Origin of the sequence: Streptomyces sp. 147326 (assembly GCF_045000215.1) — a bacterium.
GTDB lineage: Bacteria > Actinomycetota > Actinomycetes > Streptomycetales > Streptomycetaceae > Streptomyces.
This window is the reverse complement of sequence record NZ_CP134201.1, coordinates 3,911,777-4,792,500: the sequence shown is the minus strand read 5'-3', so window position 1 is coordinate 4,792,500 and position 880,724 is coordinate 3,911,777. Positions and strand designations below refer to the sequence as shown.

The 880,724-nt window shown below is 71.2% G+C and carries 855 protein-coding genes, 22 tRNA genes, 3 rRNA genes, 1 other RNA gene, 15 pseudogenes and 1 riboswitch (2 of these 897 running past the window's edge); of the genes and pseudogenes, 501 read left to right on the top strand and 395 right to left on the bottom strand.

Going from position 1 to position 880,724, the window contains the following annotated elements; translation table 11 throughout:
• Positions 1 to 1,011, top strand: the 3' portion of a protein-coding gene (locus RIU97_RS21905) for an MFS transporter (protein WP_404959268.1). It extends 297 nt beyond the left edge of the window; only the last 1,011 of its 1,308 coding nucleotides appear in the window; its start codon lies off the left edge, out of view; its stop codon occupies positions 1,009 to 1,011.
• Positions 1,012 to 1,109: 98 nt separating this feature from the next.
• Here RIU97_RS21905 and RIU97_RS21900 read toward each other — a convergent pair whose 3' ends face one another.
• Both RIU97_RS21900 and RIU97_RS21895 read right to left on the bottom strand, forming a co-directional pair.
• The gene (locus RIU97_RS21900) at positions 1,110 to 2,963 is read right to left on the bottom strand and encodes a SpoIIE family protein phosphatase (protein WP_404962897.1); all 1,854 of its coding nucleotides are present in this window, start codon (positions 2,961 to 2,963) and stop codon (positions 1,110 to 1,112) included.
• A gap of 135 nt (positions 2,964 to 3,098) precedes the next feature.
• Positions 3,099 to 4,517, bottom strand: a complete 1,419-nt coding sequence (locus tag RIU97_RS21895) for an NAD(P)/FAD-dependent oxidoreductase (RefSeq protein ID WP_404959266.1) — start codon at positions 4,515 to 4,517, stop codon at positions 3,099 to 3,101.
• 341 nt (positions 4,518 to 4,858) lie between these two features.
• Here RIU97_RS21895 and RIU97_RS21890 point away from each other — a divergent pair, with 341 nt between their 5' ends.
• Together RIU97_RS21890 and RIU97_RS21885 are read left to right on the top strand one after the other, a co-directional pair.
• The gene (locus tag RIU97_RS21890) at positions 4,859 to 5,632 is read left to right on the top strand and encodes a TetR/AcrR family transcriptional regulator (protein ID WP_404959264.1); all 774 of its coding nucleotides are present in this window, start codon (positions 4,859 to 4,861) and stop codon (positions 5,630 to 5,632) included.
• Positions 5,633 to 6,009: 377 nt separating this feature from the next.
• On the top strand, positions 6,010 to 8,034 hold the full coding sequence (locus RIU97_RS21885) for a sigma-70 family RNA polymerase sigma factor (RefSeq protein WP_404959262.1): 2,025 nt from the start codon (positions 6,010 to 6,012) through the stop codon (positions 8,032 to 8,034).
• Here RIU97_RS21885 and RIU97_RS21880 read toward each other — a convergent pair.
• The 3 genes from RIU97_RS21880 to RIU97_RS21870 form a co-directional block, all read right to left on the bottom strand.
• A complete protein-coding gene (locus tag RIU97_RS21880; RefSeq protein ID WP_404962896.1) occupies positions 8,021 to 8,911 on the bottom strand; it encodes a tetratricopeptide repeat protein in 891 nt (296 codons plus the stop codon). The genes RIU97_RS21885 and RIU97_RS21880 overlap by 14 nt on opposite strands.
• 799 nt (positions 8,912 to 9,710) lie before the next feature.
• Positions 9,711 to 11,639 (bottom strand): BTAD domain-containing putative transcriptional regulator, encoded by a 1,929-nt coding sequence (locus RIU97_RS21875; protein WP_404959260.1) that lies wholly within the window; start codon positions 11,637 to 11,639, stop codon positions 9,711 to 9,713.
• A gap of 26 nt (positions 11,640 to 11,665) precedes the next feature.
• Positions 11,666 to 12,172, bottom strand: coding sequence for a MarR family winged helix-turn-helix transcriptional regulator (locus tag RIU97_RS21870; protein WP_404959258.1), 507 nt, complete (start codon positions 12,170 to 12,172; stop codon positions 11,666 to 11,668).
• A gap of 153 nt (positions 12,173 to 12,325) precedes the next feature.
• Here RIU97_RS21870 and RIU97_RS21865 point away from each other — a divergent pair, with 153 nt between their 5' ends.
• Positions 12,326 to 13,594, top strand: coding sequence for an MFS transporter (locus RIU97_RS21865; RefSeq protein WP_404959256.1), 1,269 nt, complete (start codon positions 12,326 to 12,328; stop codon positions 13,592 to 13,594).
• A 37-nt stretch (positions 13,595 to 13,631) separates the two neighbouring features.
• On the opposite strand, the gene RIU97_RS21860 is transcribed toward RIU97_RS21865, so the two are convergent.
• A complete protein-coding gene (locus tag RIU97_RS21860; protein ID WP_404959254.1) occupies positions 13,632 to 15,893 on the bottom strand; it encodes an asparagine synthase-related protein in 2,262 nt (753 codons plus the stop codon).
• A 629-nt stretch (positions 15,894 to 16,522) separates the two neighbouring features.
• Here RIU97_RS21860 and RIU97_RS21855 point away from each other — a divergent pair.
• The 4 genes from RIU97_RS21855 (at position 16,523) to RIU97_RS21840 (ending at position 21,861) form a co-directional block, all read left to right on the top strand.
• On the top strand, positions 16,523 to 18,196 hold the full coding sequence (locus RIU97_RS21855; RefSeq protein ID WP_404959252.1) for a sporulation protein: 1,674 nt from the start codon (positions 16,523 to 16,525) through the stop codon (positions 18,194 to 18,196).
• Positions 18,197 to 18,249: 53 nt separating this feature from the next.
• Positions 18,250 to 19,488, top strand: coding sequence for an L-2-hydroxyglutarate oxidase (gene lhgO, locus RIU97_RS21850; RefSeq protein WP_404959250.1), 1,239 nt, complete (start codon positions 18,250 to 18,252; stop codon positions 19,486 to 19,488).
• A gap of 149 nt (positions 19,489 to 19,637) precedes the next feature.
• The gene (gene trmB, locus RIU97_RS21845) at positions 19,638 to 20,450 is read left to right on the top strand and encodes a tRNA (guanosine(46)-N7)-methyltransferase TrmB (RefSeq protein WP_404959248.1); all 813 of its coding nucleotides are present in this window, start codon (positions 19,638 to 19,640) and stop codon (positions 20,448 to 20,450) included.
• Positions 20,451 to 20,493: 43 nt separating this feature from the next.
• Entirely contained in the window at positions 20,494 to 21,861 is a 1,368-nt protein-coding gene (locus RIU97_RS21840) for a PrsW family glutamic-type intramembrane protease (RefSeq protein ID WP_404959246.1), read from the top strand.
• Here the strand turns inward: RIU97_RS21840 and RIU97_RS21835 are convergent.
• The 3 genes from RIU97_RS21835 to RIU97_RS21825 all read right to left on the bottom strand — a co-directional run bounded on the left by RIU97_RS21835 (position 21,770) and on the right by RIU97_RS21825 (position 24,551).
• Positions 21,770 to 22,807 carry a M23 family metallopeptidase gene (locus RIU97_RS21835; protein WP_404959244.1) on the bottom strand — a complete coding sequence of 346 codons (1,038 nt, stop codon included), beginning with the start codon at positions 22,805 to 22,807 and terminating at the stop codon, positions 21,770 to 21,772. The genes RIU97_RS21840 and RIU97_RS21835 overlap by 92 nt on opposite strands.
• Before the next feature lie 292 nt (positions 22,808 to 23,099).
• Positions 23,100 to 24,287 (bottom strand): PP2C family protein-serine/threonine phosphatase, encoded by a 1,188-nt coding sequence (locus RIU97_RS21830; RefSeq protein WP_404959242.1) that lies wholly within the window; start codon positions 24,285 to 24,287, stop codon positions 23,100 to 23,102.
• A gap of 190 nt (positions 24,288 to 24,477) precedes the next feature.
• Positions 24,478 to 24,551 (bottom strand) — tRNA-Met (locus tag RIU97_RS21825).
• 335 nt (positions 24,552 to 24,886) lie between these two features.
• Between RIU97_RS21825 and RIU97_RS21820 the strand changes: the two genes are divergently transcribed.
• Positions 24,887 to 26,155 (top strand): hypothetical protein, encoded by a 1,269-nt coding sequence (locus RIU97_RS21820; RefSeq protein WP_404959240.1) that lies wholly within the window; start codon positions 24,887 to 24,889, stop codon positions 26,153 to 26,155.
• A 94-nt stretch (positions 26,156 to 26,249) separates the two neighbouring features.
• On the opposite strand, the gene RIU97_RS21815 is transcribed toward RIU97_RS21820, so the two are convergent.
• From RIU97_RS21815 to RIU97_RS21780, 8 genes and pseudogenes are all read right to left on the bottom strand, one after another.
• On the bottom strand, positions 26,250 to 26,765 hold the full coding sequence (locus RIU97_RS21815; RefSeq protein ID WP_404959238.1) for a GNAT family N-acetyltransferase: 516 nt from the start codon (positions 26,763 to 26,765) through the stop codon (positions 26,250 to 26,252).
• Positions 26,766 to 26,940: 175 nt separating this feature from the next.
• Positions 26,941 to 27,013: transfer RNA gene (locus tag RIU97_RS21810), tRNA-Lys, on the bottom strand.
• 218 nt (positions 27,014 to 27,231) lie between these two features.
• Entirely contained in the window at positions 27,232 to 29,622 is a 2,391-nt protein-coding gene (locus RIU97_RS21805) for a DEAD/DEAH box helicase (RefSeq protein ID WP_404959236.1), read from the bottom strand.
• Positions 29,623 to 29,918: 296 nt separating this feature from the next.
• Complete coding sequence (locus tag RIU97_RS21800) at positions 29,919 to 30,485, bottom strand: hypothetical protein (RefSeq protein ID WP_404959234.1); 567 nt, start codon at positions 30,483 to 30,485, stop codon at positions 29,919 to 29,921.
• Positions 30,486 to 30,570: 85 nt separating this feature from the next.
• Positions 30,571 to 30,945: a fluoride efflux transporter FluC gene (locus RIU97_RS21795; protein ID WP_404959232.1), complete on the bottom strand. Its 375-nt coding sequence runs from the start codon at positions 30,943 to 30,945 to the stop codon at positions 30,571 to 30,573.
• Positions 30,942 to 31,448 carry a FluC/FEX family fluoride channel gene (locus RIU97_RS21790; RefSeq protein WP_404959230.1) on the bottom strand — a complete coding sequence of 169 codons (507 nt, stop codon included), beginning with the start codon at positions 31,446 to 31,448 and terminating at the stop codon, positions 30,942 to 30,944. The genes RIU97_RS21795 and RIU97_RS21790 overlap by 4 nt, the downstream gene beginning before the upstream one ends.
• Positions 31,445 to 31,549 (bottom strand): annotated as a pseudogene (locus RIU97_RS21785) (metallopeptidase family protein); the annotation flags it as partial. The gene RIU97_RS21790 and the pseudogene RIU97_RS21785, both read right to left, overlap by 4 nt.
• A gap of 653 nt (positions 31,550 to 32,202) precedes the next feature.
• Complete coding sequence (locus RIU97_RS21780) at positions 32,203 to 32,910, bottom strand: hypothetical protein (protein WP_404959228.1); 708 nt, start codon at positions 32,908 to 32,910, stop codon at positions 32,203 to 32,205.
• An 833-nt stretch (positions 32,911 to 33,743) separates the two neighbouring features.
• Between RIU97_RS21780 and RIU97_RS21775 the strand changes: the two are divergent.
• The 3 genes and pseudogenes from RIU97_RS21775 to RIU97_RS21765 all read left to right on the top strand — a co-directional run.
• Positions 33,744 to 34,166, top strand: a pseudogene (locus tag RIU97_RS21775) (major capsid protein); the annotation flags it as partial.
• 70 nt (positions 34,167 to 34,236) lie between these two features.
• Positions 34,237 to 34,482: pseudogene (locus tag RIU97_RS21770) on the top strand (Scr1 family TA system antitoxin-like transcriptional regulator); the annotation flags it as partial.
• A gap of 71 nt (positions 34,483 to 34,553) precedes the next feature.
• Entirely contained in the window at positions 34,554 to 34,904 is a 351-nt protein-coding gene (locus tag RIU97_RS21765) for a metallopeptidase family protein (protein ID WP_266352419.1), read from the top strand.
• A 16-nt stretch (positions 34,905 to 34,920) separates the two neighbouring features.
• On the opposite strand, the pseudogene RIU97_RS21760 reads toward RIU97_RS21765, so the two are convergent.
• A pseudogene (locus RIU97_RS21760) lies at positions 34,921 to 35,192 on the bottom strand (metallopeptidase family protein); the annotation flags it as partial.
• Between the two features lie 104 nt (positions 35,193 to 35,296).
• Between RIU97_RS21760 and RIU97_RS21755 the strand changes: the two are divergent.
• The 3 genes from RIU97_RS21755 (at position 35,297) to RIU97_RS21745 (ending at position 35,581) form a co-directional block, all read left to right on the top strand.
• Positions 35,297 to 35,369: transfer RNA gene (locus RIU97_RS21755), tRNA-Glu, on the top strand.
• Positions 35,370 to 35,408: 39 nt separating this feature from the next.
• Positions 35,409 to 35,482, top strand: a tRNA-Asp gene (locus RIU97_RS21750).
• Positions 35,483 to 35,504: 22 nt separating this feature from the next.
• Positions 35,505 to 35,581 (top strand) — tRNA-Phe (locus RIU97_RS21745).
• 38 nt (positions 35,582 to 35,619) lie between these two features.
• Here the strand turns inward: RIU97_RS21745 and RIU97_RS21740 are convergent.
• Genes RIU97_RS21740 through RIU97_RS21730 form a run of 3 tightly spaced genes read right to left on the bottom strand, consistent with a single transcriptional unit; the run spans position 35,620 to position 37,690 of the window.
• The gene (locus tag RIU97_RS21740; protein WP_404959226.1) at positions 35,620 to 36,462 is read right to left on the bottom strand and encodes a cytochrome c biogenesis CcdA family protein; all 843 of its coding nucleotides are present in this window, start codon (positions 36,460 to 36,462) and stop codon (positions 35,620 to 35,622) included.
• Positions 36,459 to 37,187 carry a DsbA family protein gene (locus RIU97_RS21735; protein WP_404959224.1) on the bottom strand — a complete coding sequence of 243 codons (729 nt, stop codon included), beginning with the start codon at positions 37,185 to 37,187 and terminating at the stop codon, positions 36,459 to 36,461. The genes RIU97_RS21740 and RIU97_RS21735 overlap by 4 nt, the downstream gene beginning before the upstream one ends.
• A 53-nt stretch (positions 37,188 to 37,240) precedes the next feature.
• Positions 37,241 to 37,690 (bottom strand): hypothetical protein, encoded by a 450-nt coding sequence (locus RIU97_RS21730; RefSeq protein WP_404959222.1) that lies wholly within the window; start codon positions 37,688 to 37,690, stop codon positions 37,241 to 37,243.
• Positions 37,691 to 37,801: 111 nt separating this feature from the next.
• Between RIU97_RS21730 and hrpA the strand changes: the two genes are divergently transcribed.
• Together hrpA and RIU97_RS21720 are read left to right on the top strand one after the other, a co-directional pair.
• Entirely contained in the window at positions 37,802 to 41,725 is a 3,924-nt protein-coding gene (hrpA, locus tag RIU97_RS21725) for an ATP-dependent RNA helicase HrpA (protein ID WP_404959220.1), read from the top strand.
• Between the two features lie 81 nt (positions 41,726 to 41,806).
• Positions 41,807 to 41,880 (top strand) — tRNA-Asp (locus RIU97_RS21720).
• Positions 41,881 to 42,579: 699 nt separating this feature from the next.
• Here the strand turns inward: RIU97_RS21720 and bldC are convergent.
• Together bldC and RIU97_RS21710 are read right to left on the bottom strand one after the other, a co-directional pair.
• Positions 42,580 to 42,786: a developmental transcriptional regulator BldC gene (gene bldC / locus RIU97_RS21715; protein ID WP_003949541.1), complete on the bottom strand. Its 207-nt coding sequence runs from the start codon at positions 42,784 to 42,786 to the stop codon at positions 42,580 to 42,582.
• A 567-nt stretch (positions 42,787 to 43,353) separates the two neighbouring features.
• A complete protein-coding gene (locus tag RIU97_RS21710) occupies positions 43,354 to 44,208 on the bottom strand; it encodes a hypothetical protein (RefSeq protein ID WP_404959218.1) in 855 nt (284 codons plus the stop codon).
• A gap of 207 nt (positions 44,209 to 44,415) precedes the next feature.
• On the opposite strand from RIU97_RS21710, the gene RIU97_RS21705 reads away from it, so the two are divergent.
• Both RIU97_RS21705 and RIU97_RS21700 read left to right on the top strand, forming a co-directional pair.
• Positions 44,416 to 45,510 carry a Leu/Phe/Val dehydrogenase gene (locus RIU97_RS21705; RefSeq protein ID WP_404959217.1) on the top strand — a complete coding sequence of 365 codons (1,095 nt, stop codon included), beginning with the start codon at positions 44,416 to 44,418 and terminating at the stop codon, positions 45,508 to 45,510.
• A gap of 291 nt (positions 45,511 to 45,801) precedes the next feature.
• The gene (locus RIU97_RS21700; protein WP_319723731.1) at positions 45,802 to 46,065 is read left to right on the top strand and encodes a DUF3073 domain-containing protein; all 264 of its coding nucleotides are present in this window, start codon (positions 45,802 to 45,804) and stop codon (positions 46,063 to 46,065) included.
• Between the two features lie 94 nt (positions 46,066 to 46,159).
• Here the strand turns inward: RIU97_RS21700 and purM are convergent, their stop codons facing one another.
• A complete protein-coding gene (gene purM / locus RIU97_RS21695; RefSeq protein ID WP_404959215.1) occupies positions 46,160 to 47,230 on the bottom strand; it encodes a phosphoribosylformylglycinamidine cyclo-ligase in 1,071 nt (356 codons plus the stop codon).
• A gap of 105 nt (positions 47,231 to 47,335) precedes the next feature.
• Positions 47,336 to 48,853 carry an amidophosphoribosyltransferase gene (purF, locus tag RIU97_RS21690; RefSeq protein ID WP_404959213.1) on the bottom strand — a complete coding sequence of 506 codons (1,518 nt, stop codon included), beginning with the start codon at positions 48,851 to 48,853 and terminating at the stop codon, positions 47,336 to 47,338.
• 115 nt (positions 48,854 to 48,968) lie between these two features.
• Between purF and RIU97_RS21685 the strand changes: the two genes are divergently transcribed.
• Together RIU97_RS21685 and RIU97_RS21680 are read left to right on the top strand one after the other, a co-directional pair.
• Positions 48,969 to 49,097 (top strand): putative leader peptide, encoded by a 129-nt coding sequence (locus tag RIU97_RS21685; RefSeq protein ID WP_404959211.1) that lies wholly within the window; start codon positions 48,969 to 48,971, stop codon positions 49,095 to 49,097.
• 115 nt (positions 49,098 to 49,212) lie between these two features.
• Positions 49,213 to 50,646: a sulfatase gene (locus RIU97_RS21680; protein WP_404959209.1), complete on the top strand. Its 1,434-nt coding sequence runs from the start codon at positions 49,213 to 49,215 to the stop codon at positions 50,644 to 50,646.
• Positions 50,647 to 50,728: 82 nt separating this feature from the next.
• Here RIU97_RS21680 and RIU97_RS21675 read toward each other — a convergent pair whose 3' ends face one another.
• From RIU97_RS21675 to purS, 6 genes are all read right to left on the bottom strand, one after another.
• A complete protein-coding gene (locus RIU97_RS21675) occupies positions 50,729 to 51,574 on the bottom strand; it encodes an META domain-containing protein (RefSeq protein ID WP_404959207.1) in 846 nt (281 codons plus the stop codon).
• An 8-nt stretch (positions 51,575 to 51,582) separates the two neighbouring features.
• Complete coding sequence (locus tag RIU97_RS21670; RefSeq protein ID WP_404959205.1) at positions 51,583 to 52,374, bottom strand: sterol carrier family protein; 792 nt, start codon at positions 52,372 to 52,374, stop codon at positions 51,583 to 51,585.
• A gap of 54 nt (positions 52,375 to 52,428) precedes the next feature.
• Positions 52,429 to 52,995 carry a hypothetical protein gene (locus RIU97_RS21665; protein WP_404959203.1) on the bottom strand — a complete coding sequence of 189 codons (567 nt, stop codon included), beginning with the start codon at positions 52,993 to 52,995 and terminating at the stop codon, positions 52,429 to 52,431.
• 87 nt (positions 52,996 to 53,082) lie between these two features.
• Positions 53,083 to 55,332 carry a phosphoribosylformylglycinamidine synthase subunit PurL gene (purL, locus tag RIU97_RS21660; protein WP_404959201.1) on the bottom strand — a complete coding sequence of 750 codons (2,250 nt, stop codon included), beginning with the start codon at positions 55,330 to 55,332 and terminating at the stop codon, positions 53,083 to 53,085.
• Positions 55,329 to 56,009, bottom strand: a complete 681-nt coding sequence (purQ, locus tag RIU97_RS21655) for a phosphoribosylformylglycinamidine synthase subunit PurQ (RefSeq protein WP_404959199.1) — start codon at positions 56,007 to 56,009, stop codon at positions 55,329 to 55,331. The genes purL and purQ overlap by 4 nt, the downstream gene beginning before the upstream one ends.
• A 2-nt stretch (positions 56,010 to 56,011) precedes the next feature.
• Entirely contained in the window at positions 56,012 to 56,257 is a 246-nt protein-coding gene (purS, locus tag RIU97_RS21650; RefSeq protein WP_030009438.1) for a phosphoribosylformylglycinamidine synthase subunit PurS, read from the bottom strand.
• Positions 56,258 to 56,608: 351 nt separating this feature from the next.
• Between purS and RIU97_RS21645 the strand changes: the two genes are divergently transcribed.
• The 8 genes from RIU97_RS21645 to RIU97_RS21610 all read left to right on the top strand — a co-directional run bounded on the left by RIU97_RS21645 (position 56,609) and on the right by RIU97_RS21610 (position 61,063).
• Positions 56,609 to 56,926: an Lsr2 family protein gene (locus RIU97_RS21645; RefSeq protein WP_404959196.1), complete on the top strand. Its 318-nt coding sequence runs from the start codon at positions 56,609 to 56,611 to the stop codon at positions 56,924 to 56,926.
• Between the two features lie 88 nt (positions 56,927 to 57,014).
• Positions 57,015 to 57,086 (top strand) — tRNA-Gly (locus RIU97_RS21640).
• A 72-nt stretch (positions 57,087 to 57,158) separates the two neighbouring features.
• A tRNA-Gly gene (locus RIU97_RS21635) sits at positions 57,159 to 57,231 on the top strand.
• 165 nt (positions 57,232 to 57,396) lie between these two features.
• Entirely contained in the window at positions 57,397 to 58,341 is a 945-nt protein-coding gene (locus RIU97_RS21630; RefSeq protein ID WP_404959194.1) for an ABC transporter ATP-binding protein, read from the top strand.
• Positions 58,338 to 59,102 (top strand): ABC transporter permease, encoded by a 765-nt coding sequence (locus RIU97_RS21625; protein ID WP_404959192.1) that lies wholly within the window; start codon positions 58,338 to 58,340, stop codon positions 59,100 to 59,102. Before RIU97_RS21630 ends, RIU97_RS21625 begins: the two co-directional genes overlap by 4 nt.
• A 20-nt stretch (positions 59,103 to 59,122) precedes the next feature.
• Positions 59,123 to 60,358: a sensor histidine kinase gene (locus RIU97_RS21620; RefSeq protein ID WP_404959190.1), complete on the top strand. Its 1,236-nt coding sequence runs from the start codon at positions 59,123 to 59,125 to the stop codon at positions 60,356 to 60,358.
• Complete coding sequence (locus tag RIU97_RS21615; protein ID WP_404959188.1) at positions 60,355 to 60,966, top strand: response regulator; 612 nt, start codon at positions 60,355 to 60,357, stop codon at positions 60,964 to 60,966. The genes RIU97_RS21620 and RIU97_RS21615 overlap by 4 nt, the downstream gene beginning before the upstream one ends.
• A 24-nt stretch (positions 60,967 to 60,990) precedes the next feature.
• A tRNA-Gly gene (locus RIU97_RS21610) sits at positions 60,991 to 61,063 on the top strand.
• Between the two features lie 48 nt (positions 61,064 to 61,111).
• Here the strand turns inward: RIU97_RS21610 and RIU97_RS21605 are convergent.
• From RIU97_RS21605 to ffs, 6 genes are all read right to left on the bottom strand, one after another.
• The gene (locus RIU97_RS21605) at positions 61,112 to 62,017 is read right to left on the bottom strand and encodes a phosphoribosylaminoimidazolesuccinocarboxamide synthase (RefSeq protein WP_404959186.1); all 906 of its coding nucleotides are present in this window, start codon (positions 62,015 to 62,017) and stop codon (positions 61,112 to 61,114) included.
• Between the two features lie 174 nt (positions 62,018 to 62,191).
• Positions 62,192 to 63,679, bottom strand: coding sequence for a N,N-dimethylformamidase beta subunit family domain-containing protein (locus RIU97_RS21600; RefSeq protein ID WP_404959184.1), 1,488 nt, complete (start codon positions 63,677 to 63,679; stop codon positions 62,192 to 62,194).
• A 252-nt stretch (positions 63,680 to 63,931) separates the two neighbouring features.
• Positions 63,932 to 65,749: a hypothetical protein gene (locus tag RIU97_RS21595; RefSeq protein ID WP_404962895.1), complete on the bottom strand. Its 1,818-nt coding sequence runs from the start codon at positions 65,747 to 65,749 to the stop codon at positions 63,932 to 63,934.
• 308 nt (positions 65,750 to 66,057) lie between these two features.
• The gene (purD, locus tag RIU97_RS21590) at positions 66,058 to 67,311 is read right to left on the bottom strand and encodes a phosphoribosylamine--glycine ligase (protein WP_404959182.1); all 1,254 of its coding nucleotides are present in this window, start codon (positions 67,309 to 67,311) and stop codon (positions 66,058 to 66,060) included.
• Between the two features lie 60 nt (positions 67,312 to 67,371).
• Positions 67,372 to 69,558 carry a DNA polymerase III subunit gamma and tau gene (locus tag RIU97_RS21585; protein WP_404959180.1) on the bottom strand — a complete coding sequence of 729 codons (2,187 nt, stop codon included), beginning with the start codon at positions 69,556 to 69,558 and terminating at the stop codon, positions 67,372 to 67,374.
• A gap of 64 nt (positions 69,559 to 69,622) precedes the next feature.
• Positions 69,623 to 69,721, bottom strand: an RNA gene (gene ffs / locus RIU97_RS21580) — signal recognition particle sRNA small type.
• Positions 69,722 to 69,828: 107 nt separating this feature from the next.
• Here ffs and RIU97_RS21575 point away from each other — a divergent pair.
• Positions 69,829 to 69,916: transfer RNA gene (locus tag RIU97_RS21575), tRNA-Ser, on the top strand.
• Positions 69,917 to 69,994: 78 nt separating this feature from the next.
• Here the strand turns inward: RIU97_RS21575 and RIU97_RS21570 are convergent.
• The 13 genes and pseudogenes from RIU97_RS21570 to RIU97_RS21510 all read right to left on the bottom strand — a co-directional run bounded on the left by RIU97_RS21570 (position 69,995) and on the right by RIU97_RS21510 (position 81,018).
• On the bottom strand, positions 69,995 to 71,245 hold the full coding sequence (locus RIU97_RS21570) for a tyrosine-type recombinase/integrase (protein ID WP_404959178.1): 1,251 nt from the start codon (positions 71,243 to 71,245) through the stop codon (positions 69,995 to 69,997).
• A 10-nt stretch (positions 71,246 to 71,255) separates the two neighbouring features.
• Entirely contained in the window at positions 71,256 to 71,486 is a 231-nt protein-coding gene (locus RIU97_RS21565; RefSeq protein ID WP_404959176.1) for an excisionase family DNA-binding protein, read from the bottom strand.
• 232 nt (positions 71,487 to 71,718) lie between these two features.
• Positions 71,719 to 72,897: a DUF3631 domain-containing protein gene (locus RIU97_RS21560; protein WP_404959174.1), complete on the bottom strand. Its 1,179-nt coding sequence runs from the start codon at positions 72,895 to 72,897 to the stop codon at positions 71,719 to 71,721.
• Complete coding sequence (locus tag RIU97_RS21555; protein WP_404959172.1) at positions 72,897 to 73,250, bottom strand: hypothetical protein; 354 nt, start codon at positions 73,248 to 73,250, stop codon at positions 72,897 to 72,899. The genes RIU97_RS21560 and RIU97_RS21555 overlap by 1 nt, the downstream gene beginning before the upstream one ends.
• Positions 73,247 to 74,176 (bottom strand): bifunctional DNA primase/polymerase, encoded by a 930-nt coding sequence (locus RIU97_RS21550; protein WP_404959170.1) that lies wholly within the window; start codon positions 74,174 to 74,176, stop codon positions 73,247 to 73,249. Before RIU97_RS21550 ends, RIU97_RS21555 begins: the two co-directional genes overlap by 4 nt.
• 97 nt (positions 74,177 to 74,273) lie before the next feature.
• Positions 74,274 to 74,426 carry a hypothetical protein gene (locus RIU97_RS21545; RefSeq protein ID WP_404959168.1) on the bottom strand — a complete coding sequence of 51 codons (153 nt, stop codon included), beginning with the start codon at positions 74,424 to 74,426 and terminating at the stop codon, positions 74,274 to 74,276.
• A 14-nt stretch (positions 74,427 to 74,440) separates the two neighbouring features.
• Positions 74,441 to 74,932 (bottom strand): hypothetical protein, encoded by a 492-nt coding sequence (locus tag RIU97_RS21540; RefSeq protein ID WP_404959166.1) that lies wholly within the window; start codon positions 74,930 to 74,932, stop codon positions 74,441 to 74,443.
• 221 nt (positions 74,933 to 75,153) lie between these two features.
• On the bottom strand, positions 75,154 to 77,265 hold the full coding sequence (locus RIU97_RS21535; RefSeq protein WP_404959164.1) for a hypothetical protein: 2,112 nt from the start codon (positions 77,263 to 77,265) through the stop codon (positions 75,154 to 75,156).
• Positions 77,265 to 78,926, bottom strand: coding sequence for a hypothetical protein (locus RIU97_RS21530; RefSeq protein ID WP_404959162.1), 1,662 nt, complete (start codon positions 78,924 to 78,926; stop codon positions 77,265 to 77,267). Before RIU97_RS21530 ends, RIU97_RS21535 begins: the two co-directional genes overlap by 1 nt.
• Before the next feature lie 83 nt (positions 78,927 to 79,009).
• A pseudogene (locus tag RIU97_RS21525) lies at positions 79,010 to 79,407 on the bottom strand (RRQRL motif-containing zinc-binding protein).
• Positions 79,404 to 80,405: a DUF2637 domain-containing protein gene (locus RIU97_RS21520; RefSeq protein WP_404959160.1), complete on the bottom strand. Its 1,002-nt coding sequence runs from the start codon at positions 80,403 to 80,405 to the stop codon at positions 79,404 to 79,406. Before RIU97_RS21520 ends, RIU97_RS21525 begins: the two are co-directional and overlap by 4 nt.
• Complete coding sequence (locus RIU97_RS21515; RefSeq protein ID WP_404959158.1) at positions 80,402 to 80,743, bottom strand: hypothetical protein; 342 nt, start codon at positions 80,741 to 80,743, stop codon at positions 80,402 to 80,404. Before RIU97_RS21515 ends, RIU97_RS21520 begins: the two co-directional genes overlap by 4 nt.
• A complete protein-coding gene (locus tag RIU97_RS21510) occupies positions 80,740 to 81,018 on the bottom strand; it encodes a DUF6284 family protein (protein ID WP_404959156.1) in 279 nt (92 codons plus the stop codon). The genes RIU97_RS21515 and RIU97_RS21510 overlap by 4 nt, the downstream gene beginning before the upstream one ends.
• Positions 81,019 to 81,456: 438 nt before the next feature.
• Here RIU97_RS21510 and RIU97_RS21505 point away from each other — a divergent pair, with 438 nt between their 5' ends.
• From RIU97_RS21505 to RIU97_RS21480, 6 genes and pseudogenes are all read left to right on the top strand, one after another.
• Complete coding sequence (locus RIU97_RS21505) at positions 81,457 to 82,323, top strand: GntR family transcriptional regulator (RefSeq protein ID WP_404959154.1); 867 nt, start codon at positions 81,457 to 81,459, stop codon at positions 82,321 to 82,323.
• On the top strand, positions 82,307 to 83,008 hold the full coding sequence (locus RIU97_RS21500) for an HAD family hydrolase (protein WP_404959152.1): 702 nt from the start codon (positions 82,307 to 82,309) through the stop codon (positions 83,006 to 83,008). The genes RIU97_RS21505 and RIU97_RS21500 overlap by 17 nt, the downstream gene beginning before the upstream one ends.
• A gap of 222 nt (positions 83,009 to 83,230) precedes the next feature.
• Positions 83,231 to 83,410 (top strand): annotated as a pseudogene (locus tag RIU97_RS21495) (NUDIX hydrolase); the annotation flags it as partial.
• A gap of 808 nt (positions 83,411 to 84,218) precedes the next feature.
• On the top strand, positions 84,219 to 84,536 hold the full coding sequence (locus RIU97_RS21490; RefSeq protein ID WP_404959150.1) for a hypothetical protein: 318 nt from the start codon (positions 84,219 to 84,221) through the stop codon (positions 84,534 to 84,536).
• 717 nt (positions 84,537 to 85,253) lie between these two features.
• On the top strand, positions 85,254 to 85,469 hold the full coding sequence (locus RIU97_RS21485) for a type II toxin-antitoxin system VapB family antitoxin (RefSeq protein WP_374778334.1): 216 nt from the start codon (positions 85,254 to 85,256) through the stop codon (positions 85,467 to 85,469).
• Complete coding sequence (locus RIU97_RS21480; protein ID WP_404959148.1) at positions 85,466 to 85,888, top strand: PIN domain nuclease; 423 nt, start codon at positions 85,466 to 85,468, stop codon at positions 85,886 to 85,888. Before RIU97_RS21485 ends, RIU97_RS21480 begins: the two co-directional genes overlap by 4 nt.
• Positions 85,889 to 86,439: 551 nt before the next feature.
• Here the strand turns inward: RIU97_RS21480 and RIU97_RS21475 are convergent.
• On the bottom strand, positions 86,440 to 87,189 hold the full coding sequence (locus tag RIU97_RS21475; protein WP_404959146.1) for a hypothetical protein: 750 nt from the start codon (positions 87,187 to 87,189) through the stop codon (positions 86,440 to 86,442).
• Positions 87,190 to 87,315: 126 nt separating this feature from the next.
• On the bottom strand, positions 87,316 to 88,128 hold the full coding sequence (locus tag RIU97_RS21470) for a VOC family protein (RefSeq protein WP_404959144.1): 813 nt from the start codon (positions 88,126 to 88,128) through the stop codon (positions 87,316 to 87,318).
• Between the two features lie 151 nt (positions 88,129 to 88,279).
• Between RIU97_RS21470 and RIU97_RS21465 the strand changes: the two genes are divergently transcribed.
• On the top strand, positions 88,280 to 88,879 hold the full coding sequence (locus RIU97_RS21465; protein WP_404959142.1) for an HhH-GPD-type base excision DNA repair protein: 600 nt from the start codon (positions 88,280 to 88,282) through the stop codon (positions 88,877 to 88,879).
• A gap of 114 nt (positions 88,880 to 88,993) precedes the next feature.
• On the top strand, positions 88,994 to 89,467 hold the full coding sequence (locus tag RIU97_RS21460; protein ID WP_404959140.1) for a cupin domain-containing protein: 474 nt from the start codon (positions 88,994 to 88,996) through the stop codon (positions 89,465 to 89,467).
• Here the strand turns inward: RIU97_RS21460 and opcA are convergent.
• Together opcA and RIU97_RS21450 are read right to left on the bottom strand one after the other, a co-directional pair.
• Positions 89,416 to 90,348, bottom strand: coding sequence for a glucose-6-phosphate dehydrogenase assembly protein OpcA (gene opcA / locus RIU97_RS21455; protein ID WP_404959138.1), 933 nt, complete (start codon positions 90,346 to 90,348; stop codon positions 89,416 to 89,418). The two genes, RIU97_RS21460 and opcA, sit on opposite strands and share 52 nt — an antisense overlap.
• A gap of 21 nt (positions 90,349 to 90,369) precedes the next feature.
• Positions 90,370 to 91,980: a helicase HerA-like domain-containing protein gene (locus RIU97_RS21450; RefSeq protein WP_404959136.1), complete on the bottom strand. Its 1,611-nt coding sequence runs from the start codon at positions 91,978 to 91,980 to the stop codon at positions 90,370 to 90,372.
• An 88-nt stretch (positions 91,981 to 92,068) separates the two neighbouring features.
• Here RIU97_RS21450 and RIU97_RS21445 point away from each other — a divergent pair, with 88 nt between their 5' ends.
• Together RIU97_RS21445 and RIU97_RS21440 are read left to right on the top strand one after the other, a co-directional pair.
• Positions 92,069 to 92,365, top strand: a complete 297-nt coding sequence (locus RIU97_RS21445; RefSeq protein WP_030010424.1) for a type II toxin-antitoxin system VapB family antitoxin — start codon at positions 92,069 to 92,071, stop codon at positions 92,363 to 92,365.
• 93 nt (positions 92,366 to 92,458) lie between these two features.
• Positions 92,459 to 93,130 carry a LytR C-terminal domain-containing protein gene (locus tag RIU97_RS21440; RefSeq protein ID WP_404959133.1) on the top strand — a complete coding sequence of 224 codons (672 nt, stop codon included), beginning with the start codon at positions 92,459 to 92,461 and terminating at the stop codon, positions 93,128 to 93,130.
• A 76-nt stretch (positions 93,131 to 93,206) separates the two neighbouring features.
• Here the strand turns inward: RIU97_RS21440 and upp are convergent, their stop codons facing one another.
• A complete protein-coding gene (upp, locus tag RIU97_RS21435; protein WP_030010426.1) occupies positions 93,207 to 93,842 on the bottom strand; it encodes a uracil phosphoribosyltransferase in 636 nt (211 codons plus the stop codon).
• A gap of 163 nt (positions 93,843 to 94,005) precedes the next feature.
• On the opposite strand from upp, the gene RIU97_RS21430 reads away from it, so the two are divergent.
• The 10 genes from RIU97_RS21430 (at position 94,006) to RIU97_RS21385 (ending at position 100,863) form a co-directional block, all read left to right on the top strand.
• Positions 94,006 to 94,950 (top strand): universal stress protein, encoded by a 945-nt coding sequence (locus RIU97_RS21430; protein WP_404959131.1) that lies wholly within the window; start codon positions 94,006 to 94,008, stop codon positions 94,948 to 94,950.
• An 83-nt stretch (positions 94,951 to 95,033) separates the two neighbouring features.
• A complete protein-coding gene (locus RIU97_RS21425) occupies positions 95,034 to 95,213 on the top strand; it encodes a hypothetical protein (RefSeq protein WP_030027564.1) in 180 nt (59 codons plus the stop codon).
• Between the two features lie 383 nt (positions 95,214 to 95,596).
• Complete coding sequence (locus RIU97_RS21420; protein WP_383576935.1) at positions 95,597 to 96,145, top strand: hypothetical protein; 549 nt, start codon at positions 95,597 to 95,599, stop codon at positions 96,143 to 96,145.
• 8 nt (positions 96,146 to 96,153) lie between these two features.
• On the top strand, positions 96,154 to 96,633 hold the full coding sequence (gene tadA, locus RIU97_RS21415; protein WP_404959128.1) for a tRNA adenosine(34) deaminase TadA: 480 nt from the start codon (positions 96,154 to 96,156) through the stop codon (positions 96,631 to 96,633).
• Between the two features lie 59 nt (positions 96,634 to 96,692).
• Positions 96,693 to 96,779, top strand: a tRNA-Ser gene (locus tag RIU97_RS21410).
• A gap of 108 nt (positions 96,780 to 96,887) precedes the next feature.
• Positions 96,888 to 97,178, top strand: coding sequence for a hypothetical protein (locus RIU97_RS21405; protein ID WP_404959127.1), 291 nt, complete (start codon positions 96,888 to 96,890; stop codon positions 97,176 to 97,178).
• Between the two features lie 410 nt (positions 97,179 to 97,588).
• Positions 97,589 to 97,750, top strand: coding sequence for a hypothetical protein (locus RIU97_RS21400; protein ID WP_199808029.1), 162 nt, complete (start codon positions 97,589 to 97,591; stop codon positions 97,748 to 97,750).
• 253 nt (positions 97,751 to 98,003) lie between these two features.
• Positions 98,004 to 98,966 (top strand): RNA polymerase sigma factor SigF, encoded by a 963-nt coding sequence (locus RIU97_RS21395; protein WP_404959124.1) that lies wholly within the window; start codon positions 98,004 to 98,006, stop codon positions 98,964 to 98,966.
• Positions 98,967 to 99,196: 230 nt separating this feature from the next.
• Positions 99,197 to 100,039 (top strand): RNA polymerase sigma factor SigF, encoded by an 843-nt coding sequence (locus RIU97_RS21390; protein WP_404959122.1) that lies wholly within the window; start codon positions 99,197 to 99,199, stop codon positions 100,037 to 100,039.
• Between the two features lie 50 nt (positions 100,040 to 100,089).
• Positions 100,090 to 100,863, top strand: a complete 774-nt coding sequence (locus RIU97_RS21385; RefSeq protein WP_404959120.1) for a hypothetical protein — start codon at positions 100,090 to 100,092, stop codon at positions 100,861 to 100,863.
• Between the two features lie 77 nt (positions 100,864 to 100,940).
• Here RIU97_RS21385 and RIU97_RS21380 read toward each other — a convergent pair whose 3' ends face one another.
• Positions 100,941 to 101,183 (bottom strand): hypothetical protein, encoded by a 243-nt coding sequence (locus RIU97_RS21380; protein WP_401252594.1) that lies wholly within the window; start codon positions 101,181 to 101,183, stop codon positions 100,941 to 100,943.
• Positions 101,184 to 101,305: 122 nt separating this feature from the next.
• On the opposite strand from RIU97_RS21380, the gene RIU97_RS21375 reads away from it, so the two are divergent.
• Together RIU97_RS21375 and RIU97_RS21370 are read left to right on the top strand one after the other, a co-directional pair.
• The gene (locus RIU97_RS21375) at positions 101,306 to 101,773 is read left to right on the top strand and encodes a MarR family winged helix-turn-helix transcriptional regulator (RefSeq protein WP_404962894.1); all 468 of its coding nucleotides are present in this window, start codon (positions 101,306 to 101,308) and stop codon (positions 101,771 to 101,773) included.
• Positions 101,774 to 101,864: 91 nt separating this feature from the next.
• Entirely contained in the window at positions 101,865 to 103,430 is a 1,566-nt protein-coding gene (locus RIU97_RS21370; protein ID WP_404962893.1) for an MDR family MFS transporter, read from the top strand.
• A 167-nt stretch (positions 103,431 to 103,597) separates the two neighbouring features.
• Here the strand turns inward: RIU97_RS21370 and RIU97_RS21365 are convergent, their stop codons facing one another.
• The 9 genes from RIU97_RS21365 to RIU97_RS21325 form a co-directional block, all read right to left on the bottom strand.
• Positions 103,598 to 104,230 carry a TetR/AcrR family transcriptional regulator gene (locus RIU97_RS21365; protein WP_404959118.1) on the bottom strand — a complete coding sequence of 211 codons (633 nt, stop codon included), beginning with the start codon at positions 104,228 to 104,230 and terminating at the stop codon, positions 103,598 to 103,600.
• A gap of 119 nt (positions 104,231 to 104,349) precedes the next feature.
• Positions 104,350 to 106,596 carry an ArnT family glycosyltransferase gene (locus RIU97_RS21360; RefSeq protein WP_404959116.1) on the bottom strand — a complete coding sequence of 749 codons (2,247 nt, stop codon included), beginning with the start codon at positions 106,594 to 106,596 and terminating at the stop codon, positions 104,350 to 104,352.
• Complete coding sequence (locus RIU97_RS21355; protein ID WP_404959114.1) at positions 106,593 to 107,861, bottom strand: glycosyltransferase; 1,269 nt, start codon at positions 107,859 to 107,861, stop codon at positions 106,593 to 106,595. The genes RIU97_RS21360 and RIU97_RS21355 overlap by 4 nt, the downstream gene beginning before the upstream one ends.
• Before the next feature lie 25 nt (positions 107,862 to 107,886).
• Positions 107,887 to 109,470 (bottom strand): sensor histidine kinase, encoded by a 1,584-nt coding sequence (locus RIU97_RS21350; RefSeq protein WP_404959112.1) that lies wholly within the window; start codon positions 109,468 to 109,470, stop codon positions 107,887 to 107,889.
• Between the two features lie 23 nt (positions 109,471 to 109,493).
• Positions 109,494 to 110,261: a response regulator transcription factor gene (locus RIU97_RS21345; RefSeq protein WP_404959110.1), complete on the bottom strand. Its 768-nt coding sequence runs from the start codon at positions 110,259 to 110,261 to the stop codon at positions 109,494 to 109,496.
• 77 nt (positions 110,262 to 110,338) lie between these two features.
• Complete coding sequence (locus RIU97_RS21340) at positions 110,339 to 111,220, bottom strand: amidohydrolase family protein (RefSeq protein WP_404959108.1); 882 nt, start codon at positions 111,218 to 111,220, stop codon at positions 110,339 to 110,341.
• Complete coding sequence (locus tag RIU97_RS21335) at positions 111,204 to 111,542, bottom strand: antibiotic biosynthesis monooxygenase family protein (protein WP_404959106.1); 339 nt, start codon at positions 111,540 to 111,542, stop codon at positions 111,204 to 111,206. The genes RIU97_RS21340 and RIU97_RS21335 overlap by 17 nt, the downstream gene beginning before the upstream one ends.
• Positions 111,543 to 111,679: 137 nt before the next feature.
• Positions 111,680 to 112,564 (bottom strand): DUF2797 domain-containing protein, encoded by an 885-nt coding sequence (locus tag RIU97_RS21330; RefSeq protein ID WP_404959104.1) that lies wholly within the window; start codon positions 112,562 to 112,564, stop codon positions 111,680 to 111,682.
• On the bottom strand, positions 112,561 to 112,995 hold the full coding sequence (locus tag RIU97_RS21325; RefSeq protein WP_361753385.1) for an Lrp/AsnC family transcriptional regulator: 435 nt from the start codon (positions 112,993 to 112,995) through the stop codon (positions 112,561 to 112,563). Before RIU97_RS21325 ends, RIU97_RS21330 begins: the two co-directional genes overlap by 4 nt.
• Positions 112,996 to 113,102: 107 nt before the next feature.
• Between RIU97_RS21325 and RIU97_RS21320 the strand changes: the two genes are divergently transcribed.
• Positions 113,103 to 114,014 (top strand): SMP-30/gluconolactonase/LRE family protein, encoded by a 912-nt coding sequence (locus tag RIU97_RS21320; protein WP_404959102.1) that lies wholly within the window; start codon positions 113,103 to 113,105, stop codon positions 114,012 to 114,014.
• A gap of 3 nt (positions 114,015 to 114,017) precedes the next feature.
• Here RIU97_RS21320 and RIU97_RS21315 read toward each other — a convergent pair whose 3' ends face one another.
• Entirely contained in the window at positions 114,018 to 114,383 is a 366-nt protein-coding gene (locus RIU97_RS21315) for a PH domain-containing protein (RefSeq protein WP_319723656.1), read from the bottom strand.
• A 660-nt stretch (positions 114,384 to 115,043) separates the two neighbouring features.
• Between RIU97_RS21315 and RIU97_RS21310 the strand changes: the two genes are divergently transcribed.
• The gene (locus tag RIU97_RS21310) at positions 115,044 to 115,640 is read left to right on the top strand and encodes a hypothetical protein (protein ID WP_404959099.1); all 597 of its coding nucleotides are present in this window, start codon (positions 115,044 to 115,046) and stop codon (positions 115,638 to 115,640) included.
• A gap of 128 nt (positions 115,641 to 115,768) precedes the next feature.
• Here the strand turns inward: RIU97_RS21310 and RIU97_RS21305 are convergent, their stop codons facing one another.
• On the bottom strand, positions 115,769 to 116,338 hold the full coding sequence (locus RIU97_RS21305) for a GNAT family N-acetyltransferase (protein ID WP_404959097.1): 570 nt from the start codon (positions 116,336 to 116,338) through the stop codon (positions 115,769 to 115,771).
• Complete coding sequence (locus RIU97_RS21300) at positions 116,335 to 117,108, bottom strand: GntR family transcriptional regulator (RefSeq protein WP_404959095.1); 774 nt, start codon at positions 117,106 to 117,108, stop codon at positions 116,335 to 116,337. The genes RIU97_RS21305 and RIU97_RS21300 overlap by 4 nt, the downstream gene beginning before the upstream one ends.
• 464 nt (positions 117,109 to 117,572) lie before the next feature.
• Between RIU97_RS21300 and RIU97_RS21295 the strand changes: the two genes are divergently transcribed.
• From RIU97_RS21295 to RIU97_RS21240, 12 genes and pseudogenes are all read left to right on the top strand, one after another.
• Positions 117,573 to 117,842, top strand: coding sequence for a DUF6284 family protein (locus RIU97_RS21295; protein WP_404959093.1), 270 nt, complete (start codon positions 117,573 to 117,575; stop codon positions 117,840 to 117,842).
• Entirely contained in the window at positions 117,839 to 118,681 is an 843-nt protein-coding gene (locus RIU97_RS21290) for a DUF2637 domain-containing protein (protein ID WP_404959091.1), read from the top strand. Before RIU97_RS21295 ends, RIU97_RS21290 begins: the two co-directional genes overlap by 4 nt.
• Positions 118,678 to 119,049 carry an RRQRL motif-containing zinc-binding protein gene (locus tag RIU97_RS21285; RefSeq protein ID WP_404959089.1) on the top strand — a complete coding sequence of 124 codons (372 nt, stop codon included), beginning with the start codon at positions 118,678 to 118,680 and terminating at the stop codon, positions 119,047 to 119,049. Before RIU97_RS21290 ends, RIU97_RS21285 begins: the two co-directional genes overlap by 4 nt.
• Before the next feature lie 12 nt (positions 119,050 to 119,061).
• Entirely contained in the window at positions 119,062 to 119,442 is a 381-nt protein-coding gene (locus RIU97_RS21280) for a DUF6251 family protein (RefSeq protein WP_404959087.1), read from the top strand.
• A gap of 71 nt (positions 119,443 to 119,513) precedes the next feature.
• The gene (locus tag RIU97_RS21275) at positions 119,514 to 119,708 is read left to right on the top strand and encodes a DUF6257 family protein (protein ID WP_404959085.1); all 195 of its coding nucleotides are present in this window, start codon (positions 119,514 to 119,516) and stop codon (positions 119,706 to 119,708) included.
• 89 nt (positions 119,709 to 119,797) lie between these two features.
• A pseudogene (locus RIU97_RS21270) lies at positions 119,798 to 121,911 on the top strand (FtsK/SpoIIIE domain-containing protein).
• 293 nt (positions 121,912 to 122,204) lie between these two features.
• Positions 122,205 to 123,140: a bifunctional DNA primase/polymerase gene (locus RIU97_RS21265; RefSeq protein ID WP_404959083.1), complete on the top strand. Its 936-nt coding sequence runs from the start codon at positions 122,205 to 122,207 to the stop codon at positions 123,138 to 123,140.
• Positions 123,137 to 123,454 carry a hypothetical protein gene (locus RIU97_RS21260; protein ID WP_404959081.1) on the top strand — a complete coding sequence of 106 codons (318 nt, stop codon included), beginning with the start codon at positions 123,137 to 123,139 and terminating at the stop codon, positions 123,452 to 123,454. Before RIU97_RS21265 ends, RIU97_RS21260 begins: the two co-directional genes overlap by 4 nt.
• The gene (locus tag RIU97_RS21255; RefSeq protein ID WP_404959079.1) at positions 123,451 to 124,575 is read left to right on the top strand and encodes a DUF5906 domain-containing protein; all 1,125 of its coding nucleotides are present in this window, start codon (positions 123,451 to 123,453) and stop codon (positions 124,573 to 124,575) included. Before RIU97_RS21260 ends, RIU97_RS21255 begins: the two co-directional genes overlap by 4 nt.
• Positions 124,572 to 124,838, top strand: coding sequence for a primase-like DNA-binding domain-containing protein (locus tag RIU97_RS21250; protein WP_404959077.1), 267 nt, complete (start codon positions 124,572 to 124,574; stop codon positions 124,836 to 124,838). Before RIU97_RS21255 ends, RIU97_RS21250 begins: the two co-directional genes overlap by 4 nt.
• Before the next feature lie 251 nt (positions 124,839 to 125,089).
• Positions 125,090 to 125,287 carry a helix-turn-helix domain-containing protein gene (locus tag RIU97_RS21245; protein WP_388835205.1) on the top strand — a complete coding sequence of 66 codons (198 nt, stop codon included), beginning with the start codon at positions 125,090 to 125,092 and terminating at the stop codon, positions 125,285 to 125,287.
• On the top strand, positions 125,287 to 126,570 hold the full coding sequence (locus tag RIU97_RS21240; protein WP_404959075.1) for a tyrosine-type recombinase/integrase: 1,284 nt from the start codon (positions 125,287 to 125,289) through the stop codon (positions 126,568 to 126,570). Before RIU97_RS21245 ends, RIU97_RS21240 begins: the two co-directional genes overlap by 1 nt.
• 80 nt (positions 126,571 to 126,650) lie before the next feature.
• Here RIU97_RS21240 and RIU97_RS21235 read toward each other — a convergent pair.
• Both RIU97_RS21235 and RIU97_RS21230 read right to left on the bottom strand, forming a co-directional pair.
• Positions 126,651 to 126,723 (bottom strand) — tRNA-Arg (locus tag RIU97_RS21235).
• 218 nt (positions 126,724 to 126,941) lie between these two features.
• Positions 126,942 to 127,032: transfer RNA gene (locus tag RIU97_RS21230), tRNA-Ser, on the bottom strand.
• A gap of 186 nt (positions 127,033 to 127,218) precedes the next feature.
• Here RIU97_RS21230 and RIU97_RS21225 point away from each other — a divergent pair.
• From RIU97_RS21225 to RIU97_RS21215, 3 genes are all read left to right on the top strand, one after another.
• Positions 127,219 to 127,650 (top strand): SSI family serine proteinase inhibitor, encoded by a 432-nt coding sequence (locus RIU97_RS21225; RefSeq protein ID WP_404959073.1) that lies wholly within the window; start codon positions 127,219 to 127,221, stop codon positions 127,648 to 127,650.
• 119 nt (positions 127,651 to 127,769) lie between these two features.
• Positions 127,770 to 131,147, top strand: coding sequence for a PAS domain-containing protein (locus RIU97_RS21220; protein WP_404959071.1), 3,378 nt, complete (start codon positions 127,770 to 127,772; stop codon positions 131,145 to 131,147).
• Between the two features lie 13 nt (positions 131,148 to 131,160).
• Complete coding sequence (locus RIU97_RS21215; RefSeq protein WP_404959069.1) at positions 131,161 to 131,736, top strand: antibiotic biosynthesis monooxygenase; 576 nt, start codon at positions 131,161 to 131,163, stop codon at positions 131,734 to 131,736.
• 14 nt (positions 131,737 to 131,750) lie between these two features.
• On the opposite strand, the gene RIU97_RS21210 is transcribed toward RIU97_RS21215, so the two are convergent.
• The 4 genes from RIU97_RS21210 to RIU97_RS21195 all read right to left on the bottom strand — a co-directional run bounded on the left by RIU97_RS21210 (position 131,751) and on the right by RIU97_RS21195 (position 135,952).
• Positions 131,751 to 133,403, bottom strand: coding sequence for a long-chain fatty acid--CoA ligase (locus tag RIU97_RS21210; protein WP_404959068.1), 1,653 nt, complete (start codon positions 133,401 to 133,403; stop codon positions 131,751 to 131,753).
• Between the two features lie 76 nt (positions 133,404 to 133,479).
• Positions 133,480 to 135,105, bottom strand: coding sequence for a recombinase family protein (locus RIU97_RS21205; protein ID WP_404959067.1), 1,626 nt, complete (start codon positions 135,103 to 135,105; stop codon positions 133,480 to 133,482).
• Positions 135,102 to 135,479, bottom strand: coding sequence for a hypothetical protein (locus RIU97_RS21200; RefSeq protein WP_404959065.1), 378 nt, complete (start codon positions 135,477 to 135,479; stop codon positions 135,102 to 135,104). Before RIU97_RS21200 ends, RIU97_RS21205 begins: the two co-directional genes overlap by 4 nt.
• A 32-nt stretch (positions 135,480 to 135,511) precedes the next feature.
• A complete protein-coding gene (locus RIU97_RS21195; protein ID WP_404959063.1) occupies positions 135,512 to 135,952 on the bottom strand; it encodes a helix-turn-helix domain-containing protein in 441 nt (146 codons plus the stop codon).
• Between the two features lie 342 nt (positions 135,953 to 136,294).
• Here RIU97_RS21195 and RIU97_RS21190 point away from each other — a divergent pair, with 342 nt between their 5' ends.
• From RIU97_RS21190 to RIU97_RS21010, 37 genes are all read left to right on the top strand, one after another.
• Positions 136,295 to 136,504, top strand: coding sequence for a helix-turn-helix domain-containing protein (locus RIU97_RS21190; protein WP_404959061.1), 210 nt, complete (start codon positions 136,295 to 136,297; stop codon positions 136,502 to 136,504).
• The gene (locus tag RIU97_RS21185) at positions 136,501 to 136,701 is read left to right on the top strand and encodes a hypothetical protein (RefSeq protein WP_404959060.1); all 201 of its coding nucleotides are present in this window, start codon (positions 136,501 to 136,503) and stop codon (positions 136,699 to 136,701) included. Before RIU97_RS21190 ends, RIU97_RS21185 begins: the two co-directional genes overlap by 4 nt.
• Positions 136,702 to 136,720: 19 nt before the next feature.
• Positions 136,721 to 137,095 carry a hypothetical protein gene (locus tag RIU97_RS21180; protein WP_404959058.1) on the top strand — a complete coding sequence of 125 codons (375 nt, stop codon included), beginning with the start codon at positions 136,721 to 136,723 and terminating at the stop codon, positions 137,093 to 137,095.
• Positions 137,092 to 138,321 (top strand): ERF family protein, encoded by a 1,230-nt coding sequence (locus RIU97_RS21175; RefSeq protein ID WP_404959057.1) that lies wholly within the window; start codon positions 137,092 to 137,094, stop codon positions 138,319 to 138,321. Before RIU97_RS21180 ends, RIU97_RS21175 begins: the two co-directional genes overlap by 4 nt.
• Entirely contained in the window at positions 138,318 to 138,929 is a 612-nt protein-coding gene (locus RIU97_RS21170) for a hypothetical protein (RefSeq protein WP_404959055.1), read from the top strand. Before RIU97_RS21175 ends, RIU97_RS21170 begins: the two co-directional genes overlap by 4 nt.
• Before the next feature lie 215 nt (positions 138,930 to 139,144).
• On the top strand, positions 139,145 to 140,032 hold the full coding sequence (locus tag RIU97_RS21165; protein ID WP_404959053.1) for a hypothetical protein: 888 nt from the start codon (positions 139,145 to 139,147) through the stop codon (positions 140,030 to 140,032).
• A complete protein-coding gene (locus RIU97_RS21160; protein ID WP_404959051.1) occupies positions 140,029 to 140,730 on the top strand; it encodes a cell surface glycoprotein in 702 nt (233 codons plus the stop codon). Before RIU97_RS21165 ends, RIU97_RS21160 begins: the two co-directional genes overlap by 4 nt.
• Before the next feature lie 257 nt (positions 140,731 to 140,987).
• Positions 140,988 to 141,461, top strand: coding sequence for a single-stranded DNA-binding protein (locus RIU97_RS21155; RefSeq protein WP_404959049.1), 474 nt, complete (start codon positions 140,988 to 140,990; stop codon positions 141,459 to 141,461).
• A gap of 88 nt (positions 141,462 to 141,549) precedes the next feature.
• Positions 141,550 to 142,014, top strand: a complete 465-nt coding sequence (locus RIU97_RS21150) for a hypothetical protein (RefSeq protein ID WP_404959047.1) — start codon at positions 141,550 to 141,552, stop codon at positions 142,012 to 142,014.
• A complete protein-coding gene (locus tag RIU97_RS21145; RefSeq protein WP_404959045.1) occupies positions 142,011 to 142,244 on the top strand; it encodes a hypothetical protein in 234 nt (77 codons plus the stop codon). Before RIU97_RS21150 ends, RIU97_RS21145 begins: the two co-directional genes overlap by 4 nt.
• Entirely contained in the window at positions 142,241 to 142,972 is a 732-nt protein-coding gene (locus RIU97_RS21140) for a hypothetical protein (protein ID WP_404959043.1), read from the top strand. The genes RIU97_RS21145 and RIU97_RS21140 overlap by 4 nt, the downstream gene beginning before the upstream one ends.
• Positions 142,969 to 143,205, top strand: coding sequence for a hypothetical protein (locus RIU97_RS21135; RefSeq protein ID WP_404959042.1), 237 nt, complete (start codon positions 142,969 to 142,971; stop codon positions 143,203 to 143,205). Before RIU97_RS21140 ends, RIU97_RS21135 begins: the two co-directional genes overlap by 4 nt.
• A gap of 12 nt (positions 143,206 to 143,217) precedes the next feature.
• A complete protein-coding gene (locus RIU97_RS21130) occupies positions 143,218 to 144,066 on the top strand; it encodes a hypothetical protein (protein ID WP_404959040.1) in 849 nt (282 codons plus the stop codon).
• Between the two features lie 191 nt (positions 144,067 to 144,257).
• Complete coding sequence (locus RIU97_RS21125) at positions 144,258 to 145,094, top strand: hypothetical protein (protein ID WP_404959038.1); 837 nt, start codon at positions 144,258 to 144,260, stop codon at positions 145,092 to 145,094.
• Between the two features lie 58 nt (positions 145,095 to 145,152).
• Positions 145,153 to 146,055, top strand: coding sequence for a hypothetical protein (locus RIU97_RS21120; protein ID WP_404959036.1), 903 nt, complete (start codon positions 145,153 to 145,155; stop codon positions 146,053 to 146,055).
• A gap of 81 nt (positions 146,056 to 146,136) precedes the next feature.
• Positions 146,137 to 146,508, top strand: a complete 372-nt coding sequence (locus RIU97_RS21115) for a hypothetical protein (RefSeq protein ID WP_404959034.1) — start codon at positions 146,137 to 146,139, stop codon at positions 146,506 to 146,508.
• 312 nt (positions 146,509 to 146,820) lie between these two features.
• Positions 146,821 to 147,327, top strand: coding sequence for a helix-turn-helix domain-containing protein (locus RIU97_RS21110; protein ID WP_404959031.1), 507 nt, complete (start codon positions 146,821 to 146,823; stop codon positions 147,325 to 147,327).
• Between the two features lie 4 nt (positions 147,328 to 147,331).
• Positions 147,332 to 148,612 (top strand): PBSX family phage terminase large subunit, encoded by a 1,281-nt coding sequence (locus RIU97_RS21105; protein ID WP_404959029.1) that lies wholly within the window; start codon positions 147,332 to 147,334, stop codon positions 148,610 to 148,612.
• Entirely contained in the window at positions 148,609 to 148,851 is a 243-nt protein-coding gene (locus RIU97_RS21100; protein ID WP_351150699.1) for a hypothetical protein, read from the top strand. Before RIU97_RS21105 ends, RIU97_RS21100 begins: the two co-directional genes overlap by 4 nt.
• Positions 148,838 to 150,316: a phage portal protein gene (locus RIU97_RS21095; protein ID WP_404959027.1), complete on the top strand. Its 1,479-nt coding sequence runs from the start codon at positions 148,838 to 148,840 to the stop codon at positions 150,314 to 150,316. Before RIU97_RS21100 ends, RIU97_RS21095 begins: the two co-directional genes overlap by 14 nt.
• A 20-nt stretch (positions 150,317 to 150,336) precedes the next feature.
• The gene (locus RIU97_RS21090) at positions 150,337 to 152,559 is read left to right on the top strand and encodes a phage minor capsid protein (RefSeq protein WP_404959026.1); all 2,223 of its coding nucleotides are present in this window, start codon (positions 150,337 to 150,339) and stop codon (positions 152,557 to 152,559) included.
• 3 nt (positions 152,560 to 152,562) lie between these two features.
• A complete protein-coding gene (locus RIU97_RS21085; RefSeq protein ID WP_404959024.1) occupies positions 152,563 to 152,733 on the top strand; it encodes an Rmf/CrpP fold protein in 171 nt (56 codons plus the stop codon).
• A 107-nt stretch (positions 152,734 to 152,840) separates the two neighbouring features.
• Positions 152,841 to 153,503 carry a hypothetical protein gene (locus RIU97_RS21080; protein ID WP_404959022.1) on the top strand — a complete coding sequence of 221 codons (663 nt, stop codon included), beginning with the start codon at positions 152,841 to 152,843 and terminating at the stop codon, positions 153,501 to 153,503.
• 65 nt (positions 153,504 to 153,568) lie between these two features.
• On the top strand, positions 153,569 to 154,426 hold the full coding sequence (locus tag RIU97_RS21075) for a phage head protein (RefSeq protein WP_404959020.1): 858 nt from the start codon (positions 153,569 to 153,571) through the stop codon (positions 154,424 to 154,426).
• A 176-nt stretch (positions 154,427 to 154,602) separates the two neighbouring features.
• Positions 154,603 to 154,998, top strand: coding sequence for a hypothetical protein (locus RIU97_RS21070; RefSeq protein WP_404959019.1), 396 nt, complete (start codon positions 154,603 to 154,605; stop codon positions 154,996 to 154,998).
• A complete protein-coding gene (locus RIU97_RS21065) occupies positions 154,995 to 155,288 on the top strand; it encodes a hypothetical protein (RefSeq protein WP_404959017.1) in 294 nt (97 codons plus the stop codon). The genes RIU97_RS21070 and RIU97_RS21065 overlap by 4 nt, the downstream gene beginning before the upstream one ends.
• Before the next feature lie 13 nt (positions 155,289 to 155,301).
• Positions 155,302 to 155,613 (top strand): hypothetical protein, encoded by a 312-nt coding sequence (locus RIU97_RS21060; RefSeq protein ID WP_404959015.1) that lies wholly within the window; start codon positions 155,302 to 155,304, stop codon positions 155,611 to 155,613.
• Positions 155,606 to 156,019: a minor capsid protein gene (locus RIU97_RS21055; RefSeq protein WP_404959013.1), complete on the top strand. Its 414-nt coding sequence runs from the start codon at positions 155,606 to 155,608 to the stop codon at positions 156,017 to 156,019. The genes RIU97_RS21060 and RIU97_RS21055 overlap by 8 nt, the downstream gene beginning before the upstream one ends.
• Positions 156,020 to 156,030: 11 nt before the next feature.
• A complete protein-coding gene (locus tag RIU97_RS21050) occupies positions 156,031 to 156,498 on the top strand; it encodes a phage tail tube protein (protein ID WP_404959011.1) in 468 nt (155 codons plus the stop codon).
• Positions 156,495 to 156,950 (top strand): hypothetical protein, encoded by a 456-nt coding sequence (locus RIU97_RS21045; RefSeq protein WP_404959009.1) that lies wholly within the window; start codon positions 156,495 to 156,497, stop codon positions 156,948 to 156,950. The genes RIU97_RS21050 and RIU97_RS21045 overlap by 4 nt, the downstream gene beginning before the upstream one ends.
• 74 nt (positions 156,951 to 157,024) lie before the next feature.
• Entirely contained in the window at positions 157,025 to 157,153 is a 129-nt protein-coding gene (locus tag RIU97_RS21040) for a hypothetical protein (RefSeq protein ID WP_404959007.1), read from the top strand.
• Between the two features lie 47 nt (positions 157,154 to 157,200).
• On the top strand, positions 157,201 to 159,435 hold the full coding sequence (locus tag RIU97_RS21035) for a hypothetical protein (RefSeq protein WP_404959005.1): 2,235 nt from the start codon (positions 157,201 to 157,203) through the stop codon (positions 159,433 to 159,435).
• A gap of 4 nt (positions 159,436 to 159,439) precedes the next feature.
• Positions 159,440 to 160,342, top strand: a complete 903-nt coding sequence (locus RIU97_RS21030; protein ID WP_404959003.1) for a phage distal tail protein — start codon at positions 159,440 to 159,442, stop codon at positions 160,340 to 160,342.
• Positions 160,343 to 160,354: 12 nt separating this feature from the next.
• The gene (locus tag RIU97_RS21025) at positions 160,355 to 161,323 is read left to right on the top strand and encodes a hypothetical protein (RefSeq protein ID WP_404959001.1); all 969 of its coding nucleotides are present in this window, start codon (positions 160,355 to 160,357) and stop codon (positions 161,321 to 161,323) included.
• Positions 161,311 to 162,426 (top strand): hypothetical protein, encoded by a 1,116-nt coding sequence (locus RIU97_RS21020; RefSeq protein WP_404958999.1) that lies wholly within the window; start codon positions 161,311 to 161,313, stop codon positions 162,424 to 162,426. Before RIU97_RS21025 ends, RIU97_RS21020 begins: the two co-directional genes overlap by 13 nt.
• Complete coding sequence (locus RIU97_RS21015; RefSeq protein ID WP_404958997.1) at positions 162,426 to 163,193, top strand: hypothetical protein; 768 nt, start codon at positions 162,426 to 162,428, stop codon at positions 163,191 to 163,193. Before RIU97_RS21020 ends, RIU97_RS21015 begins: the two co-directional genes overlap by 1 nt.
• Positions 163,194 to 163,308: 115 nt before the next feature.
• Positions 163,309 to 164,808: an SGNH/GDSL hydrolase family protein gene (locus tag RIU97_RS21010; RefSeq protein WP_404958995.1), complete on the top strand. Its 1,500-nt coding sequence runs from the start codon at positions 163,309 to 163,311 to the stop codon at positions 164,806 to 164,808.
• A gap of 7 nt (positions 164,809 to 164,815) precedes the next feature.
• Here RIU97_RS21010 and RIU97_RS21005 read toward each other — a convergent pair whose 3' ends face one another.
• Positions 164,816 to 164,995: a hypothetical protein gene (locus RIU97_RS21005; protein WP_404958993.1), complete on the bottom strand. Its 180-nt coding sequence runs from the start codon at positions 164,993 to 164,995 to the stop codon at positions 164,816 to 164,818.
• Positions 164,996 to 165,116: 121 nt separating this feature from the next.
• Between RIU97_RS21005 and RIU97_RS21000 the strand changes: the two genes are divergently transcribed.
• From RIU97_RS21000 to RIU97_RS20990, 3 genes are read left to right on the top strand one after another with little or no spacing between them, the layout of a single operon-like run.
• The gene (locus RIU97_RS21000) at positions 165,117 to 165,911 is read left to right on the top strand and encodes a peptidoglycan-binding protein (protein ID WP_404958991.1); all 795 of its coding nucleotides are present in this window, start codon (positions 165,117 to 165,119) and stop codon (positions 165,909 to 165,911) included.
• 28 nt (positions 165,912 to 165,939) lie between these two features.
• Positions 165,940 to 166,167: a hypothetical protein gene (locus tag RIU97_RS20995; RefSeq protein WP_404958989.1), complete on the top strand. Its 228-nt coding sequence runs from the start codon at positions 165,940 to 165,942 to the stop codon at positions 166,165 to 166,167.
• The gene (locus RIU97_RS20990; protein ID WP_404958987.1) at positions 166,164 to 166,433 is read left to right on the top strand and encodes a hypothetical protein; all 270 of its coding nucleotides are present in this window, start codon (positions 166,164 to 166,166) and stop codon (positions 166,431 to 166,433) included. Before RIU97_RS20995 ends, RIU97_RS20990 begins: the two co-directional genes overlap by 4 nt.
• 62 nt (positions 166,434 to 166,495) lie before the next feature.
• On the opposite strand, the gene RIU97_RS20985 is transcribed toward RIU97_RS20990, so the two are convergent.
• From RIU97_RS20985 to RIU97_RS20955, 7 genes are all read right to left on the bottom strand, one after another.
• A complete protein-coding gene (locus RIU97_RS20985) occupies positions 166,496 to 167,299 on the bottom strand; it encodes an STM4013/SEN3800 family hydrolase (protein ID WP_404958985.1) in 804 nt (267 codons plus the stop codon).
• 44 nt (positions 167,300 to 167,343) lie between these two features.
• Complete coding sequence (locus tag RIU97_RS20980) at positions 167,344 to 168,093, bottom strand: NDP-sugar synthase (protein ID WP_404958983.1); 750 nt, start codon at positions 168,091 to 168,093, stop codon at positions 167,344 to 167,346.
• Between the two features lie 462 nt (positions 168,094 to 168,555).
• Positions 168,556 to 168,819, bottom strand: coding sequence for a hypothetical protein (locus RIU97_RS20975; protein WP_404958982.1), 264 nt, complete (start codon positions 168,817 to 168,819; stop codon positions 168,556 to 168,558).
• Positions 168,816 to 169,085 (bottom strand): hypothetical protein, encoded by a 270-nt coding sequence (locus RIU97_RS20970; RefSeq protein WP_404958980.1) that lies wholly within the window; start codon positions 169,083 to 169,085, stop codon positions 168,816 to 168,818. Before RIU97_RS20970 ends, RIU97_RS20975 begins: the two co-directional genes overlap by 4 nt.
• Positions 169,086 to 169,096: 11 nt before the next feature.
• Positions 169,097 to 169,342, bottom strand: coding sequence for a hypothetical protein (locus RIU97_RS20965; RefSeq protein WP_404958978.1), 246 nt, complete (start codon positions 169,340 to 169,342; stop codon positions 169,097 to 169,099).
• A complete protein-coding gene (locus RIU97_RS20960) occupies positions 169,339 to 169,560 on the bottom strand; it encodes a hypothetical protein (RefSeq protein WP_404958976.1) in 222 nt (73 codons plus the stop codon). The genes RIU97_RS20965 and RIU97_RS20960 overlap by 4 nt, the downstream gene beginning before the upstream one ends.
• The gene (locus RIU97_RS20955) at positions 169,544 to 169,732 is read right to left on the bottom strand and encodes a hypothetical protein (RefSeq protein WP_404958974.1); all 189 of its coding nucleotides are present in this window, start codon (positions 169,730 to 169,732) and stop codon (positions 169,544 to 169,546) included. Before RIU97_RS20955 ends, RIU97_RS20960 begins: the two co-directional genes overlap by 17 nt.
• A gap of 167 nt (positions 169,733 to 169,899) precedes the next feature.
• Here RIU97_RS20955 and RIU97_RS20950 point away from each other — a divergent pair, with 167 nt between their 5' ends.
• Together RIU97_RS20950 and RIU97_RS20945 are read left to right on the top strand one after the other, a co-directional pair.
• Positions 169,900 to 170,727: a Scr1 family TA system antitoxin-like transcriptional regulator gene (locus RIU97_RS20950; protein WP_404958972.1), complete on the top strand. Its 828-nt coding sequence runs from the start codon at positions 169,900 to 169,902 to the stop codon at positions 170,725 to 170,727.
• Positions 170,724 to 170,927: a DUF397 domain-containing protein gene (locus tag RIU97_RS20945; protein ID WP_404958970.1), complete on the top strand. Its 204-nt coding sequence runs from the start codon at positions 170,724 to 170,726 to the stop codon at positions 170,925 to 170,927. Before RIU97_RS20950 ends, RIU97_RS20945 begins: the two co-directional genes overlap by 4 nt.
• A gap of 104 nt (positions 170,928 to 171,031) precedes the next feature.
• Here the strand turns inward: RIU97_RS20945 and RIU97_RS20940 are convergent.
• The 15 genes and pseudogenes from RIU97_RS20940 to RIU97_RS20870 all read right to left on the bottom strand — a co-directional run.
• Positions 171,032 to 171,259: pseudogene (locus RIU97_RS20940) on the bottom strand (fatty acid--CoA ligase); the annotation flags it as partial.
• 152 nt (positions 171,260 to 171,411) lie between these two features.
• Positions 171,412 to 171,945, bottom strand: a complete 534-nt coding sequence (locus RIU97_RS20935) for a SigE family RNA polymerase sigma factor (protein WP_404958968.1) — start codon at positions 171,943 to 171,945, stop codon at positions 171,412 to 171,414.
• 134 nt (positions 171,946 to 172,079) lie between these two features.
• Entirely contained in the window at positions 172,080 to 173,246 is a 1,167-nt protein-coding gene (locus RIU97_RS20930) for a lipid-transfer protein (protein ID WP_404958966.1), read from the bottom strand.
• Complete coding sequence (locus RIU97_RS20925; RefSeq protein ID WP_404958964.1) at positions 173,243 to 173,626, bottom strand: MaoC family dehydratase; 384 nt, start codon at positions 173,624 to 173,626, stop codon at positions 173,243 to 173,245. The genes RIU97_RS20930 and RIU97_RS20925 overlap by 4 nt, the downstream gene beginning before the upstream one ends.
• Positions 173,623 to 174,666 (bottom strand): acyl-CoA dehydrogenase family protein, encoded by a 1,044-nt coding sequence (locus tag RIU97_RS20920; protein ID WP_404958962.1) that lies wholly within the window; start codon positions 174,664 to 174,666, stop codon positions 173,623 to 173,625. The genes RIU97_RS20925 and RIU97_RS20920 overlap by 4 nt, the downstream gene beginning before the upstream one ends.
• Entirely contained in the window at positions 174,666 to 175,655 is a 990-nt protein-coding gene (locus tag RIU97_RS20915) for a bifunctional MaoC family dehydratase N-terminal/OB-fold nucleic acid binding domain-containing protein (RefSeq protein ID WP_404958960.1), read from the bottom strand. The genes RIU97_RS20920 and RIU97_RS20915 overlap by 1 nt, the downstream gene beginning before the upstream one ends.
• Positions 175,652 to 176,815 (bottom strand): acyl-CoA dehydrogenase family protein, encoded by a 1,164-nt coding sequence (locus RIU97_RS20910; protein WP_404958958.1) that lies wholly within the window; start codon positions 176,813 to 176,815, stop codon positions 175,652 to 175,654. The genes RIU97_RS20915 and RIU97_RS20910 overlap by 4 nt, the downstream gene beginning before the upstream one ends.
• 208 nt (positions 176,816 to 177,023) lie before the next feature.
• Positions 177,024 to 177,335 carry a hypothetical protein gene (locus RIU97_RS20905; RefSeq protein ID WP_404958956.1) on the bottom strand — a complete coding sequence of 104 codons (312 nt, stop codon included), beginning with the start codon at positions 177,333 to 177,335 and terminating at the stop codon, positions 177,024 to 177,026.
• A gap of 538 nt (positions 177,336 to 177,873) precedes the next feature.
• Positions 177,874 to 178,308 (bottom strand): DUF6344 domain-containing protein, encoded by a 435-nt coding sequence (locus RIU97_RS20900; protein WP_404958954.1) that lies wholly within the window; start codon positions 178,306 to 178,308, stop codon positions 177,874 to 177,876.
• A gap of 221 nt (positions 178,309 to 178,529) precedes the next feature.
• Positions 178,530 to 178,655 (bottom strand): hypothetical protein, encoded by a 126-nt coding sequence (locus tag RIU97_RS20895; RefSeq protein WP_401610300.1) that lies wholly within the window; start codon positions 178,653 to 178,655, stop codon positions 178,530 to 178,532.
• Positions 178,652 to 179,320, bottom strand: a complete 669-nt coding sequence (locus tag RIU97_RS20890; RefSeq protein ID WP_404958952.1) for an ABC transporter ATP-binding protein — start codon at positions 179,318 to 179,320, stop codon at positions 178,652 to 178,654. Before RIU97_RS20890 ends, RIU97_RS20895 begins: the two co-directional genes overlap by 4 nt.
• Before the next feature lie 28 nt (positions 179,321 to 179,348).
• The gene (locus RIU97_RS20885) at positions 179,349 to 181,106 is read right to left on the bottom strand and encodes a bacteriocin-associated integral membrane family protein (protein ID WP_404958950.1); all 1,758 of its coding nucleotides are present in this window, start codon (positions 181,104 to 181,106) and stop codon (positions 179,349 to 179,351) included.
• 448 nt (positions 181,107 to 181,554) lie between these two features.
• Entirely contained in the window at positions 181,555 to 181,842 is a 288-nt protein-coding gene (locus RIU97_RS20880; protein WP_404958948.1) for a lactococcin 972 family bacteriocin, read from the bottom strand.
• Between the two features lie 327 nt (positions 181,843 to 182,169).
• Positions 182,170 to 182,244: transfer RNA gene (locus RIU97_RS20875), tRNA-Ser, on the bottom strand.
• Between the two features lie 79 nt (positions 182,245 to 182,323).
• Positions 182,324 to 182,494 (bottom strand): hypothetical protein, encoded by a 171-nt coding sequence (locus tag RIU97_RS20870; RefSeq protein ID WP_404958946.1) that lies wholly within the window; start codon positions 182,492 to 182,494, stop codon positions 182,324 to 182,326.
• Between the two features lie 614 nt (positions 182,495 to 183,108).
• Here RIU97_RS20870 and RIU97_RS20865 point away from each other — a divergent pair.
• Positions 183,109 to 183,885, top strand: coding sequence for an NUDIX domain-containing protein (locus tag RIU97_RS20865; RefSeq protein WP_404962892.1), 777 nt, complete (start codon positions 183,109 to 183,111; stop codon positions 183,883 to 183,885).
• Here the strand turns inward: RIU97_RS20865 and RIU97_RS20860 are convergent.
• Positions 183,869 to 184,999, bottom strand: coding sequence for a helix-turn-helix domain-containing protein (locus RIU97_RS20860; protein ID WP_404958944.1), 1,131 nt, complete (start codon positions 184,997 to 184,999; stop codon positions 183,869 to 183,871). The two genes, RIU97_RS20865 and RIU97_RS20860, sit on opposite strands and share 17 nt — an antisense overlap.
• 890 nt (positions 185,000 to 185,889) lie before the next feature.
• Between RIU97_RS20860 and RIU97_RS20855 the strand changes: the two genes are divergently transcribed.
• The 16 genes from RIU97_RS20855 to RIU97_RS20780 all read left to right on the top strand — a co-directional run bounded on the left by RIU97_RS20855 (position 185,890) and on the right by RIU97_RS20780 (position 196,337).
• On the top strand, positions 185,890 to 186,159 hold the full coding sequence (locus tag RIU97_RS20855) for a DUF6284 family protein (protein WP_404958942.1): 270 nt from the start codon (positions 185,890 to 185,892) through the stop codon (positions 186,157 to 186,159).
• Positions 186,156 to 186,482, top strand: a complete 327-nt coding sequence (locus tag RIU97_RS20850) for a DUF6303 family protein (RefSeq protein WP_404958940.1) — start codon at positions 186,156 to 186,158, stop codon at positions 186,480 to 186,482. The genes RIU97_RS20855 and RIU97_RS20850 overlap by 4 nt, the downstream gene beginning before the upstream one ends.
• Entirely contained in the window at positions 186,479 to 186,751 is a 273-nt protein-coding gene (locus RIU97_RS20845) for a DUF6303 family protein (protein WP_404958938.1), read from the top strand. Before RIU97_RS20850 ends, RIU97_RS20845 begins: the two co-directional genes overlap by 4 nt.
• Complete coding sequence (locus RIU97_RS20840) at positions 186,748 to 187,587, top strand: DUF2637 domain-containing protein (RefSeq protein WP_404958936.1); 840 nt, start codon at positions 186,748 to 186,750, stop codon at positions 187,585 to 187,587. Before RIU97_RS20845 ends, RIU97_RS20840 begins: the two co-directional genes overlap by 4 nt.
• Positions 187,584 to 187,976, top strand: coding sequence for an RRQRL motif-containing zinc-binding protein (locus RIU97_RS20835; protein WP_404958934.1), 393 nt, complete (start codon positions 187,584 to 187,586; stop codon positions 187,974 to 187,976). The genes RIU97_RS20840 and RIU97_RS20835 overlap by 4 nt, the downstream gene beginning before the upstream one ends.
• The gene (locus RIU97_RS20830; RefSeq protein WP_404958932.1) at positions 187,960 to 188,340 is read left to right on the top strand and encodes a DUF6251 family protein; all 381 of its coding nucleotides are present in this window, start codon (positions 187,960 to 187,962) and stop codon (positions 188,338 to 188,340) included. The genes RIU97_RS20835 and RIU97_RS20830 overlap by 17 nt, the downstream gene beginning before the upstream one ends.
• A gap of 75 nt (positions 188,341 to 188,415) precedes the next feature.
• Positions 188,416 to 188,649, top strand: coding sequence for a DUF6257 family protein (locus RIU97_RS20825; protein ID WP_404958929.1), 234 nt, complete (start codon positions 188,416 to 188,418; stop codon positions 188,647 to 188,649).
• Positions 188,650 to 188,741: 92 nt separating this feature from the next.
• Positions 188,742 to 190,808, top strand: a complete 2,067-nt coding sequence (locus RIU97_RS20820; protein ID WP_404958928.1) for a cell division protein FtsK — start codon at positions 188,742 to 188,744, stop codon at positions 190,806 to 190,808.
• Positions 190,809 to 190,957: 149 nt separating this feature from the next.
• Positions 190,958 to 191,203: a hypothetical protein gene (locus tag RIU97_RS20815; protein ID WP_404958926.1), complete on the top strand. Its 246-nt coding sequence runs from the start codon at positions 190,958 to 190,960 to the stop codon at positions 191,201 to 191,203.
• Between the two features lie 159 nt (positions 191,204 to 191,362).
• Positions 191,363 to 191,551, top strand: a complete 189-nt coding sequence (locus tag RIU97_RS20810) for a hypothetical protein (RefSeq protein ID WP_030742441.1) — start codon at positions 191,363 to 191,365, stop codon at positions 191,549 to 191,551.
• A gap of 11 nt (positions 191,552 to 191,562) precedes the next feature.
• Positions 191,563 to 191,838, top strand: a complete 276-nt coding sequence (locus tag RIU97_RS20805) for a hypothetical protein (RefSeq protein ID WP_404958924.1) — start codon at positions 191,563 to 191,565, stop codon at positions 191,836 to 191,838.
• 78 nt (positions 191,839 to 191,916) lie between these two features.
• On the top strand, positions 191,917 to 192,852 hold the full coding sequence (locus tag RIU97_RS20800) for a bifunctional DNA primase/polymerase (protein ID WP_404958922.1): 936 nt from the start codon (positions 191,917 to 191,919) through the stop codon (positions 192,850 to 192,852).
• Positions 192,849 to 193,166, top strand: a complete 318-nt coding sequence (locus RIU97_RS20795; protein ID WP_404958920.1) for a hypothetical protein — start codon at positions 192,849 to 192,851, stop codon at positions 193,164 to 193,166. Before RIU97_RS20800 ends, RIU97_RS20795 begins: the two co-directional genes overlap by 4 nt.
• The gene (locus tag RIU97_RS20790; protein ID WP_404958918.1) at positions 193,163 to 194,605 is read left to right on the top strand and encodes a phage/plasmid primase, P4 family; all 1,443 of its coding nucleotides are present in this window, start codon (positions 193,163 to 193,165) and stop codon (positions 194,603 to 194,605) included. The genes RIU97_RS20795 and RIU97_RS20790 overlap by 4 nt, the downstream gene beginning before the upstream one ends.
• Positions 194,606 to 194,678: 73 nt before the next feature.
• Positions 194,679 to 194,867: an AlpA family transcriptional regulator gene (locus RIU97_RS20785; RefSeq protein WP_254381996.1), complete on the top strand. Its 189-nt coding sequence runs from the start codon at positions 194,679 to 194,681 to the stop codon at positions 194,865 to 194,867.
• Between the two features lie 66 nt (positions 194,868 to 194,933).
• Positions 194,934 to 196,337, top strand: coding sequence for a site-specific integrase (locus tag RIU97_RS20780; protein WP_404958915.1), 1,404 nt, complete (start codon positions 194,934 to 194,936; stop codon positions 196,335 to 196,337).
• A 134-nt stretch (positions 196,338 to 196,471) separates the two neighbouring features.
• Here RIU97_RS20780 and RIU97_RS20775 read toward each other — a convergent pair.
• Positions 196,472 to 196,559, bottom strand: a tRNA-Ser gene (locus RIU97_RS20775).
• A 164-nt stretch (positions 196,560 to 196,723) separates the two neighbouring features.
• Here RIU97_RS20775 and RIU97_RS20770 point away from each other — a divergent pair.
• Entirely contained in the window at positions 196,724 to 197,737 is a 1,014-nt protein-coding gene (locus tag RIU97_RS20770; protein WP_404958913.1) for a hypothetical protein, read from the top strand.
• A 29-nt stretch (positions 197,738 to 197,766) separates the two neighbouring features.
• Here RIU97_RS20770 and RIU97_RS20765 read toward each other — a convergent pair whose 3' ends face one another.
• The 5 genes from RIU97_RS20765 to RIU97_RS20745 all read right to left on the bottom strand — a co-directional run bounded on the left by RIU97_RS20765 (position 197,767) and on the right by RIU97_RS20745 (position 203,163).
• On the bottom strand, positions 197,767 to 198,714 hold the full coding sequence (locus tag RIU97_RS20765; protein WP_404958911.1) for a trypsin-like serine peptidase: 948 nt from the start codon (positions 198,712 to 198,714) through the stop codon (positions 197,767 to 197,769).
• A 265-nt stretch (positions 198,715 to 198,979) separates the two neighbouring features.
• The gene (locus tag RIU97_RS20760) at positions 198,980 to 200,026 is read right to left on the bottom strand and encodes a YeiH family protein (RefSeq protein ID WP_404958909.1); all 1,047 of its coding nucleotides are present in this window, start codon (positions 200,024 to 200,026) and stop codon (positions 198,980 to 198,982) included.
• Complete coding sequence (locus RIU97_RS20755; RefSeq protein ID WP_404958907.1) at positions 200,026 to 200,574, bottom strand: cysteine dioxygenase; 549 nt, start codon at positions 200,572 to 200,574, stop codon at positions 200,026 to 200,028. The genes RIU97_RS20760 and RIU97_RS20755 overlap by 1 nt, the downstream gene beginning before the upstream one ends.
• 79 nt (positions 200,575 to 200,653) lie before the next feature.
• Positions 200,654 to 201,559, bottom strand: coding sequence for a LysR family transcriptional regulator (locus RIU97_RS20750; RefSeq protein ID WP_404958905.1), 906 nt, complete (start codon positions 201,557 to 201,559; stop codon positions 200,654 to 200,656).
• 89 nt (positions 201,560 to 201,648) lie between these two features.
• The gene (locus RIU97_RS20745) at positions 201,649 to 203,163 is read right to left on the bottom strand and encodes a S1C family serine protease (RefSeq protein WP_404958903.1); all 1,515 of its coding nucleotides are present in this window, start codon (positions 203,161 to 203,163) and stop codon (positions 201,649 to 201,651) included.
• A 237-nt stretch (positions 203,164 to 203,400) separates the two neighbouring features.
• On the opposite strand from RIU97_RS20745, the gene RIU97_RS20740 reads away from it, so the two are divergent.
• From RIU97_RS20740 to RIU97_RS20730, 3 genes are all read left to right on the top strand, one after another.
• Positions 203,401 to 204,189 (top strand): glycerophosphodiester phosphodiesterase, encoded by a 789-nt coding sequence (locus RIU97_RS20740; protein ID WP_404962891.1) that lies wholly within the window; start codon positions 203,401 to 203,403, stop codon positions 204,187 to 204,189.
• Between the two features lie 171 nt (positions 204,190 to 204,360).
• Positions 204,361 to 204,876, top strand: coding sequence for an ATP-binding protein (locus RIU97_RS20735; protein WP_376611851.1), 516 nt, complete (start codon positions 204,361 to 204,363; stop codon positions 204,874 to 204,876).
• Positions 204,877 to 205,091: 215 nt separating this feature from the next.
• Complete coding sequence (locus RIU97_RS20730) at positions 205,092 to 206,066, top strand: DUF5926 family protein (RefSeq protein ID WP_319725701.1); 975 nt, start codon at positions 205,092 to 205,094, stop codon at positions 206,064 to 206,066.
• Between the two features lie 180 nt (positions 206,067 to 206,246).
• Here the strand turns inward: RIU97_RS20730 and RIU97_RS20725 are convergent, their stop codons facing one another.
• Together RIU97_RS20725 and RIU97_RS20720 are read right to left on the bottom strand one after the other, a co-directional pair.
• Positions 206,247 to 206,822 carry a hypothetical protein gene (locus RIU97_RS20725; RefSeq protein ID WP_404958900.1) on the bottom strand — a complete coding sequence of 192 codons (576 nt, stop codon included), beginning with the start codon at positions 206,820 to 206,822 and terminating at the stop codon, positions 206,247 to 206,249.
• A 109-nt stretch (positions 206,823 to 206,931) separates the two neighbouring features.
• Positions 206,932 to 207,711, bottom strand: coding sequence for a bifunctional DNA primase/polymerase (locus tag RIU97_RS20720; protein WP_404958898.1), 780 nt, complete (start codon positions 207,709 to 207,711; stop codon positions 206,932 to 206,934).
• A gap of 402 nt (positions 207,712 to 208,113) precedes the next feature.
• Between RIU97_RS20720 and RIU97_RS20715 the strand changes: the two genes are divergently transcribed.
• On the top strand, positions 208,114 to 209,667 hold the full coding sequence (locus RIU97_RS20715) for a PP2C family protein-serine/threonine phosphatase (RefSeq protein WP_404958896.1): 1,554 nt from the start codon (positions 208,114 to 208,116) through the stop codon (positions 209,665 to 209,667).
• 153 nt (positions 209,668 to 209,820) lie between these two features.
• Positions 209,821 to 211,287, top strand: a complete 1,467-nt coding sequence (locus tag RIU97_RS20710; RefSeq protein ID WP_404958894.1) for an aminopeptidase P family protein — start codon at positions 209,821 to 209,823, stop codon at positions 211,285 to 211,287.
• 61 nt (positions 211,288 to 211,348) lie between these two features.
• Here RIU97_RS20710 and RIU97_RS20705 read toward each other — a convergent pair whose 3' ends face one another.
• The gene (locus RIU97_RS20705; RefSeq protein WP_404958892.1) at positions 211,349 to 211,792 is read right to left on the bottom strand and encodes an ATP-binding protein; all 444 of its coding nucleotides are present in this window, start codon (positions 211,790 to 211,792) and stop codon (positions 211,349 to 211,351) included.
• Positions 211,793 to 212,012: 220 nt separating this feature from the next.
• Here RIU97_RS20705 and RIU97_RS20700 point away from each other — a divergent pair, with 220 nt between their 5' ends.
• From RIU97_RS20700 to RIU97_RS20660, 9 genes are all read left to right on the top strand, one after another.
• The gene (locus tag RIU97_RS20700) at positions 212,013 to 212,855 is read left to right on the top strand and encodes a hypothetical protein (RefSeq protein WP_404958890.1); all 843 of its coding nucleotides are present in this window, start codon (positions 212,013 to 212,015) and stop codon (positions 212,853 to 212,855) included.
• 110 nt (positions 212,856 to 212,965) lie between these two features.
• The gene (locus RIU97_RS20695; protein ID WP_404958888.1) at positions 212,966 to 213,688 is read left to right on the top strand and encodes a YcnI family protein; all 723 of its coding nucleotides are present in this window, start codon (positions 212,966 to 212,968) and stop codon (positions 213,686 to 213,688) included.
• A 66-nt stretch (positions 213,689 to 213,754) separates the two neighbouring features.
• A complete protein-coding gene (locus tag RIU97_RS20690) occupies positions 213,755 to 214,408 on the top strand; it encodes an SCO family protein (RefSeq protein WP_404958886.1) in 654 nt (217 codons plus the stop codon).
• On the top strand, positions 214,405 to 214,884 hold the full coding sequence (locus RIU97_RS20685; protein WP_404958884.1) for a copper chaperone PCu(A)C: 480 nt from the start codon (positions 214,405 to 214,407) through the stop codon (positions 214,882 to 214,884). The genes RIU97_RS20690 and RIU97_RS20685 overlap by 4 nt, the downstream gene beginning before the upstream one ends.
• Positions 214,885 to 214,906: 22 nt before the next feature.
• A complete protein-coding gene (locus RIU97_RS20680; RefSeq protein ID WP_404958882.1) occupies positions 214,907 to 216,931 on the top strand; it encodes a copper resistance CopC/CopD family protein in 2,025 nt (674 codons plus the stop codon).
• 5 nt (positions 216,932 to 216,936) lie between these two features.
• Positions 216,937 to 218,214 carry an iron uptake transporter deferrochelatase/peroxidase subunit gene (efeB, locus tag RIU97_RS20675; RefSeq protein WP_404958880.1) on the top strand — a complete coding sequence of 426 codons (1,278 nt, stop codon included), beginning with the start codon at positions 216,937 to 216,939 and terminating at the stop codon, positions 218,212 to 218,214.
• 42 nt (positions 218,215 to 218,256) lie between these two features.
• A complete protein-coding gene (gene pheA / locus RIU97_RS20670; RefSeq protein WP_327414957.1) occupies positions 218,257 to 219,192 on the top strand; it encodes a prephenate dehydratase in 936 nt (311 codons plus the stop codon).
• Positions 219,193 to 219,730: 538 nt separating this feature from the next.
• A complete protein-coding gene (gene serS / locus RIU97_RS20665) occupies positions 219,731 to 221,008 on the top strand; it encodes a serine--tRNA ligase (protein ID WP_404958877.1) in 1,278 nt (425 codons plus the stop codon).
• Entirely contained in the window at positions 221,005 to 221,817 is an 813-nt protein-coding gene (locus tag RIU97_RS20660; protein ID WP_404958875.1) for an HAD family hydrolase, read from the top strand. The genes serS and RIU97_RS20660 overlap by 4 nt, the downstream gene beginning before the upstream one ends.
• A gap of 138 nt (positions 221,818 to 221,955) precedes the next feature.
• Here RIU97_RS20660 and RIU97_RS20655 read toward each other — a convergent pair whose 3' ends face one another.
• Positions 221,956 to 222,498, bottom strand: a complete 543-nt coding sequence (locus RIU97_RS20655; RefSeq protein WP_404958873.1) for a hypothetical protein — start codon at positions 222,496 to 222,498, stop codon at positions 221,956 to 221,958.
• Between the two features lie 163 nt (positions 222,499 to 222,661).
• Between RIU97_RS20655 and RIU97_RS20650 the strand changes: the two genes are divergently transcribed.
• Together RIU97_RS20650 and RIU97_RS20645 are read left to right on the top strand one after the other, a co-directional pair.
• Positions 222,662 to 223,651, top strand: coding sequence for a sensor histidine kinase (locus RIU97_RS20650; RefSeq protein WP_404958871.1), 990 nt, complete (start codon positions 222,662 to 222,664; stop codon positions 223,649 to 223,651).
• Positions 223,652 to 223,661: 10 nt separating this feature from the next.
• Positions 223,662 to 224,306, top strand: coding sequence for a response regulator (locus RIU97_RS20645; protein WP_404958869.1), 645 nt, complete (start codon positions 223,662 to 223,664; stop codon positions 224,304 to 224,306).
• 29 nt (positions 224,307 to 224,335) lie between these two features.
• Here RIU97_RS20645 and RIU97_RS20640 read toward each other — a convergent pair whose 3' ends face one another.
• From RIU97_RS20640 to RIU97_RS20620, 5 genes are all read right to left on the bottom strand, one after another.
• A complete protein-coding gene (locus RIU97_RS20640) occupies positions 224,336 to 224,986 on the bottom strand; it encodes a rhomboid-like protein (protein WP_404958867.1) in 651 nt (216 codons plus the stop codon).
• An 83-nt stretch (positions 224,987 to 225,069) separates the two neighbouring features.
• A complete protein-coding gene (locus RIU97_RS20635; RefSeq protein ID WP_404958865.1) occupies positions 225,070 to 225,789 on the bottom strand; it encodes an ABC transporter permease in 720 nt (239 codons plus the stop codon).
• A gap of 15 nt (positions 225,790 to 225,804) precedes the next feature.
• Positions 225,805 to 226,716, bottom strand: a complete 912-nt coding sequence (locus RIU97_RS20630; RefSeq protein ID WP_404958863.1) for an ABC transporter ATP-binding protein — start codon at positions 226,714 to 226,716, stop codon at positions 225,805 to 225,807.
• Complete coding sequence (locus RIU97_RS20625) at positions 226,713 to 227,600, bottom strand: ABC transporter permease (protein ID WP_404958861.1); 888 nt, start codon at positions 227,598 to 227,600, stop codon at positions 226,713 to 226,715. The genes RIU97_RS20630 and RIU97_RS20625 overlap by 4 nt, the downstream gene beginning before the upstream one ends.
• The gene (locus tag RIU97_RS20620) at positions 227,590 to 228,579 is read right to left on the bottom strand and encodes an ABC transporter ATP-binding protein (protein WP_404958859.1); all 990 of its coding nucleotides are present in this window, start codon (positions 228,577 to 228,579) and stop codon (positions 227,590 to 227,592) included. Before RIU97_RS20620 ends, RIU97_RS20625 begins: the two co-directional genes overlap by 11 nt.
• Positions 228,580 to 228,796: 217 nt before the next feature.
• On the opposite strand from RIU97_RS20620, the gene RIU97_RS20615 reads away from it, so the two are divergent.
• The 3 genes from RIU97_RS20615 (at position 228,797) to RIU97_RS20605 (ending at position 232,584) form a co-directional block, all read left to right on the top strand.
• Positions 228,797 to 229,666, top strand: a complete 870-nt coding sequence (locus RIU97_RS20615; RefSeq protein ID WP_404958857.1) for a M24 family metallopeptidase — start codon at positions 228,797 to 228,799, stop codon at positions 229,664 to 229,666.
• Positions 229,663 to 231,453 (top strand): SDR family oxidoreductase, encoded by a 1,791-nt coding sequence (locus RIU97_RS20610; RefSeq protein ID WP_404958855.1) that lies wholly within the window; start codon positions 229,663 to 229,665, stop codon positions 231,451 to 231,453. The genes RIU97_RS20615 and RIU97_RS20610 overlap by 4 nt, the downstream gene beginning before the upstream one ends.
• Positions 231,454 to 231,663: 210 nt before the next feature.
• The gene (locus tag RIU97_RS20605; RefSeq protein WP_401610250.1) at positions 231,664 to 232,584 is read left to right on the top strand and encodes a MerR family transcriptional regulator; all 921 of its coding nucleotides are present in this window, start codon (positions 231,664 to 231,666) and stop codon (positions 232,582 to 232,584) included.
• A gap of 90 nt (positions 232,585 to 232,674) precedes the next feature.
• On the opposite strand, the gene RIU97_RS20600 is transcribed toward RIU97_RS20605, so the two are convergent.
• Positions 232,675 to 233,538 carry an aquaporin gene (locus tag RIU97_RS20600; protein ID WP_404958852.1) on the bottom strand — a complete coding sequence of 288 codons (864 nt, stop codon included), beginning with the start codon at positions 233,536 to 233,538 and terminating at the stop codon, positions 232,675 to 232,677.
• 132 nt (positions 233,539 to 233,670) lie between these two features.
• On the opposite strand from RIU97_RS20600, the gene RIU97_RS20595 reads away from it, so the two are divergent.
• The 3 genes from RIU97_RS20595 to RIU97_RS20585 all read left to right on the top strand — a co-directional run bounded on the left by RIU97_RS20595 (position 233,671) and on the right by RIU97_RS20585 (position 239,239).
• Positions 233,671 to 234,210, top strand: coding sequence for an RNA 2'-phosphotransferase (locus RIU97_RS20595; RefSeq protein WP_383564954.1), 540 nt, complete (start codon positions 233,671 to 233,673; stop codon positions 234,208 to 234,210).
• A 131-nt stretch (positions 234,211 to 234,341) separates the two neighbouring features.
• The gene (locus RIU97_RS20590) at positions 234,342 to 236,198 is read left to right on the top strand and encodes an HSP90 family protein (protein ID WP_404958850.1); all 1,857 of its coding nucleotides are present in this window, start codon (positions 234,342 to 234,344) and stop codon (positions 236,196 to 236,198) included.
• Positions 236,195 to 239,239 carry a tetratricopeptide repeat protein gene (locus RIU97_RS20585; protein ID WP_404958848.1) on the top strand — a complete coding sequence of 1,015 codons (3,045 nt, stop codon included), beginning with the start codon at positions 236,195 to 236,197 and terminating at the stop codon, positions 239,237 to 239,239. Before RIU97_RS20590 ends, RIU97_RS20585 begins: the two co-directional genes overlap by 4 nt.
• A gap of 47 nt (positions 239,240 to 239,286) precedes the next feature.
• Here the strand turns inward: RIU97_RS20585 and RIU97_RS20580 are convergent, their stop codons facing one another.
• Positions 239,287 to 240,192, bottom strand: coding sequence for an LLM class flavin-dependent oxidoreductase (locus tag RIU97_RS20580; protein WP_404958846.1), 906 nt, complete (start codon positions 240,190 to 240,192; stop codon positions 239,287 to 239,289).
• 88 nt (positions 240,193 to 240,280) lie between these two features.
• Here RIU97_RS20580 and RIU97_RS20575 point away from each other — a divergent pair, with 88 nt between their 5' ends.
• Positions 240,281 to 241,162: an HAD family hydrolase gene (locus RIU97_RS20575; protein WP_404962890.1), complete on the top strand. Its 882-nt coding sequence runs from the start codon at positions 240,281 to 240,283 to the stop codon at positions 241,160 to 241,162.
• A 58-nt stretch (positions 241,163 to 241,220) separates the two neighbouring features.
• On the opposite strand, the gene RIU97_RS20570 is transcribed toward RIU97_RS20575, so the two are convergent.
• The 4 genes from RIU97_RS20570 to RIU97_RS20555 are packed head-to-tail and all read right to left on the bottom strand — an operon-like array spanning position 241,221 to position 249,266.
• The gene (locus RIU97_RS20570) at positions 241,221 to 242,996 is read right to left on the bottom strand and encodes a GAF domain-containing sensor histidine kinase (RefSeq protein ID WP_404958844.1); all 1,776 of its coding nucleotides are present in this window, start codon (positions 242,994 to 242,996) and stop codon (positions 241,221 to 241,223) included.
• Between the two features lie 24 nt (positions 242,997 to 243,020).
• Positions 243,021 to 246,683, bottom strand: coding sequence for a thiol reductant ABC exporter subunit CydD (gene cydD, locus RIU97_RS20565; protein ID WP_404958842.1), 3,663 nt, complete (start codon positions 246,681 to 246,683; stop codon positions 243,021 to 243,023).
• Between the two features lie 57 nt (positions 246,684 to 246,740).
• The gene (cydB, locus tag RIU97_RS20560; RefSeq protein WP_404958840.1) at positions 246,741 to 247,742 is read right to left on the bottom strand and encodes a cytochrome d ubiquinol oxidase subunit II; all 1,002 of its coding nucleotides are present in this window, start codon (positions 247,740 to 247,742) and stop codon (positions 246,741 to 246,743) included.
• A gap of 18 nt (positions 247,743 to 247,760) precedes the next feature.
• Positions 247,761 to 249,266, bottom strand: coding sequence for a cytochrome ubiquinol oxidase subunit I (locus RIU97_RS20555; protein WP_404958838.1), 1,506 nt, complete (start codon positions 249,264 to 249,266; stop codon positions 247,761 to 247,763).
• 194 nt (positions 249,267 to 249,460) lie between these two features.
• Between RIU97_RS20555 and RIU97_RS20550 the strand changes: the two genes are divergently transcribed.
• Complete coding sequence (locus RIU97_RS20550; RefSeq protein WP_404958836.1) at positions 249,461 to 249,829, top strand: cyclophilin-like fold protein; 369 nt, start codon at positions 249,461 to 249,463, stop codon at positions 249,827 to 249,829.
• A 42-nt stretch (positions 249,830 to 249,871) separates the two neighbouring features.
• Here the strand turns inward: RIU97_RS20550 and hisC are convergent, their stop codons facing one another.
• Positions 249,872 to 250,951, bottom strand: a complete 1,080-nt coding sequence (gene hisC / locus RIU97_RS20545; RefSeq protein WP_404958834.1) for a histidinol-phosphate transaminase — start codon at positions 250,949 to 250,951, stop codon at positions 249,872 to 249,874.
• 361 nt (positions 250,952 to 251,312) lie between these two features.
• On the opposite strand from hisC, the gene RIU97_RS20540 reads away from it, so the two are divergent.
• From RIU97_RS20540 to RIU97_RS20530, 3 genes are all read left to right on the top strand, one after another.
• Positions 251,313 to 252,428 (top strand): LacI family DNA-binding transcriptional regulator, encoded by a 1,116-nt coding sequence (locus RIU97_RS20540; protein WP_327414982.1) that lies wholly within the window; start codon positions 251,313 to 251,315, stop codon positions 252,426 to 252,428.
• Positions 252,429 to 252,643: 215 nt separating this feature from the next.
• Positions 252,644 to 253,870 (top strand): metallophosphoesterase, encoded by a 1,227-nt coding sequence (locus tag RIU97_RS20535; RefSeq protein WP_404962889.1) that lies wholly within the window; start codon positions 252,644 to 252,646, stop codon positions 253,868 to 253,870.
• A gap of 149 nt (positions 253,871 to 254,019) precedes the next feature.
• Entirely contained in the window at positions 254,020 to 254,838 is an 819-nt protein-coding gene (locus tag RIU97_RS20530) for a hypothetical protein (RefSeq protein ID WP_404958832.1), read from the top strand.
• A gap of 24 nt (positions 254,839 to 254,862) precedes the next feature.
• Here the strand turns inward: RIU97_RS20530 and RIU97_RS20525 are convergent, their stop codons facing one another.
• On the bottom strand, positions 254,863 to 255,597 hold the full coding sequence (locus RIU97_RS20525) for a hypothetical protein (protein ID WP_404958830.1): 735 nt from the start codon (positions 255,595 to 255,597) through the stop codon (positions 254,863 to 254,865).
• A gap of 352 nt (positions 255,598 to 255,949) precedes the next feature.
• On the opposite strand from RIU97_RS20525, the gene RIU97_RS20520 reads away from it, so the two are divergent.
• Positions 255,950 to 257,035, top strand: a complete 1,086-nt coding sequence (locus RIU97_RS20520; RefSeq protein WP_404958828.1) for a glycosyltransferase — start codon at positions 255,950 to 255,952, stop codon at positions 257,033 to 257,035.
• A gap of 66 nt (positions 257,036 to 257,101) precedes the next feature.
• Here the strand turns inward: RIU97_RS20520 and thiC are convergent, their stop codons facing one another.
• The gene (gene thiC / locus RIU97_RS20515; RefSeq protein ID WP_404958826.1) at positions 257,102 to 258,889 is read right to left on the bottom strand and encodes a phosphomethylpyrimidine synthase ThiC; all 1,788 of its coding nucleotides are present in this window, start codon (positions 258,887 to 258,889) and stop codon (positions 257,102 to 257,104) included.
• A riboswitch (TPP riboswitch) is annotated at positions 258,884 to 259,029 on the bottom strand. It overlaps the preceding gene by 6 nt.
• 72 nt (positions 259,030 to 259,101) lie before the next feature.
• Here thiC and RIU97_RS20510 point away from each other — a divergent pair.
• On the top strand, positions 259,102 to 260,529 hold the full coding sequence (locus RIU97_RS20510; RefSeq protein ID WP_404958824.1) for a YibE/F family protein: 1,428 nt from the start codon (positions 259,102 to 259,104) through the stop codon (positions 260,527 to 260,529).
• A 67-nt stretch (positions 260,530 to 260,596) separates the two neighbouring features.
• Here the strand turns inward: RIU97_RS20510 and RIU97_RS20505 are convergent, their stop codons facing one another.
• The 4 genes from RIU97_RS20505 to RIU97_RS20490 all read right to left on the bottom strand — a co-directional run bounded on the left by RIU97_RS20505 (position 260,597) and on the right by RIU97_RS20490 (position 262,903).
• Positions 260,597 to 261,046, bottom strand: a complete 450-nt coding sequence (locus RIU97_RS20505) for an SsgA family sporulation/cell division regulator (RefSeq protein ID WP_404958822.1) — start codon at positions 261,044 to 261,046, stop codon at positions 260,597 to 260,599.
• 97 nt (positions 261,047 to 261,143) lie between these two features.
• Positions 261,144 to 261,881, bottom strand: a complete 738-nt coding sequence (locus tag RIU97_RS20500; RefSeq protein ID WP_404962888.1) for an IclR family transcriptional regulator — start codon at positions 261,879 to 261,881, stop codon at positions 261,144 to 261,146.
• A 297-nt stretch (positions 261,882 to 262,178) separates the two neighbouring features.
• The gene (locus RIU97_RS20495) at positions 262,179 to 262,397 is read right to left on the bottom strand and encodes a DUF5326 family protein (protein ID WP_327419328.1); all 219 of its coding nucleotides are present in this window, start codon (positions 262,395 to 262,397) and stop codon (positions 262,179 to 262,181) included.
• A 188-nt stretch (positions 262,398 to 262,585) separates the two neighbouring features.
• A complete protein-coding gene (locus tag RIU97_RS20490) occupies positions 262,586 to 262,903 on the bottom strand; it encodes a cupin domain-containing protein (RefSeq protein ID WP_404958820.1) in 318 nt (105 codons plus the stop codon).
• 89 nt (positions 262,904 to 262,992) lie between these two features.
• On the opposite strand from RIU97_RS20490, the gene RIU97_RS20485 reads away from it, so the two are divergent.
• The 5 genes from RIU97_RS20485 to RIU97_RS20465 all read left to right on the top strand — a co-directional run bounded on the left by RIU97_RS20485 (position 262,993) and on the right by RIU97_RS20465 (position 266,658).
• Positions 262,993 to 263,373 carry a phage holin family protein gene (locus RIU97_RS20485; protein ID WP_404958818.1) on the top strand — a complete coding sequence of 127 codons (381 nt, stop codon included), beginning with the start codon at positions 262,993 to 262,995 and terminating at the stop codon, positions 263,371 to 263,373.
• 11 nt (positions 263,374 to 263,384) lie between these two features.
• Positions 263,385 to 263,882 carry a low molecular weight protein-tyrosine-phosphatase gene (locus tag RIU97_RS20480; RefSeq protein WP_404958816.1) on the top strand — a complete coding sequence of 166 codons (498 nt, stop codon included), beginning with the start codon at positions 263,385 to 263,387 and terminating at the stop codon, positions 263,880 to 263,882.
• On the top strand, positions 263,879 to 265,036 hold the full coding sequence (locus RIU97_RS20475; RefSeq protein WP_404958814.1) for a cystathionine gamma-lyase: 1,158 nt from the start codon (positions 263,879 to 263,881) through the stop codon (positions 265,034 to 265,036). Before RIU97_RS20480 ends, RIU97_RS20475 begins: the two co-directional genes overlap by 4 nt.
• Before the next feature lie 176 nt (positions 265,037 to 265,212).
• On the top strand, positions 265,213 to 266,118 hold the full coding sequence (locus RIU97_RS20470) for a LysR family transcriptional regulator (RefSeq protein ID WP_404958812.1): 906 nt from the start codon (positions 265,213 to 265,215) through the stop codon (positions 266,116 to 266,118).
• Between the two features lie 60 nt (positions 266,119 to 266,178).
• Entirely contained in the window at positions 266,179 to 266,658 is a 480-nt protein-coding gene (locus tag RIU97_RS20465; RefSeq protein ID WP_404958810.1) for an NUDIX domain-containing protein, read from the top strand.
• Positions 266,659 to 266,692: 34 nt separating this feature from the next.
• Here RIU97_RS20465 and RIU97_RS20460 read toward each other — a convergent pair whose 3' ends face one another.
• Together RIU97_RS20460 and RIU97_RS20455 are read right to left on the bottom strand one after the other, a co-directional pair.
• Positions 266,693 to 267,907, bottom strand: coding sequence for a globin domain-containing protein (locus RIU97_RS20460; protein WP_404958808.1), 1,215 nt, complete (start codon positions 267,905 to 267,907; stop codon positions 266,693 to 266,695).
• 121 nt (positions 267,908 to 268,028) lie between these two features.
• Positions 268,029 to 268,679, bottom strand: coding sequence for an HAD family hydrolase (locus RIU97_RS20455; protein ID WP_404962887.1), 651 nt, complete (start codon positions 268,677 to 268,679; stop codon positions 268,029 to 268,031).
• A gap of 142 nt (positions 268,680 to 268,821) precedes the next feature.
• Here RIU97_RS20455 and RIU97_RS20450 point away from each other — a divergent pair, with 142 nt between their 5' ends.
• Genes RIU97_RS20450 through RIU97_RS20440 form a run of 3 tightly spaced genes read left to right on the top strand, consistent with a single transcriptional unit; the run spans position 268,822 to position 271,427 of the window.
• Positions 268,822 to 269,715, top strand: coding sequence for a GNAT family N-acetyltransferase (locus tag RIU97_RS20450; protein ID WP_404958806.1), 894 nt, complete (start codon positions 268,822 to 268,824; stop codon positions 269,713 to 269,715).
• Positions 269,716 to 269,732: 17 nt separating this feature from the next.
• Positions 269,733 to 270,194, top strand: coding sequence for a GNAT family N-acetyltransferase (locus RIU97_RS20445; RefSeq protein WP_404958804.1), 462 nt, complete (start codon positions 269,733 to 269,735; stop codon positions 270,192 to 270,194).
• A 57-nt stretch (positions 270,195 to 270,251) separates the two neighbouring features.
• Positions 270,252 to 271,427 (top strand): winged helix DNA-binding domain-containing protein, encoded by a 1,176-nt coding sequence (locus RIU97_RS20440; protein ID WP_404958802.1) that lies wholly within the window; start codon positions 270,252 to 270,254, stop codon positions 271,425 to 271,427.
• Between the two features lie 28 nt (positions 271,428 to 271,455).
• Here RIU97_RS20440 and RIU97_RS20435 read toward each other — a convergent pair whose 3' ends face one another.
• Positions 271,456 to 272,841, bottom strand: a complete 1,386-nt coding sequence (locus RIU97_RS20435; RefSeq protein ID WP_404958800.1) for a serine hydrolase domain-containing protein — start codon at positions 272,839 to 272,841, stop codon at positions 271,456 to 271,458.
• A gap of 9 nt (positions 272,842 to 272,850) precedes the next feature.
• Positions 272,851 to 274,314 (bottom strand): replicative DNA helicase, encoded by a 1,464-nt coding sequence (gene dnaB / locus RIU97_RS20430; protein ID WP_404962886.1) that lies wholly within the window; start codon positions 274,312 to 274,314, stop codon positions 272,851 to 272,853.
• Positions 274,315 to 274,766: 452 nt separating this feature from the next.
• On the opposite strand from dnaB, the gene RIU97_RS20425 reads away from it, so the two are divergent.
• Positions 274,767 to 276,104, top strand: coding sequence for an MATE family efflux transporter (locus RIU97_RS20425; RefSeq protein ID WP_404958798.1), 1,338 nt, complete (start codon positions 274,767 to 274,769; stop codon positions 276,102 to 276,104).
• A 98-nt stretch (positions 276,105 to 276,202) separates the two neighbouring features.
• Here RIU97_RS20425 and rplI read toward each other — a convergent pair whose 3' ends face one another.
• From rplI to rpsF, 4 genes are all read right to left on the bottom strand, one after another.
• Positions 276,203 to 276,649 (bottom strand): 50S ribosomal protein L9, encoded by a 447-nt coding sequence (rplI, locus tag RIU97_RS20420; RefSeq protein WP_351290121.1) that lies wholly within the window; start codon positions 276,647 to 276,649, stop codon positions 276,203 to 276,205.
• An 18-nt stretch (positions 276,650 to 276,667) separates the two neighbouring features.
• Complete coding sequence (rpsR, locus tag RIU97_RS20415) at positions 276,668 to 276,904, bottom strand: 30S ribosomal protein S18 (RefSeq protein WP_005315025.1); 237 nt, start codon at positions 276,902 to 276,904, stop codon at positions 276,668 to 276,670.
• A gap of 43 nt (positions 276,905 to 276,947) precedes the next feature.
• Positions 276,948 to 277,544 (bottom strand): single-stranded DNA-binding protein, encoded by a 597-nt coding sequence (locus tag RIU97_RS20410; protein WP_319721203.1) that lies wholly within the window; start codon positions 277,542 to 277,544, stop codon positions 276,948 to 276,950.
• A 72-nt stretch (positions 277,545 to 277,616) separates the two neighbouring features.
• Positions 277,617 to 277,907, bottom strand: a complete 291-nt coding sequence (gene rpsF, locus RIU97_RS20405) for a 30S ribosomal protein S6 (protein WP_004950685.1) — start codon at positions 277,905 to 277,907, stop codon at positions 277,617 to 277,619.
• Positions 277,908 to 278,155: 248 nt separating this feature from the next.
• On the opposite strand from rpsF, the gene RIU97_RS20400 reads away from it, so the two are divergent.
• The 3 genes from RIU97_RS20400 (at position 278,156) to RIU97_RS20390 (ending at position 280,797) form a co-directional block, all read left to right on the top strand.
• Positions 278,156 to 278,461 carry a hypothetical protein gene (locus RIU97_RS20400; RefSeq protein WP_404958793.1) on the top strand — a complete coding sequence of 102 codons (306 nt, stop codon included), beginning with the start codon at positions 278,156 to 278,158 and terminating at the stop codon, positions 278,459 to 278,461.
• A 142-nt stretch (positions 278,462 to 278,603) separates the two neighbouring features.
• Positions 278,604 to 279,722, top strand: a complete 1,119-nt coding sequence (locus tag RIU97_RS20395; RefSeq protein ID WP_404958791.1) for a lipid II:glycine glycyltransferase FemX — start codon at positions 278,604 to 278,606, stop codon at positions 279,720 to 279,722.
• Between the two features lie 43 nt (positions 279,723 to 279,765).
• On the top strand, positions 279,766 to 280,797 hold the full coding sequence (locus RIU97_RS20390) for an alanine racemase (protein WP_351290129.1): 1,032 nt from the start codon (positions 279,766 to 279,768) through the stop codon (positions 280,795 to 280,797).
• Between the two features lie 9 nt (positions 280,798 to 280,806).
• Here RIU97_RS20390 and RIU97_RS20385 read toward each other — a convergent pair whose 3' ends face one another.
• Positions 280,807 to 282,267: a glycosyltransferase family 87 protein gene (locus RIU97_RS20385; RefSeq protein ID WP_404958789.1), complete on the bottom strand. Its 1,461-nt coding sequence runs from the start codon at positions 282,265 to 282,267 to the stop codon at positions 280,807 to 280,809.
• Positions 282,268 to 282,361: 94 nt separating this feature from the next.
• Entirely contained in the window at positions 282,362 to 284,968 is a 2,607-nt protein-coding gene (locus RIU97_RS20380) for a transglycosylase domain-containing protein (protein WP_404958787.1), read from the bottom strand.
• 274 nt (positions 284,969 to 285,242) lie between these two features.
• Between RIU97_RS20380 and RIU97_RS20375 the strand changes: the two genes are divergently transcribed.
• The 3 genes from RIU97_RS20375 (at position 285,243) to RIU97_RS20365 (ending at position 288,352) form a co-directional block, all read left to right on the top strand.
• Positions 285,243 to 285,845: a PadR family transcriptional regulator gene (locus RIU97_RS20375; protein WP_030707740.1), complete on the top strand. Its 603-nt coding sequence runs from the start codon at positions 285,243 to 285,245 to the stop codon at positions 285,843 to 285,845.
• A gap of 49 nt (positions 285,846 to 285,894) precedes the next feature.
• A complete protein-coding gene (locus RIU97_RS20370; protein ID WP_404958785.1) occupies positions 285,895 to 286,977 on the top strand; it encodes an inositol-3-phosphate synthase in 1,083 nt (360 codons plus the stop codon).
• 106 nt (positions 286,978 to 287,083) lie between these two features.
• Positions 287,084 to 288,352 (top strand): MFS transporter, encoded by a 1,269-nt coding sequence (locus tag RIU97_RS20365; protein ID WP_404958782.1) that lies wholly within the window; start codon positions 287,084 to 287,086, stop codon positions 288,350 to 288,352.
• 64 nt (positions 288,353 to 288,416) lie between these two features.
• Here RIU97_RS20365 and RIU97_RS20360 read toward each other — a convergent pair whose 3' ends face one another.
• Positions 288,417 to 289,883: a CCA tRNA nucleotidyltransferase gene (locus tag RIU97_RS20360; protein ID WP_404958780.1), complete on the bottom strand. Its 1,467-nt coding sequence runs from the start codon at positions 289,881 to 289,883 to the stop codon at positions 288,417 to 288,419.
• Positions 289,884 to 290,068: 185 nt separating this feature from the next.
• Between RIU97_RS20360 and RIU97_RS20355 the strand changes: the two genes are divergently transcribed.
• From RIU97_RS20355 to trxA, 7 genes are all read left to right on the top strand, one after another.
• Positions 290,069 to 292,333, top strand: coding sequence for a DUF6049 family protein (locus RIU97_RS20355; protein WP_404958778.1), 2,265 nt, complete (start codon positions 290,069 to 290,071; stop codon positions 292,331 to 292,333).
• 46 nt (positions 292,334 to 292,379) lie between these two features.
• The gene (gene murJ / locus RIU97_RS20350) at positions 292,380 to 294,554 is read left to right on the top strand and encodes a murein biosynthesis integral membrane protein MurJ (protein WP_404958776.1); all 2,175 of its coding nucleotides are present in this window, start codon (positions 292,380 to 292,382) and stop codon (positions 294,552 to 294,554) included.
• A gap of 117 nt (positions 294,555 to 294,671) precedes the next feature.
• Positions 294,672 to 296,399, top strand: coding sequence for a protein kinase family protein (locus RIU97_RS20345; protein ID WP_404958774.1), 1,728 nt, complete (start codon positions 294,672 to 294,674; stop codon positions 296,397 to 296,399).
• Between the two features lie 97 nt (positions 296,400 to 296,496).
• A complete protein-coding gene (gene sigM, locus RIU97_RS20340) occupies positions 296,497 to 297,192 on the top strand; it encodes an RNA polymerase sigma factor SigM (RefSeq protein ID WP_404958772.1) in 696 nt (231 codons plus the stop codon).
• The gene (locus RIU97_RS20335) at positions 297,189 to 298,115 is read left to right on the top strand and encodes a hypothetical protein (protein ID WP_404958770.1); all 927 of its coding nucleotides are present in this window, start codon (positions 297,189 to 297,191) and stop codon (positions 298,113 to 298,115) included. Before sigM ends, RIU97_RS20335 begins: the two co-directional genes overlap by 4 nt.
• Positions 298,116 to 298,239: 124 nt before the next feature.
• Positions 298,240 to 299,199 carry a thioredoxin-disulfide reductase gene (trxB, locus tag RIU97_RS20330; RefSeq protein WP_404958768.1) on the top strand — a complete coding sequence of 320 codons (960 nt, stop codon included), beginning with the start codon at positions 298,240 to 298,242 and terminating at the stop codon, positions 299,197 to 299,199.
• Between the two features lie 50 nt (positions 299,200 to 299,249).
• On the top strand, positions 299,250 to 299,591 hold the full coding sequence (gene trxA / locus RIU97_RS20325) for a thioredoxin (RefSeq protein ID WP_404958766.1): 342 nt from the start codon (positions 299,250 to 299,252) through the stop codon (positions 299,589 to 299,591).
• A 64-nt stretch (positions 299,592 to 299,655) separates the two neighbouring features.
• Here trxA and RIU97_RS20320 read toward each other — a convergent pair whose 3' ends face one another.
• The 9 genes from RIU97_RS20320 to rpmH all read right to left on the bottom strand — a co-directional run bounded on the left by RIU97_RS20320 (position 299,656) and on the right by rpmH (position 306,117).
• On the bottom strand, positions 299,656 to 300,273 hold the full coding sequence (locus tag RIU97_RS20320) for a GNAT family N-acetyltransferase (RefSeq protein ID WP_404958764.1): 618 nt from the start codon (positions 300,271 to 300,273) through the stop codon (positions 299,656 to 299,658).
• 104 nt (positions 300,274 to 300,377) lie between these two features.
• Positions 300,378 to 301,469, bottom strand: coding sequence for a ParB/RepB/Spo0J family partition protein (locus RIU97_RS20315; protein WP_404958762.1), 1,092 nt, complete (start codon positions 301,467 to 301,469; stop codon positions 300,378 to 300,380).
• Positions 301,466 to 302,554: a ParA family protein gene (locus RIU97_RS20310; RefSeq protein ID WP_404962885.1), complete on the bottom strand. Its 1,089-nt coding sequence runs from the start codon at positions 302,552 to 302,554 to the stop codon at positions 301,466 to 301,468. Before RIU97_RS20310 ends, RIU97_RS20315 begins: the two co-directional genes overlap by 4 nt.
• Before the next feature lie 264 nt (positions 302,555 to 302,818).
• On the bottom strand, positions 302,819 to 303,535 hold the full coding sequence (gene rsmG / locus RIU97_RS20305; protein WP_404958760.1) for a 16S rRNA (guanine(527)-N(7))-methyltransferase RsmG: 717 nt from the start codon (positions 303,533 to 303,535) through the stop codon (positions 302,819 to 302,821).
• A 135-nt stretch (positions 303,536 to 303,670) separates the two neighbouring features.
• A complete protein-coding gene (locus RIU97_RS20300) occupies positions 303,671 to 304,183 on the bottom strand; it encodes a R3H domain-containing nucleic acid-binding protein (RefSeq protein WP_030755362.1) in 513 nt (170 codons plus the stop codon).
• A 15-nt stretch (positions 304,184 to 304,198) separates the two neighbouring features.
• A complete protein-coding gene (gene yidC / locus RIU97_RS20295; RefSeq protein WP_404958757.1) occupies positions 304,199 to 305,302 on the bottom strand; it encodes a membrane protein insertase YidC in 1,104 nt (367 codons plus the stop codon).
• 3 nt (positions 305,303 to 305,305) lie between these two features.
• Positions 305,306 to 305,587 (bottom strand): membrane protein insertion efficiency factor YidD, encoded by a 282-nt coding sequence (yidD, locus tag RIU97_RS20290; RefSeq protein ID WP_076043740.1) that lies wholly within the window; start codon positions 305,585 to 305,587, stop codon positions 305,306 to 305,308.
• Positions 305,584 to 305,958, bottom strand: a complete 375-nt coding sequence (gene rnpA / locus RIU97_RS20285) for a ribonuclease P protein component (protein WP_404958755.1) — start codon at positions 305,956 to 305,958, stop codon at positions 305,584 to 305,586. Before rnpA ends, yidD begins: the two co-directional genes overlap by 4 nt.
• Before the next feature lie 21 nt (positions 305,959 to 305,979).
• Positions 305,980 to 306,117, bottom strand: a complete 138-nt coding sequence (rpmH, locus tag RIU97_RS20280) for a 50S ribosomal protein L34 (RefSeq protein ID WP_008741645.1) — start codon at positions 306,115 to 306,117, stop codon at positions 305,980 to 305,982.
• Positions 306,118 to 306,217: 100 nt separating this feature from the next.
• Here rpmH and dnaA point away from each other — a divergent pair, with 100 nt between their 5' ends.
• From dnaA to RIU97_RS20225, 11 genes are all read left to right on the top strand, one after another.
• Entirely contained in the window at positions 306,218 to 308,278 is a 2,061-nt protein-coding gene (gene dnaA / locus RIU97_RS20275; RefSeq protein ID WP_404958752.1) for a chromosomal replication initiator protein DnaA, read from the top strand.
• An 875-nt stretch (positions 308,279 to 309,153) separates the two neighbouring features.
• Complete coding sequence (gene dnaN / locus RIU97_RS20270; protein WP_030707714.1) at positions 309,154 to 310,284, top strand: DNA polymerase III subunit beta; 1,131 nt, start codon at positions 309,154 to 309,156, stop codon at positions 310,282 to 310,284.
• Positions 310,285 to 310,531: 247 nt separating this feature from the next.
• The gene (gene gnd, locus RIU97_RS20265) at positions 310,532 to 311,407 is read left to right on the top strand and encodes a phosphogluconate dehydrogenase (NAD(+)-dependent, decarboxylating) (protein ID WP_404958749.1); all 876 of its coding nucleotides are present in this window, start codon (positions 310,532 to 310,534) and stop codon (positions 311,405 to 311,407) included.
• Between the two features lie 80 nt (positions 311,408 to 311,487).
• Positions 311,488 to 312,624 (top strand): DNA replication/repair protein RecF, encoded by a 1,137-nt coding sequence (recF, locus tag RIU97_RS20260; RefSeq protein WP_404958747.1) that lies wholly within the window; start codon positions 311,488 to 311,490, stop codon positions 312,622 to 312,624.
• Positions 312,621 to 313,157 (top strand): DUF721 domain-containing protein, encoded by a 537-nt coding sequence (locus tag RIU97_RS20255; RefSeq protein WP_404958745.1) that lies wholly within the window; start codon positions 312,621 to 312,623, stop codon positions 313,155 to 313,157. Before recF ends, RIU97_RS20255 begins: the two co-directional genes overlap by 4 nt.
• 457 nt (positions 313,158 to 313,614) lie before the next feature.
• Positions 313,615 to 315,684 carry a DNA topoisomerase (ATP-hydrolyzing) subunit B gene (gene gyrB / locus RIU97_RS20250; RefSeq protein WP_404958743.1) on the top strand — a complete coding sequence of 690 codons (2,070 nt, stop codon included), beginning with the start codon at positions 313,615 to 313,617 and terminating at the stop codon, positions 315,682 to 315,684.
• 43 nt (positions 315,685 to 315,727) lie between these two features.
• On the top strand, positions 315,728 to 318,334 hold the full coding sequence (gene gyrA / locus RIU97_RS20245) for a DNA gyrase subunit A (RefSeq protein WP_404958741.1): 2,607 nt from the start codon (positions 315,728 to 315,730) through the stop codon (positions 318,332 to 318,334).
• 3 nt (positions 318,335 to 318,337) lie between these two features.
• Positions 318,338 to 319,000, top strand: a complete 663-nt coding sequence (locus RIU97_RS20240) for a DUF3566 domain-containing protein (protein ID WP_404958739.1) — start codon at positions 318,338 to 318,340, stop codon at positions 318,998 to 319,000.
• 117 nt (positions 319,001 to 319,117) lie between these two features.
• A tRNA-Ile gene (locus tag RIU97_RS20235) sits at positions 319,118 to 319,191 on the top strand.
• Positions 319,192 to 319,335: 144 nt separating this feature from the next.
• The gene (locus RIU97_RS20230; protein WP_208809277.1) at positions 319,336 to 319,470 is read left to right on the top strand and encodes a DLW-39 family protein; all 135 of its coding nucleotides are present in this window, start codon (positions 319,336 to 319,338) and stop codon (positions 319,468 to 319,470) included.
• 122 nt (positions 319,471 to 319,592) lie between these two features.
• A complete protein-coding gene (locus RIU97_RS20225; RefSeq protein WP_404958736.1) occupies positions 319,593 to 320,918 on the top strand; it encodes a hypothetical protein in 1,326 nt (441 codons plus the stop codon).
• Here the strand turns inward: RIU97_RS20225 and RIU97_RS20220 are convergent.
• Together RIU97_RS20220 and RIU97_RS20215 are read right to left on the bottom strand one after the other, a co-directional pair.
• A complete protein-coding gene (locus tag RIU97_RS20220) occupies positions 320,905 to 322,200 on the bottom strand; it encodes a protein kinase domain-containing protein (RefSeq protein ID WP_404958734.1) in 1,296 nt (431 codons plus the stop codon). The two genes, RIU97_RS20225 and RIU97_RS20220, sit on opposite strands and share 14 nt — an antisense overlap.
• Before the next feature lie 43 nt (positions 322,201 to 322,243).
• Positions 322,244 to 322,792: a helix-turn-helix domain-containing protein gene (locus tag RIU97_RS20215; protein WP_404958732.1), complete on the bottom strand. Its 549-nt coding sequence runs from the start codon at positions 322,790 to 322,792 to the stop codon at positions 322,244 to 322,246.
• A 162-nt stretch (positions 322,793 to 322,954) separates the two neighbouring features.
• Here RIU97_RS20215 and RIU97_RS20210 point away from each other — a divergent pair.
• Positions 322,955 to 323,027: transfer RNA gene (locus RIU97_RS20210), tRNA-Ala, on the top strand.
• 143 nt (positions 323,028 to 323,170) lie between these two features.
• On the opposite strand, the gene aroB is transcribed toward RIU97_RS20210, so the two are convergent.
• The gene (gene aroB, locus RIU97_RS20205; RefSeq protein WP_404958730.1) at positions 323,171 to 324,271 is read right to left on the bottom strand and encodes a 3-dehydroquinate synthase; all 1,101 of its coding nucleotides are present in this window, start codon (positions 324,269 to 324,271) and stop codon (positions 323,171 to 323,173) included.
• Positions 324,272 to 324,331: 60 nt separating this feature from the next.
• Entirely contained in the window at positions 324,332 to 325,801 is a 1,470-nt protein-coding gene (locus RIU97_RS20200) for an MFS transporter (protein WP_404958728.1), read from the bottom strand.
• Positions 325,802 to 325,907: 106 nt separating this feature from the next.
• Here RIU97_RS20200 and RIU97_RS20195 point away from each other — a divergent pair, with 106 nt between their 5' ends.
• On the top strand, positions 325,908 to 326,858 hold the full coding sequence (locus RIU97_RS20195; protein WP_404962884.1) for a helix-turn-helix transcriptional regulator: 951 nt from the start codon (positions 325,908 to 325,910) through the stop codon (positions 326,856 to 326,858).
• A gap of 57 nt (positions 326,859 to 326,915) precedes the next feature.
• Here RIU97_RS20195 and pabB read toward each other — a convergent pair whose 3' ends face one another.
• On the bottom strand, positions 326,916 to 329,069 hold the full coding sequence (gene pabB, locus RIU97_RS20190; protein WP_404958726.1) for an aminodeoxychorismate synthase component I: 2,154 nt from the start codon (positions 329,067 to 329,069) through the stop codon (positions 326,916 to 326,918).
• Between the two features lie 33 nt (positions 329,070 to 329,102).
• A complete protein-coding gene (locus RIU97_RS20185; protein ID WP_404958724.1) occupies positions 329,103 to 329,738 on the bottom strand; it encodes a 50S ribosomal protein L11 methyltransferase in 636 nt (211 codons plus the stop codon).
• A 320-nt stretch (positions 329,739 to 330,058) separates the two neighbouring features.
• Here RIU97_RS20185 and RIU97_RS20180 point away from each other — a divergent pair, with 320 nt between their 5' ends.
• A complete protein-coding gene (locus RIU97_RS20180) occupies positions 330,059 to 332,029 on the top strand; it encodes a helix-turn-helix domain-containing protein (RefSeq protein ID WP_404958722.1) in 1,971 nt (656 codons plus the stop codon).
• Here the strand turns inward: RIU97_RS20180 and RIU97_RS20175 are convergent.
• The 7 genes from RIU97_RS20175 to RIU97_RS20145 all read right to left on the bottom strand — a co-directional run bounded on the left by RIU97_RS20175 (position 332,005) and on the right by RIU97_RS20145 (position 337,345).
• Positions 332,005 to 333,150, bottom strand: a complete 1,146-nt coding sequence (locus RIU97_RS20175) for an IS701 family transposase (protein WP_404958720.1) — start codon at positions 333,148 to 333,150, stop codon at positions 332,005 to 332,007. The two genes, RIU97_RS20180 and RIU97_RS20175, sit on opposite strands and share 25 nt — an antisense overlap.
• 191 nt (positions 333,151 to 333,341) lie before the next feature.
• Positions 333,342 to 333,692, bottom strand: coding sequence for a nuclear transport factor 2 family protein (locus RIU97_RS20170; protein WP_404958718.1), 351 nt, complete (start codon positions 333,690 to 333,692; stop codon positions 333,342 to 333,344).
• The gene (locus tag RIU97_RS20165; RefSeq protein ID WP_404958716.1) at positions 333,689 to 334,954 is read right to left on the bottom strand and encodes a flavin-dependent oxidoreductase; all 1,266 of its coding nucleotides are present in this window, start codon (positions 334,952 to 334,954) and stop codon (positions 333,689 to 333,691) included. The genes RIU97_RS20170 and RIU97_RS20165 overlap by 4 nt, the downstream gene beginning before the upstream one ends.
• Positions 334,955 to 334,968: 14 nt before the next feature.
• Positions 334,969 to 335,631 carry a phenazine biosynthesis FMN-dependent oxidase PhzG gene (gene phzG, locus RIU97_RS20160; RefSeq protein ID WP_404958714.1) on the bottom strand — a complete coding sequence of 221 codons (663 nt, stop codon included), beginning with the start codon at positions 335,629 to 335,631 and terminating at the stop codon, positions 334,969 to 334,971.
• 10 nt (positions 335,632 to 335,641) lie between these two features.
• On the bottom strand, positions 335,642 to 336,475 hold the full coding sequence (locus RIU97_RS20155) for a PhzF family phenazine biosynthesis protein (protein ID WP_404958712.1): 834 nt from the start codon (positions 336,473 to 336,475) through the stop codon (positions 335,642 to 335,644).
• Positions 336,476 to 336,519: 44 nt separating this feature from the next.
• Positions 336,520 to 336,855, bottom strand: coding sequence for a hypothetical protein (locus tag RIU97_RS20150; protein ID WP_404958710.1), 336 nt, complete (start codon positions 336,853 to 336,855; stop codon positions 336,520 to 336,522).
• 1 nt (position 336,856) lies between these two features.
• The gene (locus RIU97_RS20145) at positions 336,857 to 337,345 is read right to left on the bottom strand and encodes a PhzA/PhzB family protein (RefSeq protein ID WP_404958708.1); all 489 of its coding nucleotides are present in this window, start codon (positions 337,343 to 337,345) and stop codon (positions 336,857 to 336,859) included.
• A gap of 244 nt (positions 337,346 to 337,589) precedes the next feature.
• Between RIU97_RS20145 and RIU97_RS20140 the strand changes: the two genes are divergently transcribed.
• From RIU97_RS20140 to RIU97_RS20060, 17 genes are all read left to right on the top strand, one after another.
• Positions 337,590 to 338,762: a 3-deoxy-7-phosphoheptulonate synthase gene (locus tag RIU97_RS20140; RefSeq protein ID WP_404958706.1), complete on the top strand. Its 1,173-nt coding sequence runs from the start codon at positions 337,590 to 337,592 to the stop codon at positions 338,760 to 338,762.
• A gap of 80 nt (positions 338,763 to 338,842) precedes the next feature.
• Positions 338,843 to 339,511 (top strand): isochorismatase family protein, encoded by a 669-nt coding sequence (locus tag RIU97_RS20135; RefSeq protein ID WP_404958704.1) that lies wholly within the window; start codon positions 338,843 to 338,845, stop codon positions 339,509 to 339,511.
• Complete coding sequence (locus RIU97_RS20130; protein ID WP_404958702.1) at positions 339,508 to 341,403, top strand: anthranilate synthase family protein; 1,896 nt, start codon at positions 339,508 to 339,510, stop codon at positions 341,401 to 341,403. Before RIU97_RS20135 ends, RIU97_RS20130 begins: the two co-directional genes overlap by 4 nt.
• Before the next feature lie 94 nt (positions 341,404 to 341,497).
• On the top strand, positions 341,498 to 343,633 hold the full coding sequence (gene tkt, locus RIU97_RS20125) for a transketolase (RefSeq protein WP_404958700.1): 2,136 nt from the start codon (positions 341,498 to 341,500) through the stop codon (positions 343,631 to 343,633).
• A complete protein-coding gene (aroA, locus tag RIU97_RS20120; RefSeq protein WP_404958697.1) occupies positions 343,630 to 344,919 on the top strand; it encodes a 3-phosphoshikimate 1-carboxyvinyltransferase in 1,290 nt (429 codons plus the stop codon). Before tkt ends, aroA begins: the two co-directional genes overlap by 4 nt.
• A complete protein-coding gene (locus tag RIU97_RS20115) occupies positions 344,916 to 346,208 on the top strand; it encodes an FAD-dependent oxidoreductase (protein ID WP_404958695.1) in 1,293 nt (430 codons plus the stop codon). Before aroA ends, RIU97_RS20115 begins: the two co-directional genes overlap by 4 nt.
• The gene (aroC, locus tag RIU97_RS20110) at positions 346,205 to 347,407 is read left to right on the top strand and encodes a chorismate synthase (protein WP_404958693.1); all 1,203 of its coding nucleotides are present in this window, start codon (positions 346,205 to 346,207) and stop codon (positions 347,405 to 347,407) included. Before RIU97_RS20115 ends, aroC begins: the two co-directional genes overlap by 4 nt.
• A gap of 189 nt (positions 347,408 to 347,596) precedes the next feature.
• Positions 347,597 to 348,151: a methylated-DNA--[protein]-cysteine S-methyltransferase gene (locus tag RIU97_RS20105; protein WP_404958691.1), complete on the top strand. Its 555-nt coding sequence runs from the start codon at positions 347,597 to 347,599 to the stop codon at positions 348,149 to 348,151.
• A 28-nt stretch (positions 348,152 to 348,179) separates the two neighbouring features.
• Positions 348,180 to 348,959 carry a 2OG-Fe(II) oxygenase gene (locus tag RIU97_RS20100; protein ID WP_404958689.1) on the top strand — a complete coding sequence of 260 codons (780 nt, stop codon included), beginning with the start codon at positions 348,180 to 348,182 and terminating at the stop codon, positions 348,957 to 348,959.
• Between the two features lie 251 nt (positions 348,960 to 349,210).
• Positions 349,211 to 350,296 (top strand): 50S ribosomal protein L11 methyltransferase, encoded by a 1,086-nt coding sequence (locus RIU97_RS20095; RefSeq protein ID WP_404958687.1) that lies wholly within the window; start codon positions 349,211 to 349,213, stop codon positions 350,294 to 350,296.
• A gap of 64 nt (positions 350,297 to 350,360) precedes the next feature.
• Positions 350,361 to 351,776: an iron-containing redox enzyme family protein gene (locus tag RIU97_RS20090; protein ID WP_404958685.1), complete on the top strand. Its 1,416-nt coding sequence runs from the start codon at positions 350,361 to 350,363 to the stop codon at positions 351,774 to 351,776.
• The gene (locus RIU97_RS20085) at positions 351,767 to 352,144 is read left to right on the top strand and encodes a Rieske 2Fe-2S domain-containing protein (RefSeq protein ID WP_404958683.1); all 378 of its coding nucleotides are present in this window, start codon (positions 351,767 to 351,769) and stop codon (positions 352,142 to 352,144) included. Before RIU97_RS20090 ends, RIU97_RS20085 begins: the two co-directional genes overlap by 10 nt.
• 141 nt (positions 352,145 to 352,285) lie before the next feature.
• On the top strand, positions 352,286 to 353,536 hold the full coding sequence (locus RIU97_RS20080; RefSeq protein WP_404958681.1) for an acetyl-CoA carboxylase biotin carboxylase subunit family protein: 1,251 nt from the start codon (positions 352,286 to 352,288) through the stop codon (positions 353,534 to 353,536).
• Positions 353,533 to 354,903, top strand: coding sequence for an MFS transporter (locus RIU97_RS20075; RefSeq protein WP_404958679.1), 1,371 nt, complete (start codon positions 353,533 to 353,535; stop codon positions 354,901 to 354,903). Before RIU97_RS20080 ends, RIU97_RS20075 begins: the two co-directional genes overlap by 4 nt.
• A gap of 41 nt (positions 354,904 to 354,944) precedes the next feature.
• On the top strand, positions 354,945 to 355,901 hold the full coding sequence (locus RIU97_RS20070; RefSeq protein ID WP_404958677.1) for an alpha/beta hydrolase: 957 nt from the start codon (positions 354,945 to 354,947) through the stop codon (positions 355,899 to 355,901).
• Positions 355,888 to 357,165, top strand: a complete 1,278-nt coding sequence (locus RIU97_RS20065) for an ATP-grasp domain-containing protein (RefSeq protein ID WP_404958675.1) — start codon at positions 355,888 to 355,890, stop codon at positions 357,163 to 357,165. The genes RIU97_RS20070 and RIU97_RS20065 overlap by 14 nt, the downstream gene beginning before the upstream one ends.
• Positions 357,166 to 357,188: 23 nt before the next feature.
• On the top strand, positions 357,189 to 357,878 hold the full coding sequence (locus RIU97_RS20060) for a LysE family translocator (RefSeq protein WP_404958673.1): 690 nt from the start codon (positions 357,189 to 357,191) through the stop codon (positions 357,876 to 357,878).
• A 17-nt stretch (positions 357,879 to 357,895) separates the two neighbouring features.
• Here RIU97_RS20060 and RIU97_RS20055 read toward each other — a convergent pair whose 3' ends face one another.
• On the bottom strand, positions 357,896 to 360,082 hold the full coding sequence (locus RIU97_RS20055) for a BTAD domain-containing putative transcriptional regulator (RefSeq protein ID WP_404958671.1): 2,187 nt from the start codon (positions 360,080 to 360,082) through the stop codon (positions 357,896 to 357,898).
• Positions 360,083 to 360,515: 433 nt separating this feature from the next.
• Between RIU97_RS20055 and RIU97_RS20050 the strand changes: the two genes are divergently transcribed.
• Positions 360,516 to 361,121: an RNA polymerase sigma factor gene (locus RIU97_RS20050; protein WP_404958669.1), complete on the top strand. Its 606-nt coding sequence runs from the start codon at positions 360,516 to 360,518 to the stop codon at positions 361,119 to 361,121.
• Positions 361,118 to 361,894: an MGMT family protein gene (locus tag RIU97_RS20045; protein ID WP_404958667.1), complete on the top strand. Its 777-nt coding sequence runs from the start codon at positions 361,118 to 361,120 to the stop codon at positions 361,892 to 361,894. The genes RIU97_RS20050 and RIU97_RS20045 overlap by 4 nt, the downstream gene beginning before the upstream one ends.
• An 85-nt stretch (positions 361,895 to 361,979) precedes the next feature.
• On the opposite strand, the gene ddaH (RIU97_RS20040) is transcribed toward RIU97_RS20045, so the two are convergent.
• On the bottom strand, positions 361,980 to 362,846 hold the full coding sequence (gene ddaH, locus RIU97_RS20040) for a dimethylargininase (protein ID WP_404958665.1): 867 nt from the start codon (positions 362,844 to 362,846) through the stop codon (positions 361,980 to 361,982).
• A 334-nt stretch (positions 362,847 to 363,180) separates the two neighbouring features.
• Between ddaH (RIU97_RS20040) and RIU97_RS20035 the strand changes: the two genes are divergently transcribed.
• The 12 genes from RIU97_RS20035 to RIU97_RS19980 are packed head-to-tail and all read left to right on the top strand — an operon-like array spanning position 363,181 to position 376,060.
• Positions 363,181 to 364,494, top strand: coding sequence for a SidA/IucD/PvdA family monooxygenase (locus tag RIU97_RS20035; RefSeq protein WP_404958663.1), 1,314 nt, complete (start codon positions 363,181 to 363,183; stop codon positions 364,492 to 364,494).
• 54 nt (positions 364,495 to 364,548) lie between these two features.
• On the top strand, positions 364,549 to 364,917 hold the full coding sequence (locus tag RIU97_RS20030; RefSeq protein ID WP_404958661.1) for a cupin domain-containing protein: 369 nt from the start codon (positions 364,549 to 364,551) through the stop codon (positions 364,915 to 364,917).
• Positions 364,914 to 366,533, top strand: a complete 1,620-nt coding sequence (locus tag RIU97_RS20025) for a class I tRNA ligase family protein (RefSeq protein ID WP_404958659.1) — start codon at positions 364,914 to 364,916, stop codon at positions 366,531 to 366,533. Before RIU97_RS20030 ends, RIU97_RS20025 begins: the two co-directional genes overlap by 4 nt.
• Positions 366,534 to 366,548: 15 nt before the next feature.
• Entirely contained in the window at positions 366,549 to 367,877 is a 1,329-nt protein-coding gene (locus tag RIU97_RS20020; protein ID WP_404958657.1) for an MFS transporter, read from the top strand.
• Positions 367,878 to 367,891: 14 nt separating this feature from the next.
• Positions 367,892 to 369,139: an ATP-grasp domain-containing protein gene (locus tag RIU97_RS20015; RefSeq protein WP_404958655.1), complete on the top strand. Its 1,248-nt coding sequence runs from the start codon at positions 367,892 to 367,894 to the stop codon at positions 369,137 to 369,139.
• Positions 369,132 to 369,956 carry a dimethylargininase gene (gene ddaH, locus RIU97_RS20010; RefSeq protein WP_404958653.1) on the top strand — a complete coding sequence of 275 codons (825 nt, stop codon included), beginning with the start codon at positions 369,132 to 369,134 and terminating at the stop codon, positions 369,954 to 369,956. Before RIU97_RS20015 ends, ddaH (RIU97_RS20010) begins: the two co-directional genes overlap by 8 nt.
• Positions 369,953 to 370,288, top strand: a complete 336-nt coding sequence (locus tag RIU97_RS20005) for a hypothetical protein (RefSeq protein ID WP_327415049.1) — start codon at positions 369,953 to 369,955, stop codon at positions 370,286 to 370,288. The genes ddaH (RIU97_RS20010) and RIU97_RS20005 overlap by 4 nt, the downstream gene beginning before the upstream one ends.
• Positions 370,285 to 372,063 (top strand): ABC transporter substrate-binding protein, encoded by a 1,779-nt coding sequence (locus RIU97_RS20000; protein ID WP_404958650.1) that lies wholly within the window; start codon positions 370,285 to 370,287, stop codon positions 372,061 to 372,063. The genes RIU97_RS20005 and RIU97_RS20000 overlap by 4 nt, the downstream gene beginning before the upstream one ends.
• Entirely contained in the window at positions 372,063 to 372,566 is a 504-nt protein-coding gene (locus RIU97_RS19995; RefSeq protein ID WP_404958648.1) for a YbaK/EbsC family protein, read from the top strand. Before RIU97_RS20000 ends, RIU97_RS19995 begins: the two co-directional genes overlap by 1 nt.
• Before the next feature lie 5 nt (positions 372,567 to 372,571).
• On the top strand, positions 372,572 to 373,846 hold the full coding sequence (locus tag RIU97_RS19990) for an ATP-grasp domain-containing protein (RefSeq protein ID WP_404958646.1): 1,275 nt from the start codon (positions 372,572 to 372,574) through the stop codon (positions 373,844 to 373,846).
• 35 nt (positions 373,847 to 373,881) lie between these two features.
• The gene (locus tag RIU97_RS19985; protein ID WP_404958644.1) at positions 373,882 to 375,027 is read left to right on the top strand and encodes an NAD(P)/FAD-dependent oxidoreductase; all 1,146 of its coding nucleotides are present in this window, start codon (positions 373,882 to 373,884) and stop codon (positions 375,025 to 375,027) included.
• Positions 375,028 to 375,055: 28 nt separating this feature from the next.
• Positions 375,056 to 376,060: an MmcQ/YjbR family DNA-binding protein gene (locus tag RIU97_RS19980; RefSeq protein WP_404958642.1), complete on the top strand. Its 1,005-nt coding sequence runs from the start codon at positions 375,056 to 375,058 to the stop codon at positions 376,058 to 376,060.
• A 67-nt stretch (positions 376,061 to 376,127) separates the two neighbouring features.
• Here the strand turns inward: RIU97_RS19980 and RIU97_RS19975 are convergent, their stop codons facing one another.
• Positions 376,128 to 377,570 (bottom strand): NB-ARC domain-containing protein, encoded by a 1,443-nt coding sequence (locus tag RIU97_RS19975; RefSeq protein ID WP_404958640.1) that lies wholly within the window; start codon positions 377,568 to 377,570, stop codon positions 376,128 to 376,130.
• Positions 377,571 to 377,746: 176 nt separating this feature from the next.
• Between RIU97_RS19975 and RIU97_RS19970 the strand changes: the two genes are divergently transcribed.
• Positions 377,747 to 380,992: a BTAD domain-containing putative transcriptional regulator gene (locus tag RIU97_RS19970; RefSeq protein ID WP_404958638.1), complete on the top strand. Its 3,246-nt coding sequence runs from the start codon at positions 377,747 to 377,749 to the stop codon at positions 380,990 to 380,992.
• A gap of 87 nt (positions 380,993 to 381,079) precedes the next feature.
• Here the strand turns inward: RIU97_RS19970 and RIU97_RS19965 are convergent, their stop codons facing one another.
• Both RIU97_RS19965 and RIU97_RS19960 read right to left on the bottom strand, forming a co-directional pair.
• Entirely contained in the window at positions 381,080 to 381,244 is a 165-nt protein-coding gene (locus RIU97_RS19965) for a hypothetical protein (RefSeq protein WP_404958636.1), read from the bottom strand.
• 88 nt (positions 381,245 to 381,332) lie between these two features.
• Positions 381,333 to 382,238, bottom strand: a complete 906-nt coding sequence (locus RIU97_RS19960; protein WP_404958634.1) for a hypothetical protein — start codon at positions 382,236 to 382,238, stop codon at positions 381,333 to 381,335.
• A gap of 207 nt (positions 382,239 to 382,445) precedes the next feature.
• Here RIU97_RS19960 and RIU97_RS19955 point away from each other — a divergent pair, with 207 nt between their 5' ends.
• The gene (locus RIU97_RS19955) at positions 382,446 to 382,997 is read left to right on the top strand and encodes a LysM peptidoglycan-binding domain-containing protein (RefSeq protein WP_404958632.1); all 552 of its coding nucleotides are present in this window, start codon (positions 382,446 to 382,448) and stop codon (positions 382,995 to 382,997) included.
• Positions 382,998 to 383,075: 78 nt separating this feature from the next.
• Here the strand turns inward: RIU97_RS19955 and RIU97_RS19950 are convergent, their stop codons facing one another.
• Positions 383,076 to 383,768 (bottom strand): DUF5324 family protein, encoded by a 693-nt coding sequence (locus tag RIU97_RS19950; protein ID WP_404958630.1) that lies wholly within the window; start codon positions 383,766 to 383,768, stop codon positions 383,076 to 383,078.
• Between the two features lie 174 nt (positions 383,769 to 383,942).
• Here RIU97_RS19950 and RIU97_RS19945 point away from each other — a divergent pair, with 174 nt between their 5' ends.
• Together RIU97_RS19945 and RIU97_RS19940 are read left to right on the top strand one after the other, a co-directional pair.
• A complete protein-coding gene (locus RIU97_RS19945) occupies positions 383,943 to 384,470 on the top strand; it encodes a peptidylprolyl isomerase (protein ID WP_361752947.1) in 528 nt (175 codons plus the stop codon).
• Between the two features lie 151 nt (positions 384,471 to 384,621).
• Positions 384,622 to 385,500: a rhomboid family intramembrane serine protease gene (locus RIU97_RS19940; RefSeq protein WP_404958628.1), complete on the top strand. Its 879-nt coding sequence runs from the start codon at positions 384,622 to 384,624 to the stop codon at positions 385,498 to 385,500.
• A 115-nt stretch (positions 385,501 to 385,615) separates the two neighbouring features.
• Here RIU97_RS19940 and crgA read toward each other — a convergent pair whose 3' ends face one another.
• On the bottom strand, positions 385,616 to 385,870 hold the full coding sequence (gene crgA / locus RIU97_RS19935; RefSeq protein ID WP_030383881.1) for a cell division protein CrgA: 255 nt from the start codon (positions 385,868 to 385,870) through the stop codon (positions 385,616 to 385,618).
• A gap of 91 nt (positions 385,871 to 385,961) precedes the next feature.
• On the opposite strand from crgA, the gene RIU97_RS19930 reads away from it, so the two are divergent.
• The 6 genes and pseudogenes from RIU97_RS19930 (at position 385,962) to RIU97_RS19905 (ending at position 389,942) form a co-directional block, all read left to right on the top strand.
• Positions 385,962 to 386,735, top strand: coding sequence for a DUF881 domain-containing protein (locus tag RIU97_RS19930; RefSeq protein ID WP_404958625.1), 774 nt, complete (start codon positions 385,962 to 385,964; stop codon positions 386,733 to 386,735).
• On the top strand, positions 386,707 to 387,483 hold the full coding sequence (locus tag RIU97_RS19925; protein ID WP_404958623.1) for a class E sortase: 777 nt from the start codon (positions 386,707 to 386,709) through the stop codon (positions 387,481 to 387,483). Before RIU97_RS19930 ends, RIU97_RS19925 begins: the two co-directional genes overlap by 29 nt.
• Before the next feature lie 89 nt (positions 387,484 to 387,572).
• Complete coding sequence (locus tag RIU97_RS19920; protein WP_030707621.1) at positions 387,573 to 387,749, top strand: hypothetical protein; 177 nt, start codon at positions 387,573 to 387,575, stop codon at positions 387,747 to 387,749.
• A complete protein-coding gene (locus RIU97_RS19915) occupies positions 387,746 to 388,384 on the top strand; it encodes an aminodeoxychorismate/anthranilate synthase component II (protein ID WP_030707619.1) in 639 nt (212 codons plus the stop codon). The genes RIU97_RS19920 and RIU97_RS19915 overlap by 4 nt, the downstream gene beginning before the upstream one ends.
• 149 nt (positions 388,385 to 388,533) lie before the next feature.
• Positions 388,534 to 389,205: pseudogene (locus tag RIU97_RS19910) on the top strand (class E sortase); the annotation flags it as partial.
• Between the two features lie 14 nt (positions 389,206 to 389,219).
• The gene (locus tag RIU97_RS19905; protein WP_404958620.1) at positions 389,220 to 389,942 is read left to right on the top strand and encodes a class E sortase; all 723 of its coding nucleotides are present in this window, start codon (positions 389,220 to 389,222) and stop codon (positions 389,940 to 389,942) included.
• Between the two features lie 185 nt (positions 389,943 to 390,127).
• Here the strand turns inward: RIU97_RS19905 and pknB are convergent, their stop codons facing one another.
• The 6 genes from pknB to RIU97_RS19875 form a co-directional block, all read right to left on the bottom strand.
• The gene (gene pknB, locus RIU97_RS19900) at positions 390,128 to 392,140 is read right to left on the bottom strand and encodes a Stk1 family PASTA domain-containing Ser/Thr kinase (protein WP_404958618.1); all 2,013 of its coding nucleotides are present in this window, start codon (positions 392,138 to 392,140) and stop codon (positions 390,128 to 390,130) included.
• A 195-nt stretch (positions 392,141 to 392,335) separates the two neighbouring features.
• Positions 392,336 to 393,802 (bottom strand): peptidoglycan D,D-transpeptidase FtsI family protein, encoded by a 1,467-nt coding sequence (locus RIU97_RS19895; RefSeq protein WP_404958616.1) that lies wholly within the window; start codon positions 393,800 to 393,802, stop codon positions 392,336 to 392,338.
• Positions 393,799 to 395,223 carry an FtsW/RodA/SpoVE family cell cycle protein gene (locus RIU97_RS19890; RefSeq protein WP_404958614.1) on the bottom strand — a complete coding sequence of 475 codons (1,425 nt, stop codon included), beginning with the start codon at positions 395,221 to 395,223 and terminating at the stop codon, positions 393,799 to 393,801. Before RIU97_RS19890 ends, RIU97_RS19895 begins: the two co-directional genes overlap by 4 nt.
• Before the next feature lie 34 nt (positions 395,224 to 395,257).
• A complete protein-coding gene (locus tag RIU97_RS19885) occupies positions 395,258 to 396,715 on the bottom strand; it encodes a PP2C family protein-serine/threonine phosphatase (RefSeq protein ID WP_404958612.1) in 1,458 nt (485 codons plus the stop codon).
• Positions 396,716 to 396,853: 138 nt separating this feature from the next.
• The gene (locus RIU97_RS19880; protein ID WP_215014477.1) at positions 396,854 to 397,351 is read right to left on the bottom strand and encodes an FHA domain-containing protein; all 498 of its coding nucleotides are present in this window, start codon (positions 397,349 to 397,351) and stop codon (positions 396,854 to 396,856) included.
• Between the two features lie 10 nt (positions 397,352 to 397,361).
• On the bottom strand, positions 397,362 to 398,216 hold the full coding sequence (locus RIU97_RS19875; RefSeq protein WP_404958609.1) for an FhaA domain-containing protein: 855 nt from the start codon (positions 398,214 to 398,216) through the stop codon (positions 397,362 to 397,364).
• Between the two features lie 294 nt (positions 398,217 to 398,510).
• On the opposite strand from RIU97_RS19875, the gene RIU97_RS19870 reads away from it, so the two are divergent.
• The 6 genes from RIU97_RS19870 (at position 398,511) to RIU97_RS19845 (ending at position 404,066) form a co-directional block, all read left to right on the top strand.
• Positions 398,511 to 398,593: transfer RNA gene (locus tag RIU97_RS19870), tRNA-Leu, on the top strand.
• 262 nt (positions 398,594 to 398,855) lie between these two features.
• On the top strand, positions 398,856 to 400,562 hold the full coding sequence (locus RIU97_RS19865; RefSeq protein ID WP_404958607.1) for a sensor histidine kinase: 1,707 nt from the start codon (positions 398,856 to 398,858) through the stop codon (positions 400,560 to 400,562).
• A gap of 8 nt (positions 400,563 to 400,570) precedes the next feature.
• On the top strand, positions 400,571 to 401,230 hold the full coding sequence (locus RIU97_RS19860) for a response regulator (protein WP_404958605.1): 660 nt from the start codon (positions 400,571 to 400,573) through the stop codon (positions 401,228 to 401,230).
• Positions 401,231 to 401,282: 52 nt separating this feature from the next.
• A complete protein-coding gene (locus RIU97_RS19855) occupies positions 401,283 to 402,683 on the top strand; it encodes a DUF2252 domain-containing protein (RefSeq protein ID WP_404958603.1) in 1,401 nt (466 codons plus the stop codon).
• Between the two features lie 195 nt (positions 402,684 to 402,878).
• Positions 402,879 to 403,640: a hypothetical protein gene (locus RIU97_RS19850; RefSeq protein ID WP_404962883.1), complete on the top strand. Its 762-nt coding sequence runs from the start codon at positions 402,879 to 402,881 to the stop codon at positions 403,638 to 403,640.
• 81 nt (positions 403,641 to 403,721) lie between these two features.
• Complete coding sequence (locus RIU97_RS19845; protein WP_404958601.1) at positions 403,722 to 404,066, top strand: rhodanese-like domain-containing protein; 345 nt, start codon at positions 403,722 to 403,724, stop codon at positions 404,064 to 404,066.
• Positions 404,067 to 404,073: 7 nt separating this feature from the next.
• Here RIU97_RS19845 and RIU97_RS19840 read toward each other — a convergent pair whose 3' ends face one another.
• The 6 genes from RIU97_RS19840 to paaA form a co-directional block, all read right to left on the bottom strand.
• Positions 404,074 to 405,216, bottom strand: a complete 1,143-nt coding sequence (locus RIU97_RS19840; RefSeq protein WP_404958599.1) for an acyl-CoA dehydrogenase family protein — start codon at positions 405,214 to 405,216, stop codon at positions 404,074 to 404,076.
• 93 nt (positions 405,217 to 405,309) lie between these two features.
• Positions 405,310 to 406,413 (bottom strand): 2Fe-2S iron-sulfur cluster-binding protein, encoded by a 1,104-nt coding sequence (locus RIU97_RS19835; protein WP_404958597.1) that lies wholly within the window; start codon positions 406,411 to 406,413, stop codon positions 405,310 to 405,312.
• Positions 406,414 to 406,920 carry a 1,2-phenylacetyl-CoA epoxidase subunit PaaD gene (gene paaD / locus RIU97_RS19830; protein ID WP_327415076.1) on the bottom strand — a complete coding sequence of 169 codons (507 nt, stop codon included), beginning with the start codon at positions 406,918 to 406,920 and terminating at the stop codon, positions 406,414 to 406,416.
• On the bottom strand, positions 406,914 to 407,651 hold the full coding sequence (paaC, locus tag RIU97_RS19825) for a 1,2-phenylacetyl-CoA epoxidase subunit PaaC (protein ID WP_404958595.1): 738 nt from the start codon (positions 407,649 to 407,651) through the stop codon (positions 406,914 to 406,916). The genes paaD and paaC overlap by 7 nt, the downstream gene beginning before the upstream one ends.
• Complete coding sequence (paaB, locus tag RIU97_RS19820; RefSeq protein ID WP_030009045.1) at positions 407,648 to 407,932, bottom strand: 1,2-phenylacetyl-CoA epoxidase subunit PaaB; 285 nt, start codon at positions 407,930 to 407,932, stop codon at positions 407,648 to 407,650. Before paaB ends, paaC begins: the two co-directional genes overlap by 4 nt.
• Complete coding sequence (paaA, locus tag RIU97_RS19815) at positions 407,929 to 408,978, bottom strand: 1,2-phenylacetyl-CoA epoxidase subunit PaaA (RefSeq protein WP_404958592.1); 1,050 nt, start codon at positions 408,976 to 408,978, stop codon at positions 407,929 to 407,931. The genes paaB and paaA overlap by 4 nt, the downstream gene beginning before the upstream one ends.
• 135 nt (positions 408,979 to 409,113) lie before the next feature.
• On the opposite strand from paaA, the gene RIU97_RS19810 reads away from it, so the two are divergent.
• From RIU97_RS19810 to RIU97_RS19800, 3 genes are all read left to right on the top strand, one after another.
• Positions 409,114 to 409,776: a DUF5819 family protein gene (locus tag RIU97_RS19810; protein WP_404958590.1), complete on the top strand. Its 663-nt coding sequence runs from the start codon at positions 409,114 to 409,116 to the stop codon at positions 409,774 to 409,776.
• Positions 409,764 to 410,942 (top strand): HTTM domain-containing protein, encoded by a 1,179-nt coding sequence (locus tag RIU97_RS19805; protein WP_404958588.1) that lies wholly within the window; start codon positions 409,764 to 409,766, stop codon positions 410,940 to 410,942. The genes RIU97_RS19810 and RIU97_RS19805 overlap by 13 nt, the downstream gene beginning before the upstream one ends.
• 231 nt (positions 410,943 to 411,173) lie before the next feature.
• A complete protein-coding gene (locus RIU97_RS19800) occupies positions 411,174 to 411,953 on the top strand; it encodes a TrmH family RNA methyltransferase (protein ID WP_404958586.1) in 780 nt (259 codons plus the stop codon).
• Here RIU97_RS19800 and RIU97_RS19795 read toward each other — a convergent pair.
• Positions 411,909 to 412,853 (bottom strand): annotated as a pseudogene (locus RIU97_RS19795) (hypothetical protein); the annotation flags it as partial. The gene RIU97_RS19800 and the pseudogene RIU97_RS19795 overlap by 45 nt on opposite strands.
• A gap of 108 nt (positions 412,854 to 412,961) precedes the next feature.
• On the opposite strand from RIU97_RS19795, the gene RIU97_RS19790 reads away from it, so the two are divergent.
• Complete coding sequence (locus RIU97_RS19790) at positions 412,962 to 413,621, top strand: MerR family transcriptional regulator (RefSeq protein WP_404958584.1); 660 nt, start codon at positions 412,962 to 412,964, stop codon at positions 413,619 to 413,621.
• Between the two features lie 12 nt (positions 413,622 to 413,633).
• Here RIU97_RS19790 and paaN read toward each other — a convergent pair whose 3' ends face one another.
• Complete coding sequence (gene paaN, locus RIU97_RS19785; RefSeq protein WP_404958582.1) at positions 413,634 to 415,316, bottom strand: phenylacetic acid degradation protein PaaN; 1,683 nt, start codon at positions 415,314 to 415,316, stop codon at positions 413,634 to 413,636.
• Between the two features lie 124 nt (positions 415,317 to 415,440).
• Between paaN and RIU97_RS19780 the strand changes: the two genes are divergently transcribed.
• The 3 genes from RIU97_RS19780 (at position 415,441) to RIU97_RS19770 (ending at position 419,348) form a co-directional block, all read left to right on the top strand.
• Entirely contained in the window at positions 415,441 to 416,952 is a 1,512-nt protein-coding gene (locus RIU97_RS19780) for a 3-hydroxyacyl-CoA dehydrogenase (RefSeq protein ID WP_404958580.1), read from the top strand.
• Positions 416,949 to 417,536 carry a TetR/AcrR family transcriptional regulator gene (locus tag RIU97_RS19775; RefSeq protein ID WP_404958578.1) on the top strand — a complete coding sequence of 196 codons (588 nt, stop codon included), beginning with the start codon at positions 416,949 to 416,951 and terminating at the stop codon, positions 417,534 to 417,536. The genes RIU97_RS19780 and RIU97_RS19775 overlap by 4 nt, the downstream gene beginning before the upstream one ends.
• Before the next feature lie 123 nt (positions 417,537 to 417,659).
• Positions 417,660 to 419,348, top strand: coding sequence for a hypothetical protein (locus tag RIU97_RS19770; protein WP_404958576.1), 1,689 nt, complete (start codon positions 417,660 to 417,662; stop codon positions 419,346 to 419,348).
• Positions 419,349 to 419,442: 94 nt separating this feature from the next.
• Here RIU97_RS19770 and RIU97_RS19765 read toward each other — a convergent pair whose 3' ends face one another.
• A complete protein-coding gene (locus RIU97_RS19765; protein WP_404958574.1) occupies positions 419,443 to 420,024 on the bottom strand; it encodes an Lrp/AsnC family transcriptional regulator in 582 nt (193 codons plus the stop codon).
• A gap of 178 nt (positions 420,025 to 420,202) precedes the next feature.
• Between RIU97_RS19765 and pdhA (RIU97_RS19760) the strand changes: the two genes are divergently transcribed.
• Genes pdhA (RIU97_RS19760) through RIU97_RS19750 form a run of 3 tightly spaced genes read left to right on the top strand, consistent with a single transcriptional unit; the run spans position 420,203 to position 423,641 of the window.
• Positions 420,203 to 421,339, top strand: coding sequence for a pyruvate dehydrogenase (acetyl-transferring) E1 component subunit alpha (gene pdhA / locus RIU97_RS19760; RefSeq protein WP_404958572.1), 1,137 nt, complete (start codon positions 420,203 to 420,205; stop codon positions 421,337 to 421,339).
• A gap of 50 nt (positions 421,340 to 421,389) precedes the next feature.
• A complete protein-coding gene (locus RIU97_RS19755) occupies positions 421,390 to 422,358 on the top strand; it encodes an alpha-ketoacid dehydrogenase subunit beta (RefSeq protein WP_327419339.1) in 969 nt (322 codons plus the stop codon).
• Entirely contained in the window at positions 422,358 to 423,641 is a 1,284-nt protein-coding gene (locus tag RIU97_RS19750; protein ID WP_404958570.1) for a dihydrolipoamide acetyltransferase family protein, read from the top strand. The genes RIU97_RS19755 and RIU97_RS19750 overlap by 1 nt, the downstream gene beginning before the upstream one ends.
• Positions 423,642 to 423,752: 111 nt before the next feature.
• Here the strand turns inward: RIU97_RS19750 and RIU97_RS19745 are convergent, their stop codons facing one another.
• From RIU97_RS19745 to RIU97_RS19700, 10 genes are all read right to left on the bottom strand, one after another.
• Entirely contained in the window at positions 423,753 to 424,730 is a 978-nt protein-coding gene (locus tag RIU97_RS19745; RefSeq protein ID WP_404958568.1) for an NAD(P)H-quinone oxidoreductase, read from the bottom strand.
• A gap of 26 nt (positions 424,731 to 424,756) precedes the next feature.
• A complete protein-coding gene (locus RIU97_RS19740) occupies positions 424,757 to 425,857 on the bottom strand; it encodes a potassium channel family protein (protein WP_404958566.1) in 1,101 nt (366 codons plus the stop codon).
• Positions 425,845 to 427,140 carry a molybdopterin molybdotransferase MoeA gene (locus RIU97_RS19735; protein ID WP_404958564.1) on the bottom strand — a complete coding sequence of 432 codons (1,296 nt, stop codon included), beginning with the start codon at positions 427,138 to 427,140 and terminating at the stop codon, positions 425,845 to 425,847. Before RIU97_RS19735 ends, RIU97_RS19740 begins: the two co-directional genes overlap by 13 nt.
• Positions 427,137 to 428,021, bottom strand: coding sequence for an NTP transferase domain-containing protein (locus RIU97_RS19730; protein ID WP_404958562.1), 885 nt, complete (start codon positions 428,019 to 428,021; stop codon positions 427,137 to 427,139). The genes RIU97_RS19735 and RIU97_RS19730 overlap by 4 nt, the downstream gene beginning before the upstream one ends.
• Before the next feature lie 142 nt (positions 428,022 to 428,163).
• Positions 428,164 to 428,703: a bacterial proteasome activator family protein gene (locus tag RIU97_RS19725; RefSeq protein ID WP_319731183.1), complete on the bottom strand. Its 540-nt coding sequence runs from the start codon at positions 428,701 to 428,703 to the stop codon at positions 428,164 to 428,166.
• A gap of 82 nt (positions 428,704 to 428,785) precedes the next feature.
• The gene (locus RIU97_RS19720; RefSeq protein ID WP_404962882.1) at positions 428,786 to 431,638 is read right to left on the bottom strand and encodes an FtsX-like permease family protein; all 2,853 of its coding nucleotides are present in this window, start codon (positions 431,636 to 431,638) and stop codon (positions 428,786 to 428,788) included.
• Between the two features lie 8 nt (positions 431,639 to 431,646).
• Positions 431,647 to 432,399, bottom strand: coding sequence for an ABC transporter ATP-binding protein (locus RIU97_RS19715; RefSeq protein ID WP_404958559.1), 753 nt, complete (start codon positions 432,397 to 432,399; stop codon positions 431,647 to 431,649).
• A gap of 25 nt (positions 432,400 to 432,424) precedes the next feature.
• Positions 432,425 to 433,081 (bottom strand): PadR family transcriptional regulator, encoded by a 657-nt coding sequence (locus tag RIU97_RS19710; RefSeq protein ID WP_404958557.1) that lies wholly within the window; start codon positions 433,079 to 433,081, stop codon positions 432,425 to 432,427.
• A gap of 84 nt (positions 433,082 to 433,165) precedes the next feature.
• Positions 433,166 to 433,654, bottom strand: coding sequence for a hypothetical protein (locus tag RIU97_RS19705; protein WP_404958555.1), 489 nt, complete (start codon positions 433,652 to 433,654; stop codon positions 433,166 to 433,168).
• A gap of 150 nt (positions 433,655 to 433,804) precedes the next feature.
• Positions 433,805 to 435,472, bottom strand: a complete 1,668-nt coding sequence (locus tag RIU97_RS19700; RefSeq protein WP_404958553.1) for a protein kinase domain-containing protein — start codon at positions 435,470 to 435,472, stop codon at positions 433,805 to 433,807.
• Positions 435,473 to 435,702: 230 nt separating this feature from the next.
• Here RIU97_RS19700 and RIU97_RS19695 point away from each other — a divergent pair, with 230 nt between their 5' ends.
• A complete protein-coding gene (locus tag RIU97_RS19695) occupies positions 435,703 to 437,292 on the top strand; it encodes a protein kinase domain-containing protein (protein WP_404958551.1) in 1,590 nt (529 codons plus the stop codon).
• Positions 437,293 to 437,381: 89 nt separating this feature from the next.
• On the opposite strand, the gene RIU97_RS19690 is transcribed toward RIU97_RS19695, so the two are convergent.
• Both RIU97_RS19690 and RIU97_RS19685 read right to left on the bottom strand, forming a co-directional pair.
• Positions 437,382 to 437,798: a pyridoxamine 5'-phosphate oxidase family protein gene (locus tag RIU97_RS19690; protein WP_404958549.1), complete on the bottom strand. Its 417-nt coding sequence runs from the start codon at positions 437,796 to 437,798 to the stop codon at positions 437,382 to 437,384.
• A gap of 185 nt (positions 437,799 to 437,983) precedes the next feature.
• Positions 437,984 to 438,643 (bottom strand): response regulator, encoded by a 660-nt coding sequence (locus RIU97_RS19685; RefSeq protein WP_404958547.1) that lies wholly within the window; start codon positions 438,641 to 438,643, stop codon positions 437,984 to 437,986.
• Positions 438,644 to 438,969: 326 nt separating this feature from the next.
• On the opposite strand from RIU97_RS19685, the gene pdhA (RIU97_RS19680) reads away from it, so the two are divergent.
• The 7 genes from pdhA (RIU97_RS19680) to RIU97_RS19650 all read left to right on the top strand — a co-directional run bounded on the left by pdhA (RIU97_RS19680) (position 438,970) and on the right by RIU97_RS19650 (position 445,862).
• Positions 438,970 to 440,181 (top strand): pyruvate dehydrogenase (acetyl-transferring) E1 component subunit alpha, encoded by a 1,212-nt coding sequence (pdhA, locus tag RIU97_RS19680; RefSeq protein ID WP_404958545.1) that lies wholly within the window; start codon positions 438,970 to 438,972, stop codon positions 440,179 to 440,181.
• Complete coding sequence (locus tag RIU97_RS19675) at positions 440,181 to 441,161, top strand: alpha-ketoacid dehydrogenase subunit beta (protein WP_404958543.1); 981 nt, start codon at positions 440,181 to 440,183, stop codon at positions 441,159 to 441,161. The genes pdhA (RIU97_RS19680) and RIU97_RS19675 overlap by 1 nt, the downstream gene beginning before the upstream one ends.
• Positions 441,162 to 441,173: 12 nt before the next feature.
• Positions 441,174 to 442,586: a dihydrolipoamide acetyltransferase family protein gene (locus RIU97_RS19670; RefSeq protein WP_404958541.1), complete on the top strand. Its 1,413-nt coding sequence runs from the start codon at positions 441,174 to 441,176 to the stop codon at positions 442,584 to 442,586.
• A 157-nt stretch (positions 442,587 to 442,743) separates the two neighbouring features.
• Complete coding sequence (locus RIU97_RS19665) at positions 442,744 to 443,376, top strand: hypothetical protein (RefSeq protein ID WP_404958539.1); 633 nt, start codon at positions 442,744 to 442,746, stop codon at positions 443,374 to 443,376.
• 56 nt (positions 443,377 to 443,432) lie between these two features.
• Positions 443,433 to 444,371, top strand: a complete 939-nt coding sequence (locus RIU97_RS19660) for a GNAT family N-acetyltransferase (RefSeq protein ID WP_404958537.1) — start codon at positions 443,433 to 443,435, stop codon at positions 444,369 to 444,371.
• 464 nt (positions 444,372 to 444,835) lie between these two features.
• Positions 444,836 to 445,036: a hypothetical protein gene (locus RIU97_RS19655; protein ID WP_404958535.1), complete on the top strand. Its 201-nt coding sequence runs from the start codon at positions 444,836 to 444,838 to the stop codon at positions 445,034 to 445,036.
• A 61-nt stretch (positions 445,037 to 445,097) separates the two neighbouring features.
• On the top strand, positions 445,098 to 445,862 hold the full coding sequence (locus RIU97_RS19650; protein ID WP_404958533.1) for a hypothetical protein: 765 nt from the start codon (positions 445,098 to 445,100) through the stop codon (positions 445,860 to 445,862).
• A 24-nt stretch (positions 445,863 to 445,886) separates the two neighbouring features.
• Here the strand turns inward: RIU97_RS19650 and RIU97_RS19645 are convergent, their stop codons facing one another.
• Both RIU97_RS19645 and RIU97_RS19640 read right to left on the bottom strand, forming a co-directional pair.
• A complete protein-coding gene (locus RIU97_RS19645; RefSeq protein ID WP_404958531.1) occupies positions 445,887 to 446,306 on the bottom strand; it encodes a PPOX class F420-dependent oxidoreductase in 420 nt (139 codons plus the stop codon).
• Positions 446,307 to 446,381: 75 nt separating this feature from the next.
• Complete coding sequence (locus RIU97_RS19640; protein WP_404958529.1) at positions 446,382 to 447,587, bottom strand: DUF1266 domain-containing protein; 1,206 nt, start codon at positions 447,585 to 447,587, stop codon at positions 446,382 to 446,384.
• 102 nt (positions 447,588 to 447,689) lie between these two features.
• Between RIU97_RS19640 and RIU97_RS19635 the strand changes: the two genes are divergently transcribed.
• Complete coding sequence (locus tag RIU97_RS19635; protein WP_404958527.1) at positions 447,690 to 447,959, top strand: glutaredoxin domain-containing protein; 270 nt, start codon at positions 447,690 to 447,692, stop codon at positions 447,957 to 447,959.
• A gap of 33 nt (positions 447,960 to 447,992) precedes the next feature.
• Here RIU97_RS19635 and RIU97_RS19630 read toward each other — a convergent pair whose 3' ends face one another.
• Both RIU97_RS19630 and RIU97_RS19625 read right to left on the bottom strand, forming a co-directional pair.
• The gene (locus tag RIU97_RS19630) at positions 447,993 to 448,244 is read right to left on the bottom strand and encodes a hypothetical protein (protein WP_404958525.1); all 252 of its coding nucleotides are present in this window, start codon (positions 448,242 to 448,244) and stop codon (positions 447,993 to 447,995) included.
• 279 nt (positions 448,245 to 448,523) lie between these two features.
• Positions 448,524 to 450,656, bottom strand: coding sequence for a protein kinase domain-containing protein (locus tag RIU97_RS19625; RefSeq protein ID WP_404958523.1), 2,133 nt, complete (start codon positions 450,654 to 450,656; stop codon positions 448,524 to 448,526).
• Between the two features lie 223 nt (positions 450,657 to 450,879).
• Between RIU97_RS19625 and RIU97_RS19620 the strand changes: the two genes are divergently transcribed.
• Positions 450,880 to 452,802, top strand: a complete 1,923-nt coding sequence (locus RIU97_RS19620; RefSeq protein ID WP_404958521.1) for a C1 family peptidase — start codon at positions 450,880 to 450,882, stop codon at positions 452,800 to 452,802.
• Between the two features lie 29 nt (positions 452,803 to 452,831).
• Positions 452,832 to 453,155: a protease inhibitor I42 family protein gene (locus tag RIU97_RS19615; RefSeq protein WP_404958519.1), complete on the top strand. Its 324-nt coding sequence runs from the start codon at positions 452,832 to 452,834 to the stop codon at positions 453,153 to 453,155.
• Here RIU97_RS19615 and RIU97_RS19610 read toward each other — a convergent pair.
• Complete coding sequence (locus RIU97_RS19610) at positions 453,127 to 454,317, bottom strand: DUF418 domain-containing protein (protein ID WP_404958517.1); 1,191 nt, start codon at positions 454,315 to 454,317, stop codon at positions 453,127 to 453,129. The two genes, RIU97_RS19615 and RIU97_RS19610, sit on opposite strands and share 29 nt — an antisense overlap.
• A 161-nt stretch (positions 454,318 to 454,478) precedes the next feature.
• On the opposite strand from RIU97_RS19610, the gene RIU97_RS19605 reads away from it, so the two are divergent.
• From RIU97_RS19605 to RIU97_RS19595, 3 genes are read left to right on the top strand one after another with little or no spacing between them, the layout of a single operon-like run.
• A complete protein-coding gene (locus tag RIU97_RS19605; protein WP_404958515.1) occupies positions 454,479 to 455,141 on the top strand; it encodes a GntR family transcriptional regulator in 663 nt (220 codons plus the stop codon).
• Positions 455,138 to 456,589, top strand: coding sequence for a nitrate/nitrite transporter (locus RIU97_RS19600; RefSeq protein WP_404958513.1), 1,452 nt, complete (start codon positions 455,138 to 455,140; stop codon positions 456,587 to 456,589). Before RIU97_RS19605 ends, RIU97_RS19600 begins: the two co-directional genes overlap by 4 nt.
• Positions 456,590 to 456,639: 50 nt before the next feature.
• Complete coding sequence (locus RIU97_RS19595) at positions 456,640 to 457,377, top strand: hypothetical protein (RefSeq protein ID WP_404958511.1); 738 nt, start codon at positions 456,640 to 456,642, stop codon at positions 457,375 to 457,377.
• On the opposite strand, the gene RIU97_RS19590 is transcribed toward RIU97_RS19595, so the two are convergent.
• Positions 457,352 to 458,176 (bottom strand): maleylpyruvate isomerase family mycothiol-dependent enzyme, encoded by an 825-nt coding sequence (locus RIU97_RS19590; RefSeq protein WP_404958509.1) that lies wholly within the window; start codon positions 458,174 to 458,176, stop codon positions 457,352 to 457,354. The two genes, RIU97_RS19595 and RIU97_RS19590, sit on opposite strands and share 26 nt — an antisense overlap.
• A gap of 150 nt (positions 458,177 to 458,326) precedes the next feature.
• Between RIU97_RS19590 and RIU97_RS19585 the strand changes: the two genes are divergently transcribed.
• On the top strand, positions 458,327 to 459,106 hold the full coding sequence (locus RIU97_RS19585; protein WP_404958507.1) for a carbon-nitrogen family hydrolase: 780 nt from the start codon (positions 458,327 to 458,329) through the stop codon (positions 459,104 to 459,106).
• Between the two features lie 155 nt (positions 459,107 to 459,261).
• Here RIU97_RS19585 and RIU97_RS19580 read toward each other — a convergent pair whose 3' ends face one another.
• A complete protein-coding gene (locus RIU97_RS19580) occupies positions 459,262 to 459,759 on the bottom strand; it encodes an LURP-one-related/scramblase family protein (protein ID WP_404958505.1) in 498 nt (165 codons plus the stop codon).
• A 32-nt stretch (positions 459,760 to 459,791) separates the two neighbouring features.
• Here RIU97_RS19580 and RIU97_RS19575 point away from each other — a divergent pair, with 32 nt between their 5' ends.
• Both RIU97_RS19575 and RIU97_RS19570 read left to right on the top strand, forming a co-directional pair.
• Positions 459,792 to 460,595 (top strand): hypothetical protein, encoded by an 804-nt coding sequence (locus RIU97_RS19575; RefSeq protein ID WP_404958503.1) that lies wholly within the window; start codon positions 459,792 to 459,794, stop codon positions 460,593 to 460,595.
• A gap of 28 nt (positions 460,596 to 460,623) precedes the next feature.
• Positions 460,624 to 461,151, top strand: a complete 528-nt coding sequence (locus RIU97_RS19570) for a DUF4240 domain-containing protein (RefSeq protein WP_404958501.1) — start codon at positions 460,624 to 460,626, stop codon at positions 461,149 to 461,151.
• Here the strand turns inward: RIU97_RS19570 and RIU97_RS19565 are convergent.
• Both RIU97_RS19565 and RIU97_RS19560 read right to left on the bottom strand, forming a co-directional pair.
• On the bottom strand, positions 461,142 to 461,783 hold the full coding sequence (locus RIU97_RS19565) for an MSMEG_1061 family FMN-dependent PPOX-type flavoprotein (RefSeq protein ID WP_404958499.1): 642 nt from the start codon (positions 461,781 to 461,783) through the stop codon (positions 461,142 to 461,144). The genes RIU97_RS19570 and RIU97_RS19565 overlap by 10 nt on opposite strands.
• Positions 461,784 to 461,812: 29 nt before the next feature.
• Positions 461,813 to 462,367: a Uma2 family endonuclease gene (locus RIU97_RS19560; RefSeq protein WP_404958497.1), complete on the bottom strand. Its 555-nt coding sequence runs from the start codon at positions 462,365 to 462,367 to the stop codon at positions 461,813 to 461,815.
• A gap of 123 nt (positions 462,368 to 462,490) precedes the next feature.
• On the opposite strand from RIU97_RS19560, the gene RIU97_RS19555 reads away from it, so the two are divergent.
• Positions 462,491 to 464,335: an NHL domain-containing thioredoxin family protein gene (locus tag RIU97_RS19555; protein WP_404958495.1), complete on the top strand. Its 1,845-nt coding sequence runs from the start codon at positions 462,491 to 462,493 to the stop codon at positions 464,333 to 464,335.
• Positions 464,336 to 464,364: 29 nt separating this feature from the next.
• Here RIU97_RS19555 and RIU97_RS19550 read toward each other — a convergent pair whose 3' ends face one another.
• The 3 genes from RIU97_RS19550 to RIU97_RS19540 form a co-directional block, all read right to left on the bottom strand.
• Complete coding sequence (locus RIU97_RS19550; RefSeq protein WP_404958493.1) at positions 464,365 to 465,657, bottom strand: M18 family aminopeptidase; 1,293 nt, start codon at positions 465,655 to 465,657, stop codon at positions 464,365 to 464,367.
• Positions 465,658 to 465,757: 100 nt separating this feature from the next.
• A complete protein-coding gene (locus RIU97_RS19545) occupies positions 465,758 to 466,486 on the bottom strand; it encodes a hypothetical protein (protein WP_404958491.1) in 729 nt (242 codons plus the stop codon).
• 170 nt (positions 466,487 to 466,656) lie between these two features.
• A complete protein-coding gene (locus RIU97_RS19540; protein WP_404958489.1) occupies positions 466,657 to 468,483 on the bottom strand; it encodes an acyl-CoA dehydrogenase in 1,827 nt (608 codons plus the stop codon).
• Positions 468,484 to 468,655: 172 nt separating this feature from the next.
• Here RIU97_RS19540 and RIU97_RS19535 point away from each other — a divergent pair, with 172 nt between their 5' ends.
• Positions 468,656 to 469,114, top strand: a complete 459-nt coding sequence (locus RIU97_RS19535; protein ID WP_030302361.1) for an SseB family protein — start codon at positions 468,656 to 468,658, stop codon at positions 469,112 to 469,114.
• On the opposite strand, the gene RIU97_RS19530 is transcribed toward RIU97_RS19535, so the two are convergent.
• Positions 469,111 to 469,296: a hypothetical protein gene (locus tag RIU97_RS19530; protein WP_404958487.1), complete on the bottom strand. Its 186-nt coding sequence runs from the start codon at positions 469,294 to 469,296 to the stop codon at positions 469,111 to 469,113. The two genes, RIU97_RS19535 and RIU97_RS19530, sit on opposite strands and share 4 nt — an antisense overlap.
• Positions 469,297 to 469,409: 113 nt before the next feature.
• Here RIU97_RS19530 and RIU97_RS19525 point away from each other — a divergent pair, with 113 nt between their 5' ends.
• Together RIU97_RS19525 and RIU97_RS19520 are read left to right on the top strand one after the other, a co-directional pair.
• Positions 469,410 to 470,210: a DUF5937 family protein gene (locus RIU97_RS19525; RefSeq protein ID WP_404958485.1), complete on the top strand. Its 801-nt coding sequence runs from the start codon at positions 469,410 to 469,412 to the stop codon at positions 470,208 to 470,210.
• 343 nt (positions 470,211 to 470,553) lie between these two features.
• Positions 470,554 to 471,546, top strand: coding sequence for a pirin family protein (locus RIU97_RS19520; RefSeq protein ID WP_404958483.1), 993 nt, complete (start codon positions 470,554 to 470,556; stop codon positions 471,544 to 471,546).
• Positions 471,547 to 471,789: 243 nt separating this feature from the next.
• Here the strand turns inward: RIU97_RS19520 and RIU97_RS19515 are convergent, their stop codons facing one another.
• Positions 471,790 to 474,036: a SpoIIE family protein phosphatase gene (locus RIU97_RS19515; RefSeq protein ID WP_404958481.1), complete on the bottom strand. Its 2,247-nt coding sequence runs from the start codon at positions 474,034 to 474,036 to the stop codon at positions 471,790 to 471,792.
• A 158-nt stretch (positions 474,037 to 474,194) separates the two neighbouring features.
• Between RIU97_RS19515 and aspS the strand changes: the two genes are divergently transcribed.
• Entirely contained in the window at positions 474,195 to 476,018 is a 1,824-nt protein-coding gene (aspS, locus tag RIU97_RS19510) for an aspartate--tRNA ligase (protein ID WP_404958479.1), read from the top strand.
• Positions 476,019 to 476,098: 80 nt separating this feature from the next.
• Here aspS and RIU97_RS19505 read toward each other — a convergent pair whose 3' ends face one another.
• On the bottom strand, positions 476,099 to 477,931 hold the full coding sequence (locus RIU97_RS19505) for a VWA domain-containing protein (RefSeq protein ID WP_404958477.1): 1,833 nt from the start codon (positions 477,929 to 477,931) through the stop codon (positions 476,099 to 476,101).
• 411 nt (positions 477,932 to 478,342) lie between these two features.
• Here RIU97_RS19505 and RIU97_RS19500 point away from each other — a divergent pair, with 411 nt between their 5' ends.
• Entirely contained in the window at positions 478,343 to 480,430 is a 2,088-nt protein-coding gene (locus RIU97_RS19500) for a PhoX family protein (protein ID WP_404958475.1), read from the top strand.
• Positions 480,431 to 480,499: 69 nt separating this feature from the next.
• On the opposite strand, the gene RIU97_RS19495 is transcribed toward RIU97_RS19500, so the two are convergent.
• From RIU97_RS19495 to RIU97_RS19480, 4 genes are all read right to left on the bottom strand, one after another.
• The gene (locus tag RIU97_RS19495) at positions 480,500 to 481,768 is read right to left on the bottom strand and encodes a sensor histidine kinase (RefSeq protein ID WP_404958473.1); all 1,269 of its coding nucleotides are present in this window, start codon (positions 481,766 to 481,768) and stop codon (positions 480,500 to 480,502) included.
• On the bottom strand, positions 481,756 to 482,457 hold the full coding sequence (locus RIU97_RS19490) for a hypothetical protein (protein ID WP_404958472.1): 702 nt from the start codon (positions 482,455 to 482,457) through the stop codon (positions 481,756 to 481,758). Before RIU97_RS19490 ends, RIU97_RS19495 begins: the two co-directional genes overlap by 13 nt.
• Positions 482,458 to 482,551: 94 nt before the next feature.
• Complete coding sequence (locus RIU97_RS19485; RefSeq protein WP_404958471.1) at positions 482,552 to 484,546, bottom strand: FUSC family protein; 1,995 nt, start codon at positions 484,544 to 484,546, stop codon at positions 482,552 to 482,554.
• Positions 484,547 to 484,627: 81 nt separating this feature from the next.
• The gene (locus RIU97_RS19480) at positions 484,628 to 485,455 is read right to left on the bottom strand and encodes a hypothetical protein (RefSeq protein ID WP_404958470.1); all 828 of its coding nucleotides are present in this window, start codon (positions 485,453 to 485,455) and stop codon (positions 484,628 to 484,630) included.
• A 125-nt stretch (positions 485,456 to 485,580) separates the two neighbouring features.
• On the opposite strand from RIU97_RS19480, the gene RIU97_RS19475 reads away from it, so the two are divergent.
• The 3 genes from RIU97_RS19475 (at position 485,581) to RIU97_RS19465 (ending at position 487,002) form a co-directional block, all read left to right on the top strand.
• Positions 485,581 to 486,054, top strand: a complete 474-nt coding sequence (locus RIU97_RS19475; RefSeq protein ID WP_404962881.1) for an RrF2 family transcriptional regulator — start codon at positions 485,581 to 485,583, stop codon at positions 486,052 to 486,054.
• A gap of 75 nt (positions 486,055 to 486,129) precedes the next feature.
• On the top strand, positions 486,130 to 486,528 hold the full coding sequence (locus tag RIU97_RS19470; protein WP_404958468.1) for a RidA family protein: 399 nt from the start codon (positions 486,130 to 486,132) through the stop codon (positions 486,526 to 486,528).
• 66 nt (positions 486,529 to 486,594) lie between these two features.
• Entirely contained in the window at positions 486,595 to 487,002 is a 408-nt protein-coding gene (locus tag RIU97_RS19465; protein ID WP_404958466.1) for a hypothetical protein, read from the top strand.
• Between the two features lie 100 nt (positions 487,003 to 487,102).
• On the opposite strand, the gene RIU97_RS19460 is transcribed toward RIU97_RS19465, so the two are convergent.
• The 6 genes from RIU97_RS19460 to RIU97_RS19435 form a co-directional block, all read right to left on the bottom strand.
• On the bottom strand, positions 487,103 to 487,282 hold the full coding sequence (locus RIU97_RS19460) for a hypothetical protein (RefSeq protein ID WP_404958464.1): 180 nt from the start codon (positions 487,280 to 487,282) through the stop codon (positions 487,103 to 487,105).
• A gap of 99 nt (positions 487,283 to 487,381) precedes the next feature.
• Positions 487,382 to 487,741: a hypothetical protein gene (locus tag RIU97_RS19455; RefSeq protein WP_404958462.1), complete on the bottom strand. Its 360-nt coding sequence runs from the start codon at positions 487,739 to 487,741 to the stop codon at positions 487,382 to 487,384.
• A gap of 156 nt (positions 487,742 to 487,897) precedes the next feature.
• Entirely contained in the window at positions 487,898 to 488,497 is a 600-nt protein-coding gene (locus tag RIU97_RS19450) for a hypothetical protein (RefSeq protein ID WP_404958460.1), read from the bottom strand.
• 242 nt (positions 488,498 to 488,739) lie between these two features.
• A complete protein-coding gene (locus RIU97_RS19445; RefSeq protein ID WP_319721555.1) occupies positions 488,740 to 488,982 on the bottom strand; it encodes a hypothetical protein in 243 nt (80 codons plus the stop codon).
• A 21-nt stretch (positions 488,983 to 489,003) separates the two neighbouring features.
• The gene (locus RIU97_RS19440) at positions 489,004 to 489,753 is read right to left on the bottom strand and encodes a CbtA family protein (RefSeq protein ID WP_404958458.1); all 750 of its coding nucleotides are present in this window, start codon (positions 489,751 to 489,753) and stop codon (positions 489,004 to 489,006) included.
• 42 nt (positions 489,754 to 489,795) lie between these two features.
• On the bottom strand, positions 489,796 to 490,011 hold the full coding sequence (locus RIU97_RS19435; protein WP_319721557.1) for a CbtB-domain containing protein: 216 nt from the start codon (positions 490,009 to 490,011) through the stop codon (positions 489,796 to 489,798).
• Between the two features lie 188 nt (positions 490,012 to 490,199).
• Between RIU97_RS19435 and RIU97_RS19430 the strand changes: the two genes are divergently transcribed.
• The gene (locus RIU97_RS19430) at positions 490,200 to 490,718 is read left to right on the top strand and encodes a histidine phosphatase family protein (protein ID WP_404958456.1); all 519 of its coding nucleotides are present in this window, start codon (positions 490,200 to 490,202) and stop codon (positions 490,716 to 490,718) included.
• Between the two features lie 6 nt (positions 490,719 to 490,724).
• On the opposite strand, the gene pucL is transcribed toward RIU97_RS19430, so the two are convergent.
• From pucL to RIU97_RS19410, 4 genes are all read right to left on the bottom strand, one after another.
• On the bottom strand, positions 490,725 to 491,642 hold the full coding sequence (gene pucL / locus RIU97_RS19425) for a factor-independent urate hydroxylase (RefSeq protein ID WP_404958454.1): 918 nt from the start codon (positions 491,640 to 491,642) through the stop codon (positions 490,725 to 490,727).
• A gap of 239 nt (positions 491,643 to 491,881) precedes the next feature.
• The gene (locus tag RIU97_RS19420) at positions 491,882 to 493,231 is read right to left on the bottom strand and encodes an aspartate aminotransferase family protein (protein ID WP_404958452.1); all 1,350 of its coding nucleotides are present in this window, start codon (positions 493,229 to 493,231) and stop codon (positions 491,882 to 491,884) included.
• Positions 493,232 to 493,375: 144 nt separating this feature from the next.
• On the bottom strand, positions 493,376 to 494,203 hold the full coding sequence (locus tag RIU97_RS19415) for a PaaX family transcriptional regulator C-terminal domain-containing protein (RefSeq protein ID WP_404962880.1): 828 nt from the start codon (positions 494,201 to 494,203) through the stop codon (positions 493,376 to 493,378).
• A 110-nt stretch (positions 494,204 to 494,313) separates the two neighbouring features.
• The gene (locus tag RIU97_RS19410) at positions 494,314 to 494,904 is read right to left on the bottom strand and encodes a GNAT family N-acetyltransferase (RefSeq protein ID WP_404958450.1); all 591 of its coding nucleotides are present in this window, start codon (positions 494,902 to 494,904) and stop codon (positions 494,314 to 494,316) included.
• Positions 494,905 to 494,972: 68 nt separating this feature from the next.
• Between RIU97_RS19410 and RIU97_RS19405 the strand changes: the two genes are divergently transcribed.
• Positions 494,973 to 496,010, top strand: a complete 1,038-nt coding sequence (locus tag RIU97_RS19405; protein WP_404958448.1) for an alpha/beta hydrolase family protein — start codon at positions 494,973 to 494,975, stop codon at positions 496,008 to 496,010.
• A gap of 116 nt (positions 496,011 to 496,126) precedes the next feature.
• Here the strand turns inward: RIU97_RS19405 and RIU97_RS19400 are convergent, their stop codons facing one another.
• The 4 genes from RIU97_RS19400 to RIU97_RS19385 form a co-directional block, all read right to left on the bottom strand.
• Positions 496,127 to 496,498 (bottom strand): hypothetical protein, encoded by a 372-nt coding sequence (locus RIU97_RS19400; RefSeq protein ID WP_404958446.1) that lies wholly within the window; start codon positions 496,496 to 496,498, stop codon positions 496,127 to 496,129.
• Positions 496,499 to 496,522: 24 nt separating this feature from the next.
• Positions 496,523 to 496,831, bottom strand: a complete 309-nt coding sequence (locus RIU97_RS19395) for an SCO5918 family protein (RefSeq protein ID WP_404958444.1) — start codon at positions 496,829 to 496,831, stop codon at positions 496,523 to 496,525.
• A gap of 74 nt (positions 496,832 to 496,905) precedes the next feature.
• Positions 496,906 to 498,432 carry a DEAD/DEAH box helicase gene (locus tag RIU97_RS19390; RefSeq protein WP_404958442.1) on the bottom strand — a complete coding sequence of 509 codons (1,527 nt, stop codon included), beginning with the start codon at positions 498,430 to 498,432 and terminating at the stop codon, positions 496,906 to 496,908.
• Positions 498,433 to 498,798: 366 nt separating this feature from the next.
• Positions 498,799 to 499,002 carry a cold-shock protein gene (locus RIU97_RS19385; protein ID WP_030011983.1) on the bottom strand — a complete coding sequence of 68 codons (204 nt, stop codon included), beginning with the start codon at positions 499,000 to 499,002 and terminating at the stop codon, positions 498,799 to 498,801.
• 407 nt (positions 499,003 to 499,409) lie between these two features.
• On the opposite strand from RIU97_RS19385, the gene RIU97_RS19380 reads away from it, so the two are divergent.
• Positions 499,410 to 499,931 carry an RNA polymerase sigma factor gene (locus RIU97_RS19380; protein ID WP_404958439.1) on the top strand — a complete coding sequence of 174 codons (522 nt, stop codon included), beginning with the start codon at positions 499,410 to 499,412 and terminating at the stop codon, positions 499,929 to 499,931.
• On the top strand, positions 499,919 to 500,407 hold the full coding sequence (locus RIU97_RS19375) for a hypothetical protein (RefSeq protein ID WP_404958437.1): 489 nt from the start codon (positions 499,919 to 499,921) through the stop codon (positions 500,405 to 500,407). Before RIU97_RS19380 ends, RIU97_RS19375 begins: the two co-directional genes overlap by 13 nt.
• A 37-nt stretch (positions 500,408 to 500,444) precedes the next feature.
• Here the strand turns inward: RIU97_RS19375 and RIU97_RS19370 are convergent, their stop codons facing one another.
• The gene (locus RIU97_RS19370) at positions 500,445 to 501,185 is read right to left on the bottom strand and encodes a PP2C family protein-serine/threonine phosphatase (RefSeq protein ID WP_404958435.1); all 741 of its coding nucleotides are present in this window, start codon (positions 501,183 to 501,185) and stop codon (positions 500,445 to 500,447) included.
• Between the two features lie 207 nt (positions 501,186 to 501,392).
• Here RIU97_RS19370 and RIU97_RS19365 point away from each other — a divergent pair, with 207 nt between their 5' ends.
• The 3 genes from RIU97_RS19365 (at position 501,393) to RIU97_RS19355 (ending at position 503,624) form a co-directional block, all read left to right on the top strand.
• A complete protein-coding gene (locus tag RIU97_RS19365; RefSeq protein ID WP_404958433.1) occupies positions 501,393 to 501,638 on the top strand; it encodes a hypothetical protein in 246 nt (81 codons plus the stop codon).
• Between the two features lie 65 nt (positions 501,639 to 501,703).
• The gene (locus RIU97_RS19360) at positions 501,704 to 503,074 is read left to right on the top strand and encodes an FAD-binding oxidoreductase (protein ID WP_404958431.1); all 1,371 of its coding nucleotides are present in this window, start codon (positions 501,704 to 501,706) and stop codon (positions 503,072 to 503,074) included.
• 124 nt (positions 503,075 to 503,198) lie between these two features.
• A complete protein-coding gene (locus RIU97_RS19355; RefSeq protein ID WP_404958429.1) occupies positions 503,199 to 503,624 on the top strand; it encodes a hypothetical protein in 426 nt (141 codons plus the stop codon).
• Between the two features lie 57 nt (positions 503,625 to 503,681).
• Here RIU97_RS19355 and RIU97_RS19350 read toward each other — a convergent pair whose 3' ends face one another.
• Both RIU97_RS19350 and RIU97_RS19345 read right to left on the bottom strand, forming a co-directional pair.
• Complete coding sequence (locus RIU97_RS19350; RefSeq protein WP_404958427.1) at positions 503,682 to 504,281, bottom strand: potassium channel family protein; 600 nt, start codon at positions 504,279 to 504,281, stop codon at positions 503,682 to 503,684.
• Positions 504,278 to 505,489 carry a DUF2254 family protein gene (locus RIU97_RS19345; protein ID WP_404958425.1) on the bottom strand — a complete coding sequence of 404 codons (1,212 nt, stop codon included), beginning with the start codon at positions 505,487 to 505,489 and terminating at the stop codon, positions 504,278 to 504,280. The genes RIU97_RS19350 and RIU97_RS19345 overlap by 4 nt, the downstream gene beginning before the upstream one ends.
• Positions 505,490 to 505,654: 165 nt before the next feature.
• Between RIU97_RS19345 and RIU97_RS19340 the strand changes: the two genes are divergently transcribed.
• Positions 505,655 to 506,542 (top strand): YhjD/YihY/BrkB family envelope integrity protein, encoded by an 888-nt coding sequence (locus RIU97_RS19340; protein WP_404958423.1) that lies wholly within the window; start codon positions 505,655 to 505,657, stop codon positions 506,540 to 506,542.
• Here RIU97_RS19340 and RIU97_RS19335 read toward each other — a convergent pair.
• On the bottom strand, positions 506,526 to 507,356 hold the full coding sequence (locus tag RIU97_RS19335; RefSeq protein WP_404958421.1) for an alpha/beta fold hydrolase: 831 nt from the start codon (positions 507,354 to 507,356) through the stop codon (positions 506,526 to 506,528). The genes RIU97_RS19340 and RIU97_RS19335 overlap by 17 nt on opposite strands.
• Before the next feature lie 173 nt (positions 507,357 to 507,529).
• Between RIU97_RS19335 and RIU97_RS19330 the strand changes: the two genes are divergently transcribed.
• The gene (locus RIU97_RS19330; protein WP_404958419.1) at positions 507,530 to 508,390 is read left to right on the top strand and encodes a helix-turn-helix transcriptional regulator; all 861 of its coding nucleotides are present in this window, start codon (positions 507,530 to 507,532) and stop codon (positions 508,388 to 508,390) included.
• A 9-nt stretch (positions 508,391 to 508,399) separates the two neighbouring features.
• Here the strand turns inward: RIU97_RS19330 and RIU97_RS19325 are convergent, their stop codons facing one another.
• The 3 genes from RIU97_RS19325 to RIU97_RS19315 all read right to left on the bottom strand — a co-directional run bounded on the left by RIU97_RS19325 (position 508,400) and on the right by RIU97_RS19315 (position 511,907).
• Positions 508,400 to 509,158: a VOC family protein gene (locus tag RIU97_RS19325; RefSeq protein WP_404958417.1), complete on the bottom strand. Its 759-nt coding sequence runs from the start codon at positions 509,156 to 509,158 to the stop codon at positions 508,400 to 508,402.
• 251 nt (positions 509,159 to 509,409) lie between these two features.
• Positions 509,410 to 510,735: a serine hydrolase domain-containing protein gene (locus RIU97_RS19320; RefSeq protein WP_404958415.1), complete on the bottom strand. Its 1,326-nt coding sequence runs from the start codon at positions 510,733 to 510,735 to the stop codon at positions 509,410 to 509,412.
• Positions 510,736 to 510,968: 233 nt separating this feature from the next.
• Positions 510,969 to 511,907 (bottom strand): alpha/beta fold hydrolase, encoded by a 939-nt coding sequence (locus RIU97_RS19315; protein WP_404958412.1) that lies wholly within the window; start codon positions 511,905 to 511,907, stop codon positions 510,969 to 510,971.
• A 126-nt stretch (positions 511,908 to 512,033) separates the two neighbouring features.
• On the opposite strand from RIU97_RS19315, the gene RIU97_RS19310 reads away from it, so the two are divergent.
• Positions 512,034 to 512,657, top strand: coding sequence for a TetR/AcrR family transcriptional regulator (locus tag RIU97_RS19310; protein WP_404958410.1), 624 nt, complete (start codon positions 512,034 to 512,036; stop codon positions 512,655 to 512,657).
• Between the two features lie 429 nt (positions 512,658 to 513,086).
• Positions 513,087 to 514,292: an NAD(P)/FAD-dependent oxidoreductase gene (locus RIU97_RS19305; RefSeq protein ID WP_404958408.1), complete on the top strand. Its 1,206-nt coding sequence runs from the start codon at positions 513,087 to 513,089 to the stop codon at positions 514,290 to 514,292.
• On the opposite strand, the gene RIU97_RS19300 is transcribed toward RIU97_RS19305, so the two are convergent.
• From RIU97_RS19300 to RIU97_RS19290, 3 genes are all read right to left on the bottom strand, one after another.
• Positions 514,289 to 514,621, bottom strand: coding sequence for a hypothetical protein (locus RIU97_RS19300; protein WP_404958406.1), 333 nt, complete (start codon positions 514,619 to 514,621; stop codon positions 514,289 to 514,291). The two genes, RIU97_RS19305 and RIU97_RS19300, sit on opposite strands and share 4 nt — an antisense overlap.
• Before the next feature lie 90 nt (positions 514,622 to 514,711).
• Positions 514,712 to 515,302 (bottom strand): DUF5994 family protein, encoded by a 591-nt coding sequence (locus RIU97_RS19295; RefSeq protein WP_404958404.1) that lies wholly within the window; start codon positions 515,300 to 515,302, stop codon positions 514,712 to 514,714.
• 234 nt (positions 515,303 to 515,536) lie between these two features.
• Complete coding sequence (locus tag RIU97_RS19290; protein ID WP_404958402.1) at positions 515,537 to 515,737, bottom strand: hypothetical protein; 201 nt, start codon at positions 515,735 to 515,737, stop codon at positions 515,537 to 515,539.
• Between the two features lie 261 nt (positions 515,738 to 515,998).
• On the opposite strand from RIU97_RS19290, the gene RIU97_RS19285 reads away from it, so the two are divergent.
• Complete coding sequence (locus RIU97_RS19285; RefSeq protein ID WP_404958400.1) at positions 515,999 to 516,154, top strand: hypothetical protein; 156 nt, start codon at positions 515,999 to 516,001, stop codon at positions 516,152 to 516,154.
• Between the two features lie 16 nt (positions 516,155 to 516,170).
• On the opposite strand, the gene RIU97_RS19280 is transcribed toward RIU97_RS19285, so the two are convergent.
• Both RIU97_RS19280 and RIU97_RS19275 read right to left on the bottom strand, forming a co-directional pair.
• Complete coding sequence (locus RIU97_RS19280) at positions 516,171 to 516,695, bottom strand: anthrone oxygenase family protein (protein ID WP_404958398.1); 525 nt, start codon at positions 516,693 to 516,695, stop codon at positions 516,171 to 516,173.
• Positions 516,692 to 517,345, bottom strand: coding sequence for a maleylpyruvate isomerase family mycothiol-dependent enzyme (locus tag RIU97_RS19275; protein ID WP_404958396.1), 654 nt, complete (start codon positions 517,343 to 517,345; stop codon positions 516,692 to 516,694). Before RIU97_RS19275 ends, RIU97_RS19280 begins: the two co-directional genes overlap by 4 nt.
• Before the next feature lie 71 nt (positions 517,346 to 517,416).
• On the opposite strand from RIU97_RS19275, the gene RIU97_RS19270 reads away from it, so the two are divergent.
• Positions 517,417 to 518,340: a LysR family transcriptional regulator gene (locus RIU97_RS19270; protein ID WP_404958394.1), complete on the top strand. Its 924-nt coding sequence runs from the start codon at positions 517,417 to 517,419 to the stop codon at positions 518,338 to 518,340.
• Between the two features lie 307 nt (positions 518,341 to 518,647).
• On the opposite strand, the gene RIU97_RS19265 is transcribed toward RIU97_RS19270, so the two are convergent.
• The 4 genes from RIU97_RS19265 to RIU97_RS19250 are packed head-to-tail and all read right to left on the bottom strand — an operon-like array spanning position 518,648 to position 519,783.
• The gene (locus RIU97_RS19265; protein WP_404958392.1) at positions 518,648 to 519,043 is read right to left on the bottom strand and encodes an Imm50 family immunity protein; all 396 of its coding nucleotides are present in this window, start codon (positions 519,041 to 519,043) and stop codon (positions 518,648 to 518,650) included.
• A 1-nt stretch (position 519,044) separates the two neighbouring features.
• Positions 519,045 to 519,530, bottom strand: coding sequence for an Imm50 family immunity protein (locus RIU97_RS19260; RefSeq protein WP_404958390.1), 486 nt, complete (start codon positions 519,528 to 519,530; stop codon positions 519,045 to 519,047).
• Positions 519,517 to 519,597 (bottom strand): hypothetical protein, encoded by an 81-nt coding sequence (locus RIU97_RS19255; RefSeq protein WP_404962879.1) that lies wholly within the window; start codon positions 519,595 to 519,597, stop codon positions 519,517 to 519,519. The genes RIU97_RS19260 and RIU97_RS19255 overlap by 14 nt, the downstream gene beginning before the upstream one ends.
• A 33-nt stretch (positions 519,598 to 519,630) precedes the next feature.
• Positions 519,631 to 519,783 carry a hypothetical protein gene (locus RIU97_RS19250; RefSeq protein WP_404963120.1) on the bottom strand — a complete coding sequence of 51 codons (153 nt, stop codon included), beginning with the start codon at positions 519,781 to 519,783 and terminating at the stop codon, positions 519,631 to 519,633.
• A gap of 25 nt (positions 519,784 to 519,808) precedes the next feature.
• On the opposite strand from RIU97_RS19250, the pseudogene RIU97_RS19245 reads away from it, so the two are divergent.
• Positions 519,809 to 520,239, top strand: a pseudogene (locus RIU97_RS19245) (site-specific integrase); the annotation flags it as partial.
• Positions 520,240 to 520,343: 104 nt separating this feature from the next.
• Here the strand turns inward: RIU97_RS19245 and RIU97_RS19240 are convergent.
• A complete protein-coding gene (locus tag RIU97_RS19240) occupies positions 520,344 to 520,904 on the bottom strand; it encodes a hypothetical protein (RefSeq protein ID WP_030755654.1) in 561 nt (186 codons plus the stop codon).
• 279 nt (positions 520,905 to 521,183) lie between these two features.
• On the opposite strand from RIU97_RS19240, the gene RIU97_RS19235 reads away from it, so the two are divergent.
• Positions 521,184 to 521,906 carry a hemolysin III family protein gene (locus tag RIU97_RS19235; RefSeq protein WP_404958387.1) on the top strand — a complete coding sequence of 241 codons (723 nt, stop codon included), beginning with the start codon at positions 521,184 to 521,186 and terminating at the stop codon, positions 521,904 to 521,906.
• Positions 521,907 to 521,973: 67 nt separating this feature from the next.
• On the opposite strand, the gene RIU97_RS19230 is transcribed toward RIU97_RS19235, so the two are convergent.
• On the bottom strand, positions 521,974 to 522,333 hold the full coding sequence (locus RIU97_RS19230; protein ID WP_371639725.1) for a PRC-barrel domain containing protein: 360 nt from the start codon (positions 522,331 to 522,333) through the stop codon (positions 521,974 to 521,976).
• Between the two features lie 193 nt (positions 522,334 to 522,526).
• Between RIU97_RS19230 and RIU97_RS19225 the strand changes: the two genes are divergently transcribed.
• Both RIU97_RS19225 and RIU97_RS19220 read left to right on the top strand, forming a co-directional pair.
• Positions 522,527 to 522,652, top strand: a complete 126-nt coding sequence (locus RIU97_RS19225) for a hypothetical protein (protein ID WP_404958385.1) — start codon at positions 522,527 to 522,529, stop codon at positions 522,650 to 522,652.
• A gap of 56 nt (positions 522,653 to 522,708) precedes the next feature.
• The gene (locus tag RIU97_RS19220) at positions 522,709 to 523,392 is read left to right on the top strand and encodes a PP2C family protein-serine/threonine phosphatase (protein ID WP_404958383.1); all 684 of its coding nucleotides are present in this window, start codon (positions 522,709 to 522,711) and stop codon (positions 523,390 to 523,392) included.
• On the opposite strand, the gene RIU97_RS19215 is transcribed toward RIU97_RS19220, so the two are convergent.
• Entirely contained in the window at positions 523,337 to 523,675 is a 339-nt protein-coding gene (locus tag RIU97_RS19215) for a helix-turn-helix domain-containing protein (RefSeq protein ID WP_404958381.1), read from the bottom strand. The genes RIU97_RS19220 and RIU97_RS19215 overlap by 56 nt on opposite strands.
• 1,304 nt (positions 523,676 to 524,979) lie before the next feature.
• Between RIU97_RS19215 and RIU97_RS19210 the strand changes: the two genes are divergently transcribed.
• Both RIU97_RS19210 and RIU97_RS19205 read left to right on the top strand, forming a co-directional pair.
• Positions 524,980 to 525,195 (top strand): hypothetical protein, encoded by a 216-nt coding sequence (locus RIU97_RS19210; protein WP_404958379.1) that lies wholly within the window; start codon positions 524,980 to 524,982, stop codon positions 525,193 to 525,195.
• Positions 525,196 to 525,283: 88 nt separating this feature from the next.
• A complete protein-coding gene (locus tag RIU97_RS19205) occupies positions 525,284 to 525,457 on the top strand; it encodes a CsbD family protein (RefSeq protein WP_266594583.1) in 174 nt (57 codons plus the stop codon).
• Positions 525,458 to 525,531: 74 nt separating this feature from the next.
• On the opposite strand, the gene RIU97_RS19200 is transcribed toward RIU97_RS19205, so the two are convergent.
• The 3 genes from RIU97_RS19200 to RIU97_RS19190 form a co-directional block, all read right to left on the bottom strand.
• Positions 525,532 to 525,978 (bottom strand): DUF2267 domain-containing protein, encoded by a 447-nt coding sequence (locus tag RIU97_RS19200; RefSeq protein ID WP_404958376.1) that lies wholly within the window; start codon positions 525,976 to 525,978, stop codon positions 525,532 to 525,534.
• A 53-nt stretch (positions 525,979 to 526,031) separates the two neighbouring features.
• Complete coding sequence (locus tag RIU97_RS19195; RefSeq protein ID WP_404958374.1) at positions 526,032 to 526,427, bottom strand: DUF2267 domain-containing protein; 396 nt, start codon at positions 526,425 to 526,427, stop codon at positions 526,032 to 526,034.
• A 99-nt stretch (positions 526,428 to 526,526) separates the two neighbouring features.
• Complete coding sequence (locus RIU97_RS19190) at positions 526,527 to 526,961, bottom strand: Hsp20/alpha crystallin family protein (protein ID WP_404958372.1); 435 nt, start codon at positions 526,959 to 526,961, stop codon at positions 526,527 to 526,529.
• Between the two features lie 128 nt (positions 526,962 to 527,089).
• On the opposite strand from RIU97_RS19190, the gene RIU97_RS19185 reads away from it, so the two are divergent.
• Positions 527,090 to 527,749, top strand: coding sequence for an HSP18 transcriptional regulator (locus RIU97_RS19185; RefSeq protein WP_404958370.1), 660 nt, complete (start codon positions 527,090 to 527,092; stop codon positions 527,747 to 527,749).
• A 232-nt stretch (positions 527,750 to 527,981) separates the two neighbouring features.
• On the opposite strand, the gene RIU97_RS19180 is transcribed toward RIU97_RS19185, so the two are convergent.
• Together RIU97_RS19180 and RIU97_RS19175 are read right to left on the bottom strand one after the other, a co-directional pair.
• Complete coding sequence (locus RIU97_RS19180) at positions 527,982 to 528,185, bottom strand: cold-shock protein (protein ID WP_008735947.1); 204 nt, start codon at positions 528,183 to 528,185, stop codon at positions 527,982 to 527,984.
• 248 nt (positions 528,186 to 528,433) lie between these two features.
• Positions 528,434 to 528,772 (bottom strand): MerR family transcriptional regulator, encoded by a 339-nt coding sequence (locus tag RIU97_RS19175; protein WP_109779106.1) that lies wholly within the window; start codon positions 528,770 to 528,772, stop codon positions 528,434 to 528,436.
• A 780-nt stretch (positions 528,773 to 529,552) separates the two neighbouring features.
• Between RIU97_RS19175 and RIU97_RS19170 the strand changes: the two are divergent.
• Positions 529,553 to 529,896 (top strand): annotated as a pseudogene (locus RIU97_RS19170) (ATP-binding protein).
• Positions 529,897 to 529,944: 48 nt separating this feature from the next.
• Entirely contained in the window at positions 529,945 to 530,304 is a 360-nt protein-coding gene (locus tag RIU97_RS19165) for a hypothetical protein (RefSeq protein WP_031143209.1), read from the top strand.
• Here RIU97_RS19165 and RIU97_RS19160 read toward each other — a convergent pair.
• The 3 genes from RIU97_RS19160 to RIU97_RS19150 all read right to left on the bottom strand — a co-directional run bounded on the left by RIU97_RS19160 (position 530,289) and on the right by RIU97_RS19150 (position 534,000).
• Positions 530,289 to 530,612 carry an SCO5918 family protein gene (locus tag RIU97_RS19160; protein WP_404962878.1) on the bottom strand — a complete coding sequence of 108 codons (324 nt, stop codon included), beginning with the start codon at positions 530,610 to 530,612 and terminating at the stop codon, positions 530,289 to 530,291. The genes RIU97_RS19165 and RIU97_RS19160 overlap by 16 nt on opposite strands.
• Before the next feature lie 38 nt (positions 530,613 to 530,650).
• The gene (locus tag RIU97_RS19155) at positions 530,651 to 530,947 is read right to left on the bottom strand and encodes a hypothetical protein (protein WP_404958366.1); all 297 of its coding nucleotides are present in this window, start codon (positions 530,945 to 530,947) and stop codon (positions 530,651 to 530,653) included.
• A gap of 434 nt (positions 530,948 to 531,381) precedes the next feature.
• Positions 531,382 to 534,000: an RICIN domain-containing protein gene (locus RIU97_RS19150; RefSeq protein ID WP_404958364.1), complete on the bottom strand. Its 2,619-nt coding sequence runs from the start codon at positions 533,998 to 534,000 to the stop codon at positions 531,382 to 531,384.
• A 452-nt stretch (positions 534,001 to 534,452) separates the two neighbouring features.
• On the opposite strand from RIU97_RS19150, the gene RIU97_RS19145 reads away from it, so the two are divergent.
• The 9 genes from RIU97_RS19145 to RIU97_RS19105 all read left to right on the top strand — a co-directional run bounded on the left by RIU97_RS19145 (position 534,453) and on the right by RIU97_RS19105 (position 544,222).
• Positions 534,453 to 536,012 carry a sigma-70 family RNA polymerase sigma factor gene (locus RIU97_RS19145; protein ID WP_404958362.1) on the top strand — a complete coding sequence of 520 codons (1,560 nt, stop codon included), beginning with the start codon at positions 534,453 to 534,455 and terminating at the stop codon, positions 536,010 to 536,012.
• 595 nt (positions 536,013 to 536,607) lie between these two features.
• Positions 536,608 to 538,980 carry a non-reducing end alpha-L-arabinofuranosidase family hydrolase gene (locus RIU97_RS19140; RefSeq protein WP_404958360.1) on the top strand — a complete coding sequence of 791 codons (2,373 nt, stop codon included), beginning with the start codon at positions 536,608 to 536,610 and terminating at the stop codon, positions 538,978 to 538,980.
• A gap of 492 nt (positions 538,981 to 539,472) precedes the next feature.
• The gene (locus tag RIU97_RS19135; protein WP_404958358.1) at positions 539,473 to 540,372 is read left to right on the top strand and encodes an expansin EXLX1 family cellulose-binding protein; all 900 of its coding nucleotides are present in this window, start codon (positions 539,473 to 539,475) and stop codon (positions 540,370 to 540,372) included.
• A 125-nt stretch (positions 540,373 to 540,497) separates the two neighbouring features.
• Entirely contained in the window at positions 540,498 to 541,031 is a 534-nt protein-coding gene (locus RIU97_RS19130) for a SigE family RNA polymerase sigma factor (RefSeq protein WP_404958356.1), read from the top strand.
• Positions 541,028 to 541,852: a hypothetical protein gene (locus RIU97_RS19125; RefSeq protein WP_404958354.1), complete on the top strand. Its 825-nt coding sequence runs from the start codon at positions 541,028 to 541,030 to the stop codon at positions 541,850 to 541,852. Before RIU97_RS19130 ends, RIU97_RS19125 begins: the two co-directional genes overlap by 4 nt.
• A 113-nt stretch (positions 541,853 to 541,965) precedes the next feature.
• Positions 541,966 to 542,097, top strand: a complete 132-nt coding sequence (locus RIU97_RS19120; RefSeq protein ID WP_404958352.1) for a hypothetical protein — start codon at positions 541,966 to 541,968, stop codon at positions 542,095 to 542,097.
• Between the two features lie 267 nt (positions 542,098 to 542,364).
• Positions 542,365 to 543,072: a sensor histidine kinase gene (locus RIU97_RS19115; RefSeq protein WP_404958350.1), complete on the top strand. Its 708-nt coding sequence runs from the start codon at positions 542,365 to 542,367 to the stop codon at positions 543,070 to 543,072.
• Entirely contained in the window at positions 543,069 to 543,719 is a 651-nt protein-coding gene (locus RIU97_RS19110) for a response regulator (protein ID WP_404958348.1), read from the top strand. The genes RIU97_RS19115 and RIU97_RS19110 overlap by 4 nt, the downstream gene beginning before the upstream one ends.
• A gap of 149 nt (positions 543,720 to 543,868) precedes the next feature.
• Positions 543,869 to 544,222: a hypothetical protein gene (locus tag RIU97_RS19105; RefSeq protein ID WP_404958346.1), complete on the top strand. Its 354-nt coding sequence runs from the start codon at positions 543,869 to 543,871 to the stop codon at positions 544,220 to 544,222.
• A gap of 65 nt (positions 544,223 to 544,287) precedes the next feature.
• Here the strand turns inward: RIU97_RS19105 and RIU97_RS19100 are convergent, their stop codons facing one another.
• Positions 544,288 to 544,761, bottom strand: a complete 474-nt coding sequence (locus RIU97_RS19100; protein ID WP_404958344.1) for a hypothetical protein — start codon at positions 544,759 to 544,761, stop codon at positions 544,288 to 544,290.
• A gap of 176 nt (positions 544,762 to 544,937) precedes the next feature.
• On the opposite strand from RIU97_RS19100, the gene cutA reads away from it, so the two are divergent.
• On the top strand, positions 544,938 to 545,255 hold the full coding sequence (cutA, locus tag RIU97_RS19095; protein WP_390796354.1) for a divalent-cation tolerance protein CutA: 318 nt from the start codon (positions 544,938 to 544,940) through the stop codon (positions 545,253 to 545,255).
• Here cutA and RIU97_RS19090 read toward each other — a convergent pair.
• The gene (locus RIU97_RS19090) at positions 545,252 to 546,112 is read right to left on the bottom strand and encodes an XRE family transcriptional regulator (protein WP_404958341.1); all 861 of its coding nucleotides are present in this window, start codon (positions 546,110 to 546,112) and stop codon (positions 545,252 to 545,254) included. The genes cutA and RIU97_RS19090 overlap by 4 nt on opposite strands.
• Positions 546,113 to 546,330: 218 nt before the next feature.
• Here RIU97_RS19090 and RIU97_RS19085 point away from each other — a divergent pair, with 218 nt between their 5' ends.
• From RIU97_RS19085 to RIU97_RS19075, 3 genes are read left to right on the top strand one after another with little or no spacing between them, the layout of a single operon-like run.
• The gene (locus RIU97_RS19085) at positions 546,331 to 547,221 is read left to right on the top strand and encodes an aldo/keto reductase (RefSeq protein ID WP_404958339.1); all 891 of its coding nucleotides are present in this window, start codon (positions 546,331 to 546,333) and stop codon (positions 547,219 to 547,221) included.
• Positions 547,205 to 548,014 (top strand): hypothetical protein, encoded by an 810-nt coding sequence (locus tag RIU97_RS19080; protein WP_404958337.1) that lies wholly within the window; start codon positions 547,205 to 547,207, stop codon positions 548,012 to 548,014. The genes RIU97_RS19085 and RIU97_RS19080 overlap by 17 nt, the downstream gene beginning before the upstream one ends.
• Before the next feature lie 48 nt (positions 548,015 to 548,062).
• The gene (locus RIU97_RS19075) at positions 548,063 to 548,500 is read left to right on the top strand and encodes an NUDIX domain-containing protein (RefSeq protein ID WP_404958335.1); all 438 of its coding nucleotides are present in this window, start codon (positions 548,063 to 548,065) and stop codon (positions 548,498 to 548,500) included.
• A gap of 390 nt (positions 548,501 to 548,890) precedes the next feature.
• Here RIU97_RS19075 and RIU97_RS19070 read toward each other — a convergent pair.
• A tRNA-OTHER gene (locus tag RIU97_RS19070) sits at positions 548,891 to 548,951 on the bottom strand.
• A 311-nt stretch (positions 548,952 to 549,262) separates the two neighbouring features.
• On the opposite strand from RIU97_RS19070, the gene RIU97_RS19065 reads away from it, so the two are divergent.
• Together RIU97_RS19065 and RIU97_RS19060 are read left to right on the top strand one after the other, a co-directional pair.
• Positions 549,263 to 550,801: a restriction endonuclease fold toxin-2 domain-containing protein gene (locus tag RIU97_RS19065; protein WP_404958334.1), complete on the top strand. Its 1,539-nt coding sequence runs from the start codon at positions 549,263 to 549,265 to the stop codon at positions 550,799 to 550,801.
• Positions 550,802 to 550,831: 30 nt separating this feature from the next.
• Entirely contained in the window at positions 550,832 to 551,275 is a 444-nt protein-coding gene (locus RIU97_RS19060) for a hypothetical protein (protein WP_404958332.1), read from the top strand.
• Positions 551,276 to 551,821: 546 nt separating this feature from the next.
• Here the strand turns inward: RIU97_RS19060 and RIU97_RS19055 are convergent.
• Entirely contained in the window at positions 551,822 to 551,947 is a 126-nt protein-coding gene (locus RIU97_RS19055; protein ID WP_404958330.1) for a hypothetical protein, read from the bottom strand.
• Between the two features lie 833 nt (positions 551,948 to 552,780).
• On the opposite strand from RIU97_RS19055, the gene RIU97_RS19050 reads away from it, so the two are divergent.
• Positions 552,781 to 553,173, top strand: a complete 393-nt coding sequence (locus tag RIU97_RS19050; RefSeq protein WP_404958328.1) for a type II toxin-antitoxin system HicB family antitoxin — start codon at positions 552,781 to 552,783, stop codon at positions 553,171 to 553,173.
• Between the two features lie 773 nt (positions 553,174 to 553,946).
• Entirely contained in the window at positions 553,947 to 554,279 is a 333-nt protein-coding gene (locus tag RIU97_RS19045; RefSeq protein WP_404958326.1) for a hypothetical protein, read from the top strand.
• 818 nt (positions 554,280 to 555,097) lie between these two features.
• On the opposite strand, the gene RIU97_RS19040 is transcribed toward RIU97_RS19045, so the two are convergent.
• Both RIU97_RS19040 and RIU97_RS19035 read right to left on the bottom strand, forming a co-directional pair.
• The gene (locus tag RIU97_RS19040) at positions 555,098 to 555,364 is read right to left on the bottom strand and encodes a hypothetical protein (RefSeq protein ID WP_404958324.1); all 267 of its coding nucleotides are present in this window, start codon (positions 555,362 to 555,364) and stop codon (positions 555,098 to 555,100) included.
• 92 nt (positions 555,365 to 555,456) lie between these two features.
• Positions 555,457 to 555,924, bottom strand: coding sequence for an NUDIX hydrolase (locus RIU97_RS19035; protein WP_404958322.1), 468 nt, complete (start codon positions 555,922 to 555,924; stop codon positions 555,457 to 555,459).
• A gap of 18 nt (positions 555,925 to 555,942) precedes the next feature.
• Here RIU97_RS19035 and RIU97_RS19030 point away from each other — a divergent pair, with 18 nt between their 5' ends.
• From RIU97_RS19030 to RIU97_RS18975, 12 genes are all read left to right on the top strand, one after another.
• Positions 555,943 to 556,722, top strand: coding sequence for a GntR family transcriptional regulator (locus RIU97_RS19030; RefSeq protein WP_404958320.1), 780 nt, complete (start codon positions 555,943 to 555,945; stop codon positions 556,720 to 556,722).
• 139 nt (positions 556,723 to 556,861) lie between these two features.
• Entirely contained in the window at positions 556,862 to 557,200 is a 339-nt protein-coding gene (locus tag RIU97_RS19025) for a hypothetical protein (protein WP_383199674.1), read from the top strand.
• Between the two features lie 2 nt (positions 557,201 to 557,202).
• A complete protein-coding gene (locus RIU97_RS19020; RefSeq protein WP_404958318.1) occupies positions 557,203 to 558,567 on the top strand; it encodes an FtsK/SpoIIIE domain-containing protein in 1,365 nt (454 codons plus the stop codon).
• Positions 558,568 to 558,645: 78 nt separating this feature from the next.
• A complete protein-coding gene (locus RIU97_RS19015) occupies positions 558,646 to 559,335 on the top strand; it encodes a DUF2637 domain-containing protein (RefSeq protein ID WP_404958315.1) in 690 nt (229 codons plus the stop codon).
• A 9-nt stretch (positions 559,336 to 559,344) separates the two neighbouring features.
• A complete protein-coding gene (locus RIU97_RS19010) occupies positions 559,345 to 559,536 on the top strand; it encodes a mobile element transfer protein (RefSeq protein ID WP_404958313.1) in 192 nt (63 codons plus the stop codon).
• Between the two features lie 17 nt (positions 559,537 to 559,553).
• On the top strand, positions 559,554 to 559,712 hold the full coding sequence (locus tag RIU97_RS19005) for a hypothetical protein (RefSeq protein WP_404958311.1): 159 nt from the start codon (positions 559,554 to 559,556) through the stop codon (positions 559,710 to 559,712).
• A gap of 23 nt (positions 559,713 to 559,735) precedes the next feature.
• Complete coding sequence (locus RIU97_RS19000; RefSeq protein ID WP_404958309.1) at positions 559,736 to 560,056, top strand: SpdD protein; 321 nt, start codon at positions 559,736 to 559,738, stop codon at positions 560,054 to 560,056.
• A 91-nt stretch (positions 560,057 to 560,147) separates the two neighbouring features.
• Positions 560,148 to 560,696, top strand: coding sequence for a diguanylate cyclase domain-containing protein (locus RIU97_RS18995; protein ID WP_404958307.1), 549 nt, complete (start codon positions 560,148 to 560,150; stop codon positions 560,694 to 560,696).
• 89 nt (positions 560,697 to 560,785) lie between these two features.
• Positions 560,786 to 560,971 carry a hypothetical protein gene (locus tag RIU97_RS18990; protein WP_404958305.1) on the top strand — a complete coding sequence of 62 codons (186 nt, stop codon included), beginning with the start codon at positions 560,786 to 560,788 and terminating at the stop codon, positions 560,969 to 560,971.
• A complete protein-coding gene (gene repSA / locus RIU97_RS18985; RefSeq protein ID WP_404958303.1) occupies positions 560,968 to 562,344 on the top strand; it encodes a replication initiator protein RepSA in 1,377 nt (458 codons plus the stop codon). Before RIU97_RS18990 ends, repSA begins: the two co-directional genes overlap by 4 nt.
• Positions 562,337 to 562,549, top strand: a complete 213-nt coding sequence (locus RIU97_RS18980; protein ID WP_404958301.1) for an excisionase family DNA-binding protein — start codon at positions 562,337 to 562,339, stop codon at positions 562,547 to 562,549. The genes repSA and RIU97_RS18980 overlap by 8 nt, the downstream gene beginning before the upstream one ends.
• Positions 562,549 to 563,694 carry a tyrosine-type recombinase/integrase gene (locus RIU97_RS18975; protein WP_404958299.1) on the top strand — a complete coding sequence of 382 codons (1,146 nt, stop codon included), beginning with the start codon at positions 562,549 to 562,551 and terminating at the stop codon, positions 563,692 to 563,694. The genes RIU97_RS18980 and RIU97_RS18975 overlap by 1 nt, the downstream gene beginning before the upstream one ends.
• A 51-nt stretch (positions 563,695 to 563,745) precedes the next feature.
• On the opposite strand, the gene RIU97_RS18970 is transcribed toward RIU97_RS18975, so the two are convergent.
• Positions 563,746 to 563,819 (bottom strand) — tRNA-Gly (locus RIU97_RS18970).
• 454 nt (positions 563,820 to 564,273) lie between these two features.
• Here RIU97_RS18970 and dcd point away from each other — a divergent pair.
• Both dcd and RIU97_RS18960 read left to right on the top strand, forming a co-directional pair.
• Positions 564,274 to 564,861, top strand: coding sequence for a dCTP deaminase (dcd, locus tag RIU97_RS18965; RefSeq protein WP_030009868.1), 588 nt, complete (start codon positions 564,274 to 564,276; stop codon positions 564,859 to 564,861).
• Entirely contained in the window at positions 564,858 to 565,358 is a 501-nt protein-coding gene (locus RIU97_RS18960) for a phosphoribosyltransferase (protein ID WP_404958297.1), read from the top strand. Before dcd ends, RIU97_RS18960 begins: the two co-directional genes overlap by 4 nt.
• A gap of 84 nt (positions 565,359 to 565,442) precedes the next feature.
• On the opposite strand, the gene RIU97_RS18955 is transcribed toward RIU97_RS18960, so the two are convergent.
• On the bottom strand, positions 565,443 to 566,378 hold the full coding sequence (locus RIU97_RS18955; protein WP_404958295.1) for a Yip1 family protein: 936 nt from the start codon (positions 566,376 to 566,378) through the stop codon (positions 565,443 to 565,445).
• Positions 566,379 to 566,642: 264 nt separating this feature from the next.
• On the opposite strand from RIU97_RS18955, the gene RIU97_RS18950 reads away from it, so the two are divergent.
• Positions 566,643 to 567,668: a hypothetical protein gene (locus tag RIU97_RS18950; protein WP_404958293.1), complete on the top strand. Its 1,026-nt coding sequence runs from the start codon at positions 566,643 to 566,645 to the stop codon at positions 567,666 to 567,668.
• Positions 567,669 to 567,766: 98 nt separating this feature from the next.
• Here the strand turns inward: RIU97_RS18950 and RIU97_RS18945 are convergent, their stop codons facing one another.
• The gene (locus RIU97_RS18945; protein ID WP_404958291.1) at positions 567,767 to 570,337 is read right to left on the bottom strand and encodes a (Fe-S)-binding protein; all 2,571 of its coding nucleotides are present in this window, start codon (positions 570,335 to 570,337) and stop codon (positions 567,767 to 567,769) included.
• 110 nt (positions 570,338 to 570,447) lie between these two features.
• Entirely contained in the window at positions 570,448 to 570,984 is a 537-nt protein-coding gene (locus RIU97_RS18940; RefSeq protein WP_404958289.1) for a sugar transferase, read from the bottom strand.
• A 216-nt stretch (positions 570,985 to 571,200) separates the two neighbouring features.
• Between RIU97_RS18940 and dnaK the strand changes: the two genes are divergently transcribed.
• The 4 genes from dnaK to RIU97_RS18920 are packed head-to-tail and all read left to right on the top strand — an operon-like array spanning position 571,201 to position 575,407.
• Positions 571,201 to 573,045 carry a molecular chaperone DnaK gene (gene dnaK, locus RIU97_RS18935; RefSeq protein WP_362811249.1) on the top strand — a complete coding sequence of 615 codons (1,845 nt, stop codon included), beginning with the start codon at positions 571,201 to 571,203 and terminating at the stop codon, positions 573,043 to 573,045.
• Entirely contained in the window at positions 573,045 to 573,710 is a 666-nt protein-coding gene (grpE, locus tag RIU97_RS18930) for a nucleotide exchange factor GrpE (protein ID WP_404958287.1), read from the top strand. Before dnaK ends, grpE begins: the two co-directional genes overlap by 1 nt.
• A gap of 39 nt (positions 573,711 to 573,749) precedes the next feature.
• Positions 573,750 to 574,934 (top strand): molecular chaperone DnaJ, encoded by a 1,185-nt coding sequence (gene dnaJ / locus RIU97_RS18925; protein WP_404958284.1) that lies wholly within the window; start codon positions 573,750 to 573,752, stop codon positions 574,932 to 574,934.
• 2 nt (positions 574,935 to 574,936) lie between these two features.
• Positions 574,937 to 575,407, top strand: coding sequence for a heat shock protein transcriptional repressor HspR (locus RIU97_RS18920; RefSeq protein ID WP_404958282.1), 471 nt, complete (start codon positions 574,937 to 574,939; stop codon positions 575,405 to 575,407).
• Positions 575,408 to 575,467: 60 nt separating this feature from the next.
• Here the strand turns inward: RIU97_RS18920 and RIU97_RS18915 are convergent, their stop codons facing one another.
• Positions 575,468 to 576,541, bottom strand: a complete 1,074-nt coding sequence (locus tag RIU97_RS18915; protein ID WP_404958280.1) for a helix-turn-helix transcriptional regulator — start codon at positions 576,539 to 576,541, stop codon at positions 575,468 to 575,470.
• A 102-nt stretch (positions 576,542 to 576,643) separates the two neighbouring features.
• Here RIU97_RS18915 and RIU97_RS18910 point away from each other — a divergent pair, with 102 nt between their 5' ends.
• Positions 576,644 to 576,904: a hypothetical protein gene (locus tag RIU97_RS18910; protein ID WP_383567096.1), complete on the top strand. Its 261-nt coding sequence runs from the start codon at positions 576,644 to 576,646 to the stop codon at positions 576,902 to 576,904.
• A 29-nt stretch (positions 576,905 to 576,933) separates the two neighbouring features.
• Entirely contained in the window at positions 576,934 to 577,215 is a 282-nt protein-coding gene (locus RIU97_RS18905; protein ID WP_051858941.1) for a (2Fe-2S)-binding protein, read from the top strand.
• 134 nt (positions 577,216 to 577,349) lie between these two features.
• Here RIU97_RS18905 and RIU97_RS18900 read toward each other — a convergent pair whose 3' ends face one another.
• Positions 577,350 to 577,814 (bottom strand): pyridoxamine 5'-phosphate oxidase family protein, encoded by a 465-nt coding sequence (locus RIU97_RS18900; protein WP_404958278.1) that lies wholly within the window; start codon positions 577,812 to 577,814, stop codon positions 577,350 to 577,352.
• A 121-nt stretch (positions 577,815 to 577,935) separates the two neighbouring features.
• On the opposite strand from RIU97_RS18900, the gene clpB reads away from it, so the two are divergent.
• Positions 577,936 to 580,521, top strand: coding sequence for an ATP-dependent chaperone ClpB (clpB, locus tag RIU97_RS18895; RefSeq protein WP_404958276.1), 2,586 nt, complete (start codon positions 577,936 to 577,938; stop codon positions 580,519 to 580,521).
• A gap of 110 nt (positions 580,522 to 580,631) precedes the next feature.
• Positions 580,632 to 581,189 carry a YbjN domain-containing protein gene (locus tag RIU97_RS18890; RefSeq protein WP_404958274.1) on the top strand — a complete coding sequence of 186 codons (558 nt, stop codon included), beginning with the start codon at positions 580,632 to 580,634 and terminating at the stop codon, positions 581,187 to 581,189.
• Here the strand turns inward: RIU97_RS18890 and RIU97_RS18885 are convergent, their stop codons facing one another.
• Positions 581,190 to 582,380, bottom strand: coding sequence for a hypothetical protein (locus tag RIU97_RS18885; protein WP_404958272.1), 1,191 nt, complete (start codon positions 582,378 to 582,380; stop codon positions 581,190 to 581,192).
• 116 nt (positions 582,381 to 582,496) lie between these two features.
• Entirely contained in the window at positions 582,497 to 583,687 is a 1,191-nt protein-coding gene (locus tag RIU97_RS18880) for a pyridoxal phosphate-dependent aminotransferase (RefSeq protein WP_404958270.1), read from the bottom strand.
• A gap of 690 nt (positions 583,688 to 584,377) precedes the next feature.
• On the opposite strand from RIU97_RS18880, the gene RIU97_RS18875 reads away from it, so the two are divergent.
• From RIU97_RS18875 to RIU97_RS18820, 12 genes are all read left to right on the top strand, one after another.
• The gene (locus RIU97_RS18875; protein WP_404958268.1) at positions 584,378 to 584,926 is read left to right on the top strand and encodes a DUF2617 family protein; all 549 of its coding nucleotides are present in this window, start codon (positions 584,378 to 584,380) and stop codon (positions 584,924 to 584,926) included.
• 124 nt (positions 584,927 to 585,050) lie between these two features.
• Positions 585,051 to 586,694 carry a polyamine aminopropyltransferase gene (locus tag RIU97_RS18870; RefSeq protein WP_404958266.1) on the top strand — a complete coding sequence of 548 codons (1,644 nt, stop codon included), beginning with the start codon at positions 585,051 to 585,053 and terminating at the stop codon, positions 586,692 to 586,694.
• 32 nt (positions 586,695 to 586,726) lie between these two features.
• A complete protein-coding gene (locus RIU97_RS18865) occupies positions 586,727 to 587,551 on the top strand; it encodes an SRPBCC family protein (protein ID WP_404958264.1) in 825 nt (274 codons plus the stop codon).
• Between the two features lie 33 nt (positions 587,552 to 587,584).
• Positions 587,585 to 588,373 carry an aldose 1-epimerase gene (locus RIU97_RS18860; protein ID WP_404958262.1) on the top strand — a complete coding sequence of 263 codons (789 nt, stop codon included), beginning with the start codon at positions 587,585 to 587,587 and terminating at the stop codon, positions 588,371 to 588,373.
• A gap of 21 nt (positions 588,374 to 588,394) precedes the next feature.
• Complete coding sequence (gene pyrE, locus RIU97_RS18855; protein WP_404958260.1) at positions 588,395 to 588,934, top strand: orotate phosphoribosyltransferase; 540 nt, start codon at positions 588,395 to 588,397, stop codon at positions 588,932 to 588,934.
• 257 nt (positions 588,935 to 589,191) lie between these two features.
• Positions 589,192 to 590,214 (top strand): class II fructose-bisphosphate aldolase, encoded by a 1,023-nt coding sequence (fbaA, locus tag RIU97_RS18850; protein WP_030755743.1) that lies wholly within the window; start codon positions 589,192 to 589,194, stop codon positions 590,212 to 590,214.
• A 217-nt stretch (positions 590,215 to 590,431) separates the two neighbouring features.
• Complete coding sequence (locus tag RIU97_RS18845) at positions 590,432 to 590,845, top strand: DUF3151 domain-containing protein (protein ID WP_404958257.1); 414 nt, start codon at positions 590,432 to 590,434, stop codon at positions 590,843 to 590,845.
• A gap of 166 nt (positions 590,846 to 591,011) precedes the next feature.
• The gene (locus RIU97_RS18840; protein ID WP_383567060.1) at positions 591,012 to 591,860 is read left to right on the top strand and encodes a tryptophan 2,3-dioxygenase family protein; all 849 of its coding nucleotides are present in this window, start codon (positions 591,012 to 591,014) and stop codon (positions 591,858 to 591,860) included.
• On the top strand, positions 591,853 to 593,058 hold the full coding sequence (gene kynU, locus RIU97_RS18835; RefSeq protein WP_404958254.1) for a kynureninase: 1,206 nt from the start codon (positions 591,853 to 591,855) through the stop codon (positions 593,056 to 593,058). The genes RIU97_RS18840 and kynU overlap by 8 nt, the downstream gene beginning before the upstream one ends.
• Before the next feature lie 171 nt (positions 593,059 to 593,229).
• A complete protein-coding gene (locus tag RIU97_RS18830) occupies positions 593,230 to 594,111 on the top strand; it encodes an alpha/beta hydrolase (RefSeq protein ID WP_404958252.1) in 882 nt (293 codons plus the stop codon).
• Positions 594,112 to 594,285: 174 nt separating this feature from the next.
• Positions 594,286 to 594,564, top strand: coding sequence for a hypothetical protein (locus RIU97_RS18825; protein ID WP_404958250.1), 279 nt, complete (start codon positions 594,286 to 594,288; stop codon positions 594,562 to 594,564).
• A 120-nt stretch (positions 594,565 to 594,684) separates the two neighbouring features.
• Positions 594,685 to 596,361, top strand: coding sequence for a PKD domain-containing protein (locus tag RIU97_RS18820; RefSeq protein WP_404958248.1), 1,677 nt, complete (start codon positions 594,685 to 594,687; stop codon positions 596,359 to 596,361).
• Between the two features lie 45 nt (positions 596,362 to 596,406).
• On the opposite strand, the gene RIU97_RS18815 is transcribed toward RIU97_RS18820, so the two are convergent.
• From RIU97_RS18815 to RIU97_RS18795, 5 genes and pseudogenes are all read right to left on the bottom strand, one after another.
• On the bottom strand, positions 596,407 to 597,363 hold the full coding sequence (locus tag RIU97_RS18815) for an MASE1 domain-containing protein (RefSeq protein WP_404962877.1): 957 nt from the start codon (positions 597,361 to 597,363) through the stop codon (positions 596,407 to 596,409).
• Between the two features lie 22 nt (positions 597,364 to 597,385).
• Positions 597,386 to 598,216, bottom strand: a complete 831-nt coding sequence (locus RIU97_RS18810) for a PP2C family protein-serine/threonine phosphatase (protein ID WP_404958246.1) — start codon at positions 598,214 to 598,216, stop codon at positions 597,386 to 597,388.
• Between the two features lie 92 nt (positions 598,217 to 598,308).
• Positions 598,309 to 598,431 (bottom strand): annotated as a pseudogene (locus RIU97_RS18805) (carboxymuconolactone decarboxylase family protein); the annotation flags it as partial.
• A gap of 87 nt (positions 598,432 to 598,518) precedes the next feature.
• On the bottom strand, positions 598,519 to 602,484 hold the full coding sequence (locus RIU97_RS18800; protein ID WP_404958244.1) for a hypothetical protein: 3,966 nt from the start codon (positions 602,482 to 602,484) through the stop codon (positions 598,519 to 598,521).
• Positions 602,485 to 602,624: 140 nt separating this feature from the next.
• Complete coding sequence (locus RIU97_RS18795) at positions 602,625 to 603,908, bottom strand: adenylosuccinate synthase (RefSeq protein ID WP_404958242.1); 1,284 nt, start codon at positions 603,906 to 603,908, stop codon at positions 602,625 to 602,627.
• A gap of 182 nt (positions 603,909 to 604,090) precedes the next feature.
• On the opposite strand from RIU97_RS18795, the gene RIU97_RS18790 reads away from it, so the two are divergent.
• A complete protein-coding gene (locus RIU97_RS18790) occupies positions 604,091 to 604,942 on the top strand; it encodes a diacylglycerol kinase (RefSeq protein ID WP_404962876.1) in 852 nt (283 codons plus the stop codon).
• Complete coding sequence (locus tag RIU97_RS18785; protein ID WP_404958240.1) at positions 604,939 to 605,457, top strand: hypothetical protein; 519 nt, start codon at positions 604,939 to 604,941, stop codon at positions 605,455 to 605,457. Before RIU97_RS18790 ends, RIU97_RS18785 begins: the two co-directional genes overlap by 4 nt.
• A gap of 54 nt (positions 605,458 to 605,511) precedes the next feature.
• Here the strand turns inward: RIU97_RS18785 and RIU97_RS18780 are convergent, their stop codons facing one another.
• From RIU97_RS18780 to RIU97_RS18750, 7 genes are all read right to left on the bottom strand, one after another.
• Entirely contained in the window at positions 605,512 to 606,720 is a 1,209-nt protein-coding gene (locus RIU97_RS18780) for a cytochrome P450 (RefSeq protein WP_404958238.1), read from the bottom strand.
• A gap of 53 nt (positions 606,721 to 606,773) precedes the next feature.
• Complete coding sequence (locus tag RIU97_RS18775) at positions 606,774 to 607,433, bottom strand: response regulator (RefSeq protein WP_404958236.1); 660 nt, start codon at positions 607,431 to 607,433, stop codon at positions 606,774 to 606,776.
• Positions 607,430 to 608,761, bottom strand: a complete 1,332-nt coding sequence (locus tag RIU97_RS18770) for a sensor histidine kinase (RefSeq protein ID WP_404958234.1) — start codon at positions 608,759 to 608,761, stop codon at positions 607,430 to 607,432. The genes RIU97_RS18775 and RIU97_RS18770 overlap by 4 nt, the downstream gene beginning before the upstream one ends.
• A gap of 107 nt (positions 608,762 to 608,868) precedes the next feature.
• The gene (locus RIU97_RS18765) at positions 608,869 to 609,540 is read right to left on the bottom strand and encodes a response regulator (RefSeq protein WP_404958232.1); all 672 of its coding nucleotides are present in this window, start codon (positions 609,538 to 609,540) and stop codon (positions 608,869 to 608,871) included.
• On the bottom strand, positions 609,537 to 610,871 hold the full coding sequence (locus RIU97_RS18760; protein ID WP_404958230.1) for a sensor histidine kinase: 1,335 nt from the start codon (positions 610,869 to 610,871) through the stop codon (positions 609,537 to 609,539). Before RIU97_RS18760 ends, RIU97_RS18765 begins: the two co-directional genes overlap by 4 nt.
• 10 nt (positions 610,872 to 610,881) lie before the next feature.
• The gene (locus tag RIU97_RS18755; protein WP_404958228.1) at positions 610,882 to 612,081 is read right to left on the bottom strand and encodes an acyltransferase; all 1,200 of its coding nucleotides are present in this window, start codon (positions 612,079 to 612,081) and stop codon (positions 610,882 to 610,884) included.
• Positions 612,074 to 613,138: an alpha/beta hydrolase gene (locus RIU97_RS18750; RefSeq protein ID WP_404958226.1), complete on the bottom strand. Its 1,065-nt coding sequence runs from the start codon at positions 613,136 to 613,138 to the stop codon at positions 612,074 to 612,076. Before RIU97_RS18750 ends, RIU97_RS18755 begins: the two co-directional genes overlap by 8 nt.
• A gap of 195 nt (positions 613,139 to 613,333) precedes the next feature.
• Between RIU97_RS18750 and RIU97_RS18745 the strand changes: the two genes are divergently transcribed.
• Positions 613,334 to 613,810: an HIT family protein gene (locus tag RIU97_RS18745; RefSeq protein ID WP_404962875.1), complete on the top strand. Its 477-nt coding sequence runs from the start codon at positions 613,334 to 613,336 to the stop codon at positions 613,808 to 613,810.
• A gap of 43 nt (positions 613,811 to 613,853) precedes the next feature.
• Here the strand turns inward: RIU97_RS18745 and RIU97_RS18740 are convergent, their stop codons facing one another.
• From RIU97_RS18740 to RIU97_RS18725, 4 genes are all read right to left on the bottom strand, one after another.
• Positions 613,854 to 614,243, bottom strand: a complete 390-nt coding sequence (locus tag RIU97_RS18740) for a nuclear transport factor 2 family protein (protein WP_404958224.1) — start codon at positions 614,241 to 614,243, stop codon at positions 613,854 to 613,856.
• Positions 614,244 to 614,325: 82 nt separating this feature from the next.
• Entirely contained in the window at positions 614,326 to 615,924 is a 1,599-nt protein-coding gene (locus RIU97_RS18735) for a serine/threonine-protein kinase (protein ID WP_404958222.1), read from the bottom strand.
• Between the two features lie 427 nt (positions 615,925 to 616,351).
• Positions 616,352 to 616,837, bottom strand: a complete 486-nt coding sequence (locus RIU97_RS18730; RefSeq protein WP_404958220.1) for a MarR family winged helix-turn-helix transcriptional regulator — start codon at positions 616,835 to 616,837, stop codon at positions 616,352 to 616,354.
• Entirely contained in the window at positions 616,830 to 617,459 is a 630-nt protein-coding gene (locus tag RIU97_RS18725; RefSeq protein ID WP_404958218.1) for a DJ-1/PfpI family protein, read from the bottom strand. The genes RIU97_RS18730 and RIU97_RS18725 overlap by 8 nt, the downstream gene beginning before the upstream one ends.
• 244 nt (positions 617,460 to 617,703) lie before the next feature.
• Between RIU97_RS18725 and RIU97_RS18720 the strand changes: the two genes are divergently transcribed.
• The 3 genes from RIU97_RS18720 to RIU97_RS18710 all read left to right on the top strand — a co-directional run bounded on the left by RIU97_RS18720 (position 617,704) and on the right by RIU97_RS18710 (position 620,581).
• A complete protein-coding gene (locus tag RIU97_RS18720) occupies positions 617,704 to 619,059 on the top strand; it encodes an aspartate aminotransferase family protein (protein WP_404958216.1) in 1,356 nt (451 codons plus the stop codon).
• A 97-nt stretch (positions 619,060 to 619,156) separates the two neighbouring features.
• On the top strand, positions 619,157 to 619,822 hold the full coding sequence (locus RIU97_RS18715) for a GntR family transcriptional regulator (protein WP_327415349.1): 666 nt from the start codon (positions 619,157 to 619,159) through the stop codon (positions 619,820 to 619,822).
• A gap of 108 nt (positions 619,823 to 619,930) precedes the next feature.
• Positions 619,931 to 620,581 (top strand): hypothetical protein, encoded by a 651-nt coding sequence (locus tag RIU97_RS18710; protein WP_319733147.1) that lies wholly within the window; start codon positions 619,931 to 619,933, stop codon positions 620,579 to 620,581.
• A gap of 82 nt (positions 620,582 to 620,663) precedes the next feature.
• On the opposite strand, the gene RIU97_RS18705 is transcribed toward RIU97_RS18710, so the two are convergent.
• Positions 620,664 to 621,410 carry an SLATT domain-containing protein gene (locus RIU97_RS18705; RefSeq protein ID WP_327415351.1) on the bottom strand — a complete coding sequence of 249 codons (747 nt, stop codon included), beginning with the start codon at positions 621,408 to 621,410 and terminating at the stop codon, positions 620,664 to 620,666.
• A gap of 279 nt (positions 621,411 to 621,689) precedes the next feature.
• On the opposite strand from RIU97_RS18705, the gene RIU97_RS18700 reads away from it, so the two are divergent.
• From RIU97_RS18700 to RIU97_RS18670, 7 genes are all read left to right on the top strand, one after another.
• Positions 621,690 to 622,034: a YbaB/EbfC family nucleoid-associated protein gene (locus tag RIU97_RS18700; RefSeq protein ID WP_404958212.1), complete on the top strand. Its 345-nt coding sequence runs from the start codon at positions 621,690 to 621,692 to the stop codon at positions 622,032 to 622,034.
• A gap of 45 nt (positions 622,035 to 622,079) precedes the next feature.
• A complete protein-coding gene (gene recR / locus RIU97_RS18695; RefSeq protein WP_301368550.1) occupies positions 622,080 to 622,679 on the top strand; it encodes a recombination mediator RecR in 600 nt (199 codons plus the stop codon).
• On the top strand, positions 622,672 to 623,319 hold the full coding sequence (locus RIU97_RS18690) for a DUF5063 domain-containing protein (protein ID WP_404958209.1): 648 nt from the start codon (positions 622,672 to 622,674) through the stop codon (positions 623,317 to 623,319). Before recR ends, RIU97_RS18690 begins: the two co-directional genes overlap by 8 nt.
• A gap of 120 nt (positions 623,320 to 623,439) precedes the next feature.
• Positions 623,440 to 624,714: an aspartate kinase gene (locus RIU97_RS18685; protein WP_319722162.1), complete on the top strand. Its 1,275-nt coding sequence runs from the start codon at positions 623,440 to 623,442 to the stop codon at positions 624,712 to 624,714.
• Positions 624,711 to 625,784 (top strand): aspartate-semialdehyde dehydrogenase, encoded by a 1,074-nt coding sequence (locus RIU97_RS18680; RefSeq protein WP_404958207.1) that lies wholly within the window; start codon positions 624,711 to 624,713, stop codon positions 625,782 to 625,784. Before RIU97_RS18685 ends, RIU97_RS18680 begins: the two co-directional genes overlap by 4 nt.
• 414 nt (positions 625,785 to 626,198) lie before the next feature.
• Positions 626,199 to 626,750 (top strand): SigE family RNA polymerase sigma factor, encoded by a 552-nt coding sequence (locus RIU97_RS18675; protein ID WP_404962874.1) that lies wholly within the window; start codon positions 626,199 to 626,201, stop codon positions 626,748 to 626,750.
• A complete protein-coding gene (locus RIU97_RS18670) occupies positions 626,747 to 627,835 on the top strand; it encodes a hypothetical protein (RefSeq protein WP_404958205.1) in 1,089 nt (362 codons plus the stop codon). The genes RIU97_RS18675 and RIU97_RS18670 overlap by 4 nt, the downstream gene beginning before the upstream one ends.
• A 78-nt stretch (positions 627,836 to 627,913) precedes the next feature.
• Here RIU97_RS18670 and RIU97_RS18665 read toward each other — a convergent pair whose 3' ends face one another.
• Together RIU97_RS18665 and RIU97_RS18660 are read right to left on the bottom strand one after the other, a co-directional pair.
• Complete coding sequence (locus RIU97_RS18665) at positions 627,914 to 628,675, bottom strand: SURF1 family protein (protein WP_404958203.1); 762 nt, start codon at positions 628,673 to 628,675, stop codon at positions 627,914 to 627,916.
• Between the two features lie 34 nt (positions 628,676 to 628,709).
• Positions 628,710 to 630,515 (bottom strand): prolyl oligopeptidase family serine peptidase, encoded by a 1,806-nt coding sequence (locus RIU97_RS18660; protein WP_404958201.1) that lies wholly within the window; start codon positions 630,513 to 630,515, stop codon positions 628,710 to 628,712.
• A gap of 87 nt (positions 630,516 to 630,602) precedes the next feature.
• Between RIU97_RS18660 and RIU97_RS18655 the strand changes: the two genes are divergently transcribed.
• From RIU97_RS18655 to RIU97_RS18635, 5 genes are all read left to right on the top strand, one after another.
• A complete protein-coding gene (locus RIU97_RS18655) occupies positions 630,603 to 630,770 on the top strand; it encodes a hypothetical protein (protein ID WP_404958199.1) in 168 nt (55 codons plus the stop codon).
• A 35-nt stretch (positions 630,771 to 630,805) separates the two neighbouring features.
• Positions 630,806 to 632,107, top strand: a complete 1,302-nt coding sequence (gene codA / locus RIU97_RS18650; protein WP_404958197.1) for a cytosine deaminase — start codon at positions 630,806 to 630,808, stop codon at positions 632,105 to 632,107.
• Positions 632,108 to 632,113: 6 nt separating this feature from the next.
• On the top strand, positions 632,114 to 632,698 hold the full coding sequence (locus RIU97_RS18645; RefSeq protein ID WP_404958195.1) for an HD domain-containing protein: 585 nt from the start codon (positions 632,114 to 632,116) through the stop codon (positions 632,696 to 632,698).
• A gap of 143 nt (positions 632,699 to 632,841) precedes the next feature.
• The gene (locus RIU97_RS18640) at positions 632,842 to 633,366 is read left to right on the top strand and encodes a DUF5956 family protein (RefSeq protein WP_404958193.1); all 525 of its coding nucleotides are present in this window, start codon (positions 632,842 to 632,844) and stop codon (positions 633,364 to 633,366) included.
• Between the two features lie 85 nt (positions 633,367 to 633,451).
• On the top strand, positions 633,452 to 633,727 hold the full coding sequence (locus RIU97_RS18635) for a hypothetical protein (RefSeq protein ID WP_404958191.1): 276 nt from the start codon (positions 633,452 to 633,454) through the stop codon (positions 633,725 to 633,727).
• Between the two features lie 354 nt (positions 633,728 to 634,081).
• Here the strand turns inward: RIU97_RS18635 and RIU97_RS18630 are convergent, their stop codons facing one another.
• Positions 634,082 to 634,552, bottom strand: coding sequence for a MarR family winged helix-turn-helix transcriptional regulator (locus RIU97_RS18630; protein WP_404958189.1), 471 nt, complete (start codon positions 634,550 to 634,552; stop codon positions 634,082 to 634,084).
• 133 nt (positions 634,553 to 634,685) lie between these two features.
• On the opposite strand from RIU97_RS18630, the gene RIU97_RS18625 reads away from it, so the two are divergent.
• Together RIU97_RS18625 and RIU97_RS18620 are read left to right on the top strand one after the other, a co-directional pair.
• The gene (locus RIU97_RS18625) at positions 634,686 to 635,285 is read left to right on the top strand and encodes an SgcJ/EcaC family oxidoreductase (protein ID WP_404958188.1); all 600 of its coding nucleotides are present in this window, start codon (positions 634,686 to 634,688) and stop codon (positions 635,283 to 635,285) included.
• Complete coding sequence (locus RIU97_RS18620; protein ID WP_404958186.1) at positions 635,282 to 636,052, top strand: SDR family NAD(P)-dependent oxidoreductase; 771 nt, start codon at positions 635,282 to 635,284, stop codon at positions 636,050 to 636,052. Before RIU97_RS18625 ends, RIU97_RS18620 begins: the two co-directional genes overlap by 4 nt.
• Here the strand turns inward: RIU97_RS18620 and RIU97_RS18615 are convergent.
• Both RIU97_RS18615 and RIU97_RS18610 read right to left on the bottom strand, forming a co-directional pair.
• Positions 636,024 to 637,538: a SulP family inorganic anion transporter gene (locus tag RIU97_RS18615; RefSeq protein WP_404958184.1), complete on the bottom strand. Its 1,515-nt coding sequence runs from the start codon at positions 637,536 to 637,538 to the stop codon at positions 636,024 to 636,026. The genes RIU97_RS18620 and RIU97_RS18615 overlap by 29 nt on opposite strands.
• A gap of 697 nt (positions 637,539 to 638,235) precedes the next feature.
• On the bottom strand, positions 638,236 to 639,168 hold the full coding sequence (locus RIU97_RS18610) for a restriction endonuclease (protein ID WP_404958182.1): 933 nt from the start codon (positions 639,166 to 639,168) through the stop codon (positions 638,236 to 638,238).
• Positions 639,169 to 639,424: 256 nt separating this feature from the next.
• On the opposite strand from RIU97_RS18610, the gene RIU97_RS18605 reads away from it, so the two are divergent.
• Both RIU97_RS18605 and RIU97_RS18600 read left to right on the top strand, forming a co-directional pair.
• Positions 639,425 to 640,171: a hypothetical protein gene (locus RIU97_RS18605; RefSeq protein WP_404958180.1), complete on the top strand. Its 747-nt coding sequence runs from the start codon at positions 639,425 to 639,427 to the stop codon at positions 640,169 to 640,171.
• 6 nt (positions 640,172 to 640,177) lie between these two features.
• Positions 640,178 to 641,773 (top strand): hypothetical protein, encoded by a 1,596-nt coding sequence (locus RIU97_RS18600; protein ID WP_404958178.1) that lies wholly within the window; start codon positions 640,178 to 640,180, stop codon positions 641,771 to 641,773.
• Between the two features lie 569 nt (positions 641,774 to 642,342).
• On the opposite strand, the gene RIU97_RS18595 is transcribed toward RIU97_RS18600, so the two are convergent.
• Both RIU97_RS18595 and RIU97_RS18590 read right to left on the bottom strand, forming a co-directional pair.
• Entirely contained in the window at positions 642,343 to 642,912 is a 570-nt protein-coding gene (locus tag RIU97_RS18595) for an AAA family ATPase (RefSeq protein ID WP_404958176.1), read from the bottom strand.
• Positions 642,909 to 643,667, bottom strand: a complete 759-nt coding sequence (locus tag RIU97_RS18590; protein WP_404958174.1) for a GntR family transcriptional regulator — start codon at positions 643,665 to 643,667, stop codon at positions 642,909 to 642,911. The genes RIU97_RS18595 and RIU97_RS18590 overlap by 4 nt, the downstream gene beginning before the upstream one ends.
• A 620-nt stretch (positions 643,668 to 644,287) precedes the next feature.
• Between RIU97_RS18590 and RIU97_RS18585 the strand changes: the two genes are divergently transcribed.
• From RIU97_RS18585 to RIU97_RS18570, 4 genes are read left to right on the top strand one after another with little or no spacing between them, the layout of a single operon-like run.
• Positions 644,288 to 644,557, top strand: a complete 270-nt coding sequence (locus RIU97_RS18585) for a DUF6284 family protein (RefSeq protein WP_404958172.1) — start codon at positions 644,288 to 644,290, stop codon at positions 644,555 to 644,557.
• Complete coding sequence (locus RIU97_RS18580) at positions 644,554 to 644,898, top strand: hypothetical protein (RefSeq protein ID WP_404958170.1); 345 nt, start codon at positions 644,554 to 644,556, stop codon at positions 644,896 to 644,898. Before RIU97_RS18585 ends, RIU97_RS18580 begins: the two co-directional genes overlap by 4 nt.
• Positions 644,895 to 645,893 (top strand): DUF2637 domain-containing protein, encoded by a 999-nt coding sequence (locus RIU97_RS18575; protein WP_404958168.1) that lies wholly within the window; start codon positions 644,895 to 644,897, stop codon positions 645,891 to 645,893. The genes RIU97_RS18580 and RIU97_RS18575 overlap by 4 nt, the downstream gene beginning before the upstream one ends.
• On the top strand, positions 645,890 to 646,210 hold the full coding sequence (locus RIU97_RS18570; RefSeq protein WP_404958167.1) for an RRQRL motif-containing zinc-binding protein: 321 nt from the start codon (positions 645,890 to 645,892) through the stop codon (positions 646,208 to 646,210). Before RIU97_RS18575 ends, RIU97_RS18570 begins: the two co-directional genes overlap by 4 nt.
• Here the strand turns inward: RIU97_RS18570 and RIU97_RS18565 are convergent.
• Positions 646,207 to 646,368, bottom strand: a complete 162-nt coding sequence (locus RIU97_RS18565; RefSeq protein ID WP_404958165.1) for a hypothetical protein — start codon at positions 646,366 to 646,368, stop codon at positions 646,207 to 646,209. The genes RIU97_RS18570 and RIU97_RS18565 overlap by 4 nt on opposite strands.
• A 106-nt stretch (positions 646,369 to 646,474) precedes the next feature.
• Here RIU97_RS18565 and RIU97_RS18560 point away from each other — a divergent pair, with 106 nt between their 5' ends.
• The 8 genes from RIU97_RS18560 (at position 646,475) to xerC (ending at position 655,390) form a co-directional block, all read left to right on the top strand.
• Positions 646,475 to 648,076: a hypothetical protein gene (locus RIU97_RS18560; RefSeq protein WP_404958163.1), complete on the top strand. Its 1,602-nt coding sequence runs from the start codon at positions 646,475 to 646,477 to the stop codon at positions 648,074 to 648,076.
• A 1-nt stretch (position 648,077) separates the two neighbouring features.
• A complete protein-coding gene (locus RIU97_RS18555; protein ID WP_404958161.1) occupies positions 648,078 to 650,198 on the top strand; it encodes a hypothetical protein in 2,121 nt (706 codons plus the stop codon).
• 223 nt (positions 650,199 to 650,421) lie between these two features.
• Entirely contained in the window at positions 650,422 to 650,910 is a 489-nt protein-coding gene (locus tag RIU97_RS18550) for a hypothetical protein (protein ID WP_404958159.1), read from the top strand.
• Positions 650,911 to 650,922: 12 nt separating this feature from the next.
• Positions 650,923 to 651,075, top strand: a complete 153-nt coding sequence (locus tag RIU97_RS18545; RefSeq protein WP_404958157.1) for a hypothetical protein — start codon at positions 650,923 to 650,925, stop codon at positions 651,073 to 651,075.
• A gap of 93 nt (positions 651,076 to 651,168) precedes the next feature.
• A complete protein-coding gene (locus RIU97_RS18540; RefSeq protein ID WP_404958155.1) occupies positions 651,169 to 652,023 on the top strand; it encodes a bifunctional DNA primase/polymerase in 855 nt (284 codons plus the stop codon).
• A gap of 1 nt (position 652,024) precedes the next feature.
• Positions 652,025 to 653,497: an ATP-binding protein gene (locus RIU97_RS18535; protein ID WP_404958153.1), complete on the top strand. Its 1,473-nt coding sequence runs from the start codon at positions 652,025 to 652,027 to the stop codon at positions 653,495 to 653,497.
• A 505-nt stretch (positions 653,498 to 654,002) separates the two neighbouring features.
• Positions 654,003 to 654,215 carry a helix-turn-helix domain-containing protein gene (locus RIU97_RS18530; RefSeq protein ID WP_360895150.1) on the top strand — a complete coding sequence of 71 codons (213 nt, stop codon included), beginning with the start codon at positions 654,003 to 654,005 and terminating at the stop codon, positions 654,213 to 654,215.
• The gene (gene xerC / locus RIU97_RS18525; RefSeq protein ID WP_404958150.1) at positions 654,212 to 655,390 is read left to right on the top strand and encodes a tyrosine recombinase XerC; all 1,179 of its coding nucleotides are present in this window, start codon (positions 654,212 to 654,214) and stop codon (positions 655,388 to 655,390) included. Before RIU97_RS18530 ends, xerC begins: the two co-directional genes overlap by 4 nt.
• Positions 655,391 to 655,455: 65 nt before the next feature.
• Here the strand turns inward: xerC and RIU97_RS18520 are convergent.
• Positions 655,456 to 655,529, bottom strand: a tRNA-Pro gene (locus RIU97_RS18520).
• A 100-nt stretch (positions 655,530 to 655,629) separates the two neighbouring features.
• Complete coding sequence (locus RIU97_RS18515) at positions 655,630 to 656,568, bottom strand: metallophosphoesterase (protein WP_361752409.1); 939 nt, start codon at positions 656,566 to 656,568, stop codon at positions 655,630 to 655,632.
• Positions 656,569 to 656,636: 68 nt separating this feature from the next.
• On the opposite strand from RIU97_RS18515, the gene RIU97_RS18510 reads away from it, so the two are divergent.
• The gene (locus RIU97_RS18510; protein WP_319722136.1) at positions 656,637 to 657,098 is read left to right on the top strand and encodes a GatB/YqeY domain-containing protein; all 462 of its coding nucleotides are present in this window, start codon (positions 656,637 to 656,639) and stop codon (positions 657,096 to 657,098) included.
• A 70-nt stretch (positions 657,099 to 657,168) separates the two neighbouring features.
• On the opposite strand, the gene RIU97_RS18505 is transcribed toward RIU97_RS18510, so the two are convergent.
• Positions 657,169 to 659,457, bottom strand: coding sequence for a transglycosylase domain-containing protein (locus RIU97_RS18505; protein ID WP_404958147.1), 2,289 nt, complete (start codon positions 659,455 to 659,457; stop codon positions 657,169 to 657,171).
• A 385-nt stretch (positions 659,458 to 659,842) separates the two neighbouring features.
• Here RIU97_RS18505 and RIU97_RS18500 point away from each other — a divergent pair, with 385 nt between their 5' ends.
• Positions 659,843 to 660,193, top strand: coding sequence for a WhiB family transcriptional regulator (locus tag RIU97_RS18500; protein ID WP_404958145.1), 351 nt, complete (start codon positions 659,843 to 659,845; stop codon positions 660,191 to 660,193).
• 29 nt (positions 660,194 to 660,222) lie between these two features.
• Here the strand turns inward: RIU97_RS18500 and RIU97_RS18495 are convergent, their stop codons facing one another.
• Both RIU97_RS18495 and RIU97_RS18490 read right to left on the bottom strand, forming a co-directional pair.
• A complete protein-coding gene (locus RIU97_RS18495) occupies positions 660,223 to 661,569 on the bottom strand; it encodes an ArsA family ATPase (protein WP_404958143.1) in 1,347 nt (448 codons plus the stop codon).
• On the bottom strand, positions 661,566 to 662,549 hold the full coding sequence (locus tag RIU97_RS18490; RefSeq protein ID WP_404958141.1) for an ArsA family ATPase: 984 nt from the start codon (positions 662,547 to 662,549) through the stop codon (positions 661,566 to 661,568). The genes RIU97_RS18495 and RIU97_RS18490 overlap by 4 nt, the downstream gene beginning before the upstream one ends.
• A 97-nt stretch (positions 662,550 to 662,646) precedes the next feature.
• On the opposite strand from RIU97_RS18490, the gene RIU97_RS18485 reads away from it, so the two are divergent.
• The 5 genes from RIU97_RS18485 to RIU97_RS18465 all read left to right on the top strand — a co-directional run bounded on the left by RIU97_RS18485 (position 662,647) and on the right by RIU97_RS18465 (position 665,487).
• On the top strand, positions 662,647 to 662,808 hold the full coding sequence (locus tag RIU97_RS18485) for a DUF4177 domain-containing protein (RefSeq protein WP_007264966.1): 162 nt from the start codon (positions 662,647 to 662,649) through the stop codon (positions 662,806 to 662,808).
• A complete protein-coding gene (locus RIU97_RS18480; RefSeq protein WP_404958138.1) occupies positions 662,805 to 663,278 on the top strand; it encodes a RidA family protein in 474 nt (157 codons plus the stop codon). Before RIU97_RS18485 ends, RIU97_RS18480 begins: the two co-directional genes overlap by 4 nt.
• A gap of 162 nt (positions 663,279 to 663,440) precedes the next feature.
• Positions 663,441 to 664,349, top strand: coding sequence for an NUDIX hydrolase (locus RIU97_RS18475; RefSeq protein ID WP_404958136.1), 909 nt, complete (start codon positions 663,441 to 663,443; stop codon positions 664,347 to 664,349).
• Complete coding sequence (locus RIU97_RS18470) at positions 664,346 to 665,191, top strand: MBL fold metallo-hydrolase (protein ID WP_404958133.1); 846 nt, start codon at positions 664,346 to 664,348, stop codon at positions 665,189 to 665,191. The genes RIU97_RS18475 and RIU97_RS18470 overlap by 4 nt, the downstream gene beginning before the upstream one ends.
• Positions 665,188 to 665,487 (top strand): hypothetical protein, encoded by a 300-nt coding sequence (locus RIU97_RS18465; RefSeq protein ID WP_404958131.1) that lies wholly within the window; start codon positions 665,188 to 665,190, stop codon positions 665,485 to 665,487. The genes RIU97_RS18470 and RIU97_RS18465 overlap by 4 nt, the downstream gene beginning before the upstream one ends.
• 49 nt (positions 665,488 to 665,536) lie before the next feature.
• Here RIU97_RS18465 and RIU97_RS18460 read toward each other — a convergent pair whose 3' ends face one another.
• Together RIU97_RS18460 and RIU97_RS18455 are read right to left on the bottom strand one after the other, a co-directional pair.
• Entirely contained in the window at positions 665,537 to 666,346 is an 810-nt protein-coding gene (locus RIU97_RS18460; protein ID WP_404958130.1) for a nucleotidyltransferase domain-containing protein, read from the bottom strand.
• Between the two features lie 117 nt (positions 666,347 to 666,463).
• Positions 666,464 to 667,138: a Crp/Fnr family transcriptional regulator gene (locus RIU97_RS18455; protein WP_003981529.1), complete on the bottom strand. Its 675-nt coding sequence runs from the start codon at positions 667,136 to 667,138 to the stop codon at positions 666,464 to 666,466.
• A 251-nt stretch (positions 667,139 to 667,389) separates the two neighbouring features.
• Here RIU97_RS18455 and nth point away from each other — a divergent pair, with 251 nt between their 5' ends.
• From nth to RIU97_RS18440, 3 genes are all read left to right on the top strand, one after another.
• Entirely contained in the window at positions 667,390 to 668,256 is an 867-nt protein-coding gene (nth, locus tag RIU97_RS18450; protein ID WP_404958127.1) for an endonuclease III, read from the top strand.
• 92 nt (positions 668,257 to 668,348) lie between these two features.
• Positions 668,349 to 669,077, top strand: a complete 729-nt coding sequence (locus RIU97_RS18445) for an NUDIX hydrolase (protein WP_404958125.1) — start codon at positions 668,349 to 668,351, stop codon at positions 669,075 to 669,077.
• Positions 669,078 to 669,090: 13 nt separating this feature from the next.
• Positions 669,091 to 670,293: a MarP family serine protease gene (locus tag RIU97_RS18440; protein WP_404958123.1), complete on the top strand. Its 1,203-nt coding sequence runs from the start codon at positions 669,091 to 669,093 to the stop codon at positions 670,291 to 670,293.
• A 21-nt stretch (positions 670,294 to 670,314) separates the two neighbouring features.
• Here the strand turns inward: RIU97_RS18440 and RIU97_RS18435 are convergent, their stop codons facing one another.
• From RIU97_RS18435 to RIU97_RS18410, 6 genes are all read right to left on the bottom strand, one after another.
• A complete protein-coding gene (locus tag RIU97_RS18435; protein ID WP_319722124.1) occupies positions 670,315 to 670,488 on the bottom strand; it encodes a hypothetical protein in 174 nt (57 codons plus the stop codon).
• Between the two features lie 174 nt (positions 670,489 to 670,662).
• On the bottom strand, positions 670,663 to 671,622 hold the full coding sequence (locus tag RIU97_RS18430) for an alpha/beta hydrolase (protein WP_319722123.1): 960 nt from the start codon (positions 671,620 to 671,622) through the stop codon (positions 670,663 to 670,665).
• Positions 671,619 to 672,077: a phage holin family protein gene (locus RIU97_RS18425; RefSeq protein ID WP_404958119.1), complete on the bottom strand. Its 459-nt coding sequence runs from the start codon at positions 672,075 to 672,077 to the stop codon at positions 671,619 to 671,621. Before RIU97_RS18425 ends, RIU97_RS18430 begins: the two co-directional genes overlap by 4 nt.
• A 55-nt stretch (positions 672,078 to 672,132) precedes the next feature.
• On the bottom strand, positions 672,133 to 673,611 hold the full coding sequence (gene nhaA, locus RIU97_RS18420; RefSeq protein WP_404958117.1) for a Na+/H+ antiporter NhaA: 1,479 nt from the start codon (positions 673,609 to 673,611) through the stop codon (positions 672,133 to 672,135).
• Positions 673,612 to 673,781: 170 nt separating this feature from the next.
• Positions 673,782 to 675,782, bottom strand: a complete 2,001-nt coding sequence (gene acs, locus RIU97_RS18415; protein WP_404958116.1) for an acetate--CoA ligase — start codon at positions 675,780 to 675,782, stop codon at positions 673,782 to 673,784.
• A gap of 255 nt (positions 675,783 to 676,037) precedes the next feature.
• A complete protein-coding gene (locus RIU97_RS18410; protein ID WP_404958114.1) occupies positions 676,038 to 678,485 on the bottom strand; it encodes a SulP family inorganic anion transporter in 2,448 nt (815 codons plus the stop codon).
• A gap of 236 nt (positions 678,486 to 678,721) precedes the next feature.
• Between RIU97_RS18410 and RIU97_RS18405 the strand changes: the two genes are divergently transcribed.
• Entirely contained in the window at positions 678,722 to 680,026 is a 1,305-nt protein-coding gene (locus RIU97_RS18405) for a hypothetical protein (protein WP_404958112.1), read from the top strand.
• Here the strand turns inward: RIU97_RS18405 and RIU97_RS18400 are convergent.
• Positions 679,980 to 681,020 carry an ATP-binding protein gene (locus RIU97_RS18400; protein WP_404958110.1) on the bottom strand — a complete coding sequence of 347 codons (1,041 nt, stop codon included), beginning with the start codon at positions 681,018 to 681,020 and terminating at the stop codon, positions 679,980 to 679,982. The genes RIU97_RS18405 and RIU97_RS18400 overlap by 47 nt on opposite strands.
• A gap of 109 nt (positions 681,021 to 681,129) precedes the next feature.
• Between RIU97_RS18400 and RIU97_RS18395 the strand changes: the two genes are divergently transcribed.
• On the top strand, positions 681,130 to 681,951 hold the full coding sequence (locus RIU97_RS18395; RefSeq protein ID WP_404958108.1) for an oxidoreductase: 822 nt from the start codon (positions 681,130 to 681,132) through the stop codon (positions 681,949 to 681,951).
• Between the two features lie 409 nt (positions 681,952 to 682,360).
• On the opposite strand, the gene RIU97_RS18390 is transcribed toward RIU97_RS18395, so the two are convergent.
• Positions 682,361 to 683,236: an HAD family hydrolase gene (locus tag RIU97_RS18390; protein ID WP_404958106.1), complete on the bottom strand. Its 876-nt coding sequence runs from the start codon at positions 683,234 to 683,236 to the stop codon at positions 682,361 to 682,363.
• 490 nt (positions 683,237 to 683,726) lie between these two features.
• On the opposite strand from RIU97_RS18390, the gene ssd reads away from it, so the two are divergent.
• Genes ssd through RIU97_RS18355 form a run of 7 tightly spaced genes read left to right on the top strand, consistent with a single transcriptional unit; the run spans position 683,727 to position 688,645 of the window.
• The gene (gene ssd / locus RIU97_RS18385; RefSeq protein WP_404962873.1) at positions 683,727 to 684,884 is read left to right on the top strand and encodes a septum site-determining protein Ssd; all 1,158 of its coding nucleotides are present in this window, start codon (positions 683,727 to 683,729) and stop codon (positions 684,882 to 684,884) included.
• On the top strand, positions 684,881 to 686,029 hold the full coding sequence (locus RIU97_RS18380) for a TadA family conjugal transfer-associated ATPase (protein WP_404958103.1): 1,149 nt from the start codon (positions 684,881 to 684,883) through the stop codon (positions 686,027 to 686,029). The genes ssd and RIU97_RS18380 overlap by 4 nt, the downstream gene beginning before the upstream one ends.
• A complete protein-coding gene (locus RIU97_RS18375; protein WP_404958101.1) occupies positions 686,026 to 686,910 on the top strand; it encodes a type II secretion system F family protein in 885 nt (294 codons plus the stop codon). The genes RIU97_RS18380 and RIU97_RS18375 overlap by 4 nt, the downstream gene beginning before the upstream one ends.
• A complete protein-coding gene (locus tag RIU97_RS18370; protein ID WP_404958099.1) occupies positions 686,910 to 687,686 on the top strand; it encodes a type II secretion system F family protein in 777 nt (258 codons plus the stop codon). Before RIU97_RS18375 ends, RIU97_RS18370 begins: the two co-directional genes overlap by 1 nt.
• Before the next feature lie 50 nt (positions 687,687 to 687,736).
• A complete protein-coding gene (locus RIU97_RS18365) occupies positions 687,737 to 687,934 on the top strand; it encodes a DUF4244 domain-containing protein (RefSeq protein ID WP_404958097.1) in 198 nt (65 codons plus the stop codon).
• Positions 687,921 to 688,307, top strand: coding sequence for a TadE family type IV pilus minor pilin (locus RIU97_RS18360; RefSeq protein WP_404958095.1), 387 nt, complete (start codon positions 687,921 to 687,923; stop codon positions 688,305 to 688,307). Before RIU97_RS18365 ends, RIU97_RS18360 begins: the two co-directional genes overlap by 14 nt.
• Positions 688,304 to 688,645 carry an Rv3654c family TadE-like protein gene (locus RIU97_RS18355; RefSeq protein ID WP_404958093.1) on the top strand — a complete coding sequence of 114 codons (342 nt, stop codon included), beginning with the start codon at positions 688,304 to 688,306 and terminating at the stop codon, positions 688,643 to 688,645. The genes RIU97_RS18360 and RIU97_RS18355 overlap by 4 nt, the downstream gene beginning before the upstream one ends.
• A 27-nt stretch (positions 688,646 to 688,672) precedes the next feature.
• On the opposite strand, the gene RIU97_RS18350 is transcribed toward RIU97_RS18355, so the two are convergent.
• Positions 688,673 to 691,165: a DEAD/DEAH box helicase gene (locus RIU97_RS18350; RefSeq protein ID WP_404958091.1), complete on the bottom strand. Its 2,493-nt coding sequence runs from the start codon at positions 691,163 to 691,165 to the stop codon at positions 688,673 to 688,675.
• Between the two features lie 81 nt (positions 691,166 to 691,246).
• On the opposite strand from RIU97_RS18350, the gene bldG reads away from it, so the two are divergent.
• The 12 genes from bldG (at position 691,247) to RIU97_RS18290 (ending at position 708,102) form a co-directional block, all read left to right on the top strand.
• Positions 691,247 to 691,588 carry an anti-sigma factor antagonist BldG gene (bldG, locus tag RIU97_RS18345; protein WP_008743037.1) on the top strand — a complete coding sequence of 114 codons (342 nt, stop codon included), beginning with the start codon at positions 691,247 to 691,249 and terminating at the stop codon, positions 691,586 to 691,588.
• Between the two features lie 122 nt (positions 691,589 to 691,710).
• Positions 691,711 to 692,148: an ATP-binding protein gene (locus RIU97_RS18340; protein ID WP_404958088.1), complete on the top strand. Its 438-nt coding sequence runs from the start codon at positions 691,711 to 691,713 to the stop codon at positions 692,146 to 692,148.
• Positions 692,149 to 692,406: 258 nt separating this feature from the next.
• Positions 692,407 to 694,809, top strand: a complete 2,403-nt coding sequence (locus RIU97_RS18335) for a sodium-translocating pyrophosphatase (protein WP_404958086.1) — start codon at positions 692,407 to 692,409, stop codon at positions 694,807 to 694,809.
• A 163-nt stretch (positions 694,810 to 694,972) separates the two neighbouring features.
• Positions 694,973 to 695,536 carry a small secreted protein gene (locus RIU97_RS18330; protein WP_404958084.1) on the top strand — a complete coding sequence of 188 codons (564 nt, stop codon included), beginning with the start codon at positions 694,973 to 694,975 and terminating at the stop codon, positions 695,534 to 695,536.
• Between the two features lie 134 nt (positions 695,537 to 695,670).
• Positions 695,671 to 697,185, top strand: a complete 1,515-nt coding sequence (locus RIU97_RS18325) for a methyltransferase (protein WP_404958082.1) — start codon at positions 695,671 to 695,673, stop codon at positions 697,183 to 697,185.
• Between the two features lie 113 nt (positions 697,186 to 697,298).
• Positions 697,299 to 697,496: a hypothetical protein gene (locus tag RIU97_RS18320; protein ID WP_404958080.1), complete on the top strand. Its 198-nt coding sequence runs from the start codon at positions 697,299 to 697,301 to the stop codon at positions 697,494 to 697,496.
• 288 nt (positions 697,497 to 697,784) lie between these two features.
• Positions 697,785 to 700,598 (top strand): type I DNA topoisomerase, encoded by a 2,814-nt coding sequence (gene topA / locus RIU97_RS18315; protein ID WP_404958078.1) that lies wholly within the window; start codon positions 697,785 to 697,787, stop codon positions 700,596 to 700,598.
• Positions 700,599 to 700,891: 293 nt separating this feature from the next.
• Entirely contained in the window at positions 700,892 to 704,119 is a 3,228-nt protein-coding gene (gene tmk, locus RIU97_RS18310; protein WP_404958076.1) for a dTMP kinase, read from the top strand.
• Positions 704,120 to 704,191: 72 nt separating this feature from the next.
• Complete coding sequence (locus tag RIU97_RS18305; protein WP_404958074.1) at positions 704,192 to 705,403, top strand: DNA polymerase III subunit delta'; 1,212 nt, start codon at positions 704,192 to 704,194, stop codon at positions 705,401 to 705,403.
• Positions 705,404 to 705,606: 203 nt separating this feature from the next.
• Positions 705,607 to 707,205, top strand: a complete 1,599-nt coding sequence (locus RIU97_RS18300) for an alpha/beta hydrolase (protein WP_404958072.1) — start codon at positions 705,607 to 705,609, stop codon at positions 707,203 to 707,205.
• Between the two features lie 73 nt (positions 707,206 to 707,278).
• Positions 707,279 to 707,719 (top strand): hypothetical protein, encoded by a 441-nt coding sequence (locus RIU97_RS18295; protein WP_404958070.1) that lies wholly within the window; start codon positions 707,279 to 707,281, stop codon positions 707,717 to 707,719.
• 128 nt (positions 707,720 to 707,847) lie between these two features.
• Positions 707,848 to 708,102, top strand: a complete 255-nt coding sequence (locus RIU97_RS18290; RefSeq protein WP_404958068.1) for a hypothetical protein — start codon at positions 707,848 to 707,850, stop codon at positions 708,100 to 708,102.
• 74 nt (positions 708,103 to 708,176) lie between these two features.
• Here the strand turns inward: RIU97_RS18290 and RIU97_RS18285 are convergent, their stop codons facing one another.
• A complete protein-coding gene (locus RIU97_RS18285) occupies positions 708,177 to 709,685 on the bottom strand; it encodes an MFS transporter (protein WP_404958066.1) in 1,509 nt (502 codons plus the stop codon).
• 185 nt (positions 709,686 to 709,870) lie between these two features.
• Between RIU97_RS18285 and RIU97_RS18280 the strand changes: the two genes are divergently transcribed.
• A tRNA-Thr gene (locus RIU97_RS18280) sits at positions 709,871 to 709,944 on the top strand.
• A 48-nt stretch (positions 709,945 to 709,992) separates the two neighbouring features.
• On the opposite strand, the gene RIU97_RS18275 is transcribed toward RIU97_RS18280, so the two are convergent.
• From RIU97_RS18275 to RIU97_RS18205, 15 genes are all read right to left on the bottom strand, one after another.
• A complete protein-coding gene (locus RIU97_RS18275) occupies positions 709,993 to 711,378 on the bottom strand; it encodes a tyrosine-type recombinase/integrase (RefSeq protein ID WP_404958064.1) in 1,386 nt (461 codons plus the stop codon).
• A gap of 63 nt (positions 711,379 to 711,441) precedes the next feature.
• Entirely contained in the window at positions 711,442 to 711,642 is a 201-nt protein-coding gene (locus RIU97_RS18270; RefSeq protein ID WP_266996227.1) for a helix-turn-helix domain-containing protein, read from the bottom strand.
• A 503-nt stretch (positions 711,643 to 712,145) separates the two neighbouring features.
• Positions 712,146 to 713,621, bottom strand: coding sequence for an ATP-binding protein (locus RIU97_RS18265; RefSeq protein WP_404958061.1), 1,476 nt, complete (start codon positions 713,619 to 713,621; stop codon positions 712,146 to 712,148).
• A gap of 2 nt (positions 713,622 to 713,623) precedes the next feature.
• Entirely contained in the window at positions 713,624 to 714,508 is an 885-nt protein-coding gene (locus tag RIU97_RS18260) for a DNA primase (protein ID WP_404958059.1), read from the bottom strand.
• Between the two features lie 106 nt (positions 714,509 to 714,614).
• Positions 714,615 to 714,803 (bottom strand): hypothetical protein, encoded by a 189-nt coding sequence (locus RIU97_RS18255; protein ID WP_030742441.1) that lies wholly within the window; start codon positions 714,801 to 714,803, stop codon positions 714,615 to 714,617.
• 159 nt (positions 714,804 to 714,962) lie between these two features.
• Complete coding sequence (locus tag RIU97_RS18250) at positions 714,963 to 715,205, bottom strand: hypothetical protein (RefSeq protein WP_404958057.1); 243 nt, start codon at positions 715,203 to 715,205, stop codon at positions 714,963 to 714,965.
• A 150-nt stretch (positions 715,206 to 715,355) separates the two neighbouring features.
• Positions 715,356 to 717,422: an FtsK/SpoIIIE domain-containing protein gene (locus RIU97_RS18245; protein ID WP_404958055.1), complete on the bottom strand. Its 2,067-nt coding sequence runs from the start codon at positions 717,420 to 717,422 to the stop codon at positions 715,356 to 715,358.
• Between the two features lie 93 nt (positions 717,423 to 717,515).
• Entirely contained in the window at positions 717,516 to 717,749 is a 234-nt protein-coding gene (locus RIU97_RS18240) for a DUF6257 family protein (RefSeq protein WP_404958053.1), read from the bottom strand.
• Between the two features lie 76 nt (positions 717,750 to 717,825).
• Positions 717,826 to 717,996, bottom strand: a complete 171-nt coding sequence (locus tag RIU97_RS18235; RefSeq protein ID WP_404958051.1) for a hypothetical protein — start codon at positions 717,994 to 717,996, stop codon at positions 717,826 to 717,828.
• A 32-nt stretch (positions 717,997 to 718,028) separates the two neighbouring features.
• Positions 718,029 to 718,406, bottom strand: a complete 378-nt coding sequence (locus RIU97_RS18230; RefSeq protein ID WP_404958049.1) for a DUF6251 family protein — start codon at positions 718,404 to 718,406, stop codon at positions 718,029 to 718,031.
• 12 nt (positions 718,407 to 718,418) lie between these two features.
• On the bottom strand, positions 718,419 to 718,778 hold the full coding sequence (locus tag RIU97_RS18225; RefSeq protein ID WP_404958046.1) for an RRQRL motif-containing zinc-binding protein: 360 nt from the start codon (positions 718,776 to 718,778) through the stop codon (positions 718,419 to 718,421).
• Positions 718,775 to 719,623, bottom strand: a complete 849-nt coding sequence (locus RIU97_RS18220) for a DUF2637 domain-containing protein (RefSeq protein ID WP_404958044.1) — start codon at positions 719,621 to 719,623, stop codon at positions 718,775 to 718,777. Before RIU97_RS18220 ends, RIU97_RS18225 begins: the two co-directional genes overlap by 4 nt.
• Positions 719,620 to 719,760, bottom strand: coding sequence for a hypothetical protein (locus RIU97_RS18215; protein WP_404958042.1), 141 nt, complete (start codon positions 719,758 to 719,760; stop codon positions 719,620 to 719,622). Before RIU97_RS18215 ends, RIU97_RS18220 begins: the two co-directional genes overlap by 4 nt.
• Entirely contained in the window at positions 719,757 to 720,083 is a 327-nt protein-coding gene (locus RIU97_RS18210) for a DUF6303 family protein (protein ID WP_404958040.1), read from the bottom strand. The genes RIU97_RS18215 and RIU97_RS18210 overlap by 4 nt, the downstream gene beginning before the upstream one ends.
• Positions 720,080 to 720,349, bottom strand: a complete 270-nt coding sequence (locus RIU97_RS18205) for a DUF6284 family protein (RefSeq protein ID WP_404958038.1) — start codon at positions 720,347 to 720,349, stop codon at positions 720,080 to 720,082. The genes RIU97_RS18210 and RIU97_RS18205 overlap by 4 nt, the downstream gene beginning before the upstream one ends.
• 394 nt (positions 720,350 to 720,743) lie before the next feature.
• Between RIU97_RS18205 and RIU97_RS18200 the strand changes: the two genes are divergently transcribed.
• Both RIU97_RS18200 and RIU97_RS18195 read left to right on the top strand, forming a co-directional pair.
• Entirely contained in the window at positions 720,744 to 721,532 is a 789-nt protein-coding gene (locus RIU97_RS18200) for a GntR family transcriptional regulator (protein ID WP_404958036.1), read from the top strand.
• Positions 721,529 to 722,182 carry a YdcF family protein gene (locus tag RIU97_RS18195; protein WP_404958034.1) on the top strand — a complete coding sequence of 218 codons (654 nt, stop codon included), beginning with the start codon at positions 721,529 to 721,531 and terminating at the stop codon, positions 722,180 to 722,182. The genes RIU97_RS18200 and RIU97_RS18195 overlap by 4 nt, the downstream gene beginning before the upstream one ends.
• Positions 722,183 to 723,934: 1,752 nt before the next feature.
• Here the strand turns inward: RIU97_RS18195 and RIU97_RS18190 are convergent.
• From RIU97_RS18190 to RIU97_RS18175, 4 genes are all read right to left on the bottom strand, one after another.
• Complete coding sequence (locus RIU97_RS18190) at positions 723,935 to 724,165, bottom strand: hypothetical protein (RefSeq protein WP_404958032.1); 231 nt, start codon at positions 724,163 to 724,165, stop codon at positions 723,935 to 723,937.
• Positions 724,166 to 724,172: 7 nt separating this feature from the next.
• The gene (locus RIU97_RS18185; RefSeq protein WP_404958030.1) at positions 724,173 to 724,637 is read right to left on the bottom strand and encodes a hypothetical protein; all 465 of its coding nucleotides are present in this window, start codon (positions 724,635 to 724,637) and stop codon (positions 724,173 to 724,175) included.
• Between the two features lie 239 nt (positions 724,638 to 724,876).
• Positions 724,877 to 725,689, bottom strand: a complete 813-nt coding sequence (locus tag RIU97_RS18180; protein ID WP_404958028.1) for a hypothetical protein — start codon at positions 725,687 to 725,689, stop codon at positions 724,877 to 724,879.
• 31 nt (positions 725,690 to 725,720) lie between these two features.
• Positions 725,721 to 727,358: a PQQ-binding-like beta-propeller repeat protein gene (locus RIU97_RS18175; protein WP_404958026.1), complete on the bottom strand. Its 1,638-nt coding sequence runs from the start codon at positions 727,356 to 727,358 to the stop codon at positions 725,721 to 725,723.
• Positions 727,359 to 727,500: 142 nt separating this feature from the next.
• Here RIU97_RS18175 and RIU97_RS18170 point away from each other — a divergent pair, with 142 nt between their 5' ends.
• The 4 genes from RIU97_RS18170 to RIU97_RS18155 all read left to right on the top strand — a co-directional run bounded on the left by RIU97_RS18170 (position 727,501) and on the right by RIU97_RS18155 (position 731,269).
• Positions 727,501 to 728,742, top strand: a complete 1,242-nt coding sequence (locus RIU97_RS18170) for a serine hydrolase domain-containing protein (protein ID WP_404958024.1) — start codon at positions 727,501 to 727,503, stop codon at positions 728,740 to 728,742.
• Between the two features lie 94 nt (positions 728,743 to 728,836).
• On the top strand, positions 728,837 to 729,340 hold the full coding sequence (locus RIU97_RS18165; protein ID WP_404958023.1) for a GNAT family N-acetyltransferase: 504 nt from the start codon (positions 728,837 to 728,839) through the stop codon (positions 729,338 to 729,340).
• Between the two features lie 77 nt (positions 729,341 to 729,417).
• Positions 729,418 to 729,936, top strand: coding sequence for a SigE family RNA polymerase sigma factor (locus RIU97_RS18160; RefSeq protein ID WP_404958021.1), 519 nt, complete (start codon positions 729,418 to 729,420; stop codon positions 729,934 to 729,936).
• A 73-nt stretch (positions 729,937 to 730,009) separates the two neighbouring features.
• Positions 730,010 to 731,269, top strand: coding sequence for a hypothetical protein (locus tag RIU97_RS18155; RefSeq protein WP_404958019.1), 1,260 nt, complete (start codon positions 730,010 to 730,012; stop codon positions 731,267 to 731,269).
• A gap of 35 nt (positions 731,270 to 731,304) precedes the next feature.
• On the opposite strand, the gene RIU97_RS18150 is transcribed toward RIU97_RS18155, so the two are convergent.
• The gene (locus RIU97_RS18150; RefSeq protein WP_404958017.1) at positions 731,305 to 732,999 is read right to left on the bottom strand and encodes a bifunctional 3'-5' exonuclease/DNA polymerase; all 1,695 of its coding nucleotides are present in this window, start codon (positions 732,997 to 732,999) and stop codon (positions 731,305 to 731,307) included.
• Positions 733,000 to 733,280: 281 nt separating this feature from the next.
• Between RIU97_RS18150 and RIU97_RS18145 the strand changes: the two genes are divergently transcribed.
• Positions 733,281 to 734,459 carry a DUF2786 domain-containing protein gene (locus tag RIU97_RS18145; protein ID WP_404958015.1) on the top strand — a complete coding sequence of 393 codons (1,179 nt, stop codon included), beginning with the start codon at positions 733,281 to 733,283 and terminating at the stop codon, positions 734,457 to 734,459.
• 288 nt (positions 734,460 to 734,747) lie between these two features.
• A complete protein-coding gene (locus RIU97_RS18140; protein WP_030656519.1) occupies positions 734,748 to 734,993 on the top strand; it encodes a DUF397 domain-containing protein in 246 nt (81 codons plus the stop codon).
• Positions 734,994 to 735,095: 102 nt separating this feature from the next.
• Here the strand turns inward: RIU97_RS18140 and RIU97_RS18135 are convergent, their stop codons facing one another.
• Positions 735,096 to 735,605 (bottom strand): ATP-binding protein, encoded by a 510-nt coding sequence (locus RIU97_RS18135; RefSeq protein ID WP_404958012.1) that lies wholly within the window; start codon positions 735,603 to 735,605, stop codon positions 735,096 to 735,098.
• A gap of 340 nt (positions 735,606 to 735,945) precedes the next feature.
• Here RIU97_RS18135 and RIU97_RS18130 point away from each other — a divergent pair, with 340 nt between their 5' ends.
• The 9 genes from RIU97_RS18130 (at position 735,946) to RIU97_RS18090 (ending at position 745,281) form a co-directional block, all read left to right on the top strand.
• Positions 735,946 to 736,824: a helix-turn-helix transcriptional regulator gene (locus RIU97_RS18130; protein WP_361752510.1), complete on the top strand. Its 879-nt coding sequence runs from the start codon at positions 735,946 to 735,948 to the stop codon at positions 736,822 to 736,824.
• Between the two features lie 89 nt (positions 736,825 to 736,913).
• On the top strand, positions 736,914 to 738,371 hold the full coding sequence (locus RIU97_RS18125) for an aldehyde dehydrogenase family protein (protein ID WP_404958009.1): 1,458 nt from the start codon (positions 736,914 to 736,916) through the stop codon (positions 738,369 to 738,371).
• Between the two features lie 41 nt (positions 738,372 to 738,412).
• Positions 738,413 to 740,500 (top strand): penicillin-binding protein 2, encoded by a 2,088-nt coding sequence (mrdA, locus tag RIU97_RS18120; protein ID WP_404958007.1) that lies wholly within the window; start codon positions 738,413 to 738,415, stop codon positions 740,498 to 740,500.
• Positions 740,501 to 740,597: 97 nt separating this feature from the next.
• Positions 740,598 to 741,110, top strand: a complete 513-nt coding sequence (locus tag RIU97_RS18115; RefSeq protein WP_404958005.1) for a DinB family protein — start codon at positions 740,598 to 740,600, stop codon at positions 741,108 to 741,110.
• 24 nt (positions 741,111 to 741,134) lie between these two features.
• The gene (locus RIU97_RS18110; protein WP_404958003.1) at positions 741,135 to 741,749 is read left to right on the top strand and encodes a PadR family transcriptional regulator; all 615 of its coding nucleotides are present in this window, start codon (positions 741,135 to 741,137) and stop codon (positions 741,747 to 741,749) included.
• 92 nt (positions 741,750 to 741,841) lie between these two features.
• Positions 741,842 to 742,792, top strand: coding sequence for an ATP-binding cassette domain-containing protein (locus tag RIU97_RS18105; RefSeq protein ID WP_404958001.1), 951 nt, complete (start codon positions 741,842 to 741,844; stop codon positions 742,790 to 742,792).
• Positions 742,789 to 743,589 carry an ABC transporter permease gene (locus tag RIU97_RS18100; RefSeq protein ID WP_404957999.1) on the top strand — a complete coding sequence of 267 codons (801 nt, stop codon included), beginning with the start codon at positions 742,789 to 742,791 and terminating at the stop codon, positions 743,587 to 743,589. The genes RIU97_RS18105 and RIU97_RS18100 overlap by 4 nt, the downstream gene beginning before the upstream one ends.
• A gap of 81 nt (positions 743,590 to 743,670) precedes the next feature.
• On the top strand, positions 743,671 to 744,429 hold the full coding sequence (locus tag RIU97_RS18095) for a MerR family transcriptional regulator (protein ID WP_404957997.1): 759 nt from the start codon (positions 743,671 to 743,673) through the stop codon (positions 744,427 to 744,429).
• Between the two features lie 141 nt (positions 744,430 to 744,570).
• Positions 744,571 to 745,281 (top strand): DedA family protein, encoded by a 711-nt coding sequence (locus RIU97_RS18090; protein ID WP_404957995.1) that lies wholly within the window; start codon positions 744,571 to 744,573, stop codon positions 745,279 to 745,281.
• Between the two features lie 125 nt (positions 745,282 to 745,406).
• Here the strand turns inward: RIU97_RS18090 and RIU97_RS18085 are convergent, their stop codons facing one another.
• Positions 745,407 to 747,047 (bottom strand): threonine/serine exporter ThrE family protein, encoded by a 1,641-nt coding sequence (locus RIU97_RS18085; protein WP_404957993.1) that lies wholly within the window; start codon positions 747,045 to 747,047, stop codon positions 745,407 to 745,409.
• Between the two features lie 279 nt (positions 747,048 to 747,326).
• On the bottom strand, positions 747,327 to 747,821 hold the full coding sequence (locus tag RIU97_RS18080; protein ID WP_008742522.1) for an inorganic diphosphatase: 495 nt from the start codon (positions 747,819 to 747,821) through the stop codon (positions 747,327 to 747,329).
• Positions 747,822 to 747,992: 171 nt separating this feature from the next.
• Between RIU97_RS18080 and dacB the strand changes: the two genes are divergently transcribed.
• From dacB to folE, 6 genes are all read left to right on the top strand, one after another.
• A complete protein-coding gene (gene dacB, locus RIU97_RS18075; RefSeq protein ID WP_404957991.1) occupies positions 747,993 to 749,477 on the top strand; it encodes a D-alanyl-D-alanine carboxypeptidase/D-alanyl-D-alanine-endopeptidase in 1,485 nt (494 codons plus the stop codon).
• Positions 749,478 to 749,515: 38 nt separating this feature from the next.
• Positions 749,516 to 750,652, top strand: a complete 1,137-nt coding sequence (locus RIU97_RS18070) for a zinc-dependent metalloprotease (protein ID WP_404957989.1) — start codon at positions 749,516 to 749,518, stop codon at positions 750,650 to 750,652.
• A gap of 241 nt (positions 750,653 to 750,893) precedes the next feature.
• Positions 750,894 to 751,928 (top strand): tRNA lysidine(34) synthetase TilS, encoded by a 1,035-nt coding sequence (gene tilS / locus RIU97_RS18065; RefSeq protein ID WP_404957987.1) that lies wholly within the window; start codon positions 750,894 to 750,896, stop codon positions 751,926 to 751,928.
• A gap of 65 nt (positions 751,929 to 751,993) precedes the next feature.
• Positions 751,994 to 752,554, top strand: a complete 561-nt coding sequence (hpt, locus tag RIU97_RS18060; protein WP_030010907.1) for a hypoxanthine phosphoribosyltransferase — start codon at positions 751,994 to 751,996, stop codon at positions 752,552 to 752,554.
• A 216-nt stretch (positions 752,555 to 752,770) separates the two neighbouring features.
• Positions 752,771 to 754,807, top strand: coding sequence for an ATP-dependent zinc metalloprotease FtsH (gene ftsH, locus RIU97_RS18055; RefSeq protein WP_404957984.1), 2,037 nt, complete (start codon positions 752,771 to 752,773; stop codon positions 754,805 to 754,807).
• 78 nt (positions 754,808 to 754,885) lie between these two features.
• Positions 754,886 to 755,494 carry a GTP cyclohydrolase I FolE gene (gene folE, locus RIU97_RS18050; RefSeq protein ID WP_404957982.1) on the top strand — a complete coding sequence of 203 codons (609 nt, stop codon included), beginning with the start codon at positions 754,886 to 754,888 and terminating at the stop codon, positions 755,492 to 755,494.
• A gap of 111 nt (positions 755,495 to 755,605) precedes the next feature.
• Here folE and RIU97_RS18045 read toward each other — a convergent pair whose 3' ends face one another.
• From RIU97_RS18045 to RIU97_RS18020, 6 genes are all read right to left on the bottom strand, one after another.
• Entirely contained in the window at positions 755,606 to 756,091 is a 486-nt protein-coding gene (locus RIU97_RS18045) for a DUF3180 domain-containing protein (RefSeq protein WP_404957980.1), read from the bottom strand.
• A 54-nt stretch (positions 756,092 to 756,145) separates the two neighbouring features.
• Positions 756,146 to 756,754 carry a 2-amino-4-hydroxy-6-hydroxymethyldihydropteridine diphosphokinase gene (folK, locus tag RIU97_RS18040; protein WP_404957978.1) on the bottom strand — a complete coding sequence of 203 codons (609 nt, stop codon included), beginning with the start codon at positions 756,752 to 756,754 and terminating at the stop codon, positions 756,146 to 756,148.
• Positions 756,751 to 757,110: a dihydroneopterin aldolase gene (folB, locus tag RIU97_RS18035; protein ID WP_030010912.1), complete on the bottom strand. Its 360-nt coding sequence runs from the start codon at positions 757,108 to 757,110 to the stop codon at positions 756,751 to 756,753. The genes folK and folB overlap by 4 nt, the downstream gene beginning before the upstream one ends.
• Before the next feature lie 127 nt (positions 757,111 to 757,237).
• Entirely contained in the window at positions 757,238 to 757,624 is a 387-nt protein-coding gene (locus RIU97_RS18030) for a nuclear transport factor 2 family protein (RefSeq protein WP_401257444.1), read from the bottom strand.
• Between the two features lie 82 nt (positions 757,625 to 757,706).
• The gene (folP, locus tag RIU97_RS18025; protein WP_404957976.1) at positions 757,707 to 758,579 is read right to left on the bottom strand and encodes a dihydropteroate synthase; all 873 of its coding nucleotides are present in this window, start codon (positions 758,577 to 758,579) and stop codon (positions 757,707 to 757,709) included.
• An 83-nt stretch (positions 758,580 to 758,662) separates the two neighbouring features.
• Positions 758,663 to 760,513 carry a phosphatidylglycerol lysyltransferase domain-containing protein gene (locus RIU97_RS18020; RefSeq protein WP_404957974.1) on the bottom strand — a complete coding sequence of 617 codons (1,851 nt, stop codon included), beginning with the start codon at positions 760,511 to 760,513 and terminating at the stop codon, positions 758,663 to 758,665.
• A gap of 152 nt (positions 760,514 to 760,665) precedes the next feature.
• Here RIU97_RS18020 and RIU97_RS18015 point away from each other — a divergent pair, with 152 nt between their 5' ends.
• Positions 760,666 to 761,775 (top strand): alpha/beta hydrolase-fold protein, encoded by a 1,110-nt coding sequence (locus tag RIU97_RS18015; protein WP_319726043.1) that lies wholly within the window; start codon positions 760,666 to 760,668, stop codon positions 761,773 to 761,775.
• A gap of 60 nt (positions 761,776 to 761,835) precedes the next feature.
• Here the strand turns inward: RIU97_RS18015 and RIU97_RS18010 are convergent, their stop codons facing one another.
• On the bottom strand, positions 761,836 to 762,798 hold the full coding sequence (locus RIU97_RS18010) for an ATP-binding cassette domain-containing protein (protein WP_319726042.1): 963 nt from the start codon (positions 762,796 to 762,798) through the stop codon (positions 761,836 to 761,838).
• 149 nt (positions 762,799 to 762,947) lie between these two features.
• Here RIU97_RS18010 and RIU97_RS18005 point away from each other — a divergent pair, with 149 nt between their 5' ends.
• From RIU97_RS18005 to RIU97_RS17990, 4 genes are all read left to right on the top strand, one after another.
• The gene (locus RIU97_RS18005; protein WP_404957970.1) at positions 762,948 to 763,646 is read left to right on the top strand and encodes an ABC transporter permease; all 699 of its coding nucleotides are present in this window, start codon (positions 762,948 to 762,950) and stop codon (positions 763,644 to 763,646) included.
• 4 nt (positions 763,647 to 763,650) lie between these two features.
• Complete coding sequence (locus RIU97_RS18000; protein ID WP_383566678.1) at positions 763,651 to 764,319, top strand: ABC transporter permease; 669 nt, start codon at positions 763,651 to 763,653, stop codon at positions 764,317 to 764,319.
• A 32-nt stretch (positions 764,320 to 764,351) separates the two neighbouring features.
• Positions 764,352 to 765,329: an ABC transporter substrate-binding protein gene (locus RIU97_RS17995; RefSeq protein WP_404957967.1), complete on the top strand. Its 978-nt coding sequence runs from the start codon at positions 764,352 to 764,354 to the stop codon at positions 765,327 to 765,329.
• Positions 765,330 to 765,438: 109 nt separating this feature from the next.
• Entirely contained in the window at positions 765,439 to 766,428 is a 990-nt protein-coding gene (locus tag RIU97_RS17990; protein ID WP_404957965.1) for a hypothetical protein, read from the top strand.
• A 24-nt stretch (positions 766,429 to 766,452) separates the two neighbouring features.
• Here the strand turns inward: RIU97_RS17990 and RIU97_RS17985 are convergent, their stop codons facing one another.
• A complete protein-coding gene (locus RIU97_RS17985; protein ID WP_404957963.1) occupies positions 766,453 to 767,046 on the bottom strand; it encodes a TetR/AcrR family transcriptional regulator in 594 nt (197 codons plus the stop codon).
• Between the two features lie 117 nt (positions 767,047 to 767,163).
• On the opposite strand from RIU97_RS17985, the gene RIU97_RS17980 reads away from it, so the two are divergent.
• Positions 767,164 to 768,054 carry an NAD(P)-dependent oxidoreductase gene (locus RIU97_RS17980; protein ID WP_404957961.1) on the top strand — a complete coding sequence of 297 codons (891 nt, stop codon included), beginning with the start codon at positions 767,164 to 767,166 and terminating at the stop codon, positions 768,052 to 768,054.
• A 33-nt stretch (positions 768,055 to 768,087) separates the two neighbouring features.
• Here the strand turns inward: RIU97_RS17980 and RIU97_RS17975 are convergent, their stop codons facing one another.
• The 6 genes and pseudogenes from RIU97_RS17975 to RIU97_RS17950 form a co-directional block, all read right to left on the bottom strand.
• A complete protein-coding gene (locus RIU97_RS17975; protein WP_404957959.1) occupies positions 768,088 to 769,338 on the bottom strand; it encodes an alpha/beta hydrolase family protein in 1,251 nt (416 codons plus the stop codon).
• A 103-nt stretch (positions 769,339 to 769,441) separates the two neighbouring features.
• Positions 769,442 to 769,657, bottom strand: coding sequence for a hypothetical protein (locus RIU97_RS17970; RefSeq protein ID WP_319726030.1), 216 nt, complete (start codon positions 769,655 to 769,657; stop codon positions 769,442 to 769,444).
• 29 nt (positions 769,658 to 769,686) lie between these two features.
• Positions 769,687 to 769,890: a hypothetical protein gene (locus RIU97_RS17965; protein WP_404963119.1), complete on the bottom strand. Its 204-nt coding sequence runs from the start codon at positions 769,888 to 769,890 to the stop codon at positions 769,687 to 769,689.
• A gap of 55 nt (positions 769,891 to 769,945) precedes the next feature.
• Positions 769,946 to 770,032 (bottom strand): annotated as a pseudogene (locus tag RIU97_RS17960) (hypothetical protein); the annotation flags it as partial.
• A gap of 193 nt (positions 770,033 to 770,225) precedes the next feature.
• Positions 770,226 to 771,170, bottom strand: a complete 945-nt coding sequence (locus tag RIU97_RS17955) for a nucleoside hydrolase (protein WP_404957957.1) — start codon at positions 771,168 to 771,170, stop codon at positions 770,226 to 770,228.
• Between the two features lie 65 nt (positions 771,171 to 771,235).
• Positions 771,236 to 772,378 carry an NADH-quinone oxidoreductase subunit D gene (locus RIU97_RS17950; RefSeq protein ID WP_361752564.1) on the bottom strand — a complete coding sequence of 381 codons (1,143 nt, stop codon included), beginning with the start codon at positions 772,376 to 772,378 and terminating at the stop codon, positions 771,236 to 771,238.
• A 93-nt stretch (positions 772,379 to 772,471) separates the two neighbouring features.
• Between RIU97_RS17950 and RIU97_RS17945 the strand changes: the two genes are divergently transcribed.
• The 3 genes from RIU97_RS17945 (at position 772,472) to RIU97_RS17935 (ending at position 775,141) form a co-directional block, all read left to right on the top strand.
• Positions 772,472 to 772,963: a PH domain-containing protein gene (locus tag RIU97_RS17945; RefSeq protein WP_404957955.1), complete on the top strand. Its 492-nt coding sequence runs from the start codon at positions 772,472 to 772,474 to the stop codon at positions 772,961 to 772,963.
• Positions 772,960 to 774,345, top strand: a complete 1,386-nt coding sequence (locus RIU97_RS17940; RefSeq protein WP_404957953.1) for a PH domain-containing protein — start codon at positions 772,960 to 772,962, stop codon at positions 774,343 to 774,345. The genes RIU97_RS17945 and RIU97_RS17940 overlap by 4 nt, the downstream gene beginning before the upstream one ends.
• 175 nt (positions 774,346 to 774,520) lie before the next feature.
• Positions 774,521 to 775,141 (top strand): hypothetical protein, encoded by a 621-nt coding sequence (locus RIU97_RS17935; RefSeq protein ID WP_404957951.1) that lies wholly within the window; start codon positions 774,521 to 774,523, stop codon positions 775,139 to 775,141.
• Positions 775,142 to 775,216: 75 nt separating this feature from the next.
• Here the strand turns inward: RIU97_RS17935 and RIU97_RS17930 are convergent, their stop codons facing one another.
• The gene (locus tag RIU97_RS17930) at positions 775,217 to 775,891 is read right to left on the bottom strand and encodes a response regulator (RefSeq protein ID WP_404957949.1); all 675 of its coding nucleotides are present in this window, start codon (positions 775,889 to 775,891) and stop codon (positions 775,217 to 775,219) included.
• A 17-nt stretch (positions 775,892 to 775,908) separates the two neighbouring features.
• On the bottom strand, positions 775,909 to 777,111 hold the full coding sequence (locus tag RIU97_RS17925) for a sensor histidine kinase (protein WP_404957946.1): 1,203 nt from the start codon (positions 777,109 to 777,111) through the stop codon (positions 775,909 to 775,911).
• A gap of 155 nt (positions 777,112 to 777,266) precedes the next feature.
• Between RIU97_RS17925 and RIU97_RS17920 the strand changes: the two genes are divergently transcribed.
• The gene (locus RIU97_RS17920; protein WP_404962872.1) at positions 777,267 to 778,283 is read left to right on the top strand and encodes an SAM-dependent methyltransferase; all 1,017 of its coding nucleotides are present in this window, start codon (positions 777,267 to 777,269) and stop codon (positions 778,281 to 778,283) included.
• A gap of 176 nt (positions 778,284 to 778,459) precedes the next feature.
• Here the strand turns inward: RIU97_RS17920 and RIU97_RS17915 are convergent, their stop codons facing one another.
• Both RIU97_RS17915 and RIU97_RS17910 read right to left on the bottom strand, forming a co-directional pair.
• Positions 778,460 to 780,010, bottom strand: coding sequence for a M28 family metallopeptidase (locus RIU97_RS17915; protein WP_404957944.1), 1,551 nt, complete (start codon positions 780,008 to 780,010; stop codon positions 778,460 to 778,462).
• A gap of 251 nt (positions 780,011 to 780,261) precedes the next feature.
• Entirely contained in the window at positions 780,262 to 781,386 is a 1,125-nt protein-coding gene (locus tag RIU97_RS17910; RefSeq protein ID WP_404957942.1) for a DUF5937 family protein, read from the bottom strand.
• Between the two features lie 197 nt (positions 781,387 to 781,583).
• On the opposite strand from RIU97_RS17910, the gene RIU97_RS17905 reads away from it, so the two are divergent.
• A complete protein-coding gene (locus RIU97_RS17905) occupies positions 781,584 to 781,793 on the top strand; it encodes a hypothetical protein (RefSeq protein WP_404957940.1) in 210 nt (69 codons plus the stop codon).
• Between the two features lie 336 nt (positions 781,794 to 782,129).
• Here the strand turns inward: RIU97_RS17905 and RIU97_RS17900 are convergent, their stop codons facing one another.
• The 5 genes from RIU97_RS17900 to RIU97_RS17880 are packed head-to-tail and all read right to left on the bottom strand — an operon-like array spanning position 782,130 to position 787,571.
• Complete coding sequence (locus RIU97_RS17900) at positions 782,130 to 782,939, bottom strand: type III pantothenate kinase (RefSeq protein ID WP_404957938.1); 810 nt, start codon at positions 782,937 to 782,939, stop codon at positions 782,130 to 782,132.
• A 3-nt stretch (positions 782,940 to 782,942) separates the two neighbouring features.
• A complete protein-coding gene (nadC, locus tag RIU97_RS17895; protein WP_404957936.1) occupies positions 782,943 to 783,911 on the bottom strand; it encodes a carboxylating nicotinate-nucleotide diphosphorylase in 969 nt (322 codons plus the stop codon).
• A gap of 2 nt (positions 783,912 to 783,913) precedes the next feature.
• Entirely contained in the window at positions 783,914 to 785,674 is a 1,761-nt protein-coding gene (locus tag RIU97_RS17890; protein ID WP_404957934.1) for an L-aspartate oxidase, read from the bottom strand.
• Entirely contained in the window at positions 785,671 to 786,663 is a 993-nt protein-coding gene (gene panC, locus RIU97_RS17885) for a pantoate--beta-alanine ligase (protein ID WP_404957932.1), read from the bottom strand. The genes RIU97_RS17890 and panC overlap by 4 nt, the downstream gene beginning before the upstream one ends.
• Positions 786,660 to 787,571 carry a Rossmann-like and DUF2520 domain-containing protein gene (locus RIU97_RS17880; RefSeq protein WP_404957930.1) on the bottom strand — a complete coding sequence of 304 codons (912 nt, stop codon included), beginning with the start codon at positions 787,569 to 787,571 and terminating at the stop codon, positions 786,660 to 786,662. The genes panC and RIU97_RS17880 overlap by 4 nt, the downstream gene beginning before the upstream one ends.
• A gap of 111 nt (positions 787,572 to 787,682) precedes the next feature.
• On the opposite strand from RIU97_RS17880, the gene RIU97_RS17875 reads away from it, so the two are divergent.
• The 7 genes from RIU97_RS17875 to RIU97_RS17845 all read left to right on the top strand — a co-directional run bounded on the left by RIU97_RS17875 (position 787,683) and on the right by RIU97_RS17845 (position 791,570).
• Positions 787,683 to 788,813: a threonine aldolase family protein gene (locus RIU97_RS17875; RefSeq protein ID WP_404957928.1), complete on the top strand. Its 1,131-nt coding sequence runs from the start codon at positions 787,683 to 787,685 to the stop codon at positions 788,811 to 788,813.
• A 135-nt stretch (positions 788,814 to 788,948) separates the two neighbouring features.
• Positions 788,949 to 789,140, top strand: coding sequence for a DUF397 domain-containing protein (locus RIU97_RS17870; RefSeq protein ID WP_404957926.1), 192 nt, complete (start codon positions 788,949 to 788,951; stop codon positions 789,138 to 789,140).
• Positions 789,141 to 789,188: 48 nt separating this feature from the next.
• Complete coding sequence (locus tag RIU97_RS17865; RefSeq protein WP_404957924.1) at positions 789,189 to 789,773, top strand: hypothetical protein; 585 nt, start codon at positions 789,189 to 789,191, stop codon at positions 789,771 to 789,773.
• 13 nt (positions 789,774 to 789,786) lie between these two features.
• Positions 789,787 to 789,951: a hypothetical protein gene (locus tag RIU97_RS17860; RefSeq protein WP_319727111.1), complete on the top strand. Its 165-nt coding sequence runs from the start codon at positions 789,787 to 789,789 to the stop codon at positions 789,949 to 789,951.
• Between the two features lie 108 nt (positions 789,952 to 790,059).
• On the top strand, positions 790,060 to 790,524 hold the full coding sequence (locus RIU97_RS17855) for a BlaI/MecI/CopY family transcriptional regulator (RefSeq protein WP_404957922.1): 465 nt from the start codon (positions 790,060 to 790,062) through the stop codon (positions 790,522 to 790,524).
• A gap of 11 nt (positions 790,525 to 790,535) precedes the next feature.
• Positions 790,536 to 791,066: an amino-acid N-acetyltransferase gene (locus RIU97_RS17850; RefSeq protein WP_383566603.1), complete on the top strand. Its 531-nt coding sequence runs from the start codon at positions 790,536 to 790,538 to the stop codon at positions 791,064 to 791,066.
• Between the two features lie 165 nt (positions 791,067 to 791,231).
• Positions 791,232 to 791,570 (top strand): Lsr2 family protein, encoded by a 339-nt coding sequence (locus RIU97_RS17845; protein ID WP_383566600.1) that lies wholly within the window; start codon positions 791,232 to 791,234, stop codon positions 791,568 to 791,570.
• On the opposite strand, the gene RIU97_RS17840 is transcribed toward RIU97_RS17845, so the two are convergent.
• Positions 791,549 to 792,148 carry an SCO3374 family protein gene (locus RIU97_RS17840; RefSeq protein WP_404957919.1) on the bottom strand — a complete coding sequence of 200 codons (600 nt, stop codon included), beginning with the start codon at positions 792,146 to 792,148 and terminating at the stop codon, positions 791,549 to 791,551. The genes RIU97_RS17845 and RIU97_RS17840 overlap by 22 nt on opposite strands.
• 462 nt (positions 792,149 to 792,610) lie before the next feature.
• Here RIU97_RS17840 and RIU97_RS17835 point away from each other — a divergent pair, with 462 nt between their 5' ends.
• Entirely contained in the window at positions 792,611 to 795,136 is a 2,526-nt protein-coding gene (locus RIU97_RS17835) for an ATP-dependent Clp protease ATP-binding subunit (protein ID WP_404957917.1), read from the top strand.
• Positions 795,137 to 795,210: 74 nt separating this feature from the next.
• Here RIU97_RS17835 and RIU97_RS17830 read toward each other — a convergent pair whose 3' ends face one another.
• Positions 795,211 to 798,258, bottom strand: a complete 3,048-nt coding sequence (locus tag RIU97_RS17830) for an NACHT domain-containing protein (protein WP_404957914.1) — start codon at positions 798,256 to 798,258, stop codon at positions 795,211 to 795,213.
• Between the two features lie 340 nt (positions 798,259 to 798,598).
• Between RIU97_RS17830 and RIU97_RS17825 the strand changes: the two genes are divergently transcribed.
• Entirely contained in the window at positions 798,599 to 799,264 is a 666-nt protein-coding gene (locus RIU97_RS17825) for a M23 family metallopeptidase (RefSeq protein WP_404957912.1), read from the top strand.
• A gap of 48 nt (positions 799,265 to 799,312) precedes the next feature.
• Here RIU97_RS17825 and RIU97_RS17820 read toward each other — a convergent pair whose 3' ends face one another.
• Both RIU97_RS17820 and cseC read right to left on the bottom strand, forming a co-directional pair.
• Positions 799,313 to 800,497 carry a LamG-like jellyroll fold domain-containing protein gene (locus RIU97_RS17820; protein WP_404957910.1) on the bottom strand — a complete coding sequence of 395 codons (1,185 nt, stop codon included), beginning with the start codon at positions 800,495 to 800,497 and terminating at the stop codon, positions 799,313 to 799,315.
• A gap of 492 nt (positions 800,498 to 800,989) precedes the next feature.
• Entirely contained in the window at positions 800,990 to 802,306 is a 1,317-nt protein-coding gene (gene cseC, locus RIU97_RS17815; RefSeq protein WP_404957908.1) for a two-component system sensor histidine kinase CseC, read from the bottom strand.
• An 89-nt stretch (positions 802,307 to 802,395) separates the two neighbouring features.
• Between cseC and RIU97_RS17810 the strand changes: the two are divergent.
• Positions 802,396 to 802,670, top strand: a pseudogene (locus RIU97_RS17810) (zinc ribbon domain-containing protein); the annotation flags it as partial.
• Between the two features lie 20 nt (positions 802,671 to 802,690).
• On the opposite strand, the gene cseB reads toward RIU97_RS17810, so the two are convergent.
• From cseB to RIU97_RS17780, 6 genes are all read right to left on the bottom strand, one after another.
• Positions 802,691 to 803,404, bottom strand: coding sequence for a two-component system response regulator CseB (cseB, locus tag RIU97_RS17805; RefSeq protein WP_327415609.1), 714 nt, complete (start codon positions 803,402 to 803,404; stop codon positions 802,691 to 802,693).
• A gap of 29 nt (positions 803,405 to 803,433) precedes the next feature.
• Entirely contained in the window at positions 803,434 to 804,129 is a 696-nt protein-coding gene (locus tag RIU97_RS17800; protein WP_404957905.1) for a hypothetical protein, read from the bottom strand.
• Positions 804,117 to 804,677 carry a SigE family RNA polymerase sigma factor gene (locus RIU97_RS17795; RefSeq protein ID WP_319727094.1) on the bottom strand — a complete coding sequence of 187 codons (561 nt, stop codon included), beginning with the start codon at positions 804,675 to 804,677 and terminating at the stop codon, positions 804,117 to 804,119. The genes RIU97_RS17800 and RIU97_RS17795 overlap by 13 nt, the downstream gene beginning before the upstream one ends.
• 330 nt (positions 804,678 to 805,007) lie before the next feature.
• Positions 805,008 to 805,925, bottom strand: a complete 918-nt coding sequence (locus tag RIU97_RS17790; RefSeq protein WP_404957902.1) for an A/G-specific adenine glycosylase — start codon at positions 805,923 to 805,925, stop codon at positions 805,008 to 805,010.
• 23 nt (positions 805,926 to 805,948) lie between these two features.
• Entirely contained in the window at positions 805,949 to 806,164 is a 216-nt protein-coding gene (locus tag RIU97_RS17785; RefSeq protein ID WP_404957900.1) for a phosphatase PAP2 family protein, read from the bottom strand.
• Between the two features lie 2 nt (positions 806,165 to 806,166).
• Positions 806,167 to 806,394, bottom strand: coding sequence for a hypothetical protein (locus RIU97_RS17780; protein WP_404957897.1), 228 nt, complete (start codon positions 806,392 to 806,394; stop codon positions 806,167 to 806,169).
• Between the two features lie 160 nt (positions 806,395 to 806,554).
• Between RIU97_RS17780 and RIU97_RS17775 the strand changes: the two genes are divergently transcribed.
• Positions 806,555 to 807,358: a hypothetical protein gene (locus RIU97_RS17775; RefSeq protein WP_404957895.1), complete on the top strand. Its 804-nt coding sequence runs from the start codon at positions 806,555 to 806,557 to the stop codon at positions 807,356 to 807,358.
• Between the two features lie 94 nt (positions 807,359 to 807,452).
• Here the strand turns inward: RIU97_RS17775 and disA are convergent, their stop codons facing one another.
• Together disA and radA are read right to left on the bottom strand one after the other, a co-directional pair.
• On the bottom strand, positions 807,453 to 808,577 hold the full coding sequence (disA, locus tag RIU97_RS17770) for a DNA integrity scanning diadenylate cyclase DisA (RefSeq protein WP_030720549.1): 1,125 nt from the start codon (positions 808,575 to 808,577) through the stop codon (positions 807,453 to 807,455).
• 173 nt (positions 808,578 to 808,750) lie between these two features.
• The gene (gene radA / locus RIU97_RS17765; protein WP_383566573.1) at positions 808,751 to 810,163 is read right to left on the bottom strand and encodes a DNA repair protein RadA; all 1,413 of its coding nucleotides are present in this window, start codon (positions 810,161 to 810,163) and stop codon (positions 808,751 to 808,753) included.
• Between the two features lie 181 nt (positions 810,164 to 810,344).
• Here radA and RIU97_RS17760 point away from each other — a divergent pair, with 181 nt between their 5' ends.
• Positions 810,345 to 812,135, top strand: a complete 1,791-nt coding sequence (locus RIU97_RS17760; RefSeq protein WP_404957892.1) for a BACON domain-containing protein — start codon at positions 810,345 to 810,347, stop codon at positions 812,133 to 812,135.
• Positions 812,136 to 812,208: 73 nt separating this feature from the next.
• On the opposite strand, the gene RIU97_RS17755 is transcribed toward RIU97_RS17760, so the two are convergent.
• Positions 812,209 to 813,075, bottom strand: a complete 867-nt coding sequence (locus RIU97_RS17755; protein ID WP_404957890.1) for a hypothetical protein — start codon at positions 813,073 to 813,075, stop codon at positions 812,209 to 812,211.
• A 63-nt stretch (positions 813,076 to 813,138) separates the two neighbouring features.
• On the opposite strand from RIU97_RS17755, the gene RIU97_RS17750 reads away from it, so the two are divergent.
• Positions 813,139 to 814,074: a Ppx/GppA family phosphatase gene (locus RIU97_RS17750; RefSeq protein ID WP_404957888.1), complete on the top strand. Its 936-nt coding sequence runs from the start codon at positions 813,139 to 813,141 to the stop codon at positions 814,072 to 814,074.
• A 55-nt stretch (positions 814,075 to 814,129) separates the two neighbouring features.
• Here the strand turns inward: RIU97_RS17750 and RIU97_RS17745 are convergent, their stop codons facing one another.
• On the bottom strand, positions 814,130 to 815,248 hold the full coding sequence (locus RIU97_RS17745; protein WP_404957886.1) for an endonuclease/exonuclease/phosphatase family protein: 1,119 nt from the start codon (positions 815,246 to 815,248) through the stop codon (positions 814,130 to 814,132).
• Between the two features lie 1,131 nt (positions 815,249 to 816,379).
• Here RIU97_RS17745 and RIU97_RS17740 point away from each other — a divergent pair.
• The 3 genes from RIU97_RS17740 to ilvD all read left to right on the top strand — a co-directional run bounded on the left by RIU97_RS17740 (position 816,380) and on the right by ilvD (position 819,832).
• Entirely contained in the window at positions 816,380 to 817,243 is an 864-nt protein-coding gene (locus RIU97_RS17740; protein ID WP_404957884.1) for a sugar phosphate isomerase/epimerase family protein, read from the top strand.
• Complete coding sequence (locus tag RIU97_RS17735; RefSeq protein ID WP_404957882.1) at positions 817,240 to 817,860, top strand: TetR family transcriptional regulator; 621 nt, start codon at positions 817,240 to 817,242, stop codon at positions 817,858 to 817,860. Before RIU97_RS17740 ends, RIU97_RS17735 begins: the two co-directional genes overlap by 4 nt.
• 121 nt (positions 817,861 to 817,981) lie before the next feature.
• Positions 817,982 to 819,832 carry a dihydroxy-acid dehydratase gene (ilvD, locus tag RIU97_RS17730; protein ID WP_404957880.1) on the top strand — a complete coding sequence of 617 codons (1,851 nt, stop codon included), beginning with the start codon at positions 817,982 to 817,984 and terminating at the stop codon, positions 819,830 to 819,832.
• 53 nt (positions 819,833 to 819,885) lie between these two features.
• Here ilvD and RIU97_RS17725 read toward each other — a convergent pair whose 3' ends face one another.
• Positions 819,886 to 822,009 carry a serine/threonine-protein kinase gene (locus RIU97_RS17725; protein WP_404957878.1) on the bottom strand — a complete coding sequence of 708 codons (2,124 nt, stop codon included), beginning with the start codon at positions 822,007 to 822,009 and terminating at the stop codon, positions 819,886 to 819,888.
• 106 nt (positions 822,010 to 822,115) lie between these two features.
• Between RIU97_RS17725 and RIU97_RS17720 the strand changes: the two genes are divergently transcribed.
• The 5 genes from RIU97_RS17720 (at position 822,116) to proC (ending at position 825,593) form a co-directional block, all read left to right on the top strand.
• Positions 822,116 to 822,418 carry a peptidase gene (locus RIU97_RS17720; RefSeq protein WP_404957876.1) on the top strand — a complete coding sequence of 101 codons (303 nt, stop codon included), beginning with the start codon at positions 822,116 to 822,118 and terminating at the stop codon, positions 822,416 to 822,418.
• Between the two features lie 111 nt (positions 822,419 to 822,529).
• A complete protein-coding gene (locus RIU97_RS17715; RefSeq protein ID WP_404957874.1) occupies positions 822,530 to 823,060 on the top strand; it encodes a hypothetical protein in 531 nt (176 codons plus the stop codon).
• Positions 823,061 to 823,147: 87 nt separating this feature from the next.
• Entirely contained in the window at positions 823,148 to 823,945 is a 798-nt protein-coding gene (locus RIU97_RS17710; protein WP_404957872.1) for an ABC transporter ATP-binding protein, read from the top strand.
• On the top strand, positions 823,942 to 824,679 hold the full coding sequence (locus RIU97_RS17705) for an ABC transporter permease (RefSeq protein WP_404957870.1): 738 nt from the start codon (positions 823,942 to 823,944) through the stop codon (positions 824,677 to 824,679). The genes RIU97_RS17710 and RIU97_RS17705 overlap by 4 nt, the downstream gene beginning before the upstream one ends.
• A gap of 104 nt (positions 824,680 to 824,783) precedes the next feature.
• Positions 824,784 to 825,593: a pyrroline-5-carboxylate reductase gene (gene proC / locus RIU97_RS17700; protein WP_319733841.1), complete on the top strand. Its 810-nt coding sequence runs from the start codon at positions 824,784 to 824,786 to the stop codon at positions 825,591 to 825,593.
• A gap of 46 nt (positions 825,594 to 825,639) precedes the next feature.
• Here the strand turns inward: proC and trpS are convergent, their stop codons facing one another.
• Complete coding sequence (gene trpS, locus RIU97_RS17695) at positions 825,640 to 826,638, bottom strand: tryptophan--tRNA ligase (protein WP_404957866.1); 999 nt, start codon at positions 826,636 to 826,638, stop codon at positions 825,640 to 825,642.
• A gap of 910 nt (positions 826,639 to 827,548) precedes the next feature.
• Between trpS and RIU97_RS17690 the strand changes: the two genes are divergently transcribed.
• The 11 genes from RIU97_RS17690 (at position 827,549) to RIU97_RS17640 (ending at position 839,469) form a co-directional block, all read left to right on the top strand.
• Positions 827,549 to 829,073 (top strand): 16S ribosomal RNA (locus RIU97_RS17690).
• A gap of 285 nt (positions 829,074 to 829,358) precedes the next feature.
• Positions 829,359 to 832,481 (top strand): 23S ribosomal RNA (locus tag RIU97_RS17685).
• A 76-nt stretch (positions 832,482 to 832,557) separates the two neighbouring features.
• Positions 832,558 to 832,674, top strand: a 5S ribosomal RNA gene (gene rrf, locus RIU97_RS17680).
• Together the 16S, 23S and 5S rRNA genes form the textbook arrangement of a ribosomal RNA operon.
• A 131-nt stretch (positions 832,675 to 832,805) precedes the next feature.
• Entirely contained in the window at positions 832,806 to 833,459 is a 654-nt protein-coding gene (locus RIU97_RS17675) for an HAD family hydrolase (RefSeq protein WP_404957864.1), read from the top strand.
• A gap of 43 nt (positions 833,460 to 833,502) precedes the next feature.
• A complete protein-coding gene (locus RIU97_RS17670; RefSeq protein ID WP_404957862.1) occupies positions 833,503 to 834,717 on the top strand; it encodes an MFS transporter in 1,215 nt (404 codons plus the stop codon).
• Positions 834,668 to 835,837, top strand: coding sequence for an acetoin utilization protein AcuC (locus RIU97_RS17665; protein ID WP_404957860.1), 1,170 nt, complete (start codon positions 834,668 to 834,670; stop codon positions 835,835 to 835,837). Before RIU97_RS17670 ends, RIU97_RS17665 begins: the two co-directional genes overlap by 50 nt.
• Before the next feature lie 96 nt (positions 835,838 to 835,933).
• Entirely contained in the window at positions 835,934 to 836,764 is an 831-nt protein-coding gene (locus RIU97_RS17660; protein WP_404957858.1) for a phosphatase, read from the top strand.
• A 114-nt stretch (positions 836,765 to 836,878) separates the two neighbouring features.
• Entirely contained in the window at positions 836,879 to 837,088 is a 210-nt protein-coding gene (locus RIU97_RS17655) for a helix-turn-helix domain-containing protein (protein ID WP_008738568.1), read from the top strand.
• A 121-nt stretch (positions 837,089 to 837,209) separates the two neighbouring features.
• Positions 837,210 to 837,308, top strand: a complete 99-nt coding sequence (locus RIU97_RS17650; RefSeq protein ID WP_003948845.1) for a 30S ribosomal protein bS22 — start codon at positions 837,210 to 837,212, stop codon at positions 837,306 to 837,308.
• Positions 837,309 to 837,403: 95 nt separating this feature from the next.
• Complete coding sequence (locus RIU97_RS17645) at positions 837,404 to 838,480, top strand: NAD-dependent epimerase/dehydratase family protein (protein ID WP_404957854.1); 1,077 nt, start codon at positions 837,404 to 837,406, stop codon at positions 838,478 to 838,480.
• Entirely contained in the window at positions 838,480 to 839,469 is a 990-nt protein-coding gene (locus RIU97_RS17640; protein WP_404957852.1) for a lysophospholipid acyltransferase family protein, read from the top strand. The genes RIU97_RS17645 and RIU97_RS17640 overlap by 1 nt, the downstream gene beginning before the upstream one ends.
• A 51-nt stretch (positions 839,470 to 839,520) precedes the next feature.
• Here the strand turns inward: RIU97_RS17640 and RIU97_RS17635 are convergent, their stop codons facing one another.
• From RIU97_RS17635 to RIU97_RS17625, 3 genes are all read right to left on the bottom strand, one after another.
• Entirely contained in the window at positions 839,521 to 840,729 is a 1,209-nt protein-coding gene (locus tag RIU97_RS17635) for a DUF5667 domain-containing protein (RefSeq protein WP_404957850.1), read from the bottom strand.
• Between the two features lie 235 nt (positions 840,730 to 840,964).
• Positions 840,965 to 841,780 (bottom strand): ECF subfamily RNA polymerase sigma factor, BldN family, encoded by an 816-nt coding sequence (locus tag RIU97_RS17630; protein ID WP_388841127.1) that lies wholly within the window; start codon positions 841,778 to 841,780, stop codon positions 840,965 to 840,967.
• 363 nt (positions 841,781 to 842,143) lie between these two features.
• Positions 842,144 to 843,109 (bottom strand): HAD family hydrolase, encoded by a 966-nt coding sequence (locus RIU97_RS17625; RefSeq protein ID WP_404957848.1) that lies wholly within the window; start codon positions 843,107 to 843,109, stop codon positions 842,144 to 842,146.
• Between the two features lie 80 nt (positions 843,110 to 843,189).
• Between RIU97_RS17625 and RIU97_RS17620 the strand changes: the two genes are divergently transcribed.
• From RIU97_RS17620 to RIU97_RS17580, 9 genes are all read left to right on the top strand, one after another.
• Entirely contained in the window at positions 843,190 to 843,468 is a 279-nt protein-coding gene (locus RIU97_RS17620; RefSeq protein WP_361768707.1) for a glutaredoxin family protein, read from the top strand.
• A 273-nt stretch (positions 843,469 to 843,741) separates the two neighbouring features.
• Positions 843,742 to 844,548, top strand: coding sequence for a redox-sensing transcriptional repressor Rex (locus RIU97_RS17615; protein ID WP_404957845.1), 807 nt, complete (start codon positions 843,742 to 843,744; stop codon positions 844,546 to 844,548).
• Positions 844,545 to 846,293 (top strand): glutamyl-tRNA reductase, encoded by a 1,749-nt coding sequence (locus RIU97_RS17610; protein ID WP_404957843.1) that lies wholly within the window; start codon positions 844,545 to 844,547, stop codon positions 846,291 to 846,293. Before RIU97_RS17615 ends, RIU97_RS17610 begins: the two co-directional genes overlap by 4 nt.
• On the top strand, positions 846,290 to 847,258 hold the full coding sequence (gene hemC / locus RIU97_RS17605; RefSeq protein ID WP_404957841.1) for a hydroxymethylbilane synthase: 969 nt from the start codon (positions 846,290 to 846,292) through the stop codon (positions 847,256 to 847,258). Before RIU97_RS17610 ends, hemC begins: the two co-directional genes overlap by 4 nt.
• Positions 847,255 to 848,922, top strand: a complete 1,668-nt coding sequence (locus RIU97_RS17600) for a uroporphyrinogen-III synthase (RefSeq protein ID WP_404957839.1) — start codon at positions 847,255 to 847,257, stop codon at positions 848,920 to 848,922. Before hemC ends, RIU97_RS17600 begins: the two co-directional genes overlap by 4 nt.
• A 581-nt stretch (positions 848,923 to 849,503) precedes the next feature.
• Positions 849,504 to 850,505, top strand: coding sequence for a porphobilinogen synthase (gene hemB, locus RIU97_RS17595; RefSeq protein ID WP_404957837.1), 1,002 nt, complete (start codon positions 849,504 to 849,506; stop codon positions 850,503 to 850,505).
• 455 nt (positions 850,506 to 850,960) lie between these two features.
• Positions 850,961 to 852,295, top strand: a complete 1,335-nt coding sequence (locus RIU97_RS17590) for a S8 family peptidase (RefSeq protein WP_404957835.1) — start codon at positions 850,961 to 850,963, stop codon at positions 852,293 to 852,295.
• The gene (locus RIU97_RS17585; RefSeq protein WP_404957833.1) at positions 852,292 to 852,519 is read left to right on the top strand and encodes a hypothetical protein; all 228 of its coding nucleotides are present in this window, start codon (positions 852,292 to 852,294) and stop codon (positions 852,517 to 852,519) included. Before RIU97_RS17590 ends, RIU97_RS17585 begins: the two co-directional genes overlap by 4 nt.
• A gap of 70 nt (positions 852,520 to 852,589) precedes the next feature.
• Complete coding sequence (locus RIU97_RS17580; RefSeq protein ID WP_030722627.1) at positions 852,590 to 852,862, top strand: DUF1876 domain-containing protein; 273 nt, start codon at positions 852,590 to 852,592, stop codon at positions 852,860 to 852,862.
• Positions 852,863 to 852,913: 51 nt separating this feature from the next.
• On the opposite strand, the gene RIU97_RS17575 is transcribed toward RIU97_RS17580, so the two are convergent.
• Both RIU97_RS17575 and RIU97_RS17570 read right to left on the bottom strand, forming a co-directional pair.
• A complete protein-coding gene (locus RIU97_RS17575; protein ID WP_404957830.1) occupies positions 852,914 to 853,669 on the bottom strand; it encodes an ABC transporter permease in 756 nt (251 codons plus the stop codon).
• Positions 853,666 to 854,601: an ATP-binding cassette domain-containing protein gene (locus tag RIU97_RS17570; protein WP_404957828.1), complete on the bottom strand. Its 936-nt coding sequence runs from the start codon at positions 854,599 to 854,601 to the stop codon at positions 853,666 to 853,668. Before RIU97_RS17570 ends, RIU97_RS17575 begins: the two co-directional genes overlap by 4 nt.
• Positions 854,602 to 854,709: 108 nt before the next feature.
• On the opposite strand from RIU97_RS17570, the gene RIU97_RS17565 reads away from it, so the two are divergent.
• Positions 854,710 to 855,486, top strand: a complete 777-nt coding sequence (locus RIU97_RS17565) for a TetR/AcrR family transcriptional regulator (protein ID WP_404957825.1) — start codon at positions 854,710 to 854,712, stop codon at positions 855,484 to 855,486.
• On the opposite strand, the gene RIU97_RS17560 is transcribed toward RIU97_RS17565, so the two are convergent.
• The 4 genes from RIU97_RS17560 to RIU97_RS17545 are packed head-to-tail and all read right to left on the bottom strand — an operon-like array spanning position 855,469 to position 858,395.
• The gene (locus tag RIU97_RS17560) at positions 855,469 to 856,239 is read right to left on the bottom strand and encodes an alpha-ketoglutarate-dependent dioxygenase AlkB (RefSeq protein ID WP_404962871.1); all 771 of its coding nucleotides are present in this window, start codon (positions 856,237 to 856,239) and stop codon (positions 855,469 to 855,471) included. The two genes, RIU97_RS17565 and RIU97_RS17560, sit on opposite strands and share 18 nt — an antisense overlap.
• Positions 856,223 to 857,437, bottom strand: a complete 1,215-nt coding sequence (locus RIU97_RS17555) for a hypothetical protein (RefSeq protein WP_404957823.1) — start codon at positions 857,435 to 857,437, stop codon at positions 856,223 to 856,225. The genes RIU97_RS17560 and RIU97_RS17555 overlap by 17 nt, the downstream gene beginning before the upstream one ends.
• Positions 857,434 to 857,613, bottom strand: coding sequence for a DUF397 domain-containing protein (locus tag RIU97_RS17550; protein WP_404957821.1), 180 nt, complete (start codon positions 857,611 to 857,613; stop codon positions 857,434 to 857,436). The genes RIU97_RS17555 and RIU97_RS17550 overlap by 4 nt, the downstream gene beginning before the upstream one ends.
• Complete coding sequence (locus RIU97_RS17545) at positions 857,610 to 858,395, bottom strand: Scr1 family TA system antitoxin-like transcriptional regulator (protein ID WP_404957819.1); 786 nt, start codon at positions 858,393 to 858,395, stop codon at positions 857,610 to 857,612. The genes RIU97_RS17550 and RIU97_RS17545 overlap by 4 nt, the downstream gene beginning before the upstream one ends.
• A 179-nt stretch (positions 858,396 to 858,574) precedes the next feature.
• Between RIU97_RS17545 and RIU97_RS17540 the strand changes: the two genes are divergently transcribed.
• Genes RIU97_RS17540 through RIU97_RS17530 form a run of 3 tightly spaced genes read left to right on the top strand, consistent with a single transcriptional unit; the run spans position 858,575 to position 861,734 of the window.
• Positions 858,575 to 858,946 (top strand): ATP-binding protein, encoded by a 372-nt coding sequence (locus RIU97_RS17540; protein WP_404962870.1) that lies wholly within the window; start codon positions 858,575 to 858,577, stop codon positions 858,944 to 858,946.
• 35 nt (positions 858,947 to 858,981) lie between these two features.
• The gene (locus tag RIU97_RS17535) at positions 858,982 to 859,359 is read left to right on the top strand and encodes a hypothetical protein (RefSeq protein ID WP_404957817.1); all 378 of its coding nucleotides are present in this window, start codon (positions 858,982 to 858,984) and stop codon (positions 859,357 to 859,359) included.
• The gene (locus RIU97_RS17530) at positions 859,359 to 861,734 is read left to right on the top strand and encodes a tetratricopeptide repeat protein (RefSeq protein ID WP_404957815.1); all 2,376 of its coding nucleotides are present in this window, start codon (positions 859,359 to 859,361) and stop codon (positions 861,732 to 861,734) included. The genes RIU97_RS17535 and RIU97_RS17530 overlap by 1 nt, the downstream gene beginning before the upstream one ends.
• Before the next feature lie 49 nt (positions 861,735 to 861,783).
• Here the strand turns inward: RIU97_RS17530 and RIU97_RS17525 are convergent, their stop codons facing one another.
• From RIU97_RS17525 to argS, 4 genes are all read right to left on the bottom strand, one after another.
• Positions 861,784 to 862,581: a VOC family protein gene (locus RIU97_RS17525; RefSeq protein WP_404962869.1), complete on the bottom strand. Its 798-nt coding sequence runs from the start codon at positions 862,579 to 862,581 to the stop codon at positions 861,784 to 861,786.
• A 51-nt stretch (positions 862,582 to 862,632) separates the two neighbouring features.
• On the bottom strand, positions 862,633 to 863,112 hold the full coding sequence (locus RIU97_RS17520) for a DUF3995 domain-containing protein (protein ID WP_404957813.1): 480 nt from the start codon (positions 863,110 to 863,112) through the stop codon (positions 862,633 to 862,635).
• A gap of 86 nt (positions 863,113 to 863,198) precedes the next feature.
• Positions 863,199 to 864,686: a hypothetical protein gene (locus RIU97_RS17515; RefSeq protein ID WP_404957811.1), complete on the bottom strand. Its 1,488-nt coding sequence runs from the start codon at positions 864,684 to 864,686 to the stop codon at positions 863,199 to 863,201.
• A 150-nt stretch (positions 864,687 to 864,836) separates the two neighbouring features.
• On the bottom strand, positions 864,837 to 866,615 hold the full coding sequence (argS, locus tag RIU97_RS17510) for an arginine--tRNA ligase (protein ID WP_404957809.1): 1,779 nt from the start codon (positions 866,613 to 866,615) through the stop codon (positions 864,837 to 864,839).
• A gap of 169 nt (positions 866,616 to 866,784) precedes the next feature.
• On the opposite strand from argS, the gene lysS reads away from it, so the two are divergent.
• Complete coding sequence (lysS, locus tag RIU97_RS17505; RefSeq protein ID WP_404957807.1) at positions 866,785 to 868,512, top strand: lysine--tRNA ligase; 1,728 nt, start codon at positions 866,785 to 866,787, stop codon at positions 868,510 to 868,512.
• 79 nt (positions 868,513 to 868,591) lie between these two features.
• Here the strand turns inward: lysS and RIU97_RS17500 are convergent, their stop codons facing one another.
• The 3 genes from RIU97_RS17500 to RIU97_RS17490 form a co-directional block, all read right to left on the bottom strand.
• Entirely contained in the window at positions 868,592 to 869,950 is a 1,359-nt protein-coding gene (locus RIU97_RS17500; protein WP_404957805.1) for a DUF2637 domain-containing protein, read from the bottom strand.
• 150 nt (positions 869,951 to 870,100) lie between these two features.
• A complete protein-coding gene (locus tag RIU97_RS17495) occupies positions 870,101 to 870,871 on the bottom strand; it encodes a DUF3558 family protein (protein WP_404957803.1) in 771 nt (256 codons plus the stop codon).
• Positions 870,872 to 870,985: 114 nt separating this feature from the next.
• Positions 870,986 to 871,858: a DUF3558 domain-containing protein gene (locus tag RIU97_RS17490; protein ID WP_404957801.1), complete on the bottom strand. Its 873-nt coding sequence runs from the start codon at positions 871,856 to 871,858 to the stop codon at positions 870,986 to 870,988.
• 191 nt (positions 871,859 to 872,049) lie between these two features.
• Here RIU97_RS17490 and RIU97_RS17485 point away from each other — a divergent pair, with 191 nt between their 5' ends.
• Positions 872,050 to 873,243 carry an RtcB family protein gene (locus tag RIU97_RS17485; RefSeq protein WP_404957799.1) on the top strand — a complete coding sequence of 398 codons (1,194 nt, stop codon included), beginning with the start codon at positions 872,050 to 872,052 and terminating at the stop codon, positions 873,241 to 873,243.
• Positions 873,244 to 873,320: 77 nt separating this feature from the next.
• On the opposite strand, the gene RIU97_RS17480 is transcribed toward RIU97_RS17485, so the two are convergent.
• Both RIU97_RS17480 and RIU97_RS17475 read right to left on the bottom strand, forming a co-directional pair.
• Complete coding sequence (locus RIU97_RS17480; RefSeq protein ID WP_404957797.1) at positions 873,321 to 873,854, bottom strand: hypothetical protein; 534 nt, start codon at positions 873,852 to 873,854, stop codon at positions 873,321 to 873,323.
• A gap of 125 nt (positions 873,855 to 873,979) precedes the next feature.
• Positions 873,980 to 874,564 carry a Uma2 family endonuclease gene (locus RIU97_RS17475; RefSeq protein WP_404957795.1) on the bottom strand — a complete coding sequence of 195 codons (585 nt, stop codon included), beginning with the start codon at positions 874,562 to 874,564 and terminating at the stop codon, positions 873,980 to 873,982.
• Between the two features lie 158 nt (positions 874,565 to 874,722).
• Between RIU97_RS17475 and RIU97_RS17470 the strand changes: the two genes are divergently transcribed.
• On the top strand, positions 874,723 to 875,394 hold the full coding sequence (locus tag RIU97_RS17470) for a polysaccharide deacetylase family protein (protein WP_404957793.1): 672 nt from the start codon (positions 874,723 to 874,725) through the stop codon (positions 875,392 to 875,394).
• Here RIU97_RS17470 and RIU97_RS17465 read toward each other — a convergent pair.
• Positions 875,391 to 876,158 carry an SDR family oxidoreductase gene (locus tag RIU97_RS17465; RefSeq protein WP_319725493.1) on the bottom strand — a complete coding sequence of 256 codons (768 nt, stop codon included), beginning with the start codon at positions 876,156 to 876,158 and terminating at the stop codon, positions 875,391 to 875,393. The two genes, RIU97_RS17470 and RIU97_RS17465, sit on opposite strands and share 4 nt — an antisense overlap.
• 90 nt (positions 876,159 to 876,248) lie before the next feature.
• Complete coding sequence (locus RIU97_RS17460) at positions 876,249 to 876,584, bottom strand: YnfA family protein (protein ID WP_404957791.1); 336 nt, start codon at positions 876,582 to 876,584, stop codon at positions 876,249 to 876,251.
• 118 nt (positions 876,585 to 876,702) lie between these two features.
• Between RIU97_RS17460 and RIU97_RS17455 the strand changes: the two genes are divergently transcribed.
• On the top strand, positions 876,703 to 877,197 hold the full coding sequence (locus RIU97_RS17455) for a hypothetical protein (protein ID WP_404957789.1): 495 nt from the start codon (positions 876,703 to 876,705) through the stop codon (positions 877,195 to 877,197).
• Positions 877,198 to 877,250: 53 nt separating this feature from the next.
• Here the strand turns inward: RIU97_RS17455 and RIU97_RS17450 are convergent, their stop codons facing one another.
• Positions 877,251 to 877,979 carry a Mut7-C RNAse domain-containing protein gene (locus tag RIU97_RS17450; RefSeq protein ID WP_404957787.1) on the bottom strand — a complete coding sequence of 243 codons (729 nt, stop codon included), beginning with the start codon at positions 877,977 to 877,979 and terminating at the stop codon, positions 877,251 to 877,253.
• 50 nt (positions 877,980 to 878,029) lie between these two features.
• The gene (locus RIU97_RS17445; protein WP_404957785.1) at positions 878,030 to 878,449 is read right to left on the bottom strand and encodes a winged helix-turn-helix transcriptional regulator; all 420 of its coding nucleotides are present in this window, start codon (positions 878,447 to 878,449) and stop codon (positions 878,030 to 878,032) included.
• 147 nt (positions 878,450 to 878,596) lie between these two features.
• On the opposite strand from RIU97_RS17445, the gene RIU97_RS17440 reads away from it, so the two are divergent.
• A complete protein-coding gene (locus RIU97_RS17440) occupies positions 878,597 to 879,493 on the top strand; it encodes an NADP-dependent oxidoreductase (protein ID WP_404962868.1) in 897 nt (298 codons plus the stop codon).
• Here RIU97_RS17440 and RIU97_RS17435 read toward each other — a convergent pair.
• Positions 879,483 to 879,995, bottom strand: coding sequence for a GNAT family N-acetyltransferase (locus RIU97_RS17435; protein ID WP_404957783.1), 513 nt, complete (start codon positions 879,993 to 879,995; stop codon positions 879,483 to 879,485). The two genes, RIU97_RS17440 and RIU97_RS17435, sit on opposite strands and share 11 nt — an antisense overlap.
• Before the next feature lie 83 nt (positions 879,996 to 880,078).
• On the bottom strand, positions 880,079 to 880,724 hold the 3' portion of the coding sequence (locus RIU97_RS17430; RefSeq protein WP_404957780.1) for an NADase-type glycan-binding domain-containing protein. Its footprint extends 68 nt past the window's final position; 646 of the gene's 714 nt are visible here — the last part of the coding sequence; its start codon lies off the right edge, out of view; it ends in the stop codon at positions 880,079 to 880,081.

The window sequence follows — 880,724 nt, the reverse complement described above, 5'->3', positions numbered from 1 at the left end:
CTGCTGTCCGCCCTGGCGCTCGGCGCCGGGCAGGCCGTGATGCAGCCGGCGCTGGCCACGATGATCGTGTGGTGCTCCACGCCGTCCACCCGGACCCGTGCCTTCGCCCTGCAGTTCTTCATGCAGAACCTGGGCCTGGGCATCGGCGGGCTCATCGGCGGCCAGATCGTCGACGAGAGCCGGCCCGGCAGCTTCACGCTGCTGTTCGGCATCGAGGCCGTGATGTTCCTGGTGCTGGCCGGCGTGATCGCCACCGTGCGTCTTCCGCAGGTGCAGGGGTTCAAGGACGCCCGGCCCAAGGACACGGTGCAGGCGGGCGGCGGCTGGAAGCGGCTGCTCCGGCACAAGGCCATGGTGCAGCTGTGCGTGCTGGGCTTCGTGGTGTTCTTCGCCTGCTACGGACAGTTCGAGTCGGGTCTGGCCGCCTTCGGTACCGAGGCCGCCGGGATCTCCCCGTCCACGCTCGGTTTCGCGCTCGCGGCCAACACCGGTGCGATCGTCGTCGCGCAGTTCGTGGTGCTCCGTCTGGTCGAGAAGCGCCGCCGGTCCCGTGTGATCGCGCTCGTCGGTCTGATCTGGACCGTTGCATGGGTCATCGCCGGGTTCTCCGGTCTGGGGCACGGCAGCGCCATGATGGCCGCGGCTGCGTTCATCACCACCTACGCGCTCTTCGGCATCGGCGAGGCCATGCTGTCGCCGACCCTGGCGCCGCTGGTGGCCGACCTGGCTCCCGAGGGCTCGGTGGGCCAGTACAACTCGGCCTTCGCGCTGGTCAAGCAGATGGCGCTGGCGCTGGGTCCGCTCGGGGTGCCGCTCGGCGCGGGCGTGCCGATGCTCTACATCGGCGTCTTCGTGCTCGTGTCGCTGGGGATCGCCGCTCTGGCGCTGCGGCTCGGCAGGCGGCTGAGCCCGGCGCAGGACAACCCGTGGCTGACGAGTCGGGTCGTGGCGCAGGGCGGTCCGGTCGTGGCGGCCAAGGCCGTCGCCGGCGCGGAGCCCGTGAGCGCGTAGGGCGCGTAGGCGTGGGCACTCATATACGTACGTGTGAGTGAATCGATGTGCGGAAGGCCCCGGTCCTAGTGGACCGGGGCCTTCCGCACGTTCGGCCGCTACTTGTCCGGCAGGGCGAACTCGCACCAGACGGCCTTGCCGCCGCCCGGGGTGCGGCGGGATCCCCACGAGGAGGCGATGGTGGCGATGATCGAGATGCCGCGGCCGGTCTCGTCGCCCGGCTCGGCGCGCCGGCGGCGCGGGAGGTGGTCGTCCCCGTCGGTGACCTCGATGATCAGGCGGCGGTCGGTGCGCCGCAGGCGCAGGCGCATCGGCGGGGTGCCGTGCTGGAGGGAGTTCGCGACGAGCTCGCTGGCGGCCAGGACGCCGAGGTCGCACAGCTCGACCGGGAAGCGCCAGGAGGCGAGGACTCCCTGGGCGAAGGCGCGGGCGCGCGGGGCCGCCTCGATGCCGCCGAGGAGTTCCAGGGCGGCGTTGTGGAAGAGCTCGGCGTCCGCGCCGGTGCGGGCGGGCTGCTGGAGGACCATCACGGCGACGTCGTCGTCGTGGTCGGCGTCCACGCCGAGGGCGCGCATCAGGCGGTCGCAGATGACGGCCGGGGTGCCCTGGGCGCCGGAGAGGGCACGTTCCAGGGCGGCGACGCCCTCGTCGATGTCCTCGCCGCGGCGCTCGACCAGGCCGTCGGTGTAGAGGACGGCGGTGGAGCCGGGGCCGAGGGCGATGGTTCCCGAGGTGTGCAGCCAGCCGCCGGTGCCGAGCGGTGGGCCGGTGGGGTCGGCGGCTCTGCGTACGGTGCCGTCCTCGTCGCGGACCAGGATCGGGAGGTGGCCGGCGGAGGCGTACGCGAGGAGGCCCTCGTTGGGATCGTGGACGGCGTACACGCAGGTGGCGATCTGGCTGGCGTCGATCTCGGCGGCGAGGCCGTCGAGGAGCTGGAGCACCTCGTGCGGGGGCAGGTCGAGGCGCGCGTAGGCGCGTACGGCGGTGCGCAGCTGGCCCATGACGGCGGCGGCGCGGACTCCGCGGCCCATGACGTCGCCGATGACGAGGGCGGTGCGGCCGGCTCCGAGGGTGATGACGTCGTACCAGTCGCCGCCGACGGCGGCCTCGGTGCCGCCGGGCTGGTAGGTGGCGGCGATGCGGAGGTCGTCGGGCTGTTCCAGTTCCTGCGGGAGCAGGGAGCGCTGGAGGGTGACGGCGGCCTCGCGCTGGCGCCGTTCGCTGGCGCGGAGCCGCTCGACGGCCTCGGCGTGGTCGGTGACGTCGGCGAGGTGGATGAGGACGCCGGCGTGGTGGACCTCCGCCACGGTGCCGGCTTCGGCCTCCGTGTCGGTGCTGGTCTTGGCCTTGGGGAACTCGACCGGGGTGCAGGTGACGGTGTACGAGTGGGCGCCGCCGGGTGCGGTGCGGTTCTTGGCGGTACGGGACTTGCCGCTGCGCTGGACCTGGTCGAGGAGCGGCAGGAGGCCGAGCTCGCCGAGTTCGGGGAGGGCTTCGTGGGCGGGGGCGCCGGGGGTGCGGACGCCGAAGCCGGCGGTGTAGGCGTCGTTGACGTACGCGACGCGGTGCTCGGGGCCGTGGACGAGGGCGACCAGGGCGGGGAGCCGGCCGAGGACCTCGCGTACGGAGAGCTCGTCGAGGGACGGGACGGCGGTGAGGACGCCGGTCCGACGGCCTGTGGTCGTGCCGCCGGCGGGACCGGTGCCGCTGCCGGTGCCCGTGCCGCTGCCCGATCCGCCGCCCGTGGCCGTGCCGGTTCCGGAGACCGTGGGGTCGGCGGGCTGGCCGTCGGCGGCGGGCGTGGGCCGCTCGGTTCCGGGGTCGGCGCGGCCGCCGCGGGCTGCCGGGACCGCGCCTTCACCCCGCTTGGCCTGGGCGGCGGCGTGTTCGGTCCGGGCGGCGGCGCGGCGCTGCGTTCCGGGAAACCGGGCGCTCCAGCGCGTGAAGTTCACTGCGTTCAAGCCTCGTGGTGTCGCGAGTGGTCGCTGTGTCGCTCGTGGGCGGTCGCTGACTGGACGATGTCACTCTGTGCAGGGGTGAGCCCACCTATGGTCACACGTCCAGTGTGGCCGACCGCACTGACAACGTCAGCCCTGGCCGTTCTTCGGGGGGTTGGGGGCGGGGGGCGGGGGAGGGGTCTTGGGGCCGCCACCTGCGGCCAGTTCGAATTCTGCCCTGGGATGTTCGAGGGACCCCAGGGAGACGATCTCACGCTTGAAGAGGCCGGAGAGGGTCCATTCGGAGAGCACGCGCATTTTGCGGTTGAAGCTGGGGACGCGGCTGAGGTGGTAGGCGCGGTGCATGAACCAGGCCGGGTAGGCCTTGAGCTTGCGGCCGTAGATGTGGGCGACGCCCTTGTGGAGGCCGAGGGAGGCGACCGAACCGGCGTACTTGTGTGCGTACTCGGTCAGGACCTCGCCGCGCAGGGCGGCGAGGAGGTTGTCGGCGAGGACCTTGGCCTGGCGGACGGCGTGCTGCGCGTTGGGGGCGCATTCGCGGCCCTTCTCGGCCGCCGTGATGTCGGGGACGGCGGCGGCGTCGCCCGCGGACCAGGCGTGCTCGACTCCTTCGACGGTGAGGAAGGAGGTGCAGGCCAGGCGGCCGCGCTCGTTCTTGGGGAGGTCGGAGGCGGCCAGGATGGGGTGCGGTTTGACTCCGGCGGTCCACACGACGGTGCGGGTGGGGAAGCGGGCGCCGTCGCTGAGGACGGCGACGCGGTTCTCGCAGGATTCGAGCCGGGTCTCCAGCCGGACGTCGATGTTGCGGCGGCGCAGTTCGCGGACCGTGTAGACGCCCATCTCGGGGCCGACCTCGGGGAGGATCCGGTCGCTCGCCTCGACGAGGACCCATTTCATGTCTTCGGGCTTGATGTTGTGGTAGTACCGCGCCGCGTAGCGGGCCATGTCCTCCAGCTCGCCGAGGGCTTCGACGCCCGCGAAGCCGCCGCCGACGAAGACGAAGGTGAGCGCGGCGTCGCGGAGGGCGGGATCGCGGGTGGAGGAGGCGATGTCCATCTGCTCGATGACGTGGTTGCGCAGGCCGATGGCCTCTTCCACGGTCTTGAACCCGATGCCGTAGTCGGCGAGTCCCGGGACGGGGAGGGTGCGGGAGATGGAGCCGGGGGCGAGGACGAGTTCGTCGTACTCCATCTCGACGGGACCGGTGCCCTCGTCGGCGGTGGCGAGGGTGGCGACGGTCACGGTCCGTTTGGAGTGGTCGATGCGCTGAGCCTCGCCGATGACGATCCGGCACTTGCCGAGGACGCGGCGCAGGGGGACCACGACGTGGCGGGGGGAGATGGCGCCGGCGGCGGCTTCGGGGAGGAAGGGCTGGTACGTCATGTAGGGCTCGGCGGTGACCACCGTGACCTCAGCTTCGCCGGCTCTCAGCTTTCGCTGGAGCCGGAGCGCCGTATACATGCCGACGTAGCCGCCGCCGACGATCAGGATGCGCGTACGGGGCGGGGTACCGGGGGCCGTGCCCCGGGAGTTAGCAGCCTTCACCATCCCATGACGCAACGTGGCCGGGAGTTTGTCCACAGGCCCGACAAATTGTGTGACCGGAGGTGGCGGTGGGGCGGGGTGGAAGAGGACGTTCGGTGTGGGCGTAAATGTGCAGGTCAGGGTGCGGGGAACGGCAGATTCCGGGGGTATGGAACGGAAAAGTGGGGGTGAATGCTCCGATCGGGCGGTGGTCCGTCCGGGGCTGCCCCTTCTGAATTGACTCTGGCTCAACTATGTTCGTATCTCGTCGAGGAGTAGTACGACCGGGCCCGAGACCGTGGCCCCCTCGACGTGAAGGCGGGGAGTGTCTCCGGGGGGAGACAAATGATTACCGGGGGAAACATATGAACATTTCCGATTTCCATGGTTCTGCGTCCGCTCTCTCGGTCGAGAGCAACGGTCGCGCGCTCGCGGGCGGCACCACGCACGGCGTAGGCCGGTCCACGCCGCTGCGCGTGGACGCCCAGCGCAACCTGGAGCACGTGCTGCGGGCGGCCCGCGAGGTCTTCGGCGAGCTGGGCTACGGGGCTCCGATGGAGGACGTGGCGCGGCGCGCCCGGGTCGGGGTCGGCACCGTGTACCGGCGCTTCCCGAGCAAGGACGTCCTCGTCCGGCGGATAGCCGAAGAGGAGACCGCCCGGCTGACCGAGCAGGCCAGGACCGCGCTGGGCCAGGAGGAGGAGCCGTGGCAGGCGCTGTCGCGCTTCCTGCGCACCTCCGTGGCCTCGGGCGCCGGGCGGCTGCTGCCGCCGCAGGTGCTGCGGGTCGGCGCGGCGAGCGAGGACGGGGCCGAGGAAGCGGAGGCGGCGCGGGTTCCGCAGCAGCGCCAGGCCGTCGCGGCAACCGGTTCCCCCGAGCTGCGGGTCGTGGGCGCGCGCAGTGCGGCCGAGGACGAGCCCTCGGACGACGCGGGTGCGGGTGCGCTGCTGGAGGTCGTCGGCCGGCTGGTGCACCGCGCACGGGAGGCCGGTGAGCTGCGTACCGACGTCACGGTGGCCGATGTACTGCTGGTGATAGCGACGGCGGCGCCCGCGCTGCCCGACCCGGCGCAGCAGGCGGCGGCTTCGACCCGGCTGCTCGACATCCTGCTCGAGGGGCTGCGGTCCCGCACGGTGTGACCTCTGCGGGTCGGCATCGGCTCGGCGCCCCGTCGGCGCCGGGCGGATGCCGGGCGGATGCCGGGCGGCTGGTGCGGGCGTTGGCTGGGCTTGTCCAAGGGCGCGCTTCTCAAAGGGCCTGCCTATCGAAGGGTGCACTTCTCGAAGGGCGCGCTCTCGGACGTCGGGCCCTCTCATCGCCGCGCCTCTCATCGCCGGGCTCTTGAGTCGTGGGGCTCTTGAGTCGTCGGGGCGTTCGCACGTCGGGGCGACAGTAGGGCGATTCGCCGAATTGTGCCCGGACGAGTGGATGGCGCGCAGAGGGGTTCGACGCGCGTCCGCCGTGTGACACGCTTGATCGGTGTACCGGTTGAGTGTGTCGTGCGGGGGCTTCCGCAATGAGCGTTGACGGGCGGGAAGAACCACACGGTGGCGCCGGCAGCGAGGTCGAGGCGGGCGGCCTGCCCGCACGGCAGGTGCCGGCCCAGCGCGAACGGAGCGGGCGCCACGCACGCCACTCGGGCTCTTCCGGACCCGGCGGCATCGGGAGTGAAGTCCCTCCGGCCGACGCCGACTTGATCGCCCGCATGCGGGGCGGGGACGACGGTGCGTACGAGGAGCTGTTCCGTCGCCACGCCGATGCCGTACGGCGCTACGCGCGGACCTGCTGTCGCGACGGGCACACCGCCGACGACCTGACCGCCGAGGTGTTCGCGCGGACCCTGCAGGCGGTACGGGGCGGGGCCGGGCCGGACCAGTCGGTGCGGGCCTACCTGCTGACGACCGTACGCAGGGTTGCCGCGGCCTGGGCCAAGACGGCCAAGCGGGAGCACCTCGTCGAGGACTTCGCCGTCTTCGCGGAGCAGGCGGCCACGGGCTCGGAGGGCGGAGCCGGGATCTCTGGCCTGTCGGGGGACGACACGCTCGAACTGGGCGCGGACGTACGGGCGATGCACGAGGCCGAGCAGTCGCTGGCCATGCAGGCCTTCCGCAGCCTGCCCGAGCGGTGGCAGGCCGTGCTGTGGCACACCACCGTCGAGGAGGCGTCGCCAAGCTCGATCGCCCCGCTGTTCGGGCTCAGCGCCAACGCGACCGCGGTGCTGGCCAGTCGTGCCCGGGAGGGGCTCAAGCAGGCCTATCTCCAGGCCCACGTGAGTGCGGCGCTGAGCGCGGGCGGCGACTGCGCGCGGTATTCGGACCGGCTGGGCGCCTATGCGCGGGGTGGGCTGCGGATGCGGGCGGAGCGGGGGCTGCGCCAGCACCTTGAGGAGTGCGTGAAGTGCCGGCTGGCGGCCGGGGAGCTCAAGGACGTCAATGCGGGGATCCCCGCGCTGCTTCCGGTCGCGGTCATCGGGTGGTTCGCCGCCGGGTACGCGGCCAAGGCCGCCGGGGTGGTGGCGGGTGGAGCCGTTGCCGCGGGCGGGGCCGGGGCCGCGGCCGCCGCCTCCGGTGGGTCGACCGCGGGAGCCGGGGCGGCCGGGGCCGGGGCCTCGGGTGGTGCCGCGGGCGCGGCCGGTGCCGGTGCCGGTGCCGGTGGCGGAGCCGCCGGGACGGGTGCCGGGGGCGGGGCCGGGGGCGCCCTGGCTTCCGAGGGGCTCGGGCTGCCGGCCAAGGCCGCCATCGCGGCCGGGATCGCGGTGGCCGCGGCCGCCGGGGTGGTGTTCGCCCTCGCCGGGGACGATGCCGAACCGCAGGCCCGGGCGAAGCCCGCGCCCGCTGTGGCGGCGCCGGCCGTGCCGGAGGCTCCCGCCTCCCCTACGGCGGAGCCGAGCCCGCCCGGGGAGGAGCCGCCGCGCCCGCGGGGCTCCGTACGGCCGACGCAGGGACCGACGCCGACGCCTTCGGCTCCGGCCTCCGCTGCTCCCGCGGTCCCTTCGCCGTCCTCGTCCCCGTCACCGTCGCCCTCGCCGAGCCGGGAGAAGCCTTCGCCCGCGCCGTCGCCGAGCAGGACCTCGGCGAAGCCGACCCCGCCGCCGTCGAAGCCGCCGCAGGGGTTCCAGCTGGCCCGGCTCGCGCACTCGGCCTACGGGGACCACCGCGGTCCCGAGGTGCAGACCTGGCGCAGCAGCTGGGTGTGGCAGCGCTGGGGGCTGGAGGTGGGCGGCCGCCGGTTCTCGCAGGGCATCACCGTGAACTCGCGGTCCTCGGTGGAGATCGCCCTCAACCGGCAGTGCACGAGCTTCTCGGCGCAAGCCGGGGTGGACGGCCTGCCGATCTTCACCGACGGTTCGGTGCGGTTCTCCGTGTACGGCGACGGGCAGCGGCTGTGGCAGTCCGCCGACCTCGGCCACGAGGACCCGCCGGTGGGCGTGCAGGTGTCCCTCGCCGGGCGCAAGACGCTGCGGCTGGTGGTGGAGAAGGCCGGGCCGGGCAGCCTGCCGACGCTGGCGAGCTGGGCCGACGCCGTGATCAGTTGCCGGTGATCAGTTTGGCGGTGATCAGTTTGGTGGTGAGCGTCGCGGTGAGTGCCGTGGCGAGTTCGGCCGGGGTGAGCGCGGCCCCGGTGGACTCCTCCCTGGCGTAGCGGGCCGGGCCGAGCAGGGCGCGGGTCCGTTCCGGGAGCCTTTCCACGGCGCCGCTCTCGGGGACCGAGCGCGGATGGCCCGCACGCCAGGCGGTGGCCGCCGCGAGGGCCCGTACGGCCTCGGCGGGCCGGCCGTCGTCGGCCAGCATCACGGCGGCGGCCTCGGCCATCCCGGCCAGGAAGCGCTCGGCGCAGCGGGCGGTGACGGCGGCGGCGAGACCGGGCCCGATCTTTGCCAGGCCGGCTGCCGGGCCCTGTTCGTGGGAGGTGAGGACGGCGTCGATGCTGTCCAGCTCGGCGGTGAACTGTGCGGGCACGGTGATCCGTACGGATTCGGCGCGGGCCCGCTCGCACTCGCTCCGGGCCGATGCGAGGTCGCCGCGCTCGAGGGCGAGCAGGGCGGAGAGGAGCCGGGCGAAACTGCTGACGTCGTGCACCCCGCCGTGGCGGCCGGACTCCTGGTCGGCGTCGGCCAGGAGGCGTTCGGCTTCGTCGAAGTCACCGGCGCAGTAGGCGGCTCCGGCGATCCGGGCGAGGGCGAAGGGCGCCTCGGTGTGGGCCCCGACCTCGCGGGCGAGGCGCAGGCACTCCTCGTACTCGGTGCGGGCCTCGGCGTACCGGCCGCGCAAGAGGGCGACCTCCCCGGCGGCGCCCGCCACCTGGGCGCGGGTCCAGCGGTCGCCGACGCGGTGGGCGATCTCGTGGAGTTCGGCGAGGTCGGCGTCGACGGTGGGCAGGCCGCCGATGACGTCGATGGCGACGTGGGTGCGGAGCATGAGGACCACACCGAGTTCCCAGTCACCCTCGTGGCGGCGGCAGTTGGCGACGGACTCGTCGAGGCGGAGGTGGAAGTCGAGGGGACTGCCGACGAGGAAGGCGGTGGTGGGCCAGAGCATCCCGGGGAAGAGGGTGGTCTCGGGGGATCCGTGGCGGAAGGTCTCGCGGATGCGGGTGGCGAGGGCGCGGTACTCGGGGGTGCGGAACTTCTCCGCGGAGTTGCTCTCCGCGAGCAGGAACATGCAGAGGACCTGGAGGCGCATGTAGCGCCAGTACGCGGGCGAGCCCTCGGGCGGTTCGGCGGGGGTGAGGGCGAGGATGCGGGTGGTCCACTCGGCGCCCTCGGCGCGGTAGTTGCGCAGCCACCAGAACCAGCCGAGGGCGAAGGCGAGGCGCTGGGCGATCTGCGCGCCGGCATCGGTCTCGGCTTCGGTGTCGGTTTCGGTGTCGGTGTCGGTCCTTTCGGCGACTGCGGTGTCGAGGGCGGTGCGGAGGTTGTCGAGCTCGGTCTCGACGCGCCGGATCCAGGGGAGCTGGGCGGCGGAGCGGATCAGGGGATCGGCCTCTTCGGCGAAGGCGAGGTAGTGGGAGGTGTGGCGGCGGGCGGTGGTCCGGGCGTCGGCCGGGTGGGCGGCGGCGCGCTCGGCGGCGTACTCGTGGATGGTTTCGAGCATGCGGTAGCGCATGCCGTGGCCGGCGTCCGGTTCGGCCAGGACGAGGGATTTGTCGACGAGGGAGCCGAGGACGTCGGCGGTGTCGTAGGACGGGTCGGCGCAGACGGCCTCGGCGGCGGCGAGGTCACAGCCGCCGGCGAAGACGGACAGACGGCGCAGGACGGTGCGTTCGGGCTCGTCCAGAAGGTCCCACGACCAGTCGACGACGGCCCGCAGGGTCTGCTGCCGGGGCAGGACCGTACGCGCACCGCTGGTCAGCAGCCGGAAACGGTCGTCGAGCCGGTCGGCGATCTGGCGCGGGGTGAGCAGCCGCAGGCGGGCGGCGGCCAGCTCGATGGCGAGCGGCAGACCGTCCAGACGCCGGCAGATCTCGGCCGCCGCGGCCGGATCGTCGTCCACCGTGAAGTCGGGGCGGGGCTGCCGCCCCACGATCACCGAGCAACCGCAGCGCCACGGGATCCGGCAGCGGCTCCACCGGGCGCAGCGACTCCCCCGGCACGCCCAGGGGCTCACGGCTGGTGGCCAGGATCTGCACGCCCGGGCAGCGCGCCAGGAGCTCCTCCGCCAGCTCGGCGGCCGCACCGATCACGTGCTCGCAGTTGTCGAGGACGAGGAGCAGGCTGCGGTGGGCGCAGTGTTCGACGAGCTGGGTGGTGGGGTCGGCAGCGGCGGTGTTCTCGCGGGCGACGAGGGAGTTCTCGCGCAGGCCGAGCGCGCTGAGGACGGCGCCGGGCACGGCCGCGGGATGGTCGAGGCGGGCGAGTTCGACGATCCAGCCGGCTTCGGGGTGCGCGGCGGCCGCGTGTTCGGCGAGACGGGTCTTCCCGGAACCGCCGGGGCCGGTGAGGGTGACGAGGCGCAGCCGGGCCAGGTCCTCGCGCAGGGCGGCGAGTTCGGGCTCGCGACCGACGAAGGAGGTCAGCCGGGGCCGGAGATTCCCACGGGGCGCCTCTGGCGGAGGCTGCGGGTACGGAGCCTGCGGCTGCGCGGGCGCGGACTGCGGGAACTGCACGGGCCCGGACTGCGGGTGCGTGGGCGAGGGCGGCCCGGGCTGCGCAGGCGTGGGCTGGATGCGATCCGTGTGCGGCTGCGGGTGCGAGTGCGCAGGATCGGGCCCCGGCTCTGGCCGCGCGGAATGCGAGGGCGCGGGCTGCGGGAACTGCACGGGCCCGGACTGCGGGAACTGCACGGGCCCGGACTGCGGGTGCGCGGGCCAGGGCCCCAGCTCTAGCTGCCCGGGCGCAAGTGCCGACTCCTCGTACACGGGCCCGGACTGCGGGAACTGCGCGGGCGCGGACTGTGGGGGCTGTGGACTGGGGGTGGGGTTGAGGAGTTGGGTGTGGAGGGTGGTGAGTTCGGGGCCGGGGGTGGTGCCCAGGGCGTTGGCCAGGGTGCGGCGCGTGCGTTCGTAGGCGGCCAGGGCGTCGGCGGGGCGGCCGGCGGCGCGCAGGGCGCGGAGTTGCTGGGCGCGCAGTGGTTCGTCGTACGGGGACGCGCGGATCAGCGCCTCGATCTCCGGCAGGAGTGCGGCCGGGGCGGTGGCGCCGCTGCGCAGGTCCGCCTCGATGCGGTCGCGGAGGGCGGCGGAGCGGCGGGCCTCGGGGCCGGCGGCGTGCCCCGTGCGGGCCGGTTCGGGGAGGTCGGCGAGGGCGGGCCCGCGCCAGAGGGAGAGGGCGGTGCGGAGGGTGCGGGCGGCGGCGGCCTGGTCGGTGGCCAGCTCCCGGCCGCCCTGGGCCGCCAGCCGGGTGAACCGGTGCAGGTCTACGTCGTCCGGGGCGGCGGCCAGCCGGTAGCCGCCGGCGGGGTCGGCGGTGACGGTGTCCCGGCCGCCGAGCGCGCGGCGCAGCCGGGCGACGAGGGCTTGGAGGGCGGCGGGCGCGTCCTGGGGCGGGTCGTCGCCCCAGACGTCGTCGACGAGTTCGGCGACGGAGGTCCGGCGGCCCGCGCGCAGGGCGAGGGCGGCGAGGAGCGCGCGCAGGCGGACGCCGGCCGTCGGGAGGGGGGCGCCGGTCTCGTCGCGCGCCTCGGTCACACCAAGGATGAGATACCGCACCCGCCAATTCTGCCCCGCATCCGGGCTCAGGTGATCGAAGTGTCTCCGTTCGCCTCGAGCAGGGTGCGCAGGGCCTCGGCGACCGTGGCGCAGGTGGCGGGGTCGAGCGGGGCGAGCAGCTCGGCGTAGTGGCTGAGGTGATCGGTGATCAGCGACTCGGTGAGCGCGAGGCTCTGTTCCGTGAGGCGGATGCGGACCGAGCGGCGGTCCTGCCCGTCCCGGACCCGTTCGACCAGGCCCTTGGCCTCCATGCGGTCGATGCGGTTGGTGATCGCGCCCGAGGTCACCATGGCGGCCGGGATGAGGGCGCCGGCGGTGAGCGCGTACGGGGGTCCGGACCGGCGGAGGGTGAAGAGGATGTCGAGCTCGCCCACCTCCAGGTCCCGTTCGGCCGCGAAGGCCTTGAGGTGCCGGTCGATGATCCGGTTCATCCGCTGGACGCGGGCCAGCACCTCGACGGGCCACAGGCCGGCCACCAGCTCGGGGCGCTCGGCCGCCCACTGGCCGACGATCGCGTCCACTGCGTCACTCATGTCGCGTCCTCATCCTCGTGCGTTTTCTGGTTCCGCTCACGCCCCCCGAGAAGGATATCTCAATGTTGAGACACTTGACGTTAAGAGGACTGCCCTGCTTTTATCTCAACGTTGAGATTCTGAGCCTTGAGATGGATCGGAGTGGGCGCCACCATGACCACGACCACGAGCACCTCCCCGAGCACGAGCACAAGCACAAGCACAAACACGAGCACGACCACGACCACTCCCACCGCCAACCGGCCCGGTCTGGTCCCCGTCCTCTGGCTGGCACTGCTGGCCACGCCCGTCGCCGCCGCAGCCAACGCACCCGTCCTGATCCTTCCGGACATGGCCGGCTCCCTCGGGGTGGGCACCTCGACCGCCGCCTGGCTCGTCGCCGCCTTCGCCTGGGCCATGGCCGTCTCCGTCCCCTTGCTGGCCGGCCTGCTGCGCCGCCGCGGCCTGGCGCCGGTGCTCCGGCTGTCCAGCGCCCTCCTGCTCGGCGGAACGCTCCTCGTCGCCGCGTCCCCCTGGCTCCCCGTGACCCTCCTCGGGCGGGCCGCGCAGGCCGCCGGCGGCGCCGGCCTGGTGGCGGCCGCCATGAGCCTGGCCGGCTCGGCCCGCCGGATGGGCGTCATCAGCGCGGGCTTCGGCATGCTCGGCGCGACCGGCCCGCTCCTCGGCGCCCAGCTCTCGCACGCCGTGTCGTGGCGGCTCTCGCTCTCGGTGTCCCTGGTCTCCCTGCTGGCGGTGCCCGCGGTGAGCAAGTACGCGACGGCGACGGCCCCGACGGCCGCCCCGCAGGGCAGGTTCGACGCTCGCGGCGCCGCGCTGCTGACGGTGCTGGCCACGGCCCTGGTCCTGCTGCCCCACGCCCCGGCCGTCGCCCTCGGCTCCGCGGCCCTCACCGCCGCGCTGCTCGCGCTCCACATACGGCGGCGCCCCGAGGGCTTCGTCCCGGCCGCGCTGATCCGCAGGCCCCTCTTCCTCGGCTCCGCGCTGCTGGCGCTCGCGCTGTCGACCTCGTACTTCACCCTGCTGTTCGCCGTACCCCGGCTGCTCTCGGACCGCGCGGGCTGGGACACCGGCGCGGCCGGGGCCGGTCAGCTCGTGGCGCTGCTCACCGGCTCCGCGCTCTCCTGGCTGCTGGCGGCGGGCTCGGCGCGCATGGGGCGGGTGGCCGTACGCACGGTGCTGGTCGGGATCGGCACCCTGGCGGCGCTGGTCGCGGTCTTCGCGAGCCACGGACCGCTGCTGCTGCTCGCCACCCTGGGCGGTGTGTTCGGCGCCACCGGCGCCAACGCCGTGCTGTCGACGCACGCGGCGTCGAGCGTCCCCGACGCCCAGCGCCCCACGGCCATCGGCCTGTTCACCCTCTGCTACCAGCTCGGCGGCGCCTTCGGCCCGGCCATCGCGACCGCCCTGGTCCTCGGCTCCTGAACCACGGCAGCCGGGCCAGGGCCTCGGGCCGGCAGCGTCACGACAGCGCCGGGCGGTGCACCGGGACCCCCTCCGGCACCGCCCGCCGGCGCGCCGCCGAGGTCCCCGTCCAGCAGGTGCCGCGGCGGGCCAGCAGCCGGCGCAGCCACAATTCCATCGAGACGAGCTCCGCCAGCCCGTCCAGCGGGACCGGCCGGCCGTCCGCCGCGTCGAGCAGGGCCTGGCGCACCACCCGGGCCTCGATCAGGCCGGCGTCCGCGAGCAGCGGGGAGGCGAAGAGCGACAGCAGCTCGTCCAGGGCGGCGCGCAGCCCCAGCCGGGTCGCCGTCTCGTTCGGGGTGTGGGCCGTGGCGCCCCAGCCCGGCGGGAGCTCGCGCACTCCGGCCGAGGCCAGGACGCTGCGCAGGATCTCCGCCCGGGCCCCGGGCTGGACGCGCAGGGACTCGGGCAGGGCGCGGGCGGCCCGTACGACCTGGTTGTCCAGGAAGGGGGCGTGCAGGCGCTGGCTGCGGACCTCCACGGCCTGTTCGAACACCCGGTGGTCGGCGGCGTGCCGGGCCAGCAGCGAACGGGCCCGGGCCTCCCCGGGCCGCAGCGACAGCGGCGGCCGGCCGGCCGCGACCGTCAGCCGGATCGATACTTCCGCCAGGGCCTCGCCCGTGAGCCAGCCGGCCGCAGGTCCCGGCCGGGCCCAGGTCAGGGCGGCGAGGGAAGCGTCCACCGGACCGGAGGCGCGCTCGGTGACCCCGCCCTCGCGGAGCCGGGCCGCGGCGGCTTCCATGCCCGCACGGTACGTCGTACGGGCGAGTCTGCGGGCCGCCGCGTACACGGTGAGCGGCACCAGCAGCGACTCCCCGGAGGCTCCGGAGGCGGAGGCCGAGCGGGCCAGCGCCGCCACCGGGCGCAACAGATGGCGCCGGCGGCGGTCCATCAGGAGGTCGGCCATGCGGGCCGGGTGGGCGTCGAGGACCTGGCGGGCGCCGTGGCCGGTGAAGTGGTCGGCCGAGCCGGCGGCCAGTCTTCGCCGCTCGCGGGCGGCGAAGACGAGGGAGGGGCCGGGTTCGTCGGTGAGCGGGCCGTCGAGTTCGGCGTACGGGAGGGCTTCCCCGGCGGCGGCCACCACGACGTGGTGCAGGCGCGGGTCGGCGGCGATGGCCCGGGCCCGTTCCAGTTCGGCCTCGCGCCCCTGCGGGGTGGCCAGGTCGTTGAAGGTGACCGCCAGCAGCCGCGCCCCGGCGGGGCTCAGCAGGGTGCCCGGGGCCCCCGGCAGGCCGGCCGCCAGCAGGGCGAGGGTCGCGGAGGCGCTGCCGCCGGAGAGGTCGGCGCCCACCCCGGGAGCCGGGGCGCCGCGGGCCGCGCGCCGGTCGGCGGGGCCCATTCCGGGCACGGGGCCGGGATCGTACGGCGGCAGCGTGTCGGGAGCATGGCGGGGAGCCGTGAGCCGGGCGCGCACCGCGTCCACCAACGCTTCCCGTACGCCCTCCACCGCGCGCTCGGCATCGGCCTCCGGGGCGGCCACCGCGAGCGAGGCGACCTGTTCGTAGCCGGTGCTCTCGCGGGAGCCCTCGCGCAGGATGAGCGCGTGCCCGGGCGGGATGCGCCGCACCCCGGCGTACGGTGTGCCGTCGCCCAGTGCCTCCGGGCTGTCGGGGCAGGCCAGCAGGGCGGCGAGATGGCCGATGTCGAGCTGCGCCTCGATGAGGTCGGCGAGCGGGAGGGCGGCGGTGGCGTACGCCGTGCCGCTCGCCCAGGGGGTGTAGAAGACGGGGCGCGCGCCGGCGAGGTCGCCGACGACGGTGATGCGGCGGCCGGCCTGCACGACGGCGGTGTAGCTGCCGGACCACTGGGTGAGGTGGCGCAGGGCTCCGCCGCGGGCGGCGTAGAGGGCCCTCCTCAGCTCGGCGTCGGTCGCGCCGCAGCAGCCGAGGACGGCGAGCCGGGTGAAGGGGTCGGCGGGGTCCGCGGTGACCGTGCGGATCTCGTCGGGGCGCCAGTCGCCGACGGCCCAGAGGGGGTCGGGGTCGCCCCAGAGGAGCTGTGCGCCCACGGGGTGGACGGTGCGTTCGGCGTCCGCGCCGGGGTCGTCCGCGTGGGCCGCGTCCGCGAGGCCGCCGCGCAGCGGGGCGCCCGCGTCGCCGTAGCCGCCCTGGCCGTAGCCGCCCTGGCCGTAGCCGCCCTGGCCGTAGCCGCCCTGGCCGGAGGCACCCTGGCCGGAGGCGTGCCCCGAGCCGTGGCCGGCGACCCGGCCGGCCGTGCCGAAGCTCGCGGCGATACTGCTCCAACCCACCAACCAGCGCACCGCCGCCTCCCCAGCCTGTGGGCACATGACCGGGGCACGGGCAGCACGGTCAGCGCTGAGGGCGCGGCCGGCGGGACCCCGGATGGCTCGGGTCCATGCTGCCACGGGACAGGCGTGCGAGAGTGGTTAAAGGGGGCGCACATGCAAACGAACACGCCCCGGCCACGCGGTATTTGGCGTTCCGTTCCCACCGCCCCATAGGTCGCTTTCAGCCATTCTTCGGCTGCTGGGAGAGCCGTCCCGGGCCGCCGGAGCGCGGTGCGCGGGCGCGGTCCGGGAGGCGGAATCCGCCCCCCGGACCGTTCCGCCACCCGCGGGGATTGAGGTAGCGGCATCCCCCGGCCCGACCGATCCGCGCAGCGGGCCGACCCACGCACCGCAATCGAATCGCCGGGCCCCCGGCCCGGCCAGAGCGCACGGGCGGGCGCACGGCCACACGGACGGAGCACGCGATGACACGTGCGCCCCGGCACCGGGCCCGGACCGGACTGTGCAAACGGACAACAATCCCGCCATACGGAAGTAAGGGCCTTAACGCTTGGGAGGCGGGGAACTACGCTGGGTTTACGAAATGCCGGGCGCCTATGCCCCGGCGGCGTATGCGTTCCGCGTGTGACGAGGGGTGGCGCATGTCCAGGGAGCTCCGCGAGCCCAATGAGAAGCTCGGCGCCGTCCTCGCCCTCGCGGGCATCAGCAACGCCGGGCTGGCCCGGCGGGTCAACGACCTCGGCGCACAGCGCGGCCTGACGCTTCGGTACGACAAGACGTCGGTGGCCCGGTGGGTGTCGAAGGGGATGGTGCCGCAGGGCGCCGCCCCGCATCTGATCGCCGCCGCCATCGGCGCGAAACTGGGGCGGCCGGTGCCGCTGCACGAGATCGGCCTGGCGGACGCGGACCCCGCGCCCGAGGTCGGCCTGGCCTTCCCGCGCGACGTGGGCGCGGCGGTGCGCTCGGCCACCGACCTCTACCGGCTCGACCTCGCCGGGCGGCGCGGCGGTGGCGGGATCTGGCAGTCGCTCGCGGGCTCCTTCTCGGTGGCGGCGTACGCGACGCCCGCCTCGCGTTGGCTGATATCTCCCGCCGACGGCTCGGTGGCGCGGGAACCGGCGGGTACGGGCCCCGGCCCGGCGGCCCACGGCCCCGGCACGCACGGCCCGGCGGCGCAGAGCCCCGTCACTGCTGCCACCCCCTCGGCTCACGACGTGGCGACGCCCGAGACGCCGGCCTCGGCGCCGGCGCACGAGGCGACGGCACCCGCTCCCAGGCCCTCCCCGGAGGGCCGCACGACCGGACCGGCAACGGGCCCGATGGCAGGCCCGGCGCCGGGCCCGCCGTCCACCGTTGTGCCCGCGCAGCCCGGCGCCGAAACGCAGCGCGACCACGGGCAGCGCGTGGGCCACAGCGATGTGACGAAGCTGCGCGAGGCCGCCGAGGACGCGCGCCGCTGGGACTCCAAGTACGGCGGCGGGGACTGGCGTTCGTCGATGGTGCCCGAGTGCCTGCGGGTGGACGCGGCGCCGCTGCTGCTCGGCTCGTACACCGACGAGGTGGGCCGCGCCCTGTTCGGCGCGACCGCCGAACTGACCCGGCTGGCCGGGTGGATGGCCTTCGACACCGGCCAGCAGGAGGCCGCCCAGCGCTACTACATCCAGGCGCTGCGGCTCGCCCGCGCGGCCGCGGACGTACCGCTCGGCGGCTACGTGCTGGCCTCGATGTCCCTGCAGGCGACCTACCGGGACTTCCCTGACGAGGGCGTGGACCTCGCGCAGGCGGCCGTCGAGCGCAACCGCGGCCTGGCCACCGCCCGCACCATGAGCTTCTTCCGGCTGGTCGAGGCGCGGGCGCACGCGAAGGCGGGCGATTCGGCGGCCGCCGGAGCGGCGCTGCGGGCGGCGGAGGGGTGGCTGGAGCGGTCCCGGGAAGGCGATCCGGATCCGACCTGGCTGGGTTTCTACTCGTACGACCGTTTCGCGGCGGATGCGGCAGAATGCTACCGCGACCTCAAACTCCCCGGGCAAGTACGGCGCTTCACCGAGCAGGCGCTGTCCCGGCCCACCGAGGAGTACGTACGCTCGCACGGGCTGCGGCTGGTGGTCAGCGCGGTCGCCGAACTGGAGTCGGGCAATCTCGACGCGGCCTGCGCGGCGGGCACCCGGGCGGTGGAGGTGGCGGGCAGGATCTCCTCGGCGCGGACGACCGAATACGTACGGGACCTGCTGCACCGGCTGGAACCGTACGGGGACGAGCCGCGCGTCGCGGAGCTGCGCGAGCGGGCCCGGCCGCTGCTGGTGACGCCGGCGTAGGACCAGAGGGAAGGCGGGCCCGGGACCCGCGTGGCCTCGTTGTCGGTGCCGGGGTGCAGTATGCAGGGGTGGGAGGTGTCAGCGTGGGCGGCGGCGTGGGCGTGGACTGCGATGTGCTGGTGATCGGCGGCGGGATCGTCGGTCTGTCGACGGCGCACGCCTTGTCGAGCCTGGCTCCGGGGACCAAGGTGGTCGTCCTGGAGAAGGAACCGGGCCCGGCCCGGCACCAGACCGGCCGCAACAGCGGCGTGATCCACAGCGGGATCTACTACCGCCCGGGATCGCTGAAGGCGCGCTTCGCGGTGAGCGGCGCCGCCGAGATGGTCAAGTTCTGCGCGGAGCACGGGATTCCGCACGAGGTGACGGGCAAGCTGATCGTCGCCACGGAGCGGGAGGAGCTGCCGCGCCTGCACGCCCTGGTCCAGCGCGGCCGGGAGAACGGCATCCCGGTGCGCGAGCTGGGCCCGGCGCAGATCACCGAGTACGAGCCGGAGGTCCGGGGCCTGGCCGCGATCCACGTCGGCAGCACCGGGATCGTCGACTACGGCCGGGTGAGCGCCCAGCTGGCGGAGTCCTCGGGCGCGGAGATCGTCTACGGCGGCGCGGTCGACCTGATCTCCCGCCGCGCGTCGGCCGTCGCGGTCCGCACCACGTCGGGCCTGGTGGTCCGGGCGCGGGTGCTGGTGAACTGCGCGGGCCTGCAGTGCGACCGGATCGCCCGCCTGGCCGGGGACGACCCGGGCATGCGGATCATCCCCTTCCGGGGCGAGTACTACGACCTGGCCCGTCCGGACCTGGTCCGCGGGCTGGTCTACCCGGTGCCCGACCCGGCGTTCCCCTTCCTCGGGGTCCACCTCACCCGGGGCATCGGCGGCGGGGTCCACGTCGGGCCCAACGCCGTGCCCGCGCTGGCCCGCGAGGGCTACGGCTGGTCGACGGTGCGGCCCCGCGACATCGCGGACGAGCTCGCCTGGCCGGGATCCTGGCGGATGGCCGCACGGCACTGGCGGTACGGCACGGGCGAGATCCACCGCTCGCTGTCCAAGCGGGCCTTCACCCGGGCGGTACGGCGCCTGCTGCCGGCCGTCACCGCGGCGGACCTCCGGCCGGCGGCGGCCGGGGTCCGGGCGCAGGCCGTCCTGCGGGACGGGACGCTGGTCGACGACTTCCTGATCCGCGACGCCCCGCGGACGGTCCACGTGCTGAACGCGCCCTCGCCCGCGGCTACCGCGTCGCTCCCGATCGGCCGGGAGATCGCCTCCCGAGCCCTTCGAACCCTCGGCTCGACCTGAGCGGTGCCGGGCCCGGGCCACCGGACCCCGTACGTGCGCCGCGCGCCCGTGCCCTCAAACGCCGGGCGCGCTGAAGAACAGCGCGCGGGTCCGGGGCGGAGCCCCAGCAGCGTCGGCGCACCGGCCCCCCGTCGTAGAATCACGGCATTGTGTCTGAGTCCCTGAATCCCCAGCCGCCCAGCCTCCCGGACGCCGCGCCGGAGGCGAGTTCGTACGTGCCGCCCAAGTGGCGGACCGAGCCCCGCTTCCCCGACGGGCCCTCGCCGGATCCGGCCGGTTCGCACCACGAGCGGCGGATCCGGAGCTTCCAGCCCCGGCGCAGCCGGGTCACCACCGGTCAGGGCGAGGCCCTGAAGCGCCTCTGGGGCACCTGGGGCCTGGACATCGACGGCCACGAGGTCATCGACCTGAAGGCGATGTTCGACGGCCTCCCCGTCGTCCTGGAGATCGGCTTCGGCATGGGCGAGGCCACCGCGCAGATGGCTGCCGAAGACCCCGGCACCGGGATCCTCGCCGCCGACGTGCACACCCCCGGGCAGGGCAACCTCCTCGCCCTCGCCGAGCGGGGCGGGCTCAGCAACGTCCGCGTGGCCAACGGCGACGCGATCATCCTGCTCCGCGAGATGCTGCCGCCCGACTCCCTCGACGGGATCCGCGTGTACTTCCCGGACCCCTGGCCCAAGGCCCGCCACCACAAGCGCCGGCTGATCCAGCCCGAGTTCCTCACGCTGGCCGCCACCCGCCTCGCTCCCGGGGCGGTGCTGCACTGCGCGACCGACTGGGAGCCGTACGCCGAGCAGATGCTCGAAGTCCTGACCGCGCACCCGGACTTCGAGAACACGCAGGCCGACGGCGGCTACTCCCCGCGCCCCGCGTTCCGGCCGCTCACCCGCTTCGAGGGCCAGGGTCTCGACAAGGGCCACGTCGTACACGACTTGCTCTTCCGTCGCACGGAGAACTGACAACGTCACCGCGCGTGTCAGACCGGCTCGCTAGGGTCATGGTGTGTTCCGAGCGCTCCGTCCTGTGCTCGCACGTCCGTCGGGCACGGTCCGCACGTGCGTGCTCCTCGCCCTGCTCGCCGTCACCGGCATCGCAATCCTCGAACTCGTGCGGGAGCAGACCGGCACCCCCGGCTTCCTGGTCGGTCTCGGCCTGGCCCTGTTACCGGTGCCGCCGCTCATGGCGGCCTTCCGGTGGCTCGGCCGGGCCGCGCCCGCGCCCTGGCCGCAGCTGCTGTTCTGTTTCGGCTGGGGTGCCTGCGCCGCGGCGCTGATCGCGATACTGGCCAACAACTTCGCCACCGAGTGGATAGCCGCGGCCACCGCCGACCCCTCCGGCGCCGATCACCTGGGCTCGGTGGCCGTCGCCCCGGTGGTGGAGGAGAGCGCCAAGGCCGCTGCCCTGCTCCTGGTGTTCGTGTTCCGCAGACGCCATTTCACCGGTCCCGCCGACGGATTCGTCGTGGCCGGATTCACCGCCACCGGCTTCGCCTTCACCGAGAACATCCTCTACCTCGGCAACGCCTACGGTGAGGACCTCGCCGAGGGCTCCGGCGTGCTGGAGTCGGTGACGGCGGCGACCTTCTTCGTCCGGATAGTGCTGTCGCCGTTCGCGCACCCGCTGTTCACGGTGCTCACCGGGCTCGGTTTCGGCGCGGCCGCGCTCAGCGTGCGCCGTTCCCGCAGGATCTGTCTGCCGCTGCTCGGCCTGGCGCCGGCCATGGGCATGCACGCGCTGTGGAACGGCTCCTCGCGGTTCGGGGACCACGGCTTCTACACGGTCTACGCCTTCGTGATGGTGCCGGCGTTCGGGCTGCTCGTGTGGCTGGCGGTGTGGATACGGCGCGGCCGGCTGCGGGTCGTGTCCGGGGAGCTTGCGGTGTACGCGGCCGCCGGCTGGATCGGCCCCGCCGAGGTGCCGGCGCTGGCTTCGATGCCGGCCCGGTCACTGGCCCGCGCCCTGGCCCGGCGCAGCGGGGGCCGTGCCGCCGGACGCGCGGTCGCCCGGTACGAGGCGGACGCGGCCGCCCTGGCCCTGCTGCGGAACCGGGCGCGCCGGGGCGGCCCGGTGTGGGAGCCGGACTTCGCGGGCCGGGAACGGGAGTTGCTGCACCGGCTCTGGCTGCGCCGTGCGGTGGCGGGCCCGGCGCTGGCCCGGGCGGCGGTCATGGAGGAGCTGCTTCCGCCGCGGTTCGACCCCTTGCGGGCCCCCTTGGCCGTCCCCGCCCCCGAGGCCGCGCTGCCCGCCGTACCCGTGCCGCGGCGGGCGGCGCCGGACCTCAGACGTTCAGGCCCTTGGACTCCAGCCACGCCAGCGGGTCCATCGTCGAGCCGCCCTTGCGTACTTCCAGGTGGAGATGAGGTCCGGTGACGTTACCGGTGGCGCCGACGCGGCCGATGGTCTCGCCGGCGCCGACCGTGCCCGAGGTGACGGACATCGAGGAGAGGTGGCAGTACCAGATCTCCGTGCCGTCCTCGAGCTGCAGCACGATCCGGTAGCCGTACGCGCCGGACCAGCCGGCCGAGGTGATCTTTCCGGCGGCCACCGCCTTGGCCGGGGTGCCGGTCGGGGCGGCGAAGTCGAGGCCGGTGTGGTGGCCGGATGACCACATGGAGCCCGAGGCCCCGTAGTGCGAGGTGAGGGTGTAGGCGGAGGTCGGCAGGGAGTAGCCGCCGGCCGATCTGGCGCGTTCCTGCTCGGCCTTGGCCTCGGCGGCCTTCTTCGCGGCCTCGGCCTCTTCCGCGGCCTTCGCCTCGGCCTGGGCCTTCGCCTCCTCGGCCGCCCGGCGGGCCTCCTCCAGCCTGTCCTTGGCCTCCTGGGCAGCGGCCTCCTGCGCGGCGCGCTCGGCGTCCGCCCGGACCTTCGCCTCGGCGGCGTCCTTCTGGGACTCGGCCTGCTGGAGGATGCGGTTGCGCAGCACCTCGCCGGCGTCGGCCGCGCCGCGGTCGCTCTGCTGCGCGATGATCCCCGTCCGCGCGGCCGCCTGGGCCGCAGACACGGAACCGCCGTCCGACTGCCGGGAGTCGCCGCCGGACATCAGGTCGGGCAGGTCGGGCAGATCGGGCATCGACGGCATGGATATCGCGACCTGGGGCCGGTCCTGCGCGTGGGCGATGCCGCCGGCGCCGACCGCCGCGATGACACCGACGCCGAGCACGGTGGAGCTGCGCGCAAGTCCCCCGCGCTGCTTGGCGACCCGATGCTTGCCGCGGACCGGACGGACCGAGTCCTCGGTGGGGTTCCACTCGCCCCAGGCGCCCGCGGTGGGCGGCTCCTGGATCTCGGTGCCTTCAGGGGCAGGCAAGTTGGAGGCCACCGGGGCACGCTCCTCATTGACGCGCACGCGCAGGGCGCCGTCTCTGTCGACGGCTGGGACGACCGCGCTGCGTTATCGAAAGGTAATAGACGCAGGGGAGTGATTCCAAGCTGTTGCGCTTGATCGTTCGCACCAATCAGACACGCAATGGCTGGCTCTGGCCAGGCCTTTTCGCCACAGAACCTGATCAATTGGGGCAAAAATCAAGCGACTACCCCATCTCTTCGGCCACACACGAAACATGACGCTCCGTCAATAACCTTGCAGAGAGCACCACTTCGAACACGCAGTGTCACATGCCGTCGCCCCGGCGTACCACCGGCACGGTCCGCCGCCGCTCCGGCTGCCGCGGCTCCGGCCGGCCCACCGCGAGCAGCGCCATGTCGTCCGTGGAGCCGCCGCCCGTGTGCCGGCGCACATCGGTGCTGAGCGCGCTGAGCAGGGCGTACGGCCCGGGGAAGATCCGCCCGCGCAGCCGGGCCGCCGGATCGTAGAAGTCGCCCGCCCGGTCCCGGGCCTCGGTCAGCCCGTCCGTGTAGAGCAGCAGGGTGGTGCCCGCGGGAAAGGGCCACTCCTCCGCCCGGTCCGGCCAGCCGCCCAGCTCCCCCATGCCGAGCGGCAGGGCGGGCTCCGCCGGCGCGAGGACCGCCAGCTCCCCGTTGCCGTGCAGCAGCAAGGGCTCCGGATGCCCCCGGTTGAGCAGCCGCAGCACCCCCGCCCCCGCCGGGATCTCCCCGAGCACGCACGTCGTGAACCCCTCCACCGCGTCCAGGCCGTCCCGCCGGGTGCCCTCCCGGGCCAGCGCCCGCTCCAGCCGCTCGGCGAGCGCCTCCAGCGTGGGTTCGGTCTCCGCCGCCTCCCGGAACGCCCCGAGGACCACCGCCACGGCCTCCACCGCCCCCAGCCCCTTGCCCCGTACGTCGCCCACGGCCAGCCGCACTCCGTACGGGGTGTCCTGGACGGCGTACAGGTCCCCGCCGATGAAGGCGTCGGCCTGCGCGGCCTCGTACCAGGCGGAGACGTGCAGCCCGCCGATGCGTTCGGCGGGCTTCGGCAGCACCGCCCGTTGCGCGGCCTCGGCGATCCCGCGCGCGGAGGCGAGCTGCTCGCCGCTGCGCCGCACGACCCGGTTGATCAGGAGCGCCAGCCCGGAGACGGTCACGACGGTGGCCAGCTCGGTCAGCGCCTCGGCCTTCCAGCCGGTGCCGTTGTAGAGCTGCAGCAGGAACACCGCGAGCGAGGCCAGGAGGCCGGTCAGCACCGTGGCACGGAACGTGTAGAGGGGGGCTGCGATCAGCGGGGCCGCGGAGAAGAAGGGGGATCCGGTGAAGCTGGGCGGGGTCAGGAAGTTGAAGACCATTCCGAGGACGATCAGCACACCCGGCAGCACCCGGACCACCTGCCGGGCCGGACCACTCCCGCCACGGCTCCCGCCACCGCTCGCGCGCCCACCGTTGCCCTGCCGGCCCAGCCCCGCCACGCTGCTCTCCTGCCGCCCGGATCCCTCGTACGGATGCGGGCCCGCCGCCTCGCCCCTCAAGGCTGGCGGCAAGGGCGGCCGGTCGGCGACCTGGCGGCGGCCGTACGGGTGACGACGCGTGAGACGCGGGACGGGACGGGAACACGACGAAGGCCCGGCTCCCCAAGGGGAACCGGGCCTTCGTACTGAGTAGCGGGGGCAGGATTTGAACCTACGACCTCTGGGTTATGAGCCCAGCGAGCTACCGAGCTGCTCCACCCCGCGTCGGTAAACACAACTCTACGCCATCCGGGGGGAGCCCTCCGCCAATTAACGGCCGACCCGCCCTCAGATCGACATCATCGCAGGTCAAAGCCCCAAAACCGGTCCAAGACCCACCCAGGACCGGTCCGCGGGCGGTCGGGAACGAGCACCCCGCGAACGAAGATCATCCCTGTTGCACGCCGGTGACACTTCGGGGATCGTTCCGGGATCGGGCGCGGGCGATGATTCACCTGTCGCCAAGGCCAGGGGGAACACGAACCGGCCGGGCGACGACCACCACACCAACCGGCTCGGCCCTCTGCCGATGCCCCTGTGATTCCCGGGGGGAGTCCACCATGTCCGTTCGCACCGCAGCCGCCATCGCAGTCGTCGCCGGCGTTGTCACCACTCTGCTGCCGTTCTCGGCCACCGCCGCGTCCGCCGCACCCGCCACCGACGACCACGCCGTGCTGCGTACGGAGATGGGTGCTCCCGTCCCGAGCGGCCCGCTGACCCGCGGCGGCGCCACCGAGTCCTTCGACCTGACGGTGAAGAACCCGACCGGCAAGGCCGTCACGTACAACCCGTGGATGCTCGTGGACCCGAACGGCCCGAGCCGGCTGCAGAAGGACGACGTCGTCTTCAAGGTCGAGGCGGTGGACGCCCCGGCGACCAAGTCCTCGATCGGTCAGCAGGACGGCGGGTGGCAGGGCACCTTCTTCCCCGCCGCCGGTGAGCCGGGCGGCGACAAGGGCGGCTTCGACATCCCCGCCAACGGCAAGATGACCTGGAAGGTCACCATCGGCCTCGGCGCGAACTACCCGACCAACGACGGGGACTTCAGCCTCAGCGCCTCCAGCTACAACAACTCCGTGGCCCCCGGCGGCGCGGACTCGCACACCTTCAAGGTCGACCCGCAGATCAAGACGGGCGAGCTGAAGACCTGGTTCAAGCAGATCAGCTCCGGCAAGGACGGCCAGGAGCAGCGCGCGTACCTGGACCTGAACTACCAGGCCACCGGCGACGGCACCTTCGGCACCGCCCTCGCGACCAGCCTGAGCCTGTCCCACCCGGGCGAGCAGGAGGCCGACTTCCGCGTGCAGGCCCTCTTCGACGGCCGCTGGCAGGACCTGAAGGCCGAGGACAGCCGCTACGAGCTGCCGCAGATCCCCAAGGGCTTCGGCGCCACCGCCGGCGTCCACACCCTGCCGCTGCGGGTCAGCCTGGGCAACCACACCAAGCTGACGAAGAAGACCACGATCACGATGGAGGCCGAGGTCCGGCACGCCGTGGGCAACTCCTACGCGCTCAAGACGAGCTCCGTGAAGTTCCCGCTCGTCCCGTTCGCGGAGACGGTGCCCACCGACACCCCGTCGACCACGCCGTCCACCGCCCCGTCCACCGTCCCCTCGGTGCAGCCGGCCGTCGCCACCTCCACCGGCAACACCAACGTGACGACCACGGGCACCGCTACGACCACGACCACGGCCACGGCCACCGGCTCCCTCGCCACCACCGGCGCCGGCTCCTCCACCGGCCTGTACGCCGGCCTCGCCGCCGCCCTGATCGTGGTCGGCGCGGCCGCCGCCTGGCTCGGCCGCCGCCACCGCGGTCTCTCCGCCTGATCCACACCCCGTACGCAGCAGCGCTCCGCCCGGTCCGACCGGGCGGGGCGCTTCACGTTGTGGCGGGGCGGAGGCCGGTTGCGGGTCCGGGCGGTCAGCCGTCGGCGGGCGTGCGCCGGCGGGTCAGCACGTGGGTTGTGGAGCCGTCGTCCTCCCGGACGTCCCGGACGTGCGTGAAGCCGATGCGGTCCAGCAGGCTCAGGGAGGCCGTGTTGGCGGCGGCCACGGTGGCGTGCACCTCGGTCAGGCCGAGGGCGGCGAAGGCGTACGCGACGATCGCGTCCGCGATCTCGGTGCCGAGGCCCGCTCCCCAGGCCCCCGGGGCCAGGGCGTAGATGATCTCGTGGCCGCCGGCCTCGTCGGTCCGCTTGATCTCGGCGTGCCCGATCAGCTCGCCATCGCGCCGCACGGCCCAGACGTCGAAGAGGTCCTCGGCGTAGACCTTCGTGAAGACCCGCCCGAACAGGGCCCGGTCCTCGGCCTCCGTGGCGGGGCCGTCCCCCATCCACCGGGACACCCGGGTGTCCTGGAAGAGGGCCACGAAGCTTTCCTCGTCCTCGGGGACGTACGGGTCGAGGAGCAGGCGTCCGGTGCGCAGAACTGGAGTCACGCGCGGCGACGCTACCCGCTGCGACCGGAAGGCTCACCGGGTTTCCGGCCCGCCCCCGGCAATGACGGGCCGTCCGTTCGCGCGGGGGACCGGAAACGACCGAGCGCCCCCTCCCGTCGGAACGGGAAGGGGCGCTCGGCGCCGGACAGGAGGCTTCGCCCCCGCCCGTGAGCGGTAGGCCATGTCGGACTCGAACCGACAACCAACGGATTAAAAGTCCGCTGCTCTGCCAATTGAGCTAATGGCCCTCCGGGTGCTCACCCCAGAGCATAGCCGGACCGCGCCGGTCAGCCGATCGGGTATCGACCGACCGGCCTGTCGCCGTCAGTTCACCGGCTTCGGCCGGGGCCCCCCGACGGCTCGTGACGGCTCGTCAGTTTCCAGCAGTTCCCCTCCGGAACGAGAAGGGGCCCGTACGACACCGGGTGTCGTACGGGCCCTTCTCAGGGGTTCAGCTCAGCTGCGGTCAGCCGTTGCGCTTCCAGCGCGGCTTGTCGTCGCGGCGGCCGCCGAAGCCGCCGGTGGAACCGGAGCCGGAGCCGGAGCCGGACGGACGGTGGTCGTCGCGGCGGCCGTAGGGACGGTCGCCGGCGCCGCCGGAGCGGAAGCCACCGGCGGGACGGTCGTCACGACGGTCGCGGTTGAACGGACGGTCGCCACCACCGGAGCGGAAGCCACCGGAGGTGCGGTCGTCACGGTTGTACGTGCCGTTGCCCGTGGCCGGACGGTCGCCACCGGAGCGGAAGCCACCGGAGGGACGGTCGTCACGACGGAAGCCGCCACGGTCGCCGCCGCGGTCGCCACCACGGTCGTCGCGGTTGAAGCCACCGGAGGGACGGTCGTCACGACGGAAGCCACCACCGGCCGGACGGTCGCCACCGGAGCGGAAGCCACCGGAGGGACGGTCGTCACGACGGAAGCCGCCACGGTCGCCACCACGGTCGTCACGGTTGAAGCCACCGGACGGACGGTCGTCACGACGGAAGCCACCACCGGCCGGACGGTCGCCACCGGAGCGGAAGCCACCCGACGGACGGTCGTCACGGCGGAAGCCGCCACGGTCGCCACCGCGGTCACCACCACGGTCGTCACGGTTGAAGCCACCGGACGGACGGCCGCCGCGGTCGCCGCGGTCGTCACGGCGGAAGCCGCCACGGTCGCCACCGCGGTCACCACCACGGTCACCGCGGTTGTCGCGACGCTCGAAGTTGCCGCGGTCGTCGCGCTGGGCGCGCTGCTCCTCGCGGCGCTCCTGCGCGGCCAGCTCGGCGGCAGCGGCGGCGGCAGCTGCCGCGACCTCGGCCTCGGCGGCCTCGGCCACCTCGGCGACAGCGGCCTCCGGGTCCTCGCCGCGCTCACGGGCGGAGCGGGCGACCAGGCGGTCGGCCTCCTCGCGGAGCTCGACGGCACGGCGCGACAGGCGCTCCAGCTGCTTGGTGAGCTCGGCGACCTCGCGCTCGGCCTGCTTGGCGGCGTTGTTCGCGGAGTCGGCCTGGACCTCGGTCAGCGAACGGGCACCGGTGATCTCGGCGACCTCCGGCTCGAAGGCGCCGGCGCCCTGGACGATGTGACGCGAGGCGTCGACGCCCGCGTCCTCCATCAGGCGGAAGATCTGGCGGCGCTGGTGCGGCAGGGCGAGGGAGACCACGACACCCGACTTGCCGGCACGGGCGGTACGGCCCGAGCGGTGCAGGTAGTCCTTGTGGTCGCCGGCCGGGTCCACGTTCAGCACCAGGTCGATGCCGTCGACGTGGATGCCGCGGGCGGCGACGTCGGTGGCGACGAGCGCGTTGACGTAGCCGTCCTTGAAGTCGGCGAGGACGCGGGTACGGGCACCCTGCGTCATGCCGCCGTGCAGCGCGTCGGCCTTCACGCCGGCCTCGACGAGCTGCTCGGCGATGCGGTCGGCGCCCAGCTGGGTGCGGACGAAGATGATGGTGCGGCCCTTGCGGGCGGCGATGGCGGCCGTGACCGGCGCCTTGTCCTTCGGCTTCACGACGAGGACGTGGTGCGTCATGGTCGTGACGTTGCCCTGGGCGCTGTCGACCTCGTGCGTGACGGGGTTGGACAGGTAGCGCTTGACCAGGGTGCCGATCTCGTTCTCCATGGTGGCGGAGAAGAGCATGCGCTGGCCGCCGCCGGGGATCTGGTCGAGCAGCTCGGTGACCTCGGGCAGGAAGCCCAGGTCGGCCATCTGGTCGGCCTCGTCGAGGACGGCGATCTTGACGTTCTCGAGGGAGCAGGCGCCGCGGTTGATGATGTCGCGCAGACGGCCCGGGGTGGCGACGAGGACGTCGACACCGCGCTCCAGGGCGTAGATCTGGTTGCTCATGGAGGTACCGCCGCAAACGACCTTCATCTTCAGGCCGAGCACGTCGCCGTAGGGCTGGAGGGCGTCCGCGACCTGCATCGCGAGCTCACGGGTCGGCGTGAGGATGATCGCGCGGGGCTTCTTCTTCTCGGTGTGACCGCCGGCCAGGGAGGCCAGGGTCGGCAGACCGAAGGAGAGGGTCTTGCCGGAGCCGGTGCGGCCACGGCCGAGGATGTCCTTGCCGGCCAGGGCGTCCGGGATGGTCGCGGCCTGGATCGGGAAGGGGGCGGTGACGCCGTTCTGGGCGAGCTTGCGCACGATGCCCTCGGGCAGACCGAGGTCTCCGAAGGTGATCGAGGGCTCGGCGGCGGCGCCGTCGTCACCGTCGAAGTCGGTGTCGGAGTCGATGGAGTCCTCGACGGACTCACCGTTCGTCACGTCGGCCTCAAGGGCCTCGATGATCTCGTCGGCCTCTGCGGCCTCGATGGCCTCGGTGACCACAAGGGCCTCGGCGTCGACGATCTCGTTGGAGTCGTTCTCGGGCATGACGGAACGGTCAGAACTGGAAATGGACATGCGAAATGCGAAACCTTCCGGAGTCTCGGCACGCGCCCAAACTCCGTGAATCGCAAATCGACCGCCTCAATGCGGTCAGCCACGGCTAGGGAGAGTACGCGCCACACGGCGCTCTTCGGATTCGGCGCCGGGCAATGGGATCAAACGATCTATAACCATACGCACCCTCCCCGGGGTCTGGCAAGTCAATGCGACCGAAACGCCCCTGACCTGCGAAGACGCCCCGTCCGGCGCAGCCCTCCAGACCTCGGAACCCGCGACGAGCCCTACGGCTGCGGCGCCGGCTGGGTCGTGGGCTCGGGCTGCGGACTCGGCGGCTCCGGAGTGGGTTCCGTCACAGGCGGAGTCGTGGCCGGCGGCTCCGGGGTCGGGCTGGCCGGCTGCTGCCCGCCCCCGGAGCCGCCCGATCCGCCAGAGCCGCCGGAGGCCCCGGAGCCACCCGATCCGGCGGAGCCGCCCGGACCGCCCGCCGGGGGTTCCTGCGGGCCCTGTCCGCCCGCTCCGCCGCCCGGCCCCGCCGACGGCGCGGGAACGCCCGGCCGGCCGCTCGGCGCGCCCGGGCTGGGCGAGGCCCCGGTCGCGCCGGAGGCCTTGCCGTCCTCCTTGGGCTTGCCGTCCTGGCTGCCCGTGCCGTCCTTCGTGCCGTGCCCGTTGCCGTGCACCCCGGAGCCCCGCCCGGAGACGGACCCACCCGCCTCGGCGCCGCCCCGGCGGTCCGCCGAGGAGGAGGGACCGGGCTTCGCCGCGTCCTCGCCGACACTCATGCAGCCGGCCGTCGCCGCGACCGCGAGCGCGGTGACGGCCAGTCGGAGGGAAGCGGACAACTGGCGCACGGGGGCACCTCCGGAGCCTGAGGGTGAGAGTCCGCATGAGCGGGTCAATGTGCCCAACTCCCTTTGACCCGCAAGGGACACGCCCTCAGCCGAACAGCTGCTCCGCCGCCTGCGACCCGAGGCGCACCGCGCCCAGCCCGACCAGCACCGACATCACCACGTTCGCCGCCGCCAGGAACCTCCAACCGCGCTCGGCCAGCCGCAGCGTCTCGTACGAGAACGTCGAGTACGTGCTCAGCGCCCCGCACAGCCCGGTCCCCAGCAGCAGCTGCAGCCGCGAGGAGGAGGCCCCCGCCAGCAGCGCGCCGGTCAGGAAGCCGAGCAGCAGGCAGGCGGCCGCGTTGACCACGAAGGTGCCCCACGGGAAAACGGAATCGTGGCGCGCCTGGACCGCACGGTCCGTCAGATAGCGCAACGGCGCCCCGACGACCGCGCCCGCCACCACGAGCAGCCAGTTCACCGGGCGGCCCGGCGCGGCCGCCGGCCACCGCCGTCCCCGCCCCCGACCGCGAGCCGGGTCACCGAGGCCGCCGCCCACACCGCGCCCAGCGCCGCCACCACCGTGAGCCCGGCGTAGGCCAGCGCGGTGCCCGCCGCCCCCTCGTCGAGGAGCTGCGAGACGTCCACCGCGTAGGTGGAGAAGGTGGTGAAGCCGCCCAGCACGCCGACCCCGGCGAAGGGGCGCAGCAGCGGATGGGGCGCGGTCCGGCCGCCCTCGCTGATCAGCACCATGAGTACGCCGATCAGCGCGCACCCGGACGTGTTGATCCAGAAGGTCGCCCACGGGAAGGCCCCGGTCCCCGCCGGCCACAGCAGCGCGATCCCGTACCGGGCGGTGGCCCCGACGGCCCCGCCCGCCGCCACCGCCACGAGCACCCGGCCCTGCGGTTCGCCGCGCTGCGCGGGGACGTGCAGGTCGACGTCCGGGTCGATCGCCTCGGGCCCGGGGACCGGCCGGGTCACCCGTACCCCGGCGCGTGCAGCCGGTCGTCGTCGATCCCGAAGTGGTGGGCGATCTCGTGCACGCAGGAACACCCGTAAGACACCTTGTCCGACCTCGGATCTAGGCCGGTCAGCGGGGTGAGGAGAGGTTTGTGTGTCACCACGAGAGCCATTCTCGCGCGCCGTGGCCATCCTGCGCGCGATCTTGTACCTACGGATCTCGGATCCCACGGACACGTCCACGTCCATCCCCCGCCAGGAGAAGGCGGGCCGGGACCGGGCCGAGGACCTGGGCGCGGAAGTGATCAAGGTCTTCAAGACGAGGACAAGTCCGGGTTCCACACCGACGTGAACCGACCCGACTGGGAAGCCGCCCTCACGATGCTCCGCGAGCGCCTGGCGGACGTGCTGATCGCAAGACCGGCGTCCGCCCGTCCTTCGACCGCTTCCGCTTCTGGTGGGTCGGGGAGGAACGCCCCGAGGGCCTGACCTTCCCCACAACGCTCGCTGAGGCCGACGCCAAGCCGACGCCCGCGTAAGCCCTCAGACGCCCCCAGTCGGGCGCACAGCCCCGGATGGTCCCCGTGATCGTCCGGGGCTTTCTTGTGCCCGCAGGCAGGCGTACGGGCGTTGGGTGGCCGTCCGCCCGCGAGCCCTCGGGGTCCGGCTGCCAACGGGGGATCCGGCGGACAGAGTGCCCGCCCCCGGAGAGAGCGTTGCCCGTGAGGCAGCGAGCGGGGACCGCACCGCCCGAGCCGACGACGAGCTTCGCCGATCAGCTCACCTCACGAGCTTTTTGGCGATCGCGCTCTTCAGATCTCGAATAACGACTGCGCCGAGCGCGCCAAAAACTCCAGGTTGTGTGACCCGCCAGAGCAAGCGCAGCCACAACCGCAATGACCCGAATCACTGTCCAGAGATTGACGATGATCGAATCCAGCCCTCGCGCCTCGTTAGCCAAGCGCATAGACATCTCATAATAGGCCACGAGTGGAATGAGCAGCCGAAAGAAGAGGCCGCCAACACCTGGCACTCGTGCCATGTTCCCCAAGAACCCTAGAGGTGCCCCAAATGCAAACGCGAAGAACGCCCACGCTTCGATCTTAGACGACGTTCCTCCACTTGAGAGGCCGGCCGCCGTTCCGTCCGGGCTGATAGAACCCCAATCCTTCGAAACATAGTAAGCGACTACACCGATAGCCAACCCGACAGAAGCCAGCATGGTTGATTCGATTTTTGATTGCCGAAAATAGCCCACCAGAAATGCGAAACAGGCCCATGACCATCCACTGGAGAAAATAACACCCACAACCACACCAACGGGGCTATCCCACTTTTCAGCAAGAGGACCTACCAGCCCAAGCAGCAGGCCGGCTCCTAGCGGCAACGCCAGGGATGCAGCGCGAGCGCGCGAAAGATCTTTAATATCCCTCTCTCCTATCCATTCGAAAAATAAGCAGGGACGGCACAACTCTGGGCCCACACGATTCCTCGTGCAGGCCCCGAGTCGCATCCGTAGCACGAGATACCGTGAGTGACGTTCTGGCAGCTGTTTGCCAGCGGCTGAAAAGAACTCGTCGACGCACTGACTTCGATCTTTACCACACCCAATTCAGAGGGTTTCCCAGCTCTGCGGGCGGCTTCACCCCGTCACCGCGCTTGTGGATGACGGGCTGCCCGACCTTGAGACCGGCGGTGGCGTCAAGGCCGGTGTCGCCGGTAGCGGTGCCAACCTGAGGACCGTCTGCGGCTGCTGGGGTGGAAACGCCCAAAACCGCGAGCACCACGCCCACAAAGCCGAAAGCTATCGATCTTCCGAAATTCCTCATGCCGTAACCCCCTAGGCTGCCCCTGCGGGAGCTCCGGGAGCATCCTCAATCAAGTAATAACGGCGGTCAATCACATTAAGCGTCGCTGAAAAACACCTTTGGCTGGTTCGTCGATTTGACCTAGTGCAAGCTGTCTCATTTCCCCCGATTTGCAGCTAACTGATTTCCCAGCTCTCCGGTAGGCACTGCGGCAGATGGCTTGATCTGTGCGCACCTACTTCAATGAGCCGCTGGTAGGTCGACCTCGTGGTCTTCGGACCCGAGCCGACGGACGCTGCACCGAGCATGAGCGCGAGGCGAATGCGGACCGTGCGTCCCGTGGTGGCGCTGTCTATGACACGCGTTGGCAGCACATGCGCAGGGCCTACCTCTACAAGCATCCGTGGTGCGCGCTGTGTGGCCGTCTGGCCAACGTGGCAGACCATCACCCGTTGTCCCGACGCGAGTTGATCGCACGGGGTGTCGCGAACCCTGACGCTGCGGGCTGATGAAGTCGCTGGCAACGCCTATCGATACAACGAGGGTCCACCCCCTCCCGGGTGGCTCCTTCAGCGCGGTCAACGAGGCGTGCCCGGAGAGCACCGGGACCCTCAACCAGAAGATCGAGACGCTCGCCATCCTGGGTGGTGACGCGGACGTGGACAAGTTCATCGCGCAGACCCGCGGCAACCTGAACGATCAGCGGGCAGTTCAGATCATGATGAAGGTCGAGGCGGCATCCGTTCATTTCTCGGATCAGTTCTTCAACGGTGACGTGATGGTGCACCCGAAAGGGTTCGACGGTCTGCGTAAGCGGCTCTTCGGCACTCAGGTCGCTGATGCCAGGGGGCTCGGACCGGTGGCCAACGGCTACGAGTTCTTCGATGCGTTGGACACGCTGGCCGCACGCGTCCGCGGCATCAACGGTGCCCACGGCGCGCTCTACATGAACGCCGGCATCCGGGCCAAGATCGCGTCAGGGTTCCGCCGGCTCGGTGACCGGCGGGGCGGAGGTTCAGGAGGAACGGCTCTGCCATCTCCTCACGGTCGGCGCGCTGCCCCGCGTGAGCCTGGGCGTGGTGCCCACACGGACCGATCGGTCCCGGATGCCGGCGGAAGGATTTTGGATCTTCGATGCGGCACAGGCCAACGTCGAGTTGGTCTCCGGCTATCTCACCCTCACCCAGCCCAGCGAGGTTGCCGCCTACGCCGAGACCTTCACTGAGCTGGCCCATCTGGCGGTCTGAGCAGGACAGCCGGACGGGGCTCTCCGGGTCCGACCCCCTCGGGAGTGATGGTCGTCACGGAGAATGGCCGTGTGCTGGAGATGACGCGAGACGCCTTCGAAGAGCTGGTGGCCGAAGCCCTGGACTCGATCCCGCCTGAGCTGACGCGGGTGATGGACAACGTGGCGGTCTTCGTGGAGGACGAGCCGCCCGCCGACGATCCGGAGCTTCTGGGGCTCTACGAGGGGACTCCGCTCACGGAGCGGGGCGAGTGGTACGCGGGGGTTCTCCCGGACCGCATCTCGATCTACATGGGGCCGACGCTCCGGATGTGCGAGAGCCCGGAAGACGTGGTTCACGAGGTTGCCGTGACCGTGGTCCATGAGATCGCCCACCACTTCGGCATCGACGACGAGCGGCTCCACGAACTGGGCTGGGGCTGATCCCGAGGCGGCCCGATCAAGCCGTCAGACTCACCTGAACAGGGGAAACCTCACCCGAAGAGGTGTACGACGGGACATCGTGCACCACGGTGACCTCCGTCTCCGCGACCCGACCACGCTCTCCCGGTCCTCACACATCCGCAGCGTGGGGTTCCGGTAGAGGGTGATCCGGTCCGGCAGCACCCCGGCGTACCACTCGCCGCGGTCCGTCAGCGGAGTCCCCTCGTACAGCCCCCGCAGCTCGGGGTCGTCGGCGGGCGGTTCGTCCTCGACGAACACCGCCACGTTGGCCCTCCCGCTTGCGGGGGAGAAACCGTTTTGGCGATAGCTCCCCGGATCCCATATGCTTCTCACGTCCCCGACGCGCTGGAAAGCGCCCAGGCGGGCCTTTAGCCCTCATCGTCTAGTGGCCCAGGACGCCGCCCTTTCAAGGCGGTAGCACGGGTTCGAATCCCGTTGGGGGTACGCATTACCGTGTGCAAGACTTGGTCTCGCACACTGCAAGGTCCTGTGGAGCAGTTGGTTAGCTCGCCACCCTGTCAAGGTGGAGGTCGCGGGTTCAAGTCCCGTCAGGATCGCTGAAGCCGGAAACGGTTTCGTGGCTGGGTAGCTCAGTTGGTACGAGCGATCGCCTGAAAAGCGATAGGTCGCCGGTTCGACCCCGGCCCCAGCCACCATCAAGAAGGCCCCGTCCATCGGACGGGGCCTTCTGTGGTTACTCCCCCTCGGGCTCCGCCGCCGTCCGCGCCCTGCGGCGCCACTGCACCAGGCCGACGGCCGACGCGCCCGCCGCGACCAGCCCGAGCAGCGCCCGGTCCGGGACCGCGTCCGCCACCGAGCCGACCCACTGCTCCACGGCGAACGAGTCGTCCACGTCCAGCAGGCCCGGCAGCGCGCCCGCCCCGTCGTAGACGAGGAACAGCGCGCCCAGGGTGATGAAGAACAGCCCGGACAGGAGCGAGGTGGTGTGCAGCTGGAAGCGGCCCACCGAGAAGGCCCGCCCGCGCAGCCAGCGCCGCTTGCCCAGCTCGAACCGCTCCCAGAGCAGGGCCAGCAGGAAGAGGGGCACGGCCATCCCCAGCGCGTAGACCGCCAGCAGCAGGCCGCCGTAGACGGGGCTGCCGCTGACCGCCGCGACCGTCAGGACGCTGCCCAGGATCGGGCCGGCGCAGAAGCCGGCCAGCCCGTAGACCGCACCGAGCGCGTACACCGACAGGGCGGTGGTCGGCCGGATCCGGCCCGACAGCTCCGAGATCCGCTTCGAGGCGAAGCCCAGGCCCAGGATCTGCGCGAGCCCGAGCGCGATGATCAGCCAGCCGCCGGCGAGGACGAGCTGGTCGCGGTTGCTGTGGAAGAACCGCCCGGCGTACGAGCCGGCCGCCCCCAGCGGTACGAGCGTGCTCGCGAGGCCCGCGTAGAAGATCCCGGTGCGCGCCAGCAGCCGGGAGGCGGAGTCGATCGAGTACGCGAAGAAGGCCGGCAGGAGCAGCGCGCTGCACGGGCTGAGCAGCGCGAGCAGGCCGCCCAGCAGGGCGGCCAGGTATCCGATGTCGGTCACTGCTTCGCCGCCGCGGCCTTGGCCGAGGCGATGGCGGCCGTGAAGGCGCCGAGGGGCTGGGCGCCCGCGATCGGCCTGCCGTTGACCAGGAAGGACGGGGTGGAGGTGACGCCGATGCGGTAGCCCTCCTCCTGGTCCTTCCTCAGGGCCGCCGTGGCCTGCCCTCCGGCCATGTCCGCCTTGAAGCGCTCCAGGTCGGGGACCCCGGCCTCGCGAGCCAGCTCCACGAGCCGCGGCCCGGCGAAGCCCTTCTCCTTCGCGCCGTCGGCGTACGCGGCCGAGTGGAAGGCGGTGAACCGGTCCTGCTGCCCGGCCGCCCAGGCGGCCTTGGCGGCGGCCTCGGAGTCGGCGCCGAAGATCGGGAAGTTGCGCCACTCGATGCGCAGGGTGCCGTCCTCGACGTACTTCTTCACCAGTTCGGGTTCGGTGTCCCGCGCGAACTTGCCGCAGTAGCCGCACTTGAAGTCGGAGTACTCGATGAGCACGACGGGCGCGTCGGCGCGGCCGACGGCGAGCTTGTCGCCGGCCTCGCGGCGGGCCAGCGCCTTGAGTTCGGCGGCGGGGTCGGTCCGGGGCGCGGCCGCGGCGGAGGAGCCGGCGGAGCTCTTCTCGGCGGGGGCGGTGGCCTGCCAGGAGACGAGGCCGAGGGTGATCGCGGCGACGGCGACCCCGGCGGCGTACAGGAGGGGCTTGCGGGAGGAGGAACGGGAGGAAGAAGAGGACATGCGGGTGCTCCAGTGCTGCGGGTGGTGAGGCGGACCGGTGGGGAGCGGCCCTCCTAGACCCGCATCACGGACAGCTCCACCGGGCCGGGCGCCGGCCGGTCGGGACCGCGTACGAGGACCCGTACGGGCATCGCCACGTGCGGCCGCGCCCCCTCGGGCACCGGCCGCGCCGGCGGTACGTGCGCGTGCTCGCCCCCGGCCCTGGCCGGGACGGCGGGGAGCCCACCGTGATCGGCGGCCCCGGGCGCACAGGCGGGGCCACCGCCGCCGGAGAAGGCGGCCGGGGCCGGGCTCGGGTCCCCGGGCCGGGCGGGCCCGGGGTCGGACGCCGGAGCCGGGGCAGAAGCCGGGGCGGAAGCGGAAGCCGGGGCGGAGGCGGAAGCCGAAGCCGGGCCGGCCGGGGCCGGAGCGGCCGCAGCCGGGAGCACCACCGCGAGAACCGCCACCACCAGACCGGCCCACACCGTCAGAGCGGCGCATGCCAATCGGTGCGGGCGGGACAAGGTGGGCTGCCTCTCATACGTACGGCTGACTGAGTCGTCCCGAAATCGTACGGGTCCGCCCGACAAATGCGTTCGCCACCCGGCGGGCCCAGGTGAGATCCTCGATCAGGTATGTCTACTTCCTTCGCCGCCCTGCAGACGCTTCTCGGTGAGATCTCCCTCCGTGACGCGCACCGCCTCGGCCGCCGCCTCGAAGGCGCCCGCCGTATCCGCAAGCCCGAGGCCAAGCAGGCCGTGCTCGACGAGATCGCCGCGGAGGCCGCGAAGGCCGCCGAGCGACTGGCCGGCCGTGCCTCGCGGATGCCGGAGGTCACGTATCCCGAGAACCTGCCCGTCAGCCAGAAGAAGGACGAGATCGCCGAGGCGATACGCGACCACCAGGTCGTGATCGTCGCCGGTGAGACCGGTTCCGGCAAGACCACGCAGATCCCCAAGATCTGCATGGAGCTGGGCCGGGGCGTCCGCGGCATGATCGGGCACACCCAGCCCCGCCGGATCGCGGCGCGCACCGTCGCGGAGCGCATCGCCGAGGAGCTGAAGTCCGAGATCGGCCAGACCGTCGGCTGGAAGGTCCGGTTCACCGACCAGGTGGACCAGGACGCGACCTTCGTGAAGCTGATGACGGACGGCATCCTGCTCGCCGAGATCCAGACGGACCGCGAGCTGCGCGCCTACGACACGATCATCATCGACGAGGCCCACGAGCGCTCGCTCAACATCGACTTCCTGCTCGGCTACCTGGCCACGCTGCTGCCGAAGCGCCCCGACCTGAAGGTCGTCATCACCTCGGCGACCATCGACCCCGAGCGCTTCTCCCGGCACTTCGGCGACGCGCCCATCGTCGAGGTCAGCGGGCGGACGTATCCGGTGGAGGTCCGCTACCGGCCGCTCCTGGAAGAGGACTCCGAGGAGAGCGACCGGGACCAGATCACCGCGATCTGCGAGGCCGTGGACGAGCTCCAGTCCGAGGGCGCGGGCGACATCCTGGTCTTCCTCTCCGGAGAGCGCGAGATCCGCGACACCGCCGACGCGCTGAACAAGCGGAATCTCCGCTTCACCGAGGTCCTCCCCCTGTACGCGCGCCTCTCGCACGCCGAGCAGCACCGCGTCTTCCAGCAGCACACGGGCCGCCGGATCGTCCTCGCCACGAACGTCGCCGAGACCTCCCTGACCGTCCCGGGCATCAAGTACGTGATCGACCCGGGCACCGCCCGGATCTCCCGCTACAGCCACCGCACCAAGGTCCAGCGCCTGCCGATCGAGCGGATCTCGCAGGCCAGCGCCAACCAGCGCAAGGGCCGCTGCGGCCGTACCAGCGACGGCATCTGCATCCGGCTGTACTCCGAGGACGACTTCGACGCCCGGCCGGAGTTCACGGACGCGGAGATCCTGCGCACGAACCTGGCCTCCGTCATCCTCCAGATGACCGCCGCCGGCCTCGGCGAGATCGAGAAGTTCCCCTTCATCGACCCGCCGGACCACCGCAACATCCGCGACGGCGTGCAGCTCCTCCAGGAGCTCGGGGCGCTCGACCCGGCGGAGAAGGATCCGTCGAGGCGGCTCACGCAGATGGGCCGCCAGCTCTCCCAGCTGCCGGTGGACCCGCGCCTCGCCCGCATGGTCATCGAGGCCGACAAGAACAACTGCGTCCGCGAGGTCATGGTCATCGCGGCGGCCCTGTCCATCCAGGACCCGCGCGAGCGGCCCTCGGACAAGCAGACCCAGGCCGACCAGAACCACGCCCGCTTCAAGGACGAGACCAGCGACTTCCTCTCGTACCTGAACATGTGGCGCTACGTCCGCGAGCAGCAGAAGGAGCGCGGTTCCTCCTCGTTCCGCCGGATGTGCAAGCAGGAGTACCTGAACTTCCTGCGGATCCGCGAGTGGCAGGACATCTACTCGCAACTGCGTACGGTCGCCAAGACCATGGGCATCCACGTCAACGAGGCCGATGCCCCCGAGCAGGTCATCCACGTCTCGCTGCTGGCCGGCCTGCTCTCGCACATCGGGCTCAAGGACACCGACAAGAACGAGTACCTCGGTGCCCGCAGCGCCAAGTTCGCGGTCTTCCCGGGCTCCTCGCTCTTCAAGAAGCAGCCGAAGTTCGTGATGTCGGCCGAGCTGGTGGAGACCTCGCGGCTGTGGGCGCGGGTGAACGCCAAGGTGGAGCCCGAGTGGGTGGAGCCGCTGGCCCAGCACCTGATCAAGCGCACGTACAGCGAGCCGCACTGGGAGAAGGACCAAGCGGCCGTGATGGCGTACGAGAAGGTCACGCTGTACGGCGTCCCGATCGTCGCCCAGCGGAAGATCAACTACGGCCGGATCGACCCCGAGGTCTCGCGCGAGCTGTTCATCCGCAACGCGCTGGTCGAGGGCGACTGGCGCACGCACCACAAGTTCTACGCCGACAACCGCAAGCTCCTCACCGAGGTGGAGGAGCTGGAGAACCGGGCCCGGCGCCGCGACATCGTGGTGGACGACGAGACCCTCTTCGACTTCTACGACCAGAAGATCCCGCCGCACGTGGTCTCCGGGGCGCACTTCGACTCCTGGTGGAAGCACAAGAAGCGCGAGGAGCCCGAACTCCTCGACTTCGAGCGGGAGATGCTGCTCACCGAGAAGGCGGCCGGGGTCACCAAGGCCGACTATCCGGACTCCTGGCGGCAGGGGCAGCTGAAGTTCCGGGTGACCTACCAGTTCGAGCCGGGCGCGGACGCGGACGGCGTGACCGTCCACATCCCGCTCCAGGTGCTCAACCAGGTCACCGACGAGGGCTTCGACTGGCAGATCCCGGGCCTGCGCGAGGAGGTCGTCACCGAGCTGATCCGCTCGCTGCCGAAGCCGATCCGCCGGCACTACGTGCCCGCGCCGAACTTCGCGACCCGCTTCCTGGACACGGCGGTGCCCCTGCAGGAGCCGCTGCCCGTCACGCTGGCGCGCGAGCTCCAGCGGATGGTCGGGGTCCCGGTCTCGGCCGAGGACTTCGACCTCGGGCGGATCCCGGACCACCTGAAGATCACCTTCCGGATCATCGACGAGCGGCGCAAGAACCTCGCCGAGGACAAGGACCTGGAGGCGCTGCGGCTGAAGCTGAAGCCGAAGGCCCGCCAGGCCCTCTCCAAGGCCGCCGCGGCCACCGCCGAGCGGGCGGGCGGGGAGTCGGTGGAGCGGACCGGGCTGACCGACTGGACGATCGGCACGCTGACCAAGGTCTTCGAGACCCGGCGGGCCGGCCAGCCGGTGAAGGCCTACCCGGCGCTGGTGGACGAGGGCGCGACCGTGTCCGTACGGCTCTTCGACACCGAGGCCGAGCAGCAGCAGGCGATGTGGCTGGGCACCCGGCGCCTCATCCTGCTGAACATCCCGGTGAACCCGGCGAAGTTCGCCTCGGACCACCTGAGCAACCAGCAGAAGCTGGCCCTGTCCAGGAACCCGCACGGCTCCATCCAGGCGCTGTTCGACGACTGCGCGACCGCGGCGACGGACAAGCTGATCGCGGACCACGGCGGTCCCGCGTGGGACGAGGCGGGCTTCCGCAGGCTCTACGAGGCGGTCCGCGCCGACCTCGTGGACACGACCGTGCGGACGGTGAGCCAGGTCCAGCAGGTGCTGGCCGCCTGGCAGGCCTGTGAGCGCCGCCTGAAGGCCACCAACAGCCTCGCCCTGGTCGCCAACATCCAGGACGTCAAGGCGCAGCTGGCGGCCCTCATGCCGGCCGGCTTCGTCACGCTCACCGGGCTGCGCAGGCTGCCGGACCTGATGCGCTACCTGGTGGCGGCGGACCGGCGGCTCCAGCAGATGCCCACGGGCGTCCAGCGCGACACCACGCGCATGGAGAAGGTCCACGAGATGCAGGACGAGTACGCGTGGCTGCTGGAGCAGCTGCCGAAGGGACGGCCGGTGCCGGCGACGGTCACGGACATTCGCTGGATGATCGAGGAGCTGCGGGTCAGCTACTTCGCGCACGCCCTCGGGACGGCGTACCCGGTCTCCGACAAGCGGATCGTGAAGGCGGTGGACGCGGCGGCTCCGTGACCGGCCAGGTGGTCCGGTTCGACTGCACCCCCTGAGCTGCGGTACAGTCTGATTCGCAGCCGCCGAGCGGCCGCAAATCAAGGACCTGTGGAGCAGTTGGTTAGCTCGCCACCCTGTCAAGGTGGAGGTCGCGGGTTCAAGTCCCGTCAGGTTCGCAGAAACGTCAGGGCCCGCATCCCCCAGGGGATGCGGGCCCTGACGCGTTGGCGGGCCCAACACCCGGCCGCCCGGGGGCGTTGGGATCCGCTGAGGGCGCCCGAGGGCGGCACGAGGCCCCCGAGGGCGGTACGAGGCCCGTCCGAGGGCGGTACGAGGCCCCGGGCCGCCCGCGCCACGCGGTGGGCCCGGCCCGGCTCACCGCGGCCCGTCCGCGCCGCCCGCCCATGACACCCGCCCGCGACGCCTCCGGACCTCCGTCAGAGCTCCGTCAGCCCTCCGTCGGGCGTCCCGTGGAATGCGCCCGGCCGCCGCCGGCACGGCGGTCGCGCAGAATCCCCCGTTCGCATGATGCGCCCTGCACGGCACATCCCCTTTACGGGGTGCATTACCGGATATACAAGAGTGATCATCTGTGACGGGAGTCACCGCATGAGTTTTTGAGACTCCTACTTTTATCGCATCCCTACGCCCGCTCGATTTAATATGTGCAATGGCACCCACCACGCAGGGGCTCGCGCGACCGTCCGGCACCGCCCTGACCTGGGCATAAAAAAGATCGCGCTGGACCCGGCGGAGTCCAGCGCGATCGGACGACCGGAACCTGTTGGGGCAGGTTCCGTCGCATGAAGCTATGTGGGTTTCATCGGATTGGGGGACCCGATACAGACCCGTTAAAGCGGGGTGTTTGCGCGACCTCAGGCCTCGCTGCGCTGCTGCGGAATTCCCGCGAGCAGTGCGCGAACCTCGGCCTCGCGGTATCGGCGGTGTCCACCCAGGGTGCGGATGGACGTGAGCTTGCCAGCCTTGGCCCAGCGGGTGACCGTCTTCGGGTCCACGCGGAACATCGTGGCAACCTCAGCCGGGGTCAGCAGCGGCTCGGCATCAGGGGTGCGAGCGGTCATGAGCGGCCTCCTCGGGAGAACCGAACCATCTCGGTTCTTTCCTCTAAATTCTGCACCTTGGCCCGCGTTGCCCGAAATGGACATACGCGGGCCGAGTCGGTTATAGGACGAACGGCTTGTCCTCGGCACTACAACTACACCATCCGTCCAGCCTCGACGGCCAAACCGACGGAATTGCCCTCCGAGGTGTTCATCAGCGGCGGAAGCCGATGGACCGTCCCATAACGGACAGTCACCCCACTGTGACGATCAGTCACAGAGCGATCAGGAGCCGTCAGACCCCCCGTAGAGCGCAATGCCGAGCATTCCGCCCTTAGTTGGGCGGAAGGAACCCTCCCCGGACTCCTTGTCCTATTTTGGCACGAGGGTAGGGGAAGGGCGCAAGGGTGTAGTTAGTGCGGTCCGTCACGCTTGGGCCAATGGCCCGTATCGGGACGTAGGTCCTGGTACTACGTCCCAAATCTTACGATCAAGGCTCTGATCAGCCATTATTGGCCGATCGACCGATACGCCACGTTACGTACGCGGCCATCGGGGGCGAAAAAAGCCACACAGGCCACTTTCGGCCTAATTCGCGAAGAGTCGCTCCCGGACCGCCCGCCACCGCTCCGCCAGCTCCCCGTACGCCTCGGAAGCCCCCTCCATGTCTCCGGCCCGCAGGGCCGCGATCCCCGCCGCCAGATCCCGGGCCGACCGGTCGGCCGCCAGCCGGTCGGCCGGCAGCGCGTGCAGCAGCCCCCCGTAGTCCAGCTCGACCATCGACCTCGGATGGAACTCCTCCAGCCAGCTCCCCACCTCCGCCAGCCCCTCGGCGAGCATCCCGTACCCCTCCGCCTCGCGCAGGGTCCGCAGGGCCCGGGCGAGCCGCCGCCGGGCCTGCACCATCGGCGTCCGGTAGCGCAGCCGCTCGCCCGGGACGTACTCCCGCTCCTCGTCGGCCACCAGTACGAACCAGCGCAGCGGGATCTGCCACACGCCCGTCCGGATCCAGGGGCGCGCCTCCGGGTTCCGCTCGCGCCAGCGCTCGTACTCCTCGGCCGCCCGCCGGCGCGTGCCCGGCGGGAGCGCCGCGTCCAGCACGGGAAGCGGGAACGACGCGACCAGTTCCTCGAGCGCCATCCAGCCGCGGAGCCGGGTGCGCCACGGGCAGACCAGCAGCACCCCCTCCACCTCCGCCGTGAAGGCGTCCGCGCTCTCGCGCGCCGGCACCCCCACCACGGGGACCCGTACCAAGTCGGCGAGCGACTTGCGCAGTTCGTCCTGGGCGGTCGGGGTCACCCCGCGCCGGGCGTAGGCGGCCCAGTGCGTGCGCTCCGGCTCCGCGAAGGCGGCCAAGGGCTCGTAGACGCGCAGGTAGGAGGCGTACGGCACGGTCGGCGCCGAGCGCGCGGACGGCAGCAGGGGATCGGGGGATTCGCTCACGCTCTCGTACTCCCCGCTTTGAGGGTCCGGTTCACCTCCGCGGCGCTCCCGGCCCCGGCGCGGGGGGCCTCGTACTCCGAGTGTGTTCCGATCCCCGGACAGGACGCCTACGCGGGGCCCGCAGGTCTTACTCTGCTCCCAGCACGCCCTCCCCCACCCGCAGGGCGGGCGTCTTTCCGCCGCATCTCTTCCATGGGAGTCACCACCGTGACCGAAATGACCGACGGCGTCCTGCACACCCTGTTCCGCACGGAACAGGGCGCCCACGAGCAAGTCGTGCTGTGCCAGGACCGAGCCTCCGGCCTGAAGGCCGTCATCGCGATCCACTCCACCGCCCTGGGCCCGGCCCTAGGCGGTACGCGCTTCCACGCGTACGCCTCGGACGAGGAGGCCGTCCTCGACGCGCTGAACCTCTCGCGCGGCATGTCGTACAAGAACGCCCTCGCCGGTCTCGACCTCGGCGGCGGCAAGGCCGTCATCATCGGCGACCCGGACGTCATCAAGAGCGAGGAACTGCTCCAGGCCTACGGCCGGTTCGTGGAGTCCCTCGGCGGCCGCTACGTGACCGCCTGCGACGTCGGCACCTACGTGGCCGACATGGACGTCGTGGCCCGCGAGACCCGCTGGGCGACCGGCCGCTCCCCCGAGAACGGCGGCGCGGGCGATTCCTCGGTCCTCACCGCCTTCGGCGTCTTCCAGGGCATGCGCGCCAGCGCACAGCACCAGTGGGGCGACCCGACCCTGCGCGACCGCAAGGTCGCCGTGGCCGGCGTCGGGAAGGTCGGCCACTACCTGGTCGAGCACCTGCTGGAGGACGGTGCCGAGGTCGTGATCACGGACGTGCGCGAGGAGTCGGTGCGCCGGATCCTCGACAAGCACCCCGGCAAGGTCACCGCGGTCGCCGACACGGACGCGCTCATCCGCGTGGAGGGCCTGGACATCTACGCCCCCTGCGCGCTCGGCGGCGCCCTGAACGACGAGACGGTCCCCGCCCTCACGGCCAAGGTCGTCTGCGGTGCGGCGAACAACCAGCTCGCACACCCGGGCATCGAGAAGGACCTCGCGGACCGCGGCATCCTCTACGCGCCCGACTACGTGGTCAACGCCGGCGGCGTCATCCAGGTCGCCGACGAGCTGCACGGCTTCGACTTCGACCGCTGCAAGGCCAAGGCCACGAAGATCTTCGACACCACGCTCGAGATCTTTGCTCGCGCGAAGGCGGACGGCATTCCGCCGGCCGCCGCGGCCGACCGGATCGCCGAGCAGCGGATGGCGGACGCGCGCGCCTCCCGCGCGCTCTAGGCCCCTGGCGGGACCCGATGAATGCACCCGCCGGGGTGCGGCGAGACGGAACTCACTGCACTTCGGCGGGTCGCCCGCCAGGAAAAGGTTAAAATCGCAGCTGACCAGCGAGGACGGGGCGCCTTGTTGGTTCTGCACCGGGGCGCGTCATGCGGGCGGCGTACCGTATGGCCGCGGAAGCAGGTACCGTTAAACCCCTACGGACGGTCTCTCCACGGAGAGCCCGCTCCGAACCATGAACGCGTGTCAGACTCTGGGGCCGTCGCGCCCCGTCACCGAGGGGGTCGAGCCATGGGGCGCGGCCGGGCAAAGGCCAAGCAGACGAAGGTCGCCCGCCAGCTGAAGTACAGCAGCGGCGGGACTGACTTGTCGCGTCTGGCCAACGAGCTGGGCGCATCGACCGCGGAACCGCTGCCTGTCAGCGAGCCGGTCGAGGTAGACGACGACGAGCTGGACGAGGACGACCCGTACGCTCGGTACGCGGAGCTCTACAACCGCGATGACGACGACGAGGACGAAGAGTCCGGTCCGTCGGCGCACCGTCGCGGGGCTTGACGCGCGGATCCTTCTGCAGAGCAGCGTCTTCGTCAGCTGACGAAACATCGAAACCCGGTCCAGGGCCTCGCCCCGGACCGGGTTTCCGTGCTGCTCAGCCCGCGTAGGACCCGGTCAGGGTCGCGCCCTCGGTGAGGTCGCCCCGGTCCAGGATCTCGCCGGCGACCCAGGCGTCGACGCCCCGGTCGGCCAGCGCGGTCAGGGCCACGTCCACCGACTCCTGCGGGACCACGGCCATCATGCCGACGCCCATGTTCAGGGTCTTCTCCAGCTCCAGCTGCTCCACCTGCCCGGCCTTGCCGACCAGGTCGAAGATCGCGCCGGGGGTCCAGGTCGAACGGTCGACCGTGGCGTGCAGGTGGTCCGGGATGACCCGGGCCAGGTTCGCCGCGAGGCCGCCGCCGGTGATGTGCGAGTAGGCGTGCACCTCGGCCGTACGGGTGAGCGCCATGCAGTCCAGCGAGTAGATCTTGGTGGGCTCCAGGAGCTCCTCGCCGAGGGTGCGGCCGAGCTCCTCGACGTGCTGGTCCAGGGACATCCCGGCCCGGTCGAAGAGGACGTGCCGGACGAGCGAGTACCCGTTCGAGTGAAGGCCGGACGATGCCATCGCGATGACGGCGTCACCCGTACGGATGCGATCCGCGCCGAGCAGGCGGTCGTACTCGACGACACCGGTGCCGGCGCCGGCCACGTCGAAGTCGTCCGGGCCCAGCAGGCCGGGGTGCTCGGCGGTCTCGCCGCCCACCAGGGCGCAGCCGGCGAGGACGCAGCCCTCGGCGATGCCCTTGACGATGGCCGCGACGCGCTCGGGGTGGACCTTGCCCACGCAGATGTAGTCGGTCATGAAGAGCGGCTCGGCGCCGCAGACGACGATGTCGTCCATGACCATCGCGACCAGGTCGTGGCCGATGGTGTCGTACACGCCGAGCTGACGGGCGATGTCCACCTTGGTGCCGACGCCGTCGGTGGCCGAGGCGAGCAGCGGGCGCTCGTAGCGCTTGAGGGCGGAGGCGTCGAAGAGGCCGGCGAAGCCGCCGAGGCCGCCGAGGACCTCGGGGCGCTGCGTCTTCTTCACCCACTCCTTCATCAGCTCGACTGCGCGGTCGCCCGCTTCGATGTCCACGCCTGCGGCTGCGTAGCTGGCACCGGTGGTCTTCTCTGTCATGACAGGAGAGAGCTTTCGTGTCGTTACTGCGTGTGGTGCTGGGCCCCCGGAGAAGCCTCAAAGAGAGGGCCCAGCGCAGGTTGAGCAGGCCAAACCGAGAAACGCTTACGGCCGCCGGAGCGCGTCGGCGGCGTCGGTGCCGCCCGCGAGCTCGGTCTCCAGGAGCTGCTTGCCCAGGAGCTGCGGGTCGGGCAGATCCATCGGGTACTCGCCGTCGAAGCAGGCACGGCAGAGGTTGGGCTTCTGGATGGTGGTCGCCTCGATCATCGCGTCGAGCGAGATGTACGAGAGCGAGTCCGCGCCGAGCGACGTGGCGATCTCGTCGACCGACATGCCGTTGGCGATCAGCTCGGCCCGGGTGGCGAAGTCGATGCCGAAGAAGCACGGCCACTTCACCGGCGGCGAGGAGATCCGGATGTGGACCTCCGCCGCGCCGGCCTCGCGGAGCATCTTGACCAGGGCGCGCTGGGTGTTGCCGCGGACGATCGAGTCGTCGACGACCACCAGGCGCTTGCCCCGGATGACTTCCTTGAGGGGGTTGAGCTTCAGACGGATGCCGAGCTGGCGGATCGTCTGCGAGGGCTGGATGAAGGTCCGGCCCACGTAGGCGTTCTTGACCAGGCCGGAGCCGTACGGGATCCCGCTGGCCTCGGCGTATCCGACGGCGGCGGGCGTGCCGGATTCCGGCGTCGCTATCACCAGATCGGCGTCGACCGGGGCTTCCTTGGCCAGGCGCCGGCCCATCTCGACACGCGAGAGGTAGACGTTCCGGCCGGCGATGTCGGTGTCCGGGCGCGCCAGGTAGACGTACTCGAAGACACAGCCCTTGGGCTTCGCTTCCGCGAATCGAGAGGTCCGCAGACCGTTCTCGTCGATCGCGATGAGCTCGCCCGGCTCGACCTCGCGGACGAAGCTGGCGCCGCAGATGTCGAGGGCGGCGGTCTCGCTCGCGACCACCCAGCCGCGCTCCAGGCGGCCGAGGACCAGCGGGCGGATGCCCTGCGGGTCACGGGCGGTGTAGAGGGTTCCCTCGTCCATGAAGACGAGGGAGAAGGCGCCCTTGACCTTCGGGAGGACCTTGGTGGCCGACTCCTCGATCGTCAGGGGTTTGCCGTCCTCGTCGGTCTGCCCCGCGAGCAGGGCGGTGACCAGGTCGGTGTCATTGGTGGCGGCCACCTGGGTGGCACGGCCGTCCTGACGGGGGAGGTCGGCGACCATCTCGGCGAGCTCGGCGGTGTTCACCAGGTTGCCGTTGTGACCCAGGGCGATCGAGCCGTGGGCGGTCGCGCGGAAAGTGGGCTGCGCGTTCTCCCAGACGGAGGCCCCGGTGGTCGAATAGCGGGCGTGACCGACCGCGATATGACCTTGGAGCGAGCCGAGAGAGGTTTCGTCGAAGACTTGGGAAACGAGGCCCATGTCCTTGAAGACGAGGATCTGGGAACCGTTGCTCACAGCGATTCCCGCGGACTCTTGTCCGCGGTGCTGCAGTGCATACAGTCCGAAGTAGGTGAGCTTGGCGACCTCTTCACCCGGAGCCCAGACACCGAAGACGCCGCAAGCGTCCTGGGGGCCCTTTTCGCCGGGGAGCAGGTCGTGGTTGAGTCGTCCATCACCACGAGGCACGCTTCCGAGTGTAGGCGAGATCGACCACTGGTCCGAATTGGGGACGGCCGGGAAATGTCACAGCACAGAGGGTGACGGCACGCCTCCGTCTCGGTATTCGGATCACCTTGTTGACATGTACGAACGCATTCGTACAGGCTCTCGGTCCATGCAGCCTCCCGGTGACCGAACCGTCACCCTCGTCGAGCGCCGGCACGTGGACCTGGTCCGTGTCGCGAGCGCCATCTGTCGCTGTTCCGCGTAGCCACAACTCTTCCTCGCCTTTTCCCCTTTCCGCTCCGCCCCGCCCTGCTCCGCCGTGCCGCGCGCCGTCCCGCGCCCGCCCGGAGCCGGCCCGCGGACCGTGCTCTGGAGTACCTGTGTCTTCGTACGAGAACAAGCTGTCCCGCCGTGCCTTCGGAGGCGCCGTCGGCGTGACCGCGGCCGCCGCCGCGGTGGGGCTGGGCGCCGCCCCCTCCCACGCCGCCGAGGGGGCCGGCGCCCAGGCCGCGGGCCCCCGGGAGCGAGAGTTCCAGGCCGCTCGCGGCCGACGGGCCCGCAGGCCCAACATCCTGTTCATCCTGGGTGACGACCTGGGCTGGGCCGACCTCTCCGCGTACGGCTCCCCGCACATCAAGACCCCGAACCTCGACCGGCTGGCCCGTCAGGGCGTCCGGTTCACCGACGCCTACTCCGGCTCCGCGACCTGCTCGCCGACCCGGTTCAGCCTCTACACGGGGCGCTACCCGGGCCGTACCGAGGGCGGGCTGGCCGAGCCGATCGCCGACAAGTCCGCGGGCCTCGACCCCACGCACCCGACGCTGGCCTCGCTGCTGAAGGGGGCCGGCTACGCCACCGCGCTGATCGGCAAGTGGCACGCGGGCTACCTGCCCGACTACAGCCCGACCAGGTCCGGCTGGGACGAGTTCTTCGGCAACTTCGGCGGGGCCCTGGAGTACTACTCCAAGCTGGGCCTGGGCGGCGAGTACGACCTCTACGAGGGCGACGCCGAGTACAAGGACCTGCGCTACTACACGCGGATCATCACCGAGCGGGCGAGCGAGTACGTCTCCCGCGACCACCACGGCAAGCCGTGGCTGCTGAACCTCAACTTCACGACCCCGCACTGGCCGTGGATCGCCGACGGGGACACCGAGGAGAGCGCCGAGATCGTCCGGCGGATCAAGACCGGCGACGGCCGGGCCCTGTGGCACCAGGACGGCGGCTCGGTCGAGAAGTACAAGCAGATGGTCGAGGACCTCGACCGCTCGGTCGGCGAGGTGCTGAAGGCGCTGAAGCGGTCCGGCCAGGAGGACGACACCCTGGTCGTCTTCTCCAGCGACAACGGCGGCGAGCGCTTCTCGTACAACTGGCCGCTGTCCGGCAACAAGGCCTCCCTGCAGGAGGGCGGGATCCGGGTGCCGAACATCGCGCGCTGGCCCGCCCGGCTGGACGGCGGTCAGGTCAGCCACGTGCCGGTGTTCAGCCCGGACTGGACGGCGACGCTGCTGGAGTTCGCCGGGGCCCGCCCGCACCCGGCCTACCCGCTGGACGGGGTGAGCCTGGCCGGGTACCTGCTGCGCGGCGAGAGGGTCGCCGCGCGGGACCTGTTCTGGCGGGTCCGGGGCGAGCGGGCGCTGCGCCGCGGGGACTGGAAGTACTACCGCGGCAAGGCGGGCAAGGACCAGCTCTTCAACCTGGCCGGGGACATCCGCGAACAGGCCGACAAGGCCGCCGTGGAGCCGGCCCGGCTGGCGGAGCTGCGGGCGGCCTGGGAGAAGGCGGACGCCGGGCTGCTGCCCTACCCGGGCTGACCCGGCGACGCCCGGAGCGCGGTCAGGGCGATGGCCCCGGTGCCGGCCCCGGCGATGGCCCCGGTGCCGGCCCCGGCGGCGGTCATTCCACGGCCGAGGCCGCCCGGGCGGTCAGGCCCTTGCCGTCCTGTGCGGTGAGGGTCAGCGTCTGGCCCTCGATCTTCGTGGTGAGCGGGCCGCTGCCGAACAGCAGGGTGAGGTTCCGCTCGAGCTCGCCCGCCGGGCCCTCGCAGGCCATCCGGGTCGTGGTGAGCGGCCCGAAGGTGACCGTGGGTCCTTCGACGGTGGCCTTGGCGCTGAACCGGTTGCAGCCGAGGCTGCCGCCCGCGGTGGAGTCGGGGGCGATCGCGAAGTGCGCCTTGCCGGCCGCCTCGGCGGGCACCGAGGACACGCTCCCGCCGCTGATCAGGGACTCGACGGTCCACTCGGTCGTGGTGAGCGGGGCGGCCGCCGCCGGGGGCTTCGAGGTCATCGCGATGGTGCTCCCGTCCGCGGTCTTCAGGGTGAGCCGCTCGGGCCCCCGGTCGATCGTCAGCCGGCCCTTGAACAGGCGGGCGAAAGCCGTCTCGAATTCCATGTCCTCGCAGGCCATGGTGGTCGTCATGCCGGGGGTGACGGTCAGGGCGGAGGTGCCGTCGAGGGCGACCGCCGCCTTGAAGCCGTTGCAGCCGTAGCTGCCGGTGGCCTCGTCCTGCGCGATGTCGACCCGGGCGGCCTCGGGGGCGTGCAGGGTGCGGCCGCCGGTGGTCAGCGACTCGACGGCCCAGGAGCCCACGACACCGGGCAGCCGGGCGCCCCCGCCCTCCTCGGCCTTGCCGCAGCCGGCCAGGGCGAGGGCGAGTACGAGGGCCAGCCCCGCGGGGGTGTGGACGTGCCGGAAGGTACGCATGCCCCTGGGACGGGCGGGGCGCCGGGACGGTTCCGTCATGGCCGCGCTCAGCTCATCAGCGGGAGCAGCGCGGACAGGTCGGCCCGCTCGCCACTGGCGCTGACCCGCGCCGCGTCGAGTTCCTCGGCCCATCCCGTACGGCCGGTCGCGAGCCGGATCCAGGTCAGCGGGTCGGTCTCCACCACGTTCGGCGGGGTGCCGCGGGTGTGGCGCGGCCCCTCGACGCACTGGACCACCGCGAAGGGCGGGACCCGTACCTCCACCGCACCGCCCGGGGCCTTGAGCGCGAGGGCGTCGGCGAGCAGCCGGGTGCAGGCGGCCAGCGCCTGCCGTTCGAACGGGATGGCCAGTCCGGCGGCCCGGTTCAGGTCGTCGGTGTGGACCACCAGCTCCACGGTCCGGGTGACGAGGAAGTCGGCCAGGGTCATGTCGCCGATCCACAGGTTCAGCACGCGGGCGCCCGGATTCGCCGCGAGCGCCTCGGCCATGCGGGCCGCCGCCCGCTCGTACAGCTCGGGCAGCGGGGCCCCGGTGAGGGTCTCCCGGGCCGCTTCGGAGATCTTCCCGGCGAGGGAGGCGGTCGCGAAGGGCCATTCGACGGCGGACAGTTCGGCGACGGCGGCGGGCGGCCGGGCGAGGCCGCCGGCCAGCGAGTCCGCGATCCAGGCGATGTGCCCGGCGAGCTCGGCGACGCTCCAGTCCCCGAGCCCGCTGGGGCGTGCCAGCTGTTCGGGCCCCAACTCCCCTACCGCCGCGGTGACATGCGCGAACTGCGCGGTGACGGCCGTACGGATCCTGGCGGGGTCGTAGGTGCGCGGCTTCTTCCTGGCGGGTGGCATGGGGCCGACCCTACGCCGCCGGGCCCGGCGGGGCCGAACACCGACGGCCCGGCGTCAGCGGCCCGCCGTCTTCAGGTCCCGCGGCACTTCGGGCAGGTCGGTCTCGCAGCCCTGCCGAGCGGCCGCGCGCAGGGCGGCCTCCCGGGCCAGCTCGGCCAGTTCCCCGGGGTCGGCGAAGTCCACTCGCTCGAGTTCGGAGGTGGCGGTGGCCCGGACGGAGGTCACCCCGGTGCTCTCGACCGGCTCGGCGCACTTCGCCGTGATCGCCACGGTGCGACCGCCGTCGTAGTCGAACCGGCCGTCACCGGAGACGGCGCCGGAGGTGGCGGCCACGGTGAGCGAGAAGTACTCCTGCATGTCCTCCTGGCCCTCGAACGTGCTGGCCCGGCGCAGCACGCACAGGTGGCTCCCCGCCTCGCCGGCGTCCACCGTGTCCGCGGAGCCGGCGAGCCGCATCACCCGGTCCGGGTCCACCAGGCCCTGACAGGCCTCGATGATCCGGGTCCGGCTGTCCGCGCGGGTCCGGTTCCCCTCGTACAGGAACCAGCCGCCCAGGCCCACGGCGGCCACGACCGCCAACACCCCGACCGTACCGCGCCTTCGGCCCCTGTTCCCGGACATGCGTCCCCCCGTCCTCAGTACGGGGCAGCCGGAACGGACGAACCCCCGCCCGGAAAGATCCGAACGGGGGCCCCGGAAAACGGCCGCTCAGGCGAGGAGCGCCGGGATCGTCGCCTCGTGGGCGGCGCGGAGCTCGGCCAGCGGGAGGGTGAACTCGCCCTGGATCTCGATCTCCTCGCCGTCCACCACGCCGATGCGGGCGACCGGCAGGCCCCGCGCACCGCACATGTCGGTGAAGCGGAGCTCCTCGCTGCGCGGGACGGCCACGACGGCCCGGCCCGCGGACTCGGAGAACAGGAAGGTGAAGGCGTCCAGGCCCTCGGGCACCACGATCCGCGCGCCGTTGCCCCCCTTGAGGCAGGACTCGGTGAGCGCCTGGATCACGCCGCCGTCGGACAGGTCGTGCGCGGCGTCGATCATGCCGTCGCGCGAGGCGGAGATCAGGATCTCGCCGAGCAGCTTCTCGCGGCCCAGGTCCACCTTGGGCGGCATGCCGCCGAGGTGGTCGTGGACGACCTGGGACCAGGCCGAGCCGCCGAACTCCTCGGCGGTGTCGCCCAGCAGGTACAGCAGCTGGCCGGCCTCCGAGAACGCCATCGGCGTACGGCGGTTGACGTCGTCGATCACACCGAGGACCGCCACGACCGGGGTCGGGTGGATGGCGAGGTCGCCCGTCTGGTTGTAGAGCGAGACGTTGCCGCCGGTCACCGGGGTGCCCAGCTCCAGGCAGCCGTCCGCCAGACCGCGGCAGGCCTCGGCGAACTGCCACATGACGTCCGGGTCCTCGGGGGAGCCGAAGTTCAGGCAGTCGGAGATCGCGAGCGGCTTGGCGCCGGTCGCGGCCACGTTGCGGTACGACTCGGCCAGCGCCAGCTGCGCGCCCGTGTACGGGTCGAGCTTGGCGAAGCGGCCGTTGCCGTCGGTGGCCATGGCCACGCCGAGGTTCGACTCCTCGTCGATGCGGACCATGCCCGCGTCCTCGGGCTGGGACAGCACGGTGTTGCCCTGCACGAAGCGGTCGTACTGGTCGGTGACCCAGGACTTGGAGGCCTGGTTCGGGGAAGCGACCAGGGCCAGGACCTGCGCGCGCAGCTCCTCGGAGGTCTGCGGCCGCGGCAGCTTGCCCGCGTCGTCCGCCTGCAGCGCGTCCTGCCAGGAGGGGCGCGCGTACGGGCGGTGGTAGACCGGGCCCTCGTGGGCGACGGTGCCCGGGGGCACGTCCACGATCTGCTCGCCGTGCCAGAAGATCTCCAGGCGCTCGCCGTCCGTCACCTCACCGATGACGGTGGCGATGACGTCCCACTTCTCGCAGATCTCCATGAACCGGTCGACGTACTGCGGCTCGACGATCGCGCACATGCGCTCCTGCGACTCGCTCATGAGGATTTCCTCGGGCGAGAGCGTCGCGTCGCGCAGCGGAACGGTGTCCAGCTCGACGCGCATGCCGCCGGAACCGGCGGAGGCGAGCTCGGAGGTCGCGCAGGAGAGCCCGGCGCCGCCGAGGTCCTGGATGCCCGCGACCAGCTTCTCCTTGAAGATCTCCAGGGTGCACTCGATGAGGAGCTTCTCCTGGAAGGGGTCGCCGACCTGGACGGCGGGGCGCTTGGTGGGCTTGGAGTCGTCGAACGTCTCCGAGGCCAGCACGGACACGCCGCCGATGCCGTCGCCGCCCGTGCGGGCGCCGTAGAGGATGACCTTGTTGCCGGGGCCGGAGGCCTTGGCGAGGTGGATGTCCTCGTGCTTCATCACGCCGATGCAGCCGGCGTTGACGAGCGGGTTGCCCTGGTAGCAGGCGTCGAAGACGACCTCGCCGCCGATGTTCGGCAGTCCGAGGCAGTTGCCGTAGCCGCCGATGCCCGCGACGACGCCCGGCAGGACGCGCTTGGTGTCGGGGTGGTCGGCCGCGCCGAAGCGCAGCGGGTCCACGACGGCGACCGGGCGGGCGCCCATGGCGAGGATGTCGCGGACGATCCCGCCCACGCCGGTGGCCGCGCCCTGGTAGGGCTCGATGTAGCTCGGGTGGTTGTGCGACTCGACCTTGAAGGTGACCGCGTAGCCCTGGCCCACGTCGACGACGCCGGCGTTCTCGCCGATGCCGACGAGCATGGCGTCGCTCTGCGGCTTCTTCTCGCTGAACTGGGCGAGGTGGACCTTGCTGCTCTTGTACGAGCAGTGCTCGGACCACATGACCGAGTACATGGCGAGCTCGGCGCCGGTGGGGCGGCGGCCGAGGATCTCCCGGATCCGGGCGTACTCGTCCTCCTTGAGGCCGAGCTCCTTCCACGGCTGGGAGGCGTCGGGGGTTTCAGTGGCGTTCTTGACGGTGTCGAGGCTCATGCGCTGACCAGCTTCTTCAGGACCGAGGTGAAGAACGGGAGGCCGTCGGTGCGGCCGGTCCCGACCAGCGGCTCGACCGCGTGCTCGGGGTGCGGCATGAGGCCGACGACGTTGCCCGCGGCGTTGGTGATGCCGGCGATGTCGCGCAGCGAACCGTTCGGGTTGACGTCGAGGTAGCGGAAGGCCACGCGGCCCTCGGCTTCCAGTTCGTCGAGCACGCGCTCGTCGGCGACGTACCGGCCGTCCATGTTCTTCAGCGGTACGGAGATGTCCTGGCCGGCGGTGTAGTCGCCGGTCCACGCGGTCTCCGCGTTCTCCACCCGCAGCTTCTGGTCGCGGCAGATGAAGTGCAGGTGGTTGTTCCGGAGCATCGCCCCCGGCAGCAGGTGGGCCTCGGTGAGGACCTGGAAGCCGTTGCAGATGCCCAGGACGGGCATGCCGCCCTTGGCCTGCTCGATGATGGTCTCCATCACCGGCGAGAAGCGGGAGATGGCCCCGGCGCGCAGGTAGTCCCCGTAGGAGAAGCCGCCCGCGAGGACGACCGCGTCGACCTGGTGCAGGTCCTTGTCGCGGTGCCACAGCGAGACCGGCTCGGCCCCCGCGAGGCGGACGGCGCGCAGCGAGTCACGGTCGTCGAGCGTTCCGGGGAACGTGACGACTCCGATGCGAGTGGTCACCGTCAGGCCTCGACCTTCACGGTGAAGTCTTCGATGACGGTGTTGGCGAGGAACGTTTCGGCCATCTTGTGGATGCGGTCGAGGGCGGCCTGGTCGACCGGTCCCTCCACCTCCAGTTCGAAGCGCTTCCCCTGGCGGACGTCGGCGATCCCCTCGAAGCCCAGGCGCGGCAGTGCACGCTGCACCGCCTGGCCCTGGGGGTCGAGGATCTCCGGCTTGAGCATGACGTCGACTACGACGCGTGCCATCGGGCACTCCCGTGTGGTGGTTGGTGCGAAGGCGGTTCCATCAGCGTACCCGGCCAAAATTTCTACGCGGGTAGATATCCGGAGGGCGTGATCACCGGGTCGTTTCGGCTTCACCAACGCTTCGCAAAATCCGCCGGAAAACCACGTACCCGGCATTGCGGCGGGACACGCGGAGAGAATTAACTGGGCTTCGCAATGCAATGGGAATCGGGGTACAAAGGAATCACTCCGGGCGGGTGTCATTTTTTGCTTCGCAACGGGGGATGAAAGATGCATTGCCCCGAAACATCCACACAGGCGACATCACCGCACGTCAGCAGGTGGCGGCGTCGCACGAAGGGACCGATATCCGTGGCGCAGCGCGTAGTAGTCACGCTCTCCGACGACATCGATGGGGGAGAAGCATCGGAAACGGTCGTGTTCGCTCTGGACGGTAAGTCGTACGAGATCGACCTCAATGTGGCCAACGCAAAGAAACTGCGGAAGGGCCTGGCTCCCTTCGTGGCCGCCGGCCGCCGCCGGTCGCGCTCGGGGAAGGCCTTCAAGCACACCGCCGTCGCCCCCGACCCCGCGGTCGTCCGGGCCTGGGCCCGGTCCAACCAGTACGACGTGCCCCCGCGCGGCCGCATCCCGAAGAAGATCTACGAGGCCTACAACGCGGCCCACTGAGGGCCGATTTGCCATCCACCCCCCACCGTCGGCTAGTGTGTGGATCACGCCAAGGGGCCAGGCCGCAGGTCAGAGCCTCCGAGGTCGTGCGGGTGTAGTTCAGTAGCAGAACATCCCTCTTCCAGAGGGAAGGCGCAGTGTGCGATTCCTGTCACCCGCTCTGCATCGCTTTCCGACCACTACGGTGGATCGGGTAGAGTGATGCACGCACCACCCCGGTGGTGCACTGCATGCGGACGTAGCTCAGTTGGTAGAGCACCACCTTGCCAAGGTGGATGTCGCGCGTTCGAGTCGCGTCGTCCGCTCTGTATGCAGAAGGCCCCGATCATTGCGATCGGGGCCTTCTTCGTATTCCCTCCCTTTCCCCTCTCCGTCCCCCACCGGGAGTGGCGGACCCCCCTGACAAATGTCATCGCGGGTCATGACAGCGCGCACTGCCGGCCCGGTCCGGCCGCCCCGAGGCTTGAGTCATGACTGACACCGTGATCGAAGCCCAGGGCCTGCGCCGCGGCTACGCCGGCGGATTCGAGGCCGTCCGGGGCGTCTCCTTGTCCGTGGCGCGGGGCGAGATCTTCGCCCTGCTCGGGACCAACGGCGCGGGCAAGACCTCCACCGTCGAGCTGCTGGAGGGGCTGGCCCCGCCGAGCGACGGCCGGGTGCGCGTCTTCGGCCTCGATCCGTACGCGCGCCGGGCCCAGGTCCGCCCGCGCACCGGGGTCATGCTCCAGGAGGGCGGCTTCCCCTCCGACCTGTCGGTCGCCGAGACGGTCCGGATGTGGGCCGGGGTCACCACCGGCGCCCGCCCGACCGCGGAGGTCCTGGAACTGGTCGGCCTGGGCGCGCGGTCCTCCGTACGGGTCAAACAGCTCTCCGGCGGTGAGCGGCGGCGCCTGGACCTGGCGCTGGCCCTGCTCGGCCGCCCCGAGGTGCTGTTCCTGGACGAGCCGACCACGGGGATGGATCCCGAGGGCCGACGGGACACCTGGGCGTTGGTACGGGAGCTGCGGGCGCAGGGCACCACGGTGCTGCTGACCACGCACTACCTGGAGGAGGCCGAGGAACTCGCGGACCGCCTCGCGATCCTCCACGAGGGGGAGCTCGTCCTGTCGGGCACCCCGGCGGAGGTGACCGCCACCCGGCCGGCCCGGATCCGCTTCACCCTGCCGGCCGGGGTGCCCGCGGCCCGGCTCCCGCTGGCGCTGCACGCGGCGGCGGACGGGCGACGCGTGGAGATCCGTACCGAACGGCTCCAGGCGGACCTGACCGAACTGCTCGGCTGGGCCCGGGAGAACGGCGTGGAACTGGGCGGGCTCGACGCCCGGTCCGCCTCCCTGGAGGAGGCCTTCCTGGAGATCGCGGAGAACCGCCGCAGCGCCGGCGGCCGCACCGAGGACACGATGGCGGGTACCCGGTGAACACCTTGACCCTGAACCCCGGCCGGCTCACCGCGCTCGGCCGCTCCGAGCTCACCTTGCTGGTGCGCAACCGGGCCGCGCTCGGCGTGGCCGTCCTGATGCCCCTGCTGATGGTGTTCGTCCTGCGCTCCTCCCTCAGCGGGGTCGAGGGCGCGGAGGCCGTCGGCGAGGCCACCCTGACCGGCGGGATCGGCATGGTGCTGATCCTCGTCGTCTACATGAACCTGGTCTCCGCCTACGTCGCCCGGCGCGAGGAACTCGTCCTCAAGCGGCTGCGCACCGGCGAGGCGAACGACCTGGAGATCCTCGCCGGGACGGCGCTGCCCGCCGCCGTCCTCGCGCTCGGCCAGATCGCGGTGCTCGCCGTGGCCGGCGCGGCCGTGCTCGACGTGGGCATGCCCCGCAACCCGCTGCTGCTCGTGGCGGCCGTCCTCGCCGGCATCGTGCTGCTGGCCGGTATGTCCGCGGTGACCAGCTCCTTCACCCGCACCGTGGAGACCGCCGGCCTCACCACGCTGCCGCTTTTCCTGGTGACCGTCCTCGGTTCGGGGCTGTTCATGCCGGCGGACTCGCTGCCCGACCTCGCGGCCTCCCTGTGCGAACTGCTGCCGCTGAGCGGGGTGATGACCCTGGTGCGGGCCGGCTGGAGCGGGGGCGCCGAGGCCCATGACCTGCTGGGGGCCGCACTCAACACGCTGGCCTGGGTCATGATCACCGTGTTTGCTGTGCAGAAGTGGTTCCGCTGGGAACCGCGCCGCTAGAGGAGCCGGGGGACGGGACCGTGTCGAAGCTGACGGGGTGGTGGAAGAACCGCAGCAGTGCGGGGAAGCTCGAGCTCTACACCCGGTGGTCGTTCCACCTCTTCGTGCTCCTCGAGATCGTGTCCTTCGGGCTGGCTCCGGTGATGGGCGCGGCCGGCACGTCCTCGGTGCTGGCCGGCACGCTCTTCGTGGTGCTGTTCACCCACGCGGTGCTGTGCGGGGTGCTCAACTCCAGGGCGCTGGACTGGGTGGTGGGGCTGCACGAACGCCCGGTCCGGCTCGCGGTGTTCATGGTCGTCGCGACGGCCGCCGCCACCCTGGCCGTCCTCGCCCTGCAGGCCGCGGGAAGGCTCGGGGAGCCCTCGATGGCGCCGGCGCTGGTGTCGGGGCTGACCTGCTTCGGCTCCGGCTCGCTGGTGATGTGCCTGCGGTCGGTGCGCAGGATGCGGTACGTGCCCCCGGCCACGGCGGCCGGGACGAGCCTGGCCGCACTCGCCCTGGGGCTGCCCGCCGGAGAGGCCGTGGGGTATCTCGTCGGGATCCTGCTGGGCAGCCTGTTCTTCAGCTTCACCAGCGGTTTCTCCGCCTGGCTGCTGAACACGGTCTACGAGCTGGACCGCTCGCGGGAGGTCCAGGCGCGCCTCGCGGTGGCGGAGGAGCGCTTGCGGTTCGGCCGCGACCTGCACGACGTGATGGGCCGCAACCTGGCCGTGATCGCGCTCAAGAGCGAGCTGGCCGTACAGCTGGCGCGGCGCGAACGGCCGGAGGCGGTGGAGCAGATGATCGAGGTGCAGCGGATAGCCCAGGAGTCCCAGCGGGAGGTGCGGGACGTGGTGCGGGGCTACCGGGAGGCGGATCTCGCGGTGGAGCTGGAGGGCGCGCGCGGGGTGCTGAGCGCGGCCGGAATGGACTGCCGGGTCGACTTCCGGCCCGGGCGCGAGCTGCCCTCCGAGGTCCAGTCGGCCCTCGGCTGGGTGGTCCGCGAGGCGACGACGAACGTGCTGCGGCACGGGGACGCGCACCGCTGCCTGATCCGGCTGACCGCCCCGGAGACCGGCTCCGTGACGCTGGTGGTGGAGAACGACGGGGCGCCCGACGCCCCTGCCGGGCCGCCCGGCTCGGGGCTGGCCGGGCTGCGGGAGCGGCTCGCCGCATTGGACGGGACCCTGCAGGCAGGGCTGGTGGGCGACGGCCGGTTCCGGCTGCTCGCGGAGATCCCGGACCGGGAATCGCAACGACTGGAGGTGCGGGCGTGAGCCCCGTACGCGTACTGCTCGCCGACGACGAGCACCTGATCCGCGGGGCACTGGCGGCCCTGCTCGCCCTGGAGGACGACCTGCTCGTCGTCGCGGAGGCGGCCTCGGGCCCCGAGGCGCTGGCGATGGCGCGGGCGCACCGGCCGGACGTGGCGGTGCTGGACCTGCAGATGCCCGGGGCCGACGGTGTGAGCGTCGCCACATCGCTGCGGGCCGAGCTCCCCGACTGCAGGATCATGATCGTGACCAGTCACGGCCGCCCGGGGCACCTGAAGCGGGCGCTGGCCGCCGGGGTGCGGGCCTTCGCGCCGAAGACGGTCTCGGCGCAGCGGCTGGCCGAACTGATCCGGACCGTGCACGCGGGCGGCCGTTACGTGGACCCGGAGTTGGCGGCGGACGCCATCAGCGCGGGGGACTCGCCGCTGACCGCGCGGGAGGCCGAGGTGCTCGAACTGGCGGCGGACGGGGCACCGGTCGCGGAGATCGCCGAGCGGGCCGCGCTGTCGCAGGGGACCGTACGGAACTACCTGTCCTCGGCGGCGACGAAGCTGGGCGCCGAGAACCGGCACACGGCAGTGCGTCTCGCACGCGAGCGAGGTTGGGTATAGTAGTTCTCGCGTTACGGCGCACCTGCGGACATAGCTCAGTTGGTAGAGCACCACCTTGCCAAGGTGGATGTCGCGCGTTCGAGTCGCGTTGTCCGCTCTGCAGTGAAGAAGCCCCCGGTCCTCGGACCGGGGGCTTCTTCGTGTCTCAGGACCAGGTCAGGCCGGTGAGCCGCTCGTACGCCTCGATGTACTTGGCGCGGGTCTGCGCGACGACCTGCGTGGGGAGGGCCGGCGGCGGGAGCTCGCCCTTGGGGTCCCAGCCGGAGGCCGGGGAGGCCAGCCAGTCTCGGACGTACTGCTTGTCGAAGGAGGGCTGAGTGCGGCCCGGCTCCCACTCCTCGGCCGGCCAGAAGCGGGAGGAGTCCGGGGTGAGCACCTCGTCGGCGGCGACCAGGGTGCCGTCCTTCGGGTCGAAACCGAACTCGAACTTGGTGTCGGCCAGGATGATGCCGCGCTCGCGCGCGATGTCCCGGGCGCGGCCGTACACGGCCAGGGTGGTCTGGCGCAGCAGCGCCGCCGTCTCGGCGCCGGCGGTGCGCGCGACCTCCTCGTAGGAGACGTTCTCGTCGTGCTCGCCGACCTCGGCCTTGGCGGCCGGGGTGAAGATCGGGCCGGGCAGCTCGGAGCCCTCCACGAGCCCCTCGGGGAGCCCGAGCCCGCACACCGTACGGGTCTGCTTGTACTCGGCGAGGCCGGAGCCGGCGAGGTAGCCGCGGGCCACGCACTCGACCGGGACCATGTCCAGGTTGCGGCAGATCAGCGTGCGGCCGGCCCAGTCGGCGGGGGCGCCCGCGGGCAGGTCGGTGGAGATGACGTGGTTCGGGACGAGGTCGGCGAGCTGGTCGAACCACCAGAGGGAGAGCTGGGTCAGGACGCGGCCCTTGTCCGGGATCTCGGTGGGCAGGACCCAGTCGAAGGCGGACATGCGGTCGCTGGCGACCATGACGAGGCGGTCGTCCTCGTCGCGGTAGAGCTCGCGCACCTTGCCGGTGTGGAGGTGGACGAGGCCCGGAACCTGAACCGGCTCGGGCTTTTCGACGAATCCGGACACGGTGTCTCCCTGTGGTTCTGTATGAGCGCACCCCGATTCTCGCGCACCTTCGTCCCCTCCTGTGGACAGGGTGGGTCGGCCGTGGGCCGGTCGGGGGTCGGCCGCGGGCCGGTCGCGGGCCGGTCGGGGGTCGGCCGCGGGTCAGTCGCGGGCCGGTCGGGGGTCGGCCGCGGGTCAGTCGCGCTTGCAGATCCGGTCGAGGAGGTTGGCGGTGGCCCGCTGTACCCGCTCGTCGAGGTGGCCCGGGCGGTCGAGGGCCGGGGACCAGGCGAAGGTGCCGGAGGCGAAGACCAGTGCCCCGCTGGGCGCCCGGTAGAGGGAGGTCTCCTGGTGGCGCCGGTGGCCCTCGCTGTCGAGGTACGGGGAGTGCGCCAGCAGGATCCGGTCCTGGTGCTCGGGGAGCTGGGTGCGCGGGAAGTAGCGGTCGGCCTCGCCCGCGACGAGGCCGGGCAGCTCGTCGTTCTCGCCGGCGCCGGTGGAGTCCCAGAGCCAGTGCGTGGCGTTGCGCACGATCAGCGGCGCGGGCTCGGGGACCCGGCCGGCGTACTGGATGCCGAGCAGCTGCTGCTCCGGGCGGTCGACCTCGCGCCACAGGCTGGGGCGGCCCGGACCGCGCCGTTTTCGGCAGGTGAGGAGCCGGTCCGCGACCCCGGAGGGGGAGGGGGAGAGCTCGACCTGCCAGTACATGGTGTTGGCGGAGAGGAAGACGAGCGAGGTGCCGTGCAGGCGGGCGCGCTCGACCGTGCGGCGCATGGGGGCCGACCAGTACTCGTCGTGGCCGGGGAAGACCAGGCCGCGGTAGCGGGTGGGGTCGACGCGGCCGGCGTGCAGGTCGCGGGTGTCGGCGTAGGCGATGTCGTAGCCGTAGCGCTCGGCCCAGCGGATGAAGTCGTAGGCGTGGCCCACGTGCAGGGGCAGGCCGGCGCCCGCGTAGGGGCGGTCGAAGGAGACGGTGTGGGCCGCGTCCTGCTCGCCGAGCAGCCGGCCGCCCTCGTCCCAGGCGTGGTAGAGGCTGGCGCCGGTGCGGCCGTCCTCCGGGTAGAGGTTGTAGGCCTGCCACGTGATGTCGGGGAGCAGGAGGAGGAGGTCGGCGGGGTGGTCGTCGCGGACCGTGAAGGGGATGTGGGAGCGGTAGCCGTCGGCGGTGGTGAGGACGGCGACGTACGCGCCGACGCTCCAGTAGGACGGGACCTGCAGGCGCCATGACAGCCACCAGTGGTGGCAGGAGACGGTGCGGTCGGCCGCCAGGGGGGCCGGCTGCACGATGCCGGAGAGACGGGGGCTGGTGGTGATCTTGGAGGCCCCGTCGCCGCCGTAGTGGCCGATCCGGTAGACGTCGACGGAGAACTGCTGGGGCGGGTCGACGGTGATGTGGAAGTCGATGGCCTCGCCGGGGGTGACCGCGCCGGTGGAGGCGAAGCCCTTGATCTGGCGGTGCACGTCGTCGGCGGTGCGGGGGCCGCCGTTGCCGCGGGCGCGGGGGATCCGGCCGGTGCCGGCGGCCGCGGCGGCCGGGTCCACGTACCAGGGGACGACGTGACCGGTGTCGTCGAAGTAGAGCTCGCTCCCCCGGAACCAGGGCAGGGGGCCCTGTCCGAAGGGATCGGTCACCGCGTGCGCGAGCGCACCTGACTCCCAACGCCGGATCTGGTCCGCACCCATGACCACTCCCCTCCCTCGCTCCCCCGAACAGGCGTGCATCGTGTCGGTGCGCGGCAGACGCTCTGCTGAGACGGCTGTTCTCGGACACCCCGGTTCAGGACATCCAGCCGCGACCGGTCCCAGCACATCACATAACGCACTCAGTCCGTCACCGTTCGTCGCGAATTGACGGGATCGGAACATTCGCATCCGCTTGTGCGTACGAGCCGTAGCCCTTCCGGGGGCGCGATCGGGGCGCCGTCCGGGCCCGGCTCAGACCAGGCGGACCGGCTTCTCCGGGCGGACGCCGAGGTCCGCGAGCCAGTCCCGCAGGGGCTCCGGGTTCCCGTCCTCGACCAGGCACAGCACGCGTGGGGCCAGGTCGGAACGTCGGTCGCCGGCGACCAGCAGGACGGGCCCGTCGAGCCAGTCCAGGCCCGGGGCGGCCCCGGCCGAGTCCACGGCCGCGCAGCACACCATCGCCGTCACGTGGTCGGCCAGCAGGTCCCGGCCGCTGCGCGGCGGCTGGAGGGGGAACAGCGGCACGGCGTCCGCGCCGCGCGCCTTGCCCGCCGAGGGCTGCGCAGCACCGGCTGCCCGCTCCTCGCGGGCCAGGTCCCCGCTGAGCCGGCCGGCCAGGGCCTCGCCGGCCGTGCCCTCGCCGACGGGGTCCGTGAGGTAGCCCAGCACCCGCTCCAGGGTGGGCCCGGCGAAGCCGTCCACGGTGGGCGGGGCGGAGCCGGTGGCCTCGATCGTGGCCGGTCCCGCCGCCGCGGCGGCTCCGGCCGGTCCGGTCGCCCCGGAGGAGCCCGACGAGCCCGACGAGGCCGACGAGGCCGCGGCCGATGACGAACCGGGCAGAACCGAACCGGGCAGGGCTCCGGGTCCTGCGGGCCCGGCAGGCCCGGTGGAAGCGTTCGGTCCGGCGGGGCCGGCGGGCCGTCCCGCCGGCACGGCCAGGGCGTCCAGCGCCGCGTGCAGCCGGGCCGCCTCCGCACGCCACTTGCGGTCCACGACCTCCTCCGGATACGCCGTCCAGTCCACCGGGGACCAGTCCGGCCCGGGCTCGGCCGGACCGCCGTGGAAGAGGCGCGCGGCCAGCAGCGAGGTCGCCTCGTCGACCACCCCGGGCTGCTCCAGCAGGTCACAGGCGGGGCGCTCGCCGAGCCGCGAGGTGAAGCCCTCGGCCAGCCGGTCCCGCCGGGAGAGCTCGGTCAGCGCGGAGACCACTCCGGCGTCGAGGTGGGCGGGCCAGCGGCCCATCCGCCAGGCGGGCAGCGCGACCCGGGTCAGCAGCCGGTCCCAGCCCGCGTAGGCGAGGCCGACCTGCTCCTGGGCGACGATGCGCAGCCCGTAGTCCACACCCTGTGCACGCTCCGAGGCGGCCGCGGCCACCCCGCGCTCCATCTCGGTGGCGTCGGTCCGGCACAGCCGCAGCAGCAGCCGGGCCGGGGCGGCGATCCAGCCGAGCCCGCGCCGGCTGCCCACGTCCACGGCCGCGTCCAGGCCGCGTACGAAGCCGCGCGCGTCGGCTATGTCCGGGTGCGCGGAAGGGCCCGTACCGGCGACGACCGGCGCGAGGACCGCCCGTAGCTCCGCGACCCGCATCCACCACAGGAACGGCGAACCGATCACCAGCACGGGGGCCGCACCCTGCTCGGACTCCGGACCGGCGGATATGGCGCTCCGGCGGTGGGCCGCGTGGGTGCGGTCCTCCAGCCAGCTGTCGCAGTCCGGGGTGAGGGCTATCGCGGAGGGCGGCGGCACGTCCATCCGGTCGGCCAGGTCCCGCACCAGCCGGTAGAGATCGGGGGCGGCCGCCTCCGACAGCGGCACCGTCGGCGTCACGGCGGGGCTCGCCCGCAGCACCACGGCGGCGAAGATCCCGCCGACGAGCAGCACCACGGCCGCGACCAGGCATACGACGAGGGTCACCGCGGGCCAGGGCTCACCGGCCAGCCGGCCCGTCATCCGGGCGGCGACCAGCACCACCGCGAGGGCGGCGGGCAGCAGCCCGACGGCCAGCGCCCTGCTGCGAACGCGCAGCACGGCGAGAGCGCGGGAACGTGCGGACGGCACGCCCGCTTCCATGATCGAACCGGTTCCGGACACGGCCGGACCTCACCCCCTCTGCCCTGCGGCGACGTTGCTCACTCCCCCACTGTGACACCCGCCACTGACATCGCAATGCCGGTGGGCCAAGTGCCGGAATGCTTGCGCCGCACCCTAGTTGGGGCACGCCCGGTCGTCAGGCAGACGGGGTGACGATCACCCGATGGAATGGCTTTGGGTAAAGGTGGATGCGTTCGAACGCGGCCGGATGCACTCGCACGCGAACACGCCCGCGGGCCCGGGCGCAGGATCTGCGCACCGGGCCCGCGGGTCTGCGGAGCCGCTGGTCAGCTGTGCCCGGCGGCCTTCGCCGCGATGTCCGTGCGGTGCTGCGATCCGTCCAGCCGGATGCGCGCCACCGCCTTATACGCCTTCTCGCGGGCCTGTGCCAGATCGGAACCGGTCGCCGTCACCGACAGCACGCGGCCGCCCGCGCTGACGATCGCGTCGCCCTCGCGCCGGGTCCCGGCGTGCAGCACGTACGCGTCGGGCGCGTCCTCGGCGGCCACCTCGGCCAGGCCCTCGATCGGGTCCCCGGTGCGGGGGGTCTCGGGGTAGTTGTGGGAGGCGATGACCACCGTGACGGCCGCGTCCTCGCGCCAGACGAGCGGGGCCCCGGTGTCCAGGGTGCCGTTGGCGGCGTTCAGCAGCACGCTCGCGAGCGGGGTGCGCAGCCGGGCCAGGACCACCTGGGTCTCGGGGTCGCCGAAGCGGGCGTTGAACTCGATGACCCGGGTACCGCGGCTGGTGATCGCGAGGCCGGCGTAGAGCAGCCCCGAGAAGGGGGTGCCGCGGCGGCGGAGCTCGTCGACGGTGGGCTGCAGGACCAGCTCCATGACCTCGTCGACCAGCTTCGGGTCGGCCCAGGGCAGCGGGGAGTAGGCCCCCATGCCGCCGGTGTTCGGACCCTGGTCGCCGTCCAGGGCGCGCTTGAAGTCCTGCGCCGGCTGGAGCGGGACCACGGTGACGCCGTCGGTGATGGCGAAGAGGGAGACCTCGGGACCGTCGAGGTACTCCTCGATGACCACGCGGTCGCAGCCGAGCGCGTGGGCGCGGGCCGCGGCCAGGTCCTCGGTGACCACGACGCCCTTGCCGGCCGCGAGACCGTCGTCCTTGACGACGTACGGGGCGCCGAAGGCGTCGAGGGCCGCGTCCACCTCTTCCGGGGTGGTGCAGACGTAGCTGCGCGCGGTCGGGACCCCGGCCGCGGCCATCACGTCCTTGGCGAAGGCCTTGGAGCCTTCGAGCTGCGCCGCCTCGGCGGACGGGCCGAAGACGGGGATGCCGGCGGCGCGCACGGCGTCGGCGACCCCGGCGACCAGCGGGGCCTCCGGACCGACGACGACCAGGCCGGCGCCGAGTTCGGTGGCGAGGGCGGCGACGGCATCGCCGTCGAGGGCGTCGACCGGGCGGAGCTCGGCCACCTCGGCGATGCCGGCGTTGCCGGGAGCGCAGTACAGCGCGGAGACGTCGGGGTCGAGGGACAGAGAGCGGCACAGGGCATGTTCGCGGGCGCCGCCGCCGATGACGAGGACCTTCACGCCGCCCAGGGTAGCCCGGCCGGAGTGGCGCGTTTCGTGCGGCCACCCAATCGGGAGCCGCTACTCGTTCGTGTATTCCTCCACAACGGTGGCTCCCAGCTCGCGCACGATCAGGTCGTGTCCGGTCAGGGCGCTCTCCACGAGGTCGGGATCGTCCTCCTCGGCGAAGTCGTCCTCGGGGGCGACCGGCGGGGGCGCCTGCTGTACGGGGGGCTGCGGGGCGGGAGCCGACTGCTGGGGCGGCTGCTGGGGCGGGTACTGGGGCGCGGGGGCCGCCGGGCCGGGCTGCTGCGCCGGGGGCGGCGGGTTGTAGGCGGGCGGCGGCGGGGCGGCGTAGGAGGAGGTCTGGGCCACGGGGGCCGGCCCTCCGCCGCCCACCACGGCGTCGATCTTCCAGTTGACCTGGAACTGCTCGGCCAGGACCGCCTTGAGCACGTCCTCGCTGCCGCTGCTGGCGAAGTTGTCGCGGGCTCCGGCATTGGGGAAGCCGAGCTGGAGGGTGGTGCCGTCGAAGCCGGTGACCTGGGCGTTCTGGCTGAGCAGGATCCAGGTGAAGCGGCGGCGGTTCTTCACGGCCTCCAGGACGCCGGGCCACATCGCCTGGATCTGCCCCGCGCCGGCGGCCATGCCGGGGGAGGGGGCGGGGGCCGCGGCGGCGGCCGGAGCCGGAGCCGATGCCTGGGCCGGGGCGACGGGCGCGGGCGCGCCCTGGCCGGGGGCGGCCGCGCTGGGCCAGGCACCGGCGGCCGGGGCCACGGGAGCAGCCGGTGCCGCGGGGGTCGCCGGTGCCGCGGCTCCGGGCCAGGCGCCGGGGGCGCCGCTGCCGGGCTGCGCGGCTCCGGGCCAGGCCCCGGGGGCGGGGGCGGGGGCAGCAGCGGGTGCCGGGGCGGCGGGCGCGGCCGGCGCCGGAGCCTCCGGCTGCGCGGGAGCCCGTACCGGCGCGGGAGCCGGAACCTGCGCGGGCGGCTGTACGGCGCCAGCGGCGGCGCGCGCCGCGGCCACACCTCCGCCGGGGCCGGCGGGCGCCATGGCGTGCGCCTCGGGCCCGGGTACGTAACCCATGGGAGGCGCGGCCGCGAAGGCGGCGGCCCCGCTCCGCTCCAGCCGGTCGAGCCGGGCCTGGAAGGAGCGCTCGTCGTCGAAGGCGGCGGGCAGCAGCACGCGGGCGCAGATCAGCTCCAGCTGCAGCCGGGGCGAGGTCGCGCCGCGCATCTCCGTGAGCCCGCTGTTGACCAGATCGGCGGCGCGCGACAGCTCGGCGGCCCCGAACACGGATGCCTGGGCCTGCATCCGCTCCACGACATCGGCGGGGGCGTCGATCAGCCCCTTCTCCCCGGCGTCGGGCACGGCGGCCAGGATCACGAGGTCGCGCAGCCGCTCCAGCAGGTCGGCGACGAACCGGCGCGGGTCGTTCCCGCCCTCGACCACCCGGTCGACGACCTCGAAGGCGGCGGCCCCGTCCCGGGCGGCGAAGGCGTCGATGACGGAGTCGAGCAGGGATCCCTCGGTGTAGCCGAGCAGCGAGGTCGCCATGGCATACGTCACACCGTCATCACCCGCACCGGCGAGCAGCTGGTCCATGACGGACATCGAGTCACGCACGGACCCGGCGCCGGCGCGCACGACGAGCGGCAGCACGCCGTCCTCGACCGTGGCGCCCTCCCGCCCGCAGACCTCGCCCAGGTAGTCCCGCAGGGTGCCGGGCGGCACCAGCCGGAAGGGGTAGTGGTGCGTCCTGGACCGGATGGTCCCGATCACCTTCTCCGGCTCGGTGGTGGCGAAGATGAACTTGAGGTGCTCCGGAGGCTCCTCGACCACCTTCAGCAGGGCGTTGAAGCCCGCCGAGGTGACCATGTGGGCCTCGTCGATGATGTAGATCTTGTAGCGGCTGGACGCCGGCCCGAAGAACGCCTTCTCGCGCAGGTCACGGGCGTCGTCCACACCACCGTGCGAGGCCGCGTCGATCTCGATGACGTCGAGGGACCCCGGCCCGTTCCTGGCGAGGTCCCGGCAGGACTGGCACTCCCCGCAGGGGGTCGGAGTGGGACCCTGCTCACAGTTCAGGCACCGGGCGAGGATGCGCGCGCTGGTGGTCTTTCCACACCCGCGCGGCCCGCTGAACAGGTACGCGTGATTGACCCGGTTGTTCCGCAGGGCCTGCATCAGCGGTGCAGTGACATGCTCCTGCCCGATGACCTCGGCGAACGACTCGGGGCGATAGCGGCGGTACAGCGCAAGGGACGACACGTCTACGAGGTTATCCGGGCCCACCGACAACAGCGGCCCGCCGACGCCACTAAGGCCCCCGGGAACGCAAAGCGCCCCCCACGCACCCGCCAGAGCCCACTTACCCTTGCTGCCTTCCGGCCCTGGGGGAGTTGGGTGAGATAGCGCCACGTGAGGGGCTGGCCCCACCCTAGCGGATGGAGGCCCCCGGAATCGAGCCGGACCCCGACCCGCCCTCCCGCCGACGATCACGTTCGCGAGCACCCCTCAACGTCTTGTATTGTTTGCGGCGGAGGATTCGCCTAGTGGCCTAGGGCGCACGCTTGGAAAGCGTGTTGGGGGCAACCCCTCACGAGTTCGAATCTCGTATCCTCCGCCAGTGCCTCACCGGGCACGATGTCGAAAAGCCCCGCTGCTCGCAGCGGGGCTTTTCGCTTGCCCCGTCTCAGTTTCCGTCTCAGTTCGGGTCCGGGGCCTCCTCGGCGGCCCCCCAGAGCGCGTCACCGATCTGCTTGGCGACGTTCTTCAGCATGGGCCCGGTCACGTGCATGTAGCGGGCGCGCATCCTCGCCGACCCACCCGGCTCCCAGCCCATGATCGCGTCGACCAGCACATCGGGGACCCCCAGCAGCAGAAGGACCGTCCCGGCCGTGTGGCGTGCGTCATGCAGCCGCCCGTCCCGAACGCCGGCGTCCCCCAGGAGCTTCTTCCAGTGGTGGTAGTCCGTGTTCGGGATGAGGGGCCCACCAGTGGGCTGAGCAAAGACGTACCCCTTGTCCTCCCACTCGTCCCCGGCGTGCTTCCGCTCCCGGCCCTGCTCTTCCCGGTGCTTGCGCAGGAGCTTGATGATCGGCTCGGGCAGTCCGATGGTGCGGCGGCCGGCGCGGGACTTGGTGTTCTTGACCTCGCGCCGCGTCTCCTTGCGGGCAGGGCAGTACCCCGGCTTCCGGCCGCAGTCCTCCCGGCACCCGTGCTCGTACTTCGGGCGCAGGCGGTTCTTCCGGACGCGGATGTACCCGGCGTCCAGGTAGACGTCCTCCCACTTGAGCCCGAGCGCCTCTCCCTGCCGCAGCCCGAGGGCCAGGGCGATGACCCACCGGGCGCTGTTCCGGAGCTTCGAGGCTTCCAGGAGGAGGCTGTGAATCTCTTCGATCGTGTACGGCTCGATCTCCTCCTCTTCGAGCCGGGGAGCCTTGGCGATCTCGGCGACGTTCTTCGGGACGTGTCCCCGCCGGACCGCCTCGGTGAGGGCCACCCGGATCGTGCGGTGAACGTGGTGCGCCGTCCCGGCCGCGCTGCCGTTCTTCTGCATGCGGGCGTAGAACTCTTCCAGGTGCTCCGGCTCCAGCCGCAACAGCTTGTGGGCACCCAGGCCCGGTACGAGGTGGACCCGAACGTCCACCTCGTACCCGTCGTAGCTGTTCTCGCTCACGTACTTCTTGGCGATGTTCTCGACCCAGTGCTCCAGCCAGGTCTTCACGGTCCACTGCTGGCCGATCTTCCGTACGCTCCCCGCCTTGCGCTGCTCCTCCAGAGCCCGGACGGCCTTCGTGACCTCGGCTCGTGTCTTCCGCTCGACGTGCCGGCGGTCGGGCTTGCCGTCCGGCCGCACTCCGACGGTCACGCGACCGTGCCACTTGCCGTCGGTGCCGAGATAGATCGATGACGCGCCGTTGGGCTGGCGGGTGCGCTTCTTCTGCTCTGCCACGTAGTCCTCTCTAAGCCGCTGCTGCGGCGGGTCGGTTGGCTTCACGCAGTCGGGCCACGTAGGCATCCACGGCATCGGGCGGGATCCGGCGCAGGCGTCCGATGGGCACGGACTCCAGCTCGCCCGTTCCGACCAGCCGGAAGCAAAGGGTTCGGCCGATCCGCAATCGGCGGGCCGCCTCCTCGACGGTCAGCAGGACGAGCGTCGGATCAGCGGTCGCGTCGAGTTGAATCGATTCCATGCACTGCCTCCTCGGCGAAGCGTGTCGGGGACTTGGGCCCCCTGAGAGGTCCGCTACATCCGCTACGCCGCTACATCGCAGGTCAGCGGGTGTGCTGGTGTAGCGGAGGGGTCCGATGTAGCGGCTACATCCCGCTTCACGACGTCCTGGGGCGGGGTCCGGGGACGCTTCGGGCTGCTCTGTGGGAGCCCTGTGACGGTTGGGGATGTAGCCGCTACATCTGGGGTTGCCGCTACGCGAGCACCGGCTGTGAGCTGGGCTGTAGCGGCGTAGCGGATGTAGCGCTGTTCTGCGGCGGCGGGCAGTAACGGGTCCACGCGTCTTCGAGGTCCACGGCGTAGTAGCCCTTGAGGATGCCGCCGGCGGTGCGGATGTTGCGGGAGACGATCGGCTCGTCCGTGCCGGTCCGGTACTCCTTGAGCATCTTCGACAGGCGCCGGGAGTCGAAGGGCTTGCCGTCCATGTCGGCCCAGGGCGCGTCTTCCAGGGCGTTGAGCCTGTCGAGGACGGCGATGGTGGGCAGCTTGTCGAGTCCGATCAGGACGTGGTCGCGCAGGTCGGTGAGCAGCCGGATCCCGAGGGATGCCTTGTCGTTGGTCTGGGAGGACTTGATCAGTTCGACGCAGGCGGCGCGGGCCCGCTCGGGCCAGTCGCCACCGGCCGCGTCGGCGACGGCGAGGAGGGGTTCCCAGACGTCGGCGGGGCGGTCGGCGACGCCTTCGGGCATCGTGGGCCACGCGCCCTTGACCTGGTCGCGGACCTGGTCGGCCCAGGCGGCGAGTCGGTCGCGGATGGCGTTGCCCTGCGTTTCGTGGGTGCCGAGCCGGTAGGGCTCGACGCTCTCGTTGGGGGCGCGCCGCCGCATGCGGATGATGACGGAGCGGTCCAGGATCGTGTCGGGCAGTCCGCCGAGTCCGGCCATGGCCACTGCGCAGTAGGACGGGAATCCCTGCACGGTCTGGTTGGCGCCGTCGCCCACGCACCGGTACATCAGCCGCCCGCGCCGGTGTCCGGCGTTGAGGAAGCCTCGGAGCTGCTCGTTGTCCCCGGCCTTGGGGCCGAAGACGGTGTCGATCTCGTCGTAGAGGATCGTGGGCCGTTCCCCCTCGACACCGGCCACGGACCGGAAGAGTGCGGAGGGCGAGGCGTCCACGGCAGCCATCTTGTTGGGCACCAGCGTCTCCATGATCTCCAGCGCCCGCGACTTGCCGGAGCCGGGCTCCGGGGAGAGGAACGCGATGCGGGGGGTGGAGTCGAACGCGTCGAGCAGGTGCGCGTGCGCGTCCCACAGCGCGACGGCAACGTAGGCGCCCTCGCGGGGGAAAATGTTGAACCGGCGGTGGAAGGCCTCCACCTCATCCAGCAGCACGGCGCCGTCGATGGGCGCGGCCTGCGTGTTGTGGTCGCTCATCAGGCGGCCATCCCTTCCTGGGATACGAGCAGCGGGCAGAGGGTGCGGTGCTGGACGTGGTCGTTGATCAGGGCGAGCGCGCGGGCTTGGCCGGCGGCGAAGAGGTCGCGTCCGCACTGGCACCAGGACCGGACGGACGGGGTGACACCGCGTCCGGGGGCGACGATGTGGAGCCAGGCGACCGGCCTGCGCCCGTCGTCACCGCGCGGGTCAGGGCGAACAAATGAAGGGACGCCTTCGGCGACGACCTTCAGCGCGCTACCGCCCTCCCGGGCCGGGGCCGGTTCGGCGGGGCTAAGCCCGGTTGGGGCGGGGGTGGGGCCTTCCAAGGGGGGAGGCGGGTGGCTGGTCATGCCGTCTCCCGGGCGCGGACCGTGCGGGCGGAACTGTCGAGGGCGCTGCGGATCGTGGCGCGGCACTCGGCCACGGTGAGCCCCCGGTCCTCCCCCGCCGCTTGGAAGGCCTCCTCAACCTCCTCGCGAGGGAGGTCGCCCCACGCGACGAAGCGCCCCACCTTGAAGGCGCTTCGGTTGAGCGTGTTGTTCGCCTGCTTCGCGGGCGCCCGCCGGACGACGTCGCACTCGGCGTCCAGCGCTGCGCGGGCCGCGGTGCCGGTGCGGACCGCTCCCGGCATCCGGATGCAGAGCGGGCGCGGTGCCGGGGGCTGGAGGAGGGCCAGGAGCCAGGCGGGGAGTTCGGCCGGCGGGGAGTCGTCCGTGATCTCGTAGGTACCGGCCGCTGTGGTGCTGCCGGGGGCGACGACGTATCCGCCATGGGCACGGGTATCGATGAGCGGGGCCAGTTTGCCCGCCGTGTTCCCGAACCGGACGCCGTCGGGGGTGGTGAAGTACAGGTGGGTCCCGCCGGAGGGAGTCCGCACGGTGAGGGTGGCCGGGACGGGCTGCCCGGCGCGCTCGCAGAGTGCCAACAGGTTGTCCGCGCCGTCAGGCGCGTCCTGACTCCTGTTCGCCTTGGGCATGTCGAGGTCGATCACGATCAGCCCGGCGGGGCCGGTGGCCAGGCCGATGTTGTACGGCTTGTGGCTCCAGCACCGGACGATGACGGCCGGGTCGGTGGTGGCGCGCTGCTCCCACTTCACGTGCCCGTCGCCGCAGATACCGGTGTGGGGGCAGCGGTCCTGGCGGTGCAGGGCGGGGGTCTTCGTTCCGGGGCGGAGCGGGAAGATCGGCCAGCCTCGGCTGGCAGTGGCCAGGGCGGCGTCCAGGAGTAATGGCCGGTCGTCGTTGTGGTCTCGCCGAATGTCGGTGGGTTGGGTCATGCTGGTGACCTCCACAGGTCTGTTGATGGGTTGTGGATGAGGGCGGCCCCGGTTCATTGGCGTGAGAGGGGGCCGCCTTCGTTGTGTCTGGGCGGGGCTACTGGCTGGCGGTGGTCTCGGCCATGTCGTCGAGCTGCAGGAGGAGCTGGCCGAGCTGTCGGCGGGTGATGTTGCGCCGGTAGGGCTCGTCGAGGTCGGCCCAGTCGAGTTCGACGGTGACCAGCTCGGAGGCGTAGTCGTCCTCGGGCATGCGGTGCTCCTTGGTCAGCGGTTGTTGAGGGTTCCGGTGGCGCGGCCGAACATCCCGGACGCGGTGATGTGCTGGGTGACGTGCTGCACCGGCGCCGCACTTCGGCCGCCCGTCCCTCGGGTGGTGCGGAGGAGGAGGGGTGCGAGGGTGCCGGCGGCGATTAGGGCGATGGCGGCCCAGAGGGCGTCTGTCATGGCGATCAGTCCCGGGGCGGCGTAGGAGATTCCGAACCCGGCCGCGGCGATCCCGCCGCCGACGGTCGGGGCGAGCAGGGCGGTCGTCTTGGCCCACGCGGGTACCGGCTGCGCGGCGGCCGGTGCGGGCGCCGGGGCGGCGGTCGGCTGGGTGTAGGCGAGGGTCCGGTAGCCGTTCGGCAGGGTCACCATCGCGACCCCGGGCGGCAGTTCGGCGGGCAGCAGGACGGGCTGCTGGACGGCGGTGGGGTGGTAGATCGGGTCGCCGTAGCGGGCCGGCGCGGTGGTGCTCGTGCGGTGGGGTTCATGCACGACGGGGCTCCCTCGTGAGCGCGGGGACCACCCCTCAACGTCAAGGTGTGGTCCCCGCGGGGCTTGTCGTCTGGCTTGTCGCGTTGCTTGTCGCCTGCTTGTCGTCTGGCTTGTCGCTTGTCTTGTCTTGTCGCTTGTCGCCTCCCAGGTCAGAAGCCGTTTCCAAGCCCCTGGAGGCCCCGGAGTGGGCTTCTGCCGGGGATGGGTGACAAGCGACAAGGTCAGTCCTCGGCGGGGGCTTCGGGGGCGTGGCGGCGGTGGACGTAGCGGGTCTTGGTGCCGGTCCCGATCCGTACGGCTTCGCCTTCCTCGGCCCAGGTCTTGAGCCATCCGGCAACGGTCTGGCGGGTGGTCCCGTACCGGTCGAGGTCCCGGGCGATCGCGGAGGCGCCGGTACCGGCGGGGCCCGCGGCGATCAGGAGGGTGAGGGCGGCGTGCTGAGCGTCGTTGTCCTCGGCGCGGTGCGCGGACAGGTTCAGCCCCGGCCGCACCGGCGCCTCCGCCTCCGGGTCTGCGGGTTCGGGGGTGGTGGCGAACTGGGCGTCGATCTCCCGCCGGAACTGCGCGGCGAGCGCGTCCTCATCCGTGGCGGCCGGCGTCGGGGCGGTGCGGTGGGCGGAGAGGTTCAGTCCCCCGCCTGCCGGCGCGGTCCCGGCCGGAACCGTGTCGGCCTCATCGGGGTCGGGGTCGGTGTGCTGGTGTTCGGTGATCCAGGCGGTGCGGGTGGAGTCCCAGCGGCGGGCGTAGTCGGGGCCGGCGGCCTTGGCGGAGACGGCGTCGAGGTACGGGTGCCGGTCCGAGGTCGCGTGGACGATGTCGCGGATCTGGTTCGGCAGGATCCGCCACGTCCCGAACAGTGCGGCCGGGGACTCGGGCGTGCCCATGAACCCGGTGCCCTTGTGGGGGGCCTGCTCGATCCGCAGCCCGTTCCCGCCGGGGAACAGCTTGGCCAGGTCCATGCCCTCGGTCGCACCGCCGGTGAGAGCGACGCGGGTCTTGGCCTCGCGGCGGATCATCATGTCCCCCAGAACCGCCCCCGTCGCGCCGAGGGCGGTCAGGACGGTCCGGATCCCCGCGGCGCGGAGCATCCGGATCACTTCGAGGATCTTGCTGGCGAGCTTGCGGATTTCCGGGTCCCGGCTGATCAGGATCTCCGCGCCCTCGTCGATCAGGAGCATGATCTGCGGGATTTCGTGGCTGATCGGCAGAAGGTCGGTGTTGGCCTTGGCCATGAGGTCCTGGTAGGCACGCTTGCGGTAGTTGCCGACCCGCAGGGCGGCATCCAGCATCAGGTGGGCTTCCTCGTGGCTGGCGGCGAGCCAGTCGATCCCCGGCCGCACCGCCTTCCCGTTGTCGCCCGTCGGTTCCATCGCGGGGCGGATCCACGGCAGGCCCGCGCTGCCGGCGTTGAGGTCGATGACCCAGGTCAGGATGTCCTCAGCGCGGGCGAACCCGGCCAGGATCACGTGGACCATGTTCGTCTTGCCCGATCCCGTCGGCCCGACCACCAGGGCGCACTGCTCGCGCAGGTAGGCGCAGATTTCCTCGGCGTTGGTGCGGTAGCCCCACGGGATGCCGGTGTGGATCGACAGGGCGCTGTACTCGGAGGGGTACGGGACTTCGGCGGCCAGCACGTTGACCGTGGTCACGTCGATCAGGACGCGGCCCTGGTCGATGCCAGGGGAAGCGGCGGCGGTGCAGCCGTGCGGCAGCCGCGCATCCGCCGACAGGCGGGCGTTCTCCCGGGCAATTCGGTCGTAGGTGGTGCCTCCCTGGGGGAGTTCGGCGTCGATCGTGAAGCCGGTGCCGGTGGGCCACATCTCTACCGCCAGCACCCGCACGGTGATGCCGCAGACGCGCTGGATCCGGTCCACCCACTCCGCGGCGATCGCCCTCCGCCCCGCGGACAACTCCCGCGCCACCTGCCGCTCGGCCGCCGCGAGGGCCTCCAGCTCGCGGGCCTCCTCGTACAGCCCGACGGAGCGGGCCGCGGCGCCCATGCCGACGCCGATGACCGCGAGGGATCCGAGGGCAGTCCAGGTGAGGGGGTTCGTGGCGAGGGCCCAGGTGGTCCAGCCGGAGCCGAGGAGCCAGGATGCGGCCCTGGCGCCGATGGTGCGGGCGGCGAGCCTCTGCCGTAGACCGCTCGCGGTGTGGCTGAGGGCGCCAACGGCGCCGACGGCCAGGGCCCAGGTGGGCGGCATGTGGGCGAGGGTGCCGACGGTGGCGATCGCGTAGGCGCCGGTGGTGGCGGACAGGGCGCCGGTGATGGGGCCGTGTCCGGCGGCCCAGTCCAGGGCCAGGCCCTCGTGCTTGATGGTGGAGGCGGTCATCAGACGTTCCAGCCCTTCTCGGCGTCGAGGCCGTTGCGGGGGTCCTCGTGGCGGGCGATGTCCGCCTCGTGGGCCTGGCGGAAGGTGGGTCCCAGCTCCTCGGAGAAGCCAACCGAGTTCGTGAACACGGAGTAGAGGTCGGAGAGCATGTCGGCGACGACCTTCTCCAGCGGGAACTCGCTGTCGGAGCGCTCGGCGAGGATTTTCAGGATGTTCGCGATGGCCTGCAGGGCCTCGGGGAGGTTCTCCAGCATGGCGAGGATCTCCATGCAGTTCTCCGGCTCGTAGGACTGGGCGGCCTGCTCCATCTCGGCGGCCAGCTCCTCGAACCGGAACCCGGAAACGTTGCTCACGGCTACTCCTTGACGGGTGGGAGGTGCGGGAACGTGCGTGGTGGGACGGGCGGCCTGGTCCCCGATGGCGTCGCTGTCGGTGTCCTGGTCGCGTTCGGCGTCCGCCTGCTCTGCTGCGGCCCACTCGTCGTCTTCGAGCTGGTTGCGGATGTCCGCGTCCAGGTCCTCGCGCTCGGCGCGTGCCCGCCCGAGGAGGAACCGGTAGAGGCGCCGGCCGGGGTTCTGGAGCCAGGCCCAGCCGAGCTTCCGCCCGAGCCGACTGGTGACCATCCCGAGAGCGCCCAGCAGTCCGCCGAGGACGGCGGCGACCGCGCGGCGGGCCTGGAATCGTGCGGCGGAGCGGCGCAGGGCCTGCCGCGCGGCTTTCTGGGCGGGGGCTTTGAGCTGCGCGGTCCGCTTGCGGTGCGCCGCCTCCCGAACTCCCTGCTGTCCTGCGGCGACCTGCCGGCCCGCGCTGCGGTCCCGAGCCGTACGCCCGGCGGCGACAGCCCTGTCGCGGACCGCGGCCGCCTTGCCCATGGCCTTGGCCAGCGTGCGAGCCGCCGGGCCGCGGGCCTTCCCGCCTCGGGTGCCACCCCCCGCGCCGCGGCCCGCACCGGTGCGGGGCTTGGCCGGGGCGCTGTTGCGGGTGGCGGCCTTGGCGGCCCGCCGTGTGTCTGCGACCTGCCGGCGGGCCTGAACTGCCGCCGTACGGGCCGCGGCGCGGGTCGGCGTCTGGGCCTTGGCCTGCTGACGCAGTGCCTGCACCTGCCCCGCCCGCCCACCGGCCAGACCGCCCGCGGCGTGTGCCGCGCGCTGCCGGGCCGACGGCTTGCCGGCTTTCCCGGCCGACCCGGAGCGGCGTCCTGCAGGACCTGCCGTGCGGTGCCGGGCCAGCCCACCGGACGTCGTGCGGGATCCGGCCCCGCCCCGGCCGCCCGAGCGGGATCCGCTCTGCGGCTGGGAGGGAACACGGCCCAAGACGCCACGCCCCCCGCTCCCGCTCGCCGTCCGGCCGGCGGCCGGGGCGGGCTTGCCGTTCGCGGTCTTCTTCTTGGCTTTCGCGGTGCGTTGGCGGGCGGCGGCGACGCCGAGGACGGCGGCCCCGGTCATCGCCACGACCGCGGCGACCGGGCCACCGGCCAGAGCGGCCGTGGCCAGCAGGCCGGCGGCGGTGTTCGTGCCGGACAGGGAGAGCGGCACCACGGGGAAGCCCCCCGCGGTGTGCTCCACCTGCTTCGCCTCCGCCGTCGTACCGGCCTCGGGCGGGGCAGGGGTGGGGGTGGATTCTTGGGGTGGCGCCTGCGGTTCGGTGACGGTCTCGGTCATGCTGAACGTGCTCCTTCACGGGAGAGGAAGAGGGGACCGGCCGGTAGCTTTAGGAGGCGGTGGCCGGGCCCCTCTGCGGGCGTTCAGAGCTGGTCGGACTCCAGCGGGAACCACGTGGTCATGAACCCGTGGGACAGGTCGTACTGCTCGGCGAGGCTGTCGCGGATCGCCAGGGACGCCGGCAAACGGGAGCCGCCCTCCGGGGTCGCGATCACGTACGGGAGGTGGTCGCGGCAGACCGGGCACCGGCGGCGGGCGGCGTCCGCCTTGGCGAGAGCCGCCCACCGGTTCTGGGTCATCGGACGGACCGGCTTGGCGAGGTCGATCCGGTAGAGGTAGGCGGGCCGCGCCGGCGGCGGGGCCGCTCCACCTGCGCGGCCACGTCCTGGCCGCCGGGTCGGAGCCCCAGGGCGCGGAGCTGACGGCGGGTGGCCAGTCCCTCAGGTGCGAGGCGCCACCGGTAGACCGGCGGGGTGCTCATCGGCCGGGGGCTGGAGCGGTCGTGGCGATGGCGTCGCGGAGTTCCTGGTAGCGGGCGGAGGCCCAGCCGACCGACCAGCCGGACAACTCTGCGGCGACCCGGACAGGTACCCCGGCAGCGAACGCGGCCTGCACCGTGGCGCGTGCCTGCTCCTCTGGCAGCTTCTCCGGCGGCGGGCCGGCGGCGAGGAGGGCGGCGCGTTCACGCTCCATCCGCTCCTGTTCACGGACCCGTTCACGGCGCTCACGCTCGACCTGCTCCTGGGCTTCCAGCTCGCGCTGCTGCGCGGCGTGGCGCTCAAGGCGTTCACGCTCGGCCTCGGCCTGTTCACGCTCGCGTTCACGGCGTTCACGGGCCTCCTGCTCCGCCCGCTCCACGGCCTTGGCCCGCTCCCGCTCCTCGCGCCGGATCCGGTCCTGCCGGTCGGCATCCTCGCGAGCCAAACGCTCCTCGTGTTCACGCTGTTCACGGGCGATCGCCGCCTCGTGCTCGCGCTGTTCACGAGCGGCCCGGAGCCGGTTCTCCTCCCGCTCCGCGGCCGCCCGTTCCCGGGCGTCCTGCTCGGCCCGCTTGCGGGCTTCCACAGCCAGGACAGCGGCCGTCAGGGCCCGCCGGTAGGCGAGCCCCGCCTCCGCCGTGACGATGAGCAGGAGCGGTGCGACGGAGTGCACGGCGACCCCGACCAGGTCTCCGGCCAGGGCCGATACTCCGATGTTCAGGGCCAGCGTCATAGTGCCGGTCATCCACCGCAACGCCACCGGCCAGGCGCCCCCGTGTCCGCCGAGACGGGCGAGGACCGAGTCGAGGCGGACCACAATCACCACCGCCGCGTCCACGACGAGCGGCAGGATCGGGGCCGTCCACCGCCACTCGGCGGGGGTGTGGGCGGCCATCAATGGGGTGACGGTGAGGACGGAGTAGAGCATCGCCCCGCCGACGATCAGCCACGTCCCGACAGACAGGGCACGCTCGGATGAACGGATCTGAACACGGTTCACGACGCGACCCCCGTCCGTGAACGCTCCTCGTCGACGGTGGGGATCTTGGCGTAGCCGACCAGCTTCACGAGCCCGCCGGAGTAGTTGGTCTCGGCCTTCAGGACGCGAGTGCGGCCACCGCCCTGAACACCGTGCGACACGTTCCGGGACGGGATCCCCAGAGCCACACACCACGTTTCGAACCCGTCGAGGTCGTCGTGGAAGGCGAGCTCCAGCAGGTTGGGGTAGACCGTGGACACCGACACGGACGGCGCCGGCAGATGCCGGTACGCGTCGGCGAAGATGCGCAGCGCCATCAGCGGAGCACCCAGGGCCGAGAGGGGGATCGGAGCGGTCATGCGGCACCGCCCGGCATGCTCGCCGCGGCCGCCGCGGCGGCCTGGTTCAGGAGCACCCGGCGGACGGCCAGCTTCTTGCGCCGGGCCCGGCGCATCCGCCGCTCGTCCAGCTCCGACGGCGCCCGGTCCAGGACAGCGATCTCGGCGTCGAGTAGGTCGACGTCCGCCAGGATCAGCGGCATCTCCCACTCGATCGCGTCCAGCTCCGCAGCCGACGGCTCCAAGCCGTCGGACCACGGGGTAACAACGTCGTGAAGTGCAGCGATGGACTTCATGGGTCTTGCTCCTTCTACGGAGGAACGGACTCAGCAGCCCCCGGCGTTCGAGCGCCGGGGGCTGCACTGCGTTGGGGTGAAGCAGGAAGAACTCCGGCTCCCCTCAACCCCGCCCGTACAAGACGGACAGGGGAGGCAACCGGCTGCCGCCCAATCAGGCAGCAGTGAGGTTGATCAAGTGCATTGGTCGTCTCATTCCAGGAGCGTGCTCCTGGGGGTAGGCAGAGCTATGCCGTCCGGTTGACAAGGGGAGCCGGCGCCCTCGGCCACTAGGCCTCAGCACCCTGACCTGTGCCTATAGACGCAGGTCACCCGTTCAAGCCTGACCAACTTGGCTAGCCCGGTGGGTACGAGAACAACGTAGCCAGCTTGGCTAGTCACGTCAATAGATGGCTAGCCAAGCTGCCCAAATAGTCAGGTTGGCCGTAGCATCGAGCCATGACCTTTGCGCTTGAGCCCCTGGACCCGGACGACGATCGGCCGCCGTACGAACAGGTCGCGCGCAGCCTCGGCGCGGCGATCCGCACAAGGAAGCTGGCCCCTGGTGAGCGGCTCCCGTCGCACAAGATGCTGACCGACCACTACGGCTTCGCACGCGCCACGATTCAGCGAGCCCTCCGCGACCTGGAAGACGAAGGCTTGGTCGTGTCCCGCAAGGGCAGCGGCGTGTTCGTCAGGAACCGCACTGAGCGGCCGGCGGGTCTACGGCCATACGTAGAGCAGGCCTTCGCCGCCAAGAACGTGACGATCGATTTCGCGGGCTTCTCCAGCGAGACACTGCACGGGGCACTACAGGAGCCGCTCGACAAGATCCGCGTGGGTCGCCTGACCCCGTCGAGCATCCGGATCCGCATCCTGGTCCCCGACATGGCGGTACCGCAGGCAGCTCCCGTACGCCGTGAGGACTGTGGTGACGATCCGCGGCTTCGCGCCCGCATGCACGACATTATGGTCGGCTACACGCGGAGCATCTCCGACGCCATAAGCGAGCTCAGCCACCTGGGACTCGTCCAAGAGAGCACCGTCGACGTGCGCGTACACAGCGGGACGCAGTTCTTCAAGCTGTACGTGATCAACAACGAGGATGCCTTCTTCGGCTACTACCCGATCCGCCCGAACAAGGTGGTGGCTCAGGGCGAGGCCATCGAGATCTATGACCTCGTCGGCAAGGACACGATCCTCTTCCACTACTCGCTCAACGATGGCGACTCGTCCAGCGGAGCGCAGCAGGTGGAGCAGGCTCGCATGTGGTTCGACAGCGTGTGGGAAACGATCGGAAGGGACGCCAATGCCGACGCAATCTGACGCACTCGCCGCCGTACTCGGCGCGTCGGAGGCCATCCTCTTCGACTTCGACGGACCCGTGTGCGACGTGTTCCGTGGCCTTCCGGCCTCCGGCGTAGCTAATGAACTGGCCGATCTGCTTTCCACACTGGCGCCAGCCCTGGAGATCCCCGCGCGGGCCACTGACGATCCGATGGAGGTTCACCGTCTCTCGCAGAATGGCGGCAGCATGGCTCTTGCTGCCGTGGAGGCCGCATTGACGGCAGCGGAGATTCGGGCGGTGAAGGTGGCTGGCGAACCCACCGAGGGAGCCATTCAGGCACTCCAGGCAGCGCACAACACGGGACGGCATGTCGCCATCGTGAGCAACAACTCATCCGAGTGCGTTCGCGAGTACCTCGCTCACCACGGGGTCGTGGGAGTCGTAGATGAGATCGTCGGGCGCCCCCCACTGCGTCCAGACCTGATGAAGCCGTCACCCCATCCCTTGCTCACCGCCGCCTCAGCCTTCGGGGTGGCACCTGGCCTCACCGTTCTCGTGGGCGATTCCGTAACGGACGTCGAAGCGGCGCATGCAGCCGGCGCGCGGAGCATCGGGTATGCGAACAAGCCGCCCAAGCAGACGGCACTCGCCGGCGCAGATGCGGTAGTGCTTCGGATGCAGCAGCTCGCTGACTCCCTCAACCTCCCCAGCGGCATCAGTTAGCCGGGGGACCGTACAGCCACTACTCAGGGCGACCACGCCAACCGCCGGGCCCTGGCGCAGGAGAAGCCCGGCTTCCTGCCCGGCTAGCATGCGGTGGCGAGCCCCAAAACCCCGGTTTCCGGTCTGATGCCGGGGTTTCGCGCATCCTTTGCTAGTCGCTAGCCCCCAGGTCAGCGGCCCTTGAAGTTGCTAGGACTGGTGCTAGACCTAGCACCAGCCTTCAGGCCTTCCAGTGGCATCGAGCGCACGTCCGACGAAACCGCGGCAGTCCAGTGGCTCACGCCCGCAGAGGTGTCCGAGCGGATGTCCCATGTCTACGGGATCCGACTGCTGGACGCCCTGGACGCGGACGGGCCGCGTGTGCGGAGCCATGACGGGCGCCAGCCGCTCACGGTGCGGTGAGAGTCTCCCCTAATTCATCCAGACGCTGTACGTCCTGCACACACGGCACTGGAAAGCTCCAGCTTCAAATGCGCGACGGGTTGAGATTCAGCCAGCATGCGACTGAAATTCATTCCCCGAGAAATTCGGCCAACCCTGCCGGAATTAACCCTTTCAGTTATTCCGACGAAAGGTGGCTGCGCCACACTTTGCCCGTTTATTTCACTTTTAGGGGGCGCGATGCTCAAGTGAACCTCAGAAGAAAGCCACGCCACTTGCTCAACACTTTTAGATATGGAACCGTCACATCTACACGGAGGGCGAAAACACATATCCGTGCACAAGATAAGGAGCGTGGCGTTGAAGCTAATGCCACACCCGCCACTACCAGATAAAACCTAAGGCGTTTCACAAACGAGAGCAGGTGATTGAAGTTGCTGAAGAGCACCTCCATTCGGCGGGCCGCAGTCACTCCGGCACTTGGAGTGCTGCTGGGAGGTTTAATTTCGATCGGTGTTGGGGCTAACGCATCAGCTTCCGAAGCCGGCGCAACGGGGAGGCCCGGCGGCTGCCGCTACACGGTTTCTAACACCTGGGGAACGGAAGCCACCTGCAGCAGCCACAACGGCGGCTCCTACCGAGCCGTCGCCGTGTGCACGGAATCCGAGTCCGGGAAAGTTCAGCACTTCTTCGGCAACTGGAAGCAGTGGGGGCCGTCCTTCGCGTACTGCAACGGAGCCTACCGGACCACTTCCGCAGGCATCGAGACTTCCGTCACCAACCACGCCCCCTGAGAACGACCAGAATCCACTTAGGAAGGACAGCGGAAATGAAGAAACTGTACACTGCACTGCTGGCTGGAACGGCGATGGCGTTTATTGGGCTCCAGGGCGTGGCCACTGCCGCCCCCACGGGATGGCCTGACGGGTGCAGCAACTTCAGGGCTCCGGTCGGTGGCGGCTGGGTTGCCACGTGCAGTAACAGCAACGGCGGTCATTTCAAGGCGACCGTTATCTGCCAGGCTTGGGACGGCGGCGGTCTCATCAATGTTGATGCGGTGGGCTGGAGCAGTGGCAATCCCTCCTTCGTGTCCTGCCCGCCGCACACTTCCGTCAAGAGCGGCGGCATCCTCACACGGTCCTATTAGCAGACCGCACCGCAGTCTCCCGGATCCATAGAACCCGCGGCGACCGCCGGTGAGCTGGGACGGCGCATGTGGCGCCCCATCGGGTTTCTCGGATGGGGCGCCACATGCGTTCCACTGCGGCGGATATCGCGTTCCGTGGCCTACGCCTACCCGACGCCCAGATCCGAGGCAGGTCAGAACTCCTCTTGCGGCGGGAGAATGGCACACCCGAGAAGCTGCACATCGTCTGACCCGCCTGTCCAGGCGCATCAGGGCCGTCTCAGTTGCCGTCTCATTCAGCTCAGTGCGGCAGCGTTCATGGGCGTCCACGTTGCGAGTCGCCCCTGGACCGCGAACATCCGCGAACGCAGGTGAACGTCCGCGAATCGGGCCCTGACCTGCACCAACAGACTTGGAAAGCGTGTTGGGGGCAACCCCTCACGAGTTCGAATCTCGTATCCTCCGCCAGTGCCTCACCGGGCACTTGAAGGCCCCGACCGGGAAACCGGCCGGGGCCTTCTGCGTTCTCGCCATGGCGCCCCCGCCTCAGCAACTGCCGGACCTGGCGACACACCCGAATCACCTCGGCGAGCTCCGCAAGAAACTTCCGGACTTGCACCAGCAGGCACCTCGCAGCCCTACGGCCACGAGGACCCCTGCCGCGATGGCGATCCACCGCACGTAGACACCATGCCGGATATATTCTATGGGTCAGCTGATATCACAGGAGGTGTCAGGATGAGTCGAACAGTGATCGACCTTGACGACGAGCTGCTGGCCGACGTGGCTCAGGCGCTCGGGACGAGCACCAAGAAGGAAACGGTCAACACCGCCCTGCGTGAAGTGTTGGAGAACCGCCGGCGCGCGCTCGCGCTCACTCGGCTGCGGGCTACCGCCGGAGAGGGCGCGTTCGATCTGGGCCTCTTCGAGGACAAGAGGAACTACCGAAGGTGAGCGCGGCGCAGTTCCTGATCGACACCAGCGCACTCGCGCGGTTCCTTCACGGCGACGCCGAACAGTACGGCTGGGATCAGGCGGCTGCGGCTGGTCTCATCGCAACCTGCCCGATCACCGAGCTGGAGTTCTTCTACAGTGCCCGATCCGCCGCGGACCGCGCGCGCGGCATCGATGACATGCGGTTGCTGTTCGGCTGGGTGCCCGTCGACGACCGGGCGTACGACCGCGCCTGGCAGGTCCAGGAGCTACTGACCCAGCGCGGGCAGCACCGCAGTGCGGGCGCGGTGGACCTCGTCGTTGCCGCCACCGCGGAACTGCAGGGGCTGACTCTCCTGCACCGCGACCACGATTTCGCGTGCATCGCGGCTGTCACCGGCCAAGCCATGCAGTGGTACGGCCCGGAGGCCGGCAAGTAAGCCCGTGCTCGGTCTCAGTTGGGGGCAACCCCTCACGAGTTCGAATCTCGTATCCTCCGCCAGTGCCTCACCGGGCACTTGAAGGCCCCGACCGGGAAACCGGCAGGCCAGGTCGATCCCGACGACCGCACCGCCCGCGTCGCGGGTGAAGAAGCCGCGCTGGCCCTTCAGACCGCCCCTGGTGACGATGTGCTCGTCGCCGTCGCCCGCCGGGCAGCAGGCCCATGGACTCCGCCGGATGGTCCGCGGGCATCTCGCTGTCCGTGGCCGCGCGGATCTCCGGCTTGATCCCGACCTCCAGCGCCAGCCCCTCCCCGTCTGCGGCGATCACGAGCGTCGTGGCGTCGTTGTCGTACCTCCCGGCCAGCTCCGGGGCCCGCGCCGGGTCGTACGGCATCGGCTGCGGATCCCGGTCGACCACGCCGAGGCCTCTCCTCGGTGTCGCCGGTCTCGGTGGAGAGGACGATGCCCGCGCGGGCTGACACCGGGCCGACAGCCCGCTGACAGCGGTGGCGGAGGAGGAGAAGGCGGGCGCCGGCGGGCGCCTTCGGCTAGCCGACGTAAGCGTCGAGCGCCGGGAAGCAGACGGCGTTGTCCGAGCTGCAGATGTCGGGGCCGCCGCGCGGCGGGAGATCCGCGCTGGGGCGCTCGTACGTCAGCAGGCTCAGCGTCCGGCCCGAGGCGAAGACGGCCGTGGCGTCGCGGACCCGCCCGGCGCCGGGGCCCGGCGTCGCGGATCCCGCGTAGTGGTACGGGCCGTGGCCGCCGTCCACGACGGCGAAGAAGACCGTACGGGTGCCGGTCTCGCCGGGGTACGGCCCGCCCTTGGTCACCAGCCGGATCCCGACCCGCGCCCAGAACGTGGGCAGCGGCTTGCAGGTGAGGTCTGCACGCCCCCCGCGGACCACGGCCAGGCAGTAGTTGCGGTCGTCCGGCATCCAGGCGACCTCGCCCGCGCCGGCCTCGGGCTCCCGGTGGATCACGATGATCGAGTCGTCGCCCTGGACCCCGGCCCCCGGGTACCGGCGGACCGCTTCCAGCAGCGGCGCGTCGGCGGGCGTGACCTTCCCCTCCCCGACCGCCGCGGCAGGCCCGGACGCCGAGGGTGCCTCAGGCGTCGACGGCACGGGTGAGGGCGGCAGCGGTGAGGGCGGCACCGGCGCGGGGGACGGCTTCGGCGAATACGCAGGTGAGGGCAGTGCCTTCGGCGACAACGGCGGCGCCGGGGGCGGCATGCACGAGACCGCCGCCAGCATCGCCAGCCCGCATCCCGCCGCCGCCACGACCGTTCCACGTCCCATGAGTTCCGCCCCCGTAGCGCTCGAACGTACGTATAGGGAGCGAAGTCTGCCGGGTCGCGCGGCGGCGCGGTCCGGTGGGCCGCGCCATCCGCGACGCGCCTCCGTCCCCGCCCGCACACGGCCGGCTCAGCCGAAGGAGGGCATCTCCCCGACCGTCGTCGACATGTCGATCACCGCGAAGGCGGCGCCCTGCGGGTCGGTGACCGCAGCGAAGCGGCCGAACGGGCTGTCCATCGGGCCGAAGTGCAGCTTTCCGCCGTGCTTCTTCGTCTTCTCGACCGCCTCGTCGCAGTTCGGGACCCCGAAGTAGATCTGGATGTACGGCGGAAGGTCCGCCGGGAAGTCGTCGTCCATCTTCATCCGGCCGAGCACCGGGTTTCCGCCGCCGCCGACACTGAAGACCTTGAAGTCCATGTTCGCCGTCTCGGGGTCGTCGCCCGCGTCCATCTGCTGGGCGCCGTACGGGAAGACCTGCGGGAGGAACGCGTCCGGCTTCTCCGGCTCCCGGGTGAAGACCTCCGCCCAGGCGTACGAGCCGGCCTCGCCCATCTTCTCGAAGCCCTTGTGGTCGCCCGGCTGCCAGACGCCGAAGACGGCGCCGCTCGGCTCCTTCGCGATCAGCATCGTGCCGAAGGTGCCCACCTGCATCGGGCCCATCAGCACCTCGCCGCCGGCCGAGGTGATCTTCCCTGCCGTCGCCGCCGCGTCCGGCGACGCGAAGTACAGACACCACTGCGAGGGGGCGTCGACCCCCGGCATCGGCGGCACGACGGCCGCCACGGCCTTGCCGTCCGAATAGGCCTGCGTGTAGTTGCCGTACTCGCTGCTGGCTTCACCGAAGGTCCAGCCCAGCACGTCGCCGTAGAAGGTCTTGGCACCTTCCACATCGGTGAACATCGCGTCCACCCAGCACGGCGCGCCCTCGGAGAACTCAAGCATGATCGATCGACTCCTCGCTCGTACCTGTCGTCTCGTACCTGTCGTCTCGTACCTGTCGTTCGTACCTGTCGTCGTACCTGTCGTCGTACTCACGCTAGGCGCGCGGTGTGCCGACCGCGCGGGGAACGCGGCCACGCGGGACGCTGGTGCCATGGACAAGGACATCACCATCCGGCTGGCGCAGCAGCCGGAGGCCGACGCGCTGCTCGGCCGGAGCCCGCTCGCCGCGCTCGTCGGGATGCTGCTGGACCAGCAGGTACCGATGGAGTGGGCGTTCTCGGGGCCCTGGACGATCGCCCAGCGGATGGGCGCCGACGATCTGGACGCGCACGCCATCGCCGCGTACGACCCGGAGGCCTTCGCCGCCCTGCTCTCCGAGAAGCCCGCCGTGCACCGGTATCCGGGGTCGATGGCGACGCGGATCCAGCAGCTGTGCGCGTACCTGGTGGAGCACTACGGCGGGAGCGCCGAGGCGGTCTGGGCCGATGCCGCGACGGGCCGGGAGCTGCTGAAGCGGCTCAGGGCGCTGCCGGGCTTCGGGGAGCAGAAGGCGCAGATCTTCCTCGCCCTGCTGGGCAAGCGGTTCGGCGTGCGGCCGGCGGGGTGGCGGGAGGCCGCGGGCGGGTACGGCCAGGCAAACGTCTACCGTTCGGCGGCCGACATCACGGGCCCGGAGTCGCTGGCCAAGGTGCGGGCGCACAAGCAGGAGATGAAGGCCGCCGCCAAGGCCGCGAAGGCCGCCGGGTCCTGATCCGGCTGCCGGCCGGTCCCCTCGTCAGGGGCCTGGCCGGGCCGCACGCGCACCAGCGGACCGGCAGACAAAAGGAAGATCCAATTCGCCCCTCGGGACCGTAGATTGGGGGACATGACAGAGATCGCGACCCGCGCCGCCACCGCCGAAGCCATCTACGACGCCCCGGGCAGCCTCATCACCCTGCTCACCGATACCGCCGAACTCACCTGCAACACCGCCACCTTCGAGGAGGGCGCGGCGGGAGCCCCGGTGCACTTCCACACCAAGGCGACCGAGTTCTTCCACGTCACCGCCGGACAGCTCGACATCCTCGTCGGCGACGAGATCCACACCCTCGGCGCCGGCGACTTCATCGCGGTCCCGCCGGGCGTCAAGCACGCCTTCGCCCCCGCCGCCGGCCACACCGCCAGCGTCTTCGTCGGCTTCACCCCCGGCATGGCCCGCTTCGACTACTACCGGCTCCTCGGCCGGGTCAACGCGGGCGAGGCCACCGTGCAGGACATCAAGGACAGCTCGGCGACCTACGACAACCACTACGCGGAGAGCCCCGTCTGGAGCGGCCGCCGCCGCAGCGCGGAGCCGTAGACCACGTCCGCGTCGAGGCGGCGCAGTTCCTCCGCGATCAGTTCGGCGCCGCTGCGGATCTTCAGGGCCACCTTGCGGTCCGGGCTCCCCGGCAGGGTCAAGGTGGCCAGCACTCCCGCGGGCCGGTCCACCCGGATCTCCCCGCCCGTCGTCTGCAGACTGACCCTGGTGATCACCGGGCCCTCGCTCGCCACCCGGGACACCGGCACCCCCAGCCGGTCCTCCAGCCAGCGCGCCAGCAGCTCCGCGCTCACGTTGTCGGGCTCGCTCTCCACCGCCGCGGCGGTCACCGGCAGCGGCTTCTGGTCCAGGGCGGCGGCCAGCAGGGACCGCCACGGGGTGAGGCGGGTCCAGGCCAGGTCGGTGTCGCCGGGCTGGTAGCCGGCGGCCCGCTCGTCGAGCACCCCGGCCGTGTCGAAGGCGGCCGCCGCGTCCGTGATCCGGCGCTGCGCGAGCCCGCCCAGCGGGTCACCCGCCAGGTCGACGGGGGCGTCGGCCGGCCACCAGGCCACCACGGGCGCGTCCGGCAGGAGCAGCGGCAGGACGACCGAGCCGGCGTGCTCGGTCAGCGCCCCGTGCAGGCGCAGCAGCACGATCTCGCCGGTCCCGGCGTCCGAGCCGACCCGAAGCTCGGCGTCGACCCGGTTCGCCCGCAGCTTGAGCGGGCCGCGTGAGGTCCGCCTGATCACCGCGATGATGCGGCAGGGGTGTTCGCGCGAGGCCTCGGAGGCCGCGCGCACGGCGTCGTAGGCGTTCTCCTCGTCGGTGACGATGACAAGGGTCAGCACCAGCCCCATGGTGGGGCTGCCTATCGCCCGGCGGGCATCGAGCAGGGCCCGGTTGACCTTGCTGGACGTGGTGTCGGTGAGTTCGGTCCGCATGGACCCGAGTCTGTCACCGCGTCACCTGCGCTTGCGCGCCGTACCGAAAATGGAGCGCGAGATCTCCCGGCCCAGTTGGGTCCCGATCGACCGGGCCAGCGAGCGGAACAGCCCGCTCCCCACCACCTGCTCGGCCAGGGAGGGATCCGGCTTCGGGGCGCTGCGCGCGGTCCTCGCCGCCTCCTTCTCCGCCTCCTTGGCCTGCTTCTCGGCCTCGGCGGCGGCCGCCGCGGCCTCCGCCTGCGCCTCCGCGGCGGCCTGCTCGGCGCTGATCTTCTCGTACGCCGACTCGCGGTCGACCGGCTCCGCGTAGCGCGACCAGAGCAGCGAGGACTTCACCGCCCGGTCCAGGGCGGCCGGCTCGACCGGCCCCATCAGCGACTGCGGGGCGCGCAGCCGGGTCGCCGCGACCGGGGTCGGTGCGCCCTTCTCGCTGAGCACGGTGATGACCGCCTCGCCGGTCCCCAGCTGGGTGAGCAGCTCCTCCAGGTCGTACGGGGAGTTGGGGAAGGTCTTCACGGCCGCCTTCAGCGCCTTGGCGTCGTCGGGGGTGAAGGCGCGCAGTGCGTGCTGCACCCGGTTGCCGAGCTGGGCGAGCACGTCCGCCGGTACGTCCTTGGGGGTCTGCGTCACGAAGAAGACGCCGACGCCCTTGGAGCGGATGAGGCGCACGGTCTGGGTGACGGAGGTGAGGAAGGCCTTCGAGGCCCCGCTGAAGAGCAGGTGCGCCTCGTCGAAGAAGAAGACGAGCTTGGGCTGCTCCAGGTCGCCGACCTCCGGCAGGTCGTTGTAGAGGTCGGCCAGCAGCCACATCAGGAAGGTGGAGAAGAGCTGGGGCTTGTCCTGGACCGCCGGGAGTTCCAGTACGGAGACCAGTCCGCGGCCGTCCGGGGCCGTGCGCAGGAACTCACTGGTGTCGAATTCCGGTTCGCCGAAGAATTCGGCGGCGCCCTGCTGCTCGAAGGCGGTCAGGGACCGCAGGATCACCCCGGCCGTCACCGTGGACAGTCCGCCGATGCCCTTGAGTTCGGCTTTCCCCTGGTCGGAGACGAGGAAGGCGACGACCGCGCGCAGGTCCTTGAGGTCGATCAGCTCCAGGCCCTTGGTGTCGGCGTAGTGGAAGATCAGGCCGAGGGACTGCTCCTGCGTCGGGTTGAGCTGGAGCACCTTCGACATCAAGGCCGGGCCGAAGCTGGTGACGGTGGAGCGGACCGGGATCCCGGGGCCGATCCCGCCGAGGGAGTAGAACTCGCCGGGGTATCCGGTCGGCTCCCACTTCTGGGCCACCTCCCGGGCCCGTTCGTCGATCCTCGGGCCGGCCGTGCCGGGCGCCGAGATCCCCGAGACGTCCCCTTTGACGTCCGCGAGGAAGACGGGCACGCCGTGGGCCGACAGCTGCTCGGCGATGAGCTGGAGCGTCTTGGTCTTGCCGGTGCCGGTGGCCCCGGCGACCAGTCCGTGGCGGTTGAGCATCGACAGCGGGATGCGGATCTGGCGGTCGGGCAGGCAGCCGCCGTCCCAGAGCAGGGCCCCGAGATCGAGCGCCGGTCCGGTGAACGCGTACCCGGCGGCGATCTTCTCAGCCGGGCCCGTCTGGTCCGCCGGGACGGCGGGGTCGGTGCTCTCGCTCACGGATCACTCCCCAAATAGCACTGTTGGCTACTTTTGCACCACCGCTTCGAGGCTGCGCCCGCAGGCACGGGCCCGGTAGGCTTTCCGTGTGATCTTCAAGCGCATCGGAAGCGGGCGGCCGTACCCCGACCACGGCAGGGAAACCACCCGGCAGTGGGCGGACGTCGCGCCGCGCCCGGTCCGGCTCGACCAGCTCGTGACGACCAAGGGACAGCTGGACCTCGAAACGCTGCTCGCCGAGGACTCCACCTTCTACGGCGACCTGTTCGCCCACGTCGTGAAGTGGCGGGGCGACCTCTACCTGGAGGACGGGCTGCACCGCGCCGTGCGCGCCGCCCTGCAGCAGCGTCAGGTGCTGCACGCGCGCGTCCTCGAGATGGATTGACGTGTTCGCGTAGATTGCGCCTTTCGGGTCACCATTGACCTATCAGCAGATCATTTAGTAGGCATCGCCACCGGGCCGCACTACGCTGCGCCCATGAGCATGCTCACTCCCCCCGGCATGGGCGGAAAGTACCGCGTCACGGGAGCCGCCTACCCCCGTATGAGCCGAAAGCGGAGCCGTCCTCGGATCGTCCTCGCCATCCTCGGCTCGGTCCTCGCGCTTGCCCTGGTCGGCTACGGGGCACTGCAGCTCATCGACGTGTTCCGCGGCGACAGCCCCAAGCGGAACACGGCTGCGGGTGCCAAGGACTGCCCGACGACGCCTCCCAAGGGCGCAGCCAAGGGCGGCCCCGCCGCCGCCTCCACCGCCTCGGCCGCCGCGAAGCCCGCGGTCGTGCTCCCGCCGCCCGGCGAGATCACGGTCAACGTCTACAACGCGACCCCGCGCGCGGGCCTGGCCAAGGCCGTCGGCGACGAACTGGCCAAACGCGGCTTCGTCATCGGCAACGTCGGCAACGCCCCGGCCGACTTCGACAAGAAGGTCCCCGGCACCGGGATACTGCTGGGCTCCCCCACGACGGACAAGGCCGCCTTCTCCGTCCTGGGCACTCAGCTCGCCGGCACCACCCAGCAGACCGACACGCGCGAGGGCGCGGACATCGACCTGATCCTGGGCGACGCCTTCAAGGAGCTCAGTACGAAGGAGGACGCGGACAAGGCGCTGGCCGTCCTGGCCAACCCCGTGCCCGCGCCCGCCACATGCTGACCGCCTGACCGGCGTACCGGCGTACCGGCCGGCCGCTCTACCGCCGAAGCGCGGTGACGGTCGGCCGCCCGGACGGCTATTCGGCCGAGCCGTACATCCGGTCGCCCGCGTCGCCCAGGCCCGGCACGATGTAGCCGTGCTCGTTGAGCCGCTCGTCCACGGCGGCGGTCACCACGGTCACCGGCGTGCCCGCCAGCTCGCGCTCCATGATCTCGACGCCCTCGGGCGCCGCGAGCAGCACCACGGCCGTGACGTCGTCGGCGCCGCGCTTGATCAGCTCCTGGATCGCCGCGACGAGCGTGCCGCCGGTGGCGAGCATCGGGTCGACGACGTAGACCTGCCGTCCGGAGAGGTCCTCCGGCATGCGCGTCGCGTACGTGGAGGCCTCCAGGGTCTCCTCGTTGCGGACCATGCCCAGGAAGCCCACCTCGGCGGTCGGCAGCAGCCGCACCATGCCGTCGAGCATGCCGAGGCCGGCGCGCAGGATCGGCACGACCAGCGGGCGCGGGTGGGAGAGCTTCACGCCGGTGGTCGGGGCGACCGGCGTCTCGATGTCGGCCTGCTCGGTGCGCACGTCGCGGGTGGCCTCGTACGCGAGCAGGGTCACCAGCTCGTCGGCGAGCCGCCGGAAGGTGGCGGAGTCGGTGCGCTTGTCGCGCAGGGTGGTGAGTTTGTGCGCCACCAAGGGGTGATCGACGACCTGCAAACGCACAACATCCTCCAAAACTCAGCCTGCGACCAGCAAAAACGGCCGCACGACGCGACCTGCACCCAAAAGGCTACGCGGTGACGCGGCCCGTTCGCGTACGGAGCGGCGGCCACGCCCGCAGCGGCCTGCGGATGCGACCCGCCCGGACGCCCAGCACGCTGGACGGATGAGCAGCACACCGGTGATCGCAGCCGTCGACGGATCCGAACACAGCCTCAAGGCCCTGGAGTGGGCGAGGGCCGCAGCCGTCCGGCACGGTACCGGGCTGATGATCGCCCATGTTCTGCCCGACCACGCCCAGTTGTATGCGGGCCGCCGCTCGGCGCTGCACGACGCCTCGCAGCCGGAGGAGTTCGCCGACCCCGTGAAGGACTGGGTACGGGCCCTGCTCGGCGGCGGCTCCGAGCTGCCCGAGGGGGTCCGGTACGAGGCGCTGGAGGGCTCCGTCCCCGAGGCGCTGCGGGTGATCGGGGCGGAGGCCCTGGTGCTGGTGATGGGCTCCCGGGGCCGCGGCGGCTTCGCCACCCTGCTGCTCGGCTCCAACAGCCGGGCCGTGGCGGCCACGGCGCCCTGCCCGGTGGTGGTGGTCCCGCACGCGGAGCGGACCGCCGGGGCCTCGGAGGCCGCGGAGGAGTCCGCCGGGCGGGTGGTGCTCGGGCTGCACGCCGCCGAGACGCCCGACGACGTGGTGACCTTCGCCTTCGCGGAAGCCGCCGCGCGGGGGACCACCGTCCAGGTGGTCTCCGCGTACGCCGTCCCGCCCGCGCCGAACCTGATCATCGACGCCCCCTTCGAGGTGATCCCGCCGGAGGGGCTGGCGGACGGCGGGGACGGCGTACCGGCCGAGCGGGAGATGCTGCGGTCCCAGACGGCCCGGCTGGCGCCGTTCCGCACCCGCTACCCGGACGTCCCGGTCGAGCAGGCCGCGGTCCCCGGCGACCCGGCGGGCCGGCTGGTCACCGCCTCCGCGTCGGCGGCGCTCGTCGTGGTCGGCCGCCACCACCCGAGGCGCCGCCCCAGGTCGCTGTTCATGGGCTCGGTGGCACATGCCGTGCTGCAGCACGCGCAGGGCCCGGTGGCGGTGGTCCCGACCCTCAAGGACGACGCCTGACCTGCAGTGGGGTGGCATCAAACGGCCCGCCCGGGGCAAGGTGGGTGCAGGGGGGACGACCGACCAGCCCAGGGTGGTGGCCGATGCCCGACACGCAGCCGAGCGACGACGCGCCGGAAACCGCGGCGCAGCGCCGCGCACGCCGCGCGCAGTTCCTGCGCGACCTCATGGAGGCCCGCGCCCTGCGCGACCGCGTGCAGCCCCGCCGCGCCCGCGCAGCCCGCATGCGCCAGCAAATGCGCATGCGCACCTTCCGCTGGTAACCACATCAGCTCCGCCGACCCGGTCCGGCGCCGCCAGGCCCCATCCCGCCCCGCCGACGTGTGAGGCGCGGGGTCCGGGGCGGAGCCCCGGGAAGCCGGCCGCAGGCCCGGCACGCCGCGACACGGCCAAGCCGTACCGCCCGCCGCGCACCCCCCGCCACGGCCCCGCCAACCCCCGCCCGGCCCGGCCCCACAACCCCGCAAGCCCCCCGCAGGGGCACGGCACGGCACGACGCAAGCGCCGAAGACCTCTCGCAAAGCCGCTGTTTCTGCCACGATGCCGATTGGGCGGGGCACGGGCGGCGAGCACACGGCCGTTCCGCCCCAACCTCCGGCCGGGGGGACCTCCAACCGGCACGCCTAAGACCAGTGGGAGAGTCACGGTGTATTTCGCCGCACTGCTCGCGCGCACCGAAGACGGGTGGGAAGCGAGCGACATGGAACTCGACGACGTCGAGTCCCTCAGTGATCTGATCGATCTCGCCCGTTCCGCCGCTGTCGACGACGACACGGTGGTCGCCCTCATCGAGCAGGAGGACGCCTGGTTCGGCGTCGTCCGCGTGGACGGCGAGGAGGACCCGCGGTACTTCGTATCGAACGCCGCCGCGGCCGCCCGCAGCTCCTACGGCTCGATGCTGACCAAAGAGCTGCTGGGCAGCGACGAGGAGGACGACGAACTCGACGAGCTGGACCTGGACGGCACCGAGGACGGCGAGGAGGATGCCATCGCCGCCTACACGGACGAGGACACCGACGAGGACGGGGCGGGCGGGACCGGCGCGGAGCCGGTACCTGCCGGTCCGCTCGGTGACCCCCGGCTGCTGGACGACCTCGGGGTGACCAACAAACAACTGATGACCCTGGACGGGGACGCCCTCTCGGAGATCGCCGAGTCCCTCGGCGCCACCGAGGTCCTGGAGGCCGTCCGCTAGTGATCCGCATGCACGACACGAGCACCACCGATCCCGTACGGGACCCGTGGCGGGACTCCATGCGCCTGGCGCTCCAGGAGGCCGCCCGGGCGGTGCCGGCCGGCGATGTGCCGGTCGGCGCCGTCGTGCTGGGCCCGGACGGGAAGATCCTCGCCACCGGGTACAACGAACGCGAGGCGACCGGCGACCCCACGGCGCACGCCGAGGTGGTGGCGCTGCGCCGGGCCGCCGCCGCGCTCGGGGAATGGCGGCTTCCGGGGTGCACCCTCGTGGTGACCCTGGAGCCGTGCGTCATGTGCGCGGGCGCGCTCGTGCAGTCGCGCGTCGCCCGGGTCGTCTACGGCGCGGACGACGAGAAGGCGGGCGCGGCCGGGTCCCTGTGGGACCTCGTACGGGACCGCCGGCTCAACCACCGCCCCGACGTGGTCCGCGGCGTCCTCGCCGAGGAGTGCGCCCGGCAGCTGACGGACTTCTTCCGTGAGCTGTGACGGCGGGCTCCCGGATACGGATTTCGGCGCACGGGCCACCTTGGGCTAAGCTCTCTCTCGGTAGCGTGTCCGAGCGGCCGAAGGAGCACGCCTCGAAAGCGTGTGATGGTGCAAGCTATCCGTGGGTTCAAATCCCACCGCTACCGCTCTGACCGAGAGCCCCGCCCCGCAAGGGTCGGGGCTCTCGGCGTTCGTGGCGCTCCCGTCCGGCGGACAGCCGCGTGACCGCCCGCCCCTTCGGCCGTTGTCACGGCATGACCAAGACCCAGCGCATGCTCGCCGCCATCGCCCTCGCGGGGGCCGCCGCGGGCCTCGCCGCACCCGCCGCCTCGGCCGCCCCGACCGCCCCCCTCACCCTCCCGGACCTGCCGTCGGCCGCCCCCGGGATGCCGGCGGGGGCCCAGCCCGCTTCCGTCCAGGAGATCGGGTCGAAGCTCAGCGAGGGCGCCAACCAGCTCAACGCCCTCATGGAGCTGCCGGACAAGCTGTCACCCGTGATCGCCCCCGCGGAGCCCGTGCTGGGCTTGGCCGGCGGCCTCGAGTAGCCGAGCACAGCCCCCGTACAACTCCCGTACGGCCCCCGTACGCACCGGAACGGCGCGGGGCGACGCGAAGAAGGCCCCGACCGGGGTCGGGGCCTTCGACGTGTGGGACGGGGGAAGTGGCATCGGGGGGACAAAGCCACTTCCCCCGACGAGGACGGACCTGCCAGTCCGAGCCGCAGTCAGGGGGAAGCTCGCGACTCGGACCCCGCAGCGAGGCCCTGTCCCTCGCCCACCGATTTCCTGCCAGAACCGGTGGGCTCACATCAATCCTGCGCCCGCCGCAACCCCGTACCCAGCGGCAAAGGACCCGGAGTGCCGGGTCATTGGTCCTTAAAGGACACGTCAGTGTCCAATCTTGACCGGTTAGACTCACCCGACTCGCAAGGATCGGTTGGGGAGGCCGCCCGCTCGTGGACACCAGGAAACTCATCACGGGTGCCCTCACCGTGTTCGTCCTCTTCGTGATCATCACCCAGCCGAAGAGGGCGGCCGAGATGGTGGAAATAGGCTTCCAGGGGATATCGGATGCCGCATCCGGCATCGGCGAGTTCATGACCGAACTGGTGCGCTGACCCCGTACGCTGAAGCGGTTCCCGGAATTCCGGCCCCCCACTCCGACGGGTGGGGGGCTTTTTGCATACCCACGTTGGGCATATTGCCCTGATATGCCCAACTTGCCCTCAACACGGCGTTATACGGTGCTTGCACACAGTGCACATCTCTTGTGATGCTATGACCGCTTTAAACGGATGAGTTGACTGAAGGGGTGGCGTGACCGTGCCGGCCAGTACTGCGCCTCAGGTGCCACCCCGACAGGACCCCCAGGTGCCGACCCAGCAAGAGCCCCGCCAGGAGTCCCGTCCGGACGCCCGCCAGGAACCCCTTCCGGAATCCCGCCCCGAATCCCGCCCGGAGCCCCGCCCGGAGCCCCCTCAGGAGCCCCCTCAGGAGCCGCTTCAGGAGCCGCTTCAGGAGGCCCGCCCGGAGCCGTCCGAGGAGCCTCCGCCCGCGCCGAGACCCCCGAGCCGGGGCGCGGACACCCGGGCCCTCACCCAGGTCCTCTTCGGGCAGCTGAAGGGTCTGGAGCCCGGCACCACCGAACACACCCGGGTGCGCGGGGCCCTCATCGAGGCCAACCTTCCGCTCGTCCGGTACGCGGCCGCCCGCTTCCGCAGCCGCAACGAGCCGATGGAGGACGTGGTCCAGGTCGGCACCATCGGCCTGATCAACGCCATCGACCGGTTCGACCCGGACCGCGGCGTGCAGTTCCCGACCTTCGCGATGCCGACCGTCGTGGGCGAGATCAAACGGTACTTCCGCGACAACGTCCGCACCGTCCACGTGCCGCGCCGCCTCCACGAGCTGTGGGTCCAGGTCAACGCCGCCACCGAGGACCTCACCACGCTCCACGGGCGCACCCCGACCACCCCGGAGATCGCCGAACGGCTGCGCATCACCGAGGACGAGGTGCTGTCCTGCATCGAGGCCGGGCGCAGCTACCACGCGACCTCGCTGGAAGCCGCCCAGGAGGGCGACGGCATGCCCGGGCTGCTGGACCGCCTCGGCTACGAGGACCCGGAGCTGGCCGGGGTCGAGCACCGCGACCTCGTCCGCCACCTCCTCGTACAACTGCCCGAGCGCGAACAGCGGATCCTGCTCCTGCGGTACTACAACAACCTGACGCAGTCGCAGATCAGTGCCGAGCTCGGCGTCTCCCAGATGCACGTCTCGCGGCTGCTCGCCCGGAGCTTCGCCCGACTGAGATCCGCAAACAGGATCGAGGCGTAACCGTAACGAGTGGAGATCATCCGCACGTTTCCCGACAGATCGGGCTGATCGTCCTCCGGCCGCTCCTGTCGCTGGAGATATATGTCGACTTGGCGCTACAGCGTGTTGCCGACATGTGACATTCTGCTTGAACCGCGTTTGCCGCAGCCCCGCCTCCGGTATTCAGGTGGAGGCTGCGTTCCTCCGACGGACGCGCCGTACGCGACCGTCCGCGACCTCAAGGGGGTGGCATGTCCGTAGACCAGGGCAGCTCCAAGGTGCTCACGCTCGTCAAGAGCGTGACGCCGCTGGCAGTGTCCGACCGCTCGGAAGCCATCGACACTCGCACCCTCTCCCGCTCCCTCTTCCAGCGACTTGCCGCCCTGGACGCGGACAGCCCCGAACGGGCGTACGTACGCGACACCCTGATCGAGCTGAACCTGCCCCTCGTGCGGTACGCCGCGGCCCGGTTCCGCAGCCGCAACGAGCCGATGGAGGACATCGTCCAGGTCGGCACCATCGGCCTGATCAAGGCGATCGACCGCTTCGACTGCGAACGCGGCGTGGAGTTCCCGACGTTCGCGATGCCGACCGTCGTGGGCGAGATCAAACGATTCTTTAGGGACACCTCCTGGTCCGTCCGCGTCCCGCGCCGGCTCCAGGAGCTGCGCCTGGCGCTGACCAAGGCCAGCGACGAGCTCGCCCAGAAGCTGGACCGCTCGCCGACCGTGCCGGAGCTCGCCGCGGTGCTCGGGGTCTCGGAGGAGGACGTGGTCGACGGTCTCGCCGTCGGCAACGCCTACACCGCCTCCTCGCTCGACTCGCCCTCCCCGGAGGACGAGGGCGGCGAGGGCTCGCTCGCGGACCGCCTCGGCTACGAGGACACCGCGCTCGAAGGCGTCGAGTACCGCGAGTCCCTGAAGCCGCTGCTCGCCAAACTCCCGCCCAGGGAACGGCAGATCATCATGCTGCGCTTCTTCGCGAACATGACGCAGTCGCAGATCGGCGAGGAGGTCGGCATCTCCCAGATGCACGTCTCCCGGCTGCTGACCCGCACCCTCGCGCAGCTGCGCGCGGGCCTCATCGGAGAGTGACCGGGCGCCGCCCGCTTCCCAATTGACGATCCGTCAGGAAAACTGGCGCGATGCGAAAGGGATCGCGGGCGGCCACCACCCTCCTCGCCCTGTGCTGCACGGCGGCCGCCGGCCTCACCGGCTGCGGCGGCCCGGCACGGGACGGCTACGTCGCCGTGGGCGCTGCGGCCCCGGGCCCCGAACGGGGTGCGGGGGAGAACGTGGCACCCCAGGGTCCGGTGGAGTTCCAGCAGCTCGGCGGCCCGTCCGCGGCGGGCGGCGCCTCCGCGTCGTCCAGTACGTCGGCCGATGCGCCGGGATCCCGGCCCCCGGGCGGCTCCGCTGCGGGCGGAGCCGCGGCCACCGCCCCCGGCGGCTCCGCGGGCACCTCCGGCATCCCGGCCGGCCCCGGGCGGACCACGCCGGCAGCGGGCACTCCGAACGCGCCGAGCACTCCCGGCACGCCGTCGGGCTCACCCACGAGCCCGGGCGCCCCGTCCGCCAAGCCCGGCACCACGCCCCCGGCCCCGCCCACGACCCCGGCGAAGCTGACGCTGTCCGCGCCGGCGCGGTCGGCCGCGGACGACCGCTGGTGCGAGCGGGTCACGGTGACCTTCACGAACACCGGCACGACGGCGGCCCGCGCGGGCACGGTCAGCTTCGCGACGCACATCATCGGCGCCCTCGGCATCGACTGGGCCACGATCACCACGACCCAGCCGCTGCCGGCGCCCCTCGCGGGCGGAGCCTCGAAGACGCAGACCTACACCGTGTGCGTGGAGGCCTGGCGGGTACCGCTGGGCATGCACGTGGACACCAGGAACGTCACCGCCACCTGGAGCTGAGGCGACGCCGCCATCCGGAGCCGCGGCGACACCGCGCTCCGGAGCCGAGGCCGGCGTCCGGCCCCCCGCCCCCTCCGTCAGTGCAGGACCACCCAGGCGGCCGCGCCGATCATGAGCACGAGCGCGATGATCAGCGCCACCTTGGCGGTCGAGCCCGAGGATCCGGACCGCTCCTGCTCCGCGGCGCGGCGCTGCTGGCGGGAGCCCGGCGCCGCCTGGCGGGCCGGTGCGGCCTCCTCGACGAAGGCCCGGAACATCTGCGTGCTGCCCGCGGGGTCGTAGTTGCCCTCGGGGACCTGTGAGTTGTGGTTCTCAGCCATGGAGCAGGACCCTAGCCGGTTTTCCGATTCTTTTACCGCCCCACCCCCCAGATTCATTTGCCTGTAGCAACCATTCGCTTCTATGGTTGCCTAAAGCAACAAGATGGAGGGACCCGGTGACGATGACCGCTCCGCCGACTGCGACCGCTCCGGTCACTGCGGCCGCTCCGGCCGCTCCGCCCACCCCGCACGAGGAGCTGGCCCGCCAGCTCACCGGAATCGGCGCGGTCAAGCGCGAGCTCGCCCGCAGCCTGCCCCCGGACTGCCCGCCCGGCGCAGCCGCCGTCCTCACCGTGCTCGACCGGCACGGGGAGATGCGGCTGAGCCGGCTGGCCGAGTTCATGGCGGTGGACATCTCGGTGACCAGCCGGCACGTCACACACGTCGCCGACCGCGGCTGGATCGAGCGCGAGACCGACCCGGGCGACGGGCGCTGCCGGATCCTGCGGCTCACCCCGGCCGGCCGGGCGCTGCTCGCCCAGCTCGGCGCCCGCTACACGGCCGCGCTGGAGAGAGCCCTCCACGGCTGGTCCGCCCAGGACATCGACGTGCTCAACACCCTGCTGGCCCGACTCCGATCGAGCTTCTAGACGAAGGAAAGACATGGCCCCGTCGGAGACGACAACCGACAACGCACCCACCTCCGCGGCCGCGGGAGCATCCACTTCCGCGGCCGTGACCATGACCCACCCGCAGATCATGAAGGCGCTGTCCGGGCTGATGCTCGGCATGTTCGTGGCGATCCTGTCCTCCACGATCGTCTCCAACGCCCTGCCCCAGATCATCAGCGACCTCGGCGGCACCCAGTCCTCGTACACCTGGGTGGTCACCGCCGCCCTGCTGTCGATGACGGCGGCCACCCCGCTGTGGGGCAAGCTGTCCGACCTCTTCAGCAAGAAGCTGCTGGTCCAGATATCCCTCGTGATCTACGTTCTCGGCTCCGTGGTCGCGGGCCTGTCCCAGAACACCGGCACGCTGATCGCCTGCCGCGTGGTCCAGGGCATAGGCGTCGGCGGTCTGTCGGCCCTCGCCCAGATCGTCATGGCCGCGATGATCTCCCCGCGCGAGCGCGGCCGGTACAGCGGCTACCTCGGCGCGGTCTTCGCCGTCGCCACCGTCGGCGGCCCGCTGCTGGGCGGTGTCATCACCGACACCGAGTGGCTGGGCTGGCGCTGGTGCTTCTACGTCGGCGTGCCGTTCGCGATCATCGCCCTGATCGTGCTCCAGCGGACCCTGCACCTCCCGGTCGTCCGCCGCGACGTCAAGGTCGACTGGCTGGGCGCCTTCCTGATCAGCGGTGCCGTCTCGCTGCTGCTGATCTGGGTCACGCAGGCCGGCGACTCCTACGAGTGGATCTCCTGGCAGACCTGGGCCATGACGGGCGGCGCGGTCCTGCTCGGCCTGCTCTTCGTCCTCGTCGAGTCCCGCGCGAGCGACCCGATCATCCCGCTGCGGCTCTTCCGCAACAAGACGATCAGCCTGGCTTCCGCGGCCTCGCTGTTCGTGGGCATCGCGATGTTCTCGGGGACCGTGTTTTTCAGCCAGTTCTTCCAGTTGGCCCGCGGCGAGTCCCCCACGATGTCCGGAATCCTCACGATTCCGATGATCGCCGGGCTCTTCGTCTCCTCCACCGTTTCCGGTCAGGTGATCACCAAGACCGGTAAGTGGAAGGCCTGGCTCGTCTCCGGCGGCGTGCTGCTGACCGCCGGCCTGGGTCTGCTGGGCACCCTGCGGTACGACACCCCGTACTGGCACATCGCGATCTACATGGCGCTGACCGGTCTCGGTCTCGGCATGATGATGCAGAACCTGGTCCTCGCCACCCAGAACCAGGTGGCCCCCGAGGACCTGGGCGCGGCCAGCTCGGTCGTCACCTTCTTCCGCTCCCTCGGCGGCGCCATGGGCGTCTCCGCGCTCGGCGCGGTCATGGCCAACCGGGTCACTCACTACGTCCAGGACGGGCTGGCCGCACTCGGGCCGAAGGCCGCGGCCCTGGGCAGCGGCACCGCCGGGGGCGGGATCCCCGACCTCGACAAGCTGCCCGCGCCGGTCCGCGAGGTCATCGAGTCCGCGTACGGGCACGGCGTCGGCGACGTCTTCCTCTACGCCGCCCCGTTCGCGCTCCTCGGCCTGGTGCTGGTGGTGTTCATCAGGGAGGTCGCGCTGAAGTCGAAGCCGTCGGCACACGCCCCGGCGGCGGCCTCGCCCGAGCCGGCGGCCTCCGCCGAGGCCGTCGTCAAGGCCTGAGCGGAGGCGGGAGTCCGGGCCCTGGCGTTGCCGTGGCCCTGGCGTTGCCGTGGCCCGGGGCGCGGCCCGGGGACTGGGGCTTGGACCTCGGGCCTGGGGCTTGGACCTCGGGCCTGAGGTTTGGCCCTCGGGCCTGAGGATCGGACCTCGGGCCCTGCGTCTTGGGCTCAGGCCTTGGCCGTGGCTTTGGCCTTGGCCTCGATGCCCGCGATCAGGACGTCGAGCGCGAGGCAGAAATCGCTCTCGGGCGCCCGCCGGACCGCGCCCCCGCAGCCCTGCAGGAACTGCGACACGGCCAGGTGGGCGCCGGTCCGGGCGGCGTCCGCCAGGCCGGTGGCGTCCAGCAGCCGCTGCAGGGCGGCGTCGAAGGCCCGCGCGTGCGGGCCGATGTTCGGGTAGGCGGCGGTGAGCGGAGCCACCCACGGATGGTCCGCCAGCACCCGCCGGTAGCCGCGGGCCAGCGCCTGTAGCCGGCCCGGCCAGCCCGCCTCGCCGGTCCCCGGCGGCCCGGCCGGCAGCCCGAGCTCGCCCAGGGCGCTGTCCAGGGCGAGCTCGAGCAGATCGTGCTTGGTGTCCACGTACCAGTACAGGGACATCGCGGTGACCCCGAGACCGGCGGCGAGCCGCCGCATCGAGAACCGGGCCAGCCCCTCGGCGTCGAGCAGACGTACGGTCGCGGCGGTGATGCGCTCCCGGTCGAGCCCGGAGGGTGCCTCGGTGCGGCGTCTGGCGGGGGCGGCGGGCCTGGCGGTCAGCCACACACTGGTCCGGGCCTCGCCCGAATCGGCCGTGGTCACCATGCAGGCACCCTCCTCACGACAGGTGGATCAGCCCGGAATGCCCGGTCCGCCCTCTTGATGCTAGGGGGTGTCCTGTCGATCGGGCCGGATGAGACCCGATCGGACCGGATCCGACCCGATCACGACGTCGGAGCGGTCAGGTCGTAGAAGGTGGCTCCGCCGACCGTGGACGCCTTGAAGCCGGCCTTGACCCAGCTCTCGATCTCGCTGCTGGTGCCGCCGCCCGGACCACCGCCGCCCCGCGCGCCGCCCTCGGTGGTGCCGGGGCCGCCGGTGGTGCCCGCGGCGCCCGCGGCGCCTCCCTGGCCGATGAACCAGTGGATCTTCCCTTCCCGCACGTACGTCTTGAACTGCTCCAGGGTCGGAGAGGGGTCGCTGCCGTTGAAGCCTCCGATCGCCATCACGGGGGCGCCCGAGGCCAGCTGGTAACTGGCCGCGTTCTGCGAGCCGACGGCGGCCGCCGCCCAGGTGTACGCGTCGGCGCCGGTGGTGAGGGCCGCCTTGGCCTCGGCGCCGACCTGGGCCCCGTTCAGCAGGCCGCCCGCTCCGCCCGGCCCGCCGCCCGCGCGCATGCCGCCGCGTCCGCCAGCAGCGCCCTGTCCCGGCGGCATGCCTCCTTGCGGCAGTGCGCCACCCGGCTGACCGCCGCCCTGCTGACCGCCGTTCGGCCCGGCACCGCCCGGCTGCCCACCGCCCGGCTGACCGCCTTGGGCGCCCTGGCCTCCCTGGCCGCCCGGCCCGCCCTGCGGCATCTCGCCGGCGCCGCCCCGGAAGCCGCCCATCATGCCGCCGGGGCCGCCCCGGCCCCCCGCCACCGCCGGTCCGGCGGTCACGATGGAACCGGTGTGCCCGGTGCTCACGGTGGTCAGGCAGTACGCGAACGGCCCGGCCAGGGCCGCGGCCACTCCCAGCGCCGCCACGCCCGGCAGCATCCGGCGGCCCGCCCGCGCGGCGAACGGCAGCGCGGCCGCGGCGAGCAGCCCGCCCACCAGCACCGCCCAGCGCAGCCACGGCAGATAGCCGGTGGCGCGGCCCAGCAGCACGTACGACCAGACGGCCGTCAGGGCCAGCGTGCCGGAGAGGGCGATCGCGGCGGCCGCGGTGCCCCGCTCCTCCCACAGGACGGCGACGCCCATGCCGATCAGCGCGGCCACGAACGGAGCCAGGGCCACGGTGTAGTACTCGTGGAAGATGCCCTGCATGTAGCTGAAGACGATCGCGGTGATCAGCAGTGCGCCGCCCCAGGCCAGGAAGGCCGCCCGGGCCATGCCGTCCAGCGAGTCGGTGGCCCGGCGGGCCCGCCAGGTCACCACCAGCCCGGCCACCAGCAGTACCAGGGCCGCGGGCAGCAGCCAGGAGATCTGCCCGCCGATGTTCCCCGAGAACAGCCGGTCGAAGCCGGTCTCCCCCCAGCCGCCTCCCCCGGCCCTGCCGCCCGGGCCGCCCTCGGGCAGGCCGTAGGCCGCGGCTCCGCCGGTCCGGGCACCGCCGCCGACACTGCCGGTCTCGTTGCCGTTGATCCGGCCCAGGCCGTTGTAGCCGAGGGTCAGTTCCAGGAACGAGTTGTTCTGCGAACCGCCGATGTACGGGCGGGAGGACGCGGGCCACAGCTCCACGATCGCCACCCACCAGCCGCCGGCCGCCACCATCGCGAGCCCGGCCAGCAGCAGCTGGCCCAGGCGCCTGCGCAGCCGGGTCGGCGCGCACACCGCGTACAGCAGCGCGAGCGGCGGCAGTATGACGAAGGCCTGCAGGGTCTTGGTGAGGAAGGCGAAGCCGACGGCGACACCGGCCCAGACCAGCCACGTGGTGCGGGCGCCGTCGAGGGCGCGCAGCACGCAGTACACGGTGACGGTCAGCAGCAGCGTCAGCAGCGCGTCGGGGTTGTTGAAGCGGAACATCAGCGCGGCGACGGGCGTGAGCGCGAAGGCCGCACCGCTCAGCAGCGCCGCCCCGGGCCCGAACTGGCGGCGTACGGCGGCGTAGAGCACGGCCGTCGTGCCGACGCCCATCAGGGCCTGCGGGACGAGGATCTGCCAGGAGCCGAGCCCGAACAGGCGGACCGACAGCATCATCGGCCACAGGGCGGCCGGGGGCTTGTCGACGGTGATGGAGTTCCCGGCGTCGGAAGAACCGAAGAAGAAGGCCTTCCAGCTCTCGCTGCCCGCCTGCACGGCGGCGGAGTAGAAGGAGTTGGCGTAACCGGAGGAGCCCAGGTCCCACAGCAGCAGGACGGCGGTGGCGATCAGCAGCCCGGCGAGGGCGGGCCGTTCCCAGCGGGGCCGGTCGGCTGCACGCCGGCCGGTGCCGGCCGGGGCCTCGGGGGCCTCGGGGGCCGGGAAGAGCGGAGTTGCCGCGGTGGTCATCGGATGTCGTCCTTCGCAGGAGTGCCGCGCCGGTCGGGGAAGACCCAGGCACGGAAGAGCAGGAACCGCAGCACGGTGGCGGCGAGGTTGGCGGTGATCAGGACGGCCAGTTCAGTGCCGTGCGCGGGATCGGCGGTGGCCGCTCCGAGCGCCGCGAGCGAACCGCTCGTCAGGGCCAGCCCGATGCCGAAGACCACCAGCCCCTGGGCCTGGTGGCGCACGGCCCGGTCCCGGCCGCGGACGCCGAAGGTGAGCCGCCGGTTGGCCGCGGTGTTCGCGACGGCGGAGAGCAGCAGGGCGGCGCCGTTGGCCGTCTGCGGGCCGGTACCGCCGCGGAAGGCGGAGTACAGCAGCAGGTAGAGCAGGGTGGACAGGGCTCCGACGGCGCAGAAGCCGAGGAGCTGACGGGCCAGTCCGCCTTCCACGCCGGGCAGCGCGGTGCGGTCGCGCGGATCGTCGCCGAAGGGGCGGGCGAGCCGGTCCAGCGGGAGCGCTCCGACGGCCAGCGCCCGGCCCACGCGCCAGACCCCCTTCAGGTCCTCGGTGGCGGTCCTGACGATGTGGACGGTGGAGTCCGGGTCGTCGACCCAGTCCACCGGCACCTCGTGGATCCGCAGCCCGGCCCGCTCGGCGAGCACCAGCAGTTCGGTGTCGAAGAACCAGCCCGTGTCCTCCACCAGCGGCAGCAGCCGCTCGGCGACCTCGCGCCGGATGGCCTTGAAACCGCACTGGGCGTCACTGAACCGGGCGGCGAGCGAGGACCGCAGCAGGAGGTTGTAGGCCCGGGAGACGAACTCCCGCTTGGCTCCCCGCACCACCCGTGAGGAACGCGCCAGCCGGGTGCCGATCGCCAGGTCGGAGTGACCGGAGATCAGCGGTGCGACCAGCGGCAGCAGGGCGTTGAGGTCGGTGGAGAGGTCCACGTCCATGTAGGCGAGGACGGGGGCTTCGGAGTCGGACCAGACGGTGCGCAGCGCCCTGCCCCGGCCCTTCTCCTCGAGCCGGGTGCTGCGCACGCCGTCCAGTGCGGCGGCGAGCCCGGCCGCGACCTCGGGGGTACGGTCGGTGCTCGCGTTGTCGGCGACCGTGATCCGGAAGGGATAGGGGAAGGTCCGGGTCAGGTGCTCGTGCAGCCGGCGTACGCACGGGCCGAGGTCCTTCTCCTCGTTGAAGACCGGGATCACCACGTCGAGGACGGGCCCTTCCTGCACGGGCGCGAGGGGCGCCCGTGCAGGAAGGGCCCCGGGAGAGGTGTCGGTTGGCATGTTCCGACCCTCGTGGAGCGGCCTGTCACCGCTGTGTGGTGAGCCTGTGCCCTGTCTGTGATTCCGGCTCCGTGGCCGCCGGCCGGGCGAGCGGCAGCACGACCTCGAACCGGGTCCGCCCGGGCTCGCTCCGTACGCCGACCCGCCCGCCGTGCGCGGCGACCACGGCCTGGACGATGGCGAGCCCGAGCCCGGTGGAGCCGGCCGTGCGGGAGCGGGAGGCGTCACCGCGGGCGAAGCGCTCGAAGACACGGGGGAGCAGCTCGGGCGGAATGCCGGGCCCGTCGTCCTCGACGCACAGCCGGACGGCCGATGTTTCACGTGAAACATGCGCGGTGACAGTGGTGCCCGGCGGGGTGTGCGTACGGGCGTTGGCGAGCAGGTTCACCAAGACCTGCTGGATCCGGGCCGGGTCCGCGCGGACGGGCGCGGGCTCTTCGGGCAGGCTCAGGCGCCAGTGGTGCCCGGGCCCTGCGGCCCTGGCGTCGCTGACGGCGTCGACGACGAGCGGGGCCAGGTCGGTGTCGGCGTCGGCGCTGGAGAGCGGGCGGCCCGCGTCGAGCCGGGCGAGCAGCAGCAGGTCCTCGACGAGGCCGGTCATCCGGGTGGCCTCGGACTCGATCCGGCCGAGGGCGTGCCGGGTGTCGGGGCCGGGCTCCTCCCGTCCCCGGCGGGTCAGTTCGGCGTAACCGCGGATGGAGGCCAGTGGGGTGCGCAGTTCGTGGCTGGCGTCGGCGACGAACTGCCGGACGCGCGTCTCGCTCTGCTGGCGGGCCGTGAGGGCGGAGGAGACGTGGCCCAGCATCCGGTTGATGGCCGCGCCGACCTGGCCCACTTCGGTGCGGGGGTCGGCCTCGGCGTCGGGGACCCGCTCGTGGAGGGCGGGCTCGCCCTTGTGCAGGGGGAGTTCGGAGACCCGGGTGGCGGTGGCGGCCACCCGGCGCAGCGGGCGCAGGGCGACCCCGACCAGGGCCTGCCCGGCGAGGGAGGCCGCGATCAGCCCGGCGAGGGTGACGCAGACCTCGACCCCGACCAGGGTGCGCACGATGGAGTCGACCTCGCCCAGGGGGAAGGCGAGGGCCAGGCTGCCGTCGGGCGCGGCCAGCATCCGGTAGGCACCGAGGCCCGGGAGGTCGGCGTCCACCGGCCGGGGCTCGGCCCGCGTGCCCGGCGCGCCGTATCCGCCCTGCCCGCCCGACGCGGCCTGTGCTGCCTGCGCCGCCTTCCGTGCGGCCGCGGCGAGGATCCGGCTCTGGGGCTCGGTGAGGGGCGGCGCATCCTCGGGAACCCCCTCGACGCGGACGTTGCGGGCGGTCCCGAGCACCGTGCCGGCGTGATCCAGGCGCACCCCGGTGGCGTCCAGCGGACTGCCGGGGGCCGTGACGAAGCCGGTGCTGTTCTGCCGGGCCGGCTTCCCGGCGGGTATCCGGACGGCCATCCCGACGGAGGTGGTCAGCTGTTCGTCGAGCTGACTGACCAGGTACGAGCGCAGGGCGAGGGTGGTGACGGTTCCGATGGCCGCGCCCACCACGGCGATCAGTGCCACCGCCGAGACGACGAGCCGGGTCCGCAGCGACCAGGGCCGGCGGCCGCGCGGTCGCGGCCCCACGCGGGCGGGGTAGCGGAAGCGCACTACTCGGCCGGCTTGATCAGGTATCCGGCGCCGCGCCGGGTGTGGATCATCGGTGCCAGGCCGGGGCCGCTCTCCAGCTTCCTGCGCAGGTAGGAGATGTAGAGCTCGACCACGTTGGCCTGGCCGCCGAAGTCGTACGACCACACCCGGTCCAGGATCTGCGCCTTGCTCAGCACGCGCCGCGGGTTGCGCATGAGGTAGCGCAGCAGCTCGAACTCGGTGGCGGTCAGGTGGATCTCCCGGTCGCCCCGCACCACCTCGTGGCTGTCCTCGTCGAGCCGCAGATCGCCGACGGCCAGCACTGAACCGCCGCGTGCGGCCTGCGCCGCGCCCGAGCGCCGGACCAGACCGCGCAGCCGGGCCACGACCTCCTCCAGGCTGAAGGGCTTGGTGACGTAGTCGTCGCCGCCCGCGGTGAGGCCGGCGATCCGGTCCTCCACGGAGTCCCGGGCGGTCAGGAACAGCACGGGGACCTGGGGGATCTCCCGGCGCAGCCGCCCGAGGACGGCGAGGCCGTCCATGTCGGGAAGCATGATGTCGAGGATCACCACGTCCGGCCGGAACTCCCGCGCCGAGCGCACCGCACTCGCCCCGTCGCCGGCGCTGCGGACCTCGCAGCCCTCGTACCGCAGGGCCATGGACAGCAGCTCGGAGAGCGCGGCCTCGTCGTCGACGACGAGCACCCGGCAGGGCCCGCCGTCGGACCGCACGAGGGCCGTGTGGTTGCTGGTGGACGTGGACGCGTGGGAGGTGGTCGTCGCAGTCATACCGAACACGCTCTCCGGGGCCTCTGAGAGCGTTCTTGTGCCTGCCTGTGAATTTCCTGAGAAACGGGAAGGGGCGGTCAGCCGTGGAGCCGGAAGAGCCGGGCCCCGTTGTCGTGGCAGACCGCGCGGAGCCAGTCGTCGCCGAGGCCGAGCCGTTCGAGGGCGACGAGCTGGTGCTCGTAGGGGTAGGGGATGTTCGGGAAGTCGGTGCCGAACAGGATCCGGTCGCCGAGGTCCGCGAGCCGTCCGAGCTCACCGGGCGGGAAGCCGCTGAGCCGCTCGGAGAAGTCGGTGAAGACCATGGTGGTGTCCAGGCGCACCGCGTCGTACCGGTCGGCGAGGTCGAGGAAGTCGGCGTACTCGGGCATGCCCATGTGGGCGATGACCAGCGGCAGCCGCGGGTGACGGGCCAGCAGCCGGCCGACCGGCTCGGGTCCGGTGTACTTGGCCGGGACGGGACCCGACCCGCAGTGGATCACGATCGGGATGCCGGCCTCGGCCAGCAGCCCCCACACCGGATCGAGCCGGTCGTCATTGGGGTCGTAGCCGCCGACCTGGAGATGGGCCTTGAAGATCCGGGCCCCGGAGTCGACGGCCCGGCGGACGTACGTGGCGGCGCCCTCCTCCGGGAAGAAGGTCGCAGTGTGCAGGCAGTCGGGGGTGCGGGCGGCGAAATCGGCGGACCAGGAGTTGAGCCAGGCGGCCATCTCCGGTTTGTGCGGGTAGAGCATGGCGGTGAAGGCCCGGACCCCGAACTCCCGCAGCAACGCGACCCGCTGCTCCTCCTCGTGCCGGTAGGTGATCGGCCACTCGACGCCGGTCAGCGGGCCGACCGCGTCGAAGTACTCCCAGACCTTGTCCAGGACCCGCTCGGGCATGAAGTGCGTGTGGACGTCGACCAGTCCCGGCAGCCCGAGCCGCTCCCGGAAGGCGCGGACCGCCTCAGCCGTTGCGGACAAAGCCGTGGCTCCGCTCGACGGTCGCGACGTGCAGGGTGTAGCTCTCGTACCAGTCGGTGCGGCCCTGCTTGATGGCCGCCTGGTGCTCCAGGTCCTCGCGCCACGCGGTGAGGGACTCATGGTCGCGGAAGTAGGCGACGGTGATGCCGAGACCGCCGGGGGTGCGGGCGGACTCGTATCCGAGGTATCCGGGGTTGCCCTGGACGATCTCCTCCATCCGGGCGAGGGTCTCGGGATATCCGCTGTCGTCGGCGGTCCGGACATCGCTGAAAACGGCCATGACATAAGGCGGTTCGAAGGCCGGTACCGGCTGAATGCTCATGCCCTCCACCCTCCGCGGACCGCCCCGGCGTGTCCACCGGAAACGGCTCGCGAAGGCCAAAGGGATCCAAGTTTTGACCTTGGCCGACCGGCGCGGAACGGGCCGGAACGGGGCCGGCCGGAGGCCGAGAGCACTCCTCAGAACAGCCCGTCCTGCTCGGCCGGCGGGGGTGCGGCCGACGGAACCTCCGCCACCGGGACCGACGTCACCGCCTCGTCCCCCGGAGCGGTGAGCTCCCAGCCGGCCAGCAGCCGGGTGTCCACGACGAGCCCGTCCTCGAAGTGCAGATCGGGACCGGCCGCGCCCACCAGCCTCCCCACGACGGCGCCGCCGGGGACCATCCCGGTGAGCACCCGCGCGGGCTCCGGCAACCCGTCCAGCCCGAACGCCCCGGCGTGGTCGGCGACTTCGCACCCCACCCGCTCCAGCGACTCCGGCCAGCCGGGCAGCGCCGCGGCCCGCGCGTGCAGCTCGGCGACCTCCCGGGCCCGGTCCGGACCCGGCGGCAGCTGGGCCCGTACGGCGCGCTTGCGGGCGTACGCGATCCGGTCGGGCACCCCGAGCGCGGCCCGCAGCAGCTCCTCGGTGCGCCGGGTGGCCATCAGCGGACCGCGGCCCAGCCAGGCCCAGGCCACCGCGCCCTGCTCCAGCAGCCGGGCGGAGCCGCGCTCCTCGGCGGTGATCCCGACCTTGACCATGCCGGGCCCGAACCAGGCCAGGTAGACCCGATAGGTGCGCGGATCGGCGGCGTTGGTGTCGGCTGCCACGGAGAACGACCGGTCGAGGCGGGCACAGTCGGGGCACTGCGCGTTCCCGGCGCGAGCGGGCACGAGGGCGGCGGTCGGACAGGGCGTCCGCCTCCCGGCCCGCCACACGCCGAGGCAGTGCCGCTCGCCGCTCGCGGCGAAGGCCAGCCGCTGCCCGTACGCCAGGACGCTCGTCCGCTCGCCGCGCCCCTCCCCGTACCACCCGATGGCCGGTCGGCCGTCCTTCCACCGGATCCCGGTGCACCACCAGGTCACAGCGGGAGCGGCCGTTCGAAGAAGGTGTCCAGCACGACCGTGGCATGCGTACCGCTGACGCCCTCGATGGCGTAGAGGCGGCGCAGGACGTCCTGCAGCTGCTCGGTCGACGGCGTGCGCACCTTGACCAGCACGGAGGCGCTGCCCGCGATGATGTGCGCCTCCTGGATCTCGGGGATCGCGGCGAAGTCGGCGCCGGACTCGCCCATCCAGGCATTGGAGTCGACCATCACGTAGGCGAGGACCCCACTGCCGACGGCGGCCGGGTCAACGTCGATGGTGGTCCGCCGGATCACGCCGCGCTCGCGCAGTTTGCGTACGCGCTCGTGGGTGGCCCCGGCCGAGAGCCCGACGGCCGTGCCGAGAGCGGCGTACGACTGGCCGGCGTCCTGCTGCAGGCGCAGGACGAGCGCACGGTCGATGTCGTCCACGCAATCTTCCTCTCTTGGGCCGGTCGACCCTTGCGAAGACGGTACCTGATCCTGCAATCTCACCATCAGACCGAACAGAATTCGGCGAAACTCTCTCAGGGGGAATCGTGTCTGCCATAGCCGACCTCACCTTGTACGAGATCCTGGACGAGCGCTTCCGGACCGGCCGCTGCGCCAACGGCGACGCCCGGCTGGAGCGCCTCTACGACGACTGCCGCTGGGCGGAGGGCCCGCTGTACCTTCCTGCCTGGCGGCAGCTGGTGTGGAGCGACATCCCCAACGACCGGATGCTCCGCTGGGACGAGGCGACCGGCGCGGTCTCGGTCTTCCGCTCCCGGGCCGGCCACTCCAACGGCAACACCCTGGACCGGGAAGGCCGCCTGATCACCTGTGAGCAGGGCAACCGGCGCGTCACCCGCACCGAGCCGGACGGCGGCCTCACCGTCATCGCCGACCGCTACGACGGCAAGCGGCTCAACAGCCCGAACGACGCGGTGGTGCGCTCCGACGGCTCCATCTGGTTCTCCGACCCGGACTTCGGCATCACCAGCGACTACGAGGGCCACCGCGCTTCCGGCGAGATCGGCGCCTGCAACCTCTACCGGGCCGACCCCGCGACCGGCGAGGTCCGCATGGCCGCCGACGGCTTCCTCGGCCCCAACGGCCTCGTCTTCTCCCCCGACGAGAGCGAGCTGTACGCCGCGGACACCCGCGCGGGCCACATCCGCGCCTTCAAGGTCACCGACGACGGCACCCTCACCGACGACCGGGTCTTCACCGCCTGCCCCGGAGTCGACAACATCCGCTTCGACGACGAGGGCCGGCTGTGGGCGGCCGCGATGGAGAACGGCGTCCACTGCTACGCCCCGGACGGCACCCTGATCGGCCGCGTCCGCGTCCCCGAGCCGGTCTCGAACATCACCTTCGGCGGCGCCAAGAACAACCGCCTCTTCATCACCGCCACCACTTCCCTCTACTCCCTGGTGATGTCGGTGACCGGCCTGCCCCGCGTCCTCTGAGGGCTACCGGGCGACGAACTGCGTCAGGATCGCCTGCACCTCGTAGATGTCGACACCCTTGGTGAAGGTCTTCTCGATCGGCGCCGGGCTCCCGGATATCCAGATCTTGAGCTCGGCGTCGAGATCGAAGTGGCCGGCGGTCTCCACCGAGAAGTGCGTGATGCTCCGGTACGGGACGGAGTGGTACTCCACCTTCTTCCCCGTGAGCCCCTGCTTGTCGACGAGCACCAGCCGCCGGTCGGTGAACAGGATCGTGTCCCTGATCAACAGGAAGGCGGCGTGCACCTGCTCCCCCTGCCCCAGCAGCCGCGCGTAGTCCCGCTGCGCCGACACGGGGTCGACGGTGTGCGCATTCCCGAACAGTCCCATGAGTGCCCCCGTTTTCCGGCTTCGGACGATCTTCAAAAACCGTACCGAGGCCGGCGGGTAGTCGGCGTCACCCGCCAGAGCCATCCCACCCCTGACAACCTCCGGGGGACCCCCTCCCCATCAAGGAGGAGACGCCCCCGCGCGGACATGCGACGAAGGCCCCCAGGATTTCTCCTGGGGGCCTTCGTCCTGCTGTGCACTCGGCAGGATTCGAACCTGCAACCTTCTGATCCGTAGGCGCGTGCAACCCGGATGAGCCACCCTCCCGGCCTGGGTGCGCACCCTACGGGACAGGCCGCCAGAGCTAGGACACATCCACGGACGTCGGCTGGTGTACGCCCGCGTTGATGTCACCGACTGATGTCAGGGATGCTCACGTCGTGGGGTTGACCCTCTTGGGGCTTCCCGCTGGCTGCGTAGCCAGGTTGATCGTTCACTTCAGTCGGGATGCGTGCAGCAGGTAACAGGAACAGGCTGGACGTAGAGGACTCAGCCCCGCCTGCTGGCGCCGAAAATCGGGCGTTCGGATAGCAGGCGCAGTGGCTCTTTTCAACTAACCGATCGCACCAGATGGCGCCCTGAAACAGACCAGCCGTTGGCACATATCGGCCGATGCTTTCAACCTCTGCGAATGCAGATATGCGTCGAAGGAGGAAGCCTATGGCGGCGAAGAATTGGTTGACCGGCCTTGCGATCGCAGCGCTGGCGGCGATCATGCCCTCAACTATCGCTTGCGACGATCCGGAGCCGCCCCCCGTACACCTCCAAGAAGCCTGGGGAAATGACGGCTGCTTGTACTTCGCGGCATATAAGAAATGGTGGCCGGAGTCCTTGTGTCGCACATATCCCTTTGAAGGAACCACACAGGTCGTGAACTACCATATCCGCGGATCACCGAATTCCCCGCTCAAGCAATACGACACGCGAACCCCCGGCCAGGTCATAATTTATGACTTCAACAGCAAGCTAAAGACCATGTATTACACCAGCGACCCTGGCCTGCTCTACGTGGAATCCAACGGCCAATGGGTCTCACTGGTCACCTACCTTGCGCAACTCCGGCAAGCGCAATTGGAGGAGCTCCAGAAGCAAACCTATGAGCAGCAGAAGAAACTCCAGCCGGAGAACCCTCCGGCGCCTCCCGGTAGTGTCAGCGGCGCAGAAGCAATGGCCATGCTGGAGGCATCTCAAAACAGAATGACTGAAATAGTGCTGGCCCCACCATGCACTTACAGTCATAACGGCTGCGGCCCCTAATAGCGCTACGTCGAACGCGCGACTTGCAGCCTCTCCGCGCAGGGCTCAAGGGAATTCGAGGTGTGCGGAACTCATATTTCGCCAAGCGGCTGGGCGTCGACCGTGAGAGGAACCGTCAGCGACTGATGTCAGACCGCCTGGATCAATGTCGGCGCGGGAACGCTGTCCGTCAGGCCATGGCCCGTGTCGAGTTGTGCCGGACGCTGTGCGAGCCAGCCCGAGACGCGCGGTCCGCCGTTCACCGCCCCGCCCTCCGTGACAGTACGGACGTGCTCAAACCCGTGGCGCAGGTAGTAGCGCTGTAGCTCCGTGTTGGTCGTCCACGCGTCGAGGCGGAGCCATGAGGCGCCGGAACGGTACGCCCGATCACCAGCCCAATCGAGCAGCCGGCCGCCAAGGTCGAGTCCCGCATGGGTCCTTGCGACTGTCAGCTTGTTCACGAACATGGACGGCTCGGCCAGTTCCTCGCTCGACCACAGACCGTCCTCAGCATCAGGCGTCAGCGTTATCGTCGCGGCAGTGACATCTCCGTCGCGGACCATGAAGACCGTCCCAGCCTCGATGGTGGCCAGGAGCCGGTCCGCCGGGTACGGGCGACGCCACTGGTCGGAGCCGAGCTCACTCAGCCAGGCCGCCGCCTCCTCGCGGAAGGCGAGCAGCTTGACCACGTCTGCAGTCGTCGCGCTTTCGATGATCACTTCGGCTCGCTCCCGGGTCGAGCGGACAGGTCACCGATCTCGTAGTTCATCCGGTTGAGGTCACCCCGGAAGGTGGTGACCGTGCACCGGATGGGCCTCTCGTCCGAGTAGCCCGTGCGGGTCCAGAGCAGCACGGGAATACCGGCTCCTATGTCCAGGAGGCGGGCTTCTTCGGGCGTCGGCATCCGGGTGGCAATCTCGTCGAAGTACCCGATTTGCTCGGTGCCGGCGGCAGCGAGATACCGCGTCGTCCCCTCTGCGATATCGCCCGGCTCGGCGAGCCGCGGGGCCTCCTTGACGAGCCAGTCCGGGTAGTAGGTCGCCTGCGTCGACCACGGCACGTCATCCACGAAGCGATGACAGAACCGGAGAACCGTGGTCGAGCTGGCATCCACGGCCAGTCGCTCGGCGACGTACTGAGTGGCTGGCGCCATCTCCACCCGGAACGTCTGGCTCGGCCGTCGTCCGGCGTTGGTGACGTCCGTGTTGTAGGCATCGCCGTTCTGCTCGAAGGTCAGGTTCTCAAAGCGCGATGCGTTCAACTCGAACACCTCGTGCTTGCGAACCTCGTACCCAAGTCCTTGACTGGACGAGATCAACCCTTCACTGACCAGCTGGTTCAGCCCCGACCGCACGGTGTTCCGCGACGCGTCGAAGCGGACGGAGAGTTCGCTCTCAGACGGCAGGCGAGACCCCGGCGGGTAGACGCCGTTGTCGATCTCCCGACGGAGCGCGTCGGCAACCTGCCGGTACTTCGGCTGCTTGTTCATCTGCCCATCATGACGCACTCGCTCAACTTGTTGGTACATGTGGGGCCCCAATCCCTTGACGACTCACTGTCCGTGGGTGCAACATCACTGCAACAGCTTGTACCAACAAGTTGAGCAAGAGGTGCAGCAGGGTCAAGCATGCCCCTGACCTGGACCGAGTACGCCCGGAGGGCTCCGTGAAACGGGCTTGAAGGAAGCGGCCGTTACTTGAGAACTCAACAGCGTGAGGTAGTCGCCTCCTACTCAAAAGGCGGCCAGCGCGGCCAAGGTCCGCGCGCTCGACCTCCGCAGCGCCTCGTGCTGCGGCCGGTTGCCTCCTCCGCCCGTCCGCCGCTTCGGCGTCGTCTGGGCGGGGTCGAGGGGAGCCGGAGTTCTTCCTGCTTCACCCCCAACGCAGTGCAGCCCCCGGCGCGGGAACGCCGGGGGCTGCTGAGTCCCGTTCCTCTCTCGAAGGAGCAAGACCCATGAAGTCCATCGCTGCACTTCAGAACGTCGTTACCCCGTGGTCCGACGGCCTTGAGCCGACGGACGTGGAGCTGGAAGCGATCGAGATCGAGCTGCCGCTGATCCTGGCGGAACGAGACCTCCTCGACGCGCAGATCATGACGCTGGACCGCACGCCCACCGAGGTGGACGAGCAGCGCCTCAGGCGGGCATGCCGGCAGGTGCTCGCCACCCGGACCGCGCTGGAGAACCGGGCCGCCCACCTCCCGTCCTCCGGTGGCGCGGCATGAACCGCAAGGCGAAGACCGCGCTCGTGCTCGCCCTGGTCGCCGTTGTCGCCATGGCCTTCCGCGTCTCGTGGAACGCGCTGCGGGACGTGGCCAAGGCGATCGGGGCGGACGGGACGGCGGCGACGCTGTACCCGTTCGTGGTCGACGGGCTGATGGCCCTGGCCCTGGTCGCCGCGCTCACGCTGACCGGCGATGCGCGCAGGTTCGCCCTGCGGGTGCTGGCCGCGTACACGCTCGCCTCACTGGTCCTGAACTACGTACACGGACTCGTGCCGGACCTGCACTCGGAGTCGATCGGTTGGAGTCGACTGGCCGATGGCGACTGGACGAACTGGGCGCTCGTGCTGCTGGCGACGTCGCTGCCTGTCGGGTCGATCTACTTTGGCTCCGACCTCGTCGCCAAGGTTCTCCACCACCGGCCGACGATCGAGCCGGACGAGGAGAAATCGGCTCAGATCGATGGAAATCGGTCGATATCTGACCAGGGCGAACCGGCTGCCGAAGAGACGGCCCCGGGGGTGGAGGTGGACTCTTCCCCAGTCCCCGTGGTCGAACCGATCGAAGCCCGGCCACAGCTCGCGGTGGCGGCCGAGTCGACGCGCCCCCGTCGGGCGACTGGTCGGGTCCCGCAGGCAGCTCGATCGAGTCGACCGACTCGCACGGAAGTCGAGTTGCTGGCGGAGGCGCGGAGCCTGACGGAGTCGTGGCCGATCGAGAAGCTGACCGGTGAGGGCATCCGTAAGGCCCTGCGCACGTCTCCAGCGAAGGCCCGGGTCGTCCGTGAGGCGTTGAAGGCGGAGCGCGAGCGGGACACGACCGCCGTGGTGGTGGCCGGATGAGGCTGAGGTTCGCCGAGTGCTTCGACCCGGCCGGAAGAGTCCACGGCCTGCCCACCTTTCCGTGGCGCCTCGCCCCGGATGGCCTCGCCACTCGCCGGCAGTTACGGGCCCTGGGGTTGCGCCCTGGTGGGCAGGCCATCGCCGGGCAGGTGCTCCGCCCGCGCCGTCGGCGGGACCCGTTGACCGCCTACCTCTACCGCGTGGACCGCGCCAAGCCGGTCCGGCCGATGACCCCGGCCAAGACCGCCGCGCTCGCCAAGGCCAACACGGCCCGCCGTACCTGCCCCGAATGCCGCCGCGACGCCGGATACGTCATCCCGGCCTCGCTCGGTATGTGCGTCCCCTGCGCCCACCCCGAAGCCTCCTGACGGGAGATGACCGTGAACCACCTGCCCGAACCCGCCCGACCGTCCGGCGTCGTGCAACTCCCGGACGGTACCCACGTCTACGCCGAGAACCTGCCCGCCACCTACACCGGTCCGCAGGTCGTGCACCAGCACATCCACCAGGCTCCCCCGGACAAGACCGTCCAGCGCATCGCGCTCGGCTCCGGGGTCGGCGCCGGCGCGGTCGCCGCCGGCGTGTACTTCGGCCCCCTCCTCGTCGGTGCGCTGACCGCGATCGCCGCGAACATCGCGATGCTCGCTGTCCTCGCCCTGGTCCTCGGCTGGTGTGTCCACACGGTCGTGAAGTCCGTCGGCAGCCCCGATGCCGCATCAGCCGTGAAGAACGTGCGCAAAGCCCGCCGCCGGCGTGGCTGACGGCTGCCCGATCCACCCGCCCCATGCGGGTGGTGAGGGGAGCCGGACAGACCGGCCCCGGAGGGAGCGTCATGGCGAACGACCCGAAGTTCACCGCCAAGGAAACCGCTCAGATCGGCTGGTACATGGCCCGGATGGCCAAGCGCGGCATCGCCGGAGAGACCGTCCACCTGGGCGACCTGGAGCGCAAGGTCGAGCGAATCATCGACGGCGCCCGCGAACGCGAAGAGCGCCAGGCCGCCGAGGACCGCAAGAACCGTAAGTAGCTGTGCCCCGGGGCGGCCGTCCCGGCCAAGGAATCAGGCCGCCCCGGGCCCTACCCACCCGCTTGTCAGCGAGAGCAGGAGTTCTCAGCATGACCGACAACGTCGTCCCCCTGTTCAAAGACCCCCTGAACAGCACCGACACGATCCCCGCGGCTGCCCCCGCACCGACCGCACACGACGCTGTGCGCCCGGTGCGGGTGTGGCGCCGGACCGGGCGGGGCCTGCGTGCGGCCGTCACCAGCGAGCAGTCCCGTGCGGCGGCGCGGCTGGTGGCCCGGCACGGCATGTACGTCATCGGCGGGACCCGGATCACGGCCAAGCGGACGTGGGACGGCCGGACCGCTTCCCGGTACGAGCGGATGATCCGCGCCGCCGAGGCGGGCGGGAACTTCGAGGAAGCCAAGCAGTGGGAAGACCGGCTGCAGCGCTTCCGCGCCGGCCGACACCACCGGCGTATGGACCTGCTCCGCTCCGCCCCCGACCTCGCCAAGAGCGCCTCTACGGGACCGGCCTCACGGTCGGTGGGCTGCTCCTGCTCGGGATCGTGCTGGCCATAGCCAACAAGGACATCACCTGGGTCGTCGGCCCGATCGGCGCGGTGATCGAGGCGATCCGCTGGGCCGTCATGGTGGCCACCGTGGTGTGGGGGCCCGCGCTCACGGTCGGGCCGTGGCTGGCCTTACTGGCCCTGTGGGGAGTCGGCCGCCGCCAGCAGACCGCACCCCAGTGGACACTGCCCGCGCAGCAGCGCGACAGCGTGGGAGCGCCGATCACGCCGTCCATCGTGGTCACCGCGCTGCGGGACCTGGGTATTGCACCGCTCCGGGGCGCCATCAAGGAGATGGGCGACGCCGGCGCCGCGATGCTCAGCCCGATCCGGATCGCCGGATGCGGCGTGGAAGTCGACGTCACGCTCCCCTCCGGCGTCTCGACGGAGGAGGTACAGAAGCGGCGCCGCAAGCTCGCCGAGAACCTCGCCCGCCACGAACACGAAGTCTTCATCACCATCCCGACCGCCGCCCGCACGGTCCGGCTGTGGATCGCCGACTCCGGCGCCCTGGACGAGCCGATCGGCCCGTCCCCGCTGGTCACCGACGAGACCGCGACCGCGAACTACAAGACCGGCAAGGCCCCGTGGGGCCAGGACCTGCGCGGCGACGCGGCGACGCTGAGCCTGTATCAGCGCATGGTCCTGATCACTGGTCTCTCCAACCAGGGCAAGACCGCTGCCCTGCGCGCGCTGGCCCTGTGGCTGGCCCTGGACAAGACGGTGGAGTTCCGGATCGCCGACCTCAAGGGCGTGGGCGACTGGGGCATGTTCGACGGCCTCGCTACCACCCTGATCCAGGGCCCGACGGACGAGCACGTGATCGAGGCGACCGAGATGGTCGAAGGGCTGGTGGCGGAGATGGAACGCCGGATCCAGGCGCCGCCCGGCACCGTGTTCCCGCCGCTGGTTGGGATCGTGGATGAGGCGCAGGTCGCGTTCATGTGCCCGGCCGTCGGCGACGACAAGCGGCCCTATGGCGGCTCGAAGGCCACCTCCCGGTACTTCATGGCCGTCCGCAAGATTCACAACCAGGGCCGGGCCGTGGACGTCGTCCTGTGGGAGGGCACGCAGGACCCCACCGACCAGAACCTGCCCAAGCTCGTCCGTGAAGGCGCCCACACCCGCGTCTCCCTCGTCCTCGGCACCGAGTCTCAGGCCCGCATGGCCCTGGGCGACAAGGCCGTCGACGGCGGCGCCGCCCCGCACCTCCTGCGGCAGGGCCTCGACAAGGGAACCGTCGTCGTCGCCTCCGACGGCATCGCCATCCCAGCCGGGCAGGCATCCATCACGGTGCGCACGCACTACATCGACACCGAGCAGGCCACCGAGGTCGCCGAGCGGGCGAAGGCCCTGCGCGACGGAGTCATCACCGCGCACGCCATCGACCACGCCCCGGCCGCCGACCCGCTCGCGGACATCCTGTCGGTGCTGGGCGACGCGCCGCGCGTGCTCACCCAGGACGTCCTCAAGCGGCTCGCCGTCCTGAACGAGAAGGCCTACGGCGGCTGGTCGTTCATCGACCTCAAGCGCGTCCTCGACGGCACCGGCGCCGAGCCGTACAAGTCCGACGGCCGCATGGTCATCGGCCGCGACCGCATCGCCCGCGTCCTCGCCAACCGGCCGGACGAAGGTTCCGCTTCCGCCGCCGAGTAGAGGGAGCCGCACCGGATCAGGTCAGGGAGGCAGGGAGAACTCCCTGCCCACCTCCCTGACCCACCTCCCTGGGCTTGACCTGCGGAAATGATCTGCCAGGGAGGCAGGGAGGCGCCGCAGGTCAGACCCCTGAAGCCCCCTCCACACCCACCCCGACAGGGGGTGCCCCGGCCTCCCTGTCTACCGAAAGGAGGGGATTCCGCTTCACCTGCCCGGACATGCCAAGAGCGGCCCTACATCCGCCAAGACCAGGGCCGCTCTCGTCCAGAACGCCAAGAACTGGAGAGACCAGCATGACCCACACGACCGACTTCCCGCGAGACCCCAGCCGGACTGCCTTACCCGCCCAGCTCCGCACCGCGCTCTGGCTCGCCGAACTGGGCCTGCCTGTGCTGCCGCTGCGGGAGGGCAAGCTTCCCGTCGGGAACTGCCCCGCCTGCGCCAGCAGCAAGGGCGCCGGGCCCTGCCGGTGCGGTGACCGCCCGAATATGAAGTTCGCCGGGCCCTGCCAGTGCCCGGCCCCCTGCCACGCCTGGGCCGCCGCCACAACCGACCCCGCTGTCCTCACCTCACCGGCATGGGTTCGGGCCTGGCAGCAGGCCGGAGCAGTCGCCTACCACCCCGGCGGAGGCGGGTTCACGGTCGTCGACCTCGACAACGCCGACGCCGTCACGTGGGCCCGCCAGACGCTCCCCGCGACCAAGATCGTGCCGACGACGCGCGGGGAGCACTGGGTCTACCGGGGTGCCATGCAGTCTGCCAACCACGTTCGGCCCGGCGTCGACATCAAGTCCCTGATGGCCTACGCCGTATGGCGAGGCCCGGGTGCCAGCCCCATCACCGTTCTGCCAGACGTTGTCCGTGCGCTGGTCGTGAAGAAAGAGACCACCCGGCCCCTTCGCGGGGAGGTGGACTCTTCGTCTCCGGCCCGCGCCCGGTGGGACCGATCGGTTGCCACCGGCTGCCGCCACACCGACACCTTCGTCCAGGCCGCCCTGGATCGCGGTCTCACCAAGGTCGCCGCCTGCCTCGACGAGGGCGCCGGCAGCGCCGCCTACGGAGTTGCCCGCTTCCTGGCCAACCAGCACACCGCCTGCCCCGGCCCGTGCGGGCTGGAGATGCTTGGGCGCCAGGTTATCGACGCGGCCGTCGCTGTCGGCGTGCCCGAGGCGTACGCCGAGCGTGCGGTCACGCGCGGCCTTGCCGCTGTGGCGGTGAGGGCATCGTGACCACCGGCCCCCGCCCCGCCGAACCGACCCCCACCCCGGACGGCAGTGGCGCGCCGAAGGTCGTCGCCGAAGGCGTCCCTTCTGCCCTTCGCTCTGACCCTCGCTGGGACGACGGGCGCCGCCCCGTCGCCTGGCTCCACATCACCGCCCCCGGACGCGGCGTGACCCCGTCCGTCCGGTCCTGGTGCGCCTGCGGGCGGAACCTATTCGCCGCCGGACAGCGGCGCGCACTCGCTCTCATCGCCGACCACGCCACCCATCGAGACGCCTGCCCGCACATCACCCCTGCCGAGGAAGGGAGGAAGGTCGCATGAGCCTCACTGAGGAGCTGCCTGCTCCGTCCAACCCGATGGCCGTCGCCCGCCGGATCCTGCCCGGCTGGGAGGACGAGCAGGGCCGTCTGCTGTGCAGGCGGTGGCGGGGATCGTGGATGCACTGGACCGGAACCTGCTGGCGGGAGTGCGAGGACCTGCTGATGCGGAAGCGGCTGTACGAGCAGTTGGAGCACGCCACCTACGTGGCCGGGCTCGACAAGGACGGTCTGCCGGAGATCCGGGACTGGGCGCCGACCCGTACCAAGCTGGGCAACCTCCTGGACGCCCTGTTCGCCGTCACCCTCCTGCCCACAGAGGTGGACGCTCCCTCCTGGATTGACCGGAAGAATGCCGCGGCTGACCGCAGTCCGATCGTCGCGTGCCAGAACGGGCTCCTGCGGATCCGGGACCGGGCGCTACTGCCTCACACCCCGGGGTTCTTCAACATCGTCTCTGTCCCCTTCGAGTACGACAGGCAGGCCGTCGCCCCGAACTGGGACAGCTTCCTGCGCGAGCTGTGGCCCGACGACCCCGCGTCCATCGCGGCCTTGCAGGAGTGGTTCGGCTACGTCCTGTCCGGCAGGACCGACCAGCAGAAGATCCTGCTCCTGAAGGGTCCGACCCGTTCCGGGAAGGGCACCATCGCCCGGGTCATGAAGGAGATGGTCGGCGAGGAGAACATCGCGGGTCCGCCCCTCTCGGCCCTGGGCACGAACTTCGGGCTCGCCTCCCTGATCGGTAAGCCGCTCGCCGTCATCGCCGACGCCCGCCTGTCCGGGAACGACAGCGGTGTGGTGGAACGGCTGCTGACCATCTCCGGTGAAGACACCATCGACATCGACCGCAAGTTCCGCGATATCTGGACCGGCAAGCTCCCCACCCGGCTGATGGTCCTCACCAACGAATTGCCCTCCTTCGGGGACTCCTCCGGTGTCATCGCCCGACGGTTCATCGTGCTGAACCTGACAGAGTGTCCTGGCTCGGCCGCGAGGACACCGGCCTGGACGCCAAGCTCGCCGCCGAGATGCCCGGCATCCTCAACTGGGCCCTCGAAGGACTGGCCCGCCTGGAGCGCACCGGCCGCATCACCCAGCCCGAGTCCTCCCAGGACGCGGTCATGATCATGCAGGACGCCGCTTCACCCACCAGCGCGTTCGTTCGCGAACGCTGCACCACCGGACCGACCTGCGAAGTGCAGGTGGACGCCCTGTGGAACGTCTGGCGCGAGTGGGCCGAGGACAACGGCGTACGCGCCGGCACGAAACAGATCTTCGGCCGCAACCTCCAGTCCGTCGTCCCTCAACTCACCACCACCCGACCCCGCGACGGCGGCATCCGCGTCCGTACCTACACCGGAATCACCCTGCGCCCCTCCCCGGAGTAGTGCTCGGCCTACATTCCGCCGGGTCGCGGACCATTGCGGACCACCCCGTCTGACCTGCACATTCATCAACCTGCGAAACGCGCCCATCGCGGACCACACCCTTCACAGGCGGTCCGCGATGGTCCGCACACAACTCCCCGGAAAACCGCAGGTCAAACAGGGTGGTCCGCAATGGTCCGCGACCCGCGACATTGCGCCGCCAACTTTCCCCAGGGGTCGGACGCCCCGCCTCACACCCCATGGAGCCCGTTTTGAGCTTCACGCTGCCTGCGACCCATGAGGCCATCACCGTGCCCGAGGCCATGCAGGCCCTTCGACTCAGCCGCAGCAAGCTCTACGACCTGCTGCGCTCCGGCGCCTTGCCCAGCTACACCGAGGGCCGCGCACGGCGCATCCCTCTCGTCTCGCTCCAGACCTACATCCACAACAAGCTTGAGGAGGCTGCCTGATGGCCAAACGGCGCGCCAACGGGGAAGGCACCATCACGAAGCGCAAGGACGGCCGCTACCAGGCAGCCGCCTACGTCTACCGGCCGGACGGCACTCGGGTCCGGAAGTTCGTCTACGGCAAGACTCGCGAGGAGGTGAGCGACAAGCTCATCGAGCTGCAAGACAAGACGCGCCAGGGCATCCCGGCCGCCACGTCGTCGATGGCCTTCGGGGAGTACCTGACGTACTGGCTCGCGGCCATCGCTCCCAACCGGCTCAAGCCCGCGACGCTCAGCAGCTACGAGGGGCTGTCTCGCCTCTACATCCGTCCCGCGCTCGGCACGAAGCGGCTCAACCGGCTGTCGCCCACCGACGTCCGCAGGTTCCTCGCCGACTTCAAGGCGGGGTGTCTCTGCTGCATGCGTGGGGCCGATGCCGCGCGCGCCAAGGAGGAGCGAACCTGCTGCGCGGTGGGTCGATGCTGTGCACGCCGGCCGTCGGCTCGCACCGTCCAGTACGTACACGCCGTGCTCCGCTCGGCGCTCCAGCAGGCAGTCCGTGAAGAACTCGTGGCGCGCAACGTCGCCCGGATCGTGGAGACACCCACCGTGAAGCGCGAAGAAGTGCACCCCCTGGACGCGGCAGAAGTGCGGATGCTCCTGAAGACCGCCCGGCCTCACCGCCTGTACGCGCTGTGGCTCCTGCTGATTTCGACAGGGCTCCGGCGCGGAGAAGTCCTGGGACTCACCTGGTCGGACGTCGACCTGGTGGGCGGACAGCTCAGGGTCCGGCGCAACCTCCAGCGAATCCGGCGAGAGCTGATCTTCGGCACTCCGAAGACTGCGCGCTCCATCCGTACCGTGTCCCTCCCCAAGCGGTGCGTGGACGCGCTGCGCGCCCACCAGGAGCAGCAGGAGACGGCCCGGAAGGTGGCTGGCGAGAAGTGGCAGCCGCTCGCCCACCAGCCGAGCGGGCTGATCTTCACGACGGCGACAGGCCGCGCCACCGATCCGCGCAGCCTAAACCGAATGCTCACGATCTTGTGCGGCAACGCCAAGGTCCGCCGGGTCCGCGTGCACGACCTGCGCCACACCTGCGCCTCACTGCTGCTCGCACAGGGTGTGGACGCTCGCACGATCATGGAGACGCTCGGGCACAGCACGATCACCATGACCCTGGACACCTACGCGCACGTCATGCAGACGACGCTGCGGGCTGCCGCTGACCGGATGGATGACGCGCTCGGCATTGACGAATCCGGTGAAGAGGATGGCGACGCTCGGGAGGAGTCACCGGCTGCCTGATCGGTCTGGCTTCACACGTTGATGTCACCCGCTGATGTCAGAAGCCCCCTGGACAATCTCCAGGGGGCTTCTGATCAGCGTGCACTCGGCAGGATTCGAACCTGCAACCTTCTGATCCGTAGTCAGATGCTCTATCCGTTAAGCTACGAGTGCTTGGGCTTCCCGGGGTTTTGCGCCCCGTTGGCCTTGCGAGAACAACAATACATGGACCTCGCCGGGACGCGAAATCCATTACCCAAACCCTTACTGACCTGCGAAAACACCCCGGACGAAGATCGTCCGGATGGGTTCGCACAGAGGTCGGAGCGGACCGGATTGCCCCGGAAAACATCGAAGCCCCGGTCCGTCAGGACCGGGGCTTCGATGAGGTGCGGAGGCGGAGGGATTTGAACCCTCGATGGGGGGTAAGCCCCAAACCGCATTAGCAGTGCGGCGCCATAGACCGGACTAGGCGACGCCTCCAGCACACCCCCGCGTAGGAGGGTGCGTGCAGATGATGACACAGGCGCAGGGCCCCTCACCAATCCGCTCCCACGGTACTAGGAGGGACGGGCGGAGGGCAAAGCCTTAAAGCAGCCGCAGCACGCAACGTCGGCGGGTCCCCGTCGTTGGTCAGGCGTACGACGTACGGACGACCTGGAGTGCCCCATGCTGCGTCTCGCCGCCTTCGCCGTCACCTCCGCCCTGGCCGCCGCTGCCGCCGGGCCCCTCCCCCCGCTGCCCGCGCCCCTGAGCGGGCTGCTGGCGCCGCCCGACCGCCTCACCATCGCCATGGCCGACACCGGGAACCGCCAGTTGGACCGGGAGTACCGGCTCGAATGCGACCCCGTCGGCGGCGACCACCCCCAGGCCGCGGGCGCCTGCGCCCGGCTGGACCGGCTCGCCAAAGAGGGCAAGGACCCCTTCGCTCCCGTCTCCAAGCGGCAGATCTGCACCATGCAGCACGGCGGCCCCGCGACCGCCCGGATCACCGGAACCTGGAACGGCCACAAGGTGGACGCCACGTTTCGACGGACGAACGGATGTGAAATCAGCCGCTGGGACGAGTTGGAACCTCTGCTTCCGAGTGGGCGTTCCTGACCTGGGAGGATGCGCGGGATGGGCGGTATCCACCACACTTCGGCCACCCCGCCGCGGGGCTGTGGCCTTAGACTCCTCCCGTGACTTGCCGGTAGTTGTGGTCAGGGAGGAAGCTCGTCGTGAGCAGCAGGCCATCCCGAGGCGCTGCTCGCCTCGCAGCAATACTCGACGCTCTTCCGGACGCGCTGTTGCTCGTCAACGCCAACGGCACGGTCGTCAACGCCAATTCGATCGCCCTCGAGGTCATGGAGAGCCCCGGCACGGGGCTCGTCGGCCGCGGCGTGCTCGACCTCCTGCCCGAGTTCGATTCCAAACTGATCCCCGGCTCCATGCGCCGGCCCGGTGAGGACGACGGCGGCCGCACCAAGCCGAAGCGGATGATCGCGCGCCGCACCGACGGCTCCGAGTTCCCCGTCGAGATCACCAGCGCCCATCTCGACGGCCGCGACGCCTACCGCGAGCCGCAACCCTCGTACACCGGTGACGAGCTGCTCATGCTGGTGGTCCGGGACCTCTCGCAGACCGTGGACACCGAGGCCGAGCTGGCCCGCTCCCAGCGGCAGACCGAGATGATCCTGCGCGCCGCCGCCGAGGGCGTCGTGGGCACCGACACCGACGGACGGGTGGTGCTGGTCAATCCGGCCGCCGCCCAGATCCTCGGCTACCGCGCCACCGACCTCGGCAACCGCGAACTGCACGGCCTGGTCCAGCACTCCCGCGCCGACGGCTCGCCGTTCCCCTTCGAGGAGTCCCCGCTCGCCGACACCCTGCGCAGCGGACGCAAGCACCGCGTACGCAGCCAGGTGCTGTGGAACAAGGCCGGACAGCCCGTCGCCGTCGACCTGACGACCTCGCCCGTACGGGACGGGGAGCAGCTCGTCGGCGCCGTCATGACCTTCACCGACCGGCGGCCCTACGACGCCCTGGCCGCGCGGCACGCGCAGCTGCTGGCCGTCCTCGGCGACTCGCTGCGCGGACCGCTGGACGAGCTGCGCGGTGAGCTCGCGACCCTGGCCGCCGACGACGCCGGACAGCTGTGGCCCGAGGCCAACCAGCTGCTGCACCACCTGGCCGCCGGGTACTCGCGGATGACCACGCTGGTGGACAACGTGCTCGGCTTCCAGCGCCTGGACTCCGGCAGCGACCGGCTCGCGAAGAAGAAGGTCCTGATCAACACCGTCGTCTCGGCGGGCGTCGACGGCGCGGTGGAGCTGATCGGTCCGGGCCGCGCGCAGTTCGCCGTCCACGCGCCGACGATCGAGGCCGAGGTGGACGCGGCCCGGATCGCGACCGCGCTCGCCCACCTCGTCGCGGACGTCGCCGGGGTGGACGCCACCGGCAAGACCGCCCAGGGCAGCGGGTACGGCGACTCGACGATCGTGGTGGCGGCCGCCCAGCGCGGTGATGTCGTACGGATCGAGGTACGTGGTCCCTACGAGGGCGGGAACCCGGTCCACGAGCCGATCGTGCGGGGGATCGTGGCCGCGCACGGAGGTGTGCTGCAGACGGTCGAGGTTCCGGGCGCGCCGGGTGGGGCGTACGTGCTGGAGCTCCCGCTCGGCGCGGGCGCCGGGACGGTCACCCTGCCGGAGCCGGCGGAGGAGCCCCCGGCCGGTCCGACCACGGACGGCGCCGGGACAGTCGGCGGCGCCGCCGGCAAGGTCTCCGGCGGCCGGCGGGGCCGGCGCGGAGTGGACGCCTTCCTTGACGACGAGGCCACGGGTCCGGCCGCCGCGCCGGCCGGCCAGGGCGGGGGCGCGCTGGCGCTGCCGTCCGGACGGCGGCGGGCGGGAGAGGCAGGCGTTCCCGACGCGGGCCCGGAGCTCGCCCAGTCCCCGGTGAACCCGGCCGGACTCGGTACCGGGCGCAGGCGCGGCCGGGCCGGTGACGGCAGCGGCGAGGCCGACGGCGCCGGTGGCCCGGGCGGCATCGGCGGCCCGGGCGGTCCCGAAGGCCCCGGCGGTCCGGGTGGCCAGGGCGGACCCGGACGGCCCGTGCCCCCGCAGGGCACCGCCATGCCCGCGCTCCCGCCCGTGCCCGCGGTGCCCCCGGTTCCACTGACCGAGCATCCCGCCGGGCGACGGCGCGCGCTGGGTCCGGCCGGTCCGGCGCAGCCCGGCGGCCCGGTTCCGGCGACCGGGCTCGGGCCGACGCCCGCTCCCGCCCGGCCCATCGCTCCAGAGGGCGGCTTCGCACTGCCCGCCGGGCCGACCCCGGCTCCCTCCGCTCCGCAGGCCCCCGCGATGGCCGGCCCGGCCTCCGCTCCCGCCGAAGGGGACGCCGACGCCCCCGCCGGGCGGCGCGGGCGCCGGGTGCTGGGCGCTCCCGCCGCCGAGCCCGAAGTTCCCGCCGCACAGCCCGCCGAGCCCGCCGAGAATCCGACCGGGCGGCGCCGGGCGCTTCCCGGCACCCCGGCCTGGCCGGTGCCGGCGGCCCGTACCGCTTCCGAGGACGACGAGGCCCCCGGCCCGGCCGCCGTGCCCGGAGCCCGCCGGCCGCAGGACACCCCGGCGGAGGCTCAGGCCGCGCAGCCGATCAGCGTGCGCGCCCTCGGCACCCTCGGCCAGGGCATCTCGGTGGACCCGTCCGCTACCGGCGCCGCCTCCGGATCCGGCCGCCGTCGCCGGCTCGCCGAGCCCGCCGCGCAGGGACGGGCCTTCGCCATAGGGGCCCCCGAGGCTGGCTCCGACGAGGGCCCCGAGCCGCTCGACGGCCCGGGCGGCGCCGTCGAGGTGGTCAACCGGCCCGTGCCCCGGCCCGTGGACGATGAGCTTCCGCCGGAGCCCCTGGACAACCCGCGCCGGCTCCTGGTGTGGCCCGCGCCCGATGTGCAGACGCAGCAGGCCCTCAGCGACCGCGGCTACCGCCCGGTGATCGTGCACTCCCGCGAGGAGGTGGACGCACAGATCGCCGCGTTCCCCGCCGCGCTGTTCGTCGACCCGCTGACCGGGCCGATCACCCGGACCGCCCTGCAGTCGCTGCGCCAGGCCGCGGTGGCCGCCGAGGTGCCCGTACTGGTCACGGCCGGGCTGGGGCAGGCCACGCGCGAAGCGGCGTACGGCGCCGATCCGGCCGTCCTGCTCAAGGCGCTGGCGCCCCGCGACAGCGAACAGCACCCCTCCCGGGTCCTGCTGATCGAGGAGCACGACGAGATCGCGACCGCGCTGACCGCAGCCCTGGAACGGCGCGGCCTGCAGGTCGCCCGGGCGGGCGCCGACACCGACGCCGTGGAGCTGGCGACGCGGATGCGCCCCAACCTGGTGGTGATGGACCTGATGCAGGTACGCCGCCGCCGGGCGGGGATCGTGGACTGGCTGCGTGCCAACGGGCAGCTGAACCGCACCCCGCTGGTCGTCTACACGACGACGGGCATCGACCCGGCGGACCTGCCGCGGCTGGCGTCCGGCGAGAGCGTGCTCTTCCTCGCCGAGCGGGCCACCACGGCGGACGTACAGGGCCGCATCGTGGACCTGCTGGCCAAGATCGGCACCAACTAGTAATCCTGGCCCGATGGCCATCACCAACACGACCGAGCACACCGTCCCCGCCGACAACGGGGAGGTGAACCTGCTCATCGCGCGCCAGGTGGACGCGGGGCACGAGGAGACCTTCGAGGCCTGGGCCCACGGGATCCTGGAGACGGCGGCCGGTTTCCCGGACCACCTCGGGTACGGGCTCTTCCGCCCGGCGACGGAGGGCGGGCCGTGGTTCCTGGTCCACCGGTTCCGCAACCAGGCGGCGTTCCAGCGCTGGCAGGACTCCCCGGAGCGGGCCCAGTGGTTCTCCAACTGCCTCGGCCACCACCACACGGAGATAGCCCGCCGGGAACTGCACGGCATGGAGACCTGGTTCGCCAAGCCGGGCACGACCCGGCCCGCGCCGCCGCGGTGGAAGATGGCGATCAGCTCGGGGCTGGCCATCTTCCCGATCTCGCTCGTCGGCAACGCGGTGCTCGGGCCGTACCTGGTGGATCTGCACTTCGTGCTGCGGACGGCCGCCTTCGCCGTCGTCTTCAGCACCCTGATGACCTACGTGGCCATGCCCGCCGTCAGCAAGCTGCTGCGGCCGTGGCTCACCCGGGGATAGCCCCCGTCATCACGTCAGTCGAGCTTGGTGACGTCCAGCGCGCCTTCCGCGTACCGCTGGCGGATCACCTTCTTGTCGAACTTGCCGACACTGGTCTTCGGCACGGCGTCGATGACCGTCCAGCGCTCCGGCAGCTGCCACTTGGCGATGGACTGCGCGAGGAACTCCCGCAGTCCCGTGTAGTTCACGGTCGCGCCCTCCCTGAGGACGACGGTGGCCAGCGGACGCTCGCCCCACTTCTCGTCCGGGACGGCGACCACGGCGGCCTCGGCGACCTCGGGGTGCGCCATCAGCGCGTTCTCCAGCTCCACGCTGGAGATCCACTCACCGCCGGACTTGATGACGTCCTTGGCGCGGTCGGTGAGGGTGAGGAAGCCGTCGGGGCTTATGACGCCGACGTCCCCGGTCTTGAGCCAGCCGTCGGCGCTGAACTTGTCCTCGGGCCGGAAGGGTTCGCCGGACGCGCCGCCGTAGTAGGAGCTCGCGATCCAGTTGCCGCGCACCTCCAGCTCGCCCGCCGACTCGCCGTCCCAGGGCAGGAACTCGCCGCCGCCGGGGCCGACCAGCCGGGCCTCGACGCCCGCGGGGAAGCGGCCCTGGGTGATCCGGTAGGGCCACTCCTCCTCGGCGGTCAGTCCGGCCGGCGGGTGGGCCATCGTGCCCAGCGGGGAGGTCTCGGTCATGCCCCAGGCGTGGCAGAGGCGGACGCCGAGCTTGTCGTAGGCCTCCATCAGGGAGGGCGGACAGGCCGAGCCGCCGATGGTGACGTTCTTCATCGAGGTCAGGTCGCGCGGGTTGGCGGTGACCTCGGCCAGCAGACCCTGCCAGATGGTGGGGACGGCCGCGGCGTGCGTGGGCTTCTCCCGCTCGATCATCTCGGCGAGGGGGGCGGGCTGCAGGAACCGGTCCGGCATCAGCATGTTGACGCCGGTCATGAAGGTGGCGTGCGGCAGCCCCCACGCGTTCACGTGGAACTGCGGGACCACGACGAGGGTGGTGTCCCGGCCGGTCAGCCCCATCGACTCGGTCATGTTGACCTGCATGGAGTGCAGGTAGATCGAACGGTGGGAGAAGACGACGCCCTTGGGGTCCCCGGTGGTGCCGGAGGTGTAGCACATCGCGGCGGCCTGGCGCTCGTCCAGCTCGGGCCAGTCGTAGCTGTCGGGGCGGCCTTCCAGGAGCTCCTCGTACTCGTGCACGCGGACGTTCAGGCCGTCGAGCGCCGAGCGGTCGCCGATGCCGGAGACGACCACGTGCTCGATGGTCGGCAGGTGCGGCAGCAGGGGCGCGAGCAGCGGCAGCAGGGTGCCGTTGACCAGCACGACCCGGTCGGCGGCGTGGTTGACGATGAAGACCAGCTGCTCGGGAGGGAGCCGCAGGTTGAGCGTGTGCAGGACCGCGCCCATGGAAGGGATCGCGAAGTACGCCTCGACGTGCTCGGCGTTGTTCCACATCAGTGTTGCCAAAACACTTCCGGGCTCGACGCCCAGTTCATCGCGTAGGGCGTTCGCCAGACGTGCAGCGCGGTCGCCGATCTCGGCGAAGGTCCGGCGGTGGGGCTCTGCCTCACCGGTCCACGTCGTCACGGTCGACTTGCCGTGGACTCTCCGGCCATGCTCCAGAATCCGGCTGATGGTGAGCGGTACCTCTTGCATGGTGCTGAGCACGGGCGTCCTCCCGGTGGGCGCTGTCGCTCCGTCGCGACGGTGGGAAGATTCTGCGCACGTACCATGCGGTATGTCACTACCTCTCGGTAGCGGACTTACCGTCGGCCCAGGGGTCCGGCTCCCATATCGGGTGGACCTCGACCCTGTGGTTTTCGACCCCCGGCCCGAGCCGTGTCAGAGCGACTCGGCGTATGAGCTTCCGCAGGATCATGTTGCGTTCCCGGACGCTGAGGCTCTCCCACTCCTCGACGGTGCTGTCGATGAGCGGTTTGAACTCGGCTCGGTCCGGGAGGGGTTCTGTCTCCTCCGGAATGCTGTCGAGTTGCTGCTGTGCTTCGGCGCGCTTCCGGCGGATGACGTCGGCGGCCTCGTCATATTCTCCGGGGCCGAAGTCCTCGGGGTTGGCCGCGTGCTCTGCCCGCAGTCTCGCGAGGGCCTGGCGCTGCTTCTCGACCTCGGCCTGTGCCTTCGCGCGCGCCGTGGTTCGCTTCGCGGCTTCCTCGCTCGCGTCTCGCGCTGCGGTCGAGGTGTGGGACTGCGGGGCGGCGTCTATGCCTCCGGCGGCCTTATCCCGTAGCCACTTCCTGACCTCCTCCTCTACGTAGGTCCGCTCGACCAGTACGCCGTCGCAGGCGAGGGGGCCGGCCTTGGCCCGCTTGCTGCACCGCATGGCGAAACCGGGGACGTTGGCCCCGTTGCGGCGGCCCGTGTTCATGCTGGTGCCGCCCCTGCACCCGGAGCACTTGGGCAGGCTGGTCAGCTCGTAGATGCCTACGCGGGCGCGCGGCGCGGTGGCCGCTACCTCCTTTCGTCGTTGCCGGTATGCCTCCCAGAGGTCGAACTCGATCAGCTCCTCTTGGGCGCCCTGGATGAAGATGTGGTTTTTGCACGTGCCGTCGGTCTTGCGGCACCGGCACTCGGGGTTGTGGACGGTCAGGAGTCCTGCGGCGAATCCGCTGTCCATGTAGCGGGTGAGGGTTTCTGTGTGCCACAGAGCGCCCTGTGTGGTGCGGTGGCCGTCCGCATTGAGCTGGCCGCACAGCTTCCCGAAACCGAATCCGGCGACGTAGGCGCGGTATAGCTCGGCGACTACCGGCCCGGTGTCCGGGTCCGGGTCGTACCTCTCCTCTTGCAGAGTTCCCGTGGCGGGGTCGAAGCGGCGGTGCCACACGTAGCCGAACCGTCGCCGCCCCTGGGCGGGCAGGCGGAGTTTGTACCGGCGGTGATCGTGGGTCTCGCGCCACTGCTCTCCGGCGCGGTCCGACTCGTAGGCGGAGAATTCGAGGATCATGCCCCGCTGGAACCGGCCGATCGCCGTTGATGCGTCGACGGGTTCGGTCGCGGATTCGAGTTCCCCGCCGGCCTGTTGGAGGCGGGCGAGGTTGATGGCGTTGCCGGTGCGGTCGCGGCCGAAACGGCTGTACCGCCAGACGGCGACGCCCTGGGCCTCCCCGGCCTCGACGCGCTCGATGCACTTCATGATCTTGCGCTTGAAGTGCCGGCCGGAGACGTCTAGGTCTTCAATCCAGCCGATGATGCGTCGGCCGGTGCGCCGAGCCCACTGGGTGATTGCTTCCCTCTGGAGCTCCGGGCTGATCTTCTCCTCTTTCCACGTCGAAACGCGGATGTACGCGAGCCAGGGCTCACCGTCTTCATCGTCGGTGGAGCCTCGGAACGTGGCGGGTATGTGTTGCTGCGTCACGGTGCCTTCCGGTGAGTGGATCCCTTCGCACTCGTCAGCGAGGGGATGGCGGACAGGGTGGCTGTGGCGTCCTGTGCGGTGGCGCCCGAGCCGTGGCTGTCCGGAGGCGGGGTAAGCAGCCCGCGGCCTGCGTGGTTGAGCCCAAGCCAGTACCCCTCTCGGTGCTGCGTGGCGGCGATCCTGTCGGCCTGCTGCCGTGCGCGGACGTTGCGGGTGATGTGCACAAGCGCCAGAACGCCGAAGGCCCCGCGAATCGCCATGCACCTTCGCCCGGCGCGAGGGTCGCTGCGGACTCCCTTAACTACCAGGGCGACACTGCCCAGGAGTGTCGCGCCGGCTGCTGCGGCGGCGAGGTTGTCGCGGGTGATCATCATGGCGGTGATGTGCCTTTCTGTGGTGCTACGCGCTACTGCGGGGGGCGCGTGGTGGTGCTGTCTGGTTGGTTTGGCTCGGTTGCCCGCAGACCCCTGACGGTGCGGTCGAATGCCGCAACGCCATCCGGGCTGGTGATGCCCAGCTCGGCGGCTGCCTGCTCGGTTGTGAGCGGCTCGGGCGCTACGCGACGTAGGGCGTCGAGGTCCTGTTGTCGGATCACGCCGGCTCTTACGAGCAGTTCCGGCAGGGGAACGCGCAGCGCTTGCGACAGCGTTTCGAGGGTCTGAACGTTGGGTGTTCCGCTCCTTTGCAGCGCCCTGGAAAGCGTCGCCTGGCTCAACCCGGAGTCCTTGGCGAAACGGCGTTGCGACCCTATTCCGGCGTATCCGCGTCGCTCCAACATCGCCTTGAGCCAGGCGACGAAGGTTTCTTGGTTGTGCACAGGGGGGTGCGCGTCGGGCTCTTGTGTCATGCGTGAAATGTATCGCGCGTGAAACGTGGACATGGCAAAAACAGACAACGAGCATAGCCCGATTCCCCCTCTCGACCTCCCGAACGACGGATTCCGGGCCCCCGGTGAGTCGAACGCGCTTTCGAACAGAGCATACGACCCACCGCCGAAGCTGTCACCTGCGTAACTGTGCGTGCACGGTACGGAGCCGAAAGCGCCCCTACTGACCAGTTACGTCCTATTTTCGATCTTCATTTCGAGACCAAACAGTTGCATGCTCTACGGATTTCGTGCGTGAAACAAACGTGCTACGTTTCATCCATGGAACGGAACACGCCAGTTCGATCCACGAAAGGAATTTCCATGTCTCATGTCGCTGACGCCCTGCTCTCCGCCGCGCATGCTCGGGGCGACCGCACTACGGCCGACATGGCCCGGCGCATGGGGGTGTCGTACCTGGCCGCCTACAGGTGGACCACCGGCCGCAACGCCCCTGGGCCCGCTGGCCTGGCCGCTATCGAGCGGGCCTACGGACTGACCTCCGCCACCCTGGTCCGGCAGGTCGCCGCATGAGCGACGTGATCAGCCGCGAACAGGCGTTCATCAACGCCCGCCGCGTTCTCGACCTGGCCCGCGAACGCCGCGACCGCGACCGCGCCGCTGGCCGCCTCGACCCCGCCGCCGAACTGATCCTTCGCCGGATCGAACGCCGCCAAGCCGCCGAGCGAGCCACTCAGACCGCCTCCGCTCCGCTGCGTTCGGCCGCCTGAACAGCAGAAAGGCCCGAAATTGATCCCCTCGTACCTCTCCGGCGACGGAATCCGCATCCGGTTCGCCATTGCCGAACGTTTCACGCCTCTTGTCGACGAGCTCGCCCTCGCCTACGCCGAGGACCCCGACGGGGTCGGCCGGCTGCTCGCCGACCACGCCGCCCACGTGATGCGCCTCGACTTTGCCGAGTGCTCCGAGGACATGCCGGAGTACGAGCGCTGCATCCGCGCCGCCCAGGCCGACGGCACCCGCGAGGCCCTGCTCGACGAGCTGCCGAGCGCCCCGCAGATCGACGCCCTGCTCACGCCGGATGAGGCGATCACGTACGCCACCCGCCTCACCAAGCTCGCCGTCTTCTCCCGCCTCACCCGGAACAGGAACCCGCGCCCGTGACCGTGACCACTCTGCCCACGCCGCTTACCGACCCCCGCGTGACGCCCGAGCTGGCCGCACGCCTGATCGAGGCGGTCACCGGGCCGGGCACGCTCCCGGCGCCCGCCCCCACCACGTACGAGCCTGCCCCCGACGGCACCCCGGCCGACGCCCCGCGGATCTTCGCCGCGATCAACGCCGTCATGCGCGACACGATGCCCGTGGGGAAGAACCAGAAGAACATTCAGCAGAACTACTCCTTCCGAGGCATCGACGACGTCATGTCCGCCATGGCCGGACCGATGCGCTCGCACGGCGTCTTCATCCTGCCGACCATCGCCGGGCAGCGGCAGGACCGCGACGGAAAGATGACCCGGACCAACATCACCATGCGCTATCGCGTCTACGGTCCGGCGGGTGACTGCCTGATAGCCGAGGTCCCGGGCGAGGCGTCCGACTTCGCTGACAAGTCCACGAATAAGGCCCAGTCGGCCGCCCTCAAATACCTCTTGTTCACCCTGTTCATGCTCCCTGTCGACGGCCGTTCCATCGATGACGGGGACCGCGACCACCCCATACAGCCGACGCCCGAGCACCGCGCCGAGCACGCTCAGAGGCAGCAGCGCCAGCAGCGCGGGCAGGCTCGCCAGCAGCAGCCGCGCCGGACCGAGCGCGCCGAACCCGGACCGTGGGAGCAGCCGCCCGCCCCGGCACCGGCCCAGCAGGCCGCGCCGCACCGTGACTACCTCGCCGAGGCCGTCGCCACCACCGACGAGGCCGCCCTCGCCGCGATCGTCGCCGCCGCCCGACAGCAGGGCGCGCCCGGCCCGTACCTGTCGAAGCTTGACGACATCCGTGAGGCGCAGGGGGCGCCGGACGTCGGCGCCGTACGCAAGCTGTACGACGCGGCGCAGACCGCCGGGGCCGACCGCGAGCACCTCGCCCGCCTCGCCGCCATCGGGGGGACCAAGCCGGGCGCCAAGCAGCAGGGCACCCCGGCCGGGCCCGCCCCGCACTCCGTTTCCGACGCGGTCGCCGCCGAGGGCGCCATACCCGCCCCCGCCGCCACCTCAGAGCAGGCCGCCGCCGATGCCGAGCAGCGGCTCAGGCTCGCCGCGAGCCGGGCGGACCTCGTCACCCTCGACGCCGATTTCGAGCGCGTCTACGGCCTGCCCATCGAGCAGGCCACCGCGGCCCAGCTCGACCAGTTCCGAGCCAAGATCGAGGCCGCCGGGGGTGCCCGATGACCGAAGCCGAGAAAGTCGAGGCACCCGACCCGGCACACCTCGCCGCCGTTCTTCGTCGCCGCCAGGCGATGCGGGCCCAGCTCGACCAGGCCGAGGTTCTGTACGAGGACGTCAACCGCGAGGCCGGGAAGTTGCTCGACCAGCAGTACCGGGCCACCCGCAGCACCAAGGCGGACATCACGCTCGACGATGACACGAAGTTCGCCAACGTGACCCGCGTCGGGGGCGAGGCGGAGGCACAGGTGACCGACCGCGAGGCGTTCGCCGCGTGGGTGCGCGACAACTACCCCGACCACTGGGATTTCCGGATCGTCCCGGCCCGGACCGAGACCGTCGTCGACCAGACGTTTGCCGCCGCTGTCCTCGCCGCCGTTGACGCGGCCGGCGCCCCTCAGTACGCCGATCCAGCGTCCGGGCTGGTACACGACGTGCCGGGCGTGATGATCAAGCCGACCCGGAGTCGCTACTACCGGTGGACGTTCACCCGCCCATCGAAGCGTCAGCCGCTCGACGGGCGCGAGCTGGTCGCCACCGCCGTCACGGCTGGGCTGCTGGACCTCGACGCGCCCCTCGCCATCGAGGCCGCGCCCGCCGAGGCCACGCAGTGAGCATGCGTCGGGGCCGAAACGATCGTCCGCCGTCATGCGAGCACGGCAACCCCGCCTGTGGCGCCGTGCCCGCCCGGCCCTACCCCTGCGGCTTCCGGTGCGATGAGCACCAGCCCTCCCGTACCCGCCCGTACTGACTCCCGCGCCCTCCCGGGGCGAGGCCGGCCCCCGTGCCCCTCGCCCCGGGCGCACCACCCCCGAAGGAGACACACTCCGTGACCCTCGACGCTCAGGCTTGGGTGTGGGACCACAGCCGCTCACGTGGCAACGTGCGAGTCGTCATGCTCGCCCTGGCCGACGCCACGACCGACGACACGGCCACCGTGCGCATGGGCACGAAGGAGCTGATCCGGCGGGTCAACGTGCACAAGACGACCGTGCTGGCCGCCGTCGACGCCGCCCTCGAATCGGGCGAGCTGCAAGTCGAGACGCCCGCCGCTGGCAGCCGCGCCACCACCTACCGGATCCCCGGGGCCGTCGGGTACAGCCGCGCTACTGGTCGTGAATCTCGACCGCAACCGGTCCCGGGCCAGCGGTCGGAAACTGCGACCACTAACGACTACTGGTCGAAGAACGCGACCACTACGGCCCCCGGTACTGGTCGTGAATCCCGACCGGTAGCCGAGGACCCCGAAGAGGGCTTGTGGTCGGAGAACCCGACCACTAGTGGTCGGGAATCGCTACCCCATCACTCACCCATAGAAAGAGTGAATGAAGGAGTGAGGGAGGGAGCGCCCACGGCGACCCCGCCCCCGTTCGCCCGCGAACTGGTCGACAAGATCACCGCCGCCAAGGTCTACCCCGCGTGGAACCTCACCCCGGGCGAGTGGTTCCAGGTCGACGCCCTGCTCAAGCGGTCCGGGGTCGACATGCTCGCCGCCGTCGCAGTCAAGGCCGCCGCCAAGCGCGATGTCTCCCACGCCCGCTACTTCCTGCGGGCCTGGCTGAACCTCCCGCCCGCCCCGGCAGCCGGCACCGTCCCGCCGCCCCGGAACGGAGCGGACGTGATCCCCCTCGCCGGAGCCCGCAAGGGCAAGGCCGCCCACGCCGCCGCCATGTTCGCCACCGCCGCCGGAATCACCCCCCAGGAGCACCACCGATGAACAGGACCGAAGCCGCCGCGCTGCTCGCCTACGCCGTCCGCCTTGACCCCCGCCTCGCCCCCGAGGACCAGGCCGCCGCCGATGAACGGCTCGACCAGTGGGCCGAACTGCTCGCCGACGTCCCGCCGACCGCCCCGCACCCCGACGGTCGCCACTGGCACGCCGGACACGTCGTCAAGCAGTACATAGCCACGAACCCCTACCGCATCCAGCCCAGCGACATCGGGAGCAAGTGGGTCGCGTTCCGCCGCGACACCCTCGGACGGCACACCGACCCCGTCCCGGCGGTCGACCCCGACGACGCTCCCGCCTACCTGGCCGCCCTGGCCGGCACCCGCCAAGCGGTCGCCAGCGGGCAGGCCGCGCCCGCCATCTACCGCGAGTTGACCGGGGGCAGCACCCGCGAGGAGCGCAACGAGTTCGCCGCCGCCCGCCTCGCCGCACTCGGCGACTACATGCCCCGCACGGTCAAAGCCCAGCTTGCCCCGCTCCGCCGTCGCCGCGCCGAGCGCGAACGCCTCGCCACGGACGGACTGCCCGACCCGCTCGGCGTGCCGTGTCCGTACGAGACGTGCCGGGCGCGCGCCGGGCAGCCGTGCCGAGGGGGCGGGAAGAAGCGGCACGAGCGGGAAACCCCCCACCCGTCCCGTGTCGACGTCGCGACCGCGCAGCAGAACGCCCAGCAGGCCGCAGCGTGAACCGGGCCCCGCGCGATCAGCCGGCGCCCGCCGAGGACCCCGACGAGGACGAGCCCAGCCCGTACGCACGGCTCATGACCCAGGGTCCGACCGCATCCGACCACCGCGGCCGACTGCGAGGTCGCCACGTCGTCAACGGACGCGGCATCCGCTAACCCCCCGGGTCAACTCGATGGCCCGCGCACCCCCACGTCCGCGATGATCCACGTACGATACGAAAATCGCGTTTCTGATCCACGCACGAAAGAAGGCACACCGTGTCAGGCGAAACCCTCGTGACCGTCGTCGGCAACCTCGTCGACGAGCCCGAGTTGAAGTTCACCGCACAAGGCGCCGCCGTCGCCCGCTTCCGCATCGCGTCCACCCCGCGCACGTTCGACCGCCAGACCAACGAATGGAAGGACGGCGAGAGCCTGTTCCTGACCTGCTCGGTATGGCGCCAGGCCGCCGAGCACGTCGCCGAGTCCCTCCAGCGCGGAACCCGCGTCATCGTGTACGGCCGCCTGCGCCAGCGCACCTACGACGACCGCGAGGGTGCCAAGCGGACCGTGTTCGAGCTGGACGTCGAGGAGGTCGGCCCCAGCCTCCGGAACGCCACCGCCACCGTCACCAAGGCAGGCGGCACCAACAGCGCCCCACAGGCCCGCCAGCAGCCTTCCAACGGCGGATACGGCCAGCCCAGCGGCGCCAACCCATGGGCCACCCAGAACAGCACACAGCCCCCGTTCTGACCCCACGCCGCGTCCGGTCCACGCGACCGGACGCGGCCCGCCCCGCGCGCGTGAGCTGACCCTCGACCCCGGACAGGAGCACCACCCCGTGACCCGCACACCCGACGCCGTCACCACCGCATCGCTCGACACCCACCGCCTGATCATCACCATGCCGAACGACGGCCCGCCCACTGTCCGCTCGAACCTCCCCCGCGCCACCGTCGCCGCGCTCCTCCGGCACCTCGCCGACGAGGCCGACACCGAGCAGCCCCTCGCCGCGCTCCCCGGCGAGGCGTACGCGATGCTCACCGCCCGGCTCGCCCAGCCCCACCGCCCCGCCGAGGCCGCCCGCGTCGCCGCCGACACCCTCGCCCACCACACCCGCGAACTCGCCAACATGCTCGCCGCCGCACTCGGCCGAGGCATACCGGCCGAGACCCCGTCGGTCGGCCGGCACCTGGTCTCGATGCTCCGCAGCCACGCCGTCCGGCTCGACAGCCCGCCCCGGACCGCCGTCGACGACGTCCTCGACCTGGCCGCCGCCCGCCTCGCCCGTCGGGCGCAGCGATGACCGATACCACCGCCCTCGCCCTGGCCGCCGCCGTCGCCGCGACCCCCCTGGCCGTGTGGGCCGCCCGCCTCGCCCCCCGACGCCGCGACCGCCTCGCCCGCCGAGACCGCGCCGCACGCGCCCGCGCCGACCGCGAACTGTGGCGACTCATCCGCACCCGCTGCCCCAACCCCGCCCAGTGCCCCACCTGCACCGCCCACGCCCACCGCGCCGAAGGGACCGACCAGTGACCCGCCGCACCATGGCCGAGCGCCGCCGCCGCGCCGCCGAGCGCGCCACCCGCCGCGACTCCCTGCTCGTCCTGCTCAGCCGGGCGCAGCGAGGCGTACCCATCACCCCTACCGAGGCCGCCCTACTGCGCGCCCACGTCGAGGCGGAGCTCGCCGAGGCCGACGAGCTGCGCCGCACCGTGGCAGGCCAGCAGACGGCCATGCAGCGCGCTTGCGACCGCACCCGGGCCGCCGAGGCCGCCATCGTCGAGGCCGAGGAGGACACCGCCCGCGCCCTCGCCCAGGCCGCCCGCGATCGGCAGTTCGCCCAGGACCGCGCCAAGACCCTGCACGCCGAGCGGGAACGGGCCCGCCACGCCGAGCGCACCCTCGCCCGCGTCCGTACCGCCGACACCCTCGCCGAGGCCATGACCGCCGTCGCCGTGCACGACGGACTCAGCCCGGCCGCTATCAGCGTGCACGCCGCCTTCACCGCGCTGGCCGACCGTCCCGACGTGGTCCGCGCCGAACACGACCGCGAACACGCCATCGCCCTCGCCACCGCCGAGCGCCGCGCCCAGGCCGCCGAGCAGCAACTCGCCCAGGAGGAAGCCACCTCACTCCGTTACGCGAACTGGCTCGCCGCCACGCAGCGCGAATGCGGCGCCCCGAACTGGCGGGCCCTCCCGGCCACCGTCAAGGCCCTGGCCGAGGCCGCCCGCCGCGCCGCCCTCTCGGCGACGCCGTGACCGGCCAGCCGACCCCGCCGCGCGTCGACCCCGAGCAGCTGCTCGCCGCCGCCGTACAGCTGCGCGCAGCCCTTGACGCGTGGGCCGCCGCTGTCGCCCCCGTCGCCCTGGCCGCCATGCAGCAGTTAACCGCCGCCCTCGCCAACGTCCGCCAGGCCCCGCCCGCCGCGTCCGGCCGCCCCAGCCGGCCCGCATGGCGATCCCCGTACGGCCCCGCCCACCGCCGCCGCTAGGAGCACCGCACCGTGACCACGCCCGACATAGCCCCGTCCCGCGTCGCGCACCGCGCCGCCGCCGACCTGGCCGCCATCCGCGAACAGTGGGGCGACCTGCTCGCCGCCATCGCCCGCCGCCCGGCCGCCGAGTGGCCGCCCCGCGACTCCCGCGCGTACATCGACGGCCACCTCGCCGACCAGGCCGACGAGGACGAGCACCAGGACGACGAGCCCACCATCGGGCGCACCCCCCTCACGCTGCGCCAGCACCCCGCCCCGCTCAACCTCGACGCCCTCGACGCCGCCCTCGAAGTCGAGCGCGCCCTGTTCGACCTCGCCGACCAACTTGCCGCCCTGGCGCAGCGCCCCGTGCGCACCGGCCGCGACCGGCACGGCCGTTTCGTCCGCGACGAGGCCGACGCCGCCGACCCCGCCCGCTGGACGTGCGCCTACCACCGCGACGCAGGCCCGGCCGACGCCGCCGGGCAGGGGAGCAGGGCGTACGGGCTGCACTGGGCGGCCGTGTGGGTCGAAGGCCGGCTACTCGGCGAGGACGTCGACGAGGGTCTGTTCACGGCCGTACCGCCGCGCGTCGTCGACGAGGCCGCGGCCGTCGTCTCCCGGGCGCTGCGCACCGTCGAGCGGGCACTCGGCAGGGACGGGCGCACCACCGAGCTGCCCGAGCCGTGCCCGTGGTGCGGGGGAGACCTCGCCGCCCGTACGCGGTCCGGGGGTGAGCCGCTGGTGACCTGCTCGACCGTCGAGGAGGAGTGCCCCGCGCCCGCGCCGCTCGACCGAGGTCACCGGGTATGGCGGGGGCCCGATCTCGTGCCGCTCTGGGTGGCGCTGCACGAGGCCCGCCAGGCCGCCGCCGCGTAACTGCGGTACGTACGCCCCCGGTTCAGCTGACCGGGGGCGTTTTCGTGCCCGCATCACAGTTCAGTAACGCCTACCGCAATCATTACTGCAAGCGTTGCTGCAATGACTACTGTGGGAACTCCTGACGGGCCCTCACCCCGACAGGAACGCCGGCCCTCACCCGGCACCACAGCAACCAGGGAGCGACCCCCATGGACACCATCGCCGAAATCTGGGCGAGCACACAGAGCCTCGCCATGTGGCACGCGTTCGCCGAGGACAGCGACCGCGCACTGTGCCGCAGCAACATCCGCGCGCACTCCGCCGCCCGCTTCACCTACGCCGAAACGCGGCGCCCCTTCCAGGTCCCGCGCCCGCACTGCGAGGGATGCCGAAAGAAGCTCGCCGCCCCGGCCGCCACCGCCAAGGCCGCGCCGGCCCCCGTCGACCGCCGCCCCGAAGTCGCCATCCCGGGCCCCCTCGCCGACATCCTCAGCGACTCCAACCTGGCCACCGGAGCCGACGACCACGACCCCGCCAGCAAGGCCACCCGCGAGGCCCTCGACGCCGGACGCTGTGGCCGTGGCCGCACGCTCATGATCCGACCGGGCAGCACCGACGTGCTCGACGTCATCAGCGAGTACGCAGACACCGTTCTGCACTTCGCCGACGACTACACCAGCGCGGAGGTCAAGGCCGCACAAACGTGGGTCGACCGCGCTGGACACGCCCGCTCGTACTACGCCAAGCCCGCCCAGGAGCAGCAGGCCCCCGAGGCCGTCGACCGCGAGGAGGCCGCCGCGTTCGCCGCCGCCGTCCGCGCCGCCGATGCCGTCGAGCACGCCGAGGAGACCGGCGCCGCCGTCGCCACCGTCGAGGAGGCAGAGGCCCTGTACGCCGCCGCCCTGGTCACCGAGGCCGAGGCAGACGAGGGCACATGGCGCGGCGCATGGATCGGCGAGCAGCAGCCGGCCGACGTCCTGTTCGCCATCGAGGGCGGCCCCATCGAACAGGGCGCCCTGTTCACCGCGCCACCACACGCCAGCTAGCCCCAGACCGCCCGCCCCGCGCCCGTGGGGCGGGCCCCGACCACCACCAGGAGCAGCGATGAGCGAGCAGCAGCCGGCCGACGAGCCGGAGACCACCGCCCACTACGTCCGGGCCGACATGTCGAAGGCCCCCACCAGCGAGGCCGGGCAGCGAGCCTCTGTCGAGGGCATGGCCGCCGCCAAGGGATGGACCGGGCCGGAGCTGTCCAGGGCTCTGCGGGAAGACAGCCAGCGCGCCCGTGCCGTGTCTGCCGAGCCGACCCTCGCCGAGTTCCGTGAGTACCTGCTGCACACGGCTCAGGAGGCACGCGAAGTGAAGGGCAAGTTCTGGGCGGGCACCGCCTACGTAGGCATGGTGAATCACGTCCTCAGTTGGGTCGACGAGTACACCGCCGACCGCGCCGGGGCCCGTACAGCCGGTGGCGGCCCCGACGAGGTTGCCCCGCTCAGTCGCGACTATCTCGTGTACCTCGCGCGGGCGCACCGCAACGCCACCCGGCAGGGCGGGCCCGCTCTCGATGGCCTGCTCGACCAGGTTGCCCGCGATCTCGACCTGTACGACGTGCGGGCCATGCGCGGGGCGTGGGCCGCCATCACGGACGCCATGCCCCGGATTGCGTACGCCGCCCGCCAGGCAGGCAAGAGCCCCGACGAGATCGCCCAGGCGACCGGGTACACCACCAGCCGGATCGCTCAGTTCGTCCGGCAGGAGAAGCAGCGCCGCGCCGCCATCCCGCTCGCCCGGTATTCGTGGCGCGTCGACACGCTCGCCAGCGATGGGACGTGGATCGACCGCGAGCACGGCGAGAGCGACCTCGACCCCGACGACCTGCCCGGCGAGGCGAGCCGCCTGCTCGACGAGAGCGGCGCCCGCACGGGCCGCGCCCGGATCTTCCTGTGGGAGGGCGACGCAGGCGACGACGACAATGCCGCGCACACCCTCGACCGCACCCAGCACTAGCCAGCACATGAAGCGGGCCCGCCCGGTTCCTCACAAACCGTTGGGCGGGCCCTGACCACCGAGAAGGAGCGACCCCTAACGATGGCTACCGCACAGCGTAACCAGCGCCGCGCCACCCCCCGGGCCGGCACCCGTCAGTCCGTCCGGATCGACAACCAACTCGCCGACGACCTCGCCGTCATGATGACGACCGGGTGCGACCTGTCCGCAGCCGTCCGTACGGCCGTCAGCATCGTGGCGACGATGTACCGCACCGCATGGCACCACCAGACCGTTCCCGTCGGCACCGCGCCGACCCTCGCCGCGTTCCGGTTCGTCGAAGGCCCCCCGGCCGCTGGCCCGGCGGCACTGCCTTGGGTGACTGGCAGCAGCCTGACCAGCACTGATGACGGCCGCCGACAGCTCCCGCCGACACCGCCCCAAGTCCCCGCACACGCGACCGCCACCCGGTAGCCAGGCGGCAGCACTCACACCGCGCCCCGTCAGCCGCAGCCGTCGGCAGGCGGGGCGCAGCCGCGTTCGTCCGTCAGCGTCGCCCCCACGTCGTCAGCAGCCGGGCTCGTCGCGCCGACCGGACGCGGCCCTGCGTAGGCGCGCGGGACTGACCACTTGCGCCGTTATCAGTTTGTGACCTAGAGTTCGAGGCGACCCCGGCATGCCCGGAAACGGTCGCTCCACACCAGCGCCCCGCCACCCACCGGCGGGGCGCTTTTGTATGCCCGCCCCGTCCCCGGCGGGCCCCTGGCCGTGCAGGAGGTGAGCCCCATGGCGCGCCCCATCACCAATACCGACCGCACCGCGGTTCGCCGCCTGCACGGCCAGGGCATGAGCCGCAACGACATCGCCCGCAAGATCGGCCGCTCACCCTCGACCGTGTCGAAGATCGCAGCCGCCCTCGACCTCTCGTTCGACCGCGCCGCCGAGGTAGCCGCCGCCACCGAGGTACGCCGCGCCGACCTCGCCTCTCGCCGGACCGCCCTCGCCGCCGCCCTCCAGGACGACGCCGAGAAGCTGCGCGCCCAGCTTTGGGAGCCGTGCACCGTCGGTGCGTTCGGCGGCAAAGACAACGTCTGGTCTCAGACCCAACTCGACCGGCCGACGTTCGCCGACCAGCGCGCCATCCTCGCCGCGACCGGAACCGCCATCGACCGATCCCTCAAGCTGTCGCCCGCCGAGGGCGGAGAGGGCGCCGAGCAGGTCCGTTCGATGCTGGGCGCCCTGGGCGAGGCCCTGACCCGCGCAGCCGACGACGGGGGCGCCGACGGGGGGTGAGCCGGTGCTCGACCTCGACCGTCTGCCCCTCTCCCGCAAGCAGCTGCGTTCGATCGGCCAGGCCACGGCCCGTATCAACATCTGGCACGGGTCGGTGCGCAGCGGCAAGACCATCGCGAGTCTGCTGGCGTTCGTCATCGCCGTCGCGACCGCCGGCCCTTCCGGCCTGATCATCATCTGTGGCCGATCGCTCCAGACGATCGAACGCAACTGCCTTGAGCCGCTCATGGACGCGTCCTTGTTCGGTCCCCTCAGCCGGCACATCCAGCACACCCGGGGCGCCACCACCGCGACGATCCTGGGGCGCACCGTTCACCTGATCGGCGCGGCCGACACCCGCGCGGAGGGCCGCCTCCGTGGTCTCACCGCGCAGCTCGCGTACGTCGATGAGGCGACGCTCCTTCCTGAGGGTTTCTGGACGCAGCTCCTTGCCCGTCTCAGCGTGCCCGGGGCGCGGCTCATGGCCACGACCAATCCCGACAGCCCCCGTCACTGGTTGAAGGCCGGCTACCTCGACCGCGCCCATGAACTCAACCTCAGGGCCTGGCATTTCAAGCTCGCCGACAACCCGTCGTTGTCGCCCGCGTACGTCGCCGACCTCACCGCGGAATACGTGGGGCTGTGGCGCCGCCGGATGATCGACGGGGCGTGGGTTGTCGCCGAGGGCGCGATCTACGACCAGTGGGACGAAGACACGCACGTTGTCTCGACCCTGCCGCCCATGCGCCGCTACTGGGTGGGGCTGGACTACGGCACCACGAATCCATTCGCCGCGCTGCTGCTCGGCGAGGGAGCCGACGACCGCATGTACGTGTGCGCCGAGTGGCGGCACGACAGCAGGGCCGCCCACCGGCAGATGACCGACGCGCAGTACAGCGCCGCCGTCCGCGCGTGGCTGGCCGAGTGGAGACACCCCAGCGACCCGACGGCCGGCGCGGGCGTCATGCCCGAGTGGACGTTCATCGACCCGTCGGCCGCGTCCTTCATTCAGCAGCTGTGGCAGGACGGGCACCCCGGCATCACCCGCGCGGACAACTCCGTATCGGACGGCATCCGATCGGTGTCCAGCCTGCTCGCCGCCGGGCGCCTGCTCGTGCACTGCTCGTGCGAGGGACTCCTCAGTGAGCTACCCGGCTACAGCTGGGACCCGGCCGCCACCGCCAAGGGCGAAGACCGACCGATCAAAGTCTCCGACCACTCCGCCGATGCGCTGCGCTACGTCGTGCACTCCACCGGCCACGAGTGGCGGCACCTCCTCACCGCACACCAGGAACCCCCCACATGAGCGCCCCCACCGCCATCCCCACCGCGATCACCACCGACCAGCGCCGCGCCGTCTGCCGCGCCCTGGGCCTGCCCCCGGCCCTGGTCGCCGACGTCCACGTACACGCCCGCGACGGCGTGCGTGCGGCCCTGTACGTCCTCGACCGCGAGGGCCGCCGGATCCACCACGGCGAGCAGCCGCTCACCGCCACCGTGCACATACCGCTGTCCGAGGAGGTGACCACCCGTGGCACTCCCTGAGACAGGCTCCCCCTGGCCGCCCCCGCAGTGGGCCCCGATCTATGACCGGATCCGCGTGGACGACGCGTGGTACTCCGGCGACGCCCGCCGCCTGGCCCGCCTCCGAGGCGACGGCCAGGAGCAGCCCGGACGCCGCCGGTGGGGACGCCGCTCCCAGCCAGCGGCGGGCCGTGACACCCGCCTGCACGTCCCCCTTGCAGGCGACATCGCGACCACATCGGCCGATCTCCTGTTCGCGGACATGCCCGCCATCCGCACCCCGGACAAGGCGACGCAAGCCCGTATCGAGCAGCTCCTCGACGAAGGCCGCGTGCAGCACACCGTGCTTGGCGGGGCCGAGCAGGCCGCCGCTCTCTCCGGCGTGTTCCTGCGGGTGACGTGGGACAAGTCCCTTGCCCTCCGGCCCCTTTTCACCGTCGTGCAGCCCGACGCCGCGCTCCCAGAGTTCAGGTTCGGGATGCTGCGCGCGTGCACGTTCTGGGCCGAGCTGCCCAGCAACGACCCGGGCACCGTGTGGCGGCACTTCGAGCGGCACGAGCCCGGCCGCGTGGTCCACGCCCTGTACCGGGGGACCGCCGACAATGTCGGCCGTCAGGTGCCACTGACCGAGCACGCCGAGACGGCCGACCTGGCCGCGTCCCTCGACCCGGACGGGGACGGCCAGAGCATCCGCACCGGTATCCCGCTGCTCACCTGCGCCTACGTCCCCAACATCGGCCCCAACCGGCTGCACCGCGGGTCCCCGATCGGGCGCAGCGACTACGCCGCACCCCTCTATGACCTCTTCGAGAACCTCGACGAGGTGTGGACGTCGTGGATGCGCGACATCCGCCTCGCCCGCGCCCGCCTGATCGTCCCCTCCGGCTACCTCCGCAGCAACGGGGCCGGCCAGGGAGCCAGCTTCGAGGACCGCGAGGTATACGAGCAGCTCAACATGCCACCGAACGAGCAGGGTTCAGGTATCACCCTGAACCAGTTCGCGATCCGGGTGGAGGAGCACCAGGCCACGGCGGAAGCGATCATGCGCCAGGCCGCCCAGAGCGCCGGGTACTCCGCCCAGTCGTTCGGTCTGCACGGCCAGGGCGAGGCGATCACCGCCACCGAGTCCGACAGCCGCGACCAACGGTCGATGGTGACCCGGAAGAAGAAGGCCGGCTACTGGCGACACGCACTGATAGACATGCTGCACGTCATGCTGCTGCTCGACGCCGCGCAGTTCGGCACGAAGATCACCCCCGACCGGCCGAGCGTGGAGTTTGGCGACGGGGTCGCGGAGTCGGAGCAGCAGACTGCCACCACGCTGGATCTACTCGCCCGCGCCGGAGCCGTTTCCACCGGCACCAAGGTACGGATCCTGCACCCCGAGTGGGACGACACCGCCGTACAGGCCGAGGTCGCCGCGATCCTCGCCGAGACCGGCGCAGCCGCCCCGGACCCCGTGGGCACCTTCCCGCTCGCAGCGTGACCGGCAGGGGGGGTGAGAGCGTGCCGATTCACCCGGGCATGGTCGAGCCCCTCGCCGAGCGCACCCGCGACCTGTACGCCGCCGCCGAGAACCGCCTACTCGGCATCATCGCCCGGCAGCTCGCCGCAGGTCTGGACGCTCCCAGCTGGGCCGAGCAGAAACTCTCCGCCGTCCAGGCCATGCGCCGCGCCTCACAGGCCGTCGTCGACGAGCTGCACCAGGCCGTCACCCTCGACGTACACGACGCGGTCGCCCAGTCCTACAACGAAGGCCACCGCGCCGCCGTCGCCGAACTGGGCGCCATGCCCGACGACGCGCGCCGGCTGGTCGACGACCGTCTACCGCAGGCGCAGGCCGTCGACCGCCTCGCGCAGGAAACCGTGGACGTCGTCACCTCGACCCACCGCGGAATCCTGCGCGCCATCGTCGACGGTTTCCGGGCCGTCGTCTCCGAGGTCACGGCCACCGTGGCACTCGGCACCGGCACCCGCCGCCAGGCCACCCAAGACGCGATGCGCCGCTGGGCGGACGAGGGGGTGACCTCCTTCCGCGACAAGTCCGGCCGCCGCTGGCAGCTCACGAGCTACGCGGAGATGGCCGTACGGACCGCCACCGGGCGCGCCGCCACCGAAGCCCACATGCGCACGCTCGCCGAGCACGGCGTCGACCTGGTCGTCGTCTCCGACTCCCCGCGCGAGTGCCACCTCTGCCGTCCCTGGGAAGGGAAGGTGCTGACCATCGGCGGCCCGGCCGGCGCCCGCACGGTCGAGGTCGAGCACGCCACCCAAGACGGGGTCATGGTGCCCGTGCGCGTGGCCGGATCCCTCGACGAGGCCCGCCTCGCAGGTCTCCAGCACCCGAACTGCCGCCACTCCGTATCGGCGTACACCCCAGGTCTGACCGTGGTCGAGAAGGCCCGCAGCGACCCGGACGGGTACAAGGCTGGGCAGCGGCAGCGGGAGATCGAGCGGCAGATCCGCCAGTACAAGCGCCGCCAGGCCGCCGCCGTCACCCCCGAGGCCAAGCGCGCCGCCGGGGTCAAGCTGAGGCAGTGGCAGGGAGCCATGCGCACCCACCTGGCCGCCCACCCTGAGCTGCGCCGGCTGCGCCACCGTGAGCAGCCCGGAGCCTCGAACCTCCCCGAACCGCGCCGCGAGGCAACGGCCGAGCAGGTCGAGGCCGCCCGCGTGTGGTCGGGCGACGAGAGCACCGCGCGCGAGATGAGCGATGACCAGCTGGCCGCCGCGATGCGCTCGAACCTCCTCGACGACCGCGCCCGTGCACGGATCGAGGCCGAGGCCGACCGCCGCGACCTCGCCGAAAAACTCGAGCTTTTCCGACCAGGGGGCCGGCTGGTCGAGGACCTGCTCGCCCTGTCCGACGACGACCTCGCCCGGGTCCTGCCGCACCTCGACGACGCCGACACCGTGCGCGTCATGGCCGAGGTCCACCGCCGCAACCGCGCCGGGCAGCTCCCGGGCGTGCGCGCGGACCTGGTCCACCTCTCCGACGATCAGCTCGCCGCCCGCTACCGCGACGCCCCCGACGACCAGGAGGCCACCGCCGCCGAGGCCGCCCGCCGCGACCTCCTCGCCCAGACGTTCCCCGCCGGGACGCTGCGGGCCGACCTCGACCAGGTCGACGAGGAGACCCTCGCATGGGCCATGTCCTACGCCGACCCCGCCGAACTGGCCCGGATCGCCGAGGAGATGGACCGCCGCGACGGGGTCGGCATGCCGCAGCCGGCCGACACCGGCAACGCCGTCGACGACCTGCTCGCCGACCGCCAGGCCCTCGCCCAGGCCCTCGCGCCCGCGCCCGACCCGGACGGGTGGGGAGCGCTCGCCGACGACGCCGTATGGGCAGCCGTCGCAGCCGGGGACGGGGAAGCCCCGCCGACCGCGCCGCAGGAAGGGGAGCACGAGGAGGGCCCACGGATCACCCGCCGCCAGGCCCGCGAGATGTACGACGAGTACGTCTACCGGCAGTACCTCGCCGCCGAGGACGCGTGCAACGGGTACTTGCTCAACAAGCGTGCGCAGGCCGCCGGACACAGCCCCGCGTCCCTGTTCTCAGGGCCCGCCCGGATCGCGTACTCGCGCGCGTCCGACGAGCTGAAAGAGTGGTGGGCCGAACACGGTCGGCTCACGCAGGCCGAGTTCATCGAGCAGGCCACAGGCCAGCGCCAGCGCTGGGCCGACGGAGCCCGCAAGAACGAGTCCGACCAGCAGAACAGAAGGTGACCCGTGGGGACACGCGAGCAGATCGTCGAGGCCCTCCAGAAGGGCACCGAGGCCGGGCAGAGCGGCGCACCGCCGACCGTCTGCCCGTACGGCCGTGACGACATCCTGCGCACCGCATGGATCAAGGGCTACGCCGCCGCCCGCCGGAAGGCCGGGCACGCGTCGCCTGAGTAGCCGCACAACCGAAGAACACCCAAAGGGGGCCCGCCAGGTGCGGGCCCCCTTTCGCATGCCCGTACGCCCGCCAGGAGCGGGCCGACCAGCCCCAGGAGGGCGACACCATGAGCACCCCCACTCCCGGCCCGACCGGCGACCAGGGCGACCCGAACACCGGCACCGGGCAGGCCCCGGCCACCCCGCCGAACCCTGCCGCGCCGGCCCCCGGCGAGCAGGACCAGGCCGCCACGATCGCCCGGCTTGAGGCCGACCTCGCCGCCGCGCGCGCCGAGGCCGGTAAGGGCCGCGTCAACGCGAAGCAGGCAGCAGCCGACACCGCGCGCCAGGAGCTGACCGCGCAGCTGCTCGGCATCCTCGACCCGTCCAGGGCCGGGCAGCAGGCCACGCCGGAGGAACTCGCCGAGCAGCTCACCAGCGCGCAGGCCGAGGCCCGGCAGACCGCCGTGCAGCTCGCCGTCTACCGGACCGCCGCAGCGGCCGGAGCCGACCCCGACGCGCTGCTCGACTCCCGCGCGTTCGCCGACTCCCTCGCCGACGTCAACCCGGCCGACACCGCCGCCGTCACCGCCGCGATCACGGCCGCCATCACGGCAAACCCCCGTCTGGCCGCAGGCGCCCCGCAGGCCGGGCCGCAGGCCGGGGGACGCGAGTTCACCGCGCCGCACGAGCAGGGCGTCACCGCCGCCCAGTTCGAGGCCATGACCTACGCCGAGCGCGTCGACCTGTTCCAGACCGACCCCACCACGTACCGGCGCCTCGCCGGCTGATTCCTCCCGGCACCGCGCCGGGCCCAACGCCCGGCGCCATCGGGCGCCGGAGAGAGTGAGCAGCAATGCCGCAGACCACCGCCGGAGCCATGATCAACCCCGAGGTGTGGGGCGACATGGCGCAGGCCGCGTTCATCGGTAAGGTCCGCGTGGCCGGTAGCGCCGCCGTGATCGAGGACAACACCCTTGTGGGCGCCCCGGGCGACAAGATCAAGTTTCCCAAGTGGGGCGCGATCGGCGAGCTGGACGACCTGACCGAGACCACCGCCCTGACCACGACCCCGATGACGACCAGCGCCGCCGAGGCCGTGATCCGGGAGGCCGGTAAGGCCGTCGAGATCACGGACAAGGCGCGTTTGATCTCGCTGGGCGACCCGGAGGCGGAGGCTCGCCGCCAGTTCGGCGTCCTGGCCGCCCGGAAGGTCGATGCCGCGCTGATCGCGCAGGCGCAGGCCGACGAGACCGCGCAGGGCGGGGGCAACCCGTTCAAGTTCACCACCGCCGCCGGGAAGACCCGGTTCACGTGGCTGGACGCCATGGTGCCCGCGATCGGCCAGTTCGGCGACGAGTGGGAGCCGTCCGACTTCGCCGGCCTCTACATCAACTCCGTGCAGCTGGGCGAGGCCATGGCCGACCCCCAGTTCATCGACGCGGCCAAGCTGGGCAGCGGGGAATCCGCGGCGGCCTCCGGCAGCATCGGCCGTATCGGCGGCGTGTCCGTGTTCGTCACCAACCGCGTCGCGGCCGGAAAGTTCCTGCTCCTCAAGACCGGTGCGCTGGGCCTGCTCTACAAGAGGCGCCCCCTGGTGGAGAGCGACCGCGACATTCTCGCCCGCTCCACCGTCGTCACCACGACCATGCACTACGCCGTTAAGCGCCTCGCGGACCGTGGCGTGTGCGTCGGCACCCTCGCCGCGTCCTGACCCGGAAGAAACGATCCTGCATGCTGCTGCGCCGCCACCATCGCCCCGCCCCGACCGAACCGCCGGACGACACCGTGCCGGATGACCCCGCACCGGACGACGCTCCCCCGGACGCCCCGCAGGCCAAGAAGGCTGCGGGGCGTTCTGCGTCCCGGGCCACGAAGGAGGGGTGAGCCGTGGGCCGCGTCTACGCCACCCCCGAAGCCCTCGCGATGTGGATGGGCAGGCCCGCGCCGGACGACGACGCGGCCCGCCTCCTCGCCCGCGCGAGCGAGGACGTCGACGCGGCCCTACTGACCGCCGTCTACGACGTCGACGACGACGGAGACCCCACCGATCCGCAGATCGCCACCGCCCTCGCGGCGGCCGCGTGCGCGCAGGCCGAGTTCTGGATTGCGTCCGGCGACGACGGCACCGGGGCCGCCGCCCAGTGGGATTCGGCGAGCATCGGGCCGGTTGCCCTCAGCGGGCGCCGGCCCGGCGGCCCGTCGCCGACGGCCGGGGTCGACCTCGCCCCGCGCGCGTACCGCGCCCTGCACACGGCCGGACTGCTGCCGGGGGTGATCTGGTGATCGTCCCCGCCACGTTCCTGCCGCACCGCATCACCGTCGAGCCGTACCTCGGAGACACCGCGTACGGGCCCGCGTACGGGCCGCCCGTCCCCGGCATCCGCGCCATGGTCTCCGCCCCGCAGGTCATCACCGCGCCGGCCGTCGACTGCCCGCTCGGCTCCCGCATCACCCTGCCGGACGGGCGGATCACCACGGCCGTCAAGGTCCACGTGCACACCGCCCCAGGGCTGCCCGTTCCGGCCTGTCTGGAGGTGACGTGCGGTGAGCCAGCGCAGCCGTCTTCGCCTTAACGGGGGCGCCGCCATGCGCGGCACCCGGGCGGGCGCGATACGGGGCCTGCGCCTGGCCGCCGAGCACATCCTCGCCGAGTCCCGCAAGCGGGTCCCGATCGAGGAGGCCACCCTCGAACGCTCCGGCACGGCCACCGTCGACGAGGCCGACCTCAAAGCCGCCATCTCGTACGACACCCCGTACGCCGTCCGTCAGCACGAGGAGCTGACCTACCGGCACGACGCCGGGCGCACGGCCAAGTACCTCGAAGGGCCGATGACGACCGAGGCCGCCCAGGCCGCCGAGATCATCGCCGCGCAGCTGCGCAGGTCCCTGCGTGGCTAGCCTCCTCGACTCGCTCGCCCGCTACCTCGCCGGGCGCTCCCTGCTCACCTACGACCCGACGGGCGTCACGGGGGACTGCTTCATAGAAGCGCTCCCGCCGGCCCCGGACCGGGCCGTTTCCCTCGCCCTGTACGACGCCGGACCACAGACGTCCCGCGACGACGACGAGGACCGCCGCCTACAGATCCGCGTGCGCGGCACGGCCGATCCGCGGGTTTCCCGCGACCGCTGCGAGGCCCTGCACACCGCTCTGCAGGGCCTCGCAGACGTCGAGCTGCCCGGCGGTTTCTTCCTCACCCTGGCCGCCTCGCGCGGCACCCCCGCCCCCATGGGCACCGACGCCACCGGCCGACACGAGCACGTCACGAATTTCGACCTCGCCGTGTCCGCCCCCCTCACCCCGTAAGGAGTACCCCCATGGCGGACACCCGCCCCATCGATGCCCGAGGCTGGCGTTTCGAGGTCCAGGACAGCACCGCTGACCCTGACGTGTGGCTGCCGATCGCCGGTATCGACACGTGGAGTTACAACCCCTCGGAGAACGAGGAGACCGTCGAGACGACCGCGTTCGACTCCGGCGGCCAGTTCGAGCAGGACGTCATGCAGCGCGGCGCGTCCCTGTCCGTCGAGGGCAAGTACCGCGTGCACAAGACGACCAAGGCCAGGGACCCCGGTCAGGCGTACATCGATGACGACTGGGTCGAGCGAGTCGGGTTCGAATCCCGCAATCAGATCCGCTACCGGCACGAGACACAGACCGCATGGCGGGTGTGGGAAGCGACCGTCAGCCCCGGCGAGCAGGGCGGCGGCAACAACGACAAGACCTCTTGGAGCGCCACGTTCACCAGGTGCGGCGCCGCGACCACGATGGCGGTGACCCCGTGACCGAACTCGACCACCAGGACGACGCGCACCCCGAGGTAGCGGACTTCGATGCGTTCTTCGCCGAGCAGACCCGGCCGGCCCCGCAGGGTCTGCCGCTGCGCCTGTTCGGCCGCTCGTACACACTGCCGCCGCGCATGACCACCCTGTTCGCGCTCCAGCTCCAGCGCGTACATACCAGCGCCCGGCCGGACGACATCCGCCGGCTGCTCGGCGCCCTGTTCGGTCCGGACGCGATCGGCGACTGGGTCGAGCACGGCATGGACGACCGCCAGTTCGGCATCGTCCTGCTGTGGTCCACCTCGAACATGGGCGCCCCCGGGTCCTTGACGATGGAGCAGGCCGCCGCCGAGTACGACGCCCGCGAGGCCGCCCAGGCCACGGCGGGAAAAGCCAGGCCGCGCCCGCGCCCGAAGGGCAAGGGGAAGCGGAAGAGTTCTGGCAAGCGGTCCTGACCAACTGGGCGGCCGTCGAGGCCGACCTCGCCCGCGAGTACCACCTCACCGAGGACCACGTCGCCCAGCTGCCGGTGCGCCGCTTCCTGGTCCTGCTCGGCGGCCTGCCGCCCGAATCCACGTTCGCGCAGCGCTGGAAGCGCACACCGCGCGCCGTGACCGACCCGGCCGAGATCGCAGCTCTCACCGGCATGCCCATGTAAATAGCGAGTTAGCCGCCTAGTCAGCGCGGCCAAGGGGGTGACTCCCTTTGGCCCTCACCATCGGTGAGCTGACCGGCTACATCGATCTCGACGACTCCGGCGCACAGGCCGGTGTCCAGCGCGCCGAGGCCGCCCTCGAAGGTCTCCAGCGCGACGCTGACGGCCGTCTGCGCGACATGCGCGGGCGTTTCATCGCCGCCGGTTCGGAGATGGGCGGCGGCCTCGCCGGGGCGTTCGAGGCCGCGTCCGAGCGGGCCGGGCGCAGCCTGGGCGGTATCGGGGGCCTGCTCGGCGCCGCCGCGACGTCGACCAAGCTTCTCGCCGGTAGCGCCCTGGTGGCGGGCGGCGCGATCGCGGCCGTCCCCCTGGCCGTCATCGGCCTGGGCGCGGCCGTCCTCAAGGAGAACGAACAGGTCAAGTCCGCTTTCTCGGACATGGCCGAGACGGCCAAGGGCGTCGTCCAGAAGGCCGCACAGCCGCTCGTCAAACCCTTCGTCGAGGCCGCAGGCCAGATCGAAGGCACGGTCAAGGCCATCGGACCGAGGCTCGGCGAACTGTTCGCCGGGGTCGCTCCGATGGTGCAGCCCCTGGTAGGCGGCATCGGGTCGCTGGTTCAGAACCTGCTGCCCGGCCTGGTCAACGTCGTCCAGGCGGCACAGCCCGTCGTCGAGGCCCTGTCGGGCGGCTTCGGTCTGCTCGGCGACGGCCTCGCCGGCCTCTTCGACGGGATCAGCGCGGGCGCGGCCGGAGCAGCGACAGGGCTCACGGGTTTTTTCGAGGGCCTTTCGATCATCCTGCCCGCACTGGGCGGGTTCATCGGCACGCTCGCCGAGGCCGGCGGGCCGGTGCTGGCCTCCCTCATGGGGGCGCTCGCGCCGCTCGTCGAGACCCTCCTCGACTCGCTCGCCCCCGCGCTCGCGTCCCTGGGCCCGCCGCTCTCGCGGTTGATCGGCGCGCTCGGCGACGGCCTCGCGCCGATCGTTGGCGCGCTTGGTCCCGTCCTCGACGCCGCCGCGTACGCGTTCGGCGCGCTGATCGACGCAGCGGCGCCGCTGCTGCCGGTCATCGGGACGCTGGTCGCCTCCGTTCTGCCCGCCGTAACGCCGCTGCTCAACGCGCTCGGCGACATCCTCGTACAGCTCGGCCCCACGGTCGGGATCCTGGTCGAGGCCCTGGCGGGCGCCCTGTCCCCGATCCTCGCCCAACTGCCGGGCCTGGTCACTCCGTTCGCGGCCGTCGTCGGCGAGCTAGCAGAAACGATCCTGCCGATCCTCGCGGATCTGATCCTTGCCCTGGCCCCGTCGCTCGCGACGGTCGGCGCCGCCTTCGGACAGATCCTCGTCGCCCTGGCCCCGCTGCTGCCCGCCATCGGTCAGCTGCTGATCGGCGCACTCAACGCGCTGATGCCGATCATCACTCCACTGATCGCGCTGGTCGGACAGCTCGCCGGGATCTTCGCCAACGGCCTGGCCGCCGTCATCTCGCAAGTCGTGATCCCGATCATCGGCGCGGTCGTCGCGCTGCTGAGTGGGGACTTTGGCAAGGCGTGGGAGCTGGCCAAGCAAGCCGTGACCAACGCCGGTCAGCTGATCCAGCAGATCAGCCAGAAGATCGGCCAGTGGATCAGCCAGGGCATCGACACCGCCGTCGAGTGGCTGCGCGGCCTGCCCGGCCGAGCAGCGTCCGCCGTGGCTCCCATGGCCGGACAGCTCCGTGACCGTGCGACTCAGGCGATGGGCGAGTTCAAGGCCGGAGTGGTCAACAAGGCGTCCGAGGCGGTCGCGTGGATGCGCGGCCTGCCCGGCATGCTGTCCGGCGCCCTGGGCGACCTGGGCGGCCTCCTCGTCGACAAGGGCCGCGACGTCGTGCGCGGCCTGTGGAGCGGCATCCAGTCCATGGGGGGTTGGCTGCGCTCGACCCTGATGGGCTGGGCAAAGAACTTGATCCCCGGCCCCATCGCCGAGGCGTTGGGCATCCACTCGCCGTCGCGCGTCATGGCGCGCGAGGTCGGCCGGTGGATCCCCGCTGGTCTGGTCAAGGGCATCCAGTCCGGCCAGGCCGCCGTCGACCGCACCATGCGACAGCTCGTCACCCCGCCCGCCGTCCCCTCCCTCGCGTACGCGGGGGCGGGCGCAAGCCCGTACGGGCAGGGCGGCGCGGTGTTCGACACCGGCACCAGCCGGGGCCCGCTCGTGCACGTGGAGCACTGGCACGCCGCAGAGAACGGCTCCCCGGACGACAACGCGCGCGCCCTCGACTGGCACGCCAAGGGACGGGGGTGAGCTGATGGCCCCGGGTGATCTGCTCACCTCCCCCGGTCAGGTCCAGTACGGGGATCTCCTGCTCGGCGCCGGTACCTACTACCGGTGGAAGGAACTCGCCGGGTGGGAGACCCTCCCCGCCCTCGACTCCGGAACCGTCCTGCGGGCCGGCGGGCACGGCGCCTACCCCGGCACCCTGTACGCCCAGGCCCGCACCATCACCGCCGCCCCGATGTTCATCCGGGCGCCGTCCGCGCAGATCGGCGAGGCCGTCCGGGTACTGGGCGCGGGCACGGGCGTGGTCCAGGACGAGCAGCCGCTCGCCGTGTGGCTTGACGAGCGCGGGCCCCTGCTCACGCACGCGCGCATCGTGCGCCGCAGCGTGCCCGTGGGCGTCGGCTACCGGCAAGGGGTGATCTCCGGGGTCGCGCTTCAGTGGGAGGCCACCGACGCCCGCCGGTACGGCATCCAGGAGCAGGAGGCGAGAGCCGGCCTGCCGCAGGCCGAGGACGGGCTCAGCTGGAACCTCGACCCCGGCCCCGAGCACCTCGCCTACCCGCTCGCCTTCGGGCTGCCGGGGTCGACGGGAACGCTGGTCACTTTCAACGGCGGTGACGCCGACACACACCCGGTGATCGAGTTCCGGGGCCCGGTGTCCCGGCCGTCCCTGACCAACATCACCACCGGCCTGATCCTCGAATACGACATCACGCTCGCCGCCGAGGACCGCCTCACCGTCGACACCGCAAACGGGACGGTCCTTCTCAACAACACCGCGTCGCGCCTCTACACCGTGACGCCGCAGAGCTGCCCCGAAGAGGCGTTCACCCTCGCCCCGGGCTCCACCCCCCTCACGTTCCGGGCCGCACCCGGTACCGGCGGCCCCGCCGCCAACGTCTCTGTGCGCTACCGCGCCGCCTATTGGTAGGAGGACCCCCTTATGACCGTGCGCGCCGGATGGCTGCTGCCGGAAGGACAGACCCGCGAGGACACCCGGCTCGCACCCATCGGAACGATGGCGCCCGAGGGCACCCTCACCACCCGCGACGGCGTACTCGCCGGGGGCGCCGGCCTGGCCGCTACCGGCACCAGCGCCATGCAGGTCCAGATCAGCACCGGCCGCGCCATCGTGCAGGGCACCAGCGTGCAAGGCAGCTACCCCGTGGCCGTCACCGCCCCGGTCACGCTGACCGTGCCCGACGGCCACGCCCAACACCCGCGCATTGATGCCGTGGTGCTGCGGGTGATCGACACGCTGTACGAGACCGCGCAGCAGGACGCCGTGCAGCTGGAGATCATCACCGGCACCCCGGCCGCGTCCCCCGTTGCGCCGAGCACGCCGAGTGCCGGAATCAAGCTGTGGGAGATCGCCGTACCGGCCGGCACCAGCGCCGGAACGGGCGGGATCACCTGGGCGTCCGCACTGACCGACCGGCGCCGGTACACCTCCTCGTACGGCGGGATCATCCCCCGCGGATATTCGTTGTCCTTCTCCGGCAGCTACGCCGGGCAGTACCGCGACAACGGGACCGAGCTGGAGCGCTGGAGCGGCACCGCGTGGGCACCGGTGGTCAAGCCGATCGTCTGGCAGCCGCTTCCCCTGCCCGCCGGGCTCACCTCGCCCGGCCACAGCCCCACGCAGTACGCCATACACAACGGCCGCGTGTGGCTGCGCGGAGAGATCACCGCCTCCAACGGCGGCAGCATCGCGGCCGGTACCACCATCGTGAATCTGCCCATCGCCGTCCCCGTCCCGATATGGCTGCACCTGCCCGTGGGGATCGCCGTGGTCGGCAGCGGGCCGCCGCTCGGCGCCCTGGTCGGCAGCCGATCCCTGACCCTGAATCTGTTCCCGAGCACCACGCCGCCCTGGGCCATCTACCTGAACGGCCTCTCGTGGGCGCCGTAACCCTGCCCGGTGCCTACCGCGCTCTGCTGTGCGACCTGCGCACCGATCGGCTCCTCGACGTCCTGCCGCTGCACAGCGTCAGCCTCGACGCCTACATCGGCAAGACCGGCACCTGTTCCGGATCCATCCCCATCCCCAACCGGGCCATGGCCGCCCGGGTCCGTGACGCCGTCGCGCCCGGCCGCACGGCTCTGTGGCTGGAGCGCGGCGGCGACATCTGGTGGGGCGGGATGCTGTGGACCTCGCAGATCCAGAGCGACGAGCGGGGCCGGCTGTCCATGGCCATCCAGGCCGGGAGCTTCGAGAGCTACCTCGATCACCGACTCGTCATGACCAGCAGCGTCTTTACGGGCCTGGACCAGTTCGAGTTGGCCCGGACCCTGGTCGAGGACGCGCAGGCCGCCGAGGGCGGGCACATCGGCATCGAGAGCGACGCCCGCATGTCCGGGGTCCTGCGCGACCGCGCGTACTCCCGCTACGACCTGCGCACCGTCCGCGAACTCCTCGACGACCTCGCCGCCGTCGAGGGCGGGTTCGAGTGGCGGATCAGCGCCCACCGCAACCCCGTCACCGGACACCGGATCAAGAGCCTGGTACTCGGCCATCCGGTGATCCGGACAGGGACGAGCGACATCGTCCTCAGCCGGCCCGGCCCGGTCCTGTCCTACTCCTGGCCCGTGGACGCCACCACGCTCGCCACGGTGTGGCAGTCGCGCGGCGCCTCCACCAACTCCGATGCGGGCGCCGAGAGCGTCCCGCTGATGTCCGAGGTCCTCGTCGACGAGGCCGCGCACGCGGCCGGCTGGCCGCGTCTGGACGGCACCAGCGACCACACCACCGTGGAGCAACAGGCCACCCTCGACGCGCACGCGCGCGGCGACTGGGACGCCGCACGGGCCCCGCGCACGATCCCCGAGGTCACCGTCGCGCTCGCCCGTACCCCCCTCACGCCCGCGCTGCTCGGGGCCACCGTCCGCCTGCGGATCACCGACCTGATGTGGCCCGACGGCCTCGACGCCCGGTACCGCATCGTCGGCATGGCCATCACCGCGCCCGAGCGCGGGCGCGCGGAGACCGCCCGTTTGTATCTGGAGGTTCCCTGATGGCCGCTGTCCCTCAAGACCTCCTTGACCGCGTCCGCGAACTGGAGCGGCGCGTCAGGGTGCTGGCCGGACGCGGGCAGATGCGGCCCGCCCTGACCGAGATCACGACCGGTGATATCGCGATCGGCGAGAGCGGCCGGATCCGGGTAAAGGCGCCCGGCGGAACCACCGTGTTCGAGGCCGGGCAGACCCCGGGCGGCGACTGGGGGGTGTTGCTCGCCCGCCAGGACGGCAGCGAGGCCCTCACCGTCGGACACGACCCGTCCGCCACGCAGCAGATCGTGCAGCTGTGGTCACGGGACACCGCCGCCCCGGACCGCGCATTGGCCATGGACGACGCCCGCTCGGACCGGTTCTTGGGCCGCCCGTGGATCCCGCTCCAGCTGCACCCGACCGCCCGCCAGAGCACCACACAGACCACGCTCGACGTCGCGTGGTCGGGCGCCGGCCCGGCCATCAACGCCGTCGCCGAGATCGTCCTCACCACCCGGGCCGGGACCGGCGGAGGACAGGTCAAGGTCACCATGCGCCCCCAGGGCGCCGCTCCCGTGGTCCTGGCCGACTACGACGTCCCCGCCGACGTGTGGACCGAGCACACCATCACCGCGCCCATGCACGGCATCGAGTACATGCAGCGCGTCGAGTGGACCGTCGAGCACCGCGCCAAGAGCGCCGGGCCCTCCGTCGAGACCCGCCTCATCCGCGCCACCGGCCGCAACACCGCCACGGCCGACGAGACCCCCACCGACCCGGTGCGCACCCCTTAGAACGGAGGCCGCCATCACCCTGCCCGTCACCATCCCCGTCGTCACCGTCCACGCCCGCTACCTACTCCCCAGCGGCGAACCCCTCACCGGATCAGTCAGCTTCCGAGCCCCGGCCATGCTGACGTTCGGCGCGGCCGACGTGATACTCGGCGGCCCCGTAACCGCCACGCTCGACCCCCAGGGCCGCATATCCGTCACCCTCCCCGCCACCGATGCCAACGGCATGGACCCCGCCGGCTGGTCCTACGTCGTCACCGAGCAGCTCGCCGGGGTCGGTACCAACCGCTCGTACAACATCCTGTTGCCCAAGGCCACCGCCGACGTCGACCTCGCCGACATCGCGCCCACGGACCCGACGAAGCCGAACTATCTCGCCGTCGAGGGCCCCGCCGGCCCCCAGGGACCGCCCGGCCCACAGGGCATCCAGGGACCGGCCGGACCGTCCAACACGAAATGGCGCCGCCGCGACCTGCCGGACCCGATCACCGCCGACGCCCTGTACGCGGGCACCGCGCCGGTCATTTCCACCGCCGTGGGCACCACCCCGACGGCCGGGTACATCCGGCACGTGCCCGCCCCGATCGCCCTCACCGGCAGCGAGGTACGGGGCGCGTTCACATTCGCCGGAGCGGGCGGGTTCCTGGCCGGCACCGGCACCCCCGACAACCAGTACGTACTACCGACGTCGAGGTATCCCAACCTCTACACCTCCGGTCAGTCCGTGTGGTCCGTCGAGTTCGGGACCGACAGCCGGTACCTACAGGTCCGGTACAAGCACATCAGCGCCGCGTCGATGTTCCGTCTGTCCATCGACGGGCGGAAGGTCAGCGACGTCGCGCAGCCCGCCGGAGGCACGTCCGCCGGATCTGGGCACCTGATCACGATCGACCTGGGCACCGCCGCGCCGCGCGTGATCCGTCTCGACTTCACCACGATGCCGTTCGGCGGGGTCTACCTTCCGGCGTCCGCGACCATGTGGCGCGTCCCCCTGCAAGGCGGACGCCTCGCCGTCCTGGGCGACTCCATCAGCGACGGCAGCGCCCACAACACCGGCGGCGGCACCGGCACATGGGTGCAGCGCGCCGCCCGCCTGCTCGGCACCACGGACGTGTGGGAGCAGGGCCGCGGCGCCACCGGCTACGTCGCCGTGGGCACCACCGCGAATTTCGGCACCAGGACCCCGGCCGACATCATCGGATGGAACCCTGACCGGCTGATCGTGTGGGGCGGGTACAACGACGTCTCCGGAAACGACCAGCTCGTCATCCGGGCCGCCGCCGACGCCCTGTACGCGCAGATCAAGCAGGGCTTGCCCGCGTGCGAGACGTACGTACTCGGGTGCTGGGCGCCCACCGGCACCCCGGCCCCGAGCATCGTCGCCACTGACGAGACCCTCCGGGCCGCCGCCGCAGCCGCGCAGCTCCCGTTCATCTCCCCGGTGACCGGCACGATCTACAACGCGGCCGGGCAGGCCGTCGTCACCCACGGCCCGTGGATCACCACCGGCAACGCCCCGACCTACGTGGGCAGCGACCTGGTCCACCCCACGGACGCCGGGCACGTCTACCTCTCCCGCCGCATCGTCGCCGCCCTGCGCGAACTGCTGCCCGCGTAGGGCGCTGTTACGCGGGGCGGAACGCCTGTACCTCGACGTACGCCTCCTTCACCCACTCGTCCATGCGTGCGAGAACTTCCGCCCCCGTCAGGGCCGGTTCCTCCGCGAGTAGGGCCCGCACCAGGTGTGTGGTGTCGGAAAGGGCCGCGTACTTCAAAGCCTTCTGCGTCAAGTCCTCTTTATCCATGGCCGCAGGATAGGCGGCCCTCCACCGGCGGACCACATGGATCCGCCCACTCCAACCCCCCAGCCCAGCACCCCCGGACGCACCGCGCCGGGGGTGTTCGGCATGCCCAGAAAGGCCCCGCATGCAGTTCGTATCCCGCGCCCAGTGGGGCGCCCGGCCCTCCCGCTACAAGCTCACCACCATCCCCGACACCCGGGGCGTGAAGGTCCACTACGAAGGCTCGTACGTCCCCCCGGCCCTCGCCAACCCGGACGCGCACGCCCAGTGCGCCGGCCGCGTCCGCGCTATCCAGGCGCAGCACCTCGCCGACGACGAGGAGGACTACAGCGACATCGCGTACAGCGCGATGGTGTGCCCGCACGGCTACGTCTACGAAGGCCGCGGGGCGCACCGCCAGACCGGCGCCAACGGCACGTCCGCGCTGAACAGGGCGCACTACGCCGTGTGCGCCATGGTCGGCAGCTCCGGCCTCACCGAGCCGACCGCCGCCCAGCTCGACGGCATCCTCGGCGCCATCGAATGGCTGCGCGACGAGGGCAACGCCGGAGACGAGATCAAGGGTCACCGCGACGGCCACCCGACCGCCTGCCCTGGCGGCCCGCTGTACGCGTGGATCCAGCGCGGCGCACCGCGCCCGGGCGGCACCCCCGGGCCGGCCCCGAGCGAGCGGTACGAGCCGTACCCCGGGGCCGCATGGTTCAAGGCCGCGCCCCGCAGCCCGATCGTCACCGCCATGGGCCGCCGCCTGGTCGCCGAAGGCTGCGGCCGGTACCGCTCCGGCCCCGGCCCGCAGTGGACCGACGCCGACCGCCAGTCCTACGCCGCGTGGCAGCGCAAGCAGGGCCACAGCGGCACCGCCGCCGACGGCTGGCCTGGCCCGAGCACCTGGGCCGCCCTGCGCGTCCCCAAGGTCTGACCACCCCCACCCCCAGAAGGAGCCCCGCATGAACGCCGCCAACAAGCGCACCGTCCGCACCCTCGTACAGACCACGGTCGCCCTGGCCGTCGCCCTGCCCGCCATCGTCGGCGCAGCCGGCATCCCCGAACACCTGCCGTGGGTTGCCGGAGCCCTCGCCGCCGCCGGTGGCCTCGCCCGCGTCATGGCCCTGCCCGCCGTCGAGGCCCTCCTCGACCGCGTCGGCCTGGGCCTGGTCGACGAGGTCGCCGAGTGACCCCGCCGGCCCCCGACGAAACGGGCGCGGGCGTCGCCCTCGAACTGGAGAGACTGCGCGCCGTCGTCGAGGTCGGCATGACCCGCATCGACGGATCCCTCGCCCTGCTCGTGCAGCGCTCCGACCAGACCGACAAGCAGATCGCCGACCACGAGAGCAGGCTCGACGCCCTCGAACGGGGCCGCTGGCCGCTCCCATCGCTCGCCGCCCTGGTCGCCGTCGTGGGCGTCCTGCTCGCCCTCTGGCAGGCCGGTACCGCCCGCTGACAACTACGCCCCCCGTACGGCCCTCAGAGGCCGTACGGGGGGCGTTCTTTTGCGTCAGGGTCTCATGCCGCAGCCATCAGGGATTCGGCGTAAGGAACGCTCCACACAGACGGGTGCGCGATGCCGTGGCCGTGGTAGCCGTCCTCCCCGAAAGCCTCGCCGTGGTCCGCGCACAGCAACACAAGCCAAGGCCCCACAGCGGGCATAGCGTCGAGAAGACGACCGAGCTGGGAATCGGCATAGGCGAGCGCCGCGCACTGGCTTTCCCACGAGTCGGCCGTTTCGCCCGGCACGTACATGTAGTGCGGGGTATGCGTAGCGGAGACGTTGAGAAACAGGAACAGCCGTTTGTCGACTTCCTGCTCCCGGAGCACGTTCAACGCGATGTCCACCTGATGGCGGGTGGAGTCCGGGCAGTCCGTCCCCGTCTGCGGACTCCAGTAGCTCTCTTGGAAAAGGCCCGGCAGGACCCGGCCTAACTTGGTCTGGTTGGAGAAGAAACCCACGCCGCCGATACACACGGTGCGGTACCCCAGGCCGGCCAGCCCGCTCACGACGTTGGGCGCGTCGAACACGAACGTGCGCTTCTTGATCGTGGTCCCGCGCATCGCGTAGCAGGCGAGCAGCCTTCCCGGGCGCTCCGGGCCGGAGGGGACAGGCAGGAATCCCGAGAAGAACGCGGTATGCGCAGGCAGGGTGAAGGACCCTTGCGTCCGGCGTTCTTCCCACAGCCCGTCAGGGAGCACGTTTTCGAGATTCGGGGTGCGGCCACCGTGCGTCGCTGCCCGCGCTACGTCATAGCGCAGCGAGTCGAACGTGATGAACAGAACGTTGTGCGTGCCGATGACTTCGTTCGCGTTGATCACGCGTTCCCGTCCTTTCGACCCTTGGGCCAACGTGGCCCCCGGGGTCAGGCGTTGGGGCTTGTGGTGCGGAGTTCCGGGGGCAGCACACCGCCGGAGGAAATGACTTCCTTGGACGCCTCCACGACATCCTTGACGGTGTCGATGCCGCGCCAGTAGCCGGACAGTCGGTAGCCGACGAGCCGCCCATCCTTGGCGAGCTGGGGAAAGGTGCTGTCTTCGTGGTCGCCCACGTCAGGCAGCATGCTGACCACGTCGGGATTGAAGACGTAGATGCCCGCGTTGATCCAGTACGGAAGCTCCGGCGACTGGACGAACCCCCGGATGCGGTTGTCGTCGTCCAGATCGGCTACGCCCCAGTTCGAGCGGTACGGCGAAAGAGCGACGGTAACGGCTCCGCCACGTTGCGCGTGGCAGGCCGCCAGGTTGGCCAGTGAGAAGTTCGTGATCACGTCACCGTTGAGGACGAAGAACGGCGCGTCGGGGAAAGCCAGGCGGCGCGCTGCGAACTTCAGGCCGCCGCCGCGCCCCAACGGCTCGTTTTCGATGGCATACCGAACATCCACACCGAAACGTGAGCCGTCCCCAACGTAACTGGTGATCATTTCGTGCTTGTAGCCGCCGCTGATGGTCACCGACTTAACCCCGTGATCCGCCAGCCACGCGAGCTGGTAGCCGACGATCGGCGACCCCGCGACGGGCACCATAGCCTTGGGCGCATCGTCGGTGTACGGGCGCATACGGGTGGCCTGGCCACCCGCCAGGATCAGAGCTTGCGTCACCAGGTTCGAGGTCATATCGCCGTCTTCCTTCAGCGTCCAGGGCGCCGCTTCGGCGCCCGTCCGCATCCTCTCAACGCGAGAGCGGCGACGGGGAGGAAACGCGAACGGTGGCCTTGCGCTTGCGTGCTTCCATGAGCGTCACTGCTGTGCCTCCTCAAGAACCCCGGCACGGGGTCTGTCCCCGCACCGTCGTGCACCTGCTGACCCACCCCGCCCGGCTCCCATTGCCGTACATGCCGGACGGGGTGGGGGTTGGCGCCGCCCCTGCCGGGATCCCGATGCGAGAGGGGGGAGCCTCGATCTCGGATACGTCCGGCAGGGACGGAGTCTTGGGGGCCCCGCCCGATGGAGTGGGACGGGCGGGGCCAAGCGGGGGACCGACCGAACGACGGCACGGGTCGAACCCCCACCCCAACGCTCCGGCGCCGACTCCGGAGCGGTTCATGGGGCCGGCGCGGTACGCGCGCCGGTCCGAGGTCACGTCATGAGCACTGCTTGTACGCGGTGGCCCTGCCAGCGGATGCCGACCGCCGTCCCGCCGTACCGCCAGTCGAGGGGGCGGAGCGCACATTCGTGCCACTCCGACCCGTCGCCCACCCGGTGCTCCCCGCGTTCGCAGACAGCCACAGCAGCGACGGGGCCGGTGAAGGGGGGCGCCTTGCTGGGCAGCTTGCGAACCGCCGCGATGTGCTCGGGCTTGAGGACGGCCACGGCGCCGCACGGGCGAACGGGCGGCCTCACCGTTCCATCACTACGGCCGCGCTCAGGAACAGGCCAACGCTGGCAGCCACCATGAACGCGGTGAGCGGGCCCGCGAACCGCGCGGCGAAGTCGTACGCCCGCCGCAGCCGGCCCCGCCGTCGCCGCGCCTCCTGCACAGCACGCTGCACCAGCACGGGCGCGGCCTCCCGTATGGCGGCCGACACCTCCGCGGCCTCCTGGTCGGCGAGCATGTCGACCCAACCCGCTTCCAACTCGGCGCGCTGCTCGGCCGTGAACGCGAACACCTCTTCCGCCCTCACAGGTGCCCCCAGCTCCGCGCGTTGGCGTGCCGGACGCTGGCGCTGAGTCGCTCCTCGTCGGTCGGCTTCACCAGGTCGTCCAGGGCGACGTCCACCTCGACCCCGCCCTCAACGGGCCGGACCTGGCACATGCCCCAGTCGAGGCCCATGAGCGTGCCCACCTTGCCCGTGGACTCGACCTTTACCAGGTCGCCTCTCTGTGGCGCCCAGGCGGCGCCGTTGCCTTTCTCAGCGGTACTCACGCCGCCGCTCCCTCTCCGTCGGTCATCCGGTGGGGGTGCTGCCGGATGATGTTGTTGCACGCCTGACTGCTCACCCCGTTACCGAGCGGGCGGAGCGCCTCGCGGCGCCGTCCGGCGGCCCCGCAGATCAGGCACCCCGGCACCGGTACGGGCTCCAGCTCCAGCACGTGCGGCACGTGCAGCACCGGGGCCACCCCGGTCTCACTGCTGCTGCTCATCGGTCCACCGCCTCTCCAGCCCAGCCGTGAGGGCCCGCAGGATCTCGGGGGTCGCTCGTACGGTGGACCGAATCGGTGCGGCGTCAGCCGGCACCCAGTCGGGCATGGGGGTGTCCTCGCGGCCGAGCCGGAAGAACTCCCGTCGAGATATGGCGGCGTCGAGGTCCCTCACGCGACGTACACGTCGTGGCAGGTCACTCGCCATGTCGCACGCCCCTTTCGGCCGCCTGGAAGCTGGATCACTTTCTGTGCTACAAGCGTCGCGCTCCGCGCGTACTCTCAACAGGGGGGAAGGTTGGACAGGGCCAACTGTCCAAGGGAGTTCGGGGAGTTGTTCGAATGAGCGTGGAGACAGAAGAGGCAGACACTGCCGACCCGACCGCGTCCCCGCTGGTGCACTTCGGCCGCGAGGTCCGGTTAGAGCGCGAGCGCCTGGGCATGCCCCGGCAGGAACTCGCAAAGGCGGCGACATGCGGTTACTCGCTCGTGGCCAAGATCGAAAGCGGGGACCGAATCCCGCCCAGAGAGTTCGCGGAAGCCTGCGACCGCGTATTTCCGCACTCCAACGGCCGTTTCATCCGGCTGTGGCCGCTCGTCCTGCGGTACGCCTTCCCGCCCTGGTTCCGCCGGTATGTCGAGCTGGAGGAGAAGGCGGCCGTCGTGCGGATGTTCAATCCGCAGCTTCTCCCCGGCCTGGTCCAGACGACGGATTACGCCCGCGCGGTACTGCGCACCGGTCGTCCCGCCAATCTCGAAGACCTGGTCACCGCTCGGATAGAGCGGCAGAGGATCTTGCAACGCGAGCAGCCGGCGCGGTTGTGGCTCGTCCTGAATCAGGCCGTGCTGACCCACACGGTCGGCGGGCCGGACGTGATGCGCGCGCAGCTCGGGCACCTGCGCGACCTTGCCGAGGACCCGACGCATCGCGTGCAGATCATCGCGGACAAGGGGAGGCACCACGGGTACCACAGCCCCTTCGGCGTGCTCTCGTTCCCCGAGGGGTCCGACGTCGTGCACGTGGACGGGTTCCCCCGGGGTTATCTCCTAGCTGAGCCAGACGACTTGGAAAAGGCGCGAGGCGCCTATGATCTGCTCACGGCCATGGCGTGCCCGCCGGATGAGTCGGCCGACCTGATCGACTCCACATTGAAGGATCACTACTCATGAACGATGCCGACATTCCCGAGCAGGCTTGGCGTGCGTCGACGTACAGCGGCAACAACGGCGGCGAGTGCGTCGAGTGGGCCCCCCAGTACGTTGCGACTCACGGTGTCGTCCCCGTGCGGGACAGCAAGGTGAAGGGCGGCGCGGTGCTGACGGTGTCCCCGTCCGCCTGGGCCGGCCTGGTCGTCTTGGCCGCGCAGTAGAAACCTCCGCACAGGCGACGGCCCCGGCACCTTCCCAGGTGTCGGGGCCGCTTGCTGCCGCCAGCGTTTCGCGTTTCCGCAGGTCAGACCGCGAGTGCTTTAGAACTGGTGTTGCACATGAGAGTGGCGACCCGGTCGTCCTGCTGCACTCCGAGCTCGTCGCGCAGGGCGCTTGCGAGGCGGGTGGCGCGGGTGCCGATCTCGGCGAAGCTGCGGCGGTGCGGCTCGGCTTCCCCGGTCCAGGTGGTGACCTGGGACTTCCCGTGGATGGTCATCCCGTGACGGAGTATGCGGGTGACGAGGAGCGGTACGTCCTGCATGGTGCTGAGCAAAGCGTCCTCCCGATGAGCGCTGCGGCGCTGCGGCGGCTACGGATGCTGCCGATTCTGCGCACATACCGCTCGGCATGTCACTACCCGGGGGTAGAAACCGGTTCGTGTTTCACGTGAAACATCCTCTGGTTCCACGTGAAACATCCCCCGCCTCACCGGACCGGCGTGAGCTCCGGGTCTTCGCGGAGCTTGCCCAGCGCGCGGGAGACGGCGCTCTTGACCGTGCCCACCGAGACGCCCAGCAGCTCCGCGGTCTGCGCCTCGCTCAGGTCCTCGTAGTAGCGCAGGACGACCATGGCCCGCTGCCGGTCCGGCAGCCGGGTCACGGCGCGCCACATCGCGTCGCGCAGGGCCTGTGCCTCGGCGGGGTCGGAGGTCGGCGCCTCCTCGGTCTCCGGCAGCTCGTCGCATGCGAACTCGTCGACCTTGCGCTTGCGCCACTGGGAGGTGCGGGTGTTGACGAGGGTCCGCCGGACGTAGCCGTCCAGGGCGCGGTGGTCCTCGATGCGGTCCCAGGCCACGTACGTCTTGGCGAGGGCCGTCTGGAGCAGGTCCTCCGCGTCGCACGGGTTGGCGGTGAGGGAGCGCGCGGTGCGCATCAGGACCGTGCCGCGGGTCCGGACGTACGCCGAGAACGACGGGTACGGCGTCGGATTCGAGGCGAGCGTGCACACAGGCGTGGTCATGTCTCCACGCTAGGAGCGCCCGCCCGCCCTGGGATCGGCCGCAGGTGCCGATGGTGGATCCATCTCAGGTTGTAGGAGTAGGGCAGCCCCCACCCCCTGAAGGTGGAGGGGAAGGGGGCCCGGAGGACCGGGTCTCAGCCGTCGGCGCCGAGGATCAGCCCGGAGGTCGGCACCCCGGTCCCCGCCGTGACGAGGGCGTGCGCCGCGCCCTCCACCTGGTTGACGGAGGTGCCGCGCAGCTGGCGGACGGCCTCGGCGATGCCGTTCATGCCGTGCAGGTACGCCTCCCCGAGCTGGCCCCCGTGGGTGTTGATCGGCAGTGCGTCCGCGGCCACGAAATCGGCGGCCTCGCCGGGCTTGCAGAAGCCGAACTCCTCCAGCTGCATCAGCACGAAGGGGGTGAAGTGGTCGTAGAGGATGCCCACGTCGATGTCCGAGGGCCGCAGCCCGCTGGTCCGCCAGAGCTGGCGCGCGACCACGTCCATCTCGGGCAGCCCGGTGAGATCGTCGCGGTAGAAGGAGGTCATGCCCTCCTGGCGGCGGCCGGCGCCCTGCGCGGCCGCGGTGATCACGGCGGGCGCGTGCCTCAGGTCCCGGGCCCGCTCGGCCGTGGTGACGACGAGGGCCTGGCCGCCGTCGGTCTCCTGGCAGCAGTCCAGCAGCCGCAGCGGCTCCACGATCCAGCGCGAGGCGGCGTGGTCGGCGAGGGTGATGGGCTTGCCGTGGAAGTAGGCGGCCGGATTGTTCGCGGCGTGCCGGCGGTCGGTGACCGCGACGTGCCCGAAGGCCTCGGGAGTGAGGTGGTAGGTGTGCAGGTAGCGCTGGGCGGTCATGGCCACCCAGGAGGCGGGGGTCAGCAGTCCCCAGGGCAGCGACCAGCCGAGCGCCGCCCCCTCCGCCGAGGGCTCCCGCTGCTGGACGCCGGAGCCGAAGCGGCGTCCGGAGCGCTCGTTGAAGGCGCGGTAGCAGACCACGACCTCCGCGACACCGGTGGCGACGGCGAGGGCGGCCTGCTGGACGGTGGCACAGGCCGCGCCGCCGCCGTAGTGGATCCGGGAGAAGAAGGACAGGTCCCCGATGCCGGCCGCCTGGGCGACGGTGATCTCGGGGTTGGCGTCCATCGTGAAGGTGACCATGCCGTCGACGTCGGCGGGGGTGAGCCCGGCGTCGTCGAGGGCGGCGTGCACGGCCTCGACGGCCAGCTTGAGCTCGCTGCGGCCGGAGTTCTTGGAGAACTCGGTCGCCCCGATGCCGGCGATGGCGGCCCGGCCTCCGAGCTCGTCCCGGGTGCGGACGCTCATGCCGGCACCTCCGCGGTGACCGTCCCCGACACGTGGTGGCCGATGCCGTTGGCACCGACGACCCGGATCTCGACGGTGTTCCCGGCGACGGCGGTGACCGTCCCGGTGAGGGTCATGGTGTCGCCCGGGTAGTTGGGGGCGCCGAGGCGGATGGCCACCTTGCGCAGGACGGCCTGCGGCCCCAGGTGGTCGGTGACGTACCGGCCGACCAAGCCGTTCGTGGTCAGGATGTTCATGAAGATGTCCGGGGAGCCCTTCTCCTGCGCGAGCGCCGCGTCGTGGTGCACGTCCTGGTAGTCGCGGGAGGCGAGCGCGCCCGCGACGATCAGCGTGCGGGTGACCGGTATCTCCAGCGGCGGCAGCGTGTCGCCGATGTTCATGCGTGTTCTCCCTCGGCTGTCGAAGCGATCGAAGCTCCCAGTTCGGCCAGCAGCTCGCTGCCGCAGCCCAGGTACGCGTCCAGCTGGCGCCCCCACAGGAAGTGCCGGTGGACGGGATGGTCCAGGTCGGCGCCCGTGCCGCCGTGCAGGTGCTGGCCCGCGTGCACGACCCGCTTGCCCGCCTCGGAGGCCCACCAGGCCGCCGTCAGCGCGTGCTCCCGGGCCGGCAGGCCCTGGTCGATGCGCCAGGCCGCCTCGTACGCGGTGACCCGGATCGCCTCGGTGTCCATGTAGGCGTCGGCCGCGCGGAGCATGACGCCCTGGTTGGTGGAGAGCGGCCGTCCGAACTGTTCACGGGTGGAGGTGTGTTCCACGGCCCGGGCCAGCGAGCCCGCGCAGACGCCCGCCTGGAGCCCGGCGAAGGCGGTCCGGGCGGCGGCGAGGGTGTTCTCGTAGGCGCCGTCGCCCCCGATGCGCTCGGCCTCGGCACCGGTCAGGGTCAGCCGGCCCGCCGACCAGGGCGCGGTGGTCTCCACCTCCGCCGTCTCCACTCCGGGTGCGTCGGTCCGTACGAGCCACAGCGCCCGGTCCGCGTCCGGGACCAGTACGTGTGTGGCGTCGCGCAGCCAGGGCACGGCGGGGGCGGTGCCGGTGAGGCGGCCTTCGGACGAGGCGGTGATCCGGCCGCGCGCCGGGAAGGCCCCGGTGGCGACGGCCTCGCCCGTGCCGAGGGCCGGCAGCAGCCGGGCGCGCTGCTCGGGGCTGCCGTGCGCGGCCACGGGGAGGATCCCGTACGCGCAGGTGGCGGCGTAGGGGACCTGCGCGGTGGTGCGGCCCTGTTCCTCCAGCAGCAGGACCAGCCCGAGCAGGCCGATCTCCTCGACGGCGGTGGTCAGTCCGGCCGTGGTGAGCGCCTTCCACAGCTCGGCGTCGCTGCCGGTGCCGGCGGCGGCGAGGCGTTCGTGGGTGGCGAGATCGGCGAAGATCCGGGCGGCGAGACCGGCCGCGGCGGCCTGTTCCTCGGTGGGGTGGAAGTCCATCAGCCCTCGCTCCCGCGGAAGACGGGGAGTTCGAGGTCGTCGTCGACGCGCAGGAACTCCAGCTGGACGGGCAGGCCGATGCGCACCTTGTCGTACGGCACTCCGGTGATGTTGCTGATCATCCTGACCCCCTCGGCGAGTTCGACGAGTGCGACGGCGTAGGGCGGGTCGAACGCCGGGAAGGGCGGGTGGTGCATGACGACGTAGCTGAACACCGTGCCTGCTCCGGAGGCCTCGACGGTGTCCCAGTCGGGGCTCGCGCAGGCGTTGCAGCCGGGCAGCCAGGGGAAGCGCAGGGTGGCGCAGGAGGTGCAGCGCTGGATCAGAAGCTTGTGGTCCCGCGCCCCGTCCCAGAAGCCCTGGTTGTCGCGGTTCACCACCGGGCGGGGGCGGCGGGCCTCGGGCTTCTTCTCCCGGTTGGCCGCGGGGGCGTACTTGAGGATCCGGAAGCGGTGGGTGCCGGCGAGCTCCCCGTCCGCCTGGACGTCCATGCGGGTGGTCACGAAGTGGCCGGTGCCCAGCTTGGTCGTCTTGCGCGGTGACACGGATTCGATGACGGCGTCGAAGGTGATCGCGTCGCCGGGTCGCAGCGGGCGGAGGTACTCCTGCTCGCAGTCGGTGGCGACCACGGACGTGAAGCCGGCTCCGTCGAGGAGCGCGAACAGCTCGTCGTAGGCGGCGGAGCGGTCGGAGTGGCCGGAGAGTCCGCCCATCGTCCAGGCCTGGAGCATGGTGGGCGGAGCGATGGCGTCCGGCCCGGTGTACGCGGGGTTGGCATCGCCCATCGCCTCGCACCAGTGGCGGATCATCGGCTCGTTGACCGCGTCCTTGCCCCGGCCCCCGGTGGCGGCCGGCCGGCCTTCGAAGGCCGCCAGCAGCGCGTGGAACCGGGCCGCCTCCTCGACCGTGCCGGTACCCCTGCCGGAGCCGGAGCCCGTGTCCGTGTCCGTGCCGGTGCCCGTACGGGTGCCGGTGGCGTCCGCCGTCATCGCTTCCTCCCCTTCATGCCGAGCCGCATCATGGCGACGATCTCCCGCTGTACCTCGCTGACCCCGCCCCCGAAGGTGTTGATCTGCGCGGCCCGGTTCATCCGCTCCAGCTCGCCGCCCGCGAAGACGCCCGGCCCCGGCCCCGGCCCCCGGATCAGGGCCTCCTCGCCGACCACCTCCTGGCACATCCGGTACACCTCGACGGTGGACTCGGTGCCGAGGAACTTCACGCCGCTGGCATCCCCCGGGGCCAGGCTGCCGCCGCCCACGTCCTGGACGAGGCGCCAGTTGAGGAGGCGTACGGCGGCCAGGCGCGCGTGCGCCTCGGCGAGGCGGGACTGCACCCAGGGGAGGTCTGCGGGCCGGTCGCCGGTGACCGGGTCGGGGGTACGGGCGTGGCTGAGCGCGTACCCGTAGAAGTCCTCGGCCTGCATGCCGATGGCGGCGAGCGCCACGCGCTCGTGGTTGAGCTGGTTGGTGATCAGGCCCCAGCCGCCGTGCTCGGGGCCCACGAGGTTGCCGGCGGGCACGCGGACGGAGTCGTAGTACGTCGCCGTGGTCGTGAGGCCGCCGACCGTCTCGATCGGGGTCCACGCGAAGCCGGGGTCGTCGGTGGGCACCAGGATGATCGATATGCCCTTGTGCTTGGGGGCCTCGGGGTCGGTGCGGCAGGCGAGCCAGATCCAGTCCGCGTTCTGGGCGTTGGAGGTGAAGATCTTCTGCCCGTCGATCAGCCAGTCGGCGCCGTCCCGGACCGCGCGGGTGCGCAGGGAGGCCAGGTCGGTGCCGGCCTCGGGTTCGGAGTAGCCGATGGCGAAGACGATGTCGCCCGCGAGGATCCGGGGCAGGAAGTAGTCCTTCTGCTCCTGGGTCCCGTACTTCATCAGGGTCGGGCCGACGGTGTTGAGCGTGACCATGGAGACGGGGGCGCCGGCCCGGTAGGCCTCGTCGAAGAAGACGAACTGCTCTTCGGCGCCGCGGCCCTGGCCGCCGTACTCGACGGGCCAGCCGAGGCCGAGCAGTCCGTCGGCGCCGATGCGGCGCAGCAGTTCGCGCTGGTGGGCCGGGTCCTCGGGGGATCCGTCCGGCAGCAGATCCTGAAAGTACTCCCGCAGTTCGGCGCGGAGCCGCAACTGGCCTTCGGTCGGGGCAAGGTGCACGGCGCTGGCCTCCCGGCATCACATCATCGAGGAAACCTGACTGTCCGTCAGATTCCCCCGCGGTGTCAAGGTCGGGAAGGGAGGCGAGGGCGCAGGACGCCCCCGGAGAGTGCGGGCACGCGCGAGGGCGCCTGCCCTACCGGACCCCAGCCGGTCCGGTCGCACAGGCGCCCTCAGGATTCGGAGCGGCTCAGGCCGCGGCTACCGGCTACCACCAGGGGAAGAAATCGACCTCTACGTTCGAGTTGGCCTGGTGGATCGCCGTGAAGGCCGAGCCGTTGACCTGCGCGGTGTTGTTCTGGTTGGAGGCACCGGAACCGGTGGCCACCTGCTGCGAGGTGGACGAGTTGCCGCTGTTGGAACCGCCTACGCCGCTGCCGATGATGCTGGCGACGCTCGCATTCGATCCGCCGTTCGCGAAGGAGCCGTTGTCGGCCGATGCCACCCCGCCGAAGAGCGCGACGGCGAGGGGGAGAGCGGCGACGGCGGCGATGACGCGGGCGGTACGGATGCTTGCCATGTCTTTATCCTCCAGAAAACCGAAGTGGGACTTGCTCCAAGGCAGTTGGCCGACCGCCTCGGTCGTTCCGTGTGGTGACGACGTCGCGACACCAGAGTTGCCCACCGAATCCCCGGCGAATCACCCTGGACTCCCCGATTCCCCCGCAAGTATGACCAAAATCGGATAGACCTCATTCGCGCCCTCGAAGGACCAGGTCAGCCCCCTGGCACCGGCCGCCGTCCGCGACGCACAGGAGGAAAAACGTTCCGCCAGACCGCCCGGTCCCGGACATGCCGAAAAGGGCCGCGCCGTCCGGGAACCCCACCGTCTCCCGGGCCTGCGGCCCTGCAATGCCAAGCTTCACGCCCCCTGCACACCTCCCGGCGCACGCCGGGGTGATCCATCCGCGCCCCGCTCCGGGGGCGCCACGCGGCGCGATCCACGGTCACGACCGACCGGGCTCCAGCGCCGTACGACTACGACTGCGGCTACGACTGCGGCTACATCTACAACTGCGACTGCGACTGCGACTGCGACTGCGACTGCGAGTACGGGGTCACGCGGCGAGCGCGAGCGCTCCTCGGGCGGGGACCGTGGGAGCTCCGACTCCCACTCCGACGCCGACAGGGGATGCGATCGAGGTCAGGAGCCGATCGGCGGTTACCACTCCGGCACCCATGGCCGCGGCGGTGGTCGAACGGCGGACGGAGGGGGTCTTGCCGTGGGCCTCGGCGCGGATCCGCTGCTTGATGGTCGGCGGCAGCGAACCGCCCCGCATCATCGCCCGCCAGGTCCGCCGGGCCGCGACGGCCGGTCGGGCGACGCGGACCGCGGAGGCGGAGGCCGCAACGCCGGCGGCCGAAGCGTCGTCGGCCGGGGCGGTGGCGCCGGCCAGAACCGCCTTCCCGCCGAGGCCGAGGGAGGAGAGGAGGGCCACGAGGGCGGTGAGGAGGGAGGTCCAGATCGATGAGAGGACGCTGCGGTGGGCCATGACGGGGTGCCTCGATTCGCGATGTTCCGACGGGCGGATCTGCATACATTCGTCATGATGTGTTCGCAACCGCACCGCCCCCACCCTCCGCGCCGATCTTCCGACAAACACCACCCGGAAGGACGCATGAACGCCGCAGCAGGCCCGGGTCTGGGACCTGGACCTGCTGCGGACGAGCGGAGAAAGAGGAGCGGAGAAAGAGGAGCGGGGAAAGGCGGCCGTCAGAAGATCCGAAGGCCGATCCGGCCGAGGATGGTGCCGGCGTGCGTGCCGTAGACGGCCAGGACCGCGATGCCGGCGAGGAGCACCGCACCGAGAAGGGTGCGGCGGACGATGCGGGCGTTCATGCGTACTGCCTTTCGTTCACAGGTACGGGGTGGGTGGCGTCGCCGACGGTCAGGACCGTGTCGCAGCGGTCGCGGACGGCATCGTCATGGGTGGCGATCACGACCGCGCAGCCCTCCTCGCACATCGTGCGGAGGATGTCGACGACCATGGTGGTGTTGTCGTGGTCGAGGGCGCCCGTCGGTTCGTCGGCGAGGACGAGGGCGGGCTGCTTGACGATCAGGCGGGCCAGCGCGACGCGCTGCTGCTCACCGCCGCTGAGCCGGTGGACCTGTTCCTTCTCCCGTCCGGCCAGCCCGACCCGTTCCAGGGCCTCGGCGACCGTCGGGGCGTCCTTCCTCGCCCGTCGCGGTTTCATGGCGACCTCGAGGTTGGCCGCGACGCTCGCGTTCTCGATCAGCGCGTAGTTCTGGAACAGGTAGCCGAGAACGTCACGCCGGTAGTGCCGTGTGGCGCGCGGGCCGAAGCCGGTGATGTCGCGGCCCTCGTGCCGGATCGCCCCGGAGCTCGGTGCGTCGAGGAGGCCGAGGCAGTTGAGCAGCGTCGACTTCCCGGAGCCGCTCCGGCCGGTCAGGGCCAGCATCTCGCGGCGCGCCACGGTGAAGGAGAGATCGGACCAGAGGGTTCGCGGGTCAAAGGACTTGGACAGACTCTCGATCTCGATCATGTGGAATCTCCTGCAGAAAGGTGGGGGATCACGACTCGGTCGCCCCTTCCTTGACGATCCGGCGGTGGAAGACGACGAGGGCCACGAGCACCGCCGCGACCTCCACGGCGACGAGTACGCCGGTGACACCGAAGTCGAGCCCGGTGAATTCGGCGGGCGGGGTGGGGGCGGGGATGCCGAGGCTTTCGTAGCGGGCGGCGTCCTGGTTCTGCTGCCACACCTGGAAGGGCACCCATCCGGCGAGCAGCGCGGCCAGCAGGCCTTCGAGCAGCAGGACGGGACGGTGGGTGGCCGAGAAGGTCCAGCCGCTGATGTGGCGGGCGAAGATCGCCTGGGCGTTCTTGCGGGAATGGACGATGCAGACGCCGACCCCGGTGATGAGCAGCACCGCCACGGCCACCACCAGGTTGAACAGCTGGAGCCGGAAGTCCCCGACCACCTTGCGCAGCTCGAGCGCGGCGTCCTGCCCCACGGGGGTCACGGCGGTGACGTACGACTCCAGGTGCCGCTGCTGGACACCGGCCGCGACGTCGTCCGGGTTGTGGAAGACGATGCTGCGCTGGGAGGCGTAGCTCGTGTAGCCCTTGTCGCTCAGGTAGGGCGCGCCGTTGGGGAAGACGATGACGACAGGGTCCGTCACCAGGGAGTCGTCCGCGCCGGGGTTGTCCGAGGCGCGCGATTTGCCGCGCGGGTTGTAGGTGAAGACGCGCTGCCCGTCCTTCGTCGGCATGGCCGTCACCTGCGTCGGCGCGATCTTGCTCGGGTCGCTCGGGCTCAGCCACGTCGGGGTGAGCTCCTTGAGCCGGGCGGTGTGCTGCGCGAGGTCCTCGGGGACCAGGAGCCGGACCTGGCCGGGGGTGGCGGCGGTCGGTTCGATCCGTCGCCCGGCCGGGTCGAGAAGGGGCTGCTTCGCAAGGAAGGACTCGTTGACGACGAGCAGGTCGCCCTTGGTCAGGCCCGGTATGCCGGCCGACAGCCGCAGGTCCCGGTGCCCGGCGACGATGATCTGGCCGTCGCGGTCGGCCTGGCGGAGCCAGGGGCCGACGTTCTCGTCCAGGCTGCGCAGTGCGGTGTCGCTCGCCAGGCTGCCGTTGAACCGGATCGAGGTGGCGTCGCCGATCTTGGCGTACGCCTCCCGGCTCTCCTGCCGGGCCAGGACGTCCTGGGCGCCGAGCACGACGGCCGTGGCGATGCTGAGGGCGAGGAGCAGCGCGGGTATCCGCACGACATAGGCGCTGATCGACGCGGCGCGCGCGGGCAGTTCGCCCTTGAGCGCGCGCAGGACGTCGGTCTGGAACGTCAGCCAGAGCATGGCCGAGTGGGTGACGAGGGCGATGAGGCTGAGGGCGAGGGTGACGCCCAGGGCGATCGCGGCGAACTGGCCGAACCACGCCAGCCCGTTGTAGAGACCGAGGACCAGCAGGGTCAGGGCGGAGACCGCGGCGCAGGCGACCGACCAGAACGCCGCCAGCTGCCGCATGTCCCGCAGGAGGATCCGGCCGAACGATCTGCCCTGGAGCCGCTGCACTCCGTAGGCCTTGGCGTTGAGCAGGACGCTCGCACCGGTCATCGTGACGACGGCGAGCGCCACCACGAAGAACGAGCGGTACAGCGCGCTGTCGCCGTAGACGGTGGTCAACTGCGCCAGCGAGAAGGGCTGGTTGACGGAGGCGACCAGCCCGAGGTCGTCGAAGGTCCGGGTCAGCGACGCGGCGGCGGCGTCCGGGCCGATGACGTAGTAGAAGCCGCGCGGGTCGCGCTGGCCCAGCTCGGAGACGGGGTGCACTTCGGTCCGGTATCCGCGGCTGAACGCTGGATAGCCCTCGCGCAGCCAGTCGGAGTGGGGGCCACCGGGTGCGAGGTAGAGATGACGGCGGTGGGACGGGTCCTTGAGGTCGGGGACCTCGCGTGCGACCGTCGCGTGGTTCTTCGCGGCGAATCGGCGACCACGGAGGCGACTTGCGAGCCGCTGGCCGCGCCGTCGGCGTCCGTCACCCAGACGACGGCGGAGTGCCCGAGGGCCCAGTCCTCGTCGAGACTCCGGAGGAACAGGAAGGAGAGGGTCGCGGAGAACGCCAGTACGACGGCGTGGGCGAACTTGATACCTCGATGCAGCATCTATTGCCTAGCTAGGGGCACTTCTGGAGCGCAGCGCGTGGGGGGAGCGAGCCGCCCGGCCCCGGAGGGCCGGACGGCTCAGCACTGAAAGGCCGGGGCGTGGAACCCGGCTCAGATCAGCAGGAGGTGTTGTAGTACGACTTGTTGCCGCTCAGCTTCACCTTGGCCTGGGTGATGGACCAGGAGTCCTTGGCGGCCTCGTCGCTGTCGATGTAGGCACCGACGGAGGTCGAACCGTGGCACTTGGAGCCGTGGTAGTAGTCCGACCACACCGTGGCGGTACCGGCGCCGTAGCTCCACTCGCCGCCACCGACGTAGGCGGTGGTCGCCAGGGCCGGAGCGGCACCCGCGATGATGAGTGCGCCGGTGGCGACTGCGACCTTCATGCTGCGCTTGATCTGCACTGCTGACTTCCTTCGTTCACATGCTGATGATCATCTGCAAATAATCTTTGCGGAGAGTGTCAAAACCATCCAGGGCAGGTAAACCGGCCATATGACTCAAAGTCGTTGGTATGCCCAGACCTCCGCGATTGCGTGGCGTGCGTCACATGTGGAGAAGCCGGGAGGCCGGGCCGCGCGAGGAGAAGCCGGTGGGCGGCACGCGCCCCCGGCGGCTGCCGCAGGCGCTGAATTCGCAGAGGGGAACCACGGACGCCGGCGCCGCCGGACCGGCCGCACGACAAAACGGCCCCCGACCAGATCTCCCGGTCGGGGGCCGTTCACGTGCGGTGGGTGTGGGATTTGAACCCACGGTGACTCGCGCCACGACGGTTTTCAAGACCGATCGTGTGGCTTAACTCGCCCGTGCCTTCACCTGGGCCTTTAGCTCCGACGTACTATCTTCGGCCGTCGTGCTGGCCAGAGGTTGGCCGAACGCAGGAGATCAGGGTTCATCCGATTCGCGTCGCCGCTCCTTGGAGGCACCGAATTTCGCCTGCACGATCGGCGCCAGCGCCAGGACGGTCGCTCCGGTGCTGATGGGGCCGGCGGACGACGGGAAGAAGCAGGCGAGGACCGTGGCGAGGACCGCGACGACCGTCAGGCCGACAAGCAACCTACGCCCGTGACTAACGCCAGGCCGACCGGTGGAACGGCCCCCACTCTGCGAATGCCTGGACTCACTGGGTACTGTCATTGGTGACCTTTCACGAAGGGTCACGGCGGCTCCCGTGCCAGCGGGGGCCGCCTTTTTGCGACCTCACCACCGTGTGAAAGAAATGGTGGCAGCAATGCGCCTAACCGCAAACCTCTTCATCCACAGCCCCTGTGGATAACTCGATTTCAGATGTGGGTGAGTCGCCTCACCCTGTGGGCGAAGCGGTGGACATAATCTGTGCAAAAAATGCCTCACACCGCCCCTGAGCTGCGAAGTTGAACAACGGCTGCTGTGGATAAGAAAAAGATCCAAACTTTATCCGGAGTCACGCATTCCACTTTAAAGGCCTAGGGTGCAATATGCCGCAAACTGCGCCATAAAGTGCCTCGCAGGCCTCAAAGCGCAGGTGAAATATCAGCGCCCGAGCGTCGAGCAATACCGCCCTGGGCAACCTCCGGACACTGACGCTCCTCCTCCCCCAACAGAGAGAGACAGGCATGACCGAGTCCCTTGACCTGAGCGCCGACTACCCTGACGTATACCGGCCGACCAGCGGGGAGAGTGCTCTGAGGATGGGACCGAAGTCGACGAGGGTCTACCAGACGATCCGATCTTGGATCGAGTCGGGCAAGTACGGCCCCGGCGAAAAGCTTCCCTCCGAGCGGACCATGAGCGCTGAGCTGGAGATCGGCCGTACCGCCCTCCGCCAGGTGCTCGCACGACTGGCGAGCGAGCACCTCATCAAGGCGTACGACCGCAGCTCGTACCGAGTCGTGGGTAGCGAGACCGTGCCCACGCCGACAGAGCTGGAGCCCTGGACGATCCACGGCAGCAGGACGGTCTACGAGAACCGGTGGGTGAACCTCGACCTCGTCGACGTTGAGCCGCCCGGGGTCGAGCGGTTCGAGCACCACGTGGTGCGCCTGCACCACGTGGCGATCACGGCTGTGATCGATGAGCAGCAGCGCGTCCTGATGATGTGGCGCTACCGCTTCGTCCCGCAGCAGTGGGGATGGGAACTCCCCGGCGGGATCGTGGACGAAGGCGAGGATGCGGCAACCACGGCGGCGCGGGAGACCGAGGAAGAAACCGGTTGGCGTCCGACGAACGTCGAACACGTCGTGACGTATCAGCCCATGATCGGCATGGTCGATTCGCCTCACGAGATCTTCGTGGCACGGGGCGCGGTGAAGGTGGGCGAACCCACGGACATCGAGGAAGCTGGACAGATCGCCTGGGTGCCCCTGGCGGACATCCCCCGACTCATGGCCGAAGGGAAGCTCATGGGGTCAGGAACCCTGGTCGCCCTGCTGCACGTCCTCGCGTCGCGGGCTACAGCCGCCCCGTAAGTAGCTCCACACGCCGGCGGTGCCGCACGGACCCCGTGCGGTTCGCCAGCAGGCGCGCCTGCTGGAGGTTCGAGCGGGCCTCATCGAACTCGCCGCGGGCAAGGTGGGCCTGCGTCAGGTCGCTGTGCAGCCCTGCCTTGGCGCGGACGAACGTGGGGTCCGTCGTCTGGAGAGACGCGTAGAGGTCACCCATGGCCGAGCTGTCACCCAAGAGCGCCAGTACGTTTCCCCGCCAGCGCGCCAGGTGGTCCGCGTTCAGGAAGATGCTCAGCATGTCGGAGTCACGAGCGTGCACACCTTCCGGCAGCGCGGCCGCCGCCCGGTCCAGCGCATACCGGGCGTCGTCGTGCATGCCAGCAGCGGCGCACAGCTCAGCTTCGGCCGCGCTCAGCCAAGCCCGAAGGCGAGGCGACTGCCGCTCCGCGTGCGTGCGCTGCGCGTCCCGGATGAGCTCAACCGCCATGCCGGGTCGCCCGGCATCACCCAGGACGTACGCCTGCTCCCCCATGGCGTGAGCCAAGTACTGGGGCGCGTCGGCGTCCTGCGCGGCTCGCTTCGCCAGCTCGTAGTGCCGCCAGGCACGGTCCACAGAACCTGCGTCCAACGCTTGCCAGGCTGCCAGAGTCGCCGCCCCTGCCAGTGCCGTCGCGATCGGACGGCGCGTCCCTGGCAGGACTGCGAAGGTGAGCGCCTCCTCCATTCGCGTCAGGTGACCGCTCATCTGGTCCACCAGGCCCGATGCACCCATCTGCCGGTCCATGGTCCGCAGCAGCTCGGTCTGGTCCAAAAAGGTGCCCACCATGGAATCGCTGAGGCTTCGCGCTGCGTCGATTCGACTCAACAGGTCCTCGTAGCCATCTGCTTGCTGGGGGATCGAGCGTGCAGGCTCCCCGCCCAGCTCGGCGTCCGTCACCCCGAGGAGCGGCCGGAGGATCACGGCGTACCGCTCCGTGATGGCCCGCCGGCCGTTCTCCCACTCCGACACATAGGTCTTCAGGCTCGCGCTCGATGCGACGTTCAGCATGTGCTGCCGCGCGTAGCGCTCAATCTCGAAGATCAGTCGGTCCTGCGACCATCCCCGCGCAGTACGAACAGCTCGTAATCCCTTGCCCACGTGCATCGCCTCCGATGGCCGTGCCACCTGCGGGGGCTTAACCGAATCGCCGCAGGTGGGAGCGGGTTAACACCCTTGAGGTTAACCCCTGTTGGCTACCGAGACCCCCTGTCTGGGTCGTTTCCTGAAGTCACACCGGAAGAACACCGGCAAGCCCCGAACGAACCAAGGGCTTGCATCTGGTGCGCACCAGATGCCATGCTTCTGGTGCGCACCAGATGGCCCGCAAGGGCTCAACTTCGGTGTGCACGTACGACCGAGAGCCCGCTTTACAGCCCGGAGGAAAGCCCGAGGGGGCGAGTACGAAGGCAGCGCCCGTTCCTTAAGAACTCAACAGCGTGTCAAGCGAAACGAGACGGGGCGTGACCCCCGTCCCCATGGCGACGGGGTGTCGCTGGCGGCAACACCTTCTCTTGCGTGCTGGCTCTGGAGACCACCTTCGGGTGCCACCCGGTACGCGCCGCCCTGCTGGCGTCAGAGCAGCGACGATGACGCACCCGACTCCCAGGCTCGGGACCGGAACGCCGTGGCAACGGTGCTCCGGCGAAGCCTCGCCCCTCCGGTTAGGAGGCTGCTGTGTTCCACCGACATCTGCGGGCGCTCGCCGTACTGGACCGGTACGGCCGGCCGTGCCCTCCGCGTCATCGCTCAACGGCCGTGTGAGGCAGCTTCGGGCTCATGGCCCGCCGTCGCTCGCACTGCAACACCGTCCGAGTCGCCTGGCCGTCTCGGTCGGCTGCCTCCTCCACCCGTCCGGCCCCCGGACCGTACGGGTGGGGTTGTAGGGAGCCGAGTACCTCAGCTCCACCCCCAACGCAGTGCAGCCCCCAGCGCTCGAACGCCGGGGGCTGCTGTTCGGGCCCCGTTCCTCTCTCGAAGGAGCAAGACCCATGAAGTCCATCGCTGCACTTCAGAACCTCGTTACCCCGTGGTCCGACGGCCTGGAGCCGACGGACGCGGAACTGGACGCGATCGAGCAGGAGATGCCGCTGATCCAGGCGCGCGTCGACCTGCTGGACGCCCAGATCATGACGATCGATCGCACGCCGTCCGAGGTGGACGAGCGTCGGATCCGCCGTGCCCGGAACCGGGTCCTGGTCGCCCGGCGGAACCTGGCCAACCGCATCGTCGGATCGATGGTCTCGGGTGATGCGGCATGAGCAAGCAGATCTTCGGAGCGCAGCTCTCTCTGCGCTGCTGCGGTACGACCTTCCCGGAGCGGACGGCCGGCCCGTGCTGGCAGTTGTACGTGGCCACGATGGGGCTGGTCGGCGAGTGGCCCACCTTCACCTGGCCGATGTCCACCGACATCCCGAGCGTCGAGGCGCGCAAGGCGGCTCTGGCGTACCTCGGTTTCGTGCTCACCGAGGACGCCGAATGGGAGTGGACGGAGCACACCGGCCCGGACTACCACCCCCACCCGGTGCGGGTGCTCCTGCTGGGCGCGGTGAAGGTCCGACCCCTGGAAGGCGGTGTGGCATGACGCAGAGCGCCCGCCTTGCGAACTCCTACTTCGGTGAGTGGGAGATCTACATCGTCACCGCTGACCCCGCCGACGACTGGCCCACCCACTGCTTCGGCCGCACCTCGCCGATCCCCACGCTCGCCGAGCGCACCGCCGCCCTGACCGGCCTCGGCTACGAGGCGGCGGACGGCGCTGCCTGGGAGTGGATGGAGTTGCCCAACGGCGACATGGACACCGTCGAGCTCCTCGCCTCGTTCGACGTCCGTCTGGTCGGTGAGGCCCCGTGAACCGGGCGGGCAAAACGCTCCTGGTGCTGGCCCTGGTGGCCGTGGTCGGCATGGCGTTCCGGGTCTCCTGGAACGCCCTGCGCGACATCGCCAAGGCCATCGGTGCTGACGACACCGCTGCGACACTTTACCCATTCGTCGTCGACGGCCTGATGGCCCTCGCCCTCGTCGCAGCCCTCGTGCTGACCGACGTTGCCCGCAAATTCGCCCTGCGAGTACTCGCCGGATACACGCTCGCCTCACTCGTCCTGAACTACGTCCACGGACTCCTGCCCGACCTGCACGCCGAGTCGATCGGCTGGAGTCGACTGGCGGACGGGGACTACACGAACTGGGCGCTCGTGCTATTGGCGACGTCGCTTCCGGTCGGGTCGATCTACTTCGGATCCGACCTCGTCGCCAAAGTCCTACACCACCGACCCACAGTCGACCCGAACACGCCGAAATCAACTCAGACTGATGTAAATCGGTCGATGCCTGACCAGGGCGAACCGCTGGTCGAGGAGACGGCCCCGGGGGTGGCGGTGGACTCTTCCCCCATCCCGGTGGGCGAGTCGATCGCGGCCCTGCCGCAGCTCGCCGTGGCGGCCGAGTCGACGCGTCCTCGTCGGGCGACCGGTCGGGTACCGGCCGCTGCTCGATCGAGTCGACCGGTCCGCACGGACATCGAGTTGCTGGCCGAAGCGCGGAGCCTGACGGAGTCGTGGCCGGTCGAAAAGCTGACCGGCGAGGGGATCCGCAAGGCCCTGCGTACGTCCCCGGCCAAGGCTCGGGTCGTGCGTGAGGCGTTGAAGGCGGAGCGGGAGCGGGACACCGCTGCGGCGGTGTCCGGATGAGCCGGATCAAGTGGGCCGACTGCTTCGATCCGATGGGAAGAGTCCACGGCCTGCCCACCTTCCCGTGGCGCCTCGCCCCGGACGGACTCGCCACCCGGCGTCAGCTCCGCGCCCTGGGCCTGCGTCCCGGCGGTCAGGACATCGCCGGTCAGATACTCCGGCCTCGCTTCCGTCGCGACCCACTGACCGCATTCCTCTACCGCGTGGACCGCGCCCTGCCGGTCCGACCGATGACCCCGGCCAAAGCCGCCGCGCTCGCCAAGGCCAATACGGCCCGTCGTACCTGCCCTGAATGCCGAAGGGATGCCGGATACGTGATCCCGGCCTCGCTCGGCAAGTGCGTCCCCTGCGCCTACCCCGAAGGGAACCTCGATGGAGCATCTGCCTGACCTCCCGCGCGTCGTTCAGCTCCCCGACGGCCGCCACGTCTACGCCGATCCCGGATCTCTGCCCGCCGCGTTCCAGGGACCGCAGGTCGTCCACCAGCACATCCACCAGGCCGCCCCCGACAAGACCGTGCAGCGCATCGCCCTCGGGTCCGGGGTCGGCGCCGGAGCGGTCGCAGCCGGCGTCTACTTCGGGCCCCTGCTCATCGGGGTGCTCACCGCGATCGCCGCGAACATCGCGATGCTCGCCTTCCTCGCCCTGATCCTCGCGTGGGGCGTCCACACGGTCGTGAAGTCGACCGGCAGCTCCCAGGGCGCCGCCGCCGTAAGGAACGCACGCAGGCTCGCTCGTCGCCGCCGTCGCTGACGGCTGCCCGATCCACCCGCCCTCGGGCGGGTGGTGAGGGGAGCCGGACAGACCGGCCCGCGGAAGGAGTCCGTGATGGCGAAGGACCCGAAGTTCACCGCCAAGGAGATGGCTCAGCTCGGCTGGTACACGGCCCGGATGGCCAAGCGCGGTATCGCCAGTCAGACCGTCTACCAGGGCGACCTGGAGAAGAAGATCGACCGGATCATCGACGGCGCCTGGCAGCGCGAAGTGCAAGCGGCCAAGGACGCTGCTGCGGCCGAGAAGGCTGCCCGCAAGGCCGCGGCGAAGGCCAAGAACCGTAAGTAGCTGTGCCCCCGGAGCGGCCGTCCCGGCCAAGGAAACCGCGCCGCTCCGGGGCCCTACCCACCCGCCCATAGGCGAGAGCAGGAGTTCACAGCATGACCGATTCCCCGACCACGCACCTGCGGGCCGTCCCCGACGAGGACGTCGAGCCGGTGATCCCGAAGATGGTCGACAACCCGAACCTGCCCGACCCCAAGGTCCGCGAGGAGAAGCGCAAGCCGGTCCTGGCCGGGTGGCTGACCAACCGGCGTGACTTCGCCGCCACCGCCCGCCACGCCGCCGCGAACCTCGGCTACGCCACCCTCTTCCACGGCGTCCGGATGCCCGTCTACGCCGCCCGACTCGGTATCCGCTGCCCTCGGGGAGCCTGCCGGTTCATCGCCTCCACCAACCGGTGGGTGTGGGACCGCGAAGCAGCACCGTTGCGGGACTTCGCCGTCCGCACCGAGGACGTCGACGAGTACATGCGCCTGGCCAAGCTCCGCCAAGGCCGCATCCGCCTCCGCGGCTTGGTCACCCTCGTCGCCGCCGTGTTCGGCCTCTCCTTCGCCCTCTGGCTCTACGTCCTGGCGCCCGTCTACCTGTACGCCTTCGCCGCCGGCGGGGTCCTCCTCCTGGGCCTGGCCGGGCAGCAGCCCGACGCCCCGGTCATCGGCCCGGCCGTGTTGAAGACCGAGCTGCAGAAGATGACCGGCTCGATCGTGCTGCGCGGGTTGGACAGCATCGGCAACGCGAAGATTTCCGCCGCCATCAAGAAGGGCGGTGACATGAACGGCCTCCGTTTCACCTCGGAGATCGTGAGGGACGGGCCCGGCTACCGCGCCGACCTCGACCTCCCGTACGGCGTGACGCCCGAGGACATCATGGAGGCCCGCAAACCGCTGGCCTCCGGCCTGCGCCGCAAGGTCGGCTGCGTCTGGCCCGCCCCGGACCCGACGGAGCACGAGGGACGGCTGATCCTGTGGGTCGGGGACAAGCCGATGAACGAGACCACCAAACCCGCCTGGCCGCTCCTGAAGTCCGGGCAGGTGGACCTGTTCAAGCCCGTCGTGTTCGGCAACGACCAGCGCATGCGGGACGTGTCCGTCACCCTCATGTTCGCCGCGGTCGTCGTCGGCTCCATCCCCCGCATGGGCAAGACGTTCCTCATGCGGCTGCTCCTGCTCATCGCCGCCCTCGACCCGCGCGCCGAGATCCACGCGTTCGACTTCAAGGGCACCGGCGACTTCTCCGCTCTGGAGCCGGTCTGCCACCGCTACCGGGCCGGCGAAGAAGACGACGACATCGAGTACGTCGTCCAGGCCCTGCGCGAACTCAAGGACGAGCTCCGCCGCCGCGCCAAGGTCATCAAGTCCCTGCCCCGCTCACGCTGCCCGGAGTCGAAGGTCACCCCCGAACTCGCGTCGGACAAGACCCTCGGGCTGCACCCGATCGTCGTCGGCCTGGACGAGTGCCAGGTCCCCTTCGAGCACGAGAAGTACGGCCAGGAGATCGAGGACATCTGCACCGACATCACCAAGCGCGGCCCCGCCCTCGGCATGGTCGGCATGTTCGGCACCCAGCGCCCCGACGCCAAGTCCCTGCCCACCGGCATCTCCGCGAACGCGGTCCTCAGGTTCGCGCTCAAGGTCATGGGGCAGCCCGCCAACGACATGATTCTCGGCACCTCGATGTATAAGGCCGGGTACCGGGCCACGATGTTCTCCCGCTCCGACCGCGGCATCTGCTGGATGGCCGGCGAGGGAGACGACCCGCGCATCGTCGCTTCCGCGTTCGTGGACGCGGTCGCCGCCGAGCAGGTCGTGGCCCGCGCCCGGAAGATGCGCGACGAGTACGGCAACGTCACTGGCCACGCCATCGGCAAGGGCCCCGAGGCCACGGCCGGCGTCGACATCCTCGCCGACGTCCTCGCGGTCATTCCGGCCGACGAGGACGCGGTGTGGTGCGAGCGGATCGCTGCCCGCCTCACCGGCCTTCGCCCCGACGTGTACGCGGGGTGGAAGGGCGAGAACGTCACCGCCGCCCTGAGGCCCTGGGGCATCAAGCCCGGCCAGGTCTGGGGCCAGACCGACGAGGGCGAGGGCAAGAACCGGCGGGGCATCAAGCGCGCCGACATCACCACCGCCATCACTCGCCGTGACGCCGATCGGGCCGCGGCCTGACCCTCGAACCGGTGCTAGACCTAGCGGGCGCCGCTGCTAGGTCTAGCACCCCCGCTAGCAGCCCATCACGCCTCTGAACAGGGGACTAGCATCTAGCGGCTCACCTGCGAAAAGCCCCGGAACCGCCCCAGCCATGGGAAGAGACCCGCATGCTCATCGCTAGCACCGCCCTCATCCTCGCCACCCTCGCCGGTTACACCCTGTTGTGCATGGCCAGCCCCTTCGGGAACTGCCGCAAGTGCGACGGTGCCGGCGCCAAGCTCACCGTCAACCGCGCCGGGAAGCTCAAGCGGGTCAAGCCCTGTCGCCGATGCAAGGGCCAGGGCAAGCGCCTGCGCGTCGGCCGTCGCCTGCACAACCACAGCCGGGAGATCCACCGCGCCGGCAACCGCTGACCCCGGACAGCAGGCCGGTGGCCGCACGCCATAAGGCGGACCCCGCTCCGATGGTGGAGCTAGGCGGACACGGCCACCGGTAAGACCCCGAGCTTGTCAGCACCCGGGATGCGAGCAGCGTCCCAGCCACCCCGAACTGCCGTCAAAGGAGATTCCGGCATGGCCATCACCGTCTCGCTCGTCGCGCTCTTCGGACTCGTCCTGTACTTCCTCCTGCGCTCCCACAGCCTCAGCGCGGGCAGCGCCTTCGTCGCCGCCGGCTTCGGATTCTTCCTCGCCTCGACCGGTGCCGCGGGCCCCATCAACGAGATGGCCAACGCCATCGTCCACGCCATCCCCAACCTCTAGGGAGACAGCACATGCCCCGGCTCCGTATCCGCCGGACCACCTGGCCCCGCCCGGCCCTGATCCTGACCGACACCCCCCGGCCCACCTGCCCCCGTTGCCAGGGCGAGGGCGGCCGTAGCTACGACTACGGCGACTACGAGACCGGTGAGTACGCCGGCACCGAATGGGACCCCTGCACCTGCTGGAACGAGGAACAGCGCTGGACCCTGCTCCCGCTCCCGCACCTGCCCCACCGCCGCCGGACCACGGCCGACCCCTGGGCCACCAGCGACGAACCCCCGTTCTAAGAACACCGAAGGCGGCCCCCTCACGCCAATGACTGGGGCCGCCCTCATCCAGAACCCTCAAGAACTGGAGAGACCAGCATGACCCACCCGACCGACTTCCCGCGAGACCCCGCCCGCCCGGCCTTACCCACCCAGCTACGAACCGCGCTCTGGCTCGCCGGGCTGGGGCTGCCCGTTCTGCCGCTGCGGGAGGGCAAGCTGCCCTTCGGGAACTGCCCCGCCTGCACCAGCAGCAAAGGCGTCGGGCCCTGCCAATGCGGCGACCGCCCGAACATGAAGTTCGCCGGGCCCTGCCACTGCCCCGCCCCCTGCCACGGCTGGGCCGCCGCCGCCACCGACCCCGACATCCTCACCGGCCCGGCCTGGGCGACCGCCTGGCGCCAGGCGGTCGCCCTCGCCTACCACCCCGGCGGGGCCCACCTCACCGTCGTAGACCTCGACAACCCAGACGCCATGGCCTGGGCCCGCGAGCACCTCCCCGCCACCAAGGCCGTAGCGACGACCCGCGGGGAGCACTGGATCTACCGGGGCGCCATGCAGTCCGCCAACAAGGTCCGGCCCGGCGTGGACGTCAAGTCCCTCATGTCCTACGCCCGCTGGTACGGCCCCGGCACCGGCCCCATCACGGTCCTACCGGACGTCGTCCGGGCGCTGGTCGTGAGGGAAGAGTCCACCCGGGCCCTTCGCGGGGAGGTGGACTCTTCCTCCCCGACCCGCGCCACCTGGGACCGTTCGGTTGCCACCGGATGCCGCCACAACGACACCTTCGTCCAGACCGGCCTCACCCGGGGCCTCGCCAGGATCGCCGCATGCCCCGAGCAGGGCGCCGGCAGCACCGCATACGGGGTCGCCCGCTTCCTCGCCAACCAGCACACCCGATGCCCCGGGCCCTGCGGACTGGAGATCCTCGGAGACCAGATCATCGACGCGGCCGTCGCCGTCGGCGTGCCCGAGGCGTACGCCGAACGCGCGGTCACGCGTGGCTTCGACGCCGCGGCGGTGAGGGCATCGTGACCACCGGCCCCCGCTCCGCCAAACCAACCCGCGCCACCACCGGGAGTGGTGCGCCGAAGGTCGTCGCCGAAGGCGTCCTTCCTGCCCTTCGTTCTCACCCGCGCTGGGACGACGGGCGCCGCCCCGTCGCCTGGCTCCACATCACCGCCCCCGGACGCGGCGTGACCCCGTCCGTCCGGTCCTGGTGCATGTGCGGGCGGGACCTGTTCGCCGCCGGACAGCGGCGCGCGATCGCCCTGATCGCCGACCACGAGCAGCACCGCACCGACTGCGCCCACATCACGCCCGCTCAGGAAGGAGGGAAGGCCGCATGAGCCTCGCCGAGGAGCTGCCCGCTCCGTCCAACCCGATGGCCGTCGCGCGCCGGATCCTGCCCGGCTGGCAGGACGAGCAGGAGCGTCTGCTGTGCCGGCGGTGGCGGGGAGCGTGGATGCGCTGGACGGGCACCTGCTGGCGCGAGTTCGAGGAGCAGCAGATGCGCGCCACCCTCTACAAGGAACTGGAGCACGCGACCTACGTAGCGGGCCTCGACAAGGACGGCCTGCCCGAGGTCAAGGACTGGGCGCCCACTCGCACCAAGCTCAGCAACCTCCTGGACGCCCTGTCCGCCATCACGCTGCTGCCCTCGGAGGTGGACGCCCCCTCCTGGACCGACCGGGAGGAAGCTGCGACCGACCGAAGCCCGATCGTCGCCTGCGAAAACGGACTCCTGCGGATCCGGGACCGGGCACTGCTGCCCCACACACCGGGGTTCTTCAATCTCGTGTCCGTGCCGTTCGCCTACGACGAGGACGCCACGGCCCCGACCTGGCAGAAGTTCCTGAACCAGCTCTGGCCCGATGACCCCAGCGCCATCCAGGCCTTGCAGGAATGGTTCGGCTACGTCCTGTCCGGCCGCACCGACCAGCAGAAGATCCTGCTGATCAAGGGGCCCACCCGGTCCGGGAAGGGCACCATCACCCGGGTCCTGACCGAGTTCGTCGGCAAGAAGAACATCGCAGGTCCCACCCTGGCCAGTCTCGGCACCAACTTCGGGCTGTCCTCCCTCGTGGACAAGCCTCTGGCGGTCATCTCCGATGCCCGTCTGACCGGCAACGAGGGCGGTCAGGTGGTGGAACGGCTCCTCACGATCTCCGGTGAGGACACCATCGACATCGACCGGAAGTACCGCGACCTGTGGACCGGGAAACTGCCCACCCGGCTGATGATCCTCACCAACGAACTCCCCAGCTTCGGAGACTCCTCCGGCGTGATCGCGCGACGGTTCATCGTCCTCAACATGACCGTCTCCTGGCTCGGCAAGGAAGACACCACCCTCGACGAATCCCTCAAGCGCGAGATGCCCGGCATCCTCAACTGGGCCCTCGACGGACTCGCCCGCCTCCAGCAGACCGGCCGCATCACCCAACCCGCCTCCTCCCAGGACGCGGTCATGATCATGCAGGACACCGCATCCCCCACCAGCGCATTCGTCCGCGAACGCTGCAACACCGGACCAGCCTGCGAAGTACCCGTGGATGCCCTGTGGGCCGCCTGGCGCGAGTGGGCCGAGGACAACGGCGTACGGGCCGGAACCAAGCAGGTCTTCGGCCGCAACCTCCAGTCGGTCGTCCCCCAGCTCCGCCGCACCCGCCCACGCGACCAGTACGGCCGGCAGGTGCCCGCGTACAGCGGGATCACGCTCAAGCAGTCCGATCCACATTCCCCTGAGTCGCGACTCACCGCGACTCAACCGGCCATAGACCACGTCTGAGACGCGTTGAGTCGCGACTCAACGCAATGTGAATCCAACTCGCGCACGACCGCCAGACGGCAAGGAGTGAACGATGGCCCGCCCTCAGATGCTCAAGCTCGCTGAGGTACTCGCTGAGATCGACATGAGCCGTGCCGCCTTCTACCGCATGCGCTCTCGTGGCAACGCGCCCCGACTCCACAAGCTCCCGAACGGTCAACTCCGTGTCCGGCGGTCCGACCTGGACGCCTGGTTGAGCGGGTGCGAGGTATCGGCCGCGTAGACCCGACCCGTACATCACAGGGCCCCAGCCGGACGGCTGGGGCCCTCCCCTTTGAGCGGAGTCACCTTGTACAGCTATGACGTGCGGATCTGGGGTATCCGTTCCAGGCAGAGCAAAAGCGCCCCCTACCAGCTGCGATGGGTCGTCGGGGGTAAGGAGCACCAGGCTCCGTTCCTGACCAAGACGCTGGCCGACGGTCGACGCGCTCAGCTCATGGGCGCCGTCCGCGACGGCGAGCAGTTCGACGTCACATCTGGGCTCCCCGTCTCGGAGCTTCGTCAGCTCAAGTCGCCCACCTGGTTCGAGCACGCCCGCGCCTACACCTGCATGAAGTGGCCGGACGCAGCCGCCAAACACCGCGTCGGCATCGCTGAGGCGATGACCAACGTGACCATGGCCCTGGTGACCGGCGGCAAGGCTGCTCCCAACCCGCAGGTTCTCCGACTGGCCCTACGATCGTGGGCCTTCCAGATGACGGTAGCCAGCAACGGGAACGTGGTCGCCCGAATGGAGGCCGAGCAGCCGCCGGCCGCCGTTGCTCAGGCGTTGGACTGGATCGCAAAAAACTCTCTCCGCGTGACCGATGTGGCGGAGTCGGAGAATCTTCGCCGTGCCCTGTCCGCTGTTTCGCGGCTCCTCAACGGCAAGCGCGCGGCCGACAACACCGTCCGGCGCAAGCGTGCTGTCCTCAGCAACGCCCTGCGGTACGCCGTCGAGTGCGACGTCCTACCCGCCAACCCTCTCCCCAAGGTCGACTGGGACCCTCCGCAGACCGATGACGAAGTCGACTTCCAGTACGTTCCCGGTCCCGAGCTTGCGAGTCGGCTCCTGGATGCCGTCGGCGCGCAGGGCACCCGGGGCGAGCACCTCCATGCCTTCTTCGGCTGCATCTACTACGCCGCCATGCGTCCGTCCGAAGTGGCCGCACTCACCAAGGCTGACTGCAAGCTTCCCCTGAAGGGATGGGGGGAGCTCGTCCTTCGCCGGAGTCGGCCGGAAGTCGGGGCGGGGTGGACAGATGGAGGGACGTCCTACGACGAGCGGGGTCTCAAGCGGAGGGCTCGGAAGGCCAGCCGGTCTGTACCCATCCCGCCCGTACTTGTACGGCTGCTCCGGAGCCACCTGGATCGCGATGGCGCTGCCGCCGATGGGCGGCTCTTCCGCGCGGTTGAGGGCGGCCGGGTCGGCTCGAACGAGTACACCCGCGTGTGGAGCGAAGCACGCCGGAGGGCACTGCCTGCTCAGGATGTCGGGACGCCGCTCGCGGAGGTCCCGTACTCCCTGAGGCACGCCGGCGTATCGCTGTGGATCAAGGCCGGAGTGGACCCCGTCGAGGTGGCTCGCCGCGCCGGGCACAGCGTGGCGGTGCTCTGGAAGTTCTACGCCAAGATCCTTCGCGGCCAGCAGCAGGTGTCAAACCAGCTCATTGACCAGGCCCTGGCGGACGAGAGCACCACGGGGGGGTCCTGATGGCCTGGCCACAAGTTGGCCACACACGCTGGTCACCATGGCGACAGGGGCGATCCAGGGTGAGACAGGGTGAACGACGAAGGGGTGCCCCTCGTGGAGGGGCACCCCTTCTGATCAGCGTGTTCTCTGACCTGTGGCGGTGGGTGTGGGATTTGAACCCACGGTGACTCGCGCCACGACGGTTTTCAAGACCGTTCCCTTAGGCCGCTCGGGCAACCCACCCTCGCCCCTGCCGACCAGCGGCGGAGCGGGGTCCAGAGTACCGGCTGGCGCCACCGCTCGGGGCGCCCTCTAATCGCCGTTGCGATTTCCGCTGGCGGGTGTGCATACTCCGCTGCGCTCAGCGCTCGAACAACCGAACGACTTTCAAGGCATCAGGGACATCCATGGCCGCAATCATCCTCATAGGTTCTCTCGTGGCCGCGTACTGGCTGCGGTACGGACTGCTCCCCCTCCGGCCCCAGAACGGCCGGCTGCCCGGGCCCGACCCGCAGCTCGAGCCCGTCCTCACGTCCGTCCGTACGGGGGAGTGGGAGCCGGCGGCCCTCCTCGTGGGCTCTGCCGGAAGCGACTGGAACCTGCGCGCGCACTACGTGCAACACCTCGCGTACACGGCCGTCTACGACGACGGCGCCTGGCTCGGAAAGTGGCACGCCGCCCGCCCCGAGGACCCGGACGCCATGCTGGTCAGCGCGTGCGCGCGCGTCGAGTACGCCTGGAAGCTGCGCGGAGCCGCCTACGCGAGCGCGACCTCCGCCGAGCAGGCCCAGGGCTTCCACCGTGAGCTGGCCGGGGCGCAGCAGGATCTCGCGCAGATCGCCGCTCTGAACCCGGAGGACCCCACCCCGCTCGCCAAGGAGATCTGGGTCGCCCTCGGGCTGGGCTACTCCAAGGAGCAGATGCGATCGCTGTGGACCGAGGTCACCAAGCGGGCGCCCGACCACTACCAGGCCCACTCCGCCGCCCTGCAGTACAAGTGCCGCAAGTGGCGCGGTTCCGCGCAGGAGGCCGAGCAGTTCGCGGCCGAGGCCGCGCGACGGGCGCCGAGGGGCAGCCTGCTGACCGTGCTGCCGCTGGTCTCCTGGTACGAGCACCACGTCCTCAGTGCCGAGGGGCGCGTGCCCGCCGATTTCTTCCGGACCCCGATGCTCACCGCGCTCGTCGACGCCGCGCTCGACGACGTGGCCGCGGCCGAAGGCCACCCGAACCTGCCCTCGGCGCGGCACGCCCTCGCGTACTTCCTGCTCCGCCAGGGCCGCTACCGGGCCGCCGTGGAGCAGTTCCGCCACGTCGACGGCTACGCGGAAGCGTTCCCCTGGCGGTACCGGCCGTGGAAGAAGCTGTCCTACCGCGCCCACCGCACGCGGGCCATGTGGGGAGCCCTGCTCACCCGCCGGTGAACGAGGCCTGCCGGGCTCCCCACACCTGGTCAGGACACCTGGGCCTTGTCGTAGGCCGCCTTCGCCTCGTTGCCGAAGTAGGGCCCGTACATCCGGTTCGGCAGGAAGGTGTAGCCGAAGCTGTTCACCGAGACCTGGGTGCCCAGGCCCGTGGCCTCGTTGAAGTCCTGGAACCAGGGGCCGCCGCTGGAACCGCCGGTCATGTTGCAGGCCAGGCTGTGGTCGCGGGTCAGCAGGAAGTCCTTGCCGCTGTTTCCGCTGCAGTAGACCAGCTTCGTGCCGTCGTACGGGGCCGCGGCCGGGAAGCCGAAGGAGTACATCTTCTTGTTGTAGCCGCCGTTGAAGAGGATGCCCTGGGCGCCGACGGCCTGGCTGAGGGTCTGGCCGTTCAGCGGGGCGACGACGGCCAGGCCGACGTCCATGTTCATGTCCTCGCTCGCCGCCCACTGGTCGGTGGCGAAGGTCTTGGTGGCCGACCACTGGCCGTAGGGCGCGGACCCGTTGTTGTAGGCCGGGACGAAGACCCAGTTCGTGTGCCAGGCGCCCTGGTACTTCACGCAGTGGCCTGCCGTGATGACCGTGCCGCCGTTGGCGCTGGTCACCGAGTCGCCCGAGCAGGAAGCGGTCCGGCCACCCATCGTGAAGAAGACCCGGCCCGAGGTCTTCACGACCGCGCCGCCGCCCGTCCACGCACCGCCCGCCTGCGGGAAGGCGGTGGGGGACGCGGCAGCCGTCGGAGCGATCCTGGTGGGCGCCGGCGAGGCGGCGACCGGGGTGCGGGAGGCGCCGGGGACCGCCGTCACGTCGAGCGGGGTGGCGCTCCGCATGCGCTCGGCGGTCCAGAAGCCGGAGGTGTGCTGCTGCCGGAAGGACGCGGGGGCGTCCGCCGCGACCGAGGGGCCGGCGGCCGTCAGGACGCCCGTGACCAGGGCGCCCGCCGAGAGCAGGACGGATAAGGCCGTGCGATGACGATTCACGCATGACTCCTTCTGCCGTGCCCGGTCCGGATGAAGCCGGGCAGGGTGGGGGTGAAGAACGGTCGGTGCGGATCGGCTGTGCTCGGTGCGTGTGTGCGTGGTGCGTGTGCGTGGTGCGTGTGCGCGGTGGCTGTGTGCGTGGTGGCTTGTGCCGGGTGCGGCCTTGCCGGGGCAGAGTGGCACGGCCGTGCGTCAATGTCAGCGGGCAGTCAGAACGTTCGGTCGGTTCCGGCCAGGAAATGGCCAACTCCCCGCTGTTGCGCCGTCATACGGTGAGCAGCACGCCCGCGTACGAAACGCCGGCCACCACCACCCACGCCCCGAGCCCCAGCGCCGCCGCCCGCCCCCCGGTCCGGGCCAGCGTCGGCAGGTGCACCGCGCTCCCCAGGCCGAACAGGGCCGCCGCCAGCAGCGCCTCCTGCGCGGTGTGCGCCCACTCCAGCGCTACGTCGGGCAGTACGCCGGTGGCGCGCAGCGCGGCCGCGGCCAGGAATCCGGCCACGAACAGCGGGACCGGGGCCGGCCGGCGCCCCGAGGCCGTGCGCACTCCGCGCCGCCGGGCCCGTACGGAGAAGGCCACGGCCGCCACCAGCGGGGCGAGCAGCGCCACCCGCATGAGCTTGACCAGCACCGCCTCGCCCAGGGCGTCCGGGCCGGCGGTCTGCGCGGTCGCCACCACCTGGCCGACGTCGTGGACGCCGGCGCCCACCCACCGACCGAAGGCCGGGTCGGAGAGTCCCAACGGGCCTTGGAGGAGCGGGAGAACCGCGATGGCGAGGGTTCCGCAGAGGGTGACCAGTGCCACGGAGGCGGCCACGTCCTCCTCGTCGCTGCCCGACACCTCGCTCACCGCGCCGATCGCCGAGGCCCCGCAGATCGAGTAGCCGGTGGCGATCAGCAACGGCTGGTCGCCGGGGAGGCCGAGGCGCCGTCCTAGCCAGACGGTTCCGAGGAAGGTGGCCGCGACCACTCCCACCACCATCGCCACCGTGGCCCAGCCGAGCCGGAGCACCTCGTCCAGCCCCAGGCCGAGGCCCAGCAGGACGATGCCGATCCGCATGAGCCGCCGGCCGGCCAGGGAGAGGCCCGGGCGCGCGGTTCCCCGTACGAAGGTCCGCAGACCGGGGAGGTGCGCCACCGCGATGCCCAGCACCACCGAGGCGGTCAGCATGGGCACGGCGGGCACGAGACGGTGGATGCACCAGGCGGTCAGCGCCCCGCCCGCGGCCATCGCCAATCCGGGCCAGGGAGTGGATGTTTCACGTGAAACAGGCCGGACCGCCACGCCGTGCGGGCGGTGGAGGAGGGCCATCAGTCGACGGGGAGCGTATAGACGCGGCGGATGCTGGTGCCCAGCCGGGACACGTCGGCCCCGTACACGTGCACGGATATCGCCTTGCTGCCACAGGAGTTGCGCACCTTGTGGATGTCGCCGGGCGGAGCGAAGCCGCAGACCTCACCCTGGGCGTTGACCACGTCCTCGGTGGCCACCAGGCGGGCCGGGCCGACGCCCGGCGCGAGGCGGAAGCGGCGCTCGCTCTCCTCGCCCTGGTGCACTCCGGCCACGCACCACGACACGTGGTCGTGGATGCAGGTCTCCTGCCCCGGCAGCCACACCAGGGCCACCACCGAGAAGCTGCCGTCCGACTCGGCGTGCAGGACGTGCTGGCGGTACCGCTCGGGGTCGCCCTCCTGCTGCGCCGGCGTCAGAAGGTCGGGCGCGCCCAGGTGCGGGGCGAGCCGTTCCCCCACCAGATACGCGGTGAGGTCGGGAGCCAGCCCCCGCTCCACGACGGTGCGGATCTCACTGACGAGGGCGGCCATCCTCGTGGTGGTGCGGGCCGGCGTGGTGGTGGTCATATTGGCAGCGTGCTGCCGTCGTTCCATCACGTCCAACGACAGTTATGACCTGAAAACCCAAGCACCGCTTATGGTTTGATCAGCAGCCGACCCGGTTCGCCGCCGCCTGCTTCAGTGCGTCGAGGACCACGGCCGTCGCCGGAATCCGCAGGTGGTCCCGGTAGACGTAGGCGGCGATGTGCCGGCGCGCGGCGGGCTGGAGCGCCCGCCCGCAGACCCGGCTCAGCGAGAGGGAGGGCAGCACCAGGGCGGGCATCATCGCCACCCCCAGCCCCTGTGCGACCAGGCTCTGCACCACCAGGTTGTCGTCGGTGGCGAAGCGGATGTCGGGCACGAAGCCCAGCTCCGCACACTCGTGCAGCAGGTTCGCCCGGCAGCGCGGACAGCCGGCGATCCACCGTTCCTCGGCGAGGTCGGCCAGGTGCACGGCGCGGCGCCGGGCCAGCGGATGCCCGGTCGGGAGGAGCACCGTCAGCTGGTCCTCCAGCAGCCTGACCTCGGCGACTTCCTCCGGGATCTCCTCGTGCAGGCCGGGGTAGGTGAAGGCCAGGGTGATGTCGCACTCGCCGCGTTCCAGCCGGCGCAGCGATTCCGGCGGCTCGCCCTCCAGCAGCTCCACCTGTACGCCGGGATGGTCTTTGGCCAGGCCGCTCAGGGCCTCCGGTACGAGGGTGACGTTGGCGCTGGGGAACCCGCACAGCCTGACCCGCCCGGTGCGCAGGCGGGCGTACGCCCTCAGCTGTGCCTCGGCGGCGGAGAGGTTGCCGAGGATGGTCTCGGCGTGCCGGGAGAGCGACTCACCGGCCTCGGTGAGCTGCATCTTGCGGCCCACGCGGGTGAACAGCGGGGTGCCGACGGCGCGTTCGAGCGCCTTCATCTGCTGGGTGATGGCGGGCTGGGTGTAACCCAGCACACGGGCGGCCGCCGAGTACGACCCGGAGGCGACCACCGTGTGGAAGGTCCGTATGTGCCGAGAATCGAACACCAACGAAGCATAAGCGGACGTTGGAGGGGCCGTAGGCAGAATCCCGCCTACGGCCCCTCCTCATCGGGCCACCGCCGTGGCCGGTACTGCTACTTGTCGCCGACCCGCGAGCCGAGCGTGATGTCGACCGTGGTCGGCTTGCCGCTGCGCAGGTAGGTCAGCTTCACGGTGTCGCCGGGCTTGTACGTCCAGATCATGCTGATCAGGGTCGGGCCGCTGTCGACCGGCTTGCCGCCGAACTCGGTGATGACGTCGCCGGGCTTCAGGCCCGCCTTGCCGGCCGGGCCGTTCGGGTCGACCAGCTCGTTGGCCGCCGCACCCTGCTCGGAGATCTTCGCGCCCTCCGCCTTGGCCTGGAGGTCCACGGACACCGAGATCACCGGGTAGACCGGCTTGCCCGTCTTGATCAGCGATTCGGCGACGTTCTTCGCCTGGTTGACCGGGATGGCGAAGCCGAGGCCGATGGAACCGGCCTGGCCGCCGCCGAAGCCGCCGTTGCCGGCCGACTGGATCGCGGAGTTGATGCCGATGACCGCGCCTCGGCCGTCGAGCAGCGGGCCACCGGAGTTGCCCGGGTTGATCGAGGCGTCCGTCTGGAGCGCGCTCATGTACGAGTTCTTGCTGCCGCTGCCGTCTCCGGAGGCGACCGGCCGGTTCTTGGCGCTGACGATGCCGGTGGTGACCGTGTTGGACAGGCCGAAGGGGGCGCCGATCGCGATGGTCGAGTCGCCGACCGCGACCTTGTCGGAGTCACCGAGCGGCAGCGGCTTGAGGCCCGCCGGCGGGTTCTTCAGCTTCAGGACGGCGACGTCGTAGCCCTGGGCGCGGCCCACCACCTCGGCGTCGTACTTCTTGCCGTCGGAGAAGATCGCGAAGAGCTTGCCGCCGTTCGCGGCGGAGGCCACCACGTGGTTGTTGGTGAGGATGTGGCCCTGCTGGTCGTAGACGAACCCGGTGCCGGTGCCGCCCTCGCCGTCGCCCGCCGAGGCCTCGATGGTGACCACGCTGGGCAGTGCGCCCGCGGCCAGGCCGGCGATGGAGCCGGCTTCGCGCTTGAGGTCCTTGGGGGTGTTGGCCGCGCTGATCGTGGTCGAGCCGGTGCCGTTGTCGCTGCGCTCGGCGGCCCAGTAGCCGACGCCGCCGCCGATGCCGCCCGCGAGGAGGGCCGCCACGAGCACGGCCGCGATCAGGCCTCCCTTGCCCTTCGGCTTGGGCGCGGGGGCGCCGTCGGTGGTCAGGGGAGCACCCCAGGCGCCGCCGCCGTGGCCGCCGTACGCCGGCACGGTGGGCGGCGGGGGCGGCCAGCCCCCGGCTCCGTGCGCGGCCGGAGCGGCAGCCTGACCGTAGGCCGGGGCGGGCGGGATCTGCTGGGTGGGCTCGGTACCGGGCGCGGGCGTCGGCGGCAGCTGCTGGGTCACCGGCTCGGCGGCCACGGGCCCGGTCGCCGGAGCGTCCGGGATGTGCGCCGCGGCCTGCGGTGCGGCATGGGCCGTCTGCGGAGCGGGCGCGTGTCCCGCCGCCTGCGTCTCGGAGGCCGGAGCAGGGGGTACGGACGGGGCCGCGGGGGGTGTGGGGGCCGCGGTGCCCTCGTTCTCGATGCTCACAGCGCTCTCTCCTCGTCACACACGGCTTCGAAAAATCTCTGGCGATCGGTCCGACTGAACGTTCGACGTGCCGCACAAGTTCCTGGGCAAAGCCTTTCCCATGACCCGTCAGAGCACTGTAAGCCGGACCTGTGCATCTCTCCCCATTCTTTATATCCGACATTTCGGACGGATCCACAGGATGGACCTCGACGCCGGGGGCCCTCTCGGTGGCACGATGACCCGGTGACCCACGCAATGCCGCGCACCATCCAGGTCGTCGCCCACCGCGGCGCCTCGGAGGACGCCCCCGAGCACACCCTGGCCGCCTACCGCAAGGCGATCGAGGACGGCGCCGACGGCCTCGAATGCGATGTCCGGCTCACCGCCGACGGCCACCTGGTGCTGGTCCACGACCGCCGGGTGAACCGCACCTCGAACGGCCGCGGCGCCGTGTCGGCCCTGGAGCTGGCCGATCTCGCCGCCCTCGACTTCGGCTCCTGGAAGGACCGCGAGGAGTCCCCCGACTGGGACGCGGACCCCGAACGGACCTCCGTCCTCACCCTGGAGCGCCTGCTGGAGCTCGTCTCCGACGCCGGACGGCCGGTGCAGCTCGCGATCGAGACGAAGCACCCGACCCGCTGGGCCGGACAGGTGGAGGAACGCCTCCTCTTCCTCCTCAAGCGCTTCGGCCTGGACACCCCGCCCGCCGCGGGACCGCACCCGGTCCGGGTCATGAGCTTCTCCGCGCGTTCCCTGCACCGGGTGCGCGCGGCCGCCCCGACGATCCCGACCGTGTACCTGATGCAGTTCATCTCGCCCCGGATGCGGGACGGGCGGCTGCCGGCCGGGGCGACGATCGCCGGTCCCGGGATGCGGATCGTGCGCAACCACCCCGGCTACATCCGCAGGCTCCAGGGCGCGGGCCACTCCGTACACGTATGGACAGTGAACGAGCCCGAAGACGTTCAGCTCTGCGCTGATCTGGGTGTGGAAGCGATCATCACGAACAGACCCCGCCAAGTTCTGTCCCAACTGGGGCGCTGACGTTCCGATTTGCGCACCCGTCACCCCTGACCCTCGCGTAACAGGGTGTGCTCCGGCGCATCCGCTCCGCATTCGTGCGGCATGAATGCGTCAGAGGGGCCCGCTTCGGCGGTTTCCGGTCCAGGCCATTGGGGCATCCAGACCATGCGTGGGGCTAAGGAGGTTCCGGGGGTGGCGTTGGTGGTGGCACAAGAAGTGCCCACGTCGTCGTGCATGGACGTACGCCATGGTCCTGCGGGCGTGGGCGAGGCGAGGCACCGGATGCGCGAACAACTGCGTATCAGCGGTGTGCCCGAATCGGTCGTGGACGATGCCGTACTGATCCTTTCCGAACTGCTCAGCAACGCCTGCCGACACGGCAGGCCCCTGGGCACGCGGGAAGTCGGAGACGGGGAGATACGCGCCGCATGGCGCGTCGACAGGGCGGGGCGGCTGACGGTCGAGGTCACGGACGGGGGCGGTCCCACCCGCCCTGTTCCTGCCACGCCCTCGGTCACCGCGCGCGGCGGCCGGGGGCTGAACATCATCAGCGCCCTTGCCCAGGACTGGGGTGTCCGGGACGGAGCGGCAGGTGAGGTCACCGTGTGGGTGGTCGTTGCCTGTGGGCCCCGGCACGAGGATTTCGCTACGCGCGTTGCGCCCCCGGCGATCGACTTCAGCACGGCGTTCGACGACCTGGATCCCTGACAGCGGGATCCCTGACAGCACAGCCCTGCAGCACACGTGAAGCACAGCGAACCGCACGACCAACAGAACAGCAGTACCGGTCATCCGCACAGGCGGCCGTCCGGGAGCGCACGCCGACCGTGCTCCCGGCCGCACCCCACCGGTTCCGGCGGTACGAACGGCTAGGCTCGCGCCCAGACACGACGCCGTACCGCCGCAACCGGGAGACACGCACGATGGCCAAGAAGCGCCCCGCAGCCAAGACTGCAAAGCCGCAGCTCAACAACGGTGAGATCCCCGTTGTGGGCGCGCGCGAGCCCTGCCCCTGCGGATCCGGGCGCCGCTACAAGGCCTGCCACGGCGCAGCCGCCGCGCATGCCGTCACCGAGCACGTGCAGCGCCCGTTCGAGGGCCTGCCGGGCGAGTGCGACTGGGTCGCGCTGCGCGAGCTCGTGCCCGCCGCCACCGTCCCGCTGACCCTCAAGGGCGGTCTGCCCGAGGGCGTTCCCTCCGTCACGCTGGTGACCGTACTGCCCATGGCCTGGCCGGCGCTGCGCCGCGAGGACGGGTCCGTCCTCCTCGGCCTGCAGAACGACTCGTCCAGCGGGGACCTCGGCCGCGACATGGCCGACACGCTGGAGCGCGCGCTCGTAGCGGAGCCCGGTACTCCGGTCGCTGCCCGCCGGGTTCCCGCCGAGGGTCCCCGACTTCAGGATCTCCTGGACGCGGACGGCGGTTTCGAGCCGGTTGTGCACAGCGGCTTCGAATTCTGGATTCCGGAATCCGAGAGCGCCCAGAACGCCTCCCCGGAGATCGCCGCCTCGCTGGAGCGCGCCAACGCGGCCGCCATTCCCACCGTCAAGCTGACCGGCGTGGACGCCGCCTACTGGTGCGAGACCCCGGAGAAGAACCACCTGCGCTGGGTCATGCCGCACCCCGAGGAGAAGCTGCTCGACGCCCTCGCGCGGCTGCACGCGGCCGGCACGACCTCCCTCGGCGAGGGCACGAAGCTCGTCGGTTCCTTCCGTGCGCACGGCCTCATGGTCCCCGTCTGGGACCTGCCCACCGGGGTGACGGCCGACGACGTCGAGAAGCCCGCGGCGGAGTTCGCGGAGCGGCTGGCCGGGGCCCTGGCCACGGACGCCCCGCTGACCACGGAGGAGCGCCGGGCACGCGGCGGACTCACCAACCGCCAGGTGACCCTCAGCTGACCGCGCGCACGCGTGGAGCCGGTGACCGGAGTCACAACTCCCGCTAATCGTCTGCAAATCGGTGTCTGAATATCAGAGATCGAATTTGCGAACAGGCGATCTCTTGTTACCGTTCTTGTAGCCCGGTCGCTGGTGCATCCCCCGTCGCCAGCGACCGGGCCCTTCCATTTACGGTGATGCTCAACGGTCACCCGGTCCCGATGAGTTGCTTCCGGACCGCAGGAGCAGCTCCCCTTCATCATCCGGAACTGCAAACTCCGCTACGGCCGAGTAACTGTCCGGACCCCCGGCCGACTCTTCCTTCGGCGTCTCGCACAGGCCCGGCTCGTCGCCCGCGCCCACCGCGCACCGGATCTGCACCGTGCGCCCGGCCGGACCCATCATCGTCAGCACGGCATCCAGCGCGCGACCACTCGTGTTCCTGTAGTAACTCCGGCCCCACGTATGGCCCTCGCCCACCAGCACGCAGGTCTGCGCCTCCACGCCGTGCGGCGAGGACAGTTCGGGACCGCAGCGGGAATCGGTCCGGGGCTGCTCGGCCGGACCGGGCTTCCCCGGCTCCACCGCCCCCGCCGCCGGCCGCGCCGGGGTCTCGGTGTGCGTGCGGGGGGAGTCCGAAAGCCCGAGCGCCGAGAACAGGCCGCCGCCTTTTCCGTCGCCCTGACCGGCGAAATCCGGCCCGGCGATCGCTCCGGTGAGCGGAAGCGACAAGATGATCAGCACACCGGCGCCGATACCGATCAGGCGGAGATTCATTCGCCGAAGATAGCGACGCGGGAATGGGGCGCGGAGATCCCCGCGCCCAATTCCCCTCGAAACTGGCCCCGCTGGCACCCGTACGAGTGATCCGCCGACGCCCGGCAGGTCAGTACGCGAGCCTGCTGCCGCCGCCGGGTGCGCCGCTGCTCGCCTCGACCAGCGCGTCCACGACCGCCTCGACCTCGGGCAGCCAGAGGTTCACCGCACCCCGCGGTTCCGGCCCCGTCGTCGACTGCGGCTGCGCCTGCCGCTGTTGCTGCTTCCGCTGCTGGGGCTGGGTCTGCGGCCCCGGCTCCCGTTCCCAGCGCACCTGGCCACCGCTGGACGCGGCGGACGGCGGCAGCAGCAGGTAGCCGCCCTCGCCGTGGAAACGCAGCGAGGAGGGCACGTGGTCCTTCGCGTAGAGGAGTTCGCCGAGCCGCTCCAGCGAATACGGCGCCACCAGCAGCGACCAGCGGGTGGGCGTGGCCACGACCGGTCCGAGCCGCATGCCCTGCGCGTCCAGTCGTACGAGGGCGCGTGCGGCCGCGCCCGCCGGGAGGCTCACCGCGCACGGGGCGGTCCCGCCGGTGGCCATCAGAACGGGGGCGGTGGGCCGGTTGGTCCACCACCAGGCCACCATCCGGGGGTCGGTGGTGGCCCCGAGCAGCCCGGGGTCGAAGGGGTGGGCGCCGGGGACGACGCAGTCGGGATCGGGGCAGGCGCACCGCGAGCCGTCGGTGGCGGACCGGCCGACACCGGGCAGCACGGGCCACTGCCATGTGGTGGCGCAGACGAGCGCCGCGTCGAGGAGAGCGGACGGGGTGCCGCTCCGTCCCGGGTCGGGGCGCAGGGATTGAAAGCGATCGCGGAGCCGCTGGAGACGCCTTCCGAGGATCTCGCGCATGAGCGCTCGTTCCTTTCCGTTGAACGCCGAGGGCCACATCACACCATGTAACCGGTGTCTCACCACACGTACAGGTTTCGCGTCACTGTCCGCCAGAGGTCCACACGGTTCGTGCAGGTTCTTACGGGTCCATCAAACGTCCGGCGGGGGCGGAGCGCGACCCGCGCCGACGGCCGAGACCGGCTGCCGCCGCTAAGGACGACGGCCCGTGCCGGGTGGTTCCAAGCGGTTCCCGGCGGCACCAACTGACCCCGGGCGCCACCGAATACGTACCCGACCCCCCTGCGACGCCCGCCCAGTCGACCTCAAAAACCGACCGCTTCCAGCTTTTTCCGGCCAAGTTCTAGCCTTGGCTCGACAGTGAGTTGCCGTCCCACGGACACCAGGATTCCCACCTGGGCAATGCTGGACATGTATCCACGTGTGCGTGTAGATGTGGATTCCTTGATGGCGGCGCAGCACGATCTGGGGGTTTGCGATGCTATATGGCGAATCGCACCAGGTGGAAAGGCGGACGCCATGAGCGCCCCGCATCTGCCGAAAGTGGCTGGAATCGATCCGGCAGTTACCGCGTCACCGCACACTGCGGCGCCCGCTCCCGCCCGAACGGCCCCCGCACCGGTCCCACCGCCCGGCCCGGGCAGCGTCATCCAGGACCGGCTGGCGGGCATGGTCTCGGACCTCACCACCCTGCACGAGCTCACCGAGCGGCTGGCCCGCACCAGTGACCTCGACGCCTCCCTCCACGAGTTCCTGCGCGCCGGAGCCTCGCTCGTCGGCGCCCGCCGCGGCCTGGTCGTCCTGGAGCCCTCCGACGGGCTCGGCCCCACCAGCACGATCGGCCTCGGTCTCGGTCACGCCGAGCTCGGCCACATCGAGACCGTGCCGCGCAGCGCGACCTCGTACGGCCGGATCCTCGACGGACTGCCCGATGCCCACGGCGGCTCCGAGGTCCTCCCCGAACCGGGCGAGCCCCCCGGCACCGGGGGTTTCGCCGCCCCCGTCGACCCCCGTCACCGCGAGGTCGCGGCCCGTCTCGGCTATGCCGCCAGCTACGCGCTCCCGCTGACCGCCGAAGCCACCGGCAGGCTCGGCGCGGCCGTCTGGCTGTACGACGAACAGGCCGAGCCGAACGACCGCCAGCGCGACCTCGCCGGGCTGTACGTCCGGCACGCCGCCGAGCACCTGGCCCGGATGCTGGAGGTGGAGCGCTCCCGCTCCCGCCTGGCGACCGTCGCCGAGGAACTGCTGCCCAGCCGGCTCCCCCGGATCACCGGGGTGCAGCTCGCCGCCCGCCACCACACCGGACCACGCGGCGGCGGCGACTGGTACGACGCCCTGCCCCTGCCCGAGGGCGCCCTGGGCCTGGCCGTCGGCTCCGTCACCGGATCGGGGCCGAGCGCCGTCGCCGCCATGGGGAGGCTGCGCGCATCGCTGCGCGCCTATGCCGTCATGGAGGGCGAGGACCCGGTAGCCGTCCTGTCCGACCTGGAACTGCTGCTGCGCCTCACGGAGCCGGCGCGTTCGGCCACCGCGCTCTTCGCCTACTGCGAGCCGGCCGGTGGCCCGCACTCCGACGGCCAGAGCCACAAGATCATCCTGGCCGGCGCCGGACACACCCCGCCGCTCCTCATCGGCGAGCACCGCACCGAGTACGTGGAGACGTCGCTCTCCGCGCCGCTGGGCATGCTGTCCTGCTGGGAGGCGCCGAGCGTGGAGATCGAACCCGCACCCGGAGAAACGGTGCTGCTCTATACCGACGGGCTGCTGCGCCACACCGGAGACCCGATGGACCGGGCCTACGCGCGGCTGCACGCGGCGGCCGCGGGCGCGCCCCGCAGCGTCCGGGAGGACCCGGCGGCCCTGTGCGAGCACATCCTGCGGACCGTGCTGCCCGAGGGGGAGCCGGCCGACGCCCCCGAGGACATCGTGCTGCTCGCCGCCCGTTTCGAGTGAGCCGCCCCGGGTAGGCCGCTCCGAGTTCGGCCGGGCCGCGGTCCATGGTCCGTATCGTGACGGACGGCACGATTCGGACCAGCTCTCTCCGCACACGCATACGATGGATGCGGTCCACACCCAGGTCCGTACGGTCGTAGCTGAGGAGAAGACGTGGCTGACGAGCTCACCCCGGAGACCCCGGAAGAAGAGCAGCCCAAGAAGACGCACAAGCAGCGCAAGAACGGTCTGTACCCGGGCGTCAGCGACGAACTCGCCGAGAGCATGCGCACCGGCTGGGCCGACACCGAGCTGCACGGCCTGGAGCCCATCGCCCAGGCCGGGCACACCGCCGACCGGCGCGCCGCGCTGTCCGCGCGCTTCCCCGGCGAGCGCCTCGTCGTGCCCGCCGGCCGTCTGAAGACCCGCTCGAACGACACCGAGTACCCCTTCCGCGCCTCGACCGAGTACGCGTACCTGACCGGCGACCAGACCGAGAACGGCGTCCTGGTCCTGGAGCCCACCGGGGCGGCCGGGCACACCGCCACCGTCTACCTGCTGCCGCGCTCCGACCGGGAGAACGGCGAGTTCTGGCTGTCCGGCCAGGGCGAGCTGTGGGTCGGCCGCCGGCACTCCCTCACCGAGGCCGAGCAGCTCCTGGGCATTCCCGCCAGTGACGTGCGCGAGCTCGCCGGGGCCCTCACCGAGGCCGAGGGTCCGGTCCGGTGCGTCCGCGGCCACGACTCCGTGATCGAGTCCGCCCTCACCGACAAGGTGACCAAGGAGCGCGACGAGGAGCTGCGCGTCTACCTCTCCGAGGCCCGCGCCGTGAAGGACGCCTTCGAGATCGGCGAACTGCAGAAGGCCGTCGACTCCACCGTCCGCGGCTTCGAGGACGTCGTGAAGGTCCTGGACAAGGCCGAGGCCACCTCCGAGCGCTACATCGAGGGCACCTTCTTCCTGCGCGCCCGCGTCGAGGGCAACGACGTCGGCTACGGCTCGATCTGCGCCGCCGGCCCGCACGCCTGCACCCTGCACTGGGTCCGCAACGACGGCGACGTCCGCTCCGGCGACCTGCTGCTGCTCGACGCCGGCGTGGAGACGCACTCCCTCTACACCGCCGACGTCACGCGCACGCTGCCGATCAACGGCACGTACACCGACATCCAGCGCAAGATCTACGACGCGGTCCACGCGTCCCAGGAAGCCGGCATCGCCGCGGTGAAGCCGGGTGCGAAGTTCCGCGACTTCCACGACGCCTCGCAGCACGTGCTGGCCGAGAAGCTCGTCGAGTGGGGTCTGCTGGAGGGCCCGGTCGAGCGCGTCCTGGAGCTGGGCCTGCAGCGCCGCTGGACCCTGCACGGCACCGGCCACATGCTCGGCATGGACGTCCACGACTGCGCCGCCGCGCGCACCGAGGCGTACGTCGACGGCACCCTGGAGCCGGGCATGTGCCTCACCGTCGAGCCGGGTCTCTACTTCCAGGCCGACGACCTGACCGTGCCCGAGGAGTACCGCGGCATCGGCGTCCGGATCGAGGACGACATCCTCGTCACGGAGGACGGCAACCGGAACATGTCGGCCGGGCTGCCCCGCTCCTCGACCGAGGTCGAGGCCTGGATGGCGCGCCTCAAGGGCTGACGCCCGCGCCGGTTCGCTTCGGTGGGCGGGATTCCCTGCGGGGTCCCGCCCATCACCGTGTCTAGGACACCTTCAGCAGCGCGTCGTCGCGCCACTTGAGCATCTTGTCGAAGCTCACCACCGCCCCGCGGCCGGGCCGGTTGAGGAAGCGGACGTGGTCGGCGAGTTCGGCGATCAGGTCGAGGCCCCGGCCGTGTTCGGCCAGGGCGGGTCTGCGGCGGGCCTCCGTCGCGGGCGGGAACCCCGGGCCGGAATCGGTCACTTCGATGCGGCAGCAGTCCCCGTCCAGGTAGGCCGTGACGTGGTAGGCCGCGGTCTCGTCCGGAAGGTCACCGCCTCCGCCGTGCTCCACGGCGTTCGCACACGCCTCGCTCAGGGCCACCGAGAGGTCGAAGGAGATGTCCGGGTCCACCCCCGCGGTCTCCATGGTCCCCAGCAGCAGTCGCCTGGCGAGCGGCACGCTCGCGGCTTCGCGCCTCAAGTGGAGAGACCACCAGATGCTCATACGGTTACCTATTGCCGCCCGCGGGGGGCCGTAAGCGCCCTGCGGCCGTCCGGGACCGCATTGCCCTCGTTCGGCCGATGCGGCTCTCCCGGGGAGCGGTGTATGTCTCCCGGAGGCGCGCACCCGCCCGGGCCGGGCCGGTGTGCGCAGAGAGGACTCATACGGACCTTCCGGACCTGCCGTATGGACGCCCCAAGCGCAGTGCGATGATGGCCCGGCCATGTCTGACCCCCACGCGACGCACGCCGGAGCCGGCCTCCGGCTCATCCGGGCCGCGGTGTTCACCGCGGTCTGCGTCGTGCTGTCCGCGGCCGGGCACGCGCTGGCGTCCTGCGCCGCCGTGCCCTGGTGGTCCCTGTGCGCCGGCTTCCTCGCCGTCTTCGCCGTCGCGGCCGCGCTCGCGGGCCGCCGGCGCACGCTGCCCGGCATCGCCGCCGGACTCGCCACCGGTCAACTGGCCCTGCACGCTCTCTTCGGCCTCGGCCAGCACAGCACCGTGGCTGCGCCGGCACCGGCCGGCACCTCCGACGCTTCGCTCGCGGCGCTCGCCGCCCGGCTGGTCTGCGGGGGCAACTCCGTACCGCTCAGCCAGGCCGACGCCCGGCAGATCGTGGAGGCCGCGGGCCTGGACCCGGCCGCCCTGGCCCAGCAGGCCGGGCAGGTCGCACAGGCCGGGCAGGTCGCCGCGCAGGGACACAGCGCCCACGCGCACGTGGCCCAGGCCGCCACGTCGGCGCCTGCGGCCGGCCTGTTCAGCCCGGCCATGCTGATCGGCCACCTGCTGGCCGCGCTCGCCGCCGGCTGGCTGCTCGGCCGCGGCGACGCCGCACTCTTCCGGCTCGTGGAACTGTCCCGGCTCTCCGCCGAAGCCGCCCCGGTACGCCCGCTGCGCGCCGCACTGGCCTTCGTACGGGCCCTCGGCGCCGGTCTTCCGGGCGCCCCCGCCCGGCTCCCGCGGACCCTGCGCACCGGGGCCGACCCGGCCGCCTGCACCGGCCGGGAAGCACTCCAGCACACGGTGATCAGGCGCGGGCCGCCCACGGCCCTCGCCCTCGCAGCCTGACGCGGCACCCTCCTCCCCGGGACACACGGTGGGAGCACCGGTGCCGCGAACTCCGTGCGCGCCCGTGCGCGGATCCACCGTCACCACTGCTTCCGTGGAGTGTTTCTGCCATGAAGACCTCTCGCGTCTCCTTCGCCGCCGCCCTCGCCGCCGGCACCGTCCTCGTCCTGTCCGGTACCGCCTTCGCGCACGTCGGCGTGCAGCCCGTCGGAGAGGCCGCCAAGGGTGGCTACGCGACGCTCAACTTCAAGGTCCCCAACGAGCGCGACAACGCTTCGACGACCCAGCTCGAGGTCAACTTCCCGGTCGACCAGCCGCTCACGTCCGTCATGCCGCAGGACATCCCCGGCTGGACGTCCACCGTCGAGAAGACCAAGCTCGACAAGCCGCTGACCGTGCACGGCAAGCAGGTGAACGAGGTCGTCACCAAGGTGACCTGGACCGGCGGCAAGATCGAGCCCGGGAAGTTCCAGCAGTTCCCGGTCTCCGTGGGCAAGCTGCCCGAGAGCGCCGACCAGATGGTCTTCAAGTCCATCCAGACCTATGACAACGGCGAGGTCGTCCGCTGGATCGAGGAGGCCAAGGAAGGCGCCGCGGAACCGCAGACGCCGGCGCCCGTCCTGAAGCTGACCGCCGCGAAGGGCGACGACCACCACGGCGCCGCCAAGACCGACGAGGCGAAGAACGCCGAGAAGGACGCCGGGCACGGCCACGACGAGGCCGCCGCCGAGCACGGCTCCGACACCACCGCGCGCGTCCTCGGCATCGCCGGCATCGTCATCGGACTCGGCGGGGTCGCCTTCGGCGTCGCCTCGCGTCGCCGCTCCGCCTGACCTGCGGCGCCCGTCGGCGCCACCGCTCCGCATCCGAACCATCCCCGATCCCAGGGACTCCTCTCCATGCGCACCACACGTGTGACGGCCGCCGCTCTCCTCGCAGCGGCCGCCCTCACCCTCACCGCCTGCGGCGGTGAGTCCGCCAAGACCGGCTCGGTCACCCAGATCGCGGGCGGCCAGAGCAACGCCAAGGCCGCGACCGTCCTGGACCGCCCCTTCAACAAGCCGGAGCTCGTCCTCACGGACACCACCGGCAAGCCGTGGAACCTGCGTGAGCAGACCAAGGGCAAGCCGACGCTGATCTACTTCGGCTACACGAGCTGCCCCGACGTGTGCCCGCTGACGATGAGCAACATCGCCGTCGCCAAGAAGGCACTCCCCCAAGCCGACCAGGACAACCTGCAGGTCGTCTTCGTCACCACCGACCCCGAACGGGACACTCCCGAGGCCCTCGGCTCATGGCTCAAGGGGCAGGACCCGTCCTTCATCGGACTCACCGGGGATTTCGCCGCCATCCAAGCCGCCGCACGCACGCTCGGCATCGGTATAGAGGCAGCCAAGAAGGACGACAACGGCAACGTCGTCTCCATGCACGGCGCCCAGGTCATCGCGTTCTCGCCCAAGACCGACGAGGGCTACGTGCTCTACGGCGAGGGCACCACCGTCGACGACTACGCCAAGGACCTGCCGAAGCTCATCAAGGGGGAGAACCCGTGAACGCCCGCACCACCCGCACCCTCGCCGCCGCCCTCTCCCTGACGGCGGCCCTGGCCCTGTCCGGCTGCTCCGGCGACAGCGAGCCGAAGATGGCGGTCAGCGGCGCGTTCATGCCCCAGCCCGTGAACGACAAGATGGCCGGCGCCTTCATGGTCATCAAGAACAACACCGGGACCGCCGACAAGCTCACCGGCGCCACCTCCCCTCTCTCCGGCGATCTCCAGGTCCACGAGACCAGGGACCAGAAGATGCAGCAGGTCCAGTCGATGGACGTGCCGGCGAACGGTGAACTCCGGCTGGAGCGCGGCGGCAGCCACATCATGCTGATGGGGCTCAAGAGCACTCCGAAGGTCGGCGACAAGGTCACCGTCGAGCTCCGCTTCGAGAAGGCCGGCCCCGTCAAGGTCGAGCTGGATGTCAAGGAACGGACGTACGACGCACAGAATCCGAAATCCACGGCTGGCCAAGCCCACTGACGGACCGAGGAACTGACACGCCATGACGGCCACCGCCCCCTCCGCGGCCCGCGCCCCTGCCACGGCATTCCTGCCACGGCTCGCGCTGGTCCTCGCAGCCCTGCTGGCAACCCTGTTCACCGCGGCCTCACCGGCCGCGGCGCACGCCGCACTCACCGCGAGCGACCCCAAGGACGGGGCGGTGGTCGCCACGGCCCCCGCCCAGGTCACGCTCTCCTTCTCGGAGCAGGTCGCGATGGGCGACGACTCCATCCGCGTACTCGACCCCCAGGGCAGGCGGGTGGACACCGGCGAGCTGCGCGACATGTGCAGCGGGAACACCGTGCGCTACGGCACCGCCCTGCACACCGGCCTGCCCGACGGCACCTACACCGTCGCCTGGCAGGCCGTCTCGGCCGACAGCCATCCGATCTCCGGGGCCTTCACCTTCTCCATCGGCGCGCCCTCGGCCACCGATGTCACGCTGCCCACCGCGCAGGCGGGCGGCGGACCCGTGGGCATCGCGTACGGGATCGCGCGCTACGCCGCCTACGCCGGCTTCACCGTCCTCGTGGGCGGCGCCGCCTTCATCCTGCTGTGCTGGCGCCGGGGCGCCGCCGAACGGCCGCTCCAGAAGCTCGTCGTGCGCGCCTGGGTCACGCTGACCGTCGCCACCCTCGTGATGCTGGTGCTCCGGACCCCGTACACGGGATCCGGGAAGTTCGCCGACGCCTTCGACCTCGACGGGCTCAGGGCCGTGCTGGAGACCAAGACCGGCGCCTCGCTCGTCTCCCGGCTGCTCCTGCTGGGCGCCGCCGCTCTCTTCGTCGCGGTCCTCTTCGGTGTCTACGCGCGCCGCCTGCAGGGTGCCGGCCCCGAGGAGGAGGCCAACACGGAGGCGTCCGAGGAAGCCGGGGACACCAGCGACCTCACCTTCGGTCTGGCCATCGGCGGCGCCGTCGTCGCCGGCGGCATCGCGGCCACGTGGGCCCTCTCGGAGCACGCCTCCACCGGTATCCAGCCCGGGATCGCCATGCCGGCCGACATCCTGCACCTGCTGGCCGTCGCCACCTGGCTCGGCGGTCTCACGGCGCTGCTCGTCGCCCTCCACAAGGTCCCGGGGATCGAACGCGCGGCTGTCCGGCGCTTCTCCACGGTCGCCTTCGTCAGCGTCCTGGTGCTCGCCGTCACGGGCGCGTACCAGTCCTGGCGCCAGCTCGGCAGCTGGTCGGCCCTCACCGGCACCGACTACGGGCGGCTGCTGCTCGTGAAGGTCGGCCTGGTCGCCGTCCTCCTCGGCGCCGCCTACCTGTCCCGGAAGTGGACCGCGCGGCTCGCCGACACCCCCGAGGCAGCCTTGGACGCCGCCGCACCGGCCACGGAGGCAGGCAAGCCGGGCGATGTTTCACGTGAAACAAGCTCCGAGACCTCCGACGACCTCGACGGCTCCGATGTTTCACGTGAAACAGAGCCCGTCACCGTCCCGGCGGATCCGGAGCGCGCCGCGCAGCTCGCCCGGCAGCGCGCCGCCCGTGAGAACGCGCGCGAGAAAAGGGTCCGTGACGCCGATCCCCACCGGGCCGGCCTGCGCCGCTCCGTCCTCGCCGAAGCGGGCATCGCCGTGATCCTGCTCGCCGTCACCACGGTTCTCACCAGCACGGAGCCCGGGCGCACCGTGGAGCAGGGGGCCGGCCGCGGCGGTTCCAGCGCCACCGCCGTCCCCGACCGCGCCGTCAAGATCACCCTGCCGTTCGACACCGGCGGCCAGAACGGCAAGGGGTCCGTCCGGCTCGAGCTCGACCCGGGCCGGGTCGGTGCGAACACCCTTCACCTCTGGGCCGACTCCGGCGACGGCAAGCCCTTCGACCTCCCCGAGATCAAGGTCGCCTTCACCCTGCCGGCCAAGGACATCGGCCCCCTGCCGCTCGTCCCCGACCAGGCCGCCCCCGGGCACTGGACCGCATCCGGCGTCCAGCTCCCGCTCGCAGGCGAATGGCGCATCGACGTGACCGTCCGCACCTCCGACATCGACCAGACCACCGTGCAGAAGACTGTGAAGATCGGCTGACCAGCGTGACCGACAGCAACCCCGACATCGAGATCTCCCGGCGCAGGCTGCTGGGCACCGTCGGCGCCGCGGGCGCCGCCGGACTCGCGCTCGGCGCCGCCGGTGGCGCCCTCGCGCACTCCGCGCTCGCCGACTCCGGGAGCGGCTCCGCCACGGGCGCCGCCGGAAGCCTGTCCTCCCTCGGCGCCACCCAGGTGGCCTTCCACGGGGACCACCAGGCCGGCATCACCACGCCCCTGCAGGCCAAGGGGCACCTCGTCGCTTTCGATCTCACCCCCGGGGCGGGCCGTACCGAGGCCTCCGCACTCCTGCGACGGTGGTCGGACACCGCACGGCGGCTCATGGCGGGCGAGCCTTCGGCTACCTCCGACAGCGGCATCGCCCTGGATGCCGGCCCGTCCTCCCTCACCGTCACCTTCGGCTTCGGCCACTCCTTCTTCGAGCGCACCGGCCTCACCGCCCGCCGCCCCGCCGCCCTCGACCCGCTGCCGGACTTCTCCTCCGACCGGCTCGACGCCCAGCGGAGCAACGGCGACCTGTGGGTCCAGATCGGCTCGAACGACGGACTCGTCGCCTTCCACGCCCTGCGCGCCCTGCAGAAGGACGCCGGGGACGCCGCCCGCGTCCGCTGGCAGATGAACGGCTTCAACCGCTCCCCGGGAGCCACCGGCACCCCGATGACCGCCCGCAACCTCATGGGCCAGATCGACGGCACCGGCAACCCGAAGCCCTCGCAGCCCGACTTCGACAAGCGGATCTTCGTCCCCGCAGCGGGCCCCGGACCGGCCGAGCACGCCTGGATGGCCGGGGGCTCGTACGCCGTCGTACGGCGCATCCGCATGCTGCTCGACGACTGGGACAAGCAGTCGCTCGCCCAGCAGGAGCAGGTCATAGGCCGTACCAAGGCCACCGGTGCGCCCCTGACCGGCGGCACGGAGACCACCGAGATGGCGCTCGACAAGTTCGGCGCCGACGGCAAGCCGGTCATCCCGTCCAACGCGCACGCCCGGATCTCCGCCCCCGAGCAGAACGGCGGGGCGGCCATGCTGCGCCGTCCCTTCTCCTTCCACGACGGGATCGGCTCCGACGGCGCCCCGGACGCCGGGCTCCTCTTCGTCTGCTGGCAGGCCGATCCGCTGCGCGGGTTCGTACCCGTACAGCGCAAGCTCGACCGCGGGGACGCTCTGTCGGAGTTCATCCGGCACGAGTCCAGTGGTCTGTACGCGGTTCCGCCCGGCCCCCGCAGCGGCGAATACGTGGGACAGCGGCTGCTCGAAGGATGAACAGGACTCCGGTGGGCGGGACCCCGGCATTACGCTGATCACATGTCAGCCACCCGCTTCACGTATCTCGGTCCCGAGGGCACTTTCACCGAGGCCGCCCTGCGCACCCTGCCGGAAGCCGCGACCCGGGAGCTCATCCCGATGGTGTCGGTTCCGGCCGCCCTGGACGCCGTGCGCAACGGCGAGGCGGCCGCCGCACTCGTCCCGATCGAGAACTCGGTCGAGGGCGGGGTCACCGCCACCCTCGACGAGCTGGCCTCGGGCGAGCCGCTGATGATCTACCGCGAGGTGCTGCTGCCCATCGCCTTCGCGCTGCTCGTGCGGCCCGGGACGTCGTTGTCGGACGTCAAGACCGTGACGGGTCACCCGGTCGCCCAGCCCCAGGTGCGCAACTGGTTGCGGGCGAACCTGCCCGACGCGGTGTGGGAGTCGGCCGCCTCGAACGCCGACGGCGCCCGGCTGGTCCAGGAGGGCCGCTTCGACGCCGCCTTCGCGGGCGAATTCGCCGCGGCCACGTACGGGCTCGTCCCGCTGGTCACCGAGATCCACGACGCGGAGAACGCCGAGACCCGGTTCGTGCTCGTGGGACGCCCCGCGCGGCCCGCCGCGCCGACCGGCGCCGACAAGACCTCCGTCGTGCTGTGGCTCGGCGACGACCACCCGGGTGCGCTGCTGGAGCTCCTCCAGGAATTCGCGGTCCGCGGGGTCAACCTGATGCTGATCCAGTCCCGTCCAACGGGACAGGGCATCGGCAACTACTGCTTCGCCGTCGACGCCGAGGGCCACATCTCGGACCGGCGGGTCAGCGAGGCGCTCATGGGCCTCAAGCGGACCTGTCCCCAGGTCCGCTTCCTCGGGTCCTACCCGCGCGCGGGCGTCGCTCAGAGTGATGTCAGGGCGCCTCGGGCCGGAACCTCCGACGGTGACTTCACGGACGCCTCCGACTGGCTGACTCGTTGCCTCGACGGCCGGGCGTAGGGCTCGTCCACTGCCCCGTCCCACTGTCCACAGAGTTATCCACAGGATGGGATGGGGACCTGGGGACAAGTCGACAGAGTGGCACGACAAGGTCGACAAATCGGTCGGGTGGCCCAGGTTTCGCGCTGGGGGGCGGAAGGTGAACGGTGTCACCCCCGTATCACCGATCAACTCTTTGGGGCGAGCCATTCCCACCCGAATGAGTGTGTGAGGGCGGTTTGAACCCTGATTCGCCTCGGCCATCGACCGATCAGGAATGATCTATTCCTGTGTCCACAGATGCAGCACACAGCCTGTGGATAAGATGCCGGCCGCGGTAATTCCTGTGGACAAGAACCGCCTCCGGCCCTGCTCAGGGCCCGCCCGGCTGTCGGCATTGTGCCCCTTTTCGGGGAATGGGGCCGGTTTTATTGACGGCCCGAGAAGGGGCACTTCCGGTCACCGATCAAGACTTATCCATTCGTTGCAATTAGGACATAGCGACACGCAGCGTGATATCGGTGTGATCCCAGGAAGCCCAGCCCGGTAGCCTGGAGGGGTGATTGACCTCCGGCTGCTCCGTGAAGACCCTGACCGTGTCCGCGCCTCGCAGCGCGCCCGTGGAGAGGACGTCGACCTCGTCGACGCACTGCTCTCCGCCGACGAGCGCCGCAGGTCCTCAGGCATGCGCTTCGACGAACTGCGCAATGAGCAGAGGTCCCTCGGCAAGCTCATTCCGAAGGCCTCCCCGGAGGAGCGGGCCGAGCTGCTGAAGACGGCCGAGCAGCTCAAGCAGGACGTCAAGGCCGCCGAGGCCGAGCAGAACGAGGCCGACGCCGCCGCCAAGCAGCTCCTCCTGCAGCTCGGCAACATCGTCCACGAGGACGTGCCGGTCGGCGGCGAGGAGGACTTCACCGTCCTGGAGACGCACGGCACGATCCGCGACTTCGCCGCCGAGGGCTTCGAGCCCAAGGACCACCTGGAGCTCGGCGAATCGCTGGGTGCCATCGACGTCGAGCGCGGCGCCAAGGTCTCGGGCTCGCGCTTCTACTACCTGACCGGTGTGGGCGCCCTGCTGGAGCTGGCGCTGGTCAACGCGGCCATCGCTCAGGCCACCGAGGCCGGCTTCATCCCGATGCTGACCCCCGCGCTGGTACGCCCGCGCGCCATGGAGGGCACCGGCTTCCTCGGCCAGGCCGCGGAGAACGTCTACCACCTGGAGAAGGACGACTACTACCTGGTCGGCACCTCCGAGGTCCCGCTCGCCGCGTACCACATGGACGAGATCATCGACGCCGACAAGCTGCCGCTGCGGTACGCCGGCTTCTCGCCGTGCTTCCGCCGCGAGGCCGGTACATACGGCAAGGACACCCGCGGCATCTTCCGCGTCCACCAGTTCGACAAGGTCGAGATGTTCTCGTACGTCGCGCCGGAGGAGGCCGAGGCCGAGCACCAGCGCCTCCTGGAGTGGGAGAAGCAGTGGCTGACCAGCCTGGAGCTGCCGTTCCAGGTGATCGACGTCGCCACCGGTGACCTGGGTGCCTCCGCCTCGCGCAAGTTCGACTGCGAGGCGTGGATCCCGACCCAGGGCAAGTACCGCGAGCTGACCTCCGCCTCGAACTGCAACAGCTTCCAGGCCCGCCGCCTGTCGATCCGCTACCGCGACGGCAAGAAGACCCAGCCGCTGTCCACGCTCAACGGCACCCTGTGCGCCGTTCCGCGCACGATCGTCGCGATCCTCGAGAACCACCAGCAGGCCGACGGTTCGGTACGGGTGCCCCTGGCGCTCCGCCCCTACCTCGGCGGCCGCGAGGTCCTGGAGCCGATCAACAAGTGAGCCCGGCCCCGTTCCCGTACAAGCTCGTCGCCACCGATCTCGACGGCACGCTGCTGCGTGGTGACGACACCGTCTCGGAACGTACCCGTGAGGCGCTCGCCGCGGCCACCGCGGCGGGCGCGGCGCACATCATCGTCACCGGCCGTGCCGTGCCCTGGACCCGGCACGTGCTGGACGATCTCGGCTACAAGGGGATCGCCGTCTGCGGGCAGGGCGCGCAGGTCTACGACGCGGGTGCGCACCGGCTGCTGACCTCGGTGACGCTGGACCGGCAGCTGGCCGGTCTGGCGCTGGCGAAGCTGGAGGCCGAGATCGGTCCGCTGGCGCTGGCGGCCAGCCGGGACGGGGTGGACGGCGAGGTCCTGTTCGGGCCCGGGTACCAGGTGCAGGAGGGCCTCCCGGCCCTCTACCTGGAGGACACCGCCGCGGTGTGGACGGCTCCGCTGAACAAGCTCTACATCCAGCACCGGGAGCTCGACGACGACGCGCTCGTCAAGGCGGCCCGGGAGACCGTCGGCAGCCTGGTCGACATCGTCATGGCGGGTCCCGGGATCGTCGAGATACTGCCGCTCGGCCTGACCAAGGCGACCGGCCTGTCGCTGGCCGCGCGCCGGCTGAAGGTGAAGGCGGCAGAGACGATCGCCTTCGGCGACATGCCCAACGACATCCCGATGTTCGGGTGGGCCGCGCACGGGGTGGCGATGGCCAATGCCCATGCGGAGCTCAAGGCGGTGGCCGACGAGGTGACGACCTCCAACGAGGAGGACGGCATCGCGGTGGTGCTGGAGCGTCTGCTGGGCGCCGCGTAACCGGTACGGACGTACGAGAGGTCCGGGACAGCCCGCGCCGCGAGGCGCGCTCGAAGTGGCTGTCCCGGACCTTTTGTTGCTCCCCGCACGACTCACTCTGCCCCGGGCGGAAGTCCCGTACCAGCGAATTTCTGCGCATCAGCCGTGAATCCGGCGGCGCCGCCAGTAGGCGACGGTGAGGACGGCCAGCAGCGGACCCCAGAGCAGCAGGGGCACGTAGGACAGGTTGAAGATCCACAGGGCCGGCCCGGTGGGCGCATCGGGATTCGCGGCGTTGACCTCGTTCCAGGTCGAGGCGCCGAGGAGCGTGATGCCGGTGAGCGCGATCGCGCCCAGCGCCGCGGGCACCACCGCCATCAGGGGATGGAACCGGCGTCCGCCCGCCCAGGGGATCCAGCGGGGCAGCTCCTCGCCCCAGCGCTGGACCAGCCCGAGGCTCAGCAGGCCCAGGCACTCCTGCAAGACGCTGACGAAGATCAGGACCAGGGATGCCCGGCCCGGGTAGTACGCGTGGTGCAGATCGCTGCCCGGGCCCCAGCCCATGGGCACGCCCGCCGCGACCACGAGCCGCCAGACACAGCTGGGGAGCACCGTCAGCGAGGCGAGTCCGGCGAGCCGGCGAAGCCGGGGGGAGACTCCGGGCACGGTGCCCGAAGCGTGTGCGACAGCGTGGGCGGTCATGGTCCAAGTCCTGTCCGGGAGAGGCTGGTTGATGACTCAAGCCTCGTCGGCCGAGGCGTTCGCGACCATCCGCCGATCAGCAGGTCGGCGGCCCGGCCCGGTCGGCGCGTCTGTGCCGACCGGCAGATGGCCGGACGGCGTCGTGCGCTCGTAAGGTCGGCTCATGACCGTCAACCTTCGTGCCGTGTATGCCCCGTTGCTGACTGCGGCGGCGCTGGTCGGCATGGCCGCCGCCGTCCTGCGGGTGTCCCCGTCGTGGCTGCTGCTCTGGGAGGCTCCTCTGCTTCTCCTGCTGGCCCTGGTGGCCCGCTGGTCGCCGGTGCGCTCCGCGACCGTCGCGGGCGCCCTCGGCGTAGCGGCCGTGGCGCTGTGGCCCGTCCCGCTGGTGTGGGAGAGGGGATCGTGGCTGGAAGCCTGCGGGGCGGCGGCGTTCTGGGCGCTGCCCGCCTTGGGGGCGGTGCTGGCCGGCGGCTATCTGCGCCGCCAGGCGGGCCGGATGCGGCAGGCCGTACGGGATGCGCGGCGCGACCAGCAGCTGGAACTGGCCCGGGACCTGCACGACTTCGTGGCGCACGACGTGAGCGCCATCGTGGTTCAGGCCCAGGCGGCCCGCTTCGTGGCGGCGCAGGACCCCGGCCACGCGGTCCGCGCGCTGGAGCGGATCGAGACGGCGGGGCTGAGTGCACTGGCCTCGATGGACCGGACGGTGCACGCGCTGCAGGAGGCCGCGGGCGGGCCGACGACCCCGGTTCCGGGCCTGGCCCAACTGCCGGAGCTGGTAGAGCGGTTCGAGGGCGGCGCACTGGACGCCGACCCGGAAGCCCTGCGGGAGCTGTCGCGCGAGGCGGACACCACGGCGTACCGGGTGGCCGTCGAGGCGCTGACGAACGTACGCCGGCACGCGCCCGGAGCCGCCGTGGTGCAGGTCGCCGTACGCCGGGCCGGGGCGGGCATTGAGCTCAGCGTGGCCAATTCCGCGGCGCCCCGGGGCGCGGGAGGGCTGCTGGCACGGCGGAGGCGGGGCGGCACCGGGCTGGCCGGCCTGCGCGGGCGGGTGGAAGCGGCGGGCGGGCACCTGCGGGCCGGGGCGGACGCGGACGGCGGGTGGCGGGTTCACGCCGTCTTCCCGGCGGAGGAGCCCCTTCCCGGGTGATCATGGCCGAGTGACCACACGCATCCTGATAGCCGATGACCAAGAGGACATACGCAGCGGTTTCCGGCTGATCCTCGATTCCCAGCCGGACATGACCGTCGTGGGGGAGGCGGCGGACGGGGAGCGCGCGGTGGCGCTGGCCCGGGAACTGCGGCCCGACGTGGTGCTGGCGGACATCCGGATGCCACGGCTGGACGGGCTGGAGGTGACCCGTCTGCTGGCCCCCGAGACCCGGGTGGTGGTGGTGACCACCTTCGACCTGGACGAGTACGTGCACACCGCCCTGCGCAACGGGGCCTGCGGGTTCCTGCTCAAACGGTCCGGGCCGGCCCTGCTGATCGAGGGGGTCCGGGCGGCGATGGCCGGGGACACGCTGATCAGTCCACAGATCACGGTGCGGCTGCTGAGCCGGCTGACGGAGGCGGGGCCCGTCGCCCGTCGCGCGCCGCATCCGCTGACGGAGCGGGAGCTGGACATCGTGCGCCTGGTGGCACGGGGGCTGACCAACGCCGAGATCGGGGCGGAGCTCTTCATCAGCGCGGGGACGGCCAAGACCCACATCGCGAACGTCCAGGCCAAGATCGGGGCCAGGAACCGGGTGGGGATCGCCGCGTGGGCATGGGAGCACGGCGTGGCGAAAGCAGAGACCGACTAGGCATGTTTCACGTGAAACACGACGCCGTTTCACGTGAAACGGGGTCGTGTTTCACGTGAAACATCGTGGCGGGTGAGCGGCCAGGCGAGCAGGCCGACCGAGAGCGCGATGGCGTGGCCGAGGTCGGTGAAGGTACCGCCGGTGGCGAGGGGGAGCCCGAAGAAGGTGACCGCTCCGGCCAGGTAGAACCATCGCCAGGGGCTGGGGAGCCGGTAGGTGAGGACACCGACGGCGGCCGCGAGCCCGTAGCTGACGCCGATGTCGACGACATGGGTCATGCTGCGCGGGGCCCGGTGGTCCTCGATGGCCATCAGCAGGATCCTCTGGCTGACCAGGGTGGCGATGACATGGGCGCTCGCCACGATCAGGAGCCAGCGCTGCGTGCCGAGCCAGCGTTCGACGGGCGCGTAGAACAGCTCGAAGAGAAGGGCGTAGAGGACGAGCGAGGCCGGGTTCTCGATCCAGAACGCGCTGCTGAGGAGCGCCCGTACGGGGTGCTGGACGAGCTGGTGGATGTTGCTGCTGTTGCGGTGGAGCAGAACGTGCTCGACCCGGTCGGGTGCGATCACGACGACGATGCTGGTGACGGCGATGATCAGCAGCCAGATGTGCGTCCCGGGCGAGGAGCGTATCCAGGACCGCAGGGGCCTGGACGGCTCCGGCTCGGTGTGCTCGATCATGCACCGATGATGACCCGCAAAGCTGTGCCCCGCCTGGCCGGTGGGCCGGGCGGGGCACTGTTTCGCAGGCGCTGCGGCGGGACTTACTCCTCGCCGGCCAGGGTGAGGCGGCGCAGCTTCTGGCCCGCGTAGACGGTGGCGCCGACGGTGACCACGGTCAGCAGGATCGCGGCGGTGGGAAGGCCCACGGTGGCGTCGACGTACCCGTCTCCGGCGACCTTCTCGGCAAGGGCCAGGGCCCACTGCTGGACGCTGAGGGTCTTGGCTCCGGAGACCAGGCTGCCGAAGAGCGACTCCCAGATCAGGGCGTAGACCAGACCGAAGACGACCGCGTGCCGGCTGACGGTGCCGAGCAGCAGGAACAGTGCGCTGTAGGCGATCGAGGCCACGAGGGCGGCGATCGTGTAGGCGACCGCGATCTGCTGGCCGTTGCCGTTGAGGATGAACCCGGCGATCAGGGTGGGGATCGCGGAGAAGGCCATGGTGACGGCGATCGCCACGATCAGCTTGGTCATGATGATCGTCGGGCGCTTCAGCGGCTTGGAGAGCAGGTAGACGATCGAGCCGTCGTCGATCTCCGGGCCGATGGCGCCGGTGCCGGCGATGACGCCGATCAGCGGAACCATGGTGGCGAGGGCGAAGCCCCCGAGGAGGTCCGCAGCGACCTTGTCGTCCACACCCGCGAAGGCGCGGACGGCGAGGGCGATGACGATCAGCAGGGCGGGCAGCGCGAAGAGGATCAGCGCGCGCCGACGGCCGAGCAGGGCCCGGTAGGTAAGCCGGGCAACGGTGGGGTCGTACATGGGTGCCAGCTCCTTTCAGGCCGAGACGAGGTAGGAGAAGACCGACTCGAGGGACTCGTCGGAGGGCGAGACCGTCAGCAGCCGGATGTCGTGCGCGCGGGCCACACGGGGCAGCAGTTCCGTGAAGCGGCCGAAGTCGACGGCCTGGACGCGCAGCGCACCCTCCTTCAGGTCGACCTCGATACCGGCCGTGGAGGGGTCGGCGATCAGGGCCGCGGCGAGGGCCCGGTCGTCGGAGGACCGGACGAGGTAGCGGTGCGGGCGGTCCGTCATCAGGCGCCGGATCTTGCGGAAGTCACCGGAAGCGGCGTGCCGGCCGGCGACGACCACCTCGATGTGCGAGGCGAGCTGCTCGACCTCCTCCAGGATGTGGGAGGAGAACAGGACGGTGCGTCCCTCGTCGCCCATGCGTCGCAGCAGGTCCATCAGCTGCATGCGCTGGCGCGGGTCCATCCCGTTGAACGGCTCGTCCAGGAGCAGTACGGACGGGTCGTGGACGAGGGCTGACGCCATCTTCACGCGCTGGCGCATGCCCTTGGAGTAGGTGGAGATCTTGCGGTCCTGGGCGTACTCCATCTCGACGGTGGCGAGCGCCCGCTGGGCGTCCGCATCGTCGAGGCCGTGCAGCTCGGCGTTGGCGACGACGAACTCCCGGCCGGTGAGGAAGTCGTACATCGCCTCGCGCTCGGGCACGACACCGATCTGCTTGTAGACCTGCTCGTTCTGCCAGATCGGCGCGCCGTCGAGGGTGACGGTGCCCGTGGAGGGGGCGAGGAAGCCGCCCATCATGTTGATGAGGGTGGACTTCCCTGCGCCGTTGGGACCCAGGAGCCCGGTGACACCGGGTCCGATGCTCATGGTCACGTCGTTGACGGCGACGACGTTCCCGAACCAGCGGGAGGTGTGGTCGATGTCGATGGTGGTCACAGCCCGGCCTTCCGGTAGCGGGCCATCAGGGCGGCGTAGGAGCCGGCGATGAGGCCGAGGGCGACTAGCAGGTAGACGACACCGGCGCCGGCCGAGGGACCCTCGCCGCCGGGGAAGGCGGAGGTCGCGTTGAGGAACGCGGTCTGTACGCCGTCGATGAGGGTGATCGGGGAGAACAGGCCCATCCACTCGACGGCTCCGGCGTTCCCGGTGCTGTAGGCGATCCCCTGGACCGCGGTCACCGCGCCGAACGGGATCAGGAGTACCGCGATGATCGCGGCGACGCCGAACCCGCGGCGCGGGGTGAGCGCGGCCATGACCAGGCCGAGACCGGAGAAGAGCAGCGACAGCAGCAGAACCGACACGAGTCCCTGCCCGAATCCCTTGGTCTGGTGGGCGAAGTCGAACTTCGCCAGGAGCGACCCGATCCACATGATCAGCAGCGGAGTCGCGGTGAGGATGAACAGGGCCGAGGCCATGGCCGCGTACTTGGCCACGACGTAGTCGACGCGTTCGATGGGCCGCGAGAAGTAGAGCGGCACCGTCTTGAAGCGCAGGTCCCGGGAGACGGACTGCGGCGCCTGTGAGGCGAGGAAGAGGCCGATGATCACCTGGGTGGTCAGGGCGTACGTCGTGTACTTGATCGGCAGGTCGGTGGAGCCGGGCACCGCGATGGCGACCGCGACGATGATCAGCGCGGGGACGCACATCACCGCGAAGAGGATCATCGGCAGGACCTTGGACTTGGCCGAGCGGCCGAGTCCGTAGGCGCCGCGCAGGGACTGCGAGAACAGCGACTTGCGGGCGTAGGCACGGCCGAGCCGGGGCCCGTCGTAGGACCGGTAGCCGATGTTGTGGATCTGGGTCGACGTCTCAGGCGCCATCGGAACCGGCTCCCTTCTGCTGGACGGAGTACGCGGGCTGGTCGCTGTCGCGGAAGACCTCCGCGATGTGGTGGCGGCGCTGCTCCATGCGGACCAGGCCGATACCCAGGTCGGCGACCGTGTCGCGGACGGTGTCGTAGGTGTGCTCGCCGGAGGCCTCGACGAGGAGGATGTGGCCGGCGCCGGGCAGGCCCTGCTCGCTGCCCTCGTGCAGGATGACGCCTGCCTCGGTGAGCGCCTTGCGCAGGGCGGCGGTGCCGTCCGGGTGGGTGTCGGAGTCGGTGACCTCGACCGCGAGGGTCGTGGTGATCTGGGTGAAGTCGCTGGTGGAGCTGGAGCGCAGCAGCTTGCCGCCGTCGACGACCACCACGTGGTCGCAGGTCCGCTCCAGCTCGCCGAGGAGGTGGGAGGTGACCAGGACGGAGATGCCGAAGTCCGTGTAGACGCGGCGGATCAGGCCGAGCATCTCGTCACGCCCGACCGGGTCCAGGCCGTTGGTCGGCTCGTCGAGGAGCACCAGCTGGGGGTCGTGGACGAGGGCCTGGGCGAGCTTGACGCGCTGCTTCATGCCGGTGGAGTAGCCGCCGATGGGGCGGTAGCGCTCCTCGTACAGCCCGACGTGGCGCAGGGTGTCGGCGGTGCGCTCGCGGGCCGCGGTGGGCGGCAGCCCGGACATGCGCGCCATGTGGACGACGAACTCGGTGGCCGAGACGTCGGGTGGCAGGCAGTCGTGCTCGGGCATGTAGCCGACGCGTTCACGGATGGCACTGCCATGCGTTTTGACGTCGAGGCCGAGCACGGCGGCGCTGCCCTCGGTGGCGGGGGACAGTCCCAGCAGGATTTTGATCAGCGTGGACTTGCCGGCTCCGTTGGCACCCACGAGGCCGGTCACACCAGGCCCGATGTCCAGGGAGAGCCGGTCGAGGGCGGTCACTCGGGGGTACCGCTTGCTCAGGCTTTCGGTCGCGATGACAGTCACGGGTTCGACGTTAGTGGCGGAGCTCTCGCGAAGCGTCAGACCTTGAGTGGGATCCCGTCTCCGCCTTGAGGCGTACGTACCCGTACTGGAGGCTGATGTGGACCGGACAACTTTATCCACAGGTCTGTGCACGACCCTTGACGTGATCTCCAGTCATTGTCACATTCATCAGTGTCAAGTTACGGGCGCGTACGGCTAGACGGATGGACGGGCTGACATGGCTGGGGACACCAAGCAACGCACCGCGCGACTCTCCGGACGACTCTCCGCCGATCTGGGCGGGTTCAGAGAGGTGCAGCGCCTCTCGTACGAGTGCGCCGAGGCCGTCGCGGCCCAGCTGCGGCCCGGCGTGACCGAGCGCGAGGCGGCCCGCATGCAGCGCCAGTGGCTGCGCGACCGTGGCGTGCGGGACTGGTTCCACCTGCCCTTCGCCTGGTTCGGGGACCGCACCGCCTTCGCGAACTTCACGATCCCGCTGCAGTTCTTCCCGACGAACCGGAAGCTGGAGCCGGGGATGCCGTTCATCCTCGACATGGCACCGGTCTTCAAGGGCTACGCGGCCGACATCGGATATTCGGGCAGCCTCGGGCTGAATCCGGTGCAGGACCGCCTCATGTCCGACCTCCAGGCCCACCGCGTACTGATCCTGGAGCAGGTGCGGGAGCGCCGCTCCCTGCGCGAGATCTACGAGAACGTCGAGCGGCTGATGACCCGGCAGGGGTACGCCAACCGGCACCGGGCCTATCCGTTCGGCGTGATCGCGCACAAGATCGACCGGGTCAAGGAGCGGCGCTGGTCGCCGACCGCCTTCGGGTTCGGCACCCAGTCCCTCAAGGGGCTGGCCGGTGACGCCCTGCACGGGCACCGTGAGGGCTGGTCCCCGCTGTGGAGCCCGTACCACTTCTCCGACCACCCGCCGCAGCCCGGCCTGTGGGCGGTGGAGCCGCACCTGGGGTTCCGGGGCACCGGCGCGAAGTTCGAGGAGATCCTGGTCGTCACCGACTCCCGGGATCCCGAGGAGAGCGCGTTCTGGCTGGACGACGACCTGCCGCACGTGCGGCGCTGGGCCGAGGAGAAGGCAGCATGAGCGACATGAGCGGAGCAGGAGTGGCAGGACTCGCGGGGGCGCGCGAGCGCCGGGTGAGCACCGGCGGGGTCGAGCTGTCGGTCGTCGAGCTCGGTGAGGCGGACCGCCCGACCGTGCTGCTGGTGCACGGCTACCCGGACAGCAAGGAGGTCTGGTCGGAGGTCGCCGAGCGGCTCGCGGCCCGCTTCCACGTGGTGCTCTACGACGTACGCGGCCACGGGCGCTCCACCGCGCCGCAGCCGCTGCGCGGCGGCTTCACCCTGGAGAAGCTGACCGACGACTTCCTGGCGGTGGCGGACGCGGTCAGCCCGGACCGGCCCGTGCACCTGGTCGGCCACGACTGGGGCTCCGTACAGGGCTGGGAGTTCGCAACGGTCGCCCGTACCGAGGGCCGGATCGCCTCCTTCACCTCGATGTCGGGGCCTTCCCTCGACCACTTCGGCCACTGGATCAAGAAGCGGATGGCGCGGCCCACCCCGCGCGCGGCCGCGCAGCTCCTCGGCCAGGGCGCCAAGTCCTGGTACGTCTACATGCTGCACACCCCCGTCCTCCCGGAGCTCGCCTGGCGCGGGCCGCTCGGCAGGCGGTGGCCGTCGATCCTCCAGCGCGTCGAAAACCTTCCGGCCGGCTCGTACCCGACGGACTCGCTGCCCTCGGACGCGGCGCATGGCGCCTGGCTCTACCGCGACAACGTGCGGTCCCGGCTGCGCCGGCCGCGCCCCGACGCGTACGCCCACGTACCCGTGCAGCTGATCACCCCGACCGGGGACTCCTTCCTGTCCGAGCGGCTCTACGACGGCCTGGAGCACTGGGCCCCGGACCTGCTGCGGCGCACCCTGCCCGCCAAGCACTGGGTGCCCCGCACCCGGCCGGACCAGCTGGCCGCCTGGATCACCGAGTTCGTCACCTCCCGGGAGGAACCGGCCACGCGGGCACCGGAGCGCAGGGCCCCGGGCCGGTACGCCGACCGCTTCGGCGGCCAGCTGGTCCTGGTCACCGGAGCGGCCAGCGGCATCGGGCGGGCCACCGCCTTCGCGTTCGCCGAGGCCGGGGCCCGGGTGGTGGCCGTCGACCGCGACGCCGAGGGCGCGGCGCGCACGGCCGACATGTCCCGCCTCGTGGGGGCCGCCGAGGCCTGGGCCGAGTGCGTGGACGTCAGCGACGAGCAGGCGATGGAGAAGCTCGCGGTGAAGGTCGCCGCCGAGTACGGGATCGTGGACGTCCTGGTCAACAACGCCGGGATCGGCCTGTCCGGAGCCTTCCTCGACACGACGGCCGAGGACTGGAAGAAGGTCCTGGACGTCAATCTGTGGGGGGTCATCCACGGCTGCAGGATCTTCGGCAAGCAGATGGCCGAGCGCGGCCAGGGCGGGCACATCGTCAACACCGCCTCCGCCGCGGCCTACCTGCCCTCCAGGACCCTGCCCGCCTACAGCACCTCGAAGGCCGCGGTGCTCATGCTCTCGGAGTGCCTGCGCGCGGAACTGGCGTCGAAGTCGATCGGCGTCTCCGCGATCTGCCCCGGCATCGTCAACACCAACATCACCGCCACCTCGCGCTTCGCAGGGGTGGACGAGGCCGAGGAGAAGCGCCGCCAGGAACGCTCCTCACGGCTGTACGGGCTGCGCAACTTCCCGCCGGAGAAGGTCGCCGACGCCATCCTGCGCGCCGTGGTCCGCAACGAGGCCGTCGTGCCGGTCACTCCCGAGTCCAAGGGCGCCCTGTGGATGTCCCGCTACGCCCCGCGCGCCCTGCGGCGCATCGCACGGCTGGAGCCCAGGCTGTGAGCGCGGGCTCGTGCCCGAGCGCCCCGCGCCGGGTCCTGCCGCCCATGTGGAGAGAGCCTGGCACGGCCATACCCCCCTACTTCCGGCGGTCGTACCATCCCACGCAGGAGGGCTCGCTGCGCAGGGCGGTCGAGTACGTTGCGGCTTCACCTGCCGTCCGGGCCCCGGCGGGCGCGGTCGGCCGAGCCGCGATGTCGTAGGGAGCCGGGATTGTCCGATCAGGCGGTAGCCGAGTACCGGATCGAGGATCTGGCGCACCACAGCGGAGCGACGGTGCGCACGATCCGGGCGTACCAGGACCGCGGGCTGCTGCCCAAGCCGGAGCGGCGCGGCCGTTCCAACGTCTACCGGGACACGCATCTGGCGCGGCTGCGCCAGATCGCTGACCTGCTGGACCGCGGCTACACCCTGGCCTCCATCAAGGAGTTGCTGGAGGCCTGGGACGCGGGACGCGGACTGGGAGGCGTACTCGGGCTGGTCGCCGAGGTGCACGGGCCGTGGACCGACGAGGAGGCCGCGCGGATCAGCCGCGAGGAGCTGAACGAACGGTTCGGCGGCCGGCCGGACGACGAAGCGGTGGGCGAGGCGTGCGAGCTGGGGGTCCTGGAGCGGATCCCCGGGCGCCCGGACCAGTTCCTGGTGCCCTCCCCGCAGGAGCTGGCGGTGGCCGCCGAGCTGTACGCGGCCGGGGTGCCACTGCCGGCGATCACCGGCCACCTGCGGGAACTGCGCGGGCAGGTGGAGCACATCGCCTCGCGGTTCCTGGAGTTCACCACCGAGCACGTCTTCGCGCGCTACCTCGGGCAGGTGCCGCCCACGGACGCGGACGCGGCGGAGGCGGCGACGATGGTGCGGCGGCTGCGCCCGCTGGCCCAGCAGACCGTGGACGCGGAGCTGGCGCGGGCGATGCGGCTCTTCGCGACCCGCCACCTGCAGCGGCACCTGGGGGCGGCGGGCACGCCCCAGCCGTCGGGTGCCTCGCCGGTGGCGCTGCCGGCCGGGACGGTACGGGCGGTGCAGGACCTGGTGGGCCCCGACCACGTGGCGGAGTTCGTCCGGGCCGCGACGGAGCGGGAGCTCCAGGCCAGGACCATGAACGATCTGGCACGCCGGGCGGAGCCCGGCCGGTAGTCCACAGGGCGGATCGCGCGTTTGGCGTCAAAACCCGCCCAAACGGCTGTGGACAAGTGCCCTTTCCCTGTGGGCAACTGAGGCGGCGTCTCAGCCGACGGACTCGTACGCCGCTTTCTCGGGGCTCGCGCCGTCCCCCGGCCCGGTCTCGGCAAGGGACGCCGGCACGGCCGTCTCGACCGGCACCGCCACCGGCACGGGCACCGACACCGCCACGGCCACCGGCTTCGCGGTCCGCGAGGTGCCGGCCCCCGCTCCGGTCCCGTTCCCCGTCCCCCTCCCGTACAGCAGGGCGGCCAGGGCCAGCCCGAGGATCCCGCCGGCCAGCTGGGCGGCGACGAATCCGGGCAGCGACTCGGGGGCGATGCCGGTGAAGGAATCGCTGAAGCTGCGCCCGATGGTGCCGGCCGGGTTGGCGAAGGAACCGGAGGAGGTGAACCAGATCGCGGCGGCGATGTACGCCGCGACGGCGGCCGGGATGAGCCGGGGGCGCCCGATCCGCCCGAGGCCCTGGATCACGAGGACGAGACCGGCGGTGGCGACCACCTCGCCGATGAGCAGGTGCCCGCCGTCGCGCACCTGGGTGGAGAAGGTGCCAGGGGTCCGCCCGAACATGGCCTCCGCGAGCAGGGCTCCGCCGATCGCTCCTGCGGTCTGGGCCACGGTGTAGACGAACGCCTCCCTGCCGCCGAGTCCCTCGCCGCCGGTGCGCCGGGCCCACCAGGAGGTGAGGGTGACCACCGGGTTGAGGTGGGCGCCGGACAGCGGACCGAAGAGGGTGATGATCAGCCCGAGGCCGATGGCCGAGGCGAGGGAGTTGGCGATGAGGGCGACACCGGTGTCGCGGCTGAGCTCGGCGGCCTGGAGGCCGGAGCCGATCACGACCACGAGCAGGCCCGCGGTACCGATCAGCTCGGCAGCCGCACGGCGTGACAGAGAGGCATGGGCTGTCATGGTTTCTCCCCTGGACAGAAGTGACAGCGGAAAATATATTCCGCATCTCGGAAGCGCGATAGGGGGTGTCCGCCACCGGGCTCCACCCGAAAATCCCTGCCGGAAGACCGCACGAGCGGGCACGCTGGGGCCATGGATGAAAGACGCACCGTGAAGGTGTCGAAGTACGTCTCGAAACACCTGCGACACCAGCCGGAACGGATCGGACTGGTGCTCGACCCCCAGGGCTGGGTGGAGATCGACGACCTCCTGCGGGCGGCCGCCGCCCACGGATTCCACTTCAGCCGGGCCGAGCTCGACCACGTCGTCGCCGCCAACGACAAGCAGCGGTTCGCCGTCGACGGCACCCGGATCCGGGCGAACCAGGGGCACACCGTCGCCGTGGACCTGGACCTTCCGGAGGCCGAACCGCCCGCGTACCTGTACCACGGCACCGTGGCCGCCGCCCTGGACTCGATCCGCGCCGAGGGCCTTCGCCCGATGGCCCGCCACCACGTGCACCTGTCCCCGGACCGGGAGACCGCGACCCGGGTCGGCGCGCGGCGCGGCCGGCCCGTCGTGCTCGCCGTGGACGCCGGTGCGATGCGTGCGGCCGGGCACGTCTTCCGGATCAGCGCCAACGGGGTGTGGCTGGCGGACGCCGTGCCGCCCCAGTTCCTGCGCTTCCAGTAGCGCTTTCAGGGGCGGGAATTCACGCTGAGATTGTCGGACCATCCCCCTAATGTGTGTCCCACTCCGGGATCCGTGAGGGGGGCACCTCGCGATCACCGAACCATCCCTGCACGTACGCGAGGTGACGCCCTATGACGTCCACACCCCACAATTTCCAGGTCGATCTGCGCGGTCTGGTGGATCTCCTCTCCCACCACCTGTACTCCAGCCCGCGCGTCTACGTCCGCGAGCTCCTGCAGAACGCGGTGGACGCCGTCACCGCCCGCCACGCCCTCGACCCCGACGCCGAGGTCCGCATCCGGCTGTCGGCGTCCGGCGGCCGCGTGACCATCGAGGACAGCGGAATCGGCCTGACCGCCGACGAGGCCCACTCCCTGCTCGCCACCATCGGACGCAGCTCCAAGCGCGGCGGAGACGGCTCCATCGCCGCGCACGGCTTGGAGGCCACCCGCCGGGAATTCCTCGGCCAGTTCGGCATCGGACTGCTCGCCTGCTTCGTCGTGGCCCGCCAGATCCGCGTCGTCACCCGCTCCGCCCGCGACCCCGATGCCGCGCCCGTCGAATGGCTCGCCACGGACGACGGTTCGTACACCGTCCGCGAACTGCCCCACGAGGCGCGCCCGGAGCCCGGCACCACCGTCGTCCTCGAGGCCCGCCCGGGCGCCGCGGAATGGACCGTCCCGGCCACGGTCGAACAACTGGCCCGCGACTACGGCTCCCTGCTGCCGTACGCCATCACCTTCGACGACGGCGAGGGCGGCGAACCGCGCCCCGTCACCGACCGGCCCGCCGTCTGGGACCGGCCCTTCCCCACCCCGGCCGCCCGCCGCGTCGCGCTCGCCGGTCACTGCGCGGAGCTCTTCGGATTCACCCCGCTCGACAGCATCGACCTCGACCTGCCGGTCGCCGGCGTACGCGGGGTGGCGTACGTCCTTCCCGAGCCGACCAGCCCCGCCCACCGGGCCGGACACCGCGTCCACCTCAAGGGCATGCTGCTGACCGACCGGGCCGACAACCTGCTGCCGGACTGGGCCTTCTTCGTCCGCGCCGTCCTCGACACGGACACCCTGCGGCCCACCGCCTCCCGGGAGAACCTCTACGACGACGAGACCCTGGCCGCCGTACGGGAGGCCCTCGGCGCCCGCGTCCGCGGCTGGCTCGCCGAGCTCGCGGCGAGCGACCCGGAGCGCCTGGCCGCCTTCCTGCGCGTCCACCACCTCGGTGTGAAGTCCATGGCCCGGCACGACTCCGAACTGCTCGGGCTGATGCTGCCGTGGCTGCCGTTCGAGACCAGCGACGGTTCGATGAGCCTGCAGGAGTTCGCGGCCGCCCATACGGACATCCACTTCACGCGCACCGTCGAGGAGTTCCGCCAGATCGCACCGATCGCCGCGGCCCACGGGCTCGGCGTCATCAACGCCGGCTACACCTACGACGCGGACCTGCTGGCCCTGCTGCCCGCCGTACGGCCCGAGCTCAAGGTCACCGAGCTGGACGCCGGAGCCGTCACCGAGCGGCTGGACCCGGTGGCGACCTCCGCCGAGCTGGAGCTCGCCGGCTTCCTGGCCACCGCGCGCACCCGCCTGGAACCCCAGGGCTGCGACGTGGTGCTGCGCGCCTTCCAGCCCGTCGCCGTCCCCGCGCTCTACCTCGACGACCGCCAGGCCCGCCAGGAGCGCGACCGCACCGCCGCGCTGGAGAGCGCCGACTCCCTGTGGAGCGGCATCCTCGGCGCGCTGCGGGGCTCCGCGCCGCGCGCCCGGCTGGTCCTCAACCACAACAATCCGCTGATCCGGCGGATCGCCGCCCTCCCCGACGAGGCGCTCACCGGCACCGCCGTCGAATCGCTGTACGGGCAGGCCCTGCTGATGTCGCAGCGGCCGCTGCGCCCCGCCGACTCCACCCTGCTCAACCGGGCCTTCCTCGGACTCCTGGAATGGGCGACGCACCCCACCGATGCCCGCGACGCCCAGGAGGACCAGAAGTGACGACGCTGACGCGCGAGGAGATCGTGCGGGGTCTGGCGGAGAACCGCGAAGCGCCGAACGGCGCCGCGCGCAACGCGCACGCCGAGGCCCTCGCCGGTGCTGCGGAGACGAACGGCGACCGCGCGCTGTTCCGCGAAGCCCTCGACAACCTGATCAACGCGTATCTCTACAGCTCCGAGTCGTCGAAGATGCTGGTGCCCTTCGCGCGGCTCCTCCAGGAGTACGACAAGGACCCGGGCGCCTTCTCCGAATGGGACGCCCACTCGCTGTTCTGGCAGTTCAAATGGGTGGCCTCGGCCATTTCCGACTCCCCCGGAATCCCGCTGGAGTCGGCGGCCGGCTGGCTGGACGAGATGGAGCGCCGCTACCGGATCGCGGGCTACAGCGAGCGGCCCGTGCGCGAGGCCGAGCTGTGGCTCGCCCATGTGACCGGCGAGGACGAGCGCGCCGAGCGGGCCTTCCGGCGCTGGCTGGCCGCGGAGCGCGACGACATGAGCGACTGCCAGGCCTGCGAGCTCAACGGCCAGGGCCAGTACGCCGTCGTGCGGGGCGACGACGCGGAGGCACTGGAGCTGTGGAAGCCGGTGCTCACGGGTGAGCTGGTCTGCGCCGAGGAGCCGCACCGGGTCCTGGCCACCTCGCTGCTGCCGCTGCTGCAGCTCGGCCGGACCGACGAGGCGCGCTCGAACCACCTGCGCGGCTACCGCATGGCCCGCGGCAACGAGAGCCTGCTGCCGTCGGTGGGCAGGCACATCGAGTTCTGCGCGCTCACCGGCAACGAGTCGCGCGGCCTGGAGATCCTGCACGAGCACGCCGCCCATGTGGCGCCGCTCGCCAACCTCGACGACCGGCTGTCCTTCCACGGCGGCATCCTCGTGCTGCTCCGCCGTCTGCAGGAGCTGGGACACGGCCGGAGCCCGGCCGTCCCCTACGAGGGAACCCCGCGTACGGTCTCCGAGCTGTACGAGGTGCTCCACGCGGGCTGCCTCGACATCGCCCGGCAGTTCGACGCGCGCAACCGCACGACCCGGGTCTCGGACCGCTTCCTCGCGCGGGTGGGCCGGGAGCCGCTGGTGGGCACCCTGCCGCTGGGGGTGCGCAGTGCGGAACTGCCCCGGACCGACACGGCCCGTGCCGCTGCCACCGCCACCACCGCCTCCGTCTCCGCCGTCCCCACGCCGGTCGTGGCGCCCACCGGGTTCACCGAGCTCGTGGAGCGGGCCCGCGGCGCCCGCGACGTGGGTCATCCGGGTGCGGACGCGCTGTGGGCCGAGGTGGCCGTACGGGTGGACGCGCAGCCGGATCCCGATCCGCTGGTCCGCGCCGACCTCGCGGACCAGCAGGCCCTGGCCGCCGCGCGGCGCGGGGCCGAGGAGGCCCCGCAGCTCCTGGCCGCGGTCCGCGACGGCTACCGGGCGCTGGGCCGGGCGGAGCGCGCGGCGCTCGCCGAGCTGCGGCTGGCCAGTGTGGCCGCGCAGTCGGGGGCGGCGCCCGCGCAGATCCGGGACCTGCTGCGGGTCGCCCTGCGGTCCGCCGAGGCACTGGACGCCGCCGAACCGCTGCGGGTCCGGCGGATCGCGCTCGCGGAACTCTCGGCGATCCGCGTGGAGTCGTACCTGCGCTCGGTCGAGGCGGCCGGCCCGGACGACCCCCACCAGGGCCACCACCACGGCGAGGACCAGGAGCACGCCCACGGTGAGCTCGCCGCCGAGCTGACCTCCTTCATCTCCGCCTACGAGGACGGTGCGGCGGACCTGGCCGCGGAGGCCGAGGAGATGCTGGGCCGGGTGGCCCTCGCACAGGGCGACCCGGAGCGGGCCGTGCCGCTGCTCGCGACGTCCGCCGCGCGGGCGGTCGCCGCCGGCCGGCCGTGGCAAGCCGTGGACCCGCTGGTGCTGCGGGCCGGGGTGCTGAAGTCGCTGGACCGGCCCGAGGAGGCGGAGGAGGCCGCGCGAGCCGGGCTGGAGCACGCAGCCGAGCTGACCGACGCCGAGGCCCAGGGCGTCGTACGGCTGACCCTCGCGGACATCCTGCTGCGGCGGAGCGACACGGCGCAGGAGGCCGCCGCACTCGCACTGGCGGGAGCCCACTGGTTCGACCAGGCCGGTCTCACCGCGGACGGCGGGGCGCAGGCCCGGCTGCTCCTGGCCAGGGCCTACGCGCGGGAGGAGAGGGCCGCCGAGGCCGCGGAGGTCCTGCAGTCGGCACTGCCGGATCTGCTGGAGCACGGTGATCAGCAGGCGGTGTTCGTACGCGAGTTCCTGGGCGACCTGCTGCGCCGGCTGAACGAGCCGCGGCCGGCCGCGGAGCAGTACCTGCTGGCGGCGGAGGTGACCAAGGGCTGGGAGGATCCGCGCCCGCAGGCGAGCCTCGCACAGTCGGCCGCCGACACCCTGTCCGACGCGGGGCTGGCCGCCGAGGCGGCCGCCGCCTACGAACGGGCCCTGGAGCTGCACCGGCTGACGGGCCAGGCCCCGGTCGCCGAGGTGCGGGTGCTGCGCTCCCTCGCCTGGCTGGGCCTGCGCGAGGAGGTCACGGCCACGGCGGTGGAGCAGGCCCGGGGCCGGATGACAGAGGCCGCCGAGGTGCTGGAGGCCGCCCTGGCCGCGGATCCCGGAGCTCCTGAGCTGCGCTCCGAACTCGCCCAGACCTGGCACCAGCTGGCGCAGGTGCTCGACCGGCACGTCAGCACGAACGAGGAGGCCGACGAGGACGAGGCTCCCGCCGGGGCCGGGGAGGCCGAGGCACCGGCGGCCCGGCTGAGCCACGCGGAGGCCGATGCGCTGCGCCTGGAGGAGATCGAGCTGTGGGACCGGGCCGCCCGGGCCTACGCCGCGCTCGGCCCCGACCATCTCCGGGACCGGTTCCAGTGCCTGAACAACGCGGCCTGGACGGAGCACGAGCGGGGCGACGCGAAAGCGGGCGCCGCGCGTGTCTCCACGCTGATCGACGAGGCCCGGGCGCTGCCGGAGGACGAGCTGCCCGACTGGCTCCTGCCCTCGGCGGAGCGCCTCCTCGCGCAGCTGAACGACGGCGCGTAGAGCGTCGGTCGTCGCCGCTCCGGTGCGGAGCGGCGACGACCGGCGGGTCAGCTGCCGAGCTGGGACAGGGCCTCGGTGGCGATCTTCTCGAAGACGGCCTCGTCGGCGGCGAAGTCGGAGTCCGGGATCGGCGCGTGGATCACCAGCTCGGTGAAGCCGAGCTCGCGGTGGCGGCCGGCGAAGTCGACGAATGCGTCCACGGACTCCAGCACGGTGTTGGCCTCGGGCGTGAAGCCGGTCAGCAGGATCTTCTCCATGGGCCCGGGATCCCTCCCGATCTCCACGAAGGCCTTGTCGAGCCGTTCGAGCTGCCCTCGCAGGGCTTCCAGCGACTGCTCGGGCGTGCCCTCCTCGAAGAGCTTCGGGTCGCCCGTGGTCACCCAGGCCTGGCCGTGGCGGGCGGCGAGCCGCAGACCGCGCGGTCCGGTCGCGGCGACCGCGAACGGCAGCCGCGGCTCCTGCACGCAGCCGGGGAGGTTGCGGGCCTCCTCGGCGGAGTAGAAGGTGCCCTCGTGGCTCACCGCGCCCTCGGTCAGCAACCGGTCCAGGAGCGGCACGAACTCGGCGAAGCGGTCGGCGCGCTCGCGCGGGGACCAAGCCTCCTGACCCAGCACGGTCGCGTCGAAGCCGTTGCCGCCGGCTCCGATACCGAGGGTGATGCGCCCACCGGAGATGTCGTCCAGGGAGATGAGCTCCTTGGCGAGGGTCACCGGGTGGCGGAAGTTCGGCGAGGTGACGAGCGTGCCCAGACGCAGCCGCTCGGTGGCGGTGGCCGCAGCGGTCAGGGTGGGCAGCGCACCGAACCACGGGCCGTCGCGGAAGGTCCGCCAGGACAGGTGGTCGTAGGTGTAGGCCGTGTGGAATCCGAGCTGCTCAGCCCGGAGCCACTGATCGCGGCCTCCCTCGTGCCATCGACGTACTGGAAGGATCACCGTGCTCAGACGCAGACTCATGCGTCGAGCCTACGGCGAGGCGATGTTTCACGTGAAACATCGCCTCGCGCGAGAGCCGAACCCGATCATGGTCCGGCCGTCCCCGGCCATGGGCGAAGATGGAGCCGTGACCTCGGCTCCCCAGCGCCCGGACGGGCCAACCCCCATGCCCCGGCTCATCGCCACCGACCTCGACGGCACCCTGCTGCGCGACGACAAGTCCGTCTCGCCGCGTACCGTCGCCGCGCTCGCCGCCGCCGAGGAGGCCGGGATCGAGGTCTTCTTCGTCACCGGACGCCCGGCCCGCTGGATGGACGTGGTCAGCGACCATGTCCACGGGCACGGCCTCGCGATCTGCGCCAATGGCGCGGCGGTCGTCGACCTGCATGCCGGACGGGAGTTCGTGCAGGTCAGGTCCCTTCCGCGGGCCGCCGCACTCGCCGTCGTCGATGCCCTGCGAACTGCCGCACCCGGCACGTCCTTCGCGGTCGAGCTGACCACCGGCATCAACTACGAGCCGGCGTACCCGCCCTTCTTCAAGGACCCGGCCGCCAGGATCGCCACGGCCGAGGAGCTGCTGCAGGAGAACGGGGGCGCGCCGCCCGTGCTCAAGCTGCTGGCGCACCACTCCGAGATCGCCCCGGACGAGTTCCTGACGCTGGCCCGCTCCGCCGCCGGCGAGTACGCGTCGATCACCCGCTCCAGTCCGACCGCCCTGCTGGAGATCAGCGGGCACGGCGTCTCCAAGGCCAGCACGCTGGCGCTGTGCTGCGCAGAGCGGGGCATCTCGCCCGCCGAGGTCGTCGCCTTCGGGGACATGCCGAACGACGTGGAGATGCTCAGCTGGGCCGGCACCTCGTACGCGATGGGCAACGCCCACCCGGATGTGATCGCGGCCGCGTCCGGCCGTACGGTCGCCAACAACGAGGACGGGGTCGCCCTCGTCATCGAGCGGATCCTGGCCGAACGCATCGCCCGGCAGCAGGCCTGATCGGCGGGCCCCGGCAACGGGGCCCGAACGTCCCGCCGCGGCAGCGGGCACCCGCACCTCAGAGCGGGGCCTCCCACACCAGGGTGGTCCCGCCGCCGTCCTCGCCGATGCCCGGGCCGTACGAGCTCGCGCCGCCCAGCGACTCGGCCCGCCGGCGCAGATTGCGCAGCCCGCTGCGCCGGCCCCCTTCGGAGATTCCCACCCCGTCGTCGGCGACCTCCAGCCGGACCCCGGGACGGCCGTCGGCGAGCGTGACGGTGGAGTCGAGCACCACCTCGATCCGGGAGGCGTCGGAGTGGCGGAAGGCATTGGACAGGGCCTCGCGCAATGCGGCGATCAGGTTCTTGCCGACCAGCTCGTCGACCACGGTGTCGATCGGGCCGAGGAAACGGTGCGCGGGCTTGAAGCCCAGGGGTACGGCAGCCATGTTGATCTCCCGCAGCACCCTGGTGCGCAGTCCGGACGGGGCCTCCGCCGGGCCCTGCTGAAGGGCGAAGATGGCGGTGCGGATCTCCTGGATCGTCACGTCCAGTTCGTCCACGGCCTTGCCGACGCCGTCGCGGACCTCGGGAACGATGGACCGGCGCTGGGCGCCCTCCAGCATCATCCCGGTGGCGAACTGCCGCTGGATGACGAGGTCGTGCAGGTCGCGTGCGATCCGGTCGCGGTCCTCGAAGACGGCCAGCCGCTCACGGTCGCGCTGTGCCTCGGCCATCATCAGGGCGAGCGCCGCCTGCGAGGCGAACTGCGTGGCCAGGGTCCGCTCGGCCTCGCTGAAGGGCCGCTTGCCGCGCGCCCTGGGGGTGACCAGCGCGCCCAGCACCCGCCCGCCGCTGTGCAGGGGAAGCATCATGCAGGGCCCGTACTGGCTGGTCAGCTTGCTGATCATGCGGGGGTCGGACGCGGCGTCGTCCACGAACACCGGCTCTCCGTGCAGCAGCCTGTCCACCACCGGGCTCTCGGCCGGGATCACCAGACCGAGCGAGGTGGCCGGGTTCTCGGCCGAGACGGCGACGATCTCCATCCCACCCTCCTCGGCCGGCAGCATGACGATCCCCGCGGAGGAGTCGGCGAGCCGGCGGGCCTGCTCCGCCACCACCACGAGGGCGTCGTCCGCGTCCCCGCCGGACAGGAGGGCGGTGGTGACGGCCACCGAGCCGTCGATCCAGCGCTCGCGCTGGGTGGCGGCCTCGTACAGCCGGGCGTTGCCGATGGCGATGCCCGCCTCGGTGGCCAGCACCCGGACCATGTGGACGTCGTAGTCGTTGAACTCGCCGCCGCCGCTCTTCTCGGCGAGGTACAGATTGCCGAAGATCTCCCCCTGCACCCGGATCGGGACGCCGAGGAAGGTCTTCATCGGCGGGTGGTGCGCCGGGAACCCCGCGGAGCGCGGATCCTTCGTCAGATCGGCGAGCCGCACGGTGTCGGAGTGCGAGATCAATGCTCCGAGCAGGCCCCGCTTCCCGTCCGGCCGGTGTCCGATCTTCCTGGCCAGCTCGGAGCTGACCCCGTGGGTGACGAAGTCCGAGAGCCCGCGGCCCTCCGTGTCGACGACGCCGATCGCCGCGTAGCGGGCGCCCGCGAGCTCGGCCGCGGTCTCGCAGATGCGGTCCAGCGTGGAGTGCAGTTCGAGGCCGGTCCCGACCGACCGCATCGCCTCCAGCAGTTGCGGTACCCGGGCCGTGAGCTCGGTGGACAGGCCCTGCAGGCTCCTGGTGGCCTCGGTGGCGGCCGCCAGCGGGTCCGGCGTCACGGGCACGACCGGTGTGGCCGGCGAGGGATCCGGCAGGGGATCCGGCGATTCCGGCGACTGGTGCGACTGCTGCGCTGACATGTTCTTGAGACTAGTTAGTCCCCATTAGAGGGGAAAGCTGGCCAAAGTCCCGTCCGTGGCCCTTTCCCGCTCCAGCAGGCGCCGCAGCGGTCCCTCGGCCGAGGCCAGCTCCGTGTACGCGCCGCGCTGCACGACCTCGCCGCGGTCCAGCACGAGCACCTCGTCGACCGCCTCCAGTCCGGCCAGCCGGTGCGTGATCAGCACGGTGGTCCGGCCCTCGGTCGCGGCCAGCAGGTCCGCCGTCAGGGCGTCGGCCGTGGCCAGGTCCAGGTGCTCGGCCGGCTCGTCCAGGACCAGTACGGGGAAGTCCGCGAGCAGCGCGCGGGCCAGGGCGAGGCGCTGGCGCTGACCGCCCGAGATCCGCTCGCCGTGCTCACCGACCAGGGTGTCCAGCCCGTCCGGAAGGCCGTCGGCCCACTCCAGCAGCCGGGCCGCGGCCAGCGCGTCCCGCAGCTGCTCCTCGCTCGCCCCGGTCCGGGCGAGGCGCAGGTTCTCCCGCACCGAGCTGTCGAAGATGTGCGCGTCCTGGGCGCACAGGCCCACGAGCGCGCGTACGTCGTCTCCGTCGAGGGTGCGCACGTCGGTCCCGCCCAGGGTGTACGCGCCCTCGCCCGGGTCCAGGAACCGGAGGATGACCTGGGCCAGTGTCGTCTTGCCGGAGCCCGAGGGGCCGACGACGGCGATGCGGCGGCCGGCCTCCAGGGTCAGGTCCAGCCCGCGCAGGGCGTCACGGTCCTGGCCGGGGTGGCGGGCGGCGAGCCCGGTCAGGCGCAGCGGGAAGGGCGAGGCGGGGGCCGCGGCGGGCCCCTCCGGCTCGGCGACCGGGACCGGCGCGTCGATGACCTCGTAGACCCGCTCGGCGCTACGGCGCACCCGCTGGCGGTACTGGACGGCCAGCGGCAGTCCGTTCACCGCCTCGAAGGCGGCGAGCGGTGTCAGGACCGCGACGGCCATGGCCACCCCGGACAGCCGTCCGTCGTGGACGGCGTTCGCGGCGACGGCCGCGGCGGCCACCACGGTGAGCCCGCACACGAGGGCGGACAGCCCGCCGCCCAGTCCGCTCGCGGCGGCGCCCCGCGCGGCGATGCGGGTCAGCAGGCCGTCGCTCTGCCGCGCCCGGCCCTTGCGGTCCTCCAGCGCCCCGGCCACGGTCAGCTCCGCGGTACCGGTCAGCAGATCGGCCACCCTGGTGGCGAGCTCGCCCCGGGCGGGTGCGAGCCTGCGCTCCGCCCGGCGGGCGCAGGCCCCGCTGACCAGCGGCACCCCGATGCCGGCGGCGAGCAGCCCGGCGGCGAGTACGGCTCCGGCCTCGGGGAGCAGCCAGGCGGTGAAGGCGACCGAACCGGTGCCGACGAGCACCGCGGTGCCGACCGGCAGCAGCCAGCGGAGCCAGTAGTCCTGCAGGGCATCCGCGTCGGCCACCAGCCGGGCCAGCAGGTCCCCGCGCCGGTGCTCGCGCAGCCCGGCGGGCGCGATGCGCTCCAGCCGCCGGTACACCGATACCCGCAGGTCGGCGAGCATCCGCAGGACGGCGTCGTGGGAGACGAGCCGCTCCGCGTAGCGGAAGACGGCGCGGCCCATCCCGAAGGCCCGGGTGGCGGTGACGGCCACCATCAGATAGAGCACGGGGGGCTGTTCGGAGGCCCGCGAGATCAGCCAGCCGGACACGGCCATCAGGCCGACGCTGCACCCGACGGCCAGCGCGCCGAGCAACAGCCCGAGCCTGAACCGTCCCTGCCAGGCCTTGGCGACCGCCCGCACGCGGCGCAGCGGATCGGCCCCGCCCGTGTCCGTCCCGCCGCCGGCCCGCGCCCGCTCGGGTGCGGCACCGAGGATCCACTCCCCGGCATCCGGGGCGCGGTCACCGGGGGACCGGCCGTCGGCCCCGTCCCGGATGACGCCGCGGCGGGGGAGCAGCTCCTCAAGGCCCGGCCCTTCAAGGTCCGGCCCCTCAAGGTCCGGCCCCTCAAGGTCCGGCCCCTCGGGAAGCAGCCCCTCGGGAAGCAGCAGGCGGTGTCCGTCGGCGAGGAGCTCCGCGGGCCCGGCCCCCGCCGTCATCGGGACCACCCGGCCCGCGACCGCCAGCAGTGCCGGCCGGTGCACGACCAGCAGTACGGTCCGGCCCGCGGAAAGCCGCCGGACGGCGTCCACGATCCCCGCCTCGGTCTCTCCGTCCAGGGCTGCCGTCGGCTCGTCGAGCAGCAGCACGGGCCGGTCGGCCAGGAAGGCCCGGGCCAGGGCCAGCCGCTGCCGCTGCCCGGCGGACAGTCCCACACCGCCCTCGCCGAGCAGGGTCTGCACCCCGCGCGGCAGCGCGGTCACGAACTCCCAGGCCCCGGCGTCCTTCAGAGCCGCGGCCACGTCGCTGTCTGAGGCACCCGCGCGGGCCAGCCGTACGTTCTCGGCGATCGTCCCGGCGAACAGGTGCGGCCGCTGCGGCACCCACGCGATCCGCTCCCGCCAGTGCTCCGGCGACAGCTCGGCCAGGTCCACCCCCGCGATCCGCACCCGTCCCGCGGTCGGCGCCACGAACCCCAGCAGCACCTGCAGCAGCGTGGACTTGCCCGCGCCGCTCGGACCGGTGAGGGCCACGCACTCCCCCGGCGCGACCGTCAGCGAGACCGGCCCGGGCGAGTCCTCGCCCCGGCCCTCGTAGCGGACGGCGACCCCGTCGATCTCGATCCGCAGGGGGGCGCCGCCGGGCAGCTCGGCCGTGCCGGCCGGACCCGTGGCGGGGGTCTCCAGGATCTCGAAGATCTCCTCCGCGGCCGCCAGTCCTTCCGCGGCCGCGTGGTACTGCGCCCCCACCTGCCTGAGCGGCAGGTACGCCTCGGGCGCCAGGATCAGGATGACCAGGCCGGTGTAGAGGTCCAGTTCACCGTGGACCAGTCGCATGCCGATGGTCACGGCGACCAGGGCGACCGACAGGGTGGCCAGCAGCTCCAGCGCGAAGGAGGAGAGGAACGCGATGCGCAGGGTCCGCATCGTCGCGCGCCGGTAGTCGTCGGTGATCTTGCGGATGGATTCGGCCTGCGCCTTGGCCCGGCCGAAGACCTTCAGCGTCGGAAGGCCGGCCACCACGTCGAGGAAGTGACCCGACAGCCGCGACAGCAGCCGCCACTGGCGGTCCATCCGGGACTGGGTGGCCATGCCGATGAGCACCATGAACACGGGGATCAGGGGGAGCGTGACCACGATGATGGCCGCCGACACCCAGTCCTCGGTGACGATGCGGGCGAGCACCGCGCCCGGCACGACCACCGCGAGCCCGAGCTGGGGCAGGTAACGGGAGAAGTAGTCGTCGAGCGCGTCCACACCCCGGGTGGCCAGGGACACCAGGGATCCGGTCTTCTGCCCGGTGAGCCGGCCGGGGCCGAGTTCCGCGGCCCGGTCCAGCAGCCTGCCCCGCAGTTCCGACTTGACGGCCGCACTGGCGCGGTGCGCGGCCAGCTCGGTCAGCCAGGCGACCAGGCCGCGTCCGAGCGCCACCGCCGCGAGCAGCAGCAGCGGCGTCCGGAGCGCTTCGCCGCCCCGCCCCTTCTCGAAGGCACCGACCACGATCTCGGCGATCAGCATCGCCTGACCGACGACCAGCCCCGCCCCGACGAGCCCCAGGGCCACCACCGCACCCAGGAAGAGGCGGGTGGAGCGGGCGTACCGGAGCAGGCGCGGGTCGATCGGTTTCACGTGAAACATCCCCCAGGGGAGGGTCGGTCGGACGAACGGGCCGGGTCTCGCGGGAACTCAGTGCACGTCGACGATGTGCTGCGTACCGATCCGCTTGCGGAACACCCAGTACGTCCAGCCCTGGTAGAGGAGGACGAGCGGGGTGGCCACGGCCGCGCACCAGGTCATGATCTTCAAGGTGTACGGGCTGGACGAGGCGTTGGTGACCGTGAGGTTCCAGGCATCGTTCAGCGAGGACGGCATGACGTTCGGGAAGAGCGTCAGGAAGAGCATCGCGACGGCCGCCGCGATGGTGACCCCGGAGAGTGCGAACGACCAGCCCTCGCGGCCCTTCAGGTTGGTACCGAGCGCCCCGAGCAGTGCGAGCACGGCGACGGCCATCGCGATCAGGCTCTTGCCGTCGCCGCGGGAGACCTGGGTCCAGATCAGGAAGACCAGGGCCAGCACGGCGGTGACGACGCCCAGGCCGGTCGCCAGCTTCCGCGAGCGGTCCCGGATGTCACCGACCGTCTTGAGCGAGGTGAAGACCGCGCCGTGGAAGGTGAAGAGGGTGAGGGTGACCAGTCCGCCCAGGATCGAGTAGACGTTGAGCAGGTCGAAGAGGGTGCCGACGTACTCCATGTTCTCGTCGATCTTCACGCCCCGCACGATGTTGGCGAACGCCACGCCCCACAGGAACGCCGGGATCAGCGAGGTCCAGAAGATCGCGTGTTCCCAGTTGCTCTGCCACCGGTCCTCGGGGCGCTTGTGCCGGTACTCGAAGGCGACGCCGCGGATGATGAGGCAGACCAGGATGAGCAGCAGCGGCAGGTAGAAGCCGGAGAAGAGGGTGGCGTACCACTCGGGGAAGGCGGCGAAGGTCGCACCGCCCGCCGTGAGCAGCCAGACCTCGTTGCCGTCCCACACGGGCCCGATGGTGTTGATCAGGACCCGCTTCTCCGTACGGTCGCGGGCGAGCAGCTTGGTCAGTACGCCGACTCCGAAGTCGAAGCCCTCCAGGAAGAAGTAGCCGGTCCACAGGACGGCGATGAGTACGAACCAGACGTCGTGGAGTTGCATGGTGCGCTCTCCTCAGCCTCAGTACGAGAAGGCCATCGGCCGGTCGGGGTTCTTGTCGTCCCCGCCGATCTTGGTGGGCGGGTTGAGATCGGCCTCGGTGAGCTCGGGCGGTCCGGCCTTGACGTACTTGACGAGGAGCCTGACCTCGATGACGGCGAGCACCGCGTAGAGGAGGGTGAAGCCGATCATCGAGGTGAGCACCTCGGCCTGGGAGACGTTCGGCGAGACCGCGTCCCGGGTGCGCAGGACTCCGTAGACCACCCAGGGCTGGCGGCCCATCTCGGTGAAGATCCAGCCCCAGGAGTTGGCGATGAGCGGGAAGCCCATCGTCCAGAGCGCGACGATCCAGTACAGGTTCGCGAACTTCGGGCTCAGCGCCTTCTTGAAGAGGACCAGGTTCGGGACCTCGTCCTCCCCGGTCCGCAGGCCCGGCGGCAGCATGAACTTCTTGCGGGTCAGCCACAGGCCCAGCACGCCGATGCCGAGGGAGGCCATGCCGAAGCCGATCATCCAGCGGAAGCCCCAGTAGGCGACCGGGATGTTGGGCCGGTAGTCGCCGGGGCCGAACTTCTCCTGCTCCGCCTTGTTGACGTCGTTCATGCCCGGGACGAAGGAGGTGAAGTCGTCGTTGGCCAGGAAGGACAGCAGGCCGGGGATCTCTATCGCGACCTTGTTGTGGCCCTTGTCGACGTCCCCGTAGGCGAAGACGGAGAAGGGCGCCGGCGCCTCGCCGTCCCACAGCGCCTCGGCGGCCGCCATCTTCATGGGCTGCTGCTTGTACATGACCTTGCCGAGCAGGTCACCGCTGATCGCCGTGCCCATTCCGGCGATGATCATGACGATCAGGCCGAGGCGCAGCGAGCTCCGCATCACGGGGACGTGCTTCTTGCGCGCCAGGTGGAAGGCGGAGATGCCGGCCATGAAGGCGCCGCCGACGAGGAAGGCGGCCGTGATGGTGTGGAAGAACTGGGTGAGCGCGGTGTTCTGGGTGAGCACGAGCCAGAAGTCGGTGAGCTCGGCCCGGCCCCGCTCCTCGTTGATGCGGTACCCGACCGGGTGCTGCATCCAGGAATTGGCCGCCAGGATGAAGTAGGCGGAGAGGACGGTGCCCATGGACACCATCCAGATGCAGGCCAGGTGGATCTTCTTCGGCAGTTTGTCCCAGCCGAAGATCCACAGACCGATGAAGGTCGACTCGAAGAAGAATGCGATCAGCGCCTCGAAGGCCAGGGGAGCCCCGAAGACGTCGCCGACGAACCGCGAGTAGTCGGACCAGTTCATGCCGAACTGGAACTCCTGGACGATGCCGGTGACGACGCCCATCGCGATATTGATCAAGAAGAGCTTGCCCCAGAACTTCGTGGCCCTGAGGTACTTCTCCTTCTCGGTGCGCACCCATGCGGTCTGCAGGCCGGCCGTGAGCGCGGCGAGCGAGATCGTCAGGGGTACGAAGAGGAAGTGATAGACGGTGGTGATGCCGAACTGCCAACGCGCCAGAGTCTCCGGCGCCAAAGCCAGGTCCACGTCCTCGTCTCCTTCGCGTCGCCGTGGTCACCGCGGCAGCGGTCTGCCTGGTGTGCCCCACTCAATCCGGGAGAAAGCAGGACACGCTTGTGAACGCGTTCACATTCACAAGCATTATGTCGTACCGCTCTCGACAGCCTTCAGGCGGGGTACCCCTCTAGCCAATCCATTCAACAGATTGTTGAATGCGGCTCATGCAGATACGGATTTCCTGGCCCGCGGGCCAGCTCACCGCAACCCTTGACGAGACCCCGACCAGCAAGGCGCTGGCCGAGGCCCTTCCGATCTCCGCCTCCGCGAACACCTGGGGCGAGGAGGTCTACTTCGACACCGGCGTCTCGGTGGCCCTGGAACACGACGCCCAGCAGGTCGTCGAGCCGGGCACGGTCGCGTTCTGGACCGAGGGCGACGCGCTCGCGCTGCCCTACGGCCCCACGCCCATCTCGCGCGGAGGCGAGAGCCGCCTGGCGAGCCCGTGCAACGTGCTCGGCTCGTTCGACGGCGACCCCCGCCTGCTCTCCACCGTCCGCGAGGGCGATCCCATCCGCGTGGAACTGGCCTGACCGGCCGCGAAGGGGTCCGGCCGCCAGGACAACCACGGCCGCCTACAGCTCCTTGAAGAAGGCCTCCGCCGTGTGCAGGAAGAGGTCGTTCGCCTCGGTCTCACCGATCGTGACCCGCAGGCCCTCGCCCACGAAGGGCCGGACCACCACACCAGCCTTCTCGCAGGCCGCCGCGAACTCGGCGGTCCGCTCCCCCAGCCGCATCCACACGAAGTTCGCCTGGGTGTCCGGCACGGACCAGCCCTGGGCGAGCAGCGTCTCGTGCACCCGCGCACGCTCGCCCACCAGCGCCCCGACGCGGCCCATCAGCTCGTCCTCGGCGCGCAGCGAGGCCACCGCCGCGTCCTGCGCGAGCTGGCTGACGCCGAACGGCATCGCCGTCTTGCGCAGCGCCGCGGCCACCGGCTCGTGCGCGATGGCGAAGCCGACCCGCAGGCCGGCCAGGCCGTACGCCTTGGAGAACGTACGCAGCACGGCCACGTTCGGCCGGTCGCGGTAGAGCTCGACGCCGTCCGGGACGTCCGTGTCGCGCACGAACTCGCGGTACGCCTCGTCCAGGACCACCAGGACGTCCGAGGGCACCCGGTCCAGGAACCGCTCCAGCTCGGCGCGGCGCACGGCGGTACCGGTGGGGTTGTTCGGGTTGCAGACGAAGATCAGCCGGGTCCGGTCGGTGATCGCCGCCACCATGGCCTCCAGGTCGTGCACGTCCCCGTCGGTCAGCGGGACCTGCACCGAGGTCGCGCCCGAGATCTGCGTGAGGATCGGGTACGCCTCGAAGGAGCGCCAGGCGTAGATCACCTCGTCGCCCGGACCGGCCGCCGCCTGGATCAGGGACTGGGCCACGCCCACCGAGCCGGTGCCCGTGGCGATGTGCTCGACGGGCACGCCGAAGCGCTCGGCGAGCTCGTTCACGAGGCCGGTGCAGGCCATGTCGGGGTACCGGTTGAAGCTGCCGGCCGCCGAGACCGCGGTCTCCAGCACCCCCGGCAGCGGCGGGTACGGGTTCTCGTTCGACGACAGCTTGTACGCGACGGGCCCTCCCGCGGCAGCCGGCTTCCCGGGCTTGTACGTCGGAATGCCGTCCAGCTCGGCGCGCAGCTTCGGGCTCTTCTCGCTCACCGCAGGTCCTCCTCGACCGTCCCGTCCGACGTCGCCGTCGACTCAATACTGCTCACCTTATGAGGATTCCGCCGTTCCGAGAATGGGGGCGCCTGGAATGCGGGGGAGCGCGCGCATATATGCGCGCGCCGGTGGCCTGCGCCGTGGCGCGCATCCCTCGTGCAGGTGAGTTGAGTCCGTCCCGAGACCACACCGTTTTGGCATGCCCGGACCCGCCGACAAGCTCCACCCCTACTCTCAGCGATCAAATGCCTTCATTTCCAAGGTCATTGGGGGTGGCGAACCATGCAGAATCGTGCCTGTCAACGCGTGCATATGCACCCGGACCACCCACCCCACCGAGCCCTACTATCGGCTCGCCATGACAGCAGCAGGGAAGCATCAGGTGAGCCGGACCGAGACCACCCGGCGGGCCGCCGGCCGACAGGGCCGGGCCGGCATCAGGGACGTGGCCGCCGCGGCCGGCGTCTCCATCACAACCGTCTCCGACGCGCTCAATGGCAAGGGACGGCTGCCCGACGCCACCCGCCGCCACGTTCGCGAGGTGGCCGACCGGCTGGGCTACCGCCCGTCGGCCGCCGCCCGCACCCTCCGTACCGGCAAGTCGGGCCTCATCGGCCTGACCGTGACGACGTACGGGGATGAACCTTTCACCTTCACCGAATTCGCCTACTTCGCCGAGATGGCCAGGGCCGCCACCTCCGCCGCGCTCGCCCGCGGCTACGCCCTCGTCATCCTCCCCGCCACCTCCCGCCACGACGTGTGGTCCAACGTCGCCCTCGACGGCACCGTCGTCATCGACCCCTCCGACCACGATCCCGTCGTCACCGAACTGGTCCGCCAAGGTCTGCCCGTGGTCTCCGACGGCCGCCCCGCAGGCTCCCTCCCCGTCACCGCCTGGGTCGACAACGACCACGAGGCCGCCGTACTCGGCCTGCTCGACCACCTCGCCGCCGCCGGCGCCCGCCGGATCGGGCTGCTGACCGGCACCACCACCGACACGTACACCCGGCTCTCCACCACCGCCTACCTCAACTGGTGCGAGCGCGTCGGCCAGGACCCCGTCTACGAGTCCTACCCCGCCCACGACCCGTGCGCGGGCGCCGTCGCCGCCGACCGGCTCCTCGCCCGACCCGACCGGCCCGACGCCGTCTACGGGCTCTTCGACCCCAACGGCACCGACCTGCTCGCCGCCGCCCGGCGCTACGGCCTGCGCGTCCCCGAGGACCTGCTGCTCGTGTGCTGCAGCGAGTCCACCGTCTACGCCAACACCGAACCGCCCATCACCACGCTCTCCCTCAAACCGCGCCGCATCGGCACCGCCGTCGTACAGCTGCTCATCGACGCGATCGAGGGAGTGGACACCGGACGCCCCGTCGAACAGGTCGTCCCGACCGAGCTCATCATCCGTACGTCGTCGCAGCGCAGGCAGCCGCGCACGACCGTCAGCCCACCCCGTTCCCCGGCCAAGGACTGACCGCCAGACCGTCCGGTCGGGCTGCCGACGACCCGGCTGAGTATTTCAGCAACACCTATATCGGTAGAAAGCGGTAGGAACGATCGGCTCCGCAAAGGATTCACCACCCCTGGTGCGTCACAGAGCGCGAGCCGCATTCCTATGATGGGCGCACGACATCACGGACCCTCCTCCCCGGAGGTCAGGAGGGTCCGCAGGTGTACGGCAGCGCGACGGTGGTGGAGGGGTCGATGACTCAGGGGGCCGGTCAGGGACCCGCGATGCGGACGGACACGCTGCGGGACTTCCGGGTTCCAGTCACCGAACCCGCCGCGTACGCCGTATCCGCCGGGCATCCCGGCGAGGCTCCCGTCTACGGCGAGTACCCGGCGTACTACGGCGACGGCACGCCGGCGGTGCCCCCGCAGCCCGGCTACGCACCGGCGCCGGCCGCACCGCCCGCCGCGCCGCCGGCCTCGCATCCCGTGCACGCGACGAGCCACACCCCCGAGGACGACGACTTCGAGGGCTACACCCCGACCCACCGCGACCTGCCGATCATCGGCCGCGGTGCCCTCGGCGGCCCCGGCGACACCGTGCAGGTCCAGTACGTCCCGCAGGAGGCCGCGGCCGACGGTCCCGGCCCGCTCTACGTCGTCGGCGACGTCCACGGCTACCTCGACGAGCTCGTCACCGAACTCCACGCCCAGGGCCTCATCGACGCGGAGCGCCGCTGGTCCGCCGGCAACGCCCGGCTCTGGTTCCTCGGCGACTTCACCGACCGCGGCCCCGACGGCATCGGCGTCATCGACCTCGTCATGCGGCTGTCCGCCGAGGCCGCGGCCGCCGGCGGCTACTGCAAGGCCCTGATGGGCAACCACGAGCTGCTGCTCATCGGTGCCAAGCGGTTCGGCGACACGCCCGTCGTCTCCGGCGCCGGCACCGCCACCTTCCAGGCCGCGTGGCTCCTCAACGGCGGCCAGCGCTCCGACATGGAGCGCCTGCAGGACGTGCACCTGCAGTGGATGTCGCGGCTGGACGCGGCCGTCCTGGAGGAGGGCCACCTGCTCCTGCACTCCGACACCACGGCCTACCTCGACTACGGCGACTCCATCGAGGACGTCAACGACACCATCCACGAGCTCCTCAACCGGGGCGACGCCGACATCACCTGGGACCTCTTCCGCAAGTTCACCAAGCGGTTCGCCTTCCGCGACGAGGGGACCGGCCCGCAGGCCGTACGCGAACTGCTGGACACCTACGGCGGCAGCCGCGTCGTGCACGGGCACAGCCCCATCCCGTACCTGCTCGGCGAGGTGGGCACCGAGGACGGGGACGAGACGCGCGGCCCGGAGGCCGTGGACGGCCCGCACGTGTACGCGGAAGGGCTCGCCATCGCGATGGACGGCGGGGTGACGATGGCGGGCAAGCTGCTTGTCGTACAGCTCCCCTTGAACGACTGAGGTTTGTCACCACGGGGGTATTTCCGCAAAGCCCCTGTCAACCTGTGGCGTGGGCGCTCTACCATCGCTCTATCCGTAGCAGGCTCTCCTCCGTTTGTGCCGGCGCCCCGTTCTACGCGGGGATACCGGCTTCTACGGAGCATCGGGGGATGCACATGACCAGCGCTCCGCACCTGCTGACCGAAGACCGGCCGGAGTTCGACCGTCTCCTCGACGAGGCGCTGCGCACCGCGAACGAACGGCCCGAGCTCGCCACCCTCGGCGAACGGCTGAACGCCGAACAGCTGCGCACCATGGCCCAGGGGGCCAGCGCGCTGCTGGCTGCCGCGGCCGCCGCCGAGTACGGCCACTACGTGAAGGTCCGCGAGGAACGACGCGACGAGGCGCTGTCCATACCCGGCACCACGGGGGACGAGGACGGCGGGGAGGGCACGGGCGGCGGCGCGGGAGCCAGCGCCGTGGTCGCGGTCCTCGCGCCCGTCCTGGCGGGCACCGCCATGCTGATCTTCCTGCTCGTCGGCTACAGCCTCAAGCTGATCGAGCCCGAACCCGCCTTCGCCGAGACCATGCTGACGGCGGGCTGGCTGTTCGGCGCGCTCACCGTGGCGGCGCTGCTCTTCGCCGTGATCGGGCTGCTGGTGACCGCCGTCCGCAACAGCGCGACCGAAGTGGTGGCGAACGAGACCGAGACCGTACCCGACGAGGTGGCGCGGGCGCGTGAGGCCTGGCGGCACGCGCTGCTGGAGCGGGGCATCATGCCGTTCCTGCGGGACGCGCTGGCCGATCCGAGTGCGGGGCCGGGCTTCCCGACCCCCAGAACGCCGGCGGCCGGGCGCATCCCCAACCTGGGATACACCCGGCCCGACTTCACCAGCCCGGGATCCCCCTCGGAGGGACCCCGGCCCGGCTACTCACCTCCGGACTTCACGAGCCCGGACTTCGGCGGCCCGGAGAACCGGCCGGAGTAACCTCCGACCGACCGGCCTCGCGCCCTACTTCATCTGCTTCGGCAGGTGGTGGGGGTCGACGGGACGGACCGGCGAGGTGATGGCCCCTCGGCGGACGTCCGGGTCGTTCGCGTCGGGCTGGTCGAGCACCGGCGTCCAGGCACCGTTGCACACGAGTTGGGTCGGATCCTGCCCGTTGCCCGGATCCACGTCGCAGAAGGTCTGGTAGATGACACCACCCTCGTCGGTGCCCTGTGTCACCACCTGGACCACGACGTCGTTGCCCTGCTGCGCGACGGAGACGGCGCAGGCATCCTCCGGATAGCTGCCGTCGGCGTTCAGGGTGAGGTCGTACCAGGTGTACTCACCGACCGTGTTGCCCGTGAGATCGCGGACCCCGACGTAGGTGTTGGTGTCCCCCGGGATCACCGCCGTGAACTCGCGGCTGCCCTGGTCCCGGACGGAGTCGATGGACCGGCAGAGGGCCGGACCCGTGGCACCCGTCGCGCCGGGAGCACCATCGTTCCCCGGGGCACCCGTCGCACCGGTCGCACCTGTGGCGCCCGTGGCACCTGTGGCGCCCGTGGCGCCCTGCTGGCAGTCGTCGTGATCGCCGCCGCGGGGGCCGGCTTCGCCGCGCTCCTCCTCCGGCTCACGGTTGGGCTTCCTGTGCGGCCTGCAGTCGTCCCCGCCGCCTGTGGGGCTCGCGGCCTTGACCGTCGCGGCCACCTCCATGCTCTGGGCCGTGGCGAACGCCGGGCTGGAGATTCCCACCATCACCAGGGCAAGTGAGGCAAGGGTTCCACCCTTCAGCCAGCTGCTCCGTCTGGGCAACGGACCAAGGACTGACCTGGTTCTGTTCTCGGGACTCATTTACGCCGCTCCTTTGCGAAACCGGATCGAACGATGCGCGACGGGCCCGGTCGGGCCGCCTCAGTCATCGTGGGTATCGCGGTCGCAAGCGGCCGGTCGCCGGGCGGGAAAGTCATCTTGTCGGACTAACAGTCCACCCCCAATGGCCGTTCGAGCTTCCTTGCAGGGCACTACCCGGGTCCCTACCGTCGCCTCACAGCCATCTTCAACTTCGTCACCACAGTGGACGGGGCCCTTGAAAACAAAAGTCTGCCTGAACATGATCGTCAAGAACGAGGCTTCCGTGATCCGGCGCTGTCTCGAGTCGGTGCGCCCTTTGATCGATACATGGGTGATCGTGGACACGGGCTCGACCGACGGCACCCAGGACATCATCCGGGAATTCTTCAGCGATCTGCCCGGCGTCCTGCACGAGCGGCCCTGGAAGGGATTCGACGGCAGCCGCAGCGAGGCCATCGACCTCGCCCGCTCCAGCGCGGACTACCTGCTCTTCATCGACGCCGACGACGTGATGGAGGTGCAGCCCGGCTTTCGCATGCCGGACCTCACCCTCGATTCGTACCGCCTCGCCGTGCATCACGAGCCCGTCATCCACTGGCGGCCCGCTCTCGTCTCCACCCGATTGCCCTGGAAGTACGTAGGCGTACTCCACGAGTACCTCGATTGCGAGGTCCGTTACACCCACGGGGTGCTCGAAGGCGTCAATATCCTCATCGTCGGCGGCGGGTCACGCCTCGGGGAGGGGGGCGAGCGGGAGAAGTACCTGCGCGACGCGGGGATTCTCGAACAAGGGCTGGCCAAGGAACCGGACAATACCCGCTACGCCTTTTACCTGGCCCAGAGCTGGCGCGACGCGGGAGAAGCGGAGAAGTCCCTCGCCGCCTACGACCACCGGGCGGGCATGGGCGGTTTCGCCGAGGAATCCTTCTGCGCCCGGCTCTACGCGGCACGGATCGCGGCGCGTCTCAAGAGGCCGTCGGCCGAGGTCATGGACCGCTTCCTCCGGGCGCACGAGAGCCGTCCCTCACGCGTGGAGGCGCTCGGCAGTCTCGCCCGTCTCTGCCGCAACGAAAACCGCTGGCCGCTGGCGTACATGTTCGCCCGGCAGGCGGTCCGGATCCCCCGCCCGGACGACACGCTGTTCGTCGAGTTCGACTGGCACGAGTGGCGCGCCCTCGACGAGCTCGCCGTGGCCGCCTACTGGGTCGGCGAGTACCAGGAGTCGCTGGAATGCTGCGAACTGCTCCTCGCGGGGGACGCCCTTCCCGACGATCAGCGCGACCGGGTCCGGGCCAACCTCGACTTCGCCCGGCGCAAGGTGGACCCGTACCTCGTGGTCGCCTGACGAGTGCGAGCCGAGCGGCGGAGGCCCGGACGGGAGCCTGCGCCGCTCACACGGACCGTTGAGGGGTCAGTCGGCCAGCGGCAGGTAGACGCGGTTGCCCGAGGCCGCGAACTCGGCGGACTTCTCCGCCATGCCCGCCTGGATCTCATCGGCCTTCAGGTCGCCGCCGTGCTCGCGGCGGATGTCCTGCGAGATCTTCATCGAGCAGAACTTCGGGCCGCACATGGAGCAGAAGTGCGCGGTCTTGGCCGGCTCGGCGGGAAGGGTCTCGTCGTGGAACTCGCGGGCCGTGTCCGGGTCGAGGGCCAGGTTGAACTGGTCCTCCCAGCGGAACTCGAACCGCGCGTCCGACAGGGCGTCGTCCCACTCCTGGGCGCCGGGGTGTCCCTTGGCCAGGTCGGCGGCGTGCGCCGCGATCTTGTACGTGATGACGCCGGTCTTCACGTCGTCGCGGTTGGGCAGGCCCAGGTGCTCCTTGGGCGTGACGTAGCAGAGCATCGCGGTGCCCCACCAGGCGATCATCGCGGCGCCGATGCCCGAGGTGATGTGGTCGTACGCGGGCGCGACGTCCGTGGTCAGCGGGCCGAGCGTGTAGAACGGCGCCTCCTCGCAGATCTCCTGCTGGAGGTCGATGTTCTCCTTGATCTTGTGCATCGGGACGTGGCCCGGGCCCTCGATCATGGTCTGGACGTTGTGGCGCTTGGCGATCGTGTTCAGCTCGCCCAGCGTCTTCAGCTCCGCGAACTGCGCGGCGTCGTTGGCGTCCGCGATGGAGCCGGGGCGCAGGCCGTCGCCCAGCGAGTACGTGACGTCGTACGTCGCGAGGATGTCGCAGAGCTCCTCGAAGTTCGTGTAGAGGAAGTTCTCCTTGTGGTGCGCGAGGCACCACGCGGCCATGATCGAGCCACCGCGCGAGACGATGCCGGTCTTGCGGCGGGCGGTCAGAGGCACGTAGGGCAGCAGCACGCCGGCGTGGACCGTCATGTAGTCGACGCCCTGCTCGGCCTGCTCGATGACCGTGTCCTTGTAGATCTCCCAGGTCAGGTCCTCGGCGCGGCCGTCGACCTTCTCCAGCGCCTGGTAGAGCGGCACGGTGCCGATCGGGACGGGGGAGTTGCGCAGCACCCACTCGCGGGTGGTGTGGATGTTGCGGCCCGTCGAGAGGTCCATGACCGTGTCGGCGCCCCACTTGGTCGCCCAGGTCATCTTGTCGACCTCCTCCTCGATGGAGGAGGTGACCGCGGAGTTGCCGATGTTGGCGTTGACCTTCACCAGGAACCGCTTGCCGATGATCATCGGCTCGATCTCGGGGTGGTTCACGTTCGCCGGAAGCACTGCGCGACCTGCGGCGATCTCCTCGCGGACGACCTCGGGAGAGACGTTCTCGCGGATCGCGACGTACTCCATCTCCGGGGTGATCTCGCCCCGGCGGGCGTACGCGAGCTGCGTGACGGCCTGGCCGCCGCGGCCGCGGCGGGGCTGGCGCGGGCGGCCCGGGAAGACCGCGTCGAGGTTCTTGAGGCCACCGCGCGGCGAGGTGTGCTTGATGCCGTCGTCCTCGGGGCGCACGGGACGGCCCGCGTACTCCTCGGTGTCGCCGCGGCCGATGATCCAGTTCTCGCGCAGCGGGGCGAGGCCCCGGCGTACGTCGGTCTCGATCTGCGGGTCGGTGTACGGACCGGACGTGTCGTAGAGCGTCACGTCCTTGCCGTTGGTGAGGTGGACCTGGCGGACCGGCACCCGGATGTCGGGGCGGGAGCCCGCCACGTAGCCCTTGTGCCAGCCGGGCTGGCGCTCGGTCCGGCCGTCGGCGTCCTGGCTGACGGCAGGCGTGCGTGCGTCCTGAATGGTCATGAGACCTGATCTCCCTACGCCGGCATTACCCGGTAACAGGTTCGGCGGTCGACGCAGCCTCTTCCCGTACGCATCCGTGATGCGCGTACGGTGATCAGCGTCCTCTCAGCCCGGTGCTCCGAGCTCCCGCGTTGTGCAAAGTAGCCCCCACGCTAGCGTCATCCATGGCGTGCTGAACAGTGGGCCCCCTCATCTCTTGCGATGATCTGCTGGTGACGTTCTCGCCGCAGCCCCCCACCGAGCCCACAGAGCCCCATGGCCACAACGGCCACGAGCACCACGGCCCGGGACACTCCGCCGGGCACTCGTCCGATCCCTCCGCCGGCCCCTCCGGCGGTCATTCCCATGGCCACGGTCACAGCCACGGGCACGGCCCGGCGGCCCCCGTATCGAAGCACCTGCGCAAGGTCATCGCGGCCGTACTGATCCCCTTCGCCACCGCCGTCTTCATCGGCATGGTGGTGCTCTGGCCGGGCGGAGCCCCCGCCCACGAGCGCACGGGGGTGGGCTTCGACCGGCAGACCCAGCAGGGCAAGGTCGTCTCCCTCGAACACGTCGACTGCAAATCGGTGAACGCGGCACAGGTACCGCCGACCGCGGACCCCTCCACCCCCGAGGGCCGTGAGGCCCAGGCCGCGCAGACCGGCGAGTGCAAGAAGGCCACCGTCGAGATCGGCACCGGCCCGGACAAGGGCCGCACCTTCGTGGAGATCGTCCAGCCGGGTGCGCCACGGCAGTTGACGGACGGCCAGGAGGTGGTCGTGGCCTACGCGCCCGACGCCCCCCGCGACCTCCAGTACTCGGTGATCGACGTGAACCGCAAGATCCCGCTGGCGGTGCTGGCCGGCATCTTCGCGGTCGCGGTCGTCCTCGTCGGGCGGATGCGCGGGCTGTTCGCACTGATCGCGCTGATCGTCAGCTTCGGCGTGCTGACGCTCTTCATCCTCCCGGCCATCCTGCAGGGTTCGAACCCCCTCGTCGTCGCGGTGATCGGGGCGAGCGCCATCATGCTGATCGCGCTCTACATGTGCCACGGCCTGACCGCCCGCACCTCGGTCGCCGTCCTCGGCACCCTCGTCTCGCTGGTGCTGATCGGTCTGCTGGGCTCGGTGTTCATCGGCTGGGCGTCCCTCACCGGCAACACGGACGACAACACCGGGCTGATCCACGGGCTGTACCCGGACATCGACATGAGCGGTCTGCTGCTCGCAAGCGTGATCATCGGATCGCTGGGCGTGCTCGACGACGTGACGGTCACCCAGACCTCGGCGGTCTGGGAACTGCACCAGGCGGACCCCTCGATGGGGTCGCGCGCCCTCTACCGGGCGGCCATCAGGATCGGCCGCGACCACATCGCGTCGGTGGTCAACACGCTGGTGCTGGCCTACGCGGGTGCCGCACTGCCCCTGCTCCTGCTGTTCTCGATCGCGAACAGCAGCATGGGCTCGGTGGCCAACAGCGAGCTGGTCGCGGTGGAGATCGTACGGACCCTCGTGGGCTCGATCGGACTGGTGGCCTCGGTCCCCGTGACGACGGCGCTGGCCTCGCTGGTGGTTTCCGCGGACCGGCCGGGATCCCCGGACGTCGCGCCGGCCGCGGGGCCGGTCCGCGGCGGCCGGGGCCGGCGGCGCAAGCGCTGAAGGGGTCTTCCCCAGGGGGTTCCCGAGGGGATGGGCGGGCGGGCGCGGGTGAGCGTGAGCTCGTGCGTCAGCCGGCGTTCTGCTCGTTCTGCTTCGACTCCGACAGGATCTTGCCGAGCGCCTCGTCGAGGTTCTCCTCGAAGTCGCCCAGGTTCCGCTCCTGTCCGAGCGGAACGATCCGGTCGGTGCGGTCGAGGAACGCGACGAGCGGAGCCGCGCTGGCGCGGAACAGGGCCCGGTCGCCGCCGACCTGCAGCCGGATGTGGACGTCGGACAGCTCCTCCGGATCGGTGGGGGCGATGTGCACGTCGCCGTCACCGCACGGCTTGTTGATGCCGTCGAGGAGGAGCTCCCGGCCGAACGCCCAGGTCACGGGCGCGTCTCCGGGAAGGTGGAAGGTCAGGCGGACTGCGTAGGGATCACGGGCGTCGTACCGGAGTTCCACCGGAATCCTGAACGAGAGCTCCTCGGAAACGAGGAAACTCATCATGACCTCTGCCTGTACCGACTCGCGCATTGCCTACCCCGCTGTAGTGGAAGTGGCCAGGAATGATCCCCCAGGCTCCTCTTGACAAGAGTGGTGGAAGCGCTAGCAGATCACAAGGAGTGAGTTTTCAGATACTGATAGAGAACGAGAGGGTGCTCAACAGCGCGCCTACTTCACTCCGTAGTCGATTGACTACATAGCGCAATCGATCTTCCTGGTGCAGGGGGAGAGAAATCGCCATGGTTGCGGCGGTATCGCCCGCCGTGATGGGGATGGCCGCACAGACCGTGCCGAGGGCATATTCCTGGCGTTCGGTTACTGGCTGCATTCGCCCGAGGGCCCCGATCCGGTGCTCGAGCGACCGGAGATCCCGCACGGTATAAGCGGTGATCGGCTCGACCGGATATCGGTCGTAATGGTCCTTGCGCGTTTTCTCGTCGAGTTGTCCGAGCAGGCACTGCCCGATGGCGTGCGCATGTCCGGTCTCACGGAAGTCGGCCCACTCCTCGCAGGCCGGGCTGGTCTGGGTGTCCGAAACTCCCACGACCTCGATCTCACCCTCGCGGTAGACCGCGAAGTAGACGGGGGCCCCGACCGCGTCGCGGAAGTGCGCGAGGGAGTCGAGGATCATGCTGCGACGTTTCTGCTGGAGTCCCCCACCGGCGAGCCGACCCGCGGCGTCGCCGAGGACGAAGACACCGCCCTCCCTGCGCAGATAGCCCTCGTGGGTGAGGGTGCGCAGCAGGTGGTACGCGGTGGGAAGCGGGAGCCCGGCCTCGCGCGCGAGCTGTTTCGCCGGGGCTCCCTGACTATGGGCCCCCACTGCTTCGAGCAGTCTCAGCGCCCTCTGGACCGAGCCGATCAGCGTCGGCACACCGGCGTTGTGAAGCGGAGACAAAGCTCACCCCCAGGCGTGGCGGCGGGCCTTCGGGGAGGCCCGCCCTGCGGGGGCCGCCCCCGCGCATGCCGTGTCTCCTGGGGGTCGTACTCGGCGGCTCGTTAGCATCACCGCAGGTCAGAGCGGCAGTACCGGCTTTCGATGCCCCGGGACCGGCGCAGAATGCCACTCTATCCGCCGATTCCGGGGGTGTGAGCGGTTTAGTGCCTCACGTTCCCTCACCTGGCTCAATCCCGGACCCGCCGGGCTCGTCCCCGCCGCGTTCTACCAGTCGCCGGAGGACGACTTCGTACGGCCGCCACCGACCTTCTTCACGACGAACACCAAGCCGGCGACGAGGCCGACGAAGAGGAGCACCTTGAAGACGACCCCGATCAGCACGGTCAGGATGCTGGTGATCACACCGCCGAACACGAACAGCGCCAGCAGCGGAACGGCGACCCACTTAACCCACCAGGGCATGCCTGCGAATGTCTCTCGGATGCCGTCCATGTCCTCGACCTCTTCCTCGTCCTTGACTTCCTGCTCTCGATGCTAGGAGTCCACGGCCCCGAATCGGGGCCCGCGAGCCCCCGGACTCCCCTGACCCGCCCCTTAGGGGAATCCGGACTCCGACCCTCAGCCGCCCGGTGCGCCCGGCTTCCCGCCCGGCTCCCCGCTCAGCTCGCCGCTCAGCTCTCCGGCGGGGAGAAGACCACCATCACCTTCAAGTCCTCCGTGATGTGGTGGAACTTGTGCGGGACGCCCGCCGGCACGTAGACGACACTGCCGCGCGCCACGTTGGTCGTCTCCTCCCCGACGGTGATCGAGGCGCGCCCGCTCACGACGAAGTACACCTCGTCCTGGCGGTGGGGCTGCTGCGGATCGACCTGCCCGGCGTCGAGCGCGTACAGCCCGACGGACATGTTCCGCTCGCGCAGGAACTGCAGATAGGCGCCGTCGTTGGCGGCCCGCTCCGCTTCGAGCTCGTCAAGCCGGAAGGCTTTCATCGTGGTTGTGCCCCTTGTGCTCGGTAGCGCCGTCGCATCCGCTGATCTGCGGATGTCCCACCGGGATCTTCTCTGCCACGATCAGACACATGATGAATTTCGTAGTCAAGACGCTCGCCAACGCGGCGGCCCTGGCCGTCGCCATCTGGCTGCTCGCCGGCATCACCCTCGACGACGGCAGCAGTCTGGGCCGCCGGACGCTCACCCTGATCCTGGTCGCCCTGGTCTTCGGCCTGGTGAACCTGATCGTCAAGCCGTTGGTGAAGCTGCTCTCGCTGCCGCTGTTCGTCCTCACCCTGGGCCTGTTCACCCTCGTCGTGAACGCCCTGATGCTGCTCCTGACCTCGTGGCTGGCCTCGCAGCTCGACCTCAGCTTCCACGTCGACGGCTTCTGGACCGCGGTCCTCGGCGGCCTGATCATCTCCATCGTCTCCTGGGCCGTGAACATGGTCCTGCCCGACAAGAACTGAACGGGACGCCCATGACGCCCATCTACCGCGTCTGCTTCGTCTGCACGGGCAACATATGCCGCTCCCCCATGGCCGAGTCCGTCTTCCGTGCCCACGTGGCGCGGGCCGGCCTCGAAGACCTGGTCGAGGTGGACAGCGCCGGCACCGGCGGCTGGCACGAGGGCGACGGCGCCGACGCGCGCACCGTCTCCGTCCTGGAAGCCGCGGGCTACGAGCAGGACCACCGGGCCCGGCAGTTCCGCTCCTCCTGGTTCGCCCGCCTGGACCTCGTCATCGCGCTCGACGCGGGACACCTGCGGGACCTGCGGGCACTCGCACCCACCCCGCAGGACGCCGCCAAGATCCGGCTGCTGCGGTCCTACGACCCGGCCGCGGCCGCTGAGACCGACGTACCGGATCCCTACTACGGGTCCCTCGACGGGTTCGAGGAGTGCCTGGAGCTGGTCGAGGCGGCCAGCCCGGGTCTGCTGGACGCCGTACGCGAGGCCGTGAAGGAGCACACCGCGTGAACGAGTACGCCCCCGAAAGAACCGCCGAGGCGATCGGCGACGGCACCCGAGCCGTCCGCGCCGGACTGCCGGAGCCCGTGAAGAACGAGCCGACCCTGCCCGGACCGGTCTTCGCCGCCCACTTCCACCTCCCGGGCGACGTCGAAGGCCCGTACGCCTACGGCCGCGACACCAACCCCACCTGGACCCTGCTGGAGCGGGCGATCGGGGAACTGGAGGCCCCCGGCGAGGAGGTGCACACCATCGTCTTCGCCTCCGGCATGGCGGCGGTCTCCGCCGTCCTCCTCTCCCAGGCGCGCACCGGCGACACCGTGGTCCTGCCCGACGACGGCTACCAGGCGCTGCCCCTGCTGCGGGAGCAGCTGGAGGCGTACGGGATCCACGTGCGCACCGCCCCGACCGGGGACGACGCCCAGCTCGCGGTCCTCGACGGAGCCCGGCTGCTGTGGATCGAGACCCCGTCCAACCCCGGGCTCGACGTGTGCGACGTACGGCGCCTCGCGGACGCGGCGCACGCCGGCGGGACCCTGGTCGCCGTCGACAACACCCTCGCCACCCCGCTCGGGCAGCGGCCCCTGGAGCTCGGGGCGGACTTCTCCGTCGCGAGCGGCACCAAGGGCCTCACCGGCCACGGCGACCTGCTGCTCGGGTACGTGGTCTGCCGCGACCCGGAGCTCGCCGCCGGCGTCCGGCGCTGGCGCAAGATCGTCGGCGCGATCCCGGGCCCGATGGAGGCCTGGCTCGCCCACCGCTCCCTGGCCACGATCCAGCTGCGCGCGCACCGGCAGTGGGCCAACGCGCTGGCCGTCGCCGAGGCGCTGACCGGCCGCCCGCACGTGACCGGGCTGCGCTACCCGGGCCTGGCCGCGGACCCCTCGCACAAGACGGCCGCCCGCCAGATGCGGGGCTTCGGCTCGGTGGTCTCCTTCACCCTGCCCGACCGTGCCCACGCGGAACGCTTCATGGCCGCTCTGCACCTGGTCGAGGACGCCACGAGTTTCGGTGGAGTGCGGTCCACCGCCGAGCGGCGCGGACGGTGGGGCGGCGACGCCGTGCCGGAGGGCTTCATCCGCTTCTCCGCCGGGGCCGAGGACACCGAGGACCTGGTCGCGGACGTCCTGCGCGCCCTCGACCTCGCAGGCCGCGCCGGCTGAGCAGCGCCCTGGGACGACGGTCCGAGCCTCCCCCCTCGTGGCTCGGACCGCCCGGGTTCCGCGCGCGAGGAACCACGCGACAAGGCTAATTGACCCTGCGTCAGAGTCCAATCACGGTAACGACAGGGGCCTATCGGCATATTTATAGTTGAAGGCCCCCACCGAGAGGTGCCGCGATGGACCTGGCCCTGCTGCGCACCTTCGTCGCCGTTCACCGGGCCGGCTCGTTCACCCGCGCCGCCGCCCTCCTGGGCCTGTCCCAGCCCGCCGTGACCTCGCAGATCCGCACCCTGGAACGCCAGTTGGGGCGGCCCCTCTTCCACCGCCGGGCCCGCGGTGTCACCCCCACCGCCGTCGGCGACGAACTCGCCCACCAGGCCGCCCCGCACCTCGACGCGCTGCTGCGGATCACCGAGACCGGGCGGGAGGCCGCCGGTGCGTTGCGCACCCTCCACGTCGCCGGGCCACCCGAGTTCCTGTGCCTGCGCGTGCTGCCCGCCCTGGCACCCCTCGTCGGTCAGGGCCACACCCTGCGCGCCGCCCTGGAGACCGGCGCCGAAGCGGCCCTCGACGGGCTGGCCGCCGGTCACCACGACCTCGTCGTCACCACCGCACAGCCGCGCGGCGGGCTCTTCACCGCCACCGCCCTGTGCGACGAGGAGCAGGTGCTGGTGGCCGCGCCCTACTGGGCCGCGCTCGTCGCCACGGAGCGCCTGTGCGAAGAGGGTCCGGCCGCTCTCGACGGCATCCCGGTCGTGGAGGTCCACGAGACGCTGCCGCTCGTCACCCGGTACTGGGCCGCCGTCTTCGACACCCTTCCCGATGCCCGGTCCCTGGCCGCCACCGTGGTGGCGCCCGACCTGCGGGCCGTACTGGAATGCGTCGGGGCCGGCGCCGGGCTCGCCGTCCTGCCCCGCTACCTGTGCCAGGAGGCCCTCGACAGCGGCCGGATCGTGGCCCTGGCCGAGCCCTCCGTACCGCCCTTGCGCACCTGGTTCCTGGTCGTGCGGACCGGGAGCCTCGCCCTCGCCCACCTCGCGCGGGCGCACGACCGGCTGGTGGACGCCGCCGTGCACTGGTGAGCCCTTCTTTTGCGGCCCGTGGCGCGTTTCAGAAGGGGAGCGGTGGGCCACTCTTCTCCCATGACCGAACGTCCCGTGGTCAAACGCACCGCCCGCGCGATCCTGCTCGACGGTGACGACCTGATCCTCATCAAACGCACCAAGCCCGGCGTCGATCCGTACTGGCTCACCCCCGGCGGGGGCGTGGAGTCCTCGGACGCCACCGTCGTCGACGCCCTCCACCGAGAGGTCCACGAAGAACTCGGCGCGAAGATCACCGATGTGGTGCCCTGCTTCGTCGACACCGTCGAGCACATCGCCGACAGGGGGGTGACCGGCGTGAAGGTGCAGCACTTCTTCGTCTGCCACCTCGAGTCGATGGACCCGAGCCTGCGGCACGGCCCCGAAATCGACGAACCCGAGGGCGAGTACGAGATCGTCCGCGTGCCCTTCAGCCGCGTGGGGATCGCCGCCGTCCATCTCGTACCGCTGTCCCTGCGGCACTACCTCGACGGCAACATCGAGGGCGTACGGGCCATGCACGCTCCCGACCTGGGCTGAGCCCGGACTGGGACCGGCGGGCTGCCCGCCGGTCTCAGCCGGGGATGCCCACCAGTTCCTCCACCGCGTCGTGGCGGATCCGCTCGCCGGGGATGCCGATCCGAAGGAGCTCGTCCACCCCGCTCCGGATCATCGCGGGCGGCCCCGAGATGAAGGCGTCGTACGAACTCCACGGCCCGTGTTCACCGACGGCCTGCGGGAGTTGACCGGCCAGCCCGTCGCCCACCACCGGGCGCACCGACAGCCACGGATGTGAGCGCTGCAGCCCGAGCAGCGTGTCCTTGTCGTACAGATCGTTGTCGCTGCGCGCCCCGAAGAACACCTCCACCGGCCGCCGCTCGCCGTGCTCGGCCACGTCCTCGATCAGCGCCTTGATCGGGGCGATGCCGGTGCCGCCGCCCAGACACAGCATCCCGTTGTCCGTGGTGTGGTCCACCACCATCGACCCGGCCGGCGGTCCGAGGCGCAGCACGTCCCCCGGGCGGGCGTGGCGCACCAGCGCGTTGGAGACCCAGCCCGCGGGGACGGCTTTGACGTGGAACGACAGCAGCCCGTCGGCGCGCGGCGCCGAGGCGAAGGAGTAGTGCCGCCACACCCGGGGCCACCACGGCGTCTCCAGGCTCGCGTACTGGCCGGCCAGGAAGGCGTACGGCTGGTCGGGGCGGACCGTCAGCACCGCGATGTCGGGAGTGCGCAGATCGTGGGAGACCACCTCCGCGTGCCACCACGCCGGTGCCTTCACCTCGTCCTCGGCCGCCGCGTCGATCATGATCTGGGAGATCGCGGTGTACGCCCGCACCCACGCGGCCTCGGTCTCCGGCCCCCAGCTCACCACCGCGTACCGGGCCAGCGCCCCGACGAGGGCCTCGCCGACCACCGGATAGTGGCCGGCCATCGTGCCGTACTTGCGGTGCCCCGTGCCCAGTCGGCGCAGGTAGGGCACGAGTACCTCGGGATTGTCGATGTGCTCGGCGGCGGTCAGCAGTGCTTTCAGCAGCCGGTCGCGCTGCGCGTCCATGGCGGCGGGGAACATCCCCCGCACTTCCGGGTGGCCGGTGAACACCAGAGCGTAGAAGTAGGAGGTCACCTTGTCGGCTATGGGGGCGACCTCCGCGAGGCTCCGTCGGATGAGGACGGCATCCGGTGAGGGCTCTGCCGTACCACCACCGCCCTCGGCCGGTATCCGGGCCGTATCGCGTCTGGCCGATCTGGTGGGCGGAGCGTCCATGCGGTGCCTCGCTTCGAGCATCTCGGTCGGTCTGCACGCGCCACGGTCTGTGAATCCGTGGTTCCGGGTTTCACAGCGTGCCAGCCGACTCAGAGGCCGGTGGGGAAATGCGGAAAATCCGCGTTTCGAACCCACTTTCCTCCTAAGATGCCTGAACTCCCGGGCGTGCCACCCCTACGAGCTGATATGCGTCCCGCAGGTCCCGGCCCTCGTAGACATGGGTCGCGCGCTCCGCCAGATAGGGCCGCGCGTTGACCGCCACCGACACCGGCACCACCTCGAAGAGCACCGAGTCGGTCACCGAATCCCCGTACGCGACGCAGTCGCCCCGGCTCACACCGAACTGCTCGCACAGCCGGTCCGCCACGGTGACCTTGCCCTCAGGCGTGAGGATCCCGGCGGCTTCCACCGGCCGGGTGAACGGCACCTCCGGGAAGACCGAACCGTGCGCGGCGTGCGCGCCCCACTCCAGCAGCAGCTCCACGAAGAAGGACGGCGACAGGGAGATCACCGCGCAGTAGTCCCCGCGCTCCCGGATCTCCTGCCAGACGTCCCGGATTCCCGCGAGCCAGGGGGACCCGTCGAACGCCGCCCGGACATGCGCGGGCGTGAGCTCGGCCCAGAGTGCGTGGGCAGCCATCGAGAACTGGTGCGGCCCGATCTCACGCGCGCCGAAGGCCCGTTCCAGCTCGGCGATCTCGGCGCTCAGGCCGAGTTGGCGGGAGATCTCGACCGGCGCGGCCGAGCCGTACATCAGCGTGCCGTCGAGGTCGAAGAGGTGCAGGCGGGTCATAGCCATCGAGATTAGTGGGTTCGTTTCACGTGAAACAGCGTTTTCACCGGGGGCACCTCCCAGCGAGGCGGCCGTGTTTCACGTGAAACATCTCCCCCCAAATCCTCTGGACGGCTCCCGGTCCATGATCCAGTCTGAGGCGGTGACACCACCACACATCACCGATCTGCCGATCCGGACGCTGGCCGTGGACGATCTCCACCGCTGCGCCGACCTGTCCGAAGATCGCGGCTGGCTCCGCGAGGACCACAAGTGGGGACTGCTCCTCGCTGCCGGAACGGGGTACGGCGTCGACGCCCCGGACGGCCGGGGACTCGCGGCGGCGTGCATCGTCACCAACTACGGCCACACCGGTGCCGGCCCGGAGCTCGCCGCCATCGGCATGGTCCTCGTGGCCGCGCGCTACGCCCGACAGGGCCTCGGCCGGCGCCTGATGACCCACGTCTGCGACGACGTGCTCAAGGGTGTCCCCCTCACCCTGCACGCCACTCCGTACGGCCGCCCCCTCTATGAAGAGCTCGGTTTCAAGACCACGGGCCGAGCCGAGATGCTGAAGGGCACCTTCCGGCCCGAAGGCACCTCCGGCGCCCACGGCACCACCCGGGTCCGGCCGGCCACCGCCGCGGACCTCCCTCACATCCTGCGTCTGGACGCCGAGGTCTTCGGCACCGACCGCACGCACATGATCACCAGGCTGCCCGCCTTCGCCGACCGGCTGCTCGTCGCCGAGGACAGCGGCGGAGACTGCACCCTCACCGGCTACGCGGCCGCCTGGCCCAATATGGACACCCATGTCATCGGCCCGCTGATCGCCAAGGACACCGGCACCGCCCAGTCGCTGGTCACCGCACTCGCCACGGGTACGGACCGGGCGCTGCGCACCGATGTCGACGTACGGCACGAGGAGCTCCTCGCCTGGCTCAAGGACCGCGGTCTCGAATCGGTGGCCTTCAACGCCGTCATGACCCGAGACCTCCCCGGCCTGCCCGGCGACTGGACCCGCCGCTGGGCTCCGCTCACCGTGGCCGCGGGCTGAGAGAGGAAGCACGTCTCATGACCGACACCCCCGAGTTGGCCATCCGGCCCGCGACCGAAGCCGATCTGCCGGCCATCGTCGCCATGCTGGCCGACGACCCGCTGGGCGCCACCCGTGAGTCCCCGGAGGACCTCGCCCCGTACCGTGCGGCGCTCGCGCGACTCGCCGACGACCCGAACCAGCACCTGGTCGTCGCCGTCCGCGGGGACCGTGTCGTGGGCACCCTCCAGCTGACCATCGTCCCGGGGCTCTCCCGCAAGGGAGCCACCCGCTCCCTCATCGAGGGCGTCCGTGTCCACGCGGACGAGCGCGGGGGCGGGCTGGGCACCCGGTTCATCGAATGGGCCGTGGAGAAGTCCCGTGCCGAGAACTGCAGCCTCGTGCAGCTGACCTCGGACGTGACCCGGACCGACGCCCACCGCTTCTACGAGCGGCTCGGATTCACCGCGTCCCACGTCGGGTTCAAGCTGCAGCTCTGAGCGCCCCGACCGGCAGGCCGGGCCACCGTATCGGCGGCCCGGCCTACGATCGGAAGGATGAGCCCCAGCCTCCCCCTCGTCACCACCGCCGAGCGCCGCCACCGGCTCGGCCGACGGCACCGCCTCGCGCCCTCGGCCCGCGCCGCCACGGTGGCGGAGGTGGCGGACTCCGTCGTCGCCCTGCACGCCACCGACGCCGCGACGGTCTTCCTCTCCGCCCGGGCCCGGCTCGCCGAAGGCGGCCCCGGTGTGGTCGAGCGGGCGCTCTACGAGGACGTCGGCCTCGTGCGGCTGCTCAGCATGCGCAACACGCTCTTCGCGGTCTCCAGGGAACTCGCCCCCTACGTCGACGCCTCGACCGCCCGGGCCATCGCCGTGAAGGAGCGCCGCACGCTCCTCAAGCACCTCGACGAGGACGGCCAAGGGCTCGACGCGGAGTGGCTGGCCCGGGCGGAGGCCGCCGCGCTCGAGGCCCTCGACGTCCACGGACCGGCCACCGGAAGCCAGTTGTCGGCCGCCGTGCCCGCCCTGCGCCAGAAGATCACCATCGGCCGGGGCAAGAAGTACGAGACGGAGACCGGTGTCGCGACCCGCGTCATCCGGCTGCTGGCCGCCGACGGCAGGATCCGGCGCGACCGGCCGCGCGGGTCGTGGACCTCCAGCCAGTACCGCTGGGTCCACACCGAGCCGTGGCCCGCGGTACCCGCCCTCGAGGCCCGCGCGGAGATCGCCCGCCGCTGGCTCCGTGCCTACGGCCCCGCCACCGAGGCCGACCTCAAGTGGTGGACCGGCTGGACCCTCACGGACGTCCGCAAGGCACTCGCCGCCGTGGGTCCGGACCAGGTCCGCCTCGAGGACGGCAGCACCGCCCTCGTCGGCCCCGGGGACACTGTGCCCGAACCGGCCCCGGAGCCCTGGGCCGCGCTGCTGCCCGGCCTCGACCCCACCGCCATGGGCTGGGCCGACCGCGGTTTCCACCTCGATCCCGCCCACAAGCCCGCGCTCTTCGACTACGCCGGCAACATCGGGCCCACCGTGTGGTGGAACGGCGAGATCGTCGGCGGCTGGGCCCAGCGCGCGGACGGCGAGATCGTCTGGAGGCTGCTGAGCGGCCCCGGGCGCGCCGCCGAGGAGGCGATCACCGCCGAGGCCGACCGCCTCGCCGCATGGGTCGGCGACGCCCGCATCACCCCGCGCTTCCGCACCCCGCTGGACCGCGAACTCGTCGCCTGAGCCCCGGCGCCGGTTCGGACCCGGCCCGTCAGCCGATGCCCCGCCAGCCCTGCGGGTCCACCCCGCCGGGCACCGGAGCCTGGGGGTCGTACGGCTCGCGCGTGAACACGAAGGACGCCAGATCGAGGTGGCTCACCGAGCCGTCCTCGCGGCGCACCGCCCGCAGCGTCTCACCGGCGTAGTAGCCGGACAGTCCGGTCCAGGTGCCGTCCGGCCCGGGACGGAATCGGGCCGTGCGCCCGGCCGCGCCCACCGGGCCCAGCTCCAGCAGCCCGTCCGCCGTCAGCCGCACCGCCTGCGCCGAAGTCCCCCAGTACCAGGGGCCGCACAGCTCCAGCGGCACCCGGTCCGACTCCAGGAAGGGCCGCCACGGCCGCGGGAACCGGGGCTCGGCGTCCGCCACGATCCCGACCAGTTCCGCGGCCACAGTCGCGGCCGGAAGGCCCGACGTGCAGTTCGCCAGCACCACCGCCGCCACGTCGTCGGCCTCGCTCAGCCACAGTCCCGCGACGAAACCGGGCAGCGATCCGCTGTGGCCCGCGAGCCTCCGCTCGCCGACGGCCGTCAGCTGCACCCCCAGCCCGTAGCCGAGGTCGGCGAAACCGGGCTCCGGAGGCGCCGCCGGCGTGCGCATCTCCCGTACGGAATCCGCGCTCAGGACCCGCTCGTCACCGCGCAACAGGAAGTCGGCGAACCGGGCCAGGTCCTTGGTCGTGGACCACAGTTGTCCCGCCGGGGCCATCAGACCCAGGTCCTCCAGCGGCTCGGGCATCATCACGTCCGCCCACGGGTGCACCGCCCAGCCGCCCGCGTGCGGGGCCTGCGGCTGCCCGCTCGTGCGGTCCAGCCCCAGGGGCTCCAGCACCTCGGCCCGCAGCACCTCTTCCCAGGGCTGCCCGCGCAGCGCCTCCACCAGCGAACCCAGCAGGGTGTAGCCCGGGTTGGAGTAGTGGTGACGGCTTCCCGGCGTGTGGGCGAACGGCTCGTCACCCAGGACGTCGGCGAGCTCGGGCCGCAGTTCGCCGGGGGTGCGCTCCCACCACTCGCCGGGGGTCTCCGCCGCCAGTCCGCCGGTGTGCGCCAGCAGCTGAGCGATGGTCACCTCACCGGCGCCCGTCCCCGGCAGGTGCTTCTCCAGCGGATCCGAGAGCCGCACAAGCCCCTCGTCCCGCAGGCGCATCACCAGAACAGCCGTGAAGGTCTTGGTGATCGAGCCGATCCGGTACTGGACGTTGCCGTCCGGACCGTGTCCTTCGACCGAGGTCCGAGAGCCCTCCCACACCACCTCCCCGCCGCGCACGACGGCGGCGACGACGGACGGCGCCCGCCCCGCGCTCTGCGCGACGGCGATCCGGTGCCTGAGAGCACGCCGGGTGGCGGGAAGCAGTTCCAGGTCCTCAGAAAGATCATCCATGCTCGGATGCTACGTGTTGGCCATGTCCACGAAGCGCGAATAATGGCCCTGGAAAGCCACGGTGATCGTGGCCGTGGGGCCGTTGCGGTGCTTGGCCACGATCAGGTCCGCCTCACCAGCGCGGGGGGACTCCTTCTCGTACGCGTCCTCGCGGTGCAGCAGGATCACCATGTCCGCGTCCTGCTCGATTGAGCCCGATTCACGCAGGTCGGAGACCATCGGCTTCTTGTCGGTGCGCTGTTCCGGACCACGGTTCAGCTGGGAGAGCGCGATCACGGGAACCTCGAGCTCCTTCGCCAGCAGCTTGAGGTTTCGGGACATGTCCGAGACCTCCTGCTGACGGCTCTCGGGACGGCGCGAGCCGCCCGACTGCATCAGCTGGAGGTAGTCGATGACGACGAGCGAGAGGTCGTTGCGCTGCTTGAGCCGGCGGCACTTGGCCCGGATCTCCATCATCGACAGGTTGGGGGAGTCGTCGATGTAGAGCGGGGCGGCGGAGACGTCCGGCATCCGGCGGGCGAGCCGGGTCCAGTCGTCGTCCGTCATCGTGCCCGAGCGCATGTGGTGCAGCGCCACCCGGGCCTCCGCCGAGAGCAGGCGCATGGCGATCTCGTTGCGCCCCATTTCGAGGGAGAAGATCACGCTCGGCAGGTTGCTCTTGATGGAGCAGGCCCGGGCGAAGTCCAGGGCGAGCGTGGACTTGCCCATCGCGGGACGGGCCGCGATGACGATCATCTGCCCCGGGTGCAGGCCGTTGGTCAGCGAGTCCAGGTCCGTGAAACCGGTGGGGACGCCCGACATCTGGCCGCTGCGCGAACCGATGGCCTCGATCTCGTCGAGGGCGCCCTCCATGATGTCGCCGAGCGGCAGGTAGTCCTCGGAGGTCCGCTGCTCGGTGACGGCGTAGATCTCGGCCTGGGCGCTGTTGACGATCTCGTCGACGTCGCCGTCGGCCGCATAGCCCATCTGCGTGATCTTCGTGCCGGCGGCGACCAGGCGGCGCAGGACGGCCCGCTCGTGGACGATCTCCGCGTAGTACTCGGCGTTGGCCGCCGTCGGCACGGACTGGACCAGGGTGTGCAGGTACGAGGCCCCGCCGACCTTGCTGATCTCGCCGCGCCGGGTCAGCTCCGCGCCGACGGTGATCGGGTCGGCCGGCTCGCCCTTGGCGTACAGGTCGAGGATGGCCTGGAAGATCGTCTCGTGCGAGGGCCGGTAGAAGTCGTGGCCCTTGATGACCTCGACCACGTCGGCGATGGCGTCCTTCGAGAGCAGCATGCCGCCGAGCACCGACTGCTCGGCGTCCAGGTCCTGCGGGGGCACGCGCTCGAAGCCGCCCCCGCCGCCCTCCCAGGAGCCGCCCTCGCGGCCCCGGTCGTGCTGTTCGTCCCCGCGGCCACGGCCTTCGCTGTTGCGGCGCGGACGGGCGGGCAGACGGTCACCTGGACCGCTGTCGGCCCAGGGGTCGTCCATGGGCTCGGGCATGCTCACCGGGCCGCCTCCTCCCGTCCGCTACGCGGACCTCGCCGTGCCACTCTTTCTATGACACGGCTCTGACATTTGGGGCACCCGAATCGGCTGTCGGCGAGTCGGGCAACGCACCACGGTAGGGCCGGGAGCGGCGTCAGCCAATCTTGTTATCCACAGGCTGTGTGGATGAGATGTGGATGACGGCGCCAATGCTGTGGGTAACTCACCGGAAGCTGTGTACGGACCGGGGGACGACGCTGTGGACAAAATCACCCGCGCCACCCCGTTACCCCACTTGACCTGGGATTTCCCTCTCCAGAGGCGGTGGGGAAGAAAAATTTTGGCCACTGTCTCGAGATCGCCTCCAACGAGTCGCGGAGATGGCTCACATCGGCGCCACAGTAAGGACCACAGATGGATTGCATCCATTACCTGTGGAAGATTAGATTGAGCGCATGACACAGGCCCTCACAGCACCCGAGGCTGGGCCGAGACGGCACGACCGAGAGATCTTCGCGCTCGCTGTCCCGGCCTTCGGCGCACTCGTCGCCGAGCCCCTCTTCGTGATGGCCGACAGCGCCATCGTGGGACACCTCGGCACTCCCCAGCTCGCCGGCCTCGGCATCGCCGCCGCACTGCTCACCACCGCCGTGAGCGTCTTCGTCTTCCTCGCCTACGCCACCACCGCGGCCGTCTCCCGCCGGGTCGGCGCGGGCGACCTGCAAGCGGCCATCCGGCAGGGCATGGACGGCATCTGGCTCGCCCTCCTGCTCGGCGCGGCCGTCGTCGCCGTGGTGCTGCCCGCGGCGCCGTGGCTGATCTCCCTCTTCGGAGCCTCCGACACCGTCGCCCCGTACGCCGTCACGTATCTGCGGATCTCCGCCTTCGGCATCCCGCCGATGCTCATGGTCCTGGCCGCCACCGGGGTCATCCGCGGCCTCCAGGACACCCGCACCCCGCTCTGCGTGGCCATCGGCGGCTTCACCCTCAACGTGGGCCTGAACGCCGCCCTCGTCTACGGTGCGGGCCTCGGCATCGCCGGCTCCGCCTGGGGCACGGTCATCGCCCAGTGCGCGATGGCAGCCGCCTATCTCGTCGTGGTCGTCCGCGGAGCCCGGCGGAACGGCGCCTCCCTGCGCCCGGACCCTGCCGGTATACGGGCCTGCGCCCAGGCCGGAGCGCCCCTGCTGGTCCGCACCCTGTCCCTGCGCGCCATCCTGATGATCGCGACCGCCGTCGCCGCCCGGCTCGGCGACGCCGACATCGCCGCCCACCAGATCCTCCTCGCCCTGTGGAGCCTGCTCGCCTTCGCGCTCGACGCCATAGCGATCGCCGGGCAGGCCATCATCGGCCGCTACCTGGGCGCGGGGGACACGGAAGGCGCCAAGGCCGTATGCCGGCGCATGGTGCAGTGGGGCATCGCCTCGGGCGTCGTGCTGGGCCTGCTCGTGGTCCTGGCCCGCCCCGTGTTCATTCCGCTGTTCACCAGCGATCCGGCGGTCGAGGCGGCCCTGCTGCCCGCCCTGCTGGTCGTGGCCCTCTCCCAGCCGGTCTCGGGCATCGTCTTCGTGCTCGACGGCGTCCTCATGGGCGCGGGCGACGGCCGCTACCTGGCCCGGGCCATGCTCCTGACCCTTGCCGCGTTCGTCCCGGCCGCGCTCCTCGTCCCGGTCGTGGGCGGCGGCATCACGACGCTCTGGTGGGCCATGACCCTGATGATGCTCGTCCGGATGGTCACCCTCCGGGTGCGCGCCCGCTCGGGCCGCTGGCTGATCGCAGGAGCCACCCGTTAGCCGAGCCGGTGTTTCACGATGTTTCACGTGAAACACGGAGGCACCGGGAAACGACGAAGGGCCGCACCCCGAGGGGTGCGGCCCTTCACGTGCAGCCCTTAGGCGGCGATGACCTCGATGCCCACGTTCGCGGCGACCTCGGCGTGCAGACGCACGGAGACCTGGTACGAACCGAGGGTCTTGATCGGGGCGCCCAGCTCAACGCGGCGCTTGTCGACCTTCGGACCACCGGAAGCCTCGATCGCCGTGGCGATGTCGGACGGGGTCACGGAGCCGAAGAGACGGCCGGCGTCACCCGCACGGGTGGCCAGACGCACCTTCACGCCCTCGAGCTTGGCCTTGACCTCGTTGGCCTGCTCGATGGTCGCGATCTCGTGGATCTTGCGGGCGCGGCGGATCTGCGCCACGTCCTTCTCGCCACCCTTGGTCCAGCGGATCGCGAAACCACGCGGGACCAGGTAGTTGCGAGCGTAACCGTCCTTGACGTCGACGACATCGCCGGCGGTGCCGAGGCCAGAGACCTCGTGGGTCAGGATGATCTTCATTAGTCGGTCACCCTTTCCTTATCGCGCGGTGGACGTGTAGGGCAGCAGCGCCATCTCACGGCTGTTCTTAACGGCCGTGGCGACGTCACGCTGGTGCTGCGTGCAGTTGCCGGTAACGCGGCGGGCACGGATCTTGCCGCGGTCGGAAATGAACTTCCGCAGCATGTTCGTGTCCTTGTAGTCCACGTACGCGGTCTTGTCCTTGCAGAATGCGCAGACCTTCTTCTTAGGCTTGCGCACAGGCGGCTTCGCCATTGTGTCTCTCCTGTGTGATCAAGAAGTGGGGATGCGAGCTGCCCTAGAAGGGCGGCTCGTCCGAGTAGCCACCGCCGGAGCCGCCGGAGCTTCCGCCCCAGCCGCCCCCGCCGCCGCCCTGCTGCTGGCCACCGGCCGGCGCGCTGGACGCCCACGGGTCGTCGGAGGGACCTCCGCCGCCCTGCGGGGCGCCGCCGCTGGGGGCTCCGCCCCAGCCACCGCCGCCACCCTGCTGCTGGCCGCCACCGCCGCCGTACCCACCCTGGCCACCGCGACCGCTGGTCTTGGCGACCTTGGCCGTGGCGCTCTTCAGGCTGGGGCCGACTTCCTCGACGTCCAGCTCGTAGACCGTGCGCTTGACACCCTCACGGTCCTCGTACGACCGCTGCTTCAGCCGGCCCTGCACGATGACGCGCATGCCCCGCTGAAGGGACTCGGCGACGTTCTCCGCCGCCTGACGCCAGACCGAGCAGGTCAGGAACAGGCCTTCGCCGTCCTTCCACTCATTGGTCTGCTTGTCGAAGATGCGGGGAGTGGACGCGACACGGAACTTCGCGACCGCCGCACCCGAGGGGGTGAAGCGCAGCTCGGGGTCGTCGACGAGATTGCCGACGACCGTGATGACGGTCTCGCCTGCCATGGGTGAACCTCTCGGCGGGGATTGCTGCTGGGCTGCTGTGCTACTCGGTCCCGATTACCGCTGAACCGAAGTTCAGTGGGTCTCGGGGCGAAGGACCTTGGTCCGGAGAACCGACTCGTTCAGGTTCATCTGTCGGTCAAGCTCCTTGACGACCGCAGGCTCGGCCTGAAGGTCGATGACCGAGTAGATGCCCTCGGGCTTCTTCTTGATCTCGTAAGCGAGACGACGACGGCCCCAGGTGTCGACCTTCTCGACCTTTCCGTTGCCCTCACGGACGACGGAGAGGAAGTTCTCGATCAGCGGGGAGACAGCGCGCTCCTCGAGATCGGGGTCGAGGATGACCATCACTTCGTAGTGACGCATGTGGAACCCACCTCCTTTGGACTCAGCGGCCACGGTCGTTCCGTGGCAGGAGGGTCGTGATGCGTGCGCACGGTGTCCGAGAGCAGACACCGCGCAGCTGTACAGACTACCTCCTCGACTCCTTCCGGTTGAAATCCGACGGGAGGGGGCCCCAATCTGTATCCATCGGGTGTGCTCGGTGCTATGCCCCGGCCCTTGCCGGAGGCGGCTCCCAGCACCGCTCTGCTTCAGCCAGGAGGTGCCTTCCGATGGCACAGGCCATGCGACCGCAGTCCCAGATCTCGCTCCTCGCGACCGACGGCAAGCCCCATCCGCTGCAGGACACCCTGATGGCGGCCACCCTGATCCTCGGAGCCGTGGCGTTCGTCACGGCTTTCTTCCACGGTCTGCACCTGCTCACCACGTGGGCCGGCCTGATCGGGATCCTGACCGGCGCGTACGGACAGTTCATCTCCGTCACGACACGCGAGCGCTTCGCCCTGATCATCGGCCTTGGCGCGTCTGCCATCGGCTTCTTCATCGGCATGTTCCACGGCGGCCTCTTCGGCGGCTGACCGGCCCGGCCCGGGCACCTCCGCGGCAGGGCGCCGGCTCCGCACCGGCCCGGGCCTCCGGCCCGTCCCCCAGATGGGTGGCGCCCTTGTCGCAGTAGGCTTCGCGCCATAGCCAGCGAAGCCGCCGGAGGAGACGCCCCGCATGAGCCTGTCCCTGAGGACCATCAGCCGAGAGCAGCATCTGGGTTACCTCCAGAGCCTGCCCTCGGCTAGCCACTGCCAGGTCCCGGCGTGGGCCGACGTGAAGAACGAGTGGCGTTCCGAGAACCTCGGATGGTTCAACGAGTCCGATGAACTCGTCGGTGCCGCCCTCGTGCTGTACCGCCAGCTGCCCAAGGTGAAGCGGTACCTCGCCTACCTCCCCGAGGGCCCGGTCATCAACTGGTACGCCCCGAATCTGGAGGAGTGGCTCCAGCCGATGCTGGCCCACCTCAAGCAGCAGGGCGCCTTCACCGTGAAGATGGGCCCGCCCGTCGTCATCCGCCGCTGGAACTCGACCGCCATCAAGGCCGGCATCCAGGACCCGGGCGTGAAGCGCCTGCGCGACGTGGAGGCCTCGGTCATCGAGCCCCGCGCCTTCGAGGTGTCCGACAAGCTGCGCCGCATGGGCTGGCAGCAGGCCGAGGACGGCGGCGCCGGTTTCGGCGACGTACAGCCCCGCTACGTCTTCCAGGTGCCGCTGGCCAACCGCTCGCTGGACGACGTCCTCAAGGGCTTCAACCAGCTGTGGCGCCGCAACATCAAGAAGGCCGAGAAGGCCGGCGTCGAGGTGGTCCAGGGCGGCTACGACGACCTGCCGACCTGGCAGCACCTGTACGAGATCACGGCCGAGCGCGACAAGTTCCGCCCGCGCCCGCTCAGCTACTTCCAGCGCCAGTGGACGGCCCTCAACGCCGAGGACCCGAACCGGATGCGCCTGTACATCGCCACGCACGAGGGGGAGCCGCTGGCCGCCGCCACGATGCTCACCGTCGGCCAGCACGTCTGGTACTCCTACGGCGCCTCCGCCAACCACAAGCGCGAGGTCCGGCCCTCCAACGCGATGCAGTGGCGCATGCTGCGCGACTCGTACGCACTCGGCGCCAGCGTCTACGACCTGCGCGGCATTTCTGACACGCTGGACGAGAACGACCACCTGTTCGGGCTGATCCAGTTCAAGGTCGGCACGGGCGGCGAGGCCGTCGAGTACGTCGGCGAGTGGGACTTCCCGCTCAACAAGGTGCTGCACAAGGCGCTCGACATCTACATGTCGCGCCGCTGATCCCCTGACCCCCGCTGTTATCGAGAAAGGTGCCGGACGGGCCATGGCGCTCACGCTCTACGTCGACACCGCGCGCTGGCGTGCGCACCAGAAGCAGATCCAGGACCAGTTCCCCGGGATGATCCCGGTCTGCAAGGGCAACGGTTACGGCTTCGGCCACGAGCGGCTGTGCGAGGAGGCGACCCGGATGGGCGCCGACGTACTCGCCGTCGGCACGACGTACGAGGCCGCGAGCATCAAGGACTGGTTCGGCGGCGACCTGCTCGTCCTCACCCCGTTCCGGCGGGGCGAGGAGCCGGTGCCGCTGCCGGACCGGGTCATCCGCTCGGTGTCCTCGCTGGACGGGGTCCGCGGTCTGGTCGGCGCCCGCGTGGTCATCGAGTGCATGAGCTCGATGCGCCGCCACGGCATCTCCGAGCAGGATCTGGGCCAGCTGCACGGGGCCATCGAGGACGTCCGGCTGGAGGGCTTCGCCCTGCACCTGCCGCTGGACCGTCCGGACGGCTCGGACGCCGTCGAGGAGGTCATCGGGTGGATGGACCGGCTGCGCGCGGCCCGGCTGCCGCTGCACACCATGTTCGTCAGCCACCTGCGGGCCGCGGAACTGGCACGGCTCCAGCAGCAGTTCCCGCAGACCCGTTTCCGGGCCCGCATCGGCACCCGGCTGTGGCTGGGCGACCACGAGGCGACCGAGTACCGCGGTGCGGTCCTCGACGTCACGCGCGTGGCCAAGGGCGACCGGTTCGGCTACCGGCAGCAGAAGGCCGCCTCCGACGGCTGGCTGGTCGTGGTCGCCGGCGGTACCTCGCACGGAGTCGGCCTGGAGGCCCCCAAGGCGCTCCACGGAGTGATGCCGCGCGCCAAGGGCGTCGCCCGGGCCGGCCTGGCCACCGTCAACCGGAACCTGTCGCCCTTCGTGTGGGCGGGCAAGCAGCGCTGGTTCGCGGAGCCGCCGCACATGCAGGTGTCGATCCTGTTCGTGCCCTCGGACGCGACCGAGCCCAAGGTCGGCGACGAGCTCGTGGCGCACCTGCGCCACACCACCACGCAGTTCGACCGGGTGCTCGACGCCTGAGCAGGCCCGTCAGTCCTTGGGGCCCGTGCCCCAGGCGACCCGCTGTCCCTCCGAGGGCGCCGCGTACCGCGGCGCCCTCGCCGCGTCCGACAGCACGAACACGTCCTCGGCCCCGTCCAGGACGCCGCCCGAGGGGTCGTCCGAGCCGTCGCGGCGTACGACGTCCCGCTCGGGCAGCAGGATGTCCCGGACGATGACCGCGCACAGGTACAGGGTGGCCAGCAGGTGGGCGGCGATCGCCAGCTGGTAGCCCTCCACGGGCAGGCCCTGGTGCTTGTCCCCGCTGGTCGTGTAGGCGAGGTAGAACCAGATCCCGAGGAAGTAGGCGACCTCGCCGGCCTGCCAGATCAGGAAGTCCCGCCAGCGCGGCCGGGCCAGTGCGGCGAGCGGGATGAGCCACAGCACGTACTGCGGCGAGTAGACCTTGTTGCACAGGATGAAGGCGGCGACGACCAGGAAGGCCAGCTGCGCGAACCGGGGGCGGCGGGGGGCGGTCAGGGTGAGCAGCGCGATGGCCCCGCACAGCAGGAGGGTCAGCCCGGTCGCGTACGTGTTGGCGTCTTCCATGGGGTTGCCCGAGCGCTGCGAGATCAGCAGCCACACGGAGCCGAAGTCGATGGGGCGTTCCTGGCTGAACGTGTAGAACTTCGTCCAGCCGTCCCAGGCGAAGAGCATGACGGGCAGGTTCACGGTGAGCCAGGCCTGCGCCGCGCCGAAGGCGGCCAAGCCGAATTCGCGCCACTTCCCGGCCCGCCAGCAGAGCACGAACAGCACCCCGAGCAGCAGGACGGGATAGAGCTTGGCCGCGGTGGCCAGGCCGATCAGGACGCCGAAGAGGACCGTCCGCCCGCGGGACCACATGAGCATCCCGGCGGCGGTCAGGGCGATGGCCAGCAGGTCCCAGTTGATCGTGGCCGTCAGTGCGAAGGCGGGCGCGAGGGCGAAGAGCAGGGCGTCCCAGGGCCGGCGGCGGTGGGTGCGCGCGACGCATACGGCGATGACCGCCGCGCAGGCCATCAGCATGCCCGCGTTGACCATCCAGTACATCTGCTCGCGGTGCTGCATGGAGCCGCTGTCGGGGGTCAGCCAGGAGGCGATCTCCATGAAGAGCCCGGTGAGCACCGGGTACTCCAGGTACTCCATGTCGCCGGGCAGCCGGTCGAAGTAGGGCGTCAGGTTGTCGGCGAAGCCGCGTACCGCGTACAGGTGCGGGATGTCGGAGTAGCAGGCGTGGGTGTACTGCGAGCCCGCTCCCCGGAACCACGCCCAGTCGTAGCAGGGCAGCTTCTGCACCATGCCGAGCGCGAACATGCCGATGGCGAGGAGGGCCACGACGCGGACCGGTCCCAGCCAGTGGCCGCCGAGCCGGGCGTAGCGGCCCAGCGGGCCTCCGATGAGCTCACTGCCGGCTGCGGCGACCTCGTCCTGCTGTGTGGGCAGTACGGGACGGTCCTCGTGCACCTGGGTCATGGGGGTCATCCTGCCGTACGGGGCCGGACACGGGGGAAGGCCGCCGCACGGCGTGTGCGACGGCCTTCCTCTGTTCACGGGGCGGTGGGGCGGGTCAGTCCGGCACGGTGCCGGTGGTCCCTCCGGTGGTGCCGCAAGGGCGGCCCGGTCTGCAGCTGTTCGACGGGGACGGCGATCCGCTGGCCCCGCCCTGGGTGCCGGCGATGACCCCCGAATTGGTGCCGGTGTTCGTGCCTCCGTTGGTCGTCCCGCGCGTGGGGTCGTCCGGCTCGCAGTACAGCTTCCACGGCGGGCAGGACGGCTTCCCGCCCTTGGACGGGGTCGGGGACGGCGTCGGGGAGGTCGACGGGGTCGCCGACGGGGACGGGGACGGCGAGGCGGGAGCCGGCGGCGTGGGGGAGGGGGCACCCGCGGAGTCGGCGGTGACGCCGACGGCGTCGGGTTCCGGGAAGTCCGATTCCGGAGTGTCCTTGAGCGCTTCGCTCATGTACTCGGTCCAGATCTCGGCCGGGATGTCACCACCGTGGATGGACGGGATGGCGCCCACGCCGTTCATGGACTGAAGCTTCCGGTCCTGCGAATTGGGATCGGTGCGGAAGAGGACGACGGAGGTGGACAGCTCCGGGGTGTAGCCGACGAACCACGCCGACTTGTTCTCGTCCGTGGTACCGGTCTTGCCCGCGGCGGGCCGGCCCAGCTTCTTGGCCGCCTTGCCGGTGCCGTTCTTGACGACGTTCTGCAGGACCTTGGTGATGTTGTCCGCGACGGCGTTGTCCATGGCCCGCTGGGGCTTGGGGGGCTCGAAGCCGGACAGCTCCTCGCCGTCCTTCATGACCTGGGTCACCGAGTAGGGCTCGTGGTGCATGCCGGAGGCGGCGAACGTGGCGTACGAGTCGGCCATCCGGATGGCGCTGGGGGTCGAGGTGCCGAGGGCGGAGGAGGCGTCCGGGTTCGGGTTGATCGACTCCTCGAGGATGCCCGTGGACTTGGCCAGGTCCCGCACCTTGGTGTGGCCGACATCGAAGATCAGCTGGGCGAACGGGACGTTGATGGACTTCTCCATCGCCTCGTTGAGGGTGACGTACCCGTAGGCGGTCGGGCTCTCGTTCTTCTGCTTGAACGGGTTGCCCTTGGCGTCGCGCAGCGGCCTGCCCTCACGGTTGTTGATCACCGTGAGGTCGTTGGCCTGGTACTTGCTGTCGGCCGAGATGCCCCGGCCGTTGGAGTTCTGGGTGCCGTACTGCATGGCCGCCGCGAGCACGTACGGCTTCCAGGTCGAGCCGACCGGGACACCACTGGTGTTGGCGTTGTTGCTGAAGTACTTCTGGTCCCAGCCCGGGCCGCCGTACAGGGCCACGAGCGCCCCGGTCTTGACGTCCACGGAGGCCCCGCCGAACTGGACGAAGGTGTCGGTGTCGGGCCGCTTCTTCTCGTCGATGAAGCCGTCGCGGGCGTCCGCCACGGCCTTGGCCAGGGCGTCCACCCTCGGCTTCTCGAAGGTGGTCTTGATCCGGTAGCCGCCCAGGGCCATCTGCTCGACGGTGATGCCCTTGGTCTTCATCACGTACGCCTTGGCCGTGTCGACCAGGTAGCCGATCTGGCCGGTCATACCGCGGGCCTGCTCCGACTCGACGCGGGCGGGGAAGTCCGAGTCCTTGTACTTCGCCCGCTCGGTCTTGTCCATCCGGCCGACCTCGACCTCGCGGTCCAGCACCCAGGCCCAGCGCTTGCGGGCCCGGTCCTCATTGAGTTCGGGGGTGGCCTGGGCGCCGATGCCGCCGTCCGGGTTGTAGAGGTTCGGGCCCTTGAGCACGGAGGCCAGGAAGGCGCACTCGGAGGGGTTCAGGTCCTGGCTGTCCTTGCCGAAGTAGGCGCGGGCCGCGGCCTGGATTCCGTAGGCGTCCCGCCCGTAGTAGGCGGTGTTGAGGTACCCCGCGAGGACCTTGTCCTTCGGCTCGGAGACACCCAGCCTTATCGCGATGAAGAGCTCCGTGACCTTCCGCTTGAGCGTCTGGTCGGAGTCCAGGTAGGTGTTCTTCACGTACTGCTGGGTGATGGTCGAGCCGCCCTGGGTGGAACCGCCCGTGGCCATGTTCCAGACGGCGCGGCCGACACCCATCGGGTCGACGCCCTTGTCCGTCTCGAAGGACTCGTTCTCCGCCGCGATCACGGCGTCCCTCATCGACCGGGGGATGTTCGAGATGGGAACGATCTGCCGGTTCATCGAACCGCCCGTCGCCACCATCTGGCTGCCGTCGGCCCAGTAGAAGACGTTGTTCTGCGCCTTGGCCGCCTTGTTCGGGTCCGGCGTGCTCACCATGGCGATGCCGATGCCGGCTCCGGCGATGAGGACCGCGAAGAAGCCGAGGGCGGTGCCCGAGACGAACTTCCAGGAGGGCACGAAGCGCTTCCAGCCGTCCCGGTCGGACCGCGGGTAGTTGATCAGCCGCTTGTCCGGGCGGCCCGTGCCGCGAGCGGCGTTCGCGGCGCCTCTGCCGCGGCCCCCGGCCCCTCTCTGGGTGGCACGGCGGGCCCCGGCACGGCTGCCCGGCACGGGCTGCTCGTACGGGCCGCTGTGCGACGCGGTGGGGACGTCACGTCCGGCCGGGGCGCCCCTGCCGGGGCGCTGCGGCGCGGCGCGGCGGGCTGAGGCCCGCCCGCCACCCTGGGGCTGCGGCGGTTTACGGCGGTGCTCGCTCATCGAACGACTACTCCTCGGGCAGGCGAGTGGCCTGGAAGCGGCAGATGAATTCCGGTTCCCCCGGTGTCATGGCGCACAGACTACGCACGCTCAAAACCCGACCAGTGCCGAAGTTCACCCGAAATCGGGCAACTCTCCTGGTGCGAATTGGTGATGTGACACCGGTCACCAGATCACCCCTTGTCGATCAGGGCGCCCCGTTCTATCGTCTGGATGTATCGAGTCGATACATCAGCTCGGTATAAAGACTCAGGGGCGGAGGAGAGGCAGGCGGATGAGCAGACGCTCAGGCATCCTCGAGTTCGCCGTCCTCGGCCTGCTGCGCGAGTCCCCCATGCACGGCTACGAGCTGCGCAAGCGGCTCAACACCTCGCTGGGGGTGTTCCGAGCCTTCAGCTACGGGACGCTCTACCCCTGCCTCAAGACGCTGGTCGCCAACGGCTGGTTGATCGAAGAACCGGGCAACGCCCCGGAGGACGCTCTCGCCGCTTCACTCGCAGGGCGCCGCGCCAAGATCGTCTACCGGTTGACGGCCGCGGGTAAGGAGCACTTCGAGGAGCTCCTCTCCCACACGGGCCCCGACACCTGGGAGGACGAGTCCTTCGCCGCCCGCTTCGCCTTCTTCGGCCAGACCGAACGAGACGTGCGCATGCGGGTACTGGAGGGCCGCCGCAGCCGGCTGGAGGAGCGTCTGGAGAAGATGCGCGCCTCCCTCGTCCGAACGCGGGAGCGCCTCGACGACTACACGCTCGAGCTGCAACGGCACGGCATGGAGTCCGTCGAGCGCGAAGTGCGCTGGCTGAACGAGCTCATCGAGAGTGAGCGGGCGGGACGGGATCGGAGACGGTCCGGTCCGTCCGACGAAACTGAAAAATGAGGCCTGCACCTCGCAGACCTCGTCCGAGAACAAACAGGGAGCAACCGGAATGGGTTCGGTTCGCGTAGCCATCGTCGGCGTAGGCAACTGCGCCGCCTCGCTGGTGCAGGGCGTCGAGTACTACAAGGACGCCGACCCGGCGGCCAAGGTCCCCGGTCTGATGCACGTCCAGTTCGGCGACTACCACGTGCGTGACATCGAGTTCGTCGCCGCGTTCGACGTCGACGCGAAGAAGGTCGGCCTCGACCTTTCGGACGCCATCGGCGCCAGCGAGAACAACACCATCAAGATCTGCGACGTCCCGAACGCCGGTGTGACCGTTCAGCGCGGCCACACCCTGGACGGCCTGGGCAAGTACTACCGCCAGACGATCGAGGAGTCCGCCGAGGCTCCGGTCGACGTGGTCCAGGTCCTCAAGGACCGCGAGGTCGACGTCCTGATCTGCTACCTCCCGGTCGGTTCCGAGGCCGCGGCGAAGTTCTACGCCCAGTGCGCCATCGACGCCAAGGTCGCCTTCGTCAACGCCCTCCCGGTCTTCATCGCCGGCACCAAGGAGTGGGCCGACAAGTTCACCGAGGCCGGTGTCCCGATCGTCGGCGACGACATCAAGTCCCAGGTCGGCGCCACCATCACGCACCGCGTGATGGCGAAGCTGTTCGAAGACCGCGGTGTCCGTCTCGAGCGCACCATGCAGCTCAACGTCGGCGGCAACATGGACTTCAAGAACATGCTCGAGCGCGACCGCCTCGAGTCGAAGAAGATCTCCAAGACGCAGGCCGTCACCTCGCAGATCCCCGACCGTGATCTCGGCGAGAAGAACGTCCACATCGGCCCGTCCGACTACGTCGCGTGGCTCGACGACCGCAAGTGGGCCTACGTCCGCCTCGAAGGCCGTGCCTTCGGCGACGTCCCGCTGAACCTCGAGTACAAGCTCGAGGTGTGGGACTCCCCGAACTCCGCCGGCGTCATCATCGACGCCCTGCGCGCCGCGAAGATCGCCAAGGACCGCGGTATCGGCGGCCCGATCCTGTCGGCGTCCAGCTACTTCATGAAGTCCCCGCCGGTGCAGTACTTCGACGACGAGGCCTACGCCAACGTCGAGAAGTTCATCAAGGGCGAGGTCGAGCGCTAGTCGAACCCCAAGGGTCCGCGAGGACACCTGGACTTCGACTGTTCTTCCGCGGAGGGTCCCCGGGCAATATGCCCGGGGACCCTCCGCGTATGTGACCCTTGCCCTCATGCCTGTCGTACGTGATCTGCGCGTACTCCTGCGCCTGAGGGACTTCCGCAACCTGCTCGCCGTACGGCTGCTCTCCCAGGCGGCGGACGGCGTCTACCAGGTCGCCCTCGCCACCTATGTGGTCTTCTCCCCGGAGAAACAGACCTCGCCGGCGGCCATCGCATCGGCCATGGCGGTACTGCTGCTGCCCTACTCGGTGATCGGCCCCTTCGCCGGAGTGCTGCTCGACCGCTGGCGCCGCCGTCAGGTCTTCCTCTACGGCAATCTGCTGCGGGCCTTCCTCGCCTGCATCACCGGGATGCTGATCGTCGCGGAAGTACCCGACTGGCTGTTCTACGCCTCGGCGCTGTCCGTGACCGCCGTCAACCGGTTCGTCCTGGCGGGGCTCGCCGCCTCGCTGCCCCGCGTCGTCGGCTCCGACCAGCTGGTCACCGCGAACGCGCTCTCCCCCACCGCCGGAACCCTGGCGGCGGTCGCCGGCGGAGGGCTGGCCTTCCTCGTCCGGCTGCTGGCCTCCGACTCCAACGCCCTCGTCGTCCTGCTCGGGGCGGGGCTCTACCTGTGTGCGGCCCTCGTCTCCCTGCACCTGGCCATCGGCCTCCTGGGGCCCGACCATCCCCCTGGCCGCGTCCACCCCTCCGTCGTCGAAGGGGCCGCCCTCACCGTGCGGGGCATGGCCGAAGGCCTCAGGCACCTGGCCGGCCGGCGCGAGGCGGCCCGGGCGCTCGCCGCGATGACCATGATGCGGTTCTGCTACGGGGCCCTGTTCGTCATGCTGCTGATGCTCTGCCGGTACTCCTGGTCGGACAACGAGGCCGACGGGCTGGCCCTGCTCGGCGTCGCGGTCGGAGCCTCCGGAGCGGGATTCTTCGCGGCCGCCGTCGTGACCCCCTGGCTGGCGGGCCGGCTGGGCACCCTCGGCTGGATCACGGCCTGCTCGGCGGGAGCCGCGGTCCTGGTGCCGGCCCTCGGCCTGTTCTTCGCCCCGGGACCGATGCTGGTCGCCGCCTTCGTGCTCGGCCTCGCCACCCAGGGCGCGAAGATCGCGACCGACACGGAGGTGCAGTCGCGGGTGGACGACGACTACCGCGGCCGCGTCTTCTCCGTCTACGACGTGCTCTTCAACGTCGCCTTCGTGGGAGCGGCGGCGGTGGCCTCCCTCATGCTCCCCCCCGACGGACGGTCCGTGACCCTGATCCTCTGTGTGTCCGCCCTCTACGCCCTGACCGCGGTGCTGCTGGGCCGGCAGGAGCGACGTCTCGTGTGAGGTGCCCCCGAACGACCGCCGGCGTCGATGTTTCACGTGAAACATCGACGCCGGCGGTCGTCCCTCAGGCCTGCGCGGCCCACCACTCCTTGAGCGCGACGACGGCGGCGGCGCGCCCCATCGGGCCGTTCTCCAGACGCAGCTCCAGCAGGAAGGCGTAGGCCTTGCCGATCACCGGGCCCGGGCCGACGTCCAGCACCTGCATGATCTCGTTGCCGTCCAGGTCGGGCCGGATGGCGTCCAGCTCCTCCTGCTCCTGCAGCTGTGCGATGCGCTCCTCCAGCCCGTCGTAGGTCCGGGAGAGGGCGTTGGCCTTGCGCTTGTTGCGCGTGGTGCAGTCGGAGCGGGTCAGCTTGTGGAGGCGCTCCAGCAGCGGACCGGCGTCACGGACGTAGCGCCGCACCGCAGAGTCGGTCCATTCGCCGTCGCCGTAGCCGTGGAAGCGCAGGTGCAGCTCCACCAGCCGGGACACGTCCTTGATCATGTCGTTGGAGTACTTCAGCGCGGTCAGCCGCTTCTTGGTCATCTTCGCGCCCACCACCTCGTGGTGGTGGAAGGAGACGCGGCCGTCGCTCTCGAAGCGGCGGGTGCGGGGCTTGCCGATGTCGTGCAGCAGGGCCGCGAGCCGCAGCACCAGGTCCGGGCCGTCCTCCTCGAGGGCGATCGCCTGCTCCAGCACGATCAGCGAGTGGTCGTAGACGTCCTTGTGCCGGTGGTGTTCGTCACTCTCCAGCCGGAGCGCCGGCAGCTCTGGAAGGACCCGGTCCGCCAGACCCGTGTCCACCAGCAGCCCCAGGCCGCGGCGCGGGTTGGCCGACAGGATCAGCTTGTTCAGCTCGCCCTGGACCCGCTCCGCCGAGACGATCTCGATGCGGTCGGACATCGCCTTCATGGCCGCCACGACCTCCGCGGCGACCTCGAAGTCCAGCTGCGCCGAGAACCGCGCCGCCCGCAGCATCCGCAGCGGATCGTCGGAGAAGGAGCCCTCCGGGGTCCCGGGGGTGCGCAGCACACCGGCGGCCAGGTCCTCCAGGCCCCCGTGCGGATCGATGAACTCCTGCTCGGGCAGGGCCAGGGCCATGGCGTTGACCGTGAAGTCGCGCCGGACCAGGTCCTCGTCGATCGAGTCGCCGTAGGAGACCTCCGGCTTGCGCGACGTCCGGTCGTAGGCCTCCGAGCGGTACGTCGTCACCTCGATCTGGAAGTTGCGCACGACGTCCCCGACGCGGGCGCTCTTCTGCGCCCCGACGGTGCCGAAGGCGATGCCCACGTCCCACACCGAGTCGGCCCACGGCCGGACGATCTTCAGCACGTCCTCGGGGCGGGCATCGGTGGTGAAGTCGAGATCGTTGCCGAGACGCCCGAGCAGCGCGTCGCGGACGGACCCACCGACCAGGGCGAGGCGGAAGCCCGCCTCCTGGAATCGGCGGCCGAGCTCGTCGGCGACAGGGGCGACCCGCAGCAGTTCACTGACCGCGCGGCGCTGCACCTGACTCAGGGCACTGGGGGTGTCTTCGTTGGCGTTCGGCACAACAGAAAAGGGTACGTGCCCGGCCCACCAGGGGCCGCCTCGTTTTACGCGACCCCGGTACCCGGCCGCCCCGGGGCCGATCCGATCATGTGGAGCAAGGCGCGGCACTCGCACACAGCGGGCCTCGTTACCATGCGTGGACGCACAAAAGACGACCACTGACACTTCGAGGAACGGGCTAGCGCGTGGCCGAGGCGGCAGACATCCAGGGGGCGTCCCCCGCTCCTGTCCGGCGCCGCTGGCTGCGGCGCGCGATCGTCCTGCTCGCCGGGACGCCCGTGATGGCCGCCCTGGTCTACTCTCCGGCCCCCAAGGCCCAGGCCGTCCAGGCGACCGGAGTGGACGTCCAGCTGACCTCCATGGCCCCCGCCGCCCCGGTCAAGGGCGACACCCTGACCATCACGGGGACCGTGGTGAACACCGGCTCCGAGACGATCAACGACGCGCACGTCGGCCTGCGGGTCGGGCCCGCGCTCGCGGACCGGGCCTCCATCGACGAGGCGGCGGAACGCAACGGCTTCCGGGCCGGCGCCGACCCGGGCGAGATCGATCCGGCCTACGCCGTGAAGATCGCCTCGCTGCCGTCGAAGGTCCGCCACGAGTTCACCCTGAGCGTCCCGGTGAACAAGCTCGAACTGGACAAGGACGGGGTCTACCAGCTCGGCGTCTCCCTGTCCGGGGCGACCGAGAGCCGCCCGTCCGAACAGGTCCTCGGGATCAAGCGGACCTTCCTGCCCTGGCAGCCCGAAGCAGCCTCCAAGCGCTCCCAGATCACCTACGCGTGGCCGCTGATCTCCACCACCCGCGTGACCGCGGAGACCGGCTCCGACGAGCTGCAGACCCCCGTCTTCCTCGACGATTCGCTCGCCGACGAGCTCAAGTCGGGGGGCCGCCTGGAGCAGATGGTCAGCCTCGGCAAGGACCTGCCGATCACCTGGGTCATCGACCCCGACCTGCTCTACACGGTCGACGCGATGACCAAGGGCTACCGGGTCCGCAGCCCGGGCGGCAAGCCCGTCCAGGGGAAGAACAAGGCCGTCGCCGAGCAGTGGCTGAGCTCCCTGGAAGCGGCCGTCCAGGGCAAGAAGGTCGTCGCCCTGCCCTTCGCCGACCCCGACCTCGCCTCCCTCGCCCACCACGGCAAGGACGTCTCGGGCACCCTGGGCCAGCTGCGCCCCGCCACCGACAAGGCGAAGCAGGCCGTCGAGACCGTGCTGCACGTCACGGCGTCCACCGACTTCTCCTGGCCCGTGGACGGCGCCATCGACCCCTCGATCGTCAACGTCGCCACCTCGGCCGGCGCCCACAACGTCCTCACCCGCAGCGACAGCCTCGTGGAGAGCGGAGCCCTCGGCTACACGCCCTCGGCCGCCCGCCCCATCGGCGCCGGCACCACCGCCGTCGTCGCGGACGCCGATCTGTCCACCGCCTTCGAGGGCGACATGCTGAACGCCGGGTCCGCCACCCTGGCGGTGCAGCGGTTCCTCGCCCACAGCCTCGCCCTCAACCTGCAGAAGACCGACGAGCAGCGCAGCTTCGTCGTCGCCCCGCAGCGGATGCCCACCGTCAGCCAGGTGCAGACGATGGCCGCGGCCGTACGCGGGCTGCAGGCGGGCCGCTGGACGCAGCCCGGGGACCTCGAGGCCGCGGCCGCCGCCAAGCCCGATCCCGGTGCCACCACCCAGGTGCCGGGCGCCGGCCAGTACCCCGAGGCCCTGCGCAAGCAGGAGCTGCCGGTGTCGGCCTTCGAGAAGATCCGCACCACGCAGACCACCCTCGACCACTTCAAGGTGATCCTGGCCGCGCCCGACCGCGTGGAGATCCCCTTCGGCAACACCACCAACCGGGAGATGTCCACCTCCTGGCGCGGGCGCCCCGAGGAGGCCCGCCTCTACCGGGACCAGGTGCAGGAGTACCTGATCGGTCTGACCGAGAAGGTCAAGGTCATCCCCAAGTCCGACGCCACCCTGTCCGGACACAGCGCCACCATCCCGGTCAGCGTCCAGAACAGCCTCGTCCAGGACGTCCACAACCTGGTCCTGCGGGTGAAGTCCGGCAACCCGACCCGTCTGATGTTCGGCGACAGCGGCCAGGCCGAGCAGCAGGTGACCGTCCAGGGCGACCACACCCAGACGTTGAAGTTCCCCGCCAACGCCAACGCGAGCGGTCCGGTCGAGGTCACGGCGCAGCTCTTCACCAAGGACGGCGTCCCCTACGGCAAGGCACGGCGGTTCACCGTCGAGGCCACCGAGATCACCCCCACCGTCATGCTCGTCATCGCCGGCGGTGTGCTCCTCCTGGTCCTGGCGGGCATCAAGATGTACGCCAGCCGCAAGCGCGTCGCGGCCCGCGCCGCCGCCGAGGAGAGCACGCAGCCGAGTGACGAGTCCCCGGACACCGGACCGCAAAGCACCGAGGGGTCCGGCACGGGTGAGACAGTGGACCGTTGAGCGATGCCGTGGCCGGTCGGCCTGGGGACGATGAGGTGGGGTTTCGATGAACGCGCCGTACGACGGTGACCGCGCGCAGGGCACTGGTGGGCCTGCGCCCTCCCAGGGCACTGCCCCGGGCACCCCGGTGCCCGGGCAGGTTCCCGCGCCTGCGCCCGCACCGGACCGCGACCCGTATGTCCAGGATGCCTACGACTACGACCCGTACCGGTCCCAGGACCTGTCCGCCCAGGACCCCGTGGCCGAGGTCCTCTACGACCGCGCCTCGCACCCGCCGCCGCCGCCCGGCACCTACCAGGAGCCCGGCCCGCTCTACGCGGCGCCGACCGCCCCCTCGTACTCTCCCGACCCGCGCGTCTGGGCCCAGACCCCGCCGCCCGAGCCGGACGGTCCCTCCCGCCACCTGCCGTACGGCGACCACGCCAGCACGACCCAGTTCGTCGGCGTCGACTCCCTCGTCACGCAGGCCTCGGAGGACCAGCCGGAACCCGATGCCTTCGCGCACCTCTACCGGGACCAGGAGGCGGCCCCCCGCACCCCCGCCGAGGAGGCCCCCGTCGCGGCACCGGCACCGAGCAAGCCCGCCGGCCGCGCCGCCAGCCTCCTGAAGTCCAGCGCGCTCATGGCCGCGGGCACGATCGTCTCCCGCATCACCGGCTTCCTGCGGACCCTGGTCATCGCCGGCGCCATCGGCGTGGGCACCTTCAACGACACGTACCAGATCGCCAACACCCTGCCCACGATGATCTACGTGCTGGTCGGCGGCGGCGCCCTCAACGCCGTCTTCATCCCGCAGCTGGTCCGGGCCATGAAGAACGACAGCGACGGAGGAGAGGCGTACGCCAACCGGCTGCTGACCCTCGTCGTGGTCCTGCTGGCCGGCATCACCACCATCTGTGTCCTGGCGGCACCGGTGTTCATCACGATGATGTCGCCGAAGATCGCCTCCGACCCGCAGCAGATGGAAGTCGCGGTCGCCTTCGCCCGCTACTGCCTGCCCACCATGTTCTTCATGGGCATCCACGTGGTCCTGGGTCAGATCCTCAACGCGCGCGGCCGGTTCGGCGCGATGATGTGGACCCCGGTCCTCAACAACATCGTGGTCATCGCCACCTTCGGCGCCTTCATCTGGGCCTTCGGCGGCTTCACCACCTCCGGCGTCAACGCCACCACCGTCACCGCCGACGGTGTGCGCCTGCTGGGCGTGGGCACGCTGCTCGGCCTCACCGTCCAGGCCCTCGCGATGCTGCCCTACCTGCGCGACGCGGGCTTCCGGCCGCGCCTTCGCTTCGACTGGAAGGGCCACGGCCTCGGCAAGGCCGCCCGCCTGGCCAAGTGGACGTTCTTCTTCGTCCTCGCCAACCAGATCGGCCTCGTCGTCGTCACCCAGTTCGCCACCTGGGCCGGATCCGTCGCCGAGAAGCAGGGCCACCCCGGTACCGGCATCACCGCCTACAACTACGCGCTGCTGCTGTGGCAGATGCCGCAGGCGATCATCACCGTCTCCGTCATGACGGCCGTGCTGCCCCGCATCTCCCGCTCCGCCCACGACGGGGACGCCGCCGCGGTCCGTGACGACATCTCCTACGGGCTGCGCACCTCGGCCGTCGCGATCGTGCCGTGCGCCTTCGCGTTCCTCGCGCTCGGCGTGCCGATGGCCACCCTGCTCTACGCCGGCTCGGGCTCCGGCGCCCAGAACATCGGCTACATCCTGATGGCCTTCGGCCTCGGCCTGATCCCCTACTCCGTCCAGTACGTCGTCCTGCGCGGCTTCTACGCCTACGAGGACACCCGGACGCCGTTCTACAACACCGTCATCGTCGCCGCCGTCAACGCGGCGGTCTCCGCGGCCTCGTTCTTCGTGCTCCCCGCCCGCTGGGCGGTCGTCGGCATGGCCGCCGCCTACGGCCTCGGCTACACCGTCGGCGTGGGCGTCGCCTGGCGCCGTCTCAAGACCCGCCTCGGCGGCGACCTCGACGGCGCCCACGTGATGCGCACCTACGCGCGCCTCACCGGCGCCTGCGTCCCCGCCGCCGCGGTGGCCGGCGCCGCCGCCTACGGAGTCACCCAGTGGCTGGGCAGTGGAGTCGCCGGTTCCGCCGCCGCCCTCGTGGCCGGAGGCATCGCCCTGGCGGCCGTGTTCCTCATCGCCGCCAAGCGGATGCGGATCGAAGAGCTCAACGCGATGGTCGGAATGGTCCGCGGACGTTTGGGGCGCTGATGCGCACAACCGTCGCCCCCGTTCGTGTGTCGTGCATAGCGTCAGACTGTGGGCACAATTGGCATGGCTTCGCAGACTGGCCTACAGCGCGCAACGGATGGGGAGGCAGGAACGACGGTGGCGGAACGTAGCACGGCTGCCGTCGACGTGGCCGATAACGGCGGCGATGAGCCGCTGGCCGCTCAGGCGGCAAAGGCCACGTCCGACGGGGTGGACACCCAGAACGGACGAGCCGCGGACGGACCCATGCCCGACAAGGACGGCGAACGCACCAAGGCGGCCCCCGCGGCCGCACCCGAACTCCACAGCGGCCACAAGCTCGCCAGACGCTACCGGCTGGAAGAGTGCGTCACCCGTGTGGACGGATTCAGCAGCTGGCGCGCGATGGACGAGAAACTGCGGCGTGCCGTGGGCGTCCACCTGATGCCCGCCGACCACGCGCGGGCACGCTCCGTCCTCGCTGCCGCGCGCTCCTCCGCCCTGCTCGGCGACCCCCGGTTCGTCCAGGTCCTCGACGCCGTGGAGGAGAACGACCTCGTCTACGTCGTCCACGAATGGCTGCCCGACGCCACCGAGCTCACCGCACTCCTCGCCGCAGGCCCCCTGGAGCCCCACGAGGCCTATCAGCTCGTCAGCCAGGTCTCCCAGGCCATGGCCGCCGCGCACCGCGAAGGTCTGGCCCATCTGCGGCTGACGCCCAGCGCCATACTGCGCACCTCCTCGGGCCAGTACCGCATCCGCGGCCTCGCCGTGAACGCCGCCCTGCGCGGCATCACCTGCGAGACCCCGCAGCGCGCCGACACCGAGGCCATCGGCGCCCTCCTGTACGCCGCCCTCACCCAGCGCTGGCCTTACGAGAGCGACGCCTACGGCCTCACCGGCCTGCCCAAGGGCGTGGGCCTGATCGCCCCCGACCAGGTGCGCGCCGGCGTTCACCGGGGCCTGGGCGAACTCGCCATGCGGGCACTCGCCAATGACGGGGCCACCGCTTCCCGCCAGGAGCCGGCCTGCACCAGCCCCGAGGAGCTGGCGAAGGCCGTAGCCGCGATGCCCCGCATCCGGCCGCCGGAACCCGCCTTCACGGCCCCGCCGGAGTACCAGCACACCACCTACCAGCAGGGCAACTACGGCCGTCCCACGCCTCCCGGGTCGCCCACCACCCAGGTCCGGCCCGTCCCGCCGCCGCCCCCGCTGCAGAGCCGTACGGGGCGGGTTCTCAAGTGGGGTGTCGCCGCCCTGCTCATCGCCGCCCTCGGCCTGGGCAGCTGGCAGCTGGCCGACGCCCTCCTGGGCCGCAACAACGGCGGCAGCACCAACGGCCCGAACCAGACACAGACCGATTCCGAGGACGACCCGAAGCCGCTCACTCCCGGCAAGCCGCTCAGCATCGCCGATGCCTCCGTGTTCGCGCCCGACCCGGATCCGCTGAACACCAAGGACAGTCACAAGGCCATCGACGGCAAGCCGGAGACCGGCTGGGCCACCCCTCGGTACGACGGCTTCCCCAACTTCGGCAACCTGCCCTCCCGCAAGGGCGGCAGCGGCATCATCGTCGACCTCGGCAGCGTGCAGGACGTGGCCGGCATCGATCTGAACCTTTTCGCGAGCGGGCAGAAGCTCCAGGTCCGGGCCGCCGCGCCCGATGCCTCCTCGCCGTCGGAGCTCTCCCAGTTCTCTCAGCCCATCACCGAGCTGAAGGACGTGGAGAAGAACCTCAAGGTCACCCTCGACAAGCCGATCCGTACTCGCTACGTGCTGATCCACCTCACTTCCCTGCCCTCCGAGGGGGCGGACAGCTACCGCGGCGGCATCAACGAGATCAAGATCCTCGGTACGACCTCTTAGGCCCTGTCCGCCATCGCGGGCCCGCTACGCACCGGCACGGCGGGCCCTCGTCATTCCCCCGCCCAAGCCGTAATCTCCCTTCGGGAGGCGAGGTGTGATGCACGACGCGACGACCGGCGACGCCAGTGACGCGGACCTGCTGGCCCGGCACGTGGCCGGCGACCCCGATGCGTTCGGGGAGCTCGTGCGGCGGCACCGGGACCGGTTGTGGGCGGTGGCCCTGCGGACCCTCGGCGACCGCGAGGAGGCCGCGGACGCCGTACAGGACGCACTGGTCTCCGCCTACCGGGCCGCCCACACCTTCCGCGGGGAATCCGCCGTCACCACCTGGCTGCACCGGATCACCGTCAACGCCTGCCTCGACCGTGCCCGCAAGGCGGCCACCCGCAGGACCTCTCCGATCGACGACACGGACCGCCTGGAGCGGCTCCTGGAGCCCCACGAGTCGGCCGAGGCCCCCGCGGAGCGTCAGGACCTCCACCGCCAGCTCCTGGCCGCCCTGGGCACCCTCCCGGCCGACCAGCGGGCCGCGCTCGTCCTCGTCGACATGCAGGGGTACCCCGTCGCCGAAGCAGCCCGCATCCTGGAGGTCCCCACCGGCACCGTGAAAAGCCGGTGCGCCCGCGGCCGGGCGAAACTCGTCCCCCTCCTCACTCATCTGCGCACGAATGCTGGGGATAACACCGCCATCGAGCGGGGAAGGAACCGGACGCCGGGCCCGCCCGTCCCACCAGCGGCAGGACCCAGGCATCCAGACCCAGACGCTGTGAAGGGCGGAGGTGGACGACCGTGAGCCCCACAACCGGCACGACCGGCACGATCCGGCACCCGGACGTCTCGGAGATCTCCGACCTGACCGAAGGTCTCCTCTCCCCGTCCCGCACCACCGAAGTCCGCCGTCATCTCGGGGACTGCGCCCTGTGCGCCGACGTCCGCGCCTCCCTGGAGGAGATCCGCGGGCTTCTCGGCACCCTCCCGGGGCCGGCCCGGATGCCCGCCGACATCGCCGGCCGCATCGACGCGGCCCTCGCCGCCGAGGCCCTCCTCGACGCGACCCAGCCCCGGGCCCAGGCCGCACCGGCCGCCCGGCCGCGCACGCCGAACCGCGATGTTTCACGTGAAACATCGCCCGCCGGTCACCCGACCGGCCCAACCGGCCCGGGCAGACGCCGTGCCCGCCGCCGGATCGCCGTGCTCTCGGGCCTGGCCGGAGCCGCCGCCTGCGCCCTCGGCCTCTTCCTGTTCGGCGACTTCACCGGCAACCCCACCAGCGACACCGCCGCCCGCAGCGAGGCCTCGGACTCCGCCGCCCAGCCGCCCGCGGCCGCCTCGGCCCATGGCGCGTACACCGCACAGGGGCTCCAGGACAGCGTGCGACAACTCATCACCCCCGCACCGGGCGCCAAGACCACCCCAGGGGAGCAGAACAACACCTATGGCATGGAGAACACCGCTCCCGCCCCGGGAGTCGCCCCCGGAGACAAGCGGGCGGCACCTCCCGTCCCCGCCTGCGTCCAGAACGCCACCGGCCGCGCCGACTCCCTGCTCGCCGCTGAACGCGGCACCTATCAGGGCACCGCGGTGTACCTCCTCGTCCTGCCGCACCCGGCCGACTCCTCGCGCGTGGACGCCTACCTCGTCGACACGGGCTGCGAGAACACCGGCTCGGCCACCCCGGGAAAGGTCCTCCTGACGCACACCTATCCCCGGGGCTGACACGTTCCGGTCCGCGGTGGGACGGGTGGGGAATGCATGCGCCGTAGGATCCGTTGGGTGGGGTGAGAGTCCGCACCGGCCCCCGGTAGGCAGCACGCAGTCCGCAGAGACGAGGAAGAAACCCGTGAGCGACGTACGAAACGTGATCATCATCGGCTCCGGGCCGGCCGGTTACACCGCCGCCCTGTACACCGCACGCGCTTCGCTCAAGCCCCTGGTCTTCGAAGGTGCCGTCACCGCCGGTGGCGCCCTGATGAACACCACCGAGGTGGAGAACTTCCCGGGCTTCCAGGACGGGATCATGGGCCCGGACCTCATGGACAACATGCGGGGTCAGGCCGAGCGGTTCGGCGCCGAGCTCGTCCCGGACGACATCGTGGCCGTGGACCTCACGGGTGAGATCAAGACCGTCACCGACACCGCCGGCACCGTGCACCGCGCCAAGGCCGTCATCGTCACCACCGGCTCCCAGCACCGCAAGCTCGGCCTGCCCAACGAGGACGCGCTCTCAGGCCGCGGCGTCTCCTGGTGCGCCACGTGCGACGGGTTCTTCTTCAAGGATCATGACATCGCCGTCGTCGGCGGCGGCGACACCGCGATCGAGGAGGCCACCTTCCTCTCGCGCTTCGCCAAGTCCGTCACGATCGTCCACCGCCGCGACAGCCTGCGCGCCTCGAAGGCCATGCAGGACCGCGCCTTCGCCGACCCGAAGATCAAGTTCGCCTGGGACAGCGAGGTCGCCGAGATCCACGGCGAGCAGAAGCTCTCCAGCCTCACCCTGCGCAACACCAAGACCGGTGAGACCTCCGCGCTGCCCGTGACCGGCCTGTTCATCGCCGTCGGCCACGACCCGCGCACCGAGCTGTTCAAGGACCAACTGGACCTCGACGACGAGGGCTACCTCAAGGTCGACGCCCCCTCCACCCGGACCAGCATCACCGGCGTGTTCGGCGCCGGCGACGTCGTGGACCACACCTACCGTCAGGCCATCACCGCTGCGGGCACCGGTTGCTCCGCCGCCCTCGACGCCGAGCGCTTCCTCGCCGCCCTCGCGGACGCCGAGAAGGCCCACGCGGCGGTCTGACCCCCAAGCCCCCACCCCACACACCCCGCAGGAAGAAGAAGGAGGCCGCTGTGGCCGGCACCCTCAAGAACGTGACCGACGCTGACTTCGACGCCGAGGTCCTCAGGAGCGACAAGCCCGTACTCGTCGACTTCTGGGCCGAATGGTGCGGACCGTGCCGCCAGATCGCGCCGTCCCTCGAGGCCATCGCCGCCGAGTACGGCGACCAGATCGAGATCGTCAAGCTCAACATCGACCAGAACCCGGCCACGGCTGCCAAGTACGGCGTCATGTCCATCCCGACGCTGAACGTCTACCAGGACGGCGAGGTCGCCAAGACCATCGTCGGTGCCAAGCCGAAGGCCGCCATCCTGCGTGACCTCTCGGACTTCGTCCAGGTCAAGACCGCCTGAAGTTCCACGTGAAACGGGGCCGCCCCTTCTTGGGGCGGCCCCGTTTCGCACACCCCGTTCCCGCTCACAGGGGACGCAACACCGGCTCCTTGCGCGCCCCGCCCAGCAGCCGGTCCAGCGCCAGCTCCACGTCTTCCTTCCAGGACAGCGTCGACCTCAGTTCGAGGCGCAGCCGCGGATGGACCGGGTGCGGTCGTACGGTCTTGAAGCCCACGGCCAGCAGATGGTCCGCGGGGAGCAGACAGGCCGGACCCTCCCACCGCGCATCCCCGAAGGCCTCGATCGCCCGGAACCCGCGCCGCAGCAGATCCTTCGCCACCGTCTGCACCATGACCCGCCCCAGGCCCTGTCCCTGGTACCCCGGCATGATCCACGCGGTGATCAGCTGTACCGCATCCGGTGAGACGGGACTGGTCGGAAACGCGGTGGCCCGCGGTACGTACGCCGGCGGCGCGTACAGCACGAACCCCACCGGAACCTCGTCCACGTAGACCACACGGCCGCAGGATCCCCACTCCAGAAGGACGGCGGAGATCCACGCCTCCTTCTCCAGTGCCGGAGTTCCCGCCTTCACGGCGGCTTCACCGCTGACCGGATCCAGTTCCCAGAACACGCAGGACCGGCAACGACGCGGCAGGTCCTGGAGGTTGTCCAGCGTGAGCGGTACCAGCCGACGACCCATGACCGCATCGTATCCACTGGCCTCTCGTTCTTCGACAGCAAAGCGAAGGGGCGGACCGCGCCGGTTCGCACACCGGCACGACCCGCCCCTCGGCGGCCCTGGGATCACTCCCCGGAAAGACCCTGCTCCAACACCCGGCCCTCGCCCGGTGCCAGCGTTCCCAGAATCCGCTCCAGATCCTCCATCGATGCGAACTCGACGGTGATCTTGCCCTTCTTCTGGCCCAGGTCCACCTTCACCCGCGTCTCGAAGCGGTCCGACAGTCGCGTCGCCAGCTCGCTGAGCGCCGGAGCCACCCGGGTACCCGCGCGCGGGCCCTTCGGCTTCACCGCACTCGAAGGCTCCGAAGCCATCAGCGTCACGATCTCCTCGACCGCACGCACCGACAGCCCCTCGGCCACGATCCGGTGCGCCAGCTTGTCCTGCTCCTCGGAGTCGTCCACCGAAAGCAGTGCCCGTGCGTGCCCGGCCGACAGCACGCCCGCGGCCACCCGGCGCTGCACTGACGGCGACAGCTTCAGCAGCCGCAGCGTGTTCGACACCTGGGGACGCGAGCGCCCGATCCGGTCGGCCAGCTGGTCGTGGGTGCAGTTGAAGTCCTTGAGCAGCTGGTCGTAGGCCGCGGCCTCTTCCAGCGGGTTCAGCTGGGCCCGGTGCAGGTTCTCCAGCAGGGCGTCCAGCAGCAGCTTCTCGTCGTCCGTCGCCCGGATGATCGCCGGGATGGCCTCCAGTCCTGCCTCCCGGCAGGCACGCCAGCGCCGCTCACCCATGATCAGCTCGTAGCGGCCCGGGGCCGACTGCCGCACGACCACCGGCTGGAGCAGGCCCACCTCCTGGATCGAGGTCACCAGCTCGGCGAGCGCGTCCTCGTCGAACACGTCACGCGGCTGGCGCGGGTTCGGCGTGATCGCGTCCATCGGGAGCTCCGCGAACGTCGCCCCCGCCACCACATTGGTCTCTTCCGCCGCCGGTTCCGGCTCTTGCGCCGGGACGACCGCGAGCGATGTTTCACGTGAAACATCGGCCTGCGCCAGGGAGGCGAGTTTCGCCGCCGCCACCCCGCGCTCCGAAGTCATGACCGGCACCGCCGACGGAGACGTCGAACCGGAACTGATCACCGGCGGCGTCTTCTCCTGCGGGGCCGCGGGGATCAGCGCACCGAGCCCCCGCCCCAGACCTCTACGTCGCTCACTCACTGGATCCCCTCCGCCACACTCTGCGTGCTGTTCATGCCCGGGCCCAGATGGGCCTGCTGGGCGTCGTACTGCATTCCGACCCCTCGATACGCGATCTCTCGCGCCGCCTCCAGATAGGAGAGGGAACCGCTGGAACCCGGGTCGTAGGTGAGCACCGTCTGCCCATAGCTCGGCGCCTCGGAAATGCGCACCGACCGGGGGATGCTCGTCCGCAGCACCTCCTTGCCGAAGTGGCTGCGCACCTCCTCCGCCACCTGCGAGGCCAGCCGGGTCCTGCCGTCGTACATCGTCAGCAGGATGGTCGACACGTGCAGCGTCGGGTTGAGGTGGGCCCGCACCAGATCGACATTGCGCAGCAGCTGGCCCAGGCCCTCCAGCGCGTAGTACTCGCACTGGATCGGGATCAGCACCTCCGCGCCGGCCACGAGCGCGTTCACCGTGAGCAGCCCGAGCGAGGGAGGACAGTCGATCAGGATGTAGTCGAGAGGTTGGTCGTACGCCTGGATCGCCCGCTGCAGCCGGCTCTCCCGCGCCACGAGCGACACCAGCTCGATCTCCGCGCCCGCCAGATCGATCGTGGCCGGAGCGCAGAAGAGCCCCTCCACATCCACGACCGGCTGCACGACCTCGAGGAGAGGCCGGCTGTCCACGAGCACGTCGTAGATCGACGGCACATCCGCGTGGTGGTCGATGCCCAGGGCCGTGGATGCATTGCCCTGCGGGTCGAGGTCGACCACCAGGACCCGCGCGCCGTGCAGGGCCAGCGAGGCCGCCAGGTTCACGGTCGTCGTGGTCTTACCCACGCCGCCCTTCTGGTTGGCGACCACGATGACCCGGGTCTGATTCGGCCGGGGCAGCCTCTCACCGGCGCGCCCCAGCGCCTCGACCGCCTGCTGGGCAGCTCGGCCGATGGGGGTGTCGTTGTCTACAAGAGGCGGAGGCAATGTTTCACGTGAAACATCCTCACCCGCCGGTTCAGAGCGGGGACCGGGGACCGGATCGGCCATCGGCCCCGCGAGGTTGGCGTCGGACCGCACGGTGTCACTCTCCTCGACATCAGGCTCGCGATGAACAGAGCCTCCCATGTCACCCGGGTCGCGAACCAGCGGGGCCCGTACTCCTGTGGATGAATCCACCGTTGTGGACAACTCTGTCCCCCTTGCGTCCTTGCGCTGGCGGGGGGACGCAGCCGCACGACCGCGGCTGATGATTCCGTGCAGCAGAGAGCGACGTTTCACGTGAAACACGATGCCCGGAGGGAGTCTCCCGGCCGCTACGACACTCCGAAATCCATACCTATAGGGCCCAACGCAGACGAAATCTCCGCCGGGCCCCCACACCTCAGAAGATCACCGGCGCCGGCGGGTGCGCCCCACCCGGGCCGCCTTAGCCCGCTTGGCCGCGAACCTCACCCCACCGGGGCTCTCTCCGACCTCGACCCGGACCACCGTCGACAACGGGTCCACCAGACCCTCGCCCACATGCAGCACCGAGGTCTTCACCACACCGAGCTTCGCCAGTGCGGTCTTCGCCGACACCAGCTCCTCTTCGGCGGTGTCGCCCTTGAGCGCCAGCATCTCGCCGTACGGGCGCAGCAGGGGCACGCCCCAGCCGGCCAGCCGGTCCAGCGGAGCAACCGCCCGTGCCGTCACCACGTGCACTGGCTGGAGCTTGCCCAGGACCTCCTCGGCCCGCCCGCGCATGACCGTGACGTGGTCCAGGCCCAGCAGCTCCACGGCTTCCTGGAGGAAGGTCGTCCGCCGCAGCAGCGGTTCGAGCAGCGTGATCTTGAGATCCCGGCGCACCAGAGCGAGCGGGATGCCGGGCAGCCCCGCACCGGAGCCCACGTCACACACGGTGACGTTCTGCGGAACCACCTCCGACAGCACAGCGCAGTTCAGCAGGTGCCGCTCCCACAGGCGCGGCACCTCACGCGGCCCGATCAGGCCCCGCTTGACTCCCGCGTCCGCCAGCAGCTCCGCGTACCGCACAGCTTCCGGGAAAAACTCACCGAACACCGCGCGCGCCTCTTCAGGCGCCGGGGGAAGCTCAGCTGCCTCCGTCACGGGGACCGTCCTTCCGTACGCATGGTTCTGAAGAACCACGTCTTCAAGGTGGAGCGTCGTTCACTCGTCAGGCCAGGCTGACAAACATCGGCCCCGCCTGCGACACAGACGGGGCCGAACAACTCGCGCCGGCGATCAGGCCGGAAGCACAACGACGAAGCGCTGCGGCTCCTCGCCCTCGGACTCGCTGCGCAGACCGGCGGCCGCCACGGCGTCGTGGACGACCTTCCGCTCGAACGGGGTCATCGGAGCCAGCTTCAGCGGCTCGCCGGACGCCTTGACGTCCGCCGCGGCCTGGGCGCCCAGCGCCGCCAGCTCCTCGCGCTTCTTCGCCCGGAACCCGGCGATGTCCAGCATCAGCCGGCTGCGGTCCCCGGTCTCCCGGTGCACCGCGAGGCGGGTCAGCTCCTGCAGAGCCTCCAGGACCTCACCGTCGCGGCCCACGAGCTTCTGCAGATCACGGCCGGCCGAGTCACTGACGATCGACACCGCGGCCCGGTCGGCCTCGACGTCCATGTCGATGTCGCCGTCCAGGTCGGCGATGTCCAGCAGACCCTCGAGGTAGTCGGCCGCGATCTCACCCTCCTGCTCGAGGCGGGTCAGGGTGTCGCCACTCTCAGCGGCGGCGGTGGTGGTGCCTTCCGTCACGGGAGGGACTCCTTCTTACTTCTTGGGAGCGGGCTTGCTGGGGGTCTGACGCTGCGACTTCGACTGGCGCTTCGGCTGCTGCCGCTTCGCGGCACCGCCGCTCGCCGCATCCGAGTCTGCCGTGGCCTCGACACTCTTGATCACGGAGCCGTCGGGCTGCGCGGCCATGCCCTGCTTGGTGAGGGCGGCGATGAACTTGCGCTCGTTGTCGTTGCGGTCCGGGCCCTTGGCGACGATCGCCGCGACGACCCGCTTCCTGCCCCGGCCCTTGAGCTCGCCGTGCGAGCTGATCTGCTTCAGCAGGCGGGTCAGGTACTGGTCCTGCGCCTTGCTGCCCGGCGTCGGGTTCTGGTTGATCACGTACATCTGCTGACCCATGGTCCACACGTTCGTGGTCAGCCAGTAGACGAGAACACCGACGGGGAAGTTGATGCCCATGACCGCGAAGATCACCGGGAAGATGTACATCAGCATCTTCTGCTGCTGCATGAACGGCGTCTTGACCGAGAGGTCGACGTTCTTCTGCATCAGCTGACGCTGGGTGTAGAACTGCGACAGCGACATCATGACGATCATGACGGCGGTCACGATCCGGACGTCCGTCAGCGTCGCGCCGAGGGCGGCGACCTTCTCCGGGCTGTCCATGAACTTCGCGGCGATCGGCGCACCGAAGATCTTGGCCGCACGGGCGCTGTCGACCAGCTGCTGGTCCATCGCGCCGACCGGCTTGCCATCAGCGATGTTCGACAGCACGTGGTACAGCGCGAAGAAGAACGGGGACTGCGCCAGGATGGGCAGGCACGAGGAGAGCGGGTTGGTGCCCGTCTCCTTGTACAGCTTCATCATCTCTTCGGACTGACGCTGCTTGTCGTTCTTGTAGCGCTCCTGGATCGCCTTCATCTTCGGCTGGAGCGCCTGCATACCCCGCGTCGCCTTGATCTGCTTCACGAAGAGCGGGATCAGGCAGATACGGATCAAGATCACCAGGGACACGATGGACAGGCCCCAGGCCAACCCACTCGACTCACCGAAGAGTCCCCCGTACAACGAGTGGAACTGGACGATGACCCAGGAAACGGGTGTGGTGATAAAGCTGAACAGACCGGCGATCGTGTCCACTAATCAGGCTCCTTGAGCATTGCGAGATCTACGCAACGCACTGCGCAGCTGCTCGTGCCAACGCGGGCGTTTACGGGGTGGGACATGGTCCACACCACCCGGGGACCACGGATTGCACCGCAGGATCCGCCAGGCGGTCAGGGCCGTCCCCTTCACCGCACCATGCCGGTCGATGGCGGTGTACCCGTAGTGCGAACACGACGGGTAGTACCGGCACACCGGGCCGAGCAGGGGACTGATCGTCCACTGGTACAGCTTGATCAAAGCGAGCAGCGGGTACTTCATCGAGCCACGCCTCCCAGGAGCCGCACCAGAGCGGCATCCAGGTCCCGGGCCAGTTCCTCGGGGCCGGCATCGCCCGCTCCGGGCAACGCACGTACCACCACCAGGCTACCGGCGGGCAGCTGAGACAGCCGCTCCCGGACCAGATGGCGAAGACGGCGCTTCACCTGGTTACGTATGACGGCGTTGCCGACAGCCTTGCTGACGACGAAACCCGCACGCGTCGAGGGATCGATCTCCCCCGGCTCGTGCGGGTCCGTTGCACCGCTTGTACGTAGGTGGACGACGAGGAGCGGGCGACCAGCCCGACGACCTCGGCGTACCGCGCTCGCGAAGTCCTCGCGCCGCCTCAGCCGATTTTCGGGAGACAGCACGACGTCACGACCTGCGTGTTGTTACGCGGAAAGGGCGGCGCGGCCCTTGCCACGACGGTTCGCGAGGATCGCGCGACCGGCACGGGTACGCATCCGGAGACGGAAGCCGTGGGTCTTGGCACGACGGCGGTTGTTCGGCTGGAAGGTGCGCTTGCTCACTCGGGGGCTCCAGAGAATGAATCGTTGTGGCGGGACATCGCCTGGCTGTCACCGTGCGCCCACGAGGAAACTCGCGTGTTCGCCCGAGTGGCACCGCTAAATGATCACTATCAGTGACCTTCGCCCATCGGTAGGCAGGCGGCAGCAGCCATCGACAACTCGACCTCGTTACGGTACGCGCGGCTACGCCATCCGGTCAAACCGAGTCGACGTGGCCCCACACTGTGCACAGGCTGTGGACAACGACTTGAACCGTACCCGCTGGCCTGACTACCGTTGTCTGATCCCGGATTTTTTGTCCCGACCGTCCCAAAGAACCACACATTCGTGGGACCCCTGTGAGAGAGCGTGCTCTGTGGCTGACGTACCTGCCGATCTTGCCGCAGTGTGGCCAAGGGTGCTCGAAAAGCTCCTCGGGGAGGGACAGCCGGGGATCGAGCCGAAGGACAAGCAGTGGGTCGAGAGGTGCCAGCCCCTGGCGCTCGTCGCCGACACCGCACTGCTGGCCGTCCCCAACGAATGGGGCAAGCGCGTCCTCGAGGGCCGGCTCGCCCCGCTGATCAGTGACGCGCTGAGCCGCGAATGCGGCCGCCCCATCCGGATCGCCATCACCGTGGACGACTCCGCGGGCGAGCCCGCGCCCCCCGCCCCGTCCGCGCAGCAGCCCGGCGGGTACGAGCCGTACGGCGGCCAGCGCCCCGGCGGCGGCCCCGGCAACGGCGACGACCAGCTCCCCAGCGCCCGCCCCGCCTATCCGGACTACCAGCAGCCGCGCCCCGAGCCCGGCGCCTGGCCCCGCGGCGGCCAGCAGGACGACTACGGCTGGCAGCAGCCCCGCCTCGGCGGTTTCCCCGAGCGCGACCCGTACGCCTCCCCGCAGCCGGGCTACCTCCAGCAGTCCGAGCCCTCCGGCTACGACCAGGGCTCCTACGAGCAGCAGCAGTACGAGCAGTCCCCGTACGAATCCCAGCAGCCCCATCAGTCGCACCAGCCGCACCAGTCACATCAGTACGAGCAGCAGAAGTACGAACAGCAGCAGTACGAGCAGCCCGCGCCGCGCCAGGCCCCCGGCCGGCCCGCCGCACCCCCGGCCCCGTCCGGCGGCTCCACCTCGGGCCCGCTGGAGCCGACCGCCCGGCTGAACCCCAAGTACCTGTTCGACACCTTCGTCATCGGTGCCTCCAACCGCTTCGCGCACGCCGCCGCGGTGGCCGTCGCCGAGGCGCCGGCGAAGGCCTACAACCCCCTCTTCATCTATGGGGAGTCGGGCCTCGGCAAGACGCACCTGCTGCACGCCATCGGGCACTACGCGCGGAGCCTCTACCCCGGCACCCGCGTGCGGTACGTGAGCTCCGAGGAGTTCACCAACGAGTTCATCAACTCCATCCGCGACGGCAAGGGCGACGCGTTCCGCAAGCGCTACCGCGAGATGGACATCCTGCTCGTCGACGACATCCAGTTCCTCGCGAGCAAGGAGTCGACGCAGGAGGAGTTCTTCCACACCTTCAACACCCTCCACAACGCCAACAAGCAGATCGTGCTCTCCTCCGACCGGCCGCCCAAGCAGCTCGTCACCCTGGAGGACAGGCTCCGCAACCGCTTCGAGTGGGGCCTGATCACCGACGTCCAGCCGCCCGAGCTGGAGACCCGTATCGCGATCCTGCGCAAGAAGGCCGTCCAGGAGCAGCTCAACGCCCCGCCGGAGGTACTGGAGTTCATCGCCTCCCGCATCTCGCGCAACATCCGCGAGCTGGAGGGGGCGCTGATCCGGGTCACGGCCTTCGCGAGCCTGAACCGGCAGCCGGTCGACCTGGGCCTCACCGAGGACGTCCTGAAGAACCTGATCCCGGGCGGGGAGGACAGCGCCCCCGAGATCACCGCCTCCGACATCATGGCGGCCACCGCCGACTACTTCGGCCTGACCGTGGACGACCTGTGCGGCTCCTCGCGCAGCCGGGTCCTGGTGACCGCCCGGCAGATCGCCATGTACCTGTGCCGGGAGCTCACCGACCTGTCGCTGCCCAAGATCGGGGCGCAGTTCGGCGGCCGCGACCACACCACCGTGATGCACGCGGACCGCAAGATCCGCGCTCTGATGGCCGAACGGCGGTCCATCTACAACCAGGTCACCGAGCTCACCAACCGCATCAAGAACGGCTGAGAGCGGCCCCGTACCGCTCGCCCGGGGCCTCGCAAGGGCCCCTTCACACGCTTACAGAGGGCGCTCCCGGACGACAACGGGGGCGCCCTTCTTCGTCCGCGCGCCCCTGACCTGTTCGAATACGCCCCCTGGGGAGCAACTCATCCACAGATTCTGCGACTTTCTTCCGTCCACACCCTGGGGACGGGCGGCGTCGCCCACAATCTGTCCACAGGCATGCGAGGTGAGGTCTCATCAGGCCAGGTCAGTACCCTGTGGATTTGTGCGCAAGCGTCATCCACAGACTGTGGACAAATATTTCGTCCACAGCCCTGTCCACGACGTTGTCCACCGTCCCCCCACAGGTTCGCGCACTCTGTGCACAGGATCCGGTCTCTTCTCCACACCCTTGTCCACTGTTCGGCAACACACCACCCCCTCTCACCGCCCGGAGTGAAAGCGGTCACACGGAAGTAGACGTTTGGGTTGTGGAGTACCGGGGGAAAGCTGGGGACACACCTGTGGAGTAGTCGGGGTCCCCTGGGGACGGCCTGTGCAGAACTTTTCGTTCTCCACAGAGACACGGGGTTGTCCACCGGTGTCGCCCACAGGGTCGGTGGATAAAAAACGCGGTGTGACCTGCGAGAACGGGCTTATCCACCGTTTCCACAGGCCCTACTACTACCCCCATAGAGAGTTAGGCCGGTTTCGGTTTTCAAGCAGGTCCTGTGCACAACTCGTCGGGATCCCGCTCCGCCGCCCCGCTCCCGACTTGACCGCCAGCCGCACCGAGTGTCGGCGCCGTACGTCAGACTGGTCCCCGGCATCGGTCGAGGCATCGACGAGCCGACGACGAAGGCCGGCAGACGAGCGAGCAACAGCAGGAGGCGGTTCCGGTGAAGATCCGGGTGGAGCGCGACGTACTCGCGGAGGCGGTGGCCTGGGCTGCCCGTAGCCTCCCGGCCCGGCCGCCGGTGCCCGTTCTCGCGGGCCTGCTGCTCAAGGCCGAGGACGGCACGCTGAGCCTCTCCGGCTTCGACTACGAGGTCTCGGCCCGCGTCTCCGTCGAGGCGGACGTCGAGGAGGACGGCACCGTCCTGGTTTCCGGCCGGCTGCTCGCCGACATCTGCCGCGCCCTCCCCAACCGCCCGGTGGAGATTTCCACAGACGGTGTACGGGCGACCGTGGTCTGCGGCTCCTCGCGATTCACACTCCACACCCTGCCTGTGGAGGAGTACCCGGCCCTGCCGCAGATGCCCACCGCTACCGGCACCGTGCCCGGCGAGGTCTTCGCCTCCGCCGCCAAGCAGGTGGCCACCGCCGCCGGCCGTGACGACACGCTGCCCGTGCTGACCGGTGTCCGCATCGAGATCGAGGGCGACCGCGTCACCCTGGCCTCCACCGACCGCTACCGCTTCGCGGTCCGCGAGTTCCTGTGGAAGCCGGAGAACCCGGACGCGTCGGCCGTGGCCCTGGTGCCCGCCAAGACGCTCCAGGAGATCGCCAACTCTCTGACCAGCGGTGACACCGTGACCCTGGCGCTGTCCGGCTCCGGCGCGGGCGAAGGCCTGATCGGTTTCGAGGGCGCCGGCCGCCGCACCACCACCCGGCTGCTCGAGGGCGACCTGCCCAAGTACCGGACGCTCTTCCCGACCGAGTTCAACTCCGTCGCCGTGATCGAGACCGCGCCCTTCGTCGAGGCCGTCAAGCGCGTGGCCCTGGTGGCCGAGCGCAACACCCCGGTCCGCCTCAGCTTCGAGCAGGGGGTGCTGATCCTGGAGGCCGGCTCCTCCGACGACGCACAGGCTGTGGAGAGGGTCGACGCCCAGCTCGACGGCGACGACATCTCGATCGCCTTCAACCCGACCTTCCTGCTGGACGGCCTCAGCGCGATCGCCTCCCCGGTGGCCCAGCTGAGCTTCACCACGTCCACGAAGCCCGCGCTGCTCAGCGGCCGCCCGGCGGTCGACGCGGAGGCCGACGAGACCTACAAGTACCTGATCATGCCGGTGCGCCTGTCCGGCTGACGCTTTCACCTGTCGACGTCGGGCCCGGTCTCGCGCCCTGCGGGACCGGGCCCGACGCCGTCCACAGGCTGGGGAGGGCGCCGGGGAAAACCCCGGAAGCCGGACCGGCCGCCGTGGAGCGCCCGCAGGGCCCGCCGCCACGGCCCGGCGTAGGCTCGGATCCGGTGGGCGACCCCCTGCGGGTCCGGCGAGGACACGGCCGGGGAAGCCCCGGCAAAGACGGCCACAACGCTTAAGGAACCACCTGATGGAGCTTGGTCTCGTCGGTCTCGGCAAGATGGGCGGCAACATGCGCGAGCGCATCCGCCGCGCAGGCCACACCGTCATCGGATACGACCGCAACCCGGAGCTCGCGGATGTCCACAGCCTGCGGGAACTTGTGGACAGCCTGCAGGCCCCCCGCGTCGTGTGGGTGATGGTCCCCGCCGGCGCGGCGACGCAGTCCACCGTCGACGAGCTCGCCGAGCTGCTCTCGATCGGCGACATCGTCGTCGACGGCGGCAACTCCCGCTGGACCGACGACGAGAAGCACGCCGGGGAACTGGCGGCCAAGGGCATCGGCTTCGTCGACTGCGGCGTCTCCGGCGGCGTGTGGGGCCTGGAGAACGGCTACGCGCTGATGTTCGGCGGCGCCAAGGACCACGTCGCCCGGGTCCAGCCGATCTTCGACGCCCTCAAGCCCGAGGGCGAGTTCGGCGCCGTGCACGCCGGCAAGGTCGGCGCGGGCCACTTCGCGAAGATGGTCCACAACGGCATCGAGTACGCCATGATGCAGGCCTACGCCGAGGGCTGGGAGCTCCTGGAGAAGGTGGACTCGGTCACCGACGTCCGCGAGGTCTTCCGCTCCTGGCAGGAAGGCACCGTCATCCGCTCCTGGCTGCTGGACCTGGCCGTGAACGCCCTCGACGAGGACGAGCACCTGGAGCAGCTGCGCGGCTTCGCGCAGGACTCGGGCGAGGGACGCTGGACGGTGGAGGCGGCGATCGACAACGCCGTACCGCTGCCCGCGATCACCGCGTCGCTGTTCGCGCGGTTCGCCTCGCGGCAGGACGACTCCCCGCAGATGAAGATGATCGCCGCGCTGCGCAACCAGTTCGGCGGGCACGCGGTCGAGAAGAAGTAGCAGCTCACAGGGCTGCAAAGGATCACCAGCAGCACAGCACCACAGCGAGTAGTGGGAAAGCCGGGGGAGGTCGGCGCCGTATGCACGTTTCGCATCTCTCATTGGCCGACTTCCGCTCGTACGCCCGGGCCGAGGTTCCCCTCGACCCGGGCGTCACCGCTTTCGTGGGGCCCAACGGCCAGGGGAAGACCAACCTCGTCGAGGCGATCGGCTACCTCGCGACGCTGGGCAGCCACCGGGTCTCCGCGGACGCCCCGCTCGTACGGATGGGCGCGGACCGGGCGATCATCCGCGCGGCCGTCACCCAGGGCGAGCGCCAGCAGCTGGTGGAGCTGGAGCTGAATCCGGGGCGGGCGAACCGGGCCCGGATCAACCGGTCCTCGCAGGTCCGGCCGCGTGACGTGCTGGGAATAGTACGGACGGTGCTGTTCGCGCCGGAGGACCTGGCCCTGGTCAAGGGCGACCCCGGGGAGCGGCGGAAGTTCCTGGACGAGCTCGTCACCGCGCGCTCGCCGCGGATGGCGGCGGTCCGCTCCGACTACGAGCGGGTGCTCAAGCAGCGCAACACCCTGCTGAAGTCGGCGGCGATGGCCCGGAGGCACGGCGGCCGCTCGATGGACCTCTCCACCCTCGACGTGTGGGACCAGCACCTCGCGCGCGTGGGCGCGGAGCTCCTGGCCCAGCGGCTGGATCTGATCGCGACGCTGCTGCCGCTGGCGGACAAGGCGTACGAGCAGCTCGCGCCCGGCGGCGGCCCGCTCGGGCTGGCGTACAAGTCCTCGGCCGGCGAACCGGTGGACAGCGGCGCGGCGCGCAGCCGTGAGGCGCTCTACGAGGTGCTGCTGGCCGCGCTGGTGGAAGTGCGCAAGCAGGAGATCGAGCGCGGTGTGACCCTGGTGGGCCCGCACCGCGACGACGTCGTGCTGCGGCTCGGGGAGCTGCCCGCGAAGGGGTACGCGAGCCACGGCGAGTCCTGGTCGTACGCGCTGGCGCTGCGGCTGGCCTCGTACGAGCTGCTGCGCTCGGAGGGCAGCGAGCCGGTGCTGATCCTGGACGACGTGTTCGCGGAGCTGGACGCCCGGCGCCGGGAACGGCTGGCGGAGCTGGTGGCGCCGGGTGAGCAGGTGCTGGTGACGGCGGCGGTGGACGACGACGTCCCGGGGGTGCTGGAGGGAACGCGGTTCGGAGTGTCCGGCGGTGAGGTGACCCGGCTGTGAGCGAGAACGGCAAGGACCCGCAGGAGGGCCGCAAGCCCCCGGAGGTCTCCGGGGTGGACCTCGCCCGCCAGGCCCTCGCGGCGGCGCGGGAGCAGGCGCGGGCCCGGGGGAACGCGGCCGGCGCCAAGAAGGGCCGGCAGCCGGGGCTCCGCTCGGGCGCCCGCGCGGACGGCCGGGACCCGATGCCGCTGATGGCGGCGCTGGACCGGCTGCGCACCGAACGCGGCTGGGAGATGCCGATGGCGGTGGCGGGCGTGATGGAGCGCTGGCCGGAGATCGTCGGCCCGGAGATCGCGGCGCACTGTGAACCGGAGCGGTACGAGGACCGTGAGCTTGTCGTGCGGTGCGATTCCTCGGCGTGGGCGGCGCAGCTGAAGCTGCTCGCGCCGCAGCTGGTGGCGCGGCTGAACGCCGATCTGGGGCAGGGGACGGTGCGGATGATCAAGGTGCGGGGGCCTGGGGGCGGCCGGCCGAAGGGGTACGGGCCGTGGCGGGCGCCGGGCAGTACGGGGCCGGGGGACACCTACGGCTGACGGGTCCGCTGCGGGGCTGCCCGTGCGGATACGCACAGCCCGCTCCGCGGGACCCGGGGCGCCGCCCCGGACCCCGCGCCTCAAACGCCGACGGGGCGGGATTGGCCCCCGGCGGCGCTGAAAGACCGGGGCTGGGGGCCCCGCTCTTCGAGTGCCGGCGGGGCCGGATCGGGGCTGCACTTCGTGGCGTCCCTCACGGTAGCCGGAGGTTGACAGGCCGAAGCGCTGGATGCCCGTGTGAGCCTCTTCGAGCCCCGTCCCGGATGTGGGGAGTCGGAGAGAGGAGGTTCAGGGCGGCACATGCGGACTCAGGTACCGGCAAACCCCCATTCATGTCGGTGGTACCGGTAGACTGAAGCAAATCCCGCCCGCTTGCGGGATCCCGCTGATAAACGCTGACAACGCAGATCGACGCAGCCGCTCCTGCTTGCATGCCTGCTGGCCCGGAGTTCGGCCTGTGCTGTGCCAGAAAGGGCGCTTCGTGGCCGATTCCGGCAACCCCAACGACAAGAACGAGTCCACCGCCGACGGCGAGGCCGCCGAGGCAGGTGGGTCTTCGTATACCGGCAGCAACATCCAGGTCCTGGAGGGCCTGGACGCGGTCCGCAAGCGGCCCGGCATGTACATCGGCTCCACCGGCGAGCGTGGTCTGCACCACCTCGTCTACGAGGTCGTCGACAACTCCGTCGACGAGGCCCTGGCCGGCCACGCGGACACCATCGACGTGACGATCCTGGCCGACGGGGGGGTCAAGGTCGTCGACAACGGCCGCGGCATCCCGGTCGACATCGTCCCGTCCGAGGGCAAGCCGGCCGTCGAGGTCGTCCTGACCGTCCTGCACGCGGGCGGCAAGTTCGGCGGCGGCGGCTACGCCGTCTCCGGCGGTCTGCACGGCGTCGGCGTCTCCGTCGTGAACGCCCTGTCGACCCGCGTCGCGGTCGAGGTCCGGCGTGACGGCTACCGCTGGACGCAGGACTACAAGCTCGGTGCCCCGACCGCCGCCCTGGCGAAGAACGAGGAGACCGACCAAACCGGTACCTCGGTCACCTTCTGGGCCGACGGCGACATCTTCGAGACGACCGAGTACTCCTTCGAGACGCTGTCGCGGCGCTTCCAGGAGATGGCCTTCCTCAACAAGGGCCTCACCCTGTCGCTGACCGACGAGCGCGAGTCGGCGAAGGCGACCGCCGGCGCCGACGACCCGGACGCGGACGCGGCCGAGCCCCAGGCGCGCACGGTGAAGTACTACTACGAGGGCGGCATCGTCGACTTCGTGAAGTACCTCAACTCGCGCAAGGGCGAGCTGATCCACCCGACCGTCATCGACGTCGAGGCCGAGGACAAGGAGCGCATGCTCTCGGTCGAGATCGCGATGCAGTGGAACTCGCAGTACACCGAGGGTGTCTACTCCTTCGCGAACACGATCCACACGCACGAGGGCGGTACGCACGAGGAGGGCTTCCGCGCGGCGCTGACCGGCCTGGTCAACCGCTACGCGCGCGAGAAGAAGTTCCTGCGCGAGAAGGACGACAACCTCGCCGGCGAGGACGTCCGCGAGGGTCTGACGGCGATCATCTCGGTCAAGCTGGGCGAGCCGCAGTTCGAGGGCCAGACGAAGACGAAGCTGGGCAACACGGAGGCCAAGACCTTCGTGCAGAAGGTCGTCCACGAGCACCTGAACGACTGGTTCGACCGCAACCCGGTCGAGGCCGCGGACATCATCCGAAAGTCGATCCAGGCGGCCACGGCGCGCGTCGCGGCCCGCAAGGCCCGTGACCTCACCCGACGCAAGGGTCTGCTGGAGAGCGCCTCGCTGCCGGGCAAGCTGTCCGACTGCCAGTCGAACGACCCGACCAAGTGCGAGATCTTCATCGTCGAGGGCGACTCGGCCGGTGGCTCCGCGAAGTCCGGCCGCAATCCGATGTACCAGGCCATCCTGCCGATCCGCGGCAAGATCCTGAACGTCGAGAAGGCCCGTATCGACAAGATCCTCCAGAACACCGAGGTCCAGGCGCTGATCAGCGCCTTCGGTACCGGTGTGCACGAGGACTTCGACATCGAGAAGCTCCGCTATCACAAGATCATCCTGATGGCGGACGCCGACGTCGACGGCCAGCACATCAACACCCTGCTGCTGACCTTCCTCTTCCGCTTCATGCGGCCGCTGGTCGAGGCCGGTCACGTGTACCTGTCGCGTCCGCCGCTCTACAAGATCAAGTGGGGCCGGGACGACTTCGAGTACGCGTACTCGGACCGCGAGCGCGACGCGCTGGTGGAGCTCGGCAAGCAGAACGGCAAGCGGATCAAGGAAGACTCGATCCAGCGCTTCAAGGGTCTGGGCGAGATGAACGCCGAGGAGCTGCGCGTCACCACGATGGACGTGGACCACCGCGTCCTCGGCCAGGTCACGCTGGACGACGCGGCGCAGGCCGACGACCTGTTCTCGGTGCTGATGGGCGAGGACGTCGAGGCGCGTCGCTCCTTCATCCAGCGCAACGCCAAGGACGTCCGCTTCCTCGACATCTGAGTCGGCTCCGCTGACCGCCGCCTGAAAGGACTTCTGACCAGCAATGGCCGACGAAACCACCCCTACCGCAGAGAACTCCGCGGAGGAGCAGCCCGTGATGCGCATCGAGCCCGTCGGGCTCGAGACGGAGATGCAGCGCTCCTACCTCGACTACGCGATGTCCGTCATCGTCTCGCGCGCCCTGCCGGACGTGCGGGACGGCCTCAAGCCGGTGCACCGCCGCGTGCTGTACGCGATGTACGACGGCGGCTACCGGCCCGAGAAGGGCTTCTACAAGTGCGCCCGCGTCGTCGGCGACGTCATGGGCACGTACCACCCGCACGGTGACAGCTCGATCTACGACGCCCTGGTCCGCCTGGCCCAGCCGTGGTCGATGCGCATGCCGCTGGTGGACTCGAACGGCAACTTCGGCTCTCCGGGCAACGACCCGGCGGCCGCGATGCGCTACACCGAGTGCAAGCTGATGCCGCAGGCCATGGAGATGCTCCGGGACATCGACGAGGAGACCGTCGACTTCCAGGACAACTACGACGGCCGCAACCAGGAGCCGACGGTCCTGCCCGCGCGCTTCCCGAACCTGCTGGTCAACGGCAGCGCCGGCATCGCGGTCGGCATGGCGACCAACATCCCGCCGCACAACCTGCGCGAGGTCGCGGCCGGTGCGCAGTGGGCGCTGGAGCACCCGGAGGCCTCGCACGAGGAGCTCCAGGACGCGCTGATCGAGCGGATCAAGGGTCCTGACTTCCCGTCGGGCGCCCTGGTCGTGGGCCGCAAGGGCATCGAGGAGGCGTACCGGACCGGTCGCGGCTCCATCACGATGCGCGCGGTGGTGGAGGTCGAGGAGATCCAGAACCGCCAGTGCCTGGTGGTCACGGAGCTGCCGTACCAGACCAACCCCGACAACCTCGCGCAGAAGATCGCGGACCTGGTGAAGGACGGCAAGGTCGGCGGCATCGCCGACGTCCGTGATGAGACCTCGTCGCGGACCGGCCAGCGCCTGGTGATCGTCCTGAAGCGCGACGCCGTCGCCAAGGTCGTGCTGAACAACCTCTACAAGCACACCGAGCTGCAGACGAACTTCGGCGCGAACATGCTGGCGCTGGTGGACGGCGTGCCGCGCACGCTGTCGATCGACGCCTTCATCCGCCACTGGGTGACGCACCAGATCGAGGTCATCGTCCGGCGCACGAAGTTCCGCCTGCGCAAGGCGGAGGAGCGCGCCCACATCCTGCGCGGTCTGCTCAAGGCCCTGGACGCGATCGACGAGGTCATCGCCCTCATCCGGCGCAGCAACACGGTCGAGATCGCGCGCGAGGGCCTGATGGGCCTCCTGGAGATCGACGAGATCCAGGCGAACGCGATCCTGGAGATGCAGCTCCGCCGCCTCGCGGCCCTGGAGCGCCAGAAGATCGTCGCCGAGCACGACGAGCTCCAGGCCAAGATCAACGAGTACAACGCGATCCTGGCCTCGGAGGAGCGCCAGCGCTCCATCGTGAGCGAGGAACTGGCGGCGATCGTCGACAAGTTCGGCGACGACCGGCGTTCCAAGCTGGTGCCCTTCGACGGTGACATGTCCATCGAGGACCTGATCGCCGAAGAGGACATCGTCGTCACGATCACGCACGGCGGCTACGTCAAGCGCACCAAGACCGAGGACTACCGCTCGCAGAAGCGCGGCGGCAAGGGCGTGCGCGGCACGAAGCTGAAGCAGGACGACCTGGTCGACCACTTCTTCGTCTCCACCACGCACCACTGGCTGCTGTTCTTCACGAACAAGGGCCGCGTCTACCGGTCCAAGGCGTACGAGCTCCCGGACGCCGGCCGCGACGCCCGCGGGCAGCACGTGGCGAACCTGCTGGCCTTCCAGCCGGACGAGAAGATCGCGCAGATCCTCGCCATCCGCGACTACGATGCCGCGCCCTACCTGATCCTGGCCACCAAGGGCGGCCTGGTGAAGAAGACGGCGCTCAAGGACTACGACTCGCCCCGTTCGGGTGGTGTGATCGCGATCAACCTCCGGGAGACGGAGGACGGCCGCGATGACGAGCTGATCGGCGCGGAGCTGGTGTCCGCCGAGGACGACCTGCTGCTGATCAGCAAGAAGGCGCAGTCGATCCGTTTCACGGCGACCGACGACGCGCTGCGCCCGATGGGCCGCGCCACCTCGGGCGTGAAGGGCATGAGTTTCCGCGGAGGTGACGAACTGCTCTCCATGAGCGTGGTGAGGCCGGGTACGTTCGTCTTCACCGCGACCGACGGCGGCTACGCCAAGCGGACGCCGGTCAACGAGTACCGCGTCCAGGGCCGTGGCGGTCTGGGCATCAAGGCCGCCAAGATCGTGGAGGACCGCGGGTCGCTCGTAGGGGCGCTCGTGGTGGACGAAACGGACGAGATTCTCGCCATCACGCTCGGCGGTGGTGTGATTCGTACGCGCGTCAACGAAGTCAGGGAGACCGGCCGTGACACCATGGGCGTCCAGCTGATCAACCTGGGCAAGCGCGATGCCGTGGTCGGCATCGCCCGTAATGCCGAGGCCGGTCAGGAAGCTGACGAGGTCGAGGCCGACGAGAACGAGACCGAGGTGGCCGACGGACAGGCCGCCGAGGCCGCCGAGGGCACGCAGCCTTCGGCCGGGGAGCACGAGGAGTAAGTCGTGAGTGGAGCCACGGGCGCCGGACCGGCCAAGACTGGGGCGAACGGTGCCCGTGGCCCCGCCGCGGACTCCCAAGGTGGCGACGCCACCTCCGAGGGCAGGGGGATCGCCGTGACGGACACCCGGGAGCCGCAGCCGACGGCCGGCGCGGAAGCCGGCCAGGACCGGCCCGCGCAGCCGCCGTACCAGCCGCCGCAGGCCTACACGGCGCCCTCGGGCGCCGGCACGCCGCGGGCGAACGGCGGGGCCGCCGCGCAGCGCAAGCCGCGTACGGGGATCCGTACGGCCCCCAGGACGCGCAAGGCGCGGCTGCGGGTGGCCAAGGCCGACCCGTGGTCGGTGATGAAGGTCAGCTTCCTGCTGTCGATCGCGCTGGGCATCTGCACGATCGTGGCGGCGGCGGTGCTGTGGATGGTCATGGACGCGATGGGCGTCTTCTCGACCGTCGGCGGCACGATCAGCGAGGCGACCGGCTCGAACGAGAGCAACGGCTTCGACCTCCAGTCGTTCCTGTCGCTGCCGCGCGTGCTGACCTTCACGTCGGTGATCGCGGTGATCGACGTGGTGCTGGCGACGGCACTGGCCACGCTGGGCGCGTTCATCTACAACCTGTCGGCGGGCTTCGTCGGCGGTGTGGAGCTGACGCTCGCCGAGGACGAGTAGGCCTTCGCGGAAGGGCCTGCAAGGGGTCGGATGACCTGCGCAGACGCCCGGTCGGAACGGATTTTGGCCTGACCGGGTCTGTGCGCTAATCTTCAGGAGTCAGCGCGCAGCGCGGATGGGGCTATAGCTCAGTTGGTTAGAGCGCATCCCTGATAAGGATGAGGCCACAGGTTCAAATCCTGTTAGCCCCACAGTGTCGAAGACCCCCAGGCCAAGGCCTGGGGGTCTTTGTCGTAGGGCCAGTTGGTGGGTCGGCAGGTCACCGATCGGTATCGGTCGGTGTGTATTGTTGGCTGCCAGAAGTCCCCTACGTCAACGAAAGACGAGGTCGCGCGGTGAAGAAGCTGCTCCTGGTCGCACTGGCCGCCATCGGCGGGCTCCTCGTGTACCGCCAGATCCAGGCGGACCGCGCCGAGCAGGACCTGTGGACGGAGGCAACCGACTCCGTGCCTTCTGGTTCCGGTGTGTGAGACCCAAGGCTGATCCCATGAAGCCCCGGCTGCCGCTGCCGCCGGGGCTTTGTGCTGTTCTGTGACGAAAACTTAGGTTATGCAAAGATTTGCCTTGCGCTAGCAAATTCGGGGTGGGCGTGATGGGTCGGGTACGGACGACGGTGCGGCTGGGAGCCGTGGTGGGGGCGGCGGCCCTGGGCCTGACGGCCGGTCTGCCGGCGGCCGCCCGCGCCGAGGGGGCGCAGCCGCAGCCGGTCCCGACGTACCGGGCCGCGGACGGCGCCAAGGCGATCGAGGGCGGGCTGTCCACCGCGGACGCCCCGCAGATCGATCCCGGGGGCGTCTACAAGGACACCCTCGGCCCCGGGGAGCGCGTGTACCGGCTCGTCCTGGACAAGGACGACTCGAACGTCTACGTCTCCGCCGTGGTCCGGCCCGCGGCGGGCGCGAAGGTGTCCGGCGGCGACGGCATCGAGGTGGAGATCATGACCACCGCCGGGAGCTCCTGCCGGGACAGCGCCGGCCGGGCGAACTTCGGCTACGACCCCTACCCCATCAGCGCGGCCGGCGTCCGGTGGGGCGCGGAGGACGAGGACTGCGCGCCCGCCGGGGTGTACTACGCCAAGATCACCCGCACGTCGGCCAAGGGCTACGACCAGAGCCCCTGGCCGCTGGAGATCAAGGTCCAGCGGGAACCGGGGCGCGGCGCGGGCGCTCCCACCACCGCGCCGGGCAGCTGGCCCTCCGGGGCCCCCGCCCTGCCCGGCACCGAGGCGGTGAACCGCACCGGGGGCACCGGCTTCAACGACGCGCGCGCCCTGCGCGCCGGGGTGTGGCGCGACGAGATGAGGCCCGGCCAGACCCGGTACTACCGGGTCCCGCTGGACTGGGGGCAGCAGCTGGGGGTCGGCGCCGAACTCGCCGCCGCCAGGATGACCAAGACGTACGGCTCCGCCTCGGGCGGGCTCACGGTCGCGCTCTACACCCCGTACCGGGGCCTGATCTCCGACAAGGACGTCTCGTACGACGGCAAGCAGGCCGGGATCACCCTGGGGAAGACCCCTCCGGTCGCCTACGAGAACCGCTTCGCCAGTGACCGGGCCGTGCAGCCCGTGGCCGTAGCGGGCTGGTACTACGTCGCGGTGACGATGGGCTCGAAGGTCGCCGACTTCACCGAGGACGCGGTGCCCGTGCCGCTGACCCTGCGGCTGGAGGTCGGCGGGACCCCGGCCAAGGCGCCCGGGTACAAGGAGAGTCCGGCCGCGGGCGGCTTCGGGGTGGGCGAGGAGGACCGGACCGCCGCCGAGGAGGGGCTGACCGCACCGGAGGCCGCGGAGGCCGCCGGCAAGCACTCCGTGATGCGGGTCGTGGCCGGGGCCGGCTTCGGCACCGGGACGGTACTGCTGCTCGTGCTGGGCGGCTGGACCCTGCTCGGGCGACGGGGGCGCGGTCCTACAGCTGTGTGAGGGCCCAGACGCCGACGGCGAAGCAGAGCAGCGCCGCGGCGAGGATCGAGGCCACCGCCTTCGCCGGAGGCGGGGCGATGGCGCCGGCCGCCCGGACCGGCGGGGCGGCGGAGGCCGTCGGCGTCGGCACGGTCGCCGGTGACGGCGGGCCCGCCGGGGAGGGCGGCGGCAGGTGGAAGCTGCCCGTCTCCGAGGGCCCGTACGCGGGTACCTGGGCCGGGACCGCCTGATACGGGGCCGGCGGCGGGGCCGGGGCGGTCGCGGCCGTCGACGGGGCTCCCGCCGTCGCCGCCGTACCGCGCGGATCGGCAGGGGTGGGCTCCGCGGCCTGCGTCACGGAGGCGGACGCGCCGGGCGGCACCACGCCGGCGGTGGGCGTCTGCGGGGTCACCGCCGCCGTGGCGAGGGGGCCCTGCGGGCCGAAACCGGGCGGGAGCGGGCCGAGTTGGTCGAACACCTCCACCGGGTCCTCGTCCGGCGCGGGCGGCGGCAGCAGTTCCACGGCCTCGGCAAGGGCCTTGCGCGCCCCTGTGGCCGTACGGAACCGGCTCTGGGGGTCAGGCTGCAGGAGACCGGCGAGGACGTCCCAGAGCGGGGCGGGAACGCCCTGCGGGGCGCCCGGGGTGCCATGGGCCAGGAAGTGCTCCACGAGGCCCTGGGAATCGGGCTTGGCGCCCTGGAGGAGGTACAGGGCGACCAGCCCGACGGCGAAGAGGTCCGCGGGGAAGTCCGGCTCGGCGCCCAGCAGTTGTTCGGGGGCGAAATAGCCCGGGGTGCCGACCACGTAGTTGGTCTCGGTCAGCCGGGGCTCCCCCTTGCGCATGGAGATGCCGAAGTCGGACAGCCGCAGGTGCGGCCGCCCGGTTCCGGTGGCCTCCATCAGGATGTTGGCCGGTTTGATGTCGCGGTGGACCACGCCTTCCGCGTGCACCGCGGCCAGCCCCGACAGGAGCTGGTCGAGCAGCAGGCACACGAAGCGGGGCGGCAGGGGGCCGTAGTCCCCGATCACGTGGCCGAGGGAGCCGCCGCCGACCAGGTCCATGGTGAACAGGACCTTGTCGTCGTCGGCCGCCCAGCTGGCGGGAGCGAGCACGTGCGGGTGGTCGATCCGCAGGGCCTGTTCCCGCACGAAGCGCAGCAGGGTGTGGGCGTCGCTCTGCAGGAGGACCTTCGCGGCGACGTAGCGGCGACGGCGGTGGTCCCAGGCCCGCCACACGGCACCCGCGCCACCGCGCCCGATCGGATCGATCAGCTCGTACCGACCGGCGAAGACCTCACCCATCGCTGCGCCCGTCCCCCGTCACCCGTCGTCCGCCCTCGTGCCGTCAGTTCTGGTGGGCCTCGTAGTGGGCGACCGCGTCCGCGGTGCGGCCCGCGCCGTACACCCGGAGGAACTCTGCCAGTTCCGGGTGGGTGGGGGCGAGGGTGTTCGCCGCGTCGATGATGTCGCCGGCCGCGGAGACCGAGCGCAGCAGCGACTGGATCTCGCGCACGACCCGCTTGACCGTGGGCGCGCCGGAGCTGATGGTGGTCTGGCCGCTGTTGCTCAGGACGGATCCTCCCTGGGTCTTCTTGATCTCGTCCATCCGGTCGGTGGCCTCCCCGGCGCTGACGCTTCCGTCGGCCACCTGGCCGGCGAGATCCTGGAGGGCCTGGACGCGCTGCACCACGGCCGGGTTCCCGATCTTGGCGCGCTGGCCGCTCATCAGCTGGGACAGCATGGGCGCCGACAGACCGAGGACGGCAGCGAGGCGGGCCTGGTTCAGGCCGAGGTCATCTATGAGCCGGCGAAAGAGCGCTCCCAGCGGTTCCCCGTACCAACTGCGCTGAAGCTCTCTGGCTCTGGCCGTGGCCTCTTGCTGTACTGCGTCCACTCTGACTACTCCCCTTCGCTGGTGCGAACCTCGCGAGCATCTTACGGAGAGTGGTCGCACGACGGGAGTCCCTATCATTTTGCGAGATGAGGGGGTACACCCGGTACTCTGTTCTGCGGAACGACCCCCTGTCGCGCGTGGGACGGGTGCGTCCAGTTCCATGGGGCCTTAGCTCAGTTGGTAGAGCGCTGCCTTTGCAAGGCAGATGTCAGGAGTTCGAATCTCCTAGGCTCCACTCCCTTAACCCCTCTGACCTGCGGTGACGTGGTTCAGAGGGGCTTTTTTTGCGTGCCGGCCGCCGGCACGGTGGTGCTGACGAAAAAGAAGCAGCTCCGCCGGGGGAGTGCGGAGCTGCTGGCCTTTGGGGGGCGTACGGCGTCAGGCCGTCACCCTTGCGTACGCGGCGGACAGCACCGGCAGGGCGGGGCCCTCCAGCACGGCCGGCCGGCCCGGTCCGTCGAGGACGATGAAGCGCAGCAGCTTGCCGCGCGACTTCTTGTCGACCCTCATGGACCGCAGGAGCGCCGGCCACTGGTCCCCGCGGTAGGTCAGTGGCAGTCCGACCGATTCCAGGACCGAGCGGTGGCGGTCGGCGGTGGCCTGGTCCAGCCGCCCGCTCAGGCGGCTGAGTTCGGCGGCGAAGACCATGCCCACCGACACCGCGGCTCCGTGCCGCCACGCGTAGCGTTCGTTCTTCTCGATGGCGTGGGCGAGGGTGTGGCCGTAGTTGAGGATCTCGCGCGGTCCGGACTCCCTCAGGTCGTCGGACACGAGCTGTGCCTTGACCCGGATCGAGCGCTCGATCAGCTCCGCGGTGTGCGGACCGGCCGGCGAGCGCGCACCGGCCGGACAGTCCTCCACGCGATCAAGGATCGCCGGGTCGGAGATGAAACCGGCCTTGATGATCTCCGCCAGGCCGCTCACGTAGTCGTCGGCCGGCAGTGAGTCCAGCGCGCTGAGGTCGCACAGCACCCCGGCGGGCGGGTGGAAGGCCCCGACGAGGTTCTTGCCCCCGGCGGTGTTGATGCCCGTTTTGCCGCCCACTGCCGCGTCGACCATCGCCAGCAGGGTCGTCGGCACCGCGATCCACCGCACTCCGCGCAGCCAGGTCGCCGCGACGAACCCGGCGACATCGGTCGTGGCGCCGCCGCCGACGCCGACGATGACATCGGTACGGGTGAAGCCGCTCTGCCCCAGCCGCTTCCAGCAGTACGCCGCGACCTCGGCGCTCTTGGCCGCCTCGGCGTCGGGCACCTGGATGGTGATGGCTTCGAGGCCCAGCGCGGCCAGATCCGCCCGGATCCGCTCGGCGGTGCCGGCGAGCGGCCCCGGATGGATCACCGCTACCCGGCCGGCTGCCGGGCCGAGCAGCCCGGGGACCTCGCTCAGCAGCTGGCGTCCGATCAGTACCTCGTACGGATCGGTGCCGGGTGAACCGCCGACCCGGAGGCGTGCGGTCACAAGACCGGCGACTGCCATGGGGGCCTCGTTCCGGGGGAGTCGGTCGGTGGTCGGTGGTCGGTGTCGCGGGCAACGGGCTCAGGCCGTTTCCTGCTTGCGCGGCAGCCTCAAGGCCGCCAGTGCGCTGAGCAGGGCCCCGGCCGTGACGAGCAGCGCGGTCACGAAGATGGCGTGCGCCGAGGAGTCGGCCGCCCGGCCGTCGGCCGCGCCGAGGTACACGCTGCCGTACGCCGCGACGCCGAGGACCTGCGCGATCTGCGCCGCGGTCGTCATCACGCCACTCGCGTCCGCCGCGTCGGCCGGCTTGACCTGGGCCAGCGCCACGGTGAGCAGCGGGCTGGTGATGTAGCCCATCCCGATGCCGACGACCAGCTGCAGGGCCGGGAGCGCGATGCCGCCGTGGCCGCCAGAGCGCATGTCGAAGCCGATGGCCACGTAGCCGACGGCGGCGACCACGCACGCGGTGGCGATCATCCGCCGGTGCAGCCGCTCGGGCACCTTCTGCCAGGTGAGACTGCCGGTCGCGACGCCGATGGCGAGCGGCGCGAACGTCAGACCGGTACGGGTCGCGGACTCGCCGAGCCCCGACTGCATGTGCTGCGAGAACGCGAAGAGGAAACCCGCGTACCCGGCCATCGCGAAGAAGTTCGCGGACGCTCCGGGCACCAGACCGGGCGTCTTCAGCACCCGGCCCGGCACCAGCGGCGCTCCGCCACGGCGCGCGACCGCACGCTCGACGAGGACGAACACCGCGAGCGCGGGGACCGAGGCGACCAGGGAGATCTTCATCCACAGCGGCCAGTTCTGCTCGTGGCCCATGACGAGCGGCACCACCAGGAGCAGCAGCGCCGCGGTCAGCGTGATCAGACCGGGGATGTCCAGGCCCTTGGGCTTCGGGGGCTTGCCCTGCGGCAGCAGCCGCAGCCCGGCGATCACCAGCACCACGCCCACCGGAACGTTGATCAGGAATACCGGACGCCAGCCGGTGCCGAAGAGGTCCGCGCTGACCAGGAGGCCACCGGCGACCTGGCCGATCACGACGCCGAGCCCGATGACCGCCGCGTACAGGCTCAGTGCCCGGGCCCGCGCGGCCCCTTCGAAGTTCAGCTGAATCAGGCTGTAGATCTGCGGCATCATCGTCGCCGCGCCGACGCCCTGCACCACGCGGGCGCCGATCAGAGTCGCCGAGCCGGGTGCCAGACCACAGGCGAGGGAGGCCACGGTGAAGGTGACGAGTCCGAACAGGAACATGGTCCGGAAGCCGTTGCGGGCGCCGAGACGGGCGCCGGTCACCAGCAGTGTGGCGTACGCGATGGTGTAGCCGGAGACGATGAGCTGCAGCGCCGAGCCGGTGGTGCCGAGGTCGGTGCGGATGGTCGGTGTCGCCACGTTGACGATGGTCGAGTCGAGCAGGGCCATGAAGACCGCGCCCAGCATGACCACCAGCATGCGGTTGTTCTGACGCTTCTTCACGGCGGGGTCGGGGGCCGGTGTCGCGCTCCCCCGGGAGGGGGGTGCGACAGCCCGGTTCTGTGTCGTCTCACTCATGACGGTGATGATCCTGGTGGTCGCATGCGGGTACCAGATATCCAGTCATCCCGGTACCGGGGGTATCTGGCTGCGCCGTGCCGCAGTCCCGCACACTGGGGTGGTGATGCCCGACGACATGGACGCCGCGAACGGTCCCACCAGCGCTTCCGCAGGCAGCGAGGCCCAGCGGCGCTCCGAACTGGGCGCCTTCCTCAGGCTGCGCCGGGAGCGCACCACCCCGGAGGACGCGGGCATTTCGCGCGGCACCAGGCGGCGTACGCCCGGGCTGCGCCGCGAGGAGGTCGCCCAGCTCTCCGGCATCGGAGTCGCCTGGTACACGTGGCTGGAGCAGGGGCGCCGCATCAACCCCAGCGTCCAGGTGCTCGACGCGATCGCCCGGACGCTGCGGCTCGACCGGACCGAGCGGGACCATCTCTACCGGCTCGCGGACATCCCCAGCGTGCCCCTCGACGTGTCGGCGAGGCAGCCCCAGCCGCCGGAGCACCAGACCATCCTCGATGCCCTGATCCCGCTTCCGGCGAGCATCGTGACCGCCCGCTACGACGTGCTCGCCTTCAACGACGCGTACGCGGCGCTCGATCCGGGTCTCGCGCTGCTGCCGGCGGCGGACCGCAACGTGCTGTGGCATCTGTTCACCGCCGAGGAGCACCTGCAGCCGCTCGTCGAGTGGGAGCGCGAAGTCTCCTTCATGGTCGCCCAGTTGCGGGCCGAGTCCGGCCGCCGCCTGGGCGACCCGCACTGGACCGGGTTCATCCGGCAGTTCTCCGAGGCGAACGGGCGTTTCGCCGAGATCTGGGCCAGGCACGAGGTCGCCTCGTCCGTCACCCGGCGCAAGTCGTTCTGGACCGTCGACGGGGACGAGATCAGCGTGATCGCGACCGGCTTCGCGATGGCCTCCGCCCCTGACACCAAAATGTGGATCTACACGCCCGACGACGCGCGGTCGCAGCGGCTGCTCGGTGAGCTCGTCGGCCGCTACCAGGAGCTGGGCCCCGCCGAGCTGCTGCGGCAGGGCGCCCGCACCGGCCGGGGCGGCCGACGCTCCGCTCACTGACCGGCGCCGCCCGAGGGCCCGCTCAAGGGCCCGCTCGCCGGCCGCGGGCGGCGCCGGTCACTGGCCGCGCGCCGCCCCGCCGCTCCGGCTGCGCTCCGACGTCTCGCGGCGGCCGGGGAATCCGGCTCCGGTGAGCATCAGCAGCGGAGCCGACTTGACCGCCGTCTCCTCGAATTCCGCCTCCGCGTCCGACAGCGAGACGATCGCCCCGCCGACTCCGTAGCGGACCCGGCCCGGGGTGATCACCGTCGTACGGATCGCGACGCTCAGGTCCGCGGAGCCGGACAGCGAGAAGTAGCCGATGGCACCGGAGTACACCCCGCGCGGTCCGGCCTCCAGGCGGTCGATGATCTGCATGGTGCGGAGCTTCGGGGCGCCCGTCATCGAACCCGCGGGGAACGCGGACCGCACGCAGTCCACGGCGCTGCGGTCCGGGCGCAGCCTGGCCCGCACCGTGCTCACCAACTGGTGCACGGTGGCGTACGTCTCGACGTCGAACAGGCCGGTGACCTCGACCGACCCCAGCTCGGCATGGCGGCCGAGGTCGTTGCGCACCAGGTCGACGATCATCAGGTTCTCCGCCCGGTCCTTCTCGTCCGAGCGCAGGCCCGCGACGATCGCCGCGTCCTGCTGTGGCGTCATGCCGCGCGGCCGGGTGCCCTTGATCGGCTTGGACGAGGCGATGCCGTCAGCGGTGACGCGCAGGAAGCGTTCGGGTGAGGTGCTGAGCACGGACAGCTGCCCGAAGCGCAGCAGAGCGGCATATGGAGCCGGGCTGAAGCGGCGCAGCACGCGGTACGCGTCCCAGGGGTCCAGGTCCAGTTCGGCCTCGACGAGGTTGGTGAGGCAGATCTCGTACGTCTCGCCCGCGGAGATCTCCTCCTGGCAGGCGTCGATCAGCCGCAGGTACGCGTCGCGGTCGTGCCGCAGCCGGATGGCGGCGGCCGGAGCGCGTGGAGCGGGTGCGGCCGGCGGTTCCGCGGCGGGCTCGCCCGCGATCGACTTCAGCGTCCGTGCGGCGCTGCGGAGCCAGGCGCGGGCCGGCGCCTCGTCGCCGTCTTCGGCCAGCGCCAGCAGGTAGGTGGTGCCCGTGGCGTGGTCCAGGACCACCGCGCGGTCGGCGAACACCATGGTGGCGTCGGCGTCCTGCGCCTGATGGGCCGCGCCGGCGCCGCACTGCGCCTTCAGTTCGTAGCCGAGGTAGCCGACCCAGCCCAGGGTGAAGTCGAAGGGAACGACGGGCAGTTCGGTGCGCATGGCCTTCAGGTCGCGGTCGAGCCAGTCGAGGAAGCCGCCCGTGATGATCTGGGAGCCGGTGGCCGAGCGCACGGTCACGGTGTGGCTCCACACATCGGCCTTGGCCACCCGCGCGAGCGGGCCCGCCGCGTCACCCATGAGGGAGAACCGGCCCGCGTCGGCATCGGTCTTGCTGCTGTCCAGCCAGAACGCGTTCTCACTCGCCCCGAACAGCCGGTGGAAGGCGGCCTCGTCCGCCCAGCCGGTCGGCGTCTTCTCCACCAGGACGCGCAGCTGCCGCACCTCGTCGTCCGCGGGCGACGGGGCGCGGACGACGGGCGGCTTCGTCGCGACGGCGGGCCTCGGCGTCCGAGACGTTCCCGAGCCCCGTTCCGCGTGCCACCGACGGCTCAGCTCGGTGAAATTGGCGAGGAGTTCATGTCCGTACTGCGTGAGGACCGACTCGGGGTGGAACTGGAGTCCCCAGACGGGTTTGTGCCGGTGCCGCAGGCCCATCAGCACGCCGTCCGGTGTCCACGCGGTGGCTTCCAGCTCGTCGGGCAGGTCCGTCACCGCCAGGGAGTGGTAGCGCACCACCTCGAAGGGAGAAGGGATGTCATGGAACAGACCGGTGCCCTGGTGCAGTACGGGCGAGATGCGGCCGTGCCGTGGCTCCGGGGCCCGGGCGACCGTCCCGCCGTGCAGAAGCGCAACTCCCTGATGTCCGAGACAGACGCCGAGCAGGGGTATGTCCGTGCTGTCGATGATTTCCCGGCAGATTCCGAAGTCGGCGGCGCGGGCCGGGTTGCCGGGTCCGGGGGACAGCACCACATTGTCGAATTCCGCGAGCCGGGACGCGTCCCACGTGGGATCGTCGTTGCGCATCACCACCGGCTCGGACCCACTCACCTCGGCGAGGTAGTGGAAGAGGTTGAAAGTGAAAGAGTCGTAGTTGTCTATCAGAAGAGTTCGCACGGGTTCTTTCGCCATCACGGGTTCTCGAGTGATTCAGCGGACGGTGATTTCGAAGAGAATGTGCTCGACGGTCTCCTCGTCCTCACGGACGAGGCGGGTCCGCAGCACCCGCAGCTCCCGTCCGCACTCCTCGGCGATCGTGTGCAGCGCCGCGATGTCTCCGCGGTCGCTGAAGTGCAGCAGGACCGCGCCTCCGTCGGCCACGTACGAAGGGGCTTCGGCGAGGAAGCGGCGGTGAGCCCGGTACCCGGGGTCCACATAGGCGCGCTCGTGGACCGTCTCGTAGCGGTAGGTGGGCGGAGCCAGTACGAAATTGGAGTGCCAGTAGACGGTGTCGAACCGCTCACCCGCGGCCTGACCTGCCCCGAGTCCGTCGAACAGGTCGCTGTGCACCGTCTTCAGGCGGTCCGCCACCCCGTGCCGCGCCGCGTTCAGCGCGGTGTTCCGTACGGCCGCTTCACTGATGTCGGCGGCGGTCGCGCGATCGCAGCCGGCCAGCGCGGCGGACACGGCGATGATGCCGGTGCCGCATCCGATCTCCAGGAACGAGCCGCGCCAGGGCCTCTCGGCCGGCCCGATGAGGCCGAGCAGCTCCATGGCCGCCCCTGTCGATGCCGAGAACGTCGGTGCGAACACGCCGTCCAGCAGGTCCCACTCGCGGCCCGCCATGGGAAAGGTCCGTGGTCGGTCCTTGTGCGAAAGCGCCGCTCGGCTCCGCTCCAGTGACCGCACGTAGCTTTTGATGTTCTTGATCTCGGTCATCGTGCCCCCGTTGCACACTGATGGGCGCCGCTCACCGCCGACGCCCTCCTCGAATCGTTACCCGAGCCGGTCGGGGCACGGAAGGTGGCGGGACAACACGCGCCACTGTGAAAGTGATGCCGAGGCCACACTCGCCGCGGCAAATCCGCAGGTCAGCAACTTGACCCGCCTTAGGGAGAAACGTACGTTCGACGATGGTGGCGAGCCGAGAGCACGGGGGAAGCATCATGGCTAAGGACGAGGCGGTGGCCGACGCCCCGGCGCTGGCAGTGCTGGAACTGCTCGCACAGGAGTCACCACCGGGTCACTTCCAGGACTTGCTGCAGCGCGGCCGACGGCAGAACCTGCCACCGGAGCAGCTCGCCGAGCTGGAGCGGGCGACCCAGTTGGCGATGGGCATCCACGCCTCCGCCAACCAGCGCCGGCAGCGGGAGGTGGTCATGGCCGCCCTGGTGGACACGGTCCACGACATGACCACGCGGTACGACCCCGACACCCTGCTGAAGGTCATCACCAGCAGGGCCCGCAGACTGCTCGGCTTCGACATGGCCTACATCAGTCTGCGCAGGTCCGTGGGCGGCTCGTACATCCACAGCTCGGACGGTGACACGACCGCGCTCAACGTCGGGCTCGTGGTGGAGGAGCGCCACGGTCTCGGCGAGATGGCGCAGGACAAGGGTGCGCCCTTCTGGACTGCGGACTACCTCAACGACGACCGGATACCGCACGGGGAGGGGGTCGACGAGGTCGTACGCGCCGAGGGTCTGCACGCCATCATGGCGGTACCGATCTTCCAGGGGGACGTACCCATCGGTGCGTTGTACGGCGCGGACCGGGTCGTACGCCATTTCACCCCCGACGAGATCAGCGTGATGCGCTCCCTGGCCGACTTCGCGTCGGTCGCGCTGGAGAAGGCCAGGCTCCTCGACCGTACGCGGACCGAGATCGCCGAACTGGAGTCGGCGGGCTTCGAGGCACGGGGCACCATCGCGCGGATGGCGTACCTCGACGAGGTCCAGTCCCGGCTGATCGCTCAGGTGCTCGACGGCGGCGATCTGTACGACCTCGCGAAAACGGCGGCCGACGCGCTGGGCGGGACGCTCGCGGTGGGCGACCCGCAAGGGCAGGTCCTGGCGTCCACCGGATCGGACGCCGAGGCTCCCGGTGAGACCGAGGGCCTCTTCAAGGAGGCGCTGACCGGCCGGGCAGGGCTGGAGGCGCGTGCCTTCCGCGGCCCCGGCGAGCTCGCCGAGAACCTGTGGGCGACCCCTGTCACCGCCGGGGCCGAGTACCTCGGAGTCGTACTGCTCAAGGTCACGCAGCCGCCGGGCCCCGAGGCCGAGCGGTTCTTCGGCTTCGTCGGGCAGGCCGTCGGGCTGCTGCTGGTGGTCCAGCGCAGTGCCGCTGTGGCCGCGGGTCCGGTCCGTGACGAGCTCTTCGACGACCTGCTCGTCTCCCCTCTGCGGGCCCAGCGCCAACTGATGCGCCGTGCATCGCAGTTGGGCATCGATGCGGAGGGCTCCTACGTCGTCGTACTGGCCCGCCCCGAGGGCGGCGAGCACGGCAGGGCGGTCGTCTGGGCCTCTTCCTACGCCTATCGCCACTCCGGGCTCAAGACGGTCCAAGGGGGCTGCATCGTGCTGCTGCTGCCGGGCTCGGACGCCTCGGCCGCCGCCAGGGCCGTTTCCGAGGAACTGTCGCCGCTGCTGGGGCGGCCCGTCACGGTCGGCGCCTCCGGCCCCGCCGGCGGGCTCGCCTCGGTCGCCAAGGTGTACCAGGAGTCACTGCGCTGCCTCGACGCCCTGATCGCCCTGGACGGTGCGGGCAGCGCCGCGTCGATGAGCGATCTCGGATTCCTCGGGCTGCTGCTCTCCAACGACCACGATGTCGACGGATTCGTCGCCTCGGCCATCGGCCCCGTGCTCGACCACGACGCCGGGGGCGCGACCGGCCTCGTCCGGACCGTCGAGGCCTACTTCGCCTCAGGCAACAGCCCGACCGGCGCGGCCAAGGAGCTGCACGTCCACCCCAACACGGTCGCGCGCCGGCTGAAGCGCATCACCGAACTCCTCGGCCCCGGCTGGCAGAAGCCCGGCCGCGCGGTCGAGGTGCAGCTCGCGCTGCGGCTTCTGCGGGCCCGGGACATCCTGCGGCGCCAGCGCGAGTCGCACGCTCAGGCCGGGATCCCGGGGAAGTAGCGCGCGCTGCCGCGGCGGCTCGCCGTCAGTACCTCCACGGCGTGCGCGGCGGAGGCCAGCGTGATGTGGCAGTGCCAGCCCCGCAGGGACCTCCCCTCGAAGTCGCGCAGCCCGGCCCGGTCCCCGAAGCCCGACAGGTCCTGCCCCACCCGGTCGGTGAGCTTCGTCAGACGCAGCAGCGCCGACGCGGGCACCTCGGCCATGTTGGTGACCCACAGCCGGGTGGCGGGACGCCGGGGGTCGTCCCACTCCCCGAGCAGTGCGAGCCCGCGCGCCGGGCCCTCCTCCCTGCCGGGCAGCCCCACGCGCACCTTCACGGCCGGTGCGTGCCGTACGCCGGAGGGCGCCGTCGCGTCGAGCCATCGGGCGGGCCTGCGCAGTCGCTTGACCGATTCGACGATCCGCTGGGCCGGGTGCGCACCCTGGCCGTATCCGGGCAGGGCCGTTTCCCGGACCGTGAGCCGTGCGGTGCCCTGGGTGCGCACGAGCACCGGCACTCCGGCTTCGCTGAAGCGCCGGAGCGTGGCCTCCGGGTCGCCGGTGGGCGTGTCGAGCACAACGGGCCGACGGGACGCGTCGTGGAGGCGGGCGAAGTTCAGGGCCGCGGCGGCGGCGCACTCCTCCTGCGTCTCCCCCTGTGCCTCCTCCAGCAACAGCCGCCAGTTCACCGGTGAACTGGCCTGCTCGGATGCGGCCCACACGCCGAACGCCTGCTGCCCGTGGAAGGGCTGGTCGCGGTGGAGGTCGAGGCCGTGGCCCACGCCCACCGAGTGCCGCCCGGACTTCGGTATCGACATCTGCCGCACCACCCAGGCCAGTGGCCCGATCGCCTGGCCGAGCCAGTCGGCGAGCGCCTCGCGCACCTGCATCCAGTCCCAGGTGGAGTTGCAGATGAAGTGGTGCAGGCTCTGCTCCAGCGTCGGGTCGCCGAGGCAGACCGCGACGTTCCTGATGGACCTGCGGCCCTGCGCGGCCAGCAAGCCGCGCAGATACTGCTCGCCCTTGCGCCGCTGGTCCCTGCGGGGGAGCGAGGCGAACAGGGCCGTGCTCAGGTCCTGGAGCACCTGTTCCCGTTCGGATCCGAAAGCCAACGCTCCGCGCCGCAGTTCCCGTACAGACATGATTCCGTCAGCGTGAACGCTCACAGAACCCCCCCTCCGTGCACTGTCCCGTCAACTCTCTTGAGCTGTCCTCAAAAGCCTGACCGCACAGGGGTGTCAGGGACGAGGTGCAGGGGCCACTACCTTGCACGGCCCGGTGATTGTCCCGTCACACGGGACCGCCGGCTGGAGGAAGCCGTCCGGCCGGAGTGCTAGCCGGTGATCGGGCGCGGGTCGAAGGCCACCCGCTGGCGGGCGATCTTGCCGTCCACCACATGGCTCCAGGTGGCCACCTGGACCGGCTCGGCGACGCTGGTGTGCATCTCGAACCACGTGAGCACGTCGGGTCCGTTGCTGAAGACCTTCTTGACCACGATGTCGGTGTTGATCTCCGAGGCCACCTCGATCTTCGCCCGGAATTCGTCGGCGCTGGTCGCACTGCCGTACGGGCCGACGAAATCCACGGTCTCGGCGAGCACGGAGCGCAGGGTGTCGAAGTCCTTGATCTTCCATGCGGCGTAGTACGTGGAGGTCACGTCCGTGGGCTTGGGCTCGGATGTCATGCCGGTGTTCCCTTCCGGATCGGCGGGTGCAGCGAGGCACGCGCGTTGAGTTCGGCCACGTCGTCCCCGGTGGAGTTCCGGTACGTGTTGGCGATCTTGGTGTAGATCCCCTGGGCCGGCACGCCACTCGAGCCGTCCGCGGACCTGGGGCTCTTGGGCTTCGACCGGTCCATCTGCCGGTTCGCGAGCACGATGGCGCTGGTGGCGGCCCGGCGCTTGTCCTCGTACGCACGCAGCGCGACGACCGGATCCTCGCGCGTCGCGAGTTCGTACGCGAGGACGCGCGCGTCGACGACGGCCTGCGAGGCACCGTTCGCACCGACCGGATACATCGGGTGGGCGGCGTCACCGAGGAGCGTCACCCGGCCTTCACCCCAGCTCGGCAGCGGGTCACGGTCGACCATCGGGTACTCGAGGAGCTCCCCGCCGCCGGCCAGCATCCCGGGCACATCGAGCCAGTCGAGGTCCCAGTCGCTGAAGTGGGGCAGTACGTCCTCGATCCGGCCGGCCCGGTTCCAGCCCGCGGCCCCGTCGAGGGGCTGGGGCTCGGCGACCGAGACCATGCAGACCCAGTTGGTCAGCGAGCGTCCCCGCTCCACCGCACCGGGGCGGATCGGGTAGGCGATCAGCCGGGCGCCCCGGCCGGCGTCGGCGTGGATCATGGTGCGGCCGGTCAGGAACGCGTCGGTCTCGGTGACCCCGCGCCACATCATGGTCCCCGACCAGCGCAGGGGTCCTTCGTCCGGGTGGAGCCGGGCGCGTACCGCCGAGTGCAGCCCGTCCGCACCGACGAGCAGGTCCCCGGTGACGTCCACCACCTCGCCGGTCTCCCGGCCGAGGGCGCGGACCCGTACCCCGCCCGGGTGCCGGCGTACGTCCTCGAAGACCGTTCCGGTACGGACCGCATCCCGGCCGAGCCGCTCGCGCACGGCGGCGAGGAGCATCATCTGCAGCTCACCGCGGTGCACCGCGTACTGCGGCCAGCGGTACCCGCGGGCGGTGCCGCGCTCCTCGTGGTGCAGGCGGTTGCCGGACCGGTCGACCCAGACCATGTCCGCGGTGGGCACGCCGATGGCGGCGAGCTCGTCGGCGAATCCCAGTTCCGTCAGCTCGCGGACCGCGTGCGGCTGGAGGTTGATCCCCACACCGAGCGGCCGGATCTCGCGGGTCCGCTCCAGTACCGTCGCGCGGATGCCCGCTTCGTGGAGGGCCAGAGCGGTGGTGAGACCACCTATCCCGCCCCCGATGACGACCACATGCATCTGCCCTGCCTCCCTCACGGCTGCAGCCGGCTCGTGCTCCAGCTCTGAGCGTCGAGACGGTCGTAGCGGAGCCTGCGGTGCAGCCGGTCGGAGCTCGCCGCCCAGAACTCGATGGCCGAGGGAACCAGCAGGTAGCCGACGAAGCGCTCCGGCCGCGGCAGCGGCGTACCGGCCGCCTCGAGACGGGTGGCCGTGGCCCGCAGCGCCGCCACGTCGTCCAGCGGCTCACTCTGGTGGGCGGCCGTCGACATCGCGTGCATGGGAACCGGGCGCCCGTACCAGAGCGCGTCGGACTCGGCGTCGCCGAGCTGCTCGACCGCGCCGGAGACGCTGATCTGCTGGGCGGTCTCGCGCCAGTAGAGCAGGCCCGAGGCCCAGCCGGTCTCGGATATCTCGCGGCCCTTCTGGCTGCTGGTATGGCTCATGAAGACCAGGCCGCGGTCGGTCACGGCGGTGATCGCGATGATGCGGGTGGAGGCGCGGCCGCGGGCGTCGGAGGTGGCCAGCGCGAGGGCCCGCGGCTCGCGGACGCCGCGCTGGACGGCCTGGGCGAGCCAGGTCCGCAGCAGCTCGATCGGGTCGGCCGCCGGGTTGTCGTACTCGGGGAAGTCGAGGTCGGTCTCGCCACTGAGGGACTCGAACCTGCTGCTGCCGGGGGTGCTGGTGGTCGTGCTCACTGGAGCCTCTCTAGACGTAGATGGTGCCGCGGGCGACGACTGCGCCATGGCCGCCGACGTGCGCCGAGGTGACGGTGTCGCCCTCGCCCTCCGCGACGGCGCGCATCAGTGAGGGGCGGCCCATCTCGACCCCCTGGAGAATCTCCAGTTCCCGGCCGTACGCGGCGAGCCCGTGCCGGGCCAGGTGGATCGCGAGCGGGCCCGCGGCCGAACCGGTCGCCGCGTCCTCGACCACGCCGTACGCCGGCGAGAACATCCGGGTGCGCCACTGCGTACCCGCCCCGGCGAAGCAGTTGGCGGCCATGTCCGGGAATGCGGACAGAGCGCGGTGGTCCGGGTGCAGTGCGGAGAGCGCCTCGACACTCTCCAGGCCGACGAAGACGTGGCGGGGGCCGTTGCGGTAGGCGACGACCGGGGTGACGGTCTCGTCGACGCCGAGCGCCGCCAGCAGCTCCGCGCCGTGCTCGTACGGCTCCCAGGTGGGCACGGGCTGTCGCATCCGTACGGCGGTGGCTTCTTCCTCGTGGGTCAGCTCGAAGGGAATGACGCCCATGGCGGTCTCGAGGCGCAGCCGGTCCCGCTTCATGGTCAGGCCCAGCGCGACCGCCGTGCCGAGCATGGGATGACCGGCGAACGGCAGCTCGTTGACCGGCGTGAAGATCCGGATGCGCGCGTCGCCGCCCTGCTCCGCCGGGAGGACGAAGGTGCATTCGGAGAGGTTCATCTCGCGGGCCATCTGCTGCATCCGCTCGCCCGTGAGGTCGGCGGTGTCGAAGAAGACGGCCACCGGATTGCCTTCGAGCGGCCTGTGGGCGAAGGCGTCCACAACCATGTAGTCGTGCATGGGTTCTCCTGAAGAGGTCGTGCGACGGGTCTGCCGAGCCGGCGTCACTGTGTGAGGGCCGGACCGAGGCGGTGCAGCACCGGAAGGGAGTGGATGCCCTCGACGGTGGCCTCGATGTCGAACCGCGTCCGGTGCGTGGGCGGGAAGCCGATCAGCTCGGCCGCGCGATTGGGCGGCAGCGGCCGGTCTGCGGGCGGTCCGGTCTCCCACACCATGACGGCTCCCCAGCGGTTGTTGTCCGCGTCGGCCATCCAGAACTTCAGGCGCAGCCCGGGCACGTCCGACCAGGGGTCCACGCCACCGTCCCGCAGATGCTCACGCAGGGACTCGATCGTCTCCGGGGATTCCCCCAGATCCCACCAGGCGATGTCGGCCTTCATATCAGGTCGGAATTCCCTCGCGCTTCACCGACGGCACGGGAATGCCGAGTGCGCGCAGCTGCTGATTGGGGTTCATGAACTCCCGCTCCTGCTTGATCTTCCCGTTCTCGAACTCGAAGGCGTGGATGAAGTGGTTCTTGTAGTAGCCCTCGGGGTAGCCGGGGAAGAGAATCTTTCCTTCGCCGTCGCACTCCACCCAGAAACGGTTCGGGTCCTGGGTCTCGTAGATCTCGATGTTCGTCCAGACCCAGTCGGGGAAGCACTTCAGCGACCACACCGCGTGCTCCGCGAGCGTGTCGCGGCCGCGGATGACGATCGGTTCGCCGGTGTCGGTGGTCCACAGCCCACCGCTGCCGTCCTCGGTGAACAGCAGGTGGCGCTCGAGGCGGTCCTGACCACGGGTGTTCATGTACTGCTCGACGATCGCCCGGTTGTTGCGCCGGAGTTCCGCATCGTCGGCGAACGCCTGCGGTCGCGCGGTCTCGGACATGACTGACCTCCACATATCTGGACACATCTGGGGACTGATCCACGGCACGTCCCGGGGGCCGCCGCACCGCTGGACTCTCTTCGGGACGCCCGCGTTCCGCAACGCCGAAAGCAGCACTCCGTCAAGTCGGGACGAGAATGCGGCGGCATTTGACGGAGTCCGCCGGTGAGGCTTCTGGTCCGTCCCACGAGTCCGTAAGAGTCGGTGGGCGTTCATGGCATCAATCCACCCCGGGAGGTATCAGGTGAACAATGTCCACGCATTCCTCCGCTCGTTGCCCGCGGTTCAGCAGCCGGACTGGGAAGGTCACGCGGAACTCGTACGGGTAAGGGAAGAACTCGCTTCCGCACCTCCGCTCGTCGACGCCGCCGACACCGACGCGCTCCGCGCGCGTCTCGCCGAGGCCGCCGCCGGCCAGGTCCAGATCATCCAGTCCGGCGACTGCGCCGAGGACTGGGCCGAGAGCAACCAGAGCGATGTCGCCCGCAAGGCGGGCCTGCTGGAGGTGCTGGCCGGGGTCATGAAGATGACCTCGCACAAGCCGGTCCTGCGGGTCGGCCGGATGGGCGGGCAGTACGGCAAGCCGAGGTCCAACCCCACCGAGACCGTCGGCGGTGTGGAACTCCCCGTCTACCGCGGCCACATGGTCAACGCCCCCGAGCCCGACCCCGAGCTGCGCAGGCCGGACCCGACCCGGATGCTGACGGGATACGACTCGTCCCGCAGCGTCCTCGAATTCCTCGGCTGGGGCCGCGAGGACCGGCGCACCCGGCCCGAGACCCCGGTGTGGACCAGCCACGAGGCACTGCTGCTGGACTACGAACTGCCGATGACCCGCATGCAGTCCGACGGCCGGCTGCTGCTCACCTCCACCCACTGGCCGTGGATCGGCGAGCGCACCCGCCAGGTGGACGGCGCGCACGTCGCGCTGCTCGCCGCCGTCGCCAACCCGGTGGCCTGCAAGGTCGGCCCGACGATGACGCCGGGCGAGCTGCTGGCGCTGTGCGAGAAGCTCGACCCGGAGCGTACGCCCGGCCGTCTCACCCTGATCGCCCGCATGGGCGCCGACCTGGTGGGCGAGCGCCTGCCCCCCTTGGTCGAGGCGGTCCGCGCGGCCGGCCACCCCGTCGTCTGGCTGACCGACCCCATGCACGGCAACACCGTCAGCGGGCCCGAAGGACTCAAGACGCGGCTGGTGAAGACCGTCGTACGGGAGGTCGTCGAGTTCCAGCGCGCGGTCAGCGCGGCGGGCGGCGTCGCCGGCGGCATCCACCTGGAGACCACGCCCGACGAGGTGACCGAGTGCGTCACCGACGTGGAGCGGATGCATCGGCTCGGCGACAAGTACACGAGCTTCTGCGACCCGCGTCTGAACCCGGGCCAGGCGATGGCGGTGGCCTCGGCCTGGCTCGGCTGACCGGGGCCGGCGCCTCGTACCCCGGACAGCCGTTCCGTACGTCCGCAGCCATCCAGCACACACCGAGCGAAAGGACAGCCATGGGGGGAATTCCGCCCATCGACCCCTACCCGATGCCCTCCGAGGGCGACCTTCCGGCCAACACCGCACAGTGGACCGTCGACCCGGACCGGGCGGTGCTGCTCGTCCACGACATGCAGCGCTATTTCCTGCGGCCGTTCCCGCAGGACCAGTCCCCCGGCAGCGAGCTGGTGCGCAACGCCGCGCTGCTGCGCGAGCAGTGCTCCGCGCTCGGTGTTCCGGTTGCCTACACCGCCCAGCCCGGCGGCATGACCGACCAGGAGCGCGGTCTGCTCAAGGACTTCTGGGGCCCGGGCATGAAGGTGTCCGCCGAGGACCGCAAGGTGGTCGACGAGCTCGAACCCGCTCCGGACGACTGGGTGTTCACCAAATGGCGCTACAGCGCCTTCTTCAAGTCGGACCTGCTGGAGCGGATGCGCACGCACGGCCGTGACCAGCTGATCCTCTGCGGCGTGTACGCCCACGTGGGCGTCCTGATGTCGGCGGTCGAGGCCTTCACCAACGACATCCAGCCGTTCCTGGTCGCGGACGCGGTCGCCGACTTCTCGCAGGAGTACCACCACCTGGCGCTCGACTACGCGGCGCAGCGCTGCGCGGTGGTCACCACCGCCAAGTCGGTGCTCACCGGCCTCACATCGGCCGACTCGACCAAGGACGGCGGCCGATGACCGAGGACTTGCTGGACCGGGTGCTCGCATCGCCGCCCGCGGCGTACGCCCTGCTCCACCGGCCCGAGACCACCGGCCGGGACGTGCTCGAAGTCCTGGTGGGCGAGGTCTGCGCGGTGGAGACGCTCGCCGACATCCCCCTTGCCGACGCGCCGCCCGCCGAAGGCGCCGCCGGGCGTCACGAAGTGCTCGCCGTGATCCCGTACCGTCAGATCTCCGAACGGGGCTTCGCCAGTACCGACGACGGCGAACCGCTGATCACCATGACCGTCGCCGAGCAGAGCACCTCGCCGCTCGCCGATGCCCTGCGGCGGCTGCCCGACGAGCCGATCACCCTGTCCGGCGGCCGTTTCGACGTGGACGACGACCGCTACGCCGCCATCGTGCGGGACGTCATCGAGCGTGAGATCGGCACCGGCGAGGGCGCGAACTTCGTCATCAAGCGTTCGTTCGTCGCGGACATCGGTGACTACACACCGCGCAGCGCCCTGTCGTTCTTCCGCCGCCTGCTGGAGCGCGAGTCGGGCGCGTACTGGACCTTCCTCGTCCGCGTGGGAGGCCGCACCTTCGTCGGTGCCAGCCCGGAGCGGCACGTCAGCCTGCACGGCGGCACGGCCGTGATGAACCCCATCAGCGGTACGTACCGCTACCCCGCCGCCGGACCCGACCTGCCGGGCGTGATGGCCTTCCTGGCGGACCGCAAGGAGGCCGACGAGCTCTACATGGTCGTGGACGAAGAGCTCAAGATGATGGCCCGGATCTGCGAGAAGGGCGGGCGGGTCGTCGGCCCCTACCTCAAGGAGATGGCCCGTCTCGCGCACACGGAGTACTTCATCGAGGGCAGGACCTCCCGCGACGTACGGGACATCCTGCGCGAGACGATGTTCGCTCCCACCGTCACCGGCAGCCCGCTGGAGAGCGCCTGCAAGGTGATCAACCGGTACGAGCCGGAGGGCCGCGGCTACTACAGCGGCGTCATGGCGCTGATCGGCCGGGACGAGGGCGGCAGCCGCACCATGGACTCCGCCATCCTCATCCGCACCACCGACATCAGCGACGCCGGCCGGCTGAGCATCGGCGTGGGCGCGACCCTGGTACGCCACTCCGACCCGGTGAGCGAGGTCGCCGAGACCCGGGCGAAGGCGGCGGGGCTGCTGTCCGCGCTGGAGGCGGGCGGCCCGGGCCGGTTCGCCGGGCACGCCCAGGTCCGCGAGGCGCTGGAGCGGCGCAACGACGCCATCGCCGGCTTCTGGATGCGGGAGTCCGGGGAGCGGTCCGACACGGTGGCCGAACTCGCCGGACGCAGCGTGCTGATCGTCGACGCCGAGGACACCTTCACCTCGATGATCGGCCACCAGCTGACCGCCATGGGACTGCGCGTCACCGTCAGCCGTTTCGACGAGCCGTACGACTTCGACCGCCACGACCTGGTCGTCATGGGACCGGGGCCCGGCGATCCGCGTGACAGCGGGAACCCCAAGATCGCCCATCTCCGGGCTGCGCTCTCGCAGCTCCTCGACGAGCGGCGGCCCTTCCTGGCCGTCTGCCTCAGCCATCAGGTCCTGTCCACGCTGCTCGGCCTCGATCCGGCCCCCCGGGACGTGCCCAACCAGGGCGTGGCGAAGGAGATCGACCTGTTCGGCACGCGCGAACGGGTCGGCTTCTACAACACGTTCGCCGTCCGGTGCGACGAGGACAAGTTCAGCCACCCGGACCTGGGCGTCGTCGAGGTCAGCCGGGACGCGGACACCGGCGAGGTGCACGCGCTGCGCGGCCGTGGCTTCGCGTCGATGCAGTTCCACGCCGAGTCGGTGCTCACCGAGGACGGCGTACGGATCGTCGGCGACCTGCTGACAGGGGTGGTGCGCTCGTGCGACCGGCAGCCTTCCTGATCGCGGTCCCCGGCTCCGGCCCCGGGCCGGCACGCCCTGCGCGCCTGCCGGTCCGACCCCTGCCCCTCACCTACGAAGGAGCCCTGACCGGCCGGTGAACCCCACCCAGTCGCACACCAGCACCCCTCCCTTCGAGTGGACCGATCTCGACCGGCGCTCCGTGGACATCGCGCGCGCCCTCGCGGTCGATGCGGTCGAGCGTGCGGGCCACGGCCACCCCGGCACCGCCATGAGCCTGGCCCCCGCGGCGTACCTGCTCTTCCAGCGCCTGCTGCGGCACGATCCCGCCGACCCCCGCTGGGCAGGGCGTGACCGCTTCGTGCTGTCCTGCGGTCACTCCAGCCTGACCCTCTACACCCAGCTCTACCTCTCCGGCTACGGCCTGGAGCTCGACGACCTCAAGGCGCTGCGCACCGAGGGCAGTCTCACCCCGGCCCACCCCGAGTACGGGCACACCCCGGGTGTCGAGACCACCACGGGCCCGCTCGGCCAGGGGCTCGGCAATGCCGTCGGCATGGCGATGGCCGCCCGCCGCGAGCGCGGGCTCTTCGATCCCGATGCCGCGCCGGGCACCTCCGTCTTCGACCACACCGTCTGGGTGTTCGCGTCCGACGGCGACCTGGAGGAGGGCATCAGCCACGAGGTCAGCTCGCTCGCGGGCCACCAGCGGCTGGGCAACCTCGTCGTGCTGTACGACGACAACCGGATCTCGATCGAGGACGACACGTCCATCGCGGTCTCCGAGGACGTCCTCGCGCGGTACGCGGCGTACGGCTGGCACGTCCAGCGCGTGGACTGGACCGGGCGCGGCGCGTACGAGGAGCACGGGGCGTACGAGGAGGACGTGCCGGCCCTGCACGCCGCCCTGAGCGCCGCCCGCGAGGAGACCGGTCGCCCGTCGATCGTGGCGCTGCGCACCGTCATCGGATGGCCCGCCCCCACCAAGCAGAACACCGGAAAGATCCACGGCTCCGCGCTGGGCCCGCAGGAGGCGGCGGCCGCCAAGGCGGCGATGGGAATCGACCCGGACGCCTCCTTCCAGGTGCCCGCCGACGTGCTCGCGCACACCCGCCTGGTCGCCGAGCGCGGCCGGGCGGCCCGCCGGGCGTGGGACAAGCGGTACGAGGACTGGCGCGGCGAACTGCCCGAGCACGCCGCGCTCTTCGACCGTATCGGTACCCGCCGGCTGCCCGAGGGGTGGGCGGACGCGGTGCCCGGCTTCCCGCCGGGCGGCGAAATGGCGACCCGCAAGGCGTCCGGCGAGGTGCTGTCCGCACTGGCGGGTGTACTCCCCGAACTGTGGGGCGGCTCGGCCGACCTCGCGGAGTCCAACAACACCACGATGAGGGGCGAACCGTCCTTCGTGCCCGAGGAGTTCGCGACCGACGCGTTCCCCGGCCACCGCTACGGCCGCACGCTCCACTTCGGCATCCGCGAGCACGGCATGGGCGCCGTTCTCAACGGCATCGCGCTGCACGGCGGCACCCGCCCCTACGGCGGCACCTTCCTGGTCTTCTCCGACTACATGCGGCCCGCCGTGCGGCTGGCCGCGATGATGGAACTGCCCGTCACCTTCGTCTGGACCCACGACTCCATCGGCCTCGGCGAGGACGGGCCGACCCACCAGCCCATCGAGCACCTGTGGTCGTTGCGCGGCATCCCCGGCCTCGACGTGGTCCGTCCCGCCGACGCCAACGAGACCGCCGCGGCCTGGCAGGCGATCCTGGCCCGCGGCGACCGGCCCGCAGGGCTCTGTCTGACGCGGCAGAACGTCCCGGTACTCCCCGACCCGGGCCCCGGCGCGGTCGCCCGCGGCGGCTACGTGCTCGCCGAGGCGGCGGGCGGCGAGCCCGCGGCGATCGTGCTGGCCACCGGCAGCGAGGTGCACATCGCGCTGGAGGCCCGCCGCATCCTGGAACAGGACGGGACGCCGACCCGGGTCGTTTCGCTGCCCTGCCTGGAGTGGTTCGCCGAGCAGAGCCAGGAGTACCGCGATGCCGTACTTCCGCCGCAGGTGCGCGCCAGGGTCTCGGTGGAGGCGGGCTCCACCCTCGGCTGGCACGCCCTGACCGGCGACGCCGGAGAGGCCGTCGGCATCGACCGGTTCGGGGCGTCCGCGCCCTTCCGCACCCTGTACGAGCAGCACGGCCTGACCGGGCAGCGAGTGGCGGCGGCGGTCCGGGCGAGCGTGGCCAGGGCGGCCGGGGCGGCGCGGGGAGAGGCCCGATGAGCGCCATCCCGCTCACGGCCCGGATCCCGGGATCCAAGAGCATCACGAACCGTGCCCTGCTGCTGGCCGCGGCGGCGCCCGGCACCAGCACGCTCCGGGCCCCGCTGGTCAGCGACGACACGGTGGCCTTCCGGGACGCGCTGACGGCCCTGGGCGTGCGGGTGTCGGAGTACGGAACGTCCTGGGAGATCACCGGAGCGGGGCGTGGCCCGACGGCCGGAGCCCGCGTCTGGTGCGCCGACGCCGGGACGGCGGCCCGTTTCCTGCCCCCGTTCGCCGCCACGGGCCGGGGCGCCTACGTCTTCGACGGATCCGAACAGCTGCGGGCCCGCCCCCTGCGTCCGCTGGCCGACGCGCTGAGCGCCCTCGGGGCGAAGGTGAGTACCGAGGGGGCCGGCGGGCTGCCGCTGCGGGTGGACGCCGATGGCCTGCGCGGCGGCGCACTGGACGTGGACGGCCGGCTGAGCAGCCAGTTCCTGAGCGGCCTGCTGATGGCGGCGCCCCTCCTGTCCGACCCGCTGACCGTGACCGTACGGGACCTGGTCAGCCGGCCGTACATCGACATGACCATCGCGCTGATGCGCCGCTTCGGCGCGCGTGTCGACGAAGACGCGCCCGGCGTCATCGCGACCGCGGGCGGGGGCTACACGGCCACCGACCTGGTGATCGAGCCGGACGCCTCCACGGCCTCGTACTTCTTCGCGGCCGCGGCCGTCACCGGACGTACGGTCACCGTGCCGGGTCTCGGCCGCGACAGCCTTCAGGGGGACCTCGGCTTCGTCGAGACGCTGCGCAGGGCCGGCGCCCGGGTGGAGATCCGCGCGGACTCGACGACGGTCACCGGAACGGGCCCCCTGCGCGGCGGCTTCGAGGTCGACATGGGCACGATCTCGGACACGTTCATGACGCTGGCCGCGATCGCCCCGCTCGCCGACTCGCCCATCACCATCCGCGGTATCGGGCACGCCCGGCTGAAGGAGTCGGACCGTATCGCCGCCGTCGCCGGGAACCTGGCCGCGTGCGGGGTGATGACGCAGACGGGCCGCGACTGGCTGACGGTGTACCCGGGAGCGGGAGCGGGAGCGGGAACCGGAGCGGGGACGGGGGCGGTCCGGCCGGCGAGGATCGCCTGCCACCGGGACCACCGGATCGCGATGGCGTTCTCGGTACTGGGGCTGCGCGCTCCGGGCCGCCTCACCCTCGACGATCCGGCGTGTGTGGGCAAGACGTTCCCCGGATTCCACGCCGAGCTGACCCGGCTCTTCCCCGAGGAGGTTCTGACGTGAGGGACGCCGATCGCATAGTGGTCGTCGGCGCGGGCATCGGGGGCCTGGCGACGGCGCTGAGCGTTGCCGCCAGGGGGCATCGCGTGACCGTACTGGAGCGACGGGCCGAGATCGCCGAGCCCGGCGCGGGCACGCAGCTGTCACCGAACGCGTTCCACGCACTCGACCGGATCGGGGTGGAGCGGGTCGTCCGAGCGGTGCGCCGGCAAGCCGTCTTCACCGAAGAGTTGCGCCTCATGGACGCCACGACCGGTGAACGGATCGCCGGCATGCCCCTGACCGGCCGCTACCAGCAGCGTTTCGGCAACCCGTACGCGGTACTGCACCGCGGCGAGCTCCACTCGGCACTGCTGGACGCGTGCCGCGCGGCCACCGGCATCGAGCTGCTCACCGCCGAGCCGGTCGCCTGGTACGAGCAGACCCCGGACCGGGTCACCGCGGTCACCACCACGGGCGGCCGCTTCACCGGCTCCGCACTGATCGCCGCCGACGGCATCCGCTCCGCCGTCCGCCGCCGGCTCGTGGGCGACGGTGACCCCAAGGTCTCCGGCCACACCATCTACCACTCGGTCGTCCCCCTCGCCGGCATCGCGCAGGGGCGCCTCCCGGCCGAGCTGTCACCCGCCGGCGTGACGGCCTGGGCGGGCCCGGGCTGGCACGTCGTCCACTTCGTCCACCGCACGGCCGACGGCGCGGCGTACCTGAACCTGGCCGCCACCCACGACCACGGCGCGCCGGAGGCCGCCGTCGGACTGCCGCTCGAGAAGTCGCAGGTGCTGGGCGAGTTCCCGGAGCTGGCCGGCTCGGTCCGCGAGCTGCTGGAGCTGGGCGAGCAGTGGCGGACCTGGGTGCTCTGCGACCGCGACCCCGTCGCCCGCTGGACCGATGGCCGGGTCGCGCTGCTCGGCAACGCCGCGCACCCGATGCTGCCGTACGCGATCCAAGGCGTGTCCATGACCCTGGAGGACGCCGCGGTGCTCGGTGAACTGCTCGACTGCGACGGGCGGGAAGTCCCCCAGCGCCTGGCGGAGTACAACGCGGTGCGGCGGGGTCGTACGGCGAGGACCCAGCTGGTGGCACGCGAGCTGGGCGCGCGGCTCTTCCACCCGGCGGGCGAGGCGGCTGCGGCACGCGACGCGATGCTGGCGGCGCTGACGGTGGACGAGCTGTACGACAGGCTCGCCTGGCTGCACGGAACACGCGACTTCACCGCCCCTACCCCCGCCGGCCCCGCCGACCCCGCCGACCCCACCGACCCCACCGATCTCACCGAGGGAGAAGGACATTGAGCAGGTTGCGCTGGCTGACGGCGGGGGAATCGCACGGCCCTGCACTGGTGGCGACCCTGGAGGGTCTGCCCGCCGGCGTGCCGATCACAACGGCGATGGTGGCGGACCAGCTGGCCCGGCGGCGGCTGGGCCACGGACGCGGCGCGCGGATGAAGTTCGAGCGGGACGAGGTCACGTTCCTCGGGGGCGTACGACACGGCCTCACGATGGGCTCACCGGTCGCCGTACTGGTGGGCAACACCGAGTGGCCGAAGTGGGAGCAGGTCATGGCCGCCGATCCGGTCGACCCCGCCGAACTGGCGAAGCTGGCGCGCAACGCCCCGTTGACCCGTCCCCGTCCCGGACACGCCGACCTGGCAGGCATGCAGAAGTACGCGCTCGACGAGGCGCGCCCCGTCCTGGAGCGGGCGAGCGCCCGCGAGACGGCGGCCCGCGTGGCGCTGGGAGCGGTGGCGCGGTCGTACCTCAAGGAGACGACGGGCATCGAGATCGTCTCTCATGTCGTCGAGCTCGCCGGCGTCAGGGCTCCGTACGGGGTCCTTCCGGTCCCCGCCGACGAGGCGAGGCTGGACGCGGACCCGGTGCGCTGCCTGGACGCGGACGCGTCGAAGGCGATGGTGGCGGAGATCGACCGGGCCCACCGGGACGGCGACACCCTGGGCGGCGTGGTGGAGGTTCTCGCCTACGGAGTGCCGGTCGGCCTCGGTTCCCACGTCCACTGGGACCGCCGTCTCGACGCCCGGCTCGCTGGGGCACTGATGGGCATCCAGGCCATCAAGGGCGTCGAGGTCGGCGACGGCTTCGAGCTCGCCCGCACGCCCGGCTCGAGGGCGCACGACGAGATCGTGCCGACCGAGAACGGCATCCGCCGTTCGTCCGGCCGCTCCGGCGGCACCGAGGGCGGGATGACCACGGGCGAGTTGCTGCGCGTACGAGCCGCGATGAAGCCGATCGCGACCGTGCCGCGCGCCCTGGCGACGGTCGATGTCACCACGGGCGAGGCGGCCCAGGCCCACCACCAGCGCTCCGACGTGTGCGCGGTCCCGGCGGCCGGCATCGTCGCCGAGACGATGGTCGCCCTCGTGCTGGCGGACGCCGTGGCGGAGAAGTTCGGCGGCGACAGCGTCACCGAGACCCGCCGCAACGCGCAGTCCTACCAGGCCGACCTCCGCCCCGCGGTGCACGCGTTGCGGCAGTAATGGCTCCATATCGTCAAAGGCCCTCTGACCTGCGAAAACGCGGGGCAGGGGGCCTTTTTGCGTGGTGGTGGGCATCGTTTCGCAACTGTTCGCACGGAGACGGTGTTTCTACCGTCGGCCGCCTTGTGGGTTTCCCGAGCGGGACGCGAGCGTGCTGAACGAGGATCTGACGAACGAAGGAGTCGTGCCATGCGGACCACCAGCCCTGCCACCGGCGTCGCCACAGTGGCGTTCCATGCCACGCGTGTGGGGTCGCTCGTGCTGGCAGCGACGGACGACGCGCTCGTGCTGTGCTGCTACGGCACGGCGGAGACGGCGGCGGAGCGGCTGAGCCGGGCGGGACTGAGCCCGGTGGAGCCGGGAGATGCGGGAGCGCCGGGGCTCAAGGTGCTGGACGAGGCCCGGGAGCAGATCGACGCCTACCTGAGCGGCGGGCGCCGCGAATTCACCGTACCAGTGGACCTGCGGCTGGCCACCCCGTTCAGCCGGCGCACCAATCTGATGCTCGCCGAGTTCGTCCCGTACGGGCGGACCGCGACCTACGGGCAGCTGGCCCAGGCGCTCGACCGGCCCCGTGCCGCGCGGGCCGTCGGCACGGCGCTGGGCACGAATCCGCTGTGCGTGGTGCTGCCCTGCCACCGGATCATCGGCTCCACGGGCAGTCTCAGCGGGTACGCGGGAGGGCCGGAGGCCAAGCGCGATCTGCTCGCCCTTGAAGCGGCCGGCGCACGGCCCGCGCACTGACCCTCCCCCGCCACAGAAAGCAGAGCACGTGAGCGTCTACGAGCCACCGCAGCTTCCGGGCTTCGACCTGCCCGGTCCGGCCTCCACCACGTCCTTCACCGCGAAGGGTGGCGCGCCGGCCCTGGAGAACGTCGACTGGCGGGCGCTGGCCGCCGAACTGGACCAGGAGGGAGTGGCGTTGACCCCGCCGCTGCTGACGGCCGGGCAGTGCGCGGACCTGCGGGAGCTCTTCGACGATCCCAGCGCGTTCCGCAGCACGGTGACGATGGCGCGGCACCGCTTCGGCGAGGGCCTCTACCGCTACTTCTCCCACCCGCTGCCCGAGCTCGTCCAGAACCTGCGGGAGCAGCTGTACCCGCCGCTCGCCCGGATCGCCAACGACTGGGCGCGGCGCCTGGGGCAGCCGGCGTTCGCCCCCGAGTTCGACGGACTGATCGCGGCGTGCGCGGCTGCCGGGCAGCACCGCCCGACGCCGCTCCTGCTCCGGTACGAGCGGGGCGGCTACAACTGCCTGCACCAGGACGTCTACGGCGACCTGACCTTCCCGCTCCAGGTGGCGATCATGCTCGACCGGCCGGACGAGGACTTCACCGGCGGAGAGAGCGTCTTCGTCGAGCAGCGCCCGCGCGCCCAGTCCCGCCCGCTCGTCAAGAGGCCCGTACAGGGCCAGGGAATGATCTTCACGGTCAGCCACCGTCCGGTGCGCTCGGTGCGCGGCTGGAGCCGGGTGACCCTGAGGCACGGGGTGAGCTCCGTGACGAGCGGTCAGCGCCACGTGCTGGGCGTCATCTTCCACGACGCCCGGTAGCGCCGGAATCAACCGGCGCGGGGACCCGGTTTCTGCCGCCTGCTTCCAGTGAACCGGCAGCACTGACACGTTCGCAGGTCAACCCCTACCCGTTCAGGGGTCAATGCCTGGCAGAACCGCCGGTACGGCTGGAGGATCGCTGGAGTTTCGCACCACCCGCCTTCCGTACGGTCGACTCTGCGACGGCGCGGGGATCTTGCCCGCCGCTCGTGCACCACGGTTGATCCGGCGGTTCAACGGGAGGAGCGAACATGCAGCAGGTCCAGGGCGCAGGGGGCGCGACAACGGGGCACGATCCGGGACCGGGCGGTCCGGGTCCGTCGCCCGCCAGCTCGCAGCACCGCCTGATCACGGCCTCGCTGCAGACGCTGGCGCAGCAGATGAACGAGATCGCCGACCAGGCGTCCGCGCTGCTCACGACGCCGGCCGGAGGCGCGGCCACCGACTCCGAGGTCTTCGGGCGGATCGCCCGCAGAACCGTGCCCCGCTGGCACTTCGCGATGCTGAACGACACCGAGCGCAACGAGGCCCTCGTCGGCGCCCTGGAGCGGGGCATACCGGCCGGGGCGACCGTCCTGGACATCGGCTCGGGGAGCGGGCTGCTGGCCATGGCCGCGGCGCGGGCCGGAGCGGCCCGCGTGATCACCTGCGAGATGAACCCGATGCTCGCGGAGGTCGCCCGTCAGGTGGTCGACGCCCACGGGTTCAGCGATGTCATCACGGTGATCGGGAAGCCTTCCAACCTGCTGGAGATCGGCCGTGACCTCGACGGCCCGGTGGACGTGCTGATCTCGGAGATCGTCGACTGCGCTCTCATCGGCGAGGGCCTCCTGCCGTCGATCCGGCACGCGCGCCGGCACCTGCTGAAACCCGACGGGATCATGCTCCCCTCCGCGGGACGGCTCTACGGCCGCCTCGTCAGCAGCGAGGACATCCTGCGGCTCAACCAGGTCACGACGGCCGAGGGTTTCGACGTCTCCCTCATGAACGTACTGGCCACCCGCGGGCACCTGCCGGTGCGGCTCAACACCTGGCCCCACCGGTTCCTGTCCGACACCGCGGAGGTGCTGGCGTTCGACCTGGCCGAGGACGACCTGGAGCCGGGCGAACGCCCGGCCGACCTCGTCCCGATCGCCGACGGGGAGGCGCACGCCCTGGTCGTCTGGTTCGAACTGGACATGGGGAACGGCACCACGCTGTGCAACTCCCCAGAGAACACCCGCTCGCACTGGATGCAGGGGTGGGTCCCCCTGGAGAAGCCGGTGCAGGTGAAGGCGGGTGAGACGGTCCCCCTCCGCCTCCGCTGGAGCGACTTCTCCCTCAGCGCGCACATCTGACCCACCCGGCCCGCCCACCAGGCACGCGGCCGCACGTCTTGCGATCCGGACCAAGGAGCACGCAATGAGTCACGTACCCGAGCACATCCCGTTCGAGCTCAGCGGCACCGCCCTGCGCGACGCCATCGTGCAGTACGCCACGAATCCGATCTTCCTCGACAACACGGACTGGCAGAACCACGACAACCCGTACCGGCGCCAGCTGCGGCCGCAGGTGCTCCCGTACCTCGACTTCGACAAGGTGCCGGGCCGGGAGAACATCCTCGACTACACCAGCCTGGCCGTGCAGCGCCTGCTCACCTCCATATACGAGGCCGACCTGGTGTTCTTCCCCAAGTCCGGGCTGGGGGGCAAGGAGGAGGACTTCCGCGCGTTCTACAGCCCGGCCAACCGGGCGCTCGGCGAGCGGGTCCGCCCCGCCCTGGAGCGGTACGCCTTCGGCTTCCTCGACGACGAGGTCGAGACCTCGGGGAAGTGGACCAAGGCCAGCCTCGACAGCTACCTGGACTCCCTCGACATGGGCGGCGGCGAGGAGCGGACGCCGGTGGAGCAGGCCATCACCGGCTCCAGCGACCCCGAGCGCGCGGCGCGCATGTGGCTGGTGCAGTTCGCCGCCGACTTCCTCTCCGAGGCCTCGCCGATGATCCGCAACGTGCTCGGCTATTACGGACCCGTGCAGTCCGAGTGGTTCAAGGTCGTCATCGACGAGTACGGCTACGGCGTGCACGACACCAAGCACAGCACCCTGTTCGAGCGGACGCTGGAGTCCGTCGGCCTCCAGGCCGACCTCCACCGGTACTGGCAGTACTACCTCAACAGCAGCCTGCTGCTGAACAATTACTTCCACTACCTCGGCAAGAACCACGAGCTGTTCTTCCGCTACGTGGGCGCTCTGTTCTACACGGAGAGCTCGCTGGTCGACTTCTGCCAGCGCGCCGACCGGCTGCTGCACGGAGTCTTCGGCGACTCCGTCGACACCACGTACTTCACCGAGCACGTCCACATCGACCAGCACCACGGCCGCATGGCGCGCGAGAAGATCATCGCGCCGCTGATCGAGGCCCACGGCGAGGGGATCATCCCCGAGATCGTCCGCGGCATCGAGGAGTACCGGGTGCTCCTGGAGGTCGCCGACCAGGACTTCTGCGCGCAGATCGCCTGGATGGACGACCAGCCGGAGCTCAAGAAGCTGCACGGTCCCGTCTACGAGGCGATCCGGGAGGGACGGGTGGAGGCGCCGGTGGCGCACCTGGTCGAGCCCTTCAACGAGCTGTCGAACACCCACTGCCACGAGGGCGACGAGCTCTGCCACATCGTCTCGGGCACCATGCGCTTCGAGAGCGGGCTGGGCTCCTCGCTGACCCTGGAGGCCGGCGAGGGCGTCGTCATCCGGCGCAACCGGCTGCACGGCGCCGACATCCTGTCCGAGGAGTGCGTCTACGAGATCCACTCGGTGGGGGACTACCGCACATGCCTGTAGTGAGCTTCCCCGTCGCCGGACGGGAGAACTGTGTGGTCGTCGCGGGCACCTCGTACGTGTACGCGACGGTCGACGGCCGGGGCTTCGTGATGAACGCCGAGTGCCCCCACCGGGGCGGCCCGCTGCACCTGGCCGGCGTGACGCCGGACGCCTCCCGGCTCGTCTGCCCCTGGCACGACCGCAAGACGTCCGCGGCGCGGCTGCGCGCCGAGATCCCGGCGGTACGGGCCGGCAGCCGGGTCACCGCGGTCTTCCCCGACGTCCGGCCGGCCGGACGGCCGGCGGAATCCGGCCGTCCGTGCGGCGTCGCGAGCCGCGAATACCGGCCCCTGTCGCCCGGACTCGCCCGCCCGGGCGCGGCGGTCTGACCCCTTCCGGCCAAGTCCCGGGGCGGTGCAACGCCCCGGACCCGGCCGGTGTTCTACAGGTGATGGCGGGTGCGGTGCGGGGCCGTGAGGGGCTCGCACCGCACCCGCCGGACGCATGACGACGAACGAGGAGAGTGGACCATGGCGTGGGACGGGGAGAAGCCCCTTCTGCTGTTGATCGGGAGCAGTGGCCGGCGCAGCAGGGAGTTCATCCTGCGGACGGTGAGCCGGCGCTACGCGTTATGGCTCCTCCAGCCCGCACCGGTGAGCTGGGAGGACCCGTACGTGGTGGGGAGCACGGTCGTCGACAACACCGACCCGCACGCCCTGGTCGAGGCCGCCCGTCAGGTGGCCGCCACGCACGAGGTGGCCGGGGTGTTCTGCTACGACGAGGGACTGGTCACGCCCGCCGCCCATGTGGCGCAGGCGCTCGGGCTGCCGGGCAACTCCCCCGAGGCGGTCACCGCCTGCCGGGACAAGAACGCCACCCGGATCGCGCTGGACGCGGCCCGGGTCGCGCAGCCGGTCTCGATCGGCGTCCGCTCCCTGGGCGAGGCCCGGGCCGCGGCGGAGAAGATCGGCTTCCCCGTCGTGGTGAAGCCGCGCGGCCTGGCCGGCGGGATGGGCGTGCGCAAGGCCGACGGCCCCGAGGACATGGAGAACGCCTACCGGGCCGCCTCCGGCGCCTCCTACCCCGGCGTGCCCGTCTTCGACGTGTCGGTCCTCGTGGAGGAGTACGCCGACGGCCCGGAGATCAGCGTCGACGCTGCCTTCTTCGACGGCGAGTGCGTGCCGCTCGTCGTGGCCCGCAAGCAGGTCGGCCTGGCGCCCTTCTTCGAGGAGACGGGCCACGAGGTCGACGGGGCCGACCCGCTGCTGACCGACCCCGAACTGCTGGAGGCACTGCGCGCCGCGCACGCCGCGCTCGGCTTCCACACGGGCGTCAGCCACACCGAGTTCCGCATCACCGCCGGCGGTCTGCGCCTGATGGAGGTCAACGCCCGTCTCGGCGGCGACATGATCCCCTACCTCGGGCACCTGGCCACCGGTGTCGACGTCGCGATGGCGGCGGCCGACACCGCCGCGGGCCGCACGCCGGACACCACGGCGCGGCACCGCAAGGCCGCCGCGATTGCCTTCCTCTACCCCGACGAGGACGTCGAGATCGAGGCCGTGACCGTCCACGAGGACCGCTTCGGTCCCGACGTGCACAGCGCCGAGGCCATGGTCGACCCGGGTGCGGTGCTGCGCCTGCCGCCCCGCGGCTACATCTCCCGCTACGCCCGCGTGATCGCCCTGTCCGACTCCGTCGAGCAGGCGCGCGCCGCGCTGCTGCGCACCCCGGAGATCGTGGAAGTCGTCTCCCGGCCGGTGGAGGTGCCGGCTCCGTGAGCACCACCGGACAAGGCTCCCCGGAGGGGCAGAAGGCCGTCCGGCCTTCCGTCACCGAGACACTGAGGGGGATCCCCGGCCCGATCTGGCTGGTCCTGGTCGGCATGCTGATCAACCGGCTGGGCACCTTCCTCCAGATCTACCTGGTGCTCTACCTCACCGACAAGGGCTTCAGCACCTCCGCGGCCGCCTTCGCGCTCGGCGCGTACGGAGTGGGCTCGGTCGTCGGGGTCCTGGTCGGCGGTTCGGTCTCGGACCGGATCGGCTACGCGCGGACCATCGTCGGTTCCATGGCGTTCGCCAGTCTGCTCACGCTCAGCCTGGTCTACCTCGACACCCTGCCCCTGGTGATCGCGGTGGCCGCGGTGATCGGCGTGGTGGCCCAGGCCTACCGGCCCGCCTCCTCGGCGCTGCTGGTGGAGGCCACCCCCGAGGAACACCACGTGATGGTGTTCGCCGTCTACCGGATGGCGTTCAACCTCGGCACCACCGCGGGCCCGCTGATCGGCGCCCTGCTCATCACCTACTCGTACAACCTGATGTTCTACGCCGAGGCGGGCGCACAGGCGGGCTTCGCCCTGCTCGCGCTGGTCCTGGTCCGCACCGGCACGACCGCATCTTCCGCCGGGCCGAAGCCGGAGGAGGGCAGCCGGTCGTACCTGGCCGTGCTGCAGGACAAGCGCTACCTGCTGTTCCTGCTGGCGCTGTTCCTCAACGCCGTCGTCTACATCCAGCACACCTCCGCCCTGCCGCTCCAGCTCAAGGCCGACGGTCACGGCCCGACCTTCTACTCGGTCCTGCTGTCGCTGAACGCGGCCATGGTCATCTGCCTGGAGCTGCTGTTCACCAAGTACGTGCAGCACCTCCCCGCCCGGTTCGCGGTCGCCCTGGGCATCGGCCTGGTGGGTGTCGGCATGAACCTGTACGTGGCCGGCCCCGGCATGGCCATGTTCGTCGTCGCGACGGTGGTGTGGACGATCGGCGAGATCGTCGGCACCCCGACTGCCTCCGCCTGGCCCGGCCGGGTCGCCCCCGCACACCTGCGGGGCCGGTACATCGCCGCCTGCGCGTTCCCCATGCAGATCGGCTACGCGGTCGGCCCGGTGATCGGCATCGCCGCCTGGCAGGCGTCGGCGGCCTCCGTGTGGTGGCTGTGCGGCGGCCTGACCGCGGTGGCGGTCGTCGCCATCCTCTTCGGCATGGCCGAACCGCCCGCCGCCGGGAAGGAGCCGGCCGTAGGGAAGGAGCCGGCCGCCGGGTCCGATCACGCCCGTCCCGCCGAGTCCGGTCCGGCCGACGCCCGTGCCGCCGAGCCGACCGGGGCGGCCCCCGGCCCGGCCGCACCGGCACCCGCAGAAACCCCCTGAGCCCCTCCCCGCCCCGTATCCGGAAGTGAGCGAAGCTGCCCATGGCCTACGCAGACGGCATCGAGAAGTTCGTGGAGACCGTCGACGGCGCCCTGCCACCCGACTTCTACACCTATCCCGTCGAACGACAGCGCGCCCTGTACGACGCGCTGACCGAGGTGCTGCCGATCCCGGTGCCCGAGGGGGTCAGCCACCGGGACGCGACCGTCACCCACGGGGGCCGCACCGCCCGGATCCGCATCTACGAACCGGCCCGACGCGGGGGTGACGCCGTGCTGTTCTACATACGCGGCGGGGGCTTCGTCATCGGCTCGCTCCACAGCCACCACAGCCTGGTCGCCGAACTCGCCGACCGCACCGGTCTGGTGGCGATCGCCCTCGACTTCGGCATGGCCCCGGAGAACCCGCACCCCGGGCCGCTGGAGGACTGCTACGCCGGACTCTGCGGAACCCTGGCCGACCTGCCCGCGCTCGGGCTCGACGGCATCGACCCCGAGGCCGCGGTGCTCTGCGGGGAGAGCTCGGGGGCCAACATGGCCGTGGTCCTCTCGATGATGGCGCGCGACCGGGGCGGCCCCCGGCTGCGGGGCCAGGCGGTGATCAGCCCCGTGCTGGACTTCACCCGCTGGCGGCACGGCGGCGAGGACGCCCCGCTGCTGTCCGGTGGCGAGATGGAGTTCTACACCGCCTGCTACTGCCCCGAGCCCGAACAGGCCGAGAACCCGTACGTCTCGCCGCTGCTGACCGGCGAGTTCCACGACCTGCCGCCCGCCTACGTGGTGGGCTGCGAGATGGACTCGCTGCGCGTCGACGCCGAGAAGTACACCGCCCGGCTGGAGCAGAACGGGACGCCGGTGACGTACGTGATGGAGGAGGGCATGGTGCACGCTCCGGTGCGCGCCCGCCGCATCAGCGAACCCGCCGGGGAGTTCTTCGCGCGCTACTGCGACGCCGTGGCCGCTCTGGCCGGAAGGGCGGCCGGCCGTGACGGACGCTGAACGGGGGCCGGGCGCACCGCAGGGCAGCGGGCCCTGCGTGATCGTCGACCCCTACTCCTCGGGAGCCCTCTTCGCTGAGCCGCTGACCGGGCACGGCGTCCCGGTGGTGGCGGTGGTGACGGGCCCCCGCCCGCCGGAGGCCTACGCCTCCTCCTGGCGGCCGCAGGACTTCGCCGAGACCATCGTGTACGAGGGGGACCTGGAGCCGGTCGTGGAGCGGCTGCGGGAGCTGGACCCGCGAGCCGTCCTGGCCGGCTGCGAGTCCGGGGTGGAACTGGCCGAGCGCCTCGCCCCCCGCGTGGTGCCCCACCGCAGCAACGTGCCCGAACTCGCCGCGGCCCGGCGGGACAAGAGCAGCATGGCGGCCGCCGTCGCGGCGGCCGGCCTGCCGGTCATCCCGCAGATCTGCACCGACGACGCCGAGGAGGTCGCGGCCTGGCTGGAGCGCGAGGGCCTGGCCGGGGCGGACCTGGTGGTCAAGCCGCCCAAGAGCGCCAGCACCGACGGCGTGATCAAACTGGCGGGCGGGAAGGACTGGCGGGCGGTCTTCGGCCGCCAGCTCGGCCGGACCAACCAGTTCGGCGAGACCGACGACCGGCTCATCGTGCAGAAGTTCGTCACCGGCACCGAGTACGTGATCGACACCTTCAGCCACGACGGGAAGCACGCCGTGGTCGACGTGTGCGCCTACCGCAAGGTCGACAACGGTCCGCACATGGCCGTCTACGACACCATGCGGTGGCTCCCCCCGGACGACCCGGCCATCCCGGGCCTCACGGAGTACGTCTTCGGCGTCCTGGACGCGGTGGGCCTGCGCTTCGGTTCGGCCCACGTCGAGGTGATGGGCACCGCGGACGGGCCGCTGCTCATCGAGCTCGGTGCCCGCCCCCACGGCGGCGGCCAGCCGCGTTTCAACCGGAACGCCACCGCCGACAGCCAGATCGACCGGACGGTGCGCTGGCTGACCGGGGGCGAACTTCCCCAGGGCTACGAGCTGCTGCTGCACCAGATGTGCGTCTTCCACATCGCGCCCCGCACCGGCACCGTCTCCGGCACGGCGGCCCTGGAGGCCCTCCGCGACCTCCCGAGCCACCACTTCTCGGTCCAGAGCCTGAAGGACGGCGACCACGTCCGCGCCACCCGGGACCTGGTCGACAGCCTCAACTTCGGGTTCGTGATCCTCGCCCACCCCGACGAGGAGCAGATCCGGCGCGACTACGAGGCGGTCCGCGCCGCGGAACGCCTCCTGTCCATCGAGGAGTAGAGATCAACACCGCCGCGTTCCTGGTGAGTTCCCTGATCGTGATCATGATGCCCGGGCCCGACCTCGTCCTGATCACCGGTCTGGTGCTGAACGGGTCCCTGAGGGTGGCCACCGCGGCCGCCCTCGGCATGATCACGGCCGGGGCCGCCCAGGCCGGGCTCGGTGCGGCCGGGCTGGCCGCTTTGCTCGCCGCCAGCCCGGAGCTGTTCGCGGCCTTCCGGTGGGCCGGCGCGCTCGTCCTGCTCGGATGGGCCGCGCTCGCCCTGCGGCGGTTCTCCCGGCCGGCAGGCGCCGAGGCCCCGGCGGCTCAGGTCCCGGTGGCTCAGGTCCCGGCGGCTCAGTCCCCGGCGGCTCAGTCCCCGGCGGCCGGGGTGGCCGCAGTCCGGGCCACCCCGGCCGCCGCCCCGGCCGGGCCCTCCGACCGGCAGGCCTTCGTACAGGGCCTGCTGTGCACCGGGTCCAACCCCAAGGTGGGCATCTTCCTGATGGCCTTCCTGCCCCAGTTCGTGCCCACGGGCATGGCTCCCGAGGCGGGCGTCCCGCTGCTGGCCGCCTGCTACCTGGCCCTGGGGCTGATCTGGCTCCTCACCTGGATGAGGCTGGTCCACCGGCTCGCCCGGCACATGCGGTCCCCGCGGACGCTGCGGATCGCCGACGGGCTCACCGCCGTCGTGTTCGGCGTGTTCGCCGTCCGGCTGGCGCTCGGCGGCTGACGTGCCTGCCACCCGTGTCACACGGCGTGCAACCGCTCCGTGTCGCCCTGCAGCGCCAGCCTGCGCGCGTAGCGCAGGAGCGGAGCGGGCAGCGAGAACCGGCCGGGCACGCACTCGCGGAGCAGGCTCGCACCGACCAGGCGCCGCAGCAGGTGCGTCGCCTCCATCGGGGTCGTGCCCGCCAGTTCCGCCATCGTGTACGCGTTGACGAGCCGCCCCTCGGTCCGCGCGAGCAGCCGGAAGCAGCGCCGCACGGGTTCCAGCAGGGACACGTAGGAGAGTTCGAACGCCGCATGGGCCGCGGCGAACAGGTCGTCGCTCGGGACCGGCAGGTCCGAGAACGCCCCGGCCTCCTGCAACTCGACGCAGAGCTGGGCGATGCCGCTCCCCGGATACTCCGCGAGCCGGGCCGCGAGGAGCCGGACCGCCAGCGGCAGACCGCCGCAGTGCCGGACCAGTGCCATCGCGGCCAGCGGCTCGGCCTCCACGCGGCCGCTCCGCAACAGCCGGCCCAGCAGCGCCAGCGCCTCGTCCCGGTCGAGCACGTTGAGGTCGAGCCGGGGCACACCGTCCCGGGCCACCAGCCCCGGCAGGGTGTTGCGGCTCGTGACCAGGACCGCGCACCTCGCCGTCCCCGGGACGAGCGGCCGGATCTGGCTCTCCTCGCGCGCGTTGTCCAGGACGATCAGCATCCTCCGGTCCGACAGCAGGGTGCGGTACAGGTTCGCGGCTTCGTCGAGGGTGTCGGGGATCTCCCCGTCCGGAACGCCCAACGCCCGCAGAAAGGAGGCGAGCACCTCCTCCGGGCGCAGGGGGCGCCGGTCGCCGTAGCCGTGCAGGTCGCCGTACAGCTGCCCGTCCGGGAAGCGCTCTCGGACCAGGTGCGCCCAGCGCACGGCGAGCGCCGTCTTGCCCACTCCGGGGAACCCCGTGATCAGCGCCGCCGGGACCTGCCCGCCGCGTTCGCAGGTGGGCAGGAGCAGCCGGTCCAGCTGGTCCAGCTCGGTGTCGCGGCCGACGAAGCCCGTGCTCGAGGCCGGCATCTGGGACGGCCGTGGCCTCGGCGGCGGCGCGGTGGCGGGCCGCCGTACGAGCGGTGCTCCCGCGCCCGGCGCCCCCCGTTCGGCCACCGGTCCCGTCCTCGGCCACGGAAGCTCCTGGTGCAGGATCCGCAGGTGGGCGCGCCGCAGTTCGTCGCCCGGCTGGACGCCCAGCTCCTGGTCGAGTCTGCGCGTCACCACGGAGAAGACCCTCAGGGCCTCCTGCTGTTCCCCGCAGCTCGCCAGCGCCAGCATCAGCGAGGCCTGGAGGCCCTCGTGCAGCGGCTCCTCCTCGCTGGCGCTGCGCAACGCCTGCACCACCTGCCCGGGCCGGTGCAGCTGCAGCGCGAGGTCCGCGTACAGCAGCAGGCTCTCCACCCGCTGCCGGGCCGCCGCCGTGGCGGCGGGATGGTGCGGCAGCAGCGGTTCGCCCGCCAGGAGGGGGCCGCGCCAGCACTTGTAGGCGCGTCCGGCCAGCTCGTGGGCGGCCGCCGCGTCTCCGGCCCCGTGTGCCTGCCGCGCCCGCAGCGACAGGTCCTGGAAGCGGGTCAGGTCGACCTGATCGCGGTCCAGGGCCAGTGCGTAGCCCGTGTGCGTGCGCGTCAGGAACGAGTCGGCCGGCACCCCCGTGGCGGAGTCGGAGGGGAGCAGCAGCCGGCGCGCCTGGCTGACGTACGTGTGGACCAGGCTCTGGTACGAGCGCGGGGGGTCGTTCGGCCACAGGGCGTGGGTGATCTCCCCCAGGCTGGCCGGCTCCGGGTGCTGGAGCGCCAGCAGGGCGAGCAACCGCCGCACCTTGGTCGCCTGCACGGGCGTCTCGACGCCCCGGTACCGCACGGACAGCGGCCCGAGAATCCCGATCTGCAGGCGCCCGTCGGCAGGGCGCGCGTCACCGGGGCGCACGGCATCGCGCGCGGGCGCCGAAAGCTGCCGCGCCGCGTCCGCGTCGAGGCCCAGCGCGTCGGCCAGCAGCTGCAGCGTCCGTGTCTGCGGCCGGCGCACCCGGCCCTGCTCGATGTCGCGCAGCGTCCGCACGCTCACTCCGGCGCGTTCCGCGAGCTCGTGCTGGGGCAGGCCGGCCCGCCCCCGGAACGAGCGGATCCGCTCACCGAACGACCAGCTGCAGTCCTCCGTGGACCTCGTCCCGAATACGCGGTTCTCCAACGTTCCCCCTGGTGGCTGAGGTGCAGCTCGGCGGTGCCTTTCCAGCGGCTGCGAGCGGAAGGTGCGCGGCGACGGAACGCGCGAGGCGCAGTCCGTTGGGATCTTTGGAAATCGGGTCACTGTGCGGTGCCGGACGGCGCGGCACGACAGGAAAGAGGGCGAGAGGACAACGCCTGGAAAAAGGTTTCCCTAATTCTCCATGCACAAGGGTCGACATCGTGCCCCCCCGAAATCCCGCAGGACCATGACCAATTCGAACCGTGGGGCGACTCGGCGCCCACGATCCGACCGTAACTCCAAAACCTTGATCATCAGGTGTCGCTTCTGGCCAAGAACACCGTTGTTTTGGCCAGAAGCAAAAAACCGAGTGTGCGGGCCCGCGTCCGGTGCAACGGTCTCGCGCGCTCCGGTGTTTACCAGGACGATGGACGAGATGGCTCTGCCGCTGACGGAACTGCTCGCGACCGACCTGGACGACGGGTTCACCGAACTCGTACGCACCCAGGCCGGTGCCGTGCGGTCCGTTCTGCTGCGCCTCTCGGGCTCCGCGCGAGAAGCCGACGACCTGGGCCAGGAAACCTTCCTGCGCGCCTATTCCGCCTTGCGCGACTACTCCGCCGAGCGCCGCAGGCAGCTCCAGCCCCGTGCCTGGCTGCTCACCATCGCGGCGAACGTGTGGCGCAACCACCTCCGTACCCTGAGCCGCCGGCCCGGCGTGGCCGACGGCGTCGAAGTCACGTGTGCCGAGACCCTGGACGACGCTCCGGGGCCGGAACAACGCGCGCTCGACGGGGCGCGGCGGGCCCGGCTGGTGGCCGCGCTGTCGGGTCTGCCGGACCACCACCGGCTGCCCGTGGTCCTGAGGTACATCGGCGAGCTGACCTACCAGGAAATGGCCGCGGTCCTGGACTGCCCGGTCGGAACGGTGAAGGCGCAGGTGTCGCGGGGTCTGGCCACTCTGCGCGCCGAGCCCGTCTTAGCCGCCGACCGTACGCGGCACGGGCCGGCCCGAGAGGAACGGAAGGAGGCGGCGGGATGAGACTGCCGGACGAGTTGAGCACCCTGCGCCAGGTGGCACCCGCAGGGTTCGCGGTACGTGTGCTGGAGCGCGCCGGTGTTCCGGCGCACCGCTACGACTGCTACGTACGCACCGACTCACCGGTCGGCCCCCTCTACGTGGCTCACGGGCGGGGAGCGGTGACCGGTGCCGCCGCCACCGACTGGTACGCCGACGACACGGCGTTCGAGGAGGCCTACCGGGCCCGGACCCGGCGGTCGGTGCTCTCCGCGGCCAAGCCCCCGCCGGGTCTGGCGCGGGCCCTGCGCGGCCGGGACCGGACCCTGCGCTACGACTTCGGGCCGCTGCCCGACGAGCAGAGTGCGGTCCTGCAGGCCACCCGGCTCATCCCGTTCGGGCAGTTGCGTCCGACGGGCTGGCTGGCCCGCGAAGCCGGTCTGCCCGGTCTCGCCCCCGCGGAGGTGATGGCGGCCGTCCGGGCCAATCCCGTGCCCGTACTCGTGCCGGCGCACCGGGTGTGCCGGGACGACGGGCTGCCGGCGGACTGCGGGCTGCCGGCCGCGTTCGAGGGGAGGCTGCGGGAATGGGAGGGCGTGGACGCCGAGCGGGTGGAGCGGTTCGTACGCCTGGGGGCCCGCTTCCTGGGCAGCGGGACCACACGGATCTTCTGCTACCCGACGTGCGCGCACGCGCGCCGCATCACCGCCCGGCACGAGGTGCCGTTCACCTCGGCCGACGAGGCCGCCGCCGCCGGGTTCCGGGGCTGCCGCAGCTGCCGGCCGGCCACCGTGTGACGGGAGCGCCCGTGCCACCTTCCGTGCCGCCGCGTCAGCACGGAAGGTGCGGGGCGTCCGCCGGCCGCGCCCCGTCCGGTCCCGCTCAGCGGTCGCGGAGTTCGAGCGTGCAGCACTTGACGCTGCCGCCGGCCTTGAGCAGCTCGGAGAGCTCCACCCCGATCGGCTCGAAGCCCCGCGCGCGCAGCTTGGCGTGCAGGCCGGTGGCCGCGGCAGGAAGCAGCACGTGGCGGCCGTCGGAGAAGGCGTTGAGCCCGAACACGGCGGCGTCCTCGGCGTCGGCCAGGACCGCGCTGGGGAACATGGCCCGCAGCACCGCCTGGCTGCCCTGGGAGAAGGCGGCCGGGTAGTACATGACCTCGTCGTCCGACAGGACGGAGAGCGCCGTGTCCAGGTGGTAGAACTCCGGGTTCACCAGCGTCAGCGAGGTGACCGGGAGACCGAAGAACTCCTGCGCCTCCGCGTGTGAGCGCGGGTCGGTGCGGAAGCCGGTGCCGGCCAGCAGGCGCCGTCCGACGGTGAGGATGTCGCCCTCGCCCTCGTTGACGAACTCGGGCCACAGCGTGTCCGTGTAGCCGCGGCCTTCCAGCCATCTCAGGTACGCGGGCCCCTCCGCGGTGCGCTCCGCGTGCCGGAAGCGGGCCCCGTAGACCTTGCCGTCGACCACGGTGGCGCCGTTGGCCGCGAACACCATGTCGGGCAGGCCCTCGATGGGGTCTATCTCCTCGACCACGTGGCCGAGTTCGAGGTACAGCTCGCGCAGGCCCTCCCACTGCTCGACCGCGAGCGCGTTGTCCGTGGCGTGCTGCGGGTTCATCCACGGGTTGATCGAATACGTGACGTCGTAGTGCCGGGGCCGGCACATCAGCAGATGGCGGCGAGTGGCGACCCGGGTGGGGCTTTCCGAACGGTAGAGAGCGCCGGCGGGGGTGATGTGCTCGGTGAGCGGCACGAGGGCTCCTTCATGGGGTGGAGATGGAAGCCCGGCCGCCCGAGGGATGTTTCGGGCCGGCCGGATGCGCGAACGCGACTGATCACTGGGGCCAATGGAAAAGGCGCTCCGCATTGACCGGAAGCAGTCCGGAACACCGGCCAATCAACCCTCTGACCAGGCACTCGGCCGAGTTGATTGTCCGTGTCCGACTTCGCTTCCGGGCAATCGGGGGCTCCCGTGGAATGTGGACATCACCCGGTTTCGGGAGGCGACGCAAGGACGGGAAAGAGATCCCGAACCGTCCTGCCCGACCGTACGAACCTGTCCACCTGTTCCATCTGGAGGTACTTCCATGGCGCATCGCAACGTCGAACTGCTCGCAGTCGGTGCAGGACCGGCGAACCTCGCGCTGGCGGTCGCCGTCGAGGAGCTCGCTCCCGAGCTGGCCGGCGACACCCTGCTCATCGAGCGGGAGCACGACATCGTGTGGCAGCGCGGCATGCTGCTGCCCGACGCGCTCAGCCAGGTCTCCTTCCTCAAGGACCTGGTCACCATGCGCAATCCGTGCAGCCGCTTTTCCTTCGTCAACTTCCTTCACTCGCAGGAGCGGCTCGACGCCTTCGTCAACCTGGCCAGCTTCGTTCCGTACCGCAGCGAGATATCCGAGTACCTGCAGTGGGTGGCCGACGAACTCGCCACGGTGAAGGTCGAATACGGCCGCGAGTGCACCTCCGTCGAAGCGGTCAACGGCGACGACGGCGAACTCTCGGGCTGGCTGGTCACCCTCGCGGGCGGCGACACCATCGGCTGCCGTTACCTCGTGATCGGCGCCGGCCGCGACGCCCACGTCCCCGCGGTGTTCGACGGCCTGCCGGCCGAGCGCGTCATCCACAGCACGCAGTACACGCAGCGCATCGCCGGGGTGCGCGCGGACCTGCCGCACCGGGTCGCGGTCATCGGCGGTGCGCAGAGCGCGGCCGAGCTGTTCGGGGCGGCCCTGCGGGACCTGCCCGAGTGCAAGCCGACCATGATCATGCGGTCCATCGGCCTGAACGGCTACGAGAGCAGCAAGTTCACCAACGAGCTGTACTACACGTCCTTCATCGACGAGTTCTACGAGTCCTCGCCCGAGGCCCGCCAGCAGCTGCTCGCCGAGATGTACCGCTCCAACTACGGCGGTCTGTCCCCTGCCACCCTCGACGGTCTGTACCGGCAGTTCTACCAGGACCGCCGCAGCGGCCAGGAGCGCCTGGCGCTCCACCCCATGACCGACGTGAGCGCCGCGCGGATGGACGGCGAGGAGATCGTCCTGACCCTCGTCGACCGCAAGTCGGGTGCCGAGCGGGAGATGCGCACGGACCTCGTGCTCCTGGGCACCGGTTTCGTCCGCGAGATGCCGTGGGCGGTCAAGGCCCTCGCGCAGTCGATCGGACTCGACGAGATCAACGTGAGCCGGAACTACCGGCTCGACCTGGGCCGCCCGGCGACCGCCGCCTGCTACCTGCAGGGCGTCAACGAGGCCACCCACGGCATCGCCGACTCGCTGCTCAGCGTGCTCGCCGGCCGCTCCGCCGAGATCACCCAGGACATCGTGGCGCACCGCCGGACGAGATCGCTGGAGATCCCGGCCCAGGAGCGCGAGCTCGCGCTCGCCGGCGCGGTCTGAGCTCCGCGCGCCCCTCACGAGCCGTACCCGCCTGACGAGGAGAGAACGACCCACATGCTCACCAAGCAACTCGACCGCGACGGACTGACGCACGAGAACGGGCTGGACGCCCAGCGCCTGCTGCCCTGGCCCGAGCTCAACGCCCCCTTCGAGGGGTCCTGGTGCGTGATCCGGCCCGGCACCGCGTCGACGGCGCACGCCCACCACGAGTACGAGATCTTCATCGCCGTCTCCGGCACCGCGGTCCTGGAGTCGCAGGGCGTCCGCAAGCCCCTCGTGACCGGGGACATCGTCTACTTCGCCCCCGGCTCGGACCACCGGGTGATCAACGAGTCCGCCGAGGACTTCGAGATGTATTCGGTCTGGTGGGACCTCGACATGACGCAGCGGTTCGCAGCACGCCACGAAGGAGCCCGGGCATGACACGCCGTACGGTCATCATCGCGCCGCCGCCGACCCCCAACGGGGACCTGCACACCGGGCACCTGGCGGGCCCGTACCTGGCCGGTGACGTGCACGCACGCTACCTGCGGGCGTCCGGCCGTCCGGTGATCTTCACCAGCGGCACCGACGACAGCCAGACCTACGTGGTGTCCAGCGCGGCGAAGGCCGGCCTGACGCCGGAGGAGCTGGCCCTGCGCTCCGCGACGCAGATCCGCGCCACCCTGGAGGCGGCCGGAATCTCCGTGGACGGCTTCGCCCCCTTCGACAAGGGGTACCGGCAGACCGTCATCGACTTCGTCACCGACCTCCACAACGACGGCGCGTTCCGGCTGCAGACCGTGCGCCTGCCGTACGTCGAGGCCACCGGCGAGTACCTCATGGAGGGCCTGGTCGCCGGCGACTGCCCGGTGTGCCTGGTGGAGAGCCGCGGCGGACTCTGCGAGTCCTGCGGACACCCCAACAACTTCGACGAGCTGCTGCGTCCCCGCTCCACCGTCGACCCGGACGCCGTGGTCACGCACCGCGAGGCGCAGATCCTCGTGCTGCCGATGGAGGAGTACCGGGACCGCCTCGCCGACTACTACGTCCGGCACCGGGACGTGCTGCGGCCGCACACCGCGCAGCTGGTCCGCGAGGCGCTGGAGCGTCCGCTGCCGGACTTCCCGATCACCTACCCGACCGGCTGGGGCATCCCGGCGCCGTTCGTCGAGACGCCGGGCCAGGTCCTCAACGCCTGGGCCGAGGGCATGGCCGCCTCGATGTACTGCACCTGGTACGCCGCCGAGCAGCTCGGTGAGCACACCGACCGCTACGACGAGCACTGGCTGTCCGAGCACGGCATCGACCTCGTGTACTTCCTCGGATTCGACAACGTCTACTTCTGGGGAATGACGCACCTGGCGCTGCTGATGGCGCACGGCGACCGGTACGTCGAGCCCCACGCCATCGTGTCGAACGAGTTCTACGAACTGGAGAACCAGAAGTTCTCAACGAGTAAAGGCCACGTGGTCTGGGCCGCCGATCTGGTCGCCGAGGTGCCGCGCGACCTGGTGCGCTTCTACCTGGCGCTCACCGCGCCGGAGCACTCCCGGACGAACTTCAGCCGCGAGGCGCTCGACACCCTGGCGAGCTCCCGGCTGGTCGAGCCCTGGAACCGGCTCGCCGGCCGCCTGGAGGAGCTGCTCGCCGCCGTCCCGGCGGACGCACTGCTCCCGGTGTCGCGGACCGGCGCCGATCACGCGGGCATCGTCGTCGAGCGCTTCCGCTCCCACTACGAGCTGGAGAGCTTCAGCCTCCACCGGGCCGCCGACCTGGTCGTCGTCCACCTCGACCGGCTGCTGAAGCAGGCGGACCGGGTGACGGCCGACGTGCCGGCCGACCTCGGGGACCTGGTCCTCGCCGTCCGGACGCTGACGGCCTGCGCCGCTCCGCTGCTCGTCGACCTCGCCGCCCGTGCCGAGCGCGCCGGGGCCGATCTGACCCTTCCGGCCGGCCCCTTCGAGGCCGCCCACGTCGCTCCCCTGCGACTCCCCCTCCTGTCCACCGCGGTCGGGGCCTTCGCGCCCGTGGCCGAGCCGGCCGACATCCGAGCCTGACCTCCGAGGAGCACTGTGTCCACGATCGCCCCGCCCCGGCCCAATCGGGCAGAACGACTGCTCATCCCCGCGACCTTCATCACCAACCTCGGCAACGGCATCCAGCTCACCGCCGCCTCGTACCTGGTCTTCACCGAGGCCAACACCATGCTCGCGGTCAGCTGGCTGATGATCGCCGTCACCATCCCGCAGGTGGCGCTCTCCCTGTTCTTCGGCAAGCTCGCCGACCGCTTCGACCGCCGGACCCTGGCGATGGTCTCCGACCTGGCCAGCGCGGCCGCCGCGATCGGTCTGCCGGTCTGGCTGGTCCTCGGCGGCAACCCCTCGACCGTCAGCTACGTCGCCAGCTTCGTCCTGTCGATCTCCGCGGCCCTCTTCTTCCCGGCCAGCAACGCCCTGATCAAGGAGCGCATCCCCGAGTCCCGGCTGGCCCAGTTCAACGGCAACGCCGAGATCGCCATCCAGGGCGGCACGCTCGCCTCGGCGGCCCTCGGTGGCTGGGTGATCGTCTGGGTCGGCACCACGTCGCTCTTCTACTTCAACGCGATCACGTTCCTGCTCTCCGCCGTCCTGCTGTTCTTCATCGGCCGTCGTCCGGCCGGCGAGGGCACCAGCGCCCCGGAGGCCGCGGCCAAGGCCGCTGCCGCTGCCGCCGCCCGGCTGACCGCTTCCCGCCCGCCGCTGGCCCGTCTCGCGGTGCTCTACATCATCGGCAACATCGTCATCATCGTCGGCAACAGCATCATGCTGGTCCTGGTCATCGAGGGCTTCAAGTCCAACGCCGGCTACCTCGGCATCGTCGACGCCCTGTTCGGCATCGGTGCGCTGTTCGCGGCCTGGGCCTTCAAGAAGATCAGTTCCAAGGCCACCGTGCTGAAGACGGCCCTGATCGGCTACCTCGCCTTCGCGGTGCTCCTGTCCCTGGAGTCCATCCACCTCTACGCGATGATGGCCGTCATCCCCTTCGCCGCCATCGCCTTCTGCGTGGCCCGCATCTCGGCCCGTACCGCCCTGATGAGCGCGGCGCCCGAGGAGAAGACGGGCTTCGTCTTCGGTGCCACCAACGCCTTCGGCCTCGCCGCCGGCACCACCGCCGTCGTCCTGATCTCGCTCCTGGTCGACTCCACCAACGTGAAGAACGGCTTCTACGCCCTCTCCGCCCTGGTCGTCGTCATCGCCACCATCACCGTCATCTCGCTCAGCAAGCACGACCGTGAGGTCGCCGCCGCCGCTGCCGCCGAGGAGGCCGGGGCCGTCGCCGGAGCCGCCGAGGTCACCGAGCGCGCCGCCGAGGTCACCGAGCGCGCCGCCGAGGCCCGCGAGTCCGTCCCGGCCAAGGTCTGAGGGGGGAAGCAGAGATGAAGCTGCTCGCCATCGAGGCCAGCCAGAACGCCACCTACTACGTCTCCCGCTACCAGCAGGTCCAGGACCTCGGAGCAGAGGTCTACGTCCTCAACGGACTGGGCACCGAGGACTTCTGGGACGCGGAGCGGTACCGGATCGCCGGATCCAAGCACATCGAGGACATCGTCACGGCCGCCAAGGTCTGGCACGCGGAGGAGGAGTTCGAGGGGGTCCTGACCTTCTCGGAGTCCGGGGTCGTCACGGTGGCGGTCGTCGCCGAGGCGCTCGGACTGCCGAGCATCGGCCTCGAAGCGGCCCGGACCAGCCGCAACAAGCTCCTGATGCGCCAGGCGCACGAGCGCGGCAGCGCGGCGCACCCCGGCTTCCGCCACGCCCCCGACATCGAGGCCGCGCTGGCCGCCGGCGAAGAACTGGGCTACCCGCTGATCCTCAAGCCGACCCTGGGCGCGGCCAGCAACTTCGTCTTCAAGGTCGACGACGCCGAGGAGATGAGGGCCCGCTTCGCGGACGCCACCCTGGGCATCGAGACCATGACCTGGGCGCTGATGGAGGCGGACGGCCTGGACCTCGGCCCGAACGGGATCATCGTCGAGGGCTACCTCGACGGCCACGAGCACCTCATCGAGGCGCTGGCCTGGGACGACGAGGTGTACCTCGGCTCCATCGTGGACCGGATCACCGTCGAGAGCGGGACCTTCGACGACGACGTCCACCACGCGCCGAGCTCCCTGACCCCCGAGCAGGTGGCCGCGGTCCACGAGGTGGTCCGGGACGCGGCCCACGCCCAGGGACTGCGCCGGTCCGTGCTGCACGCGGAGGTGAGGTTCCACCAGGGCAGGCCCTTCATCCTGGAGATCGCGATCCGCCCCGGCGGCGGCGGGCTCGACCACATGGCGCGGATCAGCGCGGGCCACGACCCCATCCGGTGCGTGGTGGACGTGGCCCGGGGCACCCGGCCCGACGTCTCGCACTACTCGCCGACCTCGGTGCACACCGCCGCGATGTGCCTGATCAGCGGGGCGGGCACGGTCGAGTCGATCGAGGTGCCGCAGGACGTCCCGTCCTCCGTCTTCTTCCTCAAGATCACGGCCACTCCCGGGACCGTCATCAAGCGTCCGCCGGCGGGCAACAACATCCTCGGCTTCCTGGGCGCCACGGGCGAATCGCTGGAAGAGGCGCTGAGCACCGCCCACATCGTGGCCAGCCGCATCCGTACGGAGATGAGGCCGGAGCATGGCTGAGTCCACGCGGCGCACGGCCACGAAGCGCCACTACCTGATGTGCCGGCCCACCCACTTCCAGGTGAGCTACGCGATCAACCCGTGGATGAACCCGGACAAGCCGATGGACGCCGAGCTGGCGCTGGTCCAGTGGGAGCGGATCCGGGACCTCTACCTCGGCCTCGGCCACGAGGTCTCCGCCATCGACCCCGTCCCGGGCCTGCCGGACATGGTGTTCTCCGCGAACGGGGCCACCGTGGTCGACGGCAAGGTGCTCATCGCGAAGTTCCGCCACCAGGAGCGGGCGGCCGAGGCCGACGCCTACCGGGCCTGGTTCGAGGACCACGGCTACACCGACGTCAAGGTCCCGGAGTACATCAACGAGGGCGAGGGCGACTTCGCCCCGGCCGGCCGGCGGATCCTGGCCGGCGCGGGATTCCGCAGCGACCCCGGCGCGCACCAGGAGCTCCGTGAGTTCTTCGGCCTGCCGGTGGTCGGCCTGGACCTGATCGACCCCCGCTTCTACCACCTGGACACCGCACTGTGCGTCCTCGACGACGACCTGGTGGCGTACTACCCCGCCGCGTTCTCCGAAGAGAGCCGGGGCGTGCTGCGGGAGCTGTACCCGGACGCGATCCTCGCCACCCGGGAGGATGCCGACGCCTTCGGTCTGAACGCGGTGAGCGACGGACTGAACGTGGTCCTGACGGAGACCGCCACCCACCTGATCGGTGAGCTGCGCGAGCGCGGGTTCGAGGTGCACGGCGTGGACATGTCCGAACTGCTGAAGGCCGGTGGCGCGGTCAAATGCATCACTCAGGAGATACGACGCCCGTGATCGATTACGACGGCAGAAGTTTCCGCAACACCGGTTACCCGGCGGGCGAGGACGCCCCCGTCGGCCACTACCACCAGGAAGGCGACCTGCTCTGGGCCGACTTCGACGGAGGGCCCGTCCGCAGGGGTTCGCTGAACGGGCGCGTGGAGTCCGACGGCAACCTCGAATTCGCTTACACGATGGTCCTCGCGGACGGCGAGGTGGTCGCCGGCAGGTGCTGGAGCACCCCGGAATTCCTGGACGACGGACGGATCCGGCTCAACGAGCGCTGGGAGCGCTACGGAGCCCACTCGGACAGCGGCGAATCCGCACTGGAGGAGGTAAGGACATGACCCCGCCCACCACCCCGCTCCGCGGGGGCAGCGTGACCTGGGCCTGCACCAGCGGCTTCAGCCCGGTCTTCATCTTCCCGTTCACCCCCGGCGAGTACTACGGGGTGGCCAACCTGCACGAGTTCCAGACCCTCATGTACCGCCCGCTGTACTGGTACGGCACCGGCGGGCAGCCGACGGTGGACTACGAGCGCAGCCTCGCCGAGCCCCCCGAGTGGAGCGAGGACGGCCGCACGGCGACGATCACCGTCAAGCCGTACAAGTGGTCGAACGGCGAGACGGTCGACGCCGACAACGTGATGCTGTGGATGCACCTCCTGGAGGCCGAGAAGGACAGCTTCGGCGGTTACACGCCGGGCTTCTTCCCGGACAACCTGACCGGCTACGAGAAGGTCGCCGAGGACAAGGTCAGCTTCACCTTCGACCGCGCCTACTCGCACAACTGGGTGCTGATGAACCAGTTCAGCACCATCACCCCGCTGCCCAGGGCCTGGGACCGCACCGGCGACGACCGGCCGGCCGACGCCACGCACGACCCGGCCCAGGCCTCCGCGGTCTACGCCTACCTGCGGGCCTGCAACGACGAGCGCAAGGGCTGGGACACCAGCCCCGTCTGGAGCGTGGTCAACGGACCCTGGAGGCTGAGCAGTTACACGATCGACGGCACCTCGGGCGAATGCGTCCTGGTGCCCAACGCGAGCTACTCCGGCCCCAACAAGCCCTACCTGGACGAGTTCCGGCTGGTGCCCACCGACTCGGACACCGACCAGTACGAGATGCTCCGCCGGGGCCCCGAGGCCGTCGACGGCGTGCAGATCGGCTTCCTGCCCTTCGACGAGGTCACCGAGCCGGCCGAGGACCCGCAGCTCGGCGGGCCCAACCCGCTCGGCGAGCACTACGACCTCGTGCCCCAGCTCACTTACAAGATCCATTACTTCCCGATCAACTTCAACAACCCGACGGTCGCCGGAAAGATCTTCAAGCAGCTCTACTTCCGCCAGGCCCTGCAGTCCAGCCTCGACTCCCGGGGCGCCATCCGCGACGTCTACAAGGGCTACGGCTACCCGACCACCGGGCCCATCCCGGCCCTGCCCGACAGCCCGCTGCTCTCGCCCGCCGCGCACGAGGACCCGTACCCCTTCGACATCGACGCGGCCCGGCGCTTCCTGACCGAGAACGGCTGGGACACCAGCACCACCCCGGGTACCTGCGTCCGCGAGGGCACCGGACCCGGCGAGGCGGGAGAGGGCATCCCGGCCGGCACCCCGCTGCGCTTCTCGATGCGGTACGCCAAGGGGCACGAGACGCTGACCGCGGTCATGCGCAAGTTCGCCGCCGACGCCGCACGGGCCGGCATCGAGATCGAGCTGACCGAGGTCGAGGCGAGCGTCCTGGTCCTGGAGGACACCACCTGCACCCCGGGCCCCGACAGCCCGTGCCTGTGGGAGTTCAGCGACTGGAACGGCGGCTGGGGTTACGGCCCCGGCTTCTACCCGACCGGAGAGGCCCTGTACTCGACCGGTTCCTCGGTCAACTTCGGCAGCTACAGCGACCCGAAGGCCGACGAGCTCATCGCGCGCACCGTGGTCAGCGACGACCCGGAGGACCTCTACGCCTACCAGGACTACATCGCGCAGCAGGTCCCGGTCATCTGGATGCCCAACTTCCCCTTCCGTCTGCTGGAGGTCGCCAAGGACCTCCGGGGCGTGGCCCCGATCAACCCCTTCGGGCTGATCAACCCCGAGGACTGGCACTACGTCGGCGAGGCGCTGTGATGTACCAGAGGCTGATCGACCACCTCGACGGGCACCAGGCCCGCTACCGGCTGATCGACCACCCCGCCGAGGGCCGCACGGACCTGGCGAGCGTGCTGCGCGGCCACCCGCTGGAGCACGCCGCGAAGTGCATCGTCGTCCGCGTGAGCATCACCAAGCGGGTCGGCAAGTACGTGCTCGCGGTGGTGCCCGGTGACCGGCAGGTCGACCTGGAGGCGGTCGGCTCGCTGTTCGGCGGCGGCCGCACTGCCTTCGCCACGCCGGAGATCGCCGAGCGGCTGGCCGGCAGCGTCTGCGGCACGGTGATGCCGCTGAGCTTCCACCCCGATCTGCACCTCGTCGTCGACGAGGGCCTGATCCTCACCGAAGAGATCTACTTCAACGCGGCCCGCCTGGACCGCTCCGTTGCCCTGTCCACCCCCGACTACCTGGCCATCGCGCAGCCCCAGCTGGCGGCGATCGCGACGGCCGGCGACCGGGTCCTGACCCACTCCGCGAGGTGACCGACATGCCTGATGACGCCACTGATGACGCCCCCACGACCGATGACGGCGTGGTGATCCTGGTCGGCAGCGGACAGCGCGCCTACCGCGAGTACCTGCTCGCGGGAGCCGCCCGCCGGCGCCCGATCTGGATCCTGGACGCGGTGGATCCGACCTGGCAGAAGGAGTACGTCATCGGCTCGACCACCGTCGAGCTGCTCGACCGGGAACGCCTCGTGCCCGACCAGGAAGGGCTCCTCAGCGCCGCCGAGGCGGTGGCCGCCGAGCACCGGGTGGTGGGGGTGTTCAGCTACGACGAGACGCTCGTGGTGACCACCGCCCTCATAGCCGAGCGGCTGGGCCTGCCCGGACTCACCGCGCGGGGCGCCGACAACTGCCGCAACAAGCACAACACCCGGCGGCTGCTGACCGCTGCCGGACTGCCCCAGCCGCACTTCGCCTACGTGACCGACGCCGATCAGGCGCTCGCGGCGGCCGACTCCTTCGGCTACCCGGTCGTGCTCAAGCCCCGCGGCATGGGGGCCAGCATCGGCGTCATCCGCGTCGACGGCCCCGAGGGGGTCCGCCCGGCCTTCGAGGTCGCCGACGCAGCCGGCCACGGCGGGAACAGCGACTACGAGGGCGGGGCGCTGGTCGAGGAGTGCGTGATCGGGCCCGAGATCAGCATCGACGGCGTGGTCTTCGACGGCGGCTACACCCCGCTCTTCCTCGCGCACAAGGAAGTGGGCCTGGAGCCCTACTTCGAGGAGACCGGGCACGTGGTCAGCGCCACCGACCCGCTGCTGGCCGACGAGGAACTGCTGGGCATCCTCCGCGACGCACACCGGGAACTGGGAGTCGGCTACGGGATCACCCACACCGAGGTGAAGCTGACCTCCCGCGGGCCGGTGATAATCGAGGTGAACGCCCGGCTGGGCGGCGACCTCATCCCGTACCTCGGCAGTCTCGCCACCGGGATCGAGCCGGGCGAGGTGGCCGCGGAAGTGGCGACCGGCACCCGCCCCGAGTGGACGCCGGCCAAGGCCCGCACCGTGGGCATCCGCTTCCTCTACCCGCACCAGAACGGCACCGTCCGCTCGGTCGACGTGCCCGCCGCACCCGACACCCCGGGGCTGCTGGAGGCCAACGTCATGGTCCGGCCGGGGACGACGCTGCTGCTCCCGCCGGACGGCTACCTCAGCAGGTACGCCAACGTGATCTGCGCCGGCGAAGACCGGCCGGGCTGCGAGGAGAACCTCGCCAAGGCCGCCGCACTGACCACGATCGTCCTCGACAGCTGACACGTCGGCACCGGAACACTGAAAGGAGGTGTGTGATGTCGGCGAGGGTGACGGTAGTGGGCGGCGGTGTGATCGCCCTGCTCACGGCAGTCGAATGCGTGCTCGACGGACACAAGGTCACGGTCGTGGACCAAGGCCCCATCCCGCACAGCAGAGCCACCTCTTTCGACCAGCACAGGATCCTGCGGGCCCTGCACCCTTCGGATCCGCAGGCCACGGCGGCCGCGCTGCGCGCGCACCACCGCTGGGTCGAACTGGAAGAGCTCTTCCTGACCCGCTTCTACGAGCAGGTCGGCGCCCTCACCGTGCTGCCGCCCGCGGCGGCGTCGGAAGCGGCGGCGATGCTCGGCGACGCCGGGGGCAGCGTCAGGGAACTGACCGCGGCCGGCCTGTCCGACCGCTATCCGCACCTGCACGTGGACGGCGGTCTCGGCGCGGTACTCGAGGACGAGGCGGGAGTCCTGCTCGCCGAACGGGTCCTCGCCGCGTGCGTCGGCTGGCTGAAGTGGCAGCCCGGCATCGAGCTCATCGAGCACCGGGCCGTGACCGCCGTAGACGGCGAGGGCGGCAACGTACGTCTGGTGGACGGGCGGGTGCTGCACGGCGACGCGGTACTGCTCGCGGTGGGCCCCTGGTCCCGCGGACTGATGCCGGACGGCATCGCCGAGCGGCTGACGCTGTTCCGCCAGTCCCTCCTCTACTGCAGGGTGCCCCGGCACCAGGCGCGGGCCTGGGCGTCCACCCCGGCCATCCCCGCGCTCGGCTCCAAGGGGGGAGCCTGGCTGATCCCGCCGGTGGCGGGCACGGCCCTCAAGCTGACCTCGGCCACCGCCTGCCGGGTGGTGGACGAAATCACCGACCACGCCACCGATCCGTACTGGCAGCGTCGGCTGGAGAAGGAGTTCGGGGACCTGCTGCCCGGCTTCGGCCCTGCCTGGGTCACCGCCGCCAAGGACGCCTACTACTCCTCCTTCTCCGAGACCGGCGGGCCGCTGGTGGTCGCCCTCGGCGGCGACGCGTACGCGTACGCGGCCTGCGGTGGCACATCCTTCAAGTTCGCGCCGCTCATCGCGCGGTCGCTGGCCGACCGGCTGACCGGCCGGGTCCCGTCACCGATCGGGCTCGGCGCGCTCGACGGGCCGCCGCTGGACGCCCTCGCCCCGCAGCTCGCGGGCCGGTAGCCGGCGGCCGAGGGTGAAGGAGGAAACGGTGGTCACGACGGACGACGTACGGAGGCTCGCGCTCAGCCTGCCGAGAACCGAGGAGCACCTGATCCGGGACCGGGTGAAGTTCCGGATCGGGCAGATCGTCTACCTCGCCCTCTCGCGGGACGAGACCGAGCTGGGCTTCGCCTTTCCCAAGGAGGAGCGGGCGGCGCTCGTCGCCGCCGAACCGGCGAAGTTCTTCATGCCCCGTGCGTCCGATCTGCGCTTCAACTGGGTGGAGGCCAGGATGGCGGCCCTCGGCCTGGAGGAGCTGACGGAACTGGTCACCGAGGCCTGGCGGATGGTGGTGCCGGCCAAGGTGGCGCGCGACCACCTGGCCCCGGCCGCGCCCCCGCCGCCGCCCGCTCCGTCCCTGGCCGAACTGCGGGCCTCGGCCGAGGTGTTCAACGGCTTCGCCGGCGTGGACCGGAGCTGGCTGGCGCTGCGCGAGGAGACCGCCCCCGGCCTCGACCTCTCCGTCGCCGCGCACCGCACCGCCCTGCACCGCTGGCTGAACTCCTGGGGCTGCCGGATCCGCTACCCGCGGGAGGGGGAGCCCGACCTGTTCGGCGCGGGGCTCGCCGCCTGGTCGGGGCGCCACTCCCTGCCGGACGCGCCGCTGTCCCGGCTCACCCCCCGTGAGATCGCCCGCTTCGCGCGGGCCTACGAGGAACTGGCCGCGCTGCCGATCGGCCGCCGCGGCCTCGGCCCGACCGCCGCGTCCAAGGCGCTGTACGCCCTGCGCCCCGACTCGGTCATGCCGTGGGACGCGGCCATCGCCGACCGGCTCTACGGCGTACGGGACGGGGCCGCCTTCGCCCGCCACCTGGAGACCGGCCGGACCTGGGCGCGGGCGGCGCTCGCCGAGGGCGGCGGCCTGGACGAGCGGACCCTGTGCGCCGGCATCGGCCGGGCCGGCGTGTCCCTCGCCAAGATCCTCGACGAACACCTCTACGTCACGATCACCTACGCGGCGGGCAGGCAGGGCCCCGGACGGTCCGACGCCTGAGGAGACGACGCGCGAAGGCGCCCCGCAGCGGGAGCTGCGGGGCGCCTCCCCGGTGGACGGCCGCGGACTAGCGGGCGACCCGCGCGAGCGCCTCGGAGCGCGCCGCGGGTACCTGCTCCTCCTCCGTCGGGTCGGGCTGGGCCAGTGCGAACGCCCTGGCCATCGGCGTCAGCCCGTACTGCCCCGGCAGGTCGGAGTGTTCGAGCAGGCCCGCGTCGAGGAGCCGTTCGAGGAGGTCCTCCACCGGCTGGGCGGACCGCTCGACCAGGACGGCCAGCGCGTCCGTGGACTCGTACACCACGTTGTCCACGGAGGGCGGGTTCTCGGAGCCGGCGAACTGGCGCAGCATCAGGCGGGCCCACGGGGTCAGCAGCCGGTAGGCGCTGTCGAGGCGGCTGCCCAGGCCCTCGTCCCCGATCTGCAGCCGGCTCAGGAAGCGGCCGGGTTCCCGCCGCCCCTCGCCGAGCAGTTCGGACACGGAGTCCTGGAGCATCCATTCGGGCCGGGCCGCGATCCGCCGGCCGGCCAGGTTCAGCGCGAGCGGCAGGTCCCCGCACGCGTCGGCGAGGCGCAGGCAGGCGCGCGGCTCGGTGCCGACCCGGTCCCCGCCGATCAGCTGGGCGAGCAGCTCCATGGACTCGTCGCGGTCCAGTGAGGGCAGCCTTATTCGGCCAATTCCGTCGAGGCCCAGGAGCCGCGACCGGCTGGTGATGAGGATGCGGCTCTCGGGCGCCGCGGTGAGCAGCTCCCGTACCTGGCGCTCGTGCGTCACACCGTCCAGCACCACGAGCAGCCGACGCCTGTGGAGCAGCGACCGGTACAGGCCGATCCGCTGTCCGGGGTCGTTCGGGATGCGGTCGGCGGGGATGCCGAGCGCCTCCAGGAAACCGCCCGCGATACCCGCCGCGTCCTTGCGTCCGTCGGCGGCCGGGTCCAGGTTCGCGTAGAGCTGTCCGTCCGGCAGGCCCGTCGCCAGTTCGTGGGCGAGCCGCAGGGCGAAGAGCGACTTGCCGGCACCGACCTGACCGCTGATCAGCAGGGGTCCCGGCGGGCGCTGTTCGCCGTAGCAGGGAGCCGTCATGGCCCGGGCCCGCTGGAGCAGTTCGGCCCGTCCCACCAGGGGATGGGGCTCCATCGGCAGCTGGGCGGGCGGCGGCAGAACGGCGCGCACGTCGGCGGCGCGCAGCTCGTTCTCCTGGTGCTGCTGCACGGCTTTGGCGGCCGGGCGGGCCGCGCCCTCGTCACCCTCGGCGCGCGCCGCCTCGTGCCAGCGGCGCTCCCAGGTGGCGCGGTCCCCGCCGCACGCTTCCGCGAAGGCGAGGGCCACCTGAAGGGTCGGGAGGCGGTAGCCGGCGGCCGCGTCGGAGAGCACCGAGGCGGAGAACATGGCCCGCGTGGCCATGTCGCGGTAACCGGGACTGCCGGCCGCCGTCCTCAGCCTGCGCAACTCCCGGGCGAACGCGGTGACTGGTCCGGCATCGGGGGCCAGTGGTCGCTCCAGTCTTCCCACACCTTGCTCCTTTGGCACTCGTTCTGTGTGCTGCCAGCTCGTCCGGCCTGCCCATGAACTGTCTGTGTCGCCCTTCCTGATCTGCTACCGGATGCTTACCGCGTGCTAGGGGGAACCCCTATGATCCGGGTGACATGGCCTGGCCAGGGGTTGTGTTCATTGGGGGTGGATAGCCGATGCCGGGGGCGGATGCGGAATCCGGGGAGAGACGGAGCGTGGATCCCGTGGGGGGAAGACCACGCTTCAACGTGCTCGGATCGCTCGAAGGATGGATAGGGGAAGTACGGCTGAGACTGGGGGGAGCGATCCAGGAACGGGTCCTGTGCATGCTCCTTCTCGAAGCCGGCCGGGTGGTGCCCGTTGCGCGGCTGGTCGAGGCGACCTGGGAGAAGGACCCGCCGGTGACCGCGGCGCACCAGGTCCGCAAGGCCGTCGCCGATCTGCGGCGGCGCATACCCGCCGGCAACGAGGTGATCGCGACCGACGGGCCCGGATACCGCGTGGTGGTGGCGGACCACCAGGTTGACCTCCTGGAGTTCGACGCACTGACCAAGGCGGCCGGCCAGGCCCTGCGGGAAGGCCGGCAGTCCGCGGCCGCCGAATCACTGCGGGCGGCTCTCGCGCTCTGGCGGGGCTCGGTGCTGTCCGGCGCGGGCGGCCCGGTGATCGAGGCCGCGGCGACCGCGCTGGAAGAGCGCCGGCTGGCCGCCGCCGAGCAGCGCTTCGACCTGTGCCTCGCCCTGGGCGAGAGCGGCGAGCTCATCTCCGGGCTACGCGCGCTGATCACCCAGCACCCGCTGCGGGAGACGCTGCGCGGCCAGTTGATGCTCGCCCTGTACCGCTCGGGGCGGCAGGCCGAGGCGCTCAAGGAGTACGGGGAGGTCCGCGAGCTCCTCGTCGACGAGCTCGGGATCGATCCGGGACCGCGGCTGGCCCGGCTGTACGAGGCGATCCTGCGGGACAGCCCCGAGCTGGCCGCGCCCGAGCGCCCGGCGCCCGTACCCGTGGCCCCCGTGGCCGTCGCGCCCGTACCGGCCGCGCCCGTACGCCGGGAACCGGCCGAGCAGGCGGCCCCCGTACGGCCGGTGCCCGAGCCGGCCGGTCCCGTACGCACGGTGCCCGGGGCCGCGGCCTCCGGGCCGCCGGTCCTCGCGGAACCGGTCGCCGAGGAGCCGCGGACGCAGGCCGGGGCGCCCGCACCGGCCGACGCGCCCTGCACCCTGCCCTATGACCTGCCCGACTTCACCGGCCGAGCCAAGGAACTGGCCGAACTCTTCGACTACGTACAGGACGAGGGCCGGGGCGCCGAGCGGTACTCCCGGATCGTGGCCATCGACGGCATGGGCGGCATGGGCAAGACCACGCTGGCCGTACGCGCCGCCCACCGCCTGGCCGGGGGATATCCCGACGGGCAGCTCCACATCGACCTGCACGGATTCACGCCGGGCGGGAAGCCCGTGTCGCCCGCCAGCGCGCTCGACAGCCTGCTGCGGACCGTCGGCACGCCCGGCGACCGCATCCCCGAGGACCTGGAGGGCCGCACGGCCCTGTGGCGCTCGAAGCTGGACGGCCGGCGGATGCTGCTGCTGTTCGACAACGCGGTCGACGCCGCGCAGATCCGGCCCCTGCTGCCGGCCTCGCCGGGCTGTCTGGTGCTGATCACGAGCCGGGGGCGGCTGCTGGACCTCGACGGCGTCGAGTGGGTGTCCATCGGGGTGATGGAGCCCGAGGACAGCACCAGCCTGATGACCGAGACGCTCGGCACGACCCGGGTGGCGGCCGAGCCGGAGGCCTCCGCCGAACTGGCCGAGCTGTGCGGCCACCTGCCGCTGGCGCTGCGGATCGCGACCGCCCGGCTGCGCAACAGACCGCGCTGGACGGTGCGCTACCTGGTCGAGCGGCTGCGCGACGAGAAGCGCCGGATGGACGAGCTGAGTTCGGGCGAGCGCAGCGTCGCGGCGACCCTGCGCCTGTCGTACCTGGCGATGGACGAGGAGTACCGCACGGCGTTCCGCATCCTGAGCCTGTACCCGTGTGCCGGAACCGACGTCCACTCGGCGGCGGCCCTGCTCGGCACGGCGGTCCGGGACGCCGAGGACGCCCTGGAGTTCCTGCTCGACGTCCACCTGGTGCAGCAGCCCGACATCGGCCTCTACACCTTCCACGACCTGGTGCGCAGCTTCGCGCAGAGCCTGCGGGGACCGGCGACGGCGGAGGACGACGCGGCGGCGGTCGAGCGGCTGCTCGGCTACTACCTGACGACCTCCGACGCGGCCTGCGAGGTGCTGTTCCCCGGCCGCGAGCGCCGGCCCACCGGTCTCCCGGCCTACCAGGGCGAACGGCCGGCCTTCACGCTGGCCGACCAGGCCGTGCGGTGGTTCGACCGGGAGCAGGTGGGACTGCTGGCGGCCGTCTCCCTCGCCGAGCGGTCCGGCCACGACCGGTACGCGGCCTGCCTGAGCCGCAACGTCGGCTTCCACCTGCACGCGCGCGGACAGCTCGACGAGTTCTGGAGCGTCGGGCACCTCGCGGTCGCCGCCGCCCGCCGGCTCGACGACCCGGCGCTCCTCGGCATCAGCCTGGCCAACCTGGGCGCGGCCTGCTGGAAGCTCGGCCGTTTCGAGGAAGGGCTGGAGGTGGCCAGGGAGGCGCGCGACACTGCGATGCGCGCCGGGGACCGGCACACCGAGGCGCACAGCGAATCGACCATCGGGCTGCTGCTGTCGATGCTCGGGAGGTACGGGGAGGCCCTGCCCCTGCTGGAGCGCTCGCTCGCCATGTCCAGGGAACTGGACAACCCGCGCGCGGAGGCCGAGAGCCTGACCACCCTCAGCACGCTGTACGAGCGGTGGGGCCGCCATCCGGAAGCGGCCGCCTGCGCCCGGCGGGCGATCGAGATCGGCCGCGACCTCGGCTACCGCAGCAACGAGATCGTGGCCCTGGCCGATCTGGCCTTCGCCCAGGTGGGCCTCGGCGAGTACACGGACGCGCACGAGACCTTGAAGCGCGCCCGCGACCTGTGCGACGAGACCAGGTCGCCGGGTGACGTCGCCCTGGTGCTCGCGGTGTCGGCGCAGGTGGCGCACGAGCGGGGGGACGGTGTACAGGCCCGCGCCTTCTCCGAGCGGGCCCTGCTCCTCGGCCGTACGAGCGGCGCACCGATCCGGCTCGCCAAGGTCGAGAACGTCCTCGGCCGGCTCCACATGACGTGGGGGGAGCACGAGGAGGCGCTTGCCCTGCACGCCCACGCCCTCAAGATCGCGGCGCCGATGAGCTTCCGTGCCGAGGAGGCGTCCGCGCTGGTCGGCCTCGCCCGTGCGGCCGAGGCCCTCGGGGACTCCCCGGCGGCGGCCGGGCACCGTGCGGCCGCGGAGGACTTATTCGAGTTCATGGGCCTGCCGGCGCACCGCCGGACGTACTGACCCCGTACGCGGATGTGCCCCGCACCGGAATCCGGTGCGGGGCACATCCATGTCGTGCGCGGCAGGCGGCCGCGGCCGGCGGCCGGCTCAGCGGGTGGTGGGGCCCGGGGAGGGGGCGCCCGGGCCCTTGTCGTCCGCGAGGACCTCGTACCCGGAGGGCTGGCCGGCGTCCGCCGAGTGGACCGTCACACCGACGCCGATCATCAGAGCCGCCGCGAAGATCCCGACCAGTCCAGCCAGCTTGCTGCGCATGTGTTGATCCCCCTGGTTGCGTACCCGGTGTGCGGTTCCCGTGTGGTGCGGTGGCCGCTCTCGACAAGACACAGACTGGCCGAGGCCCTTACCGGTCCGTTCCCCTCTCGATACCGCTCGCGGGAACGGGCCGGGACCGGCCGTTCCCGGCTCGTTCCCGCCCCGGCTCCATGGCCGCCGCGATCCGCGATCCCCGCGCGCTGACCAGCACGTCCGTCCGCGTGGTGCCCGATTCGTACCCGGCCAGATCCAGCAGGGCCCGCACCGTCGCGCGGATCCCGGCCTGCTGCGTCTCGTGCAGCGGTACGGCCTTCCCCTCGGGGGTGATGTCGGCGACGAGGTGCATGCCGTCGACGGTCAGCGTCTCCACATGGAACTTGGCTCCGGTCAAGAGCTCTTCGACGAGATAGGGGGCCGAATGCCGGGCGGTGACGGCCTGTTCGGCCCACCGGTCGAGTGCGGGCCGGTCGTGCACCAAAACGGTCCACCAACAGCCCGCCTTGTCGGCCGACTTGATGACCACCGGCAGCGGGAAGTGCTCCGCCAGCGAACGCGCCTCGGCGACGGACCCCGCCTCCTCGGCGCGTACGGCCGAGGTCCGGCTCTCGTTGAGGATGCGCCGGATCGTCACCGCGTCCGGCAGCGGACCCGACGGGGTCTCCCGCCCCGCGGACAGTTCCCGCAGGACTTCACCGGCGGCGGCCGCCGCCCTGCTGCCGAGACCCCGTTCGAGATCACTCGCGAGGTACAGGACGTGCCCGATCCCGTGCGCCAGGACCGTGTCCGTCAACAGGGCGCGCAGCGCGGCCGTGTCGTCGAAGTCCACCCGGAGGAGGCGTTGCGGGGGAAGTCCGGGGGGAAGCCGTGCGTCCGGTGGCCACGGGCCCGGATCCGACACCACCCAGACGTCCAGGCCCGCCACGACCGCGGCGTGTACGAGCCCTGGTCCGGGCCTGACCAGGACGACCCGCTCCGCGGACTGTCTGATGATCACAGAATTCTCCTCCATCGTGTCCCACGATGCTGCCGCCGCGCGTTCCCGGTCCCTTCCCGCCGCGTTCCCGGCCGCCGGGGGGCGGCGTTCCACGGTCGTGCGGGTCCCCCGGATGGCCCCGTCACGGGGCCACCCGGCGCCCCGTGTCCGACAGTGGGGGAAGGCACCGAGCCCAGGGGGGCACCATCACGCCGGAGGCGTACGCACATGGGACTCTTCGACTTCCTGAAGTCCGACAAGAAGAAGGCACACGAGGCCGCCGAGAAGGCGAAGGAGCAGGTGGAGCAGCAGTCGGCCGCGCGGGCGACACCTCACGCGAGCTCGGCGGCCGACGCCGCAGCGGTCACCAGGGCGGCCGCCGAGCGCATGGCGGCCTCCGCACCGCCCAAGCCCAAGCCAGGGCCCGCCCCCGCGACCCCGAGTCCGACGTCCGCCGCGCACAAGGCCGTGCCCGCCCCTCCCAAGCCGACCGCGATGCCGAAGCCCGGGCCCGCGGCCGCCGCGCGGGGCGCCGCGCACACCCCCTCCCCCGCGTCGGCCGCGCACAAGGCCGTGCCCGCGGCCCCGATGCCCAAGCCGGGGGCCACCGCGAAGAAGCGCACGTACACCGTCAGGACCGGCGACTCGCTCTCCGCGATCGCCCGCCGCGAGCTGGGCAACGAGGCCCGCTGGCGTGAGCTCTACGCCGTGAACCGGGGCGTCGTCGGCCCCAACCCCGACCTGATCCGCCCGGGCATGGTCCTCACCCTCCCCGGCTGAGACCCTCCCCGGCCGAGACCCGCACGCACACGCGGAGGGGGCCCGGATCCAGCAGGATCCGGGCCCCCTCCGCGTGTCTCAGCGCTGCGTGTCGTCCGAAGCCGGGCCGGCCTCGCGCTCCTTGTCCGCGAGCTCGTCGTCGAAGCTCGCCGGAGCGGCGTCCTGCGACGACAGCTCCGTGGCGGCCGGCGGCTCGACGAGCCAGTCCGGGTTCGACTGCTGGTCCCACCACTTCCACGCCGCGAAGGCGACGCCGGCCAGCACGCCGACGACCACCGCACCCTTGACCAGCCCCTTGCAGCGCTCCCGCCGCTCGTGGCGCCGCACCAGCTTCTGCACTTCCTTGGCCGACACCTGGCCGCGCAGCGCCGCGAAGGCCGCCACCGACCGCGAAGCGGCCTCCTCGGCCACCGGGCTGGCGGCCGCGATCGCGCTCTCGATCCGCGGCTGGGTGTAGTCGGCGGCCTGCCGCGCCGCGACGCGGGTCTGATGCACCGCCTTCGTCGCCGCCCGGTCCACGTTCGGCGGCACGTGTGCGCGCGCCGCCTTGAGCCGGGGATGCAGATGGCTGTCGTAGGTCGTTCGCGCCTGCCGGGCGGCCGCGTCGGCCGCGTACGACATCTTGGGCGCGAGTAGTTCGTTGGCCTCTTGGGCGTAGTGCACCGCGGCGTCCCTGGCGGATTCCGCGTACGGTGCCACCACTTCCGCCGCGTGCAGGAAACTCTCCCTGGCGCTCTCGGCTGCCAGGCGCACGCTGTCCTTGCGGGTCACGGGATCCTCCTCCTCGGTGGCGGACACAGTTCACCTTTCCACCCTTTGTCGGATCATGCCTGTCCTATCGACGACAGGCATGCGTGACAGGGCATACGGGTGGACGATTTCAGTGCTGCGGAGCGCTCCGTGCGACCATCTGGACCGACAGTGATGACTATGGAAGGCAGATCCGTGGCCGAGAAGCTCTACGCCACCCTGAAGACCACCCACGGCGACATCGAGATCGAGCTGCTGGAGAACTTCGCTCCGAAGACCGTCCGGAACTTCGTGGAGCTCGCCACGGGTGCCCGCGAATGGACCCGCCCCACCGACGGCCAGAAGACCACGGACCCGCTGTACGACGGCACCGTCTTCCACCGCGTCATCAAAGGCTTCATGATCCAGGGCGGCGACCCGCTCGGCAACGGCACCGGCGGCCCCGGCTACCAGTTCGCCGACGAGTTCCACCCCGACCTGGCCTTCACCAAGCCGTACCTGCTCGCCATGGCGAACGCGGGCCCGGGCACCAACGGCTCGCAGTTCTTCATCACCGTGGCGCCCACCGCCTGGCTGACGCGCAAGCACACCATCTTCGGCGAGGTCACCGACCCGGCCGGCCAGAAGGTCGTGGACGCCATCGCCGGCAGCGCCACCAACCCGCGCACCGAGCGCCCCCTCGACGACGTGATCATCCAGTCCGTGGTCGTCGAGAGGCGCTGACCGTCCCGCGCGCCGGCCGGCGCCGTCCCGGCCCCCGGCCCGGCCCCGGGAACCTTTCCGCCCCGCCCGTCCGTCCTGCATGCGTATGAAGTGATGGGGCATACCGGACCGGCGGGGCACACCCCTGCCTCGCCGCTGATCGAGGGAACCGATGGACACCGACCGTCTGCCGGGCTGCTACCGCCACCCGGACCGCGACACGGGGATCAGCTGCACCCGCTGCGAGCGCCCCATCTGCCCCGAGTGCATGATCAGCGCCTCGGTCGGCTTCCAGTGCCCCGAATGCGTCCGCGAGGGCTCCGGCACCGGGCACCGGCCGACCGCGAACGCGCCGCGCACCATCGCGGGCGGGGTGGTCGCCGCCGACCCCCACCTCGTCACCAAGATCCTCATCGGGATCAACGTCCTGGTGTTCCTGGTGGGCGCGATCAACCCGGCCCGGGTGGTCCAGCTGGAGCTGATCGGCCGGTACCGGGAGTTCGCGTACGTCGTCGGCCCCATCGAGGGCGTGTCCACCGGTGAGTACTACCGACTGCTGACCTCGGTGTTCCTGCACACCGAGCTGTGGCACATCGCCGGCAACATGATCGCCCTGTGGGTCATCGGAGGCCCGCTGGAGGCGGCGCTGGGCCGGGCCCGCTATCTGGCGGTCTACCTGCTGTCGGGCCTGGGCGGCAGCGCCCTCGTCTATCTGCTGACCGCGCCGAACACCCCGACCCTCGGCGCGTCCGGTGCCGTCTACGGCCTGCTGGGCGCCACGGTCGTCCTGGTCCGCCGGCTGCGGTACGAGATGCGGCCGGTCATCGTCATGGTCGTGCTGATGCTGGTGCTGACCTTCGTCCCGCTCGGAGGCGTCAGCGTGTCGTGGCCGGCCCACGTGGGCGGGCTGGTGACCGGCGCCCTGGTGGGGCTGGGCATGCTCACGCCCACCGCGGGCAGGACGCGCACACTCGTCCAGTGGGGGAGCTGTGCGGCGGTGTTCCTGCTGGCCACGGCCCTGGTCCTGATCCGTACGGCGGAACTCACCTGATCACACCGGCGTCAACTCTCCACAGAGTTATCCACAGATCTTCTGTCTTTTCCTCAGGTGTGGATGACGCTGTGGATAACTCATGGGGAGAGCTTCCGTCAGAGGCCGGGAGGTGCTACTTCCACTGAGTGGACACGCCGAATCCCGCGGCGATGAAGCCGAAACCGACCACGATGTTCCAATTGCCCAGCGCCTCGATCGGCAGCTGGGTCTCGGTCACGTAGAAGACGACGATCCACGCGAGTCCGATCAGGAAGAACGCCAGCATGACCGGGGCGACCCAGCTGCGATTCGTCAGCCGGATGCTCTGCGGCTGCCGCGTCGGCGGCGGCGTGTAGTCGTCCTTCTTGCGGATACGTGACTTCGGCACGAGGGGCTCTCCTGTCGATGCGCTGGGGACCTTGCCTGCCCCGGGCGTCCGTTAGCGTAGTGGACCTGTGGCGTTGAAGGAGAAGGGTACGTTGAGCAATTCCGACGACTCCTCCGCGGGTCCCCGTCGCCGGGCCAGACCGGTCCGGCTGCTGACGGCCGCCGTCTTCGCCCTGGCCGGGCTGCTCTTCGTCACCAGTTTCAACACCTCCAAGGGTACGAACATCCGGACCGACGCCTCGCTCCTCAAGCTGTCCGACCTCATCAAGGAGCGCAGCCAGGACAACGCCGAGCTGGAGCAGAGCACCGCGGTGGCCCGCCACCGGGTGGACGCCCTCGCCGACCGCGACGACGGCAGCACCAAGGCCGAAGACGCGAAGCTGGCCGCCCTGCGCGCGGCCTCGGGCACCGCGGAGCTGTCCGGCAAGGGGCTGACGGTCACCCTCAACGACGCCCCGCCGAACGCCACCGCCCGCATTCCGAACGTGCCCGAGCCGCAGCCCAACGACCTGGTGATCCACCAGCAGGACCTGCAGGCCGTGGTGAACGCCCTCTGGCAGGGCGGCGCCGAGGGCATCCAGGTCATGGACCAGCGGCTCATCTCCACCAGCGCGGTGCGCTGCGTGGGCAACACGCTGATCCTCCAGGGCCGCGTCTACTCGCCCCCGTACAAGATCTCGGCGGTCGGCGACCCGGGCGCGCTGAAGAAGGCCCTCGCCGCCTCGCCCGCCCTGCAGAACTACCAGCTGTACGTGAACGCGTACGGGCTGGGCTGGAAAGTGGACGAGCACAGGGCGCTGACACTTCCCGGCTACTCCGGCACAGTGGACCTCCACTATGCGAAGCCGGTGGCTCCCACCCCGTGAGCGGGTCCGTCCCGACGTCGTACTGCGCCTGGTGGTACGCACGTTCAGCGAGGTGTGCCTGACGGCCGGCACGCTGATCGTGCTCTTCGTGGCGTACGTCCTGCTGTGGACCGGGGTCAAGGCCGACCGGGCCATGGACGGCGAGATGGCCGGGCTGCGCGACCGCTGGGCGGCGGCCGCCCCCGCGGCGGGTCCGGAAGCCGCGCCGCAGACCGCACGGCCCACGCCGTCCGGGCAGCCGGCGCCCCCCGCCGGACCGGCCGAACCGCCGCGCCCTCCCGCCGGCCGGGCCTTCGCCGAGATGTACGTTCCGCGCTTCGGCCCGGACTGGGTCAAGCCCGTCCTGGAGGGCACGGACCCCGAACTGCTGAAGAAGGGGCTGGGCCACTACGCCGCCACCGCCCGCCTCGGCGCCACCGGGAACTTCTCGGTGGCAGGACACCGGCGCACCTACGGCGATCCCTTCAAGGACTTCCCCGAGCTGCGCAAGGGGGACGAGGTGATCCTCAAGGACGAGAGCACCTGGTACACGTACACCGTGCGGGGCGGGCCCCTGCGCACGCTGCCGACCCAGGTCGGGGTGGTCGCCCCGGTCCCGGAGAAGTCGCCGTTCACCACGCCCGGCCGGTACCTGACCCTCACGACCTGCGATCCGGAGTGGGGCCACAGCCACCGGCTGGTCGTCTGGGCGGAGCTGACCGCCACCCGCCCCGTGGGGCAGGGCCGGCCGGAGGGTTTGTCCGGGTGACCCGCCCCGTCGGGCCGCTGCCTTTAGTCTGTTCGCGTACCGCCCCCGCGGTGCGTTGAACGAATGTGGACGAAAAGGAAACAGGCGGCATGTACGGCTGGATCTGGCGGCACCTGCCGGGCAACGCGTTGGTCCGCGCGCTGATCTCACTCGTACTGGTCCTCGCGGTGGTCTTCGTGCTGTTCCAGTACGTCTTCCCGTGGGCGGAGCCGCTCCTGCCGTTCAACGATGTGACGGTGGACGAGGGATCGGGAGCCACTCCGTGAGCGCGCGCATTCTGGTTGTCGACAACTACGACAGCTTTGTCTTCAACCTGGTCCAGTACCTCTACCAGCTCGGCGCCGAATGCGAGGTGCTGCGCAACGACGAGGTCGAGCTCGCGCACGCGCAGGACGGCTTCGACGGCGTCCTGCTGTCCCCCGGGCCGGGCACGCCCGAGGAAGCGGGCGTCTGCATCGACATGGTCCGGCACTGCGCGCGGACGGCCGTTCCCGTCTTCGGCGTGTGCCTCGGCATGCAGTCGATGGCGGTCGCCTACGGAGGGGTCGTGGGCCGGGCGCCCGAGCTGCTCCACGGCAAGACCTCGCCCGTGATCCACGAGGGCCTGGGGGTCTTCGAGGGACTGCCGTCGCCGTTCACCGCGACCCGCTACCACTCCCTCGCCGCCGAGCCCGGCACCCTGCCCGACGCGCTGGAGGTCACGGCGCGCACCGAGGACGGGATCATCATGGGCCTGCGCCACCGGGAGCACGACGTCGAGGGCGTGCAGTTCCACCCCGAGTCGGTGCTGACCGAGTGGGGCCACCGGATGCTCGCGAACTGGCTGGTGCGGTGCGGTGACGCGGGCGCCGTGGAGCGCTCGGTGGGGCTGGCCCCGGTGGTGGGCAAGGCCGTCGCGTGACGACGGTCGCGCCGTCCGCGCCCACGGAGGGCCGGGCCGCGCGACGCAGGGCAGCTCAGGAGGCCGCCAAACGGGCCGCCAGACACACCCGGAGGCGGGGCGGACGGCGGCGCAGGCGGCCGGCGTCGGGCGGCCCGGTGGTCATCGCGAGCCGGCTGGGCGGAGAGCTGTTCATCACGATGGGGCTGGTGATGCTGCTGTTCGTCGCCTACCAGCTCTGGTACACGAACGTCGTGGCGGAGCGGGCGGCGAACGGGGCCGCCGGCTCGCTGCGCCAGACCTGGGAGCACCCGCCGGACGGCGACGGGGCCGCGGCGCCGCCGGTCACGGCCTTCGAGCCCGGCCAGGGCTTCGCCATCCTCCACATCCCGAAGCTCGACGTGAAGGTCCCGGTGGCGGAGGGCGTCAGCAAGCCCAAGGTGCTGGACCGGGGCATGGTCGGGCACTACGGCGAGGGCGCGCTGAAGACGGCGATGCCCTCGGACGAGCAGGGCAACTTCGCGGTGGCCGGCCACCGCAACACCCACGGTGAGCCCTTCCGCTACATCAACCGGCTGGTGCCCGGGGATCCCGTCGTGGTCGAGACCCGGGACGCGTACTACACGTACGAGATGACCTCGGCGCTGGCGCAGACACCGCCGACGAACGTGGCGGTGCTGGGGCCCGTGCCGGAGGGGTCCGGGTTCACCGCCGAAGGCCGGTACATCACGCTGACCACCTGCACCCCGGAGTTCACCAGCACCTACCGGATGATCGTATGGGGCAGGATGACCGACGAACGGCCCCGCAGCCAGGGCCCGCCGCCCGCGCTGACCAGTTAAGGACGGATCAAGCAGTGTCTCGAGCCCGCCGCCGCGCCGCGGCCCCGCCCGCCGGCAACCGCAGTGTGCTCGCCGGATTCCTGAGCCTGCTGGGCGAGGTCCTGATCACGGTGGGCCTGGTGCTGGGCCTGTTCGTGGCCTACTCGCTGTGGTGGACGAACGTGCTCGCGGACCGGCAGGCCTCCGCGAAGGGCGACGAGGTCCGCCAGCAGTGGCAGACGCCCTCGCAGCCCGCGGAACCCGGGGCGCTGGACACCGGGGACGGCGTCGGCTTCCTGCACGTACCGGCGATGAAGAACGGCGAGGTGCTCGTCAAGCCGGGCACGGCGCCGGACATCCTCGACGACGGCGTGGCCGGGTACTACACGGAGCCGGTGAAGTCGGCGCTGCCGTGGGACGAGAAGGGGAACTTCTCGCTCGCCGCGCACCGCGACGGACACGGGGCGAAGTTCCACAACATCGACAAGGTGAGGAACGGCGACGCGATCGTCTTCGAGACCCGGGACACCTGGTACGTCTACAAGGTCTTCGCGGAGCTGCGCCAGACGTCGAAGTACAACACCGACGTGATCAACCCGGTCCCGAAGGAGTCGGGCAGGACCGCCCCGGGCCGCTACATCACGCTCACGACCTGCACGCCGGTCTACACCTCGAAGTACCGGTACATCGTGTGGGGCGAGCTCGTCCGCACGGAGAAGGTGGACGCGAAGCGGACGCTGCCGACGGAGCTGCGCTGAGGAAGGCCCCTGAGGGCTGCTGCGGCGCCTCCTGAGGCTCACGGGGCCCCCCGGGGTCGACCGGGGTCCCGGGCGGTCCAGGGCGGGCCGCAGGCGGCCGCGCGGCGGCGGACACGGAAAAGGGTCCGGCCCCTCCCCCGGTCGACGGGGGAAGGGCCGGACCCTTTTCGCGTCAGGCCGGTGCGCTAGCGGCGGCCGTTGCCTCCGGTCAGGCCGGAGATGATGCCACCGCCGTCCTGCTGGCCCTGCGTGGTGGCGATGTTGACGGCCTGGCCCGAGTTGACCGGGGTACCGGGCGGCGGGCTGGTCTGCACCACGATCGCGGTGTCGTCCGTCGGGCCGGCGACGACGCCCACCCTCAGGTTGGCGCGCTGCAGATCGTCCTTGTACTGGCCCAGCGTCCGGTTGGCGAAGTTCGGCACCACGGTCGCCGTCGAGGCCTTGGCGATGGTGATGTTCACCGTCTTGCCCACATCGAGCTGCTGCCCCGCCGCGAACTGCTGGAGGATCACCGTCCCCGGAGCGGCTCCGGGCTGGTCGGCCTCCGTCACGCTGCCGAGCTTGAGCTTGGCCTCCTTGAGCGCCTTCTCCGCGTCGCCCTGGTTCTTGCCCTTGAGCTCCGGGACCACGGCCTTGGTCAGCTCCTTGGAGACCGTCAGCTTGATGACGGAGTTCTTCTCCGCCTCGCCGCCCTTCGGGTCCTGCTCCAGCACGATCCCGGGGGTCTGGTCGGACTCCTCGGTCTTGCGATCGACCTGGAAGCCCCTCTCCTTCAGGGTCTTCTCGGCCTCTTCGAACGTGAGCCGCAGCACGTTGGGGACCTGCACCTTGGGCGCGCCCGAGGAGACCGTCACCGTGATCGTGGAACCCTCCGCGACCTTGAGGTCGGCCGCCGGGTCCTGCTTGCAGACGTTGCCCTTGGGCTGGTTGTCGCAGGGCGCGTCGCCGCCCTTGACCACCTTGAGGCCGACGTTGTCGCCGCTCTTCTGCGCCTGTTCCAGGGTCTGGCCGACGAGCTTGGGCACGGCGGGCCGGTTGTCGGCCTCGCTGAAGAGCGAGCGGCCGATGAGGATCGCGCCGACGAGGACGAGGATGCCGGCCGTGACGAGCAGGACCGTGGAGGCCTTGCTCTTCTTCTGCTGGCGGCGGCCCTGGCCCTGGTCGTAGCCGCCGTGGCCCTGGTCGCCGTAGCCGTAGCCGCCGTCGCCCGGGGGCATCGGCTGCATCATCGCGGTCTGGCCGCCTTCGGTGGCGCGCAGGGCGGTGGTGGGCTGGTCGTAGCCCGGCTGCCCGTATCCGTGGCCCTGGTCGGGGTAGCCGTAGCCGGCCGCGCCCATGGAGGCGGTGGCGGCGACGGGCTGGCCGTCGAGGCACGCCTCGATGTCGGCGCGCATCTCGTCGGCCGACTGGTAGCGGTAATCGGGGTCCTTGACCAGGGCCTTGAGGACGATGGCGTCCATCTCGGGCGTGATCTCGGGGTCGAAGTTCGACGGCGGCTGCGGCTCTTCCCGTACGTGCTGGTAGGCGACGGCCACGGGGGAGTCGCCGACGAACGGGGGCCGCACGCTGAGCAGCTCGTAGAGCAGGCAGCCCGCGGAGTAGAGGTCGGAGCGCGCGTCGACCTGCTCGCCCTTGGCCTGCTCCGGGGAGAGGTACTGGGCGGTGCCGATGACGGCGGCCGTCTGCGTCATGGTCATGCCGGAGTCGCCCATGGCGCGGGCGATGCCGAAGTCCATGACCTTGACCTGGCCGGTGCGCGTCAGCATCACGTTCGCGGGCTTGATGTCGCGGTGCACGATGCCGGCCCGGTGCGAGTACTCCAGGGCCTGGAGGATGCCGATGCACATCTCCAGGGTGCGCTCGGGCAGCAGCTTGCGGCCGGAGTGCAGCAGTTCGCGCAGGGTGGAGCCGTCGACGTACTCCATCACGATGTACGGGATGGAGATGTTGTCGACGTAGTCCTCGCCGGTGTCGTAGACGGCGACGATCGCGGGATGGTTCAGCGACGCGGCCGACTGGGCCTCGCGCCGGAACCGGGCCTGGAAGGACGGGTCGCGGGCGAGGTCGGCACGCAGGGTCTTGACGGCGACGGTACGGCCGAGCCGGGTGTCGTGGGCGAGGTAGACCTCGGCCATGCCACCACGGCCGAGCACGTGGCTCAGCTCGTACCGGCCGCCGAGGCGACGCGGCTCTTCCATAACGTTGCAGCCCTCTCCGTCAGTCCCGACCGCACCTGTGTGTGGTCCGGCGGTGTGCTGTTCGCGCAAAGGCTACCGGCCGATCGTCCGTGATCGGTTCGTGGCCACAGGCTGATACTGGACCGGTACCGTACGCTCGGTTCCGGGCGGAATTCAGTGATGTGGGTCACTCCGCTCCGGCCCGTCACTGCTTGGTCACCCCTGGCTCTTGAGCACGGCCTTCATGACGGCCTGGGCGACGGGGGCCGCGAGACCGCCACCGCTGATGTCGTCGCGGGCGGTGCCCTCGCTGTCCTCGATGACGACGGCGACGGCGACGGGCGAGGTGCCGTCCGGGCCCTCGGCGTAGGAGATGAACCAGGCGTAGGGGCGCTTCTTGTTGCCCTCGCCGTGCTGCGCCGTACCGGTCTTGCCGCCGACCTTCACGTCCTTGATCTTGGCGTTGGCGCCCGTGCCCTTCTCGACGACGTTGACCATCATCTCCTGGACCTTCTGCGCGTTGGCGGCGGAGAGGGGCCGGCTCATCTCCTGCGGCTCGTGCTTCTCGATGATGTCCAGGTTGGGGGCCGTGAGGTGGTCGACCATGTACGGCTTCATCAGCTTGCCGTCGTTGGCGATCGCGGCGGTGACCATGGCCATCTGCAGCGGGGTGGCCGCCGTGTTGAACTGGCCGATGGCGCTCTGGGCGTTGCCGTCCCTGCCCATCTTCTTGTCGTAGATGCTGGCGAACGCGCGGACCGGAATGTCGATCTTGTCGTTGTTGAAGCCGAACTTCTCCGCGGTCTCCACCATGTTGTCGCGGGTGACCTTGTCGCCCATGTTGGCGAAGACCGAGTTGCAGGAGATGCGCAGGGCCTCGTTGAGGCTGGCCTTCTCGCAACCGGTGTGGGAGTTGGGCAGCTTGGTCTGGGTGCCGGGCAGGATGTACGGCTCGGGGGTGTCCGTCGGGTCGTCGATGCCCTTGACGACGCCGTGCTCCAGGGCCGCGGCCGCGGTGACCACCTTGAAGGTGGAGCCCGGCGGGTAGGTCTCGCGCAGGGCGCGGTTGACCAGCTTCTTGTCCTCGCTGTCCTTCAGCTCGACCCAGGCCTTCTCGTCGGCCTTGGAGTTGCCCGCGAAGCTGGAGGGGTCGTACGAGGGGGTGGAGACCAGGGCGAGGATGGCGCCGGTGCGCGGGTCGATGGCGGCGACCGCGCCCTTCTTCTCGCCGAGCTCCTTGAAGGCGGCCCGCTGCGCGTCGGGGTTGAGCGTGGTGACGACGTTGCCGCCCTGCTTCTTCTCCCCGGTGAACATGCCGATGGTGCGGTCGAAGAACAGCCGGTCGTCGTTGCCGGTGAGGATGCCGTCCTCGAGCGATTCGAGCTGGGTGGAGCCGAAGGCCTGCGAGGCGTACCCGGTGACGGGCGACCAGAGCGCGCCCTCCTTGTAGGTCCGCTTGAACTTGTAGTCGCTGCCGTCGGTGACCGCGGAGCCCGTGATCGGCTCGCCCGCGACGATGATGTTGCCGCGCTCGGTCGCGTACTGGGCGATCTGGACCCGGCGGTTCTCCTTGCGCGTGCTGAGTTCCTCGGCCTGGACGTACTGCAGCCAGTTCGTACGGATCAGCAGGGCGAGGACGAGCAGCCCGCAGAACAGCGAGATGCGGCGCAGGGGCTTGTTCATGACGGGCGGACCACCTGGGTCATCTCGGAGTCGGGGGACGGGGCGGGGGCCGGGGCGGGGCGGCGTGCGGTGTCGCTGATCCGGATGAGCACGGCGATGAGGATCCAGTTGGCCAGGACGGAGGAACCGCCGGACGCGAGGAAGGGCATCGTCATGCCGGTGAGGGGGATGAGGCCCATGACCCCGCCGGCGACCACGAAGATCTGGAGCGCGAAGGCGCCGGAGAGGCCGATGGCGAACAGCTTGCCGAAGGGGTCGCGGGCCGCGAGGGCGGTGCGGACGCCCCGCTCGATGATGAGGCCGTAGATCAGGAGGAAGGCCATCACACCGGCGAGCCCGAGCTCTTCGCCGACGGTGGAGAAGATGAAGTCGGAGTTGGCGGCGAAGCCGATGAGGTCGGAGTTGCCCTGGCCCCAGCCGGCGCCGAGGACGCCGCCGGAACCGAAGCTCATGATCGACTGGCCGACCTGCTCGCAGGCGCCGGAGGTGCCGTAGCAGGCGAAGGGGTCGAGCCAGGCGGTGACGCGGGCCTTCACGTGGCTGGCGGTGGCCCCCACGACGGTGGCACCGCCGACCGACATCAGCAGGCCGATGACGATCCAGCTGGTGCGCTCGGTGGCCACGTACAGCATGATCACGAACATGCCGAAGAAGAGCAGCGAGGTGCCGAGGTCGTTCTCGAAGACGAGGACGAGCAGGCTCATCGCCCAGATCATCAGGATCGGGCCGAGGTCGCGGCCGCGCGGCAGGTAGAGGCCCATGAAGCGGCGGCTGGCCAGCGCGAGCGCGTCGCGCTTCACCATGAGGTAGCCGGCGAAGAAGATCGCGATGACGATCTTCGCGAACTCACCGGGCTGGATGGAGAAGCCGCCGACGCTGATCCAGATCTTGGCGCCGAAGACGTCGGCGCCGAGGCCCGGGACGACCGGCAGGATCAGCAGGATCAGGGCGCCGGCCATGGAGATGTACGTGAACCGCTGCAGGACGCGGTGGTCCTTGAGGATCAGCAGCACGGCGGCGAACAGGGCGATGGCCACCGCCGTGTACATCATCTGGCGGGGCGCGGACGGGGAGAAGGCGCCGAAGGACCGCTTCGCCAGGTTCTGCAGCCGCTCGGACTGGTCCAGGCGCCAGATCAGCACGAGGCCCAGCCCGTTGAGGAGCGTGGCCAGCGGCAGCAGCAGCGGGTCGGCGTACTTGGCGTACCGGCGCACGACGAGGTGCGCGATCCCGGCGAGGCAGCCGAGGCCGAGGCCGTAGAGCAGCATGCCGGGCGGCAGGGTGCCGTTGATCGCGAGGCCCACGTTGGCGTAGGCGAACATCGGGATGACCACGGCGAAGACGAGCAGCAGGAGCTCGGTGTTCCGCCGGCTCGGCAGCTCGATGGCGCCGATGGTGGTCGTGTTGGTGACAACGCTCATGGTGTGGCAGGCCCCCTGCGCCCGCGTGTGACTGCTACTTCCCGCACAGCCCGACCAGCTGCTGCTCCTCGGGAGTCAGGCTGGGACCGGGTGTCGGAGTGTTCTGCGCCTCGGCGTTGCGGCGCTCTTCGTCCTTCTTGCACGCGGCGGTCTGGACGCCGAGGTCGTCGAGCTTCCTCTTGGCGGCGTCGAGGCTGCCTTCGCTGATGGTGGCCTCGACCAGCTTGCGCTTGAAGGGCGGCAGGTACTTCAGTTCGATGTCGGGGCGGTCCGTCTCCACCTTGGAGAGCTTCAGCGGGCCGAGCTTCGGGCTGATGCCGCGGAAGAGCGCGACGTGCTCGCCGTTCTTGCCGACGTAGAACTGGGTCTGGGTCCAGCGCCAGCCGGCGTACAGGCCGCCGCCGATGACACCGGCGACGATGAGCAGGGTCAGCGTACGGGTGGTCCACTTGCGCCCTTTGCTGCGGCGCCTGCGGGGGTGGTCGTACGTGTCCTCGTAGCCGGAGTCGGCGTCGTAGCGGTCGGCCTCGCCGAAGCTGCCGTAACCGCCGCCGCCCTGGCCCTGCTCGGAGTACCCGTAGCCGGGGGCGTCGCCGCTGCCGGGGGGGCCGAAGGCACCGGGCGGCGGGGACTGGCGGCCGAGGCCCGAGGCCCGGCCGGCCGGGGTCTGCATGGCGTTGCCGCCGTCGAAGAGCTGGTGCTGGTTCTCGGCGACCGCGCCGACGACCACCGGGGTGTCGCTGACCTGGGCGGCGAGGGTGTCGCCGCTGTCGGTGTCGAGGACGTCGGCGACGATGCAGGTGATGTTGTCGGGTCCGCCGCCGCGCAGCGCGAGCTGGATCAGGGACTGCACGGTCTCGCGGGGGCCGTGGTAGTCGGCGAGGGTCTCTTCCAGGGTCTGGTGCGAGACGACGCCGGAGAGCCCGTCGGAGCAGATCAGGTAGCGGTCGCCGGCGCGGACCTCACGGATGGAGAGGTCGGGTTCGACGATGTCGCCGCTGCCGAGCGCACGCATCAGCAGCGAGCGCTGCGGGTGGGTGGTGGCTTCCTCTTCCGTGATGCGGCCCTCGTCGACGAGGCGCTGCACCCAGGTGTGGTCCTGGGTGATCTGGGTGAGGACGCCGTCGCGCAGCAGGTAGGCACGGGAGTCGCCGACGTGGACGAGGCCGAGGCGCTGGCCGGTCCACAGCAGGGCGGTCAGGGTGGTGCCCATGCCCTCGAGCTGGGGATCCTCCTCGACCATGACGCGCAGCTGGTCGTTGGCGCGCTGCACGGCGGTGGCGAGGGAGGTGAGGATGTCGGAGCCCGGGACGTCGTCGTCGAGCTGCACGAGGGTGGAGATCACCTCGGAGCTCGCGACCTCGCCGGCGGCCTGGCCTCCCATGCCGTCGGCGATCGCGAGGAGACGGGGGCCGGCGTAGCCGGAGTCCTCGTTCCCCTCGCGGATCATGCCCTTGTGTGATCCGGCGGCGAACCGCAGGGACAGACTCATGCGCACCTCGCCGGTCGGCTCCGGGTACAACCGGTCTCGAGCCACACTGCCCACCCTCCGGTCGGGAGCGCGCACGTGTCCGTGTCCTCGGTGGGACGGATCACCGCCGCGCGCTCGCTCCGCTCGCTCATTCTCGTACTACTTCCGCAGCTCGATGACGGTCTTGCCGATGCGGATCGGTGCGCCCGGCGGAATGGGCGTCGGGGTGGTCAGCCGGGTCCGGTCGAGATACGTGCCGTTGGTGGACCCGAGATCCTCGACGATCCACTGGCCGTCACGGTCGGGATAGATCCTGGCATGGCGGCTGGACGCGTAGTCGTCGTCCAGCACGATCGTGGAGTCGTGGGCGCGGCCCAAGGTGATCGTCTGGCCGGCGAGGGCCACCGTGGTTCCCGTGAGGGTGCCCTCGGACACGACGAGCTTGGTGGGCGCACCGCGGCGCTGGCGCTGCTGCGGAGGCGCGGCCTGGCGGCCCGCCTGCTGCGGGGCGCTGGTGGCGCCGCCGCGGCGGGAGCCGCGCTGCGTCACTCTCGTTCCGAAGAGGTCGCTGCGGATGACCTGAACGGCCACGATGACGAACAGCCACAGAACGGCTAGGAAACCCAACCGCATGACCGTCAGGGTCAGCTCTGACATTGCCCCCGCTTCACCCTTCGGCTTGCCGGTAAATGATGGTGGTGCTGCCCACGACGATCCGCGAGCCGTCGCGGAGCGTAGCGCGGGTGGTGTGCTGCCCGTCCACCACGATGCCGTTGGTGGACCCGAGATCCTGGATCGTCGAGGGCGTTCCGGTCCGGATCTCACAGTGCCGGCGGGATACGCCGGGGTCGTCGATCCGCACGTCGGCTTCCGTGCTTCGGCCGAGTACGAGCGTGGGGCGCGAGATCTGGTGGCGGGTGCCGTTGATCTCGATCCAGTGCCGCCGGGCACCGGCCGGGCCGGCCGCGGGGGCCGTTCCGGCGGGTCCGGGGGCGGGACGCCGCGCGCCCGCGCCGCCGGGGGGCGGCGCACTGGGCATGGGCGGGGCGGCGACCGGCGGATAGCCGTAGCCGCCCTGCGGCTGGTTCTCCGGAGGGTAGCCGTAGCCGCCCTGCGGTGACGGTGGCCCTGCCTGCGGCTGGGAAGTGCTGGAGGCGAGGGTGCGGCTGCGGACCCGGTAGAGCCCGGTGTCGAGGTCTTCCGCCTTCTCCAGCTGGACCTTGATGGGGCCCATGAAGCTGTAGCGCTGCTGCTTGGCGTAGTCGCGGACGAGGCCCGCGAGCTCGTCGCCGAGCTGCCCGGAGTAGGGGCTCAGACGGTCGTAGTCACCGGCGCTGAGCTCGACGATGAAGTCGTTGGGGACGACGGTCCGCTCGCGGTTCCAGATGGTGGCGTTGTTGTCGCACTCCCGCTGGAGGGCTCCGGCGATCTCCACCGGCTGGACCTCGGACTTGAACACCTTGGCGAAGGTGCCGTTCACCAGACCTTCGAGTCGCTGCTCGAACCGCTTCAGAACTCCCATGGGGCACCTCCTCCGTCGTTGTCGCCCTGTACTGCTTACTGATCGTATCCACGCGTGGCGGATTCGGGTGGTTCCCCATCGCTCCTGTGAGGACGAGTGTTGGTCCTCACAAGGGATCGTAGGGGCGCCGCAGGAACAGTGTCCCGCACCGGGACCGGAGTGCGGGAGGGGCCCGTCCTACGAGGGGGGCGGGGGTGCCTGGAAAGCGATGTGAAACCACCCCGTCCACCGTGCTAATGTTTCGACGTCGCCAGGGGAACGGCCCGAAAGGGAAGAACCACTGGGGCGCTGCTCGGGCGAGTGGCGGAACGGCAGACGCGCTGGCTTCAGGTGCCAGTGTCCTTCGGGACGTGGGGGTTCAAATCCCCCCTCGCCCACATCGACGAGACGGTCGTCACTGCGAAAGCGGTGGCGGCCGTTTCGTGTTTCCCCACCCCGTCCGCGTGTGTGACGTACGTCCCTCCCGACCACCCCTGACGTGCGGCCTTGCCGGCGGACCCGGTTGGATGGGATCAACTGTCCGCATGGCGAGACCAGTTGCGGCCGACGGGGCCGCGCGGGCGGCGGACGACTTTCGTTGGGGCGGGTGCGACGAAAGAGGGCGGTCGGGTGGGGCGGCGGGTGTCTAGGGTCGGTCGGGTGGATGTGACGGCGAAGACGCGTGCGGGCTGGGACTGGCTGAGGGGGCCGCAGCCGTGGACCCGGCGGATGCTGGCGGCGGACCTGGCGGTCGGCGGTGTGCTGGCCATCCTCGGGCTGGGCGTCGACGAGCTCAGCGACGGGTCCGGTCTGCGGATGCTCGTCGGCTCCGTGGTCGTGGTGGTGCTGACCCTGATGCGCCGGCGGCTGCCGGGGACCGCGCTCGTGGTCGCCTCGGCGGTGGGCGCCCTCCTCCCGGGGACGTTCTTCGTCACGCCCCTGCTGGCCTGGTCGGCCGGGCGGCGGATCGTCGGGGTGGGCCGGGCGGTGGCCGCCTTCGCGCTGGCCTTCGTCGCGGCGGTCGGCGCCAGCGTGGCGGACCAGTCGGCGCAGATGCAGCCGCTGCTGGTGATCGTGTTCTCCACGCTGATGTTCCTGGCCATGATCGTGATGCCGGGTCTGGCCAGCCGGTACTGGTCGCAGCGGCGCACCCTGCTGCGGGCGCTCCACGAGCGCAACGGGCAGCTGCTGCGCGAGCGGGCCATGGTCGCCGGGCAGGCGAGGCTGCGCGAGCGGCAGCGCATCGCCCAGGACATGCACGACAGCCTGGGGCACCAGCTGGCCCTGATCTCCGTGCACACCGGGGCGCTGGAGGTGGATCCGGAACTCACCGGCCGTCAGCGCGAGGCGGTGGGCGTGCTGCGGCAGGCCTCGGTGGCCGCGATGCACGAACTGCGCGAGGTCGTCGGCATCCTGCGCGACGGCGTGGAGGCGCCCGCGCCGGTGGAGGAGGCCCAGCCCGCGGCACGCGGCGTGGCCGGGATCCCGGGGGTCGTGGAGGCGGCGCGCGGCTCGGGCACCGACGTACGGCTGACCACGTCGGGGCGGCCGAGGCCGCTGGTCGCGGCGTGCGACCACGCCGCGTACCGGATCGTCCAGGAGGCCCTGACGAACGCGTACAAGCACGCTCCGGGGGCGCCGATCGCCGTCGAGCTGCGGTACGAGGACGACTCGCTGGTGGTGGAGATCGCCAACGGGCCGGCGGCCGGTGCGGCGGACGTCGAGGCGGTCTCGGGCGGGCAGGGCCTGACGGGGCTGCGCGAGCGGGCGCGGCTGGTCGGCGGAATGGTGCACGCGGGCGCCACCGAGGGCGGCGGGTTCCGGGTGGCCGGCGTGCTCCCGTACGGGACCGAGCCGGCCGGCGTGGAGGACGTGGCCGACGACTTCGGGCAGCGGGCCCATGCGCAGACGCACGCGCCGGCCGGGGCGCGGGGGCCGGCCGGGGAGCAGCCGATGGACTGGGCGGCGGTCGACCGGGAGCTGGCCGTACGGGTGCGCAGCCGGACCGGCGGCGTCGCGGTCGGCTGCGGGATCGCCTTCGCGGCGGTGGTGCTGCTGGTGATCGTGCTCGGCGCCGGGGCGGTGCTGCTGGCGGACTCGGCGGGCGACGCGATGATCGGCCGGGACGAGTTCGACGCCGTGCACGTGGGCGACTCGGAGGCGTCCGTCCGCGAACGGCTGCCGAGCGGCGAGAGCTTCATGACGGCGGGGGCGGTGCGCAAGGGACCGGCCAGGCCGCCGGGCTCGGAGTGCCTGGCGCTGCTGGCCGAGGAACCGTCGGGAAGCTGGGGCACGGACCCGGTTTTCCGGTTCTGCTTCAAGGACGGCAAGCTCGTCGACAAGCAGGTCTACGAGGTCAAGCAGTAGGAGCACGGGTGACAGCCGAAGTGATCCGCGTGGTGATCGCCGACGACGAGCCGCTGATCCGGGCCGGGATCAGGATGATCCTGACCTCGGCTCCGGACATCGAGGTCGTCGCGGAGGTGGCGAACGGCCGGGAGGCGGTGGAGCTGGCCCGCTCGCACGCGCCCGACGTGATGCTCCTCGACATCCAGATGCCGGTGATGGACGGGCTGACCGCACTGGGGGAGCTGCGGCGTGCCGTGCCGCAGGTGCGCGCGCTGATCCTGACGACCTTCGGGGAGAAGGAGAACGTGCTGCGGGCGCTGGGCCAGGGCGGCGCGGGATTCCTGCTGAAGGACTCGGCGCCGGGCGAGCTGATCGGGGCCGTCCGGGCCGCCGCGTCCGGGGACGCGTACCTCTCGCCGGGGGCCACCCGGCACGTGGTGGACCAGCTGGCGTCGGGGAAGGCCGCCGTGCGCGGCGAGGAGGCCCGGCGTCAGGTGGCGGCGCTGAGCGAGCGGGAGCGCGGTGTGCTGGCGCTGCTCGGCGAGGGGCTGTCCAACGCGGACGCGGGCCGGCGGCTGCACATGAGCGAGGCGACGGTGAAGACGTACGTGAGCCGGATCCTGGCGAAGCTGGGCTGTGAGAACCGCGTCCAGGCCGCCCTGCTGGCCAGGGACGCCGGGCTGTAGATACGGTCAGCCCGTTCGAGAAGCGATCGATGAACGGGTGGGGGCGGCGCCGATGGCGGCGGTAGCGGGGCAGCGGATTCCGGACGTGGCGGGCTTCGCGCCGCGGGTGGCTGCGGGTTCGACCAAGGGGGAGGGCAAGGCGCTGCGCGGGCGCGTGCCGCGGTCGGCGCACGCCGCCTTCGTGGCACCGGCCGGGCGGCCGGACGCGGTCCGGGCGGTGGAGGAGTCCAACGCGGGACGGGTCGCCGAGCTGACTCCCATAAGGGTGGGCCGGATGGCCGCGAACCCCTTCGCGTTCCTGCGCGGGGCGGCCGGGCTGATGGCCCACGACCTGTCGGGCGGCCCCGTGACCGGGGTCGGCGCGCAGATCTGCGGTGACGCCCACGCGGCGAACTTCGGCCTGTACGGGGACGCCCAGGGGCGGCTCGTGATCGACCTGAACGACTTCGACGAGACCGTGTTCGGCCCGTGGGAATGGGACGTCAAGCGGCTGGCGACCTCGCTGGTGCTGGCCGGCCGGGTGGCCGGCGCGGACGAGGACACCTGCCGGGCGGCCGCCCTGGACGCGGTGGGCGCCTACCGGCGGACCATGCGGCTGCTGGCCAGGCTGCCCGCCCTCGACGCGTGGAACGCCATCGCGGACGAGGAGCTCGTCTCGCACACGGACGCCCGCGATCTGCTGGGCACGCTGGAGCGGGTCTCGGTGAAGGCCCGCAACAACACCTCCGCCCGGTTCGCCGCCAAGTCGACCGTGACAGGGCCGGACGGCGGTCTGCGCTTCGTCGACGCGCTGCCCGTGCTGCGCCGCGTCGGTGACGCGGAGGCCGCGGCCGTGGCGGCCTCGCTCGGCTCCTACCTCCAGACGCTGCAGGGCGACCGGCTGCCGCTGCTGGCCCGGTACGCGATCCAGGACGTGGCCTTCCGCGTGGTGGGGACCGGCAGCGTCGGCACCCGCTCGTACGTGGTGCTGCTGCTGGACCACCGGGGCGAGGCGCTCGTGCTGCAGGTGAAGGAGGCACGGCCCTCGGTGCTGCTGCCGCACCTGCCCGCGCTGGGCTTCACCTCGCCGCCCGAGGAGCACGAGGGCCGCCGGGTGGTCGCCGGGCAGAAGCGGATGCAGGTGGTCTCCGACATCATGCTGGGCTGGACCACGGTGGAGGGCCGGCCGTTCCAGGTGCGGCAGTTCCGCAACCGCAAGGGCAGCGTGGACCCGGCGGCGCTGACCGCCGACCAGCTCGACGACTACGGGCGGATGACCGGGGCCCTGCTGGCCCGGGCGCACGCGCACAGCGTCGACCCGCGGCTGCTGGCCGGCTACTGCGGCAAGAACGAGGAGCTGGACGAGGCGATGGCGGCCTTCGCGGTGGCCTACGCCGACCGGACCGAGGCCGACCACGCCGACCTGGTGGCGGCCGTGCGGGGCGGGCGGATCGCCGCGGAAGCCGGGGTCTAGGGCCGTGCCGGGCCGCGCTGCGGGCGGGCGGTGTCCCTTTCCCGGCCGCCGCCGGGAGGTGCCCCCGGTGAAGACGTCGCCCGCGCGGGCGGGCCGTAGGCTGGCCGGGTGAGCGAGCAGACCGAGCAGCCTGAGCAGACAGTCCCCGGTGGTTCCGGCGACTCCTCCACCGGTGAGGAGCGCCCCGAGGCGCGCCTGGAGCGGGCCGTACGGGCCGCCGAGCAGGCGCTGATCGAGTTCGAGATCGCGGTGGAGACCTTCCGCGTGGAGGTGGAGAACTTCTCCCGCCTGCACCACCAGAAGCTCGGCCCCATGTACTCCAGGCTCGACGAGCTGGACGCGCTGATCGCCGAGGCGAAGGCGGCCCGCAGCGGGGACAAGGACGATCTGCGCCGGGCCAAGGAGGCCCGCGCGCTGGTCATGCCGATGCCGGGGGTGGACGAGCTGTTCCACGACTGGCTGAGCTCGGACGGGATCTCCGACGACGCCTCCGCGATGCTCACCGACCGGCCCGTGCGGCCGCCGGAGCGGGTGCGCCCCTCGGAGGAGGTACGCCGCCTGTACCGCGAGCTGGTCCGCCAGGCGCACCCCGACCTCGCCCAGGAGGAGGCGGAGCGGGAACGGCGCGACGCGTTCATCGCGCGGGTCAACGCCGCGTACGGGCGGGGTGACGAGGGGCTGCTGCGCGAGCTGGCCGAGGAGTGGGCGGCCGGACCGGCCACGGAGGCGGCCGCCCCGAGCGAGAGCGAGGAGCTGTACGCCCGGCTGGAGTGGCTGGCGCAGCGCAAGGAGCTGCTGGCGCTGGTGGCCCGGGAGCTGGAGGACAGTGCGATCGGGTCGATGCTGAGGATGGCGCCCGATGATCCGGACCGGCTGCTGGAGGAGATCGCGGAGCAGCTGCTGGCGCAGGTTTCCGAGCGCGAGGCGGAACTGGCGGCCGCGCTCGCCGCGGAGTGACCGGGCCGGCCGGCGCCGACCGGGCCGCATGCGCCCGTCGGATAGGTTGGAAGGACCATCTGCGATGAGAGAAGGCGACGTATGAACTTCGGACCGCTTCCCTCGGTGGACGCCGCCGCGGTGCCCTCCGAAGGCTTTGTCCTCGACGTCCGTGAGGACGACGAATGGGCGGCCGGTCACGTCGAGGGCGCGCTGCACATCCCGATGAGCGACTTCGTCGCCCGTTTCGGTGAGCTGACGGAGGCCGTCGGGGACGGCCGCCGGGTGTACGTGATGTGCCGGGTCGGCGGGCGGTCCGCGCAGGTCACCCAGTACCTGGTGCGCCAGGAGATCGACGCCGTGAACGTCGACGGCGGGATGCAGGCCTGGGACGGTGCCGGACGCCCGATGGTGACGGACCACGGGAGCCCGGCCTTCGTGCTGTAGCCCCTGCTCAGCCGAGGGGGTGGGCGGCCAGCAGGTCGCCCAGGGCCTCCTCGTGCGCGGCGGCCGGGCCGAGCTGGAGCTCCAGCTGCTTGGCCCAGGCGTGGTAGCGGTGCAGCGGGTAGTCGGTGTCGGCGCCGAAGCCGCCGTGCAGGTGCTGGGCGGTCTGCACGACCCGGCGCACCCCCTCCGAGGCCCAGATCTTGGCGACCGCGACGTCACCGGAGCTCGGCAGCGGACCGCCGGCGCCGCCGGTCGCGGCGTCGAGCCGCCAGGCGGCCTGCCACAGGGTGACCTCCATGGCGCGCAGGTCGATGTAGCGGTCGGCGGCCTGAACGGCGACGGCCTGGAAGGTGGCCACCGGGAATCCGAACTGTTCGCGCTTGCCGGTGTACTGGCTGGTCATGGTGAGGACGCCCTCGCCGAGCCCGAGGGCCAGCGCGCAGGTGCCGGTGGCGAGGAGCTGGCGGAGCCGCTCCCAGGCTTCCGGGGCGTCGATGAGGTGGACGGCGTCCACCCGTACGCCGTCCAGGGCGAGTTCGGCGAGCCGCTCGCCGCTCGTGGAGACCTGCTCGGCGAGGGCGAGGCCCTCGGCGGTGCGCGGGACGAGCGCGAGGACGGCGTCGCCCTCGCCGGTGTGGGCCGGTACGGCGATCCAGTCGGCGTTCTGCGCCCAGGGGACGGCGGTCTGCGTGCCGTCCAGGATCCAGTCCGCGCCTTCGCGGCGGGCGGTGACGGCCAGTTCGGCCGGGTCGTGGCCGGAGCGGCCGTGCGCGGCGGCGGTGAGCACGAGCGTGCCGCGTCCGGCGGCGGGCAGCAGGGCGGCGGCCAGTTCGGGGCTGCCGTGGGCCTGGACGGCCATGGCGGCGGCGCAGTGCTCCAGCAGCGGAACCCGTGCCAGCACCCGGCCCGCCTCGCGCAGCACCAGGCACAGGGCGATGGCGTCCAGGCCGGCCCCGCCGTGCTCCTCGGCGAGGACCAGGCTCAGCAGGTCGGACCCGCCGAGCCTGGACCACAGCGGGCGGTCGAAGTCGTCGGCGACGGCGCCCGGGGTGAGCGCGGGGCTGGGCACGCCGTCGGGTGCGACGTCCGCGAACACGGCCCTGGCCGCCTCTACGGCGGCCTGCTGCTCCTCGGTGAAGGTGAAGTCCACTGCCTGTCCTCCCGCGCGCGTTCAGATCTGACGGTGCGTCAAGATAGAACACGTTCTGGAAATTGGACAGAGGAACTCCCCGGGAGGAACTGCCTAGCGGTCGAAGTCGATCTCCACTTCCTCCGTCAGCGGGTGCGACTGGCAGGCCAGCACGAACCCGGCCTCCGTCTCCTCGGCTTCCAGCGCGAAGTTCCGGTCCATCCGGACCTCGCCCGACACCAGGAACGCCCGGCAGGTGCCGCAGACCCCGCCCTTGCAGGCGTACGGGGCGTCCGCGCGGTTGCGGAGCACCGCGTCCAGCAGGGATTCCCCCTCCTGGACCGGCCAGGTGCCGGAGCGCCCGTCGAGCCGCGCGGTGACCTGCCCCTGCGGGGCGGCCGCCGAGGCCGCGGTACGGGCCGGCGCCGTGGGCTCCTCGACGTGGAAGATCTCCTCGTGCACCCGGGTCCGGACGACGCCGAGCAGGCTCAGGGCCCGCTCCGCGCCCTGCACCAGACCGTAGGGGCCGCACAGGAACCAGCCCGTCACCTCCGCCACCGGAAGCAGCGCGGGCAGCAGGGCCGCCAGCCGCTCCTCGTCCAGCCGCCCGGAGGGCAGCCCGGACTCCTGCTCCTCCCGGGAGAGGACCGTCACCAGCTGGAACCGCGCCGGGTACCGGTCCTTGAGGTCGGCGACCTCCTCCAGGAACATCGTCGAGGCCGCCGTACGGTCGCTGCGCACGAGGCAGAAGCGTGCGTCGGGCCGGGTGGCCAGCAGGCTCGCGGCGATGGACAGCACGGGCGTGATGCCGCTGCCGCCGACGATCGCCGCATAGTGCCCCGAGGCCGGGGCGGCGGCGGGCTCCAGCACGAACCGGCCGGCCGGGACCATGACGTCGAGGACGTCCCCGGCCGCGATCTCCTTGTGGGCGAAGGTGGAGAACTCCCCGCCCTCCACCAGCCGCACCCCGACCCGCAGCTCCGCCGGGCCCGGGCCGTCCGGCGCCGGGGCGGGGGAGCAGATCGAGTAGGTGCGGCGGACCTCGGTGCCGCCCTCGGGGGCGGCGCGGCGCAGGGTCAGGTGCTGGCCGGGGGCGTGCCGGTACTCCTCGCGCAGTTCAGCCGGAACCCGGAGGGTCAGCGCCACCGAGTCGTCGGTGAGCCGGTCGACAGCCGCCACCGTCAGCGGGTGGAACGCGCCGTGGCGGGGGGCGGCCATCTACAGCTCCTTGAAGTGGTCGAACGGTTCGCGGCAGGCGGTGCAGCGGCGCAGCGCCTTGCATGCGGTGGAGGAGAACCGGCTGAGCAGTTCGGTGTCGGTCGATCCGCAGTTCGGGCAGCGGACCGACAGGGTGAGCGGGACCGGTCCGCCGGCCGCGTGCGGGCGGGGCGGGGCGATGCCGAACTCGGCGAGCTTGCGGCGGCCTTCGGCGCTGATGTCGTCGGTCGACCAGGCGGGGGCCAGCACGGTGGTCACGCGCACCTCGGGGATGCCGTGGCCGGTCAGGACCCGCTCGATGTCCGCCGACATGGCCTCGATGGCCGGGCAGCCGGTGTAGGTGGGCGTGAGGGTGACCTCGGCATGGCCGTCCTCGTGCATCCGCACGCCGCGCACCACGCCGAGCTCGCCGAGGGTGAGCACGGGCAGCTCGGGGTCCGGGACGGAACCGGCCAGCTCGGCCAGCTCCGCCTCCAGGCGGGTCACTCCGGCGTCGGTGGTCACCATGACGCCCCCGGGTGGCTGCGGTGCAGGTGCTGCATTTCGGCGAGCATCCGCCCGAACGGCTCGGTGTGCAGGCCCTGCCGGCCGGCTCCGGCCGCCCAGGCGCCGGTGCGCGGCCCCTCGGGCAGAGCGAGGCCGGCCCGCTCCAGTACGCCGGTCAGCGCGGTCAGCCAGCGCTCTTCGAGGGCGGCCCAGTCGATGCCGTCGATCCCCTCGACCGGCTGGAACATCTCCCCCGTGTACTTCCACAGGGCGTCCAGGGCGGTCCGCATGCGGAGCCGGCTCTCCTCGGTGCCGTCGCCGAGCCGCAGGGTCCACTGCTCGGCGTGGTCGCGGTGGTACGCGGTCTCCTTGACGGCCTTGGCCGCGAGCGGGGCGAACGGGCCGTCCCCGCGGGCCAGCTCCGCGTAGAGCTCGTGCTGGTGGAAGGAGAAGTAGAGCTGGCGGGCGATGGTGTGGGCGAAGTCGCCGTTCGGCTGCTCGACCAGCTGGAGGTTGCGGAAGAACCGCTCCTCGCGCAGGTAGGCCAGCTCGTCCTCGTCGCCGGCCATGGACAGCAGGATGCGGGCCTGGCCGAGCAGGTCGAGGGCGATGTTCGCCAGGGCGACCTCCTCCTCCAGGACGGGGGCGTGCCCCGCCCACTCGGCGAGGCGGTGGGAGAGGATCAGCGCGTCGTCGCCGAGCGCGACAGCCGCCGTGCCGGTCGTGCCGGTGCTGGTGTCCGTGCTGGTCACAGGTGGCTCACCCCCTCCGGGATGTCGTAGAAGGTCGGGTGCCGGTACGGCTTGTCGGCGGACGGGGCGAAGAACGGGTCCCGCTCGTCCGGCGAGGAGGCGGTGATCTCGGTGGAGGGCACCACCCAGATCGAGATGCCCTCGCCGCGCCGCGTGTAGAGGTCGCGGGCGTTGCGCAGGGCCATCTCCGCGTCGGGGGCGTGCAGGCTTCCCGCGTGCGTGTGCGAGAGGCCGCGGCGCGAGCGCACGAAGACCTCCCACAGGGGCCAGTTCTGCGTCATACCCGTGCCTCCTCGTTCTGTTCGGCGTTCGCCGCCGCTTGCCTTGCCACCTGCTTGTCCGCATACGCCGCGGCCGCGTCGCGCACCCAGGCGCCTTCCTCGTGAGCCGTGCGCCGCTGGCCGATCCGCTGCTCGTTGCAGGGGCCGTTGCCCTTGAGCACGTCCCAGAACTCGGCCCAGTCGATGGCGCCGAAGTCGTGGTGCCCGCGCTCCTCGTTCCACTTCAGGTCCGGGTCGGGCAGGGTCAGGCCGAGGGACTCGGCCTGCGGGACGGCGATGTCCACGAACCGCTGCCGCAGCTCGTCGTTCGAGTGGCGCTTGATCCGCCAGGCCATCGACTGCGCCGAGTGCGCCGACTCGTCGTCCGGTGGACCGAACATCATCAGCGAGGGCCACCACCAGCGGTTGACCGCGTCCTGCGCCATCGCGTGCTGGGCCTCGGTGCCCTGCGAGAGGGCGAGGAGCAGCTCGTACCCCTGGCGCTGGTGGAAGGACTCCTCCTTGCAGATCCGGACCATGGCGCGTGCGTAGGGCCCGTAGGAGCAGCGGCAGATCGGCACCTGGTTGGTGATCGCCGCGCCGTCCACGAGCCAGCCGATCGCGCCGACGTCCGCCCAGGTCAGGGTGGGGTAGTTGAAGATCGAGGAGTACTTCTGCTTCCCCGAGTGCAGCTTGTCGAGCAGCTCGTCGCGGCTGGTGCCGAGCGTCTCGGCCGCGCTGTAGAGGTACAGCCCGTGGCCGGCCTCGTCCTGGACCTTGGCCATCAGGATCGCCTTGCGGCGCAGCGAGGGCGCGCGGGTGATCCAGTTGGCCTCGGGCTGCATGCCGATGATCTCGGAGTGGGCGTGCTGTGCCATCTGACGGACCAGGGAGGCGCGGTACTCGTCGGGCATCCAGTCGCGCGGCTCCACGCGCTCGTCCGCCGCCACGGCGGCGTCGAACGCCGCCGCGAGCTGTGTGCCCAGGTCAGCAGTCATGCCCGTCCCGTCCTTCCTGTCTGCCCCGAGGGCCGTGTCCGGTCCCGTCTCGGGGGTCACTGCCACCATTCCGGCCCCTTGTCAGTGTCTTCCGTCCGCCCGACCGACCGATCGTTCGGTTCATTCGCTTCAATGGTGAGACGGCGGCCCGTAGGGTGTCAACCTCTGTGGTCAACCCTGTGGACGCCGGACGATCGGGGCGGGATGGATTCGAACGGGCACGAGCTCGCCGAAGAGGCCGCTCCGCGACCGCCCCGGGCGCCCGGAATAGCCGGTCTGTCCACCCCGTACCGCGTCGTGACGGCCCTGGCCCTGGGGGCGGTCGCCGTGGCGGCCTGCACGCACCTCGCGTTCGTCTTCCTCCACGTGGCGCCGTCCAACACGGTCAGCAAGCAGCACGCGCGGACGATCGACAGCTGGATCTATCCCGAGTTCGAACAGAACTGGAAGCTCTTCGCCCCCAATCCGCTCCAGCAGAACATCGCCGTGGAGGTGCGCGCGGAGGTGCGGACCGCCGCCGGCGAGCTGATCACCACCGACTGGCGCGACCTGAGCGCCGAGGACGCCGCCGCCATCCGGCACAGCCTGCTCCCGAGCCACACCCGGCAGAACGAGCTCCGCCGGGCCTGGGACTTCTTCACCGGCTCCCACGACGAGGACAACAAACCGACCGGGGAGCGCGGCGAGCTCTCCGAGGAGTACCTGCGGCGGATCGCGGTGAACCGGCTCTCCCCGCACCACCCGGGCGGGCCCATCCTGCGGATCCAGCTGCGCTCGGCGACGACGGCGGTGCCCGCGCCGGAGTGGAGCACCGAGACCACCGACACCCAGACCTACTACCGGGAGCTGCCGTGGTGGACGGTGTGAGGCGGGCCCGGGCGGCCCTCGGGCGTGCGGCCGCGAAGGTCACCGGGCAGGCGCTGGGCCCGTACCAGAGCGCCGTGGTGCGCATCGGCTTCGCCGGGACCTGGCTCTTCTTCCTGCTGTGCGAGTTCCCCGTCCGCGCGGAGCTGTACGGGCCGGACGGGCCGTGGAGCTGGCGCCTCGCGGAGCGGCTGACCGACTCCAACGGTGCCTTCACGGTCCTGATGTGGTCCGGCTCGACGCTGTGGTTCGAGATCGTCTACGCGGTCTCGGTGCTGGCGAGCGTGGGGCTGATGCTGGGCTGGCGCACGCGGGCGACGTCCGTGGTGTTCATGGTCGGGGTGCTGTCGCTGCAGAACCGCAGCGTGTTCATGGGCGACGGCGGGGACAACGTCATCCACCTGATGGCGATCTACCTGGTGCTGACCCGGTGCGCGCAGGTGTGGTCGCTGGACGCGCGGCGGGCCCGGCTGCGGGGGTCCGCCTCCGCGGGAGCCGCCGGGCCGGTGCTGTGGGGCGTGCTGGGGGTCGTGTTCGCGTACGGGACGGCGACCGGCGGGTTCGGCTACGGCTGGCTGGCGGCCTTCGCGGCGGTGTGGGTGGTCTGCGGGCTGTGGTGGCTGGTGGACCGCCACGAGCCGGAGGGGGAGGGGCGGGCGGTCCTGGACGTCCTGGCCAACCTGCTGCACAACGCGGGCCTGCTGGTGATCATGGCGGAGGTCTGTCTGATCTACGCGACGGCGGGCTGGTACAAGATCCAGGGATCGCGGTGGCAGGACGGGACGGCCCTGTACTACCCCCTGGGGCTGGACTACTTCACCCCGTGGCCGGGGCTGTCGGCGCTGGTGGCGGGGAGCGGGACGCTGGTGATGCTGCTGTCGTACGGGACGGTGGCGGTGCAGGTGGCGTTTCCGTTCACGCTGTTCAACCGGCGGATCAAGAACGTGCTGCTGGCCGTGATGATGCTGGAGCACGTGGGGATCGCGGTGCTGCTGGGTCTGCCGTTCTTCTCTTCGGCGATGATCGCCGCCGACGCGGTCTTCTTGCCGACGGTGTTCCTCGTATGGCTCGGCGCCCGCGCCACCGCCCTGCGACCGAGCCGCCGCGCGGCCGCGGCCCCTGCCCCGGACGCGGAGCCGTCCACCCCCGTCCCGGCCGCACTCCCCTGACCTGCGGTGCCGCTGCCGGGGCGCCGCCCCCAGACCCTCCCCCAGACTCCGTCCGGGGGGACCCCCAGCGCCTCGGGTCCGGGCAGAGCCCGGGGAACGGTGGAAGGGCGGGGCGGGGAGAGCTCCGCGCAGCGGCACAAGGCCCGGCGGCGTCGGCCCGCGCAGCGGTGAAACGGGGCCGAGACGCGCCCCGCGCCGCAGGGCGTGACCCGGTGGACCTAGGGTCGGGGGATGAGTCAAGGTCAGAGCGCTGAAGAGGTCGTGCGGGAGTGGCGGGAGGCCGCCGGGCGGGCGGATCTCGTGCTGCTCGACGGGTTCCACGCGCTGAAGCACGCCCTGCGCTTCGGCGCCCACGTCCGGATGGTCCTCGCAGACGACCCCGCCGAAGTCCGCGCGCTCGCCGCCGACCTGGCCCCCGACGTGGAGGCCGACGTGGCCCGGCTGGTGCGCCGGGCCGCGCTCAAGGAGCTGCTCCCCCGCGTGCACCCCACCGGCGTCGCGGCCCTCGCCGTGCGCCCCGACCGGGCGGCCGGCCTCATCGCGCTCGGGCGGATGCCCAGGCCCGCGCCCGTCGTCGTGCTCGACAACCCCCGCAACCTCGGCAACGTCGGCGCCGTCGTCCGCCTCGCCGCCGGTTTCGGCGCCACCGGCGTGGTGACCCGCGGCGACCTCGACCCCTGGCATCCGAACGTGGTCCGGGCCGGGGCCGGTCTGCACTACGCCACCACCGTCGAGCGCCTCGCACTGGACGAGCTGCCGCCCGGGCCGCTCTACGCGCTGGACCCGGAGGGCGTGGACATCCGTACCCTCACCCTCCCGGACGACGCCCTGCTCGCCTTCGGCTCGGAGCGCCACGGGATCTCACCGGAGCTCCGGGACCGGGCCGACCACCTCGTCTCCCTTCCCATGCGCCCGCAGGTCTCCAGCTACAACCTCGCCACCAGCGTGGCCATGACCCTCTTCCACTGGGGCGGCCCGCCGGCCGGCGAAGAGGGCGCCGAGGACGCCTAGCGCGCCCCCGGCCACGATCAGCGCGGCCGCGCCGAGCGTCGCCCCGTCCGGGTGGACCAGCGACTGGCCGCGCAGCGCCTGCCAGGTCAGCAGGGCGAGCACGGCCGCGTACACCGCACCGGCCACGAAGACCAGCCGCACCCGTACCCGTTCGTCGCGCAGCCGGGCGAAGCGCGGGGCGAGCGCGGCCAGGACGAGCACGAGGAGCGGGAGCAGCTGCAGGGCGTGCATGCCGAAGAAGTGCGGGATGCGCAGGTCTCCGCCGGTGGTGGACCAACCGGTGAGGAACATTCCGGGGCCGCCGTCGGGCACGCCCACGCTGTGCCCGCCGTTCTCCAGGACCTCGAGGCCGGCCGCGTCGAGGCGCTGCTGCTCGGCGGTGGGCAGGGTCATCAGGACGGCGAGTGCGGCACCGGTCAGCGCGAGGACCGTGGAGATCCGGATCGACCAGGTCGTGGCCCGGTCGGCGGTCCCGGCGCGCCAGAGCAGGGCGGCGATGACGAGCGTGCCGAGCCACAGCACGACCACGGTGTTGCCCATGAGCGAGTAGACCTGGGTGTCGAAGGGCGTCGCGCCGTTGAAGTGGCTGCGCACCCCGCGCAGGACCTGCAGGGTGATCAGCACCATTTCCCCGGCGCTCGCGGCGACCACGACCGTGCCGGCCCACCAGGCGGCCCGCCGCAGCCGCCGCCGGTCCTCGCCCAGCAGCGAGATCATCCAGGCCAGGCTGAGGCAGTAGGCGACGAACGAGACGGAGAACTTGAAGGGCTTGGCCCAGATCGGCGCCCCGGTCAGCACGCGGTCGTCGACCAGGAGTCCGACGGCGGAGCCGACCGCCCATACGGCCATCACCAGGGCGAACAGCACCAGCGGACGGTGCCAGGTACGCCAGGAGGACATCAGCATTCATACCCCCGTAATGAATGGATAGCGGCACTATCCGCTATCTGATAGTGCCACTATCTATGATGGGGGTGAACAGGGCAAGCGAGAACAGGGTGAACACACGTGCGCATCGGTGAACTGAGCCGGCGGACCGGGGTGCCGGTACCGACGATCAAGTACTACCTGCGGGAGGGTCTGCTCCCGGCGGGGGAGCTGACGAGCCCCAACCAGGCCAGCTACGGGGACGTGCACGAGCGCCGGCTCCGGCTGGTCCGTGCGCTGCTCGAGGTCGGCGGACTCTCGGTGGCAGCCATCGGCGAGGTGCTCGTGGCCGTCGACGACAAGGAGCGGCCGGTGCACAAGCTGCTGGGAGCTGCGGCCCAGTGCCTGGTGCCCGGACACGGCGAAGGCGGCGGCAGCGACGGTGCGCAGGACGCGGAGACCGTGCTGGCCCGGGAGCGGGTGGCGCGGCTGATCGCGTCGCGCGGCTGGCGCGTCGATCCCGGCAACAAGGCCGTCGAGGCGCTGGTGGCCGCGCTCGCCTCGCTCGACCGGGTGGGGCACGGCGGCTTCGTGGACGTGCTCGACGACTACGCGGAGGCGGCCGAGCGGGTGGGCCGCGCGGACCTGGACTACACCGCCCGCCGGGTGGCCCGCGAGGACCTGGTGGAGGCGGTGGTCGTCGGTACGGTGCTGGGCGACGCGGTCTTCGCCGCCCTGCGCAGGATGGCCCAGGTGGACGCCTCCGTCCGAATCTTCGGGGAGGAGGCGTCCAAGGCCTGACCGAGAGGGGGACTACGCCTGGCGGCGGACCTCCACCACCCGGAAGCGGTTCGCGACGAAGGCGCCGTCGCACAGCGCGGCATTGGCCGCCGGGTTGCCGCCCGAGCCGTGGAAGTCCGAGAACGCGGCGGTCTGGTTGACGTACACCCCGCCGGTCAGGTTCAGCGAGAGCTGCGCGGACTCCTCCAGGCAGACCTCCTCGATCGCCCGCTCGGTGTCCGCGGACGTCGTGTACGCGCCCACCGTCATGGCGCCCTTCTCCCGCACCGTGCGGCGCAGCAGGTCCAGCGCGTCGGCCGTGGAGTCCACGGCCACCGCGAAGGAGACCGGGCCGAAGCACTCCGAGAGGTACGGCGCGTCCGGGTCGGGCTTGGCGGCGTCCAGCTTGACCATCACCGGGGTGCGGACCACGGCGTCCGGGAACTCCGGGTTCGTGACCTCACGGGAGGGCAGCGCGACCTCGCCGAGGGAGGCCGCGGCCTCCAGCCGGGTCTTGACGTCCGGGTTGACCAGCGCGCCGAGCAGCGCGTTGGCCCGGGCGTCGTCGCCCAGCAGCCCGCCTACGGAAGCAGCGAGGTCGCCGACGACCTCGTCGTACGTCTTGTGGCCGGCGTCCGTGGCGATGCCGTCGCGCGGGATCAGCAGGTTCTGCGGGGTGGTGCACATCTGGCCGCTGTAGAGGGACAGGGAGAACGCGAGGTTCGCCAGCATGCCCTTGTAGTTGTCCGTGGAGTCGAGGACGACGGTGTTGACGCCGGCCTTCTCCGTGTAGACCTGCGCCTGGCGGGCGTTGGCCTCGAGCCAGTCGCCGAACTCCGTGGACCCGGTGTAGTCGATCAGCTTGATCTCGGGGCGGACCGCGAGGGTCTTGGCGATGCCCTCGCCCGGGCGCTCGACCGCGAGCGCGACCAGGTTCGGGTCGAAGCCCGCCTCCGCGAGGACCTCGCGCGCCACCTGGACGGTGAGCGCGAGCGGCAGCACGGCCCGCGGGTGCGGCTTGACCAGCACCGCGTTGCCGGTGGCGAGGGAGGCGAACAGGCCGGGGTAGCCGTTCCAGGTCGGGAAGGTGTTGCAGCCGATCATGAGGGCGATGCCGCGCGGGACCGCGGTGAAGCTCTTGCCGAGGTTCAGCGGGTCCTTCTTGCCCTGGGGCTTCGACCAGTCGGCCTGCCCCGGGACCCGGGTCTGCTCCTCGTACGCGTACGCCACCGCCTCCAGGCCGCGGTCCTGCGCGTGCGGGCCGCCCGCCTGGAACGCCATCATGAACGCCTGGCCGCTGGTGTGCATGACCGCGTGGGCGAACTCGTGGGTGCGGGCGGAGATGCGGGCCAGGATCTCGATGCAGACCAGGGCGCGCGCCTCGGGTCCCGCGTCGCGCCAGGCCGCCATGCCGGCCTTCATGGCGGGCAGCAGCACGTCCGGGTCGGCGTGCGGGTACTCGACGCCGAGCTCCGGGCCGTACGGGGACACCTCGGCGCCCGTCCAGCCGTCGGTGCCGGGCTGACCGAGGTCCAGCCGCGTGCCGCGCAGGGCCTCGAAGGCGGCGAGCCCGTCGGCCGGCGCGGTCTCGCCGTAGGCCTTGGGGTGCTCGGGATGCGGGGACCAGTAGGCGCGGCTGCGGATCACCGACAGGGCCTGGTCCAGGGTGGGCCGGTGCTTGGCGGACAACTGGGGGACGGTGAGCTCGGCGGCCATCAGGGACCAACTCCTCGTTGAGCCGGGCGAAGAAGAGCAGACTGGAGTTAGAGTAACCGAACGATCGGTCGGGACAAGAGGGCCCGGCGGACCTGTGGATAAGTCGGTGCGGGAGGATCAGGACATGACAGCAATCGAGCGGTCCCGCACTGTGGCGGTCGTCGGCGCGGGCACCATGGGCCAGGGCATCGCCCAGGTCGCCCTTCTCGCAGGTCACCGCGTGCTGATCTACGACATCGACGCGACCCTCGCCGCCGACGGCGTCGGCTTCGTGCAGGACCGCGTCGAGCGGATGGCCGCCAAGGGCCGTCTCGACCGGGCCGAGGCCGAGGACGCGATCGGCCGAATCGGTTCGGCGGCCGCGCTCGGGGACCTTGCCGGGGCCGCCCTCGTCATCGAGGCGGTGGTCGAGAAGGTCACCGTCAAGCAGGCGCTCTTCGCCGCACTCGAAGAGGTGGTTTCGCCGGACGCGCTGCTGGCCACGAACACCTCCTCACTCTCGGTCACCGAGCTCGCCGCCGGGCTCGCGCACCCCGGCCGCTTCCTCGGCCTGCACTTCTTCAACCCGGCCCCGCTGCTCCCGCTCGTCGAGGTGGTCAGCGGTTTCGCGACCGACCCGGCAGCCGCCGAGCGCGCGTACCGCACCGTCCTCGGCTGGGGGAAGACGCCGGTCCGCTGCGCCGACACCCCCGGCTTCATCGTCAACCGGATCGCCCGCCCCTTCTACGCCGAGGCCTTCGCGGTGTACGAGGAGCAGGGCGCCGACCCGGCCACCATCGACGCCGTGCTCCGCGAGAGCGGCGGCTTCAAGATGGGCCCGTTCCAGCTGACCGACCTGATCGGCCAGGACGTCAACGAGGCCGTGACCCGATCCGTGTGGGAGTCCTTCTTCCGCAGCCCCAAGTTCACCCCCTCCCTCGCGCAGCGCCGGCTGGTCCAGTCGGGCCGCCTCGGCCGCAAGTCGGGCCACGGCTGGTTCCCGTACGGCCCGGAGGCCGTCGCCGCGCAGCCGCACACCGCCGGACCCGAGGAGGCCCCGGACAAGGTCACGGTGGTGGGCGACCTCGGGCCCGCGGCGGAGCTGGCCGACCTGCTGGAGGAGGCCGGCATCGCGGTGACGGCCACTGAGCACGGGGGGCCGTACATCCAGCTGCCCGGCGAGGGCCAGCTGGTCCTGGCGGACGGGAAGACCTCGGTCGAGTTCGCGGACGTCGTGTACTTCGACCTCGCGTTCGACTACCGCGGCGCCACCAGGATCGCGCTCTCCGCCAGCGAGGACACCAGCGAGCGGACCCTCGCCGAGGCGATCGGCCTCTTCCAGAAGCTGGGCAAGCGGGTCTCCGTCATCGGCGACGTCCCCGGCATGATCGTCGCCCGGACCGTCGCGATGCTGATCGACCTCACGGCGGACGCCGTGGCCCGCGGCGTGGCCTCCGCCGAGGACATCGACACGGCGATGCGGCTCGGCGTCAACTACCCCGTGGGCCCCGCCGAATGGCACGACCGGCTCGGCCGGGACTGGGCCTACGACCTGCTCCACCACCTCGACGAGCGCTGTCCCGGCGGCCGGTACGCGCCCTCGCTGGCGCTGTTCAAGCTGGGCTACGCGGCGGGCGACGAGGAGGAGACGGAATGACCACGGTCAAGCGGGACACGTACACCCCCGAGACCCTGCTGTCCGTCGCCGTCCAGGTCTTCAACGAGCGCGGCTACGACGGCACCTCGATGGAGCACCTCTCCAAGGCCGCGGGCATCTCGAAGTCCTCGATCTACCACCACGTCACGGGCAAGGAGGAGCTGCTGCGGCGCGCCGTCAGCCGCGCCCTCGACGGGCTCTTCGCGGTGCTGGAAGAGCCGGGGGCGGTCCGCGGCCGGGCGGTCGAGCGCGTCGAGTTCGTCACGCGCCGCACGGTCGAGGTGCTCGTCTCCGAGCTGCCGTACGTGACGCTGCTGCTGCGGGTGCGCGGCAACACCCGGACCGAGCGGTGGGCGCTGGAACGCCGCCGCGAGTTCGACCACCAGGTGGCCGATCTGCTCAAGGCCGCCGCGGCGGACGGCGACCTGCGGGCGGACGTGGACATCCGGCTGGCCACCCGCCTGCTCTTCGGCATGGTGAACTCCCTCGTCGAGTGGTACCGCCCGCACCCGGGAACCAGTCAGGACCAGCTCGCGGACGCGGTGGTCAGCATGGCCCTGGACGGCCTGCGCACCGCCCGCTGACCAGCGGGGCCACCCCCTTCGGCGCACCGCCGGGTGCTTCTGTAACCTGAGCGGGATTTCAGTCTTGAGCGCGTTCAAAACTCGCTTTCAGGACAATCGCACCGAACGAATATGGGGGGACCGGTGCGCAGTCGCCGTCTCGTAGTTTCAGCCGCCGCGATCGTCGCGGCCGTCGTCGGTTTCGTGCCGGGCACGGCCCAGGCCGCGGATCCGTCCGCGCCGGCCGTCCGGCAGGTCACCAAGCCCGCCGACCCGAAGAAGGTCGGCGCGTCCAACTTCAGGACCTTCACCAGCGGCGCCGACAAGTCCGTCCGGAAGGGTGCCTCCGGCGTCGCCCGGGCGGCGGGCGTCGCCGCCACCGGCAATCCGGACCTGCAGGTGGCCCTGAGCGCCACCAACACCGGCGCGCACTCCCTCCAGCTGGAGGCGAACGTCACGAGTGCCGATGCCGCCGCACTCGAGGTCAGCATCTCCTGGGGCGACGGGGGCCCGGTGCAGAAGCTCGCCGCCTCCGGCTCCGCCCTGCTGATGCCGGAGCACACCTACGCCGAGGTCGGCGAGTACAAGATCAAGGTCGGCGTGAACGACGTCGCCAACAAGGTGTACATCGAGAACGAGGTCACGGTCGTGACCTCGGGTTCCGAGTTCACGCCGTACGAGCCCACGCGTCTGCTGGACACCCGTGAGGGGTTCCGGGCGCCGAAGGCCAAGGTCGCCCCGTACAGCTCCGCCCGGGTGAAGGTCGGCGGCTACGGCACGATCCCGGCCGGTGTGGAGGCCGTGGTCCTCAACGTCACCGTCACCAACACCACCAGCGGCGGACACATCACGGCCTACGACACGGGCAACCAGCGGCCGAACGCCTCGAACATCAACTTCGAGCCCGGCCAGACCGTTCCGAACCTGGTCGTCGTACCGGTCGGCAACGACGGCTCCGTGGACCTGTACAACGGCGGCTGGGAGTCGGTCGACCTGATCGCCGACGTCACCGGCTACTTCATGCCGAAGGCAGCCAACGGCTACACCCCGATGGACCCGACCCGCTTCGTCGACACCCGCGAGGGCCTCGGCACGAACAAGGGCCAGGTCCCCGGTCAGACGAGCTTCGGCACGCAGATCGCCGGCCTGCGCGGGGTGCCCCAGGGCGTCAAGGCCGTGGCGCTCAACGTGACGGTGACCGGCCCGAAGGAGGCGGGCCACCTGATCGTCTACCCGGGCGGAGGCAAGATCCCGCTCGCGTCGAACGTGAACTTCACCGCCGGGCAGACCGTCGCCAACTCGGTGATCGTGCCGGTCGGCGCCGACGGGTCCATCAACATCCGCAACAACGCCTGGGCCGGCGCCGACGTCATCGTGGACGTCGTCGGCTACTACAGCCCGGCCGGCAAGGGTGCCTTCATGCCGCTCTCGCCGATGCGCTGGCTCGACACGCGCGACCCCGAGGGCGCGATCAGCGGGGCCTACGGACCGATCGCCGGCCGCGGCTACCTGGCCGTGCCGTTCTTCCCCGAGGACGGCACCGTCACCGCGTACGTGCTGAACACCACCGTCACCAATACGGCGGGCGGGGGCTTCCTCTCGGTCGCTCCGGACCCGAACTCGGTGGAGCAGTACGAGAAGGGCACCGCGGTCACGCCGGCGCGGCCCGGCGCCTCGACGCTGAACTGGACGAAGGGCAAGACCGTCCCGAACCTGGTCCAGGCGAGCGGGGGCCAGAACGGCATCGTCGACTTCTGGAACCAGGGCTGGGAGAAGACCGACCTCGTGGTCGACATCTCCGGCTACTACGAGAACCCGGTGATCAACCCGTAGCACCTGTGGCACCCGCAGGTGCCGGCCACAGCGCCCCGGGGACGGCCCTCCAGGCCCTTCCCGGGGCGCTGTCGCGCGTACGGCCTACTCCTCGCTACTCCTCGGCGATCGCCGGGGCGCCGGCGCCCGGGCCCGGACCCGTGTCCAGGAGATCCGTTTCCTCGAAGACCAGCAGGGTGCGCGTGGAGAGGACCTCGGGGATGGCCTGGAGGCGGGTCAGGACCAGCTCGCGCAGCGTCCGGTTGTCCGGCGTGTGCACCAGCAGCAGGACGTCGAAGTCCCCGCTGACCAGGGCGATGTGCGCGGCCCCAGGAAGCTCGCGCAGCTGCTCGCGGACCGTCCGCCAGGAGTTCTGGACGATCTTCAGGGTGATGTAGGCGGATGCGCCCTGGCCCGCGCGTTCGTGGTTGACGCGGGCCGTGAAGCCACGGATCACCCCGTCGTCGATGAGCCGGTTGATGCGGGCGTAGGCGTTCGCGCGCGAGACGTGCACCTGCTCCGCCACCGACCGTATCGACGCGCGGCCGTCCGCCTGCAGCAGCCGCATGATCGACCGGTCGATCGGGTCCAGGGGACGGGGTGCGACCGGTGGGACTCCCGGGGCACCGGGTGTGCCCGGGGCGCCCCCCGGTGGAGCCGGTGCGGAACCGGCTCCGGCCATTTGTTCATCCGGCATTGCCCGATGCCTCCCTCTCCTGGACGTCCTGCATCCATCCCAGGGCCCCATCGCCCGTTTGTCCACAGCCTGGAGCCGCCTGTAGCCAAATTGCGCGGACAACCGAACAATCGGTAGGTGAGGGGCCTCACACCCGGGGCACCCCCTGCCCGCTTCCCACGAGGAGGTGTACGCCCCCATGACGGTCCAAGAGCTGCCCGGTGCCGGTGCGTCCCACCGTCCCACCCCGCCGCCCGCCTGGAGGCCCCGTACGGACGCCGCCCCGCTGCTCCCGGACCCCGAGCCCTACCGGGTCCTGGGCACCGAGGCGGCCGACCGGCTGGACCCCGCGCTGATGCGGCGCTGCTATGCCGAGCTGGTGCGCGGCCGCCGCTACAACGCCCAGGCCACGGCGCTCACCAAGCAGGGCCGGCTCGCCGTCTACCCCTCCACCGTCGGCCAGGAGGCCTGCGAGATCGCGGCCGCGATGGTCCTGGAGGACCAGGACTGGCTGTTCCCGAGCTACCGCGACACCCTGGCCGCCGTGGCGCGCGGACTGGACCCCGTACAGGCGCTGACCCTGCTGCGCGGCGACTGGCACACCGGCTACGACCCGCGCGAGCACCGCATAGCCCCGCTGTGCACCCCGCTCGCCACCCAGCTGCCGCACGCGGTGGGCCTGGCGCACGCGGCCCGGCTGCGCGGGGACGACGTCGTCGCCCTCGCCCTGGTCGGCGACGGCGGCACCAGCGAGGGCGATTTCCACGAGGCGCTGAACTTCGCGGCCGTCTGGCAGGCCCCGGTGGTCTTCCTGGTGCAGAACAACGGCTTCGCGATCTCCGTCCCGCTCGCCAAGCAGACCGCGGCCCCGACGCTGGCCCACAAGGCCGTCGGGTACGGGATGCCCGGCCGGCTGGTCGACGGCAACGACATCGCGGCGGTGCACGAGGTGCTGTCCGAGGCGGTCCGCAGGGCCCGGGCCGGCGGCGGTCCGACGCTGATCGAGGCGGTGACGTACCGGATGGAGGCCCACACGAACGCCGACGACGCGACCCGCTACCGCGGTGACGCCGAGGTCGAGGCCTGGAAGGCGCACGACCCGATCGAGCTGCTCGAGCGCGAGCTGACCGCGCGCGGGATCATCGACGAGGCGGGCATCCAGGCGGCGCGCGACGAGGCCGAGGTGATGGCGGCGGCGCTCCGCGAGGGGATGAACGCGGACCCGGTGCTGGACCCGATGGACCTGTTCGCGCACGTGTACGCGGAGCAGACGGACCGGCTGCGTGAGCAGGCGGCCGTGCTCCGTGCAGAGCTGGAAGCCGAGGACCAGGCGTGACGACGGTGGCGGCGGCGAAGTCCGCGAAGCCGGGGGCCAAGCCCTCGACGATGGCGCAGGCCCTGACCCGGGCCATGCGCGACGCGATGGCCGAGGACCCGACGGTCCACGTCATGGGCGAGGACGTCGGGACGCTCGGCGGGGTCTTCCGGATCACGGACGGGCTCGCCAAGGAGTTCGGCGAGGACCGGTGCACGGACACCCCGCTCGCGGAGGCCGGGATCCTGGGCGCGGCGGTCGGCATGGCCATGTACGGGCTGCGGCCGGTGGTGGAGATGCAGTTCGACGCCTTCGCGTACCCGGCGTTCGAGCAGCTGATCTCGCACGTGGCGAAGATGCGCAACCGGACGCGCGGCGCGATGCCGCTGCCGATCACCATCCGCGTGCCGTACGGCGGCGGGATCGGCGGCGTGGAGCACCACTGCGACTCCTCCGAGGCGTACTACGTGGCCACGCCCGGCCTGCACGTGGTGACCCCGGCGACGGTCGAGGACGCGTACGGGCTGCTGCGCGCCTCCATCGCGAGCGACGACCCGGTGGTGTTCCTGGAGCCGAAGCGGCTCTACTGGTCGAAGGCCGACTGGTCCCCCGAGGCGCCGGCGGCCGTGCCGGGCATCGGCAAGGCCCTGGTCCGCCGGACGGGCACGAGCGCGACGCTGATCACCTACGGGCCCTCGCTGCCGCTGTGCCTGGAGGCCGCCGAGGCGGCCCGCGAGGAGGGCTGGGACCTGGAGGTCGTGGACCTGCGCTCGCTGGTCCCCTTCGACGAGGAGACGGTCGTGCAGTCCGTACGCCGCACCGGGCGCGCGGTGGTCGTCCACGAGGCGAACGGCTTCGGCGGACCGGGCGCGGAGATCGCCGCCCGCGTCACGGAGCGCTGCTTCCACCACCTGGAGGCGCCGGTGCTGCGGGTGACGGGCTTCGACATCCCGTATCCGCCGCCGATGCTGGAGAAGCACCACCTGCCGGGAGTGGACCGGATCCTGGACACCGTGGCACGCCTGCAGTGGGAGAACTGATGCCGCAGGTCATGGAATTCAAGCTGCCGGACCTCGGTGAGGGGCTCACCGAGGCCGAGATCGTGCGCTGGCTGGTGGCGGTGGGCGACGTCGTCGCCATCGACCAGCCGGTCGTCGAGGTCGAGACGGCCAAGGCGATGGTGGAGGTGCCCTGCCCGTACGGCGGAGTGGTCACCGCCCGCTTCGGCGAGGAGGGGCAGGAACTGCCGGTCGGGGCTCCGCTGATCACCGTTGCGGTGGGTGCGCAGACGCTCCCGGAGGCCCCCGAGGCCGAAGCCGAAGGCTCCGGCAGCGCCCCCCGGCCCCTGATCGGTTACGGCTCGGACCACTCGCGCCCGGCGCGTCGGCGACGGGTGCGACCCGTCACCGCCGAGGTCACGGCGCCGGTCGTCCCTGCCGTTGCCGCCGTGGCCGCCGGGCCCGTCGCGGTGATCTCGCCGCTGGTGCGGAAGCTGGCCAAGGACAACGGCGTCGACCTGCGCGCACTGCGCGGCTCGGGCCCGGAGGGGCTGATCCTGCGGGCGGACGTCGAGGCGGCGCTGGCCGCGCTGCGGGCTCCGGCGCCGGCGTCGGCGCCGGCCGGCCCGGCTCCGCAGGGCGAGCGGATCCCGCTCAAGGGCGTGCGGGGCGCGGTCGCCGAGAAGCTGTCGCGCAGCCGCCGGGAGATCCCGGACGCCACCTGCTGGGTCGACGCGGATGCCACCGAGCTGATGGCGGCCCGCGCCGCGATGAACGCGGTGGGCGGCCCCAAGATCTCGGTGCTGGCGCTGCTGGCCCGGATCTGCACGGCGGCGCTGGCCCGGTACCCGGAGCTCAACTCCACGGTGGACCTCGAGGCGAAGGAGATCGTCCGCCTCCCGGCCGTGCACCTGGGCTTCGCCGCACAGACCGAGCGGGGCCTGATGGTCCCGGTGGTCCGGGACGCGCAGAACCGGAACCCGGAGTCCCTGTCGGCGGAGTTCGCCCGTCTGACGGAGCTGGCGCGGGCCGGGAAGCTGGCCCCGGCCGACCTGACGGGCGGGACCTTCACCCTGAACAACTACGGGGTGTTCGGGGTCGACGGCTCCACGCCGATCATCAACCACCCGGAGGCGGCGATGCTCGGGGTGGGCCGGATCATGCCGAAGCCGTGGGTGCACGGGGGTGAGCTGGCGGTCCGCCAGGTCGTCCAGCTGTCGCTGACGTTCGACCACCGGGTCTGCGACGGCGGCACGGCGGGCGGCTTCCTCCGCTACGTCGCCGACTGCGTGGAATCCCCGGCGGTCCTGCTGCGCACCCTGTAGCTCGGCGCGGACCGGGTCCTCAAACGCCGGAGGGGCTGAAGGATTCAGCCTCGCCGGCGTTTGAGGCGCGGGCGCGGGCGCGGAGCGCGTGTCGCGTGTCGTGATCGGCGCTCAGACCGTGAGCAGGAGTTTGCCCACGTGGGTGCTCGACTCCATGACCCGGTGGGCCTCGGCGGCGGCCGTCATCGGGAACGACGCGTGGACCACCGGGCGGATCCGGCCCGCGGAGACCAGGGGCCACACGTGCTCCCGTACGGCCGCGACGATGGCCGCCTTCTCCTCCAGCGGGCGGGCCCGCAGCGTGGTGGCGGTGATCGCCGCCCGCTTGGAGAGCAGCGCGCCGAGGTTCAGTTCGGCCTTCACGCCGCCCTGGAGCCCGATCACCGCGAGCCGGCCGTTCACGGCCAGGGCGTCCACGTTCCGGGAGAGGTACTTCGCGCCCATGATGTCCAGGATCACGTCCGCGCCGGCCCCGCCCGTCGCCGCCTTGAGCTCCGCCACGAAGTCCTGCTCGCGGTAGTCGATCAGGATGTCCGCGCCCAGCTCCTTGCAGCGCGCCAGTTTCTCCGGGCCGCCCGCCGTCACGGCGACCGTCGCGCCCACCGCCTTCGCCAGCTGGATCGCCATCGTCCCGATCCCGCTGGACCCGCCGTGCACGAGCAGGGTCTCGCCGGGGCGCAGTCCGGCCACCATGAACACGTTGGACCACACCGTCGTGACGGCCTCGGGCAGCGCGGCCGCCGTCACCAGGTCCACGCCCGCCGGGACCGGCAGCAGCTGGCCCGCCGGAACGGCCACCCGCTGCGCGTACCCGCCGCCCGCCAGCAGGGCGCACACCTCGTCGCCCACCGACCAGCCGGACACCCCCGGCCCGATGGAGGCGATCCGCCCGGAGCACTCCAGCCCCGGATAGGGCGAGGTGCCGGGCGGCGGGTCGTAGTACCCCTGCCGCTGGAGGAGGTCGGCGCGGTTCACGGCGCTCGCCGCGACCTCGACGAGGACCTCGCCGTCGCCCGCCACCGGATCGGGTACGTCGGTCCAGACGAGGGCCTCGGGGCCGCCGGGCTGCTCGATGGTGATCGCATGCATGGCCCGGAGGCTACGCCAACTCGCCCTTACTCGGCAGAGCTCCGTGTCATGGGGTGAGAGGACGGCGGCGTCGCCCGGACGATGGTGATGAGACGGTCCGTCAGCTGGATCGGGCTCGCGTGCGGATCGTCGTACGCGAGCAGCCGGTGCCCGCGCAGCACGTTCACCACCAGGTCGTCGGTGTCCCGTACCGACTTGCCGACCTCGGACTTGCGGACGGGCCGTTCGATGAGGTCGAGGCCGCTGCCCTGCTGGATCAGGTCCTCCATCACGGCACCCGCGCTCGGGCTGAGGACCGAGAGGCCCAGCAGCCGGCCGGCCGCGCTCGCGCTGGTGATGACGGCGTCGGCGCCGGACTGGCGCAGCAGCGGGGCGTTCTCCTCCTCGCGCACCGCCGCGACGATCTTCGCCCCGCGGTTGAGCTGCCGGGCCGTCAGCGTGACCAGGACCGCCGTGTCGTCGCGCTGGGTGGCGATGACGATCTGACGGGCCTTCTGCAGCTCCGCACGCAGCAGCACTTCGGAGCGGGTGGCATCGCCGACCACACCGGTGAACCCCTCCGCGTTGGCCGTGTCGATCACCTTGGCGCTCGGATCGACGATGACGACCTGCTCCTTGGAGAGGCCGGTGGCCAGCAGCGTCTGCAGGGCCGAGCGGCCCTTGGTGCCGAAGCCGACGACGACCGTGTGCTCACGCAAGTTCTTCCTCCAGCGCTTCAGCCGCCACTCTTCCCGCGTCCGTTCCGTCAGGACTTCCAGGGTGGTACCGACCAGGATGATCAGGAACAGCACGCGCAGCGGCGTGATCAGCAGGATGTTGATCAGCCGCGCGCTGTCGCTGTACGGGACGATGTCGCCGTAGCCGGTCGTCGACAGCGTCACGGTGGCGTAGTAGAAGCAGTCGAGGAGGTCGACCTGCTCGTTGGCGTTGTCGTGGTAGCCGTCGCGGTCCAGCCACACGATGAAGACCGTCAGGAAGAGCACGAAGAGCGCCATCATCAAGCGCTTGGTGACCTGCCTGAGCGGCTGTTCGACGATCCGCTTGGGCAGTTTGATGCGCCGCGAGACGAGCTTCTCGTCGGCTTCGCGGGCCATCGCGTCCTGACCGTGAAGTTTCACGTGAAACATCCCCCGGAAGCCCACGGCAGATCGAGGATCTCCAGGTCCTGCCCGGAGCGCGCGCCCTTCGGCGGTACGACGGCCAGCGCGTCGGCGGCCGCCACCCCGCGCAGCATCGCGGGTCCGTGGTAGCGCAGCGGCACCGCGTGCTCGTCGCTCAGCAGGACCGGGACCAGCCGCGTGTCGTACGGGTGGCCCGGTACGTCGCCCTGGACCGGCGCCGTGTAGCGGGGGCGGTTGCGGCGGCCGGCGAGGGCGCGCAGCAGGGGCTCGGCGAGGGTCAGCAGCCCGGAGACGGCGGCCAGGGGGTTCCCGGGCAGCCCGACCAGGTGCCGCCCGTCGGCCCGGCCGCCGATGCGGGCCAGCAGCATCGGGTGGCCGGGGCGGACCGCCACCCCGTCGACCAGCAGCTCGGCGCCCGCCTTCCGCAGGACGGGGTGGACGTGGTCGACGGGTCCGGAAGCGGTGCCGCCGGTGGTCACCAGCACGTCGGCGGTGGAGGTGGTGACGGCCTCCAGCAGCGCCTCGGCCCCCGCGGGATCGTCGCCGAGCCTTCGCGTGCCGATGACCTCGGCGCCCAGCCGGGCGAGCCAGGGGCCGAGCATCGGGCTGAGGGCGTCGCGGATCAGTCCGTCGTGCGGGCGGCCCTCGGTGAGCAGCTCGTCGCCGAGGACCAGGACCTCCACGCGGGGCCGGGGACGGGTGGTCAGCCCGTCGTACCCGGCGGCCGCGGCGAGCCCGAGCACGGCCGGGGTGACCAGGGAACCGGCGGGCAGCAGCAGGTCGCCGGAGCGGCACTCCTGGCCGCGCGGGCGGATGTCCTGACCGGTGAGGACGGGCCGGTCGGCGAAGAGCTGGGTGCCGGCCTCGCGACAGTGCTCGCTGCGGATGACGGCGGTGGTGTCGGCGGGGATCCGGGCGCCCGTGGCGATCCGTACGGCCTCGCCGTCCGCGAGGGGCTCGGGCCGCTCGGAACCGGCCAGGACCCCGGCGCCGGTACGGACGCTCCAGGGGCCGGGACCGGCGACGGCCCAGCCGTCCATGGCGGAGGTGTCGAAGGACGGCAGGTCGGTCAGCGCGTCCAGGGGCGTGGCCAGGACCTCGCCGAGGGCGTCGGCGAGCGGAACCCGGTGCGTACGGGCCCGCACCCCGGCCCCGGCATGGACGGCGGCCTCCCGGGCGCGCGGCCAGGAGAGCGCCCGGTGGCCGCCCGCCCCGCCGCCCCCGGGGGCGCGGCTGACCAGGGCCAGGGCCTCGTCGAGGGCCTCCTCGGCGGAGTTCGCGGGGGTCATCCGGAGCCGTTCTGGTCGGCGGCGGCGTCGCCCCCTGCGCCGGTACCCGCGTCGGCCTCGGCCGCCCAGCGCAGCGCCAGGTCGGCGGCCTTGCGGGAGGCCTCGGCGACGGCCTGGGCGGGGTCGGCGCCGGTGGCGGCGGCTTGGGCGGCCGCGTAACCGACCAGGAAGGTGGTCAGCGGGGCGGCGGGCCGGGCGACGCCGTGGGCGGCGTCCCGGGCGAGATCGAGAAGGGTCTTGACGTCGACGTCGACGTCGAGGCCCAGCTCGTTCTTGGCGGCGGTGATCCATTGGTCCAGCACGGTTCCATGCTCCCTGATCCGGGCGCGGGCGGCGGCGAGATCGTCCCAGGTGTCGCAGTCGAAGGACGCGAGTGGCTGCGCCGTGACGCGGGCGAGGTCCAGTTCGGAGGTGAGCGCGCGCAGCGGGAGCCCGGCCAGATTGCCGTGCTCGGTGGCCAGCAGAGCGATTTCGCGGCGCAGGGGCTCGGCGCGGTAGGCGGCGACCAGCGGCTGGTCCCGGCCGTCGGGGTCGCGCAGCATCGCGCCGTCCGGGCCGGGCGCGTCGAGCAGGGCCCGTACGGTCTCCCGGTCCAGGAACGGCAGGTCCGCGGAGAGTACGAGGACCAGCTCGGCGGTGGTCCCGCGCAGCCCGGCGTCCAGCGCGGCCACCGGGCCGCCGCCGGGCGGGTCCTCCCGGGTCCAGCGGACCGGGCGCGCGGTGGGCCGGCGGCCGCCGACCACGACGGTGGTCAGGGCGTCGGGGCAGGCATCGAGGACGCGGTCGAGGAGAGCGCGGCCGCCGACGCTCAGCGCGGGCTTGTCCGCCCCGCCGAGTCGCTGCGCGGCGCCGCCGGCCAGCACGATCGCGTCGTAGCTCATGCCCATGAGTATGCGCGGACCATGTCCCTGCGGGGAGCCGCACTTACCTCGGGCTTATCCGGCGGCCTGGCGCGGGGCGGGAGGGTGCGGTGGGGTCAAAGAGAAAAGGGTCCGGATGCGTGGTGCATCCGGACCCTGCGAGCTACAGATACGGGCCCGATCGGATCGCGCCGTGGCCGCCGTCATCGTCGTCGTCGTGGGGCCCGCCCGGCGGGAGGGCGCGCCGCATCTGTTCCAACTGGGCCCGCGCCGCCATCTGCTGCGCGAACAGGGCCGTCTGGATGCCGTGGAAGAGGCCCTCCAGCCAGCCCACCAACTGTGCCTGCGCGATGCGCAGTTCGGCCTCGGAGGGGATGGCCTCCTCGGTGAACGGGAGGGACAGGCGCTCCAGTTCCTCCACGAGCTCCGGGGCCAGACCGTCCTCCAGCTCCTTCACCGAGGCGGCATGGATGTCCTTGAGCCGGACCCGGCTCGCCTCGTCGAGAGGCGCGGCACGTACCTCTTCCAGGAGTTGCTTGATCATGCTGCCGATCCGCATGACCTTGGCGGGCTGTTCGACCATCTCCGTCACCGGGACCTCGCGCGACTCGTCATCGGCGTCGCCGACCGCCGTCCCGTCCTGTCCCACGATCAGGACGTGCGGGGGGCTGTCCTGCGACCGTTCACTCCTCGGCATCTCCATGCCGTCATTCTCTCGCACACCTTCGTTCTCACACGGTGTGCCCCCGTACAGTCGTGATCCACCCTGTACGGGGGCACCAGGATCAGCCCGCGGTCCGGCGGGCCAGGGCGCCGGTGGAGCGGGTGACCAGCGCCGCCAGCAGGGCCGCGCCGAGCGGGACCACGACGATCAGCTGGGCGAGGGTCTCCCACGGCACGGAGATCGGCACGTAGGGCACGGCCTCCTGCGCCGACACGTAGCCCTTGTTCAGGCCGTGCTGGTAGAGCGCGTCCAGTTCCCGTCTCTGCACCATGCGCAGCCCGACCGCGGGCAGGATCCCGGCCGCCGAGCCCAGGACGACGCCCATCAGGGCGACCACCCCGCACTGGAAGCCGCTCAGCGTCCGCCGCACGCGCGGCGCCGCTCCCACGGCCGCCAGCGTCTTCAGGTCGGCCTCGGCGTCGGCTTGGGCGAGCCCGGTGGCGATGCCGGCCGCGCCGATGGTGACCAGGCCCGCGAAGACGGTCAGGGCGAGCAGCCCCAGGCTGTCGTTGCCCTGGTAGCCCTCTTCGATGGCCATGTTGGCCTCGATGCCCATGCGGTCGATCTCGCCGGCGATCTTCTGCCGCTGCTCGCTGCTCGCCGTCCCGTCGAGGGTGAAGTACGAACCGGTCGCCGCGGTGGCCAGTCCGGCGGCCTTGGCCGCGGCGGGCGGCAGGACCAGCTGGATGCCCCAGCCGTCGGCGCTTTCGGGGGCCAGGTGGACGGGAAGGATCTTGTCCTCACCGGCCGGATCCTCGCCGAGCGGGGGGGATGTGCTGACGCCCTCCTTGGCGATGACCACCCGCAGGTTGATCTTGCCGTCCTTGACCTGGCGCTTGTCGAAGGAGAGGGCGCGGCCCTCCTTGAGGGCGGCCACGGAGCCCGGGTCGGTGACTGCCAGCACGCTCAGCAGTTTCTCGTCGGCGACGACCACCGCGTTCCGGGTGACGCGCCGGCTGTCCGCGCAGCGCCAGTCCTGGCGCAGGACCCGGGCCTGTTCCTCGGTGAAGGCGTCAGGTCCCCCGCGGGTGTCGTAGAGCGGGCAGCGCTGCTCCTTGGGCTTGATGATCTCGACGCGGCCGCAGCCCGGCTCCTTGGAGAACGACTCGCAGCTCGGCATGCCGACGACCAGCCGGTCGAAGTCCGCACGGACCGCCACCGGGAGCTCCTTGGAGAGGGCCACGCGCAGGGCCGGCACCTCCTTGAACGCGCTGTTCTCCCTGGCATCCAGCACCCCGGCGCCGTGCGGCAGGTCGGCGACGTACTCGTGCCGCATCTGCAGGTCCCGGCTGTGCTCGTACGTGGCCACCGCGACGGTGCCGGCGACGGCGGCCAGGACCGCGGCCACGGCGGGCGCCGTACGCCCCCTGTTGCGCACGGCGTCGCGCAGCGCGAGCCGCGGCGACAGCGGCAGCCAGCGTCCGAGCCGGCCGAACAGGCCGACCAGGACCGGGGTGAGGGCGACGATGCCCAGCTCGGCGAGGGCGCTGCCGCCCGCGACGACGGTGGCGCCCATCTTCGACGCGGTGCCGTACAGGGCGATCATGGCGCCGCCGGCGACGGCGAGCAGTCCGAGGACCGGCAGCACCCGGTTGGCGCGGCGCACCCCGCGGCGGCCGGTCAGCGAGGCCAGCACGGTCTGCCGGGACGCGGTGACGGCGGGGACGATCGCGGACAGCAGGCCGGTCACCACGGCGAGCAGGGCGATGGCGGCCAGTTCCAGCGGGCGGAAGTCGAAGCCGCCGAAACGGACGCCGAGCTGGTCCTCCAGCACGGGGCGGAGCGCGATGGTGAGCACCACTCCGGCGACGGTCCCGATGACGGCGGACACGGCGCCGATGACCAGGCCGCCGGAGAGCACGATGGAGCGGATGTGGCGCCGGTCGCCGCCGTTGGCGCCGACCAGGCCGAGCTGGCGGCGCGAGCGCCGGGCGCCGACCGCGAAGGCCGGTCCGGCGAGCAGGCAGATCTCCAGCATGGCGAGGCCCACGACGGTGGCCAGGACGGCCATGTCGGAGGCGCTGCCCGCCTCCTGCTGGTACTGCTCCTTGGGTTCCTGCTGGTAGAGCGGTACGTCGGCATCGGCGGGCGGGTTCAGGCGGACGGCGCGGGAGACGACCACCAGTGACTTGGTGTTGGCCGCCTTGACCATGTTCCACGTGAAACCATCGCCGCCGACCTTGACCAGGTAGCTGACGTTGGGCCGGAGCCCGAAGGCTCCGGAAGCCTCCAGCGCCCGGTCGAGCGGGGCGATCAGGGTTCCCGGCGGGGCGAGGATCTCGTCCTTGCCGAGCTTGCTGGGAAGCTCGTACGCCCCGACGATCTTGTACGCGGTCGTCGCGCCGCGCGGGGTGACCGTGGAGCCGACGAAGAGGCCGGAGTGCTTCAGGAAGGCGGTGGTGGCGACGACCTCGCCGGCGCGCTCGGGCAGCCGGCCGCGGTCGAGCGTGAACATGCCGTCCACCAGCGGGCTCTGCGTGTCGAGTTCGTGCAGATCGGTGTCGAGCAGGCCGTGCTGGGTGCGGACCTTGCCGAAGCCCACGGAGTCCTTGATGACCTGGGTCCCGGCCGGGAGCGCGGACGTGTCCAGCTCCTGCGGGCTCTCCGGCGGTATCGACGAGCCGTCGAAGTTTTCGAAACCGCCGACGGGCGCGGAGCTGGAGCCGTCCGGCAGCTGGTAGATGGGCACGCCCATGCGCGAGTGGTTCACCCGGGCGTCGGCGGCCCCGATCTGGCGCGAGAGGGTCTGCTCGGGGGAGAGCTCGGCGCTGCGCAGGGTGAGGTCGGCGGCGCTCACGCCGATGATCGGCAGGGCGATCATCGCGAGGACCAGGGCGCTGCGGCCCTTGGCGCGCCAGGCGTCGCGGCGGGCGATGCGCAGGGCCGCGACCCAGGAGTGGTACCGGCCTTGGATCGAGAAGGTCACTGGCCGGCCGCCTGCCCGGAGAGGAGCGAGTCGGGCCGGCTGCGCAGGGTCTCGTCGACCACGGTGCCGTCGCGCAGGAAGACCACGCGGTCGGCCCAGGCGGCGAACCGCGGCTCGTGCGTGACCAGGATCCCGGCCGCGCCCGCGTCGCAGCGGGAGCGCAGCAGGGAGAGGACGGACTCGCCGGTCTCGGAGTCGAGGGCGCCGGTGGGCTCGTCGGCGAGGACCAGGCGGCGGTCGCCCACGAGGGCGCGGGCGATGGCCACGCGCTGCTGCTGGCCGCCGGACATCTCGTCGGGGAAGCGGTCGGCGAGCGCGGCGAGGCCTATCTCCTCCAGGGCGGCGAGCGCGGACACCCGCGCCTTGCGGGCGGAGGTCCCGTCGAGTTCCCGGGGGAGGGCCACGTTCTCGGCGGCGGTGAGCGCCGGGATCAGGTTGTAGTCCTGGAAGACGTAGCCGATGCTGCGGCGGCGCAGGGCGGCCAGCTGCTTGCGGGACGCCGTGGTGATGTCGGTGCCCTCGACCACGACCCGGCCGCTGCTCGGGATGTCGAGGCCGCCCGCGAGGGTCAGCAGCGTGGACTTGCCGGAGCCGGACGGGCCCATGACGGCGACGAGTTCGCCCGGGTACACCGAGAGGTTGATTCCGCGCAGGGCGTGCACCTCGGTGGCGCCGCTGCCGTGGGTGCGCACGAGCTGGTCCAACTGCAGTACGGGCTGCTGGGGCTGGCGCTGGGGCTGATCAGGCATGAAGGGTCCCCCCTGGGACGGTGGTTCAGCCGCGCCGCGTTCGGGCGGGACGGGGCCGGGCGGTGGTGGTCGGGGCCGGGGTCTCGGCGGCGGTGGCGGCCTGGGGTGGTTCGGGTTCGCCGGCTCTCCGGTCGGCCGGCAGGGAGAGCCGTACGAGCCGGGCTTCGCAGTGGTCGAGCCAGCGGGCTTCGGCCTCGGTCTGGAAGATCAGCTGCTCCAGGACGAGCAGCCAGGCCACGTCGTCGCGTTCGCGGGACTGCCCGCTCTCGACCGCGGCGAGCGCCGTGGCCTTGAGCCGGGTGTAGTCCTGCATCGCCTTGATCGTGGCGTGGCGCTGGGACTGGATGACGGCGCGGATGTCCACTCCGGGCGCGCCCACGGCCATCGCGAGCTTGATGGAGAGCTCGTCGCGGGGCGGGTTGGCCCGGTCGACGGGACGCTCGTACCACTGGCGCAGCTCGGTGCGCCCGGTGTCGGTGATGGCGTAGAGGGTGTGCCCGGCGGCGTCCTCGCCGTCGGGGGCGACGAGACCGTCGCGTTCGAGGCGGGCGAGGGTGGTGTAGACCTGCCCGACGTTGAGCGGCCAGGTGGAGCCGGTGCGGGATTCGAACTCGGTGCGCAGCTGGGAGCCGTACCGAGGACCCCGTTCCAGCAGGGCGAGAAGCCCGTGACGGATCGACATACTGAGTATGTATACCGAGTATGTTCACTCACGGCAACCATCCTCAGGCGTACGCCGGAAGGGGGACCGCCGCTGCGCCGCCGGTCAGATGCTCCGGCGCAGGCGCACGCCGAGGTAGCCCAGACCCAGTCCCATCAGGGCGAATCCGGTGCCGAGGGGCAGTATGTGCGCGGCCAGGTCGGCGGCCCGGTCGTTCGGTTCGGTGCCGAGGGCGTTGACCTTCCCCCCGGGCGGGCTCGGCGTCACCACCGGCGGTGGCGGGGTCGGCGGCGGAACCGGGGGTGTGGGCTTGGCCTGCGGGCGGACCGGCAGCGGCCGGGCGGCCACGGCCAGCTCCGGGTTGGCGGGCTCGCCGGCCGGCCGGCCGGGCCGCTCCCGCCCGACCCCGGCGGCGCTGCCGGCGAGCTCCCGGAAGTCGTCGTCCGACGGGGTGGGCGAGGCGGGTGAGGTGCGCGAGGCGGTGCCGGAGGCCAGGGCGAAGGGGCCCGCGTACGCGGAAGCGGCGGGGACGAGCGCGGCGGCGACCAGTGCGGCACAGGCCAGCCAGCGGGGCGGGCGGAATCCTTGGATCACGGGGAGCCCCTCCCGTCCCGAGCGGCCGAGACGCTCGCTCAGCGTCAGAGATATGCGCTCAGATTTACATGGTGGGGCAAAACCGGCATCCCGGGCGCCCCATCGGGGTGCCCGGGATGCCGGTGTGTCGTGAGGCGTCGCCCCTGCGGACTACTCCGGATTGCCGGTCGACACGGTCAGCGTGTACTCCGTGCCTTCCTTGTCGATCTTGTCCCCGGCGGCCGGCGACTGGATCAGCACCGTGTCCTTGCCGTAGACGGCCTCGTCCTTGAATTCGATCTTGTACTTGCCGCGCGAGGCCTGGATGCACTCCTTCACGGAGAGCAGGTTCTTGTACTTGAGGTCCGGCGCCGAGTACTTGCCGGCCTCGCTGTAGTGCTTCACCGGCTCCGAGCACTTCTTCGGGTCGATCGTGCGCGTGATGTCGGGCCCCTTGAACCCGGCCTTGGCCGAGGCGGAGGCGGAGGCGTCCGTGGAGCTCCCCGGGTTCGCCGTGGGGCCCCCCTTGTCCTCGTCCCCGTTCATCGCGATCGCCGCGATCAGACCGCCGATGGCCAGCAGCGCCACCGCGATCGCTCCCGCGACCACCGGCACGTTCTGCTTGCCGCCGCCGGCCGCCCGGGACTCGCTCACCGTGCTCGCCGGGGAGATCGTGTACGGCGGCGGGGTCTGCGGCGCGTACTGCTGCGGCGGGGGCGTGTGCGGGTAGGCGTAGCCGCCCTGGGCGTGCGCCTGCGGGGCCGGCGTCGGCGCGTAGGGGGCGGGCGCGGGGGTGTGCGGAGCCTGGTACGGCTGCTGCACCGACTGCGGCGGCGCCTGGAACCCGGAGTCCACCGGCGGGAACACGGCCGAGCCCACGCCCGCACCGCTGCTCAGGGGCCCGTGGCCCTGCACGATGACCGGGGCCCCGGTCTGCCCGGAGCCCAGCACGCGCGCCACCTCGTCGCCCATGGCCGCGGCCGTGGGGAAGCGCTCGTTCGGGTTCTTCTTGAGGGCCCGCGCCACCAGCGCGTCCATCGCCGGCGTGATCGAACGGTTGATGGAGGACGGGGCGACCGGCTCCTCCTGCACGTGGGCGTACGCGATGGCCAGCGGCGAGTCCGCGTCGAAGGGGATCCGGCCGGTCAGCAGCTGGAACAGCATGATGCCGACCGAGTACAGGTCGGAGCGGGCATCGACCCCGCGTCCCAGCGCCTGCTCGGGCGAGAGGTACTGAGGGGTGCCGACGACCATGCCGGTCTGCGTCATCGAGGTGACCCCCGACTGCATGGCGCGGGCGATGCCGAAGTCCATCACCTTGACCACGCCGCGCTTGTTGACCATGACGTTGCCGGGCTTGATGTCGCGGTGGACGAGCCCCATCTCGTGGCTGGTCTCCAGCGCGGCCAGCACATCGGCCGTCACCTTCAGGGCCTTGTCCGCCGGCATGGCCCCGTACTGGCGGATGTCCGCCTCCAGGACCGAGCCGAGGGGCTGACCTTCCACGTATTCCATGACGATGTAGGGCATCACGGCGCCGTCGCCCGCGCCCGAGCCGCTGAACGTCACTTCGCCTTCACCGGTGTCGAATACCGAGACGATGTTCGTGTGCGACAGTTTCGCTACAGCCTGGGCCTCGCGGCGGAACCGCTCGCGGAACGACTGCTCGCGGCCGAGGTCGCTGTGGAGGGTCTTGATGGCGACCTGCCGGTCGAGGGCCGAGTCGTACGCCAGGTACACGGAGGCCATGCCTCCCGCGCCCAGCAAGTCCCTTAGCTGGTAACGGCCACCGGCCAGAGAGCCGCCCGCGTACTGGCCCTGAGTGCCGTCCTGGCTCATGACTGTTGCTTCCCCTCGGGATGTGTCCCTACGCCGTTGGCCGGGCGCATATGGCGCCCAGTCTGCCCGAGGGCAAGCACACGTCAAGCCAGGTGCCCGTTCCGTGACCACATGGGCACAGGGCGGCCTTGTCCGAACGGTGACCGGTTCCGAGGCTGTAGCGTTCGTCGGAGCACCATGGAAGAGGACTACCGCTGAGCGGCGGCCGAGAGAGACGACGGCGAGGACTGATGGCACCCGAACCCGAGGGAAACGGCGCCGGGATGACCGATGGTCCTGAGCACTGGGGCGCAGGCGGCCTGGTGGGAGACGGCCGTTACCGGCTGACGCACCGGCTGGGCCGGGGCGGCATGGCCGAGGTCTTCGCGGCCGAGGACGTACGGCTGGGCCGCACCGTCGCAGTGAAGCTGCTGCGCGCCGACCTGGCCGAGGACCCGGTGTCCAAGGCCCGCTTCACCCGCGAGGCGCAGTCCGTCGCCGGACTCAACCACCACGCCGTCGTCGCCGTGTACGACTCGGGCGAGGACCGGGTCGGCCCCACCACCGTCCCGTACATCGTGATGGAGCTGGTCGAGGGCCGCACCATCCGCGACCTGCTGGTCAGCGCCGAGGCGCCGGGCCCCGAGCAGGCGCTCATCATCACCTCGGGTGTGCTCGAAGCCCTCGCGTACTCGCACCAGCACGGCATCGTCCACCGTGACATCAAGCCGGCGAACGTCATCATCACCGAGGCCGGCGCGGTGAAGGTGATGGACTTCGGCATCGCCCGCGCCCTGCACGGCGTCCAGTCGACGATGACCCAGACCGGCATGGTCATGGGCACCCCGCAGTACCTGTCGCCCGAGCAGGCCCTCGGCAAGGCCGTGGACCACCGCTCCGACCTGTACGCGACCGGCTGTCTCCTCTACGAACTCCTCGCGCTGAGACCCCCGTTCACCGGCGAGACCCCGCTGTCGGTGGTCTACCAGCACGTCCAGGACGTGCCCGTGCCGCCCTCGCAGCTGCCGGAGGGCCACCACATCCCGCAGGAGCTCGACGGGCTCGTCATGCGCTCCCTCGCCAAGGATCCGGACGACCGGTTCCAGAGCGCCGAGGAGATGCGCGGGATGGTCCAGTACGCGTTGCAGATGCTGCACGACCAGGGGCCGAACACCGGCACCTGGAACACCGGTCCGGTCAGCATGGCCCTGCCGCACGGCCGGGGCGGGGCCGGCGCCACCACGGTCATGCCGGTGGCCGGGACCGGCGGGCAGCAGCAGTACCCCTCGCACTCCTCCACCTCGCAGTTCCGGCAGCCGATGGTGCCGGCGCTGAACCCGGACGACGGCTCGGCGTTCCCCGGCGGCCGCGGTCCCGGCGGCAACGGCGGCGGTTACGACGGCTACGACGACCGCGGCGGCAACGGCAGCCGCTGGAAGATGTGGCTGTTCGCGGTGCTCGCGATCGTCGCGATCGCGGGCGGCGTCGCCTTCGCCGTCAAGAGCGTGAGCGACAAGGGCGACGGGAAGCAGACGCCGAACACCAAGCAGAGCTCCAGCGTCGCGCCGTCCGAGTCCAAGTCCCCGGACGCCCAGCCTTCGCACCCGACCGCGGAGAACACGCCCTCGAACAACGACAACCAGCCCCTGCCGAGCCGCAGCCGGACGCAGAGCTTCAGCCCTACGAACTCGCCGACCGCCTCGCACTCACCGACCGGTTCGACCTCGCCGTCCACCACACCGGCGACGAAGCCCGCGACGACCCCGGCGACGAAGCCCGCGACGACGCCGGCGACGAAGCCCCCGGAGACGGGCGGCCCCGGCGGCCTGTCCGAGGAGTGACGGACGATACGCGTGTACGGGAACGGGCCCGGCGGAATCAATTCCGCCGGGCCCGTTCCCGTATCCGCGTCATACCTGGTCAGAGGTGCTCAGAGCGCGTGCTCGTACTGGCGTTCCGGATTCCCGGCGAGCGAGTGCACGGTGATGAACTGGGGTTCGATGCGCATGTAGACGGGGTCGAAGACCGCGCCGTCCACGAAATGCGGACCGGGACCGAATAGTTCCAGTTCGGCGGTCGTCGGCTCGACGAGCTGCGCCGTTCCGGTGAACTGCACCGACCAGAGCCGGGGGTCCCCGGAATGGAAGTTGTCCGCCCCGTAGGCCACCACGCTGCCGTTGCACGCCTGGTGGTAGCCGAAACCGGAGTGCATTCTCAGGACGACCCTGCCGTCCACCACGATGTGGCGGGCGAGGGCGAGGAAGGGCAGCGCGCGCATGCTGGTGGCCACTCGGCCGTACGGCACCCGCCGCAGCAGTGCGATGGCGTGGAGTTCCTCGGGGGACATGCCGTCCACTGTCCGCCACCGGCGTCCCGCCCGGAAAGAGGAGCCCGCCCCGATGACCGGGGACGTTGGTCCCGAATGACACGGCGCGCACCGGGGAACCACGCGGCCACGGTGCGTCACGGCGCGTGACGGACGGCTGGTGGCCGGAGGCGGCCCGAACTTGGGCCCTGCGGGCTCCGGGCCGTCTAGCGCCTCTCGGCCTGCAGGCGGGCCACGTAGGCGGCGGCCTGGGAGCGGCGCTCCATGCCCAGCTTGGACAGCAGGCTGGAGACGTAGTTCTTGATGGTCTTCTCGGCCAGGTGCAGCCGCTCGCCGATGACGCGGTTGGTCAGGCCCTCGCCGATCAGGTCGAGGATCTTCCGCTCCTGCTCGGTGAGGTTGGACAGCCGGTCGTCGCGCTTGCCGTTCTTGCCGTCGCGCAGCCGCTCCAGCACGCGGGCGGTGGCGACCGGGTCCAGCAGGGACTTGCCGGCGGCGACGTCGCGCACCGCGCTGAGCAGCTCATTGCCGCGGATCGCCTTGAGCACGTAGCCCGAGGCGCCGGCCATGATCGCGTCGAACAGCGCCTCGTCGTCGGCGAAGGAGGTCAGCATCAGGCACTTGACGTCCTCGTTCTGGGAGCGCACCTCGCGGCACACCTCCACACCGCTGCCGTCGGGCAGCCGGACGTCGAGGACCGCCACGTCGGGGCGGGTGGCGGGGATGCGGACCAGAGCGTCCGCGGCGGTACCGGCCTCGCCGACGATCTCGATGTCCTCTTCGACCGACAAGAGCTCGTGGACGCCCCGACGTACCACTTCGTGGTCGTCCAGGAGGAATACCTTGATTTTTCCGTCTTCGCGCACGAAGTCAGTTTCACACACTCACCCCTTCCCTGCCGGAGTTACCCGGGATAACGTGCCGTTGTTCCCGGCCCCTGCAAGGCTGTGACCAGTGCTTGTTCCCGCTGCTGCGGATTTACTTGGAAATCCAAGCAAAAATGCAGGTCAAACGGGGTTTCGCAGTTATGCGGCGCACTGGGTAACGTGCATTGCGCAGGGCACTCGCCGGGGCACCTGTCACGCCTGAATCCCGAACGCGACGCGCACACACCCCGTGCGCTCGTTACGGATGCAGGTGAGCCGCACTGGACCCCGGAGAACCCGGGTGCCGGACCGACGGAGGAGCACACGTGACCGTGGAGAGCACTGCCGCGCGCAAGCCGCGACGCAGCAGCGGCACCAAGCGGGCGGCAGGCGCGGCGAGCGCCGCCAAGCCCGCCGCCGCTGCCACCGCGCAGACGCAGGACGCCGTACCTCAGCTCGTACAGCTGCTGACGCCCGAAGGGGACCGGGTCGACAACGCGGAGAACGCGGAGTTCGCCCCCTTCGTCGCCGACATCACCACCGAGGACCTGCGCGGGCTGTACCGCGACATGGTCATGACCCGTCGCTTCGACGGCGAGGCGACCGCCCTGCAGCGCCAGGGAGAGCTGGGCCTGTGGGCCTCGCTCCTCGGCCAGGAGGCCGCGCAGATCGGCTCCGGCCGGGCCCTGAACGACGAGGACTACGTCTTCCCGACCTACCGCGAGCACGGCGTCGCCTGGTGCCGCGGCGTCGACCCGACCAACCTGCTCGGGATGTTCCGCGGTGTGAACCACGGTGGCTGGGACCCGAACACCAACAACTTCCACCTCTACACGATCGTCATCGGCTCGCAGACGCTGCACGCGACCGGTTACGCGATGGGCGTGGCCAAGGACGGCGCGGACGCGGCCGTCATCGCCTACTTCGGCGACGGCGCGTCCAGCCAGGGCGACGTGATGGAGGCCTTCAACTTCTCCGCCGTCTACAACTCCCCCGTGGTGTTCTTCTGCCAGAACAACCAGTGGGCGATCTCCGAGCCGACCGAGCGCCAGATGCGCGTGCCGCTCTACCAGCGCGCGCAGGGCTTCGGCTTCCCGGGCGTCCGCGTCGACGGCAACGACGTGCTGGCCTGCCTGGCCGTGACCCGCTGGGCCCTGGACCGGGCGCGCCGCGGCGAGGGCCCGACGCTGGTCGAGGCGTTCACGTACCGCATGGGTGCGCACACCACCTCCGACGACCCGACGAAGTACCGGCGGGACGAGGAGACGGCGGCCTGGGAGTCCAAGGACCCGATCCTGCGCCTGAAGGCCCACCTGCTGGCCACGGGCGGCGCCGACGAGGCGTTCTTCGCCGAGCTGGAGGCCGAGAGCGAGGCCATGGGCAAGCGCGTGCGCGAGGCCGTGCGCTCCATGCCCGACCCGGACACCATGGCGATCTTCGAGAACGTCTACGCGGACGGGCACGCGCTCGTCGACGAGGAGCGCGCGCAGTTCGCCGCCTACCTCGCGTCCTTCGAGTCGGCCGAGGAGGGTCACTGATGGCTGTCGAGAAGATGTCGATCGCGAAGGCGCTCAACGAGTCGCTGCGCAAGGCTCTGGAGCAGGACCCGAAGGTCCTGATCATGGGTGAGGACGTCGGCAAGCTGGGCGGTGTCTTCCGGATCACCGACGGCCTGCAGAAGGACTTCGGCGAGGAGCGGGTCATCGACACCCCGCTCGCCGAGTCGGGCATCGTCGGCACCGCCATCGGCCTGGCCCTGCGCGGGTACCGGCCGGTCGTGGAGATCCAGTTCGACGGTTTCGTCTTCCCCGCGTACGACCAGATCGTCACGCAGCTCGCGAAGATGCACGCGCGGGCCCTGGGCAAGATCAAGATGCCGGTCGTCATCCGCATCCCGTACGCGGGCGGCATCGGCGCGGTCGAGCACCACAGCGAGTCCCCCGAGACGCTCTTCGCGCACGTCCCGGGCCTCAAGGTGGTCTCCCCGTCGAACGCGAGCGACGCCTACTGGATGCTCCAGCAGGCGATCCTCAGCGACGACCCGGTGATCTTCTTCGAGCCGAAGCGCCGCTACTGGGACAAGGGCGAGGTCGATGTCGACGCCATCCCCTACCCGCTGCACAAGGCGCGCGTGGCCCGCGAGGGCTCGGACATCACCCTGGCCGCCTACGGCCCGATGGTGAAGGTCTGCCTGGAGGCGGCGGCCGCGGCCGCCGAGGAGGGCAAGTCGGTGGAGGTCGTCGACCTGCGCTCGATGTCCCCGGTCGACTTCGACGGTCTGCAGACCTCGGTCGAGAAGACCCGCCGGCTGGTCGTCGTGCACGAGGCCCCGGTCTTCCTGGGCGTCGGCTCGGAGATCGCCGCTCGCATCACGGAGCGGTGCTTCTACCACCTGGAGGCGCCGGTGCTGCGCGTGGGCGGATTCCACGCCCCGTACCCGCCGGCCCGCCTGGAGGACGAGTACCTGCCGGGCCTGGACCGGGTGCTCGACGCCGTCGACCGCTCGCTGGCGTACTGAGGAGCCACGTTCATGACGATCCGCGAATTCAAGATGCCCGACGTGGGCGAGGGCCTCACCGAGGCCGAGATCCTCAAGTGGTACGTCCAGCCGGGTGACACGGTCACCGACGGTCAGGTCGTCTGCGAGGTCGAGACGGCCAAGGCCGCCGTGGAACTGCCGATCCCGTTCGACGGTGTCGTGCACGCGCTCCTCTTCGAGGAGGGCACCACGGTCGACGTCGGCCAGGTCATCATCTCGGTGCAGACGGAGGCCGGCGCCGCTGCCGAGGCCCCGGTACAAGAAGCGGCGCCTGCCGCCGCAGCGCCCGTCGCCACCGAGGCGGAGGAGCCGGCCGCCGCGGCCCGCCAGCCCGTCCTGGTCGGCTACGGGGTCTCCACCGCCTCCACGAAGCGCCGCCCGCGCAAGGCCGCCGTCGGTGCGCCCGCGCAGAACGGCACCGCCCCGGCGGCCCCGGCGGCTCCGGCCGCGCCGGTGCTCCCCGCGGTCCCGGCGCAGCCGACCGGCGAGCGGCCGCTGGCCAAGCCGCCGGTGCGCAAGCTCGCCAAGGACCTCGGCATCGACCTGGCCTCGGTGGTCCCCACCGGTGACGGCGGGGTCGTGACCCGGGAGGACGTCCACGCGGCGGCCGCCGCGGCGATCGCCCCGCAGACGGTGCCCGCCGAGGTTCCGGTGGCTCCGGTGACGGCTCCGTCCGTCCAGGCGGCCGAAGTACCGGCCTCCGCGCGGGAGACCCGCATTCCGGTCAAGGGCGTCCGCAAGGTCACCGCCCAGGCCATGGTCGGCTCGGCCTTCACCGCACCGCACGTCACCGAGTTCATCACGCTCGACGTGACCCGCACGATGAAGCTGGTCCAGGAGCTCAAGGACGACCCGGACCTCGCGGGGCTGCGCATCAACCCGCTGCTCCTCATCGCGAAGGCCGTCCTGGTGGCCATCCGCCGCAACCCGGACGTCAACGCGTCCTGGGACGAGGCGGCCCAGGAGATCGTGCTCAAGCACTACGTGAACCTGGGCATCGCGGCGGCCACCCCCCGCGGGCTGATCGTCCCGAACATCAAGGACGCGCACACCAAGACGCTCGGCGAGCTGTCGACCGCCCTGTCCGAGCTGGTCGCCACGGCCCGCGACGGCAAGACGTCCCCGGCCGACATGCAGAACGGCACCATCACCATCACCAACGTCGGCGTCTTCGGCGTCGACACCGGTACGCCCATCCTGAACCCGGGCGAGTCCGCGATCCTGGCGGTCGGCGCGATCAAGCTCCAGCCGTGGGTCCACAAGGGCAAGGTGAAGCCGCGCCAGGTCACCACGCTGGCGCTGTCGTTCGACCACCGTCTCATCGACGGCGAACTCGGCTCCCGCTTCCTGGCCGACATCGCGGCGGTCCTGGAACACCCCCGCCGCCTGATCACCTGGTCGTAGCGGCCACGCACCACGCCCCACCCGATGGCCGGCCTCCCCTCGCGGAGACCGGCCATCGGCATGGAGCTGTTCGGTGTACGAGGGCTTGGGCGGGGCTGCGGCGCGGACCGCCGTACGGGCCGGCTCCGCGACCTCGTTGCGCTGAAGGAGCAGTGTGATGGCGGACCAAGGGTCTGCGGTACCGGTGGCATCGGAGACGACCCTCGTACGCGAGGTCTTCGGCCCGCTCGGCGGCCTCGTCGAGTGCGGCGCGTCGCTGGAATCGGTGTCGGTGGGCGAGTTCGTCGCGCGTCACCGCGGCGAGCTGGACCGGGTGCTGGACGTGGTGCGGCGGCTGGGCGCCTTTCATGCCGAGTCGATGGACATCATGGACGGGCTCGGCTACCTGCGGGAGCACGACGTCCCGCCGGTCACCCTGCTGATGTGGTCGGGATGCATCGAGGAGTACACCCCGGACCTCGGCGCGCCGGTAACGGTTCGCCGCATGGCCCGGATGGGCGCCGACCTCCAGATGTCGCATCTCCTCCAGGCGCTGGTGGGGGTGGCGTCCCTGCGCGGCGGCCGCGACGACGTGGAGTCCCGGGCCCGGGAGATCGCGGAGGTGATCGGCGCGGTGTGCACGTGGGGCGGGCCCAGCCGTGGGCGGTCGCTCCACGAGGTGTTCCTGACCTGGCGGGTCGCGTTCCTTCCGGGGCTCCTGATGCCCTCGTCGGGCTCGCCGGAGCCCTTCACGCGGCGCCTGCGGGAGTACGCGCACGCCCTGGAACGGATCGTGGAACAGGGGGAGTGACCAGGCCGCGGGGAAATACCTGGTCGGGGTGGTGGACCCCGTGTGATCATCGCCGGATGTTCTTCCGCGCTGCCACCGCAGACCCCGCAGATCTGGACCGCGCCGTCGCCTACCCGGCCGACGGTCCCGTCCCCGCCCTGACCGCCGAGAAGATCCGGGAGGAGCTGGAGGGGAACCAGTTCCGCCCCGAGTGGATCTGGCTCGCCGAGGACGAGGACGGGGAGGTCCTGGCCCGCGCCCTGTGGTGGGGCCGCGGCGACAGCGAGCGGCCCATCGCGCTCGACTGCCTGCAGGTACGGGCCTGCGTGGCCGACCCGGCCGCGGTCGCCGCCGGGCTGCTGGAGGCCGGCCACGCCGCCTTCGGCAAGCTGCCCGTCTACAACATCTCCCTGCCCCGCGGCTGGCGCGAGGACCCGGAGACGGTCGCGGCGGTCGCCTGGCGTCAGGAGGCCGCGTACAAGGCCGGCCTGACGCGCGAGATCGAGCGCCTGCGCTACGAGTGGACCGCGGCCGCCGGGACGCCGGAGGCGACCGGCCGGCTCGTCTTCCGCGACGGCACCGACGAGGAGTTCCTGGACGCCTTCACCCGGCTGTCCGCCGGCAGCCTCGACCTGCACACGCAGACCGAGCTGCGGTCGATGGACGCGGAACAACTGGCGCGCGAGGACATCGAGTTCTACCTCGACTGCCCCGGCGAGCGCTCCTGGTGGCGCCTCGCCCACCTCCCGGACGGCACCCTCGCGGGCATGGCCATCCCGTCGGCGACCCCGTACCACCGCAACGTCGGCTACCTGGGCGTCGTACCGGAACAGCGCGGCCGGGGCCTGATCGACGAGATCCTGGGCGAGATCACCCGCTTCCACGCGGCCGAGGGTGCCGAGCGGATCACCGCGACCGCCGACACCGTCAACGTCCCGATGGCCGCCGCCTTCGACCGGGCCGGCTACGAGGTCACCGAGATCCGGCTGGTGCTGGAGGAACCGCCCAGGGCCTGAGAGGCGTTCTCTCCTCGGAGCCCCGACCGCAGGGCTCCTGACTACGCGACGTGGCGGACCCGGACCCGGACCCGGCCCCGAAGGACGACGAAGTGAATGAGTAGCCCCAGCCCCAGCCCCAGCCCCGCACCCCGGAGCCCCGCCCCCCGTTGGCCGGGCTACCGCGCCGAGCCGTCGTGGGACGACCCCGGCCCGAGCCGGGTCTTCCCGGCCCCGGTGCCGGCGCGGCTGCGGGCGCTCGGGTCAACCCCTTCTACGATCGGGCCTGAGATGAACGGCGTCCTGTGGCCGGAACTGGCGGCGCTCTACGAGACCCCGCCGGACCTCTCCTCCTGTCCGTTGTACTACGTCCACGTGGACGAGCGGGACACCGCGGTCACTCTCGGCTTCGAGACCCCGCAGCCACCGGACCACCCAGGCCGGAGTGGGAGGAGAAGCAGTACAACACCCTGCGCTTCTTCGTCGTGTTCACGGGCGTGGACGACCTGCGCATGACGGGCATCGCCGCCGAACACCCGGACCGCCACGACCGCACGGTACGCGTCAGGGTGAGCGACACCGGGCGCCAGCAGGTCTCGGTGACCGGCGACCACCGCACCCTCGCCTTCTCGGCCGCCGCCTCCGCCGTCACCCTGACCCGCGTGTACCTGCAGGGATCGATCTGACCTGGACCGGTATGACCGCACCCGCGGCGGCGGTAATCTCCCGCCCGGGGAAGGGGGTCGGGTGTCCATCGCCGAATTGCAGGTGTACTCCGTCGAGGTGGCCGACGTCACGGGCGGGGTGTGCGTGGTCCGCTGCGTCGGCGGGGTGGCCCGGGCCGGGCAGGTCTACGCCGTCGGGGAGTCGAGGATGGGCCTGCGCCACATCGAGCGGTACGGGCGGCCCGTCGCGTCCTTCGACGCCGGACACGTCGCCAAGGTCCACTTCACGGGCGCCATGGTCGCCCTGCTCACCCGCGGGCAGGTGCTGACCTCGGTGCCGCCCGACGGGCACTCGCTGGAGGACCTGGAGGCCTGGCTGGCCACCGGGCCGCCGCTGCGGGACGAACCCCACCCGCGGACCCTGCGCGTCCTCGCCGGAGTGCGGATGCGCGACGAACGCCTCCCCGACGAGATCCGGCTGCGCTGGGGCCGGGTCGCGCTGGCCGCCACCCACCGGTGCGCGCAGGCCGAGAACGCGCCCGCACTGGCCGCCGCACCCGAACTGGCCTACGTACAGTGCTACTTGATCCAGCAGTTCGGCCCGGCCCGCGGCGGCGACCCGGCGGCCCTGTGCCGGGAGCTGCTGGCGCTGGTCGACCTGACCCCGGCGCAGGCCGCGGCGCAGGGCCGCGGCTGGCGCGACCTCCCGCACCACCGCATCCGGCACCTGCGCCGCATCAAGAGCCTGATCCCCTGGCTGACCGCCGTACGCCCGCACCTGCCGGACGCCGGCCCGCTGGCGGAGGCGGTCGACGCCTGGTCGGCGGTCCGGCCGGAACTACCGTGACCGGGCCCAGCCCGCTGACCGGGCCTAGCCCGCGGCGCGGGCGGCGTTGCCGAGGACCTTGGTCGGGGTGATGCGGACGACCACGCGGACGTCCTCCGCCGGGGCGTCTCGGTACTCCTTGCCGGCGCCCGGGCCGAGGTACTCCTCGGCGATGCGGACCGCCACCGCGCGGCCGACGTCCTCGGTGACGGTGGCCGTGCCGCGGATCTCGGCGTAGAGGAAGGGGTTGGCCAGGTCGAAGACGGTGACGCCGACCCGCCCGTCCCGGACGATGTTGCGCTCCTTGCGGCGGCCCTGCTCGGTGGAGATCAGCAGGTCGCCCCCGTCGCGGGTCACCCAGATCACCGAACTCTGCGGACTGCCATCGGGGTTGATGGTCGACAGGACGGCGGGGTGCGGGGAGTCGAGCAGCCCGCGCACGGTCTCATTCAGCTCAACAGTCATGACGGCGAGGCTAGTCGGGGCGCGGCCGGGCCGCCGCCGGTTTCCGGCCCGCCTGCGATGACTAAGCGAAGTCGGTCAGTTCCAGGGGATGTTGAGCCACGGACTGGCCGGGTCGGTGGTCAGCGCGACGTGGGCGGCGAGGGCCGACGTGTACCAGGTGCCGAACTCCTCCTCGTCGAAATGCAGGCACCGGCCGAGGACGTACCCGGCGGAGAACTCCTCCCACGAGCGGTACGTCTGGCGGGCGGCGTCCCCGGCGCGCAGTACGGCCTTCTCGGCCTCGTGGAGGGTGCCGTAGCGGCAGCCGATGCCCCAGCGGGCCATCTGCGAGGCCCGGCCGAGGTCCCAGGCCTCCACCGAGCGGACCCAGCCGTCCTCGGGCAGCAGTCCGTCGGCGCGGAAGCGCTGCTCGTAGCGGGCGATCCGGCCGATGAGGCGCTTGATGCCGGTGATCTCGCCCTCCACCTCGGCGGTGGGGCGCGGCTGGGCGACGGTGACCCCCTCGGGGGTGAGCTGCGGCTCGGCGGAACGCTCGGCGCTGCGGCGCAGACTGGCCTCGGCGGCGTGCCGCCAGTGCTCGATGTCGACCGGCCCCGCGAAGTCGGAGGCGAGGACGCGGCGGACGCGGAGCGCGTACTCCCAGACGGGGCTGACCATGTCCACGGTCAGGAGCTGCTCCAGGGTGGAGAGCCATTCGGCGCGGTCGGTGATGCCCCACCACTTCGCGAGGCGCCGGCGCTCGGCCGCGTAGCCGCTGCCGTGGTGGGCGAGGGCGTTCCAGAAATCGCCGTTCGTCACGGCGAGATGGCTGCCGACGGCGAGGCCGTGGGCGATGGGCCCGTGCAGCGGCCCGCCGGTGAAGAGGGCGTGGACCTTCCCCTCGGGCAGGCCGTACGCGGGCGCGGCGTCCGCGTGCGCGCGCCAGCGGGCCAGGTCGGCGGGGGTGGTGGTGAGGTAGGCCTCGGTGGGGGAGCCCGGGTTCACGGCGAGGAAGGCGGGGTCGGTGGGGGCCCAGACCTTGGCGTACCACCCCAGGCTGTGGGACTCGTAGACCCACTCGGGGGTGGGCGCGGGCAGCATGCCGGCGGTGTGGACGACGAGCATGCGGTCCGGGGTGGCGTGGAAGAACACCGACTCGGGGTGCGCGTCCGCCTGGACGCGGGGCTGCGCGAGATAGAGCTGCGCGCGGGCGAGTACGTCGAAGTACGCGGCCCAGTCGCCGCTGGCCTTGGCCTCGTACAGCTCTCTCTCGATGACGCTCGGCGCGATCCAGATCCCCATACGGGGACCTTATACGGGCCCCTCCACGGACTGCCCGGCCCGTACGGTCCTCTCCCTGACCGGCGGCTTCCGGCATAGGCTTCGGGGCATGACCCGGTTCCCGTGCGTGAAGTCCGCCCACTCGGCGGCGCGATGAACGACGTCACGGTGTACTGGCGGCCGGGGTGCGCGTTCTGCATCAAGCTCCGTACGCAGCTGCGCCTGGCCCGGATCCGGTACCGGAAGGTCAACATCTGGCGGGACCCCGAGGCGGCGGCCTTCGTCCGCAGCGTGGCCGACGGCAACGAGACCGTCCCGACGGTGGTCGTCGGCGACCGCCCGGCCATGGTGAACCCGTCCGTACGCCGGATCCGCGAGGCCCTGCACGGCTGAACCCGTCCCGGCCCGACAGCCGGTGGCCGGGCCTTACCGGCCCGAGGCCGCCTTCATCGCCGCGAAGACGGTGATCAAGACCGTGGCCAGGACGACGACCTGGTTCCGCTTCCCTTGCAGGCGCTTGCGCTCGGCGGGCGCGATGCCGCTCTTGTCCGCGAGGTTGCGCCAGGGCTTGGTGAGGCGCCAGAGGAACGTGACGGCGAGGGCGGCCACGGCGAAGGTTCCGACGACCTGCCCGGCGGCGTAGCTCTGCGAGGTGGGGTCCACGGACAGGGGGATCATGAACCGCATCGTATGCGCGCTCGAATTGCTCGTGGATCACGAACGGGCATCATCCGCGCCGCCTGCGCGCGTGCGGATCCGGCCGCTGCGCCCGGAGCCAGTCTGACGGAGCATCACCTGAGCGTGATGAGGTACCCGCTGGTCAGGGGCGTACGTACGCCGGTTGCGCGGCGTGTCACCGGCGGGCCGGGCGGGCTCCCGGTTGCGGGGGCCCACGGGGTGTCCCTACGTGTCCCTGCTGGCCGCGTCCCCCGGCCTCGCGAGCGCCGCCGGTGCCGCCTATCGGGGTGGGGAGAGGGCGAAGACCGAGGCCCGGGAGGAGGCACCGTAGGCGACGCCGTCCCGGACGATCAGCGTGAACACGCCACCTCCGCCGCGCGTCACCGGCTGCTCGGGGTCCCTGCGAGGGGCGCTGCGCCACAGTTCGCGTCCCGTGCCGGCGTCCCTGGAGACGATCTCGCCGTTCGTGGTCTGGACGTACACCCGTCCGTCCTGGAGCACCGGCCCCTGCAGGGGATCGGCGCCGGTGGCCTCCGCCCACAGCTCCTTTCCGCTGATGAGATCGACGGCGCGCAGACGTCCGTCCTCGCGGAGGTCGATGACGACCGAGTCGGAGGCGACGGCGCGCGCCGACACCTGCACCGCGGTTCGATCTGGAAGGTCCTTCCCGTCCGCCGCGGAGACCTGGACCAATCCCCCTGTACTGCTGCCCTTCGGCGGGCCCGTCAGGTCGTCCATGGCGATCAGGGTGTCCTGGCTGCCGCCGATGCCGAAGAACCGGCCGTGGGTCGCGCGCTGCCACTGCGTCTTCCCGTCAGAGGGCGAGAGCCGCAGCAGTACGGCTTCCGCACCGCCTTCGTTGCCCTTCGGCATCCCCTCGACCAGCAGTCCGGCCTGATGGCGGAGCAGCCGGAGGTGTCCGTGTTCTGCGAACTTCCGGGTCCACAGTGGCTCTCCGGAGGCCGCGCTCCAGGCGCGGATCACGTTTCCGTTGGGATCCCCCGTGACCAGGACGTCCCCCACCAGAGCCGCATCCGTGCCGGCGGTGACCGTGACGGTCCGCTGCCAGCGGAACTTCCCGGTCCTGGTGTCCAGGGCGGCCAGTGTCTCCGTCCGCGAGTCCTCGCCCACCTCGGGCGTGCTCCCCAGGGTGAGGTAGACGAGGCCGGTCGCCGGCACGGCGGCCACGAGCGTGACGGCGCCCGCGGCGTCGTCGGCCGCCGTGGGCAGGATCGTGCCGGTGGCGCCGTCGAACTGTGCGATGCCGCTTTCCCCTTCACAGAGGACGTCCTTGCCGGTCCACAGGCAGCGGTGCAGGGCCGGACGGGGATCCGAGTGCGAGATCCTCGACGGGATGGGGGTCTCCCACCGGGCCCAGCCCGCCGGTGCGATCGCCGCCGAGTCCTCACGGGCGGGAGCCACGGGGGCCGAGGGTCCGGGGGCCGCTGCCGCATGCGGGGCCTTGGGCGGCGGGTCCGGGTACAGGGCCCAGGCGGTGGCGGAGCCGGCCGCGACCGTGAGGGCGATGCCCGCCGCCACGCTCGCCTTGACGCGCCGGCGCGTGCCTGCCGTACGTACGGGCGGCGCGGCCCGGCCCGACCGTCTGCGGTGGGCGCGCGAACCGAGCAGCGCGAGCAGTTCGTCGGCCGTCGGGCGGGCAGCCGGCTCCTTGGCCAGGCACGGTCCGACGATGGGTAACAGGGACTGCGGCAGACCGTCCAGAGCGGGTGGTTCGTGTACGACGTTCCAGGCGATCGCGTAGGGAGATTCAGCCTCGAAGGGACTGCGGCCCGTCGCCGCGTGCACGAGCACGGAACCGAGCGCGAAGACGTCTGCGGCCGGGCCGGTTTCCTTCGGGGTGCGGAACTGCTCGGGGGCCATGAAGGGCGGGGTCCCGATGACCACACCGGTCTGAGTGAGGGCGTCGGAGTCGATGGCACGGGAGATGCCGAAGTCGATGACCCGGGGACCGTCATCGGCCAGCAGGATGTTGCCGGGCTTGAGGTCCCGGTGGACGAGCCCCGCGCGGTGGATGTCGCGTAGTGCCTCGACCAGGCCGGAGGCCAGCTGCCACGCCTCGTCGGCGTCCATCGGCCCGTGTGCGGCGACCTGCTCGGCGAGGGTCGGGCCGGGCACGTACAGGGTCGCCATCCACGGCATGTCGCCGCTGGTGTCGGCATCGATGACGGGGGCGGTGAAAGCCCCGCTCACCGCTCTGGCGGCTTCGACCTCGCGCGCGAAGCGGACCCGGAACAGCGGATCCGCCGCGAAGCGTTCCCGGATCACCTTCACCGCGGCCTGTCGCCCGGACGGCGAGACAGCGAGGTAGACGACTCCCATCCCGCCCGCGCCGAGGATCCGTTCCACCTCGTAGTGCCCGACGTGGGTCACTGCCTTTTCACTGAGGTCCACTGTCTGAGGTTCCCCCTGTTCCACCGGAACGGCTGGCGCACTCTATCGAAGGCCAGTGCCTGACGGACCGTGTAGTCCCTTGGTTCCACGGCGCGTTGGACGACAGCAGGGCGGCACGCCCCCCGTGCCACCGCGCGACCGTGCGGACCCCCTTGACGCCCCCCGGTGGGGGAGGGACGCTCGCGGGTCTCGCATCCGAGCGGTTGCACACTGGGGGGCCGGTATGCCGGAGGAGTCTGTCCAGACGGTGGGGGAGCTGCGGGCGCGGCTCGCGGCGCGGGGGGCGCGCTGGTCCGTCCTGGAACACCTGGCCGACGAGGAGCCGGTGCCGCGGCCCTCGCTCGGTCTGGAGCCCGGGGCGAACCTGACGCCCGCCGAGGACGTGGGGCTCGTCGATCTGCGGGCGATCATCGGGCACGAGAGCGGGAATCCCCACCTGACCCGGCGCCGGGCCGCCCACGGGTTCCTGCCGGGACCGGCGACGACCGGCGCGGCCCGGCCCGCCGCCGTGGACTGGCGCAGCCGCTGGGGCCTGCCGTGGATCACCAAGGTGAAGGACCAGAACCCGTGCGGTTCCTGCTGGGCCTTCGGCGCCGCCGGCCTGGTGGAGTCCATGGCCCGCATCGAGCACTGCGTATGGGCGGAGCGGTCCGAGGGGGACGTGCACGACGGTCTGCGCTTCACCTGCGGGCAGGGTTCCAATCCGGAGACCGCGCTCGACTGGATCAAGGGCAACGGCGGGCTGGCCGATCCGGACTGCTGGCCGTACAGCACCCCGCCCGCCGGTCTGCCCGCCGCCCGCCGCGACGCCTGGCGCGCCGAGTACACGCCCAGCTGGGACCGGTCCGGGCGCACCGTCCGGATCGCCGACTACGTGCGGCTCGGCGACGTCGAGCAGCAGAAGGTCTGGCTGGACACGGTCGGCCCGCTGACCGCCTGCTTCGACGTGTACGACGACTTCTTCGGCCTCGGCTCGGGCGTCTACCACCGCACCAGCGACCAGCTCGCGGGCGGCCACTGCGTGCTGATCGTCGGCTACGACGACGCGGCCGGCTGCTGGCTGTTCAAGAACTCCTGGGGGACCGGCTACCACGTCGGCGGCTACGGCCGGATCGCCTACGGCGAGGTCGACATCGATCACTGGGCCAAGTGCGGCCTGCGCGGCACCAACATCGACCCGTGGACCAAGCGCCGCCTGCACACCGGCAACGTCTACGAGAGCGGCAACGGCCGCGCCCACCGCAACTTCGAGCTCCTCGCCACCACCACCGGCGGCCGCCTCCAGCACTGGTGGCGCGAGGGCGACGCCCCCTTCGCGTGGGCCCGCGCGGACGCCTTCGCGCACGACGCCTCCGGCCAGCCCGCCTTCACCGGGACCACCTACAACCGCAACATGGAGTCCCTGCACGTGACCACCGGCGGCCGGCTGCGCCACTGGTACTTCGAGCAGTCCGTGCGCGTCTGGCGCGACGGCGGCGCCTTCGGCCCGGGTGACGCGGCCGTCGGCTCGACCCCGGCCTTCATCCAGAGCGACTACGGAAAGCCCGGCAACTTCGAGGTGGTCGTGCGGACCGCCGACGGCCGCCTCAACCACTGGTGGCGCATCAACGGCGCCCCCTGGACCTGGAACGACGGCGGCCGCTTCGCCTCCGGCATCGCCCACTACGGCCCCGCCCTCGTCCAGACCCGCAGCCGCCACCTCGACCTCGTCGCCGCCCGCACGGACGGCCGCATGCAGCTGTGGTGGCGCGAGGACCCGAACGGCTTCACGTGGCACGCCGGCGAGGTGTTCGGCAGCGGTACGCCGGCCGTCTCCGCGCCCTGCCTGATCGAGGGGCAGTACGGGGCCGCCGACGAGGACACCGCCGGGAACTACGAGCTGTGCGTGGCCGTCGCCGGCGGGCGCGTGGAGCACTGGTCGCGCGGCAACGCGGGCGGCTCGGCCTGGAGCCGCAGCGCGGTCTTCGGGCACGACGTCGCCGCGGTCACCGGGATGCTCCAGGGCAGTTTCGGGTTCAACCTGGAAGTCGTCGTCCTGCGCACCGACCGCCGTCTGCAGCACTACTGGCGTGGGGGCACCTCCCGGACGGAGTCCGGGGGAGGCGCGGGCTGGCACGAGGGGGCGGTCATCGGCCCCGTCGGCTGAGATCCGACAGCGGAGAGGACCTGGCGGGCGTGGAGGTACGGAGCGTCGTGCTGAGCCCCGGTGAACCGTACGAGCTGCGGCTCACCGGGCGCGGCGCGCGCGGGTACGTGTGGACCTGGCAGGTCACGGGGGACGCGGACGTGGTGGCGGTGACGGAGGGGCCGACGGCCTCCGGCGACAGCCTCCCCGGGGCCCCGGTCGAGCGGACGTACGTCGTACGGGGCCTTCCCCCGGGCGGTGGCCGGGCCCGGATCCGCTTCGCGCAGGTCCGGCCGCCCTACCCGCAGGAGGCTCCGTACGACGAGTTCGTGCTCGACGTGGAGGTCACCCCGCGGACGGGCGGCGCGGCCTGAGGACCGCGTGCTGCACGGCCTCCAGCGGGCCCCGCTCGAAGCGGCGCAGCCACAGCCGCGACCCGGCCATCAGGGTCAGGCTCACCCCGGCCCACAGGCCCATCACCCACCAGGGACCGCTGCCGCCCAGCCGGTCGGCGAGGCCCAGCCCGATGCCGTAGCAGAGCAGCATGCACAGCAGGTTCTGGCCGACGTAGCAGGACAGGGCGGTGCGGCCGACGGAGCCGAGGGCGGTGGTCACGGAGCGGGGGACCCACAGCCGGTCGAGGGCGATGCCGATCAGGCCGATGTAGCCGAGGGCGAGCAGCGGTGCGGCGCCGTAGCGGCCCAGGGCGAAGAAGTCGTCGCCGCCGAGGGCGGTCGCGGCGTTCAGGGGCAGTCCGAGACCCAGCCCCCAGGCGGCCAGCCGGGCCCGGATGCGGCGGCCCTCGTCGGTGGCGGAGAAGGCGCCGGCGCGGTGCAGCCGCACGCCGAGGAGGAAGAGGAAGACCAGCAGCCCGAAGGAGAAGACGGGCTCGATGCGCAGGGCGAGGAAGTTGTCCAGGCGGAAGGCGATCTGGGCGCCGTGGCCGCCGTGCGCGTACAGCTCGGCGGCGGCCGGATCCGGTCCGTCCGGCGCGCTGTCCGTCCGGCTCAGCGCGTCGAGGGTCACCAGGGCGACCAGGGCCAGGTGCACCCCGCCCGCCGTCCACATGACCACCCGCCGGACCTTCTCGGAGCGGACCAGCAGCCGGGCCACCAGCAGCGCGGTGACGGCGTAGCCCATCAGCACGTCCCAGGCGAAGACGAGGACGAAGTGGACCGTGCCCTCCAGGAAGAGGAACGCGGCCCGCCGCGGGTAGCGGCCGGGCCAGGGCTCGCCGCGGCGCGCGGCGGAGTCGTACTGGATGGCCAGGCCCACCCCGAACAGGATCGTCAGCAGTGCCAGGAACTTGCCGTCGGCGAGGAACCGGAAGACGGCCTCGGCGAGGTTCGCCGCGGAGGGGTCCGCGATCGGGTCGGGCGTTCCCAGACCGCCCTGGAGCACGCTCCACTCGGAGCCCGGGGAGGCGAAGATCCAGACGTTGGTCATGAGGGTGCCGAGGATGGCGGCGCCGCGCAGGACGTCCAGCAGGGGGAGCCGGGTGGTCGTACGGACCACCGGGGCGAGGGTGTCGGCCATGTCTCCAGGCTCCCGGCGCGCGGGGCCGCGTACGTCCTGCGGCCGGACGAAGGCGCGGTACATCCTTCGATGCAGGGGGAGCGCGAACGGGTAGGAGAGCCGGCGGTCCGCATCCTGGACCGGGCCCCGGCTTGCACCTCTGTTGTATCTATGCTGTGCGCATGCCCGCCGCCACCCCCGCCCCCACCAGCACCGCGACCGCCGCCGAACGCGTCTACCAGCACGTCAAGCACGGTGTGCTCGACCGCCGCTACGAAGGCGGCACCCTCCTCACCGAGGGCGAACTCGCCGGGGCCGTCGGAGTGTCCCGCACCCCGGTCCGCGAGGCGCTGCTGCGCCTGGAGACCGAGGGGCTGCTGAAGCTGTACCCGAAGAAGGGCGCGCTGGTGCTGCCGGTCTCCGCGCAGGAGATCACGGACGTGCTCGAAACCCGGCTGCTGGTCGAGGAGTTCACCGTACGCAGAGCCGTACCGGCGCCACCCGGCCTGCTGGACCGGCTCGCCGCCCTGCTGGAGGAACAGCGCGGGCACGCCGCCGGGGGAGACCTCGCCGCCATGATGGCCGCCGACCGGGGCTTCCACGCCGAGATCGTCCGCAGCGCCGGCAACCAGATCCTGTGCCGCCTCTACGACCAACTCCGCGACCGGCAGCTGCGGATGGGCGTGGCCCTGCTGCACGCCCACCCCGACCGGCTGGAGCGCACCCTGGCCGAGCACGCCGAGATCCTGGACGCGCTGCGGGCCGGGGACGCGGACACGGCCGCCGCGGTGGTCCGCGGCCACATCGGGCGGGTCGGGGAACTGGTCCGGGGGCCGGGCCGGTGACCGCCCAGGGGAGCGCGCCGCAGCCGGTCGGGGACCCGCCCGGCGGCGGACGGGCCGTCGCCGTCTGGTCCATCGGCGTAGCCGTCTACTTCGTGGCGGTGATCTTCCGTACCAGTCTGGGCGTGGCCGGTCTAGACGCCGCCGACCGCTTCCACGTCAACGCCTCGGCGCTCGCCGCCTTCTCCCTCCTCCAGCTGCTCGTCTACGCGGGCATGCAGATACCCGTGGGCCTGATGGTCGACCGGCTCGGCACCAAGAAGGTGCTCACGCTGGGCGCGGTGCTCTTCACCGTCGGCCAGCTCGGCTTCGCGCTCTCGCCCTCCTACGGGATGGCGCTCGCCGCGCGGGCGCTGCTCGGCTGCGGTGACGCGATGACCTTCATCTCGGTGCTGCGGCTCGGCACCCGGTGGTTCCCGGCCCGGCGCGGGCCGCTGATGGCGCAGCTCGCCGGGCTCGTCGGCATGGCGGGCAACCTCGTCTCCACGCTCGTCCTCGCCCCCGTCCTGCACGGGGTCGGCTGGACCGCGGCCTTCGCGGGGAGCGCGGTGGCCGGGCTGGTGGTGCTGGTGCCGCTGGTGCTGTTCCTGCGGGACCACCCGGAGGGGCACGGACCGGCGCGGGCCGCCCCGAAGGGCCCGGGGGCCTCCGGGGGCTTCGTGCGCCGCCAGATCAGGGAGTCCTGGAGCGAACCGGGCACCCGCCTCGGCCTGTGGGTGCACTTCACGACGCAGTTCCCGGCGATGGTGTTCCTGCTGCTGTGGGGGATGCCGTTCCTGGTGGAGGCGCAGGGGCTGTCGCGGACCACCGCGGGCGGACTGCTCACGCTGGTGGTCGCCTCCAACATGGCGCTCGGGCTGGTCTACGGCCAGATCGTCGGCCGCCGCCAGTCCGCGCGGATCCCCCTCGCGCTGGGCACGGTCGGCCTCACGGCCCTCCTCTGGGCGGCCGTCCTCGCCTACCCGGGGGACAGGGCGCCGATGGGGCTGCTGATCGCCCTGTGCCTGGTCCTCGGCGGCTGCGGTCCGGCGTCGATGATCGGTTTCGACTTCGCCCGCCCGGCCAACCCGGCGGAGCGCCAGGGCACCGCCTCCGGGATCACGAACATGGGCGGCTTCATCGCGTCGATGACCACGCTGCTGACCGTGGGCGTCCTGCTCGACGCCACCGGCGACGACTACCGCATCGCCTTCTCGACGGTGTTCGTCCTCGAAGCGCTCGGCGTCTCCCAGATCCTCCGGCTGCGCCGCCCCGCACTGGCCAGGGAGGCGGCCCGGGAGGTGGCCCGCCACCGCATCACGAACCCCGCGCCCGCGCCCGTACCCGCAGGTGGGGCGGTACGCGGCGGCGCGGAACCGGGTGCGGACCGGGGTGCGGGGCCGGGCCCGGAACCGGACCGGGTCCCCCGCGCGCGTCCCCTGCCGGACATCGCAGGGCGCGAGGGACCGTAGGGCCGCCCTCCCGGGAGGGAGCGGCAGCATCAGGAGGGGGAACCGCCGGAATGTGGACGAGGCTGTCCGCCGACACCGTGCCGGAGGCGGAGCGGTTCGAGTGGTTCAACGACGTCGTCTCCAGCTCGCTGATGCCGACCGCCCTCGCCTCTGACCGGTCCGCCGATTTCCACGCCGCGGCGGCGGTGCTGGACCTCGGAGCCGTGCAGGTGTCGTCCTTCGAGTACGCGCACGTACGGTCGCGGCGCACGCCCGCACTCATCCGGCGCGGGGACCCCGAGCAGTACCAGCTGTCGCTGCTGACCCGCGGCCGGATGTGGATGTCCCAGTGCGGCGGCGAAGCGGAACTCGCCCCCGGCGACATGATCCTCTGGGACACCTCGCACCCCTTCGAGGCCGACTGCCGCCCCGGGAAGGGCACGCTCGGGGCGCTGGTCGTCCAGCTCCCGAGGACCGCGCTGCCCCTGCGCGCCGGCCGGATCGACCCGCTGCTCGGCCGCCGCATCGGCGCGGAGAGCGGGATGGCCGCGATCCTGGCGCAGTTCCTCACCTCACTCGGAACGCACGGTTCCGAATGCTCGCCGCAGGAGCTCCAGCGGCTCGGCACGGTGGCCGTGCCGCCGCGCGGCAGCGCGCGCCGCAGCCCGTGCCGCCGCCCGATTCAGCCCCTCCGGCGTTTGAGGAGTGGGGTCCGGGGCGAAGCCCCGGGTCCCGGCGGAGCCGGACTCGTGGGGAGCCGGGCTCGTGGGGAGCTGGCCAGCCCTACGGCGTCACGGAGAACTGCGTGAGGATGGCCTCCGCCAGCTCCGCGTCGCCCTCCACCTTCACCCGGTCGGCGACGGCGTGCGCCCGCACCCGCCCCGCCGCCAGGCGGACGTACGTCTCCCAGTCCAGCGTCAGCGTCACGGCCGGGCCCAGCGACGGCGACTTGTCCACCGTGCCGCGGCCGTCGGCGTCCACCCGTACCGTCCGCATGAACTCCAGCGCACCGTGCACGTCGACGACCACCGCCGAGTTCGCCGGCGCCCCCGCCCGCTTCGCCACCACCTTCGGCAGCCCGGCCAGCAGGAGGTCCCGCGTCACGTACGCACCCGGCGAGTCCCAGTTCCCCGGCACGCCCAGCGCCGCCCGCAGGTCCTGCTCGTGGATCCACACGTCGAACGCGCGCAGCCGCAGCGCGTGCTCCAGCGTCACCTGGTCACCCAGCGGGCCCCGCACCATCGTGTCCGGATCCCGCTTCTCGTTGCGCAGCTGCCGTGAGCGCCGGATGACGGTGTACTCCAGCTCCGAGGTCATCTCCGGCGCGGTGTGGTGACGCCGCACGTCGACCTGCACCTCCATGTACCGGCTGAACTCGTCCACCACGTGCCGCAGGTCCCGCGCCACGGTGTGGATCGGACGCGGGTCCCCGAGCTGCTCGCATTCGATGCCGATGATGTGTGACACGACGTCACGGACCGACCAGCCGGGACACGGCGTCGCCCGGTTCCACTCGCCCTCCGTCAGGGGGAGGACCAGCTCGGATATCGCCTCGATGGAGTGCGTCCACGCGTCGGCATAGGGCTGAAGGCTGGGATGGACGGTCAACGGGACCCCTCGCGGTGCTGTTCAGTGGCGCGTTTTCGGAAGCAGTGGACTCAGTTTCCAAAACTACGCTGCCGGTGAGCACCCCGGCAGTGCTTTCGTGTGACGATCGTAGGCCCGAGTTGACGGCTTGAACGCCAGGACGGTGGTAGTGTGCGCGCCTCGCTGATCCAAATCGCAGTGAACGAGGGCGAGTCGGTGACTTCCCGACGTGCCCGCGTGGCCGAGCTCGTACGCGAGCAGGCCCACTCCGACCTCGTCGTGCTGCCGGAACTGTGGCCCGTCGGCGCCTTCGCCTACGAGCAGTTCGAGACCGAGGCCGAACCCCTGGACGGCCCGACCTACGAGGCCATGTCCAAGGCCGCCCGCGACGCCGGGGTCTGGCTGCACGCCGGCTCGGTCGTGGAGCGCGCGGGCGACGGCTCCCTCTACAACACCGCACTCGTCCTCTCCCCGGCGGGCGAGCTGGCCGCCACCTACCGGAAGATCCACCGCTTCGGCTTCGACCAGGGCGAGGCGGTGCTCATGTCGCCCGGCGACTCCCTGACCACCGTGGAGCTGCCGGAGCAGACCCTCGGCATCGCCACCTGCTACGACCTGCGCTTCCCGGAGCTGTTCCGCGGCCTGGTCGACGCCGGGGCCACCACGATGGTCGTCGCGGCGGGCTGGCCCGCGCGCCGCCGGTCGCACTGGACCCTGCTCAACCGGGCGCGCGCCGTCGAGGACCAGTCGTACGTCCTGGCGTGCGGGCTGGCCGGCACCCACGCGGGCGTCGAGCAGGCCGGGCACAGCCTGGTGGTGGACCCGTGGGGCGAGGTCCTGGCGGAGGCCGGCCCCGGCGAGGCGGTCCTCACCGTGGACCTGGACCCGGCCAAGGTCCGCGACACCCGCGCCCAGTTCCCGGCCCTGAAGGACCGCCGCCTGGGCCGCTGACCCGGTCAGCCGGTGTGGAGCCGCAGCCGGACCGTGAGAACGGCGGCGGCCGGGCACGCCAGGGCGGCCAGGAGGAGCAGACGGGCCGGGACGGGGCGAGACGGGCCGGGACGGGGCGGGACGGGGCGAGACGGGCCGGGACGGGCCGAGACGGGCTAGAGCCCGTCCTCCCGCTCCTTCTCCGCCATCCGGATCACGCAGACCGCGACCGCGACCAGCAGCGCCGCGTCCGCGTCCTCGCGGACCGCGTCCACCGCGTACGTCTCGCGGACCCGGGACCACTGCCGTGAGATCAGCGCGAGCAGCTCCCCGTCGTACTCGACCTTGAACTCCCGGTCCAGGATCCGTCCGCTGACGTCGAGCTCGGTGCCCTCGGCCATGGTCACGCGGAAGTGGTTGCGCAGCAGCGAGAACCGCTTCCTGCGGATCACCGCGAGCCGCCGTTCGTCCCGCTCCAGCGTCATCGCGTCCCGCAGGGCGAACAGCTTCTCCCGCAGAGTGATCAGGATCCGCCCGTCCGGATCCTTCAGCTCCAGCGTGTCCCGGAAGCGCAGCGCCTTCCCGTCGACGAGGAAGGCGTGGCGCCCGTCCTCGTCCTCGACCCAGTAGTCGTCCCCGATGGCCAGCACTTTGTCCCGTACGAGGTATTTCATGCGCTGATCAGTGCCCGCGATAGGTTTCCGCCATGCCACTCCTCTACGTGACCGACCTGGCCTACCCGGCGCGCGGCCGCCGCTACTGCGACGAGGACATATTCCTCACCTCCCGGCTGCGGGCCGACTTCGAGCTGGCCCTGTGCCACCCCGCGGACGCGGAGGCGCTCCTCCCGCTGGGCTTCGACGCGGTGATCGTCCGCAACAGCGGCCCGGTCCTGCACTACCAGGAGGCCTACGACTCCTTCCGCGCCGTCGCCCTCGCCGCCGGCACGCCGGTCTACAACCCGCTCACCGGCCGCGCCGACATGGCGGGCAAGCAGTACCTCCTCGACCTGACGGCCGCCGGCTACCCGGTCATTCCGACGATCGACGACCCGGCCCGGCTGGCGGAGCTGCCGCCGGTGCCGCAGTACGCGGTCAAGCCGAAGCAGGGCGCCGACTCCATCGGCCTCACCTTCACCGCGACACCGGACGGCCCGGCCGGGGCCGTGCTGATCCAGCCGCGCATCGACTTCACGTACGAGGTGTCCTTCTACTTCGTCGACGACGCCTTCCAGTACGCGCTGTACGCCCCGGACCCGGCCCGCCGCTGGGAGCTGAAGCCCTACGCCCCCACCGAGGCGGACCTGGCCTTCGCCCGCGCCTTCATCGCGTGGAACACCCTCGACCACGGCATCCAGCGCGTCGACGCCTGCCGGGCCCCCTCGGGCGAACTGCTCCTCGTCGAGCTGGAGGACCTCAACCCGTACCTCTCCCTGGACCTCCTCCCGGCGGAGGTCCAGAACACCTTCATCACATCGCTCACAAGATCTCTCCACTCCTTCCTCGGCTGATGTCAGTGCCGGGTGCCAGGCTTTTCCCATGGACAAGCAGACGTTCTGGCGGTTGATCGAGACGGCCCGCGCGGGCAGCGCGGCGGACGAGGTGGCGGGGCGGGCGGCGGAGCTGCTGGCAGCCCGTCCGGCGGCGGAGATAGCCGCGACGCAGCAGGTGCTGTGGGACCTGCTGGCGGAGTCCTACCGCAGCCCGCTCTGGGCCGCGGCCTACGTGATCAACGGCGGCTGCTCGGACGACGGCTTCGACTACTTCCGCGGCTGGCTCCTCACCCAGGGCCGGGACGCCTTCGAAGCGGCCCTGGCCGACCCGGACTCCCTGGCGGCCCACCCGGCGGTCCGCGAGGCCGCGGCCGACGGTCACGAACTGTGGGACGAGGAGGCGCTCTCGATCGCCTGGACCGCGTACGAGTCCGCCACCGGCCGCGAACTCCCGGCGGACTCCTTCACGATCAGCTACCCGCCCCTGGACCCGTCCTGGGACTTCGACTTCGACGACACGGCCGAACTCGCGCCCCGCCTGCCGCTCCTGAGCGCCCTCTTCGACTATTCGTAGCGATACAGCAGCGACTCGCGCTCCTGCCGGCGGATGTCCTCGACCGTCAGACCGGGCAGGTCCAGGTGGGAGAGGGTGACCTCGGCGGAGCTCGGCGCGGCGTCCTCGGCGAGCCACTGCCCGGGCTTCCACGCGTTGCCGCGCAGGAACGCCTTCGGGCAGTGCTGGTAGGCCTCCTCGACCGCCACGACGATCGCGCTGCGCGGGGGCTTGCCGACGGCCGTCAGCTGCTCCAGCAGCCGCGGATCGGCGGAGACGCAGGCGCGTCCGTTCACGCGCAGCGTGGTGGCCCGGCCGGGGATGACGAAGATCAGCCCGGCCCGGCCCGTCTCCACGATGTTGTGGGCCGTGTCGAGCCGCTTGTTGCCGGTGGCGTCGGGGACGGCGAGGGTGAACTCGTCGAGGACGGCCACGAATCCGGGCGGACCGCCGCGGGGCGTCACGTCGCAGCTCCCGTCCGCGCCGGCGCTGGCGACGAACACCAGCGACGACCGCCCGATGACCGCGCGGGCGGCCTCGTGGATCCGGTCCACGGCCTTGCGCCGGGCCATCTCACCCGGCTCGTCGTACAGCTCGCGCAACTGTTCCGTGCTCCGGACGGCGGTGGCGTTCACGGCATCGAATATCGTCACGCTCCCGGACGCTACCGGGTGATCACCGACTAGAGCCCACTGGTGTCGAGCTCGATCCCGAACGGCTCGGGCAGCCGCACCGGCGTCCCGAACGGATGCGGCCCGTCCACCTTGGTGTACCCGAGCCGCCCGGGCTCGGCGAACACGGTGACGCTCTCCTCCAGCCGGTCGACCAGCAGATACAGCGGCGCGCCGTACTCGGCGTACCGCTTGCGCTTCACGACCCGGTCGGTCTCGGCGTTCGACTTGGAGGTCACCTCGACGATCAGCAGCGTCTGATCGGGTACCAGCGCTTCATCGTTGTATGTGAGTTCCTCGGGGACGACCGCGATGTCGGGGACGTACCAGTTGGACGATCCCGGCAGGTCGAGGTTTCCCGAGCCTTCCACGCAGCCGAGCTCATCTACCCGGGCTTCGATCTGGCGCCGTACGCGTTTGGCAGCTCGCTCGTGAGCCCAGTTCGGCGTCACGTTGGTGATGACCCCTTCGACGATCTCGGTGCGGTCCCCGCTGTGGTGCTGGATGGCGTACTTGAGGGCGTGCTCGGGATCGATGCCCTCGCCGTAGTTGTGCGCGGTGGTCATGTGCGGACGACTCCTTCGCTGCCTGTGCCCAGACTCGCACGGACGGCCGCCGCCCGTCGTCACCCCCGCGGGTGCACCTGGACCTGTGACCCGGTGTTCACACCCGGATGGCAAGCTTGAAGGATGAACGATGCTGCCCCGGCGCCCACCCCCGCGCCCGCGCCCCGCCGACGTGCCCGTGTCCGTGCCCCCGAGCTGATCGGCAAGGGCGGCTGGCTCAACACCGGCGGCAAAGAGCTCACCCTCGCCGACCTGCGAGGTAAGTGCGTTGTTGTAGATTTCTGGACCTTCTGCTGCATCAACTGCCTGCACGTCCTCGACGAGCTGCGCGAGCTGGAGGAGAAGCACCGCGACACCGTCGTGATCATCGGCGTGCACTCGCCGAAGTTCGTGCACGAGGCCGAGCACGCCGCCGTCGTCGATGCCGTCGAGCGGTACGAGGTGCACCACCCCGTGCTGGACGATCCCGAGCTCGCGACCTGGAAGCAGTACGCGGTGCGCGCCTGGCCCACGCTCGTCGTGATCGACCCCGAGGGGTACATCGTCGCCCAGCACGCCGGCGAGGGCCACGCGCACGCCATCGCGAAGCTGGTCGAGGAGCTGGAGGCCGAGCACGAGGCCAAGGGGACGCTGCGGCGCGGGGACGGGCCGTACGTGGCGCCCGAGCCGGTCGCGAGCGACCTGCGGTTCCCCGGCAAGGCGCTGCTGCTGCCGAGCGGGAACCTGCTGGTGTCGGACACCACGCGGCACCAGCTCGTCGAGCTGGACGCGGACGGGGAGAGCGTCGTCCGCCGCATCGGCAGCGGCGAGCGCGGCTTCGGCGGGGACGCCTTCAGCGAGCCGCAGGGGCTGGCGCTGCTGCCCGACGGGAGGGTCGTGGTCGCCGATACCGTCAACCACGCCCTGCGGACCTACGACCCGGCCACCGGGCAGGTGGAGACCGTCGCCGGGACCGGACGCCAGTGGTGGCAGGGCTCGCCCACCTCGGGGCCCGCGCTGGAGGTGGACCTGTCCTCGCCGTGGGACGTGGCCTGGTGGCAGGGCAAGGTGTGGATCGCCATGGCCGGTGTGCACCAGCTGTGGACCTGGGACCCGGAGAGCGGCACCGTCGCCGTCGCCGCCGGTACCACCAACGAGGGGCTGCTCGACGGGCCGGCCGCCGAGGCCTGGTTCGCCCAGCCGTCGGGGCTCGCGGCCGCCGGGGACCGGCTGTGGATCGCGGACTCCGAGACCAGCGCCCTCCGGTACGTCCACCCCACCGACACCGGCTACGCCGTCACGTCCGCCGTCGGGACCGGCCTGTTCGACTTCGGGCACCGGGACGGGGACGCGGGCCAGGCCCTGCTCCAGCACCCGCTCGGGGTGACCGCCCTGCCCGACGGCTCGGTCGCGGTGTCCGACACGTACAACCACGCGCTGCGGCGCTACGACCCCGTCACCGGGCAGGTGTCCACGCTCGCCACCGATCTGCGCGAGCCCAGCGACGCGGTGCTGGTCGGCGACGACATCGTGGTCGTCGAGTCCGCCCGGCACCGGCTGACGCGGCTGCGGCTCCCGGAGGAGGCCGTACGGGTCGAGTCCGTGGCCCACCGTACGCAGCGGGCCGCCACCGAGGTGGCGCCCGGCACGCTCCGGCTCGACGTGGTGTTCCAGGCGCCGGCCGGGCAGAAGCTCGACACCCGCTACGGGCCGTCCACCCGGCTGCTCGTCTCCTCGACCCCGCCCGAGCTCCTCGCCGGGGGCGAGGGCGCCGGGTCCGACCTGTTCCGGGAGCTGGCGCTGAACCCGGAGGTCACCGAGGGCGTGCTGCACGTCTCGGCGATGGCGGCGTCGTGCGACGACGACCCCGCCAACGAGTACCCGGCCTGCCACGTCCACCAGCAGGACTGGGGGGTGCCCGTCCGCGTCACCGCCGACGGCGTCTCCCGGCTGCCCCTCGTCCTCGCCGGGATGGACGACGAGGGGTGACCTGGGGCCCGGCGGGCCTTCCTGGGGGGTCAGCCCTCCAGGAAGGCCACCAGGGCGTTGGCGAGGAGGTACGGGTCGTCCGCGCCGCACAGTTCGCGCGCGCTGTGCATCGACAGGATCGCGACGCCGATGTCCACGGTCTGGATGCCGTGGCGGGCGGCCGTGATCGGGCCGATCGTCGTGCCGCACGGCATGGAGTTGTTGGAGACGAAGGTCTGCCACGGCACGCCGGCCCGCTCGCACGCGCTCGCGAACACCGCGCGCCCGCTGCCATCCGTCGCGTACCGCTGGTTGACGTTGACCTTCAGGATCGGGCCGCCGTTGGCGCGCGGGTGGTGCGTCGGGTCGTGCCGTTCCCCGTAGTTGGGGTGGACGGCGTGTCCGGTGTCCGAGGACAGGCAGATGGTGCCCGCGAAGGCCCGCGCGCGGTCCTCGTACGAGCCTCCGCGGGCGAAGACTGAACGTTCCAGCACGTTCCCCAGCAGCGGGCCGTCCGCGCCGGTGTCCGACTGCGAGCCGTTCTCCTCGTGGTCGAAGGCGGCCAGCACCGGGATGTGGTCGAGCTTCTCGGCGCCCGAGACGGCCGCCAGCGCCGCGACGCCCGCGTGCACCGACAGCAGGTTGTCCATGCGCGGGCCGGCCACCAGCTCGCGGTCGCGGCCCAGGTAGGCGGGCGGCTCGATGGAGTGGACCATCAGGTCCCATCCGGCCACCGAGCCCTGTTCCAGGTCCTCTTCCTCCTCGAGGAAGGCGATCAGGTCGCCCTCGTGCACGTCGCCCAGACCCCAGATCGGCTGCATGTGCCGCTGCTTGTCGAGCTTGAGGCCGTCGGTGTTCACCGACCGGTCCAGGTGCACGGCGAGTTGGGGCACGCGCAGCAGTGCGCGGTCCACGTTGACCAGGCGCTCGCTGCCGTCGCGCAGCGTCAGCCGCCCGGCGAGGCCCAGGTCCCGGTCCAGCCAGGTGTTGAGCAGGGTGCCGCCGTAGATCTCGACGGCGATCTGCCGCCAGCCCTGGGAGCCCGTGTCCGGCTGCGGCTTGACCCGCAGGTTCGGGGAGTCGGTGTGCGCGCCGACGATCCTGAACGGGGTGTGCGCGGCCGCGCCTTCGGGGACGTACCAGGCGATGAGCGCACCGCCGCGGAGCACGAACTTGCCCCCGGTGCCCGCATCCCAGGCGTCCGTTTCCGACAACTGCCTGAAGCCTGCCTTCTCCAGCCGCTCCGCCGCGTTGGCCACGGCGTGGTACGGCGACGGACTGGCCGTCAGGAAGGTCATCAGATCGTCGGTGTGGCCGCGGTCGAAGCGGGCGGGAGAGCTCATGTGGTTCACCTTAACGACGGTCGTGTTCGCCATGGCCGGACTGCGACGGATAGCCGAGGTCGGGGTCCGCAGGGTGGGTGATCTGCGGTCCCGTCGGTTCTCAGCCCGGCGGTCGCTCGAATCGGCGCTGCAGTTGTCTGCGCTCGCCCCGGCGGATGCGCGGGAGCATCTCCGGGGTCTGCGGGGAGCGCTGCGCGCGTCTCTTGCGTCCGGCGCAGAAGATACAGGCCTCACCGGGGGGTGCATCGGGGTCGATGGGCGCACCGGGGTGCTCGGAGCAGCCGGAGGCGTTGCGCGGCCGGGACAGTTCGCGGGCGACGATGAAGGCGCGGTGGAGGTCGTCGGCGATGCGGACGAAGTCCTCGGCGGGGGAGGACAGGCCCAGGTGGAACCGCTGGTCCTCGACGGTGCGCACGCACGCGCGCAGTGCCTGGAGCGTGTACGGGCCCTCCGGTACGGGGTACCCGAGGCGGCGCTGCTCCCCGGCGGGGGCGGCGGCGGGGCCGCCGTGCCGGCGCTGTCCGAGGCGTCGCCGGTCGTTGCAGATGAGGCAGCGGCCCCAGCCGTCGGGTGCCTCGGGATCGAGGGCGCCGTTGGGGTGCTCGGAGCAGCCGGTGTAGCTCTTGGCGGGGGCGAGTCCGGCGGCGGTCTGGAAGGCCACGTACAGCGCGTCGGCGATGGTGTCGTACTCGGCGGGGTGGGCGCCTTCGTACAGCTCGCGCAGGTGGTCGCCGAGACTGCCCAGGCTCGCCTGCAGCTCCTTGAGGGCGTACGGGCGCCCGGTGGGGACGGAGTACCCCCTGCTGCCGTGCTGATCCTGTGGACTCATGCGTACGAGCGTCCCATGAACGACTGACATCGGGGGAAAGCCGCAGGACAGGGGCCCCGGGGCGGACCAGGCGGCGCATGCGCCAGCGGCCGGGACCTCCTTGGGGAGGTCCCGGCCGCTGTGCGTACACGGCGTACTGGTGTGGCGGGCCGGCGCGGCCCGCGAGCAGCCTAGAAGGCGGCTTCGTCGAGCTCCATGAGGGAGTTGTCGACGGCCTCGGCCAGCGCGCGCTGGACGGAGACGCCCGGGAGGACCTCGGCCGCGAAGAACTTCGCGGCGGCGATCTTGCCGGTGTAGAAGGGGACGTCCTTCGCGGAGGCGCCTGCCAGCTTCTCGGCGGCCACGGCGGCGCCCCTGAGCAGCAGGTATCCGACGACCACGTCGCCGGAGGCCATCAGCAGGCGGGTGGTGTTCTGGCCGACCTTGTAGATGTTCTTGACGTCCTCGCCGGTGGCGGTGAGGTCGACGATCATCTGGCCGACGATGGCCTCCAGGTCCACGGCGGCCTTGGCGAGCGCGTCGCGGGCGCCGGCCAGCTCCTCGCCGCCGACGGCCTCGGCCAGGAACTTCTTGATCGTCTCGGAGAGGAGGTTCAGCGAGGCGCCCTGGTCGCGGACGATCTTCCGGAAGAAGAAGTCCTGGCCCTGGATGGCCGTGGTGCCCTCGTAGAGGGTGTCGATCTTGGCGTCGCGGATGTACTGCTCGATCGGGTACTCCTGCAGGTACCCGGAGCCGCCGAAGGTCTGCAGGGACTGCGCGAGCTGCTCGTACGACTTCTCCGAGCCGTAGCCCTTGACGATCGGCAGGAGCAGGTCGTTCAGGCCGATGAGGGCGGAGGCGTCCTCGCCCGCGGCCTGCTTGACCTGGATCTCGTCCTGGACGGTCGCCGTGTGCAGGACGAGGGCGCGCATGCCCTCGGCGTAGGCCTTCTGCGTCATGAGCGAGCGGCGCACGTCGGGGTGGTGCGTGATGGTGACCTTGGGCGCGGTCTTGTCCATGAAGTTCGCCAGGTCCGGGCCCTGCACGCGCTCCTTGGCGTACTCCAGCGCGTTCAGGTAGCCCGTCGACAGGGTCGCGATGGCCTTCGTGCCGACCATCATGCGGGCGAACTCGATGATCATGAACATCTGGCGGATGCCGTCGTGCTTGTCACCGATCAGCCAGCCCTTGGCGGGGTGCTGGTCGCCGAAGGTCATCTCGCACGTGTTGGAGGCCTTGAGGCCCATCTTGTGCTCGACGTTCGTGGCGTAGACGCCGTTGCGCTCGCCCAGCTCGCCGGTCTCCCAGTCGAAGTGGAACTTCGGGACGAGGAAGAGCGACAGGCCCTTGGTGCCGGGGCCGTGGCCCTCGGGGCGCGCGAGGACGTAGTGGAGGATGTTCTCCTCCATGTCGTGCTCACCGGAGGTGATGAAGCGCTTCACGCCCTCGATGTGCCAGGAGCCGTCGTCCTGCTGGACGGCCTTGGTGCGGCCGGCGCCGACGTCCGAGCCGGCGTCCGGCTCGGTGAGGACCATGGTGGAGCCCCAGCGCTTCTCGACGGCTATCTGGGCGACCTTCTTCTGCGCCTCGTTGCCCTCTTCGAAGAGGATGCCGGCGAACGCCGGGCCGGAGGAGTACATCCAGATGGCCGGGTTCGAGCCGAGCAGCAGCTCCGCGTAGGCCCAGATCAGGGAGCGGGGCGAGGTGGTGCCGCCGATCTCCTCGGGCAGGCCCAGGCGCCAGTACTCCGAGTCCATGAAGGCTTCGTAGCTCTTCTTGAAGGAGGCCGGGACCGGCGCGGTGTTGGTGGCCGGGTCGAAGACCGGCGGGTTGCGGTCGGCGTCCGTGAAGGACTCGGCCAGCTCGTTCTCCGCGAGGCGGGCGAGCTCGGACAGGACGCTCTTGGCGGTCTCGGTGTCCATCTCCTCGAACGGACCGGTGCCGTACTGCTTGTCGCGGCCGAGCACCTCGAAGAGGTTGAACTCGATGTCGCGGAGATTCGACTTGTAGTGCCCCATGGCGACGGCTCCGTTAAGGCTCGGGGAGAGAGGTTCCTCGTACATACCAATCGGTAACGTAATGATGCTACCCGTCGGTAATAAGGCGCAACCCCTGACGACTGTGACCAGCGTCAAGCCTGGCGGGAAATGCGTGTCCGAGCGCGACGGGCCGGTCGGTAGTCTTCCCCCCATGTACGGCTACGACCAGAACGTGAGCGCAGGGCAGCAGTACGCCGCCCCGCAGCAGATGGCCGGCGGGTACGGCGAGCAGCCGCTCTACCCCGAGCCATCGCCGCCGTCGCTCGCCGACGCGGTGCGGGCCTTCACCACCGGCTCCCTCTCCGCGGAGGACTTCCAGCAGATCTTCGCCACCTCGAAGGTCTACTGCCCGCGCGGCGAGACCCCCGGATTCCTGGCGCTGCACAACACGCAGCAGCCGGTCATCCCCATGTTCACCACGCTCAAGGAGCTCCGCCGGTACGCCGGCAAGGAGTCCAAGTACTTCGTGATCACCGGCGCCGAGGTCATCGACCTGCTGCCGACCGGGTACGGCTTCGTCCTCGACATGGAGGGCGACCACCGGATGGTCTTCGACGCCAAGGCGGTCGAGCAGATGGTCGACTTCGCCATGCGCCGCATGTACGGCTAGACGCCATTGCCGCGCAGGTGGCCGACGCCACTGCTGCGCAGACGGCTGGACGCCATTGCCGCGCAGACGGCCGGACGCCGGGCCTGACGGGGGGCGGCATTGCTGAGGGTGCACTTCACGGCCGAGGACCTGTTCAACGTCACCTTCGCGAGCGAACCGCTGCCGATGGTGGAGCTGGCCATGGCGCTGGTCGCTCCCCCAGCTACCGCTGGGAGGTACCCCCAGGCAGCGCACCGACGAACCGGCGGTTTTCGGCCGCTGGCGGGCCAGGGTCGGCCGGGAGCTGCCGGGCCGGGTGCGCCCGCTGCTGGACCTGCTGCGCCCGGACGGTGACAACCCCCAGTTCGTCGAGCCGTACACGCCCACGCTGGCGCAGGGGCTCGCCGCCGTACGGGAGGCCGCGCCGCTGCTGACCGGCGAGCAGCTCGTCCGCGCGGCCGCCCGGGCGCCCGGGCCGGATTCCTGGCTGCGGGCGCTGTGGGGCCGGGACCGCGAGGCGTGGGACCAGCTGGGCGGGGCGCTCGGGGCGGCCCACGAGGTCGTGGTGGCTCCGCACTGGTCCCGGATCCGGCAGTCCTTCCAGGCGGACGTGGCCTGGCGCACGCGGCTGCTGGCCACCCACGGCATCAAGGCGTGCCTGGCCAGTACGCACCCGCGGGCCGACTGGTCGGGCACCGTCCTGGAGGTCGACCGGCCGCCGCACTACGAGGTCCGGCTGGGCGGGCGCGGGCTGCTGCTGATGCCCTCGCCGTTCTGGACGGGGCGCCCGCTGGTCGCGGAGGGCCCGGGCGGGCTGCAGGGGCCGCCCGTGCTGATGTACCCGGCGATGACCCCGCTGCCCCTGGTCGGCTCCGGTCCCGCGGAGCGCGCGCTGGACGCGCTGCTGGGCCGGACCCGGGCGGCGGTGCTCCAGCAGCTGGTGCGGCGGCGCACGACGAGCGAACTGGCCCGGGACCTCGACATCAGCCTCCCGTCGGTCTCGGAGCACACCCGCACCCTGCGCGCGGCCGGCCTGATCACCACGGAGCGGGACGGCAAGGCGGTCCTGCACTCGGTGACGGGCCTGGGCGCGGACCTGCTGCGCAGCGGCGGCTGACCTTTCGGGCACCCCCGAAAGGATCGCGGCCGCCCGCGGGCACGGCGGACCATCGGTGCCGCGGGGGAGTCCCGCTCGGACCGGCAGGGAGGGTGCGATGTCACGTACGTCGTTGCGTACCGAGCTCGCGGCTGTGGCGGCCACGGGGGTGATGGCGCTGGGTACGGGGGTCCTGGCGGCGTCGCCGGCCCGGATCCGCCTCGACGCGCCGTAGTCGCGGGGAAGCGGCCGGTCAGGTAGGGGTGCGGCCCCCGGGGAATGTCCCCGGGGGCCGCCCTGTTCTGTGGGGTGTGGCAGAAAGTTCGAGTTTCAACTAAACTCGAAGTAGAAGGAGGTCCTGACCATGCCCGCAGTGACTGTTGAGAACCCGTTGACGCTTCCGCGAGTGGCCGAGCCGCAGGCCGCCGTCCCGCGCAAGGTGCTGGCCGTCGTCTCCGCTCCCGGTGGGTTCGAGGGTGAGGGATTCCCGGTGCGCCGCGCGTTCGCCGGGATCAACTACCAGTACCTCGACCCGTTCATCATGATGGATCAGATGGGCGAGGTGGAGTACGCGCCGGGCGAGCCCAAGGGCACGCCCTGGCACCCGCACCGCGGCTTCGAGACCGTCACGTACCTGATCGACGGAACCTTCGTCCACCAGGACAGCAACGGCGGCGGCGGAGTCATCAACGGTGGTGACACGCAGTGGATGACCGCCGGGTCCGGACTGCTGCACATCGAGGCTCCGCCGGAGTCCCTCGTCGTCAGCGGCGGGCTCTTCCACGGCCTCCAGCTGTGGGTGAACCTCCCGGCCTCCGACAAGATGATGCCCCCGCGCTACCAGGACATCGGCGGCGGCCAGGTCCAGCTGCTGACCACCCCGGACGGCGGCGCCCTGCTCCGCGTGATCGCCGGCGAGCTCGACGGCCACCAGGGCCCGGGCATCACCCACACCCCGATCACGATGATCCACGCGACCGTCACGCCGGGCGCGCAGATCACCCTGCCGTGGCGCGAGGACTTCAACGCGCTGGCGTACGTCATGGCCGGACGCGGGTCCGTCGGCGAGGACCGCCGGCCCGTCCAGACCGGGCAGACGGCCGTCTTCGGCGAGGGCGGCTCGCTCACGGTGCGGGCGGACGAGTCCCAGGACTCCAACGCCCCGGACCTGGAGGTCGTGCTCCTCGGCGGCCGCCCGATCCGGGAGCCGATGGCGCACTACGGTCCGTTCGTCATGAACAGCAAGCACGAACTCCAGCAGGCCTTCGACGACTTCCAGGCCGGCCGGCTGGGCCGCATCCCCACCACCGCGCGCACCGGGCTCGGCCACCGCGGCGCCGGCGACGCGGAGGACTGACCCGCCCCGACGGGCTCCCGGCCGGGAGCCCGTCCCGCTCTACGCGGCGTCCGCCGGATCCACGGGTCCGGGGGCGCCGTGTCGGCGTAGCGGGCCCGAAGCTCCGAGACCACCCCGAAGAGGGCCGCGGTCACCGCTACCGCGAGGAGCATGCCGGGGCTCTTCTTGCGGACAGGCGCCGGCGCGCATCGGCCCGAGCAGGGCCGTACCGGGCACGGCCGGCAGGACGGGGCCGCCCGGGGCTCACGGCACGGGGTCGGCGTCCGTCTTCGACTGCTCGTGCAGCTCGAACCAGATCGACTTGCCCTCGCCCTGCGGGTCCACGCCCCACGTGTCGGCGAGCATCTCCATCAGCATCACCCCGCGGCCGCTGGAGGACATCTCGCCGGGGTGCCGCTTGTGCGGGAGCTCGTCACTCCCGTCCGCGACCTCCACGCGCAGCCGCCGCGCGCCCAGTTCGCCGACCGCCTCCGCCACCAGCAGCGCGTCGCCGTCGGTGTGCATCAGTACGTTCGTCACCATCTCGGAGACCATCAGCACGGCCGAGTCCACCTGGTCGGCGTCGGCCCAGTCGTGCAGCAGCTCGCGGACCTGCCGGCGGGCGCCGGCGATCCGTTCCGGTTCGGCCTGGGCCACCGTCAGCACCGTACGGCGCGCCGGGCGGGCCGGGTGCGTCAGCGGCGTGGCGCAGCCGCAGTCATCGCCCTCGCGGCACAGCAGCACCACGGCTATGTCGTCCTCGCGCCGGTCGGCCAGCGGACCCGTGGTGTGGTGCGAGGACGGCCCGTGCACGGCCTGGACCAGCAGGTCGGCCAGCCTCTCGAGGTGCGGGGGCTGGAAGTGGCCGGCCCCCGCGCCCTCCGGCTCGTGCGCGCCCCCGGACCCGTGCGTGTCGGACTCCAGGACCGCGCGCAGCCGCGCCCAGCCCGTGTCCAGGTCGTGCCCGCCGGTCTCGATGAGCCCGTCGGTGCACAGCATCATCGTCTCGCCGGGCTCCAGGGTGAACCGGGTGGTGGGGTAGTCGGTGTCGGGGACGATCCCGAGGGGGAGCCCACCCGCGGTGGGGCGCATCAGGACGGTGCCGTCGGTCATCCGGATCGCGGGGTCGGGGTGTCCGGCGCGGGCCACCTCCAGCATTCCGGTCTTCGGGTCGCACTCCACGTACAGGCAGGTCGCGAACCGCGGGCTCTGGAAGTCCGCGTCCAGGTCGGCGACCGAACCCTGGCCCACGCCGGTGCCCCCGTCCTCGTAAGGGCCGGACTCCTGCGTGGCGCACAGCCCGGCCAGGAAGCGGGAGGCGCGCGAGAGCACCGCGTCGGGCCGGTGGCCCTCGGACGCGTACGCCCGTACGGCGATCCGCAGCTGGCCCATCAGCCCGGCCGCCCGGACGTCGTGGCCCTGCACATCGCCGATGACCAGCGCGAACCTGCCCGACGGCAGCGGGATCATGTCGTACCAGTCGCCGCCCACCTGGAGCCCGCCACCGGTCGGGACGTACCGCGCCGCGATCTGCATGCCCGGGATCTCCGGGCCGAGCTGCGGCATCATCGACCGCTGCAGGCCGGTGGTGAGTTCCCGCTCGGATTCGGCCACCCCGGCGCGCTGGAGCGCCTGGGCCAGCATCCGGGCCACGGTCGTCAGGACGGACCGCTCGTCGGGGGAGAAGGACGCCGGGTGCCTGAAGGCGGCCATCCAGGCGCCCATGGTCCGCCCGGCCACGGTCAGCGGCAGGAAGGCCCAGGACACCCGGTCGAAGCGCTGGGCGAGCGGCCAGGCGGCCGGGAACCGCCGTTTGTAGTCCTCCGGGGTGGCCAGGTAGATCGCCCGGCCGGTACGGACGACCTCGGCGGCCGGGTAGTCCGTCTCCAGCAGCATGTCCGTGAAGGGCTCCTCGTCCCCCGGGTCGTGCCCGTGGTGCCCGACGATCGACAGCCGCTCCCCGGCCACGCCGAAGACGGCCAGCCCGTCCGGGCTGAAGCCCGGCATGGACAGCGAGGCCGCGACCCGCAGCACCTCGGCCGTGGACCGGGCCTCCGCCAGCGCGCGGCCCGCGTCCAGCAGGAAGGCCTCGCGGGAGCGCCGCCAGTCGCCGGTGATGGGGGTGTGCGCGGCGGTGGTGCCGGGCTGCGGCTCGGCGATCTCCTGGATGGTGCCGATCAGCTCGTAGTCGACGCGGCCGTCGGCGGACCGGCTCTCCAGCGGTTTGGAGCGGCTGCGCACGGTCCGCAGGACCCGCCCGTCCACGTCCATGATCCGCAGCCGGGCCTCGGCGAGGGTGCCCTCGGCGACGGCCAGGTTCACGATCCCGTTGATCTCGTTCCAGTCCACCGGGTGGAACCGGGACCGTACGGAGACCTCCGGCAGCACCACGGGCTCCGCGGGCAGCCCGAGGAGCCGGGCGGCCTCACCGTCGAGGGTGACCGTCCCGGAGGCGTTGTCCCACCGCCACAGGCCCGTCGCGATGGCGGCCAGGACGTCCTCGGTGCGCACCCGGCCATCTTTACAGGTCATATCCGTCAGGTGCCTGTTAGGAGGGACCGCCGGACGCATTTGCGCAGGCTGGAGGGAGTGCCCGACCCGTCACCCTCCCGGACGGTAACCTTGGGACGGTTGAATCCACCCTGGTATCGCGTAGAACTGGATGACTGATGCATCGGTACAGGTCCCACACCTGCGGCGAGCTCCGCGCTTCTGACGTCGCCGCCGACGTCCGGCTGAGCGGCTGGCTGCACAACCGTCGAGACCTGGGCGGCATCCTCTTCATCGATCTGCGGGACCACTACGGCATCACGCAGCTCGTCGCCCGGCCCGGCACCGCCGCGAACGAGGCGCTCAGCAGCGTCACCAAGGAGACCGTCGTCCGCATCGACGGCAAGGTCGTCTCCCGCGGCGCGGACAACGTCAACCCCGAGCTGCCGACCGGCGAGATCGAGATCGAGGTCGCCGAGGTCGAGGTGCTCGGCGCGGCCGCCCCGCTGCCCTTCACGATCAACACCGACGACGGTGTGAACGAGGAGCGGCGCCTGGAGTACCGCTTCCTCGACCTGCGCCGCGAGCGCATGCACCGCAACATCATGCTGCGCTCGGCGGTCATCGCCTCCATCCGCTCCAAGATGGTGGCCCTCGGCTTCAACGAGATGGCGACCCCGATCCTCACCGCGACCTCCCCCGAGGGCGCCCGTGACTTCGTGGTGCCGTCCCGCCTGAACCCGGGCAAGTTCTACGCCCTGCCGCAGGCCCCGCAGCAGTTCAAGCAGCTGCTGATGATCTCCGGCTTCGACCGGTACTTCCAGATCGCGCCCTGCTTCCGCGACGAGGACGCCCGCGCCGACCGCTCGCCGGGCGAGTTCTACCAGCTCGACGTGGAGATGTCCTTCGTCGAGCAGGAGGACGTCTTCCAGCCGATCGAGCGCCTGATGACCGAGCTCTTCACCGAGTTCGGCAACGGCCGCGAGGTCACCTCGCCGTTCCCGCGGATCCCGTTCCGCGAGTCGATGCTGAAGTACGGCAACGACAAGCCCGACCTGCGCGCCAAGCTGGAGCTCGTCGACATCACCGACGTGTTCGAGGGCTCGGAGTTCAAGGCGTTCGCCGGCAAGCACGTGCGCGCGCTGGCCGTCCCGGACACCGCCGCGCAGCCGCGCAAGTTCTTCGACGGCCTCGGCGAGTACGCGATCTCGCTGGGCGCCAAGGGCCTCGCCTGGGTCCGTGTCGGCGAGGACGGCGCCCTGACCGGCCCGATCGCCAAGTTCCTCACCGAGGAGAACGTCAAGGTCCTCACCGAGCGCCTGGGCCTGGCCCCCGGCCACGCGGTGTTCTTCGGCGCGGGCGAGTTCGACGAGGTCTCCAAGATCATGTCCGGCGTTCGCGTCGAGGCGGCCAAGCGTGCCGGCCACTTCGAGGAGAACGTCTTCCGCTTCTGCTGGATCGTCGACTTCCCGATGTACGAGAAGGACGAGGAGACCGGCAAGATCGACTTCTCGCACAACCCCTTCTCCATGCCCCAGGGCGGCATGAAGGACCTGGAGGAGAAGGACCCGCTCGACATCCTGGCGTGGCAGTACGACATCGTCTGCAACGGCATCGAGCTGTCCTCCGGCGCCATCCGCAACCACGAGCCCGAGGTCATGCTGAAGGCCTTCGAGATCGCCGGTTACGAGGCCGAGACCGTCGAGCGCGAGTTCGCGGGCATGCTGCGCGCGTTCCGCCTCGGCGCCCCGCCGCACGGTGGCATCGCCCCGGGCGTGGACCGCATCGTGATGCTGCTGGCCGACGAGCCGAACATCCGCGAGACGATCGCCTTCCCGCTGAACGGCAACGCGCAGGACCTGATGATGGGCGCGCCGACGGTGCTGGAGGAGGCCCGTCTGCGCGAGCTGAACATCGCGCTGCGCAAGCCGGTCGAGACGAAGGCGGCGGAGCGGCCCGTCTCCGACGCGGTCGTCCCGGACGCCGGGTCCCCGCGGGGCTGAACCCGCCGATACGCCGAAGGCGGCGCCCCCTCTCCTTGCGGGAGGGGGCGCCGCCTTTTGCGTACCACGGGAGCGGGGGCTCAGAACCGGTCGAGGACGCCCTTGAGCAGGGCGGCGGAGGCCAGCTCCGTGGGGGCCGGGCCGGCGTGGAAGAAGCCGGCGTTGTCGGCGTCCAGCTTGCGCAGGAAGTCGAAGGCCTTGTTCTCGTGGTCGCCGAACGCGACGAACTGCCAGTGGATGCCGGGCGCGGTGGCGGCGGCGTCGGTGATCGCCTGACGGGCGGGCTGACGGTTGTCGGGGGCGCCGTCGGTCTGGAAGACGACCAGGGCCGGGCCCTCGCCGCCGTCCTTCTGGTAGCGCTCGACGACGGCCTCCACGGCCACGTGGTAGCTGGTGCGGCCCATCCGGCCGAGCTCGGCGTGGCGGGCCTCGACCCAGGCCGCGTCGTGGCTGTCGAGGGCCAGGTCGGCGGTGCCGTCCACCTCCGTGGAGAAGAACACGGTGTGCACGGTCGCCTCGTCGTCGAGGTGCGCGGCGAGGGCGAGGGCGTGGTCGGCGAGGTACTGCGCGCTGCCGTCCTTGTAGAAGCCGCGCATCGACCCGGACCGGTCCAGGACGAGGTACACCTTGGCCCGCGCCCCGGCCTTGCCCTTGCTACGGAGCACCTGGCCGGCGGCCTTGTACGCACCGACGACCTCGGGCGCGCGACGCCGTACGGCGGCCAGCGCATGCGCGGCCCCCTCCGGCTCCGCAGCGGTGTCCGCCTCCGGCGCCGGTACGTCGGCCTCGGCGGCCGGCGGCTCCGCCTGTGGCGTGGCCTCGGCCTTGGCCTCGGGGAGCTCCTCCGCCTCCGGCGCGGCGGCTTCGGCGGCCAGGGGCTCGTCCTGGGCCTCCGGCGCGGTGTCGGGCTCCGCCTGCTCCGCAGCCGCGGTGGTGTCCGCCTCGGCCTCCGGCGCGGTGGCTTCGGCGGCCAAGGGCTCGTCCTGCGCCTGCGGCGCGGCTTCGGGCTCCTCCGCGACCTCGGCCAGCGGCTCGCCCTCCGGCGCGGCTACGTCGGCCTCTGCCGCCGCGACCTCGGCCTCGGGCTGCTCCGCGGCGGCGGGAGCGTCCGCCTCCGCCTCCGCCTCCGCCTCCGCCTCCGGCGCGTCGGCCTCGGCGGCCAGCGCCTCGGCCTCGGGCTGCTCCGCGGCGGCGGGGGTGCCCGCCTCCGGGGCCGTGGCTTCGGCTGCCGCCGGTTCGGCGTCGGCCTCGGCCTCGGGCTGCTCCGCAGCGGCGGCGGTGTCCGCCTCCGGCGCAGCGGCTTCGGCAGTCTGCGGCTCCGGCTCAGTCGCCGGTGCTGCCTCCGCCTCAGGGGCGGCGGTCTCGGCGGCCAGCGGCTCGTCCTGCGCCTCGGGCGCGGGTGCGTCGGCCTCGGCGGCAGCCGGCTCAGCCTCGGCGGCCAGCGCCTCGGCCTCGGGCTGCTCCGCGGCGGCGGGAGCGTCCGCCTCCGGGGCCGTGGCTTCGGCTGCCGCCGGTTCGGCGTCGGCCTCGGCCTCGGGCTGCTCCGCGGCGGCGGGGGTGTCCGCCTCCGGGGCCGTGGCTTCGGCTGCCGCCGGTTCGGCCTCGGCCTCGGCCTCGGGCTGCTCTGCAGCAGCGGCTTCGGCAATCTGCGCCTCAGGCTCGGCAGCGGCAGCGGCCTCCGCGGCCGGCGGCTCGGCCTCGGCGGCGGGGGCCTCGGGCTGCTCCGCTGCGGGCGGGGGGTTTTCCGGGCCGGGCTTCGCCGCAGGCGAGGGCGCGCGGCGGGCTTCGGGGACCGTGGGGTCCGCGGCCGGGGCGGGGGCCGTGAGGACCGTCCCGGGCTCGCGGTCCCGCGGGGCGGACTGCGGGGGAACAGTGGGGTTGTCGAAGGACGCCGCCACCAGATCGGCGGCCACGTCCAGGGGGGTACGTTCCGCCTGGTTGGGGACAGCGGCCGAGGGGGCGTCCGTAGTCTCCGGAACGGGTTCTTCAGACCGTCCGAACACCTTGCGCAACAAGCTCCGAATACCCATGGGCCAGGCCTTTCGCATGAGTGCGTGCGTCATTTGTCCGTGCTGCGCGGATGATCCCTGCCCAGAGTGGACACGTAAGGTTATCGGCCGCCCGGCTGGATCTTCGGCAGGGTCGCCTTTCGTGGCGTCCGGCTTCCAAACACCCTCAGACCGTCCTCGAACTGCCGCTCCGACGTGCCGGGTTCACCGAGCGTTCATCCCCGCGCCGCCGCTTCGGCGCAACCCGGGCCTAGCGTCACGGCTGGATCGTTCCGACACGTTGTCGGCGCCCACGCAGCTACTCGGAGGACATTCGTGCGCAAGCTTCTGCCGCTCATCGGCAACCCGCATGGGAGCGGCCGGTCCGCTCTCACCTGTCGTTACCGCTGTGGCGACGCCTGCTTCCACGAGGTGCCGAACACCAGCGACAACGAGTACGCCGGCGATGTCATAGCCCGCGCGTACTCACGCCGCTCGATGCTGCGTTCCGCCGCCGTCGTGACGGTCGCCACCGCCGCCGGTACCGCCGTGGCCCTCAGCGGCCCGGGGCAGACCGCGAACGCCAGCCCGTCCGGTGAGGCCGCGGCCGCCGGCGCCGGCAAGGGCGGCGAGGCCGCCCGCGGCCTCCGCTTCAAGGCCGTCGCGCCCAACACCGACGACAAGGTCACCATCCCCGAGGGCCACGAGCAGAACGTGGTCATCCGCTGGGGCGAGCCGATCATCAAGGGCGCTCCGGGCTTCAACCCCGACAAGCAGACCGCCGCCGCGCAGGCCGGTCAGTTCGGCTACAACAACGACTTCCTGAGCCTCCTCCCGCTCGGCGGCGACTACGAGCGCCAGCAGCTGCTCGTGGCCAACCACGAGTACACGGACGAGATCCTCATGTTCAAGGGCTACGACCCGGCCAAGCCGACCCGCGAGCAGGTCGAGATCGCCTGGGCCGCGCACGGCCTGTCCGTGGTCGTCGTCCAGGAGGACCACCGCAGCGGCAAGCTGACCGCGGTCACCCGCCACCAGCTCAACCGCCGCCTGACCGCCACCAGCGAGTTCAAGCTGACCGGCCCGGCCGCGGGCAGCGCCCTGCTGAAGACCTCCGTCGACGCCACCGGCACCAAGGTGCTCGGCACCCTCAACAACTGCGCCGGCGGCACCACCCCGTGGGGCACCACCCTCCACGGCGAGGAGAACTTCAACCAGTACTTCGGCAACGCCGGCCAGGTCACCGACCCGACCGCGGCCGCCCGCCTGAAGCGCTACGGCGTGACCGCCGGCGCCACCGAGCGCAAGTGGGAGCTCTTCGACAAGCGCTTCGACGTGGCGCAGGAGCCCAACGAGTCGCACCGCTTCGGCTGGGTCGTCGAGCTGGACCCGTACGACCCGAACTCCGTCCCGCGCAAGCGCACCGCGCTGGGCCGCTTCAAGCACGAGGCCGCGCAGCCCCGCCTGACCGAGGACGGCCGTCCGGTCGTCTACATGGGCGACGACGAGCGCTTCGACTACTTCTACAAGTTCGTCTCGTCGAAGCAGATGAAGAAGGGCAACTCGCGCGCGGCGAAGGAGCACAACCTCACGCTCCTCGACGAGGGCACCCTCTACGTCGCCAAGCTCACCGGCGACTCCCCGGCCGCCGAGCTCGACGGCACCGGCAAGCTCCCCTCCGACGGCGAGTTCGACGGCTCCGGCGTCTGGATCAAGCTGGCCACCGGCAACGTCTCGCACGTCGAGGGCATGACCGCCGACGAGGTGTACGTCTTCACGCGCCAGGCCGCCGACAAGGTGGGCGCCACCAAGATGGACCGCCCCGAGGACGTCGAGCCCTCCCCGCGCACCGGCCGCGTCTACATCGCGCTGACCAACAACACCGACCGGGGCAAGCCGGGCAAGGAGGGCGCGACCGAGGCCAACCCGCGCAATCTGAACAAGCACGGCCAGATCCTGGAGCTCGCCGAGAACTTCGACGACCCGGCCGGCGACGGGTTCGCCTGGCGGCTCTTCCTGGTCGCCGGTGACCCGAACGACCCGGCGACGTACTTCGCGGGCTTCCCGAAGGACAAGGTCAGTCCGATCTCCTGCCCGGACAACGTGGCCTTCGACCCGCACGGCAACCTGTGGATCTCCACGGACGGCAACCAGCTCGGCTCCCACGACGGCCTGTTCGGCGTCGCGACGGCCGGTGAGCGCCGCGGTGAGCTGAAGCAGTTCCTGACCGTCCCGCGCGGCGCCGAGACCTGCGGCCCGCTCATCCAGGACAAGCGCGTCCTGGTGTCCGTCCAGCACCCGGGCGAGATCGACGGCGCGTCCGTCGAGAAGCCGCAGTCGGTGTGGCCCGATGGTCCCGGCAAGATCGTCCGCCCGGCCGTCGTCTCGGTCTGGCGCAAGGACGGCAAGAACATCGGCGTCTGATCCGGCTGTTGGGCCGATGTTTCACGTGAAACAGGATCACAGTTCACGTGAAACGCCGGCCCGTCGCGGTCAACTTCCCCCCGGCAGCCGTCCGACCGGGAGTCCGAGTGTCGTCAGCGCGCCCCCGTCGGGCGCGTTGGCGAAGCTCAGCGCGATCTCCAGCACCGCCGCCTGCCCCGCCACGATCGTGAGCCCCAGCCCGTGGCCGCGTCCGCGGCCGGGGTCTCCGGTGCGGAACCGCTGGGGGCCCTGCTCGATCAGCTCGGGTGGATAGCCGGGTCCGTGGTCGCGGACCGTCACCACCGGGCCCTCCACGCTCACCTCGATCGGCGGCCGGCCGTGTTTGTGGGCGTTGACCAGCAGGTTCGCCAGGATCCGGTCGAGGCGCCGCCGGTCGGTGAGGACCACCGCGTCCCGGACCACCCGCACCGAGGCGGCCGGCCCGGCCCCGGCGACGGCCCGCTCCACGGCCCGGCCGAGTTCCACCCGGGCCAGATCGGCCCGTTCCACGCCCGAGTCCAGCCGGGAGATCTCCAGCAGGTCCTCGGTCAGCAGGTGCAGGGCCTTCAGCCGGTCGTTGATCATCTCTTTGGGACGGCCCTCGGGCAGCAGCGCCGCCGCGGCGAGTGATCCGGTGAGCGGGGTCCGCAGCTCGTGTGCGACGTCTGCCGTGAAGCGTTTCTCCGCCTCCAGCCGGTCCTGGAGGGACCCGGCCATCGAGTCCAGTGCGTGCGCCACGTCCCGTACCTCGTCCCGGTCCCGGGAGCGGCGTCCCGGCCGCTGGTCGTCCGCACGGGAGGGAAAGCCCACCCGGGCGTCCAGGTCCCCGGCGCTGATCCTGCGGGCCACGGCGGCGGTGGTCGCGAGCCGCCGGCTGATCCGGTCCGCGAGGAAGAGGCCGGCCAGCGCCACCACACCGGCGGCGAGCGCCGCGGAGGCGAGGATCGCGGTGTCGACGTCCCGCAGCCGGCTGCGGGTGCCCTGGAACGGGATCCAGACGGCGAGTGCCTGTTTGTCGGCGGGGGCGGCGGCCCACATGACGGGCTTGCCGTCGTACGAGCCGACCATGCTGCCGGTGTCGCCGCGGGCGACGAGTTCGCGGAGCAGGCGGGGAAGCTGGGGCGGGTCGAGGACGATGTTCACGTCGCCGTGCGTGGTGCCGTACTCGTAGTGGCTGAGTGCGTGCTCCAGTGCCGTGTCCGCGTCCTTGCGGACCTCGCCGACGATCTGCTCGGCGACCACGTTGTGCACCAGGATCCCGAGCACGGCGGCGACCATGCAGCACACCGCCGTGGTGGTCAGGGCGATCTTCCAGCGGAGGCTGCTCAGCGCGTGCATCGTTGTGCGTCCGGACTGAGCGGGACACCGGTGAGGGACGGGCAGTCGTCCAGCGTGAGCTGGGTGAGGTTCATGGTTCGGGCCTTCGGGTCCCACACGTAGTCGGAGACGGCGACGTAGGCGGGGTTCGACGTTGGTTCGCGGACCGCCAGGTGTTCGGCGGCCACTTCCACCCCCTCCAGCACCGCCCGCCGGGACAGGATCCGGGCGACCCGCCCGTCGTCCTGGACGGTGTAGACGCGCAGTTCGCTGAGCCGGCCGTCGAGGTCCAGCGCGGTGATCAGCTCCTCCCGGCCGTTGCCCGTCAGGTCGTGCAGGACCGCGGGGCGCACCGGGCAGTCGGGCCCGCCGTCCACAGCCTGTGTGCAGAGTGCGAGCCGCTGCACGGCCCGCGGGTCGACGAGCCGGCCCGTCCCGCCGTCCTGTTCCGTCGCCGAGGTGATGTCGGCCCGTACGACGGACAGCGCGTTCACCCCGCGCATGCTCAGGCCCGCCACCTTGGGCAGCCCGGGCACCACGGAGGCCGTGCCCGGCTTCTGGTCCGGTTCGGGCGGGTCGGGGCGGATGTCCTTCCACAGGCTCTGCGGGGCGTGCACCGTGCCGAGGTTGCCCTCGTTCTTCAGCCCCTCCACGTCGGCGCAGCCCGCCAGGAGGGCGGCGAGGACGATCACGGCCGGGGCGCGGTGCATGTTCCGATGCTCTCCCGCCGGGCGGCTCCCGGCCCGGACTCAGGCCCATCCGGGCGACTTCGGGCGCCTCCCGGGGACTCGGCGGGATCCGGCGTCAGGATTCCGGCTGGGCGATGGCGCGGGCCGCCGCGACCTCCTGGTGGACGGGGGCCAGGACGCTCGACGTGTCGCCCGGGGGCTCCGCCTCGACGCGCACCGGGACGGTGCTGCTGCGGACCCGCCCGGCCAGTTCGCGCAGCTGGCGTGCGATCCGCTGCACCTCGTCGGCGTCGGGCGGCGCCGCGCCGTGGTTGACCCGGACCCGCGCGGCGGTGGTCGCGTCCACGATCCGCTCGACGGCGACCACCAGCGGCCACCAGGCGGCGGCCCGCGCCCCCGTCGGCGGCGGCTCGGTCAGTGCCCGCTGGAACTCGCTGCGTACGCCCGACAGGTCGCGGTAGATGCGCCGCCGGGCCTGGAGGCGGGCGGTGCGCGCCGCCGCGTGGGCGGCCTCGTCGGCGGCCGGCGCGAAGGCCCGTTCCACGTAGCGGGCGGCGTCGTACACGGCGTCGGCGAGCCGGTCCCCGATCCGGGTGTGCCAGCTCTCGGGCCACAGCAGGTATCCCGCGACGAGGGTGATGGCGCAGCCGATCAGGCTGTCCAGCAGCCGGGGGCGGATCAGGTCGAAGCCCTGGTGGTTGAGCATGTCCGAGAGCAGCAGGATCACCGGGGTGATCGCGGCGGTCTGGAAGGCGTACCCCTTGACCGAGAAGGCCGGGATCAGCCCGGCGAGCACCATCATCACCGGCACGACCGCCCAGCCGCGCGGTACCTCGGCGAGTACGGCGGCCGCGATGACCAGCCCTCCGGCGGTGCCGAGCGCGCGCAGTACGGCCCGGGAGAACACCGAGCCGAAGTCGGGCTTGAGGACGAAGGTGACGGTCAGCGCGACCCAGTAGGACCGCTCGAACTCGATCACCGACACGAGCACCTGCGCGAGCCCGATGCACAGCGCGAGCCGCAGCCCGTACCGCCAGGAGGCCCTGGACAGCATCATGTCGCGCACGGCCCGCCGGGCCCGCACGCGCAGCGCGGCGGGCCGGCCGAGACGGTCGTCCACGTTGTACGGGTCCGGTTCGGCGAGGTGCACGATCCGGGCCGCATGGCGCAGGGCCCCGTCGACGGCCCGCTCGGCCGGGGTGTGCGCGGCGGGCAGCTCCAGTACGGGGGTTCCGGTGCGGCCCTCCTCGACGGCGGTGGCGAGGGACCGTACGGCTGCCGGGATCTCGGGCGGCAGCGGCCGGCCGCGCAGGTGTGCGGCGGGCGCGGCCTCCACGAGCGGGATCACCACGTTGAGCTGGGCCAGCATCCGCACCAGTGAGGGGCTGCGCCCGTGCAACCGGGCCCGGCGGCCGAGCACCAGGTCGTAGGCCTGGTTCAGGGTCTGGGTGACCTCCAGGCGGCGCTCGTCGTAGGCGGAGCCGGGGTGCCCGGCGGCCTCCAGGGCGTCGGCCAGGGCCCGGTAGGTGGCGGCGACCGCGGCCCGCTCGGGCTGTCTGCCGCGCAGCGGCCAGCCCAGCAGGCTAAGCGCCAGCACGAACAGTCCGCCCGCGCTCAGCAGCAGCGGGGCCGTCCACCAGGGCTCCGGCATCGGGATGCCGGCGCCGATCACGGCGTTGAGCAGGAGCAGCAGCCCCGACACGGAGGCGACCGTGCCGATGGAGGAAATCATCCCGGAGACCAGGGCGATGAGGGTGAGCACAGCGACGGCCAGCCAGCCGTGGCCGTAGACGAGGGTGCCCAGGGCCACGCCGACGGCGCCGAAGCACTGCGGTACGGCGATGTTGAGGACCCGCATCCGGTAGGCGTCGGCGGTGTCGCCGATGACCCCGGAGAGGGCGCCCATGGAGACGAGCGCGCCGTACTCGGGCTCGTCCAGGGCGAAGCCCACGGCGAGCGGGGCGGACAGGGCGACCGCCGCCCGGGCCACGGCGGCCCACGGGATCGGTGCGGTACTCGGCTTCAGTCCCTGGAGGAGCCAGGCGGGGGGAGCCAGCGGATGGTGCCGGGCTCGCCGCGAGGATATGTGTTCGGTGCGTTCGGTGCTCATCCCGCTTCCGTGCCGCCGCTCGCGAATCGGTTCTTCTGGGCTCTTCTATGTCGTTCTGTGTGTGATGGGTACCTTCCGAGCTTATGGGGTGCGGCGCAGTCGGCCCATCACCCATGCGGCCAGTGCGGCGGTGAGCCCGATCACGAGCACCACCCAGGCGGTGGTGCGCAGGAATGCGGTGAGGGCGTCGTACACGGCGCCGGCGGCGGGCCGGTCGATGTCGGCGGGCAGGTCGTCCAGGGTGAGCCGGCGGCACACCTCCACCGTGAGCCACAGCAGCCCGGCTCCGACCGCGAGCCCGAGCCCGGTGGCCATCACGGCGCGCCGCCGGTGGACGGCGACCGCGATGGCCGCCGCGGCCAGGACCAGGGTCAGTACGGGGAGCCAGACGCCGGCGATCTGGAGCATGTGGAAACCCTCCCGGAGAGCGCCGAGGTTGTCGTACTCCATGACCTTCACGGACAGGTGCGTCACCGGGATGCGGTCGGCGAAGGGCACGCCGCCCTCGACCAGTTCGCCCTTGACCTGGGCTATGACGGGCGCGAGGTCGATGGTGAGGGCGTCGCCGTGGCCGGTGGTGAGCGCCTCGAGGAAGGCGGCGTGGGCGGCGCGGTTGGCCGCGTCCCAGGCCGTCTGGTAGGCGGGCGTGCCGGCGAAGGAGTGCAGGGCCTCGCCCAGCAGCGCGTCCACACCCATCTGGAAGGGGCCCGCGTCGATCTGCCCGGCGAGGGCGCGGATGACCTGGGTGATGACGACTTCCTGGACGTCGGGATTCGCGGCGAGGGGGGACATCGCGGCGGTGTACCGGTCGGCGTTGCCGAGCTCGTGGTCCGCCCAGTACGCGACGGCGCTCGCGGGCACCAGCAGGGCCACGAGCGCGATGAGTACCGCCGACAGGATGGTGCGCACGTCACCAGGGAATGCGGGCGCGGAGCCGGGCGCGAGCGGTGTTGCTGCGGTTGGGGGGTGGACCGTCCGGCGGCGGGGCACCCTTGCCTTCCTTATTCTGGACATCTAATATCCAGGATATGAAGATGAGCGAGGGCGTCGAGTGGGCGCTGCACAGCTGCGTCAACCTGGCCTGGAGCGGCCCGGAGCGGGCGGTGTCGGCGGCGCGGCTGGCCGCGTGGCACGACCTTCCCGCCGCCTACCTCAACAAGCAGCTGCAGGCGCTGGCCCGGGCGGGCATCCTCACCTCCGCCCCCGGCCCCCGGGGCGGCTTCAAGCTGGCCCGCCCGCTCGCCGCCATCTCGCTCATGGACGTGGTCGCCGCCGTCGAGGGGCCCGAGGAGGCCTTCCGGTGCGCGGAGATCCGCCGGCAGGGCCCCGGCGCCGGCGAACCGGCGGCCGATGCCGCCGACTGCGCCATCGCGCACGCCATGACCCGGGCCGAACTGGCCTGGCGCAGGGCCCTCGCCGCCCAGAACCTCGACGAGATCCGGCAGCAGGCCGAACGGCAGGCCCCCGAGGCCCCGGCGCGGCTCCGCGCCTGGCTCGCCACGCGGTAGCACCGGCGGCGGCACCACGGCACGTACGGAAACGGCAACGTGAACGGCAACGTGAACGGAAACAGGGAGCTCGGCATGACGCGCAGCATCATCAACCCGGCAGGACTCCACACCCCGACCGACTACGGCTACAGCCACATCGTCTCCGCCCCCGGCGAGCAGGTCTTCATAGCCGGCCAGTACGGCTCCGACGAGAGCGGCCACGTCGTCTCCGAGGACTTCGCCGACCAGGTGGAGCGGGCCTTCGCGAACCTCCGGACCGCCCTCTCTGCCGTCGGCCTCGGTCCCGCCGACGTCGTGCGCATCGGCACCTACATCGTCGGCCACGACCAGCGGAAGCTGGAGGTCCTCCTCAAGCAGCTGCACGCCACCTGGGGCACCGAACTGCCCGCCCAGACCCTGATCGGCGTGGCCGCGCTCGCTCTGCCCGGCATGCTCTTCGAGATCGACGCGGTGGCGGTGCGCACGTCCTGACCGTTGATCCACTTGCCGGTCTGAGGTGGCGGGTGTGCTCTGGATGATGGAAGAGAGGAGCCCGTCATGGCACATGCGGCACCCACCGCCCCCAGGCGGCAGCCCTGGCAGTCGGCGGACATGGCCCACCTGAGCAAGAGCGCCTACGTGCGACCCCTGCTGGCCGGACTCGTGTACGGCGTATGGGCCGCCTTCATCCAGCGCCAGATGGGCCCGGTCGACGCGGGCAACGTCTTCTACGGGATCCTGTGCGGCGTGCTCTTCGCCGGGATCATGTTCGCCCTGGCCCGGATCGGCCCCCGCCTCAGGCGGGAGGTGCACGCCGCCTCGTACGGCGTCTTCACCGGCGTCGCCGCCGGCTACCTGCACAGCCTCACCAACGAGTCCGTGCTCCGCTCCACCGTCATCGGCCTCTCCGTCGGCCTGGGCGTGGGCCTGGTGGCCTTCTACCGGTACTACACGCGCGAGGACTGACGCGCGGGACGAGAGGGACGAGAAAGACGAGAGGGACGAGAGGGACGGTGCCCGAGGCGCCCGCAGGGCCACACGGCCCTGCGGGCGCCTCGGGGCGCTCCTACGCGGCCGGGTCGGCGGCCTTCTGCTGCGGTTCACTCTCGGACTCGACGGCGACGGCGACGGCCACGGCCTGGGCCTTCGGTGGCTCGGCCGGCTCGGTCTGACGGACCGGCGGGGTGAACCGTGTGACCTCGGCGCGGAGCATGGCGTTCAGTGCGGCGTACGGGTCGATGGGCATGGCGGGACCTCACGTGCTCAGGGGGTGTGGGGGCTGCGCTGTCACTGGGGGTGTCGCGGGGATGTCCTGCCGGTGGGGCCGGACAGCTCCTCGGTCCTCTCAGCAGCGCAGGACCACGCTCCGCACCGTCCGCAGGGACAGGGCCGGTTCGGCCGTCTCCGCGATCGGCCCGCACGGCGGCGCATCCGGCTGATTCACGTGAAACACCGCGAGCGGTGTCCGCCGTACGCCGGGCAGCCCGCGCGTGATGGTCCGTACGGCCGCCCGCGCTTCGGGGTCGGCGGCCGGATCGGACTGGCCCTCACCGGGTTCGCCGGGCTCGGAGGGCGCGGTGGAGGCGGGACGGGACTCCGCGGCCGCGGCGCCGGCCGGTCCGGCGCCGAACACGCACAGCAGCACGACACAGGCCGCGGTCAGGGCCCGGGTCAGTGCCGAACGTGCGCGTCGCCTCCCACTCATGCGAGGGGTGTGCCCCGACACGCCGGGCGACTCCCGGACCGGCCCCAAGAAGCCCCCGACCGGAGGACGAAGACACCCCCCACGGCTGACAGACGGCCGTAGGGGGCGGGTTGGGGAGGCGAACCGGGCGCGGGGCAGCGGGCTTGCGGGGCCGGGTCAGCGGGTGCGGCGCTGCCCGGTCAGCCGGGCCAGCACGGCGGTCTCGCCGCCGAGCAGCCGCAGTTGGGGCCGGCCGGCCGGATCCTCGCGGGCGGCGGTCCCGCCGGGGGAGACCCGTACGACGGTGAACACGGCCGTACGGCTGTCCGCGCGGGGGATCTCGATGGTCCGGCCCCGCCGCAGCTCGCCGAGGCGCAGCCCCTCTCCGGTGACCACGGCGGTTCCGGCCGCCCCGGGCGCGGGACCGTCGGCGTCCCAGGAGACCTCGTCGCGGTCGCCGGTCAACGGCACGTCGACGCCCAGGCTCGGGATCCGCAACCGCAGCGGCCGCGCCGCCCGCAGGGGTCCGGTGACCGTTCGCAGCGGCCCGGCGGCGGTTCTCGGCGACCGCTCCCCCCGGCCGGGGGCGTGCTGGCCGGACTGCTCCAGCTCCCGCACGAGCCTGCGGTGTCCGGACAGCCCCAGCGCCCGCGAGGGCAGCGCGTCGTCGGTGGTCACGGCTGCGGGCTTGGCGCCCTCGGTCCGCTGCAACACCACGATGCCGGTGGACAACAGAGCCACCGTCAGCGAGGCGACGACCCACTGGGCGCGGGGCATGGGAATCCCTCCTGTCCGGCACGGGCGGCCGGGTCATGTGAGCAGTGGACACCTCCTCTGCCCGTCGGCACCCGGTGAAACACGGGGGACTGACGAGGCGTCACGGGCGTGTCGGCCCGGGATCGGCGCGTTTCCCCAGCTCGCGACGGATGCGCCGGCCCTGCGCCGGGAGCGGGAGGGATGCCCCCGAACGGGTGAGACGGCACGCACGCGTCCTCCCCCGGCGCCGCCGGGCCGCGGCCTCACATGACGACGGCGGCCGTGCCCGCGCCCATCAGGACGGCGGCGAGGTGCACGGCCGGGTGGCCGTAGTCGCCGTACCAGAGGTGGCGGGCCAGGCCGCCGAGGGCGGCCAGCGCGGCGATGATGCCGATCTGGCCGAACAGCGTGACCGCGCAGCAGGGGGCCAGGAGCAGCAGGAACGAGTTCAGCCAGAACGGGGCGGCGCCCGTCCAGCCTCGCCATTCCCTGATCGCCGTCGGCATGTACTACCGGCCCCCTCGTGGTCAACTCGTCGGCTGCACAGCCTCCTTGGGCGGGGAGGCGGGCGCAAGGGCCCGTTCGGCTAGATAGCCGAAGGCCAGGCCGAAAGTCGTCCACAGTGCGGTCTGGATGGCCAGGGACGCGAGGCGGAAGTCCCAGATCAGCGCGGCCGGGAAGCCCGCCGGGACCTCGTTGATCCCGGGCAGGACGGCGTACGAGACGCCGATGACCAGGACGAAGGCGGCGCCGGCGACGATCGACGCGTTCCAGTTGCCGAGCTTCGGCGCGAGCTGCCGGCCGAGGATCAGCGCGCCCGCCGCCAGCAGCGCACTCAGGGCGATCATCAGGAGGTAGAGGGCGGTCCGCCGCCCGGCGGTCTCCGGGTCGCCGACGGCGGGGGGATTGGCGGGGTACTTGAAGAACGGCACCAGGGTCACGGTGACGAACAGGGCCGCGCTGACCAGCGCGGCCGTGGCCCGCGGGCTGAAGCGGCCGATGCGGCCCAGCGCGTAGCAGTAGACGAGCGCGGCGATGCCGCCGAGCGCGACTCCGTACAGCAGGACGCCGGTGCCGAGGCCGGCCGTGGCCTGGAGGGCCCGGCTGACCGGAGCCTCCTCGCCGTGGTCGTGTCCGGCCGCGGCGGCCTCTTCGATCGCGATCGCCGCGTCCACCTTGGATTCACCGAGGAGGTACGCGACGAGGAAGGCGGCCGCACCGGCCAGCAGACCGGCGAGCATGCCCCTGACGAGCAGCGTGCGGGGGGAAACGTTCATGGTTCGGTTCCCTTGCGGAGACGGAGGTCAGTGGCAGGGGAATCAGTGGCAGGGGAAACCGAGGAGGTGGCGGCCGTCGTGCAGCCACTCGTGGATCGTCTCGCCTTCGAAGAGCGCGGTGGCGCCCTGCTCGGCGCCGACGAAGTAGAGCAGGACCAGCATCAGGATCCCGACGAACACGGCCCAGGGGGCCAGCGCGGAGAGCGAGATCGGGGCAATGGCGGGGGCGTTCGTCGTAGGCGCGGCGGAGTGGGCCATGGCAGAACCTCCAGAGGGAACACGCGTCCCGGTCAGTGGTGCTCGCGACGACGGTGACGGGTCTGACTTGCCTCCCCCTCCGGGAGGTTTCACAGTGGCGCGACCGTGCCGGATTCTCACCGGTGCTTCCGTCGTTCCGTCGTCATGCAGTTGTCTCGTCCGGACCGTACCGCGCTTACGCTCCCCTTATGAAGACCCCGTTGATACGTGTCCGTCTTTCCAGGCTCCCACTGGACACGGCCGCCCGTCAGGGCCGCTTCGGTCACGCGAGGCCATGCCCCGGGTACGAGGGCCTGCGCGGCCTGGACACGGGGGAGTGGGCGGGGCGCACCCTGGACGAGGTGGCCGCCGAGGCCCCGGCGGCCCTGCGGGCCTGGATGACGGAGCCCGGGTACGCGCCACCGGGCGGCGAGTCCGTGGACGCGCTGATCGCCCGCGTCGGGGCGGAGCTGGCCGGGCTGACCGCGGGTACCCACCGCATGACGGTCGAGCAGGCCGTCGTACGGGCGGCCGTGGTGTACGCCCTGGAGCTGCCCGCGGCGGCCTTCTGGCGGCTGGACGTGCGGCCGGAATCGGTGACCACCCTCACGGGGCGGGCGGGGCGCTGGAACCTGCTCGTGGGCCAGCCGGAGGAGCCCGGTCAGGGGCTGCCGCAGCGCTTCGCCCCGGACCCCGCGACGCGGTCCGGGCCCAGCACGCCCTCGTGACGGGCGTTAGGCGACGATCCAGTCGGAGGTGGCGATCACCGGCTGCACGCCGTCGCGGTGCACGGTGCCCTCGATCAGGCCGTACATCCGGTCCGCCGCGAAGTAGACCTCGTTGTCGTTCTTGAGGCCGAAGGGCTCCAGGTCGACCAGGAAGTGGTGCTTGTTGGGGAGGTTGAGGCGCACCTCGTTGACCTTGGGGCAGTTGTCGAGCACGCGCTCGGCCATCTGGTTCAGGGTCTGCTGCAGCGAGTACGAGTACGTCTCCGCGAAGGCTTCCAGCATGTTCTTGCGGACCTTCTTGTACGCCTGGTCCCAGTCGTACGAGGAGTCGTCGGCGGCCAGCGCCGAGTGCGCCCAGCGCGCGGTGACCTTGGTCGCCAGGATGCGGTCGTACGCCTCCTGGAGGGTCGTGTACTTGTCCTTGATGTAGCCGTGGAACTCGGAGTTGGTCGAGTTCATCACCGTCAGGTCCTTCAGACCCGAGATGACCTGCAGGCCCGTCGTCTCGCTGTAGGTGATCTGCGCGGTGCGCACCTCCTGGCCCTTGCGGACGAAGGAGTGCTGCTCCTTGCGCGTCGGGACCGGGATGCGGTCCCACCCGTACTCCTCGATGCGGATCTGCGCCTCGCGGATCGGCTGCTGCGAGGAGACGAAGTGCTTGGCGAGCAGGACGCCGAAGGCCTCGGGGGAGTCGATGCCGTGCTCCTTGCCGAAGGCGTACACCGTGTTCTTGGTGGTGTCGGTCGGCAGGCAGTTGGCGTTGTTGCCGGTGAGGTGGACGTCGCGGAACTCTCCGCGGAGCGCGACCGAGACGTTGAGGTCGCGGATCTCGTGCCATGAACCGTCGCCGCCCTTGCGGGTGACCTTGACGATGCGGTTCTCGGCCTTGCCGTACTGGTTCTGTGCCAGGACGTGCTTGCTCATGGCTGTCTTCCTTCGGGTACACGGAGTCCGGCTGACGTGCTGACTGGATCCCGTACGCCCGGCGTCCAGCGGAAGGCCCGCTCCCCGCCGTTCGGTCACGGAGGACCGCCCCGGGACTGACGTGCATCCCGGTCCGTAGGTGCTCTGTTCGGATTTCAGCACGTTCACGTGGTGTTCGTAAGGGCGCGGAACATCCAAGACAGGCACCCACGGATTGGGCGACCGCCTGTTTCGGCAGCTCAGACCGTGTGTGCGTCGGCCACCGAGAGGGCCTGGTCGAGGATCTCCAGCCCCTTGGCCACGTCCTGCGGCGCGATGTTGCAGGCCGGCGCGACGTGGATGCGGTTGCCGGCGACCAGCGGCCAGAGCCCGCCCTTCTTGCAGGCGGCGGCGAACTCGGCCATCGGCGCGTTGTCCGCCCCGGCGGCGTTGTACGGGACCAGCGGCTCGCGCGTCTCCCGGTTCCGTACGAGCTCCAGGGCCCAGAAGGTGCCGAGGCCGCGGACCTCGCCGACCGACGGGTGCCGCTCGGCCAGCGCGCGCAGGCCGGGGCCGAGCAGGTCCGTACCGGTGCGGGCGGACTGCTCGACGGTGCCCTCCTCCTCCATGACGTTGATCGTCGCCACGGCGGCGGCGCAGGCCAGCACGTGCCCGGAGTAGGTCAGCCCGCCCGGATAGGGCCTGCGGGCGAAGGTCTCGGCGATGGCGGCCGAGATGGCGACGCCGCCGAGCGGTACGTAGCCGCTGGTCACGCCCTTGGCGAAGCAGATCAGGTCGGGGGTGACGTCCCAGTGCTCGGAGGCGAACCACCGGCCGGTGCGCCCGAAGCCGACCATGATCTCGTCGAGGATGAAGACGATGCCGAAGCGGTCGCAGAGCGCGCGCACGCCGGCCAGGTAGCCGTCGGGGTGCACCAGGACGCCCGGGGCGCCGCCGACGGTCTCCAGGATGATCGCGGCGATGGACTGCGGGCCCTCGAAGACGATGGTGTCCTCCAGGTGCCGCAGGGCCCGCTCGCACTCCTCGGCGTCCGTGGCCGCGTAGAACGGCGAGCGGTAGGCGAAGGGCCCCCAGAAGTGCACGACGCCGGCGGTCGCCGAGTCGTTGCCGAAGCGGCGGGCGTCGCCGGTCAGGTTGATCGCGGTGGAGGTGGCGCCGTGGTACGAGCGGTACGCGGACAGCACCTTGGGCCGGCCGGTGTGCAGCCGGGCCATGCGGACGGCGTTCTCCACGGCCTCGGCCCCGGCGTTGGTGAAGAAGATCTTGTCGAGGTCGCCCGGGGTGCGCTCGGCGATCAGCCGGGCCGCCTCGGAACGCACGTCTACGGCGAAGCCGGGCGCGACGGTGCACATCCTGGCCGCCTGCTCCTGGATGGCCGCGGTGACCTTGGGGTGCTGGTAGCCGATGTTGGTGTAGACGAGGGCGCTGGAGAAGTCGAGGTAGCGGTTGCCCTGGTAGTCCCAGAAGTAAGACCCCTCGGCACCGGCGACGGCGAGCGGATCGATGAGCTCCTGCGCAGACCAGGAGTGGAAGACGTGCTTCCGGTCAGCGTCTTTCACGGTGGCGAGGGCGTCGGCTTCTGCGTTCATGAAGCGAGCGTAGTTGTCCAGGATGTGGACACGGCGGGGGTCGCCCACCGTGTCCACCGCGTGACGCCCGGCGAAGGCCGGGCCAGGGTCCGGCCGGAGGCGGGCCCGTCTCGGGCCGGGATCCGGCCGGAGACGGGCCCGGCGTCAGGCCAGGGCCTCGCCGTACAGGCGGAACAGGCGCGGGCCGTCGGCCGGAGCGGCGCCGGCGAGCCGGTCCCAGGCCGCGGCCGCCGCCGCCCGGGCCGTCGCCCCCGCCCACGGCTGCGGCAGCAGCTCCGGCGGGAGCAGCGGATCCGGGACCATCGCCGCGGAAAAGGCCGCCGCCAGCGCGACGGCCCGCGCCAGGCCCGCCACCGGCCCTTCGGCCGCCCCCGCCTCCCTGCTCGCCAGGGCGTGCAGGGCCTCGTAGCGGGCGGCGATCTCCGGAAGGGGCCACAGGCGGGCCGCCAGCGCCCGCGGGTCCGTGGTGCCGCCCACCGCCAGATCGCGCGTGCTGAGGCAGCTCAGCGATTCCGGGAGGCCCAGTTCCGCCGCCCGGGCCCGCACGTACGGGCCGATGGCGTTGGGCGTGACATACAGGCCGCCCTGCACCGGCGCCGCCCCCAGGGCGGTCAGCGTGTCCCGCAGGGCGTCCCGTGCGGCCCGCGCGGATTCCGGTACGGCGAAGGCGAAGGCGTGCCAGACCCCGTCCCACGGCTCCAGCCCCCCGTCCTGGCGGTACGCGTGCCGGACGAACTCCACCTCCGGTACGAGCGGCAGCCCCGGCCCCGCCGCGCCCGCCGGCCCCGCGGCCCCCGTCAGGCGCAGCACGGCCCGCCGGCCGCGCCCCGCCACCGTGAACCGCCCCTCGGTCACCAGCCGCTTCACGCACAGCCGCACCTGCTGGTCGGTCATCCCGAGCAGCCCGGCGACCTCGTACAGCTCGCCGCCCTCGACCGTTCCGTCCTCCCGGACCAGCGCGTGCACGACCATCCGCGTGGGAATCCCGCCTGCCGCGCCCGTCCCGCCCGCGGCGCCCGTCCCGCCCGCGGCGCCCGTCCCGCCCGCTGCGCTCATGCCGTCCACCGCGCCATCCGTACCGCTCACCGCGTCACCGCCTTCTGCATCGTCGTCACGCCCCCGAATCCCAGCACGTCGCGCAGCCAGGGCGTCCGCTGCACCCGTACCGCCCGGAAACCGTGCCGTTCGTACAGTGCCCGCGCCCGCGGGTTATCGGCGACCACGTCGAGCCGGATCCGCCGGCACCCCTGTTCCACGGCGATCGCCTCGACTTCCCGCAGCAGCAGGCCGCCGATGCCCCGGCTCCGCTCGCCGGGGTCCACGGCGATGCCGTCCATGACCAGCTCGCCGCGGGCCGGGGTGCGCTCCAGCAGGGCCAGCAGGAAGACCCGCCACAGGCCCCGGACGGGCCCGTACGCCGCTCTGACCGCGGCCGCGTCGCCGCCGACCAGGCCGCGCCCGGCCAGCTGGTAGCCCGCCACGCCGACCACCCGGCCGTCGTCCTCCGACAGGGCGGTCACGGCCCGGTCCCGGTGCAGGTGGGCCGCGATGAACCGCCGCCCTGCCTCCGGAGGGCCGAGGGCGGTGCCCAGCTTCCCGCCGAAGGCCTCCCAGTACAGCTCGGCCACCCGCTCCTGGGCGCCCTCGGGCACCTCGCGCAGCAATGTCGTCATACGCACGAGTCTAATACGCTCATTCAAGTTACGATCGTTTGAAATTCGATAGACCAGAGAGGCGTACCGTGTCCCGCACGCTCCGCACCGCCCTGCTCCTCCTCCTGACCACCGCCCTCCTCGCGGCAGGCCTCGCCGGCCTCGTCCTCTGGCAGCACGACTACGGCCTGCGCGAGGAGCGCGTCACCGTCCCCGCCGCCGGCCACGACCTGCCCGGCGTGCTCGCGACCCCCGCCGGCAAGGGGCCCGGCCCCTTCCCGCTCGTCGTCCTCGTGCACGGCGACGGCGAGGTCGACGCCACCCACGACGGCTTCTACCGCCCCTACTGGGAGGCCTTCGCCCGGGCCGGATACGCCTCGCTCTCCCTCGACAAACCCGCCGACTGGCTCGGCCAGACCATGGACGACCGGGCTCGCGAGACCACCGACGCCCTCGCCTGGGCGGCCCGTACCCGGCCCGAGATCGACGCCGCCCGCATCGGCCTGTGGGGGGCCAGCCAGGCCGGATGGGTGCTGCCCAAGGTGGTCGCGCGGGCCCCGGAGCCCGGGGTGCGCTTCGTCATCGCGGTCGGCACCGCCGTGAACTGGGAGCGGCAGGGCGAGTACAACCTCCGCGCCGAACTCCGCGCGGCCGGTGCCGGCGCCGAGCGCACGGCGGCCGCCCTGCGCACCCGGGAGGAGACCCTGGCGCTGCTGCGGCGCGGAGCCGCGTACGAGGAGTACCGCGCGAGTCCGGGAGCCGACCGGGAACTCACGGCGGAGCGCTGGTCGTTCATCAGCCGCAACCACACCGCGGACGCGACCGCGGACCTGCGGGCGATGCGGGCCAGGGGAGCCGTCCCGGTGCTGCTGATCTCCGGCGCCGACGACCTGAACGTGGACGGGGCCGAGACCGAGGCCGCGTACCGGAGCCTGCTCGCGCCCGGCACGCTCACGGTCCGCCGCTATCCGGGGGCGTCCCACTCGCTGCTCCGGACCCCGCTCGAGCGCTCCTCCTGGCGGCTGAGCCTGACGGCCGTGTTCGCCCCGCGCGCCCTCTTCCCGCCCGGCCTCCTCGCCGACCAGGAGCGCTTCCTGCGGGAACTGCCGGGCGGCAGTTGGCGATGATGTGCCGGATGGCGCTTCGTGCAAGTGACGCTTGCAACGGAAGACGGCCCCCGCGAACGAACGCGAGGGCCGTCTTACGGCATTGCGGCACGTGCCGGAACGCGCCGTGACAGGGCCTACTTGTCGGAGTAGCTGAAGTCTCCGACGGTCCACGCGCTGACGTCCCTCACCGCGATCCGGTACATCCCGCCCGTCTCGGGGATGCCCAGGGTGCCCTGGAGGATGCGCGCCACGTGGAAGTGCAGGTGCGAGGGAGCCGCCGCGGTCTGTCTGTCACCGCGGCCGGCGGAACTGAAGATCTCGGCGAACGGGCCCAGCTGGTCGGAGTCCCGCAGGACCTCGGCCACCCGCTGACGCCAGACGCTCTCGGGGGCGAGCCGGCCCGTGATGACGGCACCGTGGACCACGACGGTCAGGGACATCTGATTGGTCTGCTCCGACTCGACCATGGCGGCGAGATCGAGGAGCAGGTCGTCAGGGATCGACATGGACAGCGACTCTAGCAAGCGCCGTCAGGCATCGGCCGGGCTTCCGAGGAGCGCCGAGGCCTCCTGGAGCGGGGTGAGCGCGGGCGCCGGTACGGGGACCGTGAGGTCGCGGCAGGTGAAGCCGAGGCGGGTCAGCGCCCGGGTCACCTCGGCCGCCGTGAAGTCGCGCCGGTCCTGCCGGGTGATGACCTCACCGACCTGCTTGACGGGGTAGGTGCGCCGGCTGATGATCACGGACGCTCCCGTGACGGGCTCGGCCTTGACGCCCTTCATCTTCTCCTCCACCTCGCTCTTCTCGAGGTCGAAGGGGTATCGGGCGATGACGAAGCGCATGATGCCTCACAGACGTGACGGAGCGGAGCGGAGCGGACGGGACGCGGGCGGTACGGGGCGGGACGGAGCCCGGGTCAGGCGGCCATGCCCATGGAGCGGCGCCGCTCCTGGGCGGGGCGGCTGCGCCGTCCGCGGGAGGAACGCGGGCTGCGCCCGGTCCGCTCCGCCTGCGGCGCGGTGATGGTGACCGGGATGCCGGAGGGGGCCTGGGCGCCGGTGATGCGGCTCAGTGCCTCCTCGCCGGAGCGGACCTGGGTGGTCTGCGGGACGATGCCCGCGGCCGCCATCAGACGGGTCATCTCGCGGCGCTGGTTCGGCGTGACCAGGGTGACGACGCTGCCGGACTCGCCGGCGCGGGCGGTACGGCCGCCGCGGTGCAGGTAGTCCTTGGGGTCCGTGGGCGGGTCCACGTTCACGACGAGGTCGAGGTTGTCGACGTGGATCCCGCGCGCCGCGACGTTGGTCGCCACCAGCACCGTCACGTGCCCGGTCTTGAACTGGGCCAGGGTCCGGGTGCGCTGGGGCTGCGACTTCCCGCCATGCAGGGCCGCGGCCCGTACGCCGCTGTTCAGCAGGTGGGTGGTGAGCTGGTCGACGGCGTGCTTGGTGTCCAGGAACATGATCACCCGGCCCTCGCGCGCCGCGATCTCGGTGGTCGTCGCGTGCTTGTCGGTGCCGTGCACGTGCAGCACGTGGTGCTCCATCGTGGTGACCGCGCCGGCCGAGGGGTCGACGGAGTGCACGACGGGGTCGGTCAGGTAGCGGCGCACCAGCCGGTCGACGTTGCGGTCGAGGGTGGCGGAGAAGAGCATCCGCTGGCCCTCGGGGCGCACCTGGTCGAGCAGGGCGGTGACCTGCGGCATGAAGCCCATGTCGGCCATCTGGTCGGCTTCGTCCAGGACGGTGATCGCGACCTGGTTCAGTCGGCAGTCGCCACGGTCGATGAGGTCCTTGAGCCGTCCGGGCGTCGCGACGACGACCTCGGCGCCGCCGCGCAGCGCGCTCGCCTGCCGCCCGATGGGCATGCCGCCCACGACGGTGGCCGTACGCAGCTTCATGGCGCGGGCGTAGGGGGCGAGGGCGTCCGTGACCTGCTGCGCCAGCTCGCGCGTCGGGACGAGGACCAGGGCCAGCGGCTGCCGGGCCTCGGCACGCTGTCCGGCCGTACGGGCCAGCAGCGCGAGGCCGAAGGCGAGGGTCTTGCCGGAGCCGGTGCGCCCGCGGCCCAGTACGTCACGGCCCGCGAGGGAGTTCGGCAGGGTGGCGGCCTGGATCGGGAACGGCACGCTCACGCCCTCGGAGCCGAGGGCGGCCAGCAGCTGCTCGGGCATGTCGAGGTCGGCGAAGGCCTCGACGGCGGGCAGCGCCGGAGTGATCGTCTCGGGGAGGGCGAATTCACCCTGGAGGGCCGCGGGGCGGCGGCTGCCGCCGCCGTAGCCGGAGCGGCCGGAGCCGCCGTATCCGGAGCCACCGGAGCGGCTGGGGGCGGAGGAGCCGAAACGGCTGCCGCGGCCGGAGCCGCCGGAGCCGCCGAAGCCTGCGGAGCCGCCCTTGCGGGGGGCGCGGGAGGAGCGGTCGTTCGTGCGAGTGGTGCGGTTCATGCAGAACCTTCCTCGATGCGGCGCGTATCGAGGAATTCCCGGGCAGGGGGATTCGCGAGAACGAGCCGAAGAAAAGACGGGACGGAGCCGTGCCACGCCGGAAAGGGCGGGCCGGTTCGTCGTGGAGAGGGTGCCGCGCCGTGCGTCGGAGAGCCGGGATACGGCCGACGGTGTGCGGGGCGGGGGTGGGGCGGTGCGTCGGGGGAGACACTTCCGCCCGGCCGGACATGAGGCGGGCGGGCGCCGAGCGCCGTCACCCGCCGCTCAGTGGGCCGTCGGGGACCGACAGGGCGTGAGCGGGTAAAAAGCAACGCGCCGAGGCCCGCACCCCAAGGTGCGGGCCTCAGCTGCGTGTACGCGTCAGCGTCAGGCGGGAACGATGTTCTCGGCCTGCGGGCCCTTCTGGCCCTGCGTGACGTCGAAGGTAACCTTCTGGCCTTCCTGAAGCTCACGGAAGCCAGAAGAGGCGATGTTCGAGTAGTGGGCGAAGACGTCAGCGCCGCCGCCCTCCTGCTCGATGAAGCCGAAGCCCTTTTCCGCGTTGAACCACTTCACGGTGCCAGATGCCATATGAATTCTCCTTTGGGGCAGTGCCCGGGACCGCACTGTGCGAGCCCGGCGTCGCCGCGATGATTGCCCCGACCGGAATGTGCAAATCTCACTGCATGCGCCGGAAATAAAAAGTGCGCCCACCGAAAATCAGGTGAGAGCACTTGTAAGTTTTTGGGAACCACAACTGCAACTGACATCACAGTAGCACGGGGGGTGCCATCAGGGGCGTACATTTTTTCCTGTAGCAGGTCTGTCGAAATTCTGCATCCGCGGGAACAGAAATTCACGCCTGAAAATCGTATAAACGCCTGTCTCCCTGGCCGGAGCCGCGCACGATGTGATGCAGGTCATGCGGAATGTTCGGCCGGTCGGCCCCCTCTTCCCTGCCGAGACCCCGCCGAGGAGGAGGAAGCCGTGAGGATCCCGTGGACCGGACCCGGCGAACCGTGACGGCGGCCGAGCTGGCCGCCCTCGTGCGCTCCGCCCAGCGCGGGGACCCGTTGGCCACCCAGGGGCTGCTGGACCTGCTGGCCCCCTACGTCGGGCGGCTGTGCGGCCCCATCGCCCTGCAGGACGGGCCGGACGCCACGCAGGAGGCGCTGATCGTGATCTTCCGCAGCATCGGCCAGCTCCGGGAGCCGGCCGCCCTGTTCGGGTGGGCGCGGGTGATCGCCGTACGGGAGGCGGTCCGCATCGCCCGGGCGGCGTCCCGGGTGGTCCCGGACCCGCTGGAGGACGTGCCCGCGCGCGACGATCCGCAGCTCGCCGCCGACGTGCGCGACGTACTGGAGCGGCTCTCCCCGGCCCACCGCGCCGTCCTGGTCCTGCGGGACCTGGAAGGGCTGGACGAGCGCTCCGTCAGCGCGCTCCTCGGCGTGCCCGAACCCACCGTGCGGACCCGGCTCTTCCGAGCCCGCCGCAACTTCCGGAAGGCGTGGGAACGTTGAAGGACTCCTGGCCGGTCGCCGAACTCGACGCCGTCCGGAGGCTGCGCGTCATCGCACGCAGCACACCGGGCACGGGTTTCGCGGAGCAGCTGATCGACGCTCCCTTCGAGCAGGTCTGGGCGCTCGCCTCCGACCTGGAGAACCAGCTGCCCGTCATGATCACCGACATCGGCTCCTTCACCGTGACCTCGGCGGCCGGCGAGCGCCTCGAGGCCCGGGCGCGCAGCCCGCTGGGCCTGCGGGCGCGCTTCGACGTCGTGCTGCGGCCGGGCTGGTGCCTCATGCAGAGCCGGTTCGTGGTGGGCGGCATGGCCGCGGTGGCGGAGGGGCACGGCACCCGGTTCGCCTTCTTCGGCGGGCTGCGCCTGCCGGGCATCCGGCCGGCCGGCCGCGTGCTGCACCCGCTGATGTCCTCGCTGGGCGCCAGGGCGCTGCAGCGGTTCACGGACCAGCTGGCGGCTCCGGGGGGCGGGTGAGACGTACGTACGCGAGAGCACGCGGCCGTGGCGGGTCCTACGTGCTGATGCGGAGCAGCGCGAGCGTGATGTTGTCGGGGCCGCCGGCGTCGATGGCGGCCCGCCACAGCTCGAAGGCGGCCCTGCCGTCGTCGTGCACCCGCAGCAGGTCCTCGATCTCCTCGTCGGGCACCGGGTCGGTGAGCCCGTCGCTGCACACCAGGTAGCGGTCGCCCTCGGTCAGCTCGAACGCGGCCATGTGGGGCACGATCGAGTGGTAGCCGCGGCTGCCGCCGAGGGTCTGGGTCACGGCCGACGTGGTGCGGTGCCCGGGGGCCGGCGGCGGACTGTCGTCCACGCTGACCTGGTGCAGGCCGTCCGGCGCCGCGCGGAACACCTTGCTGTCGCCGACGTTGAACACCACCAGCGACTCCGCCAGGACGAGGGCCCCGGCGATCGTGGTCCCCATGGAGGTCAGGTCCGGCCGGCCGTCGGTGGCCGAGTGCACGGCGTGGTTGCAGCGGCGCAGTGCGTCACCGAGGGCGCCCTCGCCGTCCAGTTCGGGCCCGAGCGAGGAGAGGTGGCGTACGACCAGCTCGCTGGCCACTTCGCCGGCCGGCTGGCCGCCGAGCCCGTCGGCGACGGCGACGACGAGCGGTCTGCCGAAGGGGAACAGCAGGGTCTGGGGGTTCTGGGTCACGGTCCCGCACAGCGTCCACGGGCCGACGACGAGGCTGTCCTCGTTGCGTTCGCGCACCAGCCCGACATGACTCAGGGCGGTCACAGCTATGTAGGGCACGTCGATGACCCGCCTCTCCGCAACGGCAACGGCAGACGTGTACCTCACCACCATTGTCGCGCCGTCCCGGCATGCGGGGCGCGTCCCGCCGGAGCACCCTGGTCCTGGAGCCGCCTGTTCGCCGACCGGCGGCCCGGTCAGGAAGGACTGGAGATGTTCGCGAGGCTGAGCACCTACCAGGGATCACCGGTCCCCGCGGGGGGAGACGTGACCGCGAGTTCGGAGGCGGTCGTCCGGCAGGTCAAGGACGTTCCCGGGTTCCGGGGCGTCTACTACCTCGTCGACCGGGCCACGGGGGAGGCCAAGTCGCTGACCTTGTGGGAGGACGAGCGGACCATGCGGGACAGCGAGGATCAGGCCGCCCGCATCCGCGAGGAGACGGCGCAGCGGGAGGGCCAGCGGATCGTCTCCGTCGAACACTTCGAGGTGGGCTTCAGCCACCTCCAGCCGTAGCGCGGACCGTTGAGGACCGGCTGCGGGGACCAGCTTCAAGCCACCAGGTACGAGGAGCGATGGCCATGGGCAAGCTCTCGATCGACCAGTTGCGCGAACGGGTTCGCGGGGCGGTCGTCACGCCCGACGACGCGGCTTACGACGAGGCACGCAAGGTCAACAACGCCATGATCGACCGGAGGCCGGCCGCCGTCGTGCGCTGCGCCAACGCGGGCGACGTCATGGCCACGGTCGACTTCGCCCGCGAGAACGAGCTCGACCTGGCGGTGCGCGGCGGCGGGCACAGCGTGCCCGGCTTCGGCACCTGCGACGACGGCGTGGTCGCCGACCTGTCCGGGATGCGCGGGGTCCGTGTGGACGCGGCGCGCCGGACGGCGCGCGCGGAGGGCGGCGCGACCTGGGGCGACTTCAACGCGGCGACGCACGCCTTCGGGCTGGCCACCACCGGCGGGATCATCTCGACCACCGGCATCGGCGGGCTCACCCTCGGCGGCGGCATCGGCTACCTGTGCCGCGGAATGGGCCTGAGCTGCGACAACCTGATCTCGGCCGATGTGGTGACCGCGGACGGCCAGCTGGTCGTGGCGAGCGAGGAGGAGAACGCCGACCTCTTCTGGGCGCTGCGCGGCGGCAGCGGCAACTTCGGCGCGGTGACCTCCTTCGAGTACCGGCTCGGCCCGGTCAAGGACATCTACGGCGGGCCGATGCTCTTCGAGCTGGAGGACGCCGCCACCGTCCTGCGTTCCTTCGCCGATCACATCGCCGACGCCCCGGAGGAGCTGGGCGGGTTCCCGGCCTTCCAGATCGCCCCGCCGCTCCCGTTCATCCCGGAGGACCGGCACGGCGAACCCTTCGCGCTGATCGTGGCGTGCTGGTCCGGTCCGCTCGACGAGGGGCCGCGCGCCCTGGAGGCCTTCCACGACTTCGCGCCGGTGGTCGCGGAGCACGTGGGCCCCATGCCGTACCCGGCGCTCAACAGTGCCTTCGACGCCCTCGTACCGCCCGGCCTCCAGTACTACTGGAAGGCCAACTTCGTGACCGAGCTGACCGACGAGGCGATCGCGGCGCACCTGCAGCACGCCCCGGGCCTGCCCGCCGTGAACTCGACGGTCCACATCTACCCGGTCAACGGCGCCTGCCACCGCGTCGCCCCGGACGCGACGGCCTACGCCTACCGCGACGCCTCGTTCGCCACCGTCATCGCCGGCATGTGGCCCGACCCCGCCGACAACGAGGCCAACATCGCCTGGGTCCGCGACTACTACGAGGCCACCGCCCCGCACTCGGAGGAGGGCGGCTACATCAACTTCATGGCCGACGACGACCAGGACCGCATCCGGGCCAACTACAAGGGCAACTACGACCGGCTGGCCCAGGTCAAGCGGACCTACGACCCGGGGAACCTGTTCCACCTGAACCAGAACATCAAGCCGTAGCGGCGGCACGACGGCGGCAGCGGCCGGGAGTCATGCGGATGCGGAATGTCATGGGATCTGCATATTTTGTCAGACGTACCAGAAGATCCCGTACATCCGGTTTGTCTGACTGAGGAAGGCCCCCATGAAGCGTTTCCCGGTGATCGGTGTGCTCTGCGTCAGCGCGGTTTTCGGTCTCTCCGCCTGCTCCGACGACCCCTCGCCCGAGGAGGAGGCCACCGAGGCCGCGGCCGACCTCTGCACCGATCTGACCGCGCTGAAGGCCGACAACGCCAAGCTGAAGGCCCTGAACCCCGCCACCGCGACCAAGGACCAGGTCAAGGAGGCCTACGACGCCGTCCAGGAGGACTGGAACGGGGTCAAGGAGAACCTGAGCAAGCTGAAGGAGGCGGAGCGGGAGGCGGTGAAGTCCGCCGCCGAGAACCTCAAGAAGGGCTACGAGGACCTGCCGGGCGACACGACCGGCAAGGACGCCCTCACCCAGCTGCAGCCGCAGATCCAGAAGCTGGACGAGACCACGGCGGCGGCCTCCACCGGTTCCCGCTGCTGACGGCGTGAACGAACCGGACCCCGGCCGGCCCCCCGGCCGGGGTCCCGCGCCGTACGTTCACGCGTCGCCGTCCGGAGCGCCGGGCCCCGAACCCCGCCGGCGGATCCCGATCTCGACCGCGCCGAAGAGCGCCTTCGCGATCACGCCCACCAGGAGCAGGTCGGCGACCATCTGCAGGGTGGTCAGCACGCGGCCGGTCTCCGTGACGGGCGCGATGTCCCCGAATCCCACGGTTGCGAACACCGTGACCGTGAAGTACAGGGCGTCCGTCCGGTTCAGCGACTCCGAGAACGTGCCCGGCACCTCCTTGGCGAGCAGGAAGTACGTCACGGAGAAGATCACCAGGAACAGCGGTACGGCGGTGGCCAGCGCCTCCATGGCGCGCAGCCGGGGGAACCGCGCACGGGCGACGGCGCTGACCTGCCTGATCACCAGCCAGCCGAAGAGGCCCAGGCCCAGCACGAGCGAGACGAGGGTGCGCAGAACGATCTCGCCGTCCAGGGGCGCCAGGTAGTACAGCGCCGTGATCAGGACGACCGAGGCCGCCGAGCGGAGCACGCAGCCCAGCAGGACGCGCCGGCGCTCCCGGGGTGTCGCGGTGGGGTCCACGGGGCTCGGGCGGTCCTGGGCGGCGGCGTCCCGGCGCTCCTCGCTCATGAGCACTCCTCGCGCGGCGTCCAGATGAGCGGGTACGCGGCGCTCCCCGTGCGCTCGGCCCATGCGAGCCGCTCCCGTACGACGGCCCGCCGGTCCTCGGGGCTCCGCTCCAGCAGCCGGCCGAGCAGGTCGCGCAGCCGGCGCAGGGCCATGGGGGAGCCCGCGGCGGCGACGGCGATGTCGTCGCAGGCCGTCCGGACGTACTGCTCCCAGTCGGGGACGGGCACCGTCACCCGCACCCGGCCCGCCCCGTCGGCGAACCGGCCGAAGTCCAGCTCCCGGTCGGCGAGCCGGGTGAGCAGGTCCTCCAGGCGGTCCATGCTCTCCACCGCCGTCGCCGGGTCGTGGACGGCGGGGGAGAGCGCGCGCAGCGCGATGTCGACCAGGAGCCTGAACGGCAGTTCGGGATCCTGGTCGAAGGTGCGTTCCACACCGGTGACCACGGCCTCGCGCAGGACCTCCTCGGGCAGTTCGGCGCCCGTCACCTCGGCCAGGGCCATGCCCCGCGAGACGGTCCGGCCGGGGGTGACGCGGAAGTCGATCGCGCAGTCGTGCCGCTGGGCCACCGCCACGAGGACGGGTACGTCGATCTGCTGGATCACGGTCGCCGGCCCGGACCAGCGCACGGTGGAGGTGGTGCCGTTCCCGGCCGGTCCGGTCCCCGGGGCCGGCGCCGCGGCGGTGCGGCCGGGAGCGTACGGCCGCACGTACAGGCCGTCGTACGACAGGTGCGCGCGGGCGGCGATCGCGGTGAGCGAGTGGGCGAGCTGGATCGAGTCGAACGCCTTCGTCTGCAGCGACCTCATCAGGGTGAGGGCGACCAGGGTGAGGACCATCGCCGCGCAGGGGAGGAGGGCCGAGACCTGGTCGCGGGCGCCGATGGCGAGGCCCGCGACGACGCAGAAGACGAAGACCCCGACGGCGAAGGCGAAGGCGCGCCACACGATCGGTTCGTCACGGAAGAACGCGAGGCGCGGGGTGAACGTGCTGGCGGAGAACTGCACGACCAGGAACAGCATCGAGTAGATGATGCTCACCAGGCTGATGACGCCGAACCCCACGGTGAAGAGCATGGTCGCGACGCGCGAGGCCTCGACCAGGGGTCCCACGTCGGCCATGGGGGCCACCAGCCCCAGCGCCAGACCGCCGAGCGCGCAGATCAGCTGGGTCACGTCCCGGCGCATCGCGCGCGTCGGCCGTTGGAACATGCGGCTCGCCCCCTCGCGGTCACGGTCACGTGTTGCGGGTTACGGGAGGGATGCAATCACGGGAGTGACGGGGCCGGGCGGCGAAATGCCGGATATGCGCTGTCGGTGTTTTCTCGTGGAAGGGTGGTCACCGACGTCGGCAACCATCCCCGTGAGGAGTGCACCGTGTCCGGTCCGGAGGCCACCGCGCGCCGGCTCCGCCTGCCCCCCTGGATGCGCAAGCACACACCGCTGCTGACCCGGCTCCTCGAACAGCTCGCCAGCGTCAAGGTCCTGGACTGCGCGTTCAGGCTGGCCGCGCAGGCCTTCCTCGGCGCGGTGCCGGCCCTCTTCGTCATCGGCGCCCTCGCACCGGACTGGCTCCAGCAGGAGCTGGTCTCGTCCATCCGCGCCACGCTCGGGCTCCAGAACGCCGCCCTGGACCAGGTGCGTCAGGTGTACTCCGCCACCGATTCCACCGCCACCGCGAGCACCGGCGCGGTGGGCGTCGTGGTGACACTGGTGTCGGCCACCGCCTGCAGCCGCGCCCTGCAGATGACGTGCGAGCGCTCCTGGCACCTGCCCAAGGCCAAGGCCCGGCTCGCGGCCTGGCGGTGGCTGGCCTGGCTCCTCGTCTGGCTGAGCGCACTGCTCTTCCAGGGGCCGGTCCAGAGCGCCTTCGGCGCCGGCCCGGTCGGCGGCTTCCTGCTCGCCGTGGTCAGCGGCACGCTGCTGTGGTGGTGGACCCAGCACCTGCTGCTCGGCGCCCGGATCCCGTGGCTGCCGCTGCTGCCCGGCGCGGTGCTGGCCGGGACGGGGGAGCAGCTGTTGTCCATGGTGTCGAGGATCTACATGCCGCACGCCGTGGAGCGCAGCATGCGGCAGTTCGGCAGCCTCGGGTCGGTCTTCGCCCTGATGTCCTGGCTGATCGTGCTGTTCATCGTCCTCACGCTCTCCATCGCCGTCGGGTACGTGGTGGCCTGTGAGCCCCTGCCGGCCCGCCGGCTCGGTACCCCGCTGCCGGACCGCGACGCCGGGGCCTCCGGAGGAGACGGGGTCACGGGGCGAGGGTGAACCCGCTGATCAGCGCGACGAATTCGTCCTCCTTCTCGAAGAACGCGACGTGTCCGGCGTCGATCTCGGCGTACGTGCTGTGCGCGATCGCGCGGTGCAGGGCGCGGCTGTTCTCCACCGGGACGGTGAGGTCCTGGGTGGCGCCGATGACGAGCGTCTCGGCCTGGATGCGCGGCAGCAGGCCGCGGATGTCGATGCGGGTGTCGAGGTCGACGTGGCGCAGGGTGCCGGGGGTGGCCGGCATGTTGGGGATCAGGAGTTCCACCTGCTCGCGGCCGATCGAGTTGAGGAAGCCGCGGCTGAAGCCCGTCATGGCGACGGAGCGGCCGAAGGCGGCCGGGTCGGAGACGCCGATCTGCTTCCACAGGGTGAAGAGGTTCCGCAGGTACTCGTCGCCCTCGGTGTGGGCCCATCCGGCGACCAGGATCAGGCGGCGGACGAGGTCGGGGCGGAGCGCCGCGACGGCGGCGGACACCGGCGCGCCCATGGAGAAACCGAGCAGGTCCACCGGGCCGGTGCCCGCGTCCTCGATGACGGCGATGACCTGCGCGGCCAGACCCTCCACGGTCAGCGGGGCCCCGTCGTCCGTGGTGCGGTCGGTGCCGGAGAGATCGGGGGTGATGACGGTGTGGCTGGCGGTGAAACGGGGCAGGGTCTGGCCCCAGTTCACTGCGGAGCCGCCCGAGCCGGTGCCGTGGACGAGGACGAGGGCGGGGCCGGAACCGGAACCGGAGCGCTCGTAGGAGACCTGGGCGCCGGCGACGCTCACGGTGGCGGCGACGGTGGTGGCGGTGGTGATGGTGATGGTGGACATGGCTTCTCCTTCTGACGCGGTGCGCAGCGGTGCGCTGCGGTGCGTTTCGGCGGGTGCCGGGGAGGTGTTCGCTCCGGCTCCGCCCACACTGCCGCCGCGCTGCCCGGGGCGGCAGAGCCCCGCTGAACCTGGGACCGGCGATCCCTGGTTACGGCCCGGAGGCGTCCGGCAGGATGATCCACATGACGATCGACCGCCGTGAACTCGCCGACTTCCTCCGCCGCTCGCGCGACCGGGTACGCCCGCAGGACGCGGGTCTGGTCGCCGGCCCCCGGCGGCGCACGCCCGGGCTGCGGCGCGAGGAGGTCGCCCAGCTCGCGGGCATGTCGGCCGACTACTACATCCGGCTGGAGCAGGCCCGGGGCCCGCAGCCGTCACCGCAGATGCTGTCCGCGCTCGCCCGCGCCCTGCGGCTCGGTGACGACGCGCGCGACCACCTGTACCTGCTCGCCGGGCACCGCCCGCCCGCCGGACGGGTCGCCGGCGACCAGGTCAGCGCGGGTCTGCTGCACCTGCTGGACCAGCTGTCCGGCACTCCCGCGCAGGTCCTCAGCGACCTGGGCGACGTCCTGGCCCAGAACGACATGGCCCGCTCCCTGCTGGGCGGGGTGTGCACGGTGTCCGAGCACGGCCGCAACGTGATCTGGCGCTGGTTCGCCGATCCGGCCGCCCGGGACGCGTACCCGGCCGAGGAACACGAGCAGTACAGCCGGGTCCACGTCGCGGACCTGCGGGCGGCCTTCGGCCGCCGGGCCGCGGACCCGGCCGCCACCCGTCTGGTGGAGCGTCTGCGCGGCGCCAGCGAGGAGTTCACCGCCCTGTGGGAGCTGCACGAGGTCGCCGTCCGCCGCCACAGCCGCATGCGGGTGATCCACCCGGTCGTCGGCCCCGTCGACCTCGACTGCCAGGTGCTGCTCGCCCCGGAGGGCGAGCAGCGGCTCGTCCTGCTCACGCCCCCGCCCGGCACGGACACGGCCGACCGCCTCGCCCTCCTCCGGGTCGTCGGCACGGAGCAGTTCACACCGGCCGGCTGACCCGGCCGGTCAGGAGCGGCCGCGGCCGGCCGGGCCGACGATGCCGAACAGGGCGCCGTCGGGGTCGCGCAGGGTGACCTCGTGGGGGAAGAGGCCGGAGCCGGTCACGGCGTCGGTCGCGGGGACCGTGCTGCCGCCCAGCCCGGTGGCCGCCTTCACCGCGGTCTCGACGTCGGGCACCCGGAAGTGGACGTGCCAGTGGGGCCGCAGGTGCGGGTCGGGGGCCGACGCGAGGGTTCCGCCGTGCAGCCGGGCCACCGTCCGGCCCGCGTGGCGGAGCTGGATGCGGTTGTTCTCCTCCACGTAGGCGACCTCGCAGCAGCCGGTCTGTCCGCAGGCCCATTCCAGGACCTCGCCGTAGAAGATGGCGGCGTCGAAGGCGTCCCGGGTGCGCAGTTCGAGCCAGGCCGGAGCGGCTTCCCCGTCCATGTCCCAGTCGGGGATGGCCTCCCCCTGCCAGATCCCGAAGACCGCCCCGTCGCGGTCGGAGGCGAGCGCCGCCCGTCCGGTGCCGAAGGCCAGGGGGCCGACGGCGACGGTTCCGCTGCGTTCGAGGATGCGGGCGGCCGTGACGTCGGCGTCGTCCACGGCGAAGTACGGGGTCCAGGCGACGGGGGCCGCGACCGCCGGGGGCAGGGCGCCGATGCCGGCCACCGGGACCCCGTCGCTGAAGCCGACGGTGAACCCCTCCCCGACCCGGGCCGATCCGAACTGCCAGCCGAGGACCGCACCGTAGAACGCCTGCGACGCGCCGGGGTCACGGGCCATCAGACTGACCCAGCAGGGCGCGCCGAACGTTTCGTGACTCGATGTCGACACGCCTGTCCACCCCATCCGCTGGTGCGCCCCCAGGAGCCCCTCCCACGGTGGTCCTGGCCACCCCGGGGACGGCGCGTAGGTGCGCGGGCGCATTCCGTCGGGCTACATCCTCGTACCGTCTCCGGCCGCCCCCGGGGCGACACGTCGTACGGGCACCCGGACGGACCCCGCCCCGGCCCGACCCCGGCCCGACCCCGGGCCTACCCGGTGCCGGTGGGGAGGGAGAGGCCGGCGTAGATCTGGTTGAGGACGGTGGGCAGCAGGGCCTGGGCGGTGGTGCGGCCCTCGGGCGACAGGGTCAGGTTCGTCCAGATCACGAGCGTGACGTCGTTGTCCGGGTCGTGGCCGATGAAGGAGTTGAAGCCGGGGAGTTCGCCGCCGTGGTAGTACATCGCGGAGTTCGGACCGAAGCGCTGGTAGGCGATGCCGTACCCGTACTTCTGTCCGTCGGGCGCGGCCGGGTCCTCGGCCTGCGGGCTGCCCCGCCACTGCTGCTGGAACGAGGCGTTCAGGACCTTGCCCGTCACCAGGGCCCGGATCCACGTGGCCAGCTCGTCCGGGGTGGAGACGGCGCCGCCGGCGGCGTGGGCGTACGAGGGGTTCTGGTGCGTGTAGTCGACCGGCTGGAGCTTTCCCGAACGGGCCGCCGCCTGGACGTCGGCGGGGTAGGGCTGGTCGATCAGGGCGTACGCCGTTCCGCCGTACATGTAGCCGTGCGCGTACGGGTCCGGGAGGGACGTGTCGTCGACGGCCGGCAGGGAGGTGCCCTTCAGCCCGAGCGGGGCGAACAGCCGGTCCCGGAACTGCTCGGTCAGGGGGCGCCCGCCGGCCTTCTCGGCGACCAGGCCCAGCAGGACGTAGTTGGTGTTGCTGTACTCGTAGGAGGCGTCGGGCGCGAAGTTCGGCGGGCGCTTGAACGCGATGTCCAGCATCTCCTGCGGTGTCCGGGCCTTGCCCGGGTCGGCGTCCAGGGACGCCGAGAGTTCGGGCGCGTTGGTGTAGTTGTAGAGCCCGCTGCGCATCTTCAGCAGTTGGGCGATCGTGATGCGGTCGCCGTTCGGCACGCCGGCGACATAGGCGGACACCGGGTCGCTCAGCCGCAGTCTGCCGTCCTGGGCGAGCAGGGTGATCAGCGCCGCGGTCATGGTCTTGGTGTTGGAGGCGATCCGGAAGTGGTCGCCCGTGGTGGGCGGTGTGCTCGTACCCAGCTCGGTCGTGCCGACGAGTGCCCGGAAGGTCCCCTGAGGAGTGCGGAGCAGGACCACCGCGCCGGGAACCGTCATCTTCTCCGCCGCACGCTGCACGGCGGACTGGAACGCGGCCGGATCGATGGGGTTCAGCGGCGACGGCGTGGGGGCCGAGGAGGTGCCCGCCGTCGCCGTCGCCGTCGGCGAGGGCGGGGGCGCGGCCGACGGATCGGAGAGCGCCGCGGCGCTCGCCCCGGGCTGCAGGACGCAGCCCGCGATCAGCAGGGCCGCGCACGGTGCCACCAGGGCCGTGCGGCGGGCGGTGCGCGAGTTCCTCATGCGGGCATCACAGCCCTCGTGCTCGGCGGTCCGGCTTCGCGGCCAGGGGGAGCGGGAAGCTCAGGGCCGAAGGGGTGAAGGGGTGAAACGGACTACCCGTCGCATTTTACCGTCGGGGGGCCGTGGGCACCGTGTCGACGGGCAGGGCCGGGCGGGAGGCCGGGGCCTGCCCGCCGGGTCCGGGCCCTCGGGTTCTAGCCCTGCCCTCGGGTTCCGGCCCTGCACCTCGGCTTCTAGCCCTGCACCTCGGCCGGGTCCAGGGAGTCGACGTCCTCCATGAAGCCCAGCATCCGGGCGTTGACCACGTCGGGGTGGTCGATCTGCGGGCCGTGGCCCGTCGCGGCGATGATCTCGGCGCGTGCCCCGGAGACCAGCCGCGGTACGCGCTCCAGCTGCCGCTGCGGGTGTACGAGGAGGCTGCGCTTGCCCATGATCAGGTAGAGCGGGGTCCGGATGGAGCGCAGCGCGTCCTCGGCGAGGGGCAGCGGTGCCGGGCGGCGGATCCGGAAGGCCCGGGCGCCCGCGTGGATCCACGTCCGCAGTTCGGGAACGGCGATGACCGGCTGTTCCAGCCAGGAGGCCAGGCGCGGGCGCAGTGACTTGGGGGCGAAGCTGGCGAAGAGGCTGACGAAGACCCAGGCGAAGAAGCGCAGGCCCACCTTCTCCAGGCCGCCGGGGTCGAGGGCGGTGACCGACGCGAGCCGTCCGGGCCGGCGGTGCGCCATGTTCAGGACCAGCCAGCCGCCGTAGGAGGAGCCGACGAGGTGGACCCGGTCGAGTCCGAGGGCGTCGAGTGCCTCGTCGAGCCACTGGGCGGCACGCTCCGGCTGCCACATGGGCTCGCGGTGGACGCTGCGGCCGGCGTCGCCGGGGGTGTCGAGCGCGTACACGGGGCGTTCGGCGCTGAGCGCGGGGGTGTTGGGGTACCACATGGCGGAGCAGTAGCCGGCGCCGTGGATCAGGACGACCGGCGTGCGGGACTCGGCCGCCGGGTCCGTGGGGCCGTACCGGTAGACGTGCGTGGTGCCGAAGCTGGTCTCGACGTCCGTCTCGGATCGGGCGGGCGCACCCATGGCGTAGACGGCGTCGCTCGCGGCGAAGTAGCGGTCGCGCAGCTCGTCGTTCACGTAGCGGCCGACGTCACGGCGCACGCGGGTCGTGTTCTCGGGCACGGGGCACCTCCGGGAAGAATCGTTCTTCGTGATACGACTGTACCACGATCATGGTACGGCGGTACCATGAAGGCGTCCGGGGAGCCCGGACCGCGAATTCGACCGACGGGGCGGAGACACCGGCAGATGCCGAAGCGCGTGGACCACGAGGAACGGCGCGCCCAGATCGCCGAGGCGCTCATCCAGGTCGCGGGGCGGCGAGGGCTGCATGCGGTCGGCATGCGGGACGTGGCCGCGGAGGCCGGGGTGTCCCTCCGCCTCGTGCAGTACTACTTCGAGACCAAGGAGAAGCTGCTCTTCTACGGCCTCCAGCACCTGACCGACCGCTTCACCGCGCGGGTGGGCGCCCGGCTGGCCGCCGCGGGCCCGGACCCGGGCCCGCGCGCGGCGATCGAGGCGCTGCTGCTGGCCTCCCTGCCGACCGACGAGGAGGGCCGCACCTTCCACCTCCTCTACAGCTCCTACTCGATCCTGTCCGTGACCGACGAGGCGCTGGCCGCCCAGCCCTTCATCGACAACCCGGACGCCGCCGAGAACGCCCTGACCGGCCTGCTCGAACAGGCCAAGGCGTCCGGCCTGGCCGATGCCGGCATCGACGCGCGCACGGAGGCGATCAGCCTGCTCGCGATGACGGCGACCATGGGCACCAGCATCCTCGTGGGCCAGCGGAGCCCGGAGTCGGCCCTCGCGGTACTCCGACACCACCTGGACCGGATCTTCACCCCTGCCGCGGGCCCGGGGGCCCCGTGAGCGCGGGCCGGGGGTTCATCGGGCGACCCGTCGAGCATCCACGCGTCGAACTCCTCCTGCGTTCCGTAGACCGGCCCCCGGCCAGGGCGCTCTGCACGCGGCCGAACCGGGGGAGGACCTCACGGGCGACGTAGGCGTTGCGTTCCTCGCCACCCCGCACCCGCCCCGACGGCGACCCCGTCGGCCGGCGTGGCGACCGCGTTCACCGCGTCCAGTTGGATGCGGCGCGCACGTCCACATCGGGCAGTCCCGTGTCCACGGGCTCGGCGATGGCGGCCAGTTCGGCCAGGTTCACGTGGAGGGAGTCCGACGGTCGGGCACCCGGACCCCACGGGCCCACGCCCGTGAAGTGACCTGCCTCACATGCTGTCACAGCGGTCGAGCAGCCGGTGTCTTGAGGTCGAAGCCCCAAGAAGCGGAGGACACACCATGGCCGAGAACTTCGATGTCGTCGTCATCGGTGGCGGTTACGCGGGCGTGATGGCGGCCAACCGCCTGACGCAGCGCGGCGACGTGACGGTGACGCTGATCAACCCGCGGGCGACCTTCGTCCACCGGATCCGCCTGCACCAGCTGGTGGGCGGGTCGGACAGCGCGGTCGTCGACTACCGGGAGGTCCTGGCCGACGGCGTGCGGCTGGTGGTGGACACCGTGGACCGGATCGACGCGGCCGGGCGCCGCGTGGCGCTGGCGTCGGGCGGCAGCATCGCCTACGACTACCTGGTGTACGCGGTGGGCAGCGGCAGCGCCGACCCGCGCGTGCCCGGGGCCGCGGAGTTCGCCTACCCGATCGGCACGTTCGAGGAGGCGGAGCGGCTGCGGCCGGTCCTCGGCACCGCTGCCGCGTCGGCCGCGGTGACGGTGGTCGGAGCCGGTCCGACCGGCATCGAGACCGCCGCGGAACTGGCCGAGCAGGGCCGCGCCGTGACCCTGGTCTGCGGCGGCGTGCTCGGCCCCTACCTGCACCCGCGCGGCCGGCGCTCGGTAGCCCGGCGCCTGGCCGGGCTCGGGGTGACCGTGCTCGACGGCCCCGGCACGAAGGTGACGGCCGTGACCCGCGACGCCGTACAGCTCAGCGATGGCCGCGAGGTGCCGAGCGCCGTGACGATATGGACGGCGGGCTTCGGAGTGCCGGACCTGGCCGTGCGCAGCGGGCTGGCCACCGACGCGCTGGGCCGTCTGCTCACGGACGAGACGCTGACCAGCGTGGACGACGTACGCATCATCGCGGCCGGGGACTCGGCGGCGCCGTCGGACCTGCCGCTGCGGATGAGCTGCCAGGCCGCGATGCCCATGGGCGCGCGGGCCGCCGACACGGTGCTCAGCCGGATCGCGGGCGAGCAGCCCGAGACCCTCAACCAGGCGTTCGGCGCCCAGTGCATCAGCCTGGGCCGGGCGGACGGCATCTTCCAGTTCGCCAACCGCGCCGACGTCGCCGTGTGGTTCAACATCGACGGCCGGCTCGGCGCGAAGCTCAAGGAGACCGTGTGCACGGGCGTCGTCAAGCACCTGGCCGGAGAGGCGCAGAAGCCCGGTGGGTACCGGCTGCACCGCATCTCGGGCGGCCCCGGCCGCGCGCAGCGGCTGGAGGCCAGGCGCGCCGAGGCCCCGGCCACCGCCGGCCGGGCGGCCTAGGCGGGCATTCGTCGAACGGGACAGGCGCAGGCGGCGGCCGGATACTCCCGCTCTTCGGGCCGGCGGATCTCGTCGGAGTGGGCGCCGCTGCCGGCGGGGGTCCTGCTGGTTGCCAGCCAGGTGCGGACAGGGCCGGCGGGGGTTGCCGTGTCCACGGTGAGGTGGAGGCGGGTGTTGCCGTCGAGGGCCGGGTAGCTGCGCTGTTCCGCGCCCGCGAAGCAGCGGCGAAGCGCCTCCGCGACCGCTCGGGCGGCTTCCGGAGTGTGGGCGATGATCCGGACCTCGGCGTGTCCGAGCGACGGGAGTATCTGGGTCTCGACGTACTTCACGCTGGCGTGTTCCCTTCGGAGGGGGCAGAGAACCGGCAGGTGGGCGCGGGGCGCGCACCGCTGGTCCCGGTCAAGAGGAAGGCCTGTTCCTCACCGGTCGGCATCCGTGCGGTGGGCTCGGTGACTGGTGTCGTGACCGGGTCGGCCCATCGGGTTCCCGAAGGGGGACATGCAGGCCCCGCCTTCGCCCTCCCAGGTGGCTTCCCGGCGGCGGGCGTCGCGGATGCCGCGTCCGATGACGGTCTCGTTGGCCATCAGAACGCCTGCGGTGAGGACGCTGCCCGGGACCGCGGCGGCGGCCATCAGCCGGGCCGCGGCTGCGGGCTCGGTCTCGGGCGGGATCACCAGGAGGTCCCAGCGGCCGACGGTGTAGGAGAGCAGGATCAGCTTGTCAGGGTCCTGCTCGGTGAACCGGCCCACGTGCAGCATGCGCCCGGCCACGGGCACCGAGCGCGCTACGACCGGCCAGCGGGTGGGGTTCACGGTGACGCGGGTGATGCGCTCCCAGGGCTCGTCCAGGGCGGCGGCCAATGCCGGGAGCTCGGCTTCGAGGTCACGGGAGCGCGGCCACCAGGCACCGTCCAGCAGGCCGACGAGGGCGGTCTTCGGGGTGAGGGACAGGCGTGCCCGGACAGGGGGATGGACCACGCCGGACTCGGCGCGGTCAAGGGTCGTGATCATGTCGCGGACCCGTCCCCGGACCGTGTGCGGACGGCCCGGTGCAGTGATCGCCGGAAACGACGTCCGCGTGGGAGCGGGTGTGCGAAATACTCCCGGCGCCCCCACCGTACGCCGGTTCGCGGTCCCGGAAGCCGCTCGTGACCACCACGTACTCAGCGGGGGCGCGGCAGAGCCCGGCCGGGGTGGCTGTGGACCGGACGGGCTCCGCGTGTGTGTGGGCGAGCGGTGCGCTGGTCAGAGCCCCTCGTCGTGCAGGTCCTCTTCGCGCAGCAGGTCGTCCTCGCGGCCGCGCGAGGTCTCCTTCTGACCGGGCTTGTGTCCCTTCTCGCGAGAGGACTTGCCCGGCTGGGGCTGCGCGGGGTCTCCGGGGCGATGGTGTTCCTGCGCCTCGCGCCCCTTGCCCGGCTCCTGGCGCTTGTCCTGCCTACCGTCCATGACGGCGACTCCTCTTCGACGCGTGGTGTACGGATTCCTCTCGAATCACGCTGACACGCCCCCTGGCGGTCTGCATCATTTCGACGACGGGTCGAGGCGCACGGGTGAGCCCCCCTCGGCCGGTTACCGTCAACAAGACCCAGGGCGGCATCAACGTCATCGACCTCCCGGCGGAGACGGCACCACCCTCGGCGCCCTGCCGGTCTTCTGACCCGGGAGCCCCGAGCCGGAACACGCATCCACATCGAGGAGCGCGAGGACTTGACCACGTACGTCTTCAGCCCCGCCGAGGGGGAGACCTGGGGGCTCACGTTCGAGAGCTTCGGCTCCCACTTGCGCGCACCCCCGAGGGAGGGTCCGCGCCCCCGGCTCGTGGCGGCCTTCCTCACCCACCTCGAAGACCTCGGCCTCGACTGACCGGACCGATGCCCCCTCAGCCATCGCCGCCCGGGGTGGGGCCGAGGGCTGGGCGGCTGCCTCCCGGGGGTGCGGTTGGTCGCCTCAGGGCGAGGGTGATCAGCAGGGCGAACGCGGCGAGCGCGGTGAGTGTCCGCAGGTTGTTGAAGAGTTCCCAGCGCCGCAGGATCTCCGCGTGATCGGCCGGTGCCGAGGTGAGTGCCCATTGCTTGATCCGGCCGTTGATGGGCACGTTGCCGAGCCGGGTGATCAGGAAGGAGGCGAGGGTCAGCAGGGCTGCCGCGCCAGCGATCAGCCGGGCGCGGCCGTGTGCCAGGGTCGCGAGGGTGAGGGAGCTGAGCATCGACACGGCCATGGCGGCCTGCATGGTGATGCCGTTCATCTTCATCAGCTCGGCGTGGAACGACAGCCGCATGTCGAGCGGTACCGCGTTGAAGGTGGGGACGAGGTTGGCCGCTCCGTAACCGAACGCCCCGGCGAGGAGGCCGGTGGCGAGCAGGGCGAGTCCCTGGAGGAGGCGGATGCGCCCGGCCGCCGTCACGTCCGCGCACCGAGGAAGCGGTCGCTCGATTCGCCGCGCAGGTGCCCCGGCGGGAGCCGTCGGCCGTAGGCGAGCAGGAGGAGGTCCTGTGCGGCGCCGGACAGCGGCGTTCCCGTACCGAAGGACCAGTCGAGGTCGTCGGCACGGAGTTCGATGCCGCTCAGGTCGGCTCCGAAGAACGCGACGGTCCTGGCGTTGACGGTCCCCAGCAGGATCCGCACGCGGTCCTCGGGAACCCGCCGGCCGAGGCCCAGCGCGACCGTGATGTCCAGGCCGTGGATCACATCGTGGCCCAACGCCGACTCGATCCCGCCGACCGGCGGCCTCCAGGGATGATCCGCGTTGTCCCCCAGGAAGGCGGTCAGCTCGCGCGTCGAATGGGCGGCCGCGTCCTTGTGGGCGCATCGGTCGGTCATCCGGTGGAGGCTGCCCCGCGCTCTGATCAGTTCCCACGCCGTCTTGGAGAGCGAGTACCGGAACCCCATCGTCATGTGAGCCGCGACCTCCCGTACCCGCCACCCCCCGCACAGGCTCGGCGCCTCCCACTCCTCGGCCGACAGGCCGTCCAGCAAGGCTGCCAGCTCCCGCCGTTCGGCCGCGATCGCGGCTTTGACGTCCGCTGCCGGCTTCCGTTCCCTCGTGTTCCCCATGGCTCCAAGGCTCTCCGTGGGCCAGCCATAAGTCCAAGAGTTTGTACGTCTCGCAACTAGAATGATCAGTTATGGACATCCGGCAGCTGCGGTACTTCGTCACGGTCGCGGAGGAAGCCAACTTCACCCGCGCCGCCGCCCGTCTGCACCTGGCACAGCCGGGGGTGAGTGCCCAGGTCCGCCAGCTCGAGAAGGAACTCGGGCACCCGCTCCTCGACCGCTCCGGCCGGTCGGTGACCCTGACCGAGGTGGGCGAGGCCGTACTGCCGTACGCGCGGGCCGCGCTCGCCGCCGTCGAGGCGGTACGGCAGACCGCGGACGAGTTCACCGGACTGCTGCGCGGACACCTCACCCTCGGCCACGTGTCGGGCGCGGCCGCGGCAGCCGACGCGTTCGACCTGGCGGCCGTCCTGGCCGGCTTCCACGAGGACCACCCCCAGGTGGAGATCGCCCTGACCGAGGACACCTCGGAGCGGATGCTCGCCGCGCTGCACCGGGGGGAACTCGACATCGCCGTGATCGGACTCGCGGACGAGGAGGCCCCACCCGGGATCTCCGTCCAAGTCCTGGTCGACGAACCCCTGTTCGCGGCCGTCGCGCCGGACGACCCCGCCCTCACGTCCCCGGACCGCACGAGCATTCCGTTGGCCGAGCTCCGCGACCGTCCGCTGATCAGCCTGCCGCGTGGGACAGGGCTGCGCGGGGTACTCGACCGCGCGTGCGCGCAGGCGGGATTCCAGCCCCGCATCGCCTTCGAGGCAGCCGCTCCGCCGTTCCTCGCGCAGCTCGCCGCCCGCGGTCTGGGCGTGGCGGTGGTTCCGGCCCCCGACGCCGGTGCGGCTGCGGCCTTCGGCCTGCGGGCGCTGGAGATCACCGAGCCGCGCCTACGCGGCCGGGTCGCCCTGGCCTGGCGTACCAACGGCCCCTCCGGCCCCGCGGCCACCGCCCTCCTGGCCCGGCTGCGTACGGGTCTCACCGCGCCGGACACCGACTGACCACAAGGCCGCCGCCGCGGACCGGCCGCAGGCCCGGGGCCCGCTCAGAGCCAGCCCTGCTGGGCCGCCTTCAGACCATGTGATGACCAAGGTGGGGGAAGACCCCGGACGGTGCCGGTGCCCCACCACACCTCGTCGCGGGCGGCGAAGGTGGCGTTCACCAGCCTCACCCCAGCGCGGCACGTAGGTTGGCCCGGTTGATGAACAGGTGTCGCACCCTGCGCAGCGTCGCCTCGGAGTCACCAAGTACGGGTACGTACCCGTAGCTGTCATCCGGTCTGCCTGCACGCCGCCGCGGAGGACGCTGTTACAGCGCCCCCTGCAGGTAGGCGCTGGTGTGCGCGACCCGCGAAGAGACCGCGGAGAAGACGATCGAGCGGGTCTCGCTGTTCACCGAGACCTGGAGGTCGTCAGCCGTGTCGCCACCGATGATTCGGACGGCGCGTTCTGCCTCCGCTCGGATGCCGGACACCCGGCGTTTGGTCACTCCGGTGAATTCGATCCAGAAGCAGAACGTGTTGTAAGCCTGCTCCGACCATTCCGGCTTCGGGTGCGGCGGCAGCTTCTGGGTTTCGAAGCCGAAGGTTACCGAGGTGTCCCGCTCGTCGATGTGGATGTAGAAGAGGTGGCAGGTGTTCAGATCGGGGACGGGCGATGTGCCGTACAGGGCTCGAAGTTCCGGCCAGTTGCTTGAGTCAGTCATTTCACACACGCTCGAAGAAGCTGCTCGTATAGGGCGGAGGAATCGTTGGATAGCGTTTGGTCTCGAGTGGCCGTGTGAAGTGCTGCAGGCCACTGTCACCGCCGTCTGCGTCCCGGTTGAAGACGCTGACTCTCCCTACCTTGAGTGAAGCGTTTGATGTGAACGACACCGCAACGCCGGGCGCTGTCACCTGTACAGCCAGTCGATGTTCTGGCAGTTCGTGCAGTGAGACATCGGCCGTGACCGATGGCTGCCATCCTTCCATGAGGAAATCCTGGACCATCAGGAACTGAATCTGGCACTGCAGTGTGTCGCCGGGCCCACCGTCCCACCGGTCGGGAAACCGCGGGAGGTCAAGCCGCAAGATAACGGCCGAGTCCGAACCGTCCAGGTTTACTGAGCGCAGCCGTACACCCGTCAGGTCGGGAACTTCGTGGTAGTGCGACTCGATGGCCTTCGCGTTCACGACAAAGTCAGTCCAGGTCATAGCGGTAATGCTCCTCCGTACCAGGTATGTGACCAGTCCGAGGCTTGTTCTCGGGCCTGACATGCAAGTGTGGCGGCTGGTACCCGGGCTCGCCCGGTTTCTAGTGGCCGAACCAGTGGTCCTGGAAGATGACGATGTCGCCGTTGGGTAGTTCGTACCACTCTTCGGTGTAGTAGATCGGCTGGTGATTTGGGCCCATCAGCTGCCCGCCGCCCTGCCATTCAGGTTTCGTCGCCGACACCCAGTCGTCCACGAAGGCTGGCTCCAGCGCGGCGGCTGGCGCGGGAAGCGAGCAGGCCAAGAAGTGCTCGACCGCGACCCCGTCGCCCAGGTCGATGCCCTCGCCGAAGCCACGGGCCCGCGCTGGCGGCTGTTGGTCTGATTCTGCGCCTACGGCCCGATGCGCCCGGAGGAGCAGGCGGCCCTGCGCCGGACCTCGGTCACCCTGGACCCTCGCGCCGCACGGATCACCGAGGCTGCCCCGGAACTGAACACCGGCCGCCGAGTCGAGGGCGACACCAAGTCGGCGGCGGGCGTCCGCACCGTCTACCTGTCGGCCTTCCTCTTCATGGAGGTCAAGCGGCACCTGGACCGGTTCGCGGAGAAGGAGTCCGACGAGCTGCTGTTCGTGGTGGAGAAGGGAGCACCATTCCGCCGGACGTCCTTCGGCCGGAAGTGGGCCAATGCCCGCGCGAAGGTCGGCCTGCCCACGATCGGTGGGGGAGGGGAAGGCGGCGACTCGCCTTCCTCCCCTCACCGGCTCTCTGGGTGCCGTTGGGCCCGAACAGCAGCGGCGGCGAGGAAACCTGGCGCTCAGACACGCCTCCATGCGTCGAGGAAGGCTTTCCGCTCAGCCGGATCCGCTGATTTGTGGTCCGCGTGCAGGACCCGCCAGGCGGTGAGTTCGAGATCCCGGAGCCACAGCTCGCCGATGACCTGCGTCTTGAGGTCGGGGAGGTGGTCGGATTCGGCGAGCGCCTGGCCGATTACCTCTCCGGCTGCGACGCGCTGGGGCGGGGTCATCTCGTCGACAGCCGAGAGGATCTGACCGGCCAGACCGGTCCCTTCTCCGGCCAGCGAACTCAGCACGAACGTCTTGATGTTGGCGGGCAGCAGGTAGAGGGAGCCTGAGGTCCTCCACAGGTCCGACCAGAAGCGTTCTCCGGCCTCGGTGGGAGCGGGGAGCGCGGCCAGCAGTCCGAGGAGGTGCGCGGTGGCCGCGTACCCATCGGAGTGGGCGGATGCGACGACGGCGATGTCGGCGACGCGCTCCACGTCGATTCGGCCCGCTTCGAGGCGTGGGTCCAGTCCCAGTCGCTGTTCCAGCTGGTGGGAAAGGGGGGCGGATGCGTGGGAGCGGAACTCGGGAAGCATCGGCGGTCCTTGAACGTAGGAGAGCGGAGGGGCCCGTTCGGAAGCCCTGATCGTTCCCATGGCCCGCCGACTTACACGACTTCCACGGCCCCAGTTGGCGGCAGGCCTCCAGGACCGGAACCATGGGGCGGCTGAACAGACCATGCCCGGCGGTGCCGGCCCGGTGGTGCCGGCCCGGTGGTCCGAGGCAGGCCTCGGGTCATGCTCCTGCGGGCAGGCTCCTAACATGAGCACGTGGTTGCCAGTGACGCCCAGCAGTCCGAGGCAGGAAGGGCAGCAGTGTCCCGCGACGATGTCGAAACCGGCGGTGTGTCTTCCGCCGAGGACTCCCACCCGGTTGCCGACCTGGTCGAGCGAGCGGCCGATCTGGTGGAGCCGATCAAGCCGAAGCTACGAGGCTGGCTCCACGCCGGAATGGTCCCCGCATCGCTGGCCGCGGGCATCGTCCTCATCTGCCTGGCGGGGACACCGCACGCCACCCTGGCCTGCACCGTGTACTCCGTCACCGCCTGGATGCTGTTCGGGACGAGCGCCGTCTACCACCTGGGCACGTGGGGACCGCTCGGTGAGGCCGTTCTGCGTCGCCTCGACCACGCCAACATCTTCCTGATCATCGCCGGCACCTGTACCCCGCTTGCCGTGCTCCTTCTCCCCCCTGACCAGCGGTCCGTCCTGCTGTGGATCGTGTGGACGGGCGCTCTGGCCGGCATCGCCTTCCGTGTCCTGTGGGTCGGAGCTCCCCGCTGGCTGTACACCCCCTGCTACCTGGCCCTGGGCTGGGCACCGGTGCGTTACCTGCCCGACTTCCTGGACAGTGGTGGGGCGCCCGTACTCGCCCTGATCGTGACCGGCGGGCTTCTCTACAGTGCGGGCGCGGTTGTCTACGCCCTTCAGCGCCCCGACCCCTCGCCCCGCTGGTTCGGCTTCCACGAGGTCTTCCACGCCCTGACCGTGGCGGCCTTCACCGCGCACTACATCGCCATCTCCTTCACCGTCTACTGAGCAGGGCAATGTTCTGCCCGGGGGCTGCTGTCGCCCTGGGGCGGGCGAGTTGCCGGCTGGCTTCGGGTCAGGGTGCGAGGGGGCGGCGGAGGGAGAGGTAGTAGTTGCCGACGGCGGACAGGTAGCGGTGGTCAGCCGTTTCGCTGTCGGTGGTGAACTGGGGAGCGGCTTTGATCTCTTCCCGGGTCCCTGACACCTTTACCGTCCGTGTTTCGGTGTCGATGCCGGCGACGGCGCCGGCCGGGATCAGAATGCTCTTGCCGAACACCCACACGCCGGTGTCTACGACCAGGTGTTGCATGCCGGGCTGGTCCTGCTGGCGGTCCACGTGCCCGATGGTTCCGTCAGCCGCCTCAACCGTGAACCCCACCAGCGACTGCCGGGACGTGTAGCCGCTGTCCTGCGCGTACATCCACACACCGCTCACAACCCCGTCTCCTCATTCTCGGCTCGGAGGCGGCGGCCACAGACACACCGCCGGCTTGACTCGTCCATCCCCATGCCCCGGTGCTTGCCTCGCAACCGGGTCCGCCGCGGGTTCGGAGCGGCAGAGCCTGAGCACGTTCACTCGTACGCGACTGGGCAAATTGAGTCGTACGCGGACAGACGTCGTCGCACGGATGCTCAGGGACCGCCTGCTCCAGCGAGAGGGCAACAGTTTGGTCGGGGTCGTGGTGCCCGTCACCAACCGCGGCGACGCCATCGGCCTGCTCGAACTCTTACCGATCGCCCCGACGAAGACGTGATGAGGCAGATCGGTGCGACCGCGCATGCCTCGGCCTACGTCGTAGACCGGTGACACATGCAGCTCTCCGTCACCGATGCCATGGGCCACGACGTGGAAGCCGCGCTACTCGCCACCCTCGCAGTGGGCGCCCTTCGCAGGGCCAGGCGTGCCGGCGCCGAGCTCGAAGTACAGGCCTTGGAGGCCAACCGGGCCGTCCTCGACCACGGCAGGCGGGGCTTCGTCACTGGGCAGCTGCTGCGCGTCAGCCTGCTCGACGGGACCACTCAGTTCGTCAACGCGGGGCATCCTTGGCCTCTGCTCCTGAGACGGGAGAGGGTTGAGCAGGTGGTTCCCGAGGTCGATCTCCCCTTCGGCATCCAGCCGCGTACCACCCATCGGGTGCAGCGGCTGGACCTGCAGCCGGGTGACCGCCTCGTGATGCTCACCGACGGCATGCTCGAGCGCCGCGCTGTGGAGGTCGATCTGCGCTCCCTGATCGTGCGCACGGGCGATCTCCACCCCCGCGAGGCCTCCCGCGCTCTGGTCGCCGAGATTCTGCGCGCACATGGCGGCCGTCTCCAGGACGAGGCGACGGTCATGTGCCTGGACTGGCACGGTACCCACCAGGTCACACGCAGCGCTGACGCCGGGGCGGACCTGGCGGCGACGACCGAGGCCGTCGATCCCGACGGGCACACCCGGGTCAGGGCGAGGACGGCGGCGCGGATGATTCGGCGGCGCGGCGGTACTCGGCGTTGATGCGCTGCGCCTCCTCGAGCTGGTCCTCGAGGATGATGATGCGGCAGGCGGCCTCGATGGGGGTGCCCTGGTCGACGAGTTCCCTGGCGCGGGCGGCGATGCGCAGCTGGTAGCGGGAGTAGCGCCGGTGGCCGCCCTCGGATCGGAGCGGGGTGATCAGGCGGGCCTCTCCGAGGGCGCGGAGGAAGCCCTGGGTGGTGCCGAGCATCTCGGCGGCCCGGCCCATCGTGTAGGCGGGGTAATCGTCGTCGTCGAGCCGGCCGAACGAGTCGTCTGCTGTCATTGAACCTCTCTCGTGAAACGCGTGGAGGGGCCCTGGTGCCGTACGGCACCAGGGCCCCGAAGGAACTACTACACCATCTGTCGGCCCTGATACTGCGCCGACCCTGTGATTCCGCCGACCCGACCGACATGCTGCCGGGAGTGCGGGGATCGCGGTTGCTCGACCGGAGACCACCTCACTATCGATGTCCTGCGGTACCCGGGCTCAGCCTTTCGGCCCGGGCGATCCTGATGGTGCTCGGCTCCTCCGTTCTTCCCTCGGTGATCAACTGCTTACTGCTGGTACTGCTGATGCTGCGTACTGCTGGTGGCCTGCGTCAGCGCCACTCTTCGGCAGCCAGCCCCGTTGCCCGTCCTGCGTCTGCTCTGGCTTAGAACCCCACTGCCGAACTTCCCGGTGCGCGCGTCCGCAGCCGACGCCTTCACCGAGGTGCTGCTCACTGACTTCACTGCTGGTACTGCACTTCACTGCTGGTACTGCGCACTGCACTTACGGGTACTGCCACTGCTCAACTGCGGTACTGCTCTCGGCGGCCCCTGATCACTGCGGGCCACCCGGTCCGGTCGTCAGTCCCGTCGCCGTCGTGCAACAACCCTGGCTTCGGAACTCCACCACCGCACCGTCATGCGAACTGCAACTTCGCTTACTGCTGCCCGGCAGTTCGTCTCTGCCAGGCCCTGCGGTCTCTCTGGGCTACGAGAGAAACCATAACCACGCCACCGCGCAATGTCTACCCCGGCCGTCATAGATTTTCGCGTGGCGGGTGAGGAGGTAATCGACCCCGAACGCACGGTCGCTCCCCGGAGCTGTCGAAGCGCAGCACAGGGAGCAGCTGGGGTCGATCAACTGTGTGTGCCTCACGAGGGGCCAGAACAATGGTCGAGACCGTCGCGGCACACCGGAAACGGTGTCCTGGGGGAGGGAAGAATCGTTTTGACGAACGTGACGGACGATCATTGGACGGACTCCAGCCGCGGCGCACAGGCCGGCAGCGGCAAGCGCAGAGCGGTTAGCCGTCTTCCAGAACAAGCGCGCCGAAGTCCTTCCCGTAGCCCGGCCCGCGCCCGTGGCCGGATTCCCGGAGGAACCCCGGACCAGGGCACACCCCTGTACACGCAGCTTGCCGAGGAATGGGCTGCCCGCGGCGCCACCGTCCCCTGCCTCCCCGACCCGCTGTGGCAGCGTCTGGCCTCTTCCGAATATTTCAGGCGCGAGACGGAAAGCACCTTGCGCCAGCTCCACCTGGAGGGGGAGCCCCGCCCCGTGGATGGCACAGCCGAGTCGGTTCAACCGGACGCACTCACGTGAACCACGCTGCACTGGTGTGCCGGGGCTGCTTCGGCAACCTCTACGCCGTATCCACCAACTGCGCCCCCGCCGCACCCTTGCCCACCTGGGAAGTCGACCACGACCACACCCCGGCCGACTGTCCCCTGCGCCCTCTCCTGCCGCTGGAAGGTGCGGCCGCTCACGTCCACGAGCTCCCCGACGCCGGCCACGTCCTGACCGAGCCGACCTGAGCCGATCCCGGCCCGTCTGTTTAGGAGGGATCCCACCGGTCATACGGGGTTCTGTAAGACCTTTCCATCGAACAGGGAGTGATCAGCTGTGTCTGGTGAGCAGAAGGCCGAGGCGAAGGGCGAGCAGGCCAAGGGCAAGCTCAAGGAGACCGCTGGCCGCCTGACGGGCAATGAGCGGATGACCGCCGAGGGCCGCGCGGAGCAGGCCAAGGGCGATGCCCGCGAGGCCAAGGAAAAGATCAAGGACACCTTCAAGCACTGACCCCTCGTGTGCACGGGCCGGGACCGCAGGAGCGGTCCCGGCCCCGTTGCATGTCCGCGCGCAGCCGGCTCCGGTCAGGCGGCGGCGCGCTGAGGCCGGCGCAGTTGCGCCTGCCCGAAGAGGAGGGCGTAGTCGTCCGGGAGTCGCTGGAGGACGCGGGCAAGGAGGTCGGGTCCGGCGAGCGCGGTGACGGTGGCGAGTACGGCGCCGGTGTCCCAGCGGGCGATGGCCGGGCTCACGCCGGTTCGTGCGGCCAGGTCCTTGACGAAGCCCCAGCCGGTGAGCTGCTCGATATCGGGGATCTGGGCGGTCAGGGTGAGGGCTGCTTCGACGGGCAGGCACTGGGCGAGGTCGACGCGTTCGTCGCGGGTGACCTGCCGGCCGAGCGCGGCGAGGACGTCGTGGACGGCTTCTTCCGCGCGTTCGCGGGTGGGGTAGGCGCCCTCGTAGCGGACGCGTTCCAGCATCTGGTCGAACGTCACGGCGGGGGTGGGCCGGTCCGGTCGAGGCTGGTCGTACATGGTGCTGCGGTGCCTTTCTCTTCGAAGGTTCGAGTTCCGGCCGTCGGAGCTGGTCAGGTGGGCTGGGGGTGGCCGAAGAGGAGGTCGTAGCCGGGCGGGAGCTGGAGCAGGACCTCGCGCACGAGTACGTCACCTGCGGCGGCGGCCACGGTGGAGAGGACCGCGCCGATGTCCCACAGGGCGGTCTTCTCGGTGGCGCCTTCGATCCAGGCCGCGGTCGCGCGGACGAAGCGTTCGGGTGAGAGCGGTTCGGCGGCCTGCAGGGGATTGAGGAGGATCAGGGCGTACGTCTCGGGGAGCCGGGCGGCGAGTTCGGCCCGCACGGTGCCGACCAGGTGCGCGCCGAGCAGGGCCAGGACGACGCGGGCCGCCCGTTCGGCTTCCGGCAGGGTCGTGTACTCGCCGCGTTCCTGGACGTGGGCCAGGAACGCCTCCCTGCGTATCGACATCACGTCACCTCCGGGGAGGGTGAAGGGACGGGGAGGGGGGCGGAGGGCGGGGTGCCGGAGGGGGCGTTTCCCCGTCCTCCGCAGCTGGTGCGGGGCTGGTCAGCCGGAGATCTGCTTGCGGCCGGACTCGCCGCCGATGCTGATCTTGCGGGGCTTGGCGCGCTCGGCGATCGGGATGCGCAGGGTCAGGACACCCGCGTCGTAGTCGGCTTCGATGCGCTCGGTGTCGAGGGTGTCGGCCAGCATGATCTGGCGGGAGAAGACACCGAGGGGCCGCTCGGAGAGCTCCATCTGCACGCCGTCGGACTTCCCCGTGGGCCGGCGCTCGGCCTTCACCGTCAGCATGTTCCGCTCGACGTCGATGTCGATCGCCTCGGTGCTCACTCCGGGGAGGTCGAAGGCGATCACGTACACGTCGCCCTGACGGTAGGCGTCCATCGGCATCACGGACGGCTTCGACCACGTGCCCGACGTACCCGACAGCTGCTGGACGATCCGGTCCATCTCGCGGAACGGGTCAGTGCGCATCAACATCGCGAAACACCTCCAGTTGGTTCAGGCGGAAACTGCCCATGCGCTTCAACGTGCTCCCGTTGTAACATGTCATCGAAGCGATGACAAGCAAGAAGTCATCTGGAGGATGACAAGCGACGGGGAGTGCCATGAACGAAGTCAGCCAGCCGGCCGCGCCGGTCCCTTTCCCCGCTGCGGCGACGGCCTTGCGGGCCATCGACCAGGCCGTGAGGCACGCGCAGCGTTCCTCTGCCGGAACGCCCCCGACCGAGCCGACAGGTGCGGGCCCGCACCCGGCGCTGGCTGCGCTGCTGATGCTGCGCGAGGTCCGCGAACAGCTCGCCGGCTGGGAGAGCGGCCTGATCGAGACGGCCCGGGGCCAGGGCGCGAGCTGGGCCGACCTCGCCGGACCCCTCGGGGTCGCCAGCCGCCAGGCCGCCGAACGCCGCTACCTGCGCCTGCGCCCCGGCACGGCCGGAAGCACGGGCGAGGAACGCGTCCAGGCCACCCGCGACACACGTGCCGCAGACCGCGCCGTGACGGCCTGGGCCCGTGACAACGCGGCCGACCTGCGCCGGCTCGCCGGCCAGATCACCGCCCTCACCGACCTTCCCGACGCCGCCGCGGCGGCCGTCGGCGAACTGAACCGGGCCCTGGCCGACAACGACGCAGCGCGCCTCATACGGCCCCTGACCGACACCCGGCCTCACCTGCGCTCCGCAGACTCGGGCCTCGTCGATCACCTCGACGCCATGACCCGACACACCGACCACCTCCGCCAGGACAGCCGCGACCGGCGCAGCACCTGACCCGGAATACGAACCGCACCGAGCCGACGCCGCGCAGCTGTTCGAGCGTGCGGGGCACCTGGTCGGGCCCCGGCCTGGACACAGATCAGGGCCGCGCAGCAACAGCTGCGCGGCCCTGATCCGGTACGCGTCGGATCCCGCCGACATCGCAGGCGTCCGCTGTTCGGGTCGAGCGGTACGGGCTGCAGGGGCAGCCTTACGCGCCGGTCTCCGCGCCCGCGGGTGGTGAAGATCAGGCCGGGTTGATGTTCTCGGCCTGGGGGCCCTTCTGGCCCTGGGTGACGTCGAACGTCACGACCTGGCCCTCCTGGAGCTCGCGGAAGCCCGAGGAGTTGATCGCGGAGTAGTGGGCGAAGACGTCCGGGCCGCCGCCGTCCTGGGCGATGAAGCCGAAGCCCTTCTCCGCGTTGAACCACTTCACAGTTCCCGTAGCCATGTCTCATGCCTTCCAGTCGATGATGCCTCCCACGACGTGCGGAAGGCGGAGGTGATCGCCCTGGTTCCTGCGGCACAGCACAGCAAAACACCCACGCCGAAAGCGTGGGCAAGGGAACTTCCGAACCACGACAGCTGACGCAGACGGTACACGCCGACAACGGGCTGTTACCAGAGGGAAACGAGCACGCGTCACGACCCGACATGCACGGGTGGGCGTGCCCGCCGAGACCGGCGGGCACGCCCACCTCAGGCCGCTGTCCGTGGATGCACCTCGGCCGCCGCGCGACGGTACTCGGCGTTGACGCGCTGCGCTTCTTCGAGTCGGACTTCGAGCATCACGATCCGGCAGGCCGCCTCGATGGGGGTGCCGTGGTCGACGAGTTCGCGGGCGCGGGCGGCGATCCGCAGTTGGGAGCGGGAGTAGCGGCGGTGGCCGCCCTCGGAGCGGAGTGGGGTGATGAGGCGGGCTTCGCCGATGGCGCGGAGGAAGCCCTGGGTGGTGCCGAGCATCTCGGCGGCCCGGCCCATCGTGTAGGCGGGGTAGCCGTCGTCGTCGAGACGGCCGAACGAATCGTCTGCTGTCATCGCACCTCACTGCGAAACAGGTAGGGAAAGGGGTCGGAACGCGGTGAGGGGCCCTGGCGCGTACGACACCAGGGCCCCGAAGGAACTGCTACACCATCTGCCGGCCCTAGTCCTGCGCCGGCCTACTGTTTCCGCCGACCCGTCCGAACGGGGACAGGCTGTGCGGGGATCGCGGTTGCTTGACCGGAGACCACCTCACTATCGATGTCCTGCGGTACCCGGACTCAAGACTTCCGCCCGGGCGATCCTGATGGCGCTTCAACTCCTCCGTTCTTCCCTCAGTGATCAACTGCTTACCAAACGGGAGAGACTGCGAACTGCGGGTTACTGCGCTTACTGCTGTACTGCGGGAACTGCATTCACTGGGGTACTGCTGGTGCTGCTGGTACTGCTCACGGCGGCCCCTGATCACTGCGGGCCACCCGGTCCGGTCGTCAGTCCCGTCGCCGTCGTGCAACAACCCTGGCTTCGGAACTCCACCACCGCACCGTCATGCGAACTGCAACTGCGCTTACTGCTGCCCGGCAGTTCGTCTCTGCCAGGCCCTGCGGTCTCTCTGGGCTACGAGAGAAACCATAACCACGCCACCGCGCAATGTCTACTCTGGCCGTCGTAGATTTTCGTTCCCGCCGAGGAGAGCTAGACCTTCTAGGTCGGCCCAGGATGCGCAGAGCAGCCTGCACAGCAGGTCAGGGGCTCGGGAGGTTCGCAGCCGAGCGCGTGGGGTCCCCCACATCTCGTCGATTGGCGTCGTGCTTCGACTGCTCTTCGATCCCTTCCTTGAGACCTGAACGCGATGCCGCGCGAGGCTTCCTCGACCGTCTTCGTCAGCCGGCGATGGCCAGAGAAGCCGCAGACGCCGTGGTCTTGGTCGTGTCCGAGCTCGCCGCGAACGCCGTGCGCCACGGCGGGGGCACCTGCACCTTGGAACTGACGGCCTACGCGGAGAGCATCGAGGTGGCCGTTCACGACTTCAGCCCGCACGCGCCGCGTATGCGCACCCCTGACCTGTACGGCGGTACCGGTGGATTCGGCTGCCCATGGTCAACCGCCTCGCCCGAGGGGCCGCTGTCACCCGTCGGGCCTCCGGCGGGAAGGCGGTGAGTGCTCTTCTCGACCGGTAGTCCTCCCGGTCGAGAGAACGGGACGACCGGTGCATAAAATCGGCTCCCATGTCGAAGCCTGACGAGCTGCTCGTTGACGTTGCCACCCTGGTGGAGTCCGGGCAGAGCAATCAGATGTCCCTGACCGTTGTCACCGGTGGCGCTGTCATCACCGGTCGGCTGGCACCCGAAGCCGTGTGGAGGCAGCGGGTGTCGGAGGTCCTGACGGACTCCGCCCGCCTGGGCGAGTTCGCCGCCATCTTCACCACCACGACACCGCAAGAGGGGCCGCCCACCCATCTGCACTTCCATGTGGCCCGCATCCTTCAGGGCACGGTGGGGATCCCGGAGACGGGTGGGATGTACCGCGTCTCGATCGCGGATGTCAGCGCCTGGACCATGGGCGACTTCAGCTACTCCGACCACTGACCCGGCGTCCCGTAAGAAACCGGGATGCCGAGCCTCGCGGAAGCCTGCTGGAGCGGGCTGAGGACGCGCGTGGGCACGGCGGCCCGGGGGAGGCCGCGGCAGGTGAACCCGAGCTGGGTCATGGCCCGGAGGACTTCACCAGCGCTGAAGTCACGGCGGTCCTGCCGAGTCATGACCTGGCCGACCTGCTTGACGGGGTAGGGACGGCGCCCGATGGTCACTGATTCGCCGACGACCTGCTCGGGCTTGGTGCCCTTCATCGACTTTAGGATGGCATCTGACCTGCGTATATGGCGTTCCCGGCGGATTGCCGGGTGGGTCGGTTCGTGCCCCTTCGGAGCGGTGTTCACCGCTCCGAAGGGGCACGGACGGGGCACGGGCCGGTTTGCGGTGTGGACGGCGGCGCGCCGTACTTCGGGACTTCCCTCTCAGCGCCCCCGGCCCCAGCTAGCCGGCTGGTCCGGGAGTCTCCCGATCCGGCGCCGGACAGCCCGGGCTGCGGGTCGCGGCCCAGCGTGTGGGCCCGGGTGTACGAGGCCTCGGCAGCCGCCAGGTCGCCGCGCCGGCGCTGGATCCCCGCGGTCACGTAGACCGCGTCCGCTGCCATGCGGGTCTCGTACGGCAGCAGCTCCGCGCAGGTCACGGCGGCCTCGTCGTCCAGCCGGGCCGGCCCCTCGGCCCTCGGCGAGCAGGACGCCGCTCTGCGCGACCGTGCTCATGGCCAGTAGGTCGGTGCTGCCGCAGCGGCGCGCGATCGCGGCCATCTCGGAGGCCTTCTGGGCGGCTTCGGCGAACGCGCCGCGTTCCTGGGCCTCCTCGGTCTCGACCAAGACGAGGTGGCGCCCAGCTTGCCATCGGTCATACGGGCGAGACCATCGAAGCGAGGAAGGCCCCGCCATGACCGACTGCGGTGACTAGTCGTCTTGGTTCTGCTGCTCCACGCCTTGACGATGCGGGGTGGCCTCGTCGCGCATCGTCCGGACAGCCCCAGGAGCTCGTGCAGGACGAGACGAGGTCCCTCAGCCATGGCGGTGCCGCAGGCCGTTGTGTGCCTGCGGCACCGCTCGGGCGTCGGGGTCAGGACGGGTCGCCGTACTGGAGGCCGCGTCCGTTGGTGCCGACATAGACGCGCCCGAAGGTGTCGGGATCGCCGGCGATGACGCCGACGCCGCCGATGCTGCCCCATTGGTGGGCGTCGTCGTTGACGCGGAGCCAGGTGGCGCCCTTGTCGGTGGAGCGGAAGACTCCGGTGACGTCCTTGACGGTACCGATCAGGTACAGGGCCTGGTAATCGGCGCCCGGTGCGGCCTTGCCGAAGCCGAGCGCGGAGCCGGACCGCACCGTGGTGAGCGTGGTGAAGGTGCGACCGCCGTCGGTGGAGTGCAGCAGCCCCTTGTCGCCGCCGGAGATCCACAGGTCCCCGGCGATGCCGGGGACGGCCGCGAGCCGGCCGGCGGGCAGGTTGGTGGCACGGGCGGTGAAGGTCGCGCCGCCGTCGGTGCTGGCGTAGAGCGTGCCGTCGGCCAGTGAGTAGAAGGTCTTGGCCGAGGAGCGGTCGGCGACGACCACGGCTCCGGTGCCCAGGCCGCTGACCTTCGACCAGCTCGCCCCCTTGTCGGTCGAGCGGTACGGGGCCTGACCGGCCTCGGTCCAGACGATGGCGGAGCCGTCCGCCGAGAGCGCGACATGACCGCTGTCGGCGCTGCCCACCGGCTCCGACTTGAAGCCGTTCCAGGTGCTGCCGCCGTCGGTGGAGTAGGCGCCGTCCTGCGCGCCGCCACGGCCGACGCGAACCATCGCCGAGGGATTGGACTGGGCGAAATCGATGTCGGTGCTGGTGATCATCATCGGGTTGTCCAGCCGCCCGGCGGGCACCTTCGTCAGGGAGTCGTGGCGGAAGCCGCCCAGGTCACCCATGGCGGAGATGACGGTGGCGCCGCCGGGCGGGGCGACCACGTCCATCAGCGAGGTCTCCTCCAGCCCCCGGGACCCCACGATCCAGTGGCTGGTGCCGCCGTTGTCGGTGGCGTTGGCGTCCTTGCTGCGCCAGATGCCGCTGCCGGTGCCGTACAGCACGTGCCCGGAGTTGAAGGGGTCGATGGCCAGGGCGGTCATCCAGTGCCCGATGCCGGTACCGACGTAAGGCGCGCCGGAGGCGTCCCGCTCAGATTTCGCGGCCTGGGCCTTCCAGGTCGTGCCGCCGTCGGTGCTCCGGTACAGCTCGTCCTGGGGCCACCACCGGTGGAGGGTGGTGACCATCACCGTGGACGGCTTCTGCGGGTCGACGGCCAGACCGGAGAACCCGTAGTTGCCCTGGGACGGGGAGACGTTCTTCCACGCCCCGCCGGCCGGCGTGTACTTCCACACCGAACCCGCCGTCGCATCGGCGATGGAGTTGGCGTACGCCAGGTACAGCGAGCCGTCACCGGAGACCACGCCGTGCTGCGGCATCTCGCCGGTGGGCTGCCCGGAGACGGCCTGCCAGGTGCTGCCGCCGTCGGTGGAGCGGTACAGGGAGGTGGACTTGTCGGCGACGCCGACATAGACCGTCCTGCTGCCGGCCGGGCCGTACGTCACGAAGGTGACGCCCGCGCCGCTGCTCGCCCCGTCCTTGACGGGGAACGAGGAGACCTGACTCCATGTCACGCCGTGGTCGGTGCTGCGCCACAGGCCGTTCTTGCGGGTGCCCAGCAGCAGGGTGCCGTTGTCCGCGGGATTGACCGCCAGCCGCTCGCCCGCTCCGCGGCCGTATTCGTTGGCGCCCAGCTTGAACGGCAGAGCGGTGCGCTGGAAGGTGCGGCCCCGGTCCGTGGAGCGCAGGAGCTCGGCGTTGCCCGCCCAGCCGTTGGTGTAGGTGCCCGCCGCGGCGTAGAACCGGTTGGGGTCGACGGGGTCGGTGGCCAGCGAATCGATGCCCAGCAGGTTCCAGTCCTTCTCGCCGACCCAGTCGGTGAGCGGGATCCACTGCTCGGCCGCGGCGTCCCAGCGGTAGGCGCCGCCCATGTCGGTGCGCGCGTACAGCAGACCCTTCTCGCGGGGGTTGAACACCAGCCCGGTGACGTAACCGCCGCCCACCACTTGGGCGTTGTTCCACACATACGGTCCGGTTCCGGTCGCCTGGGTCTTGGCCGTTCTCACCAGCTTCCACTGCTGGTTGGTGCTGCCCTTGCCGTGGTACTGGATGACTGCCGCGCCGTCGGCCGTGGACTCTCCGAAGACGTCCAGGACCCGGCCGCTCCTGCGGGAGGTGAAGGTGACGGCGTCGGACCCGTTCACATCGTCGATCCGCCACTCCTGGGACGTGGAAGAGCTGTCGGTCTGCTGCTCTGCGGCGGCGGCCTGGGCGGTCGAATCGCCCGCTATGCCGAGCACTTTGCCGCTGTTGCGGTTCACCAGCTCGTAGTAGCCGTCCCCGGTGGGTCTCAGCTTCCACTGCTGATTGGCGGTGTTCTGGTCGGTCCACTGCTGGATACGGGTGCCGTCGGCGGTGGAGAAGCCGTTGACGTCCAGCACCTTGCCGCTGCGTACGGAAACCAGCCGGTAGTAGGCATCGCCGTCGACCGTCGCGGCTTGTGAGTCCTCCTGCACGAACAGGAGATACGGCACGACGATGGCGGGGACGCCGAGCAGCAGGCTGGTCGCGGTCCAGCGACGACGGTGACGCCCGCGGCGCCCGCCGTTCGTGGGGTTCTTCATGGGGAGTGTTCTCCTTGCATGCCACCAGAGGAAAGTGGATCCAGCTACCGGAACGGCCCGATCCGACTCCTTGTGGTAGCAGGCCCCGCAAAGGGTTGCCCTGATCCGAAATCTTTTTCAGGTCACCCAGTGGTGCGGTAAGCGTCGATCAGTGGCCGGGTGACACTGGTGCCCTTGGTGTCAGACGATGACGACGGCGTCCGCCCTGGCCGTTCCGTCGGTCTTGAACGGGCCGTCCGCGAGTTGGCCGCCGACTACCCGAACGCACCCAGATGTCCGTGGGAGTCGGCCATGGAACACCCCCGACAAGCCCACAACGCGCGGTACCGGGCCCTCCAAGTCGGCGCGGTCCCCGGTCCATTGATCCAAGGCACAGGCTTTGGCCGCATACCCTTGCCGACGCCAAGGTGCGGCGCCGTACGCGGCGGATCGCTCCCCTGAGGGAGGTTGGAATGGGGCTCATGGATGCGGACCACGCGGGGCTGGTTGTCGCGGCGCAGGCCGGTGACGATCGGGCGCGCGAGGCGCTGATCGCCGCGTACCTGCCGTTGCTCTACAACATCGTCGGGCGAGCGCTGAGCGGACATGCCGACGTTGACGACGTCGTCCAGGAAACCCTGCTGCGCGTGGTGCGCGACCTGCCTGCCCTGCGTGCCCCGGAGAGCTTCCGGTCCTGGCTGGTGTCGATCACGCTCCGCCAGATCAATACCCACTGGCACCGGCAACGAGCCTTCGCCGACCGGACCACGGTCATCGACGAGGCACTCCAGATGCCGGACGCCGACGCCGAACCTGAGGACCTGACGATCCTGCGTCTGCATGTGTCGGACGAGCGCCGTCAGGTTGTCGAAGCCGGCCGGTGGCTCGACCCGGACCATCGGGTGCTGCTGTCGCTGTGGTGGCAGGAATGCGCCGGCTCGCTGAGCCGTGATGACATCGCCGCCGCGACGGGGCTCACTGTCGCCCACGTCGGAGTACGCCTGCAACGCATGCGCGAGCAGCTGGAACTGAGCCGGACGATCGTCGCCGCGCTGGAGGCCGACCCGCGCTGCCCGCAGTTGGACGAGACCGTCGTCGGCTGGGACGGTCTCCGTGCATCGGTGTGGCGCAAGCGGATCGCGCGGCACACCCGCGGCTGCCCGGTCTGCATGGCGACTACGACAGAACGGGTTCCGGCCGCACTGCTGCTCCTCAGCCTTGCGCCGCTGGCCGTCCCGGCCGGACTCATCGCCGCGCTGGCCGCCAAGGGCCTGCTGTCGGGTACGGCCGCGAGCGCCGCCGGGCTGGCCACGGCACACGTCGCCGTCGGCACGGCGACGGTGGGAGGCGGTCTGCACAGCTCGCTGATCGGCAAGCTCTTCGCGGTCACCGCTCATCCGGTGGCGAGCCTCGCCACCGGCGCGGTGCTCATCGCCGGGACCGCCACCTACGCGACCTGGCCCGAACCGGCGCACCGGGTGCCCGGCGTCATCGCCGCTCCCACGGTCGGCAACCCCACGCCGATCCCGTTGCGCACCACCACGTCGGCCGGACCGTCCCCCGTGAGTCCGTCCCCCGTCGCAGGCACTGTTCCGCTGGGCGCACAGTCGCTGGAGTCCGTGGACGAGCCCGCCCTGTACCTCACGTATGCCGATGACTTCGCGACGCTCGGCCGAGTCTCCGCGTCCAGCAGCGCACAGACACGGCAGCGGGTCACCTTCACGGTCGTCGGGGGGCTGGCCGACACACGGTGCGTCACCTTCCGCGCCGCCGACGGCCGCTATCTGCGCCATCGTGACCTGCGGCTACGGCTGAGCACCAACGACGGCAGCGAACTGTTCCGTGAAGACGCCACCTTCTGTCCGCACCCCGGGGCGGTCACCGGGTCGGTAACCCTGCACGCGCACAACTACCCCGGATCGGCCCTCCGCCACCGCGACGGCGGCATCTGGCTCGATGGCTCCGACGGCACTCAGGCCTTCACCGGCCAGGCTTCCTTCATCATGCGCAGGGCCTGGGCTACCGCTCCCTGAGCATTTTGGACCGAGTCGCGCAGTGACAGCTGGTGATCCTGCACCACGATCCTGCACCACGCCGTTCCCAACCCGGCAGTGAGCCGAGTGCTGCGCCGAATCCAGCTTCGATCCGCATTCATCGACGGCTGCCTCGCCGGGACCGGCCTGAAGGATGATCACCGCAACCGCCACCGATACCACTCCAAAAACCTTCACTGATGATCGGGGCGGCGCGCCCTTTCCACAGCGACGACCAGACCGCGGAGCTTGGCATAACGCTTTTTGCCTGCGAGATGCAGCACTGAGCAATCGTCCGGACGGCGCGACTTTTCTGTTACGAGACCGCGAGTTCGGAGGCCTCCACTTTCGTGGGGTGCCTTCCCGCCGCTCACCATGACGTGTCGGCGTGGGAGGTTCCCCGACTTCCCCCGTTGACGCATCCCCTGAAGAAGGCCCCTCCAATGACGCGACACACCCACGACCCCCGGGCGACCGGTGCGCAGGAACGGCGCCACGTCCTGCACCGCACCCACCCCGCGGCGGATCAGGCCGTACCGGCCGATGCGCGCACGATCACGGCACCCAGGGTGACCCGCGACCCCCGAGGAGAATCATGAAGGGCCTGCACCGGATCGGCCGGCGTCGCCGAACACTGACGATAGGACTGACGGCCGCGGCGATGGTGGCCGGTGTCGTGACGCTCCTCCCCAGCTCCGCCGGAGCCGCGAACCTGGGTACGCAGGCGGCCCCCTCGGGCAGGTACTTCGGCACCGCTGTGGCCGCCGGCAGGCTCGGCGACTCGACGTACGCCAACATCCTGGACCGGGAGTTCAACATGATCACCCCGGAGAACGAGATGAAGTGGGACGCCATCGAACCGTCCCGCGGCAATTTCAACTTCGGCCCCGCCGACCGGATCGTCAGCCACGCGACCTCCCACGGGCAGCGGATGCGCGGGCACACTCTGGTGTGGCACTCCCAGTTGCCCACCTGGGTCAGCGGCATCACCGACGCCGCCACGCTGCGCAGCGTGATGAACAACCACATCACCACCCAGATGACCCACTACAAGGGCAAGATCTACGCCTGGGACGTGGTCAACGAGGCGTTCGCCGACGGCTCCACCCAGCACCGCAGCTCGGTGTTCCAGAACGTGCTGGGCAACGGCTTCATCGAGGAAGCGTTCCGCACAGCCCGGGCGGCCGACTCCTCGGCCAAGCTCTGCTACAACGACTACAACATCGAGAACTGGTCGGATGCCAAAACCCAGGGCGTCTTCAGCATGGTCAAGGACTTCAAGTCCCGCGGCGTGCCGATCGACTGCGTCGGCTTCCAGAGCCACTTCGGCACCAGCGGCCCGCCGCCCAGCTTCCAGACCACCTTGTCCAACTTCGCCGCCCTGGGCGTTGACGTCCAGATCACCGAGCTGGACATCGCCCAGGCGTCGTCCACCCACTACGCCAACACGGTCAAAGCCTGCCTGTCCGTGGCCCGGTGCACCGGCATCACGGTATGGGGCATCCGTGACAGCGACTCCTGGCGCAGCGGCGACAGCCCCCTGCTGTTCGACAACAACGGCAAACCCAAGGCCGCCTACACCGCCGTCGTGAACGCCCTCAAGGCCACGGGCGGGACGACCGGCGGGACCCGTACCGGGGAGATCAAGGGCGCGACCTCCGGTCGTTGTATCGACATCAACGGCTCCACCACCGTCAACGGCACCCAGGCGCAGCTGTGGGACTGCAACGGACAGACCAACCAGCGCTGGACCTATACCTCCAGCAAGCAGCTGAAGATCTACGGCAACAAGTGCCTGGACGCCATGGCCAAGGGCACCAGCACCGGCACCGCGGTGGTCATCTGGGACTGCAACGGCGGCGCCAACCAGCAGTGGAACATCAACACCAACGGCACGATCGCCGGCGTCCAGTCCGGGCTGTGCCTCGACGCCATCGGCGCGGCCACCGCCAACGGCACCAAGATCCAGCTGTACTCCTGCTGGTCCGGTAGCAACCAGCAGTGGACCGGCCTGTCCGGGACGTCGACCCCGACAACGCCCGCGCCGACGGGCGGCACGTGCGCTCTTCCGTCGACGTACCGGTGGACGTCGACGGGTGCGCTGGCGCAGCCGGCGAACGGGTGGGCCTCGCTGAAGGACTTCACCAACGTGACGTACAACGGCAAGCACCTGGTCTACGGGTCGAACTTCTCGGGATCTTCGTACGGCTCCATGATGTTCGGTCCCTTCACGAACTGGTCGGACATGGCGTCGGCCGGCCAGTCCGGCATGAGCCAGGCTGCGGTGGCGCCCACACTGTTCTACTTCGCGCCCAAGAAGATCTGGGTGCTGGCGTACCAGTGGGGCGCGTGGCCCTTCATCTACCGCACGTCGAGCGACCCCACCAACCCCAACGGCTGGTCCGCGCCACAGCCGCTGTTCACCGGAAGCATCCCCCGCACGGACTCCCCCACCGGCCCGATCGACCAGACCCTGATCGCTGACGACCAGAACATGTATTTGTTCTTCGCCGGTGACAACGGCAAGATCTACCGAGCGAGCATGCCTATCGGAAGCTTCCCGGGCAACTTCGGCTCCTCGTACACGACGGTCATGAGCGACACGCCGGACAACCTGTTCGAGGCGCCACAGGTCTACAAGGTCAAGGGCCAGAACCAGTACCTCATGATCGTTGAGGCGAGGGGCGCGAACGGGCGCTACTTCCGCTCGTTCACGGCCTCCAGCCTGAGCGGTGCGTGGACACCGCAGGCCGCCGGCGAAAGCAACCCCTTCGCGGGCAAGGCCAACAGCGGTGCCACCTGGACCAACGACATCAGCCACGGTGACCTGGTCCGCAACAACCCCGACCAGACCATGACCATCGACCCCTGCAACCTGCAGTTCCTCTACCAGGGCAAGTCCCCCACCGCGGGCGGCCCCTACGACCAACTGCCGTACCGGCCGGGTGTCCTCACCCTGCAGCGCTAACCTGCCCGGTCCCCTGTGACCGCGATGCGGGGCGGCCTGCCAGCGCGCAGACGAGCGGTTTACGGCACGGGCAACTCCACCTGCTGACCGATACTCACCGCCTCGAGGAACCCCAGCCGTGCGTCGGCTGGGGTTCCTCTCTTTTGTGGACTTCATCGCGGGTACGGACCGAAGCACTACGACGCCACCGCGCGGCGTCGAGCTGTTGGTCGGTCCAGCGGCGCGCGGCGAAATGGAACGGCTCTCCGCCCACGACGCGCAGTCCGTTCCCGATCCCCCGCCCAGTGAGCGGGCCCGTACGGGACGCAGCTGCCCGGCCGCCCCGGGGGACCCGCCGCGCGCCCGCTTCCGTGTCATCCCCGGTGGGAACCGTCGGCAACCTTTTCGCATCCTGCGGCGACCAAGCAGTGCACCTCGACTCGAATCTTCGAACGGACGGACATGCAGACTGCACGGCAGGCCGCGCGGCAGCGCAGGCGTAGACACAGGCTGATGACGGGAACGACGGCGCTGACCGCCGCGGGCATCCTCGTCTGCCTGGTGACGGCCATGCTCCCCGGCCCCGGCCCCGGCCCCAAGGCCGAGACCGGAGCCGACGTGGCGGCCCCCGCCGCCACCCACCCGGAAGCCACGCCCTCGACCCCGACGAGTTCCGCGCCCCCGACGGACAGCTCGCATGCCGCGGCAACCGCGACCGCGGCCGTCGGTACGACCACCGCGGCGCCACCGCCTTCGGCGAAGGCAACCCCGCAGGCGGCGTCCAGCACGGCACCGTCGGCAGGCCGCATCCAGCCCGGGACCACCTACAAGGGCGTCGCCACCGCCTACGCCGCCGGCGACGGCAACGGCGCCTGCCTGTTCGGCCCGAGCGACGACCTCATGATCGCGGCGATGAACACCACCGACTACGAATCGTCCAGGGCGTGCGGCGCTTACGTGCGCGTCCGCGCCGCGAGCGGCGCCTCGATCACGGTCCGGATCACCAACGAGTGCCCGCTGCCCTGCGCACCCGGGCAACTGGACGTCAGCGAACAGGCCTTCGCCAAACTGGCCGATCCCAAGCTCGGCCGTATCCCGATCACCTGGAGCCTGCTGAGCCCCCAGACGTCCGGCACGATCTCCGTCCGGTACAAGGCCGGGTCCAACCCCCACTGGTGCGGCATCCAGGTGATCGACCACCGGAACCCGGTCGCACGGCTGGAGGTACGGACCACCAAGGGCTGGCGGAGGCTGCCTCGTACCGACTACAACTACTTCCTCTCCGCCGACGGCAGCGGGTGCGGCGGCGCGATGAGGATCACCGACATCTACGGGGAGCAGCTGACGGTCGACGGGACCGCGCTGCTGCCGAACGTCGCACAACCGACCCGGGTCCAGTTCGCCCCGCACTGACACCGCACCGCGGCCGGGCGGCGGCTGGGATACCGCCGCTTCGGAGCGCCCTGGGTGTACTGGCCACTGTTACGCTGCGCGCCGGATGTTGACGCACACATTTGCGGAGGGGGCGACCGAGGGACATGGTCCTCGATGACGCGTCCGCGGAGTTCCACGACTTCTTCGAACGCCACTACGCCGAACTCGCCCGGTTCGCCCATCTCCTGACGGGCGAGGCGGACGGTGCCGACGATCTGGCCGCGGACGCCCTGATCGCACTGTGGCAGCGCTGGGACCGGCTGCGCCAGGCCGAGTACCCACTCGCCTACGCGCGTGGAGTGGTCGCCAACCTGGCACGGTCACGGATCCGCAGCGCGGTTCGCGAGCGCCGCCGGATCGCCCTGTTCTGGTCCCGCGGCGCGGAGCCGTTGGATGGCCCGGACGCGGCCGCCGTGGTGGATGTGCGTACTGCTCTCGCCCGGTTGCCGTTCCGGAAGCGGGCATGCGTGGTCCTGCGGCACGCCTTCGACCTGTCGGAGAAGGACACCGCTCTGGCGCTCGGAATATCGGTCGGTACGGTGAAGAGCCAGACCTCGAAGGGGATGGCCGAACTGGAACGGATACTGGGCAGCACAGGAGCAGCCGGGGAACTGTTGGCGGGGAGGAGGAGCCGTTGAACGAGGAGCTCACCGGGCGGCTGCGCGCAGCCGCCGAGGCCCACCGGCCCGACCGCGCCCGGATCCTGGCACGCGTGGAACGCGGCATGTCCGGCGCCCCCGCCGGTCCCCGCGAGTCATCAGGCACGAGGCCCTGGCCCAGGGTCGCGCTCGCCTCCCTCGCCGCGGTCGGCATTCTGGCGGTCGGTGGTTTCGCCGTCGCCGCCATCGTCCAGTCCCCGCCGGCCCGGCCGGACATCTCGGCCACCCCCGCCGCGCCGTCCACGCCGTCCGCGCCGTCCGCGCCATCCGCGCCCGGGACTCCCCACCCGACGCCGTCGGCGCCCACCACCGGTAGCCCGACCGCGCCGGACCGCCCGTCCTCGACGAGCCCCAGCCCTGCGACGTCAGGCAGCGCGGGCCCGGCCCGGCCCGGCAGCGCGCACGTCCAGGACGGGCCCCTGTGGTCGGCCGGCTCCTTGGACGCGGGCAGCAACACCTACTGGGCGCAGAGCAACATCACCCTCAAGACCACCCAGACGCTCACCGCACTCACCATGGAACTACGCATCACGCAGACCGGCGGAGTGCAGAGCACCGGCAGCTGGCGGACGCTGCCCGCCGACGACTTCACCGTCACCGTGCAGCACGAGGGCGGAGCAGTGGTCTACCGCTGGACTCTCAAGCCGGGCCGCACGGTCCCGGCCGGACAGCATGTCTTCGCCGGCCAGTACAACCACGCCGCCGGCGAACGCGAGGCCAAGCACGACGGCTACCGCGTCGACGCCAACGGTCCCCGCGGCGCACTCTCGGTCTGGGGCGGCTTCACCCCGACACGATGAGGCCGTGCCCGTAGCCGGGTCGAAGCCACCCACGCACCTGCGCGCCGCCCGCCCCACCCTCGCCGAGCGCTGTGTGGTCCCGCTTCCCTGGCCCGTGGGCGGACGGCGATTTCATGTGCGGGATACAACGTCGGCGCACGCTGGTGGAGTGGTACAGCCCGCAGCCGGAGTCCCGCGGGGACGCCGAACGGCTGGCGGAGGCCGTCGTAGGACTTGCCTTCGACGGCCTCCGCACCGCGGTGTAGCGGCTTCGCGCGGAGCTGCTAGCCGATCTGGGCGACGTTGCAGGCGCCGAACACCACGGGCGAGCGGCGGCCGGTGTCGTTCAGGCAGAGCCCGGTGCCCACCTCCTTGATCTCCCAGTGGTCGCCCTTCTCACCGCTTTGGAAGATCCACGTGAAGGTGGCGCAGCTCTAGCCGTTGGCCTGGATGAGGGAAGCGCCGTTGTAGACCGATCCGCCCTGTGCGCCGAGGCGGCTCCGGGGTCCGCGCTCGTCGGGCACCTCAACTCGGTGCTCTCTTCGGCCGTGATGGCCAGGGTCTTCTGGTGGTACCTGCGCCGCCAGGGCACCCAGCTGGACGAGGCCAAGGGGCGGGCGCTGACCGCCGAGGCCGCGCGGGCCCGGCAGGCGGAGCGGATCGCGCACCACCGGGCCCTGCACGACACCGTGCTGGCCACGCTGACCACCATCGCCGCCGGCCGGGTGGACGCCAACGCGCCCTTGGTGCGCGAGCGGTGCGCCCGCGAGGCCGCGTACCTGCGGCGGCTGATCCAGCGCGAGGACGACCCGGAGGCCGCCCGTGCGGAGGCCGCCGAGGTGGCCGTCGGGACCGCGCTGGAGGAGGCGGTGCACTCGGCCGAGTGCCTGGGCCTGAAGGTCACCGCCCAGTACCGCGAACTGCCGGCGGTGCCCCGCCCCGTGGCCACCGCCCTCGCGGCCGCCGTGTCCGAGGCCCTGAACAACGTACGGTGCCACGCCGAGACCGGACAGGCCTTCCTGACGGCCGTCGGGGTGGGCGAGGGCGTGTCCGTCACGGTGGTGGACCGGGGCGCCGGCTTCGACCCGAGAGCCCCGGGGGGCGGCACGCCGGACGGGTCCGGGGCCGGGACCGGGCTGCGGCGCTCCATCCACGCCCGGCTGGCCGAGATAGGCGGACAGTCCGAGATCGACAGCGCCCCCGGCGAGGGCACCAGCGTGCAGCTGCGGTGGCCCGCGTGATCACCGTGGCCGTGGTGGACGACGATCGGATGCTGCGCGAGGGCCTGCCCTCCTGGCTGGCCGGGGTGGAGCGGTTACGGCTGCTGGCCGCGGTGGAGACGGTGGACGAGCTGCTCGCGGTGGGCGGCCGGCCCGCCGACGTGGTGCTGCTCGACCTGGTGCTGCGCGACGGCTCCGTCCCCGAGGAGAACGTCCGGCGGCTGTGTGCGGCGCGCAGCCGGGTGCTGGTGATCAGTACGGTCGCGGACCGGGCTCGGATCGTCGGGACGGTGGCGGCCGGGGCGGACGGCTACCTCACCAAGGACCACTCCCTGGAGACGCTGGTGGGCGCCGTGGAGGCGGTGGCCGGGGGCGGTACGGCACACTCCGTCGAGCTGGCTTTCGCCTGGGCGCACGACACCGGCCCCGCCCGGCCGCAGCTGGCGCCGCGCGAGCTCCAGGTCCTGCTCGACTACGCCTCCGGGCTCACCCCGAAGGCCACCGCGCGGCGGGCGGGCGTCAGTCCGAACACCGCCAAGTACTACCTGGACCGGGTCAAGGAGAAGTACCAGCGGGCCGGTCGCCCGACGTACACGAAGATCGACCTAGCCCTGCGGGTGCGGGAGGACGGGCTGAGCCCTCGGGACCGCCCCCGGCACCGCCCTTAGCCGCAATGCCGGTGACTTGGCCCCCGTCCTGCCGGGTGATGGTGACGGTGGCCGGCGTGGGTGGTGGCCTACCTGCTGCGTGGGTGACCATCCGGGTCACGCCAAACGAAAGCGTCAGCAGGATGGCAGCGCCGTGCAACAGCCCTCACATGATCGCGACGGCACAGGTAGTGGCGCGCAACGTGCTGAGGGAAAAGCGGAAGGTGAGGCAGTCGAAGCTGATGCCGACTGTCCTGGTCGTCGATGTCAGCGGCACCGATTTGCCGGATCTCAGGTGTTGGGGCGATGTGTTCGGCCCCATGTGGGAGCCGACGAACGAGTTCGTCGCGCTCGCGCCGATGACCATGACGAGGTTGAGTCGCGAGCCGAACCTGAGTTTCTCCATCAACCCCTACGCCGACCTCCAAACCGTCCACGCGATCACGGAGACCACGATGCCGTGTGCTCTGTTCACGGGCCTGTCTGACTGCGTTGCGAAGCGTCGGTCGCCCGGATCATCGTGATGGGTTCGCGACGAGCATCGGGCCCATGCGGTTAGCGCGAAACAAGGCGCTGGAGAACCGCAAGGTCACACCGAAAGCTCCGCCTGCTGCCAGGTTCGCTCAAGGGCGTCTTCGTGGTCGCCGCTGTGGCCATGCTGCTGGGTGCACACCAGCCGATCGAAGAACGTCGCGTCGGTCTCGGGCTGACCGTCGTCCCTGTGGCCAGTCAGAGGATCGCGGCCCGGACGGCGCTCAAGGCATTGGGACCCGGCCAGGCCGGTCAGGGCTGCGCGGAGCGCACTGGGTTCGTCGTAGGCGGGCTGGCTGACGACTTTCCTCATCTGCTCGGGGATGATCTCTTGGAGCACCTTCATCGCAGCCTGCGGGTCTCGGGATTGCTGACAGATGGCGGCCAGATCCTTAGCCATCTTCTCGATGACCAACTCGCCGATCGGTGTGATCTTGCCGTTCTGGGTGACGAGGGTGTCCGGAGGGAGTGCGTCGAGGTCGATGCCAGCGCTGGTCATGCGGTGATCGTTCTTCCCGTTCTTCAGGTTCATGCTCCGAAATTAGGGTTCCGGCAGGGGCGGCAAAGGCTCGCGTCACCCGTTCGGCCAGGAGCGCGTAAGGGCGCCGGGGTCGTGCGGGGCGCCCGGTGTGATCGGTTCTCGTCGATCTCGCCGGAATCAATGCCTTGTGCAGGCCAACGCGTCGCCAGGCCAGGTACGTTGCCCCCATGGCTGACTTCTTGATCGTGATCACGACCGTGGACAATCAGGACGCCGCGCGGAAGCTGTCGCGCTCGGCAGTGGAGGCGAATCTGGCCGCTTCCGGGCAGGTGACCGGACCCATCGAGACGACGTACCGGCACCTCGGAGAGGTCTCCGAGGGGACCGAGTTCCAGGTGACCTTCCGTACGGCCGGTGACCGGCGCGAAGCGCTGGAGAAGCACCTGGTGGACAACCATCCCTACGACTCGCCCGAGGTCATCGCCTTCACCATCGACGCCGGCCGAGCGGAGTACCTGGACTGGATCACTCGGGCCACCCGCTAACCCTTGGCCCGTTCCAGTAGCGCACCGACCGGGGCGAGGGACCGGTGGGGCTCCAGTCGCTTGACCATCAGGCGGGCCCGAACCATCGGTCGGATCGACGCGAGTCCCTCGGAGAGGTCGAACACCCGGGTCGTGATCGCGGTCGCGTGCTCGATCTCGCCGGCGTCCAGGTAAGCGGCCGCAAGCCACGACAGGTAGAGCGCCTTGTCGCGGGACCGGGAGTCGTCGTACCGGCCCAGGGCGTCCTCCAGGGCCGGGATCGCCCGCAGGGGCCGGTGCAGCTCCGACCAGCACCTGCCCGTCATGATCGCGATCTCGTCGCGGTCCACCCAGTACGCCCAGTCGGGGCCCGGCTCGTCGCCCGGCTCGTGGATCGCCTCCTCGGCGAGGCCCAGCGCGTAGTCCGCTTCCCGGGCGTTCCCCGAGGTCGCGTGCTGCCAGGCCAATCGGTCGGCCAGCAGTGCCCGCACGACGGGTGCCGTCCCCGAACCGAGCGCCTCGTACGCGGCCGTGGCGAAGCGGATCCCGGAGTCGCCACCCACGGTCCATTCCAGGTACGCGAGGAAGGCCAGCGAGTTGCCTTCCAGAGAGCTGTCCTCGGCCTTGCGTGATGCGGCCAAGGCGGTCATGTAGTGCCCGCGGGCCTCCTCGTACTGGCCCGCGTCGTATGCCGCCCAGCCTGCGAGTTGAGCCTGTTCGGCGATGATTCCCCGCAGCCCCCTGCCGGTCGCCTCGCTGTAGACCCCCTCGTCGGCCAGACGGGTCGTGGTCGCCAGCTCGCGGACGTACATCTGGTAGGTGTCGCCACCGCCCACGAAGTCGTCGAGGCGCCGGAGCCGGGCGGTGCGCTGGCTCAACTGCCTTGGAACGTCTGCTCCGATCCTCCGTCCTGACGAGAGCAGGGAAGAGGGCTGTATGACGGCGATCCCGGCGCCGGCCGAAGCCGTCATGAATCCGCGGCGGTCGAACACTTCGTTCTCCTGGTCGGCCGCATCCGGTCTCACCGTTGCCCAGAGCGCCGAGGTCGTCTCGGCCCTGGTCGGTGGACAGGCCGCCGCAGTGATCGGGGCGCCAGGTGACCGCCGCCCTCGGGCTCGGGACGTACCGGGTGCGCACCGTCGAGGAGTCGGCGCGCACCGCGTGCTCCGACGGGCTGGTCTGGCTGGACACGGCACCCAACTACGCCAGGGCCCACCGGACACTCGGCCCGGTCATCGCCGACTACCCCCGTGCGATGGTCGCGACGAAGACCGGGTTCTTCACCCGGCAGGAAGGCGAGGCCGCGGTGGCGGCCGGCTTCCTCACGCCGGAGGAAGCCGCCGTCGGCCACAGCCTCCACCCCGGCTTCGCCCGCTGGCAGACCGATCGCTCCCTCGCGGCCCTGGGCCGCGCCGACATCGTGTTCGTGCACAACCCCGAGCACGCTGACCAGGACCGTGCGGTGTTGCACGCGCGGCTGCGTGATGCGTTCGCCGTGCTGGAGGAGTACGCCACCGAAGGCCGCATCGCCGGGTACGGAGTGGCCACCTGGTCCGGATTCCAGCACGAGGCATTCACTGTCCCCGAACTCCTCGCCCTGGCCAAGGAGGCCGCTGGATCGGGTGAACACCACCTCGGCGCCATCCAGCAGCCGGTCAGCCTAGTCATGGTCCGCCCGATCGCCCTCGCCCTCGGCCGGCGGGGCCCGCTCGTCCAGGCCCGCGCCGCCGGCCTGCTGACCTTCGGCTCTTCTCCCCTGCACGGCGGCGAACTCCTCGACTTGGCCACACCCGAACTCACCAAGTTCATCCGACCCGGCACCAGCACGGCTGCCGCCTGCCTCCTGGTTGCGGCGTCCTGCCCGAGCCTGGACGTGATACTGCTGTCCGCCAGTACGCCGCAGCATTGGAAGGCCGCCCAGGAAGCCATCGCCTCCCCGCTCGAACCGGACCAGCTCAGGAGGGTCACCGATGTACTCGCCCAATGATGAGACCACCAGGGCCCGCATGGAGGACGCCCTCGCCACCGCATCCTCACACCTGGCCACCGCTCCGACGGGCCCGCTGTCCTGGGGATGGCTCGGCCGGACGATCGGCTCCCGTACCGAAGGCGGCCACTGGCTCCGCGTCCACTGCGGCGAGGCGGCCAAGACCCCCACCACCCGGAACGAGGGCATCGCGCTCGCCGAGGAACGGGTCTCGGACAAGGTGTCCCGCCTCCACCTCCACGACCTGTACCGATGGGGGCGCGGGGAGTACGTCTTCGAGGCTGAGCTGATCGACTACGTCGCCCAGCCCGTCATCTCCCCGGAAACCCCCGACCTTACGGACGACCCAGGTCTCCCGGACTCCTGGTGGGCGACGTTGCGGGAGAGCCTGGACGCCCTCAGCTCCGCCGAGCCGCCCCGCGAGACCATCCGTCAATCCTGGGCGGACCGCGTGTTCCCGGAGTTCCTGGGCATTCCCGCTCCGCTCCTCACGGAACGCGTCACCGGCCACGCCGATCTCCAGTGGGCCAACCTCACGCACCACCCCCTCGTCATCCTCGACTGGGAACGGTGGGGCGCCGTCCCCGTCGGCTACGACCCGGCCATGCTTTACGTCAACAGCCTCCGGGTCCCCGCCGTCGCCGCGCGCATCCGCATCGAATTCGCCGACGTCCTGGACACCCCCGCCGGCCGGATCGGCGAACAGATCGCCCTCGCCGAAATGCTCCAGGCCGTCGGCCGCGGTTGGTACAGGGAGCTGGCTCCACTGTTGCGCCAGCGCGCGGGGGAGTGACGGGCGTCCTTCCTCGCTGAGCGTCAACAACGAAGGAGACAGACCGACATGATCGAACGAGTCCGAGCCGTCCTCGTCACCGCGGACGACACGATGCTGGTCATCCGCCGCACCAAGCCCGGAATCCCCGTGTACTGGGTGCTGCCCGGCGGCGGGGTCGAGGAGAGCGACGAGTCCCGGGAGGCCGCGCTCCACCGGGAGATCCACGAGGAGATCGCGGGGAAGGCCGACATCGTCCGCCTCCTGCACACGATGGAGTCCGACGACGAGCGTCAGCTCTTCTACCTCGCCCGCATCGCGACGTGGTCCTTCGAGGACCGGACCGGCCCCGAGTTCAGCGCCGAGGGACGCGGCGAATACGCGCTGGAGGAGATCCCGCTGACCACGGAGGGGGTCGACAGCATCGACCTCAAGCCCGAGGAGATCGCTCATGTCCTGCGGGGCGCCATCAAGGCCGGAAGCCTCGGAGGGGAGGCGGCGCTCTGAGCCCTTCGAGTGCGCCGACATGCCCCTGGGGCCCGCGCTGAGATGTGTGCCGCCGCCTGGTCGGCGCCGCGCCTCCCGGCCGCTCGGTCGGCGGCGTCTGCCTGCTGGTCGTGGTGGCTGGGTGCTGTGTGACTGCCGGGTCGTGACCACTGGGAGCAGCAGGGTGTCGAGGAGGATCACAAGCGTGGCGTCGCCCCTGGGCCGTCGCCAGTGCAGGCTCGCTGACGACATTGGCGCCATTGTCCGGCTCCAGCTGGTGGCTGCCGGACTGGTGATGCGCGCGAGGGGCGCGGCAACAACCTGACGCCCCGTTAGGGCAGTTATGGCACGCGGGCCTCGATAGGTCTAGACAACAAACAAGCCCCAGGACGCTGACCTGGGGCTTTGTCGTGGAGCGGATGACGGGAATCGAACCCGCGCTATAGGCTTGGGAATCACCGATCTCATCCGCGCCACCAGGCCCCTGACCAGCTAAAACGAGCACCGGGTCGCCCTTGCGGCTCACTTCGGTACCCGCCGTTGACCGATGCTTCCCGCCTTACCTGGCACGGCTATGGCATGGATGTCACGGTCCCAAGGTTGCCCACTGGGGAAGATCCGGAGGCCAAGGGCGCTGGTACCTGAAGGTGACCATTCCTCCAGCGATCTGTAGAGCAGACCTTCGCCCCGGGGTCGGGGTGGCGGAAACCTGTCCCGACCTCAGAGGCAGGTCACATCACACGTGTACGGTTTCAGACGCAGCGGGCATCAGGAGGGGGAGCCTTGGATCTGGAACACCGGACAGAGAATTTCGTCAACGCGTCCTGGTCCATGGTTGACCTGAGAGACCTCATCTACGACATGCTGGGTCTGCTGTTCACCGAACTGAGTCAGCACGGCGGCATGGCTGGAGACGACGGAGCCGGGCGGGCGTTCGCCGCCGTGTATAAGCCGGCGGTAGCGACCGTCTTTGCGTCGGCTGGCCACGCGCACCAGGTCATGGCGAACGGCGCCGGCACGCTCCTCAAGGCCGCTGAGGACTTCATCCGACAGGACAACGCGATCGCGGCGGCCCTCCTCGACCAGAGCCCGGCCGCTCCAGCCATCGGCTCGCAGCCGTCCGGGCCCGACTGCAACGCACGTGCCAGTCATAAGGCTGAGGATCTCCCCGAGGTTGTCGGGAAGACGAGCTGGACCGATCAGTATCTCTTCGACGAGCGCTTTCACGGGCAGCGCGACAAGCTGCGCAAGACGGCGAAGGTCTGGAACTCGGCCGCGAAGATCCTCGAAGATGCCTACTGGGACTCCGAGACCGCGTGGAATACCGCGACCACCAACCAACAGGGCGAGACTGCCACCGCCGTGGAGGGCTTCTTCAAGCTGTTCGTGGGCAAGACCCCGCCGCCCAGCGAAGTGGGGCCGGAGGAGACCCTCATGGCGAACCTCCCCACCGCATGCCGCATGATCGCCAACGCTTGCGAGGCTTATGCGGACCATGTCGAAACCGCCTCGAAGCGCATACCCGAAGAGTCGAACCCCATCACGGGTGACACCTTGCTCCCCTGGGACCGCGCCCGCTTTGGCGGTGATGGTCACGACGGTGGTCTGCACGAGCTGGTCTCCGCCGACATGCGCATCGCTAGTCTGGGCAAGATCCCGCCCGCCATGGACAGCTCCCAGGCACGTGTCCCCATGCCACAGCCCGATGGCGGCGGCTTCCTGCCGTCGCTACCGCCCTTCCTGGCCCCCCTCGTCCGCGTACCCCTCCTTGTCCCGGTCGGCTACCGCGTGCCGAACGGCCCTCGGGTCCAGCCGGTACCGCCGCCGACGCCTTCCGACCCCCGGTTCCCGCCTCTGACCGGTCCGCAGCAGAAGAACTTCCAGACCTGGCTGAACTCGCTGCGGGCGGGGGACGTCTCGGGCGGCACAGGGGGACCTGTGGCCTACCAGCTGAGGGTGTCCGGTTACCCCGAATACGAAGTCCCCATCCCAACAGGCATCAGCCCCAATAGCACGCTGATGGTGGACGGCTTCCGCGACAGCGACGGGATGGCAGTCGAGGCGAAGTACGTCAACAAACCGAACAAGCCGTGCTATCGGTCGTTGGACGAGCTCCGCGCCAATCATCAGACTGGCAAGAAGGACTTTCTCTACATCGGGGACCGTGAGGAGCTGACCAAGTACGCGGCGGCTCTCCGAGACCCCCGAAACACGGAGATGCGTGGAGTCGAAGTTGCCACCAACAACAGTGACTCCGTCTCCTACTGGCGCGTGATGATGGCCGCCTACGGTGTCAAGGGCTATGCCCGCCACGTTCCCTGATCCGCATCCCCACGTCACAGGAGAAAGTAATTGGACCCGTCCGACCTGGCCGAGCTCCGGACCATGTACGTCTTCAGCCCCGCCGACGGGGAAACCTGGGGGCTCACGTTCGAGGGGTTCAGGTCTCACCTGCTCGCACGAAACCCGGACGAGTTTCTCAGGCTCGACGAAGGCCGCACGGGGCCGGTCCGCAGAGCCTCGTTGCACTTCGGGATCACGTTCGATGACGAGGTGCTGGAGGGCTTCGCAGCGCTGACACCCGAGGGGGTGGCTATCAGGGACTGCACCGCCCACGCGGCCGCGAACTTCGCTGTCTGGCTCCGGGACGCAGTGGTGCCGCAGGACAAAGCCATCACCTTCAACACCGATTGGGGAATCGAGGGACAGATCCCAGACTCCCCGGTACCTGACGTCACGCGTCCCCGGCTCGTCGCGGCTTTCCTCGCCCACCTTGAGACCCTCGGCCTGGACTGAGTGCACCGAGGGCGCTACAACAGCCGCCGCGGTCCGCAAGAATTTGCGGGGTGCCCTGGACGGCGCCTCGTCGCCGAACTCGCCCCAGCCACGGGGACAGGTGGGCGGTGTCGTCCGGCGCGGACGGTGGCGAGCCACGACGAGACCTGTTCGCGCCGGTCGATACCGACCGAAGCGGGGGTCTGGGGGCCGGCGAAGGCCCCCAGCACCCACCGGTCTTCAGCGCAGTCCTTGACCTCAGCTCGGGTCCGGCGGTGACCATCCCGCAACCACTGCAGATGAATGACCCCTGACAAGCAAGAACGGTCAGGGGTCATTCGTTTGAGCGCTGCCACCGCTGTTCCTTGCCGCTTCTCCAGCGAACTGGAAGGGCACGACGATGCTCTGATCCGTAGCTCTAGCCACATCGGTCAGCGACGGTCATACCGGCTGCTTCACGGCCTGGCCGGGGTACTGGCGACCGGGGGAGGTTGCGGTGGTTGCGGTACGCCGCTGCTGTACCGCCAACCCTGCGGGCCCCAACTCGCGCCGAGGCCCGCGGCTGGGTCAGCCGGCGTATTCGCGGGGGTCGTACCCGTGGTTGCAGCCGGGGCAGAGCGTCAGGTCCTCGGGGTCGTCCGAGTACGGGTTGGGGATGATGCCGCCGTCGCACTGGGGGTCGGTGCAGGCCATGGTGTGCTCCTCGAGGTCGGTGCCGTTGCCCTGATGGGCACCGCCCCTGCACGGTCTGGGAGGGCGCACAAGGTGGAGCACCCCACTGTCTGAACGACCTTGTGCGCCCTCCCAGACCGTGCTGCCCTCGGGATCAGGACAGCGGTGCCGACCTCGCAGCGACCAGGCCCCGCACTTCTTCCGTGTATCCGCAGGTCGAGGGGTGTGGGCGGCTTCAATCCCGCCGTGGCAGTCCATAAATAGGCCGCAAGCTCACGTTCCCTGCCGCCTCGTGTCTCCTATGCGCTGCTGTCTGGCGGCTGTTGTCGTCAATGTTGTTACCGCACCTGAATGAGGCAACAACGCAGGATGCTCGGAGAGCTCCGCTACGGGATGAACTCAGGGGCACTCACACGGAGGTTCTCGCGAGTGTCCCGGTGGCATCAACCGCCAAGCCTCGACCTTGGCGTGCAGGTCAGTACAGCCCTCCCTGGCGACGGCAACCGTCCAACCAGCGACCATTGGATGTCGCCTGAAGTAGACAGGACATGACCACTCGACTAGTCTGCACGCATGCAGAAACGAGTTTTACTCCGTGAACTGCGGCAGGTAGCCGTAGGTAAGGGGGTGGATCTCGTGCTCGTGAGACAGGGATCGCGCCACGAGGTGTACGCGATTAACGGCGTGCTCCTCCCTGTCCCGCGACACAGTGAGATCGCCAAAGGACTGGCTCTGGATCTGATCCAGGCGGCAAAGGGGGCTTGATCGACACGGGGGATGCCGACTCTTATTCGGCATCCCCCAACGATCAGACTCTCATCAGTTCGGCGATCTGAACAGGAAGGGAAGGAGAAATGGGCGACAAGCTTACGTATGACGCGCTTGCGGTGCATGACGGAAAGTACTGGATTGTTCAAGTTAAGGGCCTTCCGGCGAACCACGCCGGGATCACGCAGGGTCGAACATGGCCCGAAGCAGAAAGGATGACGAAGGACGTAGTGGCCCTACTACTGGACGTTCCAGAGGAATCCTTCGACATCGCGCTAAGGCCAGCTGACCCCAAGATGGCCGAGGCCATCGCCAAGGTGGAAAAGACCCGGGAGGAAGCAGAGCGCGCGGCTGCCGTTGCGCTAGATGCACTTGAGGAAGCTGCGCGGCTCCTGACTGGCGAAGTGACAGTTAGAGACGCAGGAGCCATGCTTGGGGTCTCGCATCAATACATTGCGAAGCTAGCTCCAAAGAAGTAGCGCGCAGCAAGGCCAAGAGGTCCCCGTCAGGGCTAGAGACGGGGGCCTCACTTGCGCATGCACCCTGTTCTCCTGCGAGTGTTGCCCCGCCACTCTGAACCTCCGGGTGAACAACCGACCAACGCGCTGACCAGCGGCTGAGCTGTAGTCAGTTGTCACTTGGTCACTTCTGGGCTCCCTCACGACAACCCCATCACGGCCTGGGAGGGTGCTTGTCACTTGCGCGCGAGCAGTAAGGCAGATCGACTTTGGCGCGCCAGGTCGCAGTACTGAGGCGTCGACGTTTAGCCTCACGTCATGGCCGAGGAACAAGACAGACGATTGCCGCGAGTGACCATGCACCTCGTTTGGAGCAAGGGCATGCCAGGTGACGTCGTATTTGAGCTCCGTCATGTGGAGCCGGATGCGTAGCTTGACTTCGCTATCTCGACCACACACAGGGAGGAACCCATCAGCAGTAAGTCGGCCGCGAGGGATCGGGCTGCTGTGGAGGGTTGGGATCTGGAGGAGAGTGGGGGCGCCTGGGAGAGCTTGCCGGCAGCCTAACCCTGCCGACGGCGAAGGACTCTCAGCGATGCTCGGCTGTGAAGGTCTTGAAAACCGTCGTGGCGCGAGTCACCGTGGGTTCAAATCCCACACCCACCGCATATGAGTGGCCCCTGATCAGGAAGAATGGTCAGGGGCCACTTCCACACGTGTTCCCCGTTCGACGCCGTCAGTCACCGAGGCACCCCGCTAGATCGGGCACGCAAGGGGCACGAGATCCTGGCGCCATGACTCGTGAGCAGCTGGCCGCAGCCTTGGCTTCACATAACGGCGCCTGGGCGCGTGAGGCACGAGCCGTACTCCTTGGCGGCGCCAAGTTCGAGTGGCTCTCCGAGGGGCGGAAGACGGTCTCCGCACGGATCCTGTGGGACACGTGGCATTGGCGCCTCGAAGGGCTGATGGAGGCGGGTATCTCGCCGACGACAGGGGTCGCAGAGGTGGTCGACGCCCTCCGTGATGCAGGGGACGCGCAGATCCACATGGCAATGATTTTGGGCCCCGATCGAGCGCGCACGGTGTTCCTGTCGGCTGACCTCGGCGTGTGCGTTGCTTGCACTTGAGGGGCCTTGACTGGACCAGCGGGCGCGTTGCCTGACGTCGAGCGTGTCGAAGCTGCTGGCTAGCTCAGCCACAGTTCGCCCCGGCTGTCATCCCGTCTGCCGTCGACCCACACGAAATTTGAGGGTGCCGAGAGTTCCAAGCGGAGGGCACCGCTGCTGTCTTGCGCCAGCGCTGCCGCACCTGCCACCCCACCCGAGGCCCCGACTCGCGCCGGGGCCCTGGGTGCGTCAGCCGGCGTAGTCGTGGTGGTCGCGGGGGGCGTAGCCATGGTTGCAGGCGGGGCGCCCTGGACGGGCCTCGTCGCCGAACTCACCCCAGCCACGGGGACAGGTGGGCGGTGTCGTCCGGCGCGAACGGTGGTGAGCCACGACGAGACCTGCTCGCGCCGGTCGATACCGACCGAAGCGGGGGTCTGGGGGCCGGCGAAGGCCCCCAGCACCCACCGGTCTTCAGCACAGTCCTTGACCTCAACTCACCCCAGGCCGCGGTCAGTTCGGTGGAGCGGCTTTGGGCTGGAGCTGCTTTGGGGTGAGTGATCATGGCCCCTTAAGCTGCTGGCGAGTCGGGCAGTCTGTGGACCTGCCCGTAAAGCACGATGTTGGGGCCGTGATCTTAGAGGCTCGCCCCAAAGTGGCTGCCTAAAGCCGTGGAGCCGACCGCCCCGGCCACAGCGGGTTTCTCCCACCATCTACCCGAGCCGTAGGCGTGCGGCCGGCGGCCGGGCTGGAGCGGGGCGGAGACAGGCGCGCAGGCCCGGGTGACGGGCCGCGCGCGCCGCGCTGTGCGCGGCGGGTGCCTTGATGAAGTAGGGAAACTCTTACCGCGCGGCCTCGGCTCGGAACTTGTCGAGCAGCTCGAAGAAGAGGTCCATGGCCGGTACGCCTCGGTCCTCGGCTGTGAGCTCGATGGCGTATCCCCAGGTCAGGCTCCCGCAGCCCTCCCCGATGTGATCGCGAAGCCATTCGGCGAAGGGCCCGTACGTACGGAAGGGAGTGCCGTCCGGGTTGCCGCTGATCTGCATGGCAACGTCGAACCCGAACAAGATCGAGTGCAGGTGCGTGACCGAGTTGTGAGGCGCATACATGCTCGGCCTCAAACGCACGTCGTCCAGGAAGTCGTAGACGTCTCGCAATTCGCTGATCGGCCTAGGAGCTCGCCGTTTCCCCTCCGGAGTACTCACGCGGACGCCTTGAGCCGGCTGCCATCGTGGCTGCGGACGTGGGGGCCTGCGTCGTCGAGGGCGTCCAGGAGGCGGATCGCGAAGACCTCGGACATCTGCGCGGACACCTCCTCCGGGGTGAGCCAGGCAACCGCGGTCGACTCCTCTGAGGTGCGCTCGGTGCCTCCGGTCGGCATGCAGCGGAAGACGAGGGCGACGATCCCGCGGGTGGTGTTCTTGTAGACCCCGGTGAGCTCCTGGACCTGGACCTCGATGCCCGTCTCCTCCAGGACCTCGCGGCGGACGCCGGCCTCCGGGGACTCGGTGAGTTCGAGTACTCCGCCCGGCAGTTCCCAAGTCCCGTTGTCAGCTCGGCGGATCGCCAGGAGTCGGCCGTCCTCGCGCAGCACCGCCCCGGCGACGGACACGGAGTGCAGTGGCGTTGACTTGGCCTGCGGGGAACCCGTACTCATGTACAGGAGCATAGGAGGAAGAGAAGGACTATGGGAACCGCAGTAGGAGGTGGCAGGGCCGTACCTCGGTACGTGCAGATCGCCGACGACATCGTCCAGCAGATCCGGGCGGGAGTGCTCGGTCCTGGCGACATGGTGCCGAGTGAGTCCGAGCTCGTGGAGCGCTACGGCGTCGCGGGCGGGACGATCCGCAAGGCGATGGTGGAGGTTCGGGCCAGCGGGCTCGTGGAGACGCGTCATGGCAAGGGGTCGCTGGTGAAGGCCCGGCCGCCGGTACGGCACCGGTCCTCGGACCGCTTCCGGCGTACGCATCGGCAGGAGGGTAAGGCGGCCTACCTGGCCGAGTCCGCGCAGTCTGGCGCTGAAGCCGGCGTCAGCATGCTGTTCCGGGGGCCCATGGAGGCTCCGGAGGAGATCGCGGAGCGGCTCGGCGTCGCTGTGGGAACTCAGGTGCTCGCGCGTCGGCGCTTGTACTTCCGCGACGGGACTCCGGTCGAGACGGCTACCTCGTACCTGCCGTGGGACGTCGCGAGGGACATCCCCGAGCTGTTCGCCGACAACCCCGGTCCTGGTGGCATCTACGCCCGGCTTGAGGATCACGGCCACGTCTTCGCCGAGTTCGTGGAGACGCTCCAGGCCCGGCCGGCTGCCAAGGCGGAAGCGACCGAGCTGTCTCTGACCCCTGGAGCTCCGGTGGTGCACTTGCTGCGCAACGCCGTCACCGAAGAGGGCCGCGTGGTGGAGGTCTGCGACACGCTCATGGCCGCTGACCAGTTCGTTTTCGAGTACCGAATCCCTGCGCGCGACTGACGCCCGCTCAACTCCCCACAGCCCGCTGCGAGTTTCTCTTCGCGGCGGGTTGACTCATGTATAGGAGTCAGGCACTCTTCTTCATGTCACTCCTATATAGGAGTGACGGAGTCGCACCCCTATAGAGGGGTGATCTGCTGTGCGTCAGATTCCCGTCGACACCACCGGCGCGACCGTGATGGTCGCCCAGCCCCCGCAGCTGAAGATGCGCGACAAGAAGACCGGCCAGGTCGCCGTCGACAACGAGACCGGCGGCAACCTCATGACCGTCGACGTGCTGTTCGTGATGAACGGCAACGCCGAGGTCGTGTCCGTGACCGTGGCGGAGGCCGATGTCTCCGGCGAGCTGGTCATGGGTACCCCGGTCGCGCTGACCGGCCTCGTCGCCCGCCCGTGGGAAAACGAGTTCAACGGCCAGAAGCGCCACGGGATCAGCTTCCGCGCCGTCGCCGTCACCTCGCTCGCCAAGGCGGGCTGACGATGGACGCCTTATGGATCACGCTGCTGGTGGTCCTCGCCGTGGCCTTGGTACTCGTCCTGCGCTGGCTGCGGCCCACCTGGTACTGGATGACCTTCGGGGTCACCTTCGCGACGGTCCGCGTCCTGATCCGCTACCGCTCGGTGATGGACGCCTGCGGGCTCACCGTCCCGCCCTCCCGCTGGCGGATGGCGCTCGCCCGGGTCGCCAATCGCCCGGTCCCGGAAGCGCGTTCGCCCCGGATCCTGCGGCTGAAGCCCACTGCGACAGGGCTGGTCCTGCGGGTGAAACTCCGCCCCGGCCAGGACGCGTTCGACTTCTCCGCCTCCTCCGACCGGCTGCGGCACTCCTTCGCCGTCCACAACGTCGTCTCGCAGGAGATCCGCTCCGGCGTCGTCGAGCTGCGGATGACCGGCTACGACGTACTCAAGCGGGTGCGCATGCCGGCGGCCGTGCCCTCTGAAGGGCTCCGGGTGCCCGTGGCCCTGAGGGAGGACGGGACGGTGCATCACCGGGACTACCGGCAGGTGCCGCACGCCCTGAACGTCGGCGCGACCCAGTCCGGGAAGTCCGTCTACCAGCGCACACTCGCCGCCGGACTGGCACCGCAGAAGGCCGCGCTCGTCGGCATCGACTGCAAGAACGGGGTCGAACTCTTCCCTCTGGCCGCGCGGTTCACCGCCCTGGCAGACAACCCGGATGATGCCGCCGAACTCCTGGCCGCACTCGTCCAGTACATGGCCCGCGTCTATCAGCTCATCCGGGCCGAACAGCGCATCAGCGTCGCCCTGCCGGACACAGAGATCACCGCCGACATCTGGGACCTGCCCGCACACCTGCGCCCCGTACCCGTCGTGATCCTGGTGGACGAGGTTGCAGAGCTGGCTCTCGCCGCGAGCAAAGCGGACGAGCCCCGGCGGGACCGGATCGTCACCGACCTGGTCCGCCTCGCCCAGCTCGGCCGGGCAGCTGGCGTCTACCTGGAGATCTGCGGCCAGCGCTTCGGCTCCGAGCTCGGCAAGGGGATCACCATGCTCCGCGCCCAGCTCACCGGCCGTACCGCGCACCGGGTCAACGACGAGACCTCGGCGAACATGGCCTTCGGGGACATCTCTGCAGACGCCGTGCTGGCTGCCGTCCTGATCGACAAGGACCGTCCCGGCACCGCCGTGGCCGGTGACTCCTCCGGCGGCTGGTCCCGTGTCCGGGCCCCGCACACCACGCTCCGCAAGGCCGTGGACATCTGCAACGCCCACGCGCACCGCACCCCGAGCATTCCGGAACTGGACCCCTTCCGGCCCGAGCGTCCGGCTCGCGTCCTCGTCGGCAAGGTCCAGCCCAAGGCTGCTTCGGCGCCTGCCTTCTGATCACTCGCCCCATCCGGTCGGCGCGACCTCATCGCGCCAGGTCCCTACCCCACCCATGCCTGAAAGGAGGTGAAGACCATGCCCCGCCTGGTCCGCCCGGACGCCGTCCTCGTCCAGGCCGTCATCGCCGGAGCCCTCTCCTTCGCCCACCTTCACGACCTCGCGGCGGCTGCCGGACAGGACGGCTGGAAGGCCTGGGCCTACCCGGTCAGCGTGGACCTCCTTCTCGTCGCCGCCTGGCACCGCCTACGCAGCCTGCGGGACGCAGGGGAGTCCGCCCGCTCCGCCTGGTCCTGGTTCGCCGTCGCCCTGGCCGCCTCGCTCGGCGCGAACGTCGCCACCGCCGGCCTCCTCGACCTCGGCGACGTCCCGGACTGGCTCCGGATCCTCGTCGCCGGATGGCCCGCACTTGCCTTCCTCGGCGGCACGCTCCTGGTCCACCGGCCTACACCGCCCAGCCCCACGGATCCCGAGCCTGAGCCCGTCCCGGTACCTCTGCCCGTGGTCGAGCGGGCGACAGAACCCGGCGTACAGGCCGACCCGCTTCCCGCCCTGCCTGCCCCTACGCCTGCGCCCGCGCCTGCTCCGACTCCTGCACCCGCCCCGGCAGCTGTGGTCAGCGCTCCGCCCGCGCTCGTCGCCCATGCCCAGAAGATCGCCGCCGATCACCGCACCCGTACCGGCTCGGACATCGACGCCGAGACGCTCCGTGCCCGGCTCGGTGTCCCGTCCCCGATGGCTGAGGCCATCGCCGCCCAGCTCGCCTGAGGAGGCCCGATGCCCGCCCGGATCAACTTCCGCTCGGTGATGAAGATCGGCCCCGTCCAGATCGGTACCTACCGCGATCGCCGTGGCCGCACCAAGGACGCCGCCGTCTGCACCGCCGACTCCTGCGGCTGGTCCTCCGACTACACCTCCTCCACCGCCGCCCAGCTCGCCGCCCGCACCCACCGCTGCCGCGTCAGCTGACCCGAAAGGCCAACGCCATGGACATCCCGCTCTGGCTCGCCCTCCTGGTCGTCGCAGTCCTCGGCTACAAGCTCGTCCGCCCGCCGCTCTGGCTCGTCGCCGTGATCCTCATCGGCGGCTTCCTCCTCGCGGACAGCTTCCTCGCCCCGGCCATCGACACCGCGATCAACAAGTAACCCGCCCCGGAAGGAGAACAGCCGTGTTCAAACCCAAGTACCCCAGCCCCGACACCTACACCCCGGCAACCATCCGCCCGACCCCCGCACCCGCCCAGCACCCGGAGCCCGCCCCGGCCCCGGTGACCGCCAAGGCCCCGAACACCCTGAGCGGCCTGGTCCAGCACTCGCCCGGCGCCACGCTCGCCCTCGCCGCCGGCGCAGTCGCCGGAGTCCTCGCCCTGGCCTCCGTCGCCGTCTCGCTGCTCCTGGCCGTGGCCGTCACCGCGGTCGCCCTGTCCATCAGCGCGGTCGTCGTGCTCTTCCTTGTCCGGGCCTTGCGCCAGGAGTTCAAGAACCACTGACCCACTGGTCTCCGAGGGGCGCCACAAGCCGCCAAGCATCGCCGTGCCCGGAGCCCGCACACCACCACTTCCGACCGCACGAAGGAGCATCGTGGACACCCAATCGCTCGCCTTATGCCTGCCGCTCGTCGGCTGGGCCGCTCACTCCGGCCTGCTGGCCCACCGCCTCGCCGCCGCCCGCCGCGACCCGCTCACCGGCCTCCACACCCGCGCCGGATGGACCGCACGAGCGGAGCGCTTCATCCGCCGGCACCGAGACTCCGTCGTCCTCCTCCTCGACCTGGACGACTTCAAGACCCTCAACGACACCCACGGCCACGCCGCCGGAGACGCCGCCCTCGCGGCCACTGCAACCCGCCTCACCGCTTGGTGCGACCGCTACGGCTTCGCCGGACGCCTCGGCGGAGACGAGTTCGTCGCCGTCCACCGGCACCCGCACCTGAACGGCCTGACGGCGATCCTCAACGCCCCACTGACGTACGAGGGGCACTGGCTCCCCGTCTCCGTCTCCATCGGCTCCTGCCGCCTCGCGGACCTGCCCGTACGTGGCCTTCCCGAGGCCCTCGCCGCCGCAGACGCCTCCATGTACGCGGCCAAAGGCACCACCGGCCGCCGAGGCCAGCACCACACCTCTCACTGACCGGCCTCCGGGCGGCGCACAAGCCGCCAAGCATCGCCGCCGCCCGGACGAACCGGCCCCTTCCAACCGCGATCGAAAGGACGACCATCATGACCCAGCCCAACCACACCCCGCCCAAGGTCTGCCCGAACTGCGACGGCTTCCCCGCCGTGCACATCACCCTCGGCGGCCGCGACCACACCGGCGCCCTGCGCACCATCACCGCCCACTGCCCGGCCTGCCAGGGCACCGGCCACCGCTCCATCCGCCGGCCTCACCGGACAGTGACGGCGTGACCGACTCCGCGACCCTCGCGGACCTGGACCCCGGCCTCCTCGGCGACATGCTGAAGGTGGCCGGGGCTCCCGGTTACGCCCGCTGGGAAGACCAGATCCGCCGCACCGGCGGCTGCTCCGACCCGATCCACATCACCGGCTGGACCGTCACCAAGGACAAGACCTCCGGCGAGCTCCTCCACCGCTACTCCACCGAGAACGAACCCGGCGCCCGCCTCCGCATCGCATGCGGCAACCGCCGAGCCTCCCGCTGCCCCGCCTGCGCCTGGACCTACGCGGGCGACACCTACCACCTGATCCGCGCCGGCCTCGCCGGAGACGACCGCCGCGACATCCCCGCCACCGTCCGCGAACACCCCCGCGTCTTCGCCACCCTCACCGCCCCCTCCTTCGGCCCCGTCCACAACCGCCCCGCCGGCCGTCCCTGCCGCTGCGGCAAGCACCACCAGGAGCACGACGCCGAACTCGGCACAGCCCTCGACCCGACCACCTACGACTACGCCGCCGCGGTCCTCTTCAACAACCACGCCGGACAGCTCTGGCAGCGGTTCACGACGCGCTTGCGCCGGGAGATCGCTGCCTCCGCAGGGCTGACCCAGCGCGAGCTGAAGGAGGAGGCCCGGATCTCCTACGGCAAGGTCGCCGAGTTTCAGAAGCGTGGGGCGATCCACTTCCACGCCGTGATCCGGATCGACGGACCGGACGGCCCTTCCAGCCCTCCGCCGTACTGGGCCAGCACGGAGCTCCTCGATCGCTCGATCTGGGCCGCTGTCGCCCACTCCTACACCTCGGTCGGTGTCCCGGCCGCCTCCGACCAGCCCGCCCGCACCTTCCGCTGGGGCACCCAACTCGACATACGCCCGATCAAGGCATTCGGCGACGGCTCCGACATCACCGAGCAGGCTGTCGCCTCCTACGTCGCCAAGTACGCGACCAAAGCCGCCGAGAACACCGGCACCCTCGACCGCCGGATCGGAAACCGCGAGGCCCTGGTCCTCCTGGACGTGCCCGACCACACCGCCCGCCTCATCGCGGCCTGCCTCGACCTCGACCCGCTCTACCCCGACCGTCGACTCGCGGGCTGGTCCCACATGCTCGGCTTCCGCGGGCACTTCTCCACCAAGTCCCGCCAGTACTCCACCACCCTCGGTGCCCTCCGCCAGACCCGAGCCGACTACCGGGCCGCCCAAGAGCGTGAAGCTCGCGGCCTCGCCGATATCGAGCCGGACACCGTGCTCGTCCTCGCCTCCTGGCAGTACGCCGGCCACGGCCACACTCCCGGCGAATCCGTCCTCGCCGCCACCATCGCCCGCGACATCCAGCTCAACCGGCTGACCGCCCGCGAAGCCCTGCAAGGAGAGCAGCATGAATGAGCGCTACCTCAGCGTCGTCCAGGTCGCCGAACTGCTCGGCACCACCGTCCGGTTCCCCCGCCGCTTGGTCGCCGAGCGTCGCATCCGGTACGTCAAGGTCGGCACGCACGTGCGAATAGCCGAGAGCGCGGTACGGGAGTACATCGCCGCGCACACCGTCGAGCCGCGCAGGCCTCACCGCTCCCGATTCCGGAGGGCTGCCTGATGGCCAACAACAAGGGCAGACGGCGCCGGTTCGGGGCCATACGCAAGCTGCCATCGGGACGGATCCAGGCTCGCTATCCCGGTCCCGACGGGGTGATGCGCCCAGCACCAGAGACCTTCGCGACCACACGGGACGCGGACGATTGGCTCGCCGAGAAGCAGACCGAGATCAACAAGGGGGATTGGCGGGACCCGGACGCCGGGGCGGTCAACTTCCGTGAGTACGCGCTCCAGTGGGTGGACGAACGGGGGCTCGCTGCCACGACCGACGAGCTGTACCGCCGGCTGTTGAGGCTGCACCTGCTGCCGGCCTTCGAGGACCAGGACCTCGACGAGATCACTCCGCCTCGGGTGCGGACCTGGCGGGCCGAGCGGCTCAAGGAGACGGGGGCCACGACCGTGGCCAAGGCCTACAGACTGCTCAAGGCGATCATGGAGACCGCTGCCGACGACGAGTTGATCCGCCGGAACCCCTGCCGGATCAAGGGCGCGGGGAAAGAGTCACCTGCAGAACGGCCGACCGCCACCGTCGACCAGGTCGATGAGCTTGCCCGAGAGCTCGGGCCGCGCTGGCGGCTGCTCGTCTACATCGCCGCTTATGGTCCGGCCCGGCCGGAGGAGCAAGCAGCCCTGCGCCGGCCTGACGTCGACCTGGCGAACAACGGCGTCTGGGTGCGGACCGCCGAGCCCGAACTGAATACCGGGAAGCGGGCCCCAGGCGAGGCCAAGTCTGAGGCAGGTAAGCGGTTCATCGTCCTGCCGGACTTCATGACAGGTGATCTCAAGCTCCACATGTATCTGTACGCGGAGCAAAAGCCGGACGGGCTGCTCTTCGTGGGGGAGCGGGGCGCTCCGTTTCGGCGGACGACCTTTGGACGGAAGTGGAAGAAAGCCCGGAAGAAGGTGGGACTCCCGGAGGGCTTCACGCTGTACGACCTTCGTCACACCGGGCACACCCTCTCAACCCAGTCCGGCGCCACCCTCAAGGACACGATGGTGCGGGCCGGCCAGTCCTCGGAGAAGGCGGCCATGATCTACCAGCACTCCAACCTGGAGCGGCAGCAGGAAGTTGCAGCGGGGATCGACGCGCGGGTGCGGGCCATGCGGGCCAAGGCTTCTGGCACGGATCTGGCACGGGACCATTAGAAAGGTCTAGGCAACACAAAAGCCCCGGGTCACTGACCTGGGGCTTTGCTATGGAGCGGATGACGGGAATCGAACCCGCGCTATAAGCTTGGGAAGCTCATGTTCTACCATTAAACTACATCCGCACGGTGGGCCAGTTGCCTGGAGCTCCATCGTCGCCCACTCTACCTCATGATCGACCCCCGGTGAATTTACCGCGGGGTCGTCGTCGTGTGTGGTGTGCACCGAGGCGTGTGCGTGCGGGAGTTGGGGCGTACCGTGTGGGTGCGGAGCGGCGGCTGGAGTGGGTGCCGATCATCCCCTAATGTGGCGATTCGTCGCAGTACGGCTCGTTGGGGAAAGGGACTCGATGGAGCACACCGTCGTCCGTTGTGCCGAAGGGCACGTTTTCAGTACCGCCTCCTTCCCGCTGCAGCACCTCGGTGCCGGCCGGATCGGGCCCGGGCGGCTGCTGCGGTGTCCGCGGTGCGCGCGGTTGCGGCACGCCGTGCCCGTCGGGGCGGTCAAGCGGTAGCGGACGGGCGCGCGGGCGCCGCTCTCGATTGGGGGTGGCCCGCGCGCTCTGCGTATCCTCGGGACGTGCTTCTCTCTGACAAAGACATCCGGGCCGAGATCGACAGCGGACGGGTTCGCATCGACCCGTTCGAGGAATCGATGGTGCAGCCCTCCAGCATCGATGTACGTCTCGACCGGTTCTTCCGGGTGTTCGAGAACCACCGGTACGCCCACATCGATCCGGCGATCGAGCAGGCGGACCTGACCCGGATGGTCGAGCCGGAGGGTGACGAGGCCTTCATCCTGCACCCGGGTGAGTTCGTGCTCGCCTCCACCTACGAGGTCATCTCGCTGCCCGACGACATCGCCTCCAGACTGGAGGGGAAGTCCAGCCTGGGCCGCCTCGGCCTGGTGACGCATTCGACCGCCGGGTTCATCGACCCCGGGTTCTCGGGCCACGTGACCCTGGAGCTGTCGAACCTCGCCACGCTGCCGATCAAGCTCTGGCCGGGTATGAAGATCGGGCAGCTGTGCATGTTCCGGCTCAGCTCGCCCGCGGAGTTCCCGTACGGCAGCGAGCGGTACGGGTCCAGGTACCAGGGGCAGCGCGGTCCGACCGCCTCGCGCTCCTTCCAGAACTTCCACCGCACCCAGGTGAGGCACGAAGCATGAGTGACGCAGTACGCGAGAACCTCGACTACGAGGGCTTCGGGCGGGCCGTGCGGCAGCTCGCGCAGACCATCGCCGACGACGGGTACGAGCCCGACATCATTCTCAGCATCGCCCGTGGCGGCGTGTTCGTCGCCGGTGGGCTGGCCTACGCGCTCGACTGCAAGAACATCCACCTGGTGAACGTCGAGTTCTACACCGGTGTGGGGACCACGCTGGAGATGCCGGTCATGCTGGCGCCCGTGCCCGAGGCGATCGACTTCACCGACAAGAAGGTCCTCATCGCCGATGACGTGGCCGACACGGGCAAGACGCTGAAGCTCGTCCACGACTTCTGCCTGGGCCACGTCGCCGAGGTGCGCTCCGCCGTCATCTACGAGAAGTCCCACTCGCTCGTGAAGTGCGAGTACGTGTGGAAGAAGACCGACGAGTGGATCAACTTCCCCTGGTCGGTCGAACCGCCCGTCGTGAAGCGTGAGGGTCAGGTCCTCGACGCCTAGGCGACGGAGTCCGGAGTACCGAGTACGGAACATGCGAAGGCCCGCCGCGCAGAGGCTGCGCGGCGGGCCTTTTGCGTGCGCGGGCTAGATGGTGCCCAGTTTGATGATCGACAGGAGTGCGATCAGCTGGATCGCGGAGGCGCCCAGCGCCTTCGGCCACGGCAGGTCGTGCGACTTGCTGACCAGCGAGGTGAAGAGCGCTCCGGCCGCCACCCAGGTGGCCCAGCCGAGGATCTGCACGACCATGTTGTCGCCGCCGAGGAACACCGCGAACAGCAGGCGCGGCGCGTCCGTGATGGACATGATCAGCATGGACAGGCCCACCGTCGGCTGCCACGTGCCGTCGCCGCCCAGCTGACGCGCCAGCGTGTGGGTGACCGCGCCCAGGATCAGACCGCAGATGACGAAGGCCACGCCGGCGGAGAGGACGATCGGGACGGCCTTCGACAGGGTCGCGTTGATCACGTCCTCGCGGGCGTCGTCGAGGCCGAAGACCGCGAGGAGACCGTAGAGGAAGGTCACGATCAGCGCGGGACCCCAGACGGAGTAGTCGCGCATCTGCAGGAAGGTCTGGCCCGGCCGCGTCACGATGCCGCGCAGGAGCTCCTTCCACGGCAGCCGCGGCCCGGCCGGCGCGGCCGCGGCCGCACCCGCCTGGTAGGTCGCGCCCTGGCCGTACGGGTCCTCCCCGACCGCGAAGACCTGGGTGTGCCCCGGGTTGTCGTTGGTGTAGCCACCGCCGCCACCGTGACCGCCGCCCCCGGGGCCTCCGTGGCCGTACGGGGGCTGCTGCTGCGGGTGCGGCGGCTGCTGTCCGTACGGGTCGAAGTACTCCGGCTCGCCGTGGCCCCCGCCGCCCGGCTGCGGCCACTGCTGCTGCGGAGGTGGGCCTCCGGCGGGAGGGTAGGGCTGCTGGCCGTAGGGCGGCGGTTGCTGCCGGCCGTACGACTGCTGCTGCTGCGGGGGTTGTTGCGGAGTGCGGTTGTTGTCCCGGCCGCGTCCGATCCTGAATCCAGCCACGTGATCGAACGTACCTGGTCCCGCGGACTCCGGTGGACGGTCGCCCGGATAACGCACCCTTTGCGGCTGACCTGTGACATCCCCTAGGGGTACCCCGAGGGCCCTACCGAGTGTCCGGTTTACGTGGCTGCGCCACAGTCTGCGGCTCTCTGTTACGTTGCCGACGGAATATGCATATATCGGGCCCGTAGCTTCGTGTTCGTCGCCGCCCCGCAGCACGAACGAGTACGTACGTACGCACGAGCACGAGGAAGAGCCCACACCATGCGCAGCACCCGCCGAACCACCCGCCGAACCACCCTCCGTACCGCCGCCGTCGTCACCGGCGCGGCCGCCGTCCTGGCCCTCCCCGTCGGGTCCGCCTTCGCGGATTCGCCGGACGTCCCGGAGCCGGAGGTACTGCCGGGCATCGAGCGGCCGTCGGTCGACCCGTCGGTGGAACCGCCCGTGGTGCCGCCCGTTGCGCCCTCCGTCGACCCGTCCGTGCCGCCGACGCCGCGGCCCACGCCTGCGCCCGCCAAGCCGAAGCCGGGCGTCCGGGCGTACGTCACCACCGTGAAGCTGGCGGACGGCTCCGTCGCCAAGGTCTACAAGATCGGCGACAACCACTTCGAGGCGGACGTCTTCGCCGGCCCGACCAAGCTGGACACGCTGGTCAGCAAGGGCGGGGCCGCGGCGTACGGGCAGAACAACGGCCTGCACGTCGTGCTCCAGCCGAACGGCACCGTGACCTCGTGGATCGAGGGCGCGCCGAAGCCGAACCCGAAGCCGAAGCCGGACGTCGAGCAGGACGTGAAGAAGGACGTGAAGCCGGAGGTCAGGAAGGAGAGCTCGGTGCGCGTCACCCTGCCCGACGGGCGGATCGCGAAGCTGGTCGACGGCGCGAACGGCAAGCGCGTCGAGATCTCCGTGCCGAACGGCCATGCCCTGGGCACGATCGACCTGAAGCGTCCGAGCACGCAGAACGACGGCTGGACGTACAAGCTCGTCCAGGACGGCAAGCGCGTGAAGTTCGTCGTCATCGACGGCAAGGGCGGCGGGAACAGCTGGGTGTACGACTTCAGCGGCCGGCTGATCGAGAAGTACACGGTCGACCCGGTGAAGAAGGACGTGAAGCGGGACGTCAAGGTCGTTCCGAAGGGCGGCGTGAAGGCCGGTGCGGAGGGGGTCGCCCCGTCGGAGGGCGCGGCGCCGGTGCTGGTCGCCGCGGGCGGCAGCATGGCCTCTGCGGGCGCGGCCGGGCTCGGCTTCGCCCTGCTGAGGCGCCGCCGTACGGGGGGCGAGGGCTGAGCCCCGCCGCTCCGCTTCCTGAACGCCGGAACGGCCGGCCCCTGGAGTGGGGACCGGCCGTTCCGTTCAGCGTTTCGTTCCGCTGGTGCGGGCCGGCGCTACTTGGCGTCCTCGGGCTTGGCCTCCGCGGCTGCCTCTGCCTCGGGCTCCGCAACGGGCTCCGCCCCGGCCTTGGCCTCGGCCTCCGGCTCGGCCTCGGCTTCCGCCGCACCCTCCGGCTCGGCCTCGGCCTCGGCCTCCGGCTCGGCCTTCTCCTCTGCCTCGGCCTCAGCCTTGGCCTTCGCCTCCGCAGCAGCCTTCGCCTCCGCAGCAGCCTTCGCCTCGGCCTCAGCCTTGGCCTTCGCCTCGGCCTCCGCCTTCGCGGCGGCAGCGGCCTCGGCCTCCGCCTCGGCCTCCGCCGCGGCAGCCGCCTCGGCTTCCGCCTCCGCCGCCGCGGCCGCGAGCTCCGCCTCCGTGGGGCCGGGCGTCTTGACCGACTCCAGCAGCAGCTGCGCCACGTCGACGACCTGCACGGACTCCTTCGCCTTGCCGTCGTTCTTCTTGCCGTTGACCGAGTCGGTCAGCATGACGAGGCAGAACGGGCAGGCGGTGGAGACGATGTCGGGGTTCAGGGACAGGGCCTCGTCGACACGCTCATTGTTGATGCGCTTGCCGATCCGCTCCTCCATCCACATCCGCGCGCCACCGGCGCCACAGCAGAAGCCCCGCTCCTTGTGGCGGTGCATCTCCTGCTGGCGCAGCCCCGGCACGGCCGACATGATCTCGCGCGGCGGCGTGTAGATCTTGTTGTGCCGGCCCAGGTAGCAGGGGTCGTGGTACGTGATCAGGCCGTCCACCGGCGTGACCGGCGTCAGCCGGCCCTCGTCGATCAGGTGCTGCAGCAGCTGCGTGTGGTGGATGACCTCGTACTCGCCGCCCAGCTGCGGGTACTCGTTCGCGATGGTGTTGAAGCAGTGCGGGCAGGTCGAGACGATCCGCTTCGCCGACTTCGGCTTCTTCGTCTCCGGGTCGTCGTCGTCCTCGCCGAACGCCATGTTCAGCATGGCGACGTTCTCCTGGCCCAGCTGCTGGAACAGCGGCTCGTTGCCCAGGCGGCGCGGCGAGTCACCGGTGCACTTCTCGTCGCCGCCCATGATCGCGAACTTGACGCCCGCGATGTTCAGCAGCTCCGCGAAGGCCTTCGTGGTCTTCTTGGCCCGGTCCTCCAGCGCGCCGGCGCAGCCGACCCAGTAGAGGTAGTCGAACTCGGAGAGGTCCTCCGCGTCCTTGCCGATGATCGGGACCTCGAAGTCCACCTCCTTGGTCCACTCGACGCGCTGCTTCTTCGCCAGGCCCCAGGGGTTGCCCTTCTTCTCCAGGTTCTTGAGCATCGTGCCCGCCTCGGACGGGAACGCGCTCTCGATCATCACCTGGTAGCGGCGCATGTCGACGATGTGGTCGATGTGCTCGATGTCGACCGGGCACTGCTCCACGCACGCACCGCAGGTCGTGCAGGACCACAGCACGTCCGGGTCGATGACGCCGTTCTCCTCGACGGTGCCGATCAGCGGGCGCTCGGCCTCCGCGATGGCCGCGGCCGGGACGTCCTTCAGCTGCTCGGCCGTGGCCTTCTCGTTGCCCTCCATGTCCTTGCCGCCGCCGGCGAGCAGGTACGGGGCCTTGGCGTGCGCGTGGTCGCGCAGCGACATGATGAGGAGCTTCGGGGAGAGCGGCTTGCCCGTGTTCCAGGCCGGGCACTGCGACTGGCAGCGACCGCACTCCGTACACGTGGAGAAGTCGAGGATGCCCTTCCAGGAGAACTGCTCGACCTGGGAGACGCCGAAGACGTCGTCCTCGCCCGGGTCCTCGAAGTCGATGACCTTGCCGCCGCTGGTCATCGGCTGGAGCGCGCCGAGCGCGACCGCGCCGTCCGCGTTCCGCTTGAACCAGATGTTCGGGAAGCCGAGGAAGCGGTGCCAGGCGACACCCATGTTGGTGTTGAGCGAGACGACGATCATCCAGATCAGCGAGGTGCCGATCTTGATCATCGCGGTGAAGTAGATGGCGTTCTGCAGCGCGCTCGCAGAGAGCCCCTTGAAGGCCAGGACCAGCGGGTACGAGACGAAGTACGCCGGCTCGTACGAGTCCACGTGGTGGATCGCGCCCTCGAGGCCGCGCAGGCACAGGATCGCGAGGCCGATGGTGAGGATGATGTATTCGACGAAGTACGCCTGCCAGGCCTTCGAGCCGGTGAAGCGCGACTTGCGGCCGGCCCGCGAGGGCAGGCTGAGCAGTCGGATCGCCATCAGGATGACGATGCCGACGACCGTCATCAAGCCGATGAACTCGATGTAGAGCTCGAACGGCAGGAAGCCGCCGACGATCGGCAGCGTCCAGTCGGCCTGGAACAGCTGGCCGTACGCCTGCGCGAGGGTGGGCGGCAGCGTCAGGAAGCCGATCGCGACGAACCAGTGCGCGAAGCCGACGATGCCCCAGCGGTTCATCCGGCTGTGCCCGAGGAACTCCCGGACGAGGGTGAGGGTTCGGGCCTTTGGGTCGTCCGTGCGGCTGCCGGCCGGCACGGCCTGGCCGAGCTTCACGAAACGGTAGATCTGCGCCACGGCTCGGGCGAGCAGCGCGACGCCGACCACGGTCAGGACCAGCGACACGATGATCGCGGCGAGTTGCATGGGAAGGCTCCTCGGGCGGCACTTACTAAGCGGTAACTTATGAAGTCAAGGCTTGAGGTTACCCATTCCCGACGCCGCAATGTAGCCGAGCGTGCGGTGATCTGTGTCGCTCAGGCGAGCCTTTGTCTGTAGGCCGCCCGCGGGGTCTGCGCAAGGATCGCGAGGTCCATCCCGAGCCAGTGGTTCTCCACATAATGCCGGTCCAGCAGAACCATCTCCTCCCAGGGGAGGTCCGAGCGCGCGCTCACTTGCCACAATCCGGTCATTCCGGGGCGCACGAACAGCCGGTCGGGGCGGTCCGTACGGGCTTCCGGGCGCGGCCCGACCAGCGACATCTCACCGCGGAGCACGTTGATCAGCTGGGGGAGCCCGTCGAGGGCGCAGCGGTCCAGGGCCGTGCCGAGCCGGCCCGTGCCGTCGGTGCGGAGCCGCCACGTGCGGAACGGCCTCCCGGCCAGGCCGGCGGCGGGCTCCCGCACGAAGGGGCGGCCGCCCTGGGTCGCGCACAGCAGCGCGGCTGCCGGGGCCAGGGCCGGTGCGAGCAGGGTCAGCAGGATCGCCGCTCCGACGAGGTCGACCACCCTTTTCGCCGGCGGGGCCGTGGGTACGCGGACCCGTAGCCGGGGGGCGGTGAGTGTGAGCGGCACGCCAGCACGTTGCCGCATGCCTCCGGCGGTCTTGCGGTGGCGCGCGGCCACGGTGACCCGTTCGGCCCCGGCTCCGCCATTCCTCAGCCCCCTCCGGCAGGGTTGCGCGTAAGCGGCAGCTAAAGGTTGAGCCGACCCGACTCAGCTCTGTTGACGCCAGCGCAGCGATACGGCATGGTTGAGTCTGTTCCACTCAAGTCAGCTGGAGGAATTGAAATGGCACGTGCGGTCGGCATCGACCTGGGCACCACTAACTCCGTCGTCAGCGTTCTGGAAGGCGGCGAGCCCACCGTCATCACCAACGCCGAGGGCGCCAGGACCACGCCGTCCGTCGTCGCCTTCGCCAAGAACGGCGAGGTCCTCGTCGGCGAGGTGGCCAAGCGCCAGGCGGTCACGAACGTGGACCGGACCATCCGCTCCGTCAAGCGCCACATGGGCACTGACTGGAAGATCAACCTGGATGGCAAGGACTTCAACCCGCAGCAGATGAGCGCCTTCATCCTGCAGAAGCTGAAGCGCGACGCCGAGGCGTACCTGGGCGAGAAGGTCACGGACGCGGTCATCACCGTCCCGGCCTACTTCAACGACTCCGAGCGTCAGGCGACGAAGGAGGCCGGTGAGATCGCGGGTCTGAACGTCCTGCGCATCGTCAACGAGCCGACCGCCGCCGCCCTGGCCTACGGTCTCGACAAGGACGACCAGACCATTCTCGTCTTCGACCTCGGTGGCGGCACCTTCGACGTGTCGCTCCTGGAGATCGGCGACGGCGTCGTCGAGGTCAAGGCCACCAACGGTGACAACCACCTCGGTGGCGACGACTGGGACCAGCGCGTCGTCGACTACCTGGTGAAGCAGTTCGCCAACGGCCACGGCGTCGACCTGTCCAAGGACAAGATGGCGCTCCAGCGTCTGCGCGAGGCCGCCGAGAAGGCGAAGATCGAGCTGTCCTCCTCCACGGAGACCACGATCAACCTGCCCTACATCACGGCTTCCGCCGAGGGCCCGCTGCACCTGGACGAGAAGCTCACGCGCGCCCAGTTCCAGCAGCTGACCGCGGACCTGCTCGACCGCTGCAAGACCCCGTTCCACAACGTCATCAAGGACGCCGGCATCGCGCTGTCCGAGATCGACCACGTGGTCCTGGTCGGCGGCTCCACCCGCATGCCGGCCGTCGCCGAGCTCGTCAAGGAGCTCACCGGCGGTCAGGACGCCAACAAGGGCGTCAACCCGGACGAGGTCGTCGCCATCGGCGCCACCCTCCAGGCCGGTGTGCTCAAGGGTGAGGTCAAGGACGTCCTGCTCCTCGACGTGACCCCGCTGTCCCTCGGCATCGAGACCAAGGGCGGCATCATGACCAAGCTCATCGAGCGCAACACCACGATCCCGACCAAGCGGTCCGAGATCTTCACGACGGCCGAGGACAACCAGCCGTCCGTGCAGATCCAGGTCTACCAGGGCGAGCGCGAGATCGCGGCGTACAACAAGAAGCTCGGCATGTTCGAGCTGACCGGCCTGCCGCCGGCCCCGCGTGGCGTCCCGCAGATCGAGGTCTCCTTCGACATCGACGCGAACGGCATCATGCACGTCACGGCCAAGGACCTCGGCACGGGCAAGGAGCAGAAGATGACCGTCACCGGCGGCTCTTCGCTCGGCAAGGACGAGGTCGACCGCATGCGCCAGGAGGCGGAGCAGTACGCGGACGAGGACCTCCGTCGCAAGGAGGCGGCCGAGTCCCGCAACCAGGGCGAGCAGCTCGTCTACCAGACGGAGAAGTTCGTCAAGGACAACGAGGACAAGGTCCCGGCCGACGTCAAGACCGAGGTCGAGGCCGCCGTCTCCGAGCTGAAGGAGACCCTCAAGGGCGAGGACACGGCCGAGATCCGCACCGCGACCGAGAAGCTCGCCGCGGTCAGCCAGAAGCTCGGCCAGGCCATCTACGCCGACGCCCAGGCCGCTCAGGGCGCCGCCGGTGCCGAGGGTGCCCAGCAGGCCAAGGCCGACGACGACGTCGTGGACGCCGAGATCGTCGACGACGAGAAGCCGAAGGGTGGCGCTGCCTGATGTCGGAGGAGACCCCGGGTTTTGACGAGAAGCCCGAAGTCCCCGTCGACGGCACGCCCGACGAGCCGAAGGCCGCCGACTCCGCCAAGGAGGAGGCGGCGGCCCCGGCCGGGGACGCAGCACAGGATGCAGCGCTGCTGGCGCAGCTGGACCAGGCCCGTACGGCGCTCTCCGAGCGCACCGCGGACCTCCAGCGGCTGCAGGCGGAGTACCAGAACTACCGCCGCCGGGTGGAGCGGGACCGGATCACCGTCAAGGAGATCGCGGTCGCGTCCCTCCTGACGGAGCTCCTCCCGACCCTGGACGACATCGGCCGGGCGCGGGAGCATGGCGAGCTGGTCGGCGGCTTCAAGTCGGTGGCCGAATCGCTGGAGACGGTGGCCGCCAAGATGGGGCTGCAGCAGTTCGGCAAGGAGGGCGAGCCCTTCGACCCGACGATCCACGAGGCCCTGATGCACTCGTACGCGCCGGATGTCACCGAGGACACCTGCGTGGCGATCCTGCAGCCGGGGTACCGGATCGGCGAGCGTACGATCCGTCCCGCACGGGTCGCGGTGGCCGAGCCCCAGCCGGGCGCGGCCCCCAAGTCCTCCGGTTCCGACGCAGCGGTCGCGGAGGGCGAAGCGCCGGAGGGCTTGGACGCGGATGCCCCCGACGAGGGCTGATGCACCACACGTAGAGGTACGAGAGGAGGGACACCGGGGATGAGCACGAAGGACTTCGTCGAGAAGGACTACTACAAGGTCCTCGGTGTCCCGAAGGACGCCACCGAGGCCGAGATCAAGAAGGCGTACCGGAAGCTCGCGCGCGAGTTCCACCCGGACGCCAACAAGGGCGACGCCTCGGCCGAGGCGCGCTTCAAGGAGATCTCCGAGGCGAACGACATCCTCGGCGACCCGAAGAAGCGCAAGGAGTACGACGAGGCGCGCGCCCTGTTCGGCAACGGTGGCTTCCGCCCCGGTCCGGGCGGGGGCGGCGGCTCGTTCAACTTCGACCTGGGCGACCTCTTCGGCGGCACCCAGCAGGGCGGCGGTCAGGCCGGCGGCTTCGGCGGCGGCCTGGGCGACGTCTTCGGCGGCCTCTTCAACCGCGGCACCGGCCCGGGTGCGGGCACCCGTACCCAGCCGCGCCGCGGCCAGGACATCGAGTCGGAGGTCACCCTCTCCTTCACGGAGGCGGTGGACGGGGCCACGGTCCCGCTCCGGATGTCCTCCCAGGCACCCTGCAAGGCCTGTTCGGGCACCGGCGACAAGAACGGCACGCCCCGCGTGTGCCCGACCTGCGTCGGCACCGGCCAGGTCTCGCGGGGCAGCGGCGGTGGCTTCTCGCTGACCGACCCCTGCGCGGACTGCAAGGGCCGCGGCCTGATCGCGGAGACCCCCTGCGACGTCTGCAAGGGCAGCGGCCGGGCCCGTTCCTCGCGCACCATGCAGGTCCGGATCCCCGCGGGCGTCTCCAACGGCCAGCGGATCCGGCTGCGCGGCAAGGGCGCGCCGGGCGAGCGCGGCGGTCCCGCCGGTGACCTCTACGTGGTCGTGCACGTCGATTCGCACCCGGTGTTCGGCCGCAAGGACGACAATCTGACGGTGACCGTGCCGGTGACGTTCGCGGAGGCGGCGCTGGGTGCCGACGTCAAGGTCCCGACCTTGAACGGCCCCTCGGTGACGCTGAAGCTGCCGCCGGGCACCCCCAACGGACGGACCATGCGGGCCCGCGGCAAGGGGGCGGTCCGCAAGGACGGCACCCGCGGCGACCTGCTGGTGACGGTGGAGGTCGCGGTCCCGACCGAGCTGTCGGACAAGGCCCGTGAGGCGCTGGAGATGTACCGCGAGGCGACGGAGTCCGAGGACCCGCGCTCCGCGCTGTTCGAGTCCGCGAAGGGAGCATGAGCATGGACGGCCGCCGACGACAGTCCTCCCGCTTGGGCGGGGGCTACCAACTCACCGACGAGACCCCGGTCTACGTGATCTCGGTGGCCGCCCAGCTCTCGGGTCTGCACCCGCAGACCCTGCGCCAGTACGACCGTCTCGGCCTGGTCTCCCCGGACCGTACGGCCGGCCGCGGCCGGCGCTACTCGGCCCGCGACATCGAACTGCTCCGCACGGTGCAGGCGCTGTCCCAGGACGAGGGCATCAACCTGGCGGGCATCAAGCGGATCATCGAACTGGAGAACCAGGTCGCCGCGCTCCAGCAGCGCGTGGCCGAGCTCGCCGCGGCGGTGGACGGTGCGGCCGCCACGCTGCAGGCCCGCGAGGCCCAGGTGCACGCCTCGTACCGGCGCGACCTGGTCAAGTACCAGCCCCCGCAGCCGGGCAGTGCCCTGGTCGTCTGGCGACCCAGCCCCAAGCGGCCGATGGACTGACCGCGGTCCCTCTTGCGCACGTTCAGGCTCCGCCCCTCCAGGGCGGGGCCTGACGGCTTTCTAGAGGCCTTCCCGGTCCTCGTCGGGGTCCTGGTCCAGGTCCCCGTCGCAGTCCCGGTCCGGGGCGGTGGGCCGGCCCAGGATGCCCGACTGGGCGATGAGGTAGCCGAGCTGGGCGCGGCTGCCGCTGCCGAGGGTCGTGGCGAGCTTGGCGATGTGGGCCCGGCAGGTGCGGACGTTCATGCCGAGGCGGCGGGCGATGGCCTCGTCGACGTGGCCCTCGATGAGGAGCTGCGCGATGGTCCGCTGCACGCCGGAGATCCCGCCGGGGGTCCTCCGGTAGGTCACTTCCTCCTGGAGGGGCACGGCGCGGTGCCACAACTGCTCGAACACCTTGATGAGGTAGTCGACGAGGCCGGGGTGGCGCAGTTCCAGTGCGACCCGGCGGTCGTCGCTCACCGGGATGAAGGCGACCGTGCGGTCGAAGATGATGAGGCGCTCTATCAGCTCTTCCAGCGTGCGGATCTCCACCTTGCCCGTGGAGATGCGGTCCACGTAGGCGAGCGTGCCCTGGCTGTGCCGTGCGGTGTGCTGGTAGAGGGTCCGTATGCTGACCCCGCGGTCGATCAGCGGCTGGTCGCGTTCCAGGGCCTGCGTGAGGGCCTCGGAGGGCCGGGCCCCGCCCGGCTGTACCGTCAGCACCTCGGTGTGGCATTCGGCCGTCGCGAGGTTGAGGGCGGCGTTGATCCGCTCGAAGCCCTCCAGCACGGTGATGGCATGGGTGTTGGCCGGGCTCTGCGCGCTGATGGCCAGGAAAGGCTCGAAAGTGTCGGTGAGATCTACAGCGCTGCGCCGGCGGTCCTGGATCTCACGTTCAATCGGATGGAGCCGTTGAGCCAAAGCGACGGACGGGGGAACCGGACGCAGTTGGTTCGCGTCATCCGGGTCGGGCTGCAGAAGAGCGAATTCAAGCAGGCAGGGGGCGTTCTGGATCTCGCCCCGGGCGATCCGGCCGGTACTCAGCGCGGTCGCGTAGAGCCGCGTTCCCTCGGCGCACATGGACGTGACGGGGTGGGGATGTGTCGCCATTGTCTCGTTTCGCGTCAAATCTCCACCCCCCAGGGTCCTGAACATGCAAGAACATGATGCATCGTCCCTGTGGCATTGACGTGCCTGAATGAGCCATCGTCTGACACGCGGGGGAGAGGATTCCATCAAGTGAGGACGAAGCCGACCATGTTCAAGAGAATGCTTCGCTCGGTGCTTGCCATAGGTTTCTCCGCCGTTGCGGTTTTTGGGGCAGTCAGCGCCGTCGAAAGTGACGCGGGGAGCGCTAGGGGCGGTCAGGGCACCAGCCTGACGAGCACGGAGTTCGACACCGGCTGGACCACGGCTCCCGTGGGTAAGTACGCCGACACCGGCTGGACCAGCGGCCGGCTGGGTGGAGAGGGTGGCGATACAGGCTGGACCGAGGTTCCTGTGACGGTGTCCGCGTGACCCCCGACGATCGCGGTTTCCGCCGCGAGATGGCATCCGCCTACCGCTCGGGGTGGCAGTTCATCGATCTCGCCACGGCCATCCCCCACGCTGGCGATTCGTTGATGGTCACTCTGTTCGGCCAACCGATCGTCGTCGTGCGCGAGGAGGACGAGGACGTACGTGCCTACCGGTGCCTGCGCCGCCCGCGCGGCGCGCCGCAGCCCGTCCGCTGCGAGGTGCGCTACGGAATGGTCTTCGTCAATCTCGATCAGCGCGACCACCAGCTCTTCGAACCCGATATCACCACCGCCACCCCCCGCAGTGCCTGAAGCGATTCCCCCGTCGTTGCAGATCGCTCAGGCGCTACCCCCACACAACGGCGCCATCGTGGACCTGACCACGATGGCGCCGTTGTGATGCCCGCGTCCAGTGCCTGAACCGGACAAGATGAAGGATCAACGGCTCACGCGCGCCCCATGGCCCGGTCCAGGGTGATCTCGATGACCACGCGGTCGGGATTGGGCGACGGCGTCCGGCCGTACCGCTGCGCGTAGCGCGCCACGGCGTCGGCGACCGACGTCTCGTCCGTACGGATCACCGCGCGCCCTTCGAGGGTGGCCCAGCGGCGCCCTTCCATCTGGCAGACCGCCACCCGGGCTCCGCCCGCCGGCTCCGCCTGCGCCGGAACCCCCTGCGCCGGAACCCCCTGCGCCGACTCCGCCGACGGCTGCGCCGCGAGGACGTTGCGCACCTTCTTGCTGTGCTTGTTGCTGATCACCCGTGCCAGCCCGGCCTCCGGGTCGTACGTCACGCCCACCGGCACCACGTGGGGCGTGCCGTCGGGGCGCGGGGTGGTCAGCGTGCAGACGTGCCGCTCCCGCCAGAAGGCGAGGTACTCGGGCGTCGGGTTGAGTACGTCATGGGACATGGGCCGAAGGGTACGGGCCGATGGTGTCCTCACTTGCCTTGAGTGGAATAGACTCAACTTTGCATAGGTTGTCTCTGTCAGATTCGTCGGATTTACCCTTTGGGGAGAGGAGAAGACAGCAGTGGACGCCGAGCTGACCAACAAGAGCCGGGACGCGCTGAACGCGGCCACCAGCAGGGCCGTCACGGACGGCCACGCCGACCTGACCCCCGCGCACCTGCTGCTGGCCCTGCTCGCCGGCGAGGACAACGAGAACGTCACCGACCTGCTGGCCGCCACCGAGGCCGACCAGGCCGAGGTGCGGGCCGGTGCGGAGCGGCTGCTGGCCGCCCTGCCCAGCGTCACCGGCTCCACGGTCGCGCCCCCGCAGCCCACCCGCGACCTGCTCGCCGTACTCGCCGAGGCCGACGCGCAGGCGGGCAGGCTCGGCGACGAGTACCTCTCCGCCGAACACCTGCTCATCGCCATCGCCGCCAAGGGCGGCGCGGCGGCTGAGGTCCTTTCCGCCCAGGGCGCGAGCGCGAAGAAGCTGCTGGCCGCCTTCGAGAACGCACGAGGAGGACGGCGGGTGACCACCCCCGACCCCGAGGGTCAGTACAAGGCCCTGGAGAAGTTCGGCACGGACTTCACGGCGGCCGCGCGCGAGGGCAAGCTCGACCCGGTCATCGGCCGCGACCACGAGATCCGCCGCGTCGTGCAGGTGCTCTCGCGCCGCACGAAGAACAACCCGGTGCTCATCGGCGAGCCCGGCGTCGGCAAGACGGCCGTCGTCGAGGGCCTGGCCCAGCGCATCGTCAAGGGCGACGTCCCCGAGTCCCTGAAGAACAAGCGCCTGGTCTCCCTGGACCTCGGCGCGATGGTCGCCGGCGCCAAGTACCGCGGCGAGTTCGAGGAGCGCCTGAAGACCGTACTCGCGGAGATCAAGTCCAGCGACGGGCAGATCATCACCTTCATCGACGAGCTGCACACGGTCGTCGGCGCGGGCGCCGGCGGCGACTCCGCCATGGACGCGGGCAACATGCTCAAGCCCATGCTGGCCCGCGGCGAACTGCGCATGGTCGGCGCGACCACCCTCGACGAGTACCGCGAGCGCATCGAGAAGGACCCGGCGCTGGAGCGGCGCTTCCAGCAGGTGCTGGTCGCCGAGCCGTCCGTCGAGGACACCATCGCCATCCTGCGCGGGCTCAAGGGCCGCTACGAGGCCCACCACAAGGTCGTCATCAACGACAGCGCCCTCGTCGCCGCCGCGACCCTCTCCGACCGGTACATCACCTCCCGCTTCCTCCCCGACAAGGCCATCGACCTCGTCGACGAGGCCGCGTCCCGGCTGCGCATGGAGATCGACTCCTCCCCCCTGGAGATCGACGAGCTCCAGCGCTCCGTGGACCGGCTGCGCATGGAGGAGCTGGCGCTGAAGAACGAGTCCGACCCGGCCTCGGTGGAGCGCCTCGAGAAGATCCGCAAGGACCTCGCGGACAAGGAGGAGGACCTGCGGGGCCTGACCGCCCGCTGGGAGAAGGAGAAGCAGTCCCTCAACCGGGTCGGCGAGCTCAAGGAGCGCCTGGACGACCTGCGCGGCCAGGCCGAGCGCGCCCAGCGCGACGGGGACTTCGACACCGCCTCCAAGCTGCTCTACGGGGAGATCCCGACCCTGGAGCGCGAGCTGGCGGAGGCCACCGAGGCCGAGGCCGAGGCGTCCAAGGGGACGATGGTCAAGGACGAGGTGGGCCCGGACGACATCGCGGACGTGGTCGGCGCCTGGACGGGCATCCCGGCGGGCCGTCTGCTGGAGGGCGAGACCCAGAAGCTGCTCCGCATGGAGGACGAGCTGGGCCGCCGCCTGATCGGCCAGGGCGAGGCCGTACGAGCCGTCTCGGACGCCGTGCGCCGCACCCGCGCCGGCATCGCCGACCCCGACCGCCCGACCGGCTCCTTCCTCTTCCTCGGCCCGACGGGCGTGGGCAAGACGGAGCTGGCCAAGGCCCTCGCCGACTTCCTCTTCGACGACGAGCGGGCCATGATCCGCATCGACATGTCGGAGTACGGCGAGAAGCACAGCGTGGCCCGCCTCGTCGGCGCCCCGCCCGGCTACGTCGGCTACGAGGAGGGCGGTCAGCTGACGGAGGCCGTGCGCCGCCGCCCGTACAGCGTGGTGCTCCTGGACGAGGTGGAGAAGGCCCACCCCGAGGTCTTCGACATCCTGCTCCAGGTCCTGGACGACGGCCGCCTCACGGACGGCCAGGGCCGGACCGTGGACTTCCGCAACACCATCCTGATCCTGACCTCGAACCTGGGCAGCCAGTTCCTCATGGATCCGCTCACCCCGGCGGAGGACAAGAAGCAGAAGGTCCTGGAGGTGGTCAGGGCGAGCTTCAAGCCGGAGTTCCTGAACCGCCTGGACGACCTGGTGGTCTTCTCCGCCCTGACCGGCGACGAGCTCGCGCACATCGCCGAGCTGCAGATCGGCCGCCTGGCCAAGCGCCTGGCCGACCGGCGCCTCACCCTGGACGTCACGCCCGAGGCCCTGGCCTGGCTGGCGGTCAAGGGCAACGACCCGGCGTACGGCGCCCGGCCGCTGCGCCGCCTGATCCAGACGGCGATCGGCGACCGGCTGGCCAAGGAGATCCTCTCGGGCGAGGTCCGCGACGGCGACACCGTACGGGTCGACGTGGCGGGCGAGGACCTGCTGGTCGGCAAGGCGCTCTGACCCGGCCGGGCGGACCCGTGTCCGCCCGCAGCGGATCGGCGCTGCGGGGCTGGACACGGGGTAGGCGGGATGGGGGAGGATGCATGTATCCGCACGAAGGGAAAAACACGGTGAGCATCGACCCGGCCTCGATTCCGAACTTCGGAGGGCAGCAGCCCGATCCGCAGGCCACAGGACCGGCGGGCCCCGTCGTCCCCGACCAGGATCTGGTCAAGCAGCTGCTGGAGCAGATGGAGCTCAAGTACGTCGTCGACGACGAGGGTGACCTCGCGGCGCCGTGGGAGGAGTTCCGCACGTACTTCATGTTCCGCGGCGAGGACGAGCAGCAGGTTTTCTCGGTGCGGACCTTCTACGACCGTCCGCACAAGATCGACGAGAAGCCCCAGCTTCTCGAGTCGATCGACGACTGGAACCGCCGCACCCTGTGGCCGAAGGTCTACAGCCACACGCACGACGACGGCTCGGTCCGCCTGATCGGTGAGGCGCAGATGCTGATCGGCACCGGCGTCAACCTGGAGCACTTCGTGTCCTCCACGGTCAGCTGGGTCCGCGCCTCCATCGAGTTCGACAAGTGGCTCGTCGAGCAGCTCGGCCTGGAGAAGGACATCGACTCCACCGACGGCGAGAACGACGGCGAAGGCGAAGGCGAAGGCGACGGCACGAACTGACTAGAGCGGCACCCGGGCCACCAGGAGCAGGTAGAGCCCGTAGCCGTAACCGAGCCCGGCCACCACCGCGGTCACCACGACCGCGGTGCGGGGCCGGGCTCGCGCCATGACGGCGGCCAGCGGCAGGAGCAGCGGGAAGGCCGGCAGCAGGAAGCGCGGCTTGGACTCGAAGAAGCCGGCCCCGCCGTAGGCCATCACCAGCAGGACCGCCGTGTACGCGAGCAGCGCGAGCGGGGTGCGGTCCAGGACCAGCAGCACCGCCAGCAACCCGGCCGCGGCCAGCAGGACCACCGTCACGGTGGTCGCGAAGGGCACGTGCCCGCCGGTCAGCACCCGCTCCGCCGAGCGCAGCGCCCCGGCGCCGAAGTCGAAGCGGGAGCCCCAGCTGCGCTGCACGGCGAAGTAGCCGCCGAAGGGGTCGCGCACCTTCACCCCGACGGCCAGGACGTACGCCGCCCAGCCCGCCGGCGCCACCAGCCCGGCCACCCACACCTCGGGCGCCCGGGATCTTCGTACGAGGATCGCGTGGAGGGCCATGGCCGACACGGCGGCCGCGACGGCGAGGCCGGTGGGCCGGGTCAGCCCGGCGAGCACGGCGAGGCCCGCGGCCCACAGCCAGCGTCCGCGCAGCAGGGCGTGGAGCGCCCAGGCGGCGAAGGCGGTCAGGAGCGCCTCGGTATAGGCGAGGGTGAGGACCACGGAGTGCGGCAGGGCCGCCCACAGCCCCACGAGCAGCAGCCCGGCGCGCGGACCGATGACCCGCTCCCCGACCCGGTAGATCCCGACGGCGGCGACGGCGGCGGCGGTCCAGGCGACGAGGAGCGCGGCGGGGACGGGTCCGCCGGGCAGGATGCCGGAGACGGCCCGTATCAGCGCGGGGTAGAGCGGGAAGAATGCCTGGTCGCTCTGTACGGGCCCGGTGCCGGTGACGGCGTCGGGCCACATCAGGGTGCGCCCGTAGCCGTCGGCCGCTATTCGGAGGTACCAGTCCGCGTCCCAGGACCGGCCGAGCACCCGCAGCGGATCCCGTCCGGACCACCAGGATCCGAGGGCGAGCACCAGCACCCCGGCCCCGCGCACGGCGGCGAACACGCCGAGCGCTATCACCGTGGTCGGCGCGGCCGACCGTACGGCCCGGACCGCGCGCATCTCCAGGGGCGACGCGGACACGGTCGCTCTGCCCGTTGCCATGAATCCCGACTTCCGTCTCTCGGTGAGGTCCGCTCACCGAGGGGTGAGGGCTTCGGGCGCTCGTGCGGGCGACAGCTTCACACCGGCCCCGGCCACCCCGCAAGCACGCCTGGTGGTCAGAGGCGGCGCAGCCGGGAGGCGGCCTCCCGCAGGACGTCCTCGCGCTTGCAGAAGGCCCAGCGGACCTGGGTGGCGCCGGCGGACTTGTCGTCGTAGAAGACCTGGTTCGGGATGGCGACCACGCCGCAGCGTTCGGGGAGGGCGCGGCAGAAGGCGAGGCCGTCCTTCTCGCCGAGGGGGGTGATGTCGGTGGTGATGAAGTACGTGCCCTGCGGGCGGAAGACCTCGAAACCGGCCGCCGCGAGGCCGTCGGCGAGGATGTCGCGCTTGGCGGCCAGGTCGGCGCGGAAGGCGTCGTAGTACGTGTCGGGGAGGGCGAGGGCCTCGGCGATCGCGTACTGGAAGGGGCCCGAGGAGACGTAGGTGAGGAACTGCTTCGCCGAGCGGACCGCCGTGACCAGCTCCGGGGGCGCGGTGACCCAGCCGACCTTCCAGCCCGTGAAGGAGAAGGTCTTCCCGGCCGAGGAGATGGTGACCGTGCGCTCGCGCATGCCCGGCAGGCCCGCCAGGGGGATGTGGGAGCCCTCGAAGACCAGGTGCTCGTACACCTCGTCCGTGACGACCAGGAGGTCGCGCTCGACCGCCAGCTCGGCGATCGCGGCGAGCTCGGCCGCGGTGAGGACGGTGCCCGTCGGATTGTGCGGGGTGTTCAGCAGCAGCAGGCGGGTGCGCGGGGTGACGGCGGCGCGCAGTTCGTCCAGGTCGAGGGCGAAGGCGCCGGCGTGCGGGCGCAGGGTGACCGGGACGCGTACCGCGCCGGCCATCGCGATGCAGGCCGCGTACGAGTCGTAGTACGGCTCCAGGGCGATGACCTCGTCACCCGGCTCGAGGAGGGCGAGGAGGGAGGCCGCGATGGCCTCCGTGGCGCCCGCCGTGACCAGGACCTCGGTGTCGGGATCGTAGGACAGGCCGTAGAAGCGCTGCTGGTGCGCGGCGATCGCCGTGCGCAGCTCCGGGACGCCGGGGCCGGGCGGGTACTGGTTGCCCCGGCCGGTGAGGACCGCGCGGGAGGCCGCCTCGGCGATCTCCGCCGGGCCGTCGGTGTCGGGGAAGCCCTGGCCGAGGTTGATCGAACCGGTGCGGGCGGCCAGCGCCGACATCTCCGCGAAGATCGTTGTGCCGAAGGCCGCCAGACGGCGGTTCAGGAAGGGGCGGTCGCTGCTCACGGGTGCGCTCATGGGCGTCATCCTGGGGTCAACCTCTGGACTTCCTCAAGTGTGCTTTGGGCCGTGCGGCCCGGGGGCATCCCCCCTTCACGCGGGACGCGGGGATCCCGCCCCCCGGGAAGACCGGGGTGAGAGAAGGGCGGACCGCATGTTCGTCTTCATCGTTATCGCCATCATGGTCGTCGCGTTCGTCGTGACGATCGCAGCCCGTTCGTCCAGGAGCGGGCACACCGGAGGCCGTCGCAAGCGCGGCGGCTGGTGGGTGGACGGGGGTGACGGGGGCGGCTCGTCCTCGTCCTGTGGTTCGTCTTCGTCCTGCGGCTCGTCGTCCTCGTGCGGCGGCGGGGGCGGGTGCGGTTCCAGCTGACACGGGGCAGCGGGCACCGTGTGGACGGGGGCGCCCGGCGGTCGGTTTCCGGCCGGGCGTCCTCGTCGTTCGTCCCTGCGTGACGACTCGTTCGTCGATGCATGACGACGCGCGGGACGCAACTCGTTGAACACGTGAACTGTGGAGCCCCCGGGGGGATGTAAACCCCGTCAAGTTGGGTAAAAACGCTGTGAGTGCCGTGCCTTTCATGATTCCCTCGGTTGAGTAGACCAGTCCTCGGACCTCCCTGGACTTCCTGTGGATCCGTGCCGGTGTCCCCCCACCCGTTGACTACCGCTGGCGGGCCCCGGCCCATCTCCCTCGCGCGTTTGCGGAGCCGACTCATGCTCACGACCCTCCAGACCTCTTACACCGACACGCGTGCCGCCGATCTCGCCTGGGCCCTGGGTCGGGACCGGCTGCCCGCCCTGGCCGTACTGAACCTCGAACTGTCGGGCGCCAAGGTGGAGTTGCGCCTGCTCGGGGCCTCCCATCAGGTTCTTCTGGAGGAGGCCGAGGTGCTCTGCTCGGAGACGGTCGCCTGCATGCCCGGCAGCAGTACGCCGCTGCCGCTCGGCGTGGCCAAGCGGGTGGGTGACTGGGAGTACGAGTTCGCCGCGCGGGTCGAGACCCTGTCCCGGGGGTCCTTCGCGGGGCGGGCGCAGGAGCTGCTCGCACTGGTGGCTGACCACCCGAACGGGCTAGCGGGGACCTTTCCGGGAAGTCCGCACGCCTTCACCGCCATGCTCGCGCAGCGCTGCGAGGGCCAGGTGCGCTGGCGGACCTGGCACGCGTACCCGCAGGAGGGCCAGCTGGTGGCCACCCGGACCCGGGTGGGCGTACGGACGGGGGCCCCGGCCGCCGCGGTGCTGGAATCGCCCGCGCTGCTGTAGCGGGCGGCCGGCGCCTCCGGGGCGCGGACGGCCGTCTCCGTTACGCCAACTGGCTGGATCGATGGGCCACTTGCACCCATGTGGGTGACCGGATGTAGGTAGGTGGTGACGTACGGTTCGCTTCATGATCGACCGTTCCGTCCCGCGCCGGGTACTCCCGGCTCCGGAGCCGCGGGGCGCCGCGACCGTCCCGGCCGCCCTGCCCGTACGGCCCCGGACCGGCCGACTCCTCGTCCTGGCCACCGTGTTCGTCTGCGCCGCCTGCGGGCTCGTGTACGAACTGGAGCTGCTCGCCCTGGGCAGCTACCTCGTCGGCGACTCCGTCACCCAGGCGTCGGTCGTGCTGTCCGTCATGGTCTTCGCCATGGGCGTCGGCTCCCTGCTCGCCAAGCGCCTGCGCCACCGGCCCGCCTTCGGCTTCGGCGCCATCGAGGCCGGGCTCGCCCTCCTCGGCGGCCTCTCGGCCATGGCGCTCTACGCGAGCTTCGCCTGGCTGGGGGAGTCCCGCCCCGCCCTCGTCGCCTTCTCCTTCGTCATCGGGGTGCTCATCGGCGCGGAGATCCCGCTGCTGATGGTCCTCATCCAGCGCATCCGCAGACAGGACGCGGGCGGGGCCGTCGCCGACCTCTTCGCCGCCGACTACGTGGGCGCCCTCGTCGGCGGCCTCGCCTTCCCGTTCCTGCTGCTCCCGATGCTCGGCCAGCTCACCGGCGCCATGCTCACCGGTACCGTCAACGCGGCCGTCGGCGGCGGGCTGGTCCTGTGGCTGTTCCGCCGCGACCTGAGCCGACGCTGCCGCTGGCTGCTGATCGCCGCGAACGTGACCGTGCTGGCCGTGCTCGCCTCGGCGACCGTCCTCGCCGACGACTTCGAGCGGGTCGCCCGGCGCGCCGTCTACGGCGGGGAGGTGCGGGTCGCCGTCCGGACCGGCGTGCAGGAACTGGTGCTCACCGGCCCCCCGACCGGCTCCCCGCGCTCCCTCGACCTGTATCTCGACGGGCGGCTGCGGGTCAGCGGCTACGACGAGTACCGCTACCACGAGGCCCTGGTCCACCCCGCGATGACCGGCCCGCACGCCCGCGTCCTGGTCCTCGGCGGCGGCGACGGTCTCGCCGCCCGCGAGGTGCTCCGCTACCCGGACGTCGCCTCCGTCACCGTCGTCGAGCTCGACCCCGGCGTGGTCGGGCTCGCCCGCACCGATCCGATGCTCTCCGCGCTCAACGCCCGGGCGTACGAGGACCCGCGCACGGCCGTCGTGACGCAGGACGCCTTCCGCTGGCTGCGGGGGCCGGCCGCCGCCGACCGGTTCGACGTCATCGTCTCCGACCTCCCGGACCCGGGCATCACCCCCAGCACGAAGCTGTACTCGCAGGAGTTCTACGGGCTGGCCGCACGGGCCCTGCGCCCCGGAGGCCGGATCGCCGTCCACGCCGGGCCGCTGGCCACGCGTCCGCGGACGTACTGGACCGTCGACTCCACCCTGCGCGCGGCCGGCCTGCTGACCTCCCCCTACAGCGCGGGCGGCCGCCTCTCGGGCTTCGCCGCCGGACCCGACCGCACCCCCCTCGGCGTCGCCGGCGCACCGCCGCAGGACTGGGGCTTCGTCCTGGCCGCCCGCGAGGGGGTCCCCCCGCTGCGCGTGGACCGCGACACGCCCGCCCTGCGCTCGTTGTCGACCCGCTCGCTGCAGGACGCCGCGCGCGACGCGGAACGCACCCGGGTGCCCGGGCTCCCGCCGTCGACCCTGCCGCACCCGCGGTATTCGTGACCCGGTGCGCTGTCGTCGGTAGGCTCGACCGCATGGAGCATCAGGTGTTCGTCCCGGTACCGGCAGACGATCTCCGCGCCGTGCTGCGCGACCCCGCCCGGGTGGCCCGGTGCGTGCCGGGACTCCAGCAGGACGCCGACACCCAGGCAGGGCCGGTCTCCGGCCGGCTGAAGGTCCGCGTCGGCGGGAGCACCGTGACCTACCGGGGAGCCCTGGCCGTCATCGAGCGGGACCCCGGACATTTCACCTTCGAGGGTGAGGGCACGGAGGTCCGCGGCAGCGGGACGGTGAAGTTCGCCGTGGACCTGCGGCTGTCCCCGGCCGAGGGCGGGACCCGGCTGGACTTCACGGCCGGGGCCGCCGCCGACGGGCGCGCCGCCGCCTTCACCCCCGAGGCCGCGGCCGCCGCCGTGCAGCGGCTGCTGGACCGGGCCGCCGGCCAGCTGACCATCGGGTCCGCCCTCGGCGACCCCGTGGCCGAGGCCGAGGAGGCGGAGGAGACCGACGACACCGACGGCACCGGCCCCGGATTCGTCGAGGGCGACGTCACCGAGGTCACCGCCTCCCTCTTCGACGCCGAGGTGCCGCCCCCGTCGCTGGACCCGTTCCTGGCCGGCGGGTTCGAGGAGCTCGACGGGGCCCCGCGGCCCCCGGCCGAGGCCGCCCACGCCCGCCGCACCATGATCGGCCGCAGTGCGGAGGAGGTGGACCACGCGCCTCCGCGCGGCCGGTACGCCCCGGTCCCCGCGCCCGCCGCCACCACCGCCGGCGACAGCCTGCGCTGGATCGCCCCGGCCGCCGCCCTCGCGCTGGCCTCGGCGGTCGTGATCGGCCGGGCCCTGCGCCGCCGTCGCTGACCTGCGGCCGCGGCCCGCATTAGGGTCGACCGCATGAGTACGCAACTGAGCGCCGGCGGCGCCGAGGTGACGGTCGACCAGGAGAACGGCTGCCGCATCAGCAGCCTGCGCATCGACGGGACGGAGCTGCTGCGCCAGGGCCCGAGGTACGGGTCGTTCCCGATGGTCCCGTGGTGCGGCCGGACCGAGAACGGCCGGTTCCGCGACGGCGGCACCGTCCACCAGATGCCGGTCAACCACCCGCCGCACGCGCTCCACGGCTTCGGCCGCGACGCCGCCTGGCGCCCCGCGGGAGCCACCGCCACGGAGGCGGCCTTCACCTACGACCTCGCCGAACCGTGGCCGTACCCGGGCCGGGTGACCCAGGTGTTCGCGCTCGCCGAGGACGCGCTGACCCTCACCATGGGCGTCGAGACGTACGGGGACTCCTTCCCGGCCCAGGCCGGCTGGCACCCCTGGTTCCGGCGCGACCTCGGCACCGGCGGCGGGCCGGCGGAGCTCTCCTTCGAGCCCGCCTGGCAGGAGGAGCGCGGCGCCGACCACCTCCCGACCGGCCACCGCATCGATCCGAAGCCCGGCCCTTGGGACGACTGCTTCGGCATGCCGCACGGGGTCGACGTCACCCTCGCCTGGCCCGGCGCCCTGGAACTGCGGCTCACCAGCCGGGCCGAATGGGTGGTCGTCTACGACGAGGAGTCCGAGGCCGTCTGCGTGGAGCCGCAGTCCGGTCCGCCGAACGGGCTGAACACCCTGCCGCGCCTGGTCACCCCCGTGGACCCGCTGGAGGTCTCCACGACGTGGACGTGGCGGCGGCTCGCTTAGTGCGCAATTAAGCTCGGCTTCATGAGTGATGTACGCGATGCGCTTCTGCAGCAGATCAAGGACAAGGCCGTCGTGCACGGCAAGGTGATCCTCTCCTCCGGCCGGGAGGCCGACTACTACATCGACCTCCGCCGGATCACCCTCGACGGCGAGGCGGCCCCGCTGGTCGGTCAGGTCATGCTCGATCTGACCGCCGAGCTCGCATTCGACTGCGTCGGCGGGCTGACCCTGGGCGCCGACCCGGTCGCGACCTCGATGCTGCACGCCTCCGCCGCGCGCGGCGGACGCCTGGACGCCTTCGTCGTCCGCAAGGCGCAGAAGGCCCACGGCATGCAGCGCCGCATCGAGGGCACCGACGTGAAGGGCAAGCGCTGCCTGGTCGTCGAGGACACCTCGACCACCGGCGGTTCCCCGCTGACCGCCGTCGAGGCGGTCCGCGAGGCCGGCGGCGAGGTCGTCGCCGTCGCCACGATCGTCGACCGAGGTGCGGCCGAGGCCATCGCCGAGGCGGGTCTCCCGTACCTCACCGGCTACCGCCTCGAGGACCTGGGCCTGTCCTAGGTCCGGTGGCCGGCCCGGTCCGGCCACCGCGAGAACTGGTGACGAAGGTCCTCGCCCGCCCCGCTGAGCGGTCTGACCTGGCAAAACCCGACGGCCCGGGATGTTTCACGTGAAACATCCCGGGCCGTTCGCCCACCACGTGAGGCCGGCAGGCTGGACCCCCGCGCTGAGTCTGGAAAGATAGGCGCGACGATGACGTCGCCCCCAGGTCAGGGCCCGCAATAAGCACACTCCCCGCACATCCAAGGAGCGGACAGATGCCCATCGCAACCCCCGAGGTCTACAACGAGATGCTCGACCGGGCGAAGGCAGGCAAGTTCGCCTACCCGGCCATCAACGTGACCTCCTCCCAGACCCTGCACGCTGCGCTGCGCGGCTTCGCGGAGGCCGAGAGCGACGGCATCATCCAGATCTCCACCGGTGGTGCGGAGTTCCTGGGTGGCCAGCACAACAAGGACATGGTCACCGGCGCGGTCGCCCTGGCCGAGTTCGCGCACATCGTGGCCGCCAAGTACGACATCACGGTCGCCCTGCACACGGACCACTGCCCGAAGGACAAGCTGGACGGCTACGTACGTCCGCTGCTCGACATCTCCGCCGAGCGCGTGGCCCGCGGTCTGAACCCGCTCTTCCAGTCGCACATGTGGGACGGCTCCGCCGAGACCCTGGCCGACAACCTGGCCATCGGCCAGGAGCTGCTCGCCAAGGCCGTCGCCGCCAAGATCATCCTTGAGGTCGAGATCACCCCGACCGGCGGCGAGGAGGACGGCGTCACCCACGAGATCAACGACGAGCTCTACACCACCGTCGACGACGCGATCCGCACCGCCGAGGCCCTCGGCCTGGGCGAGAAGGGCCGCTACCTGCTGGCCGCCTCCTTCGGCAACGTCCACGGCGTCTACAAGCCGGGCAACGTCGTCCTGCGCCCCGAGCTCCTCAAGGACCTCCAGGCCGGTGTCGCCGAGAAGTACGGCAAGGCCTCGCCCTTCGACTTCGTCTTCCACGGCGGCTCGGGCTCCACGGCCGAGGAGATCGCCACCGCGCTGGAGAACGGCGTCGTGAAGATGAACCTCGACACCGACACCCAGTACGCCTTCACCCGCCCGGTCGTGGACCACATGTTCAGCAACTACGCCGGTGTCCTGAAGGTCGACGGCGAGGTCGGCACGAAGTCCAAGTACGACCCGCGCACCTGGGGCAAGGCCGCCGAGGCCGGTATGGCCGCGCGTGTCGCCGAGGCGTGCGCGAACCTGCGCTCCACCGGTACCAAGCTGAAGTAGCCGGCCCCGGCCGGCCACACCGCCACACCGCCACACCGCGTCACCGCGTCACCGCGCCACCGCGCCACCGCGCCACCGAAGGGCCCGGTCCCCGTCCCACGACGGAGACCGGGCCCTTCGTGCACGTGCCCGACGGGGACCGCGGATCCGCAGCTCCCGCACCGGAGTGCGGCCGCCACTGCGCGGCCCGGCGGCAGCGGCCCGGCAGACTGGGGGCATGTCCATTCACCAGAACCTGCTCGGGGGCCCCGCCCCCACCCACCTTCCCGACGAGCCGGGCCGCGAGGCCATCGCCGCCGGCACCCCCGCCGTCGAGGTGGCCGCCGCGCACCCGACGTCCTCCCTCGCCTGGGCGATCCTCGCCGACGAGGCCTTCGCCGCCGGCAGCACCGTCGAGTCGTACGCCTACGCCCGCACGGGCTACCACCGCGGCCTCGACGCCCTGCGCCGTGCCGGCTGGAAGGGCCACGGCCCGGTCCCGTGGGAGCACGAGCCGAACCGCGGTTTCCTGCGGGCCCTGCACGCCCTGGCCCGCGCGGCCGGGGCGATCGGCGAGAAGGAGGAGCACGAGCGCTGCTCGACCTTCCTGCGCGACTCCTCCCCGACGGCGGCGGACACGCTGAGCGCCTGATCCCGTACAGCGGGGAGTGACGCGGACCGCATTTGTGTGGTCTGCGTCACTCCCCGCTGGAGCGCCGGCGCGCCGGTGTCCTATGCTGCGGGCAGGGGACCGGGGCTCCACTCACCTCACGGAAGGAGCGGACCGCTACCCGGAAGCACGTGTCGAGGAGACAGAAATGTCGAACACCCTTGATGCCTCCGGAGTCGGCGGGTCGGACACCCCGAACCTCGACTTCGACGGCACCACCCCGTACGAGGACTACGTCCAGGCGGACGTTCTCACCCACCTCCAGCACCTCCGCTCGGACGACCCCGGCGAGATGGTCTTCCTGGTGACGACCCAGGTCATGGAGCTGTGGTTCACGGTCATCGTCCACGAGTGGGAAACCGCCGCGAAGGCCCTGCGCGAGGACCGCATCCCGGTCGCGATGGATGCGCTGAAACGTTCCCTCCGCGAACTCGAGGCCCTCAACGCCTCCTGGCGCCCGCTCGCCCAGCTCACCCCGGGACAGTTCAACGCCTACCGCTCCGCGCTCGGCGAAGGTTCCGGTTTCCAGTCCGCGATGTACCGCCGGATGGAGTTCCTGCTCGGCGAGAAGTCCTCCTCCATGCTCGTTCCGCACCGGGGCGCGCCGCGCGTCCACGCGGAGCTGGAGAAGGCCCTCCACGAGCCGAGCCTCTACGACGAGGTCCTGCGCCTCCTCGCCCGCCGCGGATTCCCGGTACCGGCCGCCGTCCTCGACCGCGACCTCTCGCTGCGCTACGAGCCCTCGGCCGAGGTCGAGGCCGTCTGGACCGGCCTCTACGCGACCCCGGACGAGCACCTGGACCTCCACCGCCTCGGCGAGGTCCTCACCGACGTCGCCGAGCTCGTCTGGCGCTGGCGCAACGACCACCTGGTCGCCACCCGCCGTGCGATGGGCGCGAAGACGGGCACGGGCGGCTCGGCCGGCGTGACCTGGCTGGAGAAGCGCGCCACGAAGAACGTCTTCCCGGAGCTCTGGACGGCCCGCAGCCATGTCTGAGACCTCCGGCCCCGCCGACCTGGCGGCCCGTGCGCAATCCCTGGACACCGCCGACGAGCTGGCCAAGCTCCGCGGGCGCTTCACGCTCCCCGAGGGAGTCGTCTACCTGGACGGCAACTCCCTCGGCGCGCTCCCGGCCGGCGTCGCCGGCACCACCGCCGACGTCGTCTCCCGGCAGTGGGGCGAGCTCCTCATCCGCTCCTGGGAGGAGAGCGGCTGGTGGACCGCCCCCGAGCGGATCGGCGACAAGCTCGCCCCGCTCATCGGCGCGGCCCCCGGCCAGGTCGTCGTGGGCGACTCCACCAGCGTCAACCTCTTCAAGGCCCTGGTCGGCGCCGCACGCCTCGCGGCCCCCGGCCGGACCCGGATGCTGGTCGACGCGGCCACTTTCCCGACCGACGGCTACATAGCCGAGTCGGCGGCCCGGATGACGGGCCTGACCGTCACCCCGGTGGACCCCTCCCACGCGGCGGAGGCGATGGACGCGGACACCGCCGTGGTCCTCCTCAACCACGTCGACTACCGCACCGGGCGGCTCCACGACCTGCCCGCCCTCACCACGGCGGCCCGCGCCGCCGGGGCGGTCACGGTCTGGGACCTGTGCCACTCCGCCGGGGCCCTCCCCGTCGGCCTCGACGCGCACGCCGTCGACCTCGCGGTCGGCTGCACGTACAAGTACCTCAACGGCGGCCCGGGCGCGCCCGCGTACCTGTACATCGCCGCGCGCCATCAGGCGGGCTTCGACTCCCCGCTCCCCGGCTGGAACGGCCACGCGGATCCCTTCGCGATGACCCCGGCCTTCGAGGCGGCCCCGGGCGCGACCCGCGGCCGCGTCGGCACCCCGGACATCCTGTCCATGCTGGCCCTGGAGTCGGCGCTCGACGCCTGGGACGGGGTCTCGATCGAGGCCGTACGCGCCAAGTCGCTCGCCCTGACCGACTTCTTCCTCGAATGCGTGGCGGCGTACGTCCCGCAGGGCCGGGTCGAGTCGGTCACCCCGGACGAGCACGAGCACCGCGGCAGCCAGATCTCGCTGCGCACCGGGAACGCCCGCGAGGTCATGCGGGAACTCATCTCCCGGGGCGTCATCGGCGACTTCCGCGCACCCGACGTCCTGCGCTTCGGCTTCACCCCGCTCTACGTCGGTTTCGCCGACGCCGAGCGCGCCGCGCGCACACTGGGTCACATTTTCGGGTGACTCGGTAGGGAAACGTCACATCACCGGGCGGGCGGGGCTACGGCCCCGTCCGCCCGGTCACGTCCCGGGCCCCGCACGGAACCTCCCGTTCCAGACTGATACGGTCCCGCTCTGCCGGAACACCGGAACATCTGTCCCCGCTGTCCCACGCGTTACCGAGAGGTTGAGCCGATGACGGACCCCGCCGCAGTGGAACGGGACGCCGCCGAGGCCGCCTCGGCCTTCTCCCATCCGGCCGTGGCGCCGGACGCGACCGCCGCGTACGGGGAACACCCCGACCACGTCGTCGACTTCTACGCCCCGCGCGCCGAGACCCCGGGCAGCCCGGCCCCGCTGGTGGTCGTCCTGCACGGCGGTGCGTGGCGGGCCCCGTACGACAGGCAGCACATCACCCCCTTCGCGGACTTCCTGGCCCGGCAGGGTTTCGCCGTCGCGAACGTCGAGTACCGGCGCGGGAGTTCCCTCCCGCACCAGAACGCCGACGGGCCCGTCGCCGGCCGCTGGCCCGAGACCTTCGACGACGTCGCCGCCGCGATGGACGCCCTCCCGGGGCTGGCCGCCGCGGCGCTCCCGCAGGCCGACGTCCGCCGCGTGGTCGTCACCGGCCACTCGGCGGGCGGACACCTCGCCCTGTGGGCCGCGGCCCGGCACGTGCTCCCGTACGGCTCCCCGTGGAGGCTGCCCTCCCCGCCGATGCTGCGCGGCGTGGTGGCACTGGCCCCGATCGCGGACTTCGCCGTGGCGGAGGAACTGGGCGTGTGCGGCGGCGCGAGCGCGCAGCTGCTGGGCGGCGAGGAGCATTTCGCGGACCGCCTCCCGTACGCGGACCCGGCGGCCCTGCTGCCGACGGGGATCGCCACGGCGGTGGTGCAGGGACGGGACGACATCGTGGTCCCGCAGCAGGTGGCCGAGGCGTACGTGGCGGCGGCGGCGAAGGCGGGCGAGATGGTCGGGCTGACGCTCCTCGACGGGGTCGGGCACTTCCCGCTCATCGACCCGGCGGCGGACGCCTGCGCGGTGGTGTCGGAGGAGATCGCGCAACTGGCCTGGTAGCGGCCGGAGCCCCGTCGGGGACCGGGGCGGGGCGCCCGTCCCGGCCGTTTTGGGGGTATGCGAGGATCCGCGCACAGGCACTGGGCCCCCGTGGCTCCCGGGGTCCCATCGAGCGGTCGGCAGGAGAGCGGACATGAGCAGCAGCACCCTGCGGTGGTTCGAGGGGCACGCGTAGTGGCCCGGTGGGGGTTGCTCGTCGAGCAGCACACAGGCAGCGGCGATGGCCGGGAGTGGTCCATCAAGGTCCTGGGGCACGTCGACGGGACGCGCGAGGAGGCGGTGGCCGCACTGCGGGAACACGCCGAACAGTACAAGCCCCAGCATCCGTACCGGCCGAAGCGACGGGTCCTGTACCGGGACGGCGATTCCTTCCTGCTGGTCCTGGACGGGCGCTGGCAGGTCTTCCACTGCCGGTTCACGGTGGCGGAGCAGCTCCACGACAGCGCGGGCTGACACGCGGGGCGGAATCTCGCCAACTCCCCCTCCCCGCGGGGATATCTGCTGATCATGCGACGAAGATCTATGTACTGTGACCCAGACAGTTCCTGAGCATGTTCAAAAATGGGGGGATCGGTGCGCAGTCGCCGTCTCGTAATTTCCGTTGCCGTCATAGCGGCCACGGTCGGTCTCGTCCCGGGGATGGCCCACGCGGCCGATCCGGTGGCTCCCGTCGCTCCGAGCGCGCAGGGTGCGGCCGCTCCCGCCGTGGATCTGGGGAAGGCCGCGGCGCCGAACTTCAAGACGTTCAAGAGCCCCGCCGAGCGCTCGGTCCGCAAGGGCCTGCCCGGCGGGAAGGCCGGGGCCAGTGCCTCGCAGGCCGCCGGCAACCCGGACCTTGCCATCGTGCTGAACGCGGCGAGCACCACCGCGCACGCGCTGGACCTGGAGACCACCGTCATCAGCGCGGACTCCACGCTGAAGGTCACCGTCGACTGGGGCGACGGGAACACCGACGGGATGGACGCCTACGGCTCGACCGTCCTCAAGAGCAGCCACACCTACGCCGAGCTCGGCGAGTACACCGTCAAGGTCACCGTGACGGACCCGGCGAACCAGGCCGAGGTCGCCAACGAGTTCCAGGTCATGACCGCGGGCTCGGACTTCGTCCCGTACGCGCCCACCCGCCTCCTCGACACCCGTGACGGGACCGGCGCCGCCAAGGGCAAGGTCGCCCCGTACGGCTCCACCCGCGTGAAGGTCGGCGGCAGCGGCGCCATCCCCGCCGGGGTCACCGCCGTGGTCCTCAACCTGACCGTCACGAACACCACCGCCGGCGGGCACGTCACGGCGTTCCCCGAGGGCACCGACCGTCCGACCACGTCGAACGTCAACTTCGAGGCGGGCCAGACCGTCCCGAACCTGGTGATCGTGCCGGTCGGCAAGAACGGCTACGTGGAGCTCGCCAACCGCGGCGAGGCGGCGGTCGACCTGATCGCCGACGTGACCGGCTACTTCACCCGGACCGAGGCGAGCGGCTACGCGCCGATGACCCCGGCCCGGTTCGTCGACACCCGCGAGGGCCTCGGCACGAACAAGGGCCAGCTCGGCGGGCGGAAGACCTTCTCCACCCAGATCGGCGGCCTGCGCGGCGTGCCCGAGGGCATCACCGCCGTGGCGCTCAACGTGACCGTCACCAACCCGAAGGAGTCCGGCCACCTGTCGGTCTTCCCGGGCGGCGGCGCCACCCCGACCGCGTCCAACCTGAACTTCACCCCCGGCCAGACGATCGCCAACTCGGTGATCGTGCCGGTCGGCGCGGACGGCAGGATCAGCGTCTTCAACGGCGCCTGGGCGGGCACCGACGTGATCGTCGACGTCGTCGGCTACTACAGCAAGGACAGCAAGGCGTCCTTCATGCCGCTCCAGCCGGGCCGCATCATCGACACCCGTGACCCCGCCTGGCCCTACGGCCCGCTGCGCGCCCGGAACTACATCTACACCTACAACGGGAAGTCGCCCGGCGATGTGGGCGTCGACGGGTACGTGCTGAACACCACCGTGACCAACACGAGAGGCACCGGCTTCCTCTCGGTCGCACCGGACCCGAACACGATCCAGCAGTACAAGGACGGGACCGCGGTCTTCCCGGAGCGTCCCAGCGCCTCGACCCTGAACTGGACGGCCGGCAAGACCGTCCCGAACCTGGTCCAGGCGAGCTCCGGCAAGAACGGCATCGTCGACTACTGGAACCAGGGCTGGGAGGACGTCGACCTCGTCGTCGACATCTTCGGTTACTACGAGTCCAAGTGATCCGCGGCTGAGCGCCCCGGGGACGGCCTTCCGTCCCCGCGGTGCTCAGCTTTCCGGTCTGCCCCGGGCGAGGTGTTCCACCAGTTCGGCCAGGTCCTCGCATACCTGCTCGATCTTCAGGCGGACGTTGTTCTGCTCGGTGACCATCGCCGACAGCAGCAGCCCGGTCAGGGCCGCCGCCCCGTTGAGGGCCTGCAGGTTGATCATGGTGGCCAGGAGGGTCTGCCCGTCGAACGGTCCGGTGCGGTCGCTCGCGGCCGAGATCGCCAGGACGGACACGAACAGGATGCACGGGGCGCTCCCGGCGAGCTGGAAGCGTACGGCCGCCCAGATGATCAGCGGGAAGACGAGGAACAGCAGGGACAGCGAGCTCCGGGTGGCCACGACGGTGACGACGACGGACGTGAGCACCAGGGCCGTCACCTCGGGCACCCGGTAGCCGCCCTCCCCGGGGCGGCGGACCCGGCGCAGGACGAGCAGGAGGGGCGTCACCACGAGCACGCCCATCGCGTCGCCGGCCCACCAGGCCGACCACACCGGCCAGAACCGGGCCGAGGGCAGGTCACCGCTGAGCACCAGCGTCCAGGTCCCGATGGTGGCGCTGATCAGCATCGGCAGGAGACCGCCCAGGAAGACCAGCGCCAGGGCGTCCCGCAGCCGGTCGACCTCGCTGCGGAAGCCCGCCTTGCGGAGCATCAGGTACGCGCACACCGGCGCGAGGGTGTTCCCCACCACGATGCCGAGGCCGGACAGGCTGAAGTCGTTGATCCGCTCGATGGCGAGGTACGTGCCGAGGGCGATCCCCGGCCATGTCCGCAGACCCAGCCAGAGCAGGGCCGCGAGGGCGATGCCGGTGGGCGGCCACAGGGGCGTGACCTCGGCGCCGTTGACGACCACGGACTGGTGCAGGCCGATCCGTCCGCCCGCGTAGTAGGCGAGGGCGACGGCGAGGATCAGCAGGACAGCTGCGGGCAGACGTCGCCATTCCTCGGTGCGCACCACAGCATCAGACAACAGGCCCGCCTCAGGGCGGGGCGTGACGCGCCGCGTCGTGGGTGAGGACGAGTACTGCGGCGTCGTCGGCGTGGCCGGTGGAGTCGGCCACCTTCATCACCTCGGCGGCCAGCTCGTCGGGATCGGTGCCCGCCGCTTCCCTGACGACGCGGGCGACGCGCTCCAGCCCCACCTCGATCGGGAACCTGGGGCCTTCGACCACCCCGTCGGTGAGCAGGACGATCGATCCGGCCTTCGTCAGCCGGCGCCGGGTCACGGCGTACCCCGATCCGGTCTGCAGGTTCAGCGGCAGCCCGCCGTCGTCCTCGGTGATGCCGTACTGGCCGTCGACGGTGGCCCAGATCGAGGGCACGTGGCCGGCCCGGGCGCTCTGCAGCTCCCACGTCCGCGGATCGAAGCGGAGCAGGCTGCAGGTCGCGAAGAGATCGCGGTCCATGGAGAGCAGCACCTCGTTGGCCCGGCCGAGGACCTCGCCCGGATCGGCGACGACGGCCGAGATGGCGCGCAGGCAGATCCGGATCTGCCCCATGAAGGCGGCCGCGTCCACGTCGTGTCCCTGGACGTCGCCGATGCAGAAGGCGAGGGCCCCCTCGGGCAGCTGGAAGCCGTCGTACCAGTCGCCGCCGATGTCCAGGCCGTGCCGGGCCGGTGCGTACCGGGCCGCGGCGCGCAGGCCCGGCAGCACGGGCAGTGAGGTGGGCAGCATCTCGCGCTGCAGCGCCTCGGCCAGCTCGACGCGGGCCTGCTGCAGCTCGACCCCTTGCCGCGCCTGGGCCGTGAGCCGTCCGAGCATGCTGAGCAGGTCGGCGCTGGCCACGCGCGGGGGGCGGCGCGGACTCATGGAACGCTCCGAGGTGCATCCATCCGTCCCTGCTTCCGCTCCGCTCACGAGCCCGTGCACATCATATTTCCGGCCACCCGGAACGCGCCCCCCGAGACGCGCTCCCGGCCGTGCGGGGCGGGCTGGAGGGTGGCCTCCACCAGGGCGAGGGCGGCGCGCGCGGCCCCGGTGAAGTACGGGGCGTCCTGCCGGGAGGAGACGGCGGTGATGCGCTCCGGATGCGGAAGGATTGTTTTCCCGAAATGCGGAGGGTCCTGCCGATCTCCCGATCGGGCAGGACCCTCGCTCGCGTCACCGGGACGTCAGGACGTGAAGTAGCCGCTCAGGTCGGCGATCACGTCGACGGAGCCCGAGTTGTTGAAGAACGTCACCTGTCCGTCCACGACCGGGACGACCACCAGGTTGGCGACGGTCTGCCCGGCGGTGTAGTTGAGGTTCGACACGTTGGGACGCGCGACCCCGTGGGGGTGGACGATCAGGTGGCTGGCCCCGGTGGGGTTGGTGACCGTGACGTTCAGGACGACGGCGGTCACACCCTGCGCGGGCACTCCCGCGACCCCGGCCACCTGGAGGCTCACGAAGCCGCCCGGACCCACGGCGCCCGCACGGGCACCGGTGCCGTCACGAGTGTCGAGCAGCCGGACCGGGCCCGCCGCGGAGAAGGTGGAACCGGTGGCCGCGTAGTAGCCGGTGACGTCGGCGATGAGGTCCACCGATCCGGCGTTGTTGCGCAGGTCGACCTTGCCGTTGACGACCGGGACGGTCACCAGGTTGGGGACGATCTGCCCGGCGGTGAAGTTGAGGTTCGACACGTCCGGCGCCGCCTGCCCGTTGGGGTAGACGGTGACGTGCCCGGCCTGGGTCGGGTACACGGCGGTCACGTTCATGACGACCGCGGTCACCCCGCTGGCCGGGATCCCCTTCACGCCGGCGACCTGGAGGGTGACGACCCCGCCCGGTCCGACCTGCTGCTTCTTCGCACCGGTGCCGTCCCGCGTGTCCAGGAACCGCGACGGCGTGATCGAGTTCAGCGCGGAGCCGGCCCCGGCCTTGTCGGTGTAGTAGCCGGTGACGTCGGCGATGAGGTCCACCGATCCGGCGTTGTTGCGCAGGTCGACCTTGCCGTTGACGACCGGGACGGTCACCAGGTTGGGGACGATCTGCCCGGGCGCGAAGTTGAGGTTCGACACCTTGGGCGTGGCCTGCCCGTTCGGGTAGACCATCACGTGCCCGGCCTCGGTCGGGTGAACAGCGGTCACGTTCATGACCACGGCCGTGACCCCCGTCGCCGGAATGCCCTTCACGCCGGCGACCTGGAGGGTGACGACCCCACCGGGACCGACGCGCTCCTTCTTCGCACCGGTGCCGTCCCGCGTGTCCAGGAAGCGCGACGGCCCGTGCGGCACGAACCGGCTGCCCTTCTGGACGGGCGCGGGGGCCGTGACCGTGTACGCCTTGGGCAGGTAGCCCGGGGACGGGACCCCGCTGGTGTATGCGGCGCCGTCGAGCAGCAGGTCGTACTGCCCGGGCTCCAGCCCGTTCGTGTCGACCTTGACGATCAGCTGCTTTCCGTCGGTGCCCGCGGTGACCGACTCCAGGGCCCGGTCCGGCGACCCGCTGCGGATCAGCTTGAGCTTGGTGCCGAAGGTGAGACCGGTACCGCTGACCACGGCGTCGGTCCGCGTACCGACCTGGCTCGTCGACGGGCTGATGCCCGTCGGGTTGGGCGTCGGCGGCTCGACGCAGCCCTCCTGGCACTCTCCCTGCAGGGAGAAGTCGACGGGGGTGCGGGCCCGCTTGGGACTCAGCAACAGGACCGCCTGGCCGGGCGCCGCGCCCGTGCCCGCCGCGCAGCTGAAGGCGAACCGGTCGGGCGAGGCCATGCACGCGTAGCCGGAGGTCTCGGAGGTCCATCCCGGGCCGCTCAGCAGGTCCAGGCCCGGCTTGTCGAACTCCGTGGTGCTGGTGGTGCCGGAGACGGCGAAGGTCTGACCGAGCTTCATGTCGATCACGGCGCAGTAGGCGGTGGAGGTCTCGGAGAGAGTCCCGCTCCGCGTGGGGAAATCGTTGATCGAAACGCGGTTGGCGGTGCATTCCGGGGCCCAGCCCGATGCCGTGCCCACGCGCCAGGTGTCCAGCTTCGCGGCCACGGGGATGCTGCCGGACTTGTCCGGGCCGATGACCGCCAGGTACGAGGTCGAGCCGGCGACACGGCACGAGCCGGTCTCCATGCACACGGCGCGGCCGTCTCCGTCGACGACGGTCAGCGGGCCGCTGTCGACGTACGGGACGTCCGGTGTCCGTGACGCGATCCAGAACTTGTCCGTGGCGGCGCCCTTCACCCGCACGCAGCGGGTGTCCAGGGGCGACGTCAGGTCGTAGGCGAGGGACGGGCCGCCCGTCTTCGTCGAGGGCGCGTCCGCGCACTGCGCGGACGCGGACACGTCGCGCCGGACCAGCCGGTACGTCTCCGTTCCACCCCAGGTGACGGCCGAGCTCTGGAGCAGCGCCGTGTACGGCTCACCGGAAGCGAGGGAGCACACGTTGGCCCTGCTGGAGAAGGTGGTCTCGCACCTGACGTTGCCCGCCGCGTCGACCAGCTTGACCGACGCCGTCACGTCTTTCCGGGTGTCGGAGTAGTGGTCCAGCAGCTCGGCGGTGGAGTGGGCGTTGCCCGGCACGCCCAGGCAGGCCTGCGCCCTGTTGAAAGCCACCGCCACCTCGGCACCCCAGGTGCCGTTGCCGAACGTGGACTGCGGCCACGGCGTGCAGCCCTCGGCCTCCCCGGTCCGGTGGAACACCAGCCCGAAGGTCGTGGAGGGCGTACTCCTCAGCACCGCGCGGAAGGGGGCGGTGCCGGTCAGCTTGCAGATGGTGCCGCCGTTGCACTGCTGCAGGGTGCCGGACGCGTCGTAGATCTTCTGCGCGGTGTAGCCGCCGCCGGCCGGCGGCCGGTTCAGCACGTAGACGCCCTTGCCGCTGGCGGTGGGCAGGGTCAGGCAGAGCACCTGCCCCGGCCCTGCGAAGGTGCCGGTGGCCGGACCGGCCACCAGACCGTTGTCGTGGGTCGGGGTGCAGCCCCTGGTCTCCCTGGCGGAGTGGAAGGCGATGCCGAAGGCCTTGAAGCTGTTGCTCTGGGGGTTGGCGGACCAGGTGTAGTCACCGGGGGCCAGGTCGCAGACGCCGTTGTCGCAGCCGGGCACGACCTCACCGGCCCCGGACAGGAGCGGCGACGGGAGCGGGTGGGCGCCGGAGGCGACGACATCGGCGTAGGTGTACTCGGCTGCCTGCGTGACCCGCAGGATGCGGCAGTGCTCCGTCGGGGTCAGATCCGGGAGGCTCCCGAAGGCCTGGGGCTCGACCAGCGCGCAGCCCTCCGGCTTGGAGAGCCGGGCCACGGTGTAGTCGTAGGCGACGGCGTTCCCCGAGGACTGCAGCGCCGAGATCCGGAACGGTGCGGTGCCCGTGAGCTTGCAGTCCAGGGCGTACGCGCCGCGGCCCTTGGACGTGCAGACCTCTTTGCCCGAGGCGTCGTACACGCCGTGCAGGACTTCGGGCCGGGAGCTGAACGCGCGCAGGACATCACCGGCGGCCAGGTCCAGGGTGTAGCAGTCGCCCGCCGAGCCGGTCGGCAGCGAGCCGTGCAGCAGGGTCGGCGCGCCGAGCCTGCGGTCCGCGGCGCCGACGGCCTTGCACGCGGTGGAGGAGAGCAGTGGGGCGTACGACACGGAGGTGCCGTTCGCCGTGCCGCTCTTGTCCGTGACCCGCAGCGTGTACGTCCCGGCCTGACCGGTGGGGCACCGCAGCGCCGTGTACGCGGGGCTGTGGACGCTCTCGCAGGTGACGGCGGCGCCGCCGGGCCCGATCAGCTCGGTCGTGGACCACTGGGTCGTGACGACCTGGAGCAGGACGAGGTCCTTCTGCTGCGGCAGGGCGAGCGAGAAGGACGCCGTCTTGGACGGGTCGACCGTGCAGGTGACGACCGTGTGCGGCGCGAGGGCCGCCGGGCACGGCCCGGTGAGGTCGCTCTTCTGGAGCGTGCGTACGGCCGCCTGGTGGTCGGCCTTGGGATCCGGCTCCGGCGTGGCCTGCGGGCCCGCGGCCGGGGTGGCCGTGGCGGTGACGGGCGGCGCGGGGGCCGCGGCGGCAGCGCCGGCCTGGCCTGCGAGTGAGGCCAGCAGTGCGAGCAGCAGGGTGCCCGAGGCGGCGATCGCGCCGCCCCGCCCCCGTCTGCTCCGTTCTCTTCTGCCGATCGGCAGCAAACTCATGAACCCCCCAGTTCGGATGGGCCCGACCCCCGTGACCTGCTCAGGAGCTCTGGGCAGCCGGATTGTAGCGCCCGCCCCGGACAGCCCGAAGGGCGGGACGCCGTTTGCGCGTCCCGCCCCTCCGGTGGTGCCCCTCCTGCTTACAGGAAGGAGTTGATCTCGATCGTCTCGGTGCGGCCGGGGCCGACGCCGATCGCGGAGATCGGGGCGCCCGACATCTCCTCCAGGGCCTTGACGTACGCCTGCGCGTTCGCCGGCAGGTCCTCGAAGGTCTTGGCCTTGGTGATGTCCTCGGACCAGCCGGGGAGGTATTCGTAGATCGGCTTCGCGTGGTGGAAGTCGGTCTGCGAGTAGGGGAGCTCCTCGACGCGCTTGCCGTCGATCTCGTACGCGACGCACACCGGGATCTGCTCCCAGCCGGTCAGCACGTCCAGCTTGGTGAGGAAGAAGTCGGTGAGGCCGTTCACCCGGGTGGCGTACCGTGCGATCGGCGCGTCGAACCAGCCGCAGCGACGGTCACGGCCGGTGGTCACACCGCGCTCGCCGCCGATGCGGCGCAGGTCCTCGCCGTCCTGGTCGAACAGCTCGGTCGGGAACGGGCCCGCGCCGACGCGGGTCGTGTAGGCCTTGAGGATGCCGATGACGCGGCTGATCTTCGTCGGGCCCACGCCGGTGCCGGTGCAGGCGCCGCCCGCGGTCGGGTTCGACGAGGTGACGAAGGGGTAGGTGCCGTGGTCGACGTCGAGCAGGGTGCCCTGGCCGCCCTCGAAGAGCACGACCTTGTCCTCGTCCAGCGCGTTGTTGAGGATCAGGGTGGTGTCGGCGACGTACGGCTTGATCTGCTCCGCGTACTGGAGCATCTCTTCGACGATCTGCGCGGCGTCGATCGCGCGGCGGTTGTAGAGCTTCGCCAGGAGCTGGTTCTTGCCCTCCAGCGCCGCTTCGACCTTCTGGGTGAGGATCGACTCGTCGTAGAGGTCCTGGACGCGGATGCCGATGCGGTTGATCTTGTCCGCGTACGTCGGGCCGATGCCGCGACCGGTGGTACCGATCTTGCGCTTGCCGAGGAAGCGCTCGCCGACCTTGTCGAGGGTGACGTTGTACGGCGTGATCAGGTGCGCGTTGCCGCTGAGGAGCAGCTTGGAGGTGTCGATGCCGCGCTCGTTCAGGCCGCGCAGCTCGGAGAGCAGGACGGCCGGGTCGACGACGACGCCGTTACCGATGACCGGGGTGCATCCGGGGGAGAGGATGCCGGAGGGGAGAAGGTGCAGTGCGTACTTCTGGTCGCCTACGACGACCGTGTGGCCGGCGTTGTTGCCACCCTGGTAGCGCACTACATAGTCAACGGATCCACCGAGCAGGTCGGTGGCCTTTCCCTTGCCCTCGTCACCCCACTGAGCTCCGAGCAGCACAAGAGCGGGCACAGGCGTACACCTCTTCCGGATGGGGCATGTCCAAGGTCAGGGGGGCGTACGACGATGTACGCAGGCTGAGCCGTCGGACCGGTACCCCGGAATAGACGAAGGCCCTGGCGCAATAGCGCAAGGGCCTCTTGCACAAAGATGCTACCCGAGGAAGGACCGAGGTGTCGGCTCCAGAGCCCACCATGAGCCATGCGGGCGCGCCGGTAGGCGGCCTGCTCGTGCTCGTCGACCCGGTCGCCCGCCGTCTTGACGGCGAGTCCGTGCGGATCGCGAAGGATGTGTTGTCAGCGGGCGCGGCAGCGAAAATCTGCCTCCCGGATTCGCAGGAGGAATTTGCGCGGGCTCTTGCCCGCCGGGGTCATCGGCAGCCGGTGATCGTGGGCGACGACCGGGCCCTGGTCCGGGCCGTGGGCCTGCTGTACCGGGAGCGGGCGCTGGGCGAGGGCGCCCTGGCGCTGGTCCCGGTGGGGCCCGTGGGATCCCTCGGGCTGGCGGGTTCCCTCGGGGTTCCGCTTTCGGCCGTTTCCGCGGCCCGGGCGGTGCTCGACGGGGCGGTGCGGGTGTGCGACCTGCTGGTCGACGACAGCGACGGGGTGGTGCTGGGTGCGCTGCGGATCCCGCCGGTGCGGGGGATCCCGCGGCCGGCCGGGCCGTCGGTGTGGAACGCGTACCGCTCGCTGGTCCGGACGCTGGTGCGCCCGGTGGCGGCGGGCGTCGGCGGTGGCGGCGGAGGTGCGGGCGGGAGCGGGGGTCACCACCGGCTGCGGGTCGAGGCCGACGGGGTGCTCCTGGCGGACGTGGACCAGCCCGTGGAGGACGTCTCGGTGCGCACGTGCGACGACGGAGGTCCGGCCGAGGTCGTGGTCCGCACGAGCGGCGGCCCGGCGGGTTCCACGGTGACCGCCCGGGCCAAGACGGTGACGGTGTCGGGCGCGGACTTCCGCTACCGGGCCGACGCGGCGATGACCGGGCCGGTCCGCCGCCGTACGTGGACCCTGCGGCCCGGGGCATGGACGCTCACCCTCCCCCGGTGACGGAGGCGGTGGGCGATGCGCTGGGCGACTGGCGCCGGGACGGGCTGCTGCTCTGCCTGCTGCCGGTGTTCTGGTGGCCGACGGTGGTCGCGGCCGTGCTCACCCGGCCGCTGGTGCTGGTGGTGCTGGTGAGCCCGGTGGCACTGGGGGTGCGGGAGCTCTACGCCGTCCGGCGGGCCCGGCGCGCGCTGCGGGACCCGGCGGTGCGCTGGACCCCGTACGAGGCCGTGGTGGTCCGCGCGCGATGGCGCGCGCCGGTGCTGGTCTTCGCGGACGGGCGGTACGCGCTGACCCTGGGCCTGCTGGGGCGGCGGGTGCTGCCGCCGCGCCCGTGGCCCCTTACGACGCCGGGCGCGCGGGCCTTGCCGGCCTCGCCGGCTGCGTCGGGGCAGGTGGTGCAGGTGGCGCAGGTGGTGCAGCTCGCGGGGGACCCGGCCGTGGGCGGAGTCCTGTGGGCCCCGCACTCCGGCGGTCTGGGTCACGCCCGCCCCGTGCGCCGCCCCGGGCAGCCCTAGCCCAGGCCCAGGCCCATGAACGCGTGACCGCATGACCGCGGAGCGGTCCCCGGGCTAGAACTCCACGAGCAACTGCTCCAGCCCCCGGATGACGTACCCGTCCCGCCACCGCGGCTCCTCGACGAGCCGCAGTGGCGGGACTCCGTCCGCCAGCAGCGCCCCGAACGAGGCCTCCAGCTCCCGCCGCGCCAGTGGCGCCCCCAGGCAGTAGTGGATGCCCGCCCCGAAGCTCAGGTGCGGGTTGTCGGCCCGTACGAGGTCCAGCGCGTCGGGCTCCCCGAAGCGCGCGGGATCCCGGTTCGCGGACCCGAAGAGCAGCGCGACCTCGGCTCCGCGCGGGATCTCGGTGTCCCCGATCCGGATGTCGTCGAGCACCCAGCGCTCGAACATCTGCAGGGGGGTGTCGTACCGCATGAGTTCATCCACAGCTGTGGACAACTTTTCGGGATCCTGCCTCTCGCGGAGCGCGGCGAGCTCCGCGGGGTTGCGGAACAGCGCCCACCAGCCGTTCACGGTGGTGTTGACGGTGGCCTCGTGTCCGGCATTCAGCAGGAGCACACAGGTGGAGATCATCTCCTGCTCGCTGAGCCGGCCCCCCTCGTCGTGTGCGGCGATGAGGCCGGAGATCAAATCCTCGCCGGGGCGCGTGCGCCGCTCGGCGATCAGCCCCCGCAGGTAGGCGCTGAACTCGACGCTCGCCCGCACCGCGCGCCGCGCCGTCTCCTCGTCCGGCCGGAGCTCGAACATCCCGCAGATGTCCGCCGACCACGGCCGCAGGAGCCCCCGGTCCGCCTCCGGCACCCCCAGCAGCTCCGCGATCACGGCCACCGGCAGCGGTTCGGCGACGGTCGCGAGCAGATCCCCGCCCCCGTCCGCGAGCAGCCGCTCCACCAGCCCGTTGGCCAGTCGCTGCACGGCCGGCACGAGCCGCTCCACCGTGCGCGGGGTGAAGGCCTTCGCCACCAGCCGGCGCACCCGCGCGTGCGCGGGATCCTCCAGGTCCAGCAGGCCGTTGCCGTTGAGCACGTGGAAGGGCTCGTGCTCCGGCGGCGGCGCCTCGCGCCCGAACTCCTCGTGCGAGAAGCGGTGCAGGTAGGTCCGCCCCAGCCGACGGTCCCGCAGCAGCGCGCTCACATCGGCGTAATGCGGCACCAGCCACTGCCCGGTGGCCTCCCACCACACGGCCCGCCCCTGCTCCCGCAACTCCCGGTACGCCGGATACGGATCGGCGACGAACGCGGCATCCCACGGATCAAAGCCCATCCCCGCACCCTAGGCCTTCTCCGCATCCAAGGGCCTGTCTTCCGGACCAGCCCCTACGCCGGTGTCACCAGCCGGGTCTCGTAGGCGAACACCGCGGCCTGCGTGCGGTCGCGCAGGCCCAGCTTCACCAGGATCCGGCTCACATGGGTCTTGATCGTGGACTCCGCGACGATCAGGTGGGCCGCTATCTCCGCATTGGACAGCCCCTGAGCGATCAGCACGAGCACCTCCGTCTCCCGCTCCGTCAGCTCACCCACTCCCGCCGGATCCGCGAGCTTGCGCGTCTCGGAGATCTTCGAGAACTCCGCGATCAGCCGCTTGGTCACCGAAGGCGCCAGGAGGGCCTCCCCGGCCGCCACCACGCGCACCCCGTCCGCCAGCTGACGGGCCGACGCGTCCTTGAGCAGGAACCCGGAGGCCCCGGCCCGCAGCGCCTGGTACACGTACTCGTCGAGGTCGAAGGTCGTCAGGACCAGCACCTTCGCGTCCGTGTCCGCGGCGACGATCTCCCGCGTCGCCTCCAGACCGTTCATCAGCGGCATCCGGATGTCCATCAGCACCACGTCCGGCCGCAACGCCGCCACCTGCGCGATGGCCTCCCGGCCGTCGACCGCCTCGCCCACCACCTCGATGCCGTCCATGGCGTTCAGCAGGACGGAGAACCCTTCCCGCACCATCATCTGATCGTCGACGATCAGCACTCTGATCGTCATACGGCCCCCGCCTCCAGCACCGGCTCCGGCTCCTGACGCTTGCGCACCGGTATGAACACCGCCACCTCGTACCCGCCGGCGGCCGTCTGTCCGGCCGTCATCTCCCCCTCCAGCATGGCCACCCGCTCCCGCATTCCGGTGATCCCGTGCCCGGCCCCCGGCGAAGGCCGCGCATCCGCGGTCGCCGCCTCATTGACGATCCGTATGCCCAGACCACCCAGCACGTACGAGACCTCCACCTCGGCCGCCGCTCCCGGCGCGTGCCGCAGCGTGTTGCTCAGGGCCTCCTGGATGATCCGGTACGCCGACAGTTCCACGCCCGGCGGCAGCTCCCGCACCGCCCCGGTGATCGTCTTCTCCACGCTCAGCCCGGTCTCCCGCACGTTGGCCAGCAGGCCGTCCAGCGAGGCCAGCGTCGGCTGCGGGGCGTCCGGAGCCTCGTAGTCGGCGGAGCGCACAACACCCAGCACCCGCCGCAGCTCCGTCAGGGCCGCCACCGCGTTCTCCCGGATGGTGACGAACGCCGCCTCCAGCTCCGGCGGCGGGTTCTTCACCCGGTACGGCGCGGCCTCCGCCTGGATCGCCACCACCGACATGTGGTGGGCCACCACGTCGTGCAGCTCCCGCGCGATCGTCGTCCGCTCCTCCAGCAGCGTCCGCTTGTCGCGCTCGACGGCTGTGACCTCCTGCTGCGCCGTGACCTCCTGCCGCGCCTCCTTGCGGGTGTTGCGGACGGTGACCGCGAGGAGGGAGACCGCGGACAGGAAGGCCATCGGTCCGGGCTCGAGGGGCTGGCCTATCAGCGAGGGCAGGAAGGACCCGGTCGCCACGGTGATCAGCCACAGCCAGCCGGCGACCCGCGGTCGGCTGCGCAACGCCACGATGGTGATCACGACGAGGTGGGCGAAGAAGGTGCCCGGAGACCACGGCCAGGTCATGCCCGTGCTCTCCACCATGGCCAGCGGCAGGGTCACGCCGAGCAGCACCCACACGGCGCCGACCGGCCGCACCAGCGTCATCAGCACCGGCGTCGCGGCCAGCAGTCCCAGCAGCAGCGACAGCCCGGAAGGGACCATCCTGTTGTTGATGATGGTGACGAACACCGTGATCACTGACAGCAGGACCACCACGGCATGCGGCAGGAACGCCGTCCTGGGGCGCAGCGCCCGCGGAAACCAGCGCGCGAGCCGCCCGTCCGTGCGGATCGGCGGCAGCGGCCGGTAGGCGAACGCATCGGTGATCAGGTCGTCGCGGAGGCTCCGGAACAGGCCCGAAGCGAGTCGGAACTCAGGTGGCCGGGCTGTCCCCCCGGTGGTCGTCTCGGTCATACCCCCCACCGTAGGGTGGCGGGCCCGTCGTCCGCGTCGCCGCTGAAGGGGATATCCCGGCATCCCCCTCAAGTACTACGAGGGCGGCGAGGACCACCCGGGCCGCTTCAGTATCCGGCCGGCCGGACCAGCCCGGTCTCGTACGCGAACACCGCCGCCTGCGTGCGGTCCCGCAGGCCCAGCTTCACCAGGATCCGACCGACATGCGTCTTCACCGTCTGCTCCGCCACCGTCAGGTGGGCAGCGATCTCCGCATTCGACAGGCCCTGCGCCACGAGCGACAGCACCTCGGTTTCCCGCTCGGTCAGTTCGTCGATCCGGGCCCGCGACGGCGCCCGCGGCGCCCCCATCCGCGAGAACTCCGTGATCAGCCGCTTCGTGATGTTCGGCGAGAGCAGCGCCTCGCCGGCCGCCACCACCCGCACCGCCTCGGCGAGCTGGTCGGCCGAGGCGTCCTTCAGCAGGAACCCGGAGGCCCCGGCCCGCAGCGCCTCGTACACGTACTCGTCGAGATCGAAGGTGGTCAGCACCAGCACCTTCACGGTGGCATCGGGAACCCCGGTGATGACGGACGTGGCCTCGATACCGCCCATTCCCGGCATGCGGATGTCCATCAGCACCACGTCCGGGGCCAGCTCGGCGACCTTCGCCACGGCGTCGGCCCCGTCCACCGCCTGTCCCACGACCTCTATGTCGGGCTGCGCGTTGAGGAGCACGGTGAAGCCCTGCCGCACCATCATCTGGTCGTCGGCGATCATCACCTTGATCGGGGTGCTCATGGGGCCTTCTTCGTCTCGGGGGCGGTGCCGGCGGGCGGGTCCTGAGGGTCCATCGGCAGTACGGCACTGACCTCGTACCCGCCGTCGGGGCGCGGGCCGGCGGCCAGTTCGCCTCCCAGCATGCCTGCCCGCTCGCGCATCCCCAGCAGCCCGTGTCCCGCCCCTTGGGAAGGCGGGGCGGGTCGGGTCGGCAGGGTGTTGGCGATGCACAGGTGCAGCTCGCGCGGCCCGTACGCGATGCCGACCTCCACCTGTGAACCGGGCGCGTGGCGCAGACAGTTGCTCAGCGCCTCCTGCACGATCCGGTACGCGGTGAGCTCCACGCCGGGCGTCAGCGGCCGGCGTATCCCCGCGATCGCGGTGGTGACGTCCAGCCCGGCCCCCCGGACGTTGTCGACGAGGCCGTCCAGCTCGGCGAGGGTCGGCTGCGGATGGTGCGGGTTCGCCGGATCGTCGGGGTTCTCGGAGCGCAGCACTCCGAGGACGCGGCGCAGCTCGGTCAGGGCCTCCAACGCGTTCTCCCGGATGCCCGCCAGGTTCTCCTTGAGCTCCTCGGACGGGTTCTCCACGAGGTGCGGGGCGACCTGCGCCTGGATGGAGATCACCGACATGTGGTGCGCGACCACGTCGTGCAGCTCGCGGGCTATCCGGCTGCGCTCCTCCAGCAGCGTGCGCCGGGCCCGTTCCTCCTCGGTGAGCGACTCCTGCTCGACCAGCTTGCCGCGGGCCAGGCGCGTCGCGCGGAGCGCGTAGCCGAGGATCCCCATGAACCCGAAGAGGATGGCCACGCCGCCGATGAGCGTCTCGCTACGGGGCGGTCTGAACACGACGTCGGCCAGTCCGGAGAGGGCGAGCGTGATGCCGATGACCCAGACGGTCACCCGGGGCGGCACCCGCAGGGCCACCATCAGGATGAGGGGCGCGAACGTGAACGGCCCGGCGGGCGTCCAGTGCCAGGACTGTCCGTGACCGACGTGGTCGTGGATGACCCAGGCGATGAGAGCGGCGGTGACGAGACCGAGCCACCAGGCGGCGATCGGCCGGAACATGCTGAGCAGGACGGACGCGGACGTCAGCAGCGACAGTCCCAGCACGGCGGGGCCGACGACCTTGTAGTGGTCGTTCAGCTGCATCCCCGTCAGGACACCGCAGGGAATGGCCGCGTAGCAGAGGACCACATGCGGCAGCCAGGCCAGCCAGCGGGGCCGGGACATCTTCGGGAGGGGATCCCGCCTCAGGGTGAACAGCTCCTGGACCAGGCCGCGCGGCGCGGGACGGCCGCTACGGCTCTGGCGGGCGTCGGGCACCGGGGACTCGCTCGGATTGCTCACGGGCTCCAGCCTAGGCATGGGTGATCTCCTTGACGGGGGCCGTCGTCCGGTGGGAGTCGACGACGATACGGGTGGTGCCCTGCGGCTTCCGGCGGCCGCCCCGCTCGTACGCGCGGAAAGCGGCCCAACACACCATCAGAGCGGCGGCGAACGCCGGCAGCCACAGCAGCCGGGCGGCTATCCACTCCACCGAGTCGGGCACGGTGTGCAGACCGGGCAGGTCGGCCGACAGCAGCAGCCCGAGGGCCGTGACCGCCATCATGGCGGTCTGGTGCCACAGGAAGACCGTCATGGCGGAGAGGTTCACCAGGGCCACCTTCGCCCAGGCCGAAGGCCGCCGCATGGCCCGGGCCAGCGGTTCGCGCACCAGCAGGGCCAGCCCGCACTGGGCCAGTCCGAACGCGGTCGCAGCGAGCGTCGGCGGGTTCAGATTCGACACCGTGGCTCCGGGGACGCCCACCATGGACGCCGGGTACCCGCCCCACAGGACCAGCGCCGCCGTGGCCACGCTGCCCGCACCGAGCAGGAGAAGCGCCGGCCGACGCCGGGAGAAGGCCCCGCGGGACCAAGCGGCGCCCAGGGTGAAGGGGACGAGCCAGCCGGCGGCCACATTGACCCAGCCGATCCACTCGGGCCCGCCGAGGCCGAAGCGCCACACGTCGACGCCGGCCACCACGGACAGCGGCCACAGCGGGTTCAGCCGGGCGACGAGCGGGGTCGCGGCGGTCAGCGCGGCGAACACCAGCAGGAACCACAGCGGCGACAGCACCAGCTTGACCAGGGTCCGGACGGTGTCCAGCTCCGCCCCGCCGACCAGCATCCCGCCCGCCACGACGGTCCACAGGACGAGCACCGCGGCGACCGGCCGGAACAGCCGGCCCAGCCGCTGCCCGACCCACGCGCCGTACGAGACCTGCCGCTCGCGCGCCGCGACGTGCCCGCGGGCGGCGACGTGGCCCCCGACGAGGAAGAAGACGGCCAGGGTCTGGAACACCCAGGAGACCGGGGCCAGCCACGGCATGTGCGCCAGCGGGCTGGTGGTGCTCAGCCGGCCGTCGGTGGCGGTGAGGGCGGTGACCAGCCAGTGCCCGAGGACCACGCCGAGGATCGCGAAGGCGCGCAGCGCGTCCACGCTCCGGTCCCGGCCGGCCGGGGTGGCCGCGTCGATGCCCGCGGCGAGGGCGGACCAGCGGGCGCGGAGCTTATGCATGCGGAGCTTGTGCATGGGATGCCTCCGAGGCGGGGGTGGTGCCGAGGACGATGGCGGCCAGGCTCTCCAGGGAGTCGCTGCCCGGCTTGAGGTAGTCGCTGTGCCCGGCGGCGCCGGCGGCGAAGGCCCGCGCCCCGAAAGCACGGTCGACGGGGTCGGTGCCGAAGCCGAGCCCGCCGAGCCGGACATGCGGGACGTTCGCCACCCAGTCGCCGCTGCCCCGCCCGGCCCAGACCCGGGCGCCGGTCGGCAGGTCCCGGGCGGCCGCGGCTCCCGTGCCCGGGCTGCCGAAGAGAGCCATGTCGCCGACCGCGGGCCCGGTCGGGGTCCGGGCGCAGACCACGGAACCGTAGGAGTGGCAGAGCAGGGAGAGCCGGGCCCCCGGCGCCGCCATGCCCGCCAACCCGTCCAGGAAGGGAGCCAGTTCGGTGGCGGCGAGGTCGGCGCGGGCGGCGGTCAGAACGGTCGTGCTGACCGTGCCGGGGGTGTCGTACCCGAGCCAGGCGACCACGGCGGAGCGCGGATGCTCGGCCTGGAGGCGCTGCTGGAGGGCGACGGCCCCGGCACGGAACCTTTCGTAGGTGTCGAGCGTGGTGTCGGAGCCGGGCACGAGGACGGCGACCCGGTCGGCGGTCTCCAGTTCGCCGAGCACCTCGACCGCCCGGCCCCTGCCGCGGCCGTCGAAGGTGAGGAACCGTGCGGCTCCGGCCGCCTCCATGGCGCGAAGCCGGGCGGCGCGCCCGGTGCGGTCGCCTTGCTGGGCCATCCGGGCCGCCTCGGCAAGGTTGGCGCGGTTGGCGGCGTACCGGACCTGGGGCGCGGCTTCCTCCGCGAACGGGGCGGGCACGGGGGCGGGTACATCGGCGGAGGCGGCCGCGGATACGGGGAAGACCACGGCCGCCGCGACCAGGGCGGCCAGCACGGTGCGCCGTATCCGGCCGCCCCAGGCCCCCGCCCCGGCCGCCCCGGTGTCGAGAGCCGTCCCCGCCGCGCCGGCCGTCCCCGCCGCGCCGGTCGTCCTCGCCGTGCCCGTCGTCTCCGCCGTCCCCGTCGCCATGGTGTGTTCCCCCGGTCGTCCGGAAGAGCCGTCAGCGCTCTTCTCTGCTACCGAAGTTAGAAATCCGAGCCCGTGGTCGGCGTCCCGCCATGGAGCCGTCTTCGCACGTAGCTCTCAGGTATGACAGGGGCTACTTGAGAGTCACGAAGAACGGCGAACATCCGCGAAAGGGCGCGTAGTTAGAGTTCAGGTGTGATCGACGACGACTGGCGGCACGACCGCATCGGAAGCGCGCACCGGGGGGAGAACCCCACCGTCCTGCGCCGCCTCGACTCCGGCTTCGCCGTCATCGGGGACCGGCAGTTCCTGCCCGGGTACTCGGTGCTCCTGACCGACGACCCGGCCGTGACCCGGCTCTCCGACCTGCCCCGGCTGCGCAGGGCCGCGTACCTCGGCGACCTGGAGCGGCTCGCCGAGGCCGTCGAGCGGGCCTGCGCGCGGCTCGACCCGGCCTTCCGGCGCGTGAACATCGAGATCCTCGGCAACACCGACCCGTTCCTCCACGCCCACATCTGGCCCCGCTACGACTGGGAGCCCGCCGACCGCGTCCGGCTTCCCGTGTGGCTGTACGAGGAGGAGTGCTGGCACGGTGAGCAGCACGCGCTGGGCCCCCGCCACGACGCCCTGCGGGCCGCCATCGGGGCAGAGCTGGACCGGCTGAGAAGGGCCTGAGGGCTGCCCCCCACCCCCCACCGGTCGCCCTTGAACAGGTCGATCAGTCCGCGACCAGGGGTTCGACGTAGCCCGCCCGCCAGCGCGGCGCCGGGTCCTGGCCGGGGCTGGTCCAGTACTCCCTCGCCTCCACGATCTCGCCGTCCCGCACGGTCCACAGGGAGACGGCCCGGTAGACGACGTGGTCCTGAGGGATCTCCACCTCGGTGACGACGAGGTCGCCGTCGGCCAGGATCCGCAGCAGTTCCACCGACCTCTCGTCCGCGTAGCCGTCGTCGCTGTTCACGGCTATGAAGTTGGCGCGCCCCACGATGCGTTCACCGCTCACGGGCCATTCGATGACCGCGTCCTCGGCGACGAGCCCGGCCACGCCGTCCCAGTCGCGTGCCTCGATCCGCTCCCACAGTCGTGCCACTACCGTCAACGGCTCCATGTGCCGCAGTGTCCGACAGCCCCGTTATACGTAACAAGCTTTGTCTGCAGGCTTATTGACCTCGACACAATCGGCTGTCCCGTCACTGCCTTCGGTAACTGAGCGGCGGGTTGTCGCTGGCCGCCAGCTCCCGCTGCAGGGTCCCGTCGGGCAGCAGCCGGAGCCGGCTCCAGCCGCCCGCGGTGCAGGTCGGCGGGGTGCCGGAGGCGACGGTGGAGGCGTCGAGCTCCACGGGATCGGGGGCGTGGCGCAGGGGTGCGGTCCAGGCGCAGGTGAAGCCGGGGGCCTGGACGGCGAGGGACATCACCGGGTCGCCGACCGCGCCGCGGGTGAGGGTGAGCCGCCAGGTCTGGCTGCCGTGCGTGGCGTACCAGGTACCGAGGTACGCCTCGGGCAGTCCGGCGGCCGAGGCCACGGAGCCGGAGCCGGAGCCGGAAGCGGAGGCCGAAGCGGAGCCCGAAGCGGAGGCCGATGGGGAGCCGGCGGGGGACGCGGGCGGCGGCGCGGTCGGGGTACGGGGACCACCGACGGGCGGTCGGGGATCCTCGGCCCCGCTCATCACCGCGTACACCGTGCCGGCGGACAGGACGGCAACGACCGTGGCCACCGCCAGGAGCAGGGCGGTCGACGCGGTCCAGGGACGGGGCGCCGGCCCCGCGTCCACCGGCGCGTACGAGGAGTACGCGGACGGCATTGCCATGGGGGTCGGCATCGAAGCAGGGGCGGCGGCGGGCGGCCGGTCCGGACCGGCGTCCTCCCGGTCCAGCAGCTGTACGGCGTGCCGCCCGAGCCGGGCCACCAGGGGGGCCGGAAGCCAGGGCTCCAGGGCCCTTCCGTCGGCCACGGTGTCGCCCGCGCCCACCCGCGCCAGCACCTCGGCCGGCCCCGGCCGCGCGGCGGGATCCCGGTGCAGGCAGTCCCGTACGAGATCGTGCAGCTCGGCCGGTACGCCGGCCAGGTCCGGCTGCGCTTCCGTGCTGCGGAGCAGGAGTCCCGCCAGGCCGCCGGGCTGCTCCGCGTCGCCGAAGGGCAGCCGGCCGGCGGCCGCGTACACCAGGACCACGCCGAGGCAGAAGATGTCGCAGGCGGCGGTCACGGGCTCGCCGCGGATCTGCTCGGGCGCCATGAAACCGGGGGAGCCGATGACTTCGCCGACGCGGGTCAGGCCGCCGCCGGCCGCGTCGCCGGGCTCCGCCGGGGCGCGGGCGATGCCGAAGTCGATGACGCGCGGGCCGTCGAGGGTGATCAGGACGTTCGAGGGTTTGAGGTCGCGGTGGACGATGCCGGCGTGGTGGATGTCCTGGAGGGCGTACGCGAGGCCGGCGGCCAGGATCCGTACGGAACGGCCGGGCAGCGGGCCGAAGTCGCGGGCCACGACCTCGCGCAGGCTCGGCCCGGCGACGTAGCCGGTGGCCACCCAGGGGGTCGCGGCCTCGGTGTCGGCGTCGAGGACGGGGGCGGTCCATTCGCCGCCGACCCGCCTGGCGGCGGCGACCTCGTGGCGGAAGCGGATGCGGAACTCCTCGCGGGTGGCGAGGTCGTGGTGGACCAGCTTCACGGCGACGGTGCGGCCGCGGTCGGAGCGGGCGAGGTAGACCTGACCCATGCCGCCGGCGCCCAGGCGGGAGAGCAGGCGGTAGGGGCCGATGTGGTGGGGATCGTGCGGATGCAGGTGTTCCATGCCGGGGTCCCTCCCGTGCCGAGCACTGGCCGAACGGCTCCGCAGGGAAGGACGGTTGGGCGTGCCGGGCGGTTGCTCCTGGCGGGCCCGCCGCCTGGGCTCCGGCCCGGGCCGCCCCGCGCCTCGGCCGGCGGGGCTCAAGGATCGGGGCTCCGCCCCGGGCCCCGCGCCTCAAACGCCGGCGGGGCTGGATTTGCCCGTGGCGCCGCTGGATTGGGCGGGGGTGGAAGTTCGGGGCTCCGCCCCGGGCCCCGCGCCTCACGTGCCGGCGGGGCTGGTATTGCCTCCGGCGCCGCTGGATTGCCCCGGCGAGGCCGGACGTCCCCCAGCGAGGCCGGATGTACCCCGTGGGGCCGGGCGTGCCCCCGGCGCTGCCGGGTGGTGTGGCCGGGCCGGAAGGGCGGGGATTCGGTTCGGGTTCTGGGCCCTAGGCGTTGCTGTCCGGGGATGCGGACAGGGTGTCCAGGGCACGGGTCAGGCGTTCCAGGACGTGGACCGTTTCCGCGAAGGCGGTGTCGCCCAGTTCCGCCGCGAGGCGGGTGGCCAGGGAGGCGTGGCCCGGGCCGATGCGGGCCACCGCCGCGTGTCCCTCCTGCGTCGGGCGGAGCAGCTTCGCCCGGCGGTGGGCGGGGTTCGGGGTGTATTCGGCCAGGCCCTTGGCGACCAGCAGGTCGGCGATGCGCTGCACGCTCTGCCGGGTGATCCCCATGGTCCGGGCGATGCCCGCGACGGACTGCGGCTCCCGCAGTACCGCCCCCAGTACCTGCCACCAGGCGGCCGTCAGTCCGGCCGGCCGGGCCAGCTCCTCCGAGACGGAGAGGAACTGGCCGTTCAGCCGGAACACCCCGAGCGCCGTGCGGCTCAGCAGGTCCTGGCGGGCCCGGGTGGAGCCGGGCGGCCGCGTCTCAGGCATCGCCGGCCTCCGCCGCCGCCATCAGGACCGGGTACGCGCTCGCGTCCGAGTCGTGGAAGAGCCGGTACCACGCGTCCAGGACGTCCGGCTTGTAGACGTCGAGGCGGGCGAAGACCTCGCGGGCGAAGGCCACCGGTTCCGTCGGCCCCGCCGTGATCAGGTCGCCGTCGGTCACCGCGTCGGCCTCGACGTAGTGCTCGGCGCCCCCGTATCCGGGCTGGGAGGCCAGGTAGAAGGAGGCTCCGCTGGTGTGGGCCCGGCCGTCGAGCAGGCCCGCGCGGGCGAGGCCCGCGGTGGCCCCGCAGATGGCCGCGACCGGCACGCCGGCGGCCAGGAACTCCTTCGCCTTCGCCGCGAACGGCGCCAGTTCCTCGCTCGTGTCCCACAGCGCGGCGCCGGTGAGGATCAGCAGCGAGGAGTCCTCCGGCCGCAGGTCGGCCAGGGCCTGGTCAGGCAGGATCCGGACGCCGCCCATGGTGGTGACCGGCTGGTCGGCGGCGAGGCCGACCGTGTGGACGACGTGGCCGCGCTGGGTGAGGTGCGCGGTGGTGTGTCCGGTCTCCCAGTCCGCGTACGTGTCGTAGACCGCGAGGTGGACGGGCTTGCGCGGGGTCTCGCTCATGGTGGTCGCCTCCAGCGTCGAATCCGGCTGCTCCGGTCGGGCTCGTCCGGCGAGCCCTTATGACAAGAGACTGTCATGTCGACAGGATGCTGTCAATGGTGCTGTCAGTGCTGTCAGTGCTGTCAGTGGTCCTCGCCGGTGCACCCGCGCGAGCGGACGGGACGACAGACTGCCGAGACCGGCCCCCCACCCGCATACAGTCCGCCGATATCCCTCCCCACCTGCGCACTTCTAGCGTGACGCCATGACCCCTCATGTCACCTCCCCCACCCTTGCCGCCGTGAAGGACGCAGACCGGAAGCACGTCTTCCATTCCTGGTCCGCCCAGGCCCTGATCGACCCGCTCGCCGTCGCCGGGGCCGAGGGGTCGTACTTCTGGGACTACGACGGCAAGCGCTTCCTCGACTTCTCCTCCCAGCTGGTCAACACCAACATCGGCCACCAGCACCCCAAGGTCGTCGCCGCGATCCAGGAACAGGCCGGCCGGCTCTGCACCCTCGCCCCCGGCTTCGCCGTCGACGTCCGCTCCGAGGCCGCACGCCTCATCGCCGAGCGGACCCCCGGCGACCTGGACAAGATCTTCTTCACCAACGGCGGCGCCGAGGCCGTCGAGAACGCCGTTCGCATGGCCCGTCTGCACACGGGCCGGCAGAAGGTGCTGTCCACGTACCGCTCGTACCACGGGGCCACCGCCGCCGCGATCAACCTGACCGGTGACCCGCGCCGCTGGCCCTCCGACACGGCCGCCGCCGGCGTCGTGCACTTCTGGGGCCCGTACCTCTACCGCTCCGCCTTCCACGCCACCACCGAGGCCGAGGAGTGCGCGCGCGCCCTCGCCCACCTCGCCGACACCATCGCCTTCGAGGGGCCGCAGACCATCGCGGCGATCATCCTGGAGAGCGTGCCCGGCACCGCCGGGATCATGACCCCGCCGCCCGGCTACCTCGCGGGTGTGCGCGAGCTCTGCGACCGCCACGGCATCGTCTTCGTCCTGGACGAGGTGATGGCGGGCTTCGGCCGCACCGGCAAGTGGTTCGCCGCCGAGCACTGGGACGTCACCCCCGACCTGATCACCTTCGCCAAGGGCGTGAACAGCGGGTACGTGCCGCTCGGCGGCGTGGCCATCTCGGCCGCCATCGCCGAGACCTTCGCCACACGCCCCTACCCGGGCGGACTGACGTACTCCGGCCACCCCCTGGCCTGCGCCGCGGCCGTCGCGACGATCAACGTCATGGAGGAGGAGGGCATCGTCGAGCACGCCGCCCACCTCGGCGAGAACGTGATCGGACCGGCGCTGGCCGAGATCGCCGAGCGGCACCCCTCGGTCGGCGAGGTCCGCGGCCTGGGCACCTTCTGGGCCCTGGAACTCGTACGGGACAAGGAGACCCGCGAGCCGCTCGTCCCGTACAACGCGGCCGGTGCGGACAACGCGCCGATGGCCGAATTCGCGGCGGCCTGCAAGGCGTCCGGCCTGTGGCCGTTCGTCAACATGAACCGCACCCACGTCGTCCCCCCGTGCACGATCACGGAGGCGGAGGCGAAGGAGGGGCTGGCCCTGCTGGACGAGGCGCTGACGGTCGCCGACCGTCACACCGCATAACGGGTCGTGAATCCGCATAACGACCACCAACCGTTCGGTTTCGGCCGCGCTGTCTGGCCTATGGTGTCCGGAGTCCTACGACAGGAGACGGACCCCTATGCCAGGCAGCGGAGCTGTCACCCGCAACACCCTTCGCCAGCAGATCGCGGACGCGCTGCGTGACGAGGTGCTGGCGGGACGCCTGCCTCCGGGGACCGAGTTCACCGTCAAGCAGATAGCCGAGCAGTACGAGGTCTCCGCGACCCCGGTGCGCGAGGCGCTCGTGGACCTCTCGGCCCAGGGGCTCCTCGAACTGGTCCAGCACCGGGGCTTCCGGGTCCGGATCCTCACCGTGGACGACTTCAGGGGAATGATCGAGGCCCGGTCGCTGGTCGTGGACGGCATCTTCCGCCGGCTCGCCGAGCGCGGCACCGCGCCCGGCTCCGGCGAGATGCTGGTGTCGGTACGCCGCCGGGGAGAAGAGGCGCGGCGGGCCGCGCAGAGCGGTTCGCTCGAAGTGCTGATCGGCTACGACCTGCGCTTCTGGCGGGAGCTCAGCGAGCTGGTCGCCAACACCTACATCTCCGAGTTCCTGCACCGCATCCGCGTGCAGTGCTGGGTCTTCGCCGTCCCGCACCTCCAGCGCGAGCCGCAGCTGCGGGAGGCGCTGTGGGACGGCCACGGCGATCTGGTGGACGCCGTGACGCTGGCGGACGCCGACGCCGTGCGCCGCATCGTGCAGGGCTACAACCAGCACGCGCTGGACTGGGCCGCCCGGATCTGAGGGCCCGGGGGCGCCCCCACGTGCCCACAGGTTCTGCGCACCTCTTCGCGGAGGGTGTTCGGCGCACTACGCTGGCCGGATCGGCGACAACGACTGATCGGAGGCCGTGTGGCCTGTGACCTGTGGCTGGTCCCCCTTGTCGACGTGCTGTGCCACAGCCCCGACAACCCCTTCGCGGAAGAGATCGCCTCGTACGACAAGGCGCTGGGCGAGGCCGGGCTGCCGTCCGTGCCCGTGTTCGCCTACATGCCGGGCCTGAGCGGGGACGTCGCCCCGGTCGCCGGCTTCGACTACGACGCCCTGCATTTCCTCAGGCGGGCGTACCTGCTGCAGCTCTGCGGGCTGCCGGTGACCCCGGTGGACGAGCTGGGCGGGGACTACGAGCAGCTGCTGGAGATGTTCGAGCCGACGGCGCAGCAGTCGCACCTGGTGTGGCACTACGACCACGCGGGGGCGTACGTCCCGGTGGACTTCGCGGCTCCGCTGGCGAACGAGGAGCTGCTGGCCGGGGGCGGTCCGCTGGGGTCCGCGCAGGGGTTGCTGCGGGAGCTGGCGTTCGTGGCGCCCGCGATCGGGATAGACCCGGGGAACCCGCCCGCCGCGCCGGCTCCGCCGGGGCGGCCGACCTCGCTGGAGGAGCCGGCGGGGCCGATTCCGTACGACGACAGTCCCTTTGCGCGTGAGCGGCACGTGTGGCTCGGGTTGCACGCGGCGGCTACCCGCAGTCTGGGGCAGGGCTCGATGATCATCTTCAGCTGACGCCGGGCGGGGTGGGGTTCGGCGCGGGCCTCCGCCCCGAACCCCGCGCCTCGAACGCCGGCGGGGCTGGATGGTGCGGCCCTCAGCGGGGTTGTTCCGGGGGGCGTTGCCGGGGCATGTTCGGGCGGGTGCCCGGGGGGAGGGGGAAGCGGGCCGGGGGGATGTTCGCGTCCGCGCGGGCCCCGGAGGCGCCCAGGGACTGCATCACCAGGGGGGCGGGGCCGGAGCTGAACTCCACCATCCACTCCGCGGTCTCGGAGCGCACCAGCTCCGTCACGTCCTCCGAGAACCTCCGCAGCACGGTCAGGCACCGCTCGGCGGCCTCGCTGGCCGTGCCCTCGGTGGGCCCGAGCACCTCGCGCACGTTCTCCGACGCCCAGTCGAACTGGAGGGTCTGGAGCCGCCGCTGCACCGCCTGCGCCGTGGCCACGTCCCGCATCCAGCCGGACGTCAGTCCGAAGAACCGGTCACAGGCCAGCGCGGCCGCGCCCAGCAGCAGCGCCAGGTACCCGTACGTCGAGGCGCCCGGCGCCGAGCCCGTCAGTTCCAGCAGCGGCATCGCGGCGCCCGTGACGGCACCCACGGCCGCGCCGACGCGCAGCACCCGCGCGCCCCGGCGCTTCCACGCCCGGTCCGACAGGTACCACTCGGCGGTGCGCAGTGCATCGGCCTCGACCCGCCGGTAGAGCTCGTCGAGCCGCTCCGCGGGTTCGCCCCAGTCCCCGAGGGGGAACGGCCGGCCGGTCAGATCGCCCGCCGCCATCGGTCCGCCGCCTTCCTCCCGGGGATCCCGGGGTGGCCCCTCGGGCTGCATCTCCGGCTGGCTCACCCGGCACTCCCTCTGCCTGCGCTGACGTGTGGTGGTGCGCGTGTGCGCAATGATGCGCATGCTCTTCCTACCTTCGATTGACGGGGGGTGGGCGCCGAATCCCGGGATTTCCGCCCGCAAGGAGCTCTCCAGCAGGTACGCGTACGCCCCGTCTCTCACTCGAAAGAGTTGGTCCTCACGGCGTAGGGCGCAGCGCGCGGGGAGCACGTAGGCTCGGATTGACCAAGCGTTGCGAGGTCCAGACGGCCCGACGGCCCCGACGAACGGAGTGAGTGTCCTGTGATTCCCGGTGGTGGCCAGCCCAACATGCAGCAGCTGCTCCAGCAGGCCCAGAAGATGCAGCAGGATCTCGCGGCTGCCCAAGAGGAGCTCGGGCAGACCGAGGTCGAGGGCCAGGCCGGCGGCGGCCTGGTGAAGGCGACCGTCACCGGTTCCGGCGAGCTGCTGGCCCTGGTGATCGACCCGAAGGCCGTGGACCCCGAGGACACGGAGACGCTCGCGGACCTGGTGGTGGCGGCGGTCCAGGCGGCCAACGAGAATGCCCAGGCGCTCCAGCAGCAGAAGCTGGGCCCCCTGGCCCAGGGACTGGGCGGCGGCAGCGGCATCCCCGGCCTTCCGTTCTAGTCCCGCAGTACCCCACAAACACACACAGAGAGAGAAGGCAGTCCGTTGTACGAAGGCGTGGTTCAGGACCTGATCGACGAACTGGGCAGGCTGCCCGGCGTCGGGCCCAAGAGCGCGCAGCGGATCGCCTTCCACATCCTGCAGACCGAGCCCACCGATGTCCGCCGCCTCGCGCACGCGCTGCTGGAGGTCAAGGACAAGGTCCGGTTCTGCGCGGTGTGCGGGAACGTGGCGCAGGAGGAGCGGTGCAACATCTGCCGCGATCCGCGCCGCGACCTCACGGTCATCTGTGTCGTCGAGGAGCCGAAGGACGTCGTCGCGATCGAGCGGACGCGTGAGTTCCGGGGCAAGTACCACGTCCTCGGCGGCGCGATCAGCCCGATCGAGGGCGTCGGGCCGGACGACCTGCGCATCCGCGAGCTGCTGGCGCGCCTGGCGGACGGCGAGGTGACCGAGCTGATCCTCGCCACCGACCCGAACCTGGAGGGCGAGGCGACCGCCACCTACCTCGCCCGCATGATCAAGCCCATGGGCCTCAAGGTCACCCGCCTGGCCAGCGGGCTCCCCGTCGGGGGAGATCTGGAGTACGCGGACGAGGTCACGCTCGGGCGGGCCTTTGAAGGAAGGCGACTTCTCGATGTCTGACGCAATGCTGCACGCTCTCGGCCAGGATCCGGACGACTTCGCCGCCTCGATCGCGGACCAGATCGAGTCGTTCATCGTTGCGGTCACCGAGGTCGCCAAGGGTGAGGACCCGGACAGCGCGGTGCCCTTCCTCCTCCTGGAGGTGTCCCAGCTGCTGCTGGCTGGCGGCCGCCTGGGCGCGTACCAGGACGTGCTGCCCGACGAGCGCTACGAGCCCGATCTCGGCCCGGAGCCGGACGTGGACGTCCTGCGCGAGCGGTTCGCGGTCATGCTGGAGCCGGTCGACGTCTACTCCGAGGTCTTCGACCCGTACGAGCCGCGCAAGGCTCCGGTGGCCCACCGGATCTCCGACGACCTGGCCGACGTGGTCGCCGACCTGCGGCACGGGCTCATCCACCACCAGTCGGGTCGCATCACGGAGGCGCTGTGGTGGTGGCAGTTCTCGTACTTCACCAACTGGGGCCCGACGGCCTCGGCCACCCTGCGCGCCCTCCAGTCGCTGATCTCGCACGTGCGGCTGAACCAGCCGCTGGAGGCCCTGGACGGCCTGGACACGGACGAGGACATGACCGAGGACGACCTCGCGGAGCAGGCGGGACGGGTGATGGCGGAGGAGCTCGGCGGCCTCGGCCGTAAGTGAGCGCCCGGCGCGGGAACCCATTCTTTGATCTTTTCGTCTCATGATGTGGTACGAAGCGGTCGGATCCCGGTCGCTCGTTACACTGCACCAGCAATGAGACGGACTGAGCGAGGAGCGCACGTGGGCCTTGTCGTGCAGAAGTACGGAGGCTCCTCCGTAGCCGATGCCGAAGGCATCAAGCGCGTCGCCAAGCGGATCGTGGATGCCAAGAAGAACGGCCACCAGGTGGTCGTCGTGGTTTCCGCGATGGGCGACACGACGGACGAGCTGATCGATCTCGCCGAGCAGGTTTCTCCCATGCCTGCCGGACGCGAATTCGACATGCTGCTGACCGCCGGAGAGCGGATCTCCATGGCCCTGCTGGCCATGGCGATCAAAAACCTGGGCCACGAGGCCCAGTCGTTCACCGGTAGCCAGGCAGGCGTGATCACCGACTCGGTCCACAACAAAGCGCGCATCATCGATGTCACGCCGGGCCGTATCCGCACCGCGCTGGACGAGGGCAACATCGCCATCGTCGCCGGCTTCCAGGGCGTGTCCGCGGACTCCAAGGACATCACCACCCTCGGCCGAGGCGGCTCGGACACCACGGCCGTCGCGCTCGCCGCGGCGCTGGACGCCGAGGTCTGCGAGATCTACACCGACGTCGACGGCGTCTTCACCGCGGACCCCCGCGTCGTGAAGAAGGCGAAGAAGATCGACTGGATCTCCTCCGAGGACATGCTGGAGCTCGCCGCCTCCGGTTCCAAGGTGCTGCTGCACCGCTGTGTCGAGTACGCACGCCGATACAACATCCCGATCCACGTCCGGTCGTCCTTCTCGGGACTGCCGGGCACCTGGGTCAGCAACGAGAATCCGCAAGGGGACGAGCAGGTGGAGCACGCCATCATCTCCGGAGTCGCTCACGACGTCTCCGAAGCCAAGATCACGGTCGTCGGCGTCCCGGACAAGCCGGGTGAGGCCGCGGCGATCTTCCGCGCCATCGCGGACGCCGAGATCAACATCGACATGATCGTGCAGAACGTCTCGGCGGCCTCGACGGGCCTCACCGACATCTCCTTCACGCTCCCCAAGACCGAGGGCCACAAGGCCATCGACGCCCTGGAGAAGGCGAAGGGCGCGATCGGCTTCGACTCCCTGCGCTACGACGACCAGATCGGCAAGATCTCCCTGGTCGGCGCCGGCATGAAGACGAACCCGGGCGTCACCGCCTCCTTCTTCCAGGCGCTGTCCGACGCGGGCGTCAACATCGAGCTGATCTCCACCTCCGAGATCCGCATCTCGGTCGTCACCCGCCAGGACGACGTCAACGAGGCCGTCCGCGCCGTGCACACGGCCTTCGGCCTCGACTCCGACAGCGACGAAGCAGTCGTCTACGGAGGCACCGGACGATGACCGCGACCCGGTCCTCCGCCCCGGCACTCGCCGTGGTCGGGGCGACCGGAGCAGTCGGCTCCGTCCTGCTCCAGATCCTGTCCCAGCGGGCGGACGTCTGGGGCGACATCCGCCTGATCGCCTCCGCGCGCTCGGCCGGCCGCACGCTGACCGTCCGCGCGGAGGAGACCGAGGTGCTCGCCCTCACCGAGGACGCCTTCGACGGCTTCGGTCCGGGCGACGTCGCACTCTTCCTGACCCCGGCCGAGGTCTCGGCCCGGTGGGCGCCCGTCGTCACGGCGCGCGGCGCGGTCGTCGTCGACCAGTCCGCCGCCTTCCGGGCGGACCCCGAGGTCCCGCTCGTGGCGCCCGAGGTCAACGGGCACGCCGTACGGATCCGCCCGCGCGGGATCGTCGCCGCCCCGGACTGCGTGACCGCCGCCATGATCGCGGCCCTGGGCGCGCTGCACGCCGAGTACTCCCTCACCGGGCTGGTGGTCTCCTCGTACCAGGCCGCGAGCGCCGCGGGCCGGCCCGGCTCCGAGGCGCTGCGCCGCCAGCTGTCGCTGGTCGCCGGGACCTCCCTCGGGGAGCAGACCGGGGACGTCCGCCGTGCCGTGGGCGAGGACACCGGCCCCTTCGCGGGTCCGCTCGCCCTCAACGTCGTGCCCTGGTCCGGAGAGCTGCGCGAGGACGGCTGGTCCTCGCACGAGCTGACGGTACGGGCGGAGACGCGCCGGATCCTGCAGCTGGAGCGGCTCCCGGTGTCGGTGACCTGCGTCCAGGTGCCGGTGCTCACCGGGCATTCGCTCACCGTGCGGGCCCGGTTCGAGAACGAGGTGGCGGCCCCGCACGCCCGGGTGGTCCTGGAGGCCGCGCCCGGCGTGGTGCTCGTGGACGATCCCGCGGCGGGGGAGTTCCCCACCCCCGCGGACGCCGCCGGGACGGATCCCGCCTGGGTGGGGCGGGTGCGGGCCTCGCTCGACGACCCCCACGCCCTGGAGTTCTTCGTGTGCGCCGACAACCTCCGCAGGGGCGCCGCTCTGAACGCCACGCTGATCGCGGAACTGATCGCAGGTGAATTTGCGTAATTCGCTTTGTAGGATCGGTGCTGATCCCTTGATCAAGGTGATGGCCCGACTGCCGTCTCGATAAGACGGGGCAAATCGGGAAGAGCGGGTACGCATGAGGACAACGGGGATATGGCTGGTGAGGCTGCCTCGCGCGTACAACCCTGACGGGGGGACGCGTGTCCTACAGGCGTGGCAGAGGCACTGCTCGAACCGACCCTCCTCCCGGCGCACCTCGGGATCATCCCGTCGCGCCGGGGTTTCCGTGCGTCCGGCGGCGGTCTTCCCGTGATCGTGCCCGTTCCGCCGGCGGGGTCCTCCGAGGCGCCCGTACTGACCGCCGCACCGATCCCGGGCGGTCTCGTGCCCCCGCCGCGCGACAGCGCTGAGGCGGCGGGGAGCAGCCGGAGCGAGCCGGCGGAAGCGACGGCCGAAGTGACGTCGGAGACGACGGCCGAGGTGACGGTCGAGGTGACGGTCGAAGTGGTGGCCGGGACCACCGTCGACCACCTCACGGCGACCTACCAGGCGCACTACCGCTCCCTGCTCGGCCTGGCCGCCCTGCTCCTCGACGACACCGCCTCCTGCGAGGACGTGGTCCAGGAGGCGTTCATCCGCGTGCACTCGGCGCGGAACCGGGTGCGCGACCGGGAGAAGACCCTGGCGTACCTGCGCCAGACCGTCGTGAACCTCTCCCGCTCCGCCCTGCGCCGGCGCATCCTCGGCCTCAAGCTGCTGTCGAAGCCGATGCCGGACATGGCGAGCGCCGAAGAGGGCGCGTACGACCAGCTGGAGCGGGACGATCTGATCAAGGCGATGCGCGGACTCCAGCGCCGTCAGCGCGAGGTGCTGGTGCTGCGCTACTTCGCGGACATGACGGAGGCCCAGGTCGCCGAGACGCTCGGAATATCGCTCGGCTCGGTCAAGGCGTACGGATCGCGGGGCATTGCCGCGCTGCGGGTGGCGATGGAGGCTGCGCAGTCATGATGGACGACCACACCCAGCCGGGCGGAGCGAGCGAGGAAGAGGCGCTGCGGGGCCTGTTCCACGGGGCCGTCGAGGGCCTGCAGCCCTCCACGGGCGCCCTGGAGCGGCTGCGGCACGCCGTCCCCGCGCGCCGGGCCCGCAAGCGCCGGGCCCTGGTCGGCGCCGCCGCGGTGGCCCTGCTCGCCGGCACGGCGATCCCGGCCCTCATGCACCTGGCGGGCGGCGAGGGCTCGGCCACGGACCACGCGGCCATGGCCGGGCACGGCGAGCACACCGGCGACAAGCCGGGCGCGGTCGGGTCCGACCCGCACCAGAACGGATCCGGGAACCAGCCGAGGTCCAACCGCTCCTCCAGCGGCGCCCCGGCCGTGGGCGGCGCCACCGGGCAGCCGGACGCCACGCTGGGCGGTTCCCCCGTGGGCGGTCTGACCGCAGGTCCCTCGGGCACCGGCGGCGCGGGCGGGCCCGCCGGCACGTCCGGTTCGGTGGCGGGCTCGGGCCCGGTGCCCCCGGTGGCCGCGGCAGGCGTGCCCGGGTGCGGCGCGGACCAGCTGGGTGTGGTGGGCTCGGCCCGCGCTCCGGAGACCGACGGCAGGGTGTACGGCAGCTTCCGGGTCACCAACGTCTCGGCGCAGGGCTGCGCCGTCACCGGCCAGGACGCCGTCTCGGCCGCCCCGGCGCCCGGTGCGCCGGCCGGCCAGGGCTCCTCGGTCGCGGTGGTCGGCCACACGGCGGGGGACCCGGCGAGCGGGCTGCTGCCCGATCCGTCGGCGGAGGCTCCGGTGCTGGTGCTGCCGCCGAACACGGCGTACGAGGTCCGCTTCGCGTGGGTGCCGTCGGGGGAGGCCTGTACGGCGACGAACCCGGATGCGGGAGGGAAGCCGCCGCAGACCGGCTCCGCGGGCAGCTCGGGCGCCCCGGCGAACGGGGCGGCCACCGAGCCGCAGACGGGAGCGCCCCCGGTGACGGCGGGCGTCTCGGTCTCGCACACCCCGCAGCCGGGGGCCGCGACCACGCGGACGACGCTTCCCGAGGCCTGCGGCGGAACGGTCTACCGGACGGGTGCGGTCCCGGTCGACAAGTAGCCCGACCAGCAGCCCGACCAGTGGCTCGGCGAGTGTCCCGGTGAGGGGCTCGACGAGCAGGGGGCCGGCGGGCCCGCCCTAAGCGGCGGGTTCGAGCAGACCGGCCTCGGTGTCGCGGATGGTCTCCACCTCGCGGCGGTAGAGCCGGAACCACATGAAGAGCACGAAGGCGACGAAGACGAACCACTCGCCGGTGTAGCCGAGGTTCTGGAAGGCCTTCAGGTCGAGCCCGGTGTTGGTCGGCGCCTGCGCGGGCACCGGAACCATCCCGTCCGCCGGGGTCTGCACGGTCAGCCAGGCGTCGTACAGGTCGTACGGGACGATGTTGACCAGCGAGGCCGCCCCGATCACCCCGAGCTGCCCGGCCGGCAGGCCGCCCTGGGAGTGGACCCCTTTCGTGCCGGAGTTCTCCGAGGACTGCAGGGCGCCGGTGACCTCGACCCGGCCGGCCGGCGGGGCCGGGGCCTTCGCCGGGTCCGCCGCCCCCGGCAGCCAGCCCCGGACCACCGGGACGGCCTTGCCGGAGTCGGTCTTCAGCAGGGTCAGCACGTAGAAACCGGACGCGCCGTCGAGCCGCCGCTCCGGCACCAGCATCTGATCGGCGTACTCCCCGGCCGTGGAAGCCAGCCGGCCGGAGGTCTTCGTGTCCACCGGAAGCAGCGAGTCCAGCGGTGCGGCCACCTGGTCGGCGGGCCGCTCGGCCGTCGCCTCCCGGTGGCTGTCGACGCGGTCCTCGAACCGGCCGAGCTGCCAGGACCCCATGAACAGACAGAAGGGGACGGCGAGCGCGACGAAGACGTTGATCCCCCACCAGCGCGGGGTCAGGAGAAACCGGTGCACCCCACCACCGTACGGGGGGTGCACCGGAGCGGGACTAGCGGGGCAGGTGCTTCAGCGCGAACTCCAGCTCCATCCGGACCTGCTTGATCCGCTCCTCCACGACCAGCGAACCGTGCCCGGCGTCGTACCGGTACACCTCGTGCTCCGCGCCGCGCGCCACGAGCCGGTCCACGTAGTTGTCGATCTGCCGGATCGGGCAGCGCGGGTCGTTGACGCCCGCCGCGATGTGGACGGGAGCCTTCACCGCGTCGACGTAGGTGAGCGGCGAGGAGACCTCGAAGCGGTCCGGGACCTCCTCCGGGGTACCGCCGAAGAGGGTCCGGTCCAGGGCCTTCAGCGCCTCCATCTCGTCGTGGTAGGCCGTCACGTAGTCCGCGACCGGTACGGCGGCCAGGCCCACCGCCCAGGCGTCGGGCTGCGTGCCCAGGCCCAGCAGCGTCAGGTACCCGCCCCAGGAACCGCCCGACAGCACGAGGCGTGCCGGGTCCGCGAGGCCGGAGACCACCGCCCACTCCCGGACCGCCGCGATGTCCTCCAGCTCGATCAGGCCGACCCGGTTCTTGAGGGCGTCCGTCCACTCGCGGCCGTAGCCCGTCGAGCCGCGGTAGTTGACCCGCACGACCGCGAAGCCGTGGTCCAGCCAGGCCGCCGGGGTCGCCGCGAAGGCGTCGCTGTCGTGCCAGGTCGGCCCGCCGTGGATCTCGAAGATCGTCGGGAAGGGGCCCTCGCCGTGGCCGGCCGGCCGCTGCGCGAGCGCGTGGATCCGCCCGCCCGGACCCTCCACCCAGACGTCCTCCACCGGCACCGACCCGGGGGCCTTGAAGCCGGGAGGGTCCAGGACGACCCCGCCAGCGGTGGAGCGTACGGTCGAGGGCTCGGCGGCCGAGGACCACAGGTACTCCACGGTCCCGTCGGGCCGCGCGCCGGCCCCCGACACCGTCCCCGGCGGCGTGTCCACCCGTACGAGCTCCCGCGCGGCCAGGTCGTAGCGCCACAGCTCGCTGCGCGCCTCGAAGCTGTGCGCGACCAGCAGCGCGGACCCGTCCGGGTACCACTCGGCGCTGACGTCGCCCGGCAGGTCGATCGCGAGCTCCTCCTCGGCGCCGGTGGCCACGTCCCACACCATCGGCTCCCAGCGGCCGCGCCGCTGGTGGCCGACGAGGAGGCGGGTGTCGCCCGGAACCGGCGCGAAGCCGAGGACCTCCAGGCCGAGCTCCTCCGTCCCGCCGCGGGAGTCGTCCAGCTCGGCGACGGTGGACCCGTCGAGGGCCAGCACGCGCAGGGAGGAGTGCATCGCGTCGCCGTGCTCGGTGTGCTCGACGGCCACGAGCGTCCCGTCGTGGGACAGGTCGCCCACGCCGGCCGACTCCCGGTGCCGGTAGATCACGGTGGGCGCGGATCCGTCCGGGCGGACCACGTGGACCGTCGAGCCCTCCTCGTCCGTGGAGCGCCCGACGACCGCGGTGCCGTCGCGGCCGATGGCCAGACCGGCGGGGTACGAGGGCTCCAGGCCGGGGGTGGCCGGCTCGTCCGGGCCGCCCCCGAAGGGCTGGCGCACCCAGGTGCCGAACTCGTCGCCGTCCGTGTCGGAGAACCACCAGATCCACTCGCCGTCGGGGGAGAGGGCGCCGTCGGTGGTGCCGTTCGGGCGGTCGGTGGCCTGCCGCTGGACGCCGGTGGCGCGGTCCCAGGCGTAGAGCTCGAAGGTTCCGGTCGCGTTGGAGACGAAGAGGGAACGGTCCGGGGCGTCCTCGGCCCAGTCGGGCAGCCCGACGCGCGGTGCCCGGAACCGCTTCTCCCAGTCGGGCGTCTCGGGGGTGATCTCGCTGTCGCTGGTCATGCGCCCATTGTGGCCGCAGTGGTCCCCGGGATGCCGACTGCTCCGAACGGGCGCAGAGTGGAACCCGTAGCCCAAGGAGGAACGATCATGGCCAAGAAGGCGCACACCGGCCACCACATCCACCAGGACTCCGAGCGCGCGCTGGCGAAGAACACGGCCGCCGAGGCCCGCGCCAAGGCCGCGACCAGGGACATGCAGTCGTCCGCCGCGAAGACGCGCGGCATGCAGCAGAAGTCCCAGGCCAAGCGCGGCTGAATCCGCGGCTCTGCGCGGATCCGTAGGCTGGCGCCATGCGGATGATCGTCCGGGGCGCCCGGCTGCTGCACACGTCAGGCCTGTCCGACATCGAGGTCGCGGAGGACGGCCGGATCGCGCGCGTGATCCCGCACGACGACCAGAAGGAACCGCCGGCCACCGGCATCCTCGTCGAGGCCCACGGCGCCCTGCTCTCCCAGCCCTTCGTCGAGCCGCACATCCACCTCGACACGGCGCTGACCGCCGGGGAGCCGCGCCCCAACGCCTCCGGCACCCTCTGGGAGGGCATCGACTGCTGGAGCGAACGCAAGCGGACCCTGACCCGTGAGGACGTGATCGCGCGGGCGACCGAGGTGCTGCGCTGGCAGGCTGCCCAGGGGGTGCTGCACGTGCGCACCCACTGCGACATCACCGACCCGGCCCTCACCGCCCTCGACGCGCTTCTCGAAGTGCGCGACCGGGTGCGGGAGGTCATGACCCTGCAGATCGTGGCCTTCCCGCAGGAGGGCACCGCCTCCTTCCCGGACGGCGAGGCGCTGCTGCGGGAGGCGGTGGCCCGCGGGGCGGACGTCGTCGGAGCGATCCCGCACTTCGAGGACACCCGCGAGGACGGGGTGGCCTCCCTGAAGACGGCCTTCGCGCTGGCCGAGGAGCACGGGCTGCGGGTGGACGCGCACTGCGACGAGATCGACGACGAGCAGTCCCGCTTCGTGGAGGTGCTGGCCACGCTGGCCCTGCGCTCGGGCCTGCGCGAACGCGCCACCGCCTCGCACACGACGGCCATGGGCTCCTACAACGGCGCCTACAGCTTCAAACTCCAGCGGTTGCTGTCCCGTTCGGGCATCAACCTGGTCGCCAACCCCTTCGCCAACCTCAACCTCCAGGGCCGCTTCGACGCCTACCCCAAGCGGCGCGGCCTCACCCAGGTCAAGGAGATGCTGGCCGCCGGGGTCAACGTGGCCTTCGGCCACGACGACGTGATGGACCCCTGGAACGCGCTCGGCACCGCCAACCCGCTGCAGACCGCCCTCGTCGGGCTGTACGCCGCCCAGCTCACCGGCGCGGACGAGATCCCGCTGGCCTTCTCGATGGTGACGGACCGTGCGGCGCGCGTCCTGGGCCTGTCGGACGCGGAGTACGGCATCACGGAGGGCGCCCCCGCCTCCTTCGTCCTGCTCCCGGCACCGTCGCCCGAGGAGGCGATCCGCCGTCAGGTCCGGCCCCGGTACGTCGTCTCGGGCGGCTCCGTCCTCGCCGAGACCCCGCCCGCCCCGGCCCGGCTGAACTGGCCGGGGGAGGCCCCGTCCGAGGTGGACTTCAGCCGCCGCCTACGCTGACGCCCCATGACGTGGACCCTTGACACCAACTCGGCCCGTACCGCCCTGCAGATCGCGTCGGAGTACGCGGACCCGGCGCTGCTGAACCACTCCGTACGCTCCTACGCCTTCGGCGCGCAGTACGCGGACCGGCACGGCCTCGCGTACGACGAGGAGCTCTTCTACGTGGCGGCCCTCCTCCACGACCTGGGCCTGACCGCGCCCTTCGACAGCCACACCCTTCCCTTCGAGGAGGCCGGCGGCCACGTCGCGCGGGTCCTGACGGCGGGCCTGGGCTGGCCGGCGGCCCGCCGGGCCCGCGCCGAAGAGGTGATCGTCCTGCACATGAGGGACGACGTGACGGCGGCCGAGGACGTCGAGAGCCACCTCCTGCAGGTCGGCACGAGCGCCGACGTCTCGGGCCTGCGCCTCTCCGAGTTCGACCCGGCCTTCACGGCCGCCCTGCTCGCCGCCCACCCACGAGCCGGCTTCGGCGCCGCCTTCACCGCCCTGGTCGAGGACCAGGCGAAGCGCAAGCCCGACTGCGCGGCGGCCGCCTACGTCGCGAGCGGCGCGGCGGCCCGCATCGCGGCCAACCCTTTGGGGGCGTGAAGACCGGAGGCTGGGGCTGGAGCCGGGGCTGGAGCCGGGTCCGGAGCCGGGTCCGGAGCCAGGTCCGGAGCCGGGTCCGGGGCCGCCCTTCCGGGGAGGCCGGGGTCACGCACATCCGCCACCCCGTCGGATAGCGTGCCCGCATGTCGTGGGACGAGGACGGAACGCCGCACCCGCTCGCACTGCGCCGCACCGGCCGCAGCGAACTGGAGCCGGACCGGCTGCCCGAGATCCGGGAGCTGGAGGTGCTCGGCTGGGAGCCCGCGCCCGAGGACCTGCGCTGGGTGTTCCTCCCGTACGTATGGCCGCCGGCGGCCCGTACCTGGATCCCCGACCGTTCCACCCACTGGGCGGTGGACACCTCGCTCGACGGCCACGGCCACATCACCGGCGTGGAGTGCGCCCCGCTCGCCGAGCCCGACCTGCACGACCTCGACCAGGAGGCCGACGCGGCCCTCGCCGGCCTCGGACTCCCGCCCCGCCCCCGGGGCCGCCTGTGGCTGCTCCGCCCGGTCGGCCCCTTCACCACCGTCGGCGCGGTCCTGGACCACCTCGACGCACAGGCCGCGCAGCACGCCGTGGAGGCCGGCCCGTCCACGGCCTTCCTCGCCCTGACGCGCACCGAACTCTCCACACTCTCCGCGCCCTCCGCACCGGACACCCGCTAGAGCCCGGCACCGGGCCTGCCCGGGGGCCGTGTCCGGCTCTGCTGGCTACGCTTGTCGTGAGGGGGTCACGGCGGGAGGCGGTCTCATGAGGCGGCGCCATCACTTCCACATCGACCATGCCGGGCACTCGGTCAGCGCCACGGTCCAGACGGGCCACACCGCCGTCGTCGAGGTGCTCGTCGACGGCAAGGAGACGGGCTACGCCACGACGCGCGCCGACCACCCCGTGACCGTCCACGTCGAGCTGCCGACGGAGCCGCCCACACCCGTATCGGTGCGCGCGACCGCCGGTCCGGTGCCCGCGTGCGTCTTCGAAAGCCCGGCCGCCACCCCGCAGCCCATGCAGCCCCGCCCCTTCTGACACCCGGCCGCCGCGGTCAGGCCGCCCCGCCCCACCGAAAACCGGCCCCCGCGGCCCCCGCGGCCCCCGCGGCCCCCGCGGCCCCCGCGGCCCCCGCGGCCCCCGCGGTCGCCGCGGTCGCCGCGGCGCGCTCTGCGGCCAGCCCGCCCGCCTGCCGACGACCGCAGCGGCGCCTGCGCGCTCCGCCGTCCTCCTGCCAATGGCCGCAGCGGCGCTCTGCCGAAAACTGGCCGCCGCAGCTGCGCCCCGCGAGTTCCGCCGCCCGTCTGCCGGCGGCCGCAGCTGCGCTCGCGCGCTCCGTCGTCCCCGCCTGCCGGCGGCCGCAGCCGCGCTCGCGCGCTCCCCAGTCCCCTCCTACCGGCCGCCCTTGCGCTCCTGCGTCGCCGCCCGGATCTCCTCCGTCGCCTCGCGGAACGCGGGGGCCGCGCGGGAGAAGTAGTCGAAGAGCAGGTCCAGTTGGTCCGGCGTGTAGCCGGCGAGCACCTCGCCGATCCGCCTGCGGGCCGGGCTCACGGCCGCCTCGACGCCCGCCAGCGCGTCCGGCACCGCCTCGACCACGACCTTGCGCCGATCGGCCGGGTCCGCGGTGCGCCGTACGTACCCCGCGCGCTCCAGCCGGTCGATCAGCCGCGTCGTCGCCCCGGTCGTGAGTCCCGTCCCGGCCGCGAGTTCACCGGAGGTGAGCCCGCCCGCCAGGGTGATGCGGCTGAGCGCGTACCACTCGGACGCCTGGAGGCCCGCGGCCTCCGCGCCCGCCATGCCGTGCAGCCCCACGGCATCGACGTAGTCCCGAAAGACCGCCCGCCGGTCGTCCTGCTCCGTCATCGCGACACCCGTCCCTTCCCCTTGCCATTTATCTGCATGCATGCAGATAATGCATACATGCAGTTGTTGCGCCAGTGTAGTCAACGCGGCGGCTGCCGTCATCCGCCCGTTCCGCCGACCGAGAGGCATTCCCGTGAACAAGAAGACCGTCAAGCGCGCCGCCCTCGCCACCGCCGCCGTCCTCGCGCTCGGCGCCACCGCCGCGTACCTCTACCTCGACACCACCTCCGGCATACGGCGCACCGGCACGGAAAACTGCGCCGACGTCATCCCGGCGGGCGCGGACCGCGCCGACGGCGAGGCCATCTGCGCCACCCTCGAGGCCCTCACCGACGCCTGGGCCCGCGGCGACGCGGACGCGTACGGACGCCAGTTCACCGAGGACGGCGCCTACACCACCTACATCGGCAGCCACTACGAGGGCCGCGCCGACATCACCGAAGGCCACCGCGCCCTCTTCGGCGACTTCGTCAAGGGCAGCAAGCTCGCCGCGAGCTACCTCGACCTGCGCTTCCTCGGAAAGGACGCGGCCGTCCTGACCGGCCGCGGCGACGACTACACCGGCGCCAGGCCCGGCCCCGCCGAGCTCACCAAGGTCCAGACGTACACCCTGGTCCGCGACACCGACGGCGCCTGGCGCATCGCCGCCTTCCACAACACGAAGCGCCAGAACGTGATGGAGCGCTTCTCCTTCCTCTACTCGCCCGCCACGGCCCCCAAGGCGGAGAAGTGACCGCCCTGATCACCGGCGCCACCGAGGGCATCGGCCGCGCCTTCGCCCGCGCGCTGGCCGCCGAGGGCCGCACCGTCACCGCCGTCGCCCGCACCGAGCGGCACCTGCGGGCCCTCATGACCGAACTCGGCCCCGGTGGACCCGGCGGCGGACACGACTACCTCGTGGCCGACCTCGCCACCCCCGAAGGGGTGCGGACGGTGGCGGACGCGTTGACGGCCGGCCCGTACGACCTGCTGATCAACAACGCCGGACTCGCCCGCCCCGGCCCCTTCGCCGACACGCCCCTCGACCAGGTCCTGCCCGCGCTCCGCCTGAACTGCGAGGCGGTCGTCACCCTCGCGCACGCCTTCCTCGCCACGGCCGGCCCCGGCGCCGCCCTGGTCAACGTCGCTTCCACCCTGGCCTTCGCACCCCAGCCCGGCCAGGCCGTCTACAGCGCGACCAAAGCCCTCGTCGCTTCCTTCTCGCAAGCGCTCTGGTACGAGCAAAGGCCGCACGGGGTCTACGTGATGGCCCTCTGCCCCGGACCGACGGCGACCCGCCCCGGCCTGCACGCCGACATCCCGGCCGCCCTGGTCCAGCCGCCCGAGGCGGTCGTCGCCACCGCCCTCAAGGCCCTGCGCCGACGCCGCCGCCCCACCGTCGTCCCCGGCCGGGCCAACGCCCTCCTCGCGGCGGCGACCCGGTTCCTCCCCCGCACCACCGCGCTCTCCCTCCTCGCCGACGGCCCCGGAGTCACTGCCCCGCGGAGAGTTCGCCGCTGAGCGTTCCGTGCAGGCCGGCGCTGGGGCCGTTCAGGCCGGTGATCTCCACGCTTTTGCCACGCTGGGCGTACCGGTGCTCGATCGCGTCGAGCGCGGCCACGGAGGAGGCGTCCCAGATGTGGGCGGCGGAGAGGTCGATGACCACCTTGTCCGGGTCGCCGGCGTAGTCGAACCGCTCGACCAGGTCGTTGGAAGAGGCGAAGAACAGCTCGCCGGTCACGCAGTAGACGACCTGTCCGCCGTCCGGATCGAGCACGGAAGTGACGTTCGCCAGGTGCGCGACGCGCTTGGCGAAGATGACCATCGCGCAGACGGAGCCCACGACGACGCCCACGGCGAGGTTGTGGCTGACGACCACGCAGACCACGGTGACGACCATGACGGTGATCTCACCGGCGGGCATCCGCTTGAGGGTCTTCGGCGTGACGGAGTGCCAGTCGAAGGTCGCGAAGCAGACCATGACCATGACGGCTACGAGGGCGGCCATCGGGATGTCGGAGACGACCGGCCCGAAGGCGATGCACAGCACCATGAGGAAGGCGCCGGCGAGGAAGGTCGACAGCCTCGTCCGGGCGCCCGACACCTTCACGTTGATCATCGTCTGGCCGATCATCGCGCAGCCGCCCATGCCGCCGAAGAACCCGGTGACGATGTTCGCGACGCCCTGGCCGACGGACTCCCGGGTCTTGGAGGACCGGGTGTCGGTGATCTCGTCGACCAGCTTCGCGGTCATCAGCGACTCCATCAGCCCGACGAGTGCCATGGCCAGCGCGTACGGCGCGATGAGCGTCAGCGTGTCCAGGGTGAACGGTACGTCCGGCAGGCCGGGCACCGGCAGCGCGGAGGGCAGGGCCCCCTTGTCGCCGACGGTCGGGACGGCGATGCCCGCGGCCACGGTGATCGTAGTGAGGATGACGATGGACACGAGCGGTGCCGGCACCGTCTTCGTGACCTTCGGGAAGAACACCATCAGTGCCAGCCCGGCCGCCATCAGAGGGTAGACGGCCCAGGGAACGCCGAGCAGCTCGGGGACCTGGGCCATGAAGACCAGGATGGCCAGCGAGTTGACGAAGCCGACCATCACCGAGCGCGGGATGAACCGCATCAGCTTCGCCACGCCGAGCGCGCCGAGCAGGATCTGGAAGAAGCCGGCCAGGATCACCGCGGCGACCAGGTAACCCAGCCCGTGCTCCCGGTTCAGCGGGGCGATCACGAGAGCCACGGCGCCCGTCGCGGCGGAGATCATCGCGGGCCGGCCGCCGACCACGGAGATGACCACGGCCATCGTGAACGAGGCGAACAGCCCGATCGCCGGATCCACTCCGGCGATGATCGAGAACGAGATCGCCTCGGGGATCAGCGCCAGCGCGACGACCAGACCGGCGAGGACCTCGGTCCGGAACACTTTGGGCGAGAGCCAGGCCGGCCGCGTGGGACGAAGGACGTCACGCAGCCGCGCGGATATGGGTGCGGGGGAAGCAGACACGGGGCACGGACCTCGGGCTCGGGCACACCCGAACATGCAGGCGGGCGCGCGGAGAAGACACGAAGGGCGAGGTCGCTCGGGGCTCCTGGAGAAGCCGGCCAAGCCCTACTCCCAGGTTCTCCCGAACGCTCTCCCGAGACGCAGGAAGGGCCTGATCCACTGAGTGGATCAAGCCCTTGACCTGGTCTTACGAAGTCGGGGTGGCGGGATTTGAACCCACGACCTCTTCGTCCCGAAGCATTCCGGGTCGACGGGCGAGCTGCCTATTCTACGGTGCTGACCTGCGACGGAGGTCCGTGATCGTCCGTGGACGTCCGCCAGCCTTCGCGCCGGTTGTCACTCAGTTAGACACCCACCCGCCCGTCCTACCGGGAACACCTGCGGCACAGGACGGCCCAACGGCTCCTCCGCTCGATCCGTCCGGTCCCAAGTGCCGCCGAGCGCACCGCCAAAGACCCCGCACACCCGCTCACCGATGTCCTCCCGCATACAGAGCACGAACCCGCCGAACTTCGGAGTGCTCCCCACACCCAGCACCGGCCAAGCGCATCCCTTGTCCTGCCACGCTACCTGTGGGCTCACGCGGCTCCGGAGGCCCCGTGCGTCCCACGCGTTTCAGCAGGTCAGGCATCCACGCCAGGCCTATATCACCTCGCCGGTCCACATATAGGCCGCGGCCAGCGAGGTGACATTGCAGTTAAGGGAGAACGCCGGCGGCGGTGGCGCCGTAGCCCTTGCCCTCTGGCCAGAGGACGACGCAGCCCTGGCTGTGAGCGAGGTCGAGGAGGTCCTCGCGCGGCTTGGAGGGCAACAGGATGGCGCGGGTCGTGTGGTCCACGAACCTGCTGTAGTCCGCGAGCTGACCGATGGCCATGCGGACGTTTTCGCGGGTCACGCTCCCCTTGGCCTCGACGAGTAGGCCGATCTGCTTGCAGTAGACGTCGGTGTAAAGGGGCCGGGTCTCACCGGGCGGGAGCATGCGGTGCCGGCAGGTTTCATGCCCCTTCTCGGTGAGGTAGCCGGCGAACGCGGTGACGAGCTGGCCTTCCTTGCGCTCGGCCTCGTAGGCTTCGCGGTTCGGGTTGACGAACGTCTTCTCGGTCTCGTTCCGTTCGATGGGCAGCTCATCGACGGGGTTCGGGTGGCTGTCTAGGAGCCGGCCGAGCTTGGTGGCAGGGTTCTTCGGCGCGATGTCGACCGGCTCGAGTCGGAAGACGATCACTTTGCGGAGCGGGCCGTCGTTGGTCTCGGGTGCGTCCGCTTCGTACCAGGGCGTCTCCTGGTCGACTACGAACTCGCCGCGGTAGGTGATGGTGCCGCGGGCTCCTTGGAACACGCGGAGGGCGCGTCCCTCGGCCCGGTGGTTGAGGATGCTGGCGTTGCCGGAGATCATCCGCTGATCTCCGTGTTGGCCCTCGCCGCTGTAGTGGAAGCGGCCGTCCGGCATCCAGTCGTCGTAGTAGCCGTGCCTCTCGCCGGCCACAGGATCGGTGAAGACGAACACGTTGGGGGTCTTCGCCGAAGGCCCGATGCCGCCCTGGGTCCGTCCTCCGTAGATGCTGTGCAGCTCCTTGCGCTCGATCGTGTCGCCAGGCTGCATCTGCCATCCGGACGCAGGCGTCTCGTCCATATCTCCCCCTCGCACTAGTGCAGTTGGACCAAGGGTAGAGAGGGCTGCAAGTGGATGTCCACTTCGTATGTCAAATACGCCCACCCAAATCGGACACACTAGATTGGGGTGACGACATGAAGGGTGTCGTCGGCGTAGCGTCGGTGCCATTTCAGTCCAATGTGCAGCGGTTAACGGATCTTCCCGCTACGCTGAACTGGGGTCGACGACTGACGGTCGAAGAGTTTCAACACGCTATCGGGGTGAGGAGAGCTGGATGGATCGCGAAGTTGGCGTGCTGCCGGTATCTGGTGGGATTGCGGTGCACTTCTCAAATCTTGCGATTCTTGGTGCAGACGTGATCGAGCGCTCAATGGCTGAATGCGGTCCGGCTCTTGGTAGAATCCTTCAACTCGAAGCCGATATTGGCGTATGGGAAGCGCGCATGGTTGGACGGCCGGAAGCTGCCCAGATATCCGACGCGCGGCGTGAGCTAGGATTCGCCGCCTATGCCGCATCCAGTGGACTCTATCGGCTCGCCTTCAGCGGGATTAGAACATTTCTTGAGCTCAGTTTCGCCGCCGTCTATTTCTCTGCTCATGAGTTGCAGAGGCGGCAATGGGTGTCAGACAGGAAGGATTTCTCCTGGTCTCAGGCTTTGGATGAGAATAGTGGCGTACTTTCGCGTTCGTTCATGCAGGAATTTCTGAATGAAGGAGTCTCGGAGGCGGGTACGTATGCCGGCGCCGCAGCGAAGGCGTATAGGCACTGCTCTCAATTCATTCATGGAAAATTGGCTGTAACTCGGTCACTCCCTCGTGAAATCAGCTTTTCGTCAGAAGCGCTGGAAGATTGGACGTCCACCGCCTCGGATTCGGCCCAGTCGGTACTATTCCTTCTTTATGGTCGATACTCCGCAGAGCTCCTTCCTGGCGATGACGGCTCATTGGGGGCCACGCTAGAACACAGTTTCTCCCATCTGAAATCAGTTCGTTCGACCCTTGGCCTCCCGGTGGAAAGGTGACGCGAGTTGCAGAGTGAGATCGTCTACCGCACGGAAGACATCCCTCTAGAGGAAATCCTCGACTATCTAGTTGAGACGGATACCGACCGAGGGTTGATAGATTCCCTGAAAGGTCGATCCCCTGTCGTTCTCAAGGGCAGTCGTGGGGTGGGTAAGTCTTTCCTCATGCGGGCCGCCGAGGCCGAGTTGCGGAGGGACTTTGTTGACCAGAGAATCTTGCCTGTCTATGTCACCTTTGCCCAGGCTAGCCTGATCCGCCAGGATACGCCGGACCGCTTCCTGCTCTGGATGATGGCAAAGCTGTGCAACAGCGTTCTGCGTGCCGCCTCGACCTTCGGCTTGGCCTTGCCCAGCGGATCAGCCATCACGGCGATCCAGGGCAGTTCGGCAGTCGGCAACTACGCGGGCATGCAAAAAGTCGAGGCCATCTTCGAGTCCTCGTGGATGCAAGACAAGCAGCAGGAGTTGCCGGCGCTTGTGCCAGACCCTGAGGTCCTGCGTGACGCAGTTGAGGACCTCTGTAAGTTTGCTGGAATTAAGCGAGTTGTCGTATTCGTAGATGAAGCGGCGCACGTCTTCATCCCTGAACAGCAGCGTCAATTCTTTACGCTTATGCGCGACCTGCGCAGCCCTTACCTGACGGTAAAGGCCGCCGTATATCCGGGCGCTACGTCTTACGGGCATGCGTTCCAGCCGACCCATGATGCGACAGTGCTTTCGGTTGATCGCGCTGTGACAGATTCCGAGTATGCGGCTGCCATGCGTTCTATCGTTTACAAGCAGGATGACTCGCTCCGCAAGCAGATCGAGCCGAATGGTGATGTGTTTGATGCGCTCGCCTATGCGGCAACTGGTAACCCGCGCATCCTGCTAAAGACCCTGCTCATGCGAACGCCGTTCGGTAAGCGAAACATCCAAGAGGTTATTCGAGAGTACTATCGCGAAGACATCTGGGCGGAGCATACGAATCTCGGGGTGCGCTACCCGGGGCATCGAGAGCTCATTGACTGGGGAAGGACCTTCATTTCGGACTCGGTCCTTCCCGCCCTTCATGCCCGGAACCAGGGTAGGGAATCTCAGACCTCGTCGTATTTCTGGATTCATCGGGACGCGCCACAGACGGTTCGAGAGGCGCTGCGCCTTCTCTGTTATAGCGGAATCGTACAAGAGGGCGATTCCGGAATGCGCGCTACTCGTGGCGAGATCGGCACCCGGTATATGGTCAACCTGGGCTGCCTGTTCGCGCAGGATGCGGAGCCCATCAAGTTTGGGCAGAACGTAAGGAAGCACCTCCACCTCAAGCGAATGGTTGAATACGGGGCCAATCATTCGACTTATCGACCGATTGACGAATTCTCTCTAGATGCGGTCGATTCGGTAGGGAATCAGGCGCTTGAGGCACAGCTCGGCAGGTCGATCGACTACTTGGATGTCACTAATTTTCAGCGTAGCAAGTTGAGGGATCTCGACCTCCTGACCATTGGTGACGTCTTGAAGTCCGATGAGGAAGTGTTCAAGCGTGCATATTACGTAGGCACTAAGCGTGCCCGCCAGATGCGAAATGCTGCTGTGATTGCAGTGCTTGAATATCTCTCAGGGTGATCTCTGGGATATTCTTGAAAGTGCGTGACCAGGCGGGCGGTGGGGCGCGTTTGGTCGGTGTCGAGCATGTCGAGCCAAGCCGCAGCGCGCCCCGCTGTCATCCCGTCTGCCGTCGTCCCACACGGAGTGGTAGCAGGGCAGTCGTCAGGGGCCCAGGTGGAGCGCCCCACTGGACGAACGACCTGGGCCCCTGACGGCTGGTCTGCTACGGCTTGGCTTGCCCTGGGGCGACGGCAGGCGGGATGACAGCCCCACCCCCGACCACGATGGAGCCGCGGGCGCACGACTGGCCCCCGCATCCCAGAGTCAGAGCGCCCCCTGCCGGAGGCATCAGTCCTGACCGGCGGCTCACCGATCAGGCAGGGCTGATCCAGCCCATCAAGTCCTTAGCCATTGGCGCGCGGCCGGCGTCCCGGGCTGGAGCGGGGCGCAGACACAGGAGCGCAGGCCCGGGGCGACGGGCGCGCGACGCCGCCTTGGTGGCGGAAGCGCCCTTGATGGGGTAGGGAAAGTCTTACCGCGTCACCCTCCGGAGATGATCGGGCGGTGCGTCACAGCACATCGGCAACTCAGCGGAAGCTCTTCAGAGCGCCGATCACGGTCGCGGGATCCCCGTCGTACCGCACGTGTGGTTCATCAGCCTGGGGCGGGAAGAATCGGGTGCGGTAGCGCTGGAGGTCGCTCTCCGAGAAGTAGATCGCGTTCGGGTCGTTCGCGTGGAACTCGTTGCGCCTGCTGATCCGGTTCCACAGCTCGTCATGGTCCACCGCGAGGTAGACGACGAGAGGGGCTGCCCCCGCGTCGGTGGCGATCGAGCGCCATTTTGCTCGTTCGCCCGCCGTCCAGAATCCGTGGTCGACCACCACGTCGTGACCGGCTTTCAGGTGCTCCGTCAGCTCGACTGCTACGTCTTCGAGGACGGGGCGCTCAAGGGTCGGGAAGACGCCTCGCGGGAAGTCGACCCCGTATACGCCGTGCCGGCGGAACATCTCCTCGTCCGGGCACAGGCGCACGAAGCCGCGGTCGGTGAGGGCGCGGGACAGGGTGGTCTTGCCGGAGCCGGGGAGTCCCACCATGAGGACGCAGATCGGCGGGCGGGGCGGCGTGAGGCTCGCCCGCGTGTCGTCCGTGCCGCTCATGCAACGACCTCGGATTCCGTCCGCCATGTCCGGCCGGGGCCACCGAGGTCCACGCCGTACTCCACGATGTTGCCCTCGCTGTCGACGAACTTGGCGGTCATGACGACCACCGGGTCCGCAGGCGTGTCGTCGGGATCCAGCTCCAGGAGTTCCGCGTACTCAGGGGTCAGGCGGGAGGCGGAGGCCGTGTCGATGCGGTGGCTGATCGGGTGCCCGGTTGCCTCCGAGATGAGCTGGAGCGAGGTACCCCCGGTCAGCCGCTCGCTCATCGCCAGCTGCGGGATCAGCCGGGCGTAGCGAGCCGGAATCCACGACGTGCTGTGCGCGACGATGCCGTGCCGGTCCCGGTAGACGCGGCTTCGGCGGACCACTTCGGAGCCGGGCTGAACGTCCAGAGCCTGCGCCACATCCGCGGGCGCCGGCACCACGGCGGCCTGATGCGAGTCGGAGCGTTCTCCGTCTCCCCAGCTGGATCCTGTACGGCGGCCGCGGTCCTGTCGCTGAGAACCGGAGGACATGGGGGAAGGCGGGTCCAAGACCTCGGTGCCGATGCCGTGGATGCCCCGAATGAGTCCGTCGTTGCGGAGCTTGCGCAGCGCCTTCTCGACTGTAGCCGTGCTGACCTGCCACTCCTCCGAGAGGTTCTTGATGCTCGGCATGAGGGTCCCCGGCTGCAGCTGGCCGGACGCGATCAGCTCGGCGTAGTGAGCAGCAATCCTCGCGTAAGGCGCCCGATTGTCGGCCTGGCCTGCCATGTCGTTCGCTCCTCGTCGTGACATCCCTGAGGTTCCCTAGCTTACTGCTTGACACCGCATGGAACCCTAGGGAACCTTAGGGACGTGCTCGCCGGACGCTCACCGCGGCCGGGGAGTGCAGGACCTCGACGCGCCTTGTTTCAGGGCTCGCTGAGGTCAAGGGGCCCGGGATAGAGCGGGCCGAGGGTCCCGGGTCCCTGGTCAACCGGAGGGCGAGACCGAAAGGTCACTCGTCTCGCATGCCTCAAACGGGAGCTCGTGTTCCCGAAGGCGAGACACCTTTTCGCACGTCCGACCCCCTGCTGGAGGTTGATGTGTACCGACGAAGAACCTGGGCGCTGCCCGTGCTGGACCGTCAGGGATAGCTGCCTCCGCGTCTTCACCTGAGCCGCCGCGATGCGCACCGGGATAGCCGGTGATCTGCGGCTCAGGTTCATCCGCGCAGCGGAAATGCTGCGGCCGGTTGCCTCCCCCGCCCGTCCGGCGCCGTGCTGGCGTCGTACGGGCGGGGTCGAGGGGAGCCGGATTGGTTCCACCCCCGAATGCAGTGCAGCCCCCGGCGTTGGAGCGCCGGGGGCTGCTGTTCGGGTCCCGTTCCTCCTCAGAAGGAGCAAGACCCAATGAAGTCCATCGCTGCACTTCAGAAGCGCGTTACCCCGTGGTCGGATGGCTTGGAGCCGTCGGACGCGGAGCTGGACGCGATCGAGTGGGAGATGCCGCTGATCCTGGCGGAGGTCGACCTGCTCGACGCGGAGATCGCCGTCCTGGACCGGACGCCGTCCGAGCTGGACGAGCGGCGTATCCGCCGGGCCCGCCGCAAGGCCCTGGCCGCCCGGCGGATGCTGACCAACCAGGCCGCCGCGGCGAGCCTGCCGGGCGGTGCCGCATGACCACCCCGACGATGCCCCTCTCGTCCATGGCCGCTCCGCTGATGGCGCTGCGGATCTTCGAGGACCGCTACCGGCGCCTGCCGGCCCCGTGCGTGTCGATCTCCACGGTCTACCCCAACCTCCTGGAGCTGTCCTTCCACGACAACCCTGACGGGTTCGAGATGTGGCGCCAGGCACTGGGGATCCCGCGCCGGACGGTGCAGCACAGTGTTCAGGGTGACGGCCGCACCTGCGTCATGAAGGGCGAGACCAACTACTCCGGCGGCCCGGTGAAGTTGATCGGCTTCACCACGATCCCCGCCCTGGAGGGGACACGTTCACGGGCGGAGGCCACCTCGTGAACCGTGATCAGATCCGTTCATCCGAGCGGGCCCTGTCGGTCGGGACATGGCTGATCGTCGGCGGGGCGATGCTCTACTCCGTCCTCACCGTCACCCCGCTCATGACCACTCACACGCCGGATGGGTGGCGGTGGACGGCCCCGATCCTGCCGCTCGTCGTGGACGCCGCGGTGGTGATCGTGGTCCGTCTCGACTCCGTCCTGGCCCGCCTCGGCGGGCACGGCGGCGCCTGGCCGGTGGCACTGCGGTGGATGACCGGCGTCATGACCCTGGCGCTCAACATCGGGGAATCCGCGCTGGCCGGAGACCTCGTCGGGGTCGCCGTCCACTCGGTGGCCCCGCTCCTCCTCATCGTTACGGCGGAAGCGGGACTCGCCTACCGGCGGGCCCTTACCGCAGCGGTCCTGGCCGTTGAAGCCCGCAAGCGAGCCGAGCAGGACGCCCGGGAACGGAAGGTGGCTGAGCGGGAGGAGACCAGGCTCCGCGCGGCTCGTGAACAGCGCGAGCACGAAGCGGCGCTCGCCCGTGAACAGCGTGAACACGAGGAGCGTCTGGCCCGTGAGGAAGCCGACCGGCAGGACCGGATCCGGCGTGAAGAGCAGGAGCGGGTGGAGGCGGCGGAGTGGGCGGAGCGGGAGGCTCGTGAACGCCGTGAACGCGAGCGTGAACAGGCCGAGGCCGAGCGTGAACGCCTTGAACGCCAGGCCGCGCAGCAGCGCGAGCTGGAGGCCCAGCAGCGGGCCGAGCGTGAACGCCGGGAACGGGTCCGTGAACAGGAACGGATCGAGCGTGAACGTGCCGCCCTCCTTGCCGCGGGTCCGCCTGAGGAGAAGCTGAAAGAGGGTCCGGCCCGCACGGTCGTGCAGGCCGCGTTCGAGGCTGGCCTCGCCGTCCGGGTGGCTGCTGAGCTGACCGGATGGTCCGTCGGCTGGGCCTCCGCCCGCTACCAGGAACTCCGCGACGCCGCCCAGGCTCTTGAAGGGGCGGCCCCGTGACCACCCTGCCTATCTACCGGTGGCGCCTGGCCCCCGACGGACTCGCCACCCGCCGCCAGCTCCGAGCCGCCGGGCTCCGGCCCGGCGGTCAGGACGTGGTCGCGCAGCTCGAACGCCCCCGCCGCCGGCGTGGCCCGCTGACCGCCTACCTCTACCTGGTCGAGCGGGCGAAGCCGGTTCGGCCGATGACCGACCGGCGGGCCGCCGCTCTCGCCAAGGCCAACGCTGCCCGCCGTACCTGCCCGGCCTGCGGTCGGGATGCCGGCTACGTCATTCCCGCCTCGCTCGGCTGCTGCGTTCCCTGCTCGGAGCGCTAGGCGCTGTCGAGGATGCTGCCGACGGTTTCGGTGATGCGGTGCTTCCACTTGTGCCAGCGGTTGCAGTACTGCCGCGGAAACCAGCGCCGTGTCTGCGGGATCTGCCGGTTGCACCACTTGCACAGCACCGTGCGGCCCCTGCTCGCGAACTCCCCCATGCCGCGACTTTAGCGGCTGTGACCTGCACTTTCCGCCCCCAGGGCCCGGCCGCCCACCTCCTACAGCGTCGGCCGGGCCCCTCGCCCCTGAAGGAGCACCCTCAGCATGACCGAGACCATCACCGAACCGCAGGCTCCCCCCGAAGAAACCACCCCCACCCATACGCCGGCCGACACCACCGGCACCACACAGGGCAAGGAGGTGGAGCACACCGCCGGGGGCTTCCCCGTGGTGCCGTTGTCCCTGTCCGGGACGAACACGGCGGCAGGCCTGCTGGCCACCGCCGCCCTCACAGGTGGCCCGGTCGCCACAGTCGTGGCGATGACCGGGGCCGCCGTCCTGGGCACCGCCGCAGCCCACCGGCGTTCCAAGGCCGGAAAGAAGAAGGCCGCGGCGAAGTCCACCCCGGCCGCCAGCCGAACCACGGCCAGGAGCGCGGGGCGTGGCCTTTTGGGCCGTATCCCCGCGCAGCCCCGCACCCCGTCCCGTACCGGGGGCGGATCGGGGGGCCGCAAGACCAGCGGCGGGCAGGCTCGCCACCGTTCCAGCGCCCCCGGACGTACGGGCTCGGCTCCGGGCAAGTCCGGTATGTCGCCCGTGCGGCAGCGTGCAGCCCGCGCGGTCGGTGGTCTGGCTGGTGGCCGGGCAGGGCAGGTGCAGGCCCTGCGCTCGCAGGCCCGCCCCCAGTCTCCGAACCGGGCTGCCGCCCGTACGGCAGTGGTGCAGGCCCGGCGGCAGATCGCAGACTCCCGCCGGGCCGCAAAGGCCGCCGACCGCGCCGCTGCCGGGTCGAAGGCACGCGGTTCGGCCGCCCGCACCCTCGCCAAAGGCATGCCCAAGGTCGCTGCCGTCCGAGACAAGGCCGTCGGCGCTGCTCGTTCAATGCGGGACCGCAGCGCCGGCCGGGCGGTCTCCAACGGCCTGGCAGGTGTTCAGGAAGCGGCGCGCCGTAAGCGGGTCGCCGCGTTGAAGGCGCCCGCGCAGAAGGCGGCGCGGAAGGCTCTGCGCCGGTCGGCCGCACGGTTCCAGGCCCGTCGGTCCGCCGCCGCTGTGCTGGGCGCGGCGCTCGGTGCGCTCGGCATGCTGACCACCCCGCTCGGCCGCAAGCTCGGTTGGACCTGGCTGCAGAATCCCGGCCGCCGCCTCTACCGCTTCCTGCTCGGCCAGGCCCATGCCGAGCGCGAGGCCCGCGACGCCGAGATCCACGCCCAGCTCGAAGCCGACGAGCAGACCGCCGAAGAGCAGGCCGACGCCGAGCGCGAGCAGGACACCGACGGTGACCGGCTCGGGGATTGCGCCGCCCGCCCCACCTCGCACGTTCCCGCAGCTGCCACCAGTGAAGGAGCACACAGCATGAGCAACGGGTCAGGGTTCAAGTTTGAGGAACTGGCCGCCGAGATGTTGCAGGCGGCCCAGTCCTACGAGCCCGAGAGCGCCATGGAGATCCTCGCCATGGTCGAAGGCCTGCCCGACGCCCTCGGCTCGATCGCGGGCGTCATGCAGATCCTCGCGGAGCGCTCCGACAGCGAGTTCCCGCTGGAGAAGGCCGTCGCGGACGGCTTCGCCGACATCTACGGCGCCCTCAACTCCGCCACGGCCGTCGCCGAGGACCTCGGGCCGGTGTTCCGGCAGGCCCACGAGCAGGACATCGCCCGCCACGAGGACCCCCGCAACGGACCCGAAGCCGAGAAGGGATGGAACGTCTGACATGGCCAACACCAAGACCAAGAGCAAGGCGAAGGCCGTCGAGCACCAGGGGCTTGCCCTGGACTGGGCCGCGGGCCACGGGCCCGTCACCGGCGCACTGTCCGCGACCACGGGGGCGTATGCGGTGGCCACGGTCGGCACGCTCGCCCACATGCCCCCCGGCTGGGCCCTCGCGATCGGCACGGTCGGCGTGATCGGGCACACGGCCAGTGGGCTGCGGCAGAAGCTGGCCGGCCGCACCATCACCTCCCGTGCCGCGTCCTGGCTCCTCGGATCCGGCTGGACCACGTGGGCGCTGGCCACCGGCCCGCTGGAGTGGACCAAACTCGGCGCGCTCGCCGTCCTCGGGGTCGGCATGGGCGCCACGGCGCGCTCGGTCGGCTTCTACGAAGAGGCCCGGGAGCTGGAGGCCATCGCCGCGGCCGAGCGGCAGGTGGCCCGGGAACTGTCCGCCGAGCGGCGCGCGATCGCCGCGGAGTGGGTGGACCGGGTCCAGCGGGTCTGCGGGATCACCCTGCGCGTGGTCGCGGTGGAGATGTGGCCCACGAACACCGGGTTCACCATCGACGCCGAACTCCCCCCGGGCGGAACCACCTACGACCGGATCGCCCGGGAGAACGCCCGCCTGTCTGCGGACGCCCGGCTGCCACACGGCTGCACCGCCGCAGCGTCCCCCGGCATCGACCAGGGCCGCGTCCTGATCGACGTCACCACCGTCAACGTGCTGGCCGCCGAGGTTCAGTACCCCTCCGAGTACAGCGCCCTGTCGATCCACACGGGGATCCCGTGGGGGTACCGCACCAACGCCGAGGAGATTTGCGCCTACCTGCGCGAGCAGTGCGCGCTGGTCGTCGGGCCGACCGGATCGGGCAAGACGAACATGGTCCACGTGATCCTGGCCGGGTTCGCCCGCGCCACGGACATCCTGACGTGGGTCATCGACCTCAACGCGGGATCGGCCGGCCTGCCGTGGATCCGCCCCGCGATGGACCCGGGCAGCGAGAATGAGAAGGCGGTGCGGCCGGGGATCGACTGGCTCGCCGCCAGCCACGAGGAAGCCCACCTGATGCTGGACGCGGCCCTGCGGGTCGGTAACTACCGCAAGCGCGCCTACCAGGACCTCATGGCCAAGGCGAACACCGACCTTCTGCCGATCAGCCACGAGATCCCGCAGATCATGCTCCTGATCGATGAGGGCGCGGAGATCTTGATCAGCCGCGATCCGGAAACCCGCAAGCTCGCCAGGAAGATCCTCGAAGTGATCCGGATGCTCCGCGCCATGGGCATCCGCACCGTCCTGACCGCGCTGGGCGCCACTGGGGCGGTTCTGGGCGACATGATGATCCGCCGCGAAGCCAAGACCCGCGTGGCGCTGACCGGTGGTGCGACCGAGGGCATGGACCTGGCCAAGCTGTTCCCCGGCGGGACCGGCCTGCGGATCGAGCAGGCACCCCACAAGGGCACCGGCTTCATGGGCACCCCCGAATCCCCCGCCGCCCTGTTCGGAACCTGGCGGATCCTGCCGCGGCAGATCCGCGACATCGTCCACGCGACCTCGGACCGGCACCCCTACCTGGACGCCGTCTCCGCCAAGGCCGCAGGCCCCGACTACGCCCGCCGCTGGAACGCCGACCGCACCGCCTGGATCACCGAACACCAGCACACCGACCCCGAGGAGACCACCGCGGCCCCGTCCGGGACCACCCCGGCGGGCAGGGGACTGAACCTCTCCGCCCACCGGGCCGCACAGGCGGCGCCGGCCGCCGTGGATGAGGACGCGCTCGCCGAGCAGTTCCGGCGGGAGATCGACGCCCAGTTCGCCACCGCACCCGACCCGGCCGAGCCGAAGGAGCAGCCGCGGCAGGGACTGAACCTGTCCGCCCACCGGCAGGAGGACGGACAGGACAGCGGGCCGAATGCCGGGCCGGGATGGCTCGCGGAAGCGATCACCGCGATCTACGCCGCCGGGACCGACGGCCTGAAGCCGGCCGCCGTCGCGGACCTCGCCGGGAAGGACCGCAAGACCGTCCGCGCCGCCCTCCGAGCCGCCGCCAAGCGCGGCGAGCTGGTCTACCGGGACAACGGCCCGCACTCCGTCTACGTCCACCCCGACCACGCCTGAACACGGTCACAGAAAGCTACTGGGTAGTGAGTAGTGGGGCACACCCCACTACCCACTAGAACACCCCACTAGCTCCCCCACAGCCCTTCAACAGGTCTTTCTACTGGGGACCCCACTACCCACTACCCAGTAGCCACACCCCACTAGAACCACGCAGAGCGACCACCCACAGCGGGCGACCCCACCACCCCGGGGCCGCCCGCACCGCGTCCAGGAGCCTGCAATGCCCTATGAACCCACCCGCACGAGCACCACCCCGCCCGCCCGCTACGGCGACCCGATCCTCTACCCGACCGCCGTCCAACAGCCGGTGATGATGCCCGCCGAACTCCCGCCGGGAGTCGAGATGGTCACCCTCCCCGGCGGATACCGCACCCTCGCCTACACCCACCCCGCCGCCCCGGCACCCGCACCGGCCGCCGTGCAGCCGGTCCCGACGTGGGCCAAGACCACCGCCCTGCTCGCCCCGACCGTCGGCGGAGGGATCGCCGCGGCCGGGTTCGGGATCTCCTACGCCGCCCCGGGACTGATCGCCATGACCGAAGCCCTCTGGGCCGCCATCGCCCTCATCGCCGCCGGCACCCTCGCCCCGTTCCTCCTCCGCGCCGGACGGGGAGCGGGACACGGTGCGGCGCCGGTCCAGCACGTCACCCAGCACATCAGCGCGTCCGGGATGTTCGGCCGCGCCACCGGCACCCTCAACAACCACTGACCAGGAGCACCCATGGACGACCTCTACTGCGACGAGTGCTGCCAGTCCAACTGCCCCGGCCACCACTGGTGCGAGGACTGCGACACCGAGGAGTGCCAGGAATGCCAGGGGTGCGACTGCCCCGGCTATGAGTGCCCCGGCCCCGCCGCCCACAACGGCTTCTGAGCCATACCGCCACTGAAAACAACGAGGGCGGCCCCGTCTCGCCAAAGTCCGGGCCGCCCTCATCCAGATGCGAATGAACTGGAGGCCTCCAGCATGACTCAACCCATCCTCTCCGCGCAGCTGCGCGCGGCCCTCGACCTCGCCGAGCGGGGCATTCCGGTGCTGCCCTTACGGGAGGGCAAGGGCCCTATGGGCAACTGCCGCGCCTGCCGGAAGAACGCCTGCGGCGGCCGGCCGAACATGAAGACCCCCGGCCCGTGCACCTGCGCGGCGCCGTGCCACGCCTGGGCCGCCGCCACCACCGACTCGGCCGTCCTCACCTCCGCTGCCTGGACCCCGGCCTGGCGGCAGGCCGCAGCCGTGGCTTACCACCCCGGCGGTACCGGCCTCACCGTGGTCGACCTCGACAACGCCGACGCGATCGCCTGGGCCCGGCAGAACCTGCCCACCACGCGAACCGTGCCCAGCACGCGCGGGGAGCACTGGATCTACCTGGGCACCATGTCCTCCCCCAATGCCGTACGCCCGGGCGTCGACATCAAGTCCCTGATGTCCTACGCCCGCTGGCTCGGCCCCGGCACCGGCACCATGGGCCCGCTCCCGGACGTCGTGCGCGCCCTCGCCGTGAAGGAGCCCACTGCGGCCCGGCGGGCGTCGAGCCCCGTCACCGTTACGGCGCCGCCCGGGGGTGGGCAGTGCCCTCACCGCTCGCCCGCCTACCTGGAACGCGGCATCGCCATGGCGGAGCAGCGGATCGAGGAAGCACCGGACGGCATTCACCGGACCGTCTACCGGATGTTCCTCGCGGTGCTGTCCGCGCACGGCCGGTGCGGCTGCCTCACCGAGGTGCACATCAAGCGTCTGTTCACCGCGGCGCAGGGCCGGGGTGAGTCCTTGCGGCACTGCGAGGACGCGTGGTCCAACGCCGCTGCTGCTCTGGGGATGTGACATGGCTGAGGACGAGAAGAACCCGGCGCGGGAGGTCATCACCGACTACGCGCAGCAGCATTTCCGGTACTTCCGCACGGTCGACGGCACCGTTTACGCCCAGCGCAACGGCCACCCCGTAGCTCGCCCGATCCGCTCCCAGGGGACGACCGGCAGCCACCGGCAGGAACTCATGGTCGGCCTGTTCCGCGACGGGGTCGGCGTCTTCAACGGAACCGCCTTGAAGGAGGCACTCGACTTGATCGAAGCACTCGCTCTCACTGAGGACGTCCAGCCCGTCCACATCCGAGTAGCCCCCGGGTTCGACGGGGCGACGTGGCTGGACCTCGGCCGCGACGACGGCCAGTCCGTCCGCATCCACCCCAACGGCTGGGACATCCTCACCCCCGACCCCCGTGAGGTCTGCTGGCGCCGAACCCAGCTCACCGGCGAACTCCCCCTCCCCGTCAAGGACACCGACGGCAAGGGCATCGACCTGCTGATGCGCCTGGCCAACTTCTCCAGCGCCCAGAGCGAGGGACTGGCCCTGGCCTGGCTCGTCGGCTGCCTTGGCCCCGACGTTCCCGTCCCGGCCCCGTTCCTCACCGGCCCCCAGGGCGCGGGCAAGTCCACCGCCGGCAAGATGCTCGTCCGGATCATCGAGGGCATGAGCGGCGACCTGCGCCGCCCGCCCAAGGACGAAGAGAACCTGATCACCGCTGTTGCCGCCGGGTGGATCACCGGCCTGGACAACCTCTCCCACCTCGGCCCGGACCTCTCCGACCTCATGTGCTGCATCGTCACCGGGGCCGAGAACATCAAGCGGGCCCTGTTCACCGACGGCGACGTCGTCCGCGCCCGCTACCGCCGCCCGCTCCTGCTGACCGGTATCGACGTCGGCGTCATCCGGCCCGACCTCGCCGAACGCCTCCTCCCTCTCCGCCTGGAACGCCCCCGCGTGCGGCGGACCGAAGAGGAGCTGTGGACGGAGTTCGCGCGGGAGTTGCCTGTGATCCTCGGGTCCGTGCTGGACCTGGCCGTCAGCGTCCGCGCCGCCCGCGCCGACATCCCGACCGACCTGCGCATGGCCGACTTCGCCCACCTGTGCGCGCAGCTCGACGCTGCCCGCAGCTTCGGGGCGCTGGATGCCTACCGGGCCAGCCTGGACGATCTCAACGACGACGTCATCGAGGGTGACCTCCTCGCCCAGACCGTCCTCAAGCACGCCGCCGACACCGAGCCGGGCACCGAGGTCCGGATGACGTCGGCAGAGTGGCTGCACGCGCTGACCCAGCTCTATACGGGCGAGGACTTCCGGCCCCAGCCCAAGGGGTGGCCCACCACGGGCAAGGTTCTCTCGGACCGCCTCAAGCGCCTTCAGCCCGTCCTCGCCGCCCGTGGTGTCCTCGTCGACTGGGGCCGCACCCGGACCGCCCGCTACATCGCGATGGCCCGGCCCCAGCCCACGCAGGACGAGCAGCCGGACCTCTTCTAGCCCTGCGTAGGCGGTCCCGGCCGCACAAGCAAGAGGAGCACCCCCGCCCTGGCGCCCCGGTGCTCTTCTTGTTCTTCGGCGGCCGCGCCGCCGCCCAAAGGGCGTGCCGCTTGCGGCTCCGCATTTACGCCCGAAGGCGCACACAACAACAGACACAAGCCCCACCTTTTTCCTAAGTAGGAAGACGCTGCGTCACCTGCGTCACGACGGCCCCGAAAACCGGTCATGACCTGCACCAACACCCGTGACGCAGAACCCAATTCCTGCGTCACCGTTCGTCACCTGCGTCACCCGTGACGGATGGCTGTGTCACGGGTGACGTAGCCACCGACCCCCTGTGTCACGCGAACCCGCAGGTCAAGGCCTCAAATGACGCAAGCGACGCGGTGACGCAGAAATCCCAACCTCGGACACACGCCGATGTTCAGGCCTCGGTCTTGAGCCCCCTGTTTGCCGCACGCCGCCGCGCCGCCGCGCCGCCATCAGCCCGGAGGAAGGAACACCAGTGAGCGTCACGACCACGCCGCCCATGGAACCTGTCCTGCTCAAAGTCGCAGCAGCCACGACCGCCCTCAGCCTGAGCCGCTCCGTCATCTACGAACTGATCCGCTCCGGCCGCCTCCGCACCGTCAACGAGGGCCGGGCCCGGCTTATCCCCCGTTCCGCCATCAACGAGTACGTCGCGCTTCTGGAGCGCGAGGCAGGAGAGAGCAAGTGACCAAGCGCCGCAGCAGGGGAGACGGTGGTCTCCACTGGGACGAGAAGCGGCAGCGGTGGATCGCCACCGCCACCCTCGGCTTCGATGCTCGCGGGAAGCGCGTCGTGCGGAAGGGGAGCGGCAAGACCAAGACCGAGGCCAAGGCCAAGCTCAAGGAGGTGCTCCGCGACCACGAGGACGGGTTGGCCGTCGCACCGACCAACTACACCGTGGCGAACGCTGTGAACGACTGGCTCATGTACGGGCTGGCAGGCCGCGACGCGGGGACCGTGGCCACGTGCACCTCCCTGAGCAGGATTCACGTGATCCCCGCGCTTGGCGCCCGGAAGCTCCGGGAGCTGAGCGGCGAGGATGTCGACCTGTGGCTTGCCGAGAAGGCCAAGACGCTCAGCACCCGCACGCTCCAGGCGATCCACTCCTGCCTGAACCGCTCCGTGAAGCGGGCCATGGTCCGGGACAAGGTGAAGCGGAACATCGTGGAGCTGTGTTCCATCCCGACCGGGCAGCCCGGCCGGCCGTCGAAGGCGCTCAAGCTGGCCCAGGCCGAAGCCGTGCTGAAGGCCGCGGAGGGGACGTCTGCGTACGCGTACATCGTGGTGGCCCTGCTCACCGGCGCCCGAACCGAGGAGATGCGAGCGCTCACCTGGGATCACGTCTTCCTGAAGGGGGACCCCACCGCGGTGCCTCCCGTGCCGCCACACATCGCGGTGTGGCGGTCGGTCCGATCCACCGGGGACACCAAGACCAAGAAGTCGCGCCGGACGATCGCCCTGCCGGCGCGATGCGTGGACGCACTCTGGCAGCAGTTCGAGGAGCAGGGGTGGGACCGGCTCGCCGCCGGTGATCAGTGGACGGAGAAGGGTCTCGTCTTTTCCTCCGCGACGGGGACGGAGCTGGATTCCACGAACGTCCGGCGCGCCTTCCGGCAGGCCATCACCGGAGCCGAAGGGGTCGACGCGAAGGACTGGACCCCGAGGGAGTTGCGGCACAGCTTCGTGTCCCTGCTGTCCGACAGCGGCGTCCCGCTCGAAGAGATCTCCCGGCTCGTCGGGCACTCCGGCACGGCCGTCACCGAGGCGGTCTACCGGAAGCAGATCAGACCCGTAATCCAGACGGGGGCGACCGCCATGGACGAGATCTTTAGGGCCGCTCCGAACCCGGAGTCACTCAGTTAGTCACCCAAACGCAGAGGACCACCTACCGAAATCGGTAGGTGGTCCTCTGACCTGGTACTACAGCGTCGGGGTGGCGGGATTTGAACCCACGACCTCTTCGTCCCGAACGAAGCGCGCTGCCAAGCTGCGCTACACCCCGATCGCCGCCTGCAGCACTTGCTGTCCTGGCGACATCGATTACTTTAGCGGACCTCTCGCCGGAGACGAAATCCGGTTTTCGCGCAGTGGTCGCGCAGGTGCTACGCCTGCGGGGTCAGCGTCAGGAGTGTCGCCTCCGGCGGACACGCGAAGCGGACCGGGGTGAAGCGGTTGGTGCCGCAGCCCGCCGAGACGTGGAGGTACGCCCGCTGCCCCGCCGCCTCGTGCGTGGACAGGCCCTTCACCCGCTTGGTGTCGAGGTCGCAGTTGGTGACGAGCGCCCCGTAGAAGGGGATGCACAGCTGGCCGCCGTGGGTGTGCCCCGCGAGGATCAGCGGGTACCGGTCGGCGGTGAAGGACTCCAGGACGCGCAGGTACGGGGCGTGCACCACGGCCATCGAGAAGTCCGCGTCCTTCTCCGGGCCGCCGGCGACCATCTCGTAGCGGTCCCGCTTGATGTGCGGGTCGTCGAGCCCGGTGAAGGCCAGCTCCAGGCCTTCCAGCTTCAGCCGCCCGCGGGTGTTGGTGAGGTTCAGCCAGCCCGCCGCGTCGAAGGCGTCCCGCATCTCCTCCCACGGGTTGTGGACGGCGCCGACGACCGGCTTGTTGCCGTTCAGCCCGTGCCGGCCCTGGGCCTTCTCCAGCAGGTAGCGCCCGGGGTTGCGCAGCCGCGGGCCGTAGTAGTCGTTCGACCCGAAGACGTACACGCCCGGGAAGGACATCAGGGGGCCCAGCGCGTCGAGCACCTCGGGGATGCCCTCGGTGTCGGAGAGGTTGTCGCCCGTGTTGACGACGAAGTCGGGGCGCAGGCCGGCCAGGGACTGCAGCCAGGCGCGTTTCTTGCGCTGCCCGCCCACCATGTGGATGTCGGACACCTGGAGTACGCGCAGCGGGCGCATCCCCCGGGGAAGGACCGGCACCGTGACCCGGCGCAGGCGGAAGGACCTCGCCTCGAAACCGGCGGCATAGGCCACACCCGCGGCCCCCACCGCAGCGATTCCGGCAGCCGCTTTCAGGGGTACTCCGTAACGCGCACGCATGGACCCATCGTCTCAGACCCGGAAAACCAGTGAGCGCCACTGCCCCCGCACCTGGCAGACTCACGTCCATGACCACGCTCAAGGCCAAGCTCCAGGAAGACCTCACGACCGCCATCAAGGCGCGTGACGAGCTGCACTCGTCCACGCTGCGCCTGACCCTCTCCGCCATCACCAAGGAGGAGGTCGCCGGCAAGGAGGCACGTGTGCTCTCCGACGAAGAAGTCCTCAAGGTGATCGCCAAGGAGGCGAAGAAGCGCCGCGAGGCGGCGGAGGCCTTCGCCCAGGGCGGCCGTGCCGAGCAGGCCGCGCGGGAGACCGCGGAGGGCGAGTTCCTCGACACGTACCTGCCCAAGCAGCTCACCGACGACGAGCTCGTCGCGATCGTGGCGCAGGCGGTCGAGGAGGCCAAGGCCGCGGGTGCCGAGGGTCCGCGGGCCATGGGCGCCGTCATGAAGATCGTGAACCCGAAGGTCGCCGGGCTGGCGGAGGGCGGGCGTGTCGCCGCCGTCGTCAAGCAGCAGCTCTCGTAGGGCTGGCAAGTGACGGGGAGGGCCCCAGCCGGAACCGGCTGGGGCCCTCCCCCGTGTTGCGTGGCGACCGCTACCGGTCGTCGCGGCCGCCGATCACGCCGCGCGGGTCGATCGTGATCCCGGGGAAGGGGGGCTGCGGCTCGACGCCGCCCGTGGCCCCGCCCGTGGCCCCGCCAGTGGCTCCGGCGGTCTGGCCGCCGGGCCGCCCGCCGGGCTTTCCGTCGCCGCCCGGCTTGCCGGGCCTGGTCGGGGTGGTGGGCGGCCGGTTGCCGCGGGAGCCGCCGGGCGGAACGTTCGATTCCGGGATGCTGACGTTGACGAACCGCAGGGCCTCCCGTCCGTCCAGCGCGCCCGTGACCGCGTCCTTCCAGATCGGGCCGGGCAGACCGCCGCCGAAGACCTTCTGGTAGGGCTTGCCGCCGATGACGATGTTCTCCATCGTGATCTTCTTCGCCCCGCCCGAGCCGACCCACACCGCGCCGGAGATGTTCGGGGTGTAGCCCACGAACCAGGCGTTGTAGCGGTTGTCCGTCGTACCCGTCTTGCCCGCGCTGTCGCGGTCGGTCAGACCGGCCCGCTCACCGGTGCCGGAGTCGATCACTCCGCCCAGCAGGGTGTTGATGGTGTCGGCGGTCGTCTCCGACATCGCCCGCTCGCACTTGCTCTTCGGCACCGAGAGGGCCTTGTTGTGCGCGTCGGTGATCGACTCGATGGCGACGGGGGTGCAGTAGACGCCGCGGTTGGCGAAGGCCGCGTACGCGTTGGCCATCGTCAGCGGGGACATCTCCTCCGAGCCGAGCGCGATGGCGGGACCGTCGGCCAGCTTCGCCCCGCTCGCCGGGACCACGCCGAGCTTCTGCGCCATCTCCGACACCGGGCACAGGCCGATCTCGGAGATCATCTCGACGAAGTAGGTGTTGATCGACTTCTCCATCGCCGTCCGCAGCGCGTAGGGGCCGATCTCGTCCTCGGTCTCGTTCTCCGCCGATTCCTTGCTGACGTTGACGTACTGGGACCCGTCGCAGCGGGAGATCCCGCTCGGGTAGTCCATCTTGTTCGGCGCCGAGTAGACCTTCGTCGGCGGCAGGCCCCGCTCCAGCGCGGCGGCGGCGATGAACGGCTTGAAGGTCGAGCCGACCTGGAAGCCGAAGTTCGAGCCGCCCATCCGCTTGTCCACGGAGTAGTTGATCTGCGTCTCGTTCTTCCCGAAGCCGTACGGCTTGGACTGACCCATCGCCAGCACCCGGCCGGTGCCCGGCTGGACCATGGTCACGGCCGTCGCGATCGAGTCGTCCTGGTAGACGTGGTCCTTGATCGACTCGTTGGCCGCGTCCTGCGACTGCGGGTCCAGCGTCGTGCGGACGGTCAGACCGCCCTGGTTCCAGACCTTCGCCCGTTCCTCGCGCGTCTTGCCGAAGACGGCGTCGGTCAGGAAGGTGTTGCGCACGTAGTCGCAGAAGAAGCCCGCGCCCTTGACCGCGGTGATGCAGCCGTTCTTCGGCTTGGTCACCTTCAGGGTGACCGGCTTCGCCTTCGCCGCGTCCGCCTCCGCCTGCGAGACGTCCTTGGTGTCGGCCATGCGCTGCAGGACGATGTTGCGGCGCTTCGTCGCCTCCTGGGTGTCGTTCACCGGGTCGTACCGGCTCGGCGACTGCACGACGCCCGCCAGCAGCGCGGACTCCTCCAGGGTCAGGTCCTTGGCCGGCTTGCTGAAGTAGCGCTGGGCCGCGGATTCGATTCCGTACGCCTGCTGGCCGAAGTACGTGATGTTGAGGTAGTTCTCGAGGATCTTCTTCTTCCCGAGTTCCTCCTCGACCTGGATCGCGAACTTCAGCTCGCGGATCTTGCGGCCGAGGCTCTTCTCCTGGGCCTCGCGCACCTTGGTCTCGTCGTCTCCGGCCTCTTCGACGAACACGTTCTTCACGTACTGCTGGGTGAGCGTGGAGGCGCCCTGTGCGGCGCCGCCCTCCTGCGCGTTGCGGTTGACCGCGCGCAGGATGCCCTTGAGGTCGACGGCTCCGTGTTCGTAGAAACGGGAGTCCTCGATGGCGACGATCGCCTTCTGCATGTACGGGGAGATCGCCGTGAGCGGGACCACTTGCCGGTCGCGTGAATAGACGGTGGCGATCAAGCCGCCCTCGGCGTCCAGAATCGTGGTCCGCTGGCTCAGCGGCGGAGTCTTGAGATTGGCCGGGATCTCATCGAATCCCTCGACCGTGCCCTTGGCCGCCAGCCCCAGGGCGCCTGCAGCCGGAATCGCCATGCCGGCCAGCACAACTCCGGAGAGAACGGACACCCCGAGGAACTTGGCGGCCTGCTGGCTCCCCGTGAGCCCGCCGCCCGAGCGCTTCTTTCCCATAGAGGGCAGCCTACGTTCTGATTCGCCGGACACACGCGAATGCCTTGGCCTAAGCTGTCCCCAACTGTCACAGCAGTGCGGTGCGACATCAACCCCTCGGCTTGATTTTCACCCTTCCCGAATGGGGTGGACGCATGTCCGAATCTCGCCCCTCCGCTGAAGCCGATCCGCCGATTCCACCCGAATTGCCGGAATGGCCGGGCATGTCGCCGGATCACTCCGTCGGGTGATCTGCCGCTTACCCATAGTCCGTTCGGACCATTCAAGATTGGGCCCGACGGGGGTGTTGCACTGTGCCCGCCTTCCGTAACGTCCTCAACTGGCAGCGGTGAATATGCCGCTACCGCCGTGGGGGAGCCTCGATTCGGGAGAGGACGGCGCCGGGATGGGCTGGGTTACCGACTGGAGTGCGCAGGCAGCCTGCCGCACTACCGATCCGGATGAACTGTTCGTTCAAGGAGCGGCACAGAACAGGGCCAAGGCGGTGTGCACCGGATGTCCGGTGCGGACCGAATGCCTGGCCGATGCGCTCGACAATCGCGTCGAGTTCGGCGTGTGGGGCGGAATGACCGAGCGGGAACGACGTGCGCTGCTGCGCCGGCGTCCCACCGTCACCTCGTGGCGACGGCTGCTCGAAACCGCCCGTACGGAGTACGAGCGCAGTACGGGCATCCTCACCATGGATGCAGACGCGGAGATCGACGTTCCGTACGAGACGTTCGCGGCAGCCGGGTAGACCACGCGGCCGCCACGACGTACGAACGCCTACGCTCCGGCCGGAACCCCGGCCGCGAGTCGCTCTCCGATGGCCCGCAGCCCGGCGAGATCGTGCACATCGCCGGGCAGGGCGGCCACTTCGGCCACCGCCACCTCGGGGTGCAGTGAGGTGAAGCGATCGCGTGTGCGCTGTTCACGCGCGATCACCTGCATGCGTTCGGCATGCAGGCGCAGCAGTCCTGCCGTGAGCCGGTCGACGGCCGCGGTATCGCCTTCGGTGCCGGGGGAGCCTGTCTCGGGAGGGTTCGCGGTCTTTGCGGTCCGTGCCGCCTCTGTCGTCGGTGCGGTCGCCGTTCGTGTGGTCCCGGCCGCCTCGGTCGGTCCCGCGGCCGTGTCACGAAGTCCAGCTTTCCCGGACTCCTGATCGACAATGCCGCCTTCTTCAAGATTCTCTGCGGCGGCCAACGCCCGTTCGGCGGACAGCTGGTCGGCGCCGCTGCCGTGCACCCGGTTCAGTACCAGTCCGGCCAGCGGCATGCTCTCCGCGGCCAGCCGCTCCACGAAGTACGCCGCCTCGCGCAGGGCGTCCGCCTCGGGCGCCGCCACCACCAGGAAGGCCGTTCCGGGAGCCTGGAGCAGCCGGAAGGTCGCGTCGGCGCGCGTGCGGAAACCGCCGAACATCGTGTCCATCGCGGCCACGAAGGTCTGCACGTCCTTCAGCAGCGAGGCACCCATCAGCTTGCTGAGGGTGCCGGTCATCATCGACATGCCGACATTGAGGAACTTCATCCCCGCCCGGCCGCCCACCTTCGCCGGAGCCATCAGCACCCGGATGAACTTCCCGTCCAGGAAGGACCCGAGGCGCTTCGGCGCGTCCAGGAAGTCGAGGGCGGACCGGCTCGGCGGGGTGTCCACGATGATCAGGTCCCAGTCGTCCCGGGCCCGCAGCTGGCCCAGCTTCTCCATCGCCATGTACTCCTGCGTGCCCGCGAAGCCGGCCGACAGCGACTGGTAGAAGGGGTTCGCGAGGATGGCCCGGGCCCGCTCGCCGTCCGCGTGCGCCTCGACGATCTCGTCGAAGGTCCGCTTCATGTCCAGCATCATGGCGTGCAGTTCACCGCCGTCGGCGCCCACGCCCGCGACCTTGCGCGGGGTGTTGTCCAGCGAGTCGATGCCCATCGACTGCGCGAGCCGGCGCGCCGGGTCGATGGTGAGCACGACCGCCTTCCGCCCGCGCCCGGCCGCCCGTACGCCCAGTGCCGCGGCCGTCGTGGTCTTGCCGACCCCGCCCGCCCCGCAGCACACGACGATCCGGGTCTCCGGGTCGTCCAGCAGCCGGTCGACCGCCAGCCGCGGCGGAGTGTCCAGCCCCATGGTGTCCACCCCCTCGCTCATTCGGCCACCGTCTGCTTCCGCAGTTCCTTGGCCAGCTCGTACAACCCGGCCAGATCCACCCCCGCGCCGAGCAGGGGCAGTTCGTACGTCGGCAGGTCCAGCCCCGCCAGTACGGTGCGCTGCGCGCGCTCCAGTTCCACCCGGCTCGCGTGCTCGGCGGCCTGCGTGAGCAGCGGGTCCACCAGCCGCTCGGCCAGCCCGCCGCGGCGCGCGCCGCCGAGGCCCGCCCGGGAGAGCGCCCCGGCCACCTCGGCGCGGTGGTCGCCCGCCGCGGTGCGCAGGGTGTCCTCGTCCAGGTGGTGCGGCCGCACCATGTTGACGACGACCCGGCCGACGGGCAGCCCGGCCTCGCGCAGTTCCTCGATGCCGTCGCCGGTCTCCTGGACGGGCATCTCCTCCAGGAGGGTGACCAGGTGGACGGCCGTCTCGGGGGACTTGAGCACCTTCATGACGGCCTGCGCCTGGTTGTGGATCGGCCCGAACCGGGCCAGCCCCGCCACCTCGTCGTTGACGTTCAGGAACCGGGTGATCCGCCCGGTCGGCGGCGCGTCCATGATCACGTGGTCGTAGACGTACCGACCGGCCTTGTCCTTGCGCCGCACCGCCTCGCACGCCTTGCCGGTCAGCAGGACGTCACGCAGTCCGGGGGCGATGGTCGTCGCGAAGTCGATGGCGCCGAGCTTCTTGAGCGCGCGGCCGGCCGAGCCGAGCTTGTAGAACATCTGGAGGTAGTCCAGCAGCGCCCGTTCGGCGTCGATGGCGAGCGCGAAGACCTCGCCGCCCCCGCCGGGCGCGACGGCGATCTTCCGCTCCTCGTACGGGAGCGCCTCGGCACCGAAGAGCTGCGCGAGCCCCTGCCTGCCCTCGACCTCCACCAGAAGAGTCCGCTTGCCCTCGCGTGCGAGGGCAAGCGCGAGTGCCGCGGCGACCGTGGTCTTGCCGGTGCCGCCCTTGCCGCTGACCACCTGGAGCCTGCTCACAGCGTCCGAGCCTAACCACTCGCCTCCCGGAACACGCATGAGCCTCCCCCCTGACTCGGTCCGGGGGGAGGCTCGCACAGGCACTACCCTCGCTCCCATGACCAAGAAGTTCGAATACGCGACGGTCCCGCTGCTGGTCCACGCCACCAAGCAGATCCTGGACACCTGGGGCGAGGACGGCTGGGAGCTCGTCCAGGTCGTGCCCGGCCCGAACAACCCCGAGCAGCTCGTTGCCTACCTCAAGCGGGAGAAGGCATGAGCGGGGTTGTCGACGCGAAGCTGGCCGAGCTCGGCCTGACCCTGCCCGAGGTCGTCCCGCCGCTGGCCACGTACCAGCCGGCCGTGCGCTCGGGCGTGTACGTCTACACCGCGGGTCAGCTCCCGATGGTGAAGGGCAACCTGCCGGTCACCGGCAAGGTCGGCGCGGAGGTCTCGCCGGAGCAGGCCAAGGAGCTGGCCGCCACGTGCGCGCTGAACGCCCTGGCCGCCGTCAAGTCGGTCGTCGGCGACCTCGACAAGATCGCGCGGGTCGTGAAGGTCGTCGGCTTCATCGCCTCGGCCCCCGACTTCACGGCCCAGCCGGGTGTGCTGAACGGCGCGAGTGAGCTCCTGGGCGCCGTCCTCGGCGACAAGGGCGTCCACGCCCGCAGCGCGGTCGGCGTGGCGGTCCTGCCGCTGGACGCCCCGGTCGAGATCGAGATCCAGGTCGAGCTGGTCCCGGGAGCCTGACTCTTTCGGAGGGGCTGGATTGCCGCAGGGCAGTTTCAGCCCCTCCGGCGTTCGAGGCGTGGGCTCCGGGGCGAAGCCCCGGAGCCCTGCGCAGCCCGCCCGCGCCGCCGGGCGTGGCAGGTGACCCTCGAACATCGGGCCGGATGGCCGTAGCATCCGGCCATGCCGAATGGTCAGCATGGTCAGCAGCAGCCCCCCGCCGGAGGCCAGTGGTACCCGCCGGAGTGGCCCGACCGCATCCGCGCGCTCGCGGACGGCTCCCTCGTGCCGGTGCCACCGCGCCGCGCCGCCACCGTGATGCTCCTGCGCGACACCCCCGCCGGTCCCGCCGTGCACATGCTGCGCAGACGGGCCTCCATGGCCTTCGCCGGGGGCGCGTACGCCTATCCGGGCGGCGGGGTCGACCCCCGCGACGAGGAGCACCAGGTGGGCTGGGCGGGGCCCTCGCAGCAGGACTGGGCCGCCAGGCTCGGTACGGACGCCCGGACCGCCCAGGCCATCGTCTGCGGCGCCGTACGGGAGACCTTCGAGGAGGCGGGCGTCCTGCTCGCCGGGGAGACCCCGGACACCGTCGTCGGCGACACCACGGGTGACGACTGGGAAGCCGACCGGCAGGCCCTGGTCGCCCGCGAGCTGTCCTTCGCGGAGTTCCTCGACCGCCGCGGCCTGCGGCTGCGCTCCGACCTGCTCGGGGCGTGGGCCCGCTGGATCACCCCCGAGTTCGAGCCGCGCCGCTACGACACCTGGTTCTTCGTCGCCGCGCTCCCCGAGGGCCAGCGCACCCGCAACGCCTCCACCGAGGCCGACCGGACCGTCTGGATCCGCCCGGCCGACGCGGCCGCCGGCTACGACAAGGGCGAGCTGCTGATGATGCCGCCGACCATCTCCACCCTGCGCTCCCTGGAGCCGTACGGGAGCGCCGTCGACGCGCTCACCGCGGCCGCCGCCCAGGACCTCGCCCCGGTGCTGGCCGAGGCCGTGCTGGAGGACGGCGAGGTGGTGCTCAGCTGGCCGGGCCACGACGAGTTCACCAAGCGGGTCCGCCTCGGCCGTCCGGGAGGCACCGCATGAGCGACGCCGCCGCACTGCCGGGGCAGCCCCGCGGAGTGGTCACCTCCGGGCCGGCGACCGCCCGCGCGGTGAACGTCCTTGCCCCCAACGCCTCCCCGATGACCCTGGACGGCACCAACACCTGGCTCCTCGGCGAGCCCGGCTCCGACCTCGCCGTCGTGATCGACCCGGGCCCGCTGGACGACGCACACCTGCGGGCGGTCATCGCCACCGCGGAGCAGGCCGGCAGGCGGATCGCCCTCACCCTGCTCACCCACGGCCACCCCGACCACGCCGAGGGTGCCGGCCGCTTCGCCGAGCTCACCCGTACCAAGGTCCGCGCCCTGGACCCGGCCCTGCGCCTCGGCGACGAGGGCCTGGCCGCCGGGGACGTCATCCGGACCGGCGGTCTGGAGCTGCGCGTGGTCCCGACCCCGGGCCACACCAGCGACTCGCTCTGCTTCCACCTGCCCGCGGACCGGGCCGTGCTGACCGGCGACACCATCCTCGGCCGCGGCACCACGGTCGTCGCCCACCCCGACGGCCGCCTGGGCGACTACCTGGACTCCCTGCGCCGCCTGCGCTCGCTCACCGTGGACGACGGGGTGCACACCGTCCTCCCGGGCCACGGGCCGGTCCTGGAGGACGCCCAGGGAGCCGTCGAGTACTACCTGGCCCACCGCGCGCACCGGCTAGCCCAGGTCGAGACCGCCGTCGAGAACGGGTTCGTCACCCCCGAGGCGGTCGTGGCCCAGGTCTACGCGGACGTGGACCGTTCCCTGTGGCCGGCGGCGGAATGGTCCGTCCGGGCGCAGCTCGAGTACCTTCAAGATCACGGACTGATCCCCGGAGGACCCGAATGAACACCGTTTTCCTGCTCGTCATGCTGACCGGCACCGCCGGATGGATCACCTCGACGGTGTCGCTGCGCGTGAAGAGCCTCCAGCTCAAGGCGGACCGGATGGAGCGCCGCCTGGCCCTCGTGCTGGACCACTTCGGCATCGAGGAGCCGGAGCCGGCCGGCATGGACGAGGTGCGCGCCCTGATCGCGGCCGACCGGCACATCTCGGCGATCAAGGCCTACCGCCAGATCACCGGCGCGGGCCTGGCCGAGGCCAAGCTGGCCGTCGAAGCCCTCGCCGTCGCCGAGAAGTCCTAGGCCTCTTCGCCCGCCAGGGCCTAGTCGGCCTCCCGCGGGGTCTTCGTGCCTAGCCGGCGTCCCGCGGGGTCTTCGTGCCGTGCCGGGCCGAGTACTCGTCCGCGAGCCACGGCCCGAGGTCCTCGACGTACGCGCGCAGCACGGCCGGGTCGGCGACCGGATCCAGTGCCGCGAGGGCGGCGGCGCGCATCTGGTCCGCGCGCTCCGGGTAGTAGCCGCCGAAGATCTCCGCGGACTCGGTGAGATCGCTGGTCCACCCGCCCCACCGCGGCATCACCAGAGTGAACCCGGTGCGCACCAGGTGCCGTGAGAAGAACCGGCACAGCCTCCGGTACTCGTCCTCGGTCGACGCCTCCCGCACCCGCCTGCGCCACCCGGGCAGTACGTCGGCCAGGTCGCCGTTGGTCTCGCGGGCGAGCAGGCTGTCCGGACGGTAGCGCGGGAGGTGCTCGGCCAGGTCCGCGCCGAGCAGGGGCGTGCACAGGCAGGCGAGGAACCAGCCCAGGCCGAATCGTTCCGCCTCGCTCAGCAGGGTGTCCTTGCCGTACAGCAGGATGCCGGCGCCGTCGATCTCCGGGAAGTCCTCGTCGAGCCCGCGCGCCAGCACCTCCGCGGCGTCTCGGTCCTCGTCGGCGGGCTCGTGGTGCAGGGCCAGCAGGAGGTCGAGGTCGGACCGCCCGGGCCGGGCCGTCCCGCGCGGCACGGACCCGTACAGGTAGGCACTGTGCAGCCACCGCCCGTACGCCTCGCGGATCCGCCCGCGGGCGGCCGCGACGACGCCCGCGAACTCGCCCTGGACCTGCCCGAGGGAGCCCTCGCGCTCGAAGTACCCGTACGTGTCCAGCCCTCTGTGCCCCATGCACCCACTGTGCACGGAGCGGCCCCCGAGGCGTTCGAGGCGCGGGGCCTTGTCCTGGACATGCGAAAGGGCCCCGCCCCCTCGGGCAGGACCCCCTCGAACAGCCGGGATCAGGCGTCAGCGCGAGCGCTTCGCCAGGCGCTCCACGTCCAGCAGGATGACCGCACGCGCCTCCAGGCGGAGCCAGCCGCGGCCCGCGAAGTCGGCCAGGGCCTTGTTCACGGTCTCGCGGGAGGCGCCGACGAGCTGCGCGAGCTCCTCCTGCGTGAGGTCGTGCACCACGTGGATGCCCTCCTCCGACTGCACGCCGAAGCGGCGCGACAGGTCGAGGAGCGCCCGCGCCACACGGCCGGGAACGTCGGAGAAGACCAGGTCGGACATCTGGTCGTTGGTCTTGCGCAGGCGCCGGGCGACGGCGCGCAGCAGCGCGGTCGCGACCTCGGGCCGGGCGTTGAGCCAGGGCTGGAGGTCGCCGTGGCCGAGGCCGAGCAGCTTGACCTCGGTCAGGGCGGTGGCGGTGGCGGTGCGCGGGCCCGGGTCGAAGAGCGACAGCTCGCCGATCAGCTCGCCGGGGCCGAGGACGGCCAGCATGTTCTCGCGGCCGTCGGGGGAGGTGCGGTGCAGCTTCACCTTGCCCTCGGTCACGACATACAGCCGGTCGCCGGGGTCGCCCTCGTGGAACAGGGCGTCACCGCGTGCGAGGGTCACCTCGCCCATGGAGGCGCGGAGCTCCGCGGCCTGCTCGTCATCGAGCGCCGCGAAGAGCGGGGCGCGCCGCAGAACGTCGTCCACGAGTCTCTCTCCTATGTCGACCAGCTCAGGGGACCGTGCTCCCCATTTTGCCGGACGGCTCAAACAGTGCGATCAATCACAAGGATGCCGGACAGACGGGCGTGCTGTGCGGCGAGAGGCCAATCGGAGTGGTGTTACCTGAGGTCCGGACGGGTGTCAGCGGCCGGCCTTAGGCTGGCCGGGTGTCCAATAAGCCGGTGAGAGCACAGGCCAAGGGGTCCGCAGGAGTGACGGCGCCCCAAAATTCAGCCGTGGGCGAACAAGCCCCAGTGAACGCGTCCGCGAAGGCCGCGGCCACCCCCCAGGGCAAAGTTTCGGCCAAGAAACCGAAGGTGGCCAAGCCCGAATCGCGCCTGGCCATGGTGCGCAGGGCGCGGCGCATCAATCGCGAGCTGGCCGAGATCTATCCGTACGCCCATCCGGAACTCGACTTCCGCAATCCCTTCGAGCTGCTCGTCGCGACGGTGCTCTCCGCGCAGACGACCGACCTGCGGGTGAACCAGACGACCCCGGCCCTCTTCGCCGCCTACCCGACGCCCGAGGACATGGCCGCGGCCGCTCCCGAGCACCTGGAGGAGCTGATCCGGCCGACCGGGTTCTTCCGGATGAAGGCCAAGTCCCTGCTCGGCCTCTCGCAGGCCCTGCGGGACGACTTCGGCGGGGAGGTGCCGGGCCGGCTCGAAGACCTGGTGAGCCTGCCCGGAGTGGGCCGCAAGACCGCGAACGTGGTCCTCGGCAACGCGTTCGGCGTACCCGGGATCACCGTCGACACCCACTTCGGCCGACTGGTGCGCCGCTGGAAGTGGACCGAGCAGCAGGACCCGGAGAAGGTCGAGGCGGAGATCTGCGCGATCTTCCCGAAGAGCGAGTGGACGATGCTGTCGCACCGCGTCGTCTTCCACGGCCGCCGTATCTGCCACTCGCAGCGGCCGGCCTGCGGGGCCTGCCCGATCGCCCCGCTCTGCCCGGCGTACGGGGAGGGCGAGACGGACCCGGAGAAGGCGGCGAAGCTGCTGAAGTACGAGAAGGGCGGCCAGCCGGGCCAGCGGCTGACCCCGCCCCCGGACTACCCGGGACTGCCCGCACTGCCGCTGGGGGGTGCTCCGGCGCCGTCCTGAGCGGTCCCGGGCGGACCCGGCAGTGGCGCTGCACCTGAGGAACCAATCGGTACCCGCACGGCGTTTGGCGGTGTGGGAGATCACGGACGGGGATGCCTATGACGCGCGGTAGCGGTACACGGAACGAGGCTGCGGCGGGAGCCCGCGCGGGCGACGGCATCGCGCTCAGCACGCACGGCCTGCCCGCCTGGCTCGACCCCGTCGTCGAGGCCGCCCGGAGCGTGCAGCCGCGGCAGCTGAGCCGGTTCCTGCCGCCCGAGGACGGCCGCGGGCGGCAGTCCGCCGTGCTCGTCCTCTTCGGGGAGGGCCCCCGAGGCCCCGAGCTGCTTCTCATGGAGCGCGCCGGCACCCTGCGCTCGCACGCGGGGCAGCCGTCCTTCCCCGGTGGCGCGCTGGATCCGGAGGACGGTGATCCGCACACCACCGGCCCGCTGCGCGCGGCGCTGCGCGAGGCCGAGGAGGAAACCGGACTCGACCCTTCCGGTGTTCAGCTCTTCGGCGTGCTGCCCCGGCTCTACATCCCGGTCAGCGAGTTCGTCGTGACCCCGGTCCTCGGCTGGTGGCGCACCCCCAGCCCGGTCGGCGCCGTGGACCCGGCCGAGACGGCCCGGGTCTTCACGGTTCCCGTGGCCGATCTCACGGATCCCGATCACCGGGTCATGGCCGTCCACCCGGCCGGGCACCAGGGGCCGGGATTCACCGTCGAATCGGCTCTGGTCTGGGGTTTCACCGCCGGAGTGATCGACCGGATCCTGCACTTCGCAGGGTGGGAGCTCCCCTGGGACCGCACGCGCCAGGTCCCGCTCGACTGGCGCGCATGAGACGGTGGCCCACGTGAACGTGCTGGACATCCTGTTGCTGCTCGCCGCCGTGTGGTTCGCGATCGTCGGCTACCGCCAGGGGTTCGTCGTCGGCATCCTGTCGGTGATCGGATTCCTCGGCGGTGGTCTCATCGCCGTGTCCCTGATCCCGCTGGTCTGGGACCGGGTGACGGACAACGGCACCCAGGTGTCCACCACCGTCGTCGTCATCGCCGTCGTCGTCATCATCGTCTGCGCCTCGATCGGCCAGGCCCTGACCACCCACCTAGGCAACCGGGTCCGCCGCCAGATCACCTGGTCACCGGCGCGCGCCCTCGACGCGACCGGCGGCGCCCTGGTCAACGTGGTCGCGATGCTGCTGGTGGCCTGGCTGATCGGACTGCTGCTCGCCGGGACCTCACTGCCCACCCTGGGCAAGGAGGTCCGCAACTCCAAGGTGCTCCTCGGCGTGTCACGGGTGCTGCCCGACCAGGCGAACACCTGGTTCATGGACTTCAGCTCCACCCTCGCGCGCAACGGCTTCCCGCAGGTGTTCACCCCGTTCTCCAACGAGCCGATCACCGAGGTCAGGGAGCCCGACCCGGCGCTCGCGATCAGCCCCGTCGCCGAGCAGGCCAAGCGCTCGATCGTCAAGGTCGTCGGCACCGCGCCCAGCTGCAGCAAGGTGCTGGAGGGCACGGGCTTCGTCTTCGCGCCCGGCAAGGTGATGACCAACGCGCACGTCGTCGGCGGCGTCGGCGAGCCGACCGTCCAGATCGGCGGCGAGGGCAAGCTCTACGACGGCAAGGTCGTGCTCTACGACTGGGAGCGCGACATCGCCGTACTGGACGTGCCCAAGCTGAAGGCTCCGGCGCTGGAGTTCACCGACAAGGACGCGACGAGCGGCAGCGACGCGATCGTCGCCGGCTTCCCGGAGAACGGCGCGTACGACGTCCGCGCCGCCCGCGTCCGCGGCCGGATCAATGCCAACGGACCGGACATCTACCACCGCGGTACTGTCCGACGGGACGTCTACTCGCTGTTCGCGACCGTCCGCCAGGGCAACTCCGGCGGTCCGCTGCTGACCCCCGAAGGCAAGGTGTACGGGGTCGTCTTCGCGAAGTCCCTCGACGACCCGAACACCGGCTACGCGCTGACGGTGGACGAGATCCGCGACGACATCCAGACCGGTAAGGTCGCCGACCGGCGGGTCCACAGCCAGGGCTGCGCCCTCTGAGGCACCGCGCCCGCCGGGCCCCTACGTCCGTGGATGGCGCAGGCGCGCCGAGACCCAGCGGGCCCGGCGGCGCAGGATGCGCGGAATCCCGAGGCGGAGGTCGTGGCCGTGGCGGCCGGCCCTCTCGTGGGTGCCCGGCGTAGCCGCCGAGCGGTGTTCGTGCGCGGTGTCACCGTAGTCGTGCGTCCAGCTCATACTCCGAGCTGTGCCCGTGCCCCAAGGTCCGTAACCCCGTCAGGGGCGGCCAATTGGCCTATGCGCCAGGCAATTGAATGCTTGTAAGACGAGCGTACGAGCGAACTGTCCGACTTTCACAGGGCGATCGGGAGCCGGACGGGGGCCGGCCGGAGGGTGGCGCGGCGGTCGGGCTCAGCGGTCCGGCTCGGGATCCTTGAGCCAGTTCACCAGCTCCGTCGAGAAGGCCACGGGGTCCTCCTCGTGCGGGAAGTGCCCGAGCCCGTCGAACAGCCGCCACCGGTACGGGGCTTCGACGTACTCCCCGGACCCGGCCGCACTGCGCGTCCGCATCACCGGGTCGAGCGAGCCGTGCAGATGCAGCGTCGGCACCCGCACCGGCCGCTTCATCCGCCGGTTGAACTGCAGCCCGTCGGGCCGCGCCATCGACCGCATCATCCAGCGGTACGGCTCGATCGAGCAGTGTGCGGTGGACGGGATGCACATGGCCCGCCGGTACACGGCGAGGTCCTCTTCCTCGGGCGGCCGGGGACCCGACCAGTCCCGGATCAGGTCCCCTACGAGCGCCCCGCCGTCGGCGACGAGTTGACGCTCGGGCACGAACGGCCGCTGGAAGCCCCAGATGTGCGAACTGGCGCGCGTCTGACCGAAGTCGGACAGCATCGCCGAGCGCCAGCGGCGCGGGTGCGGCATGGAGGAGACGACGAGCCGGCGCACCAGCTTGGGCCGCATCACGGCCGCCGTCCAGGCGAGGTACCCGCCCAGGTCGTGCCCGACGAGCGCGGCGTCCGGCTCGCCGAGGGACCGTACGACCCCGGTGATGTCGAGCGCCAGGTTGGCCGGGTCGTAGCCGCGCGGGGTGCGGTCGCTGCCGCCCACTCCGCGCAGGTCCATCGCGACCGCCCGGTACCCGGCGTCGGCGAGCGCGGTCAGCTGGTGCCGCCAGGTCCACCAGAACTGCGGGAAGCCGTGGAGCAGCAGCACCAGCGGCCCGTCGCCCAGTTCGGCGACGTGGAAGCGGGCGCCGTTCGCGGCGACGTCCCGGTGCGTCACCGCCTGCCCGCCGGGGAGGTCGAGCCGTACCGCCGTGGCAGCTGTGGGGGGAATGCTGGAATCCGGGGTGGGCGCTGTCATGAGGACGAGCGTGCCACACCCACAGCCTTGTCACTCACCGGCCGCGGGTGCGGCTTGACGGTCCCGACCAGTGCGGCGGTCTGCTTGACGGAGGCGATGGACTTCTCCGGCGGCGTGATCTTCTTGAACTTCCGCACCGCGATCAGCACGAGCACACCCGCGATGAGCAGGAACGCACCGCCGACGATGAGGAAGCACCAGGCGAGCCCGAGCCCGAGGTTGTGGATCCCGTACGCGGCGGCGAAGGTCAGCACCGGAAGCGAGAAGACCGCGAGCACACCTGCGCCGGCGAGGGAGGCGGAGCCGCTGCCCACGCGCTTGACGTCCTCGCGGATCTCCGCCTTGGCGAGGGCGATCTCGTCGTGAACCAGGGCGGACATCTCGGCGGTGGCCGAGGCGACCAGTTGGCCGAGTGTGCGCTCGGCTCCCTGCGCCTCTTGGTCCACTGCGCTCATCGCTCTCTCCCTCTGTCGTCTGCTGCCGTGCGGCTGTCCTGCGTCGTCAGTCAGATCATGCCGGACGGTCGCCCTCGGTGGTGGACCCGGTCGTGCTTTGGAGCGCCGCGGCAGCCGCGCTCTCGGCCTTGCGACGGTGTTCCGCGGCCCGGTCCTCGTAGATCCTGGCCATCCTCAGGTGGTACTCGGGGTTGTGCTCCTCGTAGATGTCCGGGATGCCGTCGAGGTCCTCGTCCCGTTCCTCGGCGTCGGTGAGCGCCTTGTACGTGCGGTTGCGGAGCTTGAGCATGATGCCCGCGATCACGGCGGCGATGAGCGAGCCGATCAGTACGGCGGCCTTGACCTCGTCGGTGAGGACCGGGTCGCCGGTGAAGGCGAGCTCGCCGATCAGGAGGGAGACGGTGAAGCCGATGCCGGCGAGCGTGGCCACCGCGAGCACGTCGGGCCAGGCGAGGTCCTCGTTCAGTTCGGCCTTGGTGAATCGGGCGGCCAGCCAGGTGCCGCCGAAGATGCCCACGGCCTTGCCGACGACGAGGCCGAGGACCACGCCGAGGGTCTCGGGCCGGGTGAACACCTGCGCGATGGCCTCGTCGGAGAGCGAGACGCCGGCGGAGAGCAGTGCGAAGAAGGGCACGGCGAGACCGGCCGAGACGGGCCGGACCAGGTGCTCGATGTGCTCGCCGGGGGAGAGCTCCTCGCCCTCCCTGCGGGTGCAGCGGAGCATCAGGCCCATGGCGACGCCGGCGATGGTGGAGTGGACGCCGCTGTTGTACATCAGGCCCCAGATGACCAGCGCGAGCGGGACGTAGACGTACCAGCCGCGGACGCCCCGGCGCAGCAGGAACCAGAAGAGGGCCAGGCCCACGAGCGCGCCGCCGAGCGCCAGGAAGTCGATCTCGCTGGTGAAGAACACCGCGATGATCATGATGGCGAAGAGGTCGTCGACGACCGCGAGCGTCAGCAGGAAGGCGCGCAGGGCCGACGGCAGGGAGGTGCCGAGGACGGCGAGGACGGCGAGCGCGAAGGCGATGTCGGTGGCGGTCGGGACCGCCCAGCCGTCCATCGCGCCGTTGCCGAGGGTGTTGACCAGTACGTAGACCAGCGCGGGCACGGCCATGCCGCAGACGGCGGCGATCACCGGGAGGGCGGCCGCCTTGGAGTCGCGCAGGTCGCCCGCGACGAGCTCGCGCTTGAGCTCGATGCCGGCGACGAAGAAGAAGATCGCGAGGAGTCCGTCGGCCGCCCAGTGCTGGAGCGAGAGGTCCAGGCCGAGGGAGCTGGGGCCGATGTGGAAGTCCTGCACCGCCCGGTAGCTGTCCGCCAGGGCTGGGACGTTCGCCCAGATCAGGGCGGCAACGGCGGCCGCGAGCAGGAGTACGCCGCCGACGGTCTCGGTGCGCAGGGCATCGGCGACGAAGCGGCGCTCGGGCAGCGAGAGCCGGCCGAGCAGCTTGCGGCTCTGGCGGTCGGTGGGGCTGGGCGCTGCCACGAGGGGACACCTCCGGGGTCGGTTGGACGGCATGGCGAAGCTCATTGCCGACCAGACTTCCCGGCGCACCCTGTGGTCTTTCTTTACGCTTTAAATATTTTACAGGGTGTACGCGAGGACGTATCCGGCGATCTTCACTTTATGTGTGAAAGGGGCACCCGGCGCGTCGCGCGCCGGATGCCCCTTTGGGGCCTTGGCGTCCTGGTGCCTCGGCGTCAGTCCTCGCCGCCGGCGGCGGCCGGGAGCTTGCTCTGGATCAGGTCCATGACCGAGGAGTCGGCGAGCGTGGTGACGTCACCGACCGCGCGGTTCTCCGCCACGTCGCGCAGCAGGCGGCGCATGATCTTGCCCGAGCGGGTCTTCGGCAGCTCCTGGACCGGCAGGATCCGCTTCGGCTTGGCGATCGGGCCGAGCGTGGTGCCCACGTGGTTGCGCAGGTCCGCGACCAGGGTGTCGGTCTCGGACGCGCTGCCGCGCAGGATGACGAAGGCCACGATGGCCTGGCCGGTGGTCTCGTCGTTGGCGCCGACCACGGCCGCCTCGGCGACCGAGGGGTGCGAGACGAGCGCCGACTCGACCTCGGTGGTCGAGATGTTGTGGCCGGACACCAGCATCACGTCGTCCACCCGGCCGAGCAGCCAGATGTCCCCGTCGTCGTCCTTCTTGGCACCGTCGCCCGCGAAGTACTTGCCCTCGAAGCGCGACCAATAGGTGTCGATGAACCGCTGGTCGTCACCCCAGATGGTGCGCAGCATGGACGGCCACGGCTCGGTGAGGACCAGGTAGCCGCCTCCGCCGTTCGGGACCTCGCGCGCCTCGTCGTCCACGACGGTGGCGGAGATTCCGGGCAGGGCGCGCTGCGCGGAGCCCGGCTTGGTGGCCGTGACGCCCGGCAGCGGGGAGATCATCATCGCGCCGGTCTCGGTCTGCCACCAGGTGTCCACGATCGGGCAGCGGTCGCCGCCGATGTGCTTGCGGTACCAGATCCAGGCCTCGGGGTTGATCGGCTCGCCGACCGAGCCCAGCACGCGCAGGCTCGACAGGTCGAACTTCGCGGGGATGTCGTCGCCCCACTTCATGAACGTGCGGATGGCCGTGGGCGCCGTGTAGAGGATGGTGACGCCGTACTTCTGCACGACCTCCCAGAACCGGCCCTGGTGCGGGGTGTCCGGCGTGCCCTCGTACATCACCTGGGTGGCGCCGTTCGCGAGCGGGCCGTAGACGATGTAGGAGTGCCCGGTCACCCAGCCGATGTCGGCGGTGCACCAGTAGACGTCGGTCTCCGGCTTCAGGTCGAAGACCGCGTGGTGGGTGTACGCGGCCTGCGTGAGGTAGCCGCCGGAGGTGTGCAGGATGCCCTTCGGCTTACCCGTGGTGCCCGAGGTGTAGAGGATGAAGAGCGGGTGCTCGGCGTCGAAGGGCTGCGGGGTGTGCTCGGCGGACTGGCGGCCGACCACGTCGTGCCACCACACGTCGCGGCCCTCGGTGAAGGCGGTGTCCTGGCCGGTGCGGCGCACGACGAGCACGTGCTCGACCTGCGGGCACTTGGCGACGGCCTCGTCGATGGCGGGCTTCAGGGCGCTGGGCTTGCCGCGTCGGTAGCCGCCGTCGGCGGTGATGACCAGCTTGGCATCGGCGTCCTGGATGCGGGAGGCGACGGCGTCGGCGGAGAAGCCGCCGAAGACGACGGAGTGCGCGGCGCCGACGCGGGCGCACGCGAGCATCGCGACGACCGCCTCGGGGATCATCGGCAGGTAGACGGCGACGCGGTCGCCCGCCTCGACGCCGAGCTCGGTCAGGGCGTTGGCGGCCTTGGAGACCTCGTCCTTGAGCTCGGCGTAGGTGATCGCGCGGCTGTCGCCGGGCTCGCCCTCGAAGTGGATGGCGACGCGGTCGCCGTTGCCGGCCTCGACGTGGCGGTCCACGCAGTTGTAGGCGACGTTCAGCTTGCCGTCCGCGAACCACTTCGCGAAGGGCGGATTCGTCCAGTCGAGCGTCTCGGTCGGCTCGGTGGCCCAGGTCAGCCGCCGGGCCTGCTCGGCCCAGAAGCCCAGCCGGTCCGCGTCGGCCTGTGCGTACGCAGCCTCTGTCACATTGGCGGCGGCGGCCAGATCGGCGGGCGGTGCGAACCGCCGCTCCTCCTTGAGCAGATTGGCCAGGCTCTCATTGCTCACGACATCTCCCTTTCCCAGGGTGTCCGTTGTGTCCCCGGGCATAGCTCATCAGTCAGCGGCCCAGGTGACAAGGGGTAGCCGAGAATTGGTTTAGACCTATATCACGATCGGCCCGCACGAGAACGACGCGCGGAGGCCTCTTCCCGCTGCAGGGGGCGGGAAGAGGCCACACGATGGCACGGATACGGGAGGCTATCGGTTCACGGGCGCTGAGGATCAGGCGTGCCGCGGTTCAGGCGTGCCGCGGTTCAGGCGTGCCGCGGTGCAGGTGTGCCGCGGTTACAGGTGTGCCGCGGTTCAGGCGTTCTGGCCCACGGTGTCGAAGACGCGGCAGTCGAAGAAGTCCTCGCCCTCGGACAGCAGGTAGGCCTGCGCCTCGCCCACGTGGAAGTACATCCCGTGCAGCTCCAGGGTGCCCTCGGCGAGCCGCCTGGCCACCGATTCGTGCGCCCGCAGGTGCTCCAGCTGCTGGACCACATTGGTCAGGCACAGCTGCTCCACCGCGTCCGCCGGGAGCCTGCCCGAGATCCGGGCCCAGGCGTGGTGACGGCTGGCCATCCGCTCCAGGCTGGGCAGCCCGTGCCGCAGCCAGCGGCGCAGCGGGGTCATCGGAACCCCGGGCGCGGAGCTGAGCAGGGCCTGCATGGCCCCGCAGCCCGAGTGCCCGCACACGGTGATGCTGTCCACCTTCAGCACGTCCACCGCGTACTCGATCGCCGCCGCTACGGAGTCGTCCGTGGACTCCGCGCCGGGCAGCGGGACCAGATTGCCGACATTGCGGACCGTGAACAGATCGCCCGGGCCGCTGGCCGTGATCATGCTGGTCACCAGGCGGGAGTCCGCGCAGGTGAGGAAGAGCTGGGAGGGCCGCTGCCCCTCGCGGGCCAGCCGGGCCAGCTCGTCCCGCACGTGGGGTGCGGTGTCCCGCTGGAAGGCGCTGATTCCGCTGGCCAGTTGGCCGGCGCCGCGCCGCCGGGGCGCCGGCGTGGTGGATTCGGCCGCGGAGGTCTCGGCGGCCGCTGCCGCCCTGGCCGCGGCCGTGGGCGTACTGGTCCCCGTGGGGCGGTGGTCGCAGTGGTTCTGCCAGGGGGTCCAGGGCCGGCAGCACTGGTGCACCCCGCGCTGGGCCGTGCGCCGGGAACGGTCGGCGCCGTGGGCCGCGTGGAGCCCGTCCGCGGTCGCCCCGTGGTCCCCGCCGGAGCCGCCGGCCGGATCGGTGCCGTCGGCCGGGTCGGCGTCGCCGGAGGCCAGGATCGCCGAGCCCGAGCGGCCGGTGACCTCCAGCGAGCCCCCGTGGGCCAGGTGGGACTCCTGCCAGTCGTGCAGGGTCTCGTAGGCCGCGTGGTCCATGAAGGAGCCGTCCAGCTCGATCACCACGTGCCCGTCGTGCGGAATCTGGTTCAGCACCCGGCTCAGCCGCGGCACGGCGAGGAAGGTCAACTGCCCGCGCGCCCGCACCCGGTGGATCCCGCTGTCCAGCCGTTCCATGGTGATCCGGGTCCGGGCGAGCCGGTGCAGGGCCAGGGCGACGGCCACCGCGATGCCGATGGCCACGCCCTCCAGGACCCCGCCGAGCACCACGGCCGCGATGGTCGTGCCGTAGACCGGGATCTCCCGGTGCCGGGTGACACTGCGCAGGTGGGTGATGCTGACCATCTGCACGCCCACGGCCATCACCAGCGCGGCCAGTGCGGCCAGCGGGATCAGGTCGAGGACAGGGACCAGCAGCCCGGCCGCAAGCAGCACCCAGAGTCCGTGCAGCATGGCCGATTTCCGGCTGACGGCACCGGACTTGACGTTCGCCACGCTGCGGACGGCCACGCCCGTGATAGGCAGTCCGCCCAGGGCCCCGGAGACGATGTTCGCCGCGCCCTGCCCCCGCAGTTCCCGGTTGAGGTCGGCGCGGGGCGGGCGGTTGCCCGTACGCCGCTCGGAGGCGATCAGCTTGTCGGTCGCGACCGCGGAGAGCAGGGACTCCACACTGCCGACCAGGGTGATGGTCAGTACGGCGGCGATGATGCCGAGGACCGGCCCCTCGGGCAGCTCGGGCAGGGCGTGGCTGCTCCAGGACGGCAGGTCCACCCGGGGCAGGCTGAGCCCGGCCAGCGCGGCGAAGGCGGTGGCCGTGGCGACGGCGGCGAGCGCCGCCGGCACCTTGCGCAGCGCGCGGCCCACCCGTCCGGGCAGCCGCGGCCAGCCGAGCAGGACGATCAGGGTCAGCACGCTGACCCCGAGGGCGACCGGATGCAGGTCGGCCAACTGGGCGGGCAGTCCCTGGACGTTGGCCACGGCGGAGCTCTGCGGTGTGCCGCCGAGCACGATGTGCAGCTGGGCCAGGGCGATGGTCACGCCGATGCCGGCGAGCATGCCGTGCACGATGGCCGGGCTGACCATGAGCGCCGACCGGGCGGTGCGCAGTGCGGCGAGGCCGAGCTGGCAGAGGCCGGCGAGCACGGTGATGGCACATGTGGTGCGCCACCCGTAGTGCTGGATCAACTCGGCGGTGACCACGGTGAGTCCGGCGGCCGGGCCGCTGACCTGGAGCGGGGCGCCGCCGAGCCGCCCGGCGACGATCCCGCCGGCTGCTGCGGCGACCAGCCCCGCCTGGAGTGGGGCGCCGGTGGCCAGAGCGATGCCGAGCGAGAGGGGCAGGGCGATCAGGAAGACGGCGATGGAGGCGGAGAGGTCCGCGGGGAGATCTTTGCGGATCTGTTCGGTCGTGCGGGTGGGGGAGCTGGCTGTCATAGGTTCCCGTCTCCTCTGGGGGAGGGATGAAGCGGCGGGAGTCTCAACACTCGGTAAATGGATGGTAATGGAGAGTAAAGGCAAGCGGTGAATAATACGGGCAATTGGCCCATGGATTAGCACTCAAGAGTGATTAAGCATTTTGTCCGGCTTGTCATACCTTCCTCAAAGTTGACCGCGTGGGACGTTGCGGAACGGAAGTCCTGCGATGGAACTGTGAGGGAGAGGTGGGGCGGATGATCGCCGCCACGAAGAAGATCGCCGGCGGCCTGGTCGCCACGGCGCTGGTCCTGGGAGTCGCCGGGTGCAGTGGCTCGGAACCCGCCAAGTCCCCGAGCCCGGGGGCCCCGAACGCGCGGAAGGGCGCCGTCCCCGAAGCTCCCGGCAGCGTCAACCGGCCCATCGGCGACGGCTCGACCGCGTACACCGGCCCCCAGCCGAACGTGCAGAAGGCGCAGAAGCTGAAGCCCGGCGAAAAGCCGCCGCAGTTCGTGGTGTTCTCCTGGGACGGGGCCGGTGAGGACAGCCAGAAGCTCTTCTCGCACTTCCGCGAGGTCGGCAAGCAGTACAACGCCCGCATGACCTATTTCCTCAGCGGCGTCTACCTGCTCCCCGAGGAGAAGCGTTCCCTCTACACCGCGCCGCAGCACTCGCCCGGCCGCTCCGACATCGGTTTCGGCGACCTCCAGGGCATCAAGGACACCGCCACCCAGGTCCGCGGCGCCTGGCTCGAGGGCAACGAGATCGGCACCCACTTCAACGGGCACTTCTGCGGGCCGGACGGCGGTGTCGGCACCTGGTCCGTGGACGAGTGGAAGAGCGAGATCAACCAGGCCAAGTCCTTCGTCAAGAACTGGAAGACCAATGCGGGCCTGAAGACCATGGAGGCGCTCCCCTTCGACTACGACAAGGAGCTCGTCGGCGCCCGCACCCCCTGCCTCGAAGGCCAGAAGAACTTCATGCTGGCGGCGAGGGACATGGGCTTCCGCTACGACTCCAGCGGCATCAGCAAGCAGATCTGGCCCAAGAAGACGGACGGACTCTGGGACGTCCCGCTCCAGTTGGTGCCCATGCCGGGCCGCGCCTTCGACACCCTGAGCATGGACTACAACTACATGGTCAACCAGTCCGGGACGACCTCGCAGGGAGACCCCTCGCAGCACGCGTACTGGGGCGACCAGATGCGCGACGGCCTGCGGGAGGCCTTCGACCGCGTCTACCAGGGCAACCGTGCGCCGCTGATCATCGGCAACCACTTCGAGTCCTGGAACGGCGGCACCTACATGCGAGCCGTCGAGGAGTCCATCAAGACCATGTGCACCAAGCCGGAGGTCCGGTGCGTGCCGTTCCGTGAGCTCGTGGACTGGCTGGACGCCCAGGACCCGAAGGCCCTGGCGTGGATGCGCTCCCTCGACGTCGGCGAGGCGCCGAAGCAGGGCTGGGCGAAGTTCCTGACCGCGGGGCCGCCGGCGGCGCCGGCCGCCCCCGCGGGCGTCAAGCCGGCTGCGGAGCCGGCTGATGAGAGTGCGGACGAGGGCTGACGAAGGACTCGCCTCCGGCGGTGTTCGCGACGCCCTCGCGCAGGGTGAAGCCGGGGTCGACCTGGTCCGCCAGGTCGACCCCGGTCTTGGCGTTGCCCCAGCTCTCCGCGTTCTTGAGGTGGAACCGCACCATCTGCTCCGTGTACCGGTCCCAGTCGCGGTGCGCGTACGAGTCGTCGGCGGCGTCCTGGAGCGCCTGGAGGGCGAACCGGTTGGTCGCCTCCAGCAGCTCGAAGGCGGCCGGACGGCCCTTCTCCATCGCCCGCACCCAGTCGGAGTGCCCGACGGTGACCAGCAGGTCCTCGCCGACCTCGTCCTGGAGGAACTCGATGTCCTCGGGGCCCTGGACCTTGTTGCCGACGACCTTCAGCGCGACCCCGAAGTCCCGCGCGTACTCCTTGTACTGGCGGTAGACGGAAACGCCCTTGCGGGTCGGTTCGGCCACCAGGAAGGTCATGTCGAAGCGGGTGAACATGCCCGAGGCGAAGGAGTCGGAGCCGGCCGTCATGTCGACGACCACGTACTCGTCGGGGCCGTCGACCAGGTGGTTGAGGCACAGCTCGACCGCCCCGACCTTGGAGTGGTAACAGGCCACGCCCAGGTCGGCCTCGGTGAACGGCCCGGTGGCCATGAGCCGTACGGGCTCCCCGTCCAGCAGGAGCGTGCGAGCGCAGGCCTCGTACACCGGGTTGTCCTCGGTGACCCGCAGCAGGCGCGAGCCCCGGCCGGGCGGGGTGGTTTTGATCATCGTGTCGGCGGACGCGATGCGCGGGTTGGAGCCGCGCAGGTACTCCTTGATCAGGGGCAGGTGCGCGCCGAGGGCGGGCAGTTCGGCGGCCTCGTCCTCGCCGAGTCCGAGCGCGGCGCCCAGGTGCTGGTTGATGTCGGCGTCCACCGCGACGACGGGGGCTTCATTGGCGGCGAGGTGGCGGATGAAGAGGGAGGACAGCGTCGTCTTGCCGCTGCCGCCCTTTCCCACGAAAGCGATCTTCATGTTCACCAAGCGTAGTGGGTCGGTAGCGCGGTGTTGTCAAGGTGAGTGAAGAAGACCACTCCAAGGAGGGGTCGGTGCTACGGGTGCGCAGTGCGTAGGCTCCCTACTTATGAGTAGCGCTTCTGACCCGTTGGTCGCCCTGACCGGGCTTCCGGGTGTCGCCGAGTCCGTGGATTCCGTACGCAAGGCCGTGGACCGCGTCTACGGGCACCGGGTGATGCGCCGCCGCAGCGGTGAGATCACCTCGGAGGCCGCACTTCGCGGCGCCCGCGGGAGCGCGGCGCTGTCCGGTGCGGACTGGGCGCTGGAGGAGGTGCGCCGCCGCACCGACTTCGGGTCGGAGCCGGAAGCCCTGACGGTGGGCGCGGCCCTGCGGCTCACCGCGGAGGCCGGGCAGCTGCTGAGCATCTGGCGCCAGTCGCCGCTACGGGTCCTCGCGCGGCTGCACCTGGTGGCATCGGGATCGACGGCGGAGGGGGACGTGGTCGGCCGTCCCCGCCTGGCGGGCGAGCAGGTGGTGGAGCCCTTGGTGGACCTCCCGCTGCCGAGCGCCGAGGAGGTCGTGGGCCGGCTGGACGGTCTGTCCCGCCTGATCATCGCGGGCGGATCCGCCCCGGCCCTGGTCACGGCGGCGGTGGTGCACGGCGAACTGCTGGCCCTGCGCCCCTTCGCCTCGTACAACGGGCTGGTCGCGCGGGCGGCCGAGCGCATCGTCCTGATCAACAGCGGTCTGGACCCGAAGGCGATCTGTCCGGCGGAGGCCGGCCACGCGGAGCAGGGGCGCGAAGCGTACCTGGCCGCTTTCGAGGGCTATGTCTCCGGCACTGCGGAGGGAATGTCCGCCTGGATCGCCCACTGCGGGCGGGCGATCGAGCTCGGGGTGCGCGAGTCGACGGCGGTCTGCGAGGCCCTGCAGCGCGGCGCGGCCTGACCCGGGGCCGGCCGGAAGGAGGGGCCGGAAGCGGGCGGCCGGGGGCTCGGACCTTCCCCGGACATGGGTTGCGGCGACACCGTACTGCTTTGGTGTCGCCGCTGGCATTCACGCCCAGTTACCAAGCGTCCTCGATAGTTGCCCATCAGGTCGGGAACTTTGCCCGTTACCTGGTGCGGCTGGCCCGTAATCGACGGGTCGACGTCGCGTGGGTGCTCGGCGTTCATGCTTCGGTCCGTGGGCCTTACTGCGTTTTAAAGATGATCCTCTCGGATGTTCTTTGGTCTCGCGGGCCGTTGCTTTATTTGTACTCCGCTTCGGTGCCATGCGAAACCCCTGGCTCCACTTTTTACTTTCCGGGACGAGATCGGGTGAACCGGACAGCCCGTATCCGCGCAGGTCAGGACAATCAGCCAGACGCGGCCGCGGCCAGCGCATTGGCCCGGCGGCGGCTCGCGTACCAGACCAGCCCGGCCGTGGCGGCTGCCGCGCCCACGGCGGCCGCTGCGACGAGGGCCGGGCGCGCCGGCATCGAGAGCCCGGGGAGCCGCTGCTTGAGCCGCACGGGCCGGTTGAACACGAGGACCGGCCACTCGCGGGCCACCGCTTCCCGCCGCAGGGCGCGGTCGGGATTGACCGCGTGCGGGTGTCCCACGGCCTCCAGCATCGGGATGTCGGTGGCCGAGTCGCTGTAGGCGTAGCACCGGGCGAGGTCGTACCCCTCGGACTCCGCGAGCTCGCGCACCGCTTCCGCCTTGGTGGGCCCGTAGGCGTAGTACTCGATCTCGCCGGTGAAGCAGCCGTCCTCGCCCACGACCATGCGCGTGGCGACGACCCGGTCCGCGCCGAGCATCTCCCCGATGGGCTCGACGACTTCCGCGCCGGAGGTCGAAACGATCACCACGTCGCGGCCGGCCGTGTGGTGGGCCTCGATCAGTGAGGCGGCCTCGTCGTAGATGATCGGGTCGATGAGGTCGTGCAGGGTCTCCGCGACGATCTCCCGCACCTGCTGCACGTTCCACCCCTTGCAGAGGCCGGACAGGTACTCCCGCATCCGTTCCATCTGATCGTGGTCGGCGCCGCCGGCCAGGAAGATGAACTGCGTGTATGCGGTGCGCAACACGGCTCGCCGGTTGATCAGGCCGCCTTGGTAGAAGGACTTGCTGAACGTCAGGGTGCTCGACTTCGCAATGACCGTCTTGTCCAGGTCGAAGAAGGCTGCGGTGCGAGGCGAGGAGTGCGGCAAGGGCTGATTTTCCACGCCTCGAGCATATGCGCCCACCATTCGGCGTAAGGTGTGGCGCGTGGGTTTGCCTGAGAGGGCTCTCGGGTACACCATGGAAGTCACGGATCGTTCGCGACCGTGCTAACCCGGTCTGGCTCCTCCCCCCCCGAGTCGGACCGTGGGGACGACCCCCGCTCTCCCCCCCGGCGGGGGTCGTCGCATGTCCGGACGCGGTTCGCGTCCCTGCCTTCGCCCCCAAGTGACCATCCCTCCGGCCCTCCTCTCGTGCGGGGCCGACGCGGCGAAGGCCCTCACCCCCTCAGACTCGTGACGGTGCGTAGTGGTTCCGCCGCGCTCCGGAACTCACCTGTGAGGGTGACCGGGTTATTCACAATCGTTGGGTTGTCCACAGTTATCGAGCAAGATCCACTTGTTTTTCCTGATCGCTGCACGGTGATTCCAGCCGCGAAGTCCGCGGTGCTGGATTTGCAGTGAGAAGGGGGCGGAGATCGTGGCTCGATCGAAGTCGTGTGAAACGCCGGAGCCCGTGGTGGCGGGCGCGGGAGCAGGGGCCGCAGCAGGGGCCGGGGCCGCGCCCGGCGGCGGGCGGCCGCTGATCATCACCGAGGATCCCGTGCTCCTCGACGATCTGCTGAGGCTGTGCGCCGCCGCGGGTGCCGAGCCGCATGTGCACCACGCGGTGCCCGAGCAGCGCGATGCGGGCGGAGTGTCCGGCGCAAGTAACGGGAGCGCCGGGGGCGTTGGATGGGATTCCGCGCCGCTCGTGCTCATCGGGGACGACGCCGCGAGGCGTGTGCGAGGGGCCCCGCGCAGGACCGGGGTGTTCCTGGTCGGCCGGGACCTGGACGACCCCCTCGTGTGGCAGCGCGCCGTGGAGATCGGCGCCGAGGAGGTGCTTCGCCTTCCCGACGCCGAGAGCCTGCTCGTCGACCGCATCGCCGACGTCGTGGAGGGGGCCGGGCGGCCCGCACTCGCCGTCGGGGTGATCGGAGGCGCCGGCGGGGCCGGAGCCTCCACCCTCGCCTGCGCGCTCGCCGTCCGGGCAGCCCGCGCCGGGGAGCGGACCATCCTCATCGACGGCGATCCGCTGGGCGGGGGCATGGACGTGCTGCTCGGCGGCGAGAGCGCCGAAGGGCTGCGCTGGCCGGACTTCGCGGCGTCGCGGGGGCGGGTCGGCGCCGGAGCGCTGGAAGAGTCCCTGCCCGAGCTGCACGCCCTGCGGGTGCTCAGCTGGGACCGCGGGGACCGGGTGGTGGTGCCGCCCGCCGCGATGCGGTCGGTGGTGGCCGCCGCGCGCCGCCGGGGCGGGGTCGTGGTCGTCGACCTCCCTCGGCGGGTGGACGAAGCCGTGGCCGAAGTGCTGGCCCAGCTCGACCTGGTGCTGATGGTGGTGCCGGGCGAACTGCGGTCGGTGGCCGCCGCGGGCCGGGTGGCGGCCGGGGTGCGGATGGCGGCCCGGGACGTGCGCGTCGTCGTACGGGGCCGCTGCCCGGGCGGTCTGGACCCGGAGGCCGTGGCGGGACTTCTGGGGGCGCCGCTGGCCGGCGAGGTGCCGGTCGAGGTGGGACTGCCCGGGCGCGTGGCCGAGGGAGAACCACCGGGGGCACAGGGACGGGGCGCACTGGCCCGCTTCTGCGACGGCTTCTGGCAGCGGGCGCTCGGTCCGTCCCAGGGGGTGCCGGCATGAGCGCGGTACTCCTGGACGCGGTGCGCCGGCGGCTCGCCGAGAGCGGGGCGGAACCGACCCCGGCGCGGGTGGCGGCGGCCCTGCGAGCCCAGGGCCGGCTCCTCGGGGATGCCGAAGTGCTGGGTGTGGCCGCCGAGTTACGGTCCGAGCTGGTCGGCGCTGGCCCGCTGGAGCCGCTGCTGGCCGACCCCGAGGTCACCGATGTGCTGGTGGCGTCCCCCGACCGGGTGTGGGTGGACCGCGGTGGCGGGCTGGAGCTGACCGGGGTGACCTTCGCCGACCCAGCGGCCGTGCGCAGGCTCGCCCAGCGGCTGGCCGCCGTGGCGGGGCGGCGCCTCGACGACGCCAGGCCCTGGGTCGACGCCCGGATGCCGGACGGCACCCGGCTGCATGCCGTCCTGCCGCCGGTGGCCGTCGGCTCCGCCTGTCTCTCGCTGCGGGTGGTGCGGCCGCGGGCGTTCACGCTGGAGGAGCTCGTCGCGGCGGGGACGCTGCCGCCCGGCGGGCACCGGCTGCTGCGGGACATGGTCGAGGCCCGGCTGTCGTTCCTCGTCTCCGGTGGCACCGGAACCGGCAAGACCACGCTGCTCAGCGCCCTGTTGGGGCTGGTCGGGCCCGGCGAGCGGATCGTACTGGCCGAGGATTCGGCCGAGCTGCGCCCCGACCATCCACATGTGGTGCGCTTGGAGACCCGGCCGGCCAATCAGGAGGGGGCGGGCCTGGTCACGCTGGCCGACCTGGTCCGGCAGGCCCTGCGGATGCGGCCCGACCGGCTGGTGGTCGGCGAGGTGCGGGGCGCCGAGGTGGCGGATCTGCTCGCCGCCCTGAACACCGGCCACGAGGGCGGCTGCGGCACTGTCCACGCCAATGCCGCCGCCCATGTCCCGGCCCGGCTGGAGGCGCTCGGGACGGCCGCGGGGCTCGACCGGGCCGCCCTGCACAGCCAGTTGGCCGCCGCGCTGACCCTGGTGCTCCACCTGGTCCGGGACCGCGAAGGGCGGCGCCGGCTGGCCGAGGTGCACGTGCTGGAACGGGACGCCGCCGGACTGGTGGTCACCGTACCGGCGCTGCGCTGGGCCGCCCGGGGCTTCGTACGGGAGCGGGGCTGGGACCGGCTGCGTCCGCTGCTGCGAGGTGTCCGGTGAGCGCCGCGGCGGGGCTGCCGGTACCGGTGTTCGCCGGGGTGCTGTGCGCCGGGGCGGCCGCCTGGGGTCTCTCCGGGGGTGACCGTGTGCTCCGGCGGGCCCGGGTGGTGCTGGCCGCGGGCGCTCCGGCGGTTCCTGGCGGACAGCTGCACCGGGAGCGGCTGCTGATCGCCGTACGGGTGCGGGCCGCGCAGTGGCGGGAGTGGGCCTGCGTCGGAGCCGGCCTCCTGGTCGCGGTCCTCGGTGGGTCGGTGATCCCGCTGCTGGTGGGCGCGGCCGCGCTGCCGCTGCTGCGGCGGTGGCTGCGGGCACGGGCGCGGGAGCGGGCCCGGGCGGCGCGGGCCGCCGAAGTGGTGGCCCTGTGCGGGGCCGTGGTGGGCGAGCTGCGCGCGGGAGCCCAGCCGGGGCAAGCACTGACGGCAGCGATGCGGCGCACCGCTGCGGGCCCAGGCGGGCCGGGTGCGGCAGAGGCGGGGGTGCTGGCCGCCGCGGCGTTCGGCGGGGACGTGCCGGGGGCGCTGCGCCAGGCGGCGAAGGAGCCCGGCGCGGAGGGGCTGGCCGGGATGGCCGCCTGCTGGCGGGTGTCGGTGGACGGCGGCGCGGGGCTGGCCGCCGGGCTGGACCGGCTGGAGGGGGCCCTGCGGGCGGAGCGGGACCGGCAGGAGACGCTGCGGGCGCAGTTGGCGGGGGCGCGCTCGACGGTGCTGGTGCTCGCCCTGCTGCCGCTGGTGGGCCTGCTGATCGGCACCGGGCTGGGGGCGGATCCGCTGCGGGTGCTGCTGCACACGCCGATGGGGTGGGGCTGCCTGCTGGCGGGCGCGCTGCTGGAGGCGCTGGGGCTGCTGTGGTGCCGGCGGATCGTACGGGCGGGGGAGCGGTGATGAGTGGCTTCTTCGTCCACAGGCTGGGGATCGTGCTGTGCCTCGCCGTCGCGGCCCTCTGGGCGGGGGCGGTGGTGGTGGCACGGGTCCGGGAGCGGACGGCCCGGCGCAGGATCACCGCCCTGCTCGGGGTCGAACAGGGCCCTCGCAGGCCGGTGTTCGCCTCCGCGGCGCGCGGCGTGGTGGCTGCCTGGGCCGGGCCGGCCGCGGCAGTGCTCGCGGGCTGGGTGCTCGTCGGCGGGACGACCGGTGCGGTGGTCGGCTTGCTGGCCGCGCTCGGGGTGTGGCGGTGGCAGGCGAGGGCCCGGCCGTCCGCCGGGGTGGATCCGAGGGAGGCGGAGCGTCAGCTGCCGTTCGCCGCTGACCTGTTGGCCGCGTGTCTGGCTGCCGGCGCGGGTCCGGTGGAGGCCGCGGAGGTGGTCGGGGAGTCCCTGGGCGGCCCGGTGGGCGAGCGGCTGGCACGGGCCGGGGCGGAGCTGCGGCTCGGCGGCGAACCGGGCGCCGGGTGGGGGAGGTTGGCGGAGATACCGGGTGCCCGGGCGCTCGCGGAGTGCCTGGAACGGGCCGCCCGGACGGGGGCGCCCGCAGCGGAGCCGGTCTCCCGGCTCGCGACGGGCCTGCGGGAGGACCGGGCGCGGCTGGCGGGAGCCAGGGCGCAGCGGGCGGCGGTACTCGTCACCGCACCGGTGGGGCTGTGTTTCCTCCCCGCTTTTCTCGCGATCGGGGTGGCGCCGGTGGTGATCGGAATGGCCTCGGGACTTCTCTCGAACACCTGACGTCGCATTGACCACATACATCAACAACGGAAATCCACAGGAGGTTTGCCATGAGGATCATCTGGTTTCGGGTGCGGGCGGCGTTGAGCGGTCGCGGGAGCGACGCGGGGATGTCCACCTCGGAATACGCCATGGGCACGATCGCGGCCTGCGCATTCGCCGCCGTCCTCTACAAGGTGGTGACCAGTGAAGTCGTCGCGACGGCCCTTCAGTCGACCATCGGGAAGGCGCTCGATGTGCCGTTCTGAGGGTAAGTCCCCGGCGCGCCGGGGAATCGCGGACCGGGGATATGTGACGGCGGAGGCGGCCCTGGTGATCCCGGCGCTGGTGCTGTTCGCGGCGCTGCTGGTGTGGGCGCTGATGGCGGCGGCCGCGCAGATCAGGTGTGTGGACGCGGCCCGGGCCGGCGCCAGGGCGGCGTCCAGGTCGGAGCCGGCCGAGGTGGCCGTGGCGGCGGCGCGGGCGGCCGCGCCGCCGGGGGCGCGGGTGGAGCTGGAGCGGGTGGGTGACCTCTGGCGGGTCCGGGTGGCGGCGCCGGCGCCGGGGCCGGGCGGGCTGCCCGTACGGCTCGGGGCGCAGGCGGTGGCCCTGGCGGAGGACAGCGTGGGGCCGCCGCCGTGAGCCGGGACCGGGGTTCCGCCACGGTCTGGGCGGCGCTGGTGGCCACGGTGCTGGGGGTGGTGTTCGGCGGGGTGCTGCTGCTCGGCCAGGCCGTCGTCGCCCGGCACAGGGCGGCTTCGGCGGCCGATCTGGCGGCGCTCGCGGCGGCGGCCACCTGGGCCCATGGACCGGAGACCGCCTGCGCCGCGGCACTGCGGGTGGCCCGGGCGCAGGGAGCCGCGCTCGCCGGGTGCCTTTTGCACGGCGAGGTCGCCGAGGTGACGGCCAGGGTCTCGGCGGGCCCCTTCACCCCCGCCGTCGCGGCCCGTGCGGGCCCGCCTCGGGCGTCGCCGCACTGACCCCGGCACAAGGGGCCGGGAGGGGCCTCAGGAGCCGTCAGGGCCCTGGTCAGCGCCCGGGGGCGGGGTCGGTGGGGATTCGGAGAGGAGGCGGGTGAGGAGGCGGATGGCACCGCGTTTGTGGAGGGGGTCGTTGCCGTTGCCGCACTTGGGGGACTGGATGCAGGAAGGGCAGCCGGCCTCGCACTCGCAGGCGGCGATCGCGTCGCGGGTCGCCGTCAGCCAGGCGGCGGCGGTGTGGAAGGCGCGCTCCGCGAAGCCGGCGCCGCCGGGGTGGCCGTCGTAGACGAAGACCGTGGGGAGGAGGGTGTCGGGATGCAGCGGCACGGAGACGCCGCCGATGTCCCAGCGGTCGCAGGTGGCGAACAGCGGCAGCATGCCGATGGAGGCGTGCTCGGCGGCGTGCAGGGCCCCGCCGAGGATCTCCGGGTTGATCCGGGCCTCGTCGAGCTGGTCCTCGGTCACCGTCCACCACACGGCCCGGGTGCGCAGGGTGCGGGGCGGCAGGTCGAGTTTGGTCTCGCCCAGGACCTCGCCGGTGATCAGTTTGCGGCGCAGGTAGGAGACGACCTGGTTGGTGACCTCGACGGAGCCGAAGCAGAGCCGGGCCGAGCCCCACGGGATCTCGGTCTCGGTCTCCAGGACGGAGATGGAGGTGGTGTCGCGGGCGGTGGTGGAGAAGGGCGGGCTGGCCTCCTCCACGAGGGCCGCCGAGTCCTCCAGGTCCAGGTGTTTCACGAGATAGGTGCGGCCCTGGTGGAGGTGGACGGCCCCGTCGTGGACGGCGGTGTGGGCGGCCGACTCGTCGACCGTGCCCAGCAGCCGGCCGGTGGAGGCTTCGACGATCTGCACGGGGCGGCCGCCGCCGCCCCGGATGTCGGTCAGGTCCGAGGCCCGTTCCCGGCGGGTCCAGTGCCAGGCGGTCGCACGGCGGCGCAGCAGCTTCGCCGCTTCGAGCTGGAGGAGGAGGTCCTTGGTCGCCGGGCCGAAGAGGTCCAGGTCGGAGTCCGTCAGCGGCAGCTCGGCCGCCGCCGCGCACAGGTGGGGGGCGAGGACGTACGGGTTGTCGGGGTCCAGGACGGTGGCTTCCACCGGACGGCGGAACAGCGCCTCGGGATGGTGGACGAGGTAGGTGTCCAGCGGGTCGTCGCGGGCGATCAGCACGGCCAGGGCGCCCTGGCCGGCGCGCCCGGCGCGGCCGGCCTGCTGCCACAGGGAGGCCCTCGTGCCCGGATAACCGGTGATCAGTACGGCGTCCAGCCCGGAGACGTCCACACCCAGCTCCAGGGCGGTCGTGGCGGCCAGTCCCAGCAGCTCGCCGGAGTGCAGGGCCCGCTCCAGGGCCCGGCGCTCCTCGGGCAGGTATCCGCCCCGGTAGGCCGCGACCCGCCGGGCCAGTGAGCGGTCCACCTCGGCGAGCCGCTCCTGGGCGATCACCGAGATCAGTTCGGCGCCGCGGCGGGAGCGGACGAAGGCGACCGTGCGGACCCCCTGGACCACCAGGTCGGTCAGCAGGTCGGCGGTCTCCGCGGTGGCCGTACGGCGTACGGGGGCACCCTTCTCGCCCCGCAGCTCGGTGAGCAGCGGCGGCTCCCACAGGGCGAAGACCACCTCGCCGCGCGGGGAGGCGTCGTCGGTGATCTCGATCACCCGTACGCCGGTCAGCCGGGACGCGGCGGCCGCGGGATCGCTGGCCGTGGCGGAGGCCAGCAGGAAGACCGGTTCGGAGCCGTAGCGGGCGCACAGCCGCCGCAGCCGACGCAGGACCTGTGCCACGTGGGAGCCGAATACCCCGCGGTAGGTGTGGCACTCGTCGATCACGACGTAGCGCAGGGCCCGCAGGAAGGAGGACCAGCGCGGGTGGGCCGGGAGGATCCCGCGGTGCAGCATGTCGGGGTTGGTCAGGACGTAGTTCGCGTACTGGCGCACCCATTCGCGTTCCTCGACGGGCGTGTCCCCGTCGTAGACGGCGGGGCGGACGGCGTTGCCCAGCGGGGCGGCCAGTTCCCGTACGGCGCGCCGCTGATCGGCCGCCAGGGCCTTGGTGGGGGCCAGGTACAGGGCGGTGGCGCCCCTGCCGTTCGGGGCCTCGGCACCGTCCGCGAGGGCGGAGAGCACGGGAGCGAGGTAGGCCAGGGACTTGCCCGAGGCGGTGCCGGTGGCCACGACCACGGACTCGCCGTCCAGGGCGTGCTCGGCCGCCGCGGCCTGGTGTTCCCACGGATGGTCGATGCCGGCGGCCTGGATCGCGGCTACGACATCCGTTCGGATGCGATCGGGCCAGACTGCATGACGGCCCGCCCGAGGGGGCAAGTGCTCCGTATGGGTGATGCGCGCAGCTCGGGAAGGCCCCCGTGACAGGCGGTCCAGGACCGTGCCGGGAGTGGGTTTTGGGTCCACGGGTGGCTTGGGCCGCCCGGGACCGTGAGTATTGGCCATTGGAACCGAGTGTGTCACCGGCGTGCGGGACAATGGTCCGAAGGCGTCGTGCGCGCCTGCCGGTAAGTGATTGAATGCCATCGCGGCAGCCAATCCCTCGCCCACCTTCGGGTGGGGAGGCCCCTAGGGGGCGCCGCTCGATAGCAAGGTGCTGGAGGATCCGTGGACCTGTCCCTGTCGACTCGCACTGTCGGCGACCGTACGGTCGTGGAGGTCGGTGGCGAGATTGATGTGTATACCGCGCCCAAGCTGCGCGAGCAGTTGGTCGAGTTGGTGAACGACGGCAGCTACCACCTGGTTGTCGACATGGAGCGAGTGGACTTCCTCGACTCCACCGGACTTGGTGTGCTCGTGGGAGGTCTCAAGCGCGTCCGTGCGCACGAGGGTTCGCTGCGCCTGGTGTGCAATCAGGAGCGCATCCTGAAGATCTTCCGCATCACCGGTCTGACCAAGGTGTTCCCGATCCACACCACGGTGGAAGACGCCGTCAACGCCACCGACTGACGGCTCCAGGCGGCCCCCGGCAGCCTCCGGGCGGCCGGGAGCCGGCAAGGAGAGCGGGGGTACCGGGCCATGGATGGCCCGGGCCCCTGTCAAGGCACGCCCGTAGTCCGAGGGGGACGCGCATGGCCACCGTTGAACTGCGCTTCAGCGCCCAGCCCGAACACGTCCGGACGGCCCGCCTGGTCGCGGCCGCCGTGGCGCGCCGGGCCGGTGTCGAGGAAGCCGTCCTCGACGAGGTCCGCCTCGCCGTGGGCGAGGCCTGCTCGCGTGCCGTCGGACTCCATCGCAGCAACGGCCTGACCGCGCCCGTCCGGGTGGTTCTGACCGAGGAGGACAAGACGTTCTCCATCGAGGTCGGCGACGAGGTTCCGGGACCGGCCGGCGGCGCCGATGCCGTGTCCGGCCTCGAGGCCGCCCTGGACCCCGACGCCGACACCGAGGACGAGATGGGGCTCGCCGTGATCAGCGGGCTCGTCGACGACGTCGAGGTGACCAGTGGGGAATCGGGCGGGACCATCCGGATGAGCTGGCCCGTCTCCGGGTCCTCCGACCTTCCCTGAGGTCCACCGGGCGCCGTCGCCCTTCATATCTTCCGATCTTTATCAAGGCCCTGCTGAGCAGGGCCTTTTTCATTTCCCTAGATCAATGACCGGACGTCAATGCCTTTGCCCCATTACCACTTTCGAGGGTAATGGAGTGACGCGATCTATTGCTGAGGAGCAAGAGCACGCCAATTGCGTTTCCTGCGCACTGTTTTGATCGGGGTGAGCTCCCTACAATCCGTCCACATCTTGAGCTCATCACGTCAAGGAGGACGAATGACGGGGCTCTTCACCCCTATCGCGCCGGATCGCACCACAGATCTGGCATCCGCAGTACTCACCGATGACAATCGGCTCATCGTGATCGTCATTGCGGCCGTGGCACTCGCCGCACTCGTCGTCGCGCAGATCCTGGTCCGCCAGGTCCTCGCGGCCGACGAGGGAACCGACAGCATGAAGAAGATCGCCGCGGCCGTCCAGGAAGGCGCCAACGCCTACCTCGGCCGGCAGCTGCGCACCCTCGGCGTCTTCGCCGTCGTGGTCTTCTTCCTGCTCTTCCTGCTCCCCGCCGACGACTGGTCGCAGCGGAGCGGGCGGTCCGCCTTCTTCCTCGTGGGCGCCCTCTTCTCGGCCGCCACCGGCTACATCGGCATGCGTCTGGCGGTCCGCGCCAACGTCCGCGTCGCCGCCGCCGCACGCGAGGCCACCCCGGCCGAGGGAGAGCCCGCCAAGGACCTGACCGAGGTCTCCCACAAGGCGATGAAGATCGCCTTCCGCACGGGCGGCGTCGTCGGCATGTTCACCGTCGGACTCGGCCTGCTCGGCGCCTCCTGCGTCGTGCTGGTCTATGCCGCCGACGCCCCCAAGGTCCTGGAGGGCTTCGGCCTCGGCGCCGCCCTGATCGCGATGTTCATGCGCGTGGGCGGCGGAATCTTCACCAAGGCCGCCGACGTCGGCGCCGACCTGGTCGGCAAGGTCGAGCAGGGCATTCCGGAGGACGACCCGCGCAATGCCGCGACCATCGCCGACAACGTGGGCGACAACGTCGGAGACTGCGCCGGAATGGCGGCCGACCTCTTCGAGTCCTACGCCGTCACCCTCGTGGCGGCGCTCATCCTCGGCAAGGCGGCCTTCGGCGACCTGGGCCTGGCCTTCCCGCTGATCGTCCCCGCGATCGGCGTGATCACCGCCATGATCGGCATCTTCGCGGTCTCCCCGCGCCGGTCCGACCGCAGCGGCATGACCGCCATCAACCGCGGCTTCTTCATCTCCGCCGTGATCTCCCTGGCGCTGGTCGCGATCGCCGTCTACGCCTATCTGCCGGCCACCTACAAGGAGCTGGTCGGCGTCGAGAACCCGGCGATCACCAACCACTCCGGTGACCCGCGCATCCTGGCCGTCGTCGCCGTCGCCATCGGCATCGTGCTCGCGGCCCTGATCCAGCAGCTGACCGGCTACTTCACCGAGACCAACCGGCGCCCCGTCCGGGACATCGGCAAGTCCTCCCTGACCGGCGCGGCCACCGTCGTCCTCGCCGGCATCTCCGTCGGCCTGGAGTCGGCGGTCTACACGGCCCTGCTCATCGCCCTCGGCGTCTACGGGGCGTTCCTGCTCGGCGGTACGTCGATCCTGCTCGCGCTCTTCGCGGTGGCCCTGGCCGGCACCGGCCTGCTCACCACCGTCGGCGTCATCGTCGCCATGGACACCTTCGGGCCCGTCTCCGACAACGCCCAGGGCATCGCCGAGATGTCCGGCGACGTCGAGGGCGCCGGTGCGCAGGTCCTGACCGACCTGGACGCCGTGGGCAACACCACCAAGGCCATCACCAAGGGCATCGCGATCGCCACGGCCGTGCTCGCGGCGGCCGCGCTCTTCGGCTCGTACAACGACGCGATCGCCACCGCGGTCAGGGAAGTCGGTGCCAAGGCCGGGGAGATGAACCTCAGCCTGGACATCGCACAGCCCAACAACCTGGTCGGCCTGATCCTGGGCGCGGCGGTCGTGTTCCTGTTCTCCGGCCTCGCCATCAACGCGGTCTCCCGCTCCGCGGGCGCCGTGGTCTACGAGGTGCGCCGCCAGTTCCGCGAGCACCCCGGGATCATGGACTACACCGAGAAGCCCGAGTACGGGCGCGTCGTCGACATCTGCACCAAGGACGCGCTGCGCGAGCTCGCCACCCCCGGCCTGCTCGCCGTCCTCACCCCGATCGCCGTCGGCTTCTCCCTCGGCGTGGGCGCGCTCGGCTCCTTCCTCGCCGGCGCCATCGGCACGGGCACGCTGATGGCGGTCTTCCTCGCCAACTCCGGTGGCGCGTGGGACAACGCGAAGAAGCTCGTCGAGGACGGCCACCACGGCGGCAAGGGCAGTGAGGCTCACGCCGCGGTCGTCATCGGCGACACGGTCGGCGACCCGTTCAAGGACACCGCCGGTCCCGCGATCAACCCGCTGCTCAAGGTCATGAACCTGGTGGCGCTGCTGATCGCACCCGCCGTCGTGCAGTTCAGCTACGGCCCGGACACCAACCCGACCGTGCGGGCGATCGTCGCGGTCCTCGCGATCGCCGTCATCATCGGCGCGGTGTACGTCTCCAAGCGCCGCGGCATCGCCGTCGGCGACGAGACCGAGGGCGGAGCCGCCGAGCGGGTGGCCCAGCAGGCCGACCCCGCGACGGTCTCCTGACCCGAGGTCCCGGCAGCAGGACGGGCCGGGCCGGGCAGGGCCGGCCGTACGCCCGAAGGGCGGACAGGCAGCGCGGACTGACGCGCCGTCTGTCCGCCTTTGTGCGTGCCCGGATGGGAGGCGTGTATCTTCCGGGCCGAGAGCCTTCGAAGGGACCAATCCGGTGAACAAGAACCTTGCGGCCGCGTTGTCGGGCGGTGCGGTGCTGATGCTCGTCCTGTCCGGCTGCGGCGGGGACGACGGCGACGAGAAGGCCAACGCGTGGGCCAAGAAGGTCTGCGACCAGTGGCAGCCAGAACTCAAGAAGATCGAGACCGCCAACGCGGACATCAAGCGCGTGGCGACGGAGAGCAGTAAGCCCGACGAGGTCAAGCAGACGGACTCGGCGGCGTTCGCGACCATGTCGGAGTCGTACAAGACCATGGGGACCGCCCTGCAGTCGGCGGGAGTTCCGCCGGTCAAGGACGGCGCGGCGACCCAGGAAGCGGCCGCCAAGGGCTTCGAGGCGACGGCCAAGGGTTACGCCGACCTGAAGGCGAAGATGGACGCCCTCGACCCGCAGGACCAGACGAAGTTCGCCGACGGCCTCAAGGAGGTCGCGGGCGGTCTCCAGGAGGCGACGAAGGGCGGTCAGGACGCGCTCGCCACGCTCAACGCGGGGGGCCTGGACAAGGCGATCAACGGCCAGAAGGGCTGTCAGGTCGCGGCGTCGGCCTCGCCCAAGTAGCTCGCCCAAGTAGCTCGCCCACGCAGGGCGGCCGATCAGGGCGGCCGGGGTCCCGGAAGGGGCCGCGGCCGCCCTTTCGCGCGTACGGGCCCGGGCTGATCGGCAGGACGGGCCCCAGCGGACACAATGGACGCGTGAGTAACACCAGCCTTCCCACGCCCGACCACGCCGCCGAACTCCGCAGCGCCCTGCTGGCCGCCGGCTTCACCGCCGACGGGCTGCTCGACCTGCTCGGCGCCCCCGCCTACGCCGCGCTGGCCCGCAGTGAGACGGTCCCCGCCCTGCGCGCCACCCGTGGCCGCGGCGACGGCCCGCTCGCGAGCCTGGTCCGGCTGTTCCTCCTCCAGCAGCCCGAGGCGTACGTGCACGCCGCGGCCGCGCTGCCCGTCGACGTGGCCCTGGCCGACGGCTGGCTCCGGATGGAGGGCGATGAGGTGCACGCCACCGTCGACGTGCGTCCGTACGGCGGCCCGGACGGCGAGGACTGGTTCATCGTCTCCGACCTCGGCTGCGCCGTCGGCGGGGCGGGCGGGATCGGCAGCCGCGAGGAGGGCGTGGTCCTCGGCGTCGGCGGTGCCTCCACCACCCTGGCCGGGATCACCGTCCGCACCCCGGTCGGCTCGGCCCTCGACGTCGGCACCGGATCGGGCATCCAGGCACTGCACGCCGCCCGGCACGCCACCCGGGTCACCGCCACCGACGTCAACCCCCGGGCCCTGGAATTCACCCGTCTGACGCTGGCCCTGTCCGGCGCCCCGGAGGCCGAGCTGCTCACCGGGTCCCTCTTCGAACCGGTGGGCGAGGCGACGTACGACCTGATCGTGTCGAACCCGCCGTTCGTGATCTCCCCCGGCGCCCGGCTGACGTACCGGGACGGCGGCATGGGTGGCGACGACCTGTGCCGGACGCTGGTCCAGGAGGCCGGAGCACGGCTCAACCCGGGCGGGTACGCGCAGTTCCTCGGCAACTGGCAGCACGTCGAGGGCGAGGACTGGCGCGACCGGCTGCGCTCCTGGGTGCCGCGGGGCTGCGACGCCTGGATCGTGCAGCGTGACGTGCAGGACGTGACGCAGTACGCGGAGCTGTGGCTGCGTGACGCGGGCGACCACCGGACCGAACCCGAAGAGTACGCGCGGCGCTACGAGGACTGGCTGGACGAGTTCGAGGCCCGCGGGACCAGGTCCGTCGGCTTCGGCTGGATCACCTTGCGCCGGTCGGACGCCGCCGAGCCCTCGATCGTGGTCGAGGAGTGGCCGCACACGGTGGAGCAGCCGCTCGGCGAGGCGGTGCTCGCCCACTTCGCCCGCCAGGACTACCTGCGGGAGCACGACGACGCCGCCCTGCTGGAGGCCTACTTCGTGCTGGCCGAGGAAGTCGTGCAGGAGCAGGTCGGCGCGCCCGGCGCGGAGGACCCGGAGCACGTCGTGCTCCGGCAGAACCGCGGGATGCGGCGCGCCACCAAGGTCGACACGGTCGGCGCGGGCTTCGCCGGAGTGTGTGACGGCTCACTCACCGCGGGCCGGATCCTGGACGCGATCGCGCAGCTGGTGCAGGAGGACCCGGTGGTGCTGCGGGACCGGACTCCGGAGGCGATCCGGTTGCTGGTCGAGCAGGGCTTCCTGGAGCCGGCGCAGGGCCCCGCGCGGTAGCGGCACCGGGATGTAACCCGGCGTTCGCCCGGTGTACCCCCGGGGCTGGCAGTCTCCTGCGCAGCGGGTTCCGGGGGGAATCCCGAGAGTGGCCCGGGGGTAAGGGGAGCGGCGTGGAAAGCGGTCCGGCGATCTTCGCGGCGGCCGTGTTCCTGCTGTTCGGGGCCGCTCTGCTGGTCTGGACGGGGGCGCGCGCCCTGCACCGCGAGCCGGTGGCCGAGGGCGTGCGCCCCGTCGTGGCGGTCCCCCTGCTCCTGCTCGCCGGCGGGGGCTCGCTGGCCCTCGGGGCGTGGTGCCTCGCCCGGCTCTGACACCGGAGTGCGAGGGTTCCGTACGAGGGCCCGGTCCGGCCCCGATCGGGCCGCGAAAGCCGACGTGGGACGGGGTGCGGGAGCGGGGCCAGACGGCCCGGCGGCCACCCTGCCCGGTGATCGGCAACGCTCCGGCGCGGCATCCGGGCGGCAGAAACGGCACTTGTCGGGTTACCGTTCGAGTGGCCGTTGCGGGCTTCTGCCGTTTGACACGGGGGCGGGTTGTACCGTCACACTCCGCAGCGTCGCCGTACTGCGACCGAGTGCCGACCGGAGAGAAGAGCCAAGTTGTCCCCGACTAGCGAGACCGCAAAGGGCGGCCGCCGACTCGTCATCGTCGAGTCCCCAGCCAAGGCGAAGACGATCAAGGGCTACCTCGGCCCGGGATACGTCGTCGAGGCGAGCGTCGGGCACATCCGCGACCTCCCGAACGGCGCGGCCGAGGTTCCCGACAAGTACACCGGCGAGGTCCGCCGTCTCGGCGTGGACGTCGAGCACGACTTCGCGCCCATCTACGTCGTCAACGCCGACAAGAAGGCCCAGGTCAGGAAGCTCAAGGAGCTGCTGGCCGAGTCCGACGAACTCTTCCTCGCCACCGATGAGGACCGCGAGGGCGAAGCCATCGCGTGGCACCTGCAGGAAGTCCTCAAGCCCAAGGTCCCCGTCCACCGGATGGTCTTCCACGAGATCACCAAGGACGCGATCCGCGACGCCGTCGCCAACCCGCGCGAGCTGAACCAGCGCATGGTCGACGCCCAGGAGACCCGGCGCATCCTCGACCGCCTCTACGGCTACGAGGTCTCGCCGGTCCTGTGGAAGAAGGTCATGCCGCGGCTGTCGGCCGGCCGCGTCCAGTCCGTGGCCACCCGCCTCGTCGTCGAGCGGGAGCGCGAGCGCATCGCCTTCCGCTCCGCCGAGTACTGGGACCTGACCGGAACCTTCTCCACCGGGCGTGCCGGTGACGCGTCCGACCCCTCGACGCTGGTCGCCCGCCTGAACACGGTGGACGGCAAGCGCGTGGCGCAGGGCCGCGACTTCGGCTCGAACGGGCAGCTCAAGAGCGAGGTGCTGCACCTCGACGAGGCGAACGCCCGGGCGCTCGCCGCCGCGCTGGCGGACACCTCGTTCGCCGTCCGGTCGGTCGAGTCCAAGCCGTACCGCCGTTCTCCGTACGCCCCCTTCCGTACGACGACGCTCCAGCAGGAGGCCTCGCGCAAGCTGGGCTTCGGTGCGAAGGCGACGATGCAGGTGGCGCAGAAGCTGTACGAGAACGGCTTCATCACCTACATGCGTACCGACTCCACCACGCTGTCCGACACCGCGGTGTCGGCGGCGCGGGCGCAGGTCACGCAGCTCTACGGGGCCGACTACCTGCCGGAGAAGCCGCGCGTCTACGCCGGCAAGGTCAAGAACGCGCAGGAGGCGCACGAGGCGATCCGGCCTTCGGGTGATCGTTTCCGCACGCCGGCCGAGACGGGTCTGACCGGCGACCAGTTCCGCCTGTACGAGCTGATCTGGAAGCGGACCGTCGCCTCCCAGATGAAGGACGCGGTCGGCAACAGCGTCACCGTCAAGATCGGCGGCCGCGCCTCGGACGGGCGCGACGCCGAGTTCACCGCCTCCGGCAAGACGATCACCTTCCACGGCTTCATGAAGGCGTACGTCGAGGGCGCGGACGACCCGAACGCCGAGCTCGACGACCGCGAGAAGCGGCTGCCGCAGGTCGCGGAGGGCGACGCGCTCGCCGCCGAGGAGATCACGGCGGACGGGCACTCGACCAAGCCGCCGGCCCGCTACACCGAGGCCTCGCTGGTCAAGGAGCTCGAAGAGCGCGAGATCGGCCGCCCGTCGACGTACGCGTCGATCATCGGCACGATCCTCGACCGCGGCTACGTCTTCAAGAAGGGCACGGCGCTCGTGCCGTCCTTCCTGTCGTTCGCCGTGGTGAACCTGCTGGAGACGCACTTCGGCCGGCTCGTCGACTACGACTTCACCGCGAAGATGGAGGACGACCTCGACCGCATCGCGCGGGGCGAGGCCCAGTCCGTGCCGTGGCTGAAGCGGTTCTACTTCGGCTCGGAGGACGCGACCGAGGTCGTGCCGGCCGACGGGGACCACCTCGGCGGTCTGAAGGAGCTGGTCACGGACCTGGGCGCGATCGACGCCCGGGAGATCTCCTCCTTCCCGGTCGGCGAGGGCATCGTGCTGCGGGTCGGCCGCTACGGGCCGTACGTGGAGCGGGGCGAGAAGGACGCGGAGGGCCACCAGCGGGCCGACGTACCGGACGACATGGCTCCGGACGAGCTGACGGTCGAGTACGCGGAGGAGCTGTTCGCGAAGCCGAGCGGCGAGTTCGAGCTCGGCAAGGACCCGGTCAGCGGCAACCAGATCGTCGCCAAGGACGGCCGCTACGGGCCGTACGTGACGGAGATCCTGCCCGAGGGCACGCCGAAGACGGGCAAGAACGCGGTCAAGCCGCGCACGGCCTCGCTCTTCAAGTCGATGTTCCTGGACACGGTGACCCTGGACGACGCGCTGAAGCTGATGTCGCTGCCGCGCGTGGTCGGCGCGGACGCGGAGGGCGTGGAGATCACGGCCCAGAACGGCCGCTACGGCCCGTACCTGAAGAAGGGCACGGACTCGCGGTCCCTGGAGACCGAGGACCAGCTCTTCTCGATCACGCTGGACGAGGCGCTCGCGATCTACGCGCAGCCGAAGCAGCGGGGCCGCGCCGCGGCCAAGCCGCCGCTGAAGGAACTGGGCACGGACCCGGTGAGCGAGAAGCCGGTGGTCGTCAAGGACGGCCGCTTCGGGCCGTACGTGACGGACGGCGAGACGAACGCGACGCTGCGGCGGGACGACGAAGTCGAGACGATCACGCCGGAGCGGGGCTACGAGCTGCTCGCGGAGAAGCGCGCGAAGGGCCCGGCCAAGAAGACCGCGAAGAAGGCCCCCGCCAAGAAGGCCCCGGCGAAGAAGGCGACGGCGACGAAGACCGCTGCCGCGAAGAAGACGACGGCGGCCAAGAAGACGACCGCCAAGAAGACGGTGGCGAAGAAGACGGTCGCCAAGAAGGCGGCCGCGGCCCCTGCGGACGAGTAGTCGCTCCGAAACCCCGAGAGCCCCGTGCCCGGCACGGGGCTCTCGGGGTTTCGGCCCTGCCGGGCTGCCTTCAGCCCCACCGGCGTTTGAGGCGCGGGGGCTCGGGGGCTCGGGGGCGGAGCCCCCTGGGGTCCGTCCCCCCGGACGGAGTCTGGGGCAGGCGCTGCACCCAGCCGACGGGCGCTCCCGGGGTCCGGGTCCGGGGCGGAGCCCCGGGAAGGTGGGTCAGGGGTCACACCCGGCCTTGTCCACAGGCTTCCGCACCCGCCAAGCGCAGCGGATAGGCTGGGCGGATGACGCGAGCCGAGCAGCCAACGGTCGTGACCGCCCCGGCGAACCCCACCTACGACGAAGCCCTAGCCGCGGATTCCCGCGAGCGTGCGGTGCGCGCACTGCTGCGCACCCCCAGGCTGCGCCGGCTGTGGAGCGCCCAGCTGGTGAGCGGCATCGGAGATGCCCTCGCCCTGCTGGTGCTGGTGCTGCTGGCCCTTCAGGCCGCGGCCTCGGAAGGGGCCTTCGGCGGCGGATACCGCGGTGCGGCCCTCGCCGTGGCCGCCGTCTTCGGGGTCCGGATCCTCGCCACCCTGCTCTTCGGCGCGGTCCTCCTCGGCCCGCTCGCCGGGCTCGTGGGCTCCGGCGGCAAGCTGGACCGCCGCTGGACGATGATCGGGGCCGACGGGGTCCGCCTCGGGCTCTTCGTCGTCGCCCCGCTTTGGCTCGACTGGATCCCGGCCCACGCGCTCACCGCGCTGCTGGCCACCGTCTTCGTCGCCGGCGCCGCCGAGCGGCTGTGGACCCTGGCCAAGGAAAGCGCGGCGCCCGCGCTGCTGCCCGCGCCGCCGCCGGAGGGGGCGACCGTACGGCCGCTCCCGGACCACCTGGACGCGCTGCGCCGGCTGACCCTGCGTACGGCCTTCGCGGCGCTCCCCATCGCCGCGGCCGCGCTGCTCGCCGCGACCCTGGTCGGCAAGGCGCTCGGCCTCGGCGTGGACTGGTTCGCCGCCAACCAGGCCGCCCTCGGCTCGTACGTGGCCTCCGGCCTCTTCGCCGCGTCGGTCTCGCTGCTGCTGCCGCTGGTACTGCCCACCGCGGCGACCCCGCGCCCGCGCTCTCCGCTGGAGGGCCTGCGCGCCCCCAAGGCGGGCGACCGGCCCGACAAGGGCCGTACGGGCGCCATCCCCCTGCTGGTCCTGAGCTGCGCCGCGGTCGCCGGAGCGGTGTCCTGCGCCGTCGCCGTGGCCGTGCTGCACGCCTTCGACCTGGGCGGCGGCCCTGCCGCGTTCGCGCTGTTCGTCCTCACGCTGGTCGGCGGCACCGCCGCCGGCATCCGCGCCACCCAGGCCGGCAAGGTGCTGCCCGGCCTGTCCCGGCGCAGGCTGCTGGCCCTCGCCATAGCGGTGACCGGCCTGGCGCTGCTGCTGACCGGCCTCGTCCCGGACATGGCGACCGTGCTGTTCCTCTCGCTGCTCGCCGGCCTCTCCGCGGGCGTCGCCGCCAACGCCGGCCACACGCTGCTGGACCAGGAGACCGAGGAGTTCCGCCGGGCCCGGGCCACCGAGCACCTCCAGGCGGTCGTGCGGGTGGCCGTGGCCATCGGCGCCGTCGCCGCCCCGGTCCTGGCCGCGGCGATCGGCCCGCACCGGCTGACCGGCGCCGAGGTCGTCTTCGCGCACGGCGGCGCCGCCTTCACCCTGATGCTCGTCGGCGCCCTGCTGCTGCCGGTCGCCGTCGTGGTGCTCACCAAGGCCGACGACCGCAGCGGCGTACCCCTGCGGCGTGACCTGCGCGAGGCGCTGCGCGGCGGGGAACCGGTGCAGGCCGCGTCCGCCACCGGATTCTTCATCGCCCTGGAGGGCGGCGACGGAGCCGGCAAGTCCACCCAGGTCGAGGCCCTGGCCTCTTGGATACGGGGCAAGGGCCACGAGGTCGTCGTGACCCGCGAGCCGGGGGCGACCCCCGTGGGCAAGCGGCTCCGCTCGATCCTGCTCGACGTGTCCTCCGCCGGACTCTCGAACCGCGCCGAGGCGCTGCTGTACGCCGCCGACCGGGCGGAACACGTGGACACCGTGGTGCGCCCGGCCCTGGAGCGCGGCGCGGTCGTCATCTCGGACCGCTACATCGACTCCTCGGTGGCCTACCAGGGCGCCGGCCGCGACCTCTCCCCGACCGAGATCGCCCGGATCTCGCGCTGGGCGACCGACGGGCTCGTCCCGAACCTGACCGTGCTGCTCGACGTGTCGCCGGAGGCGGCGCGCGAGCGGTTCACGGAGGCGCCGGACCGGCTGGAGTCGGAGCCGGCGGAGTTCCACCAGCGGGTGCGGTCCGGATTCCTGACGCTCGCCGCGTCCGACCCCGGGCGCTACCTCGTGGTCGACGCGGGCCAGGACCCGGACTCGGTGACCACCGTCGTACGGCACCGCCTGGACCGGATGCTCCCGCTCTCCGAAGCCGAGGTGGCCGCCCAGGCGGAGGCCCGGCGCCTCGCCGAGGAGGAGGCACGGCGCAAGGCCGAGGAAGAGGCGGCCCGCAAGGCGGAGGAAGCGCGGCTCCGGGCCGAGGAAGAGGCCCGGCTGGCCCGCGAGGCCGAGGAAGCACGGATCAAGGCCGAGGCGGAGGCCGCGCGCCTGGCCGCCGAGGAGCGCCGGCGCGCCGAGGAGGAGGCCCGGGCCCGGGCCGAGGCCGAGCGGCTGCGCGCGGAGGCCGAGGAGAAGGCACGTGCGGCGGAGGCCGAGCGGCTGCGCCGGCAGGCCGAGGAGGAGGCCCGGCTGCGGGCCGAGGCCGAGGAGCGGCGGCTGGAGAAGCAGCGGCGGGCCGAGGAGGCCCTGCTGAAGGCCGAGGAGGCGCGCCGGCTGGTGGAGGCCGCGTCGGCTGAGGCGGCGGCGAAGGCCGCTGCCGCCGCTGCTGCCGCGGCGGAGACGGCTGCGGTTTCGGCGGCTGCTCCGGCCCCGGCGGCTCCCGCGCCTGCTCCTGCCCCTGCGCCCGCGCCCGCCCCCGCTCCCAAGGTGGGCATGACGAAGGAACCGCACCCGGACGACGCCGTGACGGTCGAGACCCCGGTGGTCAAGCGGGTCGTCCAGCCGGACGACGTCACCCAGACGGTCCCGATGCCGAAGGCCGACCCGGCGTCCGCAGCGGAGACGGCGGTACTGCCGCCGGTCCGCCCGGCCGACGAGACGGCCGTGCTGCCGCCGGTCCGCCCGGCGGCCGCCCCGCAGGGCGGCGGCACCGGCTCGGGTACCGGTACCGGTCGGGCCCGGTCCGCTTCGCGGCCGACGGCCCAGCGCCCCCAGGAGAACCCGGCCGACCGGGTGCCGTCGGGCATCTTCCGGGACTCGGCCGACGACAGGACGCGGGAGCTCCCCGTGGTCGGCGAGGACGGCCGGCCGCAGCGGCCGCGCCCTGACTGGGCCGAGGAGACCCCGCTGGACGATCTGCCGACGCTGGCGGATGAACTGCTGGGCCGCCACCGGGACGACGATGACGGCGACGAGGGCGAACGAGGACCGCGCCGCCGCCGCTGACCTCGGTGGGGACGGGATTGTCGGTGGCGCCCGCCACAATGGGTGCACGGAGAGTGAAAGGTGGTGGGCGGGATGCCCGTATGGGACGACCTGGTGGGACAGGAGCGGGTCCAGACGCAGCTGGCCGCCGCCGCCCGCGACGCCGACGCCCAGGTCACGGCCATCACGAATGGGACCGCCCCGCCCGCGGCGTCCAGGATGACCCATGCCTGGCTGTTCACCGGCCCGCCCGGATCCGGGCGGGTCACCGCCGCCCGGGCCTTCGCGGCCGCCCTGCAGTGCACCAGTCCCGACCGCGCCCTCGGCGGTGAGCCGGGCTGCGGGTTCTGCGACGGCTGCCACACCACGATGGTCGGCACGCACGCGGACGTCTCCACCGTCGTCGCGGACGGCAGCCAGATCCTCGTGGCCGACATGCGGGACACCGTCCGCAAGTCCTACACGTCCCCCGCCACGGGCCGCTGGCAGATCATCCTGGTCGAGGACGCCGAGCGGCTGAACGAGAAGTCCGCCAACGCGGTCCTCAAGGCCGTGGAGGAGCCCGCGCCCCGCACGGTCTGGCTGCTGTGCTCGCCCTCCGTGGAGGACGTGCTGCCCACCATCCGCTCCCGCTGCCGCCACCTCAACCTCAGCACCCCCTCGGTCGCGGCCGTCGCCGACATGCTGGTGCGGCGGGACGGCATCGAGCCGTCGGTGGCCCTGGCCGCCGCCAGGGCCACCCAGGGGCACGTCGACCGCGCCCGTCGGCTGGCCACCGACGAGGAGGCCCGGGAGCGCAGGGCGACGGTCCTGAAGCTCCCGCTCCGGGTGGACGACATCGGAGCCTGCCTCAAGGCCGCGCAGGAGCTGGTGGACGCGGCCAACGAGGACGCCAAGCAGGTGGCCGAGGAGGTCGACACCAAGGAGACCGAGGAGCTGCGGGCCGCGCTCGGCGCCGGAGCGGGCGCCGGCAGCCGGATGCCGCGCGGCACGGCGGGCTTGATGAAGGAGCTGGAGGACCGGCAGAAGCGCCGTCGCACCCGCACCCAGCGCGACACCCTCGCCCTGGCGCTGACTGACCTCACCGGCTTCTACCGGGACGTCCTGGCCCTGCAGCTCGGCTCGTCCGTGGCGATCGCCAATGAGGAGATACGGCAGGACCTCGACCGGGTCGCGCGGGCCTCGGGCCCCGAGCGGACCCTGCGCCGGATCGAGGCGATCATCGCCTGCGGGGAAGCCATCGACCGCAACGTGGCCCCCCTCCTCGCGGTCGAGGCGATGACGATGTCGCTGCGCGCGGGCTGACCACCGCCTGACCACCGCCTGGCCACCGGCTGGCCGCCGCCCGGGTCCACACCCGGTTGACGGGCTCACCCGTATGGGCGGACCGGCCGCCGGGGCCGGGACGGGCCCGGTCCGTGCCCCGCCCGGCGCGGGCCACGGAAGGCCCGCGGCCGTCCGCCGTAGAAGAGCCTCCCGGCCCCCTCCGGCAGCCGTACGCTCCGGGGATGGACACCAGTCGCCTGCTGCGTACGACCGGGACCGTGATCGCAGCCGCCGGGCTGCTGCTCTCCGGGTGCACCTCGGGCGGTCTGGACGCCCCCCGCGCCGCCGCGGGCGGATCCGACGCCCCGCGCGCCGCCGAGTCCTCCGGGTCCGCGTCCGGCAAGCCGTCGGCCCGCCTGTCACCCGACGCCGCCGCGCTGCGCCCGTACTACGAGCAGAAGCTGACCTGGCGCGACTGCGGTGTCCCCGGATTCCAGTGCTCCACCATGAAGGCCCCCCTGGACTACGCGAACCCCGGCTCCGGCCAGGACGTCGACATCGCGGTGGCGCGCCGTGTGGCCACCGGTCCCGGCAAGCGGCTCGGCTCGCTCGTGGTCAACCCGGGCGGCCCGGGCGGCTCCGGCATCGGCTACCTGCAGGCGTACGCGGGCATCGGCTACCCCGCGCCGGTCCGCGCCCGGTACGACATGGTCTCCTTCGACCCGCGCGGGGTGGACCGCAGCAGCCCCGTCGAGTGCCTGACCGGCCCGGCCATGGACGCGTACACGCAGGTGGACCAGACGCCGGACGACCCGGCCGAGCGGGCCGAGCTGGTGGCCGCCTTCAAGAAGTTCGCGGTCGGCTGTGAGGAGCGCTCGCAGCGGATCCTGCCGCACGTCTCCACCGTCGACGCCGCCCGCGACATGGACCTGCTGCGCGCCGTGCTCGGCGACAAGAAGCTCACGTACGTCGGGGCCTCGTACGGCACCTTCCTCGGAGCCACGTACGCGGACCTCTTCCCGGACCGGGTCGGCCGGCTGGTCCTGGACGGTGCGATGGACCCCTCCCGGTCCGCGATCGATCTGAACCGGGATCAGACGGCGGGCTTCGAGACGGCCTTCACCTCCTTCGCCGTGGACTGCGCGAAGCAGCCCGACTGCCCGCTCGGCAAGGGCGGCCCGGACGCGGTGGCGGCACGCCTGAAGGACTTCTTCCGCAAGGTCGACGCCCAGCCCGTGCCCACCGGGGAGGCGGACCGCCCGCTGGGCGAGTCCCTCGCCACGACCGGGGTGATCGCGGCGCTGTACGACGAGAGCGCCTGGCCGCAGCTGCGCGAGGCGCTCACGTCGGCGATGAACGGCGACGGATCGGGCCTGCTGAGCCTGGCCGACAGCTACTACGAGCGCGGCGAGGACGGCAAGTACGCCAACCTGATGTTCGCGAACGCCGCCGTCAACTGCCTCGACCAGCCCCCGGCCTTCAAGGACCCGGCAGCGGTCGATGCCGCGCTTCCCTCCTTCGAGAAGGCCTCCCCGGTCTTCGGCGCGGGTCTGGCCTGGGCCTCCCTGAACTGCGCGTACTGGCCGGTGGAGGCCACGGGCACGGCGGAAAAGCTGACCGCGAAGGGCGCCCCGCCGATCGTGGTGGTGGGCACCACGCGGGACCCGGCGACCCCGTACAAGTGGGCGCAGGCGCTGGCCGGCCAGCTCGATTCGGGCACCCTCCTCACCTACGACGGCGACGGCCACACGGCGTACGGGCGCGGCAGCGCCTGCATCGACACCGCGATCAACCGCTACCTGCTGGAGGGCAAGGCGCCGGAGGACGGCAAGAAGTGCTGAGGCCGCCGGCGGGTGAGCCGCCGGCGGGGTGAACGGCTTGCCCTCGGGCGCCTGCGGTTGATGACATGCGGCCATGAGCAGAATGGCGCAGATCATCGTGCTGGCGCGGTACGAGGACGAGGTGATGGAGCCGCTGACCCGGTACGACGAGACGCGCACCTGGCGCGGCCGGTTCGAGCAGATACCCGGCTGGTTCGTCGGCGGCTGGTACATCGAGTTCTACCGGGAGGGCCAGCGCCGCGGAGTGCTGAAGGACCTGGAGTCGCTGCCCTGGAACAGTCCGGAGTGCGTGCAGGTCATGCTCCACGACGAGGACGACGACTGCTTCGGCCTGTGGATGTTCCGGGACGGGGCGCTGGTGGAGGTGGGAATCCCGGGAACGGGACGGTTCCACGGGCCGCCGCCGTCGTGGCGCACGAGCCCGCATCCGGGCACCCTGGCCCGGACCGACCTGGGCCGCACCGAGCTGGAGCACTCGCCCGAGCACGTGCAGGACCCGCGGATGTCCTGGTAGCAGGGTGTCGAAACGATACTGCTGCGGGCATTGGAGTGAACTGCCGTTCCCGTCGCCGCCCCCGGGCGGTTGGACCGGCCGACGCGTACATCGACCAGCGCGTCCTTCCGTACATCCCTAGGGGAGTCATGCGTATTCGCTCTGCTGTCACCGCATCCGTCCTGGCCGCCGGCATCCTGCTGGGCGGGGCCGGCGCCGCCCTGGCCAACGACGGCGTCGACATCGACTACTTCTCCGGCGGTCGCGCGGGCTTCTCGTCGAACTGCTCGACGTTCGCCGCGGTGCCCAGCAACCGCCCGGCGTTCACCGGGCCCGTCTACCACTCGAACTGCATCACGGACGGCGAGAAGGAGTGGGTGAAGGGGCACCACCTGGGCGCCTGACCCGGACGGCTCGCGCCGCGGGGGCGGACCGGCGGTGACGCCGGCCGCCCCCGCGGCGTTCGCGCTCCCGGGGCCTAGTGCGCGGGCCCGGTGGTCCTGAAGGAGCCGGGCACCATCCACACCACGAGCACCAGGACGGTGGCCGTGATGCCGATCGAGACGTACGAGGTCGTGGTCAGGGCGTTGTCGAAGGCATCGCGGGACCGCTCCAGCAGTCCGGTGGCCTCGGCGGCCTGCGCGGCCGGCAGGCTCTCGGCGTACTCCTTCGCCCCGCCGATCGACTCGGCCGCCTGGGCCGGCGCACCGGCCATGTGTGCGGCGTACGCCGCGGCGTGGACGGAACCGAGGAGCGCGACGCCGAGGCCCACGCCGAGCTCGTACGAGGTCTCGGAGACGGCGCCGGCCTGCCCGGCCCGCTCCGCGGGGACCGCCGAGACGAGCACGGCGGCGGCGGTGGTGACGGCGAGGCCGTCGCTGAATCCGAGGGTGACCAGGAAGACGGCGATGTAGGCGTACGAGGTCGGCTGCGGGTCCAGGGCCAGCAGGGTGAACCCGGCCACCAGCCCGGCCAGGCCGATCGCCATGCAGGCCCGTACGCCGATCCGGTGCATCAGCGCCGGCGCGAGGAGCGAGCTGCCGAGCATGGCGAGGGCGGTGGGGAGGGTGCGCAGGCCGGCTTCGAAGGGGGAGTAGCCGTGGACGTACTGGAGCCACAGGGAGACCAGGAAGAGCGCGGCGCCGGCGGCGAGCATGGCCATGAGGGTGACGAGCGCGGCGGCGGTGAAGGGGCGGTTCCGGAAGAGCCGTACGTCGAGGAGCGGATCCGCCAGCCGCAGCTGGCGTCGGGCGAACCAGGCGAGCAGCCCGACCCCGGCCGCCAGGATCAGCAGGTCCGCTGCCGTGGGGCGGCCCTTCGCCACGTGCTTGATGCCCCAGGCGAGGGCGATGATGCCGGCGACGGAGAGCACGGCGCTGAGCACGTCGAGGGCGTGCTCGCCGGCGTCCTTGAACTCGGGCAGCAGCCACAGGCCGGCGACGACCGTCACGACCACCACCGGGACGTTGACCCAGAAGGCGGCGGACCACCCGTACCGCTCGACCAGCAGCCCGCCGACGAGCGGCCCGATCGCGGCGCCGACGCCGGCGACGGCGGCCCAGATCCCGATGGCGAGGGCCCGCTCGTGGGCGTCGGTGAAGATGTTCCGGATCAGCGAGAGCGTGGACGGCATGACCATCGCCCCGCCGACGCCGAGCAGCACCCGCCCGGCGATGAGCTGCGCCGAGGTCCCGGCGGTCGCTGCGACCACGGAGGCCACGCCGAAGAGCACGAAGCCGATGAGGAACAGCTTCCGCCGCCCGAACCGGTCGCCCACGGCGGCGGTGGTGACGAGCAGCCCGCCGAGGACCAGCCCGTAGATGTCGATGATCCACAGCTGCTGCACGGCGCTGGGGTGCAGATCGTCGATGAGGGAGGGGAGCGCGACGTTCAGGATGGTGGCGTCCATTGCGACGAGCAGCAGGCTGGCACACAGCACGGCGAGCATCGCCCAACGCCCGGACGTTCCCGTTACGGCTCCGGCCACGGGACATCTCATCCCTTCGGGACGCACAGCAGAACGATGCACCGAATACGGCGCATCTGCCCCAATATGTGACCTCCGCCTCACCCCCGCAGAACCCGGTTCAGGGCACCCGTCCACACCCTGTAGACTTGGCGCCGCTGCTGATGAGCACCCCTCTCCGAGGGAATACTTGTCTGACCAGCGGTGCCGCCTTAGCTCAGTTGGCCAGAGCAACGCACTCGTAATGCGTAGGTCTCGGGTTCGAATCCCGAAGGCGGCTCTGTAGAAGCCCCAGGACTCACTCGCCGTGACCTGGGGCTTTTGCTATTTACCGGATCTTGCGCCGCCGTCGTGCGCGGGCGGCCCGGGTGTTCTCGGTCTCAGTTGTGGTCTCAGACACGGGATCGGGGCCAGGCATGAAGGCCTCTCCCATCCGGCGCATCGCCTCTCGCGAGAGCTCCGACCGGCCCTTCACGTACCGCCGCGTCTGGCTGATCTGCGTGTGCCGAAGGATCTCCATGATGGTGGGCATGTCGATGCCCAACTCGTTGAGGATCGTTCCCGCCGTGTGACGGCTCCCGTCGTGCTGGCGCCGGTCGCTGATGCCCGATTCGTCGAGCAGCTCCTTGAATTCCGCCCAGTCGGCCCGCGGGTCCAGCGGCCGGCCGTCGAGCCGGGTGAACACGGCGCCACACTCCTCCCACAGCTCTCCGGCGGCCTGGCGCTGCTCGTCCTGCTTCGCCTTGTGGTCCAGGAGGTAGGGCAGGAAGGGCGGAGGGATCGGTACGGGCTGCTGGCTCTTCTTCGTCTTGGGCCGGGTGAAGGCCAGCCCTCCGCCCTTCCGCTCGGGGCAGGTGCTGGCATGCCGGCGGCAGGTCTTGGGGCACGGCTGCGGGCAGCCGCGTTTGTAGCCCCTGTGCGCCGCGCAGTCGGGCGGGCACGGCTCGAACCGGTGGAGCCGTCCGCCACAGGCGTGCGCGTTCTTGCAGCCGTGCCTCCAGGTGAGACGCTGGAGCTGCCAGGCGGGGTGGAACAGCCCCTGCTCCAGGTCGACGTAGGGCCAGCGCAGCCCCAGGGCTTCGCCCTGCCGGAAGCCCATGCCGACGCCGATGGCCCACCGCATGAAGGTGGGCCGCTTCGCGGCGGCCGCGAGGAACGCCTTGGACTCCTCCCGCGAGAACGGGTTCGCCTCCGTCTCGTCGACGGACGGCGGGTCGACGAGCGTGGCGACGTTCTCGTTGATGAGCCTGCGGCGATGGGCGATCTTCAGGGCGCGGGAAAGGATCCGGTGCACCTTGACCACGTGCGACGGTGCGTGCCCCTCCTCCATCATGACCGCGTACATCGCCTCCAAGTGCTCGGGCGCGAGCTTGTCGAGGCGATGCTTGCCGACACCGGGGATGATGTCGTTGCGGGTCTTCGACCAGTAGTCGTCCAGCGACCGCGGCTTCAGCTTCAGGCTCGCGATCGTCGTCAGATACGTGTCCATCCACTGGGCGACGGTCGGCTTCCGCCCTGCCTTCGTGGCCCGGCCCTCGTCGCGCTGCTTCTCCAGCTCGCGGACCTTCCTGGCGACCTCGGTTTCGGTCCTGGCCCGGCGGTGCCGGCGGTCGGGGCCTCCATCGGGCTTCACGCCCATCGTGACGCGGCCGTGCCACCACCCGTCGCTGCCCAGGTAGATGGACGACTCCATGTTCGGCTTACGGGGACTCATGTGCTCCTCCATGTGGAAGGCGGCCCCCGGGGATGTGGGGGGCCGCCTGTGGCTGCGCTGAGATCAGATGGACTGCGGCGGGAGCTGGGCGACGAACGCGTCGATGTCGGCCCGCTTGATCCGACGGGCCCGGCCGAGCTTGATGAAGGGCAGTTCGCCGGAGGCCATCAGCTCGTAGATGGTGGAGCGGCCAAGCCTGAGCAGTACGACGGTGTCCTTCACGGTGCAGAGGACGGGGGAGGAGGACTGGGCGGCGGTAGTCATCGAAGTGCCTCCATGGCGCTGCAGAAGGTAGCGGTGCGGATGAACGGGCTACCGGCCTGAGGGGGCCAACCTGTCCGAGGTTCGGATTTCTGCGTCACCGCGTTGTCTGTGTCATCTACGGGCCTGACCTGCGGTTTTCGGTGACGCGTGGGGTGGTCGTGCGTCACCGGCCTGTGTCACCCGCGTCCCCGGGTGACGGAAGCCGGTGACGCGGGTGACGTGTGGTGACGCAGCCGTTGGCCGTCTGCGTCACCGGTGTAGCCGCAGGTCACGGGCCATTTGGAGCCCGGTGGTGACACGGGTGACGCAACGTCTCTTCTTTTAGGAAAAAGAGAGGGTGGTTTCTGTTGCGAGGGGGGTGCGTCTTCGAGCGTGAAGAGCGGGGCCGCTGCGCGGCGCGTCCCTTGCAGCGGCGGCAAGCCGCCGGAACAGCAAGAGGAGCACGCACCACCGGGGGCGGGTGCTCTTCTTGCTTGTGCCGGTACCGGTAGCGGTGGCGCTGGTTAGAACGCGGCCTGCTGCTGGCCGGGCGTTGGGGCGGCGGGTCGGGTCATTTCGATGTAGCGGGCGGCTTTGCTGCGGCCCCAGTCGACGAGTACGCCGCGCGCGGCGAGGGTGGGCTGGAGCCGCTTGAGACGGTCGGAGAGGACCTTGCCGGTGGTGGGCCACCCCTTGGGTAGGGCCCGGAAGTCGTCTCCGGTGTAGAGCTGGGTGAGGGCGTGAAGCCACTCGGTGGAGGTCATCCGGGCCTCCTCGCCCGCCTCGAGGCCGGCGGCGTGCTTGAGGACGGTCTGGGCGAGGAGGTCGCCTTCGATGACGTCGTCGTTGAGGTCGTCGAGGCTGGCCCGGTACGCGTCCAGCGCGCCGAGCCCGGCCGCCGCGTCGAACTGGGCGCAAAGGTGAGCGAAGTCCGCCATCCGCAGGTCAGTCGGAATGTCAGCTTCGGTGGCCCGCACCTTCACGGTGAGGTCCAGGAGTGAGCCGAGGATGATCGGCAGCACCTGCGCGAACTCCGCCCACAGCTCTGCCTCCGTCCGCCGCACCCGGGGCCGCACCAGCCGCAGAGGCAGAAGCCGTTCGGCGAGGTCGGGGCGGATGACGCCCACGTCGATGCCGGTCAGCAGCAGGGGGCGGCGGTAGCGGGAGCGGACGACGTCGCCGTCGGTGAACAGAGCGCGTTTGATGCTCTCGGCGCCGGTGACGATGCAGCACATGAGATCGGAGAGGTCCGGGGGCAGGTGGGAGAGGTTGTCGAGGGCGGTGACCCATCCGGCGGCGACGGCCGTGATCAGGTTTTCCTCGTCCTTCGGAGCCCTGCGCAGGTCACCGGTCATGCCCTCGATGATCCGCACCAGCATCCGCCCGGCCGTGGACTTACCGGCGCCCTGGGGGCCGGTGAGAAAGGGTGCGGGGACGGGTACAGACGGCTCCAGGCAGCCGATCAGCCACGCCACGGCCAGGCACTCGCTCTCGGCGTTCGCGAAGTTGCACAGCCGCAGCAGAGCGTCGATGCCCTTGCCGTCGGTGCCCTTCTCGGGAAGGGGGAGTTCCCCAGTGAGCTGTGTGCGCCGCCAGCACACCTCGCGGGGGTCGGGGGTGAGGATGTCCCAGCCGGTGGGGTGGATACGGATCGACTGGCCGTCGTCGCGGCCCAGGTCGAGCCACGTCGCGCCGTCGAATCCCGGGGCGACCCGGATGTGGGTGGCCTGTACGTCCTGGCTGAGCGCGAGTGCTTCGATCAAGTCCAACGCCTCCTTGAGCGCGCTGCCGTTGAATACGCCGAGCCCGTCGTTGAAGAGCCCGACCATGAGTTCCTGACGGTGGCTGCCGGTCGTGCCCTGGGAGCGGATCGGGCGGGCGACGGGGTGGCCGTTCTTCTGCGCGTACACGGTGCCTTCGGTGGTGCGGAAGTACCGGAAATGCTGCTGCGCGTAGTCGGTGATGATCTGCCGGGCCGGGTTCCTCTCGTCCTCGGGCATCGCTACATCCCCAGCTTGGCGCGGGCGTTGGTCCAGGCGACCTCGCAGTGCCTCAGGGACTCGCCCTTCTCCTGCGCGGCGGTGAACAGCCGGCCGATGTGGTTCTCGGTGAGGCAGCCGCACCAGCCGTGCGCGGACAGCACCGCGAGAAACGTCCGGTACACGGTTTTGTGGATGGTGTCGGGTGCCTCGTTGATGCGCTGCTCCGCCATGGCGATGCCCCGCTCTAGGTAGGCGGGCGAGCGGTGGCGACATTCCCCGCCCCCGGCCAACGGCGCCACGGTGACGGCGCACGACGCAGGCCGGACTGTGGCGGGTTCCTTCACGGCGAGCGCGCGCACAACGTCGGGCAGGAGCTGCATCCTGCCGGTCCCAGGGCCGAGCCAGCGGGCGTAGGACATCAGGGACTTGATGTCCACGCCGGGTCGCACGCCGTTGGGGGAGGCCATGCTGCCGAGGTAGATCCAGTGCTCCCCGCGCGTCGTCGCCACGGTCTTGGTCGGCGGAAGCGTCTGGCGGGCCCAGGCGACGGCGGCGGCGTTGTCGAGGTCCACGACCGTGAACCCGCCCCCGCCGGGGTGGTACGCGACTGCTGCGGCCTGCTGCCAGGCCCGGGCCCACGCCGGGGAGGTCAGGACCGCGGGGTCGGTCGTGGCGGCGGCCCAGGCATGGCAGGGGGCGGGGCACTGGCAGGGCCCGGCGCCCTTCATGTGCGGGCGGTCGCCGCACGCGGAGTTCTTACAGGCCGGGCAGTTCCCGAACGGGAGCTTCCCCTCCCGTAGCGGCAGCGCGGGCAGCCCGAGTTCGGCGAGCCAGAGCGCGGTGCGGAGGTGGGCGGGTAAGGCCGGGCGGGCGGGGTCTCGCGGGAAGTCGGTCGGGTGGGTCATGCTGGTCTCTCCAGTTCTTGTGTGTGCTGGATGAGGGCGGCCCCGGACTTTCGCGAGACGGGGGCCGCCCTTTGCCTTGCGTGTGGAGCGAGCGGGTCAGTGGTCCCTAGAGGTTGGGGATGGCGTGGACGATGGCGTTGGCCATCTCGTTGATGGGGCCGGCGGCGCCGGTCGAGGCGAGGAAGAACCCGAATCCGGCGGCGACGAACGCGCTGCCCGCGCTGAGGCTGTGGGAGCGGAGGAGGAAGTACAGGACGAGTCCGAAGAGCGCGACGAGCGAGACGGTGATGGCCATGCCGGAATCTCCTTTGACGTGCACGGGGAAGGTTGCGAGGCTGCGCGTACTTCGGGTGCTGACAAGCTCGGGGTCTTACCGGTGGCCGTGTCCGCCTAGCTCCACCATCGGAGCGGGGTCCGCCTTATGGCGTGCGGCCACCGGCCTTGCTGTCCGGGGTCAGCGGCTGCCGGCGCGGTGGATCTCCCGGCTCTGGTTGTGCAGACGGCGCCCGATCCGCAGGCGCTTGCCCTGGCCGCGGCAGCGGCGGCAGGGCTTGACCCGCTTGACCTTCCCGGCGCGGTTGACGGTGAGCTTGGCGCCGACGCCGTCGCACTTGCGGCAGGTCCCGAACGGGCTGGCCATGCACAACAGGATGTAACCGGCGAGGGTGGCGAGGATGAGGGCGCTAGCGATGAGCATGCGGGTCTACTCCCAGCGTTGGGGCGGTTTCCGGGGCTTTTCGCAGGTGGGCTGCTAGACACTAGATCCCTGATCAGAGGCCTGATGAGGTGCTAGTAGGGCTGCTAGACCTAGCAGCAGCGGGTGCTAGGTCTAGCAGCGGTCCTAGGGTCAGGCGGCGACCCGATCGGCATCACGGCGAGTGATGGCGGCGGTGATGTCGGCGCGCTTGATGCCGCGCCGGTTCTTGCCCTCGCCCTCGTCGTCCTGGCCCCAGACCTGCCCGGGCTTGATGCCCCAGGGCTTCAGCGCGGCGGTGACGTTCTCGCCCTTCCATCCCGCGTAAGCGTCGGGGCGGAGCCCGGTGAGGCGGGCGGCGATCCGCTCGCACCACACCGCGTCCTCGTCGCCGGGGATGGTGGTGAGGACGTCGGTGAGGATGTCGAGTCCGGCGGTGGCTTCGGGCCCCTTGCCGATGGCGTGGCCGGTGACGTTGCCGTACTCGTCGCGCATCTTGCGGGCGCGGGCCACGACCTGTTCGGCGGCGACCGCGTCGACGAACGCGGAGGCGACGATGCGGGGGTCGTCTCCTTCGCCTGCCATCCAGCAGATGCCGCGGTCGGAGCGGGAGAACATCGTGGCCCGGTAGCCCGCCTTGTACATCGAGGTGCCCAGGATCATGTCGTTGGCGGGCTGGCCCATGACCTTGAGCGCGAACCGCAGCACGGCGTTCGCGGAGATGCCGGTGGGGAGGGACTTGGCGTCGGGGCGCTGGGTGCCGAACATGCCGACGATGCCGAGGGCGGGGCCGCGCTTGGTGATGTCGGTGCAGATGTCCTCGATCTCCGCCCCGTACTTCTCGTGCTCGAACGGGAGCTGGCACTCGTCCAGGCCGACGACGATCGGGTGCAGGCCAAGCGTCTTGTCCGACGCGAGCTCGGGGGTCACCTTCGACTCCGGGCACCGGCTGCGGGGCAGGGACTTGATGACCTTCGCCCGGCGGCGCAGTTCGTCCTTCAGCTCTCGCAGGGCCTGGACGACGTACTCGATGTCCTCGTCTTCCTCGCCGGCTCGGTAGCGGTGGCAGACCGGCTCGAGTGCAGAGAAGTCTCCGGTGCCCTTGAAGTCGAACGCGTACAGGGCGGCGCGCGGGTCGAGTGCGGCGATCAGCAGGAGCAGCCGCATCAGGAACGTCTTGCCCATGCGGGGAATCGACCCGACGACGACCGCGGCGAACATGAGGGTCACGGACACGTCCCGCATCCGCTGGTCGTTGCCGAACACGACCGGCTTGAACAAGTCCACCTGCCCGGACTTCAGGAGAGGCCAGGCGGGTTTGGTGGTCTCGTTCATCGGCTTGTCCCCGACCCACAGGATCAGCCGTCCCTCGTGCTCGGTCGGGTCCGGGGCGGGCCAGACGCAACCGACCTTGCGGCGCAGACCGGAGGCCAGGGGCTTGCGGGCCTCCATGATGTCCTCCGGCGTCACCCCGTACGGAAGGTCGAGGTCAGCGCGGTAGCCGGGCCCGTCGCGGACGATCTCCGAGGTGAAGCGGAGCCCGTTCATGTCCCCGCCCTTCTTGATGGCGGCGGAGATCTTCGCGTTGCCGATGCTGTCCAGACCCCGCAGGACGATCGACCCGGTCATCTTCTGCAGCTCGGTCTTCAGCACGGCCGGACCAATCACCGGGGCGTCGGGCTGTTGCCCCGCGAAGCCCAGTAGGAGGACCCCGCCTGCGGCGAACGCGTACAGGAAGGCGGGGGCGAGAACGTAGAGCCACAGGGCGAAGCCGAGGCCGAACACGGCGGCGACGAGGGTGACCAGGCCGCGCAGCCGGATGCGGCCCTGGCGCAGGCGGGCCAGGCGCATGTACTCCTCGACGTCCTCGGTGCGGACGGCGAAGTCCCGCAGCGGGGCCGCTTCCCGGTCCCACACCCACCGGTTGGTGGAGACGATGAACCGGCAGGCACCCCGCGGCGACATCAGGGCCAAACGGCCGGCGTAGACGGGCATCCGCACCCCGTGGAACAGGGCGGCGTAGCCGAGGTTCACGCCGGCGTGGCGGGCGGTGGCGGCGAAGTCCCGCCGGTTGGTCAGCCACCCGGCCAGGACCGGCTTGCGCTTCTCGCTCCGGACCTTCGGGTCGGGCAGGTTCGGGTTGTCGACCATCTTCGGGATCACCGGCTCGAGGTCGTCGTCGGGGACGGCCCGCAGGTGCGTGGTCGGGGAATCGGTCATGCTGTGAACTCCTGCTCTCGCTGACAAGGCGGGTGGGTAGGGCCCCGGAGCGGCGCGGTTTCCTTGGCCGGGACGGCCGCTCCGGGGGCACAGCTACTTGCGGTTCTTGGCCTTCGCCGCGGCCTTGCGGGCGGCCTTCTCGGCCGCAGCAGCGTCGGCGGCCTGCTTGCCTTCGCGTTCGCGGGCGCCGTCGATGATCCGCTCGACCTTGCGCTCCAGGTCACCGAGGTGAACGTTCTCTCCGGCGATCCCGCGCTTGGCCATCCGGGCCGTGTACCAGCCGATCTGCGCGACCTCACGAGCGGTGAACTTCGGGTCCTTCGCCATGGCGTGCAGCTCCTTCCGGGCCGGTCTGTCCGGCTCCCCCTCACCACCCGCCCGGGGCGGGTGGATCGGGCAGCCGTCAGCGACGGCGCGAGAGCAGCAGGATCCGGATGGCGAGTGCGGCCTCAACGGCCAGGAGGGCGGTCCATCCGATGTGGCGGCCGCAGGTCCGCTGGACCCACAGCAGGGCCATTCCGAGGGCGAGGCCGACCAGGGCGATGAGCAGGTAGCGGCTGACGATCGTGAGCATGCGAGAACTCCTCAAGACGGTGAGGGGAGGGGTCAGCCGCGGCGGCGGGCCTTGTGCACGTTCATCGCCGCTACGGCGCCCTGGGGGCTGCCGACCGACTTCACGACGGTGTGGACGCCCCAGCCGAGCATCAGGGCGAGGAAGGCCAGGAACGCGAAGTTCGCGGCGATCGCGGTCAGGGCCGCTACCAGGAGCGGGCCGAAGTACACGCCGGCCGCAACCGCTCCGGCTCCGACGCCGGAGCCGAGTGCGATGCGCTGGACGGTGCGGTCCGGCGGGGCTTGGTGGATGTGCTGGTGGACGACCTGCGGGCCGGCGTATGTGGCGGGCAGGTTCTCGGCGTAGACGTGGGTCCCGTCCGGGAGTTGCACGACGCCGGTCGGTCGGACGGGTTCGGGCAGGTGGTTCACGGTCATCTCCCGTTAGGAGGCTTCGGGGTAGGCGCAGGGGACGCACATGCCGAGCGAGGCCGGGATGACGTATCCGGCATCCGTCCGGCAGGACGGGCAGGTACGGCGGGCCGCGTTCGCCCGGTCCAGGGCCGCCTGTTTGGCAGGGGTCATCGGCCGGACCGGCAGCGCCCGGTCAACGCGGTACAGAAACGCGGCCAACGGGCCACGCCGGAACCGCGGACGCAGCACCTGACCCGCGATGTCCTGACCCCCGGGCCGGAGCCCCAGCGCCCGTAACTGACGGCGTGTGGCCAGCCCGTCCGGGGCCAGGCGCCAGGGGAAAGTGGGTATCCCGTACCGGGCGCCGGTCGGATCGATGCAGAGGGTCATCCGGCCACCGCCCCAGCGGCAGCATTCGCGGCCCGCTCGCCCTTCAAGGCCTCGCGCAGGACGCGGGCCTTGGCCGGGGACGTGCGCAGAGCCTTGCGGATCCGCTCACCAGTCAGGTCCTCGACCGGCCACGCTTCCGTGATGCTTCGAGCCTCGGAGAGAAGCTCTTCCGGCGTGCGGACCGGTCGAGCCGATCGGGCCGACTCCGGGACCCGACCAGTCGCCCGACGCGAACGCGGAGCCTCAGCAGCAGCGACCGGTACCCGGACGGCGATCGGGTCGACTACCTCGAGCACATCGACCGGCACCGGCTCCAGAGCAGGCGGCCGCGTGGCCTCTTCGATCGCTGGTTCTCCCTGCTCAACCATCGACCGATTTACATCGATCTGCACCGATTCCTGCACAGTCGGTTCGATCGGGGGCCGGTGGTGCAGGACCTTGGCGACAAGATCGGAGCCGAAGTAGATCGACCCGACCGGCAGCGACGTCGCCAGCAGCACCAGCGCGTAGTGCGCCCAGTCGCCCGAGGCCAGTCGAGTCCAGCCGATCGACTCGCTGTGCAGCTCCGGCAGCAGGCCATGGACGTAGTTCAGGACGAGCGAGGCGAGTGTGTACGCGGCGAGCACCCGAAGGGCGAACGTGCGGGCCTCGCCGGTCAGGACGAGGGCGGCGACCAGAGCCAGGGCCATTAGGCCGTCGACGACGAACGGGTACAGCGTCGCCGCTGTGCCGTCCGCGCCGATTGCCCGAGCCACGTCCCGCAGCGCGTTCCAGGAGACCCGGAAGGCCATGCCGACCACGGCCACCAGGGCGAGCACCAGGAGGGTTTTGGCGTTGCGGTTCACCGGTCGGCCTCCTCGTCGAGGTCGCCCGGCTCCCAGATCCAGGACTCGCCCATCCAGTCGTCCACCTCGTACTCGGCGGGCGGAGCGGGCGGCGAGGCGGGCCGGGGCAGCCTGAAGAGCTTCCGCAGGATCCTCATACCGCACCGTTTTCCAGCGGCCGGACCTTCACCGCGCCCAGGAGGAGCACCCGTACCGGGTGCGGGTGATAGTCCGGGCCGGTGTGCTCCGTCCACTCCCACTCGGCGTCCTTGACGATCACGAACCCGAGATAGGCCAGAGCCGCCTGGCGCTGGTAGAACGTCGGGATCACGGTGGATGCCGGCCAGGTGAAGGTGGGCCACTCGCTGACCAAACCGGTCATGGCCACGTACAACTGCCAGCACGGGCCGGCCGTCCGCTCCGGGGCCGTGGTACCGCAGCAGCGCAGGGACAACTGCGCTCCGAAGATCTGCTTGCTCATGCCGCATCCCCCGAGGCCGTCGATCCGGCGGTGCGGTTGGCCAGGTCCCGCTGGGCCACCAGGACCCGGTTACGGGCCCGCCGGATCCGCCGGGCGTCGACCTCGGTCGGGATCCGGTCCAGCGTCATAATCTGCGCGTCCAGCAGGTCACGCTCCGCCAGGATCAGCGGCAACTCCTGCTCGATCGCGCCCAGCTCCGCGTCCGACGGCTCCAAGCCGTCGGACCACGGGGTAACGAGTTTCTGAAGTGCAGCGATGGACTTCATGGGTCTTGCTCCTTCGAGAGAGGAACGGGACTCAGCAGCCCCCGGCGTTCCCGCGCCGGGGGCTGCACTGCGTTGCGGGTGAAGCGGAAGAACTCCGGCTCCCCTCGACCCCGCCCGTACGACGCCGAAGCGCCGGACGGGCGGAGGAGGCAACCGGCCGGGCTAAGGCCCGGAAGGTTGAAGATCAAGATTCATGTCCACTGTTGAGTTCTCAAGGCACCACCGCTTCCTTCGAGCCGGAGCTCTCCGGGCGCCGAGAGCAGCCCAAGGAAGGGCCCTCCCCGCCTGCTGTCCTAGGACTGCGGGCGTCTTTGGTTGACTATGGACGCACAGTCCTAGGACTGTCAACAGTCCTAGGACTGTGTTTGACTGGACTCCATCGAGAGGAGTTCGCGTGGCACCGAAGTGGCGAGAGCTGGCCGACAAGCTGGCTGAGCGGATCCGGCGAGGCGATTACGCCCCTGGCCAGCAGCTACCGCATATCCGCGACCTGGTGGACGCGGGTGAGGGTTCGAAGTCCACCGTTCACGCGGCATACAAGGCCCTCGAAGCAGAAGGGCTGGTCACCTCTTCGCGGGGCCATGGGACGGTTGTGCGGGAGCAGGCGCCGCTGAAGCGGCTCGGCATCGCTCGGTACGACAAGGCGAAGTGGCGGGACGGCGACGAGGTCGCGTTCATCGCCGACCGGGTCGCGTCGGGCCGGGCCTACAAGCGCGGCGAGCAGACGCAGAGCGTCAGTCGCGTGCCGGCGCCTCCACTGGTGGCTGCGGCGCACGGGCTTCCTGAGGGCGCCGAAGTGTACGCGCGGGCCAGGCTCGTGAAGGAAGGCGATCAGCCGACGCACACGCTGACCAGCTACTACCGACCCGAGCACGTCGAGGGAACGCGGATCGTTGACCCGAGCCCGGGTCCGGCCGGCCGTGGTGGTGGCTTTCGGGTCCTGTACGACGCCGGGTACGAGATCGACCACATGCGTGAAGAGCTGTTCGCGCGCGTCGCGACCTCCGACGAGGCGGCGCTCCTCCAATTGGCCCCCGGCGAATGGGTGGTTGAACTCCACCGCACCACGTACACGGCGGACGGAACCGTGGTTGAGTTCGCCATCGGCCTGCATGCGGCCACGAGGTTTGCCTGGGCCTACGACTTCCATGTCCCTGACTCGGCGCGAGAGGCGACACCGTGATCACGTCGCAGAACTGGGCTGATGCCGAGCAGCTGTGGGACTTCCAGCAAATGCACCATGAGCTACGGCCTTGCTCGGTGGCCATTGGGCTCGGGAGCCACGACCTGGGGGTCGCCGACGTTGCGGCCGACCTCTACCACCGCGGCATGGCGCCGCTGATCGTGTTCACTGGCGCCACCAGCCGGACGACGCGCGAGCGGATGCCTCGCGGCGAGGCGGAGCACTACCGCGAGCGGGCGCTGGAACTGGGCGTGCCAGCCTTTGTTGTGCTCGTGGAGCCGCACGCGCGGAACACGGGCGAGAACATCCTCCTCTCCCGGTCGCTGCTTGCTGAGCAGGGCGTGCGCGTCGAGTCGGTGCTCCTGGTCAGCAAGCCGTACGAGGAGCGGCGGGCCTACGCGACAGCCCGCAAGCTTTGGTCGGAGGTGGAGATCACCAGCGCGTCCGCGCCTACGACGCTCGCGGAGTATGTGGATTCGATCCAGGATCCCCGGTTGGTTTTCGACATGCTCGTCGGCGCGCAGCAACGGCTGCTGGTATACCCGCAGCTAGGTTTCCTGATCCCCCAAGACGTTCCGCCCGCCGTCTCCGAGGCCTATTCGCGCCTCTGCTCCAGTGGCTTCACCAGTCGTCTTGTCGTGGGACCGTGACCGGTCCTGCGACAGTAACCTCAGCCCAGTCAGCACGTCTCCCACTCGCCGACCTCATGCGTCACTGATGGTGCCTCTTACCGAGGCCTGCGGAGCCGGCTCGTAGGCGACGCGTCATTGATTACGTCCAACATGACGGACGTCCGAGCCCTGCTCAGGTTTGCCACGGCCGCGCCTACACCCACCTCATCCCACAATTCGATGTTCACCTGACGCAAGTTGTCGCCGCGGCCCATCCAGCGTTCCAACCCCGCCTGAATTCCGCCCCTCCCTCCCTAGGCACAATCAACTTGCCGGTCGGCTGAGGACAGTTGTCGGTACGCTCGCTGCCCGCTTTCTGGCCTGCGGCAAATCCTTTCTCGTAGTAATTCTGTCCAGTCGGGGAAGGCGGGGTGGTCTTTTCCCTGCATCTCGCCCGCGCGAACGCCTGGTTGTACTCAAACCAGTAGACCGTTGAATATATGTCTTGGAAGCCATCTGCGTATCTGCCTGCCCCGGGAGGCCTCAATCCGGGGTGGGAATTGGGTGGCCGACACGCCATGCCGTCACGCATGCCTGAGGCTCTTCCAGCGCGCGACCCCATGACGCACCCCTGATAGTAGGGGGAGTTGTTCGCGTTCACCAGGTTGCAAACGCTTGGCATCGACGCGACTTCTGCCTGCTGCGTTGCTGCCGAGGCCTGGGCCGTGAAATTTCCAGAAACTGCCAGGGAAGCGAGGAGGGGTGCACTCAATGCCGCCAGATATCGCCTGTAATGCATTGCATTTCCCCTTTGCGGGCCGTTGTGCTGTTGTGAAAAATCCCGCGACGGTCTGCGGTCATGGTCACCCTGAAGTGCGGGATCGAAGGTCCGCGGGAGTCGAACGCTAGTCCGCACGCGGGGGTGCCCTTACCTGCCCGTAAGGTTCCGAAACTGAGATGCTCAGCTTCAGTCTCTGCCTCTCATTATCGTCATGCAACCTGACTCACCCGTTGCGAAAGGGTACTGCGGCAGAGCCTACGGGCCCGTTGCACTCCATCCATCCTGAGTGAAATTGACGCCTTAACATTTGCGCCGTCAGAATGTCAAAGAGTCGCCGAATCTTGCCCAATGTAAACCCAGCCACTCGGACGTAAAGCATCGGCGGCCGCAACCTCGTGCCAACCGGGGGCGGTTTACGGCGGTGGGGGTCTCGCTATGCTGGGCGTCCTGATGGTCGTCGTGCTGGTGTACTCCTACGCCCGCTAGTCGGCTTGGCCGGCAGAGCCGCAGGGCATGCGGGCATCGACCTTGAAAGAGGCGCTGCTGGCCTCTTCCTGGAGCAGGACGACCTGGTGTACGCGTGCTCCTCTTGTGCCTGACAGGCGTGATCCGGTCTCAGTTGTGGGCTCGATCGCGGCTGGATCCGAGAGTGTGTGCAGGCGGCTGCTTATGTCCGGGACGTGCTCGGAGCAGGGGGTTTGGGTTCGTCGGAGACTGCTGTGGATGCCTGCGGAACGGGATCGGACAACTCGTAATGCGTAGGTCTCGGGTTCGAATCCCGAAGGCGGCTCTGTAGAAGCCCCAGGATTCTCACTCGCCGTGACCTGGGGCTTTTGCTATTTCTTCTCAGCATGAGCCACTCCGCGATGACGACGGACGGGCTCTGCTGAACGCCACGGGGTCGGACCAGCCCCATCTCCTGCTTCAGGACCGTGGGTTCGTCTCGAGCCGCGCTCGCTCCGGAATCGGATCCGCTCGGAGCACGGGCTTCGCCCGACGATCAGTGGGCCTTACCTGAGAGCGGTGTGCTTCCGCGTCATGTGGGACTGCCATGCCCAGCGGGCGAGCCCGCCGACGGCCAGGGAGGCGATGATGGCGCCCCAGTCGACGACGTGGGGGAGGCCGGGGAAGAAGACGAAGAAGGCGAAGGACACGGCGACGCCGATGAGGAAGGCGGCGATGCCGGCGCGTCGGCGCTTGGCTTCCCAGGCGGGGTCCTCGGAGGTGGGCTGGGTGGTCATGTGCGGCTCACTTCGTGATGTGGTGGCACTGGCTGACCCGGCGCACGCCGTTGATGTTGAGGTGTGCGCATGCCTTGCCGTAGCGGGGAAGTGTTTGGGGCTTGTTGTCGCGCATCGGGTGGATCTCGCACTCGGTGTGCGTCTTGCCGGGGGAGGTGCGGTAGATCTTGTTGTTGGTGTCCGCGTAGGTGAAGTCGATGCGCCAGTTGCAGAAGCCTGCGTTGAGGGCTCCGACGAAACCGCAGTCGACACCGGCGTTCTGGTAGGTGATCTTCCTGCCGTCGCCGCGGATGACGTGGGTGAACATGCAGCCTGTCGGAACGGTCATGGTGACTCCGCCGACTTGGTAGTCGAAGCCGGCGACAGGTGTTGAGCCGATGGCGCCGGCGTGCGCCTCGGCGGGAGGTAAGACGGCCAGCATGGCCGTCGTGGCGAGAACGGCAAGGATCCGGGTCGTGAGGAGCGTGCCCATCCGTGTCCCCTTCTGGAGGAGTGTGTCTGTGGATGGGAACTCCTGCCGTCGGCTCGGGGTTCTGGCCCAGGAGACGGTCCACTGCGAAGAGTGATCAACGGATATGCGTGCTGACTACCCGTAACCGTGGCCCCCGAAAGTTGATCTAAGGCGGTGACGAAGGGGTCGTCACCGCACGGAGGCGACGCCTCGCCTCCGTCGACGGCGAGTGATGGTCCTGGTCTGCCCGCCGGCCTGGGTCATGGGGTGGGCGTGGGGGTGGTGGAGGTGGGGGTGAGGCGGACCGTGCTCAGGATGCGCATGATCAGGGAGTCGGGGACGGCGCCGGGGACGGCGGTGCGGCCGTAGAAGTCCCAGGCCACGAAGGCGCCCTCGGCGTTCTTGAAGCCGAAGGCGATCGCCTGGCCGTCGCCGGCGCAGCGGTTGGGTTGTGCGGCGCCCTGGGAGCGGGCTTTGACGTAGGTGCCCTTGAGGCCGGACTTCGTCGTGTACTCCACGGGCTTGTCCCACTTCACGACGCTCTTGTCCGGCTGGGTGTAGGCGGCGTAGACCCAGGTCGGGGCGTTCTTCTCGGCGACCTCGGTGGTGTCCTTGGCGCCTTCGGCCCCCTTGGTGCCGACGCTGCCGAGCGGGAAGTCGGAGACCGTGCCGTCGCCGTTGGCGTCGATGCTGCACCACTCGGACTTGTAGAAGGCGGGCGCCGTGTGTCCGATGAGGATCTTGTCCGGGTCCTTGTCGTCCGCGTGGCCGCTGAAGACGTCGGGCGAGAGGACCTCCCAGTCCGCCGGGACGTCGAACGCGGTGCCGTGCTTGGGGTTGACCACCGTCTTCCAGCCCGCGATGAGCGGCTTGGAGGGGTCCGGGGGGCCCTCCGGCTCGTCCCTGGCCATGATGACGGCGGTCACGACGGCGGTGGCCGCCACGGCGGCCAGTGCCGTGAGCGCCGTCATGAGCCTGCCGGTGGGCTTGCGCCGGGGCTCCGGGGGCTGTTGGAGGGGCGGCGGCTGGTACAGGGCGCCGGGCTGGTTCGGCTGTTGGTACGGGTTCTGCACGTGCCCCTCCTGGGGTGCGGGACTGCGGACGCTACTTGCCGAACGAGAGGACGGCGCGGCTCTTCTTCTTGGGCTCCGGGCCGTAGACCCGGCCGTTCAGCAGGAACAGCCGTCCGCCAGCCCAGCTGATGCGGACGCCGTGGGAGTAGAAGACGCTCGCGGCTCCGGCGGACACGGCCGGGCTCTGCAGGACGGGCTGCGAGGAGCCGTCCGCCGGTGCCAGCGAGACGACGGAGCCCGCCGCGCCGCTGCCGGGGGAGACGTACGCGAGGACCCTGCCCTCCTCGATCGCCAGCGGCCACATGGTGCGGCCCTTGGGCTGCTCCGCGGTGCGCCACCGCTCCTTGCCGGTGTTCAGGTCGACGGCGACGACCATGTTGGTGTCCTCGGTGTCGAGGGTGGTGGCGGGCTTGCCCGCGCCGATGTAGAGGGTGTCGGCGTCGGCCACGGCGGCGTAGCACTCCTGGAACCCGCTCGCGTTGCCGAAGCCGTTGCACCGGCCGCTGACCCCGAACCCGGCGGCGCTCTGCGAGCGGACCTTGCCGTCGGCCGCGAACGCCGTGATATTCCAGGTCTTGCGGTCCTCGTGGTGAGCGGCCACCACCAGCGGGTCCACGGAGAGCACCCGGCCGACGGTCCAGCCCTTGTCGTACTTGTAGCTCCACTTGGGCGTGCTCGTGGCCGGATCCAGCTCCTCGACCATCGACTGCCCGCGCGCGCCGGCGTCGCTCCGGTCGAAGCAGTTGCGGATGCCGATCAGCCGGGATCCCCCGGCGAACGCGGACGGGGTGCAGCCGTCCGTCTTCGACGTGCCGAAGAGCTTCCTGCCGTCGGTGACCGAGAAGCCGCTCATGACCGCCGACCGGGCCACGGCCACGGTGTCACCACTGACCGCCATCTCGAACTGCAGTGAGGTGTCGTACGCGTTCTCCGCCGGCACCGGTACCTTCCATCCGGCCTTGCCGGTGGCGAGGTCGATCTGCTGGAGGTGCGTGCAGTGCGAGGTGTCCGAGGCGCTCTCCTTCACCGCGACGACCAGCTTGCCGTCCGCGGTCGGGGCCGGCGGAACCCCGCACAGCGGGGTCGGCAGCGGGAGCTTCCACCGGTCCTGGCCGTCGGCCGCCGCGTAGGCGTTGAGCTCGGTGGCGATCGCCTTGACCACCACGTCGCCCACCCGCCACGGGCCGTACTGGGAGGTCCCCGAGCCGGCGAGCTCGACCTGGTTGTCGCGCAGCCAGACCCGGGCCTCACCGGGCCGGATGCCGGCGTTGGGGTCGTAGGTGTCGGGGCCGACGCCGGGGCCCTTGCCGTCGCCCTTGTCGATCGAGGGCGAGGACGAGGGCTGGGCCCGCGACGGCTCGCCGCGGCCGCCGCCGACCGCGAGGTACACGCCGCCACCGACGGTGAGCAGCACGGCCACGGCCAGTGCAGTCAGGACGACCGACCGGCCCTTGAACCGGCCGCCGCGGCCCCCGCCCCCCGCGGGGCCGCCGGGCGCCGGGACCGGTCGTGGCTGTGATTGCGCCGGGGGCTGTGGCTGTGGCTGTGCCTGCGCCGGCGGCCCTGCCTCCGCGGGCGGCCCTGCCTCCGCGGGCGGCTGCGGCCGCGGCTGCGGTTCGAACGGTTCGGGCGGGGGTCCGAAGCCGCCGCGCCACTGCTCATCGCTCATGGGGAGAGTGTGGCCGGTAAAGGACCCTTTCTAGAATAGATTTTTAGACTACTTCCGCATGTCCCTTCGGGTCGCCCGGCCGGGGGCGCAGGGCTACGTTGGATGGTGTGGGCTCCTGTCCTGGCGTGCGAGGAGGCCGGGTATGACTGCATACAGGCGCAGGTCAGCAGCCGTGGCGGCGGCAGCGGTCGGCCTCCTGCTGCTGCCCGTCGCGGCCGGGGCCGGACCGGCGGTGGCATCCGCGCGGGACGCGGCGGCGTCCGCGCCGGCGGCGACGGTCCCGGTTCCGTCTCCCACCCCCGCCTCCGACGGGTTTCCGCAGCTGACGCCCGCCGTGGCCCGGCAGTTGGACGATGCGATCCGGAAGGTCATGACCGAGGCGAAGGTGCCCGGGGTGATCGTGGCCCTGTCGGCGCCCGGCAAGGGCGAGTACGTACGGTCCTTCGGCATCGCCGACAAGGCGACGGGCGCGCCGATGGCCCCCGGCCTGAACATGCGGATCGGCAGCGAGACGAAGACCTTCACCGTGACCGCCCTGCTGGATCTGGTGGACGAGGGCGAGGTCGGGCTGGACGACCCGATCGGCAAGTACGTCGAGGGGGTCCCGAACGGCGACCGGATCACCTTGCGCCAGCTGGCCGAGATGCGGAGCGGACTGTTCAACTACTCCGCGGACGAAAGCTTCTTCAAGGCGCTGACCAGCGATCCCCGGCGGCCCTTCACGCCGCAGGAGCTGCTCGCGTACTCCTTCAAGCACCCGGTCCTCTTCGAACCGGGCGCGAAGTTCGATTACTGCAACACCAACCTGATCCTGCTCGGGCTGGTGGTGGAGAAGGTCAGCGGGATCCCCCTCGCCGACTACATCGACCGGGAGGTCGTCAAACCGGCCGGGCTGAGACACACCCTGTTCCCCACGGGTGCGGAGTTCCCCAGTCCGCACGCCCACGGCTACACGGACCAGACGGCCACCGGCAAGACCGAGGACGCCACCGACTGGAACCCCTCCTGGGGCTGGGCGGCCGGCGCGATGATCTCCGACCTCACCGACCTGCGCAGCTGGGCGAAGACCCTGGCGACCGGAACCCTGCTGACCCCCGCCACCCAGGCCGAGCGGCTGAAGGTGATCGACGCGCTCCCGGGCGCGGGCTACGGCCTGGGCATCTTCAACGTCCAGGGCTGGATCGGGCACAACGGCTCACTGCCCGGCTACCAGTCGCTGACCGTCTACCTGCCGCAGGCGCAGGCCACGCTGGTCGTGCTGCTCAACACGGACATCGCCTACCAGGGCAGCGAGCCGAGCACCCTGTTCGGCCGGGCGATCACCGAGATCGTGACCCCCGGGCACGTCTTCACCCTGCCCGCCCAGCCCGTCACCGGGCACTGAACAGGCCGCCTCGCAACCGCTGGTGCGGATCCGCGCCGCCCGTGCACCATGGTCCCGGCGCGCGAGACACCCTCCAGGGAGATGTGAGACGTACATGAGCGGTCAGGCAGCAGCACAGCAGGACATCCAGCCCCCGCACGGGGAGGGCGCGGTGGCGGTCCGGGCCGCGGGCGAGGCGGACGTCGACACGGCGGCCGCGCTGTTCCGGGGTTACCTCGACTTCTACGAGGTGGACCTCGAAGACCCGGACGGCCCGCGGGCCTTCCTCGCGGAGCGGATCGCGAAGGACGAGTCGCTCGTCCTGCTCGCCGAGGTCCCGGAGCTCGGGACGGTCGGCTTCGCTCAGGTCTACCGCGCCTTCTCGTCCCTCTCCCTCAGTACCGCCTGGGTGCTCAACGACCTCTACGTGGCCCCCGCCGGCCGCCGCACCGGCGCCGGCCGGGCGCTGCTGCGCGAGGTGCTGCGCCGGGCCCGCGAGGCCGGGGTGTCCGGCGTGCAGCTGGAGACCGCGTACGACAACACGGTCGCGCAGGGGCTGTACGAGGCCGAGGGTTTCGTCCGCGAGGAGTTCCACGTGTACTTCCACGACCTGGGATGACCAACTCCGGTCGGGGGATGAAACATTGTCGCGCCGCCGTCGCGTCAATGGGGTGAGACGGACGCGAGGGAGAGCACATGGGGCAGGTTCGCAGAGACGGGTTCCGTGAGTTCGCGGCGGGCCGGTCGGGCCACCTGTACCGGTCGGCATGTCTGCTGGCGAGCGGGGACACCCACCTCGCGGAGGACCTGGTGCAGGAGACTCTGGGCCGGATGTACCTGCGATGGGGGCGGATCTCCCGCATCGACAATCCGGCGGCCTACGCGCAGACGGTGCTGGTACGGGCCTTCCTCACGCACCAGCGCCGGCGGTCGGCGGGGGAGCGCCCGGTCGGGGAGTTTCCCGACTCGGGCGCGCGGTCCGCGGCCGGCGGCGCCGACCCGGAGCTGCGGCTGACACTGCTGCAGGCGCTGGGGCGGCTGGCGCCCAAGGACCGGGCGGTGCTGGTGCTGCGCTACTGGGAGGACCGGAGCGTCGAGGAGACCGCCGACGCGATGAACTCCAGCTCGGCGGCGGTCCGTACGCGGACCTCGCGGGCGCTGGCGCGGCTGCGGGAGCAACTGGGCGGGAGCCTCGCCGCGTTCGCCGATCTCTGAGGGCTCCGGCGGTTCCTCTGCGTTCCCTTCTCTTTCCCCACCCCCACCCTTGAAACGGAAGGTCTGCTTCCCCATGCCCTTCGAAGATGACCTCGGCGTAGCCCTCCGGCGTGCGGGAGACGGTTTCACCGCCGACCGGGACGCCCTGGTGGACGCCGGCGAGCGGCGCGGCCGACGGCTGGTGGCGCGTCGCCGCCAGGCCGCCGCGGCCGGCGGATCCGTGCTGGCCCTGGCCCTGATCGCAACGGCGGGCGCCTACGCCGGCGGCCTGCTCGACGGCACCGGAGGGGCCGGTACGGTCCACGCCGCGGCGCCGCCGACCACGCCCGCCGGGGACGACAAGGGGCCGCTGGCCGGCTCCGGCGTCGTCACCGCGGAGCAGATGATCGCGAACCTGCGGGCGCTCCTGCCCGGCGGGCAGCTGACCGAGCCCGCGGGGCGGGGCTCGGACGACCAGGTGCCGTTGGCCTCCGGCGTGTACGACGACGGAAAGGGAAGGGCGGCCGTCAGCATCGGCCTCAGCCGGGTGGACCCGGACGGCAGCCACGCCCGCGCGACGACCGAGTGCGGGGACAAGAACCTGCAGGAGTACGACTACTGCCGGACCGAGCAGCTGGCGGACGGTTCCAGGCTGCTGGTCTTCAAGGGGTACGAGTACCCGGACCGGCGGGAGGACACCAAGGTCTGGCGGGCCGTGCTCGCGACCCCGCAGGGCTTCCTGGTCGAGCTGTCCGAGTGGAACGCCCCCGCCGAGAAGGGCGCCCCCGTCTCGCGGAGCAACCCGCCGCTGACGACGGACCAGTTGAAGACCGTGGTCACCTCGGCCCTCTGGCAGCCGGCGCTGAACGACCTGCCGGCGCCCGAGCCCGATCCGGAACCCTCGGCCCGGCCGGGGTCGTCGGCCGCCCTGCGGGACCGGGAGGCCGCGGGGGCACTGGAAGACCTGGTGGCCGGGATGGGGATCAAGATCCCGGTCCTCTCCAAGGGCGGGGAGGGCGGACACGGCTACATCGTGTTCGACGACGGCAAGGGCAAGTCCCTGGTCTCGCTGAGCGTCAGCCGGAGCGAGGGCGTCTCGGGCTTCCCCGGCCTCAATCAGCCCCCGCTGCCCGACGGCACCTTGGTGAACGTCGGGCAGGGCCCCGCCGAGAAGGGCAAGGGCGTGATCGAATGGAAGGTGGACACGCTGCGCACGGACGGGCTGCGCGTGGTGGTCGCCGCCTACAACACCGCCAATCAGAGCGGCACGGCCACCCGCGACCAGCCCGCGCTGACGCTGGACCAGCTGAAGGAGATCGCGCTCGCCCCGGGGTGGAACCGGACCCGGAACTAGATCGGAAGAGAGGACCCAGCCGGTCCGACCGGCCCCTATTTGGCGTCGGCGTAGCACTCCACGACCGCCGTGGTGAACGGGAACCGGACCGGGGTGTCGCCGAAGGCGATCCGGCCGGCCCGGTCGCCGGCGGCGCGGATCGCCTCCACGACGGCCTCGGCCTCCTCGGCGGGGCAGTGCACGATCACCTCGTCGTGCTGGAAGAACACCAGCTCGGCCCGCATCCCGGCGGTCGCCTGCCGCAGGGCCGCGAGCAGCAGCAGGGCCCAGTCGGCGGCGCTGCCCTGGACCACGAAGTTACGGGTGAACCGGCCGCGGGCCCGGGTGTTGGTGGAGGCGTAGCTCGGGGTCCAGGCGTCGCCGTCGCCGTCCTGCGGGATCCCGGCCTCGCCCTCGCCCGGGTCGCCGTCCCCGTCCGCGTCGCGGGCGGAGACGGGCGGCGGGCAGGTGCGGCCGAGCCAGGTCCGTACGAGCCGGCCCTCCTCGCCGGCCTTCGCCGCGTCGTCCACGTACGCCACGGCCCGGGGGAAGCGGCGGCGAAGCGCGGCCAGGTTCTTCAGGCCGTCCCCGGAGGTCTGGCCGTAGACGGCGCCGAGGACGGCGATCTTGGCCTTGTCCCGGTCGCCGGAGAAGCCCTGGCGGGAGACGGCGGTGTAGAGGTCCTCCGGCCGGCCGGCCACCTCCATGAAGGCGGGGTCGCGGGAGATCGCGGCGAGCACGCGCGGTTCCATCTGGTCGGCGTCGGCCACGACGAGCCGCCAGCCGGGGTCGGCGACCACGGCCCGGCGGATCACCTTGGGGATCTGCAGGGCCCCGCCGCCGTTGGTGACCCAGCGGCCGGTCAGGGTGCCGCCGGGGATGAACTCGGGGCGGAAGCGACCGTCGTGGACCCAGTCCGCGAGCCAGCCCCAGCCGTGGGCCGTGTAGATCCGGTACAGCTTCTTGTACGCGAGCAACGGCTCCACGGCCGGGTGGTCCAGCTCCTGGATCTCCCAGCGGCGGGTGGACTTGAGCTTGATCCCGGCCTCGGCGAACGCCTTGATGACGTCGGCCGGCAGGTCGGGGCGCACCCGTCTGCCGAAGGCGGCCGAGACGCGGTCGGCCAGCTCGGCGAGGCGCCGGGGCTCCCCGCCGCCCGCGTACCGCTCGCCGAGCAGCTCGGTCAGCAGGGCGCGGTGTACGTCGGCCCGCCAGGGCAGGCCCGCGCGGTTCATCTCGGCGGCGACGAGGAAGGCCGCGGACTCGGCGGCGGTGAGCAGGCGCATCCGGTCGGGGTGGGCGGTGGCCTCGAGCCGTTTCGCCTGGTCGGCGTGGACGGCGAGAAGGGCGTCCAGGGGGACGGGGGTCGGCTGCGGGTCGAAGAGCGAGTCCTGGGCGCGGGGCTCCGCGGCGCGCTGCGGCGGATCGGGCGGTACGGGGGCGTTCGTGAGCCGGGCCCAGGCGGCGGCGGCCGAGCGGGGCTCGCCGAAGCGGCCCTCGTGGCCGAGGAGCAGCAGCTCGGCGTCCTCGATGTCGTGGCACCGCTCGACGCGGGCGCCGGCCGCGAGCAGGCGGGGGTACACGGCGGCGGTGGACCGCCAGACCCAGCGGGTGCCGGGCGGGGCGGAGCGGATCGCGTCGGCGGGGTCGCGGACGCGGAGCCGTTCGCCGTCCGTGGGGGGTACGGGGGTGGCGTGCCACCAGCCGTCGGCGTCCTCGGCGAGGGCCCAGCGGGGGGTGCGGTCGCTCATGGGTGCGAGTGTCCCACCGGGGTCTGACAGGGGTGGGGAGCCGGGCCGGGGCCCGGCCACCGGGCCGGGCGCGGCGCCGTTGCTGGGGGCGCTGCCCCCAGACCCCCGCGCCTCAAACGCCGGCGGGGCTTAAAGACCGGGGCGCCGCCCCGGACCCCGCGCCTCAAACGCCGGCGGGGCTGGAGTGGTGTGGCTGGGCTGGAGAAAGGCTGGGGCGTAGCCCCGGGCCCGTGCTTCGGGCGCCAGAAGGGCTGGAAACGGCTCATGCCAAGCTGGGAGGTGTGACAGACCTTGCCGAGACCGTTGACCGGGCCTTTGCCGCCGCCCTCTATGCCCAGGACGATGCCGGGCTGGACACCGGGGCCTCGTTGCTCGTCGCCGATCAGGGGCGGTGGGGTGCGGTCGGGCGGGAGCTGCTGGCGCGCGGGGAGGCGTACGTACGGCAGGGCTGGGAGCGGGGGTGGCAGCCGGCCGATGTGCTGCGGCTGGTCCGGCGGGACCTCGACGAGCAGCACCTGCGGATCACCGGGGACCTGATCGCCGCCGAGGCGCGCCGCTACGCCCGGCTTCCCGAGCGGTGGACCGACGCCGAGGTGTGGTGGACGGGCGACGACACGTACGCCGAACGGCTCGCGCAGCGGGAACGGGCGGACCGGTTCACGCTGGCCACCGCCTTCCTGGAGGTGCTGCGGCTGCTGATCCGGCTGCCGTCCATCGAACCGGTGGGTCCGGTTCCCGGCGACCCGGCCGCCGACGCCCTGGAGCACGCGCACATCGAGCCGCGCATGCTGGGACGGATCCGGGCGCTGCTCGCCAAGGCCGAGGCGACCACCTTCCCGGAGGAGGCGGAGGCGCTCAGCGCCAAGGCCCAGGAGCTGATGGCCCGGCACACCGTGGACGAGGCGCTGCTGGCCGCGCGCGGCGGCGCTCCGGCGCAGGTGCCGGGGGCCTGCCGGATCGGCGTCGAGCCGCCGTACGAGGAGGCGAAGGCGGTGCTGCTCGACGCGGTGGCCACCGCCAACCGGTGCCGGGCGGTGTGGAACAGCGGCTTCGAGTTCTCCACGGTGGTCGGGTTCGAGAGCGACCTGGAGGCGGTCGAGCTGCTCTACACCTCGCTGCTCGTCCAGGGCACGGCGGCGATGACCCGCGCCGAGGCCGCGCAGCGTTCGGGCGGACGCAAGCGGACGAAGACCTTCAGGCAGTCCTTCCTGCTCGCCTACGCCAGCAGGCTCGGCCACCGGCTCGCCGAGACGGCCGAGCACACGGCCACGGAGGCCCCCGACAACCTGCCCGCGCTGGTGGCCCGCGATGTCGCCGTCACCTCGCGGGCGGACGAGATGTTCCCCCGCACCACGACCACCCGGCTGCGCGGCGCCACCGACCACGCGGGCTGGGAGGACGGCACGGCCGCCGCCGATCGCGCCCACATGGGCGGCAAGCGCAGGCCCCTGCCCCGGTAGCCGGTCAGGGCTTCGGGTCGTCCTCCGCGCGCAGGGCCCGCGCCTCCGACTCCAGGATCCGCGCCGATCTGCCCAGCGAGCGGGCCATGCCGGGCCGCCTCTTGGAACCGAACAGCTGCTGGACTCGCTGGACGAGGTGTTCCAGGTGTCCGAGGCCCTTCGGCCGGGAGGGCGGACCTGTCTGTGATCAAGGGGCCACCCCGCGTGCACGTGCATCTGCCCGTGCAGCCGCTTATGAACACAGCTATGATCCGGAGGAGTTGACATCTGCACTATCGGGGGCTTCCTGTGGACCACGCGTACAACGGGATGGCAGCTGCAGAACTCGCTTCCTTGTTTGAGCTGACGTGGCAGAAGAGCAGACACAGCAACTCGCAGGGTTCCTGCGTGGAGTTCGCGAAGCTGCCCGGCGGCGACGTCGCCATGCGCAACTCGCGCTTTCCGGACGGACCGGCACTCGTCTACACGCCGGCCGAGATAGAGGCCCTGCTCCTGGGCGTCAAGGACGGCGAGTTCGATCACCTGATCGGCTGACGGAACGGCGCACCCATCAAGCCATGCACGTGCACTGGCCGGGACCGATCGCAGTGATCGGTCCCGGCCAGTTGTCTTGACCGTCGCTCTTGTGTCAGTCCGTCAGTCCTGGAGCAGGAACAGCGCCCAGACCACCTTGCCGGTGAGCCGCCCCGCGAGCGGGTGCCAGCCCCAGCTGTCGCTGTACGAATCCACCAGGAACAGCCCGCGCCCGGACTCCAGGTCGAAGTTCTCCTCCGTGCGCTCCGGTGAGAAGGCCCCGCCGGGCCGGTCCTCGCTGGGGTCGCGCACCGCGCACACCAGCCGGGTGCTCCACCGCATCAGGTGCAGCCGTACCGGCGGCTCCGGCTCGGCGTCCGGGCCCCGCGAATCCTCGGGCAGGGCATGGCGCAACGCGTTGGTGACGAGCTCGGAGACGACCAGGGCGACATCGTCGAAGCGGTCGTCGAGGCCCCACTGGGAAAGGGTCGACCGGGTGAAAGTGCGCGCGCCCCGCACCGCTTCGAACCGTGCGGGCAGAGCGCAGGAGGCGGACCCGGAGACAGCCGTGGGGTCGACCGGGGGAAGCCCCTGCCGTAACGGCTCGAGCATGGTCGATCCATTCGTCCCCATGCGAGGCACTCCCGGGATTCGCGGACGAAGCGGCGGCTTTGTCCAAAGAGAACTGCGGGGTGGGTCCGGCGCCGGCGCGAAGAGCACGCAGGTGCGGGGGGACCATCGTTCCGAATGCGCGAGCCGGATGCAAGGGCAGATGCACGTGCACGAGCCGGACCTGTCCACTCACGTGACGGTTCTTGCTCATTTCTTCCTACGCATCCTTACGGATTTCTTTTCCCGGAGGCGGGATTCCGTTACAGAACGAGTACGACCCGATGCGTTTTGGTGGCAGACTGCGGGCCCTGGGGTACGGGGGCCCCGCGACGCACGCGCACACCACGCGCACGCCAATGCGATGGGGAGGGCAGTACTAGTGACCGCAGAAGCAAGCGGTTCTGTGGTGCGCCGCATCCTCCTGGGCTCCCAGCTCAGGCGACTCCGAGAATCCCGCGGCATCACCCGTGAGGCGGCCGGCTACTCGATCCGCGCATCCGAATCGAAGATCAGCCGCTTGGAGTTGGGAAGGGTGAGCTTCAAGGCAAGGGACGTCGAGGACCTCCTGACGCTCTACGGGGTCACGGACACCTCCGAGCGCGAGTCCCTCCTGGGGCTGGTGCGCGAGGCCAACGCGACCGGCTGGTGGCACAGTTACGGCGACGTGCTGCCCGGGTGGTTCCAGACGTACATCGGCCTGGAGGGCGCCGCCTCGCTCATCCGGATCTACGAAGTCCAGTTCGTCCACGGCCTGTTGCAGACGGAGGCCTACGCCCACGCCGTCGTCAGCCGCGGCATGCCCGGCGCCACCACCGCCGAGATCGACCGCCGCGTCGCCCTGCGCCTGGAACGGCAGAAGGTCCTCGTCTCCGAGAGCGCCCCGGTCTTCCACGCCGTCCTCGACGAGGCCGCGCTGCGCCGCCCGTACGGGGACCGCAACGTCATGCGCGGCCAGCTGGAGCACCTCATCGAGGTCTCCCAGCGGCCCAACGTGCAGCTCCAGGTGATGCCCTTCTCCTTCGGCGGCCACGCGGGAGAGAGCGGAGCCTTCACCCTGCTGCGCTTCCCCGAGTCGGACCTCCAGGACATCGTCTATCTGGAACAGCTCACCAGTGCCCTCTACCTGGACAAGGACGAGGAAGTGGGTCAGTACGAGCGGGCGATGGAGCGGCTCCAGGCCGACTGCCCCGACCCCGACCGGACCAGGGATCTTCTTCGTGGCCTGCTTCAACTGTCTTGATTCGCACGTAGTATGACGTCTGATCAGTGCATGATGACCGATCGGTCTCCGGTGCAGCGCACGGGTGCGCGCTCGCAGTAAGGGATGGCATGTCCATATTCAGCGACCTGGCTCACCAGTACATCGACGGCGAATGGCTGGCCGGCACCGGTTCGTGGGACATCATCGACGTCAACCCGTACAACGGGGAGAAGCTCGCGGCCATCACCGTGGCCACCGTCGAGCAGGTGGACCAGGCCTACCGCGGTGCCGAGCGCGCCCAGCCGGAGTGGGCGGCCACGAGCCCTTACATCAGACGTGCGGTCCTGGAGCGCGCCCTGCGGATCACCGAGGAGCGCGAGAAGGAGATCGTCGAGGCGATGATCGACGAGCTCGGCGGGACCCGTCCCAAGGCCGAGTACGAGGTGTACCTCGCCAAGGAGTTCATCCGCGAGTCGATCCAGCTGGCCGTCCGCCCCGAGGGGAAGATCCTCGCCTCGCCGGTCGAGGGCAAGGAGAACCGGGTCCAGCGGCTCCCCGTCGGCGTCGTCACCGTGATCAGCCCCTTCAACTTCCCCTTCCTGGTCACCCTGAAGTCGATCGGTCCGGCCCTGGCGCTGGGCAACGCGGTCGTCATCAAGCCCAACCAGAACGCGCCGGTCGTGGGCGGCGGCCTGATCGCCAAGATCTTCGAGGACGCGGGACTGCCGGCCGGTCTGCTGAACGTCCTGGTCACCGACATAGCCGAGATAGGCGACGCGCTCCTGACGCACCCCGTCCCCAAGGTGATCTCCTTCGCGGGATCGGACCGGGTCGGTCGGCACGTCGGGGCGGTCGCCGCCCGCCACTTCAAGCGCACGGTCCTGGAGCTCAGCGGCAACAGCGCGCTCGTCGTCCTCGACGACGCCGACCTCGACTACGCGGTGGACGCGGCCGTCTTCAGCCGCTTCGTCTACCAGGGCCAGGTCTGCATGGCCGCCAACCGGATCCTCGTCGACGCGGCCGTCGCGGAGGAGTTCACCGAGAAGTTCACCGCCCGCGTGCGGGGACTGAGGACCGGCGACCCGCACGATGCCGACACCCACATCGGCCCGCTGATCAACTCCTTCCAGGCCGACGCCCTGACCGCGCTGGTGGACCAGGCCGTGGAATCAGGGGCCCAGGCGCTCGTACGCGGGTCTACGCGCGGCAACCTCGTCGAACCGACGGTGCTCGCCGGGCTCCCCGAGGACTCCCCGCTGCTGGGCCAGGAGATCTTCGGCCCGGTGGCCCTGCTGGTGGTCTTCGACGGCGAGGACGAGGCCGTACGGCTGACCAACGCGACCCCGTACGGCCTGAGCGGCGCCGTGCACACCCGGGACGTCGAGCGCGGGGTCCGCTTCGCGCAGCGCATCGAGACGGGCATGATGCACGTCAACGACTCCACGATCGGGGACGAACCGCTGGCCGCATTCGGCGGTGAGAAAGCCTCCGGCCTGGGCAGACTCAACGGCGAGGCCACGGTCGAGGCCTTCACCACCCAAAAGTGGATCTCTGTGCAGCACGGGCGGAGCCGCTTCCCGTTCTAGACTCAGCCGGGCGTACGGCATGCGTCCGGGGGAGATCAGCGTTGAGCAACATACCGGAGACCGGACGGACCCCTCGGGTCCAGAACCGGCTCGTCGTCATCCAGATCGTGGTCTTTTCGCTGCTGCTCACCCTGGGCGGACGGCTCTGGTACCTCCAGATACGCAATGGCCAGGAGTACACGGACGAGGCGAAGAACAACCACGTCCAGCAGGTGGTCCAGCCCGCCGTGCGCGGCTCGATCCTCGACTCGCGCGGGGTTCCGCTCGCCGACAACGCCACCCACCTCGTGGTCTCCGCCAGCCGCACCGAGCTGCTGACCATGAAGGACAAGGGCAAGTCCGTGCTGACCCGGCTCGCCGGGGTGCTGGGCGTGGACGCCCAGGAGGTCATCGACAAGGTCCGGCTCTGCGACGCCAAGACCAAGCAGCCCTGCTGGAACGGATCCCCGTACCAGCCGATCCCGGTCAGCAACCAGGCGACCACCGAGCAGGCCCTGCAGATCCGTGAGCACCCCGAGGACTTCCCGGGCATCACGGCCGAGGCGACCGCCCTGCGGCGCTACGCGGCCCCCGACGAGGCCAACACCTCCCAGGTGCTGGGCTACCTCTCGCCGGTCACCGACGAGGAGATCGCGAAGGCCAAGAAGTCCGACTCGCCGTACCTGCGCTCCGACCAGGTGGGCCGCTCCGGCCTGGAGCGCACGTACGACAAGGAGCTGCGCGGGAAGGCGGGCATCACCCGCTACGAGGTGGACAACCTCGGCCGGGTGATCGGGCAGGGCGAGACCGACCCGGCGCAGCCCGGCTCGAACATCGTGACCTCGATCGACTCGCGCGTGCAGGCGGTGGCCGAGCGCGAGCTGAACAGCGCGATGATCGAGGCCCGCAGGGTCTACGACAAGAACACCCGCAGGAACTACGAGGCCGACTCGGGCTCCGTCGTGGTGATGGAGGCCAAGACCGGCCGCATCGTCGCGATGGCCTCGAACCCGACCTACGACCCGAACGCCTGGGTGGGCGGCATCTCCGCCAAGGACTACGCCGGCCTCACCGACAAGGAGTCCAACTACCCGCTGCTGAACCGGGCGATCCAGGCCCAGGCGGCACCGGGCTCCATCTTCAAGGTGGTCACCTCGACCGCCGCGGTCAATGCCGGGTACCCGTTCAACAACCGCTACCCCTGCCCCAGCTCGTACTCGGTGGGCAGCCAGACCTTCACGAACTTCGAGTCGCAGGGCCACGGTGACATCACCATCGGCCGGGCCCTGGAGGTCTCCTGCGACACGGTCTACTACGCCATCGCGGACCAGGAGTGGAAGAAGGACGGCGGCATCAAGCCGAAGAAGGACCCGCACGACTGGTTCCTCAAGACCGCGCACGAGTTCGGTCTGGGCAAGCGCACCGGCATCGACTTGCCGAACGAGGTCCCCGGCCGGATCCCCGACCGCAAGTGGAAGCAGGACTTCTTCGACGCGAACAAGGACGCCTGGTGCCGGGACGGCAAGAAGAACGGCAGCTTCGCCGAGAAGATCGCCTACGAGAACTGCCGCCAGGGCAACCAGCTGCGCGAGGGTGACGCCATCAACTACTCGATCGGGCAGGGCGACACGCTCGTCACCCCGGTCCAGATGGCCTCCGTCTACGCGGCCATCGCCAACGGCGGCACCCTCCACCAGCCCAGCGTCGGCAAGGCGGTCGTCAGCGCCGACGGGAAGTCGGTCCAGGAGATCGCGCCGAAGGAGCAGGGCAAGCTGCCGATGGACCGCAAGACCCGCGACGACATCGACGAGGCCCTCGCCGGTGTGGCCACCAACGGCAGCGCCGCCTGGCGCTTCGGCGGCTGGCCGCAGAAGCAGATCCCGATGCACGCCAAGACGGGCACGGCCGAGGTCCAGGGCAAGCAGACCACCTCGTGGTTCGCCTCCTACACCGAGGACTACGCGATCGTCATGACGATCTCCCAGGGCGGCACCGGCTCCGGTGCGTCGGGACCGGCGGTCCGCAAGATCTACGAGGCGATGTACGGGCTGGACCCGACGGGCAGGCAGGACCTCACCAAGGCCCTGCTCCCGCAGCCCGCCACCGCGCTGCCGGCGGTTCGGCCGGACGGGGAGATTTCCCCGAACTGAGCGGGCATCTAGGACAGGAGCTGACCGCAAGGCTCCGTAGCGTGTGAGGTGTCGGGGGGAGGGCCCCCGGCACATCCCACGCAGAGGCGGTCAGGTCATGGCTCAGATTTCCACCGAGGTCCTCGGCGACGAGCGCGGCACGCTCCTCGCCTTCGTCGAAGCCCAGCGCACGGCGATCCGCGAATCGCTCCTCGGGCTGGGCGAGGAGCAGGCGGCGAGCCGCACCACCGTCAGCCAGCTCACCCTGTCCGGGGTGCTCAAGCACGTGGCCGAGGTCGAGCTGGGCTGGCTGCGGCTGGCCCAGCAGGTACCGAACGAGCGGCAGCGCACCGAGGAGACCTGGGGCGAGGCCTTCCGGCTGGTCGAGGACGAGTCGATCCCGTCCGTCCTGGCCTTCTGGGACGGGGTTCGGCAGGAGACGGAGGCCTTCGTCGCCGGCCTGCCGAGCCTGGACGACACCTTCCCGCTCCCGCCGGCGCCCTGGTTCCCGAAGGACGGCAAGGTCTCGATGCGCTGGATGCTCCTGCACTTGGTGGAGGAGTTCGCCCGGCACGCGGGCCACGCGGACATCGTCCGGGAGTCCCTGGACGGCACCCGCGCCATGGGCTGAGGGCCCGGCCACTAGCCTGGCCGCATGTCAGCGATCAGGCTTCTCGTCCTCGGCGCGGTCCGCCAGCACGGGCGGGCGCACGGGTACCAGGTGCGCAACGACCTGGAGTACTGGGGCGCCCACGAGTGGTCCAACACCAAGCCCGGCTCGATCTACCACGCGCTCAAGCAGATGGCGAAGCAGGGCGTCCTGCACGCCCACGAGGTGGCGCCGAGCGCGGCGGGCGGTCCGCCGCGCACGGAGTACGAGGTGACGGACGCGGGCCGCGAGGAGTACTTCAAGCTGCTCCGCGAGGCCCTGGCGGCGTTCGACCAGAAGACGGACCTCCTCTCGGCGGCGATCGGCTTCATGGTCGACCTGCCCCGGGCGGAGGTCCTCGCCCTGCTGCGGGAGCGGCTGGCGAAGCTGGCGGCCTGGCGGACGTCGGTGACGGACTGCTACACGCCCGAGGAGGGCCCGCAGGCGCTGGGCCACATCGGCGAGATCATGCACCGCTGGGTCCATTCCGCGGACGCCGAGGCCGAGTGGACCCGTGGGCTGATCGCCCGGATCGAGGAGGGCGCCTACTCCTTCGCCGACGAGGGCGGCGACCCGTTCGTGGGGGTCCTGGCGGACGGCCAGGAGAACCCCTACGCCTAATCAAGTTTGACTAGCCCGCTCCGGGGCACTACTTTGACGGCCCTGCTACTCAAATTTGACTAATGAGCTGAGCGTGAGGAGTTGGAAGCGCGTTGGCGATCTTCGTCGAAGGTGTCCACAAGCGGTACGCGGACCGGCCCGCCCTGGCCGGGCTGGACCTGGAGGTGGCGCGCGGCACGGTGCACGCCGTGCTCGGCCCCAACGGAGCCGGGAAGACCACGGCGGTCCGCATCATGAGCACCCTGCTGCGGCACGACGAGGGCGTGGTCCGGGTGGCGGGCCACGACGTACGGAAGGACCCGGCGGCCGTCCGGGCCCGGATCGGGCTGCTCGGCCAGCACGCGGCGCTCGACGAGGAACTGTCCGGGCGGCAGAACCTGGAGATGTTCGGCCGCCTCCACCACCTGGGTGCGCGGCGGGCCGGGCTGCGGGCCGACGCGCTGCTGGACCGGTTCGGCCTCGCCGGCACCGGCCGCAAGCCCGTCAAGCAGTACAGCGGTGGCATGCGGCGCCGGCTCGACCTCGCGGCGTCCCTGATCACCGAACCCGAGGTGCTCTTCCTCGACGAGCCGACCACCGGGCTCGACCCGCGCGGCCGCGCCGAGGTGTGGAGCGCGGTCCGCTCGCTGGTGGGCGGCGGCACGACCGTCCTGCTGACCACGCAGTACCTGGAGGAGGCGGACCAGCTGGCCGACCGCATCGCGCTGATCGACGCCGGCCGGGTGGCGGCCGAAGGCACGGCCGACGAGCTCAAGTCCAGGGTCGGGCCGGACCGGATCGTCGTCGTCCTGCGGGACCCGGCCCGGCTCGCGCAGGCGGCGGCGCTGCTGCCGGACCCGACCGTGGACGCGGACACCCTCACCCTGGGCTTCCCGGTGGAGGACCGCATGGCCGGCCTGGCCCTGACCCTGCGGGCGCTGGAGGGGGCGGGCATCGAGGCGGCGGACCTCTCGGTCCGGCGGCCCACGCTCGACGAGGTCTTCCTGCACCTGACCGACCGCACGGCCACCGACCGCACGGATGCCGCGGAGGTGGCCGCATGACGCAGCACACGATGTCCGCGGCGGGCTGGGTGGCCGTGGACTCCTGGACGATGACCCGGCGCGAGCTCGCCCACTGGGCGCGGCAGCCGGTGCAGATGGTCGTCGGCCTGGTCTTCCCCGTGATGATGCTGCTGATGTTCGGCTTCCTGGTCGGCGGCGGGCGCGGGATCGACGGCGAGTACGTCGAGTTCCTCGTGCCCGGCATGCTCGCGCTGACCATGGCGTTCGGGCTGGAGGCGACCATGACGGCGGTCACCCAGGACCTGGGCAAGGGGGTGATCGACCGGTTCCGCGCCATGCCGATGTCCTCCTCGGCCGTCCTGGTCGGCCGCAGCGCGGCGGACATGCTCCAGTCGGCCGTGGGGCTGGCGGTCCTGGCGGGCGTCGGCCTGCTGCTCGGCTGGCGCTGGCACGGCTCGCCGGCGGCCGCGCTGCTGGCCTTCGTACTGCTCCTGCTGCTGCGCTTCGCGATGCTGTGGATCGGAATCTTCCTGGGCATGGTCGCGGGCCGGCCCGAGCTGGTCCAGGCGGTGCAGATCCTGGTGTGGCCGGTGGGCTTCCTCTCCAACGCCTTCGCCACGCCGGAGTCCATGCCGGGCTGGCTGGGGACGGTGGTGGAATGGAACCCGATGTCGGCGACGGCGACGGCGGTCCGCGACCTGTTCGGCAACCCGGCCGCGGCGTCCCCGTCCTGGGCCTCCGACCACGCCGCGCTGCTCGCGGTCGGCTGGCCGCTCCTGCTGCTGGCGGTCTTCTTCCCGCTGGCGGTGGCGAGGTTCCGCGGCCTGAGCAGGTAGGCCCGGGCGGGGACTTGCACCTCACGCCGCGTGAGGGACCACAGTGAGGGGCGTACCCAACCAGAGGAGAGGGACGGGAAGATGGGCTACTCCGTGGGCCAGGTCGCCGGATTCGCCGGAGTCACGGTGCGCACCCTGCACCACTACGACGAGATCGGTCTGCTCTCCCCGAGCGGCCGCAGCCACGCGGGTCACCGGCGGTACGACGACGCCGACCTGGACCGGCTGCAGCGGATCCTGTTCTACCGGGAGCTCGGCTTCCCCCTCGACGAGGTCGCGGTCCTGCTGGACGACCCGGAATCGGATCCGCGGGAGCATCTGCGCCGGCAGCATGCCCTGCTGACCGACCGGATCGCCCGGCTCCAGCAGATGGCCAAGGCCGTTGAGCACGCCATGGAGGCGAAGAAGATGGGCATCAACCTCACGCCCGAGGAGCGGTTCGAGGTCTTCGGGGACAAGGACCCCGAGCAGTACGCGGAGGAGGCGGAGCAGCGCTGGGGCGGCACCGAGGCCTACGCGGAGTCGCAGCGGCGGGTCGCCACCTACACCAAGGAGGACTGGCAGCGGATCCAGGACGAGGTCGCCGGGTGGAGCGTCCGGTACGCGGCCCTGATGGACGCCGGCGAGTCCGCCGACGGCGAGGCGGCGATGGACATGGCCGAGGAGCACCGCCGGCACATCAGCGCCTGGTACTACGACTGCTCGTACGAGATCCACACGGGCCTCGGTGAGATGTACGTGGCGGACGAGCGGTTCAAGGAGTACTACGACTCCATGAAGCCCGGTCTCGCCGAGCACCTGCGGGACGCGATCCTGGCGAACGCCGTGCGCAAGGTGTAAGCGGAACGTCACGCATCCGACCCCCTCCGGCACTGGAACCGGGAGGGGGTCGTGTGCGTTGATAATTGAGACCGCCTTTACCTTGCCCGCAACCGCCTGCTGCCCCCGGCACGCCCCCCGATCCAGGAGAGTCCGGAACCCGTGTACACGATTGCGCTCGGCCCTGAGTGGCTGTCCCCGGACTACCTGATCTCGCACTTCGGCCTGATCGGCATCCTGGTCATCGTCTTCGCCGAGTCAGGACTCTTCGCGTTCCTGCCCGGCGACTCCCTGCTGTTCACGGCGGGCCTGCTGGTCGCGGACGGGCAGTACATCAAGCAGCCGCTGTGGCTGGTCTGCACCCTGATCGTGGCCGCCGCCATCATCGGCGACCAGGTCGGCTACATGATCGGCAAGTTCTTCGGCCCGAAGCTCTTCAACCGGCCGAACTCCAAGCTCTTCAAGCGGGAGAACCTCGACAAGGCGCACGAGTTCATGGACCGGCACGGCCCGAAGGCCATCGTGCTCGCCCGCTTCGTGCCGATCATCCGCACCTTCGCGCCGATGGTCGCGGGCGCCGGCTCGATGAAGTACCGCACGTTCCTGACGTACAACGTCATCGGCGGCATCGGCTGGGGCGCGGGCGTCACGGTCGCGGGCTACTGGCTCGGCCAGATCGAGTTCATCAAGACGAACGTCGAGCCGATCCTGGTGGGCATCGTCCTCATCTCGGTCATCCCGGTGATCTTCGAGGTGCTCAAGGCCCGCAAGGAGAACAAGGCGAACGCCGTCGGGGCGCGGGCCGAAGCCGCCGCCGTCGACGGCTCGGGCCCCCAGACCCCGGGAACCCGCGGCCGCCACGCGAAGCGCTAGCCGATTCGGCCCCGCCGGCGATCGAGGCGCGGGGTCCGGGGCGGAGCCCCGAATCGGTGGGCCGCGCTCACTTACGCCCCGCAGGCACGCAAGAGCCTGCGGGGCGTACGCGTGCCCGGAGGCGGCTAGAAGCCCCTGGTCCGCTTCGCCGCACGGCGCTTCGCGGCGCTCGCGGCCCCCGGGATACGCATGAACAGCCGGGAGGTCTCCGATCCCAGGTTGACCCCGATGGCGATGGCCAGCGCGATGGCCGCCGCGTTCACCAGGGAGCCCAGCCCCTCGTTCAGCCGGTTCTCGGCGATCAGCAGCAGCCCGTAGTACGTCGCCGAGCCGGGCAGCAGCGGGCCGATGGCGGCCGTCGTGTACGGCAGGGCGGAGGCGAAGCGGTAGCGGGAGAAGAGCTGCCCGAAGAGGCCCACCAGCCCGGCGGCGATGGCGGTGGACGGCACGGGCGGGATCTCGCCCGCGTAGTGCAGGGCGCCGAAGGTGACCCAGGCGACCCCGCCGTTGAGGGTCACGATCAACACGGTGGAACGCTCCTGCTGGAGCAGGATCGCGAAGGTGAACACGAGCACCATCGAAGCCGCGATCTGGATCAGCGGCCGCTGCTGGATCTCCAGGACCTCCTCCGGCCGGGGGGAGGCGTCGAACTGCAGGCCGACGTAGAGCACGACCAGCACGCCCATGATGATGCCGATGAAGAGGTACATGACCTCCAGCAGCCGGGCGGAGGCGGTGATGTAGAAGCCGGTCAGGCCGTCCTGCACGGCCGCGACCAGGGCCCGCCCGGGCAGCAGTGCGAAGAGCCCGCCGGTGATCACGGCGGAGGCCTTGACGTCGATCCCCGTCATGTTCAGCGCCACCCCGATCGCGGCCGGCGGCATCGCCGCGACCACGAACTGGTAGAACTCCGGCAGCCCGCGGCCGGCGCACAGCCAGGCCAGCCGGTCGCCGAGGACCGCGCCGAGCGCCGCCGCGATGAAGACCAGCACCCCGCCGCCCACCAGGGTGGAGGCGGCGCCGGCGAGCAGCCCGGCGGCGGCCGTGAGCATCCAGCCGGGGTACGGGTGCCGGTTGCGGCGGATCTCGGCGAGGCGCCGGTAGGCCTCCTCCAGCGAGATGTCGATCTCGGGGGCGCTGATGTCGTCCACCAGCTGGTAGACGGCCGAGAGCCGGTTGTAGTCGGTGCCGCGGCGGCGCACGGTCCGGTTCGCCGAGACCGGGTGGTCCACCAGCGAGGGCTGGTGGGTGATCGACAGCAGGGTGAACGTGACGGTGGGCTCACAGCGGTCCAGCCCGTAGGAGCGGGTCACCGCGAACATGGCGGCCTCCACGTCCTCGGCGCCCTCGCCGCCCGCGAGCAGCAGCTCGCCGATGCGCAGGGTCAGGTCGAGCACACGGCCCACGGCGGGCCCGGCCTCGGTCGGCCGCTGTACGAGATCCGGTACGGGACGCACGTCGACCGGCATGCGCAGCATCGTGCGCATGCGGTCCTGCCAGGGGGATTCCTTCAGCTGGGCGAGGGGGAAGTCCTGGCCGGGGGTGTAGGCGGGCGGGGAGTGGGCGGCGCTGTAGGTGGCCGGGGTGGCGAAGGCCGATCCCTCGGGCTCGGGCTGCACCGGCTCGGCGCCGGCCGGCCGGGCGAACTCCGAGGTGGGCTGGTCCTCGTCGAGGGCCTCCGGCTCCATCCCGGGCGGCGGCGTGAAGGCGCTGTGCGCCTCGTCGGACTGGGGCTTCCTGTCCTCTGCCCCGTCGGCCTCCGCCACGCGTCCTCCTGTCCGTGATCACCTGCCGTATCAGTATGCGGAACCGTTTCCTCCATGGCGAAGCCAGGCCGGTGCCGTGGCGCTGGCGCGGCTGCCCCTGCGAAGCCGGGCTACGCCCGGACCCGGGGCTCCGCCCCAGACCTCGCGCCTCAAACGCCGGCGGGGCTGAAGGCGCCCGGCTCCGCACGTGACAGCGGGCGGCACCCCGTCCGGGGTACCGCCCGCCATGTCACAAGGGGCGCGGGGAGTCCCCCCGGCCCGTTACCGCCGAGCGCGAGCTCAGTGGTGGCCGCCCTGCGCCTCCAGGCGCTTGTACGAGGCTTCGATCTCGGCCTCGGCCTCAGTACGGCCGACCCAGTTCGCGCCCTCGACGGACTTGCCCGGCTCCAGGTCCTTGTAGACCTCGAAGAAGTGCTGGATCTCCAGGCGGTCGAACTCGGAGACGTGGTGGATGTCGCGCAGGTGCTCGACGCGCGGGTCGGAGGCCGGCACGCAGAGCAGCTTGTCGTCGCCGCCCGCCTCGTCCGTCATGCGGAACATGCCGATGGCGCGGCACTTGATCAGGCAGCCGGGGAAGGTCGGCTCGTCCAGGATGACCAGCGCGTCCAGCGGGTCGCCGTCCTCGCCGAGGGTGTTCTCGACGAAGCCGTAGTCGGCCGGGTAGCTGGTCGAGGTGAAGAGGCGACGGTCCAGACGGATCCGGCCGGTCTCGTGGTCCACCTCGTACTTGTTCCGCGAACCCTTGGGGATCTCGATGGTGACGTCGAACTCCACGTCCTGCTCCTCCATGATCAGATTCAGCAGTCCGAATCGCTTCGAGACCGCCCTTGATTCAAATACGCGCGCGTCCGGCCCAGCCTCCCCCAGCCACCGCTGGGAGGTGCCCCCAGCCGGTGGGGTGCCATGCTCGCGGCAAGACGCAGTGGTTAAGTGTCCCTCACGCATATGTGTGATCGCGAAAGGGGCTGGTCCGAGGTGCCATTGGTCAAGTCGTGGCAGCTCATCGCGGGTGCGGCCGTCGCCGGCCTCGCCCTGTCGGTGGCAGCGGTGGCCGCCGCCGGTCCCTGGGACTCCGGCCAGCGTAAGGCCGAGCGGGACAGAGCCGCCTCCTGGGGCCTTGCGGGTGGCGCAGATCACGGCGGGGGGCCGGGCTCCGGGCTCCTGCCCCAGGCCGCGCCCAGCGCCCCCGGCGTGCTCGGCGCGATCGGCCCCGGCGCCGCGCGGGGGCAGGCGGCCGCCCCCGCCGCCTCCGGGAAGCTCGCCGCCGCGCTCAAGCCGCTGCTCGCCGACCCCGCGCTCGGCACCGTACGTACCGCCTCCGTCGTCGACACCGCCACCGGTGAGGTGCTCTACGAGTCCGGGGCACGGGACGCGATGACCCCCGCGTCGACCGTCAAGATCGTCACCGCCGCCGCCGCGCTGGCCGCGCTCGGGCCCGAGCACCGGATCAGGACCACCGTCGTGCCCGGAGCCGCCCCCGGACAGATCGTCCTGGTCGGCGGCGGCGACCCCTCCCTCACCGCGAAGAAGAAGAGCCCCGCCGGGTCCGGCGGCAGTCTCGTCGCGCTCGCCGCCGACACCGCGCAGGCCCTCAAGGCCGCCGGAACCGACACCGTGACCCTCGGCTACGACGACAGCCTCTACACCGGCCCCGCCCGCCACCCGATCGGCGTGAACCCCAACATCGCGCCCGTGACCGCCCTGACGGCCGACGAGGGCCGCCCCGACGACTCCACCTCCGGGCCCGTGGACCGGACCGAGGACCCGTCCAAGGACGCCGCCCGCGCCTTCCGGACGCTGCTCACGGAGCGCGGCATCAAGGTCACCGGCGAACCGGCCAGGACCAAGCCCGGCGCCGGCGGGGCCGCCCCCGCCCAGCCGCTCGCCACCACCCTCTCCACCCCGGTGGCCGGGCTCGTCGAGCGGATGCTGACCAACAGCGACAACGACATCGCCGAGGCCCTCGCCCGGCAGACCGCCCTCGCCTCCGGCCAGCCCGCCAGCTTCGAAGGCGCGGAGAAGGCCGTCGCCGCCAAGCTCGCCGCCCTCGGCGTCGACACGGCCGGCTCCCGCTTCGCCGACGGCAGCGGCCTGAACCGCGCCGACAAGGTCAGCGCCGGCCTGTTGACCGGCCTCCTCACCAAGGCCGCCGACCCGCAGCGCCCGGAGCTGCGGCCGGTCCTCACGGGGCTGCCCGTCGCCGGCTTCACCGGGACCCTGCGCGGCCGCAACGCGGGCACGTCCCCGGCCGCGGGCCTGCTCCGGGCCAAGACCGGCACCCTGACGGGCGTGAACTCCCTCTCGGGGACCGTCGTCGACTCCTCCGGCCGACTGCTCGCCTTCGCCTTCCTGACCGCGAACGGCCCCGGCCCCGAGGGCGCCGAGAAAGCCCTCGACAAGCTGGCGGCGGCCGTCGCGGCGAGTTCGTAGGGGGTCCGCCGGGCGCCCTGCCCACGTACGGTTGACGCATGACGAGCATCAGTGGTGCGGAGATGGTCGACTGGAACCTCGCGGTGGCGACCGCGACCCGTTTGGTGCGACCCGGGCCGGAGGTCACCCGGGACGAAGCACGGGCGGTCGTCGCGGAGCTGCGCGGGCACGCCAGGACCTCGGAACGGCACGTGCGCGAGTTCACCCGGATGATCGCGGAAGGGGCCGCCGTCCCCGACACCCCCGTCCTGGTCGTCGACCGGGCCGGCTGGGTCAAGGCCAACGTCGCCGGATTCCGCGAGCTGCTCCAGCCGCTCCTCGGCAAGATGCAGGACCGCCGCGCGGGCGCCCCCGGCGGGGCCGTGCTCGGCGCGGTCGGCGGCAAGGTCACCGGCGTCGAGCTGGGCATGCTGCTGAGCTTCCTGGCCTCCAGGGTCCTCGGCCAGTACGAGACCTTCGCCCCGGTCTCGCGCGACCTGCCGGCCTCGGCCGCGGGCGGCAGGCTGCTGCTCGTCGCCCCCAACATCGTGCACGTCGAGCGCGAGCTGGAGGTGAACCCGCACGACTTCCGGCTGTGGGTCTGCCTGCACGAGGAGACGCACCGTACACAGTTCACGGCCGTCCCGTGGCTGCGCGACCACCTCGAAGGCGAAATCCAGACGTTCCTGGGCGCCACCGAGGTGGACCCGGCGACCGTCCTGGAGCGCATCCGGGAGGCCGCCCAGTCCTTCGCGGGCGCCCGCCCCTACGCCGAGCACGGCGACGAGGGGCGCTCCTTCGTCGAGCTCGTGCAGACCCCCGAGCAGCGCGAGATCCTGGGCCGCCTCACCGCCGTCATGTCCCTCCTGGAGGGCCACGCCGACTTCGTCATGGACGGGGTCGGCCCGCAGGTGGTGCCGTCGGTCGCCGAGATCCGCGAGAAGTTCCAGCAGCGCAGGGCCAGCGGAGCCGGCCGTCTCGACGCCGCCCTGCGCAAGCTCCTCGGCCTCGACGCCAAGCTGCGCCAGTACCGCGACGGCGAGCGCTTCGTGCGGGCCGTCGTCGGCCAGGTCGGCATGGACGGCTTCAACCGGGTCTGGACCTCCCCGAACACACTGCCGACCAAGGCCGAGATCGCCAAGCCCGCCGACTGGGTGGCCCGAGTCCACCGCAAGGGGAGCGAAGAGAGCGAATGAGGGTGACTCAAGGGGCGTAAACATGTCTCACTGGGGGAAGCAGCGTCACCCGTCCGAGGGACCGTGGGCCGTGGAAGGGCGTGCGATGCTCGGGGAACGGCTCGGTTCTGTCACCATCGACGCACTCTGAGTGACATCTCTGAGTGACAGCCCCCGCCCGGCGGGGGAACCGGGCACCACCCCCAGCGCACCACACCCCAACGCCTCCGAGGCATCCGAACTCCATCGAAGGGCACCGGACATGGGTCCCCATCCTGCGGTCGCGGCGATACGCCTGGCGGTCCGCCGCGTACTCCACGACGTCCTCACCGACCTCACCGACACCCCCGCCGGCCCCCGCACCGCAGCGGGCACCCGGCCGCTCGTCCTCGTCGCGTGCTCCGGCGGCGCCGACTCCATGGCGCTCGCCTCGGCCCTCGCGTTCGAGGCCCCCAAACTCGGCATCCGGGCCGGCGGCATCACCGTCGACCACGGCCTCCAGCCCGGCTCGGACCTGCGCGCCGCCGAGGTCGTCACCCGCATGACCGCACTCCGCCTCGACCCGGTGGAGTCCGTCGCCGTGCGCGTCGGCCGTGACGGCGGACCCGAGGCCGCCGCCCGCGACGCCCGCTACGGGGCCCTGGACGAGGCCGCAGACCGCCTCGGCGCCGCCGCCGTGCTCCTGGGCCACACCCGGGACGATCAAGCCGAAACCGTCCTGCTGGGCCTCGCCCGCGGCTCCGGGATCCGCTCGCTGTCCGGCATGGCCGAAGTGTCCGGAGGCCCCGGCCGCAGCCACCGCTACCGCCGCCCCTTCCTCCAGGTCGACCGGCAGACCGCCCGCAAGGCCTGCATGGTCCAGTCCCTCGCCGTCTGGGACGACCCGCACAACATCGACCCCGCCTACACCCGCTCCCGCCTGCGCCACGAGGGACTGCCCGCCCTGGAGAAGGCGCTGGGCAAGGGGGTCGTCGAGGCCCTGGCCCGCACCGCCCAGCTCTCCCGCGACGACGCCGACGCCCTGGACGCCTGGGCCGCCGAGGCCGAGACCGGCGTACGGGACGCGGACGGCCGCCTGGAGTGCGCCAAGCTGTACGCCCTGCCCCCGGCCGTCCGCCGCCGGGTGCTGCGCAGGGCCGTGGTCGCCGCGGGCTCTCCCGCGGGTTCCCTCTTCGCCCGCCACATCGAGGAAGTCGACCGGCTCATCACCGGATGGCGCGGCCAGGGCGCCATCAACCTGCCCGGACGGGTGGAGGCCCAGCGGCAGGGTGGCAGACTTGTCATCCGGCAGGGCTGATTGGTGCTGAAACACGGCTGAGTCCTCCGGGGGCACCCCCGGAGCCCCGGCCGACAACGAAAGTGATGCGGGTGGACGAGAAGGACATGGGCAACGACCTCCAGTCGGTGCTCATCACCAAGGAAGAGATCGACGCGAAGCTGGCCGAGCTGGCCGCGAAGATCGACGCGGAGTACGCGGGCAAGGACCTGCTCATCGTCGGTGTGCTCAAGGGCGCCGTGATGGTGATGGCGGACCTGGCGCGCGCCTTGTCCACCCCGCTCACCATGGACTGGATGGCGGTGTCCTCGTACGGCGCCGGAACCCAGTCCTCGGGTGTGGTCCGGATCCTCAAGGACCTGGACACCGACATCAAGGACAAGCACGTCCTGATCGTCGAGGACATCATCGACTCCGGTCTGACGCTGTCCTGGCTGCTGTCGAACCTGGGCTCCCGCCAGCCGGCCTCCCTCGAGGTCGTCACGCTGCTGCGCAAGCCCGAGGCCGCGAAGGTCGCGATCGACGTGAAGTGGGTCGGCTTCGACATCCCCAACGAGTTCGTGGTGGGCTACGGCCTCGACTACGCGGAGAAGTACCGCAACCTGCCGTTCGTCGGCACGCTCGCCCCGCACGTCTACGGCGGCTGATCCCGCTCCCGGTCCCCGGGGCCCGTTGCGGGAAGCAGCGCACGCTCCGGGGAACCTGTGGGCGATTCCCGCCGTTGGAGCAGGGGAAGGCGGGTCTGTCAGCCGTCCCACGGGGCCGCGGGTGACAATACAGGGGTACATTCCGAAGAACAGTCTTTACTCACAGCAGCATTTACCTACGGGCAGGAGGGACGGGGTGCCTGGCGCCCCGTATGGATGGACGTGAAGCGATACTTCCGTGGGCCGGTCATGTGGATCGTGCTGGCCGTCCTCGCCGTGGTCGTGTTGATGAATGTCGTCGGCTCCGGCGGCGGCTACAAGTCGGTGGACACCAGCGAGGTCATCAAGGCGATCAACACTGGCCAGGTGGAGACAGCGAAGCTGACCACCGGCGACAGCCAGATGATCAAGATCGAGCTGCGAGACGGCCAGAAGCTCGGCAAGCACGACGGCACCAAGTTCCAGGCCAACTACATCGGGGATCAGGGCGTCCAGCTCGCCCAGAACCTCCAGACCAAGTACGACGCCGGTCAGATCCCGGACGGGTACTCCGTCACTCCGGACAAGACCAGCCCGTTCCTGAGCGTTCTCCTCTCGCTCCTGCCCTTCGTCCTCATCGTCGTTGTCTTCCTGTTCCTGATGAACCAGATGCAGGGCGGCGGCTCCCGGGTCATGAACTTCGGGAAGTCCAAGGCCAAGCTCATCACCAAGGACACCCCGAAGACGACGTTCGCCGATGTCGCGGGCGCGGACGAGGCCGTCGAGGAACTCCACGAGATCAAGGAGTTCCTCCAGGAGCCGGCGAAGTTCCAGGCCGTCGGCGCCAAGATCCCCAAGGGCGTGCTTCTCTACGGCCCGCCCGGCACCGGCAAGACCCTGCTCGCGCGCGCCGTCGCGGGCGAGGCCGGTGTCCCCTTCTACTCGATCTCCGGATCCGACTTCGTCGAGATGTTCGTCGGTGTCGGTGCCTCGCGTGTCCGTGACCTGTTCGAGCAGGCCAAGGCCAACGCCCCGGCGATCGTCTTCGTCGACGAGATCGACGCCGTCGGCCGGCACCGCGGTGCGGGTCTCGGCGGCGGTCACGACGAGCGCGAGCAGACCCTCAACCAGCTGCTGGTCGAGATGGACGGCTTCGACGTGAAGGGCGGCGTCATCCTGATCGCCGCCACGAACCGTCCGGACATCCTCGACCCGGCACTGCTGCGCCCCGGCCGCTTCGACCGGCAGATCGCGGTCGACCGTCCGGACATGCAGGGCCGTCTGGAGATCCTCAAGGTCCACCAGAAGGGCAAGCCGGTCGCCCCGGACGTCGACCTGGGCGCCGTCGCCCGCCGTACGCCCGGCTTCACCGGTGCCGATCTCTCCAACGTCCTGAACGAGGCCGCGCTGCTCACGGCCCGCTCGGACAAGAAGCTGATCGACAACCACTCGCTGGACGAGGCGATCGACCGCGTCGTGGCGGGCCCGCAGAAGCGGACCCGGATCATGTCGGACCGGGAAAAGAAGATCACCGCGTACCACGAGGGCGGACACGCCCTGGTCGCGGCGGCCTCCCCGAACTCCGACCCGGTCCACAAGATCACGATCCTGTCCCGCGGCCGGGCCCTGGGCTACACCATGGTCCTGCCCGACGAGGACAAGTACTCGACCACGCGCAACGAGATGCTCGACCAGCTGGCGTACATGCTGGGCGGGCGCGCGGCCGAGGAGCTGGTCTTCCACGACCCGACCACGGGCGCGGCGAACGACATCGAGAAGGCCACCGCCACGGCGCGGGCCATGGTCACGCAGTACGGCATGACCGAGCGTCTCGGTGCGATCAAGTTCGGCGGCGACAACACCGAGCCGTTCCTGGGCCGCGAGATGTCGCACCCGCGGGACTACTCGGAAGAGGTCGCGGCGCTGGTCGACGAAGAGGTCAAGAAGCTCATCGAGACCGCGCACAACGAGGCCTGGGAGATCCTGGTCGAGAACCGTGACGTCCTCGACAACCTGGTCCTCGCGCTGCTGGAGAAGGAGACGCTGAACAAGGAGCAGATCGCCGAGATCTTCTCGACGATCGTGAAGCGTCCGGCCCGCCCCGCGTGGACCGGCTCCTCCCGCCGCACCCCCTCCACCCGTCCGCCGGTGCTCTCTCCCAAGGAGCTCCAGCTGACGAACTCGGCGAACGGCACGTCGGCGACCACCGCCGTCACGCCGGTCTCCACGGAGAAGGGCATCGAGGTGGCCCCCGAGGACCGCCCCGAGGTCTGATCCACCCGGAATGGAAGCCGCGCCCCCCAGGTTCTAGCCTGGGGGGCGCGGCATTTTTTTCACAGGAACGAGGAAGCAATGACGGACCCAGTGACCCTGACCGGCGACGAGGGCACGATCGGCGTGTTCGACGAGAAGCGCGCCGAGGCGGCGGTCCGTGAGCTCCTGATCGCGGTCGGCGAGGACCCGGACCGCGAGGGCCTGCTGGAGACCCCGGCGCGCGTGGCGCGGGCGTACAAGGAGATATTCGCCGGCCTCTACCAGAAGCCCGAAGAGGTCCTGACCACGACGTTCGACCTCGGCCACGACGAGATGGTCCTGGTGAAGGACATCGAGGTCATGAGCTCGTGTGAACATCATTTGGTCCCGTTTCACGGCGTAGCCCACGTGGGTTACATCCCGTCCACCGATGGCAAGATCACCGGCCTGTCGAAGCTGGCCCGCCTCGTGGACGTGTTCGCCCGCCGCCCCCAGGTGCAGGAGCGCCTGACCACGCAGATCGCGGACTCGCTGATGGAGATCCTGGAACCGCGCGGCGCCATCGTGGTGATCGAGTGCGAGCACATGTGCATGACGATGCGCGGTGTCCGCAAGCCCGGCGCGAAGACCATCACCTCGGCGGTCCGCGGCCAGCTCCGCGACCCCGCCACCCGCAACGAGGCAATGTCCCTGATCATGGCTCGCTGAGCCGGTGCCGAGCCAGATCGGCGGCCGCAGGCTGTGGGAGTGGCTGGGGCACGTACACCCCGCGTAGGGGCCCGCCGGCCCGGCACGAGGCCGGGGCCGGCGACCGGCCGTCTAGGCCTTGGCAGCGGCCTTCGCCGGGTCCTCGTCCTCGGGGAGTTTGAGTACGTGCTCCAGGAAGAGGGCGGCGGCGATGACGGCGATGCCCGCCAGGACCGAGAAGCCGGCGTACCAGGCCTGGTCGCGGCGGGCGGGGATGTCCAGGGAGTCGGTCAGCAGGAAGACGCCCACCCCGCCGTACATGCCCGCCACGAGCGCCGCCACGAGGGCGCTGGCCTGGCCGAAGACCACCGCGCGGGCCGCCATCAGCGGCTCCACGCCCTTGGCCCCGGGGCGGCGCTCGCGCTGGGCCTTGAGCCGGGACCGCATGGACAGGGCCGTGGCCAGCAGCACCGCCGCGATGACGCCGAGGACGATCGGTGCGGCCAGCGGAACGCCGGGCAGTGTGCCGTACGCGTTCCACAGCCGGGCGCCCGCCCAGGACAGGATCCCGGCGACCACGAAGATGCCCGCCAGGACCGCCGGCCTCAGTTGCTTCACTTGCCCGTTCCCCGCTTTCCGCGCCGATCAGTCAGGCAGTCCACAGGGTAACGACTACTCCGGGAGGTGGAGTTCCAGGTCGGGGCGCGGCGTGACGCCGCTCAGGCCGGTTTCGGCCAGGAGCGCGGCGACCGGGCCGCGGCCCGGGATCTGGGCTTCCGGGTCGATGTCGTGCCAGGGGGCCAGCACGAAGGCGCGCTGGTGGGCGCGCGGGTGCGGCAGGGTGAGGACGGGGTCGTCGGAGACCCTGTCGGCGTACGCGACGATGTCCACGTCGATCGTGCGCGGGCCCCAGCGCTCCTCGCGGACGCGGTCGAAGGCTTCCTCGATGGCGTGGCCGCGCTCCAGGAGCGAGGACGGGGGCAGGGTGGTCTTCAGCGCGATGACCGCGTTGAGGTACGAGGGCTGGGAGCCGGGCTCGACGCCCCACGGCTCGGTCTCGTACACGGGGGACACGGCCTTGACCCGCAGGCCCGGGGTGTCGCCGAGGGCGTCGATGGCGCCCTGGAGGGTCTCCAGCCGGTTGCCGAGGTTCGCGCCGAGCGCGATGACGGCCCATTTCGGGTTGGACAGGGTGACGTCCGCCGCGTCGACCGTCTCCACGACGGAGGCGGGTACAGGCTGCACGGTGGGGTCGCTCTGAGCATTCAGTCCGTTGTTCATGCGCGGCTCCGGGTGATCGTGATGGTCACGTCGTCGAAGGGGACGGTGATGGGCGCGTCCGGCTTGTGGACGACGACCTCCACCTGCGCCACCGCTTCGTGCTTCAGGCACTGCTGGGCGATCCGCTCGGCCAGGGTCTCGATCAGGTCCACGGGCTCGCCCTGGACCACGTCGACGACCTCTTCGGCGACCACCCCGTAGTGCACGGTCTTCGCCAGGTCGTCTCCGGCCGCCGCGGGGCGGGTGTCGAGGTGCAGCACGAGGTCGACGATGAAGGTCTGGCCTTCCTCGCGCTCCCGGGGGAAGACGCCGTGGTGCCCGCGAGCCTTGAGGCCGCGCAGCGCGACACGATCCACGCGAATCACTCCTGCTTTCGTAGTGCCGGTCCCGGGACTCCCCGGGGCCATGGGCCTACGCCGAGTGCGGTCGGCGTCGTCCGTCTTCGAATTTACCTGCGAAATACTCCGGGCCCCGCCGTAGGGGTCAGGAGGCGTCGTCCTCGTCCTCGTCCTCGGACTCCGTGAGGACGGGAGAACCGTGGTGGGACCAGAGGAGCCAGCCCTCGGATGTGCGTCGGAACACATTCGTGGCGACGACGAGCTGACCGACGAGCGGGCCGAGTTCCCCGCCGTCCTCGGCTGGTCCGCCGCTGAGGATGTTCTCCGTGCACGTGACCAGGGCGGTGTCACCTATCACGGCCACCTTGGTGTCGGTGAGGAAGAACTGGATGTAGTCCGTGTGGGACATGATCAGCGCGTACGAGCGGAGCACCTCGCCGCGGCCGGAGAGCACGGGCCAGCCGGGGTGCACGCAGGAGATCTCGTCCTCCAGCCAGAGCGCCGACAGAGCGTCGAAGTCCCCCCGCTCCATTGCCTCGTAGAAGGCCGTGTTGACCTCCTCGACCGCTTCGATGTCGGTTCTGCTCACTTTGCTCCTTGTCGGTCGTTGAGGATCAGAGTGCCCCTTCCACGGCGCGGGCCACCCGAACCGCGTCCGCGGTCGCCCGTACCTCGTGGACCCGTACGGCCCAGGCGCCCTGGTGGGCGGCGATGGCCGAGACGGCGGCCGTCGCGGCGTCGCGCTCGCGGGCGGGCGGCGGGGCGGCGCCTTCCGCGCCGGCCAGGACCCGGCCGAGGAAACGCTTCCTCGACGCGGCGACCAGCAGCGGGAAGCCCAGCGCGCGCAGCTCGGGCAGGTGGGCGACCAGGGCCAGGTCGTGCTCGGCGTTCTTGGCGAAGCCGAGGCCCGGGTCGACGACGAGCCGCTCGGGGGCGATCCCGCCGGCCACGACGGCGTCGATCCGGTCCCGGAGCTCGGCGGTGACCTCGGCGAGCACGTCCTCGTAGACGGCGAGGCTGTTCATGCCGGCGCTGAAGCCGCGCCAGTGCATCACGACGAAGGGCACCTCGGCGGCGGCGACGGCCGGGACCATGCCGGGGTCGGCGAGTCCGCCGCTGACGTCGTTGACCAGTACGGCGCCCGCGGCGACGGCCTGGGCGGCGACGGCCGCGCGCATGGTGTCGACGGAGACGGTGACGCCCTCGGAGGCCAGGCCGCGGACCACGGGGACGACCCGGCGCAGCTCCTCCTCCTCGTCGACGCGCGAGGCGCCGGGCCGGGTGGACTCGCCGCCGACGTCGACGAGGTCCGCGCCCTGCTCGACGAGGTCGAGGCCGCGCTTGACCGCCGCGGTGGTGTCGAACCAGCGGCCGCCGTCGGAGAAGGAGTCGGGGGTGACGTTGACGACGCCCATGACCGCGCAGCGGTCCCACTCCGGCAGACCTGCGACCCGGCCCCTGCCGGTGGCTCCGCGCTTCGTGTTCATAGGTCCAAGGGTAGGGCTGACCTGGATACGGCAGGGCCCCGGCGGTCTGTCGGCCGTCGGGGCCCCGGTGGGCGTACGGGCGGCTAGGCCGCCTGGGCCTCGCGTTCCGTCTGCTTCGGGACGGTCGTCATGTGGTTGTGGGTGCAGGTGCGGACGGGCTTGGGGCGGCGGCGGCTCGCGAAGAGGCGCGGGAGGGCCAGCGTCACGAAGCCCTCGGCCTGCATCACGGCGAAGCCGATGCGGGGCAGGTCGCGGGTGGAGCGGTAGACCATGAAGCGCGGCTCCCAGCGGGGGCGGAACTTCTCGTTGAACTTGTACAGCGACTCGATCTGGAACCAGCGCGACAGGAAGACCAGCAGGCCGCGCCACATCCGCAGCACCGGGCCGGCGCCGATCTTCTCGCCGCGGGCGAGGGCGGCGCGGAACATCGCGAAGTTCAGCGAGACCTTCTCGATGCCGAGGCCCGGGCAGGCCTCCAGCGAGGCCACGATGAGCAGCTCGTTCATGCCGGGGTCGGCGGCGCGGTCGCGGCGCATCAGCTCCAGCGACATGCCGTCCTTGCCCCACGGGACGAAGTGCAGGACGGCCTTGAGGTCGCCGTACGGGCTGGTGTCGCCCTCCTCCACGCGGTGGGCGGTGGCGATGAAGCAGTCGCCGTCGCCGTCCTCGCCGACCCGGCCCAGCGCCATCGAGAAGCCGCGCTCGGTGTCGGTGCCGCGCCAGGCCTCGGCGGCGCCGCGCACCTGCTCCAGCTCGGTCTCGGTCAGCTCGCTGACCCGGCGGACCTTGGTGGTGTAGCCGTTGCGCTCGATGCGCTTCACCATCTGGCGGACATTGCGCATGGCGCGGCCCGAGAGGGAGAAGTCTTTGACATCGACAATCGCCTCGTCACCCAGCTCCAGGGCGTCCAGACCGGTCTCGCGGGTCCAGACCTCGCCGCCGGTCTCGCTGCACCCGACGACGGCCGGGGTCCAGGAGTGGGCCTTGGCCTCCGCCATGAACCGCTCGATGGCGCCGGGCCAGGCCTCGACGTCGCCGATGGGGTCGCCGGAGGCGAGCATCACGCCGGAGACGACGCGGTAGGTGACGGCGGCCTTGCCGCTGGGGGAGAAGACGACGGCCTTGTCGCGGCGCAGCGCGAAGTGGCCGAGCGAGTCGCGGCCGCCGTGCTTGGCGAGCAGCTCGCGCAGCTTGGTCTCGTCGTCGGTGGTGAGCCGGGCCGCCGGGTGCTCGGGGCGGAAGGCCAGGTAGATGGTGGTGAGCGCGGTCAGCATGCCGAGGGCGCCGAGGGAGTAGCCGACGGTCCAGGAGACCCGGCCGGCGTAGTCGACGGGACCCTCGAAGCCGAAGAGCCCGTAGACGACGTGGGTGATCTGCTCGTACAGGCCCGGGTTGCCGACGACCTTGCCCGGGTGGACGTTGACGATGACCAGCCCGAGGCCGATGGAACCGGCGCTCATCAGCACGAAGTTCGCGAGTGCCTTCCAGCGGCTGCGCGGATCCGGCAGCGCCTTGAATTCACCCTGGTGGCGCAGCAGCAGTGCGAGGAGCACCGCCGCGATGACCACGCTGATGACCGAGTGGCGGTACGCGAACTGCGCGGCCGCGCCCGCGGGCAGCAGGACGACGGCGGCCCGCCAGGCCCGCCGCTTGTGGCGCTTGAGGCCGTGGGCGAGCAGCAGGAGCAGTACGCCCGCGCTGAGGGAGAGGGCTGCCGCGAACGGGCCCAGGGACCCGGGCAGCACCTCCGCGACCGCGTGGATCCGGCTGTGCCGGAAGCGCGGGAAGACACCGGCCGCGATGTCCAGAAGGCCGACGATCATGACGGCCGTACCTACCAGGCCGGGCACCGACTCCGGCTGTGGGCCTCGGAGGATTCGGCGGACCCTGCTCGGAACCTGTCCCGACTTATCGCCATCTATCCTGCTAGACATCGCTTCCCGTTGCTCCGCGAGAGATCATGTGGCCGAAGGCCGCGACAGCCTCCGGTGTGTGGTGCGTCCCTTAGGACGACATCGACGAGGAGCGGGTTCACTCTTTCGCCGGAAAAAAACTGTCCTGCCACCAGAAAGTCGACTGACTGCTCATGGGTCTCACGAGTACTACGGTTCTGGCGTTGGCCATCCTGGCCGGTGTGCTGCTCTTCGCGGCCACGGTCTGGATGTGGCCGAAGCTTTCGGGCCGCACCTGGCGCGCTGTCGCCGGCCGGATCGGGCTCCTGCTGGCGACGCAGCTGGCGCTGTTCTCGGCTGTGGGTCTCGCGGCTAACAAGTCGTTCCTCTTCTACGGTTCCTGGGCCGACCTGTTCGGCCAGGAGACGTCCATGGGCAAGGTCGTCGACCACTCGATGAGCAGCGATGACATCAAGGTCGTCGACAAGCAGAAGCTGGACGTCCCCGGTGGCGCCAAGCCCCAGGTCGGCGGTCAGATCCTGAAGGTTGCCATAACCGGGCAGAAGTCGAAGATAACGAGTCCCGGCTACGTCTGGCTCCCGCCGGAGTACTTCCAGCCCCAGCACAAGGACCAGAACTTCCCCGCGTCCATCGTCCTGACGGGCTACCCGGGCACCGCCGAGAACCTGATCAAAGGGCTCGACTACCCGATGAAGGCCTTCAGCCTGTCCAAGTCGGGCAAGATGAAGCCGATGATCCTGGTCATGCTGCGCCCGACGATCGCGCCGCCGCGTGACACCGAGTGCGTCGACATACCCGGCGGCCCGCAGACCGAGACCTTCTTCGCCGAGGACCTCCCGCAGGCCATCCAGAGCACCTTCCGGGTCGGCAAGAAGCCGCAGAACATGGGCTTCATCGGCAACTCCACGGGCGGTTACTGCGCACTGAAGATCGCCGCGCACTACCCGGAGACCTTCGGCGCCGCCGCGGGTCTGTCCGCGTACTACGACGCCCCGGACGACCCGACGACCGGCGACCTGTTCCACGGGGACGAGAAGCTGAAGAAGCGCGCGGACGTGCTGCACAGCATCGAGAACAAGAAGCCGAGCGGTACGTCCTTCCTCGTGACCAGCAGCGAGAAGGGCGAGCCGAACCTCGGTGACACCCGGAAGTTCATCAAGAAGGTGAAGGGCCCGGACCGGGTCTCCTCGATCATCCTCGACAGCGGTGGCCACAACTTCAACACCTGGCGACGCGAGATCCCGCCGATGCTGGTGTGGATGAGCGGACGCATCCAGGCCTGAGGCCGTTGACGCGGTGAAGGCGGAAGGGCCCGGCTCCGGCCGGGCCCTTCCGCGTTCGCGCTACGCGTCCTGCAACTGGGCCCGGCGCAGTGCCCGGTGCACGCCCTCGGGGGTCAGTACGCCGACGAGGGCGCCGGAGTCCGGGTCCGTGACCCCGATCCGGCCCGAGTCCTCCTGCAGCAGGGCGGCGAGCGCCTCGCGCAGCGTCGCGCCCAGCTCCACGGCCGCCGCCGGGGCCTCGCCCTCGGCCGCCGCCAGGTCGGCCGCCTCGACCGCGGTGACGGCGAGCCGCTTCAGGCCGCGGTCGGAGCCGACGAAGGAGGCCACGTACGGGGTGGCGGGCGACCCGAGGACCGCCGCGGGGCGGGCGAACTGCTCGATGGTGCCCGTTCCGTAGACGGCGATGCGGTCGCCGAGCCGGATGGCCTCCTCCAGGTCGTGCGTGACCAGCAGGATCGTCTTGCGCACCGTCTTCTGCAGCGTCAGGAACTCGTTCTGCAGCCGTTCGCGCACGACCGGGTCTACCGCGCCGAACGGCTCGTCCATCAGCAGCACCGGCGGATCGGCGGCGAGCGCGCGGGCCACGCCGACGCGCTGGCGCTGCCCGCCCGACAGCTGCTCCGGGTACCGGCCTCCGTAGACGGCCGGATCCAGCCCCACCAGTTCGAGCAGCTCGGCCGCCCGGGCGCGGGCCCTGGCCTTCGGGGTGCCGATCAGCTGCGGCACGGTCGCGGTGTTCTCCAGCACCGTCTTGTGCGGGAACAGCCCGACCTGCTGGATGACGTACCCGATGCGGCGGCGCAGCTCGACCGGGTCGGCGGCCGCGATGTCCTCGCCGGCCAGGAGGATCCGGCCGGAGGTCGGGTCGATCAGCCGGTTGACCATCTTCATCGTGGTCGTCTTGCCGCAGCCGGACGGTCCCACGAGCGTGACCAGCTCGCCCTCGGCCACCTCGAAGGACAGGTCCTCGACGGCTGTCGTCCCGTCGGGGTAGCGCTTGGTCACATGCTCGAATCGGATCACGGGTCCATCCTTCCGCACGCGCGGTGCGGTTTTGTGAAGGGCGTGTTGCTCCGGTGCGAAGGATTCCGGCCATGGGGGGTGGCGGGGGTTATGGTCGCTCGTGGCCGTGTGATCGGAAGACGTGTGTTCGAAAGAGGGGGGTGAGGTGCATGGCCGGGCAGAACTGCCTGGTGGCGAACGACTGGATCTGCTGGGACTACGTCACCTCCCGTTCCCAGGAACTCACCGACGCCACCGTCGAACACATCTGGATCACGGGCGTGTCGGTCCTGATCGGCATCGTCGTGTCCGTGCCGCTCGCGCTGCTGGCCCGCCGCGGCCGCCGCTGGGCGGCGCCCGTGCTCGCCTTCACCACGCTGCTCTACACGGTCCCCTCGCTGGCCATGTTCTCCCTGCTGCTGCCGGTCTTCGGGCTCTCGGCGGCGCTGGTGGTGACCGGGCTCGTGCTGTATTCGCTGACGATCCTGGTGCGCAACGTGCTGGCCGGCCTGGAGGCCGTGCCCGAGGAGGTGCGCGAGGCCGCGCGCGGCATGGGCTACGGCCCGGGGCGGCTGATGTGGCAGGTCGAACTGCCGCTGGCCCTGCCCGCGCTGCTCGCCGGCGTACGGATCGCCACCGTCTCGACGGTCGCGCTGACCACGGTCGGCTCCATCGTCGGCAAGGGGGGCCTCGGCAACCTCATCGCCCCGGCGGTGAACAGCTCCTTCAAGGCCCAGGTGCTCACCGCCTCGGTGCTGTGCGTGCTGCTCGCGCTCGTGGCCGACCTGCTGCTGCTGGGTCTGCAGCGGCTGCTCACGCCGTGGACCCGGGCCGGAGCCCGCCCGGCGGCTTCCGGGAAGGGGGCCTGAGGCCGTGGGAGTACTGGGAGGGGCCTGGGACTGGCTGGCGAACGGCGCCAACTGGTCGGGGGAGAGCGGGGTCTGGCACCGGCTCGGCGAGCACGTCTACGTCAGCGGGGTCGCGCTGGCCATCGCCTGCGCGGTGGCGCTGCCGGTCGGCCTGTACCTCGGCCACCTCGGCAAGGGCGGCGCCCTCGCGATCAACGTCTCCAACATCGGCCGGGCCGTTCCGGTCTTCGCGGTGCTGGCGCTCTTCATGGTCTCCCCGCTGCGCAACGCGGGCTATCTGCCGACCATCGCCGCGCTCGTGCTGTTCGCCGTCCCGCCGCTGCTGACGAACGCGTACGTCGGCATGCGCGAGGTGGACCGCTCGGTGGTGGAGGCCGCCCGGGGCATGGGCATGTCCGGCGGCCAGCTCTTCCTGCGCGTCGAGCTCCCGCTGGCCCGCGGCCTGGTGATGACCGGGCTGCGCTCGGGTGCGGTGCAGGTCATCGCCACGGCCACGATCGCCGCCATGGTCGGCCAGGGCGGCCTCGGCCGGATCATCACCGCCGGCTTCAACACGTACAACACCCCGCAGGTCGTCGCGGGCGCCCTGCTGGTGGCGGCGCTCGCCCTGCTGGTGGAGGGCGTGCTGGTGGCGGCGGACCGGCTGCTGCCGCGGGCCGCGGGCCACCGCTGAATCCTGTCCACAGTCTCGAACGGAGTCACTCCATGACCAAGACCACGCGCGTCCTCGGCGCGTCCCTGGGCGCCCTGGCCCTGACGGTGTCGCTGGCCGCGTGCGGCGGCGACAGCCTGGAGAAGAGCAAGGACGGCGGCTCGCCGGCCCCGGCCGCGGAAGGCAAGGGCAGCCTGGTCGTCGGCGCCGCCGGGTTCACCGAGTCGAACGTGCTGGCGGAGCTGTACGCGCAGGTCCTCAAGGACGCGGGCTACGGCACCTCCATCAAGACGGTCAACAACCGCGAGCTGTACGAACCCTCGCTGGAGAAGGGCGAGATCGACGTCGTCCCGGAGTACGCGGCCACGCTCGCGGAGTTCCTCAACGCCAAGGTGAACGGCTCCAAGGCGCCCGAGGAGAAGCCGGTGGCGTCGAGCGACGTCGCGGCGACGGTGGCGGCCCTGGAGAAGCTCGCGGCCCCGTTCGGGCTGAAGGCGCTGCCCGCGGGCGGGGCGGTCGACCAGAACGCATTCGCGGTGACCAAGGAATTCGCCCAGAAGAACAACCTGAAGACGCTTTCCGATCTTGGTAAGTCCGGGCTGAAGGTGAAGATCGCGGCGGGCGACGAATGCTCCGTACGGCCCTTCTGCGCACCGGGGTTGACCACAACATACGGAATTCAGGTTTCCGGTATTGACCCGAAGGGCGTCGGGACCCCGCAGGCCAAGCAGGCCGTCAAGGACGGCGCCGACCAGCTCGTGCTGACCACGACCACGGACGCCACCCTCGACAGCTTCGGCCTGGTCCTGCTGGAGGACGACAAGAAGCTCCAGAACGCCGACAACGTGCTTCCGGTGGTCAACGCCAAGGACGCCGGCGGCCCCGAGGTCGCGGCCGCCCTCGACGAGCTGACCAAGGTCCTCACGACGGCCGATCTGGTCGACCTGAACCGGAAGGTGGACGCGGAGCGCGCCAAGCCGGCGGACGTGGCGAAGGCCTACCTGGAGTCCAAGGGCCTTCTGAAGAAGTAGAAGTCACGTGGGTTGATGGAGGAATGTGGAGTACCTGCCCGGGAAGAGCGGACAAGAGATTGCCGGGCGGGTATCCCGCTGGACCCCCACGCCCTGTAAATTTCGGGCCATGCCCCGTGGACGCCACCGCAATCCCGAACCCCTGCACCGGCTGCTCACGCCGACGACCGTCGCAGGTGTGTCCGTCATCAGCGCCGGAGCGGCCTGGCTGCTCGCGGAACCGCTGGCGCTGAGGCTGCTCGTGGCCCTCACCGCGTCCGCCGGGGTCGGCGGCGCCGTCGTGATGCGCGCCTGGGACCGTTCGGCGGGCCGCCGCGTCGCGGAGCTCGCGCGCGAGCGGGTCAAGGACGAGTGGCGGACCGACGAGCGGATAGCCGAGCTCGAATCCGACCTCGAGGAGGCCCGCGTGCTGCGCGGCCGGCTCGACGCCAAGCTGCGCGCCAAGCGGGTCGAACTGGCCGGGCTCCGCGGCGAGCACGCGGCGCTGCTGCGGCGGTACGCGACCGCCGAGACCGAGCGCGCCAGCGCCCTGGAGGGTCGCCGCCTGCTGGCCATCGAGGCCTCCGCGGCTCCGGCCGCCGCACAGAAGGAACTTCCGCCCGTCTCCGAGGAGCGCACCTCGGCGGGCGCCCCGACCACGGTCGGCTACGCCCGGGCCCACGCGGCTCTGGGGGCGCTGGCCGCCCGCAGGGCGCAGACGCAGGCGGCGCTGCCCGCGGCCCCCGCCGCCGCGGCGGCGCTCCCCTCGCCGTCCGCCCCCGCGTCCTCGGTCCCCGCACGGCGTCCGGCGGCGGTGGCCCCGTACGCGGCCCAGCGGCGTACGGCCTCCCGCGTCGAGGGCGGCTTCGACTTCTTCGGCACCAAGAACGCGGCGCAGGCCCGTGCGGTGATCGAGGCGGTCCAGAACGAGGACCTGGCCGACGTGGTCGGCGCCGAGGCCCTCGCGGTCCACAAGGCGGAGTCCGCCCGGGACGTGCCCGGACCGGAGTTCAAGCCGGCGACCGCCGAGACCCGTGCGGTGGGTCAGGTCATCGACCTGACGGCCCACGACGAGACCGAGCCGATCGACGTGGTCCGGCTGCGCACCGCCATCTCGTAGCACCCGTCACCGTCCGGCTCGGGCTCAGTCCCGGTACGAGGCCACCAGCCGGGCCAGGTGCCGGCCCGCCACCAGGAGCGGGGTGCGGCTCTGGGCGACCTGGGAGGTCATCTCGGCGCCCTCCAGGGTGTTGATCACGGTGACCGCCAGATCGCGCGCCTCCGGCTCCGGACAGCCCGACGCCAGGAGCTTGGCGGCAACCAGCTCCTGCCAGTTGGCGAAGGCCCGGGCGCAGGCTGCCTGGATCTCCGGCACGCGGCCGACCGTCTCCAGGGCCGTGGCCGTCACCGGGCAGCCGTCCCGCCAGTCGGAGGCCTGCAGTTCCTGCGCGAGCAGGACGGCGACGGCCTCGACCGCCTCCGCCGGATCCTGGTGGGCGGCCAGTCCGGTGCGGAGCATCCCGGCGAACTCCTCGTCGCCGAAGTGGATCGCGGCCACCGCGAGCTCCCGCTTGCCGCCCGGGAAGAAGTGGTACAGCGAGCCCAGGGTCGCCTCGGCCTCGCGGACGAGCTGCTTGACCGGGGTGTTCTCGTAACCGCCGTGCTGCATGAGGCGGGAGGCGGTGCGGACCAGCCGGTCGCGCGTGCCCAGTTCTGTCTTCGTCCCTGCTGCTGCCATGGGCGTGATCCTACCGCCGATTCTGGATAGAGCGTTCGTTCTAGCGCGTGTTACCGTCGTCCCGATCGCTGGATAGAGCGTTCGTTCTAGACCATCTCGCAGGGGGAGAACTCCGTCATGAACCAGGTTTCGACCGCCCAGGACACCAAGGTCACCGTCGTCGGTCTCGGCCCCATGGGCCGGGCCATGGCCGCCGCCTACCTCGATGCCGGCTACGAGGTCACCGTCTGGAACCGCAGCGCGGGCAAGGACACCGACCTCGTGGCCCGCGGGGCCCGCCGGGCGGCCGGCATCGGCGAGGCTGTCGCCGCGAGCCGGCTGACCGTGCTCAGCCTCATCGACGTGGAGGCCATGTACGGCGCGCTCGGTGACACCGACCTCCGCGGCCGCGTGCTCGCCAACCTGTCCTCGGACGTCCCGGACAAGGCCCGCGCGGCCGCCCGGTGGGCCGGGGAGCGCGGGGCCGCGTACCTCACCGGCGGGGTCAACGTTCCCCCGACCGGCATCGGGCAGGAGGGTTCCTCCGTCTTCGTCAGCGGCCCGGAGGAGGTCTACGAGGAGCACCGCGCCGCGCTCGACGTGCTCGCCGCCACCGACTACCGGGGCGCCGACCCCGGCTACGCGCAGCTGTACTACCAGCTCAACATGATCCTCTTCTGGACCGCCTACACGGGCTGGTACCAGGCCCTCGCCGTCGCCCGCGCCAACGGGCTGACGGCGGCCGACATCCTGCCCTACGCCGGCTACACGGCCGACAGCATGCGCGGCTTCTACACCCAGGGCGCCCCGCTCATCGACGCCGGCGAGCACGGGGGCGAGTACGAGCGCCTCGCCATGTGCGCCGCCAGCGTCGAGCACGTCCTGCACACCGCCGCCGACTCCGGTGTGGACACCGGGATCCTCGCCGCGCACGCCGAGCTCTACCGGCGCGGGGTCGCCGCGGGCTTCGGCGCCGACAGCAGCTCGCGCCTGATCGGGCTGCTGGGCGCCGCCGGCCAGCCCGCCTAGGCCCGGCCGGAGCCCACATGCGTACGGGCCGCCCTAGCGGATCGAGTCGAACCAGCGGACGGCCTGCGGCGCCGAGCGGACGGCCGTGGTGAAGTGGTCGGCGTCCGGGCCCTGGTCGACGACCTTCGCGCGGACCCCGTGGCGGGCCAGATCGGCGGCGCAGGCACGGGTGTTGGCGATCGGCACGTCGGTGTCGGCGGCGCCCGTGTAGAGGCGTACGGGCGCCGCCGGCTTCCAGTCGCAGGCGCCGTCGTTGGCCTCCAGGACCTCGCGCAGCACCCCGTGCGGGGCGCGGATGTTCTCGGCCCACTCCGGGGTGAGCAGCTCCTGCGGTGTCGCGGGGAGCGCGGCCACGATGTCCTGCTCCCGGTGGCTCCCGTCGAACAGGCCTTCCACAGCCTGTGCGTAGGGCGCGCGGAAGACCTCGGCGGGGTCCTTGTAGAGCGGGTGCAGCCGGTTCTGGGCGGTGAGGAAGTAGGAGAGGTAGAAGACGGCGGACACGGGCGCGACCCGGCCGTCGCCGATCGCCGGCATCTCGGAGCCGGTCAGGTCGTACGGGCCGGCCATCGGGGCCAGCGCCCGCAGCCGGAACCCGTCGCGGCCGCGGGAGAGTTCGCGGCCCAGGGCCATCGCCACCTGGCCGCCCTGCGAGAAGCCGGTGGCGTACACGTCACGGGTGACGGGACGGCCCAGCCGGCCGGCGGCGGTGCGGGCGGCCTTCAGCATGTCGACGGAGGCGGTCACGGAGGACCGGGTGTCCATGTACGGGTGGCTGCCGGGCCCGCCGCCGAGGCCCAGGTAGTCGGGAGCGGCCACGGCGCGGCCGGCGGAGGCGTGCAGGTACGGGGTGAGCCGGTTGTAGCCGGCCCCGCCGGACGGGGCGTCGTCGCGGGTGGCGAGCGTGCCGTGGGTGTCGGAGACCAGGTCGAGGCGGTGCGGGCCGCCGCGCGGCAGGACCAGCAGCCCGGTGGCGGTGATGGGGCGGCCGTGGGGGTCCACGGTGGCGTAGGTCAGCCGGTGCGCGGTCACTCCGTACCGGACGGTGCCGGTGTCGATGCCGAGCGCGGCGAGTTCGGCGGCGACCTGCTCGCGGCCGAGGGTGTCGAGGGAGGTGACGGAGATCAGGGTCCCGCGGGCGGTGGCCGAGGCGGGCGCACCGCCGGCGGAGGCGGGCGCGGCCAGCGCCGCCGGGGCGGCGACCGCGCCCAGGACCGCCGCGAGGGCCACGGCCGCCGCGCCGCGCCGCAGCCACTGCCGCTGCTTGCTGCTCTGCGTGATCGTCATACGGCAGAACCTACGGTCGCCCGCCCGGCCCCGACATCCGGCCGGCCCCCGCCGTTCGAGGGGGGAAAGCCCCCCGATGCAGGCGCAGTTGACCGGCGTGGCCTCAGAACAGCGGCAGCTGACCGGGGTGTTCGGGTAGCACGAAGCCGTCCAGTGTCGGCGCGGAGGCGCCGAGCACCACCCGGGCCCGGGATCCGGGGCAGGACACCAGGTCGCCGCGCCCGCGCCCGGCCGGGGGGTCGTGGCGGGCGATCCGGCCGGCGGTGACGGCGCAGTCGCGGCCGCAGGCGGGGCAGGCCCGACGGGGGGAGTGGGACATGGCCCCCAGTCTGCCCTGCCCCGCCGACATCAGCCCTGCCGGGCGGCGAGCCACGCCCCGTGGGCCTGCCGCACCCGGGCCCACAGCGCCGCCCGGTCGGCGGCGGTCAGGTCGTCCAGGTCCCGCCCGAAGACGCTCCCGATGACCTCGAAGAGCTCGTCCTCGTCGGCCAGTTCCCGCTCGCTGGTCCCCTTCGCGGAGTCGAGCCGGGTCAGGATGCGGCCGCGCAGCACGTCCGCGCCCTCCGCGTCGCGGCAGCGGCTCGTACGGGCCGTCGCCGATCCCGGCGTCCACCCCGTACTCGCTCCCGTCGACGCGGACGGTCAGGGTGAGGTGCCCGCCGCTGACCTCGCGGGAGGCGGGATCGCCGCACACGCCGCCGGAGTGCCTGGTCGCCTCGTAGCCGAGGGCTTCGAGGAGCAGTGCGACTCCGGGACTGGCCAGCCGCGTCCCTGCCGCCGTTGAAGTGGTAGCAGTAGCCGCCGCGGCCGGCGGCGAAGCGGCGGGCCGACAGGTCGGGGTCGATGCCGGGCGGGCGGCCGATCTTTGCGCCCGCTGTCCCGGCCGCTCACGGGCGGGACCTGCCGAGGGCCGCGACGGCGTCGACCATGTGGTCCCAGAAGAGCCCGGCGTCGAGGGTCACGGCGACCTTCGCGTTGACCGGGCGGTCCAGGTACCGGTGGAGGTCCACGACGGTGGCCCCGCGCGTGTACCGGCCGTGCAGTTCCACGGTGACGTTCGCCTCCACGCACTCCACCACGGCCGGGTCGATCACGCGGGCCACCGCGACGGGGTCGTGCAGCGGCGGGTGGGGCATGTTCCACAGCCGGCTGTAGGTCGACGCGAAGTAGGCCAGCAATCCGGCGCAGATGTCGCCGAGTTCGGTGCCCAGGCCCTCGAAGCGGGCCAGGACCTCGGGCGTGGCCAGGGCCTGGTGGGTGACGTTGAGCCCGCACATGGTCACGGGTACCCCGCTGCGGAAGACGATGTCCGCGGCCTCCGGGTCGGTGTGGATGTTGAACTCGGACGCCGGGGTGCGGTTGCCCCGCTCCGTGGAGCCCCCCATCAGCACGATCTCGCGGATGCGCGCGGCGCTGTCGGGGTAGCGGGTCAGCAGCAGGGCGATGTTGGTCAGCGGGGCGGTGGGGACCAGGGTGACCGGCTCCGGGTGTTCCACGAGGATCCGGTGGATGAGTTCCACCGCGTGCTCGGGGACCAGGTCGACCGTGGGTTCCGGGAACTGCGGTCCGTCCATTCCGGATTCGCCGTGCACGTCGTCCGCGACGGCCAGCCGCTGGAGCAGCGGCCGGTCGCACCCGGCGGCGATGGGCACGTCCGTGATCCCGGCGACGGTGCACACCCGGCGGGCGTTGAGGGAGGTCTTCTCCAGCGTCTGGTTGCCGGCGACCGTGGTGATGGCGAGCAGATCGACCGCCGGGTTCGCCGCCGCCAGCATGATCGCCAGTGCGTCGTCGTGCCCGGGGTCGCAGTCGATGATGATCGGGACGGGCACGGGCGACCTCCTCGTCGGACTGCGGACCACCCAGTCTGCCGCCGAAGGGCCCGCTCGCGCGGCCTCTACTTGTCGATGTCCCCGACGACGAAGAAGAGCGAGCCCAGGATCGCCACCATGTCCGCCACGAGCTGCCCCGGCAGCAGCACGGCCAGGGCCTGGATGTTGTTGTACGAGGCGCTGCGCAGCTTCAGCCGGTACGGGGTCTTCTCGCCCTTCGAGACGAGGTAGTAGCCGTTGATGCCGAGCGGGTTCTCGGTCCAGGCGTACGTGTGGCCCTCGGGCGCCTTCAGGACCTTGGGCAGCCGCTGGTTGACCGGCCCCGGCGGCAGCTCCGCCATCCGGTCCAGACAGGCCACGGCCAGGTCGAGCGCGTTGTGGGTCTGCTCCAGCAGGCACTCGAAGCGGGCCAGGCAGTCGCCCTCGGTGCGGGTGACGACCTTGAGGACGTCCTGCAGCTCGCCGTAGGCCAGGTACGGCTCGTCGCGGCGCAGGTCGAAGTCGACGCCGGAGGCGCGGGCGATCGGACCGGAGACCCCGTACGCGTGCACCGCCTCGGCGGACAGGACCCCGACGCCGCGCGTACGGGCACGGAAGATCTCGTTGCCGCGCACCAGGTCGTCGTAGACGTGCATGCGGGTGTTGACGTCGGCGATCGCGGCGCGGGCCCGGCCGAGCCAGCCGGCCGGCAGGTCCTCCTTGAGGCCGCCGACGCGGTTGAACATGTAGTGCATGCGGCCGCCGGAGATCTCCTCCATGACGGCCTGGAGCTCCTCGCGCTCGCGGAACGCATGGAAGATCGGGGTGATTCCACCCAGTTCGAGGGGGTACGAGCCGAGGAACATCAGGTGGTTCAGCACCCGGTTCAGCTCGGCGAGCAGGGTCCGCATCCACACGGCCCGCTCGGGGACCTCCATGCCGAGCATCCGCTCGACGGCCATGACCACGCCGAGCTCGTTGGAGAACGCGGACAGCCAGTCGTGGCGGTTCGCGAGCATCACGATCTGCCGGTAGTCACGGGCCTCGAAGAGTTTCTCGGCGCCGCGGTGCATATAGCCGACCACGGGCTCGGCGCTGACGATCCGCTCGCCGTCCAGGACGAGGCGCAGGCGCAGCACGCCGTGCGTGGAAGGGTGCTGGGGGCCGATGTTGAGCACCATGTCGGTGCTCTCCGCCGCTCCGCCGATGCCGACCGTGGTCTCCGTCATGCGGGCATTGTCTCAGCCGAAGGGGGTGGCCTGTAGCTCGGGCCGGATCGCGAGCCCGGCCTGAGCGGCAAGCCACCCCCCTACGCTGAAGGCATGGATACGGGGACAGAGGGTGAGACGGGTGGGCCCGTGTGGGTGGGGCTGCCGGGCGGGCTGCTCACTCTGCGGCGGCTGCTGCTGGTGATCTGGACGACGGGGTTCGCGGTCGTGACCGCCGTCGTACTGGGGCTGGCGGTCGGCCCGTGGTGGGCGTTCCTCGGGGTGCCGTGGCTCGCCGCCCTGGTCTGGGGCTGGGTGCTGCTCGGGCGGAACTGGCGGTCCTGGCGGTACGCCGAGCGCGCGGACGACCTGCTGATCAGCAGGGGCGTGCTGTGGCAGGAGCAGACCGTGGTCCCGTACGGGCGGATGCAGCTGGTCGAGGTCACCTCGGGCCCGCTGGAGCGGCGCTTCGGGCTGGCCTCCGTACAGCTGCACACGGCGGCGGCGGCCACCGATGCCAAGATCCCGGGCCTGGCGCCGGCCGAGGCGGAGCGGCTGCGCGACCGCCTCACCGCCCTCGGCGAGGCAAGGTCGGCGGGCCTGTGACCTCCGGCCCGACGGGCGAGGACCCGCGTACTCCCACCCCCACCTCCACCTCCACGGCCGCCCCCGCCGCCGAGCCCGCCGCGGGCGGACGGCGGCTGCACCCCTTCACGCCGCTGCGCCGCGCCTGGGTGCCGATCGCCGCGACCGTCGGCGTGATCGCCCAGCAGGGCGACCAGGCCCAGAAGTGGATGGCGGACCTGTCCGTCCTCCTGCGGCTGCTGGCGCTGGCCGGCGTCGTCCTCGTCTTCGCCGCGTACGGCTTCCTGAGCTGGTGGTTCACCCACTACGCCGTGACCGACACCGAACTGCGCATCCGCACCGGGCTGCTCTTCCGCCGCACCGCGCACATCCGCCTCGACCGCCTCCAGGCCGTGGACGTCACCCGCCCCCTGCTGGCCCGGCTGACCGGCGTCGCCAGCCTGCGCCTCGACGTCATCGGCACCGACGACAAGGACCAGCTGTCCTTCCTCGGCGAGAAGGAGGCCGTCGCCCTGCGTGCCGAACTCCTCGCCCGCGCGGCCGGCTTCGCCCCCGAGGAGGCGGTGCGCCTCGGCGAGGCCCCCGACCGGGAGCTGCTGCGCGTGAGCCCGCGCGAGCTCGCCGTGTCGCTGCTGCTCAGCCTCGGCGTCCTGGCGGCGCTCGCGGCCGGGGTCGTCGGGCCGGTGGCCGTGTGGTGGTTCAGCTCCAGCCCGTGGGCGGCCGTCGTCGCCCTGCTCCCGCTGCTCGGCGCGCTCTGGGCGGCCACCGCGGGCCGCTTCCTCGCGGAGTACGACTGGCGGGTCGCGGAGTCCCCGGACGGGCTGCGCCTGGACCACGGCATGCTGGACCGGGCCCACGAGACCGTGCCGCCGGGTCGCGTGCAGACCGTACGGATCGTGGAGCCGCTGCTGTGGCGGCGGCGCGGCCGGGTCCGCGTGGAGCTGGCCGTGGCGGGCTCGAAGAACGAGGTCCTGGTCCCGGTGGCCTCGCGGGCCGCCGCGTACGCGGTGATCGCCCGGGTGCTGCCCGGGGTGGACCTGGCGGCCCTGTCCTTCTCGGGCTCCCCTCGCGTCGGCTCGCGCTGGGTGGTCCCGGTGTGGTGGAAGGGCTACGCGCTGGCCGTCTCCCCGGAGGTGTTCGCCGCCCGGCACGGCCGCCTGTGCCGCCGTACGGAGATCGTCCCGCACGCCAAGGCGCAGAGCGTCCGCCTCACCCAGGGCCCGTGGGCCCGCGCCCGCGGCCTGGCCGACGTACACGTGGACACCGGCGCGAACGGCACGGTCACGGCCCGGCTGCGCGCGGCGGACGAGGCCGCCGCCCTGCTGGCCGCCCAGGCCGTCCGCGCCCGCACCTCCCGTGCGTCGGCCCGTCCGGACCGCTGGATGACGGAGCCGGACGCGTGAGCCGGGCGCGTGAGCCGGACGCGTGAGCCGGACGCGTGAGCCGGACGGGGGGACGGCTGCGGCACACGAGGTAACTGTGTGATGAAAGGAAGAGCCCATCGGTGACTCCGGGTAGCGAAGGGGGCGACGGATCCTCGACCTGATCCGCCGTCAACAACCCAAAGGGACAGCACTGATGAACCCGAACACCTCACGGTTCCTGCGCGTGGCACGACTGGCCGCTCCCGCCGCGGCGGCGCTCGCGATGACGATGGCCTTCGCGGGCCCCGCGGCCGCCGACCCCTCGTTCGTGATGCGGTCGGGCGGCGAGGTCCGCTTCGCGGCCCTGCCCGGCGAGCAGAACACCGTGACCTTCAGCATCGGGAGCGGCGGCGTAGTCAACGTCACCGACTCGACGAGCACGATCACGGCCGGCCCCGGCTGTGTCCAGCAGGGACCCAACGCCGTCCGCTGTGGTGTGCTCACCGGGCTGACCCGCATCCAGGCCGCCCTGGGCAACGGGAACGACGTCGCCACCAACAACACCCCGGTTCCGTCCGACATGGACGGCGGACCGGGCGAGGACCGGCTGATCGGCGGCACCGCCGCCGACCGGCTCACCGACTCCGACGGCTGGAACGCCAACACCGGCAGCACCACCACCTTCGAGGGCGGCGGCGGCAACGACACCCTCGTCAGCAAGAACGGCGGCTTCGACCGGATCACGTGCGGTTCCGGCTTCGACATCCTCGTGGCCGACCAGGCGGCCCTCGACACCGTTCCCGCCGGATCGGGCTGCGAGTTCGTCATCCGCTGACCCCCGCCGCCCACCCGCGCACGCACGGCGTTCTCCCCGGGCCGGCAGCCCGGGGAGAACGCCGTGCGGGCCGGACTACGCGGCTCCGCCGCCCGCGCGGACCAGGCCCGTCTCGTACGCCAGGACCACCACCTGGACCCGGTCGCGCAGCCCCAGCTTGGTCAGGATGCGGCCCACGTGCGTCTTCACGGTCGCCTCCGAGAGGACCAGCCGGGCCGCGATCTCCCCGTTCGACAGCCCCTGGGCCACCAGCAGCATGACCTCGCGCTCGCGCTCCGTCAGCCGCTCGATGTCCTTGTTCTGCGGCTCCTGCGTGGTCGTCGGCAGCATCGGCGCGAAGCGGTCCAGCAGCCTCCGCGTCGTGGACGGGGCGACCACCGCGTCCCCGCTGTGCACCGAGCGGATGGCCCCCAGCAGTTCGGCCGGCGGGACGTCCTTCAGCATGAAGCCGCTCGCACCGGCCTTCAGGCCGGAGAAGGCGTACTCGTCCAGGTCGAAGGTGGTCAGGATGATGACCTTCGGGTGCTCCGCCGGCTCGCAGATCCGCCGCGTCGCCTCGACACCGTCCAGCCTCGGCATGCGGACGTCCATCAGCACCACGTCCACCTTCGTGGCCCGCAGCACCTCCAGCGCCTCCAGGCCGTCGCCCGCCTCGGCGACGACCTCCATGTCCGGCTGGGCGGCGAGCACCATCCGGAAGCCGGTGCGCAGCAGCACCTGGTCGTCGACCAGCATCACTCGGATGGACATCAGTTACCTCGTCCTCGTCATCTCTTCTTCAGGGGAAGCAGTGCGCTGATCCGGAAGCCGCCGCCGGGACGCGGGCCCGCGTCCAGGGTTCCGCCGACCATACCGATCCGCTCGCGCATGCCGATCAGCCCGTGCCCGGCGCCGTCCGCGCCGCCGTCCTCGTACAGCTCGTGGGCCGCGCCCCGGCCGTCGTCCTCGACCAGCAGGCCGAGCCCGTCGTCGAAGTAGACCAGCCGGACGCTGGCCTTCGCCTCGGGGCCGCCGTGTTTGCGGGTGTTGGTCAGTGCCTCCTGCACGATCCGATACGCCGTCAGCTCGACCCCGCTGGGCAGCCGCCGCGGCGCGCCCTCGACCTCGAAGTCCACCGCGAGCCCGGCCGCCCGTACCTGCTCGACCAGGACCTCGATCTGTTCGACATCGGGCTGCGGCACGTAGTCCTCGGACTCCTGCGGCTCGCCGGTGCGCAGGACGCCCAGCAGCCGGCGCATCTCGGCGAGGGCCTGGCGGCCGGTGCCGGAGATGGTCTGGAGGGCCTCCTTGGCCTGCTCGGGGGCCACGTCCATGACGTACGCCGCCCCGTCCGCCTGGACCACCATCACGGAGACGTTGTGCGCGACGACGTCGTGCAGCTCGCGGGCGATCCTGGCGCGCTCGCCGGCCACGGCCACCTTGGCCTGGGCCTCGCGCTCCTTCTCCAGCCGCTGGTTCCGCTCGATCAGCTGGGCGTAGTAGGCCCGGCGGGTGCGCAGGGAGTCGCCCAGCACCCAGGCCAGCACGAAGGGGATGATCATGAAGACGGCGAAGAGGACGTTGTCGACGGTGTTGCTGCCCTTGTCCACGCCGAAGCGCACGAAGTACAGCGGCGCGGCGGCCAGCCCCCAGCCCAGCGCGGCGCGGGAGACCCAGCGCGGGACCTCGCTCGCGGCGACCGTGAAGAGGATCACGAACATCGCGAGGTCGTAGACCCCGGCGACGATCCCCATGAGCAGTTGGAAGACGCCCGCCCCGAGGGTGAGCCAGAACATGGCCTGCGTCCACTTGCGGCGCAGGGCCACGGCCGTGCTCAGCGCGATCACCACGGGGACGGCGGCGACCTTCAGGGGCTTGCCGATGTCGGGCTCACCCACGACGTTCAGCATCGAGACCCCGAAGAAGAGGACAGCCCAGAAGCTGTCGACGCCCGTCGGGTGTCTGCGGAGGAAGTCGTAGAGGCGCTGCACGTAACCCAGAGTAGGGAACGGTGATAGGTGCTGGAGTCAACCAGAGGTTCGAACCTGGCAACAGGGGCGTACTCCCCAAGGTGGAGGGTGAACCTAATCTTTGTGGGGTGAGCACCCAGGTGGGACATGCGACTCCGGTCCGGTGGCGCGACGCGATGGACGCCGCCCTGTACGGGCCCGGCGGCTTCTACGTGCGCCCGGGCGGGCCCGGGCCCGCCGGACACTTCCGCACCTCGGTGCACGCCTCCACGCTGTACGCGGGAGCCGTGGCCCGGCTGCTGCGGTGGGTGGACGCGGAGCTCGGGCACCCGCAGGCGCTGGACCTGGTCGACGTCGGGGCCGGGCGCGGGGAGCTGCTGGCCGGGGTGCTGGCCGCGCTGGACCCGGAGACGGCCGCGCGGGTGATCCCGTACGCCGTGGAGCGCGCGGAGCGGCCCCCGGGGCTCGATCCGCGGATCCGCTGGGTCGCGGCCCCACCCGAACGGGCGACGGGGCTGCTCTTCGCCAACGAGTGGCTGGACAACGTGCCGCTGGAGATCGCGGAGGACGGGCGCTACGTCCTGGTGGCCCCGGACGGTACGGAGAGCCCCGGCGGCCCGCTGGACGGCGCGGACCGGGCCTGGCTGGAGCGGTGGTGGCCCGGCGGCGGGGAGGACGGCGGTGCGGAGGCCGGCCGGGCGGAGGACGGCGGTGCGGAGACCGGCCGGGCGGAGGCCAGCGGTGCGGAGATCGGCCGCGCGGAGATCGGCCGGGCGCGCGACGAGGCCTGGGCGGCGGCCGTGGCGAGCCTGGAGCGGGGGCTGGCGGTGGCGGTGGACTACGCCCACACCCGCGCCGCGAGGCCGCCGTACGGCACCCTGACGGGCTTCCGGGCGGGCCGGGAGGTCCCGCCCGTCCCGGACGGCAGCTGCGACGTCACCGCGCACGTGGCGCTGGACTCCTGTGCGGGGCCGGACGCGGTCCTGCTGACCCAGCGCCAGGCGCTCACCGCACTCGGCGTCTCGGGCGCCCGGCCCGCGCTGGCGCTGGCCTCTGCGGATCCGGCGGCGTACGTGCGGGCGCTGGCGTCCGCCGGAGAAGCCGCCGAGCTCACCGCACGCGGCGGGCTCGGCGACTTCCTGTGGCTCTGCCAGCCGGTCGGGATCAGGGCTTGGGGTGGGGCGGGCGGCTGACGCGGACCTGCGGCGCCGTTGCTGGGGCTCCGCCCCAGACCCTCCCCCGAACTCCGTCCGGGGGCCTCCACGCCTCGAACGCCGGCGGGGCTGGATTTGGCCGGGCGGGGCTGGATTGCGGCGCAAGCCGTCAGGCGCGGCTGGTGATCAGCCGCGCCTGACGATTCGGGGAGCTTCTACTGCGTGACCTCGTCGTGGCCCTCGTGCAGGCCGCCGCCGCTGCCGCCGCCGGGGGTCGGCTGCGAGGTGACCGGCTTCGACAGCGGGGCCAGGTCGTGCGCGTAGTGGCCGACCGCGTCCGCGATGACGTCGACGTTGATGTCGAGCGCCTTCTGGTCGATGTTGGTGATGTCGTCACCCTTGCCGTGGTAGTTCACGTCGTAGGCGACGCCCGCCTGGCCGCCGAACTTCGCGGCCTGCTCCGGGGTCTTGATGCCCTCGGCGCCGGTGAAGGTGCCGCCGGACGGGATGCCGACCTCGATGAACGGGCCGTAGTCCGAGCGGCCGGAGAAGTCCGTGCCCTCGTGCGGGATCTTCTTCGAGTCGAGGAAGTCGGTGATCCCCTTCTCCAGCTGGGCGGAACCGGCCGGGCCGGGGCCCGCGCCGGTGGCGTCCGAGTCGTCGCCGTCGTAGACGAAGTACGCGGAGTTCGGCGAGGCGATCATGTCGAAGTTGAGGTAGAGCTTGATCTGCTTCTTCTGCTCGTCCGTCAGCCCGGCGACGTACGCCTCCGAGCCGAGCAGGCCGAACTCCTCCGCCGACCACCAGGCGAACTTGACCTTGTTCTTGACCTTCTTCTGCTCGCTCGCGAGCCGCTGGGCGACCTGGAGGATACCCGCCGAGCCGGAGCCGTTGTCGTTGATGCCCGGGCCGGCCGCGACCGAGTCGAGGTGCGCGCCGAGGAAGACGGTGTTGTTCTCGTCGCCGCCCTTGGTCTCGGCGATGACGTTGAACGTCTTGCGGTTCTCGCGCAGCTCGCGGATGTCGAGGGTGACCTCGACCGGACCGGCGGCGGCCTCGGCGGCGAGCTTCTCGCCGTCCTCCTGGGTGATGCCGCCCGTCGGGACCTTGCCCGCGGTCGGGTCGCCGATGGTGCCGTTCAGGGCGCCCGCGGTGTTGTTGTAGATGATCGCGCCGACCGCGCCGGCGGCCGCCGCGTTCTGCTGCTTCACCGCGAAGGTGCAGCCGCCGCGCTTGACCAGGGCGATCTTGCCGGTGAAGGTGCCGGAGGCGAAGTCGCCGGGCTCGCAGCCGTTCGTCCCGTCCGCGTCGACCGGGGCGACGGCGACCGGGGCCGTCACACCGCCCTCCGGGGAGCTCGCCGTGTAGGTCATCAGGTGGATCGGTACGTCGCGCTCGTTCGCGCCGCCCACCGTCAGCTTCTGCTCGATGGTCTCGACGTAGACGAAGTCGAACTCGTTGCGGGTGACCTTGTATCCGGCCGCCTTCATCACGGCCTCGATGTACTTGGCCGACTGCTCGTGGCCCTTGGAACCGGCCGCGCGGTTGCCGTTGTTGTAGTCGGCCAGGGACTGCAGGACCTTGAGGTGGTTGTAGGCGCCCTTGCCGGTCGCTTCCTTGACCAGCTTCTTGGCGAGCGCGTCACCGCGGGCGGTGTCGCTCTGCGGGCTCCCGGTGGCTCCGGCCGGTCCGGCGAGCAGCAGCGGTGAGACGAGGGCCGCTGCGGCCAGGGCGGCGGTTGCTGCGGCTATACGGCGTGAGGGCATGAAGGTCCTTCCACGACAAAGGCGGGCGGGGCGGGCGGATCTGGGCACGGCAAGGCACAGCAGGGCATGGCGAGGCAGAGCGTGGTGCAGCTGAAACGCAGAATCGGTGTGCGTCAGGTGGGGAAACAGTGAGCGCACGTTAGACAGCAAGTGGCCACCATGGCCAGAGTTTTCGCTGTTTTCGGTTTATGAATTCCGCATATCGGTGACTCTGCGCCGATGGAATCCGGCCAATCGCCCGCCGGTTCCACCTAGCGCAGGACGCCCTCGATGAAGTCGGATCCGATGCGGGCGACCGCCCCCAGGTCCAACTGGTGCTGTGCGTAGCGGCCCTGTCGTCGCGTGTGCATCAGACCGGCCTTCTTCAGGACGGCCAGATGCCGTGACACCTCCGGCGCGGTGATCCCGTACACGGTCGCCAGCTCGCTCGTCGTGTACGGGGCCCGGGCCAGACTCCGGCACAGCAGCATCCGCATGGGATGGGCCAGTGCCTCCATCCGCCGCTGGAGCAGCTCCACCGATCCCGGCGCGGAGGCCAGTTCGGGGGTGCCGAGCGGATAGTGGACCACCGGCCGCCAGCCCGGTGCGTGCACCACGAGCAGATGCGGCCAGCCGAAGTTGGTCGGCACGAAGACGAGGCCGCTGCCTATTCGGGGGTCGGTCGCGGTCGTCGCCCCGTGGACCATCTTGTCGGCGGTGATGGTGGTGAGGCCCTCGTCGACGCTCAGCGCCGTCGAGACCTCCCTCAGCGCGGCCGGCAGTCCCTTGCGGCGCAGCAGTTCGGTCTTGTGCCGGGCGTCGGCGCTCTGCCCCGGCTCCACGCGCTTCCAGGTCTCCGCGAAGAAGGCCTCGTCGCAGTCCTCCAGGAGCCGGCGCATCCACACCCGTACGCCGGCGGTGTCGTCCAGCAGGCGTACGGAGAACTCCAGCTGGTGGGGGCCGCGGGCGGCGGCCACCTCCAGCGCCTTGGCCCGGGCCGCCGGGTTCGTGAGCGGGGACGGGCCGCCGCCCTCGTTGTAGAGCGCCAGCCAGCAGTGCTCCAGGGCGGCCATCACGAACTGCTCGTCGTCCAGCCGGTCGAGTACGTCGAGCTCCTCGGCCAGGGTCCCGGCGGGCACCCCGGTCCCGCCCGCGATCCCGGCGAAGGCCATGAAGATGTCGGAGAAGGAGCTCCGCCACATGAACTCGCCCTCCAGCAGCCGGTCGGCGAGGCACGGATCGAGCGCGGCGGCGGTCGCGGTGGTCCAGGAGGCGAGCCCGGGGTGATGGGCGGGCTGGGAGAGCGCGTGCAGCGCCATGCAGAGCTCCGCGAGCGGGGAGGGCGCGAAGGTGATCCGCTCTGCGGGAAGTCCGGCGATGTCGATGGTGACGCTCATCAGGCCATTCTGTCGTCCCGCCCACCGCGGGGGCGGCGGGGTGGGCCGGCCGGAGCGGCCGTACGAGTGGCCGCGGGCGGTCCGGCGCGGCGACCGGACGAGTGATCGTTTGCCGGTGGGCGGCCGCGGGGAGCCGTCGATTGACGGGGAACGTCAACTGTCGTGCGCGGTGCCGCCGACGGGGTGAGGGTAGAGCTATGAGCGCGATCGAGCAGTACCTCATAGACACCTGGCGGGCCTCCCAGCACGGGGACCCGACGCCCCCGCCTCCCGGCCGCGACGACGTCGCCGTGCTGCGCGAGATCCGGTCGTACGAGCAGGTCAAGGCCGTTGTGGAGGGCCGCCCGGCCCGTCACCCCTGGCGCGCCGCCCTGCGCCGGATGCTGAGCCGCCCCCGGGCGTGCTAAGCCGCCACCGGCTACTGGACCGGGCTGGTGGCTGGTGGCTGGTGAGCGGGCCGGCTGCGCCGGGGCCGGGCGCCGGTTGGCTGCGCCGCTCGGGCGGGGCCGGGGCGGCAGGCTTCGCCGGTGCGGGTGGGGCCGGGCGCGCGCCGGAGCGTCTCCTCGGGCGCCGAACGTGGCGGGGGGTCGGAGGGCCGGGGCACCTTGCCTTCGACGCCCTGCGGGGAGCGCCCCGACACACACCCGGCCCCGGCGGAACCGGCAAGTCCAGCTCCGGCAGCGGCGCCGCACCGGGAGGCGGGGGCGGAGCCAAACCGCGTGCCGGCCGGCCAGGCCACCGGCTCAGGCGAAGTTCGGCGCGTTGCGCTCGTAGACCAGTCGCAGTCCGATTAGCGTCAGCCACGGTTCGTGGTCGTCGATCACCGAGGACTCGCCCAGCACCATCGGCGCCAGCCCGCCCGTCGCGATGACGCGGACGTCGTCCGGATCGCCGTTCGGCCCGGCCAGCTCCTTCGCCATCCGGGTCACGACCCCGTCGATCTGCCCCGCGAAGCCGTAGACCACGCCCGACTGCATCGCCTCGACCGTGGACTTCCCGATCACGTTGCGCGGCCGCGCCAGCTCGATCTTCCGCAGCTGGGCACCCCGTACGCCGAGCGCGTCCATCGAGATCTCGATGCCCGGGGAGATCACCCCGCCCACGTACTCGCCCTTCGCGGACACCGCGTCGAAGGTGGTCGCCGTACCGAGGTCGACCACGATCGCCGGGCCTCCGTAGAGCTCGACCACCGCGACCGCGTTCACGATGCGGTCCGCGCCGACCTCCTTGGGGTTGTCCATGAGGATCGGCACGCCCGTCTTGGTGCCCGGCTCCACGATCACCGCGGGCACGTCGCCGTAGTAGCGGCGGGTCACCTCGCGGAGCTCGTGCAGGACCGACGGCACCGCCGAGCAGATCGCGATGCCGTGGATCCCGTCGCCGAGCTCGCTGCCGAGCATCGGGTGCATGCCCATCAGCCCCTGCATGAGCACGGCCATCTCGTCGGCCGTGCGCTGCGGGTCGGTCGAGATGCGCCAGTGCTCGACGATCTCGTCACCGTCGAACAGGCCCAGGACCGTGTGGGTGTTGCCCACGTCGATGGTGAGGAGCACGGGTTACACCGCCTCGCGCAGATCGAGGCCGATGTCCAGGATCGGCGAGGAGTGGGTCAGCCCGCCGACGGCCAGGTAGTCCACGCCGGTCGCCGCGTACGCCCGGGCGGTGTCCAGGGTGAGGCGGCCCGAGGACTCCAGCACCGCGCGCCCGGCCACCAGGGCCACGGCCTCGGCGGTCTGCTCGACCGTGAAGTTGTCCAGCAGGATCAGGTCGGCGCCGGCCTCCAGGACCTCGCCGATCTGCTCCATGGTGTCGACCTCGACCTCGATCGGGACCTCCGGGAAGGCCTCCCGCACGGCCTTGAAGGCCTGCGCGACGCCGCCGGCGGCCACCACGTGGTTGTCCTTGACCAGCGCGGCGTCCGACAGCGACATCCGGTGGTTGACGCCGCCGCCGCAGCGCACCGCGTACTTCTCCAGCGCGCGCAGGCCCGGCGTGGTCTTGCGGGTGTCGCGGACCTTCGCCCCGGTGCCCTCCAGCACGTCCGCCCAGCGGCGGGTGGCGGTCGCGATGCCGGACAGCCGACACAGGATGTTCAGCGCGCTGCGCTCCGCCGTCAGCAGGTCGCGGGTGCGCGAGCGCACCGACAGCAGCAGCTGGCCGGCCTCGACGCTGTCGCCGTCCTCCGCGTGCCGCTCCACCTCGAAGGCCTCCGTGCACACCACGGAGAACACGGCCTCGGCGATCCGCAGACCGGCCACGACGCCGTTCTCGCGCGCGACGAAGTCGGCGATCGCCTCGGCCTCCTCGGGCACCGTGGCGACGGTGGTGACGTCCACGCCGCCGTCCAGGTCCTCGGAGAGCGCCATGTGCGCGATGTCCTCGACCTCGATGGGGTCCAGGCCCGCGTCGGCCAGCAGCTGGGCGAGCGCCGGGTCCAGGCCGCTCTCCTCGCCGTCACCGCAGGCGCAGTCGTCGCCGCAGCCGCCGTCGTTCTGGTCGATCAGGGGAAGTTCGGGGGTGCTCACGGTCACTGCTCCAGGCTCGGGGTGCTCAGGGGGTGCACGGACGGGAAGTCCGCGGAGTCGGTGGGGACGACGACCAGGGCCCGCTTCTCGGTCGCCGAGAGCCGGACGACGAGGTGGCGCCGCCAGTCGGCATCGTCCCGGTCCGGGTGGTCCTCGCGCCAGTGGCAGCCGCGGGTCTCCTCGCGCCGCTGCGCGGCGGCGACCAGGACGCGTGCCACGCACAGCAGGTTGGTGGCCTCCCAGGTGTCCACACCCGGCTCGGCGGTCTTGCCGTGCGCTTCGAGGTCGTTCAGGGCGGCCGCGTACAGGCCTTCGAGGGCCTCGGCCGCCGCGGCCAGCGAGTCGGCGGAGCGGAGCACGCCCGCGCCCTGCGTCATGATCCGCTGGATCTCGTGCCGGGCCGCGGCGGGCTGCAGCGGGCCGGTCGCCGGGACCGGGACGACCGGGCCGTTGCCGCCGAAGCGCTGCCCGGCGATGTCGTCGGCGATCCGCTCGGCGAAGACCAGGCCCTCCAGCAGCGAGTTCGAGGCGAGCCGGTTCGCGCCGTGCACACCGGTGCAGGCGACCTCACCGCAGGCGTACAGGCCGCGGACGGTGGTCCGGCCGTGCAGGTCGGTCCGCACGCCGCCGGACGCGTAGTGCGCGGCGGGCGCGACGGGAATCGGCTCGGTCACCGGGTCGATGCCGTGCGAGCGGCAGGCGGCGAGGATCGTCGGGAACCGCTGCTCCCACATCTCGGCGCCGAAGTGCCGGGCGTCCAGGTACATGTGCTGCGCGCCCTGCTCCTGCATGCGGCGCATGATGCCCTTGGCGACGATGTCGCGCGGGGCCAGCTCGGCCAGCTCGTGCTGGCCCTGCATGAAGCGGACGCCGTCCGCGTCGACGAGGTACGCGCCCTCCCCGCGGACCGCCTCCGACACCAGCGGCTGCTGCCCCTCGGCGTCCGGGCCGAGGAAGAGCACCGTCGGGTGGAACTGCACGAACTCCAGGTCGGAGACCTCGGCGCCGGCGCGCAGCGCGAGCGCCACGCCGTCGCCGGTGGACACCGACGGATTGGTGGTGGCGGAGAAGACCTGGCCCATGCCGCCGGTCGCCAGGATCACGGCGGGCGCGTGGACGGCGCCGACGCCGTCGTGCTGGCCCTCGCCCATCACGTGCAGGGTGACACCGGCGGTACGGCCCTGCGCGTCCTGCAGCAGGTCCAGTACGAGTGCGTTCTCGACGGTCTCGATGCCCGCGGCCTGGACCGCCCCGACGAGCGCCCGGGAGATCTCGGCACCGGTGGCGTCGCCGCCCGCGTGCGCGATCCGGCGGCGGTGGTGGCCGCCCTCCCGGGTCAGTTCTATCTCGCCGGTCTCCGCGGAGGTGTCGAAGACCGCACCGGCGGCCATCAACCGCCGTACCGCGTCCGGGCCTTCGGTGACGAGCAGCCGCACGGCCTCCTCGTCGCACAGGCCCGCGCCCGCGACCAGGGTGTCGTCGAGGTGCTGCTCCGGGGTGTCGCCGTCGCCGAGGGCCGCGGCGATGCCGCCCTGGGCCCAGCGGGTGGAGCCGTCGTCGAGCCGGGCCTTGGTGACCACGACGGTACGGCGGCCCGCGGCGGCGCAGCGCAGTGCCGCGGTCAGGCCCGCCACGCCGGAACCGACGACCACGACATCGGCGTCGAGGGACCAGCCGGGGGCGGGCGCGTGCAGCCGTATGCCGGTGCCCGCGGCCGTGTCTCCGCCGTCGCTGCCTGCGGGGCCTCTGCCTGGGGTGCTCACGAGTGTGCTCCGAATTCCAATGGGATGTTGTCGATCAGCCGGGTCGCGCCCACCTTCGCGGCGACGGCCAGCACGGCCTTCCCGGTGAAGCCGGGACCGGCCTCGGTGAAGTCCTGAGGGTCCACCAGCGCCAGGTAGTCCAGCACGAGCGGCGGCTCGTGCCGGCCCGCCTCCTCCAGGACGTGCAGCGCGGCGGCCCGTACGGCGTCCGGCAGTCCCCCGCCCGCCGCCGAGACGGCGTGCGCGTCGGCCGAGGCGCGGATCTCACCGAGCCGGGCCAGGGCGGTGGCCCGCTCGTCACTGGCCGGGGAGGCTTCGGCGCGGGCGCGCAGCGCCGCCTGTGCCGCGAGCCGGTCCTGCCCGGCGAACAGGGCGCGGGACAGGGCCAGGGCGGTGTGCCGCTCGACGGGGGAGAGGTAGCGGTTGCGGGACGACAGCGCGAGCCCGTCCTCCTCGCGGACGGTCGGGACGCCGACCACTTCCACGGGGAAGTTCAGGTCGGTCACCATCCGCCGGATCAGCGCCAGTTGCTGGGCGTCCTTCTGGCCGAAGAGGGCCAGGTCGGGGCGGGTGAGGTGGAGGAGCTTGGCGACGACGGTCAGCATCCCGTCGAAGTGGCCGGGGCGGGTGGCCCCTTCGAGGCGCTCGCCCATCGGCCCGGCGCTGATCCGCACCTGCGGGTCGCCGCCCGGGTAGACCTCGTCGACGGCCGGGGCGAACACCGCGTCGGCGCCCGCCCCTCCGGCGATCCGCAGATCGGCGTCGAGGGTGCGCGGATAGCGGTCGAGGTCCTCGTTCGCCCCGAACTGCAGCGGATTGACGAAGACGGTGACGACGACCTGGCCGCCCGGCCCGGCCTGTTCGCGCGCGGTACGGATCAAGGTGGCGTGGCCCTCGTGCAGGGCGCCCATCGTCATCACCACGGCCCGGCGGCCGGCGCGCGGAAGGCCGTGCAGTTCCTCGGCGGTGTGGAGCAGCAGCCGGTTCACTCGTGGCCCCCGTCGGCGTCCGTGTCGGCGAGCACGCCGAGCAGGTCCTCGGCGAGTTCCGGCTTGAGCAGACCGTGCGCGAGGGCCCGGTCGGCGGTGGTGCGGGCCATCGCCAGGTATCCGGCGACCGTGCCCGGCGCGTGCCTGCGCAGTTCCGCGACGTGCGCGGCGACCGTACCGGCGTCCCCGCGGGCCACCGGCCCGGTCAGGGCGGCGTCCCCGGAGCGCAGGGCGTTGTCGAGGGCCGCGCCGAGCAGCGGGCCGAGCATCCGGTCGGGGTGCTCGACCCCGGCCTTGGCCAGCAGCTCCATCGACTGGGCGACCAGGGTGACCAGGTGGTTCGCGCCGAGGGCGAGGGCCGCGTGGTAGAGCGGACGGTTCTCCTCCGCGATCCACTCGGGCTCCCCGCCCATCTCGATGACCAGGGCCTCGGCGGCGAGCCGCAGCTCCTCGGGGGCGGTGACGCCGAAGGAGCAGCCGGCCAGCCGCTGCACGTCGACCTCGGTGCCGGTGAAGGTCATCGCGGGGTGGAGGGCCAGCGGCAGCGCGCCCGCACGGCGCGCCGGGTCGAGCACGGCCGTCCCGTACCGGCCCGAGGTGTGCACGAGGAGCTGGCCGGGGCGGATCGCACCGGTCTCGGCCAGGCCCTCCACGAGGGAGGGCAGCGCGTCGTCGGGGACGGTGAGGAGCACCAGATCGGCCCGCTCCAGCACCTGCGCGGGCGGCACGAGCGGCACGTCGGGCAGCATCCGCGCGGCCCGGCGAACGGACGCGTCGGACACACCGGAGACGGCGACGGGCCGGTGCCCGGCCTGCTGGAGCGCACGGGCCAGCGCCGGACCGACCCGGCCGGCTCCGACGACGCCGACGGCGAGCCGGGCAGGGCGTGGCTGCTGTGATGGATTCACGCGGGGAGGGCCTTCCGTTCCAGTCCGCGGGGGGTACCGGACGATACGCCGCCATGCTAGCTCCTGGGGCAATTGGCCGGACGGCGACGACGAGGGCGAGGATCGGGCTCCATGAGCGACGACAGTGACCAGACGGAACGTACGAAGCGGCAGGTGGCGGCCTGGCGCGGGGCCGAGCGCAGGCTGTCGCGCAGCCTGCTCGAACCCACGGTGGGGGAGCTGCTCGCCGGGCTCGCCGAAGCCCCGTACGCCATGGACGGACCGGCCGACGTGTACGGCGACGGGATCGTCGAGGAGCTGGAGCGCCGGGTCGCGGAGCTGCTGGGCACGCAGGACGCGGCGTTCTTCCCCAGCGGGACGATGGCCCAGCAGATCGCGCTGCGCTGCTGGGCGGGCCGGACCGGGAACCCGGTGGTGGCGCTGCACCCGATGAGCCATCCGGAGCGGTGGGAGGGGGACGCGCTGTCCAGCGTCTCCGGGCTGCGGGTGGTGCACCCGACGACGGAGGCCCGCCAGCCGACGCCCGCGGAGATCGCGGAGGTCCGGGAACCCTTCGGCACGCTGATGCTGGAGCTGCCGCTGCGGGACGCCGGTTTCCTCCTCCCCGCCTGGGAGGAGCTGGAGGCACTGGTCGAGGCGGCCCGCGGGCGGGAGGCGGTGGTCCACTTCGACGGCGCCCGCTTGTGGGAGTCCACCGTCCACTTCGGGCGCCCGCTGCCGGAGATCGCGGGGCTCGCGGACTCGGTGTACGTCTCCTTCTACAAGTCGCTCGGCGGCCTGAGCGGGGCCTGCCTGGCCGGGGCGCGGGAGTTCGTGGAGGAGACCCGGGTCTGGCGCCACCGCTACGGCGGCCAGATCTTCCGCCAGTTCCCGCAGGCCCTGTCCGCGCTGGCCGGCCTGGAACGGGAACTGCCCCGGCTGCCGTCGTACGTCGCCCAGGCACGGATGGTGGCGGGGGCGCTGCGCTCGGCGTTCGCGGAGTCGGAGGTCCCGTGGGCCCGGATCCACCCGGAGGAGCCGCACACGCACCAGTTCCAGGTGTGGCTGCCGTACGAGGCGGACCGCCTGACGGAGGCGGGCCTGCGGCTGGCGGAGGAGACGGGCACGGTCCTCTTCCGCCGGTGGTCTCCCGACGGGCCGCCGGGTCTCGCGGTGACGGAACTGGAGATCACCGAACCGGGCCTGTCCTGGACGGAGCCGGACGTGAAGCAAGCCGTCTCGGCCTTCGTGGCCCGGCTCTAGCCCGTCCGCGGGCGCGGGCGCCCGGAGGGAAGTGGCGAAACACCGAATTCAGGGAAACTCATCGGTCCGGGCCGGTGTCGGAGTTACCGTCCCCTCGACGGCAATTACCGGCCACCGTTGCCCGGAGGAGACACCATGACCGCTCAGCCCACGTGGCGGAAGTCCTCGTTCTGCAGTGAGGGCGACGCCTGCGTCTACGTCGCCACCGCCCCCGGAGCCCTCGTCAAGGTCGCCGACCGCGTCGACCCCGCCCACCTCGTGCTCGCCACGACCCAGGCCGCCTGGTCCGATTTCATCCGCGCCGTGAAAGAAACCGCCGCGCCGTAATTGCTCACCCTCAGGGGATTTTGTCCGATTAGCGCGTATCTTCGGCCCATGCCCACGCCCTCCGGATCCCGCGGCGGCATGGCGTTCAGCGCTGCTGAACTGCACGTGCTCAGGCGTCTCCTCGCCCACGCCCTTCAGTCCTCCCCGGCCCCCCTGGCGGCCGCGGAGGTCCAGGACTGCCTGTGCCTCGCGCAGTCGGTGGACGAAGCGGTCCAGGAGGCGGGCCGGCTCAGAGCGTTCCTCCTCGAGGACCTGGCCCGCTACCGGGGCGCCCTGCCCGGCAGCCTCTCCGGCTACCTGGAGCTGCTGCAGGACGCCCTGGCCGCCGGCTACGAACCGGTGCCCGACGACCTCGCCGCCCTGCGCGCGCTGCGCGCCAATCCGGTCGCCGCGGCGCTGCTGGAACGGGCCCAGGGCGTCGCGGAGCGCTCCGTACGCCGGCGGCTGTCGACGACTCCCGCGCCCCGGACCCGGCTGCTGGCGCTGGCCGGCGGGCGGGAGGAGCAGCCGAAGCCGGCTCCGCAGCCCAAGCAGCCGCCACGCCCCGAGCGGCCGGTTCCCACCCCCGGCGAGGTGTTCCCGCCGCGCCGCAAGCCCGCCCCGCCCCCGGCGGCCGGGCGGGCCGTCGGGTAGCTACGCTGTGGGCATGGACTACGTCTCCGCGCTCGTGCCCCCCATCGTGATGGCCGCGTTCTTCATCGCTCTCGTCGTGACGATCGTGAAGAGCCAGGGCGGCGCCAACAAGGCCAAGGAAGACGCCGCGGTGGACGCCGTGATCGCCCGGGCCGAGGCCGCGCGCCAGCAGAACTAGCCCTCCGGGCGACGGGAGTGCGGCCCCACCGGCCGCACTCCCGATTTTGTCGCGCGTTGCCGAGTGAATAGTCGGGCAATTCCGCACAAGCCGCACTATCGTGCTGTTGTGCCTCGCCCCTTGGGAGAACTCGAAGACGCCGTCATGACGCGGGTGTGGCAGTGGAACCGCCCGGTCACCGTTCGTGAAGTGCTGGAAGACCTCCAGCAGGAACGGTCCATCGCGTACACCACGGTCATGACCGTTATGGACAATCTTCATCAGAAGGGCTGGGTCCGCCGGGAAGCCGAAGGCCGCGCCTATCGATATACGGCGGTCTCCACCCGCGCCGCCTACTCGGCCGCACTGATGAACGAAGCCTGGTCGACGAGCGACAACCCCGCGGCCGCCCTCGTCGCCTTCTTCGGCATGATGTCCGCGGAACAGCGGGAAGCACTCCGGGACGCCGTACGGGTCGTCCAGCACGACGACGAGTCCGGCGCCGAAGCCGTGGCCGAAGCCGTGGCCGAACCCTCCGCTCCGCCGGAAGCCGAAGGGGACTCCGGCGAGCGCCCGCGGGAGCCGGGGCGATAGCGTCCGCAGCCATGGGAGAGTTTTCCACTGCACATGCAGAAACAGTGACGATCCGCCGTGCCCGCACCGGTGATGTTCCCGCGCTGCGCCGCCTCCTCGACCAGTACGTGCAGCAGCGGATCCTGCTGGACAAAGCCCCGGTCGTCCTTTATGAGGACATCCAGGAGTTCTGGGTCGCGGAACGCGACTCCGACGGTCAGGTGGTCGGCTGCGGCGCTCTCCACGTGATGTGGGAAGACCTTGCCGAAGTGCGTACTCTCGCCGTGGACCGCGACTTGAAGGGCGGCGGCGTCGGCCACAAGGTGCTGCAGCAGTTGTTGCGGACCGCCCGCACGCTCGGGGTGAGCCGGGTTTTCTGCCTGACCTTCGAAGTCGAGTTCTTCGCGAAGCACGGCTTCGTCGAGATCGGCGAGACCCCGGTCAAGACCGATGTCTACATGGAGCTCCTGCGTTCCTATGACGAGGGCGTCGCCGAGTTCCTCGGTCTCGAACGAGTGAAGCCGAACACCTTGGGCAACAGTCGGATGCTTCTGCACCTCTGATCGATGGCCTCAGCTTTTCCGTCGATCCGCGCACCTGTGGCCTATGTCCGAATCGCGTACGTTTCCCGCCCTGTTGCGGTCCTGAACCTCTCCCCGGGGGTTTGTGTTTTCCAGGCAAAAGCGGTTTCCTTTCCACGTACTGCTTTTCGATGAAAGGAAATCCCGGTGGCACAGAAGGTTCAGGTCCTTCTTGTCGACGACCTCGACGGTGGCGAGGCGGACGAGACGGTGACGTTCGCTCTGGATGGCAAGACCTACGAGATCGACCTCACCACCGCCAACGCTGAAAAGCTCCGCGGTCTGCTCGACCCGTACACCAAGGGCGGCCGCCGCACCGGTGGCCGTGCCACCGCGGCACGCGCCAAGGGCCGCGCCTCGGCGACGACCGGCAACCCGGACACCGCGGAGATCCGCGCGTGGGCCAAGGAGAACGGTTACAACGTGAACGACCGCGGTCGCGTCCCGGCCGAGATCCGCGAGGCCTACGAGAAGACCAAGGGCTGACGGACCCCCGCCGTACGCCGGCCCAGGCGGGCCCGGTGGCATTCCGTCGCGGCCGCCGACACCAGGCGTACGAGATCGGGCCCGGCGGTGCCCTTGCCGGGACCGGGTCCGGCGGCCCGCCCGGGACCGGGCAGGGCCGGCAGCAGTGCCTCACACCCCTGCTCGGGGGGTCGCAGCCACACGGCGGCTCCCCGAGGGCTTTCTCCCAGGGGCTGCCCCGGGGGAGCCGGGGCGGTGATCCGGCCACCCGCACCCAGGGCGGTCAGATCCAGGGCGACCCCGCCCCATTCCAGCCAGTCGAGCAGCCCCTCCAGCTCCTCTGCGCTCCCCGCGGCCACCAGGAACCGCATCCGGCGCCCCATGAGCGCCACCGGGCCCGTGGCGACCGGCCTGCGCAGCAGCGCCGCCCCCGCGTCGGACGGCAGCTCCAGCACGTCGAACCGGATCCCGGTCGCGAGCAGGCCGGGCGGACCGCCCGTGACGGGCCAGCCGAGCACCCGCTCGTACCAGGAGGCGTACGCGCCCTCCGCGGGCGCGACGCGGGGGAGCGGGACGGTCGGCGCAGCGGTTACGGCCATACCCGGTGCAACTCGCGAAACGCTCCGGGGTTACGGTTGCCGTGACACACCGCACTCGCTCATATGCGGAACGTAAACATCTGTGGAGGCGGAGTCTCACATTCGGGACGGAACTGTGTTCGCCCTTAGCTGAGGAGACCGGTGCCGGGGGCATGGAGTGTCAGTCCTTACGGGTAAGACATTCCTAGTGGATCGGGGCGACACGCTGATTTGGCGGGCTCCCGTTCGCCGTCGGCGTACACGCATGACGGGTATCTGCCTGGCCTGCGGGAACATCGTCTCGCACCATCGAGTTGGAGCAGTTGTCGGCTCTCGAAGCCGGTTTTCCCGCTGATGCAGGGGTGAGCCGAGGACGGATGTCGGCAGTTGGAATGAGCTGTCCCGCCCCGCGGGACTAGCATGCGGAAGGACAGGGCGGGGACCGACCCCGAACTGCCCGACCGCTCTGAGGAGCGATAAACGATGTTCGAGAGGTTCACCGACCGCGCGCGGCGGGTTGTCGTCCTGGCTCAGGAAGAAGCCCGGATGCTCAACCACAACTACATCGGCACCGAGCACATCCTCCTGGGCTTGATCCACGAGGGTGAGGGTGTCGCCGCTAAGGCCCTGGAGAGCCTCGGGATTTCGCTCGAGGCTGTTCGCCAGCAGGTTGAGGAGATCATCGGTCAGGGGCAGCAGGCCCCGTCCGGCCACATCCCCTTCACCCCGCGGGCGAAGAAGGTCCTGGAGCTTTCGCTCCGAGAGGCCCTCCAGCTCGGCCACAACTACATCGGCACCGAGCACATCCTGCTCGGCCTGATCCGCGAGGGCGAGGGCGTCGCCGCCCAGGTCCTCGTGAAGCTGGGCGCCGATCTCAACCGAGTCAGGCAGCAGGTCATCCAGCTGCTCTCCGGCTACACCGGTGGAGGCAAGGAGTCGGCCACGGCCGGCGGGCCGGCCGAGGGCACGCCCTCGACCTCGCTCGTCCTGGACCAGTTCGGCCGCAACCTCACCCAGGCGGCCCGCGAATCCAAGCTCGACCCGGTCATCGGGCGCGAGAAGGAGATCGAGCGGGTCATGCAGGTGCTGTCCCGCCGTACGAAGAACAACCCGGTCCTCATCGGCGAGCCCGGCGTCGGCAAGACCGCCGTCGTCGAGGGCCTGGCCCAGGCGATCGTCAAGGGCGAGGTTCCCGAGACGCTGAAGGACAAGCACCTCTACACGCTTGACCTCGGCGCCCTGGTCGCGGGTTCCCGCTACCGCGGTGACTTCGAGGAGCGCCTGAAGAAGGTGCTCAAGGAGATCCGCACCCGCGGCGACATCATCCTGTTCATCGACGAGCTCCACACCCTCGTGGGTGCGGGCGCCGCCGAGGGCGCGATCGACGCCGCCAGCATCCTCAAGCCCATGCTGGCCCGTGGTGAGCTCCAGACCATCGGTGCCACGACGCTGGACGAGTACCGCAAGCACCTCGAGAAGGACGCGGCCCTCGAGCGCCGCTTCCAGCCGATCCAGGTGGCGGAGCCTTCCCTCCCCCACACGATCGAGATCCTCAAGGGCCTGCGCGACCGCTACGAGGCTCACCACCGCGTCTCCATCACGGACGAGGCCCTCGTCCAGGCGGCGACGCTGGCGGACCGGTACATCTCGGACCGCTTCCTCCCGGACAAGGCGATCGACCTGATCGACGAGGCCGGCTCCCGGATGCGCATCCGCCGGATGACCGCGCCGCCGGACCTCCGCGAGTTCGACGAGAAGATCGCGGCCGTGCGCCGCGACAAGGAGTCGGCCATCGACTCCCAGGACTTCGAGAAGGCGGCTTCTCTCCGCGACAAGGAGAAGCAGCTGCTCGCGGGGAAGACCAAGCGCGAGAAGGAATGGAAGGCCGGCGACATGGACGTCGTCGCCGAGGTCGACGGCGAGCTCATCGCCGAGGTCCTCGCGACCGCGACCGGCATTCCCGTCTTCAAGCTCACCGAGGAGGAGTCCTCGCGACTGCTCCGCATGGAGGACGAGCTCCACCGTCGGGTCATCGGCCAGAAGGACGCCATCAAGGCGCTCTCCCAGGCGATCCGCCGTACCCGTGCGGGTCTGAAGGACCCGAAGCGCCCGGGTGGCTCGTTCATCTTCGCCGGCCCGTCCGGTGTCGGTAAGACCGAGCTCTCGAAGACGCTCGCCGAATTCCTCTTCGGTGACGAGGACGCGCTGATCTCCCTCGACATGTCGGAGTTCAGCGAGAAGCACACGGTTTCCCGTCTCTTCGGTTCGCCCCCCGGCTACGTGGGCTACGAAGAGGGCGGCCAGCTCACCGAGAAGGTGCGCCGGAAGCCGTTCTCCGTCGTCCTCTTCGACGAGGTCGAGAAGGCCCACCCGGATATCTTCAATTCCCTTCTCCAGATCCTGGAAGACGGTCGTCTGACCGACTCCCAGGGCCGGGTCGTGGACTTCAAGAACACGGTCATCATCATGACGACCAACCTGGGTACCCGGGACATCTCGAAGGGCTTCAACCTGGGCTTCGCGGCCCAGGGAGACACCAAGACCGGTTACGAGCGGATGAAGGCGAAGGTCAACGAAGAGCTCAAGCAGCACTTCCGGCCCGAGTTCCTGAACCGCGTCGACGACACGGTCGTCTTCCACCAGCTCACCGAGGAAGACATCATCCAGATCGTCGACCTGATGATCGCGAAGGTCGACGAGCGCCTGAAGGACCGCGACATGGGCATCGAGCTGAGCGGCGACGCGAAGCTCCTGCTCGCCAAGCGCGGCTACGACCCGATCCTGGGTGCCCGGCCGCTGCGCCGGACCATCCAGCGCGAGATCGAGGACATCCTGTCGGAGAAGATCCTCTTCGGCGAGCTGCGTCCCGGTCACATCGTGGTCGTCGGCAAGGAGGGTGAGGGCGAGGAAGCCAAGTTCACCTTCCGCGGCGAGGAGAAGACGGCGCTGCCGGACCTCCCCCCGATCGAGGCCACGGGCTCCGGCCCGGACCTGTCGAAGGGCGCGTAGGCGCGACCGAGCACCAAAGGGGCGGCCCCGGGACTGAGAAGTCCCGGGGCCGCCCCTTTTTCCGCGGGCGCTCCCTACGCGTGGGTCACGCCGATGTGCGGGGGCAGGGCGCGGACGGCCGACTCGTCGAAGTTCCCGGACAGGGTCCGCAGGCCGGGGAAGACCGCGGGAACACGACGGGCGACCTCCGGGGCCGTGCCCACGCTGCGGGGCACGTGGAGCTGCTCCACGGAGGGCATGCACAGGCCGTCGGGGATGAGATCGAGGGCCGCGGCCGGCACGGCCAGCTCGGTCAGCCCGGTGAGCAGGGCGAGCTCCTGCCACTCGGCGGGATGGCGCGGGGCCCAGCACTCCCCGAGGGAGACGGAGCGGAGACGGCGGTGGCGGGACAGGCCGACGGGCCCGGCGGCCTCGGGCGTGACCGAGTAGACGTTCACCGTCTCCAGCTCCGCGCGGGGGGCGAACCCGTCCAGCGACCAGTTGGCGTGGTTGCCGCGGAGCAGGAGGTGACGCAGGGAGGTCCAGCCGGCGAGGACGGGGCCGATGGGCAGGAGGCCGCCGCGCAGGTCGAGCACGGCCGTCCGGAGCGGCAGTCCCCTCAACCCCGCCAGGTCCAGGATTCCGGAGCAGTGGGAGATCTCGAGGGAAAGCAGCGCGTCCTGGCCCTCCAGGAAGCGGAGGTCGGTGAGCCGGGAGTTGCCGCGCACGGCGAGGTACTCGGCCCGGACCGCGCCCAGGTAGGCGGCAAGGGCCTCGCCCGACACATCGCCGACCACGTTCAGGTCCCGGCGGGGCGAGAACTCGGCCAGGGCGGCCAGCTCCGCGTCCGACACGACCGTCACGTTCTGGTCCGCGGGGAGCAGGGAGATGACCTCCGCGGCGTACCGGCGCGTCTCGAAGCGCGGCCAGAGCCTGGCCAGCTCCGCGCGGACCTCGTAGGACGGGTGGCCGCTGTAGCCGCCGAGGAAGGGGATGGCGAGTTCCGACAGCACCCCACCCGCGGCCTGGACCGTGTGCACGGCCGCCGGGCCGGCGGGGCTCTCCGCGGCCGGCGGGAGCAGTTCCAGGACCAGCGGCCCGATGCGCCCCAGTTCGCGCGCCGCACCCACGCTGGTGGGCGGGATCAGCCGGCCCGCCCGCCGCTCGACCTCCCCGCGCAGTGCGGGCTCCAGCTCGGCCGCGTACCCCAGGCAGGCCAGGGCGAGCAGGATCGCCCGATGTGATGCGCGGGCCAGCAGGGCCTCGATGATCTCGGTACGTTCGCGGGGGCGGCCCTGGGCCACCGCCATGGCGATCACGTCCTCCCACTGGTCGTCGTCCGCGTGCCCGGTCAGCTCGCCGAGACCGCCCTCGTCCAGGGCCGCCCGCGCCCCCAGGAAGTCCTGGAAGGTCCGGTGGACGAACTCCACCGTGTCCACCGTCGGGGCCCGCAGCAGGCCGGTGCGCTCCAGGAAGTGGCCGAAGACGGCCGGTGCGTCGCCGAGCACGCGGGCGGCCGGTACGGCGGGCAGCGCGTCCGCGATCAGCGCCTCGGCCCGGCTGCGGTCCATCGCGGTGCGGCCGTTGCGGATCAGCCAGTACGCGAGCCGCTGGAGCAGCTGCAGCTGGGGCTCCTCGGCCAGGTACGGCAGGCGCACCCCGCGCTCGCGGTCGCGCCGGTGCAGCAGCATCGACAGGGCGGCCGCGTACAGCTCCTTCCGGCCCGAAGGGAGGAAGCCCCGGCGCTCCCGGTGCAGGGCGCAGATCAGGCCGCACAGCAGCGGATTGGTGGCCAGCGCGGCCAGGTCCGGCTTGCCGCGTACGGAGTCCAGCAGCTGCTCCCCGTACTGCGGCGGGGCGTGATCGGCCGCGAGGTGCCAGCGCTCGATGAAGGCGCGTACGTTCGCCGTGCTCATCGGGGCCAGGGTCACCTCGGTGAACTCCTCGCCCGCGAGCCAGTCCTGCCGGACCGCCGAGGGGCGGGAGGTCACCAGCCAGCGGTTGCCGGGATAGGCGGTGATCAGGTCGGCCAGCCAGTCCTTGGCGCGCTCCCGCTCGGCCTCGGGGATCTCGTCTATGCCGTCGACCAGCAGCAGGGCGCGCCCGTCGCGCAGGACGCGGCCCTCCCAGCCCTCGGGTGCCTCCCCGGCCAGCGGGGATCCGGTGGCGGCCAGGAAGTCGCGGGGCGCGGGCAGCCGCTCGCCGTGCCGGGTCAGGGTGCGCAGGGAGAGGACGTACGGGACGAGCCCGTCGCCGCGGTCCCGGGCGGCGGAGACGGCCAGCCACTGGATGAGGGTGGTCTTGCCGGATCCGGCCTCGCCGCGCAGCAGCACGCGGTCGTACGCGGTGAGGAGCCGCTCGGCGGGCAGGTCGTGCGGCGCGGGGCCCCTCCCGGCCGCGGGCGGGCCCCCGGCCGCGGGCGGGCCCCCGGCCGCGGGCGCGGGCCGGGAGACCTCCAGCGACACGTACGCCGCGTCCAGCGGCCAGCGGGCGGAGCCCGGCTCCAGGTCCAGGCCGAAGATGGTGAGGGTGGCGTGGCGCCGGGCCACGTAGGCCAGGTAGCGGGCCTCGAAGGCGGCGTCGCGGCCGTCCTCGCGGGGGATCCGGGTCAGCAGCTCGTCGACCTTGGCGATGGTGTCGGCGTGCAGTCGGCTCTGTTCGACCAGGGTCGCCGCCACGAAGTTGGAGCGCTGCGTGAAGAAGTTCAGGATGTGCAGGCAGGCCAGGTCCACCAGGCGGGCGTGGAAGAGCCCGGCGTCCCGGGAGAGCCCGGGGTGCGGGGCGGCGGCCCGGAGGCTGCGGGCGAAGGCCTGCGGGCCGAGGCGTACGGCCTCCACGTCCGAGAGGGTGAGGTCGCCCAGCGCGTGCAGGGTCGCGGCGAGGGCGGCGGACACACCGGCCTCCTCGCCGGGCGGGAGGGGCCGTTCCCCGGGGGCCCGCAGGGCCTCCCGCACCAGCCGGTCGGCGAGCCTGCGCAGGTCGGCCTCGCCGAGACCGCGCTGCTCGCGCCAGGCCAGGTAGGAGGAGATCCGCAGGGGCCGGTCCACCAGCCCCGCGCCCGCCCCCTCACCCTGTAAGAGCTTCTTGACGAGGGGGCCCACGACCCCCGAGGCCAGCCGGATCCCCACCACGGATGCGTCCACGACGCTGGAGCGTAGTGGGGGTTGCCCGCGATGGTCCCGGACGGGCGGGCCGAAGGTCCTGAACCGGTGACAAGCCGCACAGAACAAAACGGACGTACTAGGTGGATTCGTAGATCCAAAGGGCATCCGGAGCGGACTTCCGCCCCAGGAGAAGGGCCGTCAACCGGACGCGTCACACCGGCCCGGCTACGAGTCCCGGTAGTAATCGGGACATTTGGGGAAGTCCCTGGCCGCGGGTTACCAAAGGTGAGCCAACCCGGCACACGTTCCAGCGTGCCGGGTCACTTCATGCCCGTGGCGGGCGTGAACCGCCCTTGTCCCCGGCCCCGGAGGTCTGCACATGTCCGCGAAGCGCGTCATCACCCGTCGTACCCGTATCGCCGTCGGCACCACCGCTCTCGGTGCGGTGCTGGCCCTGGGGGCCGGGACGACCGCCGCGTTCGCCGACACCACGCAGACGGCCCTCGCCGGCACCGCCGAGCTCGTCGCCCAGCAGGCCTCCGCCCAGGCCGGCGCCGCCGCCGCGGCCGCGAAGGCCGAGGCGAAGCCCGCCGCGAAGCCCGCCGCGAAGACCGCCTCGAAGACCGGTCTCTGGGACAAGCCGCTGGAGAAGTACACGCTGTCCGCGACCTTCGGCAAGGGCGGCAGCATGTGGTCGCACAAGCACTCCGGCCAGGACTTCGCCGTCCCGGTCGGCACCCCGGTCAAGTCCGCGGCCGCCGGCACCATCGTGAAGGCTGGCCCGAACGGCGGCGGCGACGGCCCCGCGTACGGCAACGCCATCGTGATCAAGCACGCGAACAACACGTACTCGCAGTACGCGCACCTCTCGAAGATCCAGGTCAGGATCGGCCAGAAGGTCGCCGCCTCCCAGCGCATCGCGCTGTCGGGCAACACCGGCAACTCCAGCGGCCCGCACCTGCACTTCGAGATCCGCACCACCCCGAACTACGGCTCGGCCGTCAACCCGGTCGCCTTCCTGCGGAACGCTGGCGTCCGCATCTGACCCGACCGGTCCCCGTGACCGTCCCCGCGACCCGGCCCGGCCGGCTGCTCAGGTGAGCAGCCAGGCGTGGGCCGGCTTCGTTTCCGCCCCGAGCTTGCCCTCCTTGTACGCGGCCGCCTGCTCCGGCGTGAAGGCCGTGTCGTAGATCTTGATGTTGTGCAGGGCGCCCTGCCAGGCACCGGTCCAGATGTTGTGGTGCTTGGAACGGCCCAGCTGCAGCGGACCGGGAGCCTGCCAGATGGGCGGCACCTGGGTGGTCTCGCCGGCCTTCTTGCCCTCCACGTAGAGCGCGATGGTCTTCTTCTCGGCGTCGTAGGTGGCCATCAGCATCGTGGGGGTCTTGAGCACGGTGGGCCCCTCGGCGGTGACCGTCCTCGTCGTCGCCGCGGCGCCCTTGTCGCCGGTCTGCACGCGGAAGATCCAGGCCTGCTTGCCGCCCACCTCGTTCACGCCCAGCTCGAAGGAGAACGACTCCCCGTCGCCCTGGCTGATGGCGATCCGCGAGCCCTTGGCGCCGGAGCTGTAGACGCGGGCCGTGACGGTGAAGCTCTTGGTCACGTCCACGATCGGCTCGGCGGACTGGGCGTACGAGTTCGCGTTGCCCTTCCCCACGATCTGGAACCGCTTGCCCAGCGGGCCGAGCTGGAAGTCGGGGCCGAGCCGGATGCCGGTCTTGCCGTAGCTGTCGCGCAGCAGGGTCGCGTCGCCCTCGACGGTCGCGGTGTATGCCGCGGGGGACTTCGAGTCAACGGGCTCCGGCGAGGCGGACGTGGAGGGCTGGGCATCGGCCCCGCCCTGCCCGTCGCCGTCGCCGCCGAGGAGGAAGAACGTTCCGCCGCCGGCCAGCAGCGCCAGTACGGTCACCCCGCCGCCCAGCATCCACAGCCGCTTCTTGCGCCGCTCGGCCGCGGACCGGTCGGCCATCGCCTCCCAGTCGGGCTGCGGCGTCGAGGATATGCCGGGCTGGGCGGACTGGGCCGGGGACCACTGCCCCGCGGCGTCCTGCTGCTGGTACGGGTTCGGCTGCTGACCCTGCTGCGGGTAGCCGTAGCCGTACCCGTCGCCACCGGCCGGGTAGCCGTAACCGCCCTGGCCGCCGCCCTGCTGGGGCGGGCCGGACGGGAAGCCGTAGCCGCCGCCCTGCCCGGGCGGACCCGGCGGGAACCCGTATCCGCCGCTCCCGGGGGCGGGCTCGGGCTGCGGGTTGCTCGGGGGATTCACGGCGTCGGTCATGCCAGGGATGCTAAAACACGGCGCCCGTACTCGTACCGCCCGGTACCGGTCGGGCCGGTCCGAGGCGGCAGCAAGAGGACCGCAGCCGGGCGGGCCCGGGTGCGGAGCCCGCTCCTCGGGGGCCTGCCCCTGCCGGACGGCCGCCCGCGTCCGGCACCGCGGAGTGGCCGGCGAGCGCGGTGACGATCATGAGGGGGCGAGTCGGCGGGTCCGATGGCGGTCATGGGAGAGGCTCCTTGGGCGCGGGTCGAGGTGCGCGGGCTGCGGATGCGGCGGGCGGGCCCTCTGGCCTCCTGCGGTGTCATCCGGGACTTCCATTGCGCCCCGGACCGGCGTGCACGTCATGGCACGGGAACTCGGGGCTTGACAGTCCGGCGGCCCGGCCGGGAGCGGTACACCACGGGTACGGTGCCCGCGCACAGGTGGATTCCGGCGCGCCACTCGCCAGGACCCGGCCGCGGCGCGGGTCAGGCAAGATCCGAAAGGGACGGCCTAGCCCTGCGGCAGCTTGATCACCGGGAAGCTGCCCGTGGCCGTCGGTGCGTGTTCCGGCAGCCACAGGACCGCCACCGCGCCCGCCGCCGTGCCCTCGCGGTCGAAGCCGCCCGGGGCCGCCACGTTGCGGAAGGTCAGGCGGGCGCCCAGGACCCGCGCCTGGCCTTCCGCGATGGTCAGGCCCAGCCCGTGGCCCACGCCCGCGCGGTCCGTCGACCCGGTCCGGAACCGGCTCGGACCCTCGCGCAGCAGTGCCTCCGGGAAGCCCGGCCCGTGGTCTCGGACCCGTACGACCCGGCCCTCGACGTCGACCTGGATCGGCGGCTGCCCGTACCGCGCGGCATTGGCCAGCAGGTTCCCCAGGATCCGCTCCAGCCGGCGCGGGTCGGTGCTGACGATCTCGTCCGCGACGACCCGTACGGTCGCCTCCGGCATCAGCGCCGTCACCCGCCGGCTCACGAACTCGCCCAGCGCCACGTCCTGGAGCTCCGCCCGCTCCGACGCGCTGTCCAGCCGGGCCACCTCCAGTACGTCCTCGACCAGCGCGCGCAGCGCCTGCGCCCGGTCCCGGACCAGCTCGGTCGGCCGCCCCGGAGGCAGCAGTTCCGCCGCCGTGAGCAGGCCCGTCACCGGGGTGCGCAGCTCGTGCGCGATGTCCGCCGTCACCCGCCGCTCGGCCTCCAGCCGCTGCTGCAGCGCATCGGCCATGGCGTCCACGGCCCGTGCCAGGTCGTCCGTCTCGTCGCGGACGACGCCGCCGACCGCGTCCCGCACCCGTACGTCGGGATCACCGTGCGCGACCCGCTGCGCGGCGGCCGCGGCCTTGCGCAGCCTGCGCGAGATCTGCCCGCCGATGAGCACGCCGAGCGCCGATCCGCCGATCACGGCGGCCAGCCCGCCGACGACCAGGGCCCGGTCCAGGTCGGGGATCAGGTTGGCGCTCTCCCGGAACTGCGTGTGCAGCGACAGCACCTGCCCGTTCTCGAGCGGCACGGCGGCCCACACCTCGGGCAGTCCGTGCGGCCGCTCCTGGATGTAGGTCCCGCGCCGTCCGGACTGCGCCTTGCGCCGCAGCTCGGCGGGGAGTTCGGGGTCGTTCAGCTTGGCGCCCATCGGCGGCTTGCGGCCGGCGTCGGCGTTGCGGGAGATGAACTGCACTCGGTCCAGCTGCACTTCGCGCGCGCTCTCCAGCATCGACACGCGGGCAGCACTGTGCACCACCAGGCTCAGCGCGATCGTGACGAGGGCGCCCACGGCGGCGATGGCGAGTGTGATCTTCCAGCGGATCCCCGTACGCAGGGTGAACCGTCTCATGCCCGTCTTCTCGCGTGAAAGGCCCCGGCTTCGGACGGGGGAGGAAACGCCTTCCCGGCCTGGAGCCGCGGAGCTGCCGTGTGCTGCTTGCGGCGTGGGGCGAGCTGCGCCGGATGCTGGAGTACGAGGCGGCCCGGTACGGGCTGCAGCTGATCACCGTGGACCGGTGGTTCCCCAGCTCCACGCCGTGCTCGGCCTGCGGGACGACCCATGATCGGGACGAGAACGCCGCGATCGGTCTTCTGGCCGCCGGGCCGGCGGTTGCTGCCTGTGGAACGGGTGTCAGACCTCAACGGGAGTCCTCCTCTCGGTCGGGGCGTCCGTGGCGAAGCGGGAAACCCCACCCGCGAGGGTAGGCATCCCCTCCCGCCAGGGGGGATCGGGTCAAGCTTTGAGCTTGTATCCGAAGCCTCGGACCGTTTCGATCCGGTCCTGTCCGATCTTGGTGCGCAGACGCTGCACGTGGACGTCGACCACGCGGGTGTCGCCGCCCCAGTCGTAGTCCCAGACCCGTTCCAGCAGGCGGTCGCGCGACAGTACGGTGCCGGGCGCCGAGGAGAACTCCAGCAGCAGCCGCATCTCGGTCGGCGTCAGTGCCACGGCGGCGCCCGAACGGCGGACCTCCATGCCCTCGGTGTCCACCTCCAGGTCGCCGAAGGAGAGCACGCCGCGCTCCGCGTCCGACATCTCGTGCGGGGAGCCCGGTCCGCCGTTCTGCGGGCCGCCGGAGTGGTCGAAGCGGCGCAGCACCGCCCGGATCCGGGCCACGAGCACGGACCCGTCGAAGGGCTTGGTGACGTAGTCGTCGGCGCCCGCCTCCAGGCCCAGCACCACGTCGATGGAGTCGGCGCGCGCCGACAGCATGATCACGGGGACGGTGGACTCGTCGCGGATGCGGCGGCACAGGCTCACGCCGTCCATGCCCGGGACCATCACGTCGAGCAGCGCGATGTCCGGCCGGTCGGCGCGGAAGGACTCCAGGCCGGACAGGCCGTCGGGCATGGCGGTGACCACGAACCCGTCGCGTTCCAGCGCCAGGGTCGTGGCCTCACGGATGACGTCGTCGTCCTCCACGAACAGGACATGGGTCTCGGCCATGCGGGAGCCTCGCCTCGGTTCTTCTGTGCTCAGTTCTTCTGACTCGTGGCCGGGGCCGGCTGGACACCGCCGTCGATCACGTTGCTGTACTCCGAGTGCACTCGGTCGTGCTCGGTGAACGTCTCCCCGTTCCAGCGGTACGTGATCACGTCCTCGCCCGACGGATAGGAGAGCGGGTCGCTCTTTCCGTAGACCTGCTTCGTGACCACCAGGTCGCCCCGGTCGATCTCCGCGTAGACGGGTGGCTGTTCGTCCGAGAACACATTCTCGTACGAGCCGCCGTCCGCCCGGTACACGTACGAGCCGCGGCCCAGGGCGTCGGCGCAGGACAGGACGTTGACGACGATGTCGACGACGGTGCTGCCGGTGACCTTCCCGTAGCTCACGTCCACCGGGTACTCCTTGCCCGCACAGGGCTTGAGGTCCCGCTTGATCTCCGCGCTGACCTTCGGGTCCGCCTTGAGCAGCGCGACGGGGTCGAGCTTCTTCAGCGGGCGGCCGGACGCGGAGGCCGAGCCCGAGGAGGGGTCGGCGGAGGTGGACGGGGTGGCCGGGCTGGCCTTGGCCACGGTGTCGGAGCGGGCGGGGCCGCCGTCGCGCAGGCCGGTGCCGCCGGTCGCACAACCGACCGCGAACACGGCAGTGCCGACGAGGACGACCGTCCCCGCCGACACCAGTACCAGCGATCTCCCGCCGGTCAATACTTGGCCGTTCAGGCCGCGCACCGCTCACGCCCCTCGTACCGCATGGTGTGGTCACCGCGCTCCAGCGCCCGCATGTCGAGGTCCCGGCTCTCCAGCTCCTGCCGGAGGCGGGCCAGCGCGCGGTGCAGAGTGCTCTTCACCGTACCCGCAGACATTCCGAGTGCCGCGGCCGTCTCCTCGGTGCTCATCTGCTCCCAGTGTCGCAGCACGACCACGCTGCGCTGCTTGGGCGCGAGCACCTTGAGGATGTCCATCAGCAGGGCGCGGTCGGCGCGCTGGTCGGAGCCGTCCTCCACGGAGGCGTCGGGGAGCTGCTCGGTGGGGACCTCTTCGAGCTTGCGGGCGCGCCACCACTCGGTACGGGTGTTGATCATGACGCGGCGCAGGTAGGCGTCGGCCAGGGACTTGTCGGCGATGCCGTCCCAGCGGCCGTAGGTGCGCACGAGCGCGGTCTGCAGGAGGTCCTGGGCGTCGGTGGGGTCCGGGACCAGGCGCCGGGCGCTGCGCAGCAGCGCGTCCTGCCGGGTGCGTACGTACTCTTCGAATTCGAGTACCTCACCGTGCGCCATCTGAGACCGCCTCCGCTGCCATCCACCGCTCATCCGCTGCCTAACGGATTCGAAGGTACGGAGGGGTTGTCACGGGGTTGTGCGAGCCAGCCTTCGGTGGGCGCACGGACACCCATAGGTTGTGTAACAGCGCCGTGAGCTGGGGTTTCCCGAGGAGAAGCGGAATCGTCGACTCAGTTTCAAGGTCGACTACGCGTGGTCGCCGAGCCGTCGCCGCGTGCTCACCGCGTGCTCACCGCGTGCTTGCCGGGCCGTCGCCGGGATGTCGTCCGCGGGGCGCCCGGGCCCTCGCCCGGACCCCCGCCCGGGCCCGCCCGGCAACGGCTCCGCTCAGGTCTGCGGAAGCCGGTACAGCCCCCCGTCGAGGGGTTCCACCAGCCCGTCCGAGACCAGCCCGTCCAGAGCCCGGGCCCGCTGCACCGGCTCGTCCCACACCGTGTCGAGCACGGCCTGCGGAACGGCGCCCACCGCCTCCCGGAGCACCGCGAGGAGCTTGCCGCGCACCTGCCGGTCGGTCCCGGCGTACGTCTGCCCGCGCCGCGGCGGTCCCTCGTGCGCCGGCTTCCCTGCGAGGCGCCACGCGCACAGCCCGGCCACCGGGCAGCGGACGCAGTCCGGGCTCTTCGCGGTGCACACCAGCGCGCCGAGCTCCATCGAGGCCGCCGCCCAGCGCGCCGCGGTCGCCTCGTCCTCGGGCAGCAGGGCACGGGCCAGGCGCCGTTCCGCGGCGGTGGTGGCGTTCGGCGGGTACTCCACCCCGGTGGCCGTGCGCGCGAAGACCCGCCGGACGTTCGTGTCGAGGACGGCGTGCCGCTGCCCGTACGCGAAGGAGGCCACGGCCGCCGCCGTGTACTCGCCGATCCCGGGCAGCGAGAGGAGCTGCGCGTGCTCCCGCGGTACGTCGCCCCCGTGCCGCTCCGTTATCGCGACGGCCGCGCCGTGCAGGCGCAGGGCGCGCCGCGGGTAGCCGAGCCGCCCCCAGGCCCGTACGGCCTCGCCGGGGGCCTCGGCGGCCAGGTCGGCGGGGCGGGGCCACCGGGCGAGCCACTGCTCGTAGACCGGGAGGACCCGGCTGACCGGGGTCTGCTGGAGCATGAACTCGCTGACCATGACCCCCCAGGGGCCGGCCTCGGGGCGGCGCCAGGGCAGGTCGCGGGCGTGCTCGTCGAACCACGCGATGACGGGGGAGTGCAGCGCGTGCGAGGAGTCGGGGGATACGGCCGTGGCGGAAGCGGGAGATGCAGTCATGACAGACGGCATCCTGGCACGTTTCAGGCCCGTCCCGCCGGGCCCGGGCCGGTGAACCAGACGGCGGCGCGGACCCCGCTCGCCCGTATGGCGGCGATGACCGTACAGATCGGACCGGTGAGTGCGAGGACGAAGAGGGCGGCGGCCGAACCGCCCGGCAGCAGGCCCATCGCCACGTCGTGCGGATAGTGCACGCCGACGAAGACCCGGGAGAAGGCCATCAGCAGCGCGAGCGGCACGGTCAGCGGCGCGAGCCGGCGTACGCGACGGCGGTGGCCAGGGGCGCGAGGACGGCGAGGGCGACCGGCCGGGGGCCGCCGCGGCCGCGCGAGTGCCACCAGACGGCGGTGACGAGCACGCCGAAGAGCAGGAGCCCGTAGACCGTCCAGGCCTCGAACGCGGACTGCACCCATCCGGGTGTGGAACGGGCGAAACCGGTGATGTCGAGGTAGAGGCCTGAGCCGTCCATGGCCACCGAATGTAGTCAAAGCGGATCAATCCCCGCATCAGACCTCTGGCTGGTTCCCGGCGGTTCCGGATACGCCCGCAGGATGATCATCGGCAAATCAAGCCCGCTGCGCGGCATGTGGGGCACTGATCGGGCCGCGAACTCTCGTAAAGTTCCGTCCGTGGGATCTCTGCGCAATCCGGTCGGGCCGCTCCCCTCCTCCATCTACTGGCGACGGAGGGCTGTGCTGGCGTCCGTCGTCGCGCTCCTCGCGCTCCTCGCTGTATGGACCGTCAGTTCCGGCGGGGGGAAGACGAGTACGAACGGAAAGGGCCAGGGCGGCCCCGACCCCGTCGCCTCGATCACCCCCGGCCCGGCCGGGACCGGCCCCGCGATCAGCGCGGCCCCCGGCGGGCGCCCGGAGGCCGGCAGCGGCGGAACCACCGGCTCCGAAGGCGGTGCAACGGGCGGCGCGGGCAAGAACGGTGAGCCGGGCAGCGGCACGGCCACGGGCGGCGGCTCGGGCTCGGGCGGCGGCGCGGCGGGCGGCCAGGCGCAGGTCCCGGCGGACTCCCCGCTCCCCACGTGCGCGCCGGGTGCGCTGCAGTGGGAGGTCAAGAGCGCGAAGAACGAGTACGAGGCGGACGAGAAGCCCCGGCTCGAACTGGTCGCCCGCAACACCTCCGGCACCACCTGCAAGGTGGACCTCGGCCCGAAGCAGGCGGTCCTGACCATCCTTCAGGCGAGCAGCAGCAAGGCCGTGTGGTCCTCGGCGGACTGCCCGCCGGGCGCGGGCAACGCCTTCTTCCGGGTGCCGGCTCAGGGGGAGACGAAGCAGGCGCTTGAATGGGACCGCAGGTTCAGCGCGGCCGACCAGTGCCAGTCGCCTCCGGCGGGGTCCGCGGCTCCCGACACGTACGTGGTCGAGGTCAAGTCCCCCGGGATGCCGGTCGCCCGGACCTCGTTCGTCCTGAAGCAGGACTAGCGTCTGCGGCGCCGCTGCGGGGGCTCCGCCCCGAACCCCCGCGCCTCAAACGCCGGCGGGGCTATGTTTCAGCCGGGTTCGGGGCCGAGCCCGGTCAGACGTAGCGCTCGAGGATCGAGGACTCCGCCAGGCGGGACAGGCCCTCGCGGACGCTGCGCGCACGCGCCTCGCCGACCCCGTCGACCGTCTGCAGGTCGTCCACGCTGGCAGCGAGCAGCTTCTGCAGGCCCCCGAAGTGCTCCACGAGCCGCTCGATGATCGCTCCCGGCAGCCTCGGCACCTTCGCCAGCAGCCGGTACCCGCGGGGCGACACCGCCGAGTCCAGGGTCTCCGGCGAGCCCGTGTACCCCAGCGCCTTCGCCACGATCGCCAGCTCCAGCAGTTCCGGATGCGTCAGCGCGTCCAGTTCCGCCAGCGCCTCGTCCACCGTGCGGGAACGCTTCGCCGTCGGCTCCGGCACGTAGTCCCGGATGACGAGCTCCCGCTCCTGCTCGATGCCGACCGTCAGCTCGTCCAGCTGCAGCGACAGCAGTCGCCCGTCCGTGCCCAGTTCGACCACGTACTCGGCGATCTCGGTCGCGATCCGGCGGACCATTTCCAGCCGCTGCGCGACCGCCGTCACGTCGCGGACCGTGACCAGGTCCTCGATCTCCAGCGCCGACAGCGTGCCCGCGACCTCGTCGAGGCGCAGCTTGTACCGCTCCAGTGTGGCCAGCGCCTGGTTCGCCCGCGACAGGATCGCCCCGGACTCCTCCAGGACCCGCCGCTCCCCGTCCACGTACAGCGCGATGAGCCGCATCGACTGGGAGACGGAGACCACCGGGAAGCCGCACTGCTTGGAGACGCGGTCCGCCGTGCGGTGACGCGTACCGGTCTCCTCCGTCGGGATCGACGCGTCCGGCACCAGCTGCACACCGGCGCGCAGGATCTTGGTGATGTCCTTGTCGAGGATGAGCGCGCCGTCGAGCTTGCACAGCTCGCGCAGCCGGGTCGCGGTGAACTCCACGTCCAGGACGAAACCACCGGTGCACATGGCCTCGACGGACTTGTCCATGCCGAGGACGAGGAGCCCGCCGGTGTTGCCGCGGACGATCCGCTCCAAGCCGTCACGCAGCGGCTGACCAGGTGCGACCGCGCTCAGCGAGGCGCGCATCATGGCCTCCTGCTTGGAGCTCGCGCCCGACTTGCCGGATGCTGCTGCCCCGTCCTTGGCTGCCACTGCACTCCTCCGGTCGCGGGTTGCGCCGCCCCGCGCCGCGGGCACGAGGACGTGCGTACGGCCGGGCGGACCAGCCCAAAGTCTACCGGCGCGCGCTGCGGCCCCGCCGTGGCTTGGCCAGGTACGCCGTACGGGGGCCCCGTACGGACCCCCTGACCAGGGCCGCTGCCCCGTCAGTCCGAGGCCCGCTCCCTGGCCGGCGTACGGGAGCGACCGCGCGGCAGCACCCGGAGCGCGTCGCCCATGTCGGCCACTTCGATCACCTTCATCCCGGCCGGGACCTTCCCCGGATCCGCCGGGACCAGTGCGTGCGTGAAGCCGAGCCGGTGCGCCTCGGCGAGGCGCCGCTGCACGCCGGTCACCCGCCGGACCTCGCCGGCCAGGCCGACCTCGCCGATCGCCACGAGGTTCTTCGGCAGCGGGACGTCACTGGCGGCGGAGGCCAGGGCGAGCGCGATCGCCAGGTCGGCGGCAGGCTCGGTCAGCTTCACCCCGCCCACGGTCGCGCTGTAGATGTCGCGCTTGCCCAGCGCCGTGATCCGGCCGCGCTGCTCCAGCACCGCCAGCATCATCGACACGCGCGAGGTCTCCAGGCCCGAGGTCGTGCGCCGGGGGGAGGGGATCTGCGAGTCCACGGTCAGCGCCTGCACCTCGGCGACCAGCGGACGCTTGCCCTCCAGGGTGACCGTCAGACAGGTCCCGGGAACGGCCTCGGCGCGCCGGGTCAGGAACAGCCCGCTCGGGTCGGCGAGCCCGGTGATCCCCTCGTCGTGCAGCTCGAAGCAGCCGACCTCGTCGGTGGCCCCGTACCGGTTCTTGATGCCGCGCACCAGCCGCAGGCGCGCGTGCCGGTCGCCCTCGAAGCTCAGCACCACGTCCACGAGGTGCTCCAGCAGCCGGGGTCCGGCGATCGCCCCGTCCTTGGTCACGTGGCCGACGAGGAGGGTGGACATCCCGCGCTCCTTGGAGGCCCGGATCAGCGCCCCGGCCACCTCCCGCACCTGGGCCATGCCGCCGGGCGCGCCGTCGATCTCGGGGGAGGCGACGGTCTGGACGGAGTCCAGGATCAGGAGGGAGGGCTTCACGGCGTCGAGGTGCCCGAGCACGGCGGAGAGATCGGTCTCGGCGGCGAGGTAGAGGTGGTCGCTGAGGGCGTTGATCCGGTCGGCCCGCAGCCGCACCTGGCTCGCCGACTCCTCGCCCGTGACGTAGAGGGTGCGGTGCTCGTCGCTGGCCGCCTTCGCCGCCACGTCCAGCAGCAGCGTCGACTTCCCGACGCCGGGCTCGCCGGCGAGCAGGACGACGGCGCCGGGGACGAGCCCGCCGCCGAGGACGCGGTCCAGCTCGTCCACACCGGTGCTGCGCGCGGTCGCGGTCCGCCCGTCGACCTGCGCGATCGGCACCGCGGCGGTCGACACCCGGCCGGCGGCGGTGGTCCGCACGGCGGGCGCGCCCATTTCCTCGACGGTGCCCCAGGCCTGGCACTCGGGGCACCGGCCGAGCCATTTCGCGGTCGTCCAGCCGCACTCGGTACAGCGGTAGGACGGCCGGTCCTTGGCGGATGAACGAGCAGTGCGGGCAGCCATGCCGCTCACGGTAGCCGCCCGCACTGACAGACCGGGCGGGGGCGGGGGTGGAGGCGGCGGCGGGGGCGGAGCCCTCCCACGTCAGGGCCGTCGTCAGCGGATCACCGATCTGTTCACCCGTAAGGGCTAAAAGTGGGGAAGGCTTCCAGAGCGCCACCGGCGCGCCGCCTACGGTCGCCAGGTGAACAGCAGCAACCAGGCACACCCCTCATCGCGCACCGGCGCACACCGGGCGCACGGGCGCACGTACAGCGAGGGGGAGCAGCCGCCCCCCTTCCGGCACGAGCCTTACCTGGACGGTCTGTTCACGTACTGCCTGTCGGTCCTGTGCGACCACGAGACCGCCACCGACGTGCTGGGCGACGTCCTCGCCGTGGCCGAGCGGCACCCCGGCCGCTGCCCCGACGAGGGGGACCGGCGGGCCTGGCTCTACGCGCTCGCCCGCTGGGGCTGCCTGCGCCGGCTGGCAGAGCAACGGCGCACCCGACCCGGAGCGCATTCCGCCCGGCGTGCGCCGGAGCACGCCGGGCGCACCCGTGCACCGGGTCATGACACGGACCCGGGCGACGCCCCGGACGCCGAACGCGCCCCGGAAGCCCATCGGCCGGTTGACGTGCACGCCTACCGCCGTACCGAACTGGCCCGGCTCGCCTGGCCCGAGGCCGCCGGTACCACGCCCGCCCAGCGCGAGGCCCTCGAACTCGCCGTCCGCCACCGCCTCGGCGTCCCCGAACTCGCCGCCGTCCTCGGCACGCCTCCGGCCGCCGCCCGGGAGCTCCTGTCCGGCGCCGCCTGCGAGGTGGAGCGCACCCGCGCCGCCCTCGCCGTCGTGGAGACCGGGAACTGTCCCGCCGTCTCCCTCCTCACCGGCGGCGGCGGAGACGGCGAGGGTGCCGGAAACGTACTGCTGTCCAGCACCCTGCGCGCCGAGCTCGTCCGCCACGTCGACGACTGCCCCCGGTGCCGCCGCGTTGCCGAGCGCGTGGGCGTCGCCGCCCCCTGGCCGGGCTCCGGCGGCATCAACACCGCCGCCCTCCCGCTCGTACCCGCCCCCCGCACCGCCGTCCACGCGGCGATGCTCCGCTCCGGCAGGGGCCGCAGCCGCAGGCCCGGCCCGCGCTTCGACCGCACCGGCTTCCCGATGGACCCCAGGGACCATGCCGCCCGCCGCGACCGGCTGCGCGCCCGGGCGGTGACCACGACCGTCGTCGCCACCGTCGTCGCGGCCCCGGTGCTGGCGCTGTGGGCTGCGTACCGCGGCGCCCCCAGCACGGGCGAGCCCGTCGGCGGCGACTCCACCCGTATCTCCGCCAGCGAGTCCGAGCTCCCGACGGCGCGCACCGACGGCCGCCCGCTGACGGCCTACGAGAACGCCGGGAACGCCGCCAGCACGACCGGCGGCCCCGGCTTCGCCCAGAGCGACGACGAATCCGACGTCTCCGTCGAGGTGATCAGCACCGGCCCGCCCACCGGCCCCGACCACGCCGGAGCCCCCGGCCACCTCGCCGTCGCCGCGTCCTCCCGCGGCTCCCTCACGCTGCTCACCCTCACCGCCTCGGGCGGCGCCCCCGTGGACTGGCGGCTCTGGTCCGACGCGCCCTGGCTGCGCGCGAGCCGGACCGCGGGCACGCTGGCCCCTGGAGAATCGGTCACCCTGCGGATCGCCGTGGACTCCGGGGCCCAGCCCGTGGGCGCCTGGACGGCCCGGGTCGGGGTCGATCCGAGCGGTGCGGTGGTCTCCATCCAGGGCCGGGGCCGCCCCGCGTCGACCCCGACGCCGTCGCCCGATCCGACGCGGCCCGCGACCCCGACCCCGGACCCGACGCAGCCGCCCACGCCGACCCCGACGCCCACGGAGCCGACGATCCCGCCGCCGTCCCCGACGCCCACGCCGACCGCGACGCCGTCGGACGGCTCAGGCGGAACGGTTTCCCCAGGACCGGACCCGGGCCCGTCGGGGTCACCGGGTTAGCCGTCCGCCGGACCTAGCCGGGCCGGACCGGCCGGGCCGGACGGGACCGGGCCGGTCAGACGGGCCGCACAGGTCAGGCCGGGCCGGCCGGGTCGGCCGGGTGCGGGGCCATCGGCAGCAGGGAGGCCAGCCGGGCCTCGCACAGCTTCACGAGCGCCTCGTACCCCTCCTTGCCCATCAGCTCCGTCAGCTCGGCGCGGTACGACACGTACACCGGGTCCCCGGCGCCGTGCGCAGAGGTGGCGGACGTGCACCACCAGTGCAGGTCGTGGCCGCCGGGACCCCAGCCGCGGCGGTCGTACTCGCCGATCGACACCTGCAGCACGCGGGTGTCGTCGGGCCGGTCGATCCAGTCGTACGTCCGGCGGATCGGCAGCTGCCAGCAGACGTCGGGCTTGGTCTCCAGCGGCTCGCGGCCCTCCTTCATCGCGAGGATGTGCAGCGAGCAGCCGGCGCCGGCGGGGAACCCCGGCCGGTTCAGGAAGATGCACGCGCCGTCCCAGCGGCGGGTCTGCTTCTCCCCGTCGTCGTCGTGCTGCGTCCACCCGCTCTCGCTGCCGACGTCGTGGAACTGCCACAGCTCGGGCGTCAGCCGGGCCACGTGCTGCGCGACGCGCTTCTCGTCGTCCTCGTCGGAGAAGTGCGCGCCGAGCGTGCAGCAGCCGTCGTCCGCCCGGCCCGCCTGGATGCCCTGGCAGCCCTGGCCGAAGATGCAGGTCCACCGGGAGGTCAGCCAGGTCAGGTCGCAGCGGAAGACCTGCTCGTCGTCGCCGGGGTCGGGGAACTCCACCCAGGCCCGGGGGAAGTCGAGGCCCTTCTCGTCGGAGACGACGGGGTTCTTGCCCTTGCCGTTCCTGCCGCCGGAGTTCTTGCCCTTGGCGGGGTTCTTGCCCGTGTCCTTCTGCGGCCGGGTCTTGTTGGCCTTCTTCGTATTTGGCACAAACCCAAGCCTAAGCGCCCCTTACCTCACCCCTCGGCGTTCGTCGCAGTAGCGTTTCCCCCTATGAGACTCGGTGTCCTTGATGTGGGTTCGAACACGGTCCATCTGCTGGTGGTGGATGCGCACCCCGGTGCGCGCCCGCAGCCGGCGCACTCGCACAAGGTGGAAATGCGCCTGGCGGAGCTCCTCGACAAGGGCGGGGCCGTCACCCCCGAGGGCGTGGAGCGTCTCGTCTCGGTGATCGGCGACGCGGTGCAGGCCGCCGAGGACAAGGGCTGCGAGGACGTCCTCCCCTTCGCGACCAGTGCCGTGCGCGAGGCCACGAACGCGGACGAGGTGCTGGCGCGGGTCAAGGCCGAGACGGGCGTCGACCTGCCGGTGCTGACCGGCGCGGACGAGGCCCGGCTGACGTTCCTGGCGGCCCGCCGGTGGTTCGGCTGGTCCGCCGGGAAACTACTGGTCCTGGACATCGGCGGTGGCTCGCTGGAGATCGCGTACGGCATCGACGAGGACCCGGACGCGGCCGTCTCGCTGCCGCTGGGCGCGGGCCGCCTCACCTCGGGCTGGCTCCCGGGCGACCCGCCGGACACGCTGGACGTCCGGGCGCTACGGCGGCACGTGCGGGCGGAGATCGCCCGCACGGTGCGCGAGTTCAGCCGCTTCGGCGCCCCGGACCACGTGGTCGCGACGTCGAAGACCTTCAAGCAGCTGGCCCGCATCGCGGGCGCGGCCCGTTCGGCGGACGGTCTGTACGTGCAGCGGGACCTGAGCCGCAAGTCCCTGGAGGAGTGGGTGCCGCGGCTCGCGGCGATGACCACGGCCCAGCGCTCGGCCCTGCCGGGTGTCTCGGAGGGCCGGGCGAACCAGCTCCTGGCGGGCGCGCTCGTCGCGGAGGGTGCGATGGACCTGTTCGGTGTCGACGAGCTGGAGATCTGCCCGTGGGCCCTGCGCGAGGGCGTGATCCTGCGGAGGCTGGACCACATGCCGACGGGATCGTAGGAAGGTACGGGCTCCTGGGAGCTCGGGCTCCGGCCGGCCGGCGGCGGTGGGGCGGTCAGCGCAGTCGGAGCACGCTCGTGATGCCGGCGTGGTCGGAGGGCCACAGCCCCGACGGGGTGCGGTCGGCGGGGTTCTCGCCCACCCGGTCGGCCGCCAGCGCGTGGATCTTGCCGCGGAACAGCACGTAGTCGATGCGCTGGGTGAGGCTGGAGGCGGCGTTGCGCAGGTCGGGGGCCTGGCAGCAGGTGAAGCCGGGGCCGCCGGGGCGGTGGCGGTTGGCGGTCCAGGCGTCCTTGAAGCCGGCGGCCAGGAGCCGGTTGTAGCTCTGGGTGCCGGTTCCCGGTGTCGCGCCGACTCCGCCGGCCGCCGAGTTGAGGTCGCCGAGGAGCACGGTGGGGAGCTTGGTGTTCAGCGGGCCGGCGAGCAGTTCGCCGGCCTGTGCCTCCTGGACGGCGGGGGCGGCCGGTTCGAGATGGGTGGTCACCACCCGGGCGGTGCGGCCGCGGAGCGTGACGTCGGCAGAGACCCAGCCGCGCTCGATCTTGAGGGGCGGATTGGGCGGGCAGCCGAGCACGGGCCGGCAGACGGGCAGGTGGTTCCGGAACCGGGCGGCTTTCGCGTGGGCCACGGAGAAGGCATGCGCGGGCAGGTCGGTGCGGGCCAGGAGCACGTCGCGGTCGGTGAGGCGGATGTCCTGGAGGCCGCCGCCGCCGGGCGTGGCGCGCGGGGCCTCGAAGTCGCTGCCGACGGTGACGCTGGCCACGGCGGCGTAGTGCTTGCCGCGGGCGGAGAGCTCGTCGAGGAGGATCTGCAGGAAGTCGTACTCGACGTGGGTGGCTGACCCCGGCCCGGCCGGGGTCTGGCTGCGCCACAGCACGGCTTCCTGGAGGCCCACGAGGTGGGGGTCGTTCTCGGCGATCTCGTCGGCCAGCGCCTCGGCGCGCTCCGGGAAGTCCGTCGCCTGGACGTTCGCCCACACCGCGGTCACCGCGGCGACGAGGCCCTGCGGGCTGGTGGCGGCGAGGACGGGGGCGAGGTCGGCGCCCAGGTAGAGGTTGCGGGTGATGACGCGCAAGGGGGTCCGGCCCCCCTCGGCGGCCGAGGCGGTGCCGAGCGAGCCCGGTGCGAGCAGCGCGAGCGCGCACAGGGCGGATGTGATCCAACGGCGAGTCATACGGGCAGCCCTCTCGGTGTAAAGCGGGCGAAAACCCGCATCTTGCCCGAAACCTAAGGCGGCTGACGGACCGTGGCGATCCCGATGTGGGCCGGGCGGCCTACGGCCCGCTGGCCCGCGTGCGTCCGCCTCGGCAGTGGCCGGCCGGCCACGTGCAGCGCCAGCGCCAGCAGCGCAGGGCCCAAGCCGGGCCGGTGCCGGCCTCCCGCCAGGGCTCGGCCGCGCCCGCGCAGAGCCCGAGCCGGGCCCGCGCTGCCCCGCCCTCGGACCGGCGCTCGGGCGGGACTCGCGTCGCGCAGGGTCCGCGCCGGCCTCCCGCCAGAGCCTCCCGCCTGTGTCGGCCTCCCGCCTGCGCCAGCCGCCCGCACAGGGCCCGCCCCGCCCTCGGGCCGACCCCGCCCCGCGCCGCGCACGCGGTGCCCGCGCAGGACCTGCGCCCGGCTTCGCGCCAGGGCGCGGGGTGGCCACACGTCGTGCTTCGGGCCGATCTCCCGCCGCCCTCGCCCCGCTCCCGCGCCGATCTCCCGCCGCCCTCGCCCCGCTCCCGCGCCGCCCTCGCCCCGCTCCCGCGCCGCCCTCGCCCCGCTCCCGCGCCGCCCTCGCCCCGCTCCCGCGCCGCCCTCGGGCCGCTCCCGCGTCGGCCTCGGGCCGCTCCCGCGTCGGCCTGCGCCCCGGCCGTGCCCCGCCCTCGCCCCGGCTGTGCGTCGGCCTCGCCCTGGCCTCGCGTCGGCCTCGCGCCGCGCACGCGTCGGCCTGCGCCCCGGCCGTGCCCCGCCCTCGCCCCGGCTGTGCGTCGGCCTCGCCCTGGCCTCGCGTCGGCCTCGCGCCGCGCACGCGTCGGCCTGCGCCCCGGCCGTGCCCCGCCCTCGCCCCGGCTGTGCGTCGGCCTCGCCCTGGCCTCGCGTCGGCCTCGCGCCGCTCCCGCGTCGGCCTGCGCCCCGGCCGTGCCCCGCCCTCGCCCCGGCCGTGCGCCGCCCTCGCCCCGGCCGTGCGCCGGCCTCGCCCTGGCCTCGCGTCGGCCTCGCGCCGCGCACGCGTCGGCCTCGCGCCCGGCTCGGGGGCCGGCTCCGGGGCGGGGGCGGGTGGCGGTCGTCACGTACCGGGCGGGCGTTGGGCCCGTACCCTGTCTCCGTGGCAGAACCAGTCCGCATCCCGACCGCGAAAGTCGCCCTCTCCACCGCCTCCGTCTATCCGGAGTCCACGGCGACCGCCTTCGAGATCGCCGCGCGCCTCGGGTACGACGGCGTGGAGGTCATGGTCTGGACGGATCCGGTCAGTCAGGACGTCGACGCCCTGCGCCGGCTGTCGGACCACCACCAGGTGCCGATCCTCGCCGTGCACGCGCCGTGCCTGCTGATCACCCAGCGCGTGTGGTCCACCGACCCGTGGACCAAGCTGCAGCGGGCGCAGGCGGCGGCCGAGCGGCTCGGCGCGTCCACCGTCGTCGTGCACCCGCCCTTCCGCTGGCAGCGCCAGTACGCGCGGGACTTCGTCTCCGGGATCTGGCGGATGGCCGACGAGACCGACGTCCGGTTCGCCGTGGAGAACATGTACCCCTGGCGCTACCGCGACCGCGAGATGCTCGCGTACGCACCCGAGTGGGACGTGACCAAGGACGACTACCGGCACTTCACCGTCGACCTCTCGCACACCGCGACCGCCCGGACCGACGCCACCGCGATGATCGACCGGATGGGCGACCGGCTCGCGCACATCCACCTCGCCGACGGAAACGGTTCGGCGAAGGACGAGCACCTGGTCCCGGGGCGGGGCACGCAGCCCTGCGCCGAGCTGCTGGAGGGCCTCGCCCGGACCTCGTTCGACGGTCACGTGGTGATCGAGGTGAACACGCGGCGCGCGATGTCGTCGGCCGAGCGCGAGGCCGACCTCGCCGAGGCGCTGGCCTTCACACGGCTGCACCTCGCCACCGCCGCCACCGCCGCCGCCACCACCACCACTGACACCACCACCCGGGACAGGGCCCGGCGGTCATGACGGGAACGGAGAAGCCGCGCCGCCGCGGGCCCGGCCGGCCACGGCAGGACGAGGCCGACGACGGCCCCGGCACGCAGGAGCGCATCCGGCTGGCCGCCCGCGAGGTGTTCGCGGAGCGCGGGTACGACAAGACCTCCGTCCGCGGCATCGCGAAGGTGGCGGGGGTGGACCCGGCGCTGGTCCACCACTACTTCGGCAGCAAGGACGACCTCTTCGCCGCGGCCATCGAGATGAGCCTGGAGCCGGCCCTCGTGGTCCCCGCGATCGTCGGCGGCGGACCGGACGGCATCGGCGAGCGGCTGGCCAGGTACTTCCTGGGCGTCTGGGAGAACCCGGTCACCCGGGCCCCGCTGCTCGCCGTGATCCGCTCCGCCCTCACCCACGAGGCCGCCGCGAAGGTGCTGCGCGGGCTGGTGCTGCGGCGGGTCCTGGAGCGGGTCGCCGCCGACCTCCACGTCCCCGACCCGACCTTCCGCGCCGAGCTCGCCGCCTCCCACATGGTGGGCATCGCGATCCTGCGCTACGTCGTCCAGGTCGAGCCCCTCGCGTCCGCGGACGCGGAGGACATCGTGGCGCTCGTGGCCCCTACGCTGCAGCGGTACCTGACCGAGGAGTGAGCCTGCCGTCCCGTCATGCGGACGCGCCGTCCGGATCGCGGGCGGTGGGCGTAGCCTCGTATCTGAGCCATATCCGCAGTCGCGGCTGACCGTACAGCCGCACTCATGGGGAGTGAACCGCATGCCCGAGCTGAGGTCCCGCACCGTCACCCACGGCCGCAACATGGCAGGCGCTCGTGCGCTGATGCGCGCGTCGGGCGTAGCGAGCGCGGACATCGGGAAGCCGATCATCGCGGTCGCCAACTCCTTCACCGAGTTCGTCCCCGGCCACACCCACCTGGCACCGGTCGGCCGCATCGTCTCCGACGCGATCCTCGCCGCCGGCGCCGTCCCCCGCGAGTTCAACACCATCGCGGTCGACGACGGCATCGCGATGGGCCACGCGGGCATGCTGTACTCCCTCCCCTCCCGCGACCTGATCGCGGACTCGGTCGAGTACATGGTCGAGGCGCACTGCGCCGACGCGCTGATCTGCATCTCCAACTGCGACAAGATCACCCCCGGCATGCTGATGGCCGCCCTGCGCCTCAACATCCCGGTCGTCTTCGTCTCCGGCGGCCCGATGGAAGCCGGCCAGGCCACCCTCGTGGACGGCACCGTCCGCAAGCTCGACCTGATCGACGCCATGGTCGACGCCTCCAACGAGAACGTCTCCGACGAGGACGTCCTGCGCATCGAGGAGAACGCCTGCCCGACCTGCGGCTCGTGTTCGGGCATGTTCACCGCCAACTCGATGAACTGCCTCGCCGAGGCCATCGGCCTCGCCCTCCCCGGCAACGGCTCGGTCCTCGCGACGCACACCGCCCGCCGCGCCCTGTACGAGGACGCCGGCCGCACGATCGTCGAGATCACCAAGCGCTTCTACGAGCAGGACGACCACTCGGTCCTGCCCCGCTCCATCGCGTCCCGCCAGGCCTTCGAGAACGCCATGGCCCTCGACATCGCCATGGGCGGCTCCACGAACACGATCCTGCACCTCCTCGCCGCCGCGCAGGAGGCCGGGCTGGACTACGACCTCACGGACATCGACGAGATCTCCCGCCGGGTCCCGTGCCTGTCCAAGGTCGCGCCGAACGTGGCGCCCGGCGGCACGTACTACATGGAAGACGTGCACCGGGCCGGCGGCATGCCCGCCATCCTCGGTGAGCTGCACCGCGGCGGACTCCTGAACAAGGACGTCACCTCGGTCCACTCCGAGAACCTGGAGACCTGGCTCGCGGACTGGGACCCCCGCTCCGGCACGGCCACCGACGTGGCCATGGAGCTGTGGCACGCGGCGCCCGGCTGCCAGCGCTCCGCCACGGCCTTCTCGCAGTCCGAGCGCTGGGACACCCTCGACCTCGACGCCGAGGGCGGCTGCATCCGCTCCGTGCAGCACGCGTACTCCAAGGACGGCGGCCTCGCCGTCCTGCGCGGCAACATCGCCGTCGACGGCTGCGTCGTGAAGACGGCGGGCGTCGACGAGTCGATCTGGACCTTCGAGGGCCCCGCCGTCGTCTGCGAGTCGCAGGACGAGGCCGTCGACAAGATCCTCCGCAAGGAGATCAAGGCGGGCGACGTCGTCGTCATCCGCTACGAGGGCCCGCGCGGCGGCCCCGGCATGCAGGAGATGCTCTACCCCACCTCCTTCCTCAAGGGCCGCGGCCTCGGCAAGGTCTGCGCCCTGGTCACCGACGGCCGCTTCTCCGGCGGCACCTCGGGCCTGTCCATCGGCCACGCCTCCCCGGAGGCGGCCTCGGGCGGCAACATCGCCGTCGTCCAGGACGGCGACCTCATCCGCATCGACATCCCGAACCGCTCCATCGAGCTCCTCGTCGACGAAGCCACCCTGGCGGCCCGCCACGAGGCCCTCGGCGGCGTCTACGCCCCGAAGAACCGCGAGCGCAAGGTCTCCGCGGCCCTGCGCGCCTACGCCGCGATGGCCACCAGCGCCGACAAGGGCGCGGTGCGCGACGTCAGCCGCCTGGGCTGACGACCGACCCCGCCGGCGCCCCCGCACCCCTCCGGTGCGGGGGCGCCGCCGTCTCACCACCCGGCCGGATCCCCCGCCGCCACCGCGAACACCGACCCGTCGGGCGCCCCCGCGAACACCCGCCCATCACCGACCACGGGCGCGGGCAGGGTGGAGGTGTACTTGGTGCTGCCGTCGGCCATGCGCGGCTTTGTCTGTCCCGCCGGCCGTCCGCTGCCCGCGTCGACGGCAAGGAGCCGTCCGTCCGGGGCCGTCAGGAACACCCGGCCGCCGGCGAACACCGGCCGGGAGGCCACTGCCAGGCCCGTCTCCAGCCGCCACTGCTCGCTGGCCGTTCCGACCGCAACCAGCGTGCCCGAGGTCCCGAACAGGTACACGGTGCCGTCCTGGCCCACCGTCGGCTCCGCGTCGTACACCGGCGCCGTCAGCCGCACGCGGTGCACCACGTGCGCCGCCAGGTCGGCGCGCACGACCGCGCCGGTCCGGGAGGACGCGTCGAGGTCCAGCAGGTACAGCCCGCCCTGCGCCACGCCGACCGGGCGCAGCCGCCCCTGCGTCCGGAACTGCCAGCGGACCGTCCCGTCCGCCGGGTCCACTGCGGCGAGTTGTGTCGACCCGCTGTCGCTCCCGGACGTCGCCACGTACAGCCCGGGCGCTCCGGACTCGTCCGTGCCGCCCCACCACTCGGCACCGACCCCGCCGATCTGCCGGGTCCAGCGCGGCGTGCCACTGGCCGCGTCCAGCGCGGTGACGCTGCCGGTCGTCCCCACGAGCAGGACCTGCCCGCCGGCGGTCACCACCTGTGAGCCGCCCGGCAGCTTCCGCTTCCAGGTCTCCGTTCCCGTGCCCGGGTCCAGCGCCTGGAGGGTCTCGCTGCCCGGCGCCACGACGAGAACCTGCCCGCCCGCGTGGACCGGCGCACCGGGGGTCGTGGTCCGGGGCGCCCGGCCGGTCGCCTCCACCGCCCACACGGTGGTGCCGTCCGCGGGGTCCAGCCGGGCCGCGGCGAGGCCCGGACCGGCGCAGTAGAGTGCCGCCGACTGCCAGGAGCAGGCCCCGATCCGGCTGCCCGTACCGGGCTTCCCCAAGGGGACCGCCCAGGGGGCGAAGCCCTTCTGCGGCGCCGGCTCGGCCTGCGCGGCGATCTGGCCGCGCGGTCCGGCGTCCGGCCCGAACCGCCAGTACCCGCCGACCGCGGCGACGCCGGTGAGCAGCAGCCCGACCCCGATCCCGACGGCCACGCGGGCTCGGCGTCCGGCCGTCCCGGGCTCGACGGCGCTCCGCTCCCGCTGGTGCGTGACCTGCTCCGACTCCGAAGGCTGCCGCGGCCGGGGGATGAAGGCCTGGGTGTCCTCGGCCGTCGGGTACGCGATCGCCCGCATCTCGGCGATCAGCTCCTCGGCGGTGGGCCGCTCCACCGGATCCTTCGCCAGGCACCGGGCGACGAGCGGTACGAGCCGCGGCGGCAGTCCGGTCAGATCGGGCTCGCTGTGCACCACCTGGTACGCCACCAGGTAGTGGCTGTCCGAGTCGAACGGTCCGCGCCCCGTCGCCGCGTGCACGAGCACGGCCCCCAGGGCGAAGACGTCCGCGGCCGTCCCCACGTCCCGCGGCCGCTGGAACTGCTCGGGCGCCATGTACGGCGGAGTGCCGATCAGCTTTCCGGTCTCGGTCCGCAGATCACTGTCCGCCGGGCGCGAGATCCCGAAGTCGATGACCCGCACGCCGTCCGGAGCCATCAGCACGTTGCTGGGCTTCAGATCCCGGTGCACCACTCCGGCCCGGTGGATGTCCCGCAGGGCCTCGGCCAGACCGGCGGCGAGCCGGGTCAGTTCGACGGGGTCCAGCACCCGTTCCCGTACCCGTTCGGCGAGCGTCGGCGCGTCGATGAACAGGGTGGCCATCCAAGGCCGTTCGGCATCGGGATCGGCATCCACGACGGGGGCGGTGAACACGCCGCTCACCCGCCGCGCCGCGGCGACCTCCTGGCGGAACCGGGCCCGGAACTCCGGATCCACCGCGTGCTCGGGGTGCACGATCTTGACGGCGAGTTTCAGCCCCGAGCCGGACGTGGCCAGATGGACGACGCCCATCCCTCCGGAACCGAGCACCGATTCGAGCCGGTACTGCCCGGCGTACTCCGGAAAGCCCACGTAGTCCGCGCGCAGCGAATGCACCGCTCACCACCCCCGCCGGAGCCTAGTCGATGACCCTTGTGCATCTCCAAGGTCCTGCTAGCCTGCGCGAGTTGCGCAGGGCAACGCCCATGGGGGGAGATTTCGCATGTCTGTTGAGAACGATTCGAGCCAAATCCAGAGCCTGGCCGCCGGTTCCGGCTACCCGATGTTCCCGGTCGCCCCCGGCACCCGGGTGAACGTCCGCAACGGACCCGGCACCAACTACTCGGTCATCGAGGTCCTGCCGCTCGGCGCGACCGTCTCGCTCCGCTGCCAGTGCGAGGGCACCACCGTCTCGGGCCCGTACGGAACGACGGACATCTGGGACTGCATCGGCAACGGCCGGTTCGTCTCCGACGCGTACGTGAAGACCGGCAGCGACGGCTACGTCACCAACCAGTGCGGCTGACCGTCCGGGGCAGAGCCCGACGACCGGCAGGCGGCGCGCCGCGCCCCGGAGCCCCGTCTGACACGTGAGACACACCCGGCCCGGCCGGCCCGGCAAGGGATAATCGCTGCCGTGAGCGACGACCAGCGAGACCAGAACCCAGCCGAGCCGGCCGCGCAGGCCCCGGGTCCCACCGGCCCCGAGCCCGAGCCGATCCCGTTCTTCGGCACCACCTGGGTGAACCACGACGGCGGCTACGCCCTGCGCCGTGTCGGCCTCGCCCTCGGCTCGCTGGTCACCGCCATCGCCGCCGCCGTACTGCTGCGCCTCTCCTACGAGGGCCTGGAGATCGGCAACGTCGGCCCCTTCCTCAGCATCTCCGTCGTCGTCCTCTTCGCGATCGCCAGCTCCATCGCCTTCGCCAAGACCTGGGAGTCCTTCAGCCGCCGCCCCGCCCCGTCCTCCGACGAGGCCGCCCTCAAGGGACTCAAGGCGATCGGTTTCATCGGCTCCCTCATCGCGTACTTCCTGCGCTGCCTCGGCGAAGCCCCGGGCGAGAAGCTCCGCCGCGCCGAGTACGAGCGCGCCCGGGCCGACTTCGCCCGCCGCCGCGGCTCCCGTACGGGGAACCCGGCCGCCCGCCGCCCCAAGCGCAAGAAGTAGCCCGAGCCGCCCGCCCCCACCTCACTCCGCCCGGGCGATCTGCCCCGGCGATTGACGTCCGGCACAGCCGGGAGCATTATTCATCACATGATGAATAACCAGTCCGAGGGAGCCCCGGCCGCCGTGCACGCCCACGGCCTGACCGTCCGCCGCGGCACCGGCCGTACCCCCCGCACCGTCATCGACTCCATCGCCTTCAACGTCCCCCGCGGCCGCATCACCGGCCTCCTCGGCCCCTCCGGCTGCGGAAAATCCACCCTCATGCGCGCCGTCGTCGGCACCCAGGCCCACGTCACCGGCACCCTCGACGTCCTCGGCCGCCCCGCCGGCCACCCCGAGCTCCGCTCCCGCATCGGCTACGTCACCCAGGCGCCCAGCGTCTACGACGACCTCACCGTCCGGCAGAACCTCGACTACTTCGCCGCCGTCCTCGACCCCGGCCGCTCCGCCGCCGACCGCCGCGCCGCAGCCGTACGCCGGGCCATCGCCGACGTCGACCTCACCACCCACGCCGACGCCCTCGCCGGCAACCTCTCCGGCGGCCAGCGCAGCCGCGTCTCCCTCGCCGTCGCCCTGCTCGGCACCCCCGAGCTCCTCGTCCTCGACGAACCCACCGTCGGACTCGACCCCGTCCTGCGCCGCGACCTGTGGAACCTCTTCCACGACATCGCCGCCACCCGCGGCGCGACGATCCTCGTCTCCTCCCACGTCATGGACGAGGCCGAGCGCTGCCACGACCTCCTCCTCATGCGCGAAGGCCGCATCCTCGCCCAGGACACCCCCGACGCACTGCGCACCCGAACCCGCTCCGCCACCGTCGAGGAGGGCTTCCTCCGCCTCGTCGACGAGGCCAACACCCTCGCCGCCCAGGAGACGACCCCGTGAACAGTGCCCGCACCGCCGCCACCGCCGCCCGCGTCCTGCGCCAGCTCCGCCACGACCCGCGCTCCATCGCGCTGATGCTCCTGGTCCCCGTCCTGATGCTCACCCTGCTGCGCTTCGTCTTCGACGGCAGCCCCCGCACCTTCGACGGCATCGGCGCGTCACTCCTCGGGATCTTCCCCCTCATCACCATGTTCCTGGTGACCTCCATCGCCACCCTGCGCGAACGCACCTCCGGCACCCTCGAACGCCTCCTCGCCATGCCGCTGGGCAAGGGCGACCTCATCGCCGGCTACGCCCTCGCCTTCGGCGCCGTCGCCGTCGCCCAGTCCCTCCTCGCCACCGGCCTCGCCCTCTGGGTCCTCGGCCTCGACGTCGTCGGCTCCCCCTGGCTGCTCCTGCTCGTCGCCCTCCTCGACGCCCTCCTCGGCACGGCCCTCGGCCTCTTCGTCTCCGCCTTCGCCGCCTCCGAGTTCCAGGCCGTCCAGTTCATGCCGGCGGTGATCTTCCCCCAACTGCTCCTCTGCGGCCTGTTCGCCGCCCGCGACACCATGCACCCGGTCCTCGAAGGCCTCTCCGACGTCCTGCCCATGTCCTACGCCGTCGACGGCATGACCCAGGTCCTCACCCACACCGACATGACCGCCGACTTCGTCCGCGACGCCGTGATCGTCGCCGCCTGCGCCCTGCTCGTGCTCGCCCTCGGCGCGGCCACCCTCCGCCGCCGCACTCCCTGACGCCCACAGGCCGGACAGTCCCGCCCCGTTCCTTTCACGGGTGAAAGGATGAGGACGTATACGCAGCCCACGCGCACAAAACAGTTCGGCGAGGTGAATCGGGCATGACCCAGACAGTCGCAGTCCTCGGTACCGGCAAGATCGGCGAGGCCCTGCTCAGCGGAATGATCCGCGGCGGCTGGCCCGCCTCGAAGCTCCTCGTCACGGCCCGCCGCGCCGACCGGGCCGAGGAGCTCCGCACCCGCTACGGGGTCGAGGCCGTGTCCAACGCCGAAGCCGCCAAGCGCGCCGACACCCTCATCCTCACCGTCAAGCCCCAGGACATGGCCAAGCTCCTCGACGAGCTCGCCCCGCACGTCCCCGTCGACCGCCTGGTCATCAGCGGCGCCGCCGGCATCCCCACCTCCTTCTTCGAGGAACGGCTCAGCCCCGGCACCCCCGTCGTCCGCGTCATGACGAACACCCCCGCCCTCGTCGACGAGGCCATGTCCGTCATCTCCGCCGGCAGCCACGCCACCGCCGAGCACCTCGCCCACACCGAGGAGATCTTCGGCGGCGTCGGCAAGACCCTGCGCGTCCCCGAGTCCCAGCAGGACGCGGCCACCGCCCTCTCCGGCTCCGGCCCCGCCTACTTCTACTTCCTCGTCGAGGCCATGACCGACGCCGGCATCCTCCTCGGCCTGCCCCGCGCCCAGGCCCACGACCTGATCGTCCAGGCCGCCATCGGCGCCGCCGTGATGCTCCGCGACAGCGGCGAGCACCCGGTCAAGCTCCGCGAGGCCGTCACCTCCCCGGCCGGTACGACGATCAACGCCATCGTGGAGCTGGAGCGGCACGGCGTACGCGCCGCCCTCATCGCCGCCCTCGAAGCGGCCCGCGACCGCAGCCGCGAGCTCGCCTCGGGCAACAGCTGAGCCACCCGTACCGGTGGGGGCCCGCAGCACGCGGGACCCCCACCCGTCACGGCTCCAGCAACCCGATGGCCCGGTACGCCCGGTCCACCACGGGCCGCGCCAGCTCCCGAGCCCGCCCGGCACCTTCCCGCAGCACCTTCTCCACCTCCGCCGGATCGCCGGCCAGCTCCGCATGCCGCTCCTGCACCGGCCGCAACAGCTCGACCACCGCGTCGGCGACGTCCCGCTTCAGCGCCCCGTACCCGCTGTACCCGTCGGCCAGCCCGGCCGGATCACTCCCGGTGCACGCCGCCAGGATGTCCAGCAGGTTCGCGACCCCCGGCCGCGCCTCCCGGTCGTAGACCACCGCACCGTCCCCGCTGTCGGTGACCGCCCGCACCACCTTCTTGCGCACGACCCCGGGCTCGTCGAGCAGATAGACGATCCCCGCCCCGTTCTCATGGGACTTCCCCATCTTCGAGGTCGGCTCCTGCAGGTCCATGACCCGCGCGGCCACCGCCGGATGCGTCGCCTTCGGCACGGTGAAGGTGTGCCCGTAGCGCTGGTTGAAGCGCACCGCCAGGTCGCGCGTCAGCTCCACGTGCTGCCGCTGGTCCTCCCCGACCGGCACCTCCTGGGCCCCGTACGCCAGGATGTCGGCGGCCATCAGCACGGGATAGGTGAGCAGCGACAGCCGTACGCCCTCCCCGGAGACCTGCGCCTTCGCCGCCTTCTCCTTGTACTGGATCATCCGCCGCAGCTCCCCGTCGGTGGCGGTGCACTCCAGCAGGTACGCCAGCCGCGTGTGCTCGTCGACATGGCTCTGCACGAAGAGCGTGCACCGCTGCGGATCCAGCCCGGCGGCGAGCAGCAGCGTCGCCGCCTGGCGGCTCAGCCTCCGTACGCGCGCCGGCTCGTGCTCGACGGTCAGCGCATGGAGATCGACGACGCAGAACAGCGCCTCGTCCGGCCCCTGGTCGGCGGCGACCCACTGCCGTACCGCCCCCAGGTAGTTCCCCAGCGTCAGATGACCCGTCGGCTTGACCCCGCTGAAGATCCTCGTCATGTCCTGCTCTCCCTGTGTGTGAGTGGTGTCGGAGCCACCGCGTCGGGCGACCGAGCCACTCCCGGGAGGGAGAAACAAAAACGGCCGCCGTAGCGGCGGCCGTGAGCGCATGCGTGCTCGCGTGGAAGGTCGGCCGCCGTCAGGCGGCCCACCAGCGAAGGCTGAGCGTGAGCGCATGCGTAGTCATGGGCCCAGCGTAGACGGCCTGGGGTGAGCGCGGGGTGAGTTTCGAGGATGTCCGCGCGCCGGTCAGCGGGGGGTTGACACGGGTGTGCCAGGTCCGTAAGGTTCTTCGAGTTGTCCGAAGTGAGCGCCGACCCCGGTCGGTCCCCGGACGGCCATTCCGCACTACACATTCGAACGAACGACGCACTCCGTCGTCTTGTTTTCATGCGTATTTACGAATGAGGAATCCGTGTCCGAGGACGCTGCCGCCGATTAGGTTCGGGGGCGAGGAATCCGCTACTGTCTCACTCGCCGAAGGGGCCCAACAGCCCCGAGGCAAAGCCCGCTGACTGGGAGTCAGGCCCGAAAGGATCTGATAGAGTCGGAATCGCCGGAAAGGGAAAGCGCGAAAGCGCAGGAACTGGAAAGCACCGAGGAAGTCGGGCCCGGAAGAGTCTGATAGAGTCGGAAACGCAAGAACACAGAACGAAAAGCCCGGAGGAAAGCCCGAGAGGGTGAGTACAAAGGAAGCGTCCGTTCCTTGAGAACTCAACAGCGTGCCAAAAATCAACGCCAGAAGTTGATACCCCGTCCACTTCGGTGGATGAGGTTCCTTTGAAAAAGTCCTGTCGGGCCTTCGGGCACTGGCAGGCAATTACACAGCGAGGACGTTGTGGCGCGTCGGTCTTATTCCGACCTGACGTGCCCGCTCTAAGTGATGTGTGCACCCGATTACGGGTAAACATTCATGGAGAGTTTGATCCTGGCTCAGGACGAACGCTGGCGGCGTGCTTAACACATGCAAGTCGAACGATGAAGCCCTTCGGGGTGGATTAGTGGCGAACGGGTGAGTAACACGTGGGCAATCTGCCCTTCACTCTGGGACAAGCCCTGGAAACGGGGTCTAATACCGGATACCACTCCTGCCTGCATGGGCGGGGGTTGAAAGCTCCGGCGGTGAAGGATGAGCCCGCGGCCTATCAGCTTGTTGGTGGGGTAATGGCCCACCAAGGCGACGACGGGTAGCCGGCCTGAGAGGGCGACCGGCCACACTGGGACTGAGACACGGCCCAGACTCCTACGGGAGGCAGCAGTGGGGAATATTGCACAATGGGCGAAAGCCTGATGCAGCGACGCCGCGTGAGGGATGACGGCCTTCGGGTTGTAAACCTCTTTCAGCAGGGAAGAAGCGAAAGTGACGGTACCTGCAGAAGAAGCGCCGGCTAACTACGTGCCAGCAGCCGCGGTAATACGTAGGGCGCAAGCGTTGTCCGGAATTATTGGGCGTAAAGAGCTCGTAGGCGGCTTGTCACGTCGGATGTGAAAGCCCGAGGCTTAACCTCGGGTCTGCATTCGATACGGGCTAGCTAGAGTGTGGTAGGGGAGATCGGAATTCCTGGTGTAGCGGTGAAATGCGCAGATATCAGGAGGAACACCGGTGGCGAAGGCGGATCTCTGGGCCATTACTGACGCTGAGGAGCGAAAGCGTGGGGAGCGAACAGGATTAGATACCCTGGTAGTCCACGCCGTAAACGTTGGGAACTAGGTGTTGGCGACATTCCACGTCGTCGGTGCCGCAGCTAACGCATTAAGTTCCCCGCCTGGGGAGTACGGCCGCAAGGCTAAAACTCAAAGGAATTGACGGGGGCCCGCACAAGCAGCGGAGCATGTGGCTTAATTCGACGCAACGCGAAGAACCTTACCAAGGCTTGACATATACCGGAAAGCATTAGAGATAGTGCCCCCCTTGTGGTCGGTATACAGGTGGTGCATGGCTGTCGTCAGCTCGTGTCGTGAGATGTTGGGTTAAGTCCCGCAACGAGCGCAACCCTTGTCCTGTGTTGCCAGCATGCCCTTCGGGGTGATGGGGACTCACAGGAGACCGCCGGGGTCAACTCGGAGGAAGGTGGGGACGACGTCAAGTCATCATGCCCCTTATGTCTTGGGCTGCACACGTGCTACAATGGCCGGTACAATGAGCTGCGATACCGTAAGGTGGAGCGAATCTCAAAAAGCCGGTCTCAGTTCGGATTGGGGTCTGCAACTCGACCCCATGAAGTCGGAGTTGCTAGTAATCGCAGATCAGCATTGCTGCGGTGAATACGTTCCCGGGCCTTGTACACACCGCCCGTCACGTCACGAAAGTCGGTAACACCCGAAGCCGGTGGCCCAACCCGTAAGGGAGGGAGCTGTCGAAGGTGGGACTGGCGATTGGGACGAAGTCGTAACAAGGTAGCCGTACCGGAAGGTGCGGCTGGATCACCTCCTTTCTAAGGAGCACAGTACCGATTGCAGACAAATGTTCTGCACGGTCAGCTCATGGGTGGAACGTTGATTAGTTGGCACGGTTTCCGAAACCTTCTGTAAGTACTGCCCTCGGGCGTGGAACACAGGAATGGTGGAGGGGATCGTGCTTGGCACGTTGTTGGGTCCTGAAGGTACGGCCGTAAGGTCATGTCTTCAGTGCCGGCCCCAGTGAACTTGTTCCCGAGTGGAGCAGGGTGATGGGTGGCTGGTCGTTGTTTGAGAACTACACAGTGGACGCGAGCATCTGTGGCCAAGTTTTTAAGGGCGCACGGTGGATGCCTTGGCACCAGGAACCGATGAAGGACGTGAGAGGCCGCGATAGGCCCCGGGGAGCTGCCAACTGAGCTTTGATCCGGGGGTGTCCGAATGGGGAAACCCGGCAGTCGTCATGGGCTGTCACCCATGCCTGAACACATAGGGCATGTGGAGGGAACGAGGGGAAGTGAAACATCTCAGTACCCTCAGGAAGAGAAAACAACCGTGATTCCGGGAGTAGTGGCGAGCGAAACCGGATGAGGCCAAACCGTATGCGTGTGATACCCGGCAGGGGTTGCGCATGCGGGGTTGTGGGAATGAGCTTGATCGGTCTGCCGGCCGGTCGGCGAGTCAGAAACCGTTGATGTAGTCGAAGGACATGCGAAAGGTCCGGCGTAGAGGGTAAGACCCCCGTAGACGAAACATCAGCGGCTTGCTTGCTCATCTCCCAAGTAGCACGGGGCCCGAGAAATCCCGTGTGAATCTGGCGGGACCACCCGCTAAGCCTAAATATTCCCTGGTGACCGATAGCGGATAGTACCGTGAGGGAATGGTGAAAAGTACCGCGGGAGCGGAGTGAAATAGTACCTGAAACCGTGTGCCTACAAGCCGTGGGAGCGTCGCCGTTGTTCTTCGGAACAACGGTCGTGACTGCGTGCCTTTTGAAGAATGAGCCTGCGAGTTAGCGGTGTGTAGCGAGGTTAACCCGTGTGGGGAAGCCGTAGCGAAAGCGAGTCCGAATAGGGCGATTGAGTTGCACGCTCTAGACCCGAAGCGGAGTGATCTAGCCATGGGCAGGTTGAAGCGGAGGTAAGACTTCGTGGAGGACCGAACCCACCAGGGTTGAAAACCTGGGGGATGACCTGTGGTTAGGGGTGAAAGGCCAATCAAACTCCGTGATAGCTGGTTCTCCCCGAAATGCATTTAGGTGCAGCGTCGTGTGTTTCTTGCCGGAGGTAGAGCACTGGATAGGCGATGGGCCCTACCGGGTTACTGACCTTAGCCAAACTCCGAATGCCGGTAAGTGAGAGCACGGCAGTGAGACTGTGGGGGATAAGCTCCATGGTCGAGAGGGAAACAGCCCAGAGCATCGACTAAGGCCCCTAAGCGTACGCTAAGTGGGAAAGGATGTGGAGTCGCAGAGACAACCAGGAGGTTGGCTTAGAAGCAGCCACCCTTGAAAGAGTGCGTAATAGCTCACTGGTCAAGTGATTCCGCGCCGACAATGTAGCGGGGCTCAAGCGTACCGCCGAAGTCGTGTCATTGCAGCAATAGGGCCAACGCCCGCTGTGATGGGTAGGGGAGCGTCGTGTGCCGGGTGAAGCAGCAGCGGAAGCTAGTTGTGGACGGTTCACGAGTGAGAATGCAGGCATGAGTAGCGATACACACGTGAGAAACGTGTGCGCCGATTGACTAAGGGTTCCTGGGTCAAGCTGATCTGCCCAGGGTAAGTCGGGACCTAAGGCGAGGCCGACAGGCGTAGTCGATGGACAACCGGTTGATATTCCGGTACCCGCTTTGAAACGCCCAATATCGAATCAGGCGATGCTAAGTCCGTGAAGCCGTTCCGGACCCTTCGGGGAAAGGAAAGTGGTGGAGCCGACGAACCAGACTTGTAGTAGGTAAGCGATGGGGTGACGCAGGAAGGTAGTCCAGCCCGGGCGGTGGTTGTCCCGGGGTAAGGGTGTAGGCCGAGGGGTAGGCAAATCCGTCCCTCATTAAGGCTGAGACCTGATGCCGAGCCGATTGTGGTGAAGTGGATGATCCTATGCTGTCGAGAAAAGCCTCTAGCGAGTTTCATGGCGGCCCGTACCCTAAACCGACTCAGGTGGTCAGGTAGAGAATACCGAGGCGTTCGGGTGAACTATGGTTAAGGAACTCGGCAAAATGCCCCCGTAACTTCGGGAGAAGGGGGGCCATCACTGGTGATCGGATTTACTCCGTGAGCTGGGGGTGGCCGCAGAGACCAGCGAGAAGCGACTGTTTACTAAAAACACAGGTCCGTGCGAAGCCGTAAGGCGATGTATACGGACTGACGCCTGCCCGGTGCTGGAACGTTAAGGGGACCGGTTAGTGCGCTTTCGGGCGTGCGAAGCTGAGAACTTAAGCGCCAGTAAACGGCGGTGGTAACTATAACCATCCTAAGGTAGCGAAATTCCTTGTCGGGTAAGTTCCGACCTGCACGAATGGCGTAACGACTTCTCGACTGTCTCAACCATAGGCCCGGTGAAATTGCACTACGAGTAAAGATGCTCGTTTCGCGCAGCAGGACGGAAAGACCCCGGGACCTTTACTACAGTTTGATATTGGTGTTCGGTTCGGCTTGTGTAGGATAGGTGGGAGACTGTGAAACCTCAACGCCAGTTGGGGTGGAGTCATCGTTGAAATACCACTCTGGTCGTGCTGGATGTCTAACCTCGGTCCGTGATCCGGATCAGGGACAGTGTCTGATGGGTAGTTTAACTGGGGCGGTTGCCTCCCAAAGGGTAACGGAGGCGCCCAAAGGTTCCCTCAGCCTGGTTGGCAATCAGGTGTTGAGTGTAAGTGCACAAGGGAGCTTGACTGTGAGACCGACGGGTCGAGCAGGGACGAAAGTCGGGACTAGTGATCCGGCGGTGGCTTGTGGAAGCGCCGTCGCTCAACGGATAAAAGGTACCCCGGGGATAACAGGCTGATCTTCCCCAAGAGTCCATATCGACGGGATGGTTTGGCACCTCGATGTCGGCTCGTCGCATCCTGGGGCTGGAGTCGGTCCCAAGGGTTGGGCTGTTCGCCCATTAAAGCGGTACGCGAGCTGGGTTTAGAACGTCGTGAGACAGTTCGGTCCCTATCCGCTGTGCGCGTAGGAATATTGAGAAGGGCTGTCCCTAGTACGAGAGGACCGGGACGGACGAACCTCTGGTGTGCCAGTTGTCCTGCCAAGGGCATGGCTGGTTGGCTACGTTCGGGAGGGATAACCGCTGAAAGCATCTAAGCGGGAAGCCTGCTTCAAGATGAGTATTCCCACCTCCTTGAGAGGGTAAGGCTCCCAGTAGACGACTGGGTTGATAGGCCAGATGTGGAAGCCCGGTAACGGGTGAAGCTGACTGGTACTAATAGGCCGAGGGCTTGTCCTCAGTTGCTCGCGTCCACTGTGTTAGTTCTGAAATAACGAACAGCTGTGTTCATGCCAGCGTTCAAATTTCATAGTGTTTCGGTGGTCATAGCGTTAGGGAAACGCCCGGTTACATTCCGAACCCGGAAGCTAAGCCTTTCAGCGCCGATGGTACTGCAGGGGGGACCCTGTGGGAGAGTAGGACGCCGCCGAACAATCATTGCGGAAGCCCCGCACCAGACCTTCGGGTCCGGTGCGGGGCTTTTCTGCGTTCCGAGCCAGAATCCGTCGGATGCCCGGCATGGGTTCCAGAGGCATCGGTGCTGACGGCTCGTAGGGTTGGGGTATGGGCTATGACCTCGTCATCTTCGACAACGACGGCGTGCTGGTGGACAGTGAGCCGCTCGCAAACAGCGTCCTCGCCGGGTACTTGACCGAGCTGGGGCACCCGACCACGTACGAGGACTCGCTCCGCGACTACATGGGGGCCGCCGTGCACCGGGTGCACGACCTCGTTCTCGAACGGACCGGGGAGCGGCTGCCCGCGGGCTTCGACGCGACGCTGGTCGCGCGGACCGTCACCGCGTTCGAGCGGGAGCTGAAGCCGGTCGCCGGCATCGAGGACGTGCTCGGGGCGCTGACCGCCAGCGGGGTCGGATACTGCCTGGCTTCCTCCGGGAGCCACGAGCGGATCAGGGCCGGGCACCTGGCGGCGGGGATCGACGGCTGGTTCGAGGAGGAGTGGATCTTCAGCTCCGAGGACGTGGGCCAGGGCAAGCCGGCACCCGATCTGTTCCTGCACGCGGCACGGCAGATGGGCGTCGAGCCCGCGCGGTGCGTCGTCATCGAGGACAGCCCCCGCGGGATCCAGGCCGCCGTGGCCGCCGGGATGGACGTGTACGCGTACACCGCGATGCTGCCCGCGGACGAGCTGCCCGGGGCCACCGGGTACTTCGGGGACATGATGCAGGTCCCGCTGCTCCTCCAACTCCCCGTGTGATCGCTCTACCCACGGGTAGCCCCGGGGCCTACGCTGACGCGCCATGACGGATGATGTGCGGCTGCGGCGCGGCCGGGGCGCTCTGGGGTTCAGCTTCTTCGCGCAGGGCGTGGCCTTCGCGCTGCTCGTGACCCGGATCCCGGCCATCCAGGACCGGTACGGGATATCCGACGGGCTGCTGCCCGCCTTCCTCGCCGCCGTGCCGATCCTCGCCGGCGTGGCGAGCGTGGCCACCGAGCACCTGGTGAAGCGGGTCCCGCCCAGCGCCGTACTGCGGTGGGCGCAGCCGCTCGTGCTGCTGTCCCTGCTGGGCGTCGGGACCGGCAGCCAGATGTGGCACGTGGCGGTGGCCCTGGGGGCGTTCGGGCTGTCGGTGGGTGCGCTGGACGCCTCGATGAACATGCTCGGGGTCAGCCTGCAGCGGGCGTACGGGCGCAGCATCATGCTCGGCTTCCACGCCGCGTACAGCCTCGGCGGGATCTTGGGCGCGTCCGCCGCGTGGGCGGGGGCGCACTGGCACCTGAGCCTGTTCACCGGCTATCTGCCGGCCGTGGTCGTGCTGGTGCCGCTGGTGCTGCTGCTGAGCCGGCGCTACGTGGACGGGACGGGCGCGGGGGAGGTGCAGGAGAAGGGGCTGGGCAGTGGCGGCTTCAAGCTGCTGCTGCCGCTGTGCCTGGTGATGGCGTGCGCGTACATCGGTGACTCGACGGTGGCGAACTGGAGTGCCAAGTACCTCCAGGACGTGCTCGGGAGCTCGGAGCAGATGGCGACCGTCCCCTACAACGTCTACATGGTGACCACCCTCATCGGGCGGGCCGTCGGGGACCTGGGCGTGCGCCGGTTCGGGGCCGCGGCCGTGGTGCGGGGCGGGTCGCTGGTCGCCGCCGCCGGCTTCGCCGTCGTCGCGTCCGCGCCGGGGGCGTGGGTGGGGATGCTCGGCTTCACCCTGCTGGGGATCGGGCTGTGCGTGATCGTGCCGCAGACCTTCGCCGCCGCGGGCAGGCTCTTCCCGGGCGGTTCCGACACCGCCATCGCCCGGCTCAACATCTTCAACTACGTCGGTTTCCTGATCGGGTCGCCGCTTGTCGGCGGGATCGGTGACGCCTGGAGCTACCGGGGCGCGATGCTGGTGCCGATGGCGCTGGTGCTGGTGACGCTCTTCTACGCCCGCTCGTTCGGCTCCGACGGCGCCCGATACGGTGTCCGGCATGAGCGGCCGCGGGTTGTTGATGTGGGACGAGGCGGTAACGAGGTATGACTTCGGACCGAGCCATCCGATGGACCCGGTGCGCCTGGCGCTGACCATGGGCCTGGTGCGCGCCTTCGGGCTGGACCGGGCGCTGGAGGTACGGGCGGCGCCGGCGGCCGGCGACTCGACGCTGCGGCTGGTCCACCGGGAGGACTACGTCGCCGCGGTGCGCGAGGTGTCCGCGGACCCGGGGATCGCCGACGGGTCGTACGGGCTGGGCACCATGGACGACCCGGCCTTCCGCGGCATGCACGAGGCGTCGGCGCTGATCGCCGGGCAGTCCGTGGCGGGCGCGGAGGCGCTCTGGAGCGGGGATGCCGAGCACGCGGTGAACTTCGCGGGCGGGCTGCACCACGCCATGCCGGGCGGGGCGGCCGGTTTCTGCGTCTACAACGACGCGTCGCTGGCGATCGCCCGGCTGCTGGAGCTGGGGGCCGAGCGGGTCGCCTACGTGGATGTGGACGTCCATCACGGGGACGGCGTGCAGGCGGCCTTCTGGGACGACCCGCGGGTGCTGACGATCTCGGTGCACGAGCATCCGCGGACGCTGTTCCCCCAGACCGGCTGGCCCGAGGAGACCGGGGGGCCGGCGGCCGAGGGGTCGGCGGTGAACATCGCGCTGCCCGCCGGGACCGGGGACGAGGGGTGGCTGCGGGCCTTCCACGCCGTCGTGCCGGAGCTGCTGGCGGACTTCCGGCCGCAGGTGCTGGTGACCCAGCACGGGGCCGATACGCACTTCGAGGACCCCCTCGCCCACCTGGCGGTGTCCCTGGACGCCCAGCGGGCCGTCCAGGAGTCCTGTCACCGGCTCGCGCACGAGTACGCGGACGGCAGCTGGCTGGCGCTGGGCGGCGGCGGGTACGCGGTGGTGGACGTCGTACCGCGGTCGTGGACGCACCTGGTGGCGATCGCCGCGCACCGGCCGGTGGACCCGGAGACCGCCGTCCCGGCGTCGTGGCGGGACGAGGTGTACGCGCGGACGCGTCAGTTGGCGCCGGCCCGGATGACGGACGGGCGGACGCCGTCGTGGCGGGACTGGGACGCGGGGTACGACCCGGCGGACCGCACGGATCAAGCCGTTCTCGCCACCCGGCGGGCGGTCTTCCCGCTGCGCGGAATGCTGACCTGACCCCTCCGGGGTGACCTTGCCGCATCGTTACGCCAACTGTGGGGCTGTTCGCCGGAATTGATAACCTGCCAGATGTGTTGGGGGCAGCATCGGAGGGTGTTGAGCACCGGCGCGCTGCGTGCGCATCTGCTGGCCGCCCGGTTGGCCGGGCCCGTCGCCACCTCCCGGGAGGAGAGCCTGCGCAGTTACCGGCTGTTCGCGGCGCGCGATCCGCGGGTGATGCTGGGGCTGGATCCGGAGTGGGGCTGGGGCGAGGGTGACCTGCTGAGGCTGATGGCGGACAAGTGCGGCGTCTCGGCGGACCCGGCGCACGTCAGCGGGCCGGACGTGATCGACCCTGAGCGGACGGTGGCCGCGCTGGAGGCCTTCGCGGGGCGGCTGCGGGAGGCGGCGCAGGCGCGGTCGCCCGTGCTGTTCGGGACCGGTCACCCGCACCGGCTCCTGGGCTTCTACGCCGGTTTGGCCGAGGCGATGTCGGCGGCGGGATGTGTTGTCCTCACCCCGGCGCAGGGGGTGAGTGTCGACATGGCGACCCGGTTCGGCGTACGCACGTACCGCATCGAATACGTACGGGGGGTCGCGCTGGTGCGGGAACCCGGCGTGCGGGTGCCGGGGAGTGCGACCGGCGTGCACACCCATTCACCCCTGCCGGTTCGGATCGCGCTGGGGGCCCTCGCGGAGGCCGGTGGGCCGCTGCCGGAGCTGGTCGTGGGGGACCACGGTTGGGTCTGCGGCGCAGGTCAGCTCGGTGTGGAGGCGATCGGGCTGGCGGACACGGACGATCCCGCGCTGTTCGTCGGGGAGGCCGAGGGGCGGGTCTCGGTGGCCGTTCCACTTGATGACGGGGTGCGAGCGGACTACTACCGACCGCTTACGCGCTACGTGCTCGGCCGGGCGAGTCTGACGGGGCGGCAGGAGTGGCCGTAGCTCCTCTTCCCCACTCGTATCACGCGCCCCTACTCTGGGGAGTGAGCGTGCGACGACGAGGAGTAACCGGAGGGGAAGCCGGTGCCCGTCATGCGCGGAAGGTCAAGGTGTGTCATGGCTGCTGGCGAGAGGCCTCTCAGCGAGGTTCAGTTCCTGACCGTGGCGGAGGTTGCCTCGGTGATGCGAGTGTCGAAGATGACCGTGTACCGGCTGGTGCACAACGGTCATCTGCCCGCAATCCGGGTGGGCCGGTCCTTCCGGGTCCCCGAAAACGCGGTCCACGAGTACCTCCGAGAGTCCTATGTGGGGGTGGAGTCGGCCTGAGACTGACCCCGGCACGCCCTCGGATTACAAGCTCAGAGCTCGGGACGGTAGGCTAGGCCGACGTAGGTCGTGTGGGCCCCGACGCCCCGCACCGAATGAAGAGAAGTGAGCGAGGGTAGTCGTGGGCTCTGTTATCAAGAAGCGGCGCAAGCGGATGGCTAAGAAGAAGCACCGCAAGCTGCTCAAGCGCACCCGCGTCCAGCGCCGTAACAAGAAGTAAACGGCAGCTGTACGTGTTCTCCGCAGCCCCTCCACCATCCTGGTGGAGGGGCTGCGGTGCAGCCGGGGGACTTCTACGAGGGAGGCGCTGAGCTCGTGGGGAAGGTCGTACTCGTCACCGGGGCAGCCCGGCAGTTGGGCGGCCGCTTCGTGCGCCGGATCCAGCGTGACCCGGAGGTCGAGCGGGTGATCGCGGTGGACGCGGTGACACCGCCGCACCGGCTCGGATCGGCCGAGTTCGTCCGTACGGACATCAGACAGTCGGCGATCGCCCGCGTGCTCGCCGAGCACGCCGTGGACACGGTGGTCCACTTGGCGGTCACCGGGGGCGCCGCGGGCGTCGGCGGCGCGCGCAGCGCCGTCAAGGAAACGAACGTCATCGGGACGATGCAGCTCCTCGGGGCCTGCCAGAAGTCGCCGACGGTACGACGGCTCGTGGTGAAGTCCAGTACCAGCGTGTACGGGGGCACCTCCCGGGATCCGGCCGTCTTCACCGAGACCACGGAACCGAAATCGCTGCCCGCGGGCGGCTTCGCCAAGGACGCCGCCGAGGTCGAGGGATACGTGCGCGGCTTCGCGCGCAGGCGGCCGGACGTCGCGGTGTGCGTGCTGCGGTTCGCGAACATCCTGGGGCCCTTCGCGGACTCGGCCCTCGCCGAGTTCTTCTCGATCCCGGTGATGCCGACCGTGCTGGGCTACGACCCGCGGCTGCAGTTCGTGCACGAGGACGACGTGCTCGACGTACTGCGGCTCGCCGCACAGGAGCCCAGACGCGGCACGCTGAACAGCGGGACCTTCAACATCGCCGGTGACGGCGTGCTGCTGCTGTCGCAGTGTTCGCGGCGGTTGGGGCGGCCCACGATGCCGCTGCTGCTGCCCGCGCTGACGTGGGTGGGTTCCGCGCTGCGGGCGGTCGGGGTCACCGACTTCTCGGCGGAGCAGATGAGGCTGCTCACGCACGGCCGGGTCGTGGAGACCACGCAGATGCGGGAAGTCCTCGGTTTCGAGCCGCTCTACACGACCGCCGAGACCTTCGCGGACTTCGCGCGGAGCCGGGGGAGCGGGCTGCTGCCGCCGGAGCGGGTCGGGCGGGCCGTGGACCGGATGGCGGCCATGCTGGGGGCAGACGGGCCCGATGTCGATGCCGACGCGGTTGAAGGAGCGAAGCGATAGTGGCGGACGCCAAGGTCATTCCGTTCGACGAGGACCGGCCGCGCCGGCGGATCCCCCGCCGGGTGCGTGCGGTGTCCGCTCCCGAGCCGGTGGAGCAGGAGCCGTTCGTTCCCGAGCCGGCTCCCGAGCCGGGTCCGGCGGAGCGCGGTGACGGCTGGGACCGGCGGATCGCGGGCGGGCTGGCCTTCCTGCGGCGGCGGATCACCGGGGACTACGAGGTCGACGAGTTCGGCTACGACGAGGAACTGACGGACCAGGTCCTGATGTCCCTGATGCGGCCGTTGTACGACAAGTACTTCCGGGTCGAGGTCAGGGGCATCGAGAACATCCCGGCGGAGGGTGGCGCGCTCATCGTGGCCAACCACTCCGGGACGCTGCCGCTGGACGGGCTGATGCTCCAGGTCGCCGTGCACGACCGCCACCCGGCACAGCGTCACCTGCGGCTGCTGGCGGCCGACCTGGTGTTCATGCTGCCGGTGGTCAACGAGCTGGCCAGGAAGGCGGGGCACACCCTGGCGTGCGCGGAGGACGCGCAGCGGCTGCTGGAGGCCGGGGAACTCGTCGGTGTGATGCCGGAGGGCTTCAAGGGGATAGGGAAGCCGTTCGGGGACCGGTACAAGCTGCAGCGGTTCGGCCGGGGCGGGTTCGTGTCCACGGCGCTGCGGGCGGGGACGCCGATCGTGCCCTGCTCGATCGTGGGGGCGGAGGAGATCTACCCCATGGTCGGCAACGCGAAGACCCTCGCCCGGCTGCTGGGAGTCCCGTACTTCCCGATCACGCCGACGTTTCCGTGGCTGGGGCCGTTGGGGGCGGTGCCGTTGCCGACGAAGTGGACGATCCAGTTCGGCGAGCCGATTCCCACCGAGGGCTATGCGGCCGAGGCGGCGGAGGACCCGATGCTGATGTTCAACCTGACGGATCAGGTGCGGGAGCAGATTCAGCACACGCTGTACAAGCTGCTGGTGCAGCGGCGGTCCGTCTTCTTCTGACCCGCCGCCGGAGGATGGAGGCGGGGCCGCTCGCGCAGCCCCGCCTTTCCTCTACTCCGCGTCCTCCGCGCCCAGACCCAGGCCCGGGAGGATGCCCGGGAGGAGGGGCGGGAGGGTGATGTCCGGCCTGGCCTGCTCGGGGGTGCCCGAGGGGGGCGGGGCCGACTGTCCCGCGGGCGGGTTGAGCAGGTCGCCCGTACCGCCCAGGAGGCCGCCGCCGGCCGGTGGCCGGGTGCTGCCCGAGGGGGACGGCGCGGGGCTGCCGGAGGGCGTCCCCGCGGCCGGGGCGGACTGCTGCGCTCCGCTGGGAGTGCCCGGCTTGTGCGAGGAGCTGCCGGGGGGCGTGCCGGTGCCGCGGGTCTGCTCCGGTGGCTTGGGGAGCAGGCTCTGCAGCGGCGCCACGTCTTCGTCTATGGCCTGGAAGACCGACTCCACCTCACCGCCCACGTCCGTGAGCTGTGCCGGGAGCCTCTCGCGGAGCTTGCCCCACGTGTCGCGGTGGGAGCGGGAGAACGACGACAGCTTCTGGATCGGGCCGAGCGAGCCGTCCCGTTCGTACGCCGCCTGGAGGAGCCGGTGGCCCTCCTCCGCGTCGTGCTTCACGCCGGCCAGGGCGCGGCGGATCGCGCCCAGGGACTCGTGGTCCAGGTCGCCCAGCCGGTCCCGTTCCATCAGCCTGCGGGCTTCCGACAGACGGTTCGAGGCCTGGTCGAGATAGAGCTCGCCCCGGTCCGCGTCGTCGTCGGCCATCCCCAGCTTCAGGTCCTCCATGCCCCGCTTCACGGGGTAGAGGTGGTCACCGGGCAGGGCGTCGGAACTGGCAGCGGCCACTCCGCTGAAGGCCCCCGCGGCCACACCCACGGTGAGGCCGCCCGCTGCGATGCCCTTGGACCAGCGGGAGCGGGGCCGCAATTTCCGGAGCGGGGTCGCCCGGTGGGCGCCGCGGCCGGTCCGCTGCTCGGGCACTTGAGGGTCCGAGGCGGCACCGCCCCCGGCCCTCTCTTCCAACACCATGGCCTCCATGGCGGCAACGAGCTGGGCTCGCTGCACCACCTTGACCTCGGGGTCCAGCACCGGGCGCGGCATTCTTTCGCCGAGCACGCTCGCCAGGGCCAACAACCGGTCGTGGTCGGCAGGTTCGGCAGGTGCCTCGGACTGCTCGGCCGCCGGGTCCGGTTCCGAAGGGTCGGACGGGGTCCGATCCTCCAGGGCCTGGGCGAAGGCGTTCGCCCGCCGGTGCGGAGTCACGTTCGCGATCACTGGCGGCACCTCCTCTCGTCATGACGATCGACTCCCCAAGGTGTCCGGAAGGTTGCCTTCCTTGAGCACATCCACACTTTCGGGTGAGCGGCTTCGGGCAGGGCATGTCCACAGGGAGTCTGCATTCCGCACAACGAGCGTCGCGGCACTTGGGTTACGGACGAAGGATGATCGGACCACAGCGTCATCGAGGGGTCACCGGATGTATGTGAGGTTGTGTTGATTTATGAGGGGGTCAGCGGGCGTCGTCCGGGAGGAGGCGGGCCAGGGTGCGGACCGCCCGGTACTGGAGCGTCTTGATGGCTCCTTCGTTCTTTCCCATGACCCGGGCCGTCTCGGCGACCGAGAGGCCCTGCAGGAAGCGCAGGGTCACGCACTCCTGCTGCTGCGGATTGAGCTTGCGCACGGCCTCCAGCAGGGCCGCATTGGAGAGGGACTCCAGGACGGAGTCCTCGGGGCTGCGCTCGACCTCGTTCGCGTCGAGCATCTCTCCGGTGGTGACCTCCAGCCGGAAGCGGCTGGACTTGAAGTGGTCCGCCACCAGGTTGCGGGCGATCGTCACGAGCCAGGCCCCGAAGTCGCGGCCCTGCCAGGTGAAGGTGGAGATGCGGCGCAGCGCGCGCAGGAACGTCTCGCTGGTGAGGTCCTCCGCGGTCGCCTTCCCTCCCACCCGGTAGTAGATGTAGCGGTAGACCGTGTCGCTGTACTGGTCGTAGAGGCGGCCGAAGGCGTCGGCCTCGCCCGCCTGGGCTCGTTCGACCAGGTCCATCATGCGGGCCTGGTCGCTGTCCGCCGTGGGGCGGCGGGGGGTGGCCTGGGTGCTCGTGCCGGCGGCGCCGTTCGAGCCCCCGGCCGCGCGGCCTCGTCTGCCCACCGTCGCTCCGCCGTCGGTCAGGGCATAGCAAGGACCGGCCGGGCCGATACCGGCGGGGACCGCGGTGGCGAAGGCGGGGACGGCGTACGCGGTGGGGACGAAGCCGCGCAGGTGGTCGAGGACCGTTGCGCGCAGCTGAGCCAGGCCCGAGGCGTCAACCCCGACAGGTGGGTACACGGGACTCCCAGAGGCAGAGCTTCCATCACGTGCAGTGCGGGACCGTTCACCCGTCGTGGCGACAGATGGCCGGTGGCATGCGTTTGAGGAGAATAACGCTTCGTACAGGCAGCGCTACACCCAGTTGCTCAAATCACCGGTTCCGACACTTCTGTTGCGTGTCGAGGGCATATTCAGGCGCTGTTAATGATCGATTCTTGATCACTTGGGTACGCGGAATGGACGCTTCCAAGAGGGCCCGCGACCGAGTCGGGCAGGCCGGAGTGCCGCGCCGGGAGCGCGGGTAGAGGTGAGCGAATGCCCGGGGGCGCGCATCGGGGGACCCGCCGCGCGCGGGGGCGGCGGGGCCCGGGCCTGCCGTTGTTACTTGCGGCGGCGGTGCAGGGCGATGGCGGCGGCCGCGCCGCCCGCGATCGCGCCGACGCCGGCGGCCGCCGGGACGCCGACCTTCACGGCCTTGCGGCCGGTCCGGTAATCGCGCAGCCGCCAGTCGTTGGTACGGGCATGCTTGCGCAGTTTTGTGTCCGGATTGATCGCGTACGGATGTCCGACCAGCGACAGCATCGGGATGTCGTTGTGCGAATCGCTGTACGCGGCGCAGCGTTCGAGGTCCAGCCCCTCGGCGGCGGCCAGGGCACGGACCGCCTCGGCCTTGGCGGGGCCGTGCAGCGGCTCGCCGACCAGGCGGCCGGTGTAGACCCCGTCGACGGACTCGGCGACGGTGCCCAGGGCGCCGGTCAGGCCGAGCCTGCGGGCGATGATCGTGGCCGTCTCCACGGGGGCGGCGGTGACCAGCCACACCTTCTGGCCGGCGTCGAGGTGGGCCTGGGCCAGGGCGCGGGTGCCCGGCCAGATCCGCTCGGCCATGTACTCGTCGTAGATCTCCTCGCCGATGGCCATCAGCTCGGAGACCTTGTGGCCCTTGACGATGGACAGGGCGCTGTCGCGGGCGTCCTGCATGTGCTCGGGGTCCTCGACCCCGGCGAGCCGGAACCAGGCCTGCTGCCAGGCGAAGCGGGCGAGTTCGCGGCGCTGGAAGAACTCGCGCTTGTAGAGGCCGCGGCCGAAGTGGAAGATTGCGGCGCCCTGCATGACGGTGTTGTCGAGGTCGAAGAAGGCGGCGGCGAGGTCGTCACCGGCGACGGGGAACTCGGGCTCGGCCGGGGGCTCTTCCGCGGGCGCCTCGACCGCGGGTGCCTCGATCCCGGCTTCGGCCCCGGCTCCGGCCAGCGCCGTCTTGCGGGCGGCCTCCGCCGAGGCCTCGCCTGCCAGCACGCTCCGCGCGGTTGCGGAGCGTCTACGAGGGGTGAGCCATCCGAGAGCGGCCATGCGGCGAGCATAGCCACTGTGTTCGGTACTTCCCGAACCGATGGGAAACGGAGGCGTTAACACTTCGGGAGAATGAAGCCATGAGCCCTTTGTTGCGCCGTAAGGAAAAGAAGCGCCCCGGCGAGCGGATGGTGACGCTGGTCGGGAAGCCCGGGTGTCACCTGTGCGACGACGCCGAGGAGGTGGTCGCGAAGGTCTGCGCCGAGACGGGAGCGCAGTGGGAGAAGAAGGACATCTCGCAGGACGAGGAGCTCTACCGCCTGTACTGGGAGCAGATCCCGGTGGTGCTCGTCGACGGCGAACAGCACACCTTCTGGAGGGTGAACCCGGACCGGCTCCGGCGGGCTTTGGAGGCCTGACCCTCTTCCCGGTTACCATCATGGGCGATTTGTGGGGTCTCGGGGGCGTATCTGTGAGGAGTGTGCACGGGTTTGCCCCCTTTGGGATTTGAACGGGTTCGGCGTGCGGCCGGTTCCGGGTTTCCGTGCCGAGGCCGCGTGACCCCGGTCACTTTGCACGGACAAAGCGGACACAATCTTTGTGCACGCGTTCACAAAGGCATAGCCTGCTGTCGACGGGGCGGTCTTGGGACAAGTGACCGCCTGCAGCCCCGCTCATCCCGCAGGAGCATCGTGGCAACTGGCCGAACTCACCGACCGGCGACCCGCAGCCGAGGTATTCCCGAGGCCACTGTCGCCCGGCTTCCGCTGTACTTGCGTGCCCTCACCGCGCTCTCCGAGCGATCGGTGCCCACGGTGTCCTCCGAGGAGCTCGCAGCCGCCGCCGGAGTCAACTCCGCGAAGCTGCGCAAGGACTTCTCGTACCTCGGTTCCTACGGGACCCGCGGCGTCGGCTACGACGTCGAATACCTCGTCTACCAGATCTCCCGCGAGCTCGGCCTGACGCAGGACTGGCCGGTCGTCATCGTCGGCATCGGTAACCTCGGCGCCGCGCTCGCCAACTACGGCGGCTTCTCCGCGCGCGGCTTCCGTGTCGCGGCCCTCATCGACGCGGACCCGGCGATGGCCGGCAAGCCGGTCGCGGGCATGTCCGTGCAGCACACCGATGATCTGGAGAAGATCATCTCGGAGAACGGCGTCTCGATCGGGGTCATCGCGACGCCCGCCGGCGCCGCCCAGCAGGTCAGCGAGCGGCTGATCGCGGCCGGGGTCACCTCCATCCTGAACTTCGCGCCGACCGTGCTGTCCGTGCCCGACGGCGTGGACGTGCGCAAGGTCGACCTCTCCATCGAGCTCCAGATCCTGGCGTTCCACGAGCAGCGCAAGGCCGGCGAGGAAGCGGCCGCCGCTGCCGCCGGCGGCTCTTCCGTGGGCGGCGCCGCCCCCGCCGCGGCCGTCGTGCCGCCGGCCGGCCGCGCGGCCGCCGAGGCGCGCAAGGGCAACCCCGAGGGCGACCACCCGGCGGTGATGCCGGCATGAGTCTGCTCGTCGTAGGGCTGAGCCACCGCAGCGCACCCGTGAGCGTCCTGGAACGGGCCTCGCTGTCCGCGGACGCCAAGATCAAGCTGCTGCACGACACCCTCGCCGCGGAACCCGCGACCGAGGCCGCGGTGCTCGCCACGTGCAACCGGATCGAGCTGTACGCGGACGTGGACAAGTTCCACGCGGGTGTGGCCGAGCTGTCCACGCTGCTGGCCCAGCACAGCGGAGTGGCTCTGGAAGAGCTCACCCCGTACCTGTACGTGCACTACGAGGACCGGGCGGTGCACCACCTGTTCTCGGTGGCGTGCGGGCTGGACTCGATGGTCGTGGGCGAGGGACAGATCCTCGGCCAGATCAAGGACGCGCTGGCGCTGGGGCAGGAGCTGCACACCGCCGGCCGGCTGATCAACGACCTGTTCCAGCAGGCGCTGCGGGTCGGCAAGCGGGCGCACTCGGAGACCGGGATCGACCGCGCGGGCCAGTCGCTGGTGACCTTCGGGCTGGAGCAGCTGGCCGTGCGCGTGCCGGTGGCGGACTGGGCCGCGGGGAAGCGGGCGCTGGTGATCGGCGCCGGGTCGATGTCCTCGCTGGCCGCGGCGACGCTGGCGCGGGTCGGCGTCGCGGAGATCGTGGTGGCGAACCGGACCGCCGATCGGGCGGAGCGGCTGGCCGAAATTCTGGTTGCCTCAGGCACGGGTGTGGCGGCTTCGGCCATCGCGATGGCCGGTGTCGCCGATGAGCTGACACGAGTCGACGTGGTGGTGTCCTGCACGGGTGCCACCGGGCTGGTGCTGACCGCCGATGACGTGCTGGCCGCCGTGTCCCGGGGCGCCGCCGATGGGCTCGCGCCGGCGGAGCAGGAAGAGGCCGGGGCTGCGCCCCAGGCCTCCCAGGGGCTCCGCCCCCGGACCCCCGCGCCTCAATCGCCGGCGGGGCTGGAATCGGCGGGGCCGGATGTGTCCGCCGGGGTGGACGCGGCCGTCATCGCGCGGCTCGTCGACGCTGCCCGGGACGGCGGTCGCCTGGCCGACGCCGGGGCCGTGCGGACCATGGCCGCCGCCGTCGAGGCCGACGGCTGCCCTGTGGGGCCCGACGGGCGGGCCGCGCTGACCGGGGTCGACGCCAACTCCCTCGAACTGCACGGGACCTGGGCCGACCAGGGCGAGGCCGCCGCGCAGCGGCAGCCGCGCCGGAGCACCCGTACGCAGACCGACGCGACGGCCGTCCGGCTCGCGCTGCTCGACCTGGCCATGCCCCGGGACATCGATGCCGCCGTGCACCGGATCCCCGGCGTGCGGCTCGTCGACATCGAAAGCCTGGCCGAGGCCTCCGCCGACGCCCCCATGGCGGCCGACGTCGACGCCGTACGCGGCATCGTCGCGGAGGAAGTGGCCGCCTTCGGGGCCGCACAGCGGGCCGCGCACATCACGCCCACCGTCGTCGCCCTGCGGGCCATGGCGGCCGAGGTCGTGGCCATGGAAGTGGCGCGGCTCGACGGGCGGGTGCCCGACCTCGACGAACGGCAGCGGGCCGAGGTCACCCAGACCGTGCGCCGCGTCGTCGACAAGCTCCTCCACGCGCCGACCGTGCGCGTAAAGCAGCTCGCCAGCGAGCCCGGCGGCGCCGGGTACGCGGAGGCACTGCGCGAACTCTTCGACCTCGACCCTCAGACGGTTGCTTCCGTCAGCCGGGCGGACGCGGCCGATCCGATGAACGACGACGACCCAGGACGGGCATCATGAACACACGTCCCGACCAGCCGCTGCGGCTCGGTACGCGGCGGAGCAAGCTGGCCATGTCCCAGTCGGGGCACGTCGCCGACGCGGTACGGGCGATCACCGGCCGGCCCGTCGAGCTCGTGGAGATCACGACCTACGGCGACGTCTCGCGCGAGCACCTCGCGCAGATCGGCGGGACGGGAGTGTTCGTCACCGCGCTGCGCGACGCGCTGCTGCGGGGCGAGGTCGACTTCGCCGTGCACTCGCTGAAGGACCTGCCGACCGCGCAGCCCGACGACCTCGTGATCGCGGCCATGCCGCGCCGCGAGGACGCGCGGGACGCGCTCGTCGCGCGGGACGGCCTGACCTTCGAGCAGCTGCCCGACGGTGCCCGCATCGGCACCGGGTCGCCGCGGCGCACGGCCCAGCTCAACCACCTGGCGCTGTCGCTCGGCAAGCGGATCGAGACGGTGCCCATCCGCGGCAACGTCGACACCCGGATCGGCTTCGTCCGCGACGGCGAGCTCGACGCCGTCGTGCTCGCGGCCGCCGGCCTCAACCGGATCGGTCGCGGTGACGAGGCGACCGACCTGCTCTCCGTCGACAACGTCCTGCCGGCCCCCGGCCAGGGCGCCCTCGCCGTGGAGTGCCTCGCGTCCGATACGGACCTCATCGCCGCGCTCGGCGAACTCGACGACCCGTTCACCCGGGCCGCCGTGACCGCCGAGCGTTCTCTGCTCGCCGCCCTGGAGGCCGGCTGCAGCGCGCCCGTGGGCGCGTTCGCCGATCTGCTGGCCGACGGCCAGATTGTCAATGAAATGCGCCTGCGCGGCGTCGTCGGAACCCTCGACGGCTCGACGCTGGTGCAGCTGTCCACCACCGGTCCCGTGCCCCAGTCGTACGACGAGGCCATGGCTCTCGGCCGCGAACTCGCGGACGAGATGCTGGCCAAGGGCGCGGCCGGTCTGATGGGGGAGCGATCGCTTTGAACCCCTCAATTCCGACCACCTCCGCTTTTCCGGCCGTCGCCGCCCACGGACGCGTCACCTTCCTCGGTGCCGGCCCGGGCGACCCGGGTCTGCTGACGCTGCGCGCCGTCGAGGCGCTCGCCGCCGCGGACGTACTGATCGCGGAGCCCGAGGTGCTCGAGGTCGTACGGACGCATGCGCGCGCGGGTGTCGACACGCCGCAGCTGACGATTGCTGACGAAGTGTCAGCAGCCGCCGGGGTCCCGGTGATCCGGGACGCGGCCAATCTTGTCATGGAGGCCGCACGCTCCGGCAGGCGGGTCGTACGTGCCGTCACGGGCGACCCCGGGCTCGACGGCAACGCGGCCGAGGAGATGCTCGTCTGCGCCACCGCCGGCATCCCCTTCGAGGTGGTGCCCGGTGTCGCGACCGCGGTGGGCGTGCCCGCGTACGCCGGTGTCCCGCTGCGCGACAAGCAGGGCGCGGACGTCCGGTTCGTCGACGCGAAGACCGCCTCGGCGCGCTGCTGGAGCGAGGTCGGCGCGAGCGACGGCATCCTCGTCGTCTCCGCGACGCTGGAGAGCGTCTCGGCGGCCGCCGCCGAGCTGGTGAGCGCCGGGCGCAAGCCCGACACCCCGCTGACGGTGACCGTCGCCGGCACCACCACGCGCCAGCGCACCTGGTCCGCGACGCTGGGCACGATCGCCCAGGTGTTCAAGCAGGGCAAGGTGCTCCCCTCGCCCGAGGGCGCCCGCCCCGTCATAGCCGTGGTCGGTGAGCACAGCGCCGCCGCGCGGCGCGAGGACCTGGCCTGGTTCGAGTCGAAGCCGCTGTTCGGCTGGCGGGTGCTCGTACCGCGCACCAAGGAGCAGGCCGCCTCGCTCTCCGACCAGCTGCGTTCGTACGGCGCGGTACCGCACGAGGTGCCGACCATCGCCGTGGAGCCGCCGCGCACCCCGCAGCAGATGGAGCGCGCGGTGAAGGGCCTGGTGACGGGCCGGTACGAGTGGATCGCTTTCACGAGCGTGAACGCCGTGAAGGCGGTGCGGGAGAAGTTCGAGGAGTACGGGCTCGACGCCCGTGCCTTCGCGGGCATCAAGGTCGCCGCCGTGGGCGAGCAGACCGCGGCCTCGCTCGTGGAGTTCGGCGTGAAGCCGGACCTGGTGCCGAGCGGCGAGCAGTCCGCGGCCGGACTGCTGGAGGACTGGCCGCCGTACGACCCGGTCTTCGACCCGATCGACCGCGTGTTCCTGCCGCGGGCCGACATCGCGACCGAGACGCTGGTCGCCGGGCTGATCGAGCTCGGGTGGGAGGTCGACGACGTCACGGCCTACCGGACCGTGCGCGCGTCGCCGCCGCCGGCGGACACGCGCGAGGCGATCAAGGGCGGCGGTTTCGACGCCGTGCTCTTCACGTCGTCGTCGACGGTGCGGAATCTGGTGGGCATCGCAGGGAAGCCGCACAACGTGACCGTCATCGCCTGTATCGGGCCGGCGACGGCCAAGACGGCGGAGGAGCACGGGCTGCGCGTGGACGTGCTGTCCCCGGAGCCGTCGGTGTCGAAGCTGGCGGAGGCGCTGGCCGAGTACGGTGCGGCGCGGCGCGAGGCGGCCAAGGAGGCCGGCGAGACGGTGTTCCGGCCGAGCGAGCGCCGGCCGGGGGCGCGGCGTCGTCGTACCACCTAGGGGTGGGCTGAGCGGGAACGAGTACGAGTACGGGGGCGGGGTTCGGCGCTGGTGCGTCGGGCTCCGCCCTTGTTTGTGCCGGGGGCGGTCGGTGCGGGTGGGGCCGGGCGTGCCGCTGGTCTTGTCGGCGGGGTTGCGGGGGCCGGCGGATCGGTGCGGGTGGGGCCGGGCGCGCGCCGGGGCGTCTCCTCGGGCGCCGAACGTGGCGGGGGGTCGGCGGGCCGGGGCACATGGCGTTCGACGCCCTGCGGGGATCACCCCGGCACACACCCGGCCCCGCCGAAGGCGCCCTGGCATACACCTGGCCGCGCCGAGGGCGGTCCGGCGCGTGCCTGGCCCTGCCGAGGGCGCCCTGGCGCAGACGCGGCCGTGCCGGAAGCGCCCTGGCATACACCTGGCCCTGCTGAGGGCGGTCCGGCCTACGCCTGGCCCTGCCGAGGGCGGCTCGGCGTGTACCTGGCCCTGCCGGAGGCGCCCGGCACACACCCGGCCCCGCCGGAAGCGCCCTGGGGGTCGGGGGCGGGCTCTCGGCCCCTACGCTTGTTCCGACTGTTCTCGATGCTCGAAGAGGCGACTGAAAAATGAGCACGTACGGATCCTTCCCCGGCTCGCGGCCCCGCCGGCTGCGCACCACCCCGGCGATGCGGCGGATGGTCGCGGAGAACCGGCTGCACCCCTCGGACCTGATCCTCCCCGCGTTCGTACGGGAGGGCATCAGTGAGCCCCTGGCGATCTCGGCGATGCCGGGCGTCGTGCAGCACACCCGGGACACGCTGCGGAAGGCCGCCGTGGAGGCGGTCGAGGCGGGGGTCTCGGGGATCATGCTGTTCGGCGTTCCGGCCGACGAGAACAAGGACGCGCTGGGCACGGCGGGCACCGAGCCGGACGGGATCCTGCAGGTCGCGATCCGTGATGTGAAGGCCGAGGTCGGGGACGATCTGGTGATCATGTCTGATCTGTGTCTCGACGAGTACACCGATCACGGGCACTGCGGGGTCCTCGACGAGCACGGGCGTGTGGACAACGACGCGACGCTGGAGCGGTACGCCGAGATGGCGCAGGTCCAGGCCGATGCGGGTGTGCACGTGGTGGGCCCGAGCGGGATGATGGACGGCCAGGTCGGGGTCATCCGCGACGCGCTGGACGAGACCGGGCACGAGGACGTGTCCATCCTGGCGTACACGGCGAAGTACTCGTCGGCCTTCTACGGGCCCTTCCGCGAGGCCGTCGCCTCCTCGCTCCAGGGCGACCGCAAGACCTACCAGCAGGACCCGGCGAACGCGCGGGAGTCCCTGCGGGAGCTCGCCCTCGACTTGGAGGAGGGCGCCGACATGGTGATGGTCAAGCCGGCCGGGCCCTACCTCGACATCCTGTACCGGGTCGCGCAGGAGGTCGACGTCCCGGTGGCGGCGTACCAGATCAGCGGCGAGTTCGCGATGATCGAGGCGGCGGCGGAGAAGGGCTGGATCGAGCGGGACCGGGCCATCCTGGAGACCCTGCTGGGCATCAAGCGGGCGGGCGCCGACACGATCCTCACCTACTGGGCGACCGAGGTCGCCGGCTGGCTGCGCGAGACCCGCTGAGGTCCACCCTTACGGCCAGTCGACGAGGCCGTTGAAGACGAGGAAGTCGAGGACGGCGGCGGCCGGAGCGGCCACCGCGAACCACACCCTGGCGGCGGCGTGGCGCCGCTGCCAGGGCAGCGCCCACGCGGCGAGCAGCAGGACCAGGACCCGCCACCAGGCCGGACCCGAATACGCAACCGGCCCGGGGAAGCGGGCACATGAGTGCGGGTCCTCAGGTGGGGGTGGCGCCTCGACCCAAGGGCGGGGGCGCCGGGTTCACGGGTGGCTGCGCTGCGTTGCGGGCTTGCCCACCCAGTGCGACGGTGGTCCGGGGGCGATGCCGACGGCCTTGAGGCGACGGCACTGCAGGCCGAACGCACGGCCGATCCGCGCCCCACCTTCTTCGGCATCTGCCAGTCGGTGGATCGGCGCGTCCACGAACCGGGGGAAGCGCAGAGAAAGCGGGAAACCCAATGACGAACGACCCCATGAACAGGCGCGCCTTCGACGGGCAGCCTGAACGGCCCGACGGCGTCGGCACGGGCCAAAGGACGGAGTACACCGGCCGGTACGTGGTCGTATTCGATCCGAGGGAGCAGGAGAGCGGACTGAACGCACTGAGTTCCGCCGCCGACATCGCGCCCGTGGAACGGGTCCGCGGAGCCGCGGCCGCGCACGTCTCCGGGCTCCTGGAGAATCCCGACGTCTCGGTGCTCTTCGAGGACCTCGCTGTGGCTGTCGTCGAGGTACGGCCCGAGAACCGCTTCGCGTTGGTGACCACGGCCGAGGCGCAGGACTCGATCCTGGCGGCCGAGCCGGAGCGCTGGGTCTACGCCTCGCCGATCACCGCCCCGCAGCAGGCGCCGACCGCCTTCTTCCCGGCCTACCGGAGCGACGCGGACGTCGTCGCCCGGCATTCCCTGGCCGAAACCGCCTTGGCTCAGGGGCCGGCGCTGGACGAGACGCGCGCGACCTGGGGCCTCCAGGTGATCAGGGCCAACGTCTCCGGCCTGACCGGACGCGGAGTGAAGATCGCCGTCCTCGACACCGGCGTGGACACGAACCACCCGGACCTGGTCGGTCGTATCGAGGACACGGCCTCCTTCATCTTCGGCCAGACGGTCGAGGACGGCCAGGGCCACGGCACGCACTGCATCGGCACCGCTGCCGGTCCGGCCAACCCCCAGCAGGGGCCCCGCTACGGGGTGGCGTGCGACGCGCGCATCCTCGTCGGCAAGGTGCTCGCCAACGACGGCTTTGGCCCGGACGGCGGAATCCTGGCGGGCATCGCCTGGGCGATCGACCGCGGGGCAAAGGTGATCTCCCTGTCGCTCGGCTCCCGCGTCCAGCCGGGTGAGCTCTTCCCGCAGACGTACGAGCTCCTGGCCCAACGTGCACTCGACAAGGGGGCGGTGATCGTCGCGGCGGCGGGCAACAACAGCCGGCGGCCCGGGATCGTGTCGCCCGTCGGGCGACCCGCCAACTGCCCCTCCATTCTTGCCGTGGCCTCGGTGGACAAGGCCATGGGGATGGCGCACTCCTCCTGCGGAGGCATCAACGGCCAGGGCGGCGAGATCAACATCGCGGGTCCCGGCGTGGCCATTCACTCGGCTGCCCCCGGCGGCGGTCACGCGACGAAGTCGGGCACCAGCATGGCCACCCCGCACGTCGCGGGTGTCCTCGCCCTGCTCGCCGAGGCGAACCCCATGGCCTCCGCGGCCGATCTCAAGGCCGCTCTGCTGTCCAGTGCGCTCCCGCTGCCGCACCCCGTCCGGGACGTTGGTGCGGGTCTGGTCCAGGCTCCGTGAGCGAGTCCTCCGAGCCGGTCGGGGTCATCCTGGCGGTCGACCTCGGCCGGTTCGCGGAAGTGGTCGAGGCCCTGAGACGTGCCGGGCTGACGGTCACGAGCGAGCAGCCGACCGTCGGCACGCTCTCCGGCACCGTCGCGGAGGACCGGATCGCGGCGCTGGCGGCGGTCGACGGCGTCCTGGCCGTCGACCGGGAGTACATCAACAGGATCTCCCCGCCGTAGCCCCCGTTCGCGCTCCATCGGCAGTGGGCGCACTCTGGAGGGAAGGGTGACCCCCTGGAGGTGATGCACCATGGCCACGCTCGTCGGGTGGCATGTGGAGCTCGAATTCACCGAGGAGGGCCACCGCACCAGTGCGGCGGCCCTGGTCAGACTCGGGGACGGCTCCGAGATCAAGGCGCGGGGCTATGCCCTGCGTCACCCCTCCGACCCGGAGCAGCTGAGGGTCGGGGAAGAGATCGCGGGTGCTCGCGCGCTCATGGATCTCGCGTCGCAGATGCTGCAGAAGGCCCACGCCGAGATCGACGAGGCGACGGGCCGGCACTCCTATCCGCTCAACAGTTGAGCGGATACGCACCGTCGGCGTGCCGAGGGGCTTCTCCTGGTGAGGAGCCCCTCAGCGGGTCCTGCTGCGGAACAGGACCGCCGACAGGGTCACGGCCACGGCCGTGATGCCGGCGCACCAGGTCAGGGCCACCCAGGGCGCGTCGCCCGCGGGCTGTGCCAGGAGCAGCGCGCGCAGGGATTCGATCACGGGGGTCAGCGGCTGGTGGTCGGCGAAGCCGTGCAGCCAGCCCGGCATGGTGTCGATGGGGACGAAGGCGCTGGACGGGTACGGCAGGAACATCATCAGGAAGGTGAAGCCGCCCGCCGCCTCAGGGGACTTGGCGAGCAGGCCGAGTGCGGCGGCCAGCCACGAGATCGCCGTGATGTACGTCAGCAGCAGGCCTGCCGCGGCGAGGAAGGCGGCCGGTCCGGCCTGGGGCCGGAAGCCGATCGCGAGGGCCACGAGGAGGACCAGGGTGGTGGAGATCAGGTTGCGCAGCACCGAGGCCGCGACGTGCCCGGCGAGGATCGGGATGCCGCCGATGTCGAGGGAGCGGAAGCGGTCGATGACGCCGTTCGTCATGTCCTCGGCGACGCTGACGGCGGTGGAGGCCGCGCCGAAGCCCGCGCAGAGCAGCATGGCGCCGGGCACCACGTACGTCACGTACGCCGTCCCGGTGTCGATGGCCCCGCCGAAGAAGTAGACGAAGATCAGCATCAGCATGACGGGCAGCATCAGGGCGGCGATCAGCGCGTCGGGCCGGCGGCTGCTGATGCGCAGGCTGCGGCTGGCCAGGGTGAGGGCGCTCACGGGTACGGCGGTCATCGGTCGGCTCCCGTCAGGGTGAGGAACACGTCGTCGAGGGTGGCGCTGCGGACGGCGAAGCGGTCCACGGCGGTGCGGTCCGGGTCGAGTTCGTCGAGCAGGGCGCGGACGTGGGCGGCGCTCCCGTCGGTGGGCAGGCCGAGGGTGAGCGCGTCGGGGTCGAGGTGGACGGCGCGCGGGGCGAGGGCCTCGTAGGCGGCGCCGGTGGTGAGGGTCAGGTCCAGGCGGTGTCCGGCGACGCGGGCCTTGAGTTCGGCCGGGGTGCCCTCGGCGGCGATGCGGCCGCCGGAGAGGACGGCGACGCGGTCGGCGAGCCGGTCGGCCTCCTCCAGGTACTGGGTGGTGAGCAGGACGGTGGTGCCGTCTGCGCGCAGTTCCCGTACGAGGTCCCACAGGTCCTGGCGGCTGCGCGGGTCGAGGCCGTTGGTCGGCTCGTCCAGGAAGACCACCTCGGGGCGGGAGACGAGGCTCGCGGCGAGGTCGAGGCGTCGGCGCATGCCGCCGGAGTACGTCTTCGCGGTGCGGCCGGCGGCCTCGGTGAGGCCGAAGCGGGCGAGGAGTTCGCCGGCGCGGGTGCGGGCGGCGCGCGGGGAGAGCCCGGCGAGGCGGCCCATCATGCAGAGGGTCTCGGTGCCGGTCAGGAGCTCGTCGAGGGCGGCGAACTGGCCGGTGAGGGAGATGAGTTCGCGGACCCGGCCGCGTGCGGTGGCGGTGTCGTGGCCGGCGACGCGGGCGGTGCCGGCGTCGGCGGCGGTGAGGGTGGCGAGGATCCGGACCGTGGTGGTCTTGCCGGCGCCGTTGGGGCCGAGGAGGGCGAGGACGCTGCCGCGCGGGACGGCGAGGTCGATGCCGTCGAGGACGCGGAGGTCACCGTAGGACTTGGTGAGGCCGGTGGCGTGGATGCCGAGGCCGCCGGAGGCGTGCGTGGTCATGAGGGATGGTGCTCCCTTCCCAGCTTCTTGCTTCTGCGTATGCCTTACGCTCTTCTGTGTAAGTAATACACAGAACTAGGATGGGGGTCAATCGAGGAGTGGGCGGTCATGGCGGACGAGGACAGCGGGACCGGGCTCCCGGCCAGCCTGGAAATGGCCTGGGGCTTGCGCGAACGCCCCGGCAAGGGGCCGCGTCCCACGCTCACGCTGCCGAGGATCGTGGAGGCGGCGGTGGCGCTGGCCGCTGCCGAGGGGGTGGACGCCGTCTCCATGGGACGGGTGGCCAAGGAGCTGGGCGTCTCGACGATGTCCCTCTACCGCTACGTCGCCGCGAAGGAGGAGCTCTACGTCCTCATGGCGGATGCGGGGGTCGGCACCCCGCCGCCGCTGCCGCCCGAGGCGCAGGGGTGGGGCTGGCGCGAACTGCTCACGGACTGGGCGTACGCGCAGCGGGCCGTCCTGATGGCCAACTCCTGGATCCTGCGCATCCCGATCACCGCCGCGCCCGTCTCCCCGAACCAGCTGGCCTGGATGGACCGGGGCCTGGCGTCGATGGCCCGCACGGGCCTGAAGGAGAGCGAGAAGCTCTCGACGATCATCCTGATCGGGGGCCTGGTGCGGAACGAGGCCACGATGGCCGCCGACATGATGGACGCCATCGTGAAGTCCGGGGTCGCCCCGGAGCAGGCGCTCGGCCAGTACGTCCGCACGCTGCGGCTCATGACCGGACCGGACAGCCACCCCGCGGTGACGGGGCTGCTGGACTCGGACGCGTTCTCCGGCTCCGGCGAGCCGGACTTCCAGTTCCGCTTCGGCCTGGACCGCATCCTGGACGGGCTGGCCCCGCTGGCGGCGGCTTCGGTGAGGTCAGACGGGCGGCAGTAGGTCACTCTCGCTGACGGTGTACGTCAGCGGAGGGTAGACGAAGTCCGTTTCAGCGTTCTCGCGGCGCCGTAGTCGGTAGAACTCGCGCCGCTGCTCTTCGTCGGCCGAGGTGAGGCGCGCGCCCTGCGGGAGGTACGCATGTCCGTCGCGAAACCGGACGAAGGTCTTCGACGTCCGAAACGTCACGCCCAGCCATTGGTTGTCCGCTGTCGGGACGGGCGTGTCCAGCACGATCTTGTGCTTGAACCGCCGATTCGAGTCGACCGAGAACGCGACAACGCTGTTGTGGGTGAGAGGGATCTCGAACGTGTCGACACCGGACCCCTTTGCTTCGAACATCAGCTTCCGCGGTGGACCCGCTTCGGGGTGCCGGTAGCAGGAGAAAACGGCGATGAAGGAATCTTCGGCCAGATCCAGGGCCTGGTCGGAATGGCTGCCCATGGTCCTGTAAGCATTCGTATAGCTCTCGATGAGAGCGTTGTTGAAGCCGACCGGGATCGCCGTAAGTTCTTGAACCTGTTGCGCCAGCCGTTCGTGCACCGCGCGGAAACGCTGGGCCGGGCCGCTGTATTGAGTGGTGGTGCGTACGAGAGCCACACCCTCCGCCTCGTCGATCCTGGTGAGCACGGCACCTTGCCGGCCCTTTCCCGCGTCTTCCAGACGAGCCGACGTGGACAGCTCCGCGAAGAGATCCTGCGCGGCCGGCAACGAGTGCGAGATGATCTCATCCGAGATCCTAGACGCGGGGGGCAACATAGTCTCCCGTGTTCATGCTGAAGAGGAATGCGTCGCCGTAGTCGATGAAGGACGAGGTCCTGTTCTCCTCGGCGTACAGCCTGCGCAGCTCGTCCATGCCCTCTGGCGTGGGCGCCCCCAGCTTCACCGGATCCCCGGCCGTTTTGAGGAACGTGTGGCCGTCCTTGTGAACGGCTTCGGCGCTCGAACAGCGCACCACGTACCCAAGGCGGGTCGGGAGCATCTCGGCGCCCAACGTCGAGGGCCGGATTTCGTGCGTGTACAGGCGGTTGGTGGACAGCGGCATGAAGAAAACGGAGCCGGGGTAGAGAGTCAGCGCGAACTGCGGGGGGAGCGCGACCCCGTCGCGTTCCTCGATCGGCTCCTTGAGGCGGAAGTGGAGTGTGGTCAGCCCGCTGGCACGCTTCACACCGTAGTCGAAGGCGTCTTCGGCCAGGGGCTGCAGCTTTTCGAGCCCGTCATAGAACGTACAGAAGGCCATGACGCCATTGACGGGCATGTCCTTGGTCTTGTCGGCGTGGGCCGATATCTTGGCCTTGGACTGCTTGCGCTCCGCCGTGGCAAGGGTGTTGTGGTAGATCTGCGCGAGGACATGATTCAGCGGTGCCTGGTTCCGGAATACGGTGGCGGCCTCGCGATTCAAAGCCTCGACGATGCGGGTATCGGTCGTGCGGAAGCCCTCGGTCGGCCCCGAGAGATTCGTGGAGCACCGGAGCAGACGGAAATGCAGTTCGTCGCCGTTTTGCTTGACGGGCGTCAGATAGATTCCGCTGCGATGGGCCGTTCCGGGCTTGGTGGACTCCGTCAGGGACTGGAAGGCGTGCTCCGCACGGATCCGTCCGAAGTGATCGGCGTCGAGGTCGAAGAAGCGGCGGTAGTACACGCCGGCGCCGTGTACCCGGATGGGAACCCGGCCGACATCGACGAGGTTCCAAGGCGTGTCCACGTCCTCGCCGTAACCGTGCGACAGCTCCCGGATGACGAACACCCGGTCCGCGGCCTTCAGTTGGCGGCCGCTGATCCCGGATACGTCGCCGCACACGTAGACGGTCTTCCGCGCGAGGTCGGTCCCATCGGAAGCGAGTTCCTCCGGTGTGATCGTGGACCCGAAGAAGTCCCTGATCAGGTCGTTGTCCTGCAACCTCGAAGGCGCGACGAGTACGTTGCTCGCATCATCGATGCAGGCTTCCGTCATCGGGCCAGCCAGCCGGTCAGCGCCGCCCAGCTCGCCGGCGCGAGGTCCAGGACGGGGCCGTCCTGGACCTTCGAGTCCCGGACGTGCACCTGGCTCGCGGAGGCGGCCACCTCGACGCAGGCGTCGCCTTCGTCGCTGCTGTAGCTGGACTTGAACCACTGCCGCGAGGTGCTCATAGCTCTCCTGCCAGACTGTCCAAAAAGGCCGTGGTCTCTTCGGGGTTGAGGGCCTGAGTCCGCAGCATTGCATACCTCTGAGTCAGGATGCTGATGTCATCGGGGTTGGTGATGAGCTGGCTGCCCCGCTGGCCTTCGAAGTACCCAAGATGTACGTGCTCAGGCGTTTCCAGCATGGCGAACGAGCCCGAGAGGCCGGCATGTGACGTTCGGCCGAAGGGCAGCACCTGGAGTGTGACATGCGGGAATGCCATGCAGCTCAGCAGGTGGCGCACCTGCTCGATGTAGACGGCATCGCCACCGATCCGGTCCCGGAGGGCTGTTTCTGAGACCACGAAGCAGAGGTTCGGCGGGCGCTTGCGGCGCAGGATCTCAGCCCGGGCCAGCCGTCGGGATGTGTGTGCCTCGATCTCCTCCTGGACGAAAGCCGGGACGCGGCAACGGAACAGGGCCCGCATGTAGTTCTCGGTCTGGAGCAACCCCGGTAGCACCTGACACTCGTACCAGGACAGTGCGACAGCATGCTTCTCCAGGTCCATGTAGTCCTCGGACCATGCAGGCGTGCGATCTCGTTCGGGCATCCCGTGAGCAGCGACGGACAGCAACCCAGGGAGACCGAGGTGCTGGTCCATCAGCTCTGCGACGTTAGGCATAAGAGTTCGCCGGCCCTGCTCGATGGAGGCGATGGTCTCCTCGTCCAGGCGGACCAGCTCTCCGAGCTGCTTCTGGGTCAGGTTCTTGGCGATGCGGGCGGTGGCCACCTGCGTGCCGACCATCTTCATGGTCGTTGCGTTCGGCCGTACTCGTTTCCTCGGTGGCATGACAGCGAACTCCCCGCCTGTACACGTGGGCTACCCCGTGCGGACCCGTACTCATCAAGGAGTACGGGTCGGCGCTCAGCCACACGCTAGTCACGCAACGCGACGATCGTCCCGTGAATCCAACTATTCAGGCGGCGCTCATGCGCGAGCGTCTCTACCTGCGCTCACCCCGATCCGTCGCAGCTGCACGGCACTTCACACGTGACACCTTGCGGGCGTGGGGGGCGACCGAACGCCTCGACGACGTGTTGCTCTGCGTGAGCGAGCTGGCAACCAACGCGCTGCGGTACGGGGTCCCGCGCGGCCGGGGTTACCTGCTGCGGCTGTTCGGCTTCGAGGACGGGACCGTACGGGTCGAGGTTCACGACAGCGGGCCCGGGTTCTGCCGGATCACCGGGCGGCCCCACGGGCACGGGCTGACGCTCGTCGCCGCGGTCGCCGACGACTGGGGGGTGCTGGCGCGGACGCCGGGGAAGGTCGTCTGGTGCGAGTTCCGCGGGGGTGCCTGCTAGCTTCGGATGCTCGGAAGACGCATCAAGGGGGGCCAGTGTCACGTCCGTTGCGGTGGGCTGTCGTCATCGGGGGCACGGCGATCGTGTTCCTGCTCAGCTTCAAGCTGGGCCAGGCGGACCCCTTCGGCTGGTTGCCGGACAAGGACTCGGACAAGGTGGCCGCCGCCGCCGGCTTCGCCGGGGCCATGGCGGCGGCCTTCGGGCTCGCCGGGGCCTGGTGGGCCGGCAGCGGGCCGGGCGCCGCCAGTGCCGGGCAGACCGTCGTGCGGCAGCGGGCCCGCGCCTCCGGGACCGGTCAGATCACCCAGTCCGGCGGCAGCCCCACTCCCGGTCTGCTGGACCAGCGGGCTCGGGCCGACGGCGACTCCCGCGTGCAGCAGACCACCGACACCGGCACCGCCCCCACCCCCTAGTGGGCAACGAACAGTGGGCCCGCGCCGACGGGAACGCGCGGATCACCCAGGTCGCCGGTGACCACATCACCTACGCGGCCGGGGCAGGCCCCGCGCCCCGGGCGCTGCTCGGCCTGCCCGACGCGCCCCCGGCCCTGGTCGGGCGCGACGGGCCGGCCAAGGAACTGGTGGGGCTGCTCGCGGAGGGCGGCCCGCGCGTCGTCGTGGTGGCCGGGCTGGCCGGCGTCGGCAAGAGCGCGCTGGCGGTGTCCACGGCCCACCGGGCCGTGGAACTGGGCTGGTTCGGCGACCGCGTGTTCTTCCTGTCGCTGCGCGGCTACGCCCCCGACGGCGGGGTGAGCGGCCCGCAGGCGGTCCAGGAGATGCTGCGCCACCTGGGCGTCCGCGACACGGACCTGCCGGAGTCGCCGGAGGGCCGGCTGGCGCTGTACCGGGCGAAGCTGGCGGCCTTCGCCCAGGCCGGGCAGCGCGTGCTGATCGTGGCCGACGACGCGGGTGCGGTCGGGCAGGTGCGCGACCTCGTACCGGCCACGGACGCGCACCGGCTGCTGGTGACCTCGCGGCACCGGCTCGTGGCGCCCGGGTTCGCGGGGCAGGTGCTCCCGCTGTACGAGCTGGCGGAGGAGCCCGCGGCCGAGCTCCTCGCCGACGCGGTGCTGCGTGCGTGGCCGGACGACCCCCGGCCCGTACGGGAACCCGAGGCGCTGGCCGGGATCGCCCGGCGGTGCGGACGGCTGCCGCTGGCCCTCGCGGTGGCGGGGGCGGTGCTGGCGGGCGATCCCGGGCTGTCCGCGGGGGAGCTGGCGGAGCGGCTGGCCGAAGCCCGGAGCCGGCTGGAGGCGCTGACCTTCGACGAGGGCGGCGTACCGGTGGGAGTGCGGGCCGCGTTCGACCTCTCGTACGCACGGCTGCCCGCCGACCAGGCGCGGATCTTCCGGCTGCTGACGGTGAACCACGGCCCGGACTGCCGCACCGAGTACGCCGCCCTGCTCACGGGCGAGGGCGAGGACGTACGGGCCAAGCTGGCCGCGCTCGTACGGGCCAGCCTGCTGACGGAGCAGCCGGTGGGCTCGGGGCGGTGGCGGATGCACGACCTGCTGCGGCTGTACGCGCTGGAGCGGGGCGAGGAGTGCGCCGAGGAGGACGGGCGGGAGGAGGTGACGGACACTTTCCTGGCCAACCTGGTCTTGACCACCGGAGTGGCGCAGGAGCTCTTGGGAGTGAACAGTCCGGGCAGCAGTGGGCCGGGACTGCCCTCCGTGGCGCAGGCGCTGGAGTGGCTCGACACGGAGCGGCCGATGCTGGTCGCCGCTGTGGGCGTTGCCGCCGACTCCGGTCGGGTGGACACCGCCGTGGAACTGGCCGACCTCCTGGCTCCCTACCTCCAGCTCTACGGACACGCGCAAGAACACTTGCTGATGGCGCGCCACGTACTCGCGGCCGTGCGCACGACGGGCAGGCCCGACGGCCTGGCCGTCGCGGTCTGCGACCTCGGCAGCGCACTGTGCCAGGCGGACGACGGGGAGGCCACCGAGCGGCTGACGGAGGCCCTCGCCCTGTTCCGCGAGGCCTCTGACAGGGAGGGGGAGGGCAGGGCGCTGACCCTGTTGGGCACCTCGTACGCTGCCGCGCGCCGTTTAGAGGAGGCACGGCAAGCTCACCAGCGAGCGTTGGAGATTTACCGCGAGGTGGGGTTCCTGCACGCGGAAGCCGCGGTGCTGCTGGCGCTGGGCAGCGACCTCCAGCACCTGGGACGGCTGGATGAGGCGATCGCCATGCAGCGGCAGTCTCTCGCCCTCATGCGGGAGCTGGGCGACAGGCACCGCGAGGTCATCGTGCTGGACGCACTTGGTGAGGCGCTCTGGGCGGCGGGACGGGGCGAGGAGTGCCTGGTCGTATGGGAAGAGGCACTCGTCATCGTGCGGGATCTGGGCTACCGGACCCGCATGGCGTGGATCCTGAACCGGATCGGGTTATCGCTTTTGTCCACGGGTTCGTCGCACGAGGTGCGGGCCCGTTTCGAGGAGGCGCTGAGCCTCTTCACCGAAGGGGGAGACCGGGACGGCGAAGGCGTGGTGATGATCAACCTCGGCGTGCTGCACCAGCGGGAGGGGCGGTGGACGCAGGCGTTGGAGGCGCACGAGCGGGCCTGCGCGCTCTTGGACGCTGTGGGGGACCAGGCCGCTGCGGTGCGGGCACTGGCCGGGACCCTGGGCGGTCTGAGCCGCTTTGCGGAGGCGGCGGAGGGTTTCGAGCGGGCCGCGGCGGGCTTCGCCGCAGTCGGCGACACGAAGCGGGAGGCCAAGTGCAGGCAGGAGGCCGCGGACATGCGCGAGGCGGCCCGGCGCCGCTGGTGGCACCGGTTCACGAGGTGAGGGGCGCACGGGGGAGGTTTCCCCGTGCGCCGGGTGACATCAGGTCAGCTCAGCCGACCTGCTCCGGGGCGGTCGCCGTGATCACCGAGAAGACGCCGCCCTGGGGGTCGGCGAGGACGGCCATCCGGCCCGCCACCATGTCGAAGGCCGGGGCCATGACGCTGCCTCCGGACCGTACGGCGGCGGCCTGGATCTCGTCGACGCTGTCCACGTGGAAGTACGGCATCCAGTGCGGCGGCACCCCGGCCGGCAGCTTGGCCAGGTCCATCATTCCGCCGACCGCGCGGTCGTTCACCTTGAACTCGGTGTAGTCCCCGGCGTCCGGCATCGTGGACCGGGCCGTGGTGACGGGCAGGATGGCGGTGTAGAAGGCGGCCGCGGCGGGGACGTCGGGGGTGTTCAGCTCGTTCCAGATGAGGGCGCCGTGCTCGTTGACGATGCCGGCGCCGTCGAAGGTGCCGGCCTGCCACAGGCCGACGGCGGCGCCGGTGGGGTCGGTGATCACGGCCATCCGGCCGAGGTCCATGACGTCCATCGCGCCCATCATCACCGAGCCGCCGGCGTCGGTGACCGACTTGAGGGTGGAGTCGAGGGAGTCGGTGGCCAGGTACGTGGTCCACGCGGTCGGCGGCATCGGGTCCGGGACGGTGCCGTCCGGGTTGCTCGCCTTCATGATGCCGGCGACCGGCTTGCCCTTGAGGGTGCAGACGGAGTAGCCGCCCTGTTCGGCCGGGCCGATCTCGCCCTGCCAGCCGAAGAGTTCCTTGTAGAAGTCCAGGGCCGTCTGCTGGTCGGGGACCATCAGGTCGATCCAGCAGGGGGTGCCGGGCTTGTAGGGGCCGTTCATGTCGGGCACGGAGGCCTCCGGTGGTCGGGTGGGGGAAGGACGGGCCGTCCCCTACCCGGGGTGCACGGACGCAATCGGGCCGTTCGGGTGAACGGCGGGCGTGAGTGCGAGCCGGGCGGCCGCCCAGCCGAAGACCAGGCAAGCGGGGGTGTACAGCGCGAGATTGAGGGTGTGGAAGGGGCTGCCGGCCGGGCTGTCGAGGAGTCCGGCGGCCCAGCCGAGGCCCGCGAGGCCCCGTACGGCCAGTCCGGTGGCGACGGCGGCGGTGACGGCCCGCGTGATGCGGCCGCCGCGGCCGCGGGAGTGGGCCAGGACCGCGGTGGCGCCCGCCAGGGTCACGGCGGCCAGCGGCAGCACCACTTGGGGCCCGAAGGAGGTCTCCAAGCCGAGGACGGCCAGGGACAGCGCCCGCTCGTCGGCGGCGGGCCAGGTCGCGCCGGTGGCCCAGTACAGGTGGAGCAGTCCGTCGGCGGCGAGGAGGGCGGCGACGGCGTGTCCGGCGCGGCGCCGGGTGGTGGTCTCGGTCTTCATGCCTCGAAAGAGGGGGCCCACAGGGAGAACATTCCCTGTGGGCCCCGTCACGCGGCCGAGGTGGCGACCGGATCCGAGCTGTCGGCTCAGGCGGTGGCGCGGCGGCGGCGGCCGGTGCCCGCGACCAGGGCGGCGCCCATGGCGAGGGCCACGCCCGCGCCGCCGAGGGCCCAGGTGGTGGCCGCGTCGGCGCCGGTGGCGGCGAGTTCGCCGCCGGTGCCCTTGGTGTTGTCGACGATCGGCTTGGAGCCGCCGTTCGGCTTCGGCTGGTTGCCGTTGTCACCGGTGGCCGGGTCGGCGGCGACGATCTTCGTCAGGCGGGCCTTGGAGTACGAGTGCGCCCACGGCGTCGGGGTGTCCGGGCCGACCTGGGAAGAGCCCCAGGAGGAGATGCGCAGGTCGCCGAGCGGCGCGTCGGCCGTCAGGCGGATGCGGACCTGGATGTCGAAGCTCTGGCCGTCCGCGACGGGGCCGCCCGCGAGGTCGACCCCGAGGAACACGCCCTCCTCCTCGGACCGGATCTCGGCCTCGTGCCAGCCGGCCTTGCCGTTCTTGTCCTTGCTCAGGACCTCGACCTTGACCTGGGAGCCCTTCATCGGGACCCAGTCCGGCCGGGCCAGGACCAGGCCGACGTCGAAGCCGTCCAGGGCCCTCTTGCCGGAGTTGTCGACGCGGACGGACAGGTTGGTCCAGTCGCCGCCGGCCTTGACGGTCTCCGGTACGCCGTTCACCGCGAGCGCGGGGCCCTCGACGAACGGGTCCTCTTCGCCGTCCTCGGCGCCTTCGATCTTGGCGTCGTACCAGCTGCTGGGGCCGTACTTCCAGCCGTCGGCGCTGATGCTCACGGCGTCGGAGGCCATGTCGAAGTTGATGCGCGGGGCGTCCGCGGTGAAGCGGATCCGCACGTCGATGTCGTAGCTCGCGCCGCGGTCGAGGGTGCCGACGGTGCCGATGAAGTAGTCGCTCATGCTGGTGGCGTCGGTTTCGTGGTCGAGCGCCGTGGCGGGCCACCAGTAGCTGCTGCCGTCCGTGCGGACGATGCGCGACTCGATCTCGTAGTGGCCGGCCTTCAGCTTGCCGCCGGCCTTGTCGACCGAGAGGCGGGGCTGGAGTCCGTTGACCCAGTCGCCGCCCGAGTTGTCGACCGACACCTTCAGCTGGGTCCAGTCGCCGCCCGGCTTGAAGCCGTTCTTCGGGATGCCCGCGACGGTGACGTCGGGGCCCATCATGATGCCGTCGGAATCGGCGTGCTGCTTGTCCGCGGCGGGCTTGGCGTCCTTCGCGGGCTGCTCGGCGGGCGCCGGGGCCGGGGCGGTCGGCGCGGGCGACTCGACGACGGGCGCCGGCTTCTCCGCGACCGGCGCGGGCTTCTCGGCGACCGGCTTGTCCGCGGCGGGCTTCTCGGCGACGGGCGTGGTCGGCGCGCCGGCGTCGGCGGTGGCGTCGTCCTTCGGCGCCACGTCAGGAACGATCACGGCCGGCTGGTCGGCTGCCATGGCGGGCGTGGCGGTCAGGATGGTCGGTCCGGCCACGGCGACCGCGGCGACCGCGGCCATGCGCTTGATCTTCTTCATTTGTTTCCCCCATACATCTTCTTTTGAACATGATCAGATTAATGGGGGTGGCGGGAAAGTTGATGGCTTAAACATCACGAAACGCCAACGACCCCGGCAGCGGCTGCCGGGGTCGTTGACCTTTGGTGCGTTCTGTCCGGAGTCCGGATGTCAGAGCTTCTCGGGCGTCCGGATCCCGAGGAGGGACATGCCCTTGGTCAGCGTGCGGGCCGTCAGGTCGCACAGGAACAGGCGGTTCTCGCCGACGACGAGCTCGGGCTCGGGCTTCACAACCGGGCACTGCTCGTAGAACGTCGCGAACAGCGAGGACAGCTGGTAGAGGTACGCGGCCACCTTGTGCGGGGCGTGCTCCGCGGCCGCCTCGGCGATGAGCTCGCCGAAGTGGTCCAGGTGCAGGCCCAGCGCGCGCTCGGCCGGCGCCAGCTCCAGCTCCGGGTGCGCGACCGGCTTGCGGTCGCCCGCCTCGCCCGACTTGCGGAGGATCGACTTGATCCGGGCGTACGCGTACTGGAGGTACACGGACGTGTCACCGGTCAGCGAGACCATCTGGTCCAGGTCGAACTTGTAGTCCCGCGCGGCCGAGGTGGACAGGTCGGCGTACTTGACCGCGCCGATGCCCACGTACTGGCCGTTCTCGACGATCTCCGCCTCGGTCAGACCGACCTTCTCGGCCTTCTCCCGCACCACGGCCGTGGCGCGGTCGACGGCCTCGTCCAGCAGGTCCACCAGCCGGACCGTCTCGCCCTCACGGGTCTTGAACGGCTTGCCGTCCTTGCCGAGGACCGTGCCGAAGGCCAGCTGCACGGCCTTGACCTCGTCGTTCAGCCAGCCCGCGCGGCGGGCCGTCTCGAAGACCATCTTGAAGTGCAGGGACTGCCGCGCGTCGACCACGTAGATCAGCTCGGTCGCGCCCAGGTTGCCCACGCGGTCGCGGATCGCCGACAGGTCGGTCGCCGCGTAGCCGAAGCCGCCGTCCGACTTCTGCACGATCAGCGGGGTCGGGTTGCCGTCCGGGCCCTTGACGTCGTCGAAGAACACGCAGAGCGCGCCGTTGGAGCGGACGGCGACGCCCGACTCCTCCAGCAGCTTGCAGGTCTCCACCAGCATGTCGTTGTAGCCGGACTCGCCGACCACGTCGGGGTCCTGGATGTCCATGTCCAGCTTGTTGAAGACGGAGTAGAAGTAGATCTTCGACTCGTCCACGAACCGCTGCCAGAGGGCGAGGGTCTCCGGGTCGCCCGCCTGGAGGTCCACCACCCGGGCCCGGGCCCGCGTCTTGAACTCCTCGTCGGAGTCGAAGAGGGCGCGCGAGGCCTTGTAGAGGCGGTTGAGGTTGGACATGGCCTCCTCGCCGGAGACCTCCTCGTCCGACTTGTGGTCCAGCTCGTGCGGGTGCTCCAGCAGGTACTGGATGAGCATGCCGAACTGGGTGCCCCAGTCGCCGATGTGGTGGCGACGGACCACCTTCTCGCCCGTGAACTCCAGGATCTCCACCATCGCCGCGCCGATCACGGCCGAGCGCAGGTGCCCGACGTGCATCTCCTTGGCGACGTTCGGCTGCGCGTAGTCGATCACCGTGGTGCCCGGGTTCGCCGCGAGCGGGACGCCGAGCCGGTCGTCGAGGGCACGCGCCGCCAGGGTCTCGATGATCGCCTTGTCGGTGATGGTGATGTTGAGGAAGCCGGGGCCCGAGACCTCGATCTCCTGGATCAGGTCACCGGTCGGGATGCCCTCGACCACGGTCGTCGCCAGCTCGCGCGGGTTGGCCTTCGCCTTCTTCGCGAGCGCCAGGATGCCGTTGGCCTGGAAGTCGGCCCGGTCGCTTCGTCGCAGCAGCGGGTCGGCGGCACCGGCCTCCGGCAGGGCGGAGGCGAGGGCGTCCGCGACGCGCTGATTGACGGAAGAAGCGAGGGAAGGGACCGAGGCCATGAGCTGCCGTTCCTGTGAGGGTGTGCCGGTGGGTGCACTTGGTTGTTCCGACAAGAGCTGAGTATCCCACGCGGGGGCAACCCGTTTCCCGTTGGAAAAGCAACCCCGGAGTGGCCCGTCACGTCTGGGAGAATGGCTGAAGCCAGCATTCGAGATAGAAGGACGTGTCGTGGCTCAGAGCAGCACCGAGACCGACTGGGTCTCCCGTTTCGCGGACGAGGTCATCGCCGAGGCGGAGCGCCGAGCACCCGGCAAACCTGTCGTCGTCGCGTCCGGACTCTCCCCCTCCGGGCCGATCCACCTGGGCAACCTCCGCGAGGTCATGACCCCGCACCTGGTCGCGGACGAGATCCGCCGCCGCGGCTACGAGGTCCGCCACCTCATCTCGTGGGACGACTACGACCGGTACCGGAAGGTCCCGGCGGGCGTGCCCGGCATCGACGAGACGTGGGCCCAGCACATCGGGCGCCCGCTGACCGCCGTGCCCGCGCCGGCCGGCTCCGCGTACCCGAACTGGGCCGAGCACTTCAAGGCCGTCTTCGTCGAGGCACTGGCCGAGATGGGTGTCGAGTACGACCCCATCAGCCAGACCGAGCAGTACACCACCGGTGTCTACCGCGAGCAGGTCCTGTTCGCGATGAAGCACCGCGGCGACATCGACGCGGTCCTCGAGCGGTACCGCACCAAGCAGAAGCCGGGCGGCAAGAAGCCCCAGCAGAAGCAGGTCGACGAGGCCGAGCTGGAGGCCGCCGAGGGCTCCGGAGCGGCCGCCGAGGACGACGGCAGCACCGGCGAGGGCGGGTACTTCCCGTACAAGCCGTACTGCGGCGAGTGCGGCAAGGACTTCACCAAGGTCACCTCGTACGACGACGAGACCACCGAGATGACCTACGTCTGCACCGAGGACGAGTTCACCGAGACGGTCAAGCTCAGCGAGTTCAACCGCGGCAAGCTCGTCTGGAAGGTCGACTGGCCCATGCGCTGGGCCTACGAGGGCGTCATCTTCGAGCCCTCCGGCGTCGACCACTCCTCGCCCGGCTCGTCCTTCCAGGTCGGCGGCCAGATCGTGCACATCTTCGGCGGCGAGCAGCCGATCGGACCGATGTACGCGTTCGTCGGCATCAGCGGCATGGCCAAGATGTCCTCCAGCAAGGGCGGGGTCCCCACCCCGGCCGACGCGCTGAAGATCATGGAGCCGCAGCTGCTGCGCTGGCTGTACGCGCGCCGCCGCCCCAACCAGTCCTTCAAGATCGCCTTCGACCAGGAGATCCAGCGGCTCTACGACGAGTGGGACAAGCTGGAGGCCAAGGTCGCCGACGGCTCCGTCCTGCCCGCCGACGCCGCCGCGCACACCCGCGCCGTCCGCACCGCCGCCGCCGAGCTGCCGCGCACCCCGCGGCCGATGCCGTACCGGACGCTCGCGTCCGTCGTCGACATCACCGCCGGACACGACGAGCAGACCCTGCGCATCCTGACGGACCTCGACCCGTCGCAGCCGCTCACCTCGCTCGACGAGGTACGGCCGCGCCTGGACCGCGCCGAGAACTGGATCACCACCCAGGTCCCGGCCGACCAGCGCACCCTCGTACGCGAGGAGCCCGACACCGAGCTGCTGTCGTCCCTGGACGACGAGGGCCGCGAATCGCTGCGGCTGCTGCTGGAGGGCCTCGACTCCCACTGGTCCCTCGACGGACTGACCACGCTCGTCTACGGCGTCCCGAAGGTCATGGCCGGGCTGGAGCCCGACGCCAAGCCGACCCCCGAGCTCAAGGTCGCCCAGCGGACGTTCTTCGCGCTGCTGTACCGGCTCCTCGTGACCCGGGAGACCGGGCCCCGACTGCCCACCCTGCTGCTGGCGGTGGGCGCGGACCGGGTGCGCAAGCTGCTCGCCGTCTGAGCCCCGGCTCCGCACACATGCGGAAGGGCCCGCACCCCGAGGGGTGCGGGCCCTTCCGCATGTTGCCACCGGCCTGCCGCTACGCGGGCTCGGACTCCCGGTCCTTGTGGTGCTGCTGCCGGAACGACGGGATCAGCCGGCGCAGGAGCGTACCGCTGCGCGGGTGCGTCATGCCGAAGCGGTCCGAGAGCGTTATGTCGAGAACCTCGACGGACGGGTAGGTCTGCGTCTCCTCGACCAGTGCGCAGAACACCTTGTACGCGACCTCGGCGAACTCGGCCTCGTCGGGCGTCACCGGGCCCTCCTCCGGGCCCTGCTGCGCCTCGGCGGCCTGGGAGCCCTGGAGGCCCTGGAGGCCCTCCTCCTGGCGGGGCGCCGGGATCGGAAGGTCCTGCTGCACCGGCTGCTGCTCCTCCGGCCCCATCGGGGGCAGGACCGGAGTCGGCTCCAGCCCCTCGACGTACTGGGGGTTGTAGCCGCCCTCGTACGCCGCCTGCGGAGCCTTCGGCGCGGCGAACCACGCACTGTTGTGCGCCGCCGGCATCGCCGTCGGCTCCACCGCGAACGGCGGTGGGCCGTGCGTCACGGCGGGCGCACCCGGGACCGCACCCACACCCTGCGCCGCCTCGGCGGCCTGCCGGGCCTGCTCCGCCTGCTGGGCGAGCCCCGGAGCGCCCACCGCGCCCGCCCCGGCCACCAGGGCCGGCGCACCCGCCGCACCCTGCTGATCCAGCGGGGGCAGCACCGCCGGCTCGATGCCCGTCACCGCCAGCGCCTCAGGCGCCGTCTCCTTGAGCGGCACACCGATCCGGGCCAGCTTCAGCGGCATCAGCGCCTCCACCGGAGCCTTCCGCCGCCAGGAACGCCCGTACCGCGCCTGCAGGCGGGCCTGGTAGATCAGCCGGTCCTGCTCCATGCCGACCGCCTGCTCGTAGGAGCGAAGCTCCCACAGCTTCATCCGGCGCCACAGTTTGAACGTGGGTATCGGCGACAGCAGCCACCGCGTGATCCGCACGCCCTCCATGTGCCGGTCCGCGGTGATGTCCGCGATCCGGCCCACCGCGTGCCGGGCCGCCTCCACCGTCACCACGAACAGGATCGGGATCACGGCGTGCATGCCGACACCCAGCGGGTCCGGCCAGGAAGCCGCACCGTTGAAGGCGATCGTCGCCGCCGTCAGCAGCCACGCCGTCTGGCGCAGCAGCGGGAAGGGGATGCGGAGCCACGTCAGCAGCAGGTCCAGCGCGAGCAGCACGCAGATGCCCGCGTCGATACCGATCGGGAACACCAGCGAGAAGCTGCCGAAGCCTTTCTGCTGGGCGAGCGTGCGCACCGCGGCGTACGAGCCCGCGAAGCCGATCCCCGCGATGACCACGGCTCCCGCGACCACGACGCCGATGAGTATCCGGTGCGTACGAGTCAGCTGCATCGCGGCCACCCGCGATCCCCTCCCCTTGTCGAGCACATACCGAGCGCTGAGCACTTACCGAGCCTTTACCGAGCTGCGGCAGGCACAGCGTACGGGTGACTGGATGTCAGTGCCCCAGGAGGCCCCGCCCCGCCACCACCACTGTTGCCGGGGCTGCGGTTACTGCTGGGGCTGCGGCGACTGCGACTGCGGCTGCTCCGCCTGCTGCTTGTTGGCGGCGTCGACCGAGGCCACGGCCTCCTTGGCCGCCGCGACGGCGTCCTGGAGCAGCTTCGCCTGGTCCGGAGCACCGGCACCCTCGTACGCGGCACCGTTGTAGTCGAGCGTGACCACCACGTTCTGGGTGCGCGCCACGATCGTCGTGTTGAAGAAGTCGACGTCCTTCTTGACGCTGTAGACGACCGACGTCCCCTGGTCGCCGATCCCCTCCGTGGCCTCGGGCTTCAGGTTCTGCGCGCCCTCGGTCACCTTCGCCTTCTCGACCTGCTTGTTGTACTCCTCCTCGGCGCGCTTGTTGGCGCTGCCGAGCGAGGCGTGCGAGTCGGCGCGGAAGAAGGAGAGCGACAGCCAGCGGTACTGCGAGCCCTTCAGACCGTCCGAGTCCAGGCCGTTCCAGGAGCAGCTGGCACGGCTGGCCAGGTCGTTCGACTTGGCCGCCGTACCGTTCTTGTCCTTCGCCTCCGGAACGACCGTGTCTATCGTCGCCGTCTGGAGCGCCTTGCAGGGGTCCGGAAGCGTGGCGTACGCCGCCTTCTCCAGCTCGGGGGAGGACTTCGCGTTGGGCTTGGCCGACGAGGAGGCCGTGGACTTCTTGCCGCCGTTCGAGCCCGAGTCCTTGCCCGAGTCGGACGAGCACCCGGCGACGGTGAGGATCACCGGGACGGCTGCGCAGGCGAGAACGCGGGTGAGGCGCGAGGCTGATCGGTGCATGGTTCCTTCAGTGCGTGTGAGGGTCATCTTCGGACGCGGGACCCGGGCAACGGTAGCCGGAGCGGGTGCCCGCCTGCTGTGCGCGGCGTCACGCCCGGCCGCGGCGGGCGCCGTTCACTCGTTGAAACGCTCCACCAGGGCCTGCGCCAACTGCTGTGCCCTGTCCTGGGTTTCCGCACTCGGCGGGACCGTGCCGGGCAGGGACGGCTGCACGCTGTACTCGACCTTGACGATGACATTCGAGGTACGGAACACAATCCGCACGGTGCGCGCCTGCGCGGCGGTGGCCCCGGCGGGACTCAGCTTGTCCTCGATGAAGGCCTGGCCGCCGAGGCCGTCCAGGACGCGGGAGCCGAGCTCGACCGGCGCGGACGGGCTCCCGCCGGGGGACGGCGCTCCGGGGGACGGCGCTCCGGCGGAGGGCGTGGCCCCGGGCGTGGCGGAGACCGTGGGCGTGGGAGCGGCGGGAGCGGCGGGAGCCGAGGGAGTCGGGCTCGTGGCCGGGCCGGGGAAGGGAAGTTTCGCGTCGGTGAGCAGGCGTACGTAGACCTGCTTCGCCTTGTCGTCGTCGCTGGTGGCGGTCCGGTCGTACGAGACCACGCGCTCGAAGCCGACCGACAGCAGCCGCGTCTCCTCCGGCGTCTGCGCGGTCCAGCGGCAGCCGACGTGCCGGTCGCCGTCGTACGAGGCGTCCGCGACGCCGGCGTACAGCTGGTCGCGCTGCTCGGGGGTCAGGCTGTCGCCGGCCGGCAGCATCGCCTTGAGCTTCTTGCTGTCGACACCGGCCTTGCAGGGCGCGGGCAGACTGCGGTACTTCCCCGGCTGGGCGGGCGCGGCGGGGTTGCCGCCGGCCTTCGAGTCGCTGGTGCCGCCGCCGCTGCTCCCGCCGGTGCACCCGGTCAGACCGAGCGCGCCGGCCGCGAGCGCGGTGAGCACCGCGATGCCTGGCAGGATCCGCGACCCTCGCCGTACCGCCTTGCGCTGCACGTCCACTGGCTCCCTTCGACCGGCGGGCCCCCGTCGGTCAGGAAAATGCGTTGCCGCTACTTGGTCACGGCTGGACACAATGTCTATCGCACACGCTGGTGCTGGCGCCGGTCCCCTGTCGTATTTGGGATCAAGAGCGAGGCTTTTTGCGCAATCTGACTTTTCTGTGGTTTTCGGGGGATTGATTCCGTATGTCGTATGTAGAGGTACCCGGGGCGAACGTCCCCATCCGGATGTGGACCGACCCGGCGTCGGTCGAGGACGGCGCGATGCAGCAGCTGCGCAACGTCGCCACCCTCCCGTGGATCAAGGGCCTGGCCGTCATGCCGGACGTCCACTACGGCAAGGGCGCCACCGTCGGCTCGGTGATCGCCATGAAGGACGCGGTCTGTCCGGCGGCGGTGGGCGTGGACATCGGCTGCGGCATGTCGGCGGTGAAGACGTCCCTGACGGCGAACGACCTGCCGGGGGACCTGTCCAAGCTCCGCTCGAAGATCGAGCAGGCGATCCCGGTGGGGGCCGGGATGCACCGCGAGGCGGTGGATCCGGCGCGGTTGTACGGGTTCACGGAGGCGGGCTTCGGTGATCTGTGGGAGCGCTTCGACTACCTCGCGGATGCGGTGAAGTTCCGGCGGGACCGGGCGATGCGGCAAACCGGAACGCTCGGATCCGGGAATCATCATATCGAACTGAATGTCGATGACGAGGGAGCGGTGTGGCTGACACTGCACTCGGGATCACGGGGCATCGGCAACCAGCTGGCCGAGCACCACATCGGTATCGCGCGGAGTCTCTCGCACAACCAGGGGCTGATTGACCGGGATCTCGCAGTGTTCCTTGCGGCAACTCCGGAGATGGCTGCGTACCGGCACGACCTCTACTGGGCGCAGGAGTACGCCAAGTACAACCGCGCCGTGATGATGAGCCTGTTCAAGGAGGTCCTGCGCAGGGAATTCCGGAAGGCGAAGGTCTCCTTCGACCAGGAGATCAGCTGCCACCACAACTACGTGGCGGAGGAGCGGTACGACGGCATGGACCTGCTGGTCACGCGCAAGGGTGCGATCCGCGCCGGGAGCGGTGACTACGGGATCATCCCCGGCTCGATGGCGACCGGCACGTACATCGTGAAGGGCCTCGGCAACACGGCCGCGTTCAACTCCGCCTCGCACGGCGCGGGCCGGAGGATGAGCCGTACGGCGGCGAAAAAGCGGTTCTCCGCGCGGGACCTGGTGGAGCAGACCCGTGGTGTCGAGTGCCGCAAGGACTCCGGCGTCGTGGACGAGATTCCGGCGGCGTACAAGCCGATCGAGCAGGTCATGGAGCAGCAGCGCGACCTGGTGGAGGTCGTGGCCAAGCTGAGGCAGGTCGTCTGCATCAAGGGCTGACGCCTGGGTGCGGCTGTCGGAGGAGCGGGGGAGCCCGGACCGATCGTGATCGGTCCGGGCTCCCCCGCGTCTATTCCTCAGACCCTGCCGGTGCGCAGGCGCCAGAGGCGCATGGCGCAACTCTGTTCGGTCCGGTCGAGGGCGATTCCGGCTGCCGCGGGGTCGTTCAACCGCAGAAGGGTCTCGTCGTCCTTCGGGGTCCAGCGGCGGCGGGGCGGGGCGATCCGCATGTCCACCGGCCGGACCCAGCTGCGGATTTCGACGGCCTTGGCCTTCTTGCGCTCCAGGCCCAGGCAGCCGTCGTAGTACAGGTGCGCGGCCAGCTCCATCGCCGGTTTTTTGGTGTAGAGGATGTTGTAGATGCCGTCCCTGGCGTTGCGCTTGATGGTGCGCTCCGCCCCGGTGACCTTCTTGGCGAAGTGGCACAGGTAGGCGCCTACTGCCGTGCTGGCGGTGGTGAGCGAGACGAACGGAAGGCCCTGGCCCGTGTAGCCGACGGAGCCATCGGCGTCGATGACGCCGCGAAGGTAGTCGCGGCGGGAGAACTCCCCACGGGGCGGCTTGATCGTCATGGACTTGCGCCCATAGGGAATTCCGAGTTCGTTGAGCACGCTCCGGGCTTCGAGCGAGCAGAGACTCCACGTCGCCGAGTTGTGAGACGCGGCGAAGTTGGTTGTCCGGGTGCGCTCCGTGATGGAGCTGTAGTACGGGGTATGTCACATGGCCTGGAAGGGGCTCAGTCCTCGTCCCCGTCGAGGAGGCGGTCCACGGGGAGTTCGAGGGTGATGCCGATGGATTCGGGGAGGGGGACGGACGTGCCGCGCTTGAACGCCTTGCGGGAACGGTATTCGCCGCCGCGGGGGTCGGTGTGGAGCACGGCCTCGTCGTGGCGTCGGTCGGCGACCAGGTAGATCGGGATGCCGGCCTGGGCGTAACAGTCGACCTTGGTGCCGAGGTCGTCGGACCAGTTGGACGAGGTGACCTCCACGACCATGCGGAAGATGTGGGGCGCGAAGCAGTTCTTCTCGACGTGCGCATCTCGGTAGTCGGACTCGACGAGCGAGAGGTCCGGAATCGCGAAGTCGGTCGGTCCCGACGGCAGCCACAGGCCGATTCCCTGGAGGTATTTGAGGCCCGCCTGTCGGGCCCCGGCCGTGAAGAGCTCCTCGATGAGCCAGGTCAAGGATTCGGCGTGCCGCCCGTCGGCAGGTGGTGTCACGGTGAGCCTCCCCTGGAGAATTTCCACTCGGTGCCCGGGAAGCTCCCTGGAGAGTCGATCGGCGGCCTCCGCGATCGTGGTCTCGTGCTGTATCACGGCCATAGCTTCCTCCCTTTCGTGGCTCACGCTTTCGGAGGGTAGCCGCGCCCGCTGACATTTCGCGCGGATTCACCCATACGGACCTGGGGTGCGCGGGTCGTCAACTTCCGCTTGCGGCAGGAGGGTTGACGGTCGAGTTGGTCTAGACCAGGGTGTGCGGCATGGGGAGATCTCGTGTGGTTCCGGCCGCGGTCGCGGCGTTGTCGCTCGCTCTGGGGGCCGCCGGGTCCGCGCAGGCGGGGGTGGGGTTGCCGGCTGTCGTGGCGCATGTGCCGACGCAGGAGAAGGTCGTCTTCATCACGATCGACGACGGGTGGAACCACGATCCGGAGGCGGCCCGGATCCTGCTGGAGAAGCGGGTGCCGGTGTCGTTGTTCCTGCTGCCCGGGGCGACCTCGTACGACACCGGGTACTTCACCCGGCTCGTGGAGGAGGGGCGGGCGGGTGTGGAGAACCACACCGTCAGCCATCCGGATCTCACGACGCTTGACGCGGTCGGGAAGGACGCCGAGGTGTGTGGGGCCGGGGAGCGGATCGAGGCGGACTTCGGGCGGGCGCCGAAGCTGCTGAGGCCGCCCTACGGGGCCGTGAACGACGAGGTGCGGGTCGCGGCCAAGGCGTGCGGGGTGAAGGCGGTCGTCACGTGGACGCACGACTTCACCACCTGGGGCGAGACGCCCCCCACGCCGCGGCTGGAGGCCGGGGACATCGTGCTGCTGCACTTCACGCCGACGCTGGCGGCGGACCTGGAGCGCGCGCTGGGCGCGGCCAGGGCCGCGGGGCTGAAGCCCGCGGCCCTGATGCCGCACCTGAGGGCGGCGGGAGTCCTCTAGAGCTCGCGGTGGACCTTCGTGTTCGAGGCCTGGGCGCGGGGGCGGACCACGAGGAGGTCGATGTTGACGTGGCTGGGGCGGGTCACCGCCCAGGTGATGGTGTCGGCCACGTCGTCGGCGGAGAGGGGTTCGGCGACGCCCGCGTAGACCTTTTCGGCCTTTTCGGCGTCGCCGCGGAAGCGGGTCTTCGCGAACTCCTCCGTCTTGACCATGCCGGGGGCGATCTCGATGACGCGTACGGGCTGGCCGACGATCTCCAGGCGGAGGGTCTCGGCGAGGACGCGGGCGCCGTTCTTGGCCGCGACGTAGCCGGCGCCGCCCTCGTACGTGGAGTGGCCGGCGGTGGAGGAGAGGACGACGACCGTGCCGTCGCCGGAGGCGGTGAGGGCGGGGAGCAGGGCCTGGGTGACGTTGAGGGTGCCGATGACGTTGACCTCGTACATCGTGCGCCAGTCGGCGGGGTCGCCGGTGGCGACGGGCTCGGCTCCGATGGCGCCGCCCGCGTTGTTGACGAGCACGTCGCAGCGGTCGAGGGAGGCGGCGAGGGCGTCGACGGCGGCGCGGTCGGTGACGTCGAGGGCGTGGGCGGCCGCGGAGTGGCCGGCGTCGGTGAGCTCGGCGGCGAGGGCCTCGATGCGGTCCTTGCGGCGGGCCGTGAGGACGACGTGGTAGCCGGCGGCGGCGAGCTGCCGGGCGGTGGCCGCCCCGATCCCGCTGCTCGCGCCGGTGACTACGGCGGTTCGGGTGGCCGGTGCCGTGCTCATCTACGGGCTCCTCGGTCGTGCGTAGGTCGTTCATACGGGCGATTACCCGCCAGCATAGGCGTGGCCCGGCGGCCCCGGCGGGCCGCCGGCTCAGCGCCCGCGCGGGGCGTACATGATCACGGCCGTGCCGGCGAGGCAGACGAGGGCCCCGATGACGTCCCAGCGGTCGGGGCGGTAGCCGTCGGCGACGACGCCCCAGAGGAGGGATCCGGCGACGAAGACTCCGCCGTAGGCGGCGAGGACGCGGGCGAAGTCGCCCTGGGGCTGGAGGGTGGCGGCGAAGCCGTAGAGGCCGAGGGCGATCACTCCGGCGCCGATCCAGGCCCAGCCCTTGTGCTCGCGGAGGCCCTGCCAGACGAGCCAGGCGCCGCCGATCTCCAGGAGGGCGGCGAGGGCGAAGAGTGCGGCGGAGCGTGCGATCAGCATGGCTGGAAGCGTACGAGGGCGGCTGGGGCAGATGGGGGTACGGCCCGCCCTCATTCGTGTGATGGTCCGATCGGCCGTGGCTGCCGCTGGCTAGCCTCCGCGCGAGGAGGTGGTGGCGGTGCGCCGTGGTGCCGTACGGAGTGTGGTGGTGGCGGGGTTGCTGGCGCTGGGTACGGGTGCGGCTGCGCCGCCCGGGTGGGCCTCGACGCGGGCCTCGGCTACGGCCGGACCGGAGGCCGACGTGGCGTACCACGGCCGGGTCCACCTGTCGGGGGCGCACCTGCGGATCTGGCTGGTCCCGGAGAACGACGGGCCGGCCGCGCTGGCGAACGCGACGCTGCGGGTGCGGCTGTCGGCCGAGCTCGCGGACCGGCAGGAGCTGGCGGAGGGCTGCGCGCGGGCCGGGTTGCGCGAGGTGGTGTGCGAGACGGGCCCGCTGCCGCTGCACGGGCGGGGCCGGCACATCGGGCTGGCGCTGGCGCTGCGGGAGCGGGTGCCGGAGGTGGTGGTGCGGGTCGACACGTGGTGGAACGGCGGTGCGACGGACCGGAACCACGTGAACAACGAGCGCGTGGTGCTGGCCCTGGACACGGGTGACGCTTACGCCTTCTAGTGGCTGCTGCTTCTAGTGGCTGCTGCGCCGTGCCCGTGCCCGCCCCGTCCCGGTCAGGTGGTGCCGAATTCGACGAGGGCCTCGTCGACGATCCGCTCCAGGCGGGCGTGGTGGGCTCCGCGCCAGTAGACGCGCTCGCATTCGGTGCACTGCGCGAACACGTCGTAGGAGCGGTGCGTGCCGTGTTCGAGGCGGTCGCCGACGCTCTCCTTGTCGGCCTCGTGGAGCGGGCCGTTGCACGCGGTGCAGCGGGTCCACGGCGCGAGGACGGGCGCGAACCGGCCGAGGACGTCGCGCAGTTGCTCGTCGGGGTTGTCGCTGTAGACGTACGCGCCGGCGAACAGCTCGCGGCGGCGCAGCAGTCCGCGGTCGCGGGAGAGCAGGACGCGCTGCTCGGCGGCGGAGCGGGTGGCGAGGGCGGGGTCGCCGATGTCCTCGTTCTCGTAGGCGGCGTCGACGCCGAGCAGGCGCAGGCGGCGGGCGAGGGTGCCGAGGTGGACGTCGAGGAGGAAGCGGAGCGGGGCGCCGGGGATCCGTTGGGGCCGGTCGACGCCGAACACCTCGACGTTCTGGCCGTCCTGGGGGACGTACGAGACGGGCACCTCGTGGCCGTCGACGAGGAGTCGGCCGACTTCGGTGAGCGGGACGCCGGCCGATTCGACGACGTGGCCGAGGCTGGAGGCGCCGTCGGTCGTGGTCGGTACGCGTTCCGCGCGCCGGCTGGGCGGGGCGAAGAGGCGCAGTTCGGGGGCGAGGGTGAGCTGAATGCCGGGTCCGTTCACCCTGCCAGCATGCCATTTCCGGGGCGCCGGCCGCCGCCCATTTCGGGAGGTCAGCCGGATGTGGCGGCGGCCTGGTCGTAGGTGTCGCGGTGGGCGCTGACCTCGTCGAAGTGGTTCTCGGCCCAGAGCTTCACGGAGGAGAGGAGGCAGCTGAGGCTGGAGCCGAGGTCGGTGAGCCGGTAGTCGACGCGGACGGGGACGGTGGGGGTGACGGTGCGGCTGACGAGGCCGTCGCGTTCGAGGGAGCGGAGGGTCTGGGTGAGCATCTTCTGGCTGACGCCGGGGATCTTGCGGCCGAGGTCGCTGTAGCGCAGGGTCCGGTCGTCGGCCTGGGCGAGGGCGCTGACGATGAGGCCGACCCACTTGTCGCTGATGCGGGCCAGGAGCTGGCCGGTGGGGCACTCCTTGAGGAAGGCGTCGTAGCCGGCGCGGGCTTCTGTGCGGCGGGCTGCGGCGGTGCTGGTGGCCATGCGGTCCCTCACGTCAGGTCACTTCGGGGTCGGATACGCACTTTGGAGTGCGTACTTACGGAAAGAGAGTACCTCTCCCTAGGTTAGTGGTCATCGGGAACGCGGCAACGGACAAGGGGAGTTGGCGACATGAGTGACGAGCGGACGATGCTGGCGGTCGTGGTGAACGGGTTCGGCGGGCCGGAGCGGGTCGAGCTGGCCGAGGTGCCGGTGCCGCGGCCGGCGGCGGGCCAGGTGCGGATCCGGGTGCGGGCCGCCGGGGTCAACCCGGTGGACGGCGCGGTCCGCGCCGGCGTCTTCGGCGGCGCCGGGCAGCGGCTCGGCCTCGGCTGGGACGTGGCCGGGGAGATCGACGAGGTGGGCGCGGACGTGACCGGCCACAGCCGCGGCGACCGGGTCGTGGGGCTGCACTACGGGCCGGTGAAGCCGCTGGGCACGCACGCGGAGTACGCGGTGCTCGACGCCGGCGCCGTGGTGGCCGCGCCGGCCACGGTGGACGCCGTGGCCGCGGCGGGGCTGCCGCTGGCCGGGCTCACCGCGGCCCGTGCGGTGGACCTGCTGGGGCTGGCCCCGGGCGCCTCGGTGCTCGTCACCGGCGCGGCAGGCGTGGTCGGCGGGCTGGCGGTACAGCTCGCGGCGCGGGCCGGTCTGGTGGTGACGGCCCTGGCGGGCGCCGGGGACGAGGACTTCGTACGGTCCCTGGGCGCGGCCGCCTTCGTCCCGCGCGGCGGGGCTCCGGCCGGGCCGGTGGACGGGGTCCTGGACACGGCCGTCCTGGGGGAGCCCGCGCTGGGATTCGTCCGCGACGGCGGGGTCTACGTCGGCGTGATCCCGGGCGCGGCCCCGGCGGCGGAGCGCGGGATCCGCGTCGTGGAGCAGGAGGTCGCTCCGGACGGGGAGCACCTGGCCCGCCTGGTGTCGCTGGTGGACGCGGGCGAGCTCACGCTTCGGGTGGCGGACACCGTTCCGCTGGCGCAGGCGGTCAAGGCGCACACCCTGCTCGCGGCCCCGGGCACGCGCGGGCGGATCGTGCTCACGGTGTGAGGCGGTAGCACCAGTCGAAGCTGGGGTGGGGGACCCCCGGCGGGTACTCGAAGGGGAACTCGCCCAGGCACCCGAAGCCCGCCCGGCGGGCGACCGCGTTGGACGCCGGGTGGTCCGTGCCCGGGAAGGCGTGGAGGGTGGCCCGGTTGCCGTGGATCCGCGCGTGGGCCACGAGCTCCGTCAGCGCGGCCACCGCCAGCCCTCGCCCCTGGAACTCGGGCAGGATGCCCCAGCCGGTCTCGTACACCGGCTCGCCCTGCCACGCGCGCTCCCAGAAGCCGATGCTGCCGACGGTCTCGCCGGACGGTTCCAGTACGACCCGGAACATCCGCCCGGCGGCCGGCTCGCGCGCGCTCAGCGCCTCGTACCGGCGCTGCCGGTCGGCGAGCTTCGCCGGCGTCTCCGGCCCGCCGAGATGCCCGGTCATCGCGGGTTCGTTCTTGCGCTCCAGGAGCCAGAAGTCCCCGTCACCCCACGGCTCCAGCCGCACACGCGTCTCCATGGGACCCACGGTATGCGGCCGGGGCGTGGGGAACGCATCCGCGCGGGGAGCTGGTGGGCGGCCCGCCGGGCCCGCCCGGCTCGTCAGCTCCGCTGGAAGAACTCCACCTCCGCCAGGGCGAGATGGCGGTCCGGGGCCGACCCGGCTGGTGCGTCGAGGGTCAGGCGGATCGTCATGGCGTCGCTGATGCCGGTGGGGAACGTCTGGGGGCCGGGCTTGTCGCTCAGGGCGAGCTTCTTGTGGACCGTCCGGCCGTCCCGCGCCGTCACCTCCAAGTCGATCTGGAGCGCCCGCGCCTGCTTCGCGTAGTCCTCGGGCGATGACGAGGCGCCGTTGGTGATGATCACGGCGACCAGGCGGAACGGCTTGGCGAAGGTGTACGTCACCGAGGCACTGGGGCCGGGCGCGCCCCAGTAGCGGTTGCTGAGCCCGTCCGTGCTGTCGCCCACCGGATGCCCGGGCACCTCGGCGCTCGCCTCGACGCGGGCGGCGGTCACCGCCTTGGCCTTGCCGAGCTTGTCGCGGGTGTCCTCGATCAGGTGCCGTCCGGCCGGCAGCAGCAGGAAGCCGCCCGCGCACAGGGCCAGTACGACGGCCAGGACCACCAGGAAGCGCACCATCCGGCCCGAGCCGGCGCGCGTGCGGCGGCGCAGCGGCCAGATCGTCCGCCACCACGGCAGGGGAGCCGGTGCGGTGGTGGGCGTCAGCGGGGCCGCGCAGCGGCGGCAG

Excerpts from the sequence above, each read along its gene's own strand:
- RIU97_RS20505 (WP_404958822.1), bottom strand. The coding sequence starts at position 261,046 with ATGCGCGAGTCGGTACAGGCAGAGGTCATGATGAGTTTCCTCGTTTCC.
- RIU97_RS17870 (WP_404957926.1), top strand. The coding sequence starts at position 788,949 with ATGACCGCTCAGCCCACGTGGCGGAAGTCCTCGTTCTGCAGTGAGGGC.
- RIU97_RS18290 (WP_404958068.1), top strand. The coding sequence starts at position 707,848 with ATGCGTATTCGCTCTGCTGTCACCGCATCCGTCCTGGCCGCCGGCATC.
- RIU97_RS20370 (WP_404958785.1), top strand. The coding sequence starts at position 285,895 with ATGGGTTCGGTTCGCGTAGCCATCGTCGGCGTAGGCAACTGCGCCGCC.
- RIU97_RS19190 (WP_404958372.1), bottom strand. The coding sequence starts at position 526,961 with ATGTTGATGCGCACTGACCCGTTCCGCGAGATGGACCGGATCGTCCAG.
- folK (WP_404957978.1), bottom strand. The coding sequence starts at position 756,754 with ATGAACAACGGACTGAATGCTCAGAGCGACCCCACCGTGCAGCCTGTA.
- RIU97_RS17875 (WP_404957928.1), top strand. The coding sequence starts at position 787,683 with ATGAGCGACGACAGTGACCAGACGGAACGTACGAAGCGGCAGGTGGCG.
- RIU97_RS21555 (WP_404959172.1), bottom strand. The coding sequence starts at position 73,250 with ATGACCAGCCACCCGCCTCCCCCCTTGGAAGGCCCCACCCCCGCCCCA.
- RIU97_RS20390 (WP_351290129.1), top strand. The coding sequence starts at position 279,766 with ATGGCGCTCACGCTCTACGTCGACACCGCGCGCTGGCGTGCGCACCAG.
- RIU97_RS19725 (WP_319731183.1), bottom strand. The coding sequence starts at position 428,703 with ATGGAGATGCCGAGGAGTGAACGGTCGCAGGACAGCCCCCCGCACGTC.
- RIU97_RS19645 (WP_404958531.1), bottom strand. The coding sequence starts at position 446,306 with ATGACTGTTGAGCTGAATGAGACCGTGCGCGGGCTGCTCGACTCCCCG.
- RIU97_RS21125 (WP_404959038.1), top strand. The coding sequence starts at position 144,258 with ATGGACACCATCGCCGAAATCTGGGCGAGCACACAGAGCCTCGCCATG.
- RIU97_RS19560 (WP_404958497.1), bottom strand. The coding sequence starts at position 462,367 with ATGACCACCGCGCACAACTACGGCGAGGGCATCGATCCCGAGCACGCC.
- RIU97_RS19450 (WP_404958460.1), bottom strand. The coding sequence starts at position 488,497 with ATGCCCCGCGCCCAGTGGGTCGTCGCCTCGCTGACGGTGGCTCTGTTG.
- RIU97_RS21425 (WP_030027564.1), top strand. The coding sequence starts at position 95,034 with ATGCCCGACACGCAGCCGAGCGACGACGCGCCGGAAACCGCGGCGCAG.
- RIU97_RS20600 (WP_404958852.1), bottom strand. The coding sequence starts at position 233,538 with ATGACAGCCCATGCCTCTCTGTCACGCCGTGCGGCTGCCGAGCTGATC.
- RIU97_RS20865 (WP_404962892.1), top strand. The coding sequence starts at position 183,109 with ATGGGACCGAAGTCGACGAGGGTCTACCAGACGATCCGATCTTGGATC.
- RIU97_RS20435 (WP_404958800.1), bottom strand. The coding sequence starts at position 272,841 with ATGGATGATCTTTCTGAGGACCTGGAACTGCTTCCCGCCACCCGGCGT.
- RIU97_RS17920 (WP_404962872.1), top strand. The coding sequence starts at position 777,267 with ATGGACGCCGCCCTGTACGGGCCCGGCGGCTTCTACGTGCGCCCGGGC.
- RIU97_RS21470 (WP_404959144.1), bottom strand. The coding sequence starts at position 88,128 with ATGCTTGAGTTCTCCGAGGGCGCGCCGTGCTGGGTGGACGCGATGTTC.
- RIU97_RS19875 (WP_404958609.1), bottom strand. The coding sequence starts at position 398,216 with ATGGGAGTTCTGAAGCGGTTCGAGCAGCGACTCGAAGGTCTGGTGAAC.
- RIU97_RS20035 (WP_404958663.1), top strand. The coding sequence starts at position 363,181 with ATGGCGCATCGCAACGTCGAACTGCTCGCAGTCGGTGCAGGACCGGCG.
- RIU97_RS19015 (WP_404958315.1), top strand. The coding sequence starts at position 558,646 with ATGCCCCGCCTGGTCCGCCCGGACGCCGTCCTCGTCCAGGCCGTCATC.
- RIU97_RS21145 (WP_404959045.1), top strand. The coding sequence starts at position 142,011 with ATGACCGATACCACCGCCCTCGCCCTGGCCGCCGCCGTCGCCGCGACC.
- RIU97_RS18020 (WP_404957974.1), bottom strand. The coding sequence starts at position 760,513 with ATGTCTAGCAGGATAGATGGCGATAAGTCGGGACAGGTTCCGAGCAGG.
- RIU97_RS20080 (WP_404958681.1), top strand. The coding sequence starts at position 352,286 with ATGGCGTGGGACGGGGAGAAGCCCCTTCTGCTGTTGATCGGGAGCAGT.
- RIU97_RS18150 (WP_404958017.1), bottom strand. The coding sequence starts at position 732,999 with ATGAGCGACCGCACCCCCCGCTGGGCCCTCGCCGAGGACGCCGACGGC.
- RIU97_RS20845 (WP_404958938.1), top strand. The coding sequence starts at position 186,479 with ATGACGCAGAGCGCCCGCCTTGCGAACTCCTACTTCGGTGAGTGGGAG.
- RIU97_RS19075 (WP_404958335.1), top strand. The coding sequence starts at position 548,063 with ATGATCGAACGAGTCCGAGCCGTCCTCGTCACCGCGGACGACACGATG.
- RIU97_RS18390 (WP_404958106.1), bottom strand. The coding sequence starts at position 683,236 with ATGGTGGGCGCATATGCTCGAGGCGTGGAAAATCAGCCCTTGCCGCAC.
- RIU97_RS18845 (WP_404958257.1), top strand. The coding sequence starts at position 590,432 with ATGTCCATTCACCAGAACCTGCTCGGGGGCCCCGCCCCCACCCACCTT.
- RIU97_RS17610 (WP_404957843.1), top strand. The coding sequence starts at position 844,545 with ATGAGTCTGCTCGTCGTAGGGCTGAGCCACCGCAGCGCACCCGTGAGC.
- RIU97_RS20170 (WP_404958718.1), bottom strand. The coding sequence starts at position 333,692 with ATGACATCCGAGCCCAAGCCCACGGACGTGACCTCCACGTACTACGCC.
- RIU97_RS20410 (WP_319721203.1), bottom strand. The coding sequence starts at position 277,544 with ATGGCAGGCGAGACCGTCATCACGGTCGTCGGCAATCTCGTCGACGAC.
- RIU97_RS19035 (WP_404958322.1), bottom strand. The coding sequence starts at position 555,924 with ATGCTCCTGTACATGAGTACGGGTTCCCCGCAGGCCAAGTCAACGCCA.
- RIU97_RS18830 (WP_404958252.1), top strand. The coding sequence starts at position 593,230 with ATGACGGACCCCGCCGCAGTGGAACGGGACGCCGCCGAGGCCGCCTCG.
- RIU97_RS19695 (WP_404958551.1), top strand. The coding sequence starts at position 435,703 with ATGGCACCCGAACCCGAGGGAAACGGCGCCGGGATGACCGATGGTCCT.
- RIU97_RS21560 (WP_404959174.1), bottom strand. The coding sequence starts at position 72,897 with ATGAGCGACCACAACACGCAGGCCGCGCCCATCGACGGCGCCGTGCTG.
- RIU97_RS20540 (WP_327414982.1), top strand. The coding sequence starts at position 251,313 with ATGACAGCAGCAGGGAAGCATCAGGTGAGCCGGACCGAGACCACCCGG.
- RIU97_RS18550 (WP_404958159.1), top strand. The coding sequence starts at position 650,422 with ATGCCCTATGAACCCACCCGCACGAGCACCACCCCGCCCGCCCGCTAC.
- RIU97_RS20625 (WP_404958861.1), bottom strand. The coding sequence starts at position 227,600 with ATGGCGCCTGAGACGTCGACCCAGATCCACAACATCGGCTACCGGTCC.
- RIU97_RS20025 (WP_404958659.1), top strand. The coding sequence starts at position 364,914 with ATGACACGCCGTACGGTCATCATCGCGCCGCCGCCGACCCCCAACGGG.
- RIU97_RS18015 (WP_319726043.1), top strand. The coding sequence starts at position 760,666 with ATGGGTCTCACGAGTACTACGGTTCTGGCGTTGGCCATCCTGGCCGGT.
- RIU97_RS18430 (WP_319722123.1), bottom strand. The coding sequence starts at position 671,622 with ATGACAGCGCCCACCCCGGATTCCAGCATTCCCCCCACAGCTGCCACG.
- RIU97_RS19410 (WP_404958450.1), bottom strand. The coding sequence starts at position 494,904 with ATGACGACATTGCTGCGCGAGGTGCCCGAGGGCGCCCAGGAGCGGGTG.
- RIU97_RS17935 (WP_404957951.1), top strand. The coding sequence starts at position 774,521 with ATGAACCCGAACACCTCACGGTTCCTGCGCGTGGCACGACTGGCCGCT.
- RIU97_RS20460 (WP_404958808.1), bottom strand. The coding sequence starts at position 267,907 with ATGCTCGAAGCGAGGCACCGCATGGACGCTCCGCCCACCAGATCGGCC.
- RIU97_RS21080 (WP_404959022.1), top strand. The coding sequence starts at position 152,841 with ATGAGCACCCCCACTCCCGGCCCGACCGGCGACCAGGGCGACCCGAAC.
- RIU97_RS18270 (WP_266996227.1), bottom strand. The coding sequence starts at position 711,642 with ATGACTACCGCCGCCCAGTCCTCCTCCCCCGTCCTCTGCACCGTGAAG.
- RIU97_RS21335 (WP_404959106.1), bottom strand. The coding sequence starts at position 111,542 with ATGAGCATTCAGCCGGTACCGGCCTTCGAACCGCCTTATGTCATGGCC.
- RIU97_RS20455 (WP_404962887.1), bottom strand. The coding sequence starts at position 268,679 with ATGACCCGCCTGCACCTCTTCGACCTCGACGGCACGCTGATGTACGGC.
- aspS (WP_404958479.1), top strand. The coding sequence starts at position 474,195 with ATGCATCGGTACAGGTCCCACACCTGCGGCGAGCTCCGCGCTTCTGAC.
- RIU97_RS18720 (WP_404958216.1), top strand. The coding sequence starts at position 617,704 with ATGACCCCTCATGTCACCTCCCCCACCCTTGCCGCCGTGAAGGACGCA.
- RIU97_RS19005 (WP_404958311.1), top strand. The coding sequence starts at position 559,554 with ATGGACATCCCGCTCTGGCTCGCCCTCCTGGTCGTCGCAGTCCTCGGC.
- RIU97_RS19120 (WP_404958352.1), top strand. The coding sequence starts at position 541,966 with ATGTGCGGGATACAACGTCGGCGCACGCTGGTGGAGTGGTACAGCCCG.
- RIU97_RS20085 (WP_404958683.1), top strand. The coding sequence starts at position 351,767 with ATGCCTGTAGTGAGCTTCCCCGTCGCCGGACGGGAGAACTGTGTGGTC.
- RIU97_RS18585 (WP_404958172.1), top strand. The coding sequence starts at position 644,288 with ATGAAGTCCATCGCTGCACTTCAGAAGCGCGTTACCCCGTGGTCGGAT.
- RIU97_RS19215 (WP_404958381.1), bottom strand. The coding sequence starts at position 523,675 with ATGACAGCAGACGACTCGTTCGGCCGGCTCGACGACGACGATTACCCC.
- RIU97_RS21515 (WP_404959158.1), bottom strand. The coding sequence starts at position 80,743 with ATGACCGCTCCGATCCCCCTCTCGGCCCTGGGTGCTCCGCTGATGGCG.
- RIU97_RS17910 (WP_404957942.1), bottom strand. The coding sequence starts at position 781,386 with ATGAGCGTCACCATCGACATCGCCGGACTTCCCGCAGAGCGGATCACC.
- tilS (WP_404957987.1), top strand. The coding sequence starts at position 750,894 with ATGGGTCCCCATCCTGCGGTCGCGGCGATACGCCTGGCGGTCCGCCGC.
- RIU97_RS18735 (WP_404958222.1), bottom strand. The coding sequence starts at position 615,924 with ATGGAACACCTGCATCCGCACGATCCCCACCACATCGGCCCCTACCGC.
- RIU97_RS17515 (WP_404957811.1), bottom strand. The coding sequence starts at position 864,686 with ATGAAGAAGATCAAGCGCATGGCCGCGGTCGCCGCGGTCGCCGTGGCC.
- RIU97_RS20935 (WP_404958968.1), bottom strand. The coding sequence starts at position 171,945 with ATGACCACGCCTGTGTGCACGCTCGCCTCGAATCCGACGCCGTACCCG.
- RIU97_RS21385 (WP_404959120.1), top strand. The coding sequence starts at position 100,090 with ATGCGAAAGGGATCGCGGGCGGCCACCACCCTCCTCGCCCTGTGCTGC.
- RIU97_RS21190 (WP_404959061.1), top strand. The coding sequence starts at position 136,295 with ATGTCTCATGTCGCTGACGCCCTGCTCTCCGCCGCGCATGCTCGGGGC.
- folP (WP_404957976.1), bottom strand. The coding sequence starts at position 758,579 with ATGAACACGAAGCGCGGAGCCACCGGCAGGGGCCGGGTCGCAGGTCTG.
- RIU97_RS20310 (WP_404962885.1), bottom strand. The coding sequence starts at position 302,554 with ATGGGAGGCTCTGTTCATCGCGAGCCTGATGTCGAGGAGAGTGACACC.
- RIU97_RS18905 (WP_051858941.1), top strand. The coding sequence starts at position 576,934 with ATGGCATCCGCCTACCGCTCGGGGTGGCAGTTCATCGATCTCGCCACG.
- RIU97_RS18990 (WP_404958305.1), top strand. The coding sequence starts at position 560,786 with ATGACCCAGCCCAACCACACCCCGCCCAAGGTCTGCCCGAACTGCGAC.
- RIU97_RS19265 (WP_404958392.1), bottom strand. The coding sequence starts at position 519,043 with ATGACTGACTCAAGCAACTGGCCGGAACTTCGAGCCCTGTACGGCACA.
- RIU97_RS17795 (WP_319727094.1), bottom strand. The coding sequence starts at position 804,677 with ATGGCGCACGGTGAGGTACTCGAATTCGAAGAGTACGTACGCACCCGG.
- RIU97_RS20830 (WP_404958932.1), top strand. The coding sequence starts at position 187,960 with ATGGAGCATCTGCCTGACCTCCCGCGCGTCGTTCAGCTCCCCGACGGC.
- RIU97_RS20015 (WP_404958655.1), top strand. The coding sequence starts at position 367,892 with ATGAAGCTGCTCGCCATCGAGGCCAGCCAGAACGCCACCTACTACGTC.
- RIU97_RS17850 (WP_383566603.1), top strand. The coding sequence starts at position 790,536 with ATGGGAGAGTTTTCCACTGCACATGCAGAAACAGTGACGATCCGCCGT.
- RIU97_RS19890 (WP_404958614.1), bottom strand. The coding sequence starts at position 395,223 with ATGAGCGTTGTCACCAACACGACCACCATCGGCGCCATCGAGCTGCCG.
- RIU97_RS19965 (WP_404958636.1), bottom strand. The coding sequence starts at position 381,244 with ATGCGCAGCAAGCTGGCTGGACTGGTCGGGATCTTCGCGGCGGCTCTG.
- RIU97_RS20380 (WP_404958787.1), bottom strand. The coding sequence starts at position 284,968 with ATGAGCGAGCACCGCCGTAAACCGCCGCAGCCCCAGGGTGGCGGGCGG.
- RIU97_RS20130 (WP_404958702.1), top strand. The coding sequence starts at position 339,508 with ATGACCGAGGACTTGCTGGACCGGGTGCTCGCATCGCCGCCCGCGGCG.
- RIU97_RS20800 (WP_404958922.1), top strand. The coding sequence starts at position 191,917 with ATGACCCACCCGACCGACTTCCCGCGAGACCCCGCCCGCCCGGCCTTA.
- RIU97_RS20960 (WP_404958976.1), bottom strand. The coding sequence starts at position 169,560 with ATGAGCAGCAGCAGTGAGACCGGGGTGGCCCCGGTGCTGCACGTGCCG.
- RIU97_RS21485 (WP_374778334.1), top strand. The coding sequence starts at position 85,254 with ATGAGTCGAACAGTGATCGACCTTGACGACGAGCTGCTGGCCGACGTG.
- RIU97_RS19415 (WP_404962880.1), bottom strand. The coding sequence starts at position 494,203 with ATGGTCGTGCACGCGCTGGTCCGGGAGGACGGAACGGTCGAGGGCGGC.
- RIU97_RS20185 (WP_404958724.1), bottom strand. The coding sequence starts at position 329,738 with ATGGCGGGCCGCGAGTGGGACCTGCTGGACGGCGTGTTCGCACCGACG.
- RIU97_RS21255 (WP_404959079.1), top strand. The coding sequence starts at position 123,451 with ATGAGCCTCACTGAGGAGCTGCCTGCTCCGTCCAACCCGATGGCCGTC.
- RIU97_RS18160 (WP_404958021.1), top strand. The coding sequence starts at position 729,418 with ATGGGGCAGGTTCGCAGAGACGGGTTCCGTGAGTTCGCGGCGGGCCGG.
- RIU97_RS20635 (WP_404958865.1), bottom strand. The coding sequence starts at position 225,789 with ATGTACGACCCCACCGTTGCCCGGCTTACCTACCGGGCCCTGCTCGGC.
- RIU97_RS18265 (WP_404958061.1), bottom strand. The coding sequence starts at position 713,621 with ATGCCCGAGGACGAGAGGAACCCGGCCCGGCAGATCATCACCGACTAC.
- RIU97_RS18370 (WP_404958099.1), top strand. The coding sequence starts at position 686,910 with ATGAGTGGCTTCTTCGTCCACAGGCTGGGGATCGTGCTGTGCCTCGCC.
- RIU97_RS21460 (WP_404959140.1), top strand. The coding sequence starts at position 88,994 with ATGACAGAGATCGCGACCCGCGCCGCCACCGCCGAAGCCATCTACGAC.
- RIU97_RS19610 (WP_404958517.1), bottom strand. The coding sequence starts at position 454,317 with ATGGCCGACACCCTCGCCCCGGTGGTCCGTACGACCACCCGGCTCCCC.
- RIU97_RS20090 (WP_404958685.1), top strand. The coding sequence starts at position 350,361 with ATGAGTCACGTACCCGAGCACATCCCGTTCGAGCTCAGCGGCACCGCC.
- RIU97_RS18545 (WP_404958157.1), top strand. The coding sequence starts at position 650,923 with ATGGACGACCTCTACTGCGACGAGTGCTGCCAGTCCAACTGCCCCGGC.
- RIU97_RS18395 (WP_404958108.1), top strand. The coding sequence starts at position 681,130 with ATGAGTAGCGCTTCTGACCCGTTGGTCGCCCTGACCGGGCTTCCGGGT.
- RIU97_RS18875 (WP_404958268.1), top strand. The coding sequence starts at position 584,378 with ATGCTCACGACCCTCCAGACCTCTTACACCGACACGCGTGCCGCCGAT.
- RIU97_RS17980 (WP_404957961.1), top strand. The coding sequence starts at position 767,164 with ATGAACCAGGTTTCGACCGCCCAGGACACCAAGGTCACCGTCGTCGGT.
- RIU97_RS18135 (WP_404958012.1), bottom strand. The coding sequence starts at position 735,605 with ATGGGGACGAATGGATCGACCATGCTCGAGCCGTTACGGCAGGGGCTT.
- hemB (WP_404957837.1), top strand. The coding sequence starts at position 849,504 with ATGAGCACGTACGGATCCTTCCCCGGCTCGCGGCCCCGCCGGCTGCGC.
- bldC (WP_003949541.1), bottom strand. The coding sequence starts at position 42,786 with ATGACCGCTCGCACCCCTGATGCCGAGCCGCTGCTGACCCCGGCTGAG.
- purS (WP_030009438.1), bottom strand. The coding sequence starts at position 56,257 with ATGGCACGCGTCGTAGTCGACGTCATGCTCAAGCCGGAGATCCTCGAC.
- RIU97_RS21820 (WP_404959240.1), top strand. The coding sequence starts at position 24,887 with ATGTCCGTTCGCACCGCAGCCGCCATCGCAGTCGTCGCCGGCGTTGTC.
- RIU97_RS18260 (WP_404958059.1), bottom strand. The coding sequence starts at position 714,508 with ATGACCCACCCGACCGACTTCCCGCGAGACCCCGCCCGCCCGGCCTTA.
- RIU97_RS19570 (WP_404958501.1), top strand. The coding sequence starts at position 460,624 with ATGGACAAGCAGACGTTCTGGCGGTTGATCGAGACGGCCCGCGCGGGC.
- RIU97_RS20995 (WP_404958989.1), top strand. The coding sequence starts at position 165,940 with ATGAACGCCGCCAACAAGCGCACCGTCCGCACCCTCGTACAGACCACG.
- RIU97_RS20425 (WP_404958798.1), top strand. The coding sequence starts at position 274,767 with ATGACACAGGCCCTCACAGCACCCGAGGCTGGGCCGAGACGGCACGAC.
- RIU97_RS18110 (WP_404958003.1), top strand. The coding sequence starts at position 741,135 with ATGTCAGCGATCAGGCTTCTCGTCCTCGGCGCGGTCCGCCAGCACGGG.
- RIU97_RS18095 (WP_404957997.1), top strand. The coding sequence starts at position 743,671 with ATGGGCTACTCCGTGGGCCAGGTCGCCGGATTCGCCGGAGTCACGGTG.
- RIU97_RS19430 (WP_404958456.1), top strand. The coding sequence starts at position 490,200 with ATGAAGACCCCGTTGATACGTGTCCGTCTTTCCAGGCTCCCACTGGAC.
- RIU97_RS21215 (WP_404959069.1), top strand. The coding sequence starts at position 131,161 with ATGGCCATCACCAACACGACCGAGCACACCGTCCCCGCCGACAACGGG.
- RIU97_RS21120 (WP_404959036.1), top strand. The coding sequence starts at position 145,153 with ATGAGCGAGCAGCAGCCGGCCGACGAGCCGGAGACCACCGCCCACTAC.
- RIU97_RS18190 (WP_404958032.1), bottom strand. The coding sequence starts at position 724,165 with ATGACCACCCAGCCCACCTCCGAGGACCCCGCCTGGGAAGCCAAGCGC.
- RIU97_RS17575 (WP_404957830.1), bottom strand. The coding sequence starts at position 853,669 with ATGACCGCCGTACCCGTGAGCGCCCTCACCCTGGCCAGCCGCAGCCTG.
- RIU97_RS19460 (WP_404958464.1), bottom strand. The coding sequence starts at position 487,282 with ATGCCCATCGACCCGTACGCCGCACTGAACGCCATGCTCCGCGCCGAG.
- trpS (WP_404957866.1), bottom strand. The coding sequence starts at position 826,638 with ATGACGAGGATCTTCAGCGGGGTCAAGCCGACGGGTCATCTGACGCTG.
- RIU97_RS18400 (WP_404958110.1), bottom strand. The coding sequence starts at position 681,020 with ATGAAGATCGCTTTCGTGGGAAAGGGCGGCAGCGGCAAGACGACGCTG.
- RIU97_RS18910 (WP_383567096.1), top strand. The coding sequence starts at position 576,644 with ATGTTCAAGAGAATGCTTCGCTCGGTGCTTGCCATAGGTTTCTCCGCC.
- RIU97_RS20165 (WP_404958716.1), bottom strand. The coding sequence starts at position 334,954 with ATGCATGTGGTCGTCATCGGGGGCGGGATAGGTGGTCTCACCACCGCT.
- RIU97_RS18515 (WP_361752409.1), bottom strand. The coding sequence starts at position 656,568 with ATGCGTGCGCGTTACGGAGTACCCCTGAAAGCGGCTGCCGGAATCGCT.
- RIU97_RS20920 (WP_404958962.1), bottom strand. The coding sequence starts at position 174,666 with ATGGACTTCCACCCCACCGAGGAACAGGCCGCCGCGGCCGGTCTCGCC.
- RIU97_RS17570 (WP_404957828.1), bottom strand. The coding sequence starts at position 854,601 with ATGACCACGCACGCCTCCGGCGGCCTCGGCATCCACGCCACCGGCCTC.
- RIU97_RS19305 (WP_404958408.1), top strand. The coding sequence starts at position 513,087 with ATGGCCGAGAACTTCGATGTCGTCGTCATCGGTGGCGGTTACGCGGGC.
- RIU97_RS19055 (WP_404958330.1), bottom strand. The coding sequence starts at position 551,947 with ATGGCCTGCACCGACCCCCAGTGCGACGGCGGCATCATCCCCAACCCG.
- RIU97_RS19150 (WP_404958364.1), bottom strand. The coding sequence starts at position 534,000 with ATGAAGAACCCCACGAACGGCGGGCGCCGCGGGCGTCACCGTCGTCGC.
- kynU (WP_404958254.1), top strand. The coding sequence starts at position 591,853 with ATGTCTGAGACCTCCGGCCCCGCCGACCTGGCGGCCCGTGCGCAATCC.
- RIU97_RS17975 (WP_404957959.1), bottom strand. The coding sequence starts at position 769,338 with ATGACGATCACGCAGAGCAGCAAGCAGCGGCAGTGGCTGCGGCGCGGC.
- RIU97_RS17860 (WP_319727111.1), top strand. The coding sequence starts at position 789,787 with ATGGACTACGTCTCCGCGCTCGTGCCCCCCATCGTGATGGCCGCGTTC.
- RIU97_RS18535 (WP_404958153.1), top strand. The coding sequence starts at position 652,025 with ATGGCTGAGGACGAGAAGAACCCGGCGCGGGAGGTCATCACCGACTAC.
- RIU97_RS21440 (WP_404959133.1), top strand. The coding sequence starts at position 92,459 with ATGAGCATGCTCACTCCCCCCGGCATGGGCGGAAAGTACCGCGTCACG.
- RIU97_RS19225 (WP_404958385.1), top strand. The coding sequence starts at position 522,527 with ATGCTCAGGGACCGCCTGCTCCAGCGAGAGGGCAACAGTTTGGTCGGG.
- RIU97_RS19535 (WP_030302361.1), top strand. The coding sequence starts at position 468,656 with ATGTACGGCTACGACCAGAACGTGAGCGCAGGGCAGCAGTACGCCGCC.
- RIU97_RS19735 (WP_404958564.1), bottom strand. The coding sequence starts at position 427,140 with ATGACCCCCGCGAACTCCGCCGAGGAGGCCCTCGACGAGGCCCTGGCC.
- RIU97_RS19135 (WP_404958358.1), top strand. The coding sequence starts at position 539,473 with ATGACGGGAACGACGGCGCTGACCGCCGCGGGCATCCTCGTCTGCCTG.
- RIU97_RS18880 (WP_404958270.1), bottom strand. The coding sequence starts at position 583,687 with ATGACGCCCATGAGCGCACCCGTGAGCAGCGACCGCCCCTTCCTGAAC.
- RIU97_RS21870 (WP_404959258.1), bottom strand. The coding sequence starts at position 12,172 with ATGAGTGACGCAGTGGACGCGATCGTCGGCCAGTGGGCGGCCGAGCGC.
- RIU97_RS21380 (WP_401252594.1), bottom strand. The coding sequence starts at position 101,183 with ATGGCTGAGAACCACAACTCACAGGTCCCCGAGGGCAACTACGACCCC.
- RIU97_RS17625 (WP_404957848.1), bottom strand. The coding sequence starts at position 843,109 with ATGGCCGCTCTCGGATGGCTCACCCCTCGTAGACGCTCCGCAACCGCG.
- RIU97_RS19545 (WP_404958491.1), bottom strand. The coding sequence starts at position 466,486 with ATGAGTCCACAGGATCAGCACGGCAGCAGGGGGTACTCCGTCCCCACC.
- RIU97_RS18500 (WP_404958145.1), top strand. The coding sequence starts at position 659,843 with ATGGGCTGGGTTACCGACTGGAGTGCGCAGGCAGCCTGCCGCACTACC.
- RIU97_RS18460 (WP_404958130.1), bottom strand. The coding sequence starts at position 666,346 with ATGGGGCACAGAGGGCTGGACACGTACGGGTACTTCGAGCGCGAGGGC.
- RIU97_RS17545 (WP_404957819.1), bottom strand. The coding sequence starts at position 858,395 with ATGAAGATGGTCGGCACGCAGGTGGCCACCGCCCGCATCGCCAAGAAC.
- RIU97_RS18485 (WP_007264966.1), top strand. The coding sequence starts at position 662,647 with ATGACCAAGAAGTTCGAATACGCGACGGTCCCGCTGCTGGTCCACGCC.
- RIU97_RS21160 (WP_404959051.1), top strand. The coding sequence starts at position 140,029 with ATGAACAGGACCGAAGCCGCCGCGCTGCTCGCCTACGCCGTCCGCCTT.
- hpt (WP_030010907.1), top strand. The coding sequence starts at position 751,994 with ATGCGGGTGGACGAGAAGGACATGGGCAACGACCTCCAGTCGGTGCTC.
- RIU97_RS17820 (WP_404957910.1), bottom strand. The coding sequence starts at position 800,497 with ATGACCGACGCCGTGAATCCCCCGAGCAACCCGCAGCCCGAGCCCGCC.
- RIU97_RS18810 (WP_404958246.1), bottom strand. The coding sequence starts at position 598,216 with ATGAGTCCGCGCCGCCCCCCGCGCGTGGCCAGCGCCGACCTGCTCAGC.
- RIU97_RS19740 (WP_404958566.1), bottom strand. The coding sequence starts at position 425,857 with ATGTTTCACGTGAAACTTCACGGTCAGGACGCGATGGCCCGCGAAGCC.
- pyrE (WP_404958260.1), top strand. The coding sequence starts at position 588,395 with ATGAGTGATGTACGCGATGCGCTTCTGCAGCAGATCAAGGACAAGGCC.
- rplI (WP_351290121.1), bottom strand. The coding sequence starts at position 276,649 with ATGAAGATCATCCTGACCCACGAGGTCTCTGGCCTCGGCACCGCCGGC.
- RIU97_RS20580 (WP_404958846.1), bottom strand. The coding sequence starts at position 240,192 with ATGAGTCTGCGTCTGAGCACGGTGATCCTTCCAGTACGTCGATGGCAC.
- RIU97_RS17540 (WP_404962870.1), top strand. The coding sequence starts at position 858,575 with ATGCGCGAGCGTCTCTACCTGCGCTCACCCCGATCCGTCGCAGCTGCA.
- RIU97_RS19995 (WP_404958648.1), top strand. The coding sequence starts at position 372,063 with ATGTACCAGAGGCTGATCGACCACCTCGACGGGCACCAGGCCCGCTAC.
- RIU97_RS20850 (WP_404958940.1), top strand. The coding sequence starts at position 186,156 with ATGAGCAAGCAGATCTTCGGAGCGCAGCTCTCTCTGCGCTGCTGCGGT.
- RIU97_RS20815 (WP_404958926.1), top strand. The coding sequence starts at position 190,958 with ATGCTCATCGCTAGCACCGCCCTCATCCTCGCCACCCTCGCCGGTTAC.
- sigM (WP_404958772.1), top strand. The coding sequence starts at position 296,497 with ATGCACGACGCGACGACCGGCGACGCCAGTGACGCGGACCTGCTGGCC.
- RIU97_RS20790 (WP_404958918.1), top strand. The coding sequence starts at position 193,163 with ATGAGCCTCGCCGAGGAGCTGCCCGCTCCGTCCAACCCGATGGCCGTC.
- RIU97_RS18340 (WP_404958088.1), top strand. The coding sequence starts at position 691,711 with ATGGCCACCGTTGAACTGCGCTTCAGCGCCCAGCCCGAACACGTCCGG.
- RIU97_RS19100 (WP_404958344.1), bottom strand. The coding sequence starts at position 544,761 with ATGAACCTGAAGAACGGGAAGAACGATCACCGCATGACCAGCGCTGGC.
- grpE (WP_404958287.1), top strand. The coding sequence starts at position 573,045 with ATGTCGGAGGAGACCCCGGGTTTTGACGAGAAGCCCGAAGTCCCCGTC.
- RIU97_RS17555 (WP_404957823.1), bottom strand. The coding sequence starts at position 857,437 with ATGACGGAAGCCTGCATCGATGATGCGAGCAACGTACTCGTCGCGCCT.
- RIU97_RS17970 (WP_319726030.1), bottom strand. The coding sequence starts at position 769,657 with ATGTCCCACTCCCCCCGTCGGGCCTGCCCCGCCTGCGGCCGCGACTGC.
- RIU97_RS18670 (WP_404958205.1), top strand. The coding sequence starts at position 626,747 with ATGATGGACGACCACACCCAGCCGGGCGGAGCGAGCGAGGAAGAGGCG.
- RIU97_RS19620 (WP_404958521.1), top strand. The coding sequence starts at position 450,880 with ATGCCGGAGGAGTCTGTCCAGACGGTGGGGGAGCTGCGGGCGCGGCTC.
- RIU97_RS18250 (WP_404958057.1), bottom strand. The coding sequence starts at position 715,205 with ATGCTCATCGCTAGCGCCCTCATCCTCGCCACCCTCGCCGGTTACATC.
- RIU97_RS21015 (WP_404958997.1), top strand. The coding sequence starts at position 162,426 with ATGGCCGCTGTCCCTCAAGACCTCCTTGACCGCGTCCGCGAACTGGAG.
- RIU97_RS18865 (WP_404958264.1), top strand. The coding sequence starts at position 586,727 with ATGGAGCATCAGGTGTTCGTCCCGGTACCGGCAGACGATCTCCGCGCC.
- RIU97_RS19765 (WP_404958574.1), bottom strand. The coding sequence starts at position 420,024 with ATGCCGGATGAACAAATGGCCGGAGCCGGTTCCGCACCGGCTCCACCG.
- RIU97_RS21295 (WP_404959093.1), top strand. The coding sequence starts at position 117,573 with ATGAAGTCCATCGCTGCACTTCAGAACGTCGTTACCCCGTGGTCCGAC.
- RIU97_RS20720 (WP_404958898.1), bottom strand. The coding sequence starts at position 207,711 with ATGCGCGAGATCCTCGGAAGGCGTCTCCAGCGGCTCCGCGATCGCTTT.
- RIU97_RS19010 (WP_404958313.1), top strand. The coding sequence starts at position 559,345 with ATGCCCGCCCGGATCAACTTCCGCTCGGTGATGAAGATCGGCCCCGTC.
- RIU97_RS18980 (WP_404958301.1), top strand. The coding sequence starts at position 562,337 with ATGAATGAGCGCTACCTCAGCGTCGTCCAGGTCGCCGAACTGCTCGGC.
- RIU97_RS19780 (WP_404958580.1), top strand. The coding sequence starts at position 415,441 with ATGACAGCAATCGAGCGGTCCCGCACTGTGGCGGTCGTCGGCGCGGGC.
- RIU97_RS19475 (WP_404962881.1), top strand. The coding sequence starts at position 485,581 with ATGAGCGAGGGCGTCGAGTGGGCGCTGCACAGCTGCGTCAACCTGGCC.
- RIU97_RS19690 (WP_404958549.1), bottom strand. The coding sequence starts at position 437,798 with ATGTCCCCCGAGGAACTCCACGCCATCGCACTGCTGCGGCGGGTGCCG.
- RIU97_RS19700 (WP_404958553.1), bottom strand. The coding sequence starts at position 435,472 with ATGAGCCAGGACGGCACTCAGGGCCAGTACGCGGGCGGCTCTCTGGCC.
- RIU97_RS18635 (WP_404958191.1), top strand. The coding sequence starts at position 633,452 with ATGAGGCGGCGCCATCACTTCCACATCGACCATGCCGGGCACTCGGTC.
- RIU97_RS20930 (WP_404958966.1), bottom strand. The coding sequence starts at position 173,246 with ATGAGCGTCCGCACCCGGGACGAGCTCGGAGGCCGGGCCGCCATCGCC.
- RIU97_RS17485 (WP_404957799.1), top strand. The coding sequence starts at position 872,050 with ATGTCGTATGTAGAGGTACCCGGGGCGAACGTCCCCATCCGGATGTGG.
- RIU97_RS17945 (WP_404957955.1), top strand. The coding sequence starts at position 772,472 with ATGGATACGGGGACAGAGGGTGAGACGGGTGGGCCCGTGTGGGTGGGG.
- RIU97_RS18170 (WP_404958024.1), top strand. The coding sequence starts at position 727,501 with ATGACTGCATACAGGCGCAGGTCAGCAGCCGTGGCGGCGGCAGCGGTC.
- RIU97_RS21700 (WP_319723731.1), top strand. The coding sequence starts at position 45,802 with ATGGGGCGCGGCCGGGCAAAGGCCAAGCAGACGAAGGTCGCCCGCCAG.
- RIU97_RS19800 (WP_404958586.1), top strand. The coding sequence starts at position 411,174 with ATGAGTCAAGGTCAGAGCGCTGAAGAGGTCGTGCGGGAGTGGCGGGAG.
- RIU97_RS21405 (WP_404959127.1), top strand. The coding sequence starts at position 96,888 with ATGACCAAGACCCAGCGCATGCTCGCCGCCATCGCCCTCGCGGGGGCC.
- RIU97_RS17550 (WP_404957821.1), bottom strand. The coding sequence starts at position 857,613 with ATGAGCACCTCGCGGCAGTGGTTCAAGTCCAGCTACAGCAGCGACGAA.
- RIU97_RS21265 (WP_404959083.1), top strand. The coding sequence starts at position 122,205 with ATGACCCACACGACCGACTTCCCGCGAGACCCCAGCCGGACTGCCTTA.
- RIU97_RS19665 (WP_404958539.1), top strand. The coding sequence starts at position 442,744 with ATGGCGGACCAAGGGTCTGCGGTACCGGTGGCATCGGAGACGACCCTC.
- nhaA (WP_404958117.1), bottom strand. The coding sequence starts at position 673,611 with ATGAGCTTCGCCATGCCGTCCAACCGACCCCGGAGGTGTCCCCTCGTG.
- RIU97_RS18510 (WP_319722136.1), top strand. The coding sequence starts at position 656,637 with ATGACCACGCTCAAGGCCAAGCTCCAGGAAGACCTCACGACCGCCATC.
- argS (WP_404957809.1), bottom strand. The coding sequence starts at position 866,615 with ATGGCCTCGGTCCCTTCCCTCGCTTCTTCCGTCAATCAGCGCGTCGCG.
- RIU97_RS17780 (WP_404957897.1), bottom strand. The coding sequence starts at position 806,394 with ATGGACGGCTCAGGCCTCTACCTCGACATCACCGGTTTCGCCCGTTCC.
- RIU97_RS17990 (WP_404957965.1), top strand. The coding sequence starts at position 765,439 with ATGCCCCGTGGACGCCACCGCAATCCCGAACCCCTGCACCGGCTGCTC.
- RIU97_RS21025 (WP_404959001.1), top strand. The coding sequence starts at position 160,355 with ATGACCGTGCGCGCCGGATGGCTGCTGCCGGAAGGACAGACCCGCGAG.
- RIU97_RS19810 (WP_404958590.1), top strand. The coding sequence starts at position 409,114 with ATGGATTCGAACGGGCACGAGCTCGCCGAAGAGGCCGCTCCGCGACCG.
- RIU97_RS21355 (WP_404959114.1), bottom strand. The coding sequence starts at position 107,861 with ATGCCAACCGACACCTCTCCCGGGGCCCTTCCTGCACGGGCGCCCCTC.
- RIU97_RS17675 (WP_404957864.1), top strand. The coding sequence starts at position 832,806 with ATGGGCTATGACCTCGTCATCTTCGACAACGACGGCGTGCTGGTGGAC.
- RIU97_RS21430 (WP_404959131.1), top strand. The coding sequence starts at position 94,006 with ATGAGCAGCACACCGGTGATCGCAGCCGTCGACGGATCCGAACACAGC.
- RIU97_RS18590 (WP_404958174.1), bottom strand. The coding sequence starts at position 643,667 with ATGGCAGGCCAGGCCGACAATCGGGCGCCTTACGCGAGGATTGCTGCT.
- RIU97_RS17950 (WP_361752564.1), bottom strand. The coding sequence starts at position 772,378 with ATGACGGAGACCACGGTCGGCATCGGCGGAGCGGCGGAGAGCACCGAC.
- RIU97_RS21315 (WP_319723656.1), bottom strand. The coding sequence starts at position 114,383 with ATGGGACTGTTCGGGAATGCGCACACCGTCGACCCCGTGTCGGCGCAG.
- RIU97_RS19985 (WP_404958644.1), top strand. The coding sequence starts at position 373,882 with ATGTCGGCGAGGGTGACGGTAGTGGGCGGCGGTGTGATCGCCCTGCTC.
- RIU97_RS20980 (WP_404958983.1), bottom strand. The coding sequence starts at position 168,093 with ATGACCTCGAACCTGGTGACGCAAGCTCTGATCCTGGCGGGTGGCCAG.
- RIU97_RS20715 (WP_404958896.1), top strand. The coding sequence starts at position 208,114 with ATGCTGGACATGTATCCACGTGTGCGTGTAGATGTGGATTCCTTGATG.
- RIU97_RS18165 (WP_404958023.1), top strand. The coding sequence starts at position 728,837 with ATGAGCGGTCAGGCAGCAGCACAGCAGGACATCCAGCCCCCGCACGGG.
- RIU97_RS19755 (WP_327419339.1), top strand. The coding sequence starts at position 421,390 with ATGGCGCAGGCCCTGACCCGGGCCATGCGCGACGCGATGGCCGAGGAC.
- RIU97_RS18750 (WP_404958226.1), bottom strand. The coding sequence starts at position 613,138 with ATGGCGACGGGGACGGCGGAGACGACGGGCACGGCGAGGACGACCGGC.
- RIU97_RS20905 (WP_404958956.1), bottom strand. The coding sequence starts at position 177,335 with ATGGCAAGCATCCGTACCGCCCGCGTCATCGCCGCCGTCGCCGCTCTC.
- RIU97_RS18920 (WP_404958282.1), top strand. The coding sequence starts at position 574,937 with ATGGACGGCCGCCGACGACAGTCCTCCCGCTTGGGCGGGGGCTACCAA.
- RIU97_RS18950 (WP_404958293.1), top strand. The coding sequence starts at position 566,643 with ATGCGCAGCACCCGCCGAACCACCCGCCGAACCACCCTCCGTACCGCC.
- RIU97_RS18480 (WP_404958138.1), top strand. The coding sequence starts at position 662,805 with ATGAGCGGGGTTGTCGACGCGAAGCTGGCCGAGCTCGGCCTGACCCTG.
- RIU97_RS20575 (WP_404962890.1), top strand. The coding sequence starts at position 240,281 with ATGGGCGAAGATGGAGCCGTGACCTCGGCTCCCCAGCGCCCGGACGGG.
- RIU97_RS20760 (WP_404958909.1), bottom strand. The coding sequence starts at position 200,026 with ATGGCCCTCCTCCACCGCCCGCACGGCGTGGCGGTCCGGCCTGTTTCA.
- tadA (WP_404959128.1), top strand. The coding sequence starts at position 96,154 with ATGCACGACACGAGCACCACCGATCCCGTACGGGACCCGTGGCGGGAC.
- RIU97_RS20070 (WP_404958677.1), top strand. The coding sequence starts at position 354,945 with ATGGCCTACGCAGACGGCATCGAGAAGTTCGTGGAGACCGTCGACGGC.
- RIU97_RS21665 (WP_404959203.1), bottom strand. The coding sequence starts at position 52,995 with ATGTCCGGGAACAGGGGCCGAAGGCGCGGTACGGTCGGGGTGTTGGCG.
- RIU97_RS19540 (WP_404958489.1), bottom strand. The coding sequence starts at position 468,483 with ATGGGGCACTACAAGTCGAATCTCCGCGACATCGAGTTCAACCTCTTC.
- RIU97_RS20820 (WP_404958928.1), top strand. The coding sequence starts at position 188,742 with ATGACCGATTCCCCGACCACGCACCTGCGGGCCGTCCCCGACGAGGAC.
- RIU97_RS21300 (WP_404959095.1), bottom strand. The coding sequence starts at position 117,108 with ATGAACAAGCAGCCGAAGTACCGGCAGGTTGCCGACGCGCTCCGTCGG.
- RIU97_RS19185 (WP_404958370.1), top strand. The coding sequence starts at position 527,090 with ATGAACGAAGTCAGCCAGCCGGCCGCGCCGGTCCCTTTCCCCGCTGCG.
- RIU97_RS20705 (WP_404958892.1), bottom strand. The coding sequence starts at position 211,792 with ATGAGCATCTGGTGGTCTCTCCACTTGAGGCGCGAAGCCGCGAGCGTG.
- aroB (WP_404958730.1), bottom strand. The coding sequence starts at position 324,271 with ATGGCAGTCGCCGGTCTTGTGACCGCACGCCTCCGGGTCGGCGGTTCA.
- RIU97_RS18070 (WP_404957989.1), top strand. The coding sequence starts at position 749,516 with ATGACGAGCATCAGTGGTGCGGAGATGGTCGACTGGAACCTCGCGGTG.
- RIU97_RS19835 (WP_404958597.1), bottom strand. The coding sequence starts at position 406,413 with ATGGCCGCCCCCCGCCACGGCGCGTTCCACCCGCTGACGGTGGCGGCT.
- RIU97_RS19030 (WP_404958320.1), top strand. The coding sequence starts at position 555,943 with ATGGGAACCGCAGTAGGAGGTGGCAGGGCCGTACCTCGGTACGTGCAG.
- RIU97_RS19130 (WP_404958356.1), top strand. The coding sequence starts at position 540,498 with ATGGTCCTCGATGACGCGTCCGCGGAGTTCCACGACTTCTTCGAACGC.
- RIU97_RS19855 (WP_404958603.1), top strand. The coding sequence starts at position 401,283 with ATGGCGGCGGTAGCGGGGCAGCGGATTCCGGACGTGGCGGGCTTCGCG.
- aroA (WP_404958697.1), top strand. The coding sequence starts at position 343,630 with ATGAGCGCCATCCCGCTCACGGCCCGGATCCCGGGATCCAAGAGCATC.
- RIU97_RS19520 (WP_404958483.1), top strand. The coding sequence starts at position 470,554 with ATGCCCGCAGTGACTGTTGAGAACCCGTTGACGCTTCCGCGAGTGGCC.
- RIU97_RS19895 (WP_404958616.1), bottom strand. The coding sequence starts at position 393,802 with ATGAACAAGCCCCTGCGCCGCATCTCGCTGTTCTGCGGGCTGCTCGTC.
- RIU97_RS21010 (WP_404958995.1), top strand. The coding sequence starts at position 163,309 with ATGCTGACGTTCGGCGCGGCCGACGTGATACTCGGCGGCCCCGTAACC.
- RIU97_RS19385 (WP_030011983.1), bottom strand. The coding sequence starts at position 499,002 with ATGGCATCTGGCACCGTGAAGTGGTTCAACGCGGAAAAGGGCTTCGGC.
- RIU97_RS20225 (WP_404958736.1), top strand. The coding sequence starts at position 319,593 with ATGGGTCGGGTACGGACGACGGTGCGGCTGGGAGCCGTGGTGGGGGCG.
- RIU97_RS17665 (WP_404957860.1), top strand. The coding sequence starts at position 834,668 with ATGAGCGGCCGCGGGTTGTTGATGTGGGACGAGGCGGTAACGAGGTAT.
- cseC (WP_404957908.1), bottom strand. The coding sequence starts at position 802,306 with ATGAGACGGTTCACCCTGCGTACGGGGATCCGCTGGAAGATCACACTC.
- RIU97_RS20155 (WP_404958712.1), bottom strand. The coding sequence starts at position 336,475 with ATGCACGACTACATGGTTGTGGACGCCTTCGCCCACAGGCCGCTCGAA.
- RIU97_RS20730 (WP_319725701.1), top strand. The coding sequence starts at position 205,092 with ATGGCCAAGAAGCGCCCCGCAGCCAAGACTGCAAAGCCGCAGCTCAAC.
- RIU97_RS19400 (WP_404958446.1), bottom strand. The coding sequence starts at position 496,498 with ATGTCGATCCCTGACGACCTGCTCCTCGATCTCGCCGCCATGGTCGAG.
- RIU97_RS21895 (WP_404959266.1), bottom strand. The coding sequence starts at position 4,517 with ATGGTGAAGGCTGCTAACTCCCGGGGCACGGCCCCCGGTACCCCGCCC.
- RIU97_RS21170 (WP_404959055.1), top strand. The coding sequence starts at position 138,318 with ATGACCGAAGCCGAGAAAGTCGAGGCACCCGACCCGGCACACCTCGCC.
- RIU97_RS19605 (WP_404958515.1), top strand. The coding sequence starts at position 454,479 with ATGCCCGCCGCCACCCCCGCCCCCACCAGCACCGCGACCGCCGCCGAA.
- ftsH (WP_404957984.1), top strand. The coding sequence starts at position 752,771 with ATGGACGTGAAGCGATACTTCCGTGGGCCGGTCATGTGGATCGTGCTG.
- RIU97_RS20395 (WP_404958791.1), top strand. The coding sequence starts at position 278,604 with ATGAGCCTGTCCCTGAGGACCATCAGCCGAGAGCAGCATCTGGGTTAC.
- acs (WP_404958116.1), bottom strand. The coding sequence starts at position 675,782 with ATGCCCGGGGACACAACGGACACCCTGGGAAAGGGAGATGTCGTGAGC.
- RIU97_RS19180 (WP_008735947.1), bottom strand. The coding sequence starts at position 528,185 with ATGGCTACGGGAACTGTGAAGTGGTTCAACGCGGAGAAGGGCTTCGGC.
- gyrA (WP_404958741.1), top strand. The coding sequence starts at position 315,728 with ATGGCCGACGAAACCACCCCTACCGCAGAGAACTCCGCGGAGGAGCAG.
- RIU97_RS20030 (WP_404958661.1), top strand. The coding sequence starts at position 364,549 with ATGCTCACCAAGCAACTCGACCGCGACGGACTGACGCACGAGAACGGG.
- RIU97_RS18350 (WP_404958091.1), bottom strand. The coding sequence starts at position 691,165 with ATGGCATTCAATCACTTACCGGCAGGCGCGCACGACGCCTTCGGACCA.
- RIU97_RS18100 (WP_404957999.1), top strand. The coding sequence starts at position 742,789 with ATGACGCAGCACACGATGTCCGCGGCGGGCTGGGTGGCCGTGGACTCC.
- RIU97_RS19530 (WP_404958487.1), bottom strand. The coding sequence starts at position 469,296 with ATGGCCAGCTCCACCATCGGCAGCGGTTCGCTCGCGAAGGTGACGTTG.
- RIU97_RS18435 (WP_319722124.1), bottom strand. The coding sequence starts at position 670,488 with ATGAGCTGGACGCACGACTACGGTGACACCGCGCACGAACACCGCTCG.
- RIU97_RS19595 (WP_404958511.1), top strand. The coding sequence starts at position 456,640 with ATGTGGACGAGGCTGTCCGCCGACACCGTGCCGGAGGCGGAGCGGTTC.
- RIU97_RS19925 (WP_404958623.1), top strand. The coding sequence starts at position 386,707 with ATGCGAAGCCGGTGGCTCCCACCCCGTGAGCGGGTCCGTCCCGACGTC.
- RIU97_RS20835 (WP_404958934.1), top strand. The coding sequence starts at position 187,584 with ATGAGCCGGATCAAGTGGGCCGACTGCTTCGATCCGATGGGAAGAGTC.
- pknB (WP_404958618.1), bottom strand. The coding sequence starts at position 392,140 with ATGGAAGAGCCGCGTCGCCTCGGCGGCCGGTACGAGCTGAGCCACGTG.
- RIU97_RS21805 (WP_404959236.1), bottom strand. The coding sequence starts at position 29,622 with ATGCCCGAGAACGACTCCAACGAGATCGTCGACGCCGAGGCCCTTGTG.
- RIU97_RS18505 (WP_404958147.1), bottom strand. The coding sequence starts at position 659,457 with ATGGGAAAGAAGCGCTCGGGCGGCGGGCTCACGGGGAGCCAGCAGGCC.
- RIU97_RS19955 (WP_404958632.1), top strand. The coding sequence starts at position 382,446 with ATGGGACTCTTCGACTTCCTGAAGTCCGACAAGAAGAAGGCACACGAG.
- dnaJ (WP_404958284.1), top strand. The coding sequence starts at position 573,750 with ATGAGCACGAAGGACTTCGTCGAGAAGGACTACTACAAGGTCCTCGGT.
- RIU97_RS17865 (WP_404957924.1), top strand. The coding sequence starts at position 789,189 with ATGCCCACGCCCTCCGGATCCCGCGGCGGCATGGCGTTCAGCGCTGCT.
- RIU97_RS21275 (WP_404959085.1), top strand. The coding sequence starts at position 119,514 with ATGGCGAACGACCCGAAGTTCACCGCCAAGGAAACCGCTCAGATCGGC.
- RIU97_RS18425 (WP_404958119.1), bottom strand. The coding sequence starts at position 672,077 with ATGAGCGCAGTGGACCAAGAGGCGCAGGGAGCCGAGCGCACACTCGGC.
- RIU97_RS21195 (WP_404959063.1), bottom strand. The coding sequence starts at position 135,952 with ATGACACAAGAGCCCGACGCGCACCCCCCTGTGCACAACCAAGAAACC.
- RIU97_RS19455 (WP_404958462.1), bottom strand. The coding sequence starts at position 487,741 with ATGAGTGGGAGGCGACGCGCACGTTCGGCACTGACCCGGGCCCTGACC.
- RIU97_RS17840 (WP_404957919.1), bottom strand. The coding sequence starts at position 792,148 with ATGGCCGTAACCGCTGCGCCGACCGTCCCGCTCCCCCGCGTCGCGCCC.
- cseB (WP_327415609.1), bottom strand. The coding sequence starts at position 803,404 with ATGGCCGAGACCCATGTCCTGTTCGTGGAGGACGACGACGTCATCCGT.
- pdhA (WP_404958572.1), top strand. The coding sequence starts at position 420,203 with ATGACGGTCCAAGAGCTGCCCGGTGCCGGTGCGTCCCACCGTCCCACC.
- RIU97_RS18840 (WP_383567060.1), top strand. The coding sequence starts at position 591,012 with ATGTCGAACACCCTTGATGCCTCCGGAGTCGGCGGGTCGGACACCCCG.
- RIU97_RS21890 (WP_404959264.1), top strand. The coding sequence starts at position 4,859 with ATGAACATTTCCGATTTCCATGGTTCTGCGTCCGCTCTCTCGGTCGAG.
- RIU97_RS17495 (WP_404957803.1), bottom strand. The coding sequence starts at position 870,871 with ATGCACCGATCAGCCTCGCGCCTCACCCGCGTTCTCGCCTGCGCAGCC.
- RIU97_RS21200 (WP_404959065.1), bottom strand. The coding sequence starts at position 135,479 with ATGATGATCACCCGCGACAACCTCGCCGCCGCAGCAGCCGGCGCGACA.
- RIU97_RS20615 (WP_404958857.1), top strand. The coding sequence starts at position 228,797 with ATGGCTGGGGACACCAAGCAACGCACCGCGCGACTCTCCGGACGACTC.
- RIU97_RS21250 (WP_404959077.1), top strand. The coding sequence starts at position 124,572 with ATGATCATGCAGGACGCCGCTTCACCCACCAGCGCGTTCGTTCGCGAA.
- RIU97_RS21000 (WP_404958991.1), top strand. The coding sequence starts at position 165,117 with ATGCAGTTCGTATCCCGCGCCCAGTGGGGCGCCCGGCCCTCCCGCTAC.
- RIU97_RS20220 (WP_404958734.1), bottom strand. The coding sequence starts at position 322,200 with ATGGGTGAGGTCTTCGCCGGTCGGTACGAGCTGATCGATCCGATCGGG.
- RIU97_RS18610 (WP_404958182.1), bottom strand. The coding sequence starts at position 639,168 with ATGGACGAGACGCCTGCGTCCGGATGGCAGATGCAGCCTGGCGACACG.
- RIU97_RS19660 (WP_404958537.1), top strand. The coding sequence starts at position 443,433 with ATGTTCTTCCGCGCTGCCACCGCAGACCCCGCAGATCTGGACCGCGCC.
- RIU97_RS20900 (WP_404958954.1), bottom strand. The coding sequence starts at position 178,308 with ATGGCCCACCGCAGCGTCCTCTCATCGATCTGGACCTCCCTCCTCACC.
- RIU97_RS19200 (WP_404958376.1), bottom strand. The coding sequence starts at position 525,978 with ATGTACGACCAGCCTCGACCGGACCGGCCCACCCCCGCCGTGACGTTC.
- paaB (WP_030009045.1), bottom strand. The coding sequence starts at position 407,932 with ATGACGCAGAACTGGCCCCTGTGGGAGGTCTTCGTGCGCTCGCGCCGC.
- RIU97_RS20755 (WP_404958907.1), bottom strand. The coding sequence starts at position 200,574 with ATGACCACCACCACGCCGGCCCGCACCACCACGAGGATGGCCGCCCTC.
- cydB (WP_404958840.1), bottom strand. The coding sequence starts at position 247,742 with ATGCAACTCCACGACGTCTGGTTCGTACTCATCGCCGTCCTGTGGACC.
- RIU97_RS17580 (WP_030722627.1), top strand. The coding sequence starts at position 852,590 with ATGGCCACGCTCGTCGGGTGGCATGTGGAGCTCGAATTCACCGAGGAG.
- RIU97_RS19325 (WP_404958417.1), bottom strand. The coding sequence starts at position 509,158 with ATGGCCCGTGACCCCGGCGCGTCGCAGGCGTTCTACGGTGCGGTCCTC.
- RIU97_RS19420 (WP_404958452.1), bottom strand. The coding sequence starts at position 493,231 with ATGAACGCAGAAGCCGACGCCCTCGCCACCGTGAAAGACGCTGACCGG.
- RIU97_RS19290 (WP_404958402.1), bottom strand. The coding sequence starts at position 515,737 with ATGGACGGTAGGCAGGACAAGCGCCAGGAGCCGGGCAAGGGGCGCGAG.
- RIU97_RS19310 (WP_404958410.1), top strand. The coding sequence starts at position 512,034 with ATGCCGAAGCGCGTGGACCACGAGGAACGGCGCGCCCAGATCGCCGAG.
- pucL (WP_404958454.1), bottom strand. The coding sequence starts at position 491,642 with ATGAGCAAGCACGTCCTGGCACAGAACCAGTACGGCAAGGCCGAGAAC.
- RIU97_RS20385 (WP_404958789.1), bottom strand. The coding sequence starts at position 282,267 with ATGACCCAGGTGCACGAGGACCGTCCCGTACTGCCCACACAGCAGGAC.
- RIU97_RS20890 (WP_404958952.1), bottom strand. The coding sequence starts at position 179,320 with ATGATCGAGATCGAGAGTCTGTCCAAGTCCTTTGACCCGCGAACCCTC.
- RIU97_RS19175 (WP_109779106.1), bottom strand. The coding sequence starts at position 528,772 with ATGACAGCAGACGATTCGTTCGGCCGTCTCGACGACGACGGCTACCCC.
- RIU97_RS18205 (WP_404958038.1), bottom strand. The coding sequence starts at position 720,349 with ATGAAGTCCATCGCTGCACTTCAGAAACTCGTTACCCCGTGGTCCGAC.
- RIU97_RS19575 (WP_404958503.1), top strand. The coding sequence starts at position 459,792 with ATGCCACTCCTCTACGTGACCGACCTGGCCTACCCGGCGCGCGGCCGC.
- RIU97_RS18690 (WP_404958209.1), top strand. The coding sequence starts at position 622,672 with ATGTCTGACGCAATGCTGCACGCTCTCGGCCAGGATCCGGACGACTTC.
- RIU97_RS21075 (WP_404959020.1), top strand. The coding sequence starts at position 153,569 with ATGCCGCAGACCACCGCCGGAGCCATGATCAACCCCGAGGTGTGGGGC.
- RIU97_RS18240 (WP_404958053.1), bottom strand. The coding sequence starts at position 717,749 with ATGGCGAAGGACCCGAAGTTCACCGCTCGTGAGGTCGCGCAGATCGGC.
- RIU97_RS18900 (WP_404958278.1), bottom strand. The coding sequence starts at position 577,814 with ATGTCCCATGACGTACTCAACCCGACGCCCGAGTACCTCGCCTTCTGG.
- RIU97_RS19845 (WP_404958601.1), top strand. The coding sequence starts at position 403,722 with ATGAACTTCGGACCGCTTCCCTCGGTGGACGCCGCCGCGGTGCCCTCC.
- RIU97_RS18645 (WP_404958195.1), top strand. The coding sequence starts at position 632,114 with ATGACGTGGACCCTTGACACCAACTCGGCCCGTACCGCCCTGCAGATC.
- RIU97_RS20610 (WP_404958855.1), top strand. The coding sequence starts at position 229,663 with ATGAGCGACATGAGCGGAGCAGGAGTGGCAGGACTCGCGGGGGCGCGC.
- RIU97_RS21675 (WP_404959207.1), bottom strand. The coding sequence starts at position 51,574 with ATGACGGAACCGTCCCGGCGCCCCGCCCGTCCCAGGGGCATGCGTACC.
- RIU97_RS18605 (WP_404958180.1), top strand. The coding sequence starts at position 639,425 with ATGGATCGCGAAGTTGGCGTGCTGCCGGTATCTGGTGGGATTGCGGTG.
- RIU97_RS18565 (WP_404958165.1), bottom strand. The coding sequence starts at position 646,368 with ATGGGGGAGTTCGCGAGCAGGGGCCGCACGGTGCTGTGCAAGTGGTGC.
- RIU97_RS21595 (WP_404962895.1), bottom strand. The coding sequence starts at position 65,749 with ATGGAAGCGGGCGTGCCGTCCGCACGTTCCCGCGCTCTCGCCGTGCTG.
- RIU97_RS17445 (WP_404957785.1), bottom strand. The coding sequence starts at position 878,449 with ATGGCCACCAGCACCGCCGCAGCCCGCCGCACAGAAGCCCGCGCCGGC.
- RIU97_RS19440 (WP_404958458.1), bottom strand. The coding sequence starts at position 489,753 with ATGAACGTTTCCCCCCGCACGCTGCTCGTCAGGGGCATGCTCGCCGGT.
- RIU97_RS21370 (WP_404962893.1), top strand. The coding sequence starts at position 101,865 with ATGACCCACCCGCAGATCATGAAGGCGCTGTCCGGGCTGATGCTCGGC.
- RIU97_RS19490 (WP_404958472.1), bottom strand. The coding sequence starts at position 482,457 with ATGCACCGCGCCCCGGCCGTGATCGTCCTCGCCGCCCTCCTGGCGGGC.
- RIU97_RS20805 (WP_404958924.1), top strand. The coding sequence starts at position 191,563 with ATGCCCCGGCTCCGTATCCGCCGGACCACCTGGCCCCGCCCGGCCCTG.
- RIU97_RS21050 (WP_404959011.1), top strand. The coding sequence starts at position 156,031 with ATGGCGGACACCCGCCCCATCGATGCCCGAGGCTGGCGTTTCGAGGTC.
- RIU97_RS20945 (WP_404958970.1), top strand. The coding sequence starts at position 170,724 with ATGAACGATGCCGACATTCCCGAGCAGGCTTGGCGTGCGTCGACGTAC.
- RIU97_RS17790 (WP_404957902.1), bottom strand. The coding sequence starts at position 805,925 with ATGACTGCATCTCCCGCTTCCGCCACGGCCGTATCCCCCGACTCCTCG.
- RIU97_RS19550 (WP_404958493.1), bottom strand. The coding sequence starts at position 465,657 with ATGAGCTCTCCCGCCCGCTTCGACCGCGGCCACACCGACGATCTGATG.
- RIU97_RS20915 (WP_404958960.1), bottom strand. The coding sequence starts at position 175,655 with ATGACGGCGGACGCCACCGGCACCCGTACGGGCACCGGCACGGACACG.
- RIU97_RS19020 (WP_404958318.1), top strand. The coding sequence starts at position 557,203 with ATGGACGCCTTATGGATCACGCTGCTGGTGGTCCTCGCCGTGGCCTTG.
- RIU97_RS18775 (WP_404958236.1), bottom strand. The coding sequence starts at position 607,433 with ATGACGATCAGAGTGCTGATCGTCGACGATCAGATGATGGTGCGGGAA.
- RIU97_RS19885 (WP_404958612.1), bottom strand. The coding sequence starts at position 396,715 with ATGAGTCTGTCCCTGCGGTTCGCCGCCGGATCACACAAGGGCATGATC.
- RIU97_RS19940 (WP_404958628.1), top strand. The coding sequence starts at position 384,622 with ATGGACACCGACCGTCTGCCGGGCTGCTACCGCCACCCGGACCGCGAC.
- RIU97_RS21865 (WP_404959256.1), top strand. The coding sequence starts at position 12,326 with ATGACCACGACCACGAGCACCTCCCCGAGCACGAGCACAAGCACAAGC.
- RIU97_RS19275 (WP_404958396.1), bottom strand. The coding sequence starts at position 517,345 with ATGGGGAACACGAGGGAACGGAAGCCGGCAGCGGACGTCAAAGCCGCG.
- RIU97_RS18445 (WP_404958125.1), top strand. The coding sequence starts at position 668,349 with ATGCCTATGACGCGCGGTAGCGGTACACGGAACGAGGCTGCGGCGGGA.
- RIU97_RS18755 (WP_404958228.1), bottom strand. The coding sequence starts at position 612,081 with ATGCATAAGCTCCGCGCCCGCTGGTCCGCCCTCGCCGCGGGCATCGAC.
- yidD (WP_076043740.1), bottom strand. The coding sequence starts at position 305,587 with ATGAAGTACCCGCTGCTCGCTTTGATCAAGCTGTACCAGTGGACGATC.
- RIU97_RS19435 (WP_319721557.1), bottom strand. The coding sequence starts at position 490,011 with ATGGCCCACTCCGCCGCGCCTACGACGAACGCCCCCGCCATTGCCCCG.
- RIU97_RS18595 (WP_404958176.1), bottom strand. The coding sequence starts at position 642,912 with ATGAGCGGCACGGACGACACGCGGGCGAGCCTCACGCCGCCCCGCCCG.
- RIU97_RS17670 (WP_404957862.1), top strand. The coding sequence starts at position 833,503 with ATGACGGATGATGTGCGGCTGCGGCGCGGCCGGGGCGCTCTGGGGTTC.
- RIU97_RS21100 (WP_351150699.1), top strand. The coding sequence starts at position 148,609 with ATGAGCGCCCCCACCGCCATCCCCACCGCGATCACCACCGACCAGCGC.
- RIU97_RS18255 (WP_030742441.1), bottom strand. The coding sequence starts at position 714,803 with ATGGCCATCACCGTCTCGCTCGTCGCGCTCTTCGGACTCGTCCTGTAC.
- RIU97_RS19470 (WP_404958468.1), top strand. The coding sequence starts at position 486,130 with ATGACGCGCAGCATCATCAACCCGGCAGGACTCCACACCCCGACCGAC.
- RIU97_RS18770 (WP_404958234.1), bottom strand. The coding sequence starts at position 608,761 with ATGACCGAGACGACCACCGGGGGGACAGCCCGGCCACCTGAGTTCCGA.
- RIU97_RS18790 (WP_404962876.1), top strand. The coding sequence starts at position 604,091 with ATGAGCCATGCGGGCGCGCCGGTAGGCGGCCTGCTCGTGCTCGTCGAC.
- RIU97_RS18945 (WP_404958291.1), bottom strand. The coding sequence starts at position 570,337 with ATGCAACTCGCCGCGATCATCGTGTCGCTGGTCCTGACCGTGGTCGGC.
- RIU97_RS21060 (WP_404959015.1), top strand. The coding sequence starts at position 155,302 with ATGCGCGGCACCCGGGCGGGCGCGATACGGGGCCTGCGCCTGGCCGCC.
- RIU97_RS20855 (WP_404958942.1), top strand. The coding sequence starts at position 185,890 with ATGAAGTCCATCGCTGCACTTCAGAACCTCGTTACCCCGTGGTCCGAC.
- radA (WP_383566573.1), bottom strand. The coding sequence starts at position 810,163 with ATGGCTGCCCGCACTGCTCGTTCATCCGCCAAGGACCGGCCGTCCTAC.
- RIU97_RS19270 (WP_404958394.1), top strand. The coding sequence starts at position 517,417 with ATGGACATCCGGCAGCTGCGGTACTTCGTCACGGTCGCGGAGGAAGCC.
- RIU97_RS20105 (WP_404958691.1), top strand. The coding sequence starts at position 347,597 with ATGCGGACCACCAGCCCTGCCACCGGCGTCGCCACAGTGGCGTTCCAT.
- RIU97_RS21530 (WP_404959162.1), bottom strand. The coding sequence starts at position 78,926 with ATGACCGAGACCGTCACCGAACCGCAGGCGCCACCCCAAGAATCCACC.
- proC (WP_319733841.1), top strand. The coding sequence starts at position 824,784 with ATGACCCAGACAGTCGCAGTCCTCGGTACCGGCAAGATCGGCGAGGCC.
- RIU97_RS20485 (WP_404958818.1), top strand. The coding sequence starts at position 262,993 with ATGATGAATTTCGTAGTCAAGACGCTCGCCAACGCGGCGGCCCTGGCC.
- RIU97_RS20655 (WP_404958873.1), bottom strand. The coding sequence starts at position 222,498 with ATGACCGCCCACGCTGTCGCACACGCTTCGGGCACCGTGCCCGGAGTC.
- RIU97_RS18555 (WP_404958161.1), top strand. The coding sequence starts at position 648,078 with ATGGCCAACACCAAGACCAAGAGCAAGGCGAAGGCCGTCGAGCACCAG.
- RIU97_RS21030 (WP_404959003.1), top strand. The coding sequence starts at position 159,440 with ATGGCCCCGGGTGATCTGCTCACCTCCCCCGGTCAGGTCCAGTACGGG.
- RIU97_RS18235 (WP_404958051.1), bottom strand. The coding sequence starts at position 717,996 with ATGCTCACGATCGTCAGCCGCTACCTGCTCATCGCCCTGGTCGGCCTC.
- RIU97_RS20320 (WP_404958764.1), bottom strand. The coding sequence starts at position 300,273 with ATGGGTCGTCGGCTGGTACCGCTCACGCTGGACAACCTCCAGGACCTG.
- RIU97_RS20365 (WP_404958782.1), top strand. The coding sequence starts at position 287,084 with ATGCCTGTCGTACGTGATCTGCGCGTACTCCTGCGCCTGAGGGACTTC.
- RIU97_RS18365 (WP_404958097.1), top strand. The coding sequence starts at position 687,737 with ATGAGGATCATCTGGTTTCGGGTGCGGGCGGCGTTGAGCGGTCGCGGG.
- RIU97_RS17905 (WP_404957940.1), top strand. The coding sequence starts at position 781,584 with ATGAGCGCGATCGAGCAGTACCTCATAGACACCTGGCGGGCCTCCCAG.
- RIU97_RS19345 (WP_404958425.1), bottom strand. The coding sequence starts at position 505,489 with ATGTTCCAACGGCCGACGCGCGCGATGCGCCGGGACGTGACCCAGCTG.
- RIU97_RS20950 (WP_404958972.1), top strand. The coding sequence starts at position 169,900 with ATGAGCGTGGAGACAGAAGAGGCAGACACTGCCGACCCGACCGCGTCC.
- RIU97_RS19105 (WP_404958346.1), top strand. The coding sequence starts at position 543,869 with ATGATCGCGACGGCACAGGTAGTGGCGCGCAACGTGCTGAGGGAAAAG.
- RIU97_RS21735 (WP_404959224.1), bottom strand. The coding sequence starts at position 37,187 with ATGTCCTCTTCTTCCTCCCGTTCCTCCTCCCGCAAGCCCCTCCTGTAC.
- RIU97_RS18335 (WP_404958086.1), top strand. The coding sequence starts at position 692,407 with ATGACGGGGCTCTTCACCCCTATCGCGCCGGATCGCACCACAGATCTG.
- ddaH (WP_404958653.1), top strand. The coding sequence starts at position 369,132 with ATGGCTGAGTCCACGCGGCGCACGGCCACGAAGCGCCACTACCTGATG.
- hemC (WP_404957841.1), top strand. The coding sequence starts at position 846,290 with ATGAACACACGTCCCGACCAGCCGCTGCGGCTCGGTACGCGGCGGAGC.
- RIU97_RS19580 (WP_404958505.1), bottom strand. The coding sequence starts at position 459,759 with ATGAAATACCTCGTACGGGACAAAGTGCTGGCCATCGGGGACGACTAC.
- RIU97_RS20520 (WP_404958828.1), top strand. The coding sequence starts at position 255,950 with ATGATCGTCAAGAACGAGGCTTCCGTGATCCGGCGCTGTCTCGAGTCG.
- RIU97_RS21505 (WP_404959154.1), top strand. The coding sequence starts at position 81,457 with ATGACCTTTGCGCTTGAGCCCCTGGACCCGGACGACGATCGGCCGCCG.
- RIU97_RS19880 (WP_215014477.1), bottom strand. The coding sequence starts at position 397,351 with ATGTCAGAGCTGACCCTGACGGTCATGCGGTTGGGTTTCCTAGCCGTT.
- RIU97_RS20440 (WP_404958802.1), top strand. The coding sequence starts at position 270,252 with ATGAGCCCCAGCCTCCCCCTCGTCACCACCGCCGAGCGCCGCCACCGG.
- RIU97_RS20375 (WP_030707740.1), top strand. The coding sequence starts at position 285,243 with ATGAGCAGACGCTCAGGCATCCTCGAGTTCGCCGTCCTCGGCCTGCTG.
- RIU97_RS17710 (WP_404957872.1), top strand. The coding sequence starts at position 823,148 with ATGATGAATAACCAGTCCGAGGGAGCCCCGGCCGCCGTGCACGCCCAC.
- RIU97_RS20135 (WP_404958704.1), top strand. The coding sequence starts at position 338,843 with ATGGGGGGAATTCCGCCCATCGACCCCTACCCGATGCCCTCCGAGGGC.
- RIU97_RS21545 (WP_404959168.1), bottom strand. The coding sequence starts at position 74,426 with ATGCCCGAGGACGACTACGCCTCCGAGCTGGTCACCGTCGAACTCGAC.
- RIU97_RS18495 (WP_404958143.1), bottom strand. The coding sequence starts at position 661,569 with ATGAGCGAGGGGGTGGACACCATGGGGCTGGACACTCCGCCGCGGCTG.
- RIU97_RS18860 (WP_404958262.1), top strand. The coding sequence starts at position 587,585 with ATGAGTACGCAACTGAGCGCCGGCGGCGCCGAGGTGACGGTCGACCAG.
- RIU97_RS19495 (WP_404958473.1), bottom strand. The coding sequence starts at position 481,768 with ATGCACGCGCTGAGCAGCCTCCGCTGGAAGATCGCCCTGACCACCACG.
- RIU97_RS21475 (WP_404959146.1), bottom strand. The coding sequence starts at position 87,189 with ATGGGACGTGGAACGGTCGTGGCGGCGGCGGGATGCGGGCTGGCGATG.
- RIU97_RS19670 (WP_404958541.1), top strand. The coding sequence starts at position 441,174 with ATGACGATCCGCGAATTCAAGATGCCCGACGTGGGCGAGGGCCTCACC.
- RIU97_RS20700 (WP_404958890.1), top strand. The coding sequence starts at position 212,013 with ATGTCTGACCCCCACGCGACGCACGCCGGAGCCGGCCTCCGGCTCATC.
- RIU97_RS19145 (WP_404958362.1), top strand. The coding sequence starts at position 534,453 with ATGGGGCTCATGGATGCGGACCACGCGGGGCTGGTTGTCGCGGCGCAG.
- dnaA (WP_404958752.1), top strand. The coding sequence starts at position 306,218 with ATGATCACTATCAGTGACCTTCGCCCATCGGTAGGCAGGCGGCAGCAG.
- RIU97_RS17995 (WP_404957967.1), top strand. The coding sequence starts at position 764,352 with ATGACCAAGACCACGCGCGTCCTCGGCGCGTCCCTGGGCGCCCTGGCC.
- RIU97_RS19715 (WP_404958559.1), bottom strand. The coding sequence starts at position 432,399 with ATGCCTGATCAGCCCCAGCGCCAGCCCCAGCAGCCCGTACTGCAGTTG.
- RIU97_RS18185 (WP_404958030.1), bottom strand. The coding sequence starts at position 724,637 with ATGGGCACGCTCCTCACGACCCGGATCCTTGCCGTTCTCGCCACGACG.
- RIU97_RS20740 (WP_404962891.1), top strand. The coding sequence starts at position 203,401 with ATGCCGCGCACCATCCAGGTCGTCGCCCACCGCGGCGCCTCGGAGGAC.
- RIU97_RS19140 (WP_404958360.1), top strand. The coding sequence starts at position 536,608 with ATGAAGGGCCTGCACCGGATCGGCCGGCGTCGCCGAACACTGACGATA.
- RIU97_RS20480 (WP_404958816.1), top strand. The coding sequence starts at position 263,385 with ATGACGCCCATCTACCGCGTCTGCTTCGTCTGCACGGGCAACATATGC.
- pheA (WP_327414957.1), top strand. The coding sequence starts at position 218,257 with ATGTCAGCCACCCGCTTCACGTATCTCGGTCCCGAGGGCACTTTCACC.
- RIU97_RS19335 (WP_404958421.1), bottom strand. The coding sequence starts at position 507,356 with ATGTCCACCATCACCATCACCACCGCCACCACCGTCGCCGCCACCGTG.
- RIU97_RS20680 (WP_404958882.1), top strand. The coding sequence starts at position 214,907 with ATGACGGCCACCGCCCCCTCCGCGGCCCGCGCCCCTGCCACGGCATTC.
- RIU97_RS18885 (WP_404958272.1), bottom strand. The coding sequence starts at position 582,380 with ATGGCAACGGGCAGAGCGACCGTGTCCGCGTCGCCCCTGGAGATGCGC.
- RIU97_RS18115 (WP_404958005.1), top strand. The coding sequence starts at position 740,598 with ATGGCTCAGATTTCCACCGAGGTCCTCGGCGACGAGCGCGGCACGCTC.
- RIU97_RS19165 (WP_031143209.1), top strand. The coding sequence starts at position 529,945 with ATGTCGAAGCCTGACGAGCTGCTCGTTGACGTTGCCACCCTGGTGGAG.
- opcA (WP_404959138.1), bottom strand. The coding sequence starts at position 90,348 with ATGCGGACCGAACTCACCGACACCACGTCCAGCAAGGTCAACCGGGCC.
- RIU97_RS20400 (WP_404958793.1), top strand. The coding sequence starts at position 278,156 with ATGGCACAGGCCATGCGACCGCAGTCCCAGATCTCGCTCCTCGCGACC.
- RIU97_RS21185 (WP_404959060.1), top strand. The coding sequence starts at position 136,501 with ATGAGCGACGTGATCAGCCGCGAACAGGCGTTCATCAACGCCCGCCGC.
- RIU97_RS17620 (WP_361768707.1), top strand. The coding sequence starts at position 843,190 with ATGAGCCCTTTGTTGCGCCGTAAGGAAAAGAAGCGCCCCGGCGAGCGG.
- dnaB (WP_404962886.1), bottom strand. The coding sequence starts at position 274,314 with ATGGACGACCCCTGGGCCGACAGCGGTCCAGGTGACCGTCTGCCCGCC.
- RIU97_RS21565 (WP_404959176.1), bottom strand. The coding sequence starts at position 71,486 with ATGGAATCGATTCAACTCGACGCGACCGCTGATCCGACGCTCGTCCTG.
- RIU97_RS17735 (WP_404957882.1), top strand. The coding sequence starts at position 817,240 with ATGACGGGAACGGAGAAGCCGCGCCGCCGCGGGCCCGGCCGGCCACGG.
- RIU97_RS18540 (WP_404958155.1), top strand. The coding sequence starts at position 651,169 with ATGACTCAACCCATCCTCTCCGCGCAGCTGCGCGCGGCCCTCGACCTC.
- hrpA (WP_404959220.1), top strand. The coding sequence starts at position 37,802 with ATGTCTACTTCCTTCGCCGCCCTGCAGACGCTTCTCGGTGAGATCTCC.
- RIU97_RS18780 (WP_404958238.1), bottom strand. The coding sequence starts at position 606,720 with ATGGGCTTTGATCCGTGGGATGCCGCGTTCGTCGCCGATCCGTATCCG.
- RIU97_RS20530 (WP_404958832.1), top strand. The coding sequence starts at position 254,020 with ATGCACATGACCAGCGCTCCGCACCTGCTGACCGAAGACCGGCCGGAG.
- folE (WP_404957982.1), top strand. The coding sequence starts at position 754,886 with ATGACGGACCCAGTGACCCTGACCGGCGACGAGGGCACGATCGGCGTG.
- RIU97_RS18215 (WP_404958042.1), bottom strand. The coding sequence starts at position 719,760 with ATGAGGATCCTGCGGAAGCTCTTCAGGCTGCCCCGGCCCGCCTCGCCG.
- RIU97_RS19260 (WP_404958390.1), bottom strand. The coding sequence starts at position 519,530 with ATGACCTGGACTGACTTTGTCGTGAACGCGAAGGCCATCGAGTCGCAC.
- RIU97_RS19355 (WP_404958429.1), top strand. The coding sequence starts at position 503,199 with ATGAAGCGTTTCCCGGTGATCGGTGTGCTCTGCGTCAGCGCGGTTTTC.
- RIU97_RS17825 (WP_404957912.1), top strand. The coding sequence starts at position 798,599 with ATGTCCGCGAAGCGCGTCATCACCCGTCGTACCCGTATCGCCGTCGGC.
- RIU97_RS17590 (WP_404957835.1), top strand. The coding sequence starts at position 850,961 with ATGACGAACGACCCCATGAACAGGCGCGCCTTCGACGGGCAGCCTGAA.
- RIU97_RS21345 (WP_404959110.1), bottom strand. The coding sequence starts at position 110,261 with ATGACTGCGACGACCACCTCCCACGCGTCCACGTCCACCAGCAACCAC.
- RIU97_RS17475 (WP_404957795.1), bottom strand. The coding sequence starts at position 874,564 with ATGGCCGTGATACAGCACGAGACCACGATCGCGGAGGCCGCCGATCGA.
- fbaA (WP_030755743.1), top strand. The coding sequence starts at position 589,192 with ATGCCCATCGCAACCCCCGAGGTCTACAACGAGATGCTCGACCGGGCG.
- rpsF (WP_004950685.1), bottom strand. The coding sequence starts at position 277,907 with ATGCGTCACTACGAAGTGATGGTCATCCTCGACCCCGATCTCGAGGAG.
- RIU97_RS19730 (WP_404958562.1), bottom strand. The coding sequence starts at position 428,021 with ATGAGCTACGACGCGATCGTGCTGGCCGGCGGCGCCGCGCAGCGACTC.
- RIU97_RS20725 (WP_404958900.1), bottom strand. The coding sequence starts at position 206,822 with ATGAATCTCCGCCTGATCGGTATCGGCGCCGGTGTGCTGATCATCTTG.
- RIU97_RS18380 (WP_404958103.1), top strand. The coding sequence starts at position 684,881 with ATGAGCGCGGTACTCCTGGACGCGGTGCGCCGGCGGCTCGCCGAGAGC.
- RIU97_RS20445 (WP_404958804.1), top strand. The coding sequence starts at position 269,733 with ATGACCGACACCCCCGAGTTGGCCATCCGGCCCGCGACCGAAGCCGAT.
- RIU97_RS21670 (WP_404959205.1), bottom strand. The coding sequence starts at position 52,374 with ATGCCACCCGCCAGGAAGAAGCCGCGCACCTACGACCCCGCCAGGATC.
- RIU97_RS20200 (WP_404958728.1), bottom strand. The coding sequence starts at position 325,801 with ATGAGTGAGACGACACAGAACCGGGCTGTCGCACCCCCCTCCCGGGGG.
- dacB (WP_404957991.1), top strand. The coding sequence starts at position 747,993 with ATGTGTGATCGCGAAAGGGGCTGGTCCGAGGTGCCATTGGTCAAGTCG.
- RIU97_RS20050 (WP_404958669.1), top strand. The coding sequence starts at position 360,516 with ATGGCTCTGCCGCTGACGGAACTGCTCGCGACCGACCTGGACGACGGG.
- RIU97_RS17470 (WP_404957793.1), top strand. The coding sequence starts at position 874,723 with ATGGGGAGATCTCGTGTGGTTCCGGCCGCGGTCGCGGCGTTGTCGCTC.
- RIU97_RS19710 (WP_404958557.1), bottom strand. The coding sequence starts at position 433,081 with ATGTCGATCCGTCACGGGCTTCTCGCCCTGCTGGAACGGGGTCCTCGG.
- RIU97_RS18470 (WP_404958133.1), top strand. The coding sequence starts at position 664,346 with ATGAGCGACGCCGCCGCACTGCCGGGGCAGCCCCGCGGAGTGGTCACC.
- RIU97_RS20145 (WP_404958708.1), bottom strand. The coding sequence starts at position 337,345 with ATGTCCGAGACCGCGCGACCGCAGGCGTTCGCCGACGATGCGGAACTC.
- RIU97_RS21500 (WP_404959152.1), top strand. The coding sequence starts at position 82,307 with ATGCCGACGCAATCTGACGCACTCGCCGCCGTACTCGGCGCGTCGGAG.
- RIU97_RS19240 (WP_030755654.1), bottom strand. The coding sequence starts at position 520,904 with ATGCTTCCCGAGTTCCGCTCCCACGCATCCGCCCCCCTTTCCCACCAG.
- RIU97_RS19990 (WP_404958646.1), top strand. The coding sequence starts at position 372,572 with ATGCCTGATGACGCCACTGATGACGCCCCCACGACCGATGACGGCGTG.
- RIU97_RS20550 (WP_404958836.1), top strand. The coding sequence starts at position 249,461 with ATGCAGATACGGATTTCCTGGCCCGCGGGCCAGCTCACCGCAACCCTT.
- RIU97_RS19745 (WP_404958568.1), bottom strand. The coding sequence starts at position 424,730 with ATGCATGCGATCACCATCGAGCAGCCCGGCGGCCCCGAGGCCCTCGTC.
- RIU97_RS19485 (WP_404958471.1), bottom strand. The coding sequence starts at position 484,546 with ATGAGCACCGAACGCACCGAACACATATCCTCGCGGCGAGCCCGGCAC.
- RIU97_RS20150 (WP_404958710.1), bottom strand. The coding sequence starts at position 336,855 with ATGAAGGCCGACATCGCCTGGTGGGATCTGGGGGAATCCCCGGAGACG.
- RIU97_RS21630 (WP_404959194.1), top strand. The coding sequence starts at position 57,397 with ATGACTGACACCGTGATCGAAGCCCAGGGCCTGCGCCGCGGCTACGCC.
- RIU97_RS21310 (WP_404959099.1), top strand. The coding sequence starts at position 115,044 with ATGGCGGCGAAGAATTGGTTGACCGGCCTTGCGATCGCAGCGCTGGCG.
- RIU97_RS18125 (WP_404958009.1), top strand. The coding sequence starts at position 736,914 with ATGTCCATATTCAGCGACCTGGCTCACCAGTACATCGACGGCGAATGG.
- RIU97_RS21285 (WP_404959089.1), top strand. The coding sequence starts at position 118,678 with ATGAGGCTGAGGTTCGCCGAGTGCTTCGACCCGGCCGGAAGAGTCCAC.
- RIU97_RS18660 (WP_404958201.1), bottom strand. The coding sequence starts at position 630,515 with ATGACCAGCGACAGCGAGATCACCCCCGAGACGCCCGACTGGGAGAAG.
- RIU97_RS21885 (WP_404959262.1), top strand. The coding sequence starts at position 6,010 with ATGAGCGTTGACGGGCGGGAAGAACCACACGGTGGCGCCGGCAGCGAG.
- RIU97_RS21240 (WP_404959075.1), top strand. The coding sequence starts at position 125,287 with ATGGCCAAACGGCGCGCCAACGGGGAAGGCACCATCACGAAGCGCAAG.
- RIU97_RS21005 (WP_404958993.1), bottom strand. The coding sequence starts at position 164,995 with ATGGATAAAGAGGACTTGACGCAGAAGGCTTTGAAGTACGCGGCCCTT.
- RIU97_RS21225 (WP_404959073.1), top strand. The coding sequence starts at position 127,219 with ATGCTGCGTCTCGCCGCCTTCGCCGTCACCTCCGCCCTGGCCGCCGCT.
- gnd (WP_404958749.1), top strand. The coding sequence starts at position 310,532 with ATGGAGCTTGGTCTCGTCGGTCTCGGCAAGATGGGCGGCAACATGCGC.
- RIU97_RS17915 (WP_404957944.1), bottom strand. The coding sequence starts at position 780,010 with ATGCCCTCACGCCGTATAGCCGCAGCAACCGCCGCCCTGGCCGCAGCG.
- RIU97_RS19445 (WP_319721555.1), bottom strand. The coding sequence starts at position 488,982 with ATGCCGACGGCGATCAGGGAATGGCGAGGCTGGACGGGCGCCGCCCCG.
- RIU97_RS20490 (WP_404958820.1), bottom strand. The coding sequence starts at position 262,903 with ATGAAAGCCTTCCGGCTTGACGAGCTCGAAGCGGAGCGGGCCGCCAAC.
- RIU97_RS17460 (WP_404957791.1), bottom strand. The coding sequence starts at position 876,584 with ATGCTGATCGCACGCTCCGCCGCACTCTTCGCCCTCGCCGCCCTCCTG.
- RIU97_RS19640 (WP_404958529.1), bottom strand. The coding sequence starts at position 447,587 with ATGGGGATCTGGATCGCGCCGAGCGTCATCGAGAGAGAGCTGTACGAG.
- RIU97_RS20650 (WP_404958871.1), top strand. The coding sequence starts at position 222,662 with ATGACCGTCAACCTTCGTGCCGTGTATGCCCCGTTGCTGACTGCGGCG.
- RIU97_RS21880 (WP_404962896.1), bottom strand. The coding sequence starts at position 8,911 with ATGCTCCGCACCCACGTCGCCATCGACGTCATCGGCGGCCTGCCCACC.
- RIU97_RS18305 (WP_404958074.1), top strand. The coding sequence starts at position 704,192 with ATGCCCGTATGGGACGACCTGGTGGGACAGGAGCGGGTCCAGACGCAG.
- RIU97_RS19630 (WP_404958525.1), bottom strand. The coding sequence starts at position 448,244 with ATGATCCCCCTGTCCGTGGACCCCACCTCGCAGAGCTACGCCGCCGGG.
- RIU97_RS20175 (WP_404958720.1), bottom strand. The coding sequence starts at position 333,150 with ATGTCTGTACGGGAACTGCGGCGCGGAGCGTTGGCTTTCGGATCCGAA.
- RIU97_RS18765 (WP_404958232.1), bottom strand. The coding sequence starts at position 609,540 with ATGAGCACCCCGATCAAGGTGATGATCGCCGACGACCAGATGATGGTG.
- RIU97_RS17525 (WP_404962869.1), bottom strand. The coding sequence starts at position 862,581 with ATGAACGGCCCCTACAAGCCCGGCACCCCCTGCTGGATCGACCTGATG.
- RIU97_RS19360 (WP_404958431.1), top strand. The coding sequence starts at position 501,704 with ATGGGCAAGCTCTCGATCGACCAGTTGCGCGAACGGGTTCGCGGGGCG.
- RIU97_RS21110 (WP_404959031.1), top strand. The coding sequence starts at position 146,821 with ATGGCGCGCCCCATCACCAATACCGACCGCACCGCGGTTCGCCGCCTG.
- RIU97_RS18870 (WP_404958266.1), top strand. The coding sequence starts at position 585,051 with ATGATCGACCGTTCCGTCCCGCGCCGGGTACTCCCGGCTCCGGAGCCG.
- RIU97_RS20195 (WP_404962884.1), top strand. The coding sequence starts at position 325,908 with ATGCCCGACGACATGGACGCCGCGAACGGTCCCACCAGCGCTTCCGCA.
- RIU97_RS19050 (WP_404958328.1), top strand. The coding sequence starts at position 552,781 with ATGGGCGACAAGCTTACGTATGACGCGCTTGCGGTGCATGACGGAAAG.
- cutA (WP_390796354.1), top strand. The coding sequence starts at position 544,938 with ATGGCTGACTTCTTGATCGTGATCACGACCGTGGACAATCAGGACGCC.
- RIU97_RS19970 (WP_404958638.1), top strand. The coding sequence starts at position 377,747 with ATGCCGGGGGCGGATGCGGAATCCGGGGAGAGACGGAGCGTGGATCCC.
- RIU97_RS21855 (WP_404959252.1), top strand. The coding sequence starts at position 16,523 with ATGTCCAGGGAGCTCCGCGAGCCCAATGAGAAGCTCGGCGCCGTCCTC.
- RIU97_RS18740 (WP_404958224.1), bottom strand. The coding sequence starts at position 614,243 with ATGGAGCCGTTGACGGTAGTGGCACGACTGTGGGAGCGGATCGAGGCA.
- RIU97_RS20895 (WP_401610300.1), bottom strand. The coding sequence starts at position 178,655 with ATGAACGCCCGCATCGTCCGCCGCACCCTTCTCGGTGCGGTGCTCCTC.
- RIU97_RS21290 (WP_404959091.1), top strand. The coding sequence starts at position 117,839 with ATGAACCGCAAGGCGAAGACCGCGCTCGTGCTCGCCCTGGTCGCCGTT.
- RIU97_RS19040 (WP_404958324.1), bottom strand. The coding sequence starts at position 555,364 with ATGTATGCGCCTCACAACTCGGTCACGCACCTGCACTCGATCTTGTTC.
- RIU97_RS20095 (WP_404958687.1), top strand. The coding sequence starts at position 349,211 with ATGCAGCAGGTCCAGGGCGCAGGGGGCGCGACAACGGGGCACGATCCG.
- RIU97_RS19465 (WP_404958466.1), top strand. The coding sequence starts at position 486,595 with ATGGCACATGCGGCACCCACCGCCCCCAGGCGGCAGCCCTGGCAGTCG.
- RIU97_RS18960 (WP_404958297.1), top strand. The coding sequence starts at position 564,858 with ATGAGTGACGCAGTACGCGAGAACCTCGACTACGAGGGCTTCGGGCGG.
- rpsR (WP_005315025.1), bottom strand. The coding sequence starts at position 276,904 with ATGGCGAAGCCGCCTGTGCGCAAGCCTAAGAAGAAGGTCTGCGCATTC.
- thiC (WP_404958826.1), bottom strand. The coding sequence starts at position 258,889 with ATGACCATTCAGGACGCACGCACGCCTGCCGTCAGCCAGGACGCCGAC.
- RIU97_RS18975 (WP_404958299.1), top strand. The coding sequence starts at position 562,549 with ATGGCCAACAACAAGGGCAGACGGCGCCGGTTCGGGGCCATACGCAAG.
- RIU97_RS19080 (WP_404958337.1), top strand. The coding sequence starts at position 547,205 with ATGTACTCGCCCAATGATGAGACCACCAGGGCCCGCATGGAGGACGCC.
- RIU97_RS20925 (WP_404958964.1), bottom strand. The coding sequence starts at position 173,626 with ATGAACATCGGCGACACGCTGCCGCCGCTGGAGATACCGGTCACCCGC.
- RIU97_RS18580 (WP_404958170.1), top strand. The coding sequence starts at position 644,554 with ATGACCACCCCGACGATGCCCCTCTCGTCCATGGCCGCTCCGCTGATG.
- RIU97_RS21685 (WP_404959211.1), top strand. The coding sequence starts at position 48,969 with ATGTACGAACGCATTCGTACAGGCTCTCGGTCCATGCAGCCTCCCGGT.
- paaD (WP_327415076.1), bottom strand. The coding sequence starts at position 406,920 with ATGGTGACCACCGACGCCGGAGTGACCCGCCTGGAGGCGGAGCTGGCC.
- RIU97_RS20470 (WP_404958812.1), top strand. The coding sequence starts at position 265,213 with ATGGACCTGGCCCTGCTGCGCACCTTCGTCGCCGTTCACCGGGCCGGC.
- RIU97_RS17435 (WP_404957783.1), bottom strand. The coding sequence starts at position 879,995 with ATGGAGACGCGTGTGCGGCTGGAGCCGTGGGGTGACGGGGACTTCTGG.
- RIU97_RS18560 (WP_404958163.1), top strand. The coding sequence starts at position 646,475 with ATGACCGAGACCATCACCGAACCGCAGGCTCCCCCCGAAGAAACCACC.
- RIU97_RS19295 (WP_404958404.1), bottom strand. The coding sequence starts at position 515,302 with ATGATCACGACCCTTGACCGCGCCGAGTCCGGCGTGGTCCATCCCCCT.
- RIU97_RS19920 (WP_030707621.1), top strand. The coding sequence starts at position 387,573 with ATGTACGGCTGGATCTGGCGGCACCTGCCGGGCAACGCGTTGGTCCGC.
- RIU97_RS21490 (WP_404959150.1), top strand. The coding sequence starts at position 84,219 with ATGAAGAAACTGTACACTGCACTGCTGGCTGGAACGGCGATGGCGTTT.
- RIU97_RS18360 (WP_404958095.1), top strand. The coding sequence starts at position 687,921 with ATGTGCCGTTCTGAGGGTAAGTCCCCGGCGCGCCGGGGAATCGCGGAC.
- RIU97_RS18410 (WP_404958114.1), bottom strand. The coding sequence starts at position 678,485 with ATGACAGCCAGCTCCCCCACCCGCACGACCGAACAGATCCGCAAAGAT.
- RIU97_RS18300 (WP_404958072.1), top strand. The coding sequence starts at position 705,607 with ATGGACACCAGTCGCCTGCTGCGTACGACCGGGACCGTGATCGCAGCC.
- RIU97_RS19330 (WP_404958419.1), top strand. The coding sequence starts at position 507,530 with ATGATCCACATGACGATCGACCGCCGTGAACTCGCCGACTTCCTCCGC.
- ilvD (WP_404957880.1), top strand. The coding sequence starts at position 817,982 with ATGCCCGAGCTGAGGTCCCGCACCGTCACCCACGGCCGCAACATGGCA.
- RIU97_RS17655 (WP_008738568.1), top strand. The coding sequence starts at position 836,879 with ATGGCTGCTGGCGAGAGGCCTCTCAGCGAGGTTCAGTTCCTGACCGTG.
- RIU97_RS19390 (WP_404958442.1), bottom strand. The coding sequence starts at position 498,432 with ATGAACCGCACCACTCGCACGAACGACCGCTCCTCCCGCGCCCCCCGC.
- RIU97_RS18465 (WP_404958131.1), top strand. The coding sequence starts at position 665,188 with ATGAACACCGTTTTCCTGCTCGTCATGCTGACCGGCACCGCCGGATGG.
- RIU97_RS18005 (WP_404957970.1), top strand. The coding sequence starts at position 762,948 with ATGGCCGGGCAGAACTGCCTGGTGGCGAACGACTGGATCTGCTGGGAC.
- RIU97_RS19045 (WP_404958326.1), top strand. The coding sequence starts at position 553,947 with ATGACTCGTGAGCAGCTGGCCGCAGCCTTGGCTTCACATAACGGCGCC.
- RIU97_RS18630 (WP_404958189.1), bottom strand. The coding sequence starts at position 634,552 with ATGACGGAGCAGGACGACCGGCGGGCGGTCTTTCGGGACTACGTCGAT.
- RIU97_RS20640 (WP_404958867.1), bottom strand. The coding sequence starts at position 224,986 with ATGATCGAGCACACCGAGCCGGAGCCGTCCAGGCCCCTGCGGTCCTGG.
- RIU97_RS18175 (WP_404958026.1), bottom strand. The coding sequence starts at position 727,358 with ATGAGCGATGAGCAGTGGCGCGGCGGCTTCGGACCCCCGCCCGAACCG.
- RIU97_RS18640 (WP_404958193.1), top strand. The coding sequence starts at position 632,842 with ATGTCGTGGGACGAGGACGGAACGCCGCACCCGCTCGCACTGCGCCGC.
- RIU97_RS20770 (WP_404958913.1), top strand. The coding sequence starts at position 196,724 with ATGGCCGCAATCATCCTCATAGGTTCTCTCGTGGCCGCGTACTGGCTG.
- RIU97_RS21375 (WP_404962894.1), top strand. The coding sequence starts at position 101,306 with ATGACCGCTCCGCCGACTGCGACCGCTCCGGTCACTGCGGCCGCTCCG.
- RIU97_RS18730 (WP_404958220.1), bottom strand. The coding sequence starts at position 616,837 with ATGCCTGAGACGCGGCCGCCCGGCTCCACCCGGGCCCGCCAGGACCTG.
- RIU97_RS18030 (WP_401257444.1), bottom strand. The coding sequence starts at position 757,624 with ATGGAGCGGGGGGACTTCGACGCTCTGTCGGCGCTCTGGCTGGAGGAC.
- RIU97_RS17520 (WP_404957813.1), bottom strand. The coding sequence starts at position 863,112 with ATGAAGACCGAGACCACCACCCGGCGCCGCGCCGGACACGCCGTCGCC.
- RIU97_RS17835 (WP_404957917.1), top strand. The coding sequence starts at position 792,611 with ATGTTCGAGAGGTTCACCGACCGCGCGCGGCGGGTTGTCGTCCTGGCT.
- purM (WP_404959215.1), bottom strand. The coding sequence starts at position 47,230 with ATGACAGAGAAGACCACCGGTGCCAGCTACGCAGCCGCAGGCGTGGAC.
- RIU97_RS18715 (WP_327415349.1), top strand. The coding sequence starts at position 619,157 with ATGCCAGGCAGCGGAGCTGTCACCCGCAACACCCTTCGCCAGCAGATC.
- paaA (WP_404958592.1), bottom strand. The coding sequence starts at position 408,978 with ATGGTGGCAGTGACCCCCGAGACGGGACCGGACACGGCCCTCGGGGCA.
- RIU97_RS20690 (WP_404958886.1), top strand. The coding sequence starts at position 213,755 with ATGCGCACCACACGTGTGACGGCCGCCGCTCTCCTCGCAGCGGCCGCC.
- RIU97_RS20810 (WP_030742441.1), top strand. The coding sequence starts at position 191,363 with ATGGCCATCACCGTCTCGCTCGTCGCGCTCTTCGGACTCGTCCTGTAC.
- RIU97_RS18915 (WP_404958280.1), bottom strand. The coding sequence starts at position 576,541 with ATGTTCAGGACCCTGGGGGGTGGAGATTTGACGCGAAACGAGACAATG.
- tmk (WP_404958076.1), top strand. The coding sequence starts at position 700,892 with ATGACGCGAGCCGAGCAGCCAACGGTCGTGACCGCCCCGGCGAACCCC.
- RIU97_RS20595 (WP_383564954.1), top strand. The coding sequence starts at position 233,671 with ATGGATGAAAGACGCACCGTGAAGGTGTCGAAGTACGTCTCGAAACAC.
- paaN (WP_404958582.1), bottom strand. The coding sequence starts at position 415,316 with ATGGCCGCCGAGCTCACCGTCCCCCAGTTGTCCGCCAAGCACCGGCCC.
- RIU97_RS19675 (WP_404958543.1), top strand. The coding sequence starts at position 440,181 with ATGGCTGTCGAGAAGATGTCGATCGCGAAGGCGCTCAACGAGTCGCTG.
- RIU97_RS17930 (WP_404957949.1), bottom strand. The coding sequence starts at position 775,891 with ATGTCCATCCGAGTGATGCTGGTCGACGACCAGGTGCTGCTGCGCACC.
- RIU97_RS21115 (WP_404959034.1), top strand. The coding sequence starts at position 146,137 with ATGGCTACCGCACAGCGTAACCAGCGCCGCGCCACCCCCCGGGCCGGC.
- recF (WP_404958747.1), top strand. The coding sequence starts at position 311,488 with ATGCACGTTTCGCATCTCTCATTGGCCGACTTCCGCTCGTACGCCCGG.
- RIU97_RS18245 (WP_404958055.1), bottom strand. The coding sequence starts at position 717,422 with ATGACCGATTCCCCGACCACGCACCTGCGGGCCGTCCCCGACGACGAC.
- RIU97_RS20785 (WP_254381996.1), top strand. The coding sequence starts at position 194,679 with ATGGCCCGCCCTCAGATGCTCAAGCTCGCTGAGGTACTCGCTGAGATC.
- RIU97_RS21600 (WP_404959184.1), bottom strand. The coding sequence starts at position 63,679 with ATGGGTGCGGACCAGATCCGGCGTTGGGAGTCAGGTGCGCTCGCGCAC.
- RIU97_RS21390 (WP_404959122.1), top strand. The coding sequence starts at position 99,197 with ATGTCCGTAGACCAGGGCAGCTCCAAGGTGCTCACGCTCGTCAAGAGC.
- RIU97_RS18295 (WP_404958070.1), top strand. The coding sequence starts at position 707,279 with ATGAGCAGAATGGCGCAGATCATCGTGCTGGCGCGGTACGAGGACGAG.
- RIU97_RS20000 (WP_404958650.1), top strand. The coding sequence starts at position 370,285 with ATGACCCCGCCCACCACCCCGCTCCGCGGGGGCAGCGTGACCTGGGCC.
- RIU97_RS19555 (WP_404958495.1), top strand. The coding sequence starts at position 462,491 with ATGAACGATGCTGCCCCGGCGCCCACCCCCGCGCCCGCGCCCCGCCGA.
- RIU97_RS19395 (WP_404958444.1), bottom strand. The coding sequence starts at position 496,831 with ATGCGCTTCGTCATCGCCCGATACCCCTTCGACCTCGAGAAGAGCGAG.
- RIU97_RS21510 (WP_404959156.1), bottom strand. The coding sequence starts at position 81,018 with ATGAAGTCCATCGCTGCACTTCACGACGTTGTTACCCCGTGGTCCGAC.
- dnaK (WP_362811249.1), top strand. The coding sequence starts at position 571,201 with ATGGCACGTGCGGTCGGCATCGACCTGGGCACCACTAACTCCGTCGTC.
- RIU97_RS20180 (WP_404958722.1), top strand. The coding sequence starts at position 330,059 with ATGGCTAAGGACGAGGCGGTGGCCGACGCCCCGGCGCTGGCAGTGCTG.
- RIU97_RS20825 (WP_404958929.1), top strand. The coding sequence starts at position 188,416 with ATGGCGAAGGACCCGAAGTTCACCGCCAAGGAGATGGCTCAGCTCGGC.
- RIU97_RS17565 (WP_404957825.1), top strand. The coding sequence starts at position 854,710 with ATGGCGGACGAGGACAGCGGGACCGGGCTCCCGGCCAGCCTGGAAATG.
- RIU97_RS18800 (WP_404958244.1), bottom strand. The coding sequence starts at position 602,484 with ATGAGTTTGCTGCCGATCGGCAGAAGAGAACGGAGCAGACGGGGGCGG.
- RIU97_RS21360 (WP_404959116.1), bottom strand. The coding sequence starts at position 106,596 with ATGACCACCGCGGCAACTCCGCTCTTCCCGGCCCCCGAGGCCCCCGAG.
- murJ (WP_404958776.1), top strand. The coding sequence starts at position 292,380 with ATGAACGCGCCGTACGACGGTGACCGCGCGCAGGGCACTGGTGGGCCT.
- RIU97_RS21550 (WP_404959170.1), bottom strand. The coding sequence starts at position 74,176 with ATGACCCAACCCACCGACATTCGGCGAGACCACAACGACGACCGGCCA.
- RIU97_RS17985 (WP_404957963.1), bottom strand. The coding sequence starts at position 767,046 with ATGGCAGCAGCAGGGACGAAGACAGAACTGGGCACGCGCGACCGGCTG.
- RIU97_RS18130 (WP_361752510.1), top strand. The coding sequence starts at position 735,946 with ATGGGGAGGGCAGTACTAGTGACCGCAGAAGCAAGCGGTTCTGTGGTG.
- RIU97_RS19320 (WP_404958415.1), bottom strand. The coding sequence starts at position 510,735 with ATGAGGAACTCGCGCACCGCCCGCCGCACGGCCCTGGTGGCACCGTGC.
- RIU97_RS18680 (WP_404958207.1), top strand. The coding sequence starts at position 624,711 with ATGACCGCGACCCGGTCCTCCGCCCCGGCACTCGCCGTGGTCGGGGCG.
- RIU97_RS19350 (WP_404958427.1), bottom strand. The coding sequence starts at position 504,281 with ATGAGCGAGGAGCGCCGGGACGCCGCCGCCCAGGACCGCCCGAGCCCC.
- RIU97_RS19750 (WP_404958570.1), top strand. The coding sequence starts at position 422,358 with ATGCCGCAGGTCATGGAATTCAAGCTGCCGGACCTCGGTGAGGGGCTC.
- RIU97_RS19220 (WP_404958383.1), top strand. The coding sequence starts at position 522,709 with ATGCAGCTCTCCGTCACCGATGCCATGGGCCACGACGTGGAAGCCGCG.
- RIU97_RS21365 (WP_404959118.1), bottom strand. The coding sequence starts at position 104,230 with ATGGTGACCACGGCCGATTCGGGCGAGGCCCGGACCAGTGTGTGGCTG.
- RIU97_RS18225 (WP_404958046.1), bottom strand. The coding sequence starts at position 718,778 with ATGACCCTCTGCATCGATCCGACCGGCGCCCGGTACGGGATACCCACT.
- RIU97_RS18655 (WP_404958199.1), top strand. The coding sequence starts at position 630,603 with ATGGCCAAGAAGGCGCACACCGGCCACCACATCCACCAGGACTCCGAG.
- RIU97_RS18210 (WP_404958040.1), bottom strand. The coding sequence starts at position 720,083 with ATGAGCAAGCAGATCTTCGGAGCGCAGTTGTCCCTGCGCTGCTGCGGT.
- RIU97_RS20465 (WP_404958810.1), top strand. The coding sequence starts at position 266,179 with ATGACCGAACGTCCCGTGGTCAAACGCACCGCCCGCGCGATCCTGCTC.
- RIU97_RS20695 (WP_404958888.1), top strand. The coding sequence starts at position 212,966 with ATGAAGACCTCTCGCGTCTCCTTCGCCGCCGCCCTCGCCGCCGGCACC.
- RIU97_RS20590 (WP_404958850.1), top strand. The coding sequence starts at position 234,342 with ATGACGTCCACACCCCACAATTTCCAGGTCGATCTGCGCGGTCTGGTG.
- RIU97_RS17750 (WP_404957888.1), top strand. The coding sequence starts at position 813,139 with ATGAGACTCGGTGTCCTTGATGTGGGTTCGAACACGGTCCATCTGCTG.
- purL (WP_404959201.1), bottom strand. The coding sequence starts at position 55,332 with ATGAGCCTCGACACCGTCAAGAACGCCACTGAAACCCCCGACGCCTCC.
- RIU97_RS17440 (WP_404962868.1), top strand. The coding sequence starts at position 878,597 with ATGCTGGCGGTCGTGGTGAACGGGTTCGGCGGGCCGGAGCGGGTCGAG.
- RIU97_RS18405 (WP_404958112.1), top strand. The coding sequence starts at position 678,722 with ATGATCGCCGCCACGAAGAAGATCGCCGGCGGCCTGGTCGCCACGGCG.
- RIU97_RS18275 (WP_404958064.1), bottom strand. The coding sequence starts at position 711,378 with ATGAGTCCCCGTAAGCCGAACATGGAGTCGTCCATCTACCTGGGCAGC.
- RIU97_RS20570 (WP_404958844.1), bottom strand. The coding sequence starts at position 242,996 with ATGTCAGCGCAGCAGTCGCACCAGTCGCCGGAATCGCCGGATCCCCTG.
- RIU97_RS20045 (WP_404958667.1), top strand. The coding sequence starts at position 361,118 with ATGAGACTGCCGGACGAGTTGAGCACCCTGCGCCAGGTGGCACCCGCA.
- codA (WP_404958197.1), top strand. The coding sequence starts at position 630,806 with ATGCGGATGATCGTCCGGGGCGCCCGGCTGCTGCACACGTCAGGCCTG.
- RIU97_RS18725 (WP_404958218.1), bottom strand. The coding sequence starts at position 617,459 with ATGAGCGAGACCCCGCGCAAGCCCGTCCACCTCGCGGTCTACGACACG.
- RIU97_RS18155 (WP_404958019.1), top strand. The coding sequence starts at position 730,010 with ATGCCCTTCGAAGATGACCTCGGCGTAGCCCTCCGGCGTGCGGGAGAC.
- RIU97_RS18475 (WP_404958136.1), top strand. The coding sequence starts at position 663,441 with ATGCCGAATGGTCAGCATGGTCAGCAGCAGCCCCCCGCCGGAGGCCAG.
- RIU97_RS21535 (WP_404959164.1), bottom strand. The coding sequence starts at position 77,265 with ATGACCGCCTCCACCATCAAGCACGAGGGCCTGGCCCTGGACTGGGCC.
- RIU97_RS19195 (WP_404958374.1), bottom strand. The coding sequence starts at position 526,427 with ATGTCGATACGCAGGGAGGCGTTCCTGGCCCACGTCCAGGAACGCGGC.
- RIU97_RS17465 (WP_319725493.1), bottom strand. The coding sequence starts at position 876,158 with ATGAGCACGGCACCGGCCACCCGAACCGCCGTAGTCACCGGCGCGAGC.
- RIU97_RS17720 (WP_404957876.1), top strand. The coding sequence starts at position 822,116 with ATGTCTGTTGAGAACGATTCGAGCCAAATCCAGAGCCTGGCCGCCGGT.
- RIU97_RS17745 (WP_404957886.1), bottom strand. The coding sequence starts at position 815,248 with ATGACTCGCCGTTGGATCACATCCGCCCTGTGCGCGCTCGCGCTGCTC.
- RIU97_RS21465 (WP_404959142.1), top strand. The coding sequence starts at position 88,280 with ATGGACAAGGACATCACCATCCGGCTGGCGCAGCAGCCGGAGGCCGAC.
- RIU97_RS19775 (WP_404958578.1), top strand. The coding sequence starts at position 416,949 with ATGACCACGGTCAAGCGGGACACGTACACCCCCGAGACCCTGCTGTCC.